Below are 922,746 nucleotides of genomic sequence, written 5' to 3'. Positions count from 1 at the left end.
GGACCGCCGGTTCGGCCGTGGTCTTCGCCGGGCTCACCGTGGTCATCGCGCTGGTCGGCCTCGCCGTGGTGAACATCCCGATGCTCACCAAGATGGGCTTCGCGGCGGCCGGCACGGTGGTCATCGCCGTGCTCATCGCGCTCACCCTGATCCCGGCGCTGCTCGGGTACGCGGGCAAGAAGGTCAAGCCCACGGGTGAGAAGAGCAAGGTGCTCGGCGGCGGCAGGAAGGCGAAGGCCGCCGGTGCCGCGGACGCGGCGCCGAAGGACAACCTCGGCACGCGCTGGGCCCGCTTCGTGACCCGCCGCCCGCTGACCGTCCTCTTGATCGGCGTCATCGGTCTGGGCGCCGCCGCGCTGCCCGTGTCCTCCCTTGAGCTGGGGCTGCCGGACGACGGCTCGCAGCCGACGTCCACGACCCAGCGCAAGGCGTACGACCTGGTCTCCGACGGATTCGGGCCCGGCTTCAACGGGCCGCTGATGACGGTCGCCGACCTCAAGGGGAGCGAGGATCCGAAGGCCGCCGCCGGTCAGATCAGCAAGACGATCTCCGGGCTCGACGACGTCCTCTCGGTCGCCCCGCCGATGATCAACAAGGCGGGCGACACGGCGATCATCAGCGTCGTCCCGTCGTCCAAGCCCAGCGGCATCGAGACCGAGAACCTCGTGCACGCGATCCGTGACGCGGGCGCCGACATCACGTCCGACACGGGCGCGAGCGTCATGGTCACCGGCTCGACGGCCATGAACATCGACGTCTCCGAGAAGCTGAACGACGCGCTGCTGCCCTACCTGGCGCTCGTCGTCGGCCTCGCCTTCCTCCTCCTGATCGTCGTCTTCCGCTCGATCCTGGTCCCGCTCAAGGCGGCCCTCGGCTTCCTGCTCTCGGTCCTCGCGGCCCTGGGCGCGGTCGTCGCGGTGTTCCAGTGGGGCTGGCTCGGCTCGCTCTTCGGCGTCGAGCAGACCGGCCCGATCATGAGCATGATGCCGATCTTCATGGTGGGCGTGGTCTTCGGTCTCGCGATGGACTACGAGGTCTTCCTCGTGACCCGCATGCGCGAGGCGTACGTCCACGGGGAGCGCCCCGGCCAGGCGATCGTGACCGGCTTCCGGCACGGCGCCCGGGTGGTCTCGGCAGCCGCCGTGATCATGATCGCCGTCTTCGCGGGCTTCATCGGCTCCAGCGAGCAGATGGTGAAGATGATCGGCTTCGGTCTGGCGATCGCGGTCTTCTTCGATGCGTTCGTCGTGCGGATGGCGCTGGTGCCCGCGGTGCTGGCACTGCTGGGCAAGCGGGCGTGGTGGCTGCCGCGCTGGCTGGACCGCGCGCTGCCGAACGTGGACATCGAGGGCGAGGGCCTGCGGACGGCGGAAGAGAAGGAAGCGGCCCGCAACAGCGACGAGGACCGGGAGCCGGTCCGGGTCTGAACGTGAACCGGGAGACGGCGGTCGGCGCGGAAGGAACCTGCGCCGGCCGCCGTCTTCTCGTGGGTCAGCGGGACACCGGGGCAGCGGTCGCGTACGTGCGGCGGAGGAAGCGGATCAGGGCCGAGGCGTCGAACTGCACGACCGCCACCCCCTGCGCCGAATGGAACTCCATGACCGTCTGGACCCGGCCGCAGGGCCAGATGTGGACGTCGCCGCTGGTGGTGGGGGCCCGCAGGCCCTGTTCCAGGAGCTGCCTGGCGAAGGTCCACTCGTGGGAACCGGGCAGGCCGATCCGCACCGAGAGCGGGTCGGCCTCCGGGTCGTACCGCAGGACGGCGGGGACGGCGAGCTGGTCGTCGGGGGAGTCCGTGACGACGTGGGCACGTGCGTACTGCTCTACTGCGGACATCGCCTAACTCCTCACCGTCACGTGCCTTCTGCCCTCTAATGTCCCATATATTCCGATTCCTGCTCCAGCTGTGACCGGGATAACTGGGTAGTCGCCGCTCTTGCAAACCGTTCGCAACAGACCACTATCATTGAACGGTTCACGAGCGATCCGCTCTGCCTTCCTTCTTCCTGTCCTGCCCAGGAGCGCGCGCATGCATGTCCCCGACGGATTCATCAACGCCCCCGTCTCCGCCGCCACCGGGGTCATCGCCGCCGGAGCGATCGCGGTCAGCCTCCGCGGCGCACGGCGCGAGCTGGGGGGCACCTCCCGCTCGGGGAGCGGGGGAGAGCGGACGGCGCCGCTCGCCGGCCTCGTGGCCGCGTTCATCTTCGCGGTGCAGATGCTGAACTTCCCCGTCGCCGCCGGGACCAGCGGACATCTGCTCGGCGGAGCCCTCGCCGCGATACTCGTCGGCCCCTACACAGGCGTCCTGTGCGTCTCCGTCGTCCTCCTGATGCAGGGCGTCCTCTTCGCCGACGGCGGCCTCACCGCCCTCGGCGTGAACATCACGGACATGGCCATCGTCACGACCATCGTGGCCTATCTCACCTTCCGCGGCCTGGTGAAGGTGCTGCCGCGCACCCGCCGCTCCATCACCGCCGCCTCCTTCGTCGCCGCGCTGCTCTCCGTGCCCGCCGCCGCGGTCGCCTTCACGTTCCTCTACGCGCTCGGCGGCACCACCGACGTCTCCATCGGCAAGGTCGCCACCGCCATGGTCGGCGTGCACGTCCTCATCGGCATCGGCGAGGCCGTGATCACCGCCCTCACCGTCGGCGCCGTCATCGCCGTCCGCCCCGACCTCGTCTACGGCGCGCGCGGCCTCACCCAGAAGCTCAAGCTCCGCGTCGGCGGCGAACTCGTCGACGCCCCGGCCGCCGAGGAACCGGCCCCCGTCGCCGCCCGCTCGCACCGCAAGGTGTGGATCGCGGGCCTGGTCGCCTCCCTCGTCCTCGCGGGCTTCGTCAGCTTCTACGCCTCCGCCGACCCCGACGGCCTGGAGAAGGTCGCCCAGGACAAGGGCATCGACAAGAAGGCCGAGGAGCACGCCGCCTCCGACTCCCCGCTCGCCGACTACGGCGTCAAGGACATCACCGACACCCGCCTCTCCGGCGGCCTCGCCGGCGTGATCGGCGTCGGCGTCACCGTCGTCGCGGGCTCGGCCGTCTTCTGGGCGCTGCGCCGCCGCCGTACGACGGACACGGACCCCGCCTCGACGGCGTCCGTCTCCGAGAACGCCTGACATGGGCGCGGGCCACGCCCACCGCCTCTACCGGCCCGGCCACTCGCCGGTGCACGCGCTGCCTCCGCACACCAAGCTCGCCGCGGTCCTCTGCTTCGTGCTCGTGGTGGTCTCCACGCCCCGCGAGGCGATGTGGGCGTTCGGCCTGTACGCGGTGCTGCTCGGCGCGGTGGCCCACGCGGCCCGCGTCCCCCTCCCGTTCCTCCTCAAGCGGCTGCTCATCGAGGTGCCGTTCGTGGCGTTCGCGGTGCTCATGCCGTTCGTGGCCGAGGGCGAACGGGTCGACGTGCTCGGCCTGTCCCTGAGCGTGAACGGCCTCTGGGGCGCCTGGAACGTCCTGGCCAAGGGCACGCTCGGCGTCGCCGCGTCCGTGCTGCTCGCCTCCACCACCGAACTGCGCTCGCTGCTCCTGGGCCTCCAGCGCCTGAAGCTGCCGCCGCTGCTCGTCCAGATCGCCTCGTTCATGATCCGGTACGGCGACGTGATCACGGACGAGATGCGCCGCATGAAGATCGCACGCGAGTCCCGCGGCTTCGAGGCCCGGGGCGTACGCCAGTGGGGCGTCCTCGCGAAGTCCGCAGGCGCGCTCTTCATCCGCTCGTACGAGCGGGGCGAGCGGGTGCACCTGGCCATGCTCAGCCGCGGGTACGCCGGTTCGATGCCCGTGATCGACGAGGTCACCGCTTCCCGTGCACAGTGGACCTACGCCTTCGCCCTGCCGGGTGCCGCCCTTGTCGTCTGCTTGCTGGGATGGATGCTGTGACCGCCGTGACCCCCACGCCCCCCGTGACCCCCGCTCCCGCCTCCCTTGAGGTCTCCGGCCTCGCCTTCGCCTACCCCGACGGGCACCAGGCGCTCTTCGGCGTCGACATGACCATCGGCCGCGGCGAGCGCGTCGCGCTGCTCGGCCCGAACGGCGCGGGCAAGACGACCCTCGTCCTGCACCTGAACGGCATCCTCACGGGCGGCGCGGGCACGGTCACCGTCGCGGGCCTGCCCGTCGGCAAGAAGCACATGGCCGAGATCAGGCGCCGCGTCGGCATCGTCTTCCAGGACCCGGACGACCAGCTGTTCATGCCGACGGTGCGCGAGGACGTGGCGTTCGGCCCGGCCGCCGCCGGGACGCGCGGCCCCGAGCTGGAGGCGCGGGTCCACAAGGCGCTGGCGCAGGTGGGGATGGCGGAGTTCGCCGACCGCCCGCCGCACCACCTCTCCTTCGGCCAGCGCAGGCGCGTCGCGGTGGCGACGGTCCTCGCGATGGAGCCGGAGATCCTCGTCCTCGACGAACCCTCGTCGAACCTGGACCCCGCCTCGCGCCGCGAACTCGCCGACATCCTGCGCTCGTTGGACGTGACGGTCCTGATGGTCACGCACGACCTGCCGTACGCGCTCGAACTCTGCCCCCGGGCGCTGATCCTGAGCGACGGCGTGATCGCCGCGGACGGGCCGACGGGGGAGCTGCTCGGCGACGAGGTCCTGATGGGGGCCCACCGCCTTGAGCTGCCGTTCGGCTTCGATCCGAAGACGGTGAAGGTGAACCGGTAGGGAATCCACGGCGTGGGGCGGCTGTTGGTCCTGGCATGGATGTCGTGAAGGTGGATGTCGTGGATGTGGATGTGCGGGGCGTGGTCGCCGAGGGGTTCGAGCCCGTCTGGGACGCGTTCGTCCGCAACTTCCGGGAGCTCGGCGAGCGGGGCGCGGCGCTCACCGTGTACCGCGACGGGCGCCCGGTGGTGGACCTGTGGGGCGGCACCAAGGACGTCGACGGCGCCGACGGCGTCGACGGGGGCGAGCCCTGGGAGGCCGGCACCGCGCAGATCGTCCGCTCGGCCACCAAGGGCGTGGCCGCCGCCGTCCTGCTCCTGCTGCATCAGCGCGGCGAGCTGGACCTGGACGCGCCCGTGGGCTCCCTCTGGCCGGAGTTCAAGGCGGCCGGCAAGGAACGTGCGCTGGTCCGTGACGTGCTCGCGCACCGGGCGGGCATACCCGCGCTCGACCGTCCGCTGACGCCCGCGCGGGCGGCGGACCCCGAGGCCGCCGCGGCGGCGGTCGCGGCCCAGGCCCCGTCCTGGGAGCCGGGCACGGACCACGGCTACCACGCGCTCACGTACGGCTGGCTGACCGCGGAGCTGGTGCGGCGGGCCACCGGGCAAACGCTGGGGGAGTGGGTGGCGGCGGAGATGGCCGGGCCGCTCGGCCTCGACCTGTGGATCGGACTTCCGGACGCGGAGGCGGGGCGGGCCGGGCGGATCGGCCGTATCCCGGAGCGGGCGGCCCCGGGCGGCCTGAAGATCCGCCCCCGCCGGAACGTGGCCGAGGCCTACGCGGACCCCGGCTCGCTCACCCAGCGGGCGTTCGGCTCGCTCGCTCCGGCACCGGACGAGAACGACCCGGCGTACCGGGCGGCGGCGTTCCCCGCCTCGAACGGCATCGCGACCGCCTCGTCGCTGGCGCGGTTCTACGCCTCGCTGATCGGTGAAGTGGACGGCGGGGTACGGCTGTTCGCCCCGGAGACGGCGGAGCTGGCCCGGCGGGAGTCGTCCGCCGGCGCGGACCGGGTCCTGGTCGTCGACACCCGCTTCGGCCTCGGCTACATGCTGCACGGGCCCGCGTCGCCGCTGCTGTCGGCGCACTCCTTCGGCCACCCCGGCCGCGGCGGCGCACTCGGCTTCGCCGACCCGGAGTCGGGGGTGGGCTTCGGCTACGTGACGAACGGGATGAACAAGGGGGTCACGGCGGATCCCCGGGCCCAGGGCCTGGTACGGGCCCTGCGGGGGGTGCTGTAGGGGTTTCGCCACCCCCGGATCCCCCACCGAGCCCCTGCCCGGCAACGCCTTGCCCCTTCCGGAAACGCCACGCCCCCTTCCGGAAACGCCCCGCCCCTTCCCGGAAACCCCTCCTCGAACGCCGGGCCGTCCGGGCGGCCTACCCCGCGTGCAGCATCAGTCCGATTCCCGCCACCATCAAACCCGCCGCCACCAGTCTCGGTGCGCCGAACTTCTCCTTGAAGAACACCGCTCCTATCCCCGCCCCGACGATGATCGAGGACTCCCGGAGCGCCGAGATGGGGGCCAGGTCCGCCTTCGTCTGGGCCCAGAGGACCAGGCCGTACGCGGCCACGGAGAGGGCCGCGCCCAGGAGGCCGACCGCCGCGAACGGCCGCAGCCGGCCGACCAGTTCACCGCGCCAGCGGTACGCCGCGTACACCGGGATCGCCAGGCCCTCCAGGATCATCAGCCACGCGATGTAGCCCAGGGAGGACCCGGAGGCGCGGACGCCGAGGCCGTCCACCACCGTGTACGCCGCGATCGAGACGCCCGTGGCGAGTGCCGCGCCGATCGCCGCCCAGTCGGGCCGCCGCCCCGAGCCGCGGATGCCCCAGAGGGCCAGGCCCGTCAGGCCCGCGCACGACACCGCGACGCCCGCCGCCTGCCAGCCGTCGGGCACCTCGCCCGCGAAGACCGCCGCGAGGACGGTGACCACCAGGGGGGCCGTGCCGCGCGCGATGGGATAGGCCTGGCCGAAGTCGCCGAGCTTGAAGGACTTCATCAGCAGGGCGTAGTAGCCGACGTGGATGAGCGCGGAGAAGACCAGGTACGGCCAGGCCGCGGCGGCCGGTATCGCCGTGAACGGGGCAAGGAGCAGGCCGATGAGGAGCCCGCCGCCGGATATGAGGGTGAAGCCGACCAGCTTGTCGGTGATGTGGTGGGCGATCGCGTTCCAGCACGCGTGCGTGACGGCGGCCAGCAGGACCGCCGCCGCGACCAGCGGCGTCACTTGGCGAGCTCGCGCACGTCCACCAGCGTGCCGTCGGCGTGGGCGATCAGCTCCGCGGGCGTCATCGGGAAGACCGCGTACGGAGTGCCCGCCGCCGCCCACACCACCTCGTGGCCGAGCAGCGAGCGGTCCGCGAGGACCCGCGTCTTCGTCGCGTGGCCGAAAGGCGGTACGCCGCCGATCGCGTATCCCGTGGTCTCCCGCACCACGTCCGCCTTCGCGCGCGTCACCTTCTGCGCGCCCAGCTCCCGCCGGACGAGCTCCAGGTCGACCCGGGACGCGCCGTCCATCAGGACGAGGACCGGGACGCCGTCCGCCGCGAAGATCAGGGACTTGCAGATCTGGCTGAGTTTGCAGCCGATGGCGGCGGCGGCCTCCTGGGCGGTGCGCGTCGCCTCCGGGAAGCGGCGGACCTCGCCGACCAGTTCGGTGAGGCCCAGCTCGCCGAGGGCCGCGGCGAAGCGGGGGTGTGCGGGTGATTCCGTAGCGCTCATGCCCGGCACGCTAGCGGTCCGTGTACGGGGCACGCGACCAGGTATCCGCATACCGGACAGTCATTCCCGCCGGAACGACGTGCTCACCCGCCCGTTCCCGTCCGCCGGGAACGAGCCGCTACTCGTCCGCTACTTGGCTGCCGGGAACGAGCCGTTACCCGTCCGCTACTTGTCCGCCAGGAACATGGCCCGCACCAGCGGCCCCGCCGAGTCGCCGCCGTGCCCGCCCTGCTGCACGACCGCTCCCGCGGCCAGGTCGCCGCGGTAGGCCGTGAACCAGCCGTTGGGCTTCTTCTGGCCGTCGACCTCCGCGGAGCCGGTCTTCGCGCCCATGTCGGAGCCGAGGCCCGACATCGGCTTGACCGCCGTGCCCGCCACCGCGGTGTAGTGCATCAGCTCCCGCAGCGCCGACGCCGTACCGCCCGACATCGTGCGCGACGCCGTCGCGAGCGTGCGCTTGTCGACGTCCGGGGAGACCAGGTAGGGCTGCTTGAACGTGCCCGACTTCACCGTGGCCGCCACCGACGCCATGTTCAGCGGGCTCATGCGGACCCCGCCCTGCCCGATCAGCGAGGCGCCCATCTGCGCGTCGCTCTGCACCGGGATCGCGCCGTCAAAGGACGGGACGCCGATCGACCAGTTGTCGCGGCCGAGTCCGAAGACCTCCTGCGCCTGCTTGGTCAGGGAGTCGTCCTGGAGCTTCTTGGCCTGGCTGATGAAGGCCGTGTTGCAGGACCGGGCGAAGCTCGCCCGGAACGTGCCGTCCTTGATCTGGAACTTGTCGTCGTTCTGGAACTTCCAGCCGCCGTACGTCACGTACTTGGGGCAGGGGTGCTTCTTGTCGACGCCCGCGAGCTTCTTCTCCAGGAGCAGGGACGACGTGACGACCTTCATCGTCGAACCGGGGGCGAGCGAGCCCTGGAACGCCGTGTTGAAGCCGCCCGGGTTCGAGTTGGCCGCCGCCAGGATCTCGCCCGTGCTGGGCTTCACCAGGACCACCGCGGCCTGCTTGCGCTTGCCGGTCTCCTTCTCCGCAGCCGCCTGGAGCACGGGGTCGAAGGTGGTCTTCAGGGTGCCCGGGGTGCCGGGGGAGAGCGTGAGGAGCGTCTTGTCGGGCGTCGCCTTGGCGTCGTCCTTCGTCGAAGCCGACTTCTCGGCCTCCTTGGCGCTGTCCTCGCGCACGACGCGCAGCTCCACGCCCGCCTTGCCGCCCGCCTTGTCGCCGAACTTCTCGCGCAGGCTGTCGAGGACCGTGCCCAGCGAGGGGTACTTCGCCTTCGTCAGCTCGCCGCCGTTCCGGTCCACCGCCTTGATCGGCGGGTCCCCGGCCTCGCCGGTGACCAGGCGGTCGCCGTCCTTCAGGTCCGGGTGGACGACGGAGGGCCGCCAGCCGACCAGGGTCTTGCCGTCGTGCTTTCTTCGGACGACGGTCAGCTCGGACTCGTACGCGAAGGGCTTGGTCTTTCCCTCGTACGAGACCGTGGACGTCACCGAGAAGGGCACCTTCGCGCCCGCCCGCTTGCCCGGCGCCAGCTTCACCTCGGTGAGGTGGGAGTCCTTGGCGTACGCGGTGAGCGCGCTCCTGGCCGCCGTCCGGTCGTCGGTGAGCGTCGCGGCCTTGGCCAGGTCGCCCTTCTCCCACGCGGCCAGGAAGTCGCGGGTGGTGGCGCGCACCTCGGCGGCCGTCGGCGGGCCCGCGGCCACCGGCTTCTCGTCGACCGTCGGCCCCTCGCCGTCGGACGAGCCGCCGATCAGGGAGTACGCGGCGATGCCCACGCCGCACACGACCACGGCGGCCGCGCCGCCGAGCACCCCGGGGTGCACCTTGGTGCTCTTCGCACCCGGAATGCCCGTGATGTTCTTGATGCCCTTGCGCTCGCTGGCGCGCCCACGCTTGCCCACTGATCCTCCGCAGATCCCAGAGCCCCCAAGCTCCGCACCGGAAGGCCCCACACTAGGCGGCTTTCATGAAGCCCCCGACCACAAGTCTCAACTGCCTGCGGCAAGTACCGCCGCCACGATAGGCCCGGCGGCGTCACCTCCATGGCCGCCCTGCTCCACCACGGCGGCGGCCGCCACGTCCCCGCGGTAGCCGGTGAACCAGCTGTTGGGCTTCTCCTGGCCCTGGACCTCCGCCGAACCGGTCTTCGCGCCGATGCTGCCGCCGAGCCCGGACATGGCGGCGGCTCCGGTGCCGCTGACCGCCGTGCGGTTCATCATCCGGGTGAGCTGCTGCACGGTGGACGCGGGCAGTCCGCGGGCCTGGGCCAGCTTCCTGCCGTCCAGGGCCGGGTCCACGAGGACCGGCTGGCGGAAGGCCCCCGTCATCGCGGTCGCCGTGACCGACGCCATGTCGAGCGGGTTCATCAGGACCTTGCCCTGGCCGATGATGCTCTCCGCGCGCTCGCCGCCCACGGACTCCGGGACCGACCCGTCGTACGTGGGGATGCCGACCTTCCAGTCGAGGCCGAGGCCGAAACCGTTCTGCGCCTCCTCGGTGAGGGACTGGTCCGTGACGCCCTCCTCGTCGACCAGCTTCACGAACGCCGTGTTGCAGGAGCGCGCGAAACTGTCCGCCAGGGTGGCGTTCTCGTCCGGTGCCATGCCCGGGAGGTTGTCGATCCGCCGGCCCTGCCAGACCGCGCTGTCCGGGCAGGGCGCGGGGCCGCCCGCCTTCGTCACGCCCTTGTCGATGAGCATCGCCGCCGAGACGATCTTCATGGTCGAGCCGGGGGCGAGGCGGCCGTTCAGGGCCGCGTTGAACTCGTCCCGCCGGTGGTTGGCGACCGCGAGCACCTCGCCGGAGCTCGGCTGCACGGCGACCACGGAGGAGTCCGCGTGCCGCGTCACCGCCTTCTCCGCGGCTCCCTGCGCCGCCGCGCTCAGCGTCGTCCGCAGCCGGCCGGCCTTGCCCTTGGCGAGCGTGAGCAGCGTCTTGGAGCCCGCGTTCTCGTCCTCGGGCCGGACGTAGAGCTCGACGCCGGGGGTGCCGCCGGCCTTCTCGCCGTACTTCGCGCGCAGCTGGTCGAGGACCGGGGCGAGCGAGGGGTAGTCCTTCGTGTCCAGGACCTTGCCGTTCCGGTCGACGGCCTCGATGGGGGGCGCGGCGGCCTCGCCGGTCTCCAGGGCGTCGCCCTTCTCCAGGTCCGGGTGGACCACCGAGGGGCTCCAGTCGACGAGCGCGCGGCCCGTGGTCTCGCCGCGCACGACGGTCAGTTCGGAGTCGTACGCGAAGGGCTTGGTCTTCCCCTTGTACGACACCGTGGCCTCGACCGAGAACGGCACGGTCGCGCCCTTCGCCCGGCCCGGCGTGAGCTTCACCTTCGTCAGGTGGGCGTCGTCGCGGTAGCCCGTCAGGAGCGCCGAGGCCATCTCCGCGTTGTTCGTGTACCAACCGGCCTGCCGGGCGTCGCCCTTGGCCCACTCGGCGAGGAACTTCTTCGCCACCTCGGCCGTCTCGTCGCTCGTCGGCGGCCCCGTCTTCACCGCCCGGGGGCCCGACCCGGAGGGACCGCCGACCCCCGTCACGCCGTTCACCAAGTTGTACGCGCCGAATCCCGCGCCCCCGAGCATGACGGCGAACACCCCGCCGACCAGAGTGACTTTTACCCCTTTGTGCATCTCGCGTTCCCCTCCCCAGGAGCCCTCCCGAATGAATTCGGGAGGGTCGCTCGCACCGACTTTATGCGGAGGGAGTGACATACGAGAGGGCTGTTATCCGAAGGTGTCCAAGAGCACCCGAGGTGTCCCGGGCGTCCTTTTTCGCCAGGTGTCTAGACCCATGTGTCGAGGAGCATTCGGGCCCGCCAGGAATCGATCGGAATGGCCTGGCCGGTGTAAATCGGCCAGAACCAGATGAAGTTCCAGAGGATCAGCAGGACCAGGACGCCGGAAGCCGCCGCCCCCACGACGCGCCGCCGCTCGCCGGACCCCGGCGGACCGAGCATCGCGCCGATCATCATCGACACGGCCAGGCACAGGAACGGCACGAAGACGACGGCGTAGAAGAAGAAGATCGTGCGCTCCTGGTACATGAACCAGGGCAGATATCCCGCCGCGATCCCGCACACGATCGCGCCCGCGCGCCAGTCCCTGCGGAACGCCCACCGCCACAGGACGTACAGCAGGGCGAAGGCGCCCGCCCACCACAGCATCGGGGTGCCGAGCGCGAGGACCTCGCGCGCGCACTTCTCGGCCGTTCCGGAGGGGCAGCCGTCCGTGCCGGGCCGCGGCGACTCGTAGAAGTACGAGACGGGGCGGCCGTCGACGATCCAGCTCCACGGATTGGACTGGTAGGTGTGCGGCGACGAGAGCCCCACGTGGAAGTCGTACACCGCGTGTTCGTAGTGCCACAGGCTGCGCAGCCAGTCCGGCAGCAGCGTCCAGCTGCCGCCCTTGCCGTCCGTCGCCGCCCAGTTGCGGTAGTAGCCGCCCGTGCCGTCCGTCGGCGAGAGGATCCAGCCGAGCCAGGACAGGACGTACGTGCCGAGGGCGACCGGAACCGTCGAGACGAACGCGGGCAGCACGTCCCGCTTCAGGACGGCGCGGTAGGGGCGCTCGGCGCCGGCGACGCGGCGGGCGCCCACGTCCCACAGGACGGTCATCAGGCAGAAGAAGACCATGATGTACAGGCCGTTCCACTTCGTCCCGAAGGCCAGCCCCAGGCAGAGCCCGGCCGCCCAGCGCCAGGGACGCCACCCCAGGCGCAGCGTCTCGGCGACGTACGCGTCGGGCCGCACCCTGCCGTCCTCGTCGGCCGGAAGACCGGCCGCGAGCCTCGCGCGCGCCTTGTCCCGGTCGATCAGGAAGCAGCCGAACGCGGCGAGCACGAAGAACATCAGGACCTGGTCGAGCAGCGCGGTGCGGCTCATCACGAAGTGCAGCCCGTCCACCGCGAGCAGCCCGCCCGCCAGACAGCCCAGGAACGTCGAGCGGAAGAGCCGCCGGCCGATCCGGCACAGCATCAGGACCGACAGGGTGCCGAGCACCGCCGTCATGAAGCGCCAGCCGAAGGGGTCGAAGCCGAAGATCCACTCGCCGATCCCGATGACGTACTTGCCGACCGGCGGATGCACGACGTACGCGGCGTCCGTGGGGATCGTGATGTTCGATCCCTGTTCGAGGACGGAGTCGTTGACCTTCTCGGGCCAGTTGACCTCGAAGCCCCGGTGGATCAGCGCCCAGGCGTCCTTGGCGTAGTACGTCTCGTCGAATATCACGGCCTTCGGGCTGCCGAGATTCCAGAACCGGGTGATCCCCGCGACGAGCGTGATGAGCAGCGGGCCGATCCAGCCCGACCACCGGACCAGCTGGTCGGCGGTCTGCCTGGCCATCCCGATCGACGCCCACAGCCGCGGGCTCGGCTCGGTGTACGCGGGCACGAGCCGGGCCCGGACATCGGCCGTGAGCTCGGGGGTTCGCGCCACATGGCCGAAGCGGCGCAGCCTGTGCTGCCACGACGGCTGCTGCTCCTCGGCTGCCTGGCCCTGTCGGGTGTCCGGGGAAGACGCGGTACTGGTCACCGCGCCATCGTAGGGAACCCGACTGTGTGAGTCCCGTCCCCTTGCCCCTGCGAGGATGGAACCGTGACAGGAAGCGCTGATTCCCCCGGAAACCCGTCCCCCGGAACCCTCGTTCTCGCGGGCACGCCCATCGGCGACGTCGCGGACGCCCCGCCGCGGCTCGCCGCCGAGCTGGAGTCGGCCGACGTGGTGGCCGCCGAGGACACCCGGCGGCTGCGCAGGCTCACCCAGGCGCTCGGCGTCCAGGTGGGCGGACGGGTCGTCTCGTACTTCGAGGGCAACGAGACCGCGCGGACCCCCGAGCTGGTCGAGGCGCTGGTCGGCGGGGCCCGGGTGCTCCTCGTGACGGACGCCGGGATGCCGTCGGTCTCCGACCCCGGCTACCGGCTCGTGGCCGCCGCCGTGGAGAAGGACATCAAGGTCACGGCCGTGCCGGGCCCGTCCGCGGTGCTCACCGCGCTCGCGCTGTCGGGGCTCCCGGTGGACCGCTTCTGCTTCGAGGGGTTCCTGCCGCGCAAGGCGGGCGAGCGGCTCTCGCGGCTGCGCGAGGTGGCCGAGGACCGTCGCACGCTCGTCTACTTCGAGGCACCGCACCGGATCGACGACACCCTCGTCGCGATGGCCGAGGCGTTCGGCGACGAACGCAGGGCCGCCGTCTGCCGCGAACTGACCAAGACCTACGAAGAGGTCAAGCGCGGTTCGCTGAAGGAACTCGCCGAGTGGGCGGCCGACGGCGTGCGCGGTGAGATCACCGTCGTCGTCGAGGGAGCGCCCGAGAAAAGCGCCGCCGACCTGGGCCCGGAGGAGCTGGTGCGCAGGGTGCGGGTGCGCGAGGAGGCGGGGGAGCGACGCAAGGAGGCGATCGCCGCCGTGGCGGCCGACGCGGGGCTACCCAAACGCGACGTGTTCGATGCGGTCGTGGCGGCAAAGAATGCGGCTCAGACCGCCCCATCGGCGGGCAAAGGACTATCGTGAAAAGCAAAGCGCGGGCCGCGCACCGGGCCTGAACTCCATGGAAAGGCCAAATCGCCTTCAACTGTCGACAGGTCTGATGCGCTCGCTCCGGGAAAGGCGTCCACTGGTCAAAGGGGACGCACCCGTCCCCACGCTTCCGGCCGGGAAGGCAATCCCCGGTCCGGCAGTGCTTGTCCAGCGGACAAGAGGAGCTGGCATGAGTGATATCGCCGACACCGGTCACCGCACCACGGCGTCCGACGCGATGCACACCCCACACGCGACCCACACCGTTCACGAGTCGTACGCGTTCGCCTGCATGCGGTGCGGGCACGGCTGGGAGCAGTCGTACGACATCGAGCATCACGTGGACGGCAAGGGCAAGGAATTCGTGACGTACGTGGCGGACGGCCGGCGGGTGCCCTCGCCCCTGACCCGGCCGACGTGCCTGAACTGCGACGGGCATCTCGTGCGGATCATGCGGGCCGGACAGGTGTCGTCGGTGCTCGACCTCATGCGGCGCCCTCCCGCGCCGCGGGCGGTGGCGGCGGCCGAGCTGTCCGGGGCCGGGGCGGGCGACTCCGCGGAGCCCCGTGCACCCAAGCACCACCACTGGCATCTGTCGGCGCTGCTGCATCCCTTCCACCACCGCAAGGCGGGATGACGCCCCCTTCGTAGGATCGGGGGCATGCCTTCCACTCCCCGGGACGCCGGCGCCACCGACAAGAGCGCCGACGCCAAGAACGCCGCGCCGCCGCTGCCCGAACCCCTTCGGGTGGCGGTCGCCGACTCCCACACGCACCTCGACATGCAGTCGGGGACGGTCGACGAGGGGCTCGCCAAGGCCGCCGCGGTGGGGGTGACGACGGTCGTGCAGGTGGGCTGTGACGTGGCCGGTTCCCGCTGGGCCGCCCGGACGGCCGCCGCGTACGACCAGGTGCACGCCACCGTGGCCCTGCATCCGAACGAGGCGCCGCGCATCGTGCACGGCGATCCCGACGGCTGGTCCCGGCAGGGGGCGCGCGAGGCCGGCGGGGACGGGGCCCTGGACGCCGCGCTCGCCGAGATCGACGCCCTCGCCGCGCTCGCGCACGTCAAGGGCGTGGGCGAGACCGGGCTCGACTACTTCCGCACCGGGCCCGAGGGCAAGGCCGCCCAGGAACGGTCCTTCCGCGCCCACGTCGAGATCGCCAAGCGGCACGGCAAGGCCCTGGTCATCCACGATCGCGAGGCGCACGAGGACGTGCTGCGGATCCTGAAGGAGGAGGGCGCGCCGGAGCGGACCGTCTTCCACTGCTACTCGGGCGACGCGGCGATGGCCGAAGTCTGCGCGGAGAACGGCTACTTCATGTCGTTCGCGGGCAACGTCACCTTCAAGAACGCGCAGGGTCTGCGGGACGCGCTGGCCGTCGCTCCCCTCGAACTGGTCCTCGTGGAGACGGACGCGCCCTTCCTCACGCCCGCGCCCTACCGCGGACGGCCTAACGCGCCGTATCTCATTCCGGTCACGTTGCGGGCCATGGCCGCGGTGTGCGGCATCGGCGAGGACGCCATGGCGGAAGCGATCGCGGCGAACACGGCACGCGCTTTCGATTACTGACCGATAACGCCCAAACCCCCGCGGTTCCGGGCGGCGCGGCGACGATGCGTAGTCGCGCTGCTTTGGAGAGTGACGAAAGCTCCGCTAGGTTCTGGTCCGCCTCGCCCGATCCGGACCAGAACGAGAACGCTGGAGCGCCGTCGTGAGTCATGCGCCGCAGTACGAGACGTCTCATGGGGGCGGCACGACCTATGAACCGGACCCGGAGCCGTGGCCGGCGCCCGGTTACGGCTCCGAGCCCGGTTACGGTTTCGGGCCCGAGGCCCCCGCCGACACCGGGGAGCACTTCCCCCGGCAGGCCACCGGGCCCGCGCTCCCCGACGGCGGGCGGGCCGAGGCGCGCCGGGCCGCCCGGCGCAAGAAGGCGAAACCGGCGGGGAAGCCCCGGCCGAAGTCGAGGGCCGCCTCCTCCTCGGAGCGGCCCGACTCGCTGCGGCGGCTGCTGCCGCAGGCGCTGGTCGTCGCCTTCCTCGCGGGCGGCACCTCGGCCTTCGTCGCCAACGACAAGGCCGTGCAGCTGAGCGTCGACGGCGAGTCGCGCACCCTGCACACCTTCGCGGACGACGTCGGCGAACTCCTGGAGGACGAGGGCGTCGACTTCGGCGCCCACGACATCGTGGCGCCCACCGCGTCCACGGCCCTGGCCAGCGGCGACGAGATCGCCGTGCGGTACGGGCGGCCGGTCAAGCTCACCCTCGACGGGCGGCGGCGCGAGGTGTGGACGACCGCGCGCACGGTGGACGGCGCGCTGCGGCAGCTCGGGGTGCGGGCCGAGGGCGCCTATCTGTCGGCCTCGCGCAGCAAGCGGATCGAACGGCACGGCCTCGATCTCGACGTACGGACCGAACGCGCCGTGACGATCATGGCGGACGGGCGCGAGCGGACCATCCGGACGAACGCGGCGACGGTGCGGGAGGCGGTCGAGGAGTCCGGGATCAGCCTGCACGGCCAGGACACGACCTCGGTCGCGCCCGAGAGCTTCCCGCGCGACGGGCAGACGATCACCGTCATGCGGATCTCCGGACGCAAGGAGGTGCGGGACGAGCCGATCCCGTTCGCGGTGCGGCGGACGCAGGACCCCGACCGGTTCGTCGGCACGGAGGTCGTGGAGCAGCAGGGGCACCAGGGGACGCGACGGGTGACGTACGCGCTGCGGACGGTCAACGGGGTCAAGCAGAAGCCGCGGCGGGTGCGCTCGGAGATCGTGCGGCAGCCGCAGACGCAGATCGTGAAGGTCGGCACGAAGCAGCGCCCGGACACGGTGGCCGGGGCGGAGGGCCTGGACTGGGGCTCGCTGGCGCACTGCGAGTCGGGGGGCCGCCCGAACGCGGTGGACGCGTCGGGGACGTACGGCGGCCTGTACCAGTTCGACACCCGCACCTGGCAGGGCCTGGGCGGCTCGGGCCGCCCCCAGGACGCGTCGGCCGGCGAGCAGACGTTCCGCGCGAAGAAGCTGTACGTCCAGCGCGGGGCGAGCCCGTGGCCGCACTGCGGGAGCCGGTTGTAGGAGGTCCGCGGGACGCACGGGCGCGAGGGAGGCGGGAGCGTGGCGGCAGGGCTCGCCCGCCCGGGAAAGCGCGCGGGGCGCCGGCGGCCGGTGAAGGCGGGGGGTCCGGGCCCGTAACCTGGGGTCGTGAGCAACAGTGAGCCCGGCGCCCTCCTGGGGGCCGCCGACATCCGCGAGCTGGCCGCTGCCCTGGGCGTACGCCCGACCAAGCAGCGCGGCCAGAACTTCGTCATCGACGCCAACACCGTCCGCCGCATCGTCCGCACCGCGGACGTCGGCCCGCAGGACGTGGTCGTCGAGGTCGGCCCCGGGCTCGGCTCGCTGACCCTGGCCCTGCTCGACACCGCGGCCCACGTGACCGCCGTCGAGATCGACGACACGCTCGCGAGCGCCCTCCCGGCCACCATCGCGGCCCGCCTGCCCGCGAAGGCGGACTCCTTCGCGCTGGTGCACTGCGACGCCATGCTCGTGCGCGAGCTGCCGGGCCCCGCCCCGACCGCGCTGGTCGCCAACCTCCCGTACAACGTCGCCGTGCCCGTCCTGCTGCACATGCTCGACACCTTCCCCGGCATCGAGCGCACGCTCGTGATGGTGCAGGCCGAGGTCGCCGACCGCCTCGCCGCCGACCCCGGCTCGAAGGTGTACGGCGTGCCCTCCGTGAAGGCGAACTGGTACGCCGACGTGAAGCGCGCCGGTTCCATCGGGCGCAACGTCTTCTGGCCCGCGCCGAACGTCGACTCGGGCCTCGTCTCGCTCGTGCGCCGCGCCGAGCCGGTCAAGACCACCGCGTCCAAGAAGGAGGTCTTCGCCGTCGTCGACGCGGCCTTCGCCCAGCGCCGCAAGACCCTGCGCGCCGCGCTCGCAGGATGGGCGGGCTCGGCCCCCGCAGCCGAGGCGGCCCTCGTCGCCGCCGGGGTCTCGCCGCAGGCCCGCGGCGAGGCGCTGACCGTGGAGGAGTTCGCGCGGATCGCCGAGCACAAGGGGGCGGGCGCGTGAGCGTCACCGTACGGATCCCCGCGAAGGTCAACGTGCAGCTCGCCGTGGGCGCCGCGCGCGCCGACGGCTTCCACGACCTCGCCAACGTCTTCCTCGCCGTCGGGCTGTACGACGAGGTCACCGTCACGCCCGCCGACGAGCTGCGGGTGACCTGCGCGGGACCCGGGTCCGGGCAAGTGCCCCTGGACCGCACGAACCTCGCGGCCCGGGCGGCGGAGCTGCTCGCCGCGCGCCACGGGCGGACGGCCGACGTGCACCTCCACATCGCCAAGGACATCCCCGTCGCGGGCGGCATGGCCGGCGGCAGCGCGGACGCCGCGGGCGCGCTCGTGGCCTGCGACGCGCTGTGGGGCACCGAGGCCTCGCGGGACGAACTCCTCGACATCTGCGCCGAGTTGGGCAGTGACGTGCCGTTCAGCCTGGTCGGCGGGGCCGCGCTCGGCACCGGGCGGGGCGAGAAGCTGGAGGTCTTTGAGGTCGGCGGCACCTTCCACTGGGTGTTCGCGGTGGCCGACGGCGGGCTCTCCACGCCCGCGGTCTACCGCGAGTTCGACCGGCTGACCCCCAAGGCTCCCGCCCCGCAGGCGTCCCGCGCGCTGCTCGACGCCCTGCGCAAGGGCGACGTCGGGGCGCTCGCCGGTGCCGTCACCAACGATCTCCAGCCCGCGGCCCTCTCGCTGTTCCCCTCGCTCGCCGGCACCCTCGCCGCGGGCGCCGAGGCGGGCGCCCTGGCCGCGCTGGTCTCCGGCTCCGGGCCCACGACGGCGTTCCTGGCCGCCGACGCCGGGTCCGCGCGCCGGATCGCCGACGCGCTGACCGCCTCCGGCACCTGCCGCACCGCCCGGGTGGCGGACTCGCCGGCTCCGGGCGCCACGGTCCTCTAGAGCGCCGCCGCCCGGTCCGTACGGACGGACGTACTCAGACCGGTATCTGAGTACGCGCGCGCTGATGCCCGGCCCGCCGGTCGCGCGACCGTACGTCCATGGGATCAAGCGTTCGTGAACTGGCCGAGAAGACGCCCGCCGGGCGCGACCGGTACATCGACCTGCTCCGGGTCGCCTCGCTCGGCACGGTCGTCGTCGGCCACTGGCTGATGGCCGCGGTGACCGTCGGGGACGACGGCCGGACCGAGGTGGGCAACCTCCTCGCCGTCGTGCCCGGACTCCAGGTGCTCACCTGGGTGCTCCAGATCATGCCGGTGTTCTTCTTCGTCGGCGGTTTCTCGCACGCCCTGTCCCACCGCTCCCTGAGCCGCAAGGCCCCCGAGGGCGGCGGCTCCGTCTACTCGGCGTTCCTGCGCGCCCGGCTGCAACGGCTCCTGCGGCCCACGATGGTCTTCATCGGGGTGTGGGGCGCGGCGGCCCTCGCGGTGCAACTGCTCGGCGAGGGCGGCGCGCTGCTGGACGTGACGCTGCGGCTCGTGGCCCAGCCGCTCTGGTTCATCGGCATCTACCTGGCGATGGTCGCCTTCACCCCGCCGCTGCTGAAACTCCACGAGCGGTATGGCTGGGGCGCGTTCGGTGCTCTCGTGCTCGCCGCCGGGGCGGTGGACCTGGCGCGCTTCGCCTTCGGCGTCCCGTACGTGGAGTTCCTGAACTTCGCCTTCGTGTGGCTGGCCGTGCACCAGCTCGGCTTCCTGCGGGCCGACGGCGGGCTGCGGGCCCCGGCCGCTCTGGCCGCGGCCGGGCTCGCGGGCGCCGCGGCCCTGGTCGCCCTCGGCCCGTATCCCCTCTCCATGGTGGGCATGCCCGGCGAGCGCGTCTCGAACATGGCGCCGCCGACCTTCGCGCTCCTGTGCCACGGGATGTGGCTGGTGGGCGCGGTGGAGCTGCTGCGCGGGCCCGCGGCACGGTGGCTCGCGCGGCCCCGGGTGTGGCGGGGCGTCGTGGCGGCCAACGGAGTCTCGATGACGGCGTTCCTGTGGCACCTGACGGCGATGCTCGGGGTGTACGGGGTGCTGATCGCCGCGGACGTGCCGTTGCCGGAGCCCGCAACCGGGGCGTGGTGGGCGCAGGTGCCCCTGCGGATGGCGGCCGCGGCGCTGGTCACCGGGGTGCTGGTCGCCGCGTTCCGGCGCTTCGAGCGGCCGGGGAAGCCGGGGGACGCGGCCCTCGCCGTGCCGGGGCCCGTCTCGGGACCGGCCGCGGCCCTGGGCGTCGGCCTGTGCCTGTTCGGGGTGCTCGGGCTCTCCATGGTGGGCTTCGGGGGGCTCCTTGAGGGGCGTACCGCGACCGTGGTGGCCGTGCGGATGACGGCGCCCGTGGCGGTGGGGATGGCGCTGGCGGGGTGGCTGCTCGTGGAGCGGGCGGGGCGGCGCCGTACGGGCTGATCACCCGCGGGACGGCCGCCGGGCCGGACGTCGCCGGCTCCGACTACGCTGGAGGCCGATCGATCCCCTTCCCTGGAGCGTTAATGGCCGTCAACCTGGTCAATGTCGAGGCAGTCAGCAAGGTGTACGGCACCCGTGCCCTGCTCGACGGTGTCTCCCTCGGCGTGTCCGAGGGGGACCGGATCGGCGTCGTGGGGCGCAACGGCGACGGCAAGACGACCCTCATCCGGATGCTCGCCAAGCTGGAGGAGGCCGACACCGGCCGGGTCACGCACAACGGCGGGCTCGAACTCGGCGTCCTGACCCAGCACGACTCGCTGGACGCGAAGGCCACCGTGCGGCACGAGGTCATCGGTGACCTCGCCGACCACGAGTGGGCCGGCAACGCCAAGATCCGCGACGTCCTCACCGGACTGTTCGGCGGCCTGGACATGCCCGGCTTCCCGCAGGGCCTGGACACCGTCATCGGCCCGCTCTCCGGTGGCGAGCGCCGCCGTATCGCGCTGGCGAAGCTGCTCATCGGCGAGCCCGACCTGATCGTGCTCGACGAGCCGACCAACCACCTGGACGTCGAGGGCATCGCCTGGCTCGCCGAGCACCTGCGCACCCGGCGCTCCGCGCTCGTCTGCGTCACCCACGACCGCTGGTTCCTCGACCAGGTCTGCACCCGCATGTGGGACGTCCAGGGCGGTTCGGTCTTCGAGTACGAGGGCGGCTACTCCGACTACGTCTTCGCCCGCGCCGAGCGTGAGCGCATCGCGGCCACCGAGGAGACCAAGCGCAAGAACCTGATGCGCAAGGAGCTGGCCTGGCTGCGGCGCGGCGCCCCCGCCCGCACCAGCAAGCCGCGCTACCGCATCGAGGCGGCGAACGAACTGATCGCCGACGTGCCGCCGCCCCGCGACAGCAGCGAGCTGATGAAGTTCGCCACGACCCGGCTCGGCAAGACCGTCTTCGACCTGGAGGACGTCACCGTCCAGGCCGGGCCCAAGGTGCTCCTCAAGCACCTGACCTGGCAGCTCGGCCCCGGCGACCGCATCGGCCTGGTCGGCGTGAACGGCGCGGGCAAGACCTCGCTCCTGCGGGCGATGGCGCAGGCGCAGCGCTCCGACGGCGACGTACAGCCCGAGGCGGGGCGCGTGGTCGTCGGCAAGACCGTGAAGCTGGCCTACCTCTCGCAGGAGGTCGCCGAACTCTCGCCGACGCTGCGGGTGTTGCAGGCCGTGCAGCAGGTGCGCGAGCGGGTCGACCTCGGCAAGGGCCGGGAGATGACCGCCGGGCAGCTCTGCGAGACGTTCGGGTTCAACAAGGAGAAGCAGTGGACGCCCGTCGGCGACCTGTCCGGCGGTGAGCGGCGGCGGCTCCAGCTGCTGCGCCTCCTGATGGACGAGCCGAACGTCCTCTTCCTCGACGAGCCCACGAACGACCTCGACATCGAGACGCTGACGCAGCTGGAGGACGTCCTCGACGGATGGCCCGGTTCGATGGTCGTGATCTCCCACGACCGGTTCTTCCTGGAGCGCACCACCGACAAGGTCTTCGCGCTGCTCGGCGACGCCACGATGCGCATGCTGCCGCGCGGCATCGACGAGTACCTGGAGCGCCGCAAGCGCATGGCCGACGCGGGCACCCCGGCGGCCCCGCTCGCCGCCTCCTCGGGCCCGGCGTCGGCGGCGGGATCCGCCGCCCCGCAGAAGTCCGTCTCCTCCGCCGACGCCCGCGCCGCGAAGAAGGAACTCCAGAAGATCGAGCGGCAGCTGGACAAGATGTCCACCAAGGAGACCTGGCTGCACGCCCAAATCGCCGATAACGCCACCGACTTCGAAAAGGTGGCGAAACTGGACGCCGAGTTGCGCGAACTCGTCGGCGAGCGGGACGAGTTGGAGATGCGCTGGCTGGAGCTCGCGGAGAGCGCGTAGAGGTCTCGTAACAGACGCATCACGGGCCGGTCCTCCCTTGGGAACAGGGGACGGACCGGTCAGTTGTGCTAGTGCCTCAGGGTGATAGAAAGGTCGGCCTGAGCACCACTTGGCGTGCCGAAAAATCAGTGAAGGGGGAAGCGCTGATGACTCAGCCGCCCAACCAGCCGCCGTCCGGCGGTTTCGGAGCTCCGCAGGATCCACGGCAGGGATCCGCGCCGCAGCCACCGGGACAGCCGCCGCAGCCACCGGCACAGCCACCGGCCCCGCCGTCGGGAGCACCGCAGACCCCGCCCGCGCCCCAGCCCGGTTACGGCTACCCGCAGACCCCGCCCGCGCCCCAGCCCGGGTACGGCTACCCGCAGACCCCGCCCGCGCCCCAGCCGGGATACGGCTACCCGCAGCAGCCCGGCCCCTACGCCCAGCCCGGACCGTACGGCGCGCCGACGCAGCCCGGTCAGCCCGGCCCCTACGGCCAGCCCACGCAGCAGGGCCCCTACGCCCAGCAGCCGCAGTACGGCTACCCCCAGCAGCAGTTCCCCGGCGGACCCGGCGGCCCCGGCATGCCCGGCACCCCGCCGGCCGGTGGCGGGAAGAACCCCTTCAAGGGCAAGCCCGGTCTGATCGTGGCGGCCGTGGCGGCCGCGGCCCTGGTCATCGGCGGCGTCGCCTGGGCGGTCGTCGGCGGTGACGACGGCGGCAAGAAGAAGCCCGCCGCGGGCAAGAGCGACAAGCCCAAGGTCAGCGGCTCCGCACCGGTCAACCCGGGCGACGGCAAGGGCGACGGCGGCGAGCAGGCGGAGGACCTCAACGCGGGCCGCCAGCCCGGCGAATCCAAGGTGCTCATGTACAAGGAAGCGCCCAAGGTGCCCGGCTCCGGCGCCGACGCCAACGGCATGTGGGTGCAGGGAGACGTCGTCGTCAAGGCGGCGTACAAGGAGCTCACCGCTTCCAAGGTCAAGACGGGCGACACCGCCTGGCCGACGATCACGTTCCCGCAGAAGATCTGCGGCACGTCCCCGCAGGTCACGAAGGACAACGAGATCGTCGTCGCCTACAAGGACGGCCAGAAGGACGACTCCAAGTGCAGCCAGATCCAGGTCGTCGACCTGAGCGACGGCAGCAAGGGCTGGACGAAGACGGTCAAGGAGGAGGGGCTGTTCGACATGTCCCTCAACACCGACCTCTCCATCACCGGTGACACGCTGATGGTCGGCCGCTCCCAGTCCGGCACGGCGCTGCGGATGAGCGACGGCAAGGAGCTCTTCGTCGCCGACAAGAAGGACCCCGGGACCTGCTTCCCGAGCGGCTTCGCCGGCGGCAAGAAGATGCTGGTCGCCTACTCCTGCGGGGCGAGCTCGCCCACCGAGCACGACGAGCTCCAGCAGCTCGACCCGAAGACCGGCGCCGCCGTGTGGACGAAGAAGTTCCCCAAGGGCTGGCGCATCGGGCGGATCTACTCCGAGAGCCCGACGATCGTCTACCTCAACAACGAGGACAAGAAGCAGTGGAACATCACCACGCTGAAGCCCAACAGCAGCGCCACGCGCTCTGAGGTCGGCGTCGACGAGAAGTTCGCCCCGGAGTGCGGCGGCTCGACGTTCCTCGGCGGCAGCCTCCAGGGCTGCCTGGGCGCGACGACCGACGACAAGAACCTCTACCTGCCGACCGACGCGACCTCCGGCGCCAACGAGGTCGTGGCGATCAGCCTCGCCACCGGCAAGGAGGCCTGGCGCGTCAAGTCGCCGGTTGCGGAATCGATGCTGCCGATGAAGATCGACGGCGGTTCGCTCATCGCCTACGTCACTCCCTCCTACGACACCGGCGGCCGGGTCGTCTCGATCCCGCTCTCGGGTTCGCACACGCCGAAGACCCTCCTGAAGAACCCCGCGGGGACCGCCGAGATCGAGAGCGGCTTCTTCTCGAAGGACGTCGATTTCGTGGACGGACGCTTCTACATCTCGACCACGCGGCTCTCGGGCAGCGCGAAGGGCCAGGAGAAGCTGATGCTGGCCTACGGCAAGTGATCCTCTCCGTCGGGCATGTCGCCCCCCTCGTCGCCTAGTTCACCTCTCGTCCCCAAGGAATCGACGTCATGACCCAGCCGCCCCAGCCGCCCAACGAGCCCCCGCAGGGCGGGTTCGGCGCCCCGCAGGACCCGCCGCCCGGCGGTTTCGGCGCTCCCCAGGACCCGCCGCCCGGCGGTTTCGGAGCCCCGCAGGACCCGCCGCCGGTGGGCTTCGGCAAGGCCCCCGAGCCGCAGAACCCGTCGTACGGCTACCCGCAGACCCCGCCGCCGGCCCAGCCGCCGACGCAGCCCGCGGGGCAGCCCGCGGCCGGTCCGCCGCCCCAGAGCCCGCCTCCGCCGCCGGGACAGCCGCAGGGCCAGCCCACCTACGGCTATCCGCAGGCCCCCGGCACCCCGCCCCCCGGCCAGCCCCAGGGCTACGGCTACCCGGGGCAGCCCGGCCAGCCCTACGGCCAGCCGACCCAGCCGTACGGACAGCAGGCTCCCTACGGTGCCTACCAGCAGCCCGGCACGATGCCGATGGCTCCGCAGGCGGCTCCGGGCGGCTCGGGCGGTTCGAAGCTCAGCGGCCAGATGAAGATCATCATCGGCGCGGTCGTCGCCATCGCCCTCATCGTCGGCGGCGGTGTCTTCTACGCCTCGACGCAGAAGGACGACACCGAGGCCAGCTCCGCCGGCCCCACGGGCAAGGGCGGCGAGGACAAGAAGGGCGGCGGCGGCGACGAGCAGGGCCCGAGCGGCCCCGGCCAGGAGAAGGTCCCGGCCAGCACCAGCGCCACCGTCTCCATGCAGCTCCCGCAGCCCGAGGTGCCCAAGGACGACGTCTGGAGCATCAAGGGCTCCTGGCTCACCGAGGACGTCTACGCCAAGGCGGGCGTCAACGAGATCGTCGGGTACGACCCCTCCGACGGCAAGGAGCTGTGGACGCTGCCGCTCGCGGGCCAGACGTGCGCGGGCTCGCGCGAGGTCACCAAGGACGGCATCGTCGCGGTCGCCTACGAAGAGGGCAAGCGCACCAAGAAGGGCGACCACGAGACCTGCTCGCAGATCTCCGCGGTCGACCTGAAGGACGGCAAGAGGCTCTGGACGGAGACCATCGACGAGGGCAGCATGAAGGCCCGCGTCCAGGAGGTCACCATCAGCGGCAGCACCGTCGCGGCCGGCTCCAGCGCCGGCGGCGCGGCCTTCGACCTCACCTCGGGCAAGCACCTGTGGGAGCCCACCCCGGGCGACAAGTGCCAGGACGAGGGGTACGCGGGCGGCGAGCAGCTCGTCGCCGTCCAGAAGTGCGGCACGTACGGCGACGAGAAGCTCAAGGTGCAGCTCCTCGACGCCAAGACCGGCAAGTCGAAGTGGACCTACCCGGTGACCCCGGGCGTCGACAACGCCAAGATCATCTCGACCCGCCCGGTCGTCTTCGGCCAGGACACCCAGGAGATCACCGCGAGCGGCGTCACGGACGCCTTCTCGCTCGACGACCAGGGCAAGCTCCGCGCCAAGATCTCGCTGCCCGACGGCAAGTACGACCACGACTGCGAGGTCAACGTCGTCTACGCCTGCACCGCGCTGGCCGTCGGCAACGACAAGCTCTACGTCCCGACCCGGCAGCACGAGGGCGGCGGCGACGGCTACAGCCAGACGAACGAGATCATCTCGTTCTCGCTGGCCACCGGGAAGACCACGGGTGACCGTGCCGACGCGGGCGAGGACGGCGAGATGTTCCCGATCCGCATGGACGGCGGCAACATCCTGGCCTACAAGGACGGCGGCTACAACAAGGGCGCCCAGGTCGTCTCCCTCAACGGCAAGACGATGAAGGAGACCAAGCTCCTGGAGACCCCCGCCGCCGAGTCCGTCGGCAGCGCGATCAGCAGCATGGTCCCGAAATCGAACGAACTCCTCTACACCGACGGCAGGCTGTACCTCGGCAAAGAGCTGATCAGCAAGCCGTACTCGAAGGACGAGAAGGAATACACGGCTCTGGGCTTCGTCGCCCAGTAACCTCTCGACCTCCGCGTATGCACCGGACGGCCCCGTTCCCACCGTGGAGCGGGGCCGTTCCGATTCTCGCGTTCGCCCTCCGTACGCATGTACTCCCCGTCACTCGAATTTGGCCGGGATTTCGGCATTCCGGGCCGCTTATCGCCGGTAGGGGGCGCGCTGCGTCGAACAAGCGTGTAGCTTCCGGGGGATGAGTGGGCCTGGGGCCGGGGGGCCCTCGATCCGTGGGGGATCCGTGGGGGAAAGTGGGGGGTTGCTCGATGGGTGTTCGACTCATGGTGGTCGACGACCACCGACTGCTCGCCGAGGCGCTCGCCTCGGCCTTGAAACTGCGCGGGCACCGGGTGCTCGCCGCGGCCGCGCCCGCGGCCGGTGCCGCGGAACTGGTCATCAGCCGGGCCCCGGAGGTCTGCCTGCTCGGTACGGCGACGCCCGCGGAGGCAGGGATGTTCGACCCGGTCGTGAAGATCAAGCGGGAGCGGCCGCAGGTCGCCGTGGTGGTGCTCGGCCCGGTGCCGAGCCCGCGCGGCATCGCGGCGGCCTTCGCCGCGGGCGCCTCCGGATACGTACGCCATGACGAGCGCATCGAGGGGGTCGAGCGCGCCATCATGAAGGCGAGAGCCGGCGAGGCGGCCGTCGCCCCGCAGCTGCTCCAGGGCGCCTTCAGCGAGCTGCTCAATCCGGCCGCGCAGCCCGACGACGAGGGCCAGCGGCTGCTCCAGATGCTCACGCCGCGCGAGGTCGAGGTCCTGGTGCGGGTCGCGGACGGCGAGGACACCCGGCTGATCGCCGCCGGGATGGGCATCGCGCCCAGCACCGCGCGCACGCACGTGCAGCGCGTCCTGATGAAGCTGGGCGTCGGATCCCGTCTGGAGGCGGCGGCGCTCGCGGCGCGGACGGGTCTCCTGGACCGCGCGGAACGGCCCGCGGCGGCTTATGCGAACGACGCGGAGACGCCGACGGGGCCCGAGTCACCGGCACAGTGAACTCGGGCCCCGGACCGGGGTCTTCCCCCCGGGGGGGGGTCACTCGTCTTGTGGCGCTTACTCCTCTTCCGGTGCCTCGGTGGGCGGCGGCGTGGGCCGCAGCCACAGCCAGCCGAGGAAGAAGAGCCCGAGCACCAGCATGGCCAGGCCCGTCCAGAGGTTGATGTTGATGTCCTCGGCCTTCTTCATGTCGGCGTCGGACGGGGAGATGCCGGCGATCGTCACGATGATCCCGTAGACGACGAACAGACCGCCGATGATCCGCCGGATGTCGAAGAGACGGGCCGCCGTGGCGGACTTGCGCTCCAGTGCGGAGACTTCGTTTCGCAGTTCAGACATGTTCTTCCAGACCTCCGATCGGGATTAGAGCGAGTAGGGCAGGTAGCAGAGCGCGGCGAGCACGATCGCTCCCCAGCCGAGCAGCGCGGGCTTGCGGTACCAGGCGTCGTCGCCCTCGGCGGGCGGTTCCTCGATGCCCGGTGACGTCGTCCCGTACACCAGGCCGGCCAGTTCGGTCTCCGGCTTGGGCGCGGTGAAGAGCGTGACCACGACCATCACCACGGCGCCGGCGACGAAGCCGACGATGGCCGAGACGAAGTTGGCGCCCTGGTCGGTCGGGATGTCGATGACGCCCTGCTTGTAGATCCAGAAGTAGTTGACCATCGCGGCGGTCGTGCCCGCGAGCAGGCCCCACACACCGGACTTCATGGAGGCGCGCTTCCAGAACATGCCGATGATGAACACCACGAACATCGGGACGTTGAAGAAGGAGAACAGCGTCTGGAGGTACCCCATGATGTTCGAGAACGACGAGGCGATGAAGGCCGTCCCGATGGAGGCGAGCACGCCGATCGCGGTGATCAGCCGGCCGAACTTCAGGTAGTAGCCGTCCTCGCGGCCCTTGACCACGTACTTCGACCAGATGTCGTAGGTGAAGACGGTGTTGAAGGACGACACGTTCGCCGCCATGCCCGCCATGAACGCCGCGAGCAGACCGGTCACCGCGATGCCGAGCACGCCGTTGGGCAGCAGCTCCTGCATCAGGTACGGGATCGCGTCGTTGTACGTGAGGTCCGAACCGGCGGTGCCGATCTTCGGGACGAGCACGGCCGCGACCAGGCCCGGGATCATCACCAGGAAGACGATGAAGATCTTGGGGAAGGCGGCGATCAGCGGGGTGCGCTGGGCGGCGGAGAGGTTCTTCGCGGACAGGGCGCGCTGCACCTCGGCGAAGTTGGTCGTCCAGTAGCCGAAGGAGAGCACGAAGCCCAGGCCGAGGATGATCGTCAGCCAGTTCGCGCCCAGCGGGTTGGCGTCACCGATGCCGGTGCCGCCCCAGGCGCTCATGAAGTCCGAGCCGTGCGACTTCTCCAGGGAGCCGGACAGACCGTCCCAGCCGCCGACCTTCTTCAGGCCGATGACGCAGATCGGGATGAGCGCGGCGAGGATCACGAAGAACTGGAGGACCTCGTTGTAGATCGCCGAGGAGAGGCCGCCGATCGTGATGTACGCCAGGACGAAGAGCCCGGCGACCACGATGGCCACCCACTGCGGCCAGCCGAGGAGCGCCTCGACCACGATCGACAGGGCGTAGAGGTTCACGCCCGCGATGAGGATCGCGGCGAACGCGAAGAGCACCGAGCTGAGCAGGTGCGCCGACTTGTCGAAGCGCTGGAGCAGGTACTCGGGGACCGAGCGGACCTTGCTGCGGTAGTAGAACGGCATCATCACGAGGCCGAGGAAGACCATCGCGGGGATGGCGCCGATCCAGTACCAGTGGACGACGGCGACGCCGTACTGGGCGCCGGTCGCCGCCATGCCCAGGATCTCGGTGGCGCCGAGGTTCGCGGCGACGAACGCGAGGCCGGTCACCCAGGCGGGCAGGGAGCGGCCCGACAGGAAGAAGTCGAGGCTGGTCTTGACGGAGCGGCGGGCGGCGAAGCCGATGCCGAGGACCACGGCGAAGTAGATCGCGAGGATCGCGTAGTCGAGGCCGTTGGTGGGCAGCCGAAGCCCCTCGGCCAGGGTCTGTGTGGGGGACTGCATGGGGAACTCGCTTCGTTGCGCGAACTGATCAGACCGGAACCTACGCTTCTCGCTTCAATAACTGAAGACTTCTGTTGGTGTTCTTTGTTGGATTGTGATCGGGCGTGAAGTCTGCACCTGGGGCATGGCCACGTGCGCGCGGCCATTGACGACGCTGTTGGCTTGTGATTTGTTATGTGCGGTTATGTTGGGTGGGTGTTGGTGAGGAGCCCCGGACGTGAAGAAGACCTCGACCCGTCTCGCAGACGGTCGTGAGCTCATCTACTACGACGCGCGCGACGACGCGGTGCGCGACGCCGTGGACAAGAGGCCCCTGGACCCCATCTCCACCACCTCGGAGATCCGCCGGGACCCGCTCCTGGGCGACGCGGTGGCCATCGCCTCGCACCGCCAGGGCCGCACCTACCACCCGCCGGCCGACGAGTGCCCGCTCTGCCCCTCCGCCGGGGAGCGCCTGAGCGAGGTCCCCGACTCCTCGTACGACGTGGTCGTCTTCGAGAACCGCTTCCCCTCGCTGGCCGGGGACGCCGGGCGGTGCGAGGTCGTCTGCTTCACCTCCGACCACGACGCGTCCTTCGCCGACCTCACCGAGGGCCAGGCCCGCCTCGTCCTGGACGCCTGGACGGACCGGACCGCCGAGCTCTCGCACCTGCCCTCCGTCGAGCAGGTGTTCTGCTTCGAGAACCGCGGCGCCGAGATCGGCGTGACCCTGGGCCACCCGCACGGGCAGATCTACGCCTACCCCTTCGTCACCCCGCGCACGTCCCTGATGCTGCGGTCGCTGGCCGCGCACAAGCAGAAGACGGGCCGCAACCTCTTCGACGACGTCGTGGCCGACGAGTCGGCCGCCGAGCGCGTCGTCCTGGACGCCGAGCACTGGGTGGCGTTCGTCCCCCGCGCCGCGCACTGGCCCTACGAGGTGCACCTCTACCCCAAGCGCCGGGTGCCGGACCTGCTCGGACTCGACGAAGCCGCGCGCACAGAGTTTCCCCAGGTCTATCTGGAACTGTTGAGGCGCTTCGACCGGATCTTCGGCGACGGTGAAGGCGGGACGCGGGGCGCGTCGCTCACTCCGTACATCGCGGCGTGGCACCAGGCGCCCTTCGGGGCGCTGGAGGGACACGACGGGATCAACCGGGACGACTTCGCCCTGCACCTCGAGCTTTTCACCATTCGCCGCACTTCGGGCAAGCTGAAGTTCCTCGCGGGTTCCGAATCCGGCATGAGCGTGTTCATCAACGACGTGCCGCCGGAAACCGCGGCCCAGCGACTGCGAGAGGTAGCGAGTTCATGAGCGGTAAGTACCTGGTCACCGGCGGGGCGGGCTATGTGGGAAGCGTGGTGGCCCAGCATCTGATCGAGGCCGGGCACGAGGTGACCGTCCTCGACAACCTCTCGACCGGCTTCCGTGAGGGCGTCCCGGCCGGCGCCACGTTCGTCGAGGGCGACATCCGCGATGCCGCCAAGTGGCTGGACTCCTCCTTCGACGCCGTGTTGCACTTCGCCGCCTTCTCCCAGGTCGGCGAGTCCGTCGTGAAGCCCGAGAAGTACTGGGACAACAACGTCGGCGGCACGATGGCGCTGCTCGCCGCGATGCGCGACGCGGGCGTGCGCAGGCTCGTCTTCTCCTCCACTGCCGCGACGTACGGCGAACCGGTGAGCACCCCCATCACCGAGACCGACCCGACCGCCCCCACCTCCCCGTACGGCGCCTCCAAGCTCGCCGTCGACCACATGATCACCGGCGAGGCCACCGCCCACGGCCTGGCCGCGGTCTCCCTGCGCTACTTCAACGTGGCGGGCGCCTACGGCAACTGCGGCGAGCGCCACGACCCCGAGTCGCACCTGATCCCGCTCGTCCTCCAGGTCGCCCAGGGCAAGCGCGAGGCCATCTCGGTCTACGGCGACGACTACCCGACCCCGGACGGCACCTGCGTCCGCGACTACATCCACGTCGCTGACCTGGCCCAGGCCCACCTCCTCGCCGTCGAGGCGGCCACCTCCGGCGAGCACCTGATCTGCAACCTCGGCAACGGCAACGGCTTCTCCGTGCGCGAGGTCATCGAGACCGTCCGCCAGGTCACCGGGCACCCGATCCCCGAGGTCATGGCCCCGCGCCGCGGCGGCGACCCGGCGGTCCTCGTCGCGTCCGCTGCCACCGCGCGGGAGCGGCTCGGCTGGAATCCGACCCGCGCGGACCTCGCGGGCATCGTCGCCGACGCATGGGCCTTCGCCCAGCGCTGACACCTGGGGTTAAGGGGTAACTGATGGACGTAGCGGGGCAGTTCGCCGAGTTGTACGGGTACGCGGCGGACGGGGTCTGGTCGGCGCCGGGCCGGGTCAACCTCATCGGCGAGTACACCGACTTCAACGAGGGCTTCGTGATGCCGCTCGCGCTGCCGCACACCGCGGTGGCGGCGGTGGCACGCCGGAGCGACGGCGTCCTGCGCCTGCACTCCGCGGACATCGACGCCCCCGTCGCCGAACTGCGCGTCGACGAGCTGACCCCCTTGTCGGCATACGGGCAGGGCGGCTGGGCCGCCTACCCGGCAGGCGTGGTCTGGGCGCTGCGGGAGGCCGGCCAGGCGGTCTCCGGCGGTGCCGACGTCCACCTCGCGTCGACCGTGCCGACCGGGGCGGGCCTCTCCTCGTCCGCCGCCCTGGAGGTCGTCACGGCACTCGCCCTGAACGACCTGTACGAACTCGGCATCGACAGGCCCCGGTTGGCCGTCCTCGCCCAGCGCGCCGAGAACGCCTTCGTCGGCGTGCCGTGCGGTGTCATGGACCAGATGGCCTCCGCGTGCGCCACCGAGGGCCACGCCCTGCACCTGGACTGCCGGGACCTGTCGATACGCCAGGTCCCCTTCGACCTCGCGGCCCAGGGCCTCCAGCTCCTGGTGGTCGACACCCGGGTCAAGCACGAACTGGGCGACGGGGCCTACGCCGAGCGGCGGGCCGGCTGCGAGGAGGGCGCCCGCGTCCTGGGCGTGTCGCACCTGAGGGACGTGGAGTACGCCCAACTCACCTCGGCACTGGCCCGGCTGACGGACGAGAAGATCCGCCGCTATGTGCGCCACATCGTCTCGGACGACCACCGGGTGGAGCAGGTCATCGGCCTGCTCGACGCGGGCGACGTCCGGGCGATCGGCCCGGTCCTCACCGAGGGCCACGCCTCACTCCGCGACGATCTGCGGATCTCCTGCGAGGAGTTGGACCTGGTGGTGGCCTCCGCGAACGCGGCGGGCGCGCTCGGCGCCCGGATGACGGGCGGCGGCTTCGGCGGCTCGGCGATCGTCCTCGTGGAGGCGGGGGACACGGAGCCGGTGACGAAGTCGATCCTGGAGTCCTTCGCCACGGCGGGCTTCACGGCCCCCCGGGTCTTCCCGGCGATCGCCTCGGCGGGAGCCCGACGGGTGGCGTGAGCGGCCGGCCCCTTCCCGGTGAGGGGGCCCAAGGGGCGCCGAGGTGTCAGAACAACTTCTTTGTCAGGACGGCCTCTCCGTCAGGACAGCTTCTTCGTCAGGGTGAACTCCTTGGCGCCCTCCGGATAGTCCGGGATCACCGACACCACCTCGTAGCCCTGGCCCCGGTAGAAGCCCGGGGCCTGGAAGTCCCAGGTCTCCACCCGGGAGTTGCGGCAGTCCCGCTCCTCGCGCGCGATGCGTTCCGCCTCGGCCAGGAGCGACGCGCCGAACCCCGCGCCCTGGTGCTGCTCGCTGACCCACAGGTGGTCCACGTGGAGCCAGCCGCCCCAGGTGTGTCCGGCGACACCGCCGACGAGGCCTTCCGTGCGTTCCATGAGCCAGACGGCCAGCGGTATTTCACGGTCCTGCGGGGTGCCGCGCAGCGCGCGGATGACCGGAGATGCCCTGGTGTTCGCGTCCATGAGCCCGGCGAGAAGCAGAGCGAACCGCTCTTTGTCGACTCCTGTCTCCATACGAAACATACGGCTCACCATAAACGCGCTGGCCAGTCAGTTCTGTAAATTACCTTCCGCTCCTGCCGTGCGGCCCTACTCTGAGTGGCAGTGCCGGTGGGGGCCGGCACTGATCAGGGGGCGAGACAGTCGGGTACGACACCCGGCGTGGGGGTGGCAGTCACAGCTCGGCGGCGGCCGTGCGACTGAGGCGATCCCCGTTCCGGGTGTCGTGCCCGTACCGGTACGTCCTCCGAGGATGGGGTATCCCCTGCTCTCCGAGGAGAGCTTGGGGAAGGGGGTTTCAGTGGTTCGTATCCGAGTCCTGGTCGTCGACGACCATCGCATCTTCGCCGAGTCGCTCGCCGCGGCCCTGGCGGCGGAGCCCGACGTCGACGTGTCCGCGGCGGGCAGCGGCCCGGCCGCACTGCGCTGCCTGGAGCGGGCGATAGCCGAGGGGCGCAGATACGACGTGCTGCTCGTCGACGCCGACCTGGGCGCGTCCGCCAGCGCCGTACAGGGCGTGCGGCCCGCGCCGTCGGTGCAGGAGGGCAACGCGGACGGTCTGGTGGACGGCATCTCGCTGGTGGCGGGGGTCCGTTCGGGCCAGCCGATGGTGCGTACGGTCGTGCTCGCCGAGAAGGACGACCCGCGCAGGGCCGCCCTCGCGTTGCAGGCCGGCGCGTCGGGGTGGGTCGCCAAGGACTGCTCGCTGTCCCGGCTCCTGACGGTCATCCGGGGCGTGCTGCGCGAGGAGACGCATCTGCCGCCGGCGCTGCTCACCGGCGTCCTGCGCGAGTTGACCGCGGCCCGCAAGCACCGCACGGAATCCGAGCGCCTGGTGGAGTCGCTGACCCCGCGCGAGCGTGAGGTCCTGCGCTGCATGGTGGCGGGCCTGGGCAGGAAGGCGGTCGCCGAGCGCCTCTTCCTCTCCCCGCACACGGTGCGCACGCACATGCAGAACGTGCTGGGGAAGCTGGGCGTCCACTCCACGCTCGCCGCGGTCGCCCTCGCGCGCAGGGCGGGGGTCGGCCCGGTCGACCTAGCCGGGGATGTTGTCGAACGGGGCGGTCAACTGGCGTAGCAGCGCGGCCAGTTCGCCGCGCTGTCCGCGCGAGAGCTCGGCGAGGATCGCCCGCTCCTGCCTCAGCAGTCCGGCGAGGGCCTGGTCGGCGCGGTCCTGGCCCTCCGCGGTCAGCCGCACGAGCACGCCCCGCCGGTCGCTCGGGTCGGGCAGCCGCTCGACGAGGCCCTTCTTCGCGAGCCGGTCGATGCGGTTGGTCATCGTGCCGGACGTGACCAGGGTCTGGGTCAGGAGCTGCCCGGGGGAGAGCTGGTAGGGCGCGCCCGCGCGCCGCAGCGACGTCAGGACGTCGAACTCCCACGGCTCCAGATGGTGCTCGGAGAACGCCAGCCTGCGGGCCCGGTCGAGATGGCGCGCGAGCCTGCTGACACGGCTGAGCACCTCGAGTGGTTCCACGTCGAGGTCGGGGCGCTCCCGGCGCCATGCAGCGACCAGACGGTCGACCTCGTCCTCCATGTCGATCAGTGTAGGGGGTCTGTCGACATGAAGTCTCTTGACGTCAAGATACTTCGGGCCGAAGATGGCACTACGACGTGCGTACGACGCCGGTGCGACGGTGGCATGACGGCCGTACGACGTGTGTGCGAAGGCAGTACGACGCGCAGTGCGACGCAGGTCCGAGGCCTGGTCCGCGCCCAGAGGAGGCCCTCCATGTCCGCCGCCCCCAGCAGCAGCCCCGCCCCCACCTGGGACCCGGGCCAGTACCTGCGTCACGCCGGGCATCGCGCCCGCCCCTTCGTGGACCTGCTGGCCCGCGTCCCCGAACTCCCCGCGGCCGGCGGCCGCCCGCCGCGCATCGCGGACCTGGGCTGCGGGCCCGGCAACGTCACCCGGCTCCTCGCCGAGCGCTGGCCCGCCGCGCACGTCACGGGCTTCGACAACTCCCCCCAGATGCTGGAGCGGGCCGCGGCCCTGGCCGGCCCCACGCCCGGCGGCGGGCGCCTGGACTTCGCCGCGGCGGACGCGGCGGACTGGGCGCCGGCCGAGGGGACGTACGACCTGATCCTGTCCAACGCGACCCTCCAGTGGGTGCCGGGCCACCCCGACTCCTTCGCCGCCTGGATCGCCGCGCTGGCCCCCGGCGGTACGTTCGCCTTCCAGGTGCCCGGCAACTTCGACGCCCCCAGCCATGTGCTGATGCGGGAGCTGAGCGAGTCCGGGCGGTGGCGGGAGCGGCTCGGCGGGCGGCTGCGCCACGCGGACGCCGTGCTCACCCCGGCGGCCTACCTGGAGCGCCTGGTGGGCCTCGGCTGCGAGGCGGACGTCTGGGAGACGACGTACCTGCATCTGCTGGAGGGCGAGGACCCCGTCCTGGACTGGGTCAAGGGGACGGGCCTGCGGCCGGTGCTGACGGCTCTGGCGCAGGACCCGGAGGCGAGGGAGGCGTTCCTCGCCGAGTACCGCGAGCTGCTGCACAAGGCGTACCCCGCGGGTGCGGGCGGCACGGTCTTCCCCTTCCGCAGGGTCTTCGGGGTGGCGAGGCGGGGCCCGTGCTGACCGGCGTCGACCACGTCCAGCTGGCCGCGCCCCCGGGGAGCGAGGCGCGGCTGCGGGCCTTCTACTGCGGGGTGCTCGGGATGACGGAGGTTCCGAAGCCGGGGGCGCTGGCCGCGCGGGGCGGCTGCTGGTTCGAGGCGGGGGATGTGCGGTTGCACCTCGGGATCGAGGAGGGCTTCCGGCCCGCCCGCACGGCGCACCCCGGGCTCCGGGTGCGGGACATCTTCGCGTACGCGGACCGGCTCGCCGCCCGGGGCGCCGAGGTCACCTGGGACGACGCGCTCCCCGGCCACCACCGCTTCTACACGACGGACCCGGCGGGCAACCGCCTGGAATTCCTCCAGCCCCACTGACGCCGGCCACCCGCCGAAAGCGCCCGGCCGGGCCCCGGGCCCGCGCTAGGCCTTGCGGTGGCCTATCAGGCGGGGTTTTGGTTCCAGGCCGTCCAGGCCGTGCCAGGCCAGGTTCACCAGGTGCGCCGCCACCTCCGCCTTCTTCGGCTTGCGCACGTCCAGCCACCACTGCCCCGTCAGCGCGACCATGCCGACCAGCGCCTGCGCGTACAGCGGCGCGAGCTTGTGGTCGAAGCCCCGCGTCTTGAACTCCTGGCCCAGGATGTCCTCGACCTGCGTCGCGATGTCCGAGATGAGGGAGGCGAAGGTGCCCGTCGACTGCGCCACCGGCGAATCGCGCACCAGGATGCGGAAGCCGTCCGTGTACGTCTCGATGTAGTCGAGGAGGGCGAACGCCGCCTGTTCGAGAAGTTCCCGCGGATGGCCCGCCGTCAGCGCCCCCGTCACGCCGTCGAGCAGCGCCCGCATCTCGCGGTCCACCACGACCGCGTACAGGCCCTCCTTGCCGCCGAAGTGCTCGTACACGACGGGCTTGGAGACGCCGGCCTTCGCCGCGATCTCCTCCACCGACGTGCCCTCGAAGCCCTTGGCGGCGAAGAGGGTGCGGCCGATGTCCAGCAACTGCTCCCGGCGCTCGGCGCCCGTCATGCGGGTCCGGCGCGTGCGCCGGGGCTGCTTCTCTTTGCTGGAGGGGCTGGAATTGCCGGAGTCGGTCGCCACGTCGTCCATCATGCCGGGCCGACGGTCGTCGGCTTCCGGCGGGAGTCGATACGGGACTCCGACGGCCAGCGCACGTCCGTCGCCCACCCCAGCTGCTCGCACCAGCGGATGATGCGCGCCGACGAGTCGACCTGGCCCTTCAGGACCCCGTGCCGCGCCGACGTGGGGTCGGCGTGGTGGAGGTTGTGCCAGGACTCGCCGCAGGACAGCACCGCGAGCCACCACACGTTGCCCGAACGGTCACGCGATTTGAAGGGACGTTTTCCCACGGCGTGGCAGATCGAGTTGATCGACCAGGTGACGTGGTGCAGCAGCGCCACCCGGACCAGCGAGCCCCAGAAGAACGCCGTGAAGGCGCCCCACCACGACATCGTCACCAGGCCCCCGACCAGCGGCGGGATCGCGAGCGAGACGATGGTCCAGAGCAGGAACTGACGCGACACGAGCCGGATCGCCGGATCCTTGATCAGGTCCGGCGCGTACTTCTCCTGCGGGGTCTGCTCCTCGTCGAACATCCAGCCGATGTGCGCCCACCACAGGCCCTTCATCAGGGCGGGAAGGGTCTCGCCGAAACGCCACGGCGAGTGCGGGTCGCCCTCCGCGTCGGAGAACTTGTGGTGCTTGCGGTGATCCGCCACCCAGCGGACCAGCGGGCCCTCCACGGCCATCGACCCCATGACGGCCAGCGCGATCCGCAGCGGACGCTTCGCCTTGAAGGAACCGTGCGTGAAGTAGCGGTGGAAGCCGATCGTGATGCCGTGGCAGCCCAGGTAGTACATGAACACCAGCAGGCCGAGGTCCAGCCAGCTCACCCCCCAGCCCCAGGCCAGCGGCACCGCGGCCACCAGGGCGACGAACGGGACGGTGATGAAGAGCAGCAGCGCGATCTGCTCGACCGACCGTTTCTGCTCACCGCCCAGCGTCGCGGAAGGCGCCGGAGCGGAAGGGACAGGAGGGGACGAAGCGGCGTCGGTCTGCGAGCGCGAAGCGTCTTCGATCACATCGGTGTCGGAATACGCATCGGAAGATGTGGTCATGGGCACGTCCCCTGTGGGGTCGAGGGTCGAGGGTCACGGCGCGGGTGCGGCGGGCGCACGATCACGGGACCCGCGTTGTCTACGGTCCCGTAACCTACGGCGACGTAAGTATGGCAGCGCGGAACCCGGCGGCAAGAGGCCGAGAGTCCGTGCCGCGATGTGACACCTATCCTTGGAAACGGTCGGACAGCGCGGTCCGCTCTCTCTTTCCCCCGGAACGGCGATTCCTATCCGCCCGGGGCCCCCTCCCAGACCTGACGTGCTTCAACACTGCAAGGAGCCGCACCTGTGAGCAGTGCCGACGACCAGACCACCACAGCCAGCACCGAGCTGCGCGCCGACATCCGCCGCCTCGGCGACCTGCTGGGCGAGACCCTCGTACGTCAGGAGGGCCCCGAGCTCCTCGAACTGGTCGAGAAGGTCCGCCGCCTGACCCGTGAGGACGGCGAGGCCGCCGCGCGCCTGCTCGGTGGCACCGAACTGGAGACCGCGGCCAAGCTGGTCCGCGCCTTCTCCACGTACTTCCACCTGGCGAACGTGACCGAGCAGGTCCACCGCGGGCGCGAGCTGCGCGCCCGGCGTGCCGCCGAGGGCGGGCTCCTGACCCGCACCGCGGACCGCCTCAAAGACGCCGACCCCGAACATCTGCGCCAGACCGTGAAGCACCTGAACGTGCGCCCCGTCTTCACCGCGCACCCCACCGAGGCCGCCCGCCGTTCGGTGCTGAACAAGCTCCGCCGCATCGCCGAGCTCCTGGAGACCCCGGTCATCGAGTCCGACCGGCGCCGCCACGACACCCGCCTCGCCGAGAGCATCGACCTGGTGTGGCAGACCGACGAGCTGCGCGTCGTGCGTCCCGAGCCCGCGGACGAGGCCCGCAACGCCATCTACTACCTCGACGAGCTGCACGCCGGCGCCGTCGGGGACGTACTGGAAGACCTCACCGCCGAGCTGGAGCGCGTCGGCGTCCAGCTGCCCGAAGGCACCAGGCCGCTCACCTTCGGCACCTGGATCGGCGGCGACCGCGACGGCAACCCGAACGTGACGCCCGCCGTCACCTGGGACGTCCTGATCCTCCAGCACGAGCACGGCATCAACGACGCCGTCGCCCTCGTCGACGAGCTGCGCGGCTTCCTCTCCAACTCCATCCGCTACACCGGAGCCACCGAGGAACTGAAGGCCTCCCTCCAGCTCGACCTGGAGCGGCTGCCCGAGATCAGCCCGCGCTACAAGCGGCTGAACGCCGAGGAGCCCTACCGCCTCAAGGCCACCTGCATCCGGCAGAAGCTGGAGAACACCAAGGAGCGCCTGGCCCGCGGCACCGCCCACGAAGAGGGCCGCGACTACCTCGGCACCGGCGAGCTGATCCACGACCTCACCCTCGTCCAGACCTCGCTGCGCGCGCACAAGGGCGCGCTCTTCGCCGACGGCCGGATGAACCGCACGATCCGCACGCTCGCCGCGTTCGGCCTCCAGCTCGCCACCATGGACGTCCGCGAGCACGCCGACGCCCACCACCACGCCCTCGGCCAGCTCTTCGACCGCCTGGGCGAGGAGTCCTGGCGCTACGTGGACATGCCGCGCGAGTACCGGCAGAAGCTGCTCGCCAAGGAGCTGCGCTCCCGCAGGCCGCTCGGCCCGCAGCCGGCCCCGCTGGACGCCGACGGGGAGAAGACCCTCGGCGTCTTCCTCACCGTCAAGAAGGCCCTGGAGGTCTTCGGACCCGAGGTCATCGAGTCGTACATCATCTCCATGTGCCAGGGCGCCGACGACGTCTTCGCGGCGGCGGTCCTCGCCCGCGAGGCCGGCCTCATCGACCTGCACGCCGGCTGGGCGAAGATCGGCATCGTGCCGCTCCTGGAGACGACGGACGAGCTGCGCGCCGCCGACGTCATCCTCGACGAGATGCTCGCCGACCCCTCCTACCGACGCCTCGTCGCACTGCGCGGCGACGTCCAGGAGGTCATGCTCGGCTACTCGGACTCCTCCAAGTTCGGCGGCATCACCACCTCCCAGTGGGAGATCCACCGCGCCCAGCGCAGGCTCCGTGACGTCGCCCACCGCTACGGCGTGCGCCTGCGCCTCTTCCACGGCCGCGGCGGCACCGTCGGCCGCGGCGGCGGCCCCTCGCACGACGCGATCCTCGCGCAGCCCTGGGGCACGCTGGAGGGCGAGATCAAGGTGACCGAGCAGGGCGAGGTCATCTCCGACAAGTACCTCGTGCCGTCCCTGGCCCGCGAGAACCTGGAACTGACGGTCGCCGCCACGCTCCAGGCCTCCGCCCTGCACACCGCGCCCCGCCAGTCCGACGAGGCGCTGGCCCGCTGGGACGCGGCCATGGACGTGGTGAGCGAAGCGGCCCACACCGCCTACCGCAAGCTGGTCGAGGACCCGGACCTGCCCTCGTACTTCCTCGCGTCGACGCCGGTGGACCAGCTCGCCGAACTCCACCTGGGCTCGCGCCCCTCGCGCCGCCCCGGCTCGGGCGTGTCGCTCGACGGACTGCGCGCCATCCCGTGGGTCTTCGGCTGGACCCAGTCCCGGCAGATCGTGCCGGGCTGGTTCGGCGTCGGCTCGGGTCTCAAGGCGCTGCGCGAGGCCGGTCTGGACACCGTGCTCGGCGAGATGCAGGAGCACTGGCACTTCTTCCGGAACTTCCTCTCGAACGTCGAGATGACGCTCGCCAAGACCGACCTGCGGATCGCCCGCCACTACGTGGACACGCTCGTCCCCGACGAGCTGAAGCACGTCTTCGACGTCATCGAGGCCGAGCACGCGCTCACGGTCCAGGAAGTCCTGCGGATCACCGGCGGCACCGAGCTGCTCGGCTCCCACCCGGAGCTCCAGCAGACCTTCGCCATCCGTGACGCCTACCTCGACCCGATCTCGTACCTCCAGGTCGCGCTGCTCAAGCGGCAGCGGGACGCGGCGGCCGCGGGCGAGGAGCCGGACCCCCTGCTGGGCCGCGCGCTGCTCCTCACGGTCAACGGAGTCGCGGCGGGTCTGCGCAACACCGGCTGATCCTCGACCCCGGCGGGGGGCGTCTCGTCCGACCCCGGACGGGCGCCCCCCGCCGTGCTGTGTCCTTGCTGCCGACTGCCGCCGCGGCGGCCCGCTAGAACGCCAGGGTCGCGAACGACGCCGTCAGGAGGGCGCCGCCCGCCAGGGCCAGCCCCCAGGCCGTGCGGTACAGGCGCATGCCGCCCGCCACCACCACCGCGGCCAGGAGCAGCGCACCGCCCAGCGGAAGCCACGCGTGCAGGAAACCGGGGCCGCCCGTGCGCACCACCTCGGAGGTGCCCGGCTTCACGGCCACCGGAATGCGCTCGCCCTTCTTCTCCGCGATCGAACGGTCGATGACCACCCGTGCGCGCGCCGTGGAGCCGGAGGACGAGGGCACATACGTACCGACGCAGTCGTCGGACGAACAGCTCGTCACCCGCATCGTGCCCCGCTCGCGCTCATCGGTGAGCATCACGTGCTGCGCCGTGCCCCAGGACGCCCAGACCCCCGCGACGAGCAACAGCGCCGCGAGCCCGCCCATCGCCGTCCGGCGTACGAGTAGCAGCGCATTCATGGCGGCGATCCTTGGCCATGGGCATGCGCTCAGTCAACCGTTTCGAGCCACCGCTCAGGAGTTGTACGAGCTCTGCGCCCGCTCCAACCCCTCGATCACCAGCGCCTCGGCCGCGTCCGCCGCCCGGTCCACGAAGTAGCCGAGCTCCTTGCGCTCCGCCGACGAGAAGTCCTTCAGGACGAAGTCCGCCACCTGCATCCGCCCCGGCGGACGCCCGATCCCGAACCGCACCCGGTGGTAGTCCGGGCCCATCGCCTTCGTCATCGACTTCAGGCCGTTGTGGCCGTTGTCGCCGCCGCCCAGCTTCAGCCGCAGCGTGCCGTAGTCGATGTCCAGCTCGTCATGGACCGCGACGATGTTCGCCGTCGGCACCTTGTAGAAATCGCGCAACGCCGTCACCGGACCACCCGACACGTTCATGTACGACATCGGCTTCGCCAGTACGACACGGCGGCTCGCGGGGCCCGCGGGACCGATCCGCCCCTCCAGGACCTGCGCCTGCGCACGGCCGCTGCGCTTGAACGAACCGCCGATCCGCTCCGCGAGGAGATCGGCCACCATGAAGCCCACGTTGTGCCGGTTCATGGCGTACCCGGGGCCCGGATTGCCCAGACCCACGATCAGCCAGGGCGCGCTCGGATCCGTCGTCGTCATCTGCATGTCTCCTTCATAGCCCGACGGCCCTCCTCCATAGCCCGACCGCCGCCCCGCGCGAAGGCGCGGAGCGGCGGTCGGCGGAGTCGGGCCACGAAGAGCCCGGTCGAGGCTCAGGCCTCGGCGGCGGCGTCCTCGCCCTCGGCGGACTCGTCGGCCTCCTCGGCCTGCGCGGCCAGGACCTGGAGGACGACGGTGTCTTCCTCGACGTTCAGCGTGGTGCCCGAGGGCAGCGTGATGTCCTTGGCGAGGATGGTCGCACCGGCCTCGAGACCGGCGATGGAGACGGTCACCGACTCCGGGATGTGCGTGGCCTCGGCCTCGACGGGCAGCGCGTTCAGGACGTGCTCCAGCAGGTTGCCGCCCGGGGCGAGCTCACCCTCGGTGTGGACGAAGACGTCGACGCTGACCTTCTCGCCCTGACGGACGAGCAGCAGGTCGACGTGCTCCAGGAAGCCCTTGATGGCGTCACGCTGGACGGCCTTCGGGATCGCCAGGTGCTTCTTGCCGTCGATGTCCAGGGCGAGCAGCACGTTGGACGTACGGAGCGCGAGGTGCAGCTCGTGGCCCGGAAGCGTGATGTGGACGGGGTCGGCGCCGTGACCGTAGACGACGGCGGGGACCTTGGCCTCGCGGCGGATGCGGCGGGCGGCACCCTTGCCGAACTCGGTGCGGGCCTCGGCGGCGAGCTTGACCTCGGACATGTGCACTCCTCGTGAGTCAGAAAAGTCGAAGGGGGGCGGTTACCCGGCCATGCGACTACTGGCCTGCTACGAAGAGCGCGTCGATAACGGACCGCCGTACCGCAATGGGTACGGCCTCCCTCGCCGAGCAACTCCGTGAGTCTACCCGGCGGGGAGGCCGCCCAGAAAATCGATCTTCAGCGGGCCCGCGGGAGCGGGCCGGCGAAGGTGGCGAGGACTACGCCTGCTCCTCGAAGAGGCTCGTCACCGAACCGTCCTCGAAGACCTCGCGCACCGCGTTCGCGATGGTCGGCGCGATCGAAAGCACCGTGATCTTGTCGAGCTCCAGGTCGCCCGGGTCGGGCAGCGTGTCCGTGAACACGAACTCGCTCACCTTGGAGTTCTTCAGACGGTCCGCGGCCGGACCGGACAGCACACCGTGCGTCGCCGTCACGATGACGTCCTCCGCGCCGTGCGCGAACAGCGCGTCGGCGGCGGCGCAGATCGTGCCACCCGTGTCGATCATGTCGTCGACCAGGACGCAGACGCGGCCCTTCACCTCACCCACGACCTCGTGGACGGTGACCTGGTTGGCGACGTCCTTGTCGCGGCGCTTGTGCACGATCGCCAGCGGGGCGCCCAGACGGTCGCACCAGCGGTCGGCGACCCGCACGCGGCCGGCGTCGGGGGAGACGACCGTCAGCTTCGAACGGTCGACCTTCGCGCCCACGTAGTCCGCCAGGATCGGCAGCGCGAACAGGTGGTCCACCGGGCCGTCGAAGAAGCCCTGGATCTGGTCCGTGTGCAGGTCGACCGTGAGGATGCGGTCCGCGCCCGCGGTCTTCATCAGGTCCGCCACCATGCGGGCCGAGATCGGCTCACGGCCGCGGTGCTTCTTGTCCTGGCGCGCGTACCCGTAGAACGGCACGATCACGGTGATGGAGCGGGCCGACGCGCGCTTCAGCGCGTCGATCATGATCAACTGCTCCATGATCCACTTGTTGATCGGAGCCGTGTGGCTCTGGATCAAGAAGCAGTCCGCGCCACGAGCCGACTCCTGATACCGCACATAGATCTCGCCGTTGGCGAAATCGAAAGCCTTCGTCGGCACGATGCCGACACCCAGCTTGTGTGCGACCTCCTCGGCCAACTCGGGGTGGGCGCGGCCGGAGAAGAGCATCAACTTCTTCTCGCCGGTCGTCTTGATCCCGGTCACAGCACTAGTCTCCTCAGACGAGTTCTTCCCGCTGCCGTCCTCGCACGCTCCGGAAAAACATGGTCCGTCGCGCTGAGCCGGCCGAAATGGTGTGCATCTATCACGGTACGCCGTGTCCGACGCACCTGTTTCCGGTCAGCTTCCGCCAGCCGAATTCCTGGACTCCCCGGACGCCGCCTCAGCCGCCCGCGCAGCCGCACTCCCCGGACGCTTGCGCGCCACCCAACCCTCGATATTCCGCTGCTGCCCACGGGCCACGGCCAGCGAACCGGCGGGCACGTCCTTCGTGATGACCGAACCCGCCGCCGTATAAGCGCCGTCCCCGACAGTGACAGGAGCCACAAACATGTTGTCCGAACCCGTCTTGCAGTGAGACCCCACCGTCGTGTGGTGCTTCGCCTCACCGTCGTAATTCACGAACACGCTCGCCGCACCGATGTTGGTGAAATCACCGATCGTCGCGTCGCCCACGTACGACAGGTGCGGCACCTTCGTGCCCTCGCCGATCGACGCGTTCTTCATCTCCACGTACGTACCGGCCTTCGACTTCACGCCCAGCCGCGTCCCCGGCCGCAGATACGCGAACGGACCCACGCTCGCCTGCTCCCCGACCTCCGAGTCGTACGCCACCGTGTTGTCCACCCGCGCCCCCGCACCCACCCGGGTGTTCGTCAGACGCGTGTTGGGGCCCACCTCGGCACCCACGCCGAGATGCGTGACGCCGTGCAGCTGCGTGCCCGGATGCACCAGCGCGTCCTGCTCGTACGTCACCGTGGCGTCGATCCACGTCGAAGCCGGATCCACCACCGTCACGCCCGCCAGCATCGCCCCGGTGAGCAACCGGTCGTTCAACGTGCGACGGGCCTGCGCCAGTTGCACGCGGTTGTTGATCCCCGCGATCTCCTCGTGATCCCGGGCCACCGCGGCACCCACCCGGTGCCCCGCCTCCCGCAGGATCCCCAGAACATCGGTCAGATACTCCTCGCCCTGGCTGTTGTCCGTGCGGACCTTGCCCAGCGCCTTCGCGAGCAACTGCCCGTCGAACGCGAACACGCCGGAGTTGATCTCACGGATCAGACGCTGCGTCTCCGTGGCGTCCTTGTGCTCCACGATCGCCGTCACGGCGCCGCTCTCGCCGTCCCGCACGATCCGGCCGTAACCGGTCGCGTCCGGGACCTCGGCCGTCAGCACCGTCACGGCGTTGCCGTCGCCCGTGTGCGTGTCCGCCAGCTTCCGCAGCGTCTCGCCCGTCAGGAGCGGGGTGTCGCCGCAGACCACGATGACGGTGCCGTCCACGGCACCGCCGAGCTCGTCCAGGCCGATGCGGACCGCGTGGCCCGTGCCCTTCTGCTCCGCCTGGTACGCCGTGCGCACGTCCGGGGCGATCGTCCCCAGGTGCGCGACGACCTGCTCGCGGGCGAAGCCGACGACGGTGACGAGCCGCTCCGGGCTGAGCGCGTACGCGGCTTCGAGCACGTGCCCGATGAGGGAACGCCCACAGATCTCATGGAGGACCTTGGGGGTGGCCGACTTCATGCGGGTGCCCTCACCCGCTGCAAGGACGACGACGGCTGCCGGGCTGTTGGCGCTCACGGGGGTGCCCTTCGGCTTCGGATGTGCGGGGAGTGGACATCCGCAGGATACCGGGGCGTTGCGGGCCAGAAATGAGGGCGGGTCCCGACCTTGCGGCCAGGACCCGTCGACAGGAAGCTCCCCCGCCAGGACTTGAACCCGGACAGATGGCACCAAAAGCCACAGTGCTGCCAATTACACCACGGGGGATCGAAGCGACCTAAACCGGACATTGGGTCAGGCCGTCGATTCGGCACCCAACACTATGCCGTACCAAGCGCCTTCCACGCGACGGTAGAGATCGGCACTTTGGCGGACGTAGATGATCAGGCACCCGTGGTACGCGTCCCCGGTGTTGCGGCGAACGGTCCGGGGGTTGTGTTTCTTCAGGGTCGCCCTGCTGAACGCGGCCCGGTCGACGCCCACCACGGCGGCCCAGTGCCGCTCGGCTGCCGCCACGTCGGCCGATGCGTGGATGCTGACCCGCAGGGTCAGGCGGTCGTGGTCGACGCCGAGCAGTGCCAGCCAGCGCATGTAGAGGCGGATCACGTTCGGATCGCTGTTGATGAACTGGAGCACCTCGGTGCGGCGATACGGCTTGTCCTTGGCTCCTTCGGCCCAGTAGAGGACGACCCCGGTGAGGAACAACTCCCGGTCCGACACCCGTCCGACCGCCGCTGCTGCCTCCTGCTTGGTCGCCCGGCGCTCGCGGTCCTGCTCGGCCCGGAGCCGCGCGAGTCCGGCGTTCATGCGTGCCCGCTGCTCCTCGGGTTTGCACGTGGGCTCCGGGCGCGGCAGATCCCGCACCCATAGGGAGACCGAACTCTTCGAGCACCCCAGCTCGGCCCGGATCTCGTCGTACGTCCGCCCCTGCCGCCGCAACTCGCGCGCTCGCTCCCGCCGGTCGCCCCTCGGTCCGGGGAGTTCGGCCTCGTACTTGCCCGTGATTTCCGTCATGAGGAGACCTTCGTCCGGAATGCGGACGTCCGGGTGGGGGGTGGGGAGGGGTTCCGTCGTTCGGGGGATTTCGGGCCGTTTCGTTTTGTGGTGGGTGCTGCGTGTGTTCGATCACCGAGCCGGAAACTCGCCGGAAAAGGAGGGCTTGTCGCCCGTAGGCTGGAAGACATGACCACGACGGGGGAGAACCACAGCGCGGCCGTGACCGGGCCGTGGTGGTGGGAACGGCGGCGCAGTGCCGTGCTGGATGTGGGGCTCGCGCTGGCGTCGGCGGCGGAGTGCGGAGCCGAGGGGATCACGTTCGCGGGGGACACGGGGGTTCCCACGGGGGTGGGAGTCGCGTTCGGGGTGGTGGCGGGCGCCTCGCTGGTGCTGCGGCGCCGATGGCCGATCGCGGTGGTGCTCATCTCCATCGCGATCACGCCCGCGCAGATGGGCATCTTCCTGACGGTGGTCGGGCTCTACACGCTCGCCGCCTCCGAGCTGCCGCGCCGCATCATCGGCTCGCTCGCCGGGATGTCGCTCCTGGGGACGCTGATCGTGACGCTCGTGCGGACGCGGCAGGACATGGAGAGCGGGGAGCTGGGCTTCGCGGAGGGGTTCATACCGTTCATCGCGATCACCACGTCGATCGGTCTGACCGCGCCACCGATCCTGCTCGGGCTGTACGTGGGGGCGCGGCGCCGCCTGATGGAGAGCTTGCGGGAGCGCGCGGACAGCCTTGAGCGCGAGTTGCAGCTGCTGGCCGAGCGGGCCGAGGAGCGTGCGGAGTGGGCGCGCAACGAGGAGCGGACCCGTATCGCGCGGGAGATGCACGACGTGGTCGCGCACCGCGTGAGCCTGATGGTGGTGCACGCGGCGGCGTTGCAGGCCGTGGCGCGGAAGGATCCGGAGAAGGCCGTGAAGAACGCCGCGCTGGTCGGCGACATGGGGCGGCAGGCGCTGACGGAGCTGCGCGAGATGCTGGGTGTGCTGCGGACCGGGGAGCCGACGCCGGCGGCGGGCGGGCGGCACGGTTCGGTCTCCGACGTGATGCCGCTGGCCGCGGTGGGTTTCGCGGCGGCCGCGGCCGCGTCGCGCGCGGTGGACGAGGACGGGCCGTGTCTGGCGGAGCTGGACGAGCTGGTGGGTCAGTCGCGGGCGGCGGGGATGGCGGTGGATCTCTCCGTGGAGGGCGATTCGCGGGCGTACGCGGCGGACGTGGAGCAGACCGCGTACCGCGTGGTGCAGGAGGCGTTGACCAACGTGCACAAGCACGCGGCGGGTGCCAAGACGTATGTCCGGCTGGCGCACCGGGGCGCGGAGATCGCGATGCAGGTGGAGAACGAGCCGCCGCCGGAGGCGGGTGCGGGTGACGCCCGGCTGCCCAGTGGGGGCAATGGCCTGGTGGGCATGAAGGAGCGGGTCGTCGCGTTGGGCGGCGTGTTCGTGTCGGGTCCGACGGACGCGGGTGGTTTCCGGGTGTCGGCGGTGCTGCCCGCGGCGGTCGTGGCCGAGCGGCCTCAGGGGGAGGTGCGGGCGCAGGCGCCGTCGTCGGTGCAGGCGCAGGCGCAGTCGCAGGAAGAGGAGAAGGAGAAGGAAGAGGCCTAGCCCGCCTTGAGGCGTTCCGGCTGGGTGCCCGACGCGAGGGTGGCGAGGGCTTCGTCGATGTGCGGGCCGAGGTACCAGTCGCCGCTGTGGTCGAGGCTGTAGACGCGGCCCTCGGCGTCGATGGCGAGGAGGGCCTGGGTCTCGGTCTCCTCTCCTATGGGGCAGACCTCGGTGTCGAGGGCGCGGCCGAGGTCGCCGAGGGTGCGGGCGAGGTGGAGGCCGTAGAGCGGGTCGAGGTGCACGGCGGCGGGCGCTATGTGGCGGCCGGGGCCCTGCGGGGTGATGTGGAGACCGCCGAATTCGGCCCACGCTTCGACGGCCGCGGGGAAGACGGCGTGCCGGTGCCCGGCGGGTGAGGTGTGGCCGCGCAGGACGTCGGCCCAGATCTCGGCCTGCTTTATGTCCCAGCGGCCGGGGGTCCAGCCGGCGGCGCGCAGGGCGGCGTCGACGGGGACGGGGAAGCGGGGCGACGCCGCGGTCTGGGCGGTGTGTGCGGGGTTCTCGGTGTGCGGTTCGGTGTGCATGGGTGGCCCTCGTTGCGGTTCAGGGTCGGCGGCTCTGTGGCTCGGCTCTACGGCTCTGCGTGCTCGGCGGCTCTGCGGCTCGGCTGTTCAGTGGTGGGGATCAGGATTCGGGGGTCGGGGGTTCCACGATCCGTACGCCGAAGTGCGCGGTGAGGGCGGTGCAGGAGCGGCAGGGCCGGGCGAATCCGCCGTGCAGGGGGTCGCCGTCCTCTCGGATGCGGCGGGTGGTGAGCTTGGCGTGCTTGAGGGCTTTGCGGGCTTCGCCGTTGGTCATCGGTTTGCGTGCGGCGCGTTTGGAGCGGCTGCCGTCGGCGGCCGTGAGGTGGCGCGAGATGAGGATGGCTTCGGCGCACCGCCCGGTGAAGCGTTCGCGCTGGCCGCTTGTGAGGGTGTCGAGGAAGTCCTGTACGAGTGGGTGCAGGGCGGGCGGTTCCTCGCCGCGGCCGGCGGTACAGGTGAGGGTGGCGCCGCGGACGGAGAGCGCGGCGGCGACGGTGGGAAGTATGCCGTCGCGGCGCTGGCGCAGGGTGGGCGCGTGCGCGGTGGTGCTGCTCCAGCCGACGCGTGGGTCTCCCGCGCCCGCGGGGTGGCCGTCGGTCGCCGAGGGCGCCGTCGTGGCCGCCGTGTGGCCGGTCGTGCCGGTCTGTGCCGTGTGCATGGTGGTGCTTCCCTCCCCGCAACTCGCGGTCGTGACCGCGTGTGCCACGCCCCCGCGTTGCGGGGACAGCCTGCCAAATGGGGCGGGTGGTGCGGAAGCTGGGGCACCGCGACACGCCCGGCTTTCGTCGCACGGTGACGGTCCGGTGGCTGCTGGTCATGGAACCGGAGGCCCGGTGACCGGTGTCGTCCTTGCGCATAGGCTGTCGACATCCGCAGACGCGGAACGCGGGACGAAGTACGCAGAACCGACGCACAGCGATCCGCAGAACTCTTCACAGTGCCGCAGGGGGCAACCGCCATGACGACAGGTCGGCTGGGGCAGCAGGCCGCACCGCCGAACGCGGCCTACGCCGGGCAGGTCGTGCACTTCCCGGATCCGGTCCGGGCCACGCGCCACCCCCGAGGGGTGCGGGTGGACGAGCACGGCTATCCGGATTTCTCGGCCTACGCGCGTGCGGCGGCCGAGATCGCCGAGCCCCCGGAGGGCTTCGGCGTCGACGAGCTGCGCCTGACGGACTACGTCTCCGCGAACGCGGCGATGGCGGCGGCGGACCACGAGCTGTGGGACACGATCGCTCCGGTGGCGACGCCGCACGGCTGGACCTGGCACCACGTGCCGGGCGGCCGGCGCCTCGAACTGGTCCCGGTGGAGGTGAAGGCGCTCCTGCGGCACCACGGCGGGCTCGCCACGACGCCGGTGGACCAGGACAAGAGGGGTACGCGCCCGTTGCAGGAGACCCGTCCCGCGCATCTGGCGCTGCCGAAGTCGGCGGTCGCGGTGAGCGAGCAGGACGTCCTGGGCGTGGAGGAGGAGTTGGGCTACCGGCTGCCGGGCGCCTACCGTTCCTTCTTGAAGGCCGCGGGCGGTTGCGCCCCGGTGGGCACGGCGCTGGACGCCGAGCTGGGTCTGCTGATCGACCAGCCGTTCTTCACGGTGCGGGACGAGGCCGCGGTCAACGACCTGGTGTACGTGAACAAATGCCTGCGCGACCATCTGACCAAGGATTATCTGGCGGTCGGTTTCGTGCAGGGCGGTCTGCTGGCCGTGAAGGTCAAGGGCGACCAGATCGGTTCGGTGTGGTTCTGCGCGTACGACGACGCACGGGACGTCTCGGAGACGGCCGGCTGGGCGCCTGCCGAGCGGGTGCAGCGGCTGCTGCTGCCGTGCGGTGACGACTTCGACGCGTTCTTGTCCCGGCTCGCGGGCAATCCGCCGGAGTTGGAGACCGTGGCGAACCTGATGGTGGACGGCGGCTTCGCGCACGCCGTCCCGGTGGGGGAGTGACTTGTCGATGGTGACCTTCGCGCAGGCGCAGGAGCGCGCCGAGGAGTGGATCAACGGCGATGTGCCCGGATACCAGCACCGTGAGGTGCGGGTGCGGGAGTTCGAGCTCGGGTTCGTCGTGTGGGCGGAGGACCGTGAGAACGGTCCGGTGTCCGACGGCGGCCGGCAGCGGCTCGTCATCGCGCGGGACAGCGGCGACGCGACCCTCTGGCCGGGGCTGCCGGTCGGCGAGGTGATCCGCCGGTACGAAGAGGAGTACGGCGCCCCGGACGTGGCGCCGCAGGACGCGGTTCCGGCGCCGCCTGAGCGGGTCGACCTGAATCAGACGTCGTTCCTGTTGAGCCCTCCGGAGTGGCTCCAGGAGGCGGCGGACAAGCTGGGCATCCCGGACCGCCGGGGCGAATCGGCCACGGGGTCGGGCCCGTCGGACGCGAAGCCGGTTCCTTCGCCGTCGCCGTCGCCGTCGCCGTCGCCTTCCGCCGCCTCGGCGTCGGCTGCACCGTCTGCGCCGTCTGGGCCCTCCGCTCCCGAAGCGCCCGGTGGCGGTACGCCGTGGCCCGCCGCCGCGGAGTCGAACACGCCCGTCGGGGCCACCCCGTGGGCCGGTACGGACACGAACGCGGATTCCGCGGACGACGACCGTTCGGTGGCCGCGCCCGCGACGGTGTTCGCGCCGCCGCTGGTCGGCGGCGACGCGGACGACGCGCCGCCGCCCGGTGTGGCGCCGGAGGCCAAGACCGCGCTGATGCACGGCGGCAGCGGCCTGCCGTCGACGACGGTGGCGCCCGCGATCGGCGGCCCGGACACACCCCCGCCCGCGGGGCCCGGCGCTCCCGACGCGTCGGCGTACGGCTATCCGCAGGGACCCGGCGCTCCCGGCGCTCCCGGTGGCCCCGGCGGGCAGCCCCCGGCCGCTCCCGGCCCGAACCTTCCGCCGCCGCCCGCCGGTGCCGCGGTGAACATGCCGCCGCCTCCGGGCGTGAGCGCTCCCGACCCGTCCGCGTACGGCTACCCGCAGGGTGGTCCCGCTCCGGCCGCCGCCCGGCCCGCCGGGCCGTCCGGTGCGGGGGACATCGCCGACGCCGCGACCAGCAAGGCCGCGCCGCCGCGTGCCGCACGGGGCAGCGGTGCCAGTACGCCGCCGCCTCCCGGCGCCCCGGGGACTCCCGGTGTGGCGCAGGGGAGTACGCCGCCGCCGTCCGGCCCCGGCGCTCCGGGCACCCCGGCGGGCGGTTACGTCCCGACGCAGCTCGTCTCCGCACTCGGCCCCGACGGACCGCAGCCGCCGGCGGCTCCGGACGCCCCGCAGCCGCCCTCGGCTCCGGGGACGCCTCCCGGTGGTGTGCACCACGCGGCGACGATGCTGGCGGACCCGAGCATGGGCGGCCCCGGTGGGATCAAGCCGCCGGGTGCTCCTGGAGCTCCCGGTGCTCCGGGTGCCCCGCAGCCGCCCGGTCCGCCCGGCGCCCCGGGTGCTCCCGGTGCGCCCCAGCCTCCCGGCCCGCCCGGTGCTCCGGGGACGCCTCCCGGTGGTGTGCACCACGCGGCGACGATGCTGGCGGACCCGAGCATGGGTGGCCCCGGTGGGATCAAGCCGCCGGGTGCGCCCGGTGCTCCGGGTGCCCCGCAGCCGCCCGGTCCGCCCGGCGCCCCGGGTGCGCCCCAGCCTCCGCAGGCTCCCGGTGCTCCCGGTGCTCCCGGCGGTGGCGTCCACCACGCGGCGACCATGCTGGCCGGGCCCGCGGTCGGTGGCCCCGGTGCGCCGATGCCGCCGCAGGCCCCGGGCGCTCCGGGTGCCCCCGGCATGCCGCCCCCGGCGCCCGGACACCCCGGCCCCGGTCAGCCCTACGGCTACCCGCAGCCGCCCACCGGTCAGCCGACCGTCGGACCCGGCTACCAGGCGGTGCTCCGCTACCGCGCGCAGGACGGCTCCGAGCAGCAGCTCATCCGCCGCTCCGCGCCCGGCACGCCGCACCCGGAGTGGCAGATCCTGCACGAGCTGCGGGGCATGAACGTGCCGCCGCAGCAGGTGCTCGAACTCCATACCGAGCTGGAGTCCTGCGAGCTGCCCGGCGCGTACTGCGCCCGCATGATCCGTGAGACCTGGCCGCAGGCGCGGATCACGAGCATCGCCCCGTACGGCAGGGACCACGGGTCCCGGCAGGGCGGCATGCAGCAGCTCATCGCGCACCAGGCCGAGCTGCACCAGGTCGCGGACGGTCCGGCGCGCCCCGCGCCGGTGCGCGCGCCGCTGCCGCAGGTGCAGCCCGCGCCGCCGATCCCGCCGGAGGGCGTGGCGCAGGAGCTGATGGGCGCGTTCGGGCCCGGCATCTTCCGCTTCGACCAGCGGGCGGTCTCCCGGCAGGGCGTGCCCGACCTGGTGGCGCACACGCTGGTCGTGGCGGGTCTGCCGGTCGACTTCGGCCCGTTCTTCTGGGCGCAGGCCCAGCCGGGCCGTCCGGTGCCGACGCTGGCCGAGACGGCGCAGGAGCGCGGGGTGCAGCCGGCGTCGGACGCCGGTTCGTACCTCGTCATGGGCAGTGACTTCGGCCGCGCGATCTGCGTCCAGTACGGCACGGCGAACATCGTGGCCGTGCCCGTGGAGGCGGGTCCCGGCGGTGCTCCGGTGCCGCCGCAGTTCGTGAACACGGGTCTGCCGGAGTTCGCGCGCTGCCTGGCGCTCCTCGGCCGCATGTGGCGGCTGCGGTTCGGGCTCAACCAGGAGCAGGCGGGCCGCTGGACCGTCGACTTCCAGGGGCAGCTCGCGGCGCTCGACCCGGCGGCGCTCGCGTCGCCGGAGAGCTGGTGGTCGGTGCTGCTCGAACAGATGTGGGACGGCCTGCTCTGAGCCGGCCCCTGCGGGGGCCGCACGTGGTCGAGGCGCTCGCCCCCTGCCGGGGGCCGGGCGCCTCGGCGTTTTCCGGGGCCGCGCGGAGACCTCCCTCCCCGATTCCGACTTCTGCCGGGAAATGACGCATCCTTGAACGGATGAGATGAGCGGAGTGTCGCGTTATGAGCACTTCCGCTTGATCCATCAAGATGTGCGCCAATCGCGTAATACGCGCGTGGTGCGTCGGAGGAGGGATTCCAGATGAGCAGCGGTTCAACGGCGTCGGAGCACGGCTTCGTCACCGTGCGCGGACGTGGCTACCGTCCCGAGCAGGTGGACGCCTGCGCCCTCGACCTGTCCCGGGACCGCGACGGCGCGTGGGAACGCGCCGCACGGCTCACCGTCCTCGCCAAGGAGATGGAGGCGGAGGCGGAACGGCTGCGGGACGTCGTCTCGCAGCTCGCCCCCCAGACGTACGAGACGCTCGGCGAGCGCGCGCGGCAGATCCTCGCCCTGAGCGAGGCGGAGGCCTCGGCCGTACGGGAGACGGCCGAGGCCGACGTGCAGCGCGCGACCGAGGCGGCGGATGCGGAGGCCCGTGAGGTCCGCGGCGCCGCTCGCGCGTACGCGGACGAGATCCTCGGCGAGGCCGACGAGCGGGCCCGGCAGCGGCTGCTCGCCTGCCGGGCGACCGCGGACGAGACGCGGATCGCGGCCCGCCGTGACGTGAAGGAGTGGCGGGGCGAGGCGCTGGCCGCCCTGCGGGAGATGCGGCAGCGCAGCGCCGCGCTCCTGGAGGAGCAGGAGAAGGAGCACGCCGAGCGCTGGGAGGCCGCCGAGCGGGAGATCGCCGAGCGGGAGGCTCAGGCGCAGGCCGCGGAGGCGGCGCTCGTGGCCGCCGCCGAGGCCGGCCTGTCCGAGGCCAAGCGGGCCTTCGCGGAGGCGGAGGAGTCCGCCCGGCACGGGCAGGAGGACGCGGAGGCGCGGGGCGCGGAGCTGGTCGCCGCCGCGGTGGCGCGGGAGGAGGGGATCTCCCGGGAGACGGAGCGGATGCTGCGGGAGCACGGGGAGGAGTGGGACGAGGTGCGGGCCCACATGGAGCATGTGCGCAGCAGCCTTGCGGCGCTCACGGGGCGGGCTGCCGCCGAGGGGGCGCCCTAGGCCTGGGCGGGGGCCTTCCGAGCCGCCGCTTCGCGGCGATTTTCTCCCGCCCGCCCGCCTACCCGCCCACCCGTCCGATCGCCCGGCGGTCTCCCTCTTGCCGAAGGGCAACCCCCTCTCTCCTGCCGAAGGGCTCCGCTCTACTTCCGCGTCACCCCCGCCAAGATCCAGCCCTCCACCGCCTCGTACCGCCTGCGTTGTTCCTCTGCCTCCCTCGGGCCCGACGACACCGTGCCCAGCCAGCCGAGGAAGAAGCCCAGCGGGATGGACGCCAGGCCCGTCGTGGTGAACGGGAACCAGTTGAAGTCGTGGTTCGGGAACGCCGACGTGGGGGCGCCCGAGACCAGGTTGGTGCCCGTCATCAGGACGGCGGAGCCGAGTGTGCCGCCGATCAGCGTCCACAGCAGGCCCCTGCGGGTGTAGCGGCGCCAGAAGAGGCTGTAGACCAGGGCCGGGGCCAGGGCCGAGGCGCCCAGGCAGAACGACAGCGTGACCAGGGGCTGAAGGTTGCGGTGCTGCACCAGGACTGCGAGGACGATCGCCACGCCCCCTATGCCGAGCGCCGAGACGCGGGCCAGCGTCATCTCGCGGCGCGGGGTGAGCTGCTTGCGCAGGCGCAGGTGCGCGAAGACGTCGTGCGCGAGGGAGTTGGCGCAGGCGAGGATCATTCCGGCGACCGAGGCGAGCAGAGTCAGGAAGATCGCCGTGGTGACCGTCGTGAAGACGAGGGTCTCCGCCGTCGACGCGCTCGCCCCGAACACCGCCTTGGAGCCCATCAGATAGGCCGTGTTGCCCTGTGGGTCGGCCTCCGCGATCGCCGCGCGGCCGATCATCGCCGTCGCGCCGAAGCCGATGATCGAGATGACGATGACGAACAGCGCCACCGACGACACCGCCCAGGACAGCGAACGGCGCACCTCGGGCGCGCTGCGCGCCGTGTACATGCGCATCGTGACGTGCGGCAGGCACGCGCCGCCGAGCACCACCGTCAGCTCCGAGCTGATCATGTCCAGGCGCGGGTGGGGGCCGCCCGCGAACTGGAGGCCGGACTGGAGGAAGGCCGGGCCCGCGCCGCTGCCCTTCTCGGCGGCGGCCAGGAGCGCGCCGACGTCCCAGTCGAAGCGGCGCAGGATCAGGGCGGCGATGACCACCCCGGAGCCGAGCAGCATCACCATCTTCATGATCTGGATGAGGGCGGTGCCCTTCATGCCGCCGATCGCCGCGTAACTGATCATGAGGGCGCCGAGCGCGATGACGCAGGCCGTCTTCACGCCTTCGCCGGAGAAGCCGAGGATGAAGGAGAGCAGGTCGCCCGCGCCCGCGAGCTGCACCAGCATGAGGGGGATCAGGGCGGCCAGGGTCGCCGCGCAGGCCGTGACGCGTACGGCGCGGCCGGGCATCCGGCGGGCCAGGACGTCGCCCATGGTGAACTGGCCCGCGTTGCGCAGGGGTTCGGCCAGCAGGAACATCAGGAGCATCAGGGACAGGGCGGTGCTCAGGGCCAGGACGACTCCGTCGTACCCGAGGAGCGCGATGATGCCGCCGGTGCCGAGGACGGTGGCCGCCGAGATGTAGTCGCCCGCGATGGCCAGGCCGTTGCGCAGGGGGGAGAGGGCGCCGTACCCGGTGTAGAACTCGCCGAGGTTGTCGCGGTCGGGGCCCGTCATCACGCACAGGAGCAGCGTGAGGGTGACGACGGCGGTGAACGCGACGAGGGACATGCCCTGGGCCGCGTCGGCGGCCAGAGGGGCGGCGGGGTTCATCGGTTGGCCTCCAACTCCGCGAGCTTGCGCAGCCGTTCGGCCATGGGGTCGACCCGGCGGCGGGCCGTGGACTCGTAGAGCCCTATGGCGAGCAGGGTGACGGGCACCTGGCACAGCCCGAGCAGGAGTCCGGTGGAGAGTCCGCCGGTGACGGTGTCCGTCATGAGGGACGGGGCGAAGGCGGAGAGGATCAGGAAGAGCGTGAAGTAGCCGAGTGCGGTGAGGGTGGCGACGCGGCGCTGCCAGCGGTAGGCGCTGCGCAGCCGGCGCAGGTCGCCGTGGCGGCCGAGTGCGGGGTGCCGGGGGAGCCGTGGGGGCGGCGGGGGAGGGGGTGGCGCGGCGGGCTGCCAGGGGTAGGTGAGGTAAGAGGGGGAGGAGGGCGACGAGGGCGACGAGGGATGTGTGGGGGACGTGGGAGCGGTGGGGGGTGAGTCGTGTGGCGGGGTGTGCGGGCGGTAGGCGTGCTGTGGATAGCGGGGTTGACGGTGGTGCTCGGGCCCCTGGGGCTGGTGAGGGTGGGACATCCCGGTTCTCCTTGCGCGGCGTCGGTCCGGTGCGGGACCGCAGGGAGCGAGAGGTGAGGATCGAGCACGTTACTTGTAAGTAGTAGAGCCGCGAAGGGTTTTGCCCATACTGGTCGGTCGGTTTATTCGGCTGGTCGTTCCACGGGCCGTTCACGCGTGACCACTTCGGTGTTCTCCCCGGCCTTCGGGGCTCTGACCTTGCTGTTCTTGCCGTCCTCGCCGTCCTCGCCGTTCTCCGGGGTGTCCGCCCCGATTACCGGAAACCGCCGAGGAGCCAGGAACACCAGTACGAGGAGGGCGAGTACCGCCGCGCACCCCGCCCCCGCGTACACCGTGTCGACCGCCGAGTCGACCGCCCCGCGCAGCCGTTCGGGATCCGCGACCGAGGCCGGGTCCTCCAGGGCGTGCGCGACCGAGTCCAGGGAGCCCGCGCCGCCGAGCCTGGACGTGAGGACTCCGTTGGCGACCGCGCCGAAGAGGGCCGCGCCCAGGGTCTGGCCTATCTGCCGGCAGAAGAGGATGGAGGCGGTGGCCGTGCCGCGCTCCGACCAGCCGACGGTGGACTGCACGCCCACGATCAGCGGCAGTTGGAAGAGCCCGAGCGCCGCGCCGAGCAGCAGCATGATCAGCGCGGGCTGCCAGGCCTGCCCCGGGTAGGGCAGGAAGGGGAACGCGAAGAGGAAGAGCGCGGCCCCGCCGATGCCGACGAGTGCCGTGTCGCGAAAGCCCAGCCTGCGGTAGACGTGCTGGCTCAGGGCGGCCGAGACCGGCCAGCTGAGCGTCATCACCGAGAGCACGAACCCGGCGGCGATCGGCGCGAGACCGAGCACGGACTGGGCGTACGTCGGCAGGAAGACCGTCGGCGCGACCATCAGGAGGCCGAGCGCGCCCAGGGCGAGGTTGACGGCCGCGATCGTGCGCCTGCGCCAGACCCAGCCGGGGATGATCGGCTCCGCCGCGCGCCGCTCGATGGCCACGACGGCCGCCGCGAGCAGCAGTCCGCCGGTGAAGAGCGCGAGCGAGGGCGCGGAGAGCCAGCCCCAGGCGACGCCGCCCTGCACGAGCGCGGTGAGCAGGACGCCGCCGCAGGCGAACACGGCGAGCGCGCCCGCCCAGTCGATGCGCCCCCGGGTGGCCTGCGCGCGCTCCGGCTCGTGCAGGTGGCGCACGATCAGCCACAGGGCGACCGCCCCGATGGGCAGGTTGATCAGGAAGATCCAGCGCCAGTCGGCGTACGCGGCGATCAGACCTCCGAGCGCGGGGCCCGCGATCGACGAAGCGGCCCACACGGTGGACAACTTCGCCTGGATCTTGGGGCGTTCCTTGAGGGGGTAGAGGTCGGCGGCGAGCGTCTGCACCGTCCCCTGGAGCGCGCCGCCGCCCAGGCCCTGGACGACGCGGAAGGCGATGAGCGCCCCCATGTTCCAGGCCACGGCGCACAGCGCGGAGCCGATCAGGAAGAGGATGCTGCCCGCGACGAGGACCGGCTTGCGGCCGAAGGTGTCGGAGAGCTTGCCGTAGAGGGGCAGGGTGACGGTGACGGCGAGCAGATAGCCGGAGAAGAGCCAGGAGAAGACGGAGAAGCCGCCGAGGTCGCCGACGATCTGCGGGATGGCGGTCGAGACGATCGTGGAGTCCAGGGCGGCGAGCGCCATGGCGAGCATGAGGGCGGCGACCACGGGTCCGCGCCGCCGCACTACGTCCTGCGTGCCCGCCGTCTTCGTGCCGCCGTCCGCGTCCACCGAAATCCCTTCCCCCTGCATCTATTTGCTCCCGGCCACCCTCTCACCCGGTGTACTCCCGGGGGCAGGGGTGGAGAGCATCCCGGCAGGTGGGTCGGTGTGCGCTCGGCAAGAGGGTGGAGCGACCCCGAGAACTGCTCCACCGGCGGGTGGAGATCCCCTAGGGGAACCTCCGTACTACGGACCGGGGGGCGTTCGTACTGCCGGAGGACGAGAAGGGCCCGGCCGCTTCTTAGATTGGCTTTATGCCGACGGGGGCGGGCCGGACAAGGGCCGGTCGGCCAGCCACACCTTCGGGGGTGGGGTTTACCCCACCCGAAGACTGCGCTGGGCACCAGCGCGCGGAAGCCGTCGGACGACCAGAATCTTTATGCGCGGCGAACACGTCCGACCTACGCGTAACCGACTTAGGAGACTTACCGTGACATCGGCTGTAACCATTCCCAGGCACGGGGGCACTGGAGGGCGTACGGCCGTGGCGGCACGGGCGCGCCAGGTCGTGAAGGCGTACGGCACCGGAGAGACCCGGGTCGTGGCGCTCGACGAGATCGACGTGGACATCGCCCGCGGGCAGTTCACCGCGATCATGGGTCCTTCGGGTTCCGGCAAGTCGACCCTGATGCACTGCCTCGCGGGCCTCGACACCGTGACCTCCGGGCAGATCTACCTCGACGAGACCGAGATCACCGGTCTGAAGGACAAGAAGCTCACGCAGCTGCGCCGGGACCGGATCGGCTTCATCTTCCAGGCGTTCAACCTGCTGCCCACGCTCAACGCCCTCGAGAACATCACGCTCCCGATGGACATAGCGGGCCGCAAGCCCGACCGCGGCTGGCTGGACCAGGTCGTGGAGACCGTCGGCCTCGCGGGCCGCCTCAAGCACCGCCCCACCGAGCTCTCCGGCGGCCAGCAGCAGCGCGTGGCCGTGGCCCGCGCCCTGGCCGCGCGGCCCGAGATCATCTTCGGTGACGAGCCGACCGGAAACCTCGACTCCCGCGCGGGAGCGGAGGTGCTGGGCTTCCTGCGCAAGTCCGTGACCGAGCTCGGCCAGACCATCGTGATGGTCACGCACGACCCGGTGGCCGCCTCGTACGCGGACCGGGTGCTGTATCTCGCGGACGGCCGCATCGTCGACGAGATGTTCGAGCCGACCGCCGAGAGCGTCCTCGACCGCATGAAGGACTTCGACGCGCGGGGGCGTACGTCATGAGCGTCCTCAAGACCTCGATGCGCAACTTCTTCGCGCACAAGGGCCGCATGGCGCTCTCCGCCGTGGCCGTGATCCTGTCGGTGGCGTTCGTCTGCGGCACGCTCGTCTTCTCCGACACGATGAACACGACGTTCGACAAGCTCTTCGCCGCGACCTCCGCCGACGTCACCGTCACCTCCAAGTCCGCGACGGACCCCGGCGACCGGCCCGACACGGGCAAGCCCGAGTCGATGCCCGCCTCGGTCGTGGACCGGGCGAAGAAGGCGCAGGGCGCCAAGTCCGCCGAGGGCGCGGTCGTCAGCGAGAGCGTCACCGTCGTCAACTCCGAGAAGAAGAACGTCGGCCCCACCGGCGGCGGCCCGACCATCGCCGGCAACTGGACCCGCAACGACCTGCGGTCGATGGACATCACCTCCGGCCACGCCCCGCGCGGACCCACCGACGTGATGATCGACTCCGACACCGCGGACAAGCACGACCTGAAGATCGGTGACGAGCTGCGCACCATCGCCGTCACCGGCGACCACACCGCCAAGATCTCCGGCATCGCCACCTTCAAGGTCACCAACCCCGGCGCCGCGATCGTCTACTTCGACACCGCGACCGCACAGCGCGAACTCCTGGGCGCCACCGGCCGGTTCACGCACGTCAACGTGACCGCCGACGCGGGCGTCAGCGACACGGTCCTCAAGCGGCACGTCGGCGAGGCCATGGGCGCCGACGCCACCGCGTACCAGGTCAAGACGCAGCAGGAGAGCGCGGACGACAACCGCAAGAGCGTCAGCGGCTTCCTGGACGTCATGAAGTACGCGATGCTCGGCTTCGCCGGGATCGCCTTCCTCGTCGGCATCTTCCTGATCATCAACACCTTCTCGATGCTGGTCGCCCAGCGCACCCGCGAGATCGGCCTGATGCGGGCCATCGGCTCCAGCCGCAAGCAGGTCAACCGCTCCGTGCTCGTCGAGGCGCTGCTGCTCGGCGTGATCGGCTCGGTCCTCGGCGTCGGCGCGGGCGTCGGGCTCGCCATCGGCCTGATGCAGCTCATGTCCGGCATGGGCATGGAGCTGTCCACCCAGGACCTCACCGTCAAGTGGACGACCCCCGTGGTCGGCATGGTCCTCGGCATCGTCGTCACCGTCCTGGCCGCCTACCTGCCCGCCCGGCGCGCCGCCAAGGTCTCCCCGATGGCCGCCCTGCGCGACGCCGGGACACCGGCCGACGGCAAGGCGAGCGCCCTGCGCGCGGTCATCGGCCTGGCCCTCACCGGCGCCGGCGTCTTCGGCCTCTACACCGCGTCGCAGGCCGACAAGGCGAGCGAAGGCTCGCTGTTCCTCGGCGGCGGCGTCGTGCTCACCCTCATCGGCTTCGTCGTCGTCGGCCCGGTCCTCGCCAACGGCGTGGTCCGCGTCATCAGCGCCGTCCTGCTGCGGATGTTCGGCCCCATCGGGCGCATGGCCGAGCGCAACGCCCTGCGCAACCCGCGCCGCACCGGCGCCACCGGCGCGGCCCTGATGATCGGCCTCGCCCTGGTCGCCTGCCTCTCCGTGGTCGGCTCCTCGATGGTCGCGTCCGCCACGGACGAACTCGACAAGTCGGTCGGCGCGGACTTCATCATCCAGTCCGACAACGGCCAGGCGATCACCCCCAAGGCCGCGAAGTCCCTGGAGAAGGCCGAGCACGTCGCCCACATCACCCAGTACAAGGACATCAAGGCGGACCTGACCGCCCCGGACGGCAAGAAGGCGCAGGAGGTGGGCCTGAGCGCCGCCGACGCGACCTACGCGCAGGACCTGCGCAGCGAGACCGTCGCGGGCACGCTCGCCGACGCCTACAAGCCGGACTCCATGTCGGTCGGCGAGGACTTCGCCAAGGACCACGGCATCTCCGTCGGCGACAAGGTGCGGCTCGCCTTCGACCACGGCAAGACGGCCGACATCACCGTGCGGGCCATCACCTCCGGCGACACCTCGATCGACTCCGGCGCGATGTACGTCAACATCGACACCGCCGCGAAGTACGTGCCCGCCGACCGCATGCCGCCGAACGAGATCATGTTCGCCAAGGCGGACGAGGGGCAGCAGGACGCGGCGTACGCGTCGCTGAAGGCGGCCATGTCCGACTACCCGCAGTACAAGGTCATGGACCAGACCGACTTCAAGCAGACGCTCAAGGACCAGGTCGGCCAGATGCTGAACATGGTCTACGGCCTGCTCGGCCTCGCGATCATCGTCGCGATCCTGGGCGTGGTGAACACGCTGGCCCTCTCGGTGGTCGAGCGGACCCGCGAGATCGGCCTGATGCGGGCCATCGGCCTCTCGCGCCGCCAGCTGCGCCGCATGATCCGCATGGAGTCGGTGGTCATCGCCCTCTTCGGCGCGCTGCTGGGTCTCGGGCTCGGCATGGGCTGGGGCGCCACGGCGCAGAAGCTGCTCGCCCTGGAGGGCCTGAAGGTCCTGGAGATCCCCTGGCCGACGATCCTCACCGTCTTCGTCGGCTCGGCGTTCGTGGGCCTGTTCGCAGCGCTCGTACCGGCCTTCCGGGCGGGCCGGATGAACGTCCTGAACGCCATCGCCACCGAATAGCTCCCGCCACGGGGGTGCGGGAGACGGCCCCGGCCGGTGCGCGAGCACCCGCCGGGGCCGGCTGCCGTCCGAGAGGGGGGCGCGCGCCGGCCGGATCGTGCCACCTGGTCTCTGCGGCCAGCGGCTGTCACTCCGTGGTCGTACGCTGGAGACCCCCGGCCCGTATGACGTTGCCGGGCGGTTCGCGTTGCCCCGCGCGCCCCGGAACCTGGACGGAAAGCGAAAGCCCACATGAGCCTGCACGGTCTGCTCGACGCTGTCGTCAAGGACCCCGCCCTCGCCGAAGCGGTCAAGGCGGCCACCGACGGCCACCGCACCCACGTGGATCTGGTCGGCCCGCCCGCCGCCCGGCCCTTCGCCGTCGCGGCCCTGGCCCGTGAGACCGGGCGCACCGTCCTCGCCGTGACGGCGACCGGCCGCGAGGCCGAGGACCTGGCCGCCGCCCTGCGCACGATCCTGCCGCCGGACGGCGTCGTGGAGTACCCCTCCTGGGAGACCCTGCCGCACGAGCGCCTCTCGCCCCGCTCCGACACCGTCGGCCGCCGCCTCGCCGTCCTGCGCCGCCTGGCGCACCCGCGCCCCGACGACCCCGAGACGGGCCCGGTGTCCGTCATCGTCGCGCCCGTGCGCTCGGTGCTCCAGCCGCAGGTCAAGGGCCTGGGCGACCTGGAGCCCGTGGCGCTGCGCACCGGCGAGAGCACGGACCTGAACGAGACCGTGGAAGCCCTCGCGGCCGCCGCGTACTCCCGCGTGGAGCTGGTCGAGAAGCGCGGCGAGTTCGCCGTGCGCGGCGGCATCCTGGACGTCTTCCCGCCGACCGAGGAACACCCCCTGCGCGTCGAGTTCTGGGGCGACGACGTCGAGGAGATCCGCTACTTCAAGGTCGCCGACCAGCGCTCCCTGGAGGTCGCCGAGCACGGCCTGTGGGCCCCGCCCTGCCGCGAGCTGCTCCTGACCGACGACGTGCGCGAGCGGGCAGCGGCGCTGGCCGAGGCCCACCCCGAGCTGGGCGAGCTGCTCGGCAAGATCGCCGAGGGCATCGCCGTCGAGGGCATGGAGTCCCTCGCGCCGGTCCTGGTCGACGACATGGAGCTGCTGCTCGACGTCCTGCCGAAGGACAGCATGGCCGTGGTCTGCGACCCCGAGCGGGTGCGCACCCGGGCCGCCGACCTGGTGGCGACCTCGCAGGAGTTCCTCCAGGCCAGCTGGGCCGCGACCGCCGGCGGCGGCGACGCGCCCATCGACGTGGGCGCGGCCTCCCTGTGGGGCATCGCGGACGTCCGGGACCACGCGAGCGACCTCGGCATGATGTGGTGGTCGGTCTCGCCCTTCGCGGCGGACGAGACCCTGACCTATGGCGCTGACGCGCCGGGTGGCGACGACACCCTCAAGCTCGGCATGCACGCCACGGAGACCTACCGCGGCGACACCGCCAAGGCCCTCGCCGACACCAAGGGCTGGCTCGCCGACGGCTGGCGCACGGTCTACGTCACCGAGGGCCACGGCCCCGCCGCCCGCACCGTCGAGGTCCTCGGCGGCGAGGGCATCGCGGCCCGCCTGGACGGCGAGCTCACCGAGCTGACGCCCTCCCTGGTGCACGTCTCCTGCGGCTCGATCGACTACGGCTTCGTCGATCCGGCGCTCAAGCTCGCCGTGCTCACCGAGACCGACCTCTCGGGGCAGAAGGCGGCCGGCAAGGACGGCCAGCGGATGCCCGCCCGCCGCCGCAAGACGATCGACCCGCTGACCCTGGAGACCGGCGACTACATCGTCCACGAGCAGCACGGCGTCGGCCGCTACATCGAGATGGTCCAGCGCACGGTCCAGGGCGCCACCCGCGAGTACCTCGTCGTGGAGTACGCCCCCGCCAAGCGCGGCCAGCCCGGCGACCGGCTCTACATCCCCACCGACCAGCTGGAGCAGATCACCAAGTACGTCGGCGGCGAGGCCCCCACGCTGCACCGCCTGGGCGGCGCCGACTGGACGAAGACGAAGGCGCGCGCCAAGAAGGCCGTCAAGGAGATCGCCGCCGACCTCATCAAGCTGTACTCCGCCCGCATGGCGGCCCCCGGCCACGCCTTCGCCCCCGACACCCCCTGGCAGCGCGAGCTGGAGGACGCATTCCCGTACGTGGAGACGCCCGACCAGCTCACCACCATCGCCGAGGTGAAGGACGACATGGAGAAGACGGTCCCGATGGACCGTCTGATCTGCGGCGACGTCGGCTACGGCAAGACGGAGATCGCGGTCCGCGCCGCCTTCAAGGCCGTCCAGGACGGCAAGCAGGTCGCGGTCCTGGTGCCGACGACGCTGCTCGTGCAGCAGCACTTCGGCACGTTCTCCGAGCGCTACTCCCAGTTCCCCGTGAAGGTGCGGGCGCTGTCGCGCTTCCAGACGGAGAGCGAGTCCAAGGCGACCCTGGAAGGCCTGCGGGACGGCTCGGTCGACATCGTCATCGGCACCCACCGCCTCTTCTCGTCCGAGACGAAGTTCAAGGACCTCGGCCTGGTCATCGTCGACGAGGAGCAGCGCTTCGGCGTCGAGCACAAGGAGCAGCTGAAGAAGCTCCGCGCGAACGTCGACGTCCTGACCATGTCGGCCACCCCCATTCCCCGTACGCTCGAAATGGCCGTCACCGGCATCCGCGAGATGTCGACGATCACCACGCCGCCCGAGGAGCGCCACCCGGTGCTCACCTTCGTGGGTCCGTACGAGGAGAAGCAGATCGGCGCGGCCGTCCGCCGCGAACTGCTGCGCGAGGGCCAGGTCTTCTACATCCACAACCGCGTCGAGTCCATCGACCGCGCGGCGGCCAGGCTCCGCGACATCGTGCCCGAGGCCCGCATCGCCACCGCCCACGGCCAGATGTCCGAACAGGCCCTGGAGCAGGTGGTGGTGGACTTCTGGGAGAAGAAGTTCGACGTGCTCGTCTCGACGACGATCGTCGAGTCGGGCATCGACATCTCGAACGCCAACACGCTGATCGTCGAACGCGGCGACAACTTCGGCCTCTCCCAGCTGCACCAGCTGCGCGGCCGCGTGGGCCGTGGCCGCGAGCGCGGGTACGCCTACTTCCTCTACCCGCCGGAGAAGCCGCTGACCGAGACCGCCCACGAGCGTCTTGCGACCATCGCCCAGCACACGGAGATGGGCGCGGGCATGTACGTGGCGATGAAGGACCTGGAGATCCGCGGCGCGGGCAACCTCCTGGGCGGCGAGCAGTCGGGACACATCGCGGGCGTCGGCTTCGACCTCTACGTCCGCATGGTGGGCGAGGCGGTGGCCGACTACCGCGCGTCCCTGGAGGGCGGCGTCGAGGAGGAGCCGCCGCTGGAGGTCAAGGTCGAGCTGCCGGTCGACGCGCACGTCCCGCACGACTACGCCCCCGGCGAGCGCCTGCGCCTGGCCGCCTACCGCTCGATCGCCTCGGCGAGCAGCGAAGAGGACGTCAAGGCGGTCCGCGAGGAACTCACCGACCGCTACGGCAAGCTGCCCGAGCCCGTGGAGAACCTCCTCCTGGTGGCGGGCCTGCGCATGCTGGCCCGCGCCTGCTCGGTCGGCGAGATCGTGCTCCAGGGCAACAACATCCGGTTCGCCCCGGTGGAGCTGCGGGAGTCCCAGGAGCTGCGCCTGAAGCGGCTCTACCCCGGCACGGTCATCAAGGAGAACGCCCACCAGCTGCTCGTCCCGCGCCCCAAGACCGCCAAGGTCGGCGGGAAGCCGCTCATCGGGCGGGAACTGCTCGGCTGGGTGGGGGAGTTCCTGACGACGATCGTGGGGTCGTAGGGCGGCCCGCTAGGGGGTGCAGGCGTCGGCGATCGAGCGGCTGTTCTCGTAGAGGTGGTGCCGGGTGATCCGGCCGTCCTCGACGGTCAGCCGCAGCGCGAACGGCCCCTCGAAGGACTTGCCGGTCGCGCGCACGGTGCCCCACAGCCGGCCGAAGATCACCGCGTCAGCGCCGTCGACGAGGAGCGTGTCGACGCTCGCTCCGGCCTTCTCCGGGACGGTGTGCGCGGCGAGTTCGGCGGACTGGGCCGCGCACTCGGCGGCGCTGGAGCGGGGCCGGATCCACGGCACGCCCGGGTTCTCGGCGAGCAGCCAGTCGACCTCGTCGGCGAAGAGGGCGGCCAGGCCCTCGGCGTCCCCCGCGAGGCGGTACCGGAGGAAGGCCTGGACGGCGGCGCGGGTGGCGGCTTCGGTGGCGGCGGGCCGTGCGGTCATGGCTGGCTCCTCGGTCGGTGTTCCGGGGGACGCGGGTGCGTCCCGATGGCTTCGATGCTTCCGCACGGGCGGGCGGGGGTCGATTACCTCGCAGGTCATGCGGGGGCGTGGCCGACCCGGTCCGTACCGGTCACTCGGTACGGTGGCGGGGGCGCGACACCAGCGCGCGAACCAGGGGAGGGGAAGTGCCGTGGGGCTTGGGGCCGTTGTGGGACGCAGCTGTTTTCCGGTGAGGTCGATGCCGCGCCAGGAGCGTGATCGTCGCGGCAGGGGCGTGCGGGCCGCGCTGCTGCTCGCCCTCGTGGTCACCGCGTCCGGCACGGGCTGCTCGCCGCAGGACGTGGCCGGCGGATCCTCCGGGCCCGACGCCGAGGCGGGCCCCGCGCTCGCCGCGGTCGACACGCTCACCGTCAAGGGCCGCGCGCCCAAGACCGGCTACGACCGCGACCGCTTCGGCAGCCCCTGGGCCGACACGGACTCCAACGGCTGCGGCACCCGCGACGACATCCTCAAGCGCGACCTGGAGGACGTGAAGTACCGCGACGGCGACTGCGAGGTGACGGCGGGGAAGCTCGCGCCCGACCCGTACACCGGCAAGGACGTCACGTTCGTGCGCGGCCGCAGCCAGGTGGACATCGACCATCTCGTCGCCCTCTCGGACGCCTGGCAGAAGGGCGCGGGCACGTGGGAGCCGGGCAAGCGCATCGCCTTCGCCAACGACCCGCTCAACCTCCTCGCGGTCGACGCGGGCCCCAACCGCGGCAAGGGCGACGGCGACACGGCCACCTGGCTGCCGCCGGACAAGGGGTACCGCTGTGCCTATGTGGCGCGGCAGGTGGCGGTGAAGAAGAAGTACGAGGTGTGGGTGACGGGCGCCGAACGGGACGCGATGAAGCGGGTCCTTTCGGGCTGTCCGCGGCAGAAGCTGCCGTCCGGGGGCGGCCCGACGGCGGCGCCCGGCCGGTTCCACGCCCGCTGAGGCCTCCCCGGCGCACGGAAAACGGCTTAACGGGCGGGGCGGCGTCCGCTAGCGTCCGGGGCATGGACCTGAAGATCACGACGCTGGCCGAGCGGCCCGGACTCGCCGGGCCGCTCTGGGAGATGGACGAGACCTGGCCGGAGTTCATCGGGCACGACCCGCTCGCGTGGTCGCTGATCGGGCGGATCGTCGCCGACTTCCCCGAGTACGTCCTGGTCGCCACGGACGAGCGGGGCACGGTCGCGGCCAAGGGGTTCAGCGTGCCGTTCGCGCTGGAGGCCCAGGGGCGCGGGGAGTTGCCGGACGGCGGCTGGGACCAGGTCATGCTGTGGGCGTTCTCGGACCTGCGGCACGGCAGGAAGCCCGACACGGTGAGCGCGATCGAGATCACCGTGGCCAGGCAGTTCCTGGGGCAGGGCGTCTCGGGACGGATGCTCGCGGCGATGCGCGACAACGCACGCGCGCGGGGCTTCGCCCAGGTCGTCGCCCCGGTCCGCCCGAACGCCAAGCACCTCGAACCGGCCGCGTCGATCGACGCGTACGTACGGCGCACGCGGGACGACGGGCTGCCCGCCGACCCGTGGCTTCGGGTGCACGTGCGGGCGGGCGGCAGCGTCGTGAAGGTGGCGCACGCCTCGATGACGGTGTCCGGCTCGCTCGCGCAGTGGCGGGCGTGGACGGGCCTGCCGTTCGACACCGCGGGCCCCGTCGAGGTGCCGGGCGCGCTGGTGCCGGTGCTCTGCGAGCCGGAGCGGGGGTACGCGGTGTACGTGGAGCCGAACGTGTGGGTGCGGCACGTGCTGTGAGGGTCAGCCCGCCATCTTGTCGATGTCCATGACGTCACCGGTGGGCGGCGTCGCGTCGACCGGTTCGTCGAAGTCCCCGAACGTCAGGGTCTCCGGGGTCTTGGCGGTCTCGTTCACGACCTTCAGGAGATACGGCTTGCCCTTCGTCGCCACGTACAGGGTGTAGCGGTCGGCGCCGTCGGTTTCGGTGAGCGTGAGCGCGGGGGTGCCGTCGACCGTGGTGGTCTTGCCCCGGTCGGCGTCGGAGTCGACGTCCTTGAAGTCGGCGAGCAGGACGTCCAGGTCGCAGAACGCGGCGATGTCCTTGGCGTCGGCGCCGGTCGCCGAGGTCTTCACCCACCGGCCCGCGAGCATGTCCACGGCGGCCTGCGTCTCGGCCTTGGGCTGCCCCTTGCCCTGGGCGCGCAGGAACTCCTCGTCGTACTTCATGTAGACCGTGCGCGCGGTGGTGATCAGGTCGAGCGAGCCCTCCCCGCCCATCCCCATCGTGCCCGCGCACTGCCCCTTGGTGTCGAAGGCCATGTCCAGCGTGATGGTGCCGCCCTCGTCGGGGACGCTGCCCTTCACGCTGAGGGACCTGGCGCCGGACGTCGCCTTCACGGCCTTGTCGACGATGTCGGGCCCCGACAGGCCGGGGAACGGTCCCGTCTCCTTCGCGGCCCCCTGCTTTCCGGAGCCGGCGGTCTCGGTGCCGCAGGCCGTCAGGCCGAGCGTCGCCGCGGCGGCCAGGCAGACGGCGGCGGCAAGAGTGGTGTGTCGCATGAAGATCCCCCCACGGGATTGGAAGTGCTGTCACCATCAGAGCAGAGGCTGTGAACCGAGTCAACACGGCATCGGAATGGCAGTCTGTTAACAGCCGTGAAGGGGGTGGATCCGCGTACGCGGGTATGCTCGGCGCCAGCCACGGCGCCGCGACCACGCGTCTCGTGCGGTGCGGCAGGGGACTCGGGGACTGAGGGGAGCCGGTTCGGTGCGGGAGAACACGACAGAGGTGACCGCCGCGGGGATCGCCCGGCTCGCGGGCGTCGGCCGGGCGGCCGTCAGCAACTGGCGCCGCCGCCACCCCGACTTCCCCAGACCGGTCGGCGGCACCGAGACCAGCCCCTCCTTCGCCCTCGCGGAGATCGAGGAGTGGCTGCGCACCCAGGGCAAGCTGGGGGAGGTGCCGCTCAAGGAACGCGTCTGGCAGCACCTCGCGGGCCACCCCGCGGGCCCCGTCACCGCCCTGCTCCACGCCGGCTGCGTCCTGCTCCTCGTCCGCGACCGCCACCCGGACTGGCTGAAGGTGAGCGCGGTGTCGGACGAGCGGACCGCCCAGCTGCTCCCGGACGCCCTCGCCCAGGTCCTCGCCCCGCGGTTCGGCTCACCCGCCGCGACCGGAGCGGGACCGCGGCAGACGGCCGTGCCCGTCCCGGACGCCACACGGCTCCTGCCCTCCCTGCCGCTGCTGCGCGGGGTGGCCGAGCTCGCCGCCGAGCTGGGGGCCCGGCAGACCTACGAGTTCCTGATCGGGCGGCACATCGACGCCAACCCCCGGCAGTACACGCTCACTCCGGCCGGACCCGCCGGCCTGATGGCCGCGCTCGCCGGGCCCGCGTCCACCGTGCTCGACCCCGCCTGCGGCACCGGCGCCCTGCTGCGGGCCGTCGCCCCGCGCCCCGACCAGTGCCTCCAGGGCCAGGACAGCGCACCCGAACTCGCCGCCCTCACCGCCCTGCGCCTGGCCCTGCACTCCGACGCCACCGTGCGCGCCGCCGCCGCCGACACCCTGCGCGCGGACGCCTTCGGCGAGACGCGGGCCGACGCCGTGCTCTGCCACCCGCCGTTCAACGAACGCAACTGGGGGCACGACGAACTCGCCTACGACCCCCGCTGGGAGTACGGCTTCCCGGCCCGTACGGAGTCCGAACTCGCCTGGGTGCAGCACGCGCTGGCCCGCCTCCGGGACGGCGGCACCGCCGTCCTGCTGATGCCGCCCGCCGCCGCCTCCCGCCGCTCCGGGCGCCGCGTCCGCGCCGACCTGCTGCGCCGGGGCGCCCTGCGGGCCGTGATCGCGCTGCCCACGGGCGCCGCACCCCCGTACAACATCCCGCTGCACGTCTGGGTCCTGCGCAGGCCCGCGCCCGGCGCGCAGCCCCCGTCCGCGCTGCTCCTCGTCGAGACGGCGGGCCTCTGCGCGGGCGACGGCAGGGACCGGCAGGCCTGGCGGCCGGTGCAGGACGCCGTGACCGGCCTCTGGCGCGCCTTCGACCGGGACGGCACGGTCGGCGAACGGCCGGGGCTCGCCCGCTGCGTGCCGGTGCTCGAACTCCTCGACGACGAGGTCGACCTGGCCCCGGCCCGCCGCCTGCCGCCACCGGCCACCGGCGGGGGGGTGCGGGAGCTCGCGGCCGTCCGCGAGCGCCTCGGGGACGCCGTGCGCCGGACCGCCGACCTCATGCCGCCGCCCGCCCGGGCCGTCGAAGTCGTCGAGGACGCCGCCCACCGGCCGGTCACCACCGTCGGTGAACTCGCTCGCGCGGGCGCCCTGTCGCTGCGTACGGGCACCGGCTGCGCGCCCCCCGGCACCCCGGTGCTCACCGAGCACGACCTCCTGTCCGGCGACGCGCCCTCGGGTCTCGCCGACCCGCCGGAGGACGCGACCGCCGAGACGGTCCTGACCGAGCCCGGCGACGTCGTCATCCCCCTCGCGGGCGGCGGCACCGCGGCCCGCGTCGTCGACGAGGCCACCGCGGGCGCCGCGCTCGGCCGGGGGCTCACGCTCCTGCGGCCCGACCCGGCCGCCCTCGACCCGTGGTTCCTCGCCGGGTTCCTGCGCGGCACCGCCAACAACCGCCAGGCGAGCAGTTACGCCTCCACCGCCGCCCGGCTCGACGTCCGGCGGCTGCGCCTTCCGCGCCTGCCGCTGGAGGGACAGCGCGGCTACGGGGAGCGGTTCCGCGCGCTCGCCGCCTTCGAGGACTCGCTGCGTCTCGCGGGCAGGCTGGGCGCCCAGTTGGTGCGGGGACTGCACGACGGACTGACGGACGGCACGCTTCCGCCGCAATGAGAAGACCGGGTTCCGGCCGGGCGCGGGAGCGGTCCCCGATCGGGACGTGACCAGTACGACAACGGTTCGGTACAACCCGGGACCGCTTCTCCTTGTCGGCCTATACGCTCGAATCTGCATCAGTTCGTATTTCGACTTTCGGCCGCGCGTTCCTCCGGGGGAACGCGCGGCCGCATCAGGCATCAGGAGCAGCCATGCACGGCCACGGCTATGCGCCGCAGCAACCGCCGCCGACCTCCGGCAGCACGCATGTGACGCTGCGCGTGGTGTTCGTGGTCCTGGCCGTCGTGACGTGCGGCCTGCTGGCCTGGGCGCCGATGCTGCGGCTCGCGCTCGTGACGCGCAAGGCGTACGACTGGGCGCTGTTCGGGCTCGTCACCGCACTCGACGTGACGGCCCTGGTGCTCGTCGGCGTCGACCCCGGCGAGGACGAGTTCCAGGGCCCCGGCAACACGGGCATGGTGGTCCTCCTGACGACGCTGCTCGCCGCCGTCGCCTACTACCTCTTCGCGGACATACGCCACTTCAGCCGCTACCGCCCGCAGCCGTACGGCGGCTACCCGGCCCCCGGGCCCGCGTACGGCTACCCGCAGCAGCCGGGCCCCGCCCCCGTGCACCCGCAGGCCACCCAGCCGCAGCCCCCGCACCTCCGGCCCACGCAGCCGCACCAGCCGCCGGTCCAGCAGACGCCGCCCCCGCCCACGCGTCCCGCGCCGGCCCGCATCCACCAAGTACAGGCCGAGCTCGACGAGCTCAGTGACTACCTGCGCAAGCAGGAAGGCGGCAACTGACCGTGTCCCTGGGTACGGGCGGCCGCGTGGTCGCCGGGCGCTACGAACTCTCCACGCTCATCGGCCAGGGCGGCATGGGCCAGGTCTGGACGGCGTACGACCAGCGCCTGGACCGCCGCGTCGCGGTCAAGCTCCTGCGCCCCGACCGGGTCGCGGGCGCCGAGGCCGAGGAACTGCGCCGCCGCTTCGTGCGCGAGTGCCGCGTCACCGCCCAGGTCGACCACCCGGGCCTGGTCACCGTCCACGACGCGGGCACGGAGGGCGAGGACCTCTACCTCGTCATGCAGTACGTGGACGGGGCCGACCTCGGCGACCACCTCGCCGAGCACGACCCCTACCCGTGGCAGTGGGCCGTCGCGATCGCCGCCCAGCTGTGCGCGGTGCTCTCCGCCGTGCACGCCGTGCCGATCGTGCACCGCGACCTCAAGCCGCGGAACGTGATGGTCAAGCAGGACGGCACGGTCTCCATCCTCGACCTGGGCATCGCCTCGGTCATGGACACCGACACCACCCGCCTCACCCACACCGGCTCACCCATCGGCAGCCCCGCCTACATGGCCCCCGAGCAGGCGATGGGCGGCGCGGTCGGCCCGTACACCGACCTGTACGCCCTCGGGGTCCTGCTGCACGAACTGCTCAGCGGAGACGTGCCGTTCAGCGGGTCGACCGCGCTCGGCGTCCTGCACCGCCACCTCTACGAACCGCCGCTCCCGGTCCGCCGGCTGCGCGCCGAGGTCCCCGAAGCCCTCGAAGCCCTGGTGCTCCGCCTCCTCGCCAAGGACCCCCAGCACCGGCACGGCAGCGCCCAGGAGGTCTACGAGGAGCTGGCCCCGCTGCTCCCCGCGCGCGGCATACCGGCCGGCGGCCCGCTGGACCCCACCCGCCCCTTCCTGCGCCCGCACGCCCCGTGGCCCGACCGCGCGGCCACCCCGCCGCCGGCCCCCGCCATCCAGCCGGACCGCCCCGACAAGCACCAGGTCCCCGGCGGCCCCGGCAGCCAGACGGACGTCGTCCGCGCGGTCGACGAGGTCAAGCGGCTCCTCGGCGAGGGCCGCATCACCCAGGCCGTCGACATCCTCGGCTCGATCCTGCCCGCGGCCGCCGCCAAGCACGGCGAGCACTCCCCGGTGGTCCGCTCCCTGCGCAAGCAGTACGCCGCCACGCTCATGGACGACGGCCAGTACCGCCGCGCCCTGCCCGAGCTGCGCCGCCTCGCCGACGAGCGCGCCGCCGAGTCCGGCCAGGCCGACCCGCACTCCCTCCAGTTCCGCTACGAGGCCGCGCAGTGCCTGGAGCAGCTGGGCGAACCGGCGGCGGCCCTCGCGGAGTACCGCGCGCTGCTCCCCTACTACGAGAACCGCTACGCCTCCGACGACCGCGAACGCCCCCTGGACATCCGCCGCCGCATCGGCCACCTGCTCCTCGCCCTCGGCGACCGCGCGGCGGCCCACGACATGCTGGCGCGGCTGCTCATGGACGCCGAGCGGATGCACGGCGTGGGGCATCCCTTCCCGGCGGAGATCCGGCGTACGTTGCAGTGGCTGGGACAGGTGCGCGGGTAGTGACCGCTCGGCGGGAGGGTGCCCCAACTCTTCGAGAATCGTTGGTCGAATAGGTGGCCGAGAGACCGGCCACTCCCTAACATCGATCATCGCAAGACTTTGTGCACCGCCGCACAATCTCCTCGGGAGGCTCACTTGCACCGCCGCCGTCGCACCGCGCTCGTTCTCGCCGCCGCAGCCGTTGCTGCGGCTCCCCTCCTGACCGCCTGCGGCAGCGAGGCGCATCCGGGCGCCGCGGCCGTCGTCGGCGACGACCGGATCACGGTCTCGCAGCTGGAGGGCCGGGTGAACGAGGTGCGCGCCGCGCAGCGCGCCGCGATCCCCGACGAGCAGCAGTACGAGCAGGCCATCTCCAAGTCCGGCGGCCTCACCCGCAGCACGCTGCACACGATGGTCCTGGACAAGGTGCTGCATCGGGCGGCGGTGGACGCCGGCGTCGGTGTGTCACGCCGTGACGTCCAGACGATGAGAGCGGGCCTCGAAGAGCAGGCGGGCGGCAAGAAGGCGCTCGAACAGGGCTGGCTCCAGCAGTACAGCGTGGCTCCGTCCCGCCTGGAGGAGAGCCTGCGTACGGAGATCGAGGCCCAGAAGCTGGCGAAGGCGCTCGGCGCGGACATGAACGCCCCGGAGGGCCAGGCGACCTTCTGGAAGGCGCTGTCCAAGGCCTCCAAGAAGCTGGACGTGGACCTGAACCCGCGGTACGGCACGTGGGACGTGGAGAAGAGTAAGCGCGCGGACACCAAGACGCCGTGGGTGCGTGAGGTGTCCAAGGACGGCGACGCGGCGCCCAAGCAGGCCTGAGGACGGCCCCGGGCAGGCTTGAGGGCACCCCCGGGCAGTCCTGAAGACGCCCCCGAGGGGGCGTCGGCGGCGTGGGTTACGTTCGACGGGTGAACGAAACCACGCCTCCGGCCGACGCCCCCGGCCGCGTCATCCTCCTCACCACCAGCCACCGGGTGGCCCCCGGCCTCCTCTCCTGGCCCGCGTGGCAGGCCCTGCACGCGGCGGACCGGGTGCTGTGCGCCGACGCGGACCACCCCCAGCTGCCCTACCTGCGCGAGGCGGGCGTGGCGGTGGAGCAGGTGGCACCCGCCGCCCAGGATCTGGTGGACGCCTGCGCCGGCGGCCGTACGGTCCTGGTCGTCGCCACGGCCGAGGGCGACCAGGCCCTGACGGACGGCCTGGCCAGGCTCGCGGGTTCGGGGCGCGTGGCGATGCCGGACCTGGAGCTGCTCCCGGCCTCGTACGACCTGCCCGGCGCGCGGCTCCTCGACCTCGTCCAGGTCATGGACCAGATCCGCGCCGAGTGCCCGTGGTCCTCCCAGCAGACGCACAAGGGCCTGGCGAAGTACGCGATCGAGGAGGCGTACGAGCTGGTCGAGGCGATCGAGGAGGGCGACCGGGAGGAACTGCGCGAGGAGCTGGGCGACGTCCTGCTCCAGGTGGTCTTCCACGCGCGCATCGCCGAGGAGGACGAGGAGTCCCCCTTCTCCGTGGACGACGTGGCGGGCACGATCGTCGAGAAGCTGATCCACCGTCACCCGCACGTCTTCGGCGACGACTCGGCGGACACGCCCGAGGACGTGAAGGCGCACTGGCTGCGCACGAAGGCCGAGGAGAAGCAGCGCTCGTCGGTGACGGAAGGCATCCCCCTGGGACAGCCGGGCCTGGCCCTCGCGGCGAAACTGGCCTCCCGGGTACGGACGGCGGGCCTCGACGTCCCCCTCCCCACCGGACACGGCATCGGCTACGAACTCCTGGCCCTCGCACTGCGGGCCGAGGCGGAGGGCACGGACCCGGAGGCGGCACTGCGGGCGGCGGCCCGCGCGTACCGGGACGCGGTGCTGGCGGCGGAGAGCGCGTAGGGGTGTAGGGGTCCGCACCGGGTCCGGCGGGGGAGGGGAGGCCCGTCCGGGGTCGGGGCCCCGGCCCGTCCGGCGTCCGTGGCGTGCGGGGCCCGTCCGGCGTACGCGGCCGTCCGGCCAGTCCGGCGTCCGTGGCGTGCGCGGCCCGTCCGTCGTACGCGGCTGTCCGGCCCGTCCGTCGTACGCGGCTGTCCGGCCCGTCCGTCGTCCGTGGCGTGCGCGGCCCGTCCGTCGTACGCGGCCGTCCGGTCCGTGCGCCATGTGCCGCACGTCGTGTCCGGCCCGCCCGTCCGCCCGACCGGCCCGCCCGCCCGCCCGCCCGACCGGCCCGCCGGGCCCGCCCGGCCCGTCCGCCCCGCCCCCCACCCGCGGGCGAACGCGGCGGAGTCCGTGGCGATGGCGCCGGATAACGTCGTCCCCATGCCAGACCAGCCGCCGCCCGCCCCCGCAGGGGACGTCCCTGCGACCTGTCCCGCGGGGGCGCACGCCCCCGTGCCCGAGGTCCGGGGTCCCGTGCCCGAGCTCTTTTCGTGGGAGTTCGCCACCGACCCCTACCCCGCCTACGCCTGGCTCCGCGAGCACGCGCCCGTGCGCAGGACCCGGCTGCCCAGCGGCGTGGAGGCCTGGCTGGTCACGCGGTACGCCGACGCCAAGCAGGCGCTCGCCGACCAGCGGCTCAGCAAGAACCCGGCCCACCACGTCGAGCCCGCGCACGCGAAGAGCAAGACCGGCATCCCGGGCGAGCGCAGCGCCAACCTCATGACGCACCTGCTCAACATCGACCCGCCGGACCACACCCGGCTGAGGCGCCTGGTCTCCAAGGCCTTCACGCCGCGCCGCGTCGCCGAGTTCGCGCCCCGGGTCCAGGAGCTGACCGACCACCTCATCGACCGGTTCGCGGAGAAGGGGGAAGCCGACCTCATCCACGACTTCGCCTTCCCGCTCCCCATCTACGCGATCTGCGACCTCCTCGGCGTGCCCCGCGAGGACCAGGACGACTTCCGCGACTGGGCGGGCATGATGATCCGCCACGGCGGCGGGCCCCGGGGCGGGGTCGCCCGGTCCGTGAAGAAGATGCGCGGCTACCTCGCCGAGCTGATCCACCGCAAGCGCCTCGAACCCGGCGACGACCTCATCTCCGGACTCATCCGCGCCTCGGACCACGGCGAGCACCTCACCGAGAACGAGGCCGCAGCGATGGCCTTCATCCTCCTGTTCGCCGGCTTCGAGACCACCGTCAACCTCATCGGGAACGGGACGTACGCCCTCCTCACCCACCCGGAGCAGCGCGCGCGGCTCCAGGAATCCCTCGCGGACGGCGACACCGCGCTCCTGGAGACCGGCCTCGAGGAACTCCTCCGCTTCGACGGGCCCGTCGAACTGGCCACCTGGCGCTTCGCCACCGAGCCGCTGACGATCGGAGTGGAGGAGATCGCGGCCGGCGACCCCGTCCTGGTCGTCCTCGCCGCCGCCGATCGGGATCCCGCACGATTCGATCTGCCGGACACGCTCGACCTCTCCCGCCGCGACAACCAACACCTCGGCTACGGCCATGGCATTCATTACTGTCTCGGCGCACCCCTGGCCCGCCTCGAAGGCCAGGCCGCCCTCGCGACCCTGCTGCGCCGCCTCCCTGACCTGCGACTCGCGGCGGAACCTGGTGATTTGAGGTGGCGTGGCGGACTCATCATGCGCGGACTCCGCACGCTGCCCGTGGAGTTCACACCCGCACAGCGGAGCAAATATCAGACGCCGGAACCGCCGTCCAGCTGACAAGCCGTCAAGACTGTGACTTTCACGTGATCTCCGCTGCATCGACTTGTGACAAGCGTTCGACTCCCGCTACGTTCACGACGACTCGGCATCCCGTGTCGCAGTCGTCGCTCCAGTCACGCGAAAGGCAACCGCATGCTCTCCGGCCATGGTCGTCACCGACGCCCCCGCCAGGCCCCGGCCCTGATCGTCGCGGCAGGAGTGGCGGGATCGGCCATCGCCATCCCGCTGCTCGGCGCCACCAGTGCGAGCGCGGCGGACACCGCCACGTGGGACAAGCTCGCGGAGTGCGAGAGCGGCGGATCCTGGAGCGCGGACGCGGGCAACGGGTATTACGGCGGGTTCCAGTTCACGCAGGAGGTCTGGGAGGAGTACGGCGGCCTCGACTTCGCGCCGAGCGCCGACCAGGCCAGCCGCTCCCAGCAGATCTCCGTCGCCGAGAAGGTCCTCGACGACCAGGGCCCCAAGGCGTGGCCGAGCTGCGCACCCATCGCCGGTCTCACCCAGGACGGTGCCGCGGCCGACGTCGACCCGGGCGCCCCGATCACGATCCCCTCTGACGAACCGTCGGACTCGGCGGAGTCCGCCACGCCGGACGAGTCGGACAAGTCGTCCGATAAGGGTAAGTCGGGCGAGTCGAGCACCTCGACGGGCAAGTCGGCCGACCCCTCGGACGAGGCCGAGCCCTCCGGGAAGCCCGACGCGGACGACGCCTCGCGAGACAAGAATCACGACGAGTCAGACAAGTCGGATGGTTCGGCCAAGTCCGGCGAGACCGGCGAGACCGGCAAGTCCGAAGCGGACGAGGCCACTTCTCCCGACTCCACTCCTTCCACCCCCTCCGCCGACGAGAAGGGCGGCCGCCACCGCGGCGGCAGCGCCGCCGACGAACCGTCCGGCGACACCGCCCGCGAGGGCTCGGGCCGGCATGCCTCCCGCGGCGAGGAGCGTCAGCGGGACGGCTCGGACGGGACGTACACGGTGCGCTCCGGCGACAACCTCTCGGCCATCGCGGACGACCTCGACGTGAAGGGCGGGTGGACCGAGCTGTACGCCGGGAACGAGAAGTCGGTCGGCTCCGACCCCGATCTCATCCTTCCCGGTCAGAGCCTCGATTTGGGCGAAAAGTAGGGGTAGTTGGCGAGTCGCTTTGCGCTTGATGTCCCAATTGGCGCAAGTGAGAGATGGGTCTCAGAAGCCCTGATCGTCTTTGAAATTCCGCCGATCGCATGTCTACGGTCGTGACCGCTCGCCACAGCGGGCCCCGCCGGTCGGTACGCCGAGTCCTGCCAACGGCCGGTCGGGAACAGTCGTCGCGTAAGCGCCGTAGGCAGGAGCGGGGGACCCAAGGTTTCCGCCGGGCCCGGCCGTTGAGTCTCGTGAGAGCGAGGCGGACGGACGGGAACGGCTAGGGGTTAAGCCGCGCTTCGAGGAAGCGCGGCCGGGCAACTTCATCGGCCCGAACCCGACAGCTCACCTCGCAGGCGTCGGTGAGGGGATCACTCATGCTGTTTTCCAGCAAGGGCAAGCACCGCCGCCCGTCCAAGGCCACTCGTGTCGCCACGCTCGCCGGTGTCACCGGTGTCGCGGTCGCGGCCCCGCTGATGGCGGCCGGCTCGGCCTCCGCCGCGACGAACTCCGAGTGGGACGCCGTCGCCCAGTGCGAGTCCGGCGGCAACTGGTCGATCAACACGGGCAACGGCTACACCGGCGGTCTTCAGTTCTCGTCGTCCACGTGGGCGGCGTACGGCGGCACGAAGTACGCGCCCAGCGCGGACAAGGCCTCCAAGGCCCAGCAGATAGAGATCGGCGAGAAGGTCCTCGCGGGTCAGGGCAAGGGTGCCTGGCCGAGCTGCGGCGTCGGCCTCTCGGGCGCCTCCAACGAGGGTGGCGGTGCGCAGCAGAGCGCCCCGCAGCAGCAGCAGCCCCAGGAGCAGCCCAAGAGCCAGCCCAGCGCCCAGACCGAGCAGCCGCAGCAGGCCGCTCCCAAGGCCGAGGCTCCGAAGACCGAGTCCAAGAAGACCGTCGAGACCCCGACCGGCAAGACGGTCAAGAAGGGCGACGGCGAGTACAAGGTCAAGAAGGGTGACACCCTCTCCAAGATCGCCGAGGCGAAGAACGTCAAGGGCGGCTGGCACAAGGTGTACAAGCTGAACGGCGACATCATCGACAACGCCGACGTGATCTACCCGGGCCAGCAGCTCCACCTGAGCTAAGGGCCGGCGACGGCGGCGCTTCGGCGGAGGCGCCGCCCGTTCCACCCCCGTCCCCCACGGGTCCACCCCGCCCCGGTGCGCGTATCCCCCGTACGCACCGGGGCGGGGTCATGTGTGCCCTCCACGCTTTGTTCCGTTCGGAAACATTTTGCTCTCGGTTTGTCCACAGGGCGGTCGCTCGGCTGGCTCTTGCCCGGGAGCCGGTTAGGCTCGTGTCCGCGAGGCCAACGCCTCGCGTACTCGCGTCACATCCCAGAAGGAGATGCTCGTGCCGTCCATCGACGTCGTCGTAGCCCGGGAAATCCTGGACTCCCGAGGCAACCCCACGGTCGAGGTCGAGGTCGGCCTCGACGACGGCAGCACGGGTCGTGCCGCCGTTCCGTCCGGTGCGTCCACCGGTGCTTTCGAGGCCATCGAACTCCGTGACGGTGACCCCAACCGTTACATGGGCAAGGGCGTGGAGAAGGCCGTCCTCGCCGTCATCGAGCAGATCGGCCCGGAGCTCGTCGGATACGACGCGACCGAGCAGCGCCTGATCGACCAGGCGATGTTCGACCTCGACGCCACCGACAACAAGGGCTCGCTCGGCGCCAACGCCATCCTCGGCGTCTCGCTCGCCGTCGCGCACGCCGCGTCGGAGGCCTCCGACCTCCCGCTCTTCCGCTACCTCGGCGGCCCGAACGCGCACCTGCTGCCCGTTCCGATGATGAACATCCTGAACGGCGGGTCGCACGCCGACTCGAACGTCGACATCCAGGAGTTCATGATCGCGCCGATCGGCGCCGAGTCGTTCTCCGAGGCCCTGCGCTGGGGCACCGAGGTCTACCACACGCTGAAGAAGGTCCTGAAGGACAAGGGCCTCTCCACCGGCCTGGGCGACGAGGGCGGCTTCGCCCCGAACCTGGACTCCAACCGCGCCGCGCTCGACCTCATTCTTGAGGCCATCAAGCAGGCCGGTTACGTCCCCGGCGAGCAGATCGCGCTCGCGCTCGACGTCGCCGCGTCCGAGTTCTACAAGGACGGCACGTACGAGTTCGAGGGCAAGTCCCGCTCGGCCGCCGAGATGACCGAGTACTACGAGGAGCTCGTCGCCTCGTACCCGCTCGTGTCCATCGAGGACCCGCTGTTCGAGGACGACTGGGCCGGCTGGAACGTCATCACCGAGAAGCTCGGCGACAAGGTCCAGCTCGTGGGCGACGACCTGTTCGTCACCAACCCCGAGCGCCTGGCCCGCGGCATCGAGGAGAAGTCCGCGAACGCCCTCCTGGTGAAGGTCAACCAGATCGGCTCGCTGACCGAGACCCTGGACGCCGTCGAGATGGCCCAGCGCAGCGGCTTCAAGTGCATGATGTCGCACCGCTCCGGCGAGACCGAGGACGTCACCATCGCCGACCTCGCCGTCGCCACCAACTGCGGCCAGATCAAGACCGGCGCCCCGGCCCGCTCCGAGCGCGTCGCCAAGTACAACCAGCTGCTCCGCATCGAGGAGATCCTGGACGACGCCGCGGTCTACGCCGGCCGTTCGGCGTTCCCCCGCTTCAAGGGCTGACGGCTCCGGGCTCACCGGACCCGGCTCCGCCGAGCAGTTACGTACGTCCCCGCACTCGGTCCCGTACCGTGTGCGGGGACGTACGTACGTATCGGGGAGGCGGCACACATGGCCGTGAAGGACCGCGACCGGTTCTCCACCGCGACCAGGCTGCGGCTGCTCGGCGAGCAGACCGCGGAGCGTGTCTACCGCTCCCAGACCAAGCGCCAGGCGCGCCGCTCCCGGCTCACGGGCCGCGCCGCGCTCCTCGCGCTGGTGCTCTGCTCGCTGGTCGTCGCGCTCGCCTACCCGATAAGGCAGTACGTCTCCCAGCGCGCGGAGATCGCCGACCAGCGCAAGGAGCAGGCCGAGCGCCGCGAGAACGTCGAGAAGCTGCGCGACGAGAAGGCCCGCTGGCGGGACGACGCGTACGCGGAGCAGCGCATCCGGGACCGGCTGCACTACGTGATGCCGGGCGAGACCGGCTACACGGTGATCGACCCCGCGGCGGCGAAGAAGCAGCGCGCCGACCAGAAGGCCGCCGCCAGGCCCTGGTACTCGAACGTCTGGGACGGCGTGGACAAGGCCGACCGCGCGGACGAGAACTGAGCTCGGACGGCCGAGCTCGAACGCTCGGGTCCGGGCGCCCGGACCCGACAGAACCTCTACGGAAACGATCGAAAGACAGGCATGGAAACGCCCCCGCCGACCACCCCGCGCACCGAGCCCACCGACGCCGACGTCGAGGCCTTCAAGCAGCAGCTCGGCCGTCCGCCGCGCGGCCTGCGGGCCATCGCCCACCGCTGCCCGTGCGGGCAGCCGGACGTCGTCGAGACGGCGCCGCGCCTGCCGGACGGGACGCCGTTCCCGACGACGTACTACCTGACGTGCCCGCGGGCCGCCTCCGCGATCGGCACCCTTGAGGCCAACGGCGTCATGAAGGAGATGTCGGAGCGGCTGAAGACGGACCCCGAGCTGGCCGCCGCGTACCGCGCGGCGCACGAGGACTACATCGCGCGCCGCGACGCCATCGAGGTCCTTGAAGGCTTCCCGAGCGCGGGCGGCATGCCGGACCGCGTGAAGTGCCTGCACGTCCTGGTCGGCCACTCGCTGGCCGCGGGACCCGGGGTGAACCCCCTGGGCGACGAGGCGCTCGCGATGCTGCCGCAGTGGTGGGCCAAGGGGCCCTGCGTCACGCCGTGCGCCGGCGTCGACGCCGGCGCCGGTCAGGAGGGCGCCGAGTGACCCGCGTGGCCGCCGTCGACTGCGGCACCAACTCCATCCGCCTCCTGGTGGCGGACGCGGACCCGCGGACGGGCGAGCTGGTCGACCTGGACCGCAGGATGACCGTCGTCCGCCTCGGCCAGGGCGTGGACAAGACCGGCCGCCTGGCCCCCGAGGCCCTGGAGCGGACCTTCGCGGCCTGCCGCGAGTACGCCGGGGTCATCAAGAAGCACGGCGCCGAGCGCCTGCGCTTCGTGGCGACCTCCGCGTCCCGCGACGCCGAGAACCGCGACGACTTCGTACGCGGCGTCCTGGACATCCTCGGCGTCGAGCCCGAGGTCATCAGCGGTGACCAGGAGGCCGAGTTCTCCTTCACCGGGGCGACCAGGGAGCTGGCGGGCAGCGACCACCTCGCCAAGCCGTACCTCGTCGTCGACATCGGCGGCGGCTCCACGGAGTTCGTCGTCGGCGACGACCGGGTCCGCGCCGCCCGCTCGGTGGACGTGGGCTGTGTGCGCCTCACCGAGCGGCACATCCGCACCGATCCGCCCGCGCCCGCCGAACTCGACGCCGTGCGCGCCGACATCGCGGCCGCCCTCGACCTGGCCGAACGGACCGTGCCGATCCGCGAGGCCCGCACCCTGGTCGGCCTCGCCGGCTCGGTGACGACGGTGGCGGCGATCGCGCTCGGCCTGGACGCCTACGACTCCGCGGCCATCCACCACTCCCGTGTCTCGCGCGAGCAAGTGCGCGAGATCGTGGCCCGGCTGACCGCGGCCACGCACGACGAGCGGGCCGCGATCCCGGTGATGCATCCGGGCCGCGTGGACGTCATCGTGTCCGGCGCGCTCGTCCTCCTGTCGATCATGGAAAGGACCGGTGCCGGGGAGGTCGTCGTCAGCGAACACGACATCCTCGACGGCATCGCCTGGTCGATCGCCTGAGCGCGTCATGTAGCGTCTGAGCGGCTGCGGAGCCGTTGTCGGAGGCTCGAAGGGCCCGGCGGCGACACGCCGTCGGGAAACTTCGTGAAGTTCTTCACAAGGAAATCGGCTCGGTTGGACGATGTTCCGGGGTTCCGAGCCCCTAAAAGTGACCCCAGAGGGCCCCGCGACCCATGACAGTGAAGGTTCGGGAGTGTTTCCGCGGGGTGAACCGGCCGCGTGGTCCAGTCCGGCCGTGGGGCCAGAGTGGCAGCTCACAAGGGGTGCACAACGTCCCGGGTCATCGCCTGGTTCCCCTGAGCCGTCATGACCTGCGTCACGTGGGCGGCGAAGTGTAGCAGAGGGTCCACGCATGCTTGTGAAGGGGCGCACGAGCGACCCCTGCCGGGCAGGTGGATACTCGATGGCATGAGCACCACGGAGCGTCCCAGGATCCTCGTAGTAGGCGGTGGGTACGTAGGCCTGTACGCAGCTCGGCGCATTCTCAAGAAGATGCGCTACGGAGAGGCGACCGTCACGGTCGTCGACCCCCGGTCGTACATGACCTACCAGCCCTTCCTCCCCGAAGCCGCCGCCGGCAGCATTTCGCCTCGGCACGTCGTCGTCCCGCTGCGACGCGTGCTGCCCAAGGCGGAAGTTCTGACCGGCCGGGTCACCACCATCGATCAGGACCGCAAGGTCGCCACGATCGCCCCCCTCGTGGGCGAGGCGTACGAGCTGCCTTTCGACTACCTGGTCATCGCGATGGGCGCGGTCTCCCGCACCTTCCCGATCCCCGGCCTCGCCGAGCAGGGCATCGGCATGAAGGGCATCGAGGAGGCCATCGGCCTGCGCAACCACGTTCTCGAGCAGCTGGACAAGGCTGACTCCACGACGGACGAGGACGTCCGCCGCAAGGCGCTGACCTTCGTCTTCGTCGGCGGTGGCTTCGCGGGTGCGGAGACCATCGGTGAGGTCGAGGACATGGCCCGCGACGCGGCCAAGTACTACAACAACGTGAAGCGCGAGGACATGCGCTTCGTGCTCGTCGACGTCGCGGACAAGATCCTCCCCGAGGTCGGCCCGAAGCTCGGCCAGTACGGCAAGGAGCACCTCGAGGGCCGCGGTGTCGAGGTCTACCTCAAGACCGGCATGGACTCCTGCGTGGACGGCCACGTGGTGCTCAACAACGGCCTCGAGGTCGACTCCAGCACCATCGTGTGGACCGCGGGCGTCAAGCCCAACCCGGCGCTCGCCCGCTTCGGTCTGCCGCTCGGCCCCCGTGGCCACGTCGACACCCAGACGACCCTCCAGGTCCAGGGCACCGACTACATCTGGGCCGCGGGCGACAACGCCCAGGTGCCGGACCTGGTCGGCCGCAAGGCCGGCAACGAGAACGCCTGGTGCCCGCCGAACGCCCAGCACGCGCTGCGTCAGGCCAAGGTCCTCGGCGACAACGTGATCTCCGGCATGCGGGGCTTCCCGCAGAAGGAGTACAGCCACGCCAATAAGGGTGCGGTCGCCGGTCTCGGCCTGCACAAGGGCGTCGCGATGATCGTCATGGGCAAGATGAAGATCAAGCTCAAGGGCCGTCTCGCCTGGTACATGCACCGCGCGTACCACGGCATGGCGATGCCGACGTTCAACCGCAAGATCCGCGTCTTCGCCGACTGGACCCTCGCGGTCTTCCTCAAGCGCGAGGTCGTCTCGCTGGGCGCCATGGAGACTCCCCGCGAGGAGTTCTACGAGGCCGCCAAGCCCGCGCCGAAGCCCGCCGCGGCCAAGGCCGAGCCGGTCGTCGCCGCGTCGGAGGAGAAGGCCAAGGCCTCCTGACCTCCGGTCACCGCACAGCCCCGAAGGGGCCGCCCGCCATCCGTGGTGCGGGCGGCCCCTTCGGGTTTTTCCGTCTCCGTATACATGGTGGCTACAAGTATTTTGCCGATCCGTGACGCCACAACGGGACTGCGCAAGCGCCCGGTTGGTGTTTACGTGGTGATGAACCTATCCGGGATATCCCGAATCACGGAGGTGTGCACCATGCCGGACGCCGCACTGCGGCTGAAGAGCCTTGCCGAACAATTGCTGGGGGCCCCGCTCCCCGTACGTCTGCGTGCCTGGGATGGTTCCGAAGCAGGCCCCCCGGGTGGCCCCACCCTCGTCGTCCGCAATCGCCGCGCCCTGCGCCGTCTGATGTGGAAGCCGGGCGAGCTGGGCCTTGCCCGCGCCTGGGTGGCCGGTGACCTGGACGTCGAGGGCGATCTGTACGCCGCCCTCGAACGGCTCGCCGGGTTCATCTGGGAGCGCGACGAGGAAGCGAAGAGCCTCAGGGAGTCGCTGCGCGACCCGCGCTTCCGCGCCGCCGCCCGCACCCTGGTCGGCCTCGCCGCGCCCTTCCTGCCGCCCGCCCCGCCGCCGGAGGAGATGCGTGGCCGCGGGCGCCTGCACCTGCACACCAAGGGCAGCGACCGCCAGGCGATCAGCCACCACTACGACGTGGGCAACGACTTCTACGAGCTGGTGCTCGGCCCCTCGATGGTCTACTCGTGCGCCTACTGGGAGGCCGGTGAAGGGGCGGGCGCCACCCTGGAGAACGCCCAGCGCGACAAGCTGGAGCTCATCTCCCGCAAGCTTGCCCTCAAGCCCGGCATGCGCCTGCTAGACGTCGGCTGCGGCTGGGGCTCCATGGCGATCCACGCGGCGCGCGAGCACGGCGTCACCGTCGTCGGCGTCACGCTCTCCCAGGAGCAGGCCGCGTACGCGAGGAAGCGGATCGCCGAGGAGGGCCTGACCGACAAAGTCGAGATCCGTGTCCAGGACTACCGCGACGTCCGGGACGGGCCGTACGACGCGATCTCCTCCATCGGTATGGCCGAACACGTCGGCGCCGAGCGGTACTTGGAGTACGCACACGACCTGCACGCACTCCTCAAGCCGGGCGGGCGGCTCCTCAACCACCAGATCGCGCGCCGCCCCCAGGCCGACGAGTCCACGTACACCGTCGACGACTTCATCGACGCCTATGTCTTCCCCGGCGGCGAACTCGCCCCCCTGGGGTCCACGGTCGGGCAGCTGGAGCGCGCCGGGTTCGAGGTCCGCGACGTGGAGGCGATCCGTGAGCACTACGCCCTCACCCTGCGCAGCTGGGTCGCCAACCTGGAGGCCCACTGGGCGCAGGGCCAGCGGCTCACCTCGCCGGGCCGCGCCCGCATCTGGCGCCTGTACATGGCGGCCTCCGCGCTGGCCTTCGAGCGCAACCGCATCGGCGTCAACCAGGTCCTCGCGGTGAAGACCCCGGAAGCCGGCGCTTCCGGGATGCCGCTGCGGGCCCGCGCCTGGCAGTAGGACGCGCACGGGCGGGGCCCCGGACGAGAGTCGTCCGGGGCCCCGCTCCTGTCGTGTGCCGCGCCGCGGCTACTCGCTCTTGATCGCCATCAGCGGGTTCAGCTTGGCCGCGCTGCGGGCCGGCCACATCGCCGCCAGGACACCGACCAGACCGGCGATGCAGAGGAACACCGCGATCCGGCCCAGCGGGATCTCCATGGTGTACGTCTTCACCGAGTCGGTGATGCTGTTGCCCGCGGCCCAGCCCATGAAGAGGCCGAGACCGATGCCGAGCACCGCGCCGAACAGCGAGATGATGACCGCCTCGAGGCGCACCATCTGCTTGACCTTCGCGCGGTCCAGGCCGATGGCCCGCATCATGCCGATCTCGTGCTTCCGCTCGAAGACCGACATGGCCAGGGTGTTGATGACGCCGAGCACCGCGATGAGGATGGCCATCGCGAGCAGGCCGTAGAGCATGTTCAGGAGCAGGTTGATCGCTCCGGCGATCTCGTTGCTGATCGCGTCCTTGTCCTGGATCTTGATGGCGGGGTTGTCGCCGAGGGCCTTGACGATGGTGTCCTCGGCCTTGTCGGACGTGCCGCCCTTCATCTTCACCAGGACCTGCTCGTCGGTGATCTTCGACAGGTGCGGGTCGACCACGGCGAGCGGCGTGAAGAGACCGTTGATCATCTCGTTCTGCTGGTAGACGCCGGCGACCTTCAGCTTCGCCGTCTTGTCGTCGTCGAACTTCACCGGGACGGTGTCGCCCGCCTTCAGGCCCTTCTTGTCCGCGGTCTCCTTGTCGAGCAGCGTGGCGGCGCCGGTCAGGTCCGCGAGGGAGCCGCTGGTGAAGTCCAGGCTCGTCAGCTTGCCGAAGTCCTTCTCGTCGACACCGGCGATCCGGGAGTACGAGCCGTCCACCTCGCCGTAGGCCATGCGCAGCGGGCTGCTCGCCTCGACCTCGGGGAGCTTGTCCAGCTTCTCGCGGACCTCGGGGGTCAGCGGCTGGTAGTTCGCCATGGAGACGGTGTAGTCGGCCTTCAGGGAGCCCGCGGCCATCTTGTTGATCGCGCTGCTCATGGAGGTCGCCACCACCGTCATCGCCGTGATGAGGGTCAGGCCGATCATCAGGGCCGCGGCGGTGGAGGCCGTGCGGCGCGGGTTGCGCACCGCGTTGAGGCGGGACAGCTTGCCGGTGACGCCGAACGGCTTCAGGAGCGGGGCCGAGGCGGCGATGAACGGACGCGACAGGAGCGGCGTGAGGACGATGACGCCGACCATGATCGTGGCGGCACCACCGGCCATCACGTAGTTGTCGTCCATGAAGAGCATGACCGCGCCGAGGGCGACGATGACCGAGCCGATGGTGTTGCGGACGACCAGGCCGCGCACGGTCGGCGTCGAGTGGACGCTGTTCATCGCGGCCACCGGCGGGATCTTCGCGGCACGGCGGCCGGGCAGCCAGGCGGCCAGCATGGTCACGACGACGCCGATGATCAGGGCGACGACGATCGTGGTCGGGGCGACGACGAGCGGCCCGTCGGGCAGCGAGGCGCCCGCGGAGTTCATCAGGGCCTCCAGGCCCATGGCCACGCCGATGCCGAGCGCGAAGCCGGTCACGGCGGCCACCAGGCCCACCAGGAACGCCTCGATGAGCACGGAGCGTGTCACCTGGCGGCGCGAGGCGCCGACGGCCCGCATGAGCGCGAGCTCCTTGGTGCGCTGGGCGACCAGCATGGTGAAGGTGTTGGCGATGATGAAGATGCCGACGAAGAGCGCGATGCCCGCGAAGATCAGCAGGACCTGGCTCATCGAGCTGGTCTGCTCCTCGATCATCTTCTCCTGGTCGTCGGAGAGCTGGGCGCCGGTGAGGGCGTCCGTGTCCTTCGGCTTGATCTTCTCGACCGAGGCCTTCAGCGCCGACTCGGAGGTGCCCGCGGCGGCCTTCACGTCGATCTCGTCGTACTCGCTCTTGCCGAGCACCTCGCGCGCGGTGTCGTTGTCGAACACCACCAGGCTGCCGCCCGCGAGGACGCTGCCGTCCTCGGTGTCGAAGATGCCGCTGATCTTCGCCTTGCGCACCGGTCCGTCGGTGGAGTAGCGGACCGTGTCGCCGACCTTGTAGCCGGTGCGCCCGGCGGTCCTGGAGTCGAGCGCGACGTCACCGGCGGACGTGGGCGCGGAGCCCCGCGTGAAGTCGTAGCGGGGGTCCTTGCCGCCCTTGCCGGGGTAGTAGTTGGCGCCGGTGGTGCCCCACTCGCCGCCGACCAGCTTGCCGTCCTTGTCGGCGACCGCGGTGAACCCGGAGACGACTCCGATGGCCGAGTCGGCGCCCGGCAGGCTCCGCGTCTTCTTCAGGAAGGCGTCGGTCAGCCGCGGCGGCTTCTTGGCCTCGCGGTCGTCGCTCGACCCGTAGAGGGAGGAGCCGCCGCCTTCGGACTGCACGGCGACCGAGACGTGGTCGAAGCTCTTCGCCGACTTGTTCTTGTAGGCGTTGCCGAAGGTGTCGGTGAAGACGAGGGTGCCGGAGACGAAGGCGACGCCGAGCATGACGGCGAGCACGGTCATCAGCAGCCTGGCCTTGTGCGCGAGCACGTTGCGCAGGGCGGTACGGAACATGGGTGTGATTCCTGGTGGGGGAGAAGGCGGGCGAGGAGCGAAGGCGCGTGGTCGGCTAGCTCGTCCGGCCCTTCGCGTCGAAGTCCTTCATCCGGTCGAGGACGCCGTCGGCGGTCGGCGCGAGCATCTCGTCGACGATCCGCCCGTCGGCGAGGAAGATCACGCGGTCCGCGTACGCCGCTGCCACCGGGTCGTGGGTGACCATGACGACGGTCTGGCCCAGCTCGCGGACGGAGTTGCGCAGGAAGCCGAGGACCTCGGCGCCCGAGCGCGAGTCCAGGTTTCCGGTCGGCTCGTCGCCGAAGATGATGTCGGGCTGCGAGGCCAGCGCGCGGGCCACGGCGACGCGCTGCTGCTGGCCGCCGGAGAGCTCGGTGGGCCGGTGGCTGAGCCGCCCGGCCAGGCCGACCATGGAGATGACCTGCTCCAGCCACTGCTTGTCGGGCTTGCGGCCCGCGATGTCCATCGGCAGCGTGATGTTCTCCAGGGCCGTCAGCGTCGGCAGGAGGTTGAAGGCCTGGAAGATGAAGCCGATCTTGTCCCGGCGGAGCTTGGTGAGCTGCTTGTCCTTGAGGGTGGACAGCTCGGTCTCGCCGATCCGCACGGAGCCGCCGCTGAAGCTGTCGAGACCCGCGACGCAGTGCATCAGGGTCGACTTGCCGGAGCCCGAGGGGCCCATGATCGCGGTGAACTCGCCCTGCCGGAAGTCGACGGAGACATGGTCCAGGGCGACCACCTGGGTCTCGCCCTGTCCGTACACCTTGGAGAGGTCCGTGGCGCGTGCTGCCACCGCGGTGGTGCGGGCGGCGAAGGGGGTGGTGGTCACGGGAAGGTGCTCCTGTCGGGACGACGAGTGGGGACGTACTCCATCGTCTGCGCAGGATCGTGCGATGTAGTCAGCCGCTGTTCCGGTTCCCGGGGCCCTCTCCGGTCGGACTCCGGGCGTTCATGTCATACCTGGGGATGACACCCGCCCCTGAGCCGGGTAGCACCCGCCGGTGACCCGTGAACGCGGCGGAGGCGGCCAATTTCCGTCATTCCGTCACGGAGGCCGCACAGTGGTGGAAGGGCCTGCGGCATGTACCTATGGGCCATACCGGTGGCTGATGCACCCTCAGACGTCAATAAAATAAGACAACATCGGGCTGTTGTTCCGCTGTTCGGGGGACGCTCCCCGATAGGGTCGAATCACTTGATGCGGAGCCCACGGCCTGCCCGGATGGTGGAATGCAGACACGGCGAGCTTAAACCTCGCTGCCCCTAGCGGGCGTGCCGGTTCAAGTCCGGCTCCGGGCACCTCCGCCAAAGCTCGGCGGGTACGTACGCCACGGCATCAGCGCGCCGTTGAAGCGCGCCGCCGTGTGCAGATCCGCCTCGATCGCCGCGGCCGTCTCGCGCAGGGCGGGCAGCAGCTCCCCGACGGTCTGATCCAGCGGGGCGGTCCCCGCGTGCTGGGCCACGTTCAGGGCCGCGACCACCTGCCCCCGCGCGTCCTCGATCGGTACGGCGACCGAGCGCAGCCCTTCCTCGAGCTCCTCGTCCGCGGTGGCGTAGCCGTCGGCTGCGGCCCGGTCCAGGAGGCGGCTCAGGGCCGCCGGATCGGTGAGCGTGCGCCGGGTGAGGGGGCGGGGCGGGGCGGCCGCCAGGAGGCGCGCGCGCTCCTGCTCCGGCAGCCCGGCCAGCAGCACGCGCCCCATGGCCGTGGGGTACGCCGGGAAGCGCGTGCCCGGCGCGATGTGGACGCTCATGACGCGGACCGTCGCCGCCCGCGCCACGTACAGGATGTCCGTGCCGTCCAGGACCGTCACCGACGCCGACTGGTGCACCCGGCCCGTCAGTTGGCGCAGATGCGGTTCGGCGATGTCGGGGAGGCCGAGGCGGGACAGGCGGGCGTACCCCAGCTCCAGGATGCGGGGGAGCGGGCGGTGGAGGCGGCCGTCGTGCGCCGCGTACCCCTCGAGCTCCAGGGTGTGCAGACAGCGGCGCGCGGTGGCCCGGGGCAGGCCGGTGGCGGCGGCGATCGCGGTGAGCGGCAGGCCGTCGCCGTGGGCGGCGCCCAGGGCGCGCAGGACGCTGAGGCCGCGGGCCAGGGACTGGAGGAAGTCTGGGCCGAGTGCAGCCTTGGCGGCGCCGGGCTGCTCGCGCGGCCCGCTCTTCTCCTCGGCATGAGGGCCCGTCATATCCGCGTGATCGGCGTGCTGTTGGGCCGCCGCCAGTGACTCGAGGTGCGCGGCCTCCTCCCGCAGCCGGGGCAGCACCAGGTCCGCCAGGCCCTGGGCCGTGTGCCTGCTGGTGTGGCTGACCGCGGACAGGGCGTACCGCGCGCGGCCCGCCGTGTCGCGCACCGGGACCGCCGTGGCGATCAGGCCCGGTTCGATCAGCTGGTCGTCGAGCGCCCAGCCGCTCGCGCGCGAGCGCTCCACGCGGCCCGCGAGGTCCGGGGGCGGGGACGCGGGGCCCGGCGGCAGCGCGGGAAAGGCGCGCCCCTCGGGATCGGTGGCCACACGCGCCCGCCACGCCGCCCACTGCGCCTCGTCCCACTCGGCGGCGAACAGCGCGCCCGGCGCGCACCGCTCGGCGGGGAGCAGGTCGCCGATGCGGAAGGCCACCGACATCGCCCGGCGCCGGGCGGCCTGCGTGACGAAGCGGACGCCGTTGCCGTCCGGCACCGCGAGGGACACCGACTCGTCCAGCTCGTCCGCGAGCCGGGCGGTGCGCGCGGCGACCTCGCCGCTCAGTCCGCTCGCCGCGAGATAGGCGTTGCCGAGCTCCATCAGGCGGGGCGTGAGGTGGAGTTCCTGGCCGTGCTCGCGCACGTACCCGAGGCGGGTCAGGGTCGCCACGACCCGGTCCACCGTCGAGCGGGCGAGGCCGGTGGCCCGGACCAGGTCGCCCGCCCTGACCTGTTCGCCGGCCGCGAGGGCGCGCAGCACCGCGAGGCCGCGCTCCAGGGGGCGTACGGACTCTTCTGGCATGGCGCCGCTCCTCGCACGGGTGGACGGCGGGCGTCCCGAAAGTGGCGGCCCCGCAACCGTTGACAGCCGCCGGGTCCGGTCGGAGACTCCCGTCAGCACATTATGAACGAAAGTTCACCAGGCGAACAAGTCGTGTGAGGGGTTGGACCGATGCGCACCACCGTCGGAATCATCGGAGCCGGACCGGCGGGCCTGCTCCTGGCCCGGCTGCTGCACAACGCGGGCATCGACTCCGTCGTCCTGGAGAGCCGGGACCGCGACTACGTGGAGCACCGCCAGCGCGCCGGCATCCTGGAGCAGGGCACCGTCGACGTCCTGCGCGAGGCCGGCGCCGCCGCCCGCATGGACCGCGAGGGCATCGGGCACGACGGCATCGAGCTGCGCTTCGACCGCCGCAGGCACCGCGTCGACTTCCCCGCGCTGACCGGCGGCCGGTCCGTGATGGTCTACGCCCAGACCGAGGTCTGCAAGGACCTCATAGCCCTCCAGCTCGCCGCCGGGGGCCCGCTGCTCTTCGAGGCCGAGGCGCTCGCCGTCGAGGGCGCCGAGACCCCGAGCCCGCACGTCCGCTTCCGCCACCAGGGCCGCGAGGACGTCCTGGAGTGCGACTACGTGGTGGGCTGCGACGGCTTCTGGGGCGTGGCCCGCAAGGCGGTGCCCGCCGACGTCTCCCGGGTCTTCGAGCGCACGTACCCCTTCGGCTGGCTCGGCATCCTCGCCGACGTGCCGCCCTCGCACGACGAGCTGGTCTACGCCCGCCACGACCGCGGCTTCGCGCTCCTGTCCATGCGCTCGCCGACCGTCACGCGCGCGTACCTCCAGGTCCCGGCGGGCACCGACGCCGCCGACTGGAGCGACGAGGAGATCTGGGACGAGCTCGACCGGCGCCTGGAGACCGACGACGCCTGGACGCTCAAGCGCGGACCCGTCACCGCCAAGTCCGTCACCCCGATGCGCAGCCACGTGCACGAGCCGATGCGCCACGGACGCGTCTTCCTCGCCGGGGACGCCGCCCACATCGTCCCGCCCACCGGCGCCAAGGGCCTCAACCTCGCCGTCGGCGACGTCGTCACCCTGGCCCGCGCGCTCGTCGAGCTCCGCGACACCGGCTCCGACGCCCGCCTGGAGGCCTACTCCGCGACCTGCCTGCGCCGCGTCTGGCAGGCCGAGCGCTTCTCGTACGACATGACCACGATGCTGCACCGCGCTCCCGACGCCACCGGCTTCGACGACCGCGTCCAGCTCGCCCGCCTCGACCGGATCGCCACCGCCCGCTCGGCGGAGACCGACCTCGCCGAGGGCTACACGGGCTTCCCCCTCGACTGAGCCCGCCGCGAGAACCCCCGTCCCCACCAGGTCCCACAAAGAAGTGAGAGCCCCGTGACCGCTCCCCGAGGCGCCGCGCCCCAGCGGACCTTCAGATCCGTCGCCCCCGTCATAGCCCTGTGCTGGCTCGTCGTCTTCTTCGACGGCATGGACGTCAACATCTACGGCGCCGTGATGCCGCACCTCATCGACGACGAGGGCTTCGGCTTCACCCCGTCGACCGCCGGCACCATCGGCTCCTGGACCACCTTCGGCATGCTCGTCGGCGCACTCGGCTGCGGCACGCTCACCGACTGGCTCGGCCGCAAGCCGATGGTGACGGGCAGCGTCGCGCTGTTCTCCCTGGGCTCCGCGGTCTGCGCGCTCGCGCCGAGCGCCGCCGTCTTCGGCGGCGGACGCTTCCTCGCCGGGCTCGGACTCGGCGGCCTCATGCCGATCAGCCTCGCGATCGTCGCCGAGTTCGCGCCGCCGCGCCGGGCCGCGCTCGCCACCGGCCTGATGATGACCTCGTACCACGCGGGCGGCATGGCGGCCACGGGCCTCGGGCTCTGGCTCGGGCCCGACCACGGCTGGCGCGTCGTCTTCTGGGCCGGCGTGCTCCCCGCGGCCGTCGCGATCCCCCTCGTCCTGAAGTGGCTGCCCGAGTCGCCCGGCGTGCTGCTCGCCAAGGGCCGCACCAGCCAGGCCGAGGCCGTCGCCGCCCGGTACCTGCTGCCCGCGCCGACGCCCGCCGAAGCCCCCGAGGCCGGTGCCAAGGGCCGCTTCGCCGCCGTGCTCTCCCTCTTCACCCCGGGGCAGCGCCTGGCCACGCCGCTCCTGTGGCTCGCCTCCTTCGCCGGACTGCTCCTCGTCTACGGGGTCTCCACCTGGCTCCCCGAGCTGATGCGGGCCTCCGGCTACTCCCTCTCCTCCTCCGTCACCTTCCTCATGGTGATCAACGCGGGCGGCATCGTCGGCATGCTCGTCGCGGGCCGGATGGCGGACAAGTTCGGCGCCGTGCGGATCTCCGCGATCTGGTTCCTGCTCACCGCCTGCGGAACCTTCCTGCTCAGGGCGGAGCTGCCGCTCGGCGTCGCGTACGTGATCGTCTTCGTCACCGGGATCTGGCTCTTCTCGGCGCAGGTGATGGTCTACGCCTCCGCCCCCTCCGTCTACACGCCCGCCCAGCGCGCCACCGGGCTCGGCTGGATCACCGGCGTCGGGCGCACCGGCGCGGTCGTCGGACCCTGGCTGGGCGGCGCCGTCGTCTCCGGCGGGAACGCGTCCCTCGGATTCACCACCTTCGCCGTGGCCGCGGTGCTCGGAGCCGTGGCGATCTCGCTGGTGCCACTCGTCCGGCGCAGCCGCCGCACCCCGGCCGACATGGGTGTATCGGCCGCCGCACCGGGAACAGAGAGCACCGGGCCGGACGTTCTTGGTCACAAGGAGGGAAAGATCCTCCCCAAGCACTAGGGTCTTCCTTTTGCCTACGCATTACTCTTGAGCCAAAGCCACCCACCGTGGCCATGGAGGAGTGAAATGAGGAGCAGTAACCCGGTCTTCTCGCGACGGGGGTTCAGCCGCGACAACGGCTACGCGGGCTTCGGCACGCAGCCGCAGGCCGGGGGACCCGCCGCCGGGACGCAGACCCAGCAGGGCAACCCGTACGCGGGCACAGCGGGCCAGCAGGCCCCGACCAACCCGTACGCGACGAACCCGTACGCCCAGCAGGACCTTCAGCACGGCGCCCCCCAGGCGCCCGTCACCACCGCCGGCCGCATGACGATGGACGACGTCGTCATGCGTACGGCCACCACGCTCGGCACGCTCGTCGTCACGGCCGCGCTCGCCTGGGCGCTGCTGCCGGTGGACGACGCCAACATCGGCAAGTCGTACGGCATCGCGATCGGCGCGGGTCTCGTCGCGATGGTGCTCGGCCTGGTGCAGGCCTTCAAGCGCAAGGCCTCGCCCGCGCTGATCCTGACGTACGCCGCCCTGGAAGGTGTCTTCCTCGGCGTCGTCTCCAGCGTCGTCGACAACCGCATCGCGAGCGGCGCGGCCATGCAGGCCGTGCTCGGCACGATGGCGGTCTTCATCGGTGTCCTCATCGCCTACAAGGCGGGCTGGATCCGCGTCAACCGTCGCTTCTACGGCTTCGTGATGGCCGCGGCGATGGGCTTCCTGCTGCTGACCGCGGTGAACCTGCTGTTCGCGGTCATCGGCGGCGGTGACGGCCTCGGCTTCCGCAGCGGCGGCCTCGGCATCGTCTTCGGCATCGTGGGCATCCTGCTCGGCGCGTGCTTCCTGGCCCTGGACTTCAAGCAGGTCGAGGACGGCATCGCGTACGGCGCCCCGAAGGAAGAGGCCTGGCTCGCGGCGTTCGGTCTGACGATGACGCTCGTCTGGATCTACCTCGAGTTCCTGCGCCTGATCGCCATCCTTCAGGGCAACGACTGACCCGGCTGACCCCGGCTCGATCAACGGAGGGCCCCGCGGAACACACGTTCCGCGGGGCCCTTCGCCGTTGTGTGAGGGACAGGGGGAGTCAGAGCAGCTTGCGTGCGGCCCGCCGCAAGTCGTACTCGTGAATGATGGCTTTGGCGTGCCCGTAGGCCAGGTTGTGCTCCGAGCGGAGCCAGCTGACCTTCTCCTCGAAGCGGAACAGAGAAGGGCCTTCGTCCACGGCGCGGATCCAGTCGGAGATCTCACGACCGGTGCAGTGGGGGATGCGGGCGATCAGATTGCGGTGGGTCTCCTCGGAGAAGACTTGGGACATCGGCGCCTCCGGACGCGTCGCGATGTGTTCCGTCCTTCACGACACCGTGCCTGAGCGTGCGGACGTTGGCAACAGTCCCGTCCGGGCGCATAAAGTCGCCGGGTGCTTGATACGACGCCTTTGACGGCCGCAGTGGACCAATTCGCCGACCGCTTGCGGGCCGCCCCGCAGAGCCGCTTGCAGCGGGGGGCGGCGACCGAGGCACTGGCTCTGGCCAGGGAACTGGCGGACTGGGCGCAGCGGATCGAGGTGCCGGACGCGGAGCCGCGGGAGATGCCGGACGCCGGGATGTTCGCGGCGGCCGACCAGATCACGGTCGCCGGTCGGGATCTGGCTCTCGTGCTGGAGGACGCGGGTCAGCTCGCGGAGGCGCTGATTCTCGTGGAGAAGGCGCAGAAGCGCGCCGGGGTATGACTCGACCCCGGCAGGATGCCGGGGTCGCTTCGGCCGGACCGCTCAGACCGAGGCGATGACGCGGTCGGCCAGGATGTAGACGTTCTCGGTGCCGCACTCGAAGGTCAGGGCGTAGGCGCCGGAGACCCCGGAGCCGCCGAGCAGGACCGGGGCGTGGCCCTCGCGCAGGGCGTCGGCGAGCAGCTCCGCGGTCTCGCGGTGGCCCGGCGTCATGCAGAGCGTGGTGCCGTCGGTGAAGACGTAGACGTCCAGGGTGCCCAGCGGGCCCGGGCGGACGTCGGCGAGCGCGGTGCGGGCGCCGGCCAGTTCCTCCAGGCAGGCGACGGTGCGCTCGTGGTCGCCGTTGACGGGCGACTGGACCGGCACGAAGTCCGGGTGCGAGGGGTGGCGGCGGCGGGCCGCGGCCAGCTCGGGGGAGTCGGCGGCGAACTCGTCGACCTGGTCGGCGTACGGCTCGATGACCGGCTCCAGGCTGTCCGCCTCCAGGCCCGAGAAGTCCGCCTGGCGGGGCAGGAACAGGTCGTCGGCCATGTCGGAGAGGCCCGGCAGGCCGCTCAGGAGCGAGGGCGCGTCCGAGGCGTCACGGGCTTCCTGGGCGGCCCAGAAGGCCCGTGCCTCGGCCAGCTCGCGCTCCCGTTCCTCGGCGAGGGCCTCGGCGACAGCCGTGCGTATCTCGTCGGTGTCCGGAGTGGTGCGGGCGGCGGGCACCGCGGCGTGCGCGGTCGCCGACTGGCTCTGGGCCAGCTCGGCGCGCAGGGCGGTGATTTCTGCGAGCTGCTTCCGCAGCCCGTGCACGGCGTGCAGAGCGGCGGCACTCACGACCGTGGCAGCGGCCGTGGAGAGCAGCAAAGCGATAGGCATGGCGCTCACTGACGTACTCCCGGTTTCAAGTCGACCCCCGACTTCCTACATCAGCTTGAAGCCTGCACGATCCACCTGTCAGTGCATTACGTCACGAATTGGACAGGTCTTTCGGCCCGGTGTTTATCCACAGATGTGCTTTGACCTGGGCATATGCATCTCCCCCAGGAGATAGGTCACATCCTGGGGGAGATTGAGTCACGAATCAATGGACGAGACAGGGATCCGTGGGGGTTCCGAGGGGCCCGCGGGTCAGCTGAGGCGCTCGATGACCATGGCCATGCCCTGGCCGCCGCCCACGCACATCGTCTCCAGGCCGAACTGCTTGTCGTGGAACTGGAGGCTGTTGATGAGGGTGCCGGTGATGCGGGCGCCGGTCATGCCGAAGGGGTGGCCCACCGCGATGGCGCCGCCGTTGACGTTCAGCTTGTCGAGCGGGATGTCCAGGTCGCGGTAGGAGGGGATCACCTGGGCGGCGAAGGCCTCGTTGATCTCGAAGAGGTCGATGTCGTCGACGGTGAGGCCGGCGCGGGACAGGGCCTGCTTCGACGCCTCGACCGGGCCGAGGCCCATGATCTCGGGGGAGAGGCCGGTGACGCCGGTGGAGACGATGCGGGCGAGCGGGGTCAGGCCGAGCTCGCGGGCCTTGGTGTCACTCATGATCACCAGGGCGGCGGCGCCGTCGTTGAGCGGGCAGCAGTTGCCCGCGGTGACCAGGCCGTCGGGGCGGAAGACGGGCTTGAGGCCCTCGACGCCCTCAAGGGTGACGCCGGCGCGGGGGCCGTCGTCCTTGCTGACGACCGTGCCGTCGGGCGTCGTCACCGGGGTGATCTCGCGCTCCCAGAAGCCGTTCTTGATGGCTTCCTCGGCGAGGTTCTGCGAGCGGACGCCGAACTCGTCCATGTCCTTGCGGGTGACGCCCTTGGCGCGGGCCAGGTTCTCCGCGGTCTGCCCCATCGCGATGTAGGCGTCCGGGATCAGGCCGTCCTCGCGGGGGTCGTGCCAGGTGGAGCCCTCGGTCTTGCTCACGGCCTCGGTGCGGGCCTCGGCGTCGGCGAAGAGGGGGTTGTGCGTGTCCGGAAGGCCGTCGCTCGACCCCTTGACGCTGCGGGAGACCATCTCCACGCCGGCGGAGATGAAGACGTCGCCCTCCCCGGCCTTGATGGCGTGCAGGGCCATGCGGGAGGTCTGGAGGGAGGAGGAGCAGTACCGGGTGATGGTGCAGCCCGGCAGGTGGTCCATGCCCATCTGCACGGCGACGATGCGGCCGAGGTTGTGCCCCTGCTCGCCCCCGGGCAGGCCGCAGCCGAGCATCAGGTCGTCGATGAGCTTCGGGTCGAGCTCGGGGACCTTGGCGAGGGCGGCCTCGATGATCGTGGCGGTCAGGTCGTCCGGCCGCAGATCCTTGAGGGAGCCCTTGAAGGCGCGGCCGATCGGGGTGCGGGCGGCAGAGACGATCACGGCTTCGGGCATCAGGGGGCTCCTGTGACGAGGGGGCAGGACTCCTTGGGAAGTTACCTGTACGTATCGCTCCGGGTCATCGCCCGGGGACTGTGATGCGGACCGCATTTTTCTAAGCGCTTGCTCAGCCCTGAGGGGCCCCGGGGGGCGGCTCGGCCACAGCCCCCCGGAGAGCTAGTGCGGCAGAGGCGAGGGATCCGGGGCCGGGTGGATGCGGCGGCGGCGCCGGCGCTTGATGAGGGCCCATGGGCCCCGCGGACCCGTGGGCATGGCGGCCGCGACCTCCGTGCCGCCCTCCGCCGCGGCCTGCGCGGCGGCGCGGGCCACCGGCAGGAAGCCCTCGCGCCGCGAGACGTCGGGGCGCTCCTCCTCCGGCCACAGCCCCAGCGAGGCGCACAGCGTCGGCAGCACCGCCATCGCCGCGGTCGCGTACCCCTCCGCGGAGGGGTGGTAGTTGTCGGGACCGAACAGCTCCCGCGGGTTCGCCAGGAACTCGGGGCCGAGCAGGTCCCCGAGCGACACCGTGCGCCCGCCCTGCTCGACCACGCCGATCGTCTGCGCGGCGGCCAGCTGCCGCGACACCCGCCGGGCCATCCACCGCAGGGGCTGGTACACGTTCTCGACCGTGCCCAGGTCGGGACAGGTCCCGACCACCACCTCGGCCCCGGCCGTCCGCAGCCGCCGCACCGCCGCCGACAGCAGCCGCACGGACCGTGTCGCGGGCATCCGGTGCGTCACGTCGTTCGCGCCGATCATCACCACGCAGACGTCCGGCACCCAGGACGAGAGGTCCGCGAGGAGCAGCGTCACCTGGCGGTCCAGGTCATCCGACTGGGCGCCCGGCAACGCCACGTTCCGCAGCTCCACCGGCCGCTCCGCCACCGCCGAGAGCCCCGCAGCGAGCAGCGCGGCCGGGGTCTGCCGGGCCCGGTACACGCCCTGGCCGGCGGCGGTCGAATCGCCCAGCATCGCGAACCGCAGCGGCTGAGCGCCGTCCGGCCGGTCCGCGAACCCCCAGCCGTACCGCCCGTCCGCCCGCGGTGGCGGCGGATGCTCCCCGCTGTTGCCCACGGACCGCTTCGCCAGCTGAACCTCCGCGAGGACCACTCCCACGGTCGCCGCCCCGAGCAGCCCGATACCTCCGCCGCCGTACGCCGCGCCCGCGGCGATCCGCCGCGCCACCCTCGCCCTCGACATGCCCTGCAGCCACCTCCTCGTACCGCCCTACATCAACTCATTGCCCCGTAAGGACGGTCGGCCAATCGCATGCGGAGGTGAACGACCGAACGGGAGCCTTACGCTGACGGCACCCATTCGTCGCACTACATCGCAGCCCGGAGACAACGGTGCAATTCCACGACTCGATGATCAGCCTCGTCGGCAACACCCCGCTGGTGAAGCTCAACAACGTGACCACGGGCATTCAGGCGACCGTCCTGGCCAAGGTCGAGTACTTCAACCCCGGCGGCTCCGTGAAGGACCGCATCGCGCTGCGCATGATCGAGGCGGCCGAGCAGAGCGGGGAACTGAAGCCCGGCGGCACCATCGTCGAGCCCACCTCCGGCAACACCGGGGTCGGCCTCGCCATCGTGGCCCAGCAGAAGGGCTACAAGTGCATCTTCGTCTGCCCCGACAAGGTGTCCCTCGACAAGATCAACGTCCTGCGGGCGTACGGCGCCGACGTCGTCGTCTGCCCCACGGCCGTCGACCCCGAGCACCCGGACTCGTACTACAACGTCTCCGACCGCCTCGTGCGCGAGACGCCCGGCGCCTGGAAGCCCGACCAGTACAGCAACCCGAACAACCCCCTTTCGCACTACCACTCCACCGGCCCCGAGCTGTGGGAGCAGACGGAAGGAAAGATCACCCATTTCGTGGCCGGCATCGGCACCGGCGGCACCATCTCCGGCACGGGCGGGTACCTCAAGGAGATCTCCGATGGCGGGGTCACCGTCGTCGGCGCCGACCCCGAGGGGTCCGTGTACTCCGGCGGCTCCGGGCGGCCCTACCTCGTCGAGGGTGTCGGCGAGGACTTCTGGCCGACCGCGTACGACCGGAACGTCACCGACGAGATCATCGCGGTGTCCGACAAGGACTCCTTCCAGATGACGCGGCGCCTGGCCAAGGAGGAGGGGCTCCTCGTCGGCGGCTCCTGCGGGATGGCCGTGGTGGCCGCGCTGCGGGTCGCCGAGCGGCTCGGCCCGGACGACGTCGTGGTCGTGCTCCTGCCCGACTCCGGGCGCGGTTACATGAGCAAGATCTTCAGCGACGAGTGGATGAACGACTACGGATTCCTGGAGCAGGCCGGTGACGCGCCTCGCGTCGGTGACGTACTGCGCCGCAAGGAGGGGGGCGAGCTGCCCTCACTCGTCCACATGCACCCGGAGGAGACGGTCGGCGAGGCCATCGAGGTACTGCGTGAGTACGGCGTCTCGCAGATGCCCATCGTCAAGCCGGGCGCGGGCCACCCGGACGTGATGGCGGCCGAGGTCATCGGCTCCGTCGTCGAACGCGAACTCCTGGACGCCCTGTTCGCGCAGCGTGCCTCGCTCGGCGACCCGCTGGAGAAGCACATGTCGGACCCGCTGCCGCAGGTCGGCTCCGGCGAGCCCGTCGCCGACCTGATGTCGGTGCTCGGCAGGGCGGACGCGGCCATCGTCCTGGTCGAGGGCAAGCCCACCGGTGTGGTGAGCCGCCAGGACCTCCTGGCCTTCCTGGCGGAGCAGCAGGGGCAGTAGCCGCCGGTGGCAGCCGGTGGCCCGGGTGTGCCGTGGGGTGAACTTCGCGGAAGTGGTACGAGCGCGACACGTCCGCGCAGCACCCGCTTAACACGGCTGCGGCACATTGGTGGTTGTCGGCGTACAGGAATTCCGGAGCGGCTCCCGGACCTCTGAACGCCCGGACAGCGGCCCGGTCCTGACCCGGCCGCCGTCCCTCGCGGGGACCGCCGTCGTCCCGCCCCCTGGTGAACCGGGGGTGCGGCGGTCCCCGCGCACGACACCCGCATACGTACCCGTGCCCATGCGCGTACCTGTGCCCGTGCGTGCCCGTGCCCGTGCTCGTACGCCGTCGGGGTTCAGTCGTCCCAGTCTGATTTCAGGGTGCGGGTTCTGTTGCGGTTGAGGCTCAGGCCTCGTAGGGAGTGGACCGCGTTCACGCCGACGATTCCGCCCCAGGTGACGAACAGGCCGGGCAGGTCGGCGTTGACCACGCCGATCGCCGACAGCGGGATTGCGAGGACCAGGGAGACGACGCCGAACCCGAAGCGCTCGCCCCAGGAGTCCACGGGGCTGTTCGGTGCGCGGGAGCCCCGGGCGACGACCATCTGCTGCTCGGCCATCTGCCGGCGCATCCGCCGGTCGATGGTGCCGTCAAGGCGCTGCTCGACCTTCCCGAGGAACGATTCGACCAGCGCGGACTCATACTCTTCGCCTAGCTCTCTGCGGGCGTGCAGAGTGGCGTCGAGTTCCTTCTTGAGTTCGGCGTCACGGGCTTCCATAACCTCTTACGGTACGCAGCGGCCCGATGCCTGACAGTGGGGCTAACCCCCCTTTCTCACCGGGCCCCGCTCGCCGCCGCGGCCGCGTGCTCCGGCTCCGCCGGGATGTGCGAGGTGTCGCGGCGGGCGAGCAGCCAGTACAGGACCGCCGGGACGACCAGGCCCACGATCCAGGAGATGTCCGCGCCGCCCAGCGGCTCCACCAGGGGTCCCGTGTAGAAGTGCGTGACCAGGAACGGCAGCTGGGCCAGCAGCCCCACGCCGTAGACCGTCAGGGCGTCCCAGCGCCACGCCCCATACCGGCCCCCGGGGTCCGACAGCGCCGGGATGTCGTAGCGCTCCTTGGAGATCAGGTAGTAGTCGACCAGGTTGATCGCCGACCACGGCGTGAAGAACGTCAGGAGGAAGAGGAGGAAGTCCTTGAACGACGTCAGGAAGCTGTCCTTGCCGAGCAGCGCCACCACCGTGCCCGCGACCATGATCAGCGCGATGTACGCGCTCCTGCCGCGGGGCGAGAGCGTCCTCTGGCCCCGGAACCCGCTGATGCTGGTCACCATCGACATGAAGCCGCCGTAGGTGTTGAGCACGTTGATCGTCAGCTTGCCGAGCGCGATCACGAAGTACAGGAAGGACGCGATCAGGCCGGTGCCGCCGAGGCCCACCACGTACCCGACCTGGTCGGCGAGGAACGCCTCGCCCGCGCTCGCCGCCACGAGCACGCCGAACGTCATCGACCACTGCGAGCCGAGCGCGGAGCCCGACAGGGTCCACCAGAACGTGGCCCGCCCCGACGTCGTACGCGGCAGATAGCGCGAGTAGTCCGCGACGTACGGACCGAAGGCGAGCTGCCAGGACGCCGAGAGCGACACCGCGAGCAGGAACATCGGCAGGTCGAAGTGGGCGTCGCCGAGCAGGGCCGACAGGTCCACGCGGTCCAGGAGGCGGATGCCCAGGTAGACGAAGGCGAGCGCGCAGATCACGCTCGCCACCCGCCCCAGGACGTGGATCACGCGGTAGCCGACCGCCGCCACCACCGCGGTGACCACCGCGAAGACGATGATGCCGGTGGTGTCGCTCGTGTGCGTGAGCTGAGCCGTGGCCTGTCCGGCGAGGACGCTGCCGGAGGCGAAGAAGCCGACGTACATGAGGATCACGAGCAGGAGCGGGACGACCGCGCCGCGCACCCCGAACTGGGCGCGCGACTGGATCATCTGCGGCAGGCCGAGCTTGGGGCCCTGCGCGGAGTGCAGGGCCATCACGGCGCCGCCGAGCAGATTGCCGAGCAGCAGGCCGACCACCGACCACACCACGTCGCCGCCGAAGACGACGGCGAGCGCGCCGGTGACGACCGCGGTGATCTGGAGGTTCGCGCCGAGCCAGAGGGTGAACTGGCTGAACGCGGTGCCGTGCCGTTCGTCGTCGGGGACGACGTCGATGGAGCGCCGCTCCACGAGAGTGTCTGCCATGATCCGGTGGACTCCCTGCTGCTGGTCGAACTGCCGTGTGCCGCCCTGCTGTCCTGCCGCCCTGCCGCCCTGCCGAACCGGGCTACTTCTTGCTGATCCCGTGCTTCGCCGCCCACTCGTCGGCGACGTCCTCGGGGTCCTTCTTGTCCTTGTCCACCAGGCGGTTGAGCTCGGTGAGGTCCTTGGTCGTCAGCGCGTTGCCCAGCCGGGCGAGCGCCTTGCGGACCGTCGAGTCGGCCTTGCGGTCGGCGATGAGCGGGACGACGTGCTGGCCCGGGATCAGGTTCTTGGGGTCGCTGAGCACGACCCACTTCTCGGCGACGATGTCCGTGTCGGTGGTGAAGAGGTTCGCGACGTCCACGTCGCCCTTCTTCAGGGCGCCCTTGACCAGCGGCCCGGAGGAGTCCAGGGACTTGAACTCCTTGAACTCCACGCCGTACACGTCCTTGAGGCCCACCGAGCCCACCGTGCGCTTCTTGACCTCGGGCGCGGCGCCGATGACGAGCTTGCCGTTGTGCTTCGCGAGGTCCGCGAGCGACTTGAGGCCGTACTTCTCGGCGGTCTCGCGCGTGACGGCGAAGGCGTCGGAGTCCTCGGCCTGGCCGTAGGGCAGGATCTGGAGGCCGCGCGGCAGGACCATGGCGAGGGCGTTTTGCATCTCGCCCTCCTCGGTGGCCTTCGACTTGGCGTCGAGGTAGTGCAGGAGGGCGCCTTGATACTCGGGCAGGAGGTCGATGTCACCGCCCTTGAGCGCGGGAATGAGGATCTCGCGGGTGCCGAGGTTGGGGCGGACGGTGGTCTTGACGCCCTCCGCCTCGAGCGCGGCGGCGTAGAGGTGGCCGAGCACCTGGTTCTCGGTGAAGTTGGCGGTGCCGATGTTGACGCCGTCCTTGCTGGAGCCACCGCCACCGCCGCCCGAACCTCCCCCGTCGAGGGAGGTGATGCCGCCGCTGCACGCGGCGAGGGCGGGGACGGACGCGGCGGCGAAGAGCCCGCCGAGGAGGGTCCTGCGGTTCATGGGGGCCATCTGGTCTGCTCCTAGGCCGACTTGGCGGGGCGGTGGCGGAAGAGGGCGCGCTGAAGCGCGGAGAGCGCGAGGTCGAGGACGACGGCGACGACCGCGACGAGCACGGCACCGCCGAGCACCTGCACGAGGTCACGCTGGGCGAGCCCGTCGAAGACGTACCGGCCGAGCCCCCCGAAAGAGACGTACGCGGCGATGGTGGCCGTCGCGACGACCTGGATGAGCGCGAGCCGCAGGCCGGTCATGATCAGCGGGAGCGCGAGGGGCAGCTCCACCTGGAAGAGGACCTGGTGCCAGCGCATGCCCTGGCCCTTCGCGGCGTCCTTCACCTCACGGTCCACGGCGGTCATGCCCGCGTAGGTGTTGGTGACGATGGACGGCACGGCGAGGGCGACCAGCGCGATGTAGACGGGCCACATCGAGAGTCCGCTGGCGAGAAAGACCAGCACGACCAGGCCGACCGTGGGCAGCGCGCGCCCGAAGCTGGAGAGGTTGATGGCGAGGAAGGCGCCGCGCCCGGTGTGCCCGATGAGCAGCCCGACCGGCAGCGCGATGGCGGCCGCGATCAGGGTGGCGAGCAGCGAGTACTGGAGGTGCTCGGCGAGGCGGTGCCCGATGCCGTCGGAGCCGGCCCACTGCTCGCCGCTGACCAGCCAGGCACCGAGGTCCTTGAAGAGTTCGTACATGTCACGCGCTCCTCTTGCGGCGGGTCCAGGGGGTCAGGACGTACTGGAGGGTGACCAGGAGCGCGTCCGCGACGAGCGCGAGGAGCAGGGTCAAGACGACGCCGACGATGACGGGGGTGGGGAAGTTGCGCTGGAAGCCGTCGGTGAAGAGCTGGCCGAGGCCGCCGTCGCCGATGTAGGTCGCCACGGAGACGAGGGAGATCGCCATGACCGTCGCGATCCGCACGCCCGCCATGATCACCGGGAGGGCGAGGGGCAGTTCCACGGTGAGGAGGGTGCGCAGGGGCCGGGTGCCCATGGCCTTCGCGGCTTCCTTCGTCTTCGCGGGGACGGAGTCCAGGCCCTCCACGGTGTTCCGCAGGAGCACGACGAGCGTGTAGATCGTCAGGCCGATGACGGTGGTGGTCCGGGTGAGCCCGCTGACCGGCAGGAGCAGCACGAAGACGGCGATGGACGGGATGGTGAACAGGACGTTCGACAGGCCGAGGAGCAGTCCGCGCAGGGCGCGCACGCGGTGGGCGACGACGGCCAGGGGGAGCGAGATGAGCAGGCCGAGGAGTACGGCGGTGAGGGCGGCCTGGAGGTGGGAGAGGGTGAGGGTGGTGAGGTCGTCGGTGTGGTCGGCTATCCACGACCAGTCGACGCTCACTCCTTCACCGCGCTTGCGCCCACGGCACCCGCGTCCGAGGCACCTGAAGCACCCGCGTCCGAGGCACCCGAGGCACCCGCGTCCACCGCGCTCGCGTCGGTGTGCACCTGCCCCGCGTGGTCGTGGATGTCGTCGCGGGAGGTGACGCCGGTGAGGACGCCCGCCGCGTCGACGCGGGCGACCAGGCCGCCGGGGGCGGCTATGGACTCGTTCAGGGCCGACAGGAGCGAGTCCGTGTCGCGCAGGGGGCGTACGGGGACGTCCGCGGACGCCGCGTCCTTGTGCCGCCACGAGACCGGCGCCCCCGCGGCGTCCAGGCGCAGCGCCCAGGCACCGCCCTCCGGGGCCGGGGCCTGCGGGACCTGGGCCAGCGTGGTGAGGGAGAGCAGCTTCAGACCGCGCTCGGCACCCAGGAAGTCCGCGACGAAGTCGTCCGCGGGGCGGGCGAGCAGCTCGGCGGGGCTCGCGCACTGGACGAGGTGGCCGCCGGTGCGGAAGACGGCGATGCGGTCACCGAGCCGTACGGCCTCGTCGATGTCGTGCGTGACGAAGACGATGGTCTTGTTCAGCTCCCGCTGGAGGCGCAGGAGTTCGTCCTGGAGCTGGGTGCGGACCACGGGGTCGACCGCGCCGAACGGCTCGTCCATCAGGAGCACCGGCGGGTCGGCGGCCAGCGCGCGGGCCACGCCCACGCGCTGCTGCTGGCCGCCCGAGAGCTGGTGCGGGTAGCGCTTCCCGGCGTCGGCGGCGAGGCCGACCGTCTCCAGGAGCTCGGCCGCCCGCGCCCGCGCCTTCTTGCGGCCCCAGCCGAGCAGCAGCGGCACCGTCGCGACGTTGTCCAGGACGGTGCGGTGCGGGAAGAGCCCGGACTGCTGGATCACGTATCCGATGGAGCGGCGCAGCTCGGCGGCGTCCTGTTCCAGGACGTCCTTGCCGCCCACCCGGATCGTCCCGGAGGTCGGGTCGACCATCCGGTTGATCATGCGGAGCGTGGTCGTCTTGCCGCAACCGGAAGATCCGACGAGGACGGTCACGCCCCCCTCCGGCATGTCGAGGCTGAGGTCGTGGACCGCGGTGGTGCCGTTCGGGAAGCGCTTGTGGACCGTATCGAATTGGATCATGAGGAGTCCCTTGCCCGGCTGTATATCGTCATGCAGAGTTCTCGTTGACTGAATAGATTGTCAATAGCTTGTCCACGCCCCGGCGTAAATCACTGGTAACGAGTGATCGCAGGGCAAGACTGAGCGTCCGGTTGAGGAGGAATTACGAGTGATGTCGTCTCGTATCGCGGACAGGGCGACCGACGGCAGCGGCTCGGTCGTCGTCCTGGACGGCCGGGGACTGATGGTCGCAGATGTCGTACGTATGGCCGAATCCACCGCAAAGCCCGTACCCGCGACGGACGGCATGAAGCGCGTCGAGCTGTCGTGGAACGCCGCCCGGGAGATCGCCTCCTGGGGCCGCGTCTACGGCCGGTCCACCGGCGTGGGCGCCAACCGGAACGAGTCCGTGCCCACCGAGGCGGCCGCCGACCACGGTCTGCGCCTGCTGCGCAGCCACGCCGGGGCGATCGGTGAGGAGCTGCCGGCCCGGCAGGTCCGCGCGATGCTCGCGGTCCGCGCCAACCAGCTGCTCGCGGGCGGCGCGGGCCTGCGCCCCACCGTCGTCACGGCGCTCTGCGAGGCCCTGGAGACGGGCGCCTACCCCAAGGTCAACGAATTCGGCTCGGTCGGCACCGGCGACATCGCCGCCCTCGCGCAGATGGGCCTCGCGCTCGCGGGCGAGCACCCCTGGCAGGGCGCGGGCGCGGCCCCCGCGCCCCAGCCCCTGGACAACAACGACGCGCTCGCCCTGATCAGCAGCAACGCCCTCACCCTCGGCCAGTCCGCGCTCGCCCTGCACGAACTGCGCGGCCTGATCGCGGCCACGCAGGTGGTGGCGGCACTGTCCCTGATGGCCGTCGACGGCTCGTACGAGGCGTACGCGCTGCCCGTGCACGAGGCGCGGCGGCACGCGGGGTCGTACGCGGTCGCCGAGCGGATGCGGCTGATCCTCGGCGCCGCCGACCGCCCCACGCCACCGCTCGGCCGCATCCAGGACCCCTACGGCTTCCGCTGCGTGCCGCAGATCCACGGGCCCGCGACCGACGCGGCGGACGCGCTCGAAGACGTCCTCACGGTCGAGATCAACGCCGCCGCCGAGAACCCGCTGATCTCGGCGGACGACATGGCGGCCTACCACCACGGCGGCTTCTACCTCGCCCAGCTCGCCCTGTCCCTGGACCACTTCAGGCTCGCGGTCACCCAGGCCGCCCGGCTGTCGACCTCACGCCTGTCCACCCTGAACGAACCGGGCTTCACCCGCCTGCGGCCCTTCCTGGCCGACGGCGAACCCGCCTCGTCGGGCGTGATGATCCTGGAGTACGCGGCCGGAGCGGCCCTCGGTGACCTGCGGGCCTTCTCCGCGCCCGCCTCGCTGGGCCACGCGGTGCTCTCCCGCGGCGTCGAGGAGCAGGCCAGCTTCGCCTCGCTCGCCGCGCGCCAGACACTGCGGGCGTGCGAGGCCTACCGCCTGGTCGTCGGCTGTGAACTGGTCGCGGCCGTAAGGGCGTTGCGCCAGCGTGACATGCGGCTCGACCCGGAGCTGCCGGTCGGCAGGGCCTTCGAGCTCGCGGACGCGGTGCTCGAAGCGGAGCTGGCCGACCGGCCGTTGACGGATGATGTGACGGCGGCGGCCGGGCTGCTCGACCGGTTCACGGAGCTGTGGCTGGACCTCGGGTCCGCGGGTGGAACGGCCTTCGAGGGCCACGGTGTTGCGAGGGGAATGGTATGAGTGACAGTCCTGCGGCGCGGCTGCAAGTGCTCTTCGAGGGCCACCGGCTCACGCCGACGCAGCGGCGCATCGCGCACTGCATGGTGCGCCGGGCGGCGGACGTCCCCTTCCTCTCCAGCGTCGAACTGGCCGAGCTCGCCGGGGTGAGCCAGCCCTCGGTGACCCGGTTCGCGGTGGCGCTCGGCTTCGACGGCTATCCGGCGCTGCGCAGGCACCTGCGGGAGCTGGCCCCCGCGGAGGCGGCGGGCGAGGCCTCCCTCAACGAGTACCAGCAGGCGGTCGAGGCGGAGATCGAGAACCTCCGGCACCTGGCGGAGGTGCTCGCCGACCCGGCGCCGGTCGAGCGCGCCGGACGGCTCCTCGCCTCCTCGCGCCCGCTGCCGGTCCTGGGCCTGCGGGCCGCCGCCTCCCAGGCGTACGGCTTCTCGTACTTCGCGGCGAAGGTCCACCCCGACGTACGCCTCCTCGACGAGGGCGGCACGATGCTCGCCGACCGGATCGACGCGGCGGTACGGGCCGGCGCGACCGCGCTCCTGTGCTTCGCCCTGCCCCGGCACCCGCGCGAGGTGGTGGACGCGCTCGCGTACGCCCAGGGGGCGGGCCTGTCCGTGGTGACGGTCGCCGACTCGGCGTTCGCCCCCGTGGCCGCGCACTCCGACCTCCTCCTGCCCGCGGCGGTCGGCACGGGCCTCGCCTTCGACACGGCCTGCGCGCCGATGCTGCTCGGCCGGGTGCTCCTGGAGGCCATGTGCGACGGGCTGCCGGACGCCCAGGCCCGCCTGGAGGAGTTCGACGCGGGCGCGGCGGCACGGGGCCTCTTCGTGGAGTGAGCCGCGCGCCTTCTCACCCTCCCCTCAGATTTCCCCGCTACTCTCCTGCGCCAAAAGGAGAGGCACGGCAGGCAGGGAGGCGACGTGGGACGCGGTGGGCTGGGTCTTGCGAGGGTTTCGGTGGTCGTGAGGGCGGGGGCCGCTCCCCTGTGGTGGCTGGGGGTGCTCGCGGCGGGCGTCGGCCTGCTGCCCGAGGGGCTCACCGGGCGCCGCGTCGGGGTGTTCGCCGGCGCCGCCCTCTTCCTCGTGACGGCCGCCGCCGTCACGTGTGCCCGGCGCGGGCGCCATGCCGCCCTGACCGCCGAGGCGACCCGCGCGGCCCGGCAGGACATCCTCCAGGACCGCGCGGTCACCGTACGCAACTGGCGCCGGGGCCACCGCTGGTGGCTCGCCGCGGGGTTCCTCGCCGCCTTGGGGAGCGCCTTCGCGCTGCCCGCCGCGGGGGGCATGGCCCTGGCGGGCGCGGGGGCCGGGCTCTGGGCCAAGGCCGCCCGGCTCGGGCGGCGCGAGCGGGACCTGGACATGCTCTTCTGGGTGCGCGTCGACTGGCTCGGCCCGCGCGCCGGAGCCCCGGCGGGCAGGCGGGTGAAGGGCTACCGCGCCACCGGCGTCCACGCGGGGGACGCGGCCCCGGGCGGCGCACGCCGCCGCCCGCAGCGCGTGAGCGCCTGAGCGAGCCTGCGCGACAGCGCGGACGCAGGTACGCACCCGCACGGCGGGCCGGACCCGAAGGCCCGGCCCGCCGTGTCCCGCCTTCCCGGCTCAGACGTCCAGGTTCGCCTCGATGCGTTTGAGCTGGTGCCTGGCCATGGCCAGGTTGGCGCGCTTCTGGTCGAGGGCCACGTAGAGGAACAGCCCGTTGTTGTTGCGCCCCTTGATCAGCCGGATCAGGTGGTACTGGCTGCTGAGCGAGATCAGGATGTCCTCGATCTCGTCCTTGAGGTCCAGGAGTTCCATCGTGCGCAGCTTGGCGCGCACCACGTCGGTGTTGCCCGCCGCGGCGACGTTCAGGTCCAGTTCCTTTCCGCCGCCGATCGTGCCGAGGGCCATGCCGCTGGTGTAGTCGACCAGGGCGGCGCCGATGACTCCCTCGATCGAGGTGGTCACTTCCTTGAGCGATGTCTCTGTGTTGGTCATGAATTTCGCACTTCCTTTCCGTCTGCTGGGCGTCCGCGGTGACGAGGACGATGAGGGTGTGGTGGGGGACATGGGTCAGGTTTCCTCCGCTCGTTCGACGGCGGCGTCCACCAGTTCGCCGATGACCACGCTGGAACGGCGGCCTTCGAGGTGGAGCCGGCCCACGTTGACGCGGGACTCGGCGAGCAGGGTGAGCACGGCGGACGAACCGGCCGTGTAGGTGGCCACGTATCCGCCTTCGCCGCGGATGAGCAGTTCGCGGAAGCCGCCCTGGTGCGTCGCGTCGGACAGCCGAAGGGCCACGCCGAGCGCCGCCGCGGTGAGGGCGCACAGGCCCTCCGGTTCGACGTCCGGCGCGTCCTGGGCGAGGACGAAACCGTCGACGCTGGCCGTCAGGGCGCCCTTGAGCTGAGGAATCCGGGTCCGCAGCCGTTTCAGTTCGACGAGTACGTCGGCTTCGGCAGCCATCAGCTCTCTCCTCCCGGCGCGCTTCCAGAGCGCGAAAAACTTCATGGGCACGGGGGCCAAGTCCCTTGAACGGCACGGACATTCACAGACTTGCCTCCAGCGCGTCTCGGACCCGGCGCAGCAGGGCGACGTCCGGCTCGACGCAGTCGTCCGGGACCGGGGCCGGGGCGGGGAACGGGGTCCGGGCGGGTTCCGGCGTCCGCGGGGGTTCCACGAGCCCGGCCGCCGCGAGCCGCCTGACCTCGAGCAGGGTGTGGAAGGACGGGCGGCCGAGGGCCCAGGCGATGGCCGTCGGCGTGCGGACGCCGTCGGCGAGCCGCAGGAGCGCGTCCTGGCGTCCGGTCACCGTCTGGCCCGGCGCGGGCGGGCGCGCCACGACGGGGGAGGTGTCCAGTTCGGGGCAGGGCCAGACGCTGTCGAGGAGGGCCCTGCGCCGCCGGGTCTCGCGCTCCACGGTCTCGGCGTCCACCGGGCGCACCCGGCCGAGCCAGTGCGCGACCCCGTAACGGAACCGCGTGGGTCCGCTCGCCGGGCCGAGGACGAAGAACGCGGCGTCGAACAGTGCGCCCAGGTGGCACATCTCCAGCTCGCCCGCGGTGACCCGGCCGCTGTCGACCAGCTGCCGCCCCACTTCGTTGCGGGTCCCCGCCAGCGAGAGCGCCTCCTGCCAGCCCTGCCGGGGCAGCGCGCCGCCGGCCGTGAGCAGGACGTCTATGCCCGGCGCCGCGGGGCTCTCCGCGTGCACGACCCGGCCCTCGACGAGGTAGAGCGTGCCCTGGTCGCGCAGCAGTGCCCCGGTGGCCCGCTCGCCGGCCAGGCGCATCAGCATGGGCGAGGTGGCGGAGGCCGTGATGCGCAGGGAGTTCACACCAGCACCAGCCGCTCGGAGAGCTCACGCAGCCGCATGCGCGCGAGGGCGAGGTTTCCGGAGTGCCGGTCGAGCCAGAGATAGAGGAACACGCTGCTGTCGAAGGTCGTCTCGACGAAGCGGATCAGATGGAAGCCGGTCCTCGTGGTGAGCATGAGGTCCTCGACGGGGAGCCCCTTGCGCTCGTCGTCCCGCGTCGCGTCCAGCGCGTCGTCCCGGGGTGCGAAGGCCTGGTACTCGGCGGCGGCCCGGGCCACTTCGGCGGTCTCGGCCGCGGTCGCCTCGTGGTCGCCGCCGGGAGGATCGCCGACCGAACCGAGGGCGAGCCCGCTGGTCCAGTCGACGATCGCCGCGCCGCGCGCACCGGGCAGTGTCATGGCTTCGAGCAGACACTCGTCGATTCCGGGCACGCGGCTCCCCTTCCCCAGGGTTGAACCGGGTGGCCCCTACCACCCGACCGGGGGCTCAGCGCCGTCCGGTGTGAGGAAGGTACGCAGAAGTGATGGAGATTCCCGCGAAATGGGCACTTTCCAGGGGAACATGCCCAACCTCGACGGGATCGGCGCCGGGTCGGTCCAGGTCGGGCCCAAGCCTGACCGATTGTGGTGTCCGGACGACCGGAGTGCCCCTCGGCGGGGCACCCGTCCCGTCCACGCCGGTCCGCCGGACGCCGGTCACTCCTCGCCGCGCGCCTTGAGCACCACCTTGTTCACGCCCCACAGCCCGATGCCCACGGCGACCAGGATCCCGGCCCGGACGTAGACCTCGGCCGGGCGGTCCGCGAGGGGGCTCGCGAGGACCAGGGCCGTGACCGCGCCGAGCACGGGAAGGGCCGTCGGCGCGCGGAAGTGCCGGTGGTCGACGGGGTCGCGGCGCAGGACGAGCACCGCCACGTTGACCACGGCGAACACGCACAGGAGCAGGAACGCGGTGGTGTCGCCGAGGCCCTCGATCTCCCCCGTGGTCACCAGGCCGACGGCGAGCAGCGAGACGAAGACGATGCCGACCACCGGTGTCCGGCGGCGCGGCAGGACCCGGCCCATGGCGCGCGGCAGGATGCGTTCGTTGGCCATGCCGTAGCAGAGCCGCGAGGCCATCATGATGTTGATCAGCGCCGAGTTGGTGACCGCGAACAGGGCGATCAGGGCGAAGAGTTTGTGCGGGAAGTCGATGCCACCCGCCTTCACGACCTCCAGGAGCGGACCGCTCGACCCTTCGAGGACCTTGTAGTCGACGAGCAGGGACGACACCAGCGCCACCAGGACGTAGATCGTGCCCGTCACGGCGACACCGATGAAGATCGCCCGCGGGAACGTGCGCGCCGGATCCTTGGTCTCCTCGGCCATGTTCACCGAGTCCTCGAAGCCGACGAACGCGAAGAACCCGAGCGCGGTGGCGCCCAGGACGCCGGTCATCAGGGCGTACGCCGTGCCGTCGCCCGCCTCGAAGTCCGTCAGGCGGGAGGGTTCGCCGTCCCCGCTCAGGGCCGCGTACGCGCCGATCGCGAGGATGACCGCGAGGCCCGACAGCTCGACGAGCGTGAGGACCACGTTCGCCTTCACGGACTCGGCCACGCCCCGCAGGTTCAGCGCCGCGAGCGCCAGGATGAAGAGGATCGCGATCAGCGTCGGCGGGAGCGCGTCGTCCGTCAGCTCCCCGAGGTAGTCGCCGCTGAACGCGAGGGCCGCCGCGCTCGCCGACGACAGGCCCGAGCACATCACCATGAAGGCGATGATGAAGGTGAGGAACGGCGTCTTGAACGCCTTCTGCGTGTAGAGGGCGGCGCCCGCCGCCTTCGGGTACTTCCCGACCAGCTCGACGTACGAGGCCGCGGTCAGGATCGCCACGACGAAGCCGATGGCGAACGGCAGCCACAGCGCGCCGCCGACCTTTCCCGCGACCTTCCCGGTGGTGGCGTAGATGCCGGTGCCGAGGATGTCGCCGATCACGAAGAGGATCAGGAGTCTGGGGCCGATCGCGCGCTTCAGCGCGGGTTCTTCGGCGGGCTGCCGGGTGCCGGTTCCGGTGTCTGACGTCGTCACAGGATCATCTCCCCCGAGGGTGTGCCTGGAGGGAGCGTCTGCCCCGGAAGTGCCGCGAGGATGCGGGAGTTGAGGAACCTCAGAGGTCGCGCAGGGCGTCCCGCTGCCCGCCGCCCGACTCGGCGACGATCTCCTCCGGGGTCTGCGGCTCCCGCACGGTGGCGAAGACGACCGGTCCTGCCGGGCCCGCCGGGTCCGATCCTGCCGCCACGAAGCCGTAGATCCCGGGCCGGGCCAGGCTGTTGTACGCGTAGTGGTGCGCGAAGTAGTAGGCGCCGGTGTCGAGGACCGCCGCGTGGTCGCCCTGTTCGAGCAGCGGCAGCGGACGGTTCTCGGCGAGCAGGTCGCCCGCGAAGCAGGCCGGGCCCGCGATGTCCTGGGCGACGGCCGGGCCGCTCTTGGGCAGGCCCTTCGCGTCGTACGCGGCGATCCGCAGCGGCCAGGACGCGGGGTCGTACACCGTGCGGGTCGCCACCTGTACGCCCGCGTGCGTCACCGCGATGGGCCGGGCGCCCGCCGTCTTGGCGTACTCGACGCGGGCCAGGATCGTGCCGTGCTTGGCGAGCAGCGAGCGGCCGAACTCGGTGACCAGGCCGTAGCGCCCGTCGAGCAGGCCGGGCACGCGGGACTTGAGGCGGCGGGCGTACTGCGCGTGGGTCGGACTCTCCTCGTCCGAACCGAAGTTGACGGGCAGACCGCCGCCGATGTCGATGGTGTCGATCTGCTGCCGCCCGGCCCGTCCGTTGATTTCCTCGGCCAGTTCGTACGTCGCCGCCACGCCCCGCACCATCAGGTCGAGCGGCATGCCCTGCGAACCGGAGTGGGTGTGCAGCCGCGTCAGCCAGGGCCGGTCGAGGCAGGCCCGCACGACCCACTCGCGGGCGCCCTCGTCGCGCAGCGCGACCCCGAACTTGGAGGTGGCCGTCGCGGTGGACAGGGCGCCGATGGAGCCGCCGCCGATCTGCGGGTTCACGCGCAGGCCGATGGGGGAGTGGGTGGGTGCCGAGCGGGTCATCGCGTCGATGCGGGCCAGCTCCTGCGGGTTGTCCGCGTTCACGGCGATGCCGAGGGCCAGGGCCTCGCGCAGTTCGGCGGGCGTCTTGGCGGGTGAGTCGAGGACGGTGTGCGCGGGCGGCACACCGGCGGCCCGGGCCAGGGCCAGCTCGCCGGGGCTCGCCACCTCGGCGCCGATGCCCGCGTCACGCAGCAGGCGCAGGACCGGGACCAGGGGCGAGGCCTTCACCGCGAAGGCGTGCAGGACGGGGGTGCCGGGCGGGGTGACCTCCTCGAAGGCCGCGCGCAGGGCGGCGGCGGACGCGCGGACGCCGGTGACGTCCAGGAGGCCCACCAGGGGGGACGCGGGGTCGAGCAGCCCCTGCTCGACGGCGGCGCGGACGGCGAGGTCGCGCCGGGCGGCGGCACCCGGGGCCGCGCCCGCCTCGGACGGGTGTGCCGCCTCGGATACGTGCGCCGCCCCGGACGGGTGTGCCACCCCGGATGCGTGCGCCGGCTCCGCGCCCTGCTCGCTGCCCTGATCGCTCATGTGTTCCAGCCAATCATCCGCCATGCGGTAGCGCTGCCCCGTCAACGTATTGACTAGCTCTATTCAACATCGCAGGATGTGAATAACAAGGTCACAGCAGTACGTCACGAGCAGAGCTTCATCGCGAGGAGGCATCGCCATGTCAGGACCCCGCCCCGTACGGGCACCGCGCGGCAGTGGACTGAGCGCCCTGGGATGGCAGCAGGAAGCCGCCCTGCGCATGCTCCAGAACAACCTCGACCCCGAGGTCGCCGAGCACCCCGACCAGCTCGTCGTCTACGGCGGCACCGGCAAGGCGGCCCGCGACTGGCGCTCCTTCGACGCGATGGTCCGCACCCTGAAGACCCTCAAGCAGGACGAGACGATGCTCGTCCAGTCCGGCCGCCCCGTCGGCGTCATGCAGACCCACGAGTGGGCCCCGCGCGTCCTGATCGCCAACTCCAACCTCGTGGGCGACTGGGCGAACTGGGAGGAGTTCCGGCGCCTGGAGGCCCTCGGCCTGACCATGTACGGCCAGATGACCGCCGGCTCCTGGATCTACATCGGCACGCAGGGCATCCTCCAGGGCACGTACGAGACCTTCGCCGCCGTCGCCGCCAAGAAGTTCAACGGCACGCTCGCCGGGACGATCACCCTCACCGCCGGTCTCGGCGGCATGGGCGGCGCCCAGCCCCTCGCCGTCACCATGAACGACGGCGTCGCGATCTGTATCGACGTCGACCCGCGCGCCATCGAGCGCCGCATCGAGCACCGGTACCTCGACGTGAAGGCCGACTCCCTGGAGCACGCGCTCCAGCTCGCGACGGAGGCCCGCGACCAGCGCAAGCCCCTCTCCATCGGCCTGCTCGGCAACGCGGCGGACCTCCTCCCGCGCATGCTGGCCGAGGGCGCCCCCATCGACATCGTGACCGACCAGACCTCGGCCCACGACCCGCTCGCGTACCTCCCCGTCGGCGTCGACTTCGACGACATGCAGACCCTCTCCGCCAAGGACCCGGCGGGCTTCACCACCCGCGCCCGTGAGTCCATGGCCCGGCACGTCGAGGCGATGGTCGGCTTCATGGACGCGGGCGCCGAGGTCTTCGACTACGGCAACTCGATCCGCGGCGAGGCCCAACTGGCGGGCTATGACCGCGCGTTCGCCTTCCCCGGCTTCGTCCCCGCCTACATCCGCCCCCTCTTCTGCGAGGGCAAGGGCCCCTTCCGCTGGGCGGCGCTCTCGGGCGAGGCCTCGGACATCCACAAGACCGACAAGGCGCTCCTGGACCTCTTCCCGGAGAACGAGTCGCTGCACCGCTGGATCAAGATGGCCGGTGAGCGCGTCCACTTCCAGGGCCTCCCGGCGCGCATCTGCTGGCTGGGCCAGGGCGAGCGCGACAAGGCCGGCGACATGTTCAACGACATGGTCGGCGACGGCACCCTCGCCGCCCCCCTCGCCATCGGCCGCGACCACCTCGACTGCGGCTCGGTGGCCTCCCCGTACCGCGAGACGGAGGCCATGCTCGACGGCTCCGACGCGATCGCCGACTGGCCGCTCCTGAACGCCATGGTGAACGTCGCCTCGGGCGCCTCCTGGGTCTCCATCCACCATGGCGGCGGCGTCGGCATGGGCCGCTCGATCCACGCGGGCCAGGTCTCCGTCGCCGACGGCACCGCGCTCGCGGGCGAGAAGATCCGCCGCGTCCTGACCAACGACCCCGGCATGGGCGTCATCCGGCACGTCGACGCGGGCTACGACATCGCGGAGTCGGTGGCGGACGAGAAGGGCGTACGGATCCCGATGCGCGAGGGCGGCGACGCGTGAGCGACACGTTCCACGCCATGTGGCGCTCGCTGCGGCCCATCGGCCGCAGCGACGCCTCGGGCGGCTACCGCCGCTATGCCTGGACCGGCGCGGACGCCGAGTGCCGCCTCTGGTTCCAGGCGCAGGCCGAGGCACGCGGCCTCGACTACGAGGTCGACCGCAACGGCAACCAGTGGGCCTGGCTCGGCGACCCGTCACGCGGCGACGCGGTCGTCACCGGCTCGCACCTGGACTCCGTCCCGGACGGCGGCGCCTTCGACGGCCCGCTCGGGGTGGTCTCCTCCTTCGCGGCGCTGGACGAACTCCGGGCGCGCAAGGTGTCGTTCCGCCGCCCCCTCGCCATCACCAACTTCGGCGACGAGGAGGGCGCCCGCTTCGGCCTGGCCTGCGTGGGCTCACGGCTGACCGCAGGACAGCTCACGCGCGAGAAGGCGTACGAGCTGACGGACGCGTCCGGCGTGACGCTCCCCCAAGCCATGGAGGCGGCGGGCTACGACCCGTCGGCCATCGGCCCCGACCCCGAACGCCTCGCCCGCATCGGCGCGTTCGTGGAACTGCACGTCGAGCAGGGCCGCGCCCTGGCTCTGTCCGACAGCGGCTCCGCCGCGGGCACCGGCGACCCCGTGGGCATCGCCTCCGCCATCTGGCCGCACGGCCGCTGGCGCTTCGACTTCCGGGGCGAGGCCAACCACGCGGGCACCACCCGCCTGGTGGACCGCCGCGACCCGATGCTGTCGTACGCCGAGACGGTCCTCGCGGCCCGCAGGGAGGCCGAACTGGCGGGCGCGGTCGCCACCTTCGGCAAGATCTCCGTCGAGCCGAACGGCGTCAACGCGATCCCGTCCCTGGTGCGCGGCTGGCTCGACTCGCGGGCCGCCGACCAGGCGGCCCTCGACACGGTCGTCACGGGCATCGAGAAGGCGGCCCGCGAGTACGCGGACCGGCACGGCATCGAGCTCGACGTCGTACGGGAGTCCTTCACGCCGGTGGTCGAGTTCGAGCACGCCCTGCGGGACGAGCTGGGCAGGCTCCTGGGCGGGGAGCGGCCGGTCCCCGTCCTGGGCACGGGCGCCGGACACGACGCGGGTATTTTGTCCGGCTCGATCCCCACCGCCATGCTGTTCGTACGGAACCCCACGGGCATCTCGCACTCCCCGGCCGAGTTCGCCGCCGAGGACGACTGCGTCGCAGGGGTGACCGCACTGGCCGACGTACTGGAAGGGCTGGCGTGCAGGTGACGACGGACACGTACTGGCTGGAGCAGGCCTGGCTCGACCCGACGGTGGAGCCGGGCGTGGCGGTGGAGGTGACGGGCGACCGCATCACGGCCGTCCGCAAGGGCGTCGACGCGCCCCCGCCCGGCGCCACGGTGCTGCGCGGCCTCACGCTCCCCGGCCTGGCCAACGCCCACAGCCACGCCTTCCACCGGGCCCTGCGGGGCACGGTCCAGGTGGGCTCGGGCACGTTCTGGACGTGGCGCGAGGTCATGTACTCGGTGGCGGACCGCCTGACCCCGCAGACGTACCACGCGCTGGCCCGCGCGGTGTACGCGGAGATGGCCCTGGCGGGCATCACCACGGTGGGCGAGTTCCACTACGTGCACCACGCGCCCGGCGGCACGGCCTACGCCGACCCCAACGCGATGGGCGAGGCGCTGATCGAGGCGGCGGCGGACGCGGGCATCCGCATCACGCTCCTGGACACGGCCTACGTGGCGTCCGGGCTCCTGACGGAGACGCGGGGCGAGCCCCCCAACCGCCACCAGCTCCGCTTCTCCGACGGGACGACGGAGGCGTGGGCCGAGCGGGCGTCGGCCCTCAAGGACCGCCCGCACGCGCGCATCGGCGCGGCGATCCACTCCGTACGGGCGGTCCCGGCACGGCAGCTGGGCACGGTGGCCGACTGGGCGACCGCCCGGCAGGCACCCCTGCACGTGCACCTGTCCGAGCAGACGGCGGAGAACGACGCGTGCCAGGCCGTGCACGGACGCACACCGACCCGCCTCCTGGCGGACCACGGGGTGCTCGGCCCCCGCACCACGGGCGTCCACAACACCCACCTCACGGACGAGGACATCGCCCTGCTGGGCCGCACGGCGACGGGCACGTGCATGTGCCCCACGACGGAACGGGACCTGGCGGACGGCATCGGCCCTGCGGTCCGCCTCCAGCGGGCCGGCAGCCCGCTCTCCCTGGGCAGCGACAGCCACGCGGTCATCGACATCCTCGAAGAGGCGCGGGCGATGGAGCTCGACGAACGCCTGCGCTCGCACACCCGGGGCCACTGGACGGCGGCGGCGCTGCTGCGGGCGGCGACGGCCGACGGGCACGCGGCGCTCGGCTGGGCGGACGCGGGCGTGATCGAGACCGGCGCCCTCGCGGACTTCGCGACGATCGCCCTCGACTCGGTCCGCACGGCGGGCCCGCTGCCGCGCCTCGCGGCGGAGACGGCGGTCTTCGCGGCCACCGGCGCGGACGTCCGCCACACGGTGGTGGGCGGCCGCCATGTCGTACGGGACGGGGTCCACGCCTCGGTGCCGGACGTCGCATCGGCGCTGACGGCGGCGATCGCGGCCCTCAGAGACTGAGACCTCTCCCCAGCCCCCACCCCTCCCCGGAGACCCTGATGCCCACCACGCTCATCACGAACATCGCCGGCCTCGTCACGAACGACCCCGCCCAGGGCGACGGAAGCCCCCTGGGCCTCGTCCAGGACGCCGCCGTCGTCCTGGACGGCGAAAGAATCGCCTGGGTGGGCCCGGCAGCCAAGGCCCCCGCGGCGGACACGGTCCACGACGCGGACGGCCGCGCGGCCCTCCCCGGCTTCGTCGACTCCCACAGCCACCTCGTCTTCGCGGGTGACCGCACCCAGGAGTTCAACGCCCGCATGTCGGGCCGGGCCTACTCCGCGGGCGGCATCCGTACGACGGTGGCGGCGACCCGCGCCGCGACGGACGCCGAGCTGGAGGCGAACCTCACCCACTACCTCGCCGAGGCCCTGCGCCAAGGCACGACCACCTTCGAGACGAAGTCGGGCTACGGCCTCAACACCGAGGACGAGGCCAGGGCCCTGCGCATCGCGGCGGCCCACACCGACGAGGTCACGTTCCTCGGCGCCCACATCGTCTCCCCGGACTACGCGGACGACCCGGCGGCGTACGTGGACCTGGTCACGGGCCCCATGCTGGAGGCCTGCGCGCCGCACGCCCGCTGGATCGACGTCTTCTGCGAGAAGGGCGCCTTCGACGGCGACCAGGCCCGCGCGATCCTGACGGCCGGCAAGGCGAAGGGCCTGCACCCCCGCATCCACGCCAACCAGCTCTCCTACGGCCCCGGCGTCCAACTGGCGGTCGAGCTGGACGCGGCCTCGGCGGACCACTGCACCCACCTCACGGACGCGGACGTCGACGCCCTCGCGAACAGCGACACGGTGGCGACCCTCCTGCCGGGCGCCGAGTTCTCCACCCGCGCCCAGTGGCCCGACGCCCGCCGCATCCTGGACGCGGGCGCCACGGTGGCCCTCTCCACGGACTGCAACCCGGGCTCGTCCTTCACGTCCTCGGTCCCGTTCTGCGTCGCCCTGGCGGTACGGGACATGGGCATGACCCCGGACGAGGCGATCTGGTCGGCCACGGCGGGCGGCGCGGCGGCCCTGCGCCGCGACGACATCGGCGTGCTCCGCGAGGGCGCCCGCGCCGACCTCGCCCTCCTCGACGCCCCCAGCCACGTCCACCTGGCGTACCGCCCGGGCGTCCCGCTGGTCAGCGAGGTCTGGCGCCGGGGTGCGCGGGTGGCCTGAGGCCGATCGCGGGAAAGTCCCGCCGAAGCGGTGCTGCGCGGCGGCCTGCGCTCGTGCGGCGGATGATCTACGAGGAGTTGTGCCTCGGGGCGGTGCATGAGGCGTTCAGGGTCGGGTACCAGAACGTCATCGAAGACGCGACCGCGGGCGCGGGCAGTGGTGACGGCGGCGCTCGGGGAGACCCCCGGGCCGCGGCGGCACCTTGACAGCTGAACAGCAGCAAACCACCCGCCCACCCCTGGACGCGGGGCAAGCGGGTGGGTGCGGACGATCTGCCGTGAAGCGGCGATCAGGTAGCCCGTGAAAACACCGGGCGGCGGCATCCCTCACTCGTCGACGGTCAGTCCCTTGCGGAGCTTGACCAGCGTGCGGGACAGCAGACGCGAGACGTGCATCTGCGAGATGCCCAGCTCGTCGCCTATCTCCGACTGCGTCATGTTGGCGACGAAGCGGAGCGAGAGGATCTTCCGGTCGCGCGGCGGCAGTTCGGCGATCAGCGGCTTCAACGACTCGACGTACTCGATGCCTTCGAGTCCGTGGTCCTCGTAACCGATGCGGTCCGCCAGCGCGCCCTCGGAGTCGTCCTCCTCGGGCTGGGCGTCCAGCGAGCTCGCCGTGTAGGCGTTGGACGCGGCCATGCCTTCGACGACCTCGTCGTTCGAGATGCCGAGGCGCTCGGCCAGTTCGCTCACCGTGGGGGCGCGGTCGAACTGCTGGGCCAGTTCGTCGCCCGCCTTGGCGAGGTCGAGCCGGAGCTCCTGAAGGCGGCGCGGCACGCGCACCGACCAGCTGGTGTCCCGGAAGAAGCGCTTGATCTCACCGACGATGGTCGGCATCGCGAACGTGGGGAACTCGACGCCCCGGCTGAGCTCGAAGCGGTCGATCGCCTTGATCAGGCCGATGGTGCCGACCTGGATGATGTCCTCCATGGGCTCGCTGCGGGAGCGGAACCGGGAGGCGGCGAACTTGACGAGGGCGAGGTTCAGTTCGACCAGGGTGTTGCGGACGTACGCGTACTCGTGCGTGCCTTCCTCGAGCGACTCAAGGCGTTCGAAGAGGGTCTTGGACAGCGCCCTCGCATCCAGCGGGCCCACCTCGTCGAACGGCGGGATCTCGGGCAGGTCGGAGAGCCCTTCGAGGGCTTCCGTCTCCGGCACGGCCGTCGGGGCCGGAACTTCATCCGGTGCGGATTCCGTGCGGGGGCCCGGGATCTCGGTCTCGATACGGTGAGGCGGGGGTGTCGACGTCGCTCGGTCAGTGCGCGATTCGTCGAGCCGGGGTGACATGGTGTCCTCCATCGTTCTCGGCATATGGCTGCCGATGCCAATACGTGCACTGCGGTGTGCGGCGCCTCCAAAGCCGTCCGTGTTGATTACTGTCTCTTCTACCCCTACCCGTTTCCACAGTCCGGTCGCAAGTGCGTTCTGCTGTGAAATGTCCGAATTCGGGGGCTTGTTCGGGTACCCGAAGGCGTGAGGAAGGCGTAATATCCGGGGGCGTCATCAACAGCCACGACGGTCGGAAGTGAGTGACGGAATGGACCGCGGGACAGTCGGCAGCGCGCATCGGGGCCGACTTCTGGTCGAAGTCCGGGCGGAGGGCCCGAGCGTCGTCGTGACTCCGGCGGGTGAGTTGGATCACCACACCGCCGATTTGTTGCGTGAGCCACTCGAGGCCTGCCTCGACGACGGCTTTTCGCGACTGGTCGTCGACTGTTCGCGACTGGAGTTCATGGACTCCACCGGACTCAATGTCCTACTGGGGGCCCGGCTCAAGGCCGAGGCCGCGGGAGGTGGAGTGCATCTGGCAGGGATGCTGCCGGTGGTGGCCCGGGTCTTCGAGATCACCGGAGCCGAAGCTGTTTTCACCGTTCACGAGACGCTCGAAGCGGCGCTGGCCGGCTGACCGGGCGGCCTGCTGACGGAGCGTGCCCAAGAGTTACGCGCCAGTTGTCTCCATGTGATCACCGCGTTACCAGCGTCACACGGGTCACGTCGAACAAGTGGGTGTTCTCACGGTTCGGCCGGGCAGGAGACACCCGGGACACCCCTACAGCGGTCCGTGAACAAACGTTGCCAAATCAACAGCAGGAGCGGCCGGGCGGCCGATGATCCTCTTGGAGTCCCGCTGCTTGACCAGTTCCTTGTCCAGAGTCCTCTTGTCGGTGAGGTGAAGCGCTGATGAGCACCACCCGGCCTTGTTCGCCGGGCGACCGCGGCCCCGAGTCCGAGGTCGTCGTCGCGGCCGCTCCCGCGGACCAGGCCGCCGCGGCGGCGGACGCGGGCCGTCAGGGGCGCCAGGTCCGCAGGCTGAGCCTGAACGGCGCCAGCGGGATCGTGCCCCTCGCCCGGGACTTCGCGCGCCAGGCGCTCCAGGCGTGGGGCTGGCTGCCCGCGGCGGGCGCCGATCAGCGGGCCGCCGCGGAGGACGTCCTCCTCGTCGTGTCCGAACTGGTGACCAACGCCTGCCTGCACGCCGACGGCCCCGACGAGCTCTGGCTCTCGTCCGACAGCAAGGTCCTGCGGATAGAGGTGTCCGACCGCGGCGCCGGTCAGCCCGCGCCCCGCACCCCGCACCGCGCCGGCCGTCCCGGCGGCCACGGCATGTTCATAGTCCAGCGCCTCTGCCTCGACTGGGGCGTCGTCCGCACCCCGGGGGTCCCGGGCAAGACGGTGTGGGCGGAGCTGAGCGCGCCCGCGTAGGGCGTCGGGGCGGGCCCCCTCAGTTCCCCCTTGGGTTACCCACGGTTCGTAAGCGCGCCGGATCACTGAAGATCCGGCGCGTTCTTTGTCTTCCCTCGGCAAGGCCCCGGGCGTACCTTGAGCGCCCAATCTGATGTGCCGTCAGTAAATCCGCACCGCGGCACGCCACGACCGGCATGAGGGGAACCCGAGGTGTATCACCAGAAACGAATGGTCACGCTCGCGCTTGCCACGGCCCTGGCCGGCGGCTCCGCGGTGCTGATGGCCGCCCCCGCCGCGCAGGCCGAGGTCCAGGACGTCAATTACCAGTGCAAGACGCCCATCGGCAACAAGGGCGCGGTGTCGCCGATCGACATCAAGAGCGTCAAGAGCGGCAGCGGCTACAAACTCACCATGTCCTTCCAGAAGGGCGTCTCCTCCAGCCCCGTGGAGCTGGGCAAGGGCGCGATGAAACCGAGCGCGCTCATCAAGCTGGGCGGCGCGGAGAGCGGCACGGTCCCGGTCTCCGGAGCGCCCAACGACAAGGCGATCCCCGCCAACACCCCCATCAAGATCAGTGACCTGTCGGGGACGTACACGCCCAAGAAGAGCGGCAAGGTCACCTTCACCGCGGGTGTTTTGACCATCAAGGCGCTCGGTACGACGACGACGTGCACGCCGTCCAACAGCCCCAAGCCCTCGCTCTCCCTGGACGTCAAGGGCTCGGGCGGCGGCGGGACCACCGGCGGCGCAGGCGAGGACACGGGATCCGGCGGCGACGCCGGGACCGGCGGCTCGGCGAGCGCCCCCTCCGGCGGCGACGAGCTCCCGCAAACCGGACCGGCGGACTCCGCCATCGCGCTCGGCACCCTCGGCGGCACGGTGCTGCTCGCGGGCGCGGCGGGTGCGCTCTGGCTGACCCGCAGGAACCAGGCGGCCCGCTCGCGCTAGGCATGGGTGCGCGGCGGTCGCGGGGACGACGCGGCGACCGCGCCCCCGCCCGCCAGCGCGCACGTGTCACCGCGTACCGAGCGTACGAAGATCCAGGAGCCGCCGATGCCGTCGCTGCCGTCCGTCGCCCGTGCCCTCACCGTGGTCGTGGCCTTACTGGTGACGGGCGTGGCACCGGCGACTCCGGTGTTCGCCGACGACCCCGGAGCGTGGTCGGTCGCGCCCTCCACGGGAGGAGGGACCCGGCCGGCGAAGGACGGGCGGCCCTACTTCTATGTGGAGGGCACGCCCGGCTCCGTCCTGGAGGACACGCTCACGGTCACCAACCCGGGGTCCGAGCCCCGCACGGTGAAGCTGAGCGGCGCGGACGCGGACAACACGCGCGGCGGTGCGTTCGCGCTGGAGCGCGGCAGACCCGAGGACACCGGTTCCTGGATCAGATTCGCCGAACGCGAGGTGAAGGTGCCGCCGCGCACCCGCGCCGAGGTGCCGTTCAGCGTGAGCGTGCCCGAGAGCGCGGTGCCGGGCGACCACCCCGGGGCGATCGTCGCGCGGGAGGGCGGCCGCGACGCCGGGGTCCGCGTGCATCTGCGGGTCAGCGGCCCGACGCTGTCCGCGCTCACGGTCGAGGGCGTACGGACCGGGGGCGGGCGCATCGCGTACGACGTGGTCAATCGCGGCAACACGGTCCTGACCCCCCGGCTCGCGGTCCACGCGGAGGGTCTCTTCGGCCCGCTCCTTGACCGGGGGCCCCGCACGCTGCCGGTGGAGCTGCTGCCCGGCCGCAGGGTCACCCTGACCGAGCCGTGGAAGGACGCACCGGCGCTCGACTCCGTGCAGGTCACGCTCACGGTCACGGCGGCGGGCGGCGCCCACGGCGAGGCGACGGCGAAGGCCCGCTTCGTGCCGTGGGGCGCGGTGGCGGGGGCCGGGGCCGGGCTGCTCGGCCTCGTGGCGGCGGGCGTCTGGTTCCTGCGCGGCCGGGGACGGACCGCGCGTGAGCGCGGCGACGAGGCCGGGGAGACGGCCGGGGAGGCGACTGGGGACGTGCCGCCGGACGGTCCCGAACAGGGCGTCGTGGCGCCGGAGTTGGCGGGAGTGGGGACGGCAGAGGGAGAGCAGCTGTGAACGGCAATCCGTTGTGGGCAGTCAAGCGGTACATCGCCGCAACCGCCGTGCTGGCGGCCCTGGCCTTCCTGCTGCTTCCCGCGGCGGGGGCCACCGCCGCCGAGAAACCGTCCGTCGCCCTCTCCGATTCCGAGGCGGGCAAGGGCGGTGACATCACCGTCAAGGGCGAGGGGTGGCGCCCCAAAGCCCTCCTGATGATGCTGGTCTGCGGCCAGGCGACCCCGGCCGCCGGTGTGCCCGGCGGCACGAACTCCTGCGCCAACGACTCGGGCCGCGCCGTCACCACCGACGGCAAGGGGACCTTCAGCAAGAAGCTCCCGGTGGCCGAGCCGCCCGAGGCCTGCCCCTGCGTGGTCCACGTGGCCACGGTCACCGGGGACAAGGCCCAGGCGGACGCCGTCTTCAAGGTCGCGGGGCATCCCGTGAAGCCCCTGACCGAGCGGCGGGGCGGCGGAAAGCTCTCCGTGCTCACCGACACGCGGCTCGAAGGCTCCAGCGGTGTCCTGACCTGGTTCGGCGCCCCGCCCTCCCGCACGCTGGTCTTCACCGTGGGCAACGTCGGCTCGGCCCCGGTCAAGAACCCGGTCTTCCACGTCGGCACCTCGCACGGCGTGTTCGCCCCGCAGTGGGAGGAGCAGCAGTGGCGCGGCACCGTCGCGCCGGGCAAGAAGGCCCAGATCAAGCTGCCGGTCGAGCTCGCCGCCGGGGCGCACGGCGACTACCTCGTCTCGCTGAGGTTCGGCGGCAAGGTCCTGGCCGAGCAGCCCTGGGGCGTCGGCCGCCCGTGGGGCGTCACCGTCTTCTGGATCCTGCTCTGCGTGGTCGTGCCCGCCGCCGTCTTCCGCATCGGCATGGCGGTGGTGGACAGGCTCAGGCCCGGCCGCCGCAGGGGTGGCCGCGGCGCACGCCCTGCGGGCCGGCACCGCACCGGCAGGATCGCCGAACTCACCGACCGGCTCCCGAAGTTGCGGCTCTCCCCGGGGGCGGTCGCGGCGGACGAGGCGGCCCGGACGCCCCTTGCGAAGCCGCCCCGGACGAAGCCGCAGCGCACGTCCGGCAAGGACACCGGGGCGAGCACGGGCACGCTCCCGTGGTTCACCCCCGACACGGACCCCGGCGCCGGTACCTCACCCGCCGGACAGCTCTCCGCACCGTCAGAGAACAGCCCGACGACGAAGGGAAACACGTGATCAGCACACGACGGAGAGCGGGCGCGGCCTCGGTCTCGCTGCTGCTCGGCGGGGCGGGCGCCCTGCTGGGCGCGGCGCCCGCGCAGGCGGCCGAGGTGGCGTACAAGACGGAGTGCATTCCGCCGTCGATATCGGGGCTGCCGCCGGTGCAGGGCACCACGAAGGTGGAGATCACCGCGCCGGCCACCGCGAAGGTGGGCGACGAGGTCGAGGTCGTGTGGAAGACCACCGAGGCCGCGTCCAAGAACCCGGACATCCTCGACCTGGACAAGGACACGGTGAAGCCGACCGGCACCCTCAAGGTGGGCGGCGGCCAGACCGGTGACCTGGCGGTGGCGGGCGAGCGGGTCAATCCGCCGATCAAGAAGAACAGCCCGATGATCCTGTCCGACATGAAGGGCAAGCTGAAGCTGACGAAGGCGGGCGAGGTCACGCTCACCCCGGACGCGTACAACATCAACGTCAGCAAGCCGATGTCGACCGACACCAAGTGCACGCCCAAGGAGCAGGTGAAGGCGGGCGCGACCATCAAGGTGACGGAGGGCGGCGGCGGTTCGGGCGGCACGACGTCGGGCAGCACGAACGCGGGCGGCACCACGTCCGGCACCACCGCGGGCAGCACGGGCGGAAACACGGCCGGCAGCACGGGCGGAAACACCGCGGGCAGTACGGGCGGTGACTCGTCCGGCGGCGCCACCGGCGGCGGTGACGGCGGCAAGACCGACTTCCCCGGCAAGGAGGTCCAGACCCCCTACAAGTGCAAGACGCCCATCGGCGACAAGGACGCCACGTCCCCCGTACAGATCAACGCCAAGAAGGACGGCGGCAGTTACGGCCTCACCGTCGAGTTCAAGAAGTCCGTCATGGACAGCCCCGCCGACATCCCCGCGGACTCGGTGAAGCCGTCGATGGAGGTCAAGCTGGGCGGCGCGGACAAGGGCACGGTGCACGTGGAGGGCCCCACCAACAAGGAGCCCATCAAGTCCGGCGACCCGATGACCATCCCTGACCTGACCGGCACCTACAAGCCGGGCGCCGACGGCAAGTCGACGCTCTCGCCGGGCGTCCTCACGGTCAAGGCCCTCGGTACGACGACGACCTGCACCCCGACCAAGGCCGAGGTCTCCCTGGAGATCGACACCGCGGCCCAGCCGGGCGGCGCGGCGGGCGGCTCGTCCACCGGAGGCTCCTCCACCGGCGGAGGTTCCGCGGGCGGCTCGGCCGGCGGCTCGGCCGCGACCGGCGGCGGGCTCGCCGAGACCGGCGCCGACGACAACGGCACCCTGCGGGCCCTCGGCCTGGTCGCCGGAACGGTGATCCTGCTGGGCGGCGCGGTGTTCACCTTCCTGCCCAGGCGAAGGAGCAGCGTGCGCTGACGCGCCGAAGGGGCGCGGGGAACTGCGCGAGCCACCAGAGACGACCCGCACCGGCCGGTGGCGCGGACCCCGCGGACGCATCTGCCCGCGGCGGTCCGCCCGGCGGGCGCGGGTCGCCCAGGGTCGCTCGCGCGGTTCCCCGCGCCCCTGAAAGGGCTCCCCCTAGGCGTGTTGGCGCAGCCAGCGCAGGACCGCCTGGGCGAAAGCCGGTTTCCTCAGGAGCTCGCCCCCGTGCGCCGTACCCGGCTCGATGCGCACGGTGACGTCCTTCAGGCCCGCCACCGTCTGCGCGCGCGCCAGTTCCGTCGAGTGCGCGACCGGCACGAAGTCCCCCGCCGAGTGCGTGAGGAACATCGGCGGGTCGTCCGATCCCGAGGCGTGCGACGCGGCGGCGAGGTCGGTCCACCGCCCCCGGCACCGCTGCCCGTCGCGCGCGGGCGAGCACCCCGCGAGCAGCTCCGCCGTGCGCCGCAGCTTGCGCTGGGCCGGGGAGGCCGCCCGCGTCCCGCCGTCCTTCCACGCGCGGTGGGGCGAGGCCACGGGGGAGAGGGCCACCACGCCGCGCACCCGCTTGCGCCCGGCGCCGTACGCCCCCGCACTGACCGCGAGATGCCCGCCCGCGGAGGACCCGAGCACCATAGGAGTGGGGCCGCCGCGCCGCTTCACCCACCGCAGCGCCGCCAGGACGTCGTCGCGCTGGGCGGGCCAGGCGGCGTCGGTCGCGAGCCGGTAGTCGGTGTCGTAGACGGTGAACCCGCGCGCCGCGAACCACCGGGCCCGCGCGCTCCAGTCGGTGTCCCGCACCCAGGAGCCGCCGTGCAGGATCATCAGGGCGGGGCGGCCGGGCCGGTCGCCGTACACGGTGACGTGCTGGCGCGCGTGTCCCCCGTACGAGAAGGTCCGGCCCGACGGTGGTTGGGGTGCGGCCCGGACGGCGGCACTGGACGACAGCAACGCCACGCAGAGGGCGATGACCGGCAACGTACGACGCATGGCCAGATGCTCCACCGCCCGGCCCCGCGACCGGCACAGAAACGTTCCGTGTCACCGCCACGGGTGAGCGGACGATCCCCTGTTCGCGCGAGTGGACGTACGCGAGGGCCGCCGCACCCGCAGGTGCGACGGCCCTCGCCGTGCGTCCGTCGGCCCGGTCGGGGCGCGGCGGACGTCAGTTCACGGAACCCATCAGTTCCTTGACCTTCTTGCGGTTCAGCCAGATGCCGAAGCCCGCGATGACCGCGATGACCGCCTCGACGGCGACCGCACCCGAGTTGTTCAGGTCGATCCCCAGCTGCGGGGAGGTCAGCAGGCCGGTGACGGAGTCGCCCGCGGTGACCGCGAGGAACCAGACACCCATCATCTGGGCGCTGTACTTCGCCGGGGCCATCTTCGTGGTGACCGAGAGGCCGACCGGGGAGAGGCACAGCTCGCCGACGGTCTGGATGAAGTAGATCGCGACCAGCCACATCGGGCTCACCTTGCCGCCGTTGTTGGCGGTGTCGATCAGCGGGATGAGGAAGACGGCGAAGGAGATGCCGATCAGCGTGAGGCTGGAGGCGAACTTGACCGCCGTGCTCGGCTCCTTGCCCCGCTTGTTCAGCCAGAGCCACGCCGAGGCGACCACGGGGGCGAGCGCCATGATGAAGATCGGGTTCAGCGACTGGTACCAGGAGGTCGGGAAGTCGAACCCGAGCAGGCTGTTCGTCGTCGAGTGCTCGCCGAAGATCGAGAGCGTCGAGCCGTTCTGGTCGTAGATCATCCAGAAGACGGCGGCGACGACGAAGAACCAGACGTAGCCGGAGAGCTTGGACTGCTCCAGGTTCGTCAGCTCCTTGTCGCGCTTCATGCGGACCAGGACGGCGACCGGGATGACCAGGCCGGCGATGGTGAGCGGCATCAGCGCCCAGTCGGCGAAGTTGCCGGTCACGGCGAGGAACGTGTAGAGCACGACCGCCGCGATCAGCCAGATCAGGCCGGTGCGCAGCGCGGACGCGCGCTCCTGGGCCGTGGCGGGCTTGGAGACGACGCTGCTCTCGCCGCTCAGGTGGCGCGAGCCGAGCATGAACTGGGCCAGGCCGAGCGCCATGCCGACCGCGGCGAGCGCGAAGCCGAAGTGCCAGTTGACGTTCTCGCCCACGGTGCCGATGGTCAGCGGGGCGAGGAAGGCACCCATGTTGATGCCGATGTAGAACAGCGTGAAGCCACCGTCGCGGCGCGGGTCCTCCGGGCCGTCGTAGAGGTGGCCGACCATCGTGGAGATGTTGGCCTTCAGGAGGCCGGAGCCGAGCGCCACGAGGGCGAGGCCGGCGAAGAAGGACGCCGAGCTCGGCAGGGCGAGCGTGATGTGACCGAGGATGACCACGCCGGCGCCGATGGCGACGGTCTTGCGCGGTCCCCAGAAACGGTCGGCCACCCAGCCGCCGGGCATGGCGAGGAGATAGACCATCGACATGTAGACGGAGTAGATCGCCGTCGCCGTCGTGGCACTCATGTTCATGCCGCCGGGGGCGATCAGATACAGCGGGAGCAGTGCCTTCATGCCGTAGAAGCTGTACCGCTCCCACATCTCGGTCATGAAGAGTGTGGCCAGTCCGCGGGGGTGGCCGAAGAAGGTCTTCTCAGAGCCGGGGGTACCGGCGGAGTCCTTCGTCAGGCTGGACGCCATGGGTCGATCCTCGTGGTTCGGGACGCGCGGCAAGAGCGTGTGCGCGCCCGGTGGGGGGCGGTCGGCACCGGGGTCGAGGCGTCCACACCCCCACGCCCGGGGGGAGTTCGCGCTCCGTGTGGAGACAGGCGCTGGACGGTGACTCCGAGATCCACGCCCTGCGCGCGTCTCACGCGCAGGGCCCGACCACAGGTCATTCCTTTCAAGGCTGGCAGAAGCCGGCCCGCACATAAAAGAGACCTAAGGCCGCACAGCGGGCCAAAGGTCCTTGGGTAGTGCATCAGGCGTTGGGTCACCATACGCCACGACAGTGCGGCATATGGAAGGACTTGAGAGATGGATCACAGGTTTCGGTGGAACCGTCCGCCCACATTTGAAGGTGATCCTCAGGATCGCACCCCAGACCCGCAGGGGCCGAACGCCGCCGGACGATCACTGGGCGATCACCCCACGACGGTCCTCCGGCGCGGACTACCATCACCCCATGACCCGTGTACTGCTCGCCGAGGACGACGCGTCCATCTCGGAGCCGCTGGCCCGTGCCCTGCGCAGGGAGGGGTACGAGGTCGAAGTGCGTGAGGACGGCCCGACCGCCCTCGACGCCGGGCTGCAGGGCAGCGTCGACCTAGTCGTGCTCGACCTGGGCCTGCCCGGGATGGACGGCCTGGAGGTGGCCCGCCGCCTCCGTGCCGAGGGGCACACGGCACCGATCCTCATCCTGACCGCGCGCGCCGACGAGGTGGACACCGTCGTCGGTCTGGACGCGGGCGCCGACGACTACGTCACCAAGCCCTTCCGCCTGGCCGAACTGCTCGCCCGGGTCCGGGCCCTGCTCCGGCGCGGCGCCGCCGAGCCCGCGCAGGCACCGGCCACCCACGGCGTGCGGATCGACGTCGAGTCGCACCGCGCCTGGATGGGCGAGGAAGAGCTCCAGCTCACGGCCAAGGAGTTCGACCTGCTGCGGGTCCTGGTCCGGGACGCGGGCCGGGTCGTCACCCGCGACCAGCTGATGCGCGAGGTCTGGGACACCACGTGGTGGTCGTCCACCAAGACCCTGGACATGCACATCTCCTGGCTGCGCAAGAAGCTGGGCGACGACGCGGCCAATCCCCGGTACATCGCCACGGTCCGAGGAGTCGGCTTCCGCTTCGAGAAGAGCTGATCCCGCCCCTGGGCGCTGCGCGGTTCCCCGTGCCCCTGAGGGCGGCTTCGATCGGCGACACTGAGTAGATGCGCCGCAGACTGATCAGCAGCACCCTCGCCGTCGTCCTCGTGGTGATCGCGGTGTTCGGGGTGAGTCTCGTCATCGTCGAGACGCGGACCATCAGCAGCAGCGCCCAGGACCGCGTCACCTCCGAGGCGCTCCGCCTGGCCAGCATCGTCGACAGCAGGCTCATCGGCGACGAGAAGATCAACGCCGAGATCCTGCGGGACGTCGCCGCGGTCGACGCCGACCGCTACGCCCTCATCGAGATCCCCGGCCGCGCCCCCGTCGAGATCGGCACCCGCCCCACCGGCGACGTCATCCACGACACGGCCAAGGGCGAGGAGGGCGAGAAGGTCACCGTCGAGGAGCCGCGCACCGCGGTCACCCAGGAGGTCGGCCGCACCCTGCTGATCATCGGCGCCGTGGCCCTGCTCGCGATCATCGCCGCCGTGCTCCTCGCCGTGCGCCAGGCCAACCGCCTGGCCTCGCCGCTCACCGACCTCGCGGAGACCGCCGAGCGCCTCGGCTCGGGCGACCCCCGCCCCCGCCACAAGCGGTACGGCGTGCCGGAGCTCGACCGCGTCGCGGACGTCCTGGACGGCAGCGCCGAGCGCATCGCCCGGATGCTGACCGCCGAGCGGCGCCTGGCGGCCGACGCCTCGCACCAGCTGCGTACGCCCCTCACGGCGCTCTCCATGCGCCTGGAGGAGATCACCGTCACCGACGACCTGGACACGGTGAAGGAGGAGGCCACGATCGCGCTCGCGCAGGTCGAGCGCCTCACCGACGTCGTGCAGCGGCTCCTCACGAACTCGCGCGACCCGCGCACCGGCTCCGCCGTCTCCTTCGACCTGGACGAGGTCATCAAGCAGCAGCTGGAGGAGTGGCGCCCGGCCTACCGCAGCGCGGGCCGCGCCATCGTCAGCTCCGGCAAGCGGCATCTGCGGGCCGTGGGCACGCCCGGCGCGGTCGCGCAGGTCCTGGCCGCCCTCATCGAGAACTCGCTCATGCACGGCGGCGGCACCGTCGCCCTGCGCACCCGCGTCACGGGCAACCAGACGGTGATCGAGGTCACGGACGACGGCCCCGGCGTCCCCGCCGATCTGGGCGCCCGGATCTTCGAGCGCACCATCAGCGGCCGCAACTCGACGGGAATCGGCCTCGCGGTCGCCCGGGATCTGGCCGAGGCGGACGGCGGACGGCTGGAGATGCTCCAGACCAAGCCGCCGGTCTTCGGCCTCTTCCTGTCGCGTACGCCGCCGCAGAAGCGGGCCCAGGAGGCCGCCGAGACGGTCCGCTAGGCCCGGCGGGCGCGCTGGCGGGTGCCGGGCCCTAGCGGGTGCCGCGCACGGCGGGACGCTTGCCGGCGTCCCGCGCGGCCGCGGGCCCGTCCTCCAGGAACGATTCCGCACGGGCGACGGTCTCCCGCGCCGGAAGGGCCTTGAACACCCAGGTGCGGTAGGACCAGAAGCGGAAGCAGGTCGCGATGCCGATGCCCACGAACTTGAAGACGTTGCGCTGGAGCGGGCTGTCCCAGTCGAAGCCGTAGATCGCCGCGTACAGGACGCCGTTCTCGATCACCAGGCCGACCGCGCTGAAGACCAGGAACAGCGTGAGCTCCTTGGTGCGGGAGCTCTTGTCGCGGTCGCGGTACGTGAAGTAGCGGAAGCCCACGTAGTTGAAGGCGATGGCGACGACGGTGGCGATCACGTTCGCGCGCACGGCCTGGAGGTCGGTGGTGTGCCACAGCAGGTTGGAGACGCTGAAGTTCACCAGCGTGCCCAGCGCCCCCACGGCACCGAACTTGGCCACTTCGCGCGCGAGCTGGTCCAGTCGCACCCGTAGTGCGCCACGTTCCGTCATGGTGGTCGCCCCAACCCCCGTCGTCGATTCGTTCCGGTGTCGTCGTCACGTCGACGTAAGTGGTGTTTCGGTCGCGTCAACCCAGCCATGCTAACCAGCGAGTCCCGTTCGTCGCGCGGGGACGCCTCCACACTGTGGCGGCTCTGTGACGGGAGAGCCCGTCCGGTGCCGGAAACCGGCCGTTCCCGGGTGGCCGATACGGGCCGATACCCTGGGGGTGTGACGTTCCCGGTAGTCGGCATGGTCGGCGGCGGTCAGCTCGCCCGCATGACCCACGAGGCGGGCATCCCCCTCGGCCTCAAGTTCAAGCTCCTCAGTGACACCCCTCAGGACTCCGCGGCGCAGGTCGTCGGCGATGTCGTCATCGGCGACTTTTCCGACCTCGACACGCTGCGCGAGTTCGCGAGGGGCTGCGACGTGATCACTTTTGATCACGAACACGTACCCACCGAGCATCTACGCGCCCTGGAGGCGGACGGCATCCCCGTGCGCCCGGGGCCGGCCGCGCTGGTGCACGCCCAGGACAAGGGCGTGATGCGCGAGAAGCTCACGGAGATCGGTGTGCCCTGCCCGCGCCACCGGATCGTGCGCGATCCGGCCGACGTGGCGGCCTTCGCGGCCGAAGGCGACGGGTTCCCCGTGATCCTCAAGACGGTGCGTGGCGGCTATGACGGCAAGGGGGTGTGGTTCGTGCGTTCGGTCGAGGACGCCGAAGATCCCTTCCGGGCCGGTGTCCCCGTGCTGGCCGAGGAGAAGGTCGACTTCCGGCGTGAGCTCGCGGCGAACGTCGTCCGCTCGCCGCACGGCCAGGCCGTTGCCTACCCCGTCGTCGAGTCCCAGCAGGTCGACGGCGTCTGCGACACGGTCATCGCACCGGCCCCCGGCCTCTCCGAGGACCTCGCGGGCCAGGCGCAGGAGCTGGCGCTCCGCGTCGCCAAGGAGCTCGGCGTCGTCGGGCACCTGGCGGTCGAGCTCTTCGAGACGCGCGACGGCCGCATCCTGGTGAACGAGCTGGCGATGCGCCCGCACAACTCGGGCCACTGGACGCAGGACGGGGCGATCACGTCCCAGTTCGCCAACCACGTGCGCGCGGTCCTCGACCTGCCCCTCGGTGACCCGCGCCCGCGGGCGAAGTGGACGGTCATGGCCAATGTCCTGGGCGGCGACTACCCGGACATGTACCAGGCGTACCTGCACTGCATGGCGCGCGACCCGCAGCTGAAGATCCACATGTACGGCAAGGACGTGAAGCCCGGCCGCAAGGTCGGCCACGTCAACACCTACGGCGACGACCTGGACGACGTGCTGGAGCGCGCCCGTCACGCGGCCGGCTATCTCAGAGGAACGATCACCGAATGACCGCACCTGTAGTTGGCATCGTCATGGGCTCGGACTCCGACTGGCCGGTCATGGAGGCCGCGGCCAAGGCCCTCGACGAGTTCGAGATCCCCTACGAGGTCGACGTCGTCTCGGCGCACCGCATGCCGCGCGAGATGGTCGCGTACGGCGAGGAGGCCGCGGACCGCGGCCTCAAGGCGATCATCGCCGGGGCCGGCGGCGCCGCGCACCTGCCGGGCATGCTCGCTTCGGTGACGCCCCTGCCGGTGATCGGCGTGCCCGTGCCGCTGAAGTACCTCGACGGCATGGACTCGCTCCTGTCCATCGTGCAGATGCCCGCGGGCGTGCCGGTGGCGACGGTCTCGGTGGGCGGCGCGCGCAACGCGGGCCTCCTCGCGGCCCGCATCCTGGCCGCGCACGACCCCGAGATCCTGGGCCGCATGCGGGAGTTCCAGCAGGAGCTGAACGAGCAGGCCACGGAGAAGGGCAAGCGGCTGCGGACCAAGGTCGAAGGCCAGGGTTCCGGTTTCGGCTTCGGTTCGGGAAAGTGAGCGCATGACCTCTCCCGATCTGCCCGGCTCCTCCGGCCTCTCCGAGCTGCCCGCTCTGCCCGACGCCCGCGCCCTGCTCGCCGACTTCCCGGTCGTCGACGGTCACAACGACCTGCCCTGGGCGCTGCGCGAGAAGGCGGGGTACGAACTCGACCGCCTGGACATCGCGGCCGACCAGACGGGCCACCTCCACACGGACATCGCGCGCCTGCGGGCGGGCGGGGTCGGCGCCCAGTTCTGGTCGGTGTACGTCCGCTCGGACCTGGCGGGCGACGCGGCGGTGAGCGCGACCCTCGAACAGATCGACTGCGTCGAGCAGCTGCTCGCGCGCTACCCGAAGGACCTGCGCCGCGCGCTGACGGCCGCGGACATGGAGGAGGCGCGGGGCGAGGGCCGTATCGCGTCCCTGATGGGCGCCGAGGGCGGCCACTCCATCAACAACTCCCTCGCCACCCTGCGGGCGCTGCACGCACTGGGCGTCCGCTACATGACGCTGACCCACAACGACAACATCGCGTGGGCGGACTCGGCGACGGACGAACCGGGGGTGGGCGGCCTGTCGCCGTTCGGCCATGAGGTGGTCCGGGAGATGAACCGCACCGGCATGCTCGTGGACCTCTCCCACGTGGCGGCGACGACGATGCGGGCGGCCCTGGACACCTCCGTGGCGCCGGTGATCTTCTCGCACTCCTCGTCGCGCGCGGTCTGCGACCACCCGCGCAACATCCCGGACGACGTACTGGAACGCCTGTCGGCGAACGGCGGCGTCGCGATGGCCACCTTCGTCCCGAAGTTCGTCCTCCAGGCCGCGGTCGACTGGACGGCGGCGGCCGACGAGAACATGCGGGCGCACGGCTTCCACCACCTGGACACGACACCGGAGGCGATGAAGGTCCACGCGGCCTTCGAGGAGTCCGTGCCGCGCCCGGTGGCCACGGCCGCGACCGTCGCCGACCACCTCGACCACATGCGCGAGGTGGCGGGCGTCGACCACATCGGCATCGGCGGCGACTACGACGGCACGGCGTTCACGCCGGACGGCCTCGACGACGTGGCGGGCTACCCGAACCTGATCGCGGAGCTTCTGACCCGCGGCTGGTCGAAGCCGGACCTGGCCAAGCTGACGTGGCAGAACGCGGTCCGCGTGCTCGGCGCCGCGGAGGACGTGGCGCGGGACGTGCGGACCCGGCGCGGCCCGTCGAACGCGACGCTCCAGCAGCTGGACGGCTGAGGGCTCCACGACAGAGGTGACACGGGGGCGGGGGCGGCCGATCGGCCGCCCCCGCCCCCGCGTCGTGCCTCAGGTCCCCAGACCCCGCGCGAACCGCAGCGAGCGCGCGAAGACCTCGTCCACCGCCACGTCGGACGCGCCGTGCCAGCCATGGTCGGCGCCCGGCACCACACGCAGCTCCACCGGCACACCCGCCTCCCGCAGCCGGGCCGCGAGCGCCTCGCTGTGGGCGCCCGGCACCATCGTGTCCCGCTCGCCGTGCACCAGCAGGAAGGGCGGGGCCCCGGGGTGCACCCGCGTGACGGGGCTGGCGGCTCGGGCCCGCTCGGGCACGGCGGCGGGGGCGGCGCCGAGGAGCAGGGCTTCGGGGGTCGTGGCGCTGCGCGGGTCGAAGGGCCCGCGGGGGAGCGTCAGGTCGCTCGGGGCGTACCAGACCACGGCTCCGGCGGCCCCGACCGCGGGGTCGAGCGCCAGGAGCGAGGCCAGGTGGCCGCCCGCGGACTCGCCCCACACCACGGTCCGTGCCGTGTCGACGCCGAGCTCCGGCGCGCGCAGCGCCAGCCAGCGCAGCGCCGCCCGCAGGTCGTCCAGCGGGGCGGGGAAACGGGCCTCGCCGCTGAGCCGGTAGTCGGCGCAGGCCACCGCGAGGCCCGCCGCGGCGATGCGGGCGAACGGGCCCGGATCCCAGTGCCGGGTCCGCGGGCCCAGGTCGTCACGGCGCCCTCGCCGCCAGGCCCCGCCGTGCACGAACAGGACGAGCGGGGCGGGCCCGTCCGCGGGTTCCGGCAGCCAGAGGTCGAGTTCCAGCGGGCGGCCCCCCTCGACCTCGCCGTACGGGACACCGCGCAGGTGCCGCGGGCCCGGCGCCGGACGCGGGACGGGCGGGAGCGGCGCGACGTCCGGGTGGGGCGCGGCGATCAGGGCCCGCAGGGTGTCGCTCACCGGGTGTGCCACCGGTGCTCGGGCAGGAAGCGCACGTCGTACCGCTCGGGGACGGTGGCGAACTTGCCGGGCGTGGGCACGACGGGTTCGCGCGGCAGGCCGAGGTCGTCGGCGGGCGCCCCCAGGGTCTCGAAGAACCGCTCGAAGGTGCCGCCGGGGCCCGCGGCGACGCCGACGACCTGGCTGTGGTGGCGCTCCATGCGGTAGGCGTGCGGGCAGTTCTTGGGCACGAAGCCGAAGTCGCCGGGGGTGAGGAGCTTCTCCTGCTGCTCGCCGTCGAGGTCCTCCACGAACAGCCGGACGGCGCCCTGGGTGACGTAGAAGACCTCGTACGTGTCGGGGTGCAGGTGGGCGGGGATGACGTCGCCCTTGGGGCCCTCGACGGTGAAGAAGTTGAAGCCGTTCTCGGTCTGCTCGCCGCCCGCGTAGATGGTGACCAGGTCGCCGAAGAGATGGGCGCGGTCGCCCTCGCCCTTTTCGATGACGTAGGGCTTGCCCGGTTCGGCGGGGATGCGCGAGGAGCGCCGGTGGCGGGTGGCGTACTCGATGGTCATGGCTCTCCCGGGGGTGCGGTGCGACACGCTGGAATGTCAGGCAGCCTGACATAGTAACGAGGGGTCGGGCAAGCCGTCGGCGCATAGGCTCTGGCCATGCACGCCACCGGCCGCAACCTCCCCCAACTGCTCGGCGACGCCCGCCGCTGGTTCGAGGACGCGCTCCTCGCGACCCTGGAGGAAGCGGGGGAGGCCCCGGTGTCCCCGACGCAGGCGGGCCTCTTCGCCGTCCTGGACGCGGAGGGCACCACGGTCTCCGAGCTGGCGCGCCGGATGGGCGTCACCCGCCAGACGGCCCACCAGGCGGTGCACGGCCTGGTCGCGGCGGGCCTGCTCGAACAGGTCCCCGACCCCTCCTCCGCGCGCCAGCGCCTGATCCGCCGCACCGAGGAGGGCGCCCGCACGCACCGCAGGGCGGAACTGGTCCTGCACCGCGTGGAACAGGAGCTGGTCACCCGCCTCGGGGAAGCGCCGGTCCGCGCCCTGCGGGCGGCCCTGGAACTCCCGTGGGGGAGCCCGCCGGTCCTGACTCCGCCCGACGGGAAAGGGCTGAAGGCTGAGGGGTGAGGGCTGAAAGCTGAGAGGTGAGGGCGGTGGCGGGCGGGTCTGTGCCCGCGCGCGCTTACTCCTGCGGGGCCCGTGCCGCGCCTGACGGGGCCATCGGGGTCGTGCGCGCGGGGGCGGTCAGGAGGCCTTCGACGCCCTCCAGGAACGTCTCGGAGATCAGCGCCGGATCGAAGAGGCAGCCGGCCGCCATGGCTCCGTCCCGCAGCATGACGAAGTGCCGCCCCGCCGCGTCGGCGGGCGCGCAGCCGGCCTGCGCCAGCACGTCCGTGACGGTCTCCAGGAACCACTGCCGGTGCGCCAGCACGGCCCGGTGGACCGGGTGCTCCGGGTCGGGGAACTCGGCCACCGCGTTCAGGAAGGCGCACCCGCGGAACCCGGAGTACTGGATGCCCCCGGTGATGGTCCGGGCGACGGCACGGACCCGGTCGGCCGGCGTCCCGCCCTCCGTGAGGGCGGCCTCGACCTGCGCGCGCATGCCGTGGTCGGCCTGCTGGAGGTAGGCGAGGATCAACTCCTCCTTGCCCTTGAAGTGCCGGTACAAGGTGGCGCGGGTGACCTTGGCCTCCGCGGTGATCCGGTCCACGCCGACGGAGTGGATGCCTTCCGCGTAGAAGATCCGGGTCGCCGTGTCGAGCAGGCGGGCCCGTGCCTCGGACGTGCTCCCGCCTTCTGTGCGCGCGCTCATGGCGTCCACCGTATCAGCCGGGTGAGGGAGAACGTTCGGTCTTGACAAGGGGGTGGCCGCGCCCTTCAATGAAAAAAGAGACCGAACGTTCTCCCTCATCGTTCGGGCGTCATGCCCGCGCCACGCGCTTCCACCGGAAGGACCCCCTCATGGACACCGCCGTCGCCACCCCCGCCCCCACGGCACCCGCCACCGCGGCAGCAGCCTCCGCGGCACTGCGGAGGCTGTACCTCGTGCGCTTCGCGTTCGCCGCGGTCTGGGCCGCCCTGCTGTTCACGTCCGCGGGCACACTGGGCGTCCTCAGCGCGACCCTGCTGGTGGTCTATCCCCTGTTCGACCTGGCGTGCGCGGTCGTCGACGCCCGGGCCGCCCGCGCGGCCGGCGGACCGGTGCGCGGCCTCCACGTGAACATCGCGCTCAGCGCCCTGACCACCGCGGGTCTGGTCGCCGCGGCGTCCTCCGGCATCCCGGCCGTCCTGCGGGTCTGGGGCGCCTGGGCCATCACCGCGGGCGTCGTCCAGCTGATCGTCGGCGTCCTGCGGCGCGGCATGGGAGGCCAGTGGCCGATGATCGCCAGCGGCGCCATCTCCACCCTCGCCGGAGCCTCCTTCGTCGCACAGGCCGGCAAGGACGACGCCTCGCTGAGCACGCTCGCCGGCTACGCCCTGCTCGGCGGGATCTTCTTCCTGGTCTCGGCCCTCCGCCTGAACCGCACCCCGGGCCGCTGACCCGGCGGCGGGCCCTGCCCCCGCCCCCCCACGCACATCGCCCTCCCCCTGTGACAGGGAGAGGGCGACGGACGAGCGGTGGTGCGGTGCGGGTTACGGCAGGTTGCGGGCCATGACGATCCGCTGGACCTGGTTCGTGCCTTCGTAAATCTGCGTGATCTTCGCGTCGCGCATCATGCGCTCGACGGGGTAGTCACGGGTGTAGCCGTAGCCGCCGAGCAGCTGGACGGCGTCCGTGGTGACCTCCATCGCCACGTCCGAGGCGAAGCACTTGGCGGCCGCGCCCTGGAAGGTGAGATCCGCGTCGCCGCGCTCCGACTTGGCCGCCGCCGCGTAGGTGAGCTGACGCGCGGCCTCGATCTTCATGGCCATGTCCGCGAGCATGAACTGCACGCCCTGGAAGTCGCCGATCGGCTTGCCGAACTGCTTGCGCTCCTTGACGTACCCCTTGGCGTAGTCCAGGGCGCCCTGGGCGATGCCGAGCGCCTGGGCCGCGATCGTGATGCGGGTGTGGTCCAGGGTCTTCATCGCCGTGGCGAAGCCCGTGCCCTCCGCGCCGATCATGCGGTCGGCGGGGATGCGGACGTTGTCGAAGTAGACCTCGCGGGTCGGCGAGCCCTTGATGCCGAGCTTCTTCTCCGGGGCGCCGAAGGAGACGCCCTCGTCCGACTTCTCCACGACGAAGGCCGAGATGCCCTTCGAGCGCTTGGAGGGGTCGGTCACGGCCATCACCGTGTAGTACTCCGAGACGCCCGCGTTGGTGATCCAGCGCTTCACGCCGTTGAGGACCCAGGAGTCCCCGTCGCGCACGGCCCTGGTCTTCATGCCCGCCGCGTCCGAACCGGCGTCCGGCTCGGAGAGGCAGTACGAGAACATGCCCTCGCCCTTGGCCAGCGGCGTCATGTACTTCTTCTTCAGCTCCTCGGACCCGGAGAGGATCACGGGGAGGGAGCCCAGCTTGTTCACGGCCGGGATGAGCGAGGACGAGGCGCACACGCGGGCCACTTCCTCGATCACGATGACCGTGGCGAGCGCGTCGGCGCCCGTGCCGCCGTAGCTCTCCGGGACGTGCACGGCGTGCAGGTCGGAGGAGACGAGGGCGTCGAGCGCCTCCTGCGGGAAGCGGGCCTCCTCGTCCACGGCCGCGGCGAACGGCGCGATCTTCGCCTCGGAGAGCGAACGGATCGCGTCGCGGAGCATGTCGTGCTCCTCGGACGGGCGGTACAGGTCGAAATCAGCCGATCCGGCCAAGGTCTCTCACGCTCCAAGGATGCTAATTACCGTTAAGTAACCCAAATTTTAGAGGGCGGCTCACGTGAGGGATACGTGAGCTTGCCGACAGCGGCCGTTCCGCGGGCGGCGATGGCGGAAACGTGCCCGGTCAAGGGCCCGACTATGCTCGGGCACCGCACTGACGGCCGTAGACCCCTGGAGCACCGCATGGCCCTCAAGATCACCGTGATCGGCACCGGCTACCTCGGTGCGACGCACGCCGCGGCCATGGCCGAGCTCGGTTTCGAGGTGCTCGGCCTCGACGTCGTGCCCGAGAAGATCGAGATGCTGCAGCGGGGCGAGGTCCCCATGTACGAGCCCGGCCTGGAGGAGCTGCTGCGCAAGCACGTCGCCGGGATCGAGGGCTCCAGCGGGCGGCTGCGCTTCACCATGGACTTCGCGGAGGTCGCGGCCTTCGGCGACGTGCACTTCGTCTGCGTGAACACCCCGCAGAAGCACGGCGAGTACGCCTGCGACATGAGTTACGTCGACAGTGCCTTCGCGCAGCTCGCCCCGCACCTCACGCGCCCCGCGCTGGTCGTCGGCAAGTCGACCGTGCCGGTCGGCTCGGCGGACCGCCTCGCGCGCGAACTGGCCGCGAACGCCCCGGCGGGCGCCGAGGCCGAGCTGGCCTGGAACCCCGAGTTCCTGCGCGAGGGCTTCGCCGTCAAGGACACCCTGCACCCGGACCGCATCGTCGTCGGCGTCCGCAGCGCGCACGCCGAGAAGCTCCTGCGCGAGGTGTACGCGGGTCCGGTCGGCGAGGGCTCGCCCTTCGTCGTGACGGACTTCCCGACCTCCGAGCTGGTGAAGACGGCCGCCAACTCCTTCCTCGCCACGAAGATCTCGTTCATCAACGCGATGGCCGAGGTGTGCGAGGCCGCGGGCGGCGACGTGGTGAAGCTGGCCGAGGCGCTCGGGTACGACGACCGGATCGGCAAGAAGTTCCTGCGGGCCGGGATCGGCTTCGGCGGCGGCTGCCTGCCCAAGGACATCCGGGCGTTCATGGCGCGGGCGGGGGAGCTGGGCGCCGACCAGGCGCTGACCTTCCTGCGGGAGATCGACTCCATCAACATGCGGCGCCGCGGGCAGATGGTGGAGATGGCGCGCGAGGCGCTGGGCGGCGGCTCCTTCCTGGGCAAGCGGGTCGCGGTACTCGGCGCCACGTTCAAGCCGGACTCCGACGACGTACGTGACTCGCCCGCGCTGAACGTCGCCGGGCAGATCCACCTCCAGGGCGGCCAGGTCACGGTCTACGACCCCAAGGGGATGGTGAACGCGGCCCGGCTCTTCCCGACGCTCGGGTACGCGGAGACGGCCGTGGACGCGGTCAGGGGCGCGGACGTGGTCCTGCACCTCACGGAGTGGCGCGAGTTCCGCGAGCTCGACCCGGCCGCGCTCGGCGAGGTCGCGTCGGACCGCCTGATCCTGGACGGCCGCAACGCACTGGACCCCGCGGTGTGGCGCGCGGCGGGCTGGACGTACCGGGCGATGGGCCGCCCCTCCGCCTGAGCCCGGGGCCGTGCGCCGAGTTCTTCGTGTGCACGCCGACCCCGCCGGGCACCCGTCGGAACCCTGCGCGACATCGTGGTCGGCTGTCCGGATCCCGGGTCTGCGCCGATCCGGCGGGGCATCCCTTCTGCCTCTGCCGGATCGACGCGGACCGAGCCGCGGGCCGCCTGAGCCGTCAGCCGTATCGGCCGACCGAGGCGTCAGCCGTCAGTCCTCAGCCGCCCGCCTGTCTGCGCAGCCGTTCCCGTGCCGCCCGTGCCGCGAAGTCCGCGCCACGCAGCGCCCGTTGGACGTTGCCCCAGGTCAGGCGGGCGAGGTCGTCGTCGGACCAGTCACGTGCGACGAGTTCGGCGACGAGGTGCGGATAGCGCGAGGTGTCGGCCAGACCCTCGGGGTGCGTGGACGGGGTGTCGTACGTCCCCGAGAGGCCCACGCACTCCGGGCCCGCGAGCCGGCGTACGTGCTCGATGTGGTCGGCGACCTCGCCGATCGTCGCACCGGTCTGCTCGGCCGCCAGGGGCACCAGGCACAGGCCCTTGGCGGCGCCGAGCGCGCCGAGCAGCTCGTCCGGCAGGTTCCCCGGTGCGTCCCGCAGCGCGCGGGCCCCCGAGCGGCTGAACAGGACGGGCGCCTTGGAGACGGCGAGCACCCGGTGCGCGGTGGCCTCGGAGGCGCCCGACAGCTCGGCGAGCACCCCGGTCCGGTTCAGCTCGCGCACCACCTCCTCGCCGAACGGCGTCAGACCGTCGGGGCCCGCCCACGACGTGCCGGAGAGGGTGAGCGAGCACAGGCCGAGGGCGTGCAGGGCGCGCAGCGTGGCGAGCGAGTCTCCCAGCGCCTCCGCGCGCGCCGGGCCCATCAGGATCGCGATGCGTCCGCAGTGCCGCGCGTCGGCCACCTCGGACGCCGAGCGGGCCAGCCGCAGCCCCTCGGAGTGGGCGGCGACGACGTGCTTGACGAGGTCGAGCTGTTCGAGGGTCGCGCCCAGGACGCGGTCGGCGGGGACGCTGTCCGGCACGTGCACGGACCAGAGCTGCGCTCCCACGCCGCCGGCCCGCAGCCGGGGCACGTCGGCGTCCACGGCGCTGTCGCCGAGCTCCAGGTCGTACCAGGGCAGTCCGCGCAGGGCCCAGGGCAGCCCGCTGAAGCCGTCGGCGACGGGGTGGGCGGCGAGCAGCGCGCGGGCGCGCCGCAGCGGGTCCGGCGCGGCTTCGCGCACCGGTCCCGGCTCGGATATCGGTGGGGGCTCGGGGGACCGCGCGGGGGGCCGGTCGAGCGCCCCGGCTTCGGCGGTGGTGTCGGGTCGGACCTGCAGTTCTGCCATGGGGGTGCTCCGGACTTAAGGGTGGGTCCGGTCCACCGTGACACGCGGGAGCCGCGGCTTCACGGCGGGCGAAGCGTTCGGGGTACGGGGCCGCGGCTGCGGCACGCGAAGGGCCCCGCCGAGCGAACGGCGGGGCCCTTGTGGCGTGGGCGGGAGTCGGTCAGCCGCCGGAGACGGTGACCTTCTCGTCGTTGTTCAGCTGCTGCACCATCTGCTTGACCTTGGCCTTGTCCCACAGGAGGTTGCCGCCGGTGGAGCCCGCGAGCGGCATGTTCATGGACTTGCCGTCGCCGCCGGTGACGCCCTTCATGGCCCAGAACATGGACGCCACGTCGAACAGGCCCATGTCCTTGTCGACGATCAGCGTGTCCAGGCCCGCGCCCATCGTGGGGTAGAGCTTGAAGGGGTTCATGACCGTGCCCGGCGTCGCCGCCTGGTTGGCCAGGGCCGCGAGGAACTTCTGCTGGTTCTTGGTGCGGTCCAGGTCGCTGCCCGGCAGGGCGTAGCGCGTACGGACGAAGGCCAGGGCCTGCTTGCCGTCGAGGGTCTGCTTGCCCGCCTCGAAGTCGGCGCCGGACTTCTCGTCCTTGAAGCCCTTGGGGATGTCCATCTCGACGCCGCCGACCGCGTCCACGATCTTGGCGAAGCCGCCGAAGCCGATCTCGGCGTAGTGGTCGATCTTCAGGCCGGTGTTGTACTCGACGGTGCGCACCAGCAGCTCGGGGCCGTCCTCCGCGTACGCCGCGTTGAGCTTCGTCTGGCGGCCCTGGTTCGGGTAGAGCTTGCCGGACTCGGCGCCCTTGAAGGACGGGATCGTGACGTTCGAGTCGCGGGGCAGGGAGATCATCGTGTTCCCGCCGTCGTCCGCGACGTGCAGGATCATCATCGAGTCCGTGCGCTTGCCCGGGGCGGAGCCCGTGTGGAGTTCCTGCTTGTCCTCGTCGGACATGCCCTCGCGGCTGTCGGAGCCGACGATCAGGTAGTTCGTGCCGGCGCCGCCCTCGGGGCGCTCGATGACCTTGGAGAGGTCGACCTCGCGCTTGAGCTTGGAGTCGGCCCAGAAGTACGTCCCGATGGAGACGGCGAGCAGCACCACGACCAGGGTGATCGAGCCGATCTTGATGCGGCGGCGCCAGTTCGGGGCGGGGCGGGAGGCGCGGGGGCCGTACCCGTCGTCGCCTTCGCCGCCCTGGCGGTAGCCGCCGCCCTGGCCGCCGGCGTTCGGTGAGCCGTAGACCTGGCCGGTGTTGTAGCCGCTGTCGTAGCCGTCCTGGCGGGGGCTCCGGGGCTCGAACATCTCGTCGCGGGCGTCGCCGTACGGCTGGCCGTACCCGTCGTCGTACGCGGGCTGCTGGGGGACGCCTCCCGCCTGCTGCTGGCCCGGTCGGCCGGACGGGCCGCCGCGCTGGACATGCCGCATCCTGCGGGCGCCCTCAGGCTGCGCGCTCCCGCTGCCACGGCCGTACGCGCGGCCGTTGCCCTGGTCGTCAGGCCAATCGCTCATGTGGCCCAGTGTGCCGTCTCCGGCCATGTGCCTCACAGGGCAGACGGGATTTCGGTTCAGGGCTGTTGCAGAGCTGATGCAAAGCGGCCGGGCGCGGCCGTCCCGTACGTCAGACATAGGGTGGAGCTCATGACAGACCTGGCCCCCGGCACGGAATCGGAGATTCCGGGCAAGCCGACATCGGCGTCCCGCACGACTCTCAGCCACATCATGACCCACGGCGACACCAACCTCCTCGGCACGGTGCACGGCGGTGTGATCATGAAACTGGTGGACGACGCCGCGGGGGCCGTCGCCGGACGGCACTCGGGCGGACCGGCCGTCACCGCGTCCATGGACGAGATGGCCTTCCTGGAGCCGGTGCGCGTCGGCGACCTGGTCCATGTGAAGGCGCAGGTGAACTGGACGGGCCGCAGCTCCATGGAGGTCGGCGTCCGGGTCCTGGCCGAGCGCTGGAACGAATCCACGCCCGCGCAGCAGGTCGGCTCGGCCTACCTCGTCTTCGCCGCCGTCGACGCGGACGGCAAGCCGCGGGGCGTGCCGCCGGTGCTCCCGGAGACCGAACGGGACCGCCGCAGGTACCAGGAGGCGCAGATCCGGCGCACCCACCGCCTCGCGCGCCGCCGGGCCATCAAGGAACTGCGCCAGGCACGGGCCGCCGAGGGCCTCGACGACTGAACGCCGGACGCCGGACGCGGGAGCGTCGGGGAAGCTGAAAGCCGGAAGCCGGAAGCCGGAAGCCGGAACCGAAAGCCGGAAACCGTCCGGCCACCCGACGCGGTAGCGCCCTCGGGGAGCCGCCCCCTCACGCGTTCTGCCGGCACACCACCTGGTCGCCGGTCAGCGCTCCGAACTCGCCCTGGTAGGCGTCCTCGGCCCGCACCGGCCTGACCCGCTTGAAGTCCTGGCCCGCGAAGACCTTCAGCGTGGCCCCCTGGCCCTTCACCGCCCGCAGCTGGCTGCCGGGCAGCGCCGTCGCCAGCGACTTCGCCGAGCGGTCCCACCGCGGGTCGAACGCGACGACGGTGCGCTTGAGCGGGGCGCCCGGCAGATTGCCCGGGGCCCGCGAGGTGCGGAAGCCGGTGGCCCGCAGGCCGCTGTCGACCCGCTTGCCCAGGCCCGGCAGGCCCGTGGCGTTGTCGACCTGCACCCGGATCTGCTGCGGCGACACGTCCACGATGGCCTTGCGCGCGGTGTTGTGCGCGGCCAGCGGCCGGTCGTCGCGCAGCGCCTGGAAGAGCTTCGCCGACTTCGCCGGGTCCCACTTCAGCGTCGAGCCGATGCCCGGCACCAGCACGCCCTTGCTGCGCAGCGGCACGGTGGTGAACTCCGACGACGACGGCGAGAAGCCCCGCATCGCCCGCCCCAGGGCCAGCATCTCGTTCGTCCCGAAGCCCTCGTCGGCCCGGACCGAGCCGAGCAGCGTCCGGGACACGTCACGGAACTTCAGCGGGTTGAGCAGCACCCCGCTGCCGGTCGCCTTCGAGATCAGCGCCGCCAGGAACCGCTGCTGGCGCTGCATGCGCCCCAGGTCCGACGAGCCGTCGACGTGCCGGGTGCGGACGTACTGGAGCGCCGCGCCGCCGTTCAGCTTGTGCGTGCCCACCGCCAGGTCGAGGCCCGTGTAGGAGTCCTTCAGCGGGCGGGTCGTGCAGATCTCGACGCCGCCGAGCACGTCCACGGTCTTCATGAAGCTGGTGAAGTCGACCTCCAGATAGTGGTCGATCTTGACCTTCGTCATGTTCTCGACGGTCCGCACGGTGAGGTTGGGGCCGCCCTCCGCGTACGCCGCGTTCAGCTTGACCGGATGCGGCCGGTGCTTGTCGCCCGAGTTCCGGTCGACGTGCTCGGGCATCTCGGCGTAACTGTCCCGGGGCAGGCTCACGACGCTGGCGCGGTCCCGGTCCTCCGAGATGTGCACGATCATGACCGTGTCCGTGCAGTGACAGGGGGCTCCGCCGAGGCGGTACTTCTCCTTCTCGGCCTTGGTGATCTTCTCCCGGCCGTCCGTGCCCACCAGCAGGACGTTCATGCCGTTGCCGGCCTTGGGCCGGTTCTTCATGTCCTTGAAGGCGTCCACCCGGGCGATCTCGGTGCCCAGACCGGTGACGACCCCGTGCCCGATCCCGGCCGCCGCAAGCACCGTCACGGAGACGGTGACCGCCACCCGCATGACCCACCGCGGCCGCCTGCGCTGCTGGGCCGGCCGCCCCGCCGGCGGCTGCGCGGGCTGACTCGCACGGGGCGGACGCGGGCCACGCGGGGGCGGGGTGGGGGAGCGGCGGGGCGGTGTGGGCACGTGGGGGGACACCTCCGCGGTGACGGGCCTGGCCGGACGGGAAGGGACGCGTGATGGGCCGGGGGACGCGAGAACCGTAGGCCCATACGATCTGCGACCCGGGGCAGCAGGCCGGGCGGCGCGCACCCGTGTCCCCCATTCGCGGTAACGTGACACCGATGAACGCGACGCCCGACGAGCAGCTTCCTGCCGTATCCGTGATCATGCCGGTGCTCAACGAGGAACGGCATCTGCGTGCTGCCGTCTCCGCGATCCTGGAGCAGGAGTACGACGGGGAGATGGAGGTCGTCGTCGCGCTGGGTCCCTCCACGGACCGCACGGACGAGATCGCCGCCGAACTGGTCGCAGAGACCGCGGGCCACCGCGCGCGGGTGCAGACCGTGCCGAACCCCACGGGCCGCACTCCCGCGGCCCTGAACGCCGCGATCAAGGCCTCCAGCCACCCGATCGTGGTGCGCGTGGACGGCCACGGCATCCTGTCGCCCGGCTACATCGCCACGGCCGTACGCCTCCTGGAGGAGACCGGCGCGCAGAACGTCGGCGGCATCATGCACGCCGAGGGCGAGAACGACTGGGAGCACGCGGTCGCCGCCGCCATGACGTCGAAGATCGGCGTCGGCAACGCGGCCTTCCACACGGGCGGCGCGGCCCAGCAGGCCGAGACCGTCTACCTCGGCGTCTTCCGGCGCGCGGCCCTGGAGCAGCAGGGCGGGTACAACGAGGAGTTCATCCGCGCCCAGGACTGGGAGCTGAACTTCCGCATCCGTGAGGCGGGCGGCCTCATCTGGTTCTCGCCCGAGCTGAAGGTGCAGTACCGCCCCCGGCCGAGCGTGAAGGCGCTCGCCAAGCAGTACAAGGACTACGGCCGCTGGCGCCACGTCGTCGCCCGCTACCACGAGGGCTCCATCAACCTGCGCTACCTCGCCCCGCCGACCGCGGTCTGCGCGATCGCGGCGGGCGTCGTGGTGGGCGCCCTGGTCACGCCCTGGGGCTTCGTCGTCCCGGCCGGCTACCTCGCGGCGATCACGGCCGGCTCGCTGCCCGCGGGCAAGGGGCTGCCGCTGAAGGCGCGCCTCCAGATCCCCGTGGCGCTCGCGACCATGCACATGTCGTGGGGCTGGGGCTTTTTGACCAGCCCGCGGTCCCTGGCCAAGAAGGTCATCGCCTCCCGCCGCCCGGCCGTCCTCGACGAGGTCCGGGGCACGAGCGAGGTCTGAGGCACATCCCGGGCGGCGGACGCCCGAGCGGACCCCGACGGACCCTGACGGACCCCGACGGACCCTGACACACCACGACGGACCCGGCCCACCCCTGGTGGGCCGGGTCCGTCCGTCACTTCCAGGTGAACTGCGGGTCCACGTGCATGCACGCCTTCTTGTCCGAGCCGTTGAGCGCCTCGGCCGAGTCCGGCGTCTTGTCGCTCTGCTTGGACTTGGGCGGGGTGTTCCCCTCCCGCCAGTCGGCGCCGACGACCAGGGTGACCCCGGAGACGTCCGTCGACTTCTTCACCGAACTCAGCTTCATCCCGAGGGACTTGGCGACCCGCTGGGCGTCGCCCTCCAGGTCGGCGCTCGGGAACCTGACGACGGTCTTCTCCTGGGCGAGCGCCGTCGTCGTGTCGGCCGCCGCCTTGGCGAAGCCCTTCCCGGCGAGGATCTGCGTCACCGTGCTCGCCCGCCCGCTGACCGGCGGTTCGACGTCGGTACGGGTGCCGTTCTGCACCTGCACGGCGATCTCGTCGTCCGCCGCAGCCGGATCGTCCGAGAGCTTCTCCTTGGCCGGCTTCTTCTTGCCCTTGCCGTCCAGCGAGATGTCGTCGCGCACGAGACGGAACAGCTGCTCGGCGTCGCCCGGCTTGGGGATGACGCGCGCGCCCACGTACTCGTACGGCATGGTCGTCATCGTGGTCCGCTCCGGGGAGACCTTCTTCAGCTCGTTGCTGAGGTCGTAGAGCTTCTTCACGGTGCCCAGGCCGTCGTCGACCTTGAGCGCCTCTGTGGCCGTCTCGGCGAGCCTGCGCAGCTTGTTGGGGCTGCTCAGGTTGGCGTTGTCCCGCAGCTCGCGCACGAGCGAATTCATGTACATGTGCTGGGCCTTGGCCCGGCTGATGTCGGTGCCGCCGTCGAAGCCGTAGCGGGTGCGCAGCCACTGGAGGGCCTGCTCGCCCTTGATGTCCGTGGTGCCCTTCCGCAGCTTCAGACCGGAGCCGTGGCCCTGGCTGTCGCGCGAGTGGATGTTGGCGTCCACACAGACCGGTACGCCGCCGATGGCGTCGGCCATGGAGACTACCCCCGCGAAGTCGACCTCCATGAAGTGGTTGATGTGGATGTTGGTGAGCTTCTCCCAGGTGGCGACCGTGCAGCCGGGGCCGCCGCGGCCCAGCGTCTGGTTCGTCATCGTGCGCTGCGTCGACGCCTCGTAGACCTTGCCGTCGTCCGGGTCGGTGCACTTGGGGATGTCGAGCAGGGTGTCGCGCGGCATGCTGATGACCGACATGTTCGTGCGGTCGGCCGACAGGTGCAGCAGCATCTGGACGTCGGCGAGCGGTGTGCCGCCGAAGGTCTCCTTGGCGCCGCCGAGCTTCTGGTTCTCCTTGGAGTCCCGCGCGTCCGAACCGATGAGCAGGATGTTCAGCGGGGTCTGGCCCGCCGCGTTCGGCGTGGGCTCGGGCGCCCGGTGCTCGCCGAGGTTCAGGTCGTCGGTCTCCAGGTTGTCGTTCAGATGCTGGTACCAGAGGTACCCGGCGCCGGCCGTGCCCAGGATGAGCACCGACAGGATCGTCGCCGACCAGCGGAGTATCCGGCGTCTTGGACGCGGTGCACGCCCGCCACCGCCACCACCCCCGCGGCCCCGCTTCCGATGCCCACTGCCCGCCGAGGGCTCCCCTCCCTCGTGCGGCGGGCTCTCTTCCAAGCCAAGATCACTGGCGTGCGGGACGCGTGGTCGCGCCCCCTCCCCACGCACGCTGCTCTTCCCCATCCCCTGTCCCTCCCCGCGCTACCCCGAAATACGGCCGTCCTGCGCCCAGTGAGACGCAGAACGGCCGCCTCAGGTCACTTCGCACACACAGTCTTGTCCGCTTCGACCTTCTGAATGCCCTCCGGCGCCTTCGACGGAGTGCTGATCGGCACCCCGGCCCCCTTGAAGTCGCCGCCGAGCGTCAGCTTGATGGCGGGAAGCCCCTGCGAGTTCTTCTCGCTCTTGCCGGGCTTCATGGCGGAGCCGGAGAGCCCCATGACGTCGGCGAGCCGCCGGGCCTGGTCGGCCTGGTCGGGCGCGTACTCCAGCGTCGTCTTCTTCAGGTCGGACGGCGCGTTGCCGAGCTGGCTCGCCTTGGCCATGCCCTCAGTGTTCTGCAAGTACGTGAGAGTTGCCTGAGCGGCGCCGGTCTTTCCGCTGCCGTTGTAGATGTTCACGCGCACGTCGGAGGCCGCGGACTTGCTGCCCTTGAGCCGGGCGGCCACCGCCGCCTTCTCCTTCTTCTCCTTCTTCTTCACCGCGGTCAGCGACTCGTCCGCGCGCATCATGGCGAAGAGCGGGTCGGCCTTGGCCTCGTTCACGACGACCGTCGTGTGGACCTTCTCCGCCGGGTTGTCGACCACGGGCACGGTCGCGAAGCTGAGGTTCTTCATGTCGAGCTTGCCGAGCTCCATGCCCAGGTCGCGGAGCTTCATGATGTCCGCGATCTTGGAGTCGACCGTGAGCGCCTTCGTGCCCGCTTCGGCCAGCTTTATCATCTTCGTCGGGCTGGTCAGCGTGTCGTTCGACTTGAGCTTGCGCATCAGCGAGCTGAGGAACTGCTGCTGCAACTCGATGCGGCTCAGGTCGCCGCCGGTGCCCACGGAGTGGCGCGTGCGGACGAACGCCAGCGCGTCCTCGCCCTCGATGGTGTGCTTGCCCGCGGGCAGCTTCAGATGCGAGTCCGGGTCGTCGATGTCCTTGGCCAGGCAGACGTCGACGCCGCCGACCGCGCTGGAGAGCGTCTTGACCGCGTTGAAGTCGGCCACCATGAAGTGGTCCGGCACGATCCCGGTGATCTCCGTGACCGTGCGCATGGTGCAGCTGGGCGTGCGCTCCTTCTGCCCGAGGCTCTCGTTGAAGCGGGCCCCCTGGCTGCCGGGGATCGTCTTCTTGGAGCCGTCCTCCATCGTCGTCGGGCAGTCCGGAATGTCCGTGATCATGTCACGCGGAATGCTCAACGCGGTGGCGTTCGTACGGTCCTTGGAGACGTGCAGCAGGATCGTCGTGTCGGCGTGGCCGACGCTGTTCTTGTCGCCGTACTTCTCGTTGCCCTTGCCGCTGCGCTTGTCCGTGCCCATCACCAGGATGTTGATGGCGCGGTCCTTGCTGAAGCCGCCGGTGCTCGCGCCGTCGTCGGCGATCGAACTGATGTTGTCGTTGAGGTGCTGGTAGTAGACGTACCCGCCGACACCCACCGCGACCAGGACGAAGGCGAGCGAGCCGCCCGTCCACATCAGGATCTTCTTGCCCTTGGCCTTCTTCGGCTTCTGCTTGCGCCGGCCGCCGGCGGCCTCTGGCTGCGGAGCCCGCCTCCTGCGCTGCGGCGGCACGTCACGCTGCTCGTCACGCTTCTCGTCGCGCCGGCCGTCGCCGCGGCCGCGCGTTCCCTGGCGTGTCGAGGACCGCGTCGATCTGCGGGGTCCAGGCACTGCCGACTGCCCTCCGGAAGGGCTCAGTCGCAGTTCGTAATCGCCGGTGTCCGGGTTGAGAACCCACTGGTCTGCGGGGTCGATGTTCTCCGCCCGCCCACGGCCTTGCGCGTCCACGGTTGTCTGCGTCCTCCGTCGGGGCCACGCGGCGCCATTCCCCCCTCAAGAAAGGCGCTCGGTCAGTCGTTCAGCGGTGCGCGGCCCGGAAGGGCCCTGCGCACCGGATCGCTCACACTATCCGGCCAGTTCAGCGCTGAACGACGCCGGTGACAAATTCCACTCCCCTACAACTGGGCAATCCGCCCTATTTCTTTGTTCGGGCGGTCTTGCGCTTGAGGATGGCTTTACTCGCAGGTCGTTCCGGCGGCCGTGTTGCCGCGGAATGTGGGAGCGGGGCTGGGCGGCGGAGAAGGGTCGTCGGGCTTCTCGTCGCTGTAGTCGTCCGCCGAGTTGCCGGAGTCGTCGTAGTCCCCGGAGTCCTCTGAATCGTCGTACTCCGAGGAGTCTTCGTAGCCCTCGGCCCGCTCGTCGCGGGGCGAGGTCGAGGGCGCGGTGCGCGTCACTTGAAGGGGTGCGTCCGTTCGGAGCCGGGTGAAGAGTTCGTCAGCCGCGGGCTCCACGAGTTCATCCCGATTGGCGTCGTAGACATACGACCGCCGGGGCACCGTGAGGAACTGCACCTGTTCTGTGGGGATGTTGCGCATGCCGCGCACCAGTTCGTACAAACCACGCAAACTCGCCAGCGCCGGGTCCGTGGTCAGCGAAGAAGTGGCGGCGTCGAGAACCGGATAGAGCTTCGCCGGATTGAGCAGGACGTCATTGCTCTGCACCTTGTTGACGAGCGCCGCGAGGAACTGCTGCTGGCGGTCCATCCGGTCGGTGTCGCTGCCGTTGCCGATGCTCTTGCGCGCCCGCACGTAGCCGAGGGCCTGCTCGCCGTCGAGGGTCTGCTTGCCCGCGGCGATCCGCAGATGGGCGTCGCGGTCGTTGATCGGGGCCTTGAGGCAGACCTGGACGCCGTCGACCGCGTCGACCATGTCCTTGAACCCGGCGAAGTCCACCACCATGTGGTGATCGACCCGGATCTTGGTCATCTTCTCGACCGTACGGATGGTGCAGGCCGTCCCGCCGAACTCGTAGGCCCAGTTGAACTGGGCGAACTGGGCCCGCGTCCGCGAACCGTCGCTCTTGCGGCAGCGGGGGATGTCCACCATCACGTCCCGCGGGATCGACACCGCGGTCGCGCTGCGCCGGTCGGCCGCGAGGTGCAGCAGGATCGTGGTGTCGGAGCGCTGGGTGCCCGGATCGCGGCCGTACTTCTTGTTGCCGCGCCCGGAGCGGGTGTCGGAGCCGATCAGGAGGATGTTCTGCGCGCCGTGCACCAGCGCCGTCGGGCGCTCCTTGTCGTAGCGCGCCAGCTCCGCCGCCGCGTCGGTGTCCTCGGTGATGTTGCCGTCGAGCTTGTTGTAGATCGCCCAGCCCGCGCCCCCGGCCACCAGGACGAGCCCGGCGGCGCCCATCGCGGTCCAGCGCAGCCAGCGCCGCCTGCGCCGGGCGACGCCCGCACCCGTGGGGCTCGACCCCGCGCCGGGTCCGTACGTGACCGTCGGCTCAGGCGGGGCGCCGTCCGGGTCCGGTCGTTCCGGTCCGGCGGGCGTGCCTGCGGTGTCGGACACGTGTGGGGCCACCCCTCGTAGCGACGTCGGTGCATGGTGCGCTCTTACGACCATGGACCGGCGGGGCGCCGGGGGCCTGCGGGCCAGGGGCCCGGCTGAGCCGAACGGGGGAGGCGGGGGACGGCCGGGGGCAGCGGGAGGCGCGGCGCTACTTGACGGTGGCCGTGACCCGCTCGTCCTCGATCCGCTTCGCCAGACCCGCAGCGGCGAGCTGGTCGAGGTGGCGGCAGAGCACCACGGAGCCGCCCGCGGCCAGCGGGGCGTACAGACCGGCGCTCAGGCCCTCCCAGGTGTCGTACGCAAGGCCGGACAGGAGCCGGGAGCCGGGCGCGAGCCCCTGCGCGGCGGCATCGGCGCGCGCCCGCTCCACCAGCCCGGCACCCGTCAGCTCGCCCGCCCCGGCGACCGCGAGGGCGGCCTCCTGCGGATCCACGGGCGCGTACGGCACGAAGCGGTCGCCCTGGCTCGGCACCTCGACCGCGTAGTCCGCGAAGCCCTCGGGGGTCTGCGGGAAACGCCCGCCGAGCGGCCGCAGCGCCAGCGCGACCCGCTCCCCGGAGCAGGTTCGCGCCACGTCGAGCGAGGTGGGGCCGCTGACGACGAGATCGGCGGCGGCCGGGTCGCCGCCCACGTCCGCGACGACGCCGACGGACGAGCAGGCGAGCAGCCAGACCGCCGTCTGCCAGTGCGCGGGCAGCAGCAGCGCGAGCCGGTCGCCGGGCTGGGCGGCGAGATCGTCCTGGAGCAGATTGGCGGTCTTGGCCACCCAATTGGCGAAGGTGGCCACGGACAATTCGACGCGCTCGCCGGTGGCGTCGTCGTAGAAGGTGATGAGCGGGCGGCCCGGGTCCGCGGCGAGCGCGGATCGCAGCAGGTCGGCAGGGGTGCGGTCGGTGGCGTTCACGGGCGCAAGGGTACGCGCGTGCTCCGCGGCGCCCGGGCGTGGCGGGGGAGTGCGGGCCACCGGTTCGGCGGAATGAACCGACGGTCCGTCAATTCCCCAATGGACAGAAGTGTGGGGTTATGCCAACTATCAGACGTATGCGTGGATTTCTAGCTTCCTCGATCGGCGTCACGTGCGCGGCCGCCCTGGCCCTGCCCCTCACCCTGCCGTCGTCCGGCGCCCGTGCCGCGACCCCGGCCGCGGTATCGCCCGCCGGGCCTTCCGTGGAATCGGTGCCGGGCAGCACCCAGTCACTCGCGCTCACCCCACTCGGCTCCGACCGCTCCTCGGGCGGCGGCGCGTCCCGCGAACAGGGCCTGCTCCAGCGGGAGGTCCGGCCCTTCTCCCTGGTAGGCGTCATCTGGGACGACCCGGACGACGAACTGCACGGCAGCGTCCAGGTCCGCACCCGGGCCAGCGGCACCGGCAGCTGGTCCGGCTGGCAGCCCGTGGAGACGCACAACCACGACCACGCCGCGGACCCCGACGACCCGGAGCGGGCCACGGGCCGGGTCCGCGGCTCCACGGCACCCCTGTGGGTCGGCGACTCCGACGGGGTCGAGATCCGCGTACGGGGCGAGGCGGCGCAGCACCGGGGCGCCGAGCGCTCCCCGCGGGACCTCGCCGGACAGGCGCTCCCGGCGGGCCTGCGGCTCGAACTCGTCGACCCCGGGGCCGAGCCGCCCCCGCAGGGCTCCGTCCCCGAAGGCCCCCGTGCCCCGGCCTTGACCGCCGAGACGGCCGCCGCGTCCGCGGTCAACGCCGACCTCGCCCCGCTCGGCGCCGCCGTCATCCCCGAGCTCTCCAAGAAGGAGACGGAGGCCGACCTCCTCGCGGCCCGCGGCGGCCCGGAGACCGCGGGCAAGGCCAGGCCCTACGTGGGTCCCCGGCCGCGCATCATCACCCGCAAGGGCTGGGGCGCGGACGAGAAGCTCCGCGAGAAGGACTTCGCGTACACGAAGTCGGTGAAGGCGGCGTTCGTGCACCACAGCGCGTCCGGCAACAACTACCGCTGCTCACAGGCGGGCTCGGTGCTGCGGAGCATCTACCGGTACCACGTCAAGAGCAGCGGCTGGCGTGACTTCGGCTACAACTTCGCCGTCGACAAGTGCGGAAGCATCTACGAAGGACGTGCCGGAGGTGTGGCCAAGCCCGTCCTCGGGGCCCACACTCTCGGTTTCAACACCAACAGCATGGGCATCGCCGTCCTCGGCAGCTTCGGGTACTCCAGTCCGCCCGCGGCCGCGGTCAACGCCGTCGCCCGGCTGAGCGCCTGGAAGCTCGGCCTGTACGGCGCCAATCCGCGCGGGAAGACCTACCTGAAGTCCGGGGGAGGGAATCTGTACAAGAAGGGCAGCAAGGTCCGGCTCCACGTGATCTCCGGCCACCGGGACGGCTTCGCCACGGAGTGCCCCGGCAGCCGCCTCTACCAGAAGCTGGGCAAGGCCCGCTCCACCTCGGCCAGGTACCAGGGCCGCTGAGTCCGCGGCACGGCACACGACCCGTACCGCACGGCGCACGGCCCGTACCGCCCGGCGTACGACCCGCACAGCACTCCGCACGACCGGTACAGCACACCGCACGACCCGCACAGCGCACTGCACGATCTGCAAAGCCATCTGCATACACTGGCCGGCCGCGACTCAAGTTCGGCCGGCCCCAGCAGGAAGCAGAGACGACAGGTGACAGAAGCGATCCTCCTGGTCGGCGGCAAGGGCACCCGGCTCCGTCCGCTCACGGTGCACACCCCCAAGCCGATGGTCCCGGCGGCGGGCGTGCCGTTCCTCACCCACCAGCTCGCGCGGGCGCGCGCGGCGGGCGTGGACCACATCGTCCTGGCGACCTCGTACCTCGCCGAGGTCTTCGAGCCGTACTTCGGCGACGGCTCGGCGCTCGGCCTGCACATCGAGTACGTCACGGAGTCCGAGCCCCTCGGCACGGGCGGCGCGATCCGCAACGTGGCCTCGCGCCTGCGCTCGGACCCCGACGAGCCGGTGCTGATCTTCAACGGCGACATCCTCACGGGCCTGGACATCCGTGCCCTGGTCACGACCCACGAGGAGTCGGGGGCGGACGTCTCCCTGCATCTGACGAAGGTCACCGACCCCCGCGCGTTCGGCCTGGTGCCGACCGACGGGACCGGCAGGGTGCAGGCCTTCCTGGAGAAGCCGCAGACCCCCGAGGAGATCGTCACCGACCAGATCAACGCGGGCGCGTACGTGTTCCGCCGCTCGGTCATCGACACGATCCCGGTGGGCCGCCCGGTCTCGGTCGAACGCGAGACCTTCCCCGACCTGCTCGCCTCCGGGGCCCATCTCCAGGGCATGGTCGACTCGACGTACTGGCTCGACCTGGGCACCCCCCAGGCCTTCGTACGCGGCTCCGCCGACCTGGTGCTCGGCCGCGCCCCGTCCCCCGCGGTCCCCGGCCGCTGCGGCGACCGCCTGGTCCTGCCGACCGCCACGGTCGCCCCGGACGCGAAGCTCACCGGCGGCACGGTCGTCGGCGAGCACGCGGTGATCGGCGAAGGAGCGCGGGTGGACGGCAGCACGGTCCTCGCGGGCGCGGTCGTCGAACCGAACGCGGTCGTCACGGACTCGCTGATCGGCGCCGGCGCGCGGGTGGGCGCCCGCACGGTCCTCGCGGGCGCGGTGATCGGCGACGGCGCGGACGTCGGCGCCGACAACGAACTGCGCGACGGCCTGCGGGTGTGGTGCGGGGCGCGGCTGCCCGCCGGGTCGGTGCGGTTCTCCTCGGACCAGTGAATCGGGGCTCGCCCGGTCACTGAAGCCCTTACCCTCGTACAGATGTCATCCCGTTTCGCCCCGCGCCCCACCCGCACCACGGTGCGCGGCGGCGAAACGGCGATCCCTCAGGGCGTGCCCCGCCGGGCCACGACGGCCCGCACCCGCACCTGGACCCCGCCCTACCCCCTGAACCTGGGCCTGACGGTCGGCCCCCTGCGCAGAGGGCCCGCAGACCCCACGTTCCGTACGACCCCGGACGGCTCGGCCTGGCGGGCGAGCCGCACCCCGCAGGGCCCCGGCACGCTCCGGGTGGCCCTGCGCGGCACCACCGTGGAGGCCGAGGCCTGGGGCCCGGGAGCGGAGTGGCTCCTGGACCGGCTCCCGGAGCTGCTCGGCGACGCGGACGACCCCGCGGCCTTCACGCCGCGCCACCGCCTCCTGGCGGTCACCGAGCACCGGCGCCCCGGCCTGCGGCTGCTCCGCACGGGTCTGGTCCTGGAGTCCCTGATCCCGTCGATCCTGGAGCAGAAGGTCACGACGGACGAGGCCTACCGCGCCTGGCGCCTCCTGGTCCGCAAGTTCGGCGAACCGGCCCCCGGACAGGCCCCCGCCCAGCTGCGGCTGCACGTGATGCCGGACCCGAGGACCTGGACCCTGATCCCGTCCTGGGAGTGGCACAAGGCGGGCGTGGACGACAAGCGGGCGTCGACGATCCTGCGCGCGGCACGCGTGGCCGCACGCCTGGAGGAGGCGGCGGCGATGGAGCCGCTCAAGGCGCAGGCCCGCCTGGAGCTGATCCCGGGCATCGGCCCGTGGACGTCGGCGGAGACGATCCAGCGCAGCAACGGCGCCCCGGACGCGGTCACGGTCGGCGACCTGCACCTGCCGGGCATCGTCGGCCACGCGCTGGCACGCGACCGCACGGCGGACGACGAGGAGATGCTGCGGCTCCTGGCCCCCTACGAGGGCCAGCGCCACCGGGCGGCCCGCCTGATCCTCCTGAGCGGCAGCACACCGGCCCGCAGACAGCCCCGGATGCCGGTGGGGAACATCGGGGCGCTGTAGGCCCGCAGAGGAGCCCGGTAGGGGGCGCGGGGTACGGCGCGAGCAACCACGTCGAACCCGCCCCGACGCATCAAGGGACCGCGAGAAAGAGGCGCGGGGAACGGCGCGACAAGCCCCCCACGACCCGCACCCGAAGCACAGCCCCCTGCCCTCAGCCGCCAGCGCCCGCACCCCGCCCGGGAGGGCAGCCTCACCGCACCTGAACGAAGTCCCCCGGATCCCGCACGGCCCGAGCCGCGGGCTCAACCGCCGCGTGCCCCACGGCCACCGCCCCCATGGGGTCCCAGGAGTCCGGCAGGTCCAGGACCCGGCGGACGACGTCCCGGCAGAACATCGTCGAGGAGACCCAGGCGGAGCCAAGCCGCTCCCCGGCGAGCGCGACCAGGAAGTTCTGCACCCCGGCCCCGGCCGCGACCACGAACATCTCGCGCTCGGCCGCGTCCCGCCGCTCGTCCCCGTACGTGTGCGAGCCGTCCGTCACCAGACACGGCACCACCAGATAGGGCGCCTTGCGCAGCACGTCACCCCGCCGCACCCGCTTGGCGACGGACTCCGCGGACTTCCCGTCCCGCTCCAGGTCCGCGACCCACGCGTCCCGCATCGCGTCCAGCAGCCGCAGCCGCGCTTCGGCGGACTCCAGCAGGACGAACCGCCACGGCGTCGTGTGGTGCGGCGCGGGCGCGGTCACCGCCGCCGCCACGGCCCGCCGCACGGCCCCGGGGTCCACCGGCTCGTCCGTGAACTCCCGCACGGTCCGCCGCTGCGTCACCGCCTCCCGCACGGCCTCGGAGGTCCCGAGCCGGAACATGTCGTCCCGCGACGGACGCACCAGGGCCCGCGCCCCCTCGCCGGTCCCGCCGACGACGTGCGCGAGACCGCGGATCACCGCGACCGGCAGCCCGCCGGTCTTCCCCTTGACCAGGTCGCCCGCGGCGGCCAGCTCGTCCGCGGTGGCGACGACCGTCGCGGTCAGCGGATTGCCGTACGCGTCGGCGCCGCCCCGCAGGTCGTCGAGGACGCGCACGCCCGCCGCCCCGATGGCGACGTCCGTCACGCCGTCGCGCCAGGGGCGCCCGAAGGTGTCCGTGACCACGACGCCGACGTCCACGCCCAGGGCGTCCCGCAGCCCGTCCCGCACCGCACGCGCCGACGCGTCGGGGTCCTCGGGCAGCAGCAGCACGGTCCCGGCGGCGGTGTTGGAGGCGTCGACCCCGGCGGCGGCCATCACCAGGCCCTGCCGGTTCTCGACGATCCGCAGGGTGCCGCGGCGCGCGACGACGCGCACGGTCTCGGCGTCGATGGCCGCCTCGCGGTCGTCCGCCCGGACGATCCGCCCCTCGGCCTTGCTGACGATCTTGGAGGTGACGAGGAGCACGTCCCCGTCGGCCAGGCCCGGCTCCGCCGCGGCGATCAGCTTGGCGAGGTCGTCCCCCTGCCGCACCTCGGGCAGCCCGGGCACGGCCCAGACGCGGAACGACGGGGGACCGGCCGCCGGGGAGGAGGTCACGCCCGCACCTCCTCCGCGAGGGCGAGTGCCGCGCGCGCCATCTCGGCTGTCGCGTCGACGTCGCTCATCATCAGCGGGATCGCCCGGCACCGGATGCCCGCCGACTCGACCTGCTGCACGACCCCGGCGTCCACGGTGTCGACGAGCCAGCCGTCGAGCAGTCCGCTGCCGTAGTGCTCGGCGACCGCGACCGCCGTCGTCTCCACGCCCACGGCCGCGAGCACCTTGTCGGCCATGCCCCGCACGGGGGCGTTCCCGACGATGGGGGAGAGGCCGACGACGGGCACGCCCGCGTCGGCGATGGCCTCGCGGATGCCCGGCACGGCGAGGATCGTGCCGACGCTGACGACGGGGTTCGACGGCGGGAAGAGCACGATGTCCGCGTCGGCGATGGCCTCCAGGACGCCGGGTGCGGGCTTGGCCTGGTCCGCGCCGACCGGCACGACGGCGTGCGCGTCCACGGAGGCCCGCAGCCGCACCCAGTACTCCTGGAAGTGCACGGCCTTCTGCTCGCCGTCGACGGTCACGGCGACATGCGTCTCGACGCGGTCGTCCGACATCGGGATGAGCCGCACGCCGGGCTGCCAGCGCTCGCACAGGGCTTCCGTCACCGCGCTGAGCGGGAAGCCGGCGGCCAGCATCTGCGTCCGCACGATGTGCGTGGCGAAGTCACGGTCGCCGAGCCCGAACCACTCGGGCCCGACGCCGTACGCCGCGAGTTCTTCCTTGACCTTGAACGTCTCGTCCGTACGTCCCCAGCCCTGTTCTTCGTTGATGCCGCCGCCGAGGGTGTACATCACGGTGTCCAGGTCGGGGCAGACCTTGAGCCCGAACAGGTGAATGTCGTCACCGGTGTTGCCGATGACCGTGATGTCCGCGTCAGGCGCGGCTTTCTTGAGCCCGCGGAGGAAACGGGCGCCGCCGATACCGCCGGCCAGGACCACAATGCGCATGGACCCCAGCATGTCAGGCAGGTACGACAGTGCGTCAGGCGGTCACGACATCTCCGGCGGCCGGAGCGGCCGCCCGCACGCCGCACTGCGCCGCGTGCATCGGCATCTCGGTCAGGCCGGGGTAGTAGACGTGCAGGCTGACGGCCGGTTCCAGGGAGTCGTTGACGACGTCGTGGACGTACCCGGGCGCGAACACGCGCTGGTTCCCGGCGCCGAGCGCGCGCTGCCCGCGCTCCGTACGCTCCGTCAGTTCGCCCTCCAGGACCGTGAGTACGCCGGAGGAGCGGCCGTGGTCGTGCGTGCCGCTGCCCTGGCCGGGCACCCAGGAGAGCAGCCAGACCTCGTAGCCGGGGCCCGTGCGCAGGCGGTGGTACCAGCGGCTGGTCGCGTCGTACTCGACGAGGTGGGCCCACTGGGTGCGGTCGGCCGCGATGGTGCGGGCCAGGCCGACGAACTCGGCCACGGTGGCCGGGTGCTCGCGGGCGGGCTGGAGGAGGTGCGTGACTTCGAGGATGTCGCCGGCGATCTGGAGGTCGCTGTCGCTGTTCATGGTGCGGTGGTTCCTCAACGTGAGTGCTGGGGTGTCGCGAGGGAGGGTCAGGCGATGGAGCGGGGAGAGAAGCTCGGGCGGTGAGGCTCCGGAGCGGGCTCGACAGCTGGAAGCGGGACGGCTCAACAGCTGGAACAGGAACAGCAACAGCGCGCGTGGGCAGCACCGAGGAGCCCGCTGGTGCGGGTCGTCGAGAGTGCCAAGTTCGCGAGCATGCCCACTAGGACAGCGGCTCACACCTTCTCTGTCAACTCTATGTCCGGTATGTGGGATATGTTTCACCTCATCCGGTTGTTCTCTCAGGTGAAAGGTTTGTGCACCCGGTTCACGGGACACCCAGGGGAGACATCGCTTGCGATGTGCCCCACCCGGCGCGTAAACCCCGACGTGCTCCCGTGACCCGAATGTGATCCTCTTCGCTTCGGCGGAGCGGTCGCAACGGGGCCGATCTCCGTGACGTCCTTCCCAGGTGAAGGCGGTCGTGGGGTGGCTCGGGATGAGCCTCTGGCAAGTGTCAGGGTTTATGCCGATTTGAACACTTTCCGCATTACCTTGGTTCCGCAGGGTGAATAAGGGACCCAATAGCAGATCTCGGCTTGACTGGCCCGGATCGGCACACTTGTAATTTCACTCGTGTCGTTCAGCCGAAATCGGTAACGGCAAGCACCACGGGGACGCACAGACAGACGAGGGGCGCACATGACCGAGCTGGTTCAGGAACTGCTGGTCGAGGACGCGGACGAGGAACTCGGCTGGCAGGAGCGCGCGCTGTGCGCCCAGACCGATCCCGAGTCCTTCTTCCCCGAGAAGGGCGGCTCCACGCGCGAGGCCAAGAAGGTCTGCCTCGCCTGTGAGGTCCGTTCGGAATGCCTTGAGTACGCACTGGCGAACGACGAGCGATTCGGTATCTGGGGCGGCCTTTCGGAGCGGGAACGCCGCCGTCTGAAGAAGGCCGCCGTCTGAACACCGGCCGGATCGCCCGACCAATCGGCACACACCCCTACGTAAAGAACAGCCCGCCGCCCGTGGGACATCCACAGGCGGCGGGCTGTTGTGATGGCAGCCGTTAGTGTGGGGCCCCGTCCGAGACGCCCCGGCGCCCCCATGAAGCGCAGGCGTCCACCGCAGTCCATCGAACCGGGGCCCGTACCTCGATGTCCGTGCACAGCCATTCGGCAGCCACTCACCACGACGCTGCCGCCGCAGGGTTCGACCCGACCCGCCCGCCCGAGTTCCCGCGGCACGTGGTCACCGCCGTGATCGTCTCCCACGACGGCGCCCGCTGGCTGCCCGACGCCCTGGCCGGCCTCCTCGGCCAGGAGCGCCCGGTGCAGAACGCCGTGGCCGCGGACACCGGCAGCGCGGACGACTCCGCGCGCCTGGTCACCGAGGCACTCGGCCCCGACCGCGTCCTGCACCTGGCCCGGCGCTCCGGCTTCGGCACCGCCGTCGACGAGGCGAACCGCGTCGCCGGCGTGCTGACCCCCGAGGAACTGCCGTACCTGAAGCGCCCCAGCGGCTGGGACCCGGTCAGCAGGTCCTGGCGCGACGACGCCTACGACCTCCCCGACCTGCCGCACGGCGAGCCCGAGCAGTGGCTCTGGCTGCTGCACGACGACTGCGCGCCCGAACCGGGCGCCCTCGCCGAGCTGCTGCGCGCCGTGGAGAACGAACGCGAGGTCGGCAAGGACGTCGCGATCGTCGGCCCCAAGCTGCGCGGCTGGTACGACCGCCGCCAGCTCCTGGAAGTCGGCGTCTCCATCGCCAACAGCGGACGCCGCTGGACCGGCATCGACCGCCGCGAACAGGACCAGGGCCAGCACGACCACGTGCGGCCCGTCCTGGCGGTGTCCACCGCGGGCATGCTGATCCGGCGGGAGGTCTTCGACGAACTCGGCGGCTTCGACCGGCGCCTTCCGCTCATGCGGGACGACGTCGACCTGTGCTGGCGCGCCCAGAACGCCGGCCACCGCGTCCTCGTCGCCCCCGAAGCCGTCGTGCGGCACGCCGAGGCCTCCTCGCGCGAGCGCCGCACCGTCGACTGCGTCGGGCGTACGTCGACGTCACCGCACCGCGTGGACAAGGCGGGCGCCGCCTACACCCTGCTCGTCAACGCCCGTACGGCCGTGCTGCCCTGGGTGCTCTTCCGCCTCGTCGTGGGCACCCTGATGCGTACCGTCGCCTATCTGGTCGGCAAGGTGCCCGGCCAGGCCGTCGACGAGGTCGCCGGTCTCCTGGGGACGCTGCTGCGGCCCGGACGGATCGTCGGCGCCCGCAAGGAGCGCGGCAAGTCGGCGCTCGAACCGGCCGAGATGCGCCCGCTCTTCCCGCCGCCGGGCGCCACCGTGCGCGCCACCGTCGAGCAGCTCGCCGGCAGCGTCGTCGGCCGCTCCGACCCCGAGGCCGTCACCGGCGCCGGACGCCACGGAGCCGTCGAGTCCGGCCCCGGCGGCGACGACGCGGACTTCCTCCAGGTCGAGCAGTTCGCGCGCCTCAAGCGCCTGGCCCGCAAGCCGGGCCCGATGCTCTTCGTGGTGCTGCTCTTCGCCTCGCTCATCGCCTGCCGCGAACTCCTCGGCGGCGGCGCCCTCGCGGGCGGCTCGCTGCTGCCCGCGCCCGGCGACTCATCGGCCCTCTGGGACCGCTATCTCGACGCCTGGCACCCCGTCGGCACCGGCGGCACGCAGTCGGCGCCGCCCTACCTCGCGCTCGTCGCGGGACTCAGCACCCTGCTGTTCGGCTCCACCGGCCTCGCGGTCACGGTGCTCCTCGTCGGCTCGGTCCCCCTGGCCGGGTTCGCCGCCTACTTCGCCTCACGGCCGCTGGTCACCTCGCGCCTGCTGCGCGCCTGGGCCTCGGTCGCCTACGCCTTCCTGCCGGCCGCCACGGGCGCGCTCGCGGGCGGCCGCATCGGCACCGCCGTCCTCGCGATCCTGCTGCCCCTCATGGCGCGCGCGGGCATCGCGGCGAGCGGCCTCGCCTCGTCGAGCGGCCGGCGCGGCAGCTGGCGCGCCTCCTGGGCGTTCGCCCTGCTCCTGACGCTCACCACCGCCTTCACGCCGATCGTGTGGCCGATCGCCCTGGTCCTCGGCCTCGCGCTCCTCGTGGTGCGCAGGCGCGACCTGGCGGCGTACGGCCCGCGCTTCCTCGCCGCGTTCGGCACCCCGCTCCTGGTGCTCGCGCCCTGGTCGCTCTCGCTGCTGCCCTTCGGCTTCTTCGGGGAGGCGGGCCTCGCCTTCGGCGCCGGCTCCGCGTCCGGACTCGACCTGCTCGGGGGCAGCCCCGGCGGCCCCGGCACCCTGGACGGGCTGCTCCTCATCGGCATCGTGCTCGCCGCCCTGGCCGCGCTCCTGCGCGCCGAGCGGCAGCTCGCCGTCCGCACGGCCTGGATCGCCGCCCTGGTCTCCCTGGTCTTCGCCGCGCTCTCGAACGGCTCGGCGTGGGCGGGCCCGGCGACCCTCGCGTACGGCCTCGCGCTCCTGGCCGCCGCCGCGCTCGGCGCCGACGGCGCACGCACGCGGGTCGCCGAGCAGAGCTTCGGCTGGCGCCAGCCGGTCGCCGTCCTCATCGCGTTCGCGGCGGCCGCGGGGCCCCTGCTCGTCGCCGCCGGGTGGATGATCCGCGGCGCCGACGGCCCCCTGGAGCGGCGCGACCCGGTGCAGGTGCCCGCGTTCGTCGCCGAGGAGAGCGGCACGCAGGACCAGGCCCGCACGCTCGTCCTGGACAGCGAGTCGCCCGCCCAGGTGTCGTACACCCTCGTCCGCGGTTCGGGCGCGCGCCTCGGCGACGCCGAGCTCGCCGACGCGGGCGGCTCGAACAAGCACCTCGACAAGATCGTCGCCCGGCTCCTCGCGGGCTCCGGCGCCGACCAGGCCGACCAGCTCGGCGGCTTCGCCGTCCGCTACGTCCTCGTGCGCGACGGCGCGCCCCGCCAGATGAACCGCACCCTGGACTCCACCCCCGGCCTCACCCGGCTCAGCCAGGAGGACGGCAGCGCCCTGTGGCGCGTGGACCGGCAGGTCGCCCGCGCCGCGATCGTCCCCGAGTCCGGCGACCCGCTGCCGGTGGCCGCGGGCCCCGTGGAACTGCACACGAACATCCCGGCGGGCGAGGAGGGCCGCACCCTGCGGCTCGCCGACGCCGCCGCCGATGGCTGGACGGCGACCCTGGACGGCCGCCCGCTGACCGGGACCACGCTGGACGGCTGGGCGCAGGGCTTCGACCTGCCCGCGTCGGGCGGCCGCCTCGACGTCACGCACGAGACGCCCGCGGGGCACACGGGATGGCTCTGGGCCCAGGGCGCGCTCGCCGTGGTCCTGGTGGTCCTCGCGCTGCCCGGCCGCCGCCGCGACGTGGACGACGACCTCCCGGACGAGCCCGTCGTCCCGGCGCAGCCCGTCGAGGGCGAGGGCCGCAGGGCCCGCAGGCTGCGGGCCGCGCAGGCCGAGCAGGACGCCGCGCAGGCGGACGCCGGGCAGGACGACCCCGGCGTGCCCCCGCCCCCTCCGGAGGAGGAGTCCTACGCCCCGGTGCCCCAGCAGCAGTCGTACGAGGAGTGGCAGGCCCCCGCCCCCGCGGGCGCCGGCTACGGCACGTACGAGGGCGAGCAGCAGTACCAGGACGCGCGGTACGCGCCGGGTTCCTACGACCGGTCGGGCCAGACCGACCAGGCGGGGTACCAGGACCCCTACCAGGGCGGTCAGTACGACCCGTACGCCTACGGGAGCGCGCAGGGCGGCGAGCAGTACGGGCAGTCGTACGACGCCGGGTACGGCGAGCAGCCCCCGATGCCGCCCCAGCCCCCGCAGCCGCGGCACGGCGACGACAGTGAGCGCCCCGACGGGAGCCAGCAGTGAACCGCACGACCCAGTCCCTGATCGCCGCCGTCGCCGCACTCGCCGCGGTCACCGGGTACGCCATGACCAGCACGCCCGACGGCGGCGGCGACGACGCGAAGGCCGCCGCGCGGCTGCCCGTCGAACGCAGCAGCCTGCTCTGCCCGGTGCCCAGCGCCTCCGACCTCGCCGAGACCTCGTACACGGCGTTCACGCCCAAGGGCGCGGCCTCCGGCGCCGACGGCAAGGCGGAACTGCTGCCCGCCACCCGGGAGCTGACGGACGCCCCGAAGGAGGGCGGTTCCGGCGCGGACAAGAAGAAGGCCGTCAAGCCCTTCCTGAGCCCCAAGACCCCGGGCAAGCCCGTCACCGGCGAGGAGACCGGAGGAGAGTCGCCCGCGCTCCTCGGCACCGCCGACGGCGACCTGGCCCCTGGCTGGACCGTCCAGCAGACCACCAAGTACGCCGTGGGCAGCGGCCGCGGCCTCCAGGGCGCCAACTGCACGGCGCCCGACACGGACTTCTGGTTCCCGGGCACGAGCAGCGCCAAGGGCCGCAGCGACTACGTCCACCTGACGAACCCGGACGACTCGGCGGCCGTCGTCGACATCGAGCTGTACGGCAAGGAGGGCGCCCTCAAGACCGAGGTGGGGGAGGCGATCCAGGTCCAGCCGCACTCCAGCGTCCCGGTCCTGCTGTCCACGCTCTCGCCCGAGGAGCAGACCAACCTCACGATGCACGTGACCGCGCGCAGCGGCCGGGTCGCGGCCGCCGTGCAGTCCTCGGACGACGAGCTCGGCGGCGACTGGCTGCCCGCCTCCGCCGACCCCGCGAGCCGCCTGGTCCTGCCCGGCATCCCCAAGGACGCCACCTCGGTACGCCTGGTCGCCTTCGCGCCCGGTGCCGAGGACGCCGACCTGAAGGTCCAACTGGCCTCGCCCACCGGCTCGATCAGCCCGGCGGGACACGCGAACCTGCACGTGAAGTCCGGCATGACGACCGCCGTGGACCTCGGTGACGTCACCAAGGGCGAGGCGGGCTCGCTGGTCCTGACGCCGACGGAGGAGGCCTCACCCGTGGTGGCGGCCCTGCGCGTCACGCGCGGCAAGGGCGCCGACCAGGAGACGGCGTTCATCCCCGCCACGAACCCGATCGGCACGCGCGCGACGGTGGCCGACAACCGCGCCAAGGGCTCCACGCTGTCCCTGGTGGCCCCCGGCGGGACCGGCAAAGTGAAGGTCACGGCCTCGGAGGGCTCGGAGGGCGGCTCGTCGACGAGCAAGACGTACACGGTCAAGGGCGGCACGACCATGGGGATCAAGCCGCCCGTCCCGACCGGCCTCAAGGGGACGTACGCGCTCACGGTGGAGCCGGTGTCGGGAGACGGCGTCTACGCCTCCCGCATGCTGGAGGAGCAGGAGGACGGCGTCCCGATGTTCACCGTCCAGACGCTGCCGGACGACCGGGGCACGGTCTCGGTGCCGAAGGCGGAGCAGGACCTGACGGTGCTCCAGAAGTAGCCCGGCGGGCGGCGGCGGACCCGGAGGGGGCGGGGGAGCCCTCAGTCCTCGCCGTACCGCGGGTCCACCGACTCGGGCGAGAGGCCCAGGAGCTCGGCGACCTGCTCGACCACCACTTCGTGGACGAGCGCGGCCCGCTCGTCCCGCCCCTTGGTGCGGATCTCGACGGGACGCCGGTAGATGACCACCCGGGCGGGCCGCCCCTCGGCGGCCTCGATGGTGCCCCCCAGCGGCACGACGTCGTCGCTCCAGTCGTCGTCGCCCGACCCCGCGCTCGCGCCCCGCCCCAGCGCGGGAACCTCCAGGACCAGGAAGTCGATCTCGCTCAGCTGCGGCCACCGGCGCTCCAGGCGCTCCACGGAGTCCTGCACCAGGTCCGTGAAGGCCTCGGCGCGGCTGGCGGACAGCGGCACCTGGGGAGGTGCGACGGGGCCGCGCATGCCCCGGCCGTGGCGGTCGCGGCGGCGGGGCCTCGGGTCTGCGGAGCGGGGCTGTACGGGGTCGTCCATCACTGACGAAGAGTAGTCCTCGAGATCGCCCTTTCCGCACAGCTTCCGCCGGGCTCCGTACCGCTTCCGTACTGCCTCCCCACTCCTCGCGTACGACTTCCGTCCGGCATCTGCCCGGCTTCCGGCCGGTCGCCCGGGTGGAAACGGGTCGGCAGCCGGGTGGCCGCCGTGCGGCATGTCGCCGGATGACCATTCCGGCCAGGGTTGGGCCCGATTACGCATCTCTCCGGGACCGTCGATCTCGCGTTGAATGACGGTATTTGCGCCAACCAGTGACCGGATTCCGCACCACCGGTCACCCGGGCCCCTTGCGTCACCGCAGGTCAGCAAGGCGCCGCCGGAGCGGCTCGTGACGGGGATCACGGCACGACACGGTGGGGTGACCTCGCGGAGAGTCGTCGCGGCCCGCTCAAGAGTGCGGTACCGTCCAACATCGTGAGCCCTGTACGTCGCTGTTCGCGCACCGCTTGCGGCCGTCCCGCCGTCGCGACGCTGACGTACGTCTACGCCGACTCGACCGCGGTCCTCGGCCCCCTCGCGACCTACGCCGAACCCCACTGTTACGACCTGTGCGCCGAGCACTCCGAGCGCCTCACCGCGCCCCGCGGCTGGGAGGTCGTCCGCCTCGCCGACGCCTCCGGTCCGGCCCGCCCCAGCGGGGACGACCTCGAAGCGCTCGCCAACGCGGTGCGGGAGGCGGCCCGCCCGCAGGAGCGCGCCGCGGAGGCCGGGGGCGGTGCCCGCAGGGCGGACCCGATGGAGGTCGCGCGCCGCGGCCATCTGCGGGTGCTGCGCTCACCGGACTCCTGAGCTCCGGTTTCGTCGCTCCGGGCTTCCCTTGTCGTTCAGCGTCGTTTAGCGCTGAACAAGTTCTCGTGCACGATCCATTGACGTGCCCATGTCGGCGACATGACCATTCCCCCAGTTGTGAGAGATCACCTTCCGCATCACGGAAACCGGGGAGTCGCCCGTGTACGTGCAGCAGCTGGAGCCCGTGGCCGATTCGCTCGGCCTGTCCGCCCTCGTCGCGACCCTGCCCCTCCTGACGGTCCTCGTCCTGCTCGGCGTCGTCCGCATGAAGGCCCACCACGCGGGCCTCATCGGCCTCGGGGTCGCCGCCCTGGTCGCCCTGCTCGCGTACGGGATGCCGCTCGGCCAGACCGCGTCCGGCGCCGCGCAGGGCGCCCTCTTCGGGCTCTTCCCCATCCTGTGGATCGTCGTCAACGCCCTGTGGGTGTACCGCATGACGGTCCGCACCCGGCACTTCGACATCCTGCGCCGCTCCTTCGGGCGGCTCTCGGACGACCCCCGCATCCAGGCCCTCGTCGTCGCCTTCTGCTTCGGGGCGCTCCTGGAGGCGCTCGCCGGCTTCGGGGCGCCCGTCGCGATCTCCGCGGTGATGCTGGTGGCGCTCGGCTTCGACCCGGTCAAGGCCGCGGTCGTCGCCCTCGTGGCCAACACCGCGCCCGTCGCCTTCGGCGCCATGGGCACCCCGGTGGTGACGCTCGCGCAGGTCACCGGGCTCCCGCTGGACACCGTCGCCACGGTCGTCGGCCGCCAGACGCCGCTGCTCGCCCTGGTCGTACCGCTGCTCCTGGTCGGCCTGGTGGACGGGCGGCGCGGTCTGCGCGAGACCTGGGTGCCCGCCCTGGTGTGCGGATTCGCCTTCGCCGCCGCGCAGTTCGCCGCGTCCAACTACGTCTCCGCCCAGCTGGCCGACATCGCGGCCGCGCTGGCCGGCGCCGGCGCGCTGATGGCGGTGCCGAGCGCGCGCAAACCCGCCGCGGAGCCCGTACGCGCCTCTGTCCTCACCGGCGTACGCAGCGAGGACCTGGACCACGACGACCCGCGCCCCGAGATCCTGCGCGCCTACGCCCCGTACGCCCTCATCGTCGTCATCTTCTCGGTCGCCCAGATCCCGCCGGTCAAGGACTTCCTCGCCAAGGCGACGCGGACCTTCGACTGGCCCTTCCTGAACGTCGCCGGTCCTGACGGGGATCCGGTCGGCGGCAATGTCTTCTCGCTGCCCCTCGTGGCGACGGGCGGGACGCTCGTCCTGCTCGCCGGCGTGGGCACGGCCGTCATCCTCGGGGTGCACGCGCGCGTGGCGGTACGGGAGTGGCTGGCCACCGTGCACGAACTGCGGTTCGCGATCCTCACCGTGACCTCCGTGCTCGCCCTCGCGTACGTGATGAACCTGTCCGGGCAGGCCGCCACCATCGGCCACTTCGTGGCGGCGGCGGGCGCGGGGCTCGCCTTCCTGTCGCCGGTGCTCGGCTGGTTCGGCGTCGCGGTCTCCGGCTCGGACACCTCGGCCAACGCGCTGTTCGGCGCGCTCCAGGTGACGGCGGCCCAGCAGTCCGGGCTCTCGCCCGAACTCCTCGCGGCGGCCAACAGCTCGGGCGGCGTGCTCGGCAAGATGATCTCCCCGCAGAACCTGACGATCGCGTGCGCGGCGGTCGGACTTGCGGGCAAGGAAGGCGACCTGCTGCGCAAGGTGCTGCCCTGGAGCCTCGGCCTGCTCCTGGTGATGTGTCTGATCGTGGTGGGGCAGAGCACGGTGGTCCTCGGCTGGATGCTGCCGTGACACGGACCTGACGTCGCACGGCACGCACCTGACACCGGCTTGGCCTTGCTCACAGCTGGTTGTCAGGTGTTGCGGGTAGTTTGGGGTGACCGACGAGTGCTCGACGCGTGCCGGGCGAGCACCCGGCGCGTGCCCGCCGAGTGCTCTCCCGAGCGCTCGACGAGCGTTCTCCCATACCGCTGAACTCGCAGAACCTGCAGAGAGGGTTGGCCGTGACTGCTGATCTGTCCCAGATCGTGAAGGCGTACGACGTGCGCGGGGTGGTCCCGGACCAGTGGGACGAGTCGCTCGCCGAACTGTTCGGCGCGGCCTTCGCGAAGGTGACGGGCGCGGACGCGATCGTGACCGGCCACGACATGCGGCCCTCCTCGCCCGGCCTCTCCCGCGCCTTCGCGCGCGGAGCCGCCGCGCTCGGCGTGGACGTCACGGAGATCGGCCTCTGCTCCACGGACCAGCTGTACTACGCGTCGGGTGCGCTGAACCTCCCGGGCGCGATGTTCACGGCCTCGCACAACCCGGCCCAGTACAACGGCATCAAGATGTGCCGCGCGGGAGCCGCCCCGGTCGGCCAGGACACCGGCCTCGCGGACATCCGCGCCCTCGTGGAGGGCTGGGCGGAGAGCGGGGCCCCGGAGCCCGCGGCCACCCCCGGCACGCTCACCGAGCGGGACACCCTCAAGGACTACGCGGCGCACCTGCGCGGCCTGGTGGACCTGACCTCCATCCGCCCCCTGAAGGTCGTCGTCGACGCGGGCAACGGCATGGGCGGGCACACCGTCCCCACGGTCTTCGAGGGCCTGCCGCTCACGCTCGTACCGATGTACTTCGAGCTGGACGGCACCTTCCCGAACCACGAGGCCAACCCCCTCGACCCGAAGAACATCGTGGACCTCCAGGAGCGGGTGCGCGCGGAGGGCGCCGACCTCGGCATCGCCTTCGACGGCGACGCGGACCGCTGTTTCGTCGTCGACCAGGACGGCGCCCCGGTCTCCCCGTCGGCGATCACCGCCCTGGTCGCCTCGCGCGAGCTCGCCCGCAACGGCGGCAAGGGCACGGTCATCCACAACCTCATCACCTCCTGGTCGGTCCCCGAGGTCGTCCGGGAGAACGGCGGCACGCCGGTCCGCACGCGCGTGGGCCACTCCTTCATCAAGGAGGAGATGGCCAAGACGGGCGCGATCTTCGGCGGCGAGCACTCGGCGCACTACTACTTCCGGGACTTCTGGAACGCGGACACGGGCATGCTGGCCGCGCTCCACGTCCTCGCGGCGCTCGGCGGCCAGGACGGCCCCCTGTCGGAGCTCGTCGCGCAGTACGACCGCTATGCGGGCTCCGGCGAGATCAACTCCACGGTCGACGACCAGACGGCGCGCCTGGCCGCGATCAAGGCGAAGTACGCCGACCAGGAGGGCGTCACGGTGGACGAACTGGACGGCCTCACGGTGACGTCCACGGACTGGTGGTTCAACGTCCGGGCCTCCAACACGGAACCCCTCCTCCGCCTGAACGTGGAAGCCCGCGACGAGCAGACGATGAACAAGACCAGGGACGAAGCCCTGACCATCATCCGATCCTGAGCCCCGCTCGCGTTCGTGGGCGGGCGCCCCGGGTTCCACGGCCGGTCGTCGCGTTTGTGGGCAGGCGTTCCGCAGGGCGGAACGGGTGGGCACAAACGCCCACCGGGCCGCAGCAGGACAAGGACGCCCGCCCCCGGGGGCCCAGGGGGCACGGGGCGAAGCCCCGAGGCCTCCCGCCCAGGGGGGCCTGGGGCGAAGCCCCGGCCGTGGACAAGCCCAAGGCCCCGGGGCCAGCGGTAGGCTGACCAGGCGACATCCCGCACCCACCCGCTCGAAGGGACCCACCCCATGCCGCTCGAAGCCGGCCTCCTGGAGATCCTCGCCTGCCCGGCCTGCCACGCCCCCCTCAAGGAGGCGGACACGGAGCTGGTCTGCACGGCGAACGCGAAGGACTGCGGCCTCGCCTACCCCGTCCGCGACGGCATCCCCGTACTCCTCGTCGACGAGGCCCGCCGCCCCGCGTAAAGCCCCGAGGCCCACCGCCCCCGCAAGGGCGGAGAGGACCCCGCAAGGCCCGCAGGGCCCGGCGAAACGACAAGAAGGCGCGACCGGCGGACCCCGCCCCGTCGCCCGGCGAATCGGAGGCCCGACCTCATGCTCGACGAATCGCTCCTTGACGCCCCCGAGGCCCTCGCCGTGGCCGACCGCCGCGGCCTCCTCCGCGGCGCGGCCGAGGCGGGTGCCCGTGTCCGCACGGCGGTGCGGCACGCCACGGAGGCCGGGCTCACCCAGCTCAAGCCGGACGGCCGCCCCCGCGCCATCCTGATCGCGGGCCCCGGCACGGCCGCCACCTGCGTGGCGGATCTGCTCGGCACCCTCGCGGGCACCGGCTGCCCCGTGATCCGCCTCGCCCCCACCGGCGTGGCCCCCGCGGCAGGCGCCCTGCGCTGGGCGCTCCCCGGCTGGGCGGGCCCCCTGGACCTGCTGCTCATCGCCACCCCGGACGGCACGGAACCCGGCCTCGAACTCCTGGCCGAGCAGGCCTACCGCCGCGGCTGCACCGTCGTGGCCGTGGCCCCCGCCCGCTCCCCGCTGGCCGAAGGCGTCGAGGGCTCGCACGGCCTCACCGTCCCGATGGCCACATCCCCGTACGGGGAGTACGAGGCTCCGCACGACGGAGAGCGCGCCTCCGAGGCCTACGAGGCCCGCCGCCTGGACGACGAGGCCGCCGCCTCCGCCCCCGCCACCCTCTGGGCCCTGCTGACCCCGCTCCTGATCCTCCTGGACCGCACCGGCCTCATCGCCGCGCCGGCCGAGACCCTGGAGAAGATCGCCGACCGCCTCGACCAGGTCGCGGAACGCTGCGGCCCGGTCGTCGCGACGTACGGCAACCCGGCCAAGACCCTCGCCGCCGAGCTGGACGAAACCCTCCCCGTGATCTGGACCGAGGGCCGCCTCGCGGGCCCCGTGGGCCGCCGTTTCGCCGCGGGCCTCGCCGAGCTCGCCGGGCACCCCGCGGTCGCGGGCGAGCTGCCCGAGTCCCTGCCCGCGCACGGCGCCCTGCTCGCGGGCAACCTCGGCCCGAGCGGCGCGGACGGCGGCGAGGACGACTTCTTCCGCGACCGCGTCGAGGAGCCCCAGCTGCTGCGTGCCCGCGTCGTGCTGCTCCGCGACCGCCCGGTCGACGCGGGCGGCCTCAGCGCCGCGCCCGCGGCCCGCGAACTCGCCCACGGCCACGACATCGCGCTCAGCGAGCTCGAACCGGAGGACGGCGACGACCTCGAAGCCCTCGCGGAGCTGATCGCCGTCACGGATTTCGCCGCCGTTTACCTGGCGCTCGCCCCGAAGGGCCGATCATGACCACAGCCCGGTCATGACCTGAGCCCCGCACCGGACCCCACCCCCCCCAGACCGCCCGAACACCGCGCCGCGGCCCGACGCCCCGCCCGCCTCGCCCCGCCCCGCGTACGTACGCAAGGGAGAACCCCTCCGTGGACCGCCTCACCAACACCATCCGCCCCTACGCCTGGGGTTCCACCACCGCCATCGCGGAACTCCTCGGCGTCGAGCCGACCGGTGAGCCGCAGGCCGAGATGTGGATGGGCGCCCACCCCGGCGCCCCCTCGCGCACCGGACGCGGCCCGCTCGACGAGGTGATCGACGAGGACCCGGCGCGGGAACTGGGCAGGGCGGCGGTCGCCCGGTTCGGCCCGCGCCTGCCCTTCCTCCTCAAGCTCCTCGCAGCGGGCGCCCCACTCTCCCTCCAGGTCCACCCCGACCTGGAACAGGCCAGGGAGGGGTACGAGGACGAGGAGAGCCGGGGCGTCCCGATCGACGCCCCGCACCGCAACTACAAGGACGCCAACCACAAGCCCGAACTGATCTGCGCGCTCACGGAGTTCGACGGTCTCTGCGGCTTCCGCGACCCCGTCGAAGCCGCGGACCTGCTGGCCGGTCTCGGCGTCGACTCCCTGAAGCCGTACGTCGACCTGCTGCACGCCAAGCCCCAGGAAGGCGCGCTGCGCGAGGTCCTCACGGCCGTCCTGACCGCGGACCCCGAGCAGATGGCGGCGACCGTCACCGAGGTCACCGCCGCCGCCGAACGGCTCGGCGGCGCCTACGCCCCGTACGCTGGCATCGCGCACCACTACCCCGGCGACCCCGGCGTCATCGCGGCGATGCTCCTCAACCACGTCCGACTCCAGCCCGGCGAGGCCCTGTTCCTCGGCGCCGGAGTCCCGCACGCCTACCTCGACGGCCTGGGCGTGGAGATCATGGCCAACTCGGACAACGTGCTGCGCTGCGGCCTGACCCCCAAGCACGTCGACGTGCCGGAACTTCTGCGCATCGTCCGCTTCGAGGCCACCGAACCCGGCATCCTGCGCCCCGAGGCCACACCGGACGGCGAAGAGGTCTACGACACCCCGATCGACGAGTTCCGCCTCTCCCGTTTCGTCCTGCCCGAGGGCGCCGCCTCGCACGACCTCACCGCCGCCACCCCGCAGATCCTGCTCTGCGTCGCGGGCTCGGTGCGCGTCGGCGACGCCGGGGAACTCGCACCCGGGCAGTCCGTGTTCGTCCCCGCGGAGGAAAAGACCGAAGTGTCCGGAGTGGGCACGGTGTTCCGTGCCACTGTGGTGGCCTGACTCACCCCAGAGGTCGCGTGCTGCAACAATGACCCACCGCAAAGGACGGGCAAAGCAGCGTCCTGCCGGCAGCGATGCCGGCGCGGTGGGTCATGAACGTACGCAGCGAAGGGACAACGGGCACACATGAGCGCGTCAGGCGGAACAAAGGCGATTGTCGCGGCACTCGCCGCGAACCTCGCGATCGCGGTGGCGAAGTTCGTCGCGTTCCTCTTCAGTGGCTCGTCGTCGATGCTGGCCGAGAGCGTGCACTCGCTCGCGGACTCGGGCAACCAGGGGCTGCTGCTCCTCGGCGGCAAGAAGGCACAGCGCGAGGCGACCCCCCAACACCCCTTCGGGTACGGGCGCGAGCGCTACATCTACGCCTTCCTGGTCTCCATCGTGCTCTTCTCGGTCGGCGGCATGTTCGCGATCTACGAGGGCTACGAGAAGATCAAGCACCCGCACGAGATCGAGCACTGGTACTGGCCGGTCGGCGTCCTGGTGTTCGCCATCATCGCCGAGGCCTTCTCCTTCCGTACGGCCATCAAGGAGTCGAACCACACGCGCGGCAAGCTCACGTGGACGCAGTTCGTCCGCCGCGCGAAGGCCCCCGAGCTGCCGGTCGTGCTCCTGGAGGACCTGGGCGCGCTCGTCGGTCTGATCCTCGCCCTGATCGGCGTCGGCCTGGCGCTCGGCACGGGTGACGGCGTCTGGGACGGCATCGGCACGCTCTGCATCGGCATCCTGCTCATCCTGATCGCGATCATCCTGGCGGCGGAGACCAAGTCCCTGCTCCTGGGCGAGGCCGCGGGCACGGAAGAGGTCGCGAAGATCGAGAAGGCCCTGGTCGACGGCGACACGGTCACCAAGGTCATCCACATGCGCACGCTCCACCTCGGCCCCGAGGAGCTCCTCGTCGCCGCCAAGATCGCCGTGCAGCACGACGACACGGCCGCCGAGGTGGCCACCGCCATAAACGCCGCCGAGGAGCGCATCCGCACGGCGGTCCCGATCGCCCGCGTGATCTACCTGGAGCCGGACATCTACAGCGAGGCGGCCGCCGCCGAGGGCACGAACCCGGCGAAGTCGCCCGGCGGCCACTGATTTTCTGAGTACGTACGACGAGGGGCCCCGCACCGTGCAGGTGCGGGGCCCCTCGTCGTACGCAGAGGTTGTACGCGGAGCTGCCGCGGCTAGCGAATCTCCCGCAGCACCTCAAGGATCGCCGCCTCGTCGGGCGCCGCTTCGAGCCGCTCCCGGAAGCCGGTGTCCATCAGCTTGCGGGACAGGAGCGCGAGAATCCGCAGGTGCTCGTCGCCCGCGGCGGCCTCTGGCACGGAGATCATGAAGATCAGCTTGGCCTTCGTACCGTCGAGCGCACCCCACTCGATGCCCTCGGCCGACCGCGCGAACCCGACGACCGGCGAGGACACCGCGTCGGTCTTGGCGTGCGGGATGGCGATCTCCTCGCCGAGCCCGGTGGTGCCCTGGGCCTCACGGCGCAGAGCGGTGGCCACGAGCTCGTCGACGTCGTTCACCTTGCCGGTGGCGGCGAGGAGCTCCGCCATCTCACGGATCGCGGAGTCCTTGTCGGCGGAGCCCAGCCGGGTCTTGACGGTCTGCCGGGTGAGATAACCGGAGAGGAGTTCTTCGGCTTCGGCTTCGGCTTCGGCCTCAACCTCGGCATTGGCTTTGGGGGAGGGGGATACGGCTGCGGGTGCGGCAGCCGCCCCGGAAACGACGGATGCGCCGCCGCCTGCTCCCGCCCCCGCTCCCACTCCCGCGAGAACGGGCTCAGGCCCGCCCGGCACGTCGACGACCGGCTGCCCGCGCCGCTTGCGCTCGCTGAGGTCGACGAGGGTGACGGTGGTGAGGGCGGTGACGACGGTGCCTATGGCGATGGCGATGAAGAACATCGATACGCCACCGACGGCGCCCAGGACCGCCACGATCGGGCCGCCGTGGGGCACCGCGTCCTCGACGCCCGCTTGACCGGCGATCGCACCGGCCACGGCGCCACCGAGCATGTTCGCGGGGATGACCTGCGCCGGCCGTGCGGCGGCGAAGGGGATCGCGCCTTCCGAGATGCCGAAGAAGCCCATGAACAAGGCCGCCAGACCGGTCTCCCGTTCCTGCTCGCTGTAGAGCCGCTTGCGGATCAGCGTCGCGAGCCCCTGGCCGAGCGGCATGACCGGGATCGCGGCGGCACACATGCCCATGACGGTCTGGTTGCCGGTCGCGATGAGACCCGCGCCGAAGAGGAACGCCGTCTTGTTGACCGGACCGCCCATGTCGAAGGCGATCATGAGGCCGAGGATCGCGCCGAGCAGGATCGCGCTGGTCCCGGTCATACCGCTGAGCCAGCTGGTCAGATGCTCGAAGACCCACGAGATCGGCTTGCCGATGACGTAGATGAAGAACAGGCCGAGCGCCGTCGTCGAGATGATGGGGATCACGATGATCGGCATGATCGGCTGGGCGAACTTCGGGACCTTGACCTTCTTGATCCACAGCACCAGATAACCGGCGAGGAAGCCGGTCACGATGGCTCCGATGAAGCCCGCGCCCGCCTTGGAGTCGTACAGCTCGCCGGTGTTGGCGATCCAGCCGCCGATCATGCCGGGCACGAGCGCGGGCCGGTCGCCGATCGCATAGGCGATATAGCCGGAGAGGATCGGCACCATCAGCGTGAAGCCGATGACACCGATCTGGTTGACGTGCATCCAGAACGAGTCGTCGGGGATGACGAGCCCGCCCTTGGGATCCGTGTGGCCGCCGAGGGAGAGCGAGATCGCGATCAGCAACCCCCCGACCACGACGAACGGAATCATGTACGAGACGCCGTTCATCAGCGCCTTGTACGCGAGGCTCCGCTCCTTGCCACTGCCACTGCCACCGCCACCGCCCGCGCCACCACCGGCGGCAGACTCGGCGGACCCGCCGCCGGCACCTCCGCCGTGCACGGGAGCGCTCCGCACCTGTTCGATCAGCCGCTCCGGGTGGCTGATGCCCTCGGACACGCCGACGGACAGCACGCGCTTGCCGACGAATCGGCCGCGGTCGACGTCCTTGTCGGCGGCGATGATGATGCCGTCAGCATCCCTGACATCGTTGTCAGTCAGTACGTTCTCGGCTCCGATGGAGCCCTGCGTCTCCACCTTCATGTCGATGCCGAGGCTCTCCGCGGCCTGCGAGAGCTTCTCCGCAGCCATGTACGTGTGAGCGATACCGGTCGGACAGGCGGTCACGGCGAGCAGCTTCAGCTTCTTCGGCTCGCCGCTGCTCCCGCCTATGGGGGGATCGGCCGGATGGGTCACGTGGATCTCCTAACGCCTTCGTCACACAAGATCGCGCAAATGTTCCCGATCTCAAGGCATCCTGCAACACACGCGCGCAGGTTCAAAAGCGCAAAGGTCCCGAATGGGCAGGTCTGTCGCCCCGCAGTCGCCCCGCCCCCACCCCGTCCCCACCCCGTTCGTGGCGCCGTTCGCGGCCGGCGCGCCCACCGCGCCCCCGGGGAGGCGGGCTGGGGCTCGCTGGGCCAATCGGTGTAGCTTTGTGACCGAGCCAGACGTCGCTGCTGATGGCGGTCGGGCGGTGCCTTCATGGGTACCGGCCGAGGGAGAGAGGGCCTCCGACGGACTGTGCTGCTGCACGCCGGTGCTTCTCCGTGCCGTCGTCGCAGGTCAGCCATGTCCACCCACCCTCGAACAATCCCACGAGGAGCAGCTCACACATGTCGACACTCATCAACGGCCAGGACTTCAAGGTCGCCGATCTCTCGCTGGCCGACTTCGGCCGCAAGGAGATCACCCTCGCCGAGCACGAGATGCCCGGTCTGATGTCGATCCGCAAGGAATTCGCCGCCAGCCAGCCGCTCGCCGGCGCCCGCATCATGGGCTCGCTGCACATGACCGTGCAGACCGCCGTCCTCATCGAGACCCTGGTCGCCCTCGGCGCCGAGGTCCGCTGGGTCTCCTGCAACATCTTCTCGACCCAGGACCACGCGGCCGCGGCCATCGCCGTCGGCCCGAACGGCACCCCGGACGACCCCCAGGGCATCCCGGTCTTCGCCTGGAAGGGCGAGACCCTGGAGGAGTACTGGTGGTGCACGGAGCAGGCGCTGACCTGGCCGAACACCCCCACCGGCGGCCCGAACATGATCCTGGACGACGGCGGCGACGCCACCCTCCTGGTCCACAAGGGCGTCGAGTACGAGAAGGCCGGCAAGGTCCCGTCGGAGGACACCGCCGAGTCGGACGAGCACCGCGTCATCCTCCAGCTCCTCAACCGCACCATCACCGAGGGCTCGCAGAAGTGGACCCAGCTCGCCTCGGAGATCCGCGGCGTGACCGAGGAGACCACGACGGGCGTCCACCGTCTGTACGAGATGCACCGCGACGGCACCCTCCTCTTCCCGGCGATCAACGTGAACGACGCCGTCACGAAGTCGAAGTTCGACAACAAGTACGGCTGCCGCCACTCGCTGATCGACGGCATCAACCGCGCCACGGACGTCCTGATCGGCGGCAAGACCGCTCTCGTCTGCGGTTACGGCGACGTCGGCAAGGGCTGTGCCGAGTCCCTCCGCGGCCAGGGCGCACGCGTGATCATCACGGAGATCGACCCCATCTGCGCCCTCCAGGCGGCGATGGACGGCTTCCAGGTCGCCACGCTCGACGAGGTCGTCGACAAGGTCGACATCTTCGTCACCACGACGGGCAACAAGGACATCATCATGGCCTCGGACATGGCCAAGATGAAGCACCAGGCGATCGTCGGCAACATCGGCCACTTCGACAACGAGATCGACATGGCCGGCCTCGCCAAGATCCCCGGCATCGTCAAGGACGAGGTGAAGCCGCAGGTCCACACCTGGACCTTCCCCGACGGCAAGGTCCTGATCATCCTCTCCGAGGGCCGCCTGCTGAACCTGGGCAACGCCACGGGCCACCCGTCCTTCGTGATGTCCAACTCCTTCGCGGACCAGACCCTGGCCCAGATCGAGCTGTTCACCAAGCAGGAGGAGTACCCGACCGACGTCTACGTGCTCCCGAAGCACCTGGACGAGAAGGTCGCCCGTCTGCACCTGGACGCGCTCGGCGTGCAGCTCACGACCCTGCGCCCCGAGCAGGCCGCGTACATCGGCGTGGAGGTAGAGGGCCCGTACAAGCCGGACCACTACCGCTACTGAGCCACCCCACCGGGGGCTGCCCGCAGCCCCCGGCCACGCTCACCCGCAGGCCCTCGCCACTCGGCGGGGGCCTGCGCCCGTGATGGACTCGTGCCGGACACGCTCCCGCCCCGCACCCCAGGGCCGACCGACAGCCTTCCGAAGCAGCCCCTCACCCCACGGCGACCCGCACCCCACGACGACCCTCACCCCACAGCGGCCGTCACCGCACAGTGGCGCTGATCCCACAGCGCCCCGACCCCCGGCCGGAAACCGGCGACAGCCCTCGGACGTGAACCCGCCCCCGACAAGGACCGAGCCCCATGCCCCGCGGCCACTATTCGCTCCACGATCCGCACGACCACACCCCCCTCGGCGAAGAACACTTCCACTGCGCCCCCGGCCCGTCCGGCTGGCGCTACGTCTCTCAGCGGCTGAACCCCTCGGGCGAACCCACCGGCTCCGTCGACCTCGCACTCGACGAGCTCGGCCGCCCCATCCGGCTCGAACTGCACGCGGGGGACTGGCAGATCCGCGCCGCGGCGATCGACGGCGTCACCTGGGTACGCACCGACCCCACCGGCACCCATGCCACTGAAGACAACGCCCCCGCCCACGCCTTCACCGGCACGTCCCCCGCTTTCCTCGTCGCGACCTCACGTCTCCTGCGCCTCACCCCCGCTTCCCCCGCGACCCGCGTACGCCTCGTCGCCTTCACGGACCCGGTCCTCGCCCCTCGCACCCTCGACCAGTCCTGGGCCCTGCTGAAAAGCGAAGCACACGCCACTGACAACGGACCGCTGATCGTGGACGAATACCAGGTCACGGCCCTGGACACCGGCGAGCAGCACGCCGTCCACATCGCCGGCGACGTCGTCCTCTCCGCCCCCGGCACGGAGCTGGAGAACCTCGAATCCCCGCCCTCGACGTTCGCCTGACCCGAGCCGCCTACGCGGGCGGCACGAACCCCGTACCGGACGGCGCGGCCTCGGTACCTTCCTGCCCCGCGACCGGACCCCCCGGATGCGCCGGACCGACGGGGTGGTGGACAGGGGGGTGAACGGGGTGAACCGGGGACGGCGCATGAACCACAGGCCCGGCGGACCCCCCGGGGTACCCACCAGCTACACCAACCCCAGGAGACCCGCCGACCCCAGGAGCCCCGTACCCCGGAGCCGCCGCGAACGCCCGCCGGGAGTCACGCGTCTGCCGTTCCTGCACCACCGCGGCCAGGTACGCCGCCGGCGGCACACCCTGCGGAGCCGGAGCCCCCGTACGGTCCGCGAGATCCCCGGCGAGCCGCTGGGCCATGGCCCAGCCCACCTGCGGATCCAACTGCCCCATCCGCGTCAGGTACTGCCTGATGGCGAGCCACAGCCCGTCGGGCACCCCGGACAGATCGAGCCCGGAGAACCGCCCCGCGAGCCAGGGCGGCGGCGGAGGAACGAAGGACGACTGCCCGGCGGGCACCCGCTCCCGTACGACGAGCGTCCCCGCGAACACATCCCCGAGGCGCCGCCCCCGCGCCGACACCAACGACGCGATGCACGCGACGACCCCGAACGTCAGCAGGATCTCGACGACCCCCACAGCCCCCCGCACCAACGCGTGCCGAAAGCGGATCGGCCCCCCGTCGTCCCGCACCACCCGCAGCCCGCACGCCATCTTGCCCAGCGACCGCCCATGGCTGAGCGTCTCCACCGCGATCGGCCCGCCGACCAGGATCAGCACGAAGCTGGCGACCGCGATCGCGGCGGCCGCCGCGTCGTCCAGCGAGGACGTGGAGGCCACGATCGCCACGGTCACCCCCAGGTAGACCGCCCACGCCACCACCAGATCGATCAGTACGGCGAGCCCACGGCTCGGCAGCTTCGCCGGGCGCAGTTCCAGCGCCACCGCCTCGCCCGTCACAAGCTCACTCACGCCAGCCGCCCTTCCCTGCCCTGCCCTCGGAACGGCCAGTCTGCCAAGCTGAGGCAGCATCGCGCCGCAGTACGAGGAGCAGCCACCTGATGGACCTCGACGTCTTCGTCTCCGCCCACCGAGCAGAGTGGGACCGACTCGACGCCCTGCTGCGCCGTCGGCGCCGCCTGACCGGAGCCGAGGCCGACGAACTCGTCGCGCTCTACCAACGCAGCGCCACCCACCTCTCGCTGATCCGGTCCAGCGCCCCGGACCCGCAGCTCACCGGTCGCCTCACCCACCTCGTGGCACGCGCGCGTAGTGCCGTGACAGGCACCCGCCAGGCCTCCTGGCGCGATGTCACGCACTTCCTGGGCAACGGTTTCCCGGCGGCGGTCTACCGCTCCCGCCACTGGTGGGTGCCCACCGCGATCCTCTCGACGGTCCTCGCGGCCGTCATCGGCTGGTGGATCGCCACGCACCCGGAGGTCCAGTCCTCCATCGCGGCCCCGGACGAACTGCGCCAGCTCACCCGCCCCGGCGGTGAGTACGAGACGTACTACTCCAGCCACCCCGCGGCCTCGTTCGCCGCCCAGGTGTGGACGAACAACGCCCAGGCAGCCGCCATGTGCCTGGTCCTGGGCGCTTTCCTCTGCTTCCCCGTCATCTGGATCCTCTTCCAGAACATGCTGAACCTGGGCGTCGGCATCGGCCTGATGTCCTCCGCCGACCGCCTGGACACCTTCCTCGGTCTGGTCCTCCCGCACGGCCTCCTGGAACTGACGGCCGTCTTCGTCGCCGCCGGTACGGGGCTTCGCCTGGGCTGGACGCTCATCGACCCGGGCCCGCGCTCACGTCGAACCGCACTCGCCGAAGAGGGCAGAGCGGCCCTCGGCATGGCGGTGGGCCTCGCGCTCGTCCTGTTCGTCTCCGGCGCCATCGAAGGCTTCGTCACCCCGTCCGGCCTGCCGACCTGGGCCCGCATCAGCATCGGCATCGCCGCCGAACTGGCCTTCCTGGCCTACGTCTACGTCCTGGGCGGCAGGGCCGCGCGCGCCGGCGCCACGGGCGACCTGGACCCCATGGAACGCAGTGCCACGGTGCCCACCGCAGCGTGATGTGCGTCAGCCCCTGCTGACCTGCTAGTGTCCTCGACGCCCCAGAAAAACCGTTGACACGGAAGGACTGGGGAGGTAGATTCGAACAGTTGCCTAGAACTGGACAAGTCCAGCGGTGGCGGTTAAAGTCTGCCTGCTTCTTGAATCTCATAAGCCAAGAAGCCGCATCCCGATAAATCGGAAACTCCAGCCGGTAAGACCGGCCGAAAACTTCTGATAAAGTCGGACTCGCCGGAAAAGGAAACGCGAAAGCCGAAAGGCCGGAGCGGGAACCGGAAAGGCACCGAGGAAATCGGACACGAAAGAGTCTGATAGAGTCGGAAACGCAAGACGGCAAGACAAAAGAAACACCGAAGGGAAGCGCCCGGAGGAAAGCCCGAGAGGGTGAGTACAAAGGAAGCGTCCGTTCCTTGAGAACTCAACAGCGTGCCAAAAGTCAACGCCAGATATGTTGATACCCCGTCTTCGGCCGTCATGGTCGGGACGAGGTTCCTTTGAAGAAAACATCAGCGAGGACGCTGTGAACCGGAAGATTATTCCTCTTCCTGGTTCCGCTCAACGCGGATGCGATCCCGATTACGGGAAAACATTCACGGAGAGTTTGATCCTGGCTCAGGACGAACGCTGGCGGCGTGCTTAACACATGCAAGTCGAACGATGAAGCCCTTCGGGGTGGATTAGTGGCGAACGGGTGAGTAACACGTGGGCAATCTGCCCTGCACTCTGGGACAAGCCCTGGAAACGGGGTCTAATACCGGATGACACTTTCTCTCGCATGGGAGAAGGTTGAAAGCTCCGGCGGTGCAGGATGAGCCCGCGGCCTATCAGCTAGTTGGTGAGGTAGAAGCTCACCAAGGCGACGACGGGTAGCCGGCCTGAGAGGGCGACCGGCCACACTGGGACTGAGACACGGCCCAGACTCCTACGGGAGGCAGCAGTGGGGAATATTGCACAATGGGCGAAAGCCTGATGCAGCGACGCCGCGTGAGGGATGACGGCCTTCGGGTTGTAAACCTCTTTCAGCAGGGAAGAAGCGCAAGTGACGGTACCTGCAGAAGAAGCGCCGGCTAACTACGTGCCAGCAGCCGCGGTAATACGTAGGGCGCAAGCGTTGTCCGGAATTATTGGGCGTAAAGAGCTCGTAGGCGGCTTGTCACGTCGGTTGTGAAAGCCCGGGGCTTAACCCCGGGTCTGCAGTCGATACGGGCAGGCTAGAGTGTGGTAGGGGAGATCGGAATTCCTGGTGTAGCGGTGAAATGCGCAGATATCAGGAGGAACACCGGTGGCGAAGGCGGATCTCTGGGCCATTACTGACGCTGAGGAGCGAAAGCGTGGGGAGCGAACAGGATTAGATACCCTGGTAGTCCACGCCGTAAACGGTGGGAACTAGGTGTTGGCGACATTCCACGTCGTCGGTGCCGCAGCTAACGCATTAAGTTCCCCGCCTGGGGAGTACGGCCGCAAGGCTAAAACTCAAAGGAATTGACGGGGGCCCGCACAAGCAGCGGAGCATGTGGCTTAATTCGACGCAACGCGAAGAACCTTACCAAGGCTTGACATATACCGGAAAGCATCAGAGATGGTGCCCCCCTTGTGGTCGGTATACAGGTGGTGCATGGCTGTCGTCAGCTCGTGTCGTGAGATGTTGGGTTAAGTCCCGCAACGAGCGCAACCCTTGTTCTGTGTTGCCAGCATGCCCTTCGGGGTGATGGGGACTCACAGGAGACTGCCGGGGTCAACTCGGAGGAAGGTGGGGACGACGTCAAGTCATCATGCCCCTTATGTCTTGGGCTGCACACGTGCTACAATGGCAGGTACAATGAGCTGCGAAGCCGTAAGGCGGAGCGAATCTCAAAAAGCCTGTCTCAGTTCGGATTGGGGTCTGCAACTCGACCCCATGAAGTCGGAGTTGCTAGTAATCGCAGATCAGCATTGCTGCGGTGAATACGTTCCCGGGCCTTGTACACACCGCCCGTCACGTCACGAAAGTCGGTAACACCCGAAGCCGGTGGCCCAACCCCTTGTGGGAGGGAGCTGTCGAAGGTGGGACTGGCGATTGGGACGAAGTCGTAACAAGGTAGCCGTACCGGAAGGTGCGGCTGGATCACCTCCTTTCTAAGGAGCATCTAGATTCCGCAAGGAATCCAGAGCCACTACGTCGGCAAATGTTCGACGGTGGTTAGCTCATGGGTGGAACGTTGACTATTCGGCACGATCGGTTGGACCTGTAAGTACTGCTTCGGCGTGGAACACAGAGTTTGATGGATCGGGCCGGGCACGCTGTTGGGTATCTGAAGGTATGGCCGTAAGGCTGCCTTCACTGCCGACCCCGGTATAGCGCCCTGGTAAGGGTGTGTGACGGGTGGTTGGTCGTTGTTTGAGAACTGCACAGTGGACGCGAGCATCTGTGGCCAAGTTTTTAAGGGCGCACGGTGGATGCCTTGGCACCAGGAACCGATGAAGGACGTGGGAGGCCACGATAGTCCCCGGGGAGTCGTCAACCAGGCTTTGATCCGGGGGTTTCCGAATGGGGAAACCCGGCAGTCGTCATGGGCTGTCACCCGCTGCTGAACACATAGGCAGTGTGGAGGGAACGCGGGGAAGTGAAACATCTCAGTACCCGCAGGAAGAGAAAACAACCGTGATTCCGGGAGTAGTGGCGAGCGAAACCGGATGAGGCCAAACCGTATACGTGTGAGACCCGGCAGGGGTTGCGTGTGCGGGGTTGTGGGATCTCTCTTTCACAGTCTGCCGGCTGTGAGACGAGTCAGAAACCGTTGATGTAGGCGAAGGACATGCGAAAGGTCCGGCGTAGAGGGTAAGACCCCCGTAGTCGAAACATCAGCGGCTCGTTTGAGAGACACCCAAGTAGCACGGGGCCCGAGAAATCCCGTGTGAATCTGGCGGGACCACCCGTTAAGCCTAAATATTCCCTGGTGACCGATAGCGGATAGTACCGTGAGGGAATGGTGAAAAGTACCGCGGGAGCGGAGTGAAATAGTACCTGAAACCGTGTGCCTACAAGCCGTGGGAGCGTCGCGTGCAGCACTTGTGCTGTACGTCGTGACTGCGTGCCTTTTGAAGAATGAGCCTGCGAGTTTGCGGTGCGTTGCGAGGTTAACCCGTGTGGGGAAGCCGTAGCGAAAGCGAGTCCGAATAGGGCGTTTCAGTAGCGCGCTCAAGACCCGAAGCGGAGTGATCTAGCCATGGGCAGGTTGAAGCGGCTGTAAGAGGTCGTGGAGGACCGAACCCACCAGGGTTGAAAACCTGGGGGATGACCTGTGGTTAGGGGTGAAAGGCCAATCAAACTCCGTGATAGCTGGTTCTCCCCGAAATGCATTTAGGTGCAGCGTCGTGTGTTTCTTGCCGGAGGTAGAGCACTGGATAGGCGATGGGCCCTACCGGGTTACTGACCTTAGCCAAACTCCGAATGCCGGTAAGTGAGAGCGCGGCAGTGAGACTGTGGGGGATAAGCTCCATGGTCGAGAGGGAAACAGCCCAGAGCATCGACTAAGGCCCCTAAGCGTACGCTAAGTGGGAAAGGATGTGGAGTCGCACAGACAACCAGGAGGTTGGCTTAGAAGCAGCCACCCTTGAAAGAGTGCGTAATAGCTCACTGGTCAAGTGATTCCGCGCCGACAATGTAGCGGGGCTCAAGCGTACCGCCGAAGTCGTGTCATTCCAGCAATAAGCCCAACGGGTGCTGGGATGGGTAGGGGAGCGTCGTGTGCCGGGTGAAGCTGCAGCGGAAGCTAGTGGTGGACGGTTCACGAGTGAGAATGCAGGCATGAGTAGCGATACATACGTGAGAAACGTGTGCGCCGATTGACTAAGGGTTCCTGGGTCAAGCTGATCTGCCCAGGGTAAGTCGGGACCTAAGGCGAGGCCGACAGGCGTAGTCGATGGATAACCGGTTGATATTCCGGTACCCGCTGTGAAGCGTCAAACATCGAGCCCATTAATGCTAAGGCCGTGAAGCCGTCCTGGAGCCTTCGGGCAAAGGGAAGTGGTGGAGCCGCCGACCCAAGGTGGTAGTAGGTGAGTGATGGGGTGACGCAGGAAGGTAGTCCAGCCCGGGCGGTGGTAGTCCCGGGGTAAGGGTGTAGCCCGTCATCTAGGTAAATCCGGATGACATGAGGGTGAGACCTGATGCCGAGCCGATTGTGGTGAAGTGGATGATCCTATGCTGTCGAGAAAAGCCTCTAGCGAGTTTCATGGCGGCCCGTACCCTAAACCGACTCAGGTGGTCAGGTAGAGAATACCGAGGCGTTCGGGTGAACTATGGTTAAGGAACTCGGCAAAATGCCCCCGTAACTTCGGGAGAAGGGGGGCCATCACTGGTGATTGGATTTACTCCATGAGCTGGGGGTGGCCGCAGAGACCAGCGAGAAGCGACTGTTTACTAAAAACACAGGTCCGTGCGAAGCCGTAAGGCGATGTATACGGACTGACGCCTGCCCGGTGCTGGAACGTTAAGGGGACCGGTTAGTGCACTTTCGGGTGTGCGAAGCTGAGAACTTAAGCGCCAGTAAACGGCGGTGGTAACTATAACCATCCTAAGGTAGCGAAATTCCTTGTCGGGTAAGTTCCGACCTGCACGAATGGCGTAACGACTTCTCGACTGTCTCAACCATAGGCCCGGTGAAATTGCACTACGAGTAAAGATGCTCGTTTCGCGCAGCAGGACGGAAAGACCCCGGGACCTTTACTACAGTTTGATATTGGTGTTCGGTTCGGCTTGTGTAGGATAGGTGGGAGACTGTGAAGCGGGCACGCCAGTGTTCGTGGAGTCAACGTTGAAATACCACTCTGGTCGTGCTGGATGTCTAACCTGGGTCCGTGATCCGGATCAGGGACAGTGTCTGATGGGTAGTTTAACTGGGGCGGTTGCCTCCCAAAGAGTAACGGAGGCGCCCAAAGGTTCCCTCAGCCTGGTTGGTAATCAGGTGTTGAGTGTAAGTGCACAAGGGAGCTTGACTGTGAGACCGACGGGTCGAGCAGGGACGAAAGTCGGGACTAGTGATCCGGCGGTGGCTTGTGGAAGCGCCGTCGCTCAACGGATAAAAGGTACCCCGGGGATAACAGGCTGATCTTCCCCAAGAGTCCATATCGACGGGATGGTTTGGCACCTCGATGTCGGCTCGTCGCATCCTGGGGCTGGAGTCGGTCCCAAGGGTTGGGCTGTTCGCCCATTAAAGCGGTACGCGAGCTGGGTTTAGAACGTCGTGAGACAGTTCGGTCCCTATCCGCTGTGCGCGTAGGAATATTGAGAAGGGCTGTCCCTAGTACGAGAGGACCGGGACGGACGAACCTCTGGTGTGCCAGTTGTCCTGCCAAGGGCATGGCTGGTTGGCTACGTTCGGAAAGGATAACCGCTGAAAGCATCTAAGCGGGAAGCCTGCTTCGAGATGAGTATTCCCACCCCCTTTGAGGGGTTAAGGCTCCCAGTAGACGACTGGGTTGATAGGCCAGATCTGGAAGCCCGGTAACGGGTGGAGGTGACTGGTACTAATAGGCCGAGGGCTTGTCCTCAGTTGCTCGCGTCCACTGTGTTGGTTCTGAAACCACGAACAACCCCGTATGTCGGGCCACGACTGCGGTGCGGTTGACAGTTTCATAGTGTTTCGGTGGTCATAGCGTGAGGGAAACGCCCGGTTACATTCCGAACCCGGAAGCTAAGCCTCACAGCGCCGATGGTACTGCAGGGGGGACCCTGTGGGAGAGTAGGACGCCGCCGAACTATCATTAACGGGAAACCCCCGCACCCTCTGGGTGCGGGGGTTTTCTGCGTTCAAATCCTTTTTATGTTCAGGGGCATTTCCTCGGGTGCTTCCTCAAGCCTTCAGAGGCGGCCGGCTGCTTTCAGGGACAAGTAGGCGTCTGCCAGTGCCGGGGCCAGGTCCGTGGGGGTCGCGTCGACGACGGTGACTCCGTGGCGGGTGAGGTGTTCTGCCGTGCGGTGGCGTTCCGCGTGCGCTTGGGCGGCGGCTGCGGCGTCGTACACGGCCTCTGTCGTTCCGCGGGCCTTGGACATCTTCTCGATGTGCGGGTCGGCCACCGAGGCCAGGAGAACCGTGTGGCGCTGGGTGAGGCGGGAGAGCACAGGGAGCAGGCCCTCCTCGATGGGGGCCGCGTCCAGGCTGGTCAGGAGCACGATCAGCGAGCTGCGGGTGGCCGTGCGCAGAGCCGTCGAGGTGAGGCCTCGGGCGTCCGTCTCGACCAGTTCCGGTTCGATCGTGGCCAGGGCGTTGACGACCGAGGGGAGTACCTCGCCCGCCGCCTTGCCCCTCACCAGGGCGCGTACGCGGCGGTCGTAGGCCAAGAGGTCCACGCGGTCGCCCGCTCGGGAGGCCAGAGCCGCGAGGAGCAGGGCCGCGTCCATGGAGGCGTCGAGGCGCGGGGCGTCTCCGACGCGGCCCGCCGAGGTGCGGCCCGTGTCGAGGACCAGCAGGATGTGGCGGTCGCGTTCGGGACGCCAGGTGCGGATGGCGACGGTGGACTGGCGGGCGGTGGCGCGCCAGTCGATGGAGCGGGTGTCGTCGCCGGGGACGTAGTCGCGGAGGCTGTCGAACTCCGTGCCCTGACCGCGGGTCAGGACGCTGGTGCGGCCGTCGAGTTCGCGCAGGCGGGCCAGCTTGGACGGGAGGTGCTTGCGGCTGGTGAAGGGCGGCAGGACCCGGAGCGTCCACGGGACCTTGTGGCTGCCCTGGCGGGTGAGGAGACCGAGTGGGCCGTACGAGCGGATGGTGACGCGGTCGGCCTGGTGGTCGCCACGCCGGGTGGGGCGGAGGCGGGTGGTGAGGCGGCGGCGTTCGCCCGGAGGGATCGTCAGCCGGTGGCGGGATGCCTCGACTTCGGTGCCGGGGTGCCAGCTGCTGGGGGGCCAGGCGTCGCGGAGCTGGGCGCGCAGGGGTCGGCCGGAGGGGTTGGTGACGGTCAGCTCGACGTCCGCGGACTCTCCCAGGCGTACGGAGGTGTCGCCGGTGCGGGTCAGGCCCAGGCGGCGTACGGGAGCGGCCAGGGCGAAGTCGCAGGCGCAGGCCAGGGCGAGCGGGGCGTTCACGGCGAGGATGCCGGTCCAGCTGGGGTCCCAGAGGCCCACCGGGAGGGTGCCGAGGGCCGCCAAGAGCGCTGTGCGGCCGGTGAGGGCCATCAGCGGGGGACCGGGACGTGGGCGAGGATCGCGTTGATGACGGAGTCCGCCGTCACGCCCTCCATCTCGGCTTCCGGGCGGAGTTGGACGCGGTGGCGGAGGGTGGGGAGCGCGAGGGCCTTCACGTCGTCGGGGATGACGTAGTCGCGGCCCGTCAGCCAGGCCCAGGCGCGGGCCGTCGACAGGAGCGCGGTCGCGCCTCGGGGGGAGGCGCCGAGGGTGAGGGACGGGGACTCGCGCGTGGCGCGGCAGATGTCCACCACGTACGCGGTGATCTCGGGGGAGACGGAGGTCTTGGCGACGGCCGCGCGGGCCGCTTCCAGGTCGGCGGGGCCCGCGACGGGGCGGATGCCGGCGGCGGCCAGGTCGCGGGGGTTGAAGCCTTCCGCGTGGCGGGTGAGGACGTCGATCTCGTCCTCGCGGGAGGGGAGGGGGACGGTGAGCTTCAAGAGGAAACGGTCCAGCTGGGCTTCCGGGAGCGGGTACGTGCCTTCGTACTCGACCGGGTTCTGGGTGGCCGCGACGAGGAAGGGCTCGGGGAGCGGGCGCGGGGTGCCGTCGACCGTGACCTGGCGTTCCTCCATCGCTTCGAGGAGGGAGGACTGGGTCTTGGGCGGGGTGCGGTTGATCTCGTCGGCGAGGAGGAGGTTGGTGAAGACCGGGCCCGGCTGGAACGAGAACTCGGTGGTGCGGGCGTCGTAGATGAGGGAGCCGGTGACGTCGCTCGGCATGAGGTCGGGGGTGAACTGGACGCGCTTGGTGTCGAGTTCGAGGGAGGCGGCGAGGGCGCGGACGAGCAGGGTCTTCGCCACTCCGGGGACGCCTTCGAGAAGGACGTGACCGCGGCAGAGGAGGGCCACGACGAGGCCCGTCACCGCGGGGTCCTGACCGACCACGGCCTTGGAGATCTCGGTGCGCAGGGACTCCAGGGAGGAGCGGGCGCTGCCGGAGCTCCCGGCGTTGTCAGTGGTCGGGTCCATCATGAAGTACGTACCTCTCTTTCGAGGGCGTCGAGTTGGTCGGCGAGGGTGATGAGCTCGGCGTCCTTGCCGGGGGGTGGGCCGAAGAGGAGGGGGTGCAGGTCCTGGCCGGGGGTGCGGAGCCTGGCGGAGAGGGCGGGGAGCAGGGTCTCGGGCGCGTGTGCCTGGGCGGGGGAGACGCCGATGAGGGGGGCGATGCGGGTGCGGGTGGCCGAGCGGAGGGCCGCGGAGGCGCGGTCGCGGGCGTTCGCCTTGCGGTAGAGGCGGGCTCGGCCTTCGACGGTTTCCGAGGCGCGGATGGCCACGGGGAGGCGTTCGGGGACCAGCGGGCCGAGGCGGCGGGCGCGCCACAGGGCGGCGAGTACGGCGGCGACGGTGAGTTGCAGGGTGCCCCAGAGCCAGCCGTCGGGGATCAGGTCGAAGAAGTCGCGGTCGGCTTCGTCCGTCGCGGCGTCGTCGGAGAGGGAGGGGAGGTACCAGACCAAGTGGGGCCGGGAGCCGAGGAGTTGCAGGGCGAGTGAGGCGTTGCCCTGCTCGTCGAGGCGGTCGTTGAAGAGGATGTCGGGGGCGCCGAGCACGACGGTGTCGCCGTCGCCCTTGGCCGCGGGGAGGTGCAGGAGGCTGGGCAGGCCGTCGCTGAGGTAGCAGGCTTCGGCGTCCGGGGCGAGGGTGTCGTAGCGCAGGCCGCCCACGTCCGCGGAGCCGGCGCGCTGTGCGGCGGGCAGGGAGCAGCGGGGGGAGAGCGTCGAGTCGAGGCTGGGGGTGGGGTCCGCGGTGACCCCGGGTGCGAGGGTGCCGACCGAGGGGGTGCCGGGGGCGAGCAGGACGGTGCGGCCCCGGGAGTTCTCGGTGGCCGCGTGGAGGCGTGACTGCTGGCGCTCGGTGAGGCGGTCGGGGGCGGTCACCAGGAGCGTGGTGTCCGGGCCTGCGGCGGCCTTGGCCTCTTCGGAGGTGGTGACCACGCGGGTGGACACGCCTCGGTCGGCGAGCAGTTCGGCGACGGCTCGGCTGCCGTAGGCGTCGGCCGAGCGCGGGTCGAGCCGGCCGTGCTGAGCCCCGGAGCGGACGGCGGCGATGGCGATGGCTGCCGCCAGCAGGACGACCAGGGCGAGGAGGAGGCCGCGGGTCTTGGTCCAGAGCTGGCGGGGGGTGCGGGCCGCGGAGGTGGGGGAGGGGCCCTCGGCAGGAGCAGGAGCAGGAGCAGGGGGAGAGGCGGAGGCGGGTGCGGGGGCAGGGTCGGGCGCGAGTGCCGTCTTGGTGGGGGCGGCGGGCGCGGGGGCGCTGCTCGATGCCTCGGAGTTCTGCGTGCTTCCCTGACTGTCCGCGTTCCCCTCAACCCCTGGGGTTCCCTCACCCTCCGCGCGCGTCACCTCGAAGCTCCCTGCGTGGCGCTGCTGAGGGTGGGTTTTGTTCTTGTCAGTTCGTTGTCCAGGGTGGTCAGACGGGTGTAGGTCGGTTCTGTTGCCGTGCGGGCGCCGTACGTGATGGCGTCGAACGACTGGGCCGCCGCCCGGAGTTCCGTGGCGTGGGTGGGGAGGGTGCGGGAGGCCTCCGCCGCTGCCTCGTCGGCGGTGCGGCCGGGGCGGGGGTCCAGGAGGGCGCGCTCCTCCAGGGAGCGGACGATCGCGCGCATGCGCTCCTGGACGGCTTGGTTCCAGTGGCCCTGGGCGGCGTGTGCCTCGGCGGACGCGCGGTGTTCGGCCGCGGTGCGCGGGCGGTCGTCGAAGAGCACCGGGGCCGACGCGGGGGCGCGGTGCGGGGTGCCGAGGCGCCACCACAGGGCGGCGACGAGCGCCAGTACGGCGATGACGATGACCAGCAGACCCAGACCGCCGCCCGGGGTCGCCCCCGAGGCGGCGGTGAACAGGTCGTCGACCCACTCCCAGAAGCGGTTCAGGGCCCGCTGGAGGAGGCTGGGGTCGTTCTCGTGGTACGCGGGCCTGGAGAGTTCGCGCTCGGCGGCTTCCCGTGCGGGGGCGCGCGGAATCGTCACCGGTGGTTCGTCCTCGCCGCCGCGGGCGAGGACGAGACGTGCGCTCGCCGCTCCTGAGCCGTGCAGAACCGCCCCCGTCACCGCATCAGCTTCCGGGAGTTCCGGGGGCGTAGGATCCGCCGGCGTCCTGGAGGCCCGCCGCACGCGCCAGTTCGAGGTCGAGGGCCTCGCGCCGGATCCGCTGGTCGATGTAGAGCAGGACGGTGACGCCGGCGGTGATCGGGAAGGTCAGCATCGAGCCGATGACCGAGCCGACGCCGCTGACGATCAGAAAGGTCCAGCCGAGGTCGCCGGTGCCGCTGTCGAGGAAGCCGGTCACCCCGTCGCCGCTGACCGCGCCCGCGATGAGGGTGAAGGGGATGACGATGATCGACGCCACTACGTTGGCGATGATCGCGGCCAGCAGCTGGATGCCGAACACCCGCCACCAGGAGCCGCGGACCAGCTTCGCCGAGCGGGTCATCGACTTCCGTACGCCCTGCTTCTCCAGCATCAGGGCGGGCGAGGCGAGCGAGAAGCGGACCAGGAGCCAGACGGCGACGACGCCCGCGGCGAAGCCGCCGAGTACGGCGAGGCTGATGCCCGCGTCGGAGGCGCCGGCCACCGCGATCAGCACGCCGGGCACGGTGCCCGCGGCGACGATCGCCATGCCGATGAGCGGAAGGAGCAGCGTCAGGCCGATCAGCTTCGGCAGCCGCGGCTTGGCGTCCTGCCAGGCCTCGGCCGTGGTGACCGACTTTCCGAGCACCGCGCGGCTGGTGACCATCGTGAGCAGGGCGGTGGCGACGATCGTGCCGAGCAGGGTGATCAGCAGGATCACGCCGGAGCTCAGCAGGGTGTCGCCCAGGGCGCGGGTCAGTTCACCGACGGTCGCGCTCGGGTCGTCGAGGGCCTCGGTCGAAGCGCTGTCGTCGAGGACGAGCCCCTGGAGCAGGATGACGACGATCTCCGTGAACACGGCCACGGCGAGGGAGATGCCGAGCACCGTGCGCCAGTACGTACGCATCGTGGAGACCGCGCCGTCCAGGATCTCGCCGACGCCCAGGGGCCGCAGCGGGATGACGCCGGGCTTGGCGGCGGGCGGCGGGCCCTGCCAGGCGCCCCAGCCGGGGTAGCCGCCGGGACCTCCGGGGCCGCCGGGGCCGGGGGGACGGCCTCCGCCCCAGCCGCCGCCGGGCGGCGGAGGCGGCGGGGGCGGGGTCTGACCGGCGGCCGGCGGGCTGGGGGCGGACCACTGGGCGGGCGGCGGCTGCTCCTTGGACCACTTCGAGGGCGTACCCTCCGGCCGGTCCGTGGGCTCGGTGGGCTCTGCGGGTGCGCGCCCGCCGGAGTCCTGTCCGTCGTCGGAGGGGGCAGATCCGGGCGAAGCCCAGCCCGGAGTGTCGTTCATCGTCGCTCCTTCACGGTGCCCGTCCGCGGTCGCGGCGGCAGGTTGCAGCCATCGTGCCACGGCACACCCGTGCGGTGACCGGGCAGCGTATGGGCTGCACACCTTCAATTGTCCGTCAGGTAAGGGGCAGACTGGGCGGATGGCTGATCAGTACGCGCAATCAGGCGAGGACACACGGCCGACCGACACCCCTACGAGCTCGGCGAACGACGGCAAGGCGGCGAGCCCGGCGATCTCCGCGATCCGCTGGGCCGAACCTCCGGAGGGCCCCGTACTGGTCCTCCTCGACCAGACCAGGCTGCCCGGCGAGGAGACCGAGCTGGTGTGCACGGACGCACCGGCCCTGGTGCAGGCGATCCGCACGCTCGCGGTGCGCGGTGCGCCGCTGCTCGGCATAGCGGGCGCCTACGGCGTCGCGCTGGCGGCCGTCCGCGGCTTCGACGTGGACGAGGCGGCGGAGGCGCTCGCGGGGGCCAGACCCACCGCGGTCAACCTCGGGTACGGCGTGCACAGGGCCCTTGCGGCCCACCGCGCGGCGCTGGCGGCCGGCGCCGGCGGGGATCGTGCGGCCGCCGCGGCCCTGGACGCCGCGCGGGCGCTGCACCGGGAGGACGCCGAGGCCAGCGGGCGGATGGCGGCGCACGGTCTGGCGCTGCTCGACGAGATGCTGCCCGGCGGCGGGCACCGGGTCCTGACCCACTGCAACACGGGCGCGCTGGTCTCCGGCGGGGAGGGCACGGCGTTCGCGGTGGCCCTCGCCGCGCACCGGCAGGGGCGTCTGCGCAGGCTGTGGGTGGACGAGACGCGTCCCTTGCTGCAGGGTTCGAGGCTGACCGCGTATGAGGCGGCGCGGGCCGGAATGGCGTACACCTTGCTTACGGACAATGCGGCGGGGTCGCTGTTCGCGGCGGGTGAGGTGGATGCCGTGCTGGTCGGCGCCGACCGCATCGCGGCCGACGGTTCGGTGGCGAACAAGGTGGGGAGCTATCCGCTCGCGGTGCTCGCCCGCTACCACCACGTCCCGTTCATCGTGGTGGCGCCGGTCACGACCGTGGACCCGGACACCCCGGACGGAGCGTCCATCGAGGTGGAACAGCGGGCGAGTCATGAAGTGACGGAGGTCACGGCACCCTATGTGCCGATGGCCGGTTTCGAAGCGGGAGGCGGGATCGCGGTGGCACCTCTGGGGACCCAGGCGTACAACCCCGCGTTCGACGTGACACCACCGGAACTGGTGACGGCGATCGTCACCGAGGAGGGTGTCGTGTCGCCCGTGACAGCAGAGGGCCTGGGAGAGCTGTGTGCCAGGTCACGCCAGGTAACGATGAGCTAATGGGATGATGTCAGGCATGAAGGGACGAGTCCTTGTCGTCGACGACGACACCGCACTGGCCGAGATGCTCGGGATTGTGCTGCGTGGTGAAGGTTTTGAGCCGTCGTTCGTAGCTGATGGCGACAAGGCGCTGGCCGCTTTCAGGGAGGCAAAGCCGGATCTTGTACTGCTGGATTTGATGTTGCCGGGCCGTGACGGCATCGAGGTGTGCCGCCTGATCAGGGCGGAGTCCGGGGTGCCGATCGTCATGCTCACGGCCAAGAGCGACACCGTGGACGTCGTGGTCGGGCTCGAGTCCGGCGCCGACGACTACATCGTGAAGCCCTTCAAGCCGAAGGAGCTCGTGGCCCGCATCAGGGCGCGGCTGCGGAGGTCCGAGGAGCCCGCGCCGGAGCAGCTGACCATCGGTGACCTGGTCATCGACGTGGCGGGGCACTCCGTGAAGCGGGAGGGCCAGTCGATCGCGCTGACCCCGCTGGAGTTCGACCTGCTGGTCGCGCTCGCCCGCAAGCCGTGGCAGGTGTTCACGCGTGAGGTGCTCCTGGAGCAGGTCTGGGGCTACCGCCACGCGGCCGACACCCGTCTGGTGAACGTGCACGTCCAGCGGCTGCGCTCGAAGGTCGAGCGGGACCCCGAGCGTCCGGAGATCGTGGTGACCGTCCGTGGTGTCGGCTACAAGGCCGGACCGAGCTGACATGTCCCGGGACAGTTCCCCCGCACCGCCCGGGGCTCCGGCCCCGGGCGGTCGCCCGGGGCGGACTGGCGGGCGGCGCGCCTCCACCTTCGGGCGGCTGCTCGACGGCGGTCTGCTGTTGCAGGACGGGGTACAGGGCAGCCCCGTCCTGAGGCTCTTCGTGCGCTGGGTACGGCGGCCGCTGCTGCCCGCGCTGCGGCTGTGGCGGCGCAACATCCAGCTGAAGGTCGTCGTCACGACGCTCCTCATGTCGCTCGGCGTGGTCCTGATGCTGGGCTTCGCCGTCATGAGCTCGGTGAACAACGGCCTGCTCAAGGCCAAGGTCAAGGCCTCGCAGAGCCAGGCCGACGGTGGCTTCCGGGCGGCCCAGGACGAGGCGAACGCCGCCCGGCCGCGCTCCGGGCAGGACACCGGCACGACCGACGGAGGGGCCACGCCGCCCACCGCCGTGTGGATGTCCGACCTGGTGGAGCAGCTCTCCAGCGGCGGCCAGAGCGCGTTCAACGTGGTGACGCTCAGCCCGACGTCCAGCGCCGACGGCGGCAGCGTGCGCGGGCCCCGTGCCTCCGGGGGCGTGGACCCGATCCAGAGCGTGCCCGAGTCCCTGCGCAGCAGCGTCGACAAGGGCACCAGGGCTTATCAGAGCAATACGCGCATCGTCTTCAACGACGGCCGTGACGCACAGCCCGGCCTCGTCATAGGCAAGCGCCTGAACGACCTGAACGGCGACCCCTACCAGCTGTACTACCTCTTCCCGCTGACGCAGGAGGAGGAGTCCCTCGGCGTCGTCAGAACGACCCTCGCCACCGCCGGCCTCTTCGTCGTCGTGCTTCTCGGTGCCATCGCCTGGCTGGTGGTGCGCCAGGTCGTCACGCCGGTGCGGATGGCCGCGGGCATCGCCGAGCGGCTGTCCGCCGGGCGCCTCCAGGAACGTATGAAGGTCACCGGCGAGGACGACATCGCGCGGCTCGGCGAGGCCTTCAACAAGATGGCGCAGAACCTCCAGCTGAAGATCCAGCAGCTGGAGGAGCTCTCACGCATGCAGCGCCGGTTCGTCTCGGACGTCTCGCACGAGCTGCGGACGCCGCTGACGACCGTACGGATGGCGGCCGACGTCATCCACGACGCGCGCGTGGACTTCGATCCGGTGACCGCGCGGTCGGCCGAGCTGCTCGCCGACCAGCTGGACCGGTTCGAGACGCTGCTCGCCGACCTGCTGGAGATCAGCCGGTTCGACGCGGGCGCGGCGGCCCTGGAGGCCGAGCCGATAGACCTGCGCGAGGTCGTACGACGGGTCGTGGGCGGCGCCGAGCCGCTCGCGGACCGCAAGGGGACCCACATCCGGGTCGTGGGGGACCAGCAGCCCGTGGTCGCCGAGGCCGACGCGCGCCGCGTGGAGCGGGTCCTGCGCAACCTCGTGGTCAACGCCGTGGAGCACGGCGAGGGCCAGGACGTCGTGGTGCGGCTCGCGGTGGCGGGCGGCGCGGTCGCGATCGCGGTGCGGGACTACGGGGTGGGCCTCAAGCCCGGCGAGGCGACCCGGGTGTTCAGCCGCTTCTGGCGGGCCGACCCGGCACGCGCGCGGACGACGGGCGGCACGGGCCTCGGGCTCTCCATCGCCCTGGAGGACGCGCGGCTGCACGGCGGCTGGCTCCAGGCGTGGGGCGAGCCGGGCGGCGGTTCGCAGTTCCGGCTGACGCTGCCGCGCACGGCGGACGAGCCGCTGCGGGGCTCGCCGATACCGCTGGAGCCCGACGACTCGCGGCGCCACCGCGGACTGAACGACGCGGGCCTGCCGCTCGGCGGCGCGAACAAGCTCGCCACGGTGCCCGCGCAGCCCTCGACGTCGGAGCGGGTGCCGCCGCCGGTCCCGGCGAGGGCGCCGATCGCGCCGCGGCTCGCCCAGGCGGCGGCGGTGGACCCCACCGCGCTGCCCGGCAGCGGGTCGCGGGTCGTGCCGCGGCGGCCGCTGGACGACGACCTGCCGCGCCACGAGGAGCCACAGGGCCCCGAAGGGCCCGCGGCCGACGCGGACGGGAACGCCGGCGAACGGCCGGCGGACACCGCGGCGGACCCGGGGCACGCGGACGGGACGCACACGGATCCCGCCAGGGAAGGGGAGGCCTCTCGTGGGCGCTGACCACGATCGCCGCGCTCGCCGGCGTGCGCTGCGGGCCGGTGTGCTGTTCGGCTCCTGCGGGGTGCTGCTCGCGGGCTGTGCCTCGATGCCCGACAGCGGGAACCTCAAGGCGGTCGACGCCTCCCAGCGGCCCGACTCGCAGTCGCAGGTGCGGGTCTACGCGATGCCGCCGGGTGAGGACGCCGGTCCCGAGGAGATCGTCCAGGGCTTCCTGGAGGCGCTGACCAGCGATGATCCCGAGTTCGCGATGGCGCGCAAGTATCTGACGAAGGACGCCTCCAAGAGCTGGGACCCGGGCGTGCAGACCACGGTCCTGGAGAACGGTCCGAACACGGGCTCGGGCAGTGTCGGGGACCCCGGGGACACCGGCCGGTCCTTCCCGCTGACCGGCCGCAAGGTCGCCACCGTGGACAAGGAGCACGCGTACCAGCTCGACGGGCGCGCGTACAACCAGACCGTCCACCTCACGCAGCAGGACGGGGCGGGCGGCAAGGAGTGGCGGATCGACCGGGTGCCGCAGGGCGTCGTGCTCGGGCAGTCCGACTTCCAGCGCATCTACTGGTCCGTCAACAAGTACTACTTCGCGACGCGTTCGTCCGGCGCGGCCGGTGGCGGCCAGGAAGGGCTCGTCGCCGACCCCGTCTACATACGCCAGCGAATAGACCCCGTGACGGAGACCGTCAAGGCGCTGCTCGACGGGCCGACCACCTGGCTCAAGCAGGTCGTGGGCACGCGTTTCCCGACCGGCACGCGGCTCAAGGAGGGCACCAAGACGCTGGCGCCCGACGACCAGGGCAAGCTGACGGTGCCGCTGAACGCCAAGGCCGATCCCATAGGCCAGGAGCGGTGCACGGAGATGGCCGCGCAACTGCTCTCCACGCTCCAGGACCTGACCTCGTCCGGCGTCGAGGAGGTGGAGCTCCAGCGCCGCAACGGCTCGCAGCTGTGCGTCCTGAGCAAGGAGCGGGCCGAGTCGGTCGCCTCCCGGCGCACCGCCGACCACCCCGACTTCCAGTATCTGATCGACGACAAGCGGCGCCTCGTACGGATGCGGGCCAACTCCGAGGGCAAGGTCGATCCGCAGCCCGTGCAGGGGCAGTTGGGCAGCGGCGAGCAGCCGCTGCGGTCGGCCGCCGTGTCGCGGGACGAGGAGCGGGCGGCCGGGGTGTCGCTGGACGGGCGCGCGCTGTACATGGGGTCGCTGGTCACCGACGGCGCGCTCGGCAAGCCGGAGGTGCGCAGCAAGGCCAAGTCGGAGCAGGACGGCCTCTCCACGCCCAGCTGGGACGGCCGTGGCGACCTCTGGGTGGCCGACCGGGATCCGAAGCGGCCCCGGCTGCTCTGGCTGGAGCAGGGCGCGGGAGAGCCGCTGCCGGTCAAGATCTCGAACCTCGACGGGCGGATCGAGGCGGTGCGGGTGTCGGCCGACGGCGTACGGATCGCGCTGCTCGTGAAGAAGGACGGCAAGAAGACCTTGCAGATCGGCCGTGTCGAGCGGACCGGCGTCAAGGGCGAGCAGCCGCAGATCTCCGTGGACGAACTGCGCCAGGCGGCGCCGCAGATGGAGGAGGTCACCGCCATGTCGTGGGCGGGCGGCAGCCGTCTCGTGGTGGTCGGGCGGGAGTTCGGCGGCGTGCAGCAGATGCGGTACGTGCAGAGCGACGGCTCGGTGCCCGCGGGCGCCACGCTGCCCGGCCTCACCGGCGTGAAGGAGATCGCGGCGTCCGAGGACGAGCGGCAGCCGCTGGTGGCGCACTCGGACGACGGGATCGTGCGGCTGCCGACGGGCGCGCAGTGGCAGACGGTGGTCAAGGAGGGGACGGCTCCGGTCTATCCGGGGTGATGTCCCTCCGGGCGGGCGTCGGGGTGCTGCTGTGGCCCGTCGGGGTGATGCTCTGGCTCGTCGGTGCGGTGACCGCTCGCGCGGGGCAACGACCCGTTCGTGCCGCCGAGTTGTCCGCGAGCGGTTGTTCCCGGGTGGTCGTCCACAGGCGGTTTTCCACAGGGGTGGCAGGGGCGCGCACGTCTTGGCACAGTGGTGGGCATGCCGGGGTGGTGGCAGGACCTCACCGATCTGGTGCTGCCGGCCGCGTGCGGAGGCTGTGGCAGGCCGCGTGCGGTGCTCTGCGCCGAGTGCCGCGAGTCCCTGTACGGGGCCGTGCCGCGCCGGGTGAGCCCCGATCCCCGGCCGGCGGGGCTGCCGGTCGTGCATGCGGCGGCGCCGTACGGGAACGCGGTGCGGGAGGTGCTGATCGCGCACAAGGAGCGGGGCGTCCTCGGGCTCGCGGCGCCGTTGGGCCTCGGGCTCGCCGGGGCGGTGCGGGCCGGGCTGCGGGAAGGCGCCGGGCCGTGGCAGGGGCGGCTCTCGGGGGCCGGTGGTGACGCTCCGGTACTGCTGGTGCCCGTGCCGTCGGCTCGCGGGGCCGTGCGGGCGCGAGGTCATGATCCCGTCCGGCGGATCGCGCTGGCCGCCGCGAGCGAGCTGCGGCGGGGCGGGACGCGGGCCCGGGTCCTCGGGGTGCTGCGCCAGCGGCGTGCCGTGGCCGACCAGGCGGGGCTCAACTCCCGTCAGCGGCGGGCGAATCTGCGAGGCGCCTTGGAGGTGACCGCCGGGGGCGGGCGGCTCCTGGCCGGCGGGCGGATCGTGGTCGTGGACGACCTGATGACCACGGGTGCGACGTTGGCCGAGGCGGCCCGCGCAATACGTGACGTACGCACGGAAAGTCGAGGGCCGGCCCCATTGGTAACAGCCCGTGAAATTACCTGCGAGAACACGATCATCGCAGCTGTTGTTGCCTCCTCACCGGATTCTTTCGGAATAAACCGGAACTGACGGGGAACTTGCATCGTTGCAGGTAGCGAGAGGGTCAATACACCTGAATGGAGGTATGCAGCGGTAGAGGGTGACGACATCCGTCCGAGCGAGATATGTTCGGTTGTGAGGAATGGCGGACGCTGGCCCTCGCATATCGGAATGCCGGCTGCCGGGTTTTTCGCAATCACCCGGGCCGGTCGGGGTGGAGATCTTGTTCGCGGGGGAGGAGGAGGTGGAAGTCACCGAGTCCGAGGCTCCGGGAGTCACCGGGGCCTGGTGCAAAAGGGAGATGCTCCGCCACCGAAGCGGGGCGATCCGGGAACGGAGTTCTGCGTGGACATCGTCGTCAAGGGCCGCAAGACCGAGGTAACCGAGCGGTTCCGCAAGCACGTGGCCGAGAAGCTGAACCTGGAGAAGATCCAGAAGCTTGACGCCAAGGTGATCAGCCTGGACGTCGAGGTGTCCAAGGAGGCCAACCCGCGTCAGGCAGACCGTTCCGACCGCGTGGAGATCACCCTCCGCGGGCGCGGACCGGTGATCCGCGCTGAGGCCGCGGCGACCGATCCGTACGCGGCGCTCGACCTGGCAACGGCCAAGCTCGACGCACGGCTGCGCAAGCAGCACGAGAAGCGCCACAACCGGCGCGGCACCGGCAGGCTCTCCGCCGCCGAGGTGGCCGAGCGGGTGCCGGACGCGGCCACTCTCAACGGAGACGGCACGGTCGTACGCGAAGACGAGCCGGACGGCGTGCCCGTCAAGAGGATCGGCTCACTGGAGATCCAGGGCGAAGGCCCGCTCGTGGTCCGCGAGAAGTCCCACGTGGCGGCCCCCATGACGCTCGACCAGGCGCTCTACGAGATGGAACTCGTCGGGCACGACTTCTACTTGTTCGTCGACTCGGAGTCGAAGGAGCCTAGTGTCGTCTACCGCCGGCACGCCTACGACTACGGAGTCATCCGCCTCAACACCGACCCCATGGTCGCGCGGGCCGAGTCCGCCGGCGGGGGCGGTGCGCTCGGCGGCTGACCCAGGTCGGCAGAAGGATGAGTCGGTGCCCCTGGAGCGTGTGTGCGCCCCCAGGGGCACCATCATGCGACCCCTGCGCGCACCGCTCGGCCGTCCGGGCATGAAATCATGGGCCCAGCCGGCCAACCGGTGTGCTGCTGCCTCCGGTTGGCGGCAGCGGACGCACAACGGGCCATGGCCTTCAGGGGGAGGAACGATGGCGGACAGCTTCGGACCGATGCGGGATGCCGATGACGACGACGGCATCGGTATCGGCACGGACACGGGCGCACCCCGCAAGGAGCCCATCCGGGTCCTTGTGGTGGACGACCACGCGCTCTTCCGCCGCGGCCTGGAGATCGTCCTCGCCGCGGAGGAGGACATCCAGGTGGTCGGGGAGGCGGGCGACGGCGCCGAGGCGGTGGACAAGGCGGCCGACCTGCTGCCCGACATCATCCTGATGGACGTCCGCATGCCCAAGCGCGGCGGCATCGAGGCGTGCACCTCCATCAAGGAGGTCGCGCCGAGCGCGAAGATCATCATGCTGACGATCAGCGACGAGGAAGCCGACCTCTACGACGCGATCAAGGCGGGCGCCACCGGCTACCTCCTCAAGGAGATCTCCACGGACGAGGTGGCCACGGCCATCCGCGCGGTGGCCGACGGGCAGTCGCAGATCAGCCCGTCCATGGCGTCGAAGCTGCTCACCGAGTTCAAGTCGATGATCCAGCGCACCGACGAGCGCAGGCTGGTGCCCGCGCCGCGGCTGACCGACCGCGAACTCGAAGTGCTGAAACTCGTGGCCACGGGGATGAACAACCGCGACATCGCGAAAGAACTCTTCATCTCCGAGAACACCGTGAAGAACCACGTGCGCAACATCCTGGAGAAGCTTCAGCTGCACTCCAGGATGGAGGCGGTGGTGTACGCGATGCGGGAGAAGATCCTCGAGATCAGGTGAGGGCGCGGACGAGCGCCGCCGCCAGCTCCGGCGCGTCCACGCGCTCCACCCGCACGGAATCGCAGTTCACCCACGTCGCCGCTTCACGCAGCGCCTGGGCCACCGCGGGCACCGACTTGGGGCCGTCCAGCGAGACCTGCTTGGCGACCAGCGTGCTGCCCTCGCGGGCGGGGTCCACGCGGCCGACGAGACGGCCGCCGGCCAGGACCGGCATCGCGAAGTAGCCGTGGATCCGCTTGGGCTTGGGGACGTACGCCTCCAGGCGGTGGGTGAAGCCGAAGATCCGCTCCGTGCGCGCCCGCTCCCAGATCAGCGAGTCGAAGGGCGACAGGAGCGTCGTGCGGTGGCGGCCGCGCGGGGCCGTCTCCAGGGCGGCCGGGTCCGCCCAGGCGGGCTTGTCCCAGCCCTCGACCGTCACCGGGACCAGACCCGAGTCCGCGACCACCGCGTCGAACTGCTCGCCCTTGAGGCGGTGGTAGTCCGCGATGTCCGCGCGCGTGCCGACGCCCAGCGACTGGCCCGCGAGCCGCACCAGGCGGCGCAGGCACTCCGCGTCGTCCAGGTCGTCATGGAGCAGCGGCTCCGGGATCGCGCGCTCCGCGAGGTCGTACACCCGCTTCCAGCTGCGCCGTTCGGTGCAGACCACCTCGCCGTACATCAGGGCCCGCTCGACGGCGACCTTCGCGTCCGACCAGTCCCACCACTCGCCCTTGTTCTTCGCGCCGCCCAACTCCGTCGCGGTGAGGGGGCCTTCCGCGGTGAGCTGTTTGATGACGGTGTCGTACGCGCCGTCGGGCAGGTCGTGGTGCCAGTGCGGGCGGGTGCGGTACGCGCGGCGGCGGAAGGCGAAGTGCGGCCACTCCTCGATGGGCAGGATGCACGCGGCGTGCGACCAGTACTCGAAGGCGTGCGGCCGGGCGGGACCCGGGCCCGACGCCCCGTCCCAGTACGCCGCCTCGACCCTGTCGCGGCCGACGGCGCCCAGACGTGCGTACGGAATGAGCTCGTGGGAGCGGGCGAGGACCGAGATCGTGTCGAGCTGGACCGCACCGAGGTGCCGCAGCACGCCCCGCACGCCGGACCTGCGGTCCGGGGCGCCGAGGAACCCCTGGGCGCGGAGCGCGATGCGGCGTGCCTCGTCGGCGGAGAGGTCGATGGCGGGGCGCGGCAGGCTCGTCATGCCGGAAACGATAGAGGGCGGTACTGACAACGCCACCGGATGCGCCAGGACCGCGGGCGCACCTGAGCGGGGCCGGCCCCGGCGCGTCTCAGCTCCTGACCTCCCGCGCCGGGAGGTAGGGCTGGAACGAGGGCAGACCGAGGTCGCCCGGCAGCAGAGCGCCCACCCAGCAGTCACGGAGCGTGGCCTTGTTCAGGAGGGCGCCGCGCAGGGTGCCCTCAAAGGTGAAGCCCGCCTTGTCCGCCACCGCGCGCGAGCCCGTGTTGCCGACCTCGGCACGCCACTCCAGGCGGTTGCAGCCAAGGTCCCCGAAGGCCCACCTGGCCAGGGCGAGGACGACCTCCGTGGTGTATCCGCGGCCCCGGTGCTCCTTCGCCGTCCAGAAGCCGACCTCCCAGGCGCCCGAGCGCGGGTGGTGGAGGCTGGCGGCCGCGACCAGGGGGCCGCCGCCCCGGGGCCGTACGGCGAAGGTGTACTCCGTGTCGTGCCGCCAGCCGTCCGGCACTATGCGCGTGACGAAGCCCTCCGCGTCCGCACGCGCGTACGGCGAGGGGATCGTGGTCCAGCGCTGGATGTCGGCGTCCTGGCAGGCTTCGTACGTCTCGTCCGTGTCGGCGGGCGTGAAGGTGCGCAGGCTCAGGCGTTCGGTCGTGAGGGTGACGGGCTCCATCCGGCGATTCTGCGGGGGCCGGGCCGCGTGGGCCAGTGCTTTTGGCCGTCCTTTCACCCGCATTTCGCCGAGCGCTGACCGGCACAACCCGGCACCTTCCAGGCCCCCCGTCCGTTGACGTATCGGCAGACCTCCCGGCGCGGCCCGCTCCTCGCTTACGATGGCCGTTGCCCTATGAGTAAACCGACCATGCCAGGCCCGACCGGCAAGGAGACCAACCCCCGTGTCCGTCCTCTCGAAGATCATGCGTGCAGGCGAAGGCAAGATCCTGCGCAAGCTGCACCGCATCGCGGACCAGGTCAACTCCATCGAAGAGGACTTCGTCAGCCTCTCCGACGCCGAGCTGCGCGCGCTGACCGAGGAGTACAAGGAGCGTTACGCCGACGGCGAGACCCTTGACGACCTCCTCCCCGAAGCCTTTGCCACCGTGCGCGAGGCCGCCAAGCGCGTCCTCGGCCAGCGGCACTACGACGTCCAGATGATGGGCGGCGCCGCGCTGCACCTCGGATATGTGGCCGAGATGAAGACCGGTGAGGGCAAGACGCTCGTCGGCACCCTCCCGGCGTACCTCAACGCCCTGTCGGGCAAGGGCGTGCACCTGATCACGGTCAACGACTACCTGGCCGAGCGCGACTCCGAGATGATGGGCCGCGTCCACAAGTTCCTGGGCCTGAGCGTCGGCTGCATCATCGCCAACATGACGCCGGCCCAGCGCCGCGAGCAGTACGCCAGCGACATCACGTACGGCACGAACAACGAATTCGGCTTCGACTACCTGCGCGACAACATGGCGTGGTCGAAGGACGAACTGGTCCAGCGCGGCCACAACTTCGCGATCGTCGACGAGGTCGACTCGATCCTCGTCGACGAGGCCCGTACGCCGCTGATCATCTCCGGCCCCGCCGACCAGGCCACGAAGTGGTACGGCGACTTCGCCAAGTTGGTCACCCGCCTCACCAAGGGCGAGCCGGGCAACCAGCTGAAGGGCATCGAGGAGACCGGCGACTACGAGGTCGACGAGAAGAAGCGCACCGTCGCCATCCACGAGTCCGGCGTCGCCAAGGTCGAGGACTGGCTGGGCATCGACAACCTGTACGAGTCGGTGAACACCCCGCTCGTCGGTTATCTGAACAACGCCATCAAGGCCAAGGAACTCTTCAAGAAGGACAAGGACTACGTCGTCATCGACGGCGAAGTCATGATCGTCGACGAGCACACCGGCCGTATCCTCGCCGGCCGCCGCTACAACGAGGGCATGCACCAGGCGATCGAGGCGAAGGAAGGGGTGGACATCAAGGACGAGAACCAGACCTTGGCCACGATCACCCTGCAGAACTTCTTCCGCCTGTACAAGCGCCACGACCACGACGGCAAGGAGACCCCCGGTCTCTGCGGCATGACCGGTACGGCCATGACCGAGGCCGCCGAGTTCCACCAGATCTACAAGCTGGGCGTCGTGCCGATCCCGACGAACCGGCCCATGGTCCGCGCCGACCAGTCGGACCTGATCTACCGCACCGAGGTCGCCAAGTTCGCGGCCGTCGTGGACGACATCGCCGAGAAGCACGAGAAGGGCCAGCCGATCCTGGTCGGCACGACCTCCGTGGAGAAGTCGGAGTACCTCTCCCAGCAGCTCTCCAAGCGCGGCGTCCAGCACGAGGTCCTGAACGCCAAGCAGCACGACCGTGAGGCGCCGATCATCGCCCAGGCCGGCCGCAAGGGCGCCGTCACCGTCGCCACGAACATGGCCGGACGAGGCACGGACATCAAGCTCGGCGGCAACCCCGACGACCTCGCCGAGGCGGAGCTGCGCCAGCGCGGCCTCGACCCCGTCGAGCACGTCGAGGAGTGGGCCGCCGCGCTGCCGGCCGCCCTGGAGAAGGCCGAGCGCTCCGTGAAGGCGGAGTTCGAAGAGGTCAAGGACCTGGGCGGGCTGTACGTCCTCGGCACCGAGCGCCACGAGTCGCGCCGCATCGACAACCAGCTGCGCGGTCGTTCCGGCCGTCAGGGCGACCCGGGCGAGTCCCGGTTCTACCTCTCGCTCGGTGACGACCTGATGCGCCTGTTCAAGGCGCAGATGGTCGAGCGCGTGATGGCCATGGCGAACGTCCCGGACGACGTGCCGATCGAGAACAAGATGGTGACGCGCGCGATCGCGTCCGCCCAGTCGCAGGTCGAGCAGCAGAACTTCGAGACGCGCAAGAACGTCCTGAAGTACGACGAGGTCCTCAACCGCCAGCGCGAGGTCATCTACGGCGAGCGCCGCCGCGTCCTGGAGGGCGAGAACCTCCAGGAGCAGGTCACGCACTTCATGGACGACACGATCGACGCCTACATCTCCGCGGAGACCGCCGAGGGCTTCGCCGAGGAGTGGGACCTGGACCGGCTGTGGGGCGCCTTCAAGCAGCTCTACCCGGTGAAGGTCACCATCGAGGAGCTGGAGGAGGACGCGGGCGACCGCGCGGGGCTGACCGCCGAGTTCATCTCCGAGTCCATCAAGGACGACATCCACCAGCAGTACGAGGCGCGTGAGGAGCAGCTCGGCTCCGAGATCATGCGTGAGCTGGAGCGCCGGGTCGTCCTCTCGGTGCTCGACCGCAAGTGGCGCGAGCACCTCTACGAGATGGACTACCTCCAGGAGGGCATCGGCCTGCGGGCCATGGCGCAGAAGGACCCGCTGGTCGAGTACCAGCGCGAGGGCTTCGACATGTTCAACGCCATGATGGACGGCATCAAGGAAGAGTCCGTCGGCTACCTGTTCAACCTGGAGGTCCAGGTCGAGCAGCAGGTCGAGGAGGTTCCGGTGTCGGACGCTGCCGCGGGCGGCGCTTCCCTGGAGAAGAAGGACGCCGTTCCCGCCGGTGGCGGCCGTCCCGAGATCCGCGCCAAGGGCCTCGAGGCCCCGCAGCGGCCCGACCGTCTCCACTTCCAGGCGCCGAACGCCGAGGGCGGGGTCGACGAAGGAGACTTCGAGACCGAGGACGCGGGCGTGCGCTCCGAGTCGGACGGAATGACCCGCGCGGAGCGGCGCAAGGCCCAGAAGGGCGGGCGGCGTCGCAAGAAGTAGCGACGTGACGCGGTGAGACCGTGAAGCGGAAGGGCCGGGCGCCGTCGGGTGCCCGGCCCTTTCGCGTGCCTGCCGTCGGGTGCCCGGCCCTTTCGCGTGCCTGCCAGGGGGCGCGCAGCCCCTCTGTGCGTCAGGGGAGGGGAGGGCCCGTTTCCACCGCCGTGCAGCGCCAGCGCTGGTCCGCGCCCAGGTGCAGGCGGAACGCCAGGGCCCTGAGGGCGGGGCCCGCGCCGATCCGCGCGAAGACCTCGTAGACCCCGGGGCGCGGTTCGTAGTGGCCGATGCGGTGGATGGTGGGGCGCCGGCCGTTCACGTTCAGGGGCGTCCGCTCGGCGAGGCGGGTCAGGTCGTCGAAGGCGGTGTGCGCGATGTGGCGTGCCGCCCAGTGGACCGGCTTCTGGCCGCTGAGGACCAGGAGCAGGCGTTCGGCGAAGAGCTCCGTGGGGTGGGGAGGGGGCTGGGGCGGGGTCCTGAGGGGGCGCGCGGGGGTGCGCGGCGCCGAGGGGCGCCGGGGGTCCGTGCGGCCCGGTGGGCGGGTGGCGGCGGCCGCCGGGCGGGTGCGGGGCCTGGTCATCACCTTGTTCATCCCGTGTCGCCTCCGGTTTCGCTGTCCCCGTCGTGGTGGTGGTGACGGCCCCGTTCGTACCGGGGAGTAACTTCCGTCGAGGATCTTGTACGGGGGCCGGGGCGGGCGTCGCAAGGGGCCGCGGGGGCGGCGGCCCGGGGCCGCAGGAGTCACCTATCCGGGTGGCCGGGGACGTGCGGGGCCTTGGGGGCGCCGGGGTGGGGCGGGTGAACGGCGGGGGCGCCCGGTGACGCGGGAGGCGGGGGCGGGCGGCAGCTCGAAGGGGGACTCCCGGACGTATTCTGGGGTCCTGATCATTGACCTTCTGATCTGTGTCTCCGAGTGTGAAAGCGGGCCGTCATGCGCGTCTACGTTCCCCTGACCCTGAGCGGACTCGCTGAGGCGTACAAGGCGGGCGAGGTGGCCTCCGGGGCGGAGCCGCTGGCCGCTTACGGCGTGACGCCCGCGCTGCGGGAGTGGTGCGCCACGGACGACATCGAGGAACTGGAGTACGCCGCCCTCGGGCAGGCCGCGCAAGCCTCGCTGCGGTTGATCGCGCGGGACGCGGGAGCGGCCCGGCGGCGGGTCGTGCTGGCCGTGGACGTGGCGGACGCACTGGTGGAGGACGGCCGGGACGCCCCGGGGGCCGGAGCGGGGCCCGAGCTCGGTGCGGTGCGGGTGTCCGTCGCCGGAGGGCTCGGGCTGAAGAAGGCCGCCGCCGTGCACGTGGACGCGGGGGAGGCCGAGGCCGACGTGGCCGCGGCGGCGGCTGCGGAGGACCCGGACGAGGCGGAGGGGCTGGAGGACCACGAGCTGCTGTGGTTCGCGACGCAGGAGATTTCCGGGCTGATCGCCTGAGGGGCCGGCCCGCCCCGGAGTGCGGGGCCCCGGGCGGCCGCTCGTCGGCCGTCGCGGCCCGAGGCATGGGGCCGGGGCGGGGGCGGGTACCGTCTCGGTATGGGGAAGCTGCGGCGCGGGGCGCACATCGTGTGGGACTGGAACGGCACGCTGCTGCATGACATTCATGCGGTGATCGAGTCGACGAACGCCTCGTTCGCGGAGATCGGGCTGGACCCGATCACGCTGGAGCGATATCGCGATCTCTACTGCGTGCCGGTCCCGCTCTTCTACGAGCGGCTGATGGGACGGCTGCCCACCGACGCCGAGTGGCAGGTCATGGACGCCGTCTTCCACAAGCACTACTGGGCGCGTGCCGAGGCCTGCGGTCTGGCCGACGGTGCCGCCGAACTGCTCGCCGACCGCCGGGCGGCCGGGCGTACGCAGTCGCTGCTCTCGCTCGCCCCGCACGAGCACTTGGTGCCGATCGTGCGGCGGCACGGGATCGAGGAGCACTTCGTGCGCATCGACGGGCGCACGGACACCTCGTACGCGGGCAAGGCCGAGCGGATGGTGCGGCACCTGGCGGCGCTCGAAGGGGTCGCGGCGGCCGAGCGCGTCGTCGTGATCGGTGACGCCGTCGACGATGCCGTGGCCGCGCAGCACGTGGGCGCCCAGGCCGTGCTCTACACCGGCGGGTCCCACAGCAGGGCCAGCCTGGAGGCCGTCGGCGTGGGGGTTCCCGTGGTCGACAGCCTCGCCGAGGCCGTGGAGCTGGCCGAGGACCTGGCCGCCTAGCCGAGGGGGGTCACGTCACCGGCGCCTTCGCCCGCAGCACCGTGAGGAACTCGCGCATCCAGCCCGAGTGGTCCGGCCAGGCGCGGGCCGAGACCAGCGTGCCGTCGACCACGACCTCCGCGTCCCGGAACGTCGCGCCCGCCGTCTGCATGTCCAGCTCCAGGGCGGGGTAGGCCGTGACGCTGCGGCCGCTCAGGCCGCCGATCGCCGCCGTCAGGAGCGGGCCGTGGCAGATCTGCGCGACCGGCTTGTCCGCGTCGAAGAAGGACTTGAGGATCTTGCGGAGCTCCGGGTCGTTGCGCAGATACTCCGGGGCCCGGCCGCCCGGGATCACCAGAGCGGCGTACTGCCCGGGATCGACCTCGGAGAAGGCGAGGTCCGCGGGCCAGGTGTAGCCCGGCTTCTCCGTGTAGGTGTCGAAGCCCTGCTCGAAGTCGTGCACCACGAACCGCAGCGTCTTGCGGGCGGGGGCGGCGACGTGGACGTCGTACCCCTCCTCGCGCAGCCGCTGGTAGGGGTAGAGGACCTCCAGGGACTCCGCCGCGTCTCCGGTCACTATCAGGATCTTGGCTGCCATCGGTGCTAGCTCCCCACTCGTGGGCGGGCCGTCGTCCGTGGACCGGGTCCGCCCGTCGCGCGCTGACCGTCCGTCCCGCTCAACGTGCATCCGCCCGTCCGGTTTGCCAAGGGGGCCCACCGGTCCGGCGAGGGGGTGCGCCGCCGACGGATGGCGCGAAAGTCTCTGTGCAGAGTGTCAAAGTTCCACCCCTGCTTTTGTACACATACGGCTCATGACGAGTTCCGGGTGGAGGGCGATAGCCTTGTCCCGTGATCAGCGCGATATCCCGCGGGGGCGTGTACGCCCCCGCCCTGCGCCCGGGGAACACGGAGGACATCCGTGCCCGGGGCGTCGCTGACGCTTCTTCGCGGTGCGGCCGCTCAACTCATCCCGGCCATCGGTCAGCGAAACCGCTGAAAATGGCGGATAACCGCCCGCTCATCTCTCACCGCGGCATAACGTCGACTTCGACCGGAGACCCCGCGTCGCGGCGTTACGTCGGAACACTTCCTTCTACGTCACGCAACGGCGCGCGACAGGAGTCAGAGGACAATGCAGACCAAGCTGGACGAAGCCAAAGCCGAGCTGCTCACCAGGGCGGCCCGGGTAGCTGAGAACAGCCCGGTCGGTGGCCGCCTACCGAATGGGGCACCGACCGGGTCGAAGGGCGACGGGGCCACTCCTGACGAGGACATGGCCCTTGCGTTCCTCCAGCGCTACTACCTGCACACCGCCCCGGAGGACCTGGCCGACCGTGACCCGGTCGACGTCTTCGGAGCAGCCTTCTCCCACTACCGGCTCGCCGAGACGCGCCCGCAGGGCACGGCCAACGTCCGCGTGCACACCCCGACCGTCGAGGAGAACGGCTGGACGTGCAGCCACTCCGTCGTCGAGGTGGTCACGGACGACATGCCCTTCCTGGTCGACTCGGTCACCAACGAGCTCTCGCGGCAGGGGCGCGGCATCCATGTCGTCATCCACCCCCAGGTCGTCGTACGACGGGATCTGACCGGCAAGCTCCTGGAGGTCCTCACCGACCCCGGCACGGAGCGCCCGCACGACGCGGTCACCGAGTCCTGGATCCACGTCGAGATGGACCGCGAGACCGACCGCGCGGACCTGAAGCAGATCAGCGCCGATCTGATCAGGGTCCTGTCCGACGTGCGCGAGACCGTCGAGGACTGGGAGAAGATGCGCGACGCCGCGCTGCGCATCGCCGACGAGCTGCCCACCGAGCCGACCGCGGACGACCTGCGCGACCAGGAGGTCGACGAGGCCCGCGAACTCCTTCGCTGGCTCGCCGACAACCACTTCACCTTCCTGGGCTTCCGCGAGTACGACCTCACGGACGACGACTCGCTCACCGCCGTGCCCGGCACCGGCCTCGGCATCCTGCGCGCCGACCCGCAGCACGACGGGGAGGAGGACCACCCGGTCAGCCCCTCCTTCAGCCGGCTGCCCGCGGACGCGCGCGCGAAGGCCCGCGAGCACAAGCTCCTCGTCCTGACGAAGGCCAACAGCCGGGCGACCGTGCACCGCCCGTCCTACCTCGACTACGTCGGCGTGAAGAAGTTCGACGCCGAGGGCAACGTCATCGGCGAGCGCCGCTTCCTCGGGCTCTTCTCGTCCGCCGCGTACACCGAGTCCGTGCGCCGCGTGCCGGTCATCCGCCGCAAGGTCGAGGAGGTCCTCAAGGGCGCGGGCTTCTCGCCCAACAGCCACGACGGCCGCGACCTCCTCCAGATCCTGGAGACCTACCCGCGCGACGAGCTCTTCCAGACGCCCCCGGACGAGCTGCGCGCGATCGTCACGTCCGTCCTGTACCTCCAGGAGCGCCGCAGGCTCCGGCTCTACCTGCGCAAGGACGAGTACGGCCGTTACTACTCCGCCCTCGTCTACCTGCCGCGCGACCGCTACACCACCGGCGTCCGGCTGCGGATCATCGACATCCTCAAGGAGGAGCTCGGCGGCGACAGCGTCGACTTCACCGCCTGGAACACCGAGTCGATCCTCTCCCGGCTGCACTTCGTGGTCCGCGTCGCGCCGGGCGGCGGGCTCCCGCAGCTCACCGACGCCGACACCGACCGCATCGAGGCCCGGCTGGTCGAGGCCGCCCGCTCCTGGGCCGACGGCTTCGGCGAGGCGCTGACCGCCGAGTGCGGCGAGGAGCGCGCCGCCGAGCTGCTTCGCCGCTACTCGGGCGCCTTCCCCGAGGGCTACAAGGCGGACCACTCGCCGCGCGCCGCCGTCGCCGACCTCCAGCACCTGGAGCAGCTGAAGCGGGGCGAGAAGGACTTCGCCCTCAGCCTGTACGAGCCGGTGGGCGCCGCCCCCGGCGAGCGCCGCTTCAAGATCTACCGCTCCGGCGGCCAGGTCTCCCTCTCCGCCGTCCTGCCGGTGCTCCAGCGCCTGGGCGTCGAGGTCACCGACGAGCGCCCGTACGAGCTGCGCTGCGCGGACCGCACGAACGCCTGGATCTACGACTTCGGGCTGCGCCTGCCCAAGTCGCAGAACGGCAGCGGCGACTACCTGGGCGACGACGGCCGCGAGCGCTTCCAGGAGGCCTTCGCCGCCGCCTGGACGGGCGAGGCCGAGGTCGACGGCTTCAACTCGCTGGTCCTGCGGGCCGGGCTCAACTGGCGGCAGGCGATGGTCCTGCGCGCCTACGCCAAGTACCTGCGCCAGGCCGGATCCACCTTCAGCCAGGACTACATGGAGGACACCCTCCGCAACAACGTCCACACCACGCGGCTGCTCGTCTCGCTCTTCGAGGCGCGGATGTCCCCGGACCGCCAGCGGGCCGGGACCGAGCTGACCGACGGCCTCCTCGAAGAGGTGGACGGGGCGCTGGACCAGGTCGCGTCCCTGGACGAGGACCGCATCCTGCGCTCCTTCCTGACCGTCATCAAGGCGACCCTGCGCACGAACTTCTTCCAGGAGGCGGAGGGCGGCAAGCCGCACAACTACGTCTCCATGAAGTTCGACCCGCAGGCCATCCCCGACCTCCCGGCGCCCCGCCCGGCGTACGAGATCTGGGTGTACTCGCCGCGCGTCGAGGGTGTCCACCTGCGGTTCGGCAAGGTCGCCCGCGGTGGTCTGCGCTGGTCCGACCGGCGTGAGGACTTCCGCACCGAGATCCTCGGTCTGGTCAAGGCGCAGATGGTGAAGAACACCGTCATCGTGCCCGTCGGCGCCAAGGGCGGCTTCGTCGCCAAGCAGCTGCCCGACCCGTCCGTCGACCGCGACGCGTGGCTGGCCGAGGGCGTGGCCTGCTACAAGACGTTCATCTCGGCGCTGCTCGACATCACCGACAACCTGGTGGCGGGCGAGGTCGTGCCGCCGGCCGAGGTCGTGCGCCACGACGAGGACGACACGTACCTCGTGGTCGCGGCGGACAAGGGCACCGCGACCTTCTCGGACATCGCGAACGAGGTCGCCGAGTCCTACAACTTCTGGCTCGGCGACGCCTTCGCCTCCGGCGGCTCCGCCGGTTACGACCACAAGGGCATGGGCATCACCGCCCGTGGCGCCTGGGAGTCCGTCAAGCGGCACTTCCGGGAGCTGGGCACCGACACCCAGTCCGAGGACTTCACGGTCGTCGGCGTCGGCGACATGTCCGGCGACGTGTTCGGCAACGGCATGCTGCTGTCCGAGCACATCCGCCTGGTGGCCGCCTTCGACCACCGGCACATCTTCATCGACCCGCGGCCGGACGCCGCGACGTCGTACGCGGAGCGCCGCCGGCTCTTCGAGCTGCCGCGCAGCTCCTGGGCCGACTACGACAAGGAGCTGCTCTCCGCGGGCGGCGGGATCTTCCCGCGCAGCGCCAAGGCGATCCAGCTCAACCCGCACATCCGCGAGGCCCTGGGCATCGAGTCGGGCGTCGGCAAGATGACCCCGGCCGACCTGATGAAGGCGATCCTCCAGGCCCCGGTCGACCTGCTGTGGAACGGCGGCATCGGCACGTACGTGAAGTCGTCGGCCGAGTCGAACAGCGACGTCGGCGACAAGGCGAACGACGCGATCCGCGTGAACGGCGCCGACCTGCGGGTCAAGGTCGTCGGCGAGGGCGGCAACCTCGGTCTGACCCAGCTGGGCCGCATCGAGTTCGCGCGCGACGGCGGGCACATCAACACCGACGCCATCGACAACAGCGCGGGCGTGGACACCTCCGACCACGAGGTGAACATCAAGATCCTGCTCAACGCGGTCGTCGGCGCCGGCGACATGACCGTCAAGCAGCGCAACAAGTTCCTCGCCGCGATGACGGACGAGGTCGGGACCCTGGTCCTGCGCAACAACTACGCGCAGAACACCGCCCTGTCGAACGCGGTCTTCCAGTCCCCGTCCCTCCTCCACGCCCACCAGCGCTTCATGCGCCGCCTGGTCCGGGACGGCCACCTGAACAGGGACCTGGAGTTCCTGCCCACCGACCGGCAGATCCGTGAGCTCCTCAGCGCCGGGCGCGGGCTCAGCCAGCCCGAGCTCGCCGTGCTCCTCGCGTACACGAAGATCACGGCGGCCGACGAGCTGATCCAGACGACGCTGCCGGACGACGAGTACCTGCGCGGGCTGCTGCACGCGTACTTCCCGCAGGCCCTGCGGGAGAAGTTCCCCGAGCAGGTCGACGGGCACGCGCTGCGCCGCGAGATCATCACCACGGTGCTCGTCAACGACACGGTGAACACCGGTGGTTCGACGTTCCTGCACCGGCTGCGCGAGGAGACGGGTGCCTCCCTGGAGGAGATCGTGCGGGCGCAGCTCGCGGCCCGCGAGATCTTCGGTCTGAGCAAGGTGTGGGACGCGGTCGAGGCGCTCGACAACGTGGTGGCGGCCGACGTCCAGACGCGGATCCGGCTGCACTCGCGCCGCCTGGTCGAGCGCGGCACGCGCTGGCTGCTCAACAACCGGCCGCAGCCGCTCCAGCTCGCCGAGACCATCGAGTTCTTCCGCGAGGGTGTCGCCGAGGTCTGGACCGAGCTGCCGAAGCTGCTGCGCGGCTCCGACCAGGAGTGGTACCAGAGCATCCGCGACGAGCTGACGGGCGCGGGCGTCCCCGACGAACTCGCCCAGCGGGTCGCCGGGTTCTCCTCGGCCTTCCCCTCGCTCGACATCGTGGCGATCGCCGACCGCACGGGCAAGGACCCGATGGCCGTCGCCGAGGTCTACTACGACCTCGCCGACCGGCTGCGGATCACCCAGCTCATGGACCGGATCATCGAGCTGCCGCGGGCCGACCGCTGGCAGTCGATGGCGCGTGCGTCGATCCGCGAGGACCTGTACGCGGCGCACGCCGCCCTGACGGCCGACGTGCTGGCCGCCGGGAACGGCGAGGACACTCCCGAGCAGCGCTTCAAGGCCTGGGAGGAGAAGAACGCGGCGATCCTGAGCCGGTCGCGGACGACCCTGGACGAGATCCAGAGCTCGGACGCGTTCGACCTGGCGAACCTGTCGGTCGCCATGCGGACGATGCGGACGCTGCTGCGCACGCACTCGTAGGCCCCTGGCCCCGAGCGGAGAAGGGGGGCGCCCCGAGCCTGACGGCTCGGGGCGCCCTCCTTTCGCGTATCGGGACTAGGCCGATCACACCCCCCTGAAGAGCGCCAATCGGGCATTAGCGATAATTAGTAGGATGAGCTGGCATCTGACTGGAGGGACGCATGGGAGCGATAGGTGAGCGGGGGACGCCGGAGGCGCGACCCGATGTGTCCGTGGTGGTGATCGTCTACAACGACGCCGAGCGGCTGCCGACCGCCGTCCGGTCGGTGCTCGACCAGACGCTGCGGGGCGTGGAGGTCGTCATCGTCGACGACCACAGCACCGACGACTCGTACGGGACGGCACAGCGCCTGGCCGCCGAGCACCCCGAGCGGGTGCGGGCCTACCAGCTGCCGGAGAACAGCGGCGCCGGCGGGGAGCCCCGCAACGTGGGCATCGGGCACACCGTCGGCACCCACGTGATGTTCCTCGACAGCGACGACGTCCTGGAGCGCAACGCCTGCCGCAACCTCCTGGAGGCCGCCGAGCGCGACGGCTCCGACATCGTCTCGGGCCTCTGCGTCCGGCTGTCCGTGGACACCCGCAACAAGAAGCGCGACCAGTGGTACCCCTGGCTCTACGCCACGACCCGCACCCTGGAGTCCGTCACCGAGCTGCCCGACCTGTTCGTCTGGGACACGCTCTCCACGAACAAGCTCTACCGCAGGGACTTCCTCGTCGAGAACGCCCTGCGCTTCCCCAAGGGCATGTTCTACGAGGACCTGATGTTCATCGCCGAGGCCTATCTCGCCGCCGGGCGCATCACCCTCGTCCCCAACCAGGTCTACTTCTGGCACGTCCACGAGCGCGCCGCCGACGCGGCGAAGTCCGTGACCAACCGGCGCCACGAGATGACCAACTTCCGGCACCGCCTGGAGATCCACCGCCGGATCGACGCGCTGCTCGCCGAGCGCGGCCTCGACGAGCTGCGGCTGGCCAAGGACGTCAAGTTCCTCAAGCACGACCTGGTGCTCCACCTGCGCGACCTGCCCTTCCGCGACGCCTCCTTCCGGCAGGAGTTCGCCGGGCTCGCCCGTGACTACCTCGCCGGGCTCGACCGCGCCGCGTACGACGAGGTGCAGCCCATTCAGGCCATCTGCGCCTACCTCCTGGAGCAGGGCGACTGGGAGAACCTGCTGCCCGCCGTGGACACCCTCACCAACCGCGACAAGATTTCCTCGCCGCTGGCCGAGCGGGACGGGCGCGTGTACTGGAGCGCCGAGCACCTCGACGACCCGTTCGGCCGCCGGGTCCTGGACGTCACCGCGCTCGGCTACCACAGCAAGCGCTTCGACCAGATGTTCCTGCGCAACGTCCTGACGCGGTACGAGGAGTCCGCGGGCACCGTCCGCATGGCCGGCCGCATCACCAACCCGCTCGGCGTCGTGGGACCGGACGCCGTGCTCACCGCCGAACTGGAGTTCAGCGCGCGCCGCCGCAGCCTCCAGACCTTCCGCTTCCCCGTGTCCGCGGTCCGCTACGAGGGGGACACCATCGTCTGGGAGGCCTCCGCCGACCTCGCGCGGCGGCTGCGTCCCCTCGGTGTCGTCGACGCGGTGTGGGACGTGCGCCTGCACCTCACCGCCGACGGCGTGCGCACCAGGACGCGGCTCACCGCGTGCGACCCGGGGCTCGCCGAGGGCATGCTCCCGGTCCGGCCGCGGCTGACGCGCCTGGTCGCCGACCACCTGGAGCCCGAGGTCTCGCAGCGCGGCCACCTCGCGTTCCGCCTGGTCACACGGGACTCCACGGGCGATCGGATCCAGGACCTGGTGGCGCGCGGGACGCGGGGCGTGCCCGGCCGGCTCGCCAAGTCCGGCTTCCGCAGGGCGAAGAAGCTGCGCAAGGACATCACCTCCGGGCAGAGCAGACTGCGCGTGTACGACGAGGTGTTCCGCCGCCTGCCCGTGAAGAAGGGCACGGTCGTCTTCGAGAGCCACCTCGGCAAGCAGTACAGCGACAGCCCCCGGGCGATCTACGAGGAGATGCGCCGCCAGGGCCTCGACTTCGACGCCGTGTGGTCCTACACCGGCAGTCCGCAGGGCTTCCCCGAGGACGCGACGCTGGTGCGGCGCTGGTCGCTGCCCTATCTGCGGGCCCTGGCGCAGGCCGAGTTCTGGGTCGACAACCAGAGCTATCCGCTCAAGCTCACCAAGCGGCCCGAGACCACGTACATCCAGACCTGGCACGGCTCGGCGCTCAAGCGCATGGGCTTCGACGAGCCCGCCTGGAAGCTGCGCGGCAAAGCGCAGCAGGACGAGCAGCAGCGGGTCCTCGACCGCTTCGACCGGTTCCTGATCCGCTCCGAGCACGACGTGCGGACCCTCGCCAAGGCCCTGCGCCTGAAGGAGAAGGTGCTGCTCAGGGTCGGCTACCCGCGCAACGACGCGCTGGTGCGGGCCAAGCGCGCGGAGGACGCGAGCGGTGTGCGGGTGCGCGGCCCGCTCGCGGCCGAGCTGGGCATCCCCGAGGACAAGCGGGTGCTCCTGTACGCGCCGACCTTCCGGCGGCACGGCGGCCGGCACGGCCGCTTCGAACTGCCCTTTGACGTCGAGCGGTTCGCCGAGGAGTTCGGCGACCGGTACGTGCTGCTCGTGCGCTCGCACTACCTGAACCACGTGGTGCTCCCGCCGTCCGTGCGGGGCCGCGTCATCGACGTCTCCGCGCACCACGACGTCACGCCGCTCTATCAGCTGGCCGACGCGATGATCACAGACTACTCGTCCGTGATGTTCGACTACGCGCTCCTGGACCGGCCGATGCTCTTCTTCACGTACGACTACGAGGAGTACGTCCACGAGGGCCGCGGCATCTACTTCGATCTGCGGGAGAGGGCTCCGGGGCCGGTGGTCGACACCGAGGACGAGCTGTTCGGCGCGCTGAAGGCGCTGGACGAGCAGGCACTCGACCACGCGGCGGCGCGGGCGCGGTTCGTGGCCGAGTTCGGTGAGTACGACCGGGGCGACGCGGCCAAGAGCGTCGTCGAGCAGTTCTTCTCGCACTGGAGCGCCAAGTGAGTCAGACAGCGGATCCGACGCGGGACATCTTCTTCGTCTCCAACAGCGTCAACGAGCTGGGCGGGATCACCAGTTGGTCCCACCAGATGGCCCGCCTCTTCGTGGAGCGCGGCCACCGCGTGCACGTCGTCGGCATCACCGACCCGGGCGTCCCGCAGGACATCGGCACCGACCTGCCCTACCCCACCACGACGCTGTACGACGAGCACCCGCCGCGCGTGGGCCCGGCCCGCGGCATCAAGGGGCGGCTCAACGTGGCCGAGCACCGGCTGCGCACCAAGCGCGAGGAGGGCATGGACGAGCAGGCCACCAAGCTGACCGCGCTGTTCGCGCAGGCCGGGCCCGGAGCCGTCGTCATCGTCACGCAGGTGTGGGCGATGGAGTGGGTCGAACGCGCCGACACCGGCGGCCTGCTGGTCATCGGGATGAGCCACGAGTCGTTCGCCTACTCGCGGGCGTCCTCGCGCGGGGCGCGCGTGCGCAAGCACTACCAGGGCGTCGACCGGATGCTCGCGCTGACCCGCGAGGACGCCGACCTGTGGATCAGGCAGGGCCTGGACAACGCCTCCTTCATGCCGAACCCGCTGCCGTTCATGCCCGAGGTGCCCTCGCGGCGCACCGAGAAGGTCGTCACGAGCATCGGCAGGCTGCACGACCAGAAGGGCATCGACATGCTCCTCGACACCTGGGCGGAGGTCGCGCCGCTGCACCCGGACTGGACGCTGCGGATCTACGGCTCCGGCGAGGACGAGGAGATCCTCAAGAAGCAGTGCACGTCCCTGGGGCTCGACGGCTCCGTGGAGTGGATGGGGCGCACGAGCGACGTGCCGGGAGCGCTGCGGGGCGGGTCGGTGTTCGTGCAGTCCTCGCGCGGCGAGGGCTTCCCGCTCGCGCTGATGGAGGCGATGGCCACCGCCGTGCCGTGCGCGGCCTTCGACTGCGCGCCCGGCGTGCACGAGATCGTGCGCGACGGCGAGGACGGGCTGCTCGCGCGGCTCGGCAACACGGCCGAACTGGCGCGCAGGCTGGACACGTTGATGTCCGACAAGGAGCTGCGGGACCGGATGGGCGAGCTGGCCCGGCACAACATCCGGCGCTACACGACGGGCGAGGTCGTGCGGCGCTGGGAGGAGCTGTTCCTCTTCCTGGAGCGGTAGGGCTTCCGGGGGCCGGTCGAGTGGGGCGGCTCGGCTACTTCTTGCCGCCCGTGAAGCGCTCGTACTCCTTCAGGACGTCCGCCGTGGGTCCGTCCATGCGCAGCTCCCCGTGCTCCAGCCAGAGCACGCGCTCGCAGGTGTCGCGGATCGACTTGTTGTTGTGGCTGACCAGGAAGACCGTGCCCGCGCGCTTGCGCAGTTCGCGGATCCGGGCCTCCGAGCGCTTCTGGAAGGAGCGGTCGCCGGTGGCCAGGGCCTCGTCGATGAGCAGGACGTCGTGGTCCTTGGCGGAGCCGATGGAGAAGCGCAGCCGGGCCGCCATGCCGGAGGAGTACGTGCGCATCGGCAGGGTGATGAAGTCGCCCTTCTCGTTGATGCCGGAGAAGTCGACGATGTCCTGGTAGCGCTCCTGGACCTGCTCGCGGGTCATGCCCATCGCCAGGCCGCCGAGCCGGACGTTGCGCTCGCCGGTGAGGTCGTTCATCAGGGCCGCGTTCACGCCGAGGAGCGAGGGCTGGCCGTCGGTGAAGATGCGGCCGTGCTCGACGGGCAGGAGCCCCGCGATCGCCTTCAGGAGGGTCGACTTGCCCGAGCCGTTCGTGCCGATCAGGCCGATGGCCTCGCCCTTGTGGGCGGTGAAGGAGACCTTCCGGACGGCGTGCACCTTGCGTACGCCGGACTCCTCGCCGTCCTTGCGCCGCTTGAGGATGCGGCCGAGCGCGGCGGTCGCGCTGCCCCGGCCGCCGGGGGAGCCGGCGCCGTGCACGCGGTAGACGATGTCGACCTGGTCGACGATGACCGTGGGGGCGGCCGGGGCGGTGGGCGCCGGTGCGGGGGCCGCGGGGGTTTCGGGGGCGGGGGTCGCTGTCGTCACGGGGATCACTGTCGTCGTCTCAGCCACGGCCGTACGTCTCCTCTGCCTTCCAGAAGTAGATGAATCCGCCGGCTCCGGCGAGCAGCGCCCAGCCGAGGGCCCAGGCCCACACGTGGTGCGGGAGCTGGTCGGCGGTGAAGCTGTCGATGAGCGCGAACCGCATCAGGTCGATGTAGACGGCGGCGGGATTGCACTCCAGGAGCACCTGGAGCGCGTGCGGCAGGTGCTGGTCCTTGAGGACCGCGTCGATGCTCCACATCACGCCGGACACGTACATCCACGTGCGCAGCACGAACGGCATCAGCTGGGCGATGTCGGGCGTCTTGCTGCCCAGGCGGGCCATCACCAGGGCCAGGCCCGTGTTGAACGTGAACTGGAGGAGCAGGACCGGGAGCACCAGGAACCACGAGAGCGTCGGCGGGACGCCGAAGCAGAGCAGGATCACGACCAGCGCGCCCATGGAGAACAGGAGCTGCTGGAGCTGCTGGAGGCTGAAGGAGATCGGCAGCGCGGCCCGCGGGAAGTGCAGCGCCCGCACCAGACCGAGGTTGCCGGCGATGGCGCGGGTGCCCGCCATCACCGAGCTCTGCGTGAACGTGAAGATGAAGACGCCGGTGACCAGGAACGGGACGTAGTCCGGGACGTCGTGCTTGGTGTTCATCAGCACGCCGAAGATGAAGTAGTACACGGCCGCGTTCAGGAGCGGTGTCATCACCTGCCAGACCTGGCCGAGCTTCGCCTGGCTGTACTGGGCGGTGAGCTTGGCGGTCGCGAAGGCGGTGATGAAGTGCCGGCGCTGCCACAGCTGCCGGACGTACCCCGTGAGGGTGGGGCGGGCGCCGCTGACGGTCAGGCCGTGCCGGGCGGCGAGCTCGGCGGCGTCGGGTGCGGCGACCGCGGGGCGGGATGGAGCGTCGAGGACCTGACTCACGTCCGCTGCTTTCACTCGGGAGCCATGGAGCGCCGACGTCGGGACGGGCCCGTATCGTCGCAACGTCGAGAGTAGGACGATGTGACGTCGGAACGCAACCGTATCGTCGTCACGTTCTATGCTGTCCGTATGACGACGAGCAGGCCAGGAGATGAACAGCCGCGCCGCAGAGCGCCCGCGGGAGCCGCGGTGCTCCGCGAGGACGTGACCGAGGCCATCAGGTCCGCCGTCTTCGAGGAGCTCGCGGCGGTCGGGTACGCGCGCATGTCCATCGAGGGCATCGCGCGCCGCGCGGGCGTCGGCAAGACCGCCGTCTACCGGCGCTGGCGCTCCAAGCTGCACCTCGTGCTCGACCTGGTGTCGGCGATAGCGGTGCAGGGCCTCCCGATGCCGGACAGCGGCTCCCTGGAGGGCGACCTGCGCCTCCTGTACGAGGTGACCTCACGCGCCCTGCGGCATCCGGTGGCCTCGCAGGTGATCCCGGATCTCCAGGCGGAGGCGGCCCGCAACCCGGAGATCGCGGACGCCTTGCAGAAGGCCCTGCGGGAGGGGCAGCACGGCGTGGCGAACGGCATCCTGCGGGCGGCCGTGGCCCGCGGCGAGGTGCGGGCGGACGTGGACGAGGACCTGGCCCTCGACCTGGTGTCGGGCCCGCTCTACTGGCGCTCGGTGGTGGTGCGCGCGAAGCTCCCCAAGGGCTATCTGGGCAGCCTCGTCACGGCCACCGCGGCGGCGCTGCGGGCGCTGTGAGCCCCGTCCGCGCGGGCTGAGCGCCCGCGGGTCAGGCCCGCTCGGCTCCGGGGTGCAGGCGCAGCCACCCCGCCCACGCCGACGCCACCATCTCGCGTACGTCCCGCTTGGCCGACCAGCCGAGTTCCGTGGCGACGCGGTCCGCCGACGCCACCACCCGGGCCGGGTCGCCCGGGCGGCGGGGAGCCACCACGGGCGGCAGGTCGTACCCCGTGACCTCGTTGATCAGTTCGGTCATCTCCAGGACCGAGACGCCCTCGCCGCGGCCGATGTTGAGCGTCAGATCGGTGCCGCGCGGCGCGGCGGCCAGCTTCCTGGCCGTCGCCACATGGGCCTCGGCGAGGTCCACGACGTGGATGTAGTCGCGGACGCACGTGCCGTCCGGCGTCGGGTAGTCCGCGCCGAAGACGCGCGGCGCCTCACCGGCCGTGAGCTTCTCGAAGACCATCGGGACCAGGTTGAAGACGCCCGTGTCGGCCAGCGCCGGGCTCGCCGCGCCCGCCACGTTGAAGTACCGCAGGGACGCCGTCGACAGGCCGTGCGCCCGCCCCGTCGCCCGGGTCAGCCACTCGCCGGCCAGCTTCGTCTCGCCGTACGGGCTCATCGGGAGGCAGGGGGCCTCCTCCGTCACCAGGTCCACGTCCGGCATGCCGTACACGGCCGCCGACGAGGAGAGGACGAAGGACGCGACCCCCGCCTCCGCCACCGCCGAGAGCAGGACCCGCAGCCCCTCCACGTTCTCGTGGTAGTACCGCAGCGGCTGCTCGACGGACTCGCCCACCTGCTTCTTCGCCGCCAGGTGCACCACACCCGTGACGGCGTGCTCCCTCAGGGTGCGGGACAGCAGCGCCGCGTCGAGGGTCGAGCCGGTGACCAGCGGCACCCCGTCCGGGACGCGCTCGGCGATGCCCGTGGACAGGTCGTCGTAGACCACGGCCCGCTCGCCCGCCTCCGTCATGGCGCGGACCACGTGGGCCCCGATGTACCCGGCACCGCCGGTGATCAGCCAGGTCATCGTCAGTGGGCCTTCCCTGTGGTGTGCGTGCGTCGTGACGTGGGCCGTGGTGCCGGCCGCGGGTGTCCGCCGTGGCGTGCAGTCTGGCAGAGGCCCGGGTACGGACCGCGTCAGCGCCCCCCGCCGCCCACCCACCGCGCGAGGCGCCGGCGCGCCACGCCGAGGACGCCCCGCAGCCCCGGCGCGAGCCGCACCGCCAGGTTCCCCGCCTGCGTCCGGTACGGCTGGGCCAGCAGCACGCCCCGGTACGACGGCAGCACCGTGCGCCGCAGCAGCCCCGGGCCCGCCACTGCCCGCGCGGTCGTCTCGCGGGCCGTCCCGTCGCCGAAGTGCAGGCGCAGCCGCAGGTCCCAGACACCACCGCCGAGCGCGCCGAGGTCGAGCGCCACCTCGGTCCGCCAGGCCGTGGGGTCCTCGGGGGCGAACGCCGCCGTGCGGCGCACCACCGGGCCCTCGCCGTTCCTGGGCACCAGCTCCACGTCGGCCGTCGTCGGGGCGGCGTCCGCCACGCGCCCGTACAGCTCGTGGAGCCGCAGCGTGAGGAGGCTGCCGCCCGTGCGCGGCCGCAGCTCGGCGTCCACCGCCAGCGGGAGGAGGCGGATGGGGCGTACGAGGAGGTGTTCCAGCGTCACCTGGGGGAGGTCTTCGGACCAGACGGGAGTGGTGCCGTCGGCCGCGTACGCGTAAGGGGGCGAGAGGCGGGCGGGGCGGGCCGCCACCTCCTGGAGGCGGGTCAGGTCGCGCGGTCCGGGGGACGCGAGGATCACGCGGGCGATGATCCGGCCGGGCGCGGGCGCCGCGTCCAGGTCGGCCGTGTCGAAGGTCTCCAGGTACGCGCGCGTGGCCGTCCACCACTCCTGGCGGTACTCCGGGCTCCGCGCGGTCAGCTCCCGCGCGTACATCCGCAGGCTGTGGTCGACGAACTTGGCCCGCGCGGCCCGCGCGAGCCGCTTGCCCGCGTCGCCCGACGCGCTGCGCGCCTCCCGGAGGATCTCGACCGACTGGCGGTGGGCCTCCAGCCGGGCGCGCCAGTTGGCGATGCCCGAGCGGTCCAGGGAGATCGACAGCTTGGCCGCCGTGCGGCGCACGTTCCACACGTAGACGGGGTCCGTGATGAGCGCGATGCGCGGACCCGCCGCCAGGACGCGGGCCGTGAAGACGAAGTCCTCGTACGTGAAGCGGCCCTCGGGGAAGCGCAGGCCGTGGCGGCGCAGGAAGTCGGTGCGGTAGAGCTTGTTGACGCACAGGGTGTCGTGGACCAGGCGGGTGCGCAGCTCGGGGCGGGCGATGAGCCTCGGCTTGGTGTAGAGCATGGGCTGCCAGGACGTCTCGCGCCCGGAGGGCAGTTCGCGGCGCACGCAGCGGCCGGTGACCACCTCGGCGTCGTGCCGCGCGGCGGCCTTGAGGAGGGCGTCCACCGCGCCGGGCGGCAGGACGTCGTCGCTGTCGAGGAACATCACGTACGCGGACGTGGTGGCCTCGATCCCGTCGTTGCGGGGGGTGCCGCAGCCGCCGCTGTTGTGGGCGCGGCGGATGGGGGTGACGCGCGGATCCTCCCGGGCGAGCGCCGCAAGCAGCTCGCCGCTGCCGTCCGTCGAGCAGTCGTCGACGGCGATCACCTCGCGGACGGCGGGGCCCTGGGCGAGCGCCGAGCGCACCGCGTCCGTGACGTGCGCGGCGTCGTTGTAGCCGATCACGACGACGCAGACCTGGGGCGACGGGGGCGAGAGAGACAGAGAGGGATCCACGGGGGAAATTTTAGAGGTTGCCAGTAATTATCCGATTAGGGGGTCTTCGGCCGGTTCGTGGTGTGGTGCTCCGGTCATGATCAGCCGCGCCCGGCCGGGCTCAGCCATGATCAGTCGCGTCCAGTCGTGCCGCCGCCGACGCTCACGCGCGCCAGCACCTCGCCCGTGCGCGGCCCCCACGCCACCACGACGGCCTCCGCGGGCACCTTCTGGTCGGGCGAGAGCAGCAGCCAGCGCACGTCGTAGCGGTCCACGATCCGCTCGCGCTCCGCGCGGGTCGCGTCGGGCGCGAGGTAGTCGCGCACCTCCTGGAGGCGGCGGTTGCGCGTGTCCTCGGCGAGCGAGGCGTCCGGCCACGCGGGGGCGACGAGATTGGCGCCGTACGCCGGGACGGACCGGGTGGGGTAGTAGCCGTCGGTCAGGACGACGTCGCCCGGCTGCATCCGGCTCACCGCCCAGCCGTACCCCGGCCAGCGCGGCGGCTGGTCGAACCCCACCGGATCGAGGCCGCGCGGCACGACCGCGCCCGCCTGGAGCGTGAAGAAGCCGATGGCCGCCCCGGTGGCCGCCACGCCCCCCAGGGCCGTGCGCCACCACCGCCACGGGCGGGGCGCAGCCAGCTCGATCGCGAGGGCGAACTGGAGCGGGACGAGGGTCAGGCCCATGATGCGGCCGTAGGTGTAGTGGCCGCTCAGCCAGCCGTAGGCGACGACCGCGCAGTCCAGGGCGAACATCAGGACCAGCGGGTCGCGCCGGTTCCCGCGGAACCTCAGGGCGAGCGCGGGCAGGCCGATCAGCGCGAGCCAGAACCTCTGCGGCAGCTCGGTGTAGAGCTGCCGGTGGATCCAGTCGACGCTCTCGTCGCCGACGAGCGAGAACACGGAGAAGTAGGGCCAGCTCGCCGCGACCGCCGCCGCCGTCACGGCGGTCGCCGCCCACTTCCACGCCCCCGCGAAGGGCCGGCGGGCCGAGGCCGCGAACGCCACCACGCCGATCACCGCCGCCACGGACGAGATCGGGTGGACGAGCAGGATCACCCCGCACAGCGCGCCCAGGCCCACGTGCGCCCAGCCGCTCCGGGGCGAGCGCGCCAGCGAACCCGCCCAGGCCCACGCCCAGAACGCCAGGCCGATCGCGCACGTCGACGGGTAGCCGAGGTTCCCCGTCATCGACATCAGGCCGAGGTAGCCGCTCCACCACGCCATCCGGGTGCCCCAGAGCACCACCATCGCGAACAGGGCGAGGACGGGCGCCCACTGACGGGGCGTGAGCACCTTCACGAACCGGCCGAGCCCGGTGAGCAGCACCAGGAGGTTCAGCGGCCCCGCCAGTTTCACGACCTCCCAGCCCGCGAGACCCGTGGCCCGCGCGAAGACGCCCTGCGCCACCGCGTACGGCGAGTAGTACGGGCTGCCCGCGCCCGGCAGGTCCGCCATCGGGTGGCGCGGGTGCAGCAGATCGGCCTTCAGGCGCTCGATCACCGCCGCGTGCTGCCCGAAGTCGCAGCACATCGGCACCCGCCAGAAGGCCAGCGACATGACGATCCAGAAAAGGCCGCCGAACACGACGTACGGGGTCGGCCGCCACCGTCGGCGCCGGTGCAGCGCCGTCGCCCCGTGGACCTGGCGGCGGCCGAGGAGAGCGGCCCCCCGCGTGACCATGGTCATCGCATGAGCCTCTCCGCGACCCGGGCCGAGGCCCGCCCGTCGTCCAGGTCGCAGTAGGCCTCGCGGAACGCCGCGTACGCCTCCGCGTGCCGGGCCGTGAGCGCGTCCAGGTCGCGCAGCGCCTCGACGACCTCGCCGGTGGAGGCGAGCAGCGGACCCGGGGCGCTGGTCTCGAAGTCGAGGTAGAAGCCGCGGACCGTGTCGCGGTAGTGCTCCAGGTCGTAGGCGTGGAAGAGCATCGGGCGCCCGGTGTGCGCGAAGTCGAACATCAGGGAGGAGTAGTCCGTCACCAGCACGTCCGAGATGAGCAGGAGTTCGGCCGTGCGGGGGTGGGAGGACACGTCGCGCACGAAGGGCGCCTGGGCGCCGGGCAGGCGGCCCGCCGTCAGCGGGTGCTTGCGGACGAGCAGGACGTGGTCGTCGCCGAGCACGTCCTGCGCGGCGGCGAAGTCGAGCGCCGGCTCGTAGCGGAAGCGGCCGGGGGAGTAGGCGAGGTGGTCCCGGTAGGTCGGCGCGTACAGGACGATCCGCTTGTCCGGGGCGATGCCCAGCTCGCGGCGCACGCGGTCGGCGACCTTGTCGCGGTCGGCGGAGAAGAACACGTCGTTGCGGGGCGAGCCCGCCTCCATGACCTCGCCCTCGTAGGCGAGCGCGCGCCCCAGGTGGGGGGTCGAGAAGCGGTTGGGCGAGACGAGCACGTCCCACTGGCGCGAGAGCCTGGGCAGGACGTCGAGGTGGCCGTGGTCCGCGTAGAGCGTGTCGGTGAGGTCGGTGCCGATGCGCTTGAGGGGCGCGCCGTTCCAGGTCTGTACGACGGTCTGCCCCGCGCGCCGCTCGAAGAAGTCCGGCAGATGGCCCGAGGTGACGATGCGCCGGCAGCGGGCGAGCGCCTCGTACCAGGCGGCGCTGTGCTCCTCCACGCCCTTGGCCCCCGCGGGCACCCGCGTCTGCTGGTCCTGCGTCACCCACAGGTGCTCGACGTCCGCGCCGCGCCGCACCAGCTCCTCGTGGACCGCGCGCGGGGAGTCCCCGTCGAAGTAGAGCACCGCGTCCCGCAGGGGCCGGGTGCGCCGCTGCGGGTAGTGCACCGTACGCAGCCGGTGTTGGCGGTAGGCCCCCCGCTCGCCGCGCATGAGCACGGACCCGGCTTCGAGCAGCAGCCGGTCGCCGAAGCGCCGGTCGACGGTGAACTCGCGCCCGTCCACGGTCTGATGGAGCGGGAAGCCGGCGGACACGGAGGCCAGCAACCGCACGGGCATCCCGTCCTCCCCGTGCGGCGCCCCGTCCCGCTCCCCGCCGGCCGCCTCCCGCAGGAACGCGTACCAGCGGCCTTCCCGCAGTGTTCCGCCGCCGGGCTTCACCACGGCACGGAAGCGCCCGGCGGAACGTTCCACCGGCACCGTCACTTCCTCGTCCCTGCCGCTGTGCCGCAGCACGAGCTCCGGCGCGTTGCGGCCCGCGTCGGCCACCGTGCCCTCGATCGTCAGCGTGCCGTCCGTGCTCCACGCCACCCGGTCGGCGATCGGCTGCCGGGTCAGCTCGACGACCAGCTGGCCCTGGTCGTTGGCCGACGCGCACAGCTCACGGCCGCCCGCGCGGGAGGCATAGCGGCCCGGCGGCAGGTCGAGGGCCGCCGCCAGGGACTTCAGCTTGCCGTCGGGCAGGACCAGGTTCGCCTGCCAGCGGTCGCCGTGCGGGGGTTCGACCTCCTTGGGGGCCAGGTGCGGGGTCGGCGCGACGTCCTCCAGGTCCGCGAGGCGCACGCGGACGTCGAAGCGGTCGGCGCCGGAGAGCGTCACGGGGCAGTCGAACTCCGCCGACGAGTGCTTGTGCGTCAGGCGCAGGGCCGTCGGGCGCAGGTGGCTGGGCAGATGGCCGCTCAAGACCATCTCGTCCCCGTCCCGGTGGTGGGCGTCGACCCGGGCCACGTAGGCCTGGATCCGCAGCACCAGGCGGCCCTTGCTGTAGCCGAGGACCAGGCGGAGCCCGTCGCCCAGTTCGCGGACGACGGACTGCGCGGCCGAACCGTCCAGGGGGCGGACCGCGGCCCGCCGCACCGAGCCGTGGCCCGCGACGACCACGCCGAGCAGCCAGTTGCCCGGCTGCCACCGGCCGCCGGTCTTGAGCTGCTCGGGGTCGACGGTCAGCTCGAACCCGGAGAGGTCGTAGCAGTGCAGCTGCTGCCGGGAGTTCTCGGTGGCCTGCGGGGCGGTGACCGTGCGGGTGGCGACCTTGCGCACCTGGGTCCTGCTGCGCGTCGACTTGAGCACGGCGGCCTTGAGGGAGTGCCCGGGGCGCGTCGCCTCCAGATTGCGGACGTACGCGTACCCGCTGATCCGCAGCAGCCCGTCCGGGCTCCAACCGGCCTCCCGCACCCGCGAGATGACCGGCAGCTCGCCCCGCCCCAGCCGGGCGATCTCCTGCGGGACGCGGATCTGGCCGCCCGAGCCGCGCGGATAGGCGGCGCTGCGCCGGACCACTCCGCGCACCCGGAAGGCGTTCTTGTTGCGCTGCTCGAAGGTGAGCAGGTCGATCAGGTCGGCGGTGCGCCCCTCGCGCACGAGATGCCACTTCACCCGCAGGGAGACCGGCAGCCCCGCCACGACCCCGGGGTCGGCCCGGCGCAGGAACGCGGCGGCGCCGCTCACGAAGGCGGCGCGGTACTCGGGCCCGCCCATCGGGAGGCCCTCCAGGAAGTACACGAAGTCGTCGCGCAGGCAGGAGGTGTCGTACGTCTTGCGCATCTGGGGGGCGTGCTCGGCGAGGAACGCGCTGACGTGCGCGCACGCGGCGATCCGGTCGCGCACGCCCTTGACGTCGGTGCGCCGCCGGGTGATCGAGCCCTCGCGCACCCGCCAGTAGTAGACGTGGTCGCTGAGCACGTCCACCGAGCCCGCGAGGAAGTGCGCGGGGATCATGACGGGCGTGTCCTCGTAGAGCTTGCCCTCGGGGAAGGTGAAGCCGTGCCGGTCCCAGAAGGCGCGGCGGAAGACCTTGTTCCAGGCCACGCGGTCGGCGAGCAGCTCCAGGTCGCGGCTGATGTGGGTGCGCGAGCGCGGTTCGGTGAGCCACTTGTACTGCCAGGCCTGCTGGCGCCCGCGCTCGTTCAGACGCCAGACGTTGCCGCTGGCGAAGTCGGATCCGGTCGTGTCCAGGCTCTGGGTCATCCGGGCGTACGCGTCGTGCGGCACGACGTCGTCGCTGTCGACGAACGTCAGGTACTCGGCGGTGGGGGTCGCGTGCCGCACCCCGGTGTTGCGGGCGGCGCTGAGGCCCGCGTTCGGCTGGCGCACATAGACGAACCGCGGGTCCTTCGCCGCGAACTCACGTGCGATCCGCGGGCTGCCGTCCGTCGAGCCGTCGTCGACGAGCACGGCCTCCAGGTCGGCCATGGTCTGCCCGGCGATCGACTCCAGGCACTCCTCCAGAAACTCTTCGACGTTGTAGATGGGCACGACGACGCTGAGACGGGGCTGCACGAAGACCGGCCTTTCGTACGCTCCCAGTCATGGGAGTAATCGTGGGAGTACGGGCGTATTCATCCCTTTTGCCCCTTCCGGTCAATTTCTTTGCCTTGCTTCATCCCAATGAGTGATGCGCGGTCTTCGACAGGCCGTGTCCGGCTGACTACCGTCGGTGTCCATGACGCGCTTCTCGGTTGTCGTCCCCGCCCACCGCGTCCAGGGCTACCTGCGGGAGTGCCTGGACTCCGTGCTCGACCAGACCTTCGACGATCTCCAGCTGATCGTCGTGGACGACGCGTCCCCGGACGCGTCCGCCGCGATCGCCGCGGAGTGTGCGGAGCGCGACCCGCGCGTGCAACTCGTGCGGGTCCCGGCCCACGCGGGCGCGGGACCCGCACGCAACATCGGCGCCGACCACGCCACCGGCGCCTACCTCCTCTTCCTCGACGGCGACGACCTGCTCCTGCCCGGCGCCCTGGAGGCGATCGCCGGGGCCCTGGACGAGGCCGCGGACCCGGACGTCCTGCTCTTCGGCCACGACCGCGTCGACTGGTGGGAGAACGTCCGCGCGGGCGGCGACCACCTGGCCGGAGATCCGCTGGGCGTCACCGTCGCCGCCTGGAACCGCGTCTTCGCACGCGACTTCTGGCACGAGCGGCGCCTGGCGTTCAGCGACGGGCCCTACGAGGACGTGGTGCCGGTGCGGCGCGCGACCCTGGCCGAAGGGGCCCGCACCGCCGTGCTCGACACGGCCTGCGTCCGCTGGCGCGAGCGGCGCGGCGGCAGCTTCGCCACGACCCCGGGCCGCGACCACTTCGCCCTCATCGGGCGGTACGAGGAACTCCTCGCCGCCGCCGACCCCGCCGACCGCGCCCGCCTCGTCCCGCACGCGGCGGCGCATCTGCTCGCCGTGCTCGACGACGCCGGACGCGTCACGCCGGGCGACCGCCGGGACTTCTTCCGCGGCGCGGCCCGCCTCTACCGCACCTACGGCCCGGCGGACGCCGCCGCGAACCCCGGCGAACGCGCCCTGGCCACCGCCTCGTACGCCGCCTACGAGACGCACCGCAAGAACCGCTCCCGCAAGAACGGCGTCGCGCGCAGGCTCAAGGAACGGAAGAAGAAGCTGCGCGCCCGCGCCATGCGCCTGGCCTACCGCACCGACCTGCGCCGCCCCCTCGACCCCCACCTCGCGGTCTACGGCGCCTACTGGAACCGCGGGATCTCCTGCAACCCGGCCGCCATCCACGCCAAGGCCCGCGAACTCGCCCCGCACGTCCGGGGCGTGTGGGTGGTCTCCGGCCGCAACAGGCACCGGGTGCCCGACGGCGTGGAGTACGTCGTCGAGGGCTCGCGGCGCTACTGGCAGGCGATGGCCAGGGCGACCTACCTGATCAACAACTCCAGCTTCCCCGGCGGCTTCACCAAGCGCCCCGGCCAGGTCTACCTCCAGACCCACCACGGCACCCCGCTCAAGAAGATGGGCCTCGACCAGCGCCGCTACCCCGCGGGCACGCACGGCATCAGCTTCCAGAAGATCCTCGACCACACCGACCAGTGGGACTTCAGCCTCTCCGCGAACCCGCACTCCACGGAGGTCTGGGAGCGGGTCTACCCCTCGACGGCCTACCAGGCCCTGGAGGCCGGCTACCCGCGAAACGACGTCTACTTCACGGCCGGGGACGAGGACGTCGCCCGCGTCCGCGCGGAGCTGGGCATCGCGGACGGCCGGACGGTCCTGCTCTACGCGCCCACCCACCGCGACTACCAGAAGGGCTTCCTGCCCCGCCTGGACCTGGAGCGCTTCGTGCGCGTCCTCGGGCCCGCGTACACCGTGCTGGTGCGCGCCCACTACTTCTACGGCGCCGACGCGGGCCTGCGCGCCCACCCGCAGCTCGTCGACGTCACCGGGCACCCGCGCGTGGAGGACCTCTGCCTGGCCTCCGACGCCCTCGTCACGGACTACTCGTCGCTGATGTTCGACTACGCCTGCCTGGACCGCCCGATCGTGACGTACGCCCCCGACTGGCAGGCCTATCGCCTGGCCCGCGGGACGTACTTCGACCTGCTCTCCGGGCGGCCCGGCGAGACGCCCGGAGCGGTGGCCACCACCGAGGACGAACTCGCCGCGCTCTTCCGGGACGGCCGGTGGGACACGGCCGGGACGGCCCAGCTGCGCAAGGCCTTCCGGGCGCGGTTCTGCCCCTACGACGACGGGCGCGCCGCCGAGCGGGTCGTGCGGCGGCTCTTCCTGGCCGGTCAGCCCCGCTCATAGGGCGAGCGGACCGGGAAGTACGCCGTCAGGAACGCGCGGATGGCCAGCGCCATCTCCTCCTCGGACAGCTCGCTGTCGGGGGACTCGCCGATGCAGAAGGCCGTCTTGTTGCGGCCTTGGAGCAGCTGGCCGAGCCGCGCGTGGTCGGCGCGGCTGCCGATGTCCACGAAGTCGTAGGAGATGCCCGCAGGCACCGCGCGGCCGGTGAGGTACGCGTAGTGGTGGTGCAGCGACGACACCAGGGCGAGGTCGCCCTGGGAGCGGAAGCGGCTGCGCGCGGTCGCCCCGAGCTCCTCGGGGAACCGCTCGGTGAGTTCCGCCAGGACGCTGCGGTGCAGGGCGTAGGGCGCGTGGAAGAAGCTGTGCGTCGTCGTCCTGCCGAACTCCCGCCGCAGCAGCTCCCGGTTGTTCTTCGCGGCCGCCAGATAGCCCTCGTCGTCCGGGGAGACGGGCAGCGCGGGCACGGACGCCGACGACCAGAAGAAGCGGGCGGTCCCGGAGCTGAGGAAGAACGTCTCCGGGGTCGTGGGGCGGCCCAGGAACATGTCGTCGTTCAGATAGAGGAAGTGCTCCGACAGGCCCTCGATGCGGTGCAGCTGGCTCTCGATGGAGTGCGAGTTGAAGGTGGGGAGCGCGGCGTCCGGGTCGGCGAAGAGGTCCTGGTGGTCGACCACCGTGATCCCCGGGTGGTCCTCGTTCAGCCAGGACGGCCGCTGGCCCGCCGTGACGAGGTAGACGTGCCGGATCCAGGGCGCGTACATCGCCAGGGAGCGCAGCGAGTAGCGCAGTTCGTCGCGGTTGCGGAAGCGGACGGCGCCGTGGTCCGGCGACGATCCGTCGTCGGGGCCGCCGAGCGCCGCCGCGCGGCGGGCGCGCCACTCGGGGTCGGAGTCGTCGACCCAGGTGTAGACCGCGTCGACGGGGAAGTCCACGTCACCGATGAGCACCTGGGAGAAGACGTCGAGCGTGGGGTAGGTGCGGTCGGCGACCCTGAGCGTGGCGGTGGGCGTCAGGGAGGGCAGCTCGGACCCGGCCAGCGTGGTGCCGAAGGGGGCGCGCCGGAACTCGCCGTCCTCCTTGCGCGGCCAGAACGCCACCGTGCAGGCCTGCTGGACGCCGTGCCGCAGGGAGAGCGTCGTCGTGGTCACCGGCTTGAAGAGCTTGATGCCCGCGACCTCTCCGATGCCGTCGAGCCGCTCGGCGAGCACGACTCCGGGGGCCGCGTCCCGGGGGCGGATCAGCTCGGCGTAGACGGGCTGGCCGTGCAGGGACTCCGAGAGCGCCTTGAGCGCCCCGTCGCGTTCGTCGTCGGCCACGGCGAGCATGTGCGTGGTGCCGGACGTGCGGACCAGGACGTAGGGGATGTCCTCCGACTCCAGGGCAGTGGCCGCGATCTCCAGGTTCCAGTCGGTCATGTCGGGCGCGAGGACGTCGTCCCGGCGCTCGGCGAGCCGGCCCACCGAGCGGATGAGCAGCCCGCTGGTGTCGGCGGCGGCGATCTCGTCCTCGCGGGCCCGCTCTTCGGTGGAGGGCGCGGCGTCCAGGGTGTACGGCGTGGTCGGGCGGAAACCGCTGCCGCCGGAGGCGACGCCGAGCGCCACCCGGTCCGCGCGGTCGTCCAGGCGCTCGGGGGCCTCGCGCCGCGCCACGAGCCGGGAGTACAACTCCTGCCAGCGGGCCGTGACGTCGGCGGAGGAGAAGCGGGCGTAGACGCCTTCGCGCGCGGCGTGGGCGTAGCCGCGCCTGGTCTCCGGGTCGCCCATCAGCTCGCTCATGGCGGCGGCCAGTTCACGGACGTCGCCCGGCGGCACCAGCAGTCCGTCGACGCGGTGCCTGACGATCTCGGCGGGCCCGGTGAGCACGTCGTACGCGACGACCGGCACCCCCGCGGCGAGCGCTTCGAGCAGCACCAGCGGGAACGCCTCGTTGTGCCCGGCCGTCATCAGCGTGAGGCCCGCCTTGGCCCATTCGGCGGCCATGTCCTGGCAGGGGCCGAGGAGTTCGACGCGGTCCTGGAGGCCGAAGCCGTCGACCAGGCGGCGCAGGTGCTGCTCGCGGTGGCCGCCGCCGAAGATCCGCAGGGTCCAGTCCGGATAGGCGTCGGCGACCTCGGCGAAGGCCCGCACGGCGTGGTCGACGCGCTTCTCGCCGGTGAGGCGCGCGGCCATGACGATGACCTTGCTCTCGCCGTCGGCGCGGGGCCGGAAGCCGTCCGGCACGGCGTTCGGGATGACCTCCAGCTCGGGCGCGGTGGCGCCCAGGGACTCCGCGATCCAGTCACGGGTGCGTTCGGTGAGCGTGACCAGGGCGTCCAGGCGCGGCGCGTGCAGCAGCAGGGGTTCGCCGGAGGGACCGCGGCGCTGGGTGGGGCGGTGCTCCTGGTGCACGGTGACGACCCTGGCGGGCACGAGCCCGACGGCGGCGGCCATCAGGGCGGGCGTCGTGGTGACCAGGACGTCGGTGTCCAGGGTGGTCAGCGCGGCCGTCATCTCGATGTCGGAGAGGCGGTCGAAGGCGGACTCCCAGGCGGGCTTGATCAGTTCGCTGGGCAGCGAGGCCAGGGTGCGGCGCGCCGCCTCGTCCAGGCGCGAGCCGCGCACCGGGCGCTCGGGGGAGGCCGTGCGGTCGACGAGATAGCGGACGGGGAGGCTGCGGGCCTCGGGGAAGAAGGGCTCGGGGCGGGTCCGGAAGACGGAGATGACCTCGACGTCGTGCCGGTCGGCGAGGTGCTGCGCCTGGGTGTAGGTGGCCAGCTCGGTGCCGCCCATCTCGTCGCCCCAGCCGAGCAGGTACGTGATCTTCATGAGGTCTCCTTCGAGATGTCCCAGCACGTCAGGGCGAAGCCGCCGGCCTTGGTGAAGTGGGCGTGGGCGCGCACGAGCGCGCCGCCCGGCAGGGCGAAGACGCGGAAGGGTGTCGGGCAGGCCGCCGCCGGATCGCGTACGTCGGAGAGCCAGCGCCCCAGGGGGAGCGGTGCCGAGCCGCCGGGGGCGTCCGCCTCCACGTGGAAGTCCCACACCCACTGCCCGGGGCTCGCCCCGGCCATCTCGCCGATGGGCAGCCGGAAGCTGAACTCGGCGCCCTCCCACACCGCCCCGACGGGCACGGTCACCCCGTCCCGCCGCCGCACGGCCTGCGCCCGCCAGCGCCGCGACGCGCCCGCCCTGACGAGCCGGCCGTGCACGACGATGCCGTCACCGCCGGGCTCGAACCGCACCAGCTCGGCACGGGGTCCGGTCCGGGTCACCTGGAGCACGGCGCGCCCGCTGCGGCACCGGACCACCCGGATGAGCGTGCCGGTCCGCGGGTCGGGGGCATGCAGCACGGTCGGCGTGGGCGGCAGTTCGGCGTCCCCGTCGATGCCCAGGCCGCGCCGCCGGACCCGCCCGCGGCCGTCGGCGGTGACGACCGTGAGCCGCCAGACGCCCTCGGCGAGACCCCGCAGGGTGGCGGTCCCGGCGAGCAGCAGGCCGCCGTGGGCGTGTCGTTCGGGCCGGAGCGGGACGCGGACCCTGCGGTGGCCGCGCGAGACGACCAGCTGGGCGCCCTCGGTCCGCTCGTCGGGGAGGGCGGCGACGGCGACGTTGAGCGTCCTGCTGTCCCGGATCGACAGGTGCACGGGTGCCAGGAGGCTGTGCGCACCGCCGCCGGTCCGGCCCGCCGCGGCGCGTTCCGCGCGGAAGCGGGTGGTCCGTGCGGTGGCGACGAGCCGCCGTACCGCGGGCGGCGGGGCCGGGGTCATGGCGTGAACCCAATGTGGTGCATTGGACCACTTTGACCGCACTCGGCCCCGGCGGAGGGTGTGGCCGCGTGCGGGTCACTCGCCTGGCGGATGTGCGGTGACTTGAGGTGATTTGTGTAAGTTATTCCCTTAATGATCAGTCCCCTCGCGCAGTTCCAGCGCCGCACGGAACCCTCCGCACCACCGGCCGAAGCCCCCGCTCCGGTCCGCGGGCCTGCCGCCGCCGCCCTCCGCCGCTGGGCCGACCCGGCGGCCGTGGCCGTCACGACCCTCCTCGTCGCCTGGCGTGCGAGCGCCCTCGGCCAGTGGATCGTCGACGACGCGGCCATCACCTTCGCCTACGCCCGCAGCATCGACGAGGGCCTCGGCCCCGTGCAGCAGCCGGGCGCGGGCCCCGTCGAGGGCTACTCCAACCCGGCCTGGCTCGCCCTGCTCCTCGTCGGCCGCAGGCTCGGCCTGTTCGACCACGGCGCGCTGCTCGGCGTCAGCGACCTGGTGCTCTACCCCAAGGCCCTCGCGCTGCTCTGCACGGCGGGTGTCCTCGCCTGCGTGGCCGCGGCGGCACGGGCGGTCCTGCCGGGCCGGGCCTGGGCCGTGACCCTGCTGACCGGCGCCGTCCTCGCCGCCAACCTGTCGTACGTGGCATGGTCCTTCTCGGGCCTGGAGAACCCGCTGTACGCGCTGACCGCCGCCGCGACCGGCGCGCTGCTGGTACGGGCAGCCGTGCGCGGCACCCTGCTGCGGCCCGCCGTCGCCGCGGGCGCGGGCGCCCTCGCGCTGCTCGCCGCGCTGACCCGCCCGGACGGCGCGGTGCTCGCCGCGGCCTATCCGCTGGCCGCCCTGCTGTTCCTGCGCCGGGCCGCCCTGGCGCGGACCGCGCGTGCGGTGGCGCTGAGCTGCGGCACGTTCGCGCTGCCGTACGCGGCGTTCCTGCTGTGGCGGCACGCGGTCTTCGGCCGCTGGGTCCCCAACACGGCGGTGGCCAAGGCGCAGAAGCCCCCGCGGCTCGGCCAACTGGCCTCCGCCGGTGAGCTGCTCACGTACGGCGGCTGGGCCCTCGCCCTGACCGGCGCCGCCTGCGCCGGTCTCGCGCTCGCCCGCCCCGGACCGGCCCGCAGGGCCCTGGCCGCGCTGCTCGTCCCGCTGGCCCTGACCCTCCTCGCGTACGGCGTGCTCGGCCGTGACTGGATGGCGCTGTACCGTTTCGCCACCCCGGTGTGGGTCCTCGCCGCCACGGCCCTCGCCCTCGCCGTCGTCACCGTCTGGGGCACCGAACGCCCGCGCGCGCGGGTCCTGTTGGGCTGCGTGCTCGCGGGCGCCCTGCTCCTGTCGGTCACCGGCCAGGCAGCGCGGGACCGCGGGTTCTTCCGGCGCCCGACGCTGTCCATGTGCTTCGTGGCCGAGCGCTACGGCCACACCTTCAACGCGTACGCCGGTTATCTCGGTCTGCGCGACGCCACCGTCGCCCTGCCCGACCTCGGCGGCACCCTGCTGACCTCAAGGCTGCGCGTCGTCGACCTCGCGGGCCTGACCGACCGCCGGGTGGCCGACGCCTACGCGGCCGGGGACACGGCCGCCCTGCGCGCCTACGTCCTGGACGACGTGCGCCCCGAGTTGCTCCACGTCCACGCGGCCTGGACCGGCCGCACGGGCCTGACCGCGCCCCGCCTCGCCGCCGCTGGCTACGTCCCGCTGCACCCCGAGGGCGACGGCGGCGACTACGTCCGGGCGGACGCGGTCCGCGATCCCGCCCGGATCGCCGCGCTGCGCGAGCGCGTGGGTCCCACCCTGGACGCCATGACCGCCGAGATGCGCCCGGCGGGCTGCGGTCCCGCCCTGCGCCCGGGAGAAGGAGCCTTCGCATGACGACCGCTCTGCCCAGGCAGGCCCGGCCCCTTCCCGGACCGGACGCCGCCGCCGCCCCCGTCTCCCGGGTCGACTCGCTCACCGGGATGCGCTTCCTCGCCGCCTTCGCGGTGTTCGTGCACCACTTCACCGGGGTCAGCGACCACGGCGGCGTCGCCCACGCCCCGCTGCTCTTCCCCTACTCGATCATCGGCGCGACCGGCGTCGACTTCTTCTTCGTGCTCTCCGGTTTCCTGCTCACCTGGGGACACCGCCCCGGCACCCGCGCCCGCCTCTTCTACTGGCGCCGGTTCGGCCGCATCTGGCCCGCCCACCTGGTCGCGACCATCCCCTGCATCTGGGTGTTCTACCTCTGGGGCGGGGTGCCGACGGACGCCGTCAGCTTCGTCGCCTCGCTGTTCCTGGTGCAGACGTGGTTCCCCGGGGTCACCCCGATGTTCCCCGGCAACGGCGTCGCCTGGACCCTCAGCGTCGAGGTCTTCTTCTACCTCCTGTTCCCGTACGCCGTCCGGGGCGCCCTGCGGATGCGCGCCCGCACCCTGGTCGCGCTCTCCGTCGGCGGCCTCGTGGCGATGTGGGCGCTCAACTGGTGGACCGCCACCCACCTTTCCCCCTTCGCCAGCGAGTGGGTCATGCGCCACCCGCTGACCCGGCTGCCGGAGTTCGGCGTCGGCATGGCCTGCGCCCTGGCCCTGCGCCGCGGGCACCGGCTCCGCCTCGACCCGCCGGTGCTGTTCGCCTGCTTCGTCGGGTACGTCGTCATCCACAGCAACCGCCTGACCCTGTTCGGGCCGTACGCGGCCGGCCAGCTCACCTGGGCCCTCAGGTCCGTCGCGGCCCTCTTCGCCGTCCTCTTCATCGCGGCCTACGTCCAGCGCGAGCTCGCCGGACACCGCGGCTGGGTCTGCTCGCGCCCGATGGTGCTGCTCGGGCTCTGGTCGTACGCCTTCTATCTGCTGCACCAGACCCTCAACCGGCTGATCATCGACACCTGGGGCCGCCCGCACCCCTCCGACTACGCGGTGTTCACGCTCCTGGGCGTGGCGGTCGTGGTGACCGCGGCCTCCTGGGCGCTGTTCACGTTCGTCGAGGAACCGGCGCGCAAGTGGTGCGCCCGCCGCACTCCGCACGGATGGCGGGGCACGGACGCGGCGAGGAAGACGCCTTGATGGCGCGGCTCTTCCTGCCGATACACCTCGAACGCGATTGACCCGCAGAAGATCCCTTTGGAGGAGAACGTGCACCAGTCCGCGTATGAACAGATGGAACTGTGTGTGGAGCAGTACATGCCCCGTGGCGGGCGCCACCGGGTCGTCGACCTCGGGGCCCGGGTCTCCGACGGGCAGACCCGCACCCACAAGGCCCTGCTCGAAGGGCGGGACACGGAGTACGTGGGCGTCGACGTCCTCGACGGCCGCAACGTCGACGCGGTGATGACCAAGCCGTACCGCATCCCCGTGAAGTCCCGCAGCGCCGACTTCGTCATCTCCGGGCAGGCCTTCGAGCACATCCCCTTCTTCTGGGCGACGATGCTGGACATCGCGCGCGTCCTGAAGCCGGGAGGCACCGCCTTCGTGACGGCCCCCTCGCGCGGTCACGTGCACGACGCGCAGGACTGCTGGCGCTACTACCCCGACGGGTTCCGCGCCCTGGCCGCGTACACCCGGCTCGAACTGCGCGAGGCCTACACGGACTTCCCGCCCATGAAGGGCATCCGCCACGCCTACGGGAGCATCGACGCCAAGCACGCCTACTGGGGTGACTCCGTCGGCGTGTTCCGGCGGCCCGCGAACTACCCGGGCCTGACGATGGCCTTCGTGCGCGGCACGACCAACTGGTGGGCGAACAGGATCGGCGGGGTCGACGGTGTCCCGCTGCCGAAGCCCGTCGAGGGGCGCGCCGACTGCGGCCGGCCGAAGGTGGTGGCACCACGCGAGACCGACGATCAGTCCGTTTCGGCCGCAAGTGACATCAGATGAAACTAAGTTGACGAAATGTGGCATCTCGGCGGCGTTTGCGCGTACTGTCCGCTCCCATGGCATGGCGACGCGCTGTGAATGGCGCACTGAAGCAACTGACCGGATACCAGCTGACGCGCAAGCCCCTGCCGGCCCAGCGCGTGGCGGCGGCCCCCGCGCCGAAGCCCGCACCCGCACCCGCCCCCGCACCGAAGCCGAAGCCCAAGGCCAAGACCCTGAGCCTGCCCGCCGACTACGACGACGAGGCGAAGGAGATCATCCGGGCGGTGAAGCCGTTCACGATGACCTCCCCCGAACGGCTGAACGCCTTCATCCTGGCGACCCGGCACGTCGTCCGGCACGGCATCCCGGGCGACATCGTCGAGTGCGGGGTGTGGCGCGGCGGTTCGATGCAGGCCTGCGCCAAGGCCCTGCTCGCCGCCGGTGACACCGAGCGCGACCTGTACCTCTTCGACACGTACGAGGGCATGACCCCGCCCACCGAGGAGGACCTGCGTCTCGACGGCAAGTCCGCCGAGGAACTGCTCAAGGTGCAGGGCAAGGACCGCCCGATCTGGGCGGTCGCCTCCCTCGACGACGTCAAGGCGGGCTTCGAGAAGGTGCCCTACCCCAAGGAGCGCGTGCACTACGTCCGGGGCAAGGTCGAGGACACCGTCCCCCGGCAGGCGCCCGAGCAGATCTCCGTCCTGCGCCTCGACACCGACTGGTACGCCTCGACCAAGCACGAACTGGAGCACCTGTACGGGCGCCTGGTCAGCGGCGGCGTCCTGCTCATCGACGACTACGGCTACTGGCAGGGGTCCCGGCAGGCCGTCGACGAGTTCATGGACAAGACCGGCGAGCGGCTGCTGCTCCTGCGCATGGACGAGGGCCGTATCGCGGTGAAGCCCTGACCGGCGCACGCACCTGACGGGGCCCGGTGCCCGGCGGCCGACAGCCGCCGGGTTCCGGGCTCGTCGGCGTGATCACCCGAATGGCTCTGGGCGGGTGACCCGGACGGGCGGTCGTTGTTAACCGGGTGGCCCCCAGCAGGACGCGCAGCCGTGCCCGTCAGTTCTCCGGAAGGAATGTGCGCAGCGCATGACACCCCGACTCGCCATCGTCGTACCCATCTACAACGTCGAGGAGTTCCTCGGTCCTTGCCTCAGCTCACTGGCCGAGCAGACCATGCCGGACCTCGAAGTCGTCATGGTCAACGACGGCTCCACCGACGGGAGCCCGCGCATCGCGCGCGAGTTCGCCGCGGGGGACGCCAGATTCCGGCTGGTCGAGCAGGAGAACGCGGGGCTCGGGGCGGCCCGGAACGCGGGGGCGCGTGAGGCGCGGGGCACCTGTCTGGCGTTCGTGGACAGCGACGACGTGGTGCCGAAGGACGCGTACGAGCGGATGCTGGCGGCCCTGGATGCCTCCGGCTCCGACTTCGTCACCGGCAACGTCCACCGGCTGCGGGCGGGCGGCAGGAGCGAGCAGTCGCCGATGTTCCGCAAGGCGATGGAGTCGGACCGCGCCGGCACGCACGTCACCCGCGACTGGGACCTGCTCGCCGACCGCATCACCTGCAACAAGGTCTTCCGCAGGGACTTCTGGGACCGGCACGCGTTCGCCTTCCCGGAGGGCGTCCTGTTCGAGGACATCTCCGTCACCATCCCCGCCCACTTCCTGGCCACGGCCGTCGACGTCCTGAAGGAACCCACCTACCTCTGGCGGGACCGGGACGGCTCCATCAGCAAGCGCCGGGCCAACCCCCGGGCCATCCGCGACCGCACCGCCGCCGTCCTCGCGGCCGGCGGTTTCCTGGCGGCGCAGGCCGCCGGGACGGCGGGCACGCCGCAGGCCGACGTCTACGCCGACGCCAAGCGGCGCTACGACACGTCGGTGCTCGCCGGGGACCTGTGGATGTTCATGGAGGCCCTCCCGCAGGGCGACGCCGCCTATCACGACGCCTTCATGGAGCAGGCCAACGCCTTCCTCGCCACCGTCGACCCCGCGGTCGTCGCCGCGCTGCCGCTCGCCCTGCGCGTGCGCTGGCAGCTCATCCGCCAGCGCCGCGTCACCGACCTGCTGGCCTTCATGACGTACGAGAAGTCCCACCCCGAGGCCTTCCGGGTCCGCGGGCTGCGCCGCCGCCGGGCCGACTTCCCCGGGATCGGCGAACTGCCGCGCGAGACGGTCGCCCTGAAACGTTCCGACCTGCCGCTCACCGCGCAGCTCACGCACATCGCCTGGGACGAGCGGGGCAGGCTCCGGCTCAAGGGCTACGCCTACATCCCGAACCTGCCCGCCGGGCGGCTCGGGGCGCGCGCCAGGGTCGCCTGGCTGCGGGCCGGACGGCGGCGCGTGCTGCCGCTGAAGCTGCGCACCGTCCGCGCGCGCGAGGCGACCTACCGCTCCAAGCAGGGCCTGCACAGCTACGACCGGTCGGGCTTCGAGACGGTCATCGACCCCCGCAGGACCGTCACCAAGGCCCGGAGCACCACCTGGAAGGTCGAGATGGGCGCGGTCAGCGGACTCCTGCCGCGCACCGGGCCGGTCAGGACGGGCAGCGCCCCGCGGCTTCCCGTGCGGTACCTGGAGGAGTTCCTGCGGGCGGCCGTCACCGTCAGCAAGGGGCGGCTGAGGGTGCGCACGGAGCGGGTCGCGGCGCGGCTCGTCACGCACGAGGGGTGCGGCGGGGTCATCCGGCTGCACGGCCGCGTCGCGCCGGGGGAGTCGCAGGCCGTCGACGCCGTACGGGTGGAGAACTGGCACACCAAGGAGGCGCACCTCTTCCCGGCCCTGGTCAACGGCCGCGACTTCAGCGCGGACGTACCTCTCGGCCTCTTCCACGCCGGTGAGAACGCACGCACCGGGGCGCCGCACAAGGCCGACCCCTGGGGCGTCTCGCTGGTCCGCGACGGCGGTACCCGCACCCCGCTCGCCGTCTGCCCCGACGTGGCTCCGGGACGGTACGCGCTGCTGCCCGGACGCGAACTCCTCGTCCTCGCCAACGCGTCGGGGAACCTGGAGCTGCGCGACCAGACCGTGCGCCCGCTCGCCGACGGCGTGACCTGGGACGACGAACTGCGCATCGAGGGCAGCCACCCCGACGCCGCGGCCCGCTCCGGGGAACTGGTCCTCGTGCACGGCGGCCACGGCGAGGAGATCACGGCCCCGGTGCGGATCGGGGGCGGCCGGTTCGCCGCGACCCTGCGCCCCGAAGCCCTGCCGGGCCCCGGCGGCACCCTGCCGCTCTCCGAAGGCCGCTGGAACCTCTTCCTGCGCGCGCCCGGCGAGAGCGACCCCGAGCGGTACACCCCCGTGTGCGTGGCCCCCGGCAAAGCCCGTGACCTGCCACTGCTGCGCACCCGGGCGGGCCGCGAGCTCAGCCTGAAGCGCCACGCCCACGACGGCCTGCACCTGCGCTCCGGCTCCGCGCTGCCCCTGTCCGACCGGGGCGGCCCACGCCAGCGCCGGCTGCGCGAGGTGTACGCGGCCCGGCGCGGGGAGCCGCTGCGGGACGCCGTGCTGTACTCCAGCTTCGACGGACGCCAGTACTCGGACTCGCCGCGCGCCGTGCACGAGGAACTGGTCCGCGCGGGCGCCGACGTGGAACACCTGTGGGTGGTGCGCGACCAGCAGGTGAGCCTGCCCGAGAGCGCCGCGCCGATCGCCCTGTGGAGCGCCGAGTGGTACGAGGCGCTCGCCCGCTGCCGCTACGTCGTCACCAACACCCAGCTGCCCGCCTGGTTCGAGCGCGCCGAAGGCCAGTACGTCGTACAGACCTGGCACGGCACCCCGCTCAAGCGCATCGGACGCGACCTCGCGGGCCACGCCTCGGGAGACCGCGCCTACATGGCGACACTGCCCGGCCGCGCCGACCAGTGGAGCCTGCTGGTCTCCCCGAACCGCTTCTCCACACCCGTCCTGCGCGGAGCCTTCGGCTACACCGGCGAGGTCCTGGAGCGCGGCTACCCGCGCAACGACCTGCTGCACGCCCCTGACCGCGCCAAGGTCGCCGCCTCCGTGCGCGAACGGCTCGGCATCCCCGAGGACAAGCGCGTCGTCCTGTACGCCCCCACCTGGCGCGAGAACCAGCCCAAGCAGTCCGGGCGCTACGCCCTCGACCTCCCGCTGGACCTCGCGGCCGCCGAACGTGCCGTCGGCGCCGACACGGTGCTCCTGGTCCGCAGGCACTACCTCGTCGGCGGCAGCGTCCCCGGCTCCGACTTCGTGCGCGACGTCACGCGCCACCCCGACGTCAGCGAACTGCTCCTGATCAGCGACGTCCTGGTGACGGACTACTCGTCCCTGATGTTCGACTTCGCGCAGACCGGGCGCCCGATGCTCTTCCACACCCACGACCTCGACCACTACCGCGACACCCTGCGGGGCTTCTACTTCGACTTCGAGGCCAAGGCGCCGGGCCCGCTGCTCGCCACCGGCGACGAGGTCATCGCCGCGCTGCGCGACCCCCGGGCGGCCACCGCACCGTACGCCGACGCCTACGACCGATTCCGCGAGGCCTTCTGCGATCTGGACGACGGCCGCGCGGCCGCCGGAGTCGTGGACGCCATGCTCGAAGGAGGCCGTGCGTGAGCATGCCGGAACTGCACGACGTCAGCTGTGTCGTGGTCGCCCGCTCGGACGCCGAGGCGCTCCAAGAGTCGGTGCGGTCCGTGCTCGGCCAGACGATGGGCAACGTCGAGGCGGTCCTCGTCGACCCCGGGACGGACGGCCCCGTCCGCGACGCGGCGCGGGCGCTCGCCGCCGACCAGCCGCACCGGGTGCGCCTGGTCCGCGCGCAGAGCCCGCCGTCCGTGGCGGCCGCGCGGAACCTCGGTCTCGACGCGGCACGCGGGCGGTACGTCCTCGTGCTCGACGAGGGTGAACTCCTGGAGCGGCACGCCTGCCGGAACCTCTTCGAGGCGGCGCGCTCCTCCGGGGCCGACCTGGTGGCGGGCCGCTGGACACGGCTCACCGGCAACGGCAAGAAGGAGCGCGGCCCCGCCTGGCAGGCCTCCCTGCACGCCAGGACCCGGGGGGTGGACAACGTCGCCGACGCCCCCGAACTCGTCACCCGGGACTCCCTGACCGCGGGCTTCTGCGTCCGCCGGGAGTTCATCGACGCCGCGCGCCTGCGGTACGCGCAGGACCTCGACCACAGTGAGGTCCTCTTCGGCGTCGAAGCCGCCCTCGCGGCCCGCGGCATCACCCTCGTGCCGAACCTGATCACCACCCGCCGCGCGGCGCCCGACCCCGCCCGGCAGGCCTCCGCGCTCGCCGTCGCCCACGACCGCGTCGCCGGCCTCCTCGTCGGCCTGGGCCGCCTCGACCTGGGCGACCGGCGCGAGCGCGCCTTCCTCACCGACCACGTCCTGCCCTGCGCCCGTACGTTCCCGCAGCTCACCGCCGAGGAGCGGCGCCGGGCCACGGCCGGACTCGCCCCGCACCTCGAAGGCCGCGCCGACGCGCGCGCCCTGGACGCGCTCACCCCCGTGGAGCGGGTGTGCGTGCGCCTGCTCGCGGAGGGCGACGCGGACGGCGTGCTCGGCGCCGCGTACGCCCTCGCCCGGCCGGGGACGGTCGTCTCGGAGCTGACGGAGCGCGACGGCACGGTCCACTGGCGCGCGGACGGACTCGACGACCCGCGCGTACGGGACCTGCTCGACGTCACCGAACTCGGCCACCAGTACCAGCGGCCGGGCGAGCTGCGCCTGCTGAACCGCCTCACCGCGTGCGTGGTCGACGGCGGCAAGGCCGTCCTCGAAGGGCGCCTCGTGCTGCCCGGCGCCCTGCTCCCCGACCGGCCGCCGCTCACCGCCCTGCTCGACGTACGGGCCCGGAACGCGCGGCGGCGCGGCTTCCGCGTCCCCGTGGAGGAGGTGCACTACGACGGGAACGCGGTCGTGTGGCGGGCCACCGTCGGCCTCACCGCCGGGCTGCGGGACCTCGGCGTCCGCGACCGCTCCTGGGAGCCGCGGCTGCACCTGCGCGCGGGCGACCAGGACCTGCACGGCGAACTCGTCGCCGAACCGGAGACCGTCAAGGCGGCCCCGGGCGTCGACGTCACCGCGGCGAACAAGCTGACGCTGCGGTTGACCCCCCGCGGCCGCGCCGCGGGCACCCTGCGGGCGGCCCTGCACTACGTCACCCACTTCCGCCCAGCCCGCAAGCTGCGGCTGAGGCTGCGCGCCCTGCGCAAGAGGTGGGACCGGCTCGGCGGCAAGGTGGCCAAGCAGCGCGTCTACCGGCGGGCGCTGATCCGGCTGCCCGTCCGCAAGGGCTCGGTGGTCTTCGAGAGCCACATGGGCCGGTGCTACGGCGACAGCCCGCGCGCCATCCACCAGGAGATCCTCGACCGCGGGCTGCGCCTCGACTGCACCTGGGCGTACGCCGACACCACCGACGGGTTCCCCGCCACGGCCGCCCTGGTGCGCCGCTGGTCCTGGCGCTATCTGTGGGCCCTTGCCCGCGCCGAGTATTGGATCGACAACCAGGGCTTCCCGCACGGGCTGACCAAGCCGCGCCACACCACGTACCTCCAGACCTGGCACGGATCCGCCTACAAGCGCATGGGCTTCGACGAGGCGCGCGTCAAGACGCAGAACGCCCCGCAGCGCGAGTGGCTCCGGCGGGCCGTCGACCGCTTCGACCACTTCCTGGTCCGCTCCGAGCACGACGTGGACACCCTGGCCCGCGCCTACGGCATCCCCGACGAGCGGCTGCTGCGCTGCGGCTACCCCCGCAACGACCGCCTGGTCGCCGCCCGCGCGGCCGACGAGGCATCGGGCCGCTTCCCGCGCCCCGCGGCGGCCGCCGCCCTCGGCATCCCCGACCACAAGACGGTGGTGCTCTACGCGCCGACGTTCCGCGGTCTGCCCAAGAACAAGGCGGTACGGCTGCCCCTGGACGTCCGCGCGTTCGCGGACCGCTTCGGGGACACCCACGTCCTGCTGGTGCGCGCCCACTACATGGAGTCGGCGAGCCTCCCGGTGTGCCCGCCCGGGACGGTCGTCGACGTCTCGGCCCACCACGACGTGAGCGAGCTGCTCTGCCTCGCCGACGTCCTGGTCACCGACTACTCGTCGATCATGTTCGACTTCGCGCTCCTCGACCGGCCGCTGGTGCACTTCGCCCCCGACCTCGACGCCTACCTCGCCGAGCGGGGCAGCTATTTCGACCTGCGGAAGGACGCGGGCGGGCCCGTCGTGCAGACGGAGGAGGAGCTGCTGCGCGTGCTCGGCTCGCTGAAGCAGACCGACGGCGCCTGGGCCGAGGCCCGGCGGGCGTTCGCCGACCGGTTCGGCGCGTACGACCGGGGGCGGGCCGCGGCCGAGGCGGTGGACGCGCTCTTCGGGGAGCGGTCCGGGAACACGGAGAAGAGGACCGGCGCATGACCACGGCTACCAGGGCGATGGCCACGACCACCACCAAGAGCCGCGACATCTTCCTCGTCGCGAACACCGTCGACGAACTCGGCGGCGTCACCGCCTGGACCCACCAGATGGCCCGGCTCTTCCGGGCCAGCGGCCACCGGGTGCACGTCATCGGCGTCCACGAGGCCGAGCTGAAACTGGGGCTTCCCGACGACGTCGGCTACCCCGTGACCAGCCTCTACCGCGAGCATCCGCGGACCCCGCGCCCGGCGCGGGGCCTCGGCCGCCTCAACGTGGCGGCGCGGTACCGCGAGTCGGCGCGGATCGCCGCCAAACGGCGTGCCGTGGACCGGCTCTCGCAGATCTTCCGCGCCGCACGGCCCGGCGCCGTCGCCATCGTCACGCAGGTCTGGTCGATGGAGTGGATCAGGGAGGCGGACACCGCGGGCCTGCGCATCATCGGCATGAGCCACGAGTCGTACGCCTACACCCGCGCCTGTCACCGCTACCGCGCGGTCAAGCGCAGTTACCCTGCCGTGGACCGCTGGCTGGCGCTCACGCAGGAGGACGCCGACGACTGGATCGCCGACGGCATGCACAACGTCGGCGCGATGCCCAACGCCCTGGCCCACCTCCCCGATGTGCCCTCGCCGCGCCGGGAGAAGGTGGTGTGCAGCATCGGCAGGCTCGCCGACCAGAAGGGCGTCGACATGCTCGTCGACACCTGGGCGCTCGTGGCCCCGCAGCGCCCCGACTGGACCCTGCGGATCTACGGCGCCGGAGCGGACGAGGCCGACCTCAAGCGGCAGTGCACGCGCCTGGGCCTCGACGGTTCGGTGCAGTGGCGTGGCCGCACCGGCGACGTGCCCGGAGTGCTCGCCGAGAGCTCCCTGTTCGTGCAGTCCTCGCGCGGCGAGGGCTTCCCGCTGGCCCTGATGGAGGCCATGGCCAGCGCGGTGCCGTGCGCGGCCTTCGACTGCGCGCCGGGCGTGCGGGAACTGGTGCGCCACGGCGAGGACGGGCTGCTCGCCCCCGCCGGTGACATCGAGGCGCTGGCCGACCGGCTCCTGCGCCTGACCGGCAACCCGCGGCTGCGGGACGCCATGGGGGAGCGGGCGCGCAGGAACGTGCAGCGGTTCTCCGAGGAGCGGGTCCTGGCCCGCTGGGAAGAGCTGTTCGAGCTGCTGGAGCGCTAGCGCGGCTCCCCGCGCCCCGCCCGGGGCGCGGGGAGGCGTACGGGGCGGGCCGCCGTCAGGACCGGCCCGAGCGCGCGAGCAGCGACGACAGCAGACCCCTGGCCCGGCTTCCGGCTCCGGCTCCGGCTCCGGCTCCGGCGCCTGCTCCGGGAGCCGGGGCCGCCTCGTCCCGCCGGTCGAGGGCGGGCCCGTCCGCGTGCCGCGAGACCGGCTGCTCCGGCGACTTCGCCTTCTTCCCGCTGATGCGGATCATCGGGTGGCCCGCGACCTCCTCGGCGCCGTGCCACATGTCGTCGCGCCCCTTCAGGAACGCGGCGAGGTCGGCGTGGACCGCGTCGTAACGCCCCCACGTCCCGTAGAACTTGGTGGCCGTGATGCACAGCGGTTTGAGCCCCGTGCTCGCCACCGCGCCCCAGGTCGCGGCGGCCACGCCCGGACAGTGCTCGGCCCGGAAGTCGTCGAGCACGACGATCCCGTCCGGCCCCAGGACCTGCCGGGCGGCGGCGATGTCCGCGTGGACGTGCTCGTACAGATGCGAGGCGTCGATGTGCACGAAGCGGCAGCTGTCCGCCGTCACGTGGGAGGTGATCCCGGAGGACGGCTCCTGGACGATCTGCGGCAGACCGTCGTGGAACGAGCCGTAGTTGGCCTCGAAGGCGCGGCGCGTCAGCGTGGCGTACGAGCGGCCCATCTCGGCGGAGTTCGCCGCGTCGGGGGCGGGCGAGTCGAAGAGGTCGCAGACCGTGAAGGTCTCGTCCGCCCGCAGGTAGGCGCCCATGAAGATGGTGCTCTTGCCCAGATACGCGCCGAGTTCCAGCAGGTCGCCCCGCTGCTCCCGCTCGCGCTGGCGGCTCAGGATCCAGTCGAAGAGCACCTGGTCGACGGGGTGGAACCAGCCCTTCACGTCGGCGAGCCCGCGCGGCCTGGGGAGCGTTCCGCCGTCGTGGCCCGCCTCCTGTCCGGTGGCGTTCGAGGGTGTGCTGGGGGAAGCGTTCTGCATGTCTGATCCCGGGGATGGGGGGAGGCGGGCAGGTCGGGCGGCGCGCCCGACGCGCGGTGCCGACAGGGCACGTGCGCGGCTAGAGGCGCGGTGAGGGCCGGAAGACGTCGGCCCGCGGCAGCGGCTCGTCGGCCACCCCCGCGGCCGGCGCCGGGTGCCGGTCCGCCAGTGGCGCCACAGACGGTAGACCCCCGGTCTCGCCGAGCACCACATGCCTCACAACCCGTTCAGCGGCCCGCCCGTCGTCGTACACGCAGAAGCGGTCTCGGAAGGCGGCGCGCAGCTGCGCCGAGCGCGAGCCGCGCCAGTGGCCGGTGACGAAGATGTCGGTGAGCTCGTCCTCGCTGCGGGCGACGGCGCCCGGCGGGAACTCGCGCACGTCGAAGTAGGTGCCGCGAGCCGCCTCGTACGCCTCCCAGTCGGTGGCGTGCAGGACGACGGGGCGGTCGAGGTTGGCGTAGTCGAACATCAGCGACGAGTAGTCCGTGACCAGCGCGTCGGAGGCCAGGCACAGGGACTCGACGCTGGGGTGGTCGGACACGTCGATCAGCCGCTCCGAGGAGGCGGCGAGGGGCTGCCCGTACGAGTGGTGGGCGCGGGTCAGGACGACGAAGCGCGGGCCCAGGTTGTGCAGCATCCGCCGCAGGTCGAGGGAGCGCAGCTGCGTGTGGCGGTAGTCGCGGTGGGTGGGCGCGTAGAGGATCGCGACGGCGCCCCGGGGGATGCCGAGGGACTCGCGCAGCCGGGCCACGTCGGCGGAGCTCGCCCGCTGGTAGACGTCGTTGCGCGGATAGCCGTACTCGAGGGTGGTGAAGGAGGCGGGGAAGACGCGCTCCCAGACCAGCGTGGAGTGCCGGTTCGCCGACAGGACGTAGTCCCACTTGTCGGCGTTGCGCAGGAGGGCGGCGAAGTCCATGCCCCGCGCGGCGGCCGGCCGGTCCTGGAGGTCGAGGCCCATCAGCTTCAGGGGGGTGCCGTGCTGGGTCTGGATCATGACCTGGCCGCGGCGCTTGACGAGCCTGCGGTCGAAGTTGACGTTGTTCACGAGGTACTTGGAGCGCGCGAGGGCGCTCCAGTACGCGGCCGTGCCGGGGCGCAGCCTGCGGGTCGCCGTCGGCAGGGTGTGGTGGTGGACCGGGTCGGCGATCCACGCGGTGCGCACGTGCGGGGCGTGCTCGCGCATCGCGGCCTCCAGGGCGCCGGGGTTGCAGCCGTAGCCGCGTCCCCAGTACGAGGAGAAGACCGCCCGGTCGGCGCGCAGCGGCAGGCGCAACTGGACGCGGTAGTGCAGTTGCAGCGCGGCCCCCTTGGTGCGGCGCTGCACGGTCGCCGCGTACCGCGCGGCCCGCGATCTGACCCGCAGCGCCGTCCACAGGGTCCGGTAGGTGCGGTGGGTGCCCAGGCGCACCAGACCGTGCCGCACCCGGGTGCGGGCGCGGGGGCGGGCGCCGGGGACGCGGTAGCGGCGGTAGTGGGAGCGGGCCTTGCGCAGGAACGCGGCGCGGCTGCCGCGCGGGAGGCGGTCGCGCTTGGTGAAGACCGTCGAGAGGTGGTCGACCATCCGCCGGAAGAGGATGGGCCGCCAGGCGGCCGAGAGGTCCGGGTGCCGGTCGAGGAAGGCGAAGACCCGCTCGTACTGGTCGAAGATCTCGAAGTGCCTGCGGGTCGTGGTGCGCAGGATGCTGCCCCGGCGGCGCTGGAGGTAGTGCACGCAGACCCGGTCGAGGGTGGCGATCGCCTCGGCCCTCATCAGGACCGGATAGGTCCAGGGCGTGTCCTCGTAGAGGCCCGGCGGGAAGGTGAAGGCCTCGCGCTCGATGAAGTCGCGGCGGTAGGCCTTGTTCCAGGCGACCATCAGGAGGCGCAGCAGGCCGGGCCGCTCGCTCAGCCGGAAGGGCACGTCGCCGTCTTCCCTCAGGAGCCCCGAGAACTGGTTGCGCACGGCCTCGCCCGACCAGAACACGCGCGCGTAGTCGTAGATCAGGACGTCCGGCTCGTCCGTCTCCTTGAGGCGGTCGGAGATCGCGTGCAGGGAGTCCGGGGTGAGGGTGTCGTCGCTGTCCAGGAAGATCAGGTAGTCGCCCCGCGCGTGCTCCATGCCCGCGTTGCGGGCTCGGCCGAGGCCCACGTTCTCCTTGAGGTGGACGGCCCGCACGCGGGTGTCACGGGCCGCGCACTCGTCGATCAGGGCGCCGCACGCGTCGGGGGAGGCATCGTCGACCACGATCAGCTCAAGATCCGTGAACGACTGTTCGAGGACGGATGCGAGGCATGCGTGCAGATAGGCCTGCACCTTGTACACGGGCACGATGACACTGAACCGGGGCAAGGCACATCCATGGGTCGGCGGGGGCATACTGCCCGCAAACGCCCGGCCCTCCGGTCGGGTTACGCCGTATGCGGCATACGGGGGATGGACGCGAAGGGGGGCGGGAGTACGGCGGCCCGGCACCCGGACCACCACGCTCCCGCCCCTGCTCCCGCGCCCGCCTCGAACGCGTGAGCCCGTGCTGTTCGTGCTGTTCGTGCTGTTCGTGCTCGCCTACTTCACCGCGCCCGCCATCACGCCGGACACGAACTGCCGCTGGAACGCGAAGAACACCGCGAGCGGGATCACCATCGAGATGAACGCGCCCGGCGCCAGGATCTGCACGTTGTCGCCGAACGACCGCACCTGCTGCTGGAGCGCGACCGTGATCGGCGGGCTCTCGGAGTCCGCGAAGATCAGCGCGATCAGCATGTCGTTCCAGACCCAGAGGAACTGGAAGATGCCGAGCGAGGCGATCGCGGGCGCGCCGAGCGGCATCACCACCCGGAAGAAGAGACGCAGTTCACCGGCTCCGTCCAGGCGTGCCGCCTCCAGGAGTTCGCGGGGGATCTCCGCGAAGAAGTTCCGCAGCAGGAAGATCGCGAACGGCAGCCCGAAGGCCACGTGGAAGACGACCACGCCCACCGTCGTCTCGAAGATGCCGATCGCGCCGAAGATCTCCGAGACCGGGAGCAGCGCCACCTGCACCGGCACGACGAGCAGCCCGACGACCCCGAGGAACCACCAGTCGCGGCCCGGGAACTCCATCCACGCGAAGGCGTACCCGGCGAGGGAACCGATGATCACGACGAGCAGCGTCGCGGGCACGGTGATCATGATGCTGGACAGGATCGAGTCGGTGATCGTCTTGTCCTTGAGGAGCTCGGTGTAGTTGTCCAGCGTCATCTGCGACGGCGTGGAGAAGACCTTCCACCAGCCGCTCTCCGCCATGTCGGCCGGAGTGCGCAGCGAACCGAGCAGCAGCCCGAGCGTGGGCACCAGCCAGAACAGCGCCACGATCACGAGGAAGACCCGTACGGCGCTGCCGCTCAGGACGGCGGCGATCCGGCTGCCGAGGGACTGCTTAGCCTTCACCACTTCGACCTGGGCGGTCATCGCCGGGCCTCCCGCCGCAGTCGCCGGATGTTGAAGAGCATCACCGGGATCACGAGGAGGAAGAGCAGCACGGCGATCGCGCTCGCCACGCCCGAATCCTCGTCGAGAAACGCGGAGTTGTAGAGCTGGAGCGCCAGGACGTTCGCGTCGTCCTTCGAGGAGTTCGGCGCGATGATGAAGATCAGGTCGAAGATCTTCAGTACGTTGATCATGAGCGTGACCGCCACCACCGCGAGGACCGGCGCCAGGATCGGCACCGTGACCCTGCGGAACACCTGCCACTCGTTGGCGCCGTCCACCCGGGCGGCCTCCAGGAGTTCACGCGGCACGCTGGCCAGCCCCGCCGCGATCAGGACCATCGCGAAGCCCACCCAGATCCACAGGTACGAGCCGATCACCGCGGGCGTGATGAGGGAGGGGCCCAGCCAGTCCACGCCGTTGTACGGCTCGCGGAAGTTGGACGCCGGGAAGCGCAGCTGCGCCCCGTCCGCCTCCTTGGGGAGCGCGAAGGTGCCGTCGTCCGCGGCCTCGGTCGAGGCCACCACCTTGCCGTCCTTGACGGCCTCGATCTTGATCCCGGGATAGCCGAACTCGGCCTTGTCCGGGGCGTTGACCTCACCCCTGCCCTTGCCGCGCGTGAAGTCCTGCCAGGCCGTGCCGGTGACCTGGTCCGGGTCGGGCTTCGCGGCCGCCGCCGACGCGGCGCCGTCCGGCATGGCGTCCGGCGCGACACCCGTCAGCGGCAGGACCACCGGAGTGCCCGCCCTGACCGGCTCGCGGGTGATGAACGCGCCCCCGGAGGCCGACTTCAGGGGCGACCGCGTACTGGGATGCGCCTGCGGGAAGGCGGACGACTCGGCGAACGTGTCGTGCACCCCCACCATGACCGCGTTGGCCACGCCCCGGTCGGGGTCCGACTCGTACACGAGCCGGAAGATGATGCCGGCCGCGAGCATCGAGATCGCCATCGGCATGAAGATGACCAGCTTGAACGCCGTGCCCCAGCGGATCCGCTCGGTGAGCACGGCGAAGATCAGGCCGAGACCGGTCGCGACCGTCGGGGCGACCACCACCCAGATCGCGTTGTTCTTGATCGCGGTCAGGATGGTGTCGTCCGTGAAGAGCGTCTTGTAGTTGCCGAACGCCGTGAAGTCGCCCGACTTGTCGAAGAAGCTGCGGAAGAGCGAGTACCCGATGGGGTACAGGACGAGCGCGCCGAGCAGCACCAGAGCGGGGGCCAGGAACAGCACCGCCACGCCCTTGCGCGTACCCGTCACGCTCTTGCGCGGTCGGGGGGCCGGGGGCAGCGCCGCCTTCGGCGTGCCCCCGGCGTTCTCGGACGCCACCGGGTCAGTCCTTGTAGGCCGCGGCGGCAGACGTCTCCAGCGTCTTCTGCGTGCCCGCGACGTCCTTCGGGTTCTTCAGGAAGTCCTGGAGCGCCTTCCACTCGCCCTTGCCGGGCGTGCCGCCGAAGGCCTGCGGGGCCTGGTCGGACATGTCGTAGCGGATGTCGTCGCCCGCCGCGATGAGCGCCTTGGCGATGCCGCGCTGCACGTCGTTCGGGTACGCCGCCAGGTCGAGGCCCTTGTTCGGCGAGATGAAACCGCCCGCCTCCGCCCAGATCTTCGCCGAGTCCGGCGACGCGAGGAAGGTCAGCAGCGCCTGGGCGCCCTTGGTGTCCTTCAACGCCACGGCCGCGTCACCGCCGACCACCGCCGGGGACTCGTCCCCGACCGCCGGGAACGGGAACACCTTGGCGTCCGTGCCGATCTCGGCCTTCGTCTCCGAGATGGGCAGCGACACCATGTCGCCCTCGAAGACCATGCCTGCCTTCGGCTGGTCGCCGCCGGTGAAGGTCTGCTTCACGGAGGCGGGGAACTCGGTCTGGAGCGCGCGGTTCGCGCCGCCCGCGACGAAGCCCTTCTTGCCGAAGACCTCACCGAGGGTGGTGAGCGCCTCCTTCACGGACGGGTCCGTCCACTTGATCTCGTGCTTGGCCAGCTGGTCGTACTTCTCGGGCCCGGCCTGCGAGAGGTAGATGTTCTCGAACCAGTCCGTGAGGGTCCAGCCGTCGGCGCCCGCCACCGATATCGGCGGCACCCCGGAGTCGTACACCGTCTGGGCCGTCTTCATGAAGTCGTCCCAGGTCTTGGCCTCCTTGGCGCCCGCGTTGTCGAAGACCTGGGCGTTGTACCAGACCAGCGACTTGTTGGCGGCCTTGAAGTACACGCCGTACTGCTTGTCGTCGACGGCCCCGAGGTCCCGCCAGCCCTGCGCGTAGTTCTTGTCGAGCTGCTTCTGCGCCTCGGGCCCGACCGGCTTGGCCCACTTGTTGTCCACGGCCTGCTCGATCGCGCCGACCTGCGGGAGCATCGCGACGTCCGGCGGCTGGCCGCCCGCGACCTTCGACTCCAGGAAGCTGATGATGGGGTCCTGGGCCGGCACGAAGGTGACCTTGGCCCCGGTCCGCTTCTCGAACTCGTCGAGAACCTTCAGGAAGACCTTCCGCTCGGAGCCGCCCCAGACGGCGGCCACGGAGACGGTCTGCCCGTCCAGCTTGGGCAGTTGGACCGCGGCGGCGCTCTCCTTGCCGCCGCCCTTGTCGCCGCCGTCCTTGTCGTCGCCGTCGTCCCCGCCGCATGCGGTGACGGTGAGGACGAGCGTGCCCGCGACGACCGCCGCTGCGATCTTGGCTGTGGTACGCCGGTGTTGCGGTGCCCTGCGTGCTCGAAGACTGCTGCGCATCACTGCCCCGTTTCTCTGCCCCGGTGAGTGCCGTGCGGTCTGTCTACGCCCGGGCGGGGAGGGGCGGCAAGAGCGCAAACAGTGTCAACCAGGTGATCGTGATGGCGTTGTGACGTGCCGTCACGAGGCATCGGGCGCGGCGTGACGCACAGGTGGCGCCGTGGGTGGAGAGGCGGCGGTGGACTACAGGAGGGACGGCACCTGGTCCGCCGCGACGGAGCGGGCGGCTCGCTCCAGCGCGCTGGCGAGCAGCGCCAGGTCCGTTGGTCCGTTGCCCAGTTCGCGCACCGGCCTGCGGGACGGCGGGTCGCCCATCCGCTCCCACTCCAGCGGGACGACGGTGGGCCGCACCGTGGACGTCCGGGGGATCCGCCCCGTGACCCGGCCCGCCTGGAAGGGGCTCACGCGCCCCTCGGCCGTACGCAACTCGCCCCGCCCGGGGGCGGGTTCCTCCGGGCCGGGGGTGACGGCGTCCAGGACGATCCGCAGCGCCGCTCGGCGGCCGAGCTCCGTCTCCGGGGTGCGCTCGCTGCGTGCCGTCGTGGCGACCAGGTGCACGCCGAGCCGCTCGCCGTCCCGGGCCACCGCTTCGAGCGCCCGCACGACGGACCCCGCGGCCGGCCGGCCGGGCGAACCGAGGGCGGGCGAGAGCAGCGCGTCGAAGTCGTCTACGAGGACGACGAGGCGGGGGAGCGGAGGCCCCGGCTCGGCGGCCTTGCGGGCGGCGACGGGCCGCAGCCGCATCGTGGAACTGGGCGCCGGGTCGAGATCCCCCGCGCCGGCCCCGGGGTTCCCGGAATTCCCGGCGCTGCCTGCGCTTCCTGCGCTTCCGGAGTGGCTGGAGTGCCCGGAGTGGCCGGAGATTCCGGCGCTCGTCGCGCCTCCCGAGGCCGCCATGCTCGCCGCGTTACCCGTATGTCCTCCGGCGCTCCCCGTGCTCCCTGCGCTCCCCGCTTTCCCGACGCGCACGCCGTTCGACGACGCCTGCGCGTGCCACTCGGCGAATCCGAGGCGCCCCAGCAGCTCGGCCCGCCGCTTCAGCTCGGCGGTCAGCGACTGGGCGAACTCCCGCATGCGGACCGGGTCGTTGGCCGCGAGGTGCGTCGTGACGTGCGGCAGGTCCGTACAGACCGCGAGGCCTTCGACCAGGCGGACGTTGCCTCCGTTCGTCCCGCTGCCTCCGCTGCCCGTGCTGTCCCGGCCGTCGATCAGGACCATGCCGAGGCGGTCCGGGCGCTCCGCCGCGGCCAGCGAGGCGGCGATGGAGCGCAGCAGCTCCGTGCGCCCGCTGCCCGACGGGCCTTCGGCCAGGACGTGCGGGCCCTCGGCGGCGAGGTCCATGACGACGGGTCCGCGCGGACCGGCTCCGAGGACCGTCCAGGCCCGGCCGCCCAGTGCGTCGGCGTCGTCGGCGGCCGCCGCCCAGCGCGCCATCAGGGAGGCGGGGGTGGCCCGGGCGAGCCCCAGCTCGTCCAGGAGCCGGGCCATCTGGGGCAGCGGAGCGGACACGCGCGCGTGTCCGTCGCCGGGCGCCCCGTCCGTACGGAAAGGCGCCAGCGCGCGGGCGAACCGCTCGGCCCAGGCCTGCGACACCGCGTCCACCGCGGCGACCGTGCCGTGCCCCGCGGGCCGGCCGTCCACCGTCCGCAGCAGCCGCAGCGCGGTGGCCACGTCACCGCTGAGCAGCGCAACGGCACCGCAGGCGCGGAAGGCGGGGGAGACGGCGCAAGCCGCTTCGTACGTCGCCGACACCGGGGAGGCGGGCGACGCGGCGGGGGTCTCCGCGAGGCAGACGACGTGGATCCCGGCGCCGGCCCCTTCGCGCGCCAGCCGCACCACGGCCTCGCGCAGCCCGGCGGACCCGGGGTCGCCGTCCACCACGACGACGGTGCGCGGCCCGGCGTCCGCGGACGCTCCGGCCTCGGTGGTCTCACTGGACCCAGTGGCCTCAGCGGTGACAGTGGCGGACGCCTTGTCCGCCGCGTGGTCCTCCAGGCGCCGCAGCAGCTCGCCCGTGCGCGCGGCCGCCTGCTCGCGGTCGTACGCCAGGAGGAGGCGGCAGTCCTGGCCGTGCGTGGGGCGCAGGTGCGGGAGCCAGCCGAGCCAGGACCACTCGGCGGTGCGCTCCGGCGCGGGCCGCCCGCGGTCCGTGCTGACCAGCACGATCTCCAGGGCGTCGGGGGAGTGCAGCGCCGCGAGCTGGGCGACCACGGCGCGGGCGAGCCCCGTGAGCCGCTCGCGCGGTCCCGCGAGGCCGAGCGCGCCCGCCTCCCGCAGGCTGACCGTCACCGGGACGGCGGGCAGCAGGCCCCGCTCGTCCGGGGCCGTGCGGTCCACCGTGCCGAGCCGGACCGCGAGGGCCTCGGGGTGGCCGGGGCCGCGCTCCCAGAGGCGGGGGCCGGGGCCCAGCGCCGTGAGGAGCAGGGCCGCGGGGTCGGGCCAGGACTCCGGGGTCCGCGAGGCGGCGGCCACCGCGAGGTCCTCATGGGTGGGGGCCGCCGGCTGCGGGGCGGGGGCGCTCCCGGTGCCGTACGCATCGTCCTCGTGGTCCGCGGGGCCGTACGCGTCGTCGCGGGCGCCCGTCAGCCGCCGGGCCCAGGCCGAGAGGCCGCCCCGCTTGCGCAGGGAGCGCGGCACGGTCGTCCCGCGCGCGGGCGTGCCGAGCCGGGTGCTCTCGGCGTCCGGGGCGCCGCCCTGCTGCGGCACGAGCGGCGCGTCGGAGTGCGTGCCCTGGCCGAACGCGCCGTGCGCCCCGCCCTGACCGTCCTCGCCGGCCGCGCCCCAGCCCGCGGAGCCGTACGCGTGATGGGTGCCGTCCGAGGGGGCGTGGCCCGCGCCGCGGGGGGCGCTCCGGTGGCCGTCGGCGCTCGCGGCGACCCGCACGCGCACGTGTCCTTCGCCGTCCGGGGCCGTCGGCAGCGCGCCGCCCGTCCCGTCCCCCGCGGTGAACCGCAGCGCGGACTCGCCGAGGCGCAGCAGCGAGCCGGGGGTCAGGCGCACCGGGCGGTCGGTGATCTCGCGGCCGTCCACCGTCGTGCCGTTCGTGGAGCCCAGGTCCGTGACGGTGACCTGGCCGTCCGGGGTGAGCGTCACCGCGCAGTGCAGGCGCGACACGTCCGGGTCGTCGAGGGGGACGTCCGCGTCCGCCGAGCGGCCGATCTTGATCTGGCCGCCGTGCAGGAGGTGCACGCCGCCCGCGTCGGGGCCCGCGACCACGTGCAACTGGGCGGCGGCTCCGGCGATCTCGGGCCCCGGCTCGGCGGGGGAGCCGAGCGAGAGCACCGCTCCGTCTATCAGCGGGGGCTCTCCGAGGGTGCAGCGCTGGGCGTCGAGGCGCTCCGACTCGGCGTACAGGACGAGGGGGCCTTCGGTGCCCGCGACGGCGGCGGCGAGACCGGAGGCGACGGTGGCCAGAGCGGTGCCCGCGGGGGCGGTGACCAGCACGTCACAGGCGCCGCGCGGCACGACGGGGCGGCCATGGGGCTCGGCGGTCTGGCCGCTGCGCGGCCCGAGGACGGTCAGCCGGATCTGCATCGCCGTCAGCGGTCCCTTCTGCCCTTGCCGCCGGGCACGGGGACTCGCGCTGTGATTCCCCCACCGCACACGGCCACGTCGGCCAGTAACAAGAAGGCATCCTCGCACCTGCCACTGACAACACGCCCGGCGCCTACCCGTAAGTGATCTTGATTGGTCGGCTCTGCTCGGAAAAGTGCCTGCTTGGACCGTTGCGATCACCGGCGGCCCTCGCGTGACGAAGGTCAATTCGACGCCATCCGGCAACCAACGGCTCCCATGGGGCGTCTTTCCACCGAACAGCTATCCGGTCACCCGGTGGCCGGCATCCGAAGTGACCGGCCGGTGCCCCGTTCGGCGGCACTACAGTGGGTCGGAACACCTTCCGGCGGGCAGCCGGGTCCGGACAGACCAGCCAGATCAGCAGGGAGCGCATGACGTGCGGCCGGTAGGCAGCAAGTACCTGCTCGAGGAGCCGCTCGGGCGCGGCGCCACGGGCACCGTCTGGCGAGCCCGCCAGCGCGAGACCGCGGGGGCCGAGGCGGCCGTTCCCGGTCAGCCCGGCGAGACCGTCGCGATCAAGGTCCTCAAGGAAGAGCTCGCGAACGACGCGGACATCGTCATGCGGTTCCTCCGCGAGCGGTCCGTCCTGCTCAGGCTCACGCACCCGAACATCGTGCGGACCCGTGACCTGGTCGTCGAGGGCGAGCTCCTGGCCCTCGTCATGGACCTGGTGGAGGGCCCCGACCTGCACCGCTACCTCCGCGAGAACGGCCCCTTCACACCGGTCGGCGCGGCCCTGATGACCGCCCAGATCGCCGACGCGCTCGCCGCGAGCCACGCGGACGGCGTCGTGCACCGGGACCTGAAGCCGGCGAACGTCCTGCTCAAGCAGGACGCCGACGGCTCGATGCACCCGATGCTCACCGACTTCGGCATCGCGCGCCTCGCCGACTCCCCGGGACTGACCCGCACCCACGAATTCGTCGGCACGCCCGCGTACGTGGCACCCGAGTCCGCCGAGGGCCGCCCGCAGACCAGCGCGGTCGACATCTACGGCGCGGGCATCCTCCTGTACGAGCTCGTCACCGGCAGCCCGCCCTTCGGCGGCGGCTCCGCCCTCGAGGTCCTGCACCAGCACCTGAGCGCCGAACCGCGCCGCCCCTCCACGGTCCCGGACCCGCTGTGGACGGTCATCGAGCGCTGCCTCAGCAAGAACCCCGACCACCGCCCCAGCGCCGAGAACCTCGCGCGCGGCCTGCGGGCCGTCGCGGAAGGCGTGGGCGTGCACGCGTCCAGCGCGCAGATCGCCGCCGCGGAGGGCGTGGGCGCCCTCCTGATGCCCGACCCGGACCCCGCCATGGTCCCCGGGACGGCCGGCGCGGCCGACCCCACCCAGGTGCTCCCGAGCAACGCCGGGTCGTACGACCCGAACGCCGCCACCAGCGTCATGCCGAACACCGGCCCCGGCGACGCCGACCCGACCTCGGTGCTGCCGAGCGGCAGCCGCGGCGCGGCCGACCCGACGGCCGTCATGCCGCCGGTGCCGCCGAACCAGCCCGGCCTGGACCCGAACGACCCGCACCCCTGGCAGAACCAGATGCGGGCGGCCCGCGACCGCAACGAACAGACGCAGGTCCAGTCGTACCTCGACCCGAACGAGGACCCGCTGCGCCGCCGCCGTCCGCAGCGCCAGGTCCAGCAGCCGCAGCCGCAGCAGCGCCCCCAGCCGTACGCGCAGCAGCAGCAGCGCCAGCCCCAGCGCCAGCAGTACGCCCCGCAGCCCCAGCAGCGCCAGCAGTACGCGCCTCCGCAGCAGCCGCCGCCCCAGCAGCCGCCCGCGGGACGGCCGCCGCGGGAGCCCAGGCAGCCCCGGCAGCGCAGCGCGAACCCCATGAAGATCCCGGGCCTCGGCTGCCTCAAGGGATGCCTCTTCACGATCATCATCCTGTTCGTGGCGAGCTGGCTCGTCTGGGAGCTGAGCCCGCTCCAGGAGTGGATCGGCACCACGAAGGGCTACTGGGAGCAGCTGACGGACTGGTACGACACGGTCTCCGGCTGGGTGGGCAAGATCGGCGGAAACTAGCCGCCCGGTGGCCGGTGACGGCCGGATCCCCGCCTTGCTCTGGGGATTTGTCGACACCTGCGGGGTGATTTCTGCTCCTGGAGTGAAGGTTGGCGTCGAGGCCGCGTAGTTTTGTCGCCAACACGCATCCGTAGGAGCAGTCTTGGCACGCAAGATCGGCAGCCGGTACACCGCCCACCAGATCCTTGGTCGGGGCAGCGCCGGCACGGTGTGGCTCGGCGAGGGACCCGAGGGTCCCGTCGCCATCAAGCTGCTGCGCGAGGACCTGGCGTCCGACCAGGAGCTGGTCGGCCGCTTCGTCCAGGAGCGCACCGCCCTGCTCAGCCTCGACCACCCGCGCGTGGTGGGCGTCCACGACCTGGTGGTCGACGGGAACGACCTGGCCCTGGTCATGGACCTCGTCCGCGGCACGGACCTGCGCACCCGCCTGGACCGGGAGCGCCGCCTCGCCCCGGAGGCCGCGGTGGCGATCGTGGCCGACGTGGCGGACGGCCTCGCGGCGGCGCACGCGGCGGGCATCGTGCACCGCGACGTGAAGCCGGAGAACGTCCTCCTGGACATGCAGGGACCGCTGGGCCCCGGCGGCTCGCACCCCGCCCTGCTCACGGACTTCGGCGTCGCCAAACTGATCGACTCCCCGCGCAGGACCCGCGCGACGAAGATCATCGGTACGCCGGACTACCTCGCCCCGGAGATCATCGAGGGCCTGCCCCCGCGCGCGGCCGTCGACATCTACGCCCTCGCGACCGTCCTGTACGAGCTCCTGGCCGGCTTCACCCCGTTCGGCGGCGGCCACCCCGGAGCGGTCCTGCGCCGCCACGTCACGGAAACGGTCGTGCCGCTCCCCGGCATCCCGGACGAGCTCTGGCAGCTGATGGTCCAGTGCCTGGCCAAGGCCCCCGCCTCCCGGCTGCGCGCCTCGGAGCTCGCGGCGCGGCTGCGGGAGCTCCAGTCCCTGGTGGCGGGGATGCCGCCCCTGGACGTGGACGAGCCGGACACGGAACCGCTGCCGGAAGAGGCCGAGGAGGAGCCGGCGCCGGAGCAGCCGGCCGCGGGCGCCCCCCGCCGGGGAGCGGTACCGCTCGTGCCCGGTGCGAAGCCCGACTCGAACCGCGACACCCACACCTCCATGCGCGTCCCGGGGCCCGACGAGCTCGCCGGGGGCGCCCGCGGCACCGCCCGCGCCCCCCGCGCCTCCGGTGCGGCCCGCCCCGGCTCGGCCCGGCACCGCGCGTCGGCCCGCCGCCGCAGGATCACGCTGGGCGTGGCGGGAGCGGTCCTGGTGGCCGCGGCGGGCATCGGCACCTGGGCGGCCACCAATGGCGACGACGCCGACGCGACGCCCCAGGACACGAAAAACTCGGCCCCTTCGGCCCCGTAGGCCGGGCGGCGGGCCCCGTTCCCGTAACCGTGCGGAAAGACCCCTTGCCCCCAGCCGTTAGGCTGGACCCGTGGCAGTCGTCGATGTATCCGAAGAGCTCAAGTCCCTCTCCTCGACCATGGAGTCGATCGAGGCCGTCCTGGACCTCGACAAGCTGAGGGCAGACATCGCCGTGCTCGAGGAGCAGGCGGCCGCGCCGTCCCTGTGGGACGACCCGGAAGCGGCACAGAAGATCACCAGCAAGCTGAGCCACCTCCAGGCGGAGGTGCGGAAGGCCGAGGCCCTGCGCGGGCGTATCGACGATCTCAGCGTGCTCTTCGAGATGGCCGAGGAGGAGGACGACCCGGACACCCGCGCCGAGGCCGAGACCGAGCTCACGGCCGTCAAGAAGGCGCTGGACGAGATGGAGGTCCGCACCCTCCTCTCCGGTGAGTACGACGCCCGTGAGGCGCTCGTCACCATCCGCGCGGAGGCCGGCGGCGTGGACGCCTCGGACTTCGCCGAGAAGCTCCAGCGCATGTACCTCCGCTGGGCCGAGCGCCACAACTACAAGACCGAGCTCTACGAGACCTCGTACGCGGAAGAGGCCGGCATCAAGTCGACCACCTTCTCCGTCCAGGTCCCGTACGCGTACGGCACGCTCTCGGTCGAGCAGGGCACGCACCGGCTCGTCCGCATCTCGCCCTTCGACAACCAGGGGCGCCGCCAGACCTCCTTCGCCGGCGTCGAGATCCTCCCGGTCGTCGAGCAGACGGACCACATCGAGATCGACGAGTCCGAGCTGCGCATCGACGTCTACCGCTCGTCGGGCCCCGGCGGCCAGGGCGTCAACACGACGGACTCCGCGGTCCGCCTGACGCACATCCCCACCGGCATCGTCGTCTCCTGCCAGAACGAGCGCTCGCAGATCCAGAACAAGGCGAGCGCGATGAACGTCCTCCAGGCCAAGCTCCTGGAGCGCCGCCGCCAGGAGGAGCAGGCGAAGATGAACGCCCTCAAGGGAGACGGCGGAAACTCCTGGGGCAACCAGATGCGTTCGTACGTCCTGCACCCTTATCAAATGGTGAAGGACTTGCGCACGGAGTTCGAAGTGGGCAACCCGGAATCCGTGTTCAACGGCGAGATCGACGGTTTCATCGAGGCCGGAATTCGCTGGCGCAAGCAGCAGGAGAAGTAAGCGCCGCTTTATCGACAAGGCAACGTGAGGCAACTGCCGCCCAAGAGGCGGCAGTTGCCTTTTACGTCACAGTCACATGTCCGTACGACGGTCAACTGCTGCTATTTCCGACATCGCTCGCGCAACGACCTTGACGTTGCTGTGGAAACTGGAAAGGCTAGCGAGCGGCATGCGTATCTCTGGGGCGCGTGTGATCTGTGGGGGCCGATCAAGCGCTCCCGACGAACGCAGTCCCGGGCGCTGCCTCACTGACGATTCAGCTACTGGGGGTAGCAGCCAGATGACCAAGAAGACGCGGATCCGCGTGGCACGTATAGCGGCCGGCGCGGTGATCGCCGCGGGTGCTTCGCTGACCGCCGCCGGTGCCGCCTCGGCCCTCGACGTCGGTGTCGACCTCGGCGGCGCGAGCGCGAGCGCCAGCGCGGACGAGAACGGCATCGGTGTCGACGTCGGCATCGGCGCCGATGAGCCCACCGACGGCCCCACCGAGCCCACGGCGATTCCGACGGAGCCCACCGAGGAGCCGACGGAGCCGACCGAGGAGCCCACGGAGCCCACGGAGGAGCCCACCGAGCCCACCGAGGAGCCCACCGAGGACCCGACCACGCCTCCCACCTCGGACCCGGGTGACCCCACCGAGGGCCCGAGCGACCCCGGTAACGGCAACGGCACCGGTGGCGGCAACGGCAACGGCAACGGCGGCAACGACAACGACCCCGACGGCGGTGCCAACCCCGTCGAGCAGGGCAAGGGCAAGGACAGCCTGACCGACACGGGCTCCGCCCCGGTCGAGCAGGGTGAGAAGGCCGACAAGGGCGAGCTCGCCGAGACCGGCGCCGCCGAGACCACGTTCCTGCTGATCGGCGCCGCGACGATGATCGCCGGCGGCATCGGCTTCCGCATGCTGCCGCGTCTCGTCGGCAACCGCGGCGCCGCCGCCTGATCCACCGGATCGATCCACTGATCCGCGCATGACATGACGGAAGGGCCCGGAGCAGCCAGCTCCGGGCCCTTCTGGTGTCCTGGTGCGCGCCGGGGGCGTACGGAAGTACGCGGTGGCGCGCTAAGCGGTCTGGTGCGCCAGCAGGGCGACCGCCGCGATCAGCACGACGAGCATCCCTATCAAGGCCGCAGGGCTGAGGCCGCCGAACGGTCCCTCCTGCTGCATGCGCGCGCGACTGGCCCGGCACACGGGGCAGCGGCCTTCGCTCACGGGCGCCGCGCAGTTCGCGCACACCAACCTGTCATAGGTCATGCGCTCCTCCTCCCGCACAGTCACAGCCTGCCCAACGCTAGGGGGAACCCAACCGTTCCCCTACCACTGTGCCAGCTTCCACGAGTTTCGGCGCGGCCCGCCCGTCCTCGCCGGTTTCCGGCTGTTACGTTCCGTGGTATATCCGCGACAATCCGCACAACTCAGGACGCTGACTGCGCTCGCACACCGGGTTCGCGTATGGTCACGCTCACCTACCCCCGGCGACCCGTGGTGCATCCGTGATCCGATTCGACAACGTCTCCAAGGCCTACCCCAAGCAGACCCGGCCCGCCCTCCGGGATGTCTCTCTGGAGATCGAGAAGGGCGAGTTCGTCTTCCTGGTGGGCTCCTCCGGCTCCGGAAAGTCCACCTTCCTGCGGCTGGTCCTCCGCGAGGAGCGCACCAGCCACGGCCAGGTGCACGTCCTGGGCAAGGACCTCGCGCGCCTCTCCAACTTCAAGGTGCCGCACATGCGGCGCCAGTTGGGCACCGTCTTCCAGGACTTCCGGCTCCTGCCGAACAAGACCGTCGGCGAGAACGTCGCCTTCGCGCAGGAAGTCATCGGCAAGTCCCGCGGCGAGATCCGCAAGTCCGTGCCCCAGGTCCTCGACCTCGTCGGTCTCGGCGGCAAGGAGGACCGGATGCCCGGCGAGCTCTCCGGTGGTGAGCAGCAGCGGGTGGCGATCGCACGCGCCTTCGTCAACCGCCCCAAGCTCCTCATCGCGGACGAGCCGACCGGCAACCTCGACCCGCAGACCTCGGTCGGCATCATGAAGCTGCTCGACCGGATCAACCGCACCGGCACGACCGTCGTCATGGCCACCCACGACCAGCAGATCGTGGACCAGATGCGCAAGCGGGTCATCGAGCTGGAGAAGGGCCGTCTCGTCCGCGACCAGTCGCGTGGCGTCTACGGCTACCAGCACTGAAGACCCGTACTGATCCACTGCACTGATCCACTGAAAGGGAGCCATGCGCGCCCAGTTCGTCCTGTCGGAGATCGGCGTCGGCCTTCGCCGTAATCTCACGATGACTTTCGCCGTCATCGTCTCCGTAGCGCTCTCGCTCGCCCTCTTCGGCGCTTCGCTCCTCATGAGCGACCAGGTGAGCACGATGAAGGGCTTCTGGTACGACAAGGTCAACGTCTCGATCTTCCTCTGCAACAAGGGGGACGCCGAGCAGGACCCCGGGTGCGCCAAGGGCGCCGTCACGAACGAGCAGAAGGAACAGATCCGCACGGATCTGAAGAAGATGCCCGTCGTCGACACGGTCCAGTACGAGACGGCCGACCAGGCGTACAAGCACTACAAGGAGCAGTTCGGCGACTCCCCGCTGTCCAGCTCCCTCACGCCGGACCAGATGCAGGAGTCGTTCCGGGTCAAGCTCAAGAACCCGGAGAAGTACCAGGTCGTCAACACCGCGTTCAGCGGGCGCCCGGGCGTGCAGAGCGTGACGGACCAGCGCAGCGTCCTGGACAACCTCTTCAACCTCCTGAACGGCATGCGGTACGCGGCGCTCGGCGTGATGGGTCTCATGCTGGTCGTCGCGCTGATGCTGATCGTCAACACGGTGCGCGTCTCGGCGTTCAGCCGCCGCCGCGAGACCGGCATCATGCGCCTGGTGGGAGCGTCGAGCTTCTACATCCAGGTGCCGTTCGTCATGGAGGCCGCCATCGCCGGTCTGATCGGCGGCGCCTTCGCCTGCGTCCTGCTGGTCGCCGGCAAGTACTTCCTGATCAACAACTGGCTCGTGGACAAGATCGACATGGTCAACTTCATCGGCTGGGACGCGGTCCTCGGCAAGTTGCCCCTGGTGCTCACGGTCAGCTTCCTCATGCCCGCGTTCGCGGGCTTCTTCGCCCTGCGCAAGTACCTGAAGGTCTGATTCCGCGGCCGTGGGCGCGTGCCGCGTGGACCGGGGCGCGTGCTCCGGGATGTGACGCATGTCAGGGGTGCCGTACGGTTCAACCGACCGTACGGCACCCCTCGTTGTCCTAGACTCACCGGCATGTCAGGCCCCGACCGGTTCTGCGACCGGCACTCCCTGCCCCGCCGTGTCCGCCGTGGGGCGACCCTGACGTTGGTGTTCGCGAGCGTGCTCGCCACCGGAGCGGCCACCGGATCCTGGAGCGAGGCCACCGGCGAAGGCCGGAAGTCGCCTGCCCCGGCCACCCGTTCCGTCGTCTCGTCCGGCGACACCGCCGACGAGGCGGCCGATGCCGCCGCCGAGGCGATGGCCGACGGCAAGTCCGGCAAGAAGGCCGCGGAGGAGGCCGTCAGCCGCAGCGGGGACCGCTGGGGGTCGGTGTACTCCTCCGGCGAGTACCAGGAGTTCGAGCAGGCCCTCGACGGCGCGTACACCGGTGTCGGCCTCTGGGCCAGGCGCACGCAGGACGGGCGCATCGAGGTCTCCCGGGTCCAGCGCGGCGGCCCCGCGGGACAGGCGGGCATCCGCGAGGGCGACCGGCTCAGCACCATCGACGGCAGGCGGGTGGCGGGCCTGCCCGTCACGGAGGTCGTGGCCCTGCTGCGCGGCGCCCGCGCGGGCACCCCGGTCGAGCTCGGCCTGGAGCGCGGCACGCGCGCGTGGCGCGAGACGCTGCACCGGGCCCGCCTCTCCACGGACTCCGTCACCGTCACCCAGCTCGCGGGCGGCGCCGTCATGATCAAGATCGAGTCCTTCACCAAGGGGACCGGCGAACGCGTGCGGTCGGCGGTGCGCGACGCCCCCAAGGGCGCCGGGATCCTGCTCGACCTGCGCGGCAACTCCGGAGGCCTGGTGTCGGAGGCGGTCACCGCGGCCTCGGGCCTGGTCGACGGCGGCCTGGTGGCGACGTACGACGTACGCGGCCGGCAGAAGGCCCTGCACGCCGAACGCGGCGGCGACACCTCCCGGCCCGTGGTCGCGCTGGTCGACGGCGGCACGATGAGCGCGGCCGAGCTGCTCACCGGCGCCCTCCAGGACCGGGGCCGCGCGGTCGTGGTGGGCTCGAAGACCTTCGGCAAGGGTTCGGTGCAGATGCCGAGCCGGCTGCCCGACGGATCGGTCGCCGAGCTGACGGTCGGGCATTACCGCACTCCTTCGGGGCAGGCGGTCGACGGCCGGGGCATCACCCCGGACCTGGAGGTCGAGGACGGCGCCGAGAGGCGGGCCGAGACAGTATTGACTGGCCTCGGACCCCCCTCGTAGTGCGAAAATGGCCTGACTATGGCGAAGGAAAAGGTAAAGCGCAAGGCCGCGAAGGCCGCCGAGAAGGCACCCGCCCGCAAGATGGTCGCGCAGAACAAGAAGGCGCGGCACGACTACCACATCATCGACACGTACGAGTGCGGCCTCGTCCTGATGGGCACCGAGGTCAAGTCGCTGCGGATGGGCAGGGCGTCCCTGGTGGACGGCTTCGTGCACATCGACAACGGCGAGGCGTGGCTGCACAACATCCACGTCCCCGAGTACGTGCAGGGGACCTGGACCAACCACTCCGCCACGCGGAAGCGCAAGCTCCTGCTGCACCGGTCCGAGATCGACAAGCTGGAGTCCAAGTCGCAGGAGACGGGTCACACGATCGTGCCCCTGGCCCTGTACTTCAAGGACAGCCGGGTCAAGGTCGAGATCGCGCTGGCCAAGGGCAAGAAGGAGTACGACAAGCGTCAGACGCTCAAGGAGAAGCAGGATCTGCGCGAGACGAACCGCGCGGTCGCCGAGGTCAAGAAGCGGCAGCGCAGCGCCTAGCGCGCGGGTTCCCGTGGGTCCTGACGGGCCGCGCGGGAATTGGCTGGCCCCGTCGGGCGTTGGTCACGTACGATGGGCACTGCCCCGCACGGCCGGGGCGCTGATTGAAAAAACAACATGGGGATGATCGGTTTCGACAGCGGATGTCGAAGCAGGGGAAGCGAGCCGAGGAAGCGACAATGATCTCGTAAACCACATGTCGCAACCAATAATCGCCAATTCCAAGAGCGATTCCCAGTCCTTCGCCCTCGCTGCTTAATTAGCAGTGAGTGAAGGGCCCTTAATGGGTGTCAGCCCGGGGGTGTTCCCGACCCGGATCCTGGCATAATCTAGGGAACTAAACCATCGAGCCCGGTCACGGGGTTCGATGGGAAATCAAACAGTGACTGGGCCCGTCGGAGACTTGTTCGCGAGATCTCCGGGGCCGAGAAAATCGTAGCGAACTGCGCTCGGAGAAGCCCTCCTTTTGCACCGTTGGACGCGGGTTCGATTCCCGCCATCTCCACAATTCCCATGTGAGGTGAAAGCCCTCTGGCCAGCGGCCAGGGGGCTTTTTCCGTGTGCGGGGCACCGAACGTCCGGGCACATCCTCTGGGCATGTGACTCGTTACTGCAACCGAGTGCAGGTTCCCAAACGGCCGGGCGGCACGGAAACCCGGCCGAGTACGCAAGGGCAGGAGGCAGTCGCTTGGATGCCACCGTCACTCTTCTCGGTTCCCTTCTGGCCAGTCTGGGCGTGCTCGGCGCGGCCGTGGCGGCCTATCTGGGCAAGCGCGGCGAGAACGCGCTCACCGGCTATTCCACTCTCACGGAACGCCTCCAGACCGAGCGTGACCGGCTGGAGCGTCAGCTCGCCGAACGCGACACGAAACTCGCCGAGTTAAATGCTCTGCACGTCCATGACCAGAGCGAGATCGCCCGGCTGCTCATCGACAATCAACGGCTCGGAGGCACTCCGTGAGTCAGCTCGAGCGTCTCCTGGCCCGCCGGTGGCGGACCGTGTTCCTCGTCTGTGTCCTGGTCGCGCTCTCCGGTGTCGCGGCGCTGCTCTGGGCCCGTATCGACGCCGGTGACCGCCGGGCCGACCGGCTCGCCGCCGAGGCGGACCGGCGCGGCGAGGCGGTGTCCACGCTGGCCCGCGACGTACGGACCCTGCGCGCGCAGGTCAGGGCGCACGGCGACACCCCGGCCGCGCCCGACCCCTCCGACGCCGTCGACGATCTTCCCTCCCGGGCGCGGGTGCCCGGTGTGCCCGGCGCCGACGGGTCCCCGGGCGAGGACGGAAAGCCGGGCGAGAAGGGGGCGCCGGGGCAGGGCGGCCGCACCGGGGACCAGGGCGCCGCGGGAGAGCCCGGCCGGCCGGGGGCCTCCGGAGCGCCGGGCCCCGCCGGGTCCGACGGCGCGGACGGGGTGAACGGCACGAACGGCGAACGCGGCCCGGAAGGCCCCGCGGGAGCGGCGGGCCCGCCCGGCGCCGACGGCGCGAACGGCTCCGACGGCGCGGGCGGCGCATCGGGTCCCGAAGGCCCGGCGGGCCCCATGGGCCCCCGCGGGGAGCGCGGCGAGCGCGGCCCCAAGGGCGACGCGGGCGAGGCAGGGCCCGCCTGCCCGAACGGCTACAGCCTCCAGCAGCCCGCCGACGACCCGGACGCCCTGGTCTGCCGCCGCGAGGGCGTGACGCCCGCGGACCCGGCCCCCGCCGTCCTGCTCCTGGCCGCGCTGCTGCCCCGCCGCCGGACGCCCGAGGCCGCCGCGGACCACTGACACCGGGCGGCGTGGCGGTCCGGCCCCCGGCGGTCCGCTCGGTCCGTGGGCCCGGGGCCGGTCGATGCGCCCGGTGCCGGACATGGCCGGTGTGGGGGCTGTCGTCCGGCGGGGGAGTCGGGGATGCTGCTGGGTCATGAGTAGACCCGTGAGACGCGTCAACGCCCGTATGCGCCACTGGATCTGGCCCGCCGTGCTCGGTGTCGCGGCGGCCACCCTCTCCGTCAGCTCGCCGGCCGGGGCGGACTCCGACCGCAGCGGCCTGCCCGAAGCCATCGACACCATCCTCGGCGACCCCCGGATGGAGGGCGGCGCGGCGAGCGTCGTCGTCGCCGACGCCGCGTCCGGCGACGTCCTCTACCAACACCTGCCCAGCGGGCGCCTGATGCCCGCGTCCAACACCAAGCTCCTGACGTCGACGGCGGCCATGGAGCGGCTCGGCCCCGACCACCGCTTCACCACCGACGTGCTCACCGACGGCAGGCAGAAGGGCCGCGTCCTTGCCGGCGACCTCTATCTGCGCGGCACCGGCGACCCGACCACCCTGGCGAAGGACTACGACGGACTCGCCGCGAAGATCGCCGATGCGGGCGTCCGGCGGGTCTCGGGGCGCCTTGTCGCGGACGACACCCGGTTCGACGACAAGCGCATCGGCGACACCTGGGCGGGCGACGACGAATTCGCGTACTACGCCGCCCAGATCTCCGCGCTGAGCGTCGCCCCGGACACCGACTACGACACCGGCACGGTCATCGTCGAGGCCGCGCCCGGCGCGCGGGCCGGGGACAAGCCGAAGGTGACGCTGACCCCCAAGACGGACTACGTGGACGTCGACATCAGCGCGAGGACCGTCCCCGCGGGCGGCGCGGACACGCTCACCGTCGAGCGGGAGCACGGCACCAACACGATCACGGTCACCGGCACCGTCCCCGTGGGCGGTTCCGCCACCAAGGAGTGGATCACCGTCTGGGAGCCGACCGGCTACGCGGCCGCGATCTTCCGGGACGCGCTGAAGGCGCACGGGGTGCGCGTCAGCGGGCCCACCAAGGCCGGGCTCGCCACCCCCGAGGGCGCACGGCGGCTCGCCTCGCACGAGTCCATGCCGCTGAGGGAGCTGATGATCCCCTTCATGAAGCTCTCCAACAACATGCACGCGGAGAACCTCACGAAGACCATGGGGTACGAGGCGACCGGGCGGCCCGGCAGCTGGCCGGACGGACTCGCCGCCGTCAGCGCCTACTTGAAGACGGCCGGCGTCGACCCCGGCAAGATCCGCCAGGTCGACGGCTCCGGGCTCTCGCGCAAGAACAACGCCCCCGCCGACCAGCTGATCAAGCTGCTGCTCTCGGCGAAGGGCGAGCCCTGGTACGCCGACTGGTACAAGTCCCTGCCGGTCGCCTGCGCCCCGGACAAGTTCGTCGGCGGTACCCTGCGCACCCGGATGTGCGGGACTCCGGCGGCACTCAACGTACGGGCGAAGACGGGGTCGTTGACCGGGGCGTCCGCTCTTTCGGGGTACGTGAAGGACGCGGACGGGCGTGAACTGGTGTTCAGCATCATCCTGAACAACTACCTGCCCTCGTCGGTGAAGGCCCTGGAGGACGCGATCGTCGTGACGCTCGCCAAGTCGACCGCGGACAAGGCCGAGCCGGTCAGGCCGCGCTCCGAGCGCCAGGCCGGGCCGAGCGGGGACCTGGAGTGCTCGTGGCGCAAGCCCGCGCGATGCTGAGCAGCAGCGCGCAGCACGCGGCGGCGAGCGGGACCGCGTAACCCCGGGCGGGGCTCAGGTGCTCCACCGCCCAGCCTCCGCTCGCGGCGCCGCAGGCGATGCCCCCGAGGAGACCGGTGACGGCGAGGGTCATGCCCTCGTTCAACCGGCCCTCGGGGGTGTGCCGCTGGACCAGGCCCATGCCGGTGACCATCGTCGGGGCCGTCGCCATGCCGGCGACGAGGAGCGCCCCGGCGAGCACCAGGAGCGAGCCGGTGAGCGTGGCGGCCAGGAGCGGCAGCGCCATCAGGGCCGCCATCGCGGTGACGCACAGGATGTGGCGCCTGGGCAGCGGGCCGCTCGGCTTGAGGGTTCCGTAGAGGAGCCCCGCCGCGCAGGAGCCCGCGGCCTGGAGCGCGAGGATCGCGCCCGCGGCGGCCTTGTGGCCCTGCGCGTCGGCGTAGGCGATCGTCACGACCTCCATCGAGCCGAAGACGGCACCGGTGGCGAGGAAGGTGACGAGCAAAGCCGGCATCCCGCGCGCGCGGAGGGGCGATTTCTCCTTGACGCCCGCGGATCCCCGGGGCGGCGGTTCCGTCTCGCGCCGGGAGGCGAAGAGCAGGACGCCGGTCAGGAGCAGCACCACCCCGATGAGGGTGCCCGCCTCCGGGAAGAGCGCCCCGCACAGGAAGGCCGCGAGGACGGGGCCGAGCATGAAGCACAGCTCGTCCGCCGCCTGCTCGAAGGAGTTGGCGGTGTGCAGGGCCCGGTCGTCGCCCTTCAGGAGGTGCGCCCAGCGGGCCCGGGACATGCCGCCGGTGTTCGGGGTGGTGGCCGTCGCGGCGTACGCGGCGAACAGGGTCCAGTCGGGCGCCCCGTAGTGCACGCAGAGCAGCAGCGCGAGCGAGCCGAGCGCGGCGACGACGGTGGCCGGGACGGCGATCCGCGCCTGGCCGTGCCGGTCGACGAGGCGTGCCGTCCAGGGCGCCACGACGGCGGTCGCGGCGAGGCCCGTCGCGGTGACGGCACCGGCGAGCGCGTACGAACCACGCGCTCCCGCGATCATGATGACGGCGCTCACGCTGAACATGCCCATGGGGAGGCGGGCGACGAGGTTGCCGACGGTGAAGGCGGTGGCGCCGGGGATGCGGAAGAGGCGGGCGTAGGGGTTGCGGGACTGTGGGTGGGGTGTGGGGGGATTGGTGGGGGGTGTGGGGTCGGCGGAACGTATGGGCTTGGTGGGTGGTGTGGGGTCGGCGGAGAGCATGAGGTCGGTGGGTCGGATGAGGCCGTCGGCGCATGAGAGGTCGGCAGGTGGCGTGAGGTCGTCGGAACGCATGGGCTCGGTGGGTGTCTTGAGGTCACTGAGTGGGGTGGGTTCGGCGGGCGGCATGGGGATCAGCTTCACCGGGGCCCTGGTGTGAGGTCCAACACCTTCTGGGGCCCGACTCACGCACCCCCGTTGTAAGTTCCCGGGGTGACGGTCGAGCCCCGCGTACCCCGTGGTCCCGGGGCGCCCCTGCCCCGCGACCTGGAGCCCCGCCTCCTGCGCGCCTTCGTGGCCGTCTTCGAGGAACGGCACTTCACACGGGCCGCCGCCCGGCTGTACGTCGCCCAGCAGGCCCTCAGCCGTGACGTGCGCCGCCTGGAGCGCGAGCTGGGCGCCGAGCTGTTCGTGCGGACGACCCGGCAGGTCACGCCGACCGCGGAGGGCGAGCGGCTGCTGTCGTACGCGCGGCGGATCCTGGAGGCGCAGGACGACCTGGCGGCGGCCTTCGCGCGCGGCACGGGAGCCGGGAGCGCGGCCCGCCCGCTGCTCGTGGACCTGAACAGCCCCGGGCTCATCAGCGGGCGCATCCTGGAGCGGGCCCGCGAACTGGCCCCGGACTGCGAGCTGATGGCCCGCTTCGAGAGCGGGCTCACCGGGGCCGCCGCCGAGATGCTGGCCGGCCGGCTCGACGTGTCCTTCGGACGCTACGCCGGGCTGGAACCCGCGCTGCGGGCGCGGCTGTCCCAGCAGCCGGTGCGCTTCGAGCCGATGGCGGTCCTGCTGCCGCTGGGCCATCCCCTGGCCGGGCTCGACGCGGTGCCGCTCGGCGCGCTGGCGGGGGAGAGCGTCTACGCCGGGGCGGGAAACCCCCGGACACTGGAGTGGACCGACCTCGCGCATCGCCTTTTCGAGGGACGCGGTGTCGAGGTCGCGGCGCCCGCGCCCCTGGCGATCGGGCCCGAGGAGTTCGGACGGATCATGGCCAAGAACCGCACCCCCGTCCTCACGGCGGTGGACTTTCCGGCCATGCCCGAATCGGTCCTGCGGCCCCTGATCGACCCCGTTCCGCTGTCGCCTGTGTCGATCGTGTGGAGAAAAGGGCTCACACATCCGGGAGTCGACGCCCTGCGCGAGGCAGCGGCCGAGCTCGCCGCCGCCGAGGGGTGGCTGCGCAGGCCCGAAGACGGCTGGGTTCCGGCCACGGATGCACTCATCATGATGAGGCTGGACTGACGGATTAGTACGACTGTCACTGCCGTGCGCTACATTCATGGTCCGGGCGCTGTGTGATAGGGGGGCGCTCGGGCCGGGTGGGGGCCCGGCCCGACGGCAAGTTGCCCGGAGTCTTGCGCGCCCGAGTCAGGTTATGTGGGGGTTGTGCGTGCGCATGGAGAATTGGCGAGAAGATGCCCTACCGGAACATACCCATGATCCGAACGAGGTCACCGTTCAGATCGACGGGGTGGGGCGACAGCTGGCGGAGCTTGCCGCCGAGCACGACCAGGACGCGCCCGACGGGCCGGTTTTCGTCGACGAGACGGGCCGCCGCGTCCGGAGGTATCGCCGGATAGGCGTACTCGTCGGCATAGCCTGCGCCGTCTACGCGATGATCATCGTGGGCACCCTGCTCTCGGGCAACTCCAGCGCGCCCTGGCTGCCGATCGACGCCAAGGACGAGAAGCCGGCCAGCAGGGTGGACTCACCCGACGGCCCGGCCGACTCCCTCGACCCCTCCGCCTCCACCGGCACGACCCCGTCGCCCGACGCCTCGGAGAGCGGCTCCACCGCTCCCGCGACCGGTGACGAGGACTCCGCCGACCCGTCCGAGCCCGACGGCGGCACGACCAAGCCGGGCAAGACGCCCGACCCCGACCCCACGGACGGCGGAAGCAAGCCCGACCCCGACCCCACCGGCGGCGGCAAGCCCGACCCGACGGACGATCCGACCAAGCCCGACCCGGACCCGGACCCGACGGACGACCCCACCACGCCTACCCCGGACCCGTCGACCGGCGACCCGGGCGGTGCGGGCGGCGGCGAGGTCCCCGTGGTGCAGCCCGCCGCCGACCCACAGTCCCCGCAGCGCGCCCAGACGGTCGGTTATTCGTCCCCGCGAGCCGCAGGCCAGCAGCCCTCGGAGGGCGCACAGCGATGAACTCCCGCACCAACAGGGGCCGGTCCGCCGGCCCCCGTAACAGTCACGCCCAGCCCCGGGGCGGCGGAGGCGGCCGGCGCCGCGCGCAGCCCGTCCGCGGCGCCAGGCGGCGCAGAATCCCCCTGCGCTATCTGCTGCCCCTGCTCCTCCTCGTCGCCCTGATGGCGATGCTCATGCTCCGCGGCTACACCCACAGCGAGATCCTCGCCGACCACCGCGTGCGCCCGCCCGCGGGCACCGGCAAGGTCCCGGAGAAGGTCCTCGAGGGCGGCCCGGTCATCGACACCCGCGGCGGCCACGAGGACACGCTGAGCGTTCCCCGGCACCGGCTCGTGCTGACCTTCGACGACGGCCCGGACCCGGAGTGGACCCCCAAGGTCCTCGACGTCCTGAAGAAGCACCACGCGCACGGCGTCTTCTTCGTCACCGGCACGATGGCCTCGCGCTACCCCGACCTCGTCGAACGCATGGTGGACGAGGGCCACGAGGTGGGCCTGCACACGTTCAACCACCCCGACCTGTCGTACCAGTCACCCGACCGCATCGACTGGGAGCTGTCGCAGAACCAGCTCGCCCTCGCGGGCGCGGCCGGCATCCGCACCTCCCTCTTCCGCCCGCCGTACTCCTCGTTCTCCGACGCCATGGACAACAAGTCCTGGCCGGTGACGAAGTACATCGGCAGCCGCGGTTACCTCACCGTCGTCAACAACACCGACAGCGAGGACTGGAAGCGCCCCGGCGTCGCCGAGATCATCCGCCGGGCCACCCCCAAGAACGGCAACGGCGCCATCGTCCTGATGCACGACTCCGGAGGCGACCGCTCGCAGACGGTGGCCGCGCTCGACACCTTCCTGCCCGGCCTCCAGGACAAGGGCTACCGCTTCACGAACCTCACCGAGGCCCTGGACGCCCCCAGCGCGCACGCGCCGGTCACGGGCCTCGACCTGTGGAAGGGCAAGGCCTGGGTCTTCCTGGTCGGTGCCTCGGAGAAGATCACCGGCGTACTCGTCGTCGCGCTCGCCATCATCGGCTCCCTGGTGATGCTCCGGTTCGGCATGATGCTGCTGCTCTCCGCGGTGCACGCGCGCAAGGTGCGCAAGCGGGGCTTCCGCTGGGGCCCCGACCTCACCGAACCGGTGTCGGTCCTCGTGCCCGCCTACAACGAGGCCAAGTGCATCGAGGCCACGGTCCGTTCCCTCATGACGAGCGACCACCCCATCGAGATCATCGTCATCGACGACGGCTCGTCGGACGGCACCGCGCTGATCGTCGAGGGCCTGCGCCTGCCGAACGTCCGGGTCGTGCGCCAGCAGAACGCGGGCAAGCCCGCGGCGCTCAACCGCGGCATAGCCAACGCGCGGTACGACCTCATCGTGATGATGGACGGCGACACGGTCTTCGAGCAGTCCACCGTGCGCGAGCTGGTGCAGCCCTTCGGCGACCCGCGCGTGGGCGCCGTCGCGGGCAACGCGAAGGTCGGCAACAGGGACTCGCTGATCGGCGCCTGGCAGCACATCGAGTACGTGATGGGCTTCAACCTCGACCGCCGGATGTACGACATGCTCGGCTGCATGCCGACCATCCCCGGCGCCGTGGGAGCCTTCCGGCGCTCGGCCCTGGAGCGGGTCGGCGGCATGAGCGACGACACGCTCGCCGAGGACACCGACATCACGATGGCGATGCACCGTGACGGCTGGCGCGTGGTGTACGCCGAGAAGGCGCGCGCCTGGACCGAGGCGCCCGAGACGGTGCAGCAGCTCTGGTCGCAGCGCTACCGCTGGTCGTACGGCACCATGCAGGCCATCTGGAAGCACCGCCGCTCGGTGATCGAGTCGGGGCCTTCGGGCCGCTTCGGCCGGGTGGGCATGCCGCTGGTGTCGCTGTTCATGGTCCTGGCGCCGCTCCTGGCCCCCCTGATCGACGTCTTCCTTCTCTACGGCCTCGTGTTCGGCCCCACGCAGAAGACGATCGTCGCGTGGCTCGGCGTGCTCGCCGTCCAGGCGGTGTGCGCGGCGTACGCCTTCCGGCTCGACCGCGAGCGCATGACCCACCTGATCTCGCTGCCTCTCCAGCAGATCCTCTACCGGCAGCTGATGTACGTCGTGCTGCTGCAGTCCTGGATCACCGCCCTGACCGGAGGCCGCCTGCGCTGGCAGAAGCTCCGGCGCACGGGAGTCCTCGGAACCCCGCCCTCGATTCCGCAGCAGCGGACGGGCAGCCCTGATCGGAGGCCGGTCGCATGACCCATCCCACGCAGCCGCTGCCGCAGGTGCCGGCGCCTTATCCGTACGGGGCTCCCGGGGAGACCTACGGGCCCGGGGCTCCGGCGGCGCCTCCGGTCGCCCCGGCGGCCCAGGCCGCGCCCAAGAAGCCGGGCCGCGACCGCTACTTCGACGTCCTGCGCTCGCTCGCCCTGGTCCGCGTCGTCATCTACCACCTGTTCGGCTGGGCCTGGCTGACGATCATCTTCCCCTCCATGGGCGTGATGTTCGCGCTCGCGGGCGCGCTGATGGCGCGCTCCCTGAAGCGCCCCGCGTGGGGCGTGATCAGGGGCCGCATACGCCGACTGCTGCCGCCCATGTGGGCGTTCAGCGCGGTGGCGCTGTTCCTCCTCTTCTACGGCGGCTGGAACGTCACCAAGGACCCGGACCACGGGGGCACCTGGGGCCTGGTCAGCATGCTCAACTACGTGTTCCCGATCGGCGCCCCGCCCTTCCCCTGGCACATCGGGGACAAGGCGGGCCTCCTGGAGGACACCTGGCCCGCCCAGGCGGCGGGCCCCCTCTGGTACATCCGCGCGTACCTGTGGTTCGTGATCGCCTCGCCGCTCCTGCTGTGGGCGTTCCGCCGGGTGCCGTGGGCCACGCTGTTCGCGCCGCTGGCCCTGACGGCGGTCCTCGCCACGGAGATCGTCAAGATCCCCGGTGAGACGGGCAACGCGGTGTCGGACTTCGCCGTGTACGGCAGCTGCTGGGTGCTGGGCTTCGCCCACCAGGAGGGGGTACTGGCCCGGGTCCCGCGGTACGTGGCGGTGTCGGTCTCGGCCCTGATCATGGCCTTCGGCCTGTGGTGGGCCTCGGGTCACCTGGGCCCGGACGGCTGGGACCTGAACGACATCCCGCTGGCCCAGGCGGCGTGGTCCTTCGGCTTCGTCGTCATCCTCTTCCAGTACTCGCCGTCGTGGCAGGAGCTGCCGGGCCGCCTGAAGCGCTGGGACAAGCTCATCACCCTCTCCAACAACCGGGCGGTGACGATCTACCTCTGGCACAACCTGCTGATCATGGCCACGGTGCCGATCATCGACATGGCGTACGACCTGCCGTTCATGGAGGACGAGCGGTGGAGCTCGGCGCTGGACTCGACGTACATGGTGTGGATGACGGTCCTGGTCTGGCCGCTGATCGGGCTGATGGTGATGGCGGTCGGCTGGATCGAGGACTTCGCGGCCAAGCGGAGCCCGAGACTGTGGCCGAACGGAGCGAGCGGGAAGAGCGGCAAGAGCGGGAAGACCCCCGGGAACGGCGGGAGGGGCGGGTCCGGCGGGGCAAGGCCCCGGCGCGCCGCCCCGCAGTCACGGGGCGGCGCGCACCGGGGCTGAGGCGCCGGTGCGTCACGGGTGCCGCGTGGCGGGCCGTCGCCGCCCCTGTCCGACCACGACACTGACCACGACGAGCACGAGCCCGCCCACCTGCCAGGGGGTGAGGGTCTGCCCCAGGACGAGCAGCCCGGCGAGGGTGGCGACGACGGGGTTGGTCAGCCCCAGGAACGAGACGGACGAGGCCGGCAGCCGCTCGATGCCGCGGAACCAGAGGGCGTACGCGATGGCGGTGCCGATGACGCCGAGGTAGGCGTACCCGACGAGGTTGGCCCCGGTGAGGTGCCCGGGCAGCCCCTCGAAGGAGAGCGCGATGGGGGCCAGGACGAGCCCGCCCGCGGTGAGTTGCCATCCGGTGAGCGCGAGCAGCGAGACGCCTTCGGGCCGGCCCCAGCGCTTGCTGAGCACGACGGCGAGGGCCATCAGCGTGGTGGCGACCAGCATGGCCGCGATGCCCGCGAGGTCGAAGGAGGCGCTGCCGCGCAGGACGAGCAGCCCGACACCGGCGACGCCGACGAGCCCGGCGAGCAACGTACGCCGCGTGGGCCGCACCTTCAGGACGCCGATCCCGAACCCGGCGACGAGCAGCGGCATGACGGCGCTGATGGTCGAGGCGACGCCGCCGGGCAGGTGGTAGGCGCCGAAGAAGAGCAGGGGGAAGAAGGCCCCGAAGTTGAGCAGCCCCAGGACTCCGGCCTTCCACCACCAGTCACCGCTGGGCAGCCGCCGGGTGAGGGCGAGCAGGATGAGCCCGGCGGGCAGCGCACGCAGGGCCGCGGCGAGCAAGGGGCGGTCGGGGGGCAGCAGTTCGGTGGTGGTGACGTAGGTGGTGCCCCAGGTGGCGGGCCCGACGGCGGCGAGCGCGGCGACACCGAGGGCGGCGGCCCGCCCGGGACGGACCGGCTGAGGCGCGGCGGACTCGGTGGCACGGCTGAGGATGCCGTTCCGGCTGCTGCGAACGGACGTGTGGCCGGCGTTCATTGCTCCCCCAAGGTTCCCAGGATTCTGCTCAACGCTGTTATTCTCAACGTTGAGGTAAATATGAACCCCGGGTCTGCGAACGTCAAGTATCTCAATGTTGAGAGATTCGATCGGGCGGGCCTGGCGAGGAGGGAAGCAAGCACATGACGGACCCCACGGCCGACACCGCCTCCACGGCCGGCGCCGCCTCCACGGCCGGCGCCGCCTCCACGGCCGGCACCGCCTCCACCGACGCGATCGACGAACTGCGGGCCCAGTGGCACCGCGAGCGCCCGGACATCGACGAGGCGAGCCTGGACGCGATGGCCTTGGTGGGCCGCATCAAGCGGGCGGATCACCTCCTGAGCAAGGGGATGAAGCCCGTCTTCGCGGAACACGGCCTGGAGTTCGCGGAGTTCGACGTGCTCGCCACCCTGCGGAGGGTGGGCGCCCCGCACGAACTGACGGCGGGCGGTCTCCTGAAGACGGCCATGGTGACCTCGGGCGCCATCACCAACCGCCTCGACAAGCTGGAACGCAAGGGCTTCATCGAACGCCACCCGGACCCGGCCGACCGCCGCGCGATCCGCGTCCGCCTGACGGAGGCGGGCCGGGACCTGGTAGACCGCGCGGTGGTGGACCACGTGGCCAACGAGGAACGCATGCTGTCCCCCCTGTCACAGGAGGACCGCAAGGCCCTGCACGGTGCTCTGCGAAGGCTGCTGGTCGCACTGGGAGACACCCACCTGGGCTGAGCCGGGGGCGCCGCGGGGGTGCTGGGGTCACGCCTCTTCGCGGAGTCAAAGAGCGAAGAGGCGTGAGACCCCTCCCTGTTGGCGAGCGCAGGGAAGCACTGAGCGATCACCGAACGCCAGGGAGCGCGGGAGAAGACCTGCTACGCCCCCCTATGCCCCGTTGGCGCCGTGTCGGCGGCTTGACGCGACTTGGCGCCGCCCCGCTCCTGATGGATAGCTTGGTTCACTCCAGAGAACCCTCGTCCCATCAGGAGCTGACCGTGAATCGCCGACCCTCCCTGCTCGCAGCGGCCGCCCTGACTGCTGCCGCGGTCCTGTCGCTCTCTGCCTGCGGAGGGGATGAGGGCGGCTCCAAGGGCAACGACAAGATCGCGGGTGCCGGGACCGGCAGCGAGAAGAGAGAGTCGCCGTCCCCGACGACACCTGACGACGGAATCAACCGCCCGAAGATCAAGCTGCCGGCTGACGTCAAGGACGTCTTTGAGGGCAGCGGGACGGGTGACGCGAAGAAGGACGCGATCCTCGCGGACAACGCGCGGCGGATCAGTTCGGTGACTGAGGCGGTCACAGTGGAGGCGAAGAGCCACCCGGCGCTGAAGTTCTATTCGTCCGGGGATGCGCTGCTGTCCGCGGCGAACCACGTTCAGGGGTTCTCCGAGAAAGGCAAGAGCTTCGTCGGCACGACGCGGTACTACGACCGGCAGGTCACGTTCCTCAAGGGCGGCGCTGCCGCGGTGACGTACTGCATGGACGCCACCAAGACGTACCCCAAGGATCGCGAGACCGGAAAGGTCGACAAGTCGATCGAGGCGTCCGACCAGGATTACTCCTTCTACAACACTCGTCTGGAGAAGAACGCGGACGGCGTCTGGCAGACGACGAGCGTGTTGACCACGACGGCGGCGAAGCGGTGCATGCCGTGATCCCTCGCGGGTTGAGCCGACGGTCCGTACCCCTTCTCGCGCTGGTCGTGGCCATGACGCCGAGCGTCGCCCATGCCGGTGGTGGCAACCAGGCGGAGGTGGGGGCGCCGCAGGCGAAGGGCGGTCGTCAGGACCAGAACCTCTCCGTCGAGACGAAGATCCAGACGGCGGTCGAGAGCAGCCCCCGGTCGGCAAGAACCGGCACCCTGACCCCCGCCGCCGGCAACTGGGATCCGCCCGCCTGCTGGTACGAGCCCGCGTACTCCCCGAAGCAGATCCAGGCCGCCGTCAAGGCGATCCGGCAGATGAAGGTCTTCGGGGTCGGTGACTTCGTGGGCGGGGCGTTCGACGCGTACTTCAAGGAAGGCCACCCCTACAAGAACTACAACCTCGGCAAGCAGGGCGAGGGACAGTTCTGGGCGGCGGCCGTCAACGAGAAGCGCAAGGACGACCCCGAGGCCAACTCCTGCGACAAGCTCCCCTTCTGGGTCCCCGAGGGCGAGACCCCCAAGGAGCCGCTGGCGGTCTCGCCCAAGATCCTCGCCGAGTACGCCTACGACGAATTGCCCGTCCCCGGCACCGAGATCGCGATGGCGCCCGAGGGGGCGACGAAGGTCAACCTCCCGACCTGGGCCTGGCTGGACAAGGCGAAGTTCAAGAAGATCTCCGTCACCGCGAGCATCCCGGGATCGGGGCTCTCCGCGACGGCCACCGCCGTACCCGCGTCCCTCTCGATCGACCCGGGCACGGCGGATGCCGAGACGTACCCCGCTTCCGGAGAGTGCCCCATCCAGCACGGCAGGATCGGCTCCCCCCGCGCCAAGGGAACCCCCGCAGACACGCCACCGCCCTGCGGCGTGCGGTATCTGCGGTCCTCCGGTGACGGTTCGTACGACCTCCGGGCGACCCTCACGTGGAACATCAGCTGGACCAGCACCAACGGCGAGGGCGGCGACCTCCCGCCCGGCGAGTTCGGCGGAAACCGCCACGTCACGGCCGAGGAAATCCAGTCCATCAACCGCTGAGGCATTTCGGGAGGAGCGCCGGTGGGCGACCTGTACATCGACGGCGAGATGCTCAATCGGGTGCGACGCAACTTGAAGAACATCGAAGATCTCCTCGGTAAGCCCATACGAGCCATGGCCGACATCGACGCCAAAGCCATGGGCACCAAAGACCTCGAGCGCCGTATGGAAGATTTCGGCGAAGAGTGGGAGTACGGCATCGGGCAGTTGCGGAAGTTCTCCAAAGGGGCGGCGAAGACCCTGGGTCACATTGAGAGGTCTTTCGAAAAACTGGACCAGGATCTGGCCGCCGCGCTCTCGAAGGCGGCGAACAAGAAATGAGCGCCCCCACGATCGATGATTTTCCCGCCTTGGAGTTCGTCCCCTGCCCCGGGCAGCACGACGCCGTGGAAAAAGTTGCCGACTCGATCAGTGAAGCGGCCAAGGCGCTGGGGGAGATCAGGAGAGTACTCCGCGGCGCCGACGGTGGGGACTGGCGCGGGAAAGCGGCCATTGGCTTCCGTGAGTTGCTGGACGACGAATTTCGCCCGAAGGTCGAGGACGCCTTTGACTCCTTCGACGGAGCGAAGGGGGTCGTCCAGGGCTGGGCCGACTACATGAAGGACAAGCAGAAGGTCGCCCGTGGTCTCGAACGCGAGGCTGCGGAGGCGAAGAGCGCCGTCGACCAGAAGAAGGCTGAGAGGGACGGCAAGAGGGAAGGCGGCCCTGACGGCGGAGCCCGTAAGTCCTCGAACGGCACGAACGCCGAGGAATCCGACCCGGTCGAAGAAGTGCGCAAGCGGGCCCGTACGCTTCATGCTGCTTATGAAGAGGAAGGCCGGAACGCCGCCAAGCGTCTGAAGAACGCCATCGACATCGCGCCCAATGAGCCAGGATTCTGGGAGAGCCTTGGCGATTTCATCGGGGACGTGCTCGACAAGGTCGGTGATGCCCTTGCCTGGGCGCACGACCAACTCATCGAGTTGCTCGGCGAGTTCGCGCCTCTGTTGGACCTCATCGGAGACATCGCCGGATTGCTCAGCGCCGTCACGGGGCTTCTGGCGCTCATCCCTGGGCTCCAGTTCATGGCCGCGGTCTCTCTTCCCCTCGCGGGCGTCGCGCTGGGGGCTCACTACCTTTCCGCGGTCGGCACGACCGGAAGTTTCGGTAGGGCGCTTCTGACCAAGGACGTCATCATGGATGCCGTGGGGTTCGGCGTCGGGAAACTGGGTGCGAAAATGGGGGACAGTGTCCTGGCCGCTGCACAACTGTCGGGCGGTCCGATGCGAACCGTCCCTCAACTCATCGGGCCGGCGCAACAACTTCCGTACGGGATATTTCAACTCGCCAAGAACGCACCCGGTGCCGGCTACGTCATGGGACAGGATGAATTCGTCTCACGCACTGCCAGCTTCGGCGTGACCTGGGCAGGTCACGCACTGACGGCAGAAGGCGGAGGTGACGGCATCGAGACGGTCGGTGAGATCTTCAAGTGGGACTTCGGTGCCTTGACGCAGAAGCCGGCGGTTTCCCATTGAGCGCCAAGAGTGACGACGGCACGGGGGTTGAGCCGGGGCAGGTGGATCTCTTCGTTCCTCCTGACTGGTTCGATCTCCTGGCCGACGGGTCCGACAGGGAAGCGACTCGGGTCCGATGTGCGGAGCTGGTCCGCCTCACCTACCCGAACACTCCGGCAGACCGCCGGGAGAAGTTCGTCGACGGCTTGATGGAGTGCCATGAGCGCTACCTCGCCGATGGTGCGCTCATGTACGGCGTGATCACGGCGCCGCTTCCCAGCAGCGGGGAGCAGGCCGTCTGGCAGGTCCAGGCGGGAGTCGTCGCTGTTCCGCCAACTCCGGCCGAGGTGGACCTCGGTGAGCTGATGTCCAGGGTGTTCGATGCGCAGTTCAAGGACAAAGTGGCGTATGTCGAACGCTTCACCACGGAGATGGGGATCGGGTTCGGGTTTCTGTCCCAGCCCTCCTTTCCCGTTCCGAGGGGCTGGGGCGAAGAGATTCCCTCCGGAGTGAGGACCGGGCTGGCGGGTGCGTTGGCGTGCCCGCCCGAAGGGGGCAAAGGCCTTCTGGTCATCGGCACCTGCCTCGATCCACATCAGGTGCGTGAGCTGGCGGCCTTGGTGGCGGCCATCGCCGGGAACTCGGTCTTCGTGCCCGGCGCATCTCCGACTTCGAGTGAGCAGTAGGACGACGGAGGAACGGATATGACGAACACAACCAGCGACAGACCTTCCTCGCGAGGTTCGTTGCTTCGCGCGGCACCGCTCCCCGACGAACCTCGGCCCGCTGACTCCTGGCCGGAGCGTGCCGCCCTCCTGCGGGCCCAGTCAGAGGCCCTCGATGGGCTGGTGCGCGAAGATCTCTCCCGCGGCCGCGCCCTCGCGTTTCTGTTGTGCTCCGGGGTGGTGACCCTCGTGGCCGTGCTGATTCCGGTCCTGGCCGCCGACTCCGTGACGAGCGAGGACGGCGATGCCACCGGCTTGGCGGCCACGGCCGTCGCATGCCTCCTTCTGGCGATCCTCGCGCTCCCTGCCCTGCTGGTCCTGCGTTCGTTGCGCGCCAGAGGGGTACGGCGAAGTCGGCTGCTGCGTCAATGGGCCGCTGTGGACCGGGGGCACGACTCCGCGTTTCCGTCGGACTACGGCTCGCAGGGTTCGCCGCACTCCCGCTTCTTCAATGCGGCGCTGATCCTGGCTCTGGCGTTCCTCTTGGTCGTCGTCGTGCTGGCCAATGCGTCTGACACGAGCAATCTGGTGATGGTGCCTGGGCTCGTGGTGGCGGCATGCTTTTCCTGGGCCACGGTGAGGAAGTACGCCTCCCGCCATGGCTGGGCCGCGCGGGAGACGGTGATCCGGGGGCGGGAGCGCAGGCGACACCGGCTCCGGGGGCAGATGTCCGGAGCGGTAGAGGTTCCGGTGCCCGGTACTCGTCCCGCGCTGCTCTACGTCGCTCTGTGTCTGCCTTTTGCCGTCGTCGCAGCGGTCTTCGCGATCGCACGGCCGAAGGACGCGCTCGGCCTGGTGCTGATCGGCCTGCTCGCCATGGCCCTGATGGTGATCGGCCTTCCGACGGCTGTGCTCGCGCGGCGCCGGGAACGGGCCCGACTCGCACGGACCGCCACTGCCCTGGCGGGCTCCTTCAGCCCTGGAACCGTCGTGCACCCCATCCGGTACGGGCTCGGCGAACCCGCTGGGCAGCGCCCGGCCGACGAGCCCGCATCCTGGGACTGCGGCCCGCAGCGTGATGGTGTCGTGGCGCTGGGGGCGGGTGTTCTGCACCTCCGGGGCGCGGACGGCGCCGCGCTCGATCTCGCCTTCACCGGCCTTGCCGGTGTGGCCTTTCTCCCGGCCGCGGTGTCCTGGCTGGACCCGGCCCTCGACCTGCTTCTGCGCTCCGGGGAGTCGATCGAGATCCGTACGGTCGATGCCGGAGAGATCGCCGAGGCGCTGTCGAGCGCAGGGGTGCGGATGATCTCCGGATAGGTGGCTGGCCCTGCCCGGCGCCGGGGCCGCCCGGCCCGCCGATGACAGCGGACATCTCGGCCGACGGCGCCCGGGCCGACGGCGAAGTGACCCTGACGAGGGACAAGTGCGGTGGTACCGACGTCCCGCGGTGGGTCCAGCAGGCCTGAGCCGCACGGCTCCCTCACCATCGTCCCCGCCCCCGCGTGAGAGCAACGTTCCCCCGTGGTCACCGCGTGGCACAGGGTTGAAACCCGGTCTCCCTACCTTCGGGCCATCAGCCGCTAGCCGTGGAGATGAGGCCTGTCATGTGGATCCAGCGGTGGGACCCGGAGGACGAGACGTTCTGGAAGGAGGAGGGGGGCGAGCGCGTCGCCCGGCGGAACCTGGTCTTCTCGATCCTCTCGGAGCACATCGGGTTCTCCATCTGGACCCTGTGGTCCGTGATGGTGCTCTTCATGGGGCCCGAGTACGGGATCGACCCCGCCGGGAAGTTCTTCCTCGTGTCGATGGCCACCCTGGTCGGTGCCGTCGCCCGCGTCCCCTACACCTTCGCCGTCGCCCGCTTCGGCGGGCGCAACTGGACGGTCATCGCGGCCGGCGCGCTCCTCGCCCCGACCGTCGCGGCCTTCGTCGTCATGGAGCCCGGGACCTCGTACACCACCTTCATGCTGTGCGCCCTGCTCACCGGCGTCGGCGGCGGCAACTTCGCCTCCAGCATGACCAACATCAACTCCTTCTTCCCGCTGCGGAAGAAGGGATGGGCGCTCGGGCTCAATGCCGGGGGCGGCAACATCGGCGTGCCCGTCGTGCAGCTCGCCGGGCTCGCGGTCATCGGGGCCGGGGGAGGGCCCCGCGTGCTGCTCGGGATCTACATCCCGCTCATCCTCGTCTCCGCCCTCTGCGCCGCCCTCTTCATGGACAACCTCGCCACCGTGAAGAACGACACCGGGGCCGCGAAGGAGGCCGTACGGGATCCGCACACCTGGATCATGGCCTTCCTGTACGTCGGGACCTTCGGCTCCTTCATCGGCTACAGCTTCGCCTTCGGGCTCGTCCTCCAGACCCAGTTCGGGCGCACGCCGCTCCAGGCCGCCGCCGTCACCTTCATCGGGCCGCTGCTCGGCTCGCTGATCCGGCCCGTGGGCGGGCGGCTCGCCGACCGGTTCGGCGGGGCCCGCATCACGCTGTGGAACTTCGTCGGGATGGGCGCGGCCACCGCCGTCGTCGTCATCGCCTCCATGCGGGAGTCGCTCGCCCTCTTCGTCGCCTCGTTCATCGCGCTGTTCGTGCTGACCGGGCTCGGGAACGGCTCCACGTACAAGATGATCCCCGGCATCTTCCAGGCCAAGGCCCTCCAGCGGGGGCTGCACGGGGAGGCCGCCGCGGCCTACGGGCGGCGGCTCTCCGGGGCCGCCATGGGGCTCATCGGCGCCGTGGGCGCGCTCGGCGGGCTCGGGATCAACCTCGCCTTCCGGCAGTCCTTCCAGACCGTGGGGTCGGGGACCGGTGCCTTCGTGGCCTTTCTGGTCTTCTACGCCGCCTGCTTCTGCGTCACCTGGGCCGTATACCTTCGCCGCCCCGCGGCCGCCCCGATCTCCGGGCAGACCCCGGACGCGGAGACGAAGCCCCAGCTCACGTACGCGGAAGTCTGACGCAGGGGTGGTCGTAGCCTGGTGTAACACGTACGACATCGTGGTGATCCGAGGTTGTCACGAGCCGTTGGCAGGCTCGTGCGACCCCGGATCATCCATCGCGCAGTACTAGCGGGACGAGAGCAGCTGCCATGCACGCGACCCCTCCGGCCGGTCACCAGGACGGTCACCGGAACGACCCCAGGGCCGGTCAGGACAAGGCCCCGCTCGCCGGGTTCACCGTCGGCGTCACCGCCGCCCGCCGCGCGGACGAGCTCGGTGCGCTGCTCCAGCGGCGCGGCGCGACGGTCCTGCACGCTCCCGCCCTGCGCATCGTCCCGCTCGCCGACGACAGCGAACTGCTCTCCGCCACCAAGGAGCTCATCGACCACGCGCCCGACATCGTGGTGGCCACCACCGCCATCGGGTTCCGCGGCTGGGTCGAGGCGGCCGACGGGTGGGGCTTCGGGGAGGCGCTGCTGCGCTGTCTGCGGGGCGTCGAACTGCTCGCCCGCGGGCCCAAGGTGAAGGGCGCCATACGCGCGGCCGGGCTCACCGAGAAGTGGTCGCCCTCCTCCGAGTCCATGGCCGAGGTGCTCGACCGGCTGCTCGCGGAGGGCGTCGACGGCAGGCGCATCGCGCTCCAGCTGCACGGCGAACCGCTGCCCGGCTTCGTCGAGTCGCTGCGGGCCGCGGGAGCGGACGTCGTGGGCGTGCCCGTCTACCGGTGGATGCCGCCCGAGGACCTCGCGCCCGTCGACCGGCTCCTGGACGCCACCGTCGCGCACGCCGTGGACGCGCTGACGTTCACCAGCGCGCCCGCCGCCGCTTCCCTGCTGGCCCGCGCCGAGGACCGCGGCATGTCCGCCGAGCTCCTCGCCGCCCTCCGGCACGACGTCCTGTCCGCCTGCGTGGGGCCGGTCACCGCGCTGCCGCTCCAGGCCGTCGGCGTCGAGACGGTGCAGCCCGAACGCTTCCGGCTCGGCCCCCTCGTCCAGGTCCTGTGCCACGAACTCCCCTCCCGCGCCCGTACGTTGCCCGTCGCGGGCCACCGCGTCGAGATCCGCGGCCACGCCGTCCTGGTCGACGACGAGCTGCGGCCCGTGCCGCCCGCCGGGATGTCGCTGCTCCGGGCGCTCGCGCGGCGGCCCGGGTGGGTCGTCTCGCGCGCCGAGCTGCTGCGCGCCCTGCCCGGCGCGGGACGCGACGAGCACGCCGTGGAGACCGCGATGGCCAGGCTGCGTACGGCACTTGGCGCACCCAAGCTCGTGCAGACGGTGGTCAAGCGGGGCTACCGGCTCGCGCTCGACCCGGCGGCCGATTCCAAGTACGCCGACTGAGCCGGCCCTCGGCCCCTGCCGAACAGCACGAGCGCCCGGACGAGCAGGGCCGTCGCGAGCGTGCAGAGCACGGCCCGGACGACGTTCCACGCCGTCCACGCGGCCTCGAACTCGTCGCGTACGGCGGCCGGATCGGCGATCGTCCCCGGATCGCCCGCGTCCATGAGGGCGTCGTTCAGGGGCACGTTCACGAACGACGTGAGCGCGAACGCCACGGCGTACACGACGAGCGCCGCGACCACCCACCGGTGCGGCCCCGTGCCGCGCAGCTGCCAGGCCGAGACGGCCGTGCAGAGCAGCGCCCCCAGGAAGCCCGCGAAGAAGACCGGGTTCTGGATCACCTCGTTGATGTTCTGCATGACCTCGATGTAGACGCGGTCACCGCTGCGCGCGAGGGCGGGCATCACCGCGCAGGCGAAAACGTAGAAGGCCCCGGCCATCAGGCCCATGGCGACGGTGGCCACCCCCAGTACGACCCCTGCGGTGCCCCGGCCCCGGCCGTCCGTCCCTCGTGTGTCTGTCATGGGGCCGAGTCAAGCGTCCCCGCGGGCCGGTGACCATGGCCGTGCGGCGCACGGCCATAAGCGGGCGTCTCACCCGCTCCCGGTGGCAGGGGTTCCGCCCCCGCCCCTGGCGAGGCACTGTAGGGGGAGCACTCACCGGTGCCCCCACAAGGCGGTGACAGGCGCATGGCGTTGGGCATGGACCCGGCCACGTACGAGCTGCGATTCGACTCCGGGCGCAGCTGTCTGGATCTCGTGGCGACGAACCACCCCGAGGAGCGGCTCGACTCGGTGGACCGGCTGCGCGCCTGGCTCGCGGGCGCCGGCCTCATCCCGGATCGCGCGGCCCTGCCGGGCGCGACCCGGGTCTGGCTCGCGGCCTTCCGCGAACTGCGGTCACACGTGCAGGAGTTGGTGCTCGCGGAACTGGAAGGGCGGGCCGCGGACGCCCCGCTGGCCAGGGTCAACGCCCTCGCGGCGGCGGCCCCGCCCGCGCCGCGCGCCGTACGCAACCCCGACGGCAGTCTCGTCCGCACCCTGCACGGCGACCCCGGGTGCGCGGCCCTGCTCGCCGTGGTCGCCCGCGACGCCGTGGACCTCCTGACCGACCCCGCGGCCCGCGCCCTGCTGCGCCAGTGCGAGGGCGACACCTGCCCCATCGTGTACCTCGACACCTCCCGCGGGCGGCGCCGCCGCTGGTGCTCCAGCGAGGTGTGCGGCAACCGGGAGCGGGTGGCCAGGCACCGGCGGCGGGCGGCGCTCGCGCGGGCCTGATCGAAATTCTTGCCGAGGCGGCTGAACACAGCCGCTCCCGTGTACGTACATCCCCGGTGAGCCAGCCAAGACGAAGAGCGGACACCGGAGGCAGACGTGCGCAAGGATTCCGCCGTGGCCGATGAGCGCCCGCAGCAACGCCCGCACCGACATCGTCTGGTCCCGCAACGCAACGGACCCGACGAGGAGTTGATGCGCGCCCTCTACCGAGAGCACGCGGGTCCACTTCTGGCCTATGTGCTCCGGCTTGTGGCGGGCGACCGGCAGCGCGCCGAAGATGTCGTACAGGAAACGCTCATCCGTGCCTGGAAGAACGCCGGTCAGCTCAATCGTGCGACCGGTTCGGTACGCCCCTGGCTGGTGACGGTCGCCCGGCGCATCGTCATCGACGGCCACCGCAGCCGGCAGGCCCGGCCGCAGGAGGTCGATCCGTCGCCGCTGGAGGTCATCCCCGCGGAGGACGAGATCGATAAGGCGCTGTGGCTGATGACTCTCTCGGACGCGCTCGACGACCTGACGCCCGCTCACCGGGAGGTTCTCGTCGAGACCTATTTCAAAGGGCGTACGGTCAATGAGGCGGCCGAGACTCTGGGTATACCGAGTGGGACGGTGCGCTCGCGGGTCTTCTACGCGCTGCGCTCGATGAAGCTGGCGCTCGAGGAGCGGGGGGTGACGGCATGAACGAGTCCTACGGACATGACGCGCGGGGCCATGCGGAAGCAGGCGACGTGCACGAGACCGTCGGCGCCTACGCCCTCGGCATCCTGGACGACGCGGAGGCCACGGCGTTCGAGGCGCATCTGGCGGGCTGCGAGTTCTGCGCGCACCAGCTGGAGGAGTTCTCCGGCATGGAGCCGATGCTGGCGGCGCTCGCGGACTTCCCAGGGCCGCACGGCGTACCGGCGATCGGCGAGCAGCTCGCCGCCCGGCCGAGCCCGCGCCTCGCGGACCGCCTGGTGGACGAGGTCTCCGTCAAGCGGGCGCAGAAGCGCAGGCGGGGCATGTACCTGGTGGCCGCCGCGGCGGCCCTGATCATCGGCGGCCCGCTCACGGTGCTCGCGGTGAGCGACGACGGCGGTACGACGGACGTGGCGGGCGAGCCGCACCCCACGAGCCCCGCCGAGGACGCCTTCTTCAACCACATGGACGACAAGATCAAGGCGACGGACCCGAAGACCAAGGTCAGCGCCACGGTCGGCACGGAGAAGAAGGCCTGGGGCACGCACACGGTCCTGGAGCTGAAGAACGTGAAGGGCCCGCTCAAGTGCTCCCTGGTCGCCGTCGGCAAGAACGGCGAGAAGGAGACGGTGACCACCTGGTCCGTCCCGAAGTGGGGGTACGGCATCGAGGACAGCCCGAACAAGTGGGCGCGCAGCCCGCTGTACGTCCACGGGGGAGCCGCGATGAACCGGAGCGATATCGACCACTTCGAGGTGACCACCCTCGACGGCGACCGCCTGGTGGAGGTGGACGCGTAGGAGAAGTGCACACGAGGGCCCCCTTTCGCGTACGGTAGACGGCTGCTCAATAGGGCAGCTGCACGTCCGGAAAGGGGCCTCGGTGGCCGACGTACGCGACCGTGAGATCAGCGTCGAACAAGAACATCTCGACCAGGTCTACCGGCGTCTCGAGGAGAAGATCCACGAGGCCGAGTTCCTCATGACCGACGCGGCCAAGCGCTCCCAGGTCGGCACGCCCGGCGCGCTCGCCGAGCGGGACGCGCAGGTGTTCCGCGCGGGAGTGCATCTCAACCGCCTCAACAGCGAGTTCGAGGACTTCCTCTTCGGCAGGATCGACCTGCTGCTCGGCAAGGACGGCAAGAAGGGCCCGGACGGCGCGTACACGTCGGTCGAGCCAGCCGAGGACGCCGTCAGCGCGGAGAACACCGCCGAGATCGCCGAGACCCTGCACATCGGGCGCATCGGCGTCCTGGACGCGGACTACACCCCGCTGGTGATCGACTGGCGGGCCCCGGCCGCCGCGCCGTTCTACCGCTCGACCCCGGTCGACCCGGGCCGTGTCGTGCGCCGCCGGGTCATCCGCTCCAAGGGCCGCAAGGTCCTGGGCGTCGAGGACGACCTGATGCGCCCGGAGCTGAAGGCGACCCTGCGCGGCGAGGAGCTGCCGGTCATCGGCGACGGCGCCCTCATGGCGGCGCTCGGCCAGGCCCGCAGCCACACCATGCGCGACATCGTGGCGTCGATCCAGGCCGAGCAGGACATGGTGATCCGCGCCCCCGCCGCCTCCGTGACGTACGTCGAGGGCGGCCCCGGCACCGGCAAGACCGCCGTGGCCCTGCACCGCGCGGCCTACCTCCTCTACCAGGACCGCAGGCGGTACGCGGGCGGCATCCTCATCGTCTCGCCGACGCCGCTGCTCGTGGCGTACACCGAGGGCGTGCTGCCCTCCCTCGGCGAGGAGGGGCAGGTCGCGATCCGCGCGGTGGGCGCGCTGGCCGACGACGCCGCGGGCGCGGTGGAGGCCACGGTCTACGACTCTCCCGCGGTGGCCCGGGTCAAGGGCTCCTCGCGGATGCTGCACGTCCTGCGCAAGGCCGCCAGGGGCGCGCTGGAGAGCGGTTCGCCCAGTGGGCGTGCGGCCTCGCGGGAGGGCCAGCTGTCGTTCGGCGACGAGGAGGACGAGGAGACGCCCCAGGGCCCCGTCGAGACGCCCACACGGCTGCGTGTGGTGGCTTTCGGGCGCCGCCTGGAGCTGGAGGCCGACGCCCTTGGCCGCATCCGGCGCAACGCCCTCAGCGGCACGGCCCCCGTCAACCTGCTGCGCCCGCGCGCCCGCAAGCTCCTCCTGGACGCCCTGTGGTCCCAGTCGGGCTCCGCGGGGCGGCACAGCGACCCGGAGCTGGCCGCCGAGCTGCGCTCGTCCTTCGACGAGGACATCACCTCCGAGGACGACTTCATCCGCTTCCTCGACGCCTGGTGGCCCGAGCTGACCCCGCGCGCGGTCCTGTCCGCGATGGGCGACGAGCGGCGTCTCGGCCGCTGGGCGCGCCGCGTCCTGAACCCGGGCGAGGTCCGCAAGGTCGCCCGGTCGCTCAAGCGCGACGCCCTGTCCGTGCACGACGTGGCGCTCATCGACGAGCTCCAGTCGATCCTCGGCACGCCGCCCAGGCCCCGCAAGAAGAAGGACCTGGACCCCCTGGACCTGCTCACCGGCCTGGACGAGCTGATGCCGCAGCGCGAGGAGTCCCAGCGCGAGCGCGCCGAGCGGCTCGCCGCCGAGCGCACCGAGTACGCGCACGTCATCGTCGACGAGGCGCAGGACCTGACGCCCATGCAGTGGCGCATGGTCGGGCGCAGGGGCCGGCACGCCACCTGGACGATCGTGGGCGATCCCGCCCAGTCGTCCTGGTCCGACCCGGACGAGGCGGCCGCCGCCCGCGACGAGGCCCTGGGCACCCGGCCGCGCCGCCGTTTCACCCTGACCGTCAACTACCGCAACCCCGCCGAGATCGCCGACCTCGCCGCCAAGGTCCTCGCGCTCGCGATGCCGGGCTCCGAGTCGCCGTCCGCCGTGCGGTCCACCGGGGTGAAGCCCCGGTTCGCCGTCGTGCGCGACAAGGACCTCGGCGCGTCGGTGCGCGAGGAGGCGGCGCGTCTCCTCGACCAGGTGGACGGCACCGTCGGCGTCGTCGTGGCGATGAACCGCCGCGAGCAGGCGGCCCGCTGGCTCGACGGCCTGGGGGGCCGGGTGGTGGCACTGGGCAGCCTGGAGGCCAAGGGCCTGGAGTACGACGCGACGGTCGTCGTCTCGCCGGCGGAGATCGCGGACGAGTCCCCGGCGGGCCTGCGGGTCCTGTACGTGGCGCTGACCAGGGCCACCCAGCAGCTGACGGTCCTGTCGGGCGAGCGCGACGACCCGGACGGGGACGGGGTCCCCGACCTGCTCCGGGACTGACGGCCGGCCGGCCGCGGGACGGACGGCCGACCTGCTCCGCGAATGACTTTGCGGGACGGGAATTGCCTTGCGGGGATCGTTTGTTACCGTTGATGTGGCACCGGCCCGATCCAAGCCCCCGGGCCCAACCTTCGTCGCTACGAGCGACCACTTGCCGCGAGGCGAGCATGGCGGGTCGGTGTCATAAGCGTCAGGGAGAGGCCCTCGTCACCACGTGACGGGGGCCTCTTCCGGTTTTCAACCACCGGTTTCCGTTTCCCCCTACCGGCTTCCCTCAACTTCTCGTATGGTGGAAACTAGTTTCCGAAAAGCTGGTGAACGAAAAGTTCGCAATCCGAGGCGGCTACCACGTACTCAGTGGTAGGTGCGACGATCGGACGGCAAGAGCAACACGGTGAAAGCAGAGGAAGTCGGCCATGGCAACGGCGCCCAGCGTCTCCTACTCGAACACGGTCCGGTTGGAGGTGCCCGCGAGCGGCACCGCGGTCTCCCAGATCACCACGGCCGTCGAGTCCCACGGAGGCTCGGTGACCGGCCTCGACGTCACGGCGTCCGGCCATGAGGCGCTGAGGATCGACGTCACGATCGCGGCGACCTCCACGACGCACGGCGACGAGATCGTCGCGCAGCTGCGCACCATCGAGGGCGTCACCGTCGGCAAGGTCTCCGACCGTACGTTCCTGATGCACCTCGGCGGCAAGATCGAGATGGCGTCCAAGCACCCCATCAGGAACCGCGACGACCTCTCCATGATCTACACCCCGGGCGTGGCCCGCGTGTGCATGGCGATCGCCGAGAACCCCGAGGACGCGCGCCGCCTCACCATCAAGCGCAACTCCGTTGCGGTCGTAACGGACGGTTCGGCCGTTCTCGGGCTCGGCAACATCGGCCCGAAGGCCGCGCTGCCCGTCATGGAGGGCAAGGCGGCCCTCTTCAAGCGCTTCGCCGGCATCGACGCCTGGCCGCTGTGCCTGGACACCCAGGACACGGACGCGATCGTCGAGATCGTGAAGGCGATCGCCCCCGGCTTCGCCGGCATCAACCTCGAGGACATCTCGGCGCCGCGCTGCTTCGAGATCGAGGCCCGCCTGCGCGAGGCCCTGGACATCCCCGTCTTCCACGACGACCAGCACGGCACCGCCATCGTCGTGCTGGCCGCGCTGACCAACGCACTTCGCGTGGTGGGCAAGGGAGTCGGGGACGTACGGGTCGTCATGTCCGGTGCGGGCGCGGCCGGTACGGCCATCCTGAAGCTGCTCATCGCGGCGGGCGTCAAGCACGCCGTCGTGGCCGACATCCACGGCGTCGTGCACGCCGACCGCGAGGACCTCGTGGACGCCGCGCCGGACTCGCCGCTGCGCTGGATCGCCGACAACACCAACCCCGAGGGCGCCCGCGGCACCCTCAAGGAAGCGGTCGTCGGCGCCGACGTCTTCATCGGCGTCTCGGCTCCGAACGTGCTGAACGCCGACGACGTCGCGGCCATGGCCGAAGGCGCCATCGTGTTCGCGCTCGCGAACCCGGACCCCGAGGTCGACCCCGCGATCGCCCGTCAGACGGCGGCGGTCGTGGCCACGGGCCGCTCGGACTTCCCGAACCAGATCAACAACGTCCTGGTCTTCCCCGGCGTCTTCCGCGGCCTGCTCGACGCCCAGTCGCGCACGGTCAACACGGAGATGATGCTGGCGGCGGCCGGCGCCCTCGCGGACGTCGTCGCCGAGGACGAGCTCAACCCGAACTACATCATCCCCAGCGTCTTCAACGACAAGGTCGCGGGCGCGGTCGCCGATGCGGTGCGCAGCGCGGCGAAGGCCGCCGGGGTGGCTGTGACGGGCGCCACGGCCCAGTAGTACGGCGCGTCGCGGAACGCAGGGCCCGTAAAGGCCCTCTAGGGTGGCGTGGAAGCGCGCCCCCGACTGCCACCTTCCCAGGGGCGGTGAAGCTTTTCGTGTGACCCCAAGGGGCCCGGATTGGCTTTCCCGCCGCAGGTGGGGGCAGGATGCCTTTCTGGGCGCGAGGGTCCGGAACACGGACCCGGGTCCGGGGCCTGACCGAGGACCCTGGCAGCATCGGCTTCGCTGTGCCCATCATGCGGCTCCGCCGCGTGGCACGCCTCAACGGCAAGAAGAACACGGGAGTACAAACATGAACCGCAGTGAGCTGGTGGCCGCGCTGGCCGACCGCGCCGAGGTGACCCGCAAGGACGCCGACGCCGTGCTGGCCGCGTTCGCCGAGACCGTCGGCGAGATCGTTGCCAAGGGCGACGAGAAGGTCACCATCCCCGGCTTCCTGACCTTCGAGCGCACCCACCGTGCCGCTCGCACCGCCCGGAACCCGCAGACCGGCGAGCCGATCAACATCCCGGCCGGCTACAGCGTCAAGGTTTCGGCGGGCTCCAAGCTCAAGGAAGCGGCCAAGGGCAAGTAGCCCCGAGCAGCAGACAGAAGGGGCGGTCACCCACCGGGTGACCGCCCCTTCTGTTGTGCCCTGGTGAAACGTCAGCCGAGCGTGGCCCGCCCCGGCAGCTCCACCTTCGCGCCGAGCTCCACGAGCTTGTCCATGAAGTTCTCGTAGCCACGGTTGATCAGGTCGATGCCGTGGACGCGGGAGGTGCCCTGAGCCGCCAGAGCGGCGATCAGGTACGAGAAGCCGCCGCGCAGGTCGGGAATGACCAGATCGGCGCCCTGGAGCTTCGTGGGGCCGCTCACGACCGCCGAGTGGAGGAAGTTCCGCTGCCCGAAGCGGCAGTCGGAGCCGCCCAGGCACTCGCGGTAGAGCTGGATGTGTGCGCCCATCTGGTTGAGCGCGGAGGTGAATCCCAGACGGGACTCGTAGACCGTCTCGTGGACGATGGAGAGGCCCGCCGCCTGCGTCAGGGCGACGACGAGCGGCTGCTGCCAGTCCGTCTGGAAGCCGGGGTGCACGTCCGTCTCCAGGGCGATCGCGTTGAGCGAGCCGCCCGGGTGCCAGAAGCGGATGCCCTCGTCGTCGATCTCGAAGGCACCGCCCACCTTCCGGTAGGTGTTCAGGAACGTCATCATCGAGCGCTGCTGGGCGCCGCGCACGTAGATGTTGCCTTCGGTCGCCAGGGCGGCCGAAGCCCAGGAGGCGGCCTCCAGGCGGTCCGAGAGGGCGTGGTGGTTGTAGCCGCCCAGGCTGTCGACACCGGTGACCCTTATGGTCCGGTCGGTGTCCATCGCGATGATCGCGCCCATCTTCTGCAGGACGCAGATGAGGTCTTCGATCTCGGGCTCGACGGCGGCGTTCGAGAGTTCCGTCACGCCTTCCGCCAGGACGGCGGTCAGCAGGACCTGCTCGGTGGCGCCGACCGAGGGGTACGGCAGCTTGATCTTCGTGCCGCGGAGCCGCTGCGGGGCCTCCAGGTACTGACCGCCCTCGCGCTTCTCGATGGTCGCGCCGAACTGGCGGAGCACCTCGAAGTGGAAGTCGATCGGACGGCCGCCGATGTCGCAGCCACCGAGGCCGGGGATGAAGGCGTGACCCAGGCGGTGCAGGAGCGGACCGCAGAAGAGGATCGGGATCCGCGAGGAGCCCGCGTGCGCGTCGATGTCCGCGACGTTGGCGCTCTCCACGTGCGAGGGGTCCATGATCAGCTCGCCCGGCTCCTCACCGGGGCGGACCGTCACGCCATGCAGCTGCAGGAGTCCGCGTACGACGCGCACGTCGCGGATGTCTGGGACATTGCGCAGCCTGCTCGGAGCGCTGCCGAGCAGCGCGGCGACCATGGCCTTGGGCACGAGGTTCTTCGCGCCGCGGACACGGATCTCGCCCTCCAGCGGGGTTCCGCCGTGGACAAGCAGTACATCGTCGGTGACGGTCATGAATCTCGCGTTCCGATTGGATGGACGGGTGGACCAAAGGGCAAGCGTAATGGGCGTGTACCCCCTCTCCGTAAGGCCAAGGGCGTGCGAAACACGTCAGGACTTCGTGACAACACGAAACGTTCGGAACCGGACACTCCGGGTCACCGGCGAAACCGTGCGCTCCAGCCGCTTCAGTGCGCCCTGAGCTGCATTCACTCCCGTACGGGCATTGCCTCCCCCCGCGGGGCAAAGATGCGGGATCATGTCGTTCATGACGGAGGTGTCCTCGCTCACAGGGCGGCTGCTCGTGGCCACGCCTGCCCTGGCGGACCCGAACTTCGACCGCGCGGTGGTGCTGCTCCTCGACCACGACGAGGAGGGCTCGCTCGGCGTGGTCCTCAACCGCCCCACTCCGGTGGACGTCGCGGACATCCTGGAGGGCTGGGGCGATCTGGCCGGTGCGCCGGGCGTCGTCTTCCAGGGCGGCCCCGTCTCCCTCGACTCGGCGCTGGGTGTCGCGGTGATCCCCGGGGAGGAGGCCCCCGTCCCCGGCGCCCGGCCGCGCCCGGGCAGAGGGGAGCCCATCGGCTGGCGGCGCGTGCACGGGGCGATCGGCCTGGTGGACCTGGACACCCCGCCCGAACTTCTGGCCCCCGCGCTCGGTTCGCTGCGGATCTTCGCCGGTTACGCGGGCTGGGGCCCGGGCCAGCTGGAGGACGAGCTCGTCGAGGGCGCTTGGTACGTGGTGGAGTCCGAGCCCGGCGACGTCTCCTCGCCCGCCCCCGAGCGACTGTGGCGCGCGGTGCTCCGCAGGCAGCGCAGCGAGCTGGCGATGGTGGCGACATATCCGGACGATCCGTCGCTCAACTGACGCTCCGCCGCCGCAAGATGGATCGCAGTGGCGCAACCACGAGTCACACGGTTACCGTCCTGACGCGTACGTGACGTCTTGCATCCGGGGGTTGACCGTGAAGCGCCGCTATCCGCCCAAGTTGCCCGCCCGCGTGGCGGCTTCGTCCGCGCGGGAGGTCTGAGCCGTGTCGGACAGGACCAGATACGACCTCGACCTGATCAAGGACTGCTCGGAGTCGCTCTACCGCATCCACCGCGAGTTCAAGGAGAACGGCGACCCCTCGGACGGCTACGAGAAGGACTTGGGCAGCGACAAGCTGCGCGAGATCTTCGACGACTTCTCCAGCACGTGGAAGAAGACGCGCAAGAAGCTGAACAAGGACATCGAGAACCTCGCCAAGATCACGGCCGACGCGGCCAAGGCGTACGAGGAGATCGACCACGAGCTCGCCAACGCGCTGCGGGACGCGAAGAAGAGCGGCAAGGAGGGCAAGAAGTGAGCGGGCGGCCGACCGACTGGACTCCTCTCTACGACTCCGACCCCGTGCCCGGCGACCCGTACGCGGTCGCGCGCCTCGGCAAGAAGCTGCGCGGCATGGCGGAGGAGATCGACAAGCAGGCCCGGAACATCAAGGCGCTCGCCTCGGTCGAGAGCTGGGACAGCGACGCCGGGCGCGCCTTCCACGAGGTCGCCGGGGACACCGCGGGACGCCTGAAGAAGGCGTACGACCGCTACGACGAGGCCTCCACCGCCTTGGGCACCAAGGTGAGGGAGGGCGAGTCGAAGGAGTACGCCAGCGAACTGCACCGCGCGCAGCGCATGGCGGACAAGGCCCTCGAGGAGTTCCGCAAGGCGGAGACGGAGCAGAAGGCCGCGCTGAAGGAGCTGGACAAGACCGAGGGGACGGTGCCCTCCTCCAAGGAGGACTCCGTCGACCGGACGAAGCAGCAGAAGAAGCGCGACGACGCGACGACGATCATGGCCCAGCACCGCGGCAAGATCATGGAAGCGGTCGAGATCCGCGACGACGCGGCCAGCGCGGCGGCCAAGAAGATCAAGAACGTCATCCACCACGACGGGGTGCGCGACCCCGGCGGCTTCATGAACTGGATCGCCGACCACGCGGACTGGTTCACGGCCGCGGCGACGGTCCTGGCGGTGGCGGCGCTGGTGGCGGCGATCGTCCTGTCGGGCGGCACGCTGGCGATCGTCCTGGTCGGCGTCGGGGCCGCGATGAGTGCCACGGCCCTGTCCGGGCGGCTGTACGACGTCTTCGCGCGCGGCGGGAAACTGGACCTCCTTGCCATCGGCATCGACGTGCTCGGCATCATCCCCGGGCTCGGCGCCCTGAAGGGGCTCACCGCGGCCGCCAAGGGCGCGCGCCTGGCCGGTGCGGGCAAGGGCGTCTGGGGCGCGTTCACCAACGGCTTCGCCGTGAAGAACATCAACAAGGGCGTGGGCTTCGCCGCCAAGATGCTCGCCAAGCGCGGAATCGTCACTCCCAAGCTGCCGGCCGGCGGCTGGAACCCCGAGGTCGTCACCCGCTACATCAAGGGCGCGGCCCTGGGGAACCTCTACGTGAAGTCGATCATGCGGATGAAGGAGGCCATGGGCGAGCCCTCCGACACGCCGCATCCCCTCACCCCGCACCCGGGTCCGGGCCCCAGGCCCAGCGCCCCGCCGACCACGCCGTCGACCCCCACCACGCCCACGCCGACCCCGTCCCCCCGGCCGGGCCCGAGCCCGACGCCCTCCTCCACGCCGTTCCACTCCTCGCTGGCCCCGGCCGGGTAAGGAGAGGGGCGGATGAGCGACCACCACGCCCCGGGGCGCGACACGTTCGTCGACGACACCGGGACCGAGCACCGCCTCGTCCCGTCGTCGGTCGTCGCCGCCGTGCCCGCGGCGCGGGAGGCCGCCGAGGCGTACGGGCGCGCGGTGCGGTTCGACTTCCTCGACGACCGGGCCGTGCACCGGCTGCTGCACCAGCGGCGCCGGGACACGGAGAAGGGCGGTCTCGTCGGCTGCTTCCTCGCCGTGCCGATCCTCGTCTTCGGGGTCGGTGCCTGGCCGTTCTGGGATCTCGTCGCGGCACAGAGACCCAGGGCGTTCCAGATCACCTTCTTCTGCGTGGACGCCCTGCTCCTCCTGGCGTCGCTCCTGGTGGCCCACCGGCTGCGGGGGCCCGACGTGGCCGATCCGGCCCTGCGCAACATGCGGTGCAGGGTCCGGCTCTACCGCAAGATCGTCGGCATCGCCCGGCGGGGCGGCGCCGACATCCCCGCCCTCTACCCCTACTACGGCATGTACGCGACCTCGCGGAAGTTCTTCCCCGAGGCCCCCGAACTCCCCAGTCCACCGCTCCCGGAAAGCAACGGCGCCACGTGACCACGACCTCCCCAGCAGCCACGACCTCCCCGGCGGCCCCCTCCTACGAGCCGTTGCGGTTCGAGGCGACGGCCCCGGCGATCCCGGCGCAGCACGGCGGGCCCGACGGCGGTGCCGGTGCCCGCATCGACTCCGACGGCATCCACGTCCGCTGGGTCATGCCGGAGATCTTCCACGACCTGCCCCTGCACGAGGAGGACGAGGACGAAGGGGCGCGCCTCCTGGAGGAACTCGCGGCGAAGGCGCTGCCCGGCGCCGGGGACGAGGACATCCTCAAGCTCGCGGTCATCTGTGCGCTGGGCATCGACGACCTCCTGGAGGCCGGCGCCGAGTTCGCGGCGATAGCCGTCGGCGCGGTCGGCGAGGACCCGTGCAGCGCCACGGTCTACGCGGCCCTGGTCGACAGCCCCGAGGACGAGGACGCGGACCCCCTCGCGGCCATCGCGTCCAGCCTGCGCCGCGACGACGCGGGCGAGGTCACGGAGCTCCTGCTGCCGTGCGGCCCCGCGGTGTCCTGCGTCGGCACGCGCGTCGACAAGGTCACCGGCGAGCTGACCGAGTCCCCGGACGGCATCAGGATCCCGACGTGGTTCATCCGCGTCTACGTCCCGCTGCCGAACGGCACCACGCTGGTCATGGAGCTGGGCACGCCCACCCAGGTCGGCTGGGAGCAGTTCTCGACGATGTTCGGGAACATCGTGAGCAGCATCCGGCTGTTCGAGGCGGACGGTGAGCCGCTGATCGTTCCGGACCGGGACGCGGACGCGTGAGCGACACCGTGGCGCCGCCGTCGGACTACCGCATGCTCGTCCCCCGCGACTGGTTCCGCGTCGACCTGACGCAGGAGCGCTGGCGCGGGCAGCTCAAGACGTTCGTGGACCGCGAGGCCGCGGGCGGGAGCGCATCCGACGAGACACGGCGCTCCCTCTGGACGACCCTGCGCAATATCGCCGAACGCGGCGCATCGGACGGCGCCTTGGAGTTCTACCTCAAGACCGAGGAGCCCGGCGGCACGGCCTACCCCGCGTCGCTCATGGTCTCCCTGCTGCCCACACCGCCGGGACTCGCCCCGGACGTCGGGGATTTGGCGCGGACCCTGGCGCGGCGCAGGGGCGAGGCGTCCCGGGTCGGGACGGGTGAGCTGCCGGCGGGCGAGACCGTCCGCGCGGTGACGGACACGACACTGGACTTCCACGTCCGGATGCCGGGCGGCGCGGGCTATCTGATCCTGGCCTTCTCGCTGCCCCTGAGCGGCACGGAAGGGCCCATGGGCGAGCTGTGCGAGGCCATCGCCCAGTCGCTGCGATGGGTGGAGTGACGGGGACGCGGGTCGACCCGGGGGCGCTTCCCGGGTGCGGGCGATGACCGGACGCGCCGGGCGTAGGTACCCTTGGATGCCATGAGCACTCTTGAGCCCGAGCCCGAGCGCGGGGCAGGTACGGGGACCCTCGTCGAGCCGACGCCGCAGGTGTCGAGCGGTGACGGTGACCACGAGCGCTTCGCGCACTATGTCCAGAAGGACAAGATCATGGCGAGCGCGCTCGACGGTACGCCCGTCGTCGCGCTCTGCGGCAAGGTGTGGGTGCCGGGTCGTGACCCGAAGAAGTACCCCGTCTGCCCCATGTGCAAGGAGATCTACGAGTCCATGGGCGCCGGTGGCGACAAGGACAAGGGCGGCAAGGACGGCGGCAAGAAGTAGCCCCTCCGGGGCCGCTCGACGCCGCTTCACCGCCTGCCTCGCGACGGGGCGTTGCGTGCACCGCAACGCCCCTTTTGCGTCATGCCATCGCGTGGCAGCCTCGCCCCATGACCTTTGAGCGCCCGCCCGTCGCCCACCACCGCCCCGCTCGACGGCCCTCCGGGCCGCTGTCTCAACTGATCCCGGCGCCCGCACGCGCCGAGGCACCGCACTCCGAAGGCTTCGTCCTCGACTCCTCGACCGCACTGCGCGCCGGACCCGGCACCGAGTCCACCGAGCGCTGGCTGCGGGCCACGCTCGGCGGCGCCCTCGGCCTGCCCCTGGCGCCCGGCGAGGGCGGCATCGCGCTGGGCGTCGACGACTCCCTCGCCCCCGAGGCGTACCGGCTCACCGTGGGGGAGGGCGGCATCGAGATCCTCGGCGGCGCCGCCCCCGGTGTCTTCTGGGGGGCGCAGACCCTGCGCCAGCTCGTCGGGGCCGAGGCGTTCCGGCGCGCGCCCCTGCGGGCGGCCGGGCGGTACGCCGTGCCGGGGTGTCTCGTCGAGGACGAGCCCCGCTTCGGCTGGCGCGGCATGATGCTCGACGTGGCCCGGCACTTCATGCCCAAGGACGGCGTCCTGCGCTATCTGGACCTCCTCGCCGCCCACAAGCTGAACGTCTTCCACTTCCACCTCACCGACGACCAGGGCTGGCGCATCGAGATCAAGCGCCACCCGAAGCTGACGGAGGACGGTTCGTGGCGCCCGCGCTCCAAGTGGGGCCACCGCGCGTCCGAGCTGTGGCACGACACCCCGCACGGCGGCTTCTACACGCAGGACGACATCCGCGAGATCGTCGCGTACGCCCATGAGCGGCACATCGCCGTCGTACCCGAGATCGACATCCCCGGGCACTCGCAGGCCGCCATCCACGCCTATCCGGAGCTCGGCAACACCGACGTCGTCGACACCGCCTCGCTCGGCGTCTGGGACACCTGGGGCGTCAACCCCAACGTCCTCGCCCCGACCGAGCACACCCTCCGCTTCTACGAGGGGGTGTTCGAGGAGGTGCTCGACCTCTTCCCGTCCACCTTCGTCCACGTCGGCGGCGACGAGTGCCCCAAGACGCAGTGGAAGGAGTCGCCCGCCGCGCAGGCCCGCATCAAGGAGCTGGGGGTCGGCGACGAGGACGGCCTCCAGAGCTGGTTCATCCGGCACTTCGACACCTGGCTGACCGAGCGCGGGCGCCGGCTCATCGGCTGGGACGAGATCCTGGAAGGCGGCCTCGCGCCCGGCGCCACCGTGTCCTCCTGGCGCGGCTACGGAGGCGGGATCGCGGCGGCCAAGGCCGGCCACGACGTCGTCATGTGCCCCGAGCAGCAGGTGTATCTGGACCACCGGCAGCACGACGGCCCCGACGAACCCGCGCCCATCGGCTTCGTCCGCACCCTGGAGGACGTCTACCGCTTCGAGCCGCTGCCGCCGCAGCTCACCGAGGAGGAGGCCCGGCACGTCCTGGGCACCCAGGCCAACGTCTGGACCGAGGTGATGGAGTACCACGCACGCGTGGACTACCAGGTGTTCCCGCGTCTGGCCGCCTTCGCCGAGGTGGCCTGGAGCCGGCTGCCCGCGTCCGCCGAACGCGACTTCGCGGACTTCGAGCATCGAATGACCGCGCACTACGCGCGACTTGACGCGCTCGGCGTCGACTACCGGCCGCCCGGCGGCCCGTTGCCGTGGCAGAAGCGCCCGGGAGTGCTCGGACGCCCGATCGACGGAGCGCCCCCGAACGTGTGAGGCGCACCCCGTGGTCCGCGTGTCGGGCTGCCCGCGCTGGGAGCGTGGGCAGCCGGACGAAAGCCGTACAAGGGTCACCGAAGAGTGGCAATTCCCGCTGACCGGCAAGGGAGTGTGAAAACGGCACATCCCCCAGGTCTGCGGACGAATGACTCCTAGCGGACCCCCGCGCCGGGGGCCGGGGAAGATGTGCCAGAGTTGCCACGTCCGGGCTGTGAACACGTACCGTACGGCGGAACAGGCGTAACGGTGGGAACGGCGCGGAGACCGCCGGGCATCGGGAAGGGGCAGCCGGTTTTGAGCACGCACGCACCGCAGGCGGCGCAGCACGCGCAGACGGCGAAGCTGCCTGGGACGCTGGACGAGGCCGTGGAGGCACTCGCCGCGATGCCCGCCGCCGTGCCCGTGGCCGGCGGCACCGACCTGATGGCCTCCGTCAACGCGGGCCTCCTGCGTCCCGCCGCGCTCGTCGGCCTCGGCCGCATCAGCGAGATCCGCGGCTGGCAGTACCAGGACGGCCACGCGCTGCTCGGCGCCGGCCTCACCCACGCACGGGTCGGGCGGCCCGACTTCGCCGCGCTGATCCCCGCGCTCGCCGCGGCGGCCCGCGCCGCGGGCCCCCCGCAGATCCGCAACGCGGGCACCCTGGGCGGCAACATCGCCACGGCGGGACCGGCCGGCGACACCCTGCCCGTCCTGGCCGCTCTCGAAGCCGTCCTCGTCATCGCGGGCCCCGGCGGCGCGCGCCGCGAGGTCCCCGTCTCGCACCTGCTCGCGGGGATGGACATGCTCCGCCCCGGCGAGCTCATCGGCTTCGTACGGCTGCCGCTCCTGCACGCCCCGCAGGTCTTCCTGAAGGCGACCGGGCGCACCGGGCCCGGCCGCGCCCTCGCCTCCGTCGCGCTCGTCCTGGACCCCGCGCGGCGCGGGGTGCGCTGTGCGGTCGGCGCCGTCGCCCCGATGCCGCTGCGGCCCCTGGAGGCCGAGCAGTGGGTCGCCTCGCTGATCGACTGGGACGGCGGGCGCACGATCGTGCCCGAGGCCCTCACCGCCTTCGGTGAGTACGTGGCCGCCGCGTGCATCCCCGACCAGCCTCCGGCGGAGGACGGCTCACCGCAGCCGCTGCCGCCCGCCGTACTGCATCTGCGGCGCACCGTCGCCGCGCTGGCCCGACGAGCACTGGGGAGGGCGCTGTCGTGACTGACGACCGGCACGACGGGAACGGCGGCTGGCAGCCGCACCCGCAGGGCGAGTACGACTCGGACGCCACGGCCTTCGTGCAGCTCCCCGAAGGCGCCCTGGACTTCGACCACTCTCCGCTCGCCGCGCCCGGCCACGGCTATGTGCCGCCGCAGATAACGGTCACCCCCACCACGGCCGACGCGACGGACCCGGCCGCCACGGGTGTCTGGGTCATGCCGCCCGAGGTGACGGGTGCGGGCACCGGTGGCCAGGACGTGCGGTGGCCCGACGCGGGCGGCATGCCCGAGCCGTCGGGTCACGACGTCCAGACCCCCGGTCACTCCGGTCAGTTCGGGCACCCTGAGCACGCCGAGCACGCCGACCACTCTGAGCGCCCTGAACACTCCGGGCATTCCGGGCTTTCCGAGTACTCCGGTCATGCCGGCCGCGACGGCCGTGACGTGCAGGAGCACGCGTACGACCCCCGGGCCACCGGGCAGTGGAACTTCCACGAGGCGGAGGGCCACGCGCCCACCGCGCCCGCCCCGGCGGACGTCACCGGGCAGTGGTCGATCCCCGTGGCCAACGGCGATCTTCCGGATGAATCGGGGGAGTTCACCGCGCCCTCGCTCGCCGCGCAGTGGGGCGGCACGCCGCCCGCGACGCTGCCGGGCGGCGCGGCGGCGCCGTGGGCGACCGGTGGCGCGGGCGCGGGCGCACCGTGGTCGCAGCCGGCCCACCAGGAGTACGCCGACCCGCACGTGCACGGCGACCCGCACGGGCACGCGCAGCACTACGCCGAGCCGCAGCACCACGAGCCCGTGGTGCCCCCGGAGCCCTTCGTCCCGGCGGCGCCCGTCGCTCCCGAGATGCACGTGGTGCCGGAGACCGCGGTGGCGCACGAGCCGCGCGACCCGCACGAGGCGGCTGAAGCGCACGAGGCCCCCGCAGAGCCGGATCCGGAGCCCGAGCCCGCACCGGAGCCCGAGCCGCAGCCCGCCCCCGAGCCGGAGTTCGAAGCCGGGACCGAGGCCGAGTTCGAGGCCGAGTTCGAGCCCGAGGTCGAGGCCGCCCCCGCGGACGCGAGCACCGAAGCCGAGGCCGAGCCCGAGGCCGCCGCCGACCCGGAGCCCGAGGCAGAGCCCGGCGCCGAGCCCGGAACCGAGCCAGGCCCCGAAGCCGAGCCCGAGCCCGTACTCACCGCCGCCACCGCCTTCTCCGACGAACACCCCCTCTGCTCGTACGTCCTGCGGGTCAACGGCGTGGACCGCCCCGTCACCGACGCCTGGATCGGCGAGTCCCTGCTCTACGTCCTGCGCGAGCGCCTCGGCCTCGCGGGCGCCAAGGACGGCTGCTCGCAGGGCGAGTGCGGTGCCTGCAACGTCCAGGTGGACGGCCGTCTGGTCGCCTCCTGCCTGGTGCCCGCCGCGACCGCCGCCGGGAGCGAGGTGCGCACCGTCGAGGGCCTCGCCGTCGACGGCAGGCCCTCCGACGTGCAGCGGGCCCTCGCGGCCTGCGGCGCGGTCCAGTGCGGCTTCTGCGTGCCGGGCATGGCGATGACCCTGCACGACCTCCTGGAGGGCAACCCCGCCCCGACCGACCTGGAGACCCGCCGCGCCCTGTGCGGCAACCTGTGCCGCTGCTCCGGCTACCGCGGTGTGCTCGACGCGGTGCAGGAGGTCGTCGCCGAGCGCGAGGCGTCCGCCACCGCCGCCGAGCCGTCCGCCCAGGGCGACGGCGAGGCACGCATCCCGCACCAGGCGGGCCCCGGCGCCGGAGGGGTCAACCCGGCGGCGCAGGGCGGAACCCACGAAGGACCGTACGGCCAGGACGGAGGCCAGGCGTGAGCAACGAAGCCGCGGGGAACGGAAACACCGCGACCGCAGTGGACCCCCGGCCGGGACCCGAGCCGCTGCCGCACGGCATCGGCTCCTCGCTGCCGTCCGCCGAGTCCCGCGCCAAGACGGAGGGCACGTTCCCGTACGCGTCCGACCTGTGGGCGGAGGGGCTGCTGTGGGCGGCCGTCCTGCGCTCGCCGCACGCGCACGCGCGCATCGTCTCGATCGACACCTCCCAGGCGCGCGAGATGCCGGGCGTGCGGTCCGTCGTCACGCACGAGGACGTGCCCGGCGAGGCCCTGCACGGCCGCAAGACCGCCGACCGCCCGTTCTTCGCCTCCGACGTCGTGCGCCACCACGGGGAGCCCATCGCCGCCGTGGCCGCCGACCACCCCGACACGGCCCGGATGGCCGCCGCGGCCATCTTCGTCGAGTACGAGGTCCTGGAGCCCGTCACCGACCCGGAGAAGGCCTTCGCGGCCGAACCCCTGCACCCCGACGGCAACTTGATCCGGCACATCCCGCTGCGGCACGGCGACCCGGAGGCGGCGGGCGAGCTCGTCGTCGAGGGCCTGTACCGCATCGGGCGCCAGGACCCGGCGCCGATCGGCGCCGAGGCGGGGCTCGCGGTGCCGCGTCCCGACGGGGGAGTGGAGCTGTACATCGCCTCCACCGACCCGCACACCGACCGCGACATGGCCGCGTCCTGCTACGGCATCGACCCGGACATCGTGAAGGTCGTCGTGACCGGCGTCCCCGGTGCCACCGCCGACCGCGAGGACGCCAGCTTCCATCTGCCGCTCGGCCTGCTCGCCCTGACGACCGGCTGCCCGGTGAAGCTGACGGCGACCCGCGAGGAGTCCTTCCTGGGCCACGCCCACCGCCACCCGACGCTCCTGCGCTACCGCCACCACGCGGACGCCGAGGGCAAGTTGGTGAAGGTCGAGGCGCAGGTCCTGCTCGACGCGGGCGCCTACGCGGACACCTCGTCGGACGCGCTCGCCGCGGCCGTCTCCTTCGCCTGCGGGCCGTACGTCGTGCCGAACGCCTTCATCGAGGGCTGGGCCGTCCGCACGAACAACCCGCCGTCCGGGCACGTCCGGGGCGAGGGCGCCATGCAGGTGTGCGCGGCCTACGAAGCCCAGATGGACAAGATCGCCAAGAAGCTGGGCATCGACCCGGCCGAGGTGCGGCTGCGCAACGCGATGGCCACCGGCGACATCCTGCCCACCGGCCAGACCGTCACCTGCCCCGCCCCGGTCGCCGAACTCCTCGGTGCGGTAAGGGACTTCCCGCTGCCCGAGCTGCCCAAGGACACCCCCGAGGACGAGTGGCTGCTGCCCGGCGGCCCCGAGGGCGCGGGCGAACCCGCCGCGGTCCGCCGTGGCGTCGGCTACGGCCTCGGCATGGTCCAGCTCCTGGGCGCCGAGGGCACGGACGAGGTCTCCACCGCCACGGTGAAGGTCCACGACGGGATCGCGACAGTCATCTGCGCGGCGGTCGAGACGGGCCAGGGCTTCTCCACGCTCGCCCGCCAGATCGTCCAGGAGACCCTCGGCATCGACGACGTCCGCGTGGCCCCGGTCGACACCGACCAGCCGCCCGCGGGACCCAGCTGCCACGGCCGCCACACCTGGGTGTCGGGCGGCGCGGTGGAGCGCGCGGCGAAGATGGTCCGCACCCAGCTTCTCCAGCCGCTGGCCCACAAGTTCGGGATGTCCACCGAGCTGCTCCAGATCACCGACGGCAAGATCACCTCGTACGACGGCGTCCTGAGCACCACCGTCACGGAGGCGATGGACGGCAAGGAGCTCTGGGCGACGGCCCAGTGCCGCCCCCACCCCACCGAGCCCCTCGACGAGGCGGGCCAGGGCGACGCGTTCGTGGGCATGGCGTTCTGCGCGATCCGCGCGGTGGTGGACGTCGACGTGGAGATCGGTTCGGTCCGGGTCGTGGAGCTCGCGGTCGCCCAGGACGTGGGCCGCATCCTGAACCCGTCCCAGCTGAAGGTCCGCATCGAGGCGGGCGTCACCCAGGGGGTCGGCGCCGCCCTCACGGAGAACCTCCGTACGCCCCGCGGCCTGGTCCGCCACCCCGACCTGACGGGGTACGCGCTTCCGACCGCCCTGGACACCCCGGACATCCGCATCGTGAAGCTGGTCGAGGAGCGCGACGTGGTCGCCCCCTTCGGCGCGAAGGCGGCGAGCGCGGTGCCGGTCGTGACGACCCCTGCGGCGGTGGCGTCGGCGGTCCGGGCGGCCACCGGGCGCCCGGTGAACCGCCTGCCGATCCGCCCGCAGGCGGCGGTCGCGACATGACGGTGGCGCCGCCGAGCGGGGTCGTCGTCATCACCGGGATCATGGCCTCGGGCAAGTCCACCGTGGCGCAGGCCCTCGCCGAGCGCCTGCCGCGCGCGGCGCACGTGAAGGGCGACGTCTTCCGCCGGATGATCGTGTCGGGCGGCCAGGAGTACGAGCCCGGCGCCTCGGACGAGGCCCACGCCCAACTCCGCCTCCGCTACGGCCTGTCGGCGTCGACGGCGGACGCGTACGCGGCCGCGGGCTTCGTCGCGGTGGTCCAGGACGTCATCCTGGGCGAGGAGCTGAAGACGTACGTGGACCTGCTGCGGACGCGGCCGGCGCACGTGGTCGTCCTGGCCCCGCGGCCGGACGCGGTCGCCGCGCGGGAGGCCGGGCGCGGCAAGACGGGCTACGGCGCGTGGACCGTGGAGGACCTGGACACGGGCCTGCGGTCCACGACCCCGCGGATCGGGCTCTGGCTCGACAGCTCCGACCTGACGGTCGAGGAGACGGTGGACGCGATTCTCGCGGGGCTCGACGAGGCGCGGATCTAGCGGTCCGGGCCGCCACGACCTGGCGGCCCACCGGGACGGAGCGTCCCGGCGAGCCACCCGGCCGCGCTACTTCCCGAAGTACGCGTCGTACACGGACAGCGTGGACTTGTTGCCGTCCTTGTCCGTGATCTTCGCGTGGAACGAGACGCCCTTGCCCGCGGGCGGCGTCTTGACCTTGACCTTGCCGCCGCTGACGGTGACCTTCTTCCAGCTCTGGCCGTAGTCGTAGGACACGTACACGGCAAGGGACTTGAGGTTCCCCGCTCCCGCCGCCGAGCCCTGCATCTTCACCGGTACGGACTGGGTCCGGCCCGCCGGAGCCGTGCTGTCCAGGCCCACCTTCGGGCTGAAGCGGACCGTGGAGGCGGGGAGCCGCGCGTTCTCGGCCCGCGCCGAGCGGAACGTCCAGCTCGCGTCCACCCGTGATGTCGCCCGCGCCAGCTTTCCGCTGCGCTTCACGGATGTCGTCAGCCTGTACTCGGCGTCGTCCGCAGGCACCCTGAAGGTCTCGTCCCCGGTCATCGGATCCGCGTTCTCGGCGATCTTCGTGCCGGCGCGGTACAGCGTGGACTTCGCCGACGAGTAGCGGGACCAGCCCGTGTGACCCTTTCCGTCCGCCACGACGGGGATGCGGCCGCCCAGCTCGTCGCCCTTGCGGAAGATGCCCGTGCCGGAGCCGCCGAGTGCCGGGCCGAAGACGCCGGTGTTGAACGTCTTCCCGTACGTCCGGCCCGCCTTGAAGGTCTGCGGCGGGAAGGTCTGCCACCTGCCTTCCAGGAGCGGATTGCCGTCCTCGTCGTTGTCGCCGAACTGCTCGAAGCCGATGCCCCACTTCGTGGCGCCGAGCGCGGACAGGTGCAGCGTCCTGGTGCGCGGCAGCTTCTGCTCCGGCATGATCCGCGAGATGCCGCCCGCCTCCGGGAGATATCCGGCAGGGAACAGCGAGCCCTTGCGGCCTGTGGCCGACGCCCCCATGCCGACCTTCACCGTGGCGAAGTCGGCGGGCTTGAGGTGCTTGGTGTAGCCGGTCGCGAGCTTCTTGACCTTGCCGCCGAGCAGCATGTCGTACTGCGTGTCCGCGCCCTTCGTCCAGGTCCCGAGCCACTGTTGGCTCAGGCCGTCGGGGACCTCCGGACCCAGGTGCGCCGTGCGCAGGCTCTTGAAGGAGTCGGTCATCGGCCCCGACTCGTAGCCCTCGTAGAGGTAGCGGGGGTCCGCGGCGATCAGCTTCGTACCGGGCACAGCCACCTTGATGTCCACCGGCTTCGCCTTGCGGGCATCGAGCGTCACCGTCATCTTCTTGTCGACGGTCAGCTTCGGCTGGACGAGCCAGTCGGTGCCCTTGTCGCTGTCGTCCGGGTCGACGTAGACCGACCAGTCCATGAGGTAACTGCCCTTGGCCACCCGCACCTTGGCGGTACCGGACGTGTCGTACGGGAAGAGGTTGAGGCCCGTGTCGTCCCCGGTGATCGCCGACAGCATCGGCTCGTAGTGTGGCGCGGGCCGTCCGTCGCGGCCGATCGTCTTCAGGGTGACGTCGTACCGCTCGACCTCGCGCTCGACCACGGCCGCCGTGCGCACGGACTGGCCGCCGCCGGTCGCCACGACGTACGCCGTGTACGTGCCGTTGACTGTTCCGCCCGACTTGGTGTCGGTGGTCAGGTCGACCGCCGCCGTGCCGCCGGCGGGGAGCTTCACCGTCTTCGCGCCGAGCGTGAACAGGCCCGACGGTGCCGGGGCGCCCTTCGGGTTCGTGGCCGCCACCGCGAGGTCGAGGGTGACGTCCTTGTCGCCGAGGTTGCGGTAGGTGACCTTCTTGGTGACCGGCTTGTCGTCGGTGTGCGGCCACTTCTGGAGGCCGTAGTTGAGGGATACGGGTTCCGCGATCACCGTCTGCCCGATGGCCTTGTCAACGGCGATACGTCCCGAACCCTGCTGGTAGGGCGTGTAACCGCTGCTGCCGTCCTTCGTGGATGACGTCAGCGCGCCCTTGAGCTCGGCGTACTTCCACTCCGGGTGCTGCTGCTTGAGCAGGGCGGCGGCGCCCGCCACGTGGGGGGCCGCCATCGACGTACCGGAGATCGTCAGATAGCCCTCGGGCTTCTGGCCGACCTCCTTCTCGATGACGCTGCCGGGCGCCGCGGCGGCCGTGATGTCGACGCCGGGCGCCGTCACGTCGGGCTTGATGGCGCTGTCGCCGACGCGCGGGCCCTGGCTGGAGAACTTGGCGAGCTTGTCGACGCCGTCGACCGCGCCGACGGTGAGGGCCGCGTCCGCGCTGCCGGGTGAGCCGATCGTGCCGGGTTCGCCGTCGTTGCCCGCCGAGACGGCGAAGAGGATGCCCTTGTCCTTGGAGAGCTTGTTCACGGCGGCTTCCAGCGGGTCGATGCCGGGCTCGTCGCCGCCACCGAGGCTGAGGTTGACGATGTCGGCGCCCTGGGCCGCCGCCCAGTCCATGCCCGCGATGATCCCGGAGTCTTCTCCCGAGCCCTCGTCGTCGAGGACCTTGCCGTTGAGGAGCTTGGCGCCGGGGGCCACGCCCTTGAGCTTGCCGCCGGACTTCGCGCCGGTGCCGGCGCTGGTCGAGGCGACGTGCGTGCCGTGGCCGAAGCGGTCCTTGGCGTCGGCGGCGGCCGAGAAGTTCTTCTCGGCCGCGATCTGGCCCTTGAGGTCGGGGTGTGTGGCGTCGACGCCGGTGTCCAGGACAGCGATCTTGACGCCCTTGCCGTCGAACCCGGCTTCCCACGCCTTGCCGGTGCCGATCTGCGGCACGCTCTTGTCGAGGTTCACCTTGCGGGTGCCGTCCAGCCAGACGCGGCTGATGCCGGAGGCGGTGGCCTGTTTCCGGGTCACGGCGTCCCACAGGGCGGTGGCGTCCTGCTTCGGGGTCGTGATGGCGTCGGCGTTCAGGGTCTTCAGGCTGCGGCGGACTGTCGTGCCACCGGCGGCACGGACATCCTTCCTGACGGCGGCGTCCGCGTCGCCCTCGTAGCCGACGATCAGCTTGATGCCTTTGCGCTGGGCGACGCGATTGGCCTTCTTGTTCAACTCGGTCGCGTCGAACAGGCGTTGATCGACTTTCCCGGTGGCTATCAGGCGCCGGGCGTCGGCCGGGATCACCAGCGTGTGGCCCGAGGGCGTGCGGTGCGTCTGTACGGGTATCCGCTCGCGCCCCGCGGCCGGTTCGAATGCGGCGAGGTGGCCGGTGGAGTCGACGGTTACGCGGTCGCCGGTGATGAGCGTGAGGCGGTACTTGGCCGCCGCCGATGGCGTGAACGCCTCACCGGCCGTCGCCGTGGCGGCGCGGTCCACCTTCGCCGACGCAGGGCTGGTCATGCCCGCCGCGAGGGCCACGGCGGCTGCCGTGGCGATGGTGGCCGCGCACGCTCTCTTCGCGCTCTTCGCGTGGATACGCAATTCTCCCCCTGGAGTCGAGGTGCTGAAGTGCTGCCCTCGGAGTATGTGGGGGAGTGGTGGCGGGGATGAACTCTGTTACATAACTGTGGAGTTGGGGCAATTGGTTCTCGTGGGCCCACGACGAAGGGGTGGCCCCGGACGGGGCCACCCCTTGATCTCTTGCTCGCTTGAGGCCGTGGCGGGAATCGAACCCGCGTTACTGGCTTTGCAGGCCAGCCCCTAAGCCACTCGGGCACACGGCCAAGTCGTTGACCTGACTCCTCGAACCTAGCCGTGACCGGCGGTTTCACTCAAGGGATCTACGGGTGCCGCAACGGGACTGCCATACCGCGTTCATGATTCAGGGGCCTGGATCCGAGGAAGGCGGGGGTCCGAGGAAGAGTGTGGGCTGTCCCGTGCACCGCGCGATGGTCTCGAAGTCGTGGTCACGGTGGAGCAGCGTGCGCTCGGTCAGTTCGGCGGTCGCGGCGATGAGCAGATCCACGACCCCCGGTGCGCGGTGCTCGCCGCGATTGGTCAGCGCGTGCTGGACCTCACGTGCGCGTGAGTAGACGCTGTCGGGGACGGGGACCCACGCGTAGGCGAGGTTCAGGGAGCGCAGAATGATGGCGCGGTCGGCTGCTGAGCGGGCGGTGTAGAGCAACTCCAGCTCGGTCACGTCGCAGATCCCGACCAGTCCGGCGTCGATCGTCTGGTTCATGCCGTGGCGGTCGTCCAGGTCGGGCAGCAGAAGCGTGAGGGCCGAGCTGTCGGCCAGGAAGTTCACGGTCATGCGGTGGTCGTCTGGTCCTTGTCGGTGGGCTTGTGCAGGTCCTCGTAGGAGTCGTAGCCGTGCTTCTCGTTGAGGGCGTCGAGGTCGATCGCGCCGGAGGCGACGAGCTGGGCCAGTTCGCGGCGGGCCTGCGCGCGCACGGAGCGCTGCCTGATGTCGGCGAGCGCCTGGTTCACGGTGTCCTTCTTGGTCGCCGTGCCCAGGATCTTCTGGGCCTCGGCGAGCGCTTCGTCATCGATGTCGATGAGCATCTTCGTCATGACCGCTCCCATTCCCTTGCGTATATACAAAATCCTGGCACGTATATACTGCGCCGCTGCCGTGGCGAGGGATGCAGCGCAGTCGCGGCAGTGGCCCGGTCTCGGGGCGCGGAAGGCGCGGTCGCAGTGGTCGCAGTTCTGGAGGGGATCCGGGCGTGGTGGGGCCGCCGGAACGGCCGGAAGCGCCGGTGGCAGGAACGCCGCTAGGCGGTGGGCCAGCAGGGCCGCCGGGTGGTGGATCGGGGTGGTGGGGAGCGCTGCGGTGAGCGCTCGGCCAGGACGTCATCGACCTTCAACTCGGCTCGGTTCTGGGCGTCGCGGATGGCCTCGATGGCGAGTTCCTGCTTGCTGCGGTGCTCGCGGCGGGCGCGCTCGGTGGGGCCGGCGACGGTAGCGGAGACGTACGACCAAGGGACCAGAAGGTCACCGACCCCGGACAGGGGTCACAGCCCGCCACGCCCCTTACGCTGGCCGACATGAGCGCCCTCGAACCCCGCGACGCCGAAGTCGCAGCCGCCCCGATAGCCCCGCCCTCCGAACTGGAGGGCGGCGTCCTGCGCGCGCCCTACCGGGCGCTCAGCCTCGGCATCGTCTCCGTGGTGCTGCTCATCGCCTTCGAGGCCACCGCCGTCGGGACCGCGATGCCGGTCGCCGCCCGCGAGCTGGACGGCGTCTCCCTCTACGCCTTCGCGTTCTCCGCGTACTTCACCACCAGCCTCTTCGGCATGGTCCTCGCGGGGCAGTGGGCCGACCGGCGCGGGCCGCTGGGGCCGCTGGCCGGCGGGATCGGCGCGTTCGCCGCGGGGCTGCTGCTCTCCGGGACCGCCGGGGCCATGTGGATGTTCATCCTCGGCCGCGCGGTCCAGGGGCTCGGCGGCGGCCTCGTCATCGTCGCGCTGTACGTCGTCGTCAGCCGCGCCTACCCGGAGCATCTGCGGCCCTCCATCCTCGCGGCCTTCGCGGCCAGCTGGGTCGTGCCGTCCGTGGTGGGCCCGCTGGTCTCCGGGACCGTCACCGAGCACCTGGGGTGGCGCTGGGTCTTCATCGGCATCCCCGTCGTCGTCGTGGCACCGCTGGCCATCGCGCTGCCCGCCATCCGGCGCACCGCCTCGGGGCCCGTCGACCCCGAGGCGCCCGCCGAGCCCTTCGACCGCCGCCGCATCCGGCTCGCGCTCGGGATCTCCCTGGGCGCCGGGCTCCTCCAGTACGCGGGGCAGGACCTGCGGTGGCTCTCGCTGCTCCCGGCGGCCGTCGGGGCCGCCGTGCTCGTGCCCGCCGTCCTCGGCCTGCTGCCGCGTGGCACCTACCGGGCCGTGCGCGGCCTGCCCTCCGTGGTGCTGCTGCGGGGCATCGCCGCGGGGTCCTTCATCGCCGCCGAGTCCTTCGTGCCGCTGATGCTGGTCACCGAGCGCGGGCTCAGCCCGACCATGGCGGGGCTCTCGCTCGCCGTGGGCGGCGCGACCTGGGCGCTCGGTTCCTACGTACAGTCGCGGCCCCGCGCGGAGCCCCACCGGAGCAAGCTGATGCTGGCCGGCATGGTGCTCGTGGCCGCCGCCATCGCCGCGGCGCCCGGTGTGCTGAACCACGCCGTGCCCGTGTGGACCGTCGCCGTCGCCTGGGCGTTCGGCTGCTTCGGCATGGGCATGGTCATCGCCTCCACCAGCGTGCTGCTCCTGCGCCTCTCGCCGCCCAAGGACGCCGGGGCGAACTCCGCCGCCCTCCAGATCTCCGACGGCCTCTCCAACGCCCTGCTCCTGGCCGTGGGAGGTGCCGCCTTCGCCGCGCTCGGCGGCGGCGCGGTGGGCGCCGCGCACGGCGCCGGGGCGGCTGGCGGGTCCCATCCGGGCGCCTTCGTCGCCGTGTTCCTGCCCATGGCGGCGGTCGCCCTGGTCGGGGCCTGGGTGGGCACGCGCCTGAAGGAACGCTCGGCCTGAGCAGCCGTGTGACACCCGTCGCACCCGCCCAGGACCCCGCATTGTCATCAGCCCGGCGTCAACACATCACCGGTAGGGTGGCCCGGTTGTCGTACGTACCCGAGCCGTCAAATACCGGAGACCGTGACTACCACCGCCGCCAACTCCGCATCGCACCACCTCTCTCCCGCCTTCCCCGGCCGGGCCCCCTGGGGTACCGCCAACAAGCTGCGCGCCTGGCAGCAGGGGGCGATGGAGCGGTACCTCCAGGAGCAGCCGCGTGACTTCCTGGCCGTCGCGACACCCGGCGCCGGCAAGACGACGTTCGCGCTGACGCTCGCCTCCTGGCTGCTGCACCACCACGTCGTGCAGCAGGTGACGGTGGTCGCGCCGACCGAGCACCTGAAGAAGCAGTGGGCGGAGGCCGCGGCCCGCATAGGGATCAAGCTGGACCCCGAATACAGCGCGGGTCCGCTCAGCAAGGAGTACCAAGGCGTCGCCGTCACGTACGCGGGTGTCGGCGTGCGGCCCATGCTGCACCGCAACCGCGTCGAGCAGCGCAAGACCCTGGTGATCCTCGACGAGATCCACCACGCCGGTGACTCGAAGTCGTGGGGCGAGGCGTGCCTGGAGGCCTTCGAGCCCGCCACCCGGCGGCTCGCGCTCACCGGTACGCCGTTCCGGTCCGACACGAACCCGATCCCCTTCGTGGCGTACGAGGAGGGGAACGACGGCATCCGGCGGTCGGCCGCCGACTACACCTACGGCTACGGCAGCGCCCTGGGCGACGGCGTCGTCCGGCCGGTCATCTTCCTCTCGTACTCCGGCAACATGCGCTGGCGCACGAAGGCCGGTGACGAGATCGCCGCCCGGCTCGGCGAGCCGATGACCAAGGACGCCATCTCGCAGGCCTGGCGCACCGCGCTCGACGCGCGCGGCGAGTGGATGCCGAACGTCCTGAAGGCCGCCGACCAGCGGCTCACCGAGGTCAGGAAGGCCATCCCGGACGCGGGCGGCCTGGTGATCGCCTCGGACCAGGACTCCGCGCGCTCCTACGCCAAGCTGATCCGGGAGATCACCGGCGAGAAGGCCACCGTCGTCCTCTCCGACGACACGGGCGCCTCGAAGCGGATCGACGACTTCACCGCGAGCGACGACCGCTGGATGGTCGCGGTCCGCATGGTGTCCGAGGGCGTCGACGTGCCGCGCCTGGCGGTGGGCGTGTACGCCACGACCATCTCGACGCCGCTGTTCTTCGCGCAGGCCGTGGGCCGTTTCGTGCGGTCCCGGCGGCGCGGCGAGACCGCGTCCGTCTTCCTGCCCACCGTCCCCGACCTCCTCGGCCACGCCAACGAGATGGAGGTCGAGCGCGACCACGTCCTCGACAAGCCGAAGAAGGAGGGCGAGGAGGACCCCTACGCCGAGTCCGAGAAGGAGATGGACGAGGCGAACAAGCAGGAGGACGAGGACACCGGCGAGCAGGAGCAGTTCTCCTTCGAGGCGCTGGAGTCCGACGCCGTCTTCGACCGCGTCCTGTTCGACGGCGCCGAGTTCGGCATGCAGGCCCACCCGGGAAGCGAGGAGGAGCAGGACTACCTGGGCATCCCCGGCCTCCTCGAACCCGACCAGGTGCAGATGCTGCTCCAGAAGCGGCAGGCCCGGCAGATCGCGCACAGCAAGAAGCGGCCCGACGAGGAGGCGGACCTCCTCGAACTGCCCGCCGAGCGGCGGCCCGTGGTCTCCCACAAGGAGATGCTCGAACTGCGCAAGCAGCTGAACACGATGGTCGGCGCGTACGTACACCAGAGCGGAAAGCCGCACGGCGTGATCCACACCGAGCTGCGGCGCACCTGCGGCGGGCCGCCGAGCGCGGAGGCCACCGCCGGGCAGCTGAGGCAGCGGATCGCGAAGGTCGGCGAGTGGGCCACCCGCATGAAGTGAGCGGACGGCCGTACGCGGCACGGGGGAGGAGGGGTGGGTTCCGTGTGCGGGAGTCGTGCGCACCCCTGCCCACCTGCCCCGCGTATGGGGCATTGCGCCCCTAACAACCGCTCTCGTGCCCGGATTCTGGACGGAGTCTTCCGCTGAGCGGGACGGCCTCGCTAATGTCCCCGCAACGTACACGCCCCGTGGCAGCGCCGCCGCGGAGCGCAGCCGGAGTTCCGACCGGCGGCCTCTGACGCGCGTCGCCCACGGGACCGGCGACGCAACCGCCGCGTCAACGGGCCGTCGACCCTCACCTAAGGAGTGGGCGTCGTGACCGCGGAGACTTCCCAGACGCTCGACCGAGGACTGCGTGTCCTCAAGCTGTTGGCCGACACCGATCACGGGCTCACCGTCACCGAGCTGTCGAACAAGCTCGGTGTGAACCGCACCGTGGTGTACCGCCTGCTCGCCACCCTTGAGCAGCACGCCCTGGTCCGCCGTGACCTCGGTGGCCGTGCCAGGGTCGGCCTCGGGGTGCTCCGCCTCGGGCGCCAGGTGCATCCGCTGGTGCGCGAGGCCGCGCTGCCCGCTCTGCGTTCCCTGGCCGAGGACATAGGTGCGACGGCGCACCTGACCCTGGTCGACGGGACCGAGGCCCTGGCCGTGGCCGTGGTGGAGCCGACCTGGACGGATTACCACGTGGCCTACCGGACCGGCTTCCGGCACCCCCTGGACCGGGGCGCCGCGGGCCGGGCGATCCTCGCCGCCCGGCAGGGGCTCGCCACCGACCCCGGTTACGCGCTGACGCACGGCGAGCTGGAGGCCGGCGCGAGCGGGGCCGCGGCGCCCCTGGTGGGGGTCACCGGCATCGAGGGCAGCGTGGGGGTCGTCATGCTGTCGGACTCCGTGCCGGAGCGGGTGGGGCCGCGGGTGGTGGACGCGGCCCGCGAAGTGGCCGACGCCCTGCGCTGAGGCCTGCCGCTGATCCGGTCACGGAACCGTCCGCCTACCGGTCACGGAACCGTTCGCCGACCGGTCACGGAACCGTCCGCTGACCGGTACCGGAACCGTCCGCTGGTCCGGTCACGGAACCGGTCACGTTAGATTGATCCCGTGTTCTCCCTCTCCAGTCTCACGCGCCCCAAGGCCCTCGCCGTCTGCGCCGCCCCCGTGGTGGCCCTGCTCGCCGTGACGGCCCTGGCGCCGTTGCCGTTCGCCGTGGCCCAGCCGGGGTCGACGGCGAACGTACTGGGCGAAAGCGGGGGCAAGCCGGTCATCACGATCACCGGTGCGCCCACCAGGGAGCCGAAGGGGCAGCTGCGGATGACGACCATCGTGGCCACGGGCCCCGACATGGACGTCAGCCTGAGCGACGTGGTGGACGGCTGGTTCCGTACGGACCGGGCCGTGATGCCCAAGGATTCGGTGTACCCCACCGGCGACGACGTCAAGGAAGTCGAGAAGCACAACCTCGGCGACATGAAGGAGTCACAGGACACGGCCACGCGGGCCGCGCTCGCCTACCTCGCCGCGAACGGCGTCGACGGCACCGGCAAGGTGAAGGTGAAGGTCGACCTCGGCAAGGTCGGCGGCCCCAGCGCGGGCCTCTTCCTGTCGCTCGGCATCATCGACCTGATCGACGGCGACGGCAGCGGCGGGGACCTGACGGGCGGCCGGAAGATCGCCGGCACCGGCACCATCTCCGACGACGGCGAGGTCGGCCCGGTCGGCGGTGTCGCGATGAAGACGCAGGCCGCCCGGCGGGACGGCGCGACCGTCTTCCTGGTCCCGCAGGCCGAGTGCTCGGACGCTCAGGCCGAGCTGCCCAAGGGCCTGCGGCTGATCCCGGTCACGACGCTGAAGGGCACGGTCGACGCGCTGCGCTCCCTGGACCGGGGCGGGAAAGTTCCGAGCTGTTGACCAGTCGAAGCCCGAACTCGACCAGGGTCCAGCCCAGTTGAGTGCGCAGCGGGGGCCTGGGCTCCCGTGCGGGAGCCGGGCGGGCCGTGCGGTGGAGTTCGGCGGCGCGGTCGTGGTGCAGGCGCAGGTGGATGTCGGGGTGCATGGCGGGGCCTCTCACTCGGTGGAGTGCGTCGGGAAGACGTGGGTGTGCAGACGGACCCTCGCGGAGCCGGGAGTGCCCTCCTCGACCGCCAGCGCCCGGTAGCTCTCGATGAGTTCGTCGATCTTGCCGGCCAGTTCGGTGGTGAGCCCGGGCGTCAGGCACAGCGTGTAGTCGCTGAGATCGGAGCTCTCGATCCACTCCGGGGGCCATTCGTGCTGGGTGCCGATCCAGGTGGAGACCTCCGTGGCGTGGAAGGTCGCGACCTCGTGGAGGTAGACGCTGACCGCGCCGCGCACCGCCGGGTCCGGGTCGTGCATGAGCGACTCGTCCAGGCGCGTCCCCTGGTGCGCCGCCCGCCACCACCGCTCGCGTCCCTTGCCCCGCTCCGGGGCGTCCTCGACGAAGCCGTGGGCGGCGAGCTGACGCAGGTGGTAGCTCGTGGAACCGCTCGACTCGCCCAGGCGGTCCGCCAGTTGGGATGCGGTGGCCGGGCCTTCCTTGCGCAGGGACTTGAGCAGCTGCATCCGCAGCGGGTGGGCCAGGCCCCGCAGGGAGCGGGGCGTGAGGGTGTGGACCTTGTGGGTCCTGGGGGACTCTGGTTCCGCCGTGCCGTCCGTCATGGCTCCACCGTAGAGATGCAAAGATTCCGTTGCAACCCCTTCTTTGCAACGAAGTCTTTGTAACTTTCGGAGCGGGAGATTCCGGCTCCGGGCCCGCCCGGCCCGGCTACCCCTCCTTCACGAACCCCTCCTGCACCAGCCAGTCCAGCGCCACCTCGTGCGGATCCTGACCCTCCACGTCCACCTTGGAGTTCAGCTCCTGGGCCACCGTGTTGTTCAGCTTCTCGGTGATGGGGTCCAGGACTTCCGCGATCTTCGGGTGCTTCTCCAGCGCCTTGGTGTTGATCTCCGGGGCGACGTTGTAATTGGGGAAGAAGTGCTTGTCGTCCTCCATCACCGACAGCTTCATCGCCTTGATGCGGCCGTCGGTCGTGAAAACCTCGCCGAACGTGCACGACCCCTTGGAGACCTGGGTGTAGATGATCCCGGTGTCCATCTTGGTGACGTTCGAGTTCGGGATCTTCATCCCGTACTCCTTCTGCATGCCCGGCAGGCCGTCCTCGCGCGAGGAGAACTCGCTCTCCACGCAGAGCGTCACCGCGCCCGGGTCCTTCTTCGACAGGGCCGCCACGTCCGAGAGCGTCTTCGGCTTGTACTTGGCCTCGTTCTTCTGGTTGATCGCCAGGGCGTAGGTGTTGTTGAGCTCGGCCGGCGGCAGCCAGGTGACGCCGTTCTTCGCGTCGGCCTTCCGCACCGCCTCCCACTGCTTTTGCGGATCGTCGATGGGGTCGGAATTGCCGAGGTACGTGATCCAGGCGGTGCCCGTGTACTCGTACATGGCGTCCGCGTCGCCGCCCTTGACGGCCTCGCGGGCGCCGATCGAGCCCTGGATGCCCGTCCGGTCCAGGACGTCCGCACCGGCCGCCTCGAAGGCGATGCCCATGATCGCGCCGAGGACCAGCTGCTCGGTGAACTCCTTGGACGTGACGGTGAGGTCGACGCCCTTCAGGGGCAGGCCCTCGCCGATCGTGCCCGGCTTCACGTCGTCCACCATCGGGCTGCCGCTGGTGAGCCCGCAGCCCACGAGCAGGGCCCCGCCCACCGCACCGACCGCCGCCGTACGCAACGTCACCCTCATGACCCGGCCTCCAGCCCGCGCGGACGCAGCAGCAGTTCGGCCAGCGAAGCCAGCCAGTCCACCAGGAGCGCCAGCGCGATCGTCAGGATCGAACCGAGCATGAGCACCGGCATGCGCTGGTTGGTGATCCCGGTGGTGATCAGGTCGCCGAGGCCGCCGCCACCGCCGAACGTGGCGAGCGTGGCCGTACCGACGTTCAGGACGAGCGCGGTGCGCACCCCCGCCAGGATCAGCGGCACGGCCAGCGGCAGCTCGACCTTGCCGAGGACGCCCCAGGACGACATGCCGATGCCGCGCGCCGCCTCCAGGAGCGTCGGGTCGTTGGCGTTCAGACCCGCGATCGTGTTGGAGAGGACCGGCAGGACGGCGTAGATGATGATGCCGATCAGGGCCGCCTTCTCGCCGATGCCGATCCAGATCACCAGGAGGGCCAGGAGGCCGATCGCCGGCGTCGCCTGGCCGATGTTGGCCAGCGCCATCGCGCCGGGCGCCGCCTTGCGGAGCTTCTTGCGGGTCAGCAGGATGCCCAGCGGGATCGCGATGATCAGCACGAAGAACGTCGAGATCACCGTCAGCTGGACGTGCTGGCGCAGCCGCAGCCAGACGTTGCCGTCCGCCAGGGCGTTGCGCGAGATCGAGTCCAGGTCCGCCTGCTCGAACCACCACCAGGTCAGCAGCAGGATCAGGGCGAGGAACACCGGCAGGACGGTGAGCTTGGGCCAGCCGATCCGCCGGGCTCGGCCCACCGCCGCCGCCGAGGGCGGCGGCTCCGGCTCGGCCTCGCCCGTGTCGCGGAAGTGGTGGCCCTTGACGTCGTGTTCGCCGTCGGGCCGCGGCCCGGGACCGCCGTCGGGGGCCGGAGCGCGGTCGGGGATCCGGGGGTTGTTCCCGGGGATGCCGCTCACGCCTTCGCCGCCCCTCCGTCGCCCTCCTGCTCGTGGTGGGTCAGCAGGGCCCGCTGCTCCTGGAGTTCGTGCTGGTGCTCCACGGCGTCGAGCCGGTCGGCCTCCAGCATCTCGTGGACGGAGTTCATCAGCGTGGCCATGTCCACGACGCCGGTGAACTCCCCGCGCCGCCCGGTGACCGCCACCCGCCCCGCGTTGTCCGTGAGGACCGCTTCGAGCGCGTCGCGCAGCGTGGCGTCGCGGGTGACCGTGTCGTGCACGAGGGTGCCCGCACGGGCAAGCGACCCTTGGGCGCGCATCAGGTCGCCGCGCCGCAGCCACTTGTAGGGGCGGCGGCGCTTGTCCAGGAGCAGCAGTTCGTTCGTGCCGCTCGACCGCAGCTTGTCGAAGATCGTCTGGAGCGGGTCGTCGACGGTCACCGTCGCGAAGTCGGCGATCTCCACGTCGCGTACGCGGGTGAGGTTGAGCCGCTTCAGGGCCGCGCCCGCGCCCACGAACCCGGAGACGAAGTCGTCGGCGGGGTTGGTGAGGATGGCTTCCGGGGTGTCGAACTGCGCGATGTGCGAGCGCTCCCGCAGGACCGCGATGCGGTCGCCGAGCTTGATGGCCTCGTCGAAGTCGTGCGTGACGAAGACGATCGTCTTGTGCAGCTCGTGCTGGAGGCGGATCAGCTCGTCCTGGAGGTGGTCGCGGGTGATCGGGTCGACCGCGCCGAACGGCTCGTCCATCAGGAGCACGGGCGGATCGGCGGCCAACGCCCGGGCCACGCCCACGCGCTGCTGCTGCCCGCCGGAGAGCTGGCGCGGATAGCGGCCGTGGAACTCGGCCGGGTCGAGTCCCACGAGGTCGAGCATCTCCTCCACCCGGGAGGTGATCCTCGACTTCTTCCAGCCGATCATCTTCGGCACGAGGGCGATGTTCTGGGCGACGGTCATGTGCGGGAAGAGGCCGGACGACTGGATGGCGTAGCCGATCTTCCGGCGCAGCTTCACCGGGTCCATGTCGGTGACGTCCTCGCCGCCGATGCGGATGCGCCCGCTGGTCGGCTCGATCAGCCGGTTGATCATCTTCAGCGTGGTCGACTTACCGCAGCCCGAAGGGCCGACGAGGATGACGATCTCGCCCGCCTTGATCTCCATGTTCACGCTGTCCACCGCGGGATCGCCGCTGCCCGCGTACCGCTTGGTGAGGTTCTCCAGCTCGATCGTCGCGCCCGTGGTGGCGTTCGGGGCCGCCGCGCCCGCGGCCGTCGCCCCGTCGGTGGAAGTCGCGGTGGTCTCAGACACGGATACCCCTCGAAATGGTCAGGCGGCCGATCAGGACGTACGCGGCGTCGAAGAGCAGGGCCAGGACGATGATCCCGAGCGTGCCCGCGAGCACCTGGTTGAGCGCGTTCTTGCTGCCGAGCGAGCCGATGCCGCGGAAGATCTCGTTGCCCAGGCCCGGACCCGAGGCGTACGCGGCGATGGCCGCGATGCCCATCAGCATCTGCGTGGAGACGCGGATGCCGGTCAGGATCGGCGGCCAGGCGAGCGGCAGCTCCACCTTGACCAGGCGTGCGGTCCGCGACATCCCGATGCCCTTCGCCGCGTCGACCAGCGAGGGGTCGACGCCGCGCAGACCGACGATGGCGTTGCGCACGATGGGCAGCAGGCCGTACAGGGTCAGGGCGATCACCGTGGGGGCCACGCCGAGTCCCACGACGGGGATCAGCAGACCGATCATGGCGAGCGACGGGATGGTCAGGATCGTGGACGTCGCGGTCGTGGCCAGATTGCCGGCCCAGTCGCTGCGGTACGTGACGACACCGATCAGGACGCCGATGACGGTCGCCACGACCATGCACTGGAAGACGGCGCTCGCGTGCTGGTAGGCGTCGGTCAGCAACTGCTGGTGACGGTTGCCGAGGTAGTCCCAGAAGTTCACTGAACTGCTCACCTGCCCGGGCGCGGTCCAGACGGCGCCGGGAGTCTCCCGCCGCCCGCGTGCTGCGTACGTCGTAGGGGCCTACGCTTCCCTGTCTACCCGCGTCAGGTGTCCTCTGACGCCTGTTCGACCAGCGGGATGATCCGCAGCGGAACAGGGTTCTCCATGACGATCGCCGTGGAGGCCCGGACAATGCCATCAAAACCCACCACCCGGTCGATCACACGTTGGAGATCCGCGTTCGAACGCGCCACGAGCCGGCAGAGCATGTCCCCGTGACCGGTGATGGTGTGCAGTTCGAGCACCTCGGCGACGGTCGCCAAATGCGCCCTGACGTCGGCTCCCTGGCCCTGTTTGATCTCCAGCGTGGCGAACGCGGTGACGGGGTAGCCCAGGGCCGCCGGATCGACTTCCGGGCCGAAGCCGCGGATGACTCCGTTCGACTGAAGGCGGTCCATCCGGGCCTGCACGGTCCCGCGCGCCACACCGAGCCTGCGGGACGCCTCCAGGACGCCGATCCGGGGCTCGCGGGCGAGCAGCACGATGAGCCTGCCGTCCAGCTGATCGATCGCCATGGGGCGCTCATCTCCTCTTCCGGGGTGGTCATCATGTACAGATAGCCCGCTGAAGCGGGACTCTGGGTGGGCAGATTGCCCACTGAACACGCAAACTATTGCGCACCTTGCGATACGGCGGGAGCCTGCGGGCATGGCAGCTACCGCGAACACCCAGCACACGTCGGCCATCTCTGGCACCCCCCACACCGCGCGCGAGGCAGACCCCTTCCCGGTCAAGGGGATGGACGCGGTCGTCTTCGCCGTGGGCAACGCCAAGCAGGCCGCCCACTACTACTCCACGGCCTTCGGCATGAAACTCGTGGCGTACGCGGGACCGGAGACCGGCAGCCGCGAGACCGCCTCCTACGTCCTGACGAACGGCGCGGCCCGCTTCGTGCTCACCTCCGTCATCAAGGCCTCCACGGAGTGGGGCACCTTCCTGGAGGGCCACGTCGCCGAGCACGGCGACGGCGTCGTCGACCTCGCCATCGAGGTGCCGGACGCGCGTGCCGCGTACGCGTACGCCGTCGAGCACGGCGCCCGCGGCATCACCGAGCCCTACGAGGTCAAGGACGAGAACGGCACGGTCGTCCTCGCCGCCATCGCCACGTACGGCAAGACCCGCCACACGCTCGTCGAGCGCACCGGCTACGACGGCCCCTACCTGCCCGGCTTCAAGGCCGCGTCCCCGATCGTCGAGCCGCCCGCCAAGCGCACCTTCCAGGCGATCGACCACTGCGTCGGCAACGTCGAACTCGGCAAGATGAACGAGTGGGTGGCCTTCTACAACAAGGTCATGGGCTTCACGAACATGAAGGAGTTCGTGGGCGACGACATCGCGACCGAGTACAGCGCGCTGATGTCGAAGGTGGTCGCGGACGGCACCCTCAAGGTGAAGTTCCCCATCAACGAGCCGGCCATCGCCAAGAAGAAGTCCCAGATCGACGAGTACCTGGAGTTCTACGGCGGCGCGGGCGTCCAGCACATCGCGCTCGCCACGAACGACATCGTGGAGTCCGTACGCACCATGCGCGCGGCCGGGGTCCAGTTCCTCGACACCCCCGACTCGTACTACGACACGCTGGGCGAGTGGGCGGGCGAGACGCGCGTGCCCGTCGACACCCTGCGCGAGCTGAAGATCCTGGTCGACCGCGACGAGGACGGCTACCTGCTCCAGATCTTCACCAAGCCGGTCCAGGACCGCCCGACGGTCTTCTTCGAGATGATCGAGCGGCACGGCTCGATGGGCTTCGGCAAGGGCAACTTCAAGGCGCTGTTCGAGGCGATCGAGCGGGAGCAGGAGAAGCGCGGCAATCTGTAGTCGGTTCTGCGGTGTTGTCGGTGGCGGGGTCCGGCGTGTTGTCGTCGGCGGGGGCCGGCGGCTTCTGGCGGCTTCGGACGTCACCGGCGGCTTCTGGTGGCTTCGGACGTCACCGGCGGCTTTGGCGGCTTCGGCGTCTACAGTCTTGGCATGGCCAGGATCAATGACGTCGGGGGGATGACGGGCTTCGGGCCCATCGACACCACCGACGACGCGGAGCCCTTCCACGCGGACTGGGAAGCGCGGGTCTTCGCGCTGAACAGCGCGCTGGTGCGTGAAGGCGTCTACAACCTGGACGAGTTCAGGGACGCCGTGGAGACGATGCCGCCGGGTGAGTACCTGGCGGCCTCGTACTACGAGCGGTGGTTCCACGCGATCCGGGTGCTGCTCGTGCGCAAGGGCGTCGTGACGGCCGGTGAGCTCGATGACTGACCGGTTCACCGCCGGCGCCCGCGTCCGCACCGTCCACCACGACCCGCCGCACCACACCCGCCTGCCGCGGTACGCCCGTGGCAAGCGGGGCGTGGTGATCGAACCCGAGGGCCGCCATCCGCTGGCGGACGTCAGCTCGCAGGGGCGCGGGGACGCGCCGGTGGAGCAGGTGTACGCGGTGCGGTTCGCCGCGCGGGAGCTGTGGGGCGAGGGAGAGCACGGGGTGGTGCTCGACCTGTGGGAGAGCTATCTGGAACCGGAGGGCGACTGATGTCCGGTACGCACGAGGACGCGGCGATCTCACGGCGGGTACGCGGCCTGGAGACGCTGCTGGAGGAGCGGGGGATCGTCGCCGGGGCGGTCCTCGACGAGGCCCTGGACGCGTTCCTCGCCGGGTCGTCCCCGCTGAACGGGGCGCGGGTGGTGGCGCGGGCGTGGACGGACCCCGCGTTCAAGGAGCGGCTGCTGGCGGACGGGACGTCGGCGGTGGCGGAGCTGGGGTTCGCGGCGGGCGGGGTGCAGCCGCAGCGGCTGCGGGTGGTGGAGAACACCGTCCGTGCGCACAACGTCGTCGTGTGCACGTTGTGCTCCTGCTATCCGGTACGGCTGCTTGGGCCCTCGCCCAGTTGGTACAAGAGCGAGGCGTATCGGTCGCGGGTGGTGCGGGAGCCGCGGGGTGTTCTGGAGGAGTTCGGGCTTTCCCTGCCTGACGGCACGGAGGTCACTGTCTGGGACTCCAGTGCGGAGACGCGTTACATGGTGCTGCCTCGGCGGCCTGCGTGTTCGGCGGGGCTTTCTGCGGGGGAGTTGGTTTCTCTGGTCACGCGCAATGGTCTGATCGGCACGGCTGCGCTGTAGGGGGGGGCGGGGGTTCGCCTCCCGGCGCGCAGATCCCTCCCGGCCGGCCCGTTCGCCCGGCGGCAACTGGCGCCCGCGCTCCTACCCCGGCGCTGCGCGCCGGTTTCCCCACCCACCCGTTCACCCGGCGCCGCACCGGTCCACGGCCCCCCTGTCCCGACGCTGCGCGCCGAACCCTCGCCACCCACCCACCCGATCACCCAGCGGCGCACTCGTGGCCGGCCCCGGGTCCTGTGCTCGGTCCCCGGCCCCCTGTCCCGACGCTGCGCGCCGGATCTTTCCCACCCACCCACCCGATTACCCCGCGGCGCACTCGTGGCCGGTCCTGGGCTCTGCGGTCGGTCCCCGGCCCCCTTGTCCCGGCGCTGCGCGCCGGATCTTTCCCGCCCGCCCACCCGTTTACCCGGTGGTGTGCTCGTGGCCGGTCCCGGGACCTGTGATCGGACCCTGGCCCCCCGACCCACCCACCCGATTACCTTGCGGCGCGCTCGTGGCCGGTCCCGGGTTCCGTGGGTGGTCCTCGGGGCCCCTGTCCCGGTGGGTCTCCCGCTCGCCCACCCGTTTGCCCCTCGATGCACTAGCTGACGCCCCCCGATCCGCTGCGGGGTAAACGGGTGGGTGGGTGGGGGAAATCGCCGCGCAGCGGCGGGTAGTTACGGGGGCGTCAGCTCTGGTGGGGGGAGTCGCCGGGCAGCAGCGGGTAGTTGCGGAGGCGTCGGCTCTGGGGAGGTGAATTGCCGTGCAGCGGCGCGTAGAGGGGCGTCGGCTTTGGGGAGGTGCGTTGCGAGGCAGTGGCGCGTAGAGGGGCGTCGGCTTTGGGGAGGTGCGTTGCGAGGCAGTGGCGCGTAGAGGGGCGTCGGCTTTGGGGAGGTGCGTTGCCGGGCAGCGGTGCGTAGGGAGGCGTCGGTTCTGGGGAGGTGCACTGCCGGGCAGCGGCGGGTAGTTGCGGGGCGTCAGCTCTGGGGAGGTGCATCGCCGGGCAGCGGTGCGTAGGGGGGTCAGGTTTGGGGGAGGGGTTGCGTTTGGGCGGGGGTGGGGCGGGGTGGGGCTGCCGCCGGGGGGCTGGGGGCGTACATCTGGGCCGGGCCGCCGTCCGGGGGATCACCCAGGGACGCCAGGGCCTCCCGCGCCTTCGGGGCGAGGAGCGGTGAGAAGAAGGGGTTCAGGAGCAGCGCCTCACCGATGTGACGCCGCGCGGCCCCGTACCGCTCCAGGTCACGCTCGATCTGCCCCCGGTGGTAGGAGAACAAGGCCATCCGAGGCCCCTTGTCCGTCGCCCGCGTCGCGTACTTGAGCGCCTCCTCGTCGTCCCCGGCCCGATGCAGCGCCCACCCCAGCGCATCCGCCGCCTCCGGACTCCCGTGCCGCTTGAACTCCGCCCGCAGCCGCTCCACCGCCGCGTCCGCGTCCCCGTGGTCCGCCTCGAAGAGGCCGAGGACCCGCTCGTCGTTCACGCCGTTCACCCCCTCCTGCTTCACCCGGGCCCGCAGCACGTCGTACTGCGCCCGGGCGGCCGGAGCCAGCCGCAGCGACTCGTACAACTCGCCCAGCGCCAGCGCGTACTCCGGAGCGGGCTGCCTGACCAGCGCGCTCTGGTAGGAACGGAGAGCCTCCGACGTACGGCCGAGGGCCGCCAGCGCCCGGCCCTTCGCGGCGAGGGACGGATGGTGGTCGGGGTCCGAGCGCAGCGCCGCCTCGTAGTAGCGCAGCGCCTCCGCCGGTTCGCCCCGCTCCCACGCCAGCTCACCCACCCGGTACAGGCACACCGCTTTCTCCGCGGGCCCCTCCGCCAGCGCCGCCGCGTCCATCAGCTTCGATGCCGCGTCCTCGCGCCAGCCGCGGTCCCGGTAGATCTGCCCGGACTTCACCATCACGGACGTGCCCGAGTTCAGCTCCTGGAGGGTCTCCAGGGCCTTCCCCACGCCCTTCGCGTCGCCCAGACCGCTGTACGCGTCGATCAGCGGGGGATACGCCGACCACCGCTTCGGCGCCAGCTTCACCGCGCTCTCGGCCCACTTCCTGGCCCCGCGGAAGTCGTGCCGCGCGTTGGCGAGCGTCGCCATGCCCGTCAGCGCCTGCGCGTTCCCCTCGGGCCGGGTCCTGAGGGACGCGCGCAGCGCCTCCTCGGCCTTGGGGTAGTACGCGGAGTCCGCGGTCCGCAGGCCCCGCTCCACGTAGGCGGCCCCGAGCACCGCCCACGACTGGTCGTCCCCGGGATGCGCGCGCAAGTGCGCCTCCCGCTCCCCGATCAGGACGGTGAGGTCGGGCAGCGCCGCGGGGACCCCGGCCCCCGCCGCCGCCATCGCCCGCCCGGCGGGCCCCAGGGCGGGCGGCGCCGCCTTCCCGCCCGACTCGGGCCGCAGCACCAGCACCCCGCCGAGCACCACGCACCCGGCGACGGAGGCGACGAGCACCCGCCGCACGGCAGGGGAGCGGCGAGCGCCCCGCGGCGGCTCGCTCCACAACGCGGGCCCTGGCGCAGGCGCGGGCGGCGGACGCCGGTCCTTCTGGGTCACGGACTCGGACCCGGTCTCGATCTCCATGGCGCTCACTGTGCGTCAATACGATGAGCGCACCCCGGCATGCGGACGGGCGTCGCACACGGGTTCACACCGATGGCCCCGGGTGCGACGCTGTGATCATGAGCCGCACACTCATCGAACTCCTCCGCGCCGGTGACGAGGGCCTCCCCGCGGACGCCGTCCTCACGGACCCCGACATCACGTCCTCGTACGCGCACGACATGGCGAGCTTCTGCGCCGCGGGCACCCCGGCGGTCGTGGTCCTGCCGCGCACCGTCGAGCAGGTCCAGCACGTCATGCGCACGGCGACCGAACTGCGCGTCCCGGTGGTCCCGCAAGGCGCCCGCACGGGCCTCTCCGGCGGCGCGAACGCCACCGAGGGCTGCGTCGTGCTGTCCCTGGTCAAGATGGACCGCATCCTGGAGATCAGCCCCGTCGACCGGATCGCGGTCGTGGAGCCGGGCGTCGTCAACGCCGCGCTCTCCCGCGCCGTGAACGAACACGGTCTCTACTACCCGCCGGACCCCTCCAGTTGGGAGACCTGCACGATCGGCGGGAACATCGGCACGGCCTCGGGCGGCCTGTGCTGCGTGAAGTACGGCGTGACGGCGGAGTACGTGCTCGGCCTGGACGTCGTCCTCGCCGACGGACGGCTCATGAGCACCGGACGGCGCACGGCCAAGGGCGTCGCGGGCTACGACCTCACCCGGCTCTTCGTCGGCTCCGAGGGCAGCCTCGGCATCGTGGTCCGCGCGACCCTGGCCCTGAAGCCCCAGCCGCCGCAACAGCTCGTCCTCGCCGCCGAGTTCGGCTCGGCCAAGGGCGCCTGCGACGCCGTATGCAAGATCATGGAGGGCGGGCACGTCCCCTCGCTCCTGGAACTCATGGACCGTACGACCATCCGCGCCGTGAACGCGATGGCCCACATGGGTCTCCCGGAGACCACCGAAGCGCTGCTCCTCGCCGCCTTCGACACCCCGGACCCCGCCGCCGACCTCGCGGCCGTCGGCGCGCTCTGCGAGGCCGCGGGCGCCACCCAGGTGGTGCCCGCCGAGGACGCGGCGGAGTCCGAACTGCTGCTCCAGGCACGGCGGTTGTCGCTCACCGCACTCGAAGCCGTCAAGGGCACGACGATGATCGACGACGTGTGCGTGCCGCGCTCACGCCTCGCCGAGATGCTCGAAGGCGTCGACCGCATCGCCGACAAGTACGGCCTCACGATCGGCGTGTGCGCCCACGCGGGCGACGGCAACACCCACCCCACCGTCTGCTTCGACGCGGCGGACGCCGACGAGGGCCGCCGCGCCCGCGAGTCCTTCGACGAGATCATGGCCCTCGGTCTGGAGCTCGGCGGCACGATCACCGGCGAGCACGGCGTGGGCGTCCTCAAGAAGGAATGGCTGGCGCGCGAGCTGGGCCCGGTGGGCGTGGAGATGCAGCGCGCCATCAAGGCGGCGTTCGACCCGCTCTCCCTCCTCAATCCCGGCAAGCTGTTCTGATCCGGGTCCCGGGCGGTCTCCTCCCGGGCTCCGTACGGCTTCTCCGCGTGTCCCCCCGTGGCGGCGGAGCTCACTCACCGTCCTTGGACTCGTCCGAGGGCCAGGGGTCGCGCAGCCACAGCTCGTCGGCACGGCCCGTGGTCGGCGTGAGCAGCTCGGCGAGGCCGTCGTCGATGCCGAGCCGCTCAGCCTCAGAGCCCGGAGGGACCACCCGCAGCGTGCGCTCGAGCCAGGCGGACACGGCGGGCGCCGGCGCCTCCAGGAGGGCATCTCCGTCGGGTGAACTCAGCGCCATCAGGACGACGCTGCGTCCCTCGACCTTGGTCGGCCAGACCCGGACGTCGCCGTGCCCGCAGGGCCTGAACACCCCCTCGACGAGCAGCTCACGCGCGAACGTCCAGTTCACGGGGTGCTCGGAGCCGATGTGGAAGGCGATGTGGACGGCGTACGGATCGTCGGTGCGGTAGGTCAGACGGGCCGGAACGGGGATCGCGCGTTCCGGGGAGAGGACGAGTTTGAGCTCGAGCTCACGTTCCACCACGGTGTGCATGTCGGTGCGGTTCCTTCCTTGACCGGGGCCCTGGAGCGGGCCCGTGCAAGGAGAGAGCGCGGTGGGCGCGAAGCATTACGCGGGTTTCGGAAACTTTCTCCGTACGAGGTCGAACTGTGCCCGGAAAGTGGTCTGTAGGGCGGGAGTAGCACAGGCGGACGCGAGGGTCTGATAGATGTGGAGCCTCAAAAAGACCCCCGAGCAGATACGGGACGACGGACATGAGCGCCCCAACTCCGGCCCCAGGCGACGACAGGCCCCGCGAAGGCTACTACCCCGATCCGTCCATTCCCGGATATGTCCGGTACTGGAACGGCGCGGCCTGGGTGCCCGGGACCAGTCGTCCCGCCCCGACCGACGGCGAATCGCTCCCCGCGCCTCCGGGAGCGGGCTCGGGAGCGGGCACGGGAGCGGGCGGGGCAACGAGCTCGGGAGCGGGCAAGGGCACGGGGACCGCGGCGCCGCTGTCCACGGAGGAGACCGGGCCGCACTTCTTCGACGAGGACCCCCTGCCGTCGTCCGGAGCGGCCGCCGACGCCGCGCAGCACGGGTCGAGGCCCGAGCCCGCCTCCGCGTGGCAGGCGGACGCCGCCCGGCAGACGGGGCTCGGCGGCGACCAGGAACGCCGGATCTCCTGGGGCGGCCCCGAGCAGCGGAGCGCCTCAGGCGGTTCTTCGGGCGGTGCGCAGGGCGGCCCCCAGGGTGCCGGAGACCCGCGGGACCCGCGCCTGCCGGCCGCCTCGGCCCCGGCGGAAGCCACCCCCGCGGCCGCCTCGTCGCCCACCCCTTCTCAATCGTCCCCTTCTTCGCCCTCCTCCTCCGCCCCGGCGGCGCACGACCCCGGCGCGGTGCAGATCCGCCCGGTCGCGCCGGAGCAGGAGCAGCCCTCGACCGAGGGCACGGTGACGTTCCGCAGGCCCGCGGGCCCCGTGCGGCCCACCGCGGCCTCACCCGGCACCGAGGGCACCATGGCGATCCGGGCCCTGCGTCCGAAGACCTCCGGCACGGCGGCGCGGACCCCCGCGCCCCCGCAGGCAGCCGTACCGCCCCAGGCCGCCGCCCCCGCCCCTGCCCCCGCCCCCGCACCGGCCCCTGCTCCCGCACCGGCCCCCGCACCGACCCCCGCGCCCGCCCAGCCCTCCGTCCCCCAGCAGGGCGGCGCCCACGGCAGCGGCGCCGCCTCGCCCGTGACGTCGGGACCCGGCGGCGGCTCGCCCTCCTGGGCCCAGCAGGTGCACCAGCTCGCCGCCGAGGGCGATGGCGGGCAGCAGCAGCCCGTGGTGCCGTGGAAGCCGGTGGCCAGCGACCCGTTCCTGGCGATGGCGCAGAACCAGGCCGCGGGCCGGCCCGCCGGAATGGGCAAGCGGCTCGCCGCCCGGCTCATCGACACGGTCGTCCTCGTGGCCGTCACCGGAGCCGCGGCGCTGCCGCTCGCCACGAAGGCCGCCGACCACGTCGACAGCAAGATCGACGCGGCGAAGATGTCCGGCGAGAAGGTCACCGTGTGGCTGCTCGACGGCACCACCGCGGGCTACCTCGGCATGGTCCTGGGCGTGCTCCTGCTCTTCGGCGTCCTCTACGAAGTACTGCCCACGGCCAAGTGGGGGCGGACGCTCGGCAAGAAGGTGCTGGGGCTCCAGGTGCGCGACATGGAGGAGCACGAGACGCCGTCGTTCGGCGCGGCCCTCAAGCGGTGGCTCGTCTATGTGGTGCCGGGGGTCCTGGTGATCGGCGTCGTCGGCGTGCTGTGGGGTCTGTTCGACCGTCCGTGGCGCCAGTGCTGGCACGACAAGGCCGCCGGAACGTTCGTGGCCGGCTAGTCCCGGCGCGCGGTCCCCGGGGGTGCCTCTCTTAACCCGGACAGCCGCTCGCCGGATGCGCCCGGGGCGCTCTCGCGGTCGACTCGGGCCATGAGCACCGAACCGCCGCAATACCCGCCGCCCCCCGACGACGACAACGACCCCTTCAGGAAGCAGCCCCCGCAAGGCGGTGGCGGCTCGCCCTACGACACGCCCCCGCCCGGCGGCGGCTCCCCGTATGGCACACCGCCGCCACCCCCGCCGTACGGCGGCGGTGGAGATCCCTACGGGGGGAGTGGCGGCGGAGGCGCGTTCGGCGGAGGGAACGACCCTCTCGCCGGGATGCCGCCCCTCGCGGAGAGCGGCAAGCGGGTCCTCGCGCGCATCCTCGACATGATCCTCGTCGGGGTGGTCGTCTGGCTGCTCTCCTGGGGCTTCGGCACGAACGAGTTCGACGTCGACCCGGACAAGGTCGAGTACGGCAAGAGCTTCGGGCAGTCGCTGCTCGCCGCCGTGCTCTACATCGCGTACGACAGCTTCATGATCTCCAGGACGGGACAGACCCTGGGCAAGAAGTGGCTGGGGCTGCGCGTCGCGAACCTCAACGACGGGGCGACCCCCACCCTTCAGACCGCGCTCGTCCGCGCGGCCGTCCTCTGGCTGCCGTTCGCGTTCTGCTGCGCCTGCATCTGGACGGCGATCTGCGGCGGCTGGAGCTTCTTCGACAAGCCCTACAAGCAGGGCCTGCACGACAAGGCGGCCAAGACGGTGGTGGTCCGCACCGGCTGACGGCGAGGCGAACGGCTACCGCGGCGGCAAGAGGTGCGGCGGCAGAAGCGGTGGTACCGGCGGGTCCGTGATTCTTACGGGCCCGCCGGCTCGCGTACGGACTCGGCCAGTACGGGAGCGGAGGCGCGCTGGGCCGGGACGCGCTCGTCGGCGGTCCGGGCGGCGGGAGCGACGCGTGCGGCCGGTGGCGCCGCGGGTTTCGGCTGGGGCACGGTCATCGCCACCAGTAAGCCCAGACCGAGCGCGGCGACGGCTATCACCGCGACGCCGACGCCCGACGTCGTCTGGGAGAGCAGCAGCATGGCGAGCGTCGAGCAGACGACCGTCAGGGTGCCGTAGGTGATCTGGGCGGCGGTCGGACGAGGCAGCGGCATGGGACGAGGCATGGCGTAATCCGTCCTCGGGACAGCGGATGCGGGGGTGGTCGAGCCCGATGTGAAGCTGTATACGAATCAAAGGACGCCCGGCTGCGGCGGCTTGAGATTGGCCGCCTCGCGCCGTGGAGCACCGTCGATTGACTCTAATCCGCTGCATGCCCGACGGGAACGGGCGGTAAGCGTGACCTAACCCACGGTGCGGCAGCACAGGGGGCGCACGGGTTCATGACGTCCATCAAGTGGACGGTGTGACGCGCCTGTTGACCATGCCGGCGGGCGGGCGCACGCGTCCGGATACCGGATGTGCGGGCCTGCATAGTGTACTTGGCCTGTTCAAGTCAAGGTCTGTCTTTTCTTCCGTATCTCCGGTCCAATGTCGTCACTTGTGACGCGTATCGCGCGCGGACCTCCTCCGACCGGGACCTCGGCCCGCCTCCGCGCGGACGCGGGGGAGGACAGCATCAAGTGACAATCAGCAGACGGACGTTCAGAGCCACCGCGGCTGCCGTGGCGATGGCCGCGGCAGCCGCCACGTTCTCGGCAGCCACCGCATCGGCCGAGGACAGTGGGCCGGCGGGAGCTCCCGCCATCGACCGGCAGGACCCGAGCCGGGTCAAGGCGCAGGTCGACCACGACCTCGACGGGCCCTTCAGCAAGCAGCAGGCGCAGCAGCGCAAGGCGGCGCTCCAGCAGGTCGTCGCGGGCGACGCCAAGGTGCAAAAGCGCGGCGGCTCCCAGGTCGTGAAGCTCGACGACAAGAAGTACGTCGAGCTGGGCCGGGAGAAGACCGACAAGATCTTCACGATCCTGGTGGAGTTCGGGGACAAGGTGGACGACACCACCATGTACGACCCCGACGGCCCGGAGGGCCCAGAGGCGCCGGTCAAGAAGTACGGCGGCAAGCCCGGCCCGGCGCACAACAAGATAGCCGAGCCGGACCGTGCGAAGGACAACAGCACGGCCTGGCAGAAGGACTACAACCGCAAGCACTTCCAGGACCTCTACTTCGGTGAGGGCAAGGACTCCAAGGGCAAGACCAAGGAGTCCCTGAAGACCTACTACGAGAAGACCTCGTCCGGCCGCTACTCGGTCGACGGTGAGGTCTCCGACTGGGTCAAGGTCGACTACAACGAGGCCCGTTACGGCTCGAACTACTGCGGCGACACCAACTGCCCGAACGTCTGGGACGCGGTCAAGGACGGCGTGACCGCCTGGACCAAGGACCAGAAGGCCCAGGGCCGCACGGACGCCCAGATCAAGGCGGACCTGGCCAAGTACGACCTCTGGGACCGCTACGACTTCGACGGCGACGGCGACTTCAACGAGCCGGACGGCTACATCGACCACTTCCAGCTCGTGCACGCGGGCGAGGACGAGTCGGCCGGCGGCGGCGCCGAGGGCGAGAACGCCCTGTGGGCGCACCGCTGGTACGCGTACGGCAACGACGCGGGCAACACCGGACCCGGTCAGAACAAGGCGGGCGGCACGCAGATCGGCGACTCGGGCATCTGGGTCGGCGACTACACGATGCAGCCGGAGAACGGCGGCCTCGGCGTCTTCGCCCACGAGTACGGCCACGACCTGGGCCTGCCCGACCTGTACGACACCTCGGGCAAGGGCGAGAACTCGGTCGGCTTCTGGTCGCTGATGTCGGCCGGCTCCTGGCTCGGCACCGGCAAGAACGCCATCGGTGACCTGCCCGGCGACATGACCGCCTGGGACAAGTTCCAGCTGGGCTGGCTCGACTACGCCAAGGCCAAGGCCGCGACGACGTCGGAGCACAAGCTGGGCGTCTCGGAGTACAACACCCGGCACCGCCAGGCGCTCGTCGTCGACCTGCCCAAGAAGCCCGTCACCACCACGGTCACCAAGCCCACCGAGGGCTCCAAGCAGTGGTGGAGCGACCAGGGCGACGACCTGAAGAACACCCTGACGCGCTCGGTCGACCTGACCGGCAAGTCCAAGGCCGAGCTGAGCCTGGACGGTTGGTGGGACATCGAGGCCAACTACGACTACCTCTACACCGAGGTCTCGACGGACGGCGGCGCCAACTGGACGCCCGTGGACGGCACCACGGACGGCAAGCCCATCCCGCGCGACGCCGGTGACAAGCCCGCGTTGACCGGTGCCTCGGGTGCGTACAAGAAGCTCGCGTTCCCGCTCGACGCGTACGCCGGCAAGAAGATCGACCTCCGTTTCCGTTACTCGACGGACGGCGGCGCGGGCGGCAAGGGCTTCGCGGCCGACGCCCTCGCGGTCACCGCGGACGGTGCCAAGGTCTTCCAGGACGGCGCCGAGGGCGACGACAACGGCTGGACGGCGAAGGGCTTTTCGCGCATCGGCGAGTCCTTCACCAAGAAGTACGACCAGTACTACCTCGCCGAGAACCGCCAGTACGTGTCGTACGACAAGACCCTGAAGGTCGGCCCGTACAACTTCGGCTTCTCGAAGTCGCGTCCGGACTGGGTGGAGCACTACCCGTACCAGACCGGCCTCATGGTCTGGCAGTGGGACACCTCGCAGAAGGACAACAACACCAGCGCCCACCCCGGCGAGGGTCTGATCCTTCCGGTGGACGCGCACGCCAAGCCGCTCAAGTGGACGGACGGCACCCTGCTGCGCAACAAGATCCAGCCGTTCGACGCGCCCTTCAGCAAGTACGCGACCGACAAGTTCACGCTCCACAACGCGGACGTCGCGCTGAAGATCAAGTCCCAGAAGGGTGTCTCGGTCTTCGACGACCGCAAGGGCACCTACTGGTACAAGGAGAACGGCACGGGAAGTGTCAAGGTCACTGACACCAACACCAAGATCAAGATCATCAAGCAGCCGAAGGATGGCTCCTCGATCACGGTCCAGGTGGGTCCCTCGACCAAGTAATTAGTGTTTTCGCAGGTCAAGCCATGATCGGCCGTCGCCCTCTAGCGGGCGGCGGCCGATCGTGTTTAGGTGCGTCCTGTGGATTTCTTATTGACACGGAGCCCGGCCGTTCCGGTTGCGGGCTTCGTGCGTCGTCTCACGGGGGTGTGACCAGCCATGTCCGCAGGAGGTTTCAGCAAGCTGCCGAACGGCAGTGTGGTGGTGGCCCTGACGCTGCCGAGCCCGGTCATGGGCGGCGGCCACGTCAGGATGATCGTCCATGCGATGAACCGCGCCAGGGCGCTGACCCGCCTGCGGAACCTCGGCATGCGGGCGGTGTATCTGCGAGGCAACGCGGAGCCGCCCACGCCGGACGAGATCACGGCGGTCCTGCACCACCCGGACGGCCTGATATGGCGTACGGCGCCGGACGGCGCGGCCGAGCTGTGGCACCCCATCAGGGCCCTGAAGCGGCAGAGACCCGGCCAGACCGAGGCGAGCCCGTCGGGCGTGTGACGGACCGGCGGGCCCCGCGGGGGCTCTGGCGCGGCCTTTCGCGCGGCCTTTCGCGCCCCTGGGGCGCGCCCGACGCTCTTCCGCCGTTCTCCGACGCTCCCCGCGCTCTTCCGCGCTTCTCTGTGCCCCTCGGCCCCTCAGGTGTGCCCCTCAAGCCCCTCACGGCTCTCCGCGCGCCTGACGGCCTAGACGACCGGCTTGCCCGTCAGCTCCACCCCGGCGGCCCGCAGCTCCTCCACGGCCTGCTCGGTCGTCTTCGCGGAGACGCCGGCGGTCAGGTCGAGCAGGACCACCGTGGAGAACCCCTCCCGCACCGCGTCGAGCGCCGTGGCGCGCACGCAGTGGTCGGTGGCGATCCCCACCACGTCCAGCTCGGTGATCTTCCGGTCGCGCAGCCAGTCGGCCAGCGAGACGCCGTTCTCGTCGGTCCCCTCGAAGCCGCTGTAGGCGGCCGAGTAGGCCCCCTTGTCGAACACGGCGTCGATGGCCCCGGACGCCACGACCGGCGCGAAGTTCGGGTGGAAGCCGATCCCCTCGGTGCCCGCCACGCAGTGCGGCGGCCAGGAGCGGACGAAGTCGGGCTGGTCGGAGAAGTGGTCGCCGGGCTCGATGTGGTGGTCCCGGGTGGCCACCACGTGGCGGTAGCCCGCCGGCGCCTGGCCGATCAGCTCGGTGATCGCGGCGGCCACGTCGGCGCCCCCGGCGACCGCGAGGCTGCCCCCCTCGCAGAAATCGTTCTGCACATCGACGACGATCAGGGCGCGGCGCATCGGGTGTCCTTCGGCTCGGCAAGGCTCGTAGACGTGGGGGTGAAGAGGGGACTCGGCCGGATGAACCGAGCGTAGAGACTTCTCGCGCGATGCGGGAGAGGGCGTTCGAACGCCCTCCCTCCGCTCCGGCGCACCATCAGACGTACTCCGTCGGAATGACGGCCTCGCCCTTCGACAGCTGGGTGGCCGACAGGGGCAGCCGCTCCCGCGCCGCCGCGTGCCGGTCGCGCACGGTGTCCAGCGGCTCGCGGGCCACGACCTCGCCGCCCTTGACCAGCTCGACGAGGAGCTGGTGCTCGACCAGGTCGGCGGGGACCGGGCCCGTGCCGATCACCTCGGCCTCGGCGATCCCGTGATCGTCGGGACGCCGCGCGGACCACTTGCGACCGCCGACCGACGACTTGGCGCCCAGCGACTTCTTGGCCACCGGCTCCAGCGGGGCCTTCGGGTCCGCGGAGTGGGCGCGGGCCACCAGCTTGTAGACCATGGAGCAGGTGGGGTGCCCGGACCCGGTGACGAGCTGGGTGCCCACGCCGTACGCGTCCACGGGCGCGGCGGCCAGCGAGGCGATGGCGTACTCGTCGAGGTCGGAGGTCACGACGATCTTCGTCTTGGTGGCGCCGAGCTCGTCCAGCTGCTGGCGCACCCGGTGCGCGACCAGGAGCAGGTCGCCGGAGTCGATGCGCACGGCGCCGAGCTCGGGCCCGGCGACCTCGACGGCGGTGCGCACGGCCGCCGTCACGTCGTACGTGTCCACCAGCAGGGTGGTGCCGGGGCCCAGCGAGTCGACCTGGGCCCGGAAGGCGTCGCGTTCGTTGTCGTGCAGCAGGGTGAAGGCGTGGGCCGACGTGCCGACGGTCGGGATGTCGTACCGGAAGCCCGCCGCGAGGTCGGAGGTGGTGGTGAAGCCGCCGACGTACGCGGCGCGCGAGGCGGCGACGGCCGCGAGCTCGTGCGTACGGCGGGCGCCCATCTCGATCAGCGGGCGCTCCCCGGCGGCCGAGGCCATCCGGGAGGCGGCGGCCGCGATCGCCGAGTCGTGGTTGAGGATGGAGAGGATCACCGTCTCCAGGAGCACGCACTCCGCGAAGGAGCCCTCGACGCGCAGGACGGGCGAGCCGGGGAAGTAGACCTCGCCCTCCGGATAACCCCAGATGTCGCCGCCGAAGCGGTACGAGGCGAGCCACCGGAGGGTCGCCTCGTCCACGACACGGCGCTCGCGCAGGAATCCGATGACGTCGGCGTCGAAGCGGAAGTTCTCCACGGCGTCCAGGACCCGGCCCGTTCCGGCCACCACTCCATAGCGGCGCCCCTCGGGCAGTCTGCGCGTGAAGACCTCGAAGACGGAGCGCCGGTCGGCGGTGCCGGCCTTCAGCGCGGCCTGAAGCATCGTGAGCTCGTAGTGATCCGTGAAGAGCGCGGTCGACGGAACATCCACCGGCAGCCCAAGGTCCGCTGTGTTCATACGAAGGATGCTACCCCGCATCTCGTCACTCTGACGATTTCCCGGGTCCATTTGTGCGAGGCCCCCCTGCGGGTGGCAGCATGGGACAAGTGAGTACGTCCCGCCCGTCTCCCGCCACCGCCCCTCCACGGAGGGGCTCCGCCCGCTGCACCATTCCCGCAGAGATCACCCGCCCGGAATCCGACGAAGAGACGTTCGCCGTCCCGGAGCCCGACGTCCCCTGGATCACGCTCGTCCACAACGACCCGGTCAACTTGATGAGTTATGTGACCTATGTGTTCCAGTCCTACTTCGGGTACTCGAAGGAGAAGGCCACGAAGCTGATGATGGACGTGCACCACAAGGGCCGCGCGGTCGTCTCCACCGGCTCCCGCGAGGAGATGGAGCGCGACGTCCAGGCCATGCACGGATACGGGCTGTGGGCCACCCTCCAGCAGGACCGGAAGTAGCGACGCATCTGATGCCAGGACAATTCGAAGCCATCCCCGGGGGCGGCGCCGCCGTCGCGCTCGACGAGGTCGAGATCTCGATCATCCGCTCCCTCGCCGTGCAGCTCCTGGAGCTCATCGGCCCCGGCCCGGCCGAGGACGCCTCGGACGACCCCCTCGCGGAGCTGTTCGCCGAGGGCCCGAGCGAGCCGCCCGCCGACCCGGTCCTCCAGCGGCTGCTCCCGGACGCGTACGGCGGTCCCGGCAGCGAGGAAGGCGCCGCGGACGCCGACGAACTGCGCGCCTACTCCTCGGAGTTCAGGCGCTTCACCGAGAACGACCTGCGGGCCAAGAAGCGCGACGACGCCCTGGTCGTGATCCGCTCCCTCGACGCCCTGACGTCCATGGGTGAGGGCGGCGCCGTCCTGAAGCTGTCCCCCGACGAGTCGCGGCACTGGCTCGGCGCGCTCAACGACCTCCGGCTCGCGATCGGCGCCCGCCTGGAGGTGACCGACGAGGACGACACCGACGTGCTCTACCGGCTGCCGGACTCCGATCCGCGCAAGCCGATGGTGATGGCCTACCTCTGGCTCGGCGGTCTCCAGGAGACGCTGGTCGCCACCCTCATCGGTTAGAAGTCACACGGCTGCGGCCCGTACGGGCCGCAAAGTCGTTGCATGGGGCACCGGTTACCCTCCGTTCGCTCATCGGACGCTCAAATCCGGATAACGATCGTGTCACTTCAATGCCCGCCTTTGGCGTGGCAGGGGAATTTTGTCCGGTTCTTCTCGTGGTGTGGGCCACACGGGCCCCCTTCGATCACTGTTGCGACCGTGATAAATCTTCACGACCACTCGGTGACGCCACCCATGTCACCGGTGGCGCTCGGGCCGGCAGACCGCCGGTAGCACTCCATCCATATCCGGGGGGATCAGGACCTGATCCGTGGCCATCCGCAGCACGCGGGCACGGATCAGCGTGGAGAAAGGCGTCACCATGACCTCAGTGCAGGTCGAAGAGCATCACGACGGCAATGAGGCCGACGGAGCGGGCGGTTCGTCCGGTGCGTCAGGCGAGGGTTATCAGCGCGGGCTCGGTGCCCGGCAGATCCAGATGATCGCGATCGGCGGTGCCATCGGCACCGGCCTGTTCCTCGGCGCGGGCAAGGCCATTCACAAGGCCGGTCCGAGCCTCATCCTGGCGTACGCCATCGCCGGCCTCGTCATCTTCTTCATCATGCGCGCCCTGGGCGAGCTGCTCATGTACCGCGCCGTGTCGGGCTCCTTCTCGGAGTACGCACGTGAATTCATCGGCCCGTTCTTCGGGTACGTGACCGGCTGGACGTACTGGCTCTTCTGGGTCGTCACCGGCATCACGGAAGTCACGGCCGCGGCCCAGTACATGCAGTACTGGACCCATGACTCCATCCCTCAATGGGCCTACGCGCTGATCTTCACGGTCATCCTCTACGGCGCCAACCTGATCTCGGTGAAGCTCTTCGGCGAGCTCGAGTTCTGGTTCTCGATGGTCAAGGTCACCGCGATCATCGGCATGATCCTCATCTGCGCCGGCATCCTCACCATCGGCTTCTCCGACGCCGGTGACACCGCGTCCGTGAGCCACCTGTGGGACCAGGGCGGGTTCTTCCCCAACGGCATCGGCTCCACGCTGATGACGCTTCAGATCGTGATGTTCGCCTTCCTCGCCGTCGAGCTCGTCGGCGTCACCGCGGGCGAGTCCAAGGACCCCAAGACCGTCCTGCCCAAGGCCATCAACACCGTGCCGTGGCGCATCGCCGTCTTCTACGTCGGCGCGCTCATCATGATCCTCTCGGTCGTGCCGTGGACGGAGTTCGTGCCGGGCGTCTCGCCGTTCGTCGCCGCCTTCGACAAGATGGGCCTCGGCGTCGGCGCCGCGATCGTCAACTTCGTCGTCCTGACGGCCGCGCTCTCCTCCTGCAACTCCGGCATGTACTCCACCGGCCGCATGCTGCGCGACCTGGCGCTCAACGGCCAGGGCCCGAAGTTCTTCACCAAGCTCACGAAGAACGGCCTGCCGCTGGTCGGCACGACCTTCTCGGCCGCGCTGATGCTGGTCGGCGTCTGGATCAACTACCAGTGGCCGGGCGAGGCGTTCAACTACGTCGTCTCCTTCGCGACCATCTCCGGCATGTGGGCCTGGATCATGATCCTGGTCTGCCAGATCAAGTACCGCCGCAAGGCCGACCGCGGCGAGCTGCCGCAGTCCACCTTCCGGGCGCCGGGCGCCCCGTACACGAGCTGGTTCGCGCTCGCCTTCATCGCGATGGTCATCGTGATGATGGGCATCGACAAGGACGCGCGGATCTCGCTCTACGCGGCTCCGGTGTGGGCCCTGATCCTGGGCGTCGGCTACCTGGTCATGCAGAAGCGCGACACGGGGGCGACGGACGGCGGCCAGGCCGGTCCGAAGGACTCCGTGAAGTCCTGATCACCGCCTGATCCCAGAATGTGGGCCGGTCCGTACCACTCTTCGGTACGGACCGGCCCTTCTGCTTATCCTGGCTGCCATGCTGACCCTGACCCAGGCCCTCCACGACCAGATCGTCGCGCACGCGCGCCAGGACCACCCCGACGAGGCCTGCGGCGTGGTCGCGGGCCCCGAGGGCACGGGCCGCCCCGAGCGCTTCATCCCGATGCTGAACGCGGCCCGCTCGCCCACGTTCTACGAGTTCGACTCGGGTGACCTGCTCAAGCTCTACCGCGAGATGGACGACCGCGACGAGGAGCCGGTGATCGTCTACCACTCGCACACGGCGACCGAGGCCTACCCCTCGCGCACGGACATCACGTACGCCAACGAGCCGGGCGCCCACTACGTCCTGGTCTCCACGGCCGACACCGACGGCGCGGGCGAGTTCCAGTTCCGCTCCTTCCGGATCGTGGACGGCGAGGTCACCGAAGAAGAGGTGAAGGTCGTCCAGGCATACTGAGCTTCACCTTTGAGGCGGCAGGACCCAGGAAGCCGGTGCGAATCCGGCACGGTCCCGCCACTGTGACCCCACCCCTCGCGGGCGGGGCAGTCAGGAACTGACCTGCCGCCTTCTCTCCCACGACGCAGGGGACGCGGAAATCCCCTGGAGGAGGCAGCTCAGCCATGTCCCGCCCTCTGCGCGCGCACCTGCGCGTCCTCGCGGCCGCCGCCCTGCTGGCCCCGCTCGCCGCCTGCTCGTCCGCCGGGGACCCGGCCGCGGACAAGCCCGCGGCGAAGGCCCCCGGATTCCCGTACACCGTCAAGAACTGCGGCGTGCGGACGACGTACGAAGCACCCCCGAAGCGCGCCGTGACGATGAACCAGCACGCGACGGAGGTGCTGCTGGAGCTGGGCCTGAAGGACCGCATCGCGGGCACGGCCTACCTGGACGACAAGGTCCTGCCGAAGTACGCGAAGGCGTACGCCGACACCCCCGTCCTCGCCAAGGAGTACCCCTCGTACGAGAAGCTCCTGGCCGCGAACCCCGACTTCGTCTACGGCGGCTACGCCAGCGCCTTCCTCGCGGGCGAGGGCCGCAGCCGCGGCGCCCTGGCCAAGTCCGGCGTCGAGAGCCGCCTGAACGTCGAGGGCTGCGCGAAGAAGCCCGTGTCGATGGACGACGTCTACCGCGAGGTCCGCGAGGTCGGAGCCACGTTCGGGGTCCGGGCGCGGGCGGACGCGTGGGTGGCCGCGGCGCGGCGCGAGCTGGCGGACACCGCGCAGAAGGCCGGGAAGAAGGGCGGCGAGCCCGTCCCCGTCTTCGTCTACGACAGCGGCGACAAGACCGCGTTCACGGCCGGCGGCCGGGGCATCGGCAACGACATCGTCGAGCGGGCGGGCGGCCGCAACGTCTTCGCCGACCTGGACAAGTCCTTCGGCGACGCGTCCTGGGAGGCGGTCGTCGACCGCAAGCCCGAGGTCATCGTGATCCTCGACTACGGCGGCACGACGGTCGCCCAGAAGAAGAAGCGCCTCCTGGAGGACCCGGTCCTCGCGGACGTCCCCGCCGTCAAGAACGAGCGCTTCGCGGTCCTGCCGCTGTCGGACGCGGTCGTGGGGGTGAGGGCACCGGGCGCGGTGGGGAAGCTGGCGGAGCAGCTGTGAAGGGGCTTCTCCTCCCGGGCAGCGGGCGGCCCCGGCCTTCCCGGTGGTCGCGGGATCCTCGGCGGTCGCGGCCTCCCAGGTGGTCGCGGGATCCCGCCGGGGCCGCACCGGCCCGCGGGCGACGACTCGCCTACGCGACGGTCGTCACGGCACTCTGCGCCGCGCTCGCGGCAGCGGTCGTCGCGGGCCTCGCGCTCGGCTCCGTCCGCATCCCCGCCGCCGACGTCCTGGAGATCCTGTCGGGCAGGGCGCAGCCCTCCCCGTTCCGCACCATCGTGCTGGACGTCCGCCTGCCCAGGGTCCTGCTCGGCGCGGCCGTGGGCGCCGGGCTCGCGGTCATCGGCACGGTCCTCCAGGCCCTGGTCAGAAACCCCCTGGCCGACCCCTTCCTGCTCGGGGTCTCCTCCGGGGCCTCGGCCGGAGCCGTCGCCGTCATCGTGCTCGGCAGCGTCTTCGGCCTGGGCGCGGGGCTCGCCACCACCGTCACCCTCCCGGCCGCGGCCTTCGCGGGCGCCCTGCTCTCCCTGCTCGCCGTCTACACCCTGGCGAGGTCCGGTGGCGGGGGCTTCGCCACCGGCCGCCTGATCCTGGCCGGGGTGGCCGTCTCGTACATCCTCTCCGCCCTGACCAGCCTCATCCTGATCACGGCCGACAGCGCCGACCACCTGAAGGAGGTCCTGTACTGGACCCTCGGCGGCCTGGGCAGCGCCCGCTGGGACATGCTCGCCCTGCCCGGCGCCGCCCTGCTCGCCGGCACGGCCCTGCTCCTCGCCCTGGCCCGCCCTCTGGACCTGCTCCTGATGGGCGAGGAGGGCGCCACCGTCCTCGGCCTGGACACGGCCCGCTTTCGCGCCGCCGTCTTCGTCCTCGCCTCGCTCCTGACCGGCGTACTCGTCGCGTACAGCGGGGCCATCGGCTTCGTGGGCCTGATGGTGCCGCACGCGGCCCGGATGCTGGTCGGCGCCGCACACCGGGCGCTCCTGCCCGTGGTGGCGCTGCTGGGCGCGGTGTTCCTGGTGGCCGCCGACCTCGCCGCACGCACGGTCGCGGCCCCGCAGGACATCCCGGTCGGCGTCCTGACGGCGCTGACCGGCGGCCCGTTCTTCCTCTGGATGCTGCGCAGGAACCGTACGGAGGCCACCGCATGAGCGACCCGGCAGCGACCGACCAGGCGGCGACCGACCCGGCAGCGACCGGCCAGGCGGCGACTGACCCGGCGGCGACCGGCCAGGCAGCGTCCGGCCAGGCAGCGTCCGGCCCGGCGGTGACCGGCCCGGCGGTGACCGGCCCGGCGGTGACCGGCCCTGCGGTGCTCCGCGCCGAGTCCCTCTCCTACCGCGTGGCCGGGAAGACCCTCGTCGACGACGTCACCCTGCACGCCGCCCCCGGCGAGACCGTCGGGCTCGTCGGCCCCAACGGCAGCGGCAAGACCACCCTCCTGCGCTGCGTCTACGGCACCCTCCGGCCCACCGGCGGCCGGGTGCTCCTGGACGGCGACGACCTCGCCGACCGCTCGGCCAAGTACCGCGCCCGCCGCATCGCCACCGTCCCGCAGGACGGGCACACCGGCTTCGAGCTGACCGTCCGGCAGATCGTCGCGATGGGCCGCTCCCCGCACAAACGCTTCTGGGAGGCGGACACGGCCGAGGACGAGGCGCTGGTCGGCGCGGCCCTGGAGCGGGTCGGCGCGGCGGACCTCGCGCACCGCGGCTTCGCCGGCCTCTCCGGCGGCGAGCGCCAGCGCGCGCTCGTGGCCAGGGCGCTGGTGCAGCGCCCCGCGGTCCTCGTCCTGGACGAGCCGACCAACCACCTGGACATCCGCTACCAGCTGGAGATCCTCGGCCTCGTCCGCGACCTGGGCACCACGGGCACCACCAGCCTGCTCGCCCTGCACGACCTGAATCTCGCGGCCTTCTACTGCGACCGCCTGTACGTTCTCGACGGCGGCCGGCTCGTCGCGTCGGGACCGCCCGGAGAAGTCCTGACCAGCGAGCTCCTCGCGGACGTGTACGGGGTCACGGCGGAGGTCCGCGTGCACCCCGCGACCGGCGCGCCGACGGTCACGTACCTCCCCTCATCCACGTGATGGACGCGAACCGTCCAGCATGCGAGATCACATTCCAGAACCCGGACCGGGAATCGATACGATGACCGCATGGTTCCCCACGACGTGAGCGACAAGATGCCGGGCATGCTGCTCGTTGCGCGTCTGCACGTCGATTTGTGCAGGCTCTCCAGCGCGATCTGTTCGCGCTGACAGCCGCCGCCGTACGGCCGTGAGCCGCGGCGCCGTCCCCGCGCACAGACCCGCGCACCCGCACTTGCGTCACCGCACTTGCCCACCCGCACGACCGGGCCGCCGCGCGCCCACCCACGTGACTTCTCCCGACAGGAGCCCCCAGCCATGGCCATCGAGGTCCGCATCCCGACCATCCTCCGCACCTACACCGACGGCGCCAAGGCCGTCGAGGGCAGCGGGGACACCCTCGCCGAGCTCTTCACCGACCTCGACTCGCGGCACGCGGGCATCGCCGAGCGCATCGTGGACGGCGACAAGCTGCGCCGCTTCGTGAACGTCTACCTCAACGACGAGGACGTCCGCTTCCTGGACGGCATCTCCACCAAGCTCACGGACGGCGACAACGTCACGATCCTCCCGGCCGTGGCCGGCGGCATGGTCTGATCCCGGATGCCTCGCTACGACTCCCCGCTGGCGGCCGTGGGCAACACGCCCCTCGTCCGCCTGCCGCGCCTTTCCCCCTCCGACGACGTCCGGATCTGGGCGAAGCTGGAGGACCGCAACCCGACCGGCTCCATCAAGGACCGCCCGGCGCTGCACATGGTCGAACAGGCGGAGAAGGACGGGCGGTTGACGCCCGGCTGCACGATCCTGGAGCCGACGTCCGGCAACACGGGCATCTCGCTCGCGATGGCCGCCAAGCTCAAGGGCTACCGCATCGTCTGCGTCATGCCGGAGAACACCTCGCAGGAGCGGCGTGAGCTCCTGGCCATGTGGGGCGCGGAGATCATCCCGTCCCCGGCGGCGGGCGGCTCCAACACGGCGGTCCGCGTCGCCAAGGAGCTGGCGGCCGAGCACCCGGACTGGGTGATGCTCTACCAGTACGGCAACCCGGACAACGCGGGAGCGCACTACGCGACGACCGGCCCCGAGATCCTCGCGGACCTGCCCTCCGTCACCCACTTCGTGGCGGGCCTGGGCACCACCGGCACGCTCATGGGCGTGGGCCGCTTCCTGCGCGAGCAGAAGCCGGACATCAAGATCGTCGCGGCGGAGCCCCGCTACGACGACCTCGTGTACGGCCTGCGGAACCTCGACGAGGGCTTCGTCCCCGAGCTGTACGACGCCTCCGTCCTGACGACCCGCTTCTCGGTCGGCTCGGCCGACGCGGTGACGCGGACCCGCGAGCTGCTCCAGCAGGAGGGCATCTTCGCCGGCGTCTCCACCGGGGCCGCGCTCCACGCGGCGATCGGCGTCGGCAAGAAGGCGGTCGCCGCGGGGGAGTCCGCCGACATCGTCTTCGTCGTGGCCGACGGCGGCTGGAAGTACCTCTCCACGGGCGTCTACACCGCCGAGACCACCGAGGCGGCCATCGAGACGCTCCAGGGCCAGCTGTGGGCTTAGGAACGGACCACCCGGGCCAGCAGGACCACTAGGACCACCCGGGCCACCCGGGCCAGTAGGGCCACCCGGATCGAAACGCCGGTCGGGCCGACAGGAAACTGTCGGCCCGACCGGCGTTTTCGCCGTTCAGCCCGCCAGATACCTGACCTGGTCCCACAGCGCCGGATCGACGATCCCCGCCCGCCTGCGGAACTCCCACACCGGCACGTCCCGCAGCTCGTCCGTCTCCAGGAAGCTCGCCCGCCCCCGCGCGTCCCCCACCGAGCCGGGCGGCAGCGCGATGACGCCGGGCCGCTCGTCGTGGTACTTGCTGGTGATCTTCGCGACGACCGCGTTCTCGCCGCGCACCGACAGCACGAGACAGGGCCGGTCCTTGCCGCCCGGACCGTCCTCGTACGGCACCCGGGCCCACCAGATCTCCGCCGGCTCCGGCACGGGCAGCCGCCGCCGCGGACCGCGCGGACGGCCCGGCGGACGGGTCGTCCGGCCGCGGGGCCCGCGGCTGCCGCGCCCCCAGCCGTCCACCACCGCGGCCACCACGGCGAGCACCACGACGGCGGCGAGCGCGAGCCACCACGACGTATCCATACCGCAGACCGTACCGGGGCGCTCCCCGGCCCGCGCGCCCCCCGAACCGGTGACAGAGCAGGTGAGTTCTCCCACAACGGCCCACGACGGAGGAGCGACCCGCCCTTTTGCGCCTTACGCTCGACGCACCGCAGAACTCCTCGAAGAGCCTCTCGCAGGCCTTCGCGAGCCCCCGCAAAGCCCCCGCACAACCCCCGTTTCGCCCCCGGAGGTTTCCGCTCCATGAAGCTCACCGTCGTCGGCTGCTCGGGGTCGTTTCCGTCCGCGGACTCGGCCTGCTCGAGCTACCTCGTCGAGGCCGACGGCTTCCGGCTGCTTCTCGACATGGGCAACGGAGCCCTTGGCGAGCTGCAGCGCCATGTCGGTCTCTACGACCTGGACGCGATCTTCCTCAGCCATCTGCACGCCGATCACTGCATCGACATGTGCGCCTACTTCGTCGCGCGCTACTACCGGCACGAAGGCGGCCGCTGCGCCCCCATCCCGGTCTACGGACCGGAGGGCACCGAACAGCGCCTGACCACCGCGTACGCCGACACCCCCTCCGCCTCGTCGATGAGCGAGGTCTTCGACTTCCACACCGTGAAGCCCGCCTCCTTCGACATCGGCCCGTTCTCGGTCCGTACGGAGAAGGTGCACCACCCCGTCGAGGCGTACGCCATCCGCGTCGAGCACGGCGGCAGGTCCCTCACGTACTCGGGAGACACGGGGGTGTGCACGGCGCTGGACGAACTGGCCGCCGACACCGACCTGTTCCTCTGCGAGGCGGCCTTCACGCACGGCAAGGAGAACATCCCCGACCTGCACCTCAACGGCCGTGAGGCGGGCGAGACCGCCCGGCGCGCGAACGCCGGGCGCCTCCTCCTCACCCACATCCCGCCGTGGACGGACCCCCGGGTGAACCTCGCGGACGCCCGCGCGGTCTACGAGGGCCAGGTCGAACTCGCCGCGCCCGGCCGCAGCTACGAGATCTAGCGCTCCCCGGCCGGGAGCCTGGCCGCGCGGCCGCCCAGCGCCATCCTGTTCCAGGTGTGGCGGCGGCCTCGGATCGCGACCGAGTACGCGTACATGACCTCCGGGTCGCACATGCCCGGCAGGTAGGAGTCACCGAAGTGGTGGGCGTCGACGCCCACTTCCTTCGCGTTCAGGGCGAGCTGCGGCACGACGTTCGCGTGGCTGCCCTCCTGGCTGGTGCCGATCGCGCCCATCACGACCGCCCCCGCGTCCTGCACGGCGGCCACGGCCTCGGCGGCCAGCTCCTTGGTCACGCCGGGCAGCGTCCCCGGCAGCGGCATGACGACGCCGTCGGCGCCCGCGTCCACGAGCGAGGTGAGCCGGGCGGCCGTGACCCGCTCCGGGTGACCGGCGTGGTGCATCTTGCCGCTCCACAGGGCCACGTCGTCCCCGAGGCCCTGCCGCAGCTCCTGCGTGACGCGCGCCAGACCCTCGTAGGAACCGCCCGTCCCCGGGTTCGCCGTCAGGCACAGCATCGCCGCGCCCATGTCGACGAGCCGCCTGGCGTACTCGGGCTTGGCGCGGCGGATCTCGGGGACGTCGCCGGGCTCCAGGTTGACGCCGACGGGCCGGCCGATGAAGGTGGCGAGGTCGGCGATGGACGCGAACGTGCCGAGCCCCGGCAGATCGAGCCGCTCGCCGTCCCAGGCCCGCTCGATCAGGTTCAGCACGACGATGTCGGCGCCGAAGGCGGCGACGAGCTCGGCGTTGTGCACCCCGGGCATGCCGGGCACGGGCACGAGCGCGGCCCGGTCGGCGAACACCTCACCGACCATGGTCCGCCCTTCGGCGGCGGCCACGGAGGCGGTGAGCTCCCGCCCACGGAGGGCGCAGAGCTGGTCACGATCGAGATCGAGAATGCGGGCCTGCGGGGCGGGGGAGGGGCGCGGGATCGTCATACCCCGACGGTAAGCCGCAGAACATGACAAAGCCCCTCGCCGTTGGTACCAACGGCGAGGGGCTTACGTCCCGAGTGGGGCGGGAGGCTACTTGGCCTCGGCCTTGAGGATCTCGGCGAGCTCCTCGTCGGACTCGCGGCCCGGCGTCGGAAGGTTCCACTTGGTGATCGCGAAGCGGAAGATCACGTAGTAGACCGCGGCGAAGCACAGACCCACCAGGGCCAGGCCCCACGGGTTGCTCGCGATGCCGAGGTTGAGGAAGAAGTCGACCGCTCCCGCGGAGAAGCCGAAGCCGTCCTTCATGCCGAGCGCCCAGGTCAGCGCCATGGAGACACCGGTGAGCACCGCGTGGATCGCGTACAGGACCGGCGCGATGAACATGAACGTGAACTCGATGGGCTCGGTCACGCCGGTGACGAACGCGGTGGCCGCGAGGGAGAACATCATGCCGCCGACGACCTTGCGGCGCTCGGGGCGGGCGCAGTGGACGATCGCGAGGCAGGCCGCCGGGAGGGCGAACATCATGATCGGGAAGAAGCCGGTCATGAACTGTCCGGCGCTCGGGTCACCGGCCAGGAAGCGGGCTATGTCGCCGTGCTTGCCCTCGAACTCACCGGCCTGGAACCACGGGAAGGAGTTCAGGAGGTGGTGCATGCCGATCGGGATCAGCGCACGGTTGGCGACACCGAAGATGCCCGCGCCGACGGCGCCGGAGCCGGTCAGCCACTCGCCGAAGTTGTGCAGACCGCTGCCGAGCACCGGCCAGATCAGACCGAAGACGATGCCGATGAGCAGGCCCGCGAAGGCCGACAGGATCGGGACGAGGCGACGGCCGCCGAAGAAGCCGGCCCAGTCGGGCAGCTTGGTCCGGTAGAACTTCTGGTAGAGCAGGGCGACGACGATGCCCATCACGACACCGCCGAGGACACCGGCGTTGACCGGCGCGTCGTTCATGACGATCTTGCCGTCGACGACGCTGGCGACCTGCGGCAGGTTGCTGTCGGTGAAGGTGGCGAGCACCTTCTGGAAGACGAGGTAGCCGGTGACGGCGGCGAGGGCCGTCGAACCGTCCGACTTCTTGGCGAAGCCGATCGCGATGCCCACGGCGAACAGCAGCGCCATGTTGTCGAGGATCGCGCCGCCACCGGCGGCCATGTAGCCGGCGATCTTGGTGATGAACGTCGGGAACGAGTCCCGGCCGAGCATGTCGGCGTTGCCGAGGCGGACGAGCAGGGCGCCTGCGGGCAGCACGGCGACCGGCAGCATGAGGCTGCGGCCGATGCGCTGCATGACAGCCATCGCGCCGGAGCCCTTCTTCTTGTCGGCCGCGGGGGCGGCACTGGCCGTGGACACAACTTCCTCCAGTGGGCAAGGCGCCGCCTGGGGACATGGAAGAGGGGACGGCGGCGTCTCCGGGGGGCCGCGGCCGACGGCCGCGTGGTCTACACCAATTAGTGGTGTAGACCTGTTGTAGCACGGTGAAGGTGACGTAAGGAACCCACGAGTTTTGTGGGGTCCGCCATAACGTGAAATTAACGTCGAAAGACCCCTGGACCACAGGGTCCAAGGGTCTTCCGGGTAGCGCGGTGCGTGACCGCCAAGACACGCCCTGCCAGGGGCTATGCCTTCGTCTGCTCCGCGTCCAGTGCTTCCGCTTCCTCCTCCGGCTCCCGCCCCGGCGTATGCAGGTCGAACTTGCGGATCACGAAGCTGAACAGCACGTAATACACCACCGCGAACGCGAGCCCGATCGGAATGATCAGCCAGGGTTTGGTCGCCAGACTCCAGTTGATGACGTAGTCGATCAGGCCCGCCGAGAAGCTGAAGCCGTCCTTGACCCCCAGGCCCCACGTCACCGCCATGGACACACCCGTGAGCACCGCGTGGATCGCGTACAAAAGCGGCGCGATGAACAGGAACGAGTACTCGATCGGCTCGGTGATGCCCGTGACGAACGACGTCAGACCGACCGAGAGCATCATGCCGCCGACCACCTTGCGCCGCTCCGGACGCGCCGCGTGCGTGATCGCCAGGGCCGCCGCCGGCAGCGCGAACATCATGATCGGGAAGAAGCCCGAGGTGAACTGGCCCGCCGTCGGGTCACCCGCGAGGAACCGGTTGATGTCACCGTGCACGATCGTGCCGTCCGGCTTGGTGAAGTCACCGAACTGGAACCAGACGAACGTGTTCAGGAACTGGTGCAGACCGATCGTGAGCAGCGCGCGGTTCGCCACGCCGAAGATCCCGGAGCCCAGCCACCCCAGGTCCACCAGCCACTTGGAGAAGCTGGTCAGCGCGTCACCGATGGGCGGCCAGATCCACACGCACAGACCGGCGAAGACCAGACCGACGAAGGCCATGATGATCGGCACCAGCCGCCGGCCGTTGAAGAAGCCCAGCCAGTCGACCAGCTTCACGCGGTGGTAGCGCTGCCAGAACCACGCGGCGAGCAGCCCCATCACGATGCCGCCGAAGACCCCTGGATTCTGGTACGCCGCCTGCGCGGGCGTCCCGTCCTGCGCGATGCAGACACCGCTCCACATCCCCGCGGCGCCGAAGGTCGTGTCCGCGGGGCAGTCGTCGGGGAAGGCCCGCAGGACCGCGTAGTACACGAGGAAGCCCGCGACCGCGGCGAGCGCCGTGGAGCCGTCCGACTTCTTCGCCATGCCGATCGCGACGCCGATGCAGAACAGCAGGGGCAGACCGAGGGTGGAGTCCAGGAGGGAGCCGCCCGCCGCCGCGAAGACCTTGGCGACGTTGTCCCAGCCGAGCCCGTCGGCCCCGAAGACGTCCGGCTGGCCCAGACGGTTGAGGATGCCCGCCGCGGGAAGGACGGCGATGGGCAGCTGGAGGCTGCGACCCATCTTCTGGAGGCCCTGGAACAGGCCGTTCCACCACTTCTTCTGCGGCACCACCGCTGCGTTGGAACTCATGGGCGTCCCCTCCGGAACAAGCCAGGTTTGGCGGTCGTTGAAAACTGGTGTAGACCAGTTGCGGAACGAGTGCGGTGCCGTGCCGACAGGAGTGGCACCTTGATCGTCATCATTGGGCACGAGTGCCGTAACCGCCCGCGAAGATGCTCCAACCGTGCGTTACCGTGACAAAGCGGGCCTACGGTGTGGTGAGGCCGCGTCCTTTAAGAACAGGGAGAACACCATGGCCAGCAAGGCTGAGAAGATCGTCGCCGGGCTCGGCGGCATCGAGAACATCGAAGAGGTCGAAGGCTGCATCACCCGCCTCCGCACCGAGGTCCACGACCCGAGCCTCGTCGACGACGCCGCGCTGAAGGCCGCAGGCGCCCACGGAGTCGTCAAGATGGGCACCGCGATCCAGGTCGTCATCGGCACCGACGCCGACCCCATCGCCGCCGACATCGAAGACATGATGTGAGCAGCTGAACCCACGTCACCCACGTCCGAAAGGCCCCGCCCCGCACCCCGGGACGGGGCCTTTCGCGCGCCACCTCCGGCCACTTCCGGGTCACCGCAACGGCTAGGCTCGACGCCATGTCTCGAATCGACGGCCGCACCCCCGAACAGCTCCGCCCGATCACCATCGAGCGCGGCTGGAGCAAGCACGCCGAGGGCTCCGTCCTCATCTCCTTCGGCGACACCAAAGTCTTCTGCACCGCCTCCGTCACCGAAGGCGTCCCGCGCTGGCGCAAGGGCAGCGGCGAAGGCTGGGTCACCGCCGAATACTCGATGCTGCCCCGCTCCACCAACACCCGCGGCGACCGCGAATCCGTACGCGGCAAGATCGGCGGCCGCACCCACGAGATCTCCCGCCTCATCGGCCGCTCCCTGCGCGCCGTCATCGACTACAAGGCGCTCGGCGAGAACACCATCGTCCTCGACTGCGACGTCCTCCAGGCCGACGGCGGCACCCGCACCGCCGCCATCACCGGCGCGTACGTCGCACTCGCCGACGCCGTCGCCTGGGCCCAGGGCAAGAAGCTCGTCAAGGCCGGCCGCAAGCCCCTCACCGACACCGTCTCCGCCGTCTCCGTCGGCATCGTCGGCGGCGTACCGCTCCTCGACCTGCGCTACGAGGAGGACGTGAAGGCCGACACCGACATGAACGTCGTCTGCACCGGCGACGGCCGCTTCGTCGAGGTCCAGGGCACCGCCGAGGCCGAGCCCTTCGACCGCAAGGAACTCAACGCACTGCTCGACCTCGCCGTCGGCGGCTGCGAAGACCTCGCGGCGTTCCAGCGCGCGGCACTCGAAGCGACGCAGTAAGAACAAAGCAGCAACGCAGCAGCAAAAACGCAGCAGCAGCAACGCAGCAGCAGCAACGCAGCAGCAGCAACACCGCACGGACCGGCCGGCCGGGGGGCCACAGGGCCGGGCCGAACGGCGGGGCAGGGCAGGCAACCATCCGGCCCTCCCCAGGCGTTCTAACCAATACGGGCGCACGGGCAAAGCCGTGCGCCCGTAACAGCACTCGGGGAGGGACCCACGCATGGCCGCGCGCCACCGCCGTATCGCCATCGCCATCACATCAGTTCTGATCGCCGTGCCGGCGGGCATCGGACTCGTCGGCTGCGACGCCGTCAACAAGGCGCTCGACTGCGTCCAGACCGCCGACGCCATAGCCGACAGCGTCACCGACCTCCAGCAAGCCGTCGAGAAGGCGGGCGACGACCCCGCCCAGGCCGACGAAGCACTGGACAAGATCGACGAGAACATCGACGAGATCGGCGACAAGACCGAGAACGCCGACGTGAACAAGGCGGTCGACGACCTCGACAAGGCCGTCGGCAACGTCCGCGACGCCGTCGACAAGGGCGACGCGACCCCCGACCTCAAGCCGATCGTGGACGCGACCAGCGAGCTGTCGAAGGTCTGCACGCCGTAGCCGGCCGGGGGCTTGGATACTGGTCGGCATGACCCGCCTCATCCTCGCCACCCGTAACGCCGGCAAGATCACGGAACTCAAGGCGATCCTCGCCGACGCAGGCCTCACCCATGACCTCGTCGGCGCGGACGCCTACCCCGAGATCCCCGACGTCAGGGAGACCGGCGTCACCTTCGCCGAGAACGCCCTCCTCAAGGCCCACGCCCTCGCCCGCGCCACCGGCCTCCCCGCGGTCGCCGACGACTCCGGCCTCTGCGTCGACGTCCTCGGCGGCGCCCCCGGCATCTTCTCCGCCCGCTGGGCGGGCCGCCACGGCGACGACGCCGCGAACCTCGCCCTCCTCCTGGCCCAACTCGGCGACATCGACGCGGACGCCCACCGCGGAGCCCACTTCGCCTGCGCGGCGGCGCTCGCCCTGCCGGACGGCACGGAGAGGGTGGTCGAGGGCCAACTGCGCGGCGTACTCCGCCACACCCCGGCCGGCTCGGGCGGCTTCGGCTACGACCCGATCCTCCAGCCCGAGGGAGAGACCCGCACGTGCGCGGAACTCTCCCCGGCCGAAAAGAACGCGATCAGCCACCGCGGCAAGGCGTTCCGGGCGCTGGTACCGGCGGTGCGGGAACTGCTGGGCTGAGGGCACGTACGACAAAGGCCCGGCTCGCGGGGTACGCGAGCCGGGCCTTGGAAACGAAGGTGTGCGGCCGGAGGGACTCGAACCCTCAAGGGATTTCTCCCACAACATCCTAAGTGTTGCGCGTAGGCCATTCCGCCACGGCCGCATGGCGAGCCATATTACCGGTCAGGCGGTGCTTCGTCTCGGGGCCCCGAGGGGTGCGGGGCGTCCCCCGCGACACCAGGTACTCGTGATCGCATGGCAGTTGGGGCACAGCAGGCGCAGGTTCTCGCGGCGATCGTCGCTCCAGTCGCCGTTGATGTGGTCGATCTCCAGCGTCATGGGCTTTCCGTTCCACAGGGGAGGGGTCCCACATCCGTCGCACAACTCGGGGACGCCGATCTCGCGCAGCGCTCGACGCAGGACGACGGTCCTGGTGCGGCGCCGGCGGTCGTGTTTGACGAGCACGTCCGCTGCCGCCTTCCGAGGCTTCGTTCCCGGCTTGCCCCGCTGATGGGCCTGGCCGAGAAAGTGCGAAGTGTCCAGCCCCTCCTCGTCCACCCAGCGACGGAAGAGCACGTACGGCCGGGTAGTCGGCGTCTTCCCCAGCATGCGCAGTGCTCCTGCGACGGATGAGGACTGCGAGACCGCCTGTCGCAGTTCCTCGGGGGAAGGCCTGGTGTGCCCCCGCCGTGGACGCGGAAAGTGGGAGACGTCGATGCCGAAGTGGTCGAACCGCCTGAACAGATGACGGTGGAGGTTCTCGTAAGGGCGCGTGCCCAGAAAGGCGATGACTTCGTCGATGTCGGAACAGCGCTCGGCTGCCTGCGTCAGAAGTTCCCGCGTATAGCGGACCGGAGTGCTCATGACCGGCGCCCCTTGGCCCGACCCCGGTAAGTGTCCGTGGTCGCATGGCAGTTGGGGCACAGCAGGCGCAGGTTCTCCATCCGGTTGTCGCGCCAGTCCCCGTCGATGTGGTCCACCTCCAGCGGCAGCGGATGCCCACGCCACAGCGGTTCCGTCCCGCACAACGCGCACTGCTCGACGACGCCGAGTTCGGTCATGGCCCGCTTGAGCCGGTCACTCTGCATGCGCCGGGCCGTCGTCGGCTCTTGTGCGACCAAGACCTCGTGCGGGGCCCGGCGCTGCTTGGGGACGCCGCGCCGGGAGGGCCGCCGAAAGTGTGACGTGTCGATGCCGTACGCCGTGATACGGCGTGCGATGTGCGTGTGGTGGCCGCCCACGACCTCGATCCCCAGATACCGCAACACGTCGGTCACGCTCTTCGACACGGCCACGGCAGGCTCAAGGATTTCCCTGGTCCACCGAGCCCCCTCCCGCTCGAAGTGCGACGTGTCCACCCCCAGCTTCTTCATCCGCTGACGGATGTACCGCCGCGTCGAACTCTTCGGGTCCACCCCCAGGCTGCCCAGCGCCTCGGACAGCGTCCGAGACGACTTTGCGGCTTCTTCCAGCCGCTCCTTGGTGTACGGACTGACCGGCATCCTTCCCCTCCGTATCCGAGGCATGTCCGACCGTCTGTCGCAGCCCCGTACGGACTAACGAACCGACAATCGGACTGTTACGTCCGGAATGCGGAACGGCCCGCCTCACTTTTTGTGGGGCGGGCCGTTCGCAGGAGGGGGAGGGCCGGGGTCAGAAGCGCGGCGTAGGGGCCGCTGCCTCCACCATGTCCGCCGCCTCCTGCTTCGTTTCCACCGACGGTGGCGACCCCTCCAGCGGCTTCTGGGCCGTTTCCTTCATGCAGGCCACCGCGATCACACCCACCAGCGCCGCCGCCATCGAGTAGTAAGCCGGGATCATGTCCGTCCCCGTGATGCTGATGAGGGACGTGATGACCAGGGGGGCGGTGCCTCCGAAGAGGGACGCGGAGATGTTGTAGCCGACGGACAGGGAGCCGTACCGGACCGAGGTCGGGAACAGGGCCGGAAGCGTCGCCGACATCGTGCCCAGGAGGCAGACCAGGGAGAGGCCGAGCAGCAGCATGCCGCCGGAGACCGCGAGCAGGCTGCCCTGCTTGATCAGGAGGAACGCCGGGATGGACAGGACCAGGAAGCTGACCATGCCCGTCATCAGGAGGGGCTTGCGGCCGAACCGGTCGGACAGCTTGCCCACCTGGGTGATGATCAGCATCAGGATCACCATCGTCCCGATGAGGATCAGCAGCCCGTGCGCGTCGTCGTAGCCGAGCTCGTCCGAGAGGTACGTCGGCATGTACGACAGGAGCATGTAGTCGGTGATGTTGTACGCGCCGACCAGGGCGATGCACAGGATCAGCATCGGCCAGTGCTGGCGGAAGATCTTCGCGAGGTCGCCCTTGGCGGTGGTCTCCACCGTGGAGGCCCCTTCGGAGGCCGCGTGGAAGGTGGCGTCCTCCATCTTCTGGAACGCGGGCGTCTCGTCGAGCTTCAGCCGCAGGTAGAGGCCGACGAGGCCGAGCGGGCCCGCGACGAGGAACGGCAGGCGCCAGCCCCAGGACTCCATGGCGTCGGAGCCGAGGGCGGTGTTGAGGATGAGGACGAGGCCCGCGGCGCCGGTGTAGCCGGCGAGGGTGCCCATCTCCAGGAAGCTGCCGAAGTAGCCGCGGCGCTTGTCGGGGGCGTACTCGGCGATGAACGTCGACGCGCCGCCGTACTCACCGCCGGTGGAGAAGCCCTGGACCAGGCGGAAGAAGATCAGCAGGACGGGGGCCCAGAAGCCGATCGTGGAGTAGGACGGGATCAGGCCGATGGCGAGGGTGCCGATCGCCATCATGATCATCGTCAGGGCGAGGACCTTCTTGCGGCCGATCTTGTCGCCCATTGGGCCGAAGACCATGCCGCCGATGGGGCGTACGAGGAACGACACCGCGAAGGTGGCGAACGACGAGATCAGCTGGACCGTGTCGTTCCCGGACGGGAAGAAGACGCGGCCGATGGTGACGGCCAGGTAGCTGTAGATGCCGAAGTCGAACCACTCCATGGCGTTGCCGAGCGAGGCCGCTTTGACCGCCCGCTTGACCGCCGCCTCGTCCGTGACCGTGATGTCCGTGCGGCGCAGGGGAGGATCCTTGCGCCTTTTGACGGCCCGGAAAAGGGTGCGGTGCCGCTTGACCGCGTCGGCGTCGGCCTCTGCCTCGTCGTGGGCCGCCATGAAGTAGATCCTTCCGTTCTGTGAACAGTCCTCCAGGAATCACTTGCTCGAAGATGGCCGATGCAAACGAAAGCCCCCTTGGAGGGGGCTTTCGTCACAGTCGCGGGCTGCCGAGGGGCAGGGACGGGGCGTGGGTCAGATGCCGAGGTCCTTGATGATCTTGGCTACGTGGCCCGTCGCCTTGACGTTGTAGAAGGCGTGCTCGACCTTGCCGGCCTCGTCGACCACCACCGTGGAGCGGATGACGCCGGTCACGGTCTTGCCGTACAGCTTCTTCTCGCCGAAGGCGCCGTACGCCTCCAGGGTCTCCTTGGAGGGGTCGCCGACCAGCGTGACCTTGAGGTTCTCCTGCTCGCGGAACTTGGCCAGCTTCTCGGGCTTGTCCGGGGACACGCCGATGACGTCGTAACCCGCGCTCGCGAGCACGTCGAGGTTGTCCGTGAAGTCGCAGGCCTGCTTCGTGCAGCCGGGGGTAAGGGCGGCCGGGTAGAAGTAGACGATGACCTTGCGGCCCTTGTGGTCGGCCAGGGAGACCTCGTTGCCGTCCGCGTCCGGCAGGGTGAAGGCCGGGGCCGTGTCGCCGGGGGTGAGTCGCTCGCTCATCTTTCGGTCTCCTCGCACAGGATGCTGCGTCAGCAGGATGTTCGTGAATCGTGTGGTGACGGAGTCGAGCGTAATAGGGGTGCCGTGGGGTGCGGTGCGCGTGGAGCTGACAGACTGTCGGCGAGACGTACAGAAGGAACAGACAGCCGGATACGACCACGGAGGCAGCGCGGTGTCGGACACGTCGGATATCAGGACCCCGGCGCAGATCGAGGCGGACATCAAGCGCCGCCGCGTGACGCTCGCCGAGACGCTCGACGAGATCGGGGTGCGGGTCCACCCGAAGACGATCGTGGGTGACGCGAAGGCCAAGGTCGTCGCGAGTGTGGACAACTCGCTCGGTCGGGCGTACGTCGGTGCGAACCGCGTCGTCTCCGACGTGCGGGCCCAGCTGGTCCACGAGGACGGGGCGCCCCGTCTGGAGCGCATCGTCCCGGTGGCCCTGGTGGTCGTGGGCCTCGTGGGGATGCTCGCGGTGAGCACGAGGCGCCGCAAGGACTGACCCGGCATCGTACGGGTGTGCCGTGGGCAGGTAGGTTCGGGGCGTGAGCGCCAAAAGCCAGGGACACGGTCCCCACGACGACAAGCTGCCCATCCGGATGCTGCACGACCGTGTGCTCGTGCGGCAGGACACCGCCGAGGGCGAGCGCAAGTCGGGCGGCGGCATCCTGATCCCCGCGACGGCCGCCGTCGGCAGGCGTCTGGCGTGGGCGGAGGTCGTCGCCGTCGGGCAGAACGTGCGCGCGGTGGAGCCGGGCGACCGCGTCCTGTACGACCCGGAGGACCGGGCCGAGGTCGAGGTGCGGGGCGTGGCGTACGTGCTGATGCGCGAGCGCGACCTGCATGCCGTGGCCGCGGACCGGTTCGAGGGCTCCGAGGACTCGACCGGGCTGTATCTGTAGCCCGCAGCACGTACGGAAGGGGCTGGTGACCATCGTCACCAGCCCCCTTTGCGCGTTGTTTGCTACCTTTTAAGGACCCCGACGAGACGCGCCGTACCGGGTTTCCGCAAAGACGACGCACCCCCATTGAAGTGACGCGATCGCGCGTCTCTAGGTGTCGGAGGTGCCGTCATGGCCTGGGTTCTGTTGATCGTCGCCGGTCTGCTCGAAGTGGGCTGGTCGATCGGGATGAAGTTCACCGAGGGGTTCACCCGGCTGTGGCCGAGCGTGTTCACCGGCCTCGGGATCGTCGCGAGCATGATGCTGCTCTCCCACGCCGCCAAGACGCTGCCCATCGGTACGGCGTACGGCGTGTGGGTCGGCATCGGCGCCGCCGGTGCGGCGGTGGTCGGGATGATGGTCCTCGGTGAGCCCGCCACCGCCGCCCGGATCTTCTTCGTGGTGCTGCTGCTCGTGGCCGTCGTGGGCCTGAAGGCGACCTCGGGGCACTAGCCGACTCCGGGGCGCCAGAGGCCTTCGCCCGGCCGCACAGAGGTCCTCGCCCGGCCGCCCGGAGGCGGCCGGGCTTCCGGCTATTCGGGGGATTCGCCCTTGCGCCGGGCGGCCGAGTTGTCCGTCAGGCCGCCCAGCGCCCCGTCGTCCTCGCCCGTGCCGCCGTCGGCCGTGGAGCCGTCGGTCGTGCCGCCCTGCGCGGCGCCCGGGTCGGCGGTGGTGCCTCCGTCGGCCGTTGTTCCGCCGTCGACGGTGGCACCGCCGTCCGTCGGGCCCTGGGTCTGCCCCTGGTCCTGGCCCTGCGTCTGGCCCTGGTCCTGGCCTTGGGTCTGCCCTTGGTCCTGGCCCTGCGTCTGGCCCGCGTCCTGCCCCTGGGTCTGGCCCGCGTCCTGGCCCTGGACGTCCTCGCCGCCCGTGACCGCGCCGCCGGTGGCCGGGTCCTGGGCGGTGTCCGAGGGGTCCGGGAGCTCGGGCACGTCGGCGCCGTCCTCCAGCTCCAGATCGAAGTCCTGCACGGGCTCGCCCTGGAGGGCCTCCCGGGTGAACTGCGCCCAGATCTGCGCCGGGTACCCGCCGCCGTTGATGCGCGCCTGGCCGAGCGCCCCGTACAGCGGGGTGTGCGCGCCCGTCTCCGGGTCCTGGCCCATCACGGAGACCACGGTGGCGAGTTCGGGCGTGTAGCCCGCGAACCAGGCCGCCTGGTCCTCCTCCGCGGTGCCGGTCTTGCCCGCCGCCGGCCGGCCGGCGGCCTGCGCGGCCGTGCCGGTGCCGCCGTCGACGACGCTCTGGAGGATCGAGGTGGTGGTGTCGGCGGCCTCGCGGCTGACGGCCTGCGCGGTCTTCGGCTCCGGCAGCTCGATCTCCTGGCCGTCCTTGGTGACCCGCTCGACCATCGTGTACGTGGGGTGCTTGCCGTGGTTGGCGAGCGTCGCGTACGCCTCCGTCATGTCCAGGACGGAGGCCGTGGACGGGCCGAGCGCGATGGACGGGGACGCGGTGAGGTCCGGGGTGCTCTCGGGGACGCCGAGGGCGACCGCCGTGTCCTTGACCTTGTCCGAGCCGACGTCGACGGCCATCTGGGCGTACACCGAGTTGACGGACTTGTCGGTGGCCTGGCTGACGGTGATGTCGCCGTAGTCGACGTTGTCCTCGTTCTCGGGGGCGTACAGACCGCCGTCCCAGCCCTGCACCGGGCGCTTGTTGGTGCCGTCGTAGATCGTGTTCGGGGTGATCGTGCGGCCGTCCTGGGTGACCGAGCCGTTCTCCACGGCCGAGGTGAAGACGAACGGCTTGAAGGTGGAGCCCACTTGGTAGTCGCGGCGCGTGGCGTTGTTGACGTACTGCTTGGTGTAGTCGATGCCGCCGTACATCGCGACGACCTTGCCGGTCTTCGGGTCGATCGACGCGCCGCCCGCGCGCACGTTGCGGTCGACCTTGCGGGCGTCCTTGTCGATCTTGGACATCACCTGTTCGTCGACGGCCGTCTTGAAGGCCTCCTGGCGGTCCTTCTGGAGGGTGGTGGTGATGCGGTAGCCGCCCTTGGCGAGGGTGTCCTCCTCGACGATGTCGTTGGCCGTCAGATAGTCCTCGACGGCCTGCACGAGATAGCCGCGCTGCCCGGACAGGCCGGAGGCGCCCTTGGCCTCCTTGGGCATGGGGAACTTGGTCTTCGCCCGCTCGGCGGCGCTGAGCCAGCCCTCCTTGACCATGCCGTCCAGGACGTAGTTCCAGCGGCCCACGGCACGCTGCTTGTTCTCCGGGTGCGTCGCCACGTCGTACGCGTTGGGGGAGTTGAGCAGGGTCGCCAGGTAGGCGCCCTGCGCGGTGTTCAGCTTCTTGACGTCCTTGCCGAAGTACGCCTGGGCCGCGGCCTGCACGCCGTACGCGTTGCGACCGAAGTAGCTGGTGTTCAGATACCCGGCGAGGATGTCGTCCTTGCTCACCTCGCGGTCCAGCTTGATGGAGATGAAGAACTCCTTGGCCTTGCGGGTGACCGTCTGCTCCTGGCCCAGGTAGTAGTTCTTCACGAACTGCTGGGTGATCGTCGAACCGGACTGCTTGCCCTTGCCGGTGACGGTGTTCCAGGCGGCGCGGATCATCGCCTTCGGGTCGACCGCGGACTCGCTGTAGAAGTCCCGGTCCTCGGCGGCGAGCGCCGCGTGCTGGACCTCCTTGGGGATCTGGCTCAGCGGTACGTTCTCGCGGTTGACCTCGCCGTCGCGGGCCAGTTGGCTCCCGTCGGCGTAGAGGTAGACGTTGCTCTGGGCGATGGCTCCCTCGTTGGCCGGCGGGATGTCCACGATCATGTAGCCGGCGACGAAGCCGCCGACGCAGAGCAGGATCAGCAGGATGAAGCCGCCGAGCACCATGCGCCAGGTGGGGAAGATCCGCCGCCAGCCCTTGCGCTTGGGGCGCTTCTTCTTGCCCTTCTTGCCGGTGCCGTCGCCGGTGCTGCCGCTGCCGCTGCCGCTGCCGGCCGCGGCTGCCGACTGGGTTGCTCCCTCGGGGGGCCGCGGGAGGGCCGGGCCGGGGGGCGGGACGGGGAGCGGGGCAGGGGGAGGCGCCGGGGCGGGGGGAGCGGGCTGCTCGGAGGCTTTCCGGGTGGCCGGGGTGGCCGGGGTGGCCGGGGTGGCCGGGGTGGCCGCCGGGTCCGCCTGTTCGGCCGGTTCAGCCGCTTCATTCGGTCCGGACTGCGCGGCCTGCTCGGACTGCTCGGCCTGCTCGGATCGCTCGGCCCGCTCGGCCGGTTCGGTCCGCTCGCTCGGGGCGGCCGGTTTCGGGGGCTCGGGCGGTGTCGCCGGTCCGGCAGGTTCCGGTGGGGGCGCCGGGGGGTCCACGGGTTCGCGGGGCGCCCAGCCCTCGGGCTCGTTGCCGCCCCGCTGCTGCGGCTCGTCGCTGCTCATGTCTCGTGGAACTCCCGGTTCGCGTCGTACGTCACGTACGCCTCGTACGACCCATTGCACACTGTCGCTTCCTGCGTTCCGCGCCAGGCACGCGCCCCGCGAGGAAAATGCCTGGCACGGGCGGCCCCGGCAGGGCTAGGCTCCGTCCCTTTGGCCCGGAACAGGTTGACCCGTAAGGGTTCGGACCCTCCACCGGGCACGGCTCTCGTTAAAGGGGATGCGTGTGCGTACAGGACGGTTCCGCTTGTACGCGGCCGTCGCCCGCGGAGGCTTCAGACGGTACGCGACCTACCGGACGGCCACGGTGGCGGGAGTCTTCACCAACACCGTCTTCGGGCTGATCCTCGCCTACACCTACATTGCGCTCTGGGACGAGCGCCCGGGCCTCGGCGGCTACGACCAGGCGCAGGCGCTCACCTTCGTGTGGCTGGGGCAGGCGCTCCTGACGGTGATGGCGCTGATGGGCGGCGGTTTCGAGGGTGAGCTGATCGAGCGGATCCGCACCGGGGACATCGCCGTCGACCTCTACCGGCCCGCCGACCTCCAGGTCTGGTGGCTCGCGACCGACCTGGGCCGGGCCCTGTTCCAGCTGCTCGGGCGCGGTGTCGTGCCGATGGTGGTGGGCGCCCTGGTCTTCGAACTCGCCCTGCCCGCCGACCCGCTGCGGTGGTTCGCCTTCCTGCTCGCCGTGTTCTTCGGCGCGCTGGTCAGCTTCGCGATCCGCTTCCTCGTGGCGCTCTCCGCGTTCTGGCTGATGGACGGCGCGGGCACCACGCAGGTGGCGATGCTCGCGGGCACGTTCTTCTCCGGGATGCTGCTGCCGCTGAACGTCTTCCCGGGCGCGCTCGGCGAGTTCGCCCGCGCGCTGCCCTGGTCGGCGCTGCTCCAGGTGCCGGCCGACGTGTTCCTGGGCAAGCACACGGGCCTGGACCTGCTGCGGACGTACGCCTTCCAGCTCGGCTGGGCGGCGGCCCTGCTCACGGCCGGGCGGCTGCTCCAGGCCGTGGCCACGCGACGGGTGGTGGTCCAAGGTGGCTGATCCGACGAGGGAGCGACACGGCCCGACGGGCGAGCGGCACGCCCCGCCGCGGGAGCGAGACGGCCTGACGGGTGAGCGAAACGGCCCGGCATGGGAGCGAGACGGCGGCCTGATGCCGGAGCGAGATCGCCCCGCGCGGGCGCGTGACGGTCTGACCCAAATGCGGGACGGGCTCCGTGCCTACCGGCTGATCTCCGCCATGTGGATCCGCTCCCTGATGGCCTACCGGCTCTCCTTCGTGATGACCGCGTTCGGCAACTTCGCCGTGACCGCCTTCGACTTCGCCGCGATCCTGCTGATGTTCTCCCAGGTGGACCGGCTCGGCGGCTACTCGCTGTCCGAGATCGCCCTCCTGTACGGGGCCACCTGCACCTCCTTCGGGCTCGCCGACCTCGCCCTGGGGTCCATGGACCGGCTCGGCAAGCGGGTGCGCGACGGCACGCTCGACACGCTCCTGGTGCGGCCCGCCCCGGTGATCGCGCAGGTCGCCGCCGACCGCTTCGGGCTGCACCGGCTCGGGCGGCTCCTCCAGGGCGCGCTCGTCCTCGCGTACGCCCTGGTGGTCCTGGACATCGCCTGGACCCCGCTGAAGGTGCTCATGATCCCGCTGATGCTGCTCTGCGGGGCGGGCATCTTCGGGGCGGTGTTCGTGGCGGGCGCGGCCTTCCAGTTCGTGGCGCAGGACGCGGCCGAGGTGCAGAACGCGTTCACGTACGGCGGCACCACGCTGCTCCAGTTCCCGCCGACCGTCTTCGCCAAGGACCTGGTGCGCGGCGTCACCTTCATCCTGCCGCTGGCCTTCGTGAACTGGCTGCCCGCGCTCTACGTCCTGGGGCGGCCCTATCCGCTGGACCTGCCGGCCTGGGTGGCGTTCACGCCGCCGCTGGTGGCCGCCCTTCTTCTCGCGCTCGCGGGCCTCGCCTGGCGCACCGGCCTTCGTTCGTACCGCAGCACAGGGAGCTGAACCACCGTGGAGACAGACCTCATCGAGCTGGACGGCGTCGAGAAGGTTTTCGACGTACGCAAGAAGACCGGCTTCCTGCGGCGCGAGAAGCACGAGGTGCGGGCCGTGGACGGCATCACCTTCACCGTGCCGCGCGGCGAGATGGTCGGCTACATCGGCCCGAACGGCGCGGGCAAGTCGACGACGATCAAGATGCTGACGGGCATTCTCACGCCGAGCGGCGGCCGGCTGCGGGTCGCGGGCATCGACCCGTCACGCGAGCGCACCCGCCTGGCGCGACGCATCGGCGTCGTCTTCGGGCAGCGCACCACGCTGTGGTGGGACCTGCCGCTGATCGACTCGTACCGCCTGATGCACCGCATGTACCGGATCCCCGACGCCCGCTTCAAGGAGAACCTCGACCGCTGCGTGGAACTCCTGGAGCTGGGCGCCCTGTTGGACGTCCCCGTGCGCCAGCTCTCCCTCGGCCAGCGGATGCGCGGCGACATCGCGGCGGCGCTGCTGCACGACCCGGAGGTGCTGTACCTGGACGAGCCGACGATCGGCCTCGACGTCGTCAGCAAGGCCAAGGTCCGTGGGTTCCTGCGGGACTTGAACGCGGAGGCGGGCACGACGGTCCTGCTCACCACGCACGACCTGACCGACATCGAGCAGCTCTGCAAGCGGGTGATGGTGATCGACCACGGCCGTCTGATGTACGACGGGGCGCTGGCCGGGCTGCACGAGGTGGGGGAGAGCGAGCGCACCCTGGTCGTCGACCTGGAGCGTGAACTTCCGCCCATCGAGGTGGAGTCGGCGCGCGTGGTGAAGGTGGAGGGGCCGCGGCAGTGGCTCGCCTTCCCCGCGGCGGAGTCGGCGGCTCCGCTCGTCGCCCGGGTCGCGGCCCGCTATCCGATGGTCGATCTCTCGGTCAGGGAACCCGACATCGAAGCGGTCATCGCCAAGATGTACGCGGAGAAGGCGACCTCGTAGGCTGCTCGTATGACGGACGAGCAGCCTCATCTCCCTGACCTCCGGGCCGCCGACGCCGACCGCGAGCGGGTCGCCGAACGACTCCGTGACGCCGTGGCCGAGGGCCGCCTCGACATGGAGGAGTTCGGGGAGCGCCTCGAGGCCACGTACAAGGCGCGTACGTACGGCGAGCTGGAGCCGATCACGCGGGACCTGCCGGAAGCGGGCGCCAAGGTCTCCATGGTGAAGCCGTCCGCCGCGGCGGAGGGCGAGATCGACTGGCCCTCCCGGATCGGCGGCGAGGCCACCTCCACGGGGGGCTTCGCGTTCTGGAGCGGCTTCAACCGCAAGGGCGGCTGGACGATCGGTTCCCGCTTCACCGCGTTCGCGATGTGGGGCGGCGGTGAGATCGACCTGCGCGAGGCCCGGTTCGCCGACCGTGACGTCGAGATCCGCTGCTTCACGATCATGGGCGGGCTCCAGGTCACCGTGCCGCCCGAGCTGGACGTCCAGGTCAAGGGCTTCGGCATCATGGGCGGCTTCGACGACAAGGCCACCGGCGTGGGCACGCCCGGCTCCCCGCGCGTGGTCGTCAAGGGGTTCGCCCTGATGGGCGGGGTCGGCGTCGAGCGAAAGCTGCCCCGGGCGGAGCGCCTGCGGATCAAGGAGGAGCGCCGCCGCGAGAAGCTGGAGCGGCGCGAGGAGCGGCGTGCGGCGCACTTCGAGCGGGCCGAGGAGCACCGCCTGCGGCACGAGGAGCGGCATCAGCTGCACATGCGCAGGCGCGAGGAGCGGGACTGAGCCACGGCCGGTCGGACGGGTCGGACGGGTGCCGGGGTGACCGCGGGGTCACCCCGGTGGTGGTGCCGGGTGACTACAGCTCGGCGGCCGCCGAGCCGCGCAGGTTCGTCACGTTGAACGTCTCGGCCATCTTGCGGTAGCCCAGGTCGCTCGGGTGCAGGTGGTCGCCCGAGTCGTACGCGCCGCGCAGCTTGCGGGGGTCGTACGGATCACGCAGCGCCCGGTCGAAGTCGACGAACTCGTCGAAGACCTTGCCGTCGCGGATCTGTTCGTTGACCGCCTGGCGCACGTTCTCCAGGGAGGGCTCGTACCCCCGGTGGCCGCCGAACGGCATCAGGGTCGCCCCGACCACCCGCAGGCCGCGCGTGTGCGCCTGGCGGGTCAGCTCGCGCAGGCCCTCGACGATGCGGTCGGGGTTGTTCTGGTGCGGGTTGCGCAGGATGTCGTTCACGCCGAGCGCGATGACGACGGCCTTGACGCCCGTCCGGTCGAGGACGTCCCGGTCGAAGCGCGACAGGCCGCTCGGGTTGTCCGCCGGGGTGCCGTTGCCGTCCGAGAGGACGCGGTTGCCGCTGATCCCCGCGTTCACGACGCCGTAGCGCGGGGCGCCCGACTCGTCGCGGAGGCGGTCGGCGAGGGTGTCGGTCCAGCGGGCGTTGGCGCCCATCGTGGAGGAGATGCCGTCGGTGAGCGAGTCGCCGAAGACGACGACGGTGCCGTTCGACTCGTTGCTGAGGACGTCCACCGCCGAGAGGTAGCGCCAGGAGGTGCTCTGCTGGGTGTACGCGGCGCCGTTCAGGTCTTCCGTACGGTCACCGTCGGCGACGTAGCTGACCTGGCGGGCGTGCGGGTGGAAGGTCACCGGACCCGAGGGGGTCGGCGAGTACGTCGTGACCAGGAGGTCGGCGTCGTGCGGCACGCGCATGCGGACCGCGTCGCTCATCACCTGCTGGCCCGCGGGGATCACCACGGACGTGTTGCCGTTGAAGTTCAGGCGGCGCAGGGTGTTCGGCGCGGCAGCCGGGTCGTTCACGCCCGCGGCGACCGCGATGGAGGCGTGGGTGATGCTCAGCGGCTGCCGGCCGTACAGGTTCGACAGGGTGATGCGGGCGCTGTCGCCGCCGACGCTGGTGTGCACGACATTGCGGATGGAGCGCCCCGCGAAGCCGTTGCGGAGCGTGTTTGGTTCGGCTGCCGCGGGGGATGCGGCCCATGAGCCGACCCAGGTGCCGGACGAGGCCGGCGCCGCGGAATTGCGGGGGCTGCGGGGCCCCGCGCTGATGGTGTCCTGAGATCCGTCGTCGGTGGATACACCGAGGTATATGGCGGCGGAAATCACCACTATTACCGCGAGGACCGCGGCAAGCAGGGCATAACCGTGACGCTTGGTCATGCGGGCTGTGTCTCCTCGAGCAGGGGGAGCCCGACCGAGGCTCCGATGTGATCACCCCATGATGCGTCATGGGCCGTGAGGCGGCCGACACTGCCCCCCTCCGTCCATTGAGACGCCGGGAACTTGTGGTCCGTTCCAGGAGTCGGTCAGGAAGGGGTACATGGAGACGGGGACAATACGGATGAGGACGCCGCGAACCACGCGAACGGGCCAGGTGGAGTGAGTGGAACGTACGAATCGATCAGTTCCGGAGGACGCGGACGCCGAGGACGCGTCGGGCCCGGCGGGGCCCGGGGGCGCGGCCGGTGCGGCTGGTGAGGCCGGTGAGGCCGGTGTGCCGGGGGCCGCGGGGCACGCGTCTGAAGCGGCCGGGGGTGTGACGGAAGCGGGCGGAGGCGCGGCCGAGCGGGGTGGGGCTGCCGTACGGGACGGTGCGGCCGAACGGGGTGGGGCTGCCGAACGGGGTGGGGCTGCCGAACAGGGTGGTGCGGGAGAGCATGCCCGCGGCCTCCGCCGTTCAAGCGGCCGTCCGCCGGGCTCCGGCCGGGCGAGTACCCCCGCAGGTGCCGCCCCCGCAGGTGCCGCCCCCGCTGGTGCCGCCCCCGCGGGCGCCGCTCCCGCAGGCACTGCTCCCGCAGGCGCCGCCCCCGCAGGCCCTCTCACGGGCGGTGGCGGCTTCACGTACAGCCCCGCCGACGAAGAGAAGCGGCGCGGCGTCCGGCGGATGAAGATCACGGCGACGGGTCTCCTGCTCTTCGTGGCCCTCGTCTACGTGCTCGCCAAATGGGCGCAGAACTCCGGAGCGGGCATCTGGGCGGGCTATGTGGCCGCCGCGGCCGAGGCCGGCATGGTCGGCGCGCTGGCCGACTGGTTCGCGGTGACGGCGCTCTTCCGCCACCCCCTGGGCCTGCCCATCCCGCACACGGCGATCATCCCGAACAAGAAGGACCAGCTGGGCGCCTCCCTCGGCGATTTCGTGGGCGAGAACTTCCTCTCCGCCGACGTCGTACGGGGCCGGCTGCGTGCGGTGGGCATCGGCAGCCGCCTCGGCACCTGGCTGGCCGACCCGGATCACGCCGACCGGGTGACGGCCGAGCTGGCCACGGCCCTGCGCGGCGCCCTGACGGTCCTGCGGGACTCCGACGTCCAGGCGGTCGTCGGCGAGGCCATCACGCGCCGCGCGGACGCCCAGGAGATCGCTCCGGGCATCGGGAAGATGCTGGAGAAGGTCGTCGCGGACGGCGGCCACAAGCGGGTCGTCGACCTGATCTGCGTACGCGCCCACGACTGGCTGGTCCAGCACGACGAGTCGGTCATGGACGCGGTCCAGGGCGGCGCCCCCGGCTGGACCCCGCGGTTCGTCGACAAAAAGGTCGGCGAGCGGGTCTACAAGGAGCTGCTGCGCTTCCTCTCCGAAATGCGGGACATGCCCGGGCACCCGGCGCGCGGCGCCGTCGACCGCTTCCTCGCGGACTTCGCCGCCGACCTCCAGTCCGACTCCGACACCCGTGAGCGCGTGGAGCGCCTCAAGCGCGAGGTGCTCGGCCGCGGCGAGGTCCAGGACCTGATCGCCTCCGCCTGGTCGGCGGTCCGCCAGATGATCGTGGCCGCCGCCGAGGACGAGCGCAGCGAGCTGCGCCTGCGGGTGCGGGCCGCGCTGCTCTCGCTGGGCTCGCGGATGGCGACGGACGGCCGGCTCCAGCAGAAGGTGGACGGCTGGGTGGAGGGCGCCGCGGTGTACGTGGTGACGACGTACCGCGACGAGATCACCTCGCTCATCACCGACACGGTCGCGGGCTGGGACGCCGAGCACACGTCGAAGAAGATCGAGGCGCACATCGGCCGCGACCTTCAGTTCATCCGGATCAACGGCACGGTGGTGGGCGCGCTGGCGGGGCTCGCGATCTACGCGGTGTCGCATGCGCTGGGGGCGTAGGGGGCGTAGGGGGCGTAGGCGTACGGGTGCCGGGGCCCGCTGCCGGTCCTCTGCGGCCCGCCGCCGCCCCGCAGCGGGGCCGGGCGTGCGGCGCACGGCGGAACCGGCGCGCGTGAGGGCGGCTTTGCCGGGCACTCTGGAGTAGTCCTCTCGACGTAGAGGGGATCGTCGTCCGAGCCGCGGAAGCGGGAAGCCCGGCAGCGGCCCGAGCCGAGGGCCCAGGAGTGGCCCGAGCTGAAGGCCCAGAAGTGGCCCGATCAGTGGCCCGAGCGGGTCGGCGACGTGGGAGCAGCGGAAGGAGCCCGCCCGCCATGACCGCGTCGTCCACGCCCGCCCCGCCCCCGCCGGACCGGGAGCGCGCCCCGGCCGAAGCCACGGTCACCACGGCCGTGCCCGCCCGACTCGACCGGCTGCCCTGGTCCCGCTGGCACTGGATGATCGTCATCGGCCTCGGCACCGTCTGGATCCTGGACGGCCTGGAAGTCACCACCGTCGGCAACATCGCAAGCCGCCTCTCCGAGGAAGGCAGCGGCCTGGCGATCAGCTCCGCCCAGGTCACCGGCACCGCGGCGGCCCTGTATGTGGCCGGTGCCTGTGCGGGCGCCCTCTTCTTCGGCCGCCTCACCGACAAATACGGCCGAAAAAAGCTCTTCATGGTCACCCTCGCGGTGTACCTCGGCGCCACCGCGCTGACCGCGCTCTCCTTCGACGCGTGGTGGTTCTTCGTCTTCCGGTTCCTCACCGGCTTCGGCATCGGCGGCGAGTACGCGGCCATCAACTCGGCCATCGACGAACTCATCCCGTCCAAGTACCGCGGGCGCGTCGATCTGATCATCAACGGCAGCTACTGGCTGGGCGCGATCGGCGGCTCGCTGCTCTCGGTGGTCATGCTGAACACCAGCATCTTCCCGAAGGACCTCGGCTGGCGGCTCACCTTCGCCCTCGGCGTCGTCCTCGGCCTGGTGATCCTGCTGGTGCGCCGCCACGTCCCGGAGAGCCCGCGCTGGCAGTTCATCCACGGGCGGGGCGAGGAGGCGGACGCCCTCGTCACCTCGGTGGAGCGCGAGATCGAGGAGGAGAAGGGCCGGCCCCTGCCGCGCCCCGACCGCGAGATCACCATCCACCAGCGCAAGAGCATCGGCTTCGGTCTCATCGCGAAGACCGTCTTCCGCGACTATCCCAAGCGCGCGGTGCTCGGCCTGTCCCTCTTCGTCGGCCAGGCGTTCCTCTACAACGCGATCACCTTCGGCTTCGGCGCGATCCTCACCAAGTTCTTCGACGTCCCCTCGGGCAACACCGGGTACTACTTCGCCGTCATCGCCGCGGGCAACTTCCTGGGCCCGCTCTTCCTCGGCAAGCTCTTCGACACGGTGGGCCGCCGGATCATGATCTCGTCGACGTACATCGTCTCGGGTGTGCTGCTCTTCGTCACGGCTTGGCTGTTCGACCGGGGCTCGCTGACCGCGACGACGCTCACGGCCTGCTGGTGCGTGGTCCTCTTCTTTGCTTCGGCGGGCGCGAGCAGCGCGTACCTCACGGTCTCCGAGATCTTCCCGATGGAGACACGCGCCATGGCGATCGCCTTCTTCTACGCCATCGGTACGGCGGCCGGCGGCATCAGCGGCCCGCTGATCTTCGCCAAGCTGACCGAGACGGGCGTGGTCGGCGACACGGTGCTCGCCTTCCAGATCGGTGCGGGCCTGATGTGCGCGGCGGGCCTGGTCGCGGCGGTGTTCGCGGTGAAGGCGGAGCAGCAGTCCCTGGAGGACATCGCGCGACCGCTGTCGGAGGCGAAGGCTTCCGGGTGAGGGGCTTTCGGGTGAAAGACCTCCGGTGAGCAGGGTGGGAAGAGGGTGGGAAGAGGGCGGGAAGAGGGTGGGAAGATCCGGGGCATGAGCGGAGAGGCAGCGGGAGCGCAGGGTCCGCACCGGGTGGCGGTCCTCGTCAGGGACGGGGTCCTGCCCATGGAACTGGGCCTGGTCCACCAGCTGTTCGGCAACGCGCGCTCGCCCGGGGGCACGCGCCTCTACGAGCTGACGACCTGTGCCCTGACCCCCGGCATGATCCGTACGGACGCGGACTTCCCCGTCCACGCCGGGCACGGCCCCGAAGCGGTGGCCGAAGCCGACACGGTGATCGTCCCGGCCTCGCACGAGGAGGACGAGGCACTGAGACCGGGCGAGCTGCCTCCCGCCCTGGCGAGCGCGCTGGACTCCGCCGCCGGCGCCCGTATCGCCTCCATCTGCACCGGCGCCTTCGTCCTGGCGGCGGCGGGCCTCCTGGACGGCCGCAGGGCGACGACGCACTGGCTGTCCGCGGACCACTTCGCCCGTACGTTCCCGTCCGTGACGGTGGACCCGGACGTGCTGTACGTGGACGAGGGCCCGGTGCTCACCTCCGCGGGCGAGGCCGCGGGCATCGACCTGTGCCTGCACATGATCCGCGGCGACCACGGGGCGGCGGTCGCGGCCGACGTGGCCCGCCGCAACGTCGTGCCCCCGCACCGCGAGGGCGGCCAGGCCCAGTACATCCGCCGCCCGGTGGCGGAACCCCGGCTGACGTCGACGGGCCGGGCGCGGGAGTGGGCCCAGGAGCGCCTGGCCGAGCCGCTGACGCTCGCCGAGATGGCCGCGCGGGAGTCCATGAGCGTGCGCACGTTCAGCCGTCGCTTCCGCGAGGAGACGGGCCTGACGCCGATGCAGTGGCTGACCCGGCGCCGGGTGGACCGGGCGCGCGAACTCCTGGAGGAGACGGACCGCACGGTGGACCGCATCGCCACGGAGGCGGGCTTCGGCACGGGCGCGTCGCTGAGGCAGCACTTCCAGGCGGGGCTCGGGGTGTCGCCGGGGGCGTATCGGATGACGTTCAGGGGGGCGTAGGGAGGGTGTAGGGGGTAGAGGGTGGAGAGGCGTAGGGGATACGGGGTGACGGGCGGCTCTGAGTACGGGTACTCAGGAGTTGATGCGGTCTCCGGCCTGAGTACGCGTACTCTGTCGGCCCTCCGACGGCGGCGGCAGGGTCATACGCATGACAGCGAAGCCGATACAGCCGATGCGGTCGCTTCCCCGGCGGCTCCAGCAGCCGCGCCAGTCGCTACGGGTGGGTGGGGCTGCTCCGGCGGGGGCGGGGCGCGCACCGAGGCCGAGGGGCGGCCTGCTCGGGCTGCCGGGCCGACTGGCGGGTCTGCTTCCGCTCCGGCTTCCGCGCCGGCTCCCGGGGCGGCTGCTTGATCGGTTGCCTGGTCTGCCGGGTGGGCTGCTGAGTCAGCTGCCCGACAGCCCTCCGCTGGGCCGCTGGGCGACCCGCGCCACGGGTGTCGGGTTCATGGTGGCGGCGTACCTGCTCTGTCTGCCCTGGGATCTGCGCAACCGCCCTGAGACGCCGGGCGCGTTGGACGAGTCGTCGCCGGTGACGGGGCTCGGCATCGCGGGCCTGACGGTGGCGATGCTGTCCCTGGCGGCCTACTTCGGCTTCCGGGACCGCCTGATCTGGGCGCTCCTGATCGTGGCGGGCCCTCCGGCGACGCTCATGTACGTCTCCTTCGACGGCCACCCGGAACCGGACGCTGCGGTGTGGCCGCTGGCCTGGGGGTTCTTCGTCCTGGTGATGGGCACGGGGGTGCTCGCGGTGGCGGGCTTCGCAAGACTGTTCAGGACCAGCGAGGCCTGAGCGGCGGGGGCGGTGACAGGGGCACCCGGCATGAGCACCGAGCCGGTCGCCGGGCGGTGTTACCGCCCCGTGGTGACGGTCAACCGGCAGTGTCGCCGCCCCGTGGTGACGGTCAACCGGCGGTGTCGCCGCCCCGTGGTGACGGTCAACCGGCGGTGTCGCCGCCCCGTGGCACCGGTCAACCGGCAGTGTCGCCGCCCCGTGGCGCCGCTCACCCGGCGGTGTTGCCGCCACGCCGCTCGACGAGGACCCACGACGCGACCCCGACGCCACCCGCGACGCCGAAGACGGCGGGCCAGGCCCCCACCTTCTTGGCGAGCGGATGGGACCCGGCGAAGGCGGCGACATACGTGGCGGTGAGCGCGGCGGCGGTCTTCGCACCGGCGCTCTGTCGCCACTGCCGCGCGGCGGCGGTTCCGGCGGCGGCTAGCACGACGCCGCCGAGCGGCCGCTTCTTGGTCCACCGGGCGACGGCGTACCCCCCGACGAGCCCACTGGCGGCCACTGCTGCTGCCGGTACCTTCGCCATGCCTGCCTCGCTTCCACGGCTTGCGGCCGATACGTCCCTCGATGGTCCGTTGCCGAGGCTAACGCGCTGCCGGGAAGCCTTGCGGCGAGGGGGTCTGCGCCGCGTAGGTTGGTGAGGGTGCGCGCTGCGGCCGAGCGGCGCGATCGAAGGCGCACCGACGAGGGACCGATAGTAAAGATGACCGTGCGAACCACTGCTGACCGACGCACCCGAACAGCCCTGGTCATCGGGGGTGGTGTCGCGGGCCCGGTGGCGGCGATGGCCCTGCGCAAGGCGGGCGTCGAGGCGACGGTGTACGAGGCGCACGACGGCCCCGCGCCCAGGGACCGGGGTGCCCGCCCCGGCGGGGCGATGACGATCGCCCCGAACGGCCAGCTGGCCCTGGAGGCGATCGACGCGGCGGAGATGGTGCGCGCGATCGGCACCCCGGTGACGGCCCTGGGCCTGCGCAGCTGGACGGGCAGGGACCTGGCCCGCCTCACCTCGCCCGAGGACCTCCCCGCCACGCGCTTCGTCTGGCGCACGGAGCTGTACGAGGCGATCGCGCGGGAGACGGAACGCCGCGGGATCCCGCTCCACACGGGCAAGCGCCTGCTGGACGCGACGGACACGGGGGCGGGGGTGACGGCCCGTTTCTCGGACGGCTCGCTGGCGAAGGCGGACATCCTGATCGGCGCGGACGGGCTGCACTCGACGGTGCGGTCCTTGATCGACCCGACGACGCCGAAGCCGCACTACGCGGGCACGCTGACGTTCACGGCACACGTCTCCAAGACGGAACTCCCGTCCACGGAGGGGGTGTTGTACATGTGCTACGGGAAGAAGGCGTACTTCGCGTACCAGATCTTCGACGACGCGTCGGCGGCCTGGGCGGTGAACCTGCCGCACCGCGAGCCGATGACGCAGACGGAGGCGCAGGCGGTGGGCGCGAAGGAGTGGCTCAAGCGCCTGCGCACGGCCTTCGCGGACGACCGCACGCAGGCCCCGGACCTCCTGGCGGACACGGACCCGCAGGACCTGCTCATCACGGGCCCCACAGAAACGATGCCTCAGGTGACGTCCTGGAGCAGGGGCCGCATGATCCTGATCGGAGACGCGGCCCACGCGACGTCCCCCACGTCAGGCCAGGGAGCCTCCCTGGCAACGGAAAGCGCGGTACAACTGGCGCGCTGCCTACGCGACTTGCCACCGGACCAGGCCTTCAAGACGTACGAGTCCCTACGCCGCCCCAGAGCAGAGAAAATCCAAAAACACACGACGGCCACCCCCACGGCAACCTCAGCAGCAGCCAGAACAGCAACAGCAAAACCAGCAGGCCCAGTAACCCGAGCCCTACGGGACGCCCTACTACCGGTAGCAACAAAGGTAAGCGGAGCCGGCGGAGCAGTCTGGGGAACCTGGCAGTTCAACCACAAAATCAACTGGGACGAACGAGTCGGCTAAAGCCCAACCGCCGCCCCGCCTCCCGCCGACAGAGACCACCGCCGCCCACGGGGCGCTCACAGCGCAAAGGATTCTCCACGGGGCTCCGGTCGTGAGGTCGCTCGAAGGCCGTTCAAGGAAGTTCGGGCGGCGCGTCCTTCGGCTCCGGTCGGCGCCCGACTTCCTTCGCCGATCTGATCACCGCGGTTACTTGAGCGGCCACCTGCTCCGGCTTTTCGTGCGTGTAGAAACGGAGGACGGTCCAGCCGAGCGATTCGAGGTGGGCCGTCGTTCGCGTATCACGCAGGGCGTTCTTGTCGATTTTTTCCCGCCAGAACGCGGAGTTCGCCTTCGGATAAGTGGCGTGCTCCGGACAGCCGTGCCAGAAACAGCCGTCGATGAAGACGGCGACGCGAGGCCCGGGAAACGCGATGTCGATCGTGTTGCGGGCCATGCCGGGGACGCGCCGCTGGAGCCGGTAGCGGAGGCCGGCAGCGTGGAGCAGGCGGCGAACGACCACTTCCGGTTTGGTGTTCCTGGAGCGTTGCTTGCTCATGCGTGCGGAGACGGCGGCGGACGACGGGAGAGGACGTGGCACGGGCACGATCTCAGTGTGGGACGTTCGCGTCGGCGTCGTCACGGACCCGCGGGGACCAGTCGGCGAGCGTGCGCCATACGTCCTCGTCCGGGGCCGCGAGGCCGAGCGCGGCGCTGAGGACATGGATGCCGAGGCGGGGCGGAACGGCGTTGCCGATCTGCTGGGAGATGTCGCCGCCGGACCAGGGAAACCGCTGCGGGAAGGTCTGGAGCTGACCCGCTTCGCCCGTGCTCAGCCGGGGCAGGTCCCTCTCCGACGCGTCGTCCGTGACGATGCGGTTGCGGGAGACCTTGCCGGTCACCGTGGCCGCGGGTTCACAGGATCGACGCCTGCCGCGGAGCTTCGGATTGCCGCCGGTCCCGTAATTGGAGACGACTTGGAAGGGGCCGTTCCGCTCCGTCAGCACATCCTCCATGGCCACCCAACTCCGGCGCACGAAATCGTCCGTCGGGCGGGGGGCTCCCTTGCGATAGCGCTGATGCGTGGGGGCGGGGAGGGCCGCCGTGTGCCCGTCGCGTCGGGCGACGAGGATCGCGCGGCGGCGGGTCTGCGGGACACCGAATTCCTCGGTGTGCAGGATGCCGTGGGCCACCGAGTAGCCCTCGAGGGCGAGGGCTGCACCGTACGCCTCCCAGACGGGAAGGGCGGCGGGTACCTGTTCGAGCACGATGGCGTCGTACGGGCGGAGCTCGTCGTTGTCGATGGCGCTCAGTGCCCAGCGCAAGGGCTCCAGGACGAGCCCCGTGCGTTCGTCGTCCATGTCGGCGAGGTCCGCGTCGATGTTGGCGCGTGCGTCGCGGTCGACGAGACGCTGCACGAACTTCAACACGTCGTCCAAGGCGCGGCGACCGGCCCCGCTCCCCGCGACGGTGAAGCTCTGGCAGGGCGGGCCCCCGGCGAGGACGTTCGCCTCGGGGAAGTCCTCGGGACCGTAACTGCGCACGTCACCGTGGATCGTGTGGAGTCCTGCCGCGGCACGGGTCGCGACGGCGTTCGCGTCCCATTCGAGCCCCGTCGAGGGGATGCCCAGGACCGTCGCGGCCATGTCCAGCCCGCCGGGGCCGGCGAAAAGGTCCACGATGTGGAAATCCACAGGTGGGAGCTGGTGAGGCAGAGCGACGGTCATGGTGAGCGAGTTTATAGGTGTTGGAGGAGGCGGGGGAGCCGGTGGAGGGCCGTGACGTCACGCCGCCGACAGCGCGGCGCGGATCGCGCGTCCCAGGGCCTCACCGACCGGGGGCGGGGAGGCGTGACCGACCTGGCGATAACGGGCGGTCTTGCGTCCCGCGAAGTCCCAGTCCTTGGGAAAGCCCTGCAGCAGAGCGGCCTGCTCGACGGTGATCGCCATCATGCCGTCGCGCCCGAGAGCCGGATTCCACACGAAGTCGGGGTCCGGCACTTCGTTCGCGACGGTGCCGCCGTCCACTCCGAGGCGGGCCCAGGCCCGTTTGGAGCCGGTCGGCCCCAGGTCGGCACCACCACGTTCCCAGGAACCGCCGACGAGGGTGGGAGCGACCTCGGTGGCCAGTGCCGCCCACTCGGCGGCGCCCGGCCAGCCGCGGGCGGCCATGGACGGCCCGAGAGCCTGGCCGACGGTGGCCGCGGGCTCGGGAGAGCGGGGCGGGACCTGGAACGCCTTGGCCGCACTGGTGCTCGCGAAGGCGACGAGGATGCCTTGCTTCCGGAACTGAGGCACGCCGTGGTGGGCGGCATTGAGGACGAACCAGAACGGGGTGTAGCCGTTCGCGGAGAGCTCCTGCCGCACGTGGTTCCGGAGGGGCTCGTATGTCTCGCTCGTGATCAGATCCGGCACGTTTTCGATCAGCAGGGCACGGGGTCGCAGGACCCGGGTGAGATCGAGGGTGGCACGGAAGACCGCCAGTTCGTGGTCGTTGCCGCGTTCGCGGGAGACGGCGGCAGCCGCCTTCACGCGCGGCAGACCGCCGGAGATCAGGTCGAGCCCCAGCAGGGCCGGCTCCTGGGCGAGCGACTCCGGAACCAGCGTGCTCAGATCCTCCTCGCGCAGGCTCCAGTCGGGCCGGTTGAGGCGCAGGGTGTCCAGGGTGACGGGGCGATTGTCGATCAGGAGGACGGGGTCGAATCCCGCCTGCTCCAGACCCAGCGCGAGGCCGCCGGCCCCCGCGCACAGCTCCAGGGAGGTCAGCCGACGGTTCGGTGACGCGGGCGCGTGCGTCACTGCGGGGCCCGGGGCGAAGGTCGGCGCGGGCTCGGGTATCGCCACCGGTTCGCGAGAGGTCGTCGCAGCGGTGTCCGGGGAGGGCTGCGGCGGTTCGTCCGTCTGCAGGGCGGCCACGGATTCCTCGGCCACCGCGCGTAGTTCGGCCTGTAGCTCGGTGTCGTCCAACGCCTCGAAGATGACGAAGGGAGCGAGTCTGAGCAGTCGTTTGAGGAAGTCCCGCAGCACCGCGCGCTCGGTGAGGCCGTGCAGGTCGACGGCCGCCCATGCGTGGAGGATGTTGCGCACGAGATGAGGACTGCCGCCGAGGGACTTGCGGCGGGCGTAGATCTGGTCGAAGGCCGCCTCCCCGAGGATGTCGAGCGCCGCGTACGGCTCGGGAGCCGTGGGGTCACGGACGAGGTGCGCGCGCCACCACAGGCGACCGAAAACGTGCCTGGTGAGGTCGCTGGCCACCACGCGGTCGCCCGGGGGCCGGGGGTAGCGCCAGTAAGCGACGTCGGGAAGCAGGGTCAGTGCGAGAAAGGCCCAGACGTCGCCGGACGCGGCTTCGGCCGGCATCAGGTCCATCGTGCCGTGCAGGAGCGCCGCCAGATCGAGGTCGAAGGCGGCCCGCGCCGCGCGAGAGGACTCCTCGGGGAAGCCCGCGCGTGCGGCGGCAGCCAGGACGAGGGTCCGCAGGTCGCGCAGCTGTGACTCCGTGACCCGGTCACCGCCGGTGGCGACATAGACCGCGGACTCATGGCGATAGGCGACGTGCTCGGCCAGCTCGGAAGGGGGCATCTCCTTGTACCGCTCGTGAAGCGGCTTGGCCTGTCCGGCCAGGAGGCGGGGGTAGAGAAGAGCCATGGATCACGCTTCCTGGAGGATGCGGGTCGCGGCCTGCAGTTCGGAGGCGAACAGGCTCGGTGAGTTCTGGCGGAGCTGGCGAAGGTCTTGGACGGTACGGCCGGGAAAGAGCCGGTTGAAGAGGTTGACGAGGGTGGCGCCGAGGGAATCCTCGGTGAACTCCGCGTCGTCGACGAACTCCTCTTTGAGGAGGGCGTGTTCCACCATGATCCGGGCGCAGTCGGAATACACCATCGAGAGGACGACACGATCCACCGGGCCCGGCTTGGCGGCATGCGCGAAGGCGGCGGACACCTCGGTGGCCTTCTCGTTGACCAGCAGGAGCATGGAGCCCATCGCCGCCGCGTTGAGGTCCGAGCCGAGTTGCAGGTGCCAGGCCGCACCCTGCCGGAACGAGGTGTGGGCGAAGTCGATCACCGTCATCGGGAAGAGCGGTGCATCGCCCTGGAGCCGCAGCGCCGCCGTGTCGTCCCAGAGCAGTGACCCGGCCCGGCGTGGCGCGAAGGGGCCGGACGATCCTGCCGCGCGCGAGAGAACGAGCACCGTTTCCAGGGAGAGGACACCGCCGAGTTGGGCGCCCGGCAGGACGGCGTGGAGGGTCACGGCGCGCACGTCGTCGCCGGTGAGCGGCACCCGCTGCACGGGGCCGCGAAGATTGGAGCCGGAGGCGGTCCAGACGGCGGCAAGGGTGAGGACCGCGCCGTCGGAGAGGCCCGCACCCGCGCGGGCCGCCGGCAGATCGACGCGCACGGTACGACTCAGCTCGACGTCCATGCGGTAGTCCCAGAAATCCAGGGACTCCGGGAGGTCGACGGTGGCACCGTCGAGGACGAGTTGCCACGGCTCGGCCCGGACACAGGAGGCGGCGGGCGAGCGATAGGGAAGGGCGAGTCTGCTCACGACGCGGTCACCGCCTGGGTCTTTACGGTGATCTCCGTGATGGTGTCCGGGGCCGGACGCACGACGGCGCGCCAGACGGTGTCGTCTCCACCCTCGATGACGAAGGTGGGCGTGGTGTGGAGCGTGCCGCCCGCGTCCTCCCAGCCGACGAGGCCGGGCATGGCGGCGCCCGCAGGAGGGTCGGTCTCGCGATTGCCGGTGCCGGGGAGGGCCACCGCCAACTCCACCCGCACACGCTGCAAGAGCGCCACGGGCAGAGTGAATGCCTGCACGAGGACGGGGTGGCCGAACCGTTCTTCGTACGCGGTCTCGCCCGCGTATTTCACGCGTGGACGAAGGGCACGGGCCGTACCGTCGCCGTCAGAGTGCGCGGCTTCGGCGGGATGAGCGGCTCGGCCACCTCGGCGCGAGCCCGCGCGGGCGCGTGCGGCGGAGGGTTCCTCGTCGTCGTCCGGCGCCGCTTTGGCGCGGCCCGTGGAAGGGGTGCCGTAGTCCGTGGCGCCGCCGGTTCCCCAGGCGCCGCCGACGAGCGGGGAGAATCGGGCGCTGGCCGCGCCCAGGGCCACGTTCGCCGATCCCTCACGGGCGGACCCGCCCAACTGGAGCAGTTCGTCGACCGCCTCCTTGAGGCGCGTGAAGGTGGTGCGGACGAAGGTCCGGTCCTGGCCTTCCAGACGCTGGTGGTTCCAGGCGTCGTGCGTCGGGGGCTCGGCCTCGGCGTAGGTGGCGTCCATGTCTTCGGTGGCGCGGAAGACACCGGCGTACGACAGCAGTTCGGCACCGGTCTCGCGTCCCTGCCAGTACGTGACCACCAGCTCGGCGGGGCGCATCAGGGCCACGTGGTGCACGGATCGCTCGACCTGCACCATCTCCATGGCCCGGCGTGCGGCGGGGGAGGGGTCGAGCGGGATGACCGGGCGCTGGACGAGCCCGAGCCGTCCCAACCGTCTGACGGGCTTCTGGCACGACAGGGTGCGGCCCTCTTCCGTGGCCAACTGGCGGTAGGCGTCCACGAAGAGGTTGAGCGGGGACGTGGTGCGCGGGTCCGGGACCGGAAAGTCCCGCCCCTCGCAGGTGACGGAGAACCGCATGGGCAGGGTCCCGTCGGCACGTTCGAGCATCTTCGGCCACAGGTGCCAGGCCACGGTCTCGGCCAGGTAGGCGGCGGCCTCCTTGGGCTCCAGGCCGTCGAGCTGAGGGTCGAGGATGACGACGCTCGTACCGGTCTCCTCCGCGCCGAACGGCACGAGGCCCAGTTGGCGGGCTGTTTCCTCGGCGTCGGCGCCGACAAGAGGGTCGATCACGTCGCCCGAGGCGTCACCCCACCAGTGCCGACCGGTGTAACGGCACTCGTCGCCCCGCGCGTCCCTGTCGCGATAGCTGTGCCACAGGGCGCAGCCGATCAGGCGGGTCTCCAGCTCTCCCCGGTCGTTGCGGCAGCGGGTGTGGACGAGCACCGTGCCGAGGCTGGAGAGGAGATAGAAGATGGCCTTGCCGAACCCGTACGTGCCGCCGCCGAGCCTGGTGTCGCGGGGCTCGCCCACGTTCCGCACGAAGGCGACGAAGTCCTGTCGGTCCTTGGCGATCTCGTGGGCGCGGACGGGGCCGCCGAGGCCGTTCGTGCCCCGGTCGGAGATCGTCATGATCCGGATGCCGGCGCGCAGAGCCCCGCGCAGGGCGAGATGGTCGTTCGGGGGAGCTCCGTTCATCAGGAGCCTGCGCCAGGAATCGGCGTACGAGGGGCCGACGTATCCCAGGTCGATGCCGAAGCGGACCGGCCCGTCCTGCCGCGGGTCTTTGGCGTCCCAACTGTTCTGGGCGGCCTCCCGCACGAGAATGGTGAGCAGGTCCAACTCGGGGCGGCCGAGTTGGTTGCGGATGCCCTCGGCCGCGCTCGCGCCTTCCGGCGGGTACGGCTGGGAGTACCACTGAGGTTCCGTGCGCGCGTCGGTCACGTGCTCTCCCCGAGCATGGCGGCCAAATGCCTCTCCACCCGGGTCATCGGGAGGGGGCCGGGCGGTGTCCCGGTGAGGTCCACCGTGTACTCGACGTCCGTCACGTTGCCGGGCACCTCGGCGACGGCCAGATCGGCCGGCGTGAGGCGGGGGAAGCCCGCGGTCACCGCGTACCAACGTTCCTCGCGCACGAGGAATCGGGTCGCGCGATAGCGCTCCGTGTCGACGGTGTGGTAGCCGACCTCGGCGAGGAGACCGAGCAGCGTGCCCTCGTCGTCGCACAACCGCAGAGCCCGCTCCACCAAGTCCACCACGCTCGTCCCCTCACCCCCCTCGGGAGCGTGCTCGACGCGCAGGCAGACGAGTTGGAGGGAGCCGCCCTCCGGCGCTTCCAGTTGCCGCAAGCCATGGACGCGTATGCGCAGTGCGTCACCGGTCGTGGTCTTGACCTCGACTGCTTCGGTTCCGGAGGTGAAGTCGTGCGGGTTGCCGCTCGGTCCTGCCCACAGCCTGTGAGCACTGGGATTTTCGGCCAGGAGTCGCAGCAGTATGCGCAGTTCGCCGAACAGCCCGGCGAGTTGTACGGGGCCCAGCGTGCCGTGTGCGCGGAACAAGGCCCGCCAGCGATCCAGGACCCGGTGCAAGGCCTTGAGGGTCTGCGGCGAGGCAGGTGTCCGCTCGTCCTCGCCGAGCCGGGAGATCTCCCGCAGGACGTTTTCGCCGAGTCCGGTGAACACGTCGTCGAGTTCGTGGCGCAGGCAGCTGAGGTCGGCGTAGTACTGGTAGACCTCCTCGTCCTCCAGGGGGCGTTTGCGCAGGTGCAGGACCTGGCCGTCCCGGATCTCGCGGACGTGTTGATTACCGGCGATGGGTACCAGCAGATGGCGATGACCCTCGTGGTCGACTGCCGCGAGGACGGGGCCGCGTGACGTGCTGACGGACAGCGGTGCGGTTCGGAGCCGGTTGTCCGCGGAAACGGGAGCGATCAGGAGGTCCCGCCAACTCTCCTCCAACGCCTGCCGAAACATGTCGCTCATGCGGCGTCCTCACCTTCGAGGGTGCGCAGGTCCTCGTCGTCGTTGTCCTCCAGCCTGATGCCGGAGAGGTCGGCCGAGATGTAGCTGCCGTCCCACTTGACCTGGCTGTCCTTCGGCCCGAACTCGGGGAACACCAGTCCGACACCGATCACGTGGTCCTCGGCGGCGAGCGGCTCACGGGACTTCTTGCGGTGCTCGGAAGGGGAGGAGTCCTTGTCGATCGGATACAGCACGATCAGACCCGTGTCCGGGAGTTGTTCGCGGCGCATCCGCATGAGTTCGACTTCCTCGAGACCATGGCGGGCGTCCGCCAGGTCGACGGCGGCGTCGGCCCGGCTCATCAGGGTCTTGATGTCGGCGAAGTCCGGTTCGTTCGTGAGGTTGTGGAGCCGGGCACGGGTGATGCGGCCCACGGCGACGTCCGGGGCGAAGGTGAACTCCTTGGTGGTGTCTCCCGCGCGGTTGCCGATGACCGCGACGTTCCAGCGTTGCAGGGAGCCCTCCCTGACACGCCGCTGAATGTAGGCGGAGATCAACTTGGAGTCGCACTCCTGGGAGTTCTCGTGGAAGCGGTACCGGCTCAGGAAGTCCAGCACGTCGGTATGGGGGACCCCGTGCAGGACATGCCGACCGTCGCGCGGACGCGAGTCCCGCGTGACCGCCGCCGCGACGGCACGACGCACCAGATCGCGGGCGGCCTCCTGGTTGTCCACGAGCCAGTCGGCGCGGGTGTGGAAGTAGCGGGTCTGGATCCGACGCCCGCCGTACGCCGCGCTCGCCCTGATCGCGGACTGCATCTTTGCCGCCGCCGTCACCCGCAGCACCGGGTGGGTGCGCACCCGGACCGCGAACGTCTGCGGCGTCTCGTTCTCGTGGAGATAGACGTCGATGTCGCGCCGCATGTCGGCTTCGACCGTGGCGAGGTGGCGGAAAGAGGCGTGGAGGTCGTCCGTCATCCAAACGCGCGGAAGATCGGCGTACCCGTGCCGGAATCCGAACCAACGACCCATCTGGAGCAGGGTGTCGTACGCCGAGGCCGCGCGCACGAAATACGTGACGGCGAGGCCTTCCAGGGTGAGGCCACGGGAGAACTTGTTGCCGCCCACGGCGATGGCGACCACGGGACCGTTGTCGTAGTCGAGGGTGTCTTCGCTGTCGGAGTTGTCCATGATGATCCGGCAGTCGCCGATGACACCCGGCAGCTCCTTCAGGAGCGTGTCGAAGGGAACCTTCGTCTCCTGGAAGTCCTCGGCGGGCACTCGCGCGGTCTCGTCGTCCCACAGGTCCCGCAGCCGCCGCAGGGCCTCGGGATCGTCCAGATGGTCCAGGGCGTGCGCGCGAAGCTTCCTGAGCGGTTCACGGAAGCTGTTGTGGACCTGGATGCGCATGCTGGTGTGGATCAGCATGGTGGCGTGCTTGTTGCCCTTGCCGCGGGCGCGACGGGCCGCGGTGGTGAGCCAGAAATAGTGGACGGCGTCTTCGAGGGTGTCGGTGATTTCGGGCGTGAAGCCGTCGGCGTCCAGCCTCGTCGCGGGGGTGACCAGGGGGACGTCCTCGGCGGGGACGCTGCGGATCATGTCGTGACCGTCGTCCACGTCCTCGGGGTCCTCGCCGTCGAGGGCGTATCTGCCGAAGAGTACTTCCGTGCCGAAGTGCGCCTTCGGTTGCGGCAGATTGACGATGAAGTCGCTCGGATAAAGGTCCTTCGCCGCGGGGTCGATGAGGACGTTGGCGAAGGGCGTCGCGGTGTATCCGACGTACGCGGCCTTCGGCAGAGTGTCGAGAATGCGAAGGATCAAAGGGTTGATCGAGGCGGTGGCGACGCTGGCTTGGTCGGCCTCGTCGTCGATCACCAGCGCGGGGGCCTGCTGGAGGTAGTCGGAAGCCGACTCCAGCCAGCGTGCGAACTTGCGGAGCACGGTGGCGTTCTTCTTCACCACGCACAGGACGTGGGTGCGGTTGCTGCCGCCGAAGAAGGAAGCGGCGTTCTCGGTCGGCACGAAATCGTGTTCGAGGCCGGTGATTTGGGTCCAAGCCGTCGGGTTCGACTCCACCAGCTGCTGGGCGAGACGAGCCTGGGTCTGGCGGCGCAGGCCGTTGTGGATCCCGGCGAGCACGATGAAGAGCTTGTAGCCGCGATCCGCTGCCTTGGCCATCACCGACGTGAAGTTGGTGGTCTTGCCGGACTGCACGTAGCCGACCACCAGCCCACGTGTGGAGAAGTCGGGTTCCTTGGGGTGGTTGAGCAGCGAGACGACCCGGGTCGAGGCCGCGTCGAGGTCCTCGATCGCGTCCGAGGCCCAGCCCGACTTCTCCAACTCGCGCTGGATCGCGGGCCACGCGCGGTCGTTCTCCCGAGGTCCGGTGTACCAGGTCTCCCGGTTGCCGTTGACGGCCACCCGGGGCTCCTCCATCTCCTTGATCGCGAGCAGCTGCTGTTCGTGGAACTCACGGATCTGCTGGATTCGCGCGTCTCCGACGCCCAGGATCTCCAGCTTCTTCACCGCTTCCGCGGGCGTGCTGGTGTCGAGGAGATCACGGAAGACGCCGTAGATCTGGTCGAGTTCGCTGCTCACTTGCTCTCCTCACCGGGCCGCGCGTGGCGCCGGTCCCCCGAGTGCTTGTCGCCTCACCGAAGTTGGTGGAGCCGTGTTCAGAGTCCGGGGAAAGCGCGCTCGGCGCTTGTCCGGGGGTGCAAACCGGCCGGATACACCGGCGGAGTTGTGCGCCCGAGGCAGACGAAGCCATCGAGGGGGGAGGCTTGGGTGCTGCCGTTGGAGCCTTCGCGGCGCCGGACGGCGGAGGGCGCGTCAAGCATGGCTGTCGTGTTCCTTTGGAGCGTGGGACTGCCCTACGGAAGCAGGAAACAACGCCTCGGCGGTCCCTTTTTTCCACTTCAACGATATCGCACAGGCGTTTTATATGGGGTGTGAGTGTGGAAATGGGGGCCAAGTCGCCGCTCGACAACCCCACGACCACCAAGTGTGGAGATCCCGCCGCGAGGCCGCACCGCTACGCCCCTCCGTGGCACTCCCCGTAAGTGCGTCCCGAGCCGCACCAGCAAGTTGCGCCGGCCTCCGGGGGCCAGCCCGCCGCGCGGCCTCGGGCTGCCAGGGTTGTGGCGTATTGGGGGAGCAGGGATGCGTCCGTCGGGGGTGTGCCTTCTGAGGCTGCGAAGGCTTCGTAGGACGGGACCGTGCCCGTGACGATGCCCAGGTTCGGGGTGCCTGACGCGGCCAGTTCCCGCAGGGATTCCTCTATCGTCGCCAAGTGGGCCTCGTGGGACGGGTATTCCGATTCCAGGCTCGGGTACGCCGTCAGGAGTTCTTCCAGTTCCGTCGACGGCCAGTGCAGGACCGCCACCGGGAACGGGCGGGACAGCGCCTCACGGTACGAGCCCAACTCCGCCTGGATGCGGGAGATTTCCGCGCGGAGTTCCGCCGGGTTGTCCGAGCCCAGGGACCAGATGCGTTTCGGGTCGTGCAGTTCGTCCAGGGGGACGGGGGACGCCGAGACCTCGTCCGCCAGCGCGTCCCACGCGTCGTGGTCCGCTCCCAGCAAGCGCCGCACCCGGTGGCGGCCGAACAGCAGCGGGCGCTGTTCGTAGGTCGGCGTGCCTCCGCCGCCCGTAGGGGGGAGCAAGAGTTCCAGCGCCTCCGTGTACGTCTCCTGCGCCTGGGCCAGCTCGTCGTGGGACTCCAGCGACTCCGCCACGATCACCCACGGGGCCGGGTCGCGCGGCGCCGCCGCCCGTACGCCGTCGATGATCGCCCTGGCCTCCGCCTCGTGGCCGTACTCCCAGAGGTTCGAGGCCTTCAGGGCCCGTACGAGGGTCGGGGCCGACGCCGGTTGCGGGGCGTCCGGGGCCAGCAGGCGGTCGTAGAGGGCGGTCGCACGGTCGCGTTCGCCCGCCAGCTCCAGGTGGGCCGCGGCCTGGAGGAGGAGGTGCTCGGTGTCCTCGGGGTACAGGCCGGCGGTCCGTTCGAGGCGCTCGGCTTCGGCGATGTGGTCGGCAGGCGTGTCGGGGCGCATACGGGACACCGTACTGCCGAGTGGGGGCGTTACAGGAGGGTTGTCGTGCGGATACGCGCGGACCGGGGGGCGCGGCGGGGGTACGGCGTCAGTGCTTCGCCATGGCTAGTTGGCGGGCCTGGGCCTATCGTGCGGGCGGCCGGGAGAGAGGTGGTGGCCGTGCGCGAACGGGTTCCCGTGGTCGAGCAGGGGCGCAGGGCGCGGAGGGGTCCCTTGGCGCGGGCCTTGTGGGGTGGCGCCGAGGCCGCCGTCACCTGCGGGCTCGTACTGCTGCTCCTCGTCGTCCACCAGCTCTGGTGGACCAACCGCCAGGCCCGCGAGGGCGCCGAGCGCAAGGTCCAGGCCCTGGAGCGGGAGTGGGGGAGCCCATGGGGGAGCCCAAGGGGGAGCCCACTCTCTGGCTCAAGGTCCGGTTCCACCTCCGGATCCAATTCCGGTTCCGGTGCCACCTCCGGTTCCGGCACTAGCTCCGGCTCCAGTTCCAGTTCCGGCTCCGGCGAACAATCTGGCCGCGGCTCCGGCTCCCACGCCCTGGCAGCCTCCGCCCCCGCCCCCCGCTGGGACCAGGCCTATGCCGTCCTCCGCATGCCGCGCATCGGCATCCGGGTGCCCGTCGCCGAAGGGATCAGCAAGAGCGGCGTACTCAACAAGGGATACGTCGGGCACTATCCGCGCACCGCCCAGCCCGGCCAGGGCGGGAACTTCGCGCTCGCCGGGCACCGCAACACCCATGGCGAGCCCTTCCGGCGCATCAATCGGCTGCGGGACGGGGACGAGCTCGTCGTCGAGACCAAGCGGGCCGTCTACACGTACGTCGTCGACAAGACCCTCGCCCAGACCTCCGCCCGCGACGGCGGCGTCATCCGGCCCGTCCCCCGCAGCGACGTCCGCACCGGGCACGGGTACAGCACCCCCGGCTACTACATCACCCTCACCACCTGCACCCCCGAGTACACCTCCAAGTACCGGCTCGTCGTCTGGGGCAAGCTGCAATCGATGCGGCCCCGGTGAGGCGCCCGCGGTGACCGCCCCCGGTGAAGTCCACTTGAGGTCCGCGTCCACGTGAGGCCCGTCTCGTCCGGCCCTAGGGGTCGAGGCCGTCCCGAGCGATCCTGTATAACGGCAGTACGTGGGCCGTACATTGGCCACGAAGATCGCGTGGAACACGTAGAACACGAAGATCATGTAGAAGTGGCAGAGGACAGAGAGAGGGGGCCGCCGCCGCGATGCACGACGTCATCCGCAGCTGGAAAGCCGCCCTCCGGCCCACCGGGCTTCTGCTCTTCCTCCTCGTCGAGGTCGTCCTCCTCGACGCGGGCAGCCTCACCGCCGCCGTCGCGCTCGCCGCGACCGCCGCCGCGGGCTCCGCGCTCGCCCTCTGCTCCCTGATCGCCGCGCGCTGCGCGCCCGCCGTGCCCCGCACCAGGGTGCGTACGGCCATGCGCGACCGCGAGAAGCGCACGGCCTTCCTGCCGCAGCGCGACCCCGACGCCTCCGGGCGCAGGCGCCCCCGAGCACCGGGCCGTCTCGTCACGACGGCCGCGTAGGGCGCGGCAGGGCGCGACAGACAGCCCCTGCCTCCCTGCCCACCTGAGGCGCTCCTCCGCCTGCTCCGCCATCGGAGGCGCTTCTCCGCGCCCCCTCGCGGGCCGTCACGCCGACATCAGCTTCTTTCCTCGGCACGACGAGACCCCCGGAGGGCCTCCCATGTTCGGTTTCCTGTCCGACTTCATGTCCTTGTTCGCCGATCTGGTCGGCTCCCTCGCCGACCTGCTCGAACCCGTCTTCCACGGCTCCGCGGCGGCCGCCGCCATCGTGCTGTTCACAGCCTGTGTACGCCTCCTCGTCCACCCCTTGTCACGGGCGTCGGCCCGTGGCCAGAAGGCGCGCGCCAAGCTCTCGCCGCAGATCGCCGAGCTGCGCAAGAAGCACGCCAAAAACCCCGAGAAGCTCCAGAAGGCGGTCCTGGAGCTGCACCGGGCGGAGAAGGTCTCGCCGCTCTCCGGATGCCTGCCCAGCATGTTCCAGCTGCCGGCGTTCTTCCTGCTCTACCACCTGTTCTCGAACTCCAGCATCGGCGGCGAGGCCAACGCCCTGCTCGGCCACCAGCTCTTCGCCGCGCCCCTCGGCGGCCGCTGGGCCGACGCGCTCGGCGACGGCGGGGTCTTCGGGGCGCAGGGCCTGGTCTACCTCGGACTCTTCGCGATCGTGGCCGCCGTGGCGACCTTCAACTTCCGGCGTACGAAGACGCAGATGGCCGCGACCGCCGCCGCCTCGCCCGCGGGGGACGCCGGGCAGCAGGTGCCGGGCATGGGGGCGATGACCAAGGTGATGCCGTTCATGTCGTTCATGACCCTGTTCACCGTCGCCTTCGTGCCGCTCGCCGCCGCGCTGTACGTGGTCACCAGTACGACCTGGAGCGCGGTCGAGCGCGCGGTGCTCTACCGGGACATGCCGTACGGCCCCGGCGCGCTGGCGGCGTCCGCCACCTGACTACGGCAGGCGGATACCGCCGCCGGTTCCGTTGCGGCTATCCCTGCGAGGCCATCCCTGTACGGCTACGGCTATCGCTACCGCTCGGTAATGGTCCGGTCCGTGAACAGGGTCTTGCGGAGTGGACCGCGAGCTTGGAGGATCGGCCAAACCTCCGATGGCCGCACCCCTTCTCGGAGGTGAGTGGGCGCGCTCGACCAAGGGAGATTGACCATGAAGCTGCTGCGAGTCGGTACGACGGGGGCCGAGCGCCCGGCGCTGCTCGACGCCCGGGGCGCGCTGCGGGACCTGTCAGGGATCGTCACGGACATCGACGGGGCGCTGCTCGCCGACGCGGGCGCCCTCGACCGCGTACGGGCCGCCGCCGATTCGGGTGAGCTGCCCGAGCTCGACGCGCAGGGGCTGCGGGTCGGGCCGCCGGTGGGCCGGATCGGCAAGGTCGTCTGTATCGGGCTGAACTACCACGATCACGCGGCCGAGACCGGGGCCACGCCGCCCACCGAGCCCGTCATCTTCTTCAAGGCCGCGGACACGGTGGTCGGACCCGAAGACACCGTGCTGGTACCGCGCAAATCGGTCAAGACGGACTGGGAGGTCGAGCTCGCGATCGTCATCGGCCGCACGGCCCGATACCTGGAGTCCGACGAGGCGGCGCTCGCGCACGTCGCCGGGTACGCGGTGTCGCACGACGTGTCGGAGCGCGAGTTCCAGATCGAGCGCGGCGGCACGTGGGACAAGGGCAAGAACTGCGAGACGTTCAACCCGCTGGGTCCCTGGCTGGTGACGGCGGACGAGGTCCCCGACCCGCAGGCGCTGTCCCTCAAGCTCTGGGTCAACGGCGAGCTGAAGCAGGACGGCACCACCGCCCAGCAGATCTTCCCCGTGGCCGAAGTGGTGCGTTACGTCAGCCAGTTCATGACCCTCTACCCCGGCGACGTCATCAACACCGGTACGCCGGCGGGCGTGGCCATGGGCCAGCCGGAGCCGAAGCCGTATCTGCGGGCCGGTGACGTGGTGGAGCTGGAGATCGAGGGGCTCGGCCGGCAGCGGCAGGAACTGAAGCAGGCGTAGCGCCTGGCGGGGACCGTTCGGCGCCCCGCCCCGGGGGTGCCCTCTTACGCAGAGGGCGCCCCCGCCTGCACGAACCGCGCCAAGGCCTCCACCACCATCGCGTGGTCCGCTGCCTGGGGGAGGCCCGACACGACCACCGTGCCGATGACTCCCGCGCCTCGCACCGCGATCGGGAACGCGCCGCCGTGGGCCGCGTACACGTCCGGGTCCAGGCGCGAGGACTCCTCGAACGTCGTCCCCTTGGCGCGGAACCGCGTGCCGACCAGGAACGACGAGCAGCCGTAGCGCTCGACGACGCGGCGCTTGCGGGCGATCCAGGCGTCGTTGTCCGGGGTCGATCCTGGCAGCGCCGCGTGGAAGAGCTGCTGGCCGCCGCGGGTGATGTCGATGGCCACCGGGGCCCGGCGCTCGCGGGCCAGGTCGACCAGGAGATTCCCGAGCGCCCAGGCGTCCTCGTACGTGAAGTGGGGGAGGACCAGGCGCAGTTCCTGAGCCTCTAGCTCCTCGACCGTCAGCGGCGCGGGGCTCGATGAGGGAGCCGATGCGGGATTCTGCGCGGGACTCGATGGGAGAGCCGATGCGGCAGTCGGCGCGGGACCCGGTTCGGGAGCCGATGCGGAGGTCGTCATACGGTCACCGACACACCGTCGCGGGCCGAGCGGCGGGCCGCCTCCAGGACGTCGAGAGCCGACGCCGCCTCGTGCGCGGAGACCGGGTTCTCGCCCGTGCCGCGGAGCGCGGCGGCCACGGCCGCGTAGTACGCGGGGTAGTCGCCCGGCAGCGTCTTGACCGGGGTGCCGCCGCCGGTCAGCGGGGACTCGCCGGAGCCGACACGGCCCCACATGCATTCGAGTTCCTCGCCCCAACTGCCCTCGGTCGCCGGGCGCTTGCCGTCGCGCAGGGCGGCTTCCTGCGGGTCGAGGCCGTACTTCACATAACCCGCCACCGAGCCGAGGGCGCGGAAGCGCGGGCCGAGCTGGGCGGTGGTGGCGCTCACGTACAGGTGGGAGCGGACGCCGTTCTCGTGCGTGATCGCGATGAACGTGTCGTCGTCGGCCTCGGCGCCCGGGCGGCGGACGTCCGACTCGGCGTACACGGACTTCGCGGGGCCGAAGAGGACGAGGGCCTGGTCAACCACGTGGGACCCGAGGTCGTAGAGCAGACCTCCGATCTCTTCCGGGTTTCCGGACTCGCGCCAGCCGCCCTTGGGCTGCGGACGCCACCGCTCGAAGCGGGACTCGAAGCGCCACACGTCGCCGAGTTCGCCGTCGGCCACGAGCTTTTGGAGCGTACGGAAGTCGTTGTCCCAGCGGCGGTTCTGGAAGACGGAGAGGAGCAGGCCGCGGTCGTCGGCGAGGGCGGCGAGCTCGCGTGCCTCGGCCGCGGTGCCCGCGATCGGCTTGTCCACGACGACCGGCAGACCCGCCTTGAGGGCGGCGGTCGCGAGCGCGACGTGCGTCTTGTTCGGGGAGGCGATCACCACCAGGTCGAGCTCGTCCGCGCGGGCCCAGAGCTCGTCGGCCGATGCGGCGAAGTTCAGCCCGTCACCGAACTCGGCGCGGGCCTGAGCCTGCCGCTCGGGGTTCGAGGTGACGACCGTGTCGAGGACGAGGCCCTCGGTGGCGGCGATCAGCGGGGCGTGGAAGACGGAGCCCGCGAGGCCGTATCCGATGAGGGCGACGCGTAGAGGGGAGCCGGTACCAGTCATGCGTTCCACTTAAGCAACGGTGTTGCCAAAGCGCAAGCGCGAGCGACAATGGGGGGTGTGAACAGGACTGATGCGGGCGTGGGTGTGGGCGCGGAGCGGGCTGCCGGAGGTGGCGGCGGCGCCGCCGTGGGCGGCAGGACGGGCGCCGGGGTGAACCTCCCGGCGCTGCGCGGGCACAACGCAGCCCTCGTGCTCGATCTGCTGCGCGCGGCGGGGCAGGCCGGCATAAGCCGCCTCGAACTGGCCGAGCGCACGGGGCTCACGCCGCAGGCCGTCAGCAAGATCACCGCGCGGTTGCGTACGGAGGGACTCGCGGCGGAGGCGGGCCGGCGCGCGTCCACGGGAGGCAAGCCGCGGACGCTGCTGCGGCTGGTCCCGGACGCGGGGCACGCGATCGGCCTCCATCTGGACCGCGACGAGCTGACCGCGGTCCTGGCCGACCTGACGGGCCACGTGGTCGCGGAACGCCGGGCACCGCTGGACTTCGCCGCCGGTGCGGATGCGGTGGTGGACGCGGCGGTGGGGGTGGTGCGGGGGTTGGCCCCGGCCGCCATGGGGCTGCGGGGCGGCGCGCCGGACACCTCAGGGGTTGCCCCTGACGCCTCGGCGGTTACGGAGCCCCCGGAGCCCCCGGAGCCCCCGGCAACCCCGAAAGCTCCGCAAGCCCCGGCTCCCGCCCCCGCCACTCCCGCCACTCCCACCCCACCCGCCTCCCCCTCCGGGCCAGGCCTTCTCGGGGTGGGGATCGCGCTGCCGGGCCCGCTCGACCACGTCGAGGGCGTGCTGCACCGCGTGACCGGTTTCCCCGCGTGGGACGGCTTCCCGCTGCGGGACGCGCTCGCGCGGCGGCTGGGGCTGCCCGTGGTCGTGGACAAGGACACGAACGCGGCGGCGCTGGGCCTCGCGCTGGGCGGGGTGGCGGAGTCCTTCGCGTATCTGCACCTGGGGACGGGGCTCGGCGCGGGCCTGGTGCTGGGCGGGAGCCTCTACCGGGGCGCGCGCACCGGGGCGGGCGAGTTCGGCCACCAGGTGATCCAGCTGGACGGCCCGCCGTGCGGATGCGGTGACCGGGGCTGCGTCGAGGCGCTGTGCCTGGCGGCGGTCGGGCGGGGCGACCTGGCCGAGGCGGCGCGGGTCCTGGGGGTGGGCGCGGGGAACCTCGTCAGCCTGCTGGACATCGACCTCGTCCTGCTCGGCGGCCGAGCGGTCCTGGCCGACGAGGACCGCTTCGTACGAGGTGTCGGCGAGGTGGTCACCGCCCGCGCGCGCCGAGGCGGCGAGGCGGAGATCCCGGTGGCCGTCGCGCAGGGCGGCGACCGCATCGTGGCGGAGGGCGCGGCCCAGTTGGTGCTGGCCCCGCTCTTCGGCCGGGCGAACGTGGCGTTCCCGGCGGGGCGGGAACAGGGGCGCGGGGCGAATAAACCGAAAGTCGGCTGATAGGGGGGACTTGCGGGGTCCAGTCGGCCGTACCGGGGCGGGGCGTGGGCCGGGGGCCGGGAGGGCGTGGCAGTCTCGCGGGCCATGGTCCCCGTCATATCGGCCCCAGCTTCCGCTCCCGCCCCTCCGCGTTCAGCAAAGGCCCCTCATGCGACTGCGCCGCCCGCTCGCCTCCGGCATCACCGTCGTTGCCGCCGCTCTCGCGCCCGGGGCGGCGGCTGCCGCGGAGGGACCGCCCAGGGGTGAACCGGCGGCAGCGGTCGTCGCGCGGCCGGTCGCCGCACAGCCCCCCACCTGTTCCGACCCCGCCTCCGACGACTTCCCCATCGGGACGCGGATCCGGGGCGGCCCCGCCACCTACGAGGCCGGCGGCGGCTACCGCACCTGGTCCGTCGAGCTGGCCAACACCACCCGCGGGGCCTGCGGGAACATCCACCCCGTCGTCGTCATCGTCGACAAGGAGCGCGAGCTGCGGCCCCGGGACGTCCAGTTGGAGTTCCGCGACGGCAAGCGGTGGCGGCCCGTGACGTTCGAGCGGACCGACCGCGACGAGAACGTCGGCGTCTTCGACGACGGATTCCCCGGGTTCACGGTCGGGGCGGGGCGGACCCTCACCGTCAAGGTGCGCCTCTCCTTCACCTCCGGGGCCCGCTCCGAGCACGCCGTCATCTCCGCCGCCGTCGTCCAGCGCCGCGCTGACGACGGTGACTGGGTGGGCGAGTCCGAGGACTACCCCTTCGACATCGAGGTCGACGCGGACTCCGACACGGGTGAACCCGACCCCGAACGGGACGGCGGGGGAGACGGGGGCCGGGAAAGTACCGGTCCGGACGGTGACGCCGGCACCGGCGAGAGCGGCGGGGACCGGCGCACCGAAGCCGGTGGGCCCTCCGGCGCCCATGAACTCGCCGCCACCGGCCCCCGCGCCCTCCTGGAGGTGAGCGCCGTGGCCGGTGCGCTGTTCGCCGGGGGCTGGGCCCTCCTCGTGGGGGCCCGGCGGCTGCGGGCCGCACGCAGGCGCTGAGCCCCGCGCGGCTCCCGGGAGCCCTCGCCATCCCCTGCCGTGCACCTGCCTGTTCACGTACGCCTGGGAACATCCCCTCCCCTGCCTGTTCACGTACGTCTGGGAACATCCCCGCGTGGACAACCCGAACCCCCCGAGCGCGCCGCACCCCTCGCACCCGCCCGCCCACCTGCTCGACCAGGCCCCCGGCGCCCCCATCCGCTCCGGCATCCCCGAGCACGGGCGCATCCCGAAGTACTACGCGGTCAAGGCCAAGATCGCCGCCCTGATAGAGGAGTTGGGGGACGGGCACACGCTCCCGACCGAGCGGGACCTCGCCCTGCGGTACGAAGTCGCCCGCGAGACCGTGCGGCAGGCGTTGCGCGAGCTGCTGCTCGAAGGGCGTCTGCGCAGGCAGGGGCGCGGCACGGTCGTCGCGGGCCCGAAGCTGGAGCAGCCGCTGTCCCTCGCGAGCTACACCGAAGGCGTACGGCGGCAGGGGCGCACCCCCGGGCGCCACCTCATCTCCCTCGACCGCTTCCCCGCCCCCGGAGCCCTCGCCGCCGAGATCGGGGCCGGACAGGGGGAGCCCGTCTGGCACATGGAGCGTGTGCTGCTCGCCGACGACGAGCGGGTGGGGCTCGAAAGCACCTACGTCAGCGTGGCCCGAGTCCCGGACCTGGACCGGGAGTTCGAGCCCGACTCCTCCTTCTACGCCTACCTGCGCGACCGCCTCGGCATCTCCTTCGGCGACGCCGACGAGCGCATCGAGACCGTCCTCGCCACACCCCGCGAGGCCCTGCTGATCGGCACCCCTCCCGCGCTGCCCATGCTCCTGATCCACCGCGTCTCCCGCGACACCGCCGGGCGCCCCCTGGAGCGGGTCCGCACCCTCTACCGGGGCGACCGGTTCTCCTTCACCACCCACCTGGGCGGCGGCTCCTGACGCACCGGCCGCCCGTTTCGAAGGCTTCGGTAACGGGAACATAACGGGTCTAGTCCAAGCTTGGGTGGCAGTTCACCGTCCCGTTGCCATCAGGACCACGGCGGGTCACCCACCCCCACGAGCGTTGCCGCCGTGAGAGTCATCGTCGTAGGAGCCGGCGTGGTGGGAACCATGCACGCCTGGCACGCAGTGGAACGCGGCCACGAGGTCGTACAGATCGAGCGCGAGAGCGAGGCCCGTGGAGCCTCGCTGCGCAACTTCGGGCAGATATGGGTGAGCGGTCGTGCCGGGGGCGAGGAGCTGGACACCGCCCTGCGGGCCCGCGAGCTGTGGGAGGAGATAGGCGCGCGGGTGGAGGGCATCGGCTTCCGGGCCAACGGCTCCCTCACCCTCGTGCGCACCGAGCGCGAACGCGCGGTCGCCGAAGCCGCCTTGGCCCGTCCCGACGCGGCGGCCCGCGGCTACAAGCTGCTCGACGCCGCCGAGGCCCGCGCCCTCAACCCGGCCCTGCGCGGCGAGTTCACCGCCGGGCTGTGGTGTGAGCGGGACGCCGCCGTGGAGCCGCGCGTGGCCCAGCTCCGGCTGCGGGAAGCGCTGCGGGCCTCGCCCCGCTACACCTTCCTGCCCGGCCGCGAGGTCCGCGAGGTGGTCGGCGAGAGCGCGGTGCGGGACGACCACGGCGACGTCCACACCGGTGACGTCGTCGTCCTCGCCACCGGCGCCTGGCTCGGCGGCCTCGTCCGCGAGCTGGCCGGGCCCGAGCTGCCCGTGCGCCGCGTGCGGCTCCAGATGATGCAGACGGAGCCCCTCGGCGAGGCGCTCACCACTTCCGTGGCCGACGCGGACAGCTTCCGCTACTACCCGGCGTACAGGTCGCAGGCCCTCGACGCGCTCAACGCCGGGCAGGCGCAGACGCCGACCGCCGCCGAGCACAAGATGCAGCTGCTCATGGTCCAGCGCGCGGACGGCGGCCTGACCATCGGCGACACCCACGAGTACGAGCACCCCTTCGCCTTCGACACCCTCGAAGACCCCTACGACCACCTGACCGAGGTCGTCGAAGGCTTCCTCGGCCGCCCGCTGCCGAAGATCAGGCGGCGCTGGGCCGGGGTGTACGCGCAGTGCGTCGACACGGCCCGCGTCGTGCACCGCCAGCAGGTCCGCGCGGGCGTGTGGCTGGTCACCGGGCCCGGCGGGCGCGGCATGACGTGTTCGCCCGCGATCGCGGAGAAGACCGCCGACGAGTTGGGATGGTGAGGGACATGCAGGCGCACCCGCGCACGCGACGGGGGCTCGTGGTCCTCGACATGGCGGGCACGACCGTCGCGGACGGAGGCCTCGTCGAGCAGGCCTTCGCCGCCGCCGCACTGGAACTCGGCGTCGAGCCGGGCTCCGCCGACCACGCCGGGAAGCTGGACTACGTACGCGCCACCATGGGCGAGTCCAAGATCTCCGTCTTCCGGCACCTCTTCGGGGACGAGACGCTCGCCCAGCGGGCCAACGTGGCCTTCGAGAAGGCGTACGGGGAGCTCGTCGACGGCGGCCGGATCGCGCCGATCCCCGGCGCCCGCGAGGCCGTGGAGGAGCTGCGGGCCGACGGACGGACCGTGGTGCTCACCACCGGGTTCGCGCGCGTCACGCAGGACACCATCCTCGACGCGCTGGGCTGGCGCGACCTGGTCGAGCTGACCCTGTGCCCCGCCGACGTGGGCGGGCGTGGGCGGCCGTACCCGGACATGGTGCTCGGCGCCTTCCTGCGGACCGGGGCGGTGGACGGGGTGTCGGAGGTCGCGGTCGCGGGCGACACGGCGTACGACATGCTCAGCGGCGTACGTTCCGGTGCCTCGGTCGTCGCCGGCGTGCTGACGGGGGCGCACGACGGTGAGGCGCTGCGCGGCGCGGGAGCCACGCACGTCCTCGGGTCCGTCGCCGAACTGCCCGCTCTGCTCCGGGGCGTCGAGGAATGAGCAGCGGCATCCGCTTCGACCGCGTGTCGGTCGCCTACGGCAAGAACACCGTGCTCGACTCGCTCGACCTGACCGTCGAGCCCGGCGAGGTGATGGCCCTGCTCGGCCCGTCCGGCTCGGGCAAGACGACCGCGCTGCGGGCCGTCGCCGGGTTCGTGCGGCCGGTGTCCGGGCGGGTGTTCATCGGGGAGCGCGACGTCACCGGCCTGCCGCCGCACCAGCGGGGGATCGGGATGGTCGTCCAGCAGTACGCGCTCTTCCCGCACATGCGGGTCGAGGACAACGTCGCCTTCGGCATGAAGGCGCGGAAGACCGCCAAGTCCGAGATCCCGGGGCGGGTCGCCGAGGCCCTGGAGATGACGGGGATGGCCTCGTACGCCAAGCGGTTTCCCCGGGAGCTCTCCGGCGGGCAGCAGCAGCGGGTCGCCATCGCGAGGGCGCTGGCCATCCGGCCGGGGGTGCTGCTGCTCGACGAGCCGCTGTCCGCGCTCGACGCGCAGCTGCGGTCGGGGATGCTGGGTGAACTGGCCCGGCTGCACATGGAGTTGCCGGACGTCTCCATCCTGTACGTCACCCACGACCAGGTGGAGGCGCTGACCCTGGCGGACCGCATCGCCGTCATGGACCGGGCCCGGCTGCGGGACTGCGGGACTCCGCAGGAGCTGTACCGGGCGCCCCGGACCGAGTTCACGGCGTCCTTCGTGGGGAACGCGAATCTGCTGCCGGTGCGGGTGGGGGCGGGGGCGGGTGTCGTCTCCTTCGGCGGCTCCGACCTGAAGGTCTCCACGGAGGGTGTCACTCCGGGGGCCACCGCCACCTTGTGCGTCCGGCCGCATCTCGTCGGCCTGGGGGAGGGGCCCAACCCCCTGACCGGGCGGGTCGCCGAGGTGCAGTGGCGGGGGGCCACCCACCGGCTGTACGTCGACGTCGCCGGGCAGCGGGTGAAGGCGGACCTGCGGGAGCTGCGGATCCCGCCGGGTGTCGGTGACGAGGTCACGCTGCACTTCGCCCCCGAGGACGCGGTGCTGCTGGGGGGTGGGGTGAGCGATGCCTAGCCCTGGTGACCGCCTCGACGGACGCGCACCGGCGGTGGGGGCCGTGCCCCCGGCCGTGCCCACCGCCGTGCCCCCGGCCGTGCCCACCGCCGCGCCCACCGCCGTGCCCACCCAGGCTCTCCACTCCGCTGGAGCAGGGGAGACCCCGATCGCCCTGCCGAACGCCGGCCCGCGGCAGGAGGGGCCGGGCGGCGGTCCGGCGCTCAGGAAGCGGCAGGTGCCCGCCCTCGTCTGGGCGCTGCCCCCCGTCGTGGCCCTCGCGGTCTTCTTCCTCTACCCCCTCGCCCTCGTCGTCCAGCAGTCCGTGCGGCCCGACAACGGGGGGACCTCGCTTCAGCCCTACTCCGACGTCTTCGCCTCCGAGGCGTTCCGGGAGGCGCTCGGGACCACCGTGTGGCTGGCCGCCGGGGCCACGGTCGGGTGTCTCGTGCTCGGGTTCGCCCTGGCGCTGGTCATCGCGTTCGTGCCGTTCCCGGGAGGCAAGGCCGTCGCCCGGTTCATCGACGTCTTCCTCTCCTTCCCGTCCTTCCTCATCACTCTCGCCCTCCTCTTCGTCTACGGCACCAAGGGCATGGCCAACGGCCTGTGGACGGACGCCACGGGAGCGGCGGAGGGACCCTTCCAGTTCCTCACCACCCCCTGGGGCGTGCTCCTCGCGGAGATCACCTACTTCACGCCCTTCGTGATGCGCCCCCTGCTCGCCGCGTTCTCGCAGATCGACACCGCGCAGCTGGAAGTGGCGTCGAGCCTCGGCGCGAAGCCCGGCCGCATCGTCCGGCGGGTCATCCTGCCCGAGGCGCTGCCCGCCCTCGCCGCGGGCGGCAGCCTCGTACTCGTCATGTGCCTGAACGAATTCGGGATCGTGCTCTTCACCGGCGCCAAGGGGGTCACGACCCTCCCCATGCTCGTCTACGGCAAAGCCATCCTCGAATCCGACTACCCGGCGGCCTGCGTCGTCGCCGTGGTCAACATCGTGATCTCCGTGGGCCTCTACGGCCTCTACCGGGTGGTGAGCCGTCGTGTTGGTGCATAGCCGCAAGGGGAAGTGGGCGACCTGGGCCCTGTTCCTCGTCCTCTTCCTGCCGCTCTTCGCGCTGCCGCTGCTCGTGATCCTGGCGGCCTCGTTCTCCTCGCACTGGTCCGGTGCGTTCCCTTCCGGATTCACCACCGGGCACTACGCGGCCGCCACCCGCGGGGAGTCGTTCGAGGCGCTCACCACCAGCCTGGTCACCGCCGTCGGCGCCAGCCTGCTCGCGCTGGCCGTCGGCTCCTGGGCCGCGCTCGCCGCGGCCTCGCTGAAGCAGGCGGACGGGGGCACTCCCAGGCTCTCCAAGCTCGCGGGGAGGGTCCTCGACACCCTCTTCATGCTGCCGGTCGCCGTGCCGTCCGTCGTCGTCGGGCTCGCGGTCCTCGTCGCGTTCAGCAAACCGCCGATGATCCTCAACGGCACCCGCTGGATCGTGATCCTGGCGCACACCATTCTTGTCACGGCGTTCGCCCACCAGTCGGTTTCGGCTGCCATCGTCCGACTCGACCCGGCGTACGCACAGGCCGCCGCATCGCTCGGTGCCCGGCCCTCGTACGTCCTGTGGAAGGTGAAGCTGCCGCTCCTGCTGCCGTCGCTCAACGCGGCCGCGGGCCTGTGCTTCGCGCTCTCCATGGGCGAGCTGAGCGCCACGATGATGCTCTACCCGCCGGACTGGATGCCGCTCCCCGTGCGGATCTACGCGGCCACCGACCGCGGCTCCCTCTTCACCGGTGCCGCCGTCGCGGTGGTCCTGATGGGGGCGACGCTGCTCGTCCTCTTCGCCGTCTCGCGCATCCGCACCCGCGCCTCCTACCGCTGAACTCACCCCCGTCCCACGGTTCTTCAAGGAGTACGAAACGTCATGTCGCGTCACCCCCGAACCCGTACCCGTACCCGCACGCTCGCCGCCCTCTCCGGCGGCCTCGTCCTCGCCGGATCACTCACCGCGTGCGGCGGTGAATCCTCCGCGTCCGACGCGAAGGAGGTCACGGTCTACAGCGCCGACGGCCTCAAGGGCGAGAACGGCGACGGCTGGTACGACCAGGTCTTCAAGGACTTCGAGAAGAAGACCGGCATCAAGGTGAACTACGTCGAGGGCGGCTCCGGCGAGATGGTGCAGCGCGCCGTCCGCGAGAAGTCCAACACGCAGGCCGACGTCATCATCACCCTGCCGCCGTTCATCCAGCAGGCCGACGAGAAGGGCCTGCTCCAGGCCTACAAGCCCAAGGGCTCCGACCAGGTCGACGGCGCCGACAAGGCGCCGGACGGCAAGTGGACCTCCGTGGTGAACAACTACTTCGGCTTCATCTACAACAAGAAGGAGCTGGGCGGCGGCAAGGCTCCCCGGACGTGGGAGGACCTCACCGACCCCGCCTACAAGGACAAGGTCCAGTACTCCACGCCCGGCGTCGCCGGTGACGGCACCGCCGTGCTCATCAAGGCGATGCACGACTTCGGCGGCAAGAAGCCCGCCATGGACTACCTGAAGAAGCTCCAGACCAACAACGTCGGCCCGTCCGCCTCCACCGGCAAACTCGCGCCCAAGGTCGACAAGGGCGAACTCCTCGCCGCCAACGGCGACGTCCAGATGAACTACGCGCAGTCCAAGGACATGCCGAACCTCGGCATCTGGTTCCCCGCCAAGGGCGGGGGCGAGCCCACCACCTTCGCGCTGCCCTACGCGGCCGGCCTGGTCAACAAGGCCCCGCACAGCGCCAACGCCAAGAAGCTCCTCGATTTCCTCCTGAGCCAGAAGGCCCAGCAGCAGGTCAGCGAGATCGGCGGCGGCTTCGCGGCCCGCAAGGACATCAAGGCGACCGACGCCGACGCGGTCGCCCTGGAGAAGATCGTCGACGGCGTCGAGGTCTTCGAGCCGGACTGGTCCGACATCTCCGAGAACCTCCAGTCGTACGTCGAGGACTGGAAGTCGGCGACCGGTAGCTGAGAGTTCACCACCGCACCCCTGGCCCCAGGGGTTCGATAGCGAAAAGATAACGGGTATGGGCCCAACGCCCCTGGATCTCCGGGGCGTTGGCGTGCGCCATCCCCCTACGAAGCCCGGAGGACCACGTGTCGCCGCTCGGCATCACCCGCCGCTCGCTCCTCGTCTCCACCGCCGCCCTCGCGGTCGCCGCAGGCCCCCTCGCCGCCGTCGCCGGGGCCGCGGCCAAGACCCCCAAAGTCCTCGTCATAGGCCTGGACGGCGCCCTGCTCGGCAGGATCAAGGACGCCGACGCCCCCGCGCTGAGGGCCCTGATGAGCGCGGGCCTGACCGCGCCGAGCAGCATCTACGCCAACCCGCTCGCGCCCACCTCGTCAGGCCCCGGCTGGTCGACGCTCATCACCGGCGTGTGGCCCGACAAGCACAAGGTCGTGAACAACGAGTTCACCGGCCACGCCCTGGCCGCCTACCCGGACTTCCTGACCCGCGTCGAGGCCGCGAAGCCGCACCTGCGGACCTACGCCGTCGCCTCCTGGAACCCCATCACCGACGTCATCTTCTCCGCGAAGGTGGACGCGCGGGTCTCCACCCCGTCGGCCGAGTACGACGCCGGGACCACCGCCCGCGCCGTCGCCGAGATCAAGGGCGGCAACCCCGACGCGGTCTTCGTCCAGCTCGACAACATCGACCACGCGGGCCACGACAGCGGCGCCGCGAGCCAGGCCTATCTCGACGCGGTCCGCGGCGCCGACGCCCAGGTCGGCCAGATCGTCGCCGCGCTCAAGTCCCGCGCCACGTACGGCGCAGAGGACTGGCTCATCATGGTCACCGCCGACCACGGGCACACCGACGCGGGCGGCCACGGCGGGTCCAGCTGGCCCGAGCGCCAGACGTTCATGATCGCCACCGGTGGTGGCATCACGCCGGGTTCGGTCCGCCACGACGTCCGCATGCCCGACGTCGCCGCGAGCGCGCTGGCCCACCTCGGTGTCGCGATCGACCCGGCCTGGGGCCTGGACGGGCGGCCCGTCCAGCAGCCCACCCCGGACGCGTTCGACGCCCTGCGCCCCCGGCTCACCGGGCCCGTCGACGAGACCGGCATCGGCGCCGGCGTCATCGGTTTCACGCACACCCCGCCGAGCGGCTGGAGCGTGGACGACTCCGCGATGGGCACGGGCGGCGTCACCGAGTGGCGCGGCTGGTCCTTCACCACGGACGAGTTCTGGACGAAGGCCCAGCGGGACCAGCAGCGGGAGAACAACCTCCGCGCCCGGAACGTCTTCGCGGTCGCGGACGGCGACGAGTGGACCGACAAGTCCTTCTCCGGAACCTTCGATTCGACCCTGGTCAGCCCCGCGTACCCCGTGCGGGGCGGCGCGCGGGCCACCCTCGGCTACACGACGTACTACCGCCACGAGGCCCCGCAGAAGGGCGAGGTGCTGATCTCGTACGACGCAGGGGCCCCCGCCGTGGTGAAGACCTACACCGCGGACACCCCCTCCGTCGTCGAGAACATAGCCCTCCAGGTGCCCGCGGGAGCCACCAAGGCCCAGGTCCGCTTCCGGTACACCGGCGGCAACAACTGGTACTGGGTGATCGACGGGGTCACGATCACCGCATCCTGATTAAGGTGTGGGGCGTCGGCACAGAGCTGTCCCGGCGCCCCAGCCGACCCGTACACCGCAGGAGTGCACCCCATGGCAGAGCGCAAGCCCATCGAATCGTGGCTCACCGACATGGACGGCGTGCTCATCCACGAGGGCGTGCCGATTCCCGGAGCCGACGCCTTCATCAAGAAGCTCCGCGAGTCCGGGAAGCCCTTCCTGGTCCTGACGAACAACTCGATCTACACCGCGCGCGACCTCCAGGCCCGCCTGAAGCGCATGGGCCTCGAAGTGCCCGTCGAGAACATCTGGACCTCGGCGCTCGCCACCGCCAAGTTCCTGGACGCCCAGCGCCCCGGCGGCACGGCCTACGTCATCGGCGAGGCGGGGCTCACCACCGCCCTGCACGACATCGGGTACGTCCTGACCGACCACGACCCGGACTACGTGGTGCTCGGCGAGACCCGGACGTACTCCTTCGAGGCCATGACCAAGGCCGTCCGGCTGATCAACGGCGGAGCCCGCTTCATCTGCACGAACCCGGACGAGACCGGGCCCTCCACCGAGGGGCCGCTGCCCGCCACCGGGGCCGTCGCCGCCTTGATCACCAAGGCCACGGGCCGCAACCCCTACTTCGCGGGCAAGCCGAACCCGCTGATGATGCGGACCGGTCTGAACGCCATCGGGGCGCACTCCGAGACCAGCGCCATGATCGGCGACCGCATGGACACGGACGTCCTGGCCGGCCTGGAGGCCGGAATGCAGACGTTCCTGGTGCTCACGGGCCTGACGTCCCGCAAGGACATCGACCAGCACCCCTTCCGGCCCTCCACGGTCGTGGACTCGATCGCGGACCTCGTCGACCGCGTGTGACCACCCGTTTGCCGCACACGGGAGGCGTGTGCCCCGGCCGCGCGTGAACCTCGGAACAGGAGGTTCACGATGCGTAGAGGTTCACTCACCCTTCGTGGCATAGCCGGGGCCGCGGTCCTCGCCGCGCTTCCCGTGGTCGCCACGACGCCCGCACACGCCCACGACGAGGGCAAGGTGCACGCCACGGTCTCGCCGGCCAGCGCCGCGACCGGGGCCAAGGTGGAGATCAGCGTCGAGGGCTGCGACGGCACGACGGGGTCCGCCGGGTCCGGGGCGTTCACGGGCGACGCGAAGCTCACCGGCAGGGACGGCGACAAGTACTCCCTGAACGGCTCCGCCACGATCCGGGACGGCGTCGTCGGCTCGTACGACGTCACCGTCGTCTGCGACGGCCACCCCCACCAGGGCGCGGGCACCGTACGCGTCGTCCAGCACCGCACCGAGCCCGTCGCGCCGGTCCGCGCGGGCGGCGGCGGCACGGCGCAGCTCGCCGCGCACAGCCAGGAGGCGGGCCCCGGCACCCGGCACGCGGTGATCGGCCTGGTGCTCGCCGGGGTGGCGGCCGTGGCCGTGGCGTTCCGCAGCGTCCGCCGGCGCCGCTCCGAGTGACGGGCGGCGACCGACATGGCGGGCCATGAAGGACCGGCGGGCCACGGGCGCTTCCTCACCGGGGTCGCCTGGGCGCTCGTGCTGGTCGGGCTCTGGCTGTGGGGCAGCGAGATCACCGACGTACGCGGCGGTGTCTCGGAGCCCACGAACGGCGACGTGGCGGCGGTGGGCCGGCCCTTCGCCGTGGAACTCCCGGACGCGCACCGGCCGCTGGGCGCCGCGCGCCCCCAGCGCGTCGACGTCCCCTCGCTGAAGGTACGGGCACCCGTGATCACCCGCGGCCTCGACCAGGACGGCGCGATCGATCCGCCGCCCTTCGAGCAGGCGGGCGCCGTCGGCTGGTACGGCGGCGGGACGCGCCCCGGAGCGGCGGGCACGTCCCTGTTCGTGGGCCACGTCGACACCGAGACGCGCCCCGCGGTCTTCTACGACCTCAGCGCGGTGCGCCCCGGCGAGAAGGTCCGGGTGTCCCGGGACGACGGCTCGGTCGCCGAGTTCACCGTGGACGACGTCCAGGTCATCAGCCGCGACCGCTTCGACGCGAAGAAGGCGTACGGCCCCCACGAGGAGGGCCGCGCCGAGCTCCGCCTGATCACGTGCGGCGGCTCCTTCGACCGGGCGACCAAGACCTACTCGGCGAACGTGGTGGTGTCCGCCTACCTCACCGGGGTGGGGCCGTAGGGGCCGCACCGGGGCGCGAGGGCACTCCCGCCGCCCTCGCGCCCGCGGCGCGGCCCCTGGCCCCTTCCCGGGCCGCCCGCAGGCCCAGGCCGCCGAAGACCGCCGCGAACACGGCCCACAGCAGGGCGTGCGAGGCGATCGACAGGACGCGGAAGTCCCACAAGAGCACCGCGTCGACCGGGACCGGGTCGGGGTTGTCCGGGAGCAGGAAGAGCACGGCGAGGACGGCGACCGTCGTGAGGGCCGCCGCGGCCTGCCGCACCGGATCGGTCCGCGTGGCCAGGCGTACGTACACCTGCCGGACCAGAAGCATGCCGAGGACGCCGATCACCAGGGCCGCGCACCACAAGGCCTGGCGGTCGCCGACCGTGTCCGCGTCGCCGACGCCCGGCGGGTTCGCGGGGTAGCGCAGGGCGGGCAGCAGCGAGACCGCGAGGAAGGCCGCCGCCGCGAACGCCACGGCGCGCGGCCACGGGGCGGCGTACGGATCGCGGCGGTGCACCAGGGCATAGGCCACCGCGAAGAGGACACCGACGGCGAGACCGGCGACGAGCGTGGTGACCACCAGACCCGCGTGCTGGGTCGACCGCGTGAACAACTCCTCGTGGTGCCGCGCGTGCTCCTGGACGGCGGATCGTCTCTCCTCGGCGCGGATCGCCCGGTCCATCAGGGGCTCGGCGAGCAGCAGGGAGAAGAGACCGGCCGCGAGGCCCGCCGCTCCGCCTGCCACGAGCCCCCGGCCGAGCAGGGGCAGCACGGGTGAGGACGACGACGAGGGCACGGTGGGCATGGCGCCGGGTCCGTCCCCGGTCAGTGGCACGGCGCACCGAAGAGGTGCCGGCCGTCGTGGGCGAACTCGTGGAGGTAGCTGCCGGTCGCCGAGATCAGCGAGCCGTTGTCGACGAAGAGGGCGTAGAGCGCGATCAGCGCGATGACGGTCGCGGCCGACGCGACGAGCCAGTCGCGGGTGCGGGCCGTGGCGTCCTGAGCCGTCGCCGTGCCGGTGTGCGGTGCCGCGGTGTGCAGTGCCATGTCGAAGCGCCTCCTTCTGGGGTTCCACGCCCCGAAGCAGGAGTACGACGGCTCAGTTCCTGGCTTCCGCACACCCTCGCGGCGTCCGGTCACAGTGGCGGGACCGCCCCGGCGTCGCACCGGGTTCCTGTCAACCGTCGCCTCGATGTATGGACTTGTCGTCCGGAGAGTCCCATTTGCGCATGGACACTGTCAACGGTCCCGGAGCCTGTCCGTGGAAACCGCTGTCTGCCTGAATCCGTTCAACCAGGCCCGGTCGGCGGCCCGCTCCCCCCGGAGCCGTCGACCGGGCTGGTCCTCGACCGCGCGCGCTCGAGCTGCGGGAGTAACCCGGCGCCGGCGCGGGAGGTTCAAGGGCCAACCCCGCTGTTGCGGGATGGGCGATCAGGCCGGGGGCTTGGGCCGTTGTCTCGACTCTAGAACGGATGAGCGCCGGAGCCTAGGGGTGGATTGACGCCAAGTCGTGATCCGCTTCCTCTCCGTGATCTCCGCAGGTGGTGCCGGTTCCCGGGATGACCTTCACTCTGGTTCGGACCAACCGCCGCGCAGCGTCGCGTCGTCGAGCGATCCCTTGATCACTTCCGTGGCCACCAGGTCCATGACCAGGCGTTCTCTGCGCGCGTACCGCCGCAGTACGTCGAAGGCCTCGTCCACGCCGGTGTGCCAGCGTTCGGCGAGTATGCCTTTGGCCTGTTCGATGCGTACGCGGCTGGTCAGGGCGGACTGGAGCTGGGTGGCGAGGGTCCGATACTGCGTGTAGGCACGGTGGTTGTGCAGACCCACCGCGGTGGCGTCGGCGATGGCCTGCGCGAGCCGCACCTCGGCTTCGGTGTGCGTGTTCCGGGAGGTGTCGGGCACGAAGATGTTGAGCGCCCCGAGCAGCGCCTTGCGCAGCCGGAGCGGGACGGCGTACGTCACGCCGATGCCCTGGCGCCGGGCCAGGGCGGTGAAGTCCGGCCACCGTTCGGCGGGTTCGGTCTCCGCGAGCCGCACCGGCGGCACGGGCAGCCCCGTGCCGAGGCTCTCCACGCAGGGCCCTCCGCTGTGCTGGGCGCCAAGCAGGCCGAGTGCGAGATCCCGGGGGTGCCCGCCGGTGGCGATCGCGGGGGAGCCGGCACCGTCGAAGATCACCCCGGCCGCGGAGGCGTCGAGGAGCTCCACGCAGTGGCCCGCGACCCGGCCGAGATAGATCTCCGGGTCGAAGTCGTCGTCCAAGGTGTTCGAGGTCTCCACCAGGACGTGGGCCAGCCGTAGTTCAGAGGTGCGATCCCGCATGGTCTCCTCCCCGTGAGAGCCGCCCCGCCCACTGCGTCTACCCCCGAAGGCCGGGCTGTAACAGGTCTCCTACAGGTCTCCGCCGCGGCCGGGCGGGCCTCGTGGCCTGGGTGTGCGTATGTCAGGATTGAGAATCGGACAGTGCACCCAAGGGGGAGTGGATGTACCACAAAGGCACCGGCCGCGGTCATCGGATCGCGGTCAGGGGGTTGCAGGCCGCGGCGGCGTTTGCGGGGGCTGCGCTGCTGCTGTCGGGGTGCTCCTCCGATGACGGCTCGGGCGAGGAGGAATCCTCGGGACAGCCGGTCAAGCAGCAGCCCAAGGGTTCCGACCCGTACTGGGTCAACCCGGAGGGGAACGCGGCCAAGCAGGTCGCCGCGTACGAGAAGGACGGCAAGAAGGACGACGCCGGGCTGATCCGGAAGATCGCCGAGCAGCCCGTCGCGGAATGGATCGTCCCGGAGAACGCGGAGGACCAGGCGCGCGGCTTCACCGAGGCCGCGCAGAAGGCCGACAGGGACGCCCTGCTGGTCCTCTACAACATCCCGCACCGCGACTGCGGGCAGTACTCACAAGGCGGCGCGGCGGACGGCAACGAGTACCGCGCCTTCATCGACCAGGTGGCCGCGGGCATCGGCGACCGCAGGGCCACGGTCATCCTGGAGCCGGACGCCGTGCTCCACATGGTCGACAACTGCACGCCCGAGCAGTTCCACGAGGAGCGTTACGACCTCCTCAAGGGCGCCATCGGCAAGCTCAAGTCCCTGAAGAACACCAAGGTGTACCTGGACGCGGGCAACGCCGGCTGGAAGAACCCGGACTCGCTCTGGGAGCCCCTGAAGTGGTCGGGCGTCGAGCAGGCCGACGGCTTCTCGGTCAACGTCTCGAACTTCCAGACCACCGAGGCCAGCACGGAGTTCGGCAAGAAGCTCTCGGCGAAGATCGGCGGCAAGCCGTTCGTGATCGACACCGCGCGCAACGGCAACGGCCCGTACACCAAGGGCAAGGACCCCTGGTGCAACCCGCCGGGCCGCGCGCTCGGCGAGGCGCCGACCACCAAGACGGACGACCCGCTCGTCGACGCGTACCTCTGGATCAAGCGGCCCGGCGAGTCGGACGGCACTTGTCGGGGCGGCCCCAAGGCCGGTCAGTGGTGGCCCGAGTACGCAGCGGGGCTTGCGAAGGCGGCCCAGTAGGAGCGCCCCGTCAGGGGCGCGGGGAACTGCGCGCTCAGCCCACGAAAAGCCGCAGTCGCAAGTGCCGGGATTCCGGCAGTTGCGACTGCGGCTTTCTTTATGGTTGCTCGCGCAGTTCCCCGCGCCCCTACGGGGCCCGAACCTACGGCACGTGGACCCACTGGGCCTTGCTCGGTGTGCCCTGATCGTCCGTCACGAAGAGCATGTACCAGCCGGACTCGACCAGGCTCCGCTCCTTGGGGATCGTCACCGTGACGCCGCCCGCGGACTTCTTCAGGTCGAGGGCGACCGACGTCTGGTCGATGTCGGTGACGTGCGTCGACGCGCTCGGCCTGATCAGGCGGGCCGTCTTGATGGACGAGGCGTGCTGGGTCTTGAAGGTCCCGGAACCGCCCCGCTTGATCTCCTCGGGGCCGCCGGACAGCGTGGGCTGCGAGCCCTGGTAGAGGTACGGCGGGGTGTAGATCTCGATGCGCTGCTCGAACTCGCCGGGCTTGGTGTTGGCCTTGTCGGCGTAGAGCGAGTCGGAGCCGAAGAACATCACGCGGCCGTCGGGCAGCAGGATCGAGCCCGAGTGGTAGTTGCGGCCGACCTCGGGGTCCGCGACCCGCCGCATGGCGCCGGTCTTGGCGTCGTAGATCCGCGCCTGCTTGATGTTCGAGTCACCGCGGCCGCGGTAGTCCTCGGAGCCGCCGGAGATGAGGACCGTGTCGTCGGGCAGGGTCGAGGCCTGCGGATAGCGGGTGCCCTTCTCCAGCTCCGGGCCGTCGACGAACTTCGGGTCGTCCGCCAGGAGGTCGACGATGCGGGTCTTCTTGCTGGACTTCTTGGACTCGCCGACACCACCGCCGCCGACCACCATGTACTTCTGGTCCTGCGCGGGCGGCAGTTCGACCGTGTTGGAGGTCTCCAGGAGGTTCGGGTCGCTCATGCCCGGAATCGTCTTCCAGCTGCCCTTCTCCTCCAGGTCCCAGGTGCCGGGCTTGCGGCCGACGTCGTCGGGGCCGTAACCCGCGTTCGAACCCGAGTAGAAGAGCCTGCCGCTCTGGAGCTGGAAGACCGCGGGATAGGTCGGGAACTGGCGGACCTGCTTGGTGTAGGTCCACTTCTTGGTCTTGGGGTCGTACAGCTCGTTCTTGCCCGGGACCAGCTGGCCGATCTCGTCGAGGCCGGAGAGGCTGAGCACCTTGCCGTCCGAGAGCGTGGTCAGCGTGGGGTACCAGCGGGCCTCGTTCATCGGGTCGACCTTGATGTACTTCTCGGCGACCGGGTCGAACTCGAAGGCGTCCTTGATCCCCTGGAAGTCCTTCTTGTCCAGGGCGAGCTTCTGCGCGATGCCGTACGTGTTGCGGGTCGCGGCGCCCTTGAGGCCCTGCACGCGGTAGTTGTCCTGCGTGCCGGTCTCGTACTTCGTGCCGCTCTTCTGCGCCTCCACGTACACCCGGCCCAGGCCCGGCTGGTTGCGCACGAACGCGCCGGTCTGCTTGTCGAAGATCTTCTTCGCACGCTCGATGACGACCGGGTCCTTGGAGACGAACGTCTTGCCGTTCTTCTTGCCGGTGAACTTCGTGCCCGCCGGCAGCGTGATCGGCTTGTCCGGGTCTTCGTTGTGCACCACCATCAGGCCGCCGGCCTTGGTGATGTCGCCCTTGAGCTTCTCGTAGCGCTGAGTGCCGCCCGCGATCAGCAGATTGCCGTTGGCGAGCTGGGTGTGGCCGGTGCAGAAGAGGTCGACGGGGGTCTTGATCTTCTTGATCGTGTTCTTGACCGGGTCCCACAGGCGGGTGTCGAACTTCTTGGCGTCGAAGTTCTTCTGGTTGTTGCCGGATCCCGCGACCAGGAGGATCTTGCCGGTGTGCAGGAGCGCCGCGTGGATCGTGTTCTGGCGGTACTCCTCGGGGAAGTTCACGACCTGCCAGTGGCCGTTGTCGGCCTTGTACTCCGGCTTGTTGATCTTGTAGTCGTGGTACTTCTCCGAACCCACGCGCCACAGCCACGGGCCGTTCATCCCGGCCAGCGCTATGACCACCGCCGCGCCTATCGCTATGCGGCGGGCGCGGCGGCGGCTGGAGCGGTCCTTCATTTCTTACGTCCCCCAAGGGCGATCTGCATGGTCTGGTCGTTCGATGCCCAGCTGGGCTTCTGCTGCGGCGCGTGCGGCGCCTGCGGAGGCTGGTGTGACTGCGGCAGCTCCGCCGTCACGTCCCGCTGCTGCGGCACCGACGGGTCCCCGCCGCCCGAAGGCGGCCCCGACGGTCCGGCCCCGTGCCGGGACCTGCGCTTCTTCTTGTCCTGCCGCATGCCCCACCGCCAGGCGAAGATCGGCGCGGCCGTGATCAGGAGGGCGAACGTGGCCCAGACGATCATCGCCGGGTGGACGTGGCCGAACACGAACGCGGCGGCCATCGAGCCGGCGAAGACCAGGATGAAGAACAGGTGGATGCGGAACGTGCCGAACAGGGTGTCCGGGCTCGCCGAGTCGCCCTTGGGCGTCACCACGAACTTGCTCTTGCGGCGCAGCACGGCGTCGAGCAGGGAGCGCGCGTAGACCGGGGCGGAGAGCGCCGACATCACCATGCCCGCGATACCGCCGGAACCCTCGGGCTCGTGCGGCGAGACGTTGTGGCGGCGGTTCCAGATGTAGAGGCCGATCTGGAGCGCCGACGCGTTGCCGTAGAGCATCAGCCAGATCGTCGGGTCGATGTTCACGCCCGATGCGCCCATGCCGAGGAACAGCGCGCAGGAGAGCGCGGCCAGGATCCAGTTCATGGCGGACATCGGGTAGAAAATGACCATCATCGTGTAGTTGAAGAGGCGGCCGGGCGGCAGCGAGAACGGCGCCTTCCAGAACTGCTTCAGGATGGTCTCGTACGTCCCCCGCGACCACCGCAGCTGCTGCGTGAAGAAGTCCGTCCAGGCGTTGGGGCCCTCGCCGACCGCGAGCACGTCCGGGGTGTAGACCGACTTCCACTTCTTGCCGGTCCGCGGGTTCGTGGCGCGGTGGATCTCGAAGCCGGTCGCCATGTCCTCGGTGATCGAGTCGTACAGACCGCCGATCTGCTTCAGCGCGCTGATGCGTACGGCGTTGCTCGTGCCGACGAACATGGGGGAGCCGTACGCGTTGCCCGCGCGCTGGATCAGGGCGTGGAAGAGGAACTGCTGGGACTCGGCGGCCTTGGTGATGAAGTTGTCGTAGTTGCCGTAGACCTGGGGGCCGATGACGAAGCCGACGTTCTCGTCGCGGAAGAAGCCGAGCATCCGCTCCAAGTAGTTCGGCATCGGGATGTGGTCGGTGTCGACCGACGCGAAGTAGTCGTAGTCGTCGCCGTGCGCGTCCAGCCAGGCGTTGTAGTTGCCGTGCTTGGTCTTGGCGCGGTGCGGGCCCTTGCTCATGTTCCACTTCGCGATGCCCTTGCGGGAGAAGTGGTGCACGCCGAGCCGGTGGCAGACCTCCTTGACGGCCGGGTCGTCGCCCTCGTCGAGGAGCCAGACGTGCATGAGGCCGCGGTGGCGGATCTTGACGGCCGCCTCCAGCGTCTTCGTCACCATCTCGAGCGGCTCCTTGCCGGGCACGAAGGAGGTGAGGAAGGCGACGCGGGTGCCGGTCTCGGGCACCACGGGGATCGGGTCACGGGCGACGAGCGTGGCGTGCGCGTTCGACAGCACGTTCATGCAGCGGAAGAACTCGATCAGGCCGATGGATATGAGCATGACGATGTCGAGCGTGGGCAGCCAGTCGTTGGCCACGTAGTCGCGCTTGGTCCAGTGCGTCGGCTGGAGCAGCCAGGCGAGCAGCACGAGGGAGAGCAGCGGCGCGGCTCCCAGCATCAGCGCGGCCCTGATCCGGTGCGGCTCCTGCGAGAGCAGGGAGCGGTACTGCACCTTGTACGGCTTGGTCGGATCGGGCTGCGTGAGCGGTCCGGCGAGACGGCTGTAGTGCTCGTAGTCGTATCTCGGCAGAGCCTTCTTGATACGCCGGAACCCGCCTGTCCGGTGCGATGGCACCCGCAGCTGGGTCGTCTCTGACGGGTCGTTCGGCCGGGCGCCCGTCGGCGTCGACGTCATGAGTCATCCCCCCGCACGCGTCGTCCGCGTGTTCGTTGGTCTTTCCGTCCGACTCGGTCCCCCGACCTTTACGGACGCATCAGTGGCAGGCCACCGTCTCCTTAGACATGGAACGGCTACCTTCCGGTTGCATGATGCCCCCCTCGGCATCCGATCGTGAAAGGGACCCCCCGTCCCTCACCCCGTGGGCCCCGGCCGGCCGGGCCCCCCAACTGCCCCGCACCGCCAGCCTCATGAGAGCCAATGGCTTGCGCACAAGGGTCTACGCCCGTTGCCATGATCGCAAGAGCGAAACAAGGTGTTTACCGGTCATACGAGCGATTCGAGTGACCTGTTGGGACGGGAGCACTCAACCGCGTTCGAATGTTACCGAAGTGTTCCCGTATGGCCCGCTCCGCGCGGAGCGCATCGCCGGATCTGACCGCGTCGAGGATCTCCCGGTGCTGGCGGCAGGTGACCTTGGGGTCCTGCGGGACATCGACCAGATCGGTGCGTACCCGGTGGAAGGCGTCCCAGAACGCCTCCAGGACCTCGCCGAGCAGCGGATTGCGCAGACAGCGGTAGAGAGTGGCGTGAAACGCACGGTCGGTTTCGGTGTGCACGGCACCCGCCCGGTCGGCCCGGCCGTCGCTCTCCGCCGCCTCGGAGTCCATCCGGTCCACCAGGGCATCCAGTTCGGCCAGGTCCACGGCCGGGATCCTGCCCGCGAGGCGCGCGATGAGCCCGGTCTCCACGGCCTCCCTGAGCTCGAGGAGCTGGAGCAGGCTGTCCTCGCCGCGGTAGTGGCCGGCCACCGTGCGGAAGGCGAGGCCCTCGATCATCGGGGCCATCGACATGGGGCCGACATACGTGCCGAAACCGTGCCGGATCTCCACGATGCCCATCGCCTGCAACGCCTTGAGCGCCTCTCGCACGGAGTTCCGACTGACGCCAAGGCGTTCCATCAGTTCGGGCTCGGTGGGCAGGGAGGCCCCGGAGGGGAGCCGCTGGTCGATGATGAGCTTTTTGATCCGCTCCTGTATGTCGCGCGCCATGGCGCAACGGTAGCGGTAGGCGCACGGGTGTCGACCCTGCCGGGAACAGGCGTATCGCCCGGCTCCGGAACCACGAAAGCCCCCCGCGTGAACGGAGGGCTTTCGCTGTCTGTGCGCCGCCAGGGACTCGAACCCCGGACCCGCTGATTAAGAGTCAGCTGCTCTAACCAACTGAGCTAGCGGCGCCTGCTGACCTGGAGAACTCTACCGGATGCCGACCGGTGCTCCGGACCATCCCGGCGGCTTGCGGGCGCCCGGGGCGGCATTGGGCGGCGCTTCGGGCGGGCTTTGCCCGGGGTGGTCAGGGAGCCGCGGGGCCCGGGAATACGGGCGGATCCATCATTCGGACCGTCAACATGCGATATCACCGGACAGTTGAGAAGCTGACGACTGTGCAGATGCGACGCAGGCATTCTTTCCAGGAGTGTGAGGGGAATCGCATGGAGGGTGCTCCGGTATTCGAGGAATTCGCCCCCGCGAGCGACTGCGACTGTCCCGGATGCATTCACCGGCGGCGATCCATGGCCCACACGCTCCCCGTACGACAAGGCGGCCACCCGGCGGCGCACGGCGCGCGCCGCGCCCTCGTCATCGCCGCGGCGGCGGGGACCGTGCTCGGGGGCGGGCAGGTGCTTCCCGCGGCGGCCTCGGGGGCTCCCGGGGTCACGGGGGCTCCGGGGGTCCCGGGCGTCCCACGGGTTCCGGGGGCCCCGGCGGACGAGGATCCGGAGGTGGGCGGCCCCGGACCGGGCAGTCCGCAGGGCGGCACGAGCGCGCTGCACGGGGCGCCGGGCGCTCCGGGTGCCCCCGGCACCGCGGCGTCGGCGGCGCGGACCACGACGCGGGCCGAGATCCTGGCCCGCGCCAAGAAGTGGGTCGCGGCGAAGGTGCCGTACAGCATGAACGCGTTCTGGGCCGACGGTTACCGGCAGGACTGCTCGGGCTTTGTCTCCATGGCCTGGAATCTCGGCGGCAACGAATGGACGGGCAGCCTCTCCTCGTTCGCGGTGCGCATTACGAAGAGCCAGCTCCAGCCCGGGGACATCCTTCTCTTCCACAATCCGGCGAACCCCGAGAAGGGGTCGCACGTGACGATTTTCGGCGGTTGGGCGAACGCGGCCCGTACGCAATACGTGGCGTACGAGCAGGCCCGCCCCGCCGCCCGTAAGCAGACGACTCCCTATGCCTATTGGAGCAATGGGGGCAGCTATCTGGCGTACCGCTACAAAGGGGTGAAGAGCGGCGCTCCGGGCGGTGCGGGGCCGAGTACCGGGACGCGCTATCCCGGGGCCGGGTCCTTCGGGCCGGGCGCCGACAACAAGTACGTCACCCAGCTCGGCAAGGCGCTGGTGGGCCGGGGCGGCGCCCGCTTCTACAAGACCGGCCCCGGCCCGCGCTGGAGCGACGCGGACCGCAGGGCGACGCAGGCGTTCCAGCGGGCGCAGGGGTGGACCGGCGGTGATGCGGACGGTCTGCCGGGGGCCGCCACCTGGTCGTACCTGATGACGGGCAAGGGCCGTGACATCCCGCGCGCGGGCGCGGGCGGCGGCAGCCCGGGCAAGGCGCCCGCGTACCCCGGCAGCGGAGTCTTCCGGCCTGGCCAGTCCAGCCCGTCGATCGAGCGGCTCGGCAGGCAACTGGTGAAGAAGGGCTACGGCAGGCATTACGCGCGGGGCCCGGGCCCGCGCTGGAGCGAGAGCGACCGCCGCAACGTCGAGGCGTTCCAGCGCGCCCAGGGCTGGCGGGGCGCGGCGGCGGACGGCTACCCGGGCCCCGAGACCTGGCGGCGATTGTTCGCATGAACCTCCCGAACGAGCCCGCACGGCGGATGAGCCACGGGCAAGAAGGTGACTCGGTTGCGGATGTGACCTGGGGACGGCTGGGTCTCGGGCACAGGGGGCGGGTGGGGCTCGGGCATAGATGTGACCGGGTAACCGGTGTGACCGAGGCACGGCTGGGGCTCGGGCGCGGGTGTGACCGGGTAACGAGTGTGACCGGGACGCCGCTGGGATCCGGGCACAGATGTGACCGGGTAACGGATGTGGCCGGGGCACGGGTGGGGCTCGGGCGCGGATGTGACCGGGTAACGGATGTGACCAGCGCACGGGTGGGGCTCGGGCACGGATGTGACCGGGTAACGGATGTGACTGAGGCACGGCTGGGGCTGGGGGTCGGGCGTGGGTGTGGCCGGGGTGTGGATGGGATCGACGTACGTATGAGGCGGAGGCAAGGATGAGTGCGACAGCGGCATCACGGTCACAGACCCCCCAGCCCGAGGACCCGCAGACCGCCGGCGCCCCGGACGCGGTCGTCGCCCGCCCGCCCCGCCTGATCCACGGCGAGGCCACCACCGAGATCCCCATCCACCTGCTCTTCCGCGACGACCCCGCCGACCCCGCCGACCCCGGGACACCGCTGGCCCCCGCCGTGGTGCGACGCCGGCAAGGAACGGGAGAGCAGCCGCGCGCCACCCGCCGCCCCCCGGCGGCCGTCGCCCGGCCCGCGCCCGCGGTCGACCCGGACCTTGGCGAGCGGCCCGCGCGCGTGCTGCCGGGGATGGTCGGCGTGCTCGGCGGTACCGCGGGCCTCGCCGGATGCGCCGCCGCGCTCTGGTGGGCGGGGGTGCTGCCCGAGCCCGTGGCGCAGGCCGCCGGGATGCCCTGGTCGGAGGGGCGCGGCGGCTACGACCCGTACACCGGGCTCGGCCTCGGGCAGTGGGCCTCCCTCGCCGGATCGGGCGCGCTCGCGCTGTTCGGTTTCGGCGGCCTCGCCCGCGGCAGGGTCGGCACGGCGTGGGTGCTCACCCTCTTCGGGCGGTACCGCGGCAGCGTCCGCAGGACCGGTCTGATGTGGGTCAACCCGCTCCTCCTGCGCCGCCGGGTCGACGTACGCCTGCGGCACTGGCGCAGTGAGCCGATGCCCGCCGTGGACCGGGGCGGGGTCGCGCTGCGGGTCGTCGTCCTCGTGGTCTGGCGGGTCAAGGACGCGGCGCGGGCCACGCTCGGCGTCGCCGACCACCAGGAGTATCTGCGCGAGTGCGTCGAGGCGGCGACGGCCCGCGTCCTGTCGCGGCTCCCCGCCGACGCCTTCCACGACGACACCCCCACCCTGCGCGACGCGGACGCCGTGGGCGACGCGCTGACCCGGATGCTCGCGGCGGAGACCGAGCCGGTCGGCATCGAGATCTTCTCGGCCCAGCCGACCCGGATCGAGTACGCCCCCGAGATCGCCGACACCATGCGGCTGCGCAGGGTGGCCGCACTGGACGCGCGGCACCGCGACAGCGTGCTCACCTCGGTGGTGGACTCCGTCGAGGACACCGTGTCCCGGCTGACCACCCGCGGCCTGGTCGACCTCGACGACTACGAGCGCAAGGCCTTGGTCAAGGACCTGACGGTGGCGTTCTATACGGGACATGGAGACCGATGACGACGCCCCCGGCGAAAGCCGCGCCCACGCTCCCGGCCACACCCCCGACCCCGCTCCCGGCACACCCCCGACCCCGCTCCCGGCCACACCCCCGACCCCGCTCCCGGCCACACCCCCGACCCCGCTCCCGGCCACACCCCCGACCCCGCCCCCGGCCACACCCCCGACCCCGCCCCCGGCCACACCCCCGACCCCGCCCCCGACCCCGCTCCCACCCGCACCCCCCGCCTCGCGGACCTCGCCCGTGACGCCCGGCGGCTGACCGCCGACCGGCCCCGCACCCTCCTCGGGATCGCGGGGCCGCCCGGTGCGGGCAAGTCGACGCTGGCGCGGGCGCTGGTGGCGGAGATCGGCGAAGGCGCCGCGTATCTCCCGCTCGACGGCTTCCACCTCTCCGACGACCAGCTGGAGCGCCTCTCCCTCACCTCCCGCAAGGGCTCGGAGCCGAGCTTCGACGTCCGCGGGTACGTCGCGCTGCTCGCCCGCGTCCTCCAAGACACCGGCCACGACATCTACGTACCGGATTACGACCGCACGCTTCACGAACCGGTGGCGGCCCGGCACCGGGTCCCGCCGACGGCCCGGCTGGTCGTCACCGAGGGGAACTATCTGGCCTGCGATCTGCCCGGCTGGCGCGAGGCGCGGGAGCTGATGGCGGAGTGCTGGTACGTGCTTGCACCTGCGGAGGTACGCCAACAGCGCCTGATCGAGCGGCAGTTGGCGGGCGGCAGAACGGCCGAAGGGGCGGCCGCGTGGGTGGCGACGAACGACGGCCCGAACGGTGATCTCGTGGCGGAGTCGCGCCGCCGCTGCGACCGAACCGTCTCCACTATTGGTATGGACATGTTCAACTACCGCCCATAATCTGGGCTTGGTCTAGACCGCAGTACCCACTGCATCCCACTGCACCCGCAGTGCCGCAGCGCGCGCACGGCTCATGGAACCCCCACGTTTCCCCTGGAGCGGCAGCATGCGAAACAAGAAGTTGTACGCGGCCATGCTCGGCGCCACCACGGTCGGGGCCTTCGCGCTCTCGTCCGGTGGTGCGAGCGGTCACGGCTACACCGACCTGCCTGCCAGCCGGCAGATCAACTGTGCCAACGGCACGGTGAGCGGCTGCGGTTCGATCCAGTACGAACCCCAGAGCGTCGAGGGCCCCAAGGGCTTCCCGGCGGCCGGACCCGCCGACGGCAAGATCTGCTCGGCGGGCGTCGGCGGCTTCGACGCGCTCAACCAGCCGAAGGCGCCCGGCGGCGGGGCCTGGCCGACCACGAGTGTGAGTGCCGGTCAGAACTACACGTTCCGCTGGCAGTTCACCGCTCGCCACCGCACCACGGACTTCAAGTACTACATCACCAAGCAGGGATGGGACGAGAGCAAGGCCGTCACGCGGGCCGCGCTCGACACGACCCCGTTCCTCAACGTCCCCTACAACGGCCAGCAGCCGCCGGCCACCCTCTCGCACTCCGGGACGATTCCCGGCGGCAGGAGCGGCCACCACGTGATCGTCGCGGTATGGACGGTCCATGACACGGCGAACGCGTTCTACGCCTGCTCCGACGTCAAGTTCTGAGCCTGGCTTGAGGCTCCACGGCTTTCCCCACGGGTAGGTTCCGCGTACGCCGTCCACGACCAGGACGGCGTACGCGGAGCAGTATGGGCAGCAACCATCGGGGGATGCAGTGGAGTTCTTCTTCTATGCCGTGCCGACGCTCATGGGCGCCGGGCTGATCGCCGTGGCGGTCAAGGTGATCGGCCGGTACCAGCAGGTGCGGCAGGCGTGGGCGAGCGGCCTGACCGCGGAGGCGCGGTGCCTGCGCACCTACACCACGACGAGCCGGCACGGTGACGGCGATCGCGTCACCAGCACGCTCCACCACGTCTACGAATTCACGCCGCCCGGGGGCCGTGCCGTCCGGTTCGAGGAGGACAACGGCCCCGCGACCACCATCGAGGGCGACTTCGTCACGGTGTACTACGCGGCCGATCGCCCCGAGGCGGCGACGGCGCACGCGCCGAGCCCCGGCAGGAGCGCGGCGTCCCTGGTCGCCCTGCTCTGCTTCCTCGGCGTCGCGCTCGCCTTCTGCGTCTTCTTCATGGTGACGGCACACGGCATGTTCGACGCGGCGGACATGTTCGGTACGGGTGACGAGTTCGGGACGGGCGACGAGTTCGAGCCCGGTGAGGACTTCGAGCCCGGTGACGAGCTCGACCCTGACCTGCCCTAGGTTCCCCGGGGTCGTTTCCCTCCTCATCTGACGGTGTATCAATTATGGTGCGCGGCCATGGAGTCCACCGGGAGTACCGTCGCGGAACTCGTACAGGCGCGCTGGGGCGACCACCGTCCGGGGCTGCGCTTCGAGCACCAGGAACTCACCCATCACCAAGTCGCGGCGGGGGCGGCGGCGCGGGCCGCGCTCCTTGCCGAGCTGCTGCCCTCAGGGGCCGAGCCGCACGTCGGCGTGCTGCTCGACAACACCCCCGAGTACCCGCTGTGGCTGAGCGCCGCCGCCCTCGCGGGCGCGGCGGTGGCGGGCATCAACCCCACGCGCAGGGGCGCGGAACTGGCCCGCGACATCGTGCACACCGACTGCGCGGTCCTGATCACGGAACGGGCGCACCTGGCGCTCCTGGACGGACTCCGGCTCCCGGGCGTCCGCATCCTGGTGACCGACACCGAGGCGTACGGGGAGCTGCTTGCCCCCTACGCCGACGCGCGCCCCGAGATCGCGCCCTCCGTGAGCCCGACCGGCCGCATGCTCCTGTACTTCACCTCGGGCTCGACGGGCGCGCCCAAGGCCGCGATCTGCACCCAGGGCCGTCTGGCGGCGGCGGGCCGGTCGCTGGTCGACCACTTCGGGCTGGGACCGGAGGGCGTGCACTACATCTGCATGCCCATGTTCCACGGCAACGCGGTGATCGCGGACTGGGCGCCCGCGCTGGCGGGCGGGGCGGCGGTGGCGCTGCGGCGGCGCTTCTCGGCTTCGGCGTTCCTGGACGACGTACGGAGCCATGGGGCGACCTACTTCACGTACGTGGGCCGGGCGGTGCAGTACCTCCTGGCGACGCCCGAGCGCCCCGACGACACGGACAACCCCCTGCGGATGGGCTTCGGCACGGAGGCCGGGGCGGTGGACGCGGAACGGTTCGAGAAGCGCTTCGGCGTGCGGCTGGTGGAGGGCTACGGCTCCTCGGAGGGCGGGGCGGCGGTCCAGCGGGTGCCGGGGACCCCGGCCGGGGCGATCGGGCGGGCGGCGCCGGGGGACGATCTCGCGGTGGTGGACGCCGAGACGCGCGAGGAGTGCCCGCCCGCCGTCTTCGGCGCGGACGGACGGCTGCTGAACGGCGACGCGGCCATAGGGGAGCTGGTCAACAAGGGCCGCTCGCCCTTCGAGGGGTACTGGCGCAACACGGAGGCGGACGCGGCGCGGCTCCGGGACGGGTGGTACTGGACGGGGGATCTCTTCTACCGGGACGCGGAGGGGTTCCTCTACTTCGCGGGGCGCACGGACGACAGGCTGCGCGTCGACAGCGAGAACCTGGCGGCGGCGATGATCGAGAACATTCTCGCGCGGTGGGAGGGGGCCGCGGGGGTGGCGGTGTACGCGGTGCCCGATCCGGTGGCGGGGGACCAGGTGATGGCGACGGTGGCCCTCCGGGCGGGGGCGGAGTTCGATCCGGTCGCCTTCGGGGAGTTCCTGCGGGCGCAGGGGGACCTGGGGACGAAGATGGCGCCTCGGTTCGTGCGGGTGGTCACGCGGATGCCGGTCACCGCCACCAACAAGGTCGCGCGTGCCTCCTTGCGCAAGGAGGGGTTCCGGTGCGCGGATGCCGTGTGGTGGTGCCCCGAGGGCGGGGGCGGTCCCTACGAGCGGTTCACTCCTGCCGCTGAGGCCGCGCTTCTCGCCCTGTACCGGGCCCAGGCCCGTGAGCATCTCCTCCCGTAGGGGGCCTGACCCTCTCCCGCCCACCCGCCCGATCACCCCGCAGCCCTTCCTCGCCGAACAAGCCTTTCCCGCCCACCCGCCCGATTGCCCCGCAGCGCCCCCCACCCGAGCCGCCCCAGCCCCCGCATACGGTGACCCCCATGGCCAGGGAAAGCGTGTGGGTGGGGCTGCGGCAGCCGGCGTATCTCCGGAGCAGTGCGCCCTGGAGGGGCGTCGGTTATCTCCTCGGGGGCGTCGCCCTAGGCCTTGGTGTCCTCGTCGGCGGGGTCGTCGCCCTGGTCCTCGTCGCCGCCCTCGCCCTGGTACTCGTGGGGCTGCCCCTCGTGCCCCTCCTGGGCTTCACCGGCATCCCCGTCGCCGCCCTGGAGCGCCGCCGCCTGCGCCTCGTCGATCCCGCTCCCGAAGCCCTCACCCCCCACCGGACCCCCGAAGCCCCGGGCATCCCGGCCTGGTTCACGCTGCGGCTCAAGGAGCAGGCCACCTGGCGCGAGCTCGCGTACGCCGTCCTGCTCGCCCTCGTGCTGTGGCCCCTGGACCTCCTGGTGCTCGCCTGCACCATCGGCCTCCCCGCCGTCCTCGTCGGAACCCCCGTGCAACTCGCCCTCGACGGCGGCGAGATACGCGCGGCCAAGCTGTGGATCGTCGGCGACTACCCGCACGCCTTCGCCACGGCCCTCCTCGGCCTCGCCCTCCTCGCCCCGCTGCTCTACCCCCTGGGCGCCTACGCCGCCGCCCGCGCCGCCCTCGCCCGGCTCCTCCTCGCGCCCCGCGAAGCCGAGTTGATCAGCCGCCTCGCCGAAGTGACCCGCTCCAGGGCCCGGTTGGTCGACGCCTTCGAAGCGGAACGGCGCCGGATCGAGCGTGACCTGCACGACGGGGCCCAGCAGCGGCTGGTGGCGCTCACCATGGCCCTGGGCCTTGCCCGGCTCGACGCGCCTCCCGGCAGCCCCCTCGCCGCCCGCCTCGCCACGGCCCACGACGAGGCGGGGCACGTCCTCACGGAGCTGCGCGAACTCATCCGCGGCATCCACCCGCAGGTCCTCGCCGACTACGGCCTCGCCGCCGCCGTCGAGGACGCCGCCGACCGCTCACCGGTCCCCGTGGACACCGACCTGGACCTGCCCCGCCTTCCCGAACCCGTCGAATCCGCCGGGTACTTCACGGCCCGCGAGGCCCTCACCAACATCGCCCGGCACAGCAACGCGCCCCGCGCGCACATCAGGGCCCGCCACGAGCACGACGTCCTGCGCATCGACGTGCGCGACGAGGGCGACGGCGGCGCCGACCCGGCCCGGGGCACCGGCCTGACCGGCCTTGCGGACCGGATCGCCGTGCTCGATGGCACACTGACGGTCGCCAGCCCGCCCGGCGGCCCGACCGTCCTGTCCGTGGAGATACCGTGCCGAGCCCAGCCCACCCCGAGGCCCCCGCGCCACGACGACTGAAGATCGTCGTCGCCGAGGACAGCGTGCTGCTCCGCGAGGGACTCGTCGGCCTGCTCGCCCGCTTCGGCCACGAGGTGCCCGCCGCCCTCGGCGACGCCGAGGGCCTGCGCGCGGCGGTCGACGAGCACGACCCGGACCTCGTCCTCACCGACGTGCGCATGCCGCCCACCTTCCAGGACGAGGGCCTGCGCGCCGCCCTCGCCCTGCGGGCCGGCCGGCCGAAGCTGCCGGTCCTGGTGCTCAGCCAGTACGTGCAGCGTTCGTACGCCGCCGAACTCCTGGACACCGGCGACGGCACCGGAGTCGGCTATCTGCTCAAGGACCGGGTGGGCCAGGTCGAGCAGTTCGCCGACGCGGTGGCCCGGGTCGCGGACGGCGGCACGGTCGTGGACCCGGAGGTCGTACGGCAGTTGATCAGGCGCCGCCGCGACCCCCTCGAACAGCTCACGCCCCGCGAGCGCGAGGTGCTCGGCCTGGTCGCCGAGGGCAGGTCGAACGCGGCGATCGCCGCCGAACTCGTCGTCAGCGAGGCCGCGGTGGGCAAACACATCGGCAACATCCTCGGCAAACTGGACCTGCCGCCCGGCGAGGGAACCCACCGCAGGGTGCTGGCGGTCCTGGCGTACCTGCGGTCCTGACCGCGGAAAGCGTGCACAGGCCACCGGTCAGGTCCATTACGATCCTGAACCATGAGCACGTCAGACCAGACACGGGCCGGCCTCACGCCGCGCCAGGCCAGGCGCCTGCGGATCGCCGCGGCCTCGGTGCTGATGGCCGCGGCGGCCGTGGTGCTCGCCGTACGCCTGGCGAGCCGGTCGTCCGTCCTGGTCGTGGGGGTGTATGGGCTGCTGCTCGTCCTCTGCGGTCTGGTGATCGAACTCAGCAGGCGCGGCCGGACCAGGCTCGGCAGCTACCTCCTCGCCGCCGGCCTGGTGGCCGCCCTGCTCATGGACTGGGTGGTGCTTGCCTGACCGGTTCGGGGGCGGCGGCCGGCGCCTCGCGGAGCCCGTAGCGCCGGTGGATCCGCCGCAGCCGCGGCGGCGCCCACCAGGCACGGCGGCCGAGCAGCGTCATCGTCGCCGGGACCAGGAACATCCGCACCAGCGTCGCGTCGATGAGCACCGCGAGCGTCAGACCGAGCCCGATCTGCAGGATCGGTGAGAAGCCGCCGGTCATGAAGCCGCCGAAGACGATCGCGAGCAGCAGCGCCGCACAGCTGACGACACGGCCCGAGCGGCGCAGCCCCTCGACGGTGGCGGTGCGGGGGTCGCCGGTCGCCAGCCAGGTCTCCCGCATCCGGGACAGGATGAACAGCTCGTAGTCCATGGCGAGTCCGAACGCGATCGCGATGATCAGCGGTGGCGCGGTCAGGCTCAGCGCCCCGAGTCCCTCGCCGCCGAGCAGCCCCGCGAGATGCCCGTCCTGGAACACCCACACGACGACGCCGAGCGCGGCGCCCAGGCTGAGCAGCGTGGTGGCGAGCGTGCGCAGCGGGAGCAGCAGCGAGCCGGTGAAGGAGAAGAGCAGGGCGAACAGGCCCACCAGGACGGTCAGAACGGCCCAGGGCGCGCGGTCGGCGAGCATCGAGCGGAAGTCGACGAGGCTCGCGGCGTTGCCGGTGACCTGGACGGGTTCGTCGCCGCGCAGGTCGCGCACCCGCTCCACGAGCCGGGTGGCGGTGGGGCCGTCGACCGGACCGTCCGGGGTCAGCCGCAGCAGGACCGTGCCGTCGGTCGGCCGCTCGCGGTCGGCGGAGCTGATCCCCGGGAGCGCCAGGATCTCGTCCTCGCGGTCGGGTTCGGCGCCCGGCCCGACGAGCACCTGGACGGGATCGGTGTCCGTGCCCGCCGGGTAGTGCGCGCGCACGGTGTCGTACAGCTGCCGTGCCTCGGTGCCGTGCGGGAGCTGCCGGGCGTCGCCGATGTTGATGCGCATCCCGAAGGCGGGCAGCGCCAGCAGGGCGAGCACGGCGACGACGGCGGTGGTCACGGCCACGGGACGCCGGGCGGAGAAGAGCGCGAGCCGGGCGAAGAAGGCCCCGGACCCGGAGGTCCCTGACCCGGAGGCCCCGGACCCGGAGGTCCCGGAGGTCTCTGACGCCCCGGAGCCCCCGGCAGACGTGCCACGCCCACGCGCACGCCCACGCCCACGTTCGCGCCACCACGCCGGCGCGCCCCCGCGAGAGCGCGTGCCCGAGGGTGCGATCTTCCCGCCGAACAGCGCGAGCAGCGCCGGCAGCAGCGTCAGGGCCGCCAGCATGTCGACGACCACCACCGCACCGGCCGCGAGGCCCATGCTGCGCAGGAACGGACTGGGGAACCAGACAAGCCCCGACAGGCAGATGGCCACCGTCAGACCGGAGAAGAGGACCGTGCGCCCGGCGTGGGCGACGGTCGCGTGCACGGCCCGCGCCACGTCGTCCGTCCTGGCCCGCTCCTCGCGGAAGCGGATCACCATCAGGAGGGCGTAGTCGACGGCGAGGCCCAGGCCCAGCATGGTGACGATCTGGACGGCGTATACGGAGATCTCCGTGACCTGGCTGAAGCCGTACAGGGTCAGGAAGGCGCCGGCCACGCCGCTCACGGTGACCAGGAGCGGCAGCCCGGCCGCCCGGAGACCGCCGAAGATGAGCAGGAGCACGACGAGTACGGCGGGCAGGGTGATCAACTCGGCCCGTGCCACGTCCTCCTGGGCCCGGCCGCCCATCTGCTCGCCGAGCAGCGGCCCGCCGCTCACCGCCACCTCACCGGCGGTGATCTCCCGCAGGCGGTCGGCCGCGTCGCCGACGGCCGCTTCCTCGGCGTCGTCGTCGAGGCCGCCCCGGAGGGTGACCGGGACGAGCAGCGCCTCGCCGTCCTCGGCGACCAGGCCCCGGGTGGTGTACGGATCGGGCACCCGGGCGATGCCCGGCTGGTTCCGTACGTCGGTGACCGCGTCGCGCACCTGGGCGCGGAGCCGCGGCGTGTCCACGGCGGACGCGGAGACGACGGCGGTGAAGTCCTCGCCCTGCGGGGTGAGTTCGGCGAGGCGTTCCGCCGCGACGACCGACTCGCTGCCCGGCACGTCCTCGACGGACGAGGTCAGGTCGCCGAAGACGCGGGTGCCGAAACCGAAACCCAGGACGAGGAGCAGGAGCCAGACGAGGACGACGGTACGGGGGCGGGTGGTCGCGATACGGGCGAGGGCGGCCGGCATGGCTCTGCCTCCTCCAAGGACGGGGTCCGGTGTGCCCTCAGAGTCGTCCTCCGCCGCGTGCGGCGGATCGCCGCGCCGGGCGGTCTTGCCCTCTCCCTCGCGCGGGGTAGTCCTCCGTCCCGCGGGGGAGGAGCGGGGGCGCAGGAGGCGGACGGAGGAGCGGGCACGGAGGAGAGGGGAAGCACGGCGGCGGCCCGTCGGCCGGGCCTAGCTTCCCGGCACCACGAGGCCCGTCTCGTACGCGCAGATCACCGCCTGCACCCGGTCCCGCAGCGCCAGCTTCGACAGGACGTTGCTGACGTGGGTCTTCACCGTGTGCTCGCTGACCACGAACGACTGCGCTATCTCCGCGTTCGACAGGCCCCGGGCCAGGAGCCGCAGCGTCTCCTCCTCGCGGGCGGTGAGCACCGCGAGGCGTTCGGACGGCGCCATCGCGGGCGCGTCGGCGTCCGTGCGGCGGCGCCGGACCACGTCCGCCACCAGGCGCCGGGTCACCGAGGGCGCGAGCAGGGAGTCCCCGGCGGCCACGACGCGCACGGCGTGCACCAGGTCGTCCCTGCGGACGTCCTTGAGCAGGAAGCCGCTGGCCCCCGCGTACAGCGCCTCGTACACGTACTCGTCGAGATCGAAGGTGGTGAGCATGACGACCCGGCAGCCGGACTGCGCGCACACCTGGCGGGCCGCCTCGATGCCGTCCATCCCCGGCATCCGGATGTCCAGGAGGAGGACGTCGGGGGCGTGCCGGCGCACCGCCGCGACGGCTTCCGCGCCGTCGCCGGCCTCGGCCACCACCTCGATGTCGGGCTGCGCCTCAAGGATCATGGAGAAGCCGCTGCGCACCAGCTCCTGATCGTCGGCGACCGCCACCCGGATGCTCATCCCCCAAGGATGCCGTGGGCAGCCGCACGGCGACACGGAATCCACCATCGGGTCCGTGCCCGGCCTCGGCCGTGCCCCCGCAGGCGGCGGCGCGCTCCTCGATGCCGACGAGCCCGTGCCCCGCCTCGTTCCCTGGCCCGTGCCCCGCGTCCTGCGCGGCGCGCGGCCCCACCCCGTCGTCCTCGACCGACACCCGCAGCGCGTCCTCGCTCCAGCCGAGCCGAATCCGCACGGCGGTCGCCTCCGCGTGCTTCACGCAGTTGGTCAGCGCTTCCTGGACGATGCGGTACGCGGCCACCTCGACGTCCGGGGCCAGCGGGCGGGGGCGGCCGGTCTCCGTCAACTCGACCCGCAGGCCGGTGTGTCCGACGAGCGCGACCAACTCCGGGAGGGCCGCGAGCGTGGGCTGCGGGACGCGTCCGCCGTCCGGGGCCGAGGGTTCGCGCAGGACGCCCAGGATGCGCCGTAACTGCACCATCGCGTCGCGCCCCGCTCCGGCGATCGCCTCGAAGGCTCCCACCGCGCGGTCGGGGTCGCTGCGGACGACCACGGGCCCGGCCTCCGCCTGGACCACCATCAGGCTCACCGCATGGGCGAGGATGTCGTGCATGTCGCGGGCGATCCTGGCCCGCTCCCTGCCGACCGCCCGCGCCGTCTCGGTGGCCCGCTCCCGCTCCAGGCGCCGGGCCCGGTCCTCCAGGGCCGCGGTGTACGCGCGCTGCACGCGGGCGAAGGCCCCCAGGGCGTACGCGCTGACCAGGCTGAGCAGGTGGAAGGGGTACTCGTACGGCTCGGCGTGCTCCTTGAAGGTCATGGTGATCGCCGCCCCCGCCAGCCACCCGCCGAGCATGACGCGCCGCTTCAGGGGGGTGCTCAGGGCGGCCACGGTGTAGAGGGCGACCATGCCACCGAAGCAGACGTCGGGCGGCGGCCGGTGGTGGAGCGCCATGGCGGGCGTGAAGACCGCGATCACGGCGGCGCAGGCGAAGGGCGCGCGGCGCCGCCAGACCAGCGGCACCGCGGTTCCGGCGCCGAGGACGAAGCCGCCCGGGCTGAGCGGGTCGCCGCCCTCGTCGGGGAAGAGGAACTGGAGCGAGACGGCGAACAGCACCACCGCGGCGAGCGCGGTGTCCACGGCGTAGGGGTGGTCGGTGCGCAGCCGGGACAGCGCGGGGAAGGGTCGTTGCCGTTGCATCGGGCGGCTCCTCGGGGCAGGAGGCCGTGCCAGTATCGCGGCGGTCCGCGGGCGCTGTCCTCACCGGTGCGGGGGATATGCGCGGGGGAGTGCCGGACGGTGTCCGTACGACGCAAGAAGCCCCCCGCTCGCGCGAGGGGCTTCTCACTGTCTGTGCGCCGCCAGGGACTCGAACCCCGGACCCGCTGATTAAGAGTCAGCTGCTCTAACCAACTGAGCTAGCGGCGCCTGCTGACGGAAAAATAATACCTGGTCCCGGAGGGTGCTCCGAACCGCTGCCCGAAGCCCCTAGATCGCGAGGGAGAGCAGCACCGGCGCCGCCCCGCGGTTGAGCGTCAGGGCCGCTTCCCGGAGCCGGTGCGCGTGCTCCACCGGCAGGGACAGGGCCAGGCAGCCGACCGCGGAGCCCGCCGTGATGGGGACGGCGGCGCAGACCGTGCCGACCGCGTACTCCTGGAGGTCGAGGACCGGGACCGTCGCGGGCTGGGCGGCGAGGCGGTTCAGGAGGATCCGCTCGTTCGTGATCGTCCGCGAGGTGAGGCGGGCCATCTTGTGACGGGAGAGGTGGTCCTTGCGGCCGTTCAGGTCGAGCTGGGTCAGCAGGCTCTTGCCGACCGCGCTGGCGTGGGCGGAGGAGCGGAAGTCCACCCATTCGTTGACCTTGGGGGTGCGGGGGCCGTCCGCGAAGTCGGTGATCTTGATTTCGCCGTCCTCGTACCGGCTGATGTAGACGGCCGCGCCGATCGAGTCGCGCAGCTCGTCGAGGGTGCCCTTGAGCTTGTCCCGCAGGGCCTGGTCGCGGCGGTCGGCCGAGCCGAGGCGGGCGAGGGAGGCGCCCGTCACGTACGCCCCGTCGGCGACCTGTTCGACGTAGGCCTCGCGGCGCAGCATGCGCAGCAGGGCGGCGAGCCGGTGCGCGGGCAGTCCGGTCTGCCGGCCGAGCTCGGCCTCGGTCACGCCGGTCTCGTGCCGGGCGACGGTCTCCAGCACCCGCAGGGCGCTCTGCACCGAGTGCTGCGGCGTGGTCGGCTCGTGCTTCAGTGCCACGGCTTCCCCCTGCGTGCAACCGTTCCGGACAGCTGGGCTCCGTCCCACGATAGCCGCCAAGAGGCCTTTTTGGAGGGGCTGTTGGCGAGAAGGGTGGTGCGCTCCGGCCCTGTCAGCAGGAGCGCACCACTCTGGCATATGCCAGAGTCACCAACCAGGGCCATGACCTGCCTGGTGACCGTACGCGGTCACAGGACTGCGCTGAGGAACTCCCGGGTGCGCTCGTGCTCGGGTTCGGTGAAGATCTTCTCCGGCGTCCCGGCCTCGATGACCCGGCCCGAGTCGAACATCAGGACCTGGTCCGAGATGTCACGGGCGAAGTTCATCTCGTGGGTCACGCAGAGCATCGTGATGTCCGTGGTGTGGGCGATGTCCCTGAGGACGTCCAGCACACCGGCCACCAGCTCCGGGTCGAGCGCGGACGTCACCTCGTCCAGGAGCAGCACCTGCGGGCGCATCGCCAGGGCGCGCGCGATGGCCACGCGCTGCTGCTGGCCGCCGGAGAGCTGGTTCGGGTACTTGTCGATGTGCTCGGTGAGCCCGACCAGCTCCAGCAGACCGCGGGCGCGCTCCTCGGCCTCGTCCTTGGACAGGCCGAGCACCTGGACCGGCGCCTCGGTGATGTTGCGCAGGACCTTCATGTTCGGGAAGAGGTTGAACTGCTGGAAGACCATCCCGATGTTCTTGCGGACCTCGCGGATGTACTTCTCGTTCGCCGGCACGAGCTTGCCGTTCTTCTCCTCGTGCGTGAGGTAGCGCCCGCCGACCTTGATGGTGCCCTCCTCGGGCTTCATCAAGGTCATGAGCAGCCGCAGGATCGTGGTCTTGCCCGAGCCGGAGGGACCGATCAGCGTGACGTGCTTGCCCGAGTCCACGGAGAAGTCGAGCTCGTCCAGGACCGTGTTCGACCCGAACCTCTTGGTGACCTTGTCGAAGCGGATCAGCTCGCTGCCGTCCACCGCCGGGTTGGCCGTTTCCTTGGGAGTGGTTTCAGACGACAAGACGACGCTCCAGAGCTCGGAGGAGGAGGGAGGACGGGTAGGCGATGACGATGAAGGCGACGCCCACGACGGTCAGGGCCTCGGTGTACTGGAAGGTCTCCGCGGCCTGGAGCCGCGAGCGCTGGAGCAGTTCGAGGACGCCGATGCTGGCGAGCAGCGGGGTGTCCTTCAGCATCGCGATGACGTAGTTGCCGAGCGCGGGGATCACGCGGCGGATGGCCTGCGGCAGGATCACCGCGGTCCACGTGTGGCGGTAGGGCAGGCTCAGGGCCGTGGCCGCCTCCCACTGGCCGACGGGCACGGCCTCGATGCCCGCGCGGTAGACCTGCGCGGTGTACGTCGAGTAGTGCAGGCCGATCGCGATGGTGCCGGTCGTCAGCGCGGAGAACTGGATGTCCCACTCCGGCAGCACGAAGAAGAAGAAGAACAGCTGCACGAGCAGCGGGGTGTTGCGGATGAACTCGGTGATGATGCCGACCGGCCACCGCACGAAACGGCTGGGCGCGCGGAACAGGAGCGCCCACACCAGGCCGAGCGAGAACGAGATCAGCGAGCCGAGCGCGAGGACCTGGAGGGTGGTGAGCACGCCGTCCCAGAAGTGCGGCATGAAGTCGGCGACGGCACCCCAGTCCCACTTGTCAGTACCGTTGTTCATGCGCCACCGCCCCCGCTCTTCGGCATCTGTGCCACCTGCATCTCCTGGCGCCAGTTCAGCCTGGACATCAGGCCCCTGGACTCGGTCTTCTGCCCGATCCCGGCCTTGGTCTTACGCTCCAGAGAGCGCATCCCGCGGGTGAGCAGGAACGCGATCACGAAGTAGATGACCAGGGTGATCGTGTAGATCTCGGCGCTCTCCGTGGTCGCCAGGCGCACCAGGTTCGCGGCGAAGGACACGTCGCCGATCCCGAGCAGCGAGACCAGGGCGGTGCCCTTGAGCAGCTCGATCAGCAGGTTCGAGAACGGCGGGATCATCTCCGGGATGGCCTGCGGCAGCAGGATCAGCCGCATCCGCTGCGCCGGACTGAAGCTCAACGCGACCCCCGCCTCGCGCTGCGCCGGTGTCACGGAGTTGAGCGAGCCGCGCACGATCTCGGCGCCGTACGCGCCGTAGGAGAGTCCGAGGGCGAGCACGGCCGCCCACATCGGGACCAGCGCCCAGCCCACCAGCTGCGGCAGGACGAAGAAGATCCAGAACATCAGCACCAGCGACGAGGTGCCGCGGAAGATCTCGGTGTAGAAGCCGGCGACGAAGCGCACGGTGCGCAGCCGGTGGGTGCGGGCCATGCCGACGCCGAAGGCGACGACGGTGGCCAGGGCAGCGCTGTAGATCGTCAGCTGGATGGTGATCCAGATACCGGGCAGAACCCAGTGTTCCCACAGTCCCGCTGTCATTTGCACAGCTCCTCTGCGGTGAGCGTGGTCATCTCGTCCTTGGTGAAGCCGAACTTCTTCAGGATCCGGAAGAGCTCGCCGCTCTTCTTCATCTTGTGGATCTCGACGTTGAAGGCATCGCGCAGTTTCGTGTCGGTGGGCCGGAAGGTGAAGCCGCCGCCGTCGATCTGCTTCTCGCCGTCGACGATGGGCGCGAAGGCCTCGGTGGCCTCCGCCTTGGTGCTCTTGCGGACCACCCCGCGGCCGGTCAGCGCCGTGCCCGCGAAGAAGTCGATGCGGCCGGCCTCGACGGCGTTCATGCCCGCGACCGGGTCCGGGAAGATGGAGATCTCGTCGCGCTCGTAACCCGCCGCGATTCCGTAGTCGATCTCCGCGTAGGCGGGGCCCGTGCCCATCTTCGCCTTCGCCTTGAAGGCGTCCTGGTAGTTGAAGAGCTTCTTGGGGTTGCCCTTGCGGACGATGAAGGAGTCCAGCATCTGGTACTCGGGGTCGGAGAAGATGACCTGCTGACAGCGCTCTTTGTTGATGTACATCCCCGCCGAGACCACGTCGAACTGCTGCGTGTTCAGGCCGGGGATGAGCGAACCGAACTCGGTCGCCACGGGCTGGACGTTCGGGACGCCCAGACGCTTGAAGATCGTTTTCGCGAGCTCCACCGCCTCTCCGGTGAAGGCCCCGTCCTCGTCGATGTACCCGTACGGCGCCTCACCCGCGATCCCGAGCCGTACGGTCCCCTGCGATTTCAGCCGGGCCAGCGTGTCCCCCGTGGGCACCTTGCTGCACCCCGCGGCGCCGAGCGCGCCCACCGCACCTACCGCCGCCGCGCCGAACAGGAGTGATCGTCGGCGGACCCCGGAGTCTCCGGGAGCCGCACTCGCCCCCGTGCCCTTGGCACGGGGGCTCTCTGTCTCATTGCTCTCTGGGTCGTTCCAAAGTGGTGGAGCCATGGGCGCGCGGCTACCCGACTCGACGCGGAATATGCGGGCCAATTTCAGCCCCTGATGCAATCGTTGTGGTCTTGACCCAGGGAGGAGCATGGGACACATGGCAGACCGATTCATCGAAGTCTCCCTCGCCAAGCGGGGAGTTCAGTGCACGGCAAAGCTGCTCGACGACCGGGCCCCGTTGACCTGCGCGGCGGTGTGGGAGGCACTTCCGCTCGGCGAGGACGTCTATCACGCGAAGTACGCCCGCAACGAGATCTACGCCCTCTTCCCGGCCTTCGCGGACCGCGAGCCGCCCCTCGAGAACCCGACAGTCACCCCCATTCCCGGCGACCTCTGCTATTTCTCCTTCAACGGGACGCAGCTGGGCACGCAGGCCTATGGGTACGAACCGGCCGCGGACGTCAAGGCGGGCGCCACGGTCGTGGACCTGGCCCTGTTCTACGAACGCAACAACCTGCTGCTCAACGGCGACGTCGGCTGGGTCCCCGGCATCGTCTGGGGCCAAGTGGTCGACGGCCTCGACCGGATGGCCGAGGCCTGCAACGACCTGTGGCGCGCGGGCGCGCAGGGCGAGACGCTGAATTTCCGCAGAGCGTAGGCCCCCGGCCCCGCTCGTGGGCTCAGCCGACGGCGGGCGGCGCGATGCGCGCGCTGCCCGCCTCGTACAGCGCGTGCGCGGCACGCAGGACGAGGGCGTCCGCGTGGCGCGCCGCGACGATCTGCACCCCGACGGGCAGCCCGTCCCGGTCCACCCCGCAGGGCACGGTCGCGGCCGGCTGCTGCGTCAGGTTGAAGGGGTACGTGAAGGGCGTCCACCCCGTCCACCGACGATGGCCAAAACCTTTCGGTACCTCCGCTCCCGCCTCGAATGCGGTGATCGGCAACGTAGGAGTGACCAGAAGGTCGTACGTCTGATGGAAGCGGCCCATGCGACGTCCGAGCTCCATGCGTACGTCGACTGCCGCGAGGTAGTCGAGCGCGCTGTACCGGGCACCCCGCGCACAGACCTCGCGCAGGCCCGGATCGAGCAACTCGCGCTGGGCCGGCGGCAGATGCTGGGTCACCCGGGCCGCGCCGCTGAACCACAGCGTGTGGAAGGCCTCCACCGGGTCCGTGAAGTCGGGATCCGTCTCCTCGACGTACGCTCCCTGCGCGGCGAGGGACTCCACCGCTTGCCGCACCGCTGCCGCGACCGCGGGCCGTACGGAGACCTGGCCGCCGAGCGAGGGCGAGTACGCGATGCGCAGGCCGCGTACGCCCGCGTCGATGCCCGTGCGGAAGCTGTCCGCCACCGGCCCCAGCTGTGACCAGTCGCGCGGGTCGCCGCCGCTGATGACGTCCATCAGGAGCGCCGCGTCCGCCGCGTCCCGCGTCATGGGCCCGACGTGCGCCAGCGTCCCGAACGCCGACGCCGGGTACAGCGGCACCCGGCCGTACGTCGGCTTCAGCGCGAAGATCCCGCAGAAGGCGCCCGGGATGCGCACCGAACCGCCGCCGTCCGTGCCGAGCGAGACCGGCGCCGCGCCGAGCGCCACGGCCGCCGCGCTGCCGCCGCTCGAACCGCCGGCGGTCCGGGTGGTGTCGTACGGATTGCGCGTGATGCCGCTCAGCGGGCTGTCCGTGACGCCCTTCCAGCCGAACTCGGGCGTCGTCGTCTTCCCGACGAACACCGCGCCGTGCTCCCGCAGCCGCGCCACCGACGGCGCGTCCTCGTCCCAGGCCCCTTCCGGGCGAATGGTCCTCGACCCCCGCAGCGTCGGCCCTCCGCGCTGCAACAAGATGTCCTTGACCGTGACCGGGACGCCGTCCAGGAGGCCCTGGGGCTCACCCCGCCGCCACCGCTCCGTGCTCACTTCGGCCTGCGCGAGGGCCTCGTCGCCGTCGATGCGCACGAAGGCGTTCACCGCGGGCTGCACGTCCTCGGCCCTGCGCAGCACCGCCCGTGTCGCGTCGACCGGACTGAATTCGCCCTTGCGATAGGCGTCGACGAGTTGTGCCGCGGTGAGATCCGTGAGCTCGGTCATGCACGCTCCTCATGGGGGAGGGAAGTGGCTCGCCTCAGGGGGGTGTGGGAAGTGCTCGGGTCGTGGCCGCGCGCGGGGCACGGCCCGGGGAGTGATCAATTCCCCGGTACATACCCACGTTCCTTGTCCACCACGTTCGACAGGGGCCGCCCGGCGGCCCACTCCTCGTACAACTCCACGAACTGCGCGCCCAGTTCGTCGCGCCAGCCCACCGTGTCCCCGCTCATGTGCGGCGACACCAGCAGTCCCGGTGCCGTCCACAGGGGGCTCTCGGGAGGCAGCGGCTCGCGCTCGAAGACGTCGAGCGCCGCCCCCGCGATCCAACGCTTCGAGAGGGCCGCGGCGAGATCGTCTTCCACGACGAGCGCGCCACGCCCGATGTTGATGAAGCGCGCCGACGGCTGCATCATCCCGAAGCGCCGCGCGTCGAACATGCCGCGCGTGTCGTCCGTGAGGGGCGCCGCGCACACCACCCAGTCGGCCCTCGCCATCAGCCGGTCGAGTTCGTCGGGGCCGTGCACGCCGTTGCGCGCGCTGCGCCCCACCAGGGCGGTGATGATCCCCATGCCCTTGAGCATGCGCACGATGGCGTGCCCGATCGGCCCCGAGCCCACCACGCACGCGCGCGTACGGGCGACCCGCTGGGTCTCGCGGTGCTGCCAGGTGCGCTCGCCCTGGAGCTGGAGCGTGCGCGGCAGATCCTTGGCCATGGCTAGCACGAGCGCGGCCACGTACTCGGCGATCGGCTGGTCAAAGACACCGCGGGCGTTGGTCACCAGGGTGTCGGAGGCGGCGAGCTCCGGGCACATGAGCCGGTCCACGCCCGCGCTCGCGGTGTGCACCCAGCGCGGCCGCGGCCCGTCACCCGGCCAGGCGAGCCGTACCGCGTCCGACAGGAAATCCCACACCAGCAGCACGTCCGCGTGGGGAAGTTGGGCCGCCAGGGTCTCCGCGTCCGCGTGCAGGATCCGGGCGCGGCCGGTCAGGCTGCCCAGACGGGGCGGCGGTGCGGGGGACGGGGCGTCAAGGACCAGAACGGTTGTGTCGGACATCGGGTCCTTCGTCGATTCGGAGGTCGATTCGGACATCGAGGAGAAACCGTTTCGCAATGAGAGTCCGCTTCCCTGAGAACGTGTCGGCCGGAGCCGCCTGAGATGCGCGGATTGACCACGCTCGCACCTGAAACTACCTTCGTCAACAGAGGTGCTCTATCACAAGCACCGCCCGACTGAGTACGCTCCGTATGAGGTCGTAGCACACTCTGTAGCGCCTTCTCGCGCTCTCTGCCCCGTCCCGACGTCCCGGCGCGTCGCCGGTTCCGCATCTCCCGGCCCCCGGCCGGTCCCTCCATTGCACGCACGCACGAATCTGGGGCCTGCTCATGGACGTCTCTTTCCTCGGCGGACCGCACCCTCAACGCGGTGTAGGTGTCGTCGCCCCTTTCGACTTCGCCCTCGACCGGGAGCTCTGGCGCTGGGTGCCGGACGAGGTCTCCCTGCACCTGACCCGCACTCCGTACGTGCCCGTCGAGGTAAGCCTTGACCTGGCACGACTCGTCAGCGAGCACGAGACGCTCGCCGAGGCGGTGCGCGCGCTGAGCGCCGCCGAACCCGAAGTTCTCGCGTACGCCTGCACGTCGGGCAGCTTCGTCGGCGGCATCGCCGGCGAGCGCGCGATGTGCGAGGCCATGACCCGCGAAGGCGCGGTCTCCTCGGTCACCACGTCGGGGGCGCTGCTCGAAGCGCTGGCGGACCTGGGCGCGCGGCGCATCGCGCTGGTCACGCCCTACACCTGGTCGGTGACCCAGTCCCTGGAGCACTACCTGGCCGAATCCGGCGTGTCCGTCACCGGCCGCGCCTATCTGGGCCTGACCAGGCACATCTGGAAAGTCCCCTACAAGGACGTGGCGGAGATGGCGCGGCGGGCGGTGCTCGGCGGGGCCGACGCGCTCTTCATCAGCTGCACCAATCTCGCGACGTACGACGTCATCCCGCAGCTGGAGGCCGAGCTGCGGATGCCCGTGATCTCCGCGAACCAGGTGACGATGTGGTCCGCCCTGCGCCGTCTGGGTACGCATGCGGTAGGGCCCTACCAGGCGCTGATCGACACGAGTGCGAGGCCGGGCGCGGGTCCGGTCGCGGGGCCCGGCGAACTGCCGGGCGTCATGCCGCTCGATCCGCCCCAGGGCCTGCCCGAAGGACCACCGACGCTGCCTTGAAGGAGGCTGGAAGTGACCGCACTTGGTTTCCTCTATCCGGGTCACTCGGCTGAGGACGACTACCCCCGCATGGAGCAGATGCTGGGGAGTGACGTCCGGTTGCAGGTCGTCCACACCGACATCGGCGAGGACGCGCACCGGGTCGACGCGCTCCTGGAGATGGGGTCGACGCAGCGGCTCGCCGCGGGGGTCGAGGAGCTGCGTCTGTCCGGTGCGGAGGCGGTGGTGTGGGCCTGCACCAGCGCGAGCTTCGTCTTCGGCTGGGAGGGCGCGCACGACCAGGTCCGCACGCTGGCCCGCACGGCGGGGCTGCCGGCCTCCAGCACGTCCTTCGCGTTCGCCCACGCGGTGCGTGAGGTGGGGGCGAGCAGGGTCGCCGTCGCGGCGACCTATCCGGAGGACGTCGCCGGACTCTTCGCCGCGTTCCTGAAGGCGGCGGGCGCGGAGGTCGTGTCCACGCAGGGGAACGGCATCATCACGGCCGCCGAGGTCGGTACGTGGGGCTGGGAGGAGGTGCTGGCCATGGCCCGGGCGGGCGACCACCCGGAGGCGGAGGCGATCCTGCTCCCGGACACGGCACTGCACACGGCGGCATACGTCCAGGACCTGGAGCGGGAGCTGGGCAAGCCGGTCCTGACGGCGAACCAGGTGACGGTCTGGGAAGCCCTGCGCCTGGCCGCCCGCAGGGTACACGCCCCGACCTTGGGCACACTCTTCACCAAGGAGCCGGTGGTACAGGTGAGGGCGTAGGGACGCGCCGCCGGGCAATCGGGCGGCTGGGCGGGAAGGCCTGTTCGGCACGGACAAGACCGCGGGGCACCCCAGGAACCCCAGGGCACCCCAGGAACCCCAGAGAACCCGCCCAGGGGAACCCCACGGGAATAAAGCGGAGTGTGCCTCCTGTTGCACCGCGAAGCAGAGAAACGCATCGCGCAGCAGGAGGCAGGACCCCCGTGACAGTGGAACCGAGCGACGACATCCGCGGCGAGCGGCACGGCAGCGCACCCGTCCCGCTCTCCGTGCTTGACCTGGTGACCGTGGGCGCGGGGCGGACCGCCACCGACGCCCTGCGCAAGAGCGTGGACATCGCCAAGCTGGCGGAGGCCCGCGGCTACCACCGCTACTGGGTGGCCGAGCACCACTCCATGCCGGGCGTGGCCTCCTCGTCCCCGGCGGTCATCCTGGCCCACCTCGCCGCCCACACCGAGCGGATCCGCCTGGGCTCGGGCGGCGTCATGCTGCCCAACCACGCTCCGCTCGTCATCGCGGAGCAGTTCGGCACCCTGGAGGCCATGGCCCCGGGCCGGATCGACCTGGGCCTGGGCCGCGCGCCGGGCACGGACGGCGCGACCGCCGCCGCCCTGCGCCGGACGGACCGCCTCAACGAAGGCGCCGACGACTTCCCCCAGCAGCTCGCCGAGCTCACCCGCTTCCTGGACGACGACTTCCCCGACGGCCACCGGTACAGCCGTATCCACGCCGTCCCCGGCCCGGTCCAGGCCACCTCGCCCGGCGGCGTCCAGTCCCCGCACCGCCCGCCCCTGTGGCTGCTCGGTTCCTCCGGGTTCAGCGCACGCCTCGCGGGAGTCCTCGGCCTGCCCTTCGCCTTCGCGCACCACTTCTCCGCGCAGAACACCCTCCCGGCGCTCGACCTCTACCGGGAGTCGTTCAAGCCGTCCGCCGTCCTCGACGCCCCGTACGCCCTCATCGGCGTGTCGGCCCTGGCGACCGACGACGAGAAGGAGGCCCGGCGGCAGGTCCTGGCCGCCGCGCTGAACATGGTCCGGCTGCGCACCGGGAAGCCGGGTCTCGTCCCGACCCCCGAGGAGGCCGAGGCGTACCCCTTCAGCGAGATGGAGCGGGACTTCGTCGACAGCTGGAACTCCAACGTCATCCACGGCACCGCCGACCAGGTCCGCACCGGCCTGGACGACCTCGCCAAGCGCACCGGCGCCGACGAGATGATGCTCACGGCCAACGCCCACGGCGGCGACGTGCGGCTGCGCTCCTACGAGCTGATCGCCGACGCCTACGGGCTGCCCGCCGCCTGACCCGCGGTCGCGAGCAGCGCGGAGATACGATCCGGCGTCACCGGGCGGGAGTACAGCCACCCCTGCCCGGTGTCGCAGCCGATCCGCCGCAGCCGCGCGGCCTGCTCCTTGGTCTCCACGCACTCCGCGGTGACGGTCAGGCCGAGCCGGTGCGCGAGCTGCACCAGGGCCTCGACGATGACCTCGTCCGCGGGGTTGATGTGCGCCTCGCCGGCTTCCGCGTCGTACTGGAAGCCGCGCACGAAGGACCCGTCCAGCTTGAGGACGGAGACCGGCAGCCGGCTGAGGTACGCGAGGTTCGAGTACCCCGTGCCGAAGTCGTCGATGGCGATCCGCACCCCCATGTCGCTGAGCGCCTGGAGCGCCTGGAGCGGACGTCCCGCCGAGCCCATCACCGCCGACTCGGTCAGCTCCAGCTGGAGCAGCTCGGGGGCGAGTCCGGTCTCGGCGAGGATCTGCGCCACGTCGGCCACCAGGTCCGAGTCCCACACCTGCCGCACCGCGACGTTGACGCTCACGAAGAGCGGAGGCCGCTCCGGGTGGTCGAGCTGCCACTGCCGGGCCTGCCGGCACGCCGTGCGCAGCACCCAGCGGCCCAACTGCACGATCGAGCCGTCCTCTTCGGCCAATCCGATGAACCGATTCGGCGTCAGGAGGCCGAAGCGCGGGTGCTGCCAGCGCACCAGCGCCTCGACCCCGCGCAGACCGCCGTCCTCCAGGCGCACCAACGGCTGGTAGTCCAGCAGGAACTCACCGCGCTCGACGGCCGGACGCAGGGAACTCGACAGCGTCTGCCGGGTCATGCGGTGGGCGTTGCGCTCCGGGTCGAAGAGCGTCCAGCGCGCCTTGCCGTCCGACTTCGCCCAGTAGAGCGTCGTGTCGGCCGCCTGCATCAGACACGTCGTCGTGGTCCCCGCGGCACGCCGCTCCACGACACCGATCGACGCCGACACCGAGAGCCGCTGGCCCGCCAGGTCGAAGGGTTCCTGCAACGCCTTGAGCGCCATCCCGGCGAGGTCGGCCAGCTGGTCCGTGCCCGTCGAGTCCTCCACCAGGAGCGCGAACTCGTCGCCGCCCAGCCGCGCGACCAGCGGTACGGACGTCCTGCCGTGCCCGGCTTCGTCGGCGCAGCGCGTGAGCCGCTCCGCGACGGCCGCGAGCAGCCGGTCGCCGACCCGGTGGCCGAGCGTGTCGTTGACCGCCTTGAACCCGTCGAGGTCCAGATAGCACAGGCCGATCCGGCCGGTGCCCGTGTCGTCGTACGCCCCCGCTTCGAGCGCGGCGGCCAGGCGTTCGAAGAACAGGCTGCGGTTGGGCAGCCGGGTGACGGGGTCGTGCATCTGGAGATGCCGCAGCCGGGCCTGGAGCTCGCGGCGCGCGCTGATGTCGGTGGCGGCGAGCAGCACCGTACGGCCGCCGGGCATCGGCGAGACGGTGACCTGGATCCACAGGGAGTGCCCGTCGGGGTGTTTCAGGCGCCGGGTGCAGCGCAGCTTGGCCTGGCGGCCGCGGAGCACCTCGCGGTAGGCGTGCCAGGTGCGCGCGTCCGACGCGAGGTCCACCAGATCGGCGGCGAGGCGCCCCGTCAGGTCGTCCGGGGTCGCGCCGAGCAGCTCGCAGAGCGCGTCGTTGGCATCGACGACGAGGCCGTCGGCGTCCACGACGCCGAGGGCGAGCGGGGCGGCGGCGAAAGCGGCCCGGTGGTCGGGCCGCTGCCCCGGACGGTGATGCTCCGTGATGGGCGCCCTGGCGAGGTCGGGTGCTGTGACCGCTGTGGGCGCTTGGCCTTCAGACGTTCCGTTCACCACTTGCTCCCGCAGTGCAGTTGTTCGGCGAGGCCGGGCCCGCGCAGGAAAGTGTGCCGATCATAGGGGCTGGCCCGAGGGCGCATCCAGCCACGGAGCGGTGCCGCGTGGCGGCCGTGCGGGGCATAGGACAGGCGCATGCCCGGTACGGATGTGGCACCTCCCCGGCGGCAGATCGTTTCTGCTCGCCCGTGTACTGGTTGCTTTACGCCTCAATCTGCCCGCCGACAACTTGTGACGTTCCGTGAGCACTCCGGGAGTGGCTCATCACCCGGCTGGGTCAGACAAACAACGCATATATGAAAAAAGCGGCACAGGGTGGGTGGGATGCCCCGCAACCCGCACCCGGAGGTCGACGTGCCGCGTCAGCTACCCCCCTGGGGACTCACCCGTGGAGGGGAGAGAACGCGGTTGCGCAGCACGGCCGCCGCCCTCACGTCCCTGACCGCCCTCGCGGCCACGGGCCTGGTCGCGGGCCCGGCGATCGCGCAGGCCCCGGGGGTCCCCTGCGCGCTCCAGCGCACGCCGGCGCATCACTCCGAGGGCCTCGACACCTGGAACGGCGCCTATCCGCGCCCCGACCGGACCCTCGACGCGGTCATGGTCTTCCTCTCCTTCCCCGACTCCCCGCCCCGGATCACCCCCGAGGAACTCGCGGCCGACCACTTCCCCGCCACCAGCCAGTTCTTCGACCGCGCCTCCTACGGCAAGTTCACCCTGCGCCCGCATCCGCGGCGCGAGTGGGTCGAGATGCCGGACTACTCCACCTCGTACGCCATACAGCGCGACTGGAACGCCTCGCGGCGCAGCGCCTATCTGCGGGACGCGGTGGCTGCCGCCGATCCCGAGGTCGACTTCTCGCGATACGACGTCGTCTACTTCGTCGCCGACCCGGAGGCGCCCGGCGTCGACTCGGACGCGACGAAGGTGGTGAACTTCGACCGGCCGATGCGGGCCGACGGCACGGACATCAAGCGCATCGTCACGGTCTTCGAGCGGCATCCGCCGGACCGCAACGTCCTCGCCCACGAGACCGGCCACGTCTTCGACCTGCCCGACCTCTACCACCGGCCGACGGACGGCGAGGGCGACTGGGACACGCACGTCGGCGACTGGGACCTCATGGGCAGCCAGTTCGGGCTCTCCCCGGACCTCTTCGGCTGGCACAAGTGGAAGCTCGGCTGGCTGGACCGGCGGCAGGTGGCCTGCGTGGGGGGCGAGGGGCGGCGGCTGACCCTGGAGCCGCTGTCGGCGCGGCCCGTGCGTGGCGGCGTCGGCGGCACCAAGCTCGCCGTCGTCCGCACCGGGCGCGGCAGCGCGATCGCCGTCGAGGCGCGCGGCGCGGTGGGCAACGACCGCGCGACGTGCAAGGAGGGGGTGCTCGTCTACCGGGTACGCAACGAGGCGCCCTCCGGCGGCGGGCCCGTCGAGGTCCTCGACGCCCATCCGGACTCGGAGGCGTGCTGGGGCGACTCGGTGTACCCGCCGCTCGCGGACGCGCCGGTGGGGGAGGGGGAGAGCTTCACGGTGCCGGACGAGGGCGTGCGCGTCGAGGTCGAGGGGCGTACGGCGTCCGGGGCGTGGACGGTGAAGGTGTCGGTGGGCTGAGAGGCGCCGGGGCGCTACGGCGCCTTATCGGTGTCCGTTCGTTGCCTGTGGATGCCCGCGTACGCCTGGGGAGGCCTGTGGATGCTTGTGGATGCCGGGCATGAAAGAAGCCCCCCGCTTGCGCGAGGGGCTTCTTTCTGTCTGTGCGCCGCCAGGGACTCGAACCCCGGACCCGCTGATTAAGAGTCAGCTGCTCTAACCAACTGAGCTAGCGGCGCCTGCTGACGTCGTAGACCTTAGCATCCTGATCGCCGCCAGGAAAAATCGATATACGGACCGCGGAGCCCGCCGCCGCGCGGGCCGCGCGGACACAGGCCCAGAGCACGACCTCGGGTCCGGGGAGCCAGGGGTGCCGGGCGTCGGGGGCCACGAGCCAGCGCGATTCGAGGTGCCCTTCGAGGCGGCCGGACGGCGCGTTCCCGCGGGTCTGCGCGGTCATCGGCGGGACCGTCACGGCGTCCCCCGTGCCGTGGCAGAGGATGCCGGGCACGGCCCGTCCCCACTCCTCCCACTCCAGGAGCGAGGGCAGCCGCTGGGCGGTCCCGGGGGCGGCGAAGAGCAGCATCCGGCCGCGGTGCGCGGCGACGGGGCCCGAGCCGGGGCCTTCCTCCCATAAGCGGTCGAGCATCCGCCGGCCGAAGACCGCGGGGACGCTCACCACGTCGAAGACGGAGCCGCAGGGGAGGACGGCGGGAGCGGTGGGGCGGCTGCGCCAGTGCGCGAGCGTACTGCGCGGATACGTTTCCGCAGAGGCGAGCCAGGCGGCGCCCTCAGTGGTGACGCCGGAGCTGTCGTCCGACGGGCGGGGGTCCGGGTGGAGACGCGTGGTGCTCATGGCGACTACATCTACCGGTAGTGAGGGTTCCATTTCGGAGAGTTGCAGGAAATCGGGACAAGGTCGGGTGGGGAGGAGTACCTTGCCCTCGTGGCATATGCCCCGTGATCTTCTCGCGAGACTCCGGAGCAGCTCGATGCCCCCGCTCGGCGGCCTTCGCCGGGGGTTCCGGCCGGGGCTCTCATCAGGGCCGCCAGGGGGCCAGGGCTCTCGCCAGGGCCGCCAGGGCTCTCGCCGAGCTCCCGGGCATCCCGGCTCCCGGGCATCCCGGCTCCCGGGCATCCCGGCTCCCGGGCATCCGGCCCCTCAGACGTCCGGGCCGCCGCTCGCGCCGGTTCCGCGCAGCAGATCCCGGCCGAACTCCACCATCTTCTTCGCGTAGTCCTCGGTCCACTGCGCCCGCTCGGCGATCGCCGCGGGCGTCAGGCGGTCGAAGCGCCGGGGATCGGCGAGCTGGGCCGCCGCGATCGCCTGGAACTCGACCGAGCGGTCCGTGGCCGCACGGAAGGCGAGGGTCAGCTCGGTGGCCCGGGCCAGCAGCTCCCGGGGGTCCTCCATCGACTCCAGGTCGAAGAAGTGCTCCGGGTCGGCGACGGCCTCCGCGGGCTCGAAGAGCAGGGGGGCGGGTCGCAGACGCTGCTCGGTCCGGGGCCGCTCGGGCTCCGCCATGGTTCATCCTCCTCGTACGGTTTCCGGCCATCAGGCCGTCTTCCATTCTCCCTTGCCGCGCAAGAGGGCCCCGGGCCTAGGGACGCCAGGGCACGCGATGTTCCGCGAGGCGGGCGAGCACCGCGTGATTGGCCTCCCAGCCGTCCGGGAACTTCACCGTGACGCCCAGCTGGACCGGCTCCGTCGACGGGTGGTCGTCCAGAAGCTCGCCGACGCCCGCGCGGCAGATCACGATGCAGGCGTGCCGGTGGCGGGAGGCCAGGACGCACAGGCGGCCCGTCTCCAGATGGAACGCGGTGGCGTCCGGGCGGCCGGACAGCGGGTGCAGGACCACCGTCACGTCGAACTCGCGCCCCTGGAGCCGGTTGGCGGTGTCCACCGTGACGTCCGCGACGCCCAGCTCGGCGAGGGCCGCGCGGACCGCCGCCGCCTGGTCGCGGTGGGCGGTCCCGACGGCGATCCGGTCGGCCGTCAGAGGGGTGGGGTCCGGGCCGCGCTCCGACGTGGCCGCGCCCCCGCGGTCCAGGAGCCGCCGGACGACCAGCGCCACCGCGCGGACGGCCTCGGGGTCCGTGCGCGGAGTGTTCCGCGCGGGCAGCTCCAGCAGGCCCCAGCCCGACTCGGCCGCCTCGTCGATCACCCGGTCCGGGCCCGAACCGTCCGAGGGCACACCGAAGTCGAGCCGCCGCTCGCCGTGGTCCGTGCCGCTGCGGAAGGGTGTGTACGGATAGAAGGCCGCGGAGACCAGCGGAGCCGCCGACGCGGGAAGCCGCCAGGACACCGGAAGGCGGTGCTGGGGCAGCTCGGGGTTGTGGGCGAGCAGGGTCGTCACGGCGCTCACCGACGGGTCGTACGCGAGACCGGCCCACTGCTCGGCGCCCACGATGGAGAACGGGTCGAGCTGGCCGGGGTCGCCCACGAACAGGGCCCGCTCGAAGAGCCCGGCCACCGCGAGCAGCGCGTCCGAGCGCATTTGGTACGCCTCGTCCACGATCGCGTGCTGCCAGGGCGCGTCGAGCTTGGACGCCTCGACGTGCGCCCACTTCGCGGCCGTCGACACGACGACGTCGAGCCCGGCGAGGTCGGCGGCCTTCGTGGACGTACGGACCGCGGGCAGGTCGTCCAGCGCCTTGTCGTACGCGTCCGGGTCGCTGCTGTGCAGACGGCCGACCGGCAGCTCGGGGTCCTTCTCGGCGAGGCGCAGGACCAGGTCGTCGACCTGTGCGTTCGTCTGCGCGATCACCATCAGCGGGCGTCCCGCCGCGGCCAGTTCGCGGGCCGCGCGCACGACGAGGGTCGACTTGCCCGCGCCCGGCGGCGAGTCCACGACGACGCCGCGGTGCGCGCCGTGCAGCGTGTCGTGCAGGATCGCGTCCGTGGCGCGCGTGGCCGCGGCGCCGGGGTCGAAGGAGGCGCGGTCGAAGGGGGCGGTCGGACTCACAGGGTGTCCTCCGGCGTCACGGGGTCAGGGCGCTCGGCGGCCTCGCCCGGCGGGCCGCCGTGGGTCCAGGGGGTCGCCTCGGGGTCGGGGAGCTTGGGGCCGCCGCGCTGCTCGTGCTCGAAGAGCGTCCAGCAGATCCGGTCGCCCTTCTCCGGCACGGAGCCGGGCTCGGGCTCCTTGCCGCGGCCCATCTTGTCGGTGACGCGCAGGACGACGAAGGTGCCCTCGCCCGCACCTTCGCCCGCTCCGACGCCCTCACCTCCGCCCTCGCCCTCGTACGCGACGAACTCGGCGGTCTGCGGCTTGCCCTGGAGCGAGCGGTACACCTTCGTGCGTGCGGCGAGGTGCGGGTGGTCCTCCGTGCGGACGGTGACCAGGGGGCGGGGGCGTGGGCTCTTGCTCTCGCTGTACGCCATGACCACCTCGGTCACCTCGCCGGCGAAGGCCTCGCCCGCGAGCCGGCGGCCCGCCATCACCAGGGGGTCGTCCAGGGCTTCCTGGGCGTCGAGCCTGGACTGCTCGCGCTCGCGCGTGGCGAGCTTGTTCGCCGCCGTCACCGCGTCGTCGATACGGGGCTGCGGAGGCTCCCCGGCCGTCACGCGGTCCCGGTGGCCGGTGAACGACCAGCGGTCGCGGGTCCAGCGGTCGGCGGCGTGCGGGGCCTCGGGGAGCGTGCACAGCGCGTCGAGACCGCGCCACACCGCGTCCCAGGTGGGTCGGGTCCTGCTCTCGATCAGGGCGCGGATCTCCCGCTCGGCCGCGGCCAGTTCGGCGAGGCGGGCGTCCGCCTGGACGCCGTCCTCGGCGGTGGCAAGGGCGCCGCGCGCGCGGTCGTGGCGCTCGATGGCCGGGGCGAGGAGGCGGTTGTCGAACGCCGGGTCGGTGGCGGGGCCCGCGGGCGGGCAGAGCAGCTGGCCGTCCTTGTCCCGGGCCAGCTCGGCGCGGAGCGCGGCGTCGGCGCCGGAGGTGCCTTCCGGGGCCTCGATCCAGGCGAGCAGGGCGCCGAGGTGCTGGTCCTCCAGGCTGGACTGGCCGGTGGCCCAGTGCCGGGAGAGCAGCTCGGTCATGGCGACGAGGAGGGCGGAGCCCGGGACCCGGGCGCGCTCCCCGAAGTGGGTCAGCCAGCGGCCCAGGAGGGGGACGCGGGGCGGGGCGGGATACGGGGTCTCCGGGTCCTGCTCGGCGGTGCGGCGAAAGCGCGTGGAGCGGCCGATGAGCCGTACGAAGTCGATGCCGGCGCGGCTCGGGACGATCAACTGCGGCGCGTCGGAGCAGAGTTCGACCTCCACCTTGGTGCGCTTGCCGGTCTCCGGGTCGGTTTCGTTGCGCTCCGCCGCTTCGACGTCGTCCGTGAACGAGTCGACGTACTCCAGGACGGTGTCCGCGAGCTGGGCCAGGAAGGTGAACCGGAGGTCGCGGTCGCGGGGCTGGGGCACGACGAGGATGCGGGGCGAGGTGCGCTCCGTGCCGACCAGGGCGCCGAGCGGCGCGCCCGCCTCACCGGCGGTGATGAGCGGGACCAGGACCAGCGGGCGCTGGGACAGATGCCGGTGCCGCACGGTCGCCCGCGGCTGGGCGCGTCCGGTGGCGACCGCTTCCAGACGGGCGAGGTTGTCGATGAGCGACATCAGGCGGCCCTCCCCAGCGGGAACGAGCGGGCGGGAAGGACGGGAGGAGCTGGACGGTCTGGAGAGGCGGGAGAACCGGGCGAGGCGAGAAGGGCCGCCGAGAGGCCCCCCGGTGAGCCCGGCCGCACGAAGCAGCTCAGCACGGCGCACCCCCCGCGGTATCCCCGCCACCGGAGCCAAGGGAGCCACCCGAGCCACCGGAGCCACCGACCCCGGACAGCGCACCCGCTTCGGACAGCGCACCCGCCCCCGACCCCGCACCCGCCCCGGACAGCGCCTCTGCCCGCAGCGCCGCCGCTCTCCGCAGCGTCGCCACCGCCGGGTCCGCCGGGTCGCCCGAGGCGCCGGTGGCCGCGGACAGGATGTCCCCGATCGTAGTGAGGCCGCCCAGCTCGCCCCGCACCGACCGGCCCAGAGCGGTCACCGCGCCCTCCTCGCGGGAGCGTCCCCGGCAGTGGAAGGCCAGCTCGCAGGCGGCCAGGCACTCGGGGGCGTACGTCGCCGGGACCGCCTCGACCGCGGCCGTCAGATCGGCCGCCGGGCGGTTCACGTCGAAGGTGGTGCCCTCCGGGAGCGCCGCCGCGATGTCCTCGATACGGGTGAGCCGCCCCAACTGGCGTCTCGTCACCGAGAGTTGCTTGCGCACGTCGATCGCCGACGCCGTGGGGAGGTTCGAGAAGTCCTTGGGGCAGACCAGGAGCACGTGGTGCCGGACGCGGGGCGCGGGGTCCATGCGCGCGGCGACCTCTTCGAGCGCCAGCACGTACACCGCGGCCTGGCGGGCCGCCGCGCCGACCTTCGCCGCGTCCGCCGAACCGTCGATCATCGGGAAGGACTTGATCTCGACGACCGTCCAGGTGCCGTCGGGGTGGACCACCACCGCGTCCGGCTCCAGGAAGGCCGGCGTCCCCGCGACGTCGAGGGCCAGCATGGGGTGGTCGAGAAGGGTCCAGCCCGCCGTGTGCGTCGCCTCGCGCAGCGCGAGCGAGGTGCGGGCCGCGCGGCCTTCGGGGCCCACCGCGGCGAGGTCCGGGACGGACGACTTGCCCGGCACCGGCTCGGGGCCGCCCCCGATCCGGCCGTGCGCGAGCCGCAGCAGCTCCGCGCCGCCGTCCGCCTTGACCTTCGCCTCGAAGGCGTTGCCCCGCATGAAGGCGAACTGCGACTGGCCGAAGGGCGCGGGCGAGCCGAGGGACTGCGCGAGGGACGCCTTGTCCACGCCCGCGCCGTCGAGGAGCGCGCGCCGTCGGCAGCCCGGGTTCGCGGCGAGGGCCGCGAGGGCCCGGGCGTCCATCGGCTGAGCGGGGACGTCCGGTCCGCGCAGCTCAGCGAGCCGCTGTCGGAGTGCTGTCCCCTGCTTCGGCGCCCGCTTCGGCGGGTCGGGCACGGGGCTCGGCGCCTGGCTCGGCAGGCCGCTTGCGCGGCCGGGGAATTCGCTCACCCGCCGAAGTCTGGCACCCGGGACTGACAATCGAGGACTCTGGGGCGGATGAGGCCGCCACGGATCCCGTGCGGGACGCGGGGCGCGACCCGGCCACGGCCCCCGCCGCAGGCCGTGCGGCGTCGAAGGGCAGTCCGACCTTGGCCTTGACCCGGTCCGCGAGCCGCAGCACCGGACGGGCGAGGAGCAGGCCAAGGCCCATCACCGCGGCACCCGCGACGGCATCGAGGAAGTAGTGGTTCGCGGTGCCCATGACGACGATCGTGGTGATCAGGGGATAGGCCACCGCCGCGGTCTTGACCAGGGGCGAGCGGCCGTGGCGCCAGAGCACGACCCCGCACCACAGCGCCCAGCCCACGTGCAGGCTCGGCATCGCCGCGTACTGGTTGGTCATGCCGCCGAGCCCGCGGGGCGCGCTCGCCTCGCCGCCCCACCAGCCGAAGTCGCTGTACTGCGCCATGGTGTCCACGAAGCCGTACCCCTCGCTCAGGAGCCGGGGCGGGCAGGTGGGCAGCAGCGTGAAGCCGACCAGGCCGATCATGGTGGAGGTCATCAGCCACGCGCGCGCGGCGCGGTAGTGGACCGCGCGGCTGCGGAAGAGCCAGACGAGGACCAGGGGCGTCACCAGATAGTGCAGCGACGCGTACCAGAAGTCCGCCGGGACGCCGATCCAGGAGTGCTCGGTGAACAGGCGGTTCAGCGGGTGCTCGGCGTTGAGGCTCAGAAGCTTTTCCACGTGCAGGATGTCGAGGCCGTTCTCGACGGCGCCGGACACGTCGCCGCGGGCCAGCAGGCGTCCCGCCGAGTACGCGGCGTACACCAGCACGAGCAGCGGCAGCTCCGTCCACCAGCGAAGCCGGAGCCCGCGTATGCCCCCGTTGCCCGGAGCGTCGATCTGCGGCATCCGGTCGGTCCCCCATCCGTTTTCGGTCATGTGGTGTTCAACGCGGCCTCACCTTACGGCGTGGGCGCGGACACGCTGAGGCGGTCCCCGCTCGTTCAAGACGCAGAGATCCATGAGCGGGTTGCTCCTGGCAGGGACGATCGATCACCACCTGGTGTCTGGGTGATGATGGAGGGAGCGGACGGGCGTCCGTGCACAGAACTCGCTCGATGACAGCTGATGGTCTCGGCCGATGGCCGTCGGCTCGGAAAGGCTCGACATGGCACCGCGCATCCTGCTGGCCCGCCACGGACAGACGGAGTGGTCCCTGTCCGGGAAGCACACCGGCAGGACGGACGTCCCGCTCCTGGAAGAGGGCCGCGAGGGCGCGAAACTCCTGGGCGAGCGCCTGCACCGCGCCCCCTTCGACGGCCTCCCGGACGTCGAGGTGCGCACCAGCCCCCTCTCCCGCGCGCGGGAGACCTGCGAGATCGCCGGCTTCGGGGACCGTGCCACCACCTGGGACGCGCTCATGGAGTGGGACTACGGCTCCTACGAGGGGATGACCCCGGCCGAGATCCAGGACATCCGCCCCGGCTGGTTCATCTGGCGCGACGGCGTCCCTGGGGGCGAGACCCTGGAGCAGGTCACCGCCCGCGCGGACGAGGTGGTGGCCTGGGCCCGCGGCGCGGACCGCGACGTCCTGGTCTTCGCGCACGGGCACATCCTGCGCTCCATCGGCGCGCGCTGGCTGGGCCTCGGCATCGACTTCGCCGCCCGCATCCGCCTCAACCCGACGTCGATCTCCACCCTGGGCTGGGCCTACGGCGAACCGGCCGTCGAATCCTGGAACGACACCGGGCACCTGGCCTAGCCGCGCGAGGGCGCAGGCCCGGCTAGACGACCCGCGGCAGGGAAGCGTGCCGCTCCAGGAAGCCGCACACCCCCGAGGCCCGCCGGTGCGGGAGCAGCACCCGGGCCGTCGTGGCGAGCATCGACTGGATGCGCGAGGACTGCACCTCGTCCAGGAGCCCCAGCACGCGCATCCCCGCCGTCGCCGCCTCGTCCGGGTGGCCCGCCCGGGCCAGGTCGTCGGCGAGCTGCGCGGTGTAGAGGGCGATGTTGCGGGTGAACTGCGGGGTCTGCGCCGAGGCGATGCCCGCCGCGCGCCGCGCGTGCCGGGCGGCCCGCCCCCAGTCGCCGAGCGCCGACCAGCACTGCGCCTCAAGGACCTCCAGCTCGGCGGACCCGTAGAAACTCATCCACTCCGGGTCGCCGTCCGATGGCCCCCGGTCGAAGAGGGCGTGCGCGCGGGTCAGCGACCGTTCGCAGCCCGCGCGGTCGCCGAGCCCCGCCCAGCCCCCGGCCTCGCGCAGCGCGAGGAGCGAGAGCAGCCGCGGCGAGGAGAGGTGCCGAGCCGCGCGGGTCGCCGCCTGGGCCGCCCGCACCGCCTCCCGGGGGCGCCCGGCGTCGCGCGCCAGGAAGGCCGTGTTGCAGAAGGCGTGCGCCTCCAGGGCGGGGTCCCCGGCCATACGGGCGGTCGCGAGCGCCTCGGCGTAGTGCGAGCGGGCGTCGTCGAAGCGGCCCGAGTCGTGCGCCAACCAGCCGACGGAAATGGAGAGTTCCCCGGCGCCCGTGTAGAGCCGGTCCGCCATCGGCTGCCGGGCGGTGCCCGCGTCGAGCAGGGCGTAGGCGGTCCGCAGCGGGGCGGCCGCGCGGCGGTAGAGGCCGTCGGCGCCGTGCCGGTCGTCGAGCAGCCGGATCCTGCGCACGGCCTCCTCGACCGCGGCCGCCTCGGCCTCGCCCGCCCGGCCGCCGTGCTGGGCGGTGGCCTCGGCGGGACTCGGGCCGGCGAGCCCGATGGTGCCGAGAGAGGCGGCGGCCACCGTGGCCGTACCGCTCATGAATGCGCGTCGCCGCACGTCGATCTCCTCGTGACTCTGGATCTCGTACGGGTCGCACTCGTGCGGTTCGGGGCGCGGGGGCCCGGACGGGGGAGACTCATACAGCTGGATCGTGGTGTGTGGTGCGGGCGCCCCGGACGCGGCGCGCGCCCCCCGGCCGCGCACCGTGGAGCGGGGCGCGAACCCCAGGTCCGTCAGCGTGCGGCCGGGAAACATGTGCAGGAAGACCCGCTCGTAGGCGTAGTTGGGACATCGGATCTCGCCGGCCTCTACGCGCCCGATGTACCGGGCGTCGCAGCAGACGCGCTCCCCGATGTCGCGGGCCGACCTGCGGATCAGGGCGGCGAACTCGCCCGGCGAGCGCTGTCCGCGCAGCTGCCTGAAGCGGAGATTCGGTCGTGGGGACGGAGTTGACGATGCCATCGGTGACGACGCCATGGCCTGACCCTCTCGTACGGATCGTGCCGGATTGCGCCGGATCCTTCGGATACGGCGGTGCTGCCCCTGTTCCGGCGGAGCACGAACGTACCCGTTGTGATGGGCCCGGCACACAGAGTTTGGCTACAAACCGGATATCTCACCCACGATCTGCCATGAAGTGCCATCCTTTGCAGCGGCATTACGCCGTGGCTGTTGACGCCGTCCCGCGTTGAACCATGTGGAGAGGGAGCGACGCGGCTCCCGCCCTTGCGAGGAGGGGTCCCCTTGTTGGAGATCGACGTGGAGAACGACGAAGCGCGGGCGTCGCTGACCACGGCACGGCACCTGCCGTCCCAGGACCGCAGCGCACCACCGTCGCAGGGCGTCCGGCCCCCGGGATTCACTGAGCCCTCGGGGCCTTCGGGGCCCTCGGGGTTCCCGGGCCCCACCGGGTTCACGGGACCCGCCGACTTCTGCGACCTCGTCACCGTCCCGGCCCGCCAGGGACTCGAAGCCGTCGACATCCTGCGCCGCGCGGCGGGTGACGCCGTCGGCCCCGTCCTGCACGACGGGAGCTGCGACACCCTCGGCTTCCTGGTCCCGCCCGGCACCGCCGACGGCTGGGACCTGCCGGGCAGCGCGTGTACGCAGACCTTCGGCCGCGGCCTGCGGCTGGCCGCCGATCCGGAGCCCGTGCCCCCGCCGCCCCCGGTCGCGGGCACCGGCTGGCTCCTGCCCCCGGACGAGGCGGACCCGGTCACCGACCCCGCCGTCCTGCGCGAGGCGCTCGGCCGCGCGGCCCGCACGATCGAGGCCGCCGACAACTGCCGCTGAGCCCTCCGCGGGGCGCCGCTCCAAGGTCATCGGGCCGCGCGCCGCGCGGACGCCGATAATGGTCCGATGGCAAGGAACAGGCGATCCCGGGACGAGGCGGTGGCCGTCGTCGAAGAAGTCGACGGGGGACTCGCGGAGCTGATGCCCGACCGGGACAGGCCGCGCGCGTGGACGCTGCTCGTGGACGGCGCCCCGCAGTCGCACGTCGACCTGGACGACCCGGCGTACCTCGACTTCGAGTACCAGCGCAGGCTCGGCCACGTCGCCGACCTGGTCGCGCCGCCGGGCAAGCCCATCCAGGCCCTGCACCTGGGCGGCGGCGCCTTCACCCTCGCCCGGTACGTCGCCGCGACCCGGCCCCGCTCCACCCAGCAGGTCGTCGAACGCGACACGACGCTCATCCAACTCGTACGCCGTGAGCTGCCGTTGGACCCGCAGGCGCGGATACGGGTGCGCGGCACCGACGCCCGCGAAGGGCTCGCGAAGATCCCGGACGGCTGGGCGGACCTCGTCATCGCCGACGTCTTCAGCGGCGCCCGCACCCCCGCCCACCTCACCAGCACCGAGTTCCTCACCGAGGTCCGCAGGGCCCTGAAACCCACCGGCTGCTACGCCGCGAACCTCGCCGACGGGCCGCCCCTCGCGCATCTGCGCGGCCAACTCGCCACCGCGGCGGGCCTCTTCCCGGAGCTCGCGCTCATCGCCGACCCCGCCGTGCTGCGGGGCAAGCGCTTCGGCAACGCGGTGCTCGTCGGCTCCGGCGTGCCGCTGCCGATCGCCGAGCTGACCCGGCGCAGCGCGGGGGACTCGCACCCGGCGCGGGTCGAGCACGGCAGGGCGCTCGTCGACTTCAGCGGGGGAGCGGCGGCGGTCACGGACGCGAGCGCGGTGGCGTCACCCGCGCCGCCTCCCTCGGTGTTCCGCTGAGGGGCCGCGTCGACGGGACCCGGCACGGGGGTTCGCGGTCCGCCCAGGGCCGGTCCGCCGGAACTTTCTCAAGTCTGGTCGTTCCGCCGAACCAACCGGTCAGTACTCGTTGATCTCTACGGCCGGGGCGTGGTCGTGCCACGTGCAGAACACCGAGACCTTCTCGGCGCCCGCCGTGAATTCCACCCGGATCCAGGTGTCCTGCTTCCACACCTGCACCGACCAGCCGGCCGCCGGAGTGGCCGACACGAGCGTCGCGGAATCCTTGCCGAGGTCGAAGACGACCCGGCCGCCCTCGGAGGAGTAGCTCTTCACGTTGCCCGGCGCGGGGGCGGGCGTGGACGGCGTGCTCGGCTTGCGGGTCGTCGTCTTCGACGGCTTGTTCTCGGGGGGTTCTGCGGATTTCGAGGGCTTCTTCGACCGCGCGGGCGAGGGGGTCGGAGTCGGGTCCGGGCGGTGCGTGGAGGAGGAGAGCGGCTCGGCCCGCCCCCCGTCGGCGGCCAGCGGCACGGCCCGCGGCGGGTCGTAGGCGGTGCCGGCCATGACCGTGTGGACACCCCACCAGGAGAGCGTGACCGCCGCGCCCGTGGCGAGCGACCAAGCCATTGCGTGTATGAGTCCTCTGCGCATCGCGAGCCATACTGCACCACCCGGGCCGTCGGCGTCTCAGGAGGACCGGGCTCACTCATATGGCGTACGGTGCCGCCCATGGCAAGTGTGCTCGTCGTCGAGGATGACCAGTTCGTACGCTCCGCTCTCATCCGGCATCTGACCGAGGCATCGCACACCGTGCGCAGCGTCGGCACGGCCCTTGAGGCGCTGCGCGAGGTGGCCCATTTCCGTTTCGACGTGGTGATCCTGGACCTCGGACTGCCCGATCTGGACGGCTCCGAGGCGCTGAAGATGCTGCGCGGGATCACCGACGTACCCGTGATCATCGCCACCGCGCGGGACGACGAGACCGAGATCGTCAGGCTCCTGAACGACGGCGCCGACGACTACCTGACCAAGCCGTTCTCCGTCGAGCACCTCTCGGCCCGGATGGCCGCCGTCCTGCGCCGCTCGCGCGTCCCGGCGGGCGAGGCACCGCCGAGCCGGGAGATACGCGTCGGCGGGCTCGCCATCGACCCGCTGCGCCGCCAGGCCGAGCTGGACGGGGCGCGCCTGGACCTGACCCGGCGCGAGTTCGACCTGCTGGCCTTCCTCGCCGGGCGGCCCGGAGTCGTCGTACCGCGCAAGGAGCTGCTCGCCGAGGTGTGGCAGCAGAGTTACGGCGACGACCAGACCATCGACGTCCATCTCTCCTGGCTGCGCAGGAAGCTGGGCGAGACCGCCGCGAGGCCGCGCTATCTGCACACGCTGCGGGGTGTCGGCGTCAAGCTGGAGCCACCGCTGTGAGGTGGGCCCTGGTCAAGGTGTGCCTGGCCGTCACGACGATGGTCGTGGTCGCCTTCGCGGTGCCGCTCGGTCTTGTCATCCAGGAGATGGCGCGGGACCGGGCCTTCTCGAACGCGGAGCGGCACGCGGCCGGCATGGGTCCCACGCTCTCCATCACCACCGACCGCGATCAGCTGACGCGGGCCGTCGCCACGTCCGAGGCGGGCGGCGAGGGGCGCATGGCGGTCCATGTGCCGCCCGTCGGCGACGCACCGGCCCTGGAGATCGGCGACAGCCGGGCGGACGCGCACGCGGTGGAGACCACCCGCAAGGAGGGCCGGGCGCGGACGGCGACGGTCGAGGGCGGCTTCGCGCTGCTCCAGCCGATGGCGCTGAGCTCCACCCGGATCGCGGTGGTCGAGATCTTCGTGCCGGAGGGCGCGGTCAGCAACGGCGTGACCACGGCCTGGCTGGTGCTCGCGGGCGTCGGCGTGGCGCTGATCATCGGCTCCGTCGCGGTGGCGGACCGGCTCGGCGTGCGCATGGTGCAGCCCGCCAAGCGGCTCGTGGGCGCGGCGCGGTCCCTCGGGGAGGGGAAGCTGGGCGCGCGGGTCCCGGAGGAGGGTCCCACCGAACTGCGCCTGGCCGCCGTGGCGTTCAACTCGATGGCCGACCAGGTGGTCCAACTCCTGGCGAACGAGCGGGAGCTGGCGGCCGACCTGTCGCACCGCCTGCGCACGCCGCTGACGGTGCTCCGGCTCAACGCGGCCTCGCTGGGCGAGGGGCCCGCGGCCGAGCAGACGCGGATCGCGGTGGAGAAGCTGGAGCGCGAGGTCGACACGATCATCCGCACCGCCCGCGACGCCAAGCCGCAGACCGCCGCGGTCGGGCCCGGCGCGGGCTGCGACGCCTCCGAGGTGATCCAGGAGCGCATGGCCTTCTGGTCGGCGCTCGCGGAGGACGAGGGGCGCGAGGTACGGGTCGCGGGGGTGGAGCGGCCGGTGTGGATCCCGGTGGCACGCCCCGAACTGGTCGCTTCCTTGGACGCGTTGCTGGGCAACGTCTTCCGGCACACGCGGGAGGGCGCGGCGTTCGCGGTGGACGTGCACAGCGGCGAGGACGCGGTGATCGTCCTCGTCTCGGACGCCGGTGCCGGGATCGCCGACCCCGAGGCCGCGCTGGCGCGGGGCGCCGGGTCGGGGGCCGATGGGTCGACGGGCCTCGGCCTGGACATCGTGCGGCAGTTGGCGGAGTCCACCGGGGGCGACGTCCGCATCGGGCGGTCCGTGCTCGGCGGCACGGAGGTCCGCATCTGGATCCAGCTGGACGGCCGCCGGCCGGTCGCCGGGGGCCGTGGGCACGGGGGTTCCGTACGCCGCCGCAAGCGCGCCCCCAGCGTGCGGTAGGGCCTGCCGCGGCTTCCACCATTAACTCGTCCCGATCGCTTCCTTAAGCCCGTCCTAAGATCCAAGCCGCTGACCGTCTTGTCCGTAATGTCATGTCCGCGCGGGGCTAACGTGCTGCACGCACCCCCACCCCCCGCACAGCTAAGGCAGGCACGCGATGAGCACTACGCATCGGCGCACGGTGAGCACCAGGTCCAAGGTCGTGGGCGGGCTCGCGGCAGCCGCCCTCGTCGGCGGCGGCGCCTTCACCTTCTCCGGAACGGCGCTCGCGACCAAGGCCCCCGCCGAGAACGCCGCCCAGAAGGCCGCGGACAGTGCCAAGTTCGCCCCGTTCGTGGACACGTCGCTCGCCCCCGCCTACGACCTGGTCGACACCGCCGACAAGACCGGCGTGAAGGAGTTCACCCTCGCCTTCATCACCTCCGGCGGCGGCTGCGAGCCCCTCTGGGGCGGTGTCACCGGCCTCGGCGACGACAAGGTGGCCGCGCAGATCGACGCCCTGCGGGCCAAGGGCGGCGACGTCCGCGTGTCCTTCGGCGGCCAGGCGGGCTCCGAGCTGGGCCTCAAGTGCGACAGCGCCGACGAGCTGGCCAAGGCGTACGGCAAGGTCATCGACACGTACAAGCTGACGAAGGTCGACTTCGACATCGAGGGCGCGGCCCTTCCGGAGACCGCCGCCAACACCCGCCGCGCACAGGCCGTCGCACAGCTCCAGAAGGACCACGAGGGCCTGGACGTGTCGTTCACGCTGCCCGTCATGCCCGAGGGCCTGACCCAGCCGGGCGTCGACCTGGTCGCGGACGCCAAGAAGAACGGCGTGCGGGTCTCCGCCGTGAACGTCATGGCGATGGACTACGGACCCTCCTACAGCGGTGACATGGGCCAGTACGCCATCGACGCGGCCACCGCCACGCAGAAGCAGATCAAGGGCGCCCTCGACCTGTCCGACGAGGCGGCCTGGAAGACCGTCGCCGTCACGCCGATGATCGGCGTCAACGACGTCACCACCGAGGTCTTCACGGTCGACGATGCCACGCAGCTGGTGAAGTTCGCCGAGGAGAAGGGTCTCGGCTGGCTCGCGATGTGGTCCTCGACCCGCGACAAGGCCTGCGAGGGCGGCGCCGGCAACGGCGCACAGCCCACCTGCTCGTCGATCGAGCAGGAGCCGCTCGCCTTCACGAAGGCCTTCGCCGCCTACAAGTAGCCCCCGGGCTCCGCGTCACCCCCTCGACCACCGCCCCCCACGGCGCCTCGACCGGTATTCCCCCCACCCGGTCGGGGCGCCCTTGCGTGCCGTGCCGCCCTACGCCTTGGACGCCTTCCACTCCGACGCGTAGTCGTTGAAGATCGCCCGCAGGTGATGCCCGATCTTCAGGTAGTCGAGGTCGTCGAGGTTCGCCAGCGACACCCGCACCGACCACTCGGGCCCCTCGAAGCCGCCGCCGTTGAGCAGCACCACGTGGGTCTGCTCGGCCAGGCGGAACAGCGGGTCGACCGGCTCGTAGTTCTTCACCAGGAAGTCGGCGAAGTCCTTGCCGTGGACGCGTTCCGCCTCGGCGAGCAGGTCCAGCTCGATGTAGTAGGCGGCCCGGTGGGGATCGTCCGAGATCTTCATCTCGGCGCCCTCCAGGAGCAGTTCGAGGCGCTGCTGCACGATCGCGCGGATGCGCAGCTTGTACGCCTGCCCCTCCTCCAGCATGTCGAAGAGGGAGAACAGGACCATCATCATCTGCTGCGGGAGCGACAGCCCCGAGGTGTGGTTCAGGGCCACCTGGCGCGAGTCCGCGACGAGCCGGTCGATGAACCTGATCTTCTCCGGTTCAAGCGTCAGCGTCCCGTACCGCTTGGCGAGCCGGTCCTTCTCGTCTTGCGGCAGCGCGGCGAGCAGCTCGTCGATGACGTTGTCGTCGTTCAGCCCGATGACACCGAGCCGCCAGCCGGTGGCGCCGTAGTGCTTGGAGTACGAGTAGACGAGCAGCGTGTTGCGCGGCAGGTCGGCGGCGACGGACCGGAAGCCCTCGACGAACGTCCCGTACACGTCGTCCGTCACGATCAGCAGGTTCGGGTTCGACGTGGCGACGATCTGCTGGAGCTGGTCCGCGACCCGCTGACTGAGCGCGAGCGAGGGCGGGTTGGAGGGGTTGACCAGGCAGACCATCTTGATGGCGGGGTCGGCGAGCTTGGCGACCTCCTCCTCCGGATAGCGCCACTCCCGCACGCCCGCCTCGGCGAACATGCTGGCCTCGACGTACGTCACGTCGAACTCGTACGTGTCGAGCTCGGGGATCTCGACGTACGGCGTGAAGACCGGCACCATCAGGGCGATCTTGTCGCCCTTGTGCAGGATGCCGTTCTTCATGAGCGAGTCGAAGATGTAGCACATCGCGGCCGTGCCGCCCTCGGTGGCGAACAGGCTGAGGTTGCCCGCCGGGGGCTTGTGGTCGAACATCTCGTCGGCGACATAGCCGCGCACGATCTGCTCGGCGTGCTTCAGCATCCGGTCGGGGACGGGGTAGTTGTCGCCGACCGAGCTGTCCGACAGCTCGTGGACGAAGTCGTCCTTGTCGAAGCCGAACCGCTCGACGGCGTACTCGACGCACCGCTGGAGCAGCTCGATGCCGGGCAGGTCCGGGTGCCGGCGCACGAAGGTGTCGAAGCGGGCGCCCGACCCCTCCTTCTCGGGCATGCCGCCGAGGTTGTCGGCCGTCCACACGCGCTTGGACTCCGACAAGGCGAAGTAGCCGAGCGCGTAGAACGCCTCGCGGGGGCCCGTGGCGATCCAGTTGGGGTTGCCGCGGCCCGCGTTGAGCATCTGGGTGCTGGACTTCTCCTTCTGCCCCGGCTTGTCTTCCTGCACCGCCTGGGCGATCTGGATGAACTTGTCCTTCAGCTCGAAGGGGCTGAGCTGGGCGAAGGACTGGATTTCCTCGCGGGTGAAGGTGGTCTTGGGCACGGCTCGTTCCTCACATGCGTACGGGATCAGGGGTGGGGGAGGGCGTCAGTGGTGGAGCAGCACGATGACGGCGCCCCAGATGGTCAGGAGCACGTTGCCGACGGCGTACGGGATCGTGTAGCCGAGCGTCGGGATCTGGGACCGGGACGATTCGTTGATCGCGCCGATCGCCGCGGTGGTCGTCTGGCCGCCCGCGAGGACGCCCATCAGGATCGGGAAGCGGATCTTTTGGACGTAGTGGCCGAAGAGGAAGCCCACGATCAGCGGGATCACCGTGGCGATCGCCCCGAACAGGAGCAGTCCCCAGCCCGCCGTCGACAGACCGGACGTGAAGCTCGGCCCGGCGTTGATGCCGACGACCGCGACGAACAGGCAGAGCCCCAGGGTGTCCATGAACCACTGGGCGCCGGGCGGGACGTTCCCGTACGTGGGGTACCTGCCGCGGATCCACCCGAAGACCAGGCCCATGATCAGGGCGCCGCCCGAGGTGGAGAGCGAGATCGGCACGCCGCCCGCGGTCAGCGCCGGGATGCCGATGCAGCCGCCCAGGAAGATGCCGAGGCCCACCCAGAGCATGTCGGTGGCGAAGGACGTCGGCACGGGCTTGCCCAGGGCCTTGCCCGCCGGGTCCACCAGGCGTTTGGGGCCGGTGAGGATCAGGGTGTCGCCGCGCTCCAGCTCGGTGGAGAGGCGGTAGGGGAACTCGGCGCCCGAGCGGTACAGCTTGTCGATGTAGACGCCGACCATGAACGGCTCCCGGCGCAGGTCGCCGATGCTGCGGCCCAGCTGGGCCTTCTCGGAGGCGACGACGTGCAGGGACTCGGTCTGGTAGCCGAGGAGTTCGGTGTCGTCGGTCTCGGAGCCGATGTGCGTACGGGCGTCGAAGTCGACGAGGGAGCCGCGCAGCGCGCTCACCGCCACGACGTCACCCTCGCGCAGGGCGGTCCGCTGGTCGTGGTCGAGGATGTTCCCGTCCCTGCGGACGCGCGTGATGTAGACCCGGCGGCCCAGCTCGCGCTGCTGGTGCTCGAAGTCCTCGATGGTGCGGCCCACGAGGTCGGGGCGCTGGATGGTGTAGGCGCGCAGGACGACCTCGTAGTAGCCCTCGGCCAGGTCGGGGTTGTCGCCGGGTGCGTCCAGCTCCTTGGCCAGGGCGGCGGATTCGACCGCCAGGTCCTTGCGGTAGAGCTTGGGCAGGACGTTGGCGAGCAGCATCGCGCAGAGGATCGTGCCGAGCGGATAGGTCACGGCGTACCCGATGGCGACCAGGTTCGACTCGCTCTTGGCCTGCGCGGAGCTGAGCCCCGGCAGATTGGAGATCGCGTCGCCCGCGACACCGATGACGGCGGACTGGGTGAGCGCGCCGCCGAGCAGTCCCGCCGAGAGGCCGGGCCCGTAGCCGAGCATCGCGGCGAAGCCCCAGCAGACGAGCAGGCCGGTCACACAGACGACGACCGCGTTGAGGACCTGCGGAAGGCCGTCCTTCTTGAGGCCGCGGAAGAACTGCGGGCCGACCTTGTAGCCCAGGGCGAACAGGAACATCGTGAAGAAGAGGTTCTTCACCGTCCCGTCGATCTCGATCTTGAATTGCGCGCCGAGCAGCAGTCCCGCGATCAGGCAGCCGGTGACCGCGCCGAGCGCGATGGCCTTGTAGCGCACCTTCCCGAAGAGGAAGCCGATCGCCACGGTGATGAAGACGAGCAGCTCGGGATGGGGCTGGAAGATGTTCCGGTTGAGGAAATCGATCATTTTTACGCTCCGTGCGCGCGCTCAGGCGCCGAGTACGCCGACGAGGATCGGCCCGGTCAGAGGGAGCAGGAAGTTGGAGAGGGCGTACGTGATCGTGTAGCCGAGAAGCGGGACCGAGCTCTGGGCCACCTGGGTGACGGAGGTGATCGCGGGGGTCGAGCACTGCTGGCCCGCGATGGCTCCGATCAGGAGTGGTTTCTCGATCTTCAGGAGCTTGCGGCCGACGACGAGCGAGATCGTCGCGGGCACGAGGACCATCGCGATCCCGGCGAACGGCAGCAGCGCCCCGTACTGCTTGAGCAGCGGCCAGGCCTGCGGACCCGAGACGAGCCCCGTGCAGGCGATGAAGATCGCCAGGCCCATGTCCTTGAGGGTGTTCGCGGCCTGCGGCGGGAACGCCCCGAAGGTCTGCTTGCGGGAGCGGAACCAGCCGAAGAGCAGCCCGGAGACCAGGCAGCCGCCGCCCGTGCCGAGCGACATGGGCACGTCGCCGAAGTGCACGACGACCTGCCCGAGCAGCGAACCGGCCGCGATGCCCAGGCCCAGATAGATGAAGTCGGTGGCGTCGTTCTTGACGACCGCGCCGATTTTCGCGACCAGCTTGTTCAGGCCGGAGCGCGCGCCGACCAGGGTGAGCACGTCACCGCGGCGCACGGTGGTGCCGCCGGCCGCGGGCAGGTGCTGGTCACCGCGCAGGACATCGGTGACGTACACCCCGTCCTTGACGAACTCGGGGTGCTCGCGCTGGAGGTCGTCCACGCTCAGGCCGTCCGACGCCTTCTCGGTGACGGCGACCTGGGCGGTGGCCAGCGGGGTGTCTACGCCCGGGATGCCCGGGGTCTCGGGGCCGATCAGGCGTCCTGCCTCGATGGTGTTGGCCCGCTGCCCGACCACCAGGACCAGGTCGGAGAGGGTCAGGGCGAGGCCGGGGGCGGGCGTCAGGGTCTTGCTGCCGCGTTTGACGGCCTCGACGGTGGCGCGCCCGCCGACCTCGGCCTCCAGGTCGCCGATCGTGCGGCCGTCCGCGTCCGTCACCAGGAAGGTACGGCCCACCATGCCGGGCAGCGCCGCCCGCTCGTCGGACTCCAGGCCGCCGCCCGAGCCGCGCATCTTCTCCCACAGCTCGCGCGAGGCGTCCCGCAGGTTGACGCGCAGCATCATCGGCATGATCTGGCTGGTGTAGAGCACGATGGTGATCAGGCCGAAGAGATAGCAGACCGTGTACGCGGTGGCCACGTGCCCCTGGTACTGGGTGATCTGGTCCGGGGTGAGGCCGTCGAGCTTGCCGATGGCCTCGGTCGCCGTGCCGACGACGGCCGACTCGGTGGCCGCGCCGGCCAGGATGCCCGAGGCCGTGCCGACGTCCAGGTCGAAGGCCTTGGCCAGGCCGAGCGCGATGCCGAGGACGCAGACCAGCTCGATGCCGCAGAGCACGAAGAAGCGCAGGCTCTCGCGGTTGAGGTTGGAGAAGAACTGCGGGCCCGCGAGATAGCCGAGGGCGAAGATGAACAGCGCGAAGAAGATCGTCTTGACGTCGTCGGAGACGACGACCTTGGCCCAGGCGCCGAGCAGCAGCGAGACGATCAACGTGCCGCAGATGCCGCCCAGGGTGATCGGGCCGACGCGGACCTTGCCGACGAGGTAGCCCAGGGCCAGGCAGACGAACAGCGCGAACTCGGGATGGTCACGGAGGACGCCCACCGGGCCTCACCGTGCCCGGTCTATTGCGTTAAGTGGCATATGGGCAACCTAAGGAGCCGAGAGGCTTGCTGCCACTCGGCTCCTTGGGCCCCCGCCGCTCCCGGTCAGTCCGCGACGTACTCGTGCGGCAGCTCGCCGGTGGCCGCGATGCCCGCGTACCAGTGGGCGCTGGACTTGGGGGTGCGGGCCTGGGTCTCGTAGTCGACGTACACCGCGCCGAAGCGCTTGCTGTAGCCGTACGACCATTCGAAGTTGTCCATCAGGGACCAGAGGTAGTAGCCGCGGACGTCGGCGCCGTCCGCGATGGCCCGGCGGACGGCGGCCAGGTGGCCGTGCAGATAGGCGATGCGCTCCGGGTCGTGGACACGGCCGTCCGGGTCGGGCTTGTCGTCGTAGGCCGCGCCGTTCTCGGTGACGTACAGCGGGAGGCCCGGCGCCTCCCGGGTGTAGCGCATGATCAGGTCGTGCAGCCCCGTCGGGTCGATGGTCCAGCCCATCTCCGTGCGGTCACCCGGCGTCTGGTGGAAGGCCACGTCGTCCGAGCCGGGCCACGGGGAGTGGTCGCTGGCCCCGTGGCCGTCGTTGCGCGCGTTGGCGGGGTCGTCCTGCGCGGCCGACACCAGGGCGGGCGTGTAGTAGTTCAGGCCGAGCGCGTCCAGCGGCTGGTGGGCGGCGGTCAGGTCGCCGTCCTGCACGAAGGACCAGTCGGTGATCCGGGCCGTGTCCTCGATCAGGTCCGCGGGGTAGGCGCCGTGCAGCATCGGGCCGTGGAAGATGCCGTTGGCGAGGTTGTCGATGCGGCGGCGGGCGTCCTGGTCCGCGGGGCTGTCCGAGACCGCCCTGACCACCGAGGAGTTGAGGCTGACGGCCACCTTGGCGCGGGCCGGCAGGGCGGCGCGCAGCGCCTGCGTGCCCAGGCCGTGCGCGAGGTTGAGGTGGTGCGCGGCCTGGAGCGCGGCGGCCGGGTCGGTGCGGCCCGGGGCGTGCACCCCGGAGCCGTAGCCCAGGAAGGCGCTGCACCACGGTTCGTTGAGCGTGATCCACGACTCGACGCGGTCGCCGAGCGCCTCGGCGACGAAGCCCGCGTACTCGGCGAACCGGTGAGCGGTCTCGCGCGCCGGCCAGCCGCCCGCGTCCTCCAGGTCCTGCGGCAGGTCCCAGTGGTAGAGGGTCAGGGCGGGCTTGATGCCCTTGGCGAGCAGCTCGTCGACGAGCCGCCGGTAGAAGTCGAGTCCGCGCTGGACGGCGGGGCCGCGCCCGGTGGGCTGCACCCGCGACCAGGAGACGGAGAAGCGGTAGGCGTTCAGACCGAGGTCCGCCATGAGCGCCACGTCGTCGCGGTAGCGGTGGTAGTGCTCCACGGCGACATCACCGGTGTCACCGCCGGCCGTCCTGCCGGGCGTGTGGCTGAAGGTGTCCCAGATGGAGGGGGTGCGGCCGTCCTCACGTACGGCGCCCTCGATCTGGTACGCGGACGTGGCGGCCCCCCAGAGGAAGTCGGCCGGAAAGGTAAGGGGTTCGGGCATGGAAGCGCTCCCATGGAAAGGTCGGGAAAGACGTCGGAGAAAGTCGGGGAGATCGGGGGTGGGTCACCAGGGCCGAGGCGGCGGCTCGACCCTGGCGGGAGAGGCGGCGGCAGCGGCAGGTGCGGCGGCCGGAGCGGACCTCAGCCCTTGACGGCGCCCTGCATGATGCCGCTCACGATCTGCTTGCCGAAGAGGATGAACGCGAACAGCAGCGGCAGCGTGCCGAGCAGCGCGCCCGCCATGATCACCGCACGGTCCGGGATGTAGCCCGTGCCCAGGGAGTTGAGCGCCACCTGCACGGTGGGGTTCGACTGGTTGAGCGCGATGATCGGCCAGAGGAAGTCGTTCCACGCCATGACGAACGTCAGCAGACCGAGCACCGCCATCGCGGGCCTGGCCGCCGGGAACACCACGTGCCAGATGATCCGCAGGCTGCTCGCCCCGTCCATCCGCGCCGCCTCGATCAGCTCGCTCGGCAGCGCCTGGATCAGGAACTGCCGCATGAAGAACACCCCGAAGGCGCTCACGAACGTCGGCAGGATCACCGCCTGGAGCTGATTGGTCCACTGGAGGTCGGCGACCCACAGATAGAGCGGTACGACGCTCAGCTGCGGCGGCACCATCATCGTGCCGATCGTCAGGAGGAGCAGCAGATTGCTGAACTTGAACTTCAGCTTGGCGAAGGCGAATCCGGCGATCGTGGAGAACAGGACCGTGCCGATGGTGATGCTGCCCGCCACGATCGTGGTGTTGAGCATCGCGTCGCCCAGGCTCGCTTCTGTCCAGGCCCGCTCCAGGTTCTTGAAGAGGTTCCCGCCGAACCACAGGGGCGGCGGGGTCTGGGCGAGCCGTCCGCTGGTCCGCGAGGCCGCGATCGCCGTCCAGATCAGCGGGGCGAGCGAGACGGCCGTGAACAGGGTGAGCACGACGTAGGTCACGGGACCGGCGTGCATCGTGCGCCCGGCCTTCAGGCCCAGCGGGCGGCCCGCCTTCGGCCCCGGGACGCGCTCGGTCTTCGGGCTCGTGATGACGTCGGCCGGCGCGTCCGTGGCGAGGTCGGTCGTCGGGCCCGTGGTGCGGGACTTCATTGGGCCTTCCTCAGACGTCGGGCGATCAGCAGATTGACCGCGGCGATGAGCAGCAGGATCACGAGCATCAGCCAGGCGACCGCCGAGGCACGCCCCAGATGGCCGTTGATCCAGCCCTGGTCGTACAGATACAGGCCCAGCGTCTGGAACTGGTGGTCGGCGCCGCCCTTGGACCCGGCCGTGCCGCCGAACAGCAGCGGCTCGCCGAAGAGCTGGGTGGCCCCGATGGTCGAGACGACCACCGTGAACAGGATCGTCGGACGCAGCATCGGGATCGTCACGTGCCGGAACTGCTGCCAGCGCGAGGCGCCGTCCAGCGACGCCGACTCGTACAGGTCGTGCGGCACGGCCTGCATCGCCGCCAGATAGATCAGCGCGTTGTAGCCGGTCCACCGCCAGATGACGATCGACGACACCGCGAACTGCGAACCCCAGGACGACTCGCGCCAGTTGATCGGGTCGATGCCGATGGACCCGGCCAGCCAGTTCACCATGCCGCCGTCCCACGCGAAGAGCAGCGTGAAGACCAGCGAGGCGCTCGCCACCGACGTGGCGTACGGCGCGAGCATCGCGACCCGCCACAGGGTGGAGCCGCGCAGCTTGTAGTTGAGCAGGTGCGCGATGCCGAGGGCTATGGCGAGCTGGGGGACGGTGGAGATGACACCGATGGTGAAGGTGTTGCCGAGGGCGTTCCAGAAGTAGTCGCTCTGCAACAGGTTGGTGTAGTTCTCCAGGCCCAGCCAGGTGCTGTCGTCGAGGTTGGTCAGCTCCAGGCGGTGCAGCGAGGCCCAGCCGGTGTAGAGGAGCGGGAAGAGCCCGAAGGCACCGAAGAAGAGGAAGAACGGGGCGACGAAGACGTACGGCGACGCCTTTATGTCCCAGCGGTACAGGCGACTGCGCCACGAGGACGTGGGGGAACCCTTGCGGGCCCCGGACGCGGCCGGGGCCGCGTCCCCCTGCTCGGGGGACGCGGTCTCGGCGTACTCAGTGGTCTCGGACATGCGCGTCACTGTCCCAGAACATCCTTGATCTCCTTCTGCGCGGCTTCCCAGCCCTCAGCCGGAGACTTGCCCTGTTGCTCCACCTGGAGCACGCCGATGTCCGTGATGGACTGGCCGATCTGGGCGTCCTTCAGGCCGTAGATCGCCGAGGGGGTGTTCTTCGCGATGTCGGCGAAGATCTCCGTGATGGGCGCGTCGTTGAAGTACGCCTTGGTGGCGGGCGAGGGCTTCAGCGTGTCGTACGCCGACGGGGTGGACGGGAAGCTGGCCTGCTTGGCGAAGACCTTCGCGAGCTGCTCGGGCTGGGTCAGCCAGACGGCGAGCTCGGTCGCCTCCTTCTTGTGCTTGCCCGCGCTCGGCACGCCCAGGAACGTTCCTCCCCAGTTGCCGTCGGTGGGCGCCTTGGCCATGTCCCACTGGCCCTTGCCCTCGGGGCCCGTCTTCTCCTGGATGTAGCCGGCCATCCACGCGGGGCAGGCCACGGTGGCGAACTTGGCGTTGGCGAAGCCCTGGTCCCACGTCGGGTCGAACTGCTTGAGCTTGGAGGACATGTCGCCCTGCGCGACCTTCATCGCCGCGTCCCAGGCGTCCTTGCGGCCCTGGCTATCCTCGTAGATCTCCTTGCCGCTCTTGTCGTAGTACCGCTCGGTGGCACCGGCGAAGACGGCGTTGTAGACACTGGAGGCGGAGTCCACGAACTTGGTGCCCTTGGGCGCCTTCTTCATGTACTTCTCGCCGACCGCGACGTACTTGTCCCAGTCGCCCGACCACTCCTCGGCGAGCTTCTCGCGGTCGGTGGGCAGACCGGCCTTCTTGAAGAGGTCCTTGCGGTAGCACAGCGCCGTCGGGCCGATGTCGACGCCGAGGCCGATCGTCTTGCCGTCGTCGGTCGTGGCCTGCTTCCACTTCCAGTCGAGGTACGTGGACTTGTCCACGCCCTCGGCCTTGCTCAGGTCCTCGAACTTGGCGCCCTGGGTCTTGACGACCTCGGTGATGTTGCTGACCTCGATGGCCGCGACGTCGTTGACGCCGGCGCCGGACTGGAGCTGGGTCAGAAGCTTCGGGTAATAGGCGTCGTTCCGCTCGATGACGTTTTCTTTGATCTTGATGTTCGGGTGCGACTTCTCGTACTCGTCGTAGAGCCCGGCCTGCTTGAGGCCCAGCACGCCGAACGTGCCCACGTTGAGCGTGACCTTGCCGTCGCCGCCCTCCGAACCGCTCTCGTCGTCGCTGGAACAACCGGCCAGCAGGCTCGTGGCCAGCGCGGTCACGGCCGCGAAGGCCACCAGTCGTCCGGACCGGCGGGAACTCGTGCGCATTGCGTCCTCCTGTTGCCTGACGTGCCGACCCCCCGGCCAACTGCACTGCTTGCCCCGTTGCTTGACTCTTCGGCTCGGGCGGGGAACGTGCGGGATGTGTACGTGTCAGGTAGTGTGGGAGCGCTCCCACAAGTGATGAGTTGAAGAGTCGTGGCTGGGGGCGGGGGTGTCAAGGGACCGGACAGAGAGATCTGTCTTCAGTTATCGGGCTGTTACGCGGACCGTCCTGAAGCCGCTCGCGCGTTCGGCCCCTCCGCCCGGCGATGATCAGGCTGTTACATTCCTCTACATTCCTCGCCGGGGGAAGTGCGACGGGAGGCGGACAATGGCAGCTCACGGTGCGCGTGGCCGCGGTGGCGGTCGACCGACCCTGGAGGAGGTCGCCGCGCGGGCGGGAGTGGGTCGCGGGACGGTCTCCCGGGTCATCAACGGTTCGCCGCGGGTGAGCGAGGCGACCAGGACGGCGGTCGAGGCCGCGGTCGCGGAGCTGGGTTACGTCCCGAACACGGCGGCCCGCGCGCTCGCCGCCAACCGCACCGACGCCATCGCCCTGGTCGTGCCCGAGCCCGAGACCCGCTTCTTCGCCGAGCCGTACTTCTCCGACGTCCTGCGCGGGGTCGGGGCGGAGCTCGGCGAGACGGAGATGCAGCTGCTGCTGATCTTCGCGGGGAACGACCGCAGGCGTCAGCGCCTGGCCCAGTACCTCGCGGCCCACCGCGTCGACGGCGTCCTGCTGGTCTCGGTCCACGCCGACGACCCGCTGCCCGACCTGCTCGCCCAGCTGGAGATCCCCGCGGTGATCAGCGGCCGCCGCTCGGCCGACGAGGCGCTGCCCTCGGTGGACTCCGACAACTTCGCGGGCGCCCGCTCCGCGGTGGAGCACCTCCTGGCCCGCGGACGCACGCGGATAGCCACCATCACCGGCCGCCTGGACGTGTACGGCGCCCAGCGCCGCCTGGACGGTTACCGCGCCGCCCTGTCGGACGCGGGCCGCCCCGTGGACGAAGGGCTCATCGCCCCCGGTGACTTCACGGAGGAGGGTGGCCGCCGGGCGATGACCGAGCTGCTCGCGGCCTGTCCCGCGGTGGACGCGGTGTTCGCCGGTTCGGACGTGATGGCGGCGGGCGCCCGGCAGGTCCTGCGCGAGGCCGGCCGCCGGATACCCGACGACGTGGCGCTGGTCGGCTTCGACGACTCGGCGATCGCCCGCCACATGGACCCGCCGCTGACCAGCGTGCGCCAGCCGATCGAGGAGATGGGCCGCGCGATGATCGACCTGCTGCTCGCCGAGATCGCGGACGACCGCCCGGCATCGGCCCGCCGCCTGGAACACCGCCAGTTGGTGCTGCCCACGGAGCTGGTGGAGCGGGCGTCGTCCTGAGGGGCGAGTGCCCCACCCGGAGCAAGACCGGCGCCAGGCCCGGACGCAAGGCGGGCCGCCGGCGCGGGAGGCGACCGACGACCCGTGCGCCCCGGGGGCCCGTACCGACACGGGCCTCCCGAGGCGTCACCCGCACTGTGCACCGCAGCGCACCCGGGCAGGAAGGGTGTGCGCGGGTCCGTCACGGGGGCGATGTGCACGCCCCGTGTGAGGAGCCTCCGCGTTCAGGCCCCGTGTGAGGGAGCCTCCGCCGTCAGCCCCGTGATCCGGCGCGGCCCCGCAGGGCGTGCGTGCCGGTCATGGTCGCGGCCAGCCAGAAGCATCCGCCGGACACGGCCGTCCAGGCCGGTGCGCCGAAGGCCAGGCCGAGGACGCACACGAGGGCACCGGCGCCGACCCCGGCGGCGATGGCCGTCGTGTCACGCCAGGCGGGCATCACGGGCCGCCCCGCGACCATGGCGATCCCCGCCGCCAGGAGCACCATGAGGGCCCCGCTGTAGATGAGCCACGTGCTGCTCAAGACCGTTCTCCACTCCTTCGTGTCGTTTTGTTACTTGCAGTATCCGCCGGAGTACTGACCGGGGATGAAGATCCCGGCCGCGAACTTGATCTTGATGCACTTCTTGGCGTTCTTCGCTTTGACGGCCGTGGTCGTGATGACCGCCGCGTGCGCGCCCCAGTAGATGTTCAGACCCGGCGGCAGGAAGCCCGAAACGACCCCCGACAGAGCGCCGTTGTCGGCGATCTTCCGGGTCTCGCTCTTGTTGAAGTACGCGGTGCCCGTCACGATCCCCCAGGTCACCTTGGGGTCGGCGACCACCGGGAACGCGGTGTCGGCGTCGGTCTCGACGGTCTGGACGAGGTCGTCGCCGTCCAGCCGGTAACGGGTGGGCACGTCGCGGCCGTCGGCGTCCTTGGCCCACGGGGCGTCGATGGCCCCGACGGGGACGTGGACGCCCTCGCCGCTCACGCGGTTGATCTCGAAGCCGCCTTGCCCGTCCTCGGTGATCCCCGTGCCCTGGGGGAGGTCGAGCCGGAAGCGGTGGGTCGCGGCGGCCCGGTCGTCCTTGAGCGTGACCAGGGTGCGGGCGCCCCCGTCCGTGGTCGGCTGTACGGCGATGTCCGTGGCCGCCGCGGCGTCGCGGTAGACCACCGTGCCCGCGCCGGCCTTGACGCCCTGGACGCCCTTGGCGCCGGGCAGCGTGAGGCCGAACGAAGTCCCGTCGCCGGTGGCGGCGTTGAGGGTGCCGGTCGCCTTGTCCGGCGCGGTGATGGTGACGTCGCCGCCCTCGGTGGTGGTGACGGCTCTGGCAGGTGAGCCGGGGCCCGCGGTGGAGGAGGCGATGTCTTCGGTTCCGGTCGCCTTCTCCACGACGGCGGCGGCGTGGCCCGCGTCCCCCGGACGCGGGTCGGTGGCGGCATGGGCCGGGATCGCGCAGGCGACGAGCGCGGTGCCTGCGGTGAGGGACACGGCGGCGGTGGTGAGCCTGCCGTGGCGGCGGTGGGTGCTGGTGTGCACGCGCCGTACTCCTTTGAACGTTCATTCTGGTCAAGATCAACACCATCACGTCCAGACCAGGACATCTATGGCGCAGGTCACAAATTCAGCCCTGATGTAGCTGAATTCATTGGCGAAATCGCTATTTGATCATTTGATCTCAGGTGAGTAACGCGTGGAACCTAAGGTTCAACGGGAGCGTCAGGGGGTCTGCAAGGGGCCCGCAGCGGGCCCGCGCGCGAGGAGGGCCGGCAGGCGAAGAAGCCGCGCGCCACGAAGAAGAAGCCGGGCAACACGAAGAGGGCCCGATCCGCTTTCGCGGATCGGGCCCTCTTCGATCAGGGTGAGTGACGGGACTTGAACCCGCGGCCACCTGGACCACAACCAGGTGCTCTACCAACTGAGCTACACCCACCATGTCCGGTTGGTTTTTGTTCTTCCGACCGGCCGAGAAAAAGTGTACAGGGTCCGAAGGGGTGCTCGCGCACGCGTTTTCCGGACCCCGTACAGAGGGGTTCCGCGGAGGCTACTCCGCAGGCAGCACGTACTTCGCCGCGATGGTCTTCGCCGTGTCCGAGTCGGGGCCGGGCTGCGGCACGAAGATCGCCTCGCGGTAGTAGCGCAGCTCGGCGATGGACTCGCGGATGTCCGCGAGTGCCCGGTGGTTGCCGTTCTTGTCCGGGCTGTTGAAGTACGCCCGGGGGTACCACCGCCGGGCCAGTTCCTTGATCGAGGAGACGTCGACGATGCGGTAGTGGAGGAACTCCTCCAGCGTCCCCATGTCACGGAGCAGGAAACCCCGGTCGGTGCCGACCGAGTTCCCGCACAGCGGAGCCTTGCGCGGCTCCTTGACGTGCTCACGTACGTACGCCAGGACCTGCTCCTCGGCGTCGGCCAGCGTCGTGCCTCCGGCCAGTTCGTCGAGGAGCCCCGAGGCGGTGTGCATTTTGCGCACCACCTCGGGCATGGTCTCCAGCGCCGCGTCCGGCGGGCGGATCACGATGTCCACACCTTCGCCGAGCACGTTCAGTTCCGAGTCGGTGACCAGTGCGGCCACCTCGATAAGTGCGTCATCCGTCAGCGAGAGCCCGGTCATCTCGCAGTCGATCCACACCATGCGATCGTTCATGCGTCTTACCCTACGGCGCACTCCTCTGGCCGGGCAGTGGCGGACGTCCTGACGCGTACATATCCGAGTGCGGCTTCCCCGGGTCCGCGGACAGCGAAGCCGACGGGCCGAGCGCGCTCGCGGCCGCCGTGCGCCGCGTCTGCGACGGCACGGGACCACTGCCCTCCGCGTTCACCGTCGCCGTGGCGGGCACGGACGCCGCGGATTCCAGCAGTGCCCGCTCACCCCCCTGCGGCCTGCGGGCGCGGTAAGCGGCCCGGTAGGCGGCGGGCGACGAGCCCAGCTGGCGCCGGAAGTGGCCGCGCAGGGCCACGGGCGAGCGGAAGCCGCAGCGGCCCGCGACCTCGTCGACGGAGTAGTCGGAGGTCTCGAGCAGCCGCTGCGCCTGGAGCACGCGCTGCGTGATCAGCCACTGCAAGGGAGCGCTTCCGGTGAGCGAGCGGAACCTGCGGTCGAAGGTCCGCCTGCTCATGTAGGCGCGCGCGGCCAGCGTCTCCACGTCGAACTGCTCGTGGAGATGCTCCAGGGCCCAGGCGACGACCTCGGCGAGCGGGTCGGCGCCGATCTCCTCGGGTAAAGACCTGTCGAGATAGCGCTCCTGGCCGCCGGCCCTGCGGGGCGGCACGACGAGCCTGCGCGCGAGCGCGCCCGCCGCTTCGTTGCCATGATCCGTGCGCACGATGTGCAGGCACAGATCAATTCCGGCCGCCGTGCCCGCGCTGGTGAGCACGTCCCCGTCGTCGACGAAGAGCTCACGCGGATCCACGTGGACGGACGGATACCGCTTGGCCAGCGTCGGCGCGTACATCCAGTGCGTGGTCGCCGGACGGCCGTCGAGCAGGCCGGCCGCGGCGAGCACGAACGCTCCGGTGCACAGCCCCACGATGCGGGCACCCTCCTCGTGCGCGCGGCGCAGCGCGTCGAGTGCCTCCGGCGGCGGCGGCGATGTGATCGACCGCCAGGCCGGCACCACCACGGTCCCCGCGCGCCCTATGGCCTCCAGGCCATGTGGCGCGGTGAGTTCGAGCCCCCCGGTCGTACGCAGCGGACCCTCTTCACCGGCGCAGACCAGCAACCGGTACCGGGGGACCCCGGCGTCCTGCCGGTCGATCCCGAACACGGAGAGCGGTATGGAACTCTCGAAGATGGGGCCACCGCTGAACAGCAGCACCGCGACAATCTCCCTGCGGCGGCGTCCGGAAAGCTTCCGCGACGCGGCTTCTTGCACGGCAGTGGAGTCGTGGCTCATGGTGCTAAGCCCCCCTCGGTCGTCGCTGCTCCCTGGTCTTGGCGTGCTCTGTCTCTGCGTGTCCTGTGTTCTCGGCGCTCTTGGCGTTCCTGTCGGACCTGTCGCTCCTGCACGTTTCCCCTCGGTCCTCCACCAGTCCCCCGCCGTAATACAGTCATGATCGAATCTACTGCGTCCCGTACTGCCGGGGTGACCAGTTAAGGACCCGGCACTATGTCGACATGGCAACTTGGCGTGAAGCAGTCGATCACGAAGCGTTGCACTCACGGGCGTTGCTGGGAAGTGCGCCTCCGCGCCGTGGCCGGTCCCCGTAGGGTTCAGACGCCTTCCGCATGCCTTTCAGCCCTGGTGGGACCGGGGTTGAGTACCCCTTCGGCCAAGGAATGCATGGCCATAGGAAGTTGGCTGAAAAGTTATGGGTGGGTGCGCGTGAATCGGTCAGTCCACCGGCGCAGACCCACCAGCATGCCGACCGCCCCTGTGCGCCCCCGCGCCCGCCCGCCCGTGCCGCCCCCGGGACGCCCGGCTCTGCTCCTCGACCAGCCGCGCCGCGCCCCGCTCCGACTGCCGCAGCAGGAGCCGGCAGACCCCCGTCACGGCCACCAGGCCGAGGGCCGAGCCCGCGGCTCCCGCCAGCGAGGTCCCGTACCCCACGAGGACGACGGGAACCAGGACGCAGCTGAACGCGGCCCAGCGCACGACGTCGCTCGCCGAGTCCTGCGCCGGAGCGGGCGCCGTCTCCATGGCGCGTGGGGCCGGGACCCCGCCGCGCGGGCGCTCGCGCGCCCCCTCCGGTGGGCGTCGGCGGCTCTGCGTCGTGACTCGTGAGGACGTCGTGACTTGTGAGGACACGGACGGCGGTCCAGGCACGGCGGGCTCCCTGTGGCAGTGGGGTACCGAAGTTCAACGCGTGGTCGCGCGCCCGGTCACTGGCGCGAAACGGGGGCCACGCGGGTGGGTGCGCAAACCGCCTGTACGGGGCAGCAACCATTGCCATACGGGCGTCGCTCGTGCATGCTCCGGTGAACGCCGTGAGGCTCCCGCAGGGCCGTCAGCAAGCTCTGGGCAGGAGAGGAGTGTCGCCGTACCCTGGGGGGTATGGGGTTGGGAAGATGATTCCCGGACACAGCTCCGGTGGTCACCGCCCCTCCGCATCCCGCTTCACCCCGCTCCACCCTGCTTGATCTCCCCACTGAGCCGTACGCCCCGAACAGAGCCGAACAGAGCCGAACAGAGCCGACCCTCCCACAGAGGACTCCTTCGCCGAGACACCCATGGCCGGTCACGAATTCTCCGAACCAGCGGACCGCAAGCGGCAGGTCGCCGATCCCACGACGACCCCCCAGGCGGCGGAACAACCACGTCATTCCTGCGATCCGGCCTTCCGGCACGGAGTGGTCGTCGGCTTCGACGGCTCGACCTCCAGCGAGCGCGCCCTCTCGTACGCGATCGGGATGGCCCATCGCTCCGGCTCAGGTCTGATCATCGTGCACGTCGCGAACCGGCTTCCCACCACCGTGTGGGCGGGCTGCGAGCCCCCGGTCTTCGTCGACGTCCCCGACCACCGCACCGAAGTGCTCGGCCTTGAGCTGGCGTGCGCGGACTACCTCTCCGAAGTGCCCTGGATCCTGGTCGAGCGCGGCGGCGACATCTGCCACGAACTCGAAGAGGTCGGCCGGGAGTACTCCGCGGACGCGATCGTCGTCGGATCGACGCACGGGATCGTGGGGCGCATCTTCGGCTCGGTCGCGGGCCGGCTCGCGCGCCGCGCGCAACGGCCCGTGGTGGTCATTCCGTAACGGCCCTTCGTCCCAGGTGGGACGAGGGTGGCGCGGCGTCAACTTCCTTTGTGTGTAGATAAATCTACTCGTGCGTAGAGGTGGGTTGTGCCCTTGTGAAGGGTACGTACAAGGGGCATGACCCCCTGCCCGACCGGGGAGTGACGGCCACGGGCTGAGGCAGGCGCGGGTCGGGGGAATGGGCGCCCCCGGCCCTTGAAGAACGACCCCTCGCACGCTCGGTGGCACGCGCGAGGGGTCGTTCACGTTCGTCCGCGTTCAGGGGCCCGCAGGCACATCCGGGAACGCGCGGGCGGGGATCTACTCCACCGTGACCGACTTGGCCAGGTTGCGCGGCTTGTCGATGTCCCGGCCGAGCGCCAGCGCCGTGTGGTACGCGAGGAGCTGGAGCGGGATGCCCATCAGGATCGGGTCCAGCTCGTTCTCGTTCTTCGGGACCAGGATGGTCTGGTCGGCCTTCTCCTGCTCCTGGTGCGCGACCGCGAGGATCTTGCCGCTGCGGGCCTTGATCTCCTCCAGGGCGGCGCGGTTTTTCTCCAGGAGGTCGTCGTTCGGGACGATGGCGACCGTGGGGAGCGCCGGCTCGATGAGCGCGAGCGGACCGTGCTTGAGCTCGGAGGCGGGGTAGGCCTCGGCGTGGATGTACGAGACCTCCTTGAGCTTCAGGGAGGCCTCGCGGGCCACGGGGTAGCCGCGCACGCGCCCGATGAAGAGCATCGAGCGGGCCTCCGCGTACCCCTTCGCGATCTTCTTGATCTCGTCCTCCTGCTTGAGGATCTCCGAGATCTGGCCGGGCAGCTTGCGCAGCCCCTCGATGATCCGCTTGCCGTCGGAGACCGACAGGTCGCGGATGCGGCCCAGGTGCAGTGCGAGCAGGCCGAAGGCCACCGTGGTGTTGGTGAAGCACTTGGTCGAGACGACGCAGACCTCGGGGCCCGCGTGGACGTACACGCCCGCGTCGGCCTCACGGGCGATCGCGGAGCCGACCACGTTCACGACGCCGAGGACGCGGGCGCCCTTGCGCTTCAGCTCCTGGACGGCGGCGAGCACGTCGTACGTCTCGCCGGACTGCGATACGGCGATGTAGAGGGTGTCGGGGTCCACCACCGGGTTGCGGTAGCGGAACTCGCTCGCCGGCTCCGCGTCCGCGGGGATGCGGGCCAGCTCCTCGATCATCTGGGCGCCGATCATGCCCGCGTGGTACGAGGTGCCGCAGCCGAGGATCTTGACGCGGCGCACCTTGCGGGCGTCGTGCGCGTCGAGGTTCAGGCCGCCGAGGTGCACGGTGGAGAAGCGGTCGTCGATGCGGCCGCGCAGGACGCGGTCCACCGCGTCGGGCTGCTCGAAGATCTCCTTGTGCATGTACGTGTCGTGGCCGCCCATGTCGTACGACTCGGCCTCCCACTCCACGGTGGTCGGCGAGGCGGTCGTGCGCGAGCCCTCGGTCGTGTAGGTGCGGTAGTCGTCGGCCTTGATGGTGGCCATCTCGCCGTCGTCGAGGGTGACGACCTGGCGGGTGTGCGAGACGAGCGCGGCGACGTCCGAGGCGACGAACATCTCCTTCTCGCCGATGCCGAGGACCACGGGGGAGCCGTTGCGGGCGACCACGATGCGGTCGTTGAAGTCGGCGTGCAGGACGGCGATGCCGTACGTGCCCTCGACGTGGCGCAGGGCCTCGCGGACCTTGTCCTCCAGCTTGTCCGCCTGGGCACGGGAGATGAGGTGGGTGAGGACCTCGGTGTCCGTCTCGGAGAGGAACTCGACGCCGTCGGCGGTGAGCTTGGCGCGCAGCTCGGAGGCGTTGTCGATGATGCCGTTGTGGACGACGGCGACCTTGTCGTCGCCCGACATGTGCGGGTGGGCGTTCTCGTCGGAGGGGGCGCCGTGGGTGGCCCAGCGGGTGTGGGCGATGCCGGTGGTGCCCTTGAAGCGGGCGGGCACCTTGGCCTCCAGGTCGCGGACGCGGCCCTTCGCCTTGACCATCTTCAGGCCGGTGGCCTTGGGACCGGTGATGACGACGCCCGCGGAGTCGTACCCGCGGTACTCCAGGCGCTGGAGGCCTTCGAGGAGGAGGGGGGCCACGTCACGCTTGCCGATATAACCGACGATTCCGCACATAGAAGGTGTCCTAGCCGTAGATGATGCGGCGCACCTGCCGGAGCGTGAGCTCGGGCGGCGCGACCGCGCGGTATTCGAGGTCCGCCGAGATCTGCTGGAAGATCGCCGCGTTCAGCAGGCCCTGACCCTGAAGTTCGCGGTGGCGGCGACGGACGAACGCTTCGGTCGTCTCGTCGAAGTAGGCGAGCACGTCCTGGATGACCCGCAGCGCTTCGCCCCGCTGGAGCGGGGTGCTGCGGGTCAGGTGATCCACCAGGTCGTCGTGCATCCGTTGATCCTGAAGGAAGAGGACCCCCGGTGCAACATTCCTGCCCGATATCGGGCAGGGTCGCGTCGAAAACCGGCCCCGATGGCGGATCGGGGGCGGATCGGAGGCGGATCGGGGGCGCTACATCCGCTTCAGCACGGCCTGCTTGGCGAGCGAGAACTCCTCGTCCGTGAGTATCCCGGACTGGTGCAGCTCGCCCAGTTCCCGCAGCCGCCGCAGCAGCGCGTCATGATCGTCCTCGGCGGGTGCGGACGGCGCGGGCACGGACTTCGCCAGGGCGGGAGCCGCCTTTGCGGGCTCCGCCGCGGCCGCCGCCGGATGAGGCAACCGCACCTGCACGGCCGCCGCCACCAGCGCCATCAGCGGGTCCTTCTTGAAGCCCCAGAGCTCGACGGCGTTCGGGTCGTACTTCGGCGGGGCCTTCGTCGGCGCGTGCCGCACGCTGAAGCGGAGGTAGCCGTTCTCCAGGCCCACCGCGGGCTGCCACTCCACGGCCGCGACCTCCGAGAGGGACAGCGTGCGCGTGCCGACCGCGGACTTCGCCTCCTCCGTCTTCCAGTTCCACTCCAGCCGGATCTGCTCGCCGTCGAAGCTCACCGTGCCGTCACCCGCCGACACCGACAGAGGCACCGCGGGACCCGGCAGCAGATAGCTCTCGCAGGGGGCGGTGGGCACCTGCTCGATCAGGAGGGCGTTGCGGACCTCGTCCACCACGTACTCCGCGACCCCGTAGCGGTCGGAGTCCACCGCCAGCTGGTACGGATCGGCGGCGTCCCCGAGCTTGCCACCGGCGGCCTGGAGCAAGGGGTCGGCGCCGTCCCGCAGCCGCAGCCGCAGGCGCCCCGACTTCTTGCCCTGTTCGAAGGCGATGCCCGCCAACGCGCCCAGCGGCACGGCCAGTTCTCCCAGCGACTTGCGCAGCAGAGACACGTTCTTGTCGCGTCCCGGCACAAGGCGCAGCGTCTCTCCGTCGAAGGTCCAGGTCCCGTCGCGCTGGATGATTTCCGCCATGGGACGATTCTTCCATCGGAGGCCGGTGGAAGTGGTCTACACCCTTGACCCGCCACGGGGTGCGAGGGTCCCATGGTGAGCGTTCGATTGCGATGCACCACAGTGACGGCCCGTCGAAGGGACCCGCTCGTGAGACAGCACCTCAGATCGACCCGCTTGTTCGGCTCGCTGCTGCTCGTCGCCGCGGCCGGCTTCTCGTCCGTGGGCGCCGTGCCCGGTGGCGCCGGTGGCGCGCAGGAGGCGGCCACGGCCACCACCCCGACCCCGCTCGGCCGCGTCATCCCGGCCCCCGCGTCCGCCGTCCCGGGCGGATCCCCGTACGAGATCGACGCCAAGACCCGCATCCGTGTCGACGACTCGCGGGACGTGCGCGCGATCGGTGGCCATCTCGCCGGCATCCTGCGCCCCTCCACCGGCTTCCCCCTGAAGGTCACCGACGACGCGGGCCGTGACGGCATCCGGCTGCGCCTTGACCGCAAGGACACGTCCCTGGGGAACGAGGGATACCGCCTGGAGTCCGGGCGCGGCTCCATCACCATCACCGCCCGCAAGCCCGCCGGGCTCTTCTACGGCGTCCAGACGCTGCGCCAGCAGCTGCCCGCCGCCGCCGAGAAGAAGACCAGGCAGAAGGGCCCCTGGCTCGTCGCGGGCGGCACCATCAAGGACACGCCGCGCTACGAGCACCGCGGCGCGATGCTCGACGTGTCGCGGCACTTCTTCTCGGTCGACAAGGTCAAGCGCTACATCGACCAGATGTCGCTCTACAAGGTGAACAAGCTGCACCTGCACCTGAGCGACGACCAGGGCTGGCGCATCGCCGTCGACTCCTGGCCCCGGCTCGCCACGTACGGCGGCTCCACGCAGGTCGGCGGCGGCCAGGGCGGCTACTACACGAAGGCCCAGTACAAGGACATCGTCGCGTACGCCGCGGCACGGCAGCTCGAGGTGATCCCCGAGATCGACATGCCGGGCCACACGAACGCGGCCCTCGCCTCGTACGCCGAGCTGAACTGCGACGGCGTGGCGCCCCCGCTCTACACCGGCATCGAGGTCGGCTTCAGCTCGCTGTGCGTCAAGAAGGACGTCACGTACGACTTCGTGGACGACGTGATCCGTGAGATCGCGGCCCTGACGCCCGGCAAGTACCTCCACATCGGCGGCGACGAGGCGCACTCCACCAGTCACGAGGACTACGTGGAGTTCATGAACAAGGTCCAGCCGGTCGTCGCCAAGTACGGCAAGACCGTCGTCGGCTGGCACCAGCTGACCGGCGCCACGCCCGTCAAGGGCGCCCTCGCGCAGTACTGGGGCTACGACGCCACCGGCGCCGCCGAGCGCGAGCAGGTCGTGAACGCGGCGAAGAAGGGCACCCGGCTGATCCTCTCGCCGGCCGACCGCTCCTACCTCGACATGAAGTACGACAAGGACACCCCGCTCGGTCTGTCCTGGGCGGGTTACGTGTCGGTGCAGCGCAGCTACGACTGGAACCCCGGCACGTATCTCGCGGGCGCGCCCGCCGACTCGATCAAGGGCGTCGAGGCGGAGCTGTGGTCGGAGACGCTCTCGACCTCCGCGCACATCGAGTACATGGCGTTCCCGCGGCTGCCCGGCATCGCCGAGCTCGGCTGGTCGCCCGCGTCGACGCACGACTGGAACGCGTACAAGGGGCGGCTCGCCGAGCAAGGGCCGCGCTGGGACGCGCTCGGCATCGGGTACTACAAGTCACCCGAGGTGCCCTGGCCCTCGCGGTAACCCTGTGAACACGTGAGAGTGGGGCTCCGGGGGACCGTCCCCGGAGCCCCACTCGGCTGTTGGACGGTCGGCTACGCGATCGGGTTCTTCAGCGTCCCGACCAGCTGGAGCGCGCCCGCCGGGTCGGCGAGGTCCACCATCTGCTCGTTGTCCCGCAGCTGGAGCCGGTTCAGGCAGGAGCGCGCGAACTCCGGGGCGAACATGTCGTACTGCTTGAACTTGTCGGCCAGCTGCGGCGTCGCCTCCTGATACGCCGTCACACACTCGGCGACGGCGTCCCAGAACGTCTCCTCGTCCACCAGGCCGTCGGAGACGAGGTTCGCGGACAGGAAGCGGAAGAAGCAGTCGAAGACGTCGGTGAAGATCGACAGGAGCTTCTGGTCGTCGGGGACCTCGACCCGCAGGCGCTCGACCGCGGGCGGAAGGACCGCGTCCGGGTCCATGACCGCAATCTCCTCGGCGATGTCCTTGAAGATCGCCCGCTGTACGGCGCCGTCCTTCAGGACCAGGATGACGTTCTCGCCGTGCGGCATGTACACGAGGTCGTACATGTAGAAGCTGTGCAGGAGCGGCGTCAGATAGGCGTGCAGATAGCCGCGCAGCCACTCGGCCGGGGTGAGGCCCGAGCGCTCGATGAGGGCGCCCGCGAAGGACGCGCCCTCCCGGTCGGTGTGCAGCAGCGAGGCCATCGTGGCCAGCTGCTCGCCCGGTGCCAGCGACGGCACGGGGCTCTCGCGCCACAGGGCCGCGAGCATTTTGCGGTACGGGGAGTAGCGGTCGGTCGCGGCCTCGTACTCCAGGTGGCGGTAGCCGACGGCCGCGCGCTCGCGGATGATCGTGAGGCCGGTCGACTTCAGGGTCTCGTCGCCGTCGATGAGGCCCGCGAGCCAGTCGTTGATCGCCGGGGTCGCCTCCATGTACGCGGCGGAGAGTCCGCGCATGAAGCCCATGTTGATGACCGACAGGGCCGTTTTGACGTAGTGCTTGGCCGGGTCGCTGGTGTTGAAGAAGGTACGGATCGACTGCTGGGCGAGGTACTCGTCCGCGCCCTCGCCCAGGCAGACCAGGTTCCGCTGGGCGACCTCGGCCGCGAAGGTCACCGAGAGCTTGTTCCACCACTGCCAGGGGTGCGCCGGGATCAGGAGGTAGTCCTGGGGGTCCAGGCCCTGGTCGCGGAGTTTCCGGTCGAAGCGGTCCAGGGTCTCCTGGCCCAGCTCGGCCCGGAAGAAGGACTCGTCATCGATGCCCGCGCCCGCGGTGAACGCGGCCCGCTCCTTGCTCGCCGCCAGCCACACCAGGCGTACGGGGCTCGCGGTCTCGGGGGCGTACGAGAGGTACTCGTGCACGCCGAAGCCGAGCCGGCCGTTGTTGGCGACGAAGCAGGGGTGGCCCTCGGTCATGCCCGTCTCGATCTCCTGGAAGCCGGAGCGGGAGAGCTCGGCGGCCGGGATCGCGGGCTTGGTGAGTTTGTAGCAGGTGCCGGAGAGGGTGGAGGAGATCTCCTCCAGGTAGACCGGCAGGATCTCGTCGCTCAGGCCGAGGGCCGTGCGCAGCTCGACGAAGAAGTCGAGTGCGTTGAGCGGGAGTTCGGTGCCGTCGCGGTGGCGGGATATCGAGTCGGCGTCGACCTGCCAGTGGTCCAGCCGCAGCCGTTTGGCGGTGAAGCGGTAGCGGGTCAGGGCGTCGTCGCTGCGGATGACGTAGGTGTCCTGGCCCAGGGGCTCCGGGGTGAAGAGCCGCTCGTGGGAGAACTCGGCGATGGCCTTGCGGATGAGGAGGCGGTTGGCCTGCTCCCAGCGCTCGGGGTTCAGGTGGGCGGTGGCGTCGGACAGGGTCATGTCGCCGATCCCCTTTCGCGTACTGCTTCTTCGAACTGAGCGCGGGTGCAGAAGCTCAGCAGAGCCTTCTTCTCCGGCTTCTGGATGACTTCGGCCGGGCGGAACCCGACGGCTTCGTTGAGGGCGTGCACGGCCGTGTTGTCGACGTCGGGTTCGACGACCACGCGCCGGGTCGCCGGGTCGGCGAAGAGCGTCTCCATGACCTTGGTGATCACGTCCCGGGTGAAGCCGGGGATGCGGACGTCGGAGGGCGCGGTCAAGAAGTGCATGCCCACGTCGCCGGGTTCGGGTTCGTAGAGCCCGACCAGTTCGACGTGTCTGGGGTCGTAGCGCTCCATCAGGAAGGCGGGGACGCCTCGGTGCAGGCCGATGAACGCGTCGTGGTGCTCGTGGGCGGCGATCGCCATGTACTCGCGCTCGACGTCCGGCAGCGTGGCGTCCTGCATCATCCAGAACGAGGCCTTGGGGTGGGTGACCCAGCCGTGCAGGAGCTCGGCGTCCTTCAGGGGGTCCAGGGGGCGGAGGCTCAGCTCCGGGGTGGTGGTCATACGGCGAACTCCTGGAACGCGATGGACTTCTCGACGGGGTAGTACTCGGCGCCGAGCAGCTCACCGATGATGTACGCGTTGCGGTACGGGCCCATGCCCAGGTCCGGGCTGGTGAGCGAGTGGGCGTGCACGGCGCCGTTCTGGAGGAAGATGCCGCGGCCCGTGGTGTCGATCGAGTAGTTGCGGGCGACCTCGAAGCGGCCCCGGCCGTCCCAGCGGATCCGGTCGCGCACGGGCTCCAGGAAGTCGGGCGTGACGTACTGGTAGCCGGTGGCCAGGATCAGGCCCTCGGAGGTCAGCTCGAAGTCCTTGCCCTGCTCGTCCTGGCGCAGGCCGAGGGTGTAGGTGCCGTCTTCGTGACGGGCGCTCTGGAGCGAGGAGTTGGTGAGCAGCCGCGTCGGGACCGGGCCGCCGAGGTTCTTCTGGTAGAGGAGATCGAATATCTCGTTGATCAGGTCGCCGTCGATGCCCTTGAAGAGCGTCTTCTGCTGGTCCTGGAGGCGGTAGCGGGTCGCTTCCGGCAGCTCGTGGAAGTAGTCGACGTACTCCGGGGAGGTCATCTCCAGCGTCAGCTTGGTGTACTCCAGCGGGAAGAAGCGCGGGGAGCGCGTCACCCAGTTGAGCCGGTAGCCGTGGACGTCGATCTCGCTCAGGAGGTCGTAGTAGATCTCGGCGGCGGACTGGCCGCTGCCGACGAGCGTGATCGACTCCTTGCGCTGGAGCTCCTGCTTGGACTGGAGGTAGCGGGAGTTGTGGATGAAGTCCCCGCCGAGGTCCGCGCACGACTCGGGGATGTGCGGCGGGGTGCCGGTGCCGAGGACGAGGTGGCGGGCGCGGAAGGTGTCACCGGTGCTGGTGTGGACGACGTACAGCTCGTCCGCGTACGTCACCTCGGTGACCGTCGTGCTGAAGCGGACCGAGGAGAGTTTCGCGGCGGCCCAGCGGCAGTAGTCGTTGTACTCGGTGCGCAGGGGATAGAAGTTCTCGCGGATGTAGAAGGAGTACAGCCGCCCCGCTTCCTTCAGGTAGTTGAGGAAGGAGTAGGGGGACGTGGGGTCCGCGAGGGTGACGAGGTCCGACATGAACGGGGTCTGGAGGTGGGCGCCCTCCAGGAACATGCCCGAGTGCCACTCGAAGTCCGGCTTGGACTCCAGGAACAGGCCGCTGAGCTCGTCGATGGGTTCGGTCAGACAGGCGAGGCCGAGGTTGAAGGGGCCGAGGCCGATGCCGATGAAGTCCAGGGGTTCCATCGGTTCCAGTGGCTCGCGGCGATCAGGAAGCGCGGTCAAGGGTCTCTCCCAGGTACTGCTCGGCGTGGCCGGCGATCAGATCGAGGACGGCCGTCATGTCGGCGACGGTGGTCTCGGGGTTGAGCAGGGTGAACTTGAGGTACTGGCGTTCGCCGACCTTGGTGCCCGCGACGACGGCGTCACCGGAGGCGAACAGCGCCTTGCGGGCGTAGAGGTTGGCGCGGTCGATCGCGGACGGGTCGCAGATCGATTCCGGGATGTAGCGGAAGACGAGCGTGGAGAGCTGCGGCCGCACGACGACGTCGTAGCGGGGGTCGGCGGCGAGCAGTTCCCAGCCTTCGCCCGCCAGGTCGCAGACGGAGTCGAAGAGTTCGCCGATGGCGTCGGCGCCCATCACGCGCAGGGTCATCCACAGCTTCAGGGCGTCGAAGCGGCGCGTGGTCTGGAGGGACTTGTCGACCTGGTTGGGGATGCGCTCCTGCACCATGCGGCGCGGGTTGAGGTACTCCGCGTGGTACGTGGCGTGGCTCAGCGTCGACCGGTCCCGCACCAGGACGGCGGAGGAACTCACCGGCTGGAAGAAGGACTTGTGGTAGTCGACGGTCACAGAGTCGGCGCGGTCGATGCCGTCGATGCGGTCGCGGTTCTTGCGCGAGGCGAGCAGACCGCAGCCGTACGCCGCGTCGACGTGCATCCAGGTGGTGAACTGCCCGCAGAGTTCGGCGATCTCGGGGAGCGGGTCGATGGAGCCGAAGTCGGTGGTGCCCGCCGTGGCGACGACCGCCATGGGGATGAGGCCGCTGTCGCGGCAGCGCTCCAGCTCGCGGGCGAGTGCCACGGTCTGCATGCGCTTGTCGTGATCGGTGGGGATGACGATCACGGCGTCCTCGCCGAGGCCGAGCAGGGTCGCGGCCTTCTGGATGCTGAAGTGGCCGACCTCGGAGGCGAAGATGCGCAGTTTGTCGGCGGGCTCGCCCGCTTTGGCCGCTTCCTCGCGGGCGAGCAGCATCGCCTGGAGGTTGGACTGGGAGCCGCCGCTGGTGAACACGCCGTCGGCGGCCGGGCCGAGCCCGATGCGTCCGGCGGTCCAGTCGATGAGACGGCGTTCGATCAGTGTGCCGCCGGCGGACTGATCCCACGTGTCGAGGGAAGAGTTGACCGCGGAGAGCACCGCTTCGCCGAGCACGGCCGGTATGACCACCGGGCAGTTGAGGTGGGCGAGGTAGCGCGGGTGGTGGAAGTACACGGCGTCGCGCAGGTAGAGCTCGTCGAGCTCGTCCAGGGCGGCGATGGTGTCGTGCAGGGGCTCGTCCAGGTCGACGGCCTCGATGCGGGGCGCGAGTTCGTCGACGGAGATGCCGGTGAAAGGGCGGGAGGTGGTGGCGATTCTGGCCGCCACCCGCTCGACTCCTTCGGTCACGGAGCTTCGGTAACGCTCCGCGGTGGTGTCGTTGAGCAGGTGCGAGCGCATGAACTTCCTCTGGGTGAGGGGACTTGGGGGAAGTGAGGTAAGCCTAACCTAACTCCCCTGTGGGTTAAACCCAGGGGGTCACATCCGTCACGGGGAGCCAGAAAAACGGAACAGCCCTCTCCGGAATGCGGAGAGGGCTGCCGTCGGGCGCGGGGGTCTGCCGGTGTCAGCTGACCTTCTTGGCCTTCTCGATCGCGTCGGCGAGGTCCTCGAGGATCGGGGCGCACTTGTCGTACGAGTAGATGGGCTCGGTGACGCGGGGGATGACCTGGCCGGCCTTGACCGCGGGCAGCTTCGCCCAGGTCGGCTTCTCGATGTCGGCGGGCTGGATGGTGGCCGTGCGGTTGTCCATCATGATGATGTCCGCGGCGTGCTTGTTGACGTTCTCCCAGCTCAGGTTCTCGAACCAGCCGCCGCTCGCCTTCTTGGCGCCCTCGGACGGCTCGACGAAGTTCACGCCGAGGGACTTGAAGTACTCCAGGTCCGCGGAGAGGTTCGTGCCGGAGACGTAGAAGATGTCCTGGCTCGCGGAGCCGACGAGGACCTTGATGTCCTTGTTCGCCTTGGCGACCTTGCGCAGCCGCTCGGCGGCGGCCTCGAAGCGCTTCTTCGCCTTGACGACCTTCTCGGCCTTCACGTCCGCGCCGAGCGACTCGGCGAGCGCGAGGAGGCGCTGGAGGGGCTGGGTCATCTGGCGGTCGTAGACGCTGATGCCGACGCTCGGGGCGAGCTTGAGGATCTTGTCCTTGCTGTCCTCGGGGACGGACCACAGGGTGCCCGCGGTGTCGAACATCGTGGAGACGAGGAGGTCGGGGGCGAGGCCCGCGTACTTCTCGATGTTGAACTTGCCCCATTCGTTGCCCAGGATCGTCACCTTGCTGACGTCCATGTCGCCGGCCTGGACATCGGCCTTGCCGTCCTTGGTCTTCGTCGGGCCGAAGACGCCCTTGACCTCGATGCCGTAGTCGAACAGGGCGGCGGCGACGCCGGTGAAGGCGACGATGTTCTTCGGGGTGCCCTTGGCCTTGGCGGTCGTGCCGCGGTCGTCCTTGAAGCTCCAGGGGCCGGAGCTGCCGGCGTCCGCCTCGCCCGAGCCGCTCTTCTTCTCGTCACCGCAGGCTGCCAGCAGGGCCGTGAGGCCGAGGGCGCCGCCTGCGGCGAGGATGCCGCGGCGGGAGGGCTGAGGGAAGCGGGCGTGGGACATATGAGGGTCTCTGCTTTCGTGAGGACGGCGGCGCGGCGGGGCCACTGGCCGGAACTAGCGCTTAGGTTAACCTAACCTAAGGCGATGTCCAGTGGCCCCCGGGTGTCCGGTGACGCCCGGCGCCCGGTGATCCCTGGCTTCCAGAGATCACCGGCGTCCAGCGGCTCCGCGGTCGCCTTCCCCGGTGCGGGCGTGGTTATCCCGCGAATCCCAGTTCCCTGGCGATCAGCATGCGCTGCACCTCGCTGGTGCCCTCGCCGATCTCCAGGATCTTGGAGTCCCGCCACATGCGGGCCACCGGATACTCGTTCATGAAGCCGTACCCGCCGTGGATCTGGGTGGCCTCGCGCGCGTTGTCGACGGCGACCGTGGAGGAGTACAGCTTCGCGATCGCCGCCTCCTTCTTGAAGGGCTCCCCGCCGACCAGGCGCGAGGCGGCGTCCCGCCACCCGACGCGGGCCATGTGCGCCCGCGTCTCCATGTCGGCGATCTTGAACTGGATCGCTTGGTTCGCCCCGATCGGCTTGCCGAAGGCGTGCCGCTCCTTGGCGTACTTCACGGACTCGTCCACGCAGCCCTGCGCGAGGCCCGTCGCGAGCGCGGAGATCGCGACCCGGCCCTCGTCCAGGATCCGCAGGAACTGGGCGTACCCGCGGCCCTCTTCGCCCAGGAGGTTCGCCGCCGGCACCCGTACGTCGGCGAAGGACAGCTCGCGGGTGTCCGAGGCGTTCCAGCCCACCTTCGAGTACGGGGCGGCGACCGTGAACCCGGGGGTTCCGGACGGCACGATGATCGAGGAGATGAGCGGACGGCCGTCCGCCTTGCGGCCGGTGACGGCGGTGACCGTGACCAGGCCCGTGATGTCCGTGCCGGAGTTCGTGATGAAGCACTTGGAGCCGTTGATCACCCACTCGTCGCCGTCCCGCACCGCGGTGGTGCGGGTGCCGCCCGCGTCCGAGCCGCCGTCCGGCTCGGTCAGGCCGAAGGCGCCCAGGAGTTCACCGGAGCAGAGCCGGGGCAGCCACTCGCGCTTCTGCTCGTCCGTGCCGAAGAGGTGGATCGGCATGGCGCCGAGCGAGACGCCCGCCTCCAGGGTGATCGCCACCGAGGAGTCGACCCGGGCCAGCTCCTCCAGGGCGATGCCGAGGGCGAGGTAGTCGCCGCCCATGCCGCCGTACTCCTCGGGGAAGGGGAGGCCGAACAGGCCCATGCGGCCCATCTCACGGACGATCTCGTACGGGAACTCGTGGCGTTCGTAGAGGTCGCCGATCTTCGGGGCGACGACCTCGTGCGCGAACTCCTCGACCGTGCGGCGGAGTTCCTCGTGCTCGGGGGACAGACGGTGGTCCATCGTTCTTCACTGCTCCTGGTGGGAGGTGCCCGTCAGGGCACGGACGGTGCGGGACGGGCTGGGTCGGCCCAGTTGTTCGGCCATCCAAGCGCTGGTGGCGGTGAGAAGGCCGAGATCGACGCCGGTCTCGATGCCGAGGCCGTCGAGCATCCACACGAGGTCTTCGGTGGCGAGGTTCCCGGTGGCGCTCTTCGCGTACGGGCAGCCGCCCAGGCCGCCCGCCGACGCGTCGACCGTGCGCACGCCGTGCTGGAGGGCGGCGAGGGTGTTCGAAAGGGCCTGGCCGTACGTGTCGTGGAAGTGCACGCCGATGCGGTCCGTGGGCACGCCCGCTTCGTTCAGCGCGGCCAGGAGGGCGAGGACGTGCCCCGGGGTGGCCACGCCGATGGTGTCGCCGAGGCTCAGCTCCTCGCAGCCCATGTCCAGCAGGGACTTCGCGGTGCGCACGACCTGGGCGACGGGCACCGCTCCCTCCCACGGGTCGCCGAAGCACATGGAGAGATAGCCCCGCACGTGCACCTTCTGCTCGCGTGCGCGCGCCACGACCGGCTCCGACATGGCGAGCGCCTCGGCCAGCGTGCGGTTGAGGTTGGCCTTGGCGAAGGACTCCGTGGCGCTGACGAACACGGCGATGCCGCGGGCGCCGAGCGCCAGGGCCCGGTCCAGGCCGCGGTCGTTCGGCACGAGGACGGGGAGCTGGACGCCGCCGTCCCGCGCGAGGTCCCGCACGAGCGGGAACAGCTGCTCGGAGTCGGCCAGTTGGGGCACCCACTTGGGGTGCACGAAGCTGGTCGCCTCGACGGTCGTCAGGCCCGCGGCGGCCAGGCGGCGGATGAACTCCGCCTTCACCTCGGTGGGGACGACCGCTTTCTCGTTCTGGAGGCCGTCCCGCGCGCCCACCTCGTGGATACGGACGCGGGGCGGGAGGTCCTGGGCGGGGACGGTCATGGGGAGGCCGTCCGGCCGTGCGGCGGTGGTCATTCCGTGTCTCCCTCGGCCTCGTCGGGGACCACCACGGCCAGGATCTGGTCCATGGCGACGGTCGATCCCGGGGTGACGTCGAGCTCGCTGACGGTGCCCGCGTGCGGGGCGGAGATGACGTGCTCCATCTTCATGGCCTCCACCACGAGGAGGCTCTGCCCCTGCGTGACGTGGTCGCCGGTGGCCACCTTCACCACCGTGACCGTGCCCGGCATGGGGGCCGTGAGGGCGTCGGCCCCGCTGTGGGCGGCTCCGGTGAGACTGGCGGCCACGGGGTCGAAGTCCTGGACGTGCCAGGCGTCGCCGTCCCGGCCCAGCCAGTCGGCGGCGCGGTGGAAGGTGTGGGTCAGGCCGTCCACGTGGACCGTGACGCGGCCGGGCTCCACCGTGCGCGGACCGGGGCCCGCGACGTGCGCGACCGGGTCGTGGCCCGGGACGCGCAGGTGGTGCGTGAGCGGGGCCGGGGTGCCGCCCAGGCGCCAGCCCTTCGGCTCCGCGAAGGGGTCGCGCCAGCCGTCACCGGTGGGTTCGAGGGCGGCGGTGCGGAGCGCTGCCGCCGCTTCGTACACCTCGTCGGGCACGCCCTGGGGGACCAGGCCCTCCGCCTCGCGCTCCACGAGGCCCGTGTCCAGCTCCCCGGAGACCACCGCGGGGTGGGCCAGGAGCCTGCGCAGGAACCCCGCGTTGGTCGGCACGCCCAGGGTGACCGTCCCGGCGAGGGCGGCCCGCAGCTTGCGCAGGGCGGTGGGGCGGTCGGGGCCGAACGCGATGACCTTCGACAGCATCGGGTCGTACAGGCTGCCGATCTCCGTGCCCTCGCTCAGGCCGGAGTCGGTGCGCACGCCGTCGCCCTGCGGCTCGTGCAGCGCGAGGACCGTGCCGCCCGAGGGCAGGAAGCCGCGCGAGGGGTCCTCGGCGCAGACGCGGGCCTCGATCGCGTGGCCGGTCAGCGTGATGTCCTGCTGGCCGAAGGGCAGGTGCTCGCCCGCGGCGACCCGCAGCTGCCACTCCACCAGGTCGATGCCGGTGATCAGCTCCGTCACCGGGTGCTCGACCTGGAGGCGGGTGTTCATCTCCATGAAGTAGTACGAGGCGGGGTCCTTGCCCGGGACGATGAACTCCACCGTGCCCGCGCCCGCATAGCCGCAGGAGCGCGCCGCCTGGACCGCGGCCTCGCCCATCGACGCGCGCGTGGCCTCGTCGAGCAGGACGCTGGGCGCCTCCTCGATGATCTTCTGGTGGCGGCGCTGGAGCGAGCACTCGCGCTCCCCGAGGTGGATGACGTTCCCGTGGCCGTCCGCGAGGACCTGGATCTCGATGTGCCGGGGGCGGTCGATCCACCGCTCCACGAGCAGCGTGTCGTCGCCGAAGGAGGACCGGGCCTCGCGCCGCGCGGCGGCGATCTCGTCCGCGAGGAGGGCGGCGTCGCGCACCAGGCGCATGCCCTTGCCGCCGCCGCCCGCCGAGGGCTTGAGCAGCACCGGCATGCCGATCTCGCGCGCGGCGTCGGCCAGTTGGGCGTCGGTCAGGCCGCTGCCCGACGAGCCGGGGACCACCGGGACCCCGGCCGCCTCGACCGTCTCCTTGGCGCGGATCTTGTCGCCCATCAGGGAGATGGCCTCGGCGGGCGGGCCGATGAACGTGAGGCCGGCCGCCGCGCAGGCGTGCGCGAACTCGGCGTTCTCGGCCAGGAAGCCATAGCCCGGGTGGACCGCCTGGGCGCCGGACCTGGCCGCCGCCTCCAGGATGCGCTCGGCGGACAGATAGCTCTCGGTGGCCGGTGCGGGACCGAGCCGCACGGCCGTGTCCGCCTCGCGGACGTGCCGGGCGTCGGCGTCCGCGTCGCTGAACACCGCGACCGAGCGGACGCCGAGCGCGCGCAGCGTGCGGATGACGCGGACCGCGATCTCGCCGCGGTTGGCGACGAGCACCGTGTCGAACATGGTCCCTCTCCCCGGGGTGGTCCCTTGCTGGAAGTCGCTCATCGTCGGCCCCTCACATCCGGAAGACGCCGAAGCCGGGCTCACCCAGAGGAGCCTCGGCACACGCGGTCAGGGCGAGGCCGAGGACCTGCCGGGTCTCCATCGGGTCGATCACGCCGTCGTCCCAGAGCCGGGCCGTGGCGTAGTAGGCGTTGCCCTGTTCCTCGTACTGTGCGCGGACCGGGGCCTTGAAGGCCTCCTCGTCCTGCGCCGACCACTCCTCGCCGCGCCCCTCCAGCTGGTCGCGCTTGACGGTCGCGAGGACCGAGGCGGCCTGCTCGCCGCCCATCACGGAGATCTTGGCGTTCGGCCACATCCACAGGAAGCGGGGGGAGTAGGCCCGGCCGCACATCGAGTAGTTCCCCGCGCCGTACGAACCGCCGATCACGACCGTCAGCTTCGGCACGCGCGTGCAGGCCACCGCGGTCACCATCTTGGCGCCGTGCTTGGCGATGCCGCCCGCCTCGTAGTCCCGGCCGACCATGAAGCCCGAGATGTTCTGGAGGAAGACCAGGGGGATGCCGCGCTGGTCGCACAGCTCGATGAAGTGGGCGCCCTTCTGGGCGGATTCGGAGAACAGGATGCCGTTGTTCGCGACGATGCCGACCGGGTGGCCGTGCAGATGGGCGAAGCCGGTCACCAGCGTCTGGCCGTACTCCGCCTTGAACTCGGCGAAGCGGGAGCCGTCGACCACGCGCGCGATGACCTCGCGGACGTCATAGGGGGTGCGGGAGTCCGTGGGCACCGCTCCATAGAGCCCGAGGGGGTCGACCTTCGGCTCCTCCACCGGGCGCACGCTCCAGGGGAGTTCGCCGCGGTCGGGGAGGGTGGAGACGATCGTGCGCACGATGCGCAGGGCGTGCGCGTCGTCCTCCGCGAGGTGGTCCGTCACGCCGGAGGTGCGGGAGTGGACCTCGCCGCCGCCCAGCTCCTCGGCCGTCACGACCTCGCCGGTGGCCGCCTTCACCAGGGGCGGGCCGCCGAGGAAGATCGTCCCTTGATTGCGGACGATGACCGCTTCGTCGCTCATCGCGGGGACGTACGCCCCGCCGGCCGTGCAGGAGCCGAGGACGGCGGCGATCTGCGGGACGCCCGCGCCGGACATCCGCGCCTGGTTGTAGAAGATCCGCCCGAAGTGCTCGCGGTCCGGGAAGACGTCGTCCTGCATGGGCAGGAAGGCGCCGCCCGAGTCCACGAGATACAGACAGGGGAGGCGGTTCTCCAGCGCGACCTCCTGGGCGCGCAGGTGCTTCTTCACCGTCATGGGGTAATACGTGCCGCCCTTGACGGTGGCGTCGTTCGCGACGATCACGCAGGTGCGCCCGGAGACCCGGCCGATGCCCGCGATGACGCCGGCTGCCGGGGCGTCGCCGCCGTACAGCCCGTCGGCCGCGAGGGGGGCCAGCTCCAGGAAGGGCGAGCCGGGGTCGAGCAGGGCGTCCACGCGGTCGCGCGGCAGCAGCTTGCCGCGCGCGACGTGCCGGGCGCGGGCCCGCTCACCGCCGCCGAGCCTGGCCGCCGCGAGCTTGGCCCGCAGGTCGTCCACGAGGGCGCGGTGCCCCGCTTCGTTCGTCCGCCAGGTCTGCGACGCGGGATCGGCCGCGCTCGCAAGGACTGGTGCCGGCTGCATCAGTCGAGCCCCCTTGCTCGGTCCACTCGATGGGCGCGGTCCCGCTCGGTGGTTAATGAGCGTTAACGCGTTTCGTTCAGGTTAACGAGCGCTAACCACCCTGTCTAGAATTGATTCCATGGCCACCAGAACCGACGCCCCCACCCGTCGCGAGCAGATCCTCAGGGAAGCCGCCAGGCTCTTCGCCGAGCGCGGCTTCCACGGCGTGGGCGTGGACGAGATAGGAGCCGCGGTCGGCATCAGCGGACCCGGGCTCTACCGCCACTTCGCGGGCAAGGACGCGATGCTCGCCGAGCTGCTCGTGGGCATCAGCGGGCAGCTCCTGACGGGCGGCAAGCGCTGCGTGGCCGAGGCGGACGGGTCGCCGCGGCAGGTGCTCGACGCGCTCATCGAGGGGCACATCGACTTCGCCCTGGACGACCGCTCCCTGATCACCCTGCACGACCGTGAGCTCGACCGCCTCAGGGACGCCGACCGCAAGCTGGTCCGCCAGCTCCAGCGGCAGTACGTGGAGATCTGGGTCGACGTCGTGCGCACGGTCTATCCGGACCTCGCCGAGAACGCGGCCCGTGTCTCCGTGCACGCCGTCTTCGGGCTGCTCAACTCCACGCCGCACCTGAGCCGGCGCGACGCGCTGCCCAGTCGCGCGGCCATGGCGCAGCTGCTGCACGGCCTGGCGCGCGGGGCCTTCGCCGCCGCCGCGGCGTGACGGGAGCGACAGGGCGTATCTCTGGACGGTCCAGTGACCGGCGGGTAACGTTCGTCTGAGCAAGCGCTTAGTCTTGTCGCGCTTGGTCGAGCCTGGTGCCGTATCGAAGGAGTTCTCCGTGCGCCGTACCGTTTTCAATGAGGACCACGAGGCGTTCCGGGAGACCCTGCGCGCCTTCATCGAGGCCGAGGTCGTCCCCGTCCACGACGAGTGGTTCGCCGCGGGTCAGGTGCCGCGCGAGTTCTACTACAAGCTGGCCGAGCTCGGCCTCTTCGGCATCAATGTCCCCGAGGAGTTCGGCGGCGCCGGCCTGGAGACGCACAAGTTCGAGGCCGTCCAGTACGAGGAGACCGCCCGCGCGGGCGTCACCTTCGGCGGCTCCGGCGTCCACGTGCTGCTCGCCCTGCCGTACATCAAGGCGCTCGCCACCGACGAGCAGAAGAAGCGCTACCTCGAGAAGTTCGTCTCCGCCGAGGAGATGTGGGCCCTGGCGATGACCGAGCCGGGCACCGGCTCCGACCTCGCGGGCATGAAGAGCACGGCCAAGCTCTCCGAGGACGGCACGCACTACGTCCTCAACGGCTCCAAGACCTTCATCACCGGCGGCGTGCACGCCGACCGCGTGATCGTCTGCGCCCGCACGTCGGCGCCCACCGCCGAGGACCGCCGCTTCGGCATCTCCCTCTTCGCCGTGGACACCAAGTCCGAGGGCTACTCCATCGGGCGCAAGCTCGACAAGCTCGGCCTGAAGACCTCCGACACCGCCGAGCTGGCGTTCGTCGACGTCAAGGTCCCCGTCGAGGACCTCCTCGGCGAGGAGAACAAGGGCTTCTACTACCTCGGGAGCAACCTCCCCTCCGAGCGCTGGGGCATCGCCTACGGCGCGTACGCGCAGGCCAAGGCCGCCGTCCGGTTCGCCAAGGAGTACGTCCAGGACCGCACGGTCTTCGGCAAGACGGTCGCCTCCTTCCAGAACACCAAGTTCGAGCTGGCCGCCTGCCAGGCCGAGGTGGACGCCGCCGAGGCCGTCGCCGACCGCGCCCTGGAGGCCCTGGACGCCGGTGAGCTGACCGCCGCCGAGGCCGCCTCCGCGAAGCTGTTCAACACCGAGGTCGCGCACCGCGTGATCGACAAGTGCCTCCAGCTCCACGGCGGCTACGGCTTCATGAACGAGTACCCCATCGCCCGCCTGTACGCGGACAACCGCGTCAACCGCATCTACGGCGGCACCAGCGAGGTCATGAAGATGATCATCGCCAAGAACATGGGCCTGTAAAGATCGCCCTGTAGAACTGCATTCATGAACCAGGCACTTGAGTCCCTCCTCGATCTGCTCGACCTGGAGCAGATCGAGGAGGACATATTCCGGGGCGAGAGCCGTTCGGCGCTCGTCCCGCGCGTCTTCGGCGGCCAGGTGGCCGCCCAGGCGCTGGTGGCCGCGGGCCGCACGGTCCCCGCCGCGCGGCCGGCCCACTCCCTGCACGCGTACTTCCTGCGCGCGGGGGACCCGGGCGTCCCGATCGTCTACACCGTCGACCGGATCCGCGACGGCCGCTCCTTCACCACGCGCCGCGTCGTGGCCGTCCAGCACGGCCAGCCGATATTCCACCTCTCCGCGTCCTTCCAGACGTACGAGGAGGGCCTGGAGCACCAGACGGGCATGCCGTCCGCCCCGGACCCCGAGACGCTCCCGACCGCCGCCGAGATGCTGCCCCGCCATCTGCCGCAGCACGTCGCCGAGCGCCTCATCGAGGCCCGCGCGGCCGTCGACCTGCGGTACGTGGACGCGCCCCCGTGGGCCACGGTCGGGCAGCCGCGCGAACCGCGCTCCCAGGTGTGGTTCCGCACGAACGGCAAGCTCGACGAGTACGCCCACCACACGGTCGACTCCCTGCTGCACGTCTGCCTGGCCACGTACGTCTCCGACATGACGCTGCTCGACTCGGTGCTGCTCGCGCACGGCCGGGGCGGCTGGGCGGTCGGCGACGTCGTCGGCGCCTCGCTCGACCACGCCATGTGGTTCCACCGCCCCTTCCGGGCGGACGAATGGCTCCTGTACGACCAGGAGTCGCCGTCGGCCTCCGGCGGGCGCGGACTCGGCCAGGCGCGGATCTGGACGCAGGACGGGCAGCTCGCGGTGACCGTGATCCAGGAAGGCGTCGTTCGCGTTCCCCGGTGATCGGACATACGGTCCGATACATGAGTGAGCCGGTCGACAGCAGCCAGCCCGAGCCGCCCGAGGGCGGCGGCGAAAGCACCTTCACCGTCATCGTCGCCGCCGTCGCCAACCTCGGTATCGCCATCGCCAAGGCCGTCGCCGGTGTCATCAGCGGGTCCAGCGCGATGCTCTCCGAGGCGGCGCACTCCCTGGCCGACACCGTCACCGAGGTGCTGCTCCTCACCGCCCTGAAACGCAGCGAGAAGCCCGCCGACGAGGACCACCCCCTCGGCTACGGCCCCGAGCGCTACATCTGGGCGATGCTCGCCGCCGTCGCCACCTTCGTCGGCGGCGCCGTCTTCTCGCTCTACGACGGCATCCACACGCTGGTCGCGGGCGAGGAACTGGGCGACCCGCTCATCTCTTACATCGTGCTCGCCATCGCCTTCCTCCTGGAGGGCTACTCGCTGCGCACCGGCGTCCGGCAGGCGCGCGGCGAGGCCACGCGCTACGGGGCGTCCTTCGGGCGCTATCTGCGCCACACGCCCGACACCGCCGTGAAGGCCGTCGTCCTGGAGGACTCCGCCGCCCTGGCCGGTCTCGTGCTCGCCGCGGGCGGGCTGCTCGGCGGGCAGCTCACCGGATCCGGCGTCTGGGACGGCGTGGCCTCGCTCTGCATCGGCGCGCTGCTCCTGTACGTGGCCTGGGTGCTCGGCCGCAGCAACGCCCAGCTGCTCATCGGGCGGCCGCTGCCCAAGCCGATGCGCGAGGAGATCCGCGCCGAACTCCTGGCCTCCGAGCACATCGAGGCCGTCCTGGAGCTGACCACGCTGCTCCAGGGCCCGCGCGAGGCGCTCGTCGCCGCCAAGGTCGACTTCCGCGACGCCTCCACGGCGGCGCAGATCGAGTGGGCCTGCGAACAGGCCGAGCGGCGGCTGCGCGAGCGCTTCCCCGGCGTACGGCGGGTCTATCTGGACCCCACACCGGGGTACGCCCAGCGGCGCGAGGAAGGGCTCAGCCCGTGGCCGTGACGCGGGCTCGGCTCAGGCCTGCGGCGAGAGGCCTGCGGCGTCCAGGAGGTAGGCCGTCATCGGGTCGTAGTACCGCGGGCTCGTGACGTGGTCGTCCAGCGGGACCGTCACCTGGAGGGTGCCCTCGGCCTCGCCGATGAACAGCGCCGGGTCGTTGCAGTCCGCGTACCCCACGGAGTCGATGCCGCGCTGGCCCGCGCACCCCGCCCAGCCGTGGTCGGCGACGACCAGGTCCGGCAGCGGGCGCCCGGCGCGCTCCAGGCCGTCCAGGATCGCGTTCATCGGCTCGGGGGAGTGCGTGTGCCACAGCGTCGCGCCGCGCTCCAGGACCGCCACGTCCGCGAACTGGAAGACCATGCCCTCGTCGGCGGTCAGGCCCTCCGGGATGACGACGATCTCGCAGCCCGCCGCGCGCAGGGCGGCCGCGGTCGCGCGGTGCACGTCGAGCAGACCCCCGGGGTGGCCGGTGGCGAAGAGGACCCGCTCCTTGCCGGCCGCCGCCTTGCGCAGGCGCGCCGCCATCCGCTCCAGGGCGTCGACCGTCAGCTCAGGGTCGATGGTGTCCTGCCCGTGCCGGAACGCGTCGTCGTCGATGACGCCGCACCGCTCGGCCATCACCGCGAGGACGTCCTGCTCGTCGGTCCAGCGGTCGCCGAGCTCCAGGCCCAGCCAGTAGTGGCGGTCGCCGTTCGCGAGCTTCCGGTAGTGGCTGAGGTTGTTCTCGCGGGGAGTGGCGACATCGCCCGCGATGCGGGTGCGTACGAGGTGGTCGACGAGCGCGGCACGGCTGGGTATGGGCATGACTCCCATTGTGCCGTCGGTAACCGCCTGGTGGCGGGCAGTCCCGAACCCTGGACTGTGAGCTGCGCTGCACTGCGTCGGGCTTCGGCGGGGACGGGTTGATTCTTCGTCTGCGGGCCGCAGGGGGCCGCGCGCGCAGCTCCCCGCGCCCCTACGGGGCCCGGCCCAGCGCGAACCAAAGCTCCATCCGTACGTCCGGGTCATCCAGATCAGCGCCCAAGAGCGACCCGCACCGCGTGATCCGCTGCCGGACCGTGTTGCGGTGGACGCCCAGGGCCGTCGCCGTGCGGTCCCAGTTGCCGTGCAGGGACAGCCAGGTGCGCAGGGTCCGCGTGAGCGCTTCGCTGCCGCCGAGCGGGGCGAGCAGCACGCGCGCGTGGGCCGCGGCCTCGGCCGGCGCCACCAGGGCGGCGATGCCCGCGTCCCGGTGGCGCACCAGCGGGGCGCGGGTGGCCTCGGCGCGGCGCAGGGCGCGGTCCGCCTGGGCGTCGGCGGCCGGCAGGTCCGCGGTGGCGGCCGGGGCGGAGACCCCCAGGGTCCAGCCCGGCTGCCCGGCGAGGTCGCTGCCCGCGGGGAGCAGGAGCCGCACCAGGTCCTGCCCCGCGTCCGCGTCGGCCAGTCCGCTGCCCAGCGCGGCGGCCAGCGCGGAGGCGGCCACGGAGTGCGCCACCGGGTCGCTCCCGGCCTCCCCGCGCGCGTGCACCACCGTCCACTCCTCGGCCCCCAGGAGCGGCGCGACATCGCCCACCGCCGCGCCGAGCAGAAGCCGTACGAGAGCCGCCGACCGTACGGAGTCGGCGGCGCCCTGGTGCTTGCCGGTGAGCAGGGAGAGCAGCACTAGGGCCACTCCGGTGATGGTGTGGTCCCCCGGTTCGCGCTGCTCGGCGGCGATCCCGAGCGCGAACCCCTGCCCGCCGCCCAGCGCGTACGCGGCCAGGTGGGCGCCGCCCACGGAGTCGGTGGCCGACGCGGGCAGCGGGCCGGGGCGCCCCGAGGGCCGCACGACGCCGGAGAGGTCGTGCACCGCCTGCCGCACCCCCGCTCCCGGGGCCGAGCCCGCCGTGTGGAGCACCGCGCCGTCCGGGGCGTAGAGCGCCGCCCAGCCGCCCAGGCGCGTCGCCAGCTGCCGCAGCACCGCGGGCACCGGGTCGGGGCGCGCGGCGGCCGTGGCGAGGCCCTGCTGGGCCTCCGTCACCCGGCGCAGCTCCGCGTGCCTGGCCTCCGCCACCAGCTCCCACACCGCCCGGGCGACCCCGCTGAACGTGGTGCGCGGCGGCACCTCCAGGAGCGGAAGCCCGTAGCGGTCGCAGGCCGTCACCAGGGCGCGCGGCACCGTGTCGTGCACGGGGGCGACGCCGAAGCCGAGCGCCGCGCCGCCCGCCTCGACGATCCGCGCCACGTAGTCGTCCAGGTAGACCCCCGCGCCCACCGGGTCCGAGATGTGCACGCCCGCCGTCAACAGCAGCTCGCCACCCAGGAGGTACGGATAGGGGTCCGCCATCTCCGAGGTGTGCACCCACTGGACGGCCGCCCCGCTCTCCCGCGCGTCGGGGCCCGCGATCTGGCGCAGCCCGAGGTCCTCCCTGGCCAGGAGCGCGGTCAGCGCCACGGGCGGGGTCGGGGGAGTCACGGAGAGGGAAGCGGGGGCGGCGGGGTCCGGCACGGTGGATGGTCCATCCATTTTGGTCGCGGGAAGTGGATGAAACGTACACTTCAGCGTTGCTTTCCGGCCACCTAAGGTCGTGCCGACCCCAGGCCGCGGGTACGGGCGGATGTCCCCGCGGCTGGTTGCCACCCCCTCACCCCCATCTGCACGACACGCCACCGAGGTGCGCGAAGGAGGGCCCTATGGCCGTCGACTACACAGTGATCGTCGTCTATCTCGCCGGCATGCTCGCCATGGGCTGGTGGGGCATGCGCCGCGCCAAGTCCAAGAGCGAATTCCTGGTCGCGGGACGCCGCCTCGGACCCTGGATGTACTCCGGGACCATGGCCGCCATCGTCCTCGGCGGCGCGTCCACCATCGGCGGCGTCGGCCTCGGCTACCAGTACGGCCTCTCCGGCGCCTGGATGGTCTTCACCATCGGCCTCGGCCTGCTCGCGCTGAGCGTCTTCTTCTCGGCGCGCATCGCCCGCCTGAAGGTCTACACCGTCTCCGAGATGCTCGACCTGCGCTACGGCGGACGCGCGGGCATCATCTCCGGTGTCGTCATGTGGTCCTACACGCTGATGCTCGCGGTCACCTCGACCATCGCGTACGCCACGATCTTCGACGTCATCTTCGACATGAACCGCACGATCGCGATCATCCTCGGCGGCTCGATCGTCGTCGCGTACTCGACGCTCGGCGGCATGTGGTCCATCACGCTCACCGACATGGTGCAGTTCGTGGTGAAGACCATCGGCGTGCTGCTCCTGCTGCTGCCCATCGCGGTCGTCAAGGCCGGCGGCTTCAGCGAGATGAAGGCCAAGCTGCCCACCGAGTACTTCGACCCGCTGGGCATCGGCGGCGAGACGATCTTCACGTACGTGCTGATCTATACGTTCGGCATGCTCATCGGGCAGGACATCTGGCAGCGCGTCTTCACCGCGCGCAGCGACAAGGTCGCCCGCTACGGCGGCACCGTCGCCGGTACGTACTGCCTGGTCTACGCGATCGCGGGCGCCGTCATCGGCACGGCCGCCAAGGTCATGTACCCGAAGCTGCCGAGCGCCGACGCGGCCTTCGCGACCATGGTCAAGGACGAACTGCCCATGGGCGTGCGGGGCCTGGTGCTCGCCGCGGCGCTCGCCGCCGTGATGTCCACGTCCTCCGGGGCGCTCATCGCCTGCGCGACCGTCGCCAACAACGACATCTGGTCGCGCCTTCGCGGGGCCGTCGCCCCCAAGGCCGACGGCGAGGCGCACGACGAGGTGAAGGGCAACCGCCTCTTCATCCTGATCATGGGCATCGCCGTCGTCTGCATCGCCATCGCGCTCAACGACGTGGTCCAGGCGCTGACCGTCGCCTACAACCTGCTCGTCGCCGGTCTCCTCGTGCCGATCCTCGGCGGACTGCTGTGGAAGCGCGGCACCGCGGAGGGCGCGCTCGCGGCCATCGTCGCCGGCGGGCTCTCCGTCGTCGGGCTCATGTGGGGGTACGGCATCCTCGCCAACGAGCCCATCTACTACGGCCTGTTGATCTCCCTCGGCGTGTACGTCGCCGTCTCCCTCGCCACGAAGCCCACGGACGCCCGCGTCCTGGCGGCCTGGCGCGAGCGGCTCGCGGGCCGGGGGTCCCAGGAAGCGGAACCGGAAACCCCGGTGGCCGTCTAGTCCGGCGCGCGGCCCACCGCCCCAGCACTGTCGGTGGGCCGCGCGACACTTGTCCCAGCAGCACAGCAGCACTCGTACCAGCAGGAGGAAACCGACCATGAGCAGCGCCGAGACCCCGACCCCCCGCGGCCCGGTCGATTCCTCCCGCGTCCCGCGGTACGCGGGCCCGGCGACCTACGCCCGGCTGCCCCGCCTGGACGAGGTGGGCGGCAAGACGGACATCGCCGTGGTCGGCGTGCCCTTCGACACCGGCGTCTCGTACCGCCCCGGCGCCCGCTTCGGCGGCAACGCCATCCGCGAGGCCTCGCGCCTCCTGCGTCCGTACAACCCCGCGCAGGACGCCTCGCCCTTCGCGCTCGCGCAGGTCGCGGACGCGGGCGACATAGCCGCCAACCCCTTCAACATCAACGAGGCGGTCGAGACGATCGAGGCCGCCGCGGACGACCTGCTCGGCTCCGGCGCCCGCATGATGACGCTCGGCGGCGACCACACCATCGCGCTCCCGCTGCTCCGCTCGGTCGCCAAGAAGCACGGCCCGGTCGCCCTGCTGCACTTCGACGCCCACCTGGACACCTGGGACACCTACTTCGGCGCCGAGTACACCCACGGCACCCCGTTCCGCCGGGCCGTCGAGGAGGGCATCCTCGACACCGAGGCGCTCAGCCACGTCGGCACGCGCGGCCCGCTGTACGGCAAGCAGGACCTCACGGACGACGAGAAGATGGGCTTCGGCATCGTCACCTCGGCGGACATCTACCGCCGCGGCGCCGACGAGGTCGCCGACCAGCTGCGCCAGCGCATCGGCGACCGCCCGCTGTACATCTCCATCGACATCGACTGCCTGGACCCGGCCCACGCGCCCGGCACCGGCACCCCGGAGGCCGGCGGCATGACGTCGCGCGAGCTCCTGGAGATCCTGCGGGGGCTCTCCTCCTGCAACCTCGTCTCGGCGGACGTCGTCGAGGTCGCCCCGGCCTACGACCACGCGGAGATCACCGCCGTCGCCGCCTCGCACACCGCGTACGAGCTGACGACGATCATGTCCCGCCAGATCGCGGAGGCCCGCCGGACCACCGAAGGGGGCGCGGCCAAGTGACGCACGACCACGACGTAGTCCTGCGTCCCACGGACGCGCAGCAGGAAGCCGCCCTGAACCCGCCCGCCGGGCGCAACGGCGGCGACCTCGTCGTCGAGACCCTCCAGGGCCTCGGCGCGACCACGGTCTTCGGCCTGCCCGGCCAGCACGCGCTCGGCATGTTCGACGCCCTGCGCCGCTCGGCCCTGTCGTACGTCGGCCTGCGGGTCGAGAACAACACGGGCTTCGCGGCGGACGCGTACGGCCGGATCACCGGTGAGGTGGCCCCGCTGCTGCTCTCCACCGGCCCCGGCGCGCTCACCTCGCTCGCCGCGCTCCAGGAAGCGGCGGCCGGCTCCTCGCCGGTGCTCGCGATCGGCAGCCAGATCCCGGTGGCCGGCCTGGGCGGCGGCCGGCACGGCTACCTCCACGAGCTGCGCGACCAGCAGGCATCCTTCCGCGACATCGTGAAGTCCGTCCACACGGTCCGCACCGCCTCGCAGATCCCCTCCGCCATCGCGGCGGCCTGGGAGTCGGCGCTCACCGCCCCGCACGGCCCGGTGTGGGTGGAGATTCCGCAGGACGTGCTGCTCGCCGAGACGACTCTGCCCGTCGTCACGGCCATGGACGCGACCCCGGACGAGGTCGTCCCGCGCCCGGAGCTGACCGCCGTGGCGGCCGACCTGCTCGCGCGCGCCGAGCGCCCGGCGATCATCGCGGGCGGCGGAGTCGTCCGTTCCGACGCGAGCGGCAAGCTCCTGGCGCTGGCCGAGCTGGTGAACGCGCCCGTCGTCACGACCTTCGGCGGCAAGGGCGCCTTCCCCTGGGAGCACCCGCTCTCGCTCCAGTCATGGCTGGAGGACCGGTACACCACCGACTTCCTGGAGGACGCGGACGTCCTCCTGGTCGTCGGCTCGGGCCTGGGCGAGCTCTCCTCGAACTACCACACGTTCAAGCCGCGCGGCCGGGTCATCCAGGTCGAGGCCGACGCCGGGAAGCTGGAGTCCAACCACCCGGCGCTCGGCATCCACGCGGACGCGCGGCTCGCGCTCTCCGCGCTCCTGGAGACGCTCGACGCGCCCCGCGAGGACCCCACGGCCCCCGAGCGGGTGCGCACGGTCCTGGCCCGGGTCAAGGAGCGGATCGCCGCCCAGGACCTCACCCTGGAGCAGCAGGTCCTCGCCTCGGTGCGCGAGGCCCTGCCCGACACCTCGCCGTCCTTCTGGGACATGACGATCCTGGCGTACTGGGCGTGGTCCGCCTTCGACGCCCGGCATCCGAACACGATGCACTCGGCGCAGGGCGCGGGCGGCCTCGGGTACGGCTTCCCGGCGGCCCTGGGAGCCGCTGCGGCCGACCCCTCGAAGCCGGTCCTCGCGGTCTCGGGCGACGGCGGCGCGATGTACTCCCTCGCGGAGCTGGCCTCGGCCAAGCAGCACGATCTGCCGGTCACCTGGCTGATCGTGGACGACGGCGGCTACGGCATCCTGCGCGAGTACATGTCCGACGCGTTCGGCGAACCGACGGCCACGGAGCTCTCCCGGCCCGACTTCGTCGCGCTCGCGGAGTCCTTCGGGGTGCCGGGCGTCCGGACCACCCCGCAGACCCTGAAGGACGACCTCGCGAAGGCGCTCGCGGAGCCCGGTCCCTCGGTGGTCGTGCTCCCGGCGGTCCTGCGCATGTTCGAGCCGACGCACCTCTGAGCCCGCGCCGGTCACGGATCGGTCATCTGTGCCATGTTTGTGCAACCTCACGCGGTATCGGTGAGTCAAGAGAGGTGAGCGTGCCGGGGGGCGCGCTTGTACGGGCCCCGAGGGTCTTGTACGGACCCAAGGGGACGGGAAAACCTCATGACTCACCCGATATCGGGGATATCCAGGCGTGCCCGCGTGCTCTCGGCGGGCGTCGCCGCCGGAGTGCTCGTGCCGCTCGGCGCCGTCGCGACCGCCGCGCCCGCGGCCGCGGCGACGCCGAGCGTCAGCTGCACCTCCGCGCAGAGCGGCCTGGCGGCCAAGCTCACCAAGGACATCACGGCGGCGCTCAAGAACCGCAAGGGCACGGTCGCGGTCGGCCTGCGCGACCGCACCACGAACACCACCTGCACCCTGCGCGCGGGCACCTCCTTCGACTCGGCGAGCGTCGTCAAGGTGACCGTCCTCGCCGCGCTCCTGTGGGACGCGAAGAAGACCGAGCGGAAGCTGTCGGAGCGTGAGTCGGACCTCGCGTACGCCATGATCACCAAGTCGGACAACGCGGCCACCAGCAAGCTCTGGCGCCAGCTCGGCACGGGCAAGATCAAGGGCTTCCTCACGGCGGCCAAGATGACCAAGACCGTGCCCGGCTCCGACGGCTACTGGGGCCTCACCCGGATCAACGCCACCGACGAGCAGAAGCTCCTGGCCCTGGTCACCGCCAAGAACACCGTCCTGAGCGACAACGCGCGCGCCTACATCCTCAAGCTGATGGGCAAGGTCGTCTCCTCGCAACGCTGGGGCACCCCGGCGGGCGCGCCCTCCGGCGTCGCGATCCACGTCAAGAACGGCTGGCTCCAGCGCTCGACCCACGGCTGGCGGGTGCACAGCGTCGGCGCGTTCAAGGGCGGCGGCCACGACTACACGATCTCCGTGCTCACCCACGGCAACAGCACCATGAACTACGGGGTGACCACCATCCAGGGCGTCGCCAAGGCCATCCACAAGGACCTGACGCCCCGGGCCTCCGCCGCCGGGCGCTACGCCCCCACGGACACGCCGCGCGAGGCGTTCGTGGCGGTCCCCGCCGGCTGACCGGTCCCGCCCCGCCCCGGCGCACTGCTGCGGATGTTCGAGGCCGCCCTCCTCCGGGTGGTCCTAGGACCTGAGACCCGTCTTTGTTGCGGTGGGATGAAATTGTCGTCCCACCGCGTTGGGCCTCTCGGCAGGTCAGGTCGACGGGAGGCAGCACGTGGTGGAGCAACGGGGTGGCGTCGGACCGGAGAAATCCGGCTGGGCGAAACGTCTGACGGGATACGCCTGGCGCTATCCGAAGGACGTCGTGCTCGCGCTCGGCTCCTCGCTCGCCGGCATGGCCGTCATGGCGCTGGTCCCGCTGATCACCAAGGTGATCATCGACGACGTCATCGGCGACAAGACCCGCTCCATGGGCCCCTGGGCCGCGGCCCTGCTCGGGGCCGCCGCCCTCGTCTACGTCTTCACGTACATCCGCCGCTACTACGGCGGCCGTCTCGCCCTGGACGTCCAGCACGACCTGCGGACCGACATGTACGGGACGATCACCCGGCTCGACGGGCGGCGCCAGGACGAGCTGTCCACCGGGCAGGTCGTCGGCCGCGCCACCAGCGACCTCCAGCTCATCCAGGGCCTGCTCTTCATGCTGCCGATGACCATCGGCAACATCCTGCTCTTCGTGATCTCCCTCGTGATCATGGCGTGGCTCTCCGTGCCGCTGACCCTCGTCGCGCTCGCCGTCGCCCCCGCCCTCTGGTTCATCGCCAAGCGCAGCCGCAGCAGGCTGCACCCCTCCACCTGGTACGCGCAGGCCCAGGCCGCCGCCGTCGCCGGAGTCGTGGACGGCTCCGTCTCCGGCGTACGCGTCGTGAAGGGCTTCGGCCAGGAGGACCAGGAGACCGGGAAGCTCAGGGAGGTCGGCCGCAAGCTGTTCGCCGGGCGGCTGCGGACCATCCGGCTGAACTCCAAGTACACGCCCGCCCTCCAGGCCGTGCCCGCCCTCGGGCAGGTCGCGATGCTCGCGCTCGGCGGCTGGCTCGCCGTGCGGGGGGAGATCACGCTCGGCACGTTCGTCGCCTTCTCCAGCTACCTCGCCCAGCTCGTCGGACCCGTGCGCATGCTCGCCATGGTCCTCACCGTCGGCCAGCAGGCCCGCGCGGGCGCCGAGCGCGTCCTGGAGCTCATCGACACCGAGCCGACGCTCAAGGACGGCACCAAGGAGCTGCCCGCCGACGCCCCGGCGACCGTCGAGTTCGACGACGTCTCCTTCGCGTACGAGGACAGCAGGCCCGTCCTGGACGGCCTCTCCTTCGAGATCCGGCCCGGCGAGACCCTCGCCGTCGTCGGCACCTCCGGCAGCGGCAAGTCCACCGTCTCGCTGCTGCTGCCCCGCTTCTACGACGTGACGCACGGCGCCGTCCTGATCGGCGGCCACGACGTCCGCGAGCTGACGACCGACTCGCTGCGGGCCGCCATAGGGCTCGTGCCCGAGGACTCCTTCCTCTTCTCCGACACCATCCGCGCCAACATCGCGTACGGAAAGCCGGACGCCACCCAGGAGGAGATCGAGACCGCGGCCCGCGCCGCCCAGGCCGACCGCTTCGTCGCCGAACTGCCCGACGGGTACGACACCACCGTCGGCGAGCACGGCCTGACCCTCTCCGGCGGCCAGCGCCAGCGCGTCGCGCTCGCCCGCGCCATCCTCACCGACCCCCGCCTGCTCGTCCTGGACGACGCGACGTCGGCGGTGGACGCCCGCGTCGAGCACGAGATCCACGAGGCCCTGCGCGGCGTCATGGCCGGGCGCACGACCCTCCTCATCGCCCACCGCCGCTCCACCCTGAACCTCGCCGACCGCATCGCGGTGCTCGACGCCGGACGCCTCGCCGCCATCGGCACGCACGAGGAGCTGACGGAGCACTCCGCGCTCTACCGGCGCCTGCTGACCGACCCGGACGAGATGGGCGGGGTCTCGCCCGGCCACGCGCTCCCGGCCGAGCGCCCCGAGGACACCTCCGTACGCGCCGAGCTCGACGCCGAGTTCGACGCCGAGCGGGGCATCACCCCGCAGCTGTGGGTGGGCGACCGCGAGCCCAAGGACACCGCCCTGTCCGGGACGCCCGCCACGCCCCAGCTCCTCGCGCAGGTCGAGGCGCTGCCCCCGGCCACCGACACCCCCGACATCGACGAGGCACGCGCGGTCACGCCCGAGGAGTCGTACGGACTGCGGCGCCTGCTCGCCGGATTCGGCAAGCCGCTGTTGTTCGCGCTGCTCCTGGTGGCGATCGACGCCGGCATGGGCCTGCTGCTCCCCGTCCTCATCCGGCACGGCATCGACGAGGGCGTCTCGCAGCTCGCGCTGGGCGCCGTGTGGGTGGCCGCCGGGCTCGCGCTGCTCACCGTGCTCGTCCAGTGGACCGCCCAGATCGGCGAGACGCGGATGACCGGGCGGACCGGCGAGCGGGTGCTCTACTCCCTGCGTCTGAAGATCTTCTCCCAGCTCCAGCGGCTCGGCCTCGACTACTACGAGCGGGAGCTGACCGGGCGCATCATGACCCGGATGACCACGGACGTGGACGCCCTCTCCACCTTCCTCCAGACCGGGCTCGTCACGGCCTTCGTCTCCGTCGTCACCTTCTTCGGCATCATGGTCGCCCTCGTCGTCATCGACGTGGAGCTCGCGCTCGTCGTCTTCGCGACCCTGCCGCCGCTGATCATCGGCACGTTCTTCTTCCGCCGCTCCAGCGTCAAGGCGTACGAGCTGGCGCGTGAGCGCGTCTCGGTCGTCAACGCCGACCTCCAGGAGTCCGTCGCCGGGCTGCGCATCGTGCAGGCCTTCCGGCGCGAGCGCTCGGGCGGCGAGCGGTTCGCGCGGGCCAGCGCCGACTACCGCAGCGCCCGCATCCGCGGACAGTGGCTGATCTCCGTCTACTTCCCGTTCGTGCAACTGCTCTCGGCGGTCGCGGCGGCCGCCGTCCTGGTGGTCGGCGCGGGACGCGTGGAGGCGGGGACGCTGACGACCGGCGCCCTGGTCGCCTACCTCCTCTACATCGACCTGTTCTTCGCGCCCGTCCAGCAGCTCTCCCAGGTCTTCGACGGCTACCAGCAGGCCACGGTCTCGCTCGGCCGCATCCAGGAGCTGCTCCGGGAGCCGACCTCCACCGAGTCCGCGGACGAGCCGCTCGACGTCCTGTCCCTGCGCGGCGAGATCGCCTTCGAGGACGTGGACTTCGCCTACGGCTCCGCCGACGAACCGGAGGAGGCGCTGAGCGGCGTGCGGCTGCACATCCCCGCGGGCCAGACCGTCGCCTTCGTCGGCGAGACCGGCGCGGGCAAGTCGACCCTGGTCAAGCTGGTCGCCCGGTTCTACGACCCGACCGGCGGCCGGGTGACGGTGGACGGCACGGACCTGCGGTCCCTGGACATCACCGCCTACCGCCACCGCCTCGGGGTCGTCCCGCAGGAGGCCTACCTCTTCGCGGGGACCGTGCGCGACGCGATCGCCTACGGGCGGCCCGACGCCACCGATGCCCAGGTGGAGGCCGCGGCCCGCGCGGTCGGCGCCCACGACATGATCGCCACGCTGGACGGCGGCTACCTCCACGAGGTCGCCGAGCGCGGCCGCAACCTCTCGGCGGGCCAGCGCCAGCTGATCGCCCTGGCCCGCGCGGAGCTCGTCGACCCGGACATCCTGCTCCTGGACGAGGCGACCGCGGCCCTCGACCTGGCCACGGAGGCGCAGGTCAACCAGGCCACCGACCGCATCGCGGGCAAGCGCACCACGCTGGTCGTCGCCCACCGCCTCACCACGGCGGCCCGCGCGGACCGGGTGATCCTGATGGACCACGGCCGGGTCGCGGAGGACGGCACGCACGAGGAGCTGCTCGCCCTCGAAGGGCGGTACGCGACGCTGTGGCGCACCTTCGTGGGGGAGGCGGAACCCTCGGCGGCCTGACCCGGTGAAGGAATCGGGGCGCCCGCGCAACCGGGCGCCCTGTGGTCCGCGTCCGTACATCAGTACGCTGATGCGGATGTGTCGGGAGGGAAACCGGTGAGCAGTGGTCGAATACGGCGGAGCCTTGCGCTCGGCGCCGTCGTCCTTGCGGCTGCCCTCCTGCTCGGTGTCGCCGGCGCCGGAGCGGCGCAGGCCCAGGCGTCGGCCGGGCGCTGCGCCGGGCACAAGGTGCGCACCCTCTCCTTCAGCACCGGCAAGGTCGTCGTCTACAAGAGCCGTGGTTACGTCTGCGCCGTCACGACCGCCAAGCGCCCAGGCGCCCGCAAGACGATGTCCGTCAGCGTCCAGGCCCGCGGCAACCGCCCGGCCAGGGACAAGGGCCGCTACACGCATCGCGCGGGCCCGGTGACGGTCCACGCGGGCCATCGCTGTGTGTGGGTCAAGGGCGCGGTGGGCCGGGGGAGCACCAGCTCGGGCTGGATCCTGTGCTGAGTCCGCTGGGCCCGCTGATGTGCTGAGGGTCTGCTGATCGCCGGTTCGACGTGAGTCGGCCGCGTGTTGAGCGTATGTGCCCTGTTTGTGTCGTAGTGCGTCCGGTCGTGACGCAAGAGCCCCTAGTGGTGAGCGAGTTGCTCCGATAAGTTCCGGCGGACGCAACCGTGAACCACTCAGGGGAGAGTGCATGCGCAAGGCGCTCAGATGGCTGCTGTCGCTGGTGGTGCTGATAGGCATCGGCACCGCGGGCACAGCGAGTGCGGCAGGGGCGGCCACCGCCGCGAAGCCGCAGGCCACCGACATCAAGGACCGGCTCCTCGCCATTCCGGGCATGAGCCTGGTCGAGGAGAAGCCGTACACCGGCTACCGCTACTTCGTCCTCAACTACACCCAGCCGGTCGACCACCGGCACCCCTCCAAGGGCACCTTCAAGCAGCGCCTGACGGTCCTGCACAAGGACACCGCCCGCCCCACCGCCTTCTTCACCAGCGGCTACGGCGTCTCGACGAACCCCAGCCGCAGCGAGCCCACGCGGATCATCGACGGCAACCAGGTCTCCATGGAGTACCGCTTCTTCACGCCGTCCCGCCCCGAGCCCGCCGACTGGTCCAAGCTCGACATCTGGCAGGCCGCCAGCGACCAGCACCGCATCTTCAAGGCGCTGAAGCCGGTCTACGACAAGAAGTGGGTCGCCACCGGAGCCTCCAAGGGCGGCATGACCGCCACGTACTACGAGCGCTTCTACCCGCGTGACATGGACGGCGTCATCGCGTACGTCGCCCCGAACGACGTGGTGAACAAGGAGGATTCGCGCTACGACGAGTTCTTCGAGACGGTCGGCACCGAGGAGTGCCGCGCCAAGCTGGAGGCCGTGCAGCGCGAGGCGCTCGTGCGCCGCGAGCCGATGGAGAAGAAGTACGCCGCCTTCGCCGAGGCGGGCAACTACACCTTCAAGACGATCGGCACCCTCGACAAGGCCTACGAGGCCGTCGTCCTCGACATGGTGTGGGGCTTCTGGCAGTACCAGCCGGAGTCCGCGTGCGCCGACGTCCCCGACGCCAAGACCTCGTCCGACCAGGTGCTCTTCGACTACATCGACGAGGTCGGCGGCTGGACCTCCTACACGGACCAGGGCCTGACCCCGTACACGCCGTACTACTACCAGGCCGGTACGCAGCTGGGCTCGCCCGACATCAAGCAGCCCTGGCTCGGCGACCTGAGCCGCTACGGCTACCAGCCGCCGCGGAACTTCGTGCCGCGTGACATCCCGATGAAGTTCCAGTCCGGTGCCATGAAGGACGTGGACCGCTGGGTGCGCCACAACGCGCAGCGGATGCTGTACGTCTACGGCGGGAACGACCCGTGGGGTGCCGAGCCGTTCCGTCCCGCCCGGGGCGCCAAGCACGACTCTTACGTCTACACCGCGCCGGGCGCCAACCACGGCGCCAACGTGGCCGGTCTCGTCCCGGCGGAGAAGGCCAAGGCGACGGAGCGCATCCAGGCCTGGGCCGGGGTCTCCACCGCCGCGAGCCCCAAGCCGCTGGCCCCGTACGACGCGAAGCTCGACCGCAAGGACGAGCGCAAGCAGCTGAGCCTGCGGCCGTAGTACGGCAGCCGCTCGGTTCTCTTGCCCGGTGGCGCCGGGCGGGCCGTCCTCGGTCCGTCCGGCGCTCACACCCGCACCGCGCACCCCACCGGCTTCCCGCCGTCGAGCGTCACGTACAGCTCGGTGGCGGCAGGGCACAGGGACCGGTCGGTGACGGCCACCGTCACGCGGTACTCCGGGGCTTTGGCGCCCGACCCGTCGCAGGCCGTCTCGCGGACCTCGGTCTCGCCCGCTCCGTAGACGCAGTCCCCGACGATCGTCCGGGGCCCGCCCCCGCCCCCGGGGTCCCCGGGGTGCGGCTCCTCCAGGTTCCGCATGCAGGCGTAGCCCCGCGGCACCTCGCCGTTCCCGTCCTCGTCCACCGAGGGCCGGTTCTCGCTGATGTGGAGCACGAAGTCCGTGCGGGGAGGGCACTCGGGCCCGTCCGCGACCCTGCCGTCATGACGGGCGACGACCCGCGCCGCCGCCCGCTCGCTGGTGCACGGCACCTCCGCGAAGGACGCGCGCCCCCGCGAACTGCACTCGTCCACGGCGAGGAAGACGGCCCCGGCTCCGGACGACACCGACGAGGCCGGCCGGTCGGGACCCGGGTCCGAGGACTTCTGGCAGCCGGACACGGCGGCCGACACCACCACCGCCAGCAGCACGGGCGACCCCCGCACCAGCGCGGACCGCGCCGCGCTCCCGCCAGGCAAGGCACGCATGGCAAACCCCCCGATATGTGCACCCAGCGTGGCCCGCGCGGGCGGGCGCACGCCAGGTGCGCGGGGTGCTTTGGGTCAGTCGGCGGTGGCACGCCGGTGGCGCGGCGTACGGCTCAGTACGCCAGCCCGTGCCCGACGGGGTACAGCACCTGCGCCGGGTCGTCCGCACGCTGCACCGGCACGGGCAGCCGCCCCCGCGGCTCGGCGCGGCCCGCGATCACCCGTACCGCGGCGCGCAGTTCGACGTCCGTCCAGCAGTAGGCGGCCAGCGAGGCGCCCACCCCGCCCAGCCGCGCCACGTCGTACGGATTGCGGATCGCGAGGGCCACGACCGGGACGCCGGTCGCCACCAGCGCCTCCACCAGGGCGATCTGGGCGCTGCCCGCCCCCAGGTTGTACGTCCCCACGAGCACGGCGTCCTTGCCCGCGGCCGCCGCCACCGCCTCCGCGATCTTCGCGGCGGAGGGTGCCGTGCCCGTCGGCAGCACGGTCGGCGAGAAGCCGATGTCCGTCAGCTCGCGGCCGAGCACGGTCGTCGGCGGACCCGTCGTGCCCGAGGGGGACGCCACGTCCGCGCCCACCACGAGCACGTTCCGGTGCGTGCGGCGCGACAGCGGAAGCAGCCCGTCCTTGTTGATCAGGAGGGTCGTCGTCTCCTCCGCGATCCGGTCGGCCGCGGCGAGGTGCGCCCGTGTGCCGACCGTCCTGTCGACCCCGCGCGAGGTGACGTACGGGTCGCCGAAGAGGTCGAGCTTGGCCTTGAGGCGCAGGATCCGCAGGATCGATTCGTCGAGCCGCGCCTCCGTCAACTCGCCGTCCCGCACCGCCTGGAGCACCGCGTTCCACGCGATCTCCGGCTTCGGCGGGTTCAGGAGCTGGTCGACGCCCGCCTTCAGCGCGAGCACCGGAACCCGGTCGTCGCCGTACTTCGTGCGGACGCCCTGCATGCCCAGCGAGTCCGTCACCACGACGCCGTCGTAGCCGAGTTCCTCGCGCAGGATGCCGGTGAGGATGGGGTGCGAGAGCGTGGCCGGGTCCTCGGCCGGGTCGAGGGCCGGGACCACGATGTGCGCGGTCATGATCGAGTCGATGCCCGCGGCCACCGCCGCCCGGAACGGCGGGGCGTCCAGGGTCTCCCACTGCTCCCGGGTGTGGTGGATGTACGGCAGCTTGGAGTGGCTGTCGTCCTTGGTGTCGCCGTGCCCGGGGAAGTGCTTGGACGTCGAGGCGATGTCCGTGCCCTGGTAACCCTTGACCTGCGCGGCGACCAGATCGGCGACCGCTTCGGGGTCCGAGCCGAAGGAGCGTACGCCGATGACGGGGTTGGCGGGGTTGACGTTCACGTCGGCGACCGGGGCGTAGTTCTGCCGGATGCCGAGGGCGCGGAGCTCGGCGCCCGCGATACGGGCCGCCTTGCGCGCCGTGGAGCGCGAGCCCGCGGCGCCCAGGGCCATCGCGCCGGGCAGGAGCGTGGCGGGGACGCCGACGCGGGCGACGGCCCCGTGCTCCTGGTCGGTGGAGATGAGCAGCGGGATGCGGGCGGTGGGGGACTGCTCGGGGTCGTCCGGGGTGAGGGCCGCGCGCTGGATGCCGTTCGAGAGGTCGGCGATCTGGTGCGGGGCACGGGTGTTGTGCGCCCAGCCGAAGTAGATGATGCCGCCGAGGTGGTACTTGGCGACGGCCTCCGCGGCCGTACGGACGCCGAGCTCCTTGAGGTTGGCGTCGATGTCCGCCTGGTCGGGCTCGGTGGCGGAGTGGCCGTACACATGCATCACGAAGAGCTGGCCGACCTTCTCCTCGACGCTCATGCGGGAGATGAGCTCCCGCAGCTTCCGGTCGCGACCGCGGTCGCCGCTGCCTGCCGCGTGGGCGGCGGAGGGCGCGGCCAGGGCCGTCGCCGCGACGGCCGTGGCGGTGAGCAGGGTGCGTCTGGAGGCGTTGCGGTGGGACATGTGCGCTCCTTCGGGGACGGAAGCCGGACCGGAGCCGGACTGGGGAAACCGGCTGAAGGAAACTTTCCGAGAGTCACGGATATCCCGAAGATTTCTGCCGGTCAAGGGATCCGGCGGCCACTGTGCGGGTGGAGGGGCCGCCACCGGCGCTGTTGGAGGGGTCCGCACCGGTGACGGCATGCTGCCGACCGCGGGCGGCGGAGAGGGTGGTCAGCGTTCGCAGCCAGCAGCGATGCCGACACCGCCTCGCGGAGACTCACCCGGCAGCACGGCGGTTGGACGGTGCGTGCCGCGCCCGGGTTCCCGCGCGCGGGGCGATTTCCGGAAAGTGGTACGGACGGGGGTCCTGCGCTTCAGGAGGGCTGCTCGACGGGCGGGGAGGCGGGTTGCTGGTCGGGCAGGGCGGCGGGTTGCTGTGGCGTGGGCTTTCTGGGGGGTGGCGCGGGGCTTTCCCGGGGCGGCAACGGGCTTTTCGGCCGCGGTGCCTGGGGTTTCGGGCGTGGCGTGGGGCTTTTCGGGCGCGGTGCCTGGGGTTTTGGGCGCGGCGTGGGGCTATCCGGCCGCGGTGCCTGGGGTTTCGGGGGTGGCGTGGGGTTTTCCGGGCGTGGTGCCTGGGGTTTCGGGCGCGGCGTGGGGCTATCCGGCCGCGGCGCCCAGCGTTTCGGGCGCGGTGCCTGGGGTTTCGGGCGTGGCGCCCAGCGTTTCGGGTGTCGGGGCGGGGGCCGCGGCCGGCCAGTGCTCCTGGAGGGTCCGTACCGTCTCGGCGATCGCGGGGCGCCGTGCCGCCCCGGCCCGCCACAGCGCGTACAGCCGCCGCACCGGCAGCGGGTCGAGTCGCACGGTGACCGCCCCGTCCGGGACCGTGCCGCGGCCGAGGCGGGGGATGAGCGCGATGCCGAGCCCCGCCGAGACCAGCGCGACCAGGGTGGGGTTCTCCTCGGCGGTGTGCGCGATGTCGGGTTCGCAGCCCGCCTCGCGCAGGGTGCGCACCAGCCACTCGTGGCAGACGAGGCCCGGCGGCTGCGTGATCCACCGCTCGCCCTTGAGCTCCTCGCGGCGCACGGAGTCACGGCCCGCGAGCGGGTGGCCGGCCGGCACGACGAGGTCGCACAGGTCGTCGCCGATGACGGCCTGCTCCACGCCGGGCGGCGTCGGCAGCGGGGCGATGTCCCAGTCGTGCACGACCGCCATGTCGACCGCGCCCTTGGCCACCAGGTCGATGGACAGATGCGGGTCGATCTCCGACATCCGGGCGTCGAGCGCGGGATGCCGCCGGGCGAGATCCGCGAGGACCCCGGGGAGCAGACCGCGCGCGGCCGAGGCGAACGCCGCGATGGTCAGACGCCCCGCGGGCAGCCCGCGCCGCTCCTCGAGCTCGGTCTCCGCGCGCTCCACGATCGCCATCAACTCCTGCGCGGTTGCGGACAGATGGCGGGCCTCCTCGGTGAGCGCCACACCCCTGCCCCGCCGCTCGAGGAGGGTGGTGCGGGTCTCGCGCTCCAGCTTGGCTATCTGCTGGGAGACGGCGGAGGGGGTGTAGCCGAGCGCGGTGGCGGCGGCTCCCACCGTGCCGTGCACGGAGACGGCGTGCAGGGCGCGGAGCCGGGCGAGATCGAGCACGGGGGCCCTCCATGGGTCACAGGTCACGGTTCACGGGTCACGGGTCACAGGTCACGGTTCACGGGTCGCGGGTCACAGGTCATGGGGCATGGGTCGACTCGGGCGCCGCGGCCGTTCCGGGCCTCGGGTCCTCAGGGCCGCCGCAGTCGGCGGCCCTGTACGGCGTCGCCCGATGCGTTAGCGCTGCTTCATCCCATCATGCAGAAATCCGCGCTGGTCCTACATGGTCGGGGCGGGTGATCCTCGACGCATGCGCCCCGCCCATGTCCTCCTCGCCGTCCTCGTCGCCGCCGTGTGGGGCGTCAACTTCGTGGTCATCGAGGTGGGCCTCGACCACTTCCCGCCGCTGCTCTTCTCCGCCCTGCGCTTCCTGGTGGCGGCGCTGCCCGCGGTGTTCTTCGTGGGGCGGCCCAAGGTGGCCTGGAAGTGGGTCGTCGGGGTCGGACTCGTCCTGGGAGTGGCCAAGTTCGGGCTGCTGTTCATCGGCATGGACGCGGGGATGGCGGCCGGGACGTCCTCCCTGATCCTTCAGATTCAGGCGGTGTTCACGGCCCTCTTCGCCTTCGTGGCCCTCGGCGAACGGCCGGGCCGGCCACGGGTCATCGGCATGGTCATCGCGCTCGCGGGCATCGGCGTCGCGGCGGTGGACGAGGGGGCGGCGGGCCCGCTCACGGCCTTCGCGCTGCTGATCGGCGCCGCGGCCTGCTGGGGCGCGTCGAACGTCCTGACCCGCAAGGCGTCCCCGCCCGACGCCCTGAACTTCATGGTGTGGGTGAGCACGGTCCCGGTCCTGCCGCTGCTCGGGCTCTCGCTCCTGTTCGAGGGCCCGGCGGCGGACCGCGACGCCCTGGCCGCACTGGACTGGCAGGGCGTCGGCGTCCTCGTCTACGTCGCCTGGATCACGACGGTCTTCGGCTTCGGCGCCTGGGGCCACCTGCTCCGCCGCCACCCCGCGTCGACCGTCGCCCCCTTCTCGCTCCTGGTCCCGGTCTTCGGGATGTCCGCCGCCGGTCTCGTCCTGGGCGAGTCGGTGAGCGCCCTTGGCTGGTGCGCGGCGGCGCTCCTGGTCGGCGGGGTGGCCCTGACGTCCCTGTCCGGGGTCAGACGGGGCGGTTCAGGAGCCGTGACAGGAAGTCCCGTCCCTGGCCCAGGAGTTCCGGAAGCGGAGCCGCCTTCTCGTACCACCGCTTCTCGTACTCCCAGCACAGCCAGCCGTCCCGGTGCTCCCCGCTGAGGAGCACGTCCACGACCTCGGCGAGCGGCAGCGCGCCCGCGCCGAGGCCGAGCGGGGTCGTGTCGTCGGCCGAGGCGATGTCCTTCACCTGGACGTAGCCGAGGTACGGGGCGAGGGCCGCGTGGCTGTCGGCGGGGGACTCGCCGCCGAGCCAGGTGTGCATCACGTCCCACAGGGCGCCCGCGTGCCGGTGGCCGACCGCGCCGAGGACGCGGGTGGCCGCGGCTCCGGTGCGGTGCGAGTCGTGGGTCTCCAGAAGGATGCGTACGCCGAAGTCCGCGGCGGACTCGGCCGCGGTGCCGAGCCGTCGGGCCGCCGTCGCGTCGGCCTCCTCGGCGCTCTGCTCGGTGCCGCCGCCGGGGAAGACGCGGATGAAGGGGGCGCCCAGGTCGCGGGCGAGGGTGAGCAGGGCGCGTATCTCGTCGAGGACCGGTCCGTCGTCGCCCGGCTCGGCCACGCGCGCGTACCCGGACACGCCGAGGATCTCGATGCCCGCGTCCTTGAACTGGGCCGCCACGTCGGCCCGTTCGCCGAGGTCGATGCCCGGGTGGACCGGCTCTTCGGGGTGCGCGCGCAGTTCGATGCCCTGGTATCCGTGCGTGGTGGCGAGGTCCAGCACGTCGGCGAGGGGGAGTCCGGGCACGCCGAGGGTGGAGAAAGCGAGTTTCATGACGCAGACCCTAGGTGCAGGTGCCAGTCCTGCCCCACCAGGTCGACGCCGAAGGAGCGGTGCGGCTTCTCGTCGACGAGGACGAATCCGTGCCGCTGGTAGATGGTGCGGGCGGCGCCGAGGATGTCGTTGGTCCACAGGACCATCTCGCGGTAGCCCACGCCCCGCGCGAAATCGACGCAGGCGGAGACGAGTTGGTCTCCTATGCCATGGCCGCGCGCGTCCGGCTCGACGAGCAGGAGCCGCAGCCGGGCGGTCCCCGGCGCCTCGTCGCGCACGCACATCACGCAGCCCGCGGGCCGCCCGTCGAGCTCGGCGATCCACACGCGCTCCAGGTGCGGGTCGTGGTCCTGCGCGAAGTCGGCGACGATACGGGCGACAAGGCCCTCGTAATCGGTGTTGAAGCCGAACTCGGCGGCGTACAGAGCGGCGTTGCGCTGCACGATCCAGCCGAGGTCGCCCGGGGCCGGGTCGCGCAGGACGGAGCGCGGGGGAGCCGCGCCGTTCTTGCCGGAGCTCAGGATCTCCCGCACGGTGCGCATGGCGTGGGCGAGGCGGGGTCGCTGGGCGGCCGGCACCTTGGAGAGCAGCGAGCCGACGGCCTCCGTGGACCGCTCGTCCAGGAGCCCGGCGGTCTCGCGCCCCCGCGCGGTGAGCGTGATGCGTTGGCGCCGGGGGTCACGCGACGAGGGCGCGCGCTCGACGATCCCGGACTTCTCCAGCTTGCCGAGCAGGCGGCTCAAGTACCCCGCGTCGAGGGACAGTTCGGCGCGCAGATCGGCCGCGTCGAGCCGGTCGGAGTGCGCCAGCTCGTACAGGACGCGGGCCTCGGTGAGGGTGTACGGGACGTACAGCTGACGGCTGTAGTCGAGGGCGCCGATGAGGTTGGTGTAGAAGCGGTTGAAGGTGCGGATCTCGTGGATGGGGGTGTCGACGGCGTGCGGCATGGGGGATCGCTCCCTCCGGCTGACGAGGGCGGGCGCCGGCCCCGGTCGGGCTCCGGCCCACCTTTGACTGAGTCAACGGTACGCCGCCCTGTCCCTGCCCGCCATGCCCCGCCGTGAGGAATCGGACTCAGTCCAGTGCACCGAGGTCCGACCAGGACCGGGAGGTACGAGGACGAGGTGAAGACCCCCTTCGGCCAGGACCTCGTCCTGCCTCTTCCCCGCGGCTACGGGAGTGCGGCATCCCGCTGTACGGGGTCATCGATCCCGAGGACGGGGTCTGCACCGTGTCGACGACATCAAGGGCTCAGCGGCACGGCGGCGCCGTCGACCCCCGGACCATCAGTTCGGCCCCGATCGTCGCCACGCCCCCGGGCGGGGCCTCCTCCGCTCCCGTGGCCAGACGGCCCGCGCGGGCGCCCGCCTCGTACAGCGGCAGTCGTACGGTCGTCAGGGCGGGGACGGCGTCGACCGAGAAGGGCAGGTCGTCGAAGCCCGCCACCGAGATGTCCTCGGGGATGCGCAGGCCGCGCTCGCGCAGGGCCGCGCAGGCGCCGAGGGCGACCGTGTCGTTGGCGGCCACGACGGCGGTCAGGTCGGGGGAGCGGCGCAGGAGTTCGAGGGTGGCCTCGTAGCCGGAGCGGCGGGTGTAGGGGCCGTGGACGGTCAGCTCGTCCTGGTCGGCGCCTCCCCCTGCGGAGGCCGCGAGGGCGTCGCGGTGGCCCTCCAGGCGGTGCCGGGTGGTCGTCCGCTCCATCGGCCCCGCCACGTACCCGATCCTGCGGTGGCCGAGGGTGAGCAGGTGCTCCGTGAGCCGCCGCCCGCCGTTGCGGTTGTCGAAGGTGAGCGTGGCGACCGCCGCGTCCGAGTCCTCCAGCGGCGGGCGCCCGCACAGCACGATCCGGGTGCCCGCGTCCGCCAGGCGTGCCAGCTTCGCGGACATCGCGGCGGCGTGCCCGGGGTCCTCCAGGGCGCCGCCGGTCAGGACGACCGCGGCGGCGCGCTGCCGCTGGAGCAGCGTCAGATAGGTCAGCTCGCGCTCCGGGGAGCCCCCGGTGTTGCACACCACGGCCATCCGCTCGCCGCCGGCGCGCCCGCCGGGACCGCCGATCTCGGACTGGACGGCGCCCGCCATGATCCCGAAGAACGGGTCGGCGATGTCGTTCACGAGGATGCCGACCAGGTCGGAGGTGGCCGCCGCGAGCGAACTCGCGGGCCCGTTGAGGACGTAGTCGAGGTCGTTCACGGCCCGCAGGACACGCTCCCGGGTGGCCGCGGCCACCGGGTAGTTGCCGTTCAGCACGCGGGAGACGGTAGCGGGGGAGACCTGGGCGCGGGCCGCCACGTCCGCCAGGGTCACGGTCATCTCGTCGTCCTCCGGTCACGGCTCTGGTCCGAAGCACTTGTCCGAACCTTGTGCGGCAGGCTAGCTTCTTCTTGGATAGAAAGCGCTTGCTATGCGCTTACCTGCGTACGGAGGGACCCCTGTGACTCGCAAGACGGTGCGCATCGCCATGAACGGCGTGACGGGACGGATGGGCTACCGCCAGCACCTCGTCCGCTCCCTGCTCGCCCTGCGCGAGCAGGGCGGTCTGCCCCTGGGCGACGCCGAGGGCACGGTGCTGTGGCCCGAGCCGGTCCTCGTGGGCCGCAGAGAGCACGCGCTGCGGGAGATCGCGGAACGCCACGGACTTGACCCCGCGACGAGCGTCTCGACCGACCTGGACGCGGTCCTCGCCGACCCCGCCGTCGACATCTACTTCGACGCCCAGGTCACCTCCGCGCGCGAGGAGGCCATCAAGCGCGCCATCGCCGCCGGCAAGCACGTCTACACCGAGAAGCCGTCCGCGACGGGCCTCGCCGGAGCCCTCGACCTGGCACGCCTGGCCCAGGCGGCCGGCATCAAGCACGGCGTGGTCCAGGACAAGCTCTTTCTACCGGGCCTGCTCAAGCTGAAGCGCCTCATCGACGGCGGCTTCTTCGGCACGATCCTGTCGGTCCGGGGCGAGTTCGGCTACTGGGTCTTCGAAGGCGACTGGCAGAGCGCCCAGCGCCCCTCCTGGAACTACCGCCAGGAGGACGGCGGCGGCATCGTCGTCGACATGTTCCCGCACTGGGAGTACGTCCTGCACGAGCTGTTCGGCCGCGTCCGCAGCGTCCAGGCGCTCGCCGCCACACACGTGCCGCAGCGCTGGGACGAGCAGAACAAGCCGTACGACGCCACGGCGGACGACGCCGCGTACGGCATCTTCGAGCTCGAAGGCGGCGCGATCGCGCAGATCAACTCCTCCTGGACGGTCCGCGTGAACCGCGACGAACTCGTCGAGTTCCAGGTGGACGGCACGGAGGGCTCGGCCGTCGCGGGCCTGCGCAACTGCCGGGTGCAGCACCGCGCCGCCACCCCCAAGCCGGTCTGGAACCCCGACCTGCCCGTCACCCACTCCTTCCGCGACCAGTGGCAGGAGATCCCCGACAACGAGGAGTTCGACAACGGCTTCAAGGCGCAGTGGGAGCTGTTCCTGAAGCACGTGTACGCGGACGCGCCCTACCACTGGGACCTGCACGCGGGCGCGCGCGGCGTGCAGCTGGCCGAACTGGGCCTGAAGTCCTCGGCGGAGGGCCGCCGCATCGAGGTGCCGGAGATCGCACGGTGACGCTCCTGCTCCCCGGGCCGGACGGCACCACGTACGCGTACGAGCCCCACCGCACCCCCTCGGCGGCCGCCCCCGGCGGCTCCCCCCTCACCTCCCGCACGGTCTTCTCGGCGGCCCACGTGGTCGCCGACCCCCGCGCCGACGTGTCCCCGGACTCCCCGGCGGCCGTCGACTGGGACGCGACCCTCGCCTTCCGCCGCCACCTGTGGGCGCAGGGCCTGGGCGTGGCCGAGGCGATGGACACCGCCCAGCGGGGGATGGGCCTGGACTGGAAGGGCGCGGCGGAACTGATCACGCGGTCCGCCGCCGAGGCCGAGTCGGCGGGCGGCGCGATCGCCTGCGGCGTGGGCACCGACCAGCTGACCGGCCCCGCCGGCCTCCCGGCCGTCCTGGCCGCGTACGAGGAGCAGCTGGCCCTGGTCGAGTCGACCGGCGCCCAGGTGATCCTGATGGCCTCCCGCGCGCTCGCCGCGGCGGCGAAGTCGCCGGACGACTACCTGGAGACGTACGGCCACCTCCTGCGCCAGGCGAGCGAGCCGGTCATCCTGCACTGGCTCGGCCCGATGTTCGACCCGGCGCTCACCGGCTACTGGGGCAGCGAGGACCTGGACGCGGCGACCGAGACCTTCCTGGAGGTCATCACCGCGCACCCGGACAAGGTCGACGGCATCAAGATCTCGCTCCTCGACCCGGGGCGCGAGATCGCCCTGCGCCGGCGCCTGCCGGACGGCGTGCGCTGCTACACGGGCGACGACTTCAACTACCCCGAGCTGATCGAGGGCGACGACCACGGCTTCAGCCATGCCCTGCTCGGCATCTTCGACCCCCTGGCCCCGCTGGCGGCGCGGGCGGTGCGGCTCCTGGACACCGGTGACACGAAGGGGTTCCGCGCCTGCCTCGACCCCACGGTCGAACTCTCCCGCCACCTCTTCCGGACCCCCACCCGCTTCTACAAGACGGGCGTCGTCTTCCTGGCCTGGCTCGCGGGCCACCAGAGCCACTTCACGATGGTCGGCGGCCTCCAGTCGGCGCGCTCGCTGCCGCACCTGGCACGCGCCTACGAACTGGCTGACGCCCTCGGCCTGTTCCCGGACGCGGGCCTCGCCGAGTCCCGCATGCGATCCCTCCTCACCACGTACGGAGTCGAGCAATGAGCGAGGGCCTTGCGCGCTTCTCCATCAACCAGATGACGGTCAAGCAGCTGTCCCTGCCGGAACTGGCCGCCGCGTGCACGGAGTCGGGGATCCCCGGCGTCGGCCTGTGGCGGGAACCGGTCCAGGCGTACGGCCTGGAGGAGACCGCCAAGCTCATGCGTGACGCGGGGCTGGCGGTGACCACGCTCTGCCGAGGGGGCTTCCTGACGGCGATCGATCCGCACGCGCGCGTGCGGGCCGTCGACGACAACAGGGCGGCGATCGACGAGGCGGCGGTTCTCGGCACGGACACGCTGGTCCTGGTCTCCGGCGGGCTGCCCGACGGGAGCAAGGACCTGCACGGGGCGCGGTCCCGTATCGCCGAGGCGCTTGCGGAGCTCGCCCCCTACGCGGCCGCGCGGGGGATCCGCCTGGCCATCGAACCCCTCCACCCCATGTTCGCCTCGGACCGGTGCGTGGTCTCCACCCTGGCCCAGGCACTCGACCTGGCGGAGCTGTTTCCGGCCGCCGAGGTCGGGGTGTGCGTGGACACCTACCACGTGTGGTGGGACGACCAGGCGCCCGCGCAGATCGCCCGCGCGGGCCGGGGCGGACGCCTGCACGCCTTCCAACTGGCGGACTGGGTCACGCCGCTGCCCGAGGGCGTGCTGAACGGGAGGGGCCAGCTGGGGGAGGGAGCGATCGACCTGCGGGCGTGGCGCGCTCTGGTGGAGGAGGCGGGCTACGCGGGCCCGGTGGAGGTGGAACTCTTCAACGAGCGGCTCTGGTCACGCCCCGGCGGGCAGGTCCTCACGGAAACGGCCGGGGCGTACGAACGCCACGCCTGCTGACCCCGCGGGCGGCACCCGGCGCTGCGGGGTCACGCAGCGCCGGGTGCAGGGTCACCTCGCTGCGGGATCACTCAGCACCGGCGCGCAGGGTCACCCCGCTGCGGGACCCCGCAGCGCCGGCGCGCAGGGTCACCGCTTCTTGTTGCCGCCCAGGATCTGGCCCAGCAGGTCCCCGATGCCGCCTCCGGACGAGGAGCCCGCGGACCCCGGCTTCGGGGACGTCCGGGCCCGTTTGGTCAGGACCGTCAGGAGCACCGGGATCAGCAGCTCGATCACGCGCGTCACGGTGGGCGCCGGCAGCCCCGTCTTCTTCGCGACCGCACTGGCCACGGGCCTGCTCATCTTCGCGAGGACCCCCGACAGCATCCCGCCCGCCGCGAGCCCCCCGAACCCTCCGAACCCGGCGATCCCCTGCGGAGGCGTCGCTTCGGCGAAGGCCTGTTCGACCTCCTCGGCCTCCGCGGGGTCCTCCGCCTTCTCCTGGAGGTTCCCCGAAAGCGCGTTCACCGTGGTCCCCACGACGTCCTGCGCCCCCGCGGCATCCGTCCCGAGCAGCCCCGCGATCTCCTGGAGCTTGTCGTCCCCGAGCTCGTCGAGGACGTCCTTCTCCAGCGAGGACTCCGGAGCGGCTCCGGGCCCGGTTCCGGTTCCCGGGGTGTTTTCGGCAGATTCTTCGCTCATGCGTTAAAAGCTACGTCCGCCCGACTTCCTCGGCACCCCGAAAAAACATGGCCTTGCCCGTGCAACCCTTCCGCCCCGACGCGGGTCGTACTTTGCGTCGGGACTTCCGTGGGGGGGATCTGGGGGGATCGCCGGAAGGCCGACAGGGGAGGGGAGACCCGAAGGGGCCCGGTCGCGAGACCGGGCCCCTTCGTAGTCGGCCGTCACCACTGCCCGGCCTCCACTTGTCCACAGGCTCCCCGCGCTGTCGGACCCGGCCGGTACCGTCGGATCATGTCCAGGCAAGAGGCAGAAGCGGACCGCCGGTTGGCCACGTTGGAAGGCGTGCTGGAGCGGATCACGTACGCCAACGAGGAGAACGGCTACACGGTCGCCCGGGTGGACACCGGCCGCGGCGCCGGCGATCTCCTCACCGTCGTCGGCGCGCTGCTGGGCGCCCAGGTGGGCGAGTCCCTCCGCATGGAGGGCCGCTGGGGCTCCCACGCCCAGTACGGCAAGCAGTTCACGGTGGAGAACTACACCACCGTCCTCCCCGCCACGATCCAGGGCATCCGCCGCTATCTCGGCTCCGGTCTCATCAAGGGCATCGGCCCCGTCATGGCCGACCGCGTCACCACCCACTTCGGCGTGGACACCCTCGACATCATCGAGAAGGAGCCGGGGCGCCTCGTCGAGGTCCCCGGCCTCGGACCCAAGCGCACAAAGATGATCGCCGCGGCCTGGGAGGAGCAGAAGGCCATCAAGGAAGTCATGGTCTTCCTCCAGGGCGTCGGCGTCTCCACCTCCATCGCCGTCCGCATCTACAAGAAGTACGCGGACGCCTCCATCTCCATGGTGAAGAACCAGCCCTACCGCCTCGCCGCCGACGTCTGGGGCATCGGCTTCCTCACCGCCGACCGCATCGCCCAGTCCGTCGGCATCCCGCACGACAGCCCCGAACGGGTCAAGGCGGGCCTTCAGTACGCCCTCTCCCAGTCCACCGACCAGGGCAACTGCTACCTCCCCGAGGAGCGCCTCATCGCGGACGCGGTGAAGCTGCTCCAGGTGGACACGGGCCTGGTCATCGACTGCCTCGCGGAGCTGGCCACGGAGGAGGAAGGCGTCGTGCGCGAGAGGGTCCCCGCCCCGGACAGCGGCCCCCACAGCGCGCCCCTCAGCGGCGCCCACGCCGGACCCCACGGCGCAGAAGAGGTCACCGCCGTCTACCTCGTCCCCTTCCACCGCGCGGAACTCTCCCTCTCCGCCCAGCTCCTGCGCCTCCTGCGCGCCCCCGAGGACCGCATGCCCGCCTTCCGGGACGTGGACTGGGACAAGGCCCTGTCCTGGCTCGCCGCCCGCACCGGCGCCGACCTGGCCCCCGGCCAGAAGGAAGCGGTCAAGCTCGCGCTGACGCAGAAGACGGCCGTCCTCACCGGCGGCCCCGGCTGCGGAAAGTCCTTCACGGTCCGGTCCATCGTGGAGCTGGCCCGCGCCAAGAAGGCCAAGGTCGTCCTCGCCGCCCCCACGGGCCGCGCCGCCAAGCGCCTCGCCGAGCTCACCGGGGCCGAGGCGTCCACAGTGCACCGCCTCCTGGAGCTGAAGCCGGGAGGAGACGCCGCGTACGACAAGGACCGTCCGCTCGACGCCGACCTCGTCGTGGTCGACGAGGCGTCCATGCTGGACCTGCTCCTGGCGAACAAGCTGGTGAAGGCCGTCGCCCCCGGCGCCCACCTCCTGTTCGTCGGAGACGTGGACCAGCTGCCGAGCGTCGGCGCGGGCGAGGTGCTGCGGGACATGCTCGCCGAGCACAGCCCGATCCCCGCCGTCCGGCTCACCCACATCTTCCGCCAGGCCCAGCAGTCCGGCGTCGTCACGAACGCCCACCGCATTAACTCGGGGGTGCCGCCCATCACCCAGGGCCTCTCGGACTTCTTCCTCTTCGTGGAGGACGAGACGGAGGACGCGGGCCGGGTCACGGTGGACGTGGCCGCGCGCCGCATCCCGGCCAAGTTCGGCCTCGACCCGCGCCGCGACGTCCAGGTGCTCGCCCCCATGCACCGCGGCCCCGCGGGCGCGGGCAACCTGAACGGCCTGCTCCAGCAGGCCATCACCCCCGGCCGGCCCGACGTCCCGGAGAAGCGCTTCGGCGGCCGGGTGTTCCGCGTCGGCGACAAGGTCACCCAGATCCGCAACAACTACGAGAAGGGGCAGAACGGCGTCTTCAATGGCACCGTCGGAGTAGTCACCTCGCTCGACTCCGACGAGCAGCGGCTCACCGTCCGCACGGACGAGGACGAGGAGATTCCGTACGACTTCGACGAACTGGACGAACTGGCGCACGCGTACGCGGTCACCATCCACCGCTCCCAGGGCAGCGAGTACCCCGCGGTGGTGATCCCCGTGACGACGGGGGCATGGATGATGCTGCAACGGAACCTGCTCTACACGGCGGTCACGCGCGCCAAGAAGCTGGTCGTCCTGGTCGGTTCGCGCAAGGCTCTGGGACAAGCGGTGCGCACGGTCTCGGCGGGCAGACGCTGTACGGCCCTGGATTTCCGGCTCGCCGGAGGCCGTGGCTCCGCACCTGGTTCCCCGCGCGGATCCGCCCCTGGATCGACCTCCGGATCCACCCCCGGATCCGGGCCCGGAAATTTTGATCGATCAAACGAGTAGGAAAGGTCACACACCACTTCCGCAACCAGGGCGAAGAGGGGCAGGATGAGTAGGTTGGCGGCACTCAGTGCCGCCAATAGGCCCAATGGTCGACCCCGAGTGCACTCTCCAGGGCCAAATGGGGGATGGTAGAGACAGTCAGGGCACCTCGAAGAAGAGGCACAACGTCGGTGAGGGATGACGTGAGCGAGAACGGTAACAACGCTGTAGTACTGCGGTACGGCGATGGCGAGTACACCTACCCGGTGATCGATTCGACCGTCGGCGACAAGGGCTTCGACATCGGGAAGCTCCGCGCCCAGACCGGTCTGGTGACCCTGGACAGCGGCTATGGCAACACCGCCGCGTATAAATCCGCCATCACCTATCTCGACGGTGAGCAGGGGATCCTCCGGTACCGCGGCTACCCGATCGAGCAGCTGGCCGAGCGCTCCACCTTCACCGAGGTGGCGTACCTGCTGATCAACGGCGAACTGCCGAAGGTCGACGAGCTCGCCAGCTTCAAGAACGAGATCACGCAGCACACCCTGCTGCACGAGGACGTCAAGCGGTTCTACGACGGCTTCCCGCGTGACGCCCACCCGATGGCCATGCTGTCGTCCGTGGTCAGCGCGCTGTCGACGTTCTACCAGGACAGCCACAACCCGTTCGACGAGAAGCAGCGTCACCTCTCGACGATCCGCCTTCTCGCCAAGCTTCCGACGATCGCCGCGTACGCCTACAAGAAGTCCGTGGGCCACCCGGTCGTCTACCCGCGCAACGACCTCGGCTACGTCGAGAACTTCCTGCGCATGACCTTCTCGGTCCCGGCCGCCGAGTACGACCTCGACCCGGTCGTCGTCGCCGCCCTGGACAAGCTCCTGATCCTGCACGCGGACCACGAGCAGAACTGTTCGACCTCCACCGTGCGCCTGGTCGGCTCGTCGCAGGCGAACATGTTCGCCTCGATCTCCGCCGGCATCTCGGCCCTCTGGGGCCCGCTGCACGGTGGCGCCAACCAGTCCGTCCTGGAGATGCTCGAAGGCATCAAGCAGGACGGCGGCGACGTCGACAACTTCATCCGCAAGGTGAAGAACAAGGAAGACGGCGTGAAGCTCATGGGCTTCGGGCACCGCGTCTACAAGAACTTCGACCCCCGGGCGAAGATCATCAAGGCTGCCGCGCACGACGTCCTGTCGGCGCTCGGCAAGGACGACGAGCTCCTGGACATCGCCCTCAAGCTCGAAGAGCACGCGCTGGCCGACGACTACTTCGTCGAGCGCAAGCTCTACCCGAACGTGGACTTCTACACGGGCCTCATCTACCGCGCGATGGGCTTCCCGACCGAGATGTTCACCGTGCTGTTCGCGCTGGGCCGGCTTCCGGGCTGGATCGCGCAGTGGCACGAGATGATCAAGGAGCCGGGATCCCGCATCGGGCGCCCGCGCCAGATCTACACCGGCGAGGTCCTGCGCGACTTCGTCCCGGTCGAGGGTCGCTGACCTTCCGGGCAAGCGAAAAGCGCCCCGCCGCCGATCCCCCCACGGGTCGACGGTCGGGGCGCTTTCCTGTTTCCCGGTGCGGATTCCCCCCACGGGATCCGGCCGGGCGTCTGTGGTGGCAGCGCGCCAGTCGTACTGCTGCGATCTGCCGGGACGCGTACGTATCGGGAGGGCCGCTCAAAGCTCCCCGGTGCACGTGCCCCGGCCAACGCATTCCTAGGAACATCCCCCAAGATGTCCCCGATGTCTAGAGACGTCCCCCAAGACGTCTCTGGCATCGTCCTCTTAGACTCGCGAGCTCCCTCAATGGTTACGTTCAGATCGCTGTGATCTGCGTCTCCATCATATGTCCTGTACATGCGCAAGAGGCCCGATATGCCGATCGGGACTCATGCGTGAGGATGCTGCGACCACTATGTGAAGAGACTATGTGAAAGTTCTGAGTCGCAGGCTGTTGGTGACGACAAAGACAGAGGAAAAAGCCATCGCGGCTCCCGCGATCATGGGATTCAGGAGCCCCGCCGCGGCGAGCGGCAGCGCGGCGACGTTGTAGCCGAAGGCCCAGAATAGATTGCCTTTGATGGTGGCGAGGGTCTTACGGGAGAGCCTGATCGCGTCGGCGGCCCCGCGCAAGTCCCCGCGCACCAGGGTCAGATCACTCGCCTCGATGGCCGCGTCCGTGCCCGTCCCCATCGCCAGACCCAGGTCGGCGGTGGCGAGTGCGGCGGCGTCGTTCACCCCGTCCCCGACCATCGCGACGACCTTGCCCTCGTCCCGCAGCCGCCGGACGACGCCGGCCTTCTCCTCGGGCAGGACCTCGGCGTACACGGCGTCCGCGTCGATGCCGACCGCCTCCGCCACCGCCTCGGCGACGGCGCGGTTGTCCCCGGTGAGCAGCACCGGCGCCAGGCCCAGGGCACGCAGCTCGCGCACCGCTTCGGCGCTGGTGTCCTTCACGGTGTCGGCGACGGTGAGGACACCGCGCGCCACACCGCCCCAGGCGACCAGGACGGCCGTACGGCCCGCCGCCTCGGCCTCCGCCCTGAGCGCGGCCACCGGGGCGAGCCCCTCGACTCCCGCGTCCGCCAGGAGCCGCTCACGGCCCGCGAGGACCTCGTGGCCTTCCACCGTGCCCCGCACGCCCGACCCCGCGACGTTCCGGAACCCCTCCACGGGCGGCAGGGCGCCCGTGGAGAGCCCCAACTCGGCGGCGGCGCCCGCCGCCACCGCCCGGGCCACGGGATGCTCCGAGGCGTGCTCCAGGGCCCCCGCGAGGCGCAGCAGCTGCTTCTCCTCGGTCCCCCCGGCGGCGTACACGTCCCGCAGGGTCATCCGTCCCGTCGTCACCGTCCCGGTCTTGTCCAGGACGACGGTGTCCACCCGGCGGGTGGACTCCAGGACTTCGGGCCCCTTGATGAGGATGCCGAGCTGCGCGCCGCGCCCCGTGCCGACCATCAGGGCGGTCGGGGTCGCGAGACCGAGGGCGCACGGGCAGGCGATGATCAGAACGGCGACGGCCGCGGTGAAGGCGGCGGTCACGTCGCCGGTGGCGCCGAGCCAGCCGCCGAGCGTGGCGGTGGCGATCACCAGGACCACCGGCACGAAGATCCCGGCGATCCGGTCGGCCAGGCGCTGCACCTGGGCCTTGCCGGTCTGCGCGTCCTCGACGAGCCTGGCGATCCTGGCCAGTTGGGTGCCGGAGCCGACCCGCGTGGCCTCGACCAGGAGCCGCCCCGAGACGTTCGCGGTCGCGCCGGTCACCGCGTCGCCCGCGGTCACGTCCACCGGCACGGACTCGCCGGTCAGCATCGAGACGTCGACCGCGGACGCGCCCTCGACGACGGTGCCGTCGGTCGGGACGGTCTCCCCGGGGCGTACGACGAAGCGATCGCCGACCACCAGGCGCGCGACCGGCACCCGGACCTCCGCGCCGTCCCGCAGCACGGCCGCGTCCTTGGCGCCCAGGGCGAGCAGGGAGCGCAGCGCGGCGCCCGCCTTCCGCTTCGAGCGGGCCTCCAGCCAGCGGCCGAGCAGGATGAACGTGACGACGCCCGCGGCGACTTCGAGATAGATCGTCGAGGCGGCGTCGGCGCGCGAGACGGTGAACGTGAAGCCGTGCCGCATCCCCGGCATCCCCGCGTCCCCGAGGAAGAGCGCCCACAGCGACCAGCCGAACGCGGCGAGCGTGCCCACCGACACCAGGGTGTCCATGGTCGCGGCGCCGTGCCGCAGATTCGTGAACGCGGCCCGGTGGAAGGGGTACCCGCCCCAGACGACGACGGGCGCGGCCAGGGTCAGCGAGAGCCACTGCCAGTTGTCGAACTGGAGCGGGGAGACCATCGCGAGCAGCACGACGGGCAGGGAGAGCAGCGCCGAGCCGATGAGCCGCTGCCGGAGGGTGTCCGGCTCGGTGATGTCGGCGGTGGTGGCCGGCGCACCCGCGTCCGGCGCACTGCCGTCCGCCGCGCCCGCCGCGCCTGCCGCGCCCGCGTCCGGCACCTCCGGCTCGGGTGGTGCCGGGACGATCTCCTGTGCGCTGTAGCCCAGTTTCTCGACCGTCGCGATCAGCTGGGCGACCTCGACCCCTTGCGCGTACGAGACCTTCGCCTTCTCCGTGGCGAGGTTGACCGACGCGGTCACGCCCTCCACGCGGTTCAGCTTCTTCTCGATGCGGGCGGAACAGGAGGCGCAGGTCATTCCGCCGACGGCGAGTTCGACTTCGTTCATGGCTCTTTCATGCGTCTGGGGTGAAGCGGCTGCGGGCCCCGTGGCGGTGCCACAGGGCCCGGGGTACCCGGCAGGGTGCGGGTCAGGCCTTGCTGACGCCGGTGAGCTCGTAGCCCGCCTCGTCGACGGCGGCGCGGACCGCGGCCTCGTCGAGCGGGGCCTCGGAGACCACGGTCACCAGGCCGGTGGCGGCCACCGCCTTGACCGAGCCGACGCCGGCGATCTCCGAGATCTCGTCGGAGACCGCGCCCTCGCAGTGACCACAGGTCATGCCGGTCACCTCGTACACGGTCGTCACGGCACCCGACGGCGTCGCGGCGTCGCCGGAGTGGCAGGAACCGCTGGGGGAGCAGCAGGAGCCGGTGGTCTCTGCCTGCGGGAGCTCGGTCTGGGCGCTCATGTCGTTCTCCTCGGTGAGGGTGCGGCGGGTGTGCGTGCCTGCGTGTGCGTCGTAATGTGCGGAAGGGGTCCCGGTGTTCCCGGAGCCCTCCCGACACTCACCACTCTATACCCCTAGGGGGTACACCTCAACGAGGGGGCCACCGAGGGGGCCGAGGGTGGTGTCCCAGCGGGGCGGTCAGTCTCTGCGCCCGCGGTTGCCCGGCCTCGCGGCGACCCAGGCGCGGATGGTGTCCGCGAACCAGTAGGGCTTTCCCGACTCCACGTGGTCGGGGTCGGGGAGCAAGCCGTGCTTGCGGTAGGAGCGCACGGTGTCGGGCTGCACCCGGATGTGCGCGGCGATCTCCTTGTACGACCAGAGCTTTCGGTCGGTCATCGATGACACCTCCCTGCGGGCGCCACAGGGGCGGCTCGGGGGAGCCGTCGGGGGAGCTGCGGCGCGGCGCTGGCGATCACTCAGCCTGTGCCCGGTGAACGACGCTTGGTGAGCGCGGGAGGGCGGCTGTCGACTCCCTGTGACGCAAGACCCGCGTATACGGGACATGTGTGACAGGAGGAGGTTGTTTGTGACGCTTGTGATGCATTCGGGCGGCGCGGAAGCGCGGCGCGTATCCGGCGCGCGGACCCGGGCGCCGGGCCGGGTGCCGAAGCGAGGTGGACCGGGCCCGCTGCGCCGGGCCCGGTCCACCGGCTTCCCTGCACCCCCCGTGCCGCGACGGCATCGAGGGTTCCCCCGGGCCGGATGGTTCGAGGGCAACAGGGTGCCGCCGCCGGGCTGCTCCGGTATTGGAAAAAACCGCACCGCGCGGAAGCGTCACGCAGCCCGGAAGCCTCTCGCCGCACGGGCGGAGAGCCGCACCGCGCGCCCGGTGGATCCCTTCAGGCCAGGACCAGGCTCGTCGGCTCGTCCGCGAGCCGGTCGGTCCCCGGCGGTCCGCCGCCGGGCGCCCGCGGGGTGCGCCGGACCGCGGCGAACTCGCGCGGCGTGCAGCCCGTCATGGCCTTGAACTCGCCGCTGAGATGCGCCTGGTCGTAGTACCCGCAGGCCGCGGCCGTCTCCGCCTGGGTGTGCCCCGCCATCAGCATCCGCCGGGCCCGCTGGAGCCGCAGGACCCGGCCCGCGGCCTTGGGTCCGATGCCGATCCGCTCCCGGAAGCGGTTCTCCAGCTGCCGCACGCTCCAGCCGACCTCGTCGGCGATGTGCCCCACGGGAGCGGCGCCCCGGGTGCGCACCAGCTCGTCCCAGGCCCGCACGGTCCGCCCGCAGCACGGCGGCCCGGCGTCCGCCCAGCGGGCGAAGACCTCGTCCAGGAGCGCGAACCGGGCCCGCCACGAGGGCAGCGCGCCCAGCGCCGCCGCGAGGTCGGCCACGCTGGCCCAGCGGCCCGGGCCCGGCCGGACGCCGAGCGCGTCCGGGTCGAGGTTCCGGTCGGCCACCTCGTGCAGGGCGGTGTCGAAGAGGGTGAAGGCGGCCCACGGGGCGAGCAGCACCTCGATGCCCGCGAGGCGCCCGTCGTGCTCGCCGAGCACCGGTGTCGTACCGAGCCCCGAGAGCACCGAGACCAGCGTCACCGGCTCCTGCCGCGCCCCCGCGAGCCCGGATATCCGCACCGGGTGCTCGGGCACGAAGCCGAGCACCAGCGTCACCGCCCCGATGGGCACCTCCAGCCTGCGCCGCGGCCGGCCGAGCGCGAGCCGGAACCCGCGGTAGCTGATGACCCCGGGGCGCAGCCGGGGGTGCGGTGCGGCGAGCGCGACCTCCCAGCCGTCCATCCCGCTAGGCGCCGCAGGAGCGCAGATACGACCGGGTGCGGCGGGCGATGGGCAGCGGCTTGTCCGGCGGGCACGGGTACATGTCCTGCTCGACGATGGCGAACAGGTCCACGCCCAGCTTCTGGGCCGCCGCGAGGACGGGCTCGATGGCGGGCACCCCGGTCGGCGGCTCGCACATCACGCCACGGGCCACGGCGGGCCCGAACGGCAGCTCCTGGGCGCGTACTTCGGCGAGGACGGCCGGGTCGACCTGCTTGAGGTGCAGATAGCCGATGCGCTCGCCGTACGTCTCGATCAGCTTGACGCTGTCGCCGCCGCAGTAGGCGTAGTGCCCCGTGTCCAGACAGAGCGAGACCAGGTCCGCGTCGGTCGCGTCCAGGAAGCGGGTGACGTTCTCCTCGTCGTCGATGTGCGTGTCGGCGTGCGGATGGACGACCACGCGCAGGCCGTAGCGCTCGCGCACCTCGTGCGCGAGGCGCTCGGTCTGGACCGTGAGCTGACGCCACTGCTCCGGGGTGAGCGTGCGGTCCTCCAGGACCTCGCCGGTCTTGTCGTCGCGCCAGAAGGACGGGATGACCACGAGGTGCTCGGCGCCCATCGCCTGCGCGAGGGCGGCGTTGTCGGCCACGTGGGCCCAGGTCTTGTCCCAGACGGAGGGCCCGTGGTGCAGGCCCGTGAAGACGGTCCCGGCCGACACCCTCAGGCCGCGCTTCTGCGTCTCGGCGGTCAGGACGGCCGGATCGCCGGGCAGGTAGCCGTACGGACCGAGCTCGATCCACTCGTATCCGGAGTCCGCCACCTCGTCGAGGAAGCGGGTCCACGGGACCTGGCCCGGATCCTCGGGGAACCACACCCCCCAGGAGTCGGGTGCCGAGCCGATCCGGATGCGTGACAGCGTCGTCATGCACGCCAGCTTTCAGGGCGCCGCGGAACGGTGTCAAGGAGTGGTCCGAATGTAAGGACAATGTGTTGACAGGGTTCTTGGGGCGGCATAGACCTAGGGGTGGGTCCAAGGGGGCGACGCCGAGGAGGAGTGCAGGGTGACCGATCCGTACGACGCCAGCGATCCGTACGACGTGATCACGATGGGCCGGATCGGGGTGGATCTGTACCCCTTGCAGGCCGGGGTGGCGCTCGCCGACGTCAGCACCTTCGGGAAGTTCCTCGGCGGCTCGGCGTCGAACGTCGCCGTGGCCGCGTCCCGGCTCGGCCGCCGGGTGGCGGTGATCACGCGCACGGGCCAGGACCCCTTCGGGGACTACCTCCACCGCGAGCTGCGGGAGTTCGGGGTCGACGACCGCTGGGTGAGCGGCGTCGCGGGCCTGCCCACCCCGGTGACCTTCTGCGAGGTCTTCCCGCCGGACGACTTCCCGCTCTACTTCTACCGGCAGCCGAAGGCCCCCGATCTCGACATCCACGAGAAGGAACTCGACCTGAAAGCGATCGCGTCCGCACGGGTGTTCTGGATGACGGGCACGGGGCTCTGCGCGGAGCCGAGCCGCTCGGCGACGCTGGCCGCGCTGAGCGCCCGCGCCAGGGCGGGCCTCACCGTCTTCGACCTCGACTGGCGGCCGATGTTCTGGGAGCGGGCGCAGGAGGCCCGGGGCTTCTACGCCGAGGCGCTCGCGCGGGCCACGGTCGCGGTCGGCAACCTCGACGAGGTCGAGATCGCCACGGGCGTACGGGAACCGGAGGCCGCCGCCCGCGCGTTGCTGGACTCCGGCGTCGAACTCGCCGTGGTCAAGCAGGGCCCCGCGGGGGTCCTCGCGATGAACCGCGCGGGCGAGCGCGCCGAGGTGCCGCCGCTGCCCGTGACGGTGCTCAACGGCCTAGGCGCCGGGGACGCCTTCGGCGGGGCGCTGTGCCACGGGCTGCTCGCCGGGTGGGAGCTGGCGCGGACCATGCGGTACGCCAACGCGGCGGGCGCCATCGTCGCGTCGCGGTTGGAGTGCTCGTCCGCGATGCCGTTCCCGGACGAGGTCGACGCGGCGCTCGCCGCGGGACCCGTGACCCATGGTTGACGTCACGGCGCTCGTCAGGACCCGGGCCGGACACCCCGAGGCCATCGCCGAAGCGGCCGCCCGGCGCGTGCGCCGCCCGCTCCTCGGTGACGGCGGCCGGCTGATGATCATCGCCGCCGACCATCCCGCGCGGGGCGCCCTGTCCGTCGGCGGGGACAAGCTGGCCATGGCCCACCGCGGGGATCTCCTGGAGCGGCTCTGCCTGGCGCTCTCGCGGCCCCGCGTGGACGGCGTGCTCGCCACCGCCGACATCCTGGAGGACCTGCTGCTGCTCGGCGCCCTCGACGGCAAGGTCGTCATGGGGTCGATGAACCGCGGCGGGCTCGCGGGGGCCTCGTTCGAGCTGGACGACCGGTTCACGGGGTACCGCGCCGAGGACATCGCCCGGCTCGGCTTCGACGCGGGCAAGCTCCTGCTCCGGGTCGACTACGAGGACCGCGGCTCGCTCGACACGCTGCACTCCAGCGCCCGCGCCGTCGACGCCATGGCCGCGCGGAAGCTGCCCGTCTTCGTCGAGCCGTTCCTCTGCCGGCGCGCCCCCGAGGGCGGACCGCCGCGCAACGACCTGAGCGCCGAGGCCGTCACCACCTCCATCGCCATCGCGTCGGGGCTCGCCGGGACATCGGCGTACACCTGGCTGAAGGTGCCCGTGACGGAGAATCCGGACGACATGGCGCGCGTCATGGAGACCTCGACCCTGCCCGCCGTCCTGCTCGGAGGCGACCTCGGCGACGACGGCGACGCCGCCTACGAGAAGTGGCGCGGGGCGCTCCAACTGCCGACCGTGCAGGGCCTGGTCGCCGGGCGCACGCTCCTGTACCCGGCCGACGGGGACGTGGCGGGCGCCGTCGACACCGCTGTCGGACTGCTGTAGGAGGGCGACATGACGTACGTACCGAAGGGCAGCGCGGCCGACGGCCCCTATGCCCTCGACCTCGATCCCAAGCGGTCCGGTCTGGTCTATTCCGCGCTGCGCGTGGTCGACATCGAACCGGGCACCACGCACTCCTTCGCCACCGGGGAGAGTGAATGGATCGTGCTCCCGCTGACCGGCGGCTGTACGGTGCACGCGGAAGGCGAGATCATTGAACTGCTGGGCCGGAGCAGTGTGTTCGGCGGAGTGAGCGACTTCGCCTATGTGCCCCGTGACGCCCAGATCCAGATCGCCTCCGGCGCGGGAGGCCGCTTCGCCCTGGCAGGAGCGAAGTGCGAGCGTCGACTCCCCGCCCGCTACGGCTCCGCGCCGGAGGTTTCCGTCGAACACCGCGGCAGCGGCACCTGCGCCCGCGAGGTCCGCAACTTCGCGTCCGCCGACGCCTTCGGCTGCGACCGGCTCATCGCCGTCGAGGTGATCACCCCCGGCGGCAACTGGTCCTCGTACCCGCCGCACAAGCACGACGAGCACCGCCCCGGCGTCGAGGCCGAGCTCGAAGAGATCTACTACTTCGAGATCGAGCCCGGCGAGCAGGGGCAGGAGGGCTTCGGCTACCAGCGGGTCTTCCCCTCGCGCCCCGGCGGCACCGACGTCCTCGCCGAGGTCCGCACGGGCGACGCCGTGCTCGTCCCCGACGGCTGGCACGGCCCGTCGATCGCCCAGCCGGGCCACGGCATGTACTACCTGAACGTGATGGCGGGCCCCGGCGACGAGCGGGAGTGGCGGATCTGCTTCCACCCCGACCACACGGAGGGATACCGATGACCACGACGAGGCTCACCACCGCACAGGCCCTCGTCCGCTTCCTGACCCGGCAGTTCACCGCACGCGACGGCGAGCGGCACCGGCTCGTCGACGCCACCTGGGGCATCTTCGGCCACGGCAACGTCGCCGGAATCGGCCAGGCGCTCCTGGAGCACGGCGAGGACATGCCCTTCCACCAGGGCCGCAACGAACAGGCCATGGTGCACGCCGCCGTCGGGTACGCCCGCCAGTCGGGCCGCCTGTCCGCACACGCCGTCACCACCTCCATCGGCCCCGGCGCCACCAACCTCGTCACCGGCGCCGCGCTCGCGACCGTCAACCACCTGCCCGTCCTGCTGCTGCCCGGCGACACCTTCGCCGCCCGCCCCGCCGACCCGGTGCTCCAGCAGCTCGAAGTCCCGTACGCGGGCGACGTCTCGGTGAACGACTGCCTGCGCCCGGTGTCGCGGTACTTCGACCGGATCACCCGGCCCGAAGCCCTGATCCCGGCCGCGCTCGCCGCCATGCGGGTCCTGAGCGACCCGGCCCAGACGGGCGCCGTCACGCTCGCGCTTCCGCAGGACGTGCAGGCGGAAGCCTTCGACTGGCCCGAGGAGTTCTTCCGCGAGCGGACCTGGACCGTACGCCGGCAGGCCCCCGACCCGGCAGAACTTGCCGCCGCCGTACGGGCCGTGCGCGCCGCGCGGCGCCCCCTGATCGTCGCGGGCGGCGGGGTCCACCACAGCGCGGCCGAAGAGGCGCTGCGGGAGCTCGCGGACGCGACCGGCATCCCCGTCGCCTCCACCCAGGCGGGCAAGGGCTCCCTGCGGTTCGACCACCCCGCGGACGTCGGCGGCATCGGGCACACCGGCACGGCCACGGCCGACGAACTCGCCCGCACCGCCGACCTGGTGATCGGCGTCGGCACCCGCTACAGCGACTTCACCACCGCCTCGCACACGCTGTTCACCACGCCGGACGTCCGCTTCCTCAACCTCAACGTCACCGCGTTCGACGGCCACAAGATGGCGGGCGCGCCCCTGATCGCGGACGCCCGCGCGGGCCTCGAAGCCCTGACCGCCGCCTTGGCGGGCTGGCGGGTGCCGTCCGCGTACGTCGCCGAGTACACCGAGGACAAGGCGCGCTGGGAGCAGCGCGTCGACGCGGCGTACGCGACGGACGAACCGGACGTCCGGCCCACCCAGCTCCAGGTGCTCGGCCTCCTGGACGCGCTGGTCACGGACGAGGACGTGCTCATCAACGCGGCCGGGTCCCTGCCCGGAGACCTCCACAAGCTGTGGAGGGCGCGCTCACCCCGCCAGTACCACGTCGAGTACGGCTACTCCTGCATGGGATACGAGATCCCCGCCTCGATCGGGGTCGCCCTCGCGGCACCGGACCGCCCGGTGTGGGCGCTGGTGGGCGACGGGACGTATCTGATGATGCCGACCGAGATCGTCACGGCCGTACAGGAGAACATCCCGGTCAAGGTCGTGATCCTCCAGAACCACGGGTACGCGTCCATCGGCGGGCTCTCCGAGTCCGTGGGCGGCGAGCGGTTCGGCACGGCCTACCGCTTCCGGGCGCCGGACGGCACGTACACCGGCGCTCCGCTGCCCGTCGATCTCGCGGCCAACGCGGCCTCGCTCGGGATGAGGGTGATCCGCGCCAAAACAGTGGCTGACCTGCGGGATGCCCTCGCCGAGGCGCGGGCGGCCGACGGTCCCACATGTGTCTACGTGGAGACGGAAACGGCAGACACAGTGTCGCCCCCGCCCCCGGCGCAGGCGTGGTGGGATGTGCCCGTGGCCGAGACCGCGGACCGACCGCCGGCGGTCAAGGCCAGGAAAGAGTACGACCGGCACGTCTCAGCCCGACGCCGCCACCTGTGAGAGTAGGGATGCTTGTCATGACGAAGACCGTCCATCACTGGATCGGTGGGAAGACCGTCGAGGGTGCGTCAGGCACGTTCGGGCCGGTGACCGACCCGGCGACCGGCGCCGTCACCACGCAGGTCGCCTTCGCCTCCGTGGACGAGGTGGACGCGGCCGTCGCCTCCGCGCGTGAGGCGTACGCCACGTGGGGCAAGTCGTCCCTCGCCAAGCGCACCTCGGTCCTCTTCGCCTTCCGCGCGCTGCTCGACGCCAACCGTGACGCGATCGCCGAGCTGATCACCGCCGAGCACGGCAAGGTCCACTCGGACGCGCTCGGCGAGGTCGCCCGCGGCCTGGAGATCGTGGACCTCGCCTGCGGGATCACGGTCCAGCTCAAGGGCGAGCTGTCGACCGAGGTCGCCTCGCGCGTCGACGTCGCCTCGATCCGCCAGCCCCTCGGCGTCGTCGCTGGTATCACGCCGTTCAACTTCCCGGCCATGGTGCCGATGTGGATGTTCCCGCTGGCCATCGCCTGCGGCAACACCTTCGTCCTGAAGCCCTCGGAGAAGGACCCCTCGGCCGCGCTGAAGATCGCGGAACTGCTCTCCGAGGCGGGCCTGCCGGACGGCGTCTTCAACGTCGTGCACGGCGACAAGGTGGCCGTGGACGCGCTCCTGGAGCACCCGGACGTGGCGGCCGTCTCCTTCGTCGGCTCCACCCCGATCGCCCGGTACATCCACACCACCGCGACCGCCAACGGCAAGCGCGTCCAGGCGCTCGGCGGCGCCAAGAACCACATGCTGGTCCTGCCGGACGCCGACCTCGACGCGGCGGCCGACGCGGCCGTCTCGGCGGCGTACGGCTCCGCGGGCGAGCGCTGCATGGCCATCTCGGCCGTCGTCGCGGTCGGCTCGGTCGGCGACGAACTGGTCGCGAAGATCAAGGAACGCGCCGAGAAGATCAAGATCGGCCCCGGCAACGACCCGGCGTCCGAGATGGGCCCGCTGATCACCGCGGCCCACCGCGACAAGGTCGCCTCGTACGTCACGGGCGCCGCCGCCGAGGGCTGCGAGGTCGTCCTCGACGGCACGGGCCACACCGTGGAGGGCTTCGAGGACGGCCACTGGATCGGCCTCTCGCTCCTGGACCGCGTGCCGGTGACGGCCGCCGCGTACAAGGACGAGATCTTCGGCCCCGTCCTGTGCGTGCTGCGCGTGGACACCTACGAGGAGGGCGTGGCGCTGATGAACGCCTCTCCCTTCGGCAACGGCACCGCGATCTTCACCCGGGACGGCGGCGCCGCGCGCCGCTTCCAGCTGGAGATCGAGGCGGGCATGGTGGGCGTCAACGTCCCGATCCCCGTGCCGGTCGGCTACCACTCCTTCGGTGGCTGGAAGGACTCCCTCTTCGGGGACCACCACATCTACGGGAACGACGGGACGCACTTCTACACCCGGGGCAAGGTCGTCACGACCCGCTGGCCCGACCCGTCGGACGCGCCCGAGGGCGTGGATCTGGGCTTCCCGCGCAACCACTGAGGCCGGACGGGGGCCCGCGTACCGCGACCGCGGTATGCGGGCCCCGCCCGTACTCCTCAGGGAGGTAAGCCGGTTCACACCACCGGCTGCCCCGGGTGTCGGACCTCGCCCGTACGGTTGACGCATGGATCTACGACTGCCCAAGCTGCCCAAGCGCAGACTGCTCGCCGCGGTGGCCGCCGTCGCGCTGCTCGCCGGCGGGGGCACCTGGACGGCGGTGGCCTCGGACGACGGGCCCGCCGTGCACCGCGAGGACCGCGTGATGCGGATGACCGGCGCGGGCGGCGCGAAGATCGACACCTCGTACTTCACGGCGGGCGACCCCTCGGTCAAGCGCCCCGCCGTCCTCATCGGCCACGGCTTCGGCGCGAGCAAGGACCAGCTGCGCGGCCAGGCGGAGGATTTGGCGGCCAAGGGGTACGCGGTCCTGACCTGGTCCGCCCGCGGCTTCGGCAAGTCCACCGGCAAGATCGGCCTGAACGACCCCGAGGGCGAGGTCGCCGACGCCCGCCGGCTGATCGACTGGCTGGCGCTCCAGCCCGAGGTGCGGCTGGACAAGAAGGGCGACCCCCGCGTCGGCATGACCGGCGCCTCGTACGGCGGCGCGATCTCCCTCCTCACCGCCGGGTACGACGACCGGGTGGACGCGATCGCCCCCCAGATCACGTACTGGAACCTCAGCGACGCCCTCTTCCCGAACGGCGTGTTCAAGAAGCTCTGGGCCGGGCTCTTCATCAACACCGGCGGCGGCTGCGAACGCTTCGAGAAGCAGCTCTGCGCGATGTACAACCGTGTCGCGGAGGCCGGGAAGCCGGACGACGCGGCCCGCAAGCTCCTCGCCGAGCGCAGCCCGATCGCCGTCGGCGACCGCATCAAGACACCCGCCCTGCTCTTCCAGGGCCAGAGCGACTCCCTCTTCCCGCTCGGCCAGGCCGACGCCATCGCCCGGGCCGTCCGCGGCAACCACGCGCCCGTGTCCGTCGACTGGATCTCCGGCGGCCACGACGGCGGCGACCGCGAGACAGGCCGGGTGGAATCCCGCATCGGCTCGTGGTTCGACCGCTATCTGAAGGACGACAAGGGCGCCGACACCGGCCCCGCCTTCCGCGTCACCCGCACCGGAGGCATCGACTCCACCGACGGGGCCGCACAGAAGCGGGGCGCGAGCGGCGACACGTACCCCGGTCTGGAGAGCGGCGAGCGGAAGATCGCGCTCAGCGGGCGCGAGCCGCAGCGCGTGGAGAACCCCGCGGGCTCCTCACCGCCCGCCATCTCCGCGCTGCCCGGCGCGGGCGGCGGCGGACTCAACCAGCTCTCCTCGCTCGGCGTCGGCGTCTCCCTGGACTTCCCCCGACAGCACGCCGCGTTCCAGTCGGAGCCGCTCAAGGACGACCTGCGGATCACCGGTTCACCGAAGGTGCGGGTGAACGTCAAGTCCTCGGGCGAGGACGCCGTCCTCTTCGGGAAGGTGTACGACGTGGGGCCCGGCGGCGGGCAGAAGGTGCTGCCCTCGCAGCTCGTCTCGCCGATCCGTGTGCCGGGCGCGAAGGGGGGCAAGGACGTCACCGTCACCCTGCCGGCCATCGACCACGACGTGCAGAAGGGCCACCGGCTGCGCCTCGTCCTCGCCTCGACGGACCTCGGGTACGCCTCTCCGGTGCAGCCCGCCACGTACACCGTCTCCGTGCGGGGCGACCTGTCGGTCCCGACGGCGCCCGGCGTGAAGACGGCCGCGGCCCCGCTGCCCGCCTGGGTGTGGTGGCTGCCCGCGGCGGGAGCGGTGATCGCCGTGCTGCTCCTGGTGACCGCGCGGCGCCGGACCTCGGCGCCCGCGCCGGACCCGGAGCTCGCGGAAGTGCCTCTGCGGATCACGGACTTGAGCAAGCGGTACGCCAAGTCGACCGACCGGTACGCCGTCCGAGACCTCTCCTTCGGCGTCGAGAAGGGCCAGGTGCTCGGTCTCCTGGGCCCGAACGGCGCCGGTAAGACGACCACCCTGCGCATGCTCATGGGCCTCATCCGGCCCGACGCGGGCGAGATCCGCGTCTTCGGGCAGGCGATCCGGCCGGGCGCCCCGGTGCTCTCCCGGGTCGGCGCGTTCGTCGAGGGCGCGGGCTTCCTGCCGCACCTCTCCGGGCGCGAGAACCTGGAGCTGTACTGGAAGGCCACCGGGCGCCCCGCCGAGGACGCCCGCATGGACGAGGCGCTGGAGATCGCCGGGCTCGGTGACGCCCTGGCCCGCGCGGTGCGGACGTACTCGCAGGGCATGCGGCAGCGGCTCGCGATCGCCCAGGCCATGCTCGGCATGCCGGACCTGCTGATCCTGGACGAACCGACCAACGGCCTCGACCCGCCACAGATCCGCGAGATGCGCGAGGTCATGATCCGGTACGCGCGCGGCGGCCGCACGGTCATCGTCTCCAGCCACCTCCTCGCCGAGGTCGAGCAGTCCTGCACCCACCTGGTGGTCATGGACCGCGGCCGGCTCATCCAGACCGGACCGGTCGCCGAGATCGTCGGCTCCGGGGACACGCTCCTGGTGGGCCTCGCCGCCGACGTCTCCGACCCCATGGTCGACAAGGTCGCCGCGCTGCCCGGCGTGGCCTCCGCCGTCCGCGCGGACGGCGGCCTCCTCGTCCGCCTCGACGGCACGGAGGCGGGCAGCGCCGCCCGGCTGCTGCCCGAACTGGTCCGCCTGGAGCTGCCGGTGGAGTCCATGGGCCCGCACCGGCGCCTCGAAGACGCGTTCCTGACCTTGATCGACGGAGGCACCGCATGAGCGCCACAGCCACCGGGCCGGGCACGGAACACGCCACGGCCCCCGGATACCGCCCCGGCCGCACGCTGCCGCTGCGGGTCGAGGCGATGCGCCAGCTGAAGCGGCGCAGGACCCTGGTCATGGCCGGGGTGATGGGCCTGCTGCCCTTCGTCCTGGTCCTCGCCTTCACCATCGCCGGTTCGCCGGAGTCCCGCAGCGGCCGGGTCACGCTGATGGACACGGCCACGGCGTCCGGCGCGAACTTCGCCGCGACCTGCCTGTTCGTGTCGGCGGGCTTCCTCCTGGTCATCCCCGTCGCCCTGTTCTGCGGGGACACGGTCGCCTCCGAGGCGAGCTGGTCCTCCCTGCGCTATCTGCTCGCGGCTCCGGTGCCGCGGGCCCGCCTCCTGTGGTCGAAGCTGGCCGTGGCGCTCGGGCTCAGCGCGGCGGCCATGATCCTGCTCCCGCTGATCGCCCTCGCGGTCGGGACGGTGGCGTACGGCTGGGGCCCGCTCCAGATCCCGACCGGCGGCGCACTGCCCGCGGGGACGGCGGCACAGCGCCTGGTGATCGTCGTGGCGTACATCTTCGTCTCCCAACTGGTCACGGCCGCCCTCGCGTTCTGGCTCTCGACGAAGACGGACGCACCGCTTGGAGCGGTGGGCGGCGCGGTCGGCCTGACCATCGTCGGCAACGTCCTGGACGCGGTGACGGCCCTGGGCGGCTGGCGCGACTTCCTGCCGGCGCACTGGCAGTTCGCCTGGGCGGACGCGATCCAGCCCCGCCCCGAATGGGGCGGCATGATCCAGGGCTCGGCGGTCTCGGTGACGTACGCCCTGGTGCTGTTCGCGCTGGCGTTCCGGGGGTTCGCACGGAAGGACGTGGTGTCCTAGGGCCGGTCGGGGAGGCCTCTTCGTAACCGCCGCCGTTCCCGCATCGAGACTCTTCCGCAACGGTTTCGAGCGAGCGTTCGTCGTGCCTCGCGCGTCACAGTCATGTGAACCGACGACGCGAGGGGGCCAGGATGCGGACCTGGAAAGTACGGCGGGGACTGATCGGCGCGGTCGTGGCGGGCGGCCTGCTGGTCGGCGGGTGCAGCTCCGGGGACGGGAGCACGGGCCGGACCAGTGACGGCGCCGCCAAGGACCGGCGGGGGTCCGCGCCCCTGCCCGCGCCGGGGCCCGCGTCGCCGGGCAGCGGTGACGCCGCCACCCCCGGCGAGCAACAGGACAGCAAGGAAAGGGACTTCGCGCCGCCTCCCGACTACCTCTCCACGTTCGCGCTGGACGTCGACACCGCCTCGTACGGCTTCGCCCGTCGCACGCTCGCCGCGGGCAGCCTCCCCGACCCGGCGACCGTACGGCCCGAAGAGTTCGTCAACAGCTTCCGTCAGGACTATCCGCGCCCCGACGGCGACGGCTTCTCGGTGACCGTGGACGGCGCCCGCACCGACGAGGACGACTGGTCCCTGCTGCGGGTGGGGCTCGCGACCCGCGGCGACACCTCGGACGGCGAACGCCCGCCCGCCGCCCTCACCTTCGTGATCGACGTCTCCGGTTCGATGGCGGAGCCCGGCCGCCTCGACCTCGTCCAGGAGTCGCTCGGGACCATGACCGACCAGCTGCGCGACGACGACTCCGTCGCCCTCGTCACCTTCAGCGACAGCGCCGAGACGGTCCTGCCCATGACCCGCATCGGCGACCACCGCGGCAAGGTCCACTCGGCCGTCGACGCCCTGGAGCCGACCCAGTCCACCAACCTGGAGGCGGGCGTCCGGACCGGGTACGACACCGCCGTACGCGGCAAGCGCGACGGCTCCACCAACCGCGTCGTACTCCTCTCCGACGCCCTCGCCAACACCGGTGAGACCAGCGCCGACGGCATCCTGGAGCGCATCTCCGACGCCCGCGAGGAGCATGGCATCACCCTGTTCGGGGTCGGCGTCGGCAGCGACTACGGGGACGCCCTCATGGAACGCCTCGCCGACAAGGGCGACGGCCACACCACGTACGTGTCGGACGCCGAGGAGGCCCGCGAGGTCTTCTGCGAGCAACTCCCGGCCAACATCGAGCTGCGGGCCCGGGACGCGAAGGCGCAGGTCGCCTTCGAGCCGCGGACCGTCAAGCAGTTCCGGCTCATCGGCTACGACAACCGCGCGGTCGCCGACGACGACTTCCGCGACGACAGCGTGGACGGCGGCGAGGTCGGCCCCGGCCACACCGTGACCGCGCTGTACGCCGTACGGATGCGGCCCGGCGCGAGCGGGCACGTGGCGACGGCGAACGTCCGCTGGCTCGACCCCGAAAGCCGCGCTCCGCACGAGGAGTCGAACCAGATCGAGTCGGGGGACCTGGAGGGCGGCCTGAGCGACGCCGACGACGGGCTGCGGACCGCGGCGGTCGCCGCGTACTTCGCGGACGCGCTGCGGCAGGGGGCTTCGGGCAGGCCCGACTCCGGTACGACGGCCACGGCCCCCGAGCCGCTGTCCACGTCCACGGGGTCTGCGGGGTCTTCGGGGTCCGACGGGTCCACCTCGCGGGGGTCCCTGCCCGGTGCGCCCTCGCTGGCCGAACTGGCTTCGATCGCCGAGGGGTTGGCCTCAGGCGGTGACGGTGACGGTGATGGCGATGGCGGCGACAAGGCCTTGCGTGAACTTGCGACCGCCGTTCGCCAGGCGGACCGCCTCACGGGCGGTGACGGAGGCGGGGGTGGCGGGGGAGAGGACGAGGGCGAGATGAAGGAGTAGGGCCTCGCGCCTCAGCTTCGTGGTTGGTGGGTGGTGGCTAGCGGCTTGTGGCTCGTGCCTGGTGCCTAGTCGCCGCAGAGCTGTCGCTCGGCCTTCAGCGGGTCGTTCGGGAAGCGGAACGACGTGCGCTCCCAGACGCCGGTGACATTGCGCAGGAACCTGCCCGGCGTCATCGGGTCCCGCGTCGCCGCCCGCAGCTCGGCCAGCGGCCCGCAGCCGAGCGCCCGCCGGGCCGCGGCGACCCCCGCCGGGTCGACGCCCTCGGGAAGGGGGCCGTGGCCGCGGTCGGCGAAGATCCAGGTGTCCGGGAGCCGCTTGTCGTGGCCCACCCGCCCGTCGATGCGCTCGGAGTGCGCGGCCAGCGGATACGCGAGCCCGATCGGATCGAGGGCGGCCCCGTCCAGCGGGACCACCGTCCCGCTGAAGCCGAGCGTGCTGTAGACGCCGGTGACGACGGGGGAGTTGGCGCCGGTCGCGGTCTTGGCGAGGAACAGGCTCGGCGTGCCCTCCCGCGCGGCTTCGCGGACGAGACGTGCGTACGCGACGTTGCCCGGGTATCCCGCGAAGTCGTGGTGCAGGGGATGCGCCGCCGCGTTCTGCCGGACGTACACACCGCGCTCGTCCGCCACGCCGCCGGGTCCGATCCGGCCCTCGTACGGGATCCGCAGGAAGCTCGCGCAGACCACGGCCCAGATGCCGACGCCCGCGGTCGCGATGGTCCACGCGCGCGTGAAGGGCACGAGGAAGACCGGCAGGAGCATGAGCAGGAGCCCCGGCAGGAACATCCGGCCATGCATGAAGTCGCCGCCCACCTTGATGACGTAGGTCCAGCAGAGGAGGCCCGCGACGACGGGCGCGAGCGCGGGGACGAGGGAGGCGGTGTCCCGCCGGATCGTCCGCGCGGGCAGCAGGGCCGCGAGGAGGAACAGGGCGGGCACCCACAGGAGGTAGGGCCCGGCGAAGTCGGAGAGGTAGTCGAACCCGCGCCCCCACAGGCTCTGCGAGGCCTCCTTGGTCACCCCGGGCAGCGGCATCAGCTGCCCGTAGTACCCCACCCGGAAGATCTCGTACGCGACCGGCAGCGCGAGGGCGGCCCCGAGCCCCCCGAACGCGGCCCGCCGCGAGGGCCGCGCCATCAGCCACTGCGCGCCGAGGAAGACGGCGGACACGAGTGCCAGGTCGGGCCGTACGAGAGGGCCCAGGCCCAGGACCACGCAGGTGGAGAGCGACCGGGCCCGGGTGACGAGCAGCAGCCAGGCGCCCGCGATCCAGCACGTGGCGAGCCCGGTCTCCAGGCCGGAGGTGGCGAAGTCCCAGACGGGCGGCAGGGCGAGCAGGACGAGGCAGCCGAGAGGGAGGGCGGCCCGGCCCGCGTACAGCCGCATCGCCCCGACCGAGGCGAGGGCGAACCCGGCCGCGGTCAGGAGCAGCCCGCCGTACATCGCGGCCCTCGCGATGTCGAGCCCCGGCAGCCCCGCGAGCACGAGCAGCCACTGCCAGAGGGTGCCGGTGGAGGACTCGGCGCGTTCGCCCGCGTTGAAGACGGGGCCGTTGCCGGCCAGGATCTGCCGGACCGTACGGACGTAGATGTGCCCGTCGTCGGACATCCAGCGCCGCTGGAACCCGGCGACCGCGATGACGCAGGCCGGCAGCAGACAGAGGACGCCGCGCCAGAGCCTGTGCCCGGTGCCGCGCCGGCTGTTGATCAGCCCGAGGACGGCGTCGGGCTCGCGGAGGGAGAGATGCGTCGACGTCATGATCTTTTCATCGGCGCGGGGTGGGGGTGGCTTGAGAGGGGGCTGGGCGGGGAGGGAAGGGGAGGAGGGGAGCGGGTGGAGAGGCCGGCGCGGGGATCCAGCCCGTCCGGCGTGTGAGGACGAACTCGGCGGAGTCGGTGACGGGCGGCATGCGAAGCCGGTGACGGGCGGCATGCGGAGTCGGTGACGGACGGCGTGCGAAGCCGGTGACGGGCGGGACGCGAAGCCCCGGGGGCCAGGATCACCCCGTAGCCTCAGTCAGCAGCCTCAGTCAGCGGATCTGGCGCCTGCCTCAGCGGATCTGGCGGCCGGAAATCGCCCTCGCGATCACGAGGCGCTGGATCTCGCTCGTCCCCTCGAAGATCGTGTAGATCTTCGCGTCCCGGTACATCCGCTCCACCGGATGCTCCCTGCTGTACCCCGCGCCCCCGAGCACCTGCACCGCCTTCTCGGTGGCCGCCACGGCCAGCTCCCCGGCGCGCAGCTTGGACATCGAGCCCTGCCCCGCGTCAAACGCCTTGTCGTTGCGCGCCATCCACGACGCCTGCCAGATCAGCAGCCGCACGGCCTCGATCTCGGTCCGCAGGTCGGCGAGCGCGAAGGCGATGGACTGGTTCTCGACGATGGGGCGGCCGAAGGCGACCCGGGAGCCCGCGTAGTCGAGCGCGTACTCGTACGCGGCCCGTGCGATGCCCAACGCCTGCGCGCCCACCGTCGGGCGGCTCACCTCGAAGGTCGCCATGGCGGCCTGCCCGCGGCCCCCGGCCCCGGCCTTGGTGCCTTCGCGGGCCCGCGCCAGCCGCGCGTCGAGCCGCTCCTTGCCGCCGAGCAGGCAGTGCCCCGGCACGCGGACGTCGTCCAGGAACACGTCCGCGGTGTGCGAGGCCCGCAGCCCCAGCTTCTTGATCTTCTTGGCGCCTTCGAGGCCCTGCGTGCCGGGCGGCACGATGAACGCGGCCTGTCCCCGTGAGCCGAGGGCCGGATCGACGGACGCCACCACCACGTGGACGTTCGCGATGCCGCCGTTCGTGATCCACGCCTTCTGGCCCGACAGGGTCCACTGGTCGCGTGCCTCGTCGTACGTGGCGCGCGTCCGCATCGCCGACACGTCCGAGCCCGCGTCGGGCTCGGAGACGCAGAACGCGGCGACCTTGGGGTCGTCCTCGTCGCCGAAGCACTGCGGCACCCACTCGGCGAGCTGGTCGGGCGTGCCCGCGGAGAAGATCCCGGCCACCGCGAGCGAGGTGCCGAACAAGGCCATCCCGATGCCCGCGTCACCCCAGAACAGCTCCTCGTTGGCGATCTGGAGCGAGAGTCCGCTGGGGTCGCCGAAGAGGTCGGCGAGGGACTCGAACCCGTAGAGCCCGATCTTGGCGGCCTCCTGGATGACGGGCCAGGGCGTCTCCTCGCGCTCGTCCCACTCGGCGGCGGCCGGCCGCACCACGTCGGCGGCGAAGCCGTGCACCCATCCGCGCAGGTCGCGCTGTTCCTCGGTCAGTTCGAGCGAGAAGGCCATGAGGATTTTCCCTTCCGGAGGTCGGTGTGTCGGGAGCTTGGTGGGTGGGGCGTGGGCCGGAGTGCCGGGGCGCCCGTATGCCAGGGCGCCCGTGGGCCCGTGTGCCTGGCTCAGGCCTTCGGGATGTCGAAGTAGCGGGTCAGGCCGGCGGCGAACGCCACATCGCCCACGATCTTGAGCTTGCGCATCATGAACATCGTCACGGGGCTCGAATTGCCGGAGACCAGCTTGAGGAACTCGGCGTCGGGCATGATGAGCGTGACGCGCGGTTCGGCGTCCGAGCGGCCCTCGCGGACGGTGCAGGTGCCCGCCGAGATCTCCGTCTCGTAGACCGCCTCCTCGACCCCCGTGACCTTCCAGCGGATCAGCGCCTCGACGCTGCCCGCGGCCTCCGGCTTGAACTGCCGGCCCATCCGGCCGAACACCTCCTGGAGGACGCGGGCGCGCAGCTCCGCGTCCTGGGCGATCTCGGTGATCTCCTTGCCGGAGAGGCCCTTCACGATCTTCGCGAACTCCTCGGGGGTGACGCTCGCGAAGTCCAGTCCGGCCAGGCCGTCGGCGCCGCCGATGCCGTTCGTCATGGCAATATCCTTACTCAAGAGTAAACTTACTAAGGGGTAAGGTAGCCCCGAGTCTGGGAGGCTGCAAGGGTGACGGTCAACGGGAGAACTGAGGGACGGCGTAAGCGCGTTCCGCGCCAGGAGCGCGAGCAGCAGATCATCGACGTGGCGGTGACGGTCTTCGCCAAGCGCGGCTACCACGCCGCGTCCGTGGACGAGATCGCCGAACTCGCCGGCATCTCCAAGCCGATGGTCTATCTCTATCTGGACTCCAAGGAGGGACTCTTCCTCGCCTGCCTGCGACGGGAGGCCGACCGCCTGGTCGCCGCCTTCCAGGACGCGGCACGGGCCGGGGGCGGCGCGCCGGAACTGCGCCTGTACGCGGGCCTTGCGGCGTTCTTCGCCTTCGTCGCCGAGCACCGCGACAGCTGGATCGTCCTGCACCGGCAGGCTTCGGAGCTGAGCCAGGCCATCGCGGCCGCCGTCGCCGACGCGCGGCGCGCCGTGATGGCGCAGGTCGCGGGCCTGGTCCGGGACGGCATCGCGGAGAGCCCCGGCACGCAACTGGACGACGAGGACGCCGACTTCGTGGCCCATGCCCTGGTCGGCGCGGCGGACTCGCTCACGGACTGGATGGGCGGTCACCCGGGCCAGTCGCCGGAGGGGGTCACGCTGCGGCTGATGAACATGGTGTGGGTGGGGATGGGCCGGGTGCTCGAAGGGGAGGTCTGGGTGCCGGGTTCCTCGGTGGAGTAAGGGGGCCTTGGTGGGGCGAGGGGGCTGGGCGGAGTGAGGGACGGGGCGGGTTCCTCGGCAGAGTGAAGGGCGGGGCGGGTTCCTGGCCGGCGCGGGCGGCTTTGTCACCGAGTTGACGATCACTCGCCCATTTCTCCGCCGCCCGCCCCATTGAACTTTCCCTACGCTTGAGTAAGTTGACCTCCCAGTAAGTACGCACCACATCACCGCCGTACCTCTGTTGCGTACCTCTGTTCCGTAGTTCTGGTCCGTAGCTCTGGTCCGTAGTTCTGTTCTGCACCACTGTTCTGTACTTCTGTGTGATCTCTGCATGACTCCGCACGTCAGCTGGTAGCCGCGAGCCGGGAGCCGGGAGCCGTCATGGGCGTACGCAAGGATCTGAAACGGGCAGGCCGCCACCGCGAGCTGGCTGACCGCGCCACGGTGGAGCTCGTCCGCGACGAGCACGGAGTCGTGCGCGAGGCGCGTACGCCCCGGCTCGCGGCGAAGCCCACCACGGGCAGCACCGCCGACATCCCCTTCACCAACGCCGCCGAGGCACCCGGCGCGGTCGTGCTGCGCCGCAAGCAGGGCGGCCAGTGGCGCCCGGTCACCGCGGCGGCCTTCGCGCGCGAAGTCACCGCCGCCGCCAAGGGATTGATCGCCGCCGGGCTCCAGCCGGGCGGCCGGGTCGCGCTGATGTCCCGTACGCGCTACGAGTGGGCCGTCCTCGACTTCGCGATCTGGGCGGCGGGCGGGCAGACCGTGCCCGTGTACGCGACGTCGGCGGCCGAACAGATCGAGTGGATCGTGCGGGACTCCGGCGCGACCCTCCTGATCGCCGAGACGGCGGAGAACGTCGCGACGGCCGCGGCGGCGGTCGAGGGCCTCGCCGAACCGCCGCGCGTCCTGTGCCTCGACGAGGGCGCACTGGCCGATCTGGCCGCCGAGGGCGTGCGGTTGTCCGACGAGGACGTGACCAAGCGGAGGGCCGCCCTCACCCCGGACTCCATCGCCACCATCTGCTACACCTCGGGCACGACGGGCAAGCCCAAGGGCTGCGTCCTCACCCACGGCAATCTGCACGCCGAGGCCGCGAACACGGTCGACCTGCTGCACCCCATCTTCAAGGAGATCACCGGGCAGGTCGCCTCCACGCTCCTGTTCCTGCCGCTCGCCCACATCCTGGGCCGCACGATCCAGGTCGCCTGCATGCTCGCCCGTATCGAACTGGGCCACTGCCCGAGCATCAAGCCGGACGAACTGCGCCCCGAACTGCGGTCGTTCAGGCCGACGTTCGTCGTCGGCGTCCCGTACCTCTTCGAGAAGATCCACGACACGGGCCGCGCGACCGCGGAGAAGATCGGGCGCGGCGCGTCCTTCGACCGGGCCGAGGGGATCGCGGTGCGGTTCGGCGAGGCGTATCTGAACAAGTTCCTCGACAAGCGCGCCCCCGGCCCCTCCCTCGGGCTCCACGCGGGCTGGGCGCTGTACGAACTGCTGGTCTACCGCCGCATCCGCAAGGAGGTCGGCGGCAGGCTGCGCTACGCGATCAGCGGCGGCTCCCCGCTGGACCGCCGCCTCAACCTCTTCTTCTACGCCGCCGGAATCATCATCTACGAGGGGTACGGCCTGACGGAGACCACCGCGGCCGCCACCATCACCCCGCCGCTGAAGCCGCGGCCCGGCACGGTGGGGCTGCCGGTGCCGGGTACCGCCGTGCGCATCGCGGACGACGGGGAGGTGCTCATCAAGGGCGGCATCGTCTTCGGCTCGTACTGGAACAACCCGGCCGCGACGGACGCCGTGCTGCGGGACGAGTGGTTCGCGACCGGCGACCTGGGCGCGCTCGACGGCGACGGCTATCTCACGATCACCGGGCGCAAGAAGGACATCATCGTCACCTCCGGCGGCAAGAACGTCTCCCCGGCGGTCCTGGAGGACCGGCTGCGCAGCCGGGCGCCGGTCGGCCAGTGCATCGTCGTGGGCGACAACCGCTCGTACGTGGCCGCGCTCATCACGCTGGACCCGGAGGCGGTCGAGCACTGGCTCGCCGTGCGCAAGCGCCCGAAGGACACTCCGCACGCCGAACTGTGCCGGGATCCGAAGATGATCGCGGAGATCCAGAAGGCGGTCGACTACGCCAACGAGGCGGTCTCACGGGCGGAGTCCATCCGAAAATTCTCCCTGGTCGAGGGCGAGTTCACCGAGGACAACGGACTGCTGACGCCCTCACTGAAGATCAAACGGCATGCGGTGACGGCGGCGTACAAGACCGAGATCGAGGCGCTCTACGGTGAGTGAGGCGGCGGAGACGGTGACGCACGGGGCGGCGGGGGACATGCCGGGGGAGCCGACGGAAGAAGCGGAGGGGGAGCCGAGGGGAGGGCAGGCGGAGGAGCCGACGGAAGAAGCGGCGGGGGAGCCGCGGGAAGGGCCGGCGGGCGAGCCGAGGGAAGGGCCGGCGGAGGAGCCGAGGGAAGGGCAGGCGGCGGAGGAGTTTTACGACTACGACGTCATCGTGGTCGGCTCCGGATTCGGCGGCTCCGTCTCCGCCCTGCGCCTGACGGAGAAGGGCTATCGCGTGGGCGTCCTGGAGGCGGGACGCCGCTTCACGCGCGCGTCGCTGCCCCGGCACTCCTGGGACCTGCGGAACTACCTCTGGGCCCCGGCCCTCGGCCTCTACGGCCTCCAGCGCATCCACCTCCTGCGCAACGTCATGGTGCTCGCGGGCGCCGGGGTGGGCGGCGGCTCGCTGAACTACGCGAACACCCTCTACGTGCCGCCGGCCGCCTTCTTCCAGGACAAGCAGTGGGCGGGCATCACGGACTGGCAGGCGGAACTGGCCCCCTACTACGACCAGGCCAAGCGCATGCTCGGCGTACGCCAGAACCCGACCATGACCGAGGCGGACGAGCACCTGCGGGCGGCGGCGGACCGGATGGGCGTGGCGGACACCTTCCGGCTGACGCCCGTGGGCGTGTTCTTCGGCGACGGGGCGGACGCGGGGGCGACCGGCGCATGTGATGGCGGTACCGGCGGCGCCACCGGCTCCAGTCCTTCAACGGCCGAGGCGGGCACGGAAGTTCCCGATCCGTACTTCGGAGGGGCGGGCCCCGCGCGCACGCCCTGCACGGAGTGCGGGTCCTGCATGACGGGCTGCAAGGTCGGCGCGAAGAACAGCCTCACCGAGAACTATCTGTACCTGGCCGAACGCGCGGGCGCGGAGATCCGCGCGATGACGACGGTCGTGTCGGTGCGGGAGGTGGCGGGAGGCCACGAGGTGGTGACGGTCCCGACCAACAAGCGACGCAGGGGCCGGCGCACCGTCCTGCGGGCCCGCCACGTGGTCCTCGCAGCGGGCACGTACGGCACGCAGACCCTTCTGCACCGCATGAAGGACGAGGGGCTCCTGCCGAACCTCTCCGACCGGCTCGGCAAGCTCACACGCACCAACTCCGAGGCGCTGGTGGGCGCGGTGACGTTCCCGCGCCGCTACCGCAAGAAGTACGGCGCGGAGCGCCCCCTGGACTTCACGCGGGGCATCGCCATCACGTCGTCGATCCACCCGAACCCCACCACGCACATCGAGAACGTCCGGTACGGCAAGGGCTCGAACCTGATGGCGCTCATCTGCGTCCCGCAGTACAGCCGGAACCTCCCCAAGCCGCTGGCCGCGGCGCTCGCGTTCCTCACCCACCCGGTCCTGGTGGCGCGCGTCGCGTCGACGCACCGCTGGTCGGAGCGCACCATCATCGGCCTCGTCATGCAGACCCACGACAACTCCCTCACCACCGGCCTGGGACGCCGCCGCCTGCTGACGGCCGAGCAGGGCCACGGGGCGCCGAACCCCGTCCACATCGCGGAGGGCTGGGAGGCGGCGGGCCTGGTGGCCGAGCGCATCAACGGCTTCCCGGGCACGAACCTCGGCGAACTCCTCAACAAACCGCTCACCGCGCACTTCCTGGGCGGCTGCGCGATCGGCGCCTCGCCGGACCAGGGGGTGATCGACCCCTACCACCGCCTCTACGGCCACCCGGGCATCTCGGTGGTGGACGGCTCAGCGATCTCGGCCAACCTGGGCGTGAACCCGTCCCTGACGATCACGGCCCAGGCAGAACGAGCCATGGCCCACTGGCCCAACAAAAACACCCCGGACCCCCGCCCACCCCAGAACACGCCGTACACACGCCCCCAACCAACACCCCCAAACTCCCCCACAGTCCCCCGACACGCATACGCCGAACTACGCCTCCCGAAGTAACCCCACCGACCGCGCCCCCGGACGCCATTCGGCCACTCCCCGGCCGCCCCACGAACGCCTCCTAGGCACCGCTCCGGGGCGAGCCCCCCGACGCTTACCCGCCCGCTACACCGGGCCCGCTAAATTCCCCAAACCAACAAAAAGGCCCTCCCGGCAAGGAGGGCCAACGAAGACTGCACTGAAGCGCCCCCGGCAGGGGCCTGCGCAGACGGCGGATGGTCTGACCTGCCACTTTCGCCGCTCAGGACGGGGGAGCTGACCGTTGTGGGGAGCTTTTGCCCTAGCTAGCCGCGGTCCCCTGCACTATCTGGCACGGCGCATAGTCCTTGATCTCGGCTCTTCAGGACCGGGCTCAGCGATCGGAGGGCAGCATTAGCCTTCCGGACCGGCTTGCGCTAACAGCTTTACTGCTGGTCAGCCCACGAATCGCTCTCCGAAAGACCCACGCCTCCCAAGCTGAGAGTCCTGACCCTTGTCATGGGCCAGCCGAACGGCGCTTGCTCTGGTTGACTCCGAGCATGGCTGACGCCGATTGGGGTGCGTGATCCGTACGTGCACTGGCTGTACGTCGTCGGCTGAGATTCGTGGCACAGCTTTCGGCGGAGTCCTGAGGGCCGAGCCTCGTGCTAGCCGACAGAGGCGGGGAGGGGTGTTAACCGAGGGGCGTAGGGTCCGTTTCTGTGCTGGTGCCAGGGCTCGTCCCCCTGAGTACGGGCTCCGATCAATACCAGGAGCAAGGGCCATTCTGGCAAGCGCGCTGCCAAACCTGTAGCGAGCCGGTTCATGTATCTCGGCTCAACTGAGATCAGCCCATTGGCGGCTCAGCAGGCGAGGTCGACAGCAGAAGCTGCGAAATCGTCCTCGGCCTGGGGCGCGTCGTCCTTCGCTGGCAGTACCTCAGCATCGAAGAGCTTGGAGGTCAGCGCCTCCGTAAGGGGCGGGGGCACGGCATTGCCGATGATGACCTGAACCTCAGTGCGAGTCAGTTCGTAGCGAGGCTTAACTCTTTCATCGACGAACTTGAAATAGTCCGGGAAACCCTGGATACGCGCGGCCTCATGGGCGGTAAGACACCGTGGGACTTCAGGATGGACGAAGCGTCCGCGACCCATCGTGGCGAATCCGCTGGTAATCGTCTGAGCCGGACGGTCCCACCACAAGCGGCCATACATCGACGTGTAATTGTGCTCGCCCTGATGGCACTCAGGACGTTCTTCGTTGGGCAGATTGTGCTCGTCGTTCTCGAAGAGATACTTCATACGCCGCTGGTTATCCGCGTTGGGTACGGCAGCCTCATCGAAGAACGACTTCGGTCGGACGCCAAGCAGGTCACCGATCGCCCAACGCAAGTCATGGGATGCGGCTTTGTGATCTTCGACCTGCAGCAGGTCGGCAGCCGAAAAGCCAAAAGGTAGCGCATCTTCGCGGATGGCCAACAATATGTGGCGTTTGCGCGTCTGGGCGACCCCGAGCTTCAGCAGGTCGATACGACTGGTGGCAACGTCATAGCCAAGCTTTCTAAGGTGAACGATGGCGCGGGAGACCACCTGCTGCTTGTCATTGACAACGGCCAGCACGTTCTCAATGACGACCGCGCGAGGACGCAGAACCTCTGCGGCACGAGCCATACGCAGATACAGCCGGTTCTTGGGATCATCTCGGCGAGTGTGATTATTGAGGTTACTGTGCCCCTGGCACGGCGGTCCGCCGATCAGGAGTGCGACCTCGCCCACCGTGGACCGCGTCGCAATCTCCTGAGTAGTCAACGATGCGCCGAGGTCACCGTCGAAGTAGGATTCAACGCCTCCCTCTTGGACGTTGGCCTTAGGAAAGTTGGCCTTGAAGACCTTGGTGGGAGCTGCCTCGAAGTCAACCGCGAGACGAACGTCAAGCGAGACGTCGCGCTTGTGAGCTGCCTGGGCAACACCCAGGGTTAGGCCACCGCAGCCCGCGAAAAGGTCCACTACTCGCAGGGAGCCGACGCCCTCCTCAAACTTCGGCCGCCGCTTAGCCTGCAGGGGGTACTGCTTACCCACGCGTGCCCCCCATCTGCCCTTGCTTGTAGAACCGGCGGAACGAGCGGTCATCGTACTCGATCAAGGATGAACGCGTGCGGTAGACCGGTAGGTCAGGGGCGCCCGACGTGCCGATCACGACGCGTCTAGGCACATCACGAGCGCCCTGAACCATCTCGGCCTCGGCCCTCACCTGCGGCACCACTGCCTCGGCGTAAGCAGGTCCCGCACCCCCGGCCGGTCCTGCGCGCTCGCGGTCAGCGTCGAGTGCCTCAGCACCAACCCCAGCAATCCGGGACCCTCAAAAACCCCACACACTCCCCCGCTGGCGAGTCTGACGTACTTCAGCGCACCGGCACGGCATTTGATTTACCGTCAGGAACGTTGCCAGCTAGAATTCTTCAGCGCTCACTGCCCGGTCGACGAAGGACAGCAGCATGCCGCTTGAGGTCAACAAGCACGTCCAACGGATGCGTCGCTACCAGCCGTTCGATGTGGACGCCTCAGAGATGATCTACGAGCAGGCGGACCAGGCGGACCGGACACAGTCGCCGTACCCCGTGGTGACGCTGGAGTACTTGGTGAGCGCCATCGAGCAGCCAACCGTGAAGACCATCGTCCTCACCGGGGACGCCGGGCACGGCAAGACAAGCCTTTGTGCCAACCTGCTGGCCGAGCTGAGGATGGGTGGCGAAACGGTCCCATCAGATGTCCGAAGGACAGTCTTCAGCGAGTTGCTCAAGGACGGTGACGCCGGTCGCCCTGTTGCCCTGACCCGTAGCGGGCGCCCGCTGTACATACTCAGGGATCTCAGCGAGCTAAGCCTTCAGGCGGGCGCCCAGAAGCTCGTGCAGCTGCTTGACCCCCCGGGCAATGGGGTTGCGATCATCTGCGCAAACGAGGGCCAGCTGCGTAAGTGCGTTGCCGAAGACGACCTCAACCGCAGCGGCACGGGGCGCGCCAAGATCTTGGTGAAGACCCTTACAGATGGCATTGCTCGTGGGCAGGTCAGCGACCCCGATGGCGCAGTCACCGTCATCAACCTCAACTACCAGTCCGTAGCGGCTGACGGTCGCACTGGTGGTTTTGTCCCCTGGGTTCTGAGGCAGTGGACGACCCCGCAATGGTCGCGGTGGAAGACCTGTGAGACGTGTGATGCACGTGAGGTCTGCCCGATTCTAGCCAATCGTAACGAGTTGAACGATGCCACTCACGGGCCTCAGCGCCGGGCCGCGGTCCGGGAACTGTTCGCTGCTGCCGAGCGCGCCGGAGCTGTTGTTACGACTCGTCAGGGGCTCTCGGTTACCAGTTACATGATCACTGGTGGGCTGTCCTGTGAGAACGTCCACGCCAAATACCAGCGGTCGCACTCCAGCAGGTTGTGGCAAGCACCTCACTTATACCATCAGGCGCTCTTCGGTGATCAGTTGACCCCGCAACAGCGTCATCGTGTTCCTGCATTCCTCACGCTACGCAAGTTGGACCCGGGCAAGGTCTCTCGTCGCCAGGTTGACGACCGACTCGATCCGGATACAGCCGGCCGTTTTCCTCCGGGGGACCCCAAAAGTTACCTGCAGAAGGCCCGTACGACCCGGGACGCGCAGAAGCAGGCCGAACAGCTGAGGGGCTTGTACACGTTCCTGCGACGTGCCGACTTCTTCAACAGCATCGACAGCAAGGACCGGTTTGCCCGCATGGGCTTGCAGGCCGGTGACGACTTCGTCACTGTCCAGAACGACAGAGGGGACCTGGCGGACACCACGGTGCGCGACCGTTTCCTCAAGGGTTTGGAAGCCGTCCAGGGTATCCACCGCCCCGGGAGCAACCCTGACTTCCTTGTGCTTGACCCGGCCTTCTTTGCTCAACGCGCCCGCGCGGCCGTCATCTCCCGACGGGTGTCCAGCAAGAACGTCGAGGTGGTCGATCAGGTCACCCAGTGGCAGAAGGAAGGCCAAACGGGTGACATTCCGGGCATGCGGAATGCAGTCGAGTGGCTCAACCGCTCCATCTTCATCCGGATCCCGGCCGTCACTCCTGGCCAGGGGGCAGTTTCGGTCGAAGTAGATCTTCTGCGCTTCGAGTTGCTGACACGGTGGGCCGCAGGGCTGCGTAGCGAGACGCAGCACGAGGCCGAGATCCGCGGGCTGACCGGGTCTCTCGCAGATCTGGCTGACTCCTTGAACAAGGACGACGAGATTCAGGTCCTCGTGGGCAACGTCATGAGAAAGCTCATGATCGACGTCGGTGACAAGATCAGGTCGGTGCGGGCGTAATGGCTGACCGTTCTAAGTCAGAGGTCGTCCGCCGCCTCTTCGGGGTGAATCTTGAACAGCAGGGCCGAGGCTTCTACGTCCCGCTGGAGATGCTCGCGATCGCCCGCGGCGTCTACCTGGCACATGAGGAAGACCCCGAGAAGCACGCGGGGCTCCTGGATGCCGGAGACCGGATCGCCTACAAAAGGACCTCACACGACCTGGCTCGGCGGATCGCTACCAGGGCCCCCATTGTTGAAGGAGATGAAGAACTCAGCAAGGCGGTCGAGCTGGACTCGCCCGAGACGTTGGAGACGCTCCACGCCCTGTTCTCTTCTCTGTTGGTCGAAATTCCGGGACGTCGCAGTCAACCCAACTGGTTTGGGGCGCACATCTATCCGTTCGTGGGTGAACTCATCCACTACGACGCAGTCGAGCGACAGATCGTCCAACGCGGCGCCACCCCCAAGAAGAAGGAGCAGACCAAGAAGCTGGCGGCCAAGGTCAAGGCGAAGGCTCCGAGCATTGAGCGCTATCTGTTCCGCGGCCCTGGGGGCTGGGCGTACAAGGTCCTGCGTACTGACGCTGATGCTGACCGCAAGGAAGCGACCCGGCGGGGCCTTGATGACCTCGTGCGGGACAGCGGCACCCCTCTTGGCAGCCTCGCAAGAGCACTCAGCGCCCATGACTTCGACTACGACGAAGAGCCCTACGAAGACGATTCAGAGAGAGACATTGACCTGTACGAGGACCTCAGTCCGTGGCCTGGCCTGCTGAGGATTGGGGCTCGTAACATCGTCGCCCGGACTACGACACCCCGGGCCAAGCGCACCGAGAGCCTCATGCACTGGGTCCCCTATTGCTTGGCTCGCCACCAGCTACGCCTCGCACGCGCAAAGTTGGGCCTCACCGATGGCGAGTCGATCCTCTTGGACTTCGGCAACGAGGCAACCCCGCTGCGCAGCGTGTCGCAGAAGAACCTCACCAGCTTCCGCAACGACATCGCCAACGCGATCAACGTCCAGGCCCGGGAAATGATCAACGAAGCCGAAGGCGACGAGGCTAAGAAGGGCCGCTACGAACGATTCACCAAGGACACCGGCAACGCCTTGGCATCCCCTCGAGCGTTCTTCAGTGAAACCCTCGCCGCTGTGGGAGCCCTGAACGCGACAGCCGGGCGCCGGCACTTCACCATGAAGCCACCGATGCTTGAGGCCCTGGTGTCTGCCACCATTCCGCAGGGCACAGAGATGGAGTTCGACCAGTTCTGTGCGCTGATGTACACGAACTACGGTCTGGTGACGGAGAAAACGGTCGCAGCTGTGAGCCCGTTGGTCCATGAGGTCGACTCATCGGTCTTTGAACACAACGGCAAGGCCTTCCGCGACAAGCTGGCCGCGATCGGTCTGCTCACTCAGTATTCAGACGCAACCAGCATGGTACGAGGAGAGCCCCGTTGACCGTCAGCAGCACCCGAGCGCTTGGCCGGTTCATCGCCGATGAAGCACTACGCAAGGTCATTGAGACCAGCGGCGCCCGTGTCGGTCTGCGTATCAGCGGGTTCGATCCGCCGACCGTGACCGAGGCCCTCCGTCACACTGCCCAGAGGCTGTCCGAGTCGCCGGAACTTCAGGTTGTAGTCAAGGTAGGCACGTCGGAACAGATCGATGGCGTACCAAATGATTTCCTGCTGGATCGGGGAGACCAGCTGACCAAGTGGCGAAATTCCGGGCAGGGCAGCGCGGTGCTGCTGTTTGAGTGGGGGCAGTCTCCGGACGCAGAGGGCCTGGCAGCCATGAGCGCTCTTGACGACGCCCCAATCCTCGGCGACCACCACGACACCTCCAGCGAGCGTGGATTCGACAGGTTTATGGCGGATGTATGGCGGGAGGCAGGTGGCAGCGGAACCGTTCCGGCCGTGATGGCTGGCTCCCTACCCGAGATCTGGCGTGCCGTCACTGATGAAGATCCCCTGTCGTTGCACCGCTGGGCTGCCTTCCTCGTCGAGACGGCGCGGAAGGTCGTCGTCACTCAAGTCCACACACCGGACGTCGTCTGTACCGAGATTTCTGCAGCCTTGCCCGCTCTTGGACTCTTCCCGGACCGGAGCCTTTTTGCCAAGCCTGCCGCACTGCCCGCCCGGATCAAGAAAAACGTATGTGTCAGTGCCTTCAAGCAGCCCACCGGCAAGGAAATCACCGCGGACGACCTGATAGACCGCATCGACTCGGCTGAGTTCAGCGACGAATCTCTGGAACACATCGGTGCGGATTCAGAGACTGTCAAAACGCGCATGCGCGACCTCGTACTCAATCACCATGGGCCTGCCCTCCAGGATCGTCGTCAACTGCGCAGTGGGCTGGACCTGACCCTTTGGCTTGAGGTATTCGAGCAGAAGTCCAAGAAGAGTGGCCTTGGCCAGCAGGTTAAGCAGGAGATATTGAGGGCCGCCGCGGACCGGGTCGACGACTTCGACGCGATGATGATCGAAGAAGCGCTTGACCGCGGAGACCAGGAGTCCGCCCAGCGCTTTCTTGACGAGACACCCGCCGGTGGCGCTGAACCGCTAGCCGACCTGCTGTCCAAGCGTTCACGCCGCAAAGTTGAGAAACTCGCTTTCCCAGACTCTCAGTTCGTCCAGGACCCACTTCGTGCCCTGCTGCGCGAACTGACCTACTTCTCCGACGAAGAAGAAGGCTCCGTCGTCGTCCGACTTGAAGGAACCCAGGAAGCCGGGCGGTGGAGCCGCTGGTTGTTCGCCTTCCTGTACGCACGCACCCTGCAGGACATCCAGGACTCGACCAGCCTCCGTCTCACTCTAGAGGTCCAAGACTTCCTGCTGGACGTGACCAAGCCGTCCCTACCGGATAATCAAGAAACCCAAGAGCCATTCGAGCTAAATATCGAGTGGGCGCCGTTGCGCTTCCTGGTCGAAATGGACGAAGCCGCCCAGCGACGCTTTCGCTGGGACCCTATGGGCATCCCCGGTCAGATAGCGCTGGCAGCTCTCATCAGCAGCTATCAACCCCCCCCTGCTCACCCCAGCAATCTGACCTTCGACACCTACCTTGAGAAGTTCAACGACCCCAGGCAGTGGCAGACCGACGAGCCGTCTCCTGCCTCTGATGAGCATTTCGCCGGTCGGCTGGACCGCCTCAAGCGGAAGCACTTCGAGCGATTCTCCCAAGGGCTCGACGCCACGAACATCGGCGAATACGTACGCGAGTGGGAAGACATCCTCCGCGAAGCCCGCACCACCCTGGTTCCCGACAACGCTCCGGATGCAGACCTTGAGGCAGTCGTGCTTGCCGACGTCGTTGAACTGGCCGATCACCGCATGATGATGTTGGCCACCCATCCATTGAAACTGCGATGGCTGGCAAGGAACTACGCAGAGACCTCCAACAGCATTAAGATTGCCCTCAACAAAGAGGGTGGCTTGAGTCTCAACCAAGAGAACGAGGATCTCTTCTTTGATGCTATCGACCGCATCTCTCCACACGGAACACCGGCGGTCCTCGTCGGGCCGCGCGGCACGATCGCCATCCCGATGCGGGAATCGGCCGGCCATGAGGAGTACGCACCGGTCCGTCGCGGCGGCAACGAGTCCAAGGAATGGCTCTCCAGTGTCGACGAGGCCGCGATCGACGAGATGGTCCGCGTCATCACCGACTACCTGACGACTTACCCCCACAAGCTTGACGGCCTACGCGTACTGCTTTTGGACCGCAACGGCGACCCTGTACTGCCCGTGCGCGTAGCCAAGCAGGTACGGGCCAAGAATCCCCGTCTGAAAGTTGATCTGGTGGTCCTGGCTCCCCAGGCCACCCATCACGAGATCATCCAGGGGTTCGACCTGCAGTTCTCTGGCGCGGAGATGTCCGAGGACAGCTTCCTGCCCGACGTTCAACTCATCCTGCAGGCATGGGAGCCCGACCAGACAACGGACCTGTCTGGGCTGCAAGGCACCATTGACCTCGCCCTGGCTCCGGCGCTGTTCGGCACCCAGACCAGTATCAAGGAGAGCACTAAGAAGGAATCCTTGTCGGGCTCCTTCAACCCCTGGAAACACCCGGCATCACACAACCTGGCGCAGACCAGCGAAAACGTTGTGAAAGCGCTGTTGCCCGAAACTGCCGACGAGACTCTTGAGTCCTGGTCCACCTTGTGTGTGCGCTACGACCGCAGTTCCCCGGTCTCCCGGGAGAGTGTCGACAGCATCGACTACTTCGAGATGCAGGTGCAATTCCACCAGCACCAGGACCTGTTCGCCGAACTGCACAGCGTGGCCCACTGGGTCGTCACCCTTGACAGCTTCATTGGCCGTGAGCAGATCGACGCCATGCGTAACCGCCCGGATGTCATCCTCGTCAAGCCGAGTGTCGGCAAGAACGAGTCGTACACCCTCATCGTCAGCTCACAGACCGGCAAGCAGTTCGTCGTTCAACGACTACGACGTCGCCTGGAGCAAATCGGCGTCGTCACTCCGCAGGACTCTGAGAGCACCGCTCGGCGAATCTACGAGGTTGGCCGCAACGTGGCTCCTGGCGCCGTGCTGCGCTCCCTCGGCATCGGCACCACGGTCAACGAAGTTGTCGGCCTTGTGGCCACGCGGTTTGTCATAGACCAGCAATTCCCCATTCCTCAGCAGGGTACGAGCCTGATCACCTGGATCAGCTTCGACGAGCACCACCGGTGGTTCGGTCGCGGACACAAAACCCGTGCCGATCTGGGGCGATTCATACTGACGGTCCAGGACGACGGCGTCGTTCGCCTGGATGTCCTGGTCACCGAATCCAAGTTCCGCCAAACCTTCGACGTCGGCTCAGCGGAAGAACAGCTCAACCGCACCACCGACCTGTGCAAGGATGCCTTCCGCTCGGGCGGTGAAGCTCGCCACGACCGCCCCTTCTGGCTGGATGAGCTGGCTGCCGCAATCGCTCAGACCAGCGGAAATGCCCTACGGGCCGCAGACCTTCCAGCGCGCACCACGATCGGCAAGGACGACCATCGCCAGGTCGAAGCGAAGGTCCTAGACGCCCTGCGCTCTGCGGACGTTCAACTCGGTCAAGTCACCGGCGTTGCCGTGGCCATCTCGGCCGAGGATGACCAGCCGGCTCCGGCGGTCAACGCCTTCGGCAGGCACACCCTGGTGAGACTGAACAGACGCGAGCTGCTGAACCTCATCGGCGCTCTGCGCGCCAATCAAGACCCGACAGATGCCGACCACCTCGTTGGCTCCTGGAACCTAAGTGAGCCCGCGAAGATCCCCCACGTGGTCGCCAACCCCACCTCAGGCACTTCCTCCGAACTCTTCACCCAGGAAGAGCAGGCAGCACCTGCCGAGGCTGCCGTAACGACTGCCCGAACGCCCATGCCAAGCGGAGCAGTTGCCGGTGGCACCGGGGCAGCGGACGATCTTGACAACCTGAATAGTCACCGCGGTGGGCTCGGCGAGGAGGAGTTGAGACTTCGATACAACAAAGTTCTCGACGTCTTCCATCGCCACAAGGTCGAAGTCACCGCTCCAGAGAACGGCAAGTGGCAGGAGGGCCCCGGCTTCTACATCTTTCGGTTCATCCCCGAGCCTGGGGTCACCGTAGACAAGCTAACCAACCGACGCGACGAGATATTTCTGGCCCTGGCACTCCCCTCCGGGTTCAGCATTCGTACCCGCAGCGACCGCGGCTCCGTGCTCTTCGAGATTCCCAAGATCGACGACGAGAAATACGGGGTCGATGCAAAAGCGCTGTGGCAGCAGTGCCCGGCCACTCCCGAGAGCCTCATCGCTCCCCTAGGCGCAGATATCGAAGGCAAGCCGGTCACCATCGATCTATCCTCCGCTGACTCGCCGCACTTGCTGGTGGCTGGCACTACCGGATCAGGAAAGTCTGTCGCGCTGGACACAATCCTCAAAGGCTTGGTCCGGTACGACGAGAGCACCTTGCGACTCCGCCTCGTCGATCCCAAGGGCACCGAGCTTGTCGACTTCGAGGACGACCCTCACCTTGATGGTGAAATCGGTATGGATGCCGCCGACGCCATCGACATTCTTGAGGAAACCGTCGAAGAGATGGCAGTGCGCTACAGGGATATGAAGGCAATCCGCACCCGCAAACTCGTCGAGTACAACGCCAAGGTCAAGAAAGCGGACCAAAAGCCTTGGATCGTCATCATCCTGGATGAATACGCCGATCTCACCAGCGATCCTGAAGAGAAGAAGAAAATCGAAACGCTGCTCAAGCGCCTGACGCAGAAGGCACGAGCTGCCGGCATCCATGTCATCGCTGCCACGCAGCGTCCGAGCGCGGATGTTATCTCGACGACCATCCGCTCCAACTTCCCCGCCCAACTCGCGCTGAGGGTCAAGACCGCGACTGACAGCCGCATCATCCTGGACGAGACTGGCGCCGAGGCTCTGGCTGGGCAGGGCGACGCTTTCCTGCACACGGCTAAGGGCACCCTGCGGCTGCAGGTGGCCTATGACGGGAGTTGACCAGGCGGCCGCCGTGGCTGAGACGGCAGCCGCTGGCGATCCGGCGGCCAGGACGTCTTTCTCGGGCGATTCGAGGCTTCGACCTCCTGCCGCCGGGCGGACCCTCCCCATGCTGACCTGGGGGCGGTCCGGCGCTTACGCGTCTGCTACTCGCCGCCCGCTACGTTGCCGTGACCAGCAAAAAGGCCCTCCGGGGTGGAGGGCCGAACAAGGATGGACTGTGGCGCCCCCGGCAGGACTCGAACCTGCGGCCAAGCGCTTAGAAGGCGCCTGCTCTATCCACTGAGCTACGGGGGCCGGATGGTGGCCGGTGGCCTGGAGCCCGGGTAGGACGAGCCGTGACCTTGCCGGGGACAAGGATAGGGCTCCCGGGTCCTTGTCCCTGGTGCTTCGCCTCCGCGGCACTATGTGGAGGTTCAGTGAAGCGGTCCTGATAATCGCAGGCAGGTACGAATCTCGCACCGCTTTTGGCGTCTCACGCCCCGGGTGTTGTGCACTCGTTATGCCTGCGCCCCAGTCGCCCCTTCCATCCCATGTGTCCGATCGGCGCGCAGGGGTGCCCATATGCTTCAGAAACCCGTCAAAATTGGGCATTCTTCGCATGTGGTGACCTTGGACGTACGGCCTCAACTGCTTGACGCACTCTCCGCCCTGCGCGAGCGTGTCGCCGCCGCACGCTTTCCGCTTCCCCTGGCGGGGGCGCCACGCGCGCGTGCCAACCGGGACGAGCTCCTTGCCCAGCTCGACGACTACTTGGTGCCCCGCCTGCGGGCCCCCGAAGCGCCGCTGCTCGCCGTGATCGGGGGTTCCACCGGGGCGGGCAAGTCGACCCTGGTGAACTCCCTCGTGGGGCGGCAGGTCAGCGAAGCAGGGGTGCTGCGGCCGACCACCCGGACGCCGGTCCTCGTATGCCATCCGGAGGATCATCACTGGTTCGCCGGCATGCGCGTCCTACCGGACCTCACGCGCGTGTGGGTGCCCCGCCCGGAGCCCTCGGGCCCGCAGGGCGAGGACGACGACGGCAGCGACGACCTGCTGCCGCCCGGGCCCGACGGCGAGCGCGCCCTGCGCATCGAGACCTCCCCGACCCTGCCCCAGGGGCTCGCGCTCCTGGACGCCCCCGACGTCGACTCCCTCGTCTCCGACAACCGGATCCTGGCCGCCGAACTGATCTCCGCGGCCGACGTCTGGGTCATGGTGACGACCGCGTCCCGGTACGCGGACGCCGTGCCCTGGCATCTGCTGCGTACCGCCAAGGAGCACGACGCCACCCTCGTCACCGTCCTCGACCGGGTGCCGCACCAGCTGGTGGCCGAGGTGTCGCGGCAGTACGGAGCGCTGCTGGTCAAGGCGGGCCTTGGCGACGTGCCCCGGTTCACCGTGCCCGAGCTGCCCGAGTCCACCGGCGGCGGCGGTCTCCTCCCCGCCACGGCCGTCGCACCGCTGCGGGCCTGGCTCACCCACCGCTCCCAGGAGCCCACGGCCCGCGCCCAGGCCATCGCGCGCACGGCACTGGGCGTCATCCAGTCCCTCAACGTACGGGTCCCGGAACTCGCGGGCGCCGTCGCCGTCCAGTACGCGGCCGCCCTGCGCCTCACCTCCGCCGTCGACGACGCGTACGGACACGAGCACGCGCGCGTGCGGGAACGTCTCCAGACGGGAGCCGTCCTTGCGGGCGACGCGCTGAAGCGGTGGCGCAGCTATCCGCTGGACTGCGGCGCCGACGAACTCCTGGACGCCGTGTGCGAGAGCCTGGAGGCGCTGCTGCTGTGCGCGGTGACCGCCGCCGACGAGCGAATCGACGAGGCGTGGCGGCGCGAGCCGGCCTCCGCCGCCCCCGAACTCGGCGACCGCGACCGCCGCGCCGAGGGCGCCGAGAGCGCCGAACACCGCATCGGGATGGCCGTACGCCGCTGGCGACGCGTCCTGGAGGAGTACGCGGAGGACGAGGTCCGCGGGCTCGATCGCATCGAGAAGAACCTCGTGCCCGACCCCGAGATGGTGGCCGCCCTGCTCGCCACGGCCCTGCTGGGCGGCGCCCGCGGGCGTTCGGCGGGCGAGACCCTCGCCGAACGGATCGGCGCCCAGGGCGCGCTCCGGCTGCGGGACCGGGGCGGACGCCTGCTCGACACCTACCTGGACAACGTCCTGGACGCCGAGCGCGAGCGACGCCTCGCCCCCCTCGACGGCCTCGACGTGAACCCCGAACCCCAGGCCGACCTGATCGCCGCGCTGTCCGTACTGCAGAAGGAGAGGTGACCGCGGTGACTGCCGTCACTGATCACACCGAGCACGACCGTGAGCGCGAAGAGCCCCCCGAGGGACGCGACAGCCCCTTGGGGCGCAACAGCCCCGAGGGACGCAACAGCCCCGAGGGCGCCGCCACGGAGGCCCGCAACGGCTCCGAAGGGGCCTGGGACGACGGGCTGATCGCCCGGCGCGGCGGCACGCGCGGGGGCTCCGCCTCGGACAATCCCTCGGGATCGCTGTCTGGATCGGCGGCCGGGTCGCTGTCCGGATCGGCGGCCGGGTCGTTGTCGGGCGGGCCCTCCTTTACGCCGTCCGGCGCACCCTCCGGTACCTCGTCCGGTACCTCCTCCGGTGCCGGTACGTCGACGAGTGCGTCCTCCGGGATTTCGACCGCGTACGAAGGGCCCCTGCGCGCCCGGCTCGATGCCCTGCGGGAACTCGTCGGGCTCTCCCGCACCCGGCTGGACAGCGCGACCCTCGCCGAGGCGGGCCGGGTCCTCGACGAAGCGGCGGCCCGGCGCAGGCTCTCCGGCCGGCACACCGTCGTCGCCATCGCGGGCGCCACGGGGAGCGGCAAGTCGACGCTGTTCAACGCCCTCGCCGGAGTGACGATCTCGGAGACCGGCGTCCGCAGGCCGACCACGGCGGCCCCCATCGGGTGCAGCTGGACCGACGGCGCCGCCGGGCTCCTGGACCGGCTCGGCATCCCGGGGCGGCTGCGCAGGCGCCCGCTCCAGGGCCCGGATCTGAACACTCTGGAAGGGCTCGTCCTGATCGACCTGCCCGACCACGACTCGGCGGTCGGCGAGCACCGGGCGCACGTGGACCGGATCCTCGGGCTCGTCGACGCGGTCATCTGGGTCGTCGACCCGGAGAAGTACGCCGACGCGATGCTCCACGAGCGCTACCTGCGGCCCATGGCGGGCCACGCCGAGGTGATGTTCGTCGTGCTCAACCAGGTGGACCGGCTGCCGGGCGACACCGCCGACCAGGTGCTCGACGACCTGCGGCGGCTGCTCGACGAGGACGGCATCGCCCTCGGCGAGCACGGCGAACCCGGCGCCACCGTGCTCTCCCTCTCCGCGCTGACCGGCGACGGGGTCGAGGAACTGCGCGACTCGCTCGGCCAGTTCACCAGGGAACGAGGCGCGGCAGCCCGGCGGATCGCGGCCGACCTGGACGCCGCCGCCGACGAACTGTGGCCGGTGTACGCCGCCGGGGCCGGATCGCACGGGGGCAGGGGCGGTACGCGGATCGGGCTCAGCGAAGAGGCGCGCGAGGAGTTCGCCGACCGCCTCGCGGACGCGGTGGGCGCGGCGGCGGCCGGACAGGCGGCCGAACGGGCCTGGCGCCGCAATGCTGGCAAGGCGTGCGGGACGCCCTGGCTGCGGCTCTGGCGTTGGTACGAGGCCCAGCGCTCGCCCCTGAACGTCGGCTGGCCCGCGGCACGGGAGCCCGCGGACGAGGAGGCCACGGCTCGCCAGCGCGTCGAACACGCGGTGCGCACGGTGGCCGACGAGGCTGCTTGCGGGCTGCCCCAGCCCTGGGGGCAGGCCGTGCGGGAGGCGGCGGTGCGGGGCGCGGAGGGGCTGCCCGAGGCACTGGACGAGCTGGCGGTGTCGGCCGGGGTACCGGAGGGAAGGCCTCCGCGGCCCGGCTGGTGGCCGGTCGCGGTCCTCGCCCAGGCGGCGATGACGCTGCTCCAAGTCGTGGGCGGGCTCTGGCTGGTGGCGCAGATCATCGGGATCGCGGCCCCGAACCTGGGCGTACCGGTGCTGCTGATGCTGGCCGGGATCGTGGGCGGCCCCTGCGTGGAGTGGGGCAGCCGGATGGCGGCACGGGGCCCGGCGCGACGCTACGGCCTGGACGCGGAACGGCGGCTGCGGGAAGCGGCGGCCGGCTGCGGGCGGGCGAGGGTGCTGGATCCGGTGGCGGCGGAGCTGCTCCGGTATCTGGAGGTACGGGAGCAGTATGTGCGGGTCACGGGGGCGGCGGTCGGCTGAGGCGGGGAGCGGCGGGGAGTGGCGGGGCTGGGTGGCTGGGCTGAGTGGGGGGCGGATGGGTTGTAGTGGGGCGTGGCTGGGTGGCTGGTCGGCTGGGCTGAGTGGGGGCGCCCCGGCCTGTGTCCCTTCCCGTGGCCGCGTCTCGTGTCCCCTCCCCGTGGCCGCGCCCCGTGTCCCTCCCCGTGTCCCTCCCCATGTCCCCGTCCCGCGTCCCCACCCCGTTCGGGTGAGGGAGTTTTCCACAACTGCCCGGTGGCCCACAGGGCTCAGCGGGATCGTCGCGACCGGTCCACTCTGAGATCGAAGCCGCGGGAGCGACCACCGCGGCGGTGGGGACAAGGGAGGGGTTCGGGATGAACGAGACTTTGGTGACGGTGGTGGGGAACGTCGCGACGACGCCGGTGTACCGGGAGTTGCCCTCGGGGCCGGTGGCGCGGTTCCGGCTCGCGGTGACGGCGCGGTATTACGACGCGGTGCAGAACGTCTGGGCGGACGGACACACCAACTTCTTCACGGTGTGGGCGAGGCGGTCGCTCGGCGCGAACGTGCAGGGTTCGCTGGCGATCGGCGAACCCGTGATCGTGCAGGGCAAGTTGAAGGTGCGGGACGAGGAGCGGGGCGGCCAGCACTGGACGTCGGCGGACATCGACGCGATCACCATCGGCCACGATCTCTCGCGGGGGACGGCGGCGTTCCGGCGCGTGCTGAAGGCGAACGGGGGGCTGACGAGCGCGGGGTCGGTGGATTCGCCTCCGGGGGACGCGATGCCGGGTGGTGCGGCGATGCGCGAGCCGCTGCCCGAGCCGGAGCCGGTGGGGTGATGCGCAGGCAGGGGGCGGAAGTTGCCGCCCAGACGAGCGCCGCTGCGAAGACGGATCGCCGATCGGTGAGTAGGGACTCATGCGCGACGACCGATGTGCGACGTAATGACCGGCTGGGGGCCGTGGATTTGTCGATAACCCCAGCTCGGAAAGGTTGTTGGCGATAACGATTCCGAGTCGGATCGGTTATCGAACGGCAGGACGGGGGATCGGGGTGGGCCGCGTCCCTAGGATGCCGAAGGTAGCTCACGGGGCAGTTGGTAGTGGTTGCCACGCAGGTGGCAGGTGATTCTGCCCCCTCAATCTGCTGGCGGGACCACCCCCCTCGAAGTGAACGGGTCTCGTCCGGAGGGGAATTCTGTGTCTTTTGCGCGTTCTGTGTTTTCCGCGTTCTCCGCGTTTTCCGCGCTCGCCGGTTCGGCCGGGGACCGTGCGAGCTCTGCCCCGTCCCGGGGGAGACGGGGCGCCACGCGCCTTGCCGCGGTGACGCTGGCGACCGGGGCCCTCGCGGCGGGCGCGATAGCCACCGCGGGCCCCGCCGCTGCGGAAGAGGCTCCGCAGAGCGGGGGCGGAGCCATCGCGACGCTGGGCGGGCTCCAGACGTACGGCCAGGCCGTCATCCGCGAGGACGGGGCGAGCCAGGAGGTGCCCGCCGGACTGTTCGAGATGTCGGTCGACGGCGGCGGCATGCTGCAGACCTACTGCATCGACATCGAGAACCCCACGCAGAAGGACGCGACGTACCAGGAGACCCCCTGGAGCGGCACTTCGCTGAACGGCAACAAGGACGCGGGCCGGATCCGCTGGATCCTGCAGAACTCCTACCCCCAGGTGAACGACCTCGCCGCGCTGGCGAAGAAGGCGGGTGCGCGGACGCTCACCGAGCAGTCGGCGGCGGCCGGTACGCAGGTGGCGATTTGGCGCTACTCGGACGGCGCCGAGGTGGACGCGGTCGACCCGCAGGCCGAGAAGCTCGCGGACTACCTCTACAAGAGCGCCCTGGGAGCGGCGGAGCCGAAGGCGTCGCTGACCCTGGACCCGCCGGCGGTCTCCGGACGGGCGGGGGAGCGGCTCGGTCCGGTCACCGTACGGACGGATGCGGACGCCGTGTCCGTCACCCCGCCCGCGGACACGGCGGCGAGCGGCGTGAAGGTGGTCGGCAAGAACGGCAAGCCGGTCACCTCCGCGGTGAACGGCAGCCAGCTCTTCTTCGACGTTCCCAAGGACGCGCCGGACGGCTCGGCGGCACTCGCGGTGCAGGCGTCGACGACGATTCCGGTCGGCCGGGCCTTCGCCTCCGAGAGCCGCAGCCAGACGCAGATCCTCGCGGGCTCCAGCGAGTCCACGGTGTCCGCTTCGGCGAGTGCCACCTGGGCCGAGGAGGGGCCGATACCGGCGCTGTCCGCGGAGAAGAACTGCGCCAAGGGTGGCGTGGACATCACGGCGGACAACAAGGGCGACCGGCCGTTCACCTTCAGCCTGATGGGCCTCAAGCACACCATCGAGGCGGGCACATCGCGGACGGTGACGATCCCGCTCCAGGAAGACCAGGCCTACGACTTCACGATCAAGGGTCCGCACGGCCTCGAGAAGCGGTTCAAGGGGGTCCTCGACTGCCAGACCGAGGGCAGCACGATCGGCAACAAGACGGAGCCGGTGTCCGACCCGAGCCCCGCGTCGGCGGGCGGCACGACCACGGGCGGCGGTGACCTCGCGGAGACGGGCAGCTCGAACGCGACCCCGGTGATCGCCGGAATAGCGATCCTCATGGTGGTGCTGGGCGCGGCGGTCATGATCCTCCTCCGCAAGAAGAAGGACCCGACGACCACGGCCACGGAATCACAGCCCGAGGACTGAGCAACAAGCGGCAGTCGGCAGCGAGTGGCGAGTAATCACCACGCAAGACGACGAGCAAAACGACGAGATGGAGCAAGCGCCCGGCACCAACTGCCGGGCGCTCGCTCGCTCGTGCGGCGCCGCGCGACGACTGGGACACCTACGACGAGGTGCACCAGCGCTGAGCCTGAGCGGAGCGGCTCACGGACTCCAGGCGTGCGAGATCCGCCAAGTCACTTCCCGGCGTTCCTCCTCCGAAAGCTTCTCCCAGTTCGCTTCGGACTTCTCCCACAAGCGACGCGCCCCTTCCGCCAAGGACGCCCCCGGGGTGGGCTCCGCTGCCCCAGCGCGTCCGGGCCCGTCGGTAGAGCGATCCTGGCGTGCCTCTCGCTTCTTCTTCTTTCCCATATCCGTTCTCCGTGAGGGTGGTTCAGATCCCCGCGAGAAGGCGGGACAGCATTTTCAGGGGATGCTGTGGGAGATTTCTAGTCTTTCTTCTGGAATGGTGCGGATGAGGATGATGGGGATGTGTCGGGTGGTTCGGTGGGGCGGTATGGCGAACCGGTTGGTCGTGGTCGCCTGGGTCCGACCGTGAGCGAGGACGCCCTGCGTATAGCTAACTTTCGGGTCCATGTCGTGCCTGCGGTGCTGGCTCTGGCCAATCCGCCCTGGCAGCGGGACGTGTGGCTTGATCCGTCGAAGTTCGAGGATCTTGATCACGTCTTTCACACGCTCTTCGATGACTTCTGCGATGCCGAAGACCCCGAGCGGTACCTCGGCATCAGCCTCAGGACTCAGGAAGAGGTCGCTCTGATGCGAGAGCTCGGAGCCGCGCTCAATGCCGCCTCGGCCCAGGCGCCGAACGACACCGACGAGGAGTACCTCCGGGCGACCGTCTGGCCGGACGTGGTGGCGGTGGCCGGCCGGCTGGCTCAGGTCATGGTCGCGAACGACCTCAGGGAGCTCGCTGTGTTGCGGGAAGCGGCTGCACAAGAGCCCGCCAAGACCGTAAGCAGGGCTGACGGCGACAGCCAGTGACGAGTCGATCACCGTCGTAGGTGGCGAACGTCCAGGTCATGGCCCCCCGGGCATACTGGTTTCCCCCGGTAGGTGGCTGTCAGGCAAGATGGGGTGTATCTGCCCACTCACTGATTGCCGGACGGTTTCTCTTGGCTGAGTACATCTACACCATGCGCAAGACGCGCAAGGCGCACGGCGACAAGGTGATTCTCGATGACGTCACCTTGAGCTTCCTCCCTGGCGCGAAGATCGGTGTCGTGGGCCCCAACGGCGCCGGTAAGTCCACGGTGCTGAAGATCATGGCAGGGCTCGAGCAGCCGTCCAACGGCGACGCGTTCCTCTCGCCCGGCTACAGCGTCGGCATCCTCATGCAGGAGCCCCAGCTCGACGAGTCGAAGACCGTCCTGGAGAACGTCCAGGACGGCGCCGCCGAGATCATGGGCAAGCTCAGGCGCTTCAACGAGGTCGCCGAGCTCATGGCGACCGACTACTCCGACGCGCTCATGGAAGAGATGGGCAAGCTCCAGGAGGACCTGGACCACGCCAACGCGTGGGACCTCGACGCCCAGCTCGAGCAGGCCATGGACGCGCTCGGCTGCCCGCCCGGCGACTGGCCCGTCACCACCCTCTCCGGTGGCGAGAAGCGCCGCGTCGCGCTCTGCAAGCTCCTCATCGAGGCGCCCGACCTGCTCCTCCTCGACGAGCCCACCAACCACCTCGACGCCGAGTCGGTGAACTGGCTGGAGCAGCACCTCGCCAAGTACGCCGGCGCAGTCGTCGCGGTCACCCACGACCGGTACTTCCTGGACAACGTCGCCGAGTGGATCCTCGAGCTCGACCGCGGCCGCGCCCACCCCTACGAGGGCAACTACTCCACGTACCTGGAGAAGAAGGCCACGCGTCTGAAGGTCGAGGGCCGCAAGGACGAGAAGCGCGCCAAGCGCCTCAAGGAAGAGCTCGAGTGGGTGCGGTCCAACGCCAAGGGGCGTCAGGCCAAGTCCAAGGCGCGTCTGGCGCGCTACGAGGAGATGGCCGCCGAGGCCGACAAGATGCGGAAGCTGGACTTCGAGGAGATCCAGATCCCGCCGGGCCCGCGCCTCGGTTCCATCGTCGTCGAGGTCGAGCACCTCTCCAAGGCCTTCGGCGACAAGGTGCTCGTCGACGACCTCAGCTTCTCGCTGCCGCGCAACGGCATCGTCGGCATCATCGGTCCGAACGGCGCGGGCAAGACCACGCTGTTCAAGATGATCCAGGGCCTCGAGGAGCCGGACTCCGGCAGCATCAAGATCGGCGACACGGTCAAGGTCAGCTACGTCGACCAGGGCCGCGCCAACATCGACCCGAAGAAGACGCTGTGGGCCGTCGTCTCCGACGAGCTCGACTACATCAACGTCGGCCAGGTCGAGATGCCCTCGCGGGCGTACGTCTCCGCCTTCGGCTTCAAGGGCCCGGACCAGCAGAAGCCGGCCGGGGTCCTCTCCGGCGGTGAGCGCAACCGCCTGAACCTGGCGCTGACCCTCAAGGAGGGCGGAAACCTCCTCCTCCTCGACGAGCCGACGAACGACCTGGACGTCGAGACCCTGTCCTCCCTCGAGAACGCGCTCCTGGAGTTCCCCGGTGCCGCCGTCGTGATCTCCCACGACCGGTGGTTCCTGGACCGAGTGGCCACGCACATCCTCGCGTACGAGGGTGACTCCAAGTGGTACTGGTTCGAGGGCAACTTCGAGTCGTACGAGAAGAACAAGGTCGAGCGCCTCGGTGCGGACGCGGCCCGCCCGCACCGCGCCACGTACAAGAAGCTCACCCGAGGCTGAGACTGACATGAGTCGCCATATCTACAGCTGCCCCCTCCGATGGTCGGACATGGACGCCTTCGGGCACGTCAACAACGTCGTCTTCCTGCGGTACCTGGAAGAGGCGCGGATCGACTTCATGTTCCGGCTGGCACCGGGGGACGGCAGCCCGTCGTTCTCGGGCGGGTCCGTCGTGGCCCGCCACGAGATCGACTACGTACGGCCGTTGGTCCACCGGCACGCGCCGGTGACCATCGAGTCGTGGGTGACGAAGATAGGCGCCGCGTCGCTCTCCATCTCGTACGAGGTCAAGGACCCCGAACAGGTGTACGTGCGGGCCACGACCATCGTCGTCCCGTACAACCTGGAGCAGCAGCGGCCGCGGCGGATCACCGCCGAGGAGAAGGCCGTCCTGCTGACCTACATGGATGACGACGGCGATGTCGCCGGAGGCTCGGAGGCGCTCGTCGCATGACGGCGCAGCTGCACTTCGCCGATGCCGGGGAGGCGGGGGATCTCGCCGCCTTCCTGGCCCGGCTCATCCACTACGACAAGGCCGCGGCGGTCCGCTTGCAGGCGGCGGGCGACACGCTCGCCGTGTTCGGCCGGCCGCCGTCGTTCGAAGTGCTCGCCATCCGTACGGCACGGCTGGCGAAGCCGTACGAGCACGGGATCGAATCCTCGCTCGACGCGACCGTGTCCGCCGGTGAACTCCTGGAATCCGTGGGGGCGTCGGCGGAGTCCGTGGCGGCGGCGGGAGTGGCCGCCGTGCCGCGGACCGTCACCGGGCCGCCGTGGGCCGGGGTCCTTCCGCCGCGCGGCGGCTGGCGGCCGCAGCGGGGGCTCCCCGCGGTGGACGAGGTGCGCAAGCTCGTGGCGGCCGCAGTCGCCGAATTCAAGTCCCGGGTCGAGGAGTTGCCGCAGGAGCGGCGGGTCCGGGCGGAGCTCGACCAGGTGGGGCGGGAGATCTGGTCCCGGACCATCGCGGACACCGGGCTGCCCGTACGGGCCGCGCACGCCGCGCAGGCCCTCGGGTTCCTGCGCGGTGACGCGCTCGACCTGCTGTCCTCCGGGGCGTGGCTGCGGCTGCGCACGGACTACGGCTCGATCGCCGTACGCCGGGCCGGAGCCGGCGGCCTGACGGTCACACCGGCCTAGCGGTCGTCGTGGCCTGGCGGTCGTCGTGGCCTGGCGGTCACCGCGGCCTGGCGCCGCACGCCCCCGGCCCCGGCCCGTACGCGAGCGGGCACGGGAGGCCGGGACGCGCGGGCCGGACGGCCTGCCACGCGGCAAGAAGCCGTACAGCAGGATGAGCCGTACGGCGGGCAGCGTCAGCCCTCGGAGTTGACCATGGACGCCGCCGCGTACGTCAGGTAGTTCCACAGCGTCCGCTCGTGCTCCTCGGAGAGCTTCAGCTCCTCGACGGCGGCCCGCATGTGCTTCAGCCACGCGTCGTGCGCGGCCCGGTCGACGGTGAACGGGGCGTGGCGCATCCGCAGCCGGGGGTGGCCGCGGTTGTCGCTGTACGTACGGGGGCCGCCCCAGTACTGCATGAGGAACAGTGCGAGGCGCTCCTCGGCGGGGCCCAGATCCTCCTCCGGGTACATCGGCCGCAGCAGCGGGTCCTCCGCGACCCCCTGGTAGAAGTGGTGCACCAGGCGCCTGAAGGTCTCCTCGCCGCCGACCTGTTCGTAGAAGGTCTGCTCCTGAAGCGTGCCGCGCGGGATCTCTATCACGTCGTCCATGGTCTCAGACGGGACGGCCGAGGACGGAAGGCTTAGGACCCGAGACCTCCGTGGAGGAGCCCCGAGCCCTCTGTTGAGGGCGCCCGACACCGGAGCGCAGGGAGCCCGAGCCCTCCGTGGAGGGACCGATCTCCTCCGGATCGGTACATTCTGCCGCTCGCATCGCGGGCCGTACGGCAGCACAGTGGCCTTATGGGACCCACAGTCGACCCAGTGCTCGCCGCGGAGGCCGCAGCCGCCCTGGTGCGCGAGATCGGGGCGAGCGGTGCCTGGACGCGGGACCCCGGGCTGCGCGCGGCGTTCGAGCAGGTCCCGCGGCACCTGTTCGTGCCGTACTACTACGTGACGTCGTCCGGCGGCGGCCACGAACGCCTCTGGGGCGAGGACCCCGACCCGGCGCGAAGGGACCGCTGGCTGCACGGCGCCTACGCGGACGCCCCGCTCGCCACCCGCGTACGGGACGGCGAGCTGCTCTCGTCCAGCAGCCAGCCCTCCCTGATGGCGAAGATGCTGGGGGAGCTCCAGCTGCCCGAGGGGGAGTGCGACGTCCTGGAGATCGGCGCGGGCACCGGCTACAACGCGGCCCTGCTGTCCCACCGGCTCGGCGAGGAGCACGTCACCACCGTCGACCTGGACCCGGAGATCACCGAGTCCGCGCGGCGGCATCTCGAAGCCGCCGGGTACCACCCGGCCGTCGTCACGGGCGACGGGGCCGCGGGCTGCCCGCAGCGCGCTCCGTACGACCGGATCATCGCGACCTGCACCCTGGGCTCCGTGCCGCGCGCCTGGCTGGCCCAGTGCCGTCCCGGCGCTCGCATCCTGGCCCCGCTGGCCACCGGTCTGATCGCGCTGACCGTGCGGGACGCCGGGCACGCCGAGGGCCGCTTCCTGCACACCCCGGCGTACTTCGTGCCGCTGCGGGGCGGCAGCAGAAGGGCCCCGTACGAACAGCACCTCGGGGGGCTGCCGCGCGGGGCCCTACAGAACGAACGCTTCCGGTTCCTGCTCGAACTGACCAGGGGCAGTCTCGACCCCTACGAGGCCTTCGCCCTGTGGCAGCGCGAGGACCGGCCGGTGCGCGAGCGGTTCGGGGTCACCCTGCGCGGCCCGCACGAGTGGGCCTGGCTCGACGACCCCGAAGGGCCGTACGCCTGGCCACTCGTGTGAGCCCGCGAGACCTGCTGTGCGCAGCTGTGTTCAGGCGTGGTCAGCTGTGCCGGATCGTGATGGTCGTCCAGGCGCCCACGTGCACCCGGTCGCCGTCCTGGAGCGGCACCGGGACGAACGGCTGGATGGGCTCCTCGCCGTTGTTGACCGTGGTGCCGTTCGTCGAGTTCTGGTCGACGACCGCCCAGCTGCCGTCCGGCTGCTGGACCAGGACCGCGTGCTGGTGCGAGACGCCCGGGTCCTCCGGCGGCACGGACAGGTCGATGTCCGGGGTGTCGCCGGTGGAGTGCCTGCGGCGGCCGATGGTGATCTGGTTGCCGGCCAGCGGGCGCTGCTGCTCGGGCGAGTACGCGGGCAGGTTCAGGCCCGACGCCTCGGGACCGCTGCGGTGCATCATCGCCATGAAGTACTCGCGGTCCGGGCCGATCGTCGCCGACCAGGAGACCGTGCCGGTGCTGGGACCCGGCACCGCCTGATAACCGGGCGGACCCTGCGGCGCCTGCGTCTGCTGTGGCGGCTGCTGACCCCACTGGCCCTGCTCGGGGGCCTGCGGGGCGCCGGGACCCGAAGGGCCCGAAGGAGCCGACGACGAGGGCGGTGAGATCACCCAGTCGTCATCGCCGCCGAAGGACGGCCCGCCCTGCCCCGAGGGGCCGGGACCGGGCTGGTGCGGAGGCGGCGGAGTGCCCGTCTCCTGCGGGAACGCGGGCGGCGCCGGCGGACCCTGCTGCTGGAACGACTGCGGGGGCCGGCCCGAGGGGTCGCCGCCGTAGGGCGGCGGGGGCGCCTCGCCGTACGGCGGGGGTGCCTGACCGGACGGGTCGCCGTTGCCGAACGGCGGGATCGGCTCGGCGGGACGGTTCATCTGCGAGGGCCGCGAGCCCTGGTAGCCGAACGGGTCCTGGCCGGGCCGGGTGCCCTGCGGCTGCTGGAACTGCTGCGCCGGGCTCGGCGCGGGCGGGTGCGGGGCGGCCGGGGTGTACGAGGTCGCCGTGTTCGTCAGGAAGTTCCAGCGGCACTCCTCGCAGAACGGCGCGTTCGCCTCGCGGGGCGTGCGGCACTGCGGGCAGAGCTCGGGCTCGGCGGCCTGGTCCGGCACGGCCGACAGGTGCGGTCGGCCGGGGCCCTGCTGGGGGTATCCGTATCCGGAGTCCTGGCCGGGTCCCTGACCAGGGCCCTGGCCAGGGCCGGGCGGCGGATAGCCGTACCCCGGCGCGGCCGGGGGCGGCGGGGGAGGCGGCGGTACGGCACCGGCCATGCGGTGACCGCAGACCTCGCACCAGTCGTCGGAACCCGACTGGTGTCCGTTCGGGCAGGTCGGCATGTCGGCGCTTCCCCCTCTCCTTCTCCGGCCCGAAGGCCGTACGTGCTGCTTTTGGGGCTACTGATGAGTATGGGCGGTACTACTTCTTCACGCGAACAGTCTTCGTGGACCGCGTCTCGAGAGTCATCTCGTCGGCCTCGGCAACCCTCGCCTTCAATCGAACAGTACCCGCCACGGCATCGACCACGTCGACCACCTTCGAAAGCAGCTTCGCGGTGTCCTCGTTCCCGGAGGCGCTGGCCAGCTGAACGGCACGGCCCAGTTTGGCCGTGGCTCCGTCCATATCTCCCGACTTGCGCGCATCGAGGCCCTGCTGGATCACCTGGGCCAGTTCCGCCTGGCCCGTGTAGTGCGCCACCTGCGGATTGATCGACGTGGAAGCGGCCATGTCGTCCGTCCAGACGGCCCGTACGAGCCCCTGCGAGAGCGTCTGGGCGCTGCCGTCCGGCTGCGGCACGATCAGCGAGACCCGGGCGGCGAGCATCTCCTGGCCGAGCTCGGCGTTCGGCACCTCGACGCAGATGTGGTAGTCGCGGGACTCGTCGCCCCAGGACCCGGTGGGGTAGTCCCCGGCGCGCGGCCCGGCCTCCGTACGACGGTCGGTCAGTTCCTCGACCGTCGGCGCCACTTGCTTCACGAACTTGATCTCCGCGCCCATCGGCGTCCACACCCGCAGGCTGACGTCGGCGACCTCCTTGCCCATCGCCGCCTCCATCATCCGCGTGAAGTCGGCGGAGAGCCCCGCGGGGTCGGCGACGATGTCGGCGGTGCCGAGCAGCGCGGAGGCGATGCCCGTGACCTCCTTGACCTCCCAGTCGGTGCCGACACCGCGTGCGTCACAGGTGAAGCGGCCCGCGCAGGCGTCGAGTGAGGCCCGCAGGTCCTCGGGCGACTCGTGTTCGTTGCGGCCGTCCGTCAGCACGATCCCGTGCCGTATGGAGACGTCGGCGGAGGACAGCAGCCGGTCGGCCAGGCTCAGCCAGGTGCCGATCGCCGTGCCGCCGCCCGCGCTGAGCTTGCGCAGCGCCTGCTTGGCCTGGCCCCGGGTCTGCGCGTCGGCGACCGCGAGGCGGCCGTTGCCCGGGTAGATCTCCTTGGCGACATGGGTGCCGCCGATCACCGCGAAGTGGACTCCGTCCCGTACGGCGTCGATCGCGGCGGCCGTGGCGTCCCGGGCGCCGCGCATCTTGGTCGGCGGATAGTCCATCGAGCCCGAGCAGTCGACCATGATCGCCACGGCCGCGTCCGGCGTCTGGCCCACCGAGTAGAGATGCGGGGCGCTCACCGCGGACCCCACCGTGCCCCCGCCCGTCGAGGTGACCGTGGCGATCGCGTTGACCTCGCGGCCGCCTTCCGGGAGGTACTCGTTCTGGTACACGTCGACCGAGAACTGCGGCACGTTCGATTTCGAGAAATTGGCCATGGATCCCTGCTCCCCCTTACGTTCCCGCCGGCTTCCCCAAGCCGGCGGGTGACACGTGCGCATGGGCGGCCCCGGTGACGGGGCCCTCCACTAGGCCGATCCTGCCCCTTGCGGCACCACACGGAACGGCACGATCGCCACTGTTACGTTGTCGTGGCCCCCGCCGTCCAGTGCGTGGCCGACCAGGACCTGGGCGCTGTGCAGCGGGCGCAGCGCGGAGTCGGCGGGCACGGCGCGTGCCATGTCCTCCACCGCTTCCGCGTAGTTCCAGAGCCCGTCGGTGCACACCACCACTACACCCGCACGGTCCGGCTTGAAGGAAGCGGTGTGCGGCTCCAGTTCGTACGCGTCGGCGCCGAGCCAGCCCGTGATGGCGTGCGCGCGGTCGTCCGCGTACGCCTCCGCCTCGTTCATCAGGCCCGCGGCCACCATCTGCGCGGCCCACGAGTCGTCCTCGGTGAGCCGCACGGTCGGGCCCGTGCGGTCGTCGGGCACCCAGTAGGCGCGGCTGTCGCCGACCCAGCCGACGACCAGGAGGCCGCCGGCGACGATCGAGCCGACGAGCGTGCACGCGGGCGCGTTCTGGTGCGGGGCGTGCTCCCTGGCCTCGGTGGGCTCGTCCGCGAGGGCGTTGACGGCGTCGGAGGCCGCCAGGATCGCGTCGTGCATGGCCTGTTGCGGGTGCGTGCCGCGCGGCAGGGCGGCGAGCAGCGACTCGTTGGCCGCGCGGGACGCGGCGAGCGAGGCCTCGTCGGGGCGGGTCGCGGACGAGACGCCGTCGCAGACGATCGCGACGACGGCCGGGGAGCCGTCCGGAAGCGCGGCCGAGGAGATCGCGAACGCGTCCTCGTTGCGGTGGTGGCGCAGGCCGCGGTCGCTGACCGCGGCGACCGCGTCGAGCTCCTGCTCCATGTGGTCGCGCTCGCGGGGCTGGGCGTGCCCGCAGTTCTCGCAGTAGCCGTCGGGGTCGACCCGGCCCGAACGGCACGCCACGCAGAGCTTGGTGCCCGCGGGCGGCGTGGGCTCGGAGAGCACCGCCCGGGGATCGGCGGGCTCGGGCTCCTGCGGGGCGCCGGGGGCGGGCAGGGGGTACTCGTCCGGCTCGGCGGGGCGGGCGAAGGGGGCGTCCGTCCGCACCTCGCCCGCGTGCGGGGCGTGCCCGCCGCCCGACGACTCCGTGACCGGCAGGTCGGTGGGCAGGTGCGCCGGCACCGGCATGTCGGAGCTGTCCACGTCCGGCGCGACGGGCCACTCCGACGAGGCGCCGGGCCGCGGCGCGGCCGGTGGCACGGCCGAAGAGCCGTTCATCGCGACGGTGGGGCGGTCGTCCGACCCGGCCGGCTGTGCCGACAGGTCGTACCCGCACGCGCCGCAGAACAGGTCACCCGATTCCAGCGGTTCCGCGCAGCCCGGGCACGTGCCTGCCCCGGCGGTCTGCTGGTGCATCTGCGACATCTTCACACCCACGTCCGAGGGCGGAAACGGTTTGCCCGCTCCACCAGTTCGATCCTTTCCTCGCCACCCTGTGCGAGCCGGGCAAGCGTGCGGTACGAGCGCTCCAGGCCGAACCGGAGGCCGCGCTCGTCCAGCTCGCTGCCGAGCAGCACGGTCCGCGAGCCGCTCGCCGGTGCAGCGGGTGCTGCCGGCGGGGCGGAAGCGTGACCTGAGTGCCTACCGGAGAGTACCCAGTCGAGGGCGGTGCCGAGGACCTCGGTGGAGAGTCGCTCGCGGCGCACCGCGTCCAGACCGAAGCCCGCCAGGGCGTCCACCTGGCCCGCTGCCGCCGTCAGGTCGTCGAGGAAGTCGGACAGGGAGGCGCCGGGCGTCGGCGCGGTGTCCGGTGTCATGCGGTGCCGCAGCCTCGCCCGCACCGCCGCGACGCGGGCCGCGGTGTAGTGGATCGAGGACTCGGGCACCGACTCCAGGGTGTGCACGGCTCCGCGCCGGTCGCCGGAGGCGAGCTGTACGCGGGCCAGGCCGAACGCGGCGCTGACATAGCTCGGGTCGGTCGTCCACACGAGGCGGTAGTACTCGGCCGCGTTGTCCAGCTGCTCCAGGACCTCCGCGCAGACGCCGAGGGCCAGCTTGGGCGCGGGCTCACCGGGGAACGCGTCGTACACGGCGTCGAAGGACAGCGCGGCGTTCTCGTGGTCGCCGGTCGCGAGCGAGGCGATGCCGCGGTACCAGACGACCCGCCAGTCGTCCGGATGCCGGGTCTCTAGCTCCGTCAACGCCTGCGCCGCGGAGGCCAGTTCCCCCATGGCGAGGCGGGCGCGCAGGCCGCGCAGCCGCAGCTCCACGGAGTCGGCGGGCGCGGCCCGCAGCGCGGTGATCAGCTCGGCGGGCGCGGAGGCCATGAGCCCGGCGAGGAACCCGGCGTTCGGGTCGTTCGGGTCCACGCGCGGCACCGGGAGCGCGAGAGCCGTCGCGGAGGTGTCCAGGGCGCGCACGATCCGGGCCGGCGCGGCGGCCGGCGGCACCGGCGGCGGGGCAGAACCGGGCGCGGCCCCGGGCGCGGACGGCGGCGCGGGTGGTGCGGCGGGTGCTGCCGGTGCGAGAGCCGGAGTGCCGTTGGCCGCACGCCCGCCGTTGCCTCCCGCCGGCGCGGCGCGTCCGTTGCGCCGCCCCGCGGGCAGCACGCGCACCCCGAACTGCGAGACGTCGCCGGTCAGCTCGGCGAACAGCTCCGTGTCCGTGACCTTCACCTCGGGCCCGAACAGCGTGGAGAGCGCGGGCCGCGGCCGCCCGGTCTGGAGGGCCACGACCTCCCGCAGGACGCCCGTGAGCTGCTCGGCCATCTCCTGTGCCGAGGCGAACCTGCGGGCCGGGTCCGGGTCGGTGGCGCGCACGAGGAGGCGGTAGAACGATTCGTACTGGCGGAAGACCTCGATGTTGTCCGGGTCCGGCAGGGAGTCCACGAAGACGTTCGTGTAGCCCTGGAAGTCGAAGGTGAGCACCGCAAGCGTGCGCGCCACCGTGTACAGGTCGGAGGCCACCGACGGGCCGAGCTCGGCGACTTCGGGGCCTTGGTACCCGACCGTGCCGTAGATGGCCGACTCGTCGTCGTCCATGCGGCGGACCGCGCCCATGTCGATCAGCTTGAGCTGGTCCTCGGTCTGGATCGCGTTGTCGACCTTGAAGTCGCAGTACAGGAGATTGCGGCTGTGCAGGTGCCCGAGGGCTTCCAGGGCCTCGATGCCGAACGCGCAGGCCTGCTCCACGGGCAGCGGGTCGCGCTTGCCCAGCGGCGTGCGGCGTTCGTTGGCGATCTCCTTCAGGGACTTGCCGCCGACGTACTCCATGACGATGTAGCCGTCCATGGAGCCCGTGCGCTGGTCCAGGTGCTCGACGAAGTTGTAGATCCGGACGATGTTGCTGTGCTCGATCTCGGCGAGGAAGCGGCGCTCGGAGATCGCGGCGGCCATCGCGTCCTGGTCGCCCGTGTCGAGCAGGCCCTTGAGGACCACCCAGCGGTCGGACACCGCCCGGTCGACGGCGAGATAGACCCAGCCGAGCCCGCCGTGCGCCAGGCAGCCCACGACCTCGTACTGCCCGTGGACGATGTCGCCGGCGGCGAGCTTCGGCACGAACGAGTACGGGTGGCCGCACTTGGTGCAGAACCCCTCGGTGCGCCCGGGACGCTCCCCGCGCGCGCGGCCCACCGGCGCCCCGCAGTCCGAACGCGAGCAGAACCGCTTCCGCTCGGGAACCTCGGGGTTCTCCTGCACCGCCTGGCGCGGATCGGGGCGCGGCACCTCCGGCACCTGGACCAGGCCGACGCCCAGCCTGCTGCGGGCCGAGGTGCCCGCGCCGGAGCCGGAGCTGCGCACCGAGACCGAGCGGGACGTGGAGCTGCCGGACAGGGAGCGCGAGAGCCGCCCCGACACCGACCTGCGGGAGGACTGGGACCGCGACGAGCGGGAGGAGGCGCGTGAGCTGGACCGGGAGCTGCTGCTGCCCGAGCCCTTGCCGCCGGCGGTGATGCCGGTCGGGGGAGAGGACACCAGGCCCGTCGGCGAGACGACCGGGGCCAGACCGCAGGTGTCGCAGTACAGCTCGCCGCCGCCCACGTCCTCGTACGACCCCGTGCACCCGGGTCGCTGGCACTTCTGCTGCTCACTCATGCTTCCCCCCTCCGGTCGGTGGGACCGCCCTGTTGCGGGACCCTCGATGCGAGGACTTCGGCTGCCGCCTGCTGATAACGAAGCACCGCCTGTTCGGCGACGCGCAGATCGCAGGGCGCGCTCCACAGCATCCGGCGCGCCGCGTCGTACCGCTCGACCAGGAGCGGGTCCTCCGCGTGGCCGAGCCGGGAGACCTTCGCCTTGTACGCGTCGAGCCGGCCGCGCAGCTCCGCGCGGACCGCGAGGGGCTGGGTGACGGCCGTCAGCGACTCGCGGGCGCGCATCAGTTCGTCCTCGGCCTTCTGCTCCAGGGACTCCAGGAGCGGGGAGAGCCGGTGCCACTGGGCGTGCCTGCGGTAGTCGGACGCCATCGCCAGCTGCTCCTGGAGCGCCGTCGAGGGACCGCTGACGGCGGGCACCTCGGACGCGGCGATCTTGGCGAGGACCTCGCCGCGCGCGGAGCGTGCCTCGGCCAGGGTGCGGTCCGCGCGCGAGAGCACGTCCCGCAGCCTGCCCAGGCGCAGCTCCGCGTCCTGCCGGACGGTGAGCACCGCGTCGATCTCGCGGCGCACGTCCTCCAGGGCGCGGGCCTCGCGGTCGTACCGCTCGGTGTGCGGGCGGCCGCCGCCGGGGGCCGAACTGCCCCGCGCGGGCTGCCAGAAGGCCAGCGGGTCGGAGATGACCTGCTCGCGCAGGCGCGTCAGCTCCTCGGTGATCCGCTCCAGGTCGTCGCCCGAAGGGTGCTCGCCGGGGCGCACTCCCACGGAGTGGGCGAGCTGGCGGGTGCGGTGCAGTTCGGCGGCCAGGAGGTCTATCCGGGCGGGCAGCGCGGACCAGACCGCGTCGGCGGCGACGACCATGTCGAGCGAGTGCGCGTACAGGTCGTTCATCCGGGCGACGAGGTCGATGAGCGTGAAGCGTTCGGTGAGCTTGGCCGGTCCGGTGATCGAGGCCGACGGCGCGGGGGCGGCGCCGCCGGCGACGGTGACGCTCTCACCGCGAAGGAGTTCGGTCAGCTCCACCAGGTCGTCCCGGTTGGGCCAGCGTCTGCGGGCCCGCACCTCGTGCGCCGAGCGCAGGGCGTCGGCGTACGCGTCGAAGTAGGCCCACAGGAGGGTGATCTGCTGCTCGGTGGTCTGCCAGCGCTCCTGGGTGAGGCCGGTGAGCCCGGCCCCTTCGAGGAGTCTGCGGCCGGCGTGATCCTGGAGGGCGAGGAGCGAGGTCTCGATCGCCTCGTGCTCGGCGTCGAGCCGCGCCAGCGCACGGTCCACCTCGTCCCGGTCCATCACCGGACCGGGGGGTCCCGCGACGCTCATCGATCACCTCTCCGCTCTGCGTTGCTGTGCACGTCCGGCTCAGTCGCCGTACTTCGGGGCGGGCGGGCCCGCCGATTCACCGAGGGCGGGCTTGAGCCACTTGTCGTACGACTTCTGCCAGCCGCTCTTGCGATAGTCCTCCAGGACCTGGTTGACCCGGCGCACCAGGTCGTCCTTGCCGCCCTCCGGCTTCTTCATCGCCACGCCGTAGTACTCGGTGTTCAGCGGTTCCTCGCCCTTCAGTTCGACCGTCGGGTCCTGCGCGGCCTGGCTCGCGGCGAGCGCGCTGTCGGTGACGACGGCGTCGACCTCGCCGAGCTGGAGCCGCACCAGGCAGTCCAGCTGGTTCGGGACCGTCGTCGCGATGTCCGCGTCGAGGCCCTTCTTCTTGAGCTCCTGAAGCTGGGCGAGGGCGGTGGAACCCTTCGCGGAGCAGACCTTCTTGCCGTTCAGGGAGTCGTCGAACCCGGTGATGTCCGAGGACTTGGGGGCCAGGACCTGCTGGCCGGTCTTGAAGTAGGCGGTGGAGAACGAGACGTCCTTCTCGCGCTCGCAGGTGATCGTCATGGTCCGTACGACCATGTCGACCTGCCCGCTCTGTATCGCCTTCACGCGCTGGTTGGTGGGGATGGCGCGGAACAGCACGGCGTCGCGGTCGCCGAGGATCTCCTCGGCGATCTTGTGCGCGAGGTCGATGTCGAAGCCTTCGAGCGTCGCCGTCTTCTTGTTCGGGTCGCGGTAGCCCCAGCGGTAGCTGTTCTGGTCGACGCCGACGATGAGCTTCTTGACCTCGCGGTCGCGGATGGCCTCGATCGTCGGGCCGTCCTTGCCGCTGGGCGACAGGCTCTCCTCCGGGGCCTCGCACTCCTCGGCGCGGGCGGGAGCCGCCGCCGCGGAGCCCTTGGACGCGCGGTCCTCGCCGGTGCCGGACCCGGCCGCGCCACCGGCCTCGGGCAGCACGAGCACGAGGGAGCCCGTGAGCGCGCAGGCCGCCGCCATGGCGGCGGCTCCGCCCCAGCCGCGCGTCCTCGCCAGTCCTCGCGTACGCATCGTCCGCTCGCCCCCTCTCACCTGTACTCCGACAGCCTGCGCCCGACGCCGAGCACGGCGCCCGCCGCGGCCAGCACCCCGAGCACGGCGGCGCCCACCGGGAGGCCGCTCATCGCGCCCTTGCCGTCCTCGGCCGCCTGCTCGAACTCGCCGCGCTCGTGCGCCAGCGCGTCTTCGAGTGCGTCGTCGACGTTGTCGAAGCACTCGCCGGTGGGCTCGTCGCTCTTGTCGCCGACGACCTTGGCGAGCGCTCCCTTGTAGTCGCCCGCGTCGTCGCTGTCCCGCGCGGTCTTGTGCCGGTCCTTCCAGACCGAGACGTTCTTCGTGGCCGCCTCGACGGGGCTCTTGCCCGCGGAGTCGTCGGCGATGGCGGCGGCCTTGGCGAGCAAGCCGTCGGCGCCGCTGAGCTTCTTCATCTGGTCTTGGTAGGCGACGTCGAACTTGTCCTTGATGTCCTTGTCCGCGCCGACCTCGACGGTCTCCGCGCCCCGGCTGACCAGCGTGAGGTTTTCGTTGCTGCGGGCCTTGAGGGAGCTGATGCGGGCGTCGTTCAGGACGTTCAGGGAGCGCACGCCGTGGTCGTACGAGTCGTCGAGGCCCGAGCGGGCGAAGGTGTGGCCGACGACCAGCCAGAGCAGGACGACCGTGGACGCGGCGGTCGCGGCGACCAGGCCGTGGTTGAACACGCGGTTCGTCCGGCGGTAGTTGCGGCGCTGGGCCCAGAACAGGACGCCGAGCGCGAGCAGCCCGATGACGATGGCGATCCAGGGATACGGCTTCGCGTCGTCGTAGTCCCGGCCAAGGCGCTGCTTTTCCGCGGTGTAGAGCTGCTCGGCGGCCGGGAGCATCTGGGTCTGCATCTTGTCGTTCGCGTACCGCAGATAGGCGCCGCCCAGGGGCAGGCCCTGGCGGTTGCTGGCGCGGGCCCGCTCGATCAGGCCGGTGTACTCCGGAAGGAGCTTGTTCAGCTTGCTCACCGATGCCGCGGCCGACGATCCGGAGCCCGCGTTCGACGCGGCGTTCGCCAGCTTCTCGGAGGCGCGGTCGATGTCCGCCTTGTACCGGTCGCGTACGTCGGCGGGTTCCTGACCGCCCGCCAGGAAGCCGCTGGAGGCCGCGGTGTTGGCGTCCGCCAGTGAGCGGTAGATGGCCGCCGCGTCGTCGCTCAGGGGCTGGCTGCGGTTCAGGACGCTGTCCGCGGCCGCCGCGCGGTCGGACATCTGCCAGGTGGTGACCGCGCCGAACGCCACGACCAGCAGGGCGAGGAAGGCCCCGATGATCCGCAGCCTGCCCGGCTCGGTGGTGGCCGCGGCACGCAGCCGGTCCCGGCCCTCGACCCAGGCGGGGCGCCGGGGCGCCGCGGCCTGCGCGGCCTGTGCGGATGCGGTGGAGTCCGGCCCGGCCTGCGGCGGGACCGTGGGCATCGTCGGCGCGGCCTGTCCCGGCGGCGCGGCGCTGCCGTTCGGCGGGTGTGTCACCTCGACCTCGACCTCCCCCTTGGTCATCGGACGTGCGCTTTTGCCCGGCGTGCGCGGCGCGGGAAGAAGGGCACGGCCGCAAGTATCGCCGCAGGGAGCTGTATCCGCACAGGCATTGACTGGATCTTGTGCGGATCACCGTGTCCGGACCCCTGCGTGTGGATCACCCCGCGCCGGTCACGCGAAGCACCGGTCACGCGAAGATCGCACACCACCCCTGCCCTTGAATACGCGATTCGGTGCGGTTCGGTTCCCTCCCGGGCCGACGAACTCCGCGCCGGCGCACCCGGCCACCGCTCAGGAAGCCCCCGCCTCGTAGTGCGCCCGCACGCGCGCGTGCACCTCGGTGGGCGCTCCCACCTGGTCGAAGCCGAGCAGCGCCGCGCCGAGCACGGGACGGGCGACGACCACCCTGGGCACCGCCTTGGGCGCCCGCTCGGCGAGCAACGCCCGCACCCGGTCGTCCAGTTGCGGATGGCGGGCGGCGAGAACGCTGCCGCCCAGGAGCACCGGGGTCTCCTCGCCGAGCAGGCCCAGACGCTCCAGGGCCACGGTCGACATGGCCACCACCTCGTCGGCCATCCGGTCCACCAGGGAGCGCGCCACCGCGTCACCCGCCGCCGCCGTGGCGAAGAGCACCGGCGTCAGCTCGTGCCGCCGTACGGGGGCGACGGAACCCAGGTGCAGGGCCTCGATCAGCGCGTACATGGAGGACAGGCCGAAGTGCGCGGGCAGCGCCTCGCGCAGGGCGGTCGCCTCGCCGCGGCCGTCCTCGGCCCGCGCCGCGTACCAGAGGGCCTCCTCGGCCAGGCCGCCACCGCCGCCCCAGTCACCGGAGATCCGGCCGATGGCGGGGAAGCGGGCGGTGCGCCCGTCGGGCAGCATGCCCACGCAGTTGATGCCCGCCCCGCACACCACCGCGACGCCCCGCGGCTCGGCGTCCTCCAGGAGGCCGGCCCGCAGGATGGCGAAGGTGTCGTTCCGCACGTCGACCGAGGGCCCCCACGCGCGGCGGCGCAGGGCCAGGGCCAACTCCCGCTCCTCCACGGGCAGGTCGGCGTTGGCGAGGCAGGCGGACACATGCCCGGCGGAGGCGGTGCCCGCCTCCGCGAGGGCGCGCGTCACCGCCTCCTCCAGGATGTCCACCGCCGCCTCGACGCCCACCAGGGGCGGCTGGAACCCGCCGCCGCGGGCCGCGCCGACGACGGTGCCGTCGGCCGCGACCACCGCGACGTCGGTCTTGCTGTTGCCCGCGTCGATCGCGAGCACGCTCGTGCTCACGCCCACGCCAGGTGCTCCCGGTTGTGGGCGATCAGGCGGTCGGTGAGCTGCTCGGCGTAGGTGTACTGGCCGACCAGCGGATGCGCGAGCAGCGCCTTGAAGACGCGCTCGCGGCCACCGTGCAGCGCGGCCTGGAGGGCCAGGTCCTCGTACCCGGTGACGTTCGCGATGAGCCCGGCGTACAGCGGGTCGAGCCGCGGCACGGCCAGTGGCTTGGCGCCCGTGCCGTCGACCGTGGCCTGCACCTCGATGACCGCGTCGTCCGGCAGGAACGGCAGCGTGCCGTTGTTGACGGTGTTCACCACCTGGTAGGGGCTGCCGCCGTTGCCGAGCAGCGAGGCCGCCAGGTCCACGGCCGCCTCCGAGTAGAAGGCGCCGCCGCGCTTGGCGAGCAGCTCGGGCTTCTCGTCGAGCGCCGGGTCGCCGTACATCTCCAGGAGTTCGCGCTCCATCTGCGCCACTTCGGCGGCGCGCGACGGCTTGGTCCGCAGCTCCTCGACCACCGCGTCGTGCTGGTAGAAGTAGCGCAGGTAGTACGAGGGCACGACGCCGAGCCGGTCGACGATCTCGCGCGGCATGCGCAGGTCGGCGGCGACCGCCTCGCCGTGCTCGGCGAGGAGCTTGGGCAGGATGTCCTCGCCGCCGGGGCCGCCCAGGCGTACGCCCGTCTCCCACGTGAGGTGGTTGAGCCCCACGTGGTCGAGGTGGACCTGGCCCGGCGCGACGTCCAGGAGCCGGGCGAACTTGCGCTGGAAGCCGATCGCGACGTTGCACAGGCCGACGGCCTTGTGGCCGGCCTGGAGCAGCGCCCGGGTGACGATGCCCACCGGGTTGGTGAAGTCGATGATCCAGGCGTCCGGGTTGGTGCGGCGGACGCGCTCGGCGATGTCGAGGACGACCGGCACGGTCCGCAGGGCCTTGGCGAGGCCGCCCGCCCCGGTGGTCTCCTGGCCGACGCAGCCGCACTCCAGGGGCCACGTCTCGTCCTGTTGGCGCGCGGCCTGGCCGCCGACGCGCAGCTGGAGCAGGACCGCGTCGGCGTCCGCGACGCCCGCGTCCACGTCGGAGGTGGTGCGGATGGTGCCGGGGTGCCCCTGCTTGGCGAAGATGCGCCGCGCCAGGCCCCCGACGAGTTCGAGACGGTCGGCGGCGGGGTCGACGAGGACGAGTTCCTCGATCGGCAGGGTGTCCCTCAACCGCGCGAATCCGTCGATCAGTTCGGGTGTGTAGGTCGACCCTCCGCCGACCACTGCGAGCTTCATATCGGTTCTCAGCCCTTTACTCCGGTGAGGGTGACGCCTTCGACGAAGGCCTTTTGCGCAAAGAAGAAGACGAGGATCACGGGTGCCATGACGAGCAGCGTCGCGGCCATGGTCATGTTCCAGTTGACGGCGTGGGCGCTCTTGAAGGATTCGAGCCCGTAACTCAGTGTCCACGCACCGGGGTTCTGCGCCGCGTAGATCTGCGGGCCGAAGTAGTCGTTCCAGCAGTAGAAGAACTGGAAGAGCGCGATGGCGGCGATGCCGGGCTTGGCCATCGGCACCACGATCTTGACCATGGTGCGGAACTCGCCGCAGCCGTCGACCTTCGCCGACTCGATGTACTCCTTGGGAATGGTCAGCAGGAACTGCCGGAGCAGGAAGATCGAGTACGCGTCGCCGAACGCCATCGGGATGATCAGCGGCCACAGGGTGCCCGACAGGTGGAACTGCTGGGCCCACACCAGGTACATCGGGATCACGATGACCTGCGGCGGCAGCATCATCGTCGAGATGACCAGCAGCATCGCCGTGCGCCGGCCGCGGAAGCGGAACTTGGCGAGCGCGTACGCCACCGGGATCGCCGAGCAGACGGTGAAGAGGGTGCCGAGGCCCGCGTACAGGAGCGAGTTGCGCCACCAGTCGAGGAAGCCCGGCGTCTCGAAGACCTGCCGGTAGTTCGACCAGTGCCAGGAGTCGGGCCACAGGTCGCCGCTCATCGCCTGTGAGTCGCTCATCACGGACGTCAGGAAGACGAAGACGAACGGCAGGACGAACAGGAGCGCGACGGCTATCGCCACGCTGTGCACGGCGATCCAGTGCAGGATCCGCTTGCGGCGGGCGCGGGCGGCGGCGGGGCCCCGGGCGGGGGCGGTGCGTTCGGGCGCCGGGGCGGGCGCGCTGAGAGTCGTGGAAGTCATCGGATTCCTCAGTCCTCCGCCGCGAGCAGTCCGGAGCGCTTGCGCATCAGGAGCAGCGTGACGGCCATGGCGATGGCGAAGAGCACGAGCGAGAGCACGCACGCGGCACCGGTGTTGAAGTTCTGGAAGCCCATCGAGTAGACGAGCTGGGGGACCGTGAGGGTCGAGTGGTCCGGATAGCCGGGCTGGATCACCGAGCCGGGGCCGATGTTGACGCCGGAGGCGACCTTCCCCGCGACCAGGGCCTGCGTGTAGTACTGCATGGTCTGCACGACGCCCGTGACCACCGCGAACATCACGATCGGCGTGATCGCCGGCCAGGTCACGAAGCGGAACTTGCTCCACGCCCCGGCGCCGTCGAGCTCCGCGGCCTCGTACTGCTCCTTCGGCACGTCCAGGAGCGCCGCCATGAAGATCACCATCAGGTCGCCGATGCCCCACAGGGAGAGCAGGACCAGCGAGGGCTTGGCGGTGTCGGGGTCGTTGAACCAGTTGGGCCCGGAGATGCCGACCGCGCCCAGGATCTCGTTCACCGGTCCCGTGCCCGGGTTGAGCAGGAAGACGAAGGCGACGGTGGCGGCCACCGGCGGGGCGAGGTAGGGGATGTAGAAGGCGGTGCGGAAGAAGCCGGCCCCGGTCTTGATCTTCGTGATGAGCACGCCGAGCGAGAGCCCGAAGACCACCCGCACGGCCACCATGACCACGACGAGCCACAGGGTGTTCCACAGGGCGGGCCCGAACAGGGGCATCTGCTCGAACACGTACGTCCAGTTCCGCAGCCCCACGAAAGTGGGCGGCTTGATCTGGTTGTAGTGCATGAACGAGAAGTAGACGGTGGCGATCAGCGGGTAGGCGAAGAAGACGCTGAAGCCGATCAGCCAGGGGGACAGGAAACCGAGCGTGCGCAGTCTGCGGCGCGCGGGGTGGGAGAGGGAGAGTGCCATGGCGGGGTCCTCAGCTCAGCTCTTCGACTGGAGGGTGTCGGCGTCGATCTGCTCGTCGAGCTCCTTCAGGCGCCCTCGCAGATCACCCACGCGCCCGGCCTCGACGGCGTAGGAGAAGTCGCCCAGCGAGACGACGTAGGCGCCGCCGTTGACGGAGGGCGGCAGGGCCTTGCTGTGCTTGTTCTCCAGGATGTCGAAGAAGGTCCGGAAGGTCGGATCGGCGTCCAGGTCGGGCGACTTGAGCGCCGCGAACGTCGAGGGCACGTTGTGGATGGCGTTCGCGAAGCGCACGACCTGCTTGGTGTCGGCGGTCAGGAACCGCACCAGCTCCCACGCGGCGTTCTGGTGCTTGCTGCTGTGCGCGATCCCGGCCACGGTGCCGGTGATGAAACCGCGCCCGTACGTGTCCGCCTGGTCGTCGGGGACGGGCAGCGGGGCCACGCCCCAGTCGAACTTCGCCTTCGCCTCGTCCAGCATCAGACCGCGCCACTCGCCGTCCAGGTGCATGGCGACCTTGCCGGTCAGGAAGGCGTTCTGGCTGGACATCTCGTCGCCGAAGGTCAGCCGGAACCGCTCCAGGTCGTCGAACCCGCCCTGCACGGCGGCCAGTTCGCGGGCCGTCTTGAAGAACTCGTACGTGGCGGGCTCCTCGGCGAGCCGCGAGTTGCCGTCCGCGTCGAAGTACCGGGGGCCCCACTGGGCGAAGAGCCGGTCGGGACTGTTCTGGTAGAAGCGGAAGTTGGGCATGAACCCGACCTGCTTGTACGAGTTCTTTCCGCTGCGCACGGTCAGCTTCTTGGCGACCTTCTCGAACTCGGACATCGTGCGCGGCGGGCGCTCGATGCCCGCCTTCTTGTAGGCGTCCTTGTTGTAGTACATCCCGAAGGCGTCCGCGAGCAGCGGCAGCGCGCACTGGTTGCCGCGGTAACTGGTGTAGTCGAGCAGGGTCTTGGGGAAGACCTTCCGCTTGTCCATGCCGGTCTTCTTCATGAACGGATCGAGGTCCGCCCACATCCCGGAGTCGCAGTACTGGCCGACGTTGTTGGTGGTGAAGGAGGACACCACGTCCGGCGCCTTGTCGCCGCCCGCCCGCAAGGCCTGGTTGATGGTCTCGTCGGAGACGTTCCCGGTGGCCTTGACGTCGATGTTCGGGTGCAGCTCCTCGAACCGGGCGATGCTGTCGTCGACGGCCTTGACCTCGCCGGGCGTCGCCCAGCCGTGCCAGAACTTCAGGGTGACCGGCTTGCTCGGGTCGTCGTTCGCGCTGCCGACGCTCGGATTGGCGCAGCCGGAGAGCAAGAGACCGGCTGCGGCGAGCGCCGCGGACGCGCAGGTGGGCATGCGCCATCGCGGCATGGCGGACTTCCTTTACGGGGGAGGGGAGGTGAGAGGAGGTGCGGGGGGCGTCAGAAGGGGCCGGGCGGGCGGCTCAGGCGGTGTCGAAGACCTGGTCGCGGGCCTGGGTGAGGGCCGAGCGGAGGGCGCCGGTGAGGATCGGGTCGCCGTCGAGCTCGCTGATGCGGATCTCCGGGCGGGGCAGCGCGAGGCCGGTCAGCTCCTCCTCGACCCGGACGCGCAGCTTGTCGCCGCCGGCCTGGGCCACAGAGCCGGAGAGGACCACGAGCTCGGGGTCGACGACCGCGACGACCGCGGCGATGCCGGTGGCGATGCGCCGGGCGACCTCGCCGAGCGCGGTGTCGTCGGCCATGACCTGCTCCAGCGTCGCCCCGCCGCCGGTGAGCTCCCGCACGACGTACGCGGAGACCAGGCTCTCGAAGCCGCCGTCGCCGCTCTGCGCGCCGCCGCGCACCAGCGGGGCGCCCGGCAGCGGCATGTAGCCGATCTCGCCCGCGCCGCCGGTGGCGCCGCGCAGCAGGGTGCCGCCGAGCACGATGGCGGCGCCGACGCCTTCGTCGAGCCAGGTGAGGACGTAGTTGTCGTAGTCCTGGGCGGCGCCCTCGTACTGCTCGGCGACGGCGGCCAGGTTCACGTCGTTCTCGATGACCACGGGGGTGCCGAGGACCGCGGCGAGGTCGTCGCGCAGCGTCCGCGAGTGCCAGCCCGGCAGGTGCGGCGCGTACCGCAGCTCGCCGGTGTGCGGGTCGATGGCGCCGGGGGTGCCGATCACCGCGGCCCGCAGGTCGTCGTGGCCCAGGCCCGCCTGGCGCAGCGCCTCGTCGACGGCCTCCGTGACCAGCTGCGCGGTCCGGTGGCGCACGTCCTCGGCGACGGCGACCGCCTCGACGCGGGCCTGGCCGAGGACGGTGCCGGTGATGTCGGCGACGAGGGCGGTGATGCCGGTCGGGTCGGCGGAGAGCGCGGCGACGTGGCCGGCGCCCGGGTCGATCTCGTACAGGAGGGCGTTGGGGCCCGGCCGGCCGCTGAGGCTGCCGGTGGTGTGCACCAGGCCGGCCGCTTCGAGCCGGCCGAGGAGCTGGGAGGTGGTGGGCTTGGAGAGGCCGGTCAGCTCACCGATGCGGGTCCGGGTGAGGGGGCCGTGCACGACGAGCAGGTCGAGCACCGCCCGGTCGTTCATGGCCCGCAGGACGCTGGGCGTGCCCGGGGTCCCCGGAGTGCTGCCTGCTGCTGCCATGACGACCCCTGTCCTTCGGCTGCCCGGTTAACTGTTAGGAAACTTTCCAATTCGTGAGGACCGTACGGCTGGCGTGAATGAGGCGTCAATAGCGAACGCCCCCGCGGCAACCAAGTCGTTACCTGCGGGGGCGTGGTGTTGCAAGGGGTGCGTCCGGCGGGGCCGCCGCGCTACTTCGCGAGGTTCGGCGGCGGGGCTATCGGGGAGGCCGCGAGGGACTGCGGGGAGGTCGCCGACGCGTACGCCGACGGAGCGGCGACACCCGCCGAGGGGTCCGCGGCCGCCTCCTCCGCGGCCTGGAGCGGCAGGCCGCCCACGATGCGGATGCCCGCCGCGTCGAAGGCCCGCTTGATGCGCCAGCGCAGCTCGCGCTCCACGCCGAGGGCGTTGCCCGGCATCGTCTTGGCCGAGACCCGCACGACCATCGAGTCCAGGAGCACGCTGTCCAGGCCGAGGACCTCGACCGGGCCCCACAGGCGCTCGTTCCACGGCTCGTCCTTGGCCATGGACTCGCCGACCTCGACCAGCGTCGTCTTGACCTTCTCCAGGTCCTCGTCCGGACGGACGGTCACGTCGACGCCGGCCGTGGACCAGCCCTGGCTGAGGTTGCCGATGCGCTTGACCTCGCCGTTGCGGACGTACCAGATCTCGCCGTTGTCGCCGCGCAGCTTCGTCACGCGCAGGCCGACCTCGATGACCTCACCGGAGGCCACGCCCGCGTCGATCGAGTCGCCCACGCCGTACTGGTCCTCCAGGATCATGAAGACGCCCGAGAGGAAGTCCGTGACGAGGTTCCGGGCGCCGAAACCGATCGCCACACCCGCCACACCCGCCGAGGCCAGCAGCGGGGCGAGGTTGATCTGGAACGTGCCCAGGACCATCAGCGCGGCCGTGCCCAGGATCAGGAACGACGCCACCGAGCGCAGCACCGAACCTATGGCCTGCGAGCGCTGGCGGCGCCGCTCGACATTGACCAGCAGACCGCCGAGCGCCGTGCCGTTCACGGACTGGGCCGTGCGGTTCATGCGTTCTATGAGCTTGGTGATCGAACGCCGGATGACCACACGCAGGACGATGGCGACGGCGACGATCAGCAGGATGCGGAGCCCGATGCCGAGCCACGCCGACCAGTTCTGCTCCACCCAGCTCGCGGCGTTCGTCGCGTGCTCTTGGGCGTCGTCCAGGGTCGGGGGCTTCGGCGTCGTCTTGTCGTCCGGGTCCGTTCCGGCTGCTGACAGGACGGACAGGAACACGGCAGGTACCTCCAGGCATAGCGGTCTGTCCAAGAGATGCACTCGGGCAGAGACACCACACTAACGGGGCATTGTGTGTGGATCGTTGTGATGTTCGAGGGAGAGACGGTGCTCACCTGGGGAAGATGAGGGTGTCGTACATGTGTGGTCGAAAACACTCCGAGCCCGTTACGAGCACATGGTGGCGCTTGGACCAGGCATGAGGGGAGACTGGCTACAGATCGTCCCGGCGCGAGCCACGCGCCGCCGGCGTAATAGGAGGCATCCGTGCCGCACGTCCTGGTCCTCAATGCGTCGTACGAGCCTCTCGGCGTCGTACCGCTCCGCCGCGCGCTCGTCCTCGTCCTGGAGAACAAGGCTCTCTGCCTCGAGGAATCCGGCGCCTTCATGCACAGCGCGACACGCACCGTCCCCGCACCCAGCGTGGTCCGCCTCAAGCGGTTCGTCCGGGTCCCCTACCGCGGGCCCGTACCGCTGACCAGGCGGGCGCTCTTCGCCCGCGACGGGGGTCGGTGCATGTACTGCGGTGGCGTCGCAACCAGCGTCGACCACGTCATTCCGAAGAGCCGTGGCGGTCAGCACGCCTGGGAGAACGTGGTGGCGTCCTGCCGCCGCTGCAACCACACCAAGGCGGACCGCCATCTCCTGGAGCTGGGGTGGCGCCTGCGTCACAAGCCCGCGCCGCCCTCGGGCCTCGCGTGGCGCATCATCGGGACCGGGCACAGGGATCCGCGCTGGCTGCCGTATTTGCAGCCGTTCGGCGCGGACGACGCGATGGCCCGGATCGACGGCATTTCCGCCTAGGCGATCCGGGCTCTGTCGTCCGTGGCCGCCGGCCGCCGATCAGTCGTCGGCGGCCGCGGCCACGGCGTATGCCTCCACCGACCACAGCGAGTAGCCGAAGCGGGTGGCGCGCTTGTCGCCCTGGACGCGGATGAAGCGGGTGTCGCGGGCGTCCATGCGGATGGACTCGCGGCCGCCCTTGCCGTCCTTCACGGTCGCCGCCGTGCGCCAGGTCCTGCCGTCGGCGGAGGTCTGCACGCGGTAGCCCGCCGCGTACGCGTCCTGCCAGCGCAGGACCACCTGGCCCAGCCTGACCGGCTCCGCGAGCTCCAGCTGCCACCAGGCGCCGTCCTCGACCGGCGAGGACCAGCGGGTCGTGGGGTCGCCGTCGTTCGCGCCGGACGCCGGGAAGTCCTTCGTCTCGTCGCCCGAGGACGAGGCCTTCGCGCCGCGCGCCAGGTCGGGCCCCGCGGTGCGCGGGTAGGCGCGGACCGAGACCGTGCGGGTCTGGCCCTCGAACGTGACCGGGATCTCGTACGTCCCCGCGCGCGTGCCCGCCGGGACGGTGACGTCGACCGGGACGTCCACCCGCGTGCCGCGCGGCAGCGTCGTCTTCTCCGGGGCGCGCACCTCGATGCCCTTGGGGGCCTTCGTCGTGACCTTGCCCCGGACGTCGCCGGGGCGCAGGGAGGTCAGCTTCGCGGTGATCCGCTGCGGGCCGCCGCCGATCTCCACGTCGGCCTCGGTGCGGGCCAGGGAGAAGCGGGCCTTGGGGGCGTCGCCGTACCAGGGGACGACGTGGCGGACCGTTCCCTCGGTGACCGTGACGCGCACGGCGTCGGCCCGGGGGACGCCGCCCTCGGGCCTGGCCTCCGTGAAGCCCGTGGCGGAGAGGGGGCCGAGGCGGCGCCAGCCCTCGCCCGGGACGTGGGCCTCGACGCTGCCCTTCGTGCCGGGGTCGGTCAGCGCCGTCACCGCGGTGAGGGGACGGGCGCGGGGGACGCGCACCGTCGCGCGGTCCGAGGCCTGCGCGCCGTCGAGCCCCGCCCACGATCCGTACGCCTTCTGCGCGCGCGTCAGGAAGGGGGTGAGGACGCCCTTGCCGACGGTCGCCCGGCCCGCCTTCAGCTCCTTCTGGAGCCCCGCCAGGGTGCGTGAGGCGCGCCAGGCCGCCGCGCCGTCGCCGGAGGACTGCGCGAGCAGCATGTCGACCGCCGTCTCGCCGGCCTCTCCGTAGCGCGCCAGCTGCCTGACCCAGGGGCGGACCTCGGTGGCGAGGTCGCTGCCCGCGAGCCGCCGGGGGGCCTCCTTCATGACCGTGAAGGCGTCCCGCAGGGCGCGCGCGGACTTCTCGATGCGGGCGGTGTCCGTCGTCGTGCGCGCCCGCCACAGGTCGTCCATGAGGGGGCGCAGATACGCCGACTCGTCGGCGCCGAGCACGGAGGACGCGTCGTTGCCCGCGAGGGCCCGCAGGGCGCTGCGCGCCCCGGGGTCGCCGCCCGAGAGGTCGTCGATCGCGGCGAGCCAGGACTCGTGCGGGCGGTAGGCGCGCGGGTTCCAGGCGTAGTCGGCGGCCGTGAAGAGGGGGATGCGGGAGGCGGAGGGCTGCTCCATGGCGTTGCCGAGCAGCGCCGCCGAGCCGGTGGCCACGGCGGGCTCACGGCCGGTGTAGGGGCCGAGGAAGATACGGTCCTGCGCGAAGTCGTTGACGGGGTAGTTGTCCATCGTCACCAGGGGATGCGAGCCGAACGCCTTGCGGGCGCCCGCGAGCTCCCGCCCGGTGATCGTCCTGGGGACCACGCCGACGCCCGTCCAGGCCACCTCGATGCCCTCGTCGAGGCGCTGCGCGACCGCGTCGCGGTACGCGGTGGAACCGTCCTGGTAGTACTCCGTGGGCATCAGGGAGAGCGGCTTCGCGCCGGGGTGGCGCTCGGCCAGATGCCGGGCGACGGCGTTCGCGACGCGGGAGTGCGCCTTCGCGGCGGCCTCGGGGCCCGAGCCGAAGGTCTCGGCGTCCGCCGCGCAGTGCCACTCGCTGTAGCTGACGTCCTGGAACTGGAGCTGGAACGCGCGCACGCCCAGCGCCCACATCGCGTCGATCTTGCGGTTCAGGGCCTTGACGTCCTGGTCGGACGACATGCACATGGCCTGGCCGGGAGCGAGGGACCAGGCGAGCGTCACGTGGTTGCGCTCGGCCCGCTCGGCGAGGGCGCGGAAGTCGGCGCGCTGCTCGGCGGGGTAGGGCTCGCGCCAGCGCGCCTGGCGGTAGAGGTCGTCCCCGGGGGCGTAGAGGTAGCGGTTCTGCTTCGTGCGCCCCATGAAGTCGATCTGGTCGAGGCGCTGCTCGCGGGTCCACGGCGTGCCGTAGAAGCCCTCCGTCATGCCGCGGACCGCGGTGCCGGGCCAGTCGCGGATCTGCACCCCGGGGACGGTGGCCGTGCCGCCGGTCTTCCGGGTGATCAGCTGGCGCAGGGTCTGCGCGCCGTGGAAGAGGCCGTCCTCGCCCGCGCCCGCGAGGGCGACGGTGTCCTGGCCGCCGATCCGGCCCACCGCGAGGCGGTAGCCGCCGGAGGGGAGGTCGCCGCGGGCACGGGCGCCGAGGGTGCGCAGCGCCTGGTCCGCGCCGGTGCCGTCGGCGCGGACGACGAGCCTCCCGCCGCCCGCGGGGAGCAGCCCGCCGTCCTTCACCTCGATGATCTCGCGCGCGCCCGCGTCCAGGAGAAGGGCGCGCAGGGCGTCCAGGGCGTACGGATCGGGGTCCTGCCCGGTGGCCAGGACGACCTCGTCGGTCACGGTGACCGTGGCCCCGGCCGCGCTCATCGACTGGGGGCGGGGCCAGACCGGGGGGAGGGTGCCGTCGCTCTCCCGGTCGTCGTCCGGGGACGTGGCGGGCGCGCCGGGCTTTCCGGGGAGACCGGGGGCGGCGACGGCGCCGTGGGCGCCGCCGAGAGCGCCTGCGATGACGGCGACGGCGATGGCCGCCGCGCCCTTCCTGCGCCGCAGTTGCACGGCCCTCTCCTCGTTGTCCCTCGTACTGTTGATCACGTTTGGTGCGTCGGTTGTCTCAGGGTGTCACTGAGCCCACCACTCGCGTGGCGGGGGTGTCAACGGGCGTGGGTGTTGTGGGGGTTTTCTTCCCTGTGACATGCGCCGGTCCGGCGTGGGACGGGGCGGGATCGGGCGGGATCGGCGTGGGTCCGGCGGGGGATCGCCCCGGAAGGCCGGTAAGGCGGGTAAGACGGGTAAGGCCGCTAAAGCCGCTACGGCCGGTAAGGCCGGAAAGGGCGGTGGAGGTGCCGTGGAGGTGCCGTGGAGGACGCCGTGGGGGGTCGCCGGATCGGGGGCGAACCGCGACGGGGCCGGAATGTATCGGCGGGATGGGGGCAGAGACGGGGTGACCGAGGGTGGGGGAGAAGGAAGATCTTGCGTCCGGCCTCCGCTCAGGGAAACGAATGTGAGCACGCGCACGTTCATACAACGGATATGTCTGCGACCCCGTGCACTGGGTAGGGCTGCCGAAGACCTGCCCCCTTGACGATGGAGCCCTACGTGCCTGCTTCCGCGAACCTCCTCCTCTCCGCTCTCTCCAAACAGGTGTCCGGTCCCGACTCGGGACTCGACGGATCGTGCTCCTGCGGCTGCCTGGAGCCGCCCCTGACCAGTGAGCCCCCGCTGGCCGACGCCGCCCCGCTGACCAGCGAGCCTCCGCTGGCCGACGCCGCCCCGCTGACGAGCGAGCCGACCTCCACCGGCACCGCGTCGGGCCTGGACTACATGGGGGTCTAGGTGGCCCCACGCGGAGCGACCGGACCCGTCACCGGGCCGACCGGCCCCACCACCGGCCCCGCCGGACTCTCCCGCCTCGCCGCCCTGCACGGCGTGGCGACCTCTTACTCCCCGTCCCCGGACCGCACGGTTCCGGCCACCGACGCCGCGGTGATCGCGGCCTTGGCCGCCCTCGACGTGGACGCGAGCACCCCCGAGGCGGTGCGGCGCGCCCTCACGGCCCGCGAGACGGAGCTGGCCGCCCGCCTGCTGCCGCCGACGGCGGTGGTCTGGCAGGGCGACACCCCCGAAGCACCCCCACCCTGGTCCGGCCTGCCCCCGGGCACGCGGGTGCGCGTGGACACGGAGTTCGGGGACCGGGTGGAGTGGGAGCTGCCTCCGGAAGCTGTCCCGCCGGGCGCTGTCCCGCCGGGTGCTGTCCCGCCGGGCGAAGAGCAGGGGGAGCAGGAAGAGCAGCGGGGCGCGGACCCTGCGCCGCCGGGTGGGCAAGCCCTGCCGCTGGGGGTTCACTCGTTGCGTGTCGTGGTGCCGGACGGGCGGGCGGCCACGGCCCACCTCGTCGTCGCCCCGCACCGCTTGCCGCCCCCGCGCGAGAAGACGTACGGCATTCTCGTCCAGCTCTACTCCCTGCTCTCCCGCCGCTCCTGGGGCATGGGCGACCTCGGCGACCTGGCCGAGCTCGCGGCCTGGTCCGGGCGGGCCCTGGGCGCGGGATTCGTCCAGGTCAACCCCTTGCACGCGGCGGTGCCGAAGCCCCCGGACGGGTCATCGGACCCCTCCCCGTACCGCCCGTCGTCCCGTCGCTTCCCCGACCCGGTCCACCTGCGCGTCGAGGACGTCCCCGAGTCCGCCCATCTGGACGGCGAGGCCCGTGACCTGGCCGCCGACCTCACGCGCCAGGCCGCCGCGCTCCGTGAATCCGTCCTCCAGCAGGGCCAGTTGATCGACCGCGACGCGGTCTGGGCGCTCAAGCTCCGGGCCCTGGAGCTGATCCGCGAGGTCCCGCTCGGCCCCGGCCGGCGCGCCGCATACAACGACTTCCTCGCCGAGCACGGCGAGGACCTGGAGGACCACGCCACCTGGTACGCCCTGGCCGAGCGGTACGGCCCCGACTGGCACGCCTGGCCCGCGCCCCTGCGCGACCCCGCGACCCCCGAAGCCGCCCGCGCCCGCCGCGAGTTGATGGACCGCGTGGACTTCTACTGCCGTCTGGCCTGGCTCACCGACGCCCAGCTGGCGGCGGCGCAGCGCTCCGCGCGGGACGCCGGCATGGCCATCGGCCTCGTGCACGACCTCGCGGTGGGCGTGCACCCCTCGGGGGCCGACGCCTGGGCCCAGCGGCGGCACTTCGCCTCGGGCATGTCGGTGGGCGCCCCGCCGGACGCGTTCAACGCGCGCGGCCAGGACTGGGGCCTGCCGCCCTGGCGCCCGGACCGCCTCGCCGCGTCCGGGTACGCCCCGTACCGCGCCCTCCTGCGCGGACTGCTCCGGCACGCGGGCGCGATCCGCATCGACCACGTCATGGGGCTCTTCCGGCTCTGGTGGGTCCCGGAGGGCCGCGCCCCCACCGAGGGAACGTACGTCCACTACGACGCCGACGCGATGCTCGCCGTCCTCGCCCTGGAGGCCCACCGCGCGGGCGCCCTCGTCATCGGCGAGGACCTCGGAACCGTCGAACCGGGCGTCCGCGAGGCGCTCCAGCGGCGCGGCGTGCTCGGCACCTCCGTGCTCTGGTTCGAGCGGGACTGGGCCGGCACGGGCCGGCCGCTGCCGCCCGAGCGGTGGCGCGCGGACTGCCTGGCCACCGCCACCACCCACGACCTGCCGTCCACGGCCGCCCGCATCACCGGCGAGCACGTCCAACTGCGCGACCGGCTCGGCCTGCTGACCCGACCGGCGGCGGTCGAGCAGGCCGAGGCCGCGGCGGACGTGTCGGAGTGGCTCGCGCTGCTCTCGCGCCTGGGGATGCTGCCGGGCGGCGGCGGACACGAGCAGGAGGAGATCCGTGCCGTCCACCGCTTCCTGCTCGCCACCCCGGCCCGCATGACCGGCGTCTGGCTGCCGGACGCGCTGGGCGACCGCCGCCCGCAGAACCTCCCCGGCACCTGGGACCAGTACCCCAACTGGCGGCTGCCGATCGCCGACGCCGACGGCCACCCCGTCACCCTGGAGGAACTCGCCGCGTCACCCCGCGTCCACGCGTTCATGGACGTGTTCCGCACCCGTGAGAGATCCCGCGAGAAATCCCGCGAGAAATCCCGCGAAAGACCCCGTACGGCACCCCCGGGCGCGCGCCCGGTTTAGCAGTTCGCTACGTTGGCACCGTGGACAAGAAGAACGCCCTGCGCGCCGGCGCCCTGGCTTCCGGTACGACGCTGATGATGCTGCTCATGTCGTCCCCCGCGCTCGCGCTCACGCGCGACGACGGCGACGACCCGGGTCCCGGCCTGAGTGTGATCGACACGCTCGGTCTCTATGTCGCGGCGCCCATCGTGCTGTTCCTGGTGATCGCGGGTCTCGTCATGGTCGGTGACAAGTCCCGCAAGCAGGAGAAGAAGGGCTGACGCCACTTCGCTTTCCGGGCCCTCTCGCGGGGGCTCGTCCGTAGGGGCTCTTCGTCGGCGTACGTTCGTGCGTACGCCGACGAAGAGCCCCTACGTGTGTGCGGGGGCCCCTGAGCCTGTGGCCGGGGGCACGGATGCGGTCGCGCCCCTCACGGCCGCTCGGCCGTGAGATACCGCTGGACCGTCGGCCCCAGCCAGTCCGCCATCTCCTCGCCGGACAGCGCGACCGCGGGCGGAAACCGCAGGACATAGCGGGTCAGCGCCATGCCGAGGATCTGGGAGGCGCAGAGGCCCGCCCGGGTCGGGGCCTCCGCGGGGTCCGGGCAGACGCGGCGCGCGACCGGCATCAGCTGGTCCCGGAAGATGCCCTGCATGCGCTCGGCGCCCGCCGTGTTCGTGATGCCCACCCGGAGCATCGCCGTGAGCACGTCGTCGGCCTCCCAGACGTCCAGGAAGTGCGCCACCAGCGCCCGTCCGACGGCCTCGCGCGGCACCTCGGCGAGATCGGGCAGCCGCAGATCGATGGAGGAGGCCGCGGCGAACAGGCCCTCCTTGTTGCCGTAGTAGCGCATCACCATCGACGGGTCGATCCGCGCGTCCTTGGCGATGGCGCGGATGGTCGCCCGTTCGTAGCCGTCGGCGGCGAACCGCTCGCGGGCGGCGGTGAGGATCGCCCCCCGGGTCGCGTCGGAGCGGCGGGGTGAGGGCGCGGTTGCCTGCGTCACTGGATCGGGTTCCTTTTCCGTCATGCCAACAATCGTAGGCCAACAAGTGTTGACAGTCCATGAGGGCGGTCCTACGTTGGCCAACAAGCGTTGACCAACAAGTGTTGGCACAAGGAGGCCGCCATGAACGGAACCCAGGGCACGAATGGCACGAACGGCACGGCCAGCACGAACCGCGCGACCGGCACGAACGGTGCGACCGGTGCCGCGAACCCCGCCGTCATCGTCGTCGGCTCCGGTCCCACCGGGCTGCTGCTCGCCGGGGACCTCGCGGCGGCGGGCGTCCCCGTCACTCTCCTGGAGAAGCGGCCGCACGGGATCAGCAACCTCTCGCGCGCCCTGGTCCTGCACGCCCGCACCCTGGAGCAGCTCGACGCGCGGGGCCTCGCCGACGAACTGGAGGCCAAGGGCAAGGCCCTCGACCGGCTGCGCCTCTTCGCCCACCTCGAAGTGGGCCTTGACCGGCTGCCCTCGCGCTACAACCACCTCCTGGTCCTGCCGCAGTACGAGGTCGAGAAGGTCCTGGAGCGCCGGGCGATCGCGGCAGGCGTCGACTTCCGGTACGAGAGCGAGGTCGTCGGGCTCACCCAGGACGCGGACGGCGTGCGCGTCGAAGTCCGGGGCCCGGGCGGCGCGTCGGGCACGCACAGGGCCGCGTACGTCGTCGGCGCGGACGGACTGCACAGCCCGGTCCGCGAGGCGATCGGCCTGCCCTTCCCCGGGAAGTCGGCCATCCGCTCGGTCGTGCTCGCCGACGTGAAGCTCGCCGAGAAGCCGGAATCCGTCCTCACGGTGAACGCCGCGGGGGACGCCTTCGCCTTCATCGCGCCCTTCGCCGACGGCTATTACCGCGTCATCGGCTGGAACCGCGCCCACGACGTCCCCGACAGCGAGCCCCTCGGCCTCGACGAGATCAAGGAGATCACCCGGCTCGCGCTCGGCCGCGACTACGGCATGCACGACGCCCGCTGGATGTCCCGCTTTCACAGCGACGAGCGCCAGGCGCCCGCCTACCGCGTGGGCCGGGTCTTCCTCGCCGGGGACGCCGCGCACGTCCACACCCCGGCGGGCGGGCAGGGCATGAACACCGGCCTCCAGGACGCCGTGAACCTGAGCTGGAAGCTGGCGGCGGCGGTCCAGGGCCGTGCTCCCGAGGGCCTGTTGGACACCTATCAATCCGAGCGGCACCCCATCGGCAAGGCGGTCCTGCGCAGCAGCGGCGGGATCGTGCGGCTCGCGATGGTCAAGCGCCCCTGGTCGGTCGCGGGCCGCGCGGTCCTCGCGTCCTTCGTCAACGCCGTACGCCCGGTCCGCGACCGGGCGGTCGGCCAGATCACCGGCATCGGCCACCGCTACCCCGCCCCGAGGGGCGCCCACCGCCTGACCGGCCACCGCGCCCCGGACGTCGCGCTCAAGGAGGGGCGGCTGTACGAGGCGCTGCGCGAGGGCGGGTTCGTGCTGATCGCCCCGGAGGGCGCGGCGCACGGCGTGAGCGGGACGGTGACGGGACCTGTGGCCGTGAAGCACTGGGCGAGCGACCGGCGTACGACCGTCCTGGTGCGCCCCGACGGATACGTGGCGTGGGCGGCCGAGGAGGTGGACGCGGATGCGGTGCGGGCGGCGCTGGGGGAGTGGGGCGCGGCGCCGCGCGATGCATCGCTCAGCCCATCGTTCGGAGCAACTTAAAAGATATCTCGAAAAGTTTCGATAGACCTGATGGGTGTGAAGGTGCGACGGTAGTCCCGCGACCAACCAGAAGATCAAGAGATCCCCGCCGGGCGGCGCTCACCTCGGCGGGGTTCGTGCTGTCCCGGGACGCCCGGGAGGAAGACAAGGGATATCAGTGACTGTCCTGGACCGGACGACCCCCCTCCACACCGAGCCGGCCCCGGCGGCGGCGAGCGGGAGGCAGCGGGCCGCGGCCCCCATCGGCCTCGGTCTCGCCCTGGCGGCGCTCGCCACGGTCGTCTGGTCGGGCAGCTTCGTGACCTCGCGGGCCCTGGCCGACAGCGTGCCGCCCGTCCAGCACGCCTTCTGGCGGTGGATCATCGCGATCGCGGCGGTCACGCCCTTCGCGGCCCGTCAGACCTGGCGGCAGCGGGCCCTGCTCCGCAAGCACCTCCGCTTCCTGCTGCTCGCCTCGCTCCTCGGGGTCACCGTCTACAACACCCTGGTCAACCAGGCGGGCGTCACCACCACCGCGGGCAACATGGGCATGATCATGGCGGCGTCACCGGTCCTGATGGCGGTGTACGAGCGCCTGGGCGGCGCGAGGCTCGGGGCGCGGCGCGTGACCGGCATGCTGATCGCCTGCGCGGGGGTCCTGGTCCTGGTGTCCGGGGGATCGCTCGCCATGGACTTCGCGGCGGGCGACCTGTGGGTGATCGCGGGGGCCCTCTCCTTCGGCTCGTACAGCGCGCTGCTCAAGCGCAAGCCCGCGGAGATCGGCGGACTGCCGTTCCTCTTCGCGACGTTCACGCTGGGCGCGCTGATGCTGCTTCCGGTGTTCGTGGCCAGCCTCGTGATCCAGGGCGGCTTCGAGCCGACCGTCGGGACGGTCTCCCCGCTCCTGTACGTCGGCGTCGTCTCGTCCGCGGTCGCCTTCTTCGCCTGGAACAAGGCGATCTCGATCATCGGCGCCGCCCGTGCCGGGGTCGTCTACTACCTCCAGCCGGTGTGCGTGGCCCTGCTCTCCTTCGCGGTGCTCGGCGAGGCGATGGGGTGGCTCCAGGTGCTGTGCATGGGCCTGATCCTGGGCGGGGTCGTGCTGGGCGCGGCGCGCGCGAAGTAGGGGGTGCGTCCCGTGGGATCTGCTGTCGTGACCAGTCGGTACGTTGACTCCATGAGCGAGTGGGACATCAAGAAGCTGCAGATCCTGCGGACGCTGAGCGAGCGGGGCACGGTCACGGCGACCGCGCGGGCGCTGCGGATGACGCCGTCGGCGGTGTCACAGCAGCTGTCCAACCTCGCGAAGCAGCTGGGGGTGCCGCTCCTGGAAGCGCACGGGCGGCGGGTGCGCCTGACGGACGCGGCGCACCTCGTGCTGCGGCACGCGGAGGCCGTCTTCGCCCAACTGGAACGCGCCGACGCGGAGTTGGCGGCGTACGCGCAGGGCGAGGCGGGGGAGGTGCGGGTCGGGGCGTTCTCGACCGCCGTGCCCGCGCTGGTGGTGCCCGCGGTGCGGGAGCTGCGGGCGGCGGCGCCGGGGATCTCGGTACGGGTCCGTGAGGCGGAGGCGGCGGAGGCCTACGAGCTGCTGGCCGCGGGGGAGGTGGACGTGGCCCTGTCCCTGGCCGTGACGGCGCCGGCTCCGGCGGACGCGGACACGCGCTTCACGCGGGAGTCGCTGCTTGCGGATCCGCTGGACGTGGCGCTGCCCGGGGACCATGCGCTGGCGGCTGCCGAGGGGCTGCGCCTCGCCGACCTGGCCGGGGAGCCGTGGATCTTCGGGGGGAGCGGGCCCTGGTCGGAGATCACGCGGGCGGCGTGCGAGGGGGCGGGGTTCACGCCCGAGCAGGCGCATTCCGCCTCCGGCTGGACGGCGATCCTTGCCATGGTGGAGGCGGGGATGGGGGTGGCCCTGGTCCCCCGCATGGCTGCGGCCCGCCGTGACGGCGTGGTGATGCGCCCCCTGGCCGCCGACCGTCCCCGCCGCCATGTGGTGGCGGCGGTGCGGCGGGGCGCGGCGGGCGGAGCAACGGTCGGCAGGGTCCTGACAGCACTCCGATCAGCGGTCCCGCCCCGGGCCACGGGGGCCGACTAGCGAGCACCCCGCAGCTGCGGGGTGCACGGGCGGGTGCGGGGCGGGCGGGGGCGAGGAGTTCCGCCCCCGCCCGCCCCCGCGGGTCACGCGTCGGCCGACTGCGCCCGCAGGGCCCTCTCCACGCCTGCCCGGGACTCCGTGATCAGGCGGCGCAAGGCCGCCGACGGCTTCTCCGAGGCGAGCCACGCGTCCGTCGCGTCCAGCGTGGCCCGGGAGATCTGGAGCGACGGGTACAGACCCACCGCGATCTGCTGGGCCATCTCGTGCGACCGGGAGTCCCACGCCCCCTTGACCGCCGCGAAGAACTTCTCCGCGTACGGCGCGAGGAGTTCCCGCTGGTCCGTCTGGACGAAGCCGCCGATGACGGCCTCCTGGATCGCGTTCGGGAGCTTGTCGGACTCGACCACGGAGGCCCACGCCTCCGCCTTCGCCTCCGGCGTGGGCCGCGCCGCCCGCGCCGACGCCGCGTGCCGCTCGCCCGCAGCCGTCTTGTCCCGGTCCAGCTCCGCCGCGATCCCGGCCTCGTCGAGCCGGCCCGTGGCCGCGAGCCGGTGCACGAACGCCCAGCGCAGCTCGGTGTCCACCGCGAGGCCCTCGATCGACTGCTCGCCCGACACCAGGCCTTCGAGCAGCGCCAGCTGCTCCTCCGTACGCGCCGTGGCGGCGAACGCCCGCGCCCACGCCAGCTGGTGGTCGCTGCCCGGCTGCGCCGCACGCAGGTGCGCGAGCGTCGCCTCCGTCCAGCGGCCCAGCGCCTCGTCACGCCCGGCGGGCGCCGCGTACAGCTCCAGGGCCAGCTTCACCTGGCGGTGCAGGGACTGGACGACGCCGATGTCCGACTCCTTGGCGATGCCGGACAGGACCAGCGAGAGGTACTCCCGCGTCGGCAGCTCCGCGTCCCGCGTCATGTCCCACGCCGAGGCCCACGACAGGGCCCGCGGCAGCGACGCCTCGAAGTCCCCGATGTGCTCCGTCACGAACGCGAGCGACTCCGCGTCCATGCGCACCTTCGCGTACGAGAGGTCGTCGTCGTTCAGGAGGATCACGTCCGGCCGCTCACGGCCCACCAGCGCGTCCACCGAGGTCAGTTCGCCGTCCACGTCCAGCTCGACGCGGTCCGTGCGCAGCAGCTTGCCGCTCTCCTGGTCGAGGTCGTACAGGCCGATCGCGATCCGGTGCGGACGCAGCGTCGGCTCGCCCTGCGCGCCGGCCGGCAGCGCCGGCGCCTCCTGCTTCACCGCGAACGACGTGATCCTGCCGGACGTGTCGACGTCCACGACCGGACGCAGGACGTTGATGCCGGCCGTTTCCAGCCACTTCTTCGACCAGGTCTTCAGGTCGCGCCCGCTGGTCTCCTCCAGGGCGCCCAGCAGATCGGACAGGCGCGTGTTGCCGAACGCGTGCGCCTTGAAGTACGCCTGCACGCCCTGGAAGAACTCGTCCATGCCGACGTACGCGACGAGCTGCTTCAGGACGCTCGCGCCCTTCGCGTACGTGATGCCGTCGAAGTTGACGAGCACGTCGTCGAGGTCGCGGATGTCCGCCATGATCGGGTGCGTGGAGGGCAGCTGGTCCTGGCGGTACGCCCACGTCTTCATGGAGTTGGCGAACGTCGTCCAGGAGTGCGGCCAGCGCGAGTTCTCCGCGTACGCCTGGCAGGCGATGGACGTGTACGTGGCGAACGACTCGTTCAGCCAGAGGTCGTTCCACCACTCCATCGTCACCAGGTCGCCGAACCACATGTGGGCCAGCTCGTGGAGGATGGTCTCCGCGCGCGTCTCGTACGCCGCGTCCGTCACCTTGGAGCGGAACACGTACTGGTCGCGGATGGTCACCGCGCCCGCGTTCTCCATCGCGCCCGCGTTGAACTCCGGCACGAAGAGCTGGTCGTACTTGGCGAAGGGGTACGCGTAGTCGAACTTCTCCTGGAACCAGTCGAAGCCCTGCCGCGTGACCTCGAAGATCGCGTCCGAGTCGAGGAACTCGGCGAGCGAGGGCCGGCAGTAGATGCCGAGGGGAACCGACTGGCCGCCAGGACCCTCGTATGAGCTGTGGACCGAGTGATACGGACCGACGATGAGCGCCGTGATGTACGTCGACATCCGCGGCGTGGGCTCGAAGACCCAGACGTCACCGCTGGGCTCCGGGGTCGGCGAATTCGAGATGACCGTCCAGCCGGACGGCGCCTTCACGGTGAACTGGAACGTGGCCTTCAGATCGGGCTGCTCGAACGACGCGAAGACGCGGCGCGCGTCCGGCACCTCGAACTGCGTGTAGAGATAGGCCTGCTGGTCGACGGGGTCGACGAAGCGGTGCAGTCCCTCGCCCGTGTTGGTGTAGTCGCAGTCGGCGACCACCTTCAGCTCGTTCGGCCCCGCCTCCAGGTGCTTGAGCGCGATGCGCGCGTCACGGAAGACGGCGGCGACGTCCAGCGAGTGGCCGTTCAGGACGACCTCGTGGACCGCGGGTGCCACCAGGTCGATGAAGGTCTCGGCGTTCGCCTCCGCGGAGTCGAAGCGCACGGTGGTCACCGAGCGGTACGTGCCGCCCTCTTGCGCGCCGGAGAGGTCGAGATCGATCTCGTACGAGTCAACGGTGAGCAGCTTCGCGCGCTGCTGCGCCTCTTCGCGGGTCAGATTGGTGCCGGGCACGCGGTCATCTCCTCAGGTACGACTTGTGGCGTTTCCGGCCATCCTTCCACGTGCATCGGCGGGCGCGCCGGGGCACCGTCCGAGGCCCGCCACGCGGCATTGTTCGCGGACCGCCGTGCCGCTAGCATCCGCGCGTCGACACACGCCCCGGGGGGAGCGTCCATGGATCTTCGACGGCCGCCGCGATCATCGCGATCACGGCGATCACCGCACGCGCGGCGCCCACGGCAACCACGGCGATCACTCCGATTACGCCGATTACGGTGCTCCCGGCGATTACGTGGCGCGGGGTGCGCCGCATGATCGACGTACTCGTCGCGGGAGCCGGGATCGGAGGACTCACCGCCGCGCTCAGCCTGCACGCGGCGGGCATCGGGGTACGGGTCATCGACGCCGTGGACACGCTGCGGCCCGTCGGCGTCGGCATCAACCTCCTCCCGCACGCGGTACGGGAGTTGACGGAGCTCGGCCTCGGTGCCGAGCTGGCCGCCACGGCCGTGCCGACCGCCGGGACGATCCACTTCGACCGGCACGGCAACTACATCTGGGGCGAGCCGCTGGGGCTCGCGCGCGGCCACCACTGGCCGCAGTACTCCCTGCACCGGGGCGCCCTGCACCTGATCCTCCTCGACGCCGTGCGCGACCGCATCGGCGAGAACGCCGTCCAGACCGGTACGGCCTTCGTGCGGTACGCCGAGCCGGAGGGGTCGGGCGCGCTGCGGGTGACCCTGCGGGACGTGGGGCGCGGGCGGGAGTTCACGGTGCCGGTGCGGGCCCTGATCGGCGCCGACGGCCTGTACTCGGCGGTCCGGGCGCGGCTGCACCCCGGGGAGGGGCCGCCGCTGTGGAACGGCATCCGGATGTGGCGGGGCGTCACCGAGTGGGAGCCGGTGCTCGGCGGCCGGACGATGGCCTTCGCCGGCAGCAACGCGACCGCGAAGCTCGTCGTCTACCCCATCTCGCGGGAGGCGGAGACGCGGGGCCGCGCGCTGCTCAACTGGGTGGCGGAGGTGCGGTTCCCGGTCCACCACCACGGATCGCCCGGCCCCGTGGACTGGAACCGCTCGGGACGCCTCTCCGACGTCCTGCCGCACTTCTCCGGGTGGCGGATCGGCGACCTGGACGTGCCCGCGCTCCTGGCCGCGACCGGCTCGACGGGGCGGATCCTGGAGTACCCGATGGTGGACCGCGACCCGCTGCCGTGGTGGGGGCGCGGCCCCGTGACGCTGCTGGGCGACGCGGCCCATCCGATGTACCCCGTGGGGTCGAGCGGCGGCTCCGAGGCGGTGCTCGACGCGCGGGTGCTCGCGCGGTGCGTGGCCCTCGCCGGGGCGGACCGGGTGAGCGGGCTCCGGGCGTACGAGGCGGAGCGGTGGGGCCCCGCCAACGCCGTGGCCCTGGCCAATCGGGCGATGCCGGTGGACGAGGTCCTGAGGGCGGTGGCGGAGCGGGCGCCGGAGGGGTTCGCGCGGGTGGAGGACGTCCTGACGGAGGAGGAACTGGCGGGCCTGGGGGAGGGGTATCGCCGGATGCGGGGTTCTTGGTGACCGTCGGCACCGGTATTGCCGCCAACATCGCCGCCAACATCGCCGTCAGCACCGCCGTCACCGCCGCGACGGTCGTTAGCGGCTTCACCGTCATAACCGTCATCACCGCCATCGCCGTCACGGTGGTTAGCGGCGTCACCGCCAGCACCGCCAGCACCGCCGCCACCGTCGTTAGCGGCTTCACCGCTTCACCGCTTCACCGCCATCGCCGTCACGGTCGTTAGCGGCTTCACCGCCGTCACCGCCGTCATCGCAGACACGGTCGTCCCCCGTTTCGCCGAGCCCGTCCTCGAACGTCGGGCGGGCTGAAGATCCACTCCGGGCGGGTCTGGGGACGGGGGGAAAGCAAGGTCCGAAACCCGCCAGCCCTCGCCCACCCCCACGCGCGACCCTCGACCCATGACCACGCCCACAGCCACCACCACGGCCTCGACCACACCCACAGCCGCCACCAAGGGCACGCCTACGCCCACGCCCACCGCCTTCACCCCCCTCCCCATCACCCCCACCGCCCTCGAAGAACTCCGCGCCCAGGACGACGCCGGCCACCCCGCCCACCCCTACGTGGACATGGAAGGAGGCAGCCCCCTCCGCTGCTGCCTCCGCCCCGTCGCCCCCGGCGAACGCATCGCCCTCGTCTCGTACGCCCCCCTGCGCCGCTGGGCCGCCCGGACAGGTGCCACCCCCGGCGCCTACGACGAGCAGGGACCCGTCTTCATCCACGCCGAGGAGTGCGAGGGCCCGGCCACCGGAAGCGGCGCGTACCCCTTCGCCCGCCCCGGAGCCCTGCGCACCCTCCGCCGCTACGACGCCCAAGGCCGCATCGTCGGCGGACGCCTGCTGGAGATCCCGGACCCGGCGGCGGCAGGCTTCGACGAAGCGTTCGCGGAGGCCTTCGCCGACCCGGAGGTCGCCCTCGTGCACGTCAGGGCCGTCGAGTACGGCTGCTTCCAGTTCGAGGTCCGCCGCCCCTGACGGCAGGCGCCTTGCCGGGCTCCCCCTGGTCGCCCTGCCGCTAGGCAGCCTCTCCCACCGCCCGCGCGAACGCCCGCACCCGCCCGGTCTCCGCGTCCCGGCGCCACACCATCCCGAGCACCGAGTCGGGCACCCCCTCCACCGGTACGAACGTGACGTCACGCCGCCCGTGGTACTCCGCCGTCGGGCGGCACAGGAGCATCGCCCCGCGCCCGGCGGCGACCAGCGTCAGACCCTCCTGGAGCGTGCGCACGCGGGGCGCGGGCGCGTCCGAGGGCGCCTGGGCCGCACGCCAGTACGCGGGCGCAGGCGCCGTCGCGGAGATCAGCGGGGTCCCGGTCAGCTCGGCCACGTGCAGGACCTCGCGGTCCGCGAAGGGATGGCGCACCGACACCGCGACCGTCTGCTGCTGGCGCGAGAAGAGCGGGCCGAGCACCAGGTCCGGCTCCTCGACCGGCAGCAGCACGATCGCCGTGTCCACGTCCCCGTGCCGCACCGCCCCGAACGGATCCGCGAACGGGATCTCCACGATCTCCGTCACACAGCCCGGATGCTCCTTCTGGAAGCCGGTGATCGCCTCCATCAGCCGCGCGTCGGCCGTCCCCTGGAAACCGATCCGCAGCCGTCCCGTGACCCCTCGCGCCGACTCCCGGGCCGTGTCCACCGTGGCGCTCAACGCCTCGTACGCCGGGCGCAGTTCGGCGAGGAACCGTTCGCCCGCCGGGGTCAGCCGCACCCGCCGGCTCGTCCGCTCCACGAGCCGCGTGCCGATCCGCCGCTCCAGGTCCCGCAGCAACTGGCTGACGCGGCTCTGCGAGACGTACAGACGCTCGCCCGCACGGCCGAAGTGCAACTCGTCCGCGAGCGCGATGAAGCACTCGAGCTCCCGTATCTCAAGCCCGCTCACCGGCACACTCCCCCCGCACGTCCCGCACGTCCCGCCCGTCCTCATCCATGAACTCCATGAGCATCCATGAGCCCCGCTCATTCAAGGATGAGATCTTCGCCGTTGTTCCCGGTGGGGTGCCCGGCGAAGGCTTGACCTCATGAAAACCACCCCTGACCCACGACCCGAACTCGCCCCTCTCGCCCGGCCGCAGGGCTTCCTGCCCCTGTCCGTCCTCGCCGTCGCCGCCACCACCTTCTCCGTCGTCACCACGGAGATGCTGCCCGTCGGCCTCCTCACCTCCCTCTCCTCGGGGCTCGGCGTATCGGACGGGACCGCGGGACTGACCGTCACGCTGCCCGGCGTGGTCGCCGCGCTCGCCGCCCTGCTGCTTCCGGTCGCCGTGCGGCGGGCCGACCGGCGGACGGTGCTGTGCGCCCTGATGGTCCTGCTCGCCGCCGCCAACCTGCTGGCCGCGCTCGCGCCCGACTTCGGCGTGCTGCTCGGCGCGCGGGTCCTCGTGGGGATCTGCATCGGGGGCGTGTGGGCGGTCGCGGCCGGGCTCGGCGTACGGCTCGTGCGCGCGGAGGACGCGGGGCGGGCCACCACGGTGATCTTCAGCGGGATCGCGGTGGCGTCGGTGCTCGGCGTCCCCGCCGGTACGTTCCTCGGCGAACTCGCGGGCTGGCGCTGGGCGTTCGCGGTGATGGCGGCCTTCGCGCTCGCCGTGGCCGGACTGCTCGCGGTGCTGCTCCCGCCGCTGCCCGCGTCGGCGGCCCTGCGGCTCGGCACGTTCCCCGGGCTGCTGCGGGGCGCGCGGCTGCGGGCGGGGCTTCTGGTGGTGCTGTTCCTGGTGACCGGCCACTTCGCCGCGTACACCTACGTACGGCCCGTCCTGGAGCGGGTGCCGGACCTGGGAGCCGGGCCGGTCAGCGGGCTGCTGCTCGTCTACGGGGTCGCGGGCATCGCCGGCAACTTCGCGGGCGGCGCGCTCGCCGCCCGCGACCCGCGCCGGGCGCTGCTCGCCATCTCGGCGGGTCTGGCCGCCGTGGTCCTGCTGCTCGGGCCCGCGGGCGGCTCGCTCCCGGCGTCGGTGGCGCTGCTCGTCGCCTGGGGGCTGGCCTACGGCGGCGTGTCCGTCGCCACCCAGCAGTGGGTGCTCGCCGCCGCGCCCCGCGCCCGCGAGGCGGCTTCGGCGCTCTTCGCGGGGGTGTTCAACGCGGCGATCGCCCTGGGCGCGCTGACCGGCGGCCTGGTCGCGGACGGCTTCGGGACGACGCGGGTGCTGTGGCTCGGCGGCGGACTCGCGGCGCTCGCCCTGCTCGTCGTGGCGGGCGCGAGGGGGCGGGACCCGGGCAACGCGAAGGGGGCGGCCACCGGCTGATCGGTGGGCGCCCCCTCGACGTACGTACGGGAAAGGCGTCAGCCCTTGAGCTCGGCCGCCACCAGCTCCGCGATCTGCACCGCGTTCAGCGCGGCGCCCTTGCGGAGGTTGTCGTCGGAGATGAAGAAGGCCAGGCCGTTCTCCACCGTCTCGTCGCCCCGGATGCGGCCCACGAAGGCGTCGTCCTTGCCCGCCGCGACCTGCGGGGTCGGGACGTCGGTGAGGACGACGCCCTCGGCCGAGGCGAGGATCTCGGTGGCGCGCTCGGGGCTCAGCGGACGCGCGAAGCGGGCGTTGACCTGGAGGGAGTGGCCGGTGAAGACCGGCACGCGCACACAGGTGCCGGAGACCTTGAGCTCCGGGATCTCCAGGATCTTGCGCGATTCGTTGCGGAGCTTCTGCTCCTCGTCGGTCTCGTTCAGGCCGTCGTCGACGATGGAGCCCGCCATCGGCAGGACGTTGTACGCGATCGGCGCGACGTACTTGTTCGGGGCGGGGAACTCCGTGGCCGCACCGTCGTGCGTCAGCTTCGGCGCGTCGTCGCCGACCTTCTTGACCTGCTCGAACAGTTCGTCCACACCGGCAAGACCCGAGCCGGACACGGCCTGGTACGTCGCCACGACCAGCGCGGTGAGCCCGGCCTCCTGGTGCAGCGGCTTCAGGACCGGCATCGCGGCCATTGTCGTGCAGTTCGGGTTGGCGATGATGCCCTTGGGGCGGTTCGCGATCGCGTGCGGGTTGACCTCGGAGACCACGAGGGGGACCTCGGGGTCCATCCGCCAGGCGGAGGAGTTGTCGATCACGACGGGACCCTGCGACGCGACCTTCTCGGCCAGCGCCTTCGAGGTGGCGCCGCCGGCGGAGAACAGGACGATGTCGAGGCCGCTGTAGTCGGCCGTGGAGGCGTCCTCGACCGTCACGTCGTCGAGGACCGTGCCGGCCGAGCGGGCCGATGCGAACAGGCGCAGCTCGTCCACCGGGAAGTCCCGCTCGACGAGGATCTTGCGCATGACCGTGCCGACCTGACCGGTGGCTCCGACGATTCCGACCTTCACAGGGACTTCCTCCGTATGTGCATGGGCATAGGCATTGGCCTGTGCGTTCCATCATGCGTCTGTCCACGGCCGACTTGTCCAATCCATTGTCCGCAGTTCGGGATGTCACATTCCCGCCGCCCCGCGTCGAACGTTTCGGACCGCCCCGGCGTCCTAGGGGAAACGTGGGGACGGGAGGGGTGTCTTGCTGCGCGGAAAAACGCGACGGGACCGGCGCGAGACGACGGATCCGCTCGACGCGGCCCAGGAGGACCGGGTCCGGGCGGTGCTCGCGCTCGGCGGAGTGCCGCACGCCGACCTGCCGGACGGCGTCCAGCAGGTCAGGCTCAAACTCCTGGAGCGGGCGGCGGACGGGCGCGAGGCGCCCCGTGACGTGTCCGCGTGGGCGGCGGTCGTCGCCTCGAACCTCGCCATGGACTGGCACCGGGCGAGGCGTCGCCAGGAGCGGCTCGGGGAGCGCCTCGCCGTGCTGTGGCGGGAGGCGACGGACGAGGACGGGGCGGAGTCGCGGGCGCTCTCGATGGCCGTGACCCAGGGCCTGGACGCCCTGCCGGACACCCAGCGGCAGGTCGTCGTGCTGCGCTTCTACGCCGATCTGCCGGTACGGGCGATAGCGGACGAACTGGGCATTCCGGAGGGCACGGTCAAGAGCAGGCTGCATACGGCGGTACGGGTGCTGCGGACGCGGCTGCACGAGGGCGAGGTGGTGTGAGGTGGCCGGGGACGAGCACGAGTACGAGTACGAGCGCGAGTCTGAGTACGGGCATGAGTACGACGCGCTGATGCTGGCCCTCACCGAAGACTCCGTGACCGATGAGTCCGCGGCCGACGGATCCGCGGCCGACGGATCCGCGGCCGACGGATTCACGGCCGACGCCTCCGTGGCCGGCGGCTTCGGTCTCGACCCGGCGCTCGCGGCGGAGCGCGCCGCGGCTGTGGCGGACGTCGCACTGCTGCGGGAGCACATCAGGGTGGTCGGCCGCGCGCTGGCGGCTCCGGAACCGGCGCCCCGGACGGTTCCGAGGCCGGTGCCGGACCCGCTGCCCCGGGTGCGCCCCGCCGGGATCCGGCGGCGGCGCGTGACGGTGGCCCTCGGCCTCGCCGCGGCCGTGGCGGCCGTTTCGCTGGTGGGCGGGAGCGCCTGGCTGGCGATGGAGAGCGGCGGCGGCATGAGTAAGAGCTCCGACGACTCGGGGAAGGGTGCGGCGCCAGGAGCCGCGGACCAGGAGCGGGACGGGGGCGGCCCGGACAGCGGCGACCAGAAGCCGGGCGGCTACGTGGCCTGCGCCCGGCTCATCGTGGAGGGCACGGTGAAGCGGGTCGAGCCGGTCCCCGGCGGCGTACAGGAGCGGATCGTCCTGGACGTGACCCGCTACTACAAGCCGGACAAGGGAGCCGGGCGGATCACGTTCGTCATGGACACGGACGTGGACCCCCGCCTCCACCCCGGCGACCGCACCCTGATCGGCATCCCGAAGGGCCAGGCGTCACCGGACCTCTGGTCGGACGGCACGGCGGACCTCGCCAGGGACCGGGCCTTCGTCCGGCGGGAGCTGTGGGAGGGGAAGGGCAGGGGCAAGGGGACGACGTGCTGAGGGGCGGGGCGGAGGGGTGCTGCCCCCTTCGCCCCGCCCCCGGAGAGGGTCCTAGGAGACGACCTTCTCGATGATCACGCTGCCGGTGCCCGCGACCGTGCCACGGCCGTTCAGGAGGGACACCTCGCCGAACAGCTGACGGCCCTCGGCCGTCGGAGCGTCCGCCGCCACCTCGGCGGTGACCTGCGCCGACGCGCCGTTCGCCAGCTTCACCGGTGCCGACTCGTCGACCTTTACCGAGCCCAGAGCGGCCGAGAAGAAGACGTCACGGTAGTCGTACGCCGTGCTGCCGGACGGGACCGAGTAGCCCGCCACCTGGATCTCGTACGTACCCGCGGCCGGCTTGGTGAGGCTGACCGACTCCTCCGAGTCGCCGTCCGCCGACGACCCCACGACCGCGCCGTCCTTCAGGACCGACAGGTCGAGGTCGGCGGCGGCGTCCGCCGTCGAACCGATGGCGACGTCGAGCCGGCTCGCGCCCTCGGGCACGACCACGGTCGTCGTCTGCGTCTCACCCTGCTTGATCGTCGGCTTGGCCGCCTTCGCGGAGCCGAGCGGGCCGCCCTTCAGCTTGCCGTCCACCGCGGCGAAGTTGTTGGTGACCTTCCAGGAGACGGGGGCCGGAGTACCGACCTTCGCCTCCGGCACCGTCTGCACGGCGGGGTCGAAGGCGACACCCAGCGCGGAGACGTCCAGCTTGTAGGGGTTGTCCAGGAGCGGCGACGTCCTGCGCGACTCGACCTCGATCTCCCACACGCCCGGCTGCGGGTCCGCGTACGACCGCAGGTCGGGGCGGCAGGTGTTGGCCGGGTTCTCGTAGTTCGGGTAGCAGACGAGCGACGACGTCGAGTCGACCGGGACACCGTAGGGGTGCACCGCGATGAACCGCGTCTGGCTCTTGCCCTTCAGGCCGCCGAGCGCCACCTCCAGGGACTTGGCGCCCTTGGGGACCGTCACGAAGTACGACTTGGTGCTGTTGCGCTGCACCTCGTCGGAGGCCGAGAACGTGAACGAGGGCTTGGCGAGCGGCGCCGAGACGACGACCGTCGACATGATCTGCTGGTCGATGCCCTCGGCGCGCTCGTCGTCGACGGTCAGGATCGCGCTGTGCACACCGGCCGACTTGGCCTTCGCCTGGACCTGGACCGTGACCGGCTTGTTCAGGGGCAGCGTCACCGCGCCCTTGCCGAGCAGCTTGAACGTGCCCTCGTGGTTGTTGACCAGGTCCAGCTCGTGGCGGATGCCGCGATCCGGGCCCGAGGTGCGGGTGATCGTGACGTCGTACGTCCGCTTCTGGCCGGTCTTCAGACCGCCCTCACGGTCGTAGATGCCGGTGCCGGGCTTCTTCAGCTCCTGCTCCAGGGCGGTGTCGACCGGGGCCTTCACCGTGTACGTGTGCGCCTTCGCGTCGTCCTCGATGGCGTTCCACGCGTCGACCACGTTGATCAGGCCGGTGCCCTGCGCGTACGCCTGCTCGCCGCTGATGCGGTCCGCGGTCGAGGTGAGCGCCGTACGCAGCTTCGCCGGGGTCAGGTCGACGTCCTCGCGCTTCGCGGCGGACAGCAGCAGCGCCGAGGCGCCCGCGGCCTGCGGGGACGCCATCGACGTACCCTGCAACATTGAGTAACCGGCGGGCAGTTGGTAGCCCGCCTCGGCGACCGGGGAGCCCGGCAGCCAGGTCTGCGTGGTGTTGATGGCCGAACCGGGCGCCGAGATGATCGGCGCGAAGCCGCCGTCCTCACGCGGACCGCGCGAGGAGAAGTTCATCATCGCGTACTTCTTCTCCACGGCGGAGCCGTAGTTGGCGGCCCACGTCTCCTTGGAGATGGCGGCGCCGACGGAGATGACCTTGTCGGCCAGGCTCGGGTCGCCGATGGTGTTCGCGCCCGGGCCGGAGTTGCCCGCGGAGATCACCAGCTGCACGCCGTAGGTGTCGATGAGGCGCGTGTAGAGCTCGGCGCGCGCGTTGTTGCCGTCGTTGAGCGCCGGGAGGCCGCCGATCGACATGTTCACGATGTCGACGCCGCGCTTGGTGACGAGGTCGATCATGCCCTCGGTGAGCGCGACGTTCGTGCAGCCGCCGGTCCAGGTGCAGGCGCGCGAGGAGACCAGCTTGGCGCCGGGCGCCGCGCCGTTCATCTTGCCGCCGAACAGGCCGTTGGCCGCGGTGATGCCCGCGACGTGCGTGCCGTGCTCGGACTCGATGACGCCGATGTTGACGAAGTCGGCCTTCTTGCCGACCCAGTCGCCGCCGTACGGGTCGGTCGGCACGTCCTTGCGGATCTCGACGACGAACGGGACGCGCTCGACGACGTCGGTCGCCGGGTCGTCCTTGCCGAAGTAGGCGACCTGGTGGCCGTCCTTGTACGGCTTCATCGTCTCGTCGTCGGTGAAGTCGTTGTTGTCGTTCAGGTCGACGGTGACCGTGCCGGCCGCCGGGTCGTAGAGCACGCCCCAGCTGTCGGTGGTGTCGCCGTCGCGGTTGATGTCGCCCTTGGCGTCGCCGCCGGTGGTGGCCGACTCGCGGAAGCGGTTGACCTGGAAGGAGCCCGCGGGGGCCTTCCACGTCTCGCTGTCCCAGGTGAAGACGGGGCCCGTGACGGGGTTGGTCATCCGGCGCCAGGTGGCGTCCGCGTCCACGATCGGGTCGGTCGCGGTCACCCAGTCGGTGATCTTCCGCTCGCCCGTGGTGGTCTTCTTGAGCGCGGGGTGACCCAGGTCGACGCCCGAGTCGAGGATGCCGATGGTGGTGCCGCGGCCGTCCGCCTTCGGGTGCTTCTTCACGAAGTCCACGGCGCCCGTCTCGAAGGACGGGTTGTACGGGTTCTTCGCCGGGGTGTCCTTGCCGGGCCCGGCGTACGTGCCCTGGGCCGCGGTCTTCGCGCCCTTGGCCCGGTCGGCGGCGGGCGTCGGGTCGTCGAGCTCGATCTCGTGCCGCAGGTCGATGCCGTGCACGGACGACAGCTTCCCGGCGGCCTCGATGGCGCCCTCGGCCTTCGCGGTGGGCACGGTGGCGCGCACGTAGCCGAGCTTGTCGTACGTGCGGCCGACGGAACCGCCCTTGACGGCGTCGAGCTGCTCGGCGACCTGCTCGGTGGCGCCGGGCGCGGTGGCGACCATCATCGTGACGGTCTTCTCGCCCTGCGCCTTCGCCTCGGCGAGGAGGTCGGCGTCGGCCGAACCCAGCTTCTTCTCGGCGGACTTGGGGGTGGTCTGGCCTCCGGGGTCGCCGTCGGCCGCGAGGGCCATGGGTATGGGCCCGGCGGCGGAGAGCGCGGCGGTCAGGCCGACGGCTATCGCGAGACGGGTCGTGCGTCTAGCACTGGATCTGTGCATCAGCATCCCTGTACGTAAAGGTCGAAAAGGTCCGGAATCCGGAACCGGATGACCGCTCAGCTTTACGTAAGTGGCTGCTGTTTGGGGAGAGTTGTCGGACTACGATCGCCGCGTGACGCAATTCCGCCATGCGTCATCGGTGACATAGCGGGAGATTTTCCTCGCCCGGGGGTGGTCGCGCGCTGGTCGCGCACCGGGGCGAGGGGTCAGGCCTCGCGGGCCCGTGCGTAGTGGCGTGACGCCTTCGCCCGGTTCCCGCAGGCGGCCATCGAGCACCATCGCCGGGTGCCGTTGCGCGAGGTGTCGAAGAAGTGCAGGACGCACGCCTCGTGGGCGCAGGGCCTGATCCGGTCCGGCGCGGTGGCGAGCAGCGTCAGATAGTCCCGCGCCGCGAGCCAGGCCGCGCCCCACGTCACGTCCGCGAACTCGGGCTCCTCGCCGGGCCCTTCGGCGGTCAGGGTCGCCCGGATCCGCCCGTGCCCGAGGATCTCGTCGACGCGGGCGGCCCCGGCGGCGGGGTCCGGGCCGTCCACGGCCGCCGCGAGCGCGTCCCGCGCCCGCAGCACGTGCTCCAGCGTCGCCTCGTCCGCGCCGAACCGGCCGTCGAGCCCGTTGGCGCTGAGCCAGACGGCGAGTCCCGCGGTGTCGGTCAGCAGGTCCTGGTGGGTGCCGTCCGCCATCCACCGGGTGTTGAGCAGGTCGAGGGAGAGCGGCTCGCCGACGAGCGGTCGGGGGTCGCGGGGTGCGGCGGTCATGGGGGGCTCCCTTCGAGACTAACCACCAAAGGGTACGTGACTGGTTGACGCTGCCATGCCTAACCATTAACGTCACTTTCAACGGTTAGCCCGCACGGGGTGGGCCACCGCCGACCAGGGGAGAGCCATGACCGCGACCAGCACCCTCCGCACCGGGCACGTCGGCCTGAACGTCACGGACATCGAGCGCTCGCTCGCCTTCTACCGGGACGTCATCGGGTACGAGGTCCTCGGCGAGGGCAAGGAGGAAGACCGCAGATTCGCCTTCCTCGGCCAGGACGGGACCCTGGCGCTCACCCTCTGGCAGCAGGCGGGCGCGGCGTACGCGCCCGGGAACGCGGGCCTGCACCACCTGGGGATCGAGGTGGCCACCGTGGACGAGGTCCGCGCGTACGAGAGCGACCTGCGCGCGCACGGGGTGCGGTTCGCCTACGAGGGCGTCGTCCCGCACGGCGAGGGCGCCACGTCCGGCGGCATCTTCTTCCACGACCCGGACGGCACGCGCCTGGAGATCTACGCGGGTTCTGGCGTGGGCGCCTCGGAACGGCCCCCGGTGCCCGAAGCACCGACGTGCGGCTTCTTCTAGCCTCCGATCTCGCGGCCTTGCGGCCCTGCGGCCTTGCGGCTTCCGCGGGCCGATGCCGTCTGCCGGCCGTCCGTGGCTGGTCGCGCCGTTTCCCGTGCCCCTTTGGGGGTGCCCCTTCTGCTCATCCGACAGGAGCGACATGACCCCGCACGCCCCGTACCACCACGGCTCGCGCGCCGTGCAGGACCTCGTCGGCGTGCGGGAGCTCGCCGACCACGTGGGCCGGTCCATCGGCCAGGGCATCCGACCCGTGGCCGCCGCCTTCCTGGAGCTCCAGCCCATGCTGGTCATCGGCGGCGCGGACCACGAGGGCGCCGTCTGGGCCTCCCTGCTCACCGGCGCCCCCGGCTTCGTACGCGCCACGGGACCGCACCAGATCTCGGTCGCGGGCGGCGTCGGCAAGAGCGACCCCCTGGCGGAAGCCCTCTCCGGTGACGGCGCCCCAGGAGGCGGCACCCCCGTGGGCACGATCGCCCTCGACCCCCGCACCCGCCGCCGCATGCGCCTGAACGGCCGGGCCCGCCCGACCCCGCGCGGCCTGGCGATCGAGGCCGACCAGGTCTTCTCGAACTGCCCCAAGTACCTCCAGAAGCGCGAACTGCTCCCCGGCACCCACGCGCCCCGCACCCCGGCCCCGGCTCCCACCACCGGCACCGCCCTCACCCCGGACCAGCGCGCCTTCATTGCCGCCGCCGACACGTTCTTCCTCGCCACCGTCCACGCGCACGGCGCGGACGCCAGCCACCGGGGCGGCAACCCCGGCTTCGTCCGGGTCACCTCGCCCACCGAACTCACCTGGCGGGACTACCCCGGCAACGCCATGTTCCTGACCCTCGGCAACCTCGCCACCGACCCCCGCGCCGGCCTCCTCTTCCTCGACTGGACGACCGGCACGACCCTCCAGCTCACCGGCACGGCCCGCACCACCCACGCCCCCGACGGCACCCGCACCCTCACGTTCACCCTCACCCGGACGGTGCAGACCCCCACGGCAAGCCCCTGGCAGTGGTCGCCCCCCGACTTCTCCCCTGCCAATCCGCCCCAAGAGGACTAGCGTCACTACGTGCACAAGGAACTCCGGGTGGCGGCCTACGCCGTATGCGTGCAGGACGGGCAGTTGCTGCTCGCCCGCTGGGTGGCGGGCGACGGCAGCAAGCGCTGGACGCTGCCCGGTGGCGGGATGGACCACGGGGAGGATCCGTACGACACGGTGATCCGGGAGGCCGACGAGGAGACGGGGTACGTCATCGAGCCGCGTGTGCTGCTCGGCGTCGACTCGCTCCGCCGCCGCTATCCGCGCCAGCTCGGTGCCGTCGCCGACTTCCACGGGCTGCGGATCGTCTACGAGGCGCGGATCACCGGGGGCGAGCTGCGGCACGAGCGGGACGGTTCGACCGATCTCGCGGCCTGGCATCCGCTGGACGCCGTGCCCGCCCTCGACCGGGTCGGCCTCGTCGACATCGGGCTCGACCTGTGGCGCACCCGGCCCGCGGACGGCCACCTGGCGGCGCCCTCCTGAGGCTCCGCAACGCTTTCCCTTCCCCGGAAGATGAACATGGAGTGACCGCCTCCTCTCGGCTCGGGGAGGGGTACGTGACCGCGGAGGGTTGCCGGTGATCCACGTACGGTGATCGGCGTTGGCCGTTGCCGTCTCGTTAACGTGCAGGTCATCCCGGATGTCAACGATCCAGTACGAGCGGGAATCTCGCCTGGTGCGCAGCTCCCCGCGACCACTGCCGACGCGTTCGCAACCGGGGAGACCGCGCCATGTCGCGCATACGCTCTGTCGCCACCGCCGCCCAGTCCGCCACCCACTCCGCCGTCTCCGCGGTGGACCGCCGGGCCTTCCTGGCGACCACCGGAGCCGTCTCCCTCTCCGCGGGCATCGGCTACGCCCTGCGGCCGGCCACCAGCCACGCCGCCCCCTCGGGCCCCGCCCCCGTCGCGCTCTCCCGCCAGGCGCCCGCCGCGCCCCTCGCGCCCTACCGGGGCGGCACCACGCTGGGGGCCGTCGCCACCCCGCGCGGGACCTCCGGCTACCGGCGGCTCGGCGACGGGCCCGCCTGGGGCCGGGTGGTCCGCGGCGACCTCGCCGCCGCCCGGAGGGGGCGCGAGGCGCGGCGCACCCCGCTCGCCGCGTTCGTCCAGTTCACCGATCTGCACCTGGTCGACGTGCAGCACCCGCTGCGGTACGAGTATCTGCGCGCCCAGACCGCGAGCGCCTGGCGCCCGCAGGAGGCCCTCTCCGTGCAGGGCGCGGTCGCGCTCGTCGAGCGGGTCAACGCGCTGCGCGGCGCGCCCGCGACCGGTTCGCCGCTGCACTGCGTGGTGACGACGGGCGACAACACCGACAACAACTCCCGCTCGGAGCTCGACTGGTTCCTGAAGACCATGAGCGGCGGGCGCATCAACCCCAACACCGGTGACCCGCGCCGCTACGAGGGCGTCCAGGACAGCGGCCTGAAGCTGTACTGGCACCCGGACGGCGACCTCCGCGACTCCGACAAGGCCCTCGGCTTCCCGCGCGTCGAAGGATTCCTGGAGGCGGCGCTGCGCGAGGTCAACAGCCCCGGCCTCGGCCTGCCCTGGTACTCGACCGTCGGCAACCACGACGCGCTGCCGGGCGGCTGCTGGGGCCCCGGCGACGCGTACTTCTCCGAGTTCGCCGTCGGCGGCCAGAAGCTGATGTCCCTGGACGAGTCGCGCGGCGCCGCGCTGTGGAAGGCGGTCAAGAAGGGGCGCGACCCCAAGGGCGTGCACTTCAAGGAGCTCCTGAAGGGCGAGGCGCGGCGGATGCGCTCGGTCACCCCGGACGAGAGCCGCGCGCCCTTCACCCCCGCCGAGTACGTCGCGGCCCACCTCGACCCGGCGTACAAGGGGCACGGCCCCGCCGGGCACGGGTACACGCAGGAGAACCTCGACGCGGGCACCCAGTACTACGCCTTCCGCATCAGCGACGACGTGCTCGGCATCAGCCTGGACTCGACGGACCCCGGCGGCCATTACGAGGGCTCGCTCGGCACGGCCCAGATGGAGTGGCTGGAGCGGCGGTTGAAGGAGAACGAGGCGCAGGACGGCGGCGGGTCGTACGTCGTCGTCTTCAGTCACCACACCAGCAGGACCATGCGCAATCTGCGCCAGGACCCGGGGCGCCCGCGCGAGGGCAGGCACGGCGGCGACGAGATCGTCGCCCTGCTGGCCCGCCACCGCTCGGTCCTGGCCTGGGTCAACGGACACAGCCACAAGAACGACATCACCGCGCACCGGACCCCGCGCGGCTCCCTCTGGGAGATCTCCACGGCGTCGCACATCGATTTCCCGCAGCTGGCCCGCGTGGTGGAGCTGAGCGACAACCACGACGGCACGATCTCGCTCTTCACCACCCTCATCGAGTCGTCGGCCCCGCACCGCACGGATTACGCCGACCTCTCCCAGACCGGTCTCGCCGCCCTCTACCGCGAACTGTCCTTCAACGCCCCAGGTGCCAAGCCCGCACTGGACGGCGATCCGGGCGACCGGAACACGGAGCTCGTCATCAAGAAGGGCTGAAACCCGCTCAACCCGCGCGAGGCGGTCAACCTTCCCGCCCGGCCCCCGGGTCCCTCCAGCCGATCGCAGGTCGAGAACGTGAACGGCACGTCGGGAACCGAGGGGGAGAGATGCCGGTGCGCAGAAGAGGTCTGACGGGCGTGGCAGCCGGGGTGGCCATGGCGGTGGTGGCGGGAGCGTTCGCGGCGCCTGCGCTGGCCGGTGAGTACGGCGAGTACGGCGAGTACGGCGAGCGGCACCGGGCGACGCGGGAGGCGATGGAAGCGGCCCTGAACGCGGACGCCCCCGGTGTCACCGTGCAGGCCAGGGACAGGCACGGGGACAAGCACGGGGAATGGAACGCGGCCGCGGGCATCGGGGACCTGGAGCGGCAGAGTCCGCGCGGCGCCCACGACCGTTACCGCGTCGGCAGCGTCACCAAGACGTTCGTGTCGACCGTGCTGCTCCAGCTGGTGGCGGAGAAGGAGCTGCGCCTGGACGACACGGTGGGCCGGTGGCTGCCGGGTGTGGTCGAGGGCCACGGGCACGACGGCGACAAGATCACCGTTCGCCGGCTCCTCAACCACACGAGCGGGGTCTTCGACGTGGCGCGTGACCCCGGCTTCCGGGAGAAGGTGTTCTCGGAGAAGTTCCTCGCGCACCGGTACGACACCTGGACCCCGGCGCAGCAGGTGGCCGTCGCCATGGGCAACGAGCCGCACTTCAAGCCCGGCAAGGGCTGGAAGTACTCCAACACCAACTACCTCCTCGCCGCGATGATCATCGAGAAGGTGACGGGGGAGACGTACGCGGACGCCATCGAGCGGCGCATCATCGAGCCGCTGGGCCTGAGCGCCACCAGCCTCCCCGGAACCGACCCGAGGATGCCGGCTCCCGCTTCACGTGCCTACATGAAGCTGTCGGGCGCCCCGGACGCCAAGACCCACGACGTGACGGAGCTCAACCCGTCCGTGGCGGGCCCGGCGGGCGAGATGATCTCCAGCTCGGCGGACCTGAACCGCTTCTACTCGGCCCTGCTGCGCGGCGAGATCCTGCCCGGCAAGCAGCTCGCCGAGATGAAGCGGACCGTCCTGAAGGACAAGAGCGATCCCCGCGAGCGGTACGGGCTCGGCCTGGAGAGCCGCAGGACGCCCTGCGGCACGGTCGTCTGGGGTCACGACGGCGACATCCACGGCTCGTCGTCCGAGGTGGTGGGCACGGAGGACGGGCGCCACATGCTCGCGCTCAACTTCAACGGCCCCGAGGGCGACCGTGCGGCGGTCATCGACGCGGAGTTCTGCGGGAAGTGACGCGGGGCTCCCCAACGTCACAAGAGGGGGGCTCCGTACGTGACACGAGGGGGGCGGACCCGCGACTGCGGGCCCGCCCCCCCTCGTGTCACGCCGTGCGTCATCTGGGCAGTACGACCACGTACGCGGCCGGGTCGCGGTCGGTCGATGCCATCAGGGCGGTCCGGACGACGGTCGCCTGCTGTTCGAGCGACTCGCGCAGCTTCTTCGGGGTCAGGTGGACGACGGTGATGCCGAGGCGCTCCAGGTGTTCGCGCTTGCGGGCGTACTCGGACCACAGCGCGTCGTCGTCCGGGCGGAACCCCTGGCGGGGCGCCCGGGTGTCCAGCTCGACGGCGACCGCCAGGTCGGGCCAGTAGGCGTCGACGCCCCCGAGGTGCGGTCCGCCCGGCAATCGCAGGTCGACGTTCCACAGCGGGTCGGGCAGTCCGTGCTCGGTGACCATCCGGTACAGCCTGCCCTCGGCGATGGCCCGCCCCTCGGCGAGCAGCGAGTCCACCGCGTCCACGACGTGCGGGCGGGTGAGCAGCTTGGCCTGGTTCAACTCCCGCACGATCGCCGCCGGTTCGCAGTGGCCGCCGCGCACCGCCTCGGTGAGCAGCCTGCGCACCGCGCTCGCCTCGGTGAGCCCGGCCACGGCGTCGGCGAGCGCGCGCGGCACCGGGGCCACCGGAACTCCGTTGATCTGGACGGCGGTCGGCAGCGCCGGGGTCCGCACGAGCCGGGCGAAGCCGGTGGAGCGCAGCCGCCGGGTGCGCGGGACGAGGACGTCGATGCGGTCCAGGGAGAGCAGCGGGGGCGCGGAGGAGAAGCGGTGCAGGGTGAGCGCCGCGAGGCCCGTGATGAGCGCGTCGGCGTACGGGGCGTGGGGCTCGCCCGCGGTGGGCTGCGCGGGCACGGTCCTGGCGGCCCTGGCCGGGGGCCGGCCGGCGAACAACAGGGCGCCGTGCAGACGCTCTTCGCTGGTCGGCGGCCCCGGGTGGAGCAGGCAGACGCCGGGCAGGAGCTGCTGCCAGGGGCCTTCCGGGCGGCAGTGGGCGGTGACGTCGGCGGGGGAGACGCCGTGCGCGCGGAGCTGGGTGGTGCTCATGACGCGGCGCCGGACGTCGGCGAGGTGGCGGAGGGGGCGGGGGGAGAGCGGGGTGTTGTGGTTCATGACCGGGCCATTCCCGCTGCCGGTCCGCCCCCTAACCGCTGTTACACGCCCGTCGACATAACTGGACAACCCCGCACTAAAGTGCAGACGTTCGACTGCCGAAAAGGTCCGGTTGCCGCCGGTGTGGGCGCCCCGCCGCAGCCGCCGGGCAGCGGCGGCGGGCGCCCGTCCGCGTCGGCCTAGGAGGCCGCGGCGGCGTCACACTTCTGTGCCCGGAGCGAGCGCGCGAGGTCGTCGCGGGCTTCGAGGACGAGCCGGCGCAGGGCGGGCGCGGCCGACTCGTGCGAGGCGAGCCACAGGTCCGTCGCGTCCAGCGTCCCCTGATCGTCCTGGAGGATCGGGAACAGCCCCCTCACCACGTCCATGCCGATCTGGATGGACCGCTCGGCCCACACCCGCTCGATGGCGGCGAAGTACCGGGGGGCGTACGGAGCGATGAGCTCGCGCTGCGACGACTGCGCGAACCCCGCGATCGTGGCCCCCACCAGGGCGTTGGACAGGGAGTCGGACTCCACCACGGAGGCCCAGGCCTGCGCCTTGACCGCCTCTGAGGGCCGGGCGGCCAGGCACCGCACCTGGTGGCGCTTGCCCGAAGCCGTGTCGTCCCGCGCCAGTTCGGCGGCGAGCGCCCGCTCGTCGGCGACGCCGTGCGAGGCCAGCGGGCCGAGGAAGGACCAGCGCAGCTCCTGGTCGACGTCCAGGCCGTCGATCTTCGCCGTGCCGTCGAGCAGCCCCTGGAGCAGCTGGAGATCGGCGGCCGACGAGGCCACGGCGGCGAAGAACCTCGCCCAGGTCAGCTGGTTCTGGCTGCCGGGCTCCGCGATCCGCAGCTCCCGCAGCGCCCCCTCGGCGAGCGCGCGCCCGCCCTCCTCGCGCCACTCGGGGGCGGCATAGAAGGTGAGGGCGGAGTCGGCCCAGGTGTGCAGCATCTGGAGCACCCCGATGTCGCTTTCGCGCCCGGCGAACCGCAGCACGAGACCGATGAAGTCCCGCGCGGGCATGAGCCCGTCCCGGGTGAGGCTCCACAGCGCGGACCAGCACAGCGCGCGGGCCAGCGGGTCGGTGAGGTCGCCGAGGTGCGCCCGCAGCGTGGCGAGGGAGGTCTCGTCGAAGCGGATCTTGCAGTACGTCAGGTCGTCGTCGTTGACCAGGACGAGCTCGGGGGCCTCCTCGCCGGCCAGCTCGGACACGACCGTGCGCGGCCCCTCGACGTCAAGCTCCGCGCGGGCGTACCGCGTGAGCTCGCCGTCGGGCGTGCGGCGGTACAGGCCCACCGCCACGCGGTGCGGCCGGATCTCGGGGTGGGACTCGGCGGCCTCCTGGAGCACGGAGAGCTCGGTGATGCGGCCCTCCGCGTTCAGGATGACCTGCGGGGTGAGGGAGTTGACCCCCGCCGTCTGGAGCCAGGCCCGCGACCAGGACGCCATGTCGCGCCCGGAGGTCTCCTCCAGGACCGAGAGGAGGTCGCCGAGCCGGGTGTTGCCGTACGCGTGGCGCTTGAAGTAGCGGCGGGCGCCCTCGAGGAACGCGTCCCGGCCGACGTAGGCGACGAGCTGCTTCAGGACCGAGGCGCCCTTCGCGTACGTGATCCCGTCGAAGTTGAGCTTGGCGTCCTCCAGGTCGCGGATGTCGGCCGTGACCGGGTGGGTGGAGGGCAGCTGGTCGGCGCGGTAGGCCCAGGCCTTGCGGTTGTTGGCGAAGGTGATCCAGCCGTTGGTGAAGCGGGTGGCCTCGACCATCGAGAAGGAGCCCATGAAGTCGGCGAAGGACTCCTTGAGCCACAGGTCGTCCCACCAGCGCATGGTGACGAGGTCGCCGAACCACATGTGCGCCATCTCGTGCAGGATGACGTTGGCCCGGCGCTCGTACGACGCCTGGGTCACCTTGCCGCGGAAGATGAACTCCTCGCGGAAGGTGACCAGGCCCGGGTTCTCCATCGCGCCGAGGTTGTACTCGGGGACGAAGGCCTGGTCGTACTTCCCGAAGGGGTAGGGGTAGTCGAAGTTGTCGTGGAAGAAGTCGAGTCCCTGCTTGGTGATCAGGAAGACGTCGTCCGCGTCGAAGTGCCGGGCCAGGCCCTTCCTGCACATCGCGCCGAGCGGGATCTCCAGCGTCGTGCCGTCCTCGAAGGTGCGGCTGTAGGAGTCCGTCACGTAGTGGTAGGGGCCCGCGACGACCGCCGTGATGTACGTCGAGATCGGCTTCGTCTCGGCGAACTTCCATACGCCGTCGGTCAGCTCACCGGTGCCGTTCGACCAGGCGGTCCAGCCCTCCGGTGCCTGCACCTCGAACCGGAAGGGTGCCTTCAGGTCGGGCTGCTCGAAGTTGGCGAAGACGCGCCGGGAGTCCGCGGGCTCGTACTGCGTGTAGAGGTAGACCTCGCCGTCCTCCGGGTCGACGAAGCGGTGCATGCCCTCGCCGGTGCGGCTGTAGGCGCACTGGGCGTCCACCACCAGTTCGTTCTCCGCGGCCAGGTCCTCCAGCGTGATCCGGGTGCCGTCGAAGACCTCGGCGGGGTCCAGGTCCTTGCCGTTCAGGGAGACCGCGGTGACGCTCGGGGCGATCAGGTCGGCGAAGCTGGAGGCGCCGGGTTCGGCGGAGCGGAAGCGCAGCGTGGTGACGGAGCGGAACGTGCGCGGCTCCTGGTCGCTCTCGCCGATCGCGGAGCGCAGGTCGAGAAAGACCTCGTACCCGTCGACGGACAGCAGTGCGGCCCTTTGCTGGGCCTCGTCGCGGGAAAGATTCTCACCGGGCACGGGCGGTACTCCCTTGTACTCGCGGATGTATGTCGTGGATCGCACGACCTGTACGAATGTCTACGATCCTCGCATGTGCCCTCAGCGCGCGGTATCGGGGAATGCCCGGGTAGATCACTGACGTTCTCCAGGCCAAGCGTGCACGCATTCCCTAGGGAGAGACATGTCCGAGAACGGCAAGACCCCCGTCGACTTCTGGTTCGACCCGCTGTGCCCGTGGGCCTGGATGACCTCGCGCTGGATGCTCGAAGTGGAGAAGGTCCGTGACGTCGAGGTCCGCTGGCATGTCATGAGCCTCGCCGTGCTGAACGAGGACCGGCTCGACGAGCTGCCCGAGGAGTACCGCGACATGCTGGAGACGAAGGCCTGGGGCCCCGTCCGCGTGGTCATCGCCGCCCAGCAGAAGCACGGCGACGCGTACACCGGCAAGCTTTACACCGCGCTCGGGACCCGTTTCCACAACCTCGGCGAGGGCCCGACCCGCGAGGCGGTCGTCTCCGCCCTCAAGGACGTCGGCCTGCCCGAGGACCTGGCCGACCACATGGACTCGGACGCGTACGACACCGAGCTGCGCGCCTCCCACAAGGAGGGCATCGAGAAGGTCGGCCAGGACGTGGGCACGCCCGTCATCGCCGTCCCCGGCGCGGACGGCGAGCAGGTCGCCTTCTTCGGTCCCGTCGTGACGCCCGCCCCCAAGGGCGAGGCGGCGGCCAGGCTCTGGGACGGCACGCTCCTGGTGGCGTCCACGCCGGGCTTCTACGAGATCAAGCGCACGCGCACGCAGGGCCCGATCTTCGACTGAGCGAGGGCCCCGCCCGGGGTCGGCGGAGGGGGTCAGCGGAAGTCCTCGGGGAGGCCGAATCCGCGTTTGTAGTCGAAGTGCGGCTGGACGCGCAGACAGCCGGGGTGGGTGCAGCGCCGGAAGCTCCCGGCGTCCGCCCGCCCCACTTTCGAGACGACGTAGGCCAGCTCCGCGTCGGTGAGCCAGCGGAACTCCTGGAAGCTGTCACCACAGCTGAGGCAGCGCTTGGAAGGGTCCGACATGGGCTCACCGTCCCCCGGAACGGCGCATACCGAAAGGCCCCCGTGAGTCATGTCCTCACGGGGGCCTTTCGTCCATCCGCCTGCCTCGGCGAAAGTTGAGAAGACGATCACGAGGCAGGGCGTTCTCAGGGGGCCAGGAGCAGGCTGTTCACGCGCTGCTTGGCGGCCTCGTAACGCTTGGCCACGTCCTGCCAGTTGACGACCGCCCACATGGCGTCGATGAAGTCCACCTTCTGGTTCTTGTACTGGAGGTAGAAGGCGTGCTCCCAGGCGTCGAAGACCAGGATCGGCGTGGAGCCCTGGCCGACGTTGCCCTGGTGGTCGTAGACCTGCTCGACGATGAGGCGGTTGCTGAGCGGCTCGTAGGCGAGCACGCCCCAGCCCGACCCCTGCGTCGTCGCCGCGGCCTTGGTCAGCTGGGCCTTGAACTTGGCGAAGGACCCGAAGGACTCGGTGATCGCGTCCGCGAGGTCGCCCACGCCGTCCGCGGCCAGCGGCTCGCCGCCGCCACCGTCCTTGGGGCTGTTCATGTTGTGCCAGTAGATGCTGTGCAGGATGTGGCCGGAGAGGTGGAAGGCCAGGTTCTTCTCCAGGCCGTTGATGGCGCCCCACGTCTCCTTGTCGCGCGCCTCCTCCAGCTGCTCAAGGGTGTCGTTCGCGCCCTTCACGTACGCCGCGTGGTGCTTGTCGTGGTGCAGCTCGACGATCTGGGGATTGATGACCGGCTCGAGCGCCGCGTAGTCGTACGGAAGTTCAGGAAGCGTGTAAATGGCCATGTCCGAGCCCTCCGACTGCTGCTCTGCTGTAGTGCAACGCTTATTGCAACCTATATGCAAGTGCAGGCTAGCAGCAGAAGGGGACGGAAGTTGATCAGCCCTTCGTCCTAGGACCGAAGGCCGGGGGGTGCGCCGCGAAAACGCCGGAGGGCCCCGAGTCCGTCGACTCGGGGCCCTCTCGAAGGGGTGGGCAGGTGGGGCGCGGCGGCTACCGCTGGACCGCGGCCCGCTTCTCCGCCGTCTTCTGGCGGACGAACCCGATCACCGCGAGCACCAGCGTCAGCGTCCCGGTGGCGAGCAGCTGCTTGCGCGTGTCGGGCTGCTCCGTCATCAGGTAGAAGATGTACGCCATCGCGGCCAGGGCGATCCACGTCAGGAACGGGTAGGCCCACATCTTCACGACCAGCTTCTCGGGCTCCTCGCGCTCCGTGCGGCGGCGCAGGATCAGCTGCGAGGCGGCGATGAAGATCCAGACGACCAGGATCATCGCGCCGATCATGTTCAGGAGCCAGGGGAAGACGTCGTCCGGGCGCCAGTAGCTGAGCAGGACGCAGACGAAGCCGAAGACCGAGGAGGCGAGCACCGCGAGGCGCGGGACGCCGCCGTACACGCGGCCGAGCACCTTGGGTCCCTGGCCGCGGGCGATCAGGGAGTACGACATGCGCGAGGCGCCGTAGATGTTCGCGTTCATCGCGGAGAGCAGGGCGACCAGGACGATGACGTTCATGATCTGTCCGGCGCCGGGGATGCCCAGGTGGTCGAGCGTGGCGACGTACGGGCCCTTCGCCACGACCTCCTTGTTGTCCCACGGCAGCAGCGTGACGACCACGAGCATCGAGCCGACGTAGAAGACCGCGATGCGCCACATCGCCGTGCGCACGGCCTTGGCGACGCTCTGGACCGGCTTCTCGGACTCCGCCGCCGCGATCGTGACGGTCTCCAGACCGCCGTACGCGAACACGGACGCCAGGAGGCCGATGATCAGGCCGTCCGTGCCGTTCGGCATGAAGCCGCCCTCGCCGGTGAGGTTGGCCGTGCCGGGCGCGGAGACGTCCGAGCCGGGCAGGATGCCGAGGATCGCCAGGACGCCGATGCCCAGGAAGAGCGCGATGGCACCGACCTTGAGGGCGGCGAACCAGAACTCGAACTCGCCGAAGTTCTTCACGGCCGTCAGGTTGGCCCCGCAGAACACCAGCATGAACAGGGCGACCCAGGCCCATTCGGGGCTGTCCGGGAACCAGCCCACCATGATCTTCGCGGCACCGATGCCTTCGAGGCCGACGGCCACGCAGAGCAGGAACCAGAAGCCCCAGCCCGCGGTGAAGCCCGCCCACGGACCGATCGCCCGCTCGGCGTGCACCGAGAAGGAGCCGGACGCCGGGTTCGCCGCCGACATCTCGCCCAGCATGCGCATCACGAGCATGACGAGCGCGCCGGATATCGCGTAGGCGAGGACGATCGAGGGGCCGGCCGCGGCGATGCCCGCTCCCGAGCCCACGAAGAGGCCGGCTCCGATGACGCCGCCGAGGGCGATCATCGAGAGGTGGCGCTGCTTGAGACCGTGGACGAGCGGTGAATCGGCCTTGGGGGCCGCGTCGGGTGACGCGTCCTGTGGGGTGTCCTGGGGGGCGGACATCCGAGACATGGGCGTGCCCTGTTCAGTAGCTGGGGCGGGGGAGCGAGCGGCCCACAGTCTGAAGTCCGGTACCGCTGACAGGGAACACCTGACCGCTATACGGACACGACGCTCACACGTTGTGAAGGAACGGGCACGAGACGTTCACGCCCGCTTCAGGCGCCTCTCGCGCCACTCCCGCAGCCCGGCGACCGCGAGCACCAGGGACGTCGCGCCCGCCGACCACAGCAGCTGCGGCCGGGCCGCGTCGTCGGTCAGCATCAGACCGAGCACCGCCGCCATCGCGGCCAGCGCCGCCCACGTCAGATAAGGGAACGCCCACATCCGCAGCACGAGCCGCTCCGGTGCCTCGCGCTCGATGCGCCGCCGCAGCCGCAGCTGCGAGACCGCGATCAGCGCCCACACGAACAGCAGGACCGCGCCGACCGCGTTGAGCATGTAGAGGAAGACCGAGTCGGGCCACTTCAGGTTCAGCACGACCGACACGAAGCCGAAGGCCACCGACGCGAGGACCGCACGGCGCGGGACGCCGCCGCCCGACACCTTCAGGAGGGCCTTCGGCGCCTCGCCGCGCTCGGCGAGCGAGAAGACCATCCGGGACGAGCCGTAGAGGTTGGCGTTCAGGGCCGAGAGCAGCGCCACGAACACCACGATGTTCATGATCGTGCCGGCCGACGGCACCCCGATCGAGTCGAGGACCGTCACATACGGGCTGACGCCGGCCTTCTCCGCGGTCCACGGCAGCACCGTCACGATGACCAGCATCGAGCCGACGTAGAAGAATAGGATGCGGTAGACGGCGCTGCGCACGGCGCGGGCGACCGAGCGCACCGGGTCGTCGGACTCGGCCGCCGCGATCGTCACGACCTCCAGACCGCCGAAGGCGAAGACGACGGCGAGCACGCCGGACGTCACGCCCTCCCAGCCGTGCGGCAGGAAACCGCCCTGGCCGGTGAGGTTGGTGAGGCCCACGGGGTCCGTGTCCGGCAGGACGCCGAAGATCGCCAGCAGGCCGAGCACCAGGAACGCGACGATCGCGAAGACCTTCAGGGCGGCGAACCAGAACTCGAACTCGCCGAAGTTCTTCACCGCGGCGAGGTTGGCCGCCGTGAACACCAGCATGAAGAGAAGCACCCAGGCCCACTGCGGGACGCCGGGCGCCCAGCCGTGGGCGATCTGCGCGGCGCCGGTCGCCTCCACGGCGAGGACGACGACGAGCAGGAACCAGTAGAGCCAGCCGACGCTGAACCCCGCCCAGCGCCCCAGCGCGCGCTCGGCGTGCACGGAGAAGGAGCCGGACGCGGGCATCGCGGCGGACATCTCGCCGAGCATCCGCATGACGCACATCGCGAGCGCGCCGGCGATGAGGTACGAGACGACGATCCCCGGCCCGGCGACGGCGATCCCCGCCCCGGAGCCGACGAAGAGCCCGGCCCCGATGACCCCGCCGAGACCGAGCATGGTCAGATGCCGCTGCTTCAGCCCGCCGCCGAGCGGTTCGGGCTCCGCTCCTGTCGCGGGCAGGCCTCCCGCGGGGCGGGACGCCTGCGCACGGCCCCCGGTGCCGGGTGCGGATCCATCGGGGGGTGCTTCGTGCATGGTGCTCAGGCTGCTCTCGGGCTCACAAGGACTTTGGCGGGAACCTACAGTCTCCCCGGGCAGCGGTCCCTCGCGCAAAACGGACCTCCGTGGGCCTCACCTCCGTGACGAGCATCACGCCCCTCGCGCGGATACCCCTCGCGCTTTGTGCGAAGCCCACCACCGGGCCACCCGGCACCTTGTCGCCCACCGCCGGTGTCACGCGCCCCCGCCTGAGATAGCGTCGCGGGGTCCCATCTGCCCGTCACAGAACCCGCGGAGTCCCGATGAGCATCGCCGCCGTCTCTTCCCGTCCCGGCCAGGTCCTCGCGGACCTGCTCCCCGCGTCCCGCGTGAAGGACGTGGCCCTCGTCCTCGGCGGCGCCGCCCTCACCGGCCTCGCGGCCCAGATCGCCGTGCCCGTCCCGGGCTCCCCCGTACCGGTGACGGGCCAGACGTTCGCGGCCCTCCTCGTCGGCACCTCCCTCGGCGCCCGCCGCGGCTTCCTCTCCCTGGCGCTGTACGCCCTCGTGGGCATGGCGGGCATGCCGTGGTTCGCCCAGGCGGGCTCCGGCGTCGCCGCCCCGTCCCTCGGCTACGTCCTCGGCATGCTGCTCGCCGCCACCGTGGTCGGCGCCCTCGCCCGCCGCGGCGGCGACCGTTCGGTCCTGCGCACCGCGGGCACGATGGTCCTCGGCTCGGCGATCATCTACGCGGTCGGCGTCCCGTACCTCGCCGCCGCGACCGGCATGTCCCTGACCCAGGCCGTCGCCGCCGGACTCACGCCCTTCCTGATCGGCGACGCCCTCAAGGCCGCGCTCGCGATGGGCGTGCTGCCCACGGCGTGGAAGTTCCTCGACCGCTAGCTCAACCCCCGGCCCGTCCCCGGGCCGAGAAGCCGTGGTTCCGCCTGAAGAGGTTCGCCGGGTCGTACGTGGCCTTCAGCCCGGCGAGCCTCTTTCGCGTCCCGGCGTCGTACAGCGCGTCCGCCGTCAGCCCCTCGATCTTCTCCCCGGCCGCGAAGGCGAAGTTGAGCGACCGTCCCACGGCCTGCGGCGCGAACAGGCCCAGCGCCCGCTCCTGCACGGCCCGCACCGCGTCGAGGGCCGCCCCGCCACTGCCGGCGTCAGGCTCGAAGGGTGAGAGCACCCGCACCAGCCACCCCGCGTCCCGGTGGGGCACCGCGTTGTCCGCGGGCTTCGCCAGCGCCCCGCCCAGGTGGTTGATCTGCACGACGTGCATCGTGTCGGCGGCAGGCCCGGTCAGCGCCAGCAGCTCGCCCGCCGCCGCGACGTCCAGCTCGCGCACGAGCACGCTGTCCCCGTGGTACGAGTGCGGGAAGTCCGGATCGCTGTGGATGGTGTGGCTCTCGGTGTAGGGCATCTCCCGCAGCGAGTCCGACACCACGGGCCCGATCTCCCGCAGCGGCGCCACCAGACGCTCGCCCGCCGCCTCTGAGACCGTGGAGGCGACCCGGACCGTGACGAGATAGCGGCCCCGCAGGTGCGGCGGCAGCTGCGGCAGGTCCGGGTAGACCAGCGCCGCCACCGACGAGGTCACCTCGTCCGGCACCGTCCGCGTCCACGCCTCGTACGCCCGCAGCACGGCCGCCGGGTCGACCTGACGCCCGTCGAACCCGATCGCCCCGCCGTACAGCCGCGCCACCGGCACCAGCCCGATCTCCAGGGCCGTCACCACACCGAGGTGCGCGCCCCCGCCGAGCAGCCCGCCGAAGAGCTCCGGTTCGTCGACGGGCGTGACGTGGCGCAGGGTGCCGTCCGCCGTGACGACGTCGAGCCACCGGACGTGGTCCGCCGCGTACCCGAACTCCCGCGCCAGGATGCCGAGTCCGCCGCCCAGCGTGTACGAGACGGCTCCCACGCCGGGCGCCGAACCGTTCAGCGGCGCGAGCCCGTGCGCCGCCGCGGCCTCGATGACCTGGCCCCAGCGCACGCCCGCGCCGACGGTGGCCGTGCGGGCCCCGGCGTCGATCCGTACGGAGTCCATCCGACGGGTGCTGATCAGTACGCCGCCCTCCGACGCCCCCGGAAGCCCGTGCCCGGTGGCCTGGACCCCGACGGGCAGCCCCGCCTCGGCGGCGTACGACACGGCGGCGACGACATCGTCGGCGCTCCCGGCCGCGAACACGAGCGCGGGCCGCTGCCGGAAGCCGGTCTGGAAGCCGGCGATCTCCGCGTCGTACCCGTCGTCGCCGGGCCGGAACACGAGTCGCTGGTCGGTGAAGTCCACGGTGATCCTCCTGGAAGTGCGGCTGACGCGGCAGAGCCTCCCCGGAAAACCTGACATCCGCCGTCAAGTTTTTCGGTCTTCGGGAAACGGCGTGGACGTGCTGTCATGAAGGGAGGGTCGGGGGCAGCTGGGGGTGGACACCCATGCCGGAGCTTCGTGTGGTGGCGGGCCGCTATCGCCTGCTGGAGGTCATCGGCCAGGGCGGCATGGGCCGCGTCTGGCGCGCGGCCGACGAACTCCTGGACCGCCGGGTGGCGGTGAAGGAGATGCGGGTCGACGGGGGCTTCGAGGGCGCCGAGACCGAGGACACCCGTGTCCGCAGGGAACGCGCGCTGCGCGAGGCGCGGGCCAGCGCGCGCATCGACCACCCCGGTGTCGTACGGGTCTACGACGTCGCCGAGGAGGACGGCCGCCTCTGGATCGTCATGGAGCTGATCGACGCCCGCTCGCTCGCGCGGTACGTCGACGAACAGGGCCCCCTGGACGAGCACGCGGCGGCGCATCTGGGGCTCGCCCTGGTGGCGGCGCTCCGGAAGGTGCACGCGGCGGGGGTCGTGCACCGGGACATCAAGCCGGAGAACGTCCTGCTCGGCCCGGAGGGGCCCGCGGGCCGGGTCGTCCTCACCGACTTCGGCATCGCGGCGCTCCAGGACACGGGCCGCCTCACCCGGACGGGGTTCCTGGTGGGCTCGCCCGAGTACATGGCGCCCGAGCGGATCTCCGGGGCGGCACAGGGGCCGCCCTCCGATCTCTGGTCCCTGGGGGCGACGCTCTGCGCGGCGCTGCGCGGCAGCTCGCCGTTCGCCCGCGCTTCGACGATGAACACGCTGGTGGCCGTCCTGCACGAGCCGCCCGAGCTGCCGCCAGGACCGAGCGGGCTGCGTGCGGTGCTCGGCGCGCTCCTGGCCAAGGAGCCCGAGCGGCGGCCGGGTCTGGACGAGACGGAGGCGGCCCTGCGGGCGGTGCTCGCGGCGCCGCCGAGGCCGCGCGAGGCATCCCCGGAGGAGGCCGAGAAGGCCACGGCCGACCGGCGGTCGCGTGTTCTGACCGCCGTGGTCCTGCTGGTCGCGGCCGCCGTGGCGGCCGTCATGTTCCTCACCGCGCGCGATCCGGGCGACGGCGGGTCGCCGGGACCGAGCACACGGCCGCCGACGGTGGCGGGCACGTCGACCGCGCCACCGTCGGACGGCACCGGCTAGGCGTCGACCTTGTCGCTCTCGCCCTCGACCGCGGGGTCGGCGGCGACGCGGGGCCGCACCTTCTCGCGCACGAGGGAGAAGACGACCACGAAGGCCGCCGCGAGCAGTGAGAGGAGCACCTGCTTGCGTCCGGTCTCGTCGGTCAGCATGTAGACGAGCACGAACGAGATCATCGCGATCGTGACCCACGTCAGGTACGGGAAGAGCCACATCTTCACGACGAGCTTCTCCGGCTGCTCGCGCAGGATGATCCCGCGCATCCGCAGCTGCGTGAACGCGATCATCAGCCAGACGAACAGGGCCACCGCGCCCGACGAGTTCAGCAGGAAGTCGAAGACGGTGTCCTTCCACTGGTAGTTGAACCAGACGGCGACGAAGCCGAACACGACGGACCCGAGGATCGCGGCCTGCGGCACGCCCCGCGCGTTGGTGCGCGCGAAGGCCTTGGGCGCGTCACCGCGCTGTCCGAGCGAGAAGGCCATGCGCGAGGCGGTGTAGAGGCCGGAGTTCAGACAGGAGAGGACGGCCGTCAGGACGATGACGTTCATGACCTGACCGGCGTGCGGGATGCCGATCGAGTTCAGCGCGGCGACGTAACTGCCGTCCTCGACGATCGACTTGTCGTTCCACGGAAGCAGCGTGACGACGACGAAGATCGAGCCCAGGTAGAAGACGCCGATGCGCCAGATGACGCTGTTGGTGGCCTTGGTGACCGCGCGCTGCGGGTCCTCGGACTCACCGGCGGCCAGCGTGACGATCTCGGATCCCATGAACGAGAAGACGACCATGAGCACACCCGTGAGGATGGCGCCCGCGCCCTTCGGCATGAAGCCGCCCGCGTCGGTGAGGTGCGCGAATCCGGCGCCCGGGTTGTCGGAGCCCGGCAGCACGCCGAAGACGGCGAGCAGGCCGATGATCACGAACCCGCCGATGGCGACGACCTTGATCCCGGCGAACCAGAACTCGAACTCGCCGTAGGAGCCGACCGAGACGAGGTTGGTGGCGGTGAGCACCACCATCACGATGAGCGCCCAGCCCCACTGCGGGACGTCGGGTATCCACCCGTTGAGGATGACGGCACCGGCGGTGGCCTCCACCGCGAGCACCACGACCCAGAAGAACCAGTACAGCCAGCCGATGGAGAAACCGGCCCAGCGGCCGAGCGCCTGGTCGGCGTAGGTGGAGAAGGAGCCCGAGGTGGGCCGTGCGGCGGCCATCTCGCCGAGCATCCGCATCACGAGGACGACCATCGTGCCGACGAGGGCGTACGACACGAGGATGGCGGGTCCGGCGGCGGCGATGCCGGAGCTGGAGCCGACGAAGAGGCCGGCTCCGATGACGCCACCGATGGCGATCATGGAGAGGTGGCGGTTCTTCAGCCCGGCCTTGAGGCCGTCGCCGGTGTCTCCGGACTGCGAATCCCCGGGATCGGTGGGGTTGCGGTCTGCCTTCGCAAGGGAGGGTTGCGAGGTCATGGACGAATCCTTAAGTTCTCGGGTCACGAGCCCCCGCATTCAAACTCAGGGGTGAACGTGACGGAAGTCCCGACTCCGGATCGTTGTATTCCGGCCCGATGGCCCAGACCTCGCGGACCAGAGGCCCGGACCAGGGTGGCCGAGGTCCGGCCCCCGGACGCCGCTACCCGCCCCGCGACGTGCCACACTCAGACCCATGCGCGTGTACCTCGGCTCGGATCATGCCGGCTACGAACTGAAGAACCACCTGGTCGAGTGGCTCAAGAGCCACGGCCACGAGCCCGTCGACTGCGGGCCCCACATCTATGACGCCCAGGACGACTACCCCCCCTTCTGCCTCCGCGCCGCGGAGAAGACGGCGGCGGACCCGGAGTCGCTCGGCATCGTGATCGGGGGCTCCGGCAACGGGGAGCAGATCGCCGCGAACAAGGTGAAGGGGGTGCGGGCCGCCCTCGCCTGGAGCGAGCAGACGGCCGCGCTCGGGCGTGAGCACAACGACGCCAACGTGGTCTCGATCGGCGGCCGGATGCACTCGCGGGAAGAGGCGACGAAGTTCGTCGAGATCTTCCTGTCGACGCCGTACTCGGGCGAGGAGCGCCACACCCGCCGCATCGACATGCTGTCGGCCTACGAGACCACGGGCGACCTGCCCCCGATCCCGGCCCACCACCCCCAGCAGTAGCCGGGCCCCGGGGCCCGGCCCCGGACCCGCTCCTCGAACGCCGGAGGGGCCGGATTCTCCGGCCCCTCCGTATCTCCATGGGAGGACCCGTGCCGGAGGGGCACACCATCCACCGCCTCGCGGACGACCACCGCGCACGCTTCGAAGGGCGAGGCCCTCTCCGCGTCACCAGCCCCCAGGGCAAGTTCTCCGACAGCGCGGCCCTCCTGAACGGTCAGGAGATGGACACCGCCGAGGCCCACGGCAAGCATCTCTTCCTGGGCTTCGCCGACACCGGCTGGATCCACGTCCACCTCGGCCTCTTCGGCAAGGTGACCTTCGGCGGCACGGCCGCCGCGAACCCGCCCACGGACACCGTCCGCCTGCGCATCGCCACCGAGGACGCGTACGTCGACCTGCGCGGGCCCACCACCTGCGCCCTCATCACGGACGAGGAGAAGCAGGCGATACACGCCCGCCTCGGCCCCGACCCCCTGCGGCCCGGCGACGACCCGGCCGCGGCCTACGCCCGGATCTCCCGCAGCCGCACCACGATCGCCGCGCTCCTCATGGACCAGAAGGTCGTCGCGGGCGTCGGCAACGTCTACCGCGCCGAGGTGCTCTTCCGGCACGGCATCGACCCGTACACCCCCGGCAAGGACATCACTTCCGCCCGGTGGACGGCGATCTGGGAGGACCTGGTCGCCCTGATGCGCGAGGGCGTACGGCTCAACCGCATCGACACCGTCAGGCCCGAGCACACGCCGGAGGCCATGGGCCGCCCGCCGCGCGTGGACGATCACGGCGGCGAGGTGTACGTGTACCGCAGGGCCACCCTGCCCTGCCACATCTGCGGCGGCGAGATCCGCACCGCCGATCTCGCCGCCCGCAACCTCTTCTGGTGCCCCACCTGCCAACGACCGGCGTCCTGACCACCCGCCGTACGTCCGCGGCCGGCGGCTCGGCGGCTCCGCGGCTAGAACCCGTGCGGCAGCCACGGGGCCGCGTCCGAGCCGAAGGCCACCGTGGCCTCGGCCAGGGCGCCCGGGCGCAGTTCACGCACCCGGCCCGCGCTCGCCAGTGACGTCAGGGACACCCCGCCGAGATAGGCCGCGCCCAAGTCCCGTACGGACAGGGCGAGATCGGCTTCGTCCTCGGTGCGCTCGCAGACCGCGCCCTTCAGATCGCCCTTGAGCCGCCAACGGCCCTCGTTCCAGGGGCAGAAGGCGTCCTCGACGTCCAGCACCACGTTCACCGGCGTCCGGTAGGCGCGCGCCTCCAGGGCGGCCCCCACCTCCACCAGGCGGACGTGGAGCGAGTCGCGCACCTGGATCCGGCAGCGCCGCACGTCCGAGACGAGCTGGAAGAGGGCGTCGTCCGTCGGGCGGTTGTGCGCCTCGACCGCCGACGTCAGGTCGATGCCGAAGAGGAACCGCCACAGGGCCGCGGTGGCCGCCGGGTCCTCGGCCTCCAGGTCGCGCAGCCGGACCGTGCCCTTGGGTCCTGCCGCGTCCCAGTCGGGCTTCACCTGATAGCGCGCGTACCCCACGAGCTCGCCGGCGCGCTCGGCGACCACGCACTGGAGCGGCGACGCCCCCTGCCGCTCGCTCTCCGGGTCGAGCAGCCCGAGCCGCTCCCAGCCGGGCTGCCTGGCCAGCATGCCCGGCCGCTCGCTCACCCGCCGCGCGTACAGCGCCTCGCACGCCGCGTGGACGTCGGCGGGCTTGGCGTACCGGAGGCGTACGTCATCGGTGCCGGCCGGCACCGACAGGCTCACACGGGTGGTGTCGATCTCGGCCTTCGCCGCGAACGTCGCGGTGCCGTACCCGAACCGGCCGTAGATGACGGGTTCGGAGGCCGTCAGGACGGCCACGGCCTCGCCCCTGGCCCGTACGTCGTCGAGCTGGCGCCGCATCATCGACGTCAGGATGCCCTGCCGCCGGTGCGTCGCGGCGACGCTGACCATCGTCACGCCGGCCGCGTCCACCAGGGAGCCGCCCGGCACGGAGAGCCGGAAACTGAACGAGCCCGTCGTGCCGACGCAGGTCTTGCCCTCCCAGGTGCCGAAGAAGCGGTCGAACTCGGTCAGGTCGTTCCAGAGCTCGTGCTCCTCCGCCGCCTCGGCGACACCACCGAAGGCGAGCTCCAGCGTTCCGTAGTACGCGTCCCAGTCCGCCTGGCACAACTCCCGCATTTCCGTCGTCATATGCCATGCCTACCAGGGCGAAGCGGGCGGAGCGACCGGATTTTCCGGGGCCGGCGGCATGCCCCTGTCGGGGGACAACGGGCACCTCCCGTGCGAAGTGCCTGGCCCGGTGGATAGGGTCCGGGAGCAATGGCAGGCAGGCGAGCGGAAGCCGAGACGTTCACAGCCCGGATGAAGAAGCGGATCCACCGGGCTCGCATAGGGCTGCGCAAATCCGGGGTCGACTACTTCCGGGGCGACGGTTCGGACTGGATCGCGCTCGCGGGCCTGCTCGTCACCATCCCGGTGATCACGTTCTGCACCATCGTCAACAACGTGTGGTGCTCGCCCGCCGCGCTCGTCCTGCCCATCGTGGCCGGCGGCCTGCTGCTGCGGCCCTCCAGCCTGCTCGGCCTGTACGCGACGGCCGCCGCCGCGCTCATCGTGGAGTCCGTCCAGCTCGGCCCGTACACGGAAGGGCCCTCGCGGGTCACGCCCGGCGTGGTCCTGGTCGTCGCGGCCTGCGGATTCTTCGGGCTGATCATCGCCCAGTTCCGCAGCCGGGTCGGCGTGCCGTGGCGCGGCGGCGGAACGATGCTCTTCGACCTGCGCGAACGGATCCGCGTCCAGAGCAAGCTGCCGAAGCTGCCCCGCGGCTGGCACCGCGAGATGGCCCTGCGCCCCGCGGGCGGCCAGTCGTTCTCCGGTGACTTCGTGGTCGCGGCCCGCACGAACGGCGGCCGCACCCTGGAGGTCGTCCTCACGGACGTGTCCGGCAAGGGCATGGACGCGGGCTCCCGCGCCCTGCTCCTCTCGGGGGCCTTCGGCGGACTGCTCGGCTCGCTGCCGCCGCACGCGTTCCTGACGGCCGCCAACGGCTACCTCCTGCGCCAGGACTGGGACGAGGGCTTCGCGACCTCGATCCACCTGGTCCTGGACCTGGAGAGCGGCGACTACGAACTCTTCTCGGCGGGCCACCCGCCGGGCCTCCAGCTCAGCGCGGGCAACGGCCGCTGGGAGGAGAAGGCCGCGGAGGGCCCGCTCCTCGGGGTGTACGACGGGGCGCAGTTCGACCCGGTGAAGGGCTCCCTGCGCCCCGGCGACGTCCTGATGCTGTTCACGGACGGCATCGTGGAGACCTCCGACCGCGACATCAGCGAGGGCATCGACCGCCTCACCGGGGAAGCCGACCGCTATGTGGCGGGCGGCTTCCACGGCGCCGCGTGGCATCTGATCGAGGCGGTCGCGAAGGACGTCAACGACGACCGTGCCCTGCTGCTCATCTGCCGGGAGCCCTCAGCGGGCGCCTGACAGCTCCGGCTCCGGCTCCGGTACGGGATCGCGCCCGCCCGGCAGGATCCGGGCCAGCCAGTGCGAGCGTCCGGCGGCCAGGGGCCCGAGCACCGCGAGCAGCAGCACATAGCCCGCGATGAACGGGGAGAGCCGTTCGTCGAGGCCCGCGGTGGCCGCCATGGTCGCCAGGATCAGGGCGAACTCGCCGCGCGCGAGCAGGGTGGTGGAGATGTTCGCCGCGGGCTGCGCCCCGAAGCCGTAGATGCGTGCCGCACCGAGTCCCGCGAGGACGTTCATGAGCAGCGTCACCGCCACGGCGGCGAGCACCGGCCAGAGCACCACGGGCAGGTCGCCCGGGTCGATCGAGAGCCCGAAGGCGAAGAAGAAGATCGCCCCGAACGCGTCCCGCAGGGGATGCACGAGGGTGCGGATGCGCTCGCCGGACGCCGTGCTGCCCAGCATCAGGCCGACCATGAAGGCGCCGATCGCGTCCGCGACCCCGAACCACTCGGAGACCCCGGCCACGAAGACCGCGACGCCGAGGAAGGAGATGACGAGCAGCTCGTCGTCACGGGTGTCCATGAGACGCCCGACGACCTTGGTGCCGAAGCGCGCGGCGAGCGCGAGCAGCAGCAGGAAGCCGAAGGCCTTGCCGCCGTCCATGACGGCCGCGCCGAGGCTGTCCGCGCCGGACAGGATCGGCTGGAGAGCCGCGAGGTAGAGCGCGAGGAAGATGTCCTCGACGACGATGATGCCGAGGATCGGCCTGGTCTCGGGATTGCCGAGCCGGCCGGTGTCGACGAGCACCTTGGTGACGATCGCCGACGACGAGATGCCGAGCACCCCGGCGAGGACCAGAGCCTCGGAGGTGCCCCAGCCGAGGGCGAATCCGAAGCCGAGGCCCGCGCCGACGTTCAGCGCGAGGTACGTCCCGCCGGCGAGGGCCATCTTGCGGCCGCCCGTCTTGAGGTCGTCCATGTGGAACTCGAGGCCCAGGTAGAAGAGCAGGAGCACCAGGCCGAGCGCCGAGAGCATCTCCAGGTCGTGCGGGTCGGAGAGCAGGACCACGCCGGGCGTGTGAGGGCCGAGAAGGATCCCGGCCAGGATGAAGAGCGGAATGGTGGGGAGTCCGATGCGGCCGCCCAGGCGGGCGAGCACGGCGGCGGCGAGAAAGGCGCCGCCCATGGCTATCAAGGTGTCTGCGTGTCCGATGGGCCCGTTCCTCCTGGTGGTCGGCGACGCACCCACCGCACACGGATGGCAAAGGGAGCGTCAAGAACGCGTCAATAGTTAGCTTACCAAACGACCTGGGAAGCGCCGATCGGCGTACGCGACCACCAGCTGCGGGGGATATCCCCACCCCCGATTCGCCGGAGGACCTCATGGTTCACGCACCCCCTGATCCGTACGTTCGAGACATCACCTACGGAAGGCGGAGAGAGCCATGGGGCTGCGGCGCAAGAAGCAAGCAGGCGGAGAACCGGTGTCTTCGGCGGAGACCGGTGCGCCCCGCGGCGCCGACTGGGCCGTCGAGATGCGCGGAGTCCGCCGCAGGTACGGCAGGGGAGCCGGCGCAGTCCACGCCCTCAGCGGCATCGACCTCGCCCTGGAGCGCGGCAGCTTCACCGCCGTCATGGGCCCCTCGGGCTCCGGCAAGTCGACCTTCCTCCAGTGCGCGGCCGGGCTCGACCGGCCCACCGAGGGCACGGTCCGCCTCGGCGGCACGGAGATCACGTCCATGGGCGAGAACAAACTGACCGAGCTGCGGCGCACCCGCCTCGGCTTCGTCTTCCAGGCCTTCAACCTGCTGCCCTCGCTGACCGTCGAGCAGAACGTCGTCCTGCCGATGCGCCTCGCAGGCCACCGCCCCGACCGCCGCAGGGCCGCCGAGCTGCTCCGCCGCGTCGGCCTCGGCGCCGACAAGAACAAGCGCCGCCCCGGCGAGCTCTCCGGCGGCCAGCAGCAGCGCGTCGCCATCGCCCGCGCCCTGGTCACCGACCCGGACGTGATCTTCGCGGACGAGCCGACCGGCGCCCTGGACACCACCACGGCCGCCGAGATCCTCACCCTGCTCCGCACGGCCGTCGACACCATGGGCGCCACGGTCGTCATGGTCACCCACGACCCGGCCGCCGCGGCCTACGCGGACCGGGTGCTCTTCCTCGCCGACGGCGTGCTCGTGGACCGCCTGACGAGGGCGTCGGCGGCACAGATCGCCGCCCGCATGACGACCCTCACGGACCCGGCGTACGCCACAGCGGCGGCCTAGCCCCCGCCCCGGTCCCGCCCCGCCCTTCACCACTCCGGAGAACCCCCATGCCCAACGGCCTCGCCCGCGCCGCGATCCGCTTCAAACCCGCGGCCTTCGTGGGCACGTTCGTCGCCCTGATGATGGCCGCGCTGATCGTGTCCGCCTGCGGCATCCTCCTGGAGACGGGCCTGCGGGCATCGGTGCCGCCGGACCGGTACGCGGGCGCCCCCGTGGTGGCCGCCGCCGACCAGCGGGCCCACTTCGTCGCGGGCAGCGGAGACAGCCGCTCCGAGTCGAACACCCCGCTGCCGGACCGGGCCAGGATCGACGCGGCCCTGGTGGCTGAGGCGGGTGCGGTGCCCGGAGCCCGCGCCGCCGTCCCGGACGTCACCTTCCCGGTGCGCTCGGGCGCCACGAGCGTCACCGCGCACGGCTGGGGCTCCACGGCCTTCACCGGCGAGAAGCTGACCGCGGGCCGCGCCCCGCACCCGGGCGAAGTCGTCCTCGCCGCACCCGGCGCGTCCGTCGGCGAGCGCACCACCCTCACCACGGCGGACGGCCCGCGCGAGGTCCGGATCTCCGGCACCGTACGCGGCCACCAGGGCGCGCCGACCGCCTGGTTCACCGACTCCGAGGCCCTGCGCCTCTCCGGCCACCCGGGCCGCGTCGACGCCATCGCCGTCCTGCCCGAGAAGGGCGTCACGGCCGCCGCCCTGAAGGCCCGGGTGGCGCACGCCGTCGGCGGCAAGGTCCAGGTCCACACCGGCGACGACCGCAGCGCGGCCGAAGGCTCCGAACTCGCCTACGCCCAGGAGATGCTCACCGCCCTCGGCGGCTCCTTCGGCGGCATCGCCGCCCTGGTCGCCATGTTCACCGCCGCGGGCACCGTCGCCCTCTCCGTCGGCCAGCGCGCCCGGGAGTACGCCCTGCTGCGGGCCATCGGCACCAAGCCCCGGCAGATCCGCCGCACCATCGCCACCGAGTCCCTGCTGGTGGCGCCCCTCGCGGGAGCCGTCGGCGTGCTGCCCGGCATCGCGCTGGCGAGCTGGTGGTTCGGCCAGCTCAAGGACAAGGGCGCGGTCCCCGAGGCCCTGGACCTCTCCGTCTCGTTCGTCCCGCTCGTCTCCGCCGTCGGCGTCGCCGTGGTCACCGCACTGGCCTCCGGCTATCTGGCGGCCCGCCGCCCCTCCCGGATCAGGCCGGGCCAGGCGTTGAGCGAATCCTCCGTGGAACGCCTGCGCTTCGGCTGGATCCGTACGCCGCTGGGGATCGCGGCGGCCGTCGGCGGCTGCGTGCTCGCCGGGATCGCCTCCTCACTGACCGGTGACGACGCGGCCAACGTGGCGCTCGGCATCGTCATGCTGTTCATGCTCGCCGTGGCCCTGCTCGGCCCGCTGGTCGCCCGCGGCTGCGCGGCCCTGTTCGGGCTCCCGCTGCGCGGAGCGGGAGCCTCCGCTTCGCTCGCGGCGGCCAACTCCCGTACGAACGCACGCCGTCTGGCCTCCGCGATCACCCCGATCGTGCTCGCGATGGCGTTCTCCTCCACCCTCGTCTTCATGCACACCAGCGAGGACCGGGTGGCGGCCGACCAGCAGCGCGAGGGCATCACCGCGGACCACATCGTCGCCGCGTCGGGAGCGGGCGCGACCGCCGACGGGGTGACGCGGGCCGGGCGCTCCCCGGGCGTCACCTCGGCCGTGGGCCTGCTCAAGACCTCCGTCCTGGTGCCGGTGGGCTCCGGCGGCGACCGCTGGCTGGAGTCGGCGTCCACGCAGGGCGTCACCGGCTCACCCCGCGACCTGGCGAAGGTCCAGGACCTGGGTGTCAGGACGGGCACCCTGGCCTCGCTCGGCAGGGGCGAGATCGCCGTCGACGCGAAGCTCGCGGACTCCGCGCACGTGACGACGGGCGAGCGCCTCGCCCTGCGCATGCCCGACGGCACCAAGGCGGCCCCGAAGGTGGTCGCCACCTACGACCGGGGCCTCGGCCTCTCCCAGGTCACGCTCCCCGCGGCGGACCTGAAACAGCACGTGACCTCGTCCTTCTCCTCGGAGATCTGGACGAAGGGCGAGGCACCGGAGTCCCTCACCGCCCTCGGCACCCTCCTGGACCGCGACGGCTACACCACCGCGCAGTCCACGGACCGCGAGGTCAACGCCTGGGCGAACACCGTGATGGCGGCCGTCCTCGGCGGCTTCGCGGCGATCGCCGCGGTCAACACCCTGGTGATGACGGTCCTGGACCGCCGCCGCGAACTCGGCACGCTGCGCCTGATCGGCTCCACCCGGCGCCAGGTCATGGTGATGGTGCGATGGGAGGCGCTCCTGGTCGCCGGCGCGGGCATCGTGATCGGCTCGGCCATCGCGCTGGCGACCCTGGTCCCGATGATGAACGGCCTGACGGGCCAGTCCCCGTACATCCCCCCGCTCGTCTACGGGTCCTTCGTGGCCGCGACGCTGGCACTCGGTCTGGCGGCCACGGCCCTGCCGGCCAGGGCGGCGCTGAAGGGGAGCAACCCGTAAGGCTGAACCGAAGGCCGCCGGCCCGTAAGAATGACCGCATGAACCCCAGCCGCACCCTGTCCCTGCCCGAGGTGGAGGCCATCGCCCGCCGGGCCCACGCTGCCCAGACGGACAAGGCGGGCCGCCCCTACACCGAGCACCTGGAGGCCGTGGCGGACGGAGTCCGGTCCCGGGGCGGCTCACCGGAACAGATCGCCGCGGCCTGGCTTCACGACGCGGTCGAGGACGACGCCCTCAGCGAGGAGTGGCTGGCGGCGGCGCCCCTGACCCCGTACACGAAGGCCGTCGTCCGTGCGCTGACGAAGCACCCGGGCGAGACCCCGGAGGCGTACGCGCGGCGGATCCTCGACACTCCCGGCGCGCGCCTGGTCAAAGAGGCGGATCTGGCCCACAACGCGGATGCGGCCCGCCTGGCAGAGCTGGACGGGCCGACCCGCACTCGCCTCACGGCCAAGTACGCCTACATGCGCGCCCTGTTGGGCATCGCGTCACCGGGCTGAAGCCCGGCCGGTACCGCTACGAAGAGGCCTTGGCCCGCTCCCGGGCCAGTGCCGCGGCGTCCCGCTTGAACGCCCACTCCATCTTCGGCTCCATGGCGAAGCGGAACATCCGCTGCACCGGAGGCGTACAGAGGAGCGTCACCACCGCCGCGGCCACCAGCGACACGATCACCTGGCCGACCGGGGTGTGCATCCACTCGTAGTTCTCGAACCAGCCCCAGAAGCGCGAGCCCTTGGCGAGGAAGCCGTGCAGCAGGTAGCCGTACAGCGTGCCCGCGCCGAGCACCGTGAACCACATCTTCCGGCGCGGAACCCACGCGAAGAAGCACGCGGTCAGGATGGCGGAGCAGCCGAACAGCGCCAGCGTCATCACGACACCGGCCCACCACGGCGCACCCAACTCCTGTGCGCTGTCACGGCGGTAGAACCAGGCCGACGTCATCCGGGGAGCGGCCCAGTACGCCAGGAGCAGCGCGCTCGCGAAGACCGGGACGGAGAGGAGCCGCACCTCGCGGCGCCGCACCAGCTGGAAGTGCTCGGGCTTCATGAAGAGGCCGAGCACGAAGAACGGCAGGAACTGGAGCACGCGCTGAAGGTCGAGGTCGTCGCCGATGTCGGGGGAGACCGAGGCGAGCACCGCGACACCGAGCGCCAGCGGAATCGGCCAGCGGACCAGCTTCCACAGCGGGGTCGTCAGCCGCCAGACGAAGAGCGCGACCAGGAACCAGGTGAGGTACCAGGGGTCGAGCAGACTGATCGGCTGCGTCGGATCGTCGTCCGCGTAGCGCTTGAAGAGGGTGTACGCGACTTCGAAGATGACGTACGGAACGGCGACACCCGTCACGAGACGCTTGAGGCGGTCGGACCGCATGTCGAAGCTGCGCGAGAAGTAGCCGGAGATGAGGATGAACGCCGGCATGTGGAACGTGTAGACGGTCATGTACAGCGCTTCCGCGCTGCGGCTGCCGTCGGTCAGCGGCTCCCAGGCGTGCGCCATCGCGACCAGGACGATCGCCAGGTACTTGGCGTTGTCGAAGAACGCGTCGCGCTGCTTGGCGGGTTGACCCGTGGACGCGGGTCTGCCCGTGGGAGCGGAGTGGCCCGTGGAGCCGGGGTGGCCCGTCGAGCCGGGTCGAGCGGTGGTGCCGGCCGTGGAGCGGGAAACGGTCGCGGCCATGGTGGACTGGGGGGCGCGGGGGCCTGGTACTCCGTCCGCGGGCACATGTGCCGGGGGGAGCGGCGCCCGGTGGCGGCCGTGCGGTTGAACCGAGTTCGTCACAGGCCCTCCCACCAAGAGCTCGGTGAGACGATCCTGGACCGCACTGCGCCTGCGGGGATGGTGGCAGCGTGGAACATCTGAGGCACCCTAGCGTCGCGTGTGTGTATTCGTAAAACCCCCAACTCACCTGTCGGCTCCATCACAGACGGACCAGGGGTATTGGGGTCCGGATACCCAGAAATCATCGGTCTGGACAGGGAGATTTTCTTCTTGTCGGCGCCGATACACCCGGCCAGGTGCCCGGTACGTCACAACTCATCCCGCTTAAACGCCGCATAACGCCCGCAGGCGACTCTGGTGAAATGTCCGATTGATTGAGCCTTTGTGAAGCCGGTGGTGTGGGTCCGGCAACAATTCGAATTTCTGGCGAACGAGTTGTGTGGTGATGGAAACGATCAAGCCGAATTAGTGGCCGTGCGCGGGCTTCGAATTGCCGTGCGGAGGCCCGGTGTTCCCGTGCGCCAAGGGCGGCCCCGCGTGCCGGGCCGGTGCCGGCCGGGTGGGGCCCTGGCCGACGATGTGTCACCGGCCGCATACGGAAGGCGCGTTGGTGGCACGATGGTCCTGGCGGGGGTGTGCGGGGTCGTACCCCCCGGGCCGGGGAGAGACCGACCTAGGGTGTGATCAGTGTGGCCATTTCGCTGTCAGTGGTGTTGCTGTTGGCGATCATCCTCATCGTGCTGATCCGCGGAGGATCGATCAAAGCGGGGCCCGCGATCGTCGCGGTGCTCTTCGGGTTCTTCCTCGCCTCAACCGGAATGGCCCCCTCCATAAACCGCTTCCTCAACGAGGTGGCCGAGACCATCAACTCGATCAGCTTCTGAGGGGCCCGCGCGGCCCCTCTCCGCGTACGGCGTACGTCATACGCGGTACGCGCGCCACCCCGGTCGAGCTCCTGCCGACCGGGGCAGGGGTGCCGGACGCGAAAAAAGCCTCAGGCCCGGTTCCTGGGAACCGGGCCTGAGGCCGTCAGAGCGGGTGACGGGAATCGAACCCGCGTAGCTAGTTTGGAAGACTAGGGCTCTACCATTGAGCTACACCCGCAGCGCTCGCACCGCGGAACGTCAGGGACGCTGCTGGTCAGCGACCGCGGCACGGCAAGCATCGTAGCGGGTCGCACGCCCTCCCCGCACACCCCGTACGGACTCGCGCCGTGGCGGGGCCGCACCGCCCGGGTGCATGTACCCTACGTGTCGCACCGACGGGGTGTGGCGCAGCTTGGTAGCGCGTCCGCTTTGGGAGCGGAAGGCCGTGGGTTCAAATCCCGCCACCCCGACCAGCAGGACCTCTTCCAAGATCTCCTCCGCAAGATCGCATTGTGGGTCGGCTCCCGCTTGCCGTTACTATGCAAGCTGTGTGCCCGTGTGTCTCTGAGCCGGGCTCAATCCCAAGAAGTCAGCCCCAAGGAGACCGAACCGTGAAGAGCGCCGTGGAGACCCTGAACCCGACCCGGGTTCGGCTCACTGTTGAGGTGCCCTTCGAGGAGCTCAAGGACAGCCTCGACGCGGCCTACAAGAAGATCAACCAGCAGGTCACGGTGAAGGGCTTCCGCAAGGGCAAGATCCCTGCCCGAGTCATCGACCAGCGGTTCGGCCGCGGCGCCGTCCTCGAAGAGGCCGTCAACGACGCGCTCCCGAAGTTCTACACCGAGGCCGTGAACGAGGCCGAGCTCAACGTCCTGGGCCAGCCCGAGGTGGACATCACCGAGCTGAAGGACAACGAGACCCTCAACTTCACCGCTGAGGTCGACATCCGTCCCGCGATCGAGATCCCGGACTACTCCGGCATCGAGGTCGAGGTCGACGCGGTCGAGGTCAGCGACGAGGACGTCGAGAAGGCCGTCGAGGAGCTCCGTGAGCGCTTCGCGTCCACCTCGCCGGTCGAGCGTGCCGCCGAGGACGGCGACGTCGTGACGATCGACCTGGAGGCCAAGGTCGACGGCGAGGTCCTGGAGGACGGCGTCGCGTCCGGCGTCTCCTACACGATCGGCTCCGGCGAGCTCCTCGAGGGCATCGACGACGCCGTCAAGGGCCTGGAGGCCGGTGGCGAGGCCACCTTCACCTCCGAGCTCAAGGGCGGCTCGGCCGCGGGCAAGGAGTCCGAGGTGACCGTCAAGGTCACCCAGGTCGCCGCCCGTGAACTGCCCGCGCTCGACGACGACTTCGCGCAGCTCGCGTCGGAGTTCGACACCCTCGACGAGGTCAAGGCGGACAGCCGCAAGCGCCTCGAGAACATGAAGCAGTACGACCAGGCGACGCAGGCCCAGGAGCGCGTCCTGGAGAAGCTGCTCGAGCTGGTCGAGGTCCCCGTCCCCGAGAAGCTCCTCGCGGACGAGATCGAGACCCGCAAGCACAACCTGGTGAACCACCAGCTCGGCCAGATGGGCCTCGACCTCGCGAAGTACCTGGAGATCCAGGGCAAGACCGAGGAAGAGTTCGACGCCGAGACCAAGGAGCAGGCCGAGAAGGGCATCAAGACGCAGTTCGTCCTCGACGAGCTCGTCAACAAGGAGAAGCTGAACGTGAACCAGGAGGAGCTCACCGAGCACCTCATGCGTCGCGCGCAGTCCTCCGGCATGAGCCCGGACCAGTTCGCCCAGGCCGTCGTCGAAGGCGGCCAGGTCCCGATGCTGGTCGGCGAGGTCGCCCGCGGCAAGGCCCTCGCGGTCGTCGTGGAGGCCGCGACGGTCAAGGACACGAACGGCGAGGTCGTGGACCTCGACGACGAGGACGAGACCGCCGAGACGGTCGAGGCCTCCTCCGAGGACGCGGTCGCCGAGCCGGCCGAGGCCGAGGAGAAGAAGACCGAGGCCTGAGCCTCGCTCTGACACACGCACGACGAGGCCCCCAGGAGTCATCCTGGGGGCCTCGTCGCACCCCTGACGGGGCACCCCGGCAGCTGACGAGGCGCCCCCGCCAGAACCTGCGCTCACAGCGAACAGTCGCCTTTGCGGGATTCCCCGGACGGGGCTGAGCGTTAGGGTCCATGAATACGAGGGCAGGGGAGTCCCCGAAGCCGCCCCGGAGCGGCGAGCACGCGGGGTCCCAAGCCTCAGAAGAAGACGTGAGACGGCCCGGCGCCGTCGTAAGACGAGCAGGTGGATACGTGACGAATCTGATGCCCTCCGCCGCCGGCGACCCCTCCATCGGTGGTGGCCTCGGCGACCAGGTCTACAACCGGCTGCTCGGCGAGCGGATCATCTTCCTCGGCCAGGCCGTGGACGACGACATCGCCAACAAGATCACGGCGCAGCTGCTGCTCCTTGCCGCTGAGCCGGACAAGGACATTTTCCTTTACATCAACAGCCCTGGTGGATCCATCACGGCCGGCATGGCGATCTACGACACCATGCAGTACATCCAGAACGACGTGGTGACGATCGCGATGGGCATGGCGGCCTCGATGGGCCAGTTCCTGCTCAGCGCCGGCACCCCCGGCAAGCGCTTCGCGCTGCCGAACGCCGAGATCCTGATCCACCAGCCTTCCGCCGGTCTCGCGGGCTCCGCGTCGGACATCAAGATCCACGCCGAGCGTCTCCTTCTCACGAAGAAGAAGATGGCCGAGCTCACCGCGTTCCACACGGGCCAGACCGTCGAGCAGGTCACCCGCGACTCGGACCGCGACCGCTGGTTCGACCCGCAGGAGGCCAAGGAGTACGGCCTCATCGACGACATCATGCCCAACGCGGCCAGCATGCCGGGCGGCGGCGGCACCGGAGCCTGAGCCTCAACCCCTCAGCCCTTCCGAAGCCGACCCAGCCCACGCTCCTCAGGAGACCTACAGAGATGAAGAACTTCCCCGGCAGCGGCCGCTACGAGCCCGCCCAGGCCGAGTACACCGGCCCGAGCGCCGAATCCCGCTACGTGATCCCGCGCTTCGTCGAGCGCACTTCGCAGGGCGTGCGCGAGTACGACCCGTACGCGAAGCTCTTCGAGGAGCGCGTGATCTTCCTCGGCGTGCAGATCGACGACGCGTCGGCCAACGACGTCATGGCGCAGCTCCTGTGTCTGGAGTCGATGGACCCCGACCGTGACATCTCGATCTACATCAACAGCCCCGGTGGCTCCTTCACGGCGCTCACGGCCATCTACGACACGATGCAGTTCGTGAAGCCCGACGTGCAGACGGTCTGCATGGGCCAGGCCGCGTCCGCCGCCGCCGTGCTCCTCGCGGCCGGTACGCCGGGCAAGCGCATGGCGCTCCCGAACGCCCGCGTCCTGATCCACCAGCCCTACAGCGAGACGGGCCGCGGTCAGGTCTCCGACCTGGAGATCGCCGCCAACGAGATCCTCCGGATGCGTTCGCAGCTGGAGGACATGCTGGCCAAGCACTCCACGACGCCGATCGAGAAGATCCGCGACGACATCGAGCGCGACAAGATCCTCACGGCCGAGGACGCGCTGTCGTACGGCCTGGTCGACCAGATCATCTCCACCCGGAAGATGAACAACTCGTCGGTCGTCTGACGCAGACCTGTAGCATCTGCCGTTCCTTGGCACGGTTCACGTCAAAGTGAACCGTGCCAAGGGGGGCCCGAACGGGGGGCCAGGCAAGGTACCGTCGGATATGAGGCACCAGGAGTCGCTGAACGTGGCGTCTCCCAGGCGAAGGGGAAGCACCTCGTGGCACGCATCGGTGACGGCGGCGATCTGCTCAAGTGCTCGTTCTGCGGGAAGAGTCAGAAGCAGGTCAAGAAGCTCATCGCAGGTCCCGGTGTGTACATCTGCGATGAGTGCATCGACCTCTGCAACGAGATCATCGAGGAAGAGCTCGCGGAGACGAGCGAGGTGCGCTGGGAGGAACTCCCCAAGCCTCGCGAGATCTACGAATTCCTCGAGGGCTACGTCGTGGGCCAGGAGCCCGCGAAGAAGGCCCTCTCGGTGGCGGTCTACAACCACTACAAGCGGGTGCAGGCCGGGGAGACCGGCGGCGCACAGGGCCGTGACGACGCGATCGAACTCGCCAAGTCCAACATCCTGCTGCTCGGCCCGACCGGTTCCGGCAAGACGCTGCTCGCGCAGACGCTCGCGCGCATGCTGAACGTCCCGTTCGCCATCGCGGACGCGACGGCGCTCACGGAGGCGGGCTATGTCGGCGAGGACGTCGAGAACATCCTCCTGAAGCTCATCCAGGCCGCTGACTACGACGTCAAGAAGGCCGAGACGGGCATCATCTACATCGACGAGATCGACAAGGTCGCCCGCAAGAGCGAGAACCCTTCGATCACCCGCGATGTCTCGGGAGAAGGCGTCCAGCAGGCCCTGCTGAAGATCCTGGAAGGCACGACGGCTTCCGTTCCGCCGCAGGGCGGCCGCAAGCACCCGCACCAGGAGTTCATCCAGATCGACACGACGAACGTGCTCTTCATCGTGGGCGGCGCCTTCGCCGGCCTCGAGAAGATCATCGAGTCGCGGGCGGGCGCCAAGGGCATCGGCTTCGGCGCCACGATCCACTCCAAGCGCGAACTCCAGGAGAAGGACCGGTTCGAGGACATCATGCCGGAGGACCTGGTGAAGTTCGGGATGATCCCGGAGTTCATCGGCCGCCTCCCCGTGATCACCTCGGTCCACAACCTGGACCGCGAGGCCCTGCTCCAGATCCTGGTGGAGCCGCGCAACGCACTCGTGAAGCAGTACCAGCGCCTGTTCGAACTCGACGGCGTGGAGCTGGACTTCGAGCGCGAGGCCCTGGAGGCCATCGCCGACCAGGCGATCCTGCGCCAGACCGGCGCGCGCGGCCTGCGCGCCATCATGGAGGAAGTCCTCCAGTCGGTGATGTACGAGGTCCCGTCCCGCAAGGACGTGGCCCGCGTGGTCATCACGGCGGACGTCGTCCACTCGAACGTGAACCCGACCCTGGTGCCGCGCGAGGTGCGGGGCCCGGGCCCGGGCGAGCAGAAGTCGGCGTAGCCGCGACAGCCATGTGAAAGGGGCGCCCCACGAGTGATCGTGGGGCGCCCCTTTCACGTGATTCCTGCCCGTGGGCCGCCTGCGCCCGTACCGCCGGGCCGCCTGCGCCCGTACCGCCTCGTCAGCGCTTGACGCGGACTTCCTTGCGGAACTTGGCCGTCTTCTCGGCGGCCTCGTCCAGGTCGGGGGCCTGGCCGGTCATCGCGTTCGCCACGTCCGTGGTGATCACGATGCCGAGCGTGCTCTTGTCGCCCCATATGCAGGAGGCCATCGACATCTTGCTCGGGCCCTGGGAGCTGCCGGCCGTGGACGAGCCCAGGTCGAGCTTCATCTCCTGGCACTTCAGGACCGCCCCGTCGAGCCCGGCGGGGCTGTACGACTTGGGGCTGCCGACCAGCGTCACCGTCTGGCCGCCGGTGCCGCCGCTCTCCTCGGAGTTCTTCTTCGTCTCGTCGAACATCGCGTCGACGACCCGCTCGGGCTCCGCGATCTCGCCGAAGACGCCGTTGAACTGGAGGATCTTCTGCGCCAGCGGGTTGTCCTCGCTCCCCGACTGGTACTGGCCCTGGACGTCCTCGGCGTTCTTGACGCCGTGCTTCTCGGCCTCCCTGATGTCGGAGGAGGTCATGCCGCTCCCGCTGCCCGACTCCTTGGACAGCTTGTACTCGGTCAGGACCGTCGCCGGGGTGATCAGCTTGTGGGGACCGTCGTCCTTGATCCCGGCCGCGTCACCGCCGCCGCCCGCCGCCTCGGAGGAGCCGCCGCCCTTGCCCTTGTCGTCGTCACCGCCCGCGAGGACGAAGTAGCCGCCCACGGCCACCGCCACGACCGCGACCACGGCGGCGACGATGATGCCGGTCTTCTTGCCGCCGCCCTGCGGAGGCGGCGGCGGGACCTGCCCGTAGGGAGCCTGCGGCTGCTGCCCGTAGGGGCCGGGCTGCGGCGGCTGGCCGTACGGACCCGGCTGCTGCTGCGGCGCGCCCTGCGGTGCCTGCGGCGGGTAGCCGTAGCCGGGCTGGGGTGCCTGCGGCGGCTGGCCGTAGGGGCCGGGCTGGCCCTGCGGCTGGCCGTACGGGCCGGGCTGCTGGGGCTGCTGACCGCCGTACGGGCCGGGCTGGTGGTAGCTCATGCGTGGGTTCCCCCGTGAGTGCGCTGATGTGATGCCGACATCCTGACGGAAGCAGCCCCGGCCGAAGCGACCGGGGCTGCCGTGCGCGACGTGGCGCCTTCGGTGCGTCAGGACTTGACGCGGACTTCCTTGCGGAGCTTGGACGACGTGTCCGCCGCGTCATCGAGGGAGGCGCTCTTGCCGGTCATGGCGCTGGCCATGTCGACCGGGATCACGACACCGACGGTGCTGTTGTCGCCCCAGATGCAGACGGGCATGCGGATGGACTTCGGTCCGGAGCCGCCGCCCTTGATCTTCGTCTCCTGGCACTTGAGGACCGCGCCGTCGCCGTCGAAGCTCTTGGGGCTGCCGATCAGTTCGCCCGTGTCGGTGCTCTCGTTCACGGACTCCTTCTTCATCTTGGCGAACATCCCGTCGACCACCTTGGAGGGGTTGTCGATCTCGCCGTAGACGCCCATGAACTTGATCATCTTCTGGGCCAGCGGGTTGCTCTTGTCGCCCGACTGGTACTCGGCGTCCACGGGCGTGCCGTTCTTGACGCCGTCCTTCTCGGCTTCCTTCATGTCCTCGTCGTCGAAGCCGTCGCTGCCCGCGGCCTGCTTCTTGTACTCGGAGAGGACCGTCTCGGGGGTGACCAGCTTGTGCGCGCCGTCGTCCGCGACCGCGGAGTTGCCCGCCGAGGAGCTGTCGTCCTTGCCCGTCGTGAACCACCACACGCCGCCGCCTATCGCGACCAGCGCCACGACCGCGCCGATGATGAGGCCGGTCTTCTTGCCGCTGCCGCCCCCCGCGGGCGGAGGCGGCGGGACCTGCCCGTACGGGCCGCCCGGCTGGTGCTGGTCGTAGGGGCCGGGCTGCTGGGGCTGGCTGTAGCCGCCCTGCTGCGGGGGGACGCCCTGCGGGGCCTGCTGGGGGTAGCCGTAGCCGGGCTGGGGTGCCTGCGGCGGCTGGCCGTAGGGGCCAGGCTGACCCGGCTGCTGCCCGTAAGGACCGGGCTGCTGGGGCTGCTGCCCGCCGTACGGGCCAGGCTGGTTGTAGCTCATCGCGTGGGTTCCCCTCCGAACGCTTATGTGATGCCGACATCCTGACCGACGTCGGAGCGCCATGGGGCGCCGGGCCGCAACCGTTACTGAAGAATCCGGTTTCGGGACGGGTCTGTGACACCTCTAAACTGGCCCGGTGACCGAGAACACTCAGCAGCAGAATCCAGCGCCCATCACCGAACTGCCGACCCAGTACGCGCCGGCCGAGGTAGAGGGGACGCTGTACGAGCGCTGGGTGGAACGCGGCTACTTCTCCGCCGACGCGGCGAGCGAGAAGCCCCCGTACACCGTCGTCATCCCCCCGCCGAACGTCACCGGCTCCCTGCACCTCGGGCACGCCTTCGAGCACACGCTCATCGACGCCCTCACCCGCCGCAAGCGGATGCAGGGCTTCGAGACGCTGTGGCAGCCGGGCATGGACCACGCCGGCATCGCCACGCAGAACGTCGTCGAGCGCGAGCTCGGCAAGGAGGGCAAGTCCCGCCACGACCTGGGCCGCGAGGCGTTCATCGAGCGCGTCTGGAAGTGGAAGGGCGAGTCCGGCGGCCAGATCTCGGGGCAGATGCGGCGCCTGGGCGACGGCGTCGACTGGGACCGCGAGCGGTTCACGATGGACGAGGGCCTGTCCCAGTCGGTCCAGACCATCTTCAAGAAGCTCTACGACGACGAGCTGATCTACCGCGCCGAGCGCATCATCAACTGGTGCCCGCGCTGTCTGACGGCGATCTCGGACATCGAGGTCGAGTACCAGGACGACGACGGCGAGCTCGTCTCGATGAAGTACGGCGAGGGCGACGAGACCATCGTCGTCGCCACGACCCGCGCCGAGACGATGCTCGGCGACACCGCCGTCGCGGTCCACCCCGAGGACGAGCGGTACAAGCACCTGGTCGGCAAGCAGATCAAGCTGCCGCTGACCGACCGCACGATCCCCGTCGTCGCCGACGAGCACGTCGACCCCGAGTTCGGCACCGGCGCCGTCAAGGTGACCCCGGCGCACGACCCGAACGACTTCGAGATCGGCCAGCGCCACGACCTGCCGAACATCGCGGTCATGGACGAGCACGCGGTCATCACGGTCCCCGGCCCCTTCCAGGGCCTGGACCGCCTGGAGGCCCGCAGCGCCATCGTCGGCGCCCTGCGCGCCGAGGGCCGCATCGTCGCCGAGAAGCGCCCGTACACCCACTCGGTGGGCCACTGCTCGCGCTGCAAGACCACCATCGAGCCGCGCCTGTCCATGCAGTGGTGGGTCAAGGTCGGCCCGCTGGCGAAGGCCGCCGGTGACGCGGTCCGCGACGGCCAGGTCAAGATCCACCCGCAGGAGATGGAGAAGCGCTACTTCGACTGGGTCGACAACCTCCACGACTGGTGCATCTCGCGTCAGCTGTGGTGGGGCCACCGCATCCCGGTCTGGTACGGCCCGAACGGCGAGGTCGTCTGCGTCGGACCGGACGACGAGGCGCCCACCGGCGAGGGCTGGGTCCAGGACAGCGACGTCCTGGACACGTGGTTCTCGTCCGGCCTGTGGCCGTTCTCCACCCTGGGCTGGCCCGAGCGCACCGACAGCCTGGCGAAGTTCTATCCGAACTCCGTCCTGGTCACCGGGTACGACATCCTGTTCTTCTGGGTCGCCCGGATGATGATGTTCGGCCTGTACGCGATGGACGGCACCCCGCCGTTCCACACGATCGTGCTGCACGGCATGGTCCGCGACCAGTTCGGCAAGAAGATGTCGAAGTCCTTCGGCAACGCGGTCAACCCGCTGGACTGGATGGACAAGTACGGCTCGGACGCCGTCCGCTTCACCCTCGCCCGCGGCGCCAACCCCGGCGTCGACGTGCCGATCGGCGAGGACTGGGTCCAGGGCTCGCGGAACTTCGCCAACAAGATCTGGAACGCCACGCGCTTCGCGCTGATGAACGGCGCCACGATCGAGGGCGACCTGCCGCCCGTGGAGCAGCTCTCGGCGACGGACCGCTGGATCCTGTCCCGCCTGAACGCCACGGTCGCCGAGGTCGACGGCCTCTACGACGACTACCAGTTCGCCAAGCTGTCGGACGCCCTGTTCCACTTCGCGTGGGACGAGGTCTTCGACTGGTACGTGGAGCTGTCCAAGACCACGTTCATGGGCGGCGGCGAGGCCGCGAAGGTCTCGGGCCGGGTCCTGGGCGAGGTCCTCGACGTGACGCTGCGCCTGCTGCACCCGATCGTCCCGTTCGTGACGGAGACGCTCTGGACGACCCTCACCGGCCGCGAGTCCCTCGTGATCGCCGAGTGGCCCTCCGACAGCGGCTTCCGTGACACCGCGGCCGAGCAGGAGATCGAGACCCTCCAGCAGGTCATCACCGAGGTGCGCCGCTTCCGCGCCGACCAGGGGCTCCAGCCGGGCCAGAAGGTCCCGGCCCGGCTCTCCCTGGACGGCACGGCGCTCGCCCCGCACGAGGCGGCCATCCGCCAGCTCCTGCGCCTCCAGCCGGAGGGCGAGGAGTTCACGGCCACCGCCACGCTGCCGGTCTCGGGCGCCACGGTCGCGCTCGACCTGTCGGGCACGATCGACGTCGCGGCGGAGCGCAAGCGCCTCGCCAAGGACCTCGCGGCGGCCGAGAAGGAGAAGGCGCAGGCCACGGCGAAGCTCGGCAACGAAGCGTTCCTCGCGAAGGCGCCGGACAACGTGGTCGACAAGATCCGCGGCCGTCTCAGCAAGGCGGACGCCGACATCAGCCGGCTCCAGGCCCAGCTGGACGGCCTGCCGCAGGCCTAGTCGGTCAGGCGGTGGCGACGGGGTCCAGGGAACCGACCGGTTCCCTGGGCCCCGTCCCGTGTCCGGGCCCCGTCTCCTGTCCGGCCGCCGGGTCCTGCTCGGCGATGTGCAGGCCCAGGCGCACCAGCTCCGCCTCGGCGAGCGCGTCGATGACGTCGGGGTCGCCGCCGCGCCAGCCCTCGGCGAGGCTGCCCGCGGTGGCGTCGGGGAGTTCGTACGCGGTCCGCGCGACCTCGTCCAGGGGGCGCAGCAGGGCCCGCAGGGCGAGCAGTTCGCGGCCGTCGCAGCTCGCGGCGAGCTCCTGCGCGGCGGCGGCCTGCCGGATCCAGCGCAGGCGCCGGGGCAGCCAGCCGCCGAGCACGAGCCCGACGGGTACGAGGAAGACGGCGACGGCGCCCACGATCACCGCGGCGCGCACGGTCACTGGGTCCCCGGCTCCGGCGGCGTCCGCGGCGGCCCGCAGTGCGGCGTCGACGCGGTCACCGACCAGGGGCAGCCGGGACGGGTCACCGAGGGGCGCGGGCGGGGCCTCGGGGGCGGGACGGGTGAGCAGACAGGCCAGCCGGTAGGCGACGACGGCGGCGGCGGTCCACAGCGCGGTCCAGAGCAGGACCGCGCCGTCGCCGAGGAGCTGGCGGGTCCGTCGGCCGGGGTTCTGGGCATACCACATGGTCTGATTTGACCCCCGCGGGCGGCCTTTGCGGGACCGCCACGCCGACGTGTCACACTTCACGAAATAAAGGTCATAAGTCTGATGATTCGGGCAGAAAGACCTTGGATGATGGAGGGCATGCACGACCTGTCCGTCGCCGAGGCGATACGCCGGGCGACGGCCACGGGCCGCCGTCATGCCGGGCGCTGGGCGCGTGCGCCCCGGGCGCAGGACGCGCTCACCGCGCTGAGCTGCCTGGCCCTGATGAGCCTGGACATCCCCGGCCTCGCCGCGGCGGACAACTCCCTCAACGGCCCGCTCGCCGCGCTGGTCCTCACCTGCGGGGCCGCGTCGCTGCTGGTGCGCCGCGGGGCGCCCTGGGTGTCGTACGCGGTGGCGCTCCTGTTCATCGGCTGGCTGCACGAACTGACCCTCGCCCAGTTCGCGCTGTACTCCCTCGGCAGGTACCGCGGCCGTGCGGCGGGAACGCTCGGCGTGATCGGGTACGTGGCGTTCTCGTACGTGATGTTCACCCTCCCCGGCTGGCCGGCGCACCGCGGGGACACCCTGAGCTCCTTCCTCAGCCTGGTCGTGCCGATCGGGGTGCTCGCGGCGGGGGTCGGGGTCGCGGCCAACCGGCAGGACCTGGTCCGCGCGCTCCAGGCGCAGCGGGCCGAGACGTCCACGCTGCACGCGGTCCAGCGGGAGCGGTCCCGTATCGCGCGGGACGTGCACGACTTCGTGGGGCGGGAGCTGACGCTGCTCAGCGTGCGGTCGCAGGTGCTCGCGCGGCGGGCTTCGGGGGGCGCCTTCGAGGAGGGGTTCGAGGAGCTGTCCGAGACGGCGCGGTCGGCGCACCGGATGCTGAACGAGATCATCGTGCGGCGGGGGGTGGAGGGGGCGCCTACGCCCGGTCTGGACGCGCTTCCCGAGCTGGCCGAGCGCAGTGAGCGGGCCGGTACGCCGGTCGACCTGGTGGTCGACGGCTGCGCGCACCGGCTGTCGCCGATCCGGCAGGCCGCGGTGCACCGGGTGGTGCAGGAGTGTCTGACGAACGCGGCCAAGCATGCGCCCGGGGGGCGGGTGGACGTGCGGGTACGGGTGGCGGACGGTCACTTGTACGTGTCCGTCCGCAACGCCCTGCCCGTGTCCGGGCCCGCGGCCGGCTTCGCTCCGTCTCCGGTGTCCGCCGGGACCGGTACCGCGGGGATGTCCGAGCGGATCCATACGCTGGGCGGCAGTTTCTCGGCGGGGCCGCGGGGTGGTCTTTACGAGGTCCTCGCCTCGCTCCCGGCGGGGGACCTGGCCTGAGCCCGCTGCTCGCCCCGGGGTGCCCCCTCGCCGAACCAGCCCTCCCCACCCACCCGCCCGTTTGCCCCGCGGACCACCCTCACCGAACAAGCCTTTCCCACCCACCCGCCCGATTGCCCCGCGGTGCCCCCTCACCGAACGAGCCTTTCCCGCCCACCCGCCCGATTGCCCCGCAGCCACCAGCGATTGCCCGCGGTCGGGAGCGCTCGTGAGGGGACGTGCCGGTATGTCTGCCCGGAGCACGGTTCGCGGCGCTCCCTCGCCGAAGCACCCCGGCGGCCACCGGACGATGGCGAGGACGGACATACCGGCGCGGCCCCGCCTCCCATCCGAACCAGCGCCGCAACCCGCCCCGCCACCCGCAGGCCCCCGCCCCGCCGCCCGCAGGCCCCCGCCCCGCCGACCGCAGGTCTACGCAGGCCCCCGCCCCGCCGACCGCAGGTCTACGCCGCCGACATCACCCGCTCCAGCCCGTCGAAGTCCTCCACGCACTTCCCGCATCCCAGCGCCACACTGTCCAGCGGATCTTCCGCCGCGAAGACCGGGATTCCCGTCGCCGACGCCATCCGCAGGTCCAGGCCCGGGAGCAGCGCGCCCCCGCCCGTCAGGACGATGCCGTGTTCCATGACGTCGCCGGACAGCTCCGGCGGGCACTCCTCCAGGGTCGTCCGCACCGCGGCGATCACCGCCTCCACCGGCTCGTCGAGCGCCGCCCGCACCTCACGTACCGTCAGCTCCACCGTCTTCGGCAGCCCCCGCACCTTCTCGCGCCCCCGCACGGTGAACGTCCGCGACTCCAGCGCCTCGTCACCCGGCACCGGCCACGCCGACCCGATCGCGACCTTGATGTCCTCGGCGGTCCGCTCGCCGATGAGCAGCCCGTGCTCCTTGCGCACGAAGTTCGTGATCGCCTCGTCCAGCCGGTCCCCGCCCACCCGCAGCGACTGCGCCGTCACGATCCCGCCTAGAGAGATGACGGCCACCTCCGTCGTGCCGCCGCCGATGTCCACCACCATCGAGCCCCGCGGCTCCGCCACCGGAAGCCCCGCGCCGATCGCCGCCGCCATCGGCTCCTCCACCAGATGTACCGCCCGCGCCCCCGCCCGCTGCGCCGCGTGCACGATGGCCCGGCGCTCCACCTGCGTGACCCCGCTCGGCACGCACACCACCATCCGCGTGCGGGGCCGGCGCCCCGGCACGGCCTTGCGCACGAAGTGCCGGATCATCTCCTCGGCGGCCTCGTAGTCGCTGATCACGCCGTCCCGCAGGGGGCGGATCGCGGTGATGGAGCCCGGAGTGCGGCCGATCGTCTCCTTGGCCTCCGTGCCGACGGCGAGGGCGGTCCGCGCGCCCTCCTTGACGGCGACCACGGACGGCTCGTTGAGCACGATCCCCTGGCCGCGGACGTAGAGAAGGGTGTTCGCTGTGCCGAGGTCGATGCCTATGTCCATGATCGCCAAGTTTGCCCGGCGATTTCCCCGATCGGCGGGACCTTGGTCCCGAATCGGGCGGGACCAAGGTCCTCACAGGGCCGAAGCAGGTCCCGACGGCGGCTGTCGCACCCCGTCCGTAGACTGGCGTACGTGAGTGACCTCCCCCCGCCTGACAGCGCGCACCCCGACAGCAACGACAACGGCGACAGCGACGCCCGTTTCGACGAGATCGTCGAAGCCGAGACCGACCGCGACCCCGACCTCGCCGTGATCGAGGCGGGCAGCCGCACCCTGCGCACCCAGGCGGGCCCGCCCCAGGGCGACATCCCCTCCCGCCCCACCGACCCGGAGGTGGACAAGGCGCTGCGCGAGGTCGAGACCGAGCTCGCGGGCCGCTGGGGAGAGACGAAGCTGGAGCCCTCCGTCAGCCGGATCGCCGCCCTGATGGACGTCCTGGGCGAGCCCCAGCGGGCGTACCCCTCGATCCACATCACCGGCACGAACGGCAAGACGTCCACGGCCCGCATGATCGAGGCCCTGTTCAGCGCCTTCGAGCTGCGCACCGGGCGGTACACCTCGCCGCACGTCCAGTCGATCACCGAGCGGATCAGCCTGGACGGCGCCCCCATCGAGGCCGAGCGCTTCGTGGAGACGTACCAGGACATCAAGCCGTACGTGGAGATGGTCGACGCTCAGCAGGAGTTCAGGCTCTCCTTCTTCGAGGTGCTCACGGGCATGGCGTACGCCGCCTTCGCCGACGCCCCCGTGGACGTCGCCGTCGTCGAGGTCGGCATGGGCGGCAGCTGGGACGCGACGAACGTGATCGACGGCTCGGTCGCCGTCGTCACCCCCATCGACCTGGACCACACCGACCGCCTGGGCGGCACACCGGCCGAGATCGCCGTCGAGAAGTCCGGCATCATCAAGCCCGACGCCACGGTGATCCTCGCCCAGCAGCCGGTCGACGCGGCGCAGGTGCTCCTGAAGAAGGCCGTGGAGGTCGACGCGACGGTGGCCCGCGAGGGCCTGGAGTTCGGCATCGTCTCCCGCACGGTGGCGGTCGGCGGCCAGCTCCTGACCCTGCGCGGCCTCGGCGGGGAGTACGAGGAGATCTTCCTGCCCCTGCACGGCGCCTATCAAGCACACAACGCCGCCGTCGCGCTCGCCGCCGTGGAGGCGTTCTTCGGCATCGGCTCGCAGCACGCGAACTCCCTGGACATCGACACCATCCGCAAGGCCTTCGCCTCGGTCTCCTCGCCGGGCCGCCTGGAGGTCGTGCGCACCTCGCCGACCGTCGTCCTGGACGCCGCGCACAATCCGGCGGGCGCCCGCGCCACCGCCGAGGCGATCAGCGAGGTCTTCGACTTCAGCCGCCTGATCGGCGTGGTCGCGGCGAGCGACGGCAAGGACATGAAGGGCGTGCTCGAAGCCTTCGAGCCGATCTTCGCCGAGATCGTCGTCACGCAGAACTCCAGCCACCGCGCGATGGACGCGGACACGCTGGCCGGGCTCGCCGTCGAGGTCTTCGGCGACGACCGCGTCCAGGTCGAGCCGCGCCTGCCGGACGCCCTGGAGGCCGCGATCACCCTCGCCGAGGAAGAGGGCGAGTACGCGGGCGGCGGTGTCCTGGTCACCGGATCCGTCATCACCGTCGGCGAGGCCCGACTGCTCCTGGGGAGGGGCTGACTCCTGTGCGTACGCTCTGTGCTTCCACGCTGATCGGCGAGTTCTTCGTGATCGGCTTCGCCGGTCTGGTCGCCATGAAGGACCCGGACCTGTCGATGGGCACGGTCTGGACGGTCTGCGGCATCGCGATGCTGTTCAGCGTCCTGCTGTGCGGAATGATCACCCGCCCCGGCGGGGTGCAGCTGGGGTGGGCGCTCCAGATCGCGCTCGTCGCGAGCGGCTTCGTCGTGCCGATCATGTTCTTCATGGGCGTGGTGTTCGCCGCCCTGTGGTGGGCCTCGCTGCACTTCGGTCAGAAGATCGACGAGGCGAAGGCCCGCTTCGCGGCGCAGGCGGAGGCCGAGGCGGGGGCCTAGGCCCGGGCTTGACCGGAGTGCCCCGCGCGGTGCGGCGGGGCACGCTTCCGGGGCTGCGGTAACGCGGTGTAGTGGGTGCCGGTATCGTGCCGGTCAACCCACACGCTCGTAGAAAAAATGCTTGGAGCCGCACATGACCCAGCGCACTCTCGTCCTGCTCAAGCCCGACACCGTCCGTCGTGGCCTGATCGGCGAGATCATCGGCCGCATCGAGCGCAAGGCGGGCTGGACGATCTCCGCGCTCGAACTGCGCTCGCTCGACCAGGAGACGCTGGAGCAGCACTACGGCGAGCACAAGGGCAAGCCCTTCTACGAGCCGCTGGTCGACTTCATGTCCTCGGGTCCGGTCGTCGCGCTCGTCGTCGAGGGTGAGCGGGTCATCGAGGGCGTGCGCGCGCTGGCGGGTCCGACCGACCCGATCGCCGCCGCGCCCGGCTCCATCCGCGGCGACTTCGGCACCATCGTCCGGGAGAACCTGATCCACGCCTCGGACTCCGAGGAGTCCGCCGAGCGTGAGCTGAAGATCTTCTTCCCGGGTGTCGTCTGACGGTCGTACGTAAAGAATTCCGTAAAGACTTCTGACGCCTAGTCAGCAGGGCACCGCCCTGACCAGGGGTGGCCGAGAAAACCGGCCGCCCCTTGGCATATGCGCCCCAATTGGGGGAACCCGTGCCTCCGATGGCACGTCTCCAAGAGCGAGGCGGCGCATCATCTGCTGACAATGGCGAAGACCCTAGCGCCGTGTCCGTGCAGGCGAGACTACGATGGAAGCCTCCACGCCACACAGCACCCACCTCGCCTACCTAAAAAGCCATCAGAAGCTCCAGGGAAGGCCAGACGCATCCTCATGGGGAACAACATGTCGTTCATCGGCCGTGACATGGCTGTCGACCTCGGGACCGCCAACACGCTGGTGTACGTCAGGGGTCGCGGGATCGTTCTCAACGAACCGTCCGTCGTCGCGATCAACACCAACACCGGTGGCATCCTCGCTGTCGGCGCCGAAGCCAAGAAGATGATCGGTCGCACGCCGGGCAACATCGTCGCCGTGCGTCCGCTGAAGGACGGCGTCATCGCCGACTTCGAGATCACCGAGCGGATGCTCCGCTACTTCATCCTGAAGATCCACAAGCGGCGGTACCTCGCCCGGCCGCGCGTCGTCGTCTGCGTGCCCTCGGGCATCACCGGAGTCGAGCGCCGCGCCGTCATCGAGGCCTCCTCGCAGGCCGGCGCCCGCCAGGTGCACATCATCGAGGAGCCCATGGCCGCGGCCATCGGTTCCGGCCTGCCGGTCCACGAGGCCACGGGCAACATGGTGGTCGACATCGGCGGCGGCACCACCGAGGTCGCCGTCATCTCGCTCGGCGGAATCGTCACGGCACAGTCGATCCGCGTCGCCGGCGACGAGCTGGACAACGCGATCATCCAGCACATCAAGAAGGAGTACTCCCTCCTCCTCGGCGAGCGCACGGCCGAGCAGATCAAGATCACCATCGGTTCGGCGTACGACATGGACGCCGACGAGCACACCGAGATCCGCGGCCGGGACCTGGTCTCCGGGCTGCCGAAGACGGTCGTCATCTCCGCCGCCGAGGTCCGCAAGGCCATCGAGGAGCCGGTGAACGCGATCGTCGACGCGGTCAAGACGACCCTCGACAAGTGCCCGCCCGAGCTCTCGGGTGACGTGATGGACCGCGGCATCGTTCTCACGGGAGGCGGCGCCCTGCTGCGCGGCCTCGACGAGCGTCTGCGCCGCGAGACGGGCATGCCGATCCACATCGCCGAAGACCCGCTGGACAGCGTGGCGCTCGGCTCCGGCAAGTGCGTCGAGGAGTTCGAGGCGCTTCAGCAGGTCCTGGACGCGTCACCGCGCCGCTGAGGGTGGCGCGAACCCGCTGAAAGGGTGTCCGCCGTACGAGTGCCTGTCACCTCGTGCGGCGGATCGTTGATATAGAGGGCTCAGAAGACAAAGCACAACAATTCCGCGACGCCCGCAGACGCCGCGGAATCGGATTGCTTATCTTTGCTCGGACATACGCAAAATTACGCAGACATACGCAGTTGCTCAGAATTCCAAGGATTTCCAACTGAGGAAGGCACGGCCGCCGCACGTGAGGGACACACGAGAGAGCCGGCTGCTCCTGGTGCTGCTGATCGCCATCGCGTTCGCTTTGATCACGGTGGACATCCGTGGCGGCGAGGACTCGCCGGTCGACGGTGCCCGCCAGGCCGCCGCCACGGTCTTCGGCCCGGTCGAGGACGGCGTGTCGTCCGCCGTCGACCCGATCGGCAACGCGATCGGCGCGGTCCGGGACTCGGGCGACCGGCATGACCGGATCGCCGAACTCGAGCGTCAGAACGCCGCGTTGAAGGCGAAGCTCGGCAGCGACGACCGCAATCGCAGTCGGGTCAGACAGCTGGACAGCATGCTCAAGAAGGCCGGTGCCGGCCAGTACGGCATCAAGGGCGCCGAAGTCATCGGCATAGGAGCGGCCCAGGGCTTCTCCTGGACCGTCACCATCGACGCGGGCGCGGGCGACGGACTCAAGCGCGACATGACCGTCCTGAACGGCGACGGCCTGGTCGGCCGCGTCACCACGGTCGGCCCCAGCACCGCCACGGTCCTGCTCGCCAACGACCCCGACTTCACCGTCGGCACCCGCATGGAGAAGACCGACGAGCTCGGCTTCGCCACCGGACAGGGCGACCGCCCGCTCTCGGTGCAGATGCTCAACGGCAAGGCCAAGGTCAAGAAGGGCGACCGCCTGGTCACCTTCGGCTCGCAGGCCGACAAGCCGTTCGTGCCCGGCGTACCGGTCGGCGAGGTCGTCCGCGTCGACCCGTCGGGCGGCGACCTGACGCGCAACATCTACATCAAGCCGTACGTCGGCTTCACCAAGCTGGACATCGTCGGCGTCGTCGTCGAAGCGCCCCGCGAGGACCCGCGCGACACGGTCCTGCCGAAGAAGCCCGCCAAGCCGAAGCCGGCCCCGACGGTGACCGTCACGGCCACCCCGTCAGGACAGCCCCCGGCCGACGGCGTCGACAACGGCAACGAGCAGTAGGAGCACCGGACCCATGCGCTTCAACCGAATCCTGCTCTCCGTCACCCTGGTCGTCGTCGCCCTGGTCATCCAGGTCAGCGTCCTGGCCCGGCTGCAACTGCCGGGCGCGGTCCCGGACCTGGTGCTGCTCACGGTGCTCGGCCTCGCCCTGGTCTACGGCCACGTGGGCGGTGCCCTCATCGGCTTCGGCGCCGGACTCCTCGCCGACCTGGCCCCGCCGGCCGACCACGCGGCCGGGCGGTACGCCCTGGTCCTGTGCGTCGTCGGCTACCTCGCGGGCCTGGCCAAGCCGGAGACCGGCCGCCTCAGGTCGGCCACCGGCCCGCTCGTCGTGGTCGTCGGCGCCGCCATCGGGTCGACCCTGCTGTACGCGGGCGTGGGCGCCCTCGTCGGGGACACCGCGGCCCGCCACGTGGGCCTGGGCGGGCTCCTCTTCACGGCAGCCCTGTACGACCTGCTGCTCGCGCCGTTCACGGTGCCGCTGATCATCGCGCTGGCCCGCAGAGCCGAGAACGACCCGCTGGGGGAGACCTCACCGGCCAACAAGGCCACGGACGTCGCGTCCGGCTGGCTCTCCTCCGGCACCGGCCTGCGCATCGGCAACCAGCGCGGCGGCATGCGGATGAAGGCGGCCAAGGCCCGCGTCGCGCGCGCCGGACGCATCAAGGGGGTCAAGCGCCTGTGACCGCAGCGCCTTCGACCCCGGGCACGACCGGCCGCGCACACCGGCCGGTCGTGCACACGTACTGCTCGTACACAGACTGAGAGGGGAGGAACAGCGTGACCAACATCCCCGAGACCGGACGGACCCCAAGAGTCCAGATCCGTCTCGTCGTCATCCAGATCCTTGTGCTCTCCCTCCTCCTCACCCTCGGCGGGCGCCTCTGGTACCTCCAGGTCCGCAACGGTGAGGAGTACGCCGAGGAAGCATCCGGCAACCACGTCCAGCAGGTCGTCCAGCCCGCCGTACGCGGCTCGATCCTGGACGCGCGCGGCGTGCCGATCGCCGACAACGAGACCCGCCTGGTCGTCTCCGCGTCCCGCACGGACCTCATGAAGATGAAGGACGACGGCAAGGCGGCCCTCGCCAAGCTCGCCGACGTCCTCGGCATGAGCGCCAAGGACGTCTCCGACAAGGTCCGGCTCTGCGACTCCAAGACCCCGCAGCCCTGCTGGAACGGCTCGCCCTACCAGCCGATCCCGATCACGGACGAGGCCTCGCCCAAGCAGGCCCTCCAGATCCGCGAGCGCGCCGAGGACTTCCCCGGCATCACCGCCGAGCCCACCGCCGTCCGCCGCTACGCCGCGCCCGGCAAGTCCAACACCGCCCAGGTGCTCGGCTACCTCTCGCCCGTCACGGACGAGGAGATCACCAAGGCGGAGCACACCGACTCGCCGTTCCTCCGCTCCGACCAGGTCGGCCGCTCCGGCCTGGAGCGCACCTACGACGCACAGCTGCGCGGCAAGGCCGGCGTCACCCGCTACGAGGTCGACAACCTCGGCCGCGTCATCGGCAAGGCCAAGGACGACCCGGCGCAGCCCGGCGCGAACGTCGTCACCAGCATCGACGCACGCGTGCAGGCCCTGTCCGAGTACTGGCTGAACGACGCGATGAAGAAGGCCCGCCAGGAGTTCGACAAGAACACCGGCGAGAACTACAAGGCCGACGCGGGCGCCGTCGTCGTCATGGAGAACAAGACCGGACGCATCGTCTCCATGGCGTCCAACCCGACCTACGACCCGAACGCCTGGGTCGGCGGGATCTCCGGCAAGGACTACACCCGGCTCACCGGCAAGAAGTCCAACTACCCGCTCCTGAACCGCGCCATCCAGGGCCAGGCGGCCCCCGGGTCGATCTTCAAGGTCATCCCGTCGACGGCGGCGGTCAACGCGGGCTACGACTTCAACGGGCGCTACCCCTGCCCCAGCTCGTACTCCATCGGCGGCCAGACCTTCAAGAACTTCGAGTCCCAGGGCCACGGCAGCATCACCCTCGGCCAGGCCCTCGAGGTCTCCTGCGACACCGTCTTCTACAAGCTCGCGCACGACCAGTGGGCCAAGGACGGCGGCAACAAGCCGAAGAAGGACGCCAAGGACTGGTTCTACAAGACCGCCCACCAGTTCGGCCTCGGCAAGGAGACCGGCATCGACCTGCCGAACGAGGTCGCGGGGCGCGTCCCGGACCGCCAGTGGAAGAAGGACTACTGGAAGGCCAACAAGGACGGCTGGTGCAAGCAGGGCAAGAAGGGCGGCGACTACGTCGAGCAGATCGCGTACGAGAACTGCCTCGAAGGCATGAAGATGCGCGCCGGTGACTCCGTCAACTACTCCATCGGACAGGGCGACACCCTCGTCACGCCGATACAGATGGCGACGATCTACTCCGCCATCGCCAACGGCGGCACCCTCTACGACCCCACCGTCGGCAAGGCGATCGTGAGCGCCGACGGCAAGCAGGTCCAGGAGATCAAGCCCAAGTCGCACGGCAAGCTGCCCATGGACCAGAAGACGCGCGCCGACATAGACGGTGCCCTCGCCGACGTCGCCACCAAGGGAACGGCCGCCTGGCGCTTCGGCGGCTGGCCGCAGGACAAGATCCCGATGCACGCCAAGACGGGTACGGCGGAGGTCCACGGCAAGCAGACCACCTCGTGGTTCGCGACCTACACCAAGGACTACTCGATCGTCATGACGATCTCCCAGGGCGGTACGGGTTCCGGAGCGTCGGGCCCCGCCGTCCGCAAGATCTACGACGGCATCTACGGCCTGGACGAGAGCGGCAAGCAGAACCTGAAGAAGGCCCTGCTGCCCCAGCCGCAGAAGAACCTGCCGAAGATCGAGACCGACGGTTCGATCGACTCGCCGAAGATCAAGCCGTACAAGCCCGAGGCCCCCAAGCCGCCGCAGGAGCAGCAGGAACTGGCGGGCCCGCCCGCGAACGGGAGGCGCGACTAGTGGCCGGCAACAATGGCTTCTCCGTCTCCGGCTACGGGCCCGAGCGCTCGTCGGTGTCGTCCCGCCTGTTCGCCCGCGACTCGCTGGTGCGCCGGATGGACTGGCCGATACTGCTCTGCGCGCTCGCCCTGTCCGCGATCGGCTCCGCGCTCGTCTACTCCGCGACGCGCAACCGCACCGAGCTGGTCGGCGACGACCCGTACTCCTTCCTGTTCAAGCACGTCCTGAACACCGGCATCGGCATCGCCCTGATGGCGGGCACGGTGTGGCTGGGCCACCGGACGCTGCGGACGGCCGTGCCGATCCTCTACGGCATCTCCGTCTTCCTCGTCCTGCTCGTCCTCACCCCGCTCGGCGCGACGATCAACGGCGCGCACGCGTGGATCGTCATCGGCGGCGGCTTCTCGCTCCAGCCCTCCGAGTTCGTGAAGATCACGATCATCCTGGGCATGGCGATGCTGCTCGCCGCGCGGGTGGACGCGGGCGACCGCGACCACCCCGACCACCGCACGGTCCTCCAGGCCCTCGGCCTGGCCGCCGTGCCGATAATGATCGTGCTGCTCATGCCCGACCTCGGGTCGGTCATGGTGATGGCGATGATCGTGCTCGGCGTGCTGCTCGCCTCGGGCGCCTCCAACCGCTGGGTCTTCGGACTCCTCGGCACGGGCGCGGCCGGCGCGGTCGCCGTCTGGCAGCTCGGCATCCTGGACGACTACCAGATCGCCCGCTTCGCGGCCTTCGCCAACCCCGCGCTCGACCCGGCGGGCGTGGGCTACAACACCAACCAGGCCCGCATCGCGATCGGCTCCGGCGGCCTCACCGGCACCGGGCTCTTCAAGGGCTCGCAGACCACCGGTCAGTTCGTGCCCGAGCAGCAGACCGACTTCGTGTTCACCGTCGCGGGCGAGGAGCTCGGCTTCGCGGGCGCGGGGCTCATCCTGGTCCTGCTCGGCATCCTGCTCTGGCGCGCCTGCCGCATCGCCCGCGAGACGACCGAGCTGTACGGCACGATCGTCGCCGCCGGGATCATCGCCTGGTTCGCCTTCCAGTCCTTCGAGAACATCGGCATGACGCTCGGCATCATGCCGGTGGCCGGTCTGCCACTGCCCTTCGTCTCGTACGGAGGCTCCTCGATGTTCGCCGTCTGGGTGGCCGTCGGGCTGCTCCAGTCGATCAAGGTGCAGCGTCCGATGTCGGCCTAGAGACGCTCCGGGGCGCCTCGGGGTCTGCCCAGCGCCCCGGATCCCGTCTAGATTCGGTTCATGGGGCAGACGAAGCGGGAGATAGAGCGGAAGTACGACGTCGGGGCAGCCGCCGAGCTGCCCGACCTGACCGGTGTCGCCGGGGTCGCGGACGTCGTCCACAAAGGCGTCGTGGAACTGGACGCCACCTACTGGGACACCCCCGACCAACGCCTGGCGGCCTCCGCCGTCACACTGCGCCGCCGCACCGGCGGCGACGACGCGGGCTGGCATCTGAAGCTGCCGGTGGCGCTCGCGGACGGGGTGCGGGACGAGATCCACGCGCCGCTCTCGCCGGAGGTGCCGCGCTCGCTGCTCGGCCTCGTGCGCTCCCGCGTCCGCGAGGCCGAACTGGTCCCCGTGGTCCGCCTGCTCTCCGCCCGGGACCTGCGCCACCTGGTCGACGCGCAGGGCGCCCTGCTCGCCGAGGTCAGCGTCGACGGCGTACGGGCCGAGCGGCTCAGCGGCGGCGTGGCCACGGCGGAGTGGTCCGAGGTCGAGGTGGAACTCGCGGACGACGGCGACCCCGCCCTGCTCGACAAGGTCGAGAAGAAGCTCAAGAAGGCGGGCGTGCGGCGGGCCGACGCCTCCTCGAAGCTGGCCAGGGCGCTGGCCGAGACCGCGCCGCGGGAGAGCCTGCCCGAGGAGTTGCCGGCCAGGAGCACCAAGAAGAGCGACAAGAAGGCGGGCAAGCGCGAGGCGGTGGCGCAGGCCGTCGAGGAGGCCACCGGCGACGGCCCGGGAATGGCCGGCGACCACGTCCTCGCCTACCTCCGCGCCCAGCGCGACGCCCTCGTCGCCCTCGACCCGGACGTCCGCCGCGATCTGCCGGACTCCGTGCACCAGATGCGGGTCGCCACGCGCCGGATGCGCAGCGCCTTCCGCTCGTTCGGCAAGATCCTGGACCGCTCGGCCACCGATCCCGTCGCCGACGAGCTGAAGTGGCTCGCGGGCGAGCTGGGCGTCGACCGCGACCAGGAGGTCCTCACCGAGCGGCTCACCACGCGCATCGCCGCCGTGCCCCGCACCCTGCTGCTCGGCCCCGTGCGCGGGCGGCTGCGCATCTGGACCGTCGCCCGCCGCAGCGGCTCCCGGCGCAGGACCGTGGCCGTGCTCGACGGCAAGCGCTACCTCGCGCTCCTGGAGTCCGTCGACGCCCTCCTCGCCGCACCGCCGCTCCTGGCGGCCGCCGATGCCCCCGTGGGCAAGGCGCTGCCCAAGGCCGTCCTGAAGGACTACCGGCGCCTGGCGACCCGCGTCGAGCACGCCCTCGCGCTGCCTCCGGGCGAGCAGCGTGACGTGGCCATGCACGAGGCCCGCAAGGCCGCCAAGCGCGCCCGGTACGCGGGCGAGGCGGCCACACCCGCCCTGGGCAAGCCCGCCAAGAAGTTCGCCAAGCAGATGAAGGCCGTCCAGAGCGTGCTCGGCGACCACCAGGACAGCGTCGTCGCCCGCGACGCCCTGCGGACCCTGGCCATACAGGCCCACCTCGCCGGTGAGACCGCCTTCACCTGGGGGCTCCTGTACGGCCAGGAGGAGGCTGCGGCTGCGGACCGCGAGCGGGAACTGCCGGAGGTCTGGGCGCAGGCGTCCCGGGCGAAACTGCGGTCGGCGCTGGGCGGCTGACCGCGGCGGCTCCGTAGGCGTGACGGGAGCGGCAGCTGATCGTTTTATCCACGTAGGCCCTCTCCGCCGCCGCGGAGGTGCTCCGGACTGGGACACGTGTGATGTCCGCTGGGCCCAGTGCTCCCCGCCGATGCGGGGGTTTTCAAGCCGTGCGAGGGGCGCTCTCAAGCGGGTTACGCTTGAGAGTCATCCCCCTGCCAGCTCACGAAAGTCGCGAGATGCCTGTCGAGTCGGTCTTCCCACAGCTCGAAGCTCTGCTCCCGCATGTGCAGAAGCCCATTCAGTACGTGGGCGGTGAGCTCAACTCCACCGTCAAGCCGTGGGACAGCTGTGACGTCCGCTGGGCGCTCATGTACCCCGACGCGTACGAGGTCGGGCTGCCCAACCAGGGCGTCATGATCCTTTACGAGGTGCTGAACGAGCGCGAGGGCGTCCTCGCCGAGCGCACGTACAGCGTCTGGCCCGACCTCGAGGAGCTGATGCGGGAGCACGAGGTCCCGCAGTTCACCGTGGACAGCCACCGCCCCGTCGGCGCGTTCGACGTGTTCGGGCTCAGCTTCTCCACGGAGCTCGGGTACACGAACATGCTCACGGCCCTGGACCTCGCGGGCATCCCGCTGGAGTCCAAGGACCGCACGGTCGACGACCCGATCGTCCTCGCCGGCGGCCACGCGGCCTTCAACCCCGAGCCGATCGCGCAGTTCATCGACTGCGCGGTCATCGGCGACGGCGAGCAGGCCGTGCTCGACATGACCGCGATCATCCGCGAGTGGAAGGCCGAGGGCCGCCCCGGCGGCCGCGAGGAAGTCCTCTTCCGGCTCGCGCGCACCGGTTCGGTCTACGTCCCCGGGTTCTACGACGTCGAGTACCTCCCGGACGGGCGGATCGGCCGCGTCGTGCCGAACAAGTCCGGTGTCCCGTGGCGCGTGTCCAAGCACACCGTCATGGACCTGGACGAGTGGCCCTACCCCAAGCAGCCCCTCGTGCCGCTCGCGGAGACCGTCCACGAGCGCATGTCCGTGGAGATCTTCCGCGGCTGCACCCGCGGCTGCCGCTTCTGCCAGGCCGGCATGATCACGCGCCCCGTGCGGGAGCGAAGCATCACCGGCATCGGCGACATGGTCGAGAAGGGCCTGAAGGCGACCGGCTTCGAGGAGGTCGGCCTGCTCTCGCTGTCCTCCGCGGACCACACGGAGATCGCCGACGTCGCCAAGGGCCTCGCGGACCGGTACGAGGAAGACAAGATCGGCCTCTCCCTGCCCTCGACCCGCGTCGACGCCTTCAACATCGACCTGGCGAACGAGCTGACCAGGAACGGCCGCCGCTCGGGTCTGACGTTCGCCCCCGAGGGCGGCAGCGAGCGGATGCGGAAGGTCATCAACAAGATGGTCTCCGAGGAGGACCTGATCCGCACCGTCGCGACGGCGTACGGCAACGGCTGGCGCCAGGTCAAGCTGTACTTCATGCTCGGCCTGCCCACCGAGACCGACGAGGACGTCCTCCAGATCGCGGACATGGCGGCGAACGTCATCGCCAAGGGCCGCGAGGTCGCGGGCAACGACATCCGCTGCACGGTCTCCATCGGCGGCTTCGTGCCCAAGCCGCACACGCCCTTCCAGTGGGCCCCGCAGCTGTCGGCCGAGGAGACGGACGCCCGGCTCGGGAAGCTGCGCGACAAGATCCGCGGCGACAAGAAGTACGGCCGCTCGATCGGCTTCCGCTACCACGACGGCAAGCCCGGCATCGTCGAGGGCCTGCTCTCGCGCGGTGACCGCCGCATCGGCTCCGTCATCCGCGCGGTGTACGAGGACGGCGGCCGCTTCGACGGCTGGCGCGAGCACTTCAGCTACGACCGCTGGATGGCCTGCGCCGAGAAGACGCTGCCCGCCTTCGGCGTGGACGTCGACTGGTACACGACGCGTGAGCGGACGTACGAGGAGGTCCTGCCCTGGGACCACCTGGACTCCGGTCTCGACAAGGACTGGCTCTGGGACGACTGGCAGGACTCGCTCGACGAGACCGAGGTCGAGGACTGCCGCTGGACCCCGTGCTTCGACTGCGGCGTCTGCCCGCAGATGCAGACCGAGATCCAGATCGGCCCGACCGGCAAGAAGCTCCTGCCGCTGTCGGTAGTGAAGTAGGTGCCGCCACCGGAGCCGGCGGGCGGGACGGGTCCTCGACTCGCCCCGCCCACCGGCCTGGTGCGGCTCTCCTTCGTCGCCGCGATGGAGGAGTTCCGCGCCGAGGGACGCGGCGGCCCGGACGACGACACGACGCTCGGCCGCACCCTGCGGGACTACGGCGACAAGTGGCACGACCCGGTGGTCTTCGAGCGCTATGTGGCCGAGGTCGACGCCGCCGTGCACCCCGCCGAGCCGTACTCCGTCCCCGTGACGACGCTCTGGTACGCGGACGGCGCCGAGTACGTCGGCCGCCTGGCCATCCGGCACCACGTCAACACGCGCTTCCTGCGGGAGTACGGCGGCCACATCGGCTACGACGTACGGCCCACCGCCCGCCGCCGCGGTCACGCCACGGCGATGCTGGTCGACTCCCTGCCGTACGCCTGCGCGCTCGGCCTCGACTCGGTCCTGGTCACCTGCGACACCGACAACACCGGTTCGCGCAAGGTGATCGAGGGCGCGGGCGGCGTGTTCGAGGACGAACGCGGCGGCAAGCTGCGTTACTGGATCGCGACCGCCGCCTGACAACCGGCCACCTCCCTCCCGGCGTCTAGGACGGCATGGACCTGGAAAAGCGGCCCTCGCCGCACGAGCGCGAGCCGGCCCAGCCGCTCACCGCACCCGCGCCGCAGGCCGAGGGCTGTCTGGCCGTGGCGATCCGCATCCCGGTGCGGATCGTGGTGCTCGTGCTCGTCGTGCCGGTGCGCCTGGTGTGGGACGCCCTCGCCGTGTGCGGCCGCTTCCTGTATCTGCGGGGACTGCGGCCCGTGGGGCGGGCGTTCGCCTGGCTGGGGCGGACCCTGATCGTGACGCCGCTGGAGTGGCTGAACGCGTACGTCATCACCCCGGTCGCGCGCGGCGTCGCCGTCGCCACGGTGTGGCTCCTGAAGGCGTTGTTCGTGTGGCCGTGGGTGGGGCTGTGGCGGTATGTGGTCGTGCCGGTGGGCAGGGGGCTCGCGTGGCTGGGGCGCGTGCTGGTCGTGGTGCCTTCCGTGTGGCTGTACGCCTCGGTCCTCACGCCGGTCGGTCACGGCATCGCCTGGCTGGCCAGGGGAGTCGGCCACGGCGCCGTGTGGCTGGGCCGGACGCTCGTCGTGATCCCCTCCGTGTGGCTGTACAGGTCGGTCCTCACGCCGGTCGGCCAGGGCATCGCCTGGCTCGCGCGGGCCGTCGCCGCGGGCGCCCTGGTGGCCGGGCGGGGCATCGGCGCCGCCACGGTGTGGCTCCTGAAGGCGTTGTTCGTGTGGCCGTGGGTGGGGCTGTGGCGGTACGTGGTCGTGCCGGTGGGCAGGGGGCTCGCGTGGCTGGGGCGCGTGCTGGTCGTGGTGCCTTCCGTGTGGCTGTACGCCTCGGTCCTCACGCCGGTCGGTCACGGCATCGCCTGGCTGGCCAGGGGAGCCGGGGCGGGCATCGCCTGGACGGCCTGGGGGATCGGGGCCGGGGCCGCCTGGCTGCTGCGGGGGCTCGGGGCGGTGCTCGCCGCCCTGGGCCGCTGGATCTTCGTCGTACCCGCCGTCGCCCTGTGGCGCCGGGTCCTCGCACCCGTCGGGCGGGGCATCGCGGTCGTCGGGCGCGAGATCGGTGCCGCGCTCGGCCACGCCTGGCGCATCGCCGGGTACGTCTCGCTCGCCGTGGGCCGCTTCCTGGGCCGGCTCCTGCGGTGGCTGTTCGTCGACCCGGTGCGCTGGGCGTACCGCGCGGTCCTCACTCCGGTGGGCCATGCCGTGCGCGACGGGATCTGGCGGCCGGCCGCCCAGGCGGTCAAGGACGCGGGCCGCGCCACCCGGCAGGCCCTCGCCGCCGCCCGCCAGACCGTGCGGGACGCGCGTGCCGACGTACGCAGGATGCTGTTCGGCGCGCCGAAGGAGCGGGTCCCCGTGGCGGCGGGCCCGATGGAGCCCGTGCCGGTGCCGGTGGCCCGGCGGGAACCTGACACGCCCGGGGCACGTACTCTAGGTAGCAGTACGACCGCTCTCACGAAGGACTAGAACACTGGGCAAGCGACAGCCCGAAGGCCCGCCGCCCGCTCCCGCGGTGCAGCGCATCCGACTGCGCTACACCAAGCGCGGCCGCCTCCGGTTCACCAGCCACCGAGACTTCCAGCGCGCCTTCGAGCGGGCCCTGCGCCGCGCCGAGGTGCCCATGGCGTACTCGGCGGGGTTCACGCCCCACCCCAAGGTGTCGTACGCCAATGCCGCACCCACCGGCACGGGCAGTGAGGCCGAGTACCTGGAGATCGCGCTCACCGCGCAGCGCGACCCCGACAAGCTGCGCGAGCTGCTCGACGAGTCGATGCCCACCGGCCTCGACATCATCGACGCCGTCGAGTCCCGCACCTCGGGACTCGCCGACCGGCTCACCGCGTCCGTGTGGGAGCTGCGCCTGAACGGCGTGGAGCCCGCGGACGCGCAGCGGGCCGCCGAGGCCTTCCGGGCCGCGGAGACCGTCGAGGTCCAGCGCCGCACCAAGAACGGCATGCGGACCTTCGACGCCCGCGAGGCCGTCGTGAGCCTTGAGGCCCTCGCTTCCGGCGAGGCACTCAGCCACGACGCTGATAGGCCGACCGACCAGCCCTGTGCGATACTGCGGCTGGTTGTTCGGCACGTGACACCTGCCGTACGACCCGACGACGTCCTGTCCGGTCTCCGAGCTGTGGCCGACCTGGCGCCGCCGGTCCCCGCAGCGGTGACCAGGCTGGCGCAGGGGCTTCTTGACGACGAGACCGGCACGGTGACCGACCCGCTCGCGCCCGACCGCGAGGCAGCCACGACCCCGTCCGCATAGGACGGGGCCGCCGCGGCCGCCGCGAAGGCGCCGGCGCAGGAAGGTCCCGCGCAGGGACGCACGTCGTAGCGCCGCCCTGGTACTCGGGAGCCACCTGGGTCGGGCAGCGCACTGACCGAGACTTTCGCCAGGCCGTCCGCATTTGGGCGTACGGAACCGGCGAGACAGACACATAGAGCTCCCGTGCGGCGCCCACGCCCCCGGATGGCGGCCGCGCGTAGGTGAGCGAGGGCCGCGGACATCACCGGACCAGGCGCGGCGCCCGGGAGCGTGACGGGAGAACCGCCCGCATGCATGAGCCGAACGAACCCACTGAGGGCTCGGACAACAACACACCCAGCGACACCCTGCCGCCGCGCCGCAGGCGCCGTGCGGCGTCGCGTCCCGCGGGCCCGCCCGCGGGAGCCGCCGAGGGCACAGCTCCGGCCATACCGGCCACCCCCGCCGCCGAAGAGCCCGCCGCGGCCGTGGCTCCGGAGCCCGCAGCGGCCGAGGACGCCGCTCCGGCCCCGCGCCGCCGCCGTGCGACCCGCCGCGCCTCGGCCCCCGCCGGTGCGCCGCAGGGCGCCGAGACGCCCGCCGAGACGCCGGCCGCCGAGCCCGTGGCCGCCGCGGCCCCGGCCGATGCCGAGCCCGCCGAGGACGCCGCTCCGGCCCCGCGCCGTCGCCGTGCGACCCGCCGCGCCTCGGCCCCCGCCGGTGCGCCGCAGGGCGCCGAGGCCGACGCCCGGACGCCGGAGGCCGCCGAGCCCGCCGCCGCCGAGCCGGCCGCTGAGACCACTCCCGAGACGCAGCCGGAGGCCGACGCCGCCCCGCGCCGTGCCCGCCGCCGCGCCACCCGCGGCTCGTCCGCGCCCGCAGCGGAGACGCAGGCCGCCGAGCAGGCCCCCGCCGCCGAGCCGCAGGCCGCCGCCGAGGCCAAGCAGGCCCCGGAGCCGCAGCCCGCCGAAGAGGACGCGCCCACGGGCCGCCGTCCCCGCCGTGCCACCCGCAAGGCCGCCGCCGGATTCTCGGCGCCCGACCCGACGCGGGCCCGCAAGGCGCGTGCCGGTGACGGTGAGGAGGGTTCCGGACGCAAGCCCCGCCCCGCCGTCGCCGTCTTCCAGGCGCCGGTGTTCGCCGCGCCGATGTTCCAGACCCCCGAGAGCGCCGCCGCCGCTGCCGCCGCCGAAGCGGCCGACGAGCCCGCCGAAGAGGTCGAGGCCGAGCCCGTGGCCGCCGCCCCCGTGGTGGAGGAGGAGACCGGGCCGCGCCGCCGCCGTCGCCGTGGCCGCGCCGCCGACGAGCAGCCCGCCGCCGAGCGCGAGCCCGCCAAGGCCGCCGCGCGGCCCGCCGACGACGAGGTCCCCGAGCCCGAAGAGGCCGAGGACACCGCCGCGGACCAGGACAGCGACCACGACAACCACGACAACGACGAGTCCGACGACAACGGCGAGCGCCACGGCCGCCGTCGCCGTCGCGGTGGCCGTCGCCGCCGCCGCGGTGAGTCCGCCGACGACTCCGGCGACCAGCAGGACGCGGACGGCGAAGCGGACTCCGACACGGACGCCGCCGAGCAGGACGCCGAGCCGGCCGCCGCCGAGGAGTCCGACGAGGACACCGACGACAACGGCTCGGGCTCCGGCTCCAGCAGCAGCCGTCGCCGTCGTCGCCGCCGCCGTCGCGCCGGGGACTCCGGTGAGGCCGAGAGCACGGCGGACGGCGACCCGGAGCGTACGGTCGTGAAGGTCCGTGAGCCGCGCAAGAAGGAAGAGCGCGAGCTCGGCACCGGCGCCGACGAGGTCCAGTCCATCAAGGGCTCGACCCGCCTGGAGGCCAAGAAGCAGCGCCGCCGCGAAGGCCGCGAGCAGGGCCGCCGCCGCGTCCCGATCATCACCGAGGCCGAGTTCCTGGCCCGTCGCGAGGCCGTCGAGCGCGTGATGGTCGTCCGCCAGAACGGCGAGCGCACCCAGATCGGCGTCCTCGAGGACAACGTGCTCGTCGAGCACTACGTCAACAAGGAGCAGGCCACCTCGTACGTCGGCAACGTCTACCTGGGCAAGGTCCAGAACGTGCTGCCGTCCATGGAGGCCGCCTTCATCGACATCGGCAAGGGCCGCAACGCCGTCCTGTACGCCGGTGAGGTCAACTTCGAGGCGCTCGGGATGGCCAACGGCCCCCGCCGCATCGAGTCCGCCCTCAAGTCCGGCCAGTCGGTCCTCGTGCAGGTCACGAAGGACCCGATCGGCCACAAGGGTGCCCGCCTGACCAGCCAGGTCTCGCTGCCCGGCCGGTACCTGGTCTACGTGCCCGAGGGCTCGATGACCGGCATCAGCCGCAAGCTGCCCGACACCGAGCGCGCGCGTCTGAAGACCATCCTCAAGAAGATCGTCCCCGAGGACGCGGGCGTCATCGTGCGCACCGCCGCCGAGGGCGCGAGCGAGGACGAGCTGCGCCGTGACGTCGAGCGTCTTCAGCAGCAGTGGGAAGAGATCCAGAAGAAGGCGAAGAACGGCGGCGCCGCGCCGACCCTTCTGTACGGCGAGCCGGACATGACCGTCCGTGTCGTCCGCGACATCTTCAACGAGGACTTCTCGAAGGTCATCGTCAGCGGTGACGACGCCTGGGAGACCATCCACGGATACGTCTCGCACGTCGCCCCCGACCTGGCGGACCGCCTCCAGCGCTGGACCTCCGAGGTCGACGTCTTCGCGACGTACCGCATCGACGAGCAGCTGATGAAGGCCCTGGACCGCAAGGTCTGGCTGCCCAGCGGCGGCTCGCTGGTGATCGACAAGACCGAGGCGATGATCGTCGTCGACGTCAACACCGGCAAGTTCACCGGCCAGGGCGGCAACCTCGAAGAGACCGTGACGAGGAACAACCTCGAAGCGGCCGAGGAGATCGTGCGCCAGCTGCGCCTGCGTGACCTCGGCGGCATCGTCGTCATCGACTTCATCGACATGGTCCTGGAGTCCAACCGGGACCTGGTCCTGCGCCGCCTGCTCGAATGCCTGGGCCGCGACCGTACGAAGCACCAGGTCGCCGAGGTCACCTCGCTCGGTCTCGTGCAGATGACCCGCAAGCGGGTGGGCCAGGGCCTTCTGGAGTCCTTCTCCGAGACCTGCGTCCACTGCAACGGCCGCGGTGTCATCGTGCACATGGAGCAGCCCACCTCCGCCGGTGGCGGCGGCAAGCGCAAGAAGCGCGGCCGCGGCGGCTCGGAGCAGGGCCAGGAGCACACGCACGAGCACGACCACGAGGCCCTGGAGACGACGGACGAGGTGGAGACCGAGTCCGAGGCGGAGGTCGCCGCCGAGGCCGCGGCTCCCGTGGCGCTCCCCGAGCCGGAGTTCGTGCCGGACGAGGAGCTGTACAGCAGCGCCTCCGAGGCCGAGGCGGCCGCGTCCCGCGGTGGCCGTTCGCGCCGCAGGGCGACCCGTCGGGCCTCGGCTCCGGCCGGCGCCCCGCGGGCGGAGTCGGCCCCCAAGGCCGAGAGCGCGCCCAAGGCGGAGAAGCGGGGCAGGTCCCGCGCCGCCAAGGCCGAGCTCGCCGAGGCCGAGGCTCCGGTTGTCGAGGCTCCGGTGGTCGAGGCCCCCGTGGTGGAGACCCCCGCGGCCGCGGAGGACCCGGTGGTCGAGGTGGCCCCCGAGGCTCCGGTCGAGGACGCCGCTCCCAAGGGGCGCACGCGCCGTCGTGCGACCCGCAAGGCGACGTCGCCCGCCGGATCGCCGAAGGCGGCCGAGAGCGCCGAGCCGGAGGCCGCCGAGGTCATCGTGGCCGAGACGCCCAAGGCGGAGCCCGTGGCGGAGCCGGTCGCCGAGCCCGCTGCCGAGCCGGTGGCGGACGCCGCTCCGGCCCGTCCGCGCCGCCGTGCGGTCCGTAAGGCCACCGCGCCGACCGCGTCCGCGGAGGCGGCCGTCCTGGTCGTCCCGTCGGCGGAGAAGGCGACGGAGGCCCCCGCACAGGCCGAGCAGGCCGAGCAGCCGGAGGCCGCGGCTCCCGCCGAGGAAGCCGCTCCGGCGAAGAAGACGGCGCGTAAGACCGCCGCCAAGAAGGCGCCCGCGAAGAAGGCCGCCGCCAAGAAGACCGCGGCCAAGAAGACGGCCGCCAAGAAGACGACGGCCAAGAAGGCGTCGAAGACCACGAAGAAGACCGCCGCGGCGGAGCAGGCACCGGCCGGTGTCAAGGCTTCCGCGGGCGACGAGGGCTGACCTCCTTCTTTGCGGTCCGTACATATGACCGGGTGCCCCCGGTGCGGTGATTCGACCGCGCCGGGGGCACCTCTCTGTTTGGAACGCGGTGAAGTACCTGTAAAACTCATGCGGTTGATGAAAGAGCGCACGGGCGTGGTGTCTGGGGAGACGCCCCGCCGGTGTCAGGGAGGGGTTGGACGATGGCGCAAGGTCGCCTGAGGGGCACGGGGCGTCACCGTGCCGTGAAACAGGCCAAGGGAGGACGCCAGGCGGTCGCGCTGGCGACGATCCTGTCGGCGACGGGGATCCAGACCGTCAGTGCCCTGGGCACGGCGGGAGCGGCCGAGGGCGACCCGCCCCTGGTGGAGGCGCCGATCTTCAACGATCCGCTGGGCACCCCCGAGCAGCAGCACGCGATACGGACCCGGCTGATCGAGCTGACGAACGCCGCGGTGCCCGGTTCGACCATCAAGGTCGCGGTCTACCACGTGTGGGAGTCCCCGGTCGTGGACGCGCTCCTGGCGGCCAAGAGGCGCGGCGTGAACGTGCAGATGGTGCTCGACGAGTCCACCAGGAGCGACCGCCCGACGAACACCGCGTACAGCAGGCTGGCGTCGGAGCTGGGCACCGACCGGAACAAGGCGTCCTTCGTGACGCTCTGCCCGGCGGGCAAGTCCTGCCTGGGCGATCCCCGGTACGGCAAGTCGATCATGCACAACAAGTTCTGGCTGTTCTCGCAGGTCGAGGGGGCCAGGGACGTCGTCGTGCAGACCACGTCGAACTCGACGCCGTCCGCCCACACGAAGTTCTTCAACGACGCGTTGCAGCTCCCGAACAATCCGACGATGTACGACGCGTACGCCGACTACTTCGCCGACATGATCCGCAAGGACTGGCGGAACTGGGACTACCGCACGGTGAGCGACGGCCTCTACAAGGCCTATTTCTTCCCGCGCTCCGGCACGGTCAACGAGACCGACACCATGTACTCGGTCCTGAACAACATCCGGTGCAACTACCGGGACGCGTCCGGTGTCGCCCGCCACACCAACGTCCGCGCCTCGATATTCAAGATCACCCGGAAGCAGATCGCCGACAAGCTCGTCTCGCTCAAGAAGGCGGGCTGCACGGTCGGCATCGTCTACGCCGAGACGGACAGCGCCAAGAGCCAGGGCGGCACTCCGGGCACCTGGGAGGCCCTGCACAAGGCCGGCGGCCCGACGATGCGGTGCTTCAACGACGACCGGGACCCGCTGCACCCCGGGACCAAGCTCGCGACGCCCTACATCATCCACTCGAAGTACCTGCTGATCGACGGCATGTACGACGGCAGGCAGAACAAGCTCTCCTTCACCGGTTCGCAGAACTACACGGCGCCCGCCCTGCGCGAGAACGACGAGGCGATCGTGAAGGTCGACGACGATTCGGTGCACGACGCCTACCGCGGACACTTCGACCGGGTGCGCACGATCGCCTGGCCGGGCAAGGCCGACAGCACCGATCTGTGCAAGGGCGTCAAGCCGCTGCCGCCGGACGGCGAGAAGCCGGTTTGACCCTTCTGGCCCAGCCCCGTAATCTTGAGCGTCGGCGTGTCAATAGGCACGCTCCACCCCTGTAAACCTGATTTCCTTCCGGCGCCCGGCGTCCGGGAGAGGCCGACCGTGCGAGCGGGCGGCTGGACTGCGGGGGTCCCGTTCCGAGCGAGAGAGAGTTCCGCGTGTACGCCATCGTGCGCAGCGGTGGTCGCCAGCACAAGGTTGCTGTCGACGACATCGTTGAGGTTGACAAGATTTCCACCGCCAAGGTTGGCGACACGGTCGAGCTCTCGACCCTGCTCGTTGTCGACGGCGACGCCGTGACGAGCGACCCGTGGGTCCTTGCCGGCATCAAGGTCCAGGCCGAGGTCGTGGACCACCACAAGGGCGCGAAGATCGACATCCTTCGCTACAAGAACAAGACCGGCTACCGCCGTCGTCAGGGTCACCGTCAGCAGTACACGGCGATCAAGATCACCGGTATCCCCACGGCTGCGAAGTAAGGGACTGAGACAAGATGGCACACAAGAAGGGCGCATCGTCCACTCGGAACGGGCGCGATTCCAATGCTCAGCGGCTCGGTGTGAAGCGCTTCGGCGGTCAGACCGTCAACGCCGGTGAGATCCTGGTCCGCCAGCGTGGCACCCACTTCCACCCGGGCTCGGGCGTCGGCCGCGGCAAGGACGACACCTTGTTCGCGCTGGACGCCGGTGCGGTGGAGTTCGGCACCCACCGTGGCCGCAAGGTCGTGAACATCGTTCCGGTCGCCTGAACCAGGCGTCCGTAGAACAGGTTCTTCGCGAGGGCGGACCTCACTTCCCTGTCGGGAAGCGGGTCCGCCTTTCGCGTGTTACTAGATAGACATTCCGTACTCCCCCTGCCTCCGGCTGGGGGGACCCCCACTGGAGGCACATCCCATGACCACCTTCGTGGACCGCGTCGAGCTGCACGTCGCCGCGGGTAGCGGGGGCCACGGCTGTGCCTCCGTCCACCGTGAGAAGTTCAAGCCGCTCGGCGGTCCGGACGGCGGCAACGGCGGCCGTGGCGGCGACGTGATCCTGGTCGTCGACCAGTCGGTCACGACGCTGCTCGACTACCACCACTCCCCGCACCGCAAGGCCACCAACGGCGCTCCCGGTGCCGGTGACAACCGTTCCGGCAAGGACGGCCAGGACCTGGTCCTGCCCGTGCCGGACGGCACCGTCATCCTCGACAAGGACGGCAACGTCCTGGCCGACCTGGTCGGCCAGGGCACGACGTACGTCGCCTCACAGGGCGGCCGCGGCGGCCTCGGCAACGCGGCGCTGGCCTCGGCCCGCCGCAAGGCTCCCGGCTTCGCCCTGCTCGGCGAGCCGGGCGACGAGGGCGACGTCATCCTGGAGCTCAAGACGGTCGCGGACGTCGCGCTCGTCGGCTACCCGAGCGCGGGCAAGTCCTCGCTGATCTCGGTGCTCAGCGCGGCCAAGCCGAAGATCGCGGACTACCCCTTCACGACGCTCGTCCCCAACCTCGGTGTGGTGACGGCCGGTTCGACCGTCTACACCATCGCCGACGTACCGGGTCTGATCCCGGGCGCCAGCCAGGGCAAGGGCCTCGGCCTGGAGTTCCTGCGGCACGTCGAGCGGTGCAGCGTCCTGGTGCACGTCCTGGACACGGCGACGCTGGAGTCCGACCGCGACCCCGTCTCCGACCTCGACATCATCGAGGAGGAGCTGCGGCAGTACGGCGCCGGCCTGGAGAACCGTCCGCGCGTCGTCGTCCTGAACAAGATCGACGTACCGGACGGCCAGGACCTCGCCGACCTGGTCCGCCCCGACCTGGAGGCCCGCGGCTACCGCGTCTTCGAGGTGTCGGCCGTGGCGCACAAGGGGCTCAAGGAGCTCTCCTTCGCGCTCGCCGAGGTCGTGGGCGAGGCGCGTGCCGCGAAGCCGAAGGAGGAGGCGACCCGTATCGTCATCCGGCCCAAGGCCGTGGACGACACCGGCTTCACCGTCAAGCTCGGCGACGACGGCATCTACCGCGTGCGCGGCGAGAAGCCGGAGCGCTGGGTGCGTCAGACCGACTTCAACAACGACGAGGCCGTCGGCTACCTCGCGGACCGGCTCAACCGCCTCGGCGTCGAGGACGCGCTGATGAAGGCGGGCGCCCGCACGGGTGACGGCGTCGCCATCGGCCCCGAGGACAACGCGGTCGTCTTCGACTGGGAGCCCACGGTCATGGCCGGTGCGGAGATGCTCGGCCGCCGTGGCGAGGACCACCGCCTGGAGGCGCCCCGTCCCGCGGCCCAGCGCCGCCGGGACCGGGACGCGGAGCGGGACGAGGCGGAGAAGGCGTACGACGACTTCGAGCCCTTCTAGGCGGTACGCCTTGAGCGGTGCATGAGAAGGGCCCCCGGAGCTTTGGCTCCGGGGGCCCTTCTCTCGTTCGTTTCACCCTGCGGTGGGTGGGGGCTGGGCGCGCAGTTCCCCGCGCCCCTTACGGGGCGCCCCTGGCGGGGCTTTACGCCGTTACCGAGTCCTCCGCGCCGTTCGGGTTGGGTTCCGTCGGGTCGGATTCCATTTCCTCTGCCGCGTCCTGAGCCGCGCGCTGGCCGGGGATCTCCGCGTCGATGCGGGTGGCCATGCGCAGCCGGCGCTCGTCGGCCTTGGCCGACAGGGCGAGGGCCGCCTCGTTGAAGCGCACCAGGGAGGGCGGGTCCGAGGGGCCGAGGAGGTGCTCCTTGAGGGCCAGCCGGGCCTCGGCGTGGGTGTCCCTCTCCGGGGAGCGGACGGTGTCCAGGAGGTCCGGGACGCCCTCGGCGGTGGGGGTCAGGATCGTCGCGGCGCTCACCGTCGGGAAGCCCGCGCGGAAGTCCGACTCGGACATGCCGGACGTGTTGGCGACCGCGTACGGCTTCTCGCTCGTCAGCCAGTCGGAGACGACCGAGGAGACGTCACTGATCAGCAGGTCGGCCTGGTTGAAGCAGGAGAAGATCGCGGGGCGCGCGGTGGTGATGATCTGGTGCTCCCACTCGGGGAACGACGCCCAGTACGCCGCCTCCCAGGCGGCCGTCGCCTCGGCGACGGCGGCCTGCTGGTCGCCGTCGGGCGTGCCCTGAAGCATCATCCGCTCCATCTCGTCCACGCTCTTGCGGAACGCGGTCGAGGTGAGCCGGTCCAACTCGGCGGTGCGCAGCGACAGTTCGGCCAGGGCCTCCTGGCCGGGACGCTCGCCCGAACGCTTGACGGCGGCCTCGCGGATCATCGCCTTGATGCGCTCGTTGGCGGCGCCCGCGCGCGGGTCCTGCGAGCCGGTCATCGGGTGCGGCTTGTAGATGAGCCGGACGCCGGGGTCGGCGAGCAGGTGCCGGACGATGTTCTCGCCCGCGAGGGTGACCGAGGTGTTGCCGGGGTTGCCGTCCCAGCCCTCCCAGGTGGGGGCGTACAGAACGGTGGTGAAGGGGCCGGTGGGGGCGCCCGTGGAGCGCAGGATCGGGGACAGCTGCGGGCGGCCGACCTCGACCACGTCCTTGTCCTCGACGCCGACGTCGGCGGCCTGGTAGCGGTCGCGCGCGGCGGGGCCCGCCACCCACACCTCGTCGTACGCCTTCGCGTACGGGTTGCAGGAGGACAGCTTGTCGCTCTCGCCGTGGTTGATGAAGGCGTGCTTGATCGTGGGGATGCGCAGGACCTGCGAGGTCTTCGCGGCGTTCGCCGGGTGCAGCATCATCTTCAGCGTCGAGGTCTCCAGGGAGAACATCGTCGCGACCTTCGGGAAGCAGATGATCGGGACGTCCGTCGCGTCGATCTTCTGCACCATGAACCGCTCACGCAGCACGATCAGCGGGTTGCCGTCGAGCGCGGAGAGCGTGGAGAGCCACATGTTGGCCTGGTAGGCGGAGGTGGAGCCGCCCGAGAAGTACATGGCGACGGTCGGCTGGTACTCGGCCAGCCAGTTGTCCAGCCACTCCATGACCTTCTCGTCGTTCTTCGCCCGCTTCTTGGGCAGCAGCCAGGTGGCGAGGTAGAGCGCGCCGAAGCCCATCAGGGCGATGGAGATCCCCAGGCCGATGCCGCCCCAGTACGCGTCCGTGGTGGCGGCCGTGACCAGCAGGCCGACCGTGGCCGGGATCGAGAACGTCAGCAGGCGGTGGGCCTGGCGGCGCGAGAGGAGCCGCGGCGGGGCCGCCGTCAGGTGCAGCGCGGACGCGTCGATGTTGCGCGTGACGATCGGCAGCTGGCGGGAGCGGCGCACCAGTATGGCGGTGGCCTGGCAGCCGAAGTGCAGGAAGTAGAAGGCGAGGAGCGAGATCGTCAGCGGCGACTGCTCGGCGAGCGGCTCGATGCCGTCGATGCGCAGCAGGCCGACCAGGATCAGCATGTCGCGCAGGAGCTGCCTGACGGTGACGTCGAAGCGGATCTTGCCAAGGAGGGAGAGGAGCCCCGGCTGCTTGTACTGCAGATAGACGTCGAGCGCGAGGTTCGCCGCCGATGCGGCGACGAACACCGGTACGTACGGGACCAGCGCGCTGACGAGCTGGGCCGTGAAGAGCGCGAACATCGTGAACAGCGCGGAGAGCTGCACGATGCGGCGGGGTGCGAGTCCGGCAGAGGGCACGGGCTTGGGCTCCTGGCGGGGGATCGGATGGGGGTGATGGGGGGGCGAAGCAGGAAAGGCGGAGAAGGCGGGGAAGTCGACCACTGACCGTATGACGTGCGGTGGCCCTGTAGCAATCTTCCGTGACGACAATCACCGGATAAAGGGGCAAAGGTACTGAACCTTCGGGTGTCGATTCGCCTCGGGGGCGTCTTCGGTCCGCCCCTCGAAATGGATGGGCGGGGCATGCGCCTCCTCGCGTAGATTGCTGGTCCGGCAGGGATCCGGCGGGGCACAGGGCCTCCGGGATCGTCGGGACCATTGGGGAAGTACGTGGCTGGGGCAAGGCAGGATGCAGGGCGGGCCCGAAGGGCCTCGGTCGAGGGTGGCGGTGGGAGACGGGCGGGCATCGCAGAGGCCCGCAGGGTTGTCGTCAAGGTCGGGTCCTCGTCCCTGACCACCGCGTCAGGGGGACTGGACGCCGACCGCGTCGACGCCCTTGTCGACGTGCTCGCCAAGAGCCGCAGCGGCGGCGAGCGCGAGATCGTGCTCGTCTCCTCCGGCGCCATCGCCGCCGGGCTCTCGCCGCTGGGCCTGCGCAGGCGGCCCAAGGACCTCGCGCGGCAGCAGGCGGCCGCCAGCGTCGGCCAGGGCCTTCTCGTGGCCCGCTACACCGCTTCCTTCGCGCGGTACGGCGTACGCGTCGGGCAGGTGCTCCTCACCTCCGACGACATGGCCCGCCGCGCCCACCACCGCAACGCCTCCCGCACCCTCGACCAGCTTCTGGCGATGGGCGCGCTGCCCGTCGTCAACGAGAACGACACCGTGGCCACGGACGAGATCCGCTTCGGCGACAACGACCGGCTCGCGGCCCTCGTCGCCCATCTGGTCCATGCCGACCTTCTCGTCCTGCTCTCCGACGTGGACGGCCTCTACGACGGCGACCCGTCCCGGCCCGGCACCTCCCGGCTCTCCGAGGTGACGGGCCCCGCCGACATGGCGCACGTCCGGATCGGCAGCGCCGGCAAGGCGGGCGTCGGCACCGGCGGCATGGTCACGAAGGTCGAGGCCGCGCGGATCGCCGCGGCCGCCGGGATCCCGGTGGTCCTGACCTCCGCGAGCCAGGCCGCCGACGCCCTCGCGGGCCGCGACACCGGCACGTACTTCCACCGCACGGGCCGCCGCTCCGGCGACCGGCTGCTGTGGCTCCAGCACGCATCGGAACCGCGGGGCGCCCTGACGCTCGACGACGGGGCCGTGCGCGCGGTCGTCGAGGGGCGCAAGTCGCTGCTGCCCGCCGGGATCGCGGCGGTCGAGGGCGACTTCGCCGCGGGCGACCCGGTGGAGCTGCGGGACACCTCGGGGCGTGCCGTGGCGCGCGGCCTGGTGAACTTCGACGCCAAGGAGCTACCGCAGCTCCTCGGCCGCTCGACCAGGGATCTCGCGCGCGAGCTGGGGCCCGCGTACGAGCGTGAGGTCGTGCACCGGGACGACCTGGCGCTGCTGCACGACTGAGCCCGGCGCGGCCGGGGGCCCGTCGTCCCACCCGTCACGGGAGCCCGGCGTCCCCCGGCCGAAAACAGGCGCGAACGCCGTGCGAGGACCGGCTCCTGCGAGGTGAAACTCCCCAAAACCGCCCCGCGGAGGCGCTTGGCCTGCTCAACTTTGTTCCAGACACTTCCGCACGACCATTGCGTATCCGCACCACCATTGCGTAGAGGAGGCCGTCGTGAGACGAGTGCGCCCGGGGGCTTCGTCCCGCGCGCCGGCCGAGCGGTCCCTGACCAGCGTGGCGGCGGGCGCGACGTACACCGGTGACACGCAGGCGACGGGCGAGACGGACGAGAGCCGGGAGGGCGAGACGGTGGAGGCGCCCCGTCTGTGGCACGTCACCCTGAGCGTCTCGGGGGGCGAAGCCCCGCTGAAGGAGGTCAGGCGGGGCCTCGAACAGCTCGCCCACGACCACCCCTTTCTGCTGACCAGCCGTTACGCACCCGACCACGCCGAGATCCGGTACTGGGAGGAGGCCCGCGACCTGCACGACGCCGCCGCCGTCGCGCTCCGCCTCTGGGGCGAGCACCGGCAGAGCGCGCAGCTCCCGCCCTGGGAGATCGTGGGCCTTGAGGTCATCGACCGCGACACGTACCACCAGCGCATCGCGGAGGGGTACGGTCCGCTTCCGGCCACCCCGGTGGGCGTGCACCCCTTTTGAGCCGTCGTGAGCACGGTGGTCTCGGCTGCTGAAACGGCGGGTGGACCCCGGCCGCCGCCCATTACGCTGCGGGCATGACGTCCCTCACCCCTTCGTTCTCGGGCCTGCCGTACGACAACCTCTCGCCCGTCGCCCAGGCCGCCTACCGCGCCCGCGGCGCCGCCGCGACGCTCGCGCCGCTGCCGCGCGCCGCCAAGGACGACGCGCTCCTGGCGATCGCCGACGCCCTTGAGGTCCGCACCGCCGAGATCATCGAGGCCAACGGCAAGGACACCGCCCGTGCCCGTGAGGCAGGGACGAGCGAGTCCATCGTCGACCGGCTGACGCTCACCCCGGAGCGGGTCCGCGCCATCGCCGCCGACGTGCGCGACGTGGCGGGCCTGCCCGACCCCGTCGGCGAGGTCGTCCGCGGCTCGACCCTGCCGAACGGCATCGACCTGCGCCAGGTCCGCGTCCCGCTCGGCGTCGTCGGGATCATCTACGAGGCACGTCCGAACGTCACCGTCGACGCCGCCGCCCTCTGCCTGAAGTCCGGCAACGCGGTCCTCCTGCGGGGCTCGTCGTCGGCGTACGAATCCAACACCGCGCTCGTCCGGGTCCTCCGCGACGCCGTGCACGGAGCCGGCCTGCCCGCCGACGCCGTCCAGCTCGTGCCGGGCGACAACCGCGACTCCGTGCGCGAGCTGATGCGCGCCCGCGGCCTCGTCGACGTCCTCATCCCGCGCGGCGGCGCCTCGCTGATCAAGACCGTCGTCGAGGAGTCCACCGTCCCGGTCATCGAGACCGGCACCGGCAACTGCCACGTGTACGTGGACGCCGAGGCCGACCTGGACATGGCCGTCGACATCCTCATCAACTCCAAGGCCCAGCGCCCCAGCGTCTGCAACGCCGCCGAGACGCTCCTGGTGCACGCGGACATCGCCGACGCCTTCCTGCCGCGCGCCCTGGACGCCCTGGCCGAGGCCGGCGTCACGGTCCACGCGGACGAGCGGGCCATCGCCTACGCCGACGGGTCGAAGGCCACGGTCGTGCCCGCGACCACGGAGGACTGGGAGACCGAGTACCTCTCGTACGACATCGCGGCGGGCATCGTCGACTCCCTGGAGCAGGCCGTCGAGCACATCCGGCTGTGGACGTCCGGGCACACCGAGGCGATCGTGACCACCTCGCAGCGGGCCGCGCGCCGCTTCACCCAGCTCGTGGACTCCACGACGGTCGCGGTGAACGCCTCCACGCGCTTCACGGACGGCGGCCAGTTCGGCTTCGGCGCCGAGATCGGCATCTCCACGCAGAAGCTGCACGCGCGGGGCCCGATGGGGCTTCCGGAGCTGACGTCGACGAAGTACATCGTCACCGGCGACGGCCACACCCGCTGAATTCCCGCTCGGGCCGAATTCCCGTACCGTCTGCCCAGATTGCCCCTTCCGGTCTAGGCTGGAAGGGTGCCGGAGGACGTGGGGGGCACGCCGTCTTTTCCCGACGGCTGGGAGCCCGACGACGACCACGACCGCGGGGGTGCGGACGAAGAGTTCGCCTCCGTGGTCTTCGACGAGGCCTTCGTCAAGGCCGCCGAGGTGCATGAACCCAGCGCGGTGGAGCGGCTGTTGGCCGCCGCGCAGGCGCGTGCCGAGGCTTCCGAGGCCGAGACCCGCCGGGCCCGCACCCGGGGCTCGGGCCGCGACTCACCCGAGGACGACCTCTACGACGAGGGCTTCGGCCGGGACGACGGCGGCGAGTTCGGCCATGACGCGGACCTCGACGACGTGTACGACCGCGAGTTCACCGAGAGCGGGTACGGCCGGCAGGGCGCCCGCAACCGCTGGCACCGCCCCGTCGCCTGGATGCTCGCCCTCCTGATGGGCATCGGCATGGTCGCGCTCGCCTTCACGGCGGTCTACCGCGGTGCCTCGACGGGCCGCCAGGACCCGACCCCGCCACCGGTGTCCACGAAGCCCTCGGCCTCCGCGGAGTACGGCCCGCCGCCGGTGTCCGCAACACCCCGCATCCCGTGAGAAGTTGTCAGAAGTTGTCGCGCACCAGGGCGTTTACCAGACCGCGCGGAGACCTACCCTGAAGGTATGGGCGGGCCAGGAGAACCACCTGAGGGGACACCCGAGGGCGCTCCCGCCGGTGGTGAGGACGAGTACCGATCCGTCGTGTTCGACGAGTCGTTCGTCCGCGCCGCGCGGCTCCAGGAGTACTCCGCGCAGGAGCGCATGAGTGATCACACCCATGCGGTGCGCCGTCGTCCCGCGCGCCACCGGAACCTCTCCAAACAGGCCGTGATCCTCGTCCTGCTGATCGCCGTCGCCTTCGGCACCGCGATCTACATGGGCGTACGCCACCCGTACCAGAACCCGGTCGCCCAGCGCCCCGAGCCGCTGCGCATGACGGTCATCCCGCTCGCCCCGCCGGGAGCGGTGCCCGGCGCCGAGAAGGCGGCCGACCTGTTCTCGCACAGTCCCGCGGCCCAGTTCCGGGTGGGCGCCTCGGGCATCAACCTGCCCGCGGCCCACAAGACCCCGCACTTCTCGGACGGCCAGGTGATGACCGCGCTGACCACCGCCAAGGACTACCTCGTCGAGTCCTCCCTCGACCCGGACGTCCTCACCGGCGGCGCGGTGCGCTCCGCGCGGATCCTGCTCGACCCCCGGCAGCTCGACCAGTTCGACGAGAGCTTCGCGCACCCGGCCGCCGACGGGCGGCACGCGCCCACCGGCTGGCTGGTGCGATTCGACCCGGCCAAGACGGCCCTCGCCTCGCCCGGCATCCGCGTCCACGGCACGCTGCACGCCACCGAGACGGACAAGAACACCCTTGAGGTGACCTCGGACCACACCTTCGTCTACGCGCTGCGGCCGGCGGGCGAGCCGACGGGCGGCAAGACGGCGGACAAGGCGGCCGGCGAGAAGGAGCCGGCGCGGGCCTCGCTTTTCACCGTCCGCCGCGAGTTGCAGTTCCGCTTCGACCGCGACGACCTGCGGATGCGCCAGGCCGAGCTGCTCGTCTCGCACCTTCAGGCGGGCCCGCTGTCCTGCTCCGACGACGCCGTCGACCGGCTGCGCCCGCTGCTCGCCGGGCAGAAGGCCAAGGCGGGCGGCCCCGCGGGCACCGACCCGTACGCGACGGCGAGCACCGCGGCGCTGTGCGGCTCGCTCTCGGCGGCCGCACAGCCGTCGTTCTGATCAGACTCCGACCTCGTTCCGATCACACGGGGCGGCAGACCGCGGTGTGGGCCCGCCCGGACTCCGCGGCTACTCGGCTCCGCCGGGAGGCGGGCCCTCGCTCCGGCCGCCGCCCTGTCCGCCTTGCCCGGTGAACTTCCCGCGCAGCTTGCCGCCCAGGTCGCCCGCGCCGCCCGCGATGTCGCTGACCAGCTTCATCAGCGGGTCCTTGCTGTTGCGGACGTCGTCCGTGTAGCTGGAGGCCGACTGGCGGAAGGAGTCCGACACCGAGGTGTCCTTGTCCTCGTCGCGCCGGGGGTAGTGACCGTCCATGATCCGCTGGTAGTCGCGGGTCTCGGCCCACTTCTTCAGCTCGGCGGCGCGCACGGTGGTGAAGGGGTGCGTCCGCGGCAGGACGTTCAGGATCTTCAGGACCGAGTCGCGCAGGTCGCCCCCGGCCTCGTACTCCTTGGCCTGCTCCAGGAACGCGTCCACGTTCATCTCGTGCAGGTGGTTGCCGCCCGCGATCTTCATCAGGCCGCGCATCGACGCCTTGATGTCCTGGCCCACCAGGAGCCCGGCGCGGTCCGCCGACAGCTCGGACTTGCGGAACCACTCGCGCAGGGCGGTCACGATCGCCATGATCGCGACGTTGCCGAGCGGGATCCAGGCGACCTTGAGCGCGAGGTTGGTGAGGAAGAGCAATATCGTGCGGTAGACCGAGTGGCCGGAGAGGGCGTGGCCCACCTCGTGGCCGACGACCGCGCGCATCTCCTCCTCGTCGAGCAGCTCGACCAGGCCCGTGGTCACCACGATGATCGGCTCGTCGAGGCCGATGCACATCGCGTTCGGGTTCGGGTCCTGGTTCACGTACATCGGCGGGACCTTCTCCAGGTCCAGGATGTAACAGGCGTCCCGCAGCATGGTGTTGAGGTGCGAGAACTGCGCGTCCGAGACCCGTACGGAGTCCGAGAGGAACAGGAGCCGCAGGCTCCGCTCGGGCAGCAGCCCGCTGAGCGCCTTGAAGACGGTGTCGAAGCCGCTGAGCTTGCGCAGAGCCACCAGGGCCGAGCGGTCGGCCGGGTGCTCGTACGCCCGTGACGAGATGCCGGGAAAGCGCCTGCGCTGTCTGCTGGGCACGTTCTCGTGGCCACCGCCCTGCCGGCCGTGGTCGTTGTCGTCGGTCATTGCCCCATCCCCCATGCTCGTCATGCTCGTCCGGTCATGCCCCCGAGGTGGGTCCCAGCCTAGGCGGAGATACCGTGACAGGGCAGCACAGCGAATGGAGTCGCCCGTCATGGAGCACAGCGCCGCAGCCCACCACTGGGTCACGGAGGCGGCCGGTCTGGCCGCGAAGGAGCAGGGGGCGGGCAATCTGCTCCGCGTCGTGCTGATCGTCATGGTCGTCGGCTGCGTGCTCGTCGCGTGGTTCCTGCTGCGCGGCTACCGTCAGGGCGCGCAGACCGCCGAACGCCCGGCCGAGGACGCGGACCGTCCCGCCAAGGACGCGGAGCGCCCCGCCAAGGACGCCGGGACCGGTGAAGGCCGTCCCGGCGGGAGTGACGCGGACGACCGCGCGGACCAGAACGGCTGAGTCGGCGTGAGCTCGGCCGGTGCCCCCGCATACGATGGCCCGGACGTCTTTGTCCCGCCCACCTCCGGATAGGTCCTGCCGACGATGAGCCTCCACAGCACCGCCTCCCAGCTGGTCACTCTCGCCTCCGAGGGCGAGCACGGCGGCAGGCACGAAAGCCTCAGTCCTCTCCTCACCGGTGGTGGCGCGTTCGTCGTGCTGCTGCTGCTCCTCTGGGTCACCACGCGCTTCAACCGCGACCGCTGACCGGTCTCACGGAACGGACGGCTGAAACAGAGCCCGTCGACCGGGCCGGTAGGGTCTGCACGCATGGGAGAGCAGGACATGCCTACCGGTCCCGGTACCGGCCCGGCCAGCAAGGGCAAACGCCGCCTGGGCGTCATGGGCGGAACGTTTGACCCGATCCACCACGGACACCTCGTCGCGGCCCAGGAGGTCGCCGCCCAGTTCCATCTGGACGAGGTGGTGTTCGTGCCGACCGGGCAGCCGTGGCAGAAGAGCGACAAGACGGTGTCCCCGGCCGAGGACCGTTATCTGATGACGGTCATCGCGACGGCCGAGAACCCGCGCTTCTCGGTGAGCCGCATCGACATCGACCGCGGCGGACCGACCTACACGACGGACACGCTGCGCGATCTGCGCACGCTCAACCCCGACACGGACCTCTTCTTCATCACGGGCGCCGACGCCCTCGGCCAGATCCTCACCTGGCGCTACACCGACGAACTGTTCTCCCTGGCGCACTTCATCGGGGTCACCCGGCCCGGCCACACGCTGGCCGACCCGGGCCTGCCGGAGGGCGGCGTCTCCCTCGTGGAGGTCCCGGCCCTCGCCATCTCGTCCACGGACTGCCGTGCGCGGGTCGCCAAGGGAGATCCCGTCTGGTACCTGGTGCCGGACGGTGTGGTGCGTTATATCGACAAGCGCGAGCTGTACCGCGGCGATTGAGCCGAGAGGGGCACCGGTGAACGACCGACAGTACGACCCGTACGCGGGCGGCGACCCGTATGCGGGCGAGTACGCGGCTGACCAGTACCAGGTCGTCGGGTACGACGAGTACGGGCAGCCGGTGTACCAGCAGGTACAGCCCTCGGCTTCGTACGACCAGTACGGGGCCCAGGCCCAGCAACAGCAGCAGCCTCAGCAACAACACCAGCAGGGATACGGCTACGACCCGTACGGGACGGGGCAGCAGGCTCCTGTCCCGCCGTACGACCCTTCGTACGGCTCGGGGTCCTACGACACGACGTCGTACGACCCGGCTTCGTACGGCACGTATGACCAGCAGCAGGCCCAGGCCCAGGCCCAGCAATCCCAGCAGGCCCAGGCCCAGCCTCAGCAGCAGGCCGTCGGGCAGCAGACGCAGACCGGCTGGATCCCGCAGCAGTCGCGGCAGCCGGAACCGGAGCCCGAGCCCGGCCGGCAGCCCGAACCCGGGTCCGATTCCGCGCCCCGGCGTGCGCGGGAGCCGGAACGCGAGCAGGCGTACGAGACCCAGCAGTTCTCCTTCATCGAGGAGCCGGACGAAGAGTCCGAGGACGTCATCGACTGGCTGAAGTTCACCGAGAGCCGCACCGAGCGGCGCGAGGAGGCCAAGCGGCGCGGACGTTCGCGCGTCGTCGCCCTCGTCGTGGTGCTCGCACTGGTGATCGTGGGCGGCGTCGGCTACCTCTGGTACGCGGGCAAGCTGCCGGGCCTCTCGGACGACGCGGCCGGCGGCGCCGACGCGGCGACCGGGCCGCAGAACCGCGACGTGATCGTCGTGCATCTGCACAACACCAAGGGCGGCGGCACCTCCACCGCGCTCCTGGTCAACAACACCACCACCAAGCGCGGCGCCACCGTCCTGCTGCCCAACTCCCTCTCCGTGACGGACGACGAGGGCGCGGGGACGACGCTGGGCAAGTCCGTCGACGACGACGGTTCGACCGGGACCCGCGAGTCGATCGACGCCGTGCTCGGCACGCAGGTCGAGGGCACCTGGCGGCTCGACACCCCGTATCTGAACAACCTCGTGGAGCTGGTCGGCAACATCGACGTCGACACGGACGCCGACGTGCCGGACCCCAAGGCCAAGAAGGGCGAGGCGCCCCTGGTCAAGAAGGGCGAGCAGCAGACCCTGAGCGGCCCGATGGCCGTCGCGTACGCCACCTACCGCGCGTCCGGCGAGACCGAGACGGCCCAGCTCGACCGGTTCGGCCAGGTCATGCAGGGTGTCCTGCGGAAGCTGTCGTCCGACCCGCAGGCCGCCACGACCACCGTCCAGTCGCTGGCCCAGATCCTGGACCCGTCCCTCAAGGAGAAGGACCTCGGCGCCTTCCTCGCCAAGCTCGCCGACCGTGCCAAGGGCGGCGACTACGCCACGCGGATGCTGCCGGTGCAGCAGGACGGGACGCTCTCGGAGAAGGCCGGCGCGAGCGTGGTCAAGAACGTCCTGGGCGGCGCGGTCAAGAACCCGGACAAGGACGCGGCCGTCCGGGTCGGCGTCAAGAACGCCTCCGGCACCAAGGGCGCGGGCCAGGACGCGCGGATCTCGCTGGTCAACGGCGGCTACACCTTCGTGGACGGCGGGGCGGGCAGCACCGCCCAGGCGGCCTCCCAGGTCACCTACGCCGACGCGGACAAGAAGACGCAGGCCGCCGAGGTCGCCAAGACCCTCGGGCTGCCGGACAGCGCGGTCCGCAAGGGCAAGACCGCGCCGAACGCGGACGTCTCGGTCGTCCTCGGCCAGGACTACGACGGGTGAGCGCACCCACCCCGGCCGGGCGCCTTCCGGCGTCTTTCCGGCCGGGGTGACGCAGCAGACAGGGTGATCGAGCGATCGCCGGGGGTGGTGTCGGCGGTCCGTGAGACCCTTGGGGTGTCTTGACCACCTGAAGGAAAGCTCAACTGTGACCGCCACGGACCGCTCCATCGAGCTCATCAAGGTCGCCGCGCAATCGGCCGCCGACAAGCTCGCGCACGACATCATCGCGTACGACGTCAGTGACGTGCTGTCGATCACCGACGCCTTCCTGCTCGCCTCCGCGCCCAACGACCGCCAGGTCAAGTCGATCGTCGACGAGATCGAGGAGCGGCTCAACAAGGACCTCGGCGTCAAGCCGGTGCGCCGCGAGGGCGACCGCGAAGCCCGCTGGGTCCTCCTGGACTACGTGGACATCGTGGTGCACGTCCAGCACAGCGAGGAGCGTGTCTTCTACGCCCTCGAACGCCTGTGGAAGGACTGCCCCGAGATCGAGCTGCCCGCGGACGCCGTCGCGACCCGCGGCAAGGCCGCCGAGCACGCCGAGCAGCGCGCCGCGGAGGAGGCAGCCGACCTGGACGGTGAGCTTCGGTGACCAGCCCGGGCTGCCGGATCATCCTGTGGCGGCACGGCCAGACGGCCTGGAACCTGGAGCGCCGCTTCCAGGGCTCCACGGACATCGAGCTGACCGACACGGGTGTCGCGCAGGCCAGGCGCGCCGCCCGGCTGCTCGCCTCGCTGAAGCCGGACGCCATCGTGGCGTCCGACCTGAAGCGGGCGGCGGCCACGGCGAACGAGCTCGCCGCCCTCACCGGCCTCGCCGTCACCCACGAGCAGGGGCTCCAGGAGACGTACGCCGGTGAGTGGCAGGGCCTGACGCACGACGAGATCATCGCCCGCTTCGGCGACCAGTACGCCGCGTGGAAGCGCGGCGAATCGGTGCGTCGCGGCGGCGGCGAGCTCGAGACCGAGGTCGCCGACCGTGCCGCGCCGATCGTGCTGCGCCATGCCGAGAAGCTGCCGGAGAACGGCACGCTCGTGGTGGTCAGCCACGGCGGCACGATCCGCACCACCATCGGCCGTCTCCTCGGCCTGGAGTCCCACCACTGGGAGGGCCTGGGCGGGCTCTCCAACTGCTGCTGGTCCGTGCTCGGCCAGGGCGCGCGGGGCTGGCGCCTGCTCGAGCACAACGCCGGCACGCTGCCGGAGCCGGTGCTCGGCGACGACGATTAGCCCGGGGCGGGCGGGTGGCGAGAGTCGCTGGTCGGAGGGCCTGAGAGGGTCCCCCGAAGGCTCCGTCACCCGGATTTCACATTCCGGCTCGTCGCAGGCTAAAGTTCTTCTTGTTCGCCCGCCGAGCGGGACAGAACACGGGGCTATAGCTCAGTTGGTAGAGCGCCTGCATGGCATGCAGGAGGTCAGGAGTTCAATTCTCCTTAGCTCCACAATCCGGATCCCGTCCTCAGCAGAGGGCGGGATCCTTCCGTTTCCGGCGTCCTCAGCGCACGCAGCTCGGCCGCCCGCGCGCGGCTCTCCTCGTCGTCCGGGGTGTACGCCACGATCCGGCACTCCGGCATGCCGTTGATGGACAGCGAGACCGACGTCATCCGCAGCTCGCCGACCGCCTCGTGCCGGAAGGTCTTCACGCGCGGTCCGGGCGGCGCCACGACACCGCTCTCCCACAGCTCCGCGAAGTGCGCGCTGGCGGCGGACAGGCGGCGTATGAACTCCTCCCAGGCGGGCTCGCCCACATGCCGTCCGTACGAACCGCGCAGCGTCGCCACCATCACCGGCAGCTCCTCGTCGCGGAAGACCAGCGGGCAGACCGGATCGGGCGCGATGAACAGCGTCCACAGCACGTTCGGCGCCCCGAAGGCCTCCAGCTGCGGGACGAAGAACAGGTCCCGGTAGGCGGGGTTCGTGGCGAGGATGTCGTACCGCTCGTTGTAGACCACCGCCGGGTGCGGGTCGAGGGCGTCGATGAGGCCCTGGATCTCCGGGCCGACGGCCGCGGGGGACACGGCGTCGCGCTCCGGCTCGAACGGCACCTCGGCCAGGTGGTACAGATGCTCGCGCTCCGGTCTGTCGAGGCGCAGCGTGCGCGCGACGGCGTCCAGGACCTGCGCCGAGGCGTTGATCGGGCGGCCCTGCTCCAGCCACGTGTACCAGGTGACGCCGACCCCGGAGAGCTGGGCGACCTCCTCGCGGCGCAGGCCCGGCGTACGGCGGCGCAGGCCCGGCGGCATGCCCACGTCGGCCGGTGTCACCCTGGCCCTGCGGCCGCGCAGGAAGGCGGCGAGCTCCGGCCGCCGCCGCTGAGTCGTCCCCATCGTCGTCACGTCCCCCATCGTCGGTCCTCGCCCCGAGCCGTGCCAGGTGCTGTCGGTACCAGCATCGGCGGGCTCTCGTTACCCGTACCAACTCGCCGCCACGCTGGGGGTCATGACAACGACCACCCCGCCCACCGCGGCGGATCCCGCTGGTGCGAGTCCTGGATCCAGTAAAGCCCCCGGCACCGACAATCGCCCCGGACGCCTGCTCGCCGTCGTCATCGCGGCGCAGTTCATGGCGCTGCTCGACGTCTTCATCGTCAATGTCGCCGCGCCCACCATCCGCACCGAACTGGGCGCGTCCGGCGCCGGGTTGCAGCTGGTGATCGCCGGCTACACCATCACGTACGCCGTCCTCCTGATCACCGGCGCGCGGCTCGGCGACCGTCTGGGGCACCGACGGGTCTATCTGCTGGGCCTCGCGGTGTTCACCGTCGCCTCGCTGGCCTGCGGACTCAGCCAGGGCACGGGCGAGTTGATCGCCTTCCGGCTGTTGCAGGGCGCGGGTTCGGCGCTGCTCATCCCGCAGGTGCTCAGCCTGATCCAGCGCAACTTCACCGGCGAGGCGCGCACGAAGGCCCTCGGCGCGTACGCGGCCGTGCTCGCCGTGGGGGCCGCCGCGGGGCAGGTGCTCGGCGGGGTCCTGGTCAGCGCCGACCTGTTCGGCACGGGATGGCGTCCGGTGTTCCTGGTGAACGTGCCGGTGGGCGTGGTCCTGCTGATCATGGCGGGGCGTGTGCTGCCCCGGGACGGCGGGAGCGCGGCGGCAGCGGGCCCCGGCACGTCGGTACGGCCCCGGGGGAGGAGGCTGGACCTGCCGGGGCTCGTGCTGCTCGGCGCCGCCGTGTCGCTGCTCACCGTGCCGCTGGTGCTCGGGCAGCAGGAGGGCTGGCCACTGTGGTCCTGGCTCTCCCTGGGCTCCGCCGGGGTGATCTTCGCCGCCTTCTGCGCGTACGAGTCCCGGCTCGCGCGCGGCGGCGGTGCGCCGCTGATCTCGCCGAGGGTCCTGCGCATCCCCGGGATGGGCCTCGCCGTCTTCCGGATCGCCACGGTGATGGGCGTGAACGCGGGCTTCCTGTTCGTCCTCACGCTGCACGTCCAGGGCGGGCTCGGCTACAGCGCGCTGCGCGCGGGGCTGACGTTCGCGCCGACCGCCGTGGTCTTCGGGGCGGTCGGCCTGACCTGGCGCCGCTGGCCCGCCGCGCTGCAACGGGCACTGATACCCCTCGGGTTCGCGCTCACCGCGGTCGCGTCGGCCGCCGTGGGGCTGCTGTTGCGGGACGGCGGGGAAGGTGGTCCGTGGCTGTACGTGGCCTATGTGGTCATCGGCGCGGGGCTCTCCCTGGGGTTCAGCCCGACGCTCACCCGGGCGCTGTCCACGGTGCGTCCCGAGGACGCGGCGGACGCCGGCGGGCTCCTGTCGACGGTCGCTCAGCTCGGCCAGCTGATCGGTGTCGCGTGCTTCGGCGCACTTTTTCTCAACCGGCTTGAGTCGCAGGGAGCTCCGGGGGCGTATTCATCCGCGGACGCGCTCTTGGTGTGCACATACGCCCTGGCCGGGGCGGCCGCACTGGGCGCCGTGTCCGGACTGGTACGACTGCGTCGCTGACCGGGTCGCTCAGGCCGTGGCAGAATCGGACAGCCGGAAGGGGACCGCACCAGACCACCGAATGTGACCCGACGGGAGGGAGAGCGATGCCTGCGAGCATCCTCGACGGGGCCCAGCGCCCTGTCGCAGTGGCCGCGCCGCGGCGCGCTGCCCCTTCCCTCGCGGCGTCGCCCCTTCTCACCTGTCCGTCCTGCGGTTCGTCCCATGTCGCCCAAGTGCTCGGCGACAACGGCGGTGTCTCGTACGTGTGCACGGCCTGCGGCCGCAGCTGGAGCTGATTGATGGGTGCACACAGGCGGAAGTGCGACTGGTGCGGCAGTGGTACGCCGATCGTCCGCGACATGGAACCCGTCAACCCGGACTACCAGTACTGGTGCGAGGAGTGCGCGCGGGCGCTGATCATAAAGGGCGACCCCATCGAGACGTACCGCGAACTCGAAGGGGAGCCGATCTACGGCCGGCTGCTCGACGAACACTGCACGCTCAAGCGCTTCTACTCCTTCGCCACGGCGTGATCCACGGCGTGATCCGACGCCCGATTCCCCGTGCCAGGAGCGCGAAAGCGGTCCCGGCGTAGAGGGCGGACAGCGTCATCTCGCCAAAGTTCTGGTCGAGTTCAAGCCGTCCCACGCCGTGCGGGACCCACCACAGCGCGTACGAGCAGAAGACGAGGGCCACGGCGCCGGTGGCCGTCCACCGGGCCCGGCCGGCCCGGTGCCCCGCCTCCGTCCACACGAGCAGGGCCATCGGCACGCACCACACCCAGTGGTGCGACCACGACACCGGGCTGACCAGGAGCGCCGTCGCCGCGCAGCTCACCACGGCCCGGGCACGCTCCCCGCGCAGCGCCGCCCGGACCGCGACCGCCAGGCCCAGCGCTCCGGTCGCCGCCCCGGCCACCACCCACCATAAGCCGGGCTCCGCGGTGTGCAGGAGCCGGGCGAGCACCCCGCGCAGCGACTGGTTCGCGGTGTCCTCGGGAAGACCGACGCGGCCCGCCTCGAAGACCATCCGGGTCCAGAAGCGCCGGGAGTCGTAGGGCAGGACGGCCGCCGCGAGCAGCGTCGCCCCGGAGAACGAGACGGCCGCCACGCACGCGTGCCGCACCGGTGTCCGCCACGGGCCGCGCCGCGCGGCCTCGGCGACACCGGTGAGCAGCAGGAAGACCGCGAAGAGCGCGGGGGTGAGCTTGATCGCCGCCGCGACGCCGATGCCCAGGCCCGCCCAGCGGTGGCCGGGGCGCCGGGTCAGGTCCCACAGGACCAGGACGGCGAGCAGCAGATTGACCTGGCCGTACCGCAGGGTCGTCCACACCGGCTCGGCCCAGACCGCGAGCGCCGACACCCACAGGGCGCTCTGTAGGCACGCGGCGCGTTCCACGCGCGCGTGCCCCGGGTGCGGGGCGGGTCCTACGAGGCGGAGGGCCAGGTAGGCGAACGCCACCAGGAGGAGCAGGTTCCCCAGGGTCGCCAGCGTGCGTATGTCCGCCGTGTCCAGGAGCGTCAGCGGCGTGAACAGGAGGGCCGCGAACGGCGGGTAGGTGGTGGGCAGATGGGCCTCGGTGGTGCGCAGCGCGTAGAGGTCGCCGCCCGCGCGTACCGTCTCGCCCTCGGCGCGGTAGACCATCAAGTCGATCATCGAGACGTCCGCGGCGCGCTGCGCGAGCCAGAAGGCCGTGAAGGAGAGCAGACAGGCCCCGGCGGCGAGGGGCACGCGGCGGCGGGCGCCGACAAGCGCGATCACGGTCACGAAGGCTGACAGTACCGCCCGTATCCGTACAGACCGGAAACGATTTGGTGGAGCACGGGGAGGACCGTGTAATGTTGGCGGAGCCGCCGGGGAAACCGGGCGGACAGGCAAGGGGCTATAGCTCAGTTGGTAGAGCGCCTGCATGGCATGCAGGAGGTCAGGAGTTCAATTCTCCTTAGCTCCACAGCAGATGAGAGCGGGCCACCCGGATCGGGTGGCCCGCTTTCGTGTGTCCCGGGGGCGGCTGCCCCCGGGACGGCCCGCTAGCGTCCGCTGCCGAGTGCCCTGCGCCCGCGGCCGCGGCCCGGCGGCAGCGCGAGCGGCAGTGCCGTGCGCGGCGAGGGCGCGGAGGGGTCCTCCTCGATGCGCAGCGCGAGTGCGGGGCAGCGGCGTACGGCCCGGGTGGCACGCGCTTCGGAGTAGCGCGGTACGGGCGCCTCCGCCACTCCGGGGAAGCCGTCGGGGCCCAGCTGGATCAGCTCGGGGATGATGTCCGCGCACAGCCCGTGGCCCTGGCAGAGCGTCCAGTCCACGGCGAGCCTGCGGCCACTGGGGGCCTCGGCCTGCGGTGTCTCCTCCTGGAGCGGCAGGACGCCCTCCACGGAGCGGCCGCAGCCGCCGCCGAGCACGTGCGCGGCGAGGTCGTCCGTGAACGCCGAGATCGTGGACTCGATGAAGGCGGCCGTGCCGTCGGGGTGCTTGCAGGCGCCGCGTCGCTTCACCGCCCGTGTCACCTCGCGCAGCGCCTCCAGGGCGGTGGGGCCGCCGCCGTCCAGGACGTCCGCGAGGCCCCGGGCCGCCGCGGGAAGGCCCAGATAGCAGGGCCCGCACTGGCCCGCGCTCTCGGCGGCCAGCCAGTTCGCCACGTGCAGCGCCTCCCCGAGCGGACAGGTGCCGGGGCCGATCGGCAGGATCGCGCCCGCCCCCAGGGCGCCCCCGCAGGCCTCCAGGGAGGCCCGTGAGACGACCGCGTCGTGCGCGGTCACCGCGTCGAGCCACTTGCCGTGGTAGCCGCCCGTCAGGACGCCCTGGGGGAGCGGCGGGGCGCCGGCCAGCTGGAGGACGTACCGCAGGGGGACTCCGGTGGGGACCTCGACCACCATGGGGCGGGCGACGGCCCCGGAGACGGTGAGCAGCACCGTGCCCGGCTCGTCCCGCAGGCCGGTGCGGCAGTAGCGGTCCGGGCCGATCCGGGCGGCGATCGCGAGCTGGGCGAAGGTCTCCGCGTTCGACAGGAGGGTGGGCGCCCCGCCCACTCCGGAGTCGGAGGTGCGCACCTTGCGGCCCGGCGGCTTGGGTGGGCCGCCGTCCGCCGAGCGCACCAGGGCGGAGGACTCACCGGTCACCATGCGCACCGGATTGCGCTGCACGCGCGCGCGGATGCTCGATCCGCGCCGGTTGGTCAGACCGCGCTCGGCGAGCGCCGCGAGCATCGAGGACTCGGTGGAGTCCCGCGTGACGCCCACGACCAGCGTGCGGGCGCCCAGGGCCTCGGCGGCGAGCAGGGCGCCGTCGAGGATGAGGTGCGGGGCCCGGTTGATCAGGACGGTGTCCTTGCGGCAGGCGGGCTCGTCCTCGCTGCCGTTGACGACGACCACCGGGCGCACGCCGCGGCGTATCGCCGCGTCGGCGACCGAGCGCAGCTTCTTGGCGAAGGGGAATCCCGCGCCGCCCCTGCCGCGCAGCGAGATGGCCTCGGAGAGACCGGCGAGCGACTCGCCCGCCATCGGTTCGAGCGGACCGTGCACCTTCAGGTGCATCGCCAGATCGAGGCGCTCGACCAGGTCGAAGCCCGAGGTCAGGAGCGGAAGCCCGACCACACGGACTTCGGGGACGTCGGGCAGCGACGCGTTCACTTGGGGCCTCCGGTGGCGGCGTTCCAGGGTTCGCCCGAACTCGGCGCCTGGAAGGTGTGGGGCAGCGGTTCAGTGGCGGGGCCGTTGTCGTACGGGGCTTGGTACGGCGGCTCGTACGGGGGGTGGTGGACCGTGCCGTACGGCGGGTCGTAGGCGGTGTCGTGGGAGCGGTAGGCGGCTTCCTCGGAGCCGTACGCCGTGGAGTGCGTGTCGTACGAAGAGGTGTCGTACGCGGTGGTCTCGTACACGGTGGTGTCGTAAGCGGTGGTGTCGTACGTCTGGGTGTCGTACGAGGCGTCGTACGGGATGTGCGGGGCCTCGGCCGGGGGCGGCGGGGAGGGGGCCGGCCAGCGGGGCGGCGGCGGGTCGGTGCTGGAGACGACCTCCGTGGGCTGGTTGGTGGAGGCGAGGACGCGGTAGGCCGCCGCGATGCCGACCACCGGGGTCGTGGGGTCGGACTCGGGTGCGGGGGCGCGGCCGGGAGCGGTCGCCGTGCCCGGGAGCGGGGATTCGGCGGTGTCCCTGCGGGCGGGCTCTTTGCCGCCCGTCCTGCGGTCCGGTTCGAGGACGGCCAGGATCCGGGCGGCCACCTTTCGCTTGACCGGCAGCGGGGACGCGCGTAGCGCGACCGCTCCCGCGACGGCGACCAGGCAGAGGCTGTAGAGGACGATCACCCACGGCTTGGGGGCGCGGCCCGCGTACAGGCCGTGGATCAGCGCCGAACACCAGGCGGGGTAGGCCAGCATGTGCAGCGCCCGCCAGCGCGAGGCGACCTGGGCCGGCGAGGCGAAGGCGCTGCGCAGGGCCCCGGTGACGCCCGTGACCACCATGAGGAGCCCGGCGAGCGAGCCGAGGCCGATGAGCCCGTCGCTGCCGGAGAAGCCGAGCCCGAAGGGGATGAACGCGCCGACCGGCGAGACGTGGTCGAGCGCGAGCTTGACGGTGACGTGGAGCAGCAGGAACCCGATGGAGGCGACGGCGGTGGCCCGGTGCACGGCCTGGGCGAGCAGTCGCTGACGGGAGTGCAGGAAGAGCCGGTCGGTGGCGACCAGGCCCCAGACGACGGCGGAGGTCAGGGAGACCAGGGACAGGACGCCGGTGGTGAAGTCGAGAGCGGCGCGGAAGGCGTCGCTGCCGAGTATGACGAGCAGGGGTATGAGCAGCAGTACGGCGGTGGTCACGACTCCGCGCGTGGTTCTGCTCGGTTCGGGGAAGGCTGCGAACGATCGGCTCTTGCGGGCGGTGCGGCTGGTGCGGTCGGTGCGGCTCTGGCGGTGCGGATTCAGAGGGTTCATGGGGGCGACTCCGAAATGGCTCGATCGCCGCATGCTAAGTGTCCGCATACCAGTGAGTACGAGGTTTGAGTTATTGCGTCGTTATCTAAAAGCGACGCGATCTTGGTGTTGCCCCGATAGGGGGCGGTACGCGGAGTAACCTTTGGCCAAAGGTCGGCTTCCGGCTGGGTGCCGGCCGGGAAGCCCGGGCCTCATGAGGGTCCGGGCCGGGGTGGGGCGGCGCGGTGGAACCTCGTCGCGGGCCGCGTGAGCGCTGCGGTACCCTGACGCCATGCGTGCCGTACGCCTTCTGCTTAGCGGGCCGCGCTGATCAGTCCCGACCGCCGGAAAATCGCGGTCGGCATCGGCGCGGCGTCCCCTCCTGTGTGAGGGGCTTTTTCATTTGGCCGGGACGGTCATTTCCGCAGGCAGAGACGATCGATGGAGCTTTGAGGATCATGAGCGAGACGAATTCTGCTGCCGCCTCCGAGGTGGCCGCACCGCACCGCTACACGGCCGCCCTGGCCGCCGAGATCGAGGCACGCTGGCAGGACTTCTGGGACGCCGACGGCACGTACGAGGCGCCCAACCCGAGCGGTGACCTGGCGGCGGAGGACGAGGCGCAGGCCGCGCTGGTCGCCAAGCCCAAGAAGTTCATCATGGACATGTTCCCCTACCCCTCCGGCGCCGGCCTGCACGTCGGTCACCCGCTGGGGTACATCGCCACCGACGTCTACGCGCGCTTCCAGCGCATGACGGGCCACAACGTCCTGCACACCCTGGGCTTCGACGCCTTCGGCCTGCCCGCCGAGCAGTACGCCGTGCAGACGGGCACGCACCCGCGGGTCTCCACCGAGGCCAACATCGAGAACATGAAGACGCAGCTGCGCGGTCTGGGCCTGGGCCACGACAAGCGCCGCTCCTTCGCGACGATCGACCCGGACTATTACAAGTGGACCCAGTGGATCTTCGTACAGATCTTCAACTCCTGGTACGACACCCACGCGGGCAAGGCCCGTCCGATCGCCGACCTGGTCGCCCAGTTCGACAGCGGTGAGCGGGCCGTACCGGGCACCACGCGCGCGTGGAGCGAGCTGGACGCCGTCGAGCGCGCCGAGGCCCTGAGCCAGTACCGCCTGGCGTACGCGTCCGACGCGCCCGTCAACTGGTGTCCCGGCCTGGGCACCGTCCTGGCGAACGAGGAGGTCACCGCCGACGGACGCTCCGAGCGCGGCAACTTCCCCGTCTTCAAGGCCAAGCTGCGCCAGTGGAACATGCGCATCACCGCCTACGCGGACCGCCTGCTGGACGACCTGGACGCGCTGGACTGGCCCGAGGCCATCAAGCTCCAGCAGCGCAACTGGATCGGCCGCTCCGAAGGCGCCCGCGTCGACTTCCCCGTCGGCACCGGGGACGGCGACGCGATCACCGTCTTCACCACCCGCCAGGACACGCTGTTCGGCGCCACCTACATGGTCCTGGCGCCCGAGCACGAGCTGGTCGACAAGGTCGTCCCCGACGCCTGGCCCGAGGGCACCCACGAGACGTGGACCGGCGGCCACGCCACCCCGGCCGAGGCCGTCGCCAAGTACCGCGCGTTCGCCGCGTCCAAGTCCGACGTGGAGCGCCAGGCCGACGCCAAGGAGAAGACCGGCGTCTTCACCGGCGTCTACGCCACCAACCCGGTCAGCGGCGAGCAGGTCCCGGTCTTCATCGCCGACTACGTCCTGATGGGGTACGGAACCGGCGCGATCATGGCCGTCCCGGCCCACGACAGCCGTGACTTCGCCTTCGCGCGCGCCTTCCACCTGCCGATGCGCTGCGTGGTCCAGCCCTCGGACGACCGCGGCACCGACCCGTCGACGTGGGACGACGCCTTCTCCTCGTACGAGGCGAAGCTGGTCAACTCCGCGAACCAGGAGATCTCCCTGGACGGCCTGGGCGTCGTCGACGCCAAGGCCCGCATCACCGGCTGGCTGGCCACGCGCGGCATCGGCGAGGGCACGGTCAACTTCCGGCTGCGCGACTGGCTGTTCAGCCGCCAGCGCTACTGGGGCGAGCCCTTCCCGATCGTCTACGACGAGGACGGCGTCGCCCACTCGCTGCCCGAGTCGATGCTGCCCCTGGAGCTGCCGGAGGTCGACGACTACTCCCCGCGCACCTTCGAGCCGGACGACGCGGACACCTCCCCGGAGACGCCGCTGTCCCGCAACGAGGACTGGGTCAACGTCACCCTGGACCTGGGCGACGGCCCCAAGAAGTACCGCCGCGAGACCAACACCATGCCCAACTGGGCCGGCTCGTGCTGGTACGAGCTGCGCTACCTGGACCCGCACAACGACCAGAAGCTGGTCGACCCGGCCGTCGAGCAGTACTGGATGGGCCCGCGCGAGGGCCAGCCGACCGGCGGCGTCGACCTGTACGTGGGCGGCGCCGAGCACGCCGTGCTGCACCTGCTGTACGCCCGCTTCTGGTCGAAGGTCCTGTTCGACCTGGGGCACATCTCGTCCGCCGAGCCGTTCCACAAGCTGTTCAACCAGGGCATGATCCAGGCCTACGTCTACCGCGACAGCCGCGGCTTCCCGGTCCAGGCGACCGAGGTCGAGGAGCGCGACGGGCAGTACTTCTTCGAGGGCGAGCCGGTCAAGCGCGAGCTGGGCAAGATGGGCAAGTCCCTGAAGAACGCCGTCACTCCGGACGAGATCTGCGAGGAGTACGGCGCGGACACCCTGCGCCTGTACGAGATGGCGATGGGCCCGCTGGACGTCTCGCGACCGTGGGACACGCGCGCGGTGGTCGGCCAGTACCGCCTGTTGCAGCGGATGTGGCGTCTGGTCGTCGACGAGTCGACCGGCGAGGTCACCGTCGCGGACGTCGCGGAGGCGGACGTCGCCGAGGGCACGCTGCGCGCCCTGCACAAGGCGATCGACGGCGTGCGCCAGGACCTGGAGGGCATGCGGTTCAACACCGCCATCGCCAAGATCACCGAGCTGAACAACTACCTGACCAAGGAGAACGGCACGCTGCCGCGCTCGGTCGCCGAGCGCCTGGTGCTGCTGATCGCTCCGCTGGCCCCGCACGTCGGCGAGGAGCTGTGGCGCAAGCTGGGCCACACCGACTCGGTCGTCCACCAGGACTTCCCCGTGGCCGACCCGGCGTACGTCGTGGACGAGACCGTGACCTGCGTCGTGCAGATCAAGGGCAAGGTCAGGGCGCGCCTGGAGGTCTCCCCGTCGATCACGGACGAGGAGCTGGAGAAGGTGGCCCTGGGCGACGAGAGGGTGCTGGCCGCGCTGGACGGCGCCGGGATCCGCAAGATCATCGTGCGGGCGCCGAAGCTGGTGAACATCGTTCCGGCGTGACGCCGGGTGCGTGACGCGCGAGGGGGCATGAGGGTAGTCCCCTACGGGCAGGTTGGGGGTTCCGCTGGAACCCTCCGCCTGCCCTTTGCGTTTACCGTGGAGGAGCCGGTGCGGAACTCGCCGCAGGACCTGAGAGGAGCGTCATGGAAGCCGTGATCGCGATCGTGGCTTTGCTTGTCGTGCTGTTCCTGGGCCTTGGCGCCTATGCGACGGTGAAGGTGGTCGGCGCGGCCAAGCGGGGCGTGGACCGCACGATCTCGCAGGCCCGCCGGACGGTGGAGGACACGACGCTCCGGGCCAAGAGCTTCGGGCAGATCGGCGCCGCGGGCGAACTGGCCCAGCTGCGCCTCTCGTTGCGCACGTCGATGCGGGCCACGCAGGAGACGCTCCAGGCCGGTGTCGTCGAGGACGCCTCGCTGAAGGAGTCCCTCGGGCTCTTCGAGCGGCTCAGCGCACACGGGCACGAGCTGGACGACGAGCTGCGGCGCCTCGAACGCGACCCGGACAAGGTCGCCATGGCCGGGCGCCTTCCCGCGCTGCGGGAGCGCACCGAGCAGGTCGTCAAGGCGTCGGACTCGCTGCGGTGGAGCGCGCGGGACCGGGCCCGCCGGTTCGCCGACGACGACCTGGACTCGCTGAGCAGCCAGATCGACCTGGAGGCGGGCGCGCTGCGGCACTGGACCAAGGAGCCCGCACCCGCGCAGACACCTCCCGCCTGGCCCGAGCCCGAGCCCGCGGCGGGAACCGCCGAGCAGACGTGGACGGAGCCGTCCCAGGCGTCCGAAGAGCCGGAGTCGGGACCGGCGAGGCCGGCCATCACGCCGCCGACCCCGCGGCCCGCCTATCCCTGGGAGAAGCAGGCCAAGCCCGAGAGCACGACGTGACCGCGGGAGAAGACGCCCCGTGACACGGACGACTTGGCGCGGCCGGGAGCGCGACTGGCAGACTGACCCGCGAGGGGCCGGGCTGCCGTCGTCCGGTCCAGGCAGGTAATCTCCACCGCATGTCCCGTCATGTCGCGATCGTCACGGATTCAACGGCCTATCTGCCGCAGCGGACGATGGAGCGGCACGGCATCACGTCGGTACCTCTGACCGTGGTCCTCGGCGACCAGGCGCTCGAAGAGGGCACGGAGATCTCCGCCCGCTCCCTCGCCCTGGCGCTGCAGAAACGGCGTTCCGTCACCACCTCGCGGCCCAGCCCCGAACTCTTCGCCCAGACCTACCGCAAGGTCGCCGAAGCGGGCGCGACGGCCATCGTCTCGCTGCATCTGTCCGCCGAGTTCTCCGGTACGTACGACGCGGCGGTCCTCGCCGCGAAGGACGCGCCGGTGCCGGTGCGGGTGGTGGACACCGGGATGGTCGCGATGGCCCTCGGTTTCTGCGCGCTCGCGGCGGCGGAGTCCGCCGAGTCGGGCGGCTCGGTGGACGAGGCGGTGACCGCGGCGGAGAAGAGGGCCGCGAACACGTCCGCGTACTTCTACGTCGACACCCTGGACTATCTGCGCCGCGGCGGCCGGATCGGCGCCGCACAGGCCCTGCTGGGCTCGGCCCTCGCCGTGAAGCCGCTGCTCCAGCTGGACGACGGGCGCATCGAGATGCTGGAGAAGGTGCGGACGGCGTCCAAGGCGATCGCCCGCCTCGAAGAGATCGTGGCCGAACGCGCCGGGTCGCACCGCGTCGACATCGCGGTGCACCACCTGGCGGCCCCGGACCGCGCGACGGCCCTGGCGGACCGCCTCCGGGAACGGGTGCCGGGCCTCGCGGAACTGCACGTGAGCGAGGTCGGCGCGGTGATCGGCGCGCATACGGGGCCCGGGTTGTTGGGGGCCGTGGTCTCGCCCTGGTAGGGCTGGCCCGGTGCCAAGGGGCGTCGGACCTGGGCGTCGGACCTGGGCGTCGGAGTGTCGGACCTGGGCGCCGGGTGTCGCTGGTGTGGGTGACGGAGTTATCCACAACTGCTGGGTAATCCACGGGAATTGACCAAGATCAACATTTGTGGGCCCGAGTGCCTAGCGTCGTCGGCATGGCACTTCGATCACTTTCCAGGACATCTGGCGCGGGGACACGGGCTTCTGGCGCGGGGGCACGGGCTTCCGGCGCGGAGACAGGGACATCTGGCGCGGCGACAGCGAGCTCCAGGGCGGCGACACGGGCCTCCGGGGCGGCAGCACGGGCCTCCAGGGGGACGAGTGGGCCGGGGCGGGCGCCTGCTTCTGACGGGCGCGCTTCTGGCCGCCGTGCATCGGTCGGCCTGGCCTCCGGCGGCCTGGCTTCCGGCGGCCGTGGATCCGCCGGCCTGGCTTCGGCCAGCCGTGCCAGGACCGGTCGCGCACCGGTCGGCCTTGCTCCTGACGGCTACCCGCGCCACGGCCACGCCCGTAGACGAGCGGTTTCCCGGCGCGGACGTGCCTTGGCGGAAGCTCGGGCGCGGGCGGTGCGGCAACGGGCGGAGATTCTCTTTCCGGCGGGGTTGGGGCCGGGGCCGGGGTTGGGGTCGGGGCCTGGGCCGGGGCTGGGGTCCGATCCGGGACTGGGGCAGGGGCGTGGGCCGGGGCAGGGGCCGGGGGTGCAGTCGGAGCCGGAGTCGCGGGTGGGGCTGCGGTTGGGGAGTTTGGCGGAGTCGGAGGTCTTGGCCGCGCCGCCCGTGGTTGCCGTGCCGGAGGGTGGGCGGCAGGAAGCGCGGCAGGGGGCTCGGCAGGGGGAGGACCGGCCTTCGGCTTCGGCCGGGGAGCTGTCGCGGGGGGAGGCGGGGGCGCCTCTGCGGGGGCGGGTGGGGATGGCCGTGCGGGAGCGGTTGCCCTTGTGGCTCCAACTGCGGTGCGGGCTGGAGCGGCGGAGTCTCGTCGCGCTCCTGGTGGTCATCGCCGTCGCGGCGGTGTTCGCCGCCCAGCACTTCTGGGCCGGGCGGACACAGCCGGTGCGGGCACCGGACGTCGTCGAGGCGGCGCCCGGGCGAGGCGGGGAGCCGTCTCCGTCGCCAGGAGTCCCGCCTCCTCAGGAGGGTGCGAGCGGCGGTGGCCGGGTCGTCGTGGACGTCAGCGGCAAGGTCCGCAGCCCCGGAATTCTGCGGATGCCCGCGGGCTCCCGGGTCGCCGACGCGCTGAAGGCCGCGGGCGGCGTCCGCCCCGGCGCCGACACGGACGGCCTCAACCGCGCCCGCCTGCTCGTCGACGGCGAACAGGTGGTGGTGGGCGCACCGGCGACGGCCCCGGCGGCCCCGACCGGACCGTCGGCATCGGGGACTCCGGCGGCGCCCGGCGCGGGGGCTGCCGCGGGGCCGACGGGCACGGCTCCCGCCGCCCCGGTCGCCCTCAACACGGCCACCGCCGAGCAACTCGACGAACTGCCGGGCGTCGGGCCCGTGCTGGCCCAGCACATCATCGACTACCGCACGGAGCACGGCGGCTTCCGCTCGGTCGACGAACTGCGCGAGGTCAACGGAATCGGCGACAAGCGCTATGCCGACCTGCAGAATCTCGTGCGGCCATGAGGGCGCCGAGCCGGACGGCTGCCGGGCGGGATGCTCCCATGGCCCCGGAGGGTCCGCTGGACCTGCGGCTCGTGCCGCCCGCCCTCGCGGCGTGGGGGACCGCGGCCCTGACGCTGGACGCTCCTCCACGGTGGGTGATCACAGCGGTGGTGGTCTGCGTGGCCATGGCGGGGGCGCTGTTGGTGACATGGACGGTACGGGGGCGCCCGGCGGCGGCTGCGGGGTCTCGGCACACCCCCGAGTTCCGGGCGAGGGGCGGCGGGCCACCCGGTGGAGCTGAGCCGGGCGATGGGCCCGGGCGGCGGCAGCCATGGCGGAGGGTCTCCGTGGCGGCGGTCCTCCTCTGTGCCGCGGCGGGCGCGGTCTCCGCGGGGCTGCACGGGGCTGATCTGCACCGGGGGCCGGTTCCCGCCCTGGCGCGGCAGTACGCCGAAGCCGAGTTGGAGTTGGAGGTCACCTCCGACCCCCGGCTGACCCGGCCCCGGGTGGACGGGGCGCATGCCGTGCCGCCCTCCGTCATGGTGGACGCGGAGATCGTCCGGGTCACCTCGGCGGACGGAAGGACCTCCGCCACGACCCGCACTCCGGTCCTGGTTTTCGCGGGGAGCCACGAGGGAGGGCCTTCGGTCGATTCTGTTGGTTCCGTCGATTCTGTCGGTCCTGTCGATTCTTTCGGTCCCGCTGGTCCCGTCGGTCCTGCCGGTCGCGCTGGTCCTGCCGGGCCCGCCGGTTACGCCGGTCCTGCCGGCCCCGCCGGTCGCGTTGGTTCCGTCGATCCTGCCGATCCTGTCGGTCCCTGGTCGAAGGCGCGTTGGCTTGCGCTCCTGCCGTCGACCAGGCTGCGTGTCCAGGCGAGCCTCGCGCCGCCCCTGCCCCGGGGTGACCGTGTGGCGGCGGTGCTGCGGGTGTCCGGGGAGCCGGCGCCGCGGGTGATCGAGCAGCCGTCGGGGGCGCAGCGTCTGGCGGGGCGGTTACGGGGTGGGTTGCGGGAGGCCACGGAGGGGCTGCCGTCCGACTCCCGGGCCCTGTTGCCGGGCCTGGTGGTCGGGGACACCTCGCGGGTGCCGCCCGAGCTGGAAGAGGCGTTCAGGGCGACCGACCTGACGCACCTGCTCGCGGTGAGCGGAGCCAACCTCACGATCGTCCTCGCCCTGCTCATCGGCCCGCCCGGCGTGGCCCAGCGTGCGGAACGGCGGGGTCTCGCGCCGCGGTTGGGGATGTCGCTGCGGGTGACGGCGTTGCTGGGCGGTGTCCTCACCCTCGGGTTCGTGGTCGTCTGCCGGCCGGATCCGAGCGTGTTGCGGGCCGCTGCCTGCGGGCTGATCGCGCTGCTGGCCATCGGCACCGGGCGGCGCCGGTCGCTGATCCCGGCCTTGGCCGCCGCCGTGCTGCTGCTCGTGCTGTACGACCCGTGGCTGGCCCGGAGCCCCGGGTTCCTGCTCTCCGTCCTTGCCACCGGGGCACTGCTCACCCTCGCTCCGAGGTGGAGCGCCGCCCTTCGGAGGCGCCGGGTGCCGCCGCGCTTGGCCGAGGCGCTGGCCGCGGCGGCTGCCGCGCAGGCGGTGTGCGCGCCCGTCGTGGCCGTCATGGCGGCGCGGGTGAGCCTGGTGGCTGTGCCCTGCAATCTCCTCGCGGAGGTGGCCGTCGCTCCCGCCACGGTCCTCGGCTTTGCCACGCTCGCGGTCGCGCCGTGGGCGATGCCGGTCGCCGAGGCGCTGGCCTGGTGCGCGAGTTGGCCCACCGGGTGGATCGCGGACATCGCCCGGACGGGGGCGGCCCTGCCCGGCAGCGGGGTCGACTGGCCCGGTGGGTGGCGCGGCGGACTGCTCCTTGCCCTCGCCACGGCCGGCGTGGTGCTGGTGGGCCGCCGGCTCGTCAGGCACCCCTGGCTGTGCGGGGCCTGCGCCCTGCTGCTTCTGCTCGCGGTCGTGCAGCCGCCGCCCCTCACCCGGGTCATCGCGGGCTGGCCGCCGCCGGGGTGGCGGTTCGCGATGTGTGACGTGGGCCAGGGGGACGCCACCGTGCTCGCCGCCGGTGAGGGGGCGGGAGTGGTCGTGGACGCGGGGCCCGATCCGGTGCTCGTGGACCGGTGCCTGCGTTCGCTGGGCGTGACGCGCGTGCCGCTGGTGCTCCTGACGCACTTCCACGCCGATCATGTGGCGGGCCTGCCGGGGGTGCTGCGGGGGCGTTCGGTCGGGGCGATCCAGACGACGGGGTATCAAGAGCCTTTCGGCCAGGCGCAGTTCGTCCGGGCGCAGGCGGCTGCCCACCGGGTCCCGGTGAGCCGGGCGGTGGCGGGAGAGCGGCGCCGCGCGGGGGCGGGGGCCCTTGACTGGCAGGTGCTCTGGCCCGGGGCGGGCGGCTCGGGCCGGGGGCCGGCACCCGAGGGGCCGAACGACGCCAGCGTCACGCTGTTCGTCCGCGCCGGAGGGGTGAGCCTGCTGCTGCTCGGCGATCTCGAACCGCCCGCCCAGCGCGCCCTGGCCCGCACTCCGGTCGTGACGGCGCTGCCACCCGTGGACGTGCTCAAGGTGGCCCATCACGGCTCGGCGTATCAGGACCCGGGCCTCCTGAGACGGGCCGCGCCGCGGCTCGCCCTCATCAGCTGCGGCCGGGACAACTCGTACGGCCATCCGGCGCCCCGGACGGTCGCGGCGCTGCGGGCCGGGGGAGCGGAGGTGCTGCGGACGGACACGGACGGAGCGATCGCGGTGGTGGGGCCGCCCGGGGCCTCAGCGGGCGGCGGGTCGCGCGCAGGGGCGGCGCAGGGGGCGGCTCCGGCTCTGGAGGTGGTCACGAGGCCGCCGTAGCGGGCGGCCGGGGCCGTAAGGCCTCCCCGGGGGCCCAAATCGGTGCTCGGGGTGAGCAATTCGGTTAGTCGGGACAGTTCCCGTGTTACCGCAGGATTGCAGCGAAGTGGGTTCGTGTTGCATCGAAAGCCGCAACGGTGATCGAATGCCTCTTCGGGACAGGAGTTGTCAAGGTGCGCGGGGGTGTGTCGCAAATGTTCGGCCGTTGGCTGGGAGACCGTACGAACCGAGCCGGTCGGACGAAACGAGCCGGTCAGGCCGCGGGGGCCGTACGGGCCGTGGGAAACGCGCGGGCCGTGGGGGCCGGGCGGGCAGGCCGGGGTGGCGGGCCCTTGTCCGCCGTGACGCTTCCGCCCCGTGCGGGAGTGCTCAGCTGCCGGGTGCTCGATCCGGTCAACGAGCCGGTGCGGCACGCGGAGTTCGCGGTCAGTGATGCCATGGGGCGCAAGGTCGTCGGCGGGGGTCTTGATCCTTACGGGTCGTTCGTCGCGACCGTTCCCGCCGGGGACTACCGTTTGGCGGTCTCGGCGGAGGGATTCACCCCCTACCGGGCGAACGCCACGGTCGGCGAGAGCGCGCACGCCTCTCTCGGGGACGTCATGCTCCAGATAGCCCCGCCCCCGGTACTGCCCGAGCCCGGGGACTGGGAGCTCGACCCGCTGCACTCCTCGGTGGCCTTCACCGCGCGGCACATCGGGCTCGCCCGTATCCACGGCCGGTTCAACAGCTTCGCGGGGGCGATACGGCTGGGGGAGCGCATGGAGGACTCCGCCATGCACGTCGTCATCGACGCCGCCTCCATCGACACCGCGGTGAAGATGCGCGACGACCACCTGCGGTCGGGGGACTTCCTCGACGTGGAGCGCTTCCCGACGATGGAGTTCTACGGCGACCGCTTCGTGCACAAGGGCGGCACCCGCTGGGCGATCTCGGGCGGTCTGACGCTGCACGGGGTGACGCGCACGGTGACGTTGGACACGGAGTACCTCGGGGTGGGCCAGGGCCTCCAGGGGGAGACCCGGGTGGCCTGCCGTGCGTCCACCGAGCTGCATCGCGACGACTTCACGATCAACTGGCAGACGATGCTCGCGCGCGGCATCGCGGCGGTCGGGCCCAGCATCTCGATCGACCTCGACATACAGGTCCTGCCCAAGAGCTGAAGCTGGCCTCGGCCCTCGGGCCTCGGGCCTCGGGCCTTGGCTTGCGAGCTTGGGCTCGGGTTTGGGCCTGGCTCTGGGCCTGGGCGTCTCGGGCTGGGGCCGCCCCCCCCGGTCGGCCGGGACTACGGGACTACGGGGCTTCGAGCCAGCCCTCGTGCTCCGCCGCGAGTTCGTCCAGGGCCGTGCGGTCCAGGCGCCGCTCGGGGTCCTCGACCACGACCAGCCACTGGGCGTCCTCGGCGTCGTCCTCGCCGGCCAGGGCGTCCCGGACGAGCTGGGGCTGCTCGCGCACGCCGAAACGGTCGGGGAGCTCTTCGGCCACTTCCTCCGCGGCATCGCGGTCGGGCAGCACCAGGACATGTCGTACGTCGGTCACCCGGCCCATTCTCCGACACGGGGTGCGCCGCCCGGAAACCGGCCGGGGTGGGCTGTCAGTGCCGCGTGGGATGCTTGTCCGCGATGGCCAGGAAGACAGATACCGCCGACCCGCTCGCTCCCCTCACGCTCGCCGTGGGCCAGGAGGACCTCCTCCTCGACCGCGCCGTGCAGCAGGTGGTCGCCGCCGCCCGCGCCGCCGACGCCGACACGGACGTGCGCGACCTCACCTCCGATCAGCTTCAGCCCGGCACGCTCGCCGAGCTGACCAGTCCCTCGCTCTTCGCCGAGCGCAAGGTCGTGGTCGTACGCAACGCGCAGGATCTGTCGGCCGACACGATCAAGGACGTGAAGGCGTATCTGGGGGCGCCGGCCGAGGAGATCACTCTCGTCCTGCTGCACGCGGGCGGCGCCAAGGGCAAGGGGCTGCTCGACGCGGCGCGCAAGGCGGGGGCCCGTGAGGTCGCCTGCCCCAAGATGACCAAGGCCGCGGACCGGCTGTCGTTCGTGCGGAGCGAGTTCCGTGCGCTGGGCCGTTCGGCCACGCCCGAGGCGTGCCAGGCCCTCGTCGACTCGATCGGCAGCGATCTGCGGGAGCTCGCCTCGGCGGTGTCCCAGCTGGTGGCGGACGTCGAGGGCACGATCGACGAGGCCGTGGTCGGCCGGTACTACACGGGCCGTGCCGAAGCGTCCAGCTTCACCGTGGCCGACCGGGCGGTGGAGGGGCGGGCCGCCGAGGCGCTCGAAGCGTTGCGCTGGTCGCTGTCGACGGGGGTTGCTCCCGTGCTGCTCACCAGTGCTCTCGCGCAGGCCGTGCGGGCCATCGGCAAGCTCTCGTCCGCGCGGGGCGGGCGGCCGGCCGATCTTGCGCGGGAGCTGGGGATGCCGCCCTGGAAGATTGATCGGGTCCGGCAGCAGATGCGGGGGTGGACGCCGGATGGGGTTGCTGCGGCGTTGATTGCCGTTGCTGCGGCTGATGCGGGGGTCAAGGGGGGCGGGGATGATGCTGAGTACGCTCTTGAGAAGGCGGTTGTCGCTGTCGCTCGGGCTGCGCGGGCTCGTCGCTAGCCGCTAATCGCTAGCCGCTAGGGCTTCGCCTCTCCCCTGCGGGGGGCGCTTACCGCCGTTGGTCCCTGCGGGTGCGTCGTGGCTGGTCGCGCAGTTCCCCGCGCCCCTAAAGGATGCGCCGTTCCCCGCGCCCCTGACAGATGCGCGGTTCCCCGCGCCCCTGGGGGCGTCTCCCGCCGTTCGCCCCTGCGGGTGCGTCGTGGTTGCTCGCGCAGTTCCCCGCGCCCCTAAAAGATGCGTCGCCCTGGACGGGGGCCCAGACACAGCAATGCCCCCGGAGTGGGCCGGGGGCATTGTCGCAGCGTGGCGTACTGCGGGGTCTGTCCGCGATTCGAGGTAGAGGGCTCGAATTACCCTCGCGGGAGGATTGATCAGCGCCCCGGCGAGCCGGGGCAAGGGGTTCAGCCCTGGAGGGTCGCAACCTTCGAAGCAAGCGCCGACTTCTTGTTGGCGGCCTGGTTCTTGTGGATGACACCCTTCGAGACAGCCTTGTCGAGCTGACGCGAAGCCTCACGCGTCGCCTCGACGGCCTTCTGGGTGTCGCCTGCGGCAACGGCCTCGCGGGCCTTGCGGATCGCGGTCTTCAGCGAAGACTTGACCGCCTTGTTGCGCTGACGCGCCTTCTCGTTGGTCTTGATCCGCTTGATCTGGGACTTGATGTTCGCCACGAAAGAGCCTTTTCAGGTTCAGGTCCTGCAGAGGTACTGCAGATGAGTTTCTTTGACACGTGCCTCAGTACCGAGAGGGCAAGGAGACACAGCTGCCCAGATTACCAGCCGTGCCCCGACCGGCCCAATCCGGGCCCGGCTCCCCACCCCGACCGGCCCACACCGGGTCCAGTGCCTCACCCATGGGACCATGGAACCTACGTATAGATCCGACCCGAGGCGACAGGCGCCTCAAGAGACAGGACCCTGCGTGCCCGCGACCCCTAAAAATGTGCCCGAGCCGAGCCGTACCGACCCGGCTCTGATCCGTAATTTCTGCATCATCGCGCACATCGACCACGGCAAGTCCACGCTCGCCGACCGGATGCTCCAGCTGACCGGCGTGGTCGAGCAGCGTCAGATGCGTGCTCAGTACCTCGACCGGATGGACATCGAGCGTGAGCGCGGCATCACGATCAAGTCCCAGGCGGTGCGTCTGCCCTGGGCCCCCACGGAGGGCCCCGAGCAGAGCAGGACCCACATCCTCAACATGATCGACACCCCGGGGCACGTGGACTTCACGTACGAGGTGTCGCGCTCGCTTGCGGCCTGTGAGGGCACGGTCCTCCTGGTCGACGCGGCGCAGGGCATCGAGGCGCAGACTCTCGCCAACCTCTATCTGGCGATGGAGAACGACCTCAAGATCGTTCCGGTGCTCAACAAGATCGACCTGCCGGCCGCCCAGCCGGAGAAGTTCTCCGAGGAGCTCGCCAATCTCATCGGCTGCGAGCCGGAGGACGTGCTGAAGGTCTCCGCGAAGACCGGCGTGGGCGTCGAGGCGCTGCTCGACAAGGTCGTCGCCGAGGTCCCGCCGCCGGTCGGCGTCGCCGACGCACCCGCGCGCGCGATGATCTTCGACTCGGTGTACGACTCCTACCGGGGCGTCGTGACGTACGTACGAGTGGTCGACGGCCAGCTCAACAAGCGTGAGCGGATCCGGATGATGTCCACCGGTGCCACGCACGAGCTGCTCGAGATCGGTGTGTCGTCCCCCGAGATGACCCCGGCCGACGGCATCGGCGTCGGCGAGGTGGGCTACATCATCACCGGCGTGAAGGACGTCCGTCAGTCCAAGGTCGGTGACACGATCACCTCCCTGCACAAGGGTGCGACCGAGGCCCTGGGCGGCTACAAGGACCCGAAGCCGATGGTCTTCTCGGGTCTGTATCCGCTGGACGGCTCGGAGTACCCCGACCTGCGCGAGGCCCTGGACAAGCTCCAGCTCAACGACGCCGCGCTCGTCTACGAGCCGGAGACCTCGGCCGCGCTGGGCTTCGGCTTCCGCGTCGGCTTCCTCGGGCTGCTGCACCTCGACGTGATCCGTGAGCGGCTCGAACGCGAGTTCGGTCTCGACCTCATCGCCACCGCTCCGAACGTGGTCTACCGCGTGATCATGGAGGACGGCACCGAGCACGTCGTCACCAACCCGAGCGAATTCCCCGAGGGCAAGATCGACGAGGTGTACGAGCCCGTCGTACGCGCCACGATCCTCGCCCCGAGCGAGTTCATCGGCTCGATCATGGAGCTGTGCCAGAACCGGCGCGGCACCCTGCTCGGCATGGACTACCTCTCCGAGGACCGCGTGGAGATCCGCTACACGCTGCCGCTCGCCGAGATCGTCTTCGACTTCTTCGACCAGCTGAAGTCCAAGACGCGGGGTTACGCCTCCCTGGACTACGAGCCCACGGGCGAGCAGTCCGCGCAGCTCGTCAAGGTCGACATCCTGCTGCACGGCGACAAGGTCGACGCCTTCTCCGCCGTCACGCACAAGGACGCGGCGTACGCGTACGGCGTGCGCCTGGTGGCCAAGCTGCGCGAGCTCATCCCGCGCCAGGCCTTCGAGGTGCCCGTCCAGGCCGCGATCGGCTCCCGGGTCATCGCCCGCGAGACCATCCGCGCCATCCGCAAGGATGTGCTCGCCAAGTGCTACGGCGGTGACATCTCGCGTAAGCGCAAGCTGCTGGAGAAGCAGAAGGAGGGCAAGAAGCGCATGAAGATGGTCGGCTCCGTCGAGGTGCCGCAGGAAGCCTTCATCGCGGTGCTCTCCAGTGACGACAGCGGACCGGGCAAGGCGAAGAAGTAGCCCACGTCTCAGCCACCGTCCCGTCCGGCACGGGCGTCACACAGGCATCTCAGCGGGTCCGTCGCGCTCTTGCGCGGCGGACCCGTTCTTGTATGAAGTGACAGGCAGAAGCCCCTTACGCACCGGGCTTCGGCGCTCTACTCTGATCACTGCTCGTAGGTTACTCGCAAGTTAAACAAGACCAGCAGCCGCCAGCCAGTCGCCGCATAGTCGCGGGTCCGGAGGATGTCGTGAGCGACACACAGACCTTGATCGAGAACCGTCCGCCGTCCGTGGCCCATCTCTTCCTTGAGCGCGTGGCGGCCACGCCCGACGCGGAGGCCTACCGCTATCCGGTGCCGGCAGCGTCGGGCGAAGGCCCCGACGACTGGAAGTCGCTCAGCTGGGGCCAGGCCGCCGAGCGCGTCTACGCCATCGCGGCCGGCCTGATCGAGCTGGGCCTCGCCCCCGAGGACCGGGTCGCGCTCGCCTCCTCCACGCGGGTCGAGTGGATCCTCGCCGACCTCGGCATCCTCTGCGCGGGCGCGGCCACCACCACGGTGTATCCGCAGACCAACGCCGAGGAGTCCACCTACATCCTGGCCGACTCCGACAGCCGGGTCCTGATCGCCGAGAACGCCGAGCAGCTCGCCAAGGCGCGCGAGAAGCGGGCCGAGCTGCCCGACCTGCGGCACGTCGTGGTGATCGACGCCGAGGGCGCGGGGCCCGCCGAGGGCGACCCCGAGGGCTGGGTGCTCAGCCTCGCCGACCTGGAGGCGCGCGGCACCGCCCACCTGGAGAAGAACCCGGAGGCGGTCAAGGAGCGGATCGCGGCGATCACGAAGGACCAGCTCGCCACGATCATCTACACCTCCGGCACCACGGGCCGCCCCAAGGGCGTGCGCCTGCCGCAGGACAACTGGTCGTACATGGCCAAGGCCATCGCGGCGACCGGACTGCTCGGCGCGGACGACGTGCAGTACCTGTGGCTGCCGCTCGCGCACGTCTTCGGCAAGGTGCTCACCTCGGGCCAGATCGAACTCGGGCACGTCACCGCCGTCGACGGCCGCGTCGACAAGATCATCGAGAACCTGCCGGTGGTCCAGCCGACGTACATGGCCGCCGTGCCGCGCATCTTCGAGAAGGTCTACAACGGGGTCGCGGCCAAGGCGCGGGCCGGTGGCGGCGCCAAGTACAAGATCTTCCTGTGGGCCGCCGGGGTCTCCCGCGAGTACGCGAAGGTCAGCCAGGACAACTTCCGCAGGACCGGCAACGCGTCCGTGCCCTTCGGGCTCGGCGCCAAGCACAAGGTCGCCGACACGCTCGTCTACTCCAAGCTGCGCGAGGCCTTCGGCGGCCGGCTGCGTGCCGCCGTCTCCGGCTCGGCCGCGCTGGCCCCCGAGATCGGCTACTTCTTCGCCGGCGCGGGCATCCACATCCTGGAGGGCTACGGCCTCACCGAGTCCTCCGCCGCCTCCTTCGTCAACCCGGGCGAGGCCTACCGCACCGGCACCGTCGGCAAGCCGCTGCCCGGCACCGAGGTGCGGATCGCGGACGACGGCGAGATCCTGCTGCGCGGCCCCGGCATCATGGAGGGCTACCACGGCCTCGCCGAGAAGACGGCCGAGGTCCTGGAGTCCGACGGGTGGTTCCACACCGGGGACATCGGCGAGCTGTCCGAGGACGGGTATCTGCGGATCACCGACCGCAAGAAGGACCTGATCAAGACCTCGGGCGGCAAGTACATCGCGCCCGCGGAGGTCGAGGGCCAGTTCAAGGCCGTCTGCCCGTACGTCTCCAACATCCTGGTGCACGGCGCCGACCGGAACTTCTGCACGGCCCTGATCGCGCTCGACGAGCCGTCGATCCTGGCCTGGGCCAAGGACAACGGCCTGGAGGGCAAGAGCTACGCCGAGGTGGTCGCGGCACCGGCGACGGTCGCGCTCGTCGAGGGCTACGTCAAGGAGCTCAACGAAGGTCTGCAGCGCTGGCAGACGGTGAAGAAGTTCAAGCTGCTCCCGCGTGACCTGGACATCGAGCACGGCGAGCTGACGCCGAGCCTGAAGCTGAAGCGGCCGGTCGTCGAGCGCGAGTACCAGCACCTGATCGACGAGATGTACGCCGGTTCGCGCGAGGCCTGAGCACGGCTCCCGCACGCGGGCGGGACGGCGGGCAGTACAGCGGGCGGGGCGGTGCCCGGACCATGGTCGTTCAGGTACCGCCCCGCCCGCGCCGCATCTCCTTCACCAGCTCCTCCATGTGCGTCACGTGGTGGCGCAGTTCCAGGACGTCCTTCAGGCTGCTGGCCGCCATGTGCGCCTCGATCGCGGACAGCCGGGCCGCCAGTTCGTCGAACTGCTGCTGCTCGCGGGCCAGGATCTTCTCCAACTGCTGGTTCTTCCGGTGCAGTTCGAGGAAGACCGTGACCTTGGCGCGCAGCACCCAGGGATCGAACGGCTTGGTGAGGTAGTCCGCGGCGCCCGTCGCATAGCCCCGGAAGGCATAGCCCGCGTCGTTGTCCGTGCCCGTCAGGAAGATGATGGGCACGTCCTTCGTCTGGTCGAGGCGTTTGATGTTCGACGCGGTCTCGAACCCGTCCATCCCCGGCATGCGCACGTCCAGGAGGATCACGGCGAAACGTTGGCGCAGGAGTGCCTTCATCGCCTCCTCGCCCGAACGGGCGCGCACCAGTGGTTCGTTCAGTGACCCCAGGACGGCTTCGAGCGCCATCAGGTTGTCCTCCATGTCGTCGACAAGGAGGATGCTCGCGCGGTTGTCGGTCATGACCTCTGTGCTCATGGTGACGGTGCCTCATTCGGTCGTCGGCGGAACAGCGGCCTCCCCGTGAGTGCCTGCCGGTTCCGGTGCAACGGTCGTCTCTGCTGGGGCGGGCGTGCCCGGCTCCGTCTCCGTCGTGTCCGCGCCGTCGGGGGAAAGGAGCGCGCAGGCGACGGTGAGCAACTGGTCCACGTCCACGGGTTTGGGTACGTAGTCGTTGGCGCCCCGCTCGATGGCCTTCTCGCGGTCGCCTGGCATCGCCTTGGCGGTGAGCGCGACGATGGGAAGACCGGCCCAGCGCGGGGTGCGGCGGATGGCGGCGATGGTTTCGTAACCGTCCATCTCCGGCATCATGATGTCCATCAGGATGAGGTCGGTGTCGGGGTTGCGCTCCAGGGTCTCGATTCCCTCGCGGCCGTTCTCCGCGTAGAGGACGGGCATGCCGACGCGGCTCAGGACATGGGTGAGCGCGAAGACGTTGCGGATGTCGTCGTCCACGATCAGGACACGGCGCCCGCGCAATATGCGGCCCGCCGCACCCTCGCGGTACTCCTCCAGCTTGGTCGGCGTCGGCCAGCTGTCGTTCTGCTCGTGGAAGGTGTGGGGGGACATGGTGACCCCCTCGTCGTGCGGCTCCGGGGTGGTGAGCGACCTCGTCGCCGCGTACGCCGCTGCCGCGGGCCCGTGGCCGGGGTGCACCACGGGGACGTACAGCGTGAAGGTGGAGCCCTGACCCGGGTTGCTCTCCGCGGTGATGCGGCCGCCGAGGAGGCCGGCGATCTCGCGGCTGATGGAGAGGCCGAGGCCGGTGCCGCCGTACTTGCGGTTGGTGGTGCCGTCGGCCTGCTGGAACGCCTCGAAGATGGCCGGGAGCTGGTCGGGCGGGATGCCGATTCCGGTGTCCGTGACGGCGAAGCAGAGCCGGTCGCCGCCGTCGTGCAGCCGCCGGTCGCCGGTGTTCTTGACGCGGCTCACGCGCAGCTCGACCCGGCCGCTCGCGGTGAACTTGACCGCGTTCGACAGGAGGTTGCGCAGGATCTGCTGGAGCCGCTGCTCGTCCGAGAACATCTCGCGCGGCACGTCCTCGCCGACCGACACCTCGAAGGCGAGCCCGCGGTCCAGGGTGAGCGGCCGGAACGTCGCGTGGACGTAGTCGAGGACCTTGATGAGGGGGAGCTTCTTGGGGCGTACGTCCATCCGGCCCGCCTCGATCTTCGACAGGTCGAGGATGTCGTTGATGAGCTGGAGGAGGTCGGAGCCCGAGCGGTGGATCGTCGTCGCGAACTGCACTTCCTGGTCGGAGAGATGGCTGTCGGGGTTGTCGGCGAGCAGCCGGGCCAGGATGAGCAGGGAGTTCAGCGGTGTGCGCAGCTCGTGCGACATGTTCGCGAGGAACTCCGACTTGTACTGGGAGGACGTGGCGAGCAGCGCCGCCTTCTCCTCCAGTTCGGCGTTCGAGCGCTGTAGCTCGGCCTGCTGGAGCTGGAGTTCGTCCGAGCGGTCCTGGAGCTGCGTGGCGAGCCGCTGGGACTCGCTGAGCAGTGATTCCGTACGGGAGTTGGCGATGATGGTGTTGATCGCGACGCCGATGGTGCTCACGAACTGGTCGAAGAACGCCAGGTGCACGTCCGAGAAGCGCGAGAACGTGGCCAGTTCGATCACGCCGAGCAGCTTGTCCTCGAAGAGGATCGGAATGATCACCAGGCTGGCCGGTGCGGAGTCCCCGAGCCCTGAGGTGATCTTGATGTAGTCCGGCGGCACCTCGTCCACGAGGATCCGCTTCTTCTCCAGGGCCGCCTGGCGCACCAGGCCGTGCGCGGGCATCGCGCCCGTGTCGACGACCGAGCCCTGCGCGGAGCCGTACCCGGCGATGAAGGCGAGTCCCTTCACCGGGGGAGTCTGGAGCGTCGTGGCGTCCCCGGCCTCCGGGTCGGCCAGGAAGAAGGCGCCGTACTGCGCGTTCACCAGCGGGGTCAGCTCGCGCAGGATCAGGTCGGCGACCTCCATCAGGTCGCGGTGGCCCTGCATCAGACCCGCGAGACGGGCGAGGTTCGACTCCAGCCAGTCCTTGGCGCGGGTGGTCTCACGGAGGTTGGAGACCATGACGTTGATGTTGTTCTTGAGCTCGGAGACCTCACCGCGGGTCTCGACGGTGATGGAGCGGGTCATGTCGCCCTGCGCCACGGCGGAGGCGACCTCGGCGATCGCGCGGACCTGGGTGGTGAGGTTCAGGGCGAGTTCGTTCACGTTCGTCGTCAGGCGCTTCCACGTGCCGTAGACGCCCTCGACCCGTGCCTGGCCGCCCAGCTGGCCCTCGGAACCGACCTCGCGGGCCACGCGGGTGACCTCGGAGGAGAAGGAGGACAGCGTGTCCACCATGGTGTTGATGGTGGTCTTCAGCTCCAGGATCTCGCCGCGCGCGTCCACGTCGATCTTCTTGGAGAGGTCGCCCTGGGCCACCGCCGTGGCGACCTGCGCGATGTTGCGGACCTGGCCGGTGAGGTTGTCGGCCATGTAGTTGACGTTGTCGGTGAGGTCCTTCCAGACGCCCGACACGCCCAGCACCTGGGCCCGCCCGCCGAGCCGGCCGTCCGTGCCGACCTCGCGGGCCACGCGGGTCACCTCGTCCGCGAAGGCGCGCAGCTGCTCCACCATCGTGTTGACGGTGTCCTTCAGCTCCAGGATCTCGCCGCGGGCCGTCACCGTGATCATCTTCGACAGGTCGCCGTTGGCGACGGCCGTGGTGACCTGCGCGATGTTGCGCACCTGGGAGGTGAGGTTCAGTGCCATGAAGTTGACGTTGTCCGTGAGGTCCTTCCAGACCCCGGACACCCCGCGCACCTGGGCCTGGCCGCCGAGGTTGCCCTCGGTGCCGACCTCGCGGGCGACGCGGGTGACCTCGTCGGCGAAGGCGGAGAGCTGGTCCACCATCGTGTTGATGGTCGACTTCAGCTCCAGGATCTCGCCCTTCGCCTCGACGGTGATCTTCTTGCCCAGGTCGCCCTGGGCGACCGCCGTCGACACGAGGGCGATGTTGCGCACCTGGGAGGTGAGGTTGTCGGCCATGAAGTTGACGTTGTCGGTGAGGTCCTTCCAGACCCCCGACACCCCGCGCACCTGGGCACGGCCGCCCAGATTGCCCTCCGTGCCGACCTCGCGGGCCACGCGGGTCACCTCGTCGGCGAACGCCGAGAGCTGGTCCACCATCGTGTTCACCGTCGACTTCAGCTCCAGGATCTCGCCCCGGGCGTCGACGGTGATCTTCTGGCTCAGGTCGCCGTTGGCGACGGCCGTGGTGACCTGGGCGATGTTGCGGACCTGGGAGGTGAGGTTCGACGCCATGAAGTTGACGTTGTCGGTCAGGTCCTTCCAGACCCCCGACACCCCGCGGGCCTGCGCCCGGCCGCCCAGTTGTCCCTCGGTGCCGACCTCGCGCGCCACGCGGGTCACCTCGGCCGCGAACGCGGAGAGCTGGTCCACCATCGTGTTGACGGTCAGCTTCAGTTCGAGCAGCTCGCCCGTCGCCTCGACGGTGACCGTCCGGGTCAGGTCGCCCTGCGCCACCGCCGTCGTCACCAGGGCGATGTCGCGCACCTGGGCGGTGAGCCGGGCGGCCATCGTGTTGACGGCCTCCGTCACGTCACGCCAACTGCCCGACAAGCCCCGCACCTTGGCACGCCCGCCGAGCCGCCCCTCCGTGCCCACCTCACGGGCGACCCGGGTGACCTCGCCCGTGAAGAGCGACAGCTGGTCGACCATCGTGTTCACCGCGCGGCCCAGGCGCCGCAGGTCTCCCCGCAGCTCGCGGGAGCCGTCGTGCAGGTCCACGCGCTGGGTGAGGTCGCCGCCCGCCACCGCGTTCAGGACGCGCGTCGCGTTGGCCGCCGGGGCGACCAGCGAGTCGAGCAGGGAGTTCGCGTCCGCGACACGCGTGGCCCAGCTGCCCTGGCCCGGGCTCGCGGTAAAGCGCTCGTCGAGGTGGCCGTGGCGGATGATCTCCCGGCGCACGCGCGTGAGTTCGCTGTCGAAGTGGAGCGAGCGGTCGAGCATCTCGTTGAACACCGTGTGCAGCTCGGCCACCAGGCCGTCGCCACTCACCGTGACCTTGGTGAAGTCCCCGTCGCGGGCCGCCCGCATGGCGGCCAGGAGCACACGCAGGTCGCAGCTGGCCTGCGGGGCGGCTTCCGGGACCGCCACCGGGGTGTTTTCCGATGCCGCGTCCGGATCGTTCCCGGTGTGCGGCTGTGGTGGGGAAGCTGGTTTCGGTGCCGGAATCCGACCGTAACCGAGCGCGGGCATAGCACTGTTCTCACTCATAGCGGCCCACTTCAGTAACTCGGTGCTTATGGGCGTGGCCAGTCTGTCACTCTGTCCGTGTCGCCTGAGGCGTATTCGACCGAACTGCTCAGGAGCCGAAACGTGGGGTCCATTCCGATGCAACGGGAGACCACTTTCCGTGCGTCCGCACAGCCGGGGCATCAGCCCGGCCCACCTGCGGTGGTGTGCACGTCGCTGCCCGGGAACCCTTCGGCGCCCGCAGCTGCACGAAGGTTTGTGCGAGCCGCGCTCGCCGACTGGGCCGAGCTCTCCGTGCCCGCGGCCGCGGGCGTCACCGACCGCCTCGTGGACGACGCGGTCCTGCTGGTCAGCGAGCTCGTCACGAACGCCGTCGTGCACGCGGGCACGACGGTCGAGCTGGTGTGCCGGCTCGACGAGGCGGGCCTGGGGGAGAGCACCGACACCCTGGTCGTCGAGGTCTCCGACCACCACCCCGCCCGCTCCGTCCGCAGCGACCCCACACCCCAGCCGCCCGGCACCCCCGAGTACGGCCGCGGCCTCCAGCTCGTCGCCACCCTCTCCGACTCCTGGGGCATCACCTACCGCACCGGCACCAAGGCCGTCTGGGCCCGCCTCCCGGTCGGCGGCGTCCCGGCCGGCCAGGAGGCCGAGCCGCTCGCGAGCGAGCAGACCGCTCAGCGGGGGACGCGCTCCGCCGAGATCCTCGCGCCGCTGCCCCGACGGATCACGCACGACACCGAGTGGGTCAACCGCGGCGCGCTCACCTTCCTCGCCGAGGCGTCCGACCTGCTCGCCGGGCAGTTCGACGAGGACCTGGTGGCCGCGCTCGCCGGGCAGCTGCTCGTGCCGCGGCTCGCGGACTGGTGCGCGGTGTGGCTCGACGACGAGTCGGAGGCCGCCCCGCGCGGACCCGCGGGCGGGGGCCCTGGCTCCCGGCTCGCCCGCGTCTGGCACACCAGCGAGCAGCGGATAGAGGACCTGCGCCGGAGCCTGGAGAAGGACCCGCCCCAGCTGCCCGAGTCCGTCGGCTCCGGAGCCGTCCCCGTGGCCTGGCCCGGCGACGCCCTCGCGGAGGACGGCATGGGCACGGCCCTGGCGTACCGCCTCACGGCGGGCGGCCGGGCGCTGGGCACCCTCGTCATCGGGCGGGCCGGGATGATGCGCTTCGCCGACGAGGTCACCGGCCTCATCGAGGACTTCAGCCGCCGGGTCGCCCTGGCCATCAGCGCGGCCCGGCGCTATCAGCGGCAGGCCACCATCAGCCAGGTCCTCCAGCGCGGACTGCTGCCGAGCGCCGTCGCGGACATCCCCGGCGTGCACAGCGGCGTGGTCTACGAGCCCCGGGACAAGGGCGGACCCGGCGGCGACTTCTACGACGTGTTCCAGGCGGGCAAGGGCCGCTACTGCTTCGCGCTCGGCGACGTCCAGGGCAAGGGCGTCGAGGCGGCCGTCGTGATCGGCCTCGCCCGCCCCTGGCTGCGCCTGCTCGCCCGCGAGGGGTACGAGGTCGCGGAGGTCCTCGACCGCCTCAACCAGCTCCTCCTGGACGACGCGACGGAAGCGGCGGACGCCGCGGCGGCAGTGGTCGCGGTGGCCGGCGGCCAGAGCGTGCCGCCGGACGGCGCCACCTCCCGCTTCCTGTCCCTCCTCTACGGCGAGCTGGTCCCCATGGACGACGGCAGCGTCCGCTGCACGGTGGCCAGCGCCGGGCATCCGCTGCCGCTGCTCCTCTCCCCGGACGGCGGCGTCCGTCCCGCCGCCTCGCCCCAGCTGCTGCTCGGGGTCATCGACGAAGCGACGTACACGAGCGAGACCTTCGAGCTGCGGACGGGGGACACGCTGCTCTGCGTCACGGACGGGGTGACCGAGCGCCGGTCCGGACAGCTCATGTTCGACGACGGCGACGGCCTGTCGAAGGCGCTCGCGAGCTGCGCGGGCCTGGACGCGGCGCTCGTCGCGGAGCGGATCAAGCGGATGGTCCACGAGTTCTCGGAGCGGCCGCCGGACGACGACCTGGCGGTGCTCGTGCTCCAGGCGCAGTAGCCGCCCCCGTGCGCGGCGCGGGGTTCCTCCGCGGTGCGGGACAATCGAAGGCATGCCTTCCGCACTGCCCGACGGTGAACCCATGCCCGAGGACGGATCCCTGCCCGCGTCCGCCCTCGCCGGCGCGCGGACTCGTCCGCTCGGCTTCTATCTGCACGTCCCGTACTGCGCCACGCGCTGCGGGTACTGCGACTTCAACACCTACACCGCGACCGAGCTGCGCGGCTCCGGCGGCGTGCTCGCCTCCCGCGACAACTACGCGGACACCCTGATCGACGAGGTGCGGCTCGCGCGCAAGACCCTGGGCGACGACCCGCGCCCGGTGCGGACCGTCTTCGTCGGGGGCGGTACGCCGACGCTGCTCGCCGCGGCCGACCTCGTCCGCATGCTGGGGGCCGTCCGGGAGGAGTTCGGGCTCGCGGACGACGCGGAGATCACCACCGAGGCGAACCCCGAGTCCGTCGACCCCGCCTACCTGAGCGAGCTGCGGGCCGGTGGCTTCAACCGCGTCTCCTTCGGCATGCAGAGCGCCAAGCAGCACGTCCTGAAGGTGCTCGACCGCACGCACACCCCCGGGCGGCCCGAGGCGTGCGTGGCGGAGGCGCGGGCCGCGGGCTTCGACCACGTCAACCTGGACCTCATCTACGGCACTCCCGGCGAGAGCGACGAGGACTGGCGGGCCACGCTGGACGCGGCCATCGGCGCCGGGCCCGACCACGTCAGCGCGTACGCCCTGATCGTCGAGGAGGGCACGCAGCTCGCGCGGCGGATCCGGCGCGGCGAGGTGCCGATGACCGACGACGACGTGCACGCGGACCGGTACCTGATCGCCGACGAGGTGCTCGGGGACGCGGGATTCTCCTGGTACGAGGTGTCGAACTGGGCCACGTCCGACGCGGGGCGGTGCCTGCACAACGAGCTGTACTGGCGCGGGGCCGACTGGTGGGGGGCCGGGCCGGGGGCCCACAGCCACGTGGGGGGCGTGCGGTGGTGGAACGTCAAGCATCCCGGGGCGTACGCGGGGGCCCTTGCCGCCGGGCGGTCGCCCGGGGCCGGGCGGGAGATCCTCGCCGACGAGGACCGGCGGGTGGAGCGGATCCTGCTGGAGCTGCGCCTGCTGGAGGGGTGCCCGCTGTCGCTGCTCAAACCCGCCGGGCTCGAGGCCGCCCGCCGCGCCCTGGCGGACGGCCTCCTCCAGGCGGAGCCCTACGCGGAGGGGCGCGCGGTCCTCACGCTCCGGGGCCGGCTGCTGGCGGACGCGGTGGTGCGGGACCTGGTGGACTGAGGCCGGGGCGTCCCCGCGGGGGCGGCTAGTCCTCCGTGCCCGTGACGAAGTCGATCAGTTCCTCCACGCGGCCCAGGAGCGCCGGTTCCAGATCGCGGTAGCTGCGGACCGAGCCCAGGATCCGCTGCCAGGCGGCGCCCGTGTTCGGGGGCCAGCCCAGGGCTTCGCAGACGCCCGTCTTCCAGTCCTGGCCCCGCGGCACCCGCGGCCACGCGTCGATCCCCACCGAGGACGGCTTCACCGCCTCCCACACGTCGATGTAGGGGTGCCCCACCACCAGCGCCGAGTCCGAACTCACCTGCGCCGCGATCCTCGACTCCTTGGAGCCGGGCACCAGGTGGTCCACCAGGACGCCCAGCCGCGCGTCCGGACCGGGGGAGAACTCCTTGACGATGGCCGGGAGGTCGTCGATGCCCTCCAGGTACTCGACGACGACGCCCTCGATCCGCAGGTCGTCGCCCCACACCCGCTCGACGAGCTCCGCGTCGTGCCGGCCCTCGACGTAGATCCGCCCCGCGCGGGCGACCCGGGCCCGCGCGCCCGGTACGGCCACCGAGCCCGAAGCGGTGCGCGTGGGACGTACGGGCGACGAGGAAGCCGACGGGCGGACCAGGGTCACCGTCCGGCCCTCCAGGGCGAAGCCCCCCGGCGTCATCGGGAAGACGCGGTGCTTGCCGAAGCGGTCCTCCAGGGTCACCGTCGGGCCCTCGGCCGTCTTCTCGCAGCGGATCACCGCCCCGCAGAAACCCGTGCCCAGCTCCTCCACCACGAGGTCCGCCTCCGCGGCGACCTCCGGCACGGGCTTCGGCTTCTTCCAGGGCGGGGTCAGGTCCGCAGAGTACTGGCGCATTTTCCCGACGATAGGAAGAAGTGGGGGGAGGTCCGCTACGACACGCCGAAGCGGGCCGCCAGTGTGGCCCGTTGCGCACGGACAAATGCCGCATCGACCACCGCGCCGTGCCCCGGCACGTACAGCGCGTCCTCGCCGCCCAGGTCCAGGAGCCGGTCCAGCGCGGCCGGCCACCGCTTCGGGACCGCGTCCGGGCCCGCCTGCGGTTCGCCCGACTCCTCGACCAGGTCGCCGCAGAAGACGATCTCCGGCGATTCCGCCGTGCCGGGGACCAGGACCGCCAGGTCGTGGCCCGAGTGCCCCGGGCCGACGTTGGCGAGCAGGACCTGCACGCCGCCGCCCAGGTCGAGCGTCCACTCCCCGCACACCGCGTGGTGCGGCCGGACGAGCAGGTCGGCGGCCTCCGCCGCGGCGTCCCGGGCGACCCCGTGCCGCACGGCGTCCTCGCGCAGCTCCTCGCGGCCCTGCGCGAGCAGCGCGTCGAGGCCGACCGCCCCGTACACCTCCACGCCCGCGAACGCGGCGGCGCCCAGGACGTGGTCGAAGTGCGGATGGGTCAGGGCGAGGTGGGTGACCCGGCGGCCTCCGCCGAGGATCCCGCGGGCCTGGGTGCGCAGCTCGGCCCCTTCGCGCAGGGTCGCCCCCGCCTCGATCATCAGCGCCGATCCGCCGCCGACGACCAGTCCCGCCGTACAGTCCCAGACCGGGAGGCGCCGCCGCCCGACGTGCGGTGCGAGCCGCTCCCAGCCTGCCTCGTCCCAAGCCAGCGCCACATTCATGTCTCGACGCTAGCCCCGTGCGGACGGCTTGGCAGCCGCCGCCTCACCGGCCGGACCGACTTGGGGGGTCCGGCCCTTGCCGGGGTCGTACCTCGCGGCCGTACACTGGGCGCGGTGCGGACTGGCACTCACCTGCGGGGAGTGCCAGGCAGGGCCGCGGGGCAGACAGGTCTCAGGGTGAAAAGGTGGAGGTGTTGCGCGGATGCTCAGTGAACGCAGGCTCGAAGTGCTGCGTGCCATCGTCCACGACTACGTCGGCACCGAGGAGCCCGTCGGCTCCAAGGCGCTCACCGAGCGCCACAGCCTCGGCGTCTCCCCGGCGACGGTCCGCAACGACATGGCGGCACTCGAGGAGGAAGGGTTCATCGCCCAGCCCCACACGAGTGCGGGCCGCATCCCGACCGACAAGGGGTACCGCCTCTTCGTCGACCGGCTCGCGGGCGTCAAGCCGATGGCGGCCCCCGAGCGCAGGGCCATCCAGAACTTCCTCGACGGCGCCGTCGACCTCGACGACGTCGTGGCGCGCACGGTGCGGCTGCTCGCGCAGCTGACCCGGCAGGTCGCGGTCGTGCAGTATCCGTCCCTCACGCGGTCGACGGTGCGGCACGTGGAACTGCTCTCGCTGGCTCCGGCCCGGCTGATGCTCGTGCTGATCACGGACACGGGCCGGGTCGAGCAGCGCATGATCGACTGTCCGGCGCCGTTCGGCGAGACCTCGCTCGCGGATCTGCGGGCGCGGCTGAACAGCCGGGTCGCGGGCCGCCGCTTCGCGGACGTGCCGCAGCTGGTGCAGGACATGACGGAGTCCTTCGACGCGGAGGACCGGGGCACGGTGGCGACGGTGCTCTCCACCCTCCTGGAAACCCTCGTCGAGGAGACGGAAGAGCGGCTGATGATCGGCGGAACGGCCAATCTCACCCGCTTCGGACATGACTTTCCCCTCACCATCAGGCCCGTCCTGGAGGCTCTTGAGGAGCAGGTCGTCCTGCTCAAGTTGCTCGGCGAGGCCACGGATTCGGGCATGACCGTACGGATCGGTCACGAGAACGCCCATGAGGGACTCAGCTCTACGTCCGTGGTCTCCGTCGGCTACGGTTCGGGCAGCGAGGCAGTAGCCAAACTCGGCGTGGTCGGCCCGACCCGCATGGACTATCCGGGAACGATGGGAGCAGTACGCGCAGTGGCACGTTACGTCGGACAGATCCTGGCGGAGTCGTAAGTGGCCACGGACTACTACGCCGTACTAGGCGTGCGCCGCGACGCTTCCCAGGACGAGATCAAGAAGGCCTTCCGGAGGCTTGCGCGAGAGCTTCACCCGGACGTCAATCCGGATCCGAAGACTCAGGAGCGCTTCAAGGAGATCAACGCCGCGTACGAGGTGTTGTCGGACCCGCAGAAGAAGCAGGTCTACGACCTCGGCGGTGACCCGCTGTCCCAGGCGGGCGGCGGCGGTGCGGGCGGTTTCGGGGCCGGTGGCTTCGGCAACTTCTCGGACATCATGGACGCGTTCTTCGGCACGGCGTCGCAGCGTGGCCCCCGGTCGCGCACGCGCCGCGGCCAGGACGCCATGATCCGGCTCGAGATCGACCTGGACGAGGCGGCCTTCGGGACCACCAAGGACATCCAGGTCGACACGGCCGTCGTCTGTACGACCTGCAGCGGTGAAGGTGCCGCCCCGGGGACGTCCGCTCAAACGTGTGACATGTGCCGCGGTCGCGGTGAGGTGTCGCAGGTGACGCGGTCCTTCCTCGGCCAGGTCATGACGTCCCGGCCGTGCCCGCAGTGCCAGGGCTTCGGCACGGTCGTGCCCACCCCCTGCCCCGAGTGCGCCGGCGACGGCCGCATCCGGTCGCGGCGGACGCTCACCGTGAAGATCCCCGCCGGTGTCGACAACGGCACGCGGATCCAGCTCGCGGGCGAGGGCGAGGTCGGCCCCGGCGGCGGCCCCGCCGGCGACCTGTACGTGGAGATCCACGAGCTGCCGCACGCCGTGTTCCAGCGGCGCGGGGACGATCTGCACTGCACGGTCACCATCCCCATGACGGCCGCGGCTCTGGGCACCAAGGTGCCCCTGGAGACGCTGGACGGCCTGGAGGAGGTCGACATCCGGCCGGGCACGCAGTCCGGCCAGTCGGTGCCGCTGCACGGCAGGGGCATCACGCACCTGCGGGGCGGCGGACGCGGTGACCTCATCGTGCACGTCGAGGTCCTCACGCCGAGCAAGCTGGACGCGGAGCAGGAGCGGGTCCTGCGGGAGCTGGCGCAGCTGCGGGGCGAGGAGCGGCCCACCGGGCAGTTCCAGCCGGGTCAGCAGGGTCTGTTCTCGCGCCTCAAGGACGCGTTCAACGGGCGGTAGCGCCTTGAGCAGTGCCTCGGCGCCCCCGGCAGCGGTTCACCCCGTGCCGGGGGCGCTTCGTCTTGTGCGGTCGCGGGCGGTCGTGGGCGGTAGTGGGCTGCTCGCGCAGTTCCCCGCGCCCCTTCCGGGGCACGATTCGGCGGCCCGCCCGGGGCATGGCACGATGCGTTCATGTCCACCGCACTGACCGATCTCTGCCGCCTTCCGATCGTGCAGGCCCCCATGGCGGGCGGCGCCTCGTGCCCGCAGCTCGCCGCGGCCGTCTGCGAAGCAGGGGGGCTCGGGTTCCTCGCCGCCGGGTACAAAACGGCCGACGGGATGTATCAGGAGATCAAACAGTTGCGGGGGCTCACCAGCCGCCCGTTCGGCGTGAACCTCTTCATGCCCCAGCCCGAGTACGCGGACGCCGCGGCCGTCGACGTCTACCGCAACCAGCTCGCCGGTGAGGCCTCCTGGTACGAGACGCAGCTCGGCGACCCGGACAGCGGCCGCGACGACGGCTACGACGCCAAGCTCGCCATCCTCGTCGAGGACCCGGTGCCGCTGGTCTCCTTCACCTTCGGCTGCCCCACCCGGGACGTCTTCGACGCCTTCGCGCGGGTCGGCACGATCACCGTCGCCACCGTCACCTCGCCCGAGGAGGCGCAGACCGCCCAGTGGTCCGGCGCCGACGCCGTGTGCGTGCAGGGCATCGAGGCGGGCGGCCACCAGGGCACGCACCGCGACAACCCCGAGACGGACGGCGCCGGGCTCGGCCTCCTCTCGCTCATCGCGCAGGTGCGCGAGACCGTGCAGATCCCGATCGTCGCGGCCGGCGGCCTGATGCGCGGCTCGCAGATCGCCGCGGTGCTCGCGGCCGGCGCGGACGCCGCGCAGCTCGGCACGGCCTTCCTGGTCTGCCCCGAGTCGGGTGCCAACGCCCTGCACAAGCAGGCCATGACCAACCCGCTGTTCACCCGCACCGAACTGACCCGGGCCTTCTCGGGCCGCCCCGCCCGCGGCCTGGTCAACCGCTTCATGCGCGAGCACGGCCCGTACGCCCCCGCCGCCTACCCCCAGGTCCACCACCTCACCAGCGGTCTGCGCAAGGCCGCGGCCAAGGCCGGGGACGCGCAGGGCATGGCGCTGTGGGCGGGGCAGGGCCACCGCATGTCGCGGGAGCTGCCCGCCGGGCAGCTCGTGGAGGTCCTCGCGGCCGAACTGGCCGAGGCGAAGGACGCGTTGGCGGCCGGCGGACAGCAGGGCGCCGAGCCCGGGAGCGAGGCGTGACCGCACCCGTCTTCGTCGTCGAGAGCTTCGCGGACACCGCCGCGGGCGGCGCCGGACGCCATGTGCTCGACGGCCCCGAAGGGCGCCACGCCGTCTCCGTGAAGCGGCTGCACGCCGGTGAGGACGTCGTCCTGACCGACGGCGCCGGACGCTGGGCCGACTGCGTGGTCCTGGACACCGAGGGCAAGGACCGGCTGATCCTGCGGATGGACCCCGTAAGGGAGCAGGCGCCGCAGGAGCCCCGCATCACCGTCGTACAGGCGCTGCCCAAGGGGGATCGCGGTGAGCTCGCCGTCGAGACCATGACGGAGACCGGCGTCGACGCGATCGTGCCCTGGTCCGCGGCGCGCTGCATCACGCAGTGGAAGGGCGAGCGCGGGCTCAAGGCGCTCGGCAAGTGGCGTGCCACCGCGCGCGAGGCGGGCAAGCAGTCACGCCGGGTGCGCTTCCCCGAGATCGCGGACGCCATGACGACCAAGCAGGTGGCGGCGCTGCTCGCCGCCGCCGACTTCGCCGCGGTCCTGCACGAGGAGGGCAGCGAGCCGCTCGCCACGGCGGACCTCCCGGCGGCCGGGCACATCGTCCTGGTGGTCGGCCCCGAGGGCGGTGTGTCCCCGGACGAGCTCGCGGCCTTCGCCGACGCGGGAGCGTCCCCCTACCGCCTGGGGCGCAGCGTGTTGCGTACGTCGACCGCGGGGACGGCGGCGGCCGCGCTGCTCCTGGGGCGCACGGGCCGCTGGTCCTGAACCCCTCGGGAGTGGACGCAAAGGGGACTGTCGTCGGGCCGCCCGCGGTGGCACTCTGCCACCCATGGGGGCATTGAGGCGCTTACGTGATCATTCGGTGGGTCCGCGCGGGCGGAGCCGGCGGGTGCTGTACGCCGTCGGGTGCGCGGGGGCGGCGGCGATCGGGCTCGCCGCGTGCGATCCGGCGGACGGCGGCATGAACACCGCGGCCATCGCGATCACCACCGACCGGACGGCGACCAAGGAGCTGGAGTCACAGCACCTCGACGTGCTGTGGATCAGCTGCACCGCCCGCTACGAGAACAAGGACGCCTCGTCCAGCGGCTCACCGGACCGCGAGGCCGTCGCCACCGTCGACTGCCAGGGGCAGGCCAAGGACGGCAAGAACGGGAACGACACCAGCGACATCACCGTCAAGGGCTCGGTGTGGTCCGTCGTCGACGGCCACTGCGTACGCGGGAACCTGACCGCCAAGGTCGACGGCAAGGAGTGGTTCCGGGTCGACGTGCTCGGCAACTGCTCCGGGGGCGACGACGGGAACGGCGACAGCGGGGGCTCGGGCGGCGACGACGGCGACGACGGTGACAACGGCGGTGACCAGCCGGATCAGCCGCCCACGGCGACCGTCACGGTGACCGTGACGCCCGACCCGCCGCCGCAGGAGCCCGACCCGACCTGCTCGTGCTTCAAGGGCAAGTGATCCAAAACCCTGTCCGGCGCCGTCGGGGCTGCCTAGGCTGGCTCTGTGACACTGACTGGGCACCCTGCGTATCTCCGGTTTCCGCACCTGCGCGGCGAGTTGGTCGCCTTCACCGCCGAGGACGACGTCTGGGTCGCTCCTCTCGAAGGGGGCCGGGCATGGCGCGTCAGCGCCGACAACGTCCCGGTGAACCACCCCCGCATCTCCCCGGACGGCACGACCGTCGCCTGGACGTCCACGCGGGACGGCGCCCCCGAGGTGCACGTCGCCCCGGTCGACGGCGGCTCCTCCCGGCGCCTCACGTACTGGGGCAGCGCACGCACCTCGGTGCGGGGCTGGACCCCGGACGGGCGGGTCCTCGCGGTCAGCACGTCCGGCCAGGCCTCGCTGCGCCGCAGCTGGGCGCGGGCCGTGCCGCTGGACGGCGGGCCCGCCGACACCCTGCCGTACGGCATCGTCGGAGACGTCGCGTACGGCCCCGAGGAGGGCCAAGTGCTGCTGCTCTCCGCGCCGATGGGCCGCGAGGCCGCCTGGTGGAAGCGGTACCGCGGCGGCACGGCGGGCAAGCTCTGGATCCGGCGCGGGGACACCGCCGGTGAGGGCGGCGAGGGCGGCGAGGCCCGTTTCGCACGCGTCCACGAAGAGCTCGACGGCAACATCGAGTACCCCCTGTGGGTGGGCCTGGGGGCTTCCCCCGCGGGCGCGGAGCCGAAGGCCTCGGGCCGCATCGCCTTCCTCTCCGACCACGAAGGCGTCGGCGCCGTCTACTCCTCGCTGCCCGACGGCTCCGAGCTGCGCCGGCACACGGACATCGACGGCTTCTACGCCCGGCACGCGGCCACCGACGGCACCCGCGTCGTGTACGTGTCGGCGGGTGAACTCTGGATCCTGGACGACCTGGTGGACGCCGAGCCGCGCCGCGTGGACGTCCGCCTCGGCGGCCAGCGCACCGACCTCCAGCCCCACCCGGTGGCCGCCTCCCGCTGGTTCGGCGCCGCCTCCCCCGACCACACCGGACGCGGCAGCGCCGTCTCGGTGCGCGGCGGCGTGCACTGGGTGACCCACCGCGAAGGCCCCGCCCGCGCGCTCGCCGCCGAGCACGGGGTGCGCGCCCGGCTGCCGCGCACGTTCCGCGTCGACGGCGAGGAACACGTGGTCTGGGTGACGGACGCGGAGGGCGACGACGCGCTCCAGTTCGCGCCGGCCACCGGGCTCGCGCCGGGCGGCACCCCGCGCCGGATCGCCGCCGGGCAGCTGGGCCGGGTGCTCGCGCTGGCCATGGCCCCGGACGGCAGCAGGGCCGCCGTCGCCTCGCACGACGGCCGGGTGCTGCTGGTCGAGCGGGAGAGCGGCGAGGTGCGCGAGGTCGACCGCGGGGAGCACGGGGACGCCACCGGGCTCGTCTTCTCGCCGGACTCGGCCTGGCTCGCGTGGTCGCATCCGGGGCCGCGTCCGCTGCGGCAGCTGAAGCTGGCGAACACGGCCGATCTCTCGGTGTCCGAGGCGACACCGCTGCGGTTCCGGGACTACGCGCCCGCGTTCACCCTCGACGGCAAGCACCTGGCGTTCCTGTCCGCGCGGGCCTTCGACCCCGTCTACGACGAGCACGTCTTCGACCTGGCCTTCGTCGGCGGCTCGCGGCCCCACCTGATCACGCTGGCCGCCACGACGCCCTCGCCCTTCGGGCCGCAGCGGCACGGGCGGCCGTTCGAGGCGCCCGACAAGGACGAGACCCCGGACAGCGAGGGCTCGCCCGTCACCCGCATCGACCTCGACGGGCTCGCCGACCGCATCGTGCCGTTCCCGGTCGAGGCCGCCCGGTACTCGACCCTGCGGGCCGCCAAGGACGGCCTCCTGTGGCTGCGGCACCCCGTGCGGGGCGTCCTGGGCGCCTCCCGCGCCGCCCCGTCCGACCCCGACCCGCGGACCGAGCTCGAACGCTACGACCTCGTCCAGCAGCGCATCGAGGAACTGGCCTCGGACGCCGACCACTTCGCGGTCAGCGGAGACGGCAAGCGGGTGCTGCTGTGGGCCGACGGCAAGCTGAAGGTCGTGCCGAGCGACCGGCGGGCCTCGGGCGACGAGAGCTCCGACTCGAACATCACCGTCGACCTCACACGGGTCCGGCAGACCGTCGACCCCGCCGCCGAGTGGCGCCAGATGTACGACGAGGCCGGGCGCCTCATGCGGGACAACTTCTGGCGGCCCGACCTGGGCGGGGTCGACTGGGACGGCGTCCTGGAGCGGTACCGCCCGGTGCTCGGCCGGGTGGCCACCCACGACGACCTCGTGGACCTGCTGTGGGAGGTCGCCGGGGAGCTCGGCACCTCGCACGCGTACGTCGTCGGAGGCGGGTCCTGGGGGAGCGCGGCCGTGCGGCAGGGGCTGCTCGGGGCGGACGTCTCGCGGGGCGAGGACGGGGTGTGGCGCATCGACCGCATCCTGCCGTCCGAGACGTCCGACCCGGCGGCCCGCTCGCCGCTCGCCGCGCCCGGGGTCGCCGTGCGGGCCGGGGACGCGCTGCTGGCCGTCGCGGGGCGGCCCGTCGATCCGGTGACGGGTCCCGGGCCGCTGCTCGTGGGGACGGCGGGCAAGCCGGTGGAGCTGACGGTGTCGCCCGCGGGCGGCGGCGATCCGCGGCACGCGGTGGTGATCCCCGTCGACGACGAGGAGCCGCTGCGGTACCACGCCTGGGTCGTGGACCGGCGGGCGTACGTCCACGAGCGGTCGGGCGGCCGGCTCGGCTACCTGCACGTGCCGGACATGCAGGCCCCCGGCTGGGCGCAGATCCACCGGGACCTGCGGGTGGAGGTGGCGCGCGACGGCCTGGTGGTGGACGTCCGGGAGAACCGCGGCGGGCACACGTCCCAGCTGGTGGTGGAGAAGCTGGCCCGGAAGATCGTCGGATGGGACCTGCCGCGCGGCACGCGTCCCTACAGCTACCCCGCGGACGCGCCGCGGGGCCCGGTGGTCGCCGTGGCCAACGAGTTCTCCGGCTCGGACGGGGACATCGTGAACGCGGCGATCAAGGCTCTGGGGATCGGGCCCGTGGTGGGGACGCGGACGTGGGGCGGCGTCATCGGCATCGACAGCCGCTACCGCCTGGTGGACGGGACGCTGGTGACCCAGCCGAAGTACGCCTTCTGGCTCGAGGGGTACGGATGGGGCGTCGAGAACTACGGGGTCGACCCGGACGTGGAGGTGGTGACGACCCCCGAGGACTACGCGGCGGGCGGCGACCCGCAGCTGGACGAGGCGATCCGCTTGGCCCTCGCGGCCCTGGAGACGACCCCGCCGAAGACGGCTCCGGAGCTGCCGGGGGCTTGAGATCACTGCGGGCCAATCGGGCGAGAAAGGCCCGTTCGGCAAGGGAAGCCCGCGGGGCAATCGGGCGGGCGGGCGGGAGAGGCCCGTTCGGCAAGGAGAGACCGCGGGGCCCCGAGGGAGGGAGGCTTGGCGTGGGCGCAGCCCGGATAGCATGCGGGGGCCAGTGAATCAGCGAGGACCGGAGGCGCCCGATGGCGGGAGAACCGCAGGCTGACTGCCTGTTCTGCAAGATCGTCGCAGGGGAGGTCCCCGCGACCCTCGTCCGGGAGACGGACACGACCGTCGCCTTCCGCGACATCAACCCCCAGGCCCCCACCCACGTCCTGGTCATCCCCAAGGCGCACTACCCGGACGCCGCCTCCCTCGCCGCCGCCGAACCGGCCGTCGCCGCCGACGTGCTGCGCGAGGCGGGCGAGGTCGCCGCCGAGGAGAAGGCGGAGAGCTACCGCATCGTCTTCAACACCGGCTCCGGCGCCGGACAGACCGTCTTCCACGCGCACGCCCACGTCCTGGGCGGACGCGGCCTCCAGTGGCCTCCGGGATAACTCGCCTTGTCCGTACGCGAACTGGTGGTCCTCGGCACCGCGAGCCAGGTCCCCACCCGGCACCGCAACCACAACGGCTACGTCCTGCTCTGGGACGGCCAGGGCATCCTCTTCGACCCCGGTGAGGGCACGCAGCGGCAGATGCTGCGGGCCGGGATCGCCGCGCACGACCTGCACCGGATCTGCGTCACGCACTTCCACGGCGATCACTCCCTGGGGCTGCCGGGGGTCATCCAGCGGATCAACCTGGACCGGGTCCCGCACGACGTGACCGTCCACTTCCCCCGCTCCGGCCAGCACTTCTTCGACCGCCTGCGGTATGCCACCGCCTACCGCGAGACGGTCGCCCTCGTGCAGGAACCCGTCTTCGAGGACGGGTGCCTGGCCCGCACGCCCTCCTTCGCGCTGGACGCGGTCAAGCTCTCGCACCCCGTCGAGTCCTTCGGCTACCGCCTCACCGAGCCCGACGGCCGGCGGATACGCCCACAGCTGCTCGCCGAGCACGGCATCACCGGACCCGACGTGGGGCGCCTGCAACGGGAAGGCACGCTGCGGGGCGTCTCGCTCGACGACGTGAGCACGGTCCGGCGGGGGCAGAAGTTCGCCTTCGTGATGGACACCCGGCTCTGCGACGGCGTCCGCGCCCTCGCGGACGGCTGCGACATGCTCGTCATCGAGTCCACCTTCACGGACGAGGACCACCGGCTCGCGGCGGATCACGGTCACCTGACCGCGGGGCAGGCCGCCCGGGTCGCCGTGGACGCCGGCGTCCGGCACCTCGTGCTGACCCACTTCAGCCAGCGCTACCCCGACCCCGGCATTTTCGAGCAGCAGGCCCGGGACGCGGGATTCGACGGTGAACTCACCGTCGCGCAAGACCTGCTGCGTGTACCTCTGCCCAAACGAACCACCTGAGCGAGCCGCCGTCATGCCCCTTCCCAAAGCCGAACTCCACCTCCACATCGAGGGGACCCTCGAACCCGAGCTGGCTTTCTCCCTCGCCGCCCGCAACGGCGTCACCCTGCCGTACGCGGACACCGAAGAGCTGCGCAAGGCCTATCTCTTCGACGACCTCCAGTCCTTCCTCGACCTGTACTACGGGCTGATGGCCGTCCTGCGGACCGAGGCGGACTTCGAGGAGCTCGCCGACGCCTATCTGGCGCGGGCCGCCCGGCAGGGCGTGCGGCACGCCGAGATCTTCTTCGACCCGCAGGCGCACATGGTGCGCGGCGTCGCCATCGGGACGGTGATCGAAGGGCTCGGGCGCGCCCTGGACCGCAGCGTGGAGCGGCACGGGATCTCGACCAAGCTCATCATGTGCTTCCTGCGCGACGAGTCCGCCGCCTCCGCCCTTGAGACGCTGGAGGCCGCCAAGCCCTACCTGGACCGGATCACCGGTGTCGGCCTCGACTCCGCGGAGGTCGGCCACCCGCCCGCCAAGTTCCGCGAGGTGTACGAGGCGGCGGCCGCGCTCGGCCTGCGCCGGGTCGCGCACGCGGGCGAGGAGGGCCCGCCGGCGTACATCGCGGAGGCCCTGGACGTCCTGGGCGTCGAGCGCATCGACCACGGGCTGCGGTGCATGGAGGACGCGGAGCTGGTGGAGCGGCTCGTGCGCGACCGCATCCCGCTGACGCTCTGCCCGCTGTCCAACGTCCGGCTGCGCGCCATCGACGTGCTCGAAGAGCACCCCCTCGCGCGCATGATGGACGCCGGGCTGCTGTGCACGGTGAACTCCGACGACCCCGCGTACTTCGGCGGCTATGTCGACGACACCTTCCACGCCGTACGGGAAGCGCTGGCGCTCGGCCAGGAGCGGCTGCGGGAGCTCGCGCGGAACTCCTTCGAGGCGTCCTTCCTCGACGGGAGCCCGGCGGACGAGGCCCTGCGGTCGGCGTACCTCGCCGAGGTCGCGGCGTACTCCTTCGACTGACCGGGTCCCCGAACCGAAGCCCGGGGCGGACGCCGGGCGGGCTGCGACCGGCCCGTCCGGCGTTCGTCCGTTACCGTCCCTGCATGGTCGTACCTCTCAAACCCAGCATCGACCCGCTCAAGGGAGCCCGCAGAGCAGGCGATCCGCCCTGTGACGTCTTCCTGACCGGCACGGTCTTCCTCGACATCATCTTCACCGGCCTCGACTCCGCGCCCGTCCGCGGCACCGAGTCGTGGGCGCGCGGCATGGGATCGAGCCCCGGCGGCGTGGCCAACATGGCGACCGCGCTGGCCCGCCTTGGCCTGCGCACCTCGCTGGCGGCCGCGTTCGGGGACGACCACTACGGCGAGTACTGCTGGGACGCGCTCGAACAGGGCGAGGGCATCGACCTCGCCACGTCACGCACCGTGCCCGGCTGGCACTCGCCGGTGACCGTCTCCATGGCGTACGAGGGCGAGCGGACCATGGTGAGCCACGGCCACGAGCCGCCGCCCGACGCCGACTCGCCCGAGGGCGGCGCCCCGGAGTGCCCGCCCCGCGCGCGGGCCGCCGTCGCCTCCCTGACGCCCGGCACCCGCGCCCCGTGGATCGCCGAGGCCGCCCGCACCGGCACGCGGATCTTCGCCGACGTGGGCTGGGACGACACCGGGCGCTGGGATCTGGCGGGGCTCGCGGACCTGGCGCACTGCGAGGCCTTCCTGCCGAACGCGGAGGAGGCCATGCGGTACACCCGCACGCAGTGCCCGCGGGCCGCGGCCCGGGCGCTGACCGAGCACGTGCCGCTCGCCGTGGTGACGCTGGGCGCGGAGGGGGCGTACGCGGTGGACGGGCGGACCGGCGAGACCGCCGAGGTGCCGGCCATCGCGGTCGAGGCCCTCGACCCCACGGGGGCCGGTGACGTGTTCGTGGCGGGCTTCGTGACCGGCACGCTCGCCGGATGGCCCCTCGCGGACCGGCTCGCGTTCGCCGGGCTGACGGCCGCCCTCTCCGTACAGGAGTTCGGGGGGTCCCTCTCGGCGCCCGGCTGGGCCGAGGTCGCCACGTGGTGGCGGACCGTGCGCGAGGTCGACGACCAGGACCCGGTGGCACTGCGCCGCTACGGCTTCCTGGAGGGCCTGCTCCCGGAGGCCACCCGCCCGTGGCCGCTGCGGCGCGCGGTGCCCACGATCGGGTTCCGTTCGGCGTAGCCGGGGCACAAGGTCGCACAGATGTACGTGACCGGAGTGGAAAAGCCCTACGGCCGTGACAGTGGTGCGTCGTACTCTTGGCAGTGCAAGGCTGTCGAGCGGCCACCAAGCCCCGCATGAGGAGGATGAGCAGGCCTAAGTGCCGGCCCATGACTCAGTCACCCACAGCTCGTACCCCGGCCCAGGGTCAGGCCCGAGCCCACTTCACCGTCCCGGCCAACCACCCGATGGTGACGGTGCTCGGCTCCGGAGACGCCCTGTTGCGCGTGATCGAGAAGGCCTTCCCGGCGGCCGACATCCATGTCCGGGGCAATGAGATCAGCGCTGTCGGTGAGGCCCATGAAGTCGCCCTCATCCAGCGGCTTTTCGACGAGATGATGCTGGTGCTCCGCACCGGTCAGCCGATGACGGAGGACGCAGTGGAACGCTCGATCGCCATGCTCAGGGCGGACGAGGCAGGAGAGGGCGACGGTCCGGAGACCCCGGCCGAGGTCCTCACGCAGAACATCCTCTCGTCCCGCGGACGCACGATCCGCCCCAAGACGCTCAACCAGAAGCGGTACGTCGACGCGATCGACAAGAACACCATCGTCTTCGGCATCGGCCCCGCGGGCACCGGCAAGACCTATCTCGCCATGGCCAAGGCCGTGCAGGCCCTCCAGGCCAAGCAGGTCAACCGCATCATCCTGACCCGCCCCGCCGTCGAGGCCGGCGAGCGGCTCGGCTTCCTGCCGGGCACGCTCTACGAGAAGATCGACCCGTACCTGAGGCCGTTGTACGACGCGCTGCACGACATGCTCGACCCCGACTCGATCCCGCGCCTGATGGCGGCGGGCACCATCGAGGTCGCTCCCCTGGCGTACATGCGCGGCCGCACGCTCAACGACGCCTTCATCATTCTCGACGAGGCGCAGAACACCAGCGTCGAGCAGATGAAGATGTTCCTCACCCGCCTCGGCTTCGAGTCGAAGATCGTGATCACGGGCGACGTCACCCAGGTCGACCTGCCGAACGGCACCAAGTCCGGTCTGCGGCAGGTCCAGGACATCCTGGAGGGCATCGACGACGTGCACTTCTCGCGGCTCACGTCCCACGATGTCGTACGGCACAAGCTCGTCGGCCGTATCGTCGACGCGTACGAGAAGTACGACGACAGCCAGCAGAGCAAGAAAAACGGGAAGTAGCGGAAGCCGCACCATGTCGATCGACGTCAACAACGAATCCGGAACCGAGGTCGACGAGCAGGCGATCCTCGACATCGCCCGCCACGCCCTCGCGCGGATGCGCATCCACCCGCTCTCCGAGCTCTCGGTGATCGTCGTGGACGCCGACGCCATGGAGCAGCTCCACATGCAGTGGATGGACCTGCCGGGACCGACGGACGTCATGTCCTTCCCGATGGACGAGCTGCGTCCGCCGGCCAAGGCGGAGGAGGAGCCCCCGCAGGGCCTCCTCGGCGACATCGTGCTCTGCCCCGAGGTCGCCCTCAGGCAGGGCAAGGAAGCCCCCACGGAGCACTCCATGGACGAGGAGCTCCAGCTGCTCACCGTCCACGGAGTGCTGCACCTGCTGGGCTATGACCACGAGGAGCCGGACGAGAAGGCCGAGATGTTCGGCCTCCAGGCGGCCATCGTCGACGGCTGGCGTGCCGAGAACGGCCTGACCGGGCCCTCTCCCGCCCCGACCGTCTCGTAGGGCGGCCATGAGTTTCCAGCTGATCGCGGGCGCCGTCGCCCTGGTCGTCGTCGCCTGGCTCGCGGCCTGCGCCGAAGCGGGCATCGCCCGCACCTCCAGCTTCCGGGCGGAGGAGGCGGTCCGCTCCGGGCGGCGCGGCAGCGCGAAGCTCGCGCAGGTCGCCGCCGACCCCACCCGCTATCTGAACGTCGCGCTCCTGGTGCGCGTCGCCTGCGAGATGGCGGCGGCGTCCCTGGTGACGTACGCCTGCCTGAACGAATTCGCCGAGACGTGGGAGGCGCTCGCCGTCGCCATCGCGGTGATGGTCCTCGTGTCGTACGTGGCCGTGGGCGTCTCGCCGCGCACCATCGGCCGCCAGCACCCGCTCAACACGGCGACGGCCGCGGCGTACGTCCTGCTGCCGCTGGCCCGCGTCATGGGCCCGATCCCGCCGCTCCTGATCCTCATCGGCAACGCGCTCACGCCCGGCAAGGGCTTCCGGCGCGGCCCGTTCGCCTCCGAGGCCGAGCTGCGGGCGATGGTCGACCTCGCCGAGAAGGAGTCGCTCATCGAGGACGACGAGCGCCGCATGGTGCACTCCGTCTTCGAGCTGGGCGACACCCTCGTCCGCGAAGTCATGGTGCCCCGCACGGACTTGGTCGCCATCGAGCGCTTCAAGACCATCCGGCAGGCGCTCACCCTCGCGCTGCGGTCCGGTTTCTCGCGCATCCCGGTGACGGGCGAGAGCGAGGACGACGTCGTCGGCATGGTGTACCTCAAGGACCTGGCCCGCAAGACGCACATCAACCGCGACAGCGAGGCGGACCTGGTGTCGACGGCGATGCGCCCGGCGACGTTCGTGCCCGACACGAAGAACGCGGGGGACCTGCTGCGCGAGATGCAGCAGGAGCGCAACCACGTCGCCGTCGTCATCGACGAGTACGGCGGCACGGCCGGCATCGTCACCATCGAGGACATCCTGGAAGAGATCGTCGGCGAGATCACCGACGAGTACGACCGTGAGCTGCCGCCCGTCGAGGAGCTCGCGGACGGCTGCTACCGCGTCACCGCGCGCCTGGACATCGGTGACCTCGGCGAGCTCTTCGGGCTCGACGAGTTCGACGACGAGGACGTCGAGACGGTCGGCGGTCTGCTCGCCAAGGCGCTCGGCCGGGTGCCGATCGCCGGGGCTTCGGCGCTCGTGCCGCTGCCGGACGGGCGGGAGCTGCGGCTCACCGCGGAGTCCGCCGCCGGACGGCGGAACAAGATCGTGACGGTGCTCGTGGAGCCGGTCGAGACCAAGGACGACGGCGAGGAGACCTCGGGGTGAGCCCGCAGGAGCTGCGCGCGTTCTGCCTGTCGTTCAACGACGTGGTGGAGGAGTTCCCGTTCGGGCCCGAGGCCTCGGTGTTCAAGGTCGCGGGCAAGATGTTCGCGCTGAGTTCGCTGGACGCGGCGCCGCTGAGCGTGAACCTGAAGTGCGAGCCGGACCTCGCGGTGCAGCTGCGCGAGGCGCACCCCGAGATCGTGCCGGGGTGGCACATGAACAAGCGGCACTGGAACACCGTGCGGGTGGCGGGGCTGCCGGACGCGATGGTCCGTGAGCTGGTCGAGGACTCGTACGACCTGGTGGTCGCCGGTCTCCCGAAGGCCGTGCGGCTGCGCCTCGACCGGCCCTAGGCGGGGCGCGGGCCGATGCACCCGGTGGCCGTCCGGCTCTCCTCGCTCCGTATGCTCGGCGCATGACCGAGAGTGCTGCGCTTGACGCCGAGGACCTGAAGATCGTGACGCTGGCTCGTTCGGCGCGGGCGCGGAACGGAGTGGCCGAGGGGGCCGCCGTGCGGGACGAGACGGGGCGGACGTATGTCGCCGGGACCGTCGCGCTCGCCTCCCTGGAGCTTTCCGCCCTGCGGACCGCCGTGGCGATGGCCGTCGCCTCCGGGGCGGAGTCGCTCGAGGCGGCTGCGGTCGTCTCTTCCGCGCAGGAGCTGTCCGCGCAGGACCTCGCCGCCGTGCGGGACCTTGGCGGGGCCGGGACGCCGGTGTTCCTGGCGGGGCCCGACGGGGCGGTCCGGGTGCGGGTTCAGGCGAACTGACTCATTCCCCGACCCCGCCCCTTCCCGAAAACCCGCTCGGCGCGGGGGCCTCGGCGCCGTCATTCACCGGCTTCGCCGAGTTCGTCCTCAAACGCCGGACGGGCTGAGATTCCCCTCCGGGAACATCACACCGCGTCCGGACCCCGCTCACCCGTCCGGACCCGGACCACCGTCTCCACCGGGACCGCCCACACCTTGCCGTCGCCGATCTTTCCCGTTGCCGCCGCGCGGACGATCGTGTCGATCACCAGGTCCGACTCGGCGTCGTCCACGACGACCTCGATGCGGACCTTCGGCACCAGGTCCACCTGGTACTCCGCGCCCCGGTACACCTCCGTGTGCCCCCGCTGGCGTCCGTACCCGCTCGCCTCGGTGACGGTGAGGCCCTGGACGCCGAGCTCCTGGAGCGCGGTCTTCACCTCGTCCAGGCGGAACGGCTTGATGACCGCGGTGATGAGCTTCATGAGGCCTTGCTCCCCTTCATCGGGCTGACCAGGACGCCGTGATCGTAGGCGGTCTCCGCGTGGTGCGTCTGGTCCAGGCCCGTCATCTCGTCCTCGGCGTCCGCGCGGAAGCCCATCAGCTTGTCGATCGCCTTGCCGACGCCGAACGTCACGGCGAAGGTGTACGCCGCCACGACAAGCACCGCCACCGTCTGCTTGCCCAGCTGGGCGAGCCCGCCCCCGTAGAACAGGCCCTCCGCGCCTTCCGTCATCGTGGCCGTCGCGAACAGACCGATCAGGAGCGTGCCGACGACTCCGCCCACCAGGTGCACGCCCACCACGTCGAGCGAGTCGTCGTAGTCGAAGCGGAACTTCCACGCCACGGCGTACGAGCAGACCACGCCCGCCGCCAGACCGACCACCGCGGCGCCCGGCACCCCGACCACCCCGCACGCGGGGGTGATCGCCACCAGGCCCGCCACCGCGCCCGACGCCGCGCCGAACGTCGTCGGGTGGCCGTCGCGCTTCTGCTCCACGAAGAGCCAGCCCAGCAGGCCCGTGCACCCGGCGAGCAGCGTGTTCAGGAGGGAGGCCGCCGCCAGGCCGTTGGCGCCGAGCGCCGAGCCGCCGTTGAAGCCGAGCCAGCCGAACCACAGCAGGCCCGCGCCCATCAGGACCATCGGCAGGTTGTGCGGACGCATCGCGTCCTTCTTGAAGCCGATGCGCGGGCCGATGACCAGGACGAGCGCCAGACCGGACGCGCCGGACGCGATCTCGACGACCAGGCCGCCCGCGAAGTCCAGCGCCCCGAGGGACGAGGAGATCCAGCCGTCCGGGCCCCAGACCCAGTGCGCCACGGGAACGTATACGAGCAGCGCCCAGACCGGCACGAAGACAAGCCACGCCGCGAACTTCGTGCGGTCGGCGATCGCGCCGCTGATCAGCGCCGTGGTGAGGATCGCGAAGGTGAGCTGGAACGTGGTGAACAGGAGGGTGGGAACCGTGCCCGTGAGCGTGCTCGGGCCGATGCCCGCGAGGCCGATGTGGTCGAAGCCGCCGATCAGTCCCGCGAAGGAGTCGTCGCCGAACGCGAGCGAGTAGCCGGCGAGCAGCCACACCACCGTGACCAGGGCGATCGACACGAAACTCATGAGCAGCATGTTGAGGACGCTCTTCGTGCGGACCATGCCGCCGTAGAAGAGCGCGAGGCCCGGCGTCATCAGGAGGACCAGGGCGGTGGCCGCGAGCAGCCAGGCCGTGTCTCCGGTGTCGGGACCCTTGGCCGAGGCCAGGGTGGTCGCGAGCGCGTGCGGCGCGTACAGGGTCTGCACGGGGAATCTCTCCTCCGGGTGGGGGCAGAGGGAGAGCGTCACGGCCCCGCGTTTCCGATCGGGCACCCCGGGGTTTCCGTCGTGTTTCGTGTTGCGGGGGAGTTTCCGTGACCTCACCGATACCGGCCGCGCGCCCGATCGGCGCCTCGGGGTGCTGCGGCCCTCCGTCGATCAGGGAGAATGGGCGGCATGAGCGTTCGTACCGAGTCATCCGAGCCGTCAGAATCGTCGGGGGCACCCCACCGCGCCGGCTTCGCCTGCTTCGTGGGCCGCCCCAACGCGGGCAAGTCCACCCTCACGAATGCTCTGGTCGGCCAGAAGGTGGCGATCACCGCGAACCAGCCGCAGACCACGCGGCACACGGTCCGCGGCATCGTGCACCGGCCGGACGCCCAGCTGATCCTGGTGGACACCCCCGGGCTCCACAAGCCGCGCACGCTGCTCGGCGAGCGGCTGAACGACGTCGTGCGGACCACCTGGGCCGAGGTCGACGTCATCGGGTTCTGCCTGCCCGCGAACGAGAAGCTCGGCCCCGGCGACCGGTTCATCGCCAAGGAACTGGCCGGCATCAAGAAGACCCCGAAGATCGCGGTCGTCACGAAGACCGACCTGGTCGACAGCAAGACCCTCGCCGAGCAGCTCATCGCCATCGACCAGCTCGGCAAGGAGCTCGGCTTCGAGTGGGCGCAGATCGTGCCGGTGTCCGCGGTCGGCGACCAGCAGGTCCAGCTGCTCGCGGACCTGATCGTCCCGATGCTCCCCAAGAGCCCGCCGCTCTACCCCGAGGGCGACCTCACGGACGAGCCCGAGCAGGTCATGGTCGCCGAGCTGATCCGCGAGGCCGCCCTTGAGGGCGTGCGGGACGAGCTGCCGCACTCCATCGCCGTCGTGGTGGAGGAGATGCTGCCGCGCGAGGACCGCCCCGCGGACAAGCCGATGCTGGACATCCACGCGAACGTCTACATCGAGCGCCCCAGCCAGAAGGGCATCATCATCGGCCCGAAGGGCAAGCGCCTCAAGGAGGTCGGGATCAAGTCCCGGCAGCAGATCGAGGCGCTCCTGGGCACCCCCGTCTTCCTGGACCTGCACGTCAAGGTCGCCAAGGACTGGCAGCGCGACCCGAAGCAGCTGCGCAAGCTGGGCTTCTAGAAGGCGCCCCGGCCCGCCGTTACTCCACGCCCCTGATCCGCGTCACAAGCAGCGCTCCCGCGAGCCCGATCACCGCCGCCACCAGGTACAGCACCCGGTAGCCGCCCAGGTGCGTCACGATCGGGGCCGCGAGGGCCGGTGCCGCCACCTGGGGCAGGGAGTTGGCGATGTTGATGACGCCCATGTCCTTGCCGCGGTCCATGGCCTTCGGCAGGACGTCGGTCATCAGCGCGAAGTCCACCGACGTGAAGACGCCGAAGCCGACCCCGAGCACGGCCGCCGCGACGAGCGCCCCCGGCCAGGTCTGCCAGCCGGACAGCAGGGCCGTCGCCACCGCCATCAGGACGCCCGACCAGAGCACGAACGGCTTGCGGCGGCCCACGCGGTCCGACAGGACACCGCCCACGACCACCGTCGCGAGCAGCGTCACGCCGTTCACGGCGGTGAGGATCAGGACGCCCTCGTCCGGGTCGGGGTGGTCGAGGCGGTCGCGCAGGTAGTACAGGAGATACAGCAGGACCAGGGCGTTGCTGAGGTTGATCAGGAAGCGGGTCAGCCAGGCCCAGCCCAGGTCCGGATGGCGGCGCGGGCTCAGCCAGAAGGCGGCGGCGAACGACCGCCACGCGAACGGCGGCCTGTCCTCGGGCGCCAGGCGCAGGTCCCGGTGGCGCAGGACGTACGGCAGGACGCCCACCAGCGTGAACACCGCGCACGCCGCGTACCCCGCCGCCACGCCCCCGGCCGCCGTCGCCAGGCCCGTGCCCACCACCACGCCCAGGAGCTGCGCGGCCCCGAGCCAGCCGCCCACCGAGCCCCGCTGGAGCCGCGGCACCCGGTCCGGTACGGCGGCCGTGACGGCGGCGAACGCGGCGTTCAGGGTGAGCTGGACCAGGCACCAGCCCGCCGCCATCCACCACACGGACCCGGCGGCCGACAGCAGCAGCAGCGCCGCCGCGCCGCCCGCCGTGCCCGCCACGATCCACGGGGTGCGCCGCCCGTGGCGCGACACCGTGCGGTCCGAGAGGGCGCCGAAGAGCGGGTTCGAGGCGAGGGACACCACGGCCCCCGCGCCCGCCACCCACGCCAGGACCGTCTCCTTGGACGTCCCGGCCGGTGCGAGGTCCTCCGCCTGGAGGGCGAGGAGGATCTGGAGCGGGCCGTACCAGCCCACCCAGATCGCCCCGTTGGCGAGCGAGAGCGCGGCCGTCCAGCTCCGCCCGACCCGCCGGGTCGGCTCGTCGAGCGCCGCGGCCGGCTCCGCGGTCATGGCCGTTGCGCCCGGAGCGCCTCGCGCAGCCACGCGTACGACGCCTTCGGGGTGCGGGTGAGGGCGGCCGGGTCCGCGAAGTCCACGTGGACGAGTCCGAAGCGCTGGCGGTAGCCCTCCGCCCATTCGAAGTTGTCCAGGAGGGACCAGACGAAGTAGCCGCGTACGTCGATCCCCGCCTCCATCGCCCGGTGCAGGGCGCGCAGATGGCCGTCCAGGTAGTCGATCCGCCGCTGGTCGTCGATTCCCTCGTACGAGCAGCCGTTCTCGGTGATCACCAGGGGCGGGAGGCGGTCGCCGTACCGGTCGCCCAGGCCCGTCAGGAGTTCGGTGAACGCCTCGGGGACCACCGGCCAGCCGAAGTCCGTCCGTGGATAGTCATCCAACTCCCTTGGGGAGAAAGGGAGTTCCTGGGGCAGCGTCAGGCCGGAGAATTCCGTCGCCGTGGGGAGCGGGGCGCCCACCTTCGTCGGCTGGTAGAAGTTGATGCCGTACCAGTCGACCGGCTCGGCGATCACCTTCAGGTCGGCCTCGACGTCGTCGCCCGGCATCAGCTCCGCGATGCCCTCCGGATAGCGGCCCAGGACGATCGGGTCGGCGAACAGGCGGTTGAGGAGCAGGTCGTAGAAGTCCGCCGCCTCCGTGTCCGCGGCCGAGGAGGACGCGGGCCAGGTGGGGCCGTGCGAGTTGGCGATGCCGATGTCCGTGACGCCCGCCGCGCGCAGCGCCCGTACGGCCAGACCGTGGGCGAGGAGCTGGTGGTGGGCCACCGGCAGCGCGTCGAACAGGAGGTGCTCGCCGGGTGCGTGCTGGCCGAGCGCGTGGCCGAGCAGGGTGTGCTCGGCGGGTTCGTTGAGGGTGATCCACTTCTGGGCGCGGTCACCGATGCGGGCGGCCACCACGGCCGCGTACTCGGCGAAGCGCTCGGCGGTGTCCCGCAGCCGCCAGCCGCCCCGGTCGGCGAGCGCGAGCGGGGTGTCCCAGTGGAAGAGCGTCGGGACGGGGCGCACGCCCGCCGCGCACAGCTCGTCGACGAGCCGGTCGTAGAAGTCCAGGCCCGCGGCGCTCACCTCGCCGCTCCCGCCCGGCAGCACGCGCGGCCAGGACACCGAGAAGCGGTAGGCGTCCACGCCCAACTCCGCGATGAGCGCGACGTCTTCGCGGTAGCGGTGGTAGTGGTCGCAGGCGACGTCGGCCGTGGTGCCGTCCTTGACCCGGCCCGGCACCGCCGTGAACGCGTCCCAGACCGAGGGGCCGCGCAGGCCGGCGGCGCCCTCGATCTGATGGGCCGACGTGGACACCCCCCACAGGAACTCGCGGGGGAACTGGGGGAGGGGTTCGCGCGCATCGCTCGCTGCCATGGGCGCGATCTTCCGTACGGCCGCGCACGGAAGTCAATGGGCGTACCTCAGAAAAGGTGAACACCGCTCAAGTTTTACGAACCCTCCTTCAGGACGCGCGTGATCAGCTTCCGCTGCGGCTCGGTCAGCCGGGGATCCGAGCAGTACACCGTGTGTCCGTCCACGGTGAGCTGGTAGCTGAAGCCGTCCGGCACCCCTATCGGCGGGGTGCTCCGGCCCTCGGCCACGGCCTGTTCGGCCAGGGCCTGCCACTCGTGGGCATCGGGCAGACCCGAGGTCTCGACCTCGGCGTGCCGCTCGATGCCCGCGAATCCTCCCGTGCGCTTCACCTGGATACGCATGGAACCTGTCTACTCCATGGGGAGGTCAGTTGGTAGGCACGCCGACCTGGGACCACGCCTTCAGGACAGCCCCGTGCTCCTCGCCCTCGCCGTACTTGTCGCGGGCGGCGGCCACGGTCAGCTTCGCGAAGTCCGCGAAGGAGGCGTCCTGGGCCAGTTCGCCGCCGGTCAGGACGGCGTACCAGATCTGTCCCGCGCGCTCCCAGGCGTTGCCGCCGAGCTCCTCGGCGAGCAGGTAGAAGGCGTGGTTGGGGATGCCGGAGTTGATGTGCACGCCGCCGTTGTCGCGGCCCGTGCGGACGTAGTGGTCCATGTCGGCGGGCTGCGGGTCCTTGCCGAGCACGTCGTCGTCGTAGGCCGTGCCGGGGGCCTTCATGGAGCGCAGGGCCTTGCCCGTGACGCGCGGGGCGAGCAGCCCGGCGCCGATCAGCCAGTCGGCCTCGGCCGCGGTCTGGCCGAGCGTGTACTGCTTGATCAGCGAGCCGAAGACGTCGGCGAACGATTCGTTCAGGGCGCCCGGCTGGCCGAAGTACGTGAGGTTCGCCGTGTACTGCACGACGCCGTGCGTCAACTCGTGGCCGATGACGTCCACGGGAATGGTGAAGTCGAGGAAGATCTCGCCGTCACCGTCGCCGAAGACCATCTGTTCGCCGTTCCAGAAGGCGTTCCCGTAGTCCTCGCCGTAGTGGACCGTCGCGTTCAGGGGCAGGCCGTTGCCGTCGATGGAGTTGCGCTGGTACGTCTTCAGGTACAGCTCGAAGGTCGCGCCGAGGCCGGCGTAGGCGCGGTTGACGGTCGCGTCCTTGCCCGGCTTCTCGCCCTCGCCGCGGACCTTGCGGCCCGGCAGCTCGGTCTTGTGCCGCGCGTCGTGGATCGTCCGGTGCGGTTTGTTCTCCGCGGCCTCCTTGGGCAGCGAGACGGAGGGGGCGCCGATGACCGTGGTCAGGCGCCGGTGGGTGCGCTCGATGGAGTCCCGTTCCAGCGTGCGGCGGGCGGGACCCGCGAGCGCGGCGTCGTCACTCTGGGCCAGAGTGTCGAGCACGTGGGGCGGAATGATGGTGCAGAAGACAGGCTCGAAGCCTGGATTGGCGGTCATGGCGGCAATGTGGCACTGGGTCATGCCGCTGTCACTACCTGCAACCATGATTAATGAAATAGAGGTATTGATCACCTCATACCCGTTACCTGACGGCGATCCCGCATACTGATACACACCCGCGCACACAGCGCGGCTCGGCTAGGCTGCGGAGCATCATGCGTTACGGGCTGCTTCTCCTTAGCTGCCGCGGCGAGGGCCTGTAGTCGAGGCCGACCCCCTCCCCGCGGAGTTCGGTGTTGCTCGCGAAGCGACCGTCGGCCGTCCTTAAGGACACTCCCGAGGAGCCCCCGCATCATGGCGATCAAGCCCAATCTCCAGCGCGCCACTTCCCTGCCGATCCACAAGTACGGCCAGTACGACCAGGTCGACATCCCCGACCGGACGTGGCCGGACAAGCGGATCACGGTCGCTCCCCGCTGGCTCTCGACGGACCTGCGGGACGGCAACCAGGCGCTGATCGACCCGATGTCCCCCGCGCGCAAGCGCGAGATGTTCGACCTGCTGGTCCGCATGGGCTACAAGGAGATCGAGGTCGGCTTCCCCTCCTCGGGCCAGACCGACTTCGACTTCGTACGGTCGATCATCGAGGACGGCGCGATCCCGGACGACGTGACGATCTCCGTCCTGACCCAGGCCCGCGAGGAGCTCATCGCCCGCACGGTCGAGTCGCTGGTCGGCGCCAAGCGCGCCACCGTCCACCTGTACAACGCGACCGCGCCCGTCTGGCGCGAGGTCGTCTTCCGCGGCTCGAAGGACGCGGTCAAGCAGATCGCCGTCGACGGCACCCGCCTGGTCATGGAGTACGCGGAGAAGCTGCTGGGCCCCGAGACGGTCTTCGGCTACCAGTACAGCCCCGAGATCTTCACCGACACCGAGCTGGACTTCGCCCTGGAGGTCTGCGAGGCGGTCTGTGACGTGTGGCAGCCCGCGGAGGGCCGCGAGATCATCCTGAACCTGCCCGCCACCGTGGAGCGCTCGACGCCCTCCACCCACGCGGACCGCTTCGAGTGGATGTCCCGCAACCTGACCCGGCGCGAGCACGTCTGCCTCTCCGTCCACCCGCACAACGACCGCGGCACCGCCGTCGCCGCCGCCGAGCTGGCCATCATGGCGGGCGCCGACCGCATCGAGGGCTGCCTGTTCGGGCAGGGCGAGCGCACCGGCAACGTCGACCTGGTCACGCTGGGCATGAACCTGTTCTCGCAGGGCGTCGACCCGCAGATCGACTTCTCGGACATCGACGAGATCCGCCGCACCGCCGAGTACTGCAACCAGATGGAGGTGCACCCGCGCCACCCGTACGCGGGCGACCTCGTCTACACCGCCTTCTCCGGCTCCCACCAGGACGCCATCAAGAAGGGCTTCGAGGCGATGGGCGTCCGGGCCGAGCAGCAGGGCAAGACGGTCGACGAGATCGAGTGGGCCGTCCCGTACCTGCCCATCGACCCCAAGGACGTCGGCCGTTCGTACGAGGCCGTCATCCGCGTCAACTCGCAGTCCGGCAAGGGCGGCATCGCCTACGTCCTCCAGAACGACCACAAGCTGGACCTGCCGCGCCGCATGCAGGTCGAGTTCTCGAAGATCATCCAGACGAAGACCGACACCGAGGGCGGCGAGGTCACCCCGGACGCGATCTGGAGCATCTTCCAGGACGAGTACCTGCCCAACCCGCAGAACCCGTGGGGCCGCATTCAGGTCAAGAACGGCCAGACGACCACGGACAAGGACGGCACCGACACGCTGACCGTCGAGGCCACCGTCGACGGCGCCGACACGGTCCTGACCGGCACCGGCAACGGCCCGATCTCGGCCTTCTTCCACGCGCTCCAGGGCATCGGCATCGACGTACGCCTCCTGGACTACCAGGAGCACACGATGAGCGAGGGCGCCTCCGCGCAGGCCGCTTCGTACATCGAGTGCGCGATCGGCGACAAGGTCCTGTGGGGCATCGGCATCGACGCGAACACGACACGTGCCTCGCTGAAGGCCGCGGTTTCCGCGGTGAACCGCGCGGCCCGCTGACCGGCGCCGCACGGTCACACCAGCAGATCGTCAAGCGCCGGACGGGCTCGAATGGGCCCGTTCGGCGCTTTTGCGTGGCGGCGTGTCCAGGTCGTCTACCGGCCATCTCTCGTACAGGGTGCTGACGCCACATCAACAATGTGGCTAACATCACGCCCAACGCGGCAATGTTGCCGGGGCGTTACGGAGGTGCGCGGTGCTGCCAGATCGGGGACGAAACGGCCGGGAATCCCGCATCTTCGCCACGCCCGTTTCCCGCGGGCGGGTCCTGCGAAGGCGTGTGCTCGGCGTGCACACGGCCTGGACCACCGTCGGGGACGGCGAGTTCTTCTGCCCGGGCTGCGGCGGTGACCGCAACTACCAGCGCCGCACCGGCCGGCGCCGCTTCGTCCTGCTCGGCGTCCCGGTCCTGCCGCGCGGCACGGCGGGCCCCATCGTCGAGTGCGCCGCCTGCGGCGACCACTTCGGCACGGACGTTCTCGGCCATCCCACGACCACCCGGCTCTCGGCCATGGTCCGCGACGCCGTGCACACCGTCGTCCTCGCGATCCTCGCCGCGGGCGGCACCTCCTCGCGCACGACGCTCGACGCGGCCGTCTGCGCGCTGCGCGGCGCGGGCTTCGACGACTGCCGCGAGGAGCAGCTCGTCGCGCTCGTCGACGCGCTCGCCGCGGACACCGGCCGCGCGACCGTCCCGGACTGCGGGCCCGGTCTGGCCATAGAACTCCACGAGGCGCTGGGCCCGTTGGCCCCGCACCTGGCGCCGGCCGGGCGTGAGGCGCTGCTGCTCCAGGGCGCGCGGATCGCGCTCGCCGACGGCCCGTACACCCCCGCCGAGCGCGAGGTGCTCGCCACGGCCGGCGGCGCGCTGACCATCGGCGCGGACGAGGTGACGCGGCTGATGGTGGCGGCACGCACGACGCACTTCTGAGCACGGGGGCTACAACAACCCCGCCCCCGCCAGGAACTTCCCCACCCGTTCGACCTCCCCGGCGGACAGCGGGATCTGCGGCTCCGCCGTGGCGGGGCAGGTGATCACGCCCCGGAGGTGCAGGGCCGCCTTGAACGCGCCCAGTGCCGACGAGCTGGCGCCCATCCGGCCCGCGTCGCCGACCCGCACCATCCCGAACAGGCCGCACAGCCGCTCCTGTTCCGCCCGCGCCCGCACCCAGTCCCCCTCCCGGCAGTGGCGGTACAGGCGCGCGTACCCCTCGGGGTCCACGTTCCCCAGGCCCGGCACCACGCCGTCCGCGCCCATCGCAAGCGCCGCGTCCACCGTCGTCTCCGAACCCGTCAGGACGCTGAACCCCGAGACGTCCGCCCGGCCCCTGGCCCCCAGGACCACCTCCCGGAAGTTCCCCTCCTCGCCGCTGGAGTCCTTCAGACCGGCCAGCACCCCCTCCGCCGCCAGTTCCAGGACCAGCTCCGCGTCCAGCTTGGAGTGGACGCCCACCGGGAGGTCGTACGCGAAGACCGGGACCGGTGAGCCCGCCGCCACCAGGCGGAAGTGGCGGGCCACCTCCGCCCGATGCGTGCGGGTGTAGAAGGGGGCCGTCACCACCACTCCGTCCGCCCCGGCCGCCGTCACCGAGCGGACGTGGTCCAGGACCCGGGGCGTCGCCATGTCGATCGCGCCCGCGAGGACCGGGAGTTGGCCGCCCACATGGCCCGCCACCGTGTCGACCACCAGCTTGCGCTGGCGGTCCGTCAGGTACGCCGCCTCCGACGACGAGCCCAGGACGAACAAGCCGTCCACCCCGCCCGCCACCAGGTGGTCGACCAGCCGCACCAGCGAGCGCGTGTCCACCTCGCGGTCCGGTGTCAGCGGGGTGCAGACCGGCGGTACCACCCCTGTCAGCGGCCTGGGTGTCGTCATGGGTTCTCCCTGGGGCTCGCGTCCGTGGCGGCGGACTGGATCACTAGCTCGTGCGTGGACTGGCCGTCCCGCACGGGGTGGTGGCAGCGGTAGCGGTGCCCGGACCCCGCCTCCGACGCGAAGTCCGGCATGGTCGCCGCGCACGTCTCGTCCGCCTTCCAGCACCGCGTGCGGAACGGGCATCCGCTCGGCGGGCGCGTGGCCGACGGCACCGGTCCCGCCAGCGGGATCGGGTCGATGGGGTCGAGGAGTCCGGGCGTCGCGGAGAACAGCGCCCGGGTGTACGGGTGGCGTGCCCGGTGCAGGATCTCCTGTGCCGGTGACTCCTCCACGATCCTGCCCAGATACATGGTGATGACCCGGTCACTCATCCGCCGCACCGTCTGGATGTCGTGCGACACGAAGACCAGGGCCAGACCCAGGCGCTCCTTCAGGTCCAGGAGGAGGTTGAGGATCTGCGCGCGCACGGAGACGTCCAGGGCGCTCGTCGGCTCGTCCGCCACCACCAGCTCCGGTTCGAGCGCCAGGGCGCGCGCGATCGCCACGCGCTGGCGCTGCCCGCCCGACAGCTGGCCGGGCAGACCGTCCGCGAGGACCTTGGGGAGGCCCACCAGGGACATCAGCTCCCGCACCCGGGCGTCCCGCTGGGCGGCGCTTCCCCGCTTGTGCACGTCCAGGGGGTCACGCAGGATCTGGCGTACGGTCAGCCGCCGGTTCAGTGCCGTCGACGGGTCCTGGAAGATCATGCCGGTGTTCCCGCCGACCGCGGCCCGCCGTTCGGCCGGCCGCATCGTCCACAGGTCGCGTCCCCGGAAGGACACGGTGCCCGCCGTCGGGCGCTGCACCCCCACGAGCACCTTCGCCAGCGTCGACTTGCCGCAGCCCGACTCGCCCACGACGCCCACCGTCTCGCCGGGCGCGATGGCCAGGTCGACGCCGGTCAGGGCGTACACACGGTCACGCGAGAAGAGTCCGCCCGAGCGCGCCCGGTGCACGACGTGCGCGTCGGAGAGGGTGATCAGGTCTTCCGGCTGCCGAGCGGTCACTTGAGGGCCTCGCTTCCCCTGGGCTCCGGCACGCGCGGCGGGCGCTGCGCCGGGTGGTGGCAGGCGACGGAGTGCCGTACCCCGCCGACGAGTTCGGGCGCCGTCGTGCGGCACACCTCGCTCGCGAGGGGGCACCGGTCCGCGAACCGGCAGCCCGCGGGGAAGTCGGCAGGCGAGGGCACGACTCCCTTGATCTGGGTCAGGCGTTCCGCCGCCGATTCGAGCGAGAGCACCGAGCCGAGCAGGCCGCGCGTGTAGTGGTGCGAGGGCGCCTCGACGAGGTCCGCCGTCACGCCCGTCTCGACGATCTGGCCGCCGTACATCACGACCACCCGGTCGGTGACGTCCGCGACCAGGGCCAGGTCGTGCGAGACGAGGATCAGCGCGAAGCCCAATTCCTCGCGCAGGCGCAGGAGGAGCTGGATGATCTGGGCCTGGACGGTGACGTCCAGGGCGGTCGTCGGCTCGTCGGCGACGATCAGTTTCGGGTCGCGGGAGAGCGCCATCGCGATCAGGACGCGCTGGCGCTGGCCGCCGGAGAGCTCGTGCGGATAGCTGCGCAGGGTGCGCTCCGGGTCCAGGCCGACCAGGTCGAGGAGCTCGGCCGCCGTGCGGCGGCCTCCTCGGCGTACGACCTGTTTGAGCTGGGCCCGGACCGTCATCGCGGGGTTCAGGGACGACAGCGCGTCCTGGTAGATCATCGCCATGTCGTGGCCGAGCAGCCGCCTGCGGGCACGCATCGGCATGCCGATCAGCTCCTCGCCCCGGAACGTCACCCGGCCGCCGACGCGGGCGCCCTTCGGCTCCAGGCCCATCACCGTCAGCGCGGTCAGCGACTTGCCGCAGCCCGACTCGCCGACCAGGCCGAGGACTTCGCCCGGCCGGACGTGGAAGCTGATGCCGTCGACGATGTCCACCCCGCCGTGGCGGGCGTCGAAGCCGATCGTGAGGCCGGAGACGGTCAGCACCGCAGAGCCCTCCGGCAAGGGCCGTGCGCGGGCGCGCAGCCGCCGGGCCGCCTCCGTCAGGCCCGGCAGGTCCAGGACCTTGCCGCTGCCCGGCTCGGGGGCCTCCAGGCGGTCCTCCTTGCGGGCCTCCCCGGGCACGTCCCGGGTCACGGGCGCCGCCCACGCGTCCGAGACGCCCTCGGAGAGGATGTTCAGGGCCAGGACCGTGATCAGCATCAGGAGGCCGGGGAAGACCGTCGCCCACCAGCCGCCGAGCAGCACCATGTTCTTGCCGTCGGCGATGACGCTGCCCCAGGACGGGTCGGGGGGCCGCACGCCCGCGCCGATGAACGACAGCGAGGCCTCGAAGACGATGGCCTCGGCGACCTGGACCGTGCAGAAGACCAGGATGGGCGCGGCGCAGTTGATCGCCACGTGCTTGATCAGGATGTGCGGGGTGCGGGCGCCGACGACGCGTTCGGCGACGACGTAGTCCTCGCCGTACTGGTCCATGACGTTCGCGCGCACGACCCGGGCGATCGGCGGGGTGAACAGGAACGCGATGGCGCAGATCAGGACGAGGATGCCGCCGCCGAAGACCGCCACGAGCACGGCGGCGAGCGCGATCCCGGGGAACGCCATGACGATGTCCAGACCCCGCATCAGCGTCTCGTCGACCGCCTTGCGCGAGGTCGCCGCGACCGCCCCGAGCAGGGCGCCGACGAGCAGGGCGAGCAGCGTCGCCCCGAGCCCGATCGCCAGGGACCAGCGCGCCCCGTACATGAGCCTGCTGAGGATGTCCCGGCCGAGGCTGTCCTGGCCCATCCAGTGGTCCGCCGACGGGTGTCCGGTGCCGTCGACCTGGGGCTGCTGGTCGAGCGGGTCGTGCGGGGCGAGCAGCGGCGCGAAGAGCGCCACGAGGACGACGACCCCGATCACGCCCACCGCGACGCGCGAGAGCAGCGGGAGGCGGCGCGGGGAGCGCAGCCGGATGCCGGGGCGCGAGAGCCGTTCGGCCAGAGCCTTGCGCGAGGTGATCATCAGGCCCCCCTGAGGCGCGGATTGACCAGCAGGTGGAGGATGTCGAGGACCAGGTTCACGATCACGAAGCCGACGGCCGTCGTGATGACCACGCCCTGCACGACGGCCGGGTCGCCGTTCTTCACGGCGTCGATCATCAGCTTCCCCATGCCGGGCAGCGAGAAGATCGTCTCGATGACGACCGCGCCGCCGAGCAGATAGCCGACGCGCAGGCCGAGCACGGTCAGCGGGTTGATGAGGGCGTTGCGCAGGACGTTGCGGCCGACCACCACCACCGGGGGCAGCCCGCTGCCGATGGCCGTGCGCACGTAGTCCTTGTCGAGTTCCTCGACCACGGCCGTGCGGATGATGCGGGTGAGCCCGGCGGCCACCGGCAGGGAGAGCGCGAGCGCGGGGAGCGTCATCGTCTTCAGCCAGCCGGTGAAGGAGTCACCGGGGTTGACGTATCCGCCGGTCGGGAACCAGCCCGCCTCCACGGCGAAGTACTGGATCATGAGCAGCGCGAGCCAGAAGCCGGGCGCCGCGACGCCGGTCAGGGACAGGACGCGGATGAGCTGGTCGGGCAGCCGGTCGCGGTAGATGGCGGCGGTCACCCCGAGCAGCAGCGAGACGGTCACCGCGATGCCCAGGCCGAGGAAGGTCAGCTGCACGGTGAGCGGGAGCGCGGTGGTGACCTGCTCCACGACCGGCGAGCGGGTGAGCACGCTGATGCCCATGTCGCCCTGGACGAGATCGCCGACGAACGCGGCATAGCGCACCGGCAGCGGATCGAGCAGGCCGTTCTCCTCGCGGAACTCGTGCAGTTGCGCCGGGGTCGGATTGGCCCCCTGGAAGAACGCCGACGCCGGGTCGATGTCCGAGAACCGCATCACGAGGAACACGAACAGGACGATGCCGAGCAGCAGCGGGACGAGCAGGAGGAGGCGGCGGGCCAGGATTCTGACGATCGCGGTCACGTGCGGACGACTCCCAACGGTGGTGCTGGAAGGGCTGGTGGTGTGGCGGGGGGCGCTACTGGGCCCACTTGGCCCGGAGGAGGTTGATGCCCGGGTAGGGCTGGGCCTTGATGCCGGTGAGCTTCTTCGGGTCCCAGGCGGTCATCAGTTCGTTGTGGACGACCGGGTAGATCACGGCCTGCTCGGCGACGGTGTCGATGTAGTCCTGGACCATGGCCTTCTTCTTGGCCGCGTCCGGCTCGCGCGTCGCCTGGTCCATGTCCTTGAAGAGCTTCTTGGCGACGGCGTCGTCGGCCCAGCGGGCGTAGCCCATCCAGAGGTTCTCCGGGCCGTAGTTGTAGTGCATGATCAGGTCGGCCTCGATGCCGAACTGGTTGGGGTTCGAAGCGGCCGCGACGATCTGGTAGTCCTTCTTCTGGTCCATCTTGGTGAAGACGGCCGTGGTCTCCTGCGGGTCCAGGGTCGTCTTGACGCCGATCGCGTCCCACGAGGCCTTGATGGTCGGCAGACAGTCGACGATCCAGCTCACGTTGACCGCCATGAGGTTGACCGACAGGTCCTTGACCCCCGCCTCCTTCAGGAGCTTCTTCGCCTTCGCCGGGTCGTACGCGTAGACCGACTTGGCCGGGCGGTAGGTGGGGTTGGACTCGTTCAGGAACGACGTCGACGCCTTGCCGTGGCCCTTGAGCGCGACCTCGATCATCTTCTCGGTGTCGATGGCGTAGTGCAGCGCCTGGCGCACGCGGACGTCGTCGAACGGCTTGTGCGCGGTGTTGAACATCAGGAACAGGTTGTTCATGCCCGCCCCGCCCTCGACGGTGAGGCCGTCCTTCTTGAGCTGCTCGATGTTGGCGTACGGGATGTTGTCCGAGATCTCCGCGTCCGCGCTGCCGCCGGAGATCTTCGCGACGCGGGGAGCCGCGTCCACGATGGTCAGCCAGTTCATCTTCTTGAAGGCGGCCTTGCGGGGGCCGTTGTAGTCCTCGAACGCCTCGAAGGTCGTGTTGGACTTCGGGTGGTGCGAGGCCTGCTTGTACGGTCCCGAGCCCACCGCCTTGCCCTTGGTCGCCTCGTCCCAGGCCCCGGGCTCGGAGAAGACGTGCTTCGGCATGATCTTGGCGAGGGAGAGGCGGGCCAGGCCGTCGGGGAACGGGAACTTCAGGACGAGCTCGACGGAGGTCGCGTCGACCTTCTTGACCTCCTTCAGCCAGCTCTCGAAGAAGCCCTTGGCCAGCGTCTGCGTCTTCGGGTCCAGGATGCGGTCGAAGACGAACACCACGTCGTCGGCGGTCACGGGCTTTCCGTCGTGCCACTTGGCGCCGGGCCGCAGCGTGAACTTCCAGGTGGTCGCCTTGTCGTCCGTGGGGACCTGTGTGGCCAGCGCGGCGTACGGCTCGCGGGTGATGGGGTCGGTGTTGAGCAGGCCCTCGTAGATGTGTTCGTTGCCGGCCATCGCGAAGGCGGACGCGGTCTGCGTCGGGTCCCAACTGCCGTCGTTCCCGTAGCCGATGACGGCGGTGAGGGTGGAGTCGCCGCCCTCGCCGTCGCCTCCGCCCGCCTCGTTCGTGGACTCGGGCCCCGAGGAGCAGGCGGAGAGCGAGGTGGTGAGGGCGGCGGCCGCGCCCAGCGCACCGGTGTACTTGAGGAAGGACCGACGGTCCGGTGCGCGTCCGGTGGAGCCGAGGCTGATCTTGTGGTCGCTCACTGTGTCTCCCTTGAGAGATCCCACGTCCTACGTCGTGGTGGCGTGGCGACCATAGGAGCGCCGCGAAGGCCGGTCAAGAGATCGCGCACGGATCCGAACAGGGCCTCCTGGCAACGATGTTGGACCGGAGGTGGGACGTGGGATGTCATCCGTGCCTACGATGTGCCGCATGCCTCAGGAGCCAGTCCGCGCACGGCGTGTGGGCAGCCAAGTCCAGCGCGCAGTCATGCAGTTGATCTTCGACAGAGGGCTTCGGCCGGGCGCGCCGCTGCCCACCGAGGCCGAGCTGACGGAGGAGCTGGGGGTCGGCAGGAACTCGGTGCGCGAGGCGCTCAAGGCGCTCCAGGCCCTGGACATCGTGGAGATCAGACACGGCTACGGCACCTATGTCGGGCAGGCGTCGCTGACGCCGCTGGCCGACGGGCTCACGTTCCGTACGTTGGTGCAGCTCGCGGACGACACCCATGCGCTGGCGGAGATCCTCCAGGTGCGGGAGGTCCTTGAGGAGGGGCTGGTGCGCCGGGTCGCGGTGCTGCTCACGGAGGAGGAGCTGTGCCGCCTCGAGGCGCTGGTGAGCAGGATGGAGGACTCGGCGGGCACGGGCGCCGCCTTCCCCGAGCTGGACCGCGCGTTCCACGAGACGCTCTACCGCTCGCTGGGCAACGAACTGGTGCCGCAGCTGCTCGGCGCGTTCTGGAACGTCTTCCACCGGGTGGCGGGCGTACGGGGCTGGACCGTTGACCCGGCGCCGGACGTGACCGTGCGCAGGCACCGGGACATCGTGACGGCGCTGCGCGCGCGGGACGTGGAGCGGGCCCAGCGGGCGATGGCGGACCACTTCCGGGGGATCGAGGCGCGGTCGGGGCAGGGATCGAGGGGGGTCGGATGAGACTGGGTCACTTCTATGACCGGGTCACGTCCCTGGGCTACGGGGGTGACTACAACCCCGAGCAGTGGGGCGCCGACGTCCATGCCGAGGACACCGGCCTGATGCGCGAGGCGGGCGTGAACCTCGTGACGCTCGGGATCTTCTCCTGGGCCAGGACGGAGCCCGCCCCGGGCACGTACGACTTCACGTGGCTGGACGGTCACATGGACCGCCTGGCCGAGGCGGGGGTCGCGGTCAGCCTCGCCACCATGACGGCCTCCCCGCCGCCCTGGCTGACGCGGCTGCATCCGGAGATCCTGCCGGTCCTCGAGGACGGCACGCGTCTGTATCCCGGCTCGCGCCAGCACTGGTGCCCGTCCAGCCCGGTCTACCGCCGCCACGCCGTGCGCCTCACCGAACGCCTGGCCACGCGCTACGGCACGCACCCCGCCCTCGCCCTGTGGCACATCGGCAACGAATACGGCTGCCACATCTCGCGTCACTGCCACTGCGAGGTGTCGGCGGCGGCTTTTCGCGCGTGGCTGCGCACGCGGTACGGCACGGTGGAAGCGCTTGACGAAGCGTGGTCGACGGACTTCTGGTCGCAGCGCTACGGCACCTTCGAGGAGGTCCACACCCCGCGCACGGCGCCCTCGTTCCGCAACCCGGCCCAGCAGCTGGACTACTGGCGCTTCTCGTCGGACGAGCTCCTCGCGTGCTGCCTGGCCGAGAAGGAGGTCCTGACCCGCGTCACACCGGACGTGCCCGTGACGACGAACTTCGTCCCGGTGGCGAAGACGCTCGACCTGTTCGCGTGGGCCCCGCACCTGGACGTCGTGGCCTACGACTCGTATCCCGACCCGCACGACCCGGACGCGCTCCAGCGGACGGCCTTCTCGTACGACGTCATGCGCGGCCTGAAAGGCGGGCGGCCGTGGCTGCTCCTCGAACAGGCGCCCGGCGCGGTCAACTGGCGGGAGCGCAACGGCAGGAAGCCGCCGGGCCGGATGCGTCTGGACAGCTGGCAGGCGGTGGCGCACGGCGCGGACTCGGTGCTGTTCTTCCAGTGGCGGCAGTCGCGCGGGGGAGCGGAGAAGTTCCACTCGGCGATGGTTCCGCACGGGGGCCGTGCGACGCGGATCTTCCGGGAGGTGGCGGAGCTGGGCGCGGAGCTGGCCGGCCACCCCGAGCTGCTGGGCGCCGCCCCCGAGCGGGCGGACGCGGCGCTGCTCCTGGACTGGCCCAGCTGGTGGGCCCTGGAACTGGACGCGCACCCCAGCGCGGACCTGCGGCTCCTGGACGCGGCCCTGGCCCACCACAAGCCGCTGTACGACGCGTCGGTGGCGTGTGACGTGGTGCCGGTGGACGCGGAGTTGACCGGGTATCGCTTGCTTCTGGTCCCCAACCTTTACTCGGTCACGAATGAGACCGCGCAGCGTCTCGGCGCGTACGTCAGGCAGGGCGGCACCCTGGTCATGTCGTACTTCTCCGGGATCACGGACGAACACGACCGCGTCCACCTCGGCGGCTATCCGGCCCCCTTCCGCGAGCTGCTCGGCCTGCGGGTGGAGGAGTTCGACCCCCGCCCCGACGGCACCTGGGCGGAGGAGGTCCACCTGGAGGGCGCGGAGCCGGTGACCTCCTTCCCCGGCGGCGGCCCCGCCGTCACCCGCCACCCCTACGGCGAGGGCACCGCCTGGTACCTGGCCACGCGCCCGCCCCCCGAGGAGATGCGCGACCTCGTGGACCGCGTACGGGCCGAATGCGGGGTCTCCCCGACCCTGCCGGACCTCCCGGAGGGCGTACAGGCCCGGACCCGCGTCACCGCCTCCGGCACCCGCGTCCACGTCGTCCTCGACCCCCAGAACCTGAGCGTGACCCTCCGCAAAACCCCACCCCGACCCCCCTGACCCACCCCGAAAACCCGGGGCACCCGACGGCCCCCCACGGCTAGGTTGCCCCCATGCCCGAACTCCAGCGTCTGCGCGCCGACCACGCACCCGCCCTGCTCGCCTTCGAGCGCGAGAACAGGGAGTACTTCGCGCGGCACGTCCCCGACCGCGGCGACGCCTACTTCGCCGAGTTCGACGCACGGCACGCGGCCCTGCTCGCCGAACAGGCCGACGGCACATGCCACTTCCACGTGCTGGTCGACGGGGACGGCGCCGTGCTCGGGCGGGTCAACCTCGTGGACGTGGCGGACGGCGAGGCCGAAATCGGCTACCGCGTCGCCGAACACGCGACGGGCCGGGGTCTCGCCACCGACGCCGTGCGGCGGCTCTGTGTGCTGGCGGGTGCCGAGTACGGGGTGGTCGTGCTGCGGGCCGCTGCGGGGGTGGGCAACGCCGGTTCGCGGGCGGTGCTGGAGCGCGCCGGGTTCACTTCGGTGAGCGAAGGGCGAACGGAAGTGCGTTATCTGCGGCGCTGTGAGGGGCGGATTATTCAGTAGTCGGGGGGAGTACGCCCGGCTTACCGCGAACCGCAGCCGATAGACATATGCCGTCGGTAACTTGGGGATCACCTGCCTTCGACCGGATGGGTGGTGGGGGTCCCCGCCGTGGGTTCCAAACCGATGGGCTCCTTCCCGGAGCAGAAGAGCCCTGATACCGCAGAACCTGCCGCCCGCCGTGACCCGTATCCGATGGTGACCGTGGACACGGCAGGCACCGTGCTGTCGCACAACGAGCAGGCCGGTGTCCTGCTGGCCCGGGTCGGCGTAGGGGTGCCACTGGCCGACGTCGCTCCCGCCTGGCTGGTCGAGGCCCATCTGCGGCGGGTCAACGGCGCGGGCAAGGGGCAGTCGGCGGCCTGGGCGGGCGGCCGGCTCGGCGGGCGCGGCGTGAAGGCCCTCGCGGGACCGGACGCCGACGGCGCCGTGACCTGGTGGCTGGTCGGCGACGGCGCTCCGGCGAGCGCCACGCGGGAACTGGCACGCGAGCGGGCCCGGGCCGGTCTGCTCCAGGAACTCTCCTCCGAACTGCTCGCCTCGCTCAACGTCGAGCGCTGCATGGAGGTGACCGTGCAACGCGCGGCGCAGCACCTCGCGGACGCGGCCGTCATCGTCGGGGCGGGCGACGGAGACACCTTCCCCGTGACGAGCTGCACCGACGGCGGCCCGGTGGTGCAGGAGCGCATCCCCCTGGACCCGGACCAACTGCCGGGCCTGGCCGAGGCGTTGCAGGGCCTGCCCGCCGTGTCCTCCCGCTGGATCGACCCCCACCAGGTACCGGAGTGGGCCGTGCCCGACGGTTTCGCGGACGACGCCGCCCCCATCGGCTCGGTGATCGTGGTGCCGCTGCCGGGGCACGGCGACCCGACCGGCTGCCTGATCCTGCTGCGGCACCGCAAGGAGGCGACGTTCAGCCCCGGCGAGGAGGCCTTCGCGCAGTTCTTCGCCGCACGCGCCGGCGCCGCCCTGTCCATCGCCCGCGGGTACGCGCGCCAGGCGTACGCCACCGACGTGCTGATGCGCGGTCTGCTGCCGCCCGCGCTCGGCGCCGTCCACGGCATCTGCTTCTCCGGCCGCTACCGCGCGGCGGCCGACGGCGAACGCGTCGGCGGCGACTTCTACGACGTGCACCCCGCCGCCACGCCGGACGCCGAGACGGTGGCGGTCCTCGGCGACGTGTGCGGCAAAGGGCTGGAAGCCGCGGTCACGGCGGGCAGGATCCGCAACGCGCTCCAGGCACTGGTGCCGTTCGCCGGCGACCACACCCGTCTGCTGACCCTCCTCAACAGCGCCCTGCTCTCCACGGACCAGACGCCCTTCGTGACGCTGGTCCTGGCCGCCGCGGTCCGCCAGGGCACCCGGGTACGGCTGCGGGTCTCCAGCGCGGGCCACCCCGCCCCGCTCGTCGTGCGCACCACCGGCCAGGTCGAGGAGACCGGCACCCGGGGCTCGCTCATCGGCGCCTTCGCCGACCTGGACTTCACGACCGCCGAGGTGACCCTGCAACCGGGCGAGACCTGCCTGCTCTACTCCGACGGCATCACCGAAGCGCGCGGCGGCCCGCTGGGGGACGTGATGTTCACCGAGGACAGGCTGCGTGCCGTCCTCTCCCAGTGCGCCGGGATGCCGCCCGAGGTCGTCACCGAACGCGTGCAGCTGGTCGTCGCCCAGTGGGTGGGCGAGGGCCGCCACGACGACATGGCCGTCCTCGCGATCGGCGCGCCCAGAGAAGACCACCCGACGAACGACCCGGACCAAGAACAGAAACAAGAACCAGAACAGAACCAAGAACCAGAACCAGAACCAGAACAAGAAGGTGAACCGCGTGAACGGTGACAAGGGCACTGACTCCCTGGCCGAGCCGCGTGAGGAACTGTGGCAGGCACTCGGCGACTGCGACGAGACCCGCGCCGTCGCCATCGTGCGGCGCGCGCTCGGCACGGCCGGGCCCTCCCGGGCGCGACAGACTCTCGCCGCGGGCGAGCGCGTCCTGCTCGACCTGATCGCCCCCTCCCAGGAGCGGGTGGGTCTGGCCTGGGCGGCCAACGAGATCACGGTGGCGCAGGAACACGCCGCCACCGCCATCAACGAGCGGTGCATCGCGGCGGTCGCCGACGCCACCGCCCCCGCGCTTGCCGGACCCTTCGTCGGAAGGGTCCTGGTGGCGTGCGTCGACGGCGAGTGGCACGCCCTGCCCGCCCGCCTGGTCAGCGAGGTGCTGCGGCTGCGGGGCTGGCGCGTCGACTACCTCGGGGCGCAGGTCCCCACCGAGCATCTCGTCGAACACGTACGCCGCACCCGTGCGCAGGCGGTGCTGCTCTCCTCCTCCATCCCCACCCTCCTGCCCGGCGCCCACAACGCGATCACCTCGTGCCAGGGCGTCGGCGTCCCGGTCCTCGCCGGGGGAGCCGCGTTCGGTCCAGGAGGCCGCTACGCGCGGCAGATGCGGGCGGAGTGGGCCGAGGACGCGCCCGGCGCCGCGGCGCTCCTGGGCACGCGCCTGAGGGCGCCCACCGTGGCCGCGGCCCGCCTGCCCGGCGCGGACCTGCCGCACCTGGCGGACCAGGAGTACACCATGGTCCGCCAGACCAAGCTCCAGCTGGTCAGGCAGGCCCTCGCCGACGTCGAGGAGGGCTTCCCCGAGATGCGGCGGTACAACGAGTTCCAGCGGGAACGCACCGTCGAGGACATCGACTTCATCGTCAGCTACCTCGCCACGGCCGCCTACGTCGACGATCCCGGACTCTTCACCCGGTTCATCACGTGGACGGCGGACGTCCTCGCGGCGCGGGGCGTCCCGCCCCTGAGCATGCTTCCCGCGCTGGACTCACTGCTGACCCAGCTCAAGGATTTCCCCCGGGTGGTCGGCATCCTCACCGAGGCCCGAGGCCTGCTCAGGGCGTGAGGGTCCGTACGCCCGCGACGAACGCGGACCAGCTCTCGGCGTGCACCCACAGGACGGGGCCTCCGGGCACCTTGCTGTCCCGCACGGGAACGACCCCGGGGACCCCGTCGGCCACCTCGACGCAGCTGCCGCCCTCGCCGTTGCTGTGGGAGCTCTTGCGCCAGCGGGCCGCGCCGGTGAAGTCGTACGCGACCTCTATGCAGGCCTCTCCGCCGTCGCCGCCGCTGTGGCTGCTCTTGCGCCAGCGTGCGTTGCTCAAGTCGTACTCGCGCATCGTCTGAAAACCTCCGACGCCGAATCGATCAGATCCAGGGACGCCTCCGGCGACAACGCGACGGCCCTGAGCTGATCGTAAGACGACCTGGTCCGCTTCACCACAGCCGGATCGTCCAGCAAGTTCCCCGAAAACACCGCCTCTGTATAGACAGTTGGCGGCGCGTCCTCGAACTCCATGAGCCACATCATCTTGCCCATCGGCGAGTACGCACCGACCGCGAACGGGAGCACCTGGACCACCACCCTGCGCCCGCGCGCCATCGCGGCGATGTGATCGAGCTGCCGGGCCATCGTGGCGGGTCCGCCGACCGGCACGCGCAGCACGGTCTCGTGCAGGATCGCCCAGTACACCGGCCGTGTCGTGTCCTTGAGGAGCAGGGTGCGGTCCATGCGCGCCCGCACGAGTTCCTCGACGTATTCGTCGGTGGCGAGAGGGTTGCTGCCCAGGAAGACCGCCCGGGCGTACTCGGGGGTCTGAAGGAGTCCCGGAACCACCGCCGGCGCGAAGTCGCAGATCTCCGTCGCGAGCCGCTCCAGCTCGGCGGCATGCGCGAAGTACTCCGTAAACGGCTGGTCCGCGATCAGCTTTCGGCACATCCGCTCGAATAGCCCCTCCGTTTTCAGGACCTCGTCGATCCGCTGTGCCACATCCAACTGCGGTTTGCGAATGGCCTGTTCGAATAGGCCGATGTACGCCCCCGACACAAAGACCTGCGCCCCCAGTGCCGACTGGGTGAATCCGGCGACCTCACGTCGTCTCTTCAGCTCCGCCCCGAAGAACTCCCACGCCGCCTGCCGCGAACCATTGGCCATGGCCAACCACCTTTCACTGCCCCGCAGTTGTAGCGCACAGACTGTCGTCGAGTGTAGGCGGGAGCCGTCACCATCGAGACGCGAAGCGTGAAATCCGATGGGAAAGGGGAGCCCCCTCATGGCTGACGGCAAGGCGTACTCGGCGCTATGCGTCCAAGAAGCGGAGGACACCGTGAAAGAATTGCGCACCGCACTCGTGAGGGCCGGAATTATTGTTCCGTTCCTTGAATTGGGCGGATGTTCCGGCGCCCTGCCGCCCGGAGGAGCACGGTGAACCTCTACCTGCCGGTCGGCGCGTACGCCGTGGACACCCGCACCGGACAGGTGGGCCGGGTGATGGGCCACGAAGGGCCCTACGTCCAGCTCCGCCCCTTCGGCGGCGGGCGGGAGTGGGACTGCACCCCGGACGCGCTCAGGACCGCCACGACGTCCGAGCGGCTGCGCGCGGCGACGGCCTATGCGAACGCCCGGAGCCGGGGTGAAGTGCCATGACGTAGGCGAAGGGCCGTGACGTAAGGTGCGGGCGCATGGCCATATGGAAGTGGAGAAAGCCGAAGGTCGAGTCCGCGTACCCGACACCGCTCACCATGCACCAGCTGTGGATGGTGTCGCTCGGCGCACCGGTCAGCCGGGACAAGGACGCCTCCCGGACGACCCTGTATCCGTTCACCCGCGTCGACGACGACAAGGCCCGGAAGTGGCTGGCCGAGCAGTGGGAGATCACCGCGCCCGAGCAGCTGCTCGGGCGCCTGAGCGGGCTCGCGAGCACCGGGTACCGGGCCATGGCCCGGCGGACCACCGGGGTCGCGCCGCTCGCCTGGGACATCGCGCTGTACGTGGACATCTCCCGGCGGGGCTTCGCCTGCGGAATGCTGAGCGAGGCCGACACCTGGAACCGGCTCAAGAACGTCGTGCCGACGGTGGTGGGGACGTACGCCTCCTGGCAGGAGTACGCCGACCACTACCTCCTGGGCCGCCAGGTCTGGCGGGAGAGCCTGCGGGGGACCGGCGACCAGGACTTCCCCGCGCCCCAGGCCGTGTCCGATGCCCACCTGCGGGCGCTCCTGGACCCCTCGAACCGCACCAGCCCGTGGAACCTCGCCCCCTGGGAAGCGATCAGCCGCCCCGACCAGGCCCGCCCCGCCCGCTAGGCGCTAGTGCTGCTGCGGCTTGTGCGGGGACGCCTCGCTCGGCCGCACGATGACGTACCCCTCGCCGCGCAGCATCAGCTGCACCGCCTCGCCGGACCCGCCCCTGATCATGGAGCCGACGGACTGCGAGCGGTGCAGCGAGGTGTCCAGGTTCGCCGTCCAGCCGACCACCGCGTCCGTGTCGACGTAGACCGGCTGCTGCGGCGAGACCGGGATCACCAGCGGGTTGCCGTCGCAGACCAGGCCGAGCCGCCCGGAGCCCGTGAAGACGCTGTTGAAGAGGCCGCCACCGGTGATCCCCGCGCCCTTCACGGTCTTTATCTCGTACGAGAGCGTCGCGTCGAAGCACAGGACGTTGCGGCCGTTGACGGTGAGGACGTCGCCCGGCTCGACGTCCACGACGAAGCAGTTCTGCGCCTCGTGCGCGAACCACGCCTCGCCCTGCCCGCGCACCGCCATGAGAGGCAGCCCCTCACCGGTCATCGCCCGCTTGAGCATGCCGCCCACGCCCTGGCCCTTGCGCTCGAACCGCAGGTCGCCCCGGTAGGCGATCATCGCGCCCTGCCGCGCGTGCATCTCGCCGTCGACGGCGTACTTGATGGACTTGGCGTTCTGGAGGGTCATCCCGGGGGTGACGGCCTGCTGCGCCATGTGCTCCGTGGAGAACAGCTCACTCTTCATGCGGGCATTTTGGCAGCCGTGAGCGATATGGCCAGAGGGGCGGGCGGTCCGGAGCCCACCGGCCACGGCTGTCGGCCCCGTACGCGAGAATGGGGCCATGAGTCTGTTCCGTGATGACGGCATCGTGCTGCGCACCCAGAAGCTGGGTGAGGCGGACCGCATCATCACGCTGCTCACCCGCAGCCACGGCCGGGTCCGCGCCGTCGCCCGCGGCGTGCGGCGCACGAAGTCCAAGTTCGGCGCGCGGCTCGAGCCCTTCTCCCACGTCGACGTGCAGTTCTTCGCGCGCGGCAGCGAACTGATCGGCCGCGGACTCCCGCTGTGCACACAGAGTGAGACCATCGCTCCGTACGGTCGCGGGATCGTCACCGACTACGCCCGCTACACCGCGGGCACGGCCATGCTGGAGACCGCCGAGCGCTTCACGGACCACGAGGGCGAGCCCGCGGTGCAGCAGTATCTGCTGCTCGTGGGCGGGCTGCGGACCCTGGCCAACGGCGACCACGAGCCGCACCTCATCCTCGACGCGTTCCTGCTCCGCTCCCTCGCCGTGAACGGCTACGCACCCAGCTTCAGCTCCTGCGCGAAGTGCGGTTTGCCCGGTCCGAACCGGTTCTTCTCCGTGGCCGCGGGCGGCTCCGTCTGCGTCGACTGCCGGGTGCCCGGCAGCGTCGTACCCTCGTTGGAAGCCCTCGGCCTGCTCGGCGCGCTGCTCACCGGGGACTGGGAGACGGCGGACGCGTGCGAGGCGCGGCATGTCAGGGAGGGCAGCGGGCTCGTTTCCGCCTATCTGCACTGGCACTTGGAGCGCGGGCTGCGCTCGTTGCGGTACGTAGAGAAGACCACGTGAGCCCCGCGGGCCACGTGACAGAGATCAGCTAGGTAGGAGAGAGCCCCCCATGGCACGACGCGGAATCCTCGGACGGTCCCGCCGTGAGTACAAGGTCCCCGAGCCGCACCCCTCGGGCGCCACGCCGCCGAAGATCCCCGGCGAGCTGGTGCCGCAGCATGTGGCGATCGTCATGGACGGCAACGGCCGCTGGGCCAAGGAGCGGGGGCTGCCGCGCACGGAGGGGCACAAGGTCGGCGAGGGCGTCGTCCTGGACGTGCTCAAGGGCTGCCTGGAGATGGGCGTCAAGAACCTCTCGCTGTACGCCTTCTCGACCGAGAACTGGAAGCGCTCGCCCGACGAGGTCCGCTTCCTGATGAACTTCAACCGCGACGTCATCCGGCGCCGGCGCGACGAGATGAACGAGCTGGGCATCCGCATCCGCTGGGTGGGCCGCATGCCCAAGATGTGGAAGTCCGTCGTCCAGGAGCTCCAGATCGCCCAGGAGCAGACCGTCGACAACGACGCGATGACCCTGTACTTCTGCGTGAACTACGGCGGCCGTGCCGAGATCGCGGACGCCGCGCAGGCCATCGCGCGCGACGTCGCCGCGGGCAAGCTCGACCCGTCGAAGGTGAACGAGAAGACCTTCGCCAAGTACATGTACTACCCGGACATGCCGGACGTGGACGTGTTCCTGCGCCCCAGCGGCGAGCAGCGCACCTCCAACTACCTCATCTGGCAGTCCAGTTACGCCGAGATGGTCTTCCAGGACGTGCTCTGGCCGGACTTCGACCGGCGCGACCTGTGGCGCGCCTGCCTGGAGTACGCCGGGCGCGACCGCCGCTTCGGCGGGGCGATCCCGAACGAGGAAGAGATCGCCAACAGCTGACCCGCACGCGCAGGAGGGCCGCACCGATCCGATCGGTGCGGCCCTCCGCGCGTTCAGGTCACTTCTTCAGGTCACTTCTTCTGCGCGGCGGCTTCCGCGCACTCGGCACAGGTGCCGAAGATCTCCACGGTGTGCGCCACGTCGACGTACCCGTGGTCGGAGGCGATCGCCTCGGCCCACTTCTCGACCGCCGGGCCCTCGACCTCGACCGCCTTGCCGCACACCCGGCAGACCAGGTGATGGTGGTGGTCGCCGGTGGAGCACCTGCGGTAGACCGACTCGCCCTCGTCGGTGCGCAGCACGTCCACCTCGCCGGCGTCGGCGAGGGACTGGAGCGTGCGGTAGACCGTGGTCAGGCCCACCGAATCGCCCTTGTGCTTGAGCATGTCGTGCAGGTCCTGCGCACTGCGGAACTCGTCCACCTCGCCCAGGGCCGCCGCCACCGCGGCGCGCTGCCGGGTGGATCGGCCTCGTACCGGGGGTCCCGCAGCTGTTGTCACAGGTGCCTCCTCAACTGAAAACAAGCACGATCGCCCGCACATCTGTCATATCCCGTCGGGCCATTGTGCCAGCTCGCTCTCAGACGGTGACCTCGTCCGCCGGGCGCCGCGCCTCGGGGACGTCCGCCGTGCAGCTCGCGTCGGCGGCGGCCACGGCCCGTGCCCGACGCCTGGCCAGCGGGGTCGCGAGCACCGTCAGGACGACGAAGACGCCGATCGCCATCAGGACGATCGTCGCCCCGGGCGGCACGTCCTGGTAGTACGACGTGACCGTGCCGGACAGCGTCACGGCGGTGCCGATGACCACCGACAGGACGAACGTCACCTTGAACGAGCGGGTGATCTGCTGGGCCGCGGCGACCGGCACCACCATCAGCGCGCTCACCAGGAGCAGCCCGACCACGCGCATCGCGACGGTGACCGTCACGGCGGCCGTGATGGCGATCAGGAGGTTCAGCGCCCGCACGGGAAGCCCGGTGACCCGGGCGAACTCCTCGTCCTGGCTGACCGCGAACAGCTGCTTGCGCAGGCCGATCGTGACGAGCACCACAAAGGCGGCCAGCACGCAGATCGCCGTGACGTCGGAGTCCGAGACCGTCGAGAGCGAGCCGAAGAGGTACGAGGAGAGGTTCGCGTTCGAGCCGGTGTCCGAGAGGTTGATCAGCAGCACACCGCCCGCCATGCCGCCGTAGAACAGCATCGCGAGGGCGATGTCGCCGCGCGTCTTGCCGTACGCCCGGATCAGCTCCATCGTCACCGCGCCGACGACCGAGACCAGCGTGGCCATCCACACCGGGCTGGAATTGAGCAGGAAGCCGAGGCCGACGCCGGTCATGGCGATGTGGCCGATGCCGTCGCCCATCAGGGCCTGGCGGCGCTGGACGAGGTAGATGCCGATGGCGGGGGCCGTGATGCCGACGAGGACGGCGGCGATCAGCGCCCGCTGCATGAATGCGGTCTGGAAGATTTCCATGATCAGGTCAGCAGTCCCGTGCGGATCGGCTCGTCGGCCGCGTGCGGATGTGCGTGGTCGTGGACGGGGTAGGGGTCTCCCCTGCCCGAACGAAGTTGAGAGCTTGGGGAAGCGTGCTGGCCCGTGGCCTCGGGCGGCGGACCGTCGTGGGTCACGCAGCCGTCGCGCAGGACGACCGCGCGGTCGATCAGCGGCTCCAGGGCGCCGAGCTCGTGCAGCACCAGCAGGACCGTCGTACCGGCCGCCACCTGCTCGCGCAGGGTCTGCGCGAGGATCTCCTGGCTCGCCAGGTCGACGCCCGCCATCGGCTCGTCCATGATCAGCAGCTCGGGCTCGGAGGCGAGCGCGCGGGCGATGAGCACCCGCTGGTGCTGGCCGCCGGAGAGGGCGCTCACGGAGTCCTTGGCGCGGTCGGCGAGGCCGACGAGCGCGATGGCCCGGTCGACCGCCGCGCGGTCCGCCTTGGTCGTCCAGCCCAGCTTGGTGAGCTTCGTGCGCGAGAGGCGGCCCGACGAGACGACCTCGCGGATCGTCGCGGGGACGCCGCTCGCGGCCGTCGTGCGCTGCGGCACGTACCCGATGCGGGCCCACTGGCGGAAGCGCTTGAGGGGGGTGCCGAAGAGGCTGATGTCACCGCCGGTGAGCGGGACTTGGCCGATCGCGGAGCGCACGGCGGTCGACTTTCCCGAGCCGTTCGCGCCGAGCAGGGCGACGACCTCGCCGGGCCTGACGGTGAGGTCGATGCCGCGCAGCACGGGGCGCGCGCCGAGGGTGGCCGTGGCCGCCCTCATGGATATGACGGGCGGGGCGGACCCCGTGGCGTCCGTGGTTTCCATGGTGTGCGCCTCCGATGCTGCTGTCCGTGCGTTCATTTCGCGCCGAGGGCCTTCTTCAGTGCGGCGAGGTTGGACTCCATGACCCCGATGTAGTCATCGCCCTTGGACTTGTCCGTGATTCCCTCCAGGGGGTCCAGGACGTCCGTCTTGAGGCCCGCGTCGTCCGCGAGGGTCCCCGCGGTCTTGTCGCTGGCGAGCGTCTCGAAGAACACCGTGGAGACCTTGTCCTCCTTGGCGATGTCCTGGAGCTCCTTGATGCGGGCGGGGCTCGGGTCCGACTCGGGGTCGACGCCGGAGATGCCCTCCTGGTCCAGGCCGTAGCGCTCGGCGAGGTAGCCGAAGGCGGAGTGCGTGGTGATGAAGGTCTTGGACGTGGTGTCCTTCAGGCCGTCCGCGAACTTGGTGTTCAGCGCGTCCAGCTTCTTGACCAGGGCCTTCGTGTTCTTCTCGTACGAGGCGGCGTGGTCCGGGTCGGCCTTCTCCAGTGCCTTGCCGACGCCCTCGGCGACCTCGGCGTACTTCACCGGGTCGAGCCAGATGTGCGGGTCGGTGCCGGCCTCGCCTTCGCTTTCGTGGCCGTGCTCTTCCTCGTCGGCGTGCTCTTCGCCCGCGTGGCCGTGGTCGTGGCCGACCCCCGTGCCGTGCTTCTCCAGCTTGGTGAGCTTCGCGGCGTCCACGGTGTTCTGCACGCCGGACTGGCCGATGGCGTCGTCGACGGCGGGCTGGATGCCCTTGAGGTAGAGGATGACGTCCGATTCGCCGAGGAAAGCGGTCTGCTTCGGACTGAGCTCCAGGTCGTGCGGCTCGACACCCGGCTTGGTCAGGGTGTCCACGGAGACGTGGTCGCCGCCTATCTCCTGGGCCAGGAACTGCATGGGGTAGAACGACGCCGTCACGTTCAGCTTGCCGTCGCCGTCCTTGTCCGCGGCGCTGGAGGAAGAGCAGGCGGTCAGGGCGGTGAGACCCAGGACCGTGGCGGAGGCAAGGGCGGTGGCGGGTATCAGGCGACGTACGTTCATGACACTCATTTTCAACAAATCTGGAAACGATTGTCAACTAGCCGTCCGATCTGGGACGGATGTGCGGTCGCCCGGGCGATCGACCCGGAACCGATTTGATTAGGGGGGTAAGGCCGCCGGTAACCTGAAGCCTTCGCTTCGCCCACCGTCGTAATGAAGAGAGCACCGTGGCCGCCGACAAGATCGACAGCATCGTCAGCCTGAGCAAGCGCCGTGGCTTTGTTTACCCGTGCAGTGAGATCTACGGCGGCCAGCGTGCCGCCTGGGATTACGGGCCGCTCGGCGTCGAGCTCAAGGAGAACCTCAAGCGCCAGTGGTGGCGCTACATGGTCACTTCGCGTGAGGACGTCGTCGGCATCGACTCGTCGGTGATCCTGGCCACGGAGGTCTGGCAGGCCTCGGGTCACGTCGCGACGTTCTCCGACCCGTTGACCGAGTGCCTCTCCTGTCACAAGCGCCACCGCGCCGACCACCTGGAAGAGGCGTACGAGGCCAAGCACGGCCGTCCGCCCGAGAGCCTGGCCGACGTCAACTGCCCCAACTGCGGCACCAAGGGCCAGTTCACCGAGCCCAAGCAGTTCTCCGGCATGCTCTCCACGCACCTCGGCCCCACGCAGGACAGCGGCTCCGTCGCCTACCTGCGCCCCGAGACCGCGCAGGGCATCTTCACCAACTTCGGCCAGGTCCAGCAGACTTCGCGCAAGAAGCCGCCGTTCGGCATCGCGCAGATGGGCAAGTCCTTCCGCAACGAGATCACGCCCGGCAACTTCATCTTCCGGACCCGCGAGTTCGAGCAGATGGAGATGGAGTTCTTCGTCAAGCCGGGCGAGGACGAGAAGTGGCAGGAGTACTGGATGGAGCAGCGCTGGAACTGGTACACCGGCCTGGGCCTGCGCGAGGAGAACATGCGCTGGTTCGAGCACCCGAAGGAGAAGCTCTCCCACTACTCGAAGCGCACCGCCGACATCGAGTACCGCTTCCGCTTCGGCGGCAGCGAGTGGGGCGAGCTGGAGGGCGTCGCCAACCGCACGGACTACGACCTGTCCGCGCACTCCAAGGCGTCGGGCCAGGACCTGTCCTACTTCGACCAGGAGGCCGGCGAGCGCTGGACTCCGTACGTCATCGAGCCCGCGGCCGGTGTCGGCCGCACGATGCTCGCCTTCCTCCTCGACTCCTACATCGAGGACGAGGCCCCGAACGCCAAGGGCAAGCTGGAGAAGCGGACGGTCATGCGCTTCGACCACCGCATCGCCCCGGTGAAGGTCGCGGTCCTGCCCCTGTCGCGGAACCCCGAGCTGTCCCCGAAGGCCAAGGGCCTGGCCACGGCCCTGCGGCAGAACTGGAACATCGAGTTCGACGACGCGGGCGCCATCGGCCGCCGCTACCGCCGCCAGGACGAGATCGGCACGCCGTACTGCGTGACGGTCGACTTCGACACCCTGGACGACAACGCGGTCACCGTGCGCGAGCGTGACTCGATGAAGCAGGAGCGCGTCTCCCTCGACCAGATCGAGGGCTACCTCGCCTCGCGCCTGGTGGGCTGCTGACGCACGCCCCCCGCTCAGGCGATGCGCTGAGTGAAGCTTCAAAGAAGCCCCCGGTTCCGCGTACGGAACCGGGGGTTTCTGCTGCACACTGTTCGCCATGCCTTCGATGACCACGAGCAAGGTCAGCAGATGGGACCAGCACGGGCGCGAGCATGTGGTGCACGTGCAAAAGGCGGGCGTCCAGCGCCAGTTGAGCTGCGACACGTGCGGCTGGGGGAAACGGGCGCAGTTCCTGCCCTGGCTGAAGGCGGAGGAACACCTCGCGGAGGAGCACCAGGCGACGGTGGATCCCACGAAGTCCTGAGGGGGCGCGTCAGGTGAAGCGGCGCACGAACCCGCGCTGCCACGGGGTCTCCACCGCGCGCGGCGCGTAGTGCTCGCGTACGTACGCCACCGCCTCGGCGCCCGGCACCCCGTCCAGGACCGCCAGGCACGCCAGTGCCGTTCCCGTGCGGCCCTGGCCGCCGGCGCAGGCGATCTCGACGCGTTCGGCCGCCGCGCGGTCCAGGGCCTCGCGCAGGGCGGCGGCCGTCGCCGTGCGGTCGGCGGGCAGGCGGAAGTCGGGCCAGCGCAGCCAGCGGGACTCCCAGGCCACGGCGGGCGGTTCCTTGCCCAGGAGGTACAGCGCGAAGTCGGGCGCCGGCCCTTCGGGCAGGGGGTGGCGCAGCCCCCGGCCGCGCACGAGCCGGCCCGAGGGGAGACGCAGGACGCCTGATGCGGTGGGTTCCCAAGTCGCGGTCACGGCGCGAGCGTAGTGCGCGGGCCCGCCTCATGTCCGGGGCGAGCGGCGATCCGATGGGGTCGTGCCCGCGAGCCGCCCCTGAGGCATGGCCTCCAGCCGCTCGGCCGTCCGGCGGGCCGTCTCCCTGGCCCAGTGGCCGCTGGTCAGCGCCCCGAGGAGCAGGACCGCGAGGCCGCAGCCCGCGATGATCCACCAGGCGGGACGGCTCGCCTCCGTGAAGGAGTCGGCGTACGACGACGAGCCCACCCCCGAGGCGAGCACCGCGCCGATGACCGCGACGCCCAGCGTCTGGCCGATCTGGCGGCTGGTGGAGGCGACGGCGGCGGCCACGCCCGCCTGGGAGCGGGGCATCCCGGAGACGGCGGTGTTCGTGATCGGGGCGTTCACGAAGCCGAAGCCCAGGCCGAAGAGCACGTACCCGAGGAAGAGCGTGGCGTTCGTGGTCTCCGCGTCGAAGGCGGCGAACAGGACCCCCGAAGCCGTCATCGCCACCCCCGCGACCAGCAGCGGCAGCCGCGGCCCCCGGCTGCCGACCAAGCGCCCGGACAGCGGGGCGCAGACCAGGGTCATGACGGCCATCGGCAGCATCCACACGCCCGCGTGCAGGGCGTTCAGGCCCCGCACATTCTGGAGGTAGAGGGTGGAGAGGAACAGGAATCCGCCGAGGGCCGCGAAGGCGCAGACCGCGATCACGGTGGCCCCGCTGAACGGCGCCGAGCGGAAGAAGCGCAGGTCGATCAGGGGGTCGACGCGGCGCGGCTCGTAGGCGAGAAGGCCCAGCAGGGCCAGGAGCGCGGTGGCCGCGAACGCGATGATCAGCGGTGAGGTCCAACCCGCCGTGGGCGCCTCGATGATCGCGTACGTCAGGGCGCCGAGCAGCGCGATGACCAGCAGCTGGCCCACGGGGTCGGGCCGGCGCGGCCTGGGGGCGCGGGACTCGGGGACGTACCGGATGGTGAGGAGCAGCGCCGCGAGGCCGACCGGCAGGTTGATCCAGAAGATCGATCGCCAGCCGACGGAGTCCACCAGGAGGCCGCCCACGATCGGGCCCGCCGCCATGGAGATGCCGACGACGCCGCCCCAGACGCCGATGGCGCGGGCCCGCTCGCGCGGCTCGGTGAAGGTGTTGGTGATGATCGACATCGCGACCGGGTTGAGCATGGAGCCGCCGACCGCCTGGGCCATGCGGAAGGCCACGAGGGATTCGAGATTGGGCGCGAGGGAGCAGGCGACGGAGGCGAGCGTGAAGATCACGAGCCCCACCTTGAAGATCTTCTGCCGCCCGACCCGGTCCGCCGTCGACCCCGCGAGCATGAGGAGCGCGGCGAGGACCAGGGTGTAGGCGTCGATCGTCCACTGCATGCCCGAGATGCTGGTGTCGAACTCCCGCGCCATCGTCGGCAGGGCGACGTTCAGGACGGTGTTGTCGAGGCTGACGATGAGCAGGCTCATGCAGCAGATCGCGAGGACGAGCATGCGTCGGCGGTGCGTGAGCTCTTGCATGGGCATGAGTTCGACGGTATCCCGCCGCCCTGTGCGCCGCGCCCGCTGCCCACGGTCCGCAGCGGTGAGGCGGGCCGTGGACCGGTCCGAACGGTTCGACAACCCGGTTGTAGGGCTGCTCCCCTTAGCCCGGTGACCCGGGGGTGTGCGGGCAGTCTTGCTGATGGGGGACAATGAGAGGTCTGCCCCTGCTTCAGCACAGCTCGTCCCGGAGGAATCCCCCGCCATGGAGCCCCAGCTTCAGATCGGCCCGCACGCCGTGCGGCCGCCCGTCGTGCTCGCCCCCATGGCGGGCATCACGAACGCGCCGTTCCGGACGTTGTGCCGGGAGTTCAGCGGGGGCAAGGGCCTCTTCGTCAGCGAGATGATCACGACTCGGGCGCTGGTCGAGCGCAACGAGAAGACCATGCAGCTGATCCACTTCGACGCGACCGAGAAGCCCCGCTCCATCCAGCTGTACGGCGTGGACCCCGCCACCGTCGGCAAGGCGGTCCGCATGATCGCCGAAGAGGACCTCGCCGACCACATCGACCTGAACTTCGGCTGCCCCGTCCCCAAGGTCACCCGCAAGGGCGGCGGCTCCGCGCTCCCGTACAAGAGGCCCCTGCTGCGCGCGATCCTCCGGGAGGCCGTCGCGGGCGCCGGGGACCTGCCCGTCACCATGAAGATGCGCAAGGGCATCAACGACGAGCACATCACCTTCCTGGACGCGGGCCGCATCGCCGTCGAGGAGGGCGTCACGGCGATCGCCCTGCACGGCAGGACGGCCGCCCAGCACTACGGCGGCACCGCCGACTGGGACGCCATCGCCCGCCTCAAGGAGCACGTCCCCGAGATCCCCGTCCTCGGCAACGGCGACATCTGGTCCGCCGACGACGCGGTGCGGATGATGAAGGAGACCGGCTGCGACGGAGTCGTCGTGGGCCGCGGCTGCCTCGGCCGGCCCTGGCTCTTCGCCGACCTGGTGGCCGCCTTCGAGGGCACGGGCGCGCCCAAGGCCCCGGACCTGCGCGAAGTCTCGAAGGTCATGCTGCGCCACGCGACCCTGCTCGGCGAGTGGATCGGCGACGAGGCGCGCGGCGTCATCGACTTCCGCAAGCACGTCGCCTGGTACCTCAAGGGCTTCGCGGTCGGCTCGGAGATGCGCAAGCGCCTCGCGATCACCTCGTCCCTGGCCGAGCTGGAGGACGGGCTCGGCGAGCTGGACCTCGACCAGGCGTGGCCCACGGGCGCGGACGGCCCGCGCGGCCGCACGTCCGGCAACAACCGCGTCGTCCTGCCGGACGGCTGGCTGAAGGACCCGTACGACTGCGCGGGCATCAGCGAGGACGCCGAGCTGGACACGTCCGGCGGCTGAGCCGCCGCCTCAGGGGCGCGCCAGGGTGACCGTGACGGGAAGCTCCTTGATCCCGTTCACGAAATTCGAGCGGACGCGGCGCACCTCACCGGCCAAGCGGATGTCCGCCAACCTCGGCAGCAGCTCCTCGAACATGATCCGCATCTCCAGGCGGGCCAGGGAGTTGCCGAGGCAGAAGTGCGGGCTGCCCTTGCCGAAGGTGACGTGGTCGACGTTCTCGCGCGTCACGTCGAAGCGGTACGGGTCGGGGAAGACCTCCGCGTCCCGGTTGCCCGAGGCGAACCACAGCACCACCTTGTCGCCCGCCCTGACCGGCTTGCCGCCCAGCTCCACGTCCCGGGTCGCCGTCCGCCGGAAGTGGTAGACGGGCGAGGCCCAGCGCAGGCACTCCTCGACGCCGCCGGGGATGAGCGAGGGGTCGGCGGTGAGCTTGGCCCGCTCCTCGGGGTGGTCGAGGAGCGCGAGCATCGAGTGCGAAATGGCGTGCCGCGTCGTCTCGTTGCCCGCGACGACCAGGAGCAGGAAGTAGTTGTCGAAGTCGGTGGCGGAGAGCGGGACGCCGTCCTTGGGCGCGCTGTTGACCAGCGTGCTCACCAGGTCCGTGCCGTCACCTCCGCGCCGCCGCGCCGCCAACTCCCTTCCGTACGCGAAGACTTCGAGCGCGGCGGGGGAGCGGAAGGGCAGATCGCGGTACCGCTCGCTCTCCGCGCTCTCCAGGAGCACGTCGGCGTAGTCGGGGTCGGTGTTCCCGATGATGCGGTTGCCCCAGTCGATGAGCTGCTGGGTGTCCTCCTCGGGCACGTCGAGCATCCGCGCGAGCACGTTGATGGGGAAGTCCGCCGAGACCTCCTTCACGAAGTCGAAGGTGCCCTTGGGGAGCGCGGCGTCCAGGGTGCGGGCCGTCAGCCCGCGCAGGAACGTCTCGTACGTGGCGACCGCGCGCGGCGTGAACTGCTTCTGGAGGATGAGCCGCATCGCGCGGTGGCGCATGCCGTCCGTCTCCAGGAGGGAGCGGCGCAGGGCGATCTGGTCCTCGTCGACCTCTTCGAGGTTGGTGAACCGCGTGGAGGTGAAGGTCTCCGGGTCGCGGTCCACGCGCACGATGTCCGCGTGCCGGGTGACGGCCCAGAAGCCGGAGTTGGGCGCGGGCTCGGGCTGCCAGTGGACGGGGTCCTCCCGGCGCAGCACGTCGAACATCCGCCAGGGCAGCAGGCCGTCGGTGAACTTGTCGTTGTCGGCGAGGTCGACGTCGGACAGGGCGAGGGGCGCGGGCTCCGCGGCCGTGCTCGTCGGCGGTCGCACGGATGCACTCCTGCACTGGGGCGTACTCCGACGCATGGACGTACTCCTTCGATCTGGGGTCGTGCGCGGGAGCGCGGGACGGGCGGCCGGGCCTCGACGGCGTGCCCGGCCGGATGCAGCGGCGTGCCCGGTCAGATGAGGAAGGCGTACTCCGTGAACTCCCACTCCGTGACGTGCTGCCGGAAGCGTTCGATCTCGTTGCGCTTGTACGTGACGAAGGCGTCGGTGAACTCCGCGCCCAGGAGCCCGGTCAGCGCCCCGTCGGCCTCCAGGGCGTCGAGCGCGGCGCCGAGCGTGCCGGGGAGGCGGGGCGCGGAGTCCTCCTGGTAGCCGTAGCCCTCCAGCGGGGCGGGGGGCTCGGCCTTGTCGCGGATGCCGAGCAGCAGGGCTGCGACCGTGCCCGCGATCACCAGGTACGGGTTGGCCGACGCATCGCCGAGGCGTAGTTCGAGCCGGGTGCCGGCGCCCCGCTCCGGCGGTATCCGGAGCATGGCGCTGCGGTTGTCCAGACCCCAGTCGATGAGCCAGGGGGCCAGGGTGTCGGGGCCGAAGCGCTTGTAGGAGTTGATGGTCGGGTTGAGCAGGGCGCTGAGGGCGGGCGCGTGGCGCAGCAGTCCCGCGACGGCGTGCCGGGCCGTCGCGGAGAGGCCGTCGGGAGCCGACACGTCCTCGAAGAGGTTGTGTCCGGCTCCGTCGGCCAGGGAGACGTGCAGATGGAAGCCGGAGCCGCCCAGGCCGTTGAACGGCTTGGCCATGAAGGTCGCGAGCCGCCCCTCGCGGCGGGCCGTCTCCTTGACGGCGGCCTTGAAGCGGAAGGCGCGGTCGGCGGCGTCCAGGGCCTCCGAGTGGTCGAGGTTGATCTCGAACTGCCCGCCGTCGAACTCGTGGTTGCCCGCGATCACGCCGACGCCCAGGCCGTCCAGGCAGCGCAGGGTCCGCAGGAGATGGCCGTCCGGGTCACCGCGCCGGCCCGCGCTGTAGACGTTGCCGGTGGCGCCCCCGTACACGGCCCAGCCGGAGGGTGTGGCGGGGTCGGCCTCACACAGGAAGTACTCCAGCTCGGGCCCGACGACCGGGGTCACGGCACCCCCGGCGTACGTGCCGGCGCGCTCCAGCACGCGCCGCAGCAGGGCGCGTGGCGACTCCGGGGTGGGGTCGCCGGTGGCGGGATCGACGGTGTCCCCGAGGCACCAGGCGACGCCGGGCTCCCAGGGCAGCGCCTGGAGGGTGCTCAGATCGGGCCGTACGCAGACGTCCGGGAGCCCGGCGTCCAGTCCGCCCGCGACGGGGACGACGTCGCCCCGGGGGGTGGTGTGGTAGACGGCGCGGCAGAAGGAGAGCCCGTGGCCGCAGGCGCTCGGCAGATGCCCCACGAGGATGTCCCGGCCGCGGTCGACGCCGATGAGGTCCGGATAGATCACGCGGACCACGTCCGTGCCTTGTGCTCGCAGGGCTTCGACTGCCGTGGTGACTGCGCTGGTTTCGTTCACCCGTGGTCCAGCCTTTCCGCGAGGTGGATCGGGTTATCGTTTGACATCAAACGATAGGAAGCGGCCGGGGGTCGCGCAAGCCCCTCCGGAGGGATTGGGGCGAGTGGGTCCGGGGGGTGCCTCTGGTTCGGTCTCTGGTTCGGTGCATCGCGGCGCTTCCGTGGTGCTTCCGTGGTGCTTCCGCGGCGCTCCCGTGGTGCTTCCGGCGCGCGAGGCCTATCGTACGGACCCAAACGACAAGTGAAGGGGTAAGCGCATGGCCGGAGTTCAGGGATTCTTCCCGCCCAAGACCGCGACGGGCCGCTCCTCGCTCATCCCGGCCCCGCCCTGGCACTACTCGGGCGACCTGCTCACCGTCGAGTACCGCACCGACCCCGCCCGCGTCCGCGAACTCCTGCCCGAGCCGCTCGGGTTGGCGGCCGAAGACCCCGGTGCCGTCGCCCTCATCTGGGCCGACTGGCAGTCCTGCGGGGACTCCGGGGAGGAGCTGCTCGATCCGGTGCGGTCCCAGTACAAGGAGTGCTTCGCCGTGGTGCGCTGCGAGCACCGCGGGCGCACCTACTCGCGCTGCGTCTACATCTGGGTCGACAAGGACTTCGCCGTCGCCCGGGGCATCCACCAGGGCTACCCGAAGAAGCTCGGCTCGATCCATCTGACCCGGCCGCACCCCTTCGGGCCCGCGCCCCGCATCGAGGCGGGCGCCGTCTTCGGGGCCACGCTCGCCGCCGCCGACCGGCGCCTCGCCCAAGTCGTCGTCACCCTGCGCGAGTCTTCCGGGACGAACGGCTTCGTCAACGCCCACCCGATGGCCCACCACCGTCAACTCCCGTCCATCGACGGCAAGGGGCTGGCGCTGGACGAACTCGTCGCGTCCGGCGCCGCCTCGTTCGAGGGCGGCCGGGCCTGGTCCGGCGAGGCGGACCTCGACCTCTTCGACGCGCCCACCGAGGAGCTGGCCGCGCTGACGGTCGAGGAGCCCATGGGCGCGTACTACCGCCAGGTCGGGGTCACCTGGAACGGCGGGACCCTGCTGGAGGCGGGCCCGCCGGCCAGGTGAAGGCGTCCGCTCGGCACGCGTTACCGTTTGACTCCGTACGAGGCACGAGCCGCCGGGCCGCTGAGGCCATGGGGGCCGCAGGGACGAGGGAGACACGGACGTGACGGGCAACCGCTCCATCCGCGAGACCGAGCAGGCGGTCCGGGCCAAGCTCGACGGCACCCCGCTCAAGTACGAGCAGATGGCCGCCGTCTCGAACATCTACCGCGCGGCGTCGGCCGTCCGGCAGCACTTCGAGAACTCGGTGCTGCGCGGGGCCGAGCTGACGTGGACGTCGTTCGTGGTCCTGTACGTGGTCTGGATCTGGGGGGAGATGGAGACGCGGTACGTCGCCGAGGAGGCGGGCATCTCCAAGGGCACGCTGACCGGGGTGGCCCGGACCCTGGCGGGGCGCGGCCTGCTGGAACGGCGCGGCCACCCGGGCGACGGGCGCCTTGCGCTGCTGCGGCTCACGGGGGAGGGGGAGCGGCTGATGGAGAAGGTGTTCCCCGCCTTCAACGCGGAGGAGGCGTTCGTCACCGAAGGGCTGACGGACGAGGAGTGCGGGACCCTGGCGGACCTGCTGCGGAAGATCGTGGTGCGGACGGAGGAGAAGGGCGAGGAGCGGCGGCTCGAACTCCTGGACGGCGCGGAGCCGGCGCCCCGCCGGAGCGGGCGCCGGGCCAAGGACTGAGGGGCCCTGGGCGGGCGGCCTTGCGGGGGCCTTGCCGGACGGGGGCTTTGCCTGCGGCTCCCCTGGGCGGGGGCCACGCCTGCGGCTCCGCCGGGCGGGAGCTGCGCCTGGGCTTCCGCCGGGCTGGAGCTGGGCTTCCGCCGGGCTGGAGCTTCGCGTGCCGTTGATCACCGGCTCCGCCGAGTTCGTCCTCAAACGCCGGACGGGCTGGAAAATCCTCGTGCTGCCGCTCGGCTGACGGCTGCCGGGCGGGCTGGGAATTCCTCCGACCAGCCCAGCGGGCTAGTTGCTCTGCTGTTTTCTCTGGTGCGTTTCCTGGATCAGGGTGTCGAACAACGCCTGTTGGGGCGGGTCCGACGGGGCCGTGTCCTCCGGGTGCCACTGGATCGACAGGAACCAGCCCCTGGCTCCCGGGAGTTCCAGAGCTTCCACGGTTCCGTCGGCCGCCCACGCCGTGGGTACGAGACCGCGGCCGAGGCTCTCCACGCACTGGTGGTGGAAGCAGGAAGCCGTCACCGACTCCATGCCCAGCGCGCGGGCCGCCGCGGAGCCCGCCGCCACCCGTACGGGGTGCACCACATGGCGGTGGGCCCGCCGGGAACCCGCCTCCGCCCCGCCCATGTCCTGCCGCAGCGAGCCCCCCAGCGCCACGTTCACCACCTGCATCCCCCGGCAGACCGCCAGCAGCGGCAGACCGCGGGCCAGCGCCGATCGGGCGAGGGCGAGGTCGAACGTGTCCTGGGCGTCGTCCACGTCGTACACGGACCCGTGCACCCGGGCGCCGCTCCCGGCCCGCGCGCCCTCGTACCGCCACGGCGCCACGTCCCCGCCCCCGGGCAGCAGGAGTCCGTCGCAGCGCGCGAGCCGCGCCGCCGTCTCGCCGGGCGGTCCGGGCAGCATCATGAACGGCTCTCCGCCCGCGCGGAACACCGCCTCCGCCAGCGCGCGGGCCGTCACCACGGCCGCGTACCGCAGTGCGGAGGCCGACGTCGCGTAGCGCTGGGGCAGGGCGATCAGCGGGCGGGGTCCGGGGGCTGGGGCCATGTCGTCTTCCGCTCCGTTTCGTTTGAGCTCAAACGGTAGGCGAACGGGCCGTCGTGGGCGAGGGGTTGACCCGGCAATCCGCGACTCCTAACGTTGTTTGGGTTCAAACGAACTGGAGGAAGTCATGGCTCCCCCCGCCCCCGCGCCACCGGCGAACTCCCCGCACACGGCGACCGTCGCCGGCGTCCCCGTCGACACCCGGCACTGGATCGGCGGGCGGCGCGTCCCCTCCGCGTCGGGCGCCACCTTCACCGACCACTCGCCCCTCGACGGCACCCCGCTCGCCGAGATCGCCCGCGGCGGCGCCGACGACGCACGGGCGGCCGTGGCCGCGGCCCGCGAGGCCTTTCCCGCCTGGGCCGCCACCGCGCCCGCCGAGCGCGCCCGGCTCCTGCACGCCGTCGCCGACGGGGTCCAGGCCCGCATCGAGGACCTCGCCGTCGTGGAGACCGCCGACAACGGCGCCCTCCTGCGCTCCCACCGCCGCGGCGTCATGCCCCGCGTCGTCCACAACCTCCGCTACTTCGCCGACCGCCTCCTCGCCCTCTCCCACGACGACTTCGTGACCCGGGGCCACACCCACCACGTGAGCTGGGACCCGGCGGGTCCCGCCGTCCTCATCACGCCGTGGAACGCCCCGCTGATGCTGGCGAGCTGGAAGATCGCGCCCGCGCTCGCCGCCGGGAACACCGTCGTCCTCAAGCCCGCCGAGTGGACCCCGCTGACCGCGTCGCTCTTCGCCGGCATCGCCCACGAGGCGGGCCTCCCCGCCGGGGTCCTGAACGTGCTCCAGGGGTACGGCCCGGAGGCCGGGGCCCCGCTCGTCGCCGACCCCGGCGTGCGCCGCATCAGCTTCACCGGGTCCGTGCCGACCGCCCGGCGGATCGCCGCCGCCGCGGCCGGGCACCTCGTGCCGTGCAGCTTCGAACTGGGCGGCAAATCACCGTTGCTCGTCTTCGCCGACGCCGATCCGGAGCTGGCCGCCGACCTCGCCGTCGAGCAGTACGACAACGCGGGACAGGTCTGTCTGGCCGCCACCCGCATCCTGGTCGAGGAGTCCGCCCGGGACGCGTTCCTCGGCCACTTCCTCGACCGGGTGCGGAAGCTGACCCCGGGAGATCCGCGCGACGAGGCCACCGACGTCGGCCCCGCCATCCACCCCCGGCACGTCGAGCGGGTCGACGGCTTCGTGCGCCGGGCCCTGGACGCCGGGGCGAAGGCCGTCACCGGCGGCGGCCGCAACCACGCGCTCGGCGGCAACCACTACCTCCCCACCCTCCTCACCGACGTCGCCCAGGACTCCGAGATCGTCCAGGAGGAGGTCTTCGGGCCCGTCCTCACCCTCCAGACCTTCCCCGACGGCGACGAGGACGAGGCCGTGCGCCTCGCCGACGACACCCGCTTCGGCCTCGCGGCGACCCTGGTCACCGGCGACCGCGAGCGCGCCCGCCGGGTCGCCGCCCGGCTCGTCGCGGGCACGGTCTGGGTGAACTGCTTCTTCGTACGCGACCTCTCCGCGCCCTTCGGCGGCTCCCGCGAGTCGGGGATCGGACGTGAAGGCGGCGACTGGTCCTTCGACTTCTACTGCGACCTCAAGAACACCGTGACCGCGCCGGAGGGATGGGCCCGCCATGGGTGAGATCGTCGGGGCGGGCCTGCTCGCCCACGTGCCCACCGTCGTGCTCCCCGAGGCGACCCGCAAGGAGCTCAACGAAGGCCGCGAGATCAGCCTCGTGCCCGGCCTGCGCAGACTGCGCGAAGAGGTCTTCGAGACGCTCGACCACGACACCGTCGTCGTCCTCGACTCGCACTGGGCCACCACGGTCGAGTTCGTCGTCTCCGCGCACGCGCGCCGCGCCGGGCTCTTCACCTCGGAGGAACTGCCGCGCGGAATGTGCCGGATGCCCTACGACTACCCCGGCGACCCCGAACTGGCCCACTCCGTGGCCGCGTTCGCCGACCGGCACGGCACATGGATCACCCCGATCGACGACCCGTACCTGCCGGTCCACTACGCCACGATCAACCTCTGGAAGTACCTGGGCGAAGGCCTTCCTGACCAGCGGTGGCTCTCGATCGGGGTCTGCCAGACCGGCGACAGCGAGGACCACCTGCGCCTGGGCCGCGCGCTCGCCGACGGCATCGCAGCGCTGCCCGACCGCAAGGTCCTCCTGCTCGCGTCCGGCGCGCTCTCGCACACCTTCTGGCCGCTGCGGCAGCTGCGCGCCCACGAGTCGAGCGACCCCTCCCACATCCGCACGCCCGAGGCGCGCGCCGCCGACGAGCGGTGCATCGAGCGGCTCGGCCGCGGCGACCACGCCGACGTCCTGCGCACCCTGCCGGAGTTCCTCGCCCACAAGCCCGAGGCGCGCTTCGGCCACTACCTGATGATGATCGGTGCTCTCGGAGAAGAGCGGTGCTCCGCCGCCGGCCGCGCCTTCAGCGCGTACGAGAACTCCGTGGGCACCGGCCAGATGCACCTGTGGTTCGACCGTCCCGCCGCGGGCTGGACCGGCGCCCCCGACCCGAGTGAGGCCTCCCGCGCATGACGACCACCGTCGAGTACCGCCGCGTCCTCCTCGAAGGCGCCGCCGTCCACGTCGTCCGGGAAGGGGACGAGCTGGTCGCCGCCGACGGCCGCCGCGTGAAGGCCGCCGAGGCGCACCACCTGCCGCCCGTCCGCCCCACCAAGGTGATCGCCGTCCACCTCAACCACCGCAGCCGGGTGGTGGAGTTCGGCGCCTCACTGCCGCCCGCGCCCACCTACTTCCACAAGCCGGTCTCGGCGCTGAACGCGCACGGCGGCGCGGTCGTCCGCCCCGAGGGCTGCAAGTACCTCAACTACGAGGGCGAGATCGGCATCGTCATCGGCCGCACCTGCCGCAACGTCGCCCCGGCCGACGCGGGCGCTTACATCGCGGGCTACACCGTCGCCAACGACTTCGGCCTGCACGACTTCCGGGACACCGACGCCGGTTCGATGCTCCGGGTCAAGGGCTCCGACACGCTGTGCCCGCTGGGCCCCGGTCTCGTCACCGGCTGGGACTTCCGCTCCAAGCGGCTGCGGACGTACGTCAACGGCGTGCTCGCGCAGGACGGTTCGACGGACGAGATGGAGTGGGACATGCACTACCTGGTCTCCGACATCGCCCGCACGATCACCCTTGAGCCGGGCGACGTCCTCCTGTCCGGGACCCCCGCGGGCTCCCGGCCCGTCCGCCCCGGAGACGTCGTCGAGGTGGAGGCCGAGGGCCTCGGCCGACTCACGAACCACGTCGTCACGGGCCCGACGGCCGTCCGCCCGGATGTCGGCGCCCAGCCTACGGAGTCCGAGGAGGTCGTGTCGACGGCTCTGGGGGGCGACTGGGAATTCCGCGGAATCCGCCCGCCGAAACGCTAGATGCCACGAGGGGCCACGTGGGACCACGAAGGGCCACGTGGGACCACGAAGGACCGCGAAGGTCCGCGAAGGAAGGTCCGCGAAGGCCCTCGAAAATACCTGAGGAAAAGGGAGTTCACATGCTCAAGGTCACCGTCGACCTGGACGTCTGCCAGGACCACGGGCAGTGCGTCTTCGCCGCGCCGGACGTCTTCACGCTCGACGACGACGGCCGACTCACGTACACCGCGACGCCCGGCGAAGCCCTGCGCGCCGACGTGGAGGACGCCGCCGACGTCTGCCCGCTCCAGGCCATCCGGGTCGAGGGCTGACCCGCCGTGGCCTCCTCGGCGGGAATCGCCGTCGTCGGCGGCTCGCTCGGCGGCCTGCGGGCGGCCGAACAGCTGCGGGCTGCGGGGTGGGAAGGGGCGATCACGGTGTACGGGGCCGAGCCCCACCTGCCGTACAACCGCCCCCCGCTGTCCAAGGAGGTCCTCGCGGGAGAGGCGCCCGTCAGCGCCACGGCGCTGCGCCGCCGCCCCAGCGTCGCCGACGTTGCGTGGCGGCTCGGCACGGCGGTCGGGTCGGCCGACCTGAGCGCGCGCACGCTCACGCTGGCCGACGGCTCGGTCCACGCGTACGAGGGTCTGGTGGCCGCGACGGGGGTGCGGCCACGCAGGCTTCCCCTGACCGGGGGCCCGCCACGGCACGTCGTACGGACGCTGGAGGACGCACAGGCCCTGCGCGCCGAACTGGGGGACGACGTACGGGTGCTGATCATCGGCTCGGGCTTCATCGGCTGCGAGGTGGCGGCGACGGCCCGTGGGGCGGGCTGCGAGGTGACGGTCGTGGCCCCGGAGGCCGAGCCGATGCAGGCAGCGCTGGGGGAGGAGGCCGGGCGGGTGCTGCGAGCGCGGCACGAGGCACGGGGGGTGCGGTTCCGGATGGGGCGCCTGGTCGCCGAGTTCGCGGACGCGTACGCGGTCCTCGACGACGGAAGCGAGTGCGCCGCCGATGTGGTGGTCGAGGCGGTCGGCTCGCTGCCGAACGTGGAGTGGCTCGGGGCGAACGCGGGGCTCGACCTGACGGACGGCATCCTCTGCGACGCGCAGCTGCGGATCGGAGGGCTGGCGCACGCGGTGGCGGTGGGTGATGTCGCCCGCTTCCCGAACCCCCGCTACGGGGCGGTCGCGCGGCGGGTGGAGCACTGGTCGATGCCGACGGACTGCGCGAAGCACGCGGCGCGGGTACTGGTGGCGGGGCTGCGGGGCGGCCCGCCACCGGGCGCGTCACGGCCGTTCGCGCCGCTCCCGTCCTTCTGGAGCGACCAGTTCGACGTACGGGTGCAGTCGTTCGGGCTGCCGGGGGCGGGGGACGAGGTGCGGCTGCTGAGGGGGGAGGGGGACGTGGTGTACGGCTACTACCAGGGGGAGCGGCTGGTGGGGGTCGTCGCGCTGGGCGGCGCACGGGCAGCAGCCCTGGCCGCCAGCTACCGCCCGGAACTGATGACCTTGCCACAACCACAACCACAAAGCCCCGGCCCGACCGAAGCGGCCCTCTCCAGCCCGACCGACACCCCCTCCTCCAGCCCGTCCGGTACGTGAGGGTGTCCTCGGGAGAGCCTGGTAGTGAGGGCCCGTGGAGGCCTCGAACGCCCGCCCTCCCCTTCCGTTACCCCCCGACCGCGCTGAGCAGCGCGAACGGGGCCGCTGCCGAGCGGGACTCCCGTACGCATGCGTGGGGGTAAGGGACCGGGCCCGGATGTGCCCCCCGTTCGTACCCCGCCAGCACCTCCGGCAGCCGGTCTCCGCCCCGCGTCGCCGCCGACACCAGGCCCCGCGCCACCACCCGGGCCTCGTCGTGCAGCCCGTAGCGCGCGAGCCCCAGGGCGATCAGCGCGTTGTCGTGCGGCCACACCGAGCCCCGGTGGTAGGACAGCGGGTGGTACGCCGGCTGATCGGCGGCCAGGGTGCGGACGCCCCAGCCCGAGAAGAAGTCCGGCTCAAGGAGGCGCCGCCCCACCGCCTCCCCGTACTCCTTGTCCAGCAGCCCCGACCACAGCAGATGCCCGGCGTCCGAGGCCAGCGCGTCGACCTGGCGGCCCTCGCCGTCCAGGGCGAGGGCGGGGAACCCCTGCCCCGGCATCCAGAAGTCCCGCTGGAAGCGGTCCCGCAGATCGGCCGCCGCCTGCGCGAGCAGGTCCGCGTACACCGTGTCGCCCCAGACCGTCCGGGCCAGCCACGCCGTACGGACCAGCGCGTCGTACGCGTACCCCTGCGCGCCCGCGGCCATCACGGGTCCCGACGCCCTGCTGCCGTCGGCGGAACAGATCGCGCCGGGGGAGTCCTTCCAGTTCTGGTTGGCGAGGCCGCCCTCGTCCGCGCGGTAGACGAGATAGCCGCGCGAGGTGAGGCCGCCGTGGTCGAGGATCCAGCCGACGGCGGCCCGCGCGTGCGGCTCCAGACGGCGGGCCAGAGCCGTGTCGCCCGTCCGTTCCGTGTACGCGCCGAGCAGCACCAGGAAGAGCGGGGTCGCGTCCACCGAGCCGTAGTAGCGCCCGAACGGCACCTGCCCGAAGTGGGCCAGCTCCCCGTGCCGCACCTCGTGCACGATCTTGCCGGGCTGGGCGACCGGCCCCGCGGTGGCCTCCGTGGCCTGCGCCGCGGCGAGCGCCGGCAGCGTCGCCGCGGCCAGGCGCGGCAGATAGGGCAGGGCGAAGAGCGAGGTCAGGAGGGCGTCGCGGCCCAGCAGCGTCACGAACCAGGGGACACCCGCGGCCGGGACGCTCAGCGCCTCGCCGTCCGGCCCCGACGCGGGCACCTGGAGCGCGGCGAGGTCCGCGAGTCCCCGCCGGCACGCGGCGGCGAGCTCGGGCCAGCCGCCGGGCACCGGCACGTCCGCCGCGAACCGCGCCTCCAGCTCGGCGAGTTCGGCGGCAGCCTCCGCGGGGCCCGCCGGCACCGCAGGCTCCGGGGCCCCGTGCGGATGCGCGGTGACCCGCAGGGTGACCTCCGCCGTGCCGTGCGCGTCGAGGCCGAGGGTCCACACCAGCCGCCGCGCCCCGGTGCCGGTCTCCTCGACCGCGTCCGGAGCGGGGTCCGCGGTGACCTTCGTACGGGAGATCCACTCGCGGCGGCGGTAGGCGAACTCGATGCCGCGGGTCACCTCGTCGTCGCCGGTGATGGCCTTGCGGGACCTGACGGCGCCCGTCTTCGCGTACGTACGGTGGTCCGAGCGCAGCTCGAACTGGTCGGTGAAGTCGGCGTCCACGGTCAGCGCGAGCCGCACGGTCGTCGGTACCGCGCGGTTGCTCGTGAGGCGCAGCGCCTCGACGAACGCGCCGTCCGTCACCGCCTGTTCGCGGAAGATCGTGCAGGACGCGGGCTCCTGCCTGCCGCCGCGCGGCACGAGGACGCAGCGCGCGATGCCCGCGTCCGCGTCCGTGTCCGACACCGGCGCGAGGATCTCGGGCACGGCCCCGTCGACCGTCAGCTGCCAGCGGCTCAGATGCCGGGCGTCGCGCACGAACAGGCCGTCCGGCACGGACCCGCCCCGCACCCCGCTGATGTCGCCGCCCGCGCCGAGCGCCGCGAACGTACCGCCCCGGACCAGTGGTTGACGCCGATCAGTCATCCCCGAACCTCTCCCTCGTCACCGCCACGGCGGGCCCTTCGGCGGGCCTGCGGTGCGGCTCCTCCTCACGCCCGGCGGGATCGTCGAGCAGCAGATCCAGGGCGAGCGCGGCGCTCCAGCCGAAGCCGCGCGCACCACGGCCCCGCCCCGTGTACGGGTCCACGTACTCCGCGAACCCGGACTCCCCGGCCACATCGAGCAGCGTGCGCCGCAGGCCCTCGGCCCGCGCACGCTCGCCGTGCAGCCGAAGCCCCCGCTCCAGCAGCCAGTTGGTGTTGAACCACGCGGGCCCGCGCCAGTACCGCCGCGGGTCGAAGGCGCCCGCCGTGAGGTCGTAGCTCGGCACGAGCCGCGCCGGGCCGCCGAGTCCGAAGTGCGGCCCGCACATGGTCCGTACGAGCGCGGTGGCGACCGGGGCGGGCAGCGCGGGCAGGATCAGCGGGACCAGGCCGCCGACGCCGCGCTCCGGCACCGGCGCCCCGGCGCGCAGGTCGCGGCAGAGGAAGAGGCCGTCCGCCGGGTCCCACAGGCGCTCGACGAGGGTGCGCGTGAGCGCCCGGGCACCGGCCTCCCGTACGCCGGACGCGTCGCGCAGCCCCAGCTCGGCCTCGATACGGGCCAGTGCGTGCTCGGAGGCGATCAGGAGGGCGTTGAAGGAGGGGTCCTCGACGGCGAACTCGCCTTGTGTGGGGACGAATTCGGCGTGTGTGGAGGTGAAGTCGGCGCTTGTGGACGGGGAGTCGCCCGGCTTGTCGTGGAGACCTGCCGTCCCGTCGGCGTAACGGCGGTCGCGGTAGGCGGCCGCGAGCCGTACGTACCTGCCGTAGTCGAGATCGGTGGGCCGGTCCTCCGGGGCGCCGTGGTCCAGGTCCGCCCGGCGGTACGCGGCCGGGTCCGCCGGGGTCACGCGGCTCAGCGGAGCGTCCCAGCAGGGGCTGTTGTCCATGCCCTGCTCCCAGGGGTGGATGACCGCGACCAGGCCCGCGCCGCCCTGGTCCCTGCGCAGGCGCAGATAGCGGTGCCAGGCGGCGAGCCGGGGGTGGGCGCGGGCCAGGAACGAGCGGGCGCGGGAGAGCGCCGGGTCGGCGCGGTGCACCAGCCAGACGGCGAGCGCGTGGACCGGCGGCTGAACGATGCCGGACGTCTGGATGGCACCGGGTGCCCCGGCCGGGCGGCCCGCGGTGGTGGAGCGCCAGAAGTCGGGTCCGGGGAAGTAGGCGTCCGGAGGGACGGAAGGGTTGAACACGATGTGCGGGACGCGACCGTCGCCCCACTGGGCGGCGAGCAGGGTCTCCAGCTCCAACTGCGCCCGTAGAGGGGAGAGATGACGCAGGCCGATCGCGATGAACGCGGAGTCCCAGGACCACTGATGGGGATAGAGCCGGCGGGAGGGGACCGTCGACGTGCCCGTCCAGTTGGCCCACAGGACCTCGGCGGCGCGCTCGCGCAGCGACGGCGTGGTCCGGCGTGCGGCCGGCCGTGCGGTGCGGCCCACGTTCGTGCGGTCCACGCGGTTCCCCCCGAGGGGCTCACGCCCTGTCAGTTTGGTGTCTTCCACCCTAGAGTTACGACTGTTCGACGCGCAAAACCCAATATGTAACGCGGAGTTGACGAGCACAAGGGGTGAACAGATGTCGGACCGGACGGGGCACGAAGGGCGGGCGGCGGGCGGGCGCGCGGCCGGCCGGCATGCCGGTGCCGGGGACCTCCTGGACCTGGTGCGCAGCGGCCGGGCCACCACGCGCGGCGCCCTCAGGGAGCTCACCGGGCTCTCCCGGGCCACCGTCGGCCAGCGTCTGGACCGGCTCTTCCGCGCCGGCTGGCTGCGGGAGGGCGCGGGCGGCTCCCCGGAGGGGCCGGGTTCACCGCTGGGCGGGCGCCCGTCCCTCCGCCTGGAGTTCGACGACACCCACGCGGTCGTTCTCGCCGCCGACCTGGAGACCCGGCACGCCAGGACCGCCCTGCTCGGCCTCGGCGGCGAGATCGTCGCCGAGCAGGCGGGCCCCCTGGCGATCGACGACGGCCCGGACGCTGTCCTCGGCGAGCTCGGCGTCCGCTTCGCCGAGCTGCTGCGCAAGGCGGAGCGCGACCCGGCGTCGGTCTGCGGCATCGGCCTCGCGGTGCCGGGCCCCGTGGACAGCGGGACGGGCCGCGTCGTCCAGCCGCCGATCATGCCGGGCTGGGACGGGTACGACATAAGAGGCCGGCTGCGCCGCGCCTTCGCCGAGCAGACGGGCGGCCCCGCCGACGTCCCGGTCCTCGTCGACAACGACGCGAACCTCATGGCGTACGGCGAACAGCGCGCCGCGTACCCCCGGTGCGCGGCCTTCGCCCTGGTCAAGGTCTCCACCGGCATCGGCGCGGGCGTCGTCGTGGACGGCGCGGTCTACCGGGGCATCGACGGGGGCGCCGGGGACATCGGCCACATCAGGGTGCCGGCGGGCCAGAGCGGCCCGGAGGGTCCGGCCGCCCTGTGCAAGTGCGGCTCGTACGGCTGCCTGGCCGCCGTGGCCAGCGGACGCGCGGTGGCGCGCAAGCTGACGGAGGCGGGCGTCCCCGCGGCCTCGGGGGCGGACGTCCGCGAACTGCTGGAGGCGGGGAACCCGGTGGCGGTCGGCCTCGCGCGGGAGGCGGGGCGGCACGTGGGCGAGGTCCTGGCCACCGTCGTCACCCTTCTGAACCCCGGGGTTCTCATGATCGCCGGAGATCTGGCCGGAACTCCGTTCCTGACCGGGGTGCGCGAACTGCTCTACCAGCGGGCGCTGCCCCGCTCCACCGCTCATCTGGAGATCGTCACCTCGCGCCTCGGCGAGAGCGCGGCCCTGGTCGGCGCGGGAACGCTGGTGGTCGAGCACCTGTACGCCCCGCGGCGGGCCGAGGAACGGCTGGCCGCGCTCGGCGTCTGACCGGTGCCCGGAGGGCGGCCGGACGTCTCGGCGCGCGTCCGGATGCTGACATGCGGCCGCCTCAAACGGCGTGATTCTCGCCACCCCTGATAGGGCTTGCGCTCAGATGAGCGCTTCACGGCCGACTGCACTTCTGAAAGGGGTGGCACTCAGTGCCACTGCTCGATCATTCATGAGGTGAACTCACATCTGAGTACGGGCCGCTCATTCGAGCGAATCGCGGGGTCTACGGGCGTTGCGCGTTCAAGACTTGAACTCAAGATCGTCGGCCGGGCTACCGCTGAGTTACTTTCGATCTACTGGCGGACGGGTGGTTACGGCCGCATGACGCACAAGTGGACGTACCCATGCGCCTTCGATCTGGGTATGTTCCTCGCCGTCAGGGCAGCCACCGAGTCCTCGAGGAGTCGAGACCCGTGTCGGAAAACAAAGATCCCCACGTAGCGCAGAACGATGCGGCCGTGAAGTTCGTCTACGACTTCACCGAGGGCAACAGGAACCTCAAGGACCTTCTCGGCGGCAAGGGCGCCAACCTCGCCGAGATGACCAACCTCGGGCTGCCCGTCCCTCCGGGCTTCACGATCACCACCGAGGCCTGCAAGACCTACCTCGCCAGCGGCGAGGAGCCGGTCGAGCTGCGCGACGAGGTGACCGCCCACCTCGAAGCCCTCGAGAAGACCATGGGCAAGAAGCTGGGTCAGGCCAACGACCCGCTGCTCGTCTCGGTCCGCTCGGGCGCCAAGTTCTCGATGCCCGGCATGATGGACACCGTCCTGAACATCGGGCTCTCCGACAAGTCGGTGACGGGCCTGGCCAAGCAGTCCGGCGACGACCGCTTCGCGTGGGACTCCTACCGCCGCCTCATCCAGATGTTCGGCAAGACCGTCCTGGACGTCGACGGCGAGCTCTTCGAGGACGCCCTGGAGGCCGCCAAGGCCGCCAAGAAGGTCACGGTCGACACCGACCTGGAGGCCGCGGACCTGAAGAAGCTGGTCACGAAGTTCAAGAAGATCGTCAAGACCGAGGCCGGGCGCGACTTCCCGCAGGACCCGCGCGAGCAGATGGACCTCGCGATCCGCTCGGTCTTCGAGTCCTGGAACACCGACCGCGCCAAGCTCTACCGCCGCCAGGAGCGCATCCCCGGTGACCTCGGCACCGCGGTCAACATCTGTTCCATGGTCTTCGGCAACCTCGGCCCGGACTCCGGCACGGGCGTCGCGTTCACCCGCGACCCGGCCAGCGGCCACCAGGGCGTCTACGGCGACTACCTCCAGAACGCGCAGGGCGAGGACGTGGTGGCGGGCATCCGCAACACCGTCCCGCTCGCCGATCTCGAGCAGATCGACAAGAAGTCGTACGACCAGCTCATGCAGATCATGGAGACCCTTGAGACGCACTACAAGGACCTCTGCGACATCGAGTTCACCATCGAGCGCGGCCAGCTGTGGATGCTCCAGACCCGCGTCGGCAAGCGCACCGCGGGTGCCGCCTTCCGCATCGCGACGCAGCTCGTCGACCAGGGCCTGATCGACGAGGCCGAGGCGCTCCAGCGCGTCAACGGCGCCCAGCTCGCCCAGCTGATGTTCCCGCGCTTCGACGACACGGCCAAGGTCGAGCAGCTCGGCCGGGGCATCGCCGCGTCACCCGGTGCCGCGGTCGGCAAGGCGGTCTTCGACTCCTACACCGCCATCAAGTGGTCGCGTTCGGGCGAGAAGGTCATCCTCATCCGCCGCGAGACCAACCCCGACGACCTCGACGGCATGATCGCCGCCGAGGGCATCCTCACCTCGCGCGGCGGCAAGACCTCGCACGCGGCCGTCGTCGCCCGCGGCATGGGCAAGACCTGTGTCTGCGGCGCCGAGGAGATCGAGGTCGACACCAAGCGGCGGCGCCTGACGGCCCCCGGCGGCGTGGTCGTCGAGGAGGGCGACGTCGTCTCCATCGACGGCTCCACCGGCAAGGTCTACGCCGGTGAGGTGCCCGTCGTGCCGTCCCCGGTCGTCGAGTACTTCGAGGGCCGCATGCACGCCGGCGCCGACGACGCCGACGAGCTGGTCGGCGCCGTGCACCGGATCATGGCGTACGCCGACCGGGTGCGCCGCCTGCGGGTACGCGCCAACGCCGACAACGCGGAAGACGCCCTGCGCGCCCGCCGCTTCGGCGCCCAGGGCATCGGCCTGTGCCGCACCGAGCACATGTTCCTCGGCGAGCGCCGCGAGATGGTCGAGCGGCTGATCCTCGCCGACGCCGACGGCGAGCGCGAGGAAGCCCTCAAGGAGCTCCTGCCGCTCCAGAAGCGCGACTTCGTGGAGCTCTTCGAGGCGATGGACGGCCTCCCGGTCACCGTCCGCCTCCTGGACCCGCCGCTGCACGAGTTCCTGCCCGACATCACCGAGCTGTCCGTCCGCGTCGCCCTCGCCGAGTCCCGCAAGGACTCGAACGAGAACGACCTGCGCCTGCTCCAGGCCGTGCACCGCCTGCACGAGCAGAATCCGATGCTGGGCCTGCGCGGCGTACGCCTCGGCCTGGTGATCCCCGGCCTGTTCACCATGCAGGTACGGGCCATCGCCGAGGCCGCGGCCGAGCGCAAGAACGCCAAGGGCGACCCGCGTGCGGAGATCATGATTCCGCTCGTCGGCACCGTCCAGGAGCTGGAGATCGTCCGCGAGGAGGCCGAGCAGGTCATCGCGGAGGTCGAGGCGACGACCGGCGTGGCGCTGAAGCTGGCGCTCGGCACCATGATCGAGCTGCCGCGTGCCGCCCTGACGGCGGACCAGATCGCGGAGGCCGCCGAGTTCTTCTCCTTCGGCACGAACGACCTCACGCAGACCGTCTGGGGCTTCTCGCGCGACGACGTGGAGGCGAGCTTCTTCACGGCGTACCTGGAGAAGGGCATCTTCGGGGTCTCGCCCTTCGAGACCATCGACAAGGACGGCGTGGGCAAGCTCGTACGGGACGCCGTGGCGGCGGGCCGGGCCACCCGCCCCGACCTGAAGCTCGGCGTCTGCGGCGAGCACGGCGGCGACCCGGAGTCCGTCCACTTCTTCCACGAGGTGGGCCTGGACTACGTCTCCTGCTCCCCGTTCCGCATCCCGGTCGCCCGCCTGGAAGCGGGCCGCGCGGCCTCCGAGTCGGCGGGCAGCGACCACCGCTAGGTCTCCGGACCGCCGGCAGCCCCTCGGGGCCGCCGGCAGAGCTCCGGGACCGACGCCGTGTCCCCGACCCTCACCGATGCGGCGTCGGTCCCGGTTCACCACGAAGGGGCAGCTCCCTGTGCGGGGGAGCTGCCCCTTCTCCGTGCCGGTCGGCCAGTGACGGCCGCACCGTGCCGGTCGGCCAGTGGTTGCCGCTTCATGCCGGTCGGTCAGTGATGGCCGATGCGGGCGTGCATCGGTGGGGGGCGGCTGGTGACGCAGGGGGCCGGGCGCTGCCGTATGTCGATGCCGGGCGCGTCAGAAGGCTTCGCGCGTGTCCGAGAATCCCTGTCCGACACCGGAAAGACCGCGTCGGACAGGGTCGGGAACACCTCGAAGAGCTTCAGCGTCCCGGTCACCTCCAACCGTTGCCGCGCCGGTGTACTCAGCGGTCCCGCAAGGCGAGGCAGGCGCTCGCCTCTGCACGCGGGCCGCAGCAGTTCGTTGAGGACCTCCGCGCTGAAGAACGCGGCCTCGGAAAGATCGACCACGACCCGTTTCCCGGACAGCCGACCCAGCTCGACCCCCATGGCCAAGCCCTCAAGGCTCCACTCTTCCCTGACGTCGGCGCCTATGAAGATGAGGAACTGGCATTCCAACTCTGCGACGACCACTAGTTGCTCGGGTACGGGATAAGGAATGTGCATGCTCTGTCGCCTCGGCCGTTGACCGCTGTGCCGTTGACCCAGTGATGCCCCGGAGGTCCGGCACGCCTTCGGTGATGGTGAGGGGAGGTTACGGCGCCGCGCCGACGGTCAACGCTCCGGATCGCGCGGCATTGTCCAGAAAACGCGAGACATATGCGCCTCAGTCAGGACGACGGCAGTTGCCGCGCCGTGCGCGGTCGCGGCGGGGAGCGCGGGCGCTCAGGGACTGCGCAGGGTCTGGGAGGGCGTCTCCCCGAACCGGGCCCGGTAGCGCTGTGCGAACCGGCCCAGGTGCGCGAATCCCCACTGGTAGGCGACATCGGTGACGTTCGCCCCGTCGGGCGGCGACGTCCGCAGCTGCATCCGCACGCGCTGAAGGCGCACCTCGGTGACATAGGCCATCGGGGACATCCCCACGTGCTTGCGGAAGGCCTCTTGCAAGGTGCGGAGGCTCACCTGGGCCACGGCCGCGAGCTGGGCCGCGTCGTACGGCTCTGCCGGGTGCTCCCTGACGGCCTCCATCACGCGCTTCACCGCGGCCGGACGCATCTGCGGCGGCGGCGCCTCCAGCTGAGCGCGGTAGGAATGATCGGTCGCCAGCAGCAGCCCTTGGAGCAGGGTCTGTTCCAACCGGCCGGCGACGAGGGGCTGGTGCAGCAGGCCACGGGGGACGGACCAGTCCAGCAGACTCCACTGGGCGAGGCCGGCCCAGCTGCGCCCGGTGCCGCAGGTGATGTCGATGTACGGCTTGAAGCGCGGCTGTCGTCCCAGTGGCCGCCCCAACAGGATCTCCAGCTGGCGGTGCACGGCCAGCTTGCAGACCTTCACGGCCATGACACGGCAGTCGGGTTCCCAGTCGTAGACGGAGATGTTCCGGGTGGGGTCGTAGATCACCCCTTTGCTCGTGGTGGTGCGGACGGGCGGGGCGGCTCCCTCCTGGACCCCGAAGCCGCCGTGGAGCGGAACGCAGACGTGGTAGAAGCCCGGCTCGCAGTAGCCCGTCCTGATCCCGGTGCCGAAACTGACGTCGCCGACGGTCAGTGCTCCGAGGTCGGCCTGGTGGATGCGGGTCACGAAGTCCCCCGCGTCCGCCCTCCTCACCTCGAGCCGCATGTCGTAGTAGACCTCCGACAGCACGTGGCTCGCTTCTTCCACGGACCGCGTGACGAAGATCCCCGGCTCGGCCGCCCGTCCGTTCGCTGACTCTGCCGCCTCTGCCGCCTCTGCTGACGCCATGACCCGCCCCCTCCTGTGCTGGCGCCAGGATGGCCCGCTCCGAGGCGGACATGCGGACGATGGCAGTTCTTGGATTCGGCTTGTCCGCTCTTTTGGATGCCGGTGGTGATCTCCGCTCGGTGAGTGAACGGCTGTATCCGAGCGATCCCGGCCCGCGGCCCTCCGCAGGGCGGCAGGGGCCGCCCGAGGCGGCCCCCACCGGCTCATTCCGTGCCGCGCAGCTCGCGGCTGTTGGCGCGGTTCTTCGCGATGTTCCGTGTCTTCTTGGTACGGGCCGACTCGGCGACCACGGCGAGTACCTCCGGCGATGTCGACCACTCGGCGAGGTGGCGCTGCATCCAGTCGGTGGCCTCCGCCAACTCCTCCGGTGTCGGCACGTGACCGCTCTCGACGGTCAGGCAGAACAGCCAGTCCTCGATACGGCGGCGGATGAACTCGCGGTCAGGTTCGGTGGCGAGCCGGTCGATCGTCGGCAGCAGCGCGGCCGACCACTGCCGGAACTCGGCGGGATCGGTCGTCCGCAGCGCGACCTCGTCCACGAGGGCGACCACCGCCGTCCTGGCCCCCATCGTGTTCGGGTCGCGCAGGATCGCGGCCACGACCTCCCGGTCCCGGTCCCGGTCCGGGTCCCGGTCCGGGTCGTGGCTCCGCGAGGCGGCGATGGCGGAGACGACGCGCAGGTACGCGGACGTCCGGGCGTGGTCGTCCGCGACGACTTCGTCGACGTCCACGTCGCTGATGCCGGCCTCCGCCAGCAAGGCGGCCACATCGGAGTGCAGTGTCATCGGTCCATCCCTACTTGCACGATTTCTTCGCGGCCTCGGCGGCCTCGCGCTGCGCCTTCACAGCCCGCTCCTCCGCCTGGTTCCGCTTGCCGAGCTTCCGGACGGCGGTCCTGATCTGCGGCTTGAAATGCTCCACCGCCTGTCGTTGCTTGTTCGAAAGCTCCGGCTGGTTGTCGAGAGGTTTGCCGTTCGGTCCGATTCTGACCTCGCGGCCACCGCCACCGGTGACATGGGCGTGCGCCGGCTTGTCGACGTCGTACTCGTGCACGACGATCTTCACGCCGTTCTTGCTGACGTCCAGAAGGGACAGGCCGAGAGGGTCGAGCCACTTGTGCGGGTTCGGGACGTAGTTGTGCGGCGCGAAGCCACCGGCGAGACCGATCGGGTCCGGGGTGAGATAGCGGGCGGTCTCGGGGTCGTAGTGCCGGAAGTAGTTGTAGTGCAGCCCCGTCTCGGGGTCGTGGTACTGGCCGGGGAAGCGCAGGGGCGTATAGGCGGTGGCGTCCCGGTTCCAGACCGTCGTGCCCCAGAGGGTCGTTCTGGTGCGCCAGGCGATGTCGCCCTGTTCGTCGAGGAGTTCGGTCGGGGTGCCGACGAGGTCGGTGACGATGGCGTAGAAGCGGGCGTCGACCTCTTCGTCGGTGAGGTGTCGTGCGTCGGTGAGGCGTCGTGCGTCGGTGAGGTGTTTGCGCTCCCTCTGGGCCAGGGGCAGCAGGCCGTCGTGGTCCCAGGTGAGGGTCACTGATTCCGGTGCGCCAGGGGCGTGGCTCGTCTGCTCGCAGAGGGTCATGTCGTCCCAGGTGAAGTCGGTCTGCTCCGCCACCCCCTGCTCCGTCATGCGCTGTTTGGACACGCGGCGGCCCAGGGGGTCGTAGAGGTAGCGCCACCTCGTCCCGTCGGGGGTCACCACGGACGTCAGGCGGTCCTCCGCGTCCCACGCGTAGTGCCAGGTCTCGGGCTTGCGGGACAGGCGGGTCTTCTGACGCAGGGTGGTGCGGCCCGCCGCGTCGTGTTCGTAGCGGACGCCGCCCGCCGCGGTGATACGGGTGCCGGTGTACGCGCGGGGGCCCGTGGCCTCCTGGCCCGGCAGGGCGGCCGGCCAGGAGGCGCTGGTCTGGTTGCCCGCCTCGTCGTAGGCGTACGTCTCCGTCCAGTCCGCCGCGCGGACCGCCGTGACCCGGCCCGCCGCGTCCAGGTCGTAGCGCCGCGCGCCGCCCAGCCGGTCCTCCATGCCGGTCAGGTGGTCGTCCGCGCGGTAGGTGTAGGCGCGGTGCTGGATGCGGGTGCGGGCCGGGCCCATGAGCTCCTGCTTCGACAGCCGGCCCACGACGTCGTACACGTTCGTCAGCGTCAGGGTCTCGCCGACCGTGCGGGTGAGTTCCCGGCCCACCCCGTCGTACGTGAACGCCAGCCTCTTGCCGGACGCGTCCAGGCCGGTGACCCTGCCCGCCGCGTCGTACGTCCAGTGGCTCCGCGCGCCCGAAGGCGTCGTGCGGCCGGTGCGGCGGCCCAGTGCGTCGTAGGCGTGGGTCAGGGTGCGGCCGTTGACCGTCTCCGCGATCAGACGGCCCGACCTGTCCCTCTCCAGGGTCAGGGTCACGTCCGGGTTCACCGCCTCGGTGAGGCTGCCGTTCGCGTCGTAGGCGAAGCGCGTGACCGCGGCGCCCGCGACGCTCTGCGTGAGCGTGCGGCCCAGCGCGTCCCGTTCGAAGGTGATCTCGTCGCCCGCGGCCGTCGTACGGGCCACCAACTGGCCCGCCGCGTCGTGGGCGTACGTCAGTGTGCGGTCGTCGAAGTCCGTCTCCGCCACCAGGCGGCCCGCCGGGTCGTACTCGTAACTCCAGGTCAGACCCTGCGGGCCGGTGACCGTGCGGAGCTGGAGCTGGGTGTCGTGGGCGAACTCGTGGCGGACGCCGTCGGGGCCCGTGCGGGCCGCGATCAGGTCGAAGTGCGTGTACTCGTGCGTCGTGGTCGCGCCCATCGCGTCCGTGTGCGCGACGCAGTTGCCCTCCCCGTCGTACGTCCACGACTCCGACGAACCGTCCGCCTCCGTGCGCCGCGCCAGCTTGCCCTCCACCGTCCACTCAAGGCGCGTGGCGGCGCCCGTCGGGTCCGTGATCGTGTGCGGGCGGCCGAAGGCGTCGAGGTCGTAGCGGGTCACCGCGCCCAGCGGATCGGTGACTTCCAGCGGCAGGCCCGCCGCGTTGCAGCGCAGCTCGGTGGTGTGGCCGAGGGGGTCCGTGATGCGGGACACGGCTCCGGTGGCGTCGTGGGCGAAGTGGTACGTCATGCCGTCGGGGTCCGTCACGCTGGTGCGGTTGCCGTGCTCGTCCCACGTCTGGCGCTGGACGGCGCCGTCCGGGCCGACGATCTCGACCATCAGGTGGAGGTCGTCGTACACCGCGCCGGCGCACGTGCCGTCCGGAGCGCGCGTCGCGGTCAGATTGCCGTGCTCGTCCCAGGTGTTCTCGGTGCGGCGGCCCAGCGCGTCGGTACGGGCGAGCAGGTTGTTCCGGCCGTCCCACTCGGTGTGGACGGTCCCGCCCAGCGGGTCCGTCTCGGACAGGAGCTGGCTGAGGTCGTTGTAGCGGTAGACGGTGGTGTGGCCGAGGGCGTCGGTGTAGCGGGTTTCCTGCGCGTCGGAGCGGTACTCGACGGTGCAGGCCAGGTGGCCGCCGGTGCTCTCGCCGCGGACGCAGCGGTCTTCGTCGTCGTAGGTGAAGCGGTACCAGGTGTGGTTGCTGTCGGTCCAGGACGTGATGCGGGCCCGGTCGTCGTACTCCAGACGCAGCCGCAGCGCGCCCGAGTCGTGGACCTCGGCCAGATTGCCGAACTCGTCGTAGCCGTACGCGGTGACCAGGGTGCTGCGGGGGGAGACCTGGGTGCCGTCGCCGGGCGCGGGCGCGGGCGCGGGGGCGGGAGTGGGGGCGAGGAGGCGCAGGGCGGTGACGCGGCCGTCGGCGGTGTCCACGGCCAGGTGGTAGCCGCCGGTGTGGCGGATCGCGGTCGGGGTGCCGGTGGGGTCGTGGTCGATGTCGATGCGGTTGCCGTTGCGGTCGGTGATGGCGCGCAGCGGCAGGACGTCGTGTCGTGGTCCTGGAGGGGGCTCTCCGCCAGGGGACTCGCTGCCCACCAGCTCCAACGGGGCGGCCGGGGCCGCCGGGGCCGCCGTGTTCGTCGTCTCCGTCGTGTTCGTCGTGTCCGTCGTGCGGGGCGTGTCCGTCGTGCCGGGCGTGACCGGCGGCAGGAAGTGGCGGACGCGGCCGGTGTACGGGTCGGTGACGGTGACCTTGACCGTGGCCGCCGTGTCCGTGTCCGTGCCGTCGACGGTCAGGGGCCAGCTGGGGCCGTGGGCGGGCAGCACGGGTGCACCGCCCGGTTCGGGGTGGGGGTAGGACAGCAGCTGGCCGTCCTCGGTGACGTAGATCAGACCTTCGTCGTCGATCTCGACCCGCTCGTCCAGCGTCGAGGCCCACGAGTCGCCGTACCAGTGGCCCCAGCGGTACGTGGACAGATGCGTGCGCCGGAGGACGAGCGGGAGCAGGCCCGGCAGGGTGACGTCGGTCTGCTCCATGAGCATCTCGCCGGAGACCATGTCGATGGGGTCGCCGTTCTTGCAGCGGCCCTTGGCCGGCTTGCCCTTGCCCGCGACCTTCTTCATGCCGCCCGAGAGGGCCTTGCGGAGACCACCGGCCCCGGAACGCAGTCCGCGGGCGGCGGCCTTGAGGCCCTTCATGCCCTTGGCGAGGCCGCGGAGGGAGGTGAGGGCCTTCATGCCGGGTATGCAGTCCAGGGCGGCGAAGGCGACGTCGAGCAGCCCTGCTTCTCCGTTGGCGTACTTATGGAGGGTGTCGGCGAGCACGATCAGGGCGGCGACGAGGACGATCGCGGCGAGGATGGGGCCGCCGACGATCATGGCGATGATGCCGAGGACGGCGACGACGACTTTGCAGACGGCGACGATGGTGTCCCAGTTGTCGGTGACCCAGTCGCCGACCTCTTCCCACCACTTGCGGTTCTGGATGCCGGCGTCGGAGGCCTCTTCGAGTTTCTTCTTCGCGGTGCCGGCCGCGGTCTCGCGCATCTTGCGGGCGTCTTCGGCCATCTTCTTCGCCGCGTCCAGGTTGGACTGCGCCGCCGTGACGTCCGCTTTGGCGGCGGTCTGGGCTTTTTCGGCGGAGGTGGCGTTGCGGGTGGCGGCCTTGACCTTGTCGGGGTCGGGCGCGGGCACGTCTTTCTTGCCGTCGTCGTCCTTGTACTTGTCGGCTTCCTTGCCCGCGCGGTCCACCCAGGAGTCGGCCGAGGTGAGGCGGCCTTGGGCGGCGCTGAGGCTGGTCCGGGCCTCGCGGCCCTGGGCCAGGGCCTTGTCGGCCAGCGCCTGGGAGCGTTCCAGCTCGGGCCAGTAGGTGGACAGGGCGTCGCCGGCCATTTCGTAGCTCTTCTTGAGCTTCTTCAGCTTGCCCGGCGCCGACTCGAACTCCGAGGTGAAGGATTCGGCGGTCTTGCCCGCCCAGGTGAGGATCGCGTCCTCGTCCGCCATCCCCTTGATGTCGCGGAGCACCTTGGAGACGTCGTCGGCGAAGTCGTGCAAGTTCTTGGCGAGACTCCGAACCCGGTGCGGATCACCCGGAGTCGGATCCTTGTCCAGGTCGAGTATGTGCCAGTCGGCCGGACGGTTAGACACCGAAATATTCCCCCATTACGTACCTACCTTGCGAGACGCGCCAGCAGCGCGACCGGCGATGTGCGTCCAACTGCCGACAGCACGGGTTTCCTTGGTCGTCACGGCTTGTGCGAAGGATAGCCAGCCGCTCGAAGCCCCGACGTGCTTGGACGGTGACTCGCGACGGGACGGCATGTGATCGTGCCGGTCGGCGAACGACCGGTGCGGTCAGGCAGGCGCGCCGGTACCGTGTTTGACCCATGCTCGCGCCGCTTCCGTATGGATCACCGAGGCGCAGGCATCAACTCGACGTCGGCCGGGGCTCCCTGAGCCGGGCCCCAGGCCGGCCGCAGAGGCGCAGTCGGGGAATTGGGCGGTACGGAACCAATGGGGCGTGGGGCACGGTGAGCGGAGCTCCGGGATGGTGAGCGGGGACGGCGGACTCAACCGTGCTGTGCGGGGCGCGCTGACCCGACTCCGGACTCTTCCTGATCGCTCGCGGACGACACTGACGCAGCTGAGGGATCTGCCGGAGGCCGGCCAGCGGCGAGCGGATCGTATGGCGAAGGAGTGGGGTGGGTTACTCCGTGGGCTGACCAGCATGGACGAGGCCACGCGTGTTCGCATCGAACCAGTGGTGTCTGCCGCCGCGTACGAAGTGTACGGCGGTGAGGCGCTCCTGGCCGTCATACGTGAATATCGAAGCCAACACCGTTGGGTTCGTTGGATTTCGAACGTTGTTGTGGCTTATCTGGTGTGGAACGCGGCCCGCTGGGCGTTGGTCGGTCCACTGGCCCGGTTGGAGCCATGGGATCTGTCCGACGCTTCTGTTTTCACCGCGCTGGCCCTTTTCTTGATCGTGCTACCTGCCAGGAGGCTGCTCGATCGAAATGAGGGCCGCTTTGATCGAGTGAGGGCCACTGCGGTTGTCTGTGGGGTGGCTCTCGCCTGCCTGTTGACCAGGGGCTGGTGGATTCCTTCCGTACTGGAAATTACGGCACACCCTGCGATCCAGAGCTGGGAGATCTACGCGGGGCGCGGCGTCGGGGGCATGCAGGGGAGCGTCATGCTGTCCGCCATGGCCATGATCCTTTTCAGGCTCACGGTCTTGCTGCTCCTCATCGAAGTCGGCCGGGCGATGCTCAGAAATTCCATGTCCACCACGCGTTCTTCGTTGTCCAGCGCGATTCTCCTGACATCTCTGCTGGAGATTGCTGCACTCCTTGAGCTCCAGGTGCGCGAGGCATCTACTGTGCCGCATACGAATGGCGGCGGCAGCGATGTGGGTTCCTACGGGTTCATGGTCTCCTCTCGGCGCGAGCAACTCTTGGATCGGCTGAACGCCGTCGCGCGACACGCGGAGGGGATCTGGTACACGGCCATGCGCTCCAGGGATCGCGTGGCCAATCTTGAGATCAGAAAAGTCGCGGACGGTATAGCGGTCTCTGTGCGGCGGTGGATACCGGTGGCGGCAGTAGGTGGACAGGAACTCGTCCAGATGAGAGATGCGTTCACTGTCGCCGTCGTCAATGCGGCCGAGGGAGAGTGGGGGCTGCTGGCCGGCGGAGTGTCCGCGCGAGAGCTTCTGGGGAAGCGGGTCGTCAAAGCAGTCCGAAGGTTTCTCGCCCTGCTGATTCTCGCCGGTGCCGTGGTGGTTGTCTTTGTCCGTCCGTTCAGTTGGACCGACAACCTGGGAAAGGCGGAGCTTGCTGCGCCGGTGATGCTGGCAGCTGTATTCCTGGCGGGATTTGCCGACCCGACGATTTACGATCGCATGAGCCCGGTGACCAAACTCGGTTCCGACCTGCTGTCGAAGCGCTGATCATTCCATCCGGCACGGATGGGTGGTCCTCGTCCGGAGTCTTCTCACCGGTTCGCTTCACTGGTTCGCTTCTCCGGTTCGAGGTGCGGAGCTGACGTGCGGCGCCCGGGGGCGGGTCGGGGTGAGGCGGAAGCGTAGGCGGCAGATGACTGCGTCCGTGTCTCGGCGGACCGCGTGGGCCAGGACCGAGCCCCGCTGGTTCTGGAGCAGGCGCTGCCAGACGTGGGCCGGTTCCACCTCCGGGATCAGGACGGTGACGCGGGTGGTGGGGTGGTACGTGTAGATCCGCTGGACGTACGCCGACACCGGCCGCCCGACCGAACGCGTCAGGGAGGTCAGCTCCACCAGGTCGACGCCCGGGTTCCACCGCTCCCAGTCGCGGCGCAGCGACTCCGTGGCGCGCCGGTCCTCGGGGTCGGCGTGGGTGACCGTCACCGCGCGCACCTCGTCGCCGAGGGACACCGCCGCGTTCAGGGCCTCGCAGGTCAGGCGGGACAGGTTCGAGACGGGGACGATGACCAGGGAGTGCTCGCGGTGCGGAGGCTCCGGGACGCGCCCGAGGCCCAGGTCGTCGCCGATGCGGCGGTAGGCGCGGTGCACGGCCTCGAAGCACAGCACGATCGCGGGCAGCGCGAGCACGATCAGCCAGGCGCCCTCGGTGAACTTAGTGGCCGTCACGACCACCGCCGATACGCCGGTGAGCACCGCGCCGAAGCCGTTCAGGAGAGCCTTCGCGGGCCTGCCCGCCGCGCGCCAGTGGAGCACCATCCCCGTCTGGCAGAGCGTGAAGCCGACGAAGACGCCGATCGCGAAGAGCGGCACGAGCGTGTTGGTGTCGCCGCCGGAGAAGACGAGCAGCCCGGCCGACACGGCGGCCAGGGCGAGGACGCCGTGCCGGTGGACCTGGCGGTCGGCCTTCAGGGCGAAGACGTGCGGGAGGTAGTTGTCGCGGGCGAGCAGGCTCATCAGGACCGGCAGACCGCCGAAGGACGTGTTGGCGGAGAGGGCGAGCAGGATCATCGTGGCGAACTGCACGACGTAGAAGGCCCAGTTGTGGCCGAGCGAGGCGTCCGCGAGCTGCGCGAGGACCGTGACGCCCTCGACGGGCTGGAGTCCGAAGCGGGAGATCAGCACGGACAGACCGATCAGCATCACGCCGAGCAGCGCACCGAGCGCGACCTCGGCGTGCTGGGCGCGCCGGACGCGCGGGGCGCGGAAGGACGGCACGGCGTTGGCGATGGCCTCGACCCCGGTGAGGGCCGAGCAGCCCGAGGCGAAGGCCTTGAGCAGGAGCAGGGCGCCGACGGACGTGGCGTTGTCGGCGAGGACGGAGGCGTGGCCCTCGGCGGCGGCGGTGCTGACCGGGCCCGCGCGGAAGAGGCCGACCGCGATCATGGTCAGGATCGCGGTCACGAAGATCGCCGTGGGGGCGATGAAGGCGCGCGCCGAGTCGACGATCCCGCGCAGATTGACGCCGGTGACGACGACGAGCACCGCCAGGCACAGCGCCACCCGGTCGCCGTACAGCTCCGGCAAGGCGGAGGTCAGCGCCGCGACGCCCGCGGTGACCGCGACGGCGACGTTCAGGACGTAGTCAAGGACCAGCGAGGCCGCGGCGACCAGGCCCGCGCGGGGGCCCAGGTGGGTCTTGGCGGCCGCGTAGCTGCCGCCGCCGTCGGGGAAGGCGGCGATCACCTGCCGGTAGGAGGCGACGAGCACGGCGAGCAGCGCGGCGATGGCCAGCGTGACGGGCAGCGTGAAGCCGAGGCCGTAGCCGCCGGCCGCCGCGAGGACCAGGACGATGGCCTCGGGTCCGTAGGCGACGGAGGCCATCGCGTCCAGGGAGAGAGCGGCGAGGCCTTGCACCGCGGTGAGGCGGTGGCGGTCGTCGTCGGCGGCGGGTCGTGGGGCGCCTTTGGCGTCCTTATCATCCTTGGCGTCCCGGATGTCCTTGACGGCTTCGGGGTGCGGGGTGCCGGTGTGTGGGGGCTCGATGTCCGGGGTCTCGGAGACGGTGGTCATGGGCGGGCCCCTCCAGGCGGGTTCGTTCGCTTGAGCGATGCCCAGCGTGGGCGGGGCCCGGACCGGCCGCGCACACTCTTGGCGGCTCCTTGGCGCGTACGGCGTGGATCTTCACGGCTCTTTGACGGCGGGGGAGCGGGGCGTCAGCGGTACGTCAAGGAGGGCGGGGGAGAAGTATCCGGACCGTCAAGACCGGTGACTCGGCGGGCGGTCCGTCTTACGGTGCCGCTCATGCGACATGAGATGGACGGGGACGGGGACGGGGCCGGGGGCGGGGATTGGGTCGGCGGCGGAGAGGTGTGGGGCGGAGATGTGGGGGGCCGCGGGGTGCCGGGCGGAAAGGTGCCGGGTGAAGAGGTGTGGGGCGGGCAGGTCTGGCGCACAGAGGCCTCGGGTGGAGAGGCCTCGGGTGGGGAGGCCTCGGGTGGAGAGGCCTCGGGTGGAGAGGTCTTGGGTGGGGAGGTCTTGGGTGGAGTCGTGCGGGTCGGGGACGAGGTGGTGTCCGACCGGCGCTGGGCGGGCGATGTGCGGGCCGCCGTGTTCTGCGCCCTCACGCTCTTCGCGCTGATCGACCTGATCGACTGGGCGAGCGGCACGCTGGACGTGGTCCGGGGCGTGCTCTGGGCCGGGCTTTCGGCCCTGCTCTACCTGATCCTGCACCCGGCACGGGTGAGCGCCGGGCCGGGGTGGCTCGCGGTCCGGGGGGTACTGCGGCACCGGCACGTCTGTACGGGGCTGTTGACCGCCGTACGGCAAGGGGAGGGAATCGCCCCGCGGCTGGTGCTGTGCGATTCGCTCGGGAACCGCGTGGAGGTGGATCCGCAGGTGCTCGCGGAGAATCCGCTGCTGTTGCACCGGCTGGACGCGGGGGCGCGGGGCGCCCGGGCGTGCGGGCTGCTGCGGACCGGGTCCGAGGTGCTGGGCCGTCTGGTGACCCGGTTGGACGGGGAGGGCGCGGAGGGCGTCTTCGAGGCGTCAGGGTTGCGGTGAGGGGGCCTCGGGATCGCAGTGAGGAGCGGGCGGTCGGACAGCCGGACGGGCGGATGTTCCGGTGAGGGGTGAACGGGCGGGCGGACGTGCGGGCGGACGTGCGGGCAGCTGGGGTGCGGTGAGGAGGGGGGGGCGGCCGGGGTTGTGGTGAGGAGGAGGGAGCGGGTGGATTGTGGTCACGGGAACTGTGGTCTTCGAGGTGGAGCGGCACGTCGAGGACGGCGAGCGCGCGGGCGTCCGGCACGAAGCTCCTGAGCGTCACCACCCGCACCCGCACCCGCGACCTGCTCACCGCCGAGCGCAGCGCGCTCAACCCCCTGTGCCGCCTGTCAGGCGAGTTCGTCGGCGGTGCGGCGGGCGTCCGTGGAGATGCGCCAGTGCTCGACGATGTCCTCGCCGTCGGAGAGGCCGAGCACGGGAACTGTGGTCACGGGACCTGTGGTTACGGGGACTGCGGTTACATGGGCTGCGGTTACGGGGGCGGGGCGAGGTTGGCCTCAAGCGCCGACGGCCGCCGGGGTGACGCCGCCCCTGGTGAGGCGGTGCCTCATCCCTTCAACCCCGAGTACCGCACCCCCGTAAGGCTCTCCGAAGCCTCCCAAAGCCGTTCGCTCGCCGTGTCGTTCAGCGTCCACTTCGCCCGCCAGGACCTTCCCGGCGCTCCCTGCCAGCCCAGCACCCGGGGCCCGATGAACGCGTCGGGGCGGACCTCCGGGGCCGTGGCCGCGTACAGCGTCGGGAGCGCGCCCGCCGTCGCGGGCTGCGCCAGGACGCGATTGCCCAGCCACATCACGCGCTCGGCGAGCTTGCGTCCCTCCATCTTGGGCCCGGCGGCCTGGAGATTCGTCTCCGCGTAACCGGGGTGGGCCGCGGCGGCCACCACGTCGGAGCCGGTGGCCGCCAGCCGCCGCGCCAGCTCGTGGACGAAGAGGAGATTCGCCGTCTTGGAGCGGCCGTAGGCGATCCAACGCCGGTAGCTCCGCTCGCCGTTGAGGTCACCGATGTCGATGTTCCCCAGAGCGTGGAACGCACTGGACACCGTCACGATCCTGGCCCCCGGCGTCCGCAGGAGCCGGGGCAGCAGCAGGCCGGTGAGCGCGAAGTGGCCCAGGTGGTTGACGCCGAACTGCGTCTCGAAGCCGTCCACCGTCTGCCGGTAGGGCAGCGCCATCACCCCCGCGTTGTTGATCAGGAGGTCGAGGCCACCGCCCTCACCGGCCCCACCGCCCTCGCCGCCTCCCCCGTCGACCCCGCCGACCCCGCCGTCTCCGTACGACTCGGCGAACTCCCGTACCGAACCCAGGTCTCCCAGGTCGAGGCGCCGGAACTCGGCCTCCGCCGACGGCACTTCGGAACACAGCTGCTCCAGCGCCCGCGTCCCCCGCTCCTCGCTCCGGCACGCGAGCACCACGCGGGCGCCACGGCGGGCGAGTTCGCGTGCGGTGACATAGCCGATGCCGCTGTTGGCGCCGGTGACCACGGCGGTGCGGCCGCTCTGGTCGGGGATGTCGCTCGCGTTCCAACCGGTCATGACACAGCTCCCTCTGCTTGGGCGCACGTCGGTCCCTACCGGAGAGTAGGCAGAGCGAGCCTAGGGCAGTACGTCAGACGGCGGCACCCCCGTCGATCACCAGGTCCGCGCCGATCACCGACGCCGATTCGTCCGAGGCGAGGTACAGCACGGCGGCCGCGACCTCCGCGGTCGACGACACCCGCCCGAGCGGCGTCTCGCTCTTCATCCGCTCCGCGCGCTCGGCCTCGGTCTCGCCCTGGCGCAGCGACATGCCGGTGGCGGACGCGCCGGGGCTCACCGCGTTGATCCGTACGCCGGCCCCGATGTACTCGATGGCCGCGCCCTTGGTCAGCGCGGAGACGGCCGCCTTGGTGGCGCCGTAGCCGATGGTCCCCGGGACGCTGGTGTGGGCGCCCAGGTTGGAGGAGATGTTGACGATCGCCCCGCCGCCGGGCTGCGTGCGCATCTGCTTGACCTCGGCCTGGAGAGCCAGCAGTACGCCCGTGACGTTGATGTCGAGCATCGTCCGCCAGTCCTCCTCGGGCAGCTCCGCCACCGGCTGCCCGGCGCGCAGGACGCCCGCGTTGTTGACCGCCACGTCCAGCGAACCGAACCGCTCGACGGCGGCCTCGACGAGCGCCGCGACGTCGTCCGAGCGCGAGACGTCGGCGGTGACGGCGAGCGCGGTGCCGCCCGCGTCCTCGACGAGCCCCACGGTCTCCTTGAGCGGGCCCTCGGTGCGCCCGGCGACGACGACGTTCGCGCCCTCGGCGGCGAAGGCGAGCGCCATGGCGCGGCCGAGACCGGAACCGCCGCCGGTGACGAGGGCGGTGCGGCCGGCGAAGCGGGTGCGGGGTGCTGAAGTCATGACGGAACTCTTTTCTTGAACGATCGGTTCAGTATGAGGGCATGAAAGAGAAGGGAGGGCCGGGCCGTGGCAGTGGTCAGAGCCGCCGAAGGGGAGGCGGGAGAGCTGGAAAGACAGCGAGCTCGGTCGGGCAGGTTCGGTCGAGCGGGTTCGGTCGAGCGGGTTCGGTCGAGCAGATTCGGTCGAGCAGATTCGGTCGAGCGGGTTCGGCCGAGCGGATTCGGTCGGGCAGGTTCGGTCGAGTCGGCTCAGTCGAGCAGACTCAGCGCCTGTTCCGTCGCGTCCCGCAGCCGCGCCGGGTCCTTCGACGCCTTGCCGATCACGCGCAGCCCCTGCATCAGGGTCAGGAGCAGGCGCGCGAGGGCGAGCGGGTCCCGGTCCGCCGGGAGTTCACCCTGGGCCTGCGCGCGGACGAGCGCCGAGTGCAGGAGCGTCTCGACGTACTCCCAGCTGCGCTCGACGCAGCGGGCGGCCGACGTGTCGTGCGGGCCGAGCTCGGCCGCCGTGTTGGTGATGAAACAGCCGTTCAGGCGCCCCTCGTCGGAGGATGCCTCGCTCCCGAAGCGGCGCACCACCGCGCGCACGCCGGGCAGTGCGGGGCCGGGTTGCGAGAGCTCGGCGAGCAGGCGCGGGTTTTCGAGTGCCGCGTACCGCTCCAGGGCCTTCAGGTACAGCTCGTGCTTGTTGCCGAACGTCGCGTAGATGCTGGCCCGGCCGATGCCCAGCTCCTCGACGAGGTCCGCCATCGACGTCGCCTCGTACCCGCGCCGCCAGAACAGCTCTAGGGCCGACTGGAGCGCGGCGTCCGGATCGAATTCCTTGGTCCTGGCCACGAGGAGACAGTACGTAATACTGGAACGCCCGGTCAAGTAATTCGGCGGTGTTCCCGCTACGCCAGCCTGACCCGGTGCGTCTCCACCGCCACCGAGTCGTCGTCCAGGCACCGGCCCGTCTCCAGGTCGAACCGCTGCTTCAGGAGCGGCGACGCGACGAACGGCCGGCCCGCGGCGGCGCCGAGCAGGCCGCGCGAGAGCACCGCGGCGCCCGTGAACGGGTCGCGGTTGTCGATCGCGTACGCACGGCCCGCGCGGTCGATGAACAGGGCGGCCTGGCGGCCGTCGGGGAGCAGGGCGGCGATGCCCCGGCCCGGCTGGAGCAGCGTACGGTCGCAGACCTCGAACCAGTCGTCGGCCAGGCGGAGTTGAATGCTCATCAGGATGCGGCACCTTCCAGGTCGCGGGGGCGGGAGCCGATGGACAGCAGCGGCAGGTCCGGCTTGATCTGGTCCCGTTCCGGGACGAAACTCACGGTCGGGTCCGGGACGTCCGGCGCGTTCACGAACGACACGAACCGCGCCAGGCGCTCGGGGTCGTTGATGGTCTCGGACCACTCGTCGCGGTAGTGCGCGACGTGGTCGGCCATCAGGGCCTCCAGCTCGTCGCAGAGGCCGAGCGAGTCGTGGACGACCACGTCCCGTACGTGGTCCAGGCCGCCCTCGATGCGCTCCAGCCACGTCGAGGTCCGCTCCAGGCGGTCCGCCGTACGGATGTAGAACATCAGGAACCGGTCGATGAGGCGCACCAGTTCGGCGTCGGACAGGTCCTGTGCGAGCAGGTCCGCGTGGCGCGGGGTGGCGCCGCCGTTGCCGCCCACGTACAGGTTCCAGCCGCTCGACGTGGCGATCACGCCGAAGTCCTTGGACTGGGCCTCCGCGCACTCGCGGGCGCAGCCGGACACGGCCGACTTCAGCTTGTGCGGGGAGCGCAGGCCCCGGTAGCGCAGCTCCAGGTCGATCGCCATCCGGACCGAGTCCTGCACGCCGTAGCGGCACCAGGTCTGCCCGACGCACGACTTCACCGTCCGCAGCGACTTCCCGTACGCGTGCCCCGACTCGAACCCGGCGTCCACCAACCGCGTCCAGATCAACGGAAGTTGCTCGACACGCGCACCGAACATGTCGATGCGCTGGCCGCCGGTGATCTTCGTGTAGAGCCCGAAGTCCCGTGCCACCTCGCCGATCACGATCAGCTTGTCCGGGGTGATCTCGCCGCCGGGAATGCGCGGCACCACCGAATAGGAGCCGTTCTTCTGGAGGTTGGCGAGGAAGTGGTCGTTCGTGTCCTGGAGCGAGGCCTGCTCGCCTTCGAGGACATAGCCGTCGGCGCCGATCGTCGGGGCCAGCGAGGCGATGATCGAACCGACCGTCGGCTTGCACGTCTCGCAGCCCTCGGTGCCCCGGGCGTCCTCACGGCCGTGGGAGTCCAGGAGCCGGCGGTACGAAGTGATCCCCAGGGTGTGGACGATCTCGTACAGCTCCTGGCGGGTCTGGGCGAAGCAGCCGCACAGGCCCTTGTCGACCTCGACGCCCGACGCCTCCAGCTCGTCGTCGACGAGCAGGCCGAGGACCTTCACGCAACTGCCGCAGCCCGTACCGGCCTTGGTGCACTTCTTCACCTCGGGCACGGTGGTGCAGCTGTGCTCGGTGACCGCGCCGCGGATCGTGCCCTTGGTGACGTTGTGGCAGGAGCAGATGACCGCCGAGTCCGGCAGGGACGACGGGCCGATCGCCACCGGGCCGCCCGCGCCCGCGGGCAGCACCAGCTGCTCCGGCGAGACCGGCGGCACGCTCCCGGTCAGCGGCCGCAGCACGCCGTACGCCTCCGCGTCACCGACCAGGACGCCGCCGAGCAGCTCACCGCCCGCCCCGATGACCAGCTTCTTGTACGTGCCCGAGCGCGAGTCCGAGTAGACGACGTCCAGGCAGTCCGGGGTCGCGCCGTGCGCGTCGCCGAAGGAGGCGACATCCACGCCGAGCAGCTTCAGCTTGGTCGAGAGGTCGGCGCCGGTGAAGCTCGACTCCTCTGCGGCGATCGCGGCCGCGGCGGTCTCGGCCATCTCGTAGCCGGGCGCCACGAGTCCGTAGACCCGGCCGTCCGAGGCCTGGGCGCACTCGCCGATCGCGTACACGTCCGGATCGCTGGTGCGGCACTGCTCGTCGACGGTGATGCCGCCGCGCTCGCCCACCGAAAGGCCCGTGTCGCGGGCGAGTTGGTCGCGGGGCCGGACACCGGCGGAGAACACGACCAGGTCCGTGGCGAGTTCACTGCCGTCCGACAGCTTCATCCCGCTGACCGCGCCGTCCGTGGCGACGATCTCCTGGGTGCCGACACCCGTGTGGACGGTCAGGCCCATGCCGGTGATGGTGCGCAGGAGGGCCGCGCCGCCGCCCTCGTCGACCTGTACGGGCATCAGGCGCGGCGCGAACTCGACGACGTGCGTGGCGAGTCCGAGGCCGCGCAGCGCGCCCGCCGCCTCCAGGCCGAGCAGCCCGCCGCCGACGACGGCGCCGGTCGTGGCGTACGTCTTCGCGTACTCCTCGATGGCGAGCAGGTCCTCGATGGTGCGGTAGACGAAACAGCCGGTGGTGTCCTTGCCCGGCACGGGCGGCACGAAGGGGAAGGAGCCGGTCGCGAGGACGAGGGTGTCGTAGGCGAAGGTCTGCCCCGAGCGCGCGGTGACGGTCTTCGCGTCACGATCGACGGTCTCGGCGGGATCGCCGACATACAGCTCGATCCCGTGCTTCTCGATGAACTCCGGGTCCGTGAGGGAGAGTTCGTCGGGCGTGCGGCCCGCGAAGTACGAGGTGAGCTGGACGCGGTCGTAGGCGGGCCGCGGCTCCTCGCACAGGACGACCACGCGGTGCGTGTCCGTGAGCCCGCGGGCGGCGATGGCCTCCAGGAAGCGCTGGCCGACCATGCCGTGTCCGACCAGCACGATGGTGTGGTCGTGCCCGCCGTGGCGGGGGGTGTCCGTGGGCATCTCAGAGGCCTCCGTCGTAGGTGAGCAGGTGGAGCAGGGGGCTGCCGTCGTCGGGCAGCGGCTCGTCGGCCTCCCAGGCGCGGGCGAGCGCACCGACGGCGGCCAGCTCGCCGAGCAGCACGCCGCCGACGAGCCGGTCCTCGCGCACGACGACCTTGCGGTACGTGCCGCGGGTGGCGTCCGCGAGCTGCACGACGTCGTCGTCAGGCCGGTGCTCGGGGTCGCCGAAGGCCGCCAGGTCCAGGGGAGCGGAGCCGGACTTTCCGTTGTGCAGGGTGAGGCGGGTGAGCGCGCGGGTGCCGGAGTAGGGGCGTGCGTCGCGCGGCGAGAGCAGGGCGTCCGCGAGGGCGTCGGCCTGCTCCAGGGCGGGCGCGGCGAGGCAGCGGGCCTCGCCGGAGTGCTCGGCACAGTCGCCGATGGCACGGATGTGCGGGTCGGAGGTGCGCAGCTCGTCGTCCACGACGATGCCGCGGCGCACGTCCAGGCCCGCGGCCTGCGCGAGGCCCGTGCGGGGGCGGACCCCGCAGGCCAGGACGGTGAGGTCGGTGCCGAGGACGTAGCCGTCGGCGAGCTCCACGGACCGTACGGCTCCGTCGCGCTGCCGCACTCCGCGCACGCGGCACTCGGTGTGCACCTCCACGCCGAGTGCGGTGAGGTGCCGGTGGACGAGCGCGCTCGCGGCCGGGTCGAGCTGCCGCTCCATGAGCCGGTCGCCCTGCTGGGTGAGGACGACTTGGGCGCCGCGAACGGCTAGGGCGCGGGCCGCCGACACACCGAGGAGGCCGCCGCCGATGACGACTACGCGGGTGGCTGGGGGTGGGAGTGGGGGTGGGGGTGGGCCTGGGTCTGTGTGGGTGGCTGTGCCGGTGCGGGTGTCTGTGCGGGTGCCTGTGCTTGTGCCGGGCCGCACGGCCTCGGACAGGGCGAGGCAGTCGTCCATGGTCCGAAAGGCGTGCACGCCGCGCGGGAGTTCGGTGGCGCCGGGCTCGAAGAGGCCGCGGAGGGGCGGAAGGACGGGATTCGAACCGGTGGCCAGCACGAGGGTCCCGTACGGGACGACGCTGCCGTCCGCGCAGTGCACCAGCCGGTCCGCGCGGTCCACGCGGACGGCGCGGGTACGGAGGAAGTTGCCGGGGACGGGGGGCAGGGCGACGAGGTCCGGGGTGAGGCGGGCGGAGAGGACGTCGGCGAGGAGTACGCGGTTGTACGGGGGGTGGGGGTCGTCCCCTATGAGGGTTACTCCGGGGCGTTCGGTGCTGGGGGTGGTGCCGGTGGTGCTGTTGGTTGCCCCGAGGCGTTGGGCTAGCCGGACGCCGGCGAGGCCGCTGCCGATCACCACTACGTGGGAGGGGGAGCTGGCGCCGCTGGCGGGGTCCGGGGTCGCATGGGTCATGTACGGCAGCGTGCGGGGGCGGTGTTACCCGGCCGCATCCTGACTGTTTCCCGGGGGGAACGCTGCCCTCAGCGGGGGCCGGGGCGGGGTGTGAGGGGGCTGGCCGGTGGCCTTCGGTCGCCGACGGGCCCTTCCCACCCACCCGCGGTTTGCCCCGCATCCGTCCCTCGCCGGACGGGCCTTTCCCGCCCACCCGCCCGTTCACCTCGCGTCCGACCCTTGCCGGACGGGCCTTTCCCGCCCACCCGCCCGTTCACCCCGCGTCCGACCCTTGCCGAACGGGCCTTTCCGCCCACCCGCCCGTTTGCCCCGCATCCGACCTGTGCTCGGCCGCAGTCGGCGACGCTCGGGAGGGGACGTGTCGGTATGTCTGCCCGGAGCACGGTTCCTGTCGCTCCGGTGCCGAAGCAGCGACACGGCCACCGGACGATAGCGAGGACGGACATACCGGCGCGGCCCCGCACCCGTACACGCACCGGCTCCGCAGCAACCCACGGCCGCCCGCAGACGGCAGAGAGAGGAACCAGGAAGTGCCAGCAAGCACAAGCGACACGCACCACGCGACGCGCGCCCCGCACCGGCTTAACCCCCGTTGAGGCGATCCTCAAGGCGGCCTTAAGGATCAGCTGTATCCGCCTGACCAGCGGCTTTCGCTCTCGCGTCGCGCCTAGTCTGCCGCAGTGACCACCGAGGCAGCCGAACCCCGACTCGACGCGTACCCCGCGCTGTCCGCCTACCTGCGGCAGACCGAGGGGCCCAGCATCCCCCCGATGCCGAAGACGCCCCCACGGACCGCCTCACGGACCGTCCCACGGACAGCCTCACGGACCGCCCCGCGCACCGCCGCCACCCCCGTTCCCCCGCTCCGCATCACCCCCACCGCCCTCCGCAACGGCATCCTCGGCACGGCCCTCGCCGTCACCGCGCTCTGGGCCGTGCAGGCCGAACCGTCGGCCCGGCTCGACGTGCTCTTCGCGACCGGCGCCCACCTCACCGGACTCCTCGCGGGCTACGGCGTCCTCGTCATGCTCTTCCTGATGGCCCGCGTCCCCGCGGTCGAGCACGGGGTCGGCGCCGACCGCCTCGCCCGGCTGCACGCCCTGGGCGGCCGCTACGTCCTCACCCTCTGCCTGAGCCACGCCCTCCTCGCCCTGTGCGGATACGCCGCCCACACCGACACCGACCTCCTCAACGCCACCCTCGACCTGCTCGGCTACCCGGGCCTCGCCCTGGCCGCCGCCGGCACCTCCCTGCTCGTGGCCGTCGGCGTCACCTCGGCGCGGGCGATGCGGCGCCGGGTCCCGCACGAGACCTGGCGGGCCGTGCACCTGCTGACGTACCTGAGCGTGGCGCTCGCCTTCGTGCACCAGCTCGCGGGGCCCGACGTGGCGGGCAGCATCCTCACGGTGTGGGTGTGGTCCATGCTCCACGCCACGGTGGCGGTGCTGCTGGTCTGGTACCGCGTCGTCGTCCCCGTGCGGCAGGCGCTGAAGCACAGCCTGCGCGTCATCGACGTACGCGACGAGGGGCCCGGAGTCGTGTCGGTCGTCATGCAGGGCATCGGGCTCGACGAACTGCGGGCCGAACCCGGACAGTTTTTCCGCTGGCGCTTCCTGCGGCGCAGGCTCTGGCGCACCGCGCTGCCGTTCTCGCTGTCCGCGCCCGTGCGCGACGACACCCTGCGGATCACCGTGAAGGCCATCGGCGACCACACGCGGCGGATGCGGCGCCTGAAGCCGGGGACGCGGGTGCTCGCGACCGGCCCCTTCGGGGCCCTGACCGCCCACCGGCGTACGCGCCGCAAGGTGCTGCTGCTCGCGGGCGGGGTCGGGATCACTCCGATGCGGGCCCTGTTCGAGACCCTGCCCGGCGGGCCGGGGGACCTCACCCTCCTCTACCGGGCGGGCAGCGCGGAGCAGCTCGTGCTGCGCGAGGAGCTGGAGGAGATAGCCCGGCGGAGGGGAGCGGGGCTGCACTACCTGCTCGGACGCTCCGACGCCTCCTTCGACCCACTGGCCCCGCAGGCCCTGCGCAACCTCGTCCCCGACCTCGCCGAGCACGACGTGTATCTCTGCGGGCCGCCCGGGATGGCCACCGCCGCCCACACCGCGCTCGTACGGGCCGGGGTGCCCCAGGAGCGCATCCATGCCGAGTGCTTCACCTTCTGAGAGAGGCTGACGTGGGACGTCACCGCAAACCCGTGGGCCCGGCTCTCGGCCCCACCCTCCAGGCGCGCCGCAAGCTGGCGACGGGCCTCGCCGGAGCGAGCGCCCTGGTCGCCACGGTCCTCGCCCTCACGATCGACCCGGCGGCACCGCCCGCGCCCGATCGCGTCCCGGCGGGCGTTCCGGCACCTCAGGCGGCCCCTTAGGGGGGCAACACGGACAAAGGGAGCCCCTGATCCGGGCCCCTGAAACGGGCCCCTGAAACGGGCCCCTGAAACGGGCCCCTGAAACGGGCCCCTGAAACGGGCCCCTGAAACGGGCCCCTGAAACGGGCCCCTGAAACGGGCCCCTGAAACGGGCCCCTGAAACGGGCCCCCGAAACGAACCCCCGAAACGAACCTCTGAAGACCCTCAACTCTCCTGTAATGCGTGGACGGCGCGATCACCCTCTTCGTAAGGTCGCGATCATGCCCGACATATCTCTGACCACCGTCGTCGTCCTCTGCGTGGCCGCCCTGGCGGCAGGCTGGATCGACGCGGTGGTCGGCGGGGGCGGCCTCCTGCTGCTGCCCGCACTGCTGCTCGGGCTGCCGGGATCGACACCGGCCGCCCACGCCCTGGGGACGAACAAGGCCGTGGCCATCGTCGGGACGGCCGGCGCCGCGGTGACGTACGTCAGGAAGACCCCCGTCGACGTGTCCACCGCCGTCCGGATCGGGCTTGCCGCGCTCGCCGGGTCCATGGGCGGTGCCTTCTTCGCCGCCGGGATGAGCACCGAGGTGCTCAAGCCCGTGATCATGGTGGTGCTGCTCGGCGTCGGGGCCTTCGTCATCTTCAGGCCCGCGTTCGGCACCGCGCCGCCCGCACGGCCCGCCTCGCCCCGGCGGATCCTCGCGGCCATCGGCCTCGCGGGCCTCGGCATCGGGTTTTACGACGGGCTCATCGGACCCGGCACCGGCACTTTCCTGGTCCTCGCGCTGACCGCGGTGCTCCACCTCGACCTGGTGACCGCCTCCGCCACGGCGAAAATCGTCAACTGCTGCACCAACGGCGGCGCCCTCGCGATGTTCGCCTGGCAGGGCTCGGTTCTGTGGCAACTGGCCGGGCTGATGGCCGTCTTCAACCTCGCGGGCGGCATGCTCGGCGCGCGGACCGCGCTGAAGAAGGGCAGCGGCTTCGTACGGGTCGTGCTGCTCACCACGGTGTTCGGACTGGTGGCGAAGATGGCGTACGAGCAGTGGTTCGCCTAGGCCCCGCGCGGTCTTTCCGCGGGCCGGCGCCGGCGGTGCCCACCACCCGTCCTCCGAACCAGGGTCACCGCACATCCACGTCCGTCAGGCACCTCTCCCCGAACCTGGCTCACCGCACGTCCGTCAGGTGCGCGAACACCACGACGTTGCCCTGATAGCCCGTCTTCCGCGAGTAGTCGCCGCCACAGGTGATCACCCGTAGCTCCGGCCGGTCCGCCGCCCCGTACACCTTGTCGTCCGGGAAGTCCTTCGCGTCGTAGACCTCGTTCGCGTCGACCGTGAAGACCGCGACGCTGCCGTCCCTGCGCTCGACCTCGATGGTGCGGCCTCTGGTCAGCCCGCCCAGGTCGTAGAAGACGGACGGTCCGTCGGCGTTGTCGACGTGGCCCGCCACGATGGCCGTGCCCTTCTCGCCGGGCGTCGTCCCCGACTCGTACCAGCCCGCGAGGTTCGTCTTCTTCGGCGGCGGTACGTCCAGGCTGCCCTGGCGGTTGAGACCGAGCCCCATGAGAGGCGCGTCGACCCGGATCGCGGGGATGCGGATCCGGTCGGGCGGGGACGGCGGGAGCGCGGCGGCGGCCGGGGCGTGGCCCGAGGAGGGGTGCGCCGAGGCGGCCTGCGCGGCGGACGGCTGGGGCGGGGGATGGGACTCGGTGCCGTTGTGCAGCAGCCATGCGCCGGAACACAGGGCCAGCACGGTGACCGCGCCCAGGACGGAGTTGAGGGTCTTCTTGCCGGGCCGCCTCCTGCCGGTGCTGTTCCCGTGCGGACTCTCCCTGCGCGGACTCTCTCCGTGGGGGCTCTCCCTGCGCGGACTCTCTCCGTGCGGACTCTCCCTGCGCGGACTCTCCCCGTGGGGGCTCTTCCCGCGAGGACTCTCTCCGTGGGGGCTCTTCCCTTGCAGGCTCTCCTCGGCCGGGTTCACCCCGTGCGGGCTCTTCCCGTGCGAGCTCTTCCCGTCCGGGTTCACCCCATCCAGGCTTTCCCCGTCCGGGTTCACCTCGTGGGGGCTCTCCCTGCCCGGGTTCACCCCATCCGGGCTCTCCCTCTCCGAGTTTTCCCCGTGCGGGCCCTTCCCGCGAAGGCTCTCTCCGGCCGGGTTTCTCCTGCGCATCACTCGACTCGTCCCCCTCGGGGCTCGGGGAGGCCGGTCCCCGCATCCCTCTCCGGGTCCGCGAGGGACAGGCGGATCCGGAGAGGGAGGGGGCTGGCGGTACCGGTGGACAGCGGAGGGTGTCCGTCAGATCCTGTCGCCTCTCGCCCGGCGATGCAGGAGCCAGGTACCGCCCGCGGCGGCGACGGCCAGCGCCGCCACTCCCGCCGCGGTCTGCACGGGGTCGGGGCCGAGTGCGCCGCCGACCCCCGTCTTCACGTGCCCCTTCGGGGTCACCTGCTGCTGCTCGCGGGCGGCGGCGGTGGAGGTGATCGACACGACCAGATCGCCCGCCACCCGCTTGCCGTCCGCGCCGGAGCCCGAGCACCGGGCGACGATCTCGTACGTGCCGGGCTGGGCCGACGGCGGCACCTTGAACTCGCCGGTCGCGTTCTCCTTCTCCCCGCCCGGCGCGAGCGTGAAGGTGCCGGCGCCCACCGCGCTGGCGTCGCCCGACGCGGTGCCGTCGGCGCCGCACGCGGTGGTGTGGGCGGTGACCGTGGAGCCGGGCGTGACGGTGGCCGGGTGGATCTCCAGGCCGCCCCCCGCGGCGAGCACCGTGGCGGTGGCGGGTGGTGCCAGCAGACCCGCCGATGCGACGGCGAGCGCGGCAGTGGTCAGCAGGCGGGCTTTGCGCATCGTGCTTGCTCCTCCGAGGGACCATCAGAGGGCACGGCCCGCGGCACCTCCAAGTGCCGCTGCGTCGGTCGAACCCCGCTCTACCGAGGTAAGTGGCACTCGGCGGCGCACGCCTCCTGAGGGGCAGTCAGAAACCCAGTGGTGGAGCGGGTTCTGACACGTCGACGGAAACATTCCAGCAGGTCACCCGGCGTGTCGCCGAGAAGTGTCCGAAGGGGGCGCGGGGCGCCTGTGAATGGGTGACCCGAGGGCTGACCGGGCGTCACCGCGGCGGGCCCGGCGCGGTGATGCCGGGCCGCCGGCGGGCGTGCGCCGAGCCGTCGGCGGCTGTGCGTCGGGCCGTCGGCGGGCGTGCGCCGAGCCGTACGCCGGGCTGTCGGTGGCCGTGCGCTAGGCTGCGCGTCGGGCCGTCGGCGGGCGGGCTCTGGGCTGGCGGCGGGCGGGCTCCGGGCTGTCGGCGGGCCTGCGCCCGGCCGGTCTGAGCCCGCCTCAGACGGCGTCCCAGGGCACGTCGGCGTAGAGCCCCGCGAGCGTCCCCATCAGTTTCCCGTCGACCGCGAACTCCGTGTCGTCGATCCGGCGCACCGGCGCGATGCCCCGCGCGTTGGTGACGAACGCAGCCGTGTACGAGGAGAGGTCCGCGAGCGTGACCGGGGCCCGGCGCGAGGGATACCCGGCGGCCGGGAGCAGCGGTTCGAGCAGCCGCATGGTGACGCCTTCCAGGCAGGGGGCGTCGGGCCAGACCACCTCCGTGCCGTCGAAGAAGCCGATGTTCGTGACGGCGCCCTCGCTGATCGTTCCGTCGGAGGCCGTGAGCAGCGCGTCGTCGAAACCCGCCCGGCGGGCGAGCTCCCCGTGCCGGGCCTGTCCGAAGCCGCCCAGGTGCTTGATGTGCGGGAAGGGCCGCTGGTACGGCACGGACCGCAGGGCCTGCGGGCTCTCGGAGATCCCGCCGGGCGCCCGGACGGTGACCGTGACGGACGGCTCGCCCTCGGGTGCGTGGACGTGGACGCGTACGGAGGCATCGGTGATGTCGTCCCGGAGCACGTGCCGGACGAGCCCGCGGATGTACTCGCCGTCCAGCTCCCGGCCGAAGAGCTCCCGGGTGGCCGCGTCGAGCCGCTCCAGATGCAGCCCGAGCCCTCGCGTCGCACCGCCCCTGACCTGCATGGCGGTGAAGTGCCCGACGCCCCCGAGCGCGGCCCACACGAGCCGGTCGGCGGTGACGGCCCGCCCGTCGATCTCAAGGCGCTGAAGAGGCGAGGGAGTTGTCATGGGGGTCACGGTACGACGTGGGGGAGGTGCGGGTCAGGGACAGGGCAGGGCAGGGGTGGGGCAGGGGTTGTGGCGAGGGTGGGGCAAGCGTGGGGGAGCGGCTGGGGGCCGACGGACTCGCCGCGGGAGGGGGCGGCTGATGAGCCGGGTGGGCTTGCGGGGGGAGGGGGTGCTGATGAGCCCGGCGAGCTCGCAGCGGGAGGGGGTGGCGAAGAGCCCTGCGGAGTTGCAGTGGGAGGGGGGCCGAAGAGCGGGGTGGGTTTGCAGTGGGAGGGCGGCTGAAGAGCGGGGTGGGTTTGCAGTGGGAGGGCGGCTGAAGAGCCGGGTGGGTTTGCAGTGGGAGGGCGGCTGAAGAGCTGGGTGGGTTTGCAGTGGAAGGGGATGGCCGATGAGCCCGGTGGACTTGCAGCGGGAGGGAGGGCGAAGAGTCATGCGGAGTTGCAGCGGGAGGGCGAAGAGTCCTGCGGAGTTGCAGTGGGAGGGGGTCGCCGGGGGTCCGGTGAGTTCGTCGTGAAGGGGAGCGGACGGGGTCGGTGGACTTCGTTGTAGGAGGTGCTTGACCTCAACCTAGGTTGAGCGTCGAGGCTCTCTCTTATGACGCAGAACATGAATGCCGCTGATTCCTCGTCCACCTCTACGCCCGCATCCACCTCTACGCCTACATCAACCTCCACCACCCCCTTCGCCGACACCGCTACGCCCGCCACGCCCCTCCGCGTGGCCGTCATCGTCGGGAGCAACCGCGAAGGACGCTTCGGGCCGATCGTCGCCGACTGGCTGCTGGCCCGGATCCAGGAGCACGGGGACTTCGAGGTCGACGTCATCGACCTCGCCGACTCCCACCTGCCGACCTCGCTCTCCTTCAACCCGTCACCCGAGACGCTCGCCGAGCTCGGCAAGGTCACGCCGAAGCTGGCGGCCGCCGACGCCTTCGTCGTGCTCACCCCCGAGTACAACCACTCCTACCCCGCGTCCCTCAAGAGCCTCATCGACTGGCACAACGCGGAATGGCAGGCCAAGCCCCTCGCCTTCGTCTCCTACGGAGGGCTCTCGGGCGGCCTGCGTGCGGTCGAGCACCTGCGGCCCGTCTTCGCCGAGCTGCACACCATGACGATCCGCGACACCGTCTCCTTCCACAACGCCGGGGGCCAGTTCGCCGACGACGGCACCCACAAGGACCCGACCGCCGCGAACGCCGCCGCCAAGTCGATGCTCGACCAGCTCCACTGGTGGGCCTGGGCACTCCGCAGCGCCAAGGAGGTCCGCCCGTACGGAAGGTGAGGCGGGCCCCGGCACTTGGGATGGATGGCGGCCGAGGATCCTCCCCAGCGCGGTCACGTAAGCTCCGCCGCCTCAGCCTCTGCCTTCGTCGCCTCAGGGGCCACCGCGTCGCCGATCGCGCCCGCGGTGGCTTCGCGTACCGCCCGTGCCAGGCGTCGGATGACGTCGTCCGCGAAGTCCGCCGGGGTTTCGGGAACGGCACCGCGCGGCCCGCCCGCGCCGAGCCCTTCGTTGACGATCCGGAAGGCGGCGGCGACCGCCGCCCCGTGCAGCCGCGCCGTGAGGTCACCGGCGGGGAGTCCGAGACGCCTCGCGATGATCGTGGTCATTTCGCGCTCCACGTGGTCGTAGGCCATGAGCCAGGCCGTACGGATCGCCGGTTCACGGCCCGCGAGCCGGACCACCTCGACCGCGAGCAGGGCGTCGGCACGCCGGACGGCATCGGCAGCGCTCCCGTACCCCGTGCCGGGGGCGGTGCTCCCGTACCCCGTGCCGGGGGCGGTGCTCCCGTACCCCGTGCCGGGGGCGGTGCTCCCGTACCCCGTGCCGACGGAGGCGCTCCCGTAACCCGTGCCGGTGGTGGCGCTCCCGTACCTGAGCGCCTCCGCGGCGAGATGGTCCTCCAGGGAGAGGTGGCGCGGCCAGCTGCGCAACGCGCCCATCTCCCATTCCACGCCCTCGATCACGATGGGCTCGGCGCAGCTCTCCTTGCTGCGGAAGTGACGCCAGATGGTGCGCGTCGACAGGCCGACCGCCGCGGCGATCCGGTCCCCGCTGGTCGCGGCCACGCCACGGTCGCAGAACAGGCGGCAGGCGGCACGGGAGATCTCGAGCCGCAGCCGACGCCGCCGCCGGTCGCTCGGGTTCCCTGCCGCCGGCCTCAAGAGTTCTCCACGGTCGGGGCTACTGGTTCGACCGGTCCGACCGCTCCGACCGGATCCGTGGCAGCGCCGCCTGTGTCCGCCACGGCAAGCCCACCCACCCCAGCAAGCCCACCCACCCCAGCACCCCCACTCACCCCAGCAAGCCCACCCGCCGCAACGCGCGCCTCCGTCCTCGCGATCGGATCCCCCACGGCCCCTCCCGTCGCCCCGCGGACGGCGCTCGCCACGCGGACCGAGGCGTCGGTGAACTCCGCGGGGTCGGCCCCGTCGAGGAGAGCCGCGCCGATGTGCTCGTTGATCACCCGGAGGACCGCGGAAGCCGCGGCGGCGTGCAGGCGTACCCGGAGGTCCGTGGCCGGGAGCCCGAGGCGCTCGGCGACGATCTCGGCCATCTCGCGCTCCACCTGGTCACAGGCCATCAGCCAGGCGGTCCGCAGGGCAGGTTCCGTGTCGGCAAGCCGGATCATCCGTACCGCGAGGGCGTTGTCGGCCCGCTCGACGGGGCTCGCCTCCCGGCGGAACCGGCTCGCCTCCGCGGCGAAGTGCTCCTCAAGAGAGAGGTCCGCGGGCCAGCCGCGCAGCGTGCTCATCTCCCACTCGACGCCTTGCGTCACGATGGGCTCGGCGCAGCTCTCCTTGCTGCGGAAGTGACGCCAGATGGTGCGGGTGGAGAGGCCGACCGCATCGGCGATCTGATCGCCGGTGGTGGCGTCCACGCCCTGCGCCCAGAACAGCCGGGAGGCTTCCCGGGAGATCTCCAGGCGCAGCTTGTGGCGCCGCTGCCCGCTCATTCCGTTGGCACCACGCCTGGCCGCCACCATGCCGATCCCGATCCTCTCCACTCGTGTCGCGCACACCGGCCCCCGCCTCCCATCCCCGGCCCTCATCCCTCTGCCTCCCATCCCCGGCCCCCGCCCCCCGCCTCCCATCCCCGGCCCCCGCCCCCCGTCTCCCGTCCCCGCGCCCGTGCTCCACGCCCGCGCCCGTCCCCCGTACGCTCAGCCCCCGCAGGCTTCGGCCAGTACGGCGGCCATCTCCCCGACGAGTCCGGCCACGGGATCATGGGTGAGTTCCGTCATCCGGAGCCGTCCGGCGACGGTGACGACGCCTAGCACGTGCTCCCCGCGCAACTGCGTGATCTGCCCGGGGCCCCACAGGGCGGTGAGCGTGTCCGCGCCCCGTGACCGTGGCCGCGCCACACCGAGGTTGGTGATCTGGATGTCGGCGGCGGTGGCCGCGCCCATCATCGCCTCGGCTTCGTCCGCGCTGGTGGGGCCGTGTTCCACCAGCGCCGCACCGGCGGCCTTGAGGGCGCCCGGAGCGCGCTGCACCGCGAGCGAGGCGCGGGCCCCGCGGGCGAGCTTCCAGAAGTCGTCCGCCTCGTGCGCCTCGCTCGCCGTCCGGGCCCCGGCGAAGCGGTTGACCACCTCGTCGGGCAGACCGCAGGCCCGGCGCAGGTCCATCGGGGTCAGTATCCGTACGAACTCCCGTCCGCGCCGGTGGAACACCACCGCTGCGGCGGCGCAGAGCGCGGCGTGCACCGAGGTGCTCTCCCGGCGGCAGCGGTCGACGAGGCGGGTGGTCAGCTCCCGGTCGAGCGCCAGGGCCTGGAGGTGCGGCACCTCCCCGGAGAACGGGGCGAGTTCGCCGACCGCTCCCATGCGCGGATCGTCCGCCGCGGGCGACGGGGCATCCGTGACGTCCGGGGCGTTGGAGGTGTCCGGAGTGCTCAAGGTGCCCGTCGGCTCCTGGGCCTTGACCTCGCGGGCCAGCAGGTCTTCCAGCGGTTCCGGTACGCCGCCGGGGGCCAGTTCCGCGCCGTCCAGGACCGCCACCAGGTCCAGCAGGGCCCGCAGCCCGCCGACCCCGTCGGTGATCTGGTGGGCGAACGTCAGCACGATGGCGCACCGCGGGCCCCGGGGCAGCAGGACGGCACGTACCGAAGAGGTCCCCGGTACCGGGGAGATGGGGCGGGTCTGCTCGTCGGCCACCACCGTCTGCCAGGGCGTGCCCTCGGCGAGGGTCGTCACCGGGATCGCGGCCCCGGTCGTCCGGTAGACGGCCACGGGCTCCGTACGGTCCACCGTCACCCCGAGCATCGGGTGCAGGCGCCCCAGCTCCACCAACGCGGCGGCCAGCTCGGCCGGCGCCACGGGCCGGTCGATCTCGGCGACCAGGGAGAACTGGAGGGGGTTGCGGCGCATGTAGAAGTCGATGGTGCGCTCGAACGCTCCCAGCGGTCGGACTGCTTCTCCTTGGCTCGTCGTCGCCATGCCGTTCCTTCTTTCCGGGTGGGGGCTTTCCGGGGGTTTTCCGGGGGTTTTCCGCGCGAGAAGGGAAGGTCAGTCCTGCTTGGCGGGCAGCAAGCCCAGTGCCTTCAGGCGCTTGTTCGAGCTCCGGGCGGCCCAGGCGACCACCAGGAGGGCCAGGGCGAGCAGCGGGAAGCCCATGGCGATCTTCGCGAAGCCCAGCGAACCGACCTGGTCGGTCGCGTAGAAGTACTGCTGGACGGCGAACCGCGCACCGAAGACGGCGGCGAGCACCAGGGTGGCGATGTCGTAGTAGAGCCGCGAGCGCTTGTCCGCGCGCCATACGTTGCCCTTGCCGGACGCCATGTTCCAGATCACGCCGGCCAGCGGCCACCGCACCAGGACGGAGGCGAGGAAGGCGACGGCGCCGGCCAGGCTCGCCCAGATGCCGATGAGGAAGTAGTCCTTGGCGGAGCCGGTGAACCAGACGATGCCCGCGGCGATCACGACGCCGAACACACCGCCGATCGCGGGCTGCACCGATTCCTTGCGCATCAGCCGCAGCACCCCGATGGCCACCGCGAAGGCGAGGGCGGTGACGACCGCCACCCGCATGCCGCCGACGCTGTTGGCGACGACGAACGCCAGCGCGGGCAGCGCGGAGTAGATGACTCCTTCGGTCCCTCCCGCCTGGTCGAGGGCCGAGGGGCGCTGCCGGGGCACTCCCGCCTGCCCCGTCTGCCCCGCCGGCCTCGATTGCCCTGCCTGTCCCGCCTGAGCTGCGTGCCTTGCCTGCTCCGCATGTGCGTCGGACTGCGTGTCGGACTGTGTCGCCAGGAAGCTCTTGGCCTTCATGGTGGTCAGTTCTCCCGAGTTCGTCTGGGGGGCAAGTTGCGATGTCGCTGTGTCACTAAGTGATAGCTTGACATTAAGTGACAGTACTGGCCACCCCTACTGGATGTGACCCACGTCACGTAAGGGTTGCTCCGGTCTGAGTCCCTGCCCCCGATCGCCGTTTTTAGAGGGGGCTTGCAGTGTGTGTCACTTAGTGACAGTGTCATTAAGTGACAGGCGGGCCGCTCGGCCCCGCTTCCTCGCGCCGCCACCAGGCGCCCACCGCAGGAAGGACCGACATGGCACAGCGGGAGACCATCTCCGTCGAGGAATTCTTCGCACCGCCGCCCCGCGCGAAGGTCACCCTCTCGCCGGACGGCAGGCAGCTGGCGTATCTGGCGCTCTGGAAGAACCGCATGAACGTCTGGATCGAGAGCGTCGACGCACCGGGGGACGCCCGGTGCGTGACCACCGAGGACCGCGGAGTGGTGAGTTACCACTGGACCCGCGACCCGCGGTGGCTCCTCTACACCCGGGACCAGGGCGGCGACGAGAACCTGCACCTCTACCGCGTGGACCTGACGGACCCGGAGGCCGCCGCGGTGGACCTCACCCCCTATCCCGGGGTGCGGACCGTCGGCCTCGACCTGCCCGTCGACCGGCCCGGCAAGGTCGTCACCCAGCTGAACCTGCGCGACCGTGCCCGCTTCGACCTGGTCGAGCTGGACATCGCCACCGGCGCCCTCACGACCCTCGCCCAGAGCCCCGACGGCGTCGAGGGCTGGCTGTACAGCGAGCGCGAACCGTTCGCCCTGGCGACCACGGCCGACGGCGACATCTCGCTCTCCCGGTGGGACGGCGCGACGGGCGCCCTTGACCCGGTGGCACTGTTCGACGGCGACGACGCTCCCCTGGGGGTCTACCCCTTGGAGGCCACCCCGGACGGCACCGGTGTGTGGGTGGGTTCGTACCGCGGGAGCGACCGCCTCCGCCTGGCCCGGATCGACCTGGCCACCGGCGAGGAGCACGAGGTCGACTCCCACCCGACGTTCGACCTGGACACCCGCGCGCGGGTGTTTCCCGCCCTGCCCTCTCCCCTGATCCGCGACCGGCGTACGGGCGAGCTGATCGGCGTCCGGTACCTGGGGGAGCGGCAGGTCGTCCACGCGCTCGACCCGCACTTCGCCGCGGTCCTCGCCAACCTGGAGAAGCTGTCCGACGGCGATCTCGCCGCACTGTCCTCCGACGAGAGCGGACAGCGCTGGGTGGCCGCCTTCACCCACGACCGGGACCCCGGGGTCACCTTCCTCTACGACCACACCACCGGCGAGAGCCGCTTCCTCCACCGGGCCAAGCCCGACCTCGACCCCGAGGCCCTCGCGCCGATGTGCCCGGTGTCGATCACCTCCCGCGACGGTCTGACCCTGCCCTCGCACCTGACGCTGCCGGTCGGCGTCGAACCGTCCCGGCTGCCGCTGGTCCTGTTCGTCCACGGCGGCCCCTGGTCCCGGGACAGCTGGGGGTACAACCCCGCCGCGCAGCTCCTCGCCAGCCGTGGCTGCGCGGTGCTCCAGGTCAACTTCCGGGGCTCCACCGGCTATGGCAAGGCGTTCACCAAGGCGGCCGTGGGGGAGTTCGCCGGCAAGATGCACGACGACCTCGTCGACGGCGTGCGGTGGGCGGTCGACCAGGGGTACGCCGACCCGGACCGCGTGGCGATCATGGGCGGCTCCTACGGCGGCTACGCGTCACTGGTCGGCGTCACCTTCACCCCGGACCTCTTCGCCGCGGCGATCGACGTCGTGGGGATCTCGGACCTGGCCAACTTCATGCGCAACCAGCCCGACTTCGTGAAGCCGATGCTCTCCTACAACTGGTTCACGTACGTCGGTGACCCGGCCGACCCCGAGCAGGAGGCCGACATGCTGGCCCGCTCCCCGATCAGCCACGTCGACCGCATCCGCACGCCGCTGATGGTGGTGCACGGCGCCAACGACGCCCGCGTCGTCCTCGCCGAGTCCGACCGGCTCGTCGACGCCCTGCGCGCGCGGGACGTCCCCGTCGAGTACATCGTCATGGAGGACGAGGGCCACGCCATCGAGAACCCGGAGAACGTGATCACCCTCTACGCCGCGGCCGAACGCTTCCTGACCGAACACCTGCGCCTCGAAGCCCGCGAGGAGACCGGCGGGGGACCCCGCCAGGGACCCCGCGAGGGGATGCATGAGGGGATGCATGAGGGGACGGATGAGGGGACGCATGGGTCGCGCACGGAGACCCGCGAGGCCTGAGAGGGCCGCAGGGGCATCCCCTCCGGACCTCATCCCCGTCCCCTCCTCCTCCCTTCCCCCTCCTCACCCCTCACCCCTCACCCCTTCCCCCTCCCCATCTCCGTCCGCCTCGCTTCCTTCATCCTTCGTCCTTCGTCCTTCATCCTTCTCACGTTCACGGGAGACGCCATGCTCGCCGCCACCCTGCCGCAACAGCTCTATCTGCTCTGCTACACCGTGGACAAAGGCAAGTTCCAGCTCGACAACCTGCAAGGCCGCGGCCAGTTGCTGCGTGCGGGCGCCCTGACCGAGCTGGCGCGCGACGGACGGCTCGACGCCGCGGGCGGGAAGGTGATCCGCACCCCCGGCACGGCTCCGGACGATCCCTTTGCCGCCTCGGTCTGGGCCGACCTGCCCGACAGCAAGCCGAAGGGCTGGCTCCAGTTCGTGCACAACAAGGCCCACACCGCGGAGACGCCGGTCCGCGACCAGCTCGCCGCCGCGGGGGAAGTGACCGTGTCCCGCGGCAAGGTGATGGGGCTCATCCCCGCCGACCGGGTCACCGTCACGCACCCCAAGGAGGTGCACGCCCTCCAGGAGCGGGTGCGCGCCACCGTGCTCGACGGCACCGACCCGGCGTCCATCCCGCTGGAGGAGCTGACCATGGCCGTGTTCGCGGTCGAGCTCGAACTGACCTGCGTGTGGAGCCGGTCGGACCTCCGCACCCACAAGCAGCCGCTCAAGACGCTCGCCGGGCGGTACGACGAGATCGTCCCCGGCCTGCGCAAGGCGCTGCGCGACTCGTATCTGTCGAGCCGGGCGGTCGGCGGCGGCTGGAGCGCCTGACCTCTTGCAGCGCCCGACCTCGCGGAGTGCCCGGCCTCTTGGAGTGCCCGGCCTCTTGCGGCGCCTGACCTCTATGCCTCCGGCAGGTGTACCTCCGCCACCGCGCCGCCGCTCTCCGCGTTGCGCAGCGCCACGCGGGCGCCGATCACCTGGGCCTGGCCCAACGCGATGGTCAGGCCGAGCCCCGTGCCCTGGCCGCGCTCGCTGCTGCCGGTCTGGAAGCGCCGGGGGCCGTCCCGCAGGAGGTGTTCGGGGAAGCCGGGGCCGTGGTCGCTCACCGTGACCACGGGCCCTGCCACCCGTACGTCGATCGGATCGGCCCCGTGCCTGCGGGCGTTGGCGACGAGGTTGGCGATGATCCGCTCCAGGCGGCGCGCGTCGGTCCGTACGAGCGCGTCGTGCGTGTCGTCCGCCACCGCGAACCGGACCGGGCACCCCGACCGCTGCACGATCCCCTCGGTCAGCGCGCCCAGCGGATGTGTGTCGAGGTCGGGCCGCTCCACCTCCGCGTCGAGCCGGGCCACTTCGAGCAGGTCCTCGGTGAGGTCGCGCAGGGCGAGCACCCGGTCGCGCACGAGTTCCGTGGGGCGGCTCTGCGGCAGGAGTTCGGCCGCGGTGTGCAGGCCGGTCAGCGGGGTGCGCAGCTCGTGGGCGACGTCCGCGGTGAAGCGCTGCTCGGCCTCCAGGCGCTGCTGCAAGGAAGCCGCCATCGTGTCGACCGCGGTGGCGAGTTCGGCCACTTCGTCCTTGCCTGGCCGGCTGCCCGGCGCGCGCGGATGGTCGATACGGGCGTCCAGTTCGCCCTGGCTGATCCGGCGCGCGATGGCCGCGGCGGTCCGCAGTTCGCGGCTCAGGCGGCTGGCGAGTGCCGCGCCGCCGAGCGCCGCGAGGATGACGACGACGGCCCCCGACGCCATCAGCTGCTGGTCGAACTCCGCCATTTCCGCGCTCTGTTCGTCCAGCGGCTCGCGCACCGACAGGACGTGGTCGCCGACCGGTCGCGCCGCCCAGACGACGGGGTGGCCGGCGCTCATGTCGAGGTAGGTGGTCCGCCGGCCGTCCAGCGCGGCGGTCCGCAGCGACGCGGGCAGACCGGGGGCGTCGAGGGCGGCGTCGATGCACTTGTCGCCGGTGTCGACCTGCCCCGTCAGCTCGTACAGCTGGCGCACCCGAACCAGTTGCGCGACGGCCCCCGACCTGGCGCTCGCGGAGACCTGTTCGAGGCGTGCCTGGTGGACGAGGATCCCGATGGCGACGGCGACGACCGCACAGCCGAGCGCCAGCAGTGCGGCGATCTTCCAGCGCAGGCCGAGGGCGTTCAGCGCGGCGCGGGCGCGCTGGACGAGGGCCCTCATCTCCGCCCGTCCGTGCCGGCTTCGGGTGCCGGGTCCGGGCGGGACGCCGCTCCCGCGTGAGGCGCCGTGCCCGACCGCTTGATGCGGCCCGGCAGTTCGGGGGTCGGCGTCGGCGTCGGCATCATCGGGGGAGTCGGCGTCGTCGGGGGAGTCGGGGCCGTCGGCCGGGAGCCGTCGGAGTCCGGGGTCTTCTTGTAGCTCTTGTTGTCGCTCACCGTGGACATCCGTACGCCGTCCCAGTGGTACCGCACGGCCTGCTGGCCGCCGTCCGCGCACCAGCTGCGCACCAGCAGGTCCTGGCCGAGCGTCTCGATGCTCACGCGCTTCCCCGCGGTGAAGAGGACCGGATACACGTGACCGTCACGCTCCTTGTAGACGGCGAGCACGCTGCGGCCGCTCTCCGTGTCGGCGGCCACGAGCAGCTCGGGGTGCCCGTCGCCGGTCAGGTCCATCAGGAGCGGGGGGCGGATCCCGGCCTGTCCGGGGTGGTTGATCTCGCCTCGGTCGGCCAGCGGTTTCATTCGCGGGTCGGCCCGCAGGATCGTGCGGAAGTCCTCCGTGCGCAGCCCGTCGTCGCCCAGCACCGGGAGTCCCTTCAGGGCTTCCGGGGGCGGCTGGTGGGTCGCGGTGTCGGCGCCGGGCGCCTCGGGCGACGTGCTGGTCCAGGCGGGCCAGAGCGGTTCGGGGCGCGGCTGCACGGACACGGACGGCGCGGGTTCGCCCGGGTCGAGCCCGTCCACGCTGCCGCAGCCGGCCAGCACGACGGCTGCCGTGGCGGTGAGGACGGCGGCGCGGCGCAGGAGGCGGCGGTGGGGGCAGGAAAGGTTCATGGCCTTACCGACGGTAGGAAGCGACCATCACGGAAAACGGGAGATTGTGTAACAGGAGGGTGCGTACGGGGCGGAATCGCGGAGATCGGGACCTTCGACCAGGCCGGTTTCCCCTGCTGTCCCGCCTCGTCCTTCGCCGCCCCTCGCTGTCCCGCCGCCCCTCGCCGTCCCTCACTGGCCCGAGCCGCCCCGCGCCGTCCCTTTTCCGGCTTCCCGAGCCCCGCCTCCCTGCCTGGCCTGCCCCGTCCGGCCTTGTCCCTCCCCGTAACGGACCCTGCGCCGCAACGGGCCCTGCCCCACAACAGACCCTGCCCCGCAACGCACCCCGCGCCCGGCCCTGCGCGCGCCCCGGCGAGAATCGGCCCATGACGTCGACGCGTGCCACCGGATCAGGCTCCGAACCCGCACTCACACCCGCGCCCGCACGGGCTGCGGTCCTCACCGTGCTGACCACCACCGACACCGCCCAGAAGGCGGAGGACCTCGCGAGCGGCGCGATCGCGGCGCGGGTCGCCGCCTGCGCGCAGATCAACGGACCCGTCCTCTCGGTCTACCGGTGGGAGGGTGCCGTCGAGACCGCGCGCGAGTGGCAGGTGCTGTTCAAGACGGCCGCCGCGCGGTACGACGCCCTTGAGGCCTGGCTGACCGAGGCCCACGACTACGACACCCCCGAGATCATCGCGACCCCGGTCGTACGGGGGAGCGCGGCCTACCTGGAGTGGGTGGAGCAGGAGACGGCCCCATGACGACGATACCGGAGGAGGCCCGGCTGCCGTTCTTCGTCTACGGAACGCTGCGGCCGGGGGAGTGCAACCACGCCGTCTACGTGCGCGGCAGGGCCGAGACGGAGTCGCCCGCCCGGCTCCCGGGGGCCGTCCTCTATGCGGGGCCCGGCTACCCGTATCTGGTCGAGGACCCCGAAAGCGGCCCGGTGCACGGCGAGTTGATCACCGCGCTCGCGTCCGCCTACGACCGGCTCCTCGTCGATCTCGACGTACTGGAGGAGTGCGCGCCGGGCGACCCCCGCAGCCTGTACGAGCGCGTGGTGCGCGAGGTGGTCCTGCCGGACGGGGGGACGGCATGCGCGTGGGTGTACGTGGCGGCGCCACGTGTGGCGGCGGGCCTGCGCGCTTCGGGAACGGTGATCGCGGGAGGCGACTGGGGCTCCTTCCGGACGTGTGGGTGAGGCGGGTGGGTGACGCGATGGGTGACGCGTGGGTGGCGCGGTGGATGGTCTTGGGCAGGCACGCCGCGCACGTCGCGTGCGGCCCGAGTCGCCCCGCAAATGCGCAGCTCAAACGCTCGCGCACTCGATCCGGTGGACTCCCTCACCCGTGCGAGCGACTCACGCGAACCACTTGATCACGAAGAGTTGCCCTTGTGGCACTCTCCGTGTGCACCAGTCGGTGCGCGAGTCGGTGCGTGAGCACCACGTCCTTTGCAGGAGTTGCCCCATGAGCCTTCGCCGTTCGCTGCCGGTCCTCGTCGGCGCCGTAGCCCTCACCCTCGGCCTCCCCGTGGCGGCCGCCGCGTCCGCTCACGCCCCGACCGCCGCGATGAACCCCTGCGGGTTCTACGAGACCGGCAGCGACGCCTTCTACAACCACTGCACGAGCGACGGTTCGAACGTCGTCATCAAGGTGGAGGTGGCGCTGGCCCCCGACTACGAGCGCTGTGTCGGCCCGGGCCAGAGCTGGCTGGGATCGGCGAGCAAGATCCAGGGCGCGTACTACACGGGCCGCACCTGCTGAGGTCCCGTACGGACAGGACCTGAGATCCCGTGGTCCCGTACGTACAGGGCGGCGGGCCGGGAGGACACGCTTCCCGGCCCGCCGCCCTGCCCCCTCGCTAGCCCTCCGCCAGACCTCCGCTAGGCCCGCTGAGCCCGCTCCAGGCGTACCGCGCACACCTTGAACTCCGGCATCCGCGACACCGGGTCGAGTGCCGGATTGGTCAGGGAGTTGGCCCGGCCCTCGCCCGGCCAGTGGAACGGCATGAACACCGTGTCGGAGCGGATCGCGGTCGTGATGCGCGCCGGGGCGACGGCGCGCCCCCGCCGCGAGACGACGGTCACCGCCTCGCCCTCCGCCACCTCAAGCCGCGCGGCCAGCCGCGGGTGCAGCTCCACGAAGGGCCCCGGAGCGGCGGAGTTGAGCTCGTCGACGCGACGGGTCTGGGCCCCCGACTGGTACTGCGCGAGCACCCGCCCGGTGGTCAGAAGCACCGGATACTCGGCGTCCGGCTCCTCCGCCGCCGCCCGGTGTCCCACCGGCACGAACCGTGCCCGCCCGTCCTCGGTGGCGAACCGCTCAAGAAAGAGCCGCGGAGTCCCGGGATGCCCACCCCCGACCCCGAGCTCACCCCCGACCCCGACCCCGAACCCGAGCTCACCCCCGACCCCGACCTCACCCCCGACCGCAGGCCTGCCGCCCCCGTCACCCCCGTCCGCCCCCCGCCCCGCGACCTCCTCCTCCGCCGGGCACGGCCAGAAGACTCCCTCGCCGTTTCCCGCCCGCAGGCGGGCGTACGAGATGCCCGAGTAGTCCGCCGGGCCGCCCGCGCTCGCGCGGCGCAGCTCGTCGAAGACTTCCTCCGGGTCCGTCGGGAAGCCCTTCTCGTGGCCGAGCAGGGCGGCGAGGCCGTGCAGGACCTCCAGGTCGGTCCGTACGCCGGGCGGCGGGCTCACCGCCCGGCGGCGCAGCAGCACCCGCCCCTCCAGGTTCGTCACCGTCCCGGTCTCCTCGGCCCACTGCGTCACCGGCAGGACCACGTCGGCCAGTTGAGCCGTCTCGGAGAGCACGACGTCCGCCACCGCGAGGAAGTCGAGCGACCGCAGCCGCTCCTCCACGTGCGCGGCCCGCGGCGCCGAGACGACCGGGTTGGAGCCCATCAGGAGCAGCGCCTTGATGTCCCCGCCGAGCGCGTCGAGCAGCTCGTACGCGGACCGGCCGGGGCCCGGCAGCGAGTCGGGGTCCACGCCCCACACCCCCGCCACGTGCGCCCGCGCCGCGGGGTCCGTCAGCTTGCGGTAGCCGGGCAGCTGGTCGGCCTTCTGGCCGTGCTCGCGTCCGCCCTGTCCGTTGCCCTGGCCGGTCAGGCAGCCGTACCCGGACAGGGGGCGGCCCGCGTTGCCCGTCGCGAGGCAGAGGTTGATCCACGCGCCCACGGTGTCCGTGCCCTTGGACTGCTGCTCGGGCCCGCGCGCGGTGAGCACCATGCCGGTCCCGGCGTCGCAGAACATCGCCACCGCGTCCCGCAACCGGGGCACGGGGACGCCGCTGATCCGCTCCACGTACTCCGGCCAGTGCGCCATCGCCGCCGCCCGCGCCTCCTCCCAGCCGCTGGTCCGCTCCTCGATGAACGCCTCGTCCGTCCGCCCCTCGGCCACCACCAGGTGCAGCAGACCGAGGGCGAGGGCCAGATCGGTGCCGGGGCGCGGCGCCAGATGCAGGTCGGCCTGCTCGGCGGTCCGGGTCCTGCGCGGGTCGACGACGATCAGCTTCCCGCCGTTCGCCTTCAGCTCCGTCAGATACCGCAGCGCGGGCGGCATCGTCTCGGCGAGGTTCGAGCCGACGAGAATCACACAGCTGGCCCGCGGCACGTCCTCCAGCGGGAACGGCAGACCCCGGTCGAGCCCGAAGGCCCGCTGCCCGGCCGCCGCCGCCGACGACATGCAGAACCGGCCGTTGTAGTCGATCTGCGACGTGCCGAGCGCCACCCGCGCGAACTTCCCCAGGGCGTACGCCTTCTCGTTGGTCAGACCCCCGCCGCCGAACACCCCGCAGGCGTCCGGGCCATGCTCCGTACGCGTGCGGGAGAGTCCCTCGGCGACGCGGGCGACCGCCTCCTCCCAGGTGGCCGGTTCGAGCCGGCCCGTGGCGTGGGATCGGACGAGCGGCCCGGTCAGGCGCACCCGGGAGGAGAGCACGGCGGGGGCCGTCCGGCCCTTTCCGCACAGCGCGCCCCCGTTCACGGGGAAGGCGGGGCGCTCCACGACCTCCACCCCGCCGGGGGCGGTGGCCAGGCCCATCCCGCATTGCAGCGCGCAGTACGGACAGTGGGTGGGTGTCGCCTCGGTGTGCATGCGCTCCAGCGTCCGCGAGGCGTGTTACGCGCCCCGACGCGGTCGCGTTACGCACGCGGTAAGCCGGCCTCAGCGCGGCCCGCGCCCCCCTGTGAGCTGTTCGCGGCCCCGCTCCATGCCCGGAGGCCGGGTCCGTCAGCGCGCCCCGGGGGGCCGGGTCCGTCAGCGGGCCGCGGCCAGCGCCCGGTCCACGCCGGGCTCCCGGGGCCCCAGGAAGTGCGGGTCCGGCCGCAGCGTCGCGTCGAGCGCCGCCTTGCCCGCCGCGAACAGCTCCCGCGTGCCGCCGTAGTACCAGGTCGCGTCGTGCTTGGCGTCGACCCCGACGCCGTACGACGTGACGCCTGCCGCGCGGCAGAGCGCGACGGCCCTGCGTATGTGGAAGCCCTGGCTGATCAGGACCGCCCGGTCGACGCCGAACACCTTCTTGGCGCGCACGCAGGAGTCCCAGGTGTCGAAGCCCGCGTAGTCACTGACGATCCGCCGCCCCGGCACGCCGCGCTCGGTGAGATACGCGCGCATGGCGTCCGGCTCGTCGTAGTCCTCGCGGCTGTTGTCACCCGTGACGAGGACGACCTCGATCCGCCCCGCCTCGTACAACTCCGCCGCCGCGTCGAGCCGGTGCGCGAGATACGGCGAGGGCTCGCCCTTCCACAGCCCGGCGCCGAAGACGACCGCGACCCGCGTGCGCGGCACGTCCGCCGTCGTGTGCAGCCGCCCCTCAGCGGTCACGAAGAGCCATGTCGCGGGCAGCAGCGCCACCACGCACACGGCCATGATTCCCTGCACGGCCCGCCGCTGCCCCCGCCTGGTCCGCGGCAGCCGCGGACGGCGCAGCCGGGCCGCGATTCCACGGGCCAAGGCCCGGACGCCCGAGGGCTTCCTCGCCCCCGGCCGCCGCATCCACTCCGGCCGTCTCATGCCGATCCCCCGTGCCCCGCCGCCGGATCCCCCCGATCCGATCACTGTCCACAACGGTAAGCGACCCCACCGACAACCGGCTCTGACAATGCCCGCGCACCCGCGGTGAGACGGCCCGAAAGGGCCCGTCACCGCCGCGCAACGCGACCGAAATAGCACGCCGCCATCCTCGGTCCATGACGCCGTCGAACCCTCTTCGCGATGAGTCCGGCAGCACCCCTCTCGACAGTACGGCGCACCTCATGAACCGGATCAACAGCCAGCTCGTCAGCCAGCTCAGCCTCGTCACGCTCGACGGCAGCCGCCGCCCCGCGCCGGCGCCCGCCCTCGTCGTGGTCGCCCACGGCAGCCGCGACCCCCGCGCCCTCGCCACCGTCACGGCGCTCCTCGACCGGGTCCGTGCGCTGCGGCCCGGGCTGACCGTGCGCCTCGGCCACATCGAGCTGAACGATCCGCCGCTGGACGGCACCCTCGCCGCCACCGACGGCTCCGCCGTCCTGGTGCCGCTGCTCCTGAGCCGCGGCTACCACGTCAAGCACGACATCCCCGACGCCGCCGCCCGCGCGCCGCACCTCGACACGCGCGTCGCCGCCCCGCTCGGCCCGCACGCCCTGCTCGTCGACGCGCTGCACGACCGGCTCGTCGAAGCGGGCTGGCCCGCCGATTCCGCCCGGGCGGGGCGGCGCACCGGCGGGGTGGTCCTGGCCGCCGCGGGCTCCCGCGACCCGGACTCCGCCACGGACACCCGGCGCACCGCCGACCTCCTGGCCCAGCGGCTCGGCGTACCGGTGATTCCCGCGTACGCCACGCCGACCGCCACCTCGCCGCTCGGCGTGCCCGCGGCCCTGCGTGCCCTCGCCGCCCGTGGCCGCCACCGCACCGCCGTGGCCTCGTACTTCACGGCACCGGGCCGCTTCGCCACGCAGTGCGCCGACGCCGCCCCCTGGATCGCCTCGGCCCCGCTCGGCGACCACCCGGCGATGGCCCGCCTCCTCCTGCACCGCTACGACCAGGCCCACGCGACCGGAACAGCGACCACCCCCGCAGCCACCGTCCCCTCACCCGCCTCCCAGGTTCCGCCCCGTCAGCTCGCCTCCGCCTGACCGGTGCAAGGGGCCCTGAAGCCCTCTTTGTCACCGCTTGCGTTTACTGTCGGTGCATGGAAGGCACTGCACCGAACACGTACGACGACCGGCCGGCCCACGAAGCGGCCTACGACGAGGCGGCCGTCGAGCGCTGGGCCGCCGAGCCGGACAAACGGCCGGGGCGCACCGCCTTCCAGCGTGACCGCGCGCGGGTCCTGCACTCCGCGGCGCTGCGCCGCCTCGCGGGCAAGACGCAGGTGGTCACCCCGGGCACGCGCAGCAACGAGGCGTGGGACGCCAGCGCCCGTACGCGTCTGACGCACTCCCTGGAGTGCGCCCAGGTGGGCCGCGAGCTCGGCGCCGCCCTCGGCTGCGACCCCGACCTGGTGGAGACCGCCTGCCTCTCGCACGACATGGGCCACCCGCCCTTCGGGCACAACGGCGAGCAGGCGCTGAACGAAGTCGCCGAGAGCTGCGGCGGTTTCGAGGGCAACGCCCAGTCGCTGCGGCTGCTCACCCGCATCGAGCCGAAGCGCTTCGTCCGCAGCCAGGACGCGGGCGACATGGTCAGCGTGGGCCTCAACCTCACCCGCGCCGCCCTGGACGCCGCCACCAAGTACCCCTGGCCGCGCGGCGCCCACCCCACCGACCCGGCATCCCCCAAGTTCGGGGTGTACGAGGACGACCGCCCGGTCTTCGACTGGGTCCGCAAGGAGGCCCCCGGCCGCCGCACCTGCTTCGAGGCCCAGGTCATGGACTGGTCGGACGACGTGGCGTACTCGGTGCACGACATCGAGGACGGCCTGCACGCCGGACACCTCGACCCGAACCTCCTGCACGCCGAGCCCGAGCGCCAGGACATCTTCGCCGTCGCCATCGGGCGGTACGTCCCCGCGGACACCGACCCCCAGGAGCTCTCCGAGGCCCTCGACCGCCTCCTGGACCAGGAGTGGTGGCCGCACGGGTACGACGGCTCGGCGATCGCCCAGGGCCGCCTGAAGGACGCCACCAGCCAGCTCATCGGCCACTTCTGCCTCGCCGCCGAGACCGCCACCCGCCTGCGATACGGCAAGGGCCCCCTCACCCGGTACGGCGCCGAGCTCGTCGTCCCGCGCGAGGCCCGCCACGAGTGCGCGGTCCTCAAGGCCGTCGCCGACCGGTACGTGATGCAGCGCCCCGCCCAGGAGCGGCTCCGCGCCGACCAGCGGATCGTCGTCGCCGAGCTGGCCGAGGCGCTCACCGCCCGCGCCCCCGAGGGACTCGACCCGCAGTTCCGCGCGCTCTACGACACGGCGCCCGACGAGCGCGCGGCCCTGCGCGTGGTCGTCGACCAGATCGCGTCGCTCACGGACGCCGCCGCACGCTCCCTGCACGCACGGCTCACGGCACGACGGCCCAGGCAGACCCGGCTCTGAGGGATACGGCCCTGACATATGCGGAATGAGCCGATCGACCACGGGGCGTGACGAAAACTGGCCGGATCGGGCCGCAACCCCTTCCCCCATCACGCTGCGTGCGGGACGCTCCCCCCTGACGGCAAGGCTTTGAGGAGGCATCAAGTGGTCGACGCGGATCAGACGTTCGTCATTGTCGGAGGAGGTCTCGCGGGCGCGAAAGCGGCCGAGACACTCCGGTCCGAGGGCTTCACCGGCCGGGTGATCCTCATCGGCGACGAACGCGATCACCCGTACGAGCGCCCACCCCTGTCCAAGGGGTATCTCCTGGGCAAGGAGGAGCGCGACAGCGTGTTCGTCCACGAACCGTCCTGGTACGCGCAGTCGGACGTCGAGCTGCACCTCGGCCAGACCGTCGTCTCCGTGGACCGCGGGACCAAGACCGTCCACCTCGGGGACAGCACCGTCATCCACTACGACAAGCTGCTGCTGGCCACGGGCGCGGAGCCGCGCCGGCTCGACGTCCCCGGCACCGGCCTGGTGGGCGTGCACCACCTGCGGCGCCTGGCGCACGCCGACCGGCTGCGGCAGGTCCTCACCGGTCTCGGCCGGGACAACGGCCACCTGGTGATCGCCGGAGCTGGCTGGATCGGCCTGGAGGTCGCCGCGGCCGCGCGGACGTACGGCGCGGAGGTCACCGTCGTCGAGCCCCGGGCCACCCCGCTGCACGCGGTCCTCGGCCCCGAGGTCGGCCAGATGTTCACCGACCTGCACGCCGAGCACGGCGTGCGCTTCCACTTCGGCGCCACCCTCACCGAGATCGCGGGCGAGGACGGCCTGGTCCTGGCCGCCCGCACGGACGACGGCGAGGAGCACCCGGCGCACGACGTGCTCGCCGCCATCGGCGCCGCCCCGCGCACGGCGCTCGCCGAAGCCGCCGGTCTGGAGCTCGCCGACCGGGCGGACGGCGGCGGTGTCGTCGTCGACGCCTCTCTGCGGACCTCGGACCCGGACATCTTCGCGGCCGGCGACGTGGCCGCCGTACAGCACCCGCTCTTCGGCACGCGGCTGCGCGTGGAGCACTGGGCGAACGCCCTGAACGGCGGCCCGGCCGCGGCCCGCGCGATGCTCGGCCAGGACGTGACGTTCGACCGCGTGCCCTACTTCTTCTCGGACCAGTACGACGTCGGCCTGGAGTACTCGGGCTGGGCCCCGCCCGGGACGTACGACCAGGTCGTGGTGCGCGGCGACGCGGGGAAGCGGGAGTTCGTCGCCTTCTGGCTCGGCGAGGGCCGCGTCCTGGCCGGCATGAACGTCAATGTGTGGGACGTCACGGACACCATCCAGAAGCTGATCCGCACGGGCGCGCGGCCGCCGGCCGAGTCCCTCTCCGACCCGTCCGTCCCCCTGGAGTCGCTTCTGGGGTGACGGCCCGGGCGGGAGTGTCACAGCAGGGCCGTAGTATTCCTACGTGGCAGGCAGGATCAATGACGAGGACGTGAAGGCGGTTCGGGACGCGGTCCCGATCGACGCCGTGGTCTCCGACTACCTCCAGCTGCGGAACGCGGGTGGCGGCAACCTCAAGGGCTTGTGCCCCTTCCACGACGAGAAGTCACCGTCCTTCCAGGTCAGCCCCAGCAAGGGTCTCTTCCACTGCTTCGGCTGCCAGGAAGGCGGCGACACGATCGCCTTCGTGATGAAGATCGACCACCTCACCTTCTCGGAGACGGTCGAGCGCCTCGCCGCCCAGGCGGGCATCACCCTGCGGTACGAGGAGGGTGGGTACAACCCCTCCGGCCAGCGCGGCGAGCGCATCCGCCTCGTCGAGGCCCACAAGATCGCCGCGCAGTTCTACGTCGACCAGTTGGAGAGCCCCGAAGCGGAGATCGGCCGCAAGTTCCTGGCCGAGCGCGGCTTCGACCAGGCCGCCGCCGCGCACTTCGGCGTCGGGTACAGCCCCGCGGGCTGGGACCACCTCACCCGGTTCCTGCGCGGCAAGGGCTTCAGCGACAAGGAGCTCACGCTCTCCGGCATCTCCCAGGAGGGCCGCCGCGGTCCCATCGACCGCTTCCGCGGCCGCCTGATGTGGCCGATCCGCGACATCAGCGGCGAGGTCGTCGGCTTCGGCGCGCGCAAGCTGCGCGACGACGACAACGGCCCGAAGTACCTCAACACCCCCGAGACGCCGATCTACAAGAAGGGCCAGGTGCTCTACGGCGTCGACCTGGCCAAGAAGGAGATCGCCAAGACCTCCCGCGCGGTCGTCGTCGAGGGGTACACCGACGTCATGGCCTGCCACCTGGCCGGTGTCACCACGGCCATCGCGACCTGCGGCACCGCCTTCGGCGGCGACCACATCAAGATCCTGCGCCGCCTCCTGATGGACAACGGCTCGGCGCGGGTGATCTTCACCTTCGACGGTGACGCGGCGGGCCAGAAGGCCGCCCTGCGCGCCTTCGAGGACGACCAGAAGTTCGCCGCCGAGACGTACATCGCCATCGCGCCCGATGGCATGGACCCCTGCGAGCTGCGCCTGGCCAAGGGGGACGGCGCGGTCGCCGACCTGGTCGAACCCCGCACGCCGCTCTTCGAGTTCGCGCTGCGCCAGATCGTCGCGCGGTACGACCTGGAGACCCCCGCGGGCCGCGCCGCCGCCCTGGACGAGGCGGCGCCGGTCGTGGCCCGCATCAAGAACAGCGGCGCGCAGCACGAGGTGGCCGTCCAGCTCGCCGGCATGCTCGGCATCCTGGACACCCAGTTCGTGGTCAAGCGCGTGGCCCAGCTGGCACGTTGGGCCCGCGACCGGGGCGGCAGGGGCCCGGCCCCGCAGCCCCAGCGCGGCCACCAGAGCCAGCAGTACGGCCCCTCGGCCCCTGCTGCGCCCTCCGGCCCTTCCGGGCCCGCGCTCACCCTGCGCAGCCCCGCCCACCGCACCGAGCGCGAGCTGCTCAAGCTGGCCCTGCAACGCCCCGAGCTGGTCTCCCCGGCCTTCGACGCGTACGGCGTCGACGAGTTCACCGCCCCGCCGTACGCCGCGGTGCGCCAGTGCGTCGAGGAGGCGGGCGGCGCCGAGGCGGGCATCCCCGAGCCGCAGACCTACCTCGCCCGCGTCCTGGACGCGGCACCGGACGACACGGTCCGCGCCATGGTCACCGAGCTGGCCGTCGAGGCGATCCTGCGCAAGCAGGTGGACGAGATCTACGCGGGCATCCAGCTTGTCCAGGTCCGGCTGCGGGCCGTCGACCGCCGGATCCGCGACGTCCAGGGCAGCCTGACCCGGCTGAGCGGGCAGGGCGACCCCGCGCAGCTGACGGCCGTGCAGAACGAACTGTGGGTCCTCCAGCAGTACGCGCAAGCGCTGCGCGAGCGCGGGGCGGACGCGCTCTGAGGGTCGGCTGACGCCCGGCCGGTTACCCGTCGGGTAACCGACCGGTCACGCACCGGACTCAAAAAGTCACCGCACGCCCCTCGTGGCGGCCGTGTGTCGTACCCCACACTGGGTTGCGGTGCCTGAGTCCTCGGAGCGCGGCCGGCCCGCAGACAGCGGATGCGGTTCCGGTGAACCCGCGATTCCACACATCGTGTTCGGGACGGACAGCGGCGAGGCCGCGGAAGCCGATCCCGCTGTACCGCTGCCGCACGCCTCAGCAGCGATCATCATGGAGGTCGCCCCCGTGCAGACCCAGACCCTCAGCCAGACCGAGACCGCCCTCGCCGCGGAAGTGGAAGCGGAGGCGGCGGTGGATACGGACGTCATCGCGACCGTACCGCAGCAGAACCGCGCCGCCCGGCACCCGGAGGCGGGACCCGAAAGCCCTGAAGCGGAAGCGGCCCCCGAGCCCCCGGAAGCACTCGAACCGGACACCGGTGAGCTGCCCGCGCCGCCCGTGCCCCGCGGCCGCGCCGACACCGGCGGCCCGTCGTCCGACCTGTTCCGCCAGTATCTGCGCGAGATCGGCCGCATCCCCCTGCTCACGGCGGCGGAGGAAGTGGAGCTCGCCCGCGGCGTCGAGGCCGGTCTCTTCGCCGAGGAGAAGCTGCGCCTCGCCCCGGACCTGGACTCCCAACTCGCGCTCGACCTCGACAAGTTGGTCGTCGCAGGCCGCATGGCCAAGCGCCGTCTGATCGAGGCCAACCTCCGCCTGGTCGTCTCCGTCGCCAAGCGGTACGTCGGCCGCGGGCTGACCATGCTCGACCTCGTCCAGGAGGGGAACCTCGGCCTGATCAGGGCGGTCGAGAAGTTCGACTACGCCCGGGGCTACAAATTCTCCACGTACGCGACCTGGTGGATCCGTCAGGCGATGTCGCGGGCCCTCGCCGACCAGGCCCGCACCATCCGCGTCCCGGTGCACGTCGTGGAGCTCATCAACCGCGTCGTCCGCGTCCAGCGCCGCATGCTCCAGGAGCGGGGGTACGAACCGACCCCCGAAGAGGTCGCCGCCCAGCTGGACCTGCCGCACGAGCGGGTCAGCGAGGTCCTGCGCCTGGCACAGGAACCGGTCTCGCTGCACGCGCCGGTGGGCGAGGAGGACGACGTCGCGCTCGGTGACCTCATCGAGGACGGCGACGCCACGAGCCCCGTCGAGTCGGCGGCCTTCCTGCTGCTGCGCGAGCACCTGGAGGCGGTGCTCTCCACGCTCGGCGAGCGCGAACGCAAGGTGGTCCAGCTGCGCTACGGCCTCGCGGACGGCAGGCCCCGCACCCTGGAGGAGATCGGCAGGATCTTCGGCGTGACACGCGAACGCATCCGCCAGATCGAGTCCAAGACCCTCAACAAGCTGCGGGACCACGCCTTCGCGGACCAGCTGCGCGGCTACCTCGACTGATACGGCTAGTCGACCTCGGCCACGGCCTGGGCGAACTGCGCCGCGTACAGCCGCGCGTAGGCGCCCTCGGCGGCCAGCAGCGCGTCGTGCGTGCCCTGCTCGACGATCGCGCCGTCCTCCATCACCAAGATGGTGTCCGCGTCGCGGATCGTGGACAGCCGGTGCGCGATGACGAACGAGGTCCGCCCGTGCGCGAGCCGCGCCATCGCCTTCTGGATGAGCACCTCCGTGCGGGTGTCGACCGAGCTGGTCGCCTCGTCGAGCACCAGGATCACCGGGTCGGACAGGAACGCCCGCGCGATCGTGATCAGCTGCTTCTCGCCCGCGCTCACCCCCGTGCCCTCGTCGTCGATGACCGTGTCGTAGCCGTCGGGCAGCGTGCGGCAGAAGCGGTCGGCGTGGGCGGCCCGCGCCGCCTCCTCGATCTCCTCGCGCGTGACGTCCTTGGCGGCTCCGTACGCGATGTTCTCCGCGATCGTGCCGCCGAACAGCCAGGTGTCCTGGAGCACCATGCCGATGCCGGCCCGCAGTTCGTCGCGTGACATCTTCGCGATGTCGACCCCGTCGAGCGTGATGCGCCCGCCGGTGACCTCGTAGAACCGCATCAGCAGGTTGACCAGGGTGGTCTTGCCCGCGCCGGTCGGTCCGACGATGGCCACCGTGTGGCCCGGCTCGACCTTCAGGGAGAGGTTCTCGATGAGCGGCTTGTCCTTCTCGTAGCGGAAGGACACCTTCTCCATCTCGACCCGGCCGCGCAGCTGGTCGGGGCGCTCGCCCGGGACCGGGTCGGCCTCCTGCTCCTCCGCGTCGAGCAGCTCGAAGATCCGCTCGGCGGAGGCGACACCGGACTGCACCAGGTTCGCCATCGAGGCGACCTGCGTGAGCGGCATCGAGAACTGCCGCGAGTACTGGATGAAGGCCTGCACGTCACCGATCGACAGGGCGCCGGACGCGACCCGCAGACCACCGACGACGGCCACCAGGACGTAGTTGATGTTCGACATGAAGAACATCAGCGGCTGCATGGCCCCGCTGTTGAACTGGGCCTTGAACCCGGCCTCGTACAACGCGTCGTTCTGCTCGGCGAAGGCCTTGGCCGACTCCTCCTGGCGCCCGAAGACCTTCACCAGGTTGTGCCCGGTGTACATCTCCTCGATGTGCGCGTTGAGCTTGCCGGTGGTCTTCCACTGCTGCACGAACTGCGGCTGGGACCGCTTGCCCACCTTCGTCGCCACGAAGAACGACAGCGGCACGGTGACGAGCGCCACCAGGGCGAGCAGCGGCGAGACGTAGAACATCATGATCAGGACGCCGACGATGGTGAGAGCTGAGTTCACCAGCTGACCCATGGTCTGCTGGAGGGTCTGGCCGATGTTGTCGAGGTCGTTCGTCGCCCGGCTCAGGACCTCGCCGCGCTGCCGCTTGTCGAAGTACGACAGGGGGAGGCGCGACAGCTTCGTCTGGACGTCGCCGCGCATCCGGTAGACGGTCTTGTTGATGGCGTGGTTCGACAGCCGTGTCGACACCGCCATCAGCAGTCCCGCGACCAGGAACACGCCGAGGGCGAGCAGCAGCACCTCGCCCATGGCGTCGAAGTCGATGCCCTTGCCCGGCGTGAAGTCGACCCCGGAGAGCATGTCGGCCATGCCGCCGTCGCCCTTGTCGCGCAGGCCCTCGATGGCCTGGTCCTTGGTGATGCCCGCGGGCATGTCACGGCCGACGATGCCCGCGAAGAGCAGGTCGGTCGCCTTGCCGAGGATCTTCGGGCCGAGCACCGTGAGCGCCACGCTGAGCACTCCGGCGGCGAGCATCCCGTACATCGTGGTGCGCTCGGGCCTGAACTGCGCCAGGAGCCGCTTGCCGGATCCCTTGAAGTCCATCGAGCGCTGGTCGGGGCCGCCCCCGGCCATCATCCGTCCGCCAGGACCGGCCATCACGCGGCCTCCGCTTCCGTCAGCTGGGAGAGCACGATCTCCCGGTAGGTCTCATTGCTCTCCATCAGCTCGTGATGGCGTCCCGTCCCCACGACCCGGCCCTCGTCCAGGACGATGATGCGGTCGGCGTCCCGGATCGTCGACACGCGCTGGGCGACGATCACGACCGTGGCCTCGGCGGTCTCGCGGCCGAGCGCGGCCCGCAGGGCGGCGTCGGTGGCGTAGTCGAGGGCCGAGAAGGAGTCGTCGAAGAGATAGATCTCGGGGCGCTGTACGAGCGTCCTGGCGATCGCCAGGCGCTGGCGCTGGCCGCCGGAGACGTTCGTGCCGCCCTGCGAGACGGGCGCGTTCAGCCCCTCCTCCAGGCTCTCGACGAAGCCCTTGGCCTGGGCGACCTCCAGGGCGTGCCAGAGCTCCTCGTCGGTCGCGTCCGGGTTTCCGTAGCGGAGGTTGGTGGCGATCGTGCCGGCGAAGAGGTACGGCTTCTGCGGCACGAGGCCCACCGTCCGCGCGAGCAGGGCGGGCTCGATGGTGTGCACGGGCACGCCGTCCACCAGGACCTCGCCCTCGGTGCTGTCGATGAGCCGCGGCACGAGGTTGAGCAGCGTCGACTTGCCGCTGCCGGTCGATCCGATCACGGCGGTCGTCTCGCCCGGCCGTGCGACCAGGCCGACGCCCTTCAGGACGGGCTCCTCGGCGCCGGGGTAGCGGAAGCCCGCGTCCCGGATCTCCAGGTGGCCGTGGCGCCGCAGCTCGGTGACGGGGGATGCCGGGGGCACCACGCTGCTCTCGGTGTCCAGGACCTCCTCGATGCGCTCGGCGCAGACCTCGGCGCGCGGCACCATCATGAACATGAAGGTGGCCATCATCACGGACATCACGATCTGCATCAGATACGCGAGGAACGCTGTGAGCGCCCCGATCTGCATGCCGCCGCTCTCGATGCGGTGCGCGCCGAACCAGACGACGGCGATCGAGGAGATGTTCACGACGGTCATGACGATCGGGAACATCAGGGCGAGCAGCTTGCCGGTGCCGAGCGACACCTCGGTCAGCTCGGCGTTGGCCCGCCGGAAGCGGCCTTGCTCGTACTCGTCGCGGACGAAGGCGCGGATGACGCGGTTGCCGGTGATCTGCTCGCGCAGCACGCGGTTCACGGTGTCCAGGCGCACCTGCATGGTGCGGAAGAGCGGGCGCAGCCGCCGCACGATCAGGCTCACGCAGACCGCGAGGACGGGCACGACGGCGACCAGGACGCCCGAGAGCGGTACGTCGAGGCCGAGGGCCATGACGATGCCGCCGACGCACATGATCGGCGCCGACACCATCAGCGTGAACGTCATCAGGACCAGCATCTGCACCTGCTGGACGTCGTTCGTGGTGCGGGTGATCAGCGACGGGGCGCCGAACTGGCCGAGCTCCCTGGCGGAGAAGGACTGCACGCGGTCGAAGACGGCGGCGCGGACGTCACGGCCGAGCGCGGACGCGGTGCGGGCGCCGTAGTAGACGGCGCCCACGTTGCAGATCACCTGGGCGACCGTGACGGCGATCATGAGGCCGCCGAACGACAGGATGTAGCCCGTGTCGCCCTTCACGACGCCCTCGTCGATGATGTCGGCGTTGAGCGTGGGCAGGTAGAGCGAGGCGCAGGTCTGGAGGAACTGGAGCAGCACCAGCAGCGCGATGGGCTTCTTGTACGGGCCCAGGTGGGCCCGCAGGAGTCGTATGAGCACGGGGTCTCTTCGAGAGGCGGGGCAGGGCTATGGCCGGGTTCTGGCGGAGTCGGACCCATCCTCCGACACCGCCCCCGGGCGCGCGCAACCGATTAAGCCATGACCCGGTAAAAAAATGGTCCGGGTCAAGAAGTGGCGTGCTCTCGCGCGTCGGTCGTGGCTGCTCGCGCGATTCCCCGCACCCTTCGGAGGCTCTAGAGCGCCCCGGGGTGCGTCTGCTCCCGTACGGTCCGGTACTGCTGGCGTACCGCCTGGCCCACGGGGTGCTCCTCGCCCGGCTCGAAGACCTGCGCGGCAGCCCCCTGCCAGTACGGCAGTTGCCCGTTCAGGGCCCAGGCCGCCTGCCGCGCCGCGCCGATCGCCGCGTAGTCCGCGGGCTGCGGCACCACGACCTGCGTGCCGAACAGCATCGGCGCCGCCGCCTGCACCGCGGGCAGCTCGGCCGCCGCGCCGAGCAGGAAGACCCGGCGGACCTCCACGCCACGCCCCCGCAGCACGTCGAGCGCGTCCCCGAGGCCGCAGAGCATGCCCTCGAAGGCCGCCCGCGCCAGATGCTCGGGCCGCATCGACTCGCGCCGCAGGCCGGTCAGGGTGCCCGCCGCGTGCGGCAGGTTCGGCGTCTTCTCGCCCTCCAGGTACGGCAGCAGCACGAGGCCGTGCGCACCCGGCGTCGACTTCATGGCCAGCTCGGAGAGGCCCTCCAGATCGGGCACCCCCAGCATCTCGGCCGCGCCGCGCAGCACCCGCACGGCGTTCAGCGTGTGCACCACCGGCAGATGCATGCCGGTGGCGTCCGCGAGCGAGGTGATCGTGCCGCTCGGGTCGAACAGTGCCTCGTGGTGCACGGCCATCACGGAGCCGGAAGCGCCCAAGGAGACCACCGCGTCGCCCTGTTGCACCCCGAGCCCGAACGCCGCCGCCATCGTCTCGCCGGTCCCCGCCGAGATCAGCAGCCCCTCGGGCGTGGTCCCCGCCGCCTCGGCGGGGCCGATCACCTCGGGCAGCATCGCCTGGTGGCCGAGCGCGAGCTCCACGAGATCGGGGCGGTACGTGCCCGTCGCCGCCGACCAGTACCCCGTCCCGGAGGCGCCGCCCCGGTCGCTCGTGCGCCGCGCGGGCCGGCCGAGGAGCTGCCACACCAGCCAGTCGTGCGCCTGCATGAGGGAGGCGACGCGCCGCGCCGACTCCGGCTCGTTCTTCGCCAGCCAGCGCAGCTTCGTCACGGGGTGCGCCGCCTGCGGGACGCATCCGACGGCCTGCGCCCAGGCCTCGCGGCTGCCGAGCCCGTCGATCAGGTCCGCGGCGGCGACCTGCGCCCGCCGGTCGTTGCCGACGAGCGCGGGCCGCACCGTGTTGCCGTGCTGGTCCAGGGGGACGACCGCGTTCTGCTGCGCGGAGACGCCGATCGCCTGTACGCCTTCCAGGAGCCCGCCGCCCGCCGCCTCGCCGAGCGAGAGCAGCCAGGCCTGCGGATCCACGTCCGACGGACGGCCGCCTCCCTCGGGGCCCTCCGTCGGATGCGGGGCATAGCCCTGCTTGAGTACGGCGCCCGTGTCCGCGTCACAGACCACGATGCGCGTGAAATCGGGCGAACTGTCCAACCCTGCGACTATCCCCATACCTGGAATTCTGCCGCACCGCGCGACGTGTCCCGTACCTCAGCTCCCGGGAGCCGCCCGGGTCACGTGTTGCTGGTGCCCCAGTCGTCCTCGCCGCTGCCCTGGCCGCGCTCGCGGAGCGTCCGTACCCGGTCGGCCACCGAGTCCGGGACCCGGTCCCCGACCTTCTCGGACACGGAGTGGAAGGCCTTGCCCGCCACGTCGCGGCCCTGCTGGGTCGCGGACTCCACGGTGTTGCGCACGGCCGGGTTCTGCGCGAACTCGCGGGCCGACTTCTTCAGCTTCTCGTAGCGCTCGCGGCCTGCCCGGGTACCGAGCACGTACCCGAGAGCCAGACCCGCGACGAATGTGAGCCGGTAGCGCATGGCTGCCACCCTTCCCTTGCGTCGGCATCGATCGACTGTTCGCTCGTCTGTTGCCCCGTGGGGGCGGTGGGGATGCGGTGGGGGATACCGATTGGCGGAGCACCCCCCTGCTTGCGCTAATGTATGTGTCGCAGCGACCGCCCGCCGCCTGGAGAGTTCCCAGGTAGCTGCGTTCGATGCAACGAGACGATCCCCTGTAGCTCAATTGGCAGAGCAGCCGGCTGTTAACCGGCAGGTTACTGGTTCGAGTCCAGTCGGGGGAGCTCGGTCTCCTGTAGCTCAATTGGCAGAGCAGCCGGCTGTTAACCGGCAGGTTACTGGTTCGAGTCCAGTCGGGAGAGCTGTGAGGAAGGACCCCTGAGTTTGCCCTCAGGGGTCCTTTTTCGTGCCTGGTGGAACCATGCGGGCAGCACGAAGGTCCTCATGGTCGAGCGAAGCCGACCATCCGAAGCAGGAGATCGTATGAGCGGCTATGCTGCGGCAGACGGCGCGCACAAATGTGCGCGACGCGCCGTTAGGGGCGGTAGCTCAGCCGGTTAGAGCAGCGGACTCATAATCCGTCGGCCGTGGGTTCGAGTCCCACCCGCCCCACACCGGCAGGGTTTCGAAGAAACGTTCTGACCTCTGCGAACGTCATGAGAAGGGTCGCCGCGTCACCGCAGCGGCCCTTCCTTCACCCTGCTGCCGCGTGATCACCCGATCCGCTGGTTCAGCCGTCCTTGCCCATGGCCTTGCGCACGGCGTCGCGCGTGCGGTCCACCAGGGCCGTCACCGGGCCGAGCGCCACGTTCTTCACCGCCGACTCGGTGCCCGGATGCGGATGGGTCGGTGCCATCGCCTCCGCCGCCTTGACGCCGCGGGCGAGCGTGGCCAGACGGCCGGCTTCCGCGGTCCGGCGGATGTGGATGAACTCGTACCGCTCCTCCGCGCGGGCGTGGGCCATCACGTCGGCGCGCAGCGTGGCCAGCTCGGAGGAGAACTTCGGGTCGTCGGTGTCCGCGCCGTCGAGGCGGGCCAGCAGCTCCTTGGCCGCCTTCTCCTCCGCGAGGCGGTCCTCCACCACGCTCGCGCCGCCGGGCAGCGCCGCGCGGGCGAAGGGGTGCACGACCTCCTCCTCGGCGGTCTCGTGCACCGCAAGGAGCCGCACGAGACGCCGGAAGGCGCTCTGCCGGTCGGCCCCGGTGCTCCGCTCGACCTCGTCGAAGAGATTGCGGATGTCCCCGTGCTGGCGCATCAGGAGCGTCACCACGTCGTCGTCCTCGCTCCGGGCCGGCTCCGTGACCGCGCCCGTCCTCGTCACGCCTTCCTCATGCATCACGGCCCTCGACCTTCTCCCGGGAGGCGGCATCGGGGTGCTCGCCCTCGGTCTGCGAGCGGTACTCGCGCCCGAACAGGTCCCTGTGCTGCGCCATGACCCGCTCGCTCGGCGGCTCCTCGCCGCCGTGGATCTGCGCCTGGAGCCGCTCGAACCGCTCGTGCGCGTCCTGCACGTAACCGGCGCCGAGCGTGGTCAGGTCCATCTGGGTGTCGAGCAGGCCCCGCAGGTACTGCTTGTTGGGTTCGAACGTGAGGACGTTCGGCAGCTCGGGCGCCACGACCTCCTCCGGCTCGCGGCCGTCGTGCCGCCGCATCAGGTCGCAGGCGATCCGCAGGTGCTCCAGCTCCATGTTCAGGTGCAGCTCCCAGATCGCCCGCACCCGGGGATCGGACTCCTGCTCCATGAAGGAGTGGTAGAGGTAGCACTCGTTGTACTCGTGGTTCACGAGCTGCTCCCACCAGGTCTCGCCGGGGTCGACGAGCGACTCGTAGTGGGTGACGTGCTCCTCCTCGATCAGCCCGATCTCCTGGTAGAGCCGGCGGGCTATCGGCTCCATGTACTGCGGGCCGACGTTCATGTAGAAGTTCATCGTCTGCTGCTCCGCCGACATGACGGTCAGCGCGTGCAGCTTGGAGAGCGGATCGGCCGACGCGCGGTCGTAGGGGTCCCGCACGTTGTCGTGGGGGTGGCGGTGGTGGAACTTCGTCGGGCGGCCCGGCATCACTTCGGTGAGGCTCTCGACGATCGCGTCCGCCTTGCGGTGCTCGATCATCTCGTACAGGTTCGCGTACCGGTACAGATGGTCGAAGTCCTCCAGGACGCCGAACTGGTAGGCCTGCTTCAGGTACGGGTCGGGCTCCGACCTGGCCACCCAGGCCGTGAGATCCACCGCGACCTGTTCGTACGCGATGGTCGTCTCCAGGACCGATGCCAGGCCGGGCAGCAGCCAGTTGACGACCTTCTGCTGCTGTTGCTCGATGTACCGGACCTCGGCCAGCTGCCGTTTGACCTCCGGGTCGGGGCAGTGGCGGGCGAACTGGTGACTGAACATCACCGCTTCGACCTCGATGCCGTTCAGCGTGATGACGCGACAGCGGGTGTACGGGTCGCAGTGGTCGGGGTCGATCGGTTCGACGTCGAGCTCGCGCCAGTTGCGTAACTGACGGTCCAGCGGGATGCCGCGTTGTTCCAGGGGGTTGAAGGTCATCCGGGGCTCCTCAGGCCGGTCTCTCAGGAACGGGGAGCCGCGAGTACCCGGACCCTTTTCGCACAAACGGCGCCTGCGGGGCGGGTCCCGGCCGGTCTCGTCCGGTGCGCGCGTGGGCCCTCGTGGCGCGTGCGTCCTCGTGTGCACCGGAGTGGTGAAGTCGGTGTACGCGGCCTTTTGGCCATCGTTCCCTGCGGCAGCTGCCCGGCGTGTGCGTGCGGTGTTCCGGTCGGGCGGCCGGGTACCCGCCGGCGGAATCGGGGGATCCGTGCCGAGACCGGAGGAGGAACCATGACGCAGAGCGGCGAGACCGACCGCTCCGCCCGTGACAGGGGGCGGGAGGTCAGGCAGAAGGGGCAGGAAGTCGCAGGCACCGTCCAGGACAAGGGGCGGGACGTCGCGGACACCGCACGGGAGAACGCCGGTGAGGTGATCCAAGAGGCCACCGCCCGCAGCAGGGACCTGTACGAGCAGATGAAGGACCAGGTCAGCGGCGAGGCCGAGGGGCAGGTGCGGCGGTTCGCGGCGAACATCCGCCATCTGGCGGACGACCTGCGGCACATGAGCGAGAGCGCCAAGCCCGACTCGCCCGCCGTGTCGGTGGTGCACGAGCTGGCCGACCGCGGCCACCTGCTCGCCGACCGGCTCGACCGGCAGGGACCGGGCGAACTGCTCGATGACGTGCGGGAGTTCGCGCGCCGCAAGCCGGGCGTCTTCCTGGCGGGCGCCGCGCTCGCGGGGTTCGCCGTGGCCCGCCTGGGCCGGGGCGTCGGCGCCGCGGGCTCCGGAGGCCCGGTCGGAGGGGACGAGGGGCGGGAGCGTGAGCAGCCGCCGTCGCTGCCGCCGGCCGAGGCCGGGTACGCGCCGGACACCGCGCCGCCCCTGGGGCGCGAGGTGCCGTCGGGGGCGGGCGTGCCGCCGGTGGCGGGGCTGCCGCCGGAGCCCGGCGTCCCGCCGCGGACGCCGCCGGCCCCCGGGACCGCTCCGGGGTGGCAACCGTGAGCGCGCCGGACGTCGAACACTCCGCGCGCAACGAGCCGCCGGGGCGGGCGCGCGGGCGTGAGGTGACTCCGGACACCGCGGGCGCCCCGGGTGCCCCGGACGTCTCGGACACGTCGGTCGGCGAGCTGATCGGGGACCTCACCGGTGACCTCTCGCGGCTCTTCCGCGACGAGGTGGAGCTGGCCAAGGCCGAGCTCAAGGAGGAGGCGGCCAAGGCGGGGAAGGCGGCCGGACTGTACGGAGGCGCCGGGTACGCCGCCGGTCTCGCGGTGCTCCTCGCCAGCCTCGCGGCGGTCTTCGGGCTGCGGCACGTCATCGACCTGGCCTGGGCGGCGCTGGTGGTGACCGCGGTGTGGGCCGTGATCGGCGCGGCCCTCCACTCCGCCGGACGCAAGCGCATGCGGACCGTGCGGCCCACGCCCGAGAGGGCGGTCGAATCACTGAAGGAGGACGCGAAATGGGCGCGACACCCGACGAACTGAGGCAGGACGCCGACACCGCCCGTGCCGATCTGGCCCGGACGGCGGACCGGCTCGCGGAGAAACTGAGCCCCCAGAAGGCGGCCCGCCGCCAGACGCAGGCCGCGCGACAGCGGCTCGGCACCGTGAAGGACAGGGTCATGGGCACGGCCAAGAGCGGTCCGGCCCAGCTGACCTCCCGGACGGGAGACACCGTGCGCGACACGAGGGAACAGGTCGGACAGCAGGTCAGGCAGGCCCCCGAGCAGCTAGGCCAGAAGATCAAGGAGGCCCCCGGGGCCGTGCGGTCCCAGACCCAGGGCAGCCCCCTCGCGGCCGGTCTCGTGGCCTTCGGGGCGGGGCTCCTGGCCGGCGGTCTCTTCCCCGCGACCCCGCCCGAGGAGCGTGCGGGCCGGCGGATCAGGGAGCACTCCGAGGAGTGGGCGCAGCCGGTCAAGGAGACGGTGCGCGAGGCCGCCGAGGGCGTCAGGGAAGAGCTGCGCGAACCGGTCAGGGAAGCGGCGGAGTCCGTGAAGGGCACGGCTCAGGAGGCCGCCAGGTCCACCAAGGAGGAGACCCGCCGGGCGGGCGACGAAGGAGCCCGTCGGATCAAGGGGCAGCGGGGCCCCGAGTAGGACCGGTGGACGGCCCGCCCCGGCCGTCCACCACCCCCGTGCGGGTCGGCGGAGGTCACAGCGGGGCCTGCCAGGTGACCGTCGTGCCCGCTTCCACGCCGTCCGTCGTGCCGTCGTCGTGGACCGTCAGGCGTACGCACGCGCGGCCGTCGGGGAGCGTGGCCCTCGCGTTGACCGCCACGTCGACCCGTGTGACGCCGGTGCGGCGTGACGTGGCGGCCAGGGCGCGGCGCAGGGCGGCCAGCAGGTGGCCCGCCGCCGGATCCGCGACCTTGGTGTCCACGGCGCCGCTGAAGTGCACCGAGGGCTGGACGCCGAGGACCGCCGCCGCGCCGGCCGTCTCGCGGAGCACCTTGCCGCGGAACGTCGTCGGGGCGTCGGCCGGCGGCTGCTGGAGCGCGAAGATCGCCGTACGGACCTCCTGGATGGTGGACTCCAGCTCGTCCACGGCCTGGTCGAGCGTCGACCCCACCTGGGGCGAGCTGTCCCTGCGCCGGGTCGACTCCAGCATCATCCCGGTGGCGAACAGCCGCTGGACGACGAGGTCGTGGAGGTCGCGGGCGATGCGGTCGCGGTCCTCGAAGACCGCGAGGCGCTGCCTGCTCTGCTGGGCGTCCGCCAGGACGAGGGCCAGCGCGGCCTGCGAGGCGAACTGCGTGGCCAGGAGACGCTCCACGGAGGAGTACGCGCGCTCGCCCCTGCGGCGGGGCAGCGCGAGCGTCCCGATGAGCCGCTCGCCGGCTTCGAGCGGCAGCATCATGCTGGGCCCGAAGTTGGTGCGTACGTGCGTGGTCATCCTGGGGTCGGTCGCGGAGTCCTCGACGAACACCGGCTCACCGCCCAGGAGTTGTTCGAGGACCGCGCTGCCGGGCTCGATGGTCGTGCCGATGAGGTCGTTCTGGAGGGCGTGCGGGTGGGCCCCGCTCGGGGGCGCGATGCCGTCGTCCTGCGCCGTCGCCGCCGCGACGATCCGCATGCCGCCCTGGTCCGTGGGCTGGAGGATGACCCCCGCGGAGGCGTTCGCGAGGATGCGGGCCTGCTCGGCGACCGTCATCAGCGCGTCGGCCGCCGGTTCGCCGGTGAGCAGGGCCGTGGTGACCGCGGCCGCGCCGTCGATCCACCGCTCCCGCTGCCTGGCCGCCTCGTACAGACGGGCGTTGCCGATCGCGATGCCCGCCTGGCTCGCGAGGACGCGGACCAGCTGGAGGTCGTCCTGCGTGAAGCGGCCCTCCCGCTTCTCGGTGAGGTAGAGATTGCCGAACGCCTCGTCGTGGACGTGCACCGGGACGCCCAGGAAGCCGTGCATCTCCGGGTGCCCCGGCGGCACCCCGCACGAGCGCGGGTCCGCGGTCAGGTCGTCCAGGAGCAGCGGCTTCGGCTCGCGGATCAGCGTGCCCAGGAGCCCCGAACGGCCGTCGGGAAGGGCGCCGATGCGGTCCCGCTCGGCCTGGGTCAGGCCCGCCGTGAACAGGTCGGTCAGCTTGCCGTGCCCGGGGTCGATGACACCCAGCGCGCCGTACCGCGCGCCGGTCAGCTCGGTCGCGCTCTCCACGATGTGCTGGAGCGTGGCGTGCAGTTCGAGGTCCGTGCCGACGCCGAGCACCGCGTCCAGGAGCGGGACCAGGGGCAGGGGCAGGTCCTCGCCCCTCATCGTGCGGCGCCGCTCGGCCCCGGGCCGGTCCCGCCGCCCCGCGCCTTCGTCACCAGGCCCAGCAACGACACCACCATCCACGCGCCCTCCAGAAGCAGAAATCCCCACTGCCGTTCATGGAGAGCATCGCCCGCGGTGAGCCCCGACCCGACGAAGTTCAGCCAGAGATAGGGCCAGGTACCCGTGCCGAGCCTGCCCGTCTGGGCGAGGACGAAGGCGAGCAGGATCAGCGCGGAGCCGACCAGCTGCACGGTCATCGACATACGGGCACGCTTCCGGTGCGGGTGCGGGTGCGGGTGCGGGTGCGGGTGCGGGTGCGGGTGCGGTGCGAGGGCCGGGTGCGAGGGCCGGGCTCAGCCGGAGAGCGGGTTGAGCATCAGGGGCTGGATCTTGCCCTCCAGCATCGCCCCGAGCCCGAGCACGGCGCACACGTCGGGCCGCTCGGCGATCGCCACCGGCATTCCCGTCGCGTCCCGCAGCATCTGGTCGAGGCCCGGGAGCAGCGCGCTGCCGCCGACCATCATGATCCCGCGATCGGCCAGGTCGGCCACGAGGTCCGGCGGGCAGTCCCGCAGCACCTTGCCGATGCCGTCGAGCACGGCGGTGAGCGGGGTGTGGATCGCGTCGCGGACGGCGGCGGTGTCGACGTGCACCGAGCGCGCGAGCCCCGTGGCGACGTCCCGGCCGTGGATCTCGGTCGACTCCGGGCCCTGCGAGGTCAGGCCGTTGCCGCGCAGGGCGAGCTGGAGCGGCCGGACCGACTGGCTCGGCAGCATCAGCTCGTGGTGGTGGCGCAGGTGCTGGACGATCGCGTGGTCGATGGCCTCACCGCCCACCGGGATGCGCTGGGCCGTGACGATCGACCCCAGGGACAGCACCGCCACCTGCGTGGTCGCCGCCCCGCACACCAGGATCATCGTCGCCTCGGGCTGCTCGACGGGCAGCCCGCAGCCGACGGCCGCAGCGATGAGCGTGTCCACGAGCTCGACCCTGCGGGCCCCGAGCCCGACCATCGTCTCGACGGCGGCGCGCTGGGCCAGCGGGTCCGCGTCGTGCGGCGTGCAGGCGGCGGCGCGCAGCCGCGGCTTGCGGCGCAGGGTGCGGCGGAGCTTCTCGCCGAGGAGGTGCCGCAGCATGCGCTGGGCCATCTCGATGTCGACGACGGTGCCGCCGGAGACCGGCCGTACGACCCGGATGTAGCCCGGTGTCCGGCCCGTCATCTGCTCGGCGAACTGGCCGACGGCGATGAGCGCGCCCGTCCGGGTGTTCACGGCGGCGGCGCTCGGCTCGTCGACGACGAGACCCGCGCCCTTCACGAACACCCGGGTCCTCGCGGCACCCAGGTCGACGGCGATGTGGCAGCGGCGCAACTGCTCCAGACTGACGGTCATGGCAGATCCTCCCGAGAGCGCAGACCGTACGGACCGTCGGACGACGGTCCTGTCTCGCATCGTGCGGTGGCCGCGGGCGGCGCGCGCGTTGGGCTGAGCCGGGCGGGGTGCCGCCGCACGGGTGGTCTTGATCGCGTCTCGGACGGCGCGGTTAGCATCGCGTGTGACGCATACGCCCCCGGAAGAAGACGAAGCCGACGGCCCCCGGATACCCGAAGCCGACCACAACCCCCCGCTGTCCCCGCTCCCAGTGGAGCCTCGGAGGCCCGTCACGAAAAGGCGGATACTCGCCGATCTGACTCCTTTGCGTACGTCGGTGGACTACCGCCGGCTGTGGGCCGGCAACACGGTCTCCTGGATCGGCCAGGCGATGACCTCGCTCGCGGTCTCGCTCCAGGTGTACGACATCACGCACTCCAGCTTCTCGGTCGGCCTCGTGGGGCTGTTCTCGCTGGTGCCCCTCGTGGTGTTCGGCCTGTACGGGGGCGCGATCGCGGACACGGTGGACCGGCGGAAGCTGGGGCTCTACTCGTCGCTCGGCTCGTGCGGGCTCTCGGTCGCGCTGGCCGCGGGGGCGTTCGCGGGCTTCCACCACGTGTGGTTCCTGTACTCCGTGGTCGCGCTCCAGGCGGTCTGCGGGGCGCTGAACTCGCCGGCGCGCTCGTCGATGATCCCGCGTCTCCTGCCGCCGGAGCAGTTGCCCGCGGCCAACGCCCTCTCGTCGATCACGACGACCGGGGGCATGATGCTCGGCCCCATGCTGGGCGGCCTCATCGTCGGCCTGTGGGGCTATCAGGCGGCGTACACAATCGACGCGGTCGCCTTCAGCGCTTCGCTGTACGCGATGTGGCGGCTGCCCGCGATGCGGCCCGAGGGCGCGGGGGAGGCCGGGGAGCGCCGGAAGCGGGCCTCGGTCCTGGACGGCCTGCGGTTCCTGGCCACGCGGCCGAACCTGCGGATGACGTTCTTCACGGACATGTGCGCGATGGTGCTCGCGCATCCGCGGGCGCTGTTCCCCGCCGTGGCGGTGGTGTGGTTCGGCGGCGACGCGAAGACGGTGGGTCTGCTGGTCGCGGCGCCCGCGGTGGGGGCGCTGCTCGGCGCGGTGTTCTCCGGGTGGCTCGGCCGGGTCCGGCGGCACGGGCTGGCGATCCTGCTCGCGGTGGCCGGCTGGGGCACGGCGATCGCCGTCTTCGGCCTGACCCGGAACCTGTGGCTCGGCCTGTTCTTCCTCGCGCTCGCGGGCTGCGCGGACACGATCTCGATGGTGTTCCGCAGCACGATGCTCCAGGCGGCCGTGCCGGACGAGATGCGGGGGCGCCTCCAGGGCGTCTTCATCGTAGTGGTGGCGGGCGGCCCCCGGCTGGGGGACTTCCTCGCGGGTTCGGTGGGCGACCTGGGCTCCCCGGGCACGGCGGTGGTCGGCGGCGGCATCGCCTGCGTGGTGGCGGTGGGGCTGCTGGCCCTGCGGTGGCGACGGTTCGCCCGCTACGACGCGCGGACGCCCGAGGCCTGAGGGGGCGGTGGTACCTCGCGGCCCCGCTCGGCGGGGCCGGTGGCCTCAGCTGTCGCGGACCGCGTCGATCAGCGGGGTGAGCGACGTCAGCAGCAGCTCGCAGCCGTCGGACCGGAGCCTGCGGTACGCCTTCTCGTCGCGGCGGTAGCCGATGAACGGCAGGCCGATCTCGCGCGCGGCGAGCAGCTCCGCCGCCGAGGAGCCGATCATCACGCACTCCCCGGGGCCGCTCCCCAGGGCGGCGAGGGCGCGGCGCAGGCAGTCGGGGTCCGGCAGCAGCGGGGAGTCCCCCTGGCGGCCGTGCGTGCCGCCGCCGACCAGGGCGGTCAGGCCCCGCCGGGTGAGCAGGTCCGCCATGGCGGCGGAGTCGCAGTCCCCGGCGACCGCGACGGCCGTGCCCCGCGCCATGAAGGCGTTCAGGAGCTGGGGGAGGTGCCGGGTCGGACGGGCGCTCAGCAGGCTCTGCCGCTCGACGTAGAGGAGCCGGGTGCGCAGCTCGGCGGCCAGCGGGTGGTCCTGGTGGGCGCGGAGCAGATCCACCGGGTGCACCCGGCCTTCGTACCCCTCCAGTTGTCCCGGCAGCGGTGGTCTGCCGCTCAGGGCGCCCTCGACGTCGCGGGCCTCGGTGAGCGGGCCCAGCAGATTGAGCACGCCGGCGCGGGCCTGCGCGTCGGTGTAGAGCGGGACGACCGGCCCGTCGAAGCCGAGGATCACGGCGTCGCGGCCGGCGAGCAGAGTGCTCAGGGCGGTGGTCAGGGAAGAGGCGGCGGTCGTGGTCGCGGGCCGCGGGCCCGAAGCCGCCGTGACCTCGCAGTACCAGTCGTCGGACTGCGGGACCCGCTCGAACCGGGCACCGCCCACGCGGCCCGAGCGGCTCAGCCGGTCGTGCAGGTCGTTCGAGACGATCACGGTGGCACGGCTGCCGGGGCGGTCGACGAGGTGCCGCAGCTCGGCGGGGAAGGTGAGGGCGGAGACCGTGGGGTCCGGCTCATGGGTGACGGTCACCCCGACGCCGGTCCGCGGCAGCTGCGCCAGCGCCGCGGGGAGCCCTTGCAGCAGCGCGGTCACCACGTGCAGCACGTGGACCTGCGGGGCGATGTCCACGTCCCAGCCGCCGTCGTGGGACCGCAGTTCGAAGTGGTCCGGGCCGATGCCGCCCGCGATGAGGAGGTGGGAGATCTCCCGGCCCAGCCGCTGCGGGGTCTCCTGCGAGGTCGCGGTCAGCGCGGTCAGGTACTCGAAGGTGAGGGTCGTCCCCGGGGGCGTCGGCTGGTCGTCCGGCAGTTCACGGCTCACGCCGAGGTCGTCCAGCTGGCTGCCGGGCAACTCCTCGCTCGGGGTGAGCACCTCGTCCTCGGTGGCGGGGAACTCGCGCAGCAGCTCGTCCAGTTCCGTCTGCTCCTGCTCGGTCGCGCCCAGCTCCCGGTTCAGCTCCAGCCGGGTGTGGAGCAGGGATTGCCGCAGGCGGTCGATGTCGGCGCGGGCCGCGTGGGCCGCGGGGCCGGGGACGCCCGCCAGGGGGGCGCCGCGCCACAGGTCGAGCGCGGTGCGGACCAGGTCGCGGGCGCGGCCGAAGTCTCCCGCGAAGCGGGCGTCACGGGCGTCGTCGTGGAGCCGCTGGGCGCGGAACAGGTCGACGACGTCCGGGCCGTGCGGCAGCGGCAGGGCGTACCCGTCGTCGTCGGCGACCAGGGTGTCGGGGGCCAGCGTGTTGGCGAGGTGGTGTGCCCAGGTGCGCAGGTCACCCTCCGCGCGGGGCGGAACGTCCGGGCCCCAGATCCCCTGGACCAGCTCGGCGTAGGGCACGGTACGGCCCCGCCCGAGCAGGAGCATGCACACCAGCGCCTGTTCGAGCGGGACCTCGACGGGGAGTGCCTGGTCCTGCCGGGTGACGCGGAGCGGCCCCAGCAGGGAGTACGTGCGCTCGGGTGCAGCAGGCGCGGAGAGCTGCGAGAGCTCCTGGAGGGCTTCGCGCCGCAGCGCCGGGTCGGAGGAGGCGAGGTTCGCGGCGGCCGACAGCAGTGTCTCCCCGAGGCCGCGTCCGTCGCGTGCTCCTGGTGCTCCGGTCGCCGCGGGCGACCTCGTCCGGCGCGGCCCGGCGCTCGCGTCGATACCGGAGTACATCTCGCGTACGACGCGGCCGAGGGCGCCGAGGTCGGCCGCTCCGTTCTCCTCGTTGAAGGGGATGAGCGTGAAGCCGCACAGCACGGCGCCCCCGTGCGGCGGCAGGCGCACGTAGGCGGGGGAGAGGGCGCCGTGGACCATGCCCGCGGAGTGCAGGGCGGAGACCGCGCGGGCGAGGGGCGGGACCAGCCGCACCAGGAGAGGGGAGGGCAGCCCGTGGGGATGGTCCGCCAGCAGCTCTTCGAGGCTGCGGCCCTCGACGAAGTCCGCCACCACGTACGGCACTTCGCCGTTCGCGTAGTCCCGTACGGCGGCCACGTGCGCGTGCCGGAACCGGGACAGCTGCCGTGCGGCCCGCGTGAAGTCGAGGCGGAGCCACTGCGGTGCCCGCGGATACTGCTGCACCACCACGGACTCGCCGCCCCGGCGCTGATCCTCCGCGAGCCACATGCGGCCGCTCTCCCCGAGCTGCCGCACCATCCGGTAGCGCTCGCCGAGCAGGCCGGGCCGCCGCCCGCCCCCCAGCTGCCGCACGCTGTCCGCGGTGACCGTCGCGAACGGTTCGCCCACCGGTGTCCTCGGACCCGCGTCCCCGCCCGACGGCGCCACCGCCCGCAGTTCCCCCGGCGCCGTCCCCGCCCGCTCGTCGATCAGCCCGCCCACCCGGGCCAGCAGCTCGCGCGTACGGCCCCGCGCGGTACGCGGCAGGGTCCGCAGGAGCAGCTCCCTGACGCCGTCCCGGAACGCGTACGCCCCGGCGCCCCCGCCGGAAGCGAGCATGCCGCTGACGATCACCTCCGCCAGATGCTGCGGCCGCGGATGCTCCTCCACCGCCGCCTGCACCAGCCGCATCACCGGCAACTGCGGTTCGCCCACCGCGAGATGGCCCGCCAGGCGGAAGGCCTCGGGGGACGCCGTGGAGCGGAAGCGGAGCACGAGGTCCTCGGGGGAGAGCCGGGTCACGTCCTCCGCCGCCGCATCGGGGTCGGGGAGCGCAGGCGCCGCCCCCAGCCACCCCACCGCCCCCGGCACCTGCGCCCCGCCCGCGTCCGCGACCAGCGCCGCCCAGTGCGCGAGCCACGAACCGGCGGGTTCCAGGACCGGGACCGGCACCGCACCCGCGGGCGGCGCCTCGGCGGCGTACGGCGTGAAGGCGAGGGACGCCGACGGCGCCGCCGGGTGCGGGGCCGCGAGCGAACCGGGGGTCGTGGGCAGCGCCGTGGTGCGCCAGAGGCGTTCCGGCAGCGGCTGGATCACGGCCACCGGCATCTGCGCCGCCCAGCGCCGCAGCGTGCGGTACCAGCGGGCGCCGGCCGCGCCCTTCCGCCACTGCGGGCCCATGCAGTCGCTGATCACGAGGGTGACCGTGCGGCCCGCAGCGGGCGCCTGGGCCGCCTGTGGCGGGACCGTGCCGTCCGGCTCCGCGCGGTGTAGCTCCACCGTGCGGAAGATGCCGGACTGGGCGAGCGCCGTGTGGAGTTCGTGGACCAGGGGGCGCCAGATCGGCATCGTCGGACCCGCGTCGTACACCAGGCACAGGCGCAGCCAGCGTTCGTCGGCGGGGCGCAGGACCGGGAGCCAGTCGCGCGGGCGGCCGCCCAGGCGGGCGATGCGGTCGGCCGTGGCCGCCTCGTCGATGACCTGGCCCACGGGTGAGGGGACGCGGCGTTTCAGGGGGCGCAGGGCGCGTTGCAGCGTGAGGGGGTGCGTCACCATCGGCGGCACGGGGACCCGGACAGGGGTGTGCCCGGTCGTGTCCGAGGGGCCGGGGGTGTTCGTCGGTTCCGTGGCGTCGGGTGCCGTCGAGGCGCCGTCGCCCGCCGCCTGCGGCAGCCGCAGCGGCACCCGGTCGTCCGGCGCGGGCGCGGGCGGCGGTGCGGCCGGGTGGGGACGCGGCGGCGACGGATTCACCGGCGGCGGCACGGACGGCGTGGGCGGTACGGCCTCGGTGGGCTCAGGGCCCGAGGTCGCGGCGCCGTCCATCTGCCCCGCCAGCCACAGCAGTTCGGCCAGCTCGACCGAGGTGGGACGTGAGCCGCCCGCCGCCTCCGCGAGGAGATCGGCGAGCCGCGTGACGGGGCCCCGGGGCCGGGGCGCGTCAGAGTGCATCGGGGCCCGGATCCGCGGCCTGGGTCAGATACGGCATCAGCTGCCGTGCGAGCTCGTCCCGCGAGCCCGCGTCGACGCCCGCCGCGCCCGTCAGATAGATCGCGTTCAGGAGCTGGTCGGTGGCGAGTTCACCGCCGGTGCCGCGCTCCAGGAAGCGGGCGATGAGCGAGCGGGCGTAGGCGTCGGGCTCGCCGAGGTGGGCCCGGACGATCTCCTCCAGGTGCTCGTCGCGCGGCTGGCGCAGCCGCAGCGTGACACAGCGGCGCAGGAACGCGGGCGGGAACTCGCGCTCGCCGTTGCTGGTGAGGACGACGAAGGGGAAGGCCCGGCAGCGCACACGGCCGCGCACGACCGTCACCGGGTCGTCCGAGCCCTCGGTCAGGAGCTCGGCCTTCGGGGTGTGCTTGGCGATCCGCACCAGCTCGGGGATCTCGTACTGGCCCTCCTCCAGGATGTTCAGGAGGTCGTTGGGCAGGTCCAGGTCGCTCTTGTCGATCTCGTCGATGAGGAGCGCGCGGGGGCGGCCGTAGGGGAGCAGCGCGGTGCCGAGCGGACCCAGGCGCAGATGGTCCTCGACGCCCGAGCCGTCCCGCGCGGCCCGTGTCCTGGGCGCCCGTCCCGCCGCGTAGAGCCGCGACAGCGGGTCGTACTGGTAGAGGCCGTCGTGCAGGGCGCTGCGGCTCGTGATGTTCCAGCGCAGGACCGGACCGAGCCCCAACTCCCGTGCCACCGCGTACGCGAGGCTCGACTTGCCGCTGCCCGGAGGGCCCGTCACCAGGAGCGGGCGGCGCAGGTACAGGGCCGCGTTGACCAGTTGGACGCAGGTCTCAGTGGCCCGGTAGGTGTGCGCCCGGTGCACGCGGTCCGGAGAGGTCGCCGAGCCGTCGTCCGCGGGGGTGCGCAGGACCGGGCCGCCGTCGAAGGCACGCCAGGGCGGCGGCGGGGGGAGTTCGTCGATCCCGTCGTGGGGCTCGTTCGTACCGGTGTAGACGGGCCACAGGGACATGATCGGGGTTCTCCGTATTCGTTCCGTCATTCGTTGCGTCGTGATTCCGTCGTCGTTCCGTCGTGCTTCCGTCGTCGATCCCTGGTGGTCAGGCGACGGGGGAGCGGTGGTGGGCGGCGGGCGCGTCCGGGAAGCAGCGCGGATCGTCCCACAGGAGCTGTACGTCTCTCGCCCAGTGGGTGTCCGGCTCGTCCGACGCCTCCGCCGTCTCGCGCAACGTCATGATGGCGCGCGGCAGTTCGGCGGGCGGCCGGCCTTCGACATGGGCGGCGATGCGGTCCAGGAAGTCGGAGCCCGCACAGCCCTCGTCGTCGCGGTGGCCGGGCTCCGCGCAGCCCGTGCGCGGCCACAGGAGGACCGGCACCGGCGCCGTGAGCGTCACGTCGAAGTGCGTCAGGTCGGCGTCCGGCCCGGCGCGGCCGGCGCGTGGCGGCGCCGCGAACCCCGCCAGGTCCGCCCCGTCGCGCCGCAGCCGGAACCGCAGCTTGTTCGGCTTCTCCTGGCTGCCGCACTCCACGCGGTGCAGGACGGCACCGGGGCAGTCGTCCAGGTGCTCCCACTTGCGGGCGAGGCGGTGGCGCAGCCCGCCCTTGCGGCGGGACCTGTCGGTGACGACCAGGGGGTACGAGCAGCCGAGCGGGGTCGGGTCGTCGGCGCCGCACTCCCACTGCGCCACCGGCCAGTTGAGCAGCGCGCGGGGCAGCACGAAGGCCAGCAGCTCGTCCGTGCCGGGCGTGAGGTGGGAGAAGGCGTCGTCGACCCGCTCCTGGACGTACGCGCGCACGTGCCCGGCGGCCAGGGTGTCCGAGCCGACGGGATGGCGCAGGCCCTCGCGGTACGCGGACACCTCGACCAGGAGCTGGTCGTCGCCCGCACCGCTGTGGTCGATCTCGACGACGATGGGCGACCAGGCCGGTGCCGCGCCGGGCCGTGGCGGCGCAGGAGCCGAGGGCGTGTCGAGCAGACCCGCGAGCCGGTCGGCGAGGCGTGCCACCGCGTCCGGGTCGTCGACCTCCGACAGGACGTACCAGGCGGCCGACCAGAGCGAACCGAAGCCCTCTGGCGGCACGGGCGGTCCGAGCGGGCCCACCGCGTCGCGGTACAGCCGCTCAGGGTCGCGGGCGGCGGCGGTGTCCGCGGCCCGGTCCACCAGGGCGCGCAGCCGTTCCTTCGCCGCCTGCTGGTGGCCGGGGGTGGGGACCAGGTCGCCGAGCGGGGGCCAGTAACGGGCCATCACGGAGGTGGGCAGCATCCGGCCGTTGCGCACGCCGCTGGCCGCGCGCGTGGCGGCCGACACCATGCCCACGACGCGGTTGCTGTCCGCGAGGGTCACCGCCGCGCCGCTGAACCCCGGTGCCAGGGGCTGCCCGTGGGCGCTCCAGGCCTCCAGCTGGACCCACTCGTCGGCGATGCGCTGGGCGGCGGTGGCGCGGTACTCGGCGAGGGTGCCCTCCTGGTACCCCTTGGGGAATCCGTAGACCAGGAGCCGGGGGCGGGGTTCGGCGTATGCGTCCTCGGGGGCCGCGAACTCGGCGGGCCGCACCGGCACCGCGTGCGCGAGCTCCAGGACGGCCAGGTCGCCGAGGTCGTCGCGCCGCCCGTCCCAGCCGCCGTGCGCCCCGACGGACGCGCTCACCGCGCCGAGGTCCTCGCGGTGCGGGAAGGACACGGCGACGGGCGCCCCGCCGCTGTCGCGGACGACGTGCGCGCAGGTCAGCACGTGCCGCTCGGACACGAGGAACCCGGCCCCGACCTCGCTCCCGCAGGCGATGCGGGCATGCCACGATGCGCTGCTCATGGGGTGGGGGTGGCCTCCGGCGGCGGGACGGGGGCGGCCTGGGGCGCGGCGGGGGCGGCCTGCGGCGGTGTGCCGGCGGCCGGTCCGTCCGGCGTCCACGCCAGGCGCACCACCAGGTGGCCCTCCGCCGTGCCCTTCACGATCACCGCGCCCGCCTCGGCCGACATCCGGACGCCGAACTCGATCTCCACCGAGTCCGGGCGCAGGGTGCCGTCGCGGAACACCCGCAGCGCGGACTCCGCCGCCGCGCGTGCCCCGGCGAGCGACTCCTCGAAGGTGTGCACCGCCCTGGCCGGTCCGTCGCCGCGCGAGACGAGGCGGGAGCCGTGCATGTCCTCCACGTCGGCCAGCACGACGTGCCTGCCGTCGTCGGTCTCGAACTCCATCAGATCGTCCATCAACGCCCCCGTCGATCTTTCGTCGTGCCTGCCAACCGCATTGTTGCGGACGCCCCTTGAGGCTGTCACCCACGTCAAGCGAGGCTGTCACCCACGTCGAGGGCTACGGACGCGCGGGAGCGGGACTGGCGGGAAGGTGCCCTGGCGGCTTCCCGCCAGCACCTGGCAACACCCCGGCAACACCCGTCCCCGGACACTCTTCGCAGCACCCGGGGACCACCCCCGCCCGGGTCCGACGAGAGAGGGCACCCATGACCCGATCACCCTCGTGGCGAAGAGCCGGGCTGCTGCCGGCGCTCGGCCTCACGTGCGCGCTGCTGCCCGCGGGGCAGAGCGCCACCGCCGCACCCGCCCAGCCGCCGCAGGGGCGGGACGCCCCCGCCGCCCGCGCCGCCCACACGGTCACCCTGGTCACCGGCGACAAGGTCACCGTCACGGAACTCGGCGGCGGCAAGAAGACCGTCACCGTCGACCGGCCCGTCGGCGCCACCGGAGCCGTCCGGAGCGAGATCGCGGGGGACCGCATCACCGTCGTACCGGACGAGGCGCGGCCCTATCTGAGCGCGGGCACCCTCGACGAGCGGCTCTTCGACGTGACGGAGCTGATACGCCAGGGGCTCGGGGTCGAGAAGGGCGGTGGGGGCGAGAAGGGCGGTGCGCTGCCGCTGATCGTCACGTACGACAAGAGCGCGCGGCGGGCCGCGGGTCCGGCCGCCCCGCGGGGCGCCGGCCAGGTGCGGGCGCTGCCCAGCGTGGGCGGCCTGGCGGTGACGGCGGACAAGCCGGGGACCTTCTGGCGGGACGTGGCGCCGGACTCCCTCAAGTCGGCCCGGGGCGCGGCGGGTTCGAAGGGTGCGCTGGCCGACGGCATCGACAAGATCTGGCTCGACGGGCGCGTCGAGGCCGACATGGCGCAGAGCAACGAGCAGATCGGCACCCCCGAGGCCTGGGAGGCCGGACTCACCGGCAAGGGCGTGAAGGTGGCCGTCCTCGACTCGGGCGTCGACGCCGGGCACCCCGGCCTCAAGGGCCGGGTGGACGCCACCAAGAGCTTCATCCCTGGCGAGGAGGTCGCCGACCGCAACGGCCACGGCACCCATGTGGCCTCGACCGTCGGCGGCAGCGGCGCCGCGTCGGAGGGCGACAAGGAGAAGGGCGTCGCACCCGGCGCCACGCTCTTGGTCGGCAAGGTGCTCAACGACGAGGGCTCCGGCAGCGAATCGCAGATCATCGCCGGCATGGAGTGGGCGGCCAAGGACGTCGGCGCCAAGGTCGTGTCGATGAGCCTCGGTTCGCAGGAGGCCAGCGACGGCACCGACCCGATGGCCGCCGCGGTCGACACCCTCTCCAAGGACACCGGCGCCCTCTTCGTCATCGCCGCGGGCAACACCGGCGCCCCCTCCTCCATCGGCTCGCCCGGCGCCGCCGACTCCGCGCTGACCATCGGCGCGGTGGACTCCGCCGACCAGGCCGCGTACTTCACCAGCCAGGGCCCGCGGTACGGCGACAACGCCCTCAAGCCCGACCTGTCGGCGCCCGGCGTCGACATCCTCGCCGCCCGCTCGCAACTGACCTCAGGCGAGGGCTACTACACCGAGATGAGCGGTACGTCGATGGCGACCCCGCACGTCGCGGGCGTCGCCGCGCTGCTCGCCGAGAAGCACCCGGACTGGAGCGGCGCGCGCCTCAAGGACGCGCTGATGTCGACGTCCGCGCGACTGGACGCCTCCGCCTACGCGCTGGGCTCGGGCCGGGTCAGCGTGCCCGACGCGATCGGCGCGCGGGTCACCGCGAGCGGCAGCGCCGACCTCGGCTTCTACTCCTGGCCGTACGGGGACAACAAGCCCGTCACGAAGACGGTGACGTACACCAACTCATCCGATACGGCGATCGAGTTGAGCCTCGACGCCGAAGGCGCGGCCGACGGTGTCGCGACGCTCGCCGACAAGACGCTCACCGTGCCCGCGCACGGCTCGGCGTCGACCACGGTGACCGGCGACGGCGCGAAGGCACCCGTCGGCGCCACCAGCGGGCGCATCGTCGCGAGCGCCGCCGGGAAGCCCGTCGCGCACACCGCGTTCGGCCTGGTCAAGGAAGAGGAGCGGTACACGCTCACCGTCCACGTCAAGGACCGTGACGGCGCCCCCACCGGCGCCGGGCTGGTCTACCAGCGGCTCGCGGAGCAGGTCGACCCCGTCCCGGCGGACGTCGGCGACTCCGGCACCCTGGAGCTGCGCCTCAAGCCCGGCACCTACTCCCTCTCCTCCTTCCTCGACGTGCGCGGCAGCGGCGGCAAGGACTCCCTGGGCCTCGGCTTCCTCGCCGCGCCCGAGATCGTCCTCGACCAGGACCGCGAAGTCACCCTCGACGGACGGAAGTTGCGCGAGGTCGGCGTGGACGTCGGCAAGCGCACGGAGACCCGGCAGCTCCTGATGGAGTACGACCGCCGGGCGAACGGCGCCACGCTGCAAGGCGCGGTCCAGGTGCCCGTGAAGTACGACAGCATCTTCGCGGCACCCACCGCCAAGGTGACCGACGGCAGCTTCGAGTACCGCACCGTCTGGCGCCTGGGCAAGCCCACCCTGGACGTGAAGGGCCTCGGCCAGGTCGTCGCGCAGCCCGGCGGCACGGTGGGCGACGGGCGCTCCAAGCTGCGGATCGTGGACGTGGGCGGCGGCACGGCGGCCGAGTACGCGGGCAAGGACGTGCGGGGCAAGGCCGTCGTCGTGCGGCGCACCGCGGGCTCCGACGTGACGCCCTCTCAGCTCGGCCAGGCCGCCCAGGACGCGGGCGCCAAGCAGCTGTTCGTGACGGACGACGTGCCCGGCAGGCTCAACGCGTGGTTCGGCACGGACGGCAACGCGGACCGGCCGTTGCGGATCGGCACGGTCGGCGCGGCGGACGGCGCACGGCTGCTCGCGGCGGCGAAGGCGGGCCGGACCGTGGAGACGACGGCCACCTCCCGCACGCCCTACGTCTACGACGTGTCGGAGGGCCACAAGGGCGCGGTGCCCCGCGATCTGACGTACGAGCCGTCGCAGCGCGACCTGGCCGTCCTGGACACGAAGTTCCACGCGGTGAAGCCGGTGGCGGGCGGTGAGTTCCGCTACTCGCTGACGGACACCTTCTCCGTCGGGATCGGCTTCCAGGAGAAGATCGACTATCCGGTGGAGCGTACGGACCACGCGTCCACGGGAGCCGGTCAGCTGTGGCACGAGTCGGTGTCGGTGGGACCGGGCGCGCTGGAGGAGCGCAGCGGCCTGATCGGCTACCGGGGCGGCGAGCGCGGCGAGCTGAACTGGTTCAAGCCCGTGTGGCACCCCTGGCTGGGGACGGGCCTGGGCTGGGGCCAGCAGCGGACCGGGAACAACCTTCAGTTCAACGTGCCCGGGTGGGGCGACTCGGGGCCCGACCACACCGGGTTCGGGGACGTGTGGAACGACGACTCGATGACGCAGTTCACCGAGGTCTACGCGGACGGCGAGCTGGTCGACCGGAAGCAGAGTTCGGGCGTCTACGTGTGGGACGCGAACCCGGCGTCGACGGCGTACAAGGTCGTGACGGACACGACGCTTAATCCCGAGCGGTGGCACCTCGCCACGAAGGGCCACTCGGAGTGGACCTTCACATCGAAGGAGACGGCGAACGACCGGAGCACGTTCCTGCCCCTGCTGAACCTCGGGTTCGACGTGGACACGGATCTCGCGGGTGAGGTCCGGGGCGGGCGCGCCCTGGAGGTCGGGATCTCCTCCGAGTACGTGAAGGGGGCGCAGGACACCGGGACCATCGGCGGCGGCAAGCTGGAGGTGTCGTACGACGACGGGAAGAGCTGGACCGGGGTGAAGCTCGGCAAGGACGGCGGCAAGGACCGGGGCGGGGCGGCGGCCTGGAGCGGACGGCTGAAGGTGCCGGGCTCCGCCGAGTTCGTCTCGCTGCGGGCCTCGGCGCGGGACGACCGGGGCGGATCCGTCACGCAGGAGATCATCCGGGCGGTGGGGGTGCGGTAGCGGCCCGGCACCACCGACGCGGCGACGCCGCCTCCCCTGGGACGGGGGAGGCGGCGTCGCTGTGCGTACTGCCGTGTGACGTCAGAGACGTCAGATCAGCCAGCCGAGGAAGTGGGCGAGACCGGCGACGACGTCAGTGATGATGTTCATGGTGGTGCTTCTCCTTGTGGGACTTACTGCGACTTTCTGGGACGTTCCAACTCCCGGACGCCGTGTGGGACATGGGCCCGGGAACGCGGTAACTACGGTCTGCAGCCCGTCGCTTGCGCACCGTAATCATCATCAAACACAGAGCTCACATGCAATCCCTGGCGTGACGATCACCTGTTCCAGGGAACAACTGCTCCCTTGTTCGCATATTCGAGAGGGTGCTTTCCGGGGTGTGGCGTGCGGGGGTGAAGGGCGCACATGCGAGGGGCGCGTGCATCCGCACGCCGGACACGAACGGTGTCTGATCGACTACTTTGGGTGACTCCAACGGATCGCGTCGGGAGCGGTCCGCACGGTAGATGGGGGTCCCAACATGATGCGACGACGTATGGCCATGGCCTTGGGGGCGCTCGCGGCCGCCGCGACCCTGACGGTGGCGGTCCCGGGCTCGGCGTACGCGGCGGAGGGCGTCCTGGTCGTCAACGGCACCGCATACGACGACCCGAGCGGTTGCTACGCCGTCGACTGGTTCCCGTCCTCGGTCACCAACCACACCGACGCCATCGCGGAGGTGCACGCCGGCCCCGACTGCTCGGGCCCGGTCGAATGGCTGGTCTACCCGGGCGAGACGTACCACACGGAAACGGCCCAGAGCGTCTTCATCCTCTGAGCCCCGCCGGAAGCCGCACGGCGACGGTGCCCCACCCCTCCGGGGCGCCGTCGCCGTGCGGCCTCGGCCGGCCGTGGTGGTCCGCCTCGGTCCGCACGCCTGACCAGGGTGTGGGCCTTGTCGGGGACACGTCGACAAGGTTGTTAGCCTGCGGGGCGGATCATCGAACCCTGGAGGACTCCGTGTCACCCGACCGCCCCACGATCGCCCTGGTCACCAGCAGGCCCCAGCTGGAGACCGGCATCGACCGTGACCTCCCCGAGCTGGCGCGCTCGCTCGGCGCGGCGGGTGCCGACGTCGCCACCGTCTCCTGGGACGACCCGGACGTCGACTGGGAGCGGTTCGACCTCGTGGTCATACGGTCCGCGTGGGACTACAGCGAGCGCGTCGCCGAGTTCGTGGCCTGGGCGGGACGGGTCGCGCGGCTCACCGTCCTCGCCAACCCGGCGTCCGTGGTGCGCTGGAACACCGACAAGCGGTACTTGGCGGAGCTGGCGGCGGCGGGCGTGCCCGTCGTGCCGACCCGCTACCTCGCGCCCGGCGAGGCTCCGGAGATCCCGGACGACGGCGCGTTCGTCCTCAAGCCCGCGTCCGGCGCGGGCGCCCGGCTCGCCGCGCGGTACGAGAAGGGCGAGTACGAGGCCGCCGTACGGCACGTCGAGCGACTGCACGGACAGGGCCTGACCGCGATGCTCCAGCCGTACCTGCCGCGCATCGACGAGACCGGCGAACGCGCGCTCGTCTTCGTCGGCGGCCGGTTCCTGCACGCCATACGGAAGGGCGCGGTGCTCGCGCCCGGCACGGCGTACGACGACGTGAAGACCCCGCACCCCGACCTGCGCCCCTGGCAGCCGACCGCCGGTGAACTCGCCCTCGCCGAGCGGGCGCTGGCCGCCGTACCGGGCGCGCCCGAGCTGCTGTACGCGCGCGTGGACCTCGTCGACGACGCGGACAGCGGCGCGCCCTGCGTCATGGAACTCGAACTGGTCGAGCCGAACCTCTTCCTCGCCGTGCACCCGGACTCGCTGCCCGAGGTCACCCGCGAGATCCTCACCGCGGCCCAGTAGCCCCCGCGGTCAGCCGGCGGGGGAGTCCGGCAGCGAGAGCCGCTGGAGCAGGCCCCAGGTGAACTCCGCGACGCAGCGCCGCCGCTGACCCGTGCCGTCCGGGGCGGTGAAGGCCAGGCGCCAGCGGGTGGGTGCCGTGCCCTCCATCGGGCGGGCCGGGGCGAAGGCGCGGGCGGCCTCGTCGACCGTGCACGACCAGGGGGTGAGGTCGTCCAGGGTGTGCAGCGCGGGCCCCGGAGCGCCGGGCGCGCGGATCAGCCACTCGTTCCACACCGCGCCGTTCGGTGCGAGCAGCACCTCGAAGCGCAGGTCGGGCCAGAGCGGCACCGGCCAGAGGAGCGCCTCGCACGCCAGGTCACCGATCTGCCGGGACAGGGTGGCGGCGGGCGCGCCGAGCACCGAGCGGTAGCGGGACGCGGCGCCCCGCGAGCGCGGGGAGCGGCTCATCGCCTGCCAGCGGCGGTTGGCCTCGCGCATGTCCGCGATCGAGACGCCCAGCTCGTGGCGGGCCGCCTCCACCAGCTCCGGGTTGTGGTCGGCCATGCGGCGCAGCAGGACCAGCTGGAAGTCGAGAGGGGTGAACGGTCCCGGGGACCTGGAGCCGGAGGCGGAGCTAGCGGACATGCGCTCCATGGTCGCGCACGGCGGCGTCTCCCGGGCGGCGTCCGCCGGGAAGGAACAGCACCGAGTTGACGTACCGCGGCCTGCGCGGGGTGAGCACCCTGCGCAGCAGCCCCTGCGAGACGACGTACGAGGTGTCGTTCTGGTGCGCCTCCAGGTCGAAGTCGGCCAGCGGAAGCCAGGTGCGGTCGGGCAGGACCCAGCCCTGGTAGCCGTGCTGCCGGGTGAGCAGCTCGATGATCGGGCCGATCGGCTGGATGCGGGACTCCAGCTCGATGAAGAGGGCGGGACGGTCGCGGGTGAGCAGATCGCGGGCGCCGTGCAGCACCGGGAGTTCGTTGCCGTCCACGTCGATCTTGATGAAGTCGACGTCGCGCAGACCGAGTCCGTCCAGGGTCAGGCAGGGCACGTCGACCGCCGTGGCGTGGATGTCCCTGCGGATGAGCGAGGAGACCCCGCGGTCCCCGCGGTCGCCCTGCGGCAGCCAGAGCCTGGCCGTGCCGGGGCGGTCGGTGGCGGCGGCCTGGATCACCCGGACGTTGCCCGGAGTGGAGGTCTCCAGGAGCCGGGCCAGATGCGGCACGGGCTCCACGGTCACCACGCGCCGCGCACGCGAGGCCAGGCGGCGCGACCAGGGGCCGTACCAGCCGCCGACGTCCACGGCCGTGCCGCAGCCGCTCGGGCAGAGGTCGGCCAGCCGGGCGAGCTCCGGTTCGAAGCGGGGGTAGACCAGACGGGCCAGCGAGGCGATCAGCCGGGCGGGGAGGTGCGGGGCGAGCCGGGCCGCCACCGTCTTGTGGGGCTTGGCCACGGACCCGTCGGGCCCCGTCACGGGGAGATCCGCTTCAGGAGCTGCTCGTGCTCGTCCTCCGATATCTGCTCTCCGGAGGAGGGCAGGAGCTGCGGTATCCCGTCGACGATCGGGTAGCGGCGGCGCAGCCGGGGGTTGTAGAGGACCTCCTCCGGCACGAGGGGCGCCGCGGGCTCCAGAAGGTGCAGCGGACCCTTGTCCAGTGGGCAGGCGAGGATCTTGAGCAGGGGATCTTCGGGATTCATCAGCTCGTCAGCTCCTTGGTCGGGGGCGTCGGTTGAGGCGGTGGCGCGTCATGCTTGGGCATGGCGAGCAGGACGGAGACCGCGAGCGCCGTGCCCGCGATCCGCAGGGCGAGCCGCAGCGGCTCGTCGGGCAGCGGCTCACCGAACGCCAGCGTGCCGAGCACCGCGGTGAACAGCGCGGTGACCGTCGTGCACACGGGGACGATGAGCGAGGCCCGGCAGCGCTGGAGCGCCGCCTGGGACATGATCAGGCCGAACGCCCCGGTGAACAGCAGGAGGTACGGGTACGGCGAGGCCAGCAGGTGCAGCAGCGCGGAGCCGAGGTCCTGCGTGGTCAGATAGCTGGACACGCCCTTGATGGCGAGCGAGCTGACCCCGTAGAGCAGACCGACGGCCACCCCGTACTCGACGCCGGTCGTCGGTAGCCGGTGCCGGTGCCGGGCGCGCCGCTCGGCCGATCCGTACAGCAGGACCCCCGCCGCGAGCGAGGGCAGGCAGACCGTGAGGACGAGCGGCACGGGCGCGCTGCGGCTCACGGTGTCCGCTTCCTCGTTCAGCGAGAGGACGACCATGAGCAGCGCGGCGAGGATGGCCCCGACCGCGTACCGCTCGCGCCCCGACGTCTGCTCCCCGAGCAGCACGGAGGAGAGCAGCAGCAGGAGCACGAGCCCGGAGACGAAGATGCCCTGCGCGGCGGCGATCGGCAGGGTCCGGTAGACGGCGAGCTGCGCCCCGAACCCGGCGGCGAGCGCGAGCGAACCGCCGATCCACAGCGGGCTGGAGACCACCTGCTTGAGCAGCCGTCCCGGGCTGCGCACGCTGACCGATGGCATCGCGGTGAGGGCACGTTTCTCCAGGACGAACCCGGTGCTGTAGAGGACGTTCGCCAGCAGGGCCGCGGCCACACCCCACCACATCGTTACGTCCTTCGGGCGTGCAGCAGCAGGATCGACGAGGCGCTCGGCACGGCGCAGGCGAGTCGGTCCAGGGCGCGCAGCGGACGGGGCACCCCGTGGAAGGGCGCACCGGCGACCCGCACCACCTCGAAACCGGAGGCGGCGACGAACTCCCGCAGCGCGCGGGCGGTGTAGAGCCGCAGGTGCCCCACGACCTCGCTCCCCGGGCGGCCGTGGATGCCGCGCAGGCTGACCTCGGAGAAGACGGGCTGCACCCCCGCGAGCAGGAGCCCGCGGTTGTACCAGGCGGCGAGGTTGGGCGTGGACAGCATCAGGTGCCCGCCCGGCCTGAGCACTCTGCGCAGCTCGTCCAGGGCGCTGTCGGGGTCGACGAGGTGCTCGATGACCTCGCTGAACAGGACGGCGTCGGCGGCGCCGTCGGCGAACGGAAGCCCTCCGTCGGTGAGTTCGCCGCGCACGACGTACGGCAGATGTGCGTGGGCGCGCTTGAGGGCGTCCTGGGACCAGTCGACGCCGACGACGCGGTGCCCGGCCAGGAGCGGGGCGGCGGCCGATGCCGCGGTCCCGTCGCCGCAGCCGATGTCGAGGACGACGGCGGTGCGGGTGGTGGCGGGGCCGATGGCGTCGGCGAGCATCCGCGCCTGGCGCAGGCTGCGGGCGTCGCCGGACGCCACGGGGACGGAGGGGTCCTCGTAGAAGTCCCGCAGGTCGCGGGGTGCGGTGCTGGTGCTCGCGGTGCCGGTCACGGTGTCTTCCCCTCCTCCGTGTGCTCGGTGGCGTGGAGGTAGTGCTCGAAGAGGTCCCGCAGGTGGGCCCCGTCGCCGCTGCTGAGCAGCGTCTTCGACCAGCGCAGGGCCACGTGCAGCCGGCCCGCGGTGGACGCCGTGGTCACCGTGAGACCGCGGGGCAGCCGGGCGGGCGCGGAGAACCACACGGCGTGCGCGCGCCCGGCGTCCCCGAAGTCCAGGGAGTACGGGACGCGCCCGATGTTGCTCAGGAGCGTGGTGGACGTCCAGGGCGCGGCGGCCCTGCGCAGGCCGCGCGTGACGGCGGCCCGGAGGGTGACGGGCAGGACCGGCGAGGTCAGGAGGGCGGCCCCGCGGCCGAGCTGGGGCCGGGAGAGCGCCTTGAGCGCGCGGGTGCGCTCCGCGGTGCGGCGCAGGAGGTCACCGATCTCCGCCGGACCCCACTCCTCGGCGGTCAGCTCGGCTGCGCTGAAGGGGACTTCGACCAGCCGGGTGCCGTTGCCGATCGGCATCTCCATGCTGCGGGGCCGGTCGTCGACGGGCATGGTGATCCGGAACGGCTTCGGCCGCGCCCCGTGCTCCCGGTTCCAGTGCGCGATCATCAGCGCGGTCGCCACCATGAGCTGGTCGTTCACGGTGAACGGCGCCCCCTTGGGCCGCCGGGGCACCGCCAGCTCCGAGACGAGCATGCCGTTCCCGGGAGAGGGCTCCGGCGTCCCGCGCGAGACACGGGCGGGCGGCGCCCAGCCGGACGGCGCCTCCCCGGCGTCCACGGCGCTCTCGGGCTCGGGCGACGAGGCCGTACGCAGCGGGGGCGCGGCGGGGGAGTTGTCCTGCCCGCCGTACAACTCGGCGGCGGTGGCCAGGACGCGCAGGCAGGCGGGGCCGTCCAGCGCGGTGTGGTTGATGGTGAGGAAGAGGACGCTGCCCCGGCCGGCGGGACGCTCCGCACCGGCGCCCGGCGAAGCCGCGGGGCCGGGCGACGCGGAATCCACACCCGTGCCCGGTGCGGACGCACCGCCTGCACCAGCACCGCCTGCACCAGCACCGCCCGCACCCGCGGCTGCCCCGCCGGAGGTGACCGCCGCTTCCTCCGAGGCGATCACCTCCAGGCGGATCGGCGGCGACACCGACAGCGGCGGTGCCTCGGAGAGCGAGCGGGTACGGGCCTTCTTCAGGGCGTCCCGTTCCGGCGCCGGGAACGTCACCACCTCCACGTCCGGGTCCGCCGTCAGCTCCCACTCGTAGCGACGGCGGTACCAGGGCCCCCGCGCCTCCCGCATCAGGATGCGCGGGTGGCGGCGCAGGGCCTCGGTGAACGCGGCCCTCAGGCGGGCCGGGTCCGGTGTGCCGGGCAGATGCACCTCGATGTGGACCGTCTCCGGCTCCTCCTCCTGGAGGCAGTGCCGGGAGACCTCGTCGACGACGGGGAACGGCACGCGTCGCGGAGGCCGTTCGGGTCCGTCGGCGTGTCGTGCCGGTTGATCGAGTGCCGTCATCGGTGCGTGTCCTCCCCGGGGGCGGACGGAGCCGCGGCTCCCGCGAGTCCGTCCGTCGTCCTTGCCCCGCGCCGCCTGAAGCGCGTGGTCCGTGCGGTCCGCGAGCCCGGCGGCGCCGGTTCCGGCTGGGCCGCGGCGGGCCCCCGGGCGGAGATGGTCGAGCTGGTGGCCTGCGGTGCGCCACCGGCGTCCTGACCGCTCGCCCCGGGCTCCGTCTCGGCGCCGGGACCGCTGTCCCCGCGGTTGCGGCGCGGCAGCGGCGTCGTGCCGAGGTCCCGGTCGGGGCCCGGCTGTGGCGGTGTGCCACCGCTCGCCGGGTGCGGAGCCACCGGGGGAACGGCGGGCGGAGGCTGGTGCGGAGGCGGCTGCCACGGAGTGAACTCGCCGCCTCCCGCACCGGGTTCCCCGGCAGCGGCCGGCGAATCCGCCGCGGTGCCCCGCACGCTCACCAGGGCCGCGAACAGGGCGATCAGCGCCAGGAGCTGGGCGGTGTGGCCGAACGCGCCCTCGCCCGCCGTGCTCGGCTCACCGGCACCCACCGCCGCCGCGATCCCCGCCCCGGCCATCGCCACGAAGGCGAGCGGGACGAGCAGCGCGTGTCGGCGCAAGGCGAGCAGGGCCAGCGCCGGCACGAGCAGCGCGAACCAGCCCGCGATCACCGCGGCCACCAGGGTCAGCGCGACCGTGCCCAGGATCAGGCCCGGCGCGGGCGGTGCCACGTCCGGTCCGTCCGGGTTCGGGTCACGGCGCCGGATCAGGACCAGGGCGATCAGCGCGAGGACGGCGACACCGCCGCCGATCAGGCCGATCTCGTAGATCCGCGAGGGCTCGTAGGAGAGCTTGACCGTGCCGCCCTCGCCCTTGGGGACCAGGAAGCCCTGCTGCCAGCCGTCGAGCCGTACGGACGACAGCTCCTTGCCGTTCAGCGTCGCCTTCCAGCCGTCGTTGATGTTCTCGAAGGTGGAGAGGTACGAGGCCGCGCCCGCGCCCACCGCCACCTCGCGGCGGTCGCCGAGCCAGTCCTTGATGTTCAGCGAACGGGACTCCTCGTCGATCGCGCCGGGCGTCCCCTGGGTCATCGAGACGTCCATGAGGGCGAGCGGACCCGCGTCCCCGGCCTCGACGGTGTGCTTGCCGGCGCCGAGCGACAGGGTCGTCTTCTCCGAGCCGCGCGAGCAGAGCGTCACCTCGATGGGCCGCCGCTCGGTCAGGTCCCGTACCGAGCCCTTGGCGCTCGTCGCGTGCAGCTTGCCGTCGACGGCGAGCATCGGACCCTCACCGCAGGCGAGTTCGAAGGTCTTGGACGCCGATGGCTGCTTGGTCCGGTACTTGTCCAGGGCCGGGATGTAGGCCTCGGTGAGGCCCACCGGCAGCTGCATCTGGTCGTCGGCCACCGGGTTGTGGACCGTCAGCGGGGCGGTCTTGGTGATCGTGACGGTCAGTTCGTCCGTGGTGATCGGCGGGAACCGCGTGTTGCCGTTCTCGTCGACACCGGCGATCGCCGCGCCGTCGGGGGAGCTGATCTCGACCTTCTCGGGGCGGGTCGAGAGACCGCCCGCCGGGGGAAGGACGATCTCGTCGATCGGCTGCTTGCCCTTCCACTTCAGGTGGATGACCGGACGGTCGCCGGCTATCCAGGCCGTCGTCAGGTCGCCGTCCGTGAGGTTGCGCGGCGACAGGCTGCCGCCGAGCTTCGACGTCGAGTCCGCGCTGGCGACGATCTGGTCCTTCTGCTCCGGCGCCACCTTGTAGAGCAGCTCGTCCAGCTCGGCGCCCGCCACGGGGAGCGCGCTGGCGCGCACCTCGTACTCGCCCTCGGCCGGAGTCGTGAAGCGGCGGTGCAGCCCCGACTCGGTGTTCACCGGCGACAGGGCGCTCGGGTCCGACGCGCGGTGCATCGAGTACGTCGTCGCGTCGGCGCCCGCGGGTGCCTGGCGGTCCGAGGCGGACCCGGTGTCCGTGGGCAGCTGGAGCAGCTTCGTCACGCGCACGCCCGGGACGGTGATCTCGGAGAACCCGGCGCCGGTGAGGCCCTTGTGGGCGACCTCCGCGTCCAGAATGGTGATCTTCAGCCAGCTGGAGTCACCGGCAGGCGCCTTGATGCTCTGGCGCATGCCGTTGGGCGTCAGCGGGCTGGTGCGACTGCCCTGCTCCGTCTCCACCCGCACCCGGGTGGCCGCGGCCCGCACGCCCTCCTGGGGCAGCGGCGTGACGCGGATCGAGGACGGGATCGCCTCCTTGGCGCGGAACTCCGCCTTGATCCACTCGCCCTTCGCCTTGCCCGGGCTGCCCTCGGCCCAAGAAGTGGCCGGGTTGCCGTCGAAGGCGTTCACGGGGTCGTACTGCGGCAGGTGGAAGAGCCAGTTGCCGTAGCTCGACGCCGTCACGGACTTCGCGCCGCGCAGCTGGGCCGTCGTCTGGTGCTCGATGCCCGTGGTGGGCAGGATCTGGTGCGGCTTCTCGCCCGGTTCCTGGAGCGCCTTGCTCGCGTTCCGCTCGCCTGGCGTGTAGGTGTACGAGGTGTTGGAGCTGACCAGGCCGAAGCGCGTGTCCGCCCGGCGCAGCCCGTCACCGACCGCCTGGAGGCCGGGCGTTCCGACCCCCGGGTGGTTGTCGCCGGTCAGGACCGTGGGGCGGTCGCGCATCGTGGGGTCGGCGGAGAGCTGGAGCAGCGCCTCGGGGCCACCGCTCACCACGGCCGTGTTCGAGACCGGCTTGATGCCGGCCTGGCCGGGCCGCCGGGTGTCGGAGCCCGGTGCGTAGATCTCCACCGCGCGCTGGCGCGGGTAGAGGCCCTCGACCTGGAGGGGCGTGTCCTCGGGGATGATCCCGCCGGTCTCGGTCGGACCGAAGCCGGTGACCCGCTCGAAGCCGGACTCCTCCAGGGTGCGCTTCACGGTGGCGGTCGGCACGTTCCCGACCTGGTCCGGGTCGAGGTCGTTGCGGACGACGACGTAGTACAGGCCCGCACGCGTCAGGTAGTCCTGGAGGCCGGGGACCTTGCCGCCGGTGGTCAGGGCCTGCTCCACCGCGTCCATCGCGCGCCGGTTGCCGGGCGTGCCGAACGGGACGTAGTCGCGCTGCGCCCAGCGCGAATCGGCGAGCACGTCGAGGGGCTGGTCGATGGGCGAGCCCCACGTGTAGATGCCGTGCGCGGTGGCGGGCACCACGAGGGCACGCGAGTCGGGGGAGTACTTCTTCAGCCAGTCGCCCGTCGCGTCCCAGTAGTCGGGAAGCTTCTGGAAGGAGCCGGGCTGGAGGATCGAGCCGTTCACGTACGGGAGCGCGAGCCCCGGCAGCACGAGCAGGGCCGCGATGAGCGGGGCGAACCGCCGTCCTCGCACCGGGCGTGCCCCGCGCGCCTGCGCGGCCACGCCCACCAGGTGCATCAGGCCGAAGACCAGCGCGAGCGCCAGGCCCGTCTGGAACTTGTAGATGTTCCGGAAGGGGACGAGCCCGCCGTCGAGCCAGGACTGCACCGTCCCGTGGAAGGGCGCCCCGAACGCGCCGCCGTACCCGGCGAGCGTGATGAGGACGACCGAGAGCACGGTCAGGACGAGCCACCGCCGCTCGGGCAGGTCGCGCCGTGCGAGCCCGGCGAGGCCGAGGGCGGCGGCGAGCGCCGAGGAGACCACGACGAGCACGGAGGTCGCGACCGCCCACCCGGCGGGCAGCCAGGCCTCGCCGAAGTGCAGGTACGCGACCCAGTTGCCCGCGCCGCGCAGCGTCTCGGTGGCCGACATCGTGCCGGTGGTCGTGGCCGAGTTCTCCACGTAGGGCAGGAAGTTCTCGCCGTAGATGCCGAGCATCAGCAGGGGCACCACCCACCAGGCGGTGGCGAGGATGACCCCGGGCACCCACCAGGTGATCAGCTTCCGCTTGCGTGGACCGTTCGGCCGCGACAGGAGATAGAGGCCCACCGGGAGCAGGGACGCCAGCGTCGCCGCCGCGTTCACGCCGCCCATGAAGGGGATGAAGAGCGCGGACCGCAGGGCGGCGGAGCGCGCGCTGATGCGGTCGTTCGTCAGCGGGAGCAGCACCCACGGCAGCAGGGCGCCGGGCAGCGCGGCGGCCGACGTCGAGCCGACGACGACGGTGAACGTCGGCCACAGGGCGTACGCCATGGCGCCGATCAGGCGGCTCGTGCCGGAGCCCATGCGCAGCCGCTCGGCGAGGCGCAGCACGCCCCAGAACGCGGTGGCCACGATCAGCGACATCCACAGCCGCTCCGCGAACCACACGGGGAGGTGGACGAGCTTGGCCAGACCGTAGAACGGCAGCATCGGCCAGGTGTAGCCGACGTACTGGTCCTGGATGCCGCCGAATCCGCCCCGGTCGTGCCAGAGCTGGCCCAGGTCGGAGAGGAACTGCCAGGGGTCGACGGCGACCCCCAGCTTGGTGTCGAACGTCATCCGCCCCGGCTTCACCGCCAGGAAGAGGACGAACACCACGGCCCAGAACCCGAGCAGCCAGCGCTTGGAGCGCGGGCCTCTGCCGGGTTCGGGGGCGTCAGCCGTTGGCCGGACTGCCGCCGGGGGTGGGGCCTGGACCGTGGTCATGGACACCGCCTGAGGATGAGAAGGAGATTCCAGGTGGCGAACTCGCGTACACCCGGCACTTTGGTGATGCCACTGGCCAGGAACGGCCAGTAGCGGGACCGTGCGGACACGACGGACACGTCGTCCCTGGCCCGCACTTGGCGCAGGGTCGGGCCGACGTGGTGAGCGAAGAGATTCTCGCCGAGCGTGTGTTTTGCTGCTTTTCCGGTACGCCGTTCATAGCGGGCGCGCCCGCGGGCGCCGCCCAGGTAATGCCAGGGCGCCCACTCGTGGCCGCCCCACGGCGAGTACCAGTTGGTGAAGGAGACGTAGATCAGGCCGCCGGGCCTGGTCACCCGCACCATCTCGCTGAGGAACGTCTGCGGATCGTCCACGTGCTCGAGGACGTTGGAGGAGAAGGTGACGTCGGCGACGCCGTCCGCGAGCGGCAGGAGATAGCCGTCGGCGACGACGGAGCCCTCCGGCGGTTTGGCGCCCAGCTCGGCCGGGTCCGGCTCGAAGAGGAAGCTCTGCGCGCCGCGCCGCCGGAACTCCTCGGTGAAGTACCCGCCGCCGCCGCCGACATCGACGACGACACGGTCCTTGACCGGTCCGTAGGCCTCGACCTGGTCGGCGGCGTCACGGGCGAGCAGGGTGTAACACCGCTCGGGCTCTTGCTGCTCGCGCAGGAAGGCCCGGAAGAGGGTGACGGATCGGCGCAGGGACGGGTCCTTCACGCGGACCCCTGGGCTGCCTGGTGCGTGACGATGGCCTCGGAGGCCACCGCCTGGAACTCGTGCACGGAATTGGCCCACCGGTAGCTGGTGGCCCGTTCGCCCGCGGCCTTGCCGAAGGTCTCCCGGCGCTCGGTGCTCAGCGCCAGGGTGCACCAGGCGGCGGCGAAGGAACTCTCGCCCCGGGCCAGCAGCCCGGTCACGCCGTCCTCGATGGAGTCGCGGACGCCCGGCACGTCGAAGCCGATCGCCGGCGTCGAGCGGGTGGCGGCCTCGGTGATGACCAGGCCCCAGCCCTCCACGGCGGAGGGATGCAGGAGCATCCACGCCTCGCAGAGCAGCCGGTGCTTCTCGGCCTCGGAGACATGGCCCTTGAACTCCACGCCGGGTCCCGCGATCTGTTCGAGACGGGCCCGCTCGGGTCCGTCGCCGACGATCACCAGACGTCCGCCGGTGACGGGCCTGACGCGCTCCCACAGCCGCAGGAGCAGATCGATGCGCTTGTACTCGACGAGCCGTCCCATGGCCAGGAACATCGGCTCGTCCGAGCGGGGGTGGAGCGGACCCGGCTCCTCGACCCCGTTGTGGACTATGCGTATGCGCTCACGCTCGACGCCTATCGCACGCAGCGCGGTGGCCGTCGAAGGCGAGACGGCCACCAGGAGATTGCCGCGCTGGGCCCCGGAGAGCGACCAGTGTTCGAGTCTTCGGCCCAGCCGGGCCGCGGGGGCGAGCGCACCCTGGAAGCGCATCCCCCACAGGTCCGTGTGGACGTGGTTGACCAGGCACAGCGTGGGCCCGCGGTGCCACAGCGGCGCCAGGTACGGCATGCCGTTGCAGACCTCCACCAGCAGGTCGCAGTCGCCGACCTGCCGGGTGAAGGCGGAACGCGAGCGCAGATAGTGCCCGAGGTCACCGCCCGCCGACACCACGCGGTAGTCGCGGTAGGCGGCGGGGCCCCCGCACAGGAGGGTGACCTCGTGGCCGAGCTTGCTCAGGCCGTCGGCCAACCGGTCGACGAGCAGTTCGGATCCGCCCGCGGCCGGATTCGCCAGGTCGCGCCGGGCGAGAAAAACGATCCGGCGCGGCTGCGGGGGAAGTGCCGGTAGCCGTTGCGCGACCCGGGGGGTTGCGGCGCGCAGCGGAGAAGGCACGTGCTGGGGCATGCGTGCTCCAACTCGTCAGGGTGCGGAACCGTGAGGTCGCTATGGGGGGTTGCACCGTTCGGGGATCGCTTGCGGAGGTGCTGTGTGCTGGCTGTGCCGGGGTGGTGCGGGGGCGGTGCGGGGACTGTGCTTGGGTGGGGATCGTTAGTTTTCGCCGCCGTGTTCGGCGCGGCTACTCACCGAAGTGACAACTTTCGGGCTTTCAACAGCTGACGTCTCATCACATCGTGGTGGGGTGCAGGGCGGTTGGCGACGTATCGCCATTCGGACCGTGCGGCTCCGCCGCTGAACCCGGCCCATTCGTCCCTTGTGCCCCACTGTCGGAGCGTCGTCCGCGCAGGACCAGGACGCCTCCCGCGATCGCGAGCAGCGCACCCAGCACACCCGTACCGACGGGCAGGGTCTCGCCCACCAGCTTCAGCCGGCTGCTGTCGTCGTCGGCGAGCTTCACCTGGGCCTTCTGCGTCTTCGCCGTGAACGCGATGCGCTTGCTGTCCAGGAGGACCGTCGCGTCCTTGTCCGAGCCGGGGGCCCGCAGCGTCTTGCGGGGGCCGATGGCCGCGAAGATGATCCGGCCCGTGCGCTTGTCGGCGACCAGCTCGACGCCGTGGTTGGAGTACCACTCCTCGGCGAGCACGTTGCTGCGCTTGGGCTGGCCGACCAGGCGGCCGGGCACCAGACGGGTCCCGGTCTTGGCCGGCTTCACCTTGGCGGTGAAGCGGTAGCCCTCGTAGCCCTGGATCTTCTTCGTGCCGCGGAAGGTCAGCGGGACCGTTCCGCCCAGGGTGTTGTCCCACCAGGTGTAGGAGCGTTTCTGCACGTCAAAGGGGAATTTGAGGTAGGCCTCCCCTTCGAAGTAGGGCTTCTCGTCGCAGCAGTGGACCGGCTTGTTCGTCTCGCGGTCGGTGACCCAGCGCTCGGTCGTCCACTGGAGCGAATCGTGCGGGTCGGCGGCCGGGAGCGACTTGTCCGGGTCGACGGACGTGGACACGTCCCAGACCGCGTGTTCGCTGGTGCTGTCGTCCACGTCACCGCGCACCTGGCGCGTGATCGTGAGGTTCTTGTCGTTGACCGTCTTGATTTTCTCCGTGTCGAAATAGCTGCCTTTGCCCTTGAAGACCGTCGTGATGTCGACGTCCACGGGCGTGCGTTTGGCGCGTGGCTCGACGTACCACGCGAGCATCGGAGCCAGGACGAGCAGAAAGACGCCGAGTCCGAGAAGGATCAGCGAGAGGGGCGAGGCTGTGCGGCGCATCCGGCACTCCTGGGGCGGGTGAGAAGTGTTACCGAGCCGTATGGGGCCGTGACGCTAGGCGGACCCTTGACGAAGTGTCAATGCGTTGATGAGACTGTGCACCTGCCGGGCGGGGCCGGTGAAGGACTGTGCGCGCGTCATTTCGCGCGACCTGGGTGGGATCGACCTCCAGCAGAGAGGCTGACCCTGACATGCACCGATTGCTTGCCGCCGGACTGACCGCGGTGGTCGCCGCGGCGCTCGCCGTGGCCGCTTCGTTCGGGATCGTCGCCGCCCTGAACGCGACGCCCGAACAACCCAACACACCCCTCGTGCACTACGAGAACGCCCCTCGGGGACAGTGAGTGACCGTTCCCGTGTCCGAGAGCCAGGGTTCGCTGTCCGTCCGCTCTGCCTGGCGGGACGTACCGCCCATGCAGGTGCGGCGGTTCGCCGCGCTCGCGCTGGACGAGGTGCCCGCCCTCGCGCAGGACATCCTGCGGGAGATCCGCGCCGAGTACCCCGGCCTGCCCGTCGTCCTCGACGAGTCGGGCGAACCCATGGCGCTCATCGGCATACGGCGTGCGCTGGAAGGTTTCGTCCAGCAGATCGCCGCGGCCGAGGGCGGCCGGCCCCGTTACCCGCTGGAGGTCTTCCAGGAGTTCGGCAGGGGTGAGGGCCTGCACGGCCGCAGCCTCGACTCGCTCCAGGCGATCTACCGGCTCGGCGTCCGGCTCGCCTGGCGCCGCCTGGCCGAGATCGGCCAGCAGATCGAGATCCCGCCCCCGGCCATGTACGAACTCGCCGAGTCGGGCTTCGAGTATCTGGACGGCCTGGTCGACCAGTCCGTCCGCGGGTACGCCGAAGCCGCGGCCCGGCAGGAGGGCGAGCGGCTCCGCCTCCAGCGCAAGCTGATGGAGCTGCTGCTCTCCGAGCGGCGTGGCGACCCCGGCCAAGGGCCGCCGGCCGACATCGGGCACGGCTCCGGGGCGCGCTCCGGTTCCGGCCGGCCCGGCGTCCGCAGCGCCCTCGACGAACGGGCCGCCCGCGTCGGCTGGCAACTGCCCGAGCGGGTCGCCGTCGGCGTCCTGCTGCGCCCGGCGAGGGACGCCGTGGCGCCCGCGGTCGGCCAGGGCGTCCTGCTCGACATGGAGACCGAACAGCCGCGGATGGTCGTGCCCGACCCGGAGGCGGCCGGCCGCCCCGAGCTCCTGCGGCGCGCCATGGCCGGCTGGTCCGGCGCGATCGGCCCGCCCGTGCCGCTGGCCGACGCGGCGAAGTCGCTGCGCTGGGCCGAGGCCGCGGTGCGCCTGATGGAGCGCGGACTGCTGCCTTCCGGTGAGGTCCTGCACTGCACCGAGTACACCGAAGCCCTGGTCCTGCTCCAGCCCGAGGAGCTCATCGAGGACCTGGCCCGCCGCTGCCTCGCCCCGCTCGCGCACTGCGGGCCCGCGCACGGCCGCCGTCTGGCCGAGACACTGCTGGCCTGGCTGGAGACGCGAGGCGGGGCGCCGGAGGTCGCGGCCCGGCTCGGCGTGCATCCGCAGACCGTGCGCTACCGCCTGCGGCAGATCAGGGAGCTGTGGGGCGACGAGGTCGACGACCCGGACCGCCGCTTCGAGCTGGAACTGGTCCTCAGGGCACGGCGGTTGCGCGGAGAGCTGGGACGGGTGGGCTGAGCCGGGGCCTGCGGGTAGCCTGCCGCAATGGACATAGCGGTACGCGCGCAGGCAGCACTCGGCGAGGGCCCCACCTGGGATCATGCCGCCCGGCGGCTGATCTGGGTCGACATCCTCAGCTCACGCGTCCACACGTACGACCCGTCGACCGGGCACCGCTCGGTCCTGGCCACCGAGCAGCACGTCGGCGCCGCGAAGCCGCGCGCGGGCGGCGGCCTGGTGGTCAACCTCCGGGACGGCGTCGGCCTCTACGACGCCCCGGCGGACGGCGGCGCCTTCCGCTGGCTGCACCGCGAGGCCGTGCCCGGCCGCCGGGGCAACGACGCGGCGGTCGCGCCCGACGGCGCGCTCTGGGCGGGCACGATGGCCTATGACGAGACGCCCGGTGCCGCCAACCTCGTCCGGGTCAGCGGCGACGGCACCGCGACCGAGGTCTTCGGGGACGTGACCGTCAGCAACGGCATCGGATGGAGCCCCGACGGCCGCTCCATGTACTACATAGACACCCCGACCCGGCGCATCGACGTCCTGGACGTGCCGGACGGCGTGCCGGACGCGGATGCCGGCCGACTGGCCGGATCCCGGCGCCCGTTCGCGACCGTGGAGGCCGGGGCCGGATACCCGGACGGCCTCACCGTCGACGCCGACGGCTGCGTCTGGGTCGCCCTGTGGGACGGCGCCGCCCTGCGCCGCTACACCCCGTCCGGCGTCCTGGACCGGGTGATCGAGCTGCCGGTGGCCCGCCCGACCGCCTGCGCGTTCGGCGGCCCGGAACTGCGTGACCTCTACATCACTTCCGCGCGTACGGGACTTGAGGCGCCGCACCCCTTGTCCGGCTCCGTCCTCGTGCTGCCGGACGCCGGGCAGGGCGTGGCGCAGGCGGCGTTCGCCGGGTAGGGCCGCCCGCGCGCCCACGGCCGGTGCGGAACGGAACAGGCGGTTTGCCCCATAGGGGAAGCCGACACGGCTGGAACAGTTGATTCCGCACACAACCTTCACGGCAGCGGCTTCCTCTGTCACCCGCGCCTCACTTAGCCTCCATGCCTCATGGACTACTGCCACCCGTGCCACAGGCACCTCAACGGCGCCCTGGCCTGCCCGGGATGCGGAACCCCGGCCGAAGCCTGCCGTGAGTACGCGGAGGCGGTCGCCGCACAGGACGAACCGGACGGTTCCGCGCACGCGTACGACGACGTGGCACCGCGCGGCAGGGGCCGCCGCCGGGAGCGCGGGCGTCGGGCGCACCGGCGCAGACGCCGCAAGGTCCTGCTGATCACCGCCGGGCTCGCGCTCGCGGCCGGCGGCCTGAGCCTGGCAGAACTCGGCATCGAGGGGCCTTCGGACGAACCGACTGCGGCGGCGTCCCCGGACGGCGGGGCGGGCGGGTCCGCGTCCCGGACGCCCAAGGACCCGGAGAGCGGCACGGCGACGGGCGCCGAGTCCGCCGCGGACGCTTCGGCCGACCCCTCGGACGCGAAGTCGGCGTCGGAGTCGGCCAAGGACAAGGCAACCGAGGCGGCGAAGAAGGCCAAGGAAGCCAAGGCAGCCGAGAACGCCGAGGACGCCGAGGCGGCGGCGGGCGAAGCCGCCGAGGGCTCCGGTTCCGCGACCCCGGTCACGACCTCCGCGCCCGGCACCCCGGACGCACCCGGCACTCCCGGCACCACGCGTCCCACACCTCCGCCGAGCACGCAGCAGCCGGACCCGACGCCCGAGCCGGAGCCCTCAAAGACGTGCGACCGCTTCCTGTGGTGGTGCACGTAGCGGCTGGGTGGCCCGGGGCGTTCCTGTGGTGGTGCATGTAGCGGCTGGGTGGCCCGGGACGCCCGGCAGCGGTGTCAGCCCGCGTCCTCGCCGACCATCCTGCGCAGCAGCGCGCGCAGCGAGAGCCGCTCCTCGCGGGTGAGCTCGGCCAGCGGCTCGCGCGCGAAGTCGAGCGACTCGCGCAGGCTGCGGGCGACCGTCAGGCCCTCCTCCGTCGGCGCCGCCAGCTTCACGCGGCGGTCGGCCGGGTCGGGCCGCCGCTCGACGAGGCCGCGCGCCTCCAGGCGGTCGACGATCCCCGTGATGTTCGACGGCTCGCACTTCAGCTTCTGCGCTATGCGCCGCATGGGCAGGGGCTCCAGGGAGAGCAGTCCGAGGACGCGTGCCTGGGCCCCGGTGAGGGCGTGCTTGCCCGCCGCGGCGTCGTACTCCTCGTAGTAGCGCGCGACGACCGTGCCGATGAGCTCGACGACTTCGAGCGTCAAGGGGTCGGTGCGCGGGGTGCGGGAGCTGGTGGTGGCCATGCGTTCCAGGCTACCCCGTTACTTGACATCATGAAATATGTAGGAGCATGGTTGTTTCACAACATGAAGCATTTTCGAGACGTCAGGCTTCCGGAAGCGGCAGCCTGAGCAGGAGGAGGACGCCCCGCATGTCCGTCACCCCCGTAGCCCCCGGGTCCGAGCAGCTCCCCGCCGTCAGCCGTGAGTGGCACCTCGTGCGCCGTCCGCACGGCTGGCCGGTGCCGGAGGACTTCGCGCTGCGCGAGGCCCCCGTGGCCGCTCCGGCCGACGGCCAGGTCCTGGTCCGCAACCTGCACTTCTCCGTGGACCCGTACATGCGGGGCCGGATGAACGACGTGAAGTCGTACACCCCGCCGTTCCAGCTGGACCAGCCCATGCAGGGCGGTGCGGTCGGCGAGGTCGTCGCGTCGAACGCCGAGGGCCTGGCCGTGGGCGACCACGTCCTGCACTTCGCCGGCTGGCGTGAGTACGCGACCGTCCCGGCCAAGCACGCCGTCAAGGTGGACGCGCAGGCCGCGCCGCTCTCGGCGTACCTCGGCGTGCTCGGCATGCCGGGCCTGACCGCCTACGCGGGCCTCTTCGAGGTCGCCTCCTTCAAGGAGGGCGACGCGGTGTTCGTCTCGGGCGCCGCGGGCGCCGTCGGCTCCCAGGTCGGCCAGATGGCCAAGCTCAAGGGCGCCTCGCGCGTCATCGGCTCGGCGGGCTCGGACGAGAAGGTCAAGCTCCTCGTCGAGGAGTACGGCTTCGACGCCGCGTTCAACTACAAGGACCCGCGGCCGGTCGTGGAGCAGCTGAAGGAAGCGGCCCCCGACGGCATCGACGTCTACTTCGACAACGTCGGCGGCGAGCACCTCGAAGCCGCCATCAGCCGTCTGAACGTGCACGGCCGCGTCACCATCTGCGGCATGATCGCCGCCTACAACGACACCGAGCCGACGCCGGGCCCGCGCAACATGGCCATGATCATCGGTAAGCGCCTGCGCCTCCAGGGGATCCTCGTCGGGGACCACGAGGCGCTCCAGCCGCAGTTCGTCTCCGAGGTCGGCGCGTGGATCCGCTCCGGTGAGCTCAAGTACAACGAGACCGTCGTCGAGGGCGTCGAGAACGGCGTCGACGCGTTCCTCGGCATGCTGCGCGGCGAGAACACCGGAAAGATGGTCGTTTCCCTCGCCTGAGACCGGTGAGTGGTGACGTAGGGGCGGCGGACGGTGGCCGGAGCAGGTGGCCGCCGACCGTCGTTTTCCGTCATCCGATAAAGTAATTCCACATTGTCGCGACTGTGGGCGCGCATCGCGGACTATCTCAGGAGGAACCGGCACTTATGTCCATCCAGCAGATCGACGTCAAGTACACCGCCGTCGCCACCGCCGAGAACGGCCGTGACGGCCGCGTCGCCACCGACGACGGCAAGCTCGACGTCGTCGTCAACCCGCCGAAGGAGATGGGCGGCAGCGGCGCCGGCACCAACCCCGAGCAGCTCTTCGCGGCCGGCTACAGCGCCTGCTTCCAGGGCGCCCTCGGCGTGGTGGCCCGCAAGGAGAACGCCGACATCTCCGGCTCGACCGTGACCGCCAAGGTCGGCATCGGCCAGACCGAGGCCGGCGGCTTCGGCCTCGAGGTCGCCATCAGCGCCTCCATCCCGAACGTGGACGCCGCCACCGCGCAGTCCCTCATCGAGAAGGCCCACCAGGTGTGCCCGTACTCGAACGCCACGCGCGGCAACATCAAGGTGGAGCTCTCGGTCGCCTGACCGTCTCCCCGTACGCACGACGCAGGGCCGCACCCCGGCGGGGGTGCGGCCCTCCGTCGCGTCAGCTGCCGCGTCAGCCGAGCGCGGCCGTGTGGATGGCCCGTACGAGGCGCTCGTTCTCCGGGGCCGGACCGCCCGGGAAGGCGAACCGGCGGCGCGTGTACCCGTAGGCGAGCCCGCTGTACGGATCGGCGAACGCCTGGGAGCCGCCCGCGCCGCTGTGCCCGATGGCCCCCGCGCCGAGGAACGGGTACCAGGCGTCGGAGGTGTTCTGGAACCCCACCCCGAACGACTTGTGGGCCCGCGCCACCAGGTCGTACCCGGTGGATTGGATCTGCCCGAACGCCGCCACGGTGTCCGCCTTCAGAAGGGGCTCGCGGCCGTCGAGCCCGGTGACCGCCGCCGCGTACATCCCCGCGAGGCCGCGCGCGGACGCCACGCCCCCGGCGGACGCGGGCCCCTTGGCCCGCACCGCGCGGGAGTTGGGGAACGCCTCCAGATCGGTGGGGTGCGCGCCGTTGCGGTTGAAGGAGATGGACGCCAGGCTGCCCGGCTGCGGCGGCAGGGAGTCCAGGAACGCCCGCTCGTCGGCGGACGGGAGCATCGGCAGCACGGAACGGAAACGCGGCTCCAGCTCCTCGGGAAGCCCGAGGAAGAAGTCGAGCCCGAGCGGGGCGCGGACAAGCTCCTCGAACAGCTCCTGCACCGTGCGCCCGGTGGCCCGCAGGACGACTTCGGCGGCCAGCGCTCCGGCGCAGAGCGCGTGGTAGCCGAAGGCGGTGCCGGGGCGCCAGTAGGGGCGCTGGGCCGCCAGGCGGGTCGCGACGAGGTGGTCGTCGGCGATCTCCTCCGGAGTGAAGCCGGAGTCGGTGCCGACGACCCCCACGCGGTGCGACAGGAGCTCCCGCAGGGTGGCCGCCCCCTTGCCCTCGGCGGCGAACTCCGGCCAGTAGGAGGCCACTGCGCGGTCCAGGTCCAACACGCCGTCCTGGACCAGCAGGGCCACGACGAGGTAGGCCGCGCCCTTGGTGGACGAGTAGACCCCGAAGAGCGTCCCGCCGTCCGTGTCGGGCCCCACCCACAGGTCGACGACCCGCGTTCCCCGCACGGAGGCGGAGAGCTGCGCGGCATGGTCGGGTTTCTCCGCGGCGAGCACGGCGGTGAACGCCTCCCGCACGGCTTCGTATCCGGCCGCGACGGTGCCTCGCACCTTGATCTCACGGGTCATGCGGGTCGCGCCTCCTCGGTTCCGGCTTCGGTCACACGCTCAGCAATGCCCGCCCCACCTGCGGGAACACCCCCTTGGGGTGGTCGCGGAACAGCGGCTCGGTGCCGAACAGGACCACCCGCGAGCCCGCGGCGGAACCACTCACCACGGAAGCCTGGCCCGCGGCGTCCGCGGGACCGCCGGCACCGTCGACCGCCCGCCAGTGCCCGGAGAGCAGCGGATTCCCGGTCGCGTACGACTGGTCCACCCGCACCCCGCTGCCGAGCCCCTTGAACCACAGGGGCGCGTAGACGAAGGAGTGCCCGATCGCCCCGCCGGTGACCGGTCCTCCGGCGTTGACGACCCGCACCACTCCGTTGGCGTCGCCGTTCCCCTGGACCGCCTCCACGGCCAGCAGCTTCGCGTCGGAGTTCAGCGCCGCCCCTTCCGCGCCACGCCCGACGAGCCCGCCGCCACCGGCGAGGAACGCGTCGAGTCCGGCCTTGGCCCCGGCGTTCAGCTCCTGGTACGCGAGCCCGGCCGACACGAACAGGGCGTCCGCCCCCGACTTCTTCCAGTCGAACCCGGCGTTGAGGACGTCCGTCGACACCGGCACCACCTCGAAGTTCATCTCCCGCAGCGCGAGCAGCTCGCCGGGAGTGACGGCCGCGGCCACCCGGGTGGCCCGCACCACGGCGCCCCCCTTCACCTTGGTCGCGTCGAAGGCGACGTCGTACTTCCGCGCCGCCACGGCCGCCGCGCCGCGTGCGGCCGACGGCAGGACCACGCTTCCGTCGGCGGCACGCCGTACGGAAGTCCCCTGCTTCAGGAGCCAGTTGAGCGCGGCGACCTCCCGCGCGTCGTCGAGCCGCAGCCGCAGGTCACCGCGCGACGCGACATGCCCGACCCGCGACGCCGAGTCCACGGCGCGGGTCCGCACGCCGGACAGCGAGCCGCCCTTCACCGGGTTCACCGTCGCGCCCCACAGCCGCCCGAGGCTCCACCCCGAGATGTCGTACATGGTGGACACCTTGTCGCTGATGTCGCGCCCGTCGGCGAGCATCACGTTGGCCATCCCGCGCTTGGGCTGGCGCATGTCGACGACGTACGAACCCTCGGCGTACGAGGTCCCGCCGAGCCGGAAGTCCTTCGTGGCCCTGCGCACGCGGACGTCGTTGTCGAGCAGGTGCTCCACGAGACGCGAGGCCGCCGCGGCCGAGCGCTGGCCGCGCGCGCCCTTCTCCTTGCCCCGCGGGATCACGTACGCGCGGGGGAAGTCGGTCGTGTAGACGTCCTCCGGGCCGATCCCCGGCACCCCGGGCACGGTCTCCGGCGACACCGGCACCTGCGCGGCGCCCGCCGCGCCCCGCCGGAACGTCTCGATCTGGTCGGCGATCACCGACGTGCGGTGCTCCTGCGTGTACTTCAGCGTGGCCGACATCGCCGCGCCCGCGATGTCCACGTTGATCGCGGAGCGCCGCCGCAGCTCCGGCACCGGAAGTTCGTCGTACTCGTCGTTGTTGACGGTCATCGGGAACTCGATGGTGTGCGCGGCGACCGCGCCGTGGAACGGCATGTACTGCGGGGTGAAGATCGGCGGCCAGTCGTCCCAGCCCTCCTCCTGGTCCCGGAAGGGGATGATCGCCGGCTCGACGCCGTCCTTCTCGGGGGTGTAGCCGAGGCCGTTGACCGCGGCCTCCATCCCGAGGGCGTTGGCGTAGGAGTTCTTCAGGAAGAGGTCGTACTCGTAGTTCTCGCCGTGCGGGGGAGTGGTCGGCTCGATCAGCGTGCCGTTCACGTACCCGTGCAGGTCGATCATGACCGCGGGCTGCTTGTCGATCGCGATCTGCCGCATCGCGCGGACCTCGGGCTGCGAGGCGGTGATGAAGTCGCGGTTGAGGTCGAAGCCGTTGGCGTTGGCGCGGGTGCCCGCGATGCGCCCGTCGGGGTTGGCCGTGACGTTGAAGTAGAGGCGGTTGTGCGCGAGGAGGTCCTTCGTCGTGCCGTCCTCGGCCTTCGCGAGCTTCTCGATCAGCTTGAGGGCGGCGTCGGTGCCCTCCCACTCGTTGCCGTGGATGTTGTTGTTGACGAAGACCGGCGTCTTGTACGAGGCCTTCACCGCCCGGTCCTTGGCGGCGGCGGCCGGCGCGTTCTCGATGAGCTCGCGCATCCGCTCCTGCCGGGCGGTCTCCTTGGCCGACTCGGGGGCCGTCACGGTCACCAGGTAGAGCTGGTGACCGCCCGCCGAGCGGCCCGCGATCTCCACGCTGACCCGGTCGCCGATGCCCTGGAGGGCGTTCAGCTTCGGGGCGAGCGAGTGGTAGGGGGCCAGGCCCAGCTTTATCGACTTGTCGTCAGGGTTGACGGGCGGTGCGGTGAGCTTCTGCTCGCGGGGATAGCCGCGGTCCTTGCCGGACCCGGACCGGGACCCGGACCCGGGGCTCTGCGCGTCCCCCAGCGCCCGGTCCGCGGCGCTCTTTGGGGCCTTGGCGGCCCGTTCCGTGCTGCTGAGGGGAGATCCCTCGCGGAGGACGTCGCGGCCGCCGGGGCGGGGGTCGGCGGTCGCGCTGCCGGGGGCGAGGGTGGTGAACAGCAGGGCGCCCGCCGACGCGAGGGCCGTGAGCAGAACGGGTCTGGGCGAAACCGGTCTCAATGGCCGGGATATCCCCATGCGTGCCTCCTGGAGAGAAGTCGGTACGCGTGGTCTACCTTCTCAACCCCCGCGCAACAAGAGGGCCTTGCGCCCCACGCGTCCCGTGGACCGCGGGGCCGCGACCGGCGGATAGGCTGTGCCGCATGCGTGATCTGGGACGAGGCTTCGGCTATCTGATGAAGGGCCAGCGCTGGGTCGCCCAGCACGGCAAGCAGTACGGAGTCGGCCTGCTGCCCGGCCTGATCACCCTGCTCCTCTACGCGGCCGCGCTCGTCGCGCTGGCCCTGTGGGGCACGGACGTCGTCGGCTGGGCGACCCCCTTCGCGGACGACTGGTCCGCGCCGTGGCTCGGGCTGTTCCGCGGCTTCCTCACCGTGCTGCTCTTCGCGCTCGCGCTCCTCCTGTCGGTCATCACCTTCACGGCGGTGACACTCCTGATCGGCCAGCCCTTCTACGAGTCGCTGTCCGAGAAGGTCGACATCTCCGTCGCCGGGTTCGCCCCCGAGTCGGGCCTGCCGCTCTGGCGCGAGCTGTGGATCTCCGCCCGCGACAGCCTCCGTATCGTCCTGCGCGCCGCGGTCTGGGGCATCCTGCTCTTCGCCCTCGGCTTCATCCCGGTCGTCGGCCAGACCGTCGTCCCCGTGGTCGGCTTCTGCGTGACGGGCTTCTTCCTGGTGGAGGAGCTGACGGCGGTGGCGCTCCAGCGCCGGGGCATCGAGGCCCGCGAGCGGCTCGCGCTGCTGCGTGGCCGCAAGCAGCTTGCCTGGGGCTTCGGCACCCCGCTCGCCGTGGCCTTCCTGGTCCCGTTCGTCGCGGTGTTCCTGATGCCGGGAGCGGTCGCGGGCGCGACGCTCATGGCGCGGGAGCTGATCGGCGAGGACGAGACGGAGGACCCGCGGGGGCCGGCCGATCCGGCCGGATCGGCCGGATCGGCCGGATCGGCCGACGGAACGGGACCGGGCGGCGCGGCCGGCCCCGGCGGGCAGCCGTCCGCTACCGGCGGGCGTCCATAGCCACCGTCAGGATCGTGCGTACCTGCGCGATGATGTCGAGGCGGTTGCGCACGAACTCGGGGTCGGTGACCTTGCCCGTCGCCGGGTCGGTGTTGCCCGCCCCGAACTGAAGGATCGGCGTGTGCACATGGCCGCCGGGCAGCCGGTCGTGCAGCCCGAGGCGGTCGCGCAGCAGCGTCGCCCGGTAGGCGATCTCGTTCGACAGGTAGTTGCCGCCGCCGCCCTCACGGGCCGTCGACCCCTCGGTGGGCCCGTCGGGGCGCACCACGGGGGTGCTCTGCCCGGCGGGGATCTCGGTCACCGACGTGTTGTCGTACACGGGGAAGCGCCCCGTCCCGGCGCTCACGATCTCCTTGTACGGGAGGGTCGTGGACGTCCACTGGGGCTGCGAGGCCGGGTCGGCGACCGGGACGGTCTGCGTGCGCGAGAGGTTCTCGTTGTCGGGGAAGCCGCCCCGCCAGGCCCCGTTGGTGCGCTCGATGTCGAAGCGGCCCGCACGGCCCTGGCTGATGGTGGTGAAGAGGTCGACGCGGGGCAGATGGGCGCGCAGGGTGCGCTCGACCGTCCCCTCCGCGAAGTCGTCCCAGCGGACGGGGAAGACCACGGTCTCCACGCGGGCGGGCCCGTCGGCGGTCTCGATCACGGTGCCGTCGAGCGCGAGGGCGGTCGCGCCGGACGGGTTGCTGATGCGGACGTCCCGGTCGAGAGTGAAGGGGTCGAAGCCGGTGACGAGGATGCGCTGGAGACCGTGCCCCGCACGGTCGTTCTTCGCGTGGTCGTTCTTCGCGTGGTCGTTCTTCGCGGGGTCGTTCCTCGGTCGGTCCTTCTCCGCGTGGCCCCTCTTCGGATAGGTGACGGAGTCGTGTCCGCGCGAGGCGTCCTCCAGGGCCCGCAGGAGCCGGGCGTGCCGGGCCTCGCTCACGTCGGACCCGGCCGGCTTCCACTGCCGCAGCTCCCGGGTCATGCCGAGCCGGGCCCAGTACAGCGGCCGGTCGTCGTCCCTGCTCAGCGCGTCGGGCCCGCCCGTCGCGGGACCCCGCCCCTGCGCCCGGTCGACCGCGCGCCGCCACAGTGCCTCGCCCTGCCGTTCGACGATGCGCTTGGCCTCGCCGTACGTGCGGGCGCGGTCGAGCGCCTTGGCGAACGCGGGGGCCACGGCGTCGAATCCGCTGCGGCGCAGGATCTCCTGCGGGGCGGCCCGGTCAAGGCGCTGCTCCTCGGTGGTGGCGGCCGGTGCGGGGGCCGCCGACGCGGGGGCGGCGGCGAGGGCGAGCAGGAGGGCGGCACCGAGCGCGGCGAGCCGCGGGGAGACGGTGGGCGTGTGTGACACGGGAGTCCTTCCGTGGCCGGTGGGGTGGTCGCAGTATCCCGGCAGGAAGGCGGCCGGGAAAGAGCCACTGAGTCACCGCGGCGTGCTCCGCCGGCCCGCGCGGGGCGTGGAGGAGCGCAGGCGTGGGTGCAGGGACGCAGGGGTACAGGCAGGGGTGCAGCCGTGGGTGCAGGGGGTGCACGGGGCGCCTGCGGGGCTGCGGACGTGCGGGCCCTCACCACTCCCGACGGGCCCTCACCACTCCCGGCGGGCCCTCACCACTCCCGTCCGGCCACCAGCTCTTCCACGTCGGCGTCGGCGAAGCCGTAGGCCGACGCCACGAAGGCGAAGTCTCCGGCTATCTCCTCCCGCGCGACGGTCTCGATCTCGCTGCCCGCCTCGTCGAACTCCGCCTCCAGGACGTTGAACTCCTCCGTCGCCACCGCCGTCAGGGCGTACAGCGCGTCGAGGCCGTCCGGCCGCTCGGCCTCGATGCGCTCGCAGAGGCGCACCAGGATCGCCCGCCCCTTGTCCAGCACGTGGCCGGGGTAGTACGCGTCCCCGTACAGCTCCCGCAGAAAGGCGTGCCCGGCCGCCTGCTGGTTCGTGATCGGCATGAGGTGCCCTTCGCCAAGTCGCCGAGATCCTGTGGTCACTTCGATGGTGCACCACGCCACTGACAACGGCCGAAGCCGCTCAATCGGCAAGCGCCGCCCGCAGCGCCGCCACGAACGGCTCCACCGCGGGCGGCACGGCCCGGCCCCGCGCGGTCGCCGCGTACACGGCACGCGCGGGCGCGTCCTCGGCGCACACCGGGACCAGGGTGATGTCGGGGCGGACGGACGCGGCGGCCAGCGCGGGCACGAGCGTGACCCCGAGCCCCGCGGCCACATACCCCTGCTTGGCGGTCCACTCGGCAACGACATGGGCGACCCGCGGCCGAAAGCCGAGCCGGTGCGCCTGCGCCAGGAGAGTCCCCCCGGTGTCCGCGCTGCCGGATATCCAGTCCTCCGAGGCGAGTTGGACCAGCCGCACGGACGCGTGGCCGGCCAGCGCGTGACCCGGCGGCAGAGCCACGTACAGCCCCTCGTCCAGGAGGTGACGCAGCTCGTACGCCTCCGTCCCGCCCCCGTCCAGCGCCCCGCCCGTCGAGGAGACGACCGCGAGGTCGAGCTCGCCCGCACCGACGCGGGCGAGCAGCCCCGGCGTCAGGCCCTCCTCGCGGGCAAGCGTGACGCCGGGATGCCGGGCGCGGAACGCGGCGATGGCCCGGGGCACCAGCGCCGCGTCGGCCGTCGCGAACGCCCCGAAGCGCAGGGTCCCGCCGGTCACCTCGCGCAGGGACGTCAACTCCCGCCGCATGGCGTGCAGTCGGGCCACGGTCTCCTCGGCGAGCGGCAGGAGCGTACGGCCGTGGGCGGTCAGGCGAACGCCCCGTGGCAGCCGGTCGAAGAGCGGGTCGCCGCCGAGTGCCGCCTCCAGGGAGGAGATCTGCCGCGAGACGGCGGACTGCGTCCAGCCGAGGTCGCGGGCGGCCACGGTGAAGGAGCCGTGCCGCGCGACGTCCAGGAAGGCGCGGAGCCAGACGGTGGAGAGGTCGGGCGGCGGCTCGGGCGGGGAAGTGGCCTGGTCCGTCCGTGCGGTATGCGGATCGGGCATGGCCCGCATGCTAGACATTCGCTTGTCGCATCCCGCGCCCGGGCCTAGCGTCGAAGCCATGGAGAAGATCGCGTTTCTTGGACTGGGGCACATGGGCGAGCCGATGGCCCGCCAACTCCTGGCGGCCGGGCATCCCTTGACGGTCTGGAACCGGACCGCGGAGAAGGCGGACGCGCTGGTGGCGGAGGGGGCCCGGCTCGCCTCCGGTCCCGCGGATGCCGTGCGGGACGCCGATGTCGTCATCACCATGCTGGCGGGCCCCGACGCGGTGCGTGCCGTGGCCGACGCCATCGTGCCGGAGCTGCGGAAGGGCGCGTATTGGGTGGAGATGTCCACCGTCGGGCCCGATGTCGTACGGGAGCTGGCGGCCCGTACGCCGGAGGGTGTGACCCTCGTCGACGCGCCCGTCATGGGGAGCACGGACAAGGCCGCGGCGGGGCGGCTCGGGATCCTCGCCGGGGGAGAGGCGGACGGCGTCGAGCCGGTCCTGGCGCGCTTCGGACCCGTGACCCGCACGGGCCCGCTCGGCTCGGGGGCCGCGCTGAAGCTCGTCGTCAACACCGCCGTCATCGGGGGCGTCGCGCTCGTGGCCGAGGCGATGAAGCTGGCGGACGCGCTGGGTCTGGACGAGGAGACGGCCAAGGGGGCGCTCGCCGGCGGGCCGCTCGGGGGCGCGGTGGGCCGTGCCTTCGCCACGGACGTGCACTTCGGCAGCGACCTCGCGGTGAAGGACGTCGCGCTCGCCACGGAGGTCACCCGGCTCCCGGCGATGGAGGCGGTCCTCGGCCACTACCAGGCCGCCGCGGCCGACCCGGACGTCGTCCGCGAGGACATCGCGCGAGCGGTCGCCCACATCCGCTCCCGCGCCACCTGAGGCACCGCGACCGGCACACGCCCCACGGAGAGACACCCGCGCCGACCCCCTCACGTCACCCCCCTCTGGCCCCGACACCCCGGCACCCACACCACAGGAGCAGCCCGCGTCATGCGCGTGACCATAGGCAACCCCGCGTCCGCCCCTCAGCCCCTCGGCCCGTACTCGCAGGTCGCCCGCGTCGAACCGGACGGCACGGGCGCCCTGTTGTACCTCTCGGGACAGATCGCCGACGGCGACGGCGTCGCCGCCCAGAGCCGGGGCATCTTCCGGACCCTGTCCGCCCTGCTCGACGCGCACGGCGCGACGCTCGACGACATCATCAACATCCGTACGTTCATGACGGACCTCGGCGACCTGCCCGCCTACGCCGCCGTACGCGCCGAGTTCCTCACCGCGACGCCGCCCACCAGTACGACGGTCGAGGTGCCGCGGCTCTTCCGGCCGGAGGCGCTCATCGAGGTCGACGTCGTGGCGGCCGTCCCGTCCGGCGCCCCCGGAGCCTGATCAGCCGCCGCTCCCGCTGCCGCCGCCGTCCAGCAGGGCCAGGAAGTTCCTGAACGCCCCCGCCATGTCCACCGACTCGGGGTCCAGGAGCCACTGGTACTGGAGCCCGTCCATCACCGCGACGAGCAGGGGCGCCGCAGCCTCCGGGGTGAGGCCCCCGGGGAGCCGGTCCCCGTACTCCACGCGCAGGACGGCGGCGAACTTCTCCCGCACCGATCCGTACCGCTCGGTGAAGTACTCCCGCGCCGGATGCCCGTCCGTGACGCTCTCGCCGAGCAGCGCGGAGAAGGTCTGGATGATGCCGGGACGCATCGCGTTGTACTCGACGAGCGAGCCGAGCAGGTCGAGGCGGATCTCGTTCGCCGGGACCGCGTCCCACTGGTCGCGGGCCTCCAGGACGGCGACGAGCAGGGCGTCCTTCGTGGGGAAGTGGTGCAGCAGCCCCTGCTGGGTGAGTCCGACCCGCTCGGCGACCGCGCCCATGCTCGCGCCGCGGTAGCCGCGCTCGGCGATCACCTCCAGGGCGGCCCGGAGGATCTCCGCGCGCCGCTCCTCACTTCTGGCCCTGGTCGCGGGCTTGGCCTTGGGCGCCATCGCGTCTGCCCCTTCACGTTCTCGCCTGCGCGTTCCGGTCCTGCTCGCGGCACGACCGTACGTCATGCCGTCCCTGAACATAACGTCCGGATCACGAAACCTACCGGCCTACAGGTGGGCGAGGCAGGATGGAAGGAGCGAACGCAGGGACGGAACGCACCGGACCGACGGACTTCAACGAGGAGGTACCGCCATGGCGGGAACCCAGGGCCCCGGAGCCACGCAGGCCGACCGGGCGCGCGAGGCGGCCGTGGAGGCCGCGCTCGGCGCGCTGGATCTGGACGCCAAGACCCGGCTGCTCGGCGGCCGCGACATGTGGTCGCTGCACGCCCTGCCCGAGATCGGCCTGGCGTCCCTCGTGATGTCGGACGGCCCGATCGGCGTGCGCGGCACCCGCTGGACCGCCGACGACCCCTCCGTCGCCCTGCCGTCCCCCACCGCGCTCGCCGCCACCTGGGACCCGGCCCTGGCCCGCCGCGCGGGCGCCCTGCTCGCCCAGGAGGCCCGCCGCAAGGGCGTCCACGTCCTCCTCGCGCCCACCGTGAACCTGCACCGCTCACCGCTGGGCGGCCGGCACTTCGAGGCGTACAGCGAGGACCCGTATCTGACCGGCGCCATCGGCACCGGGTACGTCCAGGGCGTGCAGTCCGGCGGCGTCGGCACGACCGTCAAGCACTTCGTCGCCAACGACGCCGAGACCGACCGCTTCACCGTCGACAACAAGGTCGGGGCGCGCGCCCTGCGCGAGCTGTACCTCGCGCCCTTCGAGGCGATCGTGGCCAACGCCCGCCCCTGGGGCATCATGACCGCGTACAACCAGGTCAACGGCTCGACGATGACCGAGCACCGGTATCTGGTCAACGAGGTCCTGCGCGGGGAGTGGGGCTTCGACGGCTACAACGTCTCGGACTGGATGGCCGCCCGCTCGACCGCCGGAGCCGTCGAGGGCGGCCTCGACGTCGCCATGCCGGGCCCGCGGACCGTGTACGGCGACGCGCTCGCCGCAGCGGTGCGCGAGGGCCGGGTCAAGGAGCCGGCGGTCGACGACGCCGTACGGCGCGTGCTGCGGCTCGCCGCCCGCGTCGGCGTCCTGGAGGGCGCCGAGCCCGTGGTCACGGACCTGCCCGCCGAGATCGACGGCGAGGCGCTCGCCCGCGAGATCGCCGCCCGCGCCTTCGTCCTGGTGCGCAACGAGGACGACGCGCTGCCCGTCCGGCCCGCCACCTCCGTCGCCCTCATCGGAGCCGCCGCACGCGACGCCCGCATCCTGGGCGGCGGCTCGGCCACCGTCTTCCCCGCCCGCGTGATCTCCCCGCTCGACGGCCTGCGGGCGGCGCTCGGCGAGGACTCCCTGACCTACGCCGTCGGCGCCGACCCGAGCGACGAACTCGCCCCCGCCGAGAAGGGGTTCGAGCTGCGAGCCGTCTGCCGCGACGCGGACGGCGGCATCCTGGGCGAGGGCAGCCTCCCCTCCGGCCAGGTGCAGTGGATCGGCGCCGACCTGCCCGAGGGCGCCACCCACGAGACGCTGGCCTCCGTCGAGGTCCTCGGCACGTTCACGCCGCGCGAGAGCGGCGAGCACTCCTTCGGCACGCGCGGCCTGGGCGCCTTCACGCTCTCCGTCGACGGCGAGATCGTCTACGACGGCTCCGAGGTGATGGGCGCCGAGTCCGACCCCTTCGAGGCGTTCTTCGGCTCACCGGTCGAGCGGGCCAAAGTGAACCTCACGGCGGGCGAGACGGTCGAGGTCTCCCTCTTCCACCCGCTCGACAAGGAGTACGCGGCCCCGCTGCCCGGCGTGGTCTTCTCCTTCGTGCACCTGGGTCCGCGCCGCGACCCCGACGCCCTGATCGCGGAGGCCGTCGAGGCGGCGCGCGGCGCGGACACCGCGATCGTGGTCGTCGCCACCACCGAACGCGTCGAGTCCGAGGGCTTCGACCGGAAGGACCTGCGCCTGCCGGGCCGCCAGGACGACCTGGTGCGCGCGGTGGCCGCCGCCAACCCCCGCACGGTCGTGGTCGTCAACTCCGGCTCCCCGGTGGAACTCCCGTGGCGCGAGGACGTCGCCGCGGTCCTGCTCGGCTGGTTCCCGGGCCAGGAGGGCGGCGCCGCCCTCGCCGACGTGCTGCTCGGCGCGCGCGAGCCGGGCGGACGGCTGCCCACGACGTGGGGCGCCCTCGCCGCCGCCCCGGTCACCCAGGTCACCCCGGCCGACGGCCAACTCACGTACAGCGAGGGTGTGTTCATCGGCTACCGCGCCTGGGAGAAGGCGGGCGCCACCCCCGCGTACGCCTTCGGCCACGGCCTCGGCTACACCGACTGGACGTACGAGTCCCTCGACCTGGAGGGCACGACGGCCACGGTCCGCGTCCGCAACGCGGGCCCGCGCGCGGGCCGGGAGGTCGTCCAGGTCTACCTCGCCCCGGCCGCGGACGACGCAAGCCGCCCGGCCCGCTGGCTGGCGGGCTTCGCGGGCGCCGAGGCCGCCCCCGGCGAGAGCGTGGAGGTACGGATCGAACTCCCGCGCCGCGCCTTCGAGACCTGGGACGAGGACAGCGGCTCCTGGACGTACCGCACCGGTTCGTACGAGGTCCAGGCGGGCCGCTCGGTCGCGGACCGGAGGCTGAGCGAGACGCTCGTCGTGTGACGCGGGCCGGCCTCCCGGCCGCTCAGCGCACCGAGAAGCCGTAC

The 922,746-nt window shown here is 71.4% G+C and carries 745 protein-coding genes, 16 tRNA genes, 3 rRNA genes, 1 other RNA gene, 5 pseudogenes and 4 riboswitches (2 of these 774 only partly in view); of the genes and pseudogenes, 436 read left to right on the top strand and 334 right to left on the bottom strand.

Features of this window, described 5'->3' with window-relative positions:
- Window positions 1-1,427: the 3' portion of an MMPL family transporter gene (locus QBL25_RS18710; RefSeq protein ID WP_409058181.1), read on the top strand. It extends 817 nt beyond the left edge of the window; 1,427 of the gene's 2,244 nt are visible here — the last part of the coding sequence; its start codon lies beyond the left edge, outside the window; its stop codon occupies window positions 1,425-1,427.
- Window positions 1,428-1,491: 64 nt separating this feature from the next.
- On the opposite strand, the gene QBL25_RS18705 is transcribed toward QBL25_RS18710, so the two are convergent.
- Window positions 1,492-1,836, bottom strand: a complete 345-nt coding sequence (locus QBL25_RS18705) for an SsgA family sporulation/cell division regulator (protein WP_409058180.1) — start codon at window positions 1,834-1,836, stop codon at window positions 1,492-1,494.
- 193 nt (window positions 1,837-2,029) lie between these two features.
- On the opposite strand from QBL25_RS18705, the gene QBL25_RS18700 reads away from it, so the two are divergent.
- The 4 genes from QBL25_RS18700 to QBL25_RS18685 are packed head-to-tail and all read left to right on the top strand — an operon-like array spanning window position 2,030 to window position 5,904.
- Window positions 2,030-3,118: an energy-coupling factor ABC transporter permease gene (locus tag QBL25_RS18700; protein ID WP_409058179.1), complete on the top strand. Its 1,089-nt coding sequence runs from the start codon at window positions 2,030-2,032 to the stop codon at window positions 3,116-3,118.
- Between the two features lies 1 nt (window position 3,119).
- Complete coding sequence (cbiQ, locus tag QBL25_RS18695) at window positions 3,120-3,881, top strand: cobalt ECF transporter T component CbiQ (protein WP_409058178.1); 762 nt, start codon at window positions 3,120-3,122, stop codon at window positions 3,879-3,881.
- Window positions 3,869-4,663 (top strand): energy-coupling factor ABC transporter ATP-binding protein, encoded by a 795-nt coding sequence (locus tag QBL25_RS18690; RefSeq protein ID WP_409058177.1) that lies wholly within the window; start codon window positions 3,869-3,871, stop codon window positions 4,661-4,663. Before cbiQ ends, QBL25_RS18690 begins: the two co-directional genes overlap by 13 nt.
- A gap of 59 nt (window positions 4,664-4,722) precedes the next feature.
- The gene (locus QBL25_RS18685) at window positions 4,723-5,904 is read left to right on the top strand and encodes a serine hydrolase domain-containing protein (RefSeq protein ID WP_409058176.1); all 1,182 of its coding nucleotides are present in this window, start codon (window positions 4,723-4,725) and stop codon (window positions 5,902-5,904) included.
- 139 nt (window positions 5,905-6,043) lie between these two features.
- On the opposite strand, the gene QBL25_RS18680 is transcribed toward QBL25_RS18685, so the two are convergent.
- From QBL25_RS18680 to QBL25_RS18660, 5 genes are all read right to left on the bottom strand, one after another.
- Entirely contained in the window at window positions 6,044-6,895 is an 852-nt protein-coding gene (locus tag QBL25_RS18680) for an EamA family transporter (protein WP_409058175.1), read from the bottom strand.
- Complete coding sequence (locus QBL25_RS18675) at window positions 6,892-7,389, bottom strand: YbaK/EbsC family protein (RefSeq protein WP_409058174.1); 498 nt, start codon at window positions 7,387-7,389, stop codon at window positions 6,892-6,894. Before QBL25_RS18675 ends, QBL25_RS18680 begins: the two co-directional genes overlap by 4 nt.
- A gap of 165 nt (window positions 7,390-7,554) precedes the next feature.
- Entirely contained in the window at window positions 7,555-9,291 is a 1,737-nt protein-coding gene (locus QBL25_RS18670) for a penicillin-binding transpeptidase domain-containing protein (protein WP_409058173.1), read from the bottom strand.
- Between the two features lie 87 nt (window positions 9,292-9,378).
- A complete protein-coding gene (locus QBL25_RS18665) occupies window positions 9,379-11,010 on the bottom strand; it encodes a penicillin-binding transpeptidase domain-containing protein (RefSeq protein WP_409058172.1) in 1,632 nt (543 codons plus the stop codon).
- A gap of 152 nt (window positions 11,011-11,162) precedes the next feature.
- Window positions 11,163-12,911 carry a dolichyl-phosphate-mannose--protein mannosyltransferase gene (locus QBL25_RS18660; protein ID WP_409058171.1) on the bottom strand — a complete coding sequence of 583 codons (1,749 nt, stop codon included), beginning with the start codon at window positions 12,909-12,911 and terminating at the stop codon, window positions 11,163-11,165.
- A gap of 63 nt (window positions 12,912-12,974) precedes the next feature.
- Here QBL25_RS18660 and rsmI point away from each other — a divergent pair, with 63 nt between their 5' ends.
- The 11 genes from rsmI to QBL25_RS18605 all read left to right on the top strand — a co-directional run bounded on the left by rsmI (window position 12,975) and on the right by QBL25_RS18605 (window position 27,232).
- Window positions 12,975-13,886, top strand: coding sequence for a 16S rRNA (cytidine(1402)-2'-O)-methyltransferase (gene rsmI, locus QBL25_RS18655; protein WP_409058170.1), 912 nt, complete (start codon window positions 12,975-12,977; stop codon window positions 13,884-13,886).
- Between the two features lie 196 nt (window positions 13,887-14,082).
- Window positions 14,083-14,529: a hypothetical protein gene (locus tag QBL25_RS18650; RefSeq protein WP_409058169.1), complete on the top strand. Its 447-nt coding sequence runs from the start codon at window positions 14,083-14,085 to the stop codon at window positions 14,527-14,529.
- A 24-nt stretch (window positions 14,530-14,553) separates the two neighbouring features.
- Window positions 14,554-15,465: a TatD family hydrolase gene (locus tag QBL25_RS18645; protein WP_409058168.1), complete on the top strand. Its 912-nt coding sequence runs from the start codon at window positions 14,554-14,556 to the stop codon at window positions 15,463-15,465.
- 142 nt (window positions 15,466-15,607) lie between these two features.
- Window positions 15,608-16,972, top strand: coding sequence for a ubiquitin-like domain-containing protein (locus tag QBL25_RS18640; RefSeq protein WP_409058167.1), 1,365 nt, complete (start codon window positions 15,608-15,610; stop codon window positions 16,970-16,972).
- 126 nt (window positions 16,973-17,098) lie between these two features.
- Window positions 17,099-17,968, top strand: coding sequence for a 16S rRNA (adenine(1518)-N(6)/adenine(1519)-N(6))-dimethyltransferase RsmA (gene rsmA / locus QBL25_RS18635; protein ID WP_409058166.1), 870 nt, complete (start codon window positions 17,099-17,101; stop codon window positions 17,966-17,968).
- Window positions 17,965-18,852, top strand: coding sequence for a 4-(cytidine 5'-diphospho)-2-C-methyl-D-erythritol kinase (locus QBL25_RS18630; protein ID WP_409058165.1), 888 nt, complete (start codon window positions 17,965-17,967; stop codon window positions 18,850-18,852). The genes rsmA and QBL25_RS18630 overlap by 4 nt, the downstream gene beginning before the upstream one ends.
- 98 nt (window positions 18,853-18,950) lie before the next feature.
- Complete coding sequence (locus QBL25_RS18625) at window positions 18,951-20,297, top strand: acyltransferase family protein (RefSeq protein WP_409058164.1); 1,347 nt, start codon at window positions 18,951-18,953, stop codon at window positions 20,295-20,297.
- Between the two features lie 83 nt (window positions 20,298-20,380).
- The gene (locus QBL25_RS18620; protein ID WP_409058163.1) at window positions 20,381-22,216 is read left to right on the top strand and encodes an ABC-F family ATP-binding cassette domain-containing protein; all 1,836 of its coding nucleotides are present in this window, start codon (window positions 20,381-20,383) and stop codon (window positions 22,214-22,216) included.
- Window positions 22,217-22,362: 146 nt separating this feature from the next.
- Window positions 22,363-24,243: a PQQ-binding-like beta-propeller repeat protein gene (locus QBL25_RS18615; RefSeq protein WP_409058162.1), complete on the top strand. Its 1,881-nt coding sequence runs from the start codon at window positions 22,363-22,365 to the stop codon at window positions 24,241-24,243.
- A 68-nt stretch (window positions 24,244-24,311) separates the two neighbouring features.
- A complete protein-coding gene (locus QBL25_RS18610; RefSeq protein WP_409058161.1) occupies window positions 24,312-26,246 on the top strand; it encodes a PQQ-binding-like beta-propeller repeat protein in 1,935 nt (644 codons plus the stop codon).
- Between the two features lie 260 nt (window positions 26,247-26,506).
- The gene (locus QBL25_RS18605) at window positions 26,507-27,232 is read left to right on the top strand and encodes a LuxR C-terminal-related transcriptional regulator (RefSeq protein ID WP_409058160.1); all 726 of its coding nucleotides are present in this window, start codon (window positions 26,507-26,509) and stop codon (window positions 27,230-27,232) included.
- A 57-nt stretch (window positions 27,233-27,289) separates the two neighbouring features.
- Here QBL25_RS18605 and QBL25_RS18600 read toward each other — a convergent pair whose 3' ends face one another.
- Window positions 27,290-27,571 (bottom strand): hypothetical protein, encoded by a 282-nt coding sequence (locus QBL25_RS18600; protein WP_409058159.1) that lies wholly within the window; start codon window positions 27,569-27,571, stop codon window positions 27,290-27,292.
- A 24-nt stretch (window positions 27,572-27,595) separates the two neighbouring features.
- A complete protein-coding gene (locus tag QBL25_RS18595) occupies window positions 27,596-29,278 on the bottom strand; it encodes a sodium:solute symporter family protein (RefSeq protein WP_409058158.1) in 1,683 nt (560 codons plus the stop codon).
- A gap of 217 nt (window positions 29,279-29,495) precedes the next feature.
- On the opposite strand from QBL25_RS18595, the gene galT reads away from it, so the two are divergent.
- The 3 genes from galT to galK are packed head-to-tail and all read left to right on the top strand — an operon-like array spanning window position 29,496 to window position 32,700.
- The gene (gene galT, locus QBL25_RS18590; RefSeq protein ID WP_409058157.1) at window positions 29,496-30,572 is read left to right on the top strand and encodes a galactose-1-phosphate uridylyltransferase; all 1,077 of its coding nucleotides are present in this window, start codon (window positions 29,496-29,498) and stop codon (window positions 30,570-30,572) included.
- The gene (gene galE, locus QBL25_RS18585) at window positions 30,569-31,522 is read left to right on the top strand and encodes a UDP-glucose 4-epimerase GalE (RefSeq protein ID WP_409058156.1); all 954 of its coding nucleotides are present in this window, start codon (window positions 30,569-30,571) and stop codon (window positions 31,520-31,522) included. Before galT ends, galE (QBL25_RS18585) begins: the two co-directional genes overlap by 4 nt.
- Window positions 31,523-31,545: 23 nt before the next feature.
- Window positions 31,546-32,700, top strand: coding sequence for a galactokinase (gene galK / locus QBL25_RS18580; protein WP_409058155.1), 1,155 nt, complete (start codon window positions 31,546-31,548; stop codon window positions 32,698-32,700).
- Between the two features lie 80 nt (window positions 32,701-32,780).
- Here galK and QBL25_RS18575 read toward each other — a convergent pair whose 3' ends face one another.
- Window positions 32,781-33,236 carry a GNAT family N-acetyltransferase gene (locus tag QBL25_RS18575; RefSeq protein ID WP_409058154.1) on the bottom strand — a complete coding sequence of 152 codons (456 nt, stop codon included), beginning with the start codon at window positions 33,234-33,236 and terminating at the stop codon, window positions 32,781-32,783.
- 265 nt (window positions 33,237-33,501) lie between these two features.
- Here QBL25_RS18575 and QBL25_RS18570 point away from each other — a divergent pair, with 265 nt between their 5' ends.
- A complete protein-coding gene (locus tag QBL25_RS18570) occupies window positions 33,502-34,278 on the top strand; it encodes a response regulator transcription factor (protein WP_160505515.1) in 777 nt (258 codons plus the stop codon).
- On the opposite strand, the gene QBL25_RS18565 is transcribed toward QBL25_RS18570, so the two are convergent.
- The gene (locus QBL25_RS18565; RefSeq protein WP_409058153.1) at window positions 34,237-34,734 is read right to left on the bottom strand and encodes a MarR family winged helix-turn-helix transcriptional regulator; all 498 of its coding nucleotides are present in this window, start codon (window positions 34,732-34,734) and stop codon (window positions 34,237-34,239) included. The genes QBL25_RS18570 and QBL25_RS18565 overlap by 42 nt on opposite strands.
- Window positions 34,735-34,929: 195 nt before the next feature.
- Here QBL25_RS18565 and QBL25_RS18560 point away from each other — a divergent pair, with 195 nt between their 5' ends.
- Both QBL25_RS18560 and QBL25_RS18555 read left to right on the top strand, forming a co-directional pair.
- Window positions 34,930-35,775 (top strand): trans-aconitate 2-methyltransferase, encoded by an 846-nt coding sequence (locus QBL25_RS18560; protein WP_409058152.1) that lies wholly within the window; start codon window positions 34,930-34,932, stop codon window positions 35,773-35,775.
- Window positions 35,769-36,128 (top strand): VOC family protein, encoded by a 360-nt coding sequence (locus QBL25_RS18555; RefSeq protein WP_409058151.1) that lies wholly within the window; start codon window positions 35,769-35,771, stop codon window positions 36,126-36,128. The genes QBL25_RS18560 and QBL25_RS18555 overlap by 7 nt, the downstream gene beginning before the upstream one ends.
- Window positions 36,129-36,173: 45 nt before the next feature.
- Here QBL25_RS18555 and QBL25_RS18550 read toward each other — a convergent pair whose 3' ends face one another.
- Window positions 36,174-36,860: a TetR family transcriptional regulator gene (locus QBL25_RS18550; RefSeq protein WP_409058150.1), complete on the bottom strand. Its 687-nt coding sequence runs from the start codon at window positions 36,858-36,860 to the stop codon at window positions 36,174-36,176.
- Window positions 36,857-37,885 carry an acyl-CoA desaturase gene (locus QBL25_RS18545; protein ID WP_409058149.1) on the bottom strand — a complete coding sequence of 343 codons (1,029 nt, stop codon included), beginning with the start codon at window positions 37,883-37,885 and terminating at the stop codon, window positions 36,857-36,859. Before QBL25_RS18545 ends, QBL25_RS18550 begins: the two co-directional genes overlap by 4 nt.
- 288 nt (window positions 37,886-38,173) lie before the next feature.
- On the opposite strand from QBL25_RS18545, the gene ppc reads away from it, so the two are divergent.
- On the top strand, window positions 38,174-40,906 hold the full coding sequence (gene ppc / locus QBL25_RS18540; RefSeq protein ID WP_409058148.1) for a phosphoenolpyruvate carboxylase: 2,733 nt from the start codon (window positions 38,174-38,176) through the stop codon (window positions 40,904-40,906).
- A gap of 94 nt (window positions 40,907-41,000) precedes the next feature.
- Here ppc and QBL25_RS18535 read toward each other — a convergent pair whose 3' ends face one another.
- The 7 genes from QBL25_RS18535 to QBL25_RS18505 all read right to left on the bottom strand — a co-directional run bounded on the left by QBL25_RS18535 (window position 41,001) and on the right by QBL25_RS18505 (window position 46,544).
- Complete coding sequence (locus QBL25_RS18535) at window positions 41,001-41,462, bottom strand: hypothetical protein (protein ID WP_409058147.1); 462 nt, start codon at window positions 41,460-41,462, stop codon at window positions 41,001-41,003.
- A gap of 54 nt (window positions 41,463-41,516) precedes the next feature.
- Window positions 41,517-42,116 carry an aminoacyl-tRNA hydrolase gene (gene pth / locus QBL25_RS18530; RefSeq protein WP_409058146.1) on the bottom strand — a complete coding sequence of 200 codons (600 nt, stop codon included), beginning with the start codon at window positions 42,114-42,116 and terminating at the stop codon, window positions 41,517-41,519.
- Between the two features lie 113 nt (window positions 42,117-42,229).
- Window positions 42,230-42,820 carry a 50S ribosomal protein L25/general stress protein Ctc gene (locus QBL25_RS18525; RefSeq protein WP_409058145.1) on the bottom strand — a complete coding sequence of 197 codons (591 nt, stop codon included), beginning with the start codon at window positions 42,818-42,820 and terminating at the stop codon, window positions 42,230-42,232.
- A 217-nt stretch (window positions 42,821-43,037) separates the two neighbouring features.
- Window positions 43,038-44,015, bottom strand: a complete 978-nt coding sequence (locus tag QBL25_RS18520; RefSeq protein ID WP_409058144.1) for a ribose-phosphate diphosphokinase — start codon at window positions 44,013-44,015, stop codon at window positions 43,038-43,040.
- A gap of 135 nt (window positions 44,016-44,150) precedes the next feature.
- Window positions 44,151-45,608 (bottom strand): bifunctional UDP-N-acetylglucosamine diphosphorylase/glucosamine-1-phosphate N-acetyltransferase GlmU, encoded by a 1,458-nt coding sequence (glmU, locus tag QBL25_RS18515; protein ID WP_409058143.1) that lies wholly within the window; start codon window positions 45,606-45,608, stop codon window positions 44,151-44,153.
- 117 nt (window positions 45,609-45,725) lie between these two features.
- Window positions 45,726-45,797, bottom strand: a tRNA-Gln gene (locus QBL25_RS18510).
- A gap of 27 nt (window positions 45,798-45,824) precedes the next feature.
- A complete protein-coding gene (locus tag QBL25_RS18505; protein ID WP_409058142.1) occupies window positions 45,825-46,544 on the bottom strand; it encodes a hypothetical protein in 720 nt (239 codons plus the stop codon).
- Between the two features lie 168 nt (window positions 46,545-46,712).
- Here QBL25_RS18505 and QBL25_RS18500 point away from each other — a divergent pair, with 168 nt between their 5' ends.
- Entirely contained in the window at window positions 46,713-48,134 is a 1,422-nt protein-coding gene (locus tag QBL25_RS18500) for a sensor histidine kinase (protein WP_409058141.1), read from the top strand.
- Here QBL25_RS18500 and QBL25_RS18495 read toward each other — a convergent pair.
- Window positions 48,131-48,658, bottom strand: a complete 528-nt coding sequence (locus QBL25_RS18495) for an SUKH-3 domain-containing protein (protein WP_409058140.1) — start codon at window positions 48,656-48,658, stop codon at window positions 48,131-48,133. The genes QBL25_RS18500 and QBL25_RS18495 overlap by 4 nt on opposite strands.
- A 100-nt stretch (window positions 48,659-48,758) precedes the next feature.
- On the bottom strand, window positions 48,759-49,316 hold the full coding sequence (locus QBL25_RS18490) for a YwqJ-related putative deaminase (protein ID WP_409058139.1): 558 nt from the start codon (window positions 49,314-49,316) through the stop codon (window positions 48,759-48,761).
- Window positions 49,317-49,616: 300 nt separating this feature from the next.
- On the opposite strand from QBL25_RS18490, the gene QBL25_RS18485 reads away from it, so the two are divergent.
- The 3 genes from QBL25_RS18485 (at window position 49,617) to QBL25_RS18475 (ending at window position 54,594) form a co-directional block, all read left to right on the top strand.
- A complete protein-coding gene (locus QBL25_RS18485) occupies window positions 49,617-50,603 on the top strand; it encodes an SMI1/KNR4 family protein (RefSeq protein WP_409058138.1) in 987 nt (328 codons plus the stop codon).
- Window positions 50,604-50,610: 7 nt separating this feature from the next.
- Entirely contained in the window at window positions 50,611-53,451 is a 2,841-nt protein-coding gene (locus QBL25_RS18480) for an SUKH-4 family immunity protein (RefSeq protein WP_409058137.1), read from the top strand.
- A 243-nt stretch (window positions 53,452-53,694) separates the two neighbouring features.
- Entirely contained in the window at window positions 53,695-54,594 is a 900-nt protein-coding gene (locus tag QBL25_RS18475) for a cellulose-binding protein (RefSeq protein WP_409058136.1), read from the top strand.
- A gap of 140 nt (window positions 54,595-54,734) precedes the next feature.
- On the opposite strand, the gene QBL25_RS18470 is transcribed toward QBL25_RS18475, so the two are convergent.
- From QBL25_RS18470 to QBL25_RS18460, 3 genes are all read right to left on the bottom strand, one after another.
- Complete coding sequence (locus QBL25_RS18470; protein WP_409058135.1) at window positions 54,735-56,357, bottom strand: cation acetate symporter; 1,623 nt, start codon at window positions 56,355-56,357, stop codon at window positions 54,735-54,737.
- Window positions 56,354-56,881 (bottom strand): DUF485 domain-containing protein, encoded by a 528-nt coding sequence (locus QBL25_RS18465; RefSeq protein WP_409058134.1) that lies wholly within the window; start codon window positions 56,879-56,881, stop codon window positions 56,354-56,356. Before QBL25_RS18465 ends, QBL25_RS18470 begins: the two co-directional genes overlap by 4 nt.
- A gap of 122 nt (window positions 56,882-57,003) precedes the next feature.
- The gene (locus QBL25_RS18460; RefSeq protein ID WP_409062698.1) at window positions 57,004-58,545 is read right to left on the bottom strand and encodes an MFS transporter; all 1,542 of its coding nucleotides are present in this window, start codon (window positions 58,543-58,545) and stop codon (window positions 57,004-57,006) included.
- A gap of 499 nt (window positions 58,546-59,044) precedes the next feature.
- Here QBL25_RS18460 and QBL25_RS18455 point away from each other — a divergent pair, with 499 nt between their 5' ends.
- The 3 genes from QBL25_RS18455 to mfd all read left to right on the top strand — a co-directional run bounded on the left by QBL25_RS18455 (window position 59,045) and on the right by mfd (window position 66,201).
- On the top strand, window positions 59,045-59,833 hold the full coding sequence (locus QBL25_RS18455) for an ABC transporter ATP-binding protein (RefSeq protein WP_409058133.1): 789 nt from the start codon (window positions 59,045-59,047) through the stop codon (window positions 59,831-59,833).
- Window positions 59,830-62,415: an ABC transporter permease gene (locus tag QBL25_RS18450; protein WP_409058132.1), complete on the top strand. Its 2,586-nt coding sequence runs from the start codon at window positions 59,830-59,832 to the stop codon at window positions 62,413-62,415. The genes QBL25_RS18455 and QBL25_RS18450 overlap by 4 nt, the downstream gene beginning before the upstream one ends.
- A 231-nt stretch (window positions 62,416-62,646) precedes the next feature.
- On the top strand, window positions 62,647-66,201 hold the full coding sequence (gene mfd / locus QBL25_RS18445; RefSeq protein WP_409058131.1) for a transcription-repair coupling factor: 3,555 nt from the start codon (window positions 62,647-62,649) through the stop codon (window positions 66,199-66,201).
- 9 nt (window positions 66,202-66,210) lie between these two features.
- Here mfd and QBL25_RS18440 read toward each other — a convergent pair whose 3' ends face one another.
- Complete coding sequence (locus tag QBL25_RS18440) at window positions 66,211-66,636, bottom strand: nuclear transport factor 2 family protein (protein ID WP_409058130.1); 426 nt, start codon at window positions 66,634-66,636, stop codon at window positions 66,211-66,213.
- A 238-nt stretch (window positions 66,637-66,874) separates the two neighbouring features.
- On the opposite strand from QBL25_RS18440, the gene QBL25_RS18435 reads away from it, so the two are divergent.
- Window positions 66,875-67,615, top strand: a complete 741-nt coding sequence (locus tag QBL25_RS18435) for an HNH endonuclease family protein (protein ID WP_409058129.1) — start codon at window positions 66,875-66,877, stop codon at window positions 67,613-67,615.
- Window positions 67,616-67,677: 62 nt separating this feature from the next.
- Window positions 67,678-68,421 carry an N-acetyltransferase gene (locus QBL25_RS18430; RefSeq protein WP_409058128.1) on the top strand — a complete coding sequence of 248 codons (744 nt, stop codon included), beginning with the start codon at window positions 67,678-67,680 and terminating at the stop codon, window positions 68,419-68,421.
- A 3-nt stretch (window positions 68,422-68,424) separates the two neighbouring features.
- Here the strand turns inward: QBL25_RS18430 and QBL25_RS18425 are convergent, their stop codons facing one another.
- On the bottom strand, window positions 68,425-69,183 hold the full coding sequence (locus QBL25_RS18425) for a hypothetical protein (protein ID WP_409058127.1): 759 nt from the start codon (window positions 69,181-69,183) through the stop codon (window positions 68,425-68,427).
- 208 nt (window positions 69,184-69,391) lie between these two features.
- On the opposite strand from QBL25_RS18425, the gene QBL25_RS18420 reads away from it, so the two are divergent.
- The 14 genes from QBL25_RS18420 to QBL25_RS18355 all read left to right on the top strand — a co-directional run bounded on the left by QBL25_RS18420 (window position 69,392) and on the right by QBL25_RS18355 (window position 86,694).
- Complete coding sequence (locus QBL25_RS18420) at window positions 69,392-71,470, top strand: N-6 DNA methylase (protein ID WP_409058126.1); 2,079 nt, start codon at window positions 69,392-69,394, stop codon at window positions 71,468-71,470.
- 194 nt (window positions 71,471-71,664) lie between these two features.
- Entirely contained in the window at window positions 71,665-72,261 is a 597-nt protein-coding gene (locus QBL25_RS18415) for a hypothetical protein (protein WP_409058125.1), read from the top strand.
- Window positions 72,262-72,335: 74 nt separating this feature from the next.
- Entirely contained in the window at window positions 72,336-73,823 is a 1,488-nt protein-coding gene (locus QBL25_RS18410) for a protein kinase domain-containing protein (protein WP_409062697.1), read from the top strand.
- Between the two features lie 135 nt (window positions 73,824-73,958).
- A complete protein-coding gene (locus QBL25_RS18405) occupies window positions 73,959-74,624 on the top strand; it encodes a SurA N-terminal domain-containing protein (RefSeq protein WP_409058124.1) in 666 nt (221 codons plus the stop codon).
- A gap of 89 nt (window positions 74,625-74,713) precedes the next feature.
- Window positions 74,714-75,688 (top strand): nucleoside triphosphate pyrophosphohydrolase, encoded by a 975-nt coding sequence (locus QBL25_RS18400; RefSeq protein ID WP_409058123.1) that lies wholly within the window; start codon window positions 74,714-74,716, stop codon window positions 75,686-75,688.
- Window positions 75,689-76,108: 420 nt separating this feature from the next.
- Window positions 76,109-77,461, top strand: a complete 1,353-nt coding sequence (locus QBL25_RS18395) for a cytochrome P450 family protein (RefSeq protein WP_409058122.1) — start codon at window positions 76,109-76,111, stop codon at window positions 77,459-77,461.
- A gap of 135 nt (window positions 77,462-77,596) precedes the next feature.
- Window positions 77,597-78,592: a transglycosylase family protein gene (locus QBL25_RS18390; protein WP_409058121.1), complete on the top strand. Its 996-nt coding sequence runs from the start codon at window positions 77,597-77,599 to the stop codon at window positions 78,590-78,592.
- A gap of 181 nt (window positions 78,593-78,773) precedes the next feature.
- A riboswitch (cyclic di-AMP (ydaO/yuaA leader) is annotated at window positions 78,774-78,963 on the top strand.
- A 3-nt stretch (window positions 78,964-78,966) separates the two neighbouring features.
- Window positions 78,967-79,677 (top strand): transglycosylase family protein, encoded by a 711-nt coding sequence (locus QBL25_RS18385; RefSeq protein ID WP_409058120.1) that lies wholly within the window; start codon window positions 78,967-78,969, stop codon window positions 79,675-79,677.
- A gap of 268 nt (window positions 79,678-79,945) precedes the next feature.
- On the top strand, window positions 79,946-81,226 hold the full coding sequence (gene eno, locus QBL25_RS18380; RefSeq protein WP_409058119.1) for a phosphopyruvate hydratase: 1,281 nt from the start codon (window positions 79,946-79,948) through the stop codon (window positions 81,224-81,226).
- A 108-nt stretch (window positions 81,227-81,334) separates the two neighbouring features.
- Window positions 81,335-81,814, top strand: coding sequence for an FtsB family cell division protein (locus QBL25_RS18375; RefSeq protein WP_409058118.1), 480 nt, complete (start codon window positions 81,335-81,337; stop codon window positions 81,812-81,814).
- A gap of 81 nt (window positions 81,815-81,895) precedes the next feature.
- Window positions 81,896-82,450: a DUF501 domain-containing protein gene (locus tag QBL25_RS18370; protein WP_409058117.1), complete on the top strand. Its 555-nt coding sequence runs from the start codon at window positions 81,896-81,898 to the stop codon at window positions 82,448-82,450.
- Complete coding sequence (locus QBL25_RS18365) at window positions 82,447-83,373, top strand: exopolyphosphatase (protein ID WP_409058116.1); 927 nt, start codon at window positions 82,447-82,449, stop codon at window positions 83,371-83,373. Before QBL25_RS18370 ends, QBL25_RS18365 begins: the two co-directional genes overlap by 4 nt.
- Before the next feature lie 408 nt (window positions 83,374-83,781).
- A complete protein-coding gene (locus QBL25_RS18360) occupies window positions 83,782-85,185 on the top strand; it encodes an NAD(P)/FAD-dependent oxidoreductase (protein ID WP_409058115.1) in 1,404 nt (467 codons plus the stop codon).
- A 204-nt stretch (window positions 85,186-85,389) separates the two neighbouring features.
- Window positions 85,390-86,694, top strand: a complete 1,305-nt coding sequence (locus QBL25_RS18355; protein WP_409058114.1) for a class I SAM-dependent methyltransferase — start codon at window positions 85,390-85,392, stop codon at window positions 86,692-86,694.
- Window positions 86,695-86,763: 69 nt separating this feature from the next.
- Here the strand turns inward: QBL25_RS18355 and QBL25_RS18350 are convergent, their stop codons facing one another.
- The gene (locus QBL25_RS18350) at window positions 86,764-89,295 is read right to left on the bottom strand and encodes an ABC transporter permease (RefSeq protein WP_409058113.1); all 2,532 of its coding nucleotides are present in this window, start codon (window positions 89,293-89,295) and stop codon (window positions 86,764-86,766) included.
- Between the two features lie 55 nt (window positions 89,296-89,350).
- A complete protein-coding gene (locus tag QBL25_RS18345; RefSeq protein WP_409058112.1) occupies window positions 89,351-90,121 on the bottom strand; it encodes an ABC transporter ATP-binding protein in 771 nt (256 codons plus the stop codon).
- A 387-nt stretch (window positions 90,122-90,508) separates the two neighbouring features.
- Here QBL25_RS18345 and QBL25_RS18340 point away from each other — a divergent pair.
- A tRNA-Leu gene (locus tag QBL25_RS18340) sits at window positions 90,509-90,591 on the top strand.
- Here the strand turns inward: QBL25_RS18340 and QBL25_RS18335 are convergent.
- On the bottom strand, window positions 90,573-92,270 hold the full coding sequence (locus tag QBL25_RS18335) for an IclR family transcriptional regulator C-terminal domain-containing protein (RefSeq protein ID WP_409058111.1): 1,698 nt from the start codon (window positions 92,268-92,270) through the stop codon (window positions 90,573-90,575). The genes QBL25_RS18340 and QBL25_RS18335 overlap by 19 nt on opposite strands.
- A 150-nt stretch (window positions 92,271-92,420) precedes the next feature.
- Between QBL25_RS18335 and QBL25_RS18330 the strand changes: the two genes are divergently transcribed.
- From QBL25_RS18330 to QBL25_RS18320, 3 genes are all read left to right on the top strand, one after another.
- Entirely contained in the window at window positions 92,421-93,596 is a 1,176-nt protein-coding gene (locus tag QBL25_RS18330; protein ID WP_409058110.1) for a 4-hydroxybenzoate 3-monooxygenase, read from the top strand.
- Window positions 93,597-93,650: 54 nt separating this feature from the next.
- Complete coding sequence (locus QBL25_RS18325) at window positions 93,651-95,048, top strand: MFS transporter (protein WP_409058109.1); 1,398 nt, start codon at window positions 93,651-93,653, stop codon at window positions 95,046-95,048.
- Between the two features lie 66 nt (window positions 95,049-95,114).
- On the top strand, window positions 95,115-96,032 hold the full coding sequence (locus QBL25_RS18320; protein ID WP_409058108.1) for a Bax inhibitor-1/YccA family protein: 918 nt from the start codon (window positions 95,115-95,117) through the stop codon (window positions 96,030-96,032).
- 88 nt (window positions 96,033-96,120) lie between these two features.
- Here the strand turns inward: QBL25_RS18320 and QBL25_RS18315 are convergent, their stop codons facing one another.
- Window positions 96,121-96,351, bottom strand: a complete 231-nt coding sequence (locus QBL25_RS18315) for a DUF4287 domain-containing protein (protein WP_409058107.1) — start codon at window positions 96,349-96,351, stop codon at window positions 96,121-96,123.
- 102 nt (window positions 96,352-96,453) lie between these two features.
- On the opposite strand from QBL25_RS18315, the gene QBL25_RS18310 reads away from it, so the two are divergent.
- Complete coding sequence (locus QBL25_RS18310; protein ID WP_409058106.1) at window positions 96,454-96,765, top strand: hypothetical protein; 312 nt, start codon at window positions 96,454-96,456, stop codon at window positions 96,763-96,765.
- 42 nt (window positions 96,766-96,807) lie between these two features.
- Here QBL25_RS18310 and QBL25_RS18305 read toward each other — a convergent pair whose 3' ends face one another.
- The 3 genes from QBL25_RS18305 to QBL25_RS18295 all read right to left on the bottom strand — a co-directional run bounded on the left by QBL25_RS18305 (window position 96,808) and on the right by QBL25_RS18295 (window position 100,284).
- Entirely contained in the window at window positions 96,808-97,626 is an 819-nt protein-coding gene (locus QBL25_RS18305; protein WP_409062696.1) for a hypothetical protein, read from the bottom strand.
- A gap of 252 nt (window positions 97,627-97,878) precedes the next feature.
- Window positions 97,879-99,099: an acetyl-CoA C-acetyltransferase gene (locus tag QBL25_RS18300; protein ID WP_409058105.1), complete on the bottom strand. Its 1,221-nt coding sequence runs from the start codon at window positions 99,097-99,099 to the stop codon at window positions 97,879-97,881.
- 162 nt (window positions 99,100-99,261) lie between these two features.
- Window positions 99,262-100,284, bottom strand: coding sequence for an SGNH/GDSL hydrolase family protein (locus QBL25_RS18295; protein WP_409058104.1), 1,023 nt, complete (start codon window positions 100,282-100,284; stop codon window positions 99,262-99,264).
- 149 nt (window positions 100,285-100,433) lie between these two features.
- Here QBL25_RS18295 and QBL25_RS18290 point away from each other — a divergent pair, with 149 nt between their 5' ends.
- A complete protein-coding gene (locus tag QBL25_RS18290; RefSeq protein ID WP_409058103.1) occupies window positions 100,434-101,825 on the top strand; it encodes a cystathionine beta-synthase in 1,392 nt (463 codons plus the stop codon).
- Between the two features lie 338 nt (window positions 101,826-102,163).
- Here the strand turns inward: QBL25_RS18290 and QBL25_RS18285 are convergent, their stop codons facing one another.
- The 6 genes from QBL25_RS18285 to QBL25_RS18260 all read right to left on the bottom strand — a co-directional run bounded on the left by QBL25_RS18285 (window position 102,164) and on the right by QBL25_RS18260 (window position 107,532).
- Complete coding sequence (locus QBL25_RS18285; RefSeq protein ID WP_409058102.1) at window positions 102,164-102,586, bottom strand: hypothetical protein; 423 nt, start codon at window positions 102,584-102,586, stop codon at window positions 102,164-102,166.
- 56 nt (window positions 102,587-102,642) lie between these two features.
- On the bottom strand, window positions 102,643-104,052 hold the full coding sequence (locus QBL25_RS18280) for a purine-cytosine permease family protein (protein ID WP_409058101.1): 1,410 nt from the start codon (window positions 104,050-104,052) through the stop codon (window positions 102,643-102,645).
- 82 nt (window positions 104,053-104,134) lie between these two features.
- Window positions 104,135-105,070, bottom strand: a complete 936-nt coding sequence (locus tag QBL25_RS18275; protein WP_409062695.1) for an ABC transporter substrate-binding protein — start codon at window positions 105,068-105,070, stop codon at window positions 104,135-104,137.
- Window positions 105,071-105,090: 20 nt separating this feature from the next.
- Window positions 105,091-105,762, bottom strand: a complete 672-nt coding sequence (locus tag QBL25_RS18270) for an ABC transporter permease (protein ID WP_409058100.1) — start codon at window positions 105,760-105,762, stop codon at window positions 105,091-105,093.
- 1 nt (window position 105,763) lies between these two features.
- Entirely contained in the window at window positions 105,764-106,411 is a 648-nt protein-coding gene (locus QBL25_RS18265) for an ABC transporter permease (RefSeq protein ID WP_409058099.1), read from the bottom strand.
- Window positions 106,408-107,532 carry an ABC transporter ATP-binding protein gene (locus QBL25_RS18260; protein WP_409058098.1) on the bottom strand — a complete coding sequence of 375 codons (1,125 nt, stop codon included), beginning with the start codon at window positions 107,530-107,532 and terminating at the stop codon, window positions 106,408-106,410. Before QBL25_RS18260 ends, QBL25_RS18265 begins: the two co-directional genes overlap by 4 nt.
- A 151-nt stretch (window positions 107,533-107,683) precedes the next feature.
- On the opposite strand from QBL25_RS18260, the gene QBL25_RS18255 reads away from it, so the two are divergent.
- The 3 genes from QBL25_RS18255 to QBL25_RS18245 all read left to right on the top strand — a co-directional run bounded on the left by QBL25_RS18255 (window position 107,684) and on the right by QBL25_RS18245 (window position 110,745).
- Window positions 107,684-109,243, top strand: coding sequence for an aromatic amino acid ammonia-lyase (locus QBL25_RS18255; RefSeq protein WP_409058097.1), 1,560 nt, complete (start codon window positions 107,684-107,686; stop codon window positions 109,241-109,243).
- Entirely contained in the window at window positions 109,240-110,073 is an 834-nt protein-coding gene (locus QBL25_RS18250; protein WP_409058096.1) for a MurR/RpiR family transcriptional regulator, read from the top strand. Before QBL25_RS18255 ends, QBL25_RS18250 begins: the two co-directional genes overlap by 4 nt.
- A gap of 84 nt (window positions 110,074-110,157) precedes the next feature.
- Window positions 110,158-110,745, top strand: coding sequence for a hypothetical protein (locus QBL25_RS18245; RefSeq protein ID WP_409058095.1), 588 nt, complete (start codon window positions 110,158-110,160; stop codon window positions 110,743-110,745).
- A gap of 90 nt (window positions 110,746-110,835) precedes the next feature.
- Here QBL25_RS18245 and QBL25_RS18240 read toward each other — a convergent pair whose 3' ends face one another.
- From QBL25_RS18240 to QBL25_RS18215, 6 genes are all read right to left on the bottom strand, one after another.
- Complete coding sequence (locus QBL25_RS18240; protein WP_409058094.1) at window positions 110,836-111,210, bottom strand: hypothetical protein; 375 nt, start codon at window positions 111,208-111,210, stop codon at window positions 110,836-110,838.
- A gap of 75 nt (window positions 111,211-111,285) precedes the next feature.
- Entirely contained in the window at window positions 111,286-111,678 is a 393-nt protein-coding gene (locus tag QBL25_RS18235) for a roadblock/LC7 domain-containing protein (RefSeq protein WP_409058093.1), read from the bottom strand.
- Between the two features lie 82 nt (window positions 111,679-111,760).
- Entirely contained in the window at window positions 111,761-112,507 is a 747-nt protein-coding gene (locus QBL25_RS18230; protein ID WP_409062694.1) for a transcriptional regulator, read from the bottom strand.
- Between the two features lie 35 nt (window positions 112,508-112,542).
- Window positions 112,543-112,956: a hypothetical protein gene (locus QBL25_RS18225; protein ID WP_409058092.1), complete on the bottom strand. Its 414-nt coding sequence runs from the start codon at window positions 112,954-112,956 to the stop codon at window positions 112,543-112,545.
- Between the two features lie 264 nt (window positions 112,957-113,220).
- Window positions 113,221-114,588 carry an APC family permease gene (locus tag QBL25_RS18220; RefSeq protein WP_409058091.1) on the bottom strand — a complete coding sequence of 456 codons (1,368 nt, stop codon included), beginning with the start codon at window positions 114,586-114,588 and terminating at the stop codon, window positions 113,221-113,223.
- A gap of 79 nt (window positions 114,589-114,667) precedes the next feature.
- Window positions 114,668-116,131, bottom strand: coding sequence for a diaminopimelate decarboxylase (locus QBL25_RS18215; RefSeq protein ID WP_409058090.1), 1,464 nt, complete (start codon window positions 116,129-116,131; stop codon window positions 114,668-114,670).
- A gap of 139 nt (window positions 116,132-116,270) precedes the next feature.
- Between QBL25_RS18215 and hutU the strand changes: the two genes are divergently transcribed.
- The 4 genes from hutU to hutI are packed head-to-tail and all read left to right on the top strand — an operon-like array spanning window position 116,271 to window position 121,733.
- Window positions 116,271-117,935 carry a urocanate hydratase gene (gene hutU, locus QBL25_RS18210; protein ID WP_409058089.1) on the top strand — a complete coding sequence of 555 codons (1,665 nt, stop codon included), beginning with the start codon at window positions 116,271-116,273 and terminating at the stop codon, window positions 117,933-117,935.
- A gap of 17 nt (window positions 117,936-117,952) precedes the next feature.
- Window positions 117,953-119,173, top strand: a complete 1,221-nt coding sequence (locus QBL25_RS18205) for an allantoate amidohydrolase (protein ID WP_409062693.1) — start codon at window positions 117,953-117,955, stop codon at window positions 119,171-119,173.
- Window positions 119,170-120,522, top strand: a complete 1,353-nt coding sequence (locus tag QBL25_RS18200) for a formimidoylglutamate deiminase (RefSeq protein ID WP_409062692.1) — start codon at window positions 119,170-119,172, stop codon at window positions 120,520-120,522. Before QBL25_RS18205 ends, QBL25_RS18200 begins: the two co-directional genes overlap by 4 nt.
- Window positions 120,523-120,560: 38 nt before the next feature.
- The gene (hutI, locus tag QBL25_RS18195; RefSeq protein WP_409058088.1) at window positions 120,561-121,733 is read left to right on the top strand and encodes an imidazolonepropionase; all 1,173 of its coding nucleotides are present in this window, start codon (window positions 120,561-120,563) and stop codon (window positions 121,731-121,733) included.
- A gap of 326 nt (window positions 121,734-122,059) precedes the next feature.
- Here hutI and QBL25_RS18190 read toward each other — a convergent pair whose 3' ends face one another.
- Window positions 122,060-123,031 (bottom strand): RNA polymerase sigma factor SigF, encoded by a 972-nt coding sequence (locus tag QBL25_RS18190; protein WP_409058087.1) that lies wholly within the window; start codon window positions 123,029-123,031, stop codon window positions 122,060-122,062.
- Window positions 123,032-123,269: 238 nt separating this feature from the next.
- Here QBL25_RS18190 and QBL25_RS18185 point away from each other — a divergent pair, with 238 nt between their 5' ends.
- The 6 genes from QBL25_RS18185 (at window position 123,270) to QBL25_RS18160 (ending at window position 129,059) form a co-directional block, all read left to right on the top strand.
- Entirely contained in the window at window positions 123,270-123,638 is a 369-nt protein-coding gene (locus QBL25_RS18185) for an STAS domain-containing protein (protein WP_409058086.1), read from the top strand.
- Window positions 123,639-123,913: 275 nt separating this feature from the next.
- On the top strand, window positions 123,914-124,435 hold the full coding sequence (locus QBL25_RS18180) for an ATP-binding protein (protein ID WP_409058085.1): 522 nt from the start codon (window positions 123,914-123,916) through the stop codon (window positions 124,433-124,435).
- 210 nt (window positions 124,436-124,645) lie between these two features.
- On the top strand, window positions 124,646-125,365 hold the full coding sequence (locus QBL25_RS18175) for an LPXTG cell wall anchor domain-containing protein (RefSeq protein ID WP_409058084.1): 720 nt from the start codon (window positions 124,646-124,648) through the stop codon (window positions 125,363-125,365).
- Window positions 125,366-125,470: 105 nt separating this feature from the next.
- Window positions 125,471-126,493 (top strand): hypothetical protein, encoded by a 1,023-nt coding sequence (locus tag QBL25_RS18170; protein ID WP_409058083.1) that lies wholly within the window; start codon window positions 125,471-125,473, stop codon window positions 126,491-126,493.
- Entirely contained in the window at window positions 126,490-127,683 is a 1,194-nt protein-coding gene (locus QBL25_RS18165) for a hypothetical protein (RefSeq protein WP_409058082.1), read from the top strand. The genes QBL25_RS18170 and QBL25_RS18165 overlap by 4 nt, the downstream gene beginning before the upstream one ends.
- A complete protein-coding gene (locus QBL25_RS18160; protein ID WP_409062691.1) occupies window positions 127,683-129,059 on the top strand; it encodes a hypothetical protein in 1,377 nt (458 codons plus the stop codon). Before QBL25_RS18165 ends, QBL25_RS18160 begins: the two co-directional genes overlap by 1 nt.
- A gap of 162 nt (window positions 129,060-129,221) precedes the next feature.
- Here the strand turns inward: QBL25_RS18160 and QBL25_RS18155 are convergent, their stop codons facing one another.
- The gene (locus tag QBL25_RS18155) at window positions 129,222-130,052 is read right to left on the bottom strand and encodes an alpha/beta hydrolase (protein WP_409058081.1); all 831 of its coding nucleotides are present in this window, start codon (window positions 130,050-130,052) and stop codon (window positions 129,222-129,224) included.
- Between the two features lie 175 nt (window positions 130,053-130,227).
- Entirely contained in the window at window positions 130,228-131,724 is a 1,497-nt protein-coding gene (locus tag QBL25_RS18150) for a peptide MFS transporter (protein WP_409058080.1), read from the bottom strand.
- A gap of 484 nt (window positions 131,725-132,208) precedes the next feature.
- Here QBL25_RS18150 and QBL25_RS18145 point away from each other — a divergent pair, with 484 nt between their 5' ends.
- Window positions 132,209-132,886, top strand: coding sequence for a response regulator transcription factor (locus QBL25_RS18145; protein WP_361832684.1), 678 nt, complete (start codon window positions 132,209-132,211; stop codon window positions 132,884-132,886).
- 68 nt (window positions 132,887-132,954) lie between these two features.
- Window positions 132,955-134,232: an ATP-binding protein gene (locus QBL25_RS18140; RefSeq protein ID WP_409058079.1), complete on the top strand. Its 1,278-nt coding sequence runs from the start codon at window positions 132,955-132,957 to the stop codon at window positions 134,230-134,232.
- Window positions 134,233-134,263: 31 nt separating this feature from the next.
- Here the strand turns inward: QBL25_RS18140 and QBL25_RS18135 are convergent, their stop codons facing one another.
- Complete coding sequence (locus QBL25_RS18135; protein ID WP_409058078.1) at window positions 134,264-134,794, bottom strand: GtrA family protein; 531 nt, start codon at window positions 134,792-134,794, stop codon at window positions 134,264-134,266.
- 240 nt (window positions 134,795-135,034) lie between these two features.
- On the opposite strand from QBL25_RS18135, the gene QBL25_RS18130 reads away from it, so the two are divergent.
- From QBL25_RS18130 to QBL25_RS18120, 3 genes are read left to right on the top strand one after another with little or no spacing between them, the layout of a single operon-like run.
- Window positions 135,035-136,153, top strand: a complete 1,119-nt coding sequence (locus QBL25_RS18130) for a 5-(carboxyamino)imidazole ribonucleotide synthase (RefSeq protein WP_409062690.1) — start codon at window positions 135,035-135,037, stop codon at window positions 136,151-136,153.
- Window positions 136,150-136,683, top strand: a complete 534-nt coding sequence (gene purE / locus QBL25_RS18125) for a 5-(carboxyamino)imidazole ribonucleotide mutase (RefSeq protein WP_409058077.1) — start codon at window positions 136,150-136,152, stop codon at window positions 136,681-136,683. The genes QBL25_RS18130 and purE overlap by 4 nt, the downstream gene beginning before the upstream one ends.
- Before the next feature lie 4 nt (window positions 136,684-136,687).
- On the top strand, window positions 136,688-137,914 hold the full coding sequence (locus QBL25_RS18120; protein WP_409058076.1) for a dipeptidase: 1,227 nt from the start codon (window positions 136,688-136,690) through the stop codon (window positions 137,912-137,914).
- Window positions 137,915-137,983: 69 nt separating this feature from the next.
- Here the strand turns inward: QBL25_RS18120 and QBL25_RS18115 are convergent, their stop codons facing one another.
- Together QBL25_RS18115 and QBL25_RS18110 are read right to left on the bottom strand one after the other, a co-directional pair.
- Window positions 137,984-138,856, bottom strand: a complete 873-nt coding sequence (locus QBL25_RS18115; protein WP_409058075.1) for an alpha/beta hydrolase fold domain-containing protein — start codon at window positions 138,854-138,856, stop codon at window positions 137,984-137,986.
- Window positions 138,853-139,410: a quercetin 2,3-dioxygenase gene (locus QBL25_RS18110; protein ID WP_409058074.1), complete on the bottom strand. Its 558-nt coding sequence runs from the start codon at window positions 139,408-139,410 to the stop codon at window positions 138,853-138,855. The genes QBL25_RS18115 and QBL25_RS18110 overlap by 4 nt, the downstream gene beginning before the upstream one ends.
- 96 nt (window positions 139,411-139,506) lie before the next feature.
- Here QBL25_RS18110 and QBL25_RS18105 point away from each other — a divergent pair, with 96 nt between their 5' ends.
- Window positions 139,507-139,977 carry a MarR family winged helix-turn-helix transcriptional regulator gene (locus QBL25_RS18105; RefSeq protein WP_409058073.1) on the top strand — a complete coding sequence of 157 codons (471 nt, stop codon included), beginning with the start codon at window positions 139,507-139,509 and terminating at the stop codon, window positions 139,975-139,977.
- 55 nt (window positions 139,978-140,032) lie between these two features.
- Here QBL25_RS18105 and QBL25_RS18100 read toward each other — a convergent pair whose 3' ends face one another.
- Window positions 140,033-140,662: a TetR/AcrR family transcriptional regulator gene (locus tag QBL25_RS18100; RefSeq protein WP_409058072.1), complete on the bottom strand. Its 630-nt coding sequence runs from the start codon at window positions 140,660-140,662 to the stop codon at window positions 140,033-140,035.
- A gap of 149 nt (window positions 140,663-140,811) precedes the next feature.
- On the opposite strand from QBL25_RS18100, the gene QBL25_RS18095 reads away from it, so the two are divergent.
- Window positions 140,812-141,390 (top strand): hypothetical protein, encoded by a 579-nt coding sequence (locus QBL25_RS18095; protein WP_409058071.1) that lies wholly within the window; start codon window positions 140,812-140,814, stop codon window positions 141,388-141,390.
- Window positions 141,391-141,483: 93 nt separating this feature from the next.
- Here the strand turns inward: QBL25_RS18095 and QBL25_RS18090 are convergent, their stop codons facing one another.
- The gene (locus QBL25_RS18090; RefSeq protein WP_409058070.1) at window positions 141,484-142,641 is read right to left on the bottom strand and encodes an acyl-CoA dehydrogenase; all 1,158 of its coding nucleotides are present in this window, start codon (window positions 142,639-142,641) and stop codon (window positions 141,484-141,486) included.
- Window positions 142,642-142,830: 189 nt separating this feature from the next.
- Here QBL25_RS18090 and QBL25_RS18085 point away from each other — a divergent pair, with 189 nt between their 5' ends.
- Window positions 142,831-144,174: a UDP-glucose dehydrogenase family protein gene (locus tag QBL25_RS18085; protein ID WP_409058069.1), complete on the top strand. Its 1,344-nt coding sequence runs from the start codon at window positions 142,831-142,833 to the stop codon at window positions 144,172-144,174.
- Window positions 144,175-144,388: 214 nt separating this feature from the next.
- Here QBL25_RS18085 and QBL25_RS18080 read toward each other — a convergent pair whose 3' ends face one another.
- Window positions 144,389-145,498, bottom strand: a complete 1,110-nt coding sequence (locus tag QBL25_RS18080; RefSeq protein ID WP_409058068.1) for a dipeptidase — start codon at window positions 145,496-145,498, stop codon at window positions 144,389-144,391.
- Between the two features lie 160 nt (window positions 145,499-145,658).
- Window positions 145,659-147,002 (bottom strand): LCP family protein, encoded by a 1,344-nt coding sequence (locus QBL25_RS18075; protein ID WP_409058067.1) that lies wholly within the window; start codon window positions 147,000-147,002, stop codon window positions 145,659-145,661.
- 129 nt (window positions 147,003-147,131) lie between these two features.
- On the opposite strand from QBL25_RS18075, the gene QBL25_RS18070 reads away from it, so the two are divergent.
- Window positions 147,132-147,680, top strand: coding sequence for an acyl-CoA thioesterase (locus QBL25_RS18070; protein WP_351163175.1), 549 nt, complete (start codon window positions 147,132-147,134; stop codon window positions 147,678-147,680).
- Window positions 147,681-147,807: 127 nt separating this feature from the next.
- Here QBL25_RS18070 and QBL25_RS18065 read toward each other — a convergent pair whose 3' ends face one another.
- Complete coding sequence (locus QBL25_RS18065) at window positions 147,808-149,175, bottom strand: LCP family protein (RefSeq protein ID WP_409058066.1); 1,368 nt, start codon at window positions 149,173-149,175, stop codon at window positions 147,808-147,810.
- 284 nt (window positions 149,176-149,459) lie between these two features.
- On the opposite strand from QBL25_RS18065, the gene QBL25_RS18060 reads away from it, so the two are divergent.
- Complete coding sequence (locus tag QBL25_RS18060; RefSeq protein ID WP_409058065.1) at window positions 149,460-150,518, top strand: glycosyltransferase family 2 protein; 1,059 nt, start codon at window positions 149,460-149,462, stop codon at window positions 150,516-150,518.
- 115 nt (window positions 150,519-150,633) lie between these two features.
- Here QBL25_RS18060 and QBL25_RS18055 read toward each other — a convergent pair whose 3' ends face one another.
- The 4 genes from QBL25_RS18055 to QBL25_RS18040 all read right to left on the bottom strand — a co-directional run bounded on the left by QBL25_RS18055 (window position 150,634) and on the right by QBL25_RS18040 (window position 156,551).
- The gene (locus QBL25_RS18055) at window positions 150,634-152,280 is read right to left on the bottom strand and encodes an LCP family protein (protein ID WP_409058064.1); all 1,647 of its coding nucleotides are present in this window, start codon (window positions 152,278-152,280) and stop codon (window positions 150,634-150,636) included.
- Between the two features lie 74 nt (window positions 152,281-152,354).
- Entirely contained in the window at window positions 152,355-154,088 is a 1,734-nt protein-coding gene (locus QBL25_RS18050) for an LCP family protein (RefSeq protein ID WP_409058063.1), read from the bottom strand.
- Window positions 154,089-154,315: 227 nt separating this feature from the next.
- Window positions 154,316-155,647, bottom strand: coding sequence for an LCP family protein (locus QBL25_RS18045; RefSeq protein ID WP_409058062.1), 1,332 nt, complete (start codon window positions 155,645-155,647; stop codon window positions 154,316-154,318).
- Window positions 155,648-155,795: 148 nt separating this feature from the next.
- Window positions 155,796-156,551 carry a TIGR03089 family protein gene (locus tag QBL25_RS18040; RefSeq protein ID WP_409058061.1) on the bottom strand — a complete coding sequence of 252 codons (756 nt, stop codon included), beginning with the start codon at window positions 156,549-156,551 and terminating at the stop codon, window positions 155,796-155,798.
- A 137-nt stretch (window positions 156,552-156,688) separates the two neighbouring features.
- Between QBL25_RS18040 and QBL25_RS18035 the strand changes: the two genes are divergently transcribed.
- The 3 genes from QBL25_RS18035 (at window position 156,689) to QBL25_RS18025 (ending at window position 160,402) form a co-directional block, all read left to right on the top strand.
- A complete protein-coding gene (locus QBL25_RS18035) occupies window positions 156,689-158,071 on the top strand; it encodes an N-acetylmuramoyl-L-alanine amidase (RefSeq protein ID WP_409058060.1) in 1,383 nt (460 codons plus the stop codon).
- 201 nt (window positions 158,072-158,272) lie between these two features.
- On the top strand, window positions 158,273-159,355 hold the full coding sequence (locus QBL25_RS18030) for a sugar phosphate nucleotidyltransferase (protein WP_409058059.1): 1,083 nt from the start codon (window positions 158,273-158,275) through the stop codon (window positions 159,353-159,355).
- Window positions 159,356-159,397: 42 nt separating this feature from the next.
- Window positions 159,398-160,402 carry a DNA-3-methyladenine glycosylase family protein gene (locus QBL25_RS18025; protein ID WP_409058058.1) on the top strand — a complete coding sequence of 335 codons (1,005 nt, stop codon included), beginning with the start codon at window positions 159,398-159,400 and terminating at the stop codon, window positions 160,400-160,402.
- A 190-nt stretch (window positions 160,403-160,592) separates the two neighbouring features.
- Here the strand turns inward: QBL25_RS18025 and QBL25_RS18020 are convergent, their stop codons facing one another.
- The 3 genes from QBL25_RS18020 to QBL25_RS18010 are packed head-to-tail and all read right to left on the bottom strand — an operon-like array spanning window position 160,593 to window position 163,412.
- On the bottom strand, window positions 160,593-161,909 hold the full coding sequence (locus tag QBL25_RS18020; protein WP_409058057.1) for a coenzyme F420-0:L-glutamate ligase: 1,317 nt from the start codon (window positions 161,907-161,909) through the stop codon (window positions 160,593-160,595).
- Window positions 161,906-162,862 carry a 2-phospho-L-lactate transferase gene (cofD, locus tag QBL25_RS18015; RefSeq protein ID WP_409058056.1) on the bottom strand — a complete coding sequence of 319 codons (957 nt, stop codon included), beginning with the start codon at window positions 162,860-162,862 and terminating at the stop codon, window positions 161,906-161,908. Before cofD ends, QBL25_RS18020 begins: the two co-directional genes overlap by 4 nt.
- Before the next feature lie 34 nt (window positions 162,863-162,896).
- Window positions 162,897-163,412 carry a cysteine dioxygenase gene (locus QBL25_RS18010; protein ID WP_409058055.1) on the bottom strand — a complete coding sequence of 172 codons (516 nt, stop codon included), beginning with the start codon at window positions 163,410-163,412 and terminating at the stop codon, window positions 162,897-162,899.
- Between the two features lie 699 nt (window positions 163,413-164,111).
- Here QBL25_RS18010 and QBL25_RS18005 point away from each other — a divergent pair.
- From QBL25_RS18005 to QBL25_RS17995, 3 genes are all read left to right on the top strand, one after another.
- On the top strand, window positions 164,112-164,375 hold the full coding sequence (locus QBL25_RS18005; protein ID WP_016642094.1) for a WhiB family transcriptional regulator: 264 nt from the start codon (window positions 164,112-164,114) through the stop codon (window positions 164,373-164,375).
- Between the two features lie 191 nt (window positions 164,376-164,566).
- Window positions 164,567-168,268, top strand: coding sequence for a glycosyltransferase (locus QBL25_RS18000; protein ID WP_409058054.1), 3,702 nt, complete (start codon window positions 164,567-164,569; stop codon window positions 168,266-168,268).
- A complete protein-coding gene (locus QBL25_RS17995; protein WP_409058053.1) occupies window positions 168,265-169,767 on the top strand; it encodes a DUF5719 family protein in 1,503 nt (500 codons plus the stop codon). The genes QBL25_RS18000 and QBL25_RS17995 overlap by 4 nt, the downstream gene beginning before the upstream one ends.
- A 41-nt stretch (window positions 169,768-169,808) precedes the next feature.
- Here the strand turns inward: QBL25_RS17995 and QBL25_RS17990 are convergent, their stop codons facing one another.
- Window positions 169,809-170,276 (bottom strand): metallopeptidase family protein, encoded by a 468-nt coding sequence (locus QBL25_RS17990; protein WP_409058052.1) that lies wholly within the window; start codon window positions 170,274-170,276, stop codon window positions 169,809-169,811.
- A 435-nt stretch (window positions 170,277-170,711) separates the two neighbouring features.
- On the opposite strand from QBL25_RS17990, the gene QBL25_RS17985 reads away from it, so the two are divergent.
- The 7 genes from QBL25_RS17985 (at window position 170,712) to QBL25_RS17955 (ending at window position 178,612) form a co-directional block, all read left to right on the top strand.
- A complete protein-coding gene (locus QBL25_RS17985; protein ID WP_030793262.1) occupies window positions 170,712-171,086 on the top strand; it encodes a DUF3499 domain-containing protein in 375 nt (124 codons plus the stop codon).
- A 160-nt stretch (window positions 171,087-171,246) separates the two neighbouring features.
- Window positions 171,247-172,863, top strand: a complete 1,617-nt coding sequence (locus QBL25_RS17980; protein ID WP_409058051.1) for an L-lactate permease — start codon at window positions 171,247-171,249, stop codon at window positions 172,861-172,863.
- A gap of 212 nt (window positions 172,864-173,075) precedes the next feature.
- Window positions 173,076-174,440: a phosphomannomutase/phosphoglucomutase gene (locus QBL25_RS17975; protein WP_409058050.1), complete on the top strand. Its 1,365-nt coding sequence runs from the start codon at window positions 173,076-173,078 to the stop codon at window positions 174,438-174,440.
- 288 nt (window positions 174,441-174,728) lie between these two features.
- Window positions 174,729-174,905: a Trm112 family protein gene (locus QBL25_RS17970; RefSeq protein WP_409058049.1), complete on the top strand. Its 177-nt coding sequence runs from the start codon at window positions 174,729-174,731 to the stop codon at window positions 174,903-174,905.
- 129 nt (window positions 174,906-175,034) lie between these two features.
- Entirely contained in the window at window positions 175,035-176,240 is a 1,206-nt protein-coding gene (locus tag QBL25_RS17965; RefSeq protein WP_409058048.1) for an SIS domain-containing protein, read from the top strand.
- A gap of 131 nt (window positions 176,241-176,371) precedes the next feature.
- Window positions 176,372-177,526, top strand: coding sequence for a mannose-6-phosphate isomerase, class I (gene manA / locus QBL25_RS17960; RefSeq protein ID WP_409058047.1), 1,155 nt, complete (start codon window positions 176,372-176,374; stop codon window positions 177,524-177,526).
- 126 nt (window positions 177,527-177,652) lie between these two features.
- Complete coding sequence (locus QBL25_RS17955) at window positions 177,653-178,612, top strand: cation diffusion facilitator family transporter (RefSeq protein ID WP_409058046.1); 960 nt, start codon at window positions 177,653-177,655, stop codon at window positions 178,610-178,612.
- Between the two features lie 89 nt (window positions 178,613-178,701).
- On the opposite strand, the gene QBL25_RS17950 is transcribed toward QBL25_RS17955, so the two are convergent.
- Window positions 178,702-180,825 (bottom strand): fructose-specific PTS transporter subunit EIIC, encoded by a 2,124-nt coding sequence (locus tag QBL25_RS17950; RefSeq protein WP_409058045.1) that lies wholly within the window; start codon window positions 180,823-180,825, stop codon window positions 178,702-178,704.
- A 419-nt stretch (window positions 180,826-181,244) separates the two neighbouring features.
- On the opposite strand from QBL25_RS17950, the gene ahcY reads away from it, so the two are divergent.
- The gene (gene ahcY, locus QBL25_RS17945) at window positions 181,245-182,702 is read left to right on the top strand and encodes an adenosylhomocysteinase (protein WP_409058044.1); all 1,458 of its coding nucleotides are present in this window, start codon (window positions 181,245-181,247) and stop codon (window positions 182,700-182,702) included.
- A 302-nt stretch (window positions 182,703-183,004) separates the two neighbouring features.
- Window positions 183,005-183,619, top strand: a complete 615-nt coding sequence (locus QBL25_RS17940) for a hypothetical protein (protein WP_409058043.1) — start codon at window positions 183,005-183,007, stop codon at window positions 183,617-183,619.
- A 10-nt stretch (window positions 183,620-183,629) separates the two neighbouring features.
- On the opposite strand, the gene QBL25_RS17935 is transcribed toward QBL25_RS17940, so the two are convergent.
- Window positions 183,630-184,604 (bottom strand): RDD family protein, encoded by a 975-nt coding sequence (locus tag QBL25_RS17935; protein ID WP_409058042.1) that lies wholly within the window; start codon window positions 184,602-184,604, stop codon window positions 183,630-183,632.
- An 89-nt stretch (window positions 184,605-184,693) separates the two neighbouring features.
- Between QBL25_RS17935 and QBL25_RS17930 the strand changes: the two genes are divergently transcribed.
- The 4 genes from QBL25_RS17930 to rrf all read left to right on the top strand — a co-directional run bounded on the left by QBL25_RS17930 (window position 184,694) and on the right by rrf (window position 191,441).
- Entirely contained in the window at window positions 184,694-185,701 is a 1,008-nt protein-coding gene (locus QBL25_RS17930) for a stage II sporulation protein M (protein WP_409058041.1), read from the top strand.
- A 589-nt stretch (window positions 185,702-186,290) separates the two neighbouring features.
- A 16S ribosomal RNA gene (locus QBL25_RS17925) occupies window positions 186,291-187,816 on the top strand.
- A 294-nt stretch (window positions 187,817-188,110) separates the two neighbouring features.
- A 23S ribosomal RNA gene (locus tag QBL25_RS17920) occupies window positions 188,111-191,233 on the top strand.
- Between the two features lie 91 nt (window positions 191,234-191,324).
- Window positions 191,325-191,441 (top strand): 5S ribosomal RNA (gene rrf / locus QBL25_RS17915).
- The 16S, 23S and 5S rRNA genes sit together here, the layout of an rRNA operon.
- Before the next feature lie 102 nt (window positions 191,442-191,543).
- Here the strand turns inward: rrf and QBL25_RS17910 are convergent.
- From QBL25_RS17910 to QBL25_RS17890, 5 genes are read right to left on the bottom strand one after another with little or no spacing between them, the layout of a single operon-like run.
- Window positions 191,544-192,854 (bottom strand): DUF58 domain-containing protein, encoded by a 1,311-nt coding sequence (locus tag QBL25_RS17910; RefSeq protein WP_409058040.1) that lies wholly within the window; start codon window positions 192,852-192,854, stop codon window positions 191,544-191,546.
- Window positions 192,854-193,834 carry an AAA family ATPase gene (locus QBL25_RS17905; RefSeq protein WP_409058039.1) on the bottom strand — a complete coding sequence of 327 codons (981 nt, stop codon included), beginning with the start codon at window positions 193,832-193,834 and terminating at the stop codon, window positions 192,854-192,856. Before QBL25_RS17905 ends, QBL25_RS17910 begins: the two co-directional genes overlap by 1 nt.
- Complete coding sequence (locus QBL25_RS17900; RefSeq protein WP_409058038.1) at window positions 193,834-195,204, bottom strand: DUF4350 domain-containing protein; 1,371 nt, start codon at window positions 195,202-195,204, stop codon at window positions 193,834-193,836. The genes QBL25_RS17905 and QBL25_RS17900 overlap by 1 nt, the downstream gene beginning before the upstream one ends.
- Window positions 195,201-195,908 carry a DUF4129 domain-containing protein gene (locus QBL25_RS17895; protein WP_409058037.1) on the bottom strand — a complete coding sequence of 236 codons (708 nt, stop codon included), beginning with the start codon at window positions 195,906-195,908 and terminating at the stop codon, window positions 195,201-195,203. The genes QBL25_RS17900 and QBL25_RS17895 overlap by 4 nt, the downstream gene beginning before the upstream one ends.
- A gap of 4 nt (window positions 195,909-195,912) precedes the next feature.
- Window positions 195,913-197,217: a glycerophosphoryl diester phosphodiesterase membrane domain-containing protein gene (locus QBL25_RS17890; protein ID WP_409058036.1), complete on the bottom strand. Its 1,305-nt coding sequence runs from the start codon at window positions 197,215-197,217 to the stop codon at window positions 195,913-195,915.
- Between the two features lie 139 nt (window positions 197,218-197,356).
- Between QBL25_RS17890 and mtnA the strand changes: the two genes are divergently transcribed.
- The 7 genes from mtnA to QBL25_RS17855 all read left to right on the top strand — a co-directional run bounded on the left by mtnA (window position 197,357) and on the right by QBL25_RS17855 (window position 206,165).
- Entirely contained in the window at window positions 197,357-198,550 is a 1,194-nt protein-coding gene (gene mtnA / locus QBL25_RS17885; RefSeq protein WP_409058035.1) for an S-methyl-5-thioribose-1-phosphate isomerase, read from the top strand.
- 4 nt (window positions 198,551-198,554) lie between these two features.
- Entirely contained in the window at window positions 198,555-199,244 is a 690-nt protein-coding gene (gene mtrA / locus QBL25_RS17880) for a two-component system response regulator MtrA (RefSeq protein ID WP_202121190.1), read from the top strand.
- 1 nt (window position 199,245) lies between these two features.
- Window positions 199,246-201,384 (top strand): MtrAB system histidine kinase MtrB, encoded by a 2,139-nt coding sequence (gene mtrB, locus QBL25_RS17875; protein WP_409058034.1) that lies wholly within the window; start codon window positions 199,246-199,248, stop codon window positions 201,382-201,384.
- Window positions 201,374-203,227 carry an LpqB family beta-propeller domain-containing protein gene (locus QBL25_RS17870; protein ID WP_409058033.1) on the top strand — a complete coding sequence of 618 codons (1,854 nt, stop codon included), beginning with the start codon at window positions 201,374-201,376 and terminating at the stop codon, window positions 203,225-203,227. Before mtrB ends, QBL25_RS17870 begins: the two co-directional genes overlap by 11 nt.
- 201 nt (window positions 203,228-203,428) lie before the next feature.
- Window positions 203,429-204,217 (top strand): ComF family protein, encoded by a 789-nt coding sequence (locus QBL25_RS17865; protein ID WP_409058032.1) that lies wholly within the window; start codon window positions 203,429-203,431, stop codon window positions 204,215-204,217.
- 315 nt (window positions 204,218-204,532) lie between these two features.
- A complete protein-coding gene (gene hpf, locus QBL25_RS17860) occupies window positions 204,533-205,225 on the top strand; it encodes a ribosome hibernation-promoting factor, HPF/YfiA family (RefSeq protein WP_409058031.1) in 693 nt (230 codons plus the stop codon).
- Window positions 205,226-205,421: 196 nt separating this feature from the next.
- Window positions 205,422-206,165: a response regulator gene (locus QBL25_RS17855; protein ID WP_409058030.1), complete on the top strand. Its 744-nt coding sequence runs from the start codon at window positions 205,422-205,424 to the stop codon at window positions 206,163-206,165.
- On the opposite strand, the gene QBL25_RS17850 is transcribed toward QBL25_RS17855, so the two are convergent.
- Together QBL25_RS17850 and QBL25_RS17845 are read right to left on the bottom strand one after the other, a co-directional pair.
- Complete coding sequence (locus QBL25_RS17850; RefSeq protein WP_409058029.1) at window positions 206,158-207,345, bottom strand: winged helix-turn-helix domain-containing protein; 1,188 nt, start codon at window positions 207,343-207,345, stop codon at window positions 206,158-206,160. The genes QBL25_RS17855 and QBL25_RS17850 overlap by 8 nt on opposite strands.
- Window positions 207,346-207,433: 88 nt before the next feature.
- The gene (locus QBL25_RS17845; protein ID WP_409058028.1) at window positions 207,434-208,015 is read right to left on the bottom strand and encodes a GNAT family N-acetyltransferase; all 582 of its coding nucleotides are present in this window, start codon (window positions 208,013-208,015) and stop codon (window positions 207,434-207,436) included.
- 223 nt (window positions 208,016-208,238) lie between these two features.
- Between QBL25_RS17845 and secA the strand changes: the two genes are divergently transcribed.
- The gene (gene secA / locus QBL25_RS17840) at window positions 208,239-211,082 is read left to right on the top strand and encodes a preprotein translocase subunit SecA (protein ID WP_409058027.1); all 2,844 of its coding nucleotides are present in this window, start codon (window positions 208,239-208,241) and stop codon (window positions 211,080-211,082) included.
- Window positions 211,083-211,212: 130 nt separating this feature from the next.
- On the opposite strand, the gene QBL25_RS17835 is transcribed toward secA, so the two are convergent.
- Entirely contained in the window at window positions 211,213-211,668 is a 456-nt protein-coding gene (locus QBL25_RS17835; RefSeq protein ID WP_409058026.1) for an Rv3235 family protein, read from the bottom strand.
- 339 nt (window positions 211,669-212,007) lie between these two features.
- Between QBL25_RS17835 and QBL25_RS17830 the strand changes: the two genes are divergently transcribed.
- On the top strand, window positions 212,008-212,505 hold the full coding sequence (locus QBL25_RS17830) for a DUF6912 family protein (RefSeq protein WP_409058025.1): 498 nt from the start codon (window positions 212,008-212,010) through the stop codon (window positions 212,503-212,505).
- A gap of 99 nt (window positions 212,506-212,604) precedes the next feature.
- Complete coding sequence (locus QBL25_RS17825) at window positions 212,605-213,282, top strand: HAD family hydrolase (protein WP_409058024.1); 678 nt, start codon at window positions 212,605-212,607, stop codon at window positions 213,280-213,282.
- Window positions 213,283-213,292: 10 nt separating this feature from the next.
- Here QBL25_RS17825 and QBL25_RS17820 read toward each other — a convergent pair whose 3' ends face one another.
- Window positions 213,293-213,859, bottom strand: coding sequence for a DJ-1/PfpI family protein (locus QBL25_RS17820; protein ID WP_409058023.1), 567 nt, complete (start codon window positions 213,857-213,859; stop codon window positions 213,293-213,295).
- Window positions 213,860-214,393: 534 nt separating this feature from the next.
- Between QBL25_RS17820 and QBL25_RS17815 the strand changes: the two genes are divergently transcribed.
- From QBL25_RS17815 to QBL25_RS17805, 3 genes are all read left to right on the top strand, one after another.
- Window positions 214,394-219,340: an NAD-glutamate dehydrogenase gene (locus QBL25_RS17815; RefSeq protein ID WP_409058022.1), complete on the top strand. Its 4,947-nt coding sequence runs from the start codon at window positions 214,394-214,396 to the stop codon at window positions 219,338-219,340.
- A 161-nt stretch (window positions 219,341-219,501) separates the two neighbouring features.
- A complete protein-coding gene (locus tag QBL25_RS17810; RefSeq protein ID WP_409058021.1) occupies window positions 219,502-222,396 on the top strand; it encodes a CDP-glycerol glycerophosphotransferase family protein in 2,895 nt (964 codons plus the stop codon).
- On the top strand, window positions 222,393-223,553 hold the full coding sequence (locus QBL25_RS17805) for a glycosyltransferase (protein WP_409058020.1): 1,161 nt from the start codon (window positions 222,393-222,395) through the stop codon (window positions 223,551-223,553). Before QBL25_RS17810 ends, QBL25_RS17805 begins: the two co-directional genes overlap by 4 nt.
- 34 nt (window positions 223,554-223,587) lie before the next feature.
- On the opposite strand, the gene QBL25_RS17800 is transcribed toward QBL25_RS17805, so the two are convergent.
- Both QBL25_RS17800 and QBL25_RS17795 read right to left on the bottom strand, forming a co-directional pair.
- Entirely contained in the window at window positions 223,588-224,427 is an 840-nt protein-coding gene (locus tag QBL25_RS17800; RefSeq protein ID WP_409058019.1) for an ABC transporter ATP-binding protein, read from the bottom strand.
- Window positions 224,428-224,446: 19 nt separating this feature from the next.
- A complete protein-coding gene (locus QBL25_RS17795; protein ID WP_409058018.1) occupies window positions 224,447-225,358 on the bottom strand; it encodes an ABC transporter permease in 912 nt (303 codons plus the stop codon).
- A 129-nt stretch (window positions 225,359-225,487) separates the two neighbouring features.
- Here QBL25_RS17795 and QBL25_RS17790 point away from each other — a divergent pair, with 129 nt between their 5' ends.
- Window positions 225,488-226,108: a TetR/AcrR family transcriptional regulator gene (locus tag QBL25_RS17790; RefSeq protein ID WP_409058017.1), complete on the top strand. Its 621-nt coding sequence runs from the start codon at window positions 225,488-225,490 to the stop codon at window positions 226,106-226,108.
- 31 nt (window positions 226,109-226,139) lie between these two features.
- On the opposite strand, the gene galE (QBL25_RS17785) is transcribed toward QBL25_RS17790, so the two are convergent.
- From galE (QBL25_RS17785) to QBL25_RS17770, 4 genes are all read right to left on the bottom strand, one after another.
- The gene (gene galE / locus QBL25_RS17785) at window positions 226,140-227,123 is read right to left on the bottom strand and encodes a UDP-glucose 4-epimerase GalE (RefSeq protein WP_409058016.1); all 984 of its coding nucleotides are present in this window, start codon (window positions 227,121-227,123) and stop codon (window positions 226,140-226,142) included.
- Between the two features lie 110 nt (window positions 227,124-227,233).
- On the bottom strand, window positions 227,234-228,871 hold the full coding sequence (locus QBL25_RS17780; protein WP_409058015.1) for a glycosyltransferase family 2 protein: 1,638 nt from the start codon (window positions 228,869-228,871) through the stop codon (window positions 227,234-227,236).
- Between the two features lie 110 nt (window positions 228,872-228,981).
- Window positions 228,982-230,538 (bottom strand): hypothetical protein, encoded by a 1,557-nt coding sequence (locus QBL25_RS17775; RefSeq protein ID WP_409058014.1) that lies wholly within the window; start codon window positions 230,536-230,538, stop codon window positions 228,982-228,984.
- Entirely contained in the window at window positions 230,535-234,017 is a 3,483-nt protein-coding gene (locus QBL25_RS17770) for a CDP-glycerol glycerophosphotransferase family protein (protein ID WP_409058013.1), read from the bottom strand. The genes QBL25_RS17775 and QBL25_RS17770 overlap by 4 nt, the downstream gene beginning before the upstream one ends.
- A gap of 163 nt (window positions 234,018-234,180) precedes the next feature.
- On the opposite strand from QBL25_RS17770, the gene QBL25_RS17765 reads away from it, so the two are divergent.
- Entirely contained in the window at window positions 234,181-236,277 is a 2,097-nt protein-coding gene (locus QBL25_RS17765; protein ID WP_409058012.1) for a CDP-glycerol glycerophosphotransferase family protein, read from the top strand.
- Here the strand turns inward: QBL25_RS17765 and QBL25_RS17760 are convergent.
- Both QBL25_RS17760 and QBL25_RS17755 read right to left on the bottom strand, forming a co-directional pair.
- Window positions 236,262-239,081 (bottom strand): stealth conserved region 3 domain-containing protein, encoded by a 2,820-nt coding sequence (locus QBL25_RS17760; protein ID WP_409058011.1) that lies wholly within the window; start codon window positions 239,079-239,081, stop codon window positions 236,262-236,264. The genes QBL25_RS17765 and QBL25_RS17760 overlap by 16 nt on opposite strands.
- Entirely contained in the window at window positions 239,078-240,019 is a 942-nt protein-coding gene (locus QBL25_RS17755) for a hypothetical protein (RefSeq protein WP_409058010.1), read from the bottom strand. Before QBL25_RS17755 ends, QBL25_RS17760 begins: the two co-directional genes overlap by 4 nt.
- Window positions 240,020-240,151: 132 nt before the next feature.
- Here QBL25_RS17755 and QBL25_RS17750 point away from each other — a divergent pair, with 132 nt between their 5' ends.
- The 7 genes from QBL25_RS17750 to QBL25_RS17720 all read left to right on the top strand — a co-directional run bounded on the left by QBL25_RS17750 (window position 240,152) and on the right by QBL25_RS17720 (window position 252,415).
- Complete coding sequence (locus QBL25_RS17750) at window positions 240,152-241,885, top strand: hypothetical protein (protein ID WP_409058009.1); 1,734 nt, start codon at window positions 240,152-240,154, stop codon at window positions 241,883-241,885.
- Window positions 241,882-243,054 carry an acyltransferase family protein gene (locus tag QBL25_RS17745; RefSeq protein WP_409058008.1) on the top strand — a complete coding sequence of 391 codons (1,173 nt, stop codon included), beginning with the start codon at window positions 241,882-241,884 and terminating at the stop codon, window positions 243,052-243,054. The genes QBL25_RS17750 and QBL25_RS17745 overlap by 4 nt, the downstream gene beginning before the upstream one ends.
- A 69-nt stretch (window positions 243,055-243,123) precedes the next feature.
- On the top strand, window positions 243,124-243,864 hold the full coding sequence (locus QBL25_RS17740) for a methyltransferase domain-containing protein (protein WP_409062689.1): 741 nt from the start codon (window positions 243,124-243,126) through the stop codon (window positions 243,862-243,864).
- Between the two features lie 56 nt (window positions 243,865-243,920).
- Window positions 243,921-244,757, top strand: a complete 837-nt coding sequence (locus QBL25_RS17735; RefSeq protein ID WP_409058007.1) for a TylF/MycF/NovP-related O-methyltransferase — start codon at window positions 243,921-243,923, stop codon at window positions 244,755-244,757.
- Between the two features lie 187 nt (window positions 244,758-244,944).
- Window positions 244,945-248,439, top strand: a complete 3,495-nt coding sequence (locus QBL25_RS17730; protein WP_409058006.1) for a CDP-glycerol glycerophosphotransferase family protein — start codon at window positions 244,945-244,947, stop codon at window positions 248,437-248,439.
- 2 nt (window positions 248,440-248,441) lie between these two features.
- Window positions 248,442-251,240 carry a CDP-glycerol glycerophosphotransferase family protein gene (locus QBL25_RS17725; protein WP_409062688.1) on the top strand — a complete coding sequence of 933 codons (2,799 nt, stop codon included), beginning with the start codon at window positions 248,442-248,444 and terminating at the stop codon, window positions 251,238-251,240.
- Window positions 251,237-252,415: a glycosyltransferase gene (locus QBL25_RS17720; RefSeq protein ID WP_409058005.1), complete on the top strand. Its 1,179-nt coding sequence runs from the start codon at window positions 251,237-251,239 to the stop codon at window positions 252,413-252,415. Before QBL25_RS17725 ends, QBL25_RS17720 begins: the two co-directional genes overlap by 4 nt.
- Window positions 252,416-252,470: 55 nt before the next feature.
- On the opposite strand, the gene QBL25_RS17715 is transcribed toward QBL25_RS17720, so the two are convergent.
- The 6 genes from QBL25_RS17715 to QBL25_RS17690 all read right to left on the bottom strand — a co-directional run bounded on the left by QBL25_RS17715 (window position 252,471) and on the right by QBL25_RS17690 (window position 263,118).
- Complete coding sequence (locus QBL25_RS17715; RefSeq protein WP_409058004.1) at window positions 252,471-253,415, bottom strand: class I SAM-dependent methyltransferase; 945 nt, start codon at window positions 253,413-253,415, stop codon at window positions 252,471-252,473.
- 79 nt (window positions 253,416-253,494) lie between these two features.
- On the bottom strand, window positions 253,495-255,744 hold the full coding sequence (locus QBL25_RS17710; protein WP_409058003.1) for a CDP-glycerol glycerophosphotransferase family protein: 2,250 nt from the start codon (window positions 255,742-255,744) through the stop codon (window positions 253,495-253,497).
- Between the two features lie 213 nt (window positions 255,745-255,957).
- On the bottom strand, window positions 255,958-256,839 hold the full coding sequence (locus QBL25_RS17705) for a carbohydrate ABC transporter permease (RefSeq protein WP_409058002.1): 882 nt from the start codon (window positions 256,837-256,839) through the stop codon (window positions 255,958-255,960).
- The gene (locus QBL25_RS17700) at window positions 256,836-258,116 is read right to left on the bottom strand and encodes a carbohydrate ABC transporter permease (RefSeq protein WP_409062687.1); all 1,281 of its coding nucleotides are present in this window, start codon (window positions 258,114-258,116) and stop codon (window positions 256,836-256,838) included. Before QBL25_RS17700 ends, QBL25_RS17705 begins: the two co-directional genes overlap by 4 nt.
- A 73-nt stretch (window positions 258,117-258,189) precedes the next feature.
- A complete protein-coding gene (locus tag QBL25_RS17695) occupies window positions 258,190-259,584 on the bottom strand; it encodes an ABC transporter substrate-binding protein (protein ID WP_409058001.1) in 1,395 nt (464 codons plus the stop codon).
- A gap of 183 nt (window positions 259,585-259,767) precedes the next feature.
- On the bottom strand, window positions 259,768-263,118 hold the full coding sequence (locus QBL25_RS17690; RefSeq protein WP_409058000.1) for an FHA domain-containing protein: 3,351 nt from the start codon (window positions 263,116-263,118) through the stop codon (window positions 259,768-259,770).
- A gap of 418 nt (window positions 263,119-263,536) precedes the next feature.
- On the opposite strand from QBL25_RS17690, the gene QBL25_RS17685 reads away from it, so the two are divergent.
- The 4 genes from QBL25_RS17685 (at window position 263,537) to QBL25_RS17670 (ending at window position 268,684) form a co-directional block, all read left to right on the top strand.
- The gene (locus tag QBL25_RS17685; protein ID WP_409057999.1) at window positions 263,537-265,183 is read left to right on the top strand and encodes a protein kinase domain-containing protein; all 1,647 of its coding nucleotides are present in this window, start codon (window positions 263,537-263,539) and stop codon (window positions 265,181-265,183) included.
- A gap of 142 nt (window positions 265,184-265,325) precedes the next feature.
- Window positions 265,326-266,564, top strand: a complete 1,239-nt coding sequence (locus QBL25_RS17680) for a serine/threonine-protein kinase (protein WP_409057998.1) — start codon at window positions 265,326-265,328, stop codon at window positions 266,562-266,564.
- 70 nt (window positions 266,565-266,634) lie between these two features.
- A complete protein-coding gene (prfB, locus tag QBL25_RS17675) occupies window positions 266,635-267,741 on the top strand; it encodes a peptide chain release factor 2 (RefSeq protein WP_409057997.1) in 1,107 nt (368 codons plus the stop codon).
- 280 nt (window positions 267,742-268,021) lie between these two features.
- Window positions 268,022-268,684 carry a hypothetical protein gene (locus QBL25_RS17670; protein WP_409057996.1) on the top strand — a complete coding sequence of 221 codons (663 nt, stop codon included), beginning with the start codon at window positions 268,022-268,024 and terminating at the stop codon, window positions 268,682-268,684.
- A gap of 120 nt (window positions 268,685-268,804) precedes the next feature.
- Here the strand turns inward: QBL25_RS17670 and QBL25_RS17665 are convergent, their stop codons facing one another.
- The gene (locus QBL25_RS17665) at window positions 268,805-268,996 is read right to left on the bottom strand and encodes a hypothetical protein (protein ID WP_409057995.1); all 192 of its coding nucleotides are present in this window, start codon (window positions 268,994-268,996) and stop codon (window positions 268,805-268,807) included.
- Window positions 268,997-269,235: 239 nt separating this feature from the next.
- Here QBL25_RS17665 and ftsE point away from each other — a divergent pair, with 239 nt between their 5' ends.
- From ftsE to dacB, 8 genes are all read left to right on the top strand, one after another.
- The gene (ftsE, locus tag QBL25_RS17660; RefSeq protein WP_030788113.1) at window positions 269,236-269,925 is read left to right on the top strand and encodes a cell division ATP-binding protein FtsE; all 690 of its coding nucleotides are present in this window, start codon (window positions 269,236-269,238) and stop codon (window positions 269,923-269,925) included.
- A gap of 43 nt (window positions 269,926-269,968) precedes the next feature.
- Window positions 269,969-270,880 carry a permease-like cell division protein FtsX gene (ftsX, locus tag QBL25_RS17655; RefSeq protein WP_361836638.1) on the top strand — a complete coding sequence of 304 codons (912 nt, stop codon included), beginning with the start codon at window positions 269,969-269,971 and terminating at the stop codon, window positions 270,878-270,880.
- A gap of 123 nt (window positions 270,881-271,003) precedes the next feature.
- Entirely contained in the window at window positions 271,004-272,185 is a 1,182-nt protein-coding gene (locus QBL25_RS17650) for a S41 family peptidase (protein ID WP_409057994.1), read from the top strand.
- Window positions 272,186-272,203: 18 nt separating this feature from the next.
- Window positions 272,204-272,725: an SsrA-binding protein SmpB gene (gene smpB, locus QBL25_RS17645; protein ID WP_409057993.1), complete on the top strand. Its 522-nt coding sequence runs from the start codon at window positions 272,204-272,206 to the stop codon at window positions 272,723-272,725.
- 119 nt (window positions 272,726-272,844) lie between these two features.
- Window positions 272,845-273,233, top strand: a transfer-messenger RNA (tmRNA) gene (ssrA, locus tag QBL25_RS17640).
- Between the two features lie 180 nt (window positions 273,234-273,413).
- Window positions 273,414-273,686: a hypothetical protein gene (locus QBL25_RS17635; protein WP_409057992.1), complete on the top strand. Its 273-nt coding sequence runs from the start codon at window positions 273,414-273,416 to the stop codon at window positions 273,684-273,686.
- Window positions 273,683-274,489, top strand: coding sequence for a collagen-like protein (locus QBL25_RS17630; protein ID WP_409057991.1), 807 nt, complete (start codon window positions 273,683-273,685; stop codon window positions 274,487-274,489). Before QBL25_RS17635 ends, QBL25_RS17630 begins: the two co-directional genes overlap by 4 nt.
- Before the next feature lie 136 nt (window positions 274,490-274,625).
- The gene (gene dacB / locus QBL25_RS17625; protein WP_409057990.1) at window positions 274,626-276,218 is read left to right on the top strand and encodes a D-alanyl-D-alanine carboxypeptidase/D-alanyl-D-alanine-endopeptidase; all 1,593 of its coding nucleotides are present in this window, start codon (window positions 274,626-274,628) and stop codon (window positions 276,216-276,218) included.
- Here dacB and QBL25_RS17620 read toward each other — a convergent pair.
- Window positions 276,142-277,590 carry an MFS transporter gene (locus tag QBL25_RS17620; RefSeq protein WP_409057989.1) on the bottom strand — a complete coding sequence of 483 codons (1,449 nt, stop codon included), beginning with the start codon at window positions 277,588-277,590 and terminating at the stop codon, window positions 276,142-276,144. The two genes, dacB and QBL25_RS17620, sit on opposite strands and share 77 nt — an antisense overlap.
- Window positions 277,591-277,674: 84 nt before the next feature.
- Between QBL25_RS17620 and QBL25_RS17615 the strand changes: the two genes are divergently transcribed.
- The 4 genes from QBL25_RS17615 to QBL25_RS17600 all read left to right on the top strand — a co-directional run bounded on the left by QBL25_RS17615 (window position 277,675) and on the right by QBL25_RS17600 (window position 283,220).
- Window positions 277,675-278,700 (top strand): LysR family transcriptional regulator, encoded by a 1,026-nt coding sequence (locus QBL25_RS17615; RefSeq protein WP_409057988.1) that lies wholly within the window; start codon window positions 277,675-277,677, stop codon window positions 278,698-278,700.
- 229 nt (window positions 278,701-278,929) lie between these two features.
- Window positions 278,930-279,622, top strand: coding sequence for a hypothetical protein (locus QBL25_RS17610; protein ID WP_409057987.1), 693 nt, complete (start codon window positions 278,930-278,932; stop codon window positions 279,620-279,622).
- Window positions 279,619-281,865: a glycosyltransferase gene (locus QBL25_RS17605; protein ID WP_409057986.1), complete on the top strand. Its 2,247-nt coding sequence runs from the start codon at window positions 279,619-279,621 to the stop codon at window positions 281,863-281,865. Before QBL25_RS17610 ends, QBL25_RS17605 begins: the two co-directional genes overlap by 4 nt.
- Window positions 281,862-283,220, top strand: a complete 1,359-nt coding sequence (locus QBL25_RS17600; protein ID WP_409057985.1) for an acyltransferase family protein — start codon at window positions 281,862-281,864, stop codon at window positions 283,218-283,220. Before QBL25_RS17605 ends, QBL25_RS17600 begins: the two co-directional genes overlap by 4 nt.
- 12 nt (window positions 283,221-283,232) lie before the next feature.
- On the opposite strand, the gene QBL25_RS17595 is transcribed toward QBL25_RS17600, so the two are convergent.
- Window positions 283,233-284,198 (bottom strand): EamA family transporter, encoded by a 966-nt coding sequence (locus tag QBL25_RS17595; RefSeq protein ID WP_409057984.1) that lies wholly within the window; start codon window positions 284,196-284,198, stop codon window positions 283,233-283,235.
- Between the two features lie 143 nt (window positions 284,199-284,341).
- Here QBL25_RS17595 and QBL25_RS17590 point away from each other — a divergent pair, with 143 nt between their 5' ends.
- The 9 genes from QBL25_RS17590 to QBL25_RS17550 all read left to right on the top strand — a co-directional run bounded on the left by QBL25_RS17590 (window position 284,342) and on the right by QBL25_RS17550 (window position 293,311).
- Window positions 284,342-284,932: a MarR family winged helix-turn-helix transcriptional regulator gene (locus QBL25_RS17590; protein WP_409057983.1), complete on the top strand. Its 591-nt coding sequence runs from the start codon at window positions 284,342-284,344 to the stop codon at window positions 284,930-284,932.
- 260 nt (window positions 284,933-285,192) lie between these two features.
- Window positions 285,193-285,855 (top strand): hypothetical protein, encoded by a 663-nt coding sequence (locus tag QBL25_RS17585; protein WP_409057982.1) that lies wholly within the window; start codon window positions 285,193-285,195, stop codon window positions 285,853-285,855.
- A 53-nt stretch (window positions 285,856-285,908) separates the two neighbouring features.
- Window positions 285,909-286,880: a hypothetical protein gene (locus tag QBL25_RS17580; protein ID WP_409057981.1), complete on the top strand. Its 972-nt coding sequence runs from the start codon at window positions 285,909-285,911 to the stop codon at window positions 286,878-286,880.
- 21 nt (window positions 286,881-286,901) lie between these two features.
- On the top strand, window positions 286,902-287,201 hold the full coding sequence (locus QBL25_RS17575) for a hypothetical protein (RefSeq protein ID WP_409057980.1): 300 nt from the start codon (window positions 286,902-286,904) through the stop codon (window positions 287,199-287,201).
- Window positions 287,198-288,397, top strand: a complete 1,200-nt coding sequence (locus QBL25_RS17570) for a putative T7SS-secreted protein (protein ID WP_409057979.1) — start codon at window positions 287,198-287,200, stop codon at window positions 288,395-288,397. The genes QBL25_RS17575 and QBL25_RS17570 overlap by 4 nt, the downstream gene beginning before the upstream one ends.
- Window positions 288,394-289,062, top strand: a complete 669-nt coding sequence (locus tag QBL25_RS17565) for a hypothetical protein (RefSeq protein WP_409057978.1) — start codon at window positions 288,394-288,396, stop codon at window positions 289,060-289,062. Before QBL25_RS17570 ends, QBL25_RS17565 begins: the two co-directional genes overlap by 4 nt.
- Window positions 289,063-289,224: 162 nt before the next feature.
- Window positions 289,225-290,358: a hypothetical protein gene (locus QBL25_RS17560; RefSeq protein WP_409057977.1), complete on the top strand. Its 1,134-nt coding sequence runs from the start codon at window positions 289,225-289,227 to the stop codon at window positions 290,356-290,358.
- 287 nt (window positions 290,359-290,645) lie between these two features.
- Window positions 290,646-291,992 (top strand): nitrate/nitrite transporter, encoded by a 1,347-nt coding sequence (locus QBL25_RS17555; protein ID WP_409057976.1) that lies wholly within the window; start codon window positions 290,646-290,648, stop codon window positions 291,990-291,992.
- Between the two features lie 131 nt (window positions 291,993-292,123).
- The gene (locus tag QBL25_RS17550; protein ID WP_409057975.1) at window positions 292,124-293,311 is read left to right on the top strand and encodes a uroporphyrinogen-III synthase; all 1,188 of its coding nucleotides are present in this window, start codon (window positions 292,124-292,126) and stop codon (window positions 293,309-293,311) included.
- Here QBL25_RS17550 and QBL25_RS17545 read toward each other — a convergent pair.
- The gene (locus QBL25_RS17545) at window positions 293,263-293,835 is read right to left on the bottom strand and encodes a DUF1772 domain-containing protein (protein ID WP_409057974.1); all 573 of its coding nucleotides are present in this window, start codon (window positions 293,833-293,835) and stop codon (window positions 293,263-293,265) included. The genes QBL25_RS17550 and QBL25_RS17545 overlap by 49 nt on opposite strands.
- Before the next feature lie 165 nt (window positions 293,836-294,000).
- Here QBL25_RS17545 and QBL25_RS17540 point away from each other — a divergent pair, with 165 nt between their 5' ends.
- From QBL25_RS17540 to QBL25_RS17515, 6 genes are all read left to right on the top strand, one after another.
- Window positions 294,001-294,588, top strand: a complete 588-nt coding sequence (locus tag QBL25_RS17540) for a CGNR zinc finger domain-containing protein (RefSeq protein ID WP_409057973.1) — start codon at window positions 294,001-294,003, stop codon at window positions 294,586-294,588.
- 96 nt (window positions 294,589-294,684) lie between these two features.
- Entirely contained in the window at window positions 294,685-295,269 is a 585-nt protein-coding gene (locus QBL25_RS17535; protein WP_409057972.1) for a sigma-70 family RNA polymerase sigma factor, read from the top strand.
- The gene (locus QBL25_RS17530; protein WP_409057971.1) at window positions 295,266-296,066 is read left to right on the top strand and encodes an anti-sigma factor family protein; all 801 of its coding nucleotides are present in this window, start codon (window positions 295,266-295,268) and stop codon (window positions 296,064-296,066) included. Before QBL25_RS17535 ends, QBL25_RS17530 begins: the two co-directional genes overlap by 4 nt.
- Before the next feature lie 82 nt (window positions 296,067-296,148).
- The gene (locus QBL25_RS17525) at window positions 296,149-298,503 is read left to right on the top strand and encodes a HelD family protein (protein WP_409057970.1); all 2,355 of its coding nucleotides are present in this window, start codon (window positions 296,149-296,151) and stop codon (window positions 298,501-298,503) included.
- Window positions 298,504-298,919: 416 nt separating this feature from the next.
- A complete protein-coding gene (locus tag QBL25_RS17520; RefSeq protein ID WP_409057969.1) occupies window positions 298,920-300,353 on the top strand; it encodes an NAD-dependent malic enzyme in 1,434 nt (477 codons plus the stop codon).
- Window positions 300,354-300,648: 295 nt separating this feature from the next.
- Window positions 300,649-300,930 carry an HU family DNA-binding protein gene (locus tag QBL25_RS17515; protein ID WP_016645140.1) on the top strand — a complete coding sequence of 94 codons (282 nt, stop codon included), beginning with the start codon at window positions 300,649-300,651 and terminating at the stop codon, window positions 300,928-300,930.
- A gap of 71 nt (window positions 300,931-301,001) precedes the next feature.
- Here the strand turns inward: QBL25_RS17515 and murA are convergent, their stop codons facing one another.
- Complete coding sequence (gene murA / locus QBL25_RS17510) at window positions 301,002-302,345, bottom strand: UDP-N-acetylglucosamine 1-carboxyvinyltransferase (protein ID WP_409057968.1); 1,344 nt, start codon at window positions 302,343-302,345, stop codon at window positions 301,002-301,004.
- 244 nt (window positions 302,346-302,589) lie between these two features.
- Between murA and QBL25_RS17505 the strand changes: the two genes are divergently transcribed.
- The 12 genes from QBL25_RS17505 to QBL25_RS17450 all read left to right on the top strand — a co-directional run bounded on the left by QBL25_RS17505 (window position 302,590) and on the right by QBL25_RS17450 (window position 314,916).
- Entirely contained in the window at window positions 302,590-303,198 is a 609-nt protein-coding gene (locus QBL25_RS17505; protein ID WP_409057967.1) for a YqgE/AlgH family protein, read from the top strand.
- 166 nt (window positions 303,199-303,364) lie between these two features.
- Window positions 303,365-303,679, top strand: a complete 315-nt coding sequence (locus QBL25_RS17500; protein WP_409057966.1) for a hypothetical protein — start codon at window positions 303,365-303,367, stop codon at window positions 303,677-303,679.
- Window positions 303,676-304,974 carry a putative T7SS-secreted protein gene (locus QBL25_RS17495; protein WP_409057965.1) on the top strand — a complete coding sequence of 433 codons (1,299 nt, stop codon included), beginning with the start codon at window positions 303,676-303,678 and terminating at the stop codon, window positions 304,972-304,974. The genes QBL25_RS17500 and QBL25_RS17495 overlap by 4 nt, the downstream gene beginning before the upstream one ends.
- 12 nt (window positions 304,975-304,986) lie before the next feature.
- Window positions 304,987-305,568: a hypothetical protein gene (locus QBL25_RS17490; protein WP_409057964.1), complete on the top strand. Its 582-nt coding sequence runs from the start codon at window positions 304,987-304,989 to the stop codon at window positions 305,566-305,568.
- Entirely contained in the window at window positions 305,565-306,338 is a 774-nt protein-coding gene (locus tag QBL25_RS17485) for a hypothetical protein (RefSeq protein ID WP_409057963.1), read from the top strand. The genes QBL25_RS17490 and QBL25_RS17485 overlap by 4 nt, the downstream gene beginning before the upstream one ends.
- Window positions 306,335-306,886 (top strand): hypothetical protein, encoded by a 552-nt coding sequence (locus tag QBL25_RS17480; RefSeq protein ID WP_409057962.1) that lies wholly within the window; start codon window positions 306,335-306,337, stop codon window positions 306,884-306,886. The genes QBL25_RS17485 and QBL25_RS17480 overlap by 4 nt, the downstream gene beginning before the upstream one ends.
- A gap of 81 nt (window positions 306,887-306,967) precedes the next feature.
- Window positions 306,968-307,267, top strand: coding sequence for a DUF3039 domain-containing protein (locus QBL25_RS17475; protein ID WP_409057961.1), 300 nt, complete (start codon window positions 306,968-306,970; stop codon window positions 307,265-307,267).
- Between the two features lie 107 nt (window positions 307,268-307,374).
- Entirely contained in the window at window positions 307,375-309,042 is a 1,668-nt protein-coding gene (locus QBL25_RS17470) for a beta-N-acetylhexosaminidase (RefSeq protein ID WP_409057960.1), read from the top strand.
- A gap of 297 nt (window positions 309,043-309,339) precedes the next feature.
- The gene (locus QBL25_RS17465; RefSeq protein WP_409057959.1) at window positions 309,340-310,242 is read left to right on the top strand and encodes an FAD binding domain-containing protein; all 903 of its coding nucleotides are present in this window, start codon (window positions 309,340-309,342) and stop codon (window positions 310,240-310,242) included.
- Window positions 310,239-312,071 carry a (2Fe-2S)-binding protein gene (locus tag QBL25_RS17460; protein ID WP_409057958.1) on the top strand — a complete coding sequence of 611 codons (1,833 nt, stop codon included), beginning with the start codon at window positions 310,239-310,241 and terminating at the stop codon, window positions 312,069-312,071. Before QBL25_RS17465 ends, QBL25_RS17460 begins: the two co-directional genes overlap by 4 nt.
- Window positions 312,068-314,380: a xanthine dehydrogenase family protein molybdopterin-binding subunit gene (locus QBL25_RS17455; protein WP_409057957.1), complete on the top strand. Its 2,313-nt coding sequence runs from the start codon at window positions 312,068-312,070 to the stop codon at window positions 314,378-314,380. The genes QBL25_RS17460 and QBL25_RS17455 overlap by 4 nt, the downstream gene beginning before the upstream one ends.
- Window positions 314,377-314,916, top strand: a complete 540-nt coding sequence (locus QBL25_RS17450; RefSeq protein ID WP_409057956.1) for an AAA family ATPase — start codon at window positions 314,377-314,379, stop codon at window positions 314,914-314,916. Before QBL25_RS17455 ends, QBL25_RS17450 begins: the two co-directional genes overlap by 4 nt.
- 66 nt (window positions 314,917-314,982) lie before the next feature.
- On the opposite strand, the gene QBL25_RS17445 is transcribed toward QBL25_RS17450, so the two are convergent.
- The 6 genes and pseudogenes from QBL25_RS17445 to QBL25_RS17420 all read right to left on the bottom strand — a co-directional run bounded on the left by QBL25_RS17445 (window position 314,983) and on the right by QBL25_RS17420 (window position 319,784).
- The gene (locus QBL25_RS17445) at window positions 314,983-318,252 is read right to left on the bottom strand and encodes a S8 family peptidase (RefSeq protein WP_409062686.1); all 3,270 of its coding nucleotides are present in this window, start codon (window positions 318,250-318,252) and stop codon (window positions 314,983-314,985) included.
- Between the two features lie 251 nt (window positions 318,253-318,503).
- Window positions 318,504-318,575: transfer RNA gene (locus QBL25_RS17440), tRNA-Cys, on the bottom strand.
- A 98-nt stretch (window positions 318,576-318,673) separates the two neighbouring features.
- A complete protein-coding gene (locus tag QBL25_RS17435) occupies window positions 318,674-319,105 on the bottom strand; it encodes a PIN domain nuclease (protein WP_409057955.1) in 432 nt (143 codons plus the stop codon).
- The gene (locus QBL25_RS17430) at window positions 319,102-319,365 is read right to left on the bottom strand and encodes a type II toxin-antitoxin system VapB family antitoxin (protein WP_409057954.1); all 264 of its coding nucleotides are present in this window, start codon (window positions 319,363-319,365) and stop codon (window positions 319,102-319,104) included. Before QBL25_RS17430 ends, QBL25_RS17435 begins: the two co-directional genes overlap by 4 nt.
- A gap of 78 nt (window positions 319,366-319,443) precedes the next feature.
- Window positions 319,444-319,638: pseudogene (locus QBL25_RS17425) on the bottom strand (helix-turn-helix domain-containing protein); the annotation flags it as partial.
- Window positions 319,569-319,784, bottom strand: a complete 216-nt coding sequence (locus tag QBL25_RS17420; protein WP_409062685.1) for a hypothetical protein — start codon at window positions 319,782-319,784, stop codon at window positions 319,569-319,571. The gene QBL25_RS17420 and the pseudogene QBL25_RS17425, both read right to left, overlap by 70 nt.
- A gap of 57 nt (window positions 319,785-319,841) precedes the next feature.
- On the opposite strand from QBL25_RS17420, the gene QBL25_RS17415 reads away from it, so the two are divergent.
- The 4 genes from QBL25_RS17415 to QBL25_RS17400 all read left to right on the top strand — a co-directional run bounded on the left by QBL25_RS17415 (window position 319,842) and on the right by QBL25_RS17400 (window position 325,124).
- On the top strand, window positions 319,842-321,299 hold the full coding sequence (locus QBL25_RS17415) for an MFS transporter (protein ID WP_409057953.1): 1,458 nt from the start codon (window positions 319,842-319,844) through the stop codon (window positions 321,297-321,299).
- Between the two features lie 123 nt (window positions 321,300-321,422).
- The gene (locus tag QBL25_RS17410; RefSeq protein WP_409057952.1) at window positions 321,423-323,219 is read left to right on the top strand and encodes a DEAD/DEAH box helicase; all 1,797 of its coding nucleotides are present in this window, start codon (window positions 321,423-321,425) and stop codon (window positions 323,217-323,219) included.
- A gap of 315 nt (window positions 323,220-323,534) precedes the next feature.
- Complete coding sequence (locus tag QBL25_RS17405) at window positions 323,535-324,176, top strand: IclR family transcriptional regulator (RefSeq protein ID WP_190080202.1); 642 nt, start codon at window positions 323,535-323,537, stop codon at window positions 324,174-324,176.
- A 141-nt stretch (window positions 324,177-324,317) separates the two neighbouring features.
- Window positions 324,318-325,124: a S16 family serine protease gene (locus QBL25_RS17400; protein ID WP_409057951.1), complete on the top strand. Its 807-nt coding sequence runs from the start codon at window positions 324,318-324,320 to the stop codon at window positions 325,122-325,124.
- 156 nt (window positions 325,125-325,280) lie between these two features.
- Here QBL25_RS17400 and QBL25_RS17395 read toward each other — a convergent pair whose 3' ends face one another.
- The 6 genes from QBL25_RS17395 to QBL25_RS17370 all read right to left on the bottom strand — a co-directional run bounded on the left by QBL25_RS17395 (window position 325,281) and on the right by QBL25_RS17370 (window position 330,373).
- Window positions 325,281-325,889, bottom strand: a complete 609-nt coding sequence (locus QBL25_RS17395; protein ID WP_409057950.1) for an ArsR/SmtB family transcription factor — start codon at window positions 325,887-325,889, stop codon at window positions 325,281-325,283.
- A gap of 106 nt (window positions 325,890-325,995) precedes the next feature.
- Window positions 325,996-326,967: a glycine betaine ABC transporter substrate-binding protein gene (locus tag QBL25_RS17390; RefSeq protein WP_409057949.1), complete on the bottom strand. Its 972-nt coding sequence runs from the start codon at window positions 326,965-326,967 to the stop codon at window positions 325,996-325,998.
- Window positions 326,964-327,863 (bottom strand): ABC transporter permease, encoded by a 900-nt coding sequence (locus QBL25_RS17385; protein WP_409062684.1) that lies wholly within the window; start codon window positions 327,861-327,863, stop codon window positions 326,964-326,966. The genes QBL25_RS17390 and QBL25_RS17385 overlap by 4 nt, the downstream gene beginning before the upstream one ends.
- Window positions 327,864-327,868: 5 nt before the next feature.
- A complete protein-coding gene (locus QBL25_RS17380; RefSeq protein WP_409062683.1) occupies window positions 327,869-329,077 on the bottom strand; it encodes a betaine/proline/choline family ABC transporter ATP-binding protein in 1,209 nt (402 codons plus the stop codon).
- A 73-nt stretch (window positions 329,078-329,150) separates the two neighbouring features.
- Window positions 329,151-329,798, bottom strand: a complete 648-nt coding sequence (locus QBL25_RS17375) for an ABC transporter permease (protein ID WP_409062682.1) — start codon at window positions 329,796-329,798, stop codon at window positions 329,151-329,153.
- Between the two features lie 104 nt (window positions 329,799-329,902).
- Window positions 329,903-330,373 carry an Lrp/AsnC family transcriptional regulator gene (locus tag QBL25_RS17370; protein ID WP_393465170.1) on the bottom strand — a complete coding sequence of 157 codons (471 nt, stop codon included), beginning with the start codon at window positions 330,371-330,373 and terminating at the stop codon, window positions 329,903-329,905.
- A 133-nt stretch (window positions 330,374-330,506) separates the two neighbouring features.
- Here QBL25_RS17370 and hppD point away from each other — a divergent pair, with 133 nt between their 5' ends.
- The 4 genes from hppD (at window position 330,507) to nthA (ending at window position 332,966) form a co-directional block, all read left to right on the top strand.
- Window positions 330,507-331,676 (top strand): 4-hydroxyphenylpyruvate dioxygenase, encoded by a 1,170-nt coding sequence (hppD, locus tag QBL25_RS17365; RefSeq protein WP_409057948.1) that lies wholly within the window; start codon window positions 330,507-330,509, stop codon window positions 331,674-331,676.
- Between the two features lie 150 nt (window positions 331,677-331,826).
- Window positions 331,827-332,108 carry a hypothetical protein gene (locus QBL25_RS17360; RefSeq protein WP_409057947.1) on the top strand — a complete coding sequence of 94 codons (282 nt, stop codon included), beginning with the start codon at window positions 331,827-331,829 and terminating at the stop codon, window positions 332,106-332,108.
- Complete coding sequence (locus QBL25_RS17355) at window positions 332,101-332,379, top strand: SH3-like domain-containing protein (RefSeq protein WP_409057946.1); 279 nt, start codon at window positions 332,101-332,103, stop codon at window positions 332,377-332,379. Before QBL25_RS17360 ends, QBL25_RS17355 begins: the two co-directional genes overlap by 8 nt.
- Entirely contained in the window at window positions 332,379-332,966 is a 588-nt protein-coding gene (gene nthA / locus QBL25_RS17350; RefSeq protein WP_409057945.1) for a nitrile hydratase subunit alpha, read from the top strand. Before QBL25_RS17355 ends, nthA begins: the two co-directional genes overlap by 1 nt.
- A 998-nt stretch (window positions 332,967-333,964) precedes the next feature.
- Here the strand turns inward: nthA and QBL25_RS17345 are convergent.
- Window positions 333,965-335,509, bottom strand: a complete 1,545-nt coding sequence (locus tag QBL25_RS17345; protein WP_409057944.1) for a tetratricopeptide repeat protein — start codon at window positions 335,507-335,509, stop codon at window positions 333,965-333,967.
- A 98-nt stretch (window positions 335,510-335,607) separates the two neighbouring features.
- Here QBL25_RS17345 and QBL25_RS17340 point away from each other — a divergent pair, with 98 nt between their 5' ends.
- Complete coding sequence (locus QBL25_RS17340) at window positions 335,608-336,987, top strand: FAD-binding oxidoreductase (RefSeq protein WP_409057943.1); 1,380 nt, start codon at window positions 335,608-335,610, stop codon at window positions 336,985-336,987.
- A 70-nt stretch (window positions 336,988-337,057) separates the two neighbouring features.
- On the opposite strand, the gene QBL25_RS17335 is transcribed toward QBL25_RS17340, so the two are convergent.
- A complete protein-coding gene (locus tag QBL25_RS17335) occupies window positions 337,058-337,537 on the bottom strand; it encodes an SsgA family sporulation/cell division regulator (protein ID WP_409057942.1) in 480 nt (159 codons plus the stop codon).
- Between the two features lie 221 nt (window positions 337,538-337,758).
- Between QBL25_RS17335 and QBL25_RS17330 the strand changes: the two genes are divergently transcribed.
- Together QBL25_RS17330 and QBL25_RS17325 are read left to right on the top strand one after the other, a co-directional pair.
- Complete coding sequence (locus QBL25_RS17330) at window positions 337,759-339,357, top strand: RDD family protein (protein WP_409057941.1); 1,599 nt, start codon at window positions 337,759-337,761, stop codon at window positions 339,355-339,357.
- Window positions 339,358-339,447: 90 nt separating this feature from the next.
- On the top strand, window positions 339,448-340,125 hold the full coding sequence (locus QBL25_RS17325; RefSeq protein ID WP_409057940.1) for an RDD family protein: 678 nt from the start codon (window positions 339,448-339,450) through the stop codon (window positions 340,123-340,125).
- A gap of 74 nt (window positions 340,126-340,199) precedes the next feature.
- Here QBL25_RS17325 and QBL25_RS17320 read toward each other — a convergent pair whose 3' ends face one another.
- On the bottom strand, window positions 340,200-340,493 hold the full coding sequence (locus QBL25_RS17320; RefSeq protein ID WP_409062681.1) for a hypothetical protein: 294 nt from the start codon (window positions 340,491-340,493) through the stop codon (window positions 340,200-340,202).
- A 474-nt stretch (window positions 340,494-340,967) separates the two neighbouring features.
- On the opposite strand from QBL25_RS17320, the gene QBL25_RS17315 reads away from it, so the two are divergent.
- Both QBL25_RS17315 and QBL25_RS17310 read left to right on the top strand, forming a co-directional pair.
- Entirely contained in the window at window positions 340,968-343,382 is a 2,415-nt protein-coding gene (locus tag QBL25_RS17315; RefSeq protein WP_409057939.1) for an immune inhibitor A domain-containing protein, read from the top strand.
- Window positions 343,383-343,538: 156 nt separating this feature from the next.
- A complete protein-coding gene (locus tag QBL25_RS17310; RefSeq protein WP_409057938.1) occupies window positions 343,539-343,877 on the top strand; it encodes a hypothetical protein in 339 nt (112 codons plus the stop codon).
- A 185-nt stretch (window positions 343,878-344,062) separates the two neighbouring features.
- On the opposite strand, the gene QBL25_RS17305 is transcribed toward QBL25_RS17310, so the two are convergent.
- On the bottom strand, window positions 344,063-344,647 hold the full coding sequence (locus QBL25_RS17305; protein WP_409057937.1) for an isochorismatase family protein: 585 nt from the start codon (window positions 344,645-344,647) through the stop codon (window positions 344,063-344,065).
- Between the two features lie 136 nt (window positions 344,648-344,783).
- Window positions 344,784-346,112 carry a nicotinate phosphoribosyltransferase gene (locus QBL25_RS17300; RefSeq protein ID WP_409057936.1) on the bottom strand — a complete coding sequence of 443 codons (1,329 nt, stop codon included), beginning with the start codon at window positions 346,110-346,112 and terminating at the stop codon, window positions 344,784-344,786.
- 53 nt (window positions 346,113-346,165) lie between these two features.
- On the opposite strand from QBL25_RS17300, the gene clpS reads away from it, so the two are divergent.
- The 10 genes from clpS to QBL25_RS17250 all read left to right on the top strand — a co-directional run bounded on the left by clpS (window position 346,166) and on the right by QBL25_RS17250 (window position 354,299).
- Window positions 346,166-346,561: an ATP-dependent Clp protease adapter ClpS gene (gene clpS, locus QBL25_RS17295; RefSeq protein WP_409057935.1), complete on the top strand. Its 396-nt coding sequence runs from the start codon at window positions 346,166-346,168 to the stop codon at window positions 346,559-346,561.
- Between the two features lie 11 nt (window positions 346,562-346,572).
- Window positions 346,573-347,175, top strand: a complete 603-nt coding sequence (locus QBL25_RS17290; RefSeq protein ID WP_409057934.1) for a DUF2017 domain-containing protein — start codon at window positions 346,573-346,575, stop codon at window positions 347,173-347,175.
- A gap of 361 nt (window positions 347,176-347,536) precedes the next feature.
- Window positions 347,537-349,009: an amino acid permease gene (locus tag QBL25_RS17285; RefSeq protein ID WP_409057933.1), complete on the top strand. Its 1,473-nt coding sequence runs from the start codon at window positions 347,537-347,539 to the stop codon at window positions 349,007-349,009.
- Between the two features lie 79 nt (window positions 349,010-349,088).
- The gene (locus QBL25_RS17280; protein ID WP_363309348.1) at window positions 349,089-349,511 is read left to right on the top strand and encodes a M67 family metallopeptidase; all 423 of its coding nucleotides are present in this window, start codon (window positions 349,089-349,091) and stop codon (window positions 349,509-349,511) included.
- A riboswitch (cobalamin riboswitch) is annotated at window positions 349,475-349,632 on the top strand. (Overlaps the previous gene by 37 nt.)
- Before the next feature lie 43 nt (window positions 349,633-349,675).
- Complete coding sequence (locus QBL25_RS17275; RefSeq protein WP_409057932.1) at window positions 349,676-350,656, top strand: ABC transporter substrate-binding protein; 981 nt, start codon at window positions 349,676-349,678, stop codon at window positions 350,654-350,656.
- Window positions 350,653-351,804 carry a FecCD family ABC transporter permease gene (locus QBL25_RS17270; RefSeq protein WP_409057931.1) on the top strand — a complete coding sequence of 384 codons (1,152 nt, stop codon included), beginning with the start codon at window positions 350,653-350,655 and terminating at the stop codon, window positions 351,802-351,804. Before QBL25_RS17275 ends, QBL25_RS17270 begins: the two co-directional genes overlap by 4 nt.
- A complete protein-coding gene (locus QBL25_RS17265) occupies window positions 351,801-352,742 on the top strand; it encodes an ABC transporter ATP-binding protein (RefSeq protein WP_409057930.1) in 942 nt (313 codons plus the stop codon). The genes QBL25_RS17270 and QBL25_RS17265 overlap by 4 nt, the downstream gene beginning before the upstream one ends.
- 69 nt (window positions 352,743-352,811) lie before the next feature.
- The gene (locus QBL25_RS17260) at window positions 352,812-352,913 is read left to right on the top strand and encodes a putative leader peptide (protein ID WP_336605789.1); all 102 of its coding nucleotides are present in this window, start codon (window positions 352,812-352,814) and stop codon (window positions 352,911-352,913) included.
- Window positions 352,914-353,060: 147 nt separating this feature from the next.
- Complete coding sequence (locus tag QBL25_RS17255; RefSeq protein ID WP_409057929.1) at window positions 353,061-353,339, top strand: MoaD/ThiS family protein; 279 nt, start codon at window positions 353,061-353,063, stop codon at window positions 353,337-353,339.
- Between the two features lie 6 nt (window positions 353,340-353,345).
- The gene (locus QBL25_RS17250; protein WP_249589679.1) at window positions 353,346-354,299 is read left to right on the top strand and encodes a PLP-dependent cysteine synthase family protein; all 954 of its coding nucleotides are present in this window, start codon (window positions 353,346-353,348) and stop codon (window positions 354,297-354,299) included.
- Window positions 354,300-354,425: 126 nt separating this feature from the next.
- Here QBL25_RS17250 and QBL25_RS17245 read toward each other — a convergent pair whose 3' ends face one another.
- The gene (locus tag QBL25_RS17245; protein WP_409057928.1) at window positions 354,426-354,887 is read right to left on the bottom strand and encodes a type II toxin-antitoxin system PemK/MazF family toxin; all 462 of its coding nucleotides are present in this window, start codon (window positions 354,885-354,887) and stop codon (window positions 354,426-354,428) included.
- 222 nt (window positions 354,888-355,109) lie between these two features.
- Between QBL25_RS17245 and QBL25_RS17240 the strand changes: the two genes are divergently transcribed.
- Window positions 355,110-355,862: an MBL fold metallo-hydrolase gene (locus QBL25_RS17240; RefSeq protein WP_409057927.1), complete on the top strand. Its 753-nt coding sequence runs from the start codon at window positions 355,110-355,112 to the stop codon at window positions 355,860-355,862.
- Here QBL25_RS17240 and QBL25_RS17235 read toward each other — a convergent pair.
- From QBL25_RS17235 to QBL25_RS17225, 3 genes are all read right to left on the bottom strand, one after another.
- Window positions 355,859-356,800 (bottom strand): hypothetical protein, encoded by a 942-nt coding sequence (locus QBL25_RS17235; protein ID WP_409057926.1) that lies wholly within the window; start codon window positions 356,798-356,800, stop codon window positions 355,859-355,861. The two genes, QBL25_RS17240 and QBL25_RS17235, sit on opposite strands and share 4 nt — an antisense overlap.
- 87 nt (window positions 356,801-356,887) lie before the next feature.
- Window positions 356,888-358,153, bottom strand: a complete 1,266-nt coding sequence (locus QBL25_RS17230; RefSeq protein ID WP_409057925.1) for a PTS transporter subunit EIIC — start codon at window positions 358,151-358,153, stop codon at window positions 356,888-356,890.
- Between the two features lie 266 nt (window positions 358,154-358,419).
- Complete coding sequence (locus QBL25_RS17225) at window positions 358,420-359,733, bottom strand: PTS transporter subunit EIIC (RefSeq protein ID WP_409057924.1); 1,314 nt, start codon at window positions 359,731-359,733, stop codon at window positions 358,420-358,422.
- 223 nt (window positions 359,734-359,956) lie between these two features.
- Between QBL25_RS17225 and QBL25_RS17220 the strand changes: the two genes are divergently transcribed.
- The 4 genes from QBL25_RS17220 (at window position 359,957) to rdgB (ending at window position 362,291) form a co-directional block, all read left to right on the top strand.
- Window positions 359,957-360,190, top strand: a complete 234-nt coding sequence (locus QBL25_RS17220; protein WP_409057923.1) for a glucose PTS transporter subunit EIIB — start codon at window positions 359,957-359,959, stop codon at window positions 360,188-360,190.
- A gap of 116 nt (window positions 360,191-360,306) precedes the next feature.
- Window positions 360,307-361,038 (top strand): ribonuclease PH, encoded by a 732-nt coding sequence (rph, locus tag QBL25_RS17215; protein WP_409057922.1) that lies wholly within the window; start codon window positions 360,307-360,309, stop codon window positions 361,036-361,038.
- A gap of 223 nt (window positions 361,039-361,261) precedes the next feature.
- The gene (locus tag QBL25_RS17210; protein WP_409057921.1) at window positions 361,262-361,657 is read left to right on the top strand and encodes a hypothetical protein; all 396 of its coding nucleotides are present in this window, start codon (window positions 361,262-361,264) and stop codon (window positions 361,655-361,657) included.
- Window positions 361,658-361,685: 28 nt separating this feature from the next.
- Window positions 361,686-362,291: an RdgB/HAM1 family non-canonical purine NTP pyrophosphatase gene (gene rdgB, locus QBL25_RS17205; RefSeq protein WP_409057920.1), complete on the top strand. Its 606-nt coding sequence runs from the start codon at window positions 361,686-361,688 to the stop codon at window positions 362,289-362,291.
- Window positions 362,292-362,353: 62 nt separating this feature from the next.
- Here rdgB and QBL25_RS17200 read toward each other — a convergent pair.
- The 5 genes from QBL25_RS17200 to bcp form a co-directional block, all read right to left on the bottom strand.
- Window positions 362,354-362,436: transfer RNA gene (locus tag QBL25_RS17200), tRNA-Leu, on the bottom strand.
- Window positions 362,437-362,456: 20 nt separating this feature from the next.
- The gene (locus QBL25_RS17195; protein WP_409057919.1) at window positions 362,457-363,137 is read right to left on the bottom strand and encodes an HNH endonuclease; all 681 of its coding nucleotides are present in this window, start codon (window positions 363,135-363,137) and stop codon (window positions 362,457-362,459) included.
- Complete coding sequence (locus tag QBL25_RS17190) at window positions 363,134-363,775, bottom strand: HNH endonuclease signature motif containing protein (protein ID WP_409057918.1); 642 nt, start codon at window positions 363,773-363,775, stop codon at window positions 363,134-363,136. Before QBL25_RS17190 ends, QBL25_RS17195 begins: the two co-directional genes overlap by 4 nt.
- Before the next feature lie 151 nt (window positions 363,776-363,926).
- Window positions 363,927-365,423 carry a glycine betaine/L-proline transporter ProP gene (gene proP, locus QBL25_RS17185; protein WP_409057917.1) on the bottom strand — a complete coding sequence of 499 codons (1,497 nt, stop codon included), beginning with the start codon at window positions 365,421-365,423 and terminating at the stop codon, window positions 363,927-363,929.
- Window positions 365,424-365,558: 135 nt separating this feature from the next.
- Window positions 365,559-366,026, bottom strand: coding sequence for a thioredoxin-dependent thiol peroxidase (gene bcp, locus QBL25_RS17180; RefSeq protein WP_361186625.1), 468 nt, complete (start codon window positions 366,024-366,026; stop codon window positions 365,559-365,561).
- Window positions 366,027-366,198: 172 nt separating this feature from the next.
- Here bcp and QBL25_RS17175 point away from each other — a divergent pair, with 172 nt between their 5' ends.
- From QBL25_RS17175 to QBL25_RS17165, 3 genes are all read left to right on the top strand, one after another.
- Window positions 366,199-366,528, top strand: a complete 330-nt coding sequence (locus QBL25_RS17175; protein ID WP_409057916.1) for a DUF3618 domain-containing protein — start codon at window positions 366,199-366,201, stop codon at window positions 366,526-366,528.
- A gap of 97 nt (window positions 366,529-366,625) precedes the next feature.
- Window positions 366,626-366,928, top strand: coding sequence for a co-chaperone GroES (locus tag QBL25_RS17170; RefSeq protein ID WP_190080540.1), 303 nt, complete (start codon window positions 366,626-366,628; stop codon window positions 366,926-366,928).
- 60 nt (window positions 366,929-366,988) lie between these two features.
- Window positions 366,989-367,050: riboswitch (guanidine-III (ykkC-III) riboswitch) on the top strand.
- A gap of 49 nt (window positions 367,051-367,099) precedes the next feature.
- Window positions 367,100-367,420, top strand: coding sequence for a multidrug efflux SMR transporter (locus QBL25_RS17165; RefSeq protein ID WP_160505255.1), 321 nt, complete (start codon window positions 367,100-367,102; stop codon window positions 367,418-367,420).
- 80 nt (window positions 367,421-367,500) lie between these two features.
- On the opposite strand, the gene QBL25_RS17160 is transcribed toward QBL25_RS17165, so the two are convergent.
- Window positions 367,501-370,323, bottom strand: a complete 2,823-nt coding sequence (locus QBL25_RS17160; protein ID WP_409057915.1) for a transglycosylase domain-containing protein — start codon at window positions 370,321-370,323, stop codon at window positions 367,501-367,503.
- Between the two features lie 217 nt (window positions 370,324-370,540).
- Here QBL25_RS17160 and QBL25_RS17155 point away from each other — a divergent pair, with 217 nt between their 5' ends.
- The 4 genes from QBL25_RS17155 (at window position 370,541) to QBL25_RS17140 (ending at window position 374,078) form a co-directional block, all read left to right on the top strand.
- Window positions 370,541-371,362 carry an ABC transporter permease gene (locus tag QBL25_RS17155; RefSeq protein ID WP_409057914.1) on the top strand — a complete coding sequence of 274 codons (822 nt, stop codon included), beginning with the start codon at window positions 370,541-370,543 and terminating at the stop codon, window positions 371,360-371,362.
- Between the two features lie 112 nt (window positions 371,363-371,474).
- Window positions 371,475-372,326 carry an ABC transporter permease gene (locus QBL25_RS17150; protein ID WP_409057913.1) on the top strand — a complete coding sequence of 284 codons (852 nt, stop codon included), beginning with the start codon at window positions 371,475-371,477 and terminating at the stop codon, window positions 372,324-372,326.
- Window positions 372,327-372,332: 6 nt separating this feature from the next.
- Window positions 372,333-373,298, top strand: a complete 966-nt coding sequence (locus QBL25_RS17145) for an ATP-binding cassette domain-containing protein (RefSeq protein WP_409057912.1) — start codon at window positions 372,333-372,335, stop codon at window positions 373,296-373,298.
- A gap of 9 nt (window positions 373,299-373,307) precedes the next feature.
- On the top strand, window positions 373,308-374,078 hold the full coding sequence (locus tag QBL25_RS17140; protein ID WP_409057911.1) for a DUF1707 domain-containing protein: 771 nt from the start codon (window positions 373,308-373,310) through the stop codon (window positions 374,076-374,078).
- Window positions 374,079-374,151: 73 nt separating this feature from the next.
- Here the strand turns inward: QBL25_RS17140 and QBL25_RS17135 are convergent, their stop codons facing one another.
- Window positions 374,152-375,471 carry an SGNH/GDSL hydrolase family protein gene (locus QBL25_RS17135; protein ID WP_409057910.1) on the bottom strand — a complete coding sequence of 440 codons (1,320 nt, stop codon included), beginning with the start codon at window positions 375,469-375,471 and terminating at the stop codon, window positions 374,152-374,154.
- Window positions 375,472-375,694: 223 nt separating this feature from the next.
- On the opposite strand from QBL25_RS17135, the gene QBL25_RS17130 reads away from it, so the two are divergent.
- From QBL25_RS17130 to QBL25_RS17115, 4 genes are all read left to right on the top strand, one after another.
- Window positions 375,695-377,407, top strand: a complete 1,713-nt coding sequence (locus tag QBL25_RS17130; protein ID WP_409057909.1) for a DUF445 domain-containing protein — start codon at window positions 375,695-375,697, stop codon at window positions 377,405-377,407.
- Between the two features lie 311 nt (window positions 377,408-377,718).
- Window positions 377,719-379,215, top strand: coding sequence for an MFS transporter (locus tag QBL25_RS17125; protein WP_409057908.1), 1,497 nt, complete (start codon window positions 377,719-377,721; stop codon window positions 379,213-379,215).
- Between the two features lie 84 nt (window positions 379,216-379,299).
- Window positions 379,300-380,286 (top strand): GlxA family transcriptional regulator, encoded by a 987-nt coding sequence (locus QBL25_RS17120; RefSeq protein ID WP_409057907.1) that lies wholly within the window; start codon window positions 379,300-379,302, stop codon window positions 380,284-380,286.
- Between the two features lie 355 nt (window positions 380,287-380,641).
- Window positions 380,642-381,076: a hypothetical protein gene (locus QBL25_RS17115; protein WP_409057906.1), complete on the top strand. Its 435-nt coding sequence runs from the start codon at window positions 380,642-380,644 to the stop codon at window positions 381,074-381,076.
- Window positions 381,077-381,287: 211 nt separating this feature from the next.
- On the opposite strand, the gene QBL25_RS17110 is transcribed toward QBL25_RS17115, so the two are convergent.
- On the bottom strand, window positions 381,288-381,605 hold the full coding sequence (locus tag QBL25_RS17110; RefSeq protein WP_409057905.1) for a hypothetical protein: 318 nt from the start codon (window positions 381,603-381,605) through the stop codon (window positions 381,288-381,290).
- A gap of 177 nt (window positions 381,606-381,782) precedes the next feature.
- On the opposite strand from QBL25_RS17110, the gene QBL25_RS17105 reads away from it, so the two are divergent.
- Entirely contained in the window at window positions 381,783-383,048 is a 1,266-nt protein-coding gene (locus tag QBL25_RS17105; RefSeq protein ID WP_409057904.1) for an FAD-dependent oxidoreductase, read from the top strand.
- Window positions 383,049-383,160: 112 nt separating this feature from the next.
- On the opposite strand, the gene QBL25_RS17100 is transcribed toward QBL25_RS17105, so the two are convergent.
- The 8 genes from QBL25_RS17100 to QBL25_RS17065 all read right to left on the bottom strand — a co-directional run bounded on the left by QBL25_RS17100 (window position 383,161) and on the right by QBL25_RS17065 (window position 394,595).
- Window positions 383,161-383,583 (bottom strand): very short patch repair endonuclease, encoded by a 423-nt coding sequence (locus QBL25_RS17100; RefSeq protein WP_409057903.1) that lies wholly within the window; start codon window positions 383,581-383,583, stop codon window positions 383,161-383,163.
- A 52-nt stretch (window positions 383,584-383,635) separates the two neighbouring features.
- Window positions 383,636-384,703 carry a DNA cytosine methyltransferase gene (locus QBL25_RS17095; protein WP_409057902.1) on the bottom strand — a complete coding sequence of 356 codons (1,068 nt, stop codon included), beginning with the start codon at window positions 384,701-384,703 and terminating at the stop codon, window positions 383,636-383,638.
- A 105-nt stretch (window positions 384,704-384,808) separates the two neighbouring features.
- Complete coding sequence (locus tag QBL25_RS17090) at window positions 384,809-386,671, bottom strand: DUF6339 family protein (protein WP_409057901.1); 1,863 nt, start codon at window positions 386,669-386,671, stop codon at window positions 384,809-384,811.
- A gap of 3 nt (window positions 386,672-386,674) precedes the next feature.
- Window positions 386,675-387,571, bottom strand: a complete 897-nt coding sequence (locus QBL25_RS17085; RefSeq protein ID WP_409057900.1) for a hypothetical protein — start codon at window positions 387,569-387,571, stop codon at window positions 386,675-386,677.
- Complete coding sequence (locus QBL25_RS17080) at window positions 387,568-389,526, bottom strand: hypothetical protein (RefSeq protein WP_409057899.1); 1,959 nt, start codon at window positions 389,524-389,526, stop codon at window positions 387,568-387,570. The genes QBL25_RS17085 and QBL25_RS17080 overlap by 4 nt, the downstream gene beginning before the upstream one ends.
- On the bottom strand, window positions 389,523-390,563 hold the full coding sequence (locus QBL25_RS17075) for a PD-(D/E)XK motif protein (protein WP_409057898.1): 1,041 nt from the start codon (window positions 390,561-390,563) through the stop codon (window positions 389,523-389,525). Before QBL25_RS17075 ends, QBL25_RS17080 begins: the two co-directional genes overlap by 4 nt.
- On the bottom strand, window positions 390,560-393,139 hold the full coding sequence (locus QBL25_RS17070) for a Z1 domain-containing protein (protein ID WP_409057897.1): 2,580 nt from the start codon (window positions 393,137-393,139) through the stop codon (window positions 390,560-390,562). The genes QBL25_RS17075 and QBL25_RS17070 overlap by 4 nt, the downstream gene beginning before the upstream one ends.
- Before the next feature lie 436 nt (window positions 393,140-393,575).
- Window positions 393,576-394,595, bottom strand: a complete 1,020-nt coding sequence (locus tag QBL25_RS17065; RefSeq protein WP_409057896.1) for an SEC-C metal-binding domain-containing protein — start codon at window positions 394,593-394,595, stop codon at window positions 393,576-393,578.
- Window positions 394,596-394,754: 159 nt separating this feature from the next.
- On the opposite strand from QBL25_RS17065, the gene QBL25_RS17060 reads away from it, so the two are divergent.
- The 4 genes from QBL25_RS17060 (at window position 394,755) to QBL25_RS17045 (ending at window position 398,159) form a co-directional block, all read left to right on the top strand.
- Window positions 394,755-395,606, top strand: coding sequence for a class E sortase (locus QBL25_RS17060; RefSeq protein WP_409062680.1), 852 nt, complete (start codon window positions 394,755-394,757; stop codon window positions 395,604-395,606).
- A 215-nt stretch (window positions 395,607-395,821) separates the two neighbouring features.
- Window positions 395,822-396,142 (top strand): DUF6412 domain-containing protein, encoded by a 321-nt coding sequence (locus QBL25_RS17055; RefSeq protein WP_409057895.1) that lies wholly within the window; start codon window positions 395,822-395,824, stop codon window positions 396,140-396,142.
- 172 nt (window positions 396,143-396,314) lie between these two features.
- Window positions 396,315-397,088: a YidC/Oxa1 family membrane protein insertase gene (locus QBL25_RS17050; protein ID WP_409062679.1), complete on the top strand. Its 774-nt coding sequence runs from the start codon at window positions 396,315-396,317 to the stop codon at window positions 397,086-397,088.
- Between the two features lie 213 nt (window positions 397,089-397,301).
- The gene (locus QBL25_RS17045; protein ID WP_409057894.1) at window positions 397,302-398,159 is read left to right on the top strand and encodes a fumarylacetoacetate hydrolase family protein; all 858 of its coding nucleotides are present in this window, start codon (window positions 397,302-397,304) and stop codon (window positions 398,157-398,159) included.
- Between the two features lie 44 nt (window positions 398,160-398,203).
- On the opposite strand, the gene QBL25_RS17040 is transcribed toward QBL25_RS17045, so the two are convergent.
- Together QBL25_RS17040 and QBL25_RS17035 are read right to left on the bottom strand one after the other, a co-directional pair.
- A complete protein-coding gene (locus tag QBL25_RS17040) occupies window positions 398,204-398,788 on the bottom strand; it encodes a heme-degrading domain-containing protein (RefSeq protein WP_409057893.1) in 585 nt (194 codons plus the stop codon).
- Window positions 398,785-399,867, bottom strand: a complete 1,083-nt coding sequence (locus QBL25_RS17035; protein WP_409057892.1) for a Gfo/Idh/MocA family oxidoreductase — start codon at window positions 399,865-399,867, stop codon at window positions 398,785-398,787. The genes QBL25_RS17040 and QBL25_RS17035 overlap by 4 nt, the downstream gene beginning before the upstream one ends.
- A 48-nt stretch (window positions 399,868-399,915) precedes the next feature.
- Between QBL25_RS17035 and QBL25_RS17030 the strand changes: the two genes are divergently transcribed.
- The 13 genes from QBL25_RS17030 to QBL25_RS16970 all read left to right on the top strand — a co-directional run bounded on the left by QBL25_RS17030 (window position 399,916) and on the right by QBL25_RS16970 (window position 413,011).
- Window positions 399,916-401,304 (top strand): ROK family protein, encoded by a 1,389-nt coding sequence (locus tag QBL25_RS17030; RefSeq protein ID WP_409057891.1) that lies wholly within the window; start codon window positions 399,916-399,918, stop codon window positions 401,302-401,304.
- A gap of 148 nt (window positions 401,305-401,452) precedes the next feature.
- A complete protein-coding gene (locus tag QBL25_RS17025) occupies window positions 401,453-402,328 on the top strand; it encodes a hypothetical protein (RefSeq protein ID WP_409057890.1) in 876 nt (291 codons plus the stop codon).
- Between the two features lie 115 nt (window positions 402,329-402,443).
- The gene (locus tag QBL25_RS17020) at window positions 402,444-403,253 is read left to right on the top strand and encodes a GntR family transcriptional regulator (protein ID WP_409057889.1); all 810 of its coding nucleotides are present in this window, start codon (window positions 402,444-402,446) and stop codon (window positions 403,251-403,253) included.
- Window positions 403,254-403,385: 132 nt separating this feature from the next.
- A complete protein-coding gene (locus tag QBL25_RS17015) occupies window positions 403,386-404,510 on the top strand; it encodes a TIGR03364 family FAD-dependent oxidoreductase (protein WP_409057888.1) in 1,125 nt (374 codons plus the stop codon).
- A 5-nt stretch (window positions 404,511-404,515) separates the two neighbouring features.
- Window positions 404,516-405,220, top strand: a complete 705-nt coding sequence (locus tag QBL25_RS17010; RefSeq protein ID WP_409057887.1) for a phosphonatase-like hydrolase — start codon at window positions 404,516-404,518, stop codon at window positions 405,218-405,220.
- The gene (locus QBL25_RS17005; RefSeq protein ID WP_409057886.1) at window positions 405,217-406,275 is read left to right on the top strand and encodes an ABC transporter ATP-binding protein; all 1,059 of its coding nucleotides are present in this window, start codon (window positions 405,217-405,219) and stop codon (window positions 406,273-406,275) included. Before QBL25_RS17010 ends, QBL25_RS17005 begins: the two co-directional genes overlap by 4 nt.
- Window positions 406,276-406,354: 79 nt before the next feature.
- Entirely contained in the window at window positions 406,355-407,308 is a 954-nt protein-coding gene (locus QBL25_RS17000) for a 2-aminoethylphosphonate ABC transporter permease subunit (protein ID WP_409062678.1), read from the top strand.
- A complete protein-coding gene (locus tag QBL25_RS16995) occupies window positions 407,295-408,122 on the top strand; it encodes an ABC transporter permease (protein ID WP_409057885.1) in 828 nt (275 codons plus the stop codon). The genes QBL25_RS17000 and QBL25_RS16995 overlap by 14 nt, the downstream gene beginning before the upstream one ends.
- 42 nt (window positions 408,123-408,164) lie before the next feature.
- Complete coding sequence (locus QBL25_RS16990; protein WP_409057884.1) at window positions 408,165-409,247, top strand: 2-aminoethylphosphonate ABC transporter substrate-binding protein; 1,083 nt, start codon at window positions 408,165-408,167, stop codon at window positions 409,245-409,247.
- 125 nt (window positions 409,248-409,372) lie between these two features.
- The gene (locus QBL25_RS16985; protein WP_409057883.1) at window positions 409,373-410,869 is read left to right on the top strand and encodes an alkaline phosphatase family protein; all 1,497 of its coding nucleotides are present in this window, start codon (window positions 409,373-409,375) and stop codon (window positions 410,867-410,869) included.
- Between the two features lie 72 nt (window positions 410,870-410,941).
- Window positions 410,942-411,721, top strand: coding sequence for an HAD-IIA family hydrolase (locus QBL25_RS16980; RefSeq protein ID WP_409057882.1), 780 nt, complete (start codon window positions 410,942-410,944; stop codon window positions 411,719-411,721).
- A 69-nt stretch (window positions 411,722-411,790) separates the two neighbouring features.
- Window positions 411,791-412,330, top strand: a complete 540-nt coding sequence (locus QBL25_RS16975; RefSeq protein ID WP_409057881.1) for a hypothetical protein — start codon at window positions 411,791-411,793, stop codon at window positions 412,328-412,330.
- A 15-nt stretch (window positions 412,331-412,345) separates the two neighbouring features.
- Window positions 412,346-413,011 (top strand): class F sortase, encoded by a 666-nt coding sequence (locus QBL25_RS16970; protein ID WP_409057880.1) that lies wholly within the window; start codon window positions 412,346-412,348, stop codon window positions 413,009-413,011.
- Here QBL25_RS16970 and QBL25_RS16965 read toward each other — a convergent pair.
- The 3 genes from QBL25_RS16965 to QBL25_RS16955 all read right to left on the bottom strand — a co-directional run bounded on the left by QBL25_RS16965 (window position 412,992) and on the right by QBL25_RS16955 (window position 415,318).
- A complete protein-coding gene (locus tag QBL25_RS16965) occupies window positions 412,992-413,801 on the bottom strand; it encodes a CbtA family protein (protein ID WP_409057879.1) in 810 nt (269 codons plus the stop codon). The two genes, QBL25_RS16970 and QBL25_RS16965, sit on opposite strands and share 20 nt — an antisense overlap.
- Before the next feature lie 20 nt (window positions 413,802-413,821).
- Window positions 413,822-414,043 (bottom strand): CbtB-domain containing protein, encoded by a 222-nt coding sequence (locus QBL25_RS16960; protein WP_409057878.1) that lies wholly within the window; start codon window positions 414,041-414,043, stop codon window positions 413,822-413,824.
- 31 nt (window positions 414,044-414,074) lie between these two features.
- Window positions 414,075-414,197: riboswitch (cobalamin riboswitch) on the bottom strand.
- 365 nt (window positions 414,198-414,562) lie between these two features.
- Entirely contained in the window at window positions 414,563-415,318 is a 756-nt protein-coding gene (locus QBL25_RS16955) for a GAF and ANTAR domain-containing protein (RefSeq protein ID WP_409057877.1), read from the bottom strand.
- A 161-nt stretch (window positions 415,319-415,479) separates the two neighbouring features.
- Here QBL25_RS16955 and QBL25_RS16950 point away from each other — a divergent pair, with 161 nt between their 5' ends.
- On the top strand, window positions 415,480-416,514 hold the full coding sequence (locus QBL25_RS16950; RefSeq protein ID WP_409057876.1) for a glycoside hydrolase family 6 protein: 1,035 nt from the start codon (window positions 415,480-415,482) through the stop codon (window positions 416,512-416,514).
- Window positions 416,515-416,656: 142 nt separating this feature from the next.
- Here QBL25_RS16950 and QBL25_RS16945 read toward each other — a convergent pair whose 3' ends face one another.
- The 4 genes from QBL25_RS16945 to QBL25_RS16930 form a co-directional block, all read right to left on the bottom strand.
- Window positions 416,657-418,597 carry a galactose oxidase-like domain-containing protein gene (locus QBL25_RS16945; protein ID WP_409057875.1) on the bottom strand — a complete coding sequence of 647 codons (1,941 nt, stop codon included), beginning with the start codon at window positions 418,595-418,597 and terminating at the stop codon, window positions 416,657-416,659.
- Complete coding sequence (locus QBL25_RS16940; RefSeq protein WP_409057874.1) at window positions 418,594-420,579, bottom strand: glycosyltransferase family 2 protein; 1,986 nt, start codon at window positions 420,577-420,579, stop codon at window positions 418,594-418,596. Before QBL25_RS16940 ends, QBL25_RS16945 begins: the two co-directional genes overlap by 4 nt.
- A gap of 302 nt (window positions 420,580-420,881) precedes the next feature.
- Window positions 420,882-421,613 (bottom strand): FadR/GntR family transcriptional regulator, encoded by a 732-nt coding sequence (locus QBL25_RS16935; RefSeq protein ID WP_409057873.1) that lies wholly within the window; start codon window positions 421,611-421,613, stop codon window positions 420,882-420,884.
- A gap of 112 nt (window positions 421,614-421,725) precedes the next feature.
- Window positions 421,726-421,799: transfer RNA gene (locus QBL25_RS16930), tRNA-Lys, on the bottom strand.
- Between the two features lie 254 nt (window positions 421,800-422,053).
- Here QBL25_RS16930 and QBL25_RS16925 point away from each other — a divergent pair.
- The 9 genes and pseudogenes from QBL25_RS16925 (at window position 422,054) to QBL25_RS16885 (ending at window position 431,405) form a co-directional block, all read left to right on the top strand.
- Window positions 422,054-423,415, top strand: a complete 1,362-nt coding sequence (locus QBL25_RS16925) for a peptidoglycan-binding protein (RefSeq protein ID WP_409057872.1) — start codon at window positions 422,054-422,056, stop codon at window positions 423,413-423,415.
- Window positions 423,416-423,845: 430 nt separating this feature from the next.
- Window positions 423,846-425,042 (top strand): SPFH domain-containing protein, encoded by a 1,197-nt coding sequence (locus tag QBL25_RS16920; protein ID WP_409057871.1) that lies wholly within the window; start codon window positions 423,846-423,848, stop codon window positions 425,040-425,042.
- A gap of 228 nt (window positions 425,043-425,270) precedes the next feature.
- Window positions 425,271-425,906 (top strand): annotated as a pseudogene (locus QBL25_RS16915) (nucleoside/nucleotide kinase family protein); the annotation flags it as partial.
- 106 nt (window positions 425,907-426,012) lie between these two features.
- Entirely contained in the window at window positions 426,013-426,615 is a 603-nt protein-coding gene (locus QBL25_RS16910) for a lytic polysaccharide monooxygenase (protein ID WP_409057870.1), read from the top strand.
- A gap of 109 nt (window positions 426,616-426,724) precedes the next feature.
- Window positions 426,725-427,270, top strand: a complete 546-nt coding sequence (locus QBL25_RS16905; RefSeq protein ID WP_409057869.1) for a DUF3592 domain-containing protein — start codon at window positions 426,725-426,727, stop codon at window positions 427,268-427,270.
- 57 nt (window positions 427,271-427,327) lie between these two features.
- Window positions 427,328-428,989, top strand: a complete 1,662-nt coding sequence (locus QBL25_RS16900; RefSeq protein WP_409057868.1) for a long-chain-fatty-acid--CoA ligase — start codon at window positions 427,328-427,330, stop codon at window positions 428,987-428,989.
- 140 nt (window positions 428,990-429,129) lie between these two features.
- Complete coding sequence (locus tag QBL25_RS16895) at window positions 429,130-430,434, top strand: sensor histidine kinase (protein ID WP_409057867.1); 1,305 nt, start codon at window positions 429,130-429,132, stop codon at window positions 430,432-430,434.
- Entirely contained in the window at window positions 430,389-431,072 is a 684-nt protein-coding gene (locus QBL25_RS16890; protein WP_409057866.1) for a LuxR C-terminal-related transcriptional regulator, read from the top strand. Before QBL25_RS16895 ends, QBL25_RS16890 begins: the two co-directional genes overlap by 46 nt.
- A 51-nt stretch (window positions 431,073-431,123) precedes the next feature.
- Window positions 431,124-431,405 carry a hypothetical protein gene (locus QBL25_RS16885; RefSeq protein ID WP_409057865.1) on the top strand — a complete coding sequence of 94 codons (282 nt, stop codon included), beginning with the start codon at window positions 431,124-431,126 and terminating at the stop codon, window positions 431,403-431,405.
- Here the strand turns inward: QBL25_RS16885 and QBL25_RS16880 are convergent.
- The 9 genes from QBL25_RS16880 to ehuB form a co-directional block, all read right to left on the bottom strand.
- The gene (locus QBL25_RS16880; protein WP_409057864.1) at window positions 431,380-433,629 is read right to left on the bottom strand and encodes an MMPL family transporter; all 2,250 of its coding nucleotides are present in this window, start codon (window positions 433,627-433,629) and stop codon (window positions 431,380-431,382) included. The genes QBL25_RS16885 and QBL25_RS16880 overlap by 26 nt on opposite strands.
- A 207-nt stretch (window positions 433,630-433,836) precedes the next feature.
- Window positions 433,837-434,508 carry a response regulator gene (locus QBL25_RS16875; RefSeq protein ID WP_409057863.1) on the bottom strand — a complete coding sequence of 224 codons (672 nt, stop codon included), beginning with the start codon at window positions 434,506-434,508 and terminating at the stop codon, window positions 433,837-433,839.
- The gene (locus QBL25_RS16870; protein ID WP_409057862.1) at window positions 434,441-435,703 is read right to left on the bottom strand and encodes a sensor histidine kinase; all 1,263 of its coding nucleotides are present in this window, start codon (window positions 435,701-435,703) and stop codon (window positions 434,441-434,443) included. Before QBL25_RS16870 ends, QBL25_RS16875 begins: the two co-directional genes overlap by 68 nt.
- A gap of 154 nt (window positions 435,704-435,857) precedes the next feature.
- Window positions 435,858-435,931, bottom strand: a tRNA-Lys gene (locus QBL25_RS16865).
- A gap of 60 nt (window positions 435,932-435,991) precedes the next feature.
- Window positions 435,992-436,750: an IclR family transcriptional regulator gene (locus tag QBL25_RS16860; RefSeq protein WP_409057861.1), complete on the bottom strand. Its 759-nt coding sequence runs from the start codon at window positions 436,748-436,750 to the stop codon at window positions 435,992-435,994.
- A gap of 188 nt (window positions 436,751-436,938) precedes the next feature.
- Window positions 436,939-437,751 carry an ectoine/hydroxyectoine ABC transporter ATP-binding protein EhuA gene (gene ehuA, locus QBL25_RS16855; protein ID WP_409057860.1) on the bottom strand — a complete coding sequence of 271 codons (813 nt, stop codon included), beginning with the start codon at window positions 437,749-437,751 and terminating at the stop codon, window positions 436,939-436,941.
- Window positions 437,741-438,406 (bottom strand): ectoine/hydroxyectoine ABC transporter permease subunit EhuD, encoded by a 666-nt coding sequence (gene ehuD / locus QBL25_RS16850; protein WP_409057859.1) that lies wholly within the window; start codon window positions 438,404-438,406, stop codon window positions 437,741-437,743. Before ehuD ends, ehuA begins: the two co-directional genes overlap by 11 nt.
- Window positions 438,403-439,143, bottom strand: a complete 741-nt coding sequence (gene ehuC, locus QBL25_RS16845) for an ectoine/hydroxyectoine ABC transporter permease subunit EhuC (protein WP_409057858.1) — start codon at window positions 439,141-439,143, stop codon at window positions 438,403-438,405. The genes ehuD and ehuC overlap by 4 nt, the downstream gene beginning before the upstream one ends.
- Window positions 439,140-440,090 (bottom strand): ectoine/hydroxyectoine ABC transporter substrate-binding protein EhuB, encoded by a 951-nt coding sequence (ehuB, locus tag QBL25_RS16840; RefSeq protein WP_409057857.1) that lies wholly within the window; start codon window positions 440,088-440,090, stop codon window positions 439,140-439,142. The genes ehuC and ehuB overlap by 4 nt, the downstream gene beginning before the upstream one ends.
- Before the next feature lie 97 nt (window positions 440,091-440,187).
- On the opposite strand from ehuB, the gene QBL25_RS16835 reads away from it, so the two are divergent.
- Complete coding sequence (locus tag QBL25_RS16835; RefSeq protein WP_409057856.1) at window positions 440,188-440,688, top strand: DUF3830 family protein; 501 nt, start codon at window positions 440,188-440,190, stop codon at window positions 440,686-440,688.
- A 22-nt stretch (window positions 440,689-440,710) separates the two neighbouring features.
- Here the strand turns inward: QBL25_RS16835 and QBL25_RS16830 are convergent, their stop codons facing one another.
- The gene (locus QBL25_RS16830; protein ID WP_409057855.1) at window positions 440,711-442,114 is read right to left on the bottom strand and encodes an amidase; all 1,404 of its coding nucleotides are present in this window, start codon (window positions 442,112-442,114) and stop codon (window positions 440,711-440,713) included.
- 95 nt (window positions 442,115-442,209) lie between these two features.
- Complete coding sequence (locus tag QBL25_RS16825; RefSeq protein WP_409057854.1) at window positions 442,210-443,166, bottom strand: D-2-hydroxyacid dehydrogenase; 957 nt, start codon at window positions 443,164-443,166, stop codon at window positions 442,210-442,212.
- A 329-nt stretch (window positions 443,167-443,495) separates the two neighbouring features.
- On the opposite strand from QBL25_RS16825, the gene QBL25_RS16820 reads away from it, so the two are divergent.
- The 3 genes from QBL25_RS16820 to QBL25_RS16810 all read left to right on the top strand — a co-directional run bounded on the left by QBL25_RS16820 (window position 443,496) and on the right by QBL25_RS16810 (window position 446,383).
- Window positions 443,496-444,332: a decarboxylase gene (locus tag QBL25_RS16820; RefSeq protein ID WP_409057853.1), complete on the top strand. Its 837-nt coding sequence runs from the start codon at window positions 443,496-443,498 to the stop codon at window positions 444,330-444,332.
- 12 nt (window positions 444,333-444,344) lie between these two features.
- Window positions 444,345-445,082, top strand: coding sequence for a decarboxylase (locus QBL25_RS16815; RefSeq protein ID WP_409057852.1), 738 nt, complete (start codon window positions 444,345-444,347; stop codon window positions 445,080-445,082).
- A 203-nt stretch (window positions 445,083-445,285) separates the two neighbouring features.
- Window positions 445,286-446,383 (top strand): LLM class flavin-dependent oxidoreductase, encoded by a 1,098-nt coding sequence (locus tag QBL25_RS16810; protein WP_409057851.1) that lies wholly within the window; start codon window positions 445,286-445,288, stop codon window positions 446,381-446,383.
- On the opposite strand, the gene QBL25_RS16805 is transcribed toward QBL25_RS16810, so the two are convergent.
- Window positions 446,362-448,188: a putative bifunctional diguanylate cyclase/phosphodiesterase gene (locus QBL25_RS16805; RefSeq protein WP_409057850.1), complete on the bottom strand. Its 1,827-nt coding sequence runs from the start codon at window positions 448,186-448,188 to the stop codon at window positions 446,362-446,364. The two genes, QBL25_RS16810 and QBL25_RS16805, sit on opposite strands and share 22 nt — an antisense overlap.
- A gap of 327 nt (window positions 448,189-448,515) precedes the next feature.
- Between QBL25_RS16805 and QBL25_RS16800 the strand changes: the two genes are divergently transcribed.
- Window positions 448,516-449,796 (top strand): M6 family metalloprotease domain-containing protein, encoded by a 1,281-nt coding sequence (locus QBL25_RS16800; protein WP_409057849.1) that lies wholly within the window; start codon window positions 448,516-448,518, stop codon window positions 449,794-449,796.
- Window positions 449,797-449,940: 144 nt separating this feature from the next.
- On the opposite strand, the gene QBL25_RS16795 is transcribed toward QBL25_RS16800, so the two are convergent.
- From QBL25_RS16795 to QBL25_RS16765, 7 genes are all read right to left on the bottom strand, one after another.
- Window positions 449,941-450,014, bottom strand: a tRNA-Lys gene (locus tag QBL25_RS16795).
- The gene (locus QBL25_RS16790; RefSeq protein WP_409057848.1) at window positions 450,005-450,631 is read right to left on the bottom strand and encodes a bifunctional DNA primase/polymerase; all 627 of its coding nucleotides are present in this window, start codon (window positions 450,629-450,631) and stop codon (window positions 450,005-450,007) included. The genes QBL25_RS16795 and QBL25_RS16790 overlap by 10 nt, the downstream gene beginning before the upstream one ends.
- Window positions 450,632-450,937: 306 nt before the next feature.
- On the bottom strand, window positions 450,938-451,300 hold the full coding sequence (locus QBL25_RS16785; protein ID WP_409057847.1) for a hypothetical protein: 363 nt from the start codon (window positions 451,298-451,300) through the stop codon (window positions 450,938-450,940).
- A 76-nt stretch (window positions 451,301-451,376) separates the two neighbouring features.
- On the bottom strand, window positions 451,377-452,741 hold the full coding sequence (locus QBL25_RS16780) for an AAA domain-containing protein (RefSeq protein WP_409057846.1): 1,365 nt from the start codon (window positions 452,739-452,741) through the stop codon (window positions 451,377-451,379).
- Window positions 452,738-454,369 carry a hypothetical protein gene (locus QBL25_RS16775; protein ID WP_409057845.1) on the bottom strand — a complete coding sequence of 544 codons (1,632 nt, stop codon included), beginning with the start codon at window positions 454,367-454,369 and terminating at the stop codon, window positions 452,738-452,740. The genes QBL25_RS16780 and QBL25_RS16775 overlap by 4 nt, the downstream gene beginning before the upstream one ends.
- A 136-nt stretch (window positions 454,370-454,505) precedes the next feature.
- Window positions 454,506-455,810 carry a hypothetical protein gene (locus QBL25_RS16770; protein ID WP_409057844.1) on the bottom strand — a complete coding sequence of 435 codons (1,305 nt, stop codon included), beginning with the start codon at window positions 455,808-455,810 and terminating at the stop codon, window positions 454,506-454,508.
- Window positions 455,695-456,714 (bottom strand): phosphatase PAP2 family protein, encoded by a 1,020-nt coding sequence (locus QBL25_RS16765; protein WP_409062677.1) that lies wholly within the window; start codon window positions 456,712-456,714, stop codon window positions 455,695-455,697. The genes QBL25_RS16770 and QBL25_RS16765 overlap by 116 nt, the downstream gene beginning before the upstream one ends.
- A 259-nt stretch (window positions 456,715-456,973) precedes the next feature.
- On the opposite strand from QBL25_RS16765, the gene QBL25_RS16760 reads away from it, so the two are divergent.
- A complete protein-coding gene (locus QBL25_RS16760; RefSeq protein WP_409057843.1) occupies window positions 456,974-457,567 on the top strand; it encodes a histidine phosphatase family protein in 594 nt (197 codons plus the stop codon).
- A gap of 22 nt (window positions 457,568-457,589) precedes the next feature.
- On the opposite strand, the gene QBL25_RS16755 is transcribed toward QBL25_RS16760, so the two are convergent.
- A complete protein-coding gene (locus QBL25_RS16755) occupies window positions 457,590-459,035 on the bottom strand; it encodes a tetratricopeptide repeat protein (protein WP_409057842.1) in 1,446 nt (481 codons plus the stop codon).
- Window positions 459,036-459,305: 270 nt separating this feature from the next.
- Between QBL25_RS16755 and QBL25_RS16750 the strand changes: the two genes are divergently transcribed.
- Together QBL25_RS16750 and QBL25_RS16745 are read left to right on the top strand one after the other, a co-directional pair.
- A complete protein-coding gene (locus tag QBL25_RS16750) occupies window positions 459,306-459,851 on the top strand; it encodes a hypothetical protein (RefSeq protein ID WP_409062676.1) in 546 nt (181 codons plus the stop codon).
- A 66-nt stretch (window positions 459,852-459,917) separates the two neighbouring features.
- A complete protein-coding gene (locus tag QBL25_RS16745; RefSeq protein ID WP_409057841.1) occupies window positions 459,918-460,778 on the top strand; it encodes a spermidine synthase in 861 nt (286 codons plus the stop codon).
- 99 nt (window positions 460,779-460,877) lie between these two features.
- Here QBL25_RS16745 and QBL25_RS16740 read toward each other — a convergent pair whose 3' ends face one another.
- On the bottom strand, window positions 460,878-461,408 hold the full coding sequence (locus tag QBL25_RS16740; protein ID WP_409057840.1) for a hypothetical protein: 531 nt from the start codon (window positions 461,406-461,408) through the stop codon (window positions 460,878-460,880).
- Between the two features lie 78 nt (window positions 461,409-461,486).
- Here QBL25_RS16740 and QBL25_RS16735 point away from each other — a divergent pair, with 78 nt between their 5' ends.
- The 3 genes from QBL25_RS16735 (at window position 461,487) to QBL25_RS16725 (ending at window position 464,765) form a co-directional block, all read left to right on the top strand.
- A complete protein-coding gene (locus tag QBL25_RS16735; protein WP_363211347.1) occupies window positions 461,487-462,176 on the top strand; it encodes a response regulator transcription factor in 690 nt (229 codons plus the stop codon).
- Window positions 462,173-463,561 carry a sensor histidine kinase gene (locus QBL25_RS16730; protein ID WP_409057839.1) on the top strand — a complete coding sequence of 463 codons (1,389 nt, stop codon included), beginning with the start codon at window positions 462,173-462,175 and terminating at the stop codon, window positions 463,559-463,561. Before QBL25_RS16735 ends, QBL25_RS16730 begins: the two co-directional genes overlap by 4 nt.
- 157 nt (window positions 463,562-463,718) lie before the next feature.
- The gene (locus tag QBL25_RS16725; protein ID WP_409057838.1) at window positions 463,719-464,765 is read left to right on the top strand and encodes a chitinase; all 1,047 of its coding nucleotides are present in this window, start codon (window positions 463,719-463,721) and stop codon (window positions 464,763-464,765) included.
- 99 nt (window positions 464,766-464,864) lie between these two features.
- On the opposite strand, the gene QBL25_RS16720 is transcribed toward QBL25_RS16725, so the two are convergent.
- The 7 genes from QBL25_RS16720 to QBL25_RS16690 all read right to left on the bottom strand — a co-directional run bounded on the left by QBL25_RS16720 (window position 464,865) and on the right by QBL25_RS16690 (window position 474,898).
- Window positions 464,865-466,514 (bottom strand): bifunctional aspartate transaminase/aspartate 4-decarboxylase, encoded by a 1,650-nt coding sequence (locus QBL25_RS16720; RefSeq protein ID WP_409057837.1) that lies wholly within the window; start codon window positions 466,512-466,514, stop codon window positions 464,865-464,867.
- Window positions 466,515-466,559: 45 nt separating this feature from the next.
- Window positions 466,560-468,263 (bottom strand): aspartate-alanine antiporter, encoded by a 1,704-nt coding sequence (gene aspT / locus QBL25_RS16715; RefSeq protein WP_409057836.1) that lies wholly within the window; start codon window positions 468,261-468,263, stop codon window positions 466,560-466,562.
- Between the two features lie 21 nt (window positions 468,264-468,284).
- Window positions 468,285-469,964, bottom strand: coding sequence for an aspartate-alanine antiporter (gene aspT / locus QBL25_RS16710; protein WP_409057835.1), 1,680 nt, complete (start codon window positions 469,962-469,964; stop codon window positions 468,285-468,287).
- 104 nt (window positions 469,965-470,068) lie between these two features.
- A complete protein-coding gene (locus QBL25_RS16705; protein ID WP_409057834.1) occupies window positions 470,069-471,490 on the bottom strand; it encodes a GH1 family beta-glucosidase in 1,422 nt (473 codons plus the stop codon).
- 140 nt (window positions 471,491-471,630) lie between these two features.
- On the bottom strand, window positions 471,631-472,578 hold the full coding sequence (locus QBL25_RS16700; RefSeq protein WP_409057833.1) for a carbohydrate ABC transporter permease: 948 nt from the start codon (window positions 472,576-472,578) through the stop codon (window positions 471,631-471,633).
- Window positions 472,575-473,579: a carbohydrate ABC transporter permease gene (locus tag QBL25_RS16695; RefSeq protein WP_409057832.1), complete on the bottom strand. Its 1,005-nt coding sequence runs from the start codon at window positions 473,577-473,579 to the stop codon at window positions 472,575-472,577. The genes QBL25_RS16700 and QBL25_RS16695 overlap by 4 nt, the downstream gene beginning before the upstream one ends.
- A gap of 5 nt (window positions 473,580-473,584) precedes the next feature.
- Window positions 473,585-474,898 carry an ABC transporter substrate-binding protein gene (locus tag QBL25_RS16690; RefSeq protein WP_409057831.1) on the bottom strand — a complete coding sequence of 438 codons (1,314 nt, stop codon included), beginning with the start codon at window positions 474,896-474,898 and terminating at the stop codon, window positions 473,585-473,587.
- Window positions 474,899-475,223: 325 nt separating this feature from the next.
- Here QBL25_RS16690 and QBL25_RS16685 point away from each other — a divergent pair, with 325 nt between their 5' ends.
- Entirely contained in the window at window positions 475,224-476,279 is a 1,056-nt protein-coding gene (locus QBL25_RS16685; RefSeq protein ID WP_409057830.1) for a LacI family DNA-binding transcriptional regulator, read from the top strand.
- A gap of 253 nt (window positions 476,280-476,532) precedes the next feature.
- Here QBL25_RS16685 and QBL25_RS16680 read toward each other — a convergent pair whose 3' ends face one another.
- From QBL25_RS16680 to QBL25_RS16655, 6 genes are all read right to left on the bottom strand, one after another.
- Window positions 476,533-476,799 (bottom strand): hypothetical protein, encoded by a 267-nt coding sequence (locus QBL25_RS16680; protein WP_409057829.1) that lies wholly within the window; start codon window positions 476,797-476,799, stop codon window positions 476,533-476,535.
- Between the two features lie 30 nt (window positions 476,800-476,829).
- Entirely contained in the window at window positions 476,830-477,798 is a 969-nt protein-coding gene (locus tag QBL25_RS16675) for a hypothetical protein (RefSeq protein WP_409057828.1), read from the bottom strand.
- A 321-nt stretch (window positions 477,799-478,119) separates the two neighbouring features.
- Window positions 478,120-478,192: transfer RNA gene (locus QBL25_RS16670), tRNA-His, on the bottom strand.
- Between the two features lie 111 nt (window positions 478,193-478,303).
- Window positions 478,304-478,906 (bottom strand): oligoribonuclease, encoded by a 603-nt coding sequence (gene orn / locus QBL25_RS16665; RefSeq protein ID WP_409057827.1) that lies wholly within the window; start codon window positions 478,904-478,906, stop codon window positions 478,304-478,306.
- A gap of 10 nt (window positions 478,907-478,916) precedes the next feature.
- Window positions 478,917-480,155: a helix-turn-helix domain-containing protein gene (locus QBL25_RS16660; protein WP_409057826.1), complete on the bottom strand. Its 1,239-nt coding sequence runs from the start codon at window positions 480,153-480,155 to the stop codon at window positions 478,917-478,919.
- Between the two features lie 438 nt (window positions 480,156-480,593).
- The gene (locus QBL25_RS16655; RefSeq protein ID WP_409057825.1) at window positions 480,594-480,899 is read right to left on the bottom strand and encodes a hypothetical protein; all 306 of its coding nucleotides are present in this window, start codon (window positions 480,897-480,899) and stop codon (window positions 480,594-480,596) included.
- Between the two features lie 530 nt (window positions 480,900-481,429).
- Here QBL25_RS16655 and QBL25_RS16650 point away from each other — a divergent pair.
- Entirely contained in the window at window positions 481,430-481,954 is a 525-nt protein-coding gene (locus QBL25_RS16650; protein WP_409057824.1) for a universal stress protein, read from the top strand.
- Between the two features lie 300 nt (window positions 481,955-482,254).
- Here the strand turns inward: QBL25_RS16650 and glmS are convergent, their stop codons facing one another.
- From glmS to QBL25_RS16635, 3 genes are all read right to left on the bottom strand, one after another.
- The gene (gene glmS / locus QBL25_RS16645; RefSeq protein ID WP_409057823.1) at window positions 482,255-484,072 is read right to left on the bottom strand and encodes a glutamine--fructose-6-phosphate transaminase (isomerizing); all 1,818 of its coding nucleotides are present in this window, start codon (window positions 484,070-484,072) and stop codon (window positions 482,255-482,257) included.
- A gap of 10 nt (window positions 484,073-484,082) precedes the next feature.
- Entirely contained in the window at window positions 484,083-484,340 is a 258-nt protein-coding gene (locus QBL25_RS16640; protein WP_409057822.1) for a hypothetical protein, read from the bottom strand.
- Window positions 484,341-484,460: 120 nt separating this feature from the next.
- The gene (locus QBL25_RS16635) at window positions 484,461-485,351 is read right to left on the bottom strand and encodes a DUF4429 domain-containing protein (protein WP_409057821.1); all 891 of its coding nucleotides are present in this window, start codon (window positions 485,349-485,351) and stop codon (window positions 484,461-484,463) included.
- Between the two features lie 129 nt (window positions 485,352-485,480).
- On the opposite strand from QBL25_RS16635, the gene QBL25_RS16630 reads away from it, so the two are divergent.
- Window positions 485,481-487,103 (top strand): beta-N-acetylhexosaminidase, encoded by a 1,623-nt coding sequence (locus QBL25_RS16630; protein ID WP_409057820.1) that lies wholly within the window; start codon window positions 485,481-485,483, stop codon window positions 487,101-487,103.
- Window positions 487,104-487,174: 71 nt separating this feature from the next.
- Here QBL25_RS16630 and QBL25_RS16625 read toward each other — a convergent pair whose 3' ends face one another.
- The 9 genes from QBL25_RS16625 to QBL25_RS16585 all read right to left on the bottom strand — a co-directional run bounded on the left by QBL25_RS16625 (window position 487,175) and on the right by QBL25_RS16585 (window position 499,358).
- Window positions 487,175-488,941: an IucA/IucC family protein gene (locus tag QBL25_RS16625; RefSeq protein WP_409057819.1), complete on the bottom strand. Its 1,767-nt coding sequence runs from the start codon at window positions 488,939-488,941 to the stop codon at window positions 487,175-487,177.
- Window positions 488,938-489,489, bottom strand: a complete 552-nt coding sequence (locus QBL25_RS16620) for a GNAT family N-acetyltransferase (RefSeq protein WP_409057818.1) — start codon at window positions 489,487-489,489, stop codon at window positions 488,938-488,940. Before QBL25_RS16620 ends, QBL25_RS16625 begins: the two co-directional genes overlap by 4 nt.
- Complete coding sequence (locus QBL25_RS16615; RefSeq protein WP_409057817.1) at window positions 489,486-490,739, bottom strand: lysine N(6)-hydroxylase/L-ornithine N(5)-oxygenase family protein; 1,254 nt, start codon at window positions 490,737-490,739, stop codon at window positions 489,486-489,488. Before QBL25_RS16615 ends, QBL25_RS16620 begins: the two co-directional genes overlap by 4 nt.
- A 22-nt stretch (window positions 490,740-490,761) precedes the next feature.
- Window positions 490,762-492,210: a pyridoxal phosphate-dependent decarboxylase family protein gene (locus tag QBL25_RS16610; protein ID WP_409057816.1), complete on the bottom strand. Its 1,449-nt coding sequence runs from the start codon at window positions 492,208-492,210 to the stop codon at window positions 490,762-490,764.
- Window positions 492,211-492,376: 166 nt separating this feature from the next.
- The gene (locus QBL25_RS16605) at window positions 492,377-493,414 is read right to left on the bottom strand and encodes an ABC transporter substrate-binding protein (RefSeq protein ID WP_409057815.1); all 1,038 of its coding nucleotides are present in this window, start codon (window positions 493,412-493,414) and stop codon (window positions 492,377-492,379) included.
- Window positions 493,415-493,610: 196 nt separating this feature from the next.
- The gene (locus QBL25_RS16600; RefSeq protein ID WP_409057814.1) at window positions 493,611-494,765 is read right to left on the bottom strand and encodes an acyl-CoA dehydrogenase family protein; all 1,155 of its coding nucleotides are present in this window, start codon (window positions 494,763-494,765) and stop codon (window positions 493,611-493,613) included.
- Window positions 494,766-494,771: 6 nt separating this feature from the next.
- A complete protein-coding gene (locus QBL25_RS16595) occupies window positions 494,772-495,746 on the bottom strand; it encodes a hydroxymethylglutaryl-CoA lyase (RefSeq protein ID WP_409057813.1) in 975 nt (324 codons plus the stop codon).
- Entirely contained in the window at window positions 495,743-497,689 is a 1,947-nt protein-coding gene (locus QBL25_RS16590) for a biotin carboxylase N-terminal domain-containing protein (RefSeq protein ID WP_409057812.1), read from the bottom strand. The genes QBL25_RS16595 and QBL25_RS16590 overlap by 4 nt, the downstream gene beginning before the upstream one ends.
- Window positions 497,690-497,741: 52 nt before the next feature.
- A complete protein-coding gene (locus QBL25_RS16585) occupies window positions 497,742-499,358 on the bottom strand; it encodes a carboxyl transferase domain-containing protein (protein ID WP_409057811.1) in 1,617 nt (538 codons plus the stop codon).
- Window positions 499,359-499,476: 118 nt separating this feature from the next.
- Between QBL25_RS16585 and QBL25_RS16580 the strand changes: the two genes are divergently transcribed.
- From QBL25_RS16580 to QBL25_RS16565, 4 genes are all read left to right on the top strand, one after another.
- Window positions 499,477-500,067, top strand: coding sequence for a TetR/AcrR family transcriptional regulator (locus tag QBL25_RS16580; protein ID WP_409057810.1), 591 nt, complete (start codon window positions 499,477-499,479; stop codon window positions 500,065-500,067).
- A gap of 118 nt (window positions 500,068-500,185) precedes the next feature.
- Window positions 500,186-501,343 carry an acyl-CoA dehydrogenase family protein gene (locus tag QBL25_RS16575; protein WP_409057809.1) on the top strand — a complete coding sequence of 386 codons (1,158 nt, stop codon included), beginning with the start codon at window positions 500,186-500,188 and terminating at the stop codon, window positions 501,341-501,343.
- A 24-nt stretch (window positions 501,344-501,367) separates the two neighbouring features.
- Window positions 501,368-502,246: an acyl-CoA thioesterase gene (locus QBL25_RS16570; RefSeq protein WP_409057808.1), complete on the top strand. Its 879-nt coding sequence runs from the start codon at window positions 501,368-501,370 to the stop codon at window positions 502,244-502,246.
- Between the two features lie 20 nt (window positions 502,247-502,266).
- Window positions 502,267-503,256 carry a cation diffusion facilitator family transporter gene (locus QBL25_RS16565; RefSeq protein ID WP_409057807.1) on the top strand — a complete coding sequence of 330 codons (990 nt, stop codon included), beginning with the start codon at window positions 502,267-502,269 and terminating at the stop codon, window positions 503,254-503,256.
- A gap of 12 nt (window positions 503,257-503,268) precedes the next feature.
- Here QBL25_RS16565 and QBL25_RS16560 read toward each other — a convergent pair whose 3' ends face one another.
- Both QBL25_RS16560 and QBL25_RS16555 read right to left on the bottom strand, forming a co-directional pair.
- Window positions 503,269-504,057: a phosphatase gene (locus QBL25_RS16560; RefSeq protein WP_409057806.1), complete on the bottom strand. Its 789-nt coding sequence runs from the start codon at window positions 504,055-504,057 to the stop codon at window positions 503,269-503,271.
- A gap of 151 nt (window positions 504,058-504,208) precedes the next feature.
- Window positions 504,209-505,738, bottom strand: coding sequence for a PucR family transcriptional regulator (locus tag QBL25_RS16555; RefSeq protein ID WP_409057805.1), 1,530 nt, complete (start codon window positions 505,736-505,738; stop codon window positions 504,209-504,211).
- A 167-nt stretch (window positions 505,739-505,905) separates the two neighbouring features.
- Here QBL25_RS16555 and QBL25_RS16550 point away from each other — a divergent pair, with 167 nt between their 5' ends.
- The 7 genes from QBL25_RS16550 (at window position 505,906) to QBL25_RS16520 (ending at window position 517,229) form a co-directional block, all read left to right on the top strand.
- On the top strand, window positions 505,906-507,372 hold the full coding sequence (locus tag QBL25_RS16550; protein ID WP_409057804.1) for a sodium:solute symporter: 1,467 nt from the start codon (window positions 505,906-505,908) through the stop codon (window positions 507,370-507,372).
- Window positions 507,373-507,469: 97 nt separating this feature from the next.
- Window positions 507,470-508,468: an agmatinase gene (gene speB, locus QBL25_RS16545; protein ID WP_409057803.1), complete on the top strand. Its 999-nt coding sequence runs from the start codon at window positions 507,470-507,472 to the stop codon at window positions 508,466-508,468.
- Window positions 508,465-510,150: a thiamine pyrophosphate-binding protein gene (locus QBL25_RS16540; RefSeq protein WP_409057802.1), complete on the top strand. Its 1,686-nt coding sequence runs from the start codon at window positions 508,465-508,467 to the stop codon at window positions 510,148-510,150. The genes speB and QBL25_RS16540 overlap by 4 nt, the downstream gene beginning before the upstream one ends.
- 147 nt (window positions 510,151-510,297) lie before the next feature.
- Complete coding sequence (locus QBL25_RS16535; RefSeq protein WP_409057801.1) at window positions 510,298-511,233, top strand: serine hydrolase; 936 nt, start codon at window positions 510,298-510,300, stop codon at window positions 511,231-511,233.
- Window positions 511,234-511,390: 157 nt separating this feature from the next.
- On the top strand, window positions 511,391-515,128 hold the full coding sequence (locus QBL25_RS16530) for an ABC transporter ATP-binding protein (RefSeq protein ID WP_409057800.1): 3,738 nt from the start codon (window positions 511,391-511,393) through the stop codon (window positions 515,126-515,128).
- A 96-nt stretch (window positions 515,129-515,224) separates the two neighbouring features.
- Window positions 515,225-515,620, top strand: a complete 396-nt coding sequence (locus QBL25_RS16525; RefSeq protein WP_409057799.1) for a hypothetical protein — start codon at window positions 515,225-515,227, stop codon at window positions 515,618-515,620.
- 190 nt (window positions 515,621-515,810) lie between these two features.
- Window positions 515,811-517,229 carry a S28 family serine protease gene (locus QBL25_RS16520; RefSeq protein WP_409057798.1) on the top strand — a complete coding sequence of 473 codons (1,419 nt, stop codon included), beginning with the start codon at window positions 515,811-515,813 and terminating at the stop codon, window positions 517,227-517,229.
- 65 nt (window positions 517,230-517,294) lie between these two features.
- On the opposite strand, the gene QBL25_RS16515 is transcribed toward QBL25_RS16520, so the two are convergent.
- The 3 genes from QBL25_RS16515 to QBL25_RS16505 form a co-directional block, all read right to left on the bottom strand.
- On the bottom strand, window positions 517,295-517,933 hold the full coding sequence (locus QBL25_RS16515; RefSeq protein ID WP_409057797.1) for a hypothetical protein: 639 nt from the start codon (window positions 517,931-517,933) through the stop codon (window positions 517,295-517,297).
- A gap of 113 nt (window positions 517,934-518,046) precedes the next feature.
- Complete coding sequence (locus QBL25_RS16510) at window positions 518,047-519,885, bottom strand: glycoside hydrolase family 3 protein (protein ID WP_409057796.1); 1,839 nt, start codon at window positions 519,883-519,885, stop codon at window positions 518,047-518,049.
- 636 nt (window positions 519,886-520,521) lie between these two features.
- Entirely contained in the window at window positions 520,522-521,505 is a 984-nt protein-coding gene (locus tag QBL25_RS16505) for a LysR family transcriptional regulator (protein ID WP_409057795.1), read from the bottom strand.
- A 250-nt stretch (window positions 521,506-521,755) separates the two neighbouring features.
- Between QBL25_RS16505 and QBL25_RS16500 the strand changes: the two genes are divergently transcribed.
- Window positions 521,756-522,739, top strand: coding sequence for an EamA family transporter (locus tag QBL25_RS16500; RefSeq protein ID WP_409057794.1), 984 nt, complete (start codon window positions 521,756-521,758; stop codon window positions 522,737-522,739).
- Here the strand turns inward: QBL25_RS16500 and QBL25_RS16495 are convergent.
- The 3 genes and pseudogenes from QBL25_RS16495 to QBL25_RS16485 all read right to left on the bottom strand — a co-directional run.
- Window positions 522,687-523,409, bottom strand: a pseudogene (locus QBL25_RS16495) (sugar phosphate isomerase/epimerase family protein); the annotation flags it as partial. The gene QBL25_RS16500 and the pseudogene QBL25_RS16495 overlap by 53 nt on opposite strands.
- Window positions 523,406-524,356: a GNAT family N-acetyltransferase gene (locus tag QBL25_RS16490; RefSeq protein WP_409057793.1), complete on the bottom strand. Its 951-nt coding sequence runs from the start codon at window positions 524,354-524,356 to the stop codon at window positions 523,406-523,408. The gene QBL25_RS16490 and the pseudogene QBL25_RS16495, both read right to left, overlap by 4 nt.
- A gap of 304 nt (window positions 524,357-524,660) precedes the next feature.
- A complete protein-coding gene (locus QBL25_RS16485) occupies window positions 524,661-525,719 on the bottom strand; it encodes a LacI family DNA-binding transcriptional regulator (RefSeq protein ID WP_409057792.1) in 1,059 nt (352 codons plus the stop codon).
- A gap of 121 nt (window positions 525,720-525,840) precedes the next feature.
- Here QBL25_RS16485 and QBL25_RS16480 point away from each other — a divergent pair, with 121 nt between their 5' ends.
- Genes QBL25_RS16480 through QBL25_RS16470 form a run of 3 tightly spaced genes read left to right on the top strand, consistent with a single transcriptional unit; the run spans window position 525,841 to window position 528,991 of the window.
- Entirely contained in the window at window positions 525,841-527,007 is a 1,167-nt protein-coding gene (locus QBL25_RS16480) for a Gfo/Idh/MocA family protein (RefSeq protein WP_409057791.1), read from the top strand.
- Window positions 527,004-528,161: a dihydrodipicolinate synthase family protein gene (locus QBL25_RS16475; RefSeq protein WP_409057790.1), complete on the top strand. Its 1,158-nt coding sequence runs from the start codon at window positions 527,004-527,006 to the stop codon at window positions 528,159-528,161. Before QBL25_RS16480 ends, QBL25_RS16475 begins: the two co-directional genes overlap by 4 nt.
- Window positions 528,158-528,991 carry a sugar phosphate isomerase/epimerase family protein gene (locus QBL25_RS16470; RefSeq protein ID WP_409057789.1) on the top strand — a complete coding sequence of 278 codons (834 nt, stop codon included), beginning with the start codon at window positions 528,158-528,160 and terminating at the stop codon, window positions 528,989-528,991. The genes QBL25_RS16475 and QBL25_RS16470 overlap by 4 nt, the downstream gene beginning before the upstream one ends.
- A 129-nt stretch (window positions 528,992-529,120) precedes the next feature.
- On the opposite strand, the gene QBL25_RS16465 is transcribed toward QBL25_RS16470, so the two are convergent.
- Entirely contained in the window at window positions 529,121-529,672 is a 552-nt protein-coding gene (locus tag QBL25_RS16465) for a DUF937 domain-containing protein (protein ID WP_409057788.1), read from the bottom strand.
- Between the two features lie 273 nt (window positions 529,673-529,945).
- On the opposite strand from QBL25_RS16465, the gene QBL25_RS16460 reads away from it, so the two are divergent.
- On the top strand, window positions 529,946-532,324 hold the full coding sequence (locus tag QBL25_RS16460) for an ATP-dependent RecD-like DNA helicase (RefSeq protein ID WP_409057787.1): 2,379 nt from the start codon (window positions 529,946-529,948) through the stop codon (window positions 532,322-532,324).
- Window positions 532,325-532,506: 182 nt separating this feature from the next.
- The gene (locus QBL25_RS16455) at window positions 532,507-533,805 is read left to right on the top strand and encodes a citrate synthase (protein WP_409057786.1); all 1,299 of its coding nucleotides are present in this window, start codon (window positions 532,507-532,509) and stop codon (window positions 533,803-533,805) included.
- 426 nt (window positions 533,806-534,231) lie between these two features.
- Here the strand turns inward: QBL25_RS16455 and QBL25_RS16450 are convergent, their stop codons facing one another.
- The 5 genes from QBL25_RS16450 to QBL25_RS16430 all read right to left on the bottom strand — a co-directional run bounded on the left by QBL25_RS16450 (window position 534,232) and on the right by QBL25_RS16430 (window position 539,608).
- Window positions 534,232-536,532 (bottom strand): heavy metal translocating P-type ATPase, encoded by a 2,301-nt coding sequence (locus QBL25_RS16450; RefSeq protein ID WP_409057785.1) that lies wholly within the window; start codon window positions 536,530-536,532, stop codon window positions 534,232-534,234.
- A gap of 82 nt (window positions 536,533-536,614) precedes the next feature.
- Window positions 536,615-536,932, bottom strand: coding sequence for a heavy-metal-associated domain-containing protein (locus QBL25_RS16445; RefSeq protein WP_409057784.1), 318 nt, complete (start codon window positions 536,930-536,932; stop codon window positions 536,615-536,617).
- A gap of 177 nt (window positions 536,933-537,109) precedes the next feature.
- A complete protein-coding gene (locus QBL25_RS16440; RefSeq protein WP_409057783.1) occupies window positions 537,110-537,307 on the bottom strand; it encodes a MarR family transcriptional regulator in 198 nt (65 codons plus the stop codon).
- 503 nt (window positions 537,308-537,810) lie between these two features.
- Entirely contained in the window at window positions 537,811-538,704 is an 894-nt protein-coding gene (locus QBL25_RS16435) for a helix-turn-helix domain-containing protein (protein WP_409057782.1), read from the bottom strand.
- Between the two features lie 4 nt (window positions 538,705-538,708).
- Window positions 538,709-539,608, bottom strand: a complete 900-nt coding sequence (locus QBL25_RS16430) for a sugar phosphate isomerase/epimerase family protein (RefSeq protein WP_409057781.1) — start codon at window positions 539,606-539,608, stop codon at window positions 538,709-538,711.
- Window positions 539,609-539,744: 136 nt separating this feature from the next.
- Between QBL25_RS16430 and iolC the strand changes: the two genes are divergently transcribed.
- From iolC to QBL25_RS16390, 8 genes are all read left to right on the top strand, one after another.
- Window positions 539,745-540,725, top strand: coding sequence for a 5-dehydro-2-deoxygluconokinase (gene iolC, locus QBL25_RS16425; protein ID WP_409057780.1), 981 nt, complete (start codon window positions 539,745-539,747; stop codon window positions 540,723-540,725).
- Window positions 540,718-541,599 (top strand): deoxyribose-phosphate aldolase, encoded by an 882-nt coding sequence (locus QBL25_RS16420; protein WP_409057779.1) that lies wholly within the window; start codon window positions 540,718-540,720, stop codon window positions 541,597-541,599. The genes iolC and QBL25_RS16420 overlap by 8 nt, the downstream gene beginning before the upstream one ends.
- Before the next feature lie 9 nt (window positions 541,600-541,608).
- Window positions 541,609-542,424 carry a 5-deoxy-glucuronate isomerase gene (gene iolB, locus QBL25_RS16415; protein WP_409057778.1) on the top strand — a complete coding sequence of 272 codons (816 nt, stop codon included), beginning with the start codon at window positions 541,609-541,611 and terminating at the stop codon, window positions 542,422-542,424.
- Complete coding sequence (gene iolD / locus QBL25_RS16410; protein WP_409057777.1) at window positions 542,421-544,295, top strand: 3D-(3,5/4)-trihydroxycyclohexane-1,2-dione acylhydrolase (decyclizing); 1,875 nt, start codon at window positions 542,421-542,423, stop codon at window positions 544,293-544,295. Before iolB ends, iolD begins: the two co-directional genes overlap by 4 nt.
- Window positions 544,296-544,312: 17 nt before the next feature.
- Window positions 544,313-545,815, top strand: coding sequence for a CoA-acylating methylmalonate-semialdehyde dehydrogenase (gene mmsA, locus QBL25_RS16405; protein ID WP_409057776.1), 1,503 nt, complete (start codon window positions 544,313-544,315; stop codon window positions 545,813-545,815).
- A 124-nt stretch (window positions 545,816-545,939) separates the two neighbouring features.
- Window positions 545,940-548,594 carry an alpha/beta fold hydrolase gene (locus tag QBL25_RS16400; protein ID WP_409057775.1) on the top strand — a complete coding sequence of 885 codons (2,655 nt, stop codon included), beginning with the start codon at window positions 545,940-545,942 and terminating at the stop codon, window positions 548,592-548,594.
- Complete coding sequence (locus QBL25_RS16395) at window positions 548,591-549,466, top strand: ABC transporter permease (protein ID WP_409057774.1); 876 nt, start codon at window positions 548,591-548,593, stop codon at window positions 549,464-549,466. Before QBL25_RS16400 ends, QBL25_RS16395 begins: the two co-directional genes overlap by 4 nt.
- A 131-nt stretch (window positions 549,467-549,597) precedes the next feature.
- A complete protein-coding gene (locus QBL25_RS16390; RefSeq protein WP_409057773.1) occupies window positions 549,598-551,319 on the top strand; it encodes a von Willebrand factor type A domain-containing protein in 1,722 nt (573 codons plus the stop codon).
- A 65-nt stretch (window positions 551,320-551,384) separates the two neighbouring features.
- Here the strand turns inward: QBL25_RS16390 and QBL25_RS16385 are convergent, their stop codons facing one another.
- The 3 genes from QBL25_RS16385 to QBL25_RS16375 all read right to left on the bottom strand — a co-directional run bounded on the left by QBL25_RS16385 (window position 551,385) and on the right by QBL25_RS16375 (window position 555,173).
- Complete coding sequence (locus tag QBL25_RS16385) at window positions 551,385-553,076, bottom strand: hypothetical protein (RefSeq protein WP_409057772.1); 1,692 nt, start codon at window positions 553,074-553,076, stop codon at window positions 551,385-551,387.
- 292 nt (window positions 553,077-553,368) lie between these two features.
- A complete protein-coding gene (locus tag QBL25_RS16380) occupies window positions 553,369-554,592 on the bottom strand; it encodes an acyl-CoA dehydrogenase family protein (RefSeq protein WP_409057771.1) in 1,224 nt (407 codons plus the stop codon).
- A gap of 110 nt (window positions 554,593-554,702) precedes the next feature.
- A complete protein-coding gene (locus tag QBL25_RS16375; RefSeq protein ID WP_409057770.1) occupies window positions 554,703-555,173 on the bottom strand; it encodes an SCP2 sterol-binding domain-containing protein in 471 nt (156 codons plus the stop codon).
- Between the two features lie 69 nt (window positions 555,174-555,242).
- Between QBL25_RS16375 and QBL25_RS16370 the strand changes: the two genes are divergently transcribed.
- The 3 genes from QBL25_RS16370 to QBL25_RS16360 all read left to right on the top strand — a co-directional run bounded on the left by QBL25_RS16370 (window position 555,243) and on the right by QBL25_RS16360 (window position 560,151).
- A complete protein-coding gene (locus QBL25_RS16370; protein WP_409057769.1) occupies window positions 555,243-555,908 on the top strand; it encodes a TetR/AcrR family transcriptional regulator in 666 nt (221 codons plus the stop codon).
- 360 nt (window positions 555,909-556,268) lie between these two features.
- Entirely contained in the window at window positions 556,269-558,191 is a 1,923-nt protein-coding gene (locus QBL25_RS16365) for an AMP-dependent synthetase/ligase (RefSeq protein ID WP_409057768.1), read from the top strand.
- The gene (locus QBL25_RS16360; protein WP_409057767.1) at window positions 558,184-560,151 is read left to right on the top strand and encodes a GMC family oxidoreductase N-terminal domain-containing protein; all 1,968 of its coding nucleotides are present in this window, start codon (window positions 558,184-558,186) and stop codon (window positions 560,149-560,151) included. Before QBL25_RS16365 ends, QBL25_RS16360 begins: the two co-directional genes overlap by 8 nt.
- 821 nt (window positions 560,152-560,972) lie before the next feature.
- Here the strand turns inward: QBL25_RS16360 and QBL25_RS16355 are convergent.
- Window positions 560,973-562,187, bottom strand: a complete 1,215-nt coding sequence (locus tag QBL25_RS16355) for a DNA cytosine methyltransferase (RefSeq protein ID WP_409057766.1) — start codon at window positions 562,185-562,187, stop codon at window positions 560,973-560,975.
- Between the two features lie 416 nt (window positions 562,188-562,603).
- Here QBL25_RS16355 and QBL25_RS16350 point away from each other — a divergent pair, with 416 nt between their 5' ends.
- Genes QBL25_RS16350 through QBL25_RS16340 form a run of 3 tightly spaced genes read left to right on the top strand, consistent with a single transcriptional unit; the run spans window position 562,604 to window position 570,914 of the window.
- The gene (locus tag QBL25_RS16350; RefSeq protein ID WP_409057765.1) at window positions 562,604-564,439 is read left to right on the top strand and encodes a hypothetical protein; all 1,836 of its coding nucleotides are present in this window, start codon (window positions 562,604-562,606) and stop codon (window positions 564,437-564,439) included.
- A 44-nt stretch (window positions 564,440-564,483) separates the two neighbouring features.
- Window positions 564,484-565,878 carry a hypothetical protein gene (locus tag QBL25_RS16345; protein ID WP_409057764.1) on the top strand — a complete coding sequence of 465 codons (1,395 nt, stop codon included), beginning with the start codon at window positions 564,484-564,486 and terminating at the stop codon, window positions 565,876-565,878.
- Window positions 565,875-570,914 (top strand): FtsK/SpoIIIE domain-containing protein, encoded by a 5,040-nt coding sequence (locus tag QBL25_RS16340; protein WP_409057763.1) that lies wholly within the window; start codon window positions 565,875-565,877, stop codon window positions 570,912-570,914. The genes QBL25_RS16345 and QBL25_RS16340 overlap by 4 nt, the downstream gene beginning before the upstream one ends.
- A gap of 221 nt (window positions 570,915-571,135) precedes the next feature.
- On the opposite strand, the gene QBL25_RS16335 is transcribed toward QBL25_RS16340, so the two are convergent.
- Window positions 571,136-571,211, bottom strand: a tRNA-Arg gene (locus QBL25_RS16335).
- A 306-nt stretch (window positions 571,212-571,517) separates the two neighbouring features.
- Here QBL25_RS16335 and QBL25_RS16330 point away from each other — a divergent pair.
- The 8 genes from QBL25_RS16330 (at window position 571,518) to QBL25_RS16295 (ending at window position 581,795) form a co-directional block, all read left to right on the top strand.
- Window positions 571,518-573,173, top strand: a complete 1,656-nt coding sequence (locus QBL25_RS16330) for a dynamin family protein (protein ID WP_409057762.1) — start codon at window positions 571,518-571,520, stop codon at window positions 573,171-573,173.
- The gene (locus QBL25_RS16325; protein ID WP_409057761.1) at window positions 573,170-575,167 is read left to right on the top strand and encodes a GTPase; all 1,998 of its coding nucleotides are present in this window, start codon (window positions 573,170-573,172) and stop codon (window positions 575,165-575,167) included. Before QBL25_RS16330 ends, QBL25_RS16325 begins: the two co-directional genes overlap by 4 nt.
- A gap of 353 nt (window positions 575,168-575,520) precedes the next feature.
- On the top strand, window positions 575,521-575,988 hold the full coding sequence (locus QBL25_RS16320; RefSeq protein ID WP_409057760.1) for a single-stranded DNA-binding protein: 468 nt from the start codon (window positions 575,521-575,523) through the stop codon (window positions 575,986-575,988).
- Window positions 575,989-576,366: 378 nt separating this feature from the next.
- Complete coding sequence (locus tag QBL25_RS16315) at window positions 576,367-577,845, top strand: Cys-Gln thioester bond-forming surface protein (protein ID WP_409057759.1); 1,479 nt, start codon at window positions 576,367-576,369, stop codon at window positions 577,843-577,845.
- 570 nt (window positions 577,846-578,415) lie between these two features.
- Window positions 578,416-578,862: an SCO4402 family protein gene (locus QBL25_RS16310; RefSeq protein WP_409057758.1), complete on the top strand. Its 447-nt coding sequence runs from the start codon at window positions 578,416-578,418 to the stop codon at window positions 578,860-578,862.
- 131 nt (window positions 578,863-578,993) lie between these two features.
- A complete protein-coding gene (ettA, locus tag QBL25_RS16305; RefSeq protein WP_409057757.1) occupies window positions 578,994-580,658 on the top strand; it encodes an energy-dependent translational throttle protein EttA in 1,665 nt (554 codons plus the stop codon).
- A gap of 7 nt (window positions 580,659-580,665) precedes the next feature.
- Window positions 580,666-581,112, top strand: coding sequence for an acyl-CoA thioesterase (locus tag QBL25_RS16300; protein WP_409057756.1), 447 nt, complete (start codon window positions 580,666-580,668; stop codon window positions 581,110-581,112).
- Window positions 581,109-581,795 (top strand): hypothetical protein, encoded by a 687-nt coding sequence (locus QBL25_RS16295; RefSeq protein WP_409057755.1) that lies wholly within the window; start codon window positions 581,109-581,111, stop codon window positions 581,793-581,795. The genes QBL25_RS16300 and QBL25_RS16295 overlap by 4 nt, the downstream gene beginning before the upstream one ends.
- Before the next feature lie 173 nt (window positions 581,796-581,968).
- Here the strand turns inward: QBL25_RS16295 and QBL25_RS16290 are convergent, their stop codons facing one another.
- Complete coding sequence (locus QBL25_RS16290; protein ID WP_409057754.1) at window positions 581,969-582,382, bottom strand: globin; 414 nt, start codon at window positions 582,380-582,382, stop codon at window positions 581,969-581,971.
- A gap of 192 nt (window positions 582,383-582,574) precedes the next feature.
- Here QBL25_RS16290 and QBL25_RS16285 point away from each other — a divergent pair, with 192 nt between their 5' ends.
- Window positions 582,575-583,549, top strand: coding sequence for a methyltransferase domain-containing protein (locus QBL25_RS16285; protein WP_409057753.1), 975 nt, complete (start codon window positions 582,575-582,577; stop codon window positions 583,547-583,549).
- A gap of 40 nt (window positions 583,550-583,589) precedes the next feature.
- Here QBL25_RS16285 and QBL25_RS16280 read toward each other — a convergent pair whose 3' ends face one another.
- The 14 genes from QBL25_RS16280 to QBL25_RS16215 all read right to left on the bottom strand — a co-directional run bounded on the left by QBL25_RS16280 (window position 583,590) and on the right by QBL25_RS16215 (window position 602,514).
- Window positions 583,590-584,873 carry an FHA domain-containing protein gene (locus QBL25_RS16280; RefSeq protein ID WP_409057752.1) on the bottom strand — a complete coding sequence of 428 codons (1,284 nt, stop codon included), beginning with the start codon at window positions 584,871-584,873 and terminating at the stop codon, window positions 583,590-583,592.
- Window positions 584,874-584,952: 79 nt separating this feature from the next.
- Entirely contained in the window at window positions 584,953-586,296 is a 1,344-nt protein-coding gene (locus QBL25_RS16275; RefSeq protein ID WP_409057751.1) for a VWA domain-containing protein, read from the bottom strand.
- 90 nt (window positions 586,297-586,386) lie between these two features.
- Window positions 586,387-587,751 (bottom strand): protein phosphatase 2C domain-containing protein, encoded by a 1,365-nt coding sequence (locus QBL25_RS16270; protein ID WP_409057750.1) that lies wholly within the window; start codon window positions 587,749-587,751, stop codon window positions 586,387-586,389.
- A gap of 2 nt (window positions 587,752-587,753) precedes the next feature.
- Window positions 587,754-590,420, bottom strand: coding sequence for a tetratricopeptide repeat protein (locus QBL25_RS16265; RefSeq protein ID WP_409057749.1), 2,667 nt, complete (start codon window positions 590,418-590,420; stop codon window positions 587,754-587,756).
- The gene (locus QBL25_RS16260) at window positions 590,417-591,736 is read right to left on the bottom strand and encodes a hypothetical protein (protein WP_409057748.1); all 1,320 of its coding nucleotides are present in this window, start codon (window positions 591,734-591,736) and stop codon (window positions 590,417-590,419) included. Before QBL25_RS16260 ends, QBL25_RS16265 begins: the two co-directional genes overlap by 4 nt.
- A 39-nt stretch (window positions 591,737-591,775) precedes the next feature.
- Entirely contained in the window at window positions 591,776-592,786 is a 1,011-nt protein-coding gene (locus QBL25_RS16255; protein WP_409057747.1) for a glutamate ABC transporter substrate-binding protein, read from the bottom strand.
- A gap of 17 nt (window positions 592,787-592,803) precedes the next feature.
- A complete protein-coding gene (locus QBL25_RS16250) occupies window positions 592,804-594,264 on the bottom strand; it encodes a hypothetical protein (protein ID WP_409062675.1) in 1,461 nt (486 codons plus the stop codon).
- A 297-nt stretch (window positions 594,265-594,561) separates the two neighbouring features.
- Window positions 594,562-595,545 carry an N-acetylglucosamine kinase gene (locus QBL25_RS16245; protein WP_409057746.1) on the bottom strand — a complete coding sequence of 328 codons (984 nt, stop codon included), beginning with the start codon at window positions 595,543-595,545 and terminating at the stop codon, window positions 594,562-594,564.
- A complete protein-coding gene (locus QBL25_RS16240; RefSeq protein WP_409057745.1) occupies window positions 595,542-596,807 on the bottom strand; it encodes a 6-phospho-beta-glucosidase in 1,266 nt (421 codons plus the stop codon). The genes QBL25_RS16245 and QBL25_RS16240 overlap by 4 nt, the downstream gene beginning before the upstream one ends.
- An 8-nt stretch (window positions 596,808-596,815) precedes the next feature.
- A complete protein-coding gene (locus QBL25_RS16235) occupies window positions 596,816-597,724 on the bottom strand; it encodes a carbohydrate ABC transporter permease (RefSeq protein ID WP_409057744.1) in 909 nt (302 codons plus the stop codon).
- An 8-nt stretch (window positions 597,725-597,732) separates the two neighbouring features.
- Window positions 597,733-598,668 (bottom strand): carbohydrate ABC transporter permease, encoded by a 936-nt coding sequence (locus QBL25_RS16230; RefSeq protein ID WP_409057743.1) that lies wholly within the window; start codon window positions 598,666-598,668, stop codon window positions 597,733-597,735.
- A 15-nt stretch (window positions 598,669-598,683) separates the two neighbouring features.
- Window positions 598,684-600,024: an ABC transporter substrate-binding protein gene (locus tag QBL25_RS16225; RefSeq protein ID WP_409057742.1), complete on the bottom strand. Its 1,341-nt coding sequence runs from the start codon at window positions 600,022-600,024 to the stop codon at window positions 598,684-598,686.
- A gap of 73 nt (window positions 600,025-600,097) precedes the next feature.
- A complete protein-coding gene (locus tag QBL25_RS16220) occupies window positions 600,098-601,261 on the bottom strand; it encodes an ROK family protein (protein ID WP_409057741.1) in 1,164 nt (387 codons plus the stop codon).
- Between the two features lie 170 nt (window positions 601,262-601,431).
- Complete coding sequence (locus QBL25_RS16215) at window positions 601,432-602,514, bottom strand: mechanosensitive ion channel family protein (protein WP_409057740.1); 1,083 nt, start codon at window positions 602,512-602,514, stop codon at window positions 601,432-601,434.
- 267 nt (window positions 602,515-602,781) lie between these two features.
- On the opposite strand from QBL25_RS16215, the gene QBL25_RS16210 reads away from it, so the two are divergent.
- On the top strand, window positions 602,782-603,318 hold the full coding sequence (locus tag QBL25_RS16210; protein WP_190080400.1) for an HNH endonuclease: 537 nt from the start codon (window positions 602,782-602,784) through the stop codon (window positions 603,316-603,318).
- A gap of 39 nt (window positions 603,319-603,357) precedes the next feature.
- On the opposite strand, the gene QBL25_RS16205 is transcribed toward QBL25_RS16210, so the two are convergent.
- Entirely contained in the window at window positions 603,358-606,306 is a 2,949-nt protein-coding gene (locus tag QBL25_RS16205) for a beta-N-acetylglucosaminidase domain-containing protein (RefSeq protein ID WP_409062674.1), read from the bottom strand.
- 540 nt (window positions 606,307-606,846) lie between these two features.
- Between QBL25_RS16205 and QBL25_RS16200 the strand changes: the two genes are divergently transcribed.
- The 3 genes from QBL25_RS16200 (at window position 606,847) to QBL25_RS16190 (ending at window position 609,647) form a co-directional block, all read left to right on the top strand.
- A complete protein-coding gene (locus QBL25_RS16200) occupies window positions 606,847-607,083 on the top strand; it encodes a hypothetical protein (RefSeq protein ID WP_344520000.1) in 237 nt (78 codons plus the stop codon).
- A gap of 84 nt (window positions 607,084-607,167) precedes the next feature.
- The gene (gene malQ / locus QBL25_RS16195) at window positions 607,168-609,387 is read left to right on the top strand and encodes a 4-alpha-glucanotransferase (RefSeq protein ID WP_409062673.1); all 2,220 of its coding nucleotides are present in this window, start codon (window positions 607,168-607,170) and stop codon (window positions 609,385-609,387) included.
- A gap of 20 nt (window positions 609,388-609,407) precedes the next feature.
- Complete coding sequence (locus QBL25_RS16190; RefSeq protein WP_409057739.1) at window positions 609,408-609,647, top strand: hypothetical protein; 240 nt, start codon at window positions 609,408-609,410, stop codon at window positions 609,645-609,647.
- A 149-nt stretch (window positions 609,648-609,796) separates the two neighbouring features.
- Here QBL25_RS16190 and QBL25_RS16185 read toward each other — a convergent pair whose 3' ends face one another.
- Complete coding sequence (locus QBL25_RS16185) at window positions 609,797-610,396, bottom strand: TetR family transcriptional regulator (protein ID WP_409057738.1); 600 nt, start codon at window positions 610,394-610,396, stop codon at window positions 609,797-609,799.
- A 99-nt stretch (window positions 610,397-610,495) separates the two neighbouring features.
- On the opposite strand from QBL25_RS16185, the gene QBL25_RS16180 reads away from it, so the two are divergent.
- The 3 genes from QBL25_RS16180 to QBL25_RS16170 all read left to right on the top strand — a co-directional run bounded on the left by QBL25_RS16180 (window position 610,496) and on the right by QBL25_RS16170 (window position 614,135).
- Window positions 610,496-612,058 carry an FAD-dependent monooxygenase gene (locus QBL25_RS16180; RefSeq protein ID WP_409057737.1) on the top strand — a complete coding sequence of 521 codons (1,563 nt, stop codon included), beginning with the start codon at window positions 610,496-610,498 and terminating at the stop codon, window positions 612,056-612,058.
- A gap of 166 nt (window positions 612,059-612,224) precedes the next feature.
- The gene (locus QBL25_RS16175; protein WP_409062672.1) at window positions 612,225-613,163 is read left to right on the top strand and encodes a DMT family transporter; all 939 of its coding nucleotides are present in this window, start codon (window positions 612,225-612,227) and stop codon (window positions 613,161-613,163) included.
- 51 nt (window positions 613,164-613,214) lie between these two features.
- Window positions 613,215-614,135: a LysR family transcriptional regulator gene (locus tag QBL25_RS16170; protein WP_409057736.1), complete on the top strand. Its 921-nt coding sequence runs from the start codon at window positions 613,215-613,217 to the stop codon at window positions 614,133-614,135.
- Window positions 614,136-614,218: 83 nt separating this feature from the next.
- Here QBL25_RS16170 and pepN (QBL25_RS16165) read toward each other — a convergent pair whose 3' ends face one another.
- The gene (gene pepN, locus QBL25_RS16165; protein ID WP_409057735.1) at window positions 614,219-616,786 is read right to left on the bottom strand and encodes an aminopeptidase N; all 2,568 of its coding nucleotides are present in this window, start codon (window positions 616,784-616,786) and stop codon (window positions 614,219-614,221) included.
- A 299-nt stretch (window positions 616,787-617,085) separates the two neighbouring features.
- Here pepN (QBL25_RS16165) and QBL25_RS16160 point away from each other — a divergent pair, with 299 nt between their 5' ends.
- The 3 genes from QBL25_RS16160 (at window position 617,086) to QBL25_RS16150 (ending at window position 619,308) form a co-directional block, all read left to right on the top strand.
- Window positions 617,086-618,333, top strand: a complete 1,248-nt coding sequence (locus QBL25_RS16160) for a flavin-dependent oxidoreductase (protein ID WP_409057734.1) — start codon at window positions 617,086-617,088, stop codon at window positions 618,331-618,333.
- The gene (locus QBL25_RS16155) at window positions 618,330-618,557 is read left to right on the top strand and encodes a hypothetical protein (protein ID WP_409057733.1); all 228 of its coding nucleotides are present in this window, start codon (window positions 618,330-618,332) and stop codon (window positions 618,555-618,557) included. The genes QBL25_RS16160 and QBL25_RS16155 overlap by 4 nt, the downstream gene beginning before the upstream one ends.
- Before the next feature lie 175 nt (window positions 618,558-618,732).
- Complete coding sequence (locus QBL25_RS16150; RefSeq protein WP_409057732.1) at window positions 618,733-619,308, top strand: DUF1203 domain-containing protein; 576 nt, start codon at window positions 618,733-618,735, stop codon at window positions 619,306-619,308.
- Between the two features lie 40 nt (window positions 619,309-619,348).
- Here the strand turns inward: QBL25_RS16150 and QBL25_RS16145 are convergent, their stop codons facing one another.
- Window positions 619,349-620,215: a LysR family transcriptional regulator gene (locus tag QBL25_RS16145; protein WP_409057731.1), complete on the bottom strand. Its 867-nt coding sequence runs from the start codon at window positions 620,213-620,215 to the stop codon at window positions 619,349-619,351.
- A 139-nt stretch (window positions 620,216-620,354) separates the two neighbouring features.
- Here QBL25_RS16145 and QBL25_RS16140 point away from each other — a divergent pair, with 139 nt between their 5' ends.
- The gene (locus tag QBL25_RS16140; RefSeq protein WP_409057730.1) at window positions 620,355-621,578 is read left to right on the top strand and encodes an MFS transporter; all 1,224 of its coding nucleotides are present in this window, start codon (window positions 620,355-620,357) and stop codon (window positions 621,576-621,578) included.
- A gap of 38 nt (window positions 621,579-621,616) precedes the next feature.
- On the opposite strand, the gene QBL25_RS16135 is transcribed toward QBL25_RS16140, so the two are convergent.
- The gene (locus QBL25_RS16135) at window positions 621,617-622,633 is read right to left on the bottom strand and encodes an aspartate-semialdehyde dehydrogenase (RefSeq protein ID WP_409057729.1); all 1,017 of its coding nucleotides are present in this window, start codon (window positions 622,631-622,633) and stop codon (window positions 621,617-621,619) included.
- Window positions 622,634-622,817: 184 nt separating this feature from the next.
- Between QBL25_RS16135 and QBL25_RS16130 the strand changes: the two genes are divergently transcribed.
- Together QBL25_RS16130 and QBL25_RS16125 are read left to right on the top strand one after the other, a co-directional pair.
- Window positions 622,818-623,345 (top strand): sigma-70 family RNA polymerase sigma factor, encoded by a 528-nt coding sequence (locus tag QBL25_RS16130; protein WP_409057728.1) that lies wholly within the window; start codon window positions 622,818-622,820, stop codon window positions 623,343-623,345.
- A 1-nt stretch (window position 623,346) separates the two neighbouring features.
- Window positions 623,347-624,228: a hypothetical protein gene (locus QBL25_RS16125; protein ID WP_409057727.1), complete on the top strand. Its 882-nt coding sequence runs from the start codon at window positions 623,347-623,349 to the stop codon at window positions 624,226-624,228.
- Between the two features lie 51 nt (window positions 624,229-624,279).
- Here QBL25_RS16125 and QBL25_RS16120 read toward each other — a convergent pair whose 3' ends face one another.
- The gene (locus tag QBL25_RS16120) at window positions 624,280-627,570 is read right to left on the bottom strand and encodes a S8 family serine peptidase (protein ID WP_409057726.1); all 3,291 of its coding nucleotides are present in this window, start codon (window positions 627,568-627,570) and stop codon (window positions 624,280-624,282) included.
- 200 nt (window positions 627,571-627,770) lie between these two features.
- Window positions 627,771-628,319, bottom strand: a complete 549-nt coding sequence (locus tag QBL25_RS16115) for a CGNR zinc finger domain-containing protein (protein ID WP_409057725.1) — start codon at window positions 628,317-628,319, stop codon at window positions 627,771-627,773.
- Between the two features lie 127 nt (window positions 628,320-628,446).
- Here QBL25_RS16115 and QBL25_RS16110 point away from each other — a divergent pair, with 127 nt between their 5' ends.
- From QBL25_RS16110 to QBL25_RS16090, 5 genes are all read left to right on the top strand, one after another.
- Window positions 628,447-628,905 (top strand): VOC family protein, encoded by a 459-nt coding sequence (locus QBL25_RS16110; protein WP_409057724.1) that lies wholly within the window; start codon window positions 628,447-628,449, stop codon window positions 628,903-628,905.
- A 139-nt stretch (window positions 628,906-629,044) separates the two neighbouring features.
- Complete coding sequence (locus tag QBL25_RS16105) at window positions 629,045-629,959, top strand: pyridoxamine 5'-phosphate oxidase family protein (protein ID WP_409057723.1); 915 nt, start codon at window positions 629,045-629,047, stop codon at window positions 629,957-629,959.
- A 9-nt stretch (window positions 629,960-629,968) separates the two neighbouring features.
- Window positions 629,969-630,424, top strand: a complete 456-nt coding sequence (locus tag QBL25_RS16100) for an NUDIX hydrolase (RefSeq protein ID WP_409057722.1) — start codon at window positions 629,969-629,971, stop codon at window positions 630,422-630,424.
- A 248-nt stretch (window positions 630,425-630,672) separates the two neighbouring features.
- The gene (locus QBL25_RS16095; protein WP_409057721.1) at window positions 630,673-632,454 is read left to right on the top strand and encodes a TIGR03767 family metallophosphoesterase; all 1,782 of its coding nucleotides are present in this window, start codon (window positions 630,673-630,675) and stop codon (window positions 632,452-632,454) included.
- A 110-nt stretch (window positions 632,455-632,564) separates the two neighbouring features.
- Complete coding sequence (locus QBL25_RS16090) at window positions 632,565-633,743, top strand: serine hydrolase domain-containing protein (protein WP_409057720.1); 1,179 nt, start codon at window positions 632,565-632,567, stop codon at window positions 633,741-633,743.
- A gap of 100 nt (window positions 633,744-633,843) precedes the next feature.
- Here the strand turns inward: QBL25_RS16090 and QBL25_RS16085 are convergent, their stop codons facing one another.
- Together QBL25_RS16085 and pepN (QBL25_RS16080) are read right to left on the bottom strand one after the other, a co-directional pair.
- Window positions 633,844-634,899, bottom strand: coding sequence for a hypothetical protein (locus QBL25_RS16085; RefSeq protein ID WP_409057719.1), 1,056 nt, complete (start codon window positions 634,897-634,899; stop codon window positions 633,844-633,846).
- A gap of 179 nt (window positions 634,900-635,078) precedes the next feature.
- A complete protein-coding gene (pepN, locus tag QBL25_RS16080) occupies window positions 635,079-637,655 on the bottom strand; it encodes an aminopeptidase N (protein ID WP_409062671.1) in 2,577 nt (858 codons plus the stop codon).
- A gap of 163 nt (window positions 637,656-637,818) precedes the next feature.
- Between pepN (QBL25_RS16080) and QBL25_RS16075 the strand changes: the two genes are divergently transcribed.
- Entirely contained in the window at window positions 637,819-638,457 is a 639-nt protein-coding gene (locus tag QBL25_RS16075) for a DsbA family protein (RefSeq protein WP_409057718.1), read from the top strand.
- 32 nt (window positions 638,458-638,489) lie between these two features.
- Here QBL25_RS16075 and QBL25_RS16070 read toward each other — a convergent pair whose 3' ends face one another.
- The 4 genes from QBL25_RS16070 to QBL25_RS16055 all read right to left on the bottom strand — a co-directional run bounded on the left by QBL25_RS16070 (window position 638,490) and on the right by QBL25_RS16055 (window position 642,710).
- The gene (locus tag QBL25_RS16070; RefSeq protein ID WP_409057717.1) at window positions 638,490-638,699 is read right to left on the bottom strand and encodes a hypothetical protein; all 210 of its coding nucleotides are present in this window, start codon (window positions 638,697-638,699) and stop codon (window positions 638,490-638,492) included.
- A gap of 125 nt (window positions 638,700-638,824) precedes the next feature.
- The gene (locus QBL25_RS16065) at window positions 638,825-639,475 is read right to left on the bottom strand and encodes a superoxide dismutase (protein ID WP_409057716.1); all 651 of its coding nucleotides are present in this window, start codon (window positions 639,473-639,475) and stop codon (window positions 638,825-638,827) included.
- 208 nt (window positions 639,476-639,683) lie between these two features.
- Entirely contained in the window at window positions 639,684-641,120 is a 1,437-nt protein-coding gene (locus tag QBL25_RS16060; RefSeq protein ID WP_409057715.1) for an amino acid permease, read from the bottom strand.
- Between the two features lie 135 nt (window positions 641,121-641,255).
- A complete protein-coding gene (locus QBL25_RS16055) occupies window positions 641,256-642,710 on the bottom strand; it encodes an amino acid permease (protein WP_409057714.1) in 1,455 nt (484 codons plus the stop codon).
- 266 nt (window positions 642,711-642,976) lie between these two features.
- On the opposite strand from QBL25_RS16055, the gene QBL25_RS16050 reads away from it, so the two are divergent.
- Window positions 642,977-643,555, top strand: coding sequence for a biotin transporter BioY (locus tag QBL25_RS16050; RefSeq protein ID WP_409057713.1), 579 nt, complete (start codon window positions 642,977-642,979; stop codon window positions 643,553-643,555).
- Between the two features lies 1 nt (window position 643,556).
- Here the strand turns inward: QBL25_RS16050 and QBL25_RS16045 are convergent, their stop codons facing one another.
- Entirely contained in the window at window positions 643,557-644,939 is a 1,383-nt protein-coding gene (locus QBL25_RS16045) for an FAD-binding oxidoreductase (RefSeq protein ID WP_409057712.1), read from the bottom strand.
- 143 nt (window positions 644,940-645,082) lie between these two features.
- Between QBL25_RS16045 and QBL25_RS16040 the strand changes: the two genes are divergently transcribed.
- Entirely contained in the window at window positions 645,083-646,138 is a 1,056-nt protein-coding gene (locus QBL25_RS16040; protein WP_409057711.1) for a serine/threonine-protein kinase, read from the top strand.
- Here the strand turns inward: QBL25_RS16040 and QBL25_RS16035 are convergent.
- Entirely contained in the window at window positions 646,135-647,613 is a 1,479-nt protein-coding gene (locus QBL25_RS16035; RefSeq protein WP_409057710.1) for an amino acid permease, read from the bottom strand. The two genes, QBL25_RS16040 and QBL25_RS16035, sit on opposite strands and share 4 nt — an antisense overlap.
- Before the next feature lie 196 nt (window positions 647,614-647,809).
- On the opposite strand from QBL25_RS16035, the gene QBL25_RS16030 reads away from it, so the two are divergent.
- Both QBL25_RS16030 and QBL25_RS16025 read left to right on the top strand, forming a co-directional pair.
- Window positions 647,810-648,295, top strand: coding sequence for a ribose-5-phosphate isomerase (locus QBL25_RS16030; protein WP_409057709.1), 486 nt, complete (start codon window positions 647,810-647,812; stop codon window positions 648,293-648,295).
- Window positions 648,296-648,384: 89 nt separating this feature from the next.
- Entirely contained in the window at window positions 648,385-649,206 is an 822-nt protein-coding gene (locus QBL25_RS16025; RefSeq protein WP_409062670.1) for an Fpg/Nei family DNA glycosylase, read from the top strand.
- 44 nt (window positions 649,207-649,250) lie between these two features.
- On the opposite strand, the gene QBL25_RS16020 is transcribed toward QBL25_RS16025, so the two are convergent.
- Window positions 649,251-650,480: a GNAT family N-acetyltransferase gene (locus QBL25_RS16020; RefSeq protein WP_409057708.1), complete on the bottom strand. Its 1,230-nt coding sequence runs from the start codon at window positions 650,478-650,480 to the stop codon at window positions 649,251-649,253.
- A gap of 129 nt (window positions 650,481-650,609) precedes the next feature.
- Here QBL25_RS16020 and QBL25_RS16015 point away from each other — a divergent pair, with 129 nt between their 5' ends.
- Window positions 650,610-651,770: a PP2C family protein-serine/threonine phosphatase gene (locus tag QBL25_RS16015; protein WP_409057707.1), complete on the top strand. Its 1,161-nt coding sequence runs from the start codon at window positions 650,610-650,612 to the stop codon at window positions 651,768-651,770.
- On the opposite strand, the gene QBL25_RS16010 is transcribed toward QBL25_RS16015, so the two are convergent.
- Window positions 651,756-652,937: a cation:proton antiporter gene (locus tag QBL25_RS16010; RefSeq protein WP_409057706.1), complete on the bottom strand. Its 1,182-nt coding sequence runs from the start codon at window positions 652,935-652,937 to the stop codon at window positions 651,756-651,758. The two genes, QBL25_RS16015 and QBL25_RS16010, sit on opposite strands and share 15 nt — an antisense overlap.
- Before the next feature lie 259 nt (window positions 652,938-653,196).
- Between QBL25_RS16010 and QBL25_RS16005 the strand changes: the two genes are divergently transcribed.
- Genes QBL25_RS16005 through QBL25_RS15995 form a run of 3 tightly spaced genes read left to right on the top strand, consistent with a single transcriptional unit; the run spans window position 653,197 to window position 657,025 of the window.
- Window positions 653,197-654,021, top strand: coding sequence for an ABC transporter ATP-binding protein (locus tag QBL25_RS16005; protein ID WP_409057705.1), 825 nt, complete (start codon window positions 653,197-653,199; stop codon window positions 654,019-654,021).
- Window positions 654,022-654,068: 47 nt separating this feature from the next.
- Window positions 654,069-656,525, top strand: coding sequence for an ABC transporter permease (locus QBL25_RS16000; RefSeq protein ID WP_409057704.1), 2,457 nt, complete (start codon window positions 654,069-654,071; stop codon window positions 656,523-656,525).
- A 38-nt stretch (window positions 656,526-656,563) separates the two neighbouring features.
- The gene (locus QBL25_RS15995) at window positions 656,564-657,025 is read left to right on the top strand and encodes an HD domain-containing protein (protein ID WP_409057703.1); all 462 of its coding nucleotides are present in this window, start codon (window positions 656,564-656,566) and stop codon (window positions 657,023-657,025) included.
- A gap of 16 nt (window positions 657,026-657,041) precedes the next feature.
- On the opposite strand, the gene QBL25_RS15990 is transcribed toward QBL25_RS15995, so the two are convergent.
- Window positions 657,042-658,304 carry an acyltransferase family protein gene (locus QBL25_RS15990; protein WP_409057702.1) on the bottom strand — a complete coding sequence of 421 codons (1,263 nt, stop codon included), beginning with the start codon at window positions 658,302-658,304 and terminating at the stop codon, window positions 657,042-657,044.
- Window positions 658,305-658,933: 629 nt separating this feature from the next.
- On the opposite strand from QBL25_RS15990, the gene QBL25_RS15985 reads away from it, so the two are divergent.
- On the top strand, window positions 658,934-659,128 hold the full coding sequence (locus QBL25_RS15985; protein ID WP_160505028.1) for a hypothetical protein: 195 nt from the start codon (window positions 658,934-658,936) through the stop codon (window positions 659,126-659,128).
- A 149-nt stretch (window positions 659,129-659,277) separates the two neighbouring features.
- On the opposite strand, the gene QBL25_RS15980 is transcribed toward QBL25_RS15985, so the two are convergent.
- Window positions 659,278-659,348 (bottom strand) — tRNA-Gly (locus tag QBL25_RS15980).
- A 158-nt stretch (window positions 659,349-659,506) separates the two neighbouring features.
- Between QBL25_RS15980 and QBL25_RS15975 the strand changes: the two genes are divergently transcribed.
- The 5 genes from QBL25_RS15975 (at window position 659,507) to clpX (ending at window position 664,213) form a co-directional block, all read left to right on the top strand.
- A tRNA-Pro gene (locus QBL25_RS15975) sits at window positions 659,507-659,583 on the top strand.
- A gap of 138 nt (window positions 659,584-659,721) precedes the next feature.
- Window positions 659,722-661,119 carry a trigger factor gene (gene tig / locus QBL25_RS15970; RefSeq protein ID WP_409057701.1) on the top strand — a complete coding sequence of 466 codons (1,398 nt, stop codon included), beginning with the start codon at window positions 659,722-659,724 and terminating at the stop codon, window positions 661,117-661,119.
- Window positions 661,120-661,421: 302 nt separating this feature from the next.
- Window positions 661,422-662,027 (top strand): ATP-dependent Clp protease proteolytic subunit, encoded by a 606-nt coding sequence (locus QBL25_RS15965; RefSeq protein WP_190080566.1) that lies wholly within the window; start codon window positions 661,422-661,424, stop codon window positions 662,025-662,027.
- Between the two features lie 62 nt (window positions 662,028-662,089).
- A complete protein-coding gene (locus QBL25_RS15960) occupies window positions 662,090-662,770 on the top strand; it encodes an ATP-dependent Clp protease proteolytic subunit (protein WP_409057700.1) in 681 nt (226 codons plus the stop codon).
- 156 nt (window positions 662,771-662,926) lie between these two features.
- Window positions 662,927-664,213: an ATP-dependent Clp protease ATP-binding subunit ClpX gene (clpX, locus tag QBL25_RS15955; protein WP_409057699.1), complete on the top strand. Its 1,287-nt coding sequence runs from the start codon at window positions 662,927-662,929 to the stop codon at window positions 664,211-664,213.
- Window positions 664,214-664,334: 121 nt separating this feature from the next.
- On the opposite strand, the gene QBL25_RS15950 is transcribed toward clpX, so the two are convergent.
- Window positions 664,335-665,342: a hypothetical protein gene (locus QBL25_RS15950; protein ID WP_409057698.1), complete on the bottom strand. Its 1,008-nt coding sequence runs from the start codon at window positions 665,340-665,342 to the stop codon at window positions 664,335-664,337.
- A gap of 107 nt (window positions 665,343-665,449) precedes the next feature.
- Window positions 665,450-666,385 (bottom strand): hypothetical protein, encoded by a 936-nt coding sequence (locus QBL25_RS15945; RefSeq protein WP_409057697.1) that lies wholly within the window; start codon window positions 666,383-666,385, stop codon window positions 665,450-665,452.
- Between the two features lie 136 nt (window positions 666,386-666,521).
- Here QBL25_RS15945 and QBL25_RS15940 point away from each other — a divergent pair, with 136 nt between their 5' ends.
- Window positions 666,522-669,146 (top strand): valine--tRNA ligase, encoded by a 2,625-nt coding sequence (locus tag QBL25_RS15940; RefSeq protein ID WP_409057696.1) that lies wholly within the window; start codon window positions 666,522-666,524, stop codon window positions 669,144-669,146.
- A 4-nt stretch (window positions 669,147-669,150) separates the two neighbouring features.
- Here QBL25_RS15940 and QBL25_RS15935 read toward each other — a convergent pair whose 3' ends face one another.
- The gene (locus tag QBL25_RS15935) at window positions 669,151-669,816 is read right to left on the bottom strand and encodes a hypothetical protein (RefSeq protein WP_409057695.1); all 666 of its coding nucleotides are present in this window, start codon (window positions 669,814-669,816) and stop codon (window positions 669,151-669,153) included.
- Between the two features lie 120 nt (window positions 669,817-669,936).
- Here QBL25_RS15935 and QBL25_RS15930 point away from each other — a divergent pair, with 120 nt between their 5' ends.
- Window positions 669,937-671,109, top strand: coding sequence for a sensor histidine kinase (locus QBL25_RS15930; protein ID WP_409057694.1), 1,173 nt, complete (start codon window positions 669,937-669,939; stop codon window positions 671,107-671,109).
- Between the two features lie 443 nt (window positions 671,110-671,552).
- Here the strand turns inward: QBL25_RS15930 and QBL25_RS15925 are convergent, their stop codons facing one another.
- Window positions 671,553-672,560 carry a rod shape-determining protein gene (locus QBL25_RS15925; protein WP_409057693.1) on the bottom strand — a complete coding sequence of 336 codons (1,008 nt, stop codon included), beginning with the start codon at window positions 672,558-672,560 and terminating at the stop codon, window positions 671,553-671,555.
- A gap of 132 nt (window positions 672,561-672,692) precedes the next feature.
- Here QBL25_RS15925 and folC point away from each other — a divergent pair, with 132 nt between their 5' ends.
- The 18 genes from folC (at window position 672,693) to obgE (ending at window position 696,505) form a co-directional block, all read left to right on the top strand.
- Window positions 672,693-674,228: a bifunctional tetrahydrofolate synthase/dihydrofolate synthase gene (gene folC, locus QBL25_RS15920; protein ID WP_409057692.1), complete on the top strand. Its 1,536-nt coding sequence runs from the start codon at window positions 672,693-672,695 to the stop codon at window positions 674,226-674,228.
- 5 nt (window positions 674,229-674,233) lie between these two features.
- Window positions 674,234-674,584, top strand: coding sequence for a DUF4233 domain-containing protein (locus QBL25_RS15915; RefSeq protein WP_409057691.1), 351 nt, complete (start codon window positions 674,234-674,236; stop codon window positions 674,582-674,584).
- A gap of 133 nt (window positions 674,585-674,717) precedes the next feature.
- Window positions 674,718-675,131, top strand: coding sequence for a nucleoside-diphosphate kinase (gene ndk, locus QBL25_RS15910; protein WP_160505015.1), 414 nt, complete (start codon window positions 674,718-674,720; stop codon window positions 675,129-675,131).
- 312 nt (window positions 675,132-675,443) lie between these two features.
- Window positions 675,444-676,463, top strand: a complete 1,020-nt coding sequence (locus tag QBL25_RS15905; protein ID WP_160505014.1) for a rod shape-determining protein — start codon at window positions 675,444-675,446, stop codon at window positions 676,461-676,463.
- 232 nt (window positions 676,464-676,695) lie between these two features.
- The gene (gene mreC, locus QBL25_RS15900; RefSeq protein ID WP_409057690.1) at window positions 676,696-677,649 is read left to right on the top strand and encodes a rod shape-determining protein MreC; all 954 of its coding nucleotides are present in this window, start codon (window positions 676,696-676,698) and stop codon (window positions 677,647-677,649) included.
- Between the two features lie 13 nt (window positions 677,650-677,662).
- The gene (gene mreD, locus QBL25_RS15895; RefSeq protein WP_409057689.1) at window positions 677,663-678,334 is read left to right on the top strand and encodes a rod shape-determining protein MreD; all 672 of its coding nucleotides are present in this window, start codon (window positions 677,663-677,665) and stop codon (window positions 678,332-678,334) included.
- A 95-nt stretch (window positions 678,335-678,429) separates the two neighbouring features.
- Window positions 678,430-680,604: a penicillin-binding protein 2 gene (gene mrdA / locus QBL25_RS15890; RefSeq protein WP_409057688.1), complete on the top strand. Its 2,175-nt coding sequence runs from the start codon at window positions 678,430-678,432 to the stop codon at window positions 680,602-680,604.
- Entirely contained in the window at window positions 680,604-681,806 is a 1,203-nt protein-coding gene (gene rodA, locus QBL25_RS15885; RefSeq protein ID WP_409057687.1) for a rod shape-determining protein RodA, read from the top strand. Before mrdA ends, rodA begins: the two co-directional genes overlap by 1 nt.
- Before the next feature lie 60 nt (window positions 681,807-681,866).
- Complete coding sequence (locus QBL25_RS15880) at window positions 681,867-683,471, top strand: CHAD domain-containing protein (RefSeq protein ID WP_409057686.1); 1,605 nt, start codon at window positions 681,867-681,869, stop codon at window positions 683,469-683,471.
- 218 nt (window positions 683,472-683,689) lie between these two features.
- A complete protein-coding gene (locus tag QBL25_RS15875; protein ID WP_409057685.1) occupies window positions 683,690-685,612 on the top strand; it encodes a TIGR03960 family B12-binding radical SAM protein in 1,923 nt (640 codons plus the stop codon).
- Window positions 685,613-686,179 carry a GNAT family N-acetyltransferase gene (locus QBL25_RS15870; protein WP_409057684.1) on the top strand — a complete coding sequence of 189 codons (567 nt, stop codon included), beginning with the start codon at window positions 685,613-685,615 and terminating at the stop codon, window positions 686,177-686,179.
- A gap of 35 nt (window positions 686,180-686,214) precedes the next feature.
- The gene (locus tag QBL25_RS15865; protein WP_409057683.1) at window positions 686,215-687,642 is read left to right on the top strand and encodes a hypothetical protein; all 1,428 of its coding nucleotides are present in this window, start codon (window positions 686,215-686,217) and stop codon (window positions 687,640-687,642) included.
- A gap of 46 nt (window positions 687,643-687,688) precedes the next feature.
- Complete coding sequence (locus QBL25_RS15860) at window positions 687,689-688,438, top strand: TIGR03936 family radical SAM-associated protein (RefSeq protein ID WP_409057682.1); 750 nt, start codon at window positions 687,689-687,691, stop codon at window positions 688,436-688,438.
- A gap of 290 nt (window positions 688,439-688,728) precedes the next feature.
- Complete coding sequence (locus tag QBL25_RS15855; RefSeq protein ID WP_409057681.1) at window positions 688,729-692,631, top strand: Rne/Rng family ribonuclease; 3,903 nt, start codon at window positions 688,729-688,731, stop codon at window positions 692,629-692,631.
- Window positions 692,632-692,855: 224 nt separating this feature from the next.
- Window positions 692,856-694,166, top strand: a complete 1,311-nt coding sequence (locus QBL25_RS15850) for a phospholipase D-like domain-containing protein (RefSeq protein WP_409057680.1) — start codon at window positions 692,856-692,858, stop codon at window positions 694,164-694,166.
- 164 nt (window positions 694,167-694,330) lie between these two features.
- Entirely contained in the window at window positions 694,331-694,651 is a 321-nt protein-coding gene (gene rplU / locus QBL25_RS15845; RefSeq protein ID WP_055566950.1) for a 50S ribosomal protein L21, read from the top strand.
- A gap of 14 nt (window positions 694,652-694,665) precedes the next feature.
- Window positions 694,666-694,920 carry a 50S ribosomal protein L27 gene (gene rpmA, locus QBL25_RS15840; protein WP_030564037.1) on the top strand — a complete coding sequence of 85 codons (255 nt, stop codon included), beginning with the start codon at window positions 694,666-694,668 and terminating at the stop codon, window positions 694,918-694,920.
- A 145-nt stretch (window positions 694,921-695,065) separates the two neighbouring features.
- On the top strand, window positions 695,066-696,505 hold the full coding sequence (gene obgE / locus QBL25_RS15835) for a GTPase ObgE (RefSeq protein WP_409057679.1): 1,440 nt from the start codon (window positions 695,066-695,068) through the stop codon (window positions 696,503-696,505).
- A 142-nt stretch (window positions 696,506-696,647) separates the two neighbouring features.
- Here obgE and QBL25_RS15830 read toward each other — a convergent pair whose 3' ends face one another.
- A complete protein-coding gene (locus tag QBL25_RS15830) occupies window positions 696,648-698,744 on the bottom strand; it encodes a hypothetical protein (RefSeq protein WP_409057678.1) in 2,097 nt (698 codons plus the stop codon).
- 387 nt (window positions 698,745-699,131) lie between these two features.
- On the opposite strand from QBL25_RS15830, the gene proB reads away from it, so the two are divergent.
- The 5 genes from proB (at window position 699,132) to QBL25_RS15805 (ending at window position 704,120) form a co-directional block, all read left to right on the top strand.
- Window positions 699,132-700,238, top strand: coding sequence for a glutamate 5-kinase (gene proB / locus QBL25_RS15825; RefSeq protein WP_409062669.1), 1,107 nt, complete (start codon window positions 699,132-699,134; stop codon window positions 700,236-700,238).
- Between the two features lie 214 nt (window positions 700,239-700,452).
- Window positions 700,453-700,935: a hypothetical protein gene (locus QBL25_RS15820; protein ID WP_409057677.1), complete on the top strand. Its 483-nt coding sequence runs from the start codon at window positions 700,453-700,455 to the stop codon at window positions 700,933-700,935.
- Window positions 700,936-701,009: 74 nt separating this feature from the next.
- Window positions 701,010-702,311, top strand: coding sequence for a glutamate-5-semialdehyde dehydrogenase (locus QBL25_RS15815; RefSeq protein WP_409057676.1), 1,302 nt, complete (start codon window positions 701,010-701,012; stop codon window positions 702,309-702,311).
- A gap of 66 nt (window positions 702,312-702,377) precedes the next feature.
- Window positions 702,378-702,947, top strand: a complete 570-nt coding sequence (locus QBL25_RS15810; RefSeq protein ID WP_409057675.1) for a hypothetical protein — start codon at window positions 702,378-702,380, stop codon at window positions 702,945-702,947.
- Window positions 702,948-703,013: 66 nt separating this feature from the next.
- The gene (locus tag QBL25_RS15805; protein WP_409057674.1) at window positions 703,014-704,120 is read left to right on the top strand and encodes a hypothetical protein; all 1,107 of its coding nucleotides are present in this window, start codon (window positions 703,014-703,016) and stop codon (window positions 704,118-704,120) included.
- Window positions 704,121-704,189: 69 nt separating this feature from the next.
- Here QBL25_RS15805 and QBL25_RS15800 read toward each other — a convergent pair whose 3' ends face one another.
- Entirely contained in the window at window positions 704,190-705,287 is a 1,098-nt protein-coding gene (locus tag QBL25_RS15800; RefSeq protein WP_409057673.1) for a M48 family metallopeptidase, read from the bottom strand.
- 109 nt (window positions 705,288-705,396) lie between these two features.
- On the opposite strand from QBL25_RS15800, the gene QBL25_RS15795 reads away from it, so the two are divergent.
- The 7 genes from QBL25_RS15795 to QBL25_RS15765 all read left to right on the top strand — a co-directional run bounded on the left by QBL25_RS15795 (window position 705,397) and on the right by QBL25_RS15765 (window position 709,881).
- Window positions 705,397-705,693 (top strand): hypothetical protein, encoded by a 297-nt coding sequence (locus tag QBL25_RS15795; RefSeq protein WP_409062973.1) that lies wholly within the window; start codon window positions 705,397-705,399, stop codon window positions 705,691-705,693.
- Between the two features lie 84 nt (window positions 705,694-705,777).
- On the top strand, window positions 705,778-705,939 hold the full coding sequence (locus tag QBL25_RS15790) for a hypothetical protein (RefSeq protein WP_409057672.1): 162 nt from the start codon (window positions 705,778-705,780) through the stop codon (window positions 705,937-705,939).
- A 63-nt stretch (window positions 705,940-706,002) separates the two neighbouring features.
- Window positions 706,003-706,641, top strand: a complete 639-nt coding sequence (gene nadD / locus QBL25_RS15785) for a nicotinate-nucleotide adenylyltransferase (protein ID WP_409057671.1) — start codon at window positions 706,003-706,005, stop codon at window positions 706,639-706,641.
- A 16-nt stretch (window positions 706,642-706,657) separates the two neighbouring features.
- Entirely contained in the window at window positions 706,658-708,439 is a 1,782-nt protein-coding gene (locus QBL25_RS15780; protein ID WP_409057670.1) for a LytR C-terminal domain-containing protein, read from the top strand.
- Between the two features lie 145 nt (window positions 708,440-708,584).
- The gene (gene rsfS / locus QBL25_RS15775) at window positions 708,585-709,031 is read left to right on the top strand and encodes a ribosome silencing factor (RefSeq protein ID WP_190080469.1); all 447 of its coding nucleotides are present in this window, start codon (window positions 708,585-708,587) and stop codon (window positions 709,029-709,031) included.
- Window positions 709,028-709,669, top strand: coding sequence for a histidine phosphatase family protein (locus tag QBL25_RS15770; protein WP_409057669.1), 642 nt, complete (start codon window positions 709,028-709,030; stop codon window positions 709,667-709,669). The genes rsfS and QBL25_RS15770 overlap by 4 nt, the downstream gene beginning before the upstream one ends.
- A gap of 139 nt (window positions 709,670-709,808) precedes the next feature.
- Window positions 709,809-709,881, top strand: a tRNA-Ala gene (locus QBL25_RS15765).
- Here the strand turns inward: QBL25_RS15765 and QBL25_RS15760 are convergent.
- The gene (locus QBL25_RS15760) at window positions 709,873-710,784 is read right to left on the bottom strand and encodes a helix-turn-helix transcriptional regulator (RefSeq protein ID WP_409057668.1); all 912 of its coding nucleotides are present in this window, start codon (window positions 710,782-710,784) and stop codon (window positions 709,873-709,875) included. The two genes, QBL25_RS15765 and QBL25_RS15760, sit on opposite strands and share 9 nt — an antisense overlap.
- Before the next feature lie 94 nt (window positions 710,785-710,878).
- Between QBL25_RS15760 and QBL25_RS15755 the strand changes: the two genes are divergently transcribed.
- The 3 genes from QBL25_RS15755 to QBL25_RS15745 all read left to right on the top strand — a co-directional run bounded on the left by QBL25_RS15755 (window position 710,879) and on the right by QBL25_RS15745 (window position 712,890).
- On the top strand, window positions 710,879-712,375 hold the full coding sequence (locus QBL25_RS15755; RefSeq protein WP_409057667.1) for an MFS transporter: 1,497 nt from the start codon (window positions 710,879-710,881) through the stop codon (window positions 712,373-712,375).
- A gap of 86 nt (window positions 712,376-712,461) precedes the next feature.
- Window positions 712,462-712,653 (top strand): hypothetical protein, encoded by a 192-nt coding sequence (locus QBL25_RS15750; RefSeq protein ID WP_409057666.1) that lies wholly within the window; start codon window positions 712,462-712,464, stop codon window positions 712,651-712,653.
- A gap of 3 nt (window positions 712,654-712,656) precedes the next feature.
- Entirely contained in the window at window positions 712,657-712,890 is a 234-nt protein-coding gene (locus QBL25_RS15745; protein WP_016643127.1) for a hypothetical protein, read from the top strand.
- Here QBL25_RS15745 and QBL25_RS15740 read toward each other — a convergent pair.
- Complete coding sequence (locus QBL25_RS15740) at window positions 712,859-714,124, bottom strand: glycosyltransferase 87 family protein (RefSeq protein WP_409057665.1); 1,266 nt, start codon at window positions 714,122-714,124, stop codon at window positions 712,859-712,861. The two genes, QBL25_RS15745 and QBL25_RS15740, sit on opposite strands and share 32 nt — an antisense overlap.
- A 111-nt stretch (window positions 714,125-714,235) precedes the next feature.
- Here QBL25_RS15740 and QBL25_RS15735 point away from each other — a divergent pair.
- A tRNA-Ala gene (locus QBL25_RS15735) sits at window positions 714,236-714,308 on the top strand.
- Between the two features lie 79 nt (window positions 714,309-714,387).
- Here QBL25_RS15735 and QBL25_RS15730 read toward each other — a convergent pair.
- Both QBL25_RS15730 and QBL25_RS15725 read right to left on the bottom strand, forming a co-directional pair.
- Window positions 714,388-715,980, bottom strand: a complete 1,593-nt coding sequence (locus QBL25_RS15730; protein WP_409057664.1) for an NADH-ubiquinone oxidoreductase-F iron-sulfur binding region domain-containing protein — start codon at window positions 715,978-715,980, stop codon at window positions 714,388-714,390.
- Window positions 715,977-717,275, bottom strand: coding sequence for a cytochrome b/b6 domain-containing protein (locus tag QBL25_RS15725; RefSeq protein WP_409057663.1), 1,299 nt, complete (start codon window positions 717,273-717,275; stop codon window positions 715,977-715,979). The genes QBL25_RS15730 and QBL25_RS15725 overlap by 4 nt, the downstream gene beginning before the upstream one ends.
- 437 nt (window positions 717,276-717,712) lie before the next feature.
- Between QBL25_RS15725 and leuS the strand changes: the two genes are divergently transcribed.
- The 6 genes from leuS (at window position 717,713) to QBL25_RS15695 (ending at window position 728,078) form a co-directional block, all read left to right on the top strand.
- Window positions 717,713-720,616: a leucine--tRNA ligase gene (gene leuS, locus QBL25_RS15720; protein WP_409057662.1), complete on the top strand. Its 2,904-nt coding sequence runs from the start codon at window positions 717,713-717,715 to the stop codon at window positions 720,614-720,616.
- A 143-nt stretch (window positions 720,617-720,759) separates the two neighbouring features.
- Window positions 720,760-721,500, top strand: coding sequence for a hypothetical protein (locus QBL25_RS15715; protein ID WP_409057661.1), 741 nt, complete (start codon window positions 720,760-720,762; stop codon window positions 721,498-721,500).
- Window positions 721,501-721,619: 119 nt separating this feature from the next.
- Window positions 721,620-722,465: a DegV family protein gene (locus QBL25_RS15710; RefSeq protein WP_409057660.1), complete on the top strand. Its 846-nt coding sequence runs from the start codon at window positions 721,620-721,622 to the stop codon at window positions 722,463-722,465.
- A 929-nt stretch (window positions 722,466-723,394) separates the two neighbouring features.
- A complete protein-coding gene (locus QBL25_RS15705) occupies window positions 723,395-724,108 on the top strand; it encodes a helix-hairpin-helix domain-containing protein (RefSeq protein ID WP_409057659.1) in 714 nt (237 codons plus the stop codon).
- The gene (locus QBL25_RS15700) at window positions 724,105-726,918 is read left to right on the top strand and encodes a ComEC/Rec2 family competence protein (RefSeq protein ID WP_409057658.1); all 2,814 of its coding nucleotides are present in this window, start codon (window positions 724,105-724,107) and stop codon (window positions 726,916-726,918) included. The genes QBL25_RS15705 and QBL25_RS15700 overlap by 4 nt, the downstream gene beginning before the upstream one ends.
- A 194-nt stretch (window positions 726,919-727,112) precedes the next feature.
- A complete protein-coding gene (locus tag QBL25_RS15695) occupies window positions 727,113-728,078 on the top strand; it encodes a YceI family protein (RefSeq protein WP_409062668.1) in 966 nt (321 codons plus the stop codon).
- Between the two features lie 130 nt (window positions 728,079-728,208).
- On the opposite strand, the gene QBL25_RS15690 is transcribed toward QBL25_RS15695, so the two are convergent.
- The gene (locus QBL25_RS15690) at window positions 728,209-728,463 is read right to left on the bottom strand and encodes a hypothetical protein (RefSeq protein ID WP_409057657.1); all 255 of its coding nucleotides are present in this window, start codon (window positions 728,461-728,463) and stop codon (window positions 728,209-728,211) included.
- A 74-nt stretch (window positions 728,464-728,537) separates the two neighbouring features.
- Here QBL25_RS15690 and holA point away from each other — a divergent pair, with 74 nt between their 5' ends.
- Window positions 728,538-729,521, top strand: coding sequence for a DNA polymerase III subunit delta (gene holA, locus QBL25_RS15685; RefSeq protein ID WP_409057656.1), 984 nt, complete (start codon window positions 728,538-728,540; stop codon window positions 729,519-729,521).
- A gap of 401 nt (window positions 729,522-729,922) precedes the next feature.
- Here the strand turns inward: holA and rpsT are convergent, their stop codons facing one another.
- Window positions 729,923-730,189 (bottom strand): 30S ribosomal protein S20, encoded by a 267-nt coding sequence (gene rpsT, locus QBL25_RS15680; protein ID WP_135334171.1) that lies wholly within the window; start codon window positions 730,187-730,189, stop codon window positions 729,923-729,925.
- Window positions 730,190-730,439: 250 nt separating this feature from the next.
- Between rpsT and lepA the strand changes: the two genes are divergently transcribed.
- Together lepA and QBL25_RS15670 are read left to right on the top strand one after the other, a co-directional pair.
- Window positions 730,440-732,311 (top strand): translation elongation factor 4, encoded by a 1,872-nt coding sequence (gene lepA, locus QBL25_RS15675; RefSeq protein WP_409057655.1) that lies wholly within the window; start codon window positions 730,440-730,442, stop codon window positions 732,309-732,311.
- Window positions 732,312-732,541: 230 nt separating this feature from the next.
- The gene (locus QBL25_RS15670; protein WP_409057654.1) at window positions 732,542-734,431 is read left to right on the top strand and encodes an AMP-dependent synthetase/ligase; all 1,890 of its coding nucleotides are present in this window, start codon (window positions 732,542-732,544) and stop codon (window positions 734,429-734,431) included.
- Window positions 734,432-734,501: 70 nt separating this feature from the next.
- Here QBL25_RS15670 and QBL25_RS15665 read toward each other — a convergent pair whose 3' ends face one another.
- Both QBL25_RS15665 and QBL25_RS15660 read right to left on the bottom strand, forming a co-directional pair.
- On the bottom strand, window positions 734,502-735,089 hold the full coding sequence (locus tag QBL25_RS15665; RefSeq protein WP_409057653.1) for a two-component system response regulator: 588 nt from the start codon (window positions 735,087-735,089) through the stop codon (window positions 734,502-734,504).
- Window positions 735,090-735,101: 12 nt separating this feature from the next.
- Entirely contained in the window at window positions 735,102-739,205 is a 4,104-nt protein-coding gene (locus QBL25_RS15660; protein WP_409062667.1) for a HAMP domain-containing protein, read from the bottom strand.
- A 297-nt stretch (window positions 739,206-739,502) separates the two neighbouring features.
- Between QBL25_RS15660 and QBL25_RS15655 the strand changes: the two genes are divergently transcribed.
- Both QBL25_RS15655 and hemW read left to right on the top strand, forming a co-directional pair.
- The gene (locus QBL25_RS15655; RefSeq protein ID WP_409062666.1) at window positions 739,503-741,410 is read left to right on the top strand and encodes a SpoIIE family protein phosphatase; all 1,908 of its coding nucleotides are present in this window, start codon (window positions 739,503-739,505) and stop codon (window positions 741,408-741,410) included.
- Window positions 741,411-741,453: 43 nt separating this feature from the next.
- The gene (gene hemW / locus QBL25_RS15650; RefSeq protein ID WP_409062665.1) at window positions 741,454-742,695 is read left to right on the top strand and encodes a radical SAM family heme chaperone HemW; all 1,242 of its coding nucleotides are present in this window, start codon (window positions 741,454-741,456) and stop codon (window positions 742,693-742,695) included.
- Between the two features lie 25 nt (window positions 742,696-742,720).
- On the opposite strand, the gene QBL25_RS15645 is transcribed toward hemW, so the two are convergent.
- Entirely contained in the window at window positions 742,721-743,545 is an 825-nt protein-coding gene (locus QBL25_RS15645; RefSeq protein WP_409057652.1) for a DUF3097 domain-containing protein, read from the bottom strand.
- Between the two features lie 35 nt (window positions 743,546-743,580).
- The gene (locus tag QBL25_RS15640; RefSeq protein ID WP_409057651.1) at window positions 743,581-744,324 is read right to left on the bottom strand and encodes an MBL fold metallo-hydrolase; all 744 of its coding nucleotides are present in this window, start codon (window positions 744,322-744,324) and stop codon (window positions 743,581-743,583) included.
- Between the two features lie 202 nt (window positions 744,325-744,526).
- On the opposite strand from QBL25_RS15640, the gene hrcA reads away from it, so the two are divergent.
- The 15 genes from hrcA to QBL25_RS15565 all read left to right on the top strand — a co-directional run bounded on the left by hrcA (window position 744,527) and on the right by QBL25_RS15565 (window position 760,154).
- Entirely contained in the window at window positions 744,527-745,543 is a 1,017-nt protein-coding gene (hrcA, locus tag QBL25_RS15635; RefSeq protein WP_351160429.1) for a heat-inducible transcriptional repressor HrcA, read from the top strand.
- On the top strand, window positions 745,544-746,680 hold the full coding sequence (gene dnaJ / locus QBL25_RS15630; RefSeq protein ID WP_249589974.1) for a molecular chaperone DnaJ: 1,137 nt from the start codon (window positions 745,544-745,546) through the stop codon (window positions 746,678-746,680).
- A gap of 171 nt (window positions 746,681-746,851) precedes the next feature.
- Window positions 746,852-747,949 (top strand): nitronate monooxygenase, encoded by a 1,098-nt coding sequence (locus tag QBL25_RS15625; RefSeq protein ID WP_409057650.1) that lies wholly within the window; start codon window positions 746,852-746,854, stop codon window positions 747,947-747,949.
- Entirely contained in the window at window positions 747,946-748,695 is a 750-nt protein-coding gene (locus QBL25_RS15620; RefSeq protein WP_409057649.1) for a 16S rRNA (uracil(1498)-N(3))-methyltransferase, read from the top strand. The genes QBL25_RS15625 and QBL25_RS15620 overlap by 4 nt, the downstream gene beginning before the upstream one ends.
- A gap of 124 nt (window positions 748,696-748,819) precedes the next feature.
- Complete coding sequence (locus QBL25_RS15615; RefSeq protein WP_409057648.1) at window positions 748,820-749,395, top strand: hypothetical protein; 576 nt, start codon at window positions 748,820-748,822, stop codon at window positions 749,393-749,395.
- A 45-nt stretch (window positions 749,396-749,440) separates the two neighbouring features.
- Window positions 749,441-752,722, top strand: a complete 3,282-nt coding sequence (locus tag QBL25_RS15610) for a S41 family peptidase (RefSeq protein WP_409057647.1) — start codon at window positions 749,441-749,443, stop codon at window positions 752,720-752,722.
- 191 nt (window positions 752,723-752,913) lie between these two features.
- On the top strand, window positions 752,914-753,267 hold the full coding sequence (locus QBL25_RS15605; RefSeq protein ID WP_409057646.1) for a histidine triad nucleotide-binding protein: 354 nt from the start codon (window positions 752,914-752,916) through the stop codon (window positions 753,265-753,267).
- Window positions 753,268-753,273: 6 nt separating this feature from the next.
- Window positions 753,274-754,182 (top strand): ribonuclease Z, encoded by a 909-nt coding sequence (locus QBL25_RS15600; protein WP_409057645.1) that lies wholly within the window; start codon window positions 753,274-753,276, stop codon window positions 754,180-754,182.
- Between the two features lie 13 nt (window positions 754,183-754,195).
- Complete coding sequence (locus QBL25_RS15595) at window positions 754,196-755,197, top strand: adenosine deaminase (protein WP_409057644.1); 1,002 nt, start codon at window positions 754,196-754,198, stop codon at window positions 755,195-755,197.
- Between the two features lie 83 nt (window positions 755,198-755,280).
- Window positions 755,281-756,384, top strand: a complete 1,104-nt coding sequence (locus QBL25_RS15590) for a carbohydrate kinase family protein (protein WP_409057643.1) — start codon at window positions 755,281-755,283, stop codon at window positions 756,382-756,384.
- A 149-nt stretch (window positions 756,385-756,533) separates the two neighbouring features.
- Window positions 756,534-757,568, top strand: coding sequence for a PhoH family protein (locus QBL25_RS15585; protein ID WP_409057642.1), 1,035 nt, complete (start codon window positions 756,534-756,536; stop codon window positions 757,566-757,568).
- Window positions 757,569-757,581: 13 nt separating this feature from the next.
- Window positions 757,582-758,079 carry an rRNA maturation RNase YbeY gene (gene ybeY, locus QBL25_RS15580; RefSeq protein WP_409057641.1) on the top strand — a complete coding sequence of 166 codons (498 nt, stop codon included), beginning with the start codon at window positions 757,582-757,584 and terminating at the stop codon, window positions 758,077-758,079.
- Between the two features lie 7 nt (window positions 758,080-758,086).
- Window positions 758,087-759,388: a hemolysin family protein gene (locus tag QBL25_RS15575; RefSeq protein WP_409057640.1), complete on the top strand. Its 1,302-nt coding sequence runs from the start codon at window positions 758,087-758,089 to the stop codon at window positions 759,386-759,388.
- Entirely contained in the window at window positions 759,385-759,738 is a 354-nt protein-coding gene (locus tag QBL25_RS15570) for an MmcQ/YjbR family DNA-binding protein (RefSeq protein ID WP_409057639.1), read from the top strand. Before QBL25_RS15575 ends, QBL25_RS15570 begins: the two co-directional genes overlap by 4 nt.
- Window positions 759,739-759,800: 62 nt before the next feature.
- The gene (locus QBL25_RS15565; RefSeq protein ID WP_409057638.1) at window positions 759,801-760,154 is read left to right on the top strand and encodes a cytidine deaminase; all 354 of its coding nucleotides are present in this window, start codon (window positions 759,801-759,803) and stop codon (window positions 760,152-760,154) included.
- A gap of 125 nt (window positions 760,155-760,279) precedes the next feature.
- Here the strand turns inward: QBL25_RS15565 and QBL25_RS15560 are convergent, their stop codons facing one another.
- Window positions 760,280-760,618, bottom strand: a complete 339-nt coding sequence (locus tag QBL25_RS15560; RefSeq protein ID WP_409057637.1) for a P-II family nitrogen regulator — start codon at window positions 760,616-760,618, stop codon at window positions 760,280-760,282.
- Complete coding sequence (locus QBL25_RS15555; protein WP_409057636.1) at window positions 760,615-761,928, bottom strand: ammonium transporter; 1,314 nt, start codon at window positions 761,926-761,928, stop codon at window positions 760,615-760,617. The genes QBL25_RS15560 and QBL25_RS15555 overlap by 4 nt, the downstream gene beginning before the upstream one ends.
- 180 nt (window positions 761,929-762,108) lie before the next feature.
- Here QBL25_RS15555 and era point away from each other — a divergent pair, with 180 nt between their 5' ends.
- Window positions 762,109-763,077 (top strand): GTPase Era, encoded by a 969-nt coding sequence (gene era, locus QBL25_RS15550; protein WP_409057635.1) that lies wholly within the window; start codon window positions 762,109-762,111, stop codon window positions 763,075-763,077.
- Window positions 763,078-763,096: 19 nt separating this feature from the next.
- On the opposite strand, the gene QBL25_RS15545 is transcribed toward era, so the two are convergent.
- The 4 genes from QBL25_RS15545 to QBL25_RS15530 all read right to left on the bottom strand — a co-directional run bounded on the left by QBL25_RS15545 (window position 763,097) and on the right by QBL25_RS15530 (window position 767,142).
- Complete coding sequence (locus QBL25_RS15545) at window positions 763,097-764,344, bottom strand: MFS transporter (protein ID WP_409057634.1); 1,248 nt, start codon at window positions 764,342-764,344, stop codon at window positions 763,097-763,099.
- Window positions 764,341-765,705 carry a GH1 family beta-glucosidase gene (locus QBL25_RS15540; RefSeq protein WP_409057633.1) on the bottom strand — a complete coding sequence of 455 codons (1,365 nt, stop codon included), beginning with the start codon at window positions 765,703-765,705 and terminating at the stop codon, window positions 764,341-764,343. The genes QBL25_RS15545 and QBL25_RS15540 overlap by 4 nt, the downstream gene beginning before the upstream one ends.
- A 74-nt stretch (window positions 765,706-765,779) precedes the next feature.
- The gene (locus QBL25_RS15535) at window positions 765,780-766,046 is read right to left on the bottom strand and encodes a protealysin inhibitor emfourin (RefSeq protein ID WP_409057632.1); all 267 of its coding nucleotides are present in this window, start codon (window positions 766,044-766,046) and stop codon (window positions 765,780-765,782) included.
- Window positions 766,047-766,071: 25 nt separating this feature from the next.
- Window positions 766,072-767,142: a M4 family metallopeptidase gene (locus tag QBL25_RS15530; RefSeq protein WP_409057631.1), complete on the bottom strand. Its 1,071-nt coding sequence runs from the start codon at window positions 767,140-767,142 to the stop codon at window positions 766,072-766,074.
- Between the two features lie 297 nt (window positions 767,143-767,439).
- On the opposite strand from QBL25_RS15530, the gene leuA reads away from it, so the two are divergent.
- Window positions 767,440-769,167, top strand: coding sequence for a 2-isopropylmalate synthase (leuA, locus tag QBL25_RS15525; RefSeq protein WP_409057630.1), 1,728 nt, complete (start codon window positions 767,440-767,442; stop codon window positions 769,165-769,167).
- Window positions 769,168-769,363: 196 nt separating this feature from the next.
- Window positions 769,364-770,098, top strand: a complete 735-nt coding sequence (locus tag QBL25_RS15520; protein WP_409057629.1) for a TerB family tellurite resistance protein — start codon at window positions 769,364-769,366, stop codon at window positions 770,096-770,098.
- Window positions 770,099-770,107: 9 nt separating this feature from the next.
- Here the strand turns inward: QBL25_RS15520 and QBL25_RS15515 are convergent, their stop codons facing one another.
- From QBL25_RS15515 to QBL25_RS15495, 5 genes are read right to left on the bottom strand one after another with little or no spacing between them, the layout of a single operon-like run.
- Window positions 770,108-771,043, bottom strand: a complete 936-nt coding sequence (locus tag QBL25_RS15515; RefSeq protein ID WP_409057628.1) for a dihydrodipicolinate synthase family protein — start codon at window positions 771,041-771,043, stop codon at window positions 770,108-770,110.
- A complete protein-coding gene (locus tag QBL25_RS15510) occupies window positions 771,040-772,089 on the bottom strand; it encodes an oligopeptide/dipeptide ABC transporter ATP-binding protein (protein ID WP_409057627.1) in 1,050 nt (349 codons plus the stop codon). The genes QBL25_RS15515 and QBL25_RS15510 overlap by 4 nt, the downstream gene beginning before the upstream one ends.
- Window positions 772,086-774,077: a dipeptide/oligopeptide/nickel ABC transporter permease/ATP-binding protein gene (locus tag QBL25_RS15505; RefSeq protein WP_409057626.1), complete on the bottom strand. Its 1,992-nt coding sequence runs from the start codon at window positions 774,075-774,077 to the stop codon at window positions 772,086-772,088. The genes QBL25_RS15510 and QBL25_RS15505 overlap by 4 nt, the downstream gene beginning before the upstream one ends.
- Window positions 774,077-775,033, bottom strand: coding sequence for an ABC transporter permease (locus QBL25_RS15500; protein ID WP_409057625.1), 957 nt, complete (start codon window positions 775,031-775,033; stop codon window positions 774,077-774,079). The genes QBL25_RS15505 and QBL25_RS15500 overlap by 1 nt, the downstream gene beginning before the upstream one ends.
- Window positions 775,034-775,088: 55 nt before the next feature.
- Window positions 775,089-776,738, bottom strand: coding sequence for an ABC transporter substrate-binding protein (locus QBL25_RS15495; protein WP_409057624.1), 1,650 nt, complete (start codon window positions 776,736-776,738; stop codon window positions 775,089-775,091).
- Window positions 776,739-776,898: 160 nt separating this feature from the next.
- Here QBL25_RS15495 and QBL25_RS15490 point away from each other — a divergent pair, with 160 nt between their 5' ends.
- From QBL25_RS15490 to QBL25_RS15470, 5 genes are all read left to right on the top strand, one after another.
- Window positions 776,899-777,627 carry a FadR/GntR family transcriptional regulator gene (locus QBL25_RS15490; protein ID WP_409062664.1) on the top strand — a complete coding sequence of 243 codons (729 nt, stop codon included), beginning with the start codon at window positions 776,899-776,901 and terminating at the stop codon, window positions 777,625-777,627.
- Window positions 777,624-779,516 (top strand): beta-galactosidase, encoded by a 1,893-nt coding sequence (locus tag QBL25_RS15485; protein WP_409057623.1) that lies wholly within the window; start codon window positions 777,624-777,626, stop codon window positions 779,514-779,516. The genes QBL25_RS15490 and QBL25_RS15485 overlap by 4 nt, the downstream gene beginning before the upstream one ends.
- 53 nt (window positions 779,517-779,569) lie before the next feature.
- On the top strand, window positions 779,570-780,055 hold the full coding sequence (locus QBL25_RS15480) for a GNAT family N-acetyltransferase (protein WP_409057622.1): 486 nt from the start codon (window positions 779,570-779,572) through the stop codon (window positions 780,053-780,055).
- 192 nt (window positions 780,056-780,247) lie between these two features.
- Window positions 780,248-781,891, top strand: a complete 1,644-nt coding sequence (locus QBL25_RS15475) for a PP2C family protein-serine/threonine phosphatase (RefSeq protein ID WP_409062663.1) — start codon at window positions 780,248-780,250, stop codon at window positions 781,889-781,891.
- Window positions 781,881-782,960 carry a B12-binding domain-containing protein gene (locus tag QBL25_RS15470; RefSeq protein WP_409057621.1) on the top strand — a complete coding sequence of 360 codons (1,080 nt, stop codon included), beginning with the start codon at window positions 781,881-781,883 and terminating at the stop codon, window positions 782,958-782,960. The genes QBL25_RS15475 and QBL25_RS15470 overlap by 11 nt, the downstream gene beginning before the upstream one ends.
- Here QBL25_RS15470 and QBL25_RS15465 read toward each other — a convergent pair.
- A complete protein-coding gene (locus tag QBL25_RS15465; protein WP_409057620.1) occupies window positions 782,950-783,234 on the bottom strand; it encodes a DUF397 domain-containing protein in 285 nt (94 codons plus the stop codon). The two genes, QBL25_RS15470 and QBL25_RS15465, sit on opposite strands and share 11 nt — an antisense overlap.
- Window positions 783,216-784,049: a helix-turn-helix domain-containing protein gene (locus tag QBL25_RS15460; protein WP_409057619.1), complete on the bottom strand. Its 834-nt coding sequence runs from the start codon at window positions 784,047-784,049 to the stop codon at window positions 783,216-783,218. Before QBL25_RS15460 ends, QBL25_RS15465 begins: the two co-directional genes overlap by 19 nt.
- A 237-nt stretch (window positions 784,050-784,286) precedes the next feature.
- Between QBL25_RS15460 and QBL25_RS15455 the strand changes: the two genes are divergently transcribed.
- Window positions 784,287-784,541 carry a hypothetical protein gene (locus QBL25_RS15455; RefSeq protein WP_409057618.1) on the top strand — a complete coding sequence of 85 codons (255 nt, stop codon included), beginning with the start codon at window positions 784,287-784,289 and terminating at the stop codon, window positions 784,539-784,541.
- Between the two features lie 35 nt (window positions 784,542-784,576).
- Window positions 784,577-785,200 (top strand): DUF1266 domain-containing protein, encoded by a 624-nt coding sequence (locus QBL25_RS15450; protein ID WP_409057617.1) that lies wholly within the window; start codon window positions 784,577-784,579, stop codon window positions 785,198-785,200.
- Between the two features lie 3 nt (window positions 785,201-785,203).
- Here QBL25_RS15450 and QBL25_RS15445 read toward each other — a convergent pair whose 3' ends face one another.
- Complete coding sequence (locus QBL25_RS15445; protein WP_409057616.1) at window positions 785,204-785,881, bottom strand: AIM24 family protein; 678 nt, start codon at window positions 785,879-785,881, stop codon at window positions 785,204-785,206.
- 97 nt (window positions 785,882-785,978) lie between these two features.
- Here QBL25_RS15445 and recO point away from each other — a divergent pair, with 97 nt between their 5' ends.
- Together recO and QBL25_RS15435 are read left to right on the top strand one after the other, a co-directional pair.
- Window positions 785,979-786,731 carry a DNA repair protein RecO gene (gene recO / locus QBL25_RS15440; RefSeq protein WP_409057615.1) on the top strand — a complete coding sequence of 251 codons (753 nt, stop codon included), beginning with the start codon at window positions 785,979-785,981 and terminating at the stop codon, window positions 786,729-786,731.
- 49 nt (window positions 786,732-786,780) lie between these two features.
- Complete coding sequence (locus QBL25_RS15435; protein ID WP_365817162.1) at window positions 786,781-787,602, top strand: isoprenyl transferase; 822 nt, start codon at window positions 786,781-786,783, stop codon at window positions 787,600-787,602.
- A 71-nt stretch (window positions 787,603-787,673) separates the two neighbouring features.
- Here QBL25_RS15435 and QBL25_RS15430 read toward each other — a convergent pair whose 3' ends face one another.
- Genes QBL25_RS15430 through QBL25_RS15415 form a run of 4 tightly spaced genes read right to left on the bottom strand, consistent with a single transcriptional unit; the run spans window position 787,674 to window position 790,930 of the window.
- Entirely contained in the window at window positions 787,674-788,144 is a 471-nt protein-coding gene (locus tag QBL25_RS15430) for a Fur family transcriptional regulator (protein WP_409057614.1), read from the bottom strand.
- A 37-nt stretch (window positions 788,145-788,181) separates the two neighbouring features.
- Entirely contained in the window at window positions 788,182-789,075 is an 894-nt protein-coding gene (locus QBL25_RS15425) for a metal ABC transporter permease (protein WP_409057613.1), read from the bottom strand.
- Window positions 789,076-789,077: 2 nt separating this feature from the next.
- Window positions 789,078-789,911 (bottom strand): metal ABC transporter ATP-binding protein, encoded by an 834-nt coding sequence (locus tag QBL25_RS15420; protein ID WP_409057612.1) that lies wholly within the window; start codon window positions 789,909-789,911, stop codon window positions 789,078-789,080.
- Between the two features lie 32 nt (window positions 789,912-789,943).
- Entirely contained in the window at window positions 789,944-790,930 is a 987-nt protein-coding gene (locus tag QBL25_RS15415; protein ID WP_409057611.1) for a metal ABC transporter substrate-binding protein, read from the bottom strand.
- A 167-nt stretch (window positions 790,931-791,097) separates the two neighbouring features.
- Here QBL25_RS15415 and QBL25_RS15410 point away from each other — a divergent pair, with 167 nt between their 5' ends.
- Together QBL25_RS15410 and QBL25_RS15405 are read left to right on the top strand one after the other, a co-directional pair.
- Window positions 791,098-792,477, top strand: coding sequence for a glycine--tRNA ligase (locus QBL25_RS15410; protein WP_409057610.1), 1,380 nt, complete (start codon window positions 791,098-791,100; stop codon window positions 792,475-792,477).
- A 97-nt stretch (window positions 792,478-792,574) separates the two neighbouring features.
- Window positions 792,575-792,781 carry a hypothetical protein gene (locus QBL25_RS15405; RefSeq protein ID WP_409057609.1) on the top strand — a complete coding sequence of 69 codons (207 nt, stop codon included), beginning with the start codon at window positions 792,575-792,577 and terminating at the stop codon, window positions 792,779-792,781.
- A 9-nt stretch (window positions 792,782-792,790) separates the two neighbouring features.
- Here QBL25_RS15405 and QBL25_RS15400 read toward each other — a convergent pair whose 3' ends face one another.
- Window positions 792,791-793,219, bottom strand: a complete 429-nt coding sequence (locus QBL25_RS15400) for a protein phosphatase (RefSeq protein ID WP_409057608.1) — start codon at window positions 793,217-793,219, stop codon at window positions 792,791-792,793.
- A 27-nt stretch (window positions 793,220-793,246) separates the two neighbouring features.
- Window positions 793,247-794,722 carry an MFS transporter gene (locus QBL25_RS15395; RefSeq protein WP_409062662.1) on the bottom strand — a complete coding sequence of 492 codons (1,476 nt, stop codon included), beginning with the start codon at window positions 794,720-794,722 and terminating at the stop codon, window positions 793,247-793,249.
- A 226-nt stretch (window positions 794,723-794,948) separates the two neighbouring features.
- On the opposite strand from QBL25_RS15395, the gene dusB reads away from it, so the two are divergent.
- A complete protein-coding gene (gene dusB / locus QBL25_RS15390) occupies window positions 794,949-796,079 on the top strand; it encodes a tRNA dihydrouridine synthase DusB (RefSeq protein ID WP_409057607.1) in 1,131 nt (376 codons plus the stop codon).
- A 9-nt stretch (window positions 796,080-796,088) separates the two neighbouring features.
- Here the strand turns inward: dusB and QBL25_RS15385 are convergent, their stop codons facing one another.
- Together QBL25_RS15385 and QBL25_RS15380 are read right to left on the bottom strand one after the other, a co-directional pair.
- Window positions 796,089-797,417, bottom strand: coding sequence for a cytochrome P450 (locus QBL25_RS15385; protein ID WP_409057606.1), 1,329 nt, complete (start codon window positions 797,415-797,417; stop codon window positions 796,089-796,091).
- Window positions 797,418-797,512: 95 nt separating this feature from the next.
- Window positions 797,513-798,871 (bottom strand): glutamine synthetase family protein, encoded by a 1,359-nt coding sequence (locus QBL25_RS15380; protein WP_409057605.1) that lies wholly within the window; start codon window positions 798,869-798,871, stop codon window positions 797,513-797,515.
- 256 nt (window positions 798,872-799,127) lie between these two features.
- On the opposite strand from QBL25_RS15380, the gene QBL25_RS15375 reads away from it, so the two are divergent.
- Window positions 799,128-799,928: an acetoacetate decarboxylase family protein gene (locus QBL25_RS15375; protein WP_409057604.1), complete on the top strand. Its 801-nt coding sequence runs from the start codon at window positions 799,128-799,130 to the stop codon at window positions 799,926-799,928.
- Window positions 799,929-800,028: 100 nt separating this feature from the next.
- Window positions 800,029-800,601: a MarR family winged helix-turn-helix transcriptional regulator gene (locus QBL25_RS15370; RefSeq protein WP_409057603.1), complete on the top strand. Its 573-nt coding sequence runs from the start codon at window positions 800,029-800,031 to the stop codon at window positions 800,599-800,601.
- Window positions 800,602-800,883: 282 nt separating this feature from the next.
- Here QBL25_RS15370 and QBL25_RS15365 read toward each other — a convergent pair whose 3' ends face one another.
- Complete coding sequence (locus tag QBL25_RS15365; RefSeq protein ID WP_409057602.1) at window positions 800,884-801,645, bottom strand: gamma-glutamyl-gamma-aminobutyrate hydrolase family protein; 762 nt, start codon at window positions 801,643-801,645, stop codon at window positions 800,884-800,886.
- A gap of 124 nt (window positions 801,646-801,769) precedes the next feature.
- On the opposite strand from QBL25_RS15365, the gene QBL25_RS15360 reads away from it, so the two are divergent.
- The 5 genes from QBL25_RS15360 (at window position 801,770) to QBL25_RS15340 (ending at window position 806,628) form a co-directional block, all read left to right on the top strand.
- A complete protein-coding gene (locus QBL25_RS15360; protein ID WP_409057601.1) occupies window positions 801,770-803,284 on the top strand; it encodes an aldehyde dehydrogenase family protein in 1,515 nt (504 codons plus the stop codon).
- Window positions 803,277-804,194, top strand: a complete 918-nt coding sequence (locus QBL25_RS15355) for a catechol 1,2-dioxygenase (protein ID WP_409057600.1) — start codon at window positions 803,277-803,279, stop codon at window positions 804,192-804,194. The genes QBL25_RS15360 and QBL25_RS15355 overlap by 8 nt, the downstream gene beginning before the upstream one ends.
- Window positions 804,191-805,045 (top strand): fumarylacetoacetate hydrolase family protein, encoded by an 855-nt coding sequence (locus tag QBL25_RS15350; protein WP_409057599.1) that lies wholly within the window; start codon window positions 804,191-804,193, stop codon window positions 805,043-805,045. The genes QBL25_RS15355 and QBL25_RS15350 overlap by 4 nt, the downstream gene beginning before the upstream one ends.
- 119 nt (window positions 805,046-805,164) lie before the next feature.
- Window positions 805,165-805,356: a ferredoxin gene (locus tag QBL25_RS15345; RefSeq protein ID WP_409057598.1), complete on the top strand. Its 192-nt coding sequence runs from the start codon at window positions 805,165-805,167 to the stop codon at window positions 805,354-805,356.
- Between the two features lie 6 nt (window positions 805,357-805,362).
- Window positions 805,363-806,628, top strand: coding sequence for an NAD(P)/FAD-dependent oxidoreductase (locus QBL25_RS15340; protein WP_409057597.1), 1,266 nt, complete (start codon window positions 805,363-805,365; stop codon window positions 806,626-806,628).
- A gap of 67 nt (window positions 806,629-806,695) precedes the next feature.
- Here the strand turns inward: QBL25_RS15340 and QBL25_RS15335 are convergent, their stop codons facing one another.
- Window positions 806,696-808,657, bottom strand: coding sequence for a glycogen debranching N-terminal domain-containing protein (locus tag QBL25_RS15335; protein ID WP_409057596.1), 1,962 nt, complete (start codon window positions 808,655-808,657; stop codon window positions 806,696-806,698).
- On the bottom strand, window positions 808,650-810,167 hold the full coding sequence (locus tag QBL25_RS15330) for an MGH1-like glycoside hydrolase domain-containing protein (protein ID WP_409057595.1): 1,518 nt from the start codon (window positions 810,165-810,167) through the stop codon (window positions 808,650-808,652). The genes QBL25_RS15335 and QBL25_RS15330 overlap by 8 nt, the downstream gene beginning before the upstream one ends.
- A 121-nt stretch (window positions 810,168-810,288) precedes the next feature.
- Between QBL25_RS15330 and QBL25_RS15325 the strand changes: the two genes are divergently transcribed.
- Window positions 810,289-811,563: an ROK family protein gene (locus tag QBL25_RS15325; protein ID WP_409057594.1), complete on the top strand. Its 1,275-nt coding sequence runs from the start codon at window positions 810,289-810,291 to the stop codon at window positions 811,561-811,563.
- A gap of 416 nt (window positions 811,564-811,979) precedes the next feature.
- On the top strand, window positions 811,980-814,718 hold the full coding sequence (ppdK, locus tag QBL25_RS15320) for a pyruvate, phosphate dikinase (protein ID WP_409057593.1): 2,739 nt from the start codon (window positions 811,980-811,982) through the stop codon (window positions 814,716-814,718).
- 209 nt (window positions 814,719-814,927) lie between these two features.
- Here ppdK and QBL25_RS15315 read toward each other — a convergent pair whose 3' ends face one another.
- From QBL25_RS15315 to QBL25_RS15300, 4 genes are all read right to left on the bottom strand, one after another.
- Window positions 814,928-815,371, bottom strand: a complete 444-nt coding sequence (locus QBL25_RS15315) for a hypothetical protein (protein WP_409057592.1) — start codon at window positions 815,369-815,371, stop codon at window positions 814,928-814,930.
- Between the two features lie 252 nt (window positions 815,372-815,623).
- Complete coding sequence (locus QBL25_RS15310) at window positions 815,624-816,640, bottom strand: AraC family transcriptional regulator (RefSeq protein ID WP_409057591.1); 1,017 nt, start codon at window positions 816,638-816,640, stop codon at window positions 815,624-815,626.
- A 203-nt stretch (window positions 816,641-816,843) separates the two neighbouring features.
- Complete coding sequence (locus QBL25_RS15305; protein ID WP_409057590.1) at window positions 816,844-817,425, bottom strand: hypothetical protein; 582 nt, start codon at window positions 817,423-817,425, stop codon at window positions 816,844-816,846.
- Between the two features lie 10 nt (window positions 817,426-817,435).
- Window positions 817,436-822,109 carry an RHS repeat-associated core domain-containing protein gene (locus tag QBL25_RS15300; RefSeq protein WP_409057589.1) on the bottom strand — a complete coding sequence of 1,558 codons (4,674 nt, stop codon included), beginning with the start codon at window positions 822,107-822,109 and terminating at the stop codon, window positions 817,436-817,438.
- A gap of 580 nt (window positions 822,110-822,689) precedes the next feature.
- Between QBL25_RS15300 and QBL25_RS15295 the strand changes: the two genes are divergently transcribed.
- Window positions 822,690-823,910, top strand: a complete 1,221-nt coding sequence (locus QBL25_RS15295; protein WP_409057588.1) for a hypothetical protein — start codon at window positions 822,690-822,692, stop codon at window positions 823,908-823,910.
- 57 nt (window positions 823,911-823,967) lie between these two features.
- On the opposite strand, the gene QBL25_RS15290 is transcribed toward QBL25_RS15295, so the two are convergent.
- Window positions 823,968-825,932: an APC family permease gene (locus QBL25_RS15290; protein WP_409057587.1), complete on the bottom strand. Its 1,965-nt coding sequence runs from the start codon at window positions 825,930-825,932 to the stop codon at window positions 823,968-823,970.
- A gap of 465 nt (window positions 825,933-826,397) precedes the next feature.
- On the opposite strand from QBL25_RS15290, the gene QBL25_RS15285 reads away from it, so the two are divergent.
- Window positions 826,398-826,922 carry a hypothetical protein gene (locus QBL25_RS15285; protein ID WP_409057586.1) on the top strand — a complete coding sequence of 175 codons (525 nt, stop codon included), beginning with the start codon at window positions 826,398-826,400 and terminating at the stop codon, window positions 826,920-826,922.
- A gap of 193 nt (window positions 826,923-827,115) precedes the next feature.
- Window positions 827,116-827,257 (top strand): annotated as a pseudogene (locus tag QBL25_RS15280) (nicotinate-nucleotide diphosphorylase (carboxylating)); the annotation flags it as partial.
- Here QBL25_RS15280 and QBL25_RS15275 read toward each other — a convergent pair.
- The 7 genes and pseudogenes from QBL25_RS15275 to QBL25_RS15245 form a co-directional block, all read right to left on the bottom strand.
- Window positions 827,255-827,353, bottom strand: a pseudogene (locus tag QBL25_RS15275) (pantothenate kinase); the annotation flags it as partial. The pseudogenes QBL25_RS15280 and QBL25_RS15275 overlap by 3 nt on opposite strands.
- A 116-nt stretch (window positions 827,354-827,469) precedes the next feature.
- Complete coding sequence (locus QBL25_RS15270; RefSeq protein ID WP_409057585.1) at window positions 827,470-828,453, bottom strand: SDR family NAD(P)-dependent oxidoreductase; 984 nt, start codon at window positions 828,451-828,453, stop codon at window positions 827,470-827,472.
- 73 nt (window positions 828,454-828,526) lie between these two features.
- A complete protein-coding gene (locus tag QBL25_RS15265) occupies window positions 828,527-829,303 on the bottom strand; it encodes an SDR family NAD(P)-dependent oxidoreductase (protein ID WP_409057584.1) in 777 nt (258 codons plus the stop codon).
- Between the two features lie 248 nt (window positions 829,304-829,551).
- On the bottom strand, window positions 829,552-830,136 hold the full coding sequence (locus QBL25_RS15260) for a TetR/AcrR family transcriptional regulator (protein WP_409057583.1): 585 nt from the start codon (window positions 830,134-830,136) through the stop codon (window positions 829,552-829,554).
- 56 nt (window positions 830,137-830,192) lie between these two features.
- On the bottom strand, window positions 830,193-830,516 hold the full coding sequence (nirD, locus tag QBL25_RS15255) for a nitrite reductase small subunit NirD (RefSeq protein ID WP_409057582.1): 324 nt from the start codon (window positions 830,514-830,516) through the stop codon (window positions 830,193-830,195).
- Entirely contained in the window at window positions 830,516-833,122 is a 2,607-nt protein-coding gene (gene nirB, locus QBL25_RS15250) for a nitrite reductase large subunit NirB (protein ID WP_409057581.1), read from the bottom strand. Before nirB ends, nirD begins: the two co-directional genes overlap by 1 nt.
- A gap of 1 nt (window position 833,123) precedes the next feature.
- The gene (locus tag QBL25_RS15245) at window positions 833,124-834,515 is read right to left on the bottom strand and encodes an NAD(P)/FAD-dependent oxidoreductase (protein ID WP_409057580.1); all 1,392 of its coding nucleotides are present in this window, start codon (window positions 834,513-834,515) and stop codon (window positions 833,124-833,126) included.
- A 680-nt stretch (window positions 834,516-835,195) separates the two neighbouring features.
- Here QBL25_RS15245 and QBL25_RS15240 point away from each other — a divergent pair.
- The 3 genes from QBL25_RS15240 (at window position 835,196) to QBL25_RS15230 (ending at window position 837,930) form a co-directional block, all read left to right on the top strand.
- A complete protein-coding gene (locus QBL25_RS15240; RefSeq protein WP_409057579.1) occupies window positions 835,196-836,683 on the top strand; it encodes a ferric reductase-like transmembrane domain-containing protein in 1,488 nt (495 codons plus the stop codon).
- A gap of 11 nt (window positions 836,684-836,694) precedes the next feature.
- Window positions 836,695-836,886, top strand: coding sequence for a hypothetical protein (locus QBL25_RS15235; RefSeq protein WP_409057578.1), 192 nt, complete (start codon window positions 836,695-836,697; stop codon window positions 836,884-836,886).
- A gap of 261 nt (window positions 836,887-837,147) precedes the next feature.
- Window positions 837,148-837,930, top strand: a complete 783-nt coding sequence (locus QBL25_RS15230) for a sulfite exporter TauE/SafE family protein (protein ID WP_409057577.1) — start codon at window positions 837,148-837,150, stop codon at window positions 837,928-837,930.
- Between the two features lie 109 nt (window positions 837,931-838,039).
- Here QBL25_RS15230 and QBL25_RS15225 read toward each other — a convergent pair whose 3' ends face one another.
- The 3 genes from QBL25_RS15225 to QBL25_RS15215 all read right to left on the bottom strand — a co-directional run bounded on the left by QBL25_RS15225 (window position 838,040) and on the right by QBL25_RS15215 (window position 840,997).
- Complete coding sequence (locus tag QBL25_RS15225; protein WP_409057576.1) at window positions 838,040-838,627, bottom strand: class F sortase; 588 nt, start codon at window positions 838,625-838,627, stop codon at window positions 838,040-838,042.
- Window positions 838,628-839,170: 543 nt separating this feature from the next.
- Window positions 839,171-839,722 (bottom strand): hypothetical protein, encoded by a 552-nt coding sequence (locus QBL25_RS15220; RefSeq protein WP_409057575.1) that lies wholly within the window; start codon window positions 839,720-839,722, stop codon window positions 839,171-839,173.
- Between the two features lie 489 nt (window positions 839,723-840,211).
- A complete protein-coding gene (locus QBL25_RS15215; RefSeq protein ID WP_409057574.1) occupies window positions 840,212-840,997 on the bottom strand; it encodes an aminotransferase class IV family protein in 786 nt (261 codons plus the stop codon).
- Between the two features lie 606 nt (window positions 840,998-841,603).
- On the opposite strand from QBL25_RS15215, the gene QBL25_RS15210 reads away from it, so the two are divergent.
- Window positions 841,604-842,278, top strand: coding sequence for an NADPH-dependent FMN reductase (locus QBL25_RS15210; protein ID WP_409057573.1), 675 nt, complete (start codon window positions 841,604-841,606; stop codon window positions 842,276-842,278).
- Window positions 842,279-842,331: 53 nt separating this feature from the next.
- Here QBL25_RS15210 and QBL25_RS15205 read toward each other — a convergent pair whose 3' ends face one another.
- The 4 genes from QBL25_RS15205 to QBL25_RS15190 form a co-directional block, all read right to left on the bottom strand.
- Entirely contained in the window at window positions 842,332-843,162 is an 831-nt protein-coding gene (locus QBL25_RS15205; protein ID WP_409057572.1) for a TetR/AcrR family transcriptional regulator, read from the bottom strand.
- A complete protein-coding gene (locus QBL25_RS15200; protein WP_409057571.1) occupies window positions 843,159-843,953 on the bottom strand; it encodes a TetR/AcrR family transcriptional regulator in 795 nt (264 codons plus the stop codon). Before QBL25_RS15200 ends, QBL25_RS15205 begins: the two co-directional genes overlap by 4 nt.
- Window positions 843,954-844,160: 207 nt before the next feature.
- Window positions 844,161-845,435, bottom strand: coding sequence for a phthiocerol/phthiodiolone dimycocerosyl transferase family protein (locus QBL25_RS15195; RefSeq protein WP_409057570.1), 1,275 nt, complete (start codon window positions 845,433-845,435; stop codon window positions 844,161-844,163).
- 69 nt (window positions 845,436-845,504) lie between these two features.
- On the bottom strand, window positions 845,505-846,134 hold the full coding sequence (locus QBL25_RS15190; protein WP_409057569.1) for a DUF3159 domain-containing protein: 630 nt from the start codon (window positions 846,132-846,134) through the stop codon (window positions 845,505-845,507).
- A 410-nt stretch (window positions 846,135-846,544) separates the two neighbouring features.
- On the opposite strand from QBL25_RS15190, the gene QBL25_RS15185 reads away from it, so the two are divergent.
- Window positions 846,545-848,536 (top strand): alpha/beta fold hydrolase, encoded by a 1,992-nt coding sequence (locus QBL25_RS15185; RefSeq protein WP_409057568.1) that lies wholly within the window; start codon window positions 846,545-846,547, stop codon window positions 848,534-848,536.
- Window positions 848,537-848,704: 168 nt separating this feature from the next.
- Window positions 848,705-849,361, top strand: a complete 657-nt coding sequence (locus QBL25_RS15180) for a GOLPH3/VPS74 family protein (protein ID WP_409057567.1) — start codon at window positions 848,705-848,707, stop codon at window positions 849,359-849,361.
- Between the two features lie 71 nt (window positions 849,362-849,432).
- On the opposite strand, the gene QBL25_RS15175 is transcribed toward QBL25_RS15180, so the two are convergent.
- Window positions 849,433-850,716 carry an ATP-binding protein gene (locus QBL25_RS15175; protein ID WP_409057566.1) on the bottom strand — a complete coding sequence of 428 codons (1,284 nt, stop codon included), beginning with the start codon at window positions 850,714-850,716 and terminating at the stop codon, window positions 849,433-849,435.
- Window positions 850,713-851,546, bottom strand: a complete 834-nt coding sequence (locus QBL25_RS15170) for a hypothetical protein (RefSeq protein ID WP_409057565.1) — start codon at window positions 851,544-851,546, stop codon at window positions 850,713-850,715. The genes QBL25_RS15175 and QBL25_RS15170 overlap by 4 nt, the downstream gene beginning before the upstream one ends.
- Before the next feature lie 365 nt (window positions 851,547-851,911).
- Between QBL25_RS15170 and cutA the strand changes: the two genes are divergently transcribed.
- From cutA to QBL25_RS15155, 3 genes are all read left to right on the top strand, one after another.
- Entirely contained in the window at window positions 851,912-852,292 is a 381-nt protein-coding gene (gene cutA / locus QBL25_RS15165) for a divalent-cation tolerance protein CutA (RefSeq protein ID WP_409057564.1), read from the top strand.
- Window positions 852,289-852,732 (top strand): gamma-glutamylcyclotransferase family protein, encoded by a 444-nt coding sequence (locus tag QBL25_RS15160; RefSeq protein ID WP_409057563.1) that lies wholly within the window; start codon window positions 852,289-852,291, stop codon window positions 852,730-852,732. The genes cutA and QBL25_RS15160 overlap by 4 nt, the downstream gene beginning before the upstream one ends.
- Window positions 852,733-853,000: 268 nt before the next feature.
- A complete protein-coding gene (locus QBL25_RS15155; RefSeq protein ID WP_409057562.1) occupies window positions 853,001-853,297 on the top strand; it encodes a DUF6355 family natural product biosynthesis protein in 297 nt (98 codons plus the stop codon).
- A gap of 119 nt (window positions 853,298-853,416) precedes the next feature.
- Here the strand turns inward: QBL25_RS15155 and QBL25_RS15150 are convergent, their stop codons facing one another.
- Window positions 853,417-855,630: a molybdopterin oxidoreductase family protein gene (locus QBL25_RS15150; protein ID WP_409057561.1), complete on the bottom strand. Its 2,214-nt coding sequence runs from the start codon at window positions 855,628-855,630 to the stop codon at window positions 853,417-853,419.
- Between the two features lie 162 nt (window positions 855,631-855,792).
- Window positions 855,793-856,548, bottom strand: a complete 756-nt coding sequence (locus tag QBL25_RS15145; RefSeq protein ID WP_409057560.1) for a vancomycin high temperature exclusion protein — start codon at window positions 856,546-856,548, stop codon at window positions 855,793-855,795.
- Between the two features lie 176 nt (window positions 856,549-856,724).
- Between QBL25_RS15145 and QBL25_RS15140 the strand changes: the two genes are divergently transcribed.
- From QBL25_RS15140 to QBL25_RS15120, 5 genes are all read left to right on the top strand, one after another.
- Window positions 856,725-857,651, top strand: coding sequence for a sirohydrochlorin chelatase (locus QBL25_RS15140; RefSeq protein WP_409057559.1), 927 nt, complete (start codon window positions 856,725-856,727; stop codon window positions 857,649-857,651).
- Between the two features lie 56 nt (window positions 857,652-857,707).
- Complete coding sequence (locus QBL25_RS15135; protein ID WP_409057558.1) at window positions 857,708-859,048, top strand: deoxyguanosinetriphosphate triphosphohydrolase; 1,341 nt, start codon at window positions 857,708-857,710, stop codon at window positions 859,046-859,048.
- Between the two features lie 144 nt (window positions 859,049-859,192).
- The gene (locus QBL25_RS15130) at window positions 859,193-860,455 is read left to right on the top strand and encodes an NAD(P)/FAD-dependent oxidoreductase (RefSeq protein WP_409057557.1); all 1,263 of its coding nucleotides are present in this window, start codon (window positions 859,193-859,195) and stop codon (window positions 860,453-860,455) included.
- A 43-nt stretch (window positions 860,456-860,498) separates the two neighbouring features.
- Window positions 860,499-862,415 carry a DNA primase gene (dnaG, locus tag QBL25_RS15125; RefSeq protein WP_409057556.1) on the top strand — a complete coding sequence of 639 codons (1,917 nt, stop codon included), beginning with the start codon at window positions 860,499-860,501 and terminating at the stop codon, window positions 862,413-862,415.
- Window positions 862,416-862,533: 118 nt separating this feature from the next.
- Window positions 862,534-863,853, top strand: coding sequence for an RNA polymerase sigma factor (locus tag QBL25_RS15120; protein WP_409057555.1), 1,320 nt, complete (start codon window positions 862,534-862,536; stop codon window positions 863,851-863,853).
- A 5-nt stretch (window positions 863,854-863,858) separates the two neighbouring features.
- Here the strand turns inward: QBL25_RS15120 and QBL25_RS15115 are convergent, their stop codons facing one another.
- The 4 genes from QBL25_RS15115 to QBL25_RS15100 all read right to left on the bottom strand — a co-directional run bounded on the left by QBL25_RS15115 (window position 863,859) and on the right by QBL25_RS15100 (window position 869,504).
- Window positions 863,859-865,787 carry an ABC transporter ATP-binding protein gene (locus QBL25_RS15115; protein WP_409057554.1) on the bottom strand — a complete coding sequence of 643 codons (1,929 nt, stop codon included), beginning with the start codon at window positions 865,785-865,787 and terminating at the stop codon, window positions 863,859-863,861.
- On the bottom strand, window positions 865,787-867,520 hold the full coding sequence (locus QBL25_RS15110; protein ID WP_409057553.1) for an ABC transporter ATP-binding protein: 1,734 nt from the start codon (window positions 867,518-867,520) through the stop codon (window positions 865,787-865,789). The genes QBL25_RS15115 and QBL25_RS15110 overlap by 1 nt, the downstream gene beginning before the upstream one ends.
- Window positions 867,521-867,714: 194 nt before the next feature.
- Window positions 867,715-869,139, bottom strand: a complete 1,425-nt coding sequence (locus tag QBL25_RS15105) for a xylulokinase (RefSeq protein WP_409057552.1) — start codon at window positions 869,137-869,139, stop codon at window positions 867,715-867,717.
- A gap of 62 nt (window positions 869,140-869,201) precedes the next feature.
- Entirely contained in the window at window positions 869,202-869,504 is a 303-nt protein-coding gene (locus QBL25_RS15100) for a YtxH domain-containing protein (RefSeq protein WP_409057551.1), read from the bottom strand.
- Between the two features lie 190 nt (window positions 869,505-869,694).
- On the opposite strand from QBL25_RS15100, the gene QBL25_RS15095 reads away from it, so the two are divergent.
- The 3 genes from QBL25_RS15095 (at window position 869,695) to QBL25_RS15085 (ending at window position 870,095) form a co-directional block, all read left to right on the top strand.
- Window positions 869,695-869,767, top strand: a tRNA-Asn gene (locus QBL25_RS15095).
- A 5-nt stretch (window positions 869,768-869,772) separates the two neighbouring features.
- Window positions 869,773-869,845, top strand: a tRNA-Asn gene (locus QBL25_RS15090).
- Between the two features lie 176 nt (window positions 869,846-870,021).
- Window positions 870,022-870,095 (top strand) — tRNA-Ile (locus QBL25_RS15085).
- A gap of 118 nt (window positions 870,096-870,213) precedes the next feature.
- On the opposite strand, the gene QBL25_RS15080 is transcribed toward QBL25_RS15085, so the two are convergent.
- On the bottom strand, window positions 870,214-870,804 hold the full coding sequence (locus QBL25_RS15080; protein WP_409057550.1) for a hemerythrin domain-containing protein: 591 nt from the start codon (window positions 870,802-870,804) through the stop codon (window positions 870,214-870,216).
- Window positions 870,805-870,811: 7 nt separating this feature from the next.
- A complete protein-coding gene (locus QBL25_RS15075) occupies window positions 870,812-872,029 on the bottom strand; it encodes a hypothetical protein (RefSeq protein WP_409057549.1) in 1,218 nt (405 codons plus the stop codon).
- Between the two features lie 291 nt (window positions 872,030-872,320).
- On the opposite strand from QBL25_RS15075, the gene QBL25_RS15070 reads away from it, so the two are divergent.
- The 3 genes from QBL25_RS15070 to QBL25_RS15060 are packed head-to-tail and all read left to right on the top strand — an operon-like array spanning window position 872,321 to window position 874,124.
- On the top strand, window positions 872,321-873,031 hold the full coding sequence (locus QBL25_RS15070; protein WP_409057548.1) for a hypothetical protein: 711 nt from the start codon (window positions 872,321-872,323) through the stop codon (window positions 873,029-873,031).
- Entirely contained in the window at window positions 873,028-873,513 is a 486-nt protein-coding gene (locus QBL25_RS15065; RefSeq protein ID WP_409057547.1) for a phage holin family protein, read from the top strand. Before QBL25_RS15070 ends, QBL25_RS15065 begins: the two co-directional genes overlap by 4 nt.
- Window positions 873,489-874,124: a DUF3618 domain-containing protein gene (locus QBL25_RS15060; protein WP_409057546.1), complete on the top strand. Its 636-nt coding sequence runs from the start codon at window positions 873,489-873,491 to the stop codon at window positions 874,122-874,124. Before QBL25_RS15065 ends, QBL25_RS15060 begins: the two co-directional genes overlap by 25 nt.
- Before the next feature lie 55 nt (window positions 874,125-874,179).
- On the opposite strand, the gene QBL25_RS15055 is transcribed toward QBL25_RS15060, so the two are convergent.
- The 3 genes from QBL25_RS15055 to QBL25_RS15045 form a co-directional block, all read right to left on the bottom strand.
- Entirely contained in the window at window positions 874,180-875,775 is a 1,596-nt protein-coding gene (locus tag QBL25_RS15055; RefSeq protein ID WP_409057545.1) for a GAF domain-containing protein, read from the bottom strand.
- Window positions 875,772-876,038, bottom strand: coding sequence for a CBU_0592 family membrane protein (locus QBL25_RS15050; protein ID WP_409057544.1), 267 nt, complete (start codon window positions 876,036-876,038; stop codon window positions 875,772-875,774). Before QBL25_RS15050 ends, QBL25_RS15055 begins: the two co-directional genes overlap by 4 nt.
- Before the next feature lie 90 nt (window positions 876,039-876,128).
- On the bottom strand, window positions 876,129-877,166 hold the full coding sequence (locus QBL25_RS15045) for a rod shape-determining protein (protein WP_409057543.1): 1,038 nt from the start codon (window positions 877,164-877,166) through the stop codon (window positions 876,129-876,131).
- Window positions 877,167-877,416: 250 nt separating this feature from the next.
- Between QBL25_RS15045 and QBL25_RS15040 the strand changes: the two genes are divergently transcribed.
- A complete protein-coding gene (locus QBL25_RS15040; protein ID WP_409062661.1) occupies window positions 877,417-878,682 on the top strand; it encodes an MFS transporter in 1,266 nt (421 codons plus the stop codon).
- A 45-nt stretch (window positions 878,683-878,727) separates the two neighbouring features.
- Here the strand turns inward: QBL25_RS15040 and QBL25_RS15035 are convergent, their stop codons facing one another.
- The 4 genes from QBL25_RS15035 to QBL25_RS15020 form a co-directional block, all read right to left on the bottom strand.
- The gene (locus QBL25_RS15035; protein WP_409057542.1) at window positions 878,728-882,915 is read right to left on the bottom strand and encodes an SAV_2336 N-terminal domain-related protein; all 4,188 of its coding nucleotides are present in this window, start codon (window positions 882,913-882,915) and stop codon (window positions 878,728-878,730) included.
- The gene (locus QBL25_RS15030; protein WP_409057541.1) at window positions 882,905-883,921 is read right to left on the bottom strand and encodes an AAA family ATPase; all 1,017 of its coding nucleotides are present in this window, start codon (window positions 883,919-883,921) and stop codon (window positions 882,905-882,907) included. Before QBL25_RS15030 ends, QBL25_RS15035 begins: the two co-directional genes overlap by 11 nt.
- 88 nt (window positions 883,922-884,009) lie before the next feature.
- Entirely contained in the window at window positions 884,010-885,719 is a 1,710-nt protein-coding gene (locus QBL25_RS15025) for a trypsin-like peptidase domain-containing protein (protein WP_409057540.1), read from the bottom strand.
- Window positions 885,716-886,117 carry a CU044_2847 family protein gene (locus tag QBL25_RS15020; protein ID WP_409057539.1) on the bottom strand — a complete coding sequence of 134 codons (402 nt, stop codon included), beginning with the start codon at window positions 886,115-886,117 and terminating at the stop codon, window positions 885,716-885,718. The genes QBL25_RS15025 and QBL25_RS15020 overlap by 4 nt, the downstream gene beginning before the upstream one ends.
- 251 nt (window positions 886,118-886,368) lie before the next feature.
- Here QBL25_RS15020 and QBL25_RS15015 point away from each other — a divergent pair, with 251 nt between their 5' ends.
- From QBL25_RS15015 to QBL25_RS15005, 3 genes are all read left to right on the top strand, one after another.
- A complete protein-coding gene (locus QBL25_RS15015) occupies window positions 886,369-890,124 on the top strand; it encodes a S8 family serine peptidase (protein WP_409057538.1) in 3,756 nt (1,251 codons plus the stop codon).
- A gap of 523 nt (window positions 890,125-890,647) precedes the next feature.
- Window positions 890,648-890,944, top strand: a complete 297-nt coding sequence (locus QBL25_RS15010) for a hypothetical protein (RefSeq protein ID WP_409057537.1) — start codon at window positions 890,648-890,650, stop codon at window positions 890,942-890,944.
- 182 nt (window positions 890,945-891,126) lie between these two features.
- Entirely contained in the window at window positions 891,127-892,011 is an 885-nt protein-coding gene (locus QBL25_RS15005; protein WP_409057536.1) for a RimK family alpha-L-glutamate ligase, read from the top strand.
- Between the two features lie 9 nt (window positions 892,012-892,020).
- Here QBL25_RS15005 and QBL25_RS15000 read toward each other — a convergent pair whose 3' ends face one another.
- From QBL25_RS15000 to QBL25_RS14955, 10 genes are all read right to left on the bottom strand, one after another.
- On the bottom strand, window positions 892,021-892,644 hold the full coding sequence (locus QBL25_RS15000) for a hypothetical protein (RefSeq protein ID WP_409057535.1): 624 nt from the start codon (window positions 892,642-892,644) through the stop codon (window positions 892,021-892,023).
- Window positions 892,625-893,464 carry an FkbM family methyltransferase gene (locus QBL25_RS14995; RefSeq protein WP_409057534.1) on the bottom strand — a complete coding sequence of 280 codons (840 nt, stop codon included), beginning with the start codon at window positions 893,462-893,464 and terminating at the stop codon, window positions 892,625-892,627. Before QBL25_RS14995 ends, QBL25_RS15000 begins: the two co-directional genes overlap by 20 nt.
- The gene (locus QBL25_RS14990) at window positions 893,461-893,688 is read right to left on the bottom strand and encodes a Trm112 family protein (RefSeq protein WP_409057533.1); all 228 of its coding nucleotides are present in this window, start codon (window positions 893,686-893,688) and stop codon (window positions 893,461-893,463) included. The genes QBL25_RS14995 and QBL25_RS14990 overlap by 4 nt, the downstream gene beginning before the upstream one ends.
- Complete coding sequence (locus QBL25_RS14985; protein ID WP_409062660.1) at window positions 893,688-894,593, bottom strand: hypothetical protein; 906 nt, start codon at window positions 894,591-894,593, stop codon at window positions 893,688-893,690. The genes QBL25_RS14990 and QBL25_RS14985 overlap by 1 nt, the downstream gene beginning before the upstream one ends.
- Window positions 894,594-894,607: 14 nt before the next feature.
- On the bottom strand, window positions 894,608-895,351 hold the full coding sequence (locus QBL25_RS14980; protein WP_409057532.1) for a class I SAM-dependent methyltransferase: 744 nt from the start codon (window positions 895,349-895,351) through the stop codon (window positions 894,608-894,610).
- A complete protein-coding gene (locus QBL25_RS14975; RefSeq protein WP_409057531.1) occupies window positions 895,348-896,850 on the bottom strand; it encodes a condensation protein in 1,503 nt (500 codons plus the stop codon). Before QBL25_RS14975 ends, QBL25_RS14980 begins: the two co-directional genes overlap by 4 nt.
- The gene (locus QBL25_RS14970) at window positions 896,847-901,409 is read right to left on the bottom strand and encodes an alpha-(1->3)-arabinofuranosyltransferase family protein (protein ID WP_409057530.1); all 4,563 of its coding nucleotides are present in this window, start codon (window positions 901,407-901,409) and stop codon (window positions 896,847-896,849) included. Before QBL25_RS14970 ends, QBL25_RS14975 begins: the two co-directional genes overlap by 4 nt.
- Window positions 901,406-902,125 carry a class I SAM-dependent methyltransferase gene (locus QBL25_RS14965; RefSeq protein ID WP_409057529.1) on the bottom strand — a complete coding sequence of 240 codons (720 nt, stop codon included), beginning with the start codon at window positions 902,123-902,125 and terminating at the stop codon, window positions 901,406-901,408. The genes QBL25_RS14970 and QBL25_RS14965 overlap by 4 nt, the downstream gene beginning before the upstream one ends.
- On the bottom strand, window positions 902,122-903,288 hold the full coding sequence (locus QBL25_RS14960; RefSeq protein ID WP_409057528.1) for a glycosyltransferase family 4 protein: 1,167 nt from the start codon (window positions 903,286-903,288) through the stop codon (window positions 902,122-902,124). The genes QBL25_RS14965 and QBL25_RS14960 overlap by 4 nt, the downstream gene beginning before the upstream one ends.
- Window positions 903,289-903,508: 220 nt before the next feature.
- Window positions 903,509-904,543 (bottom strand): DUF3068 domain-containing protein, encoded by a 1,035-nt coding sequence (locus QBL25_RS14955; RefSeq protein WP_409057527.1) that lies wholly within the window; start codon window positions 904,541-904,543, stop codon window positions 903,509-903,511.
- A 191-nt stretch (window positions 904,544-904,734) separates the two neighbouring features.
- Here QBL25_RS14955 and QBL25_RS14950 point away from each other — a divergent pair, with 191 nt between their 5' ends.
- The 4 genes from QBL25_RS14950 (at window position 904,735) to QBL25_RS14935 (ending at window position 907,965) form a co-directional block, all read left to right on the top strand.
- Window positions 904,735-904,887: a hypothetical protein gene (locus QBL25_RS14950; protein WP_409057526.1), complete on the top strand. Its 153-nt coding sequence runs from the start codon at window positions 904,735-904,737 to the stop codon at window positions 904,885-904,887.
- A gap of 69 nt (window positions 904,888-904,956) precedes the next feature.
- Entirely contained in the window at window positions 904,957-906,201 is a 1,245-nt protein-coding gene (locus QBL25_RS14945; protein WP_409062659.1) for a helix-turn-helix domain-containing protein, read from the top strand.
- A 27-nt stretch (window positions 906,202-906,228) separates the two neighbouring features.
- Window positions 906,229-907,098 (top strand): SMP-30/gluconolactonase/LRE family protein, encoded by an 870-nt coding sequence (locus tag QBL25_RS14940; protein ID WP_409057525.1) that lies wholly within the window; start codon window positions 906,229-906,231, stop codon window positions 907,096-907,098.
- Window positions 907,099-907,248: 150 nt separating this feature from the next.
- Entirely contained in the window at window positions 907,249-907,965 is a 717-nt protein-coding gene (locus tag QBL25_RS14935; protein ID WP_409057524.1) for a hypothetical protein, read from the top strand.
- Between the two features lie 74 nt (window positions 907,966-908,039).
- Here the strand turns inward: QBL25_RS14935 and QBL25_RS14930 are convergent, their stop codons facing one another.
- Window positions 908,040-908,489 carry a MarR family winged helix-turn-helix transcriptional regulator gene (locus tag QBL25_RS14930; protein ID WP_409057523.1) on the bottom strand — a complete coding sequence of 150 codons (450 nt, stop codon included), beginning with the start codon at window positions 908,487-908,489 and terminating at the stop codon, window positions 908,040-908,042.
- Between the two features lie 128 nt (window positions 908,490-908,617).
- Here QBL25_RS14930 and QBL25_RS14925 point away from each other — a divergent pair, with 128 nt between their 5' ends.
- Together QBL25_RS14925 and QBL25_RS14920 are read left to right on the top strand one after the other, a co-directional pair.
- On the top strand, window positions 908,618-909,664 hold the full coding sequence (locus QBL25_RS14925) for an NADP-dependent oxidoreductase (protein ID WP_409057522.1): 1,047 nt from the start codon (window positions 908,618-908,620) through the stop codon (window positions 909,662-909,664).
- A gap of 146 nt (window positions 909,665-909,810) precedes the next feature.
- Window positions 909,811-910,239, top strand: a complete 429-nt coding sequence (locus QBL25_RS14920) for an organic hydroperoxide resistance protein (RefSeq protein WP_409057521.1) — start codon at window positions 909,811-909,813, stop codon at window positions 910,237-910,239.
- 73 nt (window positions 910,240-910,312) lie between these two features.
- Here the strand turns inward: QBL25_RS14920 and QBL25_RS14915 are convergent, their stop codons facing one another.
- Window positions 910,313-911,467 (bottom strand): serine hydrolase domain-containing protein, encoded by a 1,155-nt coding sequence (locus QBL25_RS14915; protein WP_409057520.1) that lies wholly within the window; start codon window positions 911,465-911,467, stop codon window positions 910,313-910,315.
- A 31-nt stretch (window positions 911,468-911,498) separates the two neighbouring features.
- Window positions 911,499-914,117 carry a M14 family zinc carboxypeptidase gene (locus QBL25_RS14910; RefSeq protein ID WP_409057519.1) on the bottom strand — a complete coding sequence of 873 codons (2,619 nt, stop codon included), beginning with the start codon at window positions 914,115-914,117 and terminating at the stop codon, window positions 911,499-911,501.
- A gap of 125 nt (window positions 914,118-914,242) precedes the next feature.
- Here QBL25_RS14910 and QBL25_RS14905 point away from each other — a divergent pair, with 125 nt between their 5' ends.
- Window positions 914,243-915,112 carry an EI24 domain-containing protein gene (locus QBL25_RS14905; RefSeq protein ID WP_409057518.1) on the top strand — a complete coding sequence of 290 codons (870 nt, stop codon included), beginning with the start codon at window positions 914,243-914,245 and terminating at the stop codon, window positions 915,110-915,112.
- On the opposite strand, the gene QBL25_RS14900 is transcribed toward QBL25_RS14905, so the two are convergent.
- The 3 genes from QBL25_RS14900 to QBL25_RS14890 form a co-directional block, all read right to left on the bottom strand.
- Entirely contained in the window at window positions 915,093-916,442 is a 1,350-nt protein-coding gene (locus QBL25_RS14900) for a pyroglutamyl peptidase (RefSeq protein ID WP_409057517.1), read from the bottom strand. The genes QBL25_RS14905 and QBL25_RS14900 overlap by 20 nt on opposite strands.
- A gap of 254 nt (window positions 916,443-916,696) precedes the next feature.
- Window positions 916,697-917,038, bottom strand: a complete 342-nt coding sequence (locus tag QBL25_RS14895) for a DUF5713 family protein (RefSeq protein ID WP_409057516.1) — start codon at window positions 917,036-917,038, stop codon at window positions 916,697-916,699.
- A 79-nt stretch (window positions 917,039-917,117) separates the two neighbouring features.
- Window positions 917,118-918,089 (bottom strand): LysR family transcriptional regulator, encoded by a 972-nt coding sequence (locus tag QBL25_RS14890; RefSeq protein ID WP_409062658.1) that lies wholly within the window; start codon window positions 918,087-918,089, stop codon window positions 917,118-917,120.
- Between the two features lie 49 nt (window positions 918,090-918,138).
- Between QBL25_RS14890 and QBL25_RS14885 the strand changes: the two genes are divergently transcribed.
- Together QBL25_RS14885 and QBL25_RS14880 are read left to right on the top strand one after the other, a co-directional pair.
- Window positions 918,139-918,954 carry an NAD(P)-dependent oxidoreductase gene (locus tag QBL25_RS14885; RefSeq protein WP_409057515.1) on the top strand — a complete coding sequence of 272 codons (816 nt, stop codon included), beginning with the start codon at window positions 918,139-918,141 and terminating at the stop codon, window positions 918,952-918,954.
- Between the two features lie 111 nt (window positions 918,955-919,065).
- Window positions 919,066-919,461: a RidA family protein gene (locus QBL25_RS14880; protein ID WP_409057514.1), complete on the top strand. Its 396-nt coding sequence runs from the start codon at window positions 919,066-919,068 to the stop codon at window positions 919,459-919,461.
- Here the strand turns inward: QBL25_RS14880 and QBL25_RS14875 are convergent, their stop codons facing one another.
- Window positions 919,462-920,055, bottom strand: coding sequence for a TetR/AcrR family transcriptional regulator (locus QBL25_RS14875; RefSeq protein WP_409057513.1), 594 nt, complete (start codon window positions 920,053-920,055; stop codon window positions 919,462-919,464).
- Between the two features lie 193 nt (window positions 920,056-920,248).
- Here QBL25_RS14875 and QBL25_RS14870 point away from each other — a divergent pair, with 193 nt between their 5' ends.
- Window positions 920,249-922,702 carry a glycoside hydrolase family 3 protein gene (locus QBL25_RS14870; protein ID WP_409057512.1) on the top strand — a complete coding sequence of 818 codons (2,454 nt, stop codon included), beginning with the start codon at window positions 920,249-920,251 and terminating at the stop codon, window positions 922,700-922,702.
- A gap of 22 nt (window positions 922,703-922,724) precedes the next feature.
- Here the strand turns inward: QBL25_RS14870 and QBL25_RS14865 are convergent, their stop codons facing one another.
- Window positions 922,725-922,746, bottom strand: the final stretch of a protein-coding gene (locus tag QBL25_RS14865; protein ID WP_409057511.1) for an aldose epimerase family protein. 965 nt of this gene lie beyond the right edge of the window; the window shows 22 of its 987 coding nt (coding positions 966-987); the start codon falls outside the window, past its right edge — the gene reads right to left on this strand; it ends in the stop codon at window positions 922,725-922,727.

This window comes from Streptomyces sp. SYP-A7185 (assembly GCF_046103685.1).
GTDB lineage: Bacteria > Actinomycetota > Actinomycetes > Streptomycetales > Streptomycetaceae > Streptomyces.
Note: the sequence above shows the minus strand (reverse complement) of the source record. Positions and strands in the feature narration are given on the sequence as shown.

What these genes read in the sequence shown, in the direction of transcription:
- QBL25_RS18705 (WP_409058180.1), bottom strand. Translation starts at nt 1,836, where the DNA reads ATGTCCGCAGTAGAGCAGTACGCACGTGCCCACGTCGTCACGGACTCC.
- QBL25_RS18700 (WP_409058179.1), top strand. Translation starts at nt 2,030, where the DNA reads ATGCATGTCCCCGACGGATTCATCAACGCCCCCGTCTCCGCCGCCACC.
- cbiQ (WP_409058178.1), top strand. Translation starts at nt 3,120, where the DNA reads ATGGGCGCGGGCCACGCCCACCGCCTCTACCGGCCCGGCCACTCGCCG.
- QBL25_RS18690 (WP_409058177.1), top strand. Translation starts at nt 3,869, where the DNA reads ATGGATGCTGTGACCGCCGTGACCCCCACGCCCCCCGTGACCCCCGCT.
- QBL25_RS18675 (WP_409058174.1), bottom strand. Translation starts at nt 7,389, where the DNA reads ATGAGCGCTACGGAATCACCCGCACACCCCCGCTTCGCCGCGGCCCTC.
- QBL25_RS18665 (WP_409058172.1), bottom strand. Translation starts at nt 11,010, where the DNA reads ATGCACAAAGGGGTAAAAGTCACTCTGGTCGGCGGGGTGTTCGCCGTC.
- QBL25_RS18650 (WP_409058169.1), top strand. Translation starts at nt 14,083, where the DNA reads ATGAGTGATATCGCCGACACCGGTCACCGCACCACGGCGTCCGACGCG.
- QBL25_RS18645 (WP_409058168.1), top strand. Translation starts at nt 14,554, where the DNA reads ATGCCTTCCACTCCCCGGGACGCCGGCGCCACCGACAAGAGCGCCGAC.
- QBL25_RS18625 (WP_409058164.1), top strand. Translation starts at nt 18,951, where the DNA reads ATGGGATCAAGCGTTCGTGAACTGGCCGAGAAGACGCCCGCCGGGCGC.
- QBL25_RS18620 (WP_409058163.1), top strand. Translation starts at nt 20,381, where the DNA reads ATGGCCGTCAACCTGGTCAATGTCGAGGCAGTCAGCAAGGTGTACGGC.
- QBL25_RS18615 (WP_409058162.1), top strand. Translation starts at nt 22,363, where the DNA reads ATGACTCAGCCGCCCAACCAGCCGCCGTCCGGCGGTTTCGGAGCTCCG.
- QBL25_RS18610 (WP_409058161.1), top strand. Translation starts at nt 24,312, where the DNA reads ATGACCCAGCCGCCCCAGCCGCCCAACGAGCCCCCGCAGGGCGGGTTC.
- QBL25_RS18605 (WP_409058160.1), top strand. Translation starts at nt 26,507, where the DNA reads ATGGGTGTTCGACTCATGGTGGTCGACGACCACCGACTGCTCGCCGAG.
- QBL25_RS18600 (WP_409058159.1), bottom strand. Translation starts at nt 27,571, where the DNA reads ATGTCTGAACTGCGAAACGAAGTCTCCGCACTGGAGCGCAAGTCCGCC.
- QBL25_RS18595 (WP_409058158.1), bottom strand. Translation starts at nt 29,278, where the DNA reads ATGCAGTCCCCCACACAGACCCTGGCCGAGGGGCTTCGGCTGCCCACC.
- galE (WP_409058156.1), top strand. Translation starts at nt 30,569, where the DNA reads ATGAGCGGTAAGTACCTGGTCACCGGCGGGGCGGGCTATGTGGGAAGC.
- galK (WP_409058155.1), top strand. Translation starts at nt 31,546, where the DNA reads ATGGACGTAGCGGGGCAGTTCGCCGAGTTGTACGGGTACGCGGCGGAC.
- QBL25_RS18575 (WP_409058154.1), bottom strand. Translation starts at nt 33,236, where the DNA reads ATGGTGAGCCGTATGTTTCGTATGGAGACAGGAGTCGACAAAGAGCGG.
- QBL25_RS18565 (WP_409058153.1), bottom strand. Translation starts at nt 34,734, where the DNA reads ATGGAGGACGAGGTCGACCGTCTGGTCGCTGCATGGCGCCGGGAGCGC.
- QBL25_RS18560 (WP_409058152.1), top strand. Translation starts at nt 34,930, where the DNA reads ATGTCCGCCGCCCCCAGCAGCAGCCCCGCCCCCACCTGGGACCCGGGC.
- QBL25_RS18550 (WP_409058150.1), bottom strand. Translation starts at nt 36,860, where the DNA reads ATGATGGACGACGTGGCGACCGACTCCGGCAATTCCAGCCCCTCCAGC.
- QBL25_RS18545 (WP_409058149.1), bottom strand. Translation starts at nt 37,885, where the DNA reads ATGACCACATCTTCCGATGCGTATTCCGACACCGATGTGATCGAAGAC.
- QBL25_RS18535 (WP_409058147.1), bottom strand. Translation starts at nt 41,462, where the DNA reads ATGAATGCGCTGCTACTCGTACGCCGGACGGCGATGGGCGGGCTCGCG.
- pth (WP_409058146.1), bottom strand. Translation starts at nt 42,116, where the DNA reads ATGACGACGACGGATCCGAGCGCGCCCTGGCTGATCGTGGGTCTGGGC.
- QBL25_RS18525 (WP_409058145.1), bottom strand. Translation starts at nt 42,820, where the DNA reads ATGTCCGAGGTCAAGCTCGCCGCCGAGGCCCGCACCGAGTTCGGCAAG.
- QBL25_RS18505 (WP_409058142.1), bottom strand. Translation starts at nt 46,544, where the DNA reads ATGACGGAAATCACGGGCAAGTACGAGGCCGAACTCCCCGGACCGAGG.
- QBL25_RS18500 (WP_409058141.1), top strand. Translation starts at nt 46,713, where the DNA reads ATGACCACGACGGGGGAGAACCACAGCGCGGCCGTGACCGGGCCGTGG.
- QBL25_RS18495 (WP_409058140.1), bottom strand. Translation starts at nt 48,658, where the DNA reads ATGCACACCGAACCGCACACCGAGAACCCCGCACACACCGCCCAGACC.
- QBL25_RS18490 (WP_409058139.1), bottom strand. Translation starts at nt 49,316, where the DNA reads ATGCACACGGCACAGACCGGCACGACCGGCCACACGGCGGCCACGACG.
- QBL25_RS18485 (WP_409058138.1), top strand. Translation starts at nt 49,617, where the DNA reads ATGACGACAGGTCGGCTGGGGCAGCAGGCCGCACCGCCGAACGCGGCC.
- QBL25_RS18480 (WP_409058137.1), top strand. Translation starts at nt 50,611, where the DNA reads ATGGTGACCTTCGCGCAGGCGCAGGAGCGCGCCGAGGAGTGGATCAAC.
- QBL25_RS18475 (WP_409058136.1), top strand. Translation starts at nt 53,695, where the DNA reads ATGAGCAGCGGTTCAACGGCGTCGGAGCACGGCTTCGTCACCGTGCGC.
- QBL25_RS18470 (WP_409058135.1), bottom strand. Translation starts at nt 56,357, where the DNA reads ATGAACCCCGCCGCCCCTCTGGCCGCCGACGCGGCCCAGGGCATGTCC.
- QBL25_RS18465 (WP_409058134.1), bottom strand. Translation starts at nt 56,881, where the DNA reads ATGTCCCACCCTCACCAGCCCCAGGGGCCCGAGCACCACCGTCAACCC.
- QBL25_RS18460 (WP_409062698.1), bottom strand. Translation starts at nt 58,545, where the DNA reads ATGCTCGCCATGGCGCTCGCCGCCCTGGACTCCACGATCGTCTCGACC.
- QBL25_RS18450 (WP_409058132.1), top strand. Translation starts at nt 59,830, where the DNA reads ATGAGCGTCCTCAAGACCTCGATGCGCAACTTCTTCGCGCACAAGGGC.
- mfd (WP_409058131.1), top strand. Translation starts at nt 62,647, where the DNA reads ATGAGCCTGCACGGTCTGCTCGACGCTGTCGTCAAGGACCCCGCCCTC.
- QBL25_RS18440 (WP_409058130.1), bottom strand. Translation starts at nt 66,636, where the DNA reads ATGACCGCACGGCCCGCCGCCACCGAAGCCGCCACCCGCGCCGCCGTC.
- QBL25_RS18435 (WP_409058129.1), top strand. Translation starts at nt 66,875, where the DNA reads ATGCCGCGCCAGGAGCGTGATCGTCGCGGCAGGGGCGTGCGGGCCGCG.
- QBL25_RS18430 (WP_409058128.1), top strand. Translation starts at nt 67,678, where the DNA reads ATGGACCTGAAGATCACGACGCTGGCCGAGCGGCCCGGACTCGCCGGG.
- QBL25_RS18425 (WP_409058127.1), bottom strand. Translation starts at nt 69,183, where the DNA reads ATGCGACACACCACTCTTGCCGCCGCCGTCTGCCTGGCCGCCGCGGCG.
- QBL25_RS18415 (WP_409058125.1), top strand. Translation starts at nt 71,665, where the DNA reads ATGCACGGCCACGGCTATGCGCCGCAGCAACCGCCGCCGACCTCCGGC.
- QBL25_RS18410 (WP_409062697.1), top strand. Translation starts at nt 72,336, where the DNA reads ATGGGCCAGGTCTGGACGGCGTACGACCAGCGCCTGGACCGCCGCGTC.
- QBL25_RS18395 (WP_409058122.1), top strand. Translation starts at nt 76,109, where the DNA reads ATGCCAGACCAGCCGCCGCCCGCCCCCGCAGGGGACGTCCCTGCGACC.
- QBL25_RS18390 (WP_409058121.1), top strand. Translation starts at nt 77,597, where the DNA reads ATGCTCTCCGGCCATGGTCGTCACCGACGCCCCCGCCAGGCCCCGGCC.
- QBL25_RS18385 (WP_409058120.1), top strand. Translation starts at nt 78,967, where the DNA reads ATGCTGTTTTCCAGCAAGGGCAAGCACCGCCGCCCGTCCAAGGCCACT.
- QBL25_RS18375 (WP_409058118.1), top strand. Translation starts at nt 81,335, where the DNA reads ATGGCCGTGAAGGACCGCGACCGGTTCTCCACCGCGACCAGGCTGCGG.
- QBL25_RS18370 (WP_409058117.1), top strand. Translation starts at nt 81,896, where the DNA reads ATGGAAACGCCCCCGCCGACCACCCCGCGCACCGAGCCCACCGACGCC.
- QBL25_RS18360 (WP_409058115.1), top strand. Translation starts at nt 83,782, where the DNA reads ATGAGCACCACGGAGCGTCCCAGGATCCTCGTAGTAGGCGGTGGGTAC.
- QBL25_RS18355 (WP_409058114.1), top strand. Translation starts at nt 85,390, where the DNA reads ATGCCGGACGCCGCACTGCGGCTGAAGAGCCTTGCCGAACAATTGCTG.
- QBL25_RS18350 (WP_409058113.1), bottom strand. Translation starts at nt 89,295, where the DNA reads ATGTTCCGTACCGCCCTGCGCAACGTGCTCGCGCACAAGGCCAGGCTG.
- QBL25_RS18335 (WP_409058111.1), bottom strand. Translation starts at nt 92,270, where the DNA reads ATGCCAGAAGAGTCCGTACGCCCCCTGGAGCGCGGCCTCGCGGTGCTG.
- QBL25_RS18330 (WP_409058110.1), top strand. Translation starts at nt 92,421, where the DNA reads ATGCGCACCACCGTCGGAATCATCGGAGCCGGACCGGCGGGCCTGCTC.
- QBL25_RS18320 (WP_409058108.1), top strand. Translation starts at nt 95,115, where the DNA reads ATGAGGAGCAGTAACCCGGTCTTCTCGCGACGGGGGTTCAGCCGCGAC.
- QBL25_RS18315 (WP_409058107.1), bottom strand. Translation starts at nt 96,351, where the DNA reads ATGTCCCAAGTCTTCTCCGAGGAGACCCACCGCAATCTGATCGCCCGC.
- QBL25_RS18305 (WP_409062696.1), bottom strand. Translation starts at nt 97,626, where the DNA reads ATGCCTATCGCTTTGCTGCTCTCCACGGCCGCTGCCACGGTCGTGAGT.
- QBL25_RS18300 (WP_409058105.1), bottom strand. Translation starts at nt 99,099, where the DNA reads ATGCCCGAAGCCGTGATCGTCTCTGCCGCCCGCACCCCGATCGGCCGC.
- QBL25_RS18295 (WP_409058104.1), bottom strand. Translation starts at nt 100,284, where the DNA reads ATGTCGAGGGCGAGGGTGGCGCGGCGGATCGCCGCGGGCGCGGCGTAC.
- QBL25_RS18285 (WP_409058102.1), bottom strand. Translation starts at nt 102,586, where the DNA reads ATGGAAGCCCGTGACGCCGAACTCAAGAAGGAACTCGACGCCACTCTG.
- QBL25_RS18280 (WP_409058101.1), bottom strand. Translation starts at nt 104,052, where the DNA reads ATGGCAGACACTCTCGTGGAGCGGCGCTCCATCGACGTCGTCCCCGAC.
- QBL25_RS18275 (WP_409062695.1), bottom strand. Translation starts at nt 105,070, where the DNA reads ATGAACCGCAGGACCCTCCTCGGCGGGCTCTTCGCCGCCGCGTCCGTC.
- QBL25_RS18270 (WP_409058100.1), bottom strand. Translation starts at nt 105,762, where the DNA reads ATGTACGAACTCTTCAAGGACCTCGGTGCCTGGCTGGTCAGCGGCGAG.
- QBL25_RS18260 (WP_409058098.1), bottom strand. Translation starts at nt 107,532, where the DNA reads ATGATCCAATTCGATACGGTCCACAAGCGCTTCCCGAACGGCACCACC.
- QBL25_RS18255 (WP_409058097.1), top strand. Translation starts at nt 107,684, where the DNA reads ATGTCGTCTCGTATCGCGGACAGGGCGACCGACGGCAGCGGCTCGGTC.
- QBL25_RS18250 (WP_409058096.1), top strand. Translation starts at nt 109,240, where the DNA reads ATGAGTGACAGTCCTGCGGCGCGGCTGCAAGTGCTCTTCGAGGGCCAC.
- QBL25_RS18240 (WP_409058094.1), bottom strand. Translation starts at nt 111,210, where the DNA reads ATGACCAACACAGAGACATCGCTCAAGGAAGTGACCACCTCGATCGAG.
- QBL25_RS18235 (WP_409058093.1), bottom strand. Translation starts at nt 111,678, where the DNA reads ATGGCTGCCGAAGCCGACGTACTCGTCGAACTGAAACGGCTGCGGACC.
- QBL25_RS18230 (WP_409062694.1), bottom strand. Translation starts at nt 112,507, where the DNA reads ATGCTGATGCGCCTGGCCGGCGAGCGGGCCACCGGGGCACTGCTGCGC.
- QBL25_RS18215 (WP_409058090.1), bottom strand. Translation starts at nt 116,131, where the DNA reads ATGAGCGATCAGGGCAGCGAGCAGGGCGCGGAGCCGGCGCACGCATCC.
- hutU (WP_409058089.1), top strand. Translation starts at nt 116,271, where the DNA reads ATGTCAGGACCCCGCCCCGTACGGGCACCGCGCGGCAGTGGACTGAGC.
- QBL25_RS18205 (WP_409062693.1), top strand. Translation starts at nt 117,953, where the DNA reads ATGTGGCGCTCGCTGCGGCCCATCGGCCGCAGCGACGCCTCGGGCGGC.
- hutI (WP_409058088.1), top strand. Translation starts at nt 120,561, where the DNA reads ATGCCCACCACGCTCATCACGAACATCGCCGGCCTCGTCACGAACGAC.
- QBL25_RS18190 (WP_409058087.1), bottom strand. Translation starts at nt 123,031, where the DNA reads ATGGAGGACACCATGTCACCCCGGCTCGACGAATCGCGCACTGACCGA.
- QBL25_RS18185 (WP_409058086.1), top strand. Translation starts at nt 123,270, where the DNA reads ATGGACCGCGGGACAGTCGGCAGCGCGCATCGGGGCCGACTTCTGGTC.
- QBL25_RS18180 (WP_409058085.1), top strand. Translation starts at nt 123,914, where the DNA reads ATGAGCACCACCCGGCCTTGTTCGCCGGGCGACCGCGGCCCCGAGTCC.
- QBL25_RS18175 (WP_409058084.1), top strand. Translation starts at nt 124,646, where the DNA reads ATGGTCACGCTCGCGCTTGCCACGGCCCTGGCCGGCGGCTCCGCGGTG.
- QBL25_RS18170 (WP_409058083.1), top strand. Translation starts at nt 125,471, where the DNA reads ATGCCGTCGCTGCCGTCCGTCGCCCGTGCCCTCACCGTGGTCGTGGCC.
- QBL25_RS18155 (WP_409058081.1), bottom strand. Translation starts at nt 130,052, where the DNA reads ATGCGTCGTACGTTGCCGGTCATCGCCCTCTGCGTGGCGTTGCTGTCG.
- QBL25_RS18150 (WP_409058080.1), bottom strand. Translation starts at nt 131,724, where the DNA reads ATGGCGTCCAGCCTGACGAAGGACTCCGCCGGTACCCCCGGCTCTGAG.
- QBL25_RS18145 (WP_361832684.1), top strand. Translation starts at nt 132,209, where the DNA reads ATGACCCGTGTACTGCTCGCCGAGGACGACGCGTCCATCTCGGAGCCG.
- QBL25_RS18140 (WP_409058079.1), top strand. Translation starts at nt 132,955, where the DNA reads ATGCGCCGCAGACTGATCAGCAGCACCCTCGCCGTCGTCCTCGTGGTG.
- QBL25_RS18135 (WP_409058078.1), bottom strand. Translation starts at nt 134,794, where the DNA reads ATGACGGAACGTGGCGCACTACGGGTGCGACTGGACCAGCTCGCGCGC.
- QBL25_RS18130 (WP_409062690.1), top strand. Translation starts at nt 135,035, where the DNA reads ATGGTCGGCGGCGGTCAGCTCGCCCGCATGACCCACGAGGCGGGCATC.
- purE (WP_409058077.1), top strand. Translation starts at nt 136,150, where the DNA reads ATGACCGCACCTGTAGTTGGCATCGTCATGGGCTCGGACTCCGACTGG.
- QBL25_RS18120 (WP_409058076.1), top strand. Translation starts at nt 136,688, where the DNA reads ATGACCTCTCCCGATCTGCCCGGCTCCTCCGGCCTCTCCGAGCTGCCC.
- QBL25_RS18110 (WP_409058074.1), bottom strand. Translation starts at nt 139,410, where the DNA reads ATGACCATCGAGTACGCCACCCGCCACCGGCGCTCCTCGCGCATCCCC.
- QBL25_RS18105 (WP_409058073.1), top strand. Translation starts at nt 139,507, where the DNA reads ATGCACGCCACCGGCCGCAACCTCCCCCAACTGCTCGGCGACGCCCGC.
- QBL25_RS18100 (WP_409058072.1), bottom strand. Translation starts at nt 140,662, where the DNA reads ATGAGCGCGCGCACAGAAGGCGGGAGCACGTCCGAGGCACGGGCCCGC.
- QBL25_RS18095 (WP_409058071.1), top strand. Translation starts at nt 140,812, where the DNA reads ATGGACACCGCCGTCGCCACCCCCGCCCCCACGGCACCCGCCACCGCG.
- QBL25_RS18085 (WP_409058069.1), top strand. Translation starts at nt 142,831, where the DNA reads ATGGCCCTCAAGATCACCGTGATCGGCACCGGCTACCTCGGTGCGACG.
- QBL25_RS18080 (WP_409058068.1), bottom strand. Translation starts at nt 145,498, where the DNA reads ATGGCAGAACTGCAGGTCCGACCCGACACCACCGCCGAAGCCGGGGCG.
- QBL25_RS18075 (WP_409058067.1), bottom strand. Translation starts at nt 147,002, where the DNA reads ATGAGCGATTGGCCTGACGACCAGGGCAACGGCCGCGCGTACGGCCGT.
- QBL25_RS18070 (WP_351163175.1), top strand. Translation starts at nt 147,132, where the DNA reads ATGACAGACCTGGCCCCCGGCACGGAATCGGAGATTCCGGGCAAGCCG.
- QBL25_RS18065 (WP_409058066.1), bottom strand. Translation starts at nt 149,175, where the DNA reads ATGCGGGTGGCGGTCACCGTCTCCGTGACGGTGCTTGCGGCGGCCGGG.
- QBL25_RS18060 (WP_409058065.1), top strand. Translation starts at nt 149,460, where the DNA reads ATGAACGCGACGCCCGACGAGCAGCTTCCTGCCGTATCCGTGATCATG.
- QBL25_RS18055 (WP_409058064.1), bottom strand. Translation starts at nt 152,280, where the DNA reads ATGGGGAAGAGCAGCGTGCGTGGGGAGGGGGCGCGACCACGCGTCCCG.
- QBL25_RS18035 (WP_409058060.1), top strand. Translation starts at nt 156,689, where the DNA reads ATGCGTGGATTTCTAGCTTCCTCGATCGGCGTCACGTGCGCGGCCGCC.
- QBL25_RS18025 (WP_409058058.1), top strand. Translation starts at nt 159,398, where the DNA reads ATGTCATCCCGTTTCGCCCCGCGCCCCACCCGCACCACGGTGCGCGGC.
- cofD (WP_409058056.1), bottom strand. Translation starts at nt 162,862, where the DNA reads ATGCGCATTGTGGTCCTGGCCGGCGGTATCGGCGGCGCCCGTTTCCTC.
- QBL25_RS18010 (WP_409058055.1), bottom strand. Translation starts at nt 163,412, where the DNA reads ATGAACAGCGACAGCGACCTCCAGATCGCCGGCGACATCCTCGAAGTC.
- QBL25_RS18005 (WP_016642094.1), top strand. Translation starts at nt 164,112, where the DNA reads ATGACCGAGCTGGTTCAGGAACTGCTGGTCGAGGACGCGGACGAGGAA.
- QBL25_RS18000 (WP_409058054.1), top strand. Translation starts at nt 164,567, where the DNA reads ATGTCCGTGCACAGCCATTCGGCAGCCACTCACCACGACGCTGCCGCC.
- QBL25_RS17990 (WP_409058052.1), bottom strand. Translation starts at nt 170,276, where the DNA reads ATGGACGACCCCGTACAGCCCCGCTCCGCAGACCCGAGGCCCCGCCGC.
- QBL25_RS17970 (WP_409058049.1), top strand. Translation starts at nt 174,729, where the DNA reads ATGCCGCTCGAAGCCGGCCTCCTGGAGATCCTCGCCTGCCCGGCCTGC.
- QBL25_RS17965 (WP_409058048.1), top strand. Translation starts at nt 175,035, where the DNA reads ATGCTCGACGAATCGCTCCTTGACGCCCCCGAGGCCCTCGCCGTGGCC.
- QBL25_RS17955 (WP_409058046.1), top strand. Translation starts at nt 177,653, where the DNA reads ATGAGCGCGTCAGGCGGAACAAAGGCGATTGTCGCGGCACTCGCCGCG.
- ahcY (WP_409058044.1), top strand. Translation starts at nt 181,245, where the DNA reads ATGTCGACACTCATCAACGGCCAGGACTTCAAGGTCGCCGATCTCTCG.
- QBL25_RS17940 (WP_409058043.1), top strand. Translation starts at nt 183,005, where the DNA reads ATGCCCCGCGGCCACTATTCGCTCCACGATCCGCACGACCACACCCCC.
- QBL25_RS17930 (WP_409058041.1), top strand. Translation starts at nt 184,694, where the DNA reads ATGGACCTCGACGTCTTCGTCTCCGCCCACCGAGCAGAGTGGGACCGA.
- QBL25_RS17910 (WP_409058040.1), bottom strand. Translation starts at nt 192,854, where the DNA reads ATGGCCCTCACCGGCCGCACAGCGCTCTTGGCGGCCCTCGGCACCCTC.
- QBL25_RS17905 (WP_409058039.1), bottom strand. Translation starts at nt 193,834, where the DNA reads ATGGACCCGACCACTGACAACGCCGGGAGCTCCGGCAGCGCCCGCTCC.
- QBL25_RS17890 (WP_409058036.1), bottom strand. Translation starts at nt 197,217, where the DNA reads ATGAACGACACTCCGGGCTGGGCTTCGCCCGGATCTGCCCCCTCCGAC.
- mtnA (WP_409058035.1), top strand. Translation starts at nt 197,357, where the DNA reads ATGGCTGATCAGTACGCGCAATCAGGCGAGGACACACGGCCGACCGAC.
- mtrA (WP_202121190.1), top strand. Translation starts at nt 198,555, where the DNA reads ATGATGTCAGGCATGAAGGGACGAGTCCTTGTCGTCGACGACGACACC.
- mtrB (WP_409058034.1), top strand. Translation starts at nt 199,246, where the DNA reads ATGTCCCGGGACAGTTCCCCCGCACCGCCCGGGGCTCCGGCCCCGGGC.
- QBL25_RS17865 (WP_409058032.1), top strand. Translation starts at nt 203,429, where the DNA reads ATGCCGGGGTGGTGGCAGGACCTCACCGATCTGGTGCTGCCGGCCGCG.
- QBL25_RS17855 (WP_409058030.1), top strand. Translation starts at nt 205,422, where the DNA reads ATGGCGGACAGCTTCGGACCGATGCGGGATGCCGATGACGACGACGGC.
- QBL25_RS17850 (WP_409058029.1), bottom strand. Translation starts at nt 207,345, where the DNA reads ATGACGAGCCTGCCGCGCCCCGCCATCGACCTCTCCGCCGACGAGGCA.
- QBL25_RS17845 (WP_409058028.1), bottom strand. Translation starts at nt 208,015, where the DNA reads ATGGAGCCCGTCACCCTCACGACCGAACGCCTGAGCCTGCGCACCTTC.
- QBL25_RS17835 (WP_409058026.1), bottom strand. Translation starts at nt 211,668, where the DNA reads ATGAACAAGGTGATGACCAGGCCCCGCACCCGCCCGGCGGCCGCCGCC.
- QBL25_RS17830 (WP_409058025.1), top strand. Translation starts at nt 212,008, where the DNA reads ATGCGCGTCTACGTTCCCCTGACCCTGAGCGGACTCGCTGAGGCGTAC.
- QBL25_RS17825 (WP_409058024.1), top strand. Translation starts at nt 212,605, where the DNA reads ATGGGGAAGCTGCGGCGCGGGGCGCACATCGTGTGGGACTGGAACGGC.
- QBL25_RS17820 (WP_409058023.1), bottom strand. Translation starts at nt 213,859, where the DNA reads ATGGCAGCCAAGATCCTGATAGTGACCGGAGACGCGGCGGAGTCCCTG.
- QBL25_RS17815 (WP_409058022.1), top strand. Translation starts at nt 214,394, where the DNA reads ATGCAGACCAAGCTGGACGAAGCCAAAGCCGAGCTGCTCACCAGGGCG.
- QBL25_RS17810 (WP_409058021.1), top strand. Translation starts at nt 219,502, where the DNA reads ATGGGAGCGATAGGTGAGCGGGGGACGCCGGAGGCGCGACCCGATGTG.
- QBL25_RS17790 (WP_409058017.1), top strand. Translation starts at nt 225,488, where the DNA reads ATGACGACGAGCAGGCCAGGAGATGAACAGCCGCGCCGCAGAGCGCCC.
- galE (WP_409058016.1), bottom strand. Translation starts at nt 227,123, where the DNA reads ATGACCTGGCTGATCACCGGCGGTGCCGGGTACATCGGGGCCCACGTG.
- QBL25_RS17775 (WP_409058014.1), bottom strand. Translation starts at nt 230,538, where the DNA reads ATGACCATGGTCACGCGGGGGGCCGCTCTCCTCGGCCGCCGCCAGGTC.
- QBL25_RS17765 (WP_409058012.1), top strand. Translation starts at nt 234,181, where the DNA reads ATGACGCGCTTCTCGGTTGTCGTCCCCGCCCACCGCGTCCAGGGCTAC.
- QBL25_RS17760 (WP_409058011.1), bottom strand. Translation starts at nt 239,081, where the DNA reads ATGAAGATCACGTACCTGCTCGGCTGGGGCGACGAGATGGGCGGCACC.
- QBL25_RS17755 (WP_409058010.1), bottom strand. Translation starts at nt 240,019, where the DNA reads ATGACCCCGGCCCCGCCGCCCGCGGTACGGCGGCTCGTCGCCACCGCA.
- QBL25_RS17750 (WP_409058009.1), top strand. Translation starts at nt 240,152, where the DNA reads ATGATCAGTCCCCTCGCGCAGTTCCAGCGCCGCACGGAACCCTCCGCA.
- QBL25_RS17745 (WP_409058008.1), top strand. Translation starts at nt 241,882, where the DNA reads ATGACGACCGCTCTGCCCAGGCAGGCCCGGCCCCTTCCCGGACCGGAC.
- QBL25_RS17735 (WP_409058007.1), top strand. Translation starts at nt 243,921, where the DNA reads ATGGCATGGCGACGCGCTGTGAATGGCGCACTGAAGCAACTGACCGGA.
- QBL25_RS17730 (WP_409058006.1), top strand. Translation starts at nt 244,945, where the DNA reads ATGACACCCCGACTCGCCATCGTCGTACCCATCTACAACGTCGAGGAG.
- QBL25_RS17725 (WP_409062688.1), top strand. Translation starts at nt 248,442, where the DNA reads ATGCCGGAACTGCACGACGTCAGCTGTGTCGTGGTCGCCCGCTCGGAC.
- QBL25_RS17720 (WP_409058005.1), top strand. Translation starts at nt 251,237, where the DNA reads ATGACCACGGCTACCAGGGCGATGGCCACGACCACCACCAAGAGCCGC.
- QBL25_RS17715 (WP_409058004.1), bottom strand. Translation starts at nt 253,415, where the DNA reads ATGCAGAACGCTTCCCCCAGCACACCCTCGAACGCCACCGGACAGGAG.
- QBL25_RS17705 (WP_409058002.1), bottom strand. Translation starts at nt 256,839, where the DNA reads ATGACCGCCCAGGTCGAAGTGGTGAAGGCTAAGCAGTCCCTCGGCAGC.
- QBL25_RS17695 (WP_409058001.1), bottom strand. Translation starts at nt 259,584, where the DNA reads ATGCGCAGCAGTCTTCGAGCACGCAGGGCACCGCAACACCGGCGTACC.
- QBL25_RS17690 (WP_409058000.1), bottom strand. Translation starts at nt 263,118, where the DNA reads ATGCAGATCCGGCTGACCGTCCTCGGGCCGCGCAGCGGCCAGACCGCC.
- QBL25_RS17670 (WP_409057996.1), top strand. Translation starts at nt 268,022, where the DNA reads ATGACCAAGAAGACGCGGATCCGCGTGGCACGTATAGCGGCCGGCGCG.
- QBL25_RS17665 (WP_409057995.1), bottom strand. Translation starts at nt 268,996, where the DNA reads ATGACCTATGACAGGTTGGTGTGCGCGAACTGCGCGGCGCCCGTGAGC.
- ftsX (WP_361836638.1), top strand. Translation starts at nt 269,969, where the DNA reads ATGCGCGCCCAGTTCGTCCTGTCGGAGATCGGCGTCGGCCTTCGCCGT.
- QBL25_RS17650 (WP_409057994.1), top strand. Translation starts at nt 271,004, where the DNA reads ATGTCAGGCCCCGACCGGTTCTGCGACCGGCACTCCCTGCCCCGCCGT.
- smpB (WP_409057993.1), top strand. Translation starts at nt 272,204, where the DNA reads ATGGCGAAGGAAAAGGTAAAGCGCAAGGCCGCGAAGGCCGCCGAGAAG.
- dacB (WP_409057990.1), top strand. Translation starts at nt 274,626, where the DNA reads ATGAGTAGACCCGTGAGACGCGTCAACGCCCGTATGCGCCACTGGATC.
- QBL25_RS17620 (WP_409057989.1), bottom strand. Translation starts at nt 277,590, where the DNA reads ATGCCGCCCGCCGAACCCACCCCACTCAGTGACCTCAAGACACCCACC.
- QBL25_RS17605 (WP_409057986.1), top strand. Translation starts at nt 279,619, where the DNA reads ATGAACTCCCGCACCAACAGGGGCCGGTCCGCCGGCCCCCGTAACAGT.
- QBL25_RS17600 (WP_409057985.1), top strand. Translation starts at nt 281,862, where the DNA reads ATGACCCATCCCACGCAGCCGCTGCCGCAGGTGCCGGCGCCTTATCCG.
- QBL25_RS17595 (WP_409057984.1), bottom strand. Translation starts at nt 284,198, where the DNA reads ATGAACGCCGGCCACACGTCCGTTCGCAGCAGCCGGAACGGCATCCTC.
- QBL25_RS17590 (WP_409057983.1), top strand. Translation starts at nt 284,342, where the DNA reads ATGACGGACCCCACGGCCGACACCGCCTCCACGGCCGGCGCCGCCTCC.
- QBL25_RS17580 (WP_409057981.1), top strand. Translation starts at nt 285,909, where the DNA reads ATGACGCCGAGCGTCGCCCATGCCGGTGGTGGCAACCAGGCGGAGGTG.
- QBL25_RS17570 (WP_409057979.1), top strand. Translation starts at nt 287,198, where the DNA reads ATGAGCGCCCCCACGATCGATGATTTTCCCGCCTTGGAGTTCGTCCCC.
- QBL25_RS17555 (WP_409057976.1), top strand. Translation starts at nt 290,646, where the DNA reads ATGTGGATCCAGCGGTGGGACCCGGAGGACGAGACGTTCTGGAAGGAG.
- QBL25_RS17550 (WP_409057975.1), top strand. Translation starts at nt 292,124, where the DNA reads ATGCACGCGACCCCTCCGGCCGGTCACCAGGACGGTCACCGGAACGAC.
- QBL25_RS17545 (WP_409057974.1), bottom strand. Translation starts at nt 293,835, where the DNA reads ATGACAGACACACGAGGGACGGACGGCCGGGGCCGGGGCACCGCAGGG.
- QBL25_RS17540 (WP_409057973.1), top strand. Translation starts at nt 294,001, where the DNA reads ATGGCGTTGGGCATGGACCCGGCCACGTACGAGCTGCGATTCGACTCC.
- QBL25_RS17530 (WP_409057971.1), top strand. Translation starts at nt 295,266, where the DNA reads ATGAACGAGTCCTACGGACATGACGCGCGGGGCCATGCGGAAGCAGGC.
- QBL25_RS17520 (WP_409057969.1), top strand. Translation starts at nt 298,920, where the DNA reads ATGGCAACGGCGCCCAGCGTCTCCTACTCGAACACGGTCCGGTTGGAG.
- QBL25_RS17515 (WP_016645140.1), top strand. Translation starts at nt 300,649, where the DNA reads ATGAACCGCAGTGAGCTGGTGGCCGCGCTGGCCGACCGCGCCGAGGTG.
- murA (WP_409057968.1), bottom strand. Translation starts at nt 302,345, where the DNA reads ATGACCGTCACCGACGATGTACTGCTTGTCCACGGCGGAACCCCGCTG.
- QBL25_RS17505 (WP_409057967.1), top strand. Translation starts at nt 302,590, where the DNA reads ATGTCGTTCATGACGGAGGTGTCCTCGCTCACAGGGCGGCTGCTCGTG.
- QBL25_RS17490 (WP_409057964.1), top strand. Translation starts at nt 304,987, where the DNA reads ATGAGCGACCACCACGCCCCGGGGCGCGACACGTTCGTCGACGACACC.
- QBL25_RS17475 (WP_409057961.1), top strand. Translation starts at nt 306,968, where the DNA reads ATGAGCACTCTTGAGCCCGAGCCCGAGCGCGGGGCAGGTACGGGGACC.
- QBL25_RS17470 (WP_409057960.1), top strand. Translation starts at nt 307,375, where the DNA reads ATGACCTTTGAGCGCCCGCCCGTCGCCCACCACCGCCCCGCTCGACGG.
- QBL25_RS17450 (WP_409057956.1), top strand. Translation starts at nt 314,377, where the DNA reads ATGACGGTGGCGCCGCCGAGCGGGGTCGTCGTCATCACCGGGATCATG.
- QBL25_RS17445 (WP_409062686.1), bottom strand. Translation starts at nt 318,252, where the DNA reads ATGACCAGCCCTGCGTCGGCGAAGGTGGACCGCGCCGCCACGGCGACG.
- QBL25_RS17435 (WP_409057955.1), bottom strand. Translation starts at nt 319,105, where the DNA reads ATGACCGTGAACTTCCTGGCCGACAGCTCGGCCCTCACGCTTCTGCTG.
- QBL25_RS17430 (WP_409057954.1), bottom strand. Translation starts at nt 319,365, where the DNA reads ATGACGAAGATGCTCATCGACATCGATGACGAAGCGCTCGCCGAGGCC.
- QBL25_RS17415 (WP_409057953.1), top strand. Translation starts at nt 319,842, where the DNA reads ATGAGCGCCCTCGAACCCCGCGACGCCGAAGTCGCAGCCGCCCCGATA.
- QBL25_RS17395 (WP_409057950.1), bottom strand. Translation starts at nt 325,889, where the DNA reads ATGACGGACGGCACGGCGGAACCAGAGTCCCCCAGGACCCACAAGGTC.
- QBL25_RS17390 (WP_409057949.1), bottom strand. Translation starts at nt 326,967, where the DNA reads ATGAGGGTGACGTTGCGTACGGCGGCGGTCGGTGCGGTGGGCGGGGCC.
- QBL25_RS17370 (WP_393465170.1), bottom strand. Translation starts at nt 330,373, where the DNA reads ATGGCGATCGATCAGCTGGACGGCAGGCTCATCGTGCTGCTCGCCCGC.
- hppD (WP_409057948.1), top strand. Translation starts at nt 330,507, where the DNA reads ATGGCAGCTACCGCGAACACCCAGCACACGTCGGCCATCTCTGGCACC.
- QBL25_RS17360 (WP_409057947.1), top strand. Translation starts at nt 331,827, where the DNA reads ATGGCCAGGATCAATGACGTCGGGGGGATGACGGGCTTCGGGCCCATC.
- QBL25_RS17355 (WP_409057946.1), top strand. Translation starts at nt 332,101, where the DNA reads ATGACTGACCGGTTCACCGCCGGCGCCCGCGTCCGCACCGTCCACCAC.
- nthA (WP_409057945.1), top strand. Translation starts at nt 332,379, where the DNA reads ATGTCCGGTACGCACGAGGACGCGGCGATCTCACGGCGGGTACGCGGC.
- QBL25_RS17345 (WP_409057944.1), bottom strand. Translation starts at nt 335,509, where the DNA reads ATGGAGATCGAGACCGGGTCCGAGTCCGTGACCCAGAAGGACCGGCGT.
- QBL25_RS17340 (WP_409057943.1), top strand. Translation starts at nt 335,608, where the DNA reads ATGAGCCGCACACTCATCGAACTCCTCCGCGCCGGTGACGAGGGCCTC.
- QBL25_RS17335 (WP_409057942.1), bottom strand. Translation starts at nt 337,537, where the DNA reads ATGCACACCGTGGTGGAACGTGAGCTCGAGCTCAAACTCGTCCTCTCC.
- QBL25_RS17330 (WP_409057941.1), top strand. Translation starts at nt 337,759, where the DNA reads ATGAGCGCCCCAACTCCGGCCCCAGGCGACGACAGGCCCCGCGAAGGC.
- QBL25_RS17325 (WP_409057940.1), top strand. Translation starts at nt 339,448, where the DNA reads ATGAGCACCGAACCGCCGCAATACCCGCCGCCCCCCGACGACGACAAC.
- QBL25_RS17310 (WP_409057938.1), top strand. Translation starts at nt 343,539, where the DNA reads ATGTCCGCAGGAGGTTTCAGCAAGCTGCCGAACGGCAGTGTGGTGGTG.
- QBL25_RS17305 (WP_409057937.1), bottom strand. Translation starts at nt 344,647, where the DNA reads ATGCGCCGCGCCCTGATCGTCGTCGATGTGCAGAACGATTTCTGCGAG.
- QBL25_RS17300 (WP_409057936.1), bottom strand. Translation starts at nt 346,112, where the DNA reads ATGAACACAGCGGACCTTGGGCTGCCGGTGGATGTTCCGTCGACCGCG.
- QBL25_RS17290 (WP_409057934.1), top strand. Translation starts at nt 346,573, where the DNA reads ATGCCAGGACAATTCGAAGCCATCCCCGGGGGCGGCGCCGCCGTCGCG.
- QBL25_RS17285 (WP_409057933.1), top strand. Translation starts at nt 347,537, where the DNA reads ATGACCTCAGTGCAGGTCGAAGAGCATCACGACGGCAATGAGGCCGAC.
- QBL25_RS17280 (WP_363309348.1), top strand. Translation starts at nt 349,089, where the DNA reads ATGCTGACCCTGACCCAGGCCCTCCACGACCAGATCGTCGCGCACGCG.
- QBL25_RS17275 (WP_409057932.1), top strand. Translation starts at nt 349,676, where the DNA reads ATGTCCCGCCCTCTGCGCGCGCACCTGCGCGTCCTCGCGGCCGCCGCC.
- QBL25_RS17265 (WP_409057930.1), top strand. Translation starts at nt 351,801, where the DNA reads ATGAGCGACCCGGCAGCGACCGACCAGGCGGCGACCGACCCGGCAGCG.
- QBL25_RS17260 (WP_336605789.1), top strand. Translation starts at nt 352,812, where the DNA reads ATGGTTCCCCACGACGTGAGCGACAAGATGCCGGGCATGCTGCTCGTT.
- QBL25_RS17255 (WP_409057929.1), top strand. Translation starts at nt 353,061, where the DNA reads ATGGCCATCGAGGTCCGCATCCCGACCATCCTCCGCACCTACACCGAC.
- QBL25_RS17250 (WP_249589679.1), top strand. Translation starts at nt 353,346, where the DNA reads ATGCCTCGCTACGACTCCCCGCTGGCGGCCGTGGGCAACACGCCCCTC.
- QBL25_RS17245 (WP_409057928.1), bottom strand. Translation starts at nt 354,887, where the DNA reads ATGGATACGTCGTGGTGGCTCGCGCTCGCCGCCGTCGTGGTGCTCGCC.
- QBL25_RS17240 (WP_409057927.1), top strand. Translation starts at nt 355,110, where the DNA reads ATGAAGCTCACCGTCGTCGGCTGCTCGGGGTCGTTTCCGTCCGCGGAC.
- QBL25_RS17235 (WP_409057926.1), bottom strand. Translation starts at nt 356,800, where the DNA reads ATGACGATCCCGCGCCCCTCCCCCGCCCCGCAGGCCCGCATTCTCGAT.
- QBL25_RS17225 (WP_409057924.1), bottom strand. Translation starts at nt 359,733, where the DNA reads ATGAGTTCCAACGCAGCGGTGGTGCCGCAGAAGAAGTGGTGGAACGGC.
- QBL25_RS17220 (WP_409057923.1), top strand. Translation starts at nt 359,957, where the DNA reads ATGGCCAGCAAGGCTGAGAAGATCGTCGCCGGGCTCGGCGGCATCGAG.
- rph (WP_409057922.1), top strand. Translation starts at nt 360,307, where the DNA reads ATGTCTCGAATCGACGGCCGCACCCCCGAACAGCTCCGCCCGATCACC.
- QBL25_RS17210 (WP_409057921.1), top strand. Translation starts at nt 361,262, where the DNA reads ATGGCCGCGCGCCACCGCCGTATCGCCATCGCCATCACATCAGTTCTG.
- rdgB (WP_409057920.1), top strand. Translation starts at nt 361,686, where the DNA reads ATGACCCGCCTCATCCTCGCCACCCGTAACGCCGGCAAGATCACGGAA.
- QBL25_RS17195 (WP_409057919.1), bottom strand. Translation starts at nt 363,137, where the DNA reads ATGAGCACTCCGGTCCGCTATACGCGGGAACTTCTGACGCAGGCAGCC.
- QBL25_RS17190 (WP_409057918.1), bottom strand. Translation starts at nt 363,775, where the DNA reads ATGCCGGTCAGTCCGTACACCAAGGAGCGGCTGGAAGAAGCCGCAAAG.
- proP (WP_409057917.1), bottom strand. Translation starts at nt 365,423, where the DNA reads ATGGCGGCCCACGACGAGGCAGAGGCCGACGCCGACGCGGTCAAGCGG.
- bcp (WP_361186625.1), bottom strand. Translation starts at nt 366,026, where the DNA reads ATGAGCGAGCGACTCACCCCCGGCGACACGGCCCCGGCCTTCACCCTG.
- QBL25_RS17170 (WP_190080540.1), top strand. Translation starts at nt 366,626, where the DNA reads ATGCTGCACGACCGTGTGCTCGTGCGGCAGGACACCGCCGAGGGCGAG.
- QBL25_RS17165 (WP_160505255.1), top strand. Translation starts at nt 367,100, where the DNA reads ATGGCCTGGGTTCTGTTGATCGTCGCCGGTCTGCTCGAAGTGGGCTGG.
- QBL25_RS17160 (WP_409057915.1), bottom strand. Translation starts at nt 370,323, where the DNA reads ATGAGCAGCGACGAGCCGCAGCAGCGGGGCGGCAACGAGCCCGAGGGC.
- QBL25_RS17155 (WP_409057914.1), top strand. Translation starts at nt 370,541, where the DNA reads ATGCGTGTGCGTACAGGACGGTTCCGCTTGTACGCGGCCGTCGCCCGC.
- QBL25_RS17150 (WP_409057913.1), top strand. Translation starts at nt 371,475, where the DNA reads ATGCCGGAGCGAGATCGCCCCGCGCGGGCGCGTGACGGTCTGACCCAA.
- QBL25_RS17140 (WP_409057911.1), top strand. Translation starts at nt 373,308, where the DNA reads ATGACGGACGAGCAGCCTCATCTCCCTGACCTCCGGGCCGCCGACGCC.
- QBL25_RS17135 (WP_409057910.1), bottom strand. Translation starts at nt 375,471, where the DNA reads ATGACCAAGCGTCACGGTTATGCCCTGCTTGCCGCGGTCCTCGCGGTA.
- QBL25_RS17125 (WP_409057908.1), top strand. Translation starts at nt 377,719, where the DNA reads ATGACCGCGTCGTCCACGCCCGCCCCGCCCCCGCCGGACCGGGAGCGC.
- QBL25_RS17120 (WP_409057907.1), top strand. Translation starts at nt 379,300, where the DNA reads ATGAGCGGAGAGGCAGCGGGAGCGCAGGGTCCGCACCGGGTGGCGGTC.
- QBL25_RS17110 (WP_409057905.1), bottom strand. Translation starts at nt 381,605, where the DNA reads ATGGCGAAGGTACCGGCAGCAGCAGTGGCCGCCAGTGGGCTCGTCGGG.
- QBL25_RS17105 (WP_409057904.1), top strand. Translation starts at nt 381,783, where the DNA reads ATGACCGTGCGAACCACTGCTGACCGACGCACCCGAACAGCCCTGGTC.
- QBL25_RS17100 (WP_409057903.1), bottom strand. Translation starts at nt 383,583, where the DNA reads ATGAGCAAGCAACGCTCCAGGAACACCAAACCGGAAGTGGTCGTTCGC.
- QBL25_RS17090 (WP_409057901.1), bottom strand. Translation starts at nt 386,671, where the DNA reads ATGGCTCTTCTCTACCCCCGCCTCCTGGCCGGACAGGCCAAGCCGCTT.
- QBL25_RS17075 (WP_409057898.1), bottom strand. Translation starts at nt 390,563, where the DNA reads ATGAGCGACATGTTTCGGCAGGCGTTGGAGGAGAGTTGGCGGGACCTC.
- QBL25_RS17065 (WP_409057896.1), bottom strand. Translation starts at nt 394,595, where the DNA reads ATGCGCCCCGACACGCCTGCCGACCACATCGCCGAAGCCGAGCGCCTC.
- QBL25_RS17055 (WP_409057895.1), top strand. Translation starts at nt 395,822, where the DNA reads ATGCACGACGTCATCCGCAGCTGGAAAGCCGCCCTCCGGCCCACCGGG.
- QBL25_RS17045 (WP_409057894.1), top strand. Translation starts at nt 397,302, where the DNA reads ATGAAGCTGCTGCGAGTCGGTACGACGGGGGCCGAGCGCCCGGCGCTG.
- QBL25_RS17040 (WP_409057893.1), bottom strand. Translation starts at nt 398,788, where the DNA reads ATGACGACCTCCGCATCGGCTCCCGAACCGGGTCCCGCGCCGACTGCC.
- QBL25_RS17035 (WP_409057892.1), bottom strand. Translation starts at nt 399,867, where the DNA reads ATGACTGGTACCGGCTCCCCTCTACGCGTCGCCCTCATCGGATACGGC.
- QBL25_RS17030 (WP_409057891.1), top strand. Translation starts at nt 399,916, where the DNA reads ATGGGGGGTGTGAACAGGACTGATGCGGGCGTGGGTGTGGGCGCGGAG.
- QBL25_RS17025 (WP_409057890.1), top strand. Translation starts at nt 401,453, where the DNA reads ATGCGACTGCGCCGCCCGCTCGCCTCCGGCATCACCGTCGTTGCCGCC.
- QBL25_RS17010 (WP_409057887.1), top strand. Translation starts at nt 404,516, where the DNA reads ATGCAGGCGCACCCGCGCACGCGACGGGGGCTCGTGGTCCTCGACATG.
- QBL25_RS17005 (WP_409057886.1), top strand. Translation starts at nt 405,217, where the DNA reads ATGAGCAGCGGCATCCGCTTCGACCGCGTGTCGGTCGCCTACGGCAAG.
- QBL25_RS16990 (WP_409057884.1), top strand. Translation starts at nt 408,165, where the DNA reads ATGTCGCGTCACCCCCGAACCCGTACCCGTACCCGCACGCTCGCCGCC.
- QBL25_RS16980 (WP_409057882.1), top strand. Translation starts at nt 410,942, where the DNA reads ATGGCAGAGCGCAAGCCCATCGAATCGTGGCTCACCGACATGGACGGC.
- QBL25_RS16975 (WP_409057881.1), top strand. Translation starts at nt 411,791, where the DNA reads ATGCGTAGAGGTTCACTCACCCTTCGTGGCATAGCCGGGGCCGCGGTC.
- QBL25_RS16970 (WP_409057880.1), top strand. Translation starts at nt 412,346, where the DNA reads ATGGCGGGCCATGAAGGACCGGCGGGCCACGGGCGCTTCCTCACCGGG.
- QBL25_RS16965 (WP_409057879.1), bottom strand. Translation starts at nt 413,801, where the DNA reads ATGCCCACCGTGCCCTCGTCGTCGTCCTCACCCGTGCTGCCCCTGCTC.
- QBL25_RS16960 (WP_409057878.1), bottom strand. Translation starts at nt 414,043, where the DNA reads ATGGCACTGCACACCGCGGCACCGCACACCGGCACGGCGACGGCTCAG.
- QBL25_RS16955 (WP_409057877.1), bottom strand. Translation starts at nt 415,318, where the DNA reads ATGCGGGATCGCACCTCTGAACTACGGCTGGCCCACGTCCTGGTGGAG.
- QBL25_RS16950 (WP_409057876.1), top strand. Translation starts at nt 415,480, where the DNA reads ATGTACCACAAAGGCACCGGCCGCGGTCATCGGATCGCGGTCAGGGGG.
- QBL25_RS16945 (WP_409057875.1), bottom strand. Translation starts at nt 418,597, where the DNA reads ATGAAGGACCGCTCCAGCCGCCGCCGCGCCCGCCGCATAGCGATAGGC.
- QBL25_RS16940 (WP_409057874.1), bottom strand. Translation starts at nt 420,579, where the DNA reads ATGACGTCGACGCCGACGGGCGCCCGGCCGAACGACCCGTCAGAGACG.
- QBL25_RS16935 (WP_409057873.1), bottom strand. Translation starts at nt 421,613, where the DNA reads ATGGCGCGCGACATACAGGAGCGGATCAAAAAGCTCATCATCGACCAG.
- QBL25_RS16925 (WP_409057872.1), top strand. Translation starts at nt 422,054, where the DNA reads ATGGAGGGTGCTCCGGTATTCGAGGAATTCGCCCCCGCGAGCGACTGC.
- QBL25_RS16920 (WP_409057871.1), top strand. Translation starts at nt 423,846, where the DNA reads ATGAGTGCGACAGCGGCATCACGGTCACAGACCCCCCAGCCCGAGGAC.
- QBL25_RS16910 (WP_409057870.1), top strand. Translation starts at nt 426,013, where the DNA reads ATGCGAAACAAGAAGTTGTACGCGGCCATGCTCGGCGCCACCACGGTC.
- QBL25_RS16900 (WP_409057868.1), top strand. Translation starts at nt 427,328, where the DNA reads ATGGAGTCCACCGGGAGTACCGTCGCGGAACTCGTACAGGCGCGCTGG.
- QBL25_RS16895 (WP_409057867.1), top strand. Translation starts at nt 429,130, where the DNA reads ATGGCCAGGGAAAGCGTGTGGGTGGGGCTGCGGCAGCCGGCGTATCTC.
- QBL25_RS16885 (WP_409057865.1), top strand. Translation starts at nt 431,124, where the DNA reads ATGAGCACGTCAGACCAGACACGGGCCGGCCTCACGCCGCGCCAGGCC.
- QBL25_RS16880 (WP_409057864.1), bottom strand. Translation starts at nt 433,629, where the DNA reads ATGCCGGCCGCCCTCGCCCGTATCGCGACCACCCGCCCCCGTACCGTC.
- QBL25_RS16875 (WP_409057863.1), bottom strand. Translation starts at nt 434,508, where the DNA reads ATGAGCATCCGGGTGGCGGTCGCCGACGATCAGGAGCTGGTGCGCAGC.
- QBL25_RS16870 (WP_409057862.1), bottom strand. Translation starts at nt 435,703, where the DNA reads ATGCAACGGCAACGACCCTTCCCCGCGCTGTCCCGGCTGCGCACCGAC.
- ehuD (WP_409057859.1), bottom strand. Translation starts at nt 438,406, where the DNA reads ATGAACAACGGTACTGACAAGTGGGACTGGGGTGCCGTCGCCGACTTC.
- ehuC (WP_409057858.1), bottom strand. Translation starts at nt 439,143, where the DNA reads ATGACAGCGGGACTGTGGGAACACTGGGTTCTGCCCGGTATCTGGATC.
- ehuB (WP_409057857.1), bottom strand. Translation starts at nt 440,090, where the DNA reads ATGGCTCCACCACTTTGGAACGACCCAGAGAGCAATGAGACAGAGAGC.
- QBL25_RS16835 (WP_409057856.1), top strand. Translation starts at nt 440,188, where the DNA reads ATGGCAGACCGATTCATCGAAGTCTCCCTCGCCAAGCGGGGAGTTCAG.
- QBL25_RS16830 (WP_409057855.1), bottom strand. Translation starts at nt 442,114, where the DNA reads ATGACCGAGCTCACGGATCTCACCGCGGCACAACTCGTCGACGCCTAT.
- QBL25_RS16825 (WP_409057854.1), bottom strand. Translation starts at nt 443,166, where the DNA reads ATGTCCGACACAACCGTTCTGGTCCTTGACGCCCCGTCCCCCGCACCG.
- QBL25_RS16820 (WP_409057853.1), top strand. Translation starts at nt 443,496, where the DNA reads ATGGACGTCTCTTTCCTCGGCGGACCGCACCCTCAACGCGGTGTAGGT.
- QBL25_RS16800 (WP_409057849.1), top strand. Translation starts at nt 448,516, where the DNA reads ATGCCCCGCAACCCGCACCCGGAGGTCGACGTGCCGCGTCAGCTACCC.
- QBL25_RS16790 (WP_409057848.1), bottom strand. Translation starts at nt 450,631, where the DNA reads ATGAGCACCACGCGTCTCCACCCGGACCCCCGCCCGTCGGACGACAGC.
- QBL25_RS16785 (WP_409057847.1), bottom strand. Translation starts at nt 451,300, where the DNA reads ATGGCGGAGCCCGAGCGGCCCCGGACCGAGCAGCGTCTGCGACCCGCC.
- QBL25_RS16775 (WP_409057845.1), bottom strand. Translation starts at nt 454,369, where the DNA reads ATGTCGCTCATCGACAACCTCGCCCGTCTGGAAGCGGTCGCCACCGGA.
- QBL25_RS16765 (WP_409062677.1), bottom strand. Translation starts at nt 456,714, where the DNA reads ATGCCGCAGATCGACGCTCCGGGCAACGGGGGCATACGCGGGCTCCGG.
- QBL25_RS16760 (WP_409057843.1), top strand. Translation starts at nt 456,974, where the DNA reads ATGGCACCGCGCATCCTGCTGGCCCGCCACGGACAGACGGAGTGGTCC.
- QBL25_RS16755 (WP_409057842.1), bottom strand. Translation starts at nt 459,035, where the DNA reads ATGGCGTCGTCACCGATGGCATCGTCAACTCCGTCCCCACGACCGAAT.
- QBL25_RS16745 (WP_409057841.1), top strand. Translation starts at nt 459,918, where the DNA reads ATGGCAAGGAACAGGCGATCCCGGGACGAGGCGGTGGCCGTCGTCGAA.
- QBL25_RS16740 (WP_409057840.1), bottom strand. Translation starts at nt 461,408, where the DNA reads ATGCGCAGAGGACTCATACACGCAATGGCTTGGTCGCTCGCCACGGGC.
- QBL25_RS16735 (WP_363211347.1), top strand. Translation starts at nt 461,487, where the DNA reads ATGGCAAGTGTGCTCGTCGTCGAGGATGACCAGTTCGTACGCTCCGCT.
- QBL25_RS16725 (WP_409057838.1), top strand. Translation starts at nt 463,719, where the DNA reads ATGAGCACTACGCATCGGCGCACGGTGAGCACCAGGTCCAAGGTCGTG.
- aspT (WP_409057836.1), bottom strand. Translation starts at nt 468,263, where the DNA reads ATGATCGATTTCCTCAACCGGAACATCTTCCAGCCCCATCCCGAGCTG.
- QBL25_RS16705 (WP_409057834.1), bottom strand. Translation starts at nt 471,490, where the DNA reads ATGCCCGAACCCCTTACCTTTCCGGCCGACTTCCTCTGGGGGGCCGCC.
- QBL25_RS16700 (WP_409057833.1), bottom strand. Translation starts at nt 472,578, where the DNA reads ATGAAGTCCCGCACCACGGGCCCGACGACCGACCTCGCCACGGACGCG.
- QBL25_RS16695 (WP_409057832.1), bottom strand. Translation starts at nt 473,579, where the DNA reads ATGTCCGAGACCACTGAGTACGCCGAGACCGCGTCCCCCGAGCAGGGG.
- QBL25_RS16690 (WP_409057831.1), bottom strand. Translation starts at nt 474,898, where the DNA reads ATGCGCACGAGTTCCCGCCGGTCCGGACGACTGGTGGCCTTCGCGGCC.
- QBL25_RS16685 (WP_409057830.1), top strand. Translation starts at nt 475,224, where the DNA reads ATGGCAGCTCACGGTGCGCGTGGCCGCGGTGGCGGTCGACCGACCCTG.
- orn (WP_409057827.1), bottom strand. Translation starts at nt 478,906, where the DNA reads ATGAACGATCGCATGGTGTGGATCGACTGCGAGATGACCGGGCTCTCG.
- QBL25_RS16660 (WP_409057826.1), bottom strand. Translation starts at nt 480,155, where the DNA reads ATGAGCCACGACTCCACTGCCGTGCAAGAAGCCGCGTCGCGGAAGCTT.
- QBL25_RS16655 (WP_409057825.1), bottom strand. Translation starts at nt 480,899, where the DNA reads ATGGAGACGGCGCCCGCTCCGGCGCAGGACTCGGCGAGCGACGTCGTG.
- QBL25_RS16650 (WP_409057824.1), top strand. Translation starts at nt 481,430, where the DNA reads ATGGCCGGTCACGAATTCTCCGAACCAGCGGACCGCAAGCGGCAGGTC.
- glmS (WP_409057823.1), bottom strand. Translation starts at nt 484,072, where the DNA reads ATGTGCGGAATCGTCGGTTATATCGGCAAGCGTGACGTGGCCCCCCTC.
- QBL25_RS16640 (WP_409057822.1), bottom strand. Translation starts at nt 484,340, where the DNA reads ATGCACGACGACCTGGTGGATCACCTGACCCGCAGCACCCCGCTCCAG.
- QBL25_RS16635 (WP_409057821.1), bottom strand. Translation starts at nt 485,351, where the DNA reads ATGGCGGAAATCATCCAGCGCGACGGGACCTGGACCTTCGACGGAGAG.
- QBL25_RS16625 (WP_409057819.1), bottom strand. Translation starts at nt 488,941, where the DNA reads ATGACCCTGTCCGACGCCACCGCCCACCTGAACCCCGAGCGCTGGGAG.
- QBL25_RS16620 (WP_409057818.1), bottom strand. Translation starts at nt 489,489, where the DNA reads ATGACCACCACCCCGGAGCTGAGCCTCCGCCCCCTGGACCCCCTGAAG.
- QBL25_RS16615 (WP_409057817.1), bottom strand. Translation starts at nt 490,739, where the DNA reads ATGGAACCCCTGGACTTCATCGGCATCGGCCTCGGCCCCTTCAACCTC.
- QBL25_RS16610 (WP_409057816.1), bottom strand. Translation starts at nt 492,210, where the DNA reads ATGCGCTCGCACCTGCTCAACGACACCACCGCGGAGCGTTACCGAAGC.
- QBL25_RS16605 (WP_409057815.1), bottom strand. Translation starts at nt 493,414, where the DNA reads ATGTCCCACGCCCGCTTCCCTCAGCCCTCCCGCCGCGGCATCCTCGCC.
- QBL25_RS16600 (WP_409057814.1), bottom strand. Translation starts at nt 494,765, where the DNA reads ATGGACCACCGTCTGTCCCCCGAGCACGAGGAACTCCGCCGCACGGTC.
- QBL25_RS16595 (WP_409057813.1), bottom strand. Translation starts at nt 495,746, where the DNA reads ATGACCACCGCCGCACGGCCGGACGGCCTCCCCATGACCGTCCCCGCC.
- QBL25_RS16590 (WP_409057812.1), bottom strand. Translation starts at nt 497,689, where the DNA reads ATGTTCGACACGGTGCTCGTCGCCAACCGCGGCGAGATCGCGGTCCGC.
- QBL25_RS16585 (WP_409057811.1), bottom strand. Translation starts at nt 499,358, where the DNA reads ATGCAGCCGGCACCAGTCCTTGCGAGCGCGGCCGATCCCGCGTCGCAG.
- QBL25_RS16580 (WP_409057810.1), top strand. Translation starts at nt 499,477, where the DNA reads ATGGCCACCAGAACCGACGCCCCCACCCGTCGCGAGCAGATCCTCAGG.
- QBL25_RS16570 (WP_409057808.1), top strand. Translation starts at nt 501,368, where the DNA reads ATGAACCAGGCACTTGAGTCCCTCCTCGATCTGCTCGACCTGGAGCAG.
- QBL25_RS16565 (WP_409057807.1), top strand. Translation starts at nt 502,267, where the DNA reads ATGAGTGAGCCGGTCGACAGCAGCCAGCCCGAGCCGCCCGAGGGCGGC.
- QBL25_RS16560 (WP_409057806.1), bottom strand. Translation starts at nt 504,057, where the DNA reads ATGCCCATACCCAGCCGTGCCGCGCTCGTCGACCACCTCGTACGCACC.
- QBL25_RS16555 (WP_409057805.1), bottom strand. Translation starts at nt 505,738, where the DNA reads ATGGATGGACCATCCACCGTGCCGGACCCCGCCGCCCCCGCTTCCCTC.
- QBL25_RS16550 (WP_409057804.1), top strand. Translation starts at nt 505,906, where the DNA reads ATGGCCGTCGACTACACAGTGATCGTCGTCTATCTCGCCGGCATGCTC.
- speB (WP_409057803.1), top strand. Translation starts at nt 507,470, where the DNA reads ATGAGCAGCGCCGAGACCCCGACCCCCCGCGGCCCGGTCGATTCCTCC.
- QBL25_RS16535 (WP_409057801.1), top strand. Translation starts at nt 510,298, where the DNA reads ATGACTCACCCGATATCGGGGATATCCAGGCGTGCCCGCGTGCTCTCG.
- QBL25_RS16520 (WP_409057798.1), top strand. Translation starts at nt 515,811, where the DNA reads ATGCGCAAGGCGCTCAGATGGCTGCTGTCGCTGGTGGTGCTGATAGGC.
- QBL25_RS16515 (WP_409057797.1), bottom strand. Translation starts at nt 517,933, where the DNA reads ATGCGTGCCTTGCCTGGCGGGAGCGCGGCGCGGTCCGCGCTGGTGCGG.
- QBL25_RS16510 (WP_409057796.1), bottom strand. Translation starts at nt 519,885, where the DNA reads ATGTCCCACCGCAACGCCTCCAGACGCACCCTGCTCACCGCCACGGCC.
- QBL25_RS16500 (WP_409057794.1), top strand. Translation starts at nt 521,756, where the DNA reads ATGCGCCCCGCCCATGTCCTCCTCGCCGTCCTCGTCGCCGCCGTGTGG.
- QBL25_RS16490 (WP_409057793.1), bottom strand. Translation starts at nt 524,356, where the DNA reads ATGCCGCACGCCGTCGACACCCCCATCCACGAGATCCGCACCTTCAAC.
- QBL25_RS16485 (WP_409057792.1), bottom strand. Translation starts at nt 525,719, where the DNA reads ATGACCGTGACCCTGGCGGACGTGGCGGCCCGCGCCCAGGTCTCCCCC.
- QBL25_RS16470 (WP_409057789.1), top strand. Translation starts at nt 528,158, where the DNA reads ATGAGCGAGGGCCTTGCGCGCTTCTCCATCAACCAGATGACGGTCAAG.
- QBL25_RS16465 (WP_409057788.1), bottom strand. Translation starts at nt 529,672, where the DNA reads ATGAGCGAAGAATCTGCCGAAAACACCCCGGGAACCGGAACCGGGCCC.
- QBL25_RS16460 (WP_409057787.1), top strand. Translation starts at nt 529,946, where the DNA reads ATGTCCAGGCAAGAGGCAGAAGCGGACCGCCGGTTGGCCACGTTGGAA.
- QBL25_RS16450 (WP_409057785.1), bottom strand. Translation starts at nt 536,532, where the DNA reads ATGAACGAAGTCGAACTCGCCGTCGGCGGAATGACCTGCGCCTCCTGT.
- QBL25_RS16445 (WP_409057784.1), bottom strand. Translation starts at nt 536,932, where the DNA reads ATGAGCGCCCAGACCGAGCTCCCGCAGGCAGAGACCACCGGCTCCTGC.
- QBL25_RS16440 (WP_409057783.1), bottom strand. Translation starts at nt 537,307, where the DNA reads ATGACCGACCGAAAGCTCTGGTCGTACAAGGAGATCGCCGCGCACATC.
- QBL25_RS16435 (WP_409057782.1), bottom strand. Translation starts at nt 538,704, where the DNA reads ATGGACGGCTGGGAGGTCGCGCTCGCCGCACCGCACCCCCGGCTGCGC.
- QBL25_RS16430 (WP_409057781.1), bottom strand. Translation starts at nt 539,608, where the DNA reads ATGACGACGCTGTCACGCATCCGGATCGGCTCGGCACCCGACTCCTGG.
- QBL25_RS16420 (WP_409057779.1), top strand. Translation starts at nt 540,718, where the DNA reads ATGGTTGACGTCACGGCGCTCGTCAGGACCCGGGCCGGACACCCCGAG.
- iolB (WP_409057778.1), top strand. Translation starts at nt 541,609, where the DNA reads ATGACGTACGTACCGAAGGGCAGCGCGGCCGACGGCCCCTATGCCCTC.
- iolD (WP_409057777.1), top strand. Translation starts at nt 542,421, where the DNA reads ATGACCACGACGAGGCTCACCACCGCACAGGCCCTCGTCCGCTTCCTG.
- mmsA (WP_409057776.1), top strand. Translation starts at nt 544,313, where the DNA reads ATGACGAAGACCGTCCATCACTGGATCGGTGGGAAGACCGTCGAGGGT.
- QBL25_RS16400 (WP_409057775.1), top strand. Translation starts at nt 545,940, where the DNA reads ATGGATCTACGACTGCCCAAGCTGCCCAAGCGCAGACTGCTCGCCGCG.
- QBL25_RS16395 (WP_409057774.1), top strand. Translation starts at nt 548,591, where the DNA reads ATGAGCGCCACAGCCACCGGGCCGGGCACGGAACACGCCACGGCCCCC.
- QBL25_RS16390 (WP_409057773.1), top strand. Translation starts at nt 549,598, where the DNA reads ATGCGGACCTGGAAAGTACGGCGGGGACTGATCGGCGCGGTCGTGGCG.
- QBL25_RS16385 (WP_409057772.1), bottom strand. Translation starts at nt 553,076, where the DNA reads ATGACGTCGACGCATCTCTCCCTCCGCGAGCCCGACGCCGTCCTCGGG.
- QBL25_RS16380 (WP_409057771.1), bottom strand. Translation starts at nt 554,592, where the DNA reads ATGGCCTTCTCGCTCGAACTGACCGAGGAACAGCGCGACCTGCGCGGA.
- QBL25_RS16375 (WP_409057770.1), bottom strand. Translation starts at nt 555,173, where the DNA reads ATGACGAACGGCATCGGCGGCGCCGACGGCCTGGCCGGACTGGACTTC.
- QBL25_RS16365 (WP_409057768.1), top strand. Translation starts at nt 556,269, where the DNA reads ATGGGCGTACGCAAGGATCTGAAACGGGCAGGCCGCCACCGCGAGCTG.
- QBL25_RS16350 (WP_409057765.1), top strand. Translation starts at nt 562,604, where the DNA reads ATGCCGCTTGAGGTCAACAAGCACGTCCAACGGATGCGTCGCTACCAG.
- QBL25_RS16320 (WP_409057760.1), top strand. Translation starts at nt 575,521, where the DNA reads ATGAACGAGACTTTGGTGACGGTGGTGGGGAACGTCGCGACGACGCCG.
- QBL25_RS16300 (WP_409057756.1), top strand. Translation starts at nt 580,666, where the DNA reads ATGAGTCGCCATATCTACAGCTGCCCCCTCCGATGGTCGGACATGGAC.
- QBL25_RS16295 (WP_409057755.1), top strand. Translation starts at nt 581,109, where the DNA reads ATGACGGCGCAGCTGCACTTCGCCGATGCCGGGGAGGCGGGGGATCTC.
- QBL25_RS16290 (WP_409057754.1), bottom strand. Translation starts at nt 582,382, where the DNA reads ATGGACGACGTGATAGAGATCCCGCGCGGCACGCTTCAGGAGCAGACC.
- QBL25_RS16285 (WP_409057753.1), top strand. Translation starts at nt 582,575, where the DNA reads ATGGGACCCACAGTCGACCCAGTGCTCGCCGCGGAGGCCGCAGCCGCC.
- QBL25_RS16280 (WP_409057752.1), bottom strand. Translation starts at nt 584,873, where the DNA reads ATGCCGACCTGCCCGAACGGACACCAGTCGGGTTCCGACGACTGGTGC.
- QBL25_RS16275 (WP_409057751.1), bottom strand. Translation starts at nt 586,296, where the DNA reads ATGGCCAATTTCTCGAAATCGAACGTGCCGCAGTTCTCGGTCGACGTG.
- QBL25_RS16270 (WP_409057750.1), bottom strand. Translation starts at nt 587,751, where the DNA reads ATGTCGCAGATGCACCAGCAGACCGCCGGGGCAGGCACGTGCCCGGGC.
- QBL25_RS16265 (WP_409057749.1), bottom strand. Translation starts at nt 590,420, where the DNA reads ATGAGTGAGCAGCAGAAGTGCCAGCGACCCGGGTGCACGGGGTCGTAC.
- QBL25_RS16260 (WP_409057748.1), bottom strand. Translation starts at nt 591,736, where the DNA reads ATGAGCGTCGCGGGACCCCCCGGTCCGGTGATGGACCGGGACGAGGTG.
- QBL25_RS16255 (WP_409057747.1), bottom strand. Translation starts at nt 592,786, where the DNA reads ATGCGTACGCGAGGACTGGCGAGGACGCGCGGCTGGGGCGGAGCCGCC.
- QBL25_RS16240 (WP_409057745.1), bottom strand. Translation starts at nt 596,807, where the DNA reads ATGAAGCTCGCAGTGGTCGGCGGAGGGTCGACCTACACACCCGAACTG.
- QBL25_RS16235 (WP_409057744.1), bottom strand. Translation starts at nt 597,724, where the DNA reads ATGACTTCCACGACTCTCAGCGCGCCCGCCCCGGCGCCCGAACGCACC.
- QBL25_RS16230 (WP_409057743.1), bottom strand. Translation starts at nt 598,668, where the DNA reads ATGGCACTCTCCCTCTCCCACCCCGCGCGCCGCAGACTGCGCACGCTC.
- QBL25_RS16225 (WP_409057742.1), bottom strand. Translation starts at nt 600,024, where the DNA reads ATGCCGCGATGGCGCATGCCCACCTGCGCGTCCGCGGCGCTCGCCGCA.
- QBL25_RS16220 (WP_409057741.1), bottom strand. Translation starts at nt 601,261, where the DNA reads ATGGCAGCAGCAGGCAGCACTCCGGGGACCCCGGGCACGCCCAGCGTC.
- QBL25_RS16185 (WP_409057738.1), bottom strand. Translation starts at nt 610,396, where the DNA reads ATGACGGAAAAGGAACCCGATCCAGTGACGCAGGCAACCGCGCCCTCA.
- QBL25_RS16180 (WP_409057737.1), top strand. Translation starts at nt 610,496, where the DNA reads ATGAACGGAACCCAGGGCACGAATGGCACGAACGGCACGGCCAGCACG.
- QBL25_RS16170 (WP_409057736.1), top strand. Translation starts at nt 613,215, where the DNA reads ATGAGCGAGTGGGACATCAAGAAGCTGCAGATCCTGCGGACGCTGAGC.
- QBL25_RS16160 (WP_409057734.1), top strand. Translation starts at nt 617,086, where the DNA reads ATGATCGACGTACTCGTCGCGGGAGCCGGGATCGGAGGACTCACCGCC.
- QBL25_RS16150 (WP_409057732.1), top strand. Translation starts at nt 618,733, where the DNA reads ATGACCACGCCCACAGCCACCACCACGGCCTCGACCACACCCACAGCC.
- QBL25_RS16140 (WP_409057730.1), top strand. Translation starts at nt 620,355, where the DNA reads ATGAAAACCACCCCTGACCCACGACCCGAACTCGCCCCTCTCGCCCGG.
- QBL25_RS16120 (WP_409057726.1), bottom strand. Translation starts at nt 627,570, where the DNA reads ATGCTGATGCACAGATCCAGTGCTAGACGCACGACCCGTCTCGCGATA.
- QBL25_RS16115 (WP_409057725.1), bottom strand. Translation starts at nt 628,319, where the DNA reads ATGACCGCCGCACCCCGCGACCCCCGACCGCTCGTCGGCGAGCCGCTC.
- QBL25_RS16110 (WP_409057724.1), top strand. Translation starts at nt 628,447, where the DNA reads ATGACCGCGACCAGCACCCTCCGCACCGGGCACGTCGGCCTGAACGTC.
- QBL25_RS16105 (WP_409057723.1), top strand. Translation starts at nt 629,045, where the DNA reads ATGACCCCGCACGCCCCGTACCACCACGGCTCGCGCGCCGTGCAGGAC.
- QBL25_RS16095 (WP_409057721.1), top strand. Translation starts at nt 630,673, where the DNA reads ATGTCGCGCATACGCTCTGTCGCCACCGCCGCCCAGTCCGCCACCCAC.
- QBL25_RS16090 (WP_409057720.1), top strand. Translation starts at nt 632,565, where the DNA reads ATGCCGGTGCGCAGAAGAGGTCTGACGGGCGTGGCAGCCGGGGTGGCC.
- QBL25_RS16085 (WP_409057719.1), bottom strand. Translation starts at nt 634,899, where the DNA reads ATGAACCACAACACCCCGCTCTCCCCCCGCCCCCTCCGCCACCTCGCC.
- QBL25_RS16075 (WP_409057718.1), top strand. Translation starts at nt 637,819, where the DNA reads ATGTCCGAGAACGGCAAGACCCCCGTCGACTTCTGGTTCGACCCGCTG.
- QBL25_RS16070 (WP_409057717.1), bottom strand. Translation starts at nt 638,699, where the DNA reads ATGTCGGACCCTTCCAAGCGCTGCCTCAGCTGTGGTGACAGCTTCCAG.
- QBL25_RS16065 (WP_409057716.1), bottom strand. Translation starts at nt 639,475, where the DNA reads ATGGCCATTTACACGCTTCCTGAACTTCCGTACGACTACGCGGCGCTC.
- QBL25_RS16060 (WP_409057715.1), bottom strand. Translation starts at nt 641,120, where the DNA reads ATGTCTCGGATGTCCGCCCCCCAGGACACCCCACAGGACGCGTCACCC.
- QBL25_RS16055 (WP_409057714.1), bottom strand. Translation starts at nt 642,710, where the DNA reads ATGCACGAAGCACCCCCCGATGGATCCGCACCCGGCACCGGGGGCCGT.
- QBL25_RS16050 (WP_409057713.1), top strand. Translation starts at nt 642,977, where the DNA reads ATGAGCATCGCCGCCGTCTCTTCCCGTCCCGGCCAGGTCCTCGCGGAC.
- QBL25_RS16040 (WP_409057711.1), top strand. Translation starts at nt 645,083, where the DNA reads ATGCCGGAGCTTCGTGTGGTGGCGGGCCGCTATCGCCTGCTGGAGGTC.
- QBL25_RS16035 (WP_409057710.1), bottom strand. Translation starts at nt 647,613, where the DNA reads ATGACCTCGCAACCCTCCCTTGCGAAGGCAGACCGCAACCCCACCGAT.
- QBL25_RS16030 (WP_409057709.1), top strand. Translation starts at nt 647,810, where the DNA reads ATGCGCGTGTACCTCGGCTCGGATCATGCCGGCTACGAACTGAAGAAC.
- QBL25_RS16020 (WP_409057708.1), bottom strand. Translation starts at nt 650,480, where the DNA reads ATGACGACGGAAATGCGGGAGTTGTGCCAGGCGGACTGGGACGCGTAC.
- QBL25_RS16015 (WP_409057707.1), top strand. Translation starts at nt 650,610, where the DNA reads ATGGCAGGCAGGCGAGCGGAAGCCGAGACGTTCACAGCCCGGATGAAG.
- QBL25_RS16010 (WP_409057706.1), bottom strand. Translation starts at nt 652,937, where the DNA reads ATGGGCGGCGCCTTTCTCGCCGCCGCCGTGCTCGCCCGCCTGGGCGGC.
- QBL25_RS16005 (WP_409057705.1), top strand. Translation starts at nt 653,197, where the DNA reads ATGGGGCTGCGGCGCAAGAAGCAAGCAGGCGGAGAACCGGTGTCTTCG.
- QBL25_RS16000 (WP_409057704.1), top strand. Translation starts at nt 654,069, where the DNA reads ATGCCCAACGGCCTCGCCCGCGCCGCGATCCGCTTCAAACCCGCGGCC.
- QBL25_RS15995 (WP_409057703.1), top strand. Translation starts at nt 656,564, where the DNA reads ATGAACCCCAGCCGCACCCTGTCCCTGCCCGAGGTGGAGGCCATCGCC.
- QBL25_RS15965 (WP_190080566.1), top strand. Translation starts at nt 661,422, where the DNA reads ATGCCCTCCGCCGCCGGCGACCCCTCCATCGGTGGTGGCCTCGGCGAC.
- QBL25_RS15960 (WP_409057700.1), top strand. Translation starts at nt 662,090, where the DNA reads ATGAAGAACTTCCCCGGCAGCGGCCGCTACGAGCCCGCCCAGGCCGAG.
- QBL25_RS15950 (WP_409057698.1), bottom strand. Translation starts at nt 665,342, where the DNA reads ATGAGCTACCACCAGCCCGGCCCGTACGGCGGTCAGCAGCCCCAGCAG.
- QBL25_RS15945 (WP_409057697.1), bottom strand. Translation starts at nt 666,385, where the DNA reads ATGAGCTACAACCAGCCTGGCCCGTACGGCGGGCAGCAGCCCCAGCAG.
- QBL25_RS15935 (WP_409057695.1), bottom strand. Translation starts at nt 669,816, where the DNA reads ATGTGGTATGCCCAGAACCCCGGCCGACGGACCCGCCAGCTCCTCGGC.
- QBL25_RS15930 (WP_409057694.1), top strand. Translation starts at nt 669,937, where the DNA reads ATGCACGACCTGTCCGTCGCCGAGGCGATACGCCGGGCGACGGCCACG.
- QBL25_RS15925 (WP_409057693.1), bottom strand. Translation starts at nt 672,560, where the DNA reads ATGGACATAGGCATCGACCTCGGCACAGCGAACACCCTTCTCTACGTC.
- ndk (WP_160505015.1), top strand. Translation starts at nt 674,718, where the DNA reads ATGACCCAGCGCACTCTCGTCCTGCTCAAGCCCGACACCGTCCGTCGT.
- QBL25_RS15905 (WP_160505014.1), top strand. Translation starts at nt 675,444, where the DNA reads ATGTCGTTCATCGGCCGTGACATGGCTGTCGACCTCGGGACCGCCAAC.
- mreD (WP_409057689.1), top strand. Translation starts at nt 677,663, where the DNA reads ATGCGCTTCAACCGAATCCTGCTCTCCGTCACCCTGGTCGTCGTCGCC.
- QBL25_RS15880 (WP_409057686.1), top strand. Translation starts at nt 681,867, where the DNA reads ATGGGGCAGACGAAGCGGGAGATAGAGCGGAAGTACGACGTCGGGGCA.
- QBL25_RS15875 (WP_409057685.1), top strand. Translation starts at nt 683,690, where the DNA reads ATGCCTGTCGAGTCGGTCTTCCCACAGCTCGAAGCTCTGCTCCCGCAT.
- QBL25_RS15865 (WP_409057683.1), top strand. Translation starts at nt 686,215, where the DNA reads ATGGACCTGGAAAAGCGGCCCTCGCCGCACGAGCGCGAGCCGGCCCAG.
- QBL25_RS15855 (WP_409057681.1), top strand. Translation starts at nt 688,729, where the DNA reads ATGCATGAGCCGAACGAACCCACTGAGGGCTCGGACAACAACACACCC.
- rpmA (WP_030564037.1), top strand. Translation starts at nt 694,666, where the DNA reads ATGGCACACAAGAAGGGCGCATCGTCCACTCGGAACGGGCGCGATTCC.
- obgE (WP_409057679.1), top strand. Translation starts at nt 695,066, where the DNA reads ATGACCACCTTCGTGGACCGCGTCGAGCTGCACGTCGCCGCGGGTAGC.
- QBL25_RS15815 (WP_409057676.1), top strand. Translation starts at nt 701,010, where the DNA reads ATGACGTCCCTCACCCCTTCGTTCTCGGGCCTGCCGTACGACAACCTC.
- QBL25_RS15805 (WP_409057674.1), top strand. Translation starts at nt 703,014, where the DNA reads ATGGGCGGGCCAGGAGAACCACCTGAGGGGACACCCGAGGGCGCTCCC.
- QBL25_RS15800 (WP_409057673.1), bottom strand. Translation starts at nt 705,287, where the DNA reads ATGACCGACGACAACGACCACGGCCGGCAGGGCGGTGGCCACGAGAAC.
- QBL25_RS15795 (WP_409062973.1), top strand. Translation starts at nt 705,397, where the DNA reads ATGGAGCACAGCGCCGCAGCCCACCACTGGGTCACGGAGGCGGCCGGT.
- QBL25_RS15790 (WP_409057672.1), top strand. Translation starts at nt 705,778, where the DNA reads ATGAGCCTCCACAGCACCGCCTCCCAGCTGGTCACTCTCGCCTCCGAG.
- nadD (WP_409057671.1), top strand. Translation starts at nt 706,003, where the DNA reads ATGGGAGAGCAGGACATGCCTACCGGTCCCGGTACCGGCCCGGCCAGC.
- QBL25_RS15760 (WP_409057668.1), bottom strand. Translation starts at nt 710,784, where the DNA reads ATGGGGGACGTGACGACGATGGGGACGACTCAGCGGCGGCGGCCGGAG.
- QBL25_RS15755 (WP_409057667.1), top strand. Translation starts at nt 710,879, where the DNA reads ATGACAACGACCACCCCGCCCACCGCGGCGGATCCCGCTGGTGCGAGT.
- QBL25_RS15750 (WP_409057666.1), top strand. Translation starts at nt 712,462, where the DNA reads ATGCCTGCGAGCATCCTCGACGGGGCCCAGCGCCCTGTCGCAGTGGCC.
- QBL25_RS15745 (WP_016643127.1), top strand. Translation starts at nt 712,657, where the DNA reads ATGGGTGCACACAGGCGGAAGTGCGACTGGTGCGGCAGTGGTACGCCG.
- QBL25_RS15725 (WP_409057663.1), bottom strand. Translation starts at nt 717,275, where the DNA reads ATGAACCCTCTGAATCCGCACCGCCAGAGCCGCACCGACCGCACCAGC.
- leuS (WP_409057662.1), top strand. Translation starts at nt 717,713, where the DNA reads ATGAGCGAGACGAATTCTGCTGCCGCCTCCGAGGTGGCCGCACCGCAC.
- QBL25_RS15715 (WP_409057661.1), top strand. Translation starts at nt 720,760, where the DNA reads ATGGAAGCCGTGATCGCGATCGTGGCTTTGCTTGTCGTGCTGTTCCTG.
- QBL25_RS15710 (WP_409057660.1), top strand. Translation starts at nt 721,620, where the DNA reads ATGTCCCGTCATGTCGCGATCGTCACGGATTCAACGGCCTATCTGCCG.
- QBL25_RS15705 (WP_409057659.1), top strand. Translation starts at nt 723,395, where the DNA reads ATGGCCGTGCGGGAGCGGTTGCCCTTGTGGCTCCAACTGCGGTGCGGG.
- QBL25_RS15700 (WP_409057658.1), top strand. Translation starts at nt 724,105, where the DNA reads ATGAGGGCGCCGAGCCGGACGGCTGCCGGGCGGGATGCTCCCATGGCC.
- QBL25_RS15695 (WP_409062668.1), top strand. Translation starts at nt 727,113, where the DNA reads ATGTTCGGCCGTTGGCTGGGAGACCGTACGAACCGAGCCGGTCGGACG.
- QBL25_RS15690 (WP_409057657.1), bottom strand. Translation starts at nt 728,463, where the DNA reads ATGGGCCGGGTGACCGACGTACGACATGTCCTGGTGCTGCCCGACCGC.
- holA (WP_409057656.1), top strand. Translation starts at nt 728,538, where the DNA reads ATGGCCAGGAAGACAGATACCGCCGACCCGCTCGCTCCCCTCACGCTC.
- QBL25_RS15665 (WP_409057653.1), bottom strand. Translation starts at nt 735,089, where the DNA reads ATGAGCACAGAGGTCATGACCGACAACCGCGCGAGCATCCTCCTTGTC.
- QBL25_RS15660 (WP_409062667.1), bottom strand. Translation starts at nt 739,205, where the DNA reads ATGCGGGCGGCCCGCGACGGGGACTTCACCAAGGTCACGGTGAGTGGC.
- QBL25_RS15655 (WP_409062666.1), top strand. Translation starts at nt 739,503, where the DNA reads ATGCAACGGGAGACCACTTTCCGTGCGTCCGCACAGCCGGGGCATCAG.
- QBL25_RS15645 (WP_409057652.1), bottom strand. Translation starts at nt 743,545, where the DNA reads ATGCGCCAGTACTCTGCGGACCTGACCCCGCCCTGGAAGAAGCCGAAG.
- QBL25_RS15640 (WP_409057651.1), bottom strand. Translation starts at nt 744,324, where the DNA reads ATGAATGTGGCGCTGGCTTGGGACGAGGCAGGCTGGGAGCGGCTCGCA.
- hrcA (WP_351160429.1), top strand. Translation starts at nt 744,527, where the DNA reads ATGCTCAGTGAACGCAGGCTCGAAGTGCTGCGTGCCATCGTCCACGAC.
- QBL25_RS15625 (WP_409057650.1), top strand. Translation starts at nt 746,852, where the DNA reads ATGTCCACCGCACTGACCGATCTCTGCCGCCTTCCGATCGTGCAGGCC.
- QBL25_RS15605 (WP_409057646.1), top strand. Translation starts at nt 752,914, where the DNA reads ATGGCGGGAGAACCGCAGGCTGACTGCCTGTTCTGCAAGATCGTCGCA.
- QBL25_RS15595 (WP_409057644.1), top strand. Translation starts at nt 754,196, where the DNA reads ATGCCCCTTCCCAAAGCCGAACTCCACCTCCACATCGAGGGGACCCTC.
- QBL25_RS15590 (WP_409057643.1), top strand. Translation starts at nt 755,281, where the DNA reads ATGGTCGTACCTCTCAAACCCAGCATCGACCCGCTCAAGGGAGCCCGC.
- QBL25_RS15585 (WP_409057642.1), top strand. Translation starts at nt 756,534, where the DNA reads ATGACTCAGTCACCCACAGCTCGTACCCCGGCCCAGGGTCAGGCCCGA.
- ybeY (WP_409057641.1), top strand. Translation starts at nt 757,582, where the DNA reads ATGTCGATCGACGTCAACAACGAATCCGGAACCGAGGTCGACGAGCAG.
- QBL25_RS15575 (WP_409057640.1), top strand. Translation starts at nt 758,087, where the DNA reads ATGAGTTTCCAGCTGATCGCGGGCGCCGTCGCCCTGGTCGTCGTCGCC.
- QBL25_RS15565 (WP_409057638.1), top strand. Translation starts at nt 759,801, where the DNA reads ATGACCGAGAGTGCTGCGCTTGACGCCGAGGACCTGAAGATCGTGACG.
- QBL25_RS15560 (WP_409057637.1), bottom strand. Translation starts at nt 760,618, where the DNA reads ATGAAGCTCATCACCGCGGTCATCAAGCCGTTCCGCCTGGACGAGGTG.
- era (WP_409057635.1), top strand. Translation starts at nt 762,109, where the DNA reads ATGGGCGGCATGAGCGTTCGTACCGAGTCATCCGAGCCGTCAGAATCG.
- QBL25_RS15545 (WP_409057634.1), bottom strand. Translation starts at nt 764,344, where the DNA reads ATGACCGCGGAGCCGGCCGCGGCGCTCGACGAGCCGACCCGGCGGGTC.
- QBL25_RS15540 (WP_409057633.1), bottom strand. Translation starts at nt 765,705, where the DNA reads ATGGCAGCGAGCGATGCGCGCGAACCCCTCCCCCAGTTCCCCCGCGAG.
- QBL25_RS15535 (WP_409057632.1), bottom strand. Translation starts at nt 766,046, where the DNA reads ATGCGTATCCAGGTGAAGCGCACGGGAGGATTCGCGGGCATCGAGCGG.
- QBL25_RS15530 (WP_409057631.1), bottom strand. Translation starts at nt 767,142, where the DNA reads ATGACCGCCAATCCAGGCTTCGAGCCTGTCTTCTGCACCATCATTCCG.
- leuA (WP_409057630.1), top strand. Translation starts at nt 767,440, where the DNA reads ATGGCGATCAAGCCCAATCTCCAGCGCGCCACTTCCCTGCCGATCCAC.
- QBL25_RS15515 (WP_409057628.1), bottom strand. Translation starts at nt 771,043, where the DNA reads ATGACGACACCCAGGCCGCTGACAGGGGTGGTACCGCCGGTCTGCACC.
- QBL25_RS15505 (WP_409057626.1), bottom strand. Translation starts at nt 774,077, where the DNA reads ATGATCACCTCGCGCAAGGCTCTGGCCGAACGGCTCTCGCGCCCCGGC.
- QBL25_RS15490 (WP_409062664.1), top strand. Translation starts at nt 776,899, where the DNA reads ATGTGCCGCATGCCTCAGGAGCCAGTCCGCGCACGGCGTGTGGGCAGC.
- QBL25_RS15485 (WP_409057623.1), top strand. Translation starts at nt 777,624, where the DNA reads ATGAGACTGGGTCACTTCTATGACCGGGTCACGTCCCTGGGCTACGGG.
- QBL25_RS15480 (WP_409057622.1), top strand. Translation starts at nt 779,570, where the DNA reads ATGCCCGAACTCCAGCGTCTGCGCGCCGACCACGCACCCGCCCTGCTC.
- QBL25_RS15475 (WP_409062663.1), top strand. Translation starts at nt 780,248, where the DNA reads ATGGTGACCGTGGACACGGCAGGCACCGTGCTGTCGCACAACGAGCAG.
- QBL25_RS15465 (WP_409057620.1), bottom strand. Translation starts at nt 783,234, where the DNA reads ATGCGCGAGTACGACTTGAGCAACGCACGCTGGCGCAAGAGCAGCCAC.
- QBL25_RS15460 (WP_409057619.1), bottom strand. Translation starts at nt 784,049, where the DNA reads ATGGCCAATGGTTCGCGGCAGGCGGCGTGGGAGTTCTTCGGGGCGGAG.
- QBL25_RS15455 (WP_409057618.1), top strand. Translation starts at nt 784,287, where the DNA reads ATGTTCCGGCGCCCTGCCGCCCGGAGGAGCACGGTGAACCTCTACCTG.
- QBL25_RS15450 (WP_409057617.1), top strand. Translation starts at nt 784,577, where the DNA reads ATGGCCATATGGAAGTGGAGAAAGCCGAAGGTCGAGTCCGCGTACCCG.
- QBL25_RS15445 (WP_409057616.1), bottom strand. Translation starts at nt 785,881, where the DNA reads ATGAAGAGTGAGCTGTTCTCCACGGAGCACATGGCGCAGCAGGCCGTC.
- recO (WP_409057615.1), top strand. Translation starts at nt 785,979, where the DNA reads ATGAGTCTGTTCCGTGATGACGGCATCGTGCTGCGCACCCAGAAGCTG.
- QBL25_RS15435 (WP_365817162.1), top strand. Translation starts at nt 786,781, where the DNA reads ATGGCACGACGCGGAATCCTCGGACGGTCCCGCCGTGAGTACAAGGTC.
- QBL25_RS15430 (WP_409057614.1), bottom strand. Translation starts at nt 788,144, where the DNA reads ATGTGCGGGCGATCGTGCTTGTTTTCAGTTGAGGAGGCACCTGTGACA.
- QBL25_RS15425 (WP_409057613.1), bottom strand. Translation starts at nt 789,075, where the DNA reads ATGGAAATCTTCCAGACCGCATTCATGCAGCGGGCGCTGATCGCCGCC.
- QBL25_RS15420 (WP_409057612.1), bottom strand. Translation starts at nt 789,911, where the DNA reads ATGGAAACCACGGACGCCACGGGGTCCGCCCCGCCCGTCATATCCATG.
- QBL25_RS15415 (WP_409057611.1), bottom strand. Translation starts at nt 790,930, where the DNA reads ATGAACGTACGTCGCCTGATACCCGCCACCGCCCTTGCCTCCGCCACG.
- QBL25_RS15405 (WP_409057609.1), top strand. Translation starts at nt 792,575, where the DNA reads ATGCCTTCGATGACCACGAGCAAGGTCAGCAGATGGGACCAGCACGGG.
- QBL25_RS15395 (WP_409062662.1), bottom strand. Translation starts at nt 794,722, where the DNA reads ATGCAAGAGCTCACGCACCGCCGACGCATGCTCGTCCTCGCGATCTGC.
- dusB (WP_409057607.1), top strand. Translation starts at nt 794,949, where the DNA reads ATGGAGCCCCAGCTTCAGATCGGCCCGCACGCCGTGCGGCCGCCCGTC.
- QBL25_RS15385 (WP_409057606.1), bottom strand. Translation starts at nt 797,417, where the DNA reads ATGCGTCGGAGTACGCCCCAGTGCAGGAGTGCATCCGTGCGACCGCCG.
- QBL25_RS15375 (WP_409057604.1), top strand. Translation starts at nt 799,128, where the DNA reads ATGGCCGGAGTTCAGGGATTCTTCCCGCCCAAGACCGCGACGGGCCGC.
- QBL25_RS15365 (WP_409057602.1), bottom strand. Translation starts at nt 801,645, where the DNA reads ATGGCCCCAGCCCCCGGACCCCGCCCGCTGATCGCCCTGCCCCAGCGC.
- QBL25_RS15360 (WP_409057601.1), top strand. Translation starts at nt 801,770, where the DNA reads ATGGCTCCCCCCGCCCCCGCGCCACCGGCGAACTCCCCGCACACGGCG.
- QBL25_RS15355 (WP_409057600.1), top strand. Translation starts at nt 803,277, where the DNA reads ATGGGTGAGATCGTCGGGGCGGGCCTGCTCGCCCACGTGCCCACCGTC.
- QBL25_RS15350 (WP_409057599.1), top strand. Translation starts at nt 804,191, where the DNA reads ATGACGACCACCGTCGAGTACCGCCGCGTCCTCCTCGAAGGCGCCGCC.
- QBL25_RS15345 (WP_409057598.1), top strand. Translation starts at nt 805,165, where the DNA reads ATGCTCAAGGTCACCGTCGACCTGGACGTCTGCCAGGACCACGGGCAG.
- QBL25_RS15335 (WP_409057596.1), bottom strand. Translation starts at nt 808,657, where the DNA reads ATGACTGATCGGCGTCAACCACTGGTCCGGGGCGGTACGTTCGCGGCG.
- QBL25_RS15325 (WP_409057594.1), top strand. Translation starts at nt 810,289, where the DNA reads ATGTCGGACCGGACGGGGCACGAAGGGCGGGCGGCGGGCGGGCGCGCG.
- QBL25_RS15310 (WP_409057591.1), bottom strand. Translation starts at nt 816,640, where the DNA reads ATGGCGTCAGCAGAGGCGGCAGAGGCGGCAGAGTCAGCGAACGGACGG.
- QBL25_RS15305 (WP_409057590.1), bottom strand. Translation starts at nt 817,425, where the DNA reads ATGACACTGCACTCCGATGTGGCCGCCTTGCTGGCGGAGGCCGGCATC.
- QBL25_RS15295 (WP_409057588.1), top strand. Translation starts at nt 822,690, where the DNA reads ATGGACGAGGCCACGCGTGTTCGCATCGAACCAGTGGTGTCTGCCGCC.
- QBL25_RS15290 (WP_409057587.1), bottom strand. Translation starts at nt 825,932, where the DNA reads ATGACCACCGTCTCCGAGACCCCGGACATCGAGCCCCCACACACCGGC.
- QBL25_RS15270 (WP_409057585.1), bottom strand. Translation starts at nt 828,453, where the DNA reads ATGACCGGTTGGAACGCGAGCGACATCCCCGACCAGAGCGGCCGCACC.
- QBL25_RS15265 (WP_409057584.1), bottom strand. Translation starts at nt 829,303, where the DNA reads ATGACTTCAGCACCCCGCACCCGCTTCGCCGGCCGCACCGCCCTCGTC.
- nirD (WP_409057582.1), bottom strand. Translation starts at nt 830,516, where the DNA reads ATGAGCATTCAACTCCGCCTGGCCGACGACTGGTTCGAGGTCTGCGAC.
- nirB (WP_409057581.1), bottom strand. Translation starts at nt 833,122, where the DNA reads ATGCCCACGGACACCCCCCGCCACGGCGGGCACGACCACACCATCGTG.
- QBL25_RS15245 (WP_409057580.1), bottom strand. Translation starts at nt 834,515, where the DNA reads ATGACCCATGCGACCCCGGACCCCGCCAGCGGCGCCAGCTCCCCCTCC.
- QBL25_RS15230 (WP_409057577.1), top strand. Translation starts at nt 837,148, where the DNA reads ATGCCCGACATATCTCTGACCACCGTCGTCGTCCTCTGCGTGGCCGCC.
- QBL25_RS15220 (WP_409057575.1), bottom strand. Translation starts at nt 839,722, where the DNA reads ATGCGCAAAGCCCGCCTGCTGACCACTGCCGCGCTCGCCGTCGCATCG.
- QBL25_RS15215 (WP_409057574.1), bottom strand. Translation starts at nt 840,997, where the DNA reads ATGACAACTCCCTCGCCTCTTCAGCGCCTTGAGATCGACGGGCGGGCC.
- QBL25_RS15210 (WP_409057573.1), top strand. Translation starts at nt 841,604, where the DNA reads ATGAATGCCGCTGATTCCTCGTCCACCTCTACGCCCGCATCCACCTCT.
- QBL25_RS15200 (WP_409057571.1), bottom strand. Translation starts at nt 843,953, where the DNA reads ATGAGCGGGCAGCGGCGCCACAAGCTGCGCCTGGAGATCTCCCGGGAA.
- QBL25_RS15195 (WP_409057570.1), bottom strand. Translation starts at nt 845,435, where the DNA reads ATGGCGACGACGAGCCAAGGAGAAGCAGTCCGACCGCTGGGAGCGTTC.
- QBL25_RS15185 (WP_409057568.1), top strand. Translation starts at nt 846,545, where the DNA reads ATGGCACAGCGGGAGACCATCTCCGTCGAGGAATTCTTCGCACCGCCG.
- QBL25_RS15180 (WP_409057567.1), top strand. Translation starts at nt 848,705, where the DNA reads ATGCTCGCCGCCACCCTGCCGCAACAGCTCTATCTGCTCTGCTACACC.
- QBL25_RS15175 (WP_409057566.1), bottom strand. Translation starts at nt 850,716, where the DNA reads ATGAGGGCCCTCGTCCAGCGCGCCCGCGCCGCGCTGAACGCCCTCGGC.
- QBL25_RS15170 (WP_409057565.1), bottom strand. Translation starts at nt 851,546, where the DNA reads ATGAACCTTTCCTGCCCCCACCGCCGCCTCCTGCGCCGCGCCGCCGTC.
- cutA (WP_409057564.1), top strand. Translation starts at nt 851,912, where the DNA reads ATGACGTCGACGCGTGCCACCGGATCAGGCTCCGAACCCGCACTCACA.
- QBL25_RS15160 (WP_409057563.1), top strand. Translation starts at nt 852,289, where the DNA reads ATGACGACGATACCGGAGGAGGCCCGGCTGCCGTTCTTCGTCTACGGA.
- QBL25_RS15155 (WP_409057562.1), top strand. Translation starts at nt 853,001, where the DNA reads ATGAGCCTTCGCCGTTCGCTGCCGGTCCTCGTCGGCGCCGTAGCCCTC.
- QBL25_RS15150 (WP_409057561.1), bottom strand. Translation starts at nt 855,630, where the DNA reads ATGCACACCGAGGCGACACCCACCCACTGTCCGTACTGCGCGCTGCAA.
- QBL25_RS15145 (WP_409057560.1), bottom strand. Translation starts at nt 856,548, where the DNA reads ATGAGACGGCCGGAGTGGATGCGGCGGCCGGGGGCGAGGAAGCCCTCG.
- QBL25_RS15140 (WP_409057559.1), top strand. Translation starts at nt 856,725, where the DNA reads ATGACGCCGTCGAACCCTCTTCGCGATGAGTCCGGCAGCACCCCTCTC.
- QBL25_RS15135 (WP_409057558.1), top strand. Translation starts at nt 857,708, where the DNA reads ATGGAAGGCACTGCACCGAACACGTACGACGACCGGCCGGCCCACGAA.
- QBL25_RS15115 (WP_409057554.1), bottom strand. Translation starts at nt 865,787, where the DNA reads ATGGCCGGTCCTGGCGGACGGATGATGGCCGGGGGCGGCCCCGACCAG.
- QBL25_RS15105 (WP_409057552.1), bottom strand. Translation starts at nt 869,139, where the DNA reads ATGGGGATAGTCGCAGGGTTGGACAGTTCGCCCGATTTCACGCGCATC.
- QBL25_RS15100 (WP_409057551.1), bottom strand. Translation starts at nt 869,504, where the DNA reads ATGCGCTACCGGCTCACATTCGTCGCGGGTCTGGCTCTCGGGTACGTG.
- QBL25_RS15075 (WP_409057549.1), bottom strand. Translation starts at nt 872,029, where the DNA reads ATGACCTTCAACCCCCTGGAACAACGCGGCATCCCGCTGGACCGTCAG.
- QBL25_RS15070 (WP_409057548.1), top strand. Translation starts at nt 872,321, where the DNA reads ATGACGCAGAGCGGCGAGACCGACCGCTCCGCCCGTGACAGGGGGCGG.
- QBL25_RS15060 (WP_409057546.1), top strand. Translation starts at nt 873,489, where the DNA reads ATGGGCGCGACACCCGACGAACTGAGGCAGGACGCCGACACCGCCCGT.
- QBL25_RS15055 (WP_409057545.1), bottom strand. Translation starts at nt 875,775, where the DNA reads ATGAGGGGCGAGGACCTGCCCCTGCCCCTGGTCCCGCTCCTGGACGCG.
- QBL25_RS15050 (WP_409057544.1), bottom strand. Translation starts at nt 876,038, where the DNA reads ATGTCGATGACCGTGCAGCTGGTCGGCTCCGCGCTGATCCTGCTCGCC.
- QBL25_RS15045 (WP_409057543.1), bottom strand. Translation starts at nt 877,166, where the DNA reads ATGACCGTCAGTCTGGAGCAGTTGCGCCGCTGCCACATCGCCGTCGAC.
- QBL25_RS15035 (WP_409057542.1), bottom strand. Translation starts at nt 882,915, where the DNA reads ATGCACTCTGACGCGCCCCGGCCCCGGGGCCCCGTCACGCGGCTCGCC.
- QBL25_RS15030 (WP_409057541.1), bottom strand. Translation starts at nt 883,921, where the DNA reads ATGTCCCTGTGGCCCGTCTACACCGGTACGAACGAGCCCCACGACGGG.
- QBL25_RS15025 (WP_409057540.1), bottom strand. Translation starts at nt 885,719, where the DNA reads ATGAGCAGCGCATCGTGGCATGCCCGCATCGCCTGCGGGAGCGAGGTC.
- QBL25_RS15020 (WP_409057539.1), bottom strand. Translation starts at nt 886,117, where the DNA reads ATGGACGATCTGATGGAGTTCGAGACCGACGACGGCAGGCACGTCGTG.
- QBL25_RS15015 (WP_409057538.1), top strand. Translation starts at nt 886,369, where the DNA reads ATGACCCGATCACCCTCGTGGCGAAGAGCCGGGCTGCTGCCGGCGCTC.
- QBL25_RS15010 (WP_409057537.1), top strand. Translation starts at nt 890,648, where the DNA reads ATGATGCGACGACGTATGGCCATGGCCTTGGGGGCGCTCGCGGCCGCC.
- QBL25_RS15000 (WP_409057535.1), bottom strand. Translation starts at nt 892,644, where the DNA reads ATGGAGCGCATGTCCGCTAGCTCCGCCTCCGGCTCCAGGTCCCCGGGA.
- QBL25_RS14990 (WP_409057533.1), bottom strand. Translation starts at nt 893,688, where the DNA reads ATGAATCCCGAAGATCCCCTGCTCAAGATCCTCGCCTGCCCACTGGAC.
- QBL25_RS14975 (WP_409057531.1), bottom strand. Translation starts at nt 896,850, where the DNA reads ATGACGGCACTCGATCAACCGGCACGACACGCCGACGGACCCGAACGG.
- QBL25_RS14970 (WP_409057530.1), bottom strand. Translation starts at nt 901,409, where the DNA reads ATGACCACGGTCCAGGCCCCACCCCCGGCGGCAGTCCGGCCAACGGCT.
- QBL25_RS14960 (WP_409057528.1), bottom strand. Translation starts at nt 903,288, where the DNA reads ATGCCCCAGCACGTGCCTTCTCCGCTGCGCGCCGCAACCCCCCGGGTC.
- QBL25_RS14955 (WP_409057527.1), bottom strand. Translation starts at nt 904,543, where the DNA reads ATGCGCCGCACAGCCTCGCCCCTCTCGCTGATCCTTCTCGGACTCGGC.
- QBL25_RS14950 (WP_409057526.1), top strand. Translation starts at nt 904,735, where the DNA reads ATGCACCGATTGCTTGCCGCCGGACTGACCGCGGTGGTCGCCGCGGCG.
- QBL25_RS14945 (WP_409062659.1), top strand. Translation starts at nt 904,957, where the DNA reads ATGCAGGTGCGGCGGTTCGCCGCGCTCGCGCTGGACGAGGTGCCCGCC.
- QBL25_RS14940 (WP_409057525.1), top strand. Translation starts at nt 906,229, where the DNA reads ATGGACATAGCGGTACGCGCGCAGGCAGCACTCGGCGAGGGCCCCACC.
- QBL25_RS14935 (WP_409057524.1), top strand. Translation starts at nt 907,249, where the DNA reads ATGGACTACTGCCACCCGTGCCACAGGCACCTCAACGGCGCCCTGGCC.
- QBL25_RS14930 (WP_409057523.1), bottom strand. Translation starts at nt 908,489, where the DNA reads ATGGCCACCACCAGCTCCCGCACCCCGCGCACCGACCCCTTGACGCTC.
- QBL25_RS14925 (WP_409057522.1), top strand. Translation starts at nt 908,618, where the DNA reads ATGTCCGTCACCCCCGTAGCCCCCGGGTCCGAGCAGCTCCCCGCCGTC.
- QBL25_RS14920 (WP_409057521.1), top strand. Translation starts at nt 909,811, where the DNA reads ATGTCCATCCAGCAGATCGACGTCAAGTACACCGCCGTCGCCACCGCC.
- QBL25_RS14915 (WP_409057520.1), bottom strand. Translation starts at nt 911,467, where the DNA reads ATGACCCGTGAGATCAAGGTGCGAGGCACCGTCGCGGCCGGATACGAA.
- QBL25_RS14910 (WP_409057519.1), bottom strand. Translation starts at nt 914,117, where the DNA reads ATGGGGATATCCCGGCCATTGAGACCGGTTTCGCCCAGACCCGTTCTG.
- QBL25_RS14905 (WP_409057518.1), top strand. Translation starts at nt 914,243, where the DNA reads ATGCGTGATCTGGGACGAGGCTTCGGCTATCTGATGAAGGGCCAGCGC.
- QBL25_RS14895 (WP_409057516.1), bottom strand. Translation starts at nt 917,038, where the DNA reads ATGCCGATCACGAACCAGCAGGCGGCCGGGCACGCCTTTCTGCGGGAG.
- QBL25_RS14890 (WP_409062658.1), bottom strand. Translation starts at nt 918,089, where the DNA reads ATGCGGGCCATGCCCGATCCGCATACCGCACGGACGGACCAGGCCACT.
- QBL25_RS14885 (WP_409057515.1), top strand. Translation starts at nt 918,139, where the DNA reads ATGGAGAAGATCGCGTTTCTTGGACTGGGGCACATGGGCGAGCCGATG.
- QBL25_RS14880 (WP_409057514.1), top strand. Translation starts at nt 919,066, where the DNA reads ATGCGCGTGACCATAGGCAACCCCGCGTCCGCCCCTCAGCCCCTCGGC.
- QBL25_RS14875 (WP_409057513.1), bottom strand. Translation starts at nt 920,055, where the DNA reads ATGGCGCCCAAGGCCAAGCCCGCGACCAGGGCCAGAAGTGAGGAGCGG.
- QBL25_RS14870 (WP_409057512.1), top strand. Translation starts at nt 920,249, where the DNA reads ATGGCGGGAACCCAGGGCCCCGGAGCCACGCAGGCCGACCGGGCGCGC.